Origin of the sequence: Bacterioplanoides sp., assembly GCF_965219715.1 — a bacterium.
GTDB lineage: Bacteria > Pseudomonadota > Gammaproteobacteria > Pseudomonadales > Oceanobacteraceae > Bacterioplanoides.
The window spans coordinates 519,045-1,441,790 of the sequence record NZ_OZ244785.1 but is presented as its reverse complement, the minus strand read 5'-3'; the positions used below and the strand labels follow the sequence as shown (position 1 = coordinate 1,441,790).

The window sequence follows — 922,746 nt, the reverse complement described above, 5'->3', positions numbered from 1 at the left end:
ATGTTGCATAACCGTCGTGCTATTGCGATTCTGACTCTGATTATGTCAGCAGAACTTGCACTGTTATTGTTTGCTGTGGTGCCACTGGAATGGAAACCACTGGCAATGTTTTTAAACGGTTTACCGCTGGGAATGATCTGGGGGCTGGTTTTCAGTTATCTCGAAGGACGGCGTACCAGTGAATTATTGGGAGCCGGTTTAAGTGCATCCTTTATTGTTGCCTCGGGTATGGTTCGGTCAGTAGGAAAATCTCTGATTGTTTATTTTGATGTGCCGGAATTCTGGATGCCGGTATTAACCGGTCTGGTATTTACACCGCTGCTGTTTATCTCAGTGTATGCGTTATCGCTATTACCTGAGCCAAATGCTGATGATGAAGCGGCCCGACAGAAACGCCAGCCGATGACAGCCGCCGATCGCTGGAATTTGTTTTCGAAATACTGGTTTGGTTTATTAGCGTTAATTACCGCCTTTCTGTTATTTACTGCACTGCGCGATTTCCGTGACAACTTTTCTTCAGAGATCTGGATGGCGCTGGGTTATGGCAATGAGCCGGAAATCTTTACCTATGCCGGTGTTCGTATAGCTGCCATGGTGCTGGTGGCATTAGCACTGCTGATGTTTATTCGCGACAACTTTAAAGCGTTTACAGCGAATCATGTCGCTATCATTCTTGGTTGTGTGATTCTCGGTGGATCGACCTGGGCGTATCAGTTCGCCGGGCTTGATAGCAAGGCCTGGATGGTGTTGCTGGGCACCGGGCTATATTTATCTTACATTCCGTTTAACTGTTTTTTATTCGATCGGTTTGTTGCCATTGCCGGTGGTGTTGCTAACGCTGGTTTCCTGATTTATCTGGCAGACAGCGCAGGTTATCTTGGCAGTGTCAGCTTAATGCTGGTGAAGAACTTCCATTCTCCCGATCTCAGCTGGCTGACCTTCTTTATCAAAGCCATTTATGTCACTGCAATCGTGGGTGGCTCGCTGACACTGACTTCCTGGTTGTACTTCCGCTGGCGCTTCTTTGTTGAACAGCGCCCGGAAAAAACTGAATCCGAAGATAATCGCAATAATCAGCTCAGCAAGGATGAAAAAGACGCTTCTTTCGTTCCCGCCGGACAGGTAGAATTTGCCCGTGATTAACAGAGCACCGGCATCGGGAAAACCGACTATGCAATCCGCCAGTTTAGAAATACGCGATTATCTTGCCCACCAGATCAGTTCCGGCAAGCTGTGTGTCAATGCACGCTTACCGTCTGAGCGAGAGCTGGTGGAGCAATTTAACAGCACCCGGATTACCGTGCGTGATGCGTTGTCCAAGCTGGAATCGGAAGGTCTGATTTATCGTTCCAACCGCCGTGGCTGGTTTGTGACGCCATCCCGACTGGAATATGATCCGTCCTCACGGGTGAACTTCTATATGCTGGCAGCGCAACAGAATAAAGAGCCAGCAACTGAGCTGATCAGCCAGCGTTGTATTAAAGGCCCGGCCCAGGCACGCAAGGTGTTGCAGGTAACCGGCTCAGACAAGCTGATCGAGTTGAAGCGCTTACGTTCACTCGACGGTCGCCCGGTGTTGTATGAGGTGATTTATCTGCCTGAGGCGCGTTTTTCTGGCATTGCCAAAAAACACATGGAAGGCTCGTTAACCACGCTGATGCAGCGTGACTACGATGTCGAAATTACCCACGAAGATAACCGTATCAAAGTCTCTGCGGTATATGACGATGTTGCCGAAGCCTTATCGCATATTAACGGTGCGCCCTGTTTAGGCGTTGAGCGAATTCGCTTTGAAGGGGATCGGGTACCGGTAGAATATGATCAGGAATTCTGGGTACACAGCGCCATTGAGTTGCGCGCCTTTTGTTCGAATTAATTGTCCTGCTGTGATGATTGCCGCAATCAATGCAGTTTGCGGAACTCCTGTGGCGTCATCGACGTTTTTTTCTTAAATATCCGGCTGAAATACTGCGGATATTCAAACCCCAGCTGATAAGCAATGGTGGCGACACTGTCATCCGAGTTCAGCAAACGGTATTTCGCTTTTTCGATCAGTTGCTGATGAATCAACTCCTGAGCACTTTTTCCGGTCTGTTTGCGCAATAAATCACTCATATAGTTGGCCGACATATTCATTTCTGCAGCGAGCTGATTAACCGAGGGTAAACCGGATTCAGTTTCAGCGGCTTTATCCAGATGTTCATCGACCAAACGACTAAAGCGTTCAATGCTGTCCTGGTAGAAGGGCTTACGGGTTAAAAATTGCCGGTTAAAATAACGGTCGGTGTATTTCAGTAATAGCTCAACACTGGTTAATAAAATATCCAGGCTGAATTCATCCTGATTTTGTTGAGTTTCCCGGCGAATTTCTTCTGCCAGTTGATTGAGCATCTGTTGCTCTCGTTCCGATGCATGTAACGCCTCACACACGTCGTAAGAGAAATAACCGTATTGTTTGATGGTTTGTTGCAGCGGGTGATGCAGCAATAAATCCGGATGGAACATCAACGACCAGCCCTTCAGGTCGCCGGGTTTATAGGTCTCGTCAACCTGAATAATCTGACCCGGCGCGTAGGCCGTGATGACACCACTGCTGAAATCGTATTGATTGCGGCCATACTGAACCTGGGCGTTGGCATTTACCTTTAATACCAGGCTGTACAGATTGCTGCAGATACGAATGTTATTCAGGCCTGCCGGGATCTCGGTGTCGTTAAGATCCACCACATGAATCAACGGATGATCCGGTGTTTTACCGGTATACAGGTTTACCGCCTCGCTGATGGTGTTAATTACAAGTAGGTCAGACATGATCGATTCACTGATGTTGTGGTGGATATATAAGATTTGCAGGTTACCAGCCTAAATCAAGCGGGTGACAAAAACGACAGCCCGAGAATATCTTCGGTGGTTTGCCACAGACGCTGGCGTTGCTGCGCATCTTCAGCCGCTTTCGGCAGGGTATTTTTACCTGGATAACCGCGCCAGTTCTTCATTTGTGCCGGGCCGATATATTCACCCCCGGTTAGCCTGTCATCAGTCGCTGCCATTAAGGTGGGTAACGTACCCATCGGGATTTTCTGAGCAAACAGCGCATTCATAATCATGCCCGATACACCCATATGCTGTTGCAGATTGGTTGCTGTATAACCCGGGTGAGCTGCCAGTGCAATTACCTTACTTCCGGATTGTTTCAGGCGTTGATTCAGCTCAGCAGCCACCATAATGTTTGCCAGTTTGCTCTGGGCGTAAGCGGCCATTTTGTCGTACTTTTTCTCAAAGTTCAGATCCTGATAATAAATATCTGCGGCTTTGAACTTAGCCACCATACTACTCAGATAAACGATACGTGGTTGTTCAGCCTGCTCCAGCAATGGCATAACTCCAGCGGTAAACGCAAAGTGTCCCAAATGGTTGGTAGCCCACATCAGCTCGTAACCCTGAGCAGATTCTTCGCGGCGATCAAACTGCATAACACCGGCGTTGTTAATTAACACATCGATGGTTTTACCTTGTTGGAGGAGCTGCTCAACGCATTGATTAACGGATTCCAGATTGGACAAATCCAGCTGAACCAGGCTTGTTTTTGTTCCGGGTGCAAAGCGTGCTATTTCGTCCTGTGCCTGTTTACCTTTCTGCAGATTACGAACCGCCAGAATTACTTCTGCACCTTTGGACGCCAGCACTTTGGCGGCCTCCAGGCCAATACCACTGTTGGCTCCGGTAATTAAGAAACGCTTACCGCTCTGACTTTTAATACTGTTGTTGTCCCAGTGTTTCATTGCTGAGTCCCCTGTATGGTGTTGTGAAATAGAGAGTATTGATTAAACAGGGTCAGTATGGGGTGGGGAGGGGATTTAACGGTTATACAAATCCCGGAGGTTTGTATACGGATTACTGGTGTGGACGATACTCTCGTTTTAACAACGCAAAAACCGAAGTATTCCACCACCGGTTTTTAAAATATCGATGTTCAATAAATTCAGCTTCCTGGCGAAAGCCGAGCTTTTGGCACAAGATTACTGCGGCGCTGTTCTCCGAAATGGTGTCAGCGTAAATACGATGCACATCCAGTGTGTTAAAGCCGAAGTCGATAATAGCCTGCATCGCTTCGGCGGCAATACCTTGCTGCTGACATTCCGGGCTCAGGCTACAGCCGACAGAGGCCTGGCGATTACTTCGATCGTTTGATTCTTCCAGACGAATACCGACGGCGCCAATAAACTGCGAATCACCTTTCAGCTGAATCGCCAGATTAAACTTCTGACGTGGCAACTGTTTCGCCTCATCAATAAACATATTAACCAGCATCGCCCAGTGTTCCGGTGTGCAATCCTGTTCGCTGTAAAAGCGCTGAAACTCCGGGTCTGAACTCATAGCACTGAATCCCTGTAAGTCTGAGTGACAGTAGTCGCGCAGTATCAAACGTTCGGTTTCAATCTGAAAGCTCATGGGCAGGTCTCTTTGCTGTTTAGCAGATTGTACGGTAACTGGTCGCTGGCTTCGATAATCTTGCCTTATACAGGACAGGCGGCAATACAGCTTGTTCAGGCAGCCTGGAAGCGCAAAGCGAGATATTACATTCTATCCCTGTGCTGGCTATAACTGTGCCTCGGCTTCGTGCTTTCTGTTGCTTTATTCTCTTCTTGCTCGGGTGGCTCAAGATATCTTTTGACTGTAAATCCACCATATAAAGAGCATGTGACGACGTAGCGAATGCCTACCTCAAGGTTGATTAGGCGATTTTCGACTCTGACTTCTTCTCTGTCTTCTCCCCTCTGTTCGCAAGAAAACTCGAAATTATGCACGCCAGGAGACAGTGCCAGCTCGTCATCCGTAAATAATGTTTCGGGAATCCAATCGCCATCGACTTTTCTGATATAAGTTTGTTGTGGCTCTATCAGAAATAACGTGAGAATGCGGAATATTAATCCAGCGTTGTCGGTTTGAATAATAACTTTCTCACCATTTCTGACTTCCTGCATTGAGCTGTCAGTCAGTCTATGAGCGCTGCAGGATGTGAGCAGAAATGCCAGAAGGAAACAGCTGATTATTGGTCTAAGGTTCATTAACTTTTGATCACTACACTTGAGGCTAAAATTACTCTGGTGTTATGTCATACTGAATTAATGATTTAAATATCATTATTGGTTTTTTGCAGCCCAGGTCACAAAATTTATAAAGCTGCCTTTGGCACGAGCGCTATCAGAGTGATGGGCGCTTAAAGAATATGCCGCAACGTCATCAGCAGTAGTACGACCAGCCACAGGATTAAACCAGCTTTGCTCCAACTGAGCAGTTTGCCGGATAACAGCTGCAGCTCGGATACATCTGCCCCACGATCAACAGCTTTATTCAGATGGTGATAAACGCCACCAATACCAAAGGCACCAACAAATGCCATAGCAATAGCAAAGGCAAAACCTGCATGAATTGGCCAGGGCAGGTTGCCGAAGCCATACAGATACCCCAGAAGACCACCACTGATCAGGGTGCCCATGCCGCTTAGGGTACCTATAGCTCCGGCGATTTTCTCCCGCTTGACGATCTGCTTTCTATCTTTGTTCTGGTCTCCGGTAAATACCAGTGTGTTCGTGAGCTCTTTGATATATGAAGATAACCAGAATGCCATGCATAGGATGTGAATAGCTCTGACAATAATAAATGCCATTATTTATGCTCCGCGTTGAGAAAACACGTAGAACTGTATCGCCAAGAAAATAATTTAACTATCTTGTACGGAAACTTTATCTATGTACAAAATCAGTCTTTGATATCTGTAACTAGCTGTTTTTATTTGATTTTTAATATCCTTGAGCAAACTCTGTAAGTAAATAAAGTTTAAAATCAAGACGTAAATTTCAGAATATTCAGGCGTTATAAATGGGTCAAAATAAGTTCTGAGAAGCGGGATGCTGAGCAATCAGAAAGGCAGATAATACGCCTGTAATAAAGGCCGGAATGCCATCTTTCCAGGTATCAAACTTCAGATGAAAAGCGATAGCGCCAATCGACGTAAAGAATATTGCCAATGCGCCTGACAGACCCAGCAGATTCTGCTGGAACCAAAGTGTGGACGCGCCAAATAACTCGATCAGGCCAATAACAAACATAAGCTGTCGATTCAGACCGTACGATTGGAAAAACTGCAGCTGGATAGCAAAGATTTGCTTCTGCCAACCGGTCAGCTTGATGGAGCTGGCAAACAGGAAGAAGGCAATCAGTAATACGCTGATGATGGTAATCGCTGACGACATAATAGTGACCTCGCAGTATGGGACTGCATTCAGCTTACGTCTGTACTAGTATGATCTGAAATGATTGCTCTTAATTACTGGTATGAATGAAATTGATATATCACGGTTGGACCTGAACCTGCTGAAAGCACTGCGTTACTTGCTGGAAGAACGTAACGTCAGTCGAGCGGCTGAGCGTATGTATGTGTCGCAGTCGGCCATGAGCCACACCCTGAAGCGCCTGCGGGAGAATTTTAATGACCCCTTACTGGTACGGGTCAGCCGTCATCTGGAGCCCACAGATAAAGCGCTGTCGTTATATCAGCCGCTGTGTGACATTCTCGATTCCATCGGTACTTTGTTGCAGCAACCTGAATTTGATCCGGGAGACTGGCAACGGGAAATCACTCTTCATACTCACGAGTTTGTAATAGAACATTACCTGGCAGCCCGGCTACGTGCTCTGCATAAACTGGCTCCGGGGCTGAGTTTTCGTATCAACCGCTTGAGCGAAAACAGTTATCAACGGCTGGAAAACGGCGAGCTGGATTTTATTCTGGCGGCCGGTGTCGGCGCGACGTCTCACAGTCGTCAGCGTGTGTGTTACCTGGATCCGATTGTCTGTCTGATGGATCGTTCACATCCGCTGGCTGAGAAAATAACAGCGCAGTCGTTATTTGATTATTCCCATGTAGCGCTGAGTTTGTTGGCAACGGGGCAAGACCCGATATCTCATTACGCCAGACAAAAACGCATAAATCGGCATATCGCTATTTATAGTGATGATTTGGGTAGCATACCCGCATTAGTAAATGGCACCGATTTTATTGCCTGTGTTCCCCAAAGTCTGGCGGAAAAAGCAGCGACTATTTACGGTTTGGTGTGGCGGCCGGTACCCATGTCGTTGGCGGATATTGAGGTGAAATTACTGTGGCACGAGCGCCATCAGAATGATGAGCGCTTTAGCTGGCTAAGAGGGGAGTTTTAATAACGGTTATTCCGGTGTTACTTTAATCAGCCTGCCTGCATCCGTTAATAAATACAGTTTACCATCAGGGCCGTAATTGACATCCCGGATGCGATCATCCAGTTCAGTAAATAATTTTTTACGGCCGGATTCTTTAGTGCCGGTTAAATCCAGGTGCCACAGAACCCGATCTCTCAGGGCTGCAACAAATAAGTCTCCGCGCCACTCAGGAAATTCAGTACCGGAATAAAACGCGATACCTGCCGGAGCGGTGGACACAGGCACCCAGGTGCTGATCGGCTCAATATAATCGGGCGCATGAACTCCACCACCGATACGGCAATTGTCACTCACGGGTGAGGAGTATTCACAACCGTAACTTTTTATCGGCCAGCCATAATTTTGCCCGGCAATAACACGGTTAATCTCATCGCCGCCTTGTGGCCCGTGTTCTGATAACCATAACTCTCCGGTGGTTGGGTGAAGCGCGGCCCCTTGTGGGTTTCGGTGGCCATAGCTCCAGATCTCTGGCAGAGCATTCTCCTGGCTGAATGTCGGGCTATCCGCCGGAATCGAACCATCGCGGTTTATCCGCACAACTTTGCCAATTGAAGTGGAGAGATCCTGTGCCAAATCGCGCTGGCCACGGTCACCCAGAGTGATAAACAGAGTTTTATCCCGGGAAAATACCAGCCTTGAACCATAATGAACCTGGCTGGAGGCACTGATTTTTGGCGTCTGACGATAGATTACCTGGACGTCCGTGAGATGGTTGTTACTCAGCTTGCCACGCGCAACGGCCGTGCCGGTTCTGGAAGACGTACTGTCGGATTCACTGTAACTCCAGTAGATCCAGCGATTCATGCTGAAGTCCGGGTCTACCGCAACGTCCAGCAAGCCACCCTGACGGTCGAACTTCACTGCGGGAAGGCCGGTTAACCGGGCGGTTAACTCCGTACCTGTGTTGTTCATCAAAACCATGCTTCCCTGGCGTTGGCTGATCAGCATGCGACCGTCAGGTAGAAAATCCATACCCCATGGCCTTTCCAGATATGGATACAGGGTTACCAGCCTTGGTGTTGGGTTAGTTTTGGAATCTGGAGTGGTTACCGGATCTTGTTTTGGAGTGTTGCTGTTGGTTTGCTCTGGGTTCTTATCTTGCGCGGAACCCGTGCCGCAGCTTGCAGTGAGAAAAGCAAAGAGCAGTATCGAAACGGTTGTATGCAGATGGTTCATAAATTACTAATTCCTAAGCTTGATGTTTGTCCAATAGCTCTATGCAGCTTCCCAGCATACAAGCATTGATAAACATGGCGACAGTTATCTTTGTCTTTTGAGATGCTTTGTAGACGTCACCAAAACGAAACTTCCTCAAGTGGTATATGAAACCTTTGTGGCAAGGTTCATTGCGAAAGTGCTTCTCAAACTGGAATTGGCTCAGGTCCAATTTAAAATCCTGATGAGCTTGTTCGAATAGCTCCCAAGCATCATCGCCATCAATACCAAGATCAGCCAGCAGTGTAGAGTTCAGGTTGATCTGTGAAGCTGGTTTACCACTGTGTTTTGACAGAAGTCTGATGACGGCGCTGTTTTCAAAAATGATCTGGTTCATTTAAGCCTGCTGAGATTACAGAGAGCGAGCCTGACTGATATTTATTGATTGAGCCCGGATGCGAATTTTCAATCGTTAGGTTACTTGCTTAATAGCAGGCTTTGAAGCTATTTCAGCAAACCTTCTTTTACTGCACCTTCCAGTTTTCCCTTCAGCACATCCCATAGCTGTGTGGTGCCCTTTGCTATGCGACTATTCAACTGCAATACTTTTTCCTTCGGGACATTATTCTCCTTCCAGCTATGACCATTGCCATGTAGATTGTGCAACAAAGGCGGAACCCGATCGATGGACTTGGCATACGCTGCATCTGCAGTTTCTCCAGCCTCAAATTCGTACCACAACTCCATATATTCTTTAGTTTTATTACCTGGTAATAACTCCAGGAGACGACTCACTCCAGCCGCTTCTGCATCCTTTTGTTCTTTAGTTTCGCTGGCATAAATAATGGTATCACCAGCGTCAATTTCGCCAAGGTCGTGAATCAAAAGCATCTTGATAACGCGATCGATGTTGATTGGCTCGTTGGCAAAGTCTTTCAGCATTAACGCTGAAAGACACACATGCCAGCTATGCTCTGCGGAGTTTTCATAACGATCCAGGCCGACCGGGCGGGTCTTACGGTGAACGTCTTTGAGCTTCTCAATCTCAACAATAAAACTCAGTGTGCTTTCAATAGGGCTCAATGGACACTCCTAAAAACAGAAAAGCAGGACAGCTGCCCTGATAGTTATCGTCTGGAAAATTATAAATGCAGCTTAAAGCCCACTCAACGATGGAAAAAGCCGTCCAAAGCATTCAAACATTCACCTTATAATTTAGCTTTGCTTCATCACCGGTTATGCCTCTGAAACCCCAGCAATGTGGTGGCTGTTCTTTGATCGTAATTTCCAGATCGATAGGGGAGATATTCAGCTGCTCTTCAAATTGAGTGAATAACACTTTGATAAGCGCTTTCTTGGTTTCAACCTCCCGGCCTTCCATCATATTGATTTCCAAAACCGTGTAGCGCTCGGTTCGATCGTCTGGATAGTAATAGTCGTCTTTGTTGAGTGGCACAAAACGGTGAGCGCGTTTGCCTTCTGGCATGCCCAGCACATCCATCATGCATTGATGGATGACGTCTGACATGGTTGCTTTGATCGGATTCAGCTGTTCTTTAATTCCATATATAACAATCATTGTTGTTCCTTAGATTTATAAGATTCTTATTTAGAGGAAAGGTGCACTTTAACAATTGCTTTTTGAACTTCTTCACCATTGGAATCCCGGACTACTACATCAATATTCAGCTTATCTTGATAGAAATCTAACCTTGAACAATCACAAACAGCGGAAACCGATGATTTAGCCAGCTTCAAATACTCAAGCTCTGCTCCAACTGGAATCCAGCGTCGATCCTTTGGTATTACAGTCTCTAAGGCCAGCCCCATTACCAGTTGTGAGAGCGTGAATAGCGCATTGCTATCCACCGTACCCAGATGGTTGTGTACCGCTCTGCGATTGGCTACGTCTACCTGAGCGTAACCTTCTCTTAGCGCAGATACTTTAGGTTTGAGTTGAGAGACGTAGGGGCTTTTCCTTGCTAGCGCGATATTAAAAATTGACGCTCCACCTGGGAATTTAGAAAGCCTTTTGTACAGTTCTACATAATTGCTCATTACTGTTCCTTGTATAGCGCATGCACAACATACGTGAGAGTTTTATGTCCCGCCGATGCATCGTTATCCGTGTATACATAGCTCAGCTATCTTCTGAGCCTTTGTAATTGAAATGCCGTTAATGAAGTCATGATATAACTCATGATCTTTTTCTTGTAGCTCAAGGATAGGTCTTTTCCCATTTGCTTGCGGATAAACATTGGTAGCTAGTGCATATGTGTTGGAGTAATAAGGTAGATAATTTGAAAACCACCCAAAATATCCTTGATCGATTTCTTCTTTAGTGAAGTTATTAACATAATGTTCGTAGCTTGCTTTACTTAGAGATACCCATACGCCCCACAAGAAACCATCTTCTATCCCATGTATGGGTATTTCAACTGTTACTCTCGCAAAATAATGAATGCCATCTTCATCTTCGTAGTAGCAAAGATCATCACTAAGCTTGCCTTTGCTTTGTATTTCTTCAGATTGCTCTAGATATGGATCAGGAGCATTGAAACCGAAGCTTGGTGATCCTTCATGAATTTCATCACAAGATGAACATTTGAAACTGAATATTCCTGCCATGTTTATCCCATATATGCAGCTAACGCCTGCCAGCACAGGCGAGTGAAACGAGTACGCCAGATTTTTGGAAAATGTGGCTGGCACTTGTTATGTGCTTTTTAATCTCTCAAACTTTGAAAGCATCATATTATTCGCTTCCGCCCAAACACGAACTCTCTCTATTCTCATTAAAGATTTTTTATCATCTTGATTATTGAAATGAGCTAATATTTTAAGCTGACTTTCTTCCCACTCTAGAAATCCTTGCCCCATTTCAATAATTGATTTATCCATTTCGAACATCTGATCTTCGATTTCTTCTTCTGTCATGTCAGGAAGACTTTTAATATGCTCAAAAAGATCTTGAGTAAAGCTATCATTTTCTGAGATCTTCTCAATTTCAATGAGTTCATCTCTAGAAAGCAGGTTTTTTACTCTACTTACTTCACAGATATCAAGCACCGGATATGGGTTGTCGATCCCAGTTTTTCTACCCCATTCATACTCTATCATGGTAATCGGATACTTTAAGATATGAAGTTTTATTAGCAGCTTTACAACTTTTTCATAAGTCTCTGAACATTTGATAAATATATCACTTTCGAAAGTTTGCCAATTTGACTTTATTTTCCCTAAATGATTTGAAAACTTATAACCTTTGGTATGAACATAGTTATGGAGGTAGCTTAAACTTTCAAAGTCATCCTGAAGACCAAACTTCGCATCGAATTCTTTAATATTCTTGTTTGTGCTTAGAATCTGCCAGATTTTTTTTGCACGTGGAGTATTTGCTTCCCATGTATCTCTGGACTTTAGCCAGTCTTGAACAACATCATGGCCTTCATCATTTATATTGTAATAGACGGATAACATACCAACTTCTAAAGAACACCTTAATGAACTAAAGGCTTGTTTATAAAAACCAAACATTGCTAGATTTATAGAAATTTGTAACTCTTCTGTGGATTCCATGTAAGGAAAGAAATGTCCTGACCAAAAGTTTTCCGATGTTTGAGGAATAGCCTTCGAAATACTATTGTAACACCATCCTAGTTCAGAGATTTTTGATCTTATTTCTTCATTAGACTCGAGGGATTTTATAGTTGATTCTTGAACATCAATGCTTTTACTGGGTTCATAAATCAAGGGGCCAAGATCTACCATAATTTCAATATCTACGTAATCTGAACAATTCTAGGCACATAACGCCTGCCAGCAATGGCGAGTGAAACGAGTCCAGCCAGCTTGCTGGCGAATTGGCTGGCTTTGTTATGTCAAAAATTCTTAATCAATATGATTGATGGAATCATCACCAATCCACTTTTCCAAACGAGTGAGAATCCATACTCAATATCCTCATAGTGCTTGAAAAGCCCATAAATAACTGCAGCAGGTAAAAACATAAACCCTAAAAAACCAAATCGTGACAGTACAGGAAGAATGGTAAAGAGAATGCCTACTCCTAGTGGGATCGCGCTTATCAAAACACCTATGTAGCCAATCGACTCTAAGGTTGTCACTTCCACAAATACTCCTTAATGACATAACGCCGGCCACAGCGGCCTGCAGACCTGGCACGTAATTGCGCCAGAAATTCAAGTGACAGGTTTGCAGGTCCGTTGCTGGCCCTTGTTAAATTCATTTTTGGGCGCTGCTTTTTACATTGAAATTCTGAGTCAATTTACGCTCACTTGGGATATTTAAGTTTTCTGCGTAATAATTTTGGTCAATTGTTAGAAGCCAAACTGAACCACCTAAATTTACCGTAGCCTCCAGTGGGAACGTAGCCGAAAACCTCGTAAGAATTGCCTTAGACTTATCTCCATCCTGTGGAAGTGCTCCGGTCAATAGTTCGGGCTTACCAGTACACTTTAATTCTAGTAGTTGAGACCCTGGTTGTTGATTGTAAAGTTCGGTCTCCACATGCTTTACCAAAAAGCTTTGGTAATCTTTTCCAAGACCAAGCCATTCAATCATGTGAATACTTTCGTCAGCACAGTTGAAGCCAGAAACTTCAATTTGCCTACCTTCATTTATAGAATCAACTGTGTCTGCCATAACTGAGCTACTCAATAGTGCAAATGTCAGATTTCTTATCGTTTTTAGCACGATCTCTCCAAGAATTTAACATTTTAATTGTGCGCATGCGCGTTTGCATGGAACGTCTGAGGTGCGAACACTCTCATAACTCATTGAACTTTCTATGGAAGCTTCCATCTGGCTAATCTTTTCATCCATGTAAACGCGCCGCCTGTACTAATCCTACAAACTAGCAGTTAACGATATCTCGTTATGCGCATTGATATAACTAACAAGATGTTGATTTTGCTACAGATTCAGGTCACTGGCCAGTGCAAATAGGCAACGGTGACCATTTCTCGTGCCAGATAAGCTGCTGAGTCGCTGATCCAGCTGATTGTACGGTATATACCTTCACATCAGCGCCAGCCTCCACCCTTGTACTTAATTGTCACAAAAACTTCATCGAATCAGCATTGCCGAAGCCACATCACCTCCTTATAGTTGCGCTCATTCATCTGGTCTAGACCAAAAGGTTTTCGGAGTACTAAAACCAAGTACGGCAGGCCAGCATCACAAGTTAAGAGAATGAGCCATGAGCAACCCATATCTGCTGTTAACCCCTGGGCCACTGAGCACCAGCGACACCGTAAAACAAACCATGATGCGCGACTGGTGCACCTGGGATGATGATTACAATCTGGGTGTGGTGCAGCCGATCCGTCAGCAGCTGGTCGAACTTGCGCACTGCGACGCCAGCCAATACACCAGTGTGTTAATGCAAGGCAGTGGCAGCTTCGCGGTGGAAAGTGCCATCGGTACGCTGATGCCGAAGGAAAACGGCGAACAAAAAGCCGGCAAATTACTGGTGCTGGTTAACGGTGCTTATGGCCAGCGTATCGCTCAGATTGCGCAGTACATGAACATCGGGACGGTAACGTTACACGCAGCGGAAAGTGAGTGGGTCAGTACCGAAGCGTTGCGCCAGTTATTGAACGAAGACGCGGCGATCTCCCATGTGGCTATGGTTCATTGCGAAACCACTTCCGGCATTCTAAATCCAATCGAACACTATGCCCCGGTGGTAAAAGACGCCGGTAAAACGCTGATTGTGGATGCTATGAGTTCATTTGGTGGTATCGATATCGACGTTGCCGGATTAAACATCGATTGCATCATCAGCAGCGCCAATAAGTGTATTCAGGGCGTACCCGGTATGGGTTTCGTGATCGTGAGAACCTCACTGCTGGAGCAGTGTGAAGGCAATGCACGGTCGCTCAGCCTGGATTTATACGACCAGTGGAAAACCATGGAAAGTGGCCAGGGTAAATGGCGTTTTACTTCACCAACCCATGTCGTGCGCGCCTTCCAACAAGCAATGAAAGAATTGCACGAAGAGGGTGGCGTTAACAGCCGCGCCAAACGTTACGCCGACAATCACCAAACGCTGGTGCAGGGCATGAAGAAGCTGGGCTTCGAATGTGTGGTGGAAGACGAAAAACAATCGCCGTTTATTACCACGTTTAAATACCCGCAATCCGATCAGTTTGATTTTAAAACGCTGTACGACCGTCTGAAGCAAGCCGGGTTTGTTATTTATCCGGGCAAGGTGACCGATACCCCGTGTTTCCGCATCGGTCATATCGGTGAGGTTTATCCGCAGGATATGGAGAACCTGTTAAGGGCGCTGGAAGCCAATCTTTTCTGGAAATAATTAATTTTTCAGGCCGTTGTTGCCAAAACAGGAGTCGGTATGAGGTTACGTACGCTGGCACGTAAAAAAGTCGATGAGGCATTAGCGCCGTTCAGAGAGTTCGGCCATATGAATCTGGGCGAAGACATCACTCAGATGCAGCACGCGTTGCAATGTGCCTGGTTTGCTGAACAAGACGATGCGCCAGAATACATTATTCTGGCGGCGTTGCTGCACGATGTTGGCCACTTAATTACCTGGCAGGAACGCGAAGTTCATCCGGAAGAACATCTGGAAAATGGTTACCACGAAAAAGTGGGTGCGCAGTTTTTAGCAAAATATTTCGACGATGACATTGTTAAACCGGTGCGTTTACACGTTGCCGCTAAGCGTTATTTATTTTCCGCCGATTTATCTTATCGCGAGAAATTATCAACCGCGTCTGAAGAGAGCCTGATGTTACAGGGGGGATTTATGGACGAGAGCACCTGTCGTGCCTTTGAGTCGTCTCCCTGGTTTCAGGATGCTTTATTAATCCGTAAATACGATGAATTAGGTAAACAAGCAAATTTAGTGGTGCCTGATTTATCCCATTATCACGAACGTTTAATTCAACACACCCGTGTTGTGAAGGAGAGACAGCAATATGCTTAAGTCACAGCGTTATTTTTCTGGTCCGGTTGAGGCCGTTATTTTAGACTGGGCCGGAACCACCATCGATTTTGGTTCTCTGGCGCCTGTGTATGCCTTTATGGAATTGTTTAAAGCCGAAGGCATTGAAGTGACTCAGGCAGAAGCGCGGGAGCCGATGGGCACAGAAAAGCGTGTTCATATTTGTCGTATGCTGGCCAATCCCCGTATTGCCCAGGCCTGGCTGGACGTAAAAGGCAGCGAACCAACGGAAGCTGAAATCGACCGTTTGTATCACGACTTTGCGCCTATTCAGACGCGTATTGTTGGCGAGCGCAGCCAGTTAATTCCGGGCTGGAAGGAAGCTTATGATGAGCTGGTCGAGCAGGGTATTAAAATCGGCGGCAATACCGGTTATGGCCCGGGTATGATGGAACCGGCATTGGCGGCGGCGAAAGAGCAGGGTTACGAGCCGGCTTCCTGTGTGTTTGCTACCGAAGTGGTGCGTGGTCGTCCGTTCCCGGATATGGCTTTAACGGTAGCGATGGAGTTACAGGCTGGCCATATGCATGGCTGCGTTAAAGTTGACGATACCATTCCGGGTATTGAAGAAGGTTTACGTGCCGGGATGTGGACAGTAGGTGTCAGCGTATCGGGTAATGAAGTGGGTCTGGATCGTAACGATTGGCAGTGTTTATCTGAAGCAGAACAACAACAGCGTCGTCTGGAGGCGGAGCAGCGTTTGTACGATGCCGGTGCTCATTATGTAATTGATAGCGTGGCCGAATTACCGGGAATTATTTACGAAATTTCTGCACGTCTGGCGGCGGGTGATAAGCCGTAATTGGTCATTCCGCTAGGTGACATAAGAAGATTTAAAAACGGCCTGCATCCTTTAAATGCAGGCCGTTTTTTTATGCCGTAAAGATCAGCGTTTATCGTTTAATAAAATCGCGGATAAACCTGAGCCGTTCCCCACAGCAATCGCCGTACTTAAGCTGCCTACAGCAACTGTAACGGCATCCGTTCCCGGAACAGCCGCAGCGGTGGTTCCGTCGGCGGCAATATCAACCGTATAAGTGTCTGCTGGCAGAGAGGTGTAGTCCGTATTTTGTCCCAGTTCGACATCGGCAAAATTTGGTGTTGCCGGTTGGGTGCCATTTTGTGCGTACACAAAAATGTCTACCGGGTCCGCCGCAGACGCCGATGATGCATGCACCAGTCTGACGCTACCGTTTGTGGTAGAGCTGTTTTTACGGGTGTCGGTGAGGGTAATTAATCGTGCGGCGTTCAGGTTGCCAGTGTCGCCGGCAGCAATGACTGTATAAGACATGCCCCGCTCCAGCATTAATGTTGCAGAGAGGTTCGACAGTGCATTGCTAATGCCCTGGTTGGCTGCCGCGATCGCCACTGGCAGAGAGCCCGCTGCGACTTTAACGTAACCACTGGCGTTACTCTGGCTGACGGTGGTGTCTTTAAAATTAAAATCACCCAGCAGTTCATTGCCCCCGGCGAAGACATCAACACTGACGGAATCGACCGCATGCACAATCCTGACTTCAGCGCTGTTATCAAGTACCGCGGTTACAGGCGTAGCACTGTCGGCCCAAACCAATAACGAAACCGGTGAGGCCCCTTGGGTGCTGTTAACCGCCACGGCGGTGACGTCTGAAGCGATGGCCAGCGCACCGGAATCGTACACAACTGTAGTGTTATCGGCGGCGGTTGCACGTACCTGATAATCGCCGGCGGCGATATTTGGCAGGGTGGCATTAACGTCAAATCCGACATTGTCGAGTGTCGGGCTGTTTGGCAAGGCAGCGCCATTAGCCGTTACGTATAAATCCACACTGCCAGCCGCAGGGGAGGCGTGTACAACTGTGACGTCGTTACTGTTGTTGGCACGACGGGCGGTATCGTTGAGTACTTCAAGCTCCAGCGATGCAACATTGTTCTGTGCAATGACTGAGTAATAGCCGTTGGCATCTAACGTCAGAGTTTGTTCCAGAGCGATGGTGGATGTGCCATTCACCCGCAGAGCAACGGTATTTTTGCCTTCGTTTAATTTCAGATAACCCGAGCCTTGCTGGAAAGTAACACCGGTCAGAGCGGCGTTGCCATTCACCAGTATGTCGACGGCCGGTGCATCCGGGGATGCATGCAATACCCGCACATAAGATGAAGCCTGAGTTTTGTTGTTATTGTCGTTATCGTTGTCATCACTGCCACAACCGATCAAAGTCAGTGCTAATGCAGGGATCAGAACTAAGGGTTGAGCGAACTGCTGAATATTCATATTAACCTCCTCTGGTTATAAAACCTGAACAGGTGTACATATTAAGTTGTACATCTTGTACAGGGTGTGTATAGGAATGGAGGCGTTCGATAAAGTTCACGAAAAGTTCACAAAATTTCGTAAGTTGTCACAAAAGACATGAAGGTTGGCACATTTGGATGGATTTTTGCGGCGTTCAGATCGCGAGTACACCGGGTTTCGCCGGTATGACAGCTGTTTTTTTGTTATTGAGTTGTTGGCAATTTGCGCCAAACAGAATAAAGTGGCCTGACCAATTTTGACTCCTACTTTGGTTGTACGGGAGTTGCCAGAAATACAATAAAAACAACATGTTATTTGAGGTCAGTTCATGAAAAAGCTACTTGCTACGGCCGTAATCGGCCTGTTCTCACTGTCAGCCAATGCAGATATCGCTGAAGGTCGTTGGGTAACCATCGATGACGAAGACGGTTCTAAAGCATCGGTGGTGGAAATCTCCATCGCTGAAGATGGCAAACTGCAGGGCACGATCGTTGAGTTATTGCGCGAAGACGATAAGGGCAAAAACTGTGAGGAATGCCCGGACGAATTCCACAACAAACCTATCGAAGGCCTGACATTTATGTGGGGTCTTGAACGCGAGGAAGAAGGCGTTTGGGAAAGTGGTCGTATTCTGGACCCGAAATCCGGTTCCATTTATAAGTCGCAGCTGGAAGTTGCTGAAGACGGTAAGAGCATCGAAGTACGTGGTTACATCGGCGTATCCTGGATTGGTCGTAGCCAGGAATGGTTACGTTATGAAGAACCGGCTAAGCCTGTTGCCGAACCTGCACCAGCAGCAGCCGAAGCTTCCGAAGCAGCGGCTGAAACGACTGAAGCGGTAGCAGCTGAATAACCATCTTTTAAAATCTGTCATACCAATAGATAACGGCGACTTTGAATTTCAGGCTTGTAACCTGAAATCGGTCGCCGTATTATTTTGAGCGAATTCTGTCGGGGTGCTCTTGCTGCAATGCAGAGCTGAGATCGCATAAGCGGATCCCGTTGAACCTGATCTGGTTAAGGCCAGCGTAGGAAACAGAAAAGCCGTTATTAATACTGCCCGAAATGTATTTCGGCCTGACATTAATAGCTCTCCTGGGTTAGTCACGTATTTTGTTGTGTGGTAATCCGTCTTTTTCTTCCTTACCGCTGTCTGCCTGATCGTTTTTCTGTGATTACTTGATTAACGAGATTCAGCATGACAAATGATAATAACTCTCAAAACGATAACTCAGTTGCTTCAGGTGCCTTAAAAGACGCCATTAAAGTTGATGAATTATCGACCCAGCCATTTCCGGCTTCCAGCAAATTGTACGTAGAAGGCAGTCGCAACGATATTCGCGTGGGTCTGCGTGAAATTGAATTAACGCCAACCCAGTTAGCGGAAGGTAAAACCGAATATAACCCTCCGGTGCGTGTTTACGATACCTCTGGTCCCTATACCGATCCTGAAGTGAACATCGACGTACGCAAAGGCTTAAATCCACTGCGTGAAAACTGGATCGAAGAGCGTAACGACGTTGAAGAATTAACCGGTTTCAGCTCGGATTACGCCAAAATCCGTGAGATGAATATTGCCCTGGAAGATTTACGTTTTGAGTTAAAACGTAAGCCGAAAAAAGCCAAGCCTGGTCAAAACGTAACCCAGCTGCATTACGCTAAAAAAGGCATGATTACGCCGGAGATGGAATACATCGCCATTCGCGAAAATCTGGCTCTGGCCGAAGCGGAATTAGAAAAAGCACTGGAAACCCAGCACCCGGGTGAAAGCTTTGGTGCCAGCATTCCGAAAATGATTACTCCGGAATTTGTTCGCGACGAAGTGGCCCGTGGCCGTGCGGTTATCCCGAATAATATCAATCACCCGGAAACTGAGCCGATGATTATTGGCCGTAATTTCCGCACCAAGGTCAATGCCAATATCGGTAACTCGGCGGTAACTTCTTCCATCGAAGAAGAAGTGGAAAAAATGGTATGGGCTACCCGTTGGGGTGCCGATACCGTAATGGATTTATCTACCGGTAAAAATATTCACGAAACCCGTGAGTGGATTATCCGTAACTCGCCAGTACCAATCGGCACTGTACCTCTGTATCAGGCGTTGGAAAAATGTGGTGGCATCGCCGAAGACCTGACCTGGGAATTATATCGCGATACGTTAATTGAACAGGCCGAGCAGGGGGTGGATTATTTCACCATTCACGCCGGTGTTCGTTTACAGCATATTCCACTAACGGCAGAGCGTGTGACTGGTATTGTTTCCCGTGGTGGTTCGATCATGGCGAAATGGTGTTTAGCGCACCATAAAGAAAATTTCCTCTACACCCATTTCGAGGAAATTTGTGAAATCATGAAAGCTTATGATGTGTGTTTCTCGCTGGGTGATGGTTTACGCCCGGGCTCGGTGGCCGATGCCAATGATGAAGCTCAGTTTGCGGAATTACGTACTCTGGGTGAATTAACCAAGGTTGCCTGGAAACACGAAGTTCAGACCTTTATTGAAGGCCCGGGTCATGTGCCAATGCATATGATTAAAGCCAATATGGATGAGCAGTTAAAACACTGTCACGAAGCGCCGTTCTACACCTTAGGCCCACTGACGACCGATATTGCACCGGGTTACGACCACTTTACCTCGGGTATTGGTGCGGCATTAATTGGTTGGTATGGCTGTGCCATGTTGTGTTACGTCACACCCAAAGAGCACTTAGGTTTACCGAATAAAGACGACGTTAAACAAGGCTTAATTGCTTACAAAATTGCTGCCCACGCAGCGGATCTGGCAAAAGGCCATCCGGCGGCACAATTACACGACGATGCGATGTCAAAAGCGCGTTTCGAATTCCGCTGGATCGACCAGTTTAACTTGGCGTTGGATCCGGATACAGCGCGTGCTTATCACGATGAAACACTGCCAAAAGATGGCCATAAAGTGGCGCACTTCTGTTCCATGTGTGGCCCTAAATTCTGTTCGATGAAGATTTCCCAGGAAGTACGTGACGTGTCTTCCGAAAATCCAAACTGGGCAGAAGAAGCACAAGCGAAATTGGCGGAAGCTGAAAAAGGTATGGCAGATATGTCGGAGCAATTCCGCGAGCAAGGTAGTGAAATCTATCATGTTGCCGAAAGCTGATTCTCAGACGATCGTTATTGCCGGTGCGGGGTTGCTGGGCAGTTTAACTGCCTGGCGTCTCGCCCGGGAAAACCCGCAAGTCGCTGGTCATATTCGTGTGCTGGAAAAATCACCGCGTGATCAGTTACAAAGTGCGGCGAATACCGCTGCGGCGATGGTGGCACCTTTCGCTGAGCGTAATGTGTGTGATGCCGATCTGTTTGAGCTGGGTAAAACCAGCTTAATGCTGTGGCCACAATTATTGCTTCAGTTAAAAGAAGGCAGCGGCGAAACCATTGCTTACGGTAATAACGGTTCTTTGGTTGTGGCGCATCAGGCCGATCAAGCGGAATTACGTCAGTTCCAGCAGGAAATGTCGGCGTTTGGTTTATTAGCGGATGATACAGCACAAGCGGTTAACCGCTCACACATTCAGCAGCTCGAACCCGGGATTAATAACGAATTCCAGCAAGGTTTCTTTTTGCCGCAGGAAATGCATTTAGACAATCGCGCGTTACTGCCGTTATTGCATTCTGAAGCTGAAAAGCTAGGTGTTAGCTTTCAGTTTGATTGTGAGGTTTCGGATGAATTCCTGTTGCAGCAAGCTGAGCAAGCGTTAGTGCTGGATTGTCGTGGTGTTGGTGCTAAAAACGCTTTGAGCAGCGATGACCATCAACTCCGGGGTGTTCGTGGAGAGGTGTGCTGGATCGAAACTCCGGAAGTGAAAATCACGCGCCCGGTGCGATTATTACATCCGCGCTATCACTTATATCTGGTACCAAAAGGTCAGACTGAGCAAGGTGCTTATCGTTATATTCTGGGTGCAACGGAAATTGAATCGGAAGATAAATCGCCGGTCAGTGTTCGTTCGCAGCTGGAGATGTTAAGTGCTTTATATTGCTTAAGTCCGGCATTGGCGGAAGCCCGGATTATCGAAACAGATGTGAATTTACGCCCGGCATTTCCGGATCATAAACCTCAGGTGGTTCGCAGTGCGAATAACCTGTATCGGTTAAATGGGTTGTTTCGTCATGGCTACTTGTTGGCTCCGGCATTTTTACAGCAGTTTGAGTCGCAGTTATTAGCCAGCCATAACCTGGCGCTTGGGCTAACCGCGTTAGAAGGAGCATAAAGTGAATCTTGCAATAAACGGTGAACAAAAAAGCTTCGACAATATTGAGACATTGCAGCAGCTGTTGGTGGTTCTGGAGTATGTCGCTGAAACTGATGTGATTAACGGTACTACTTTTGTTTCAAATATCGTGGTCGCGCTGAATCAGGCGATTGTTCCGGCATCGCGATACGCCGATACCATGCTCAATGAAAATGATCAGTTAGATATTCTGGGTGCAATAACCGGCGGTTAACTATGACAACTGAAAATACGATACATATCGCAGGTGAAGAAATTAACGGGCGCCTTTGGCTGGGCACCTCTATGTATCCTTCGCCGGAAATTATGCGTGATAGCCTTGTTGCCGGAAAACCCGGGTTTGTCACCTTGTCGCTGCGTCGCCAAACCGCACAACAGGTTGCTGATAATGGCCATTGGCAATATGTACAGGAATTTGTTGAGCAAAGTGGCTGTAAGATTTTGCCAAATACTGCGGGTTGTCATACCGCTGAAGAGGCGGTGCTGTTATCGAATATGGCGCGTGAATTGTTTAAAACCGACTGGATTAAGCTCGAAGTAATCGGTGACGATTACACCCTGCAGCCACATACGACTCAGTTGGTAAAAGCGGCTGAAACATTGGTTCAGCAGGGTTTTAAAGTGCTGCCGTATTGCACTGATGACCTGGTGCTATGCAAAGAATTATTAGCGGTTGGTTGCCCGGCGGTGATGCCTTGGGGCGCTCCGATTGGTACTGGCAAAGGTTTATTAAACCGGCATCAGCTCACTACGTTACGTGAACGCCTGGCTGATGACGTATTAATTATTGATGCTGGCCTGGGCAAACCTTCCCAGGCAATGGATGCGATGGAACTGGGCTTTGATGCGGTGTTATTAAATACTGCAGTGGCTAAAGCTCATGACCCTGTGCTGATGGCAAACGCTTTTTATGACGCGGTTAATGCCGGTCGTATGGCGTATAAGGCAGGCATGATGCAGGAGCGCCAGGCGGCCAGTGCATCTACACCGACATTAGGTATGCCATTCTGGCATCAGAGTTAATAGCTTCTTAAATAGCGCAGCAGAAAATAAACACAGTGTTATTTTTTTGCCGCCGCGCCGAAGGGCCATCCCTGGCCCTGCCGCGCGGACGCGACATCCTGTCGCTGCTCTCAAAAACAACACTGTATTTATTTAACGTTCCCGAATGATTGATTCGACTATGAATGAAACCAACCGCAAAAAAATCTGGGCGATCAGTGCATCGGACACTTGTGCCGGAGCCGGACTTCAGGCCGATTTGAAAATGGCACACGCACTCGATATCGAGTGTGGCACCCTCGTCAGCGCACTCACCGCACAAAGCAGCTTTGGTGTTGATGCTGTTGAAACGGTGTCCGTCGAATTTCTGCAGCAACAATGGCAGTCACTAAAAAAAGACGGTTTACCACAGGCCATTAAAATTGGCTGGTTTCCCAAAGATGAAGCTTTTATTAATTGGTTGGCCGACAAGCTGAGTGAATATAAAAATGAGTTACCGGACGGATGGATAGTCTGGGACCCAGTATTATCTGCGTCACAGGGTGGCCTGGTATCTGGCGAATTATCTCTGTTAAAACAACTACTGCCGCTGGTTGATGTTATTACTCCGAATCAACAGGAAGCTTTGCTGCTCACGGGTTGTACAACCCCTGTTGCAGCAGGAGAAGCTCTGCAGCAAGCGGGTGTTTCTTATGTGGTGATCAGTGGCGGTGATTCAGACGCTGATTCTGAGTTTGTACGGAGCCTATGTTTTGGCGGTTCTGATTTATCTGAGCCGGAACAGTCAGTACTTACCAACTTTATTATTCAGCAGCCGCGACTCGACAAAAAAGTTCATGGTACGGGTTGCCACTTTGCTTCCGCGATTGCGGCGTATCTGGCACAGGGCGAGCGTATTTACGATGCGTTATTGTTAGCGTCGGCCACTATGAGCCAGATTATTCAACAAGCATCAGAAACGCCGTCCGGCTATTTAAATGCCTGGGCTGTTGCGGTAGATAAAAACGGGTTGGGAAATTTACCAGCGGATCAGTGGCCACTCACCCTGCCGTTATCAGGGCCGCCAGATAACAGCTTTCCAAAGGTAACTCAGCCACTGGGTTTATACGGTCTGGTTGATAATCTCGATTGGCTGAATATTTTGCTGGAGCTGGGTGTTGATACTTTGCAGTGGCGGGTAAAGTCACTGGAATTGTATGAACAGCAATATGGCGATGGCAGTTATGCCCGCGATATGAAAACTGCCATTGAGTTATGCCAACAGCAAAATATTCCACTTTATATTAATGATGACTGGCCGATGGCCATTGAGCTGGGTGCTTACGGTGTGCACTTAGGTCAGGAAGATATGGTCGAGGCTAACCTGTTGGCCATTTCGCAAGCTGGACTGGCTTTGGGAGTGAGTACTCATACCGAGTGGGAAATTGCCCGGGCGCGGGCATTTAAGCCATCGTATATTGCTTTTGGACCGGTGCATCCGCCGTTATCGAAAAAACTGAAATATCCTCCGTTGGGTTATACCAATTTAAGTAACTGGTGTTCGCGAGTGGGGCAGGAATTTCCGTTAACCTGTATAGGTGGTATTACGACAGAGAATATTGCCAATATTAAACATTGCGGAATGCCATCGGCTGCCATTGTTACTGATTTAATGCCCGATGATGAATTGGTAAAAAGGCATAGGCACTTACGCGGATTCTACTGATATACAAAAGATAACTGGCTAAGCGGTCAGAAAGTCGTTAATCTCCGCTTTTTGATTATCAGGTCAGTATGAATCAGGACCATTCTTTAAATGATCAAAACCGCGGAGCATTATTCGCAGTTTTAGCCTTCGCCTGGTGGGGGCTTTCTCCTCTGTATTTCAAATGGGTTTCCCATGTTGCACCACTCGAAGTTCTTGCGAACCGGGTGGTGTGGTCTTTTGTGCTGGTGTCGGGACTATTGTGGTTTAGTTATAAATCCACCGGCATCATCGATATTCTGAAAAGCCGGAAACAGCTACTGGCAATGTTGGGCAGTTCACTATTAATTGCATTGAACTGGCTGACGTTTATTTGGGCCGTGAGTGAAAATAAAGTACTCGAGGCCAGTATGGGTTATTACATTAATCCGTTGGTGTCGATTTTTCTCGGCATGCTGTTCCTGAAAGAAAGATTGATAAAAGTTCAGTGGATTGCACTGGCACTGGCGGCGACGGGTGTCAGCGTTCAGGTGATTGCATTGGGATATTTACCCTGGGTTACGCTGATTCTTGCGTTTACCTTTGGTTTTTATGGTTTATTACGTAAGTTAGCACCCACTGATGCTTATACCGGCCTCTGGTTTGAAACGGCAATGGTCACCCCTATTGCGTTGGGTTATTTGCTATGGATTGAGGGGGGAGCACTAAGCACCAGCAATCTTGAGTTTGGTAAGTTGTTCTTATCCGGTGTGGTAACCACAGCACCGTTAATCTGGTTTGCGATTGCGGCAAAACACCTGCCGTTAACCACGTTGGGCTTTATTCAGTACCTGGCACCAACCATTGCATTAATTCTGGCGACTCAGGTATTTGGTGAAGAGCTTAACTGGATCAAAGCCGTTACCTTTATGTTTATCTGGGCGGCACTATTGTTGTTAATTATTCACGGCGTCATGCAGCGCGGCAAAAAAGCCAAAACCACGGCTTAGTCTTGTTGAACTGTCCTGGTGTAATCAGGACAGTTTCTCCCCGTAAACTTCAGCCAACAGTTGGCGAATCTTTTGTGCCGTGTGCAAGGTAACAAAGGGTGCTGACGTTCCGGCTAACATGCCTTTTTTAATAAAATTCCATTTGCGTACCAGCGCTTTGTAATCGCTGTTTTTATTGCGTGTCTGATCCAGCAACTGCGAATATTTGGCAACACTTTCCTCTATGGTTTCATCGCTGTGATAAACACCCATCGAAGTGGAGGTATAGCCAATATATTGAGCGATAACTTTTTCAAATTGCAGGCGGGTTTTCAGGTAGCCGCTGTTCAGGCCCTCGGGCTGGGTTTTCAGAGCTGCGCGAATGCGACGATACAGCTCATTCATATGAACAGCTAAGGCAGTATCCAGTCGGCGGTCGGTACCATCACCGGCGGCTTCTTCATTTTCCCGAATAAAGTCGGCGGCTACCTGCCACTGTTCCTTTACTTCCGGGAAGTTGGTAAGCGCGGTAACCCGTTTGTCTTGCTGATTGATAGCCTGTTGCAGTTGTTTGCGGAATTTCGGGTCGCCCTCAAAGAAGACGTAAGCGGAGAAGGCGGTTGAGACCTGATAACCACCAATCTCGCTGCTCAGCAGATCATTGCGGTCACTGGCATGGCCATAAGCGCTATAAACGAGAAGGGGGAGGAGGCATATCAGGCGTATAACAGATTGCATGGCTGGATCTCTCTGCGTTAAGACGTCTCCTGCCCTGGAATGTTTCAGTTATGTGACTTCATGGTACCCATTGACTGTTCGGTCAGGCAAACCCAAACGAGAAATTTGGCTTGATTAGATACTTTCTGGCTCCAATGTCACCCTGTTTTGACCATCTTTAGCAGAGAAAGTTTTATAACAGTGATTATTAGGATTCTGAGGTTATATAACCGTGTGACCGAAAGGTCAGGAAAACTGCCCGATATTAACAGCAGGCATTTGCTGGGGCTTAAAGGGTTTATTAAAAACCCGTTAAGCCCTTTGTGCTGAATTGCTGAAGGATCAGGTTGCAGGTTTAGGCGCGAACCTTCCCGCGGCTTAAGGTCAGCAATGGAATGGCCAGTAATAACAACCAGAACAGAGCACCACCGGAAGAGTCGCTATCATCTTTGCCCGGCTCCGGATCGGGTGTCGGCTCTGGCGTAGGTTCAGGGTTAGGTTCTGGATCCGGCGTCGCTGGAGTAGTGATAATCTGCGGCCAGTTATCGCTGCTGCCGTTGGCGTCTTTATCGCCAAACATGTGTCCCATTAACTGCAGTTGCGGCGCTTCGGTATTGCTGCCAAATTGCCACAGGGTTTTACCGGCACCATTGGTGGCTGCTTTAAAGCTGCCAAATTGCAGGCCATTACAGTTATTGTCCGGGGTGGCGCATTGAATATCGCTGGCCAGAACCGTACTGGTGCCGGCATTTGGATCATTACCGATACGTTGATTGCTGTTGGTCAGGTCGGTCGCCCAGTAAGCGCCACTGAACAGGGCGCTTTTATAACGGCTGTCCGAGCGAATTAATCCGGCGGCAGAAATTTCTTCCGGTACGTGCAGCAGGCTAATGGCATTGCTGATTTCGACAGTATCCAGCGTAGATTCGCTGTAATCGCTGCCAATAATTCCAGCGGCTGAGGAAGCGCTGGTCACTTTGCCGGTAACCAGCAAGTTCTTCAGTTTATCTTTATTCGCTACTCCGATAATGCCACCAACGCCGGCGGCAACATCGCTGTTAATGTCGGTATATATCGCCTGATAATTGCTGGTATCACTCCAGCCGACAATACCTGCTTTCCAGCGCCAGGCTGGTTTATCGTTACTATTCGAGAAATTAATGAAACTGGCTTTAACCGCAATGTCTGAAACGTTGACGCTCCCGGCCTGACCAATTAATGCGCCGGTGCGATAGTTGGTTTTCATCTCGGCTTCAATGATGACGTTTTTAACCGAAGAGCCTTCCTCCAGCACGCCAATTAAGCCACCAACCTGGTCTTCCGCACTGCTGACCTTGACCGAGGCTTTGATGTTCTCAACCCGGGTTTGCCAACCATGACCCAGCAAAGAACCGCTGTGCATACCGCCGATAATTTCGGCCTGTAACGTTAGATCGTGGATATACGACATTTCGTTATAGCTGAATAAACCAACAAACCGTTGGTCCGGATAATTCATATACAGGTGGCGAATGGTAAAGCCATTACCATGGAATTCAGCACCAAATTTAGGAGTAAACTGACCAAATGGCGCGAAGCCTTTGCCGTCGTTCCAGAAGCTGTCGCCTTCATCAAATTTGCCGTTGTTGTTGGTATCAAATGATAAGTCGCGTGTCAGCTCGTAGCCGTGACAGCCGGTTTTTGCTTCGGTCGCGGGGCAGCCATCGTTTTTGCCATACAGATGTGTGCCTTTGATCAGGCGTGTGGCGGTATCCACTTCATTACGGATCTGGTTGAGATCTTCCAGGCTGTTGATCTCGATCAGACCATCGTCATCAATGTCGTAATCGATACGTTGTTCCGCCTGGCTGTGGCCAGTGAACGTTATTGCTGCAAGTGCCAGTGCAATCCTTGCGCGTTTGAAAAGTTCCATATTAATCCCGCTGTTTATCAGTATTTACTAAAGAACGAATGTTAACGGGCTGCTGTTAAATAGATAAGTATTAAAAATGGGATAATTTTCCACGTAACTGCAACAATTGGATTCGCTAATAGGCAAGACGGTCGGGTTTGTCTTGGGGATGAGGTCTTGAATTCTGAATTGTGGCCCCCAGATACTTTGTCAGAACAAATGGCACTCAAGATTTAGCTAGTGAAAGGAGCAATACATGACCGCTGCCAGTAAAGAGACACTGGGCTTTAAGACCGAAGTAAAGCAGTTGTTACACCTGATGATTCACTCTTTGTATTCCAACAAAGAGATCTTCCTGCGTGAGCTGGTATCCAATGCATCGGATGCCTGTGACAAATTACGCTTTGAAGCGCTGCAGAACGATGGCCTGTACGAAGGCAGCAGCGAGCTGGCGGTACACATCGATTTTGACGCCGAAGCGAAAACTGTCACCATCGACGACAACGGCATTGGTATGAACCGTGATGACGTGGTGAACCACCTGGGTACCATCGCTAAGTCCGGTACTGCCGAGTTCCTGAGCCAGTTAAGTGGTGATCAGGCGAAAGACTCCCAGCTGATTGGTCAGTTTGGTGTGGGTTTCTACTCAGCATTTATTGTTGCTGACAAAGTTACGGTTGAAACCCGTCGTGCCGGTGAAGCTGCGGATTCCGGTACGCGCTGGGAATCGGCAGGTGAGGGTGACTTCACGCTGGAAAGCATCGATAAAGCAGAACGTGGTACCCGTATTACGCTGCATCTGAAAGACGGTGAAGAAGAGTTTGCCGATAACTTCCGTCTGCGTTCATTAATTAAGAAGTACTCCGACCACATAGCGGTACCGGTATTCCTGCCACAGGAAGTGTCTTCTGAAGATGAAGACGGTGATAACAAGCAGATTCCGGAAGCGGTAAACGAAGCCAAAGCGCTGTGGACGGTTCCTAAATCGGATCTGAGCGACGAAGACTACACAGAATTCTACAAGCACGTTTCCCATGACTGGAACGAGCCGCTGACCTGGATGCACAACCGTGTGGAAGGCAAACTGGATTACACCAGCCTGCTGTATATCCCGGCTAAAGCGCCATTCGATATGTGGAACCGCGAAGCCACTCGTGGTCTGAAACTGTATGTACAACGTGTCTTCATCATGGATGACGCCGAGCAGTTCCTGCCGATGTACCTGCGTTTCGTAAAAGGTGTTTTAGATTCCAACGATCTGTCGCTGAACGTTTCCCGTGAAATTTTGCAGCAGGACAAGCAGGTTGATTCCATGCGCAGTGCGCTGGTGAAACGTGTGCTGGATACCCTGACTAAAATGGCGAAAAACAAGCCGGAACAGTATCAGGAATTCTGGAGCCAGTTTGGTGAAGTACTGAAAGAAGGCCCGGCTGAAGATTTCGCTAACAAGGAAAAAATCGCCAAGCTGTTCCGCTTCGCGACAACGCAGAGCGAAGGCAGTGATCAGACTGTTGGTCTGGAAGATTACGTGGCGCGTATGCGTGAAGGCCAGAAGAAGGTTTACTTCATTACTGGTGATAATCACGCGGCGGCATCAACCAGCCCACACCTGGAATACTTCAAAAACAAAGGTGTTGAAGTATTGCTGTTAACCGACCGTGTTGATGAGTGGATGGTAAGCCATCTGAATGAATTCGACGGTAAAGTGTTCCAGGACGTCACCAAAGGTGAGCTGGACCTGGATGAGCTGGCGGATGAGTCTGAAAAGACTCAGCAGAAAGAGCTGGAAGAAAGCCACAAAGATCTGGTTGAACGTCTGCAAAAAGCATTAGAAGGCGAAGTGAAAGAAGTGCGTGTGACTTCCCGCCTGACCGATTCTCCTGCTTGTCTGGTCGTGGGTCAGTACGACATGGGTGGCCACATGCGTCGTATGATGGAAGCGGCTGGCCAGCAAATGCCAGAAGCGGAAGTCGCACTGGAAGTGAACCCGACTCACCCGTTAATTGAGCGTTTGGATGCCGAGCAGGATGAAGATCGCTTTAACGAGCTGACTCAGATTATTCACGCTCAGGCGCAACTGGCGGAAGGCAGCCAACTGAAGCAGCCGGGTGACTATGTTGCCAAGCTGAATAAACTGCTGCTGGATCTGATGAAGTAAGCAACGGAATAAATAACCGCGAACAAACCGGTTGTTGATTTCAGTAAATACCCTGTCTTTTCAGTGATGAAGAGGCGGGGTATTTTTTTGCTGAGAATTTATCGTGCAGTGATATTTGCCGAAATAAAAAATGTGATGGAAAAGTCAGTTTTACTTTTCTTTTAATTCCGGCACGGTGCTGTTGTTTCACCTGCAAGCCTGCGCTGTTATGATGCGCGGCAATAATAAAGTGTTGTCGATACGTATTTGTGTATCGTTTTTCGATTTGGGGAATGTGTATGTCTCAGTTCAAAAAAATGACGGCTGCAGCGTTATTGGTTGCTGCTACGGGTGCCAATGCTGGTGGCTCGCTGGATTTAAGTTTATCCGATGAAGTGGTTCGTGCTGCCTATGATGCAACTAAGGTGGGTTCTGGTTTACACGTAAGCCTGGATGTTTTGCATCACACCGACGATGGCGACATGGCGTCAGTTGGTGCGCATGTGGTGGATGTACGTAACTCCGACAGCAACCTGTATATCGGTGTTGGCGGTAAGGTGTACGGCTTTGCTACCCGTGGTGCTAAAGATTACAGCGGTGGTGGTATCGGCCTTGGTGGTTTCTTCCGTTACCGTCTGCCTCAGCTTCAGGAAGTGAGCATTGCCGGTTACGCTTATTATGCGCCGCCAGTGGTGTCTATTTCCGATGCTGAAAATCTGGTTGATACCGATATTCGTGTACAGTATTCACTGATCCCGACGGCTCGTGTTTATGTGGGTTACCGTTACACCGGTATTCGTCTGGAAGATGTGAAAGATCGTTTTGAACTGGGTGATGGTGCTCACCTGGGTCTGAAGATCGATTTCTGATCCTGTTACTGAACTGATATCGAGATTGAGATGGCCAGCTGGTTAAGCTTCACCAATCATAAGTTGTATCAATGCCGCTTGTTGTTACAGCAAGCGCAGCAGACGACTGAGCCTGTGGTATTAAAAGATGCTTTGCAGGACAGTGCGTTGTATCTGTTGCGTGATGCTTATGTGTCCTACCTGCACGAACTGGCAGAGCTGGCGACTTATCGCCAGCCGGTGGAATCATTAGCTCAGCTGTTGCAAGTGACGCCTTTGGTTACCGGTGAAATGCGGGAACTGGAGCATCTGGAAAATGATAGTTTTTCCTGGTTACGACAGTTTTTAAATGCGGTCGCGGCGGTGGCTCAGCCGGATAATATTTCAGTACCTGTCACTCCTGTACAGCCGGGCATGATTTCTCTGGTTGATAACAGTACTCCTGACATTGCGTTATGGCATGAACGCCTGACGCAACTGATTGATCTGCAACGGGAAAACCGTCAGGAGAGTTAATCCTGATGGTTCCTGCTGAATTTCCGGGGTGTTATCACGGCGCCGGGTCAACAGTCTTATTCTGATTTACACTGATTTTTGGGGCTAATTCCTGCCCCTAAAGCACCGGCGCTGTGTTACACTCCCGCGCCCTGATTTGAGAGGCGGATATGGCACGCTTTTTTGAGATTGTAGAACTGTCGAATGGTGATATTGCCCTGCGTCGTGCAGACGAGCAGGACGGCGATGCACTGGTGAGTATTCATTTTTCCGATGATGCTAAAGCAAGCCTGCAGGCGCATCATATGGACATTGCCCGGGTGATGATTGAAGCCGGTGTGCGTAAAGTCGGCGAGTTATCCGGTATGGAAGTCGAGCGCGAAGATTTTGAGCAGCCGGAATATCAGCAGCAACTGCATTAATTGTCAGATATTACCTGATTCATAAAAAAGCCTTGCGAGGATAATCCAAGCAAGGCTTTTTTGTTTCTGCATCAGGCAAGAGGCAGTTGGGTTATTTATCACAACGGGATGAATTTGCTGCAATAAATGTAGCGCGCTGAATTTCTCAGCGGCGCTGAATCAGTACAACGTGGCTACCGGACAGGTGCGCTTGTTGTTCTATTTTCTGGCGTTGTGGTTCCGTGAGGGAGCCTTGCCATTCGATAATCAGGTGGCTGTTGGCCGCCTGTAGTGCTTTTTCAATCAGAGCTTGTTGGCTGTGTTCGCAAACATCCAGATGAATCACGGGTGAATTCTGCAGGCCCAGGCTATCCAGGTAGTGTTTATTCATTGGCATTTCCGGGCTCAGCCACATCAGCCAGCGTTGCTGGGCAGAGCATTGCGCCAGTAATGGCAGCAGATGCATCGGTTGAATCGCGCTGCCTTCGCTCAGAATCATTTCTGTCAGGCTGCCAGTGCTTACCTGCGGTTGTTTCAGAGAGCGGCTGCTTAAGCTCAGGCCGCCCTGTTCCATACCAAGTGGTTCCATTCCTAGAGTTAACTGACGCATATCTTCACCCTGAATAAGAATTCTCAATCTGTTTAGCTGCGGCGCACCACACCAACGTACAAACCTTCAATCGCAAAGTCGGCTTCTTTCAGGTCGACTTCGATGGGGCTGTAGTCTTTGTTTTCCGGAAAGAGGGTTACCTTGTTGCGCTTTTTCTCGTAGCGCTTAACGGTTACTTCGTTGTCTACCCGGGCCACCACAACTTCGCCGTTGCGGGCTGTATCCATACGATGAACGGCAATATAGTCGCCATCAAGAATGCCCATTTCCATCATTGAATCACCGTGAACTTCCAGTAGATAGTTGGCCTCCGGCTTGAAGAAGCTTGGTGGAATTTCGCAATAATCGTCGATGTGTTCCTGGGCCAGAATCGGCTCGCCTGCGGCTACGCGGCCAACAATTGGCAGACCGTTAGGTGTGTCATCGATAACACGAATACCACGTGAGGCTCCGGCCATCATTTCGATGGCGCCTTTGCGGGCCAGTGCTTTCAGGTGCTCTTCTGCAGCGTTGGGAGAACGGAAGCCCAGCTCGTTAGCAATTTCTGCACGAGTTGGCGGAAAGCCGGTTTCTTCCACAGAGGCTTTAATGCAATCGAGAACCTGTTGTTGACGCGCGGTCAGCTTGATCATGATTATTTATCCAAACTGGTGATCCATACAGTGACTGTAAATGTATACAGTATTTTTACCTGTGTAAACCTTTTTGTTGAGTTGCCTGGTAAGCCCATACGACTGGCTACCTACGCAATAAAGCGATGGCGGAATCGTAGAGTTACGCTTGTGATCACAGGATGTAACGCAGGAAAATGGCTGCAGGGCGCTCAGGGCTTGCCATTCATATGTTTTAAACGTATGTTTGAAACACTTGTTTTTATAGGTTGTGCGCAATGGCGAACAAAGATACGGCCAAATCGATATTAAATGCTGCGGAAGAGCTCTTTTCTGAAAAAGGCTTTGCCGAAACCTCATTGCGCAATATCACAACCAAAGCCGGTGTAAATCTGGCGGCCGTGAATTATCACTTCGGTTCTAAGAAGGAACTGATTCAGGCAGTTTTTGCCCGCTTTCTCGATAACTTCTGCCAACAACTGGAAACCCGCCTGGATGAATATTCTGTGCAGCAAGGTGATCAGGCACCTGATTTAAATGCGGTGCTAATGTTGTTGCCGGCAACGGCGCTGCAATCAGACGGTGCTGTTCAGGGAGATCATGGACAGCGTCGTCTTGGTATTTTTATGCGCCTGTTGGGTTTGGCATATGCTCAGGGTCAGGGCCACGTGCGTAAATTTCTGAAGCAGGAATATGGCACGGTATTTACCCGTTATATGGCGCTGGTAACCGCAGCCTCACCAGAGCTGAATGATGTTGAGCGTTTCTGGCGTATTCACTTTATGCTTGGCGCTACCGTGTTTACCTTGTCGGGTGCGGATGCACTGATGGCGATGGCTGAGCATGAGTTCGGTGTGAATACCGATATAGGTCAGGTTTTTGATAAGTTAATCCCTTTCCTGGGCGCGGGTTTAAAAGCCTGATTTTGCTACCTTTTAATTACTCCAGAGTTATTCTTCCGGCTGTTCAGTTCTGCTAAGCTGGGCAGCTAATTTTAACGTTATTACTGGCAGCTCAATGACGGACAATCTGATCGAAATTTCCATCGCTGATCAGGCTCTGAGGATTTCCACGGCAGGTATTTGCCATCTCTATTCTGTTTCAACCGCGGCTAACGGTATCGGTGAACAATCCGGTTCCGGTAAAACGCCCCAGGGCTGGCATCGTATCGCCGCCAAAATTGGCGCCGCTCAGCCTGAAAATGCAGTCTTTGTCGGACGCAGGCCTACCGGTGAAATTTATTCCGACGAATTAGCTGAAAATCATCCTCAGCGAGACTGGATCCTGAGTCGTATTCTTTGGCTACAAGGGTTGGAAGTCGGGCGCAACCGCATGGGAAATGTCGATAGTATGCGGCGGTTTATATATATCCACGGTACACCGGATTCGGAACCGATGGGTGTCGCCAAGTCCCACGGATGTATCCGTATGCGCAACAAAGACCTGCTGGAGTTATTCGATCTGGTTGAAGCGAATACTCAGGTATGGATTCAGCCACACAGCTTTTCGAGAATTCCATGCAAGAACCTGTAACGTTTTCTAATCGACTGGGTGTTGGTGTAGGTGTAGTTGCTGATATCGCCGGTACAGAATTAACGCCTGCTGATCGAGACTTTTTATTGCAGCCGGAAATTGCCGGGCTAATTTTTTTCAGCCGCAATTACCAAAATACGGCGCAGCTCACGCAGCTGACTCAGTCAATTTATGACCTGCGGTCGGATCTGTTGATTTGCGTTGACCAGGAAGGTGGTCGGGTACAGCGTTTTCGTGATGGTTTTACCCGCTTGCCAGCCATGCTTTCGCTTGAGCCTATGTATAAGGAAGATGCTGCGCAAGCAATAGGCTTGGCCGAAGATCTTGGTTGGTTAATGGCATTGGAATTAATTGAGCAGGGCGTACACCTGAGCTTTGCGCCGGTGTTGGATATTGAGCGTGATTGTTCCAAAGTTATTGGCGATCGCGCCTTTGGGCACGACGCTGATGCGGTAACTGAGTTGGCTGGAGCTTTTATTTCAGGCATGCAATCACTGCAGATGGCTGCGGTGGGCAAACATTTTCCGGGGCATGGTGCGGTTGAAGCGGATTCCCATCTGGATTTACCGGTTGATGAGCGTGAACTGGAACAGATTCAGTACGATATTCAGCCGTTTGCACGGTTGATGGCACAACAGAAACTGGCGGGTGTAATGCCTGCGCATGTGTTGTATCCACGTGTGGATGACACCACAACCGCAGGTTTTTCTGAAATCTGGTTGCAGCAGGTTTTACGTCAGCAGCTGGCATTTGACGGTGTTATTTTCAGCGATGATTTATCCATGGCCGGAGCTGCAGCTGCAGGTAATTACAGTGAGCGTAGCCTTAAGGCGATCAGGGCTGGCTGTAACGCTTTGCTGGCTTGTAATAATCGGGAAGCCGCAATTGAGGTTGTTGCAGCAGTGCGCCAGGCCAGGCAACAAAACCCACAATTATCAGCACTTGATTTATCGCCACTGATTCCTCCGGCTGTTGACGTTGATGACGAAGTCCACCAACGGCGTCAGCAGATTCAGCAGCGCATTAAAGATTTATTTAATTAATATGAAAGCAAAGAAAATAGCCATTATTGGCGGTACCGGCCTGACCCAGTTGCCAGAACTCGACGTTATTTCAGAGCAGGTGGTGGAAACTCCACTGGGGCCAACTTCGGGGCTGTTAACTGAAGGAAAGTGGCAGGGAAAAGATATTGTTTTTCTGGCCCGTCACGGTCATCCGCATTCAGTGCCTCCGCATAAAATTAATTACCGGGCTAACTTACTGGCGTTACAACAGTGTGGTGTCGATACCATTATTGCTGTGAATGCCGTCGGGGGGATTCATCCATTAATGGGTTCCGGTGTTATTGCTGTGCCTCATCAGATTGTTGATTACACCTGGGGGCGGGAAAGCACGTTTTTTGATGGTGAATTCAAACCGCTTGATCACATCGATCTGACTCACCCATATGACAACCAGTTACGCCAGGTATTAATCGACAGTGCGGACTCCTGTGATTTTTCTCTGCAGGATTTTGGTGTTTATGGTGCGACCCAAGGGCCTCGACTGGAAACCATTGCGGAAATCGATCGCATGGAACGTGACGGCTGTGACCTGGTGGGAATGACAGGGATGCCGGAAGCGACCCTGGCGCGCGAACTGAATATCGCTTATGCCAGCTTATGTCTGGTGGTGAATCCAGCAGCGGGTAAAAGCGATGGTGAAATCACCATGGATGAAATTCGTGCCGTGCTTGCCGGTGGAATGGATCAGGTGAAACAACTGCTGGCTGTGGCGATTGAGCGACTGCAGTAATCATTTATTCTACGGGGGTGTTGAAGCCAGCACTCTTCTGTGGTGGTTATTTCAGCCGCTGAATAAACTGGGCGAGGTCAGGCAATAGCTGCAGATATACTCCCAGGCGGCTGGTATAGAGTAAGCCATCCTTTTTCAGGATTTGTTGTTCGGCGTTGTGAACCGTTTGCAGCAACAGCTTCCTCGCCCTGAGTCGGTTGATACCCCATTCTAATCCCGGGGCTATGACCGGCGATAACAACAGTGCACCCATCACTCCGGCACTGGCACCAGCAACCGTTACCCAGCCGGGCACGCCCATCCAGCTCAACCACAATCCGGTCAGCCAGCCTTGTTGGCTGATGTAGCCGGAAGTCGCCAGGGTACCGCCAATGCTGGCGGCGCTGGATAGAATGGCTTTATCCCCGAGAATCCGGCCACTGATCATCAGGGTAAAAGCTAATAGTCCTTCGCGCAGGCCTTCGTTTGTCAGCTGCAGGCGGTCAATCTGGTGATTCACATATTGCTTAAATTGCTGGCGCTGAGTGTCGCTGAGTTCGGAGTGTTGTTCGATCTGCTGTTGGTAGTCACTGACGGCTTGTTGCAGGTATTGCTCCAGCTTATTTTCCAGGCCGGGTAAGTCGAGCAGGTCGTGGTAAACCAGATCGTACACTTCCTGTTGCTTGCCGCTGCGGTCGGTATTCTCTGACGTTGTTGAGGCTGTTTGGCGAGTTAGTTTTTTGCCAAATGAAAACAGCGAACGTGGCAGCGCCATCAGGTCCGCTGGGATGTCTTTTTTATGGCGCCAGTGGCGTGAAAGAATGGCACGGCTGCTGGCAAAATGTTGCTGATACACGATATCCACGCGTTGTTCTGCGTCGCTGAAGTGGGTTTTAATTAATTCATTCAGCTGCGCGGGCAGTGTATCTGCTGGGCCTGATTTGTTCATTTCGTCCTGCTATATCCTCTTCTTGGCATGTATTAACCTTTTTAATTTACACGAATCGACCTATTTTGCCCCGGCATTGACCTGAATGCCGCAAAGATGGTGACAATTAAGTCAAGCAAGTGACCGAGACTCAGGGTACACTTTGCCGCAAAAGGTCATGGGAATGGGAATTCCCGACACAATAACAACAATACTCATCAAAAAATGTGGGGGCTCCATGTCAATTCTGACGCGCTTTGCGCTGCTGTCTGTTGCACTGATTTCTATGTCTGGCTGCAGCATGGTTTATAAAACAACCGGCTGGTTTGCATACGATTTTACCGAGGAATACGCCATTCCTTACAGTATGAAAGGCGATGATCCGCAGATGGCTTGTGCCATGACCGAAGGTTTAACCGGTGGTCTGCTGGCGTTCAGTGAAGTGGCATACACCCCGGACCGCCCGGCAATCACCATGTATATGATGGCTGGTGCCTGTGCTGAAGATCGTGCGCAGGAAGAAGGCTTAGCTTACCTGCGTGCTTTCCGTGTGCAAAATATCGGTGAAGCGAAAGATGCGCGTATCCGTGAGAAGCGTCAATTTGCTCTGGCTGCCAACCGTCAGTACACCGCCTATCGTCATCTGGTGAGCCAGTTTGGTGAGCCAGGAAAAGAGTGCCCGGATCTGAGTGAAGATGAAGAATTGTTCTGGGTGATGGGCCTGCTGGCGGGTGTTCAGGCGGTTATGAATGACGTGCGTGCTCAGGGCGCAGTTAATGTTCCTAAAGACATCGCAATGAAAGCAACCCGTGGTATTCAGTGTGTTGATAATGAGCGTTGGTGGGGCATCCCACAAGCCACCTCTGCCGCAGTTAACATAATGCTGCCAGATGCTGAGAGTGATAAAGACCCGTGGGCCGAAATGCATGCGGCCAGCCGCATTGCCTCGGCGGCGGGTGTTCGCCTGGCCCACGCGGTAGAAATTACCGTGGCTGATGGTTCCGGCAATCAGCAACAATTGCGTGATGCCATTCGTCGTCATGCCGCTTCTGTTAAGACAACCCCAAGCAACCGTCAGTACCGCATGATGGACATCATGGCGACTCGTCAGATTCAGGCGATCTCTGATCGACTGTGGACCGAGGCAACCGGTGCCCGCACACCAATTGGTGGTTTAGGTACCTTCTGGGATGACGCCCGTACTCAGGCGCCAGCTCTTGATATTGACGACCTGCTGGAGGACTGATTTATGCGTTTAGCAGTACTGGCTGCAATTGGCCTGGTAGCGCAATTAGGATTCACCAGTGCGCAGGCGGCTACGGCTCCTGCGGCGCTGGAAAAGCGCACGTTCTGTGTGTTCGACCCACTGGGTGCGAATGGTTCATTATTTGGCACCGCCAAGGATTACGCCACTAAGGCGCTGGAATGGGGTTACGACCTTAAGTTGCGTCCTTACACCGATGAAAAGATTGCTACTGACGACTTTAAAGCCGGTCAGTGTGATGCGGTGTTAGTAACCGGCGCCCGTGCTCGCCCGTTTAATAAATTTGCTTCGACGGTTGAAGCGATTGGCGCTATTCCATCGGAAACGGTTATGCGCAATCTGGTGAATATGCTGGCTACGCCAAAAGCGGCTAAGTATATGAGCGAAGGCCGTTACGAAGTGGTTGGCATTATGCCTGCGGGCCCGATTTATCTGTTCCTGCGTGACCGCACTGTTGACAGTGTTGAAGAGTTGTCGGGTAAGCGTATTGCGACCATCGATTATGACGAGCCGTCCAAGCGTCTGGTTCGCCATGTGGGCGCATCCATTGTGCCAGCCAACTCCGCGAATTTCTCAGGCAAATTCAATAACGGCAGCGTTGATGTTGCTTATGCACCAGCGGTGGCATACAAGCCGCTGGAGCTTTACAAGGGTATTGGCGACAAGGGTGGTATTGTGCGCTTTAACCTGGCTTATCTGGATTTCCAGATCCTGGTGCACAAAGACCGGTTTACACCTGAGTTTGGTATTCAGTCGCGTAAAACCGTTGCTGAGGCTTACGATAAGGTCGCCGAATTTGTCAATCGTGACACTCAGGCCATTCCTGAAAAGTACTGGGTCGACCTGAACCCGGCTGACGTGGATAAATACAACCTGATGTTACGCGATGTGCGTATCGCATTGCGTGATGAAGGTGTTTATCACCCAACCATGCTGAAAATTCTGCGCAAATTGCGTTGTCGTGAGACGCCGGCCAATGCCGAGTGCGTTGAAAAATTAGAATAATGAAATAAGGGCTGCGACAGCAGCCCGACCATCATAATAACTAAAGCTCACCAGAGCTGATGCTCTGACTCCGGTCCAGCTCCCGGAGGCAATCACGGCCGCTTGGCGGCTACTACAGGGGAAATCACTATGGAGCAAGCTATCCGCGTAGGCAATCGTACTGCCTATGAATGGCTCGCCGCGTTACCGGCCTTTCTGGTGCTGGTATTTGTTGTCATTTTAAACACCAGTCATGCCATGCACGCCCAGCTGTTACAGGTGGGTGAAGGCATTTGGGATGGCTATTTTATGCTGCGTAGCGACCCGGTAGAGCCAAGCTGCGATATCAATATGAACATCGATACTCAGCTGGCCACTCTGGTTGCTGAGGCGGCGGCAGAAGAAGACGAGTGGGACTTGTTTGATGCTGAGCCGGTTGATGAAGATGCGATGCGCCAGTCTCTGGTGGCGGCCAAGCAGCAATGTGAGGTTAAACATCAGCAATATCAGGATACGGTAGAACGTATCACTCCCGGAGTTCAGGTGTTCCGTGCCGTCGAGCTCGGGGTTGCTCAGTTTGGTGAAATGGGCCTGAGCGCACAGCGTATTATGCTGGCGGTACTGGTGTTGATTTGTGGTCTGACGGCACTGTTCCGTCGTCACCATATTGCTCTGCGTCCAATGGAAACGGCGATGGATTATCGCGTGGCTTCCGGCGCTCAGCTGATTGCCTCGGCAATTCTGTTTTATTCTGTGTACAGCTTCCGTGATGTGGCATTTTCCGCTGGTGTTGAGGTCAGTGGTCAGCACAATATCCTGCATCATTTGTGGATTGTTGGTTTTGCTGCGATCTTCCTGCTGAGTGTTTATCAGTTCCTGTTTATTCCAAAAGATGCCAAGCCGGGCGGTAGCTTCCTGAAGGCTCAGTTGGCCGTACCTTTGTACGCCACCATGAGTATGATTTCTGGTTTTTACTTTATTTCATCGGGTCACAGCGCCGGTATTGGTATTTATCTGAATCAGATGATGGAGCTGTCGCAACTGTTCCTGAATGTCGGTTTGTACGTCTGGATCGGTATGTTGCTGAAGCGTACTTTGCTTGCCAAAGTTGTGTTTGATCTGTTCCGTCCATTTAAGTTACCTCCGGAGATTCTGGCGGTTGCCGTGGTTGCATTGGCGGCAATTCCGACGGCTTATACCGGTGGTTCCGGTATCTTTGTTATTGCGGTCGGTGGTCTGATTTATTCTGAATTACGCCGTGCCGGTGCTCGTCGTCAGCTGGCGTTGGCGGCGACGGCAATGTCAGGTTCTTTGGGTGTGGTATTACGCCCATGTTTATTGGTGGTGATTGTTGCGGCGCTAAATAACGAAGTTACCACTGACCAGTTGTTTGGATGGGGGATCAAAGTATTCCTGCTGACGACACTTTTGTTTGGTGGTATGGCTCTGCTGACCAGTCAGGACTCTATTCGTATCCGTTTTCCAGATGATGTTTGGGTTGAGTTCCGCAAAGCACTGAAACCACTGATTCCGTACGTATTTATTATCGGTGGTACGCTGCTGGTGTACGGTTTTGCACTGAATGCTTATCTGGATGAATTCTCTGCTCCGTTTATTCTGCCAGTGCTGTTGTTGGTGATTCTGGTTTATGAGCGCGTTGCTCAGGAAAAAGGCATTCTTGCGCGTGAAAACATGAATGTTGATTACGTTGAAGAACGTGTCGAAAAAGGCATTAACGACCTGGTTCAGGGTCGTGATTCTCTCGAGAAGACGCTGCGTGAAGCAACCACAGAAACCACAGGTCACATCGGTGCGCTGTTAATGCTGATGGGAATGTCGGTCAGTATTGGTGGTGTTATTGAGCGTGCTGAATTAATGGCGCTGTTCCCGACCGATTTTGAATCCGTCTGGTTGGCAATGGCGTTGTTGGTTACCATCCTGGTGGTGATTGGCATGGTGATGGACCCGTACGGCGCGGTGATTCTGGTGAGTGCGACCATTGCTACCGTTGCGTATGACAGTGGTATTCATCCGGTGCACTTCTGGATGGTGACGCTGGTTGCGTTTGAGCTGGGCTACCTCAGTCCGCCCGTCGCTTTGAATCACTTATTGACCAGGCAGGTTGTGGGTGAGAAAGAGGTGGCGCTTGCCAGTCAGGAAGGTCACAACTTCTGGTATCGCTACGAGAAAATCCTGTTGCCGCTGGTGACGATGGCCATTGCTTTATTGCTGGTTGCTTTTGTACCACTGGCGGTTGGTTACAGCTGACGTCAGAGTTAGTTAGCGAGATAAAAAAAAACCGGAGCACGCTCCGGTTTTTTTATGTCTTAAGAATTGCCTGTCAGTACAGAGCTAATTGGCAGCAAGCTGATTGGCATAAGGGTTGGAATAAGTGACTTCCAGCGTTTGAGGCTCAAACTCTCCATAATTAAGCGAGATGCTGACCTTGCCTGAAGGCACATTCATTTCACGTTCAATATTAATCGCCTGACCTGCGCGCGCGCCTGCCGGTATTTCGATTTCACCAATCTGTTTGTTGCTGTCAAAGATGGTGACAATCAGGGTGTCGGTTGTGCGATTGTGCAGGCTTAAATGGTAGCGGTTCAGCACCGTATCGTTAGGAGTCAGCTCGTATAACGAAACGCGATCACGCTGAATACTGGCCGTCAGTGGTTCGTTATTCAAAGTGCTGAACAGCGTTAATACGGCAGTGACACAAACGGCCATGCCATAGCCCCACAAGCGCCAGCGTTGACCGGCTGAGCGCTGCATCTCCGGTTCGTAGGTAATCAGTCCGGTTGGCTTACCCAGCTTCAACATAACCTGATCACAGGCATCAATGCAGGCACCACAATCGACACAAGCGATCTGCAAACCGTCACGGATATCGATGTTGGTCGGACAAACATGAACACACAGATTACAGTCAACACAGTCGCCGGTTTTATTACTTGGGTTGCTTTTACCACGCGGCTCGCCACGTTGCTCATCGTAACGAACCGTTTGGGTGTATGAATCAAACATCACGGATTGGAAGCGTGAGTAAGGACAGGCGTGGGTGCAGAAGCTTTCGCGCAACCAGCCCGCATTAATAAAGGTCAGTCCGGCAATGATAATGACCCAGGCGCTGGCTGCTCCTGAGATATCACCCTGTGCCAGGTCGGCAGCCCAGATTTCCAGCGGGTAGAAGTAGGCCAGTGCGGTAACGGCGGTGGCCAGTGAAATGGCGCCCCACAGCAAAAACTTAATGCCACGGCGGAGTTTTTGCTCGAATGTGGCCTGGCCGCGATCGTGCTTGCGACGTGAATTGCGTGAGCCTTCAATCTTTTCTTCCAGCCAGACAAACATAAATGTCCAGGTGGTTTGTGGGCAGGCATAACCACACCATAGTCGGCCTGCGTACATAGAAACAAAAAACAGCGCAAAGGCACCACCAACCAGTAAACCAGTAATGATGGTTAAATCTTCCGGCCACAGAACCCAGTTCCAGAGGTGGAATTCTTTCTGTACCAGGTTGAAATAGACTGCCGGATTATCGTTCCAGGTCAGCCATGGCGTGATAAAAAACGCGGCCATTAATGGCCAGGTGCTGATGCGGCGCCAGTTGCGGAAGCGACCACTGGTCAGCTTTACCCGGTGAGGGTATTCATCGATGGGTTGGACATCAATACGTCTCGCTTGCCAGTCGATCTCGCTCGTGTTCGACATAGTGCTCTCTCATACTTTCTAGTTAATCTGAGAAAGCTATGGCAACCGCTGTACCAATATCAAAAGCCCATGTCCATGGGCTTCTTTCATGCTTCTAAGGATGTTTGTGTGAAATATCGACGCGATATATCGCGACAGGCGAAATGTCGCGTGTTTGGAGGGTTGGTTGTATTCAGCTCTTAGCGTTGAATGTTCAGCTTCTTCATGCGAGAGCGCAGGGTGGATGGTGGCAGATCGAGCAGTTCTGCAGCACCTCCTTTGCCAGCAATCAGGCCGTTGCAGTAGTTCAGTGCCTGGCTGATATGGTGACGCTCGGCCTCCGCCATCGCTACCGGTTTGGCTTGTTGCTCGCCGCTGATATCCGGGGTGTTGAGTGTTGGAATAATCAACTGATGATCACTGACAATCAGAGCGTGTTCCAGCACATTACCCAGCTCACGCACATTGCCCGGCCAGTGATGTTGCATCAGTTGCTGCAGGGTAGCGGGTGGCAGTTCTGGCTCCCGCTTCCCCAGTCGTTGGCTAAGGGTGCGTAAAAAGTGTCTGACCAATAACGGAATATCGGCCTTGCGTTCTCTCAGAGGAGGAATGGTGAGAGGGAATACTCGCAGGCGAAAATAGAGGTCCGCACGGAATTCACCTTGCTCCACCATCTGTTCAAGATTGCGGTGGGTGGCGGCAATTACCCGGACGTCCACACGGATGGTTTGGCTGCTGCCAAGGCGCTGAATTTCTCCTTCCTGTAATACCCTAAGCAGTTTCACCTGGGCGGCTGGCGACAGTTCTGCAACTTCATCAAGAAACAGCGTACTGCCATTGGCTTGCTCAAAGCGACCGATGCGACGTTGATGAGCACTGGTGAAGGCGCCACGTTCATGACCAAATAATTCGCTTTCTAATAAGTTGTCGGCAATCGCGCCACAGTTCACTTTTACCATCGAGTTTTGATGACGTTGGCTGTGGCGGTGTAAAGCCTCGGCAACCAGCTCTTTACCAGTACCGCTCTCACCCTGCACCAGAACGCAACTCGGAGTTGGAGCGACTTGTTCGATGGCGTGCTGCAGTTGCTGCATGGCATCGCTCTGGCCAATCAGATCCCTGTGGTTCTGGTGTTCGCGCAGCGCCTGCTGTAAGTAACGGTTTTCGTCCTGCAGCTTCTGCTTTAACTGCTCGACCTGAGCAAGGGCTGCTTGCAGAGATTTCTGGTGTTCCAGTCGCTCACTGATGTCTTTAAACACAATCACCGCACCGGTGATCTCACCTTTTTCGATGATGGCGGTGCTGGAGTACTCCACAGGAAAAAAACTGCCGTCTTTACGCCAGAAAACTTCGTGATCACTGTGTGCGCTTTTGCCGGTTTGTAAGGTGTGATAAATCGGGCACTCGCTTTGTGGGTAATGGCTACCATCAGCATGGCTGTGGTGATGGAACTGGTGAATACTTTTGCCGCGGATTTCATCCTGAGTCCAGCCGGTCAGGTGTTCGGCGGCCGAATTGACAAAAGTGGCATGGCCGTCGGCATTCAGGCCATAGACACCCTCGGACATAGCTTCGAGAATACGCTGATAACGGTGGGTGAGTTCACTGTGAGTCAGGTTCATGGTTTTCATCATGGGGAATTCAGAGCGATGAGTATATCAGTTCTTGTTCCTTGTGCTCTGGACGAGTACGCTTGGCACCCTCAACCACAAGCAAACAGAAGTTAAAGGAAACAGGATAATGGGTGGTCAGTTGCAAGATCGCATGCTGGATATCAAAGAAAGAGCGCAGGACTGGTGGGCTGATGGCGGATTTGCTCGCGGCGGCCTGATGGTTGTCATCATTCTTTATTTATTGGCTGCGCTGGTTCTGGGTTTTTTCTGGAGTGAAGAGCCGGAAACATTTGCTGTAAAAGATAACGCAGCGGTTCAGGCCGAAGCGATGGGTGTGGAAACCGTAACCGGTTTCACAACAACAGCTACGTTAATGAAGGTAACTGATACCTTGCTGAACAAGCGTGGCGGCTATCTGACCAATGATATTTTCCCTCCTGGTTTGTGGTTGGATAATATTCCGAACTGGGAATACGGCGTTCTGGTTCAGGTGCGTGATTTCTCGCGTGCGCTGCGTAAAGACTTCAGTCGTTCCCAGAGTCAGTCGACCGAAGATAAAGACTTGGCAATTGCCGAGCCGCAACTTCACTTTGACAACAATAGCTGGGCGGTGCCTTCCACTGAAGCCGAGTACGAGCGTGGCTTAAGAGCGCTGGGTAACTATCTGGTGCGTTTATCGGATCCGAATGAGCCGACAGCACAATTTTATGCCCGTGCTGATAACCTGCGTCAGTGGTTGTTTGATGTAGAAACTCGCCTGGGTAGCTTATCCCAGCGTTTAAGCGCGTCGGTTGGTAAGCGCCGCCTGAATACTGATCTGGCTGGTGATAGTGCTGCGACTCAGTCGACTCCGGCAGATTACGATCAGGAAGTGAAAACGCCATTGGCTGAGATTGATGATGTGTTCTATGAAGCGCGCGGCACTGCCTGGGCGTTGGTGCATATCCTCAGGGCTATCGAAGTGGACTTCCGCGATGTGCTGCAGAAGAAGAACGCACTGGTCAGCCTGCGTCAGATTATCCGCGAACTGGAATCCACTCAGGAGGAAATCTGGGCGCCGGTAATTCTGAATGGTAATGGTTTTGGCCTGTTTGCTAACCACTCTCTGGTTATGGCTTCTTATATCTCCCGTGCGAATGCCGCTATTCTCGATTTACGCGAGCTGCTGTCTCAGGGGTAAAATACCTGACTTTCAGTCGTATTTGATGCTTAAAAAGAGCGCTCTCAACAGAGCGCTTTTTTTGTATCTGATTGTTGGCCGGTTTTTACAATCGAAAGTTAAAATTTACATTACGTTTAGTAAGGATTTAGTTCTTTGATTTATAAAGGAAAAAGTCAGTAAAGATCCGGTCAAATCGGAACATTAGTACAGCTTTTCTATAGTACTCACTGGCCATATCTGGTAACTTGCACGACCGTATCACCAATAATCCGTTCGCATAACAATTATAAGAACAGGGGAGTAGGAAGATGGCTGCAAAATGCTATCTCGCACTGGCTGGGATTCTCACTCAGTTCAGTTCGCTGTATGCACTGGAAGCTCTTGACGAAGCCACGATGTCTGCCGTTACAGGTCAGGCGCAGGGTATTCGGTTGACGTCTGAGTTCGATAACTCGATAAAATCAGTCAGTTACTACGATGACGATGGCTATGCCTATGGTGGTAATGGTCAGGTCGGTGTTGTCAGCTTATCCCCTGTTCGCGTTTCTACTCCTACTAACCGCCCTCTGGTTGTTGAATTGCGTATTGATGAGAAAAATGGTCGCAATGGACTGTTTTTTGAAAACAGAGACTTGCCTATCGATATTGAAGTTGGCTCGATTGCAGTTAACGGTAAGTCTTTAGGTGGATTTGGCCAGAATAACTTTCAGATTAAAAATAACCTCAATGCTAATCCGGCAGATGATCAGGTCTTCAGTGTTGATCTTTATGCTGGTGGGCGTGAGGGTAACGGCATGACATTTGACATGGATATTCCTAACTCTATGTCTTTTGATACTTACTACGATGATGACGGAACACGATTAAAAAGTACTGTCGATTTTGGTAATCCCTTTGATTCATCTTCTGGCGGTTTAAAAATGACAGGGTTAACTCTGGATCTTGATAAAGATGGTCTGGATATTGGTCTGCCCACAATTACTAATGGCAGCATTAATGTTTATAACGCGACTATTGGTGATGAAGTTCTTAATAGTGTTGCCTATCGAAATATCAACTTAAAAGGCGGAAGGGTATTACTTAAAAACGCCGAAGAAGATGGCAATATTGGTCTGGAGGTAGACCTTACTCTAAGTGCGCAAAGCATTGACTCCAGTGATACCGGTCGGACTTCCTTGGACTATGTCTACATTGCTGGCGCTGTCGACGATAACTATCTATCGGGGAGTCCAAGTAGCGAAATTTATGAAGGCTCTGCGAAGTTTACGCTATTGGATGATGTATCTATAACGGGTATGCGTTTGAACGTTGATCAGCAGCGTGGATTGGTTCTCGATTTCGATTCAGCCACAAGTTCTGATGGCATTCGGGCGCATTTGGAGGTGAGCGATATTAAGTTTCAGCGGGCTGATAGAGCAGCCGCTGGTGTTGCTGCGCCAAGTATAGGGACAATCGATGCGAAGGTTCACCTAACGAATAATACCTATTTGCAGGTTGAGGGCCACTAATATGAAAATAAGCCTATTAGCGGTTTCGGGTGTATTGCTATTTGCTCCTGCCTCACTGGCTCTTCAGGCGATCGATGATCAATATTTGGCTAATGTCTCGGGACAGGCTGGAATTACGATTGAAACAAATACCTCTGCAGCAGACGGGACGGTACTAACTGCGGGATCGGTTGTGTTTACTGAGCTTGATGAGGATGGGCTTGGAGACGAAACAGTTAGTTTGCATGGTCTTAAACTTCAGGTTGTTGAACTCGATAATGCTGGAAATATCATTGGTCCGGCTGGGTTTAAAACAACCATTGATGTTTTAGATACCGGTGAATTAAGCCTAAAGACTACGGATTTACCTGCTATCAGCCTCAATGTTGATGATATTAGATTTGGTTCTCGTTCGATTGGAACTGTAGGCCTGAATAAGTGGCGCTTTGCTCCTGGTAGTTTTGTCGAAACAGCTGTTGTTCCTAGTTCTAAGGACGTTAAAATTCGATTGCGAACCTTCATGACAGATGGGAGTGATATCGAGTTTAGCTACATAGAAGACGGATTGGCTTTGGCCAGCGATATTGAGTTTAAACCTGGGTTGGATTCGAATGGAATTTCTTCACCATTTGATACCGAGTTTTTCGTGTCTGCCGTTGATGGTGAATTACGTTTAGAGTTTGGAAAAACAGTCGGAACTCTAGAGCTAAACAATCTCAGATTTTTAAACCCTGATGATGGTTCGGTATTATTCGGAGGTGCAACCTTTGGTGATGTGGGGTTTGGTAATATTTCTGTTAATACAGGTTACTTTACTCTTGGCGCAAATCCTGACGCAGAGGGATTAAAAGGAAAATTCGCTTCAGATATATCTATTGGTACTGCTTTCTATCGAACTAACGGTAAGCGTGTAAACCTCGAAAATGTTTCTCTTTCGACCGGTAGGGATTCGTCAAATGCGGTCCGTGAAGTCGATTATTCATTTGAAATTGTTGGTGGCGCTGGATTGTACGGTAATGGTATTGCTGCCTCGTTATCAAATATCGACGATTTATCATTAGTCGTTGATGCGATTACATTTAGTGATGCGGATGGAAGTAATGCCGGAAAAAGTCTGGGTTCTTTTGGTATTCGAAATTTATCTTTGCAAGGCTCGCTTACTGCTTCTGTATGGGCACTCCCAGGTGCCGGATCGCAAGGTGTGCGTACTGATGTCCAGCTCTCCGATGGTGCTCAATTTAATATCAGCGTCAAAGATGATCCGTTACCCCAGAGTGAAGGTCCCGGCCCTGATCCCGAATTAACGGCAAGCGTTGTTGTTAATGACTTTTCTTCGGAGTCACATATCGATATTACTGAAAAGGGGCTGCATATTAGCGTCGTTGATCTGGAAATGAGTGCTAATTTGAATTCAATTAAATTTGGTAATAATCAGAACTATAAGGGCCAATCAGGCCGAGTGGTAATTGATAGCTTTACTGTACAGCCAGGAAGTTATTTGCGCGTAGAGCCAATACAATAGAATAAAACTATGAATAAAAATAAAATTATAAGTTGCACGCTTCTACTTTTTTTATCATTAAGCACCTATGCTGCTCAAAACTCAGATGGTCAAAGAGTTTGGTATGACCTGAATAATTATGATGCTTTTTGGGCCTCTGGTGAGCCAAATAATGATGGTTGGGGTTTGTATGATGCCAACTGTGCTGTCTTGGTAGTGGCGTCAAAAAAGTTTGACGATGTGACTTGCTCAGACCTACCGGTAACCGGCAATGGAAGTCCCAGGCACGTTGCTTGTTTTAACGGTGTTGATTGGTTTGTAACACCTGGAACGCACAGAACGGGGGGGTCCGATCCCGGTGAAGAAATAGGAGATAGTGATCGTGCATGCCCTGCTGGATATCAATTTGCGGTGCCAAGAAACCAATTGGAAATTGACCGTGTAGCATCTTTAGCGCAGGCTAGAGGGGCTTCTGATGTTTGGATTAATTTGTCTGACCGCATAAGTGAAGGTAATTTCGTAACCAATGGCACGATTAGGGTTGCTGGTGGAAATGAGTTTAACAATGTAGAAACTTACTCAGCTTGGAATTCAGGAGAGCCTAACAACTCAGGTGATTGTGTTCAGCTCTATTCATCCAACGGGCGTTGGGATGATACTGGGTGTAGTCAATCAAAAAGAGTTGCCTGTACCAATGGAGATGACTGGGTACTCAGTTCTGGCTCAGTTAACTTTGGCAGCGATAATGATCGTAACTCCTTTGCATCTGCAGTTGCCTCATGCCCCTCTGGATATAATTTCTCAGCTCCAAATGATTTCGAATCTTCAGCCCAGATAAGAACTCTTGCAAGTAATGCGGGAGTCGCAAGTGTATGGATTAACGTTCAGGACAAGCAAAATGAAAATATTTGGGAGTATGATTACGGTCAAATAAATTCTAACCGCTTGTTATGGGTGTCAGGGCAACCCAACAACTCTGGTGATCAAGATTGTGCAGTTATGCGATCAGATGGTGGAGTGAATAATAGTCTTCATGATTACAGTTGTACTAATAGATATCAGGTTGCTTGCAAGGATAGCGTTTCTGAAGAGTGGTACATTACTTCTCAAGCGATTGAAAATGGTTCAGTGTCTCAGCTGAGAACCTTTTGTCAGCGAGATTTCTACGAAAATGGATCTGGTGCTCAATATGGAGCTAACCCATCGTTTGAATTTTTTGCACCTGTCACGAATTCAGATCGTGATAAATTAACTCAGCTAAGGTTGAACACAACAAAAGCAAGTGGTGTCAGCAATGCTGAGCCTGACACTTGGGTCTGGATAAACGCAGAAGATCGAAAATACGAAGGTATCTGGCAAGTTAATTCCGGTACTGCTAACTGGGACTCAGGGCAGCCTCAGTTTGACGCTGATAAGCAGTGTATTGAAGCTTTAAAGAGTAATGGCAAATGGCGTACGGCAAACTGTGATGAAACCAAGCGTCTGATTTGCTTTGATGGCAAAACGTGGGGGCTCAGTTCAGCAACTTCTCATCAATACAATAACTCTGCGCAATACGCTTGCGCTCGCGTACCAGGTTTAACTGCAGAGCACGTACTCTCAGCTCCAGACAGTGAGGGTAGCCGTGAGCGTGTGAGAGCTTTATTGGCTGCTGCTGGTGGCGTAGATGCTTCTTGGGTCAACGGACGTGTGCTGACTGATATAAAGGGTTGGACTATCAATTCTGATGGCCGAAGGAATTCAACCGGAGGCGATTTAGGGCAACCAGTATGGTATGACTTATTTGACAATCGTAATCCTAAGAACCCAACAAGTCTCGTTGACTATGAAACTGGTAGTAACTTCTCTACTAATTCAGAATATCCTGATAACAATGCTTTAATTGAAAAAATATCTTTCCTTAATTCTCGCTCTGCTGTGTATTGGGCGCCTAATCAGCCCGATAATAGTGGACGTTGTACGCAATTGTTGGTCAGCTCTGGGGTTGGTGAAGGAATGTGGGATGATTACCCTTGCACCAATAAACTCCCTGTAGCTTGCTATGATGGTTTTGAATGGCGTATTTCTGATACAACCGTTGAAGTGAATTCCAGTGATGGGGATAGCAATGAAAATTTATCTTCTGCTAACAACGTTTGTGCAGCTCTAGAAAAGAACGGTGTTGCCGGCAATTTTCGTTTTGCTGCCCCTATGTCATATGTTGAGAATTTACGCCTTCATGCGATTGCAAAGAAAAATTCACATGCTGCTGTTTGGATTAATGTACAGAGTTTGAAGTATGAGAACGCCTGGAAATTCAACAAGGGTGTTGATGTTATAGGACCTTTCTGGAACACAGGCGAGCCAAATAACTCTGGTGGGAGTCAAGACTGTGCTCAGCTTTTATCCAGTGGAGCCTGGGATGATGTGAGCTGTAGTGCTTCAAACAGGCGGTTTGCTTGCTTTAACCCTTATGCGGGAGTTAGTGGCAAATGGGAGTTAACAAGTTCCGCAAATGATTCCGGCATTGCTGGGGACCAAATTGAGGAAGCTAATAAAGCTTGTGAGAAAATAGGAAGCCAATTTAAGTATTATTCACCGGTTTCACGTTCAGAAAATGATGCTTTGCGAGTGAAGGTGTCGTCGGCTGGAATATCTTCAGTATGGATTAATGCAAATGACCAGGTACAGGAAGGTGCTTGGGTGATTAATTCTGGCCTGAATAACTGGAATGAAGGTGAGCCTGCGTCAGACCCTGCAGATTTATGTGTCAAAGTAGCTGCTTCTTCTACTTTCTGGTCTTCACAGGGCTGTGCTACTTCTTTGCCTGTTGCCTGCTCTACAGGAGGACGGTGGTACTTTACTCAAGCCCCTATCACTCTTGATGATTTTGGTGATGGCCAAAGGGAGTGCGATAAATTAGGTGACGGATATTTGTTTGCCGCACCGAAGACCCGTTCACAAATTGATTCCTTGTTATTCTCCGCGCAACAAGAAGGCCGGGGTGGCGATTTTTGGATTAATGGTTATCGTCAAAGTACGACAACTAATTGGCTTTGGAATGTAAGGCAGTTGACCGTTCCTGCATGGAGTTCCGGGGAGCCTAACGGTAATGGGAGCGAAACTTGTGCCACTATGTCTGCTGATAACTGGGCTGATGCAGCTTGTGAAAGCGGCTCCTTCGAATATTTATGTAAAAATAGCTCAGGGCAGTGGCAGGTTACTAGTGGCCGTGCCAGTAACCTAAGTGATTTTGCTACGGGAGTATCTGCCTGTGCTGCCCTTGCTCCAGCAGATACTTGGAAATTCGCAGCGCCATCTAACTACAACGAAAACCTGGCAGCAAGAAATGTCATAGCCTTATCTGGTCAATCAAGAGTGTGGTTGAACGCAACAGACGTGATAAAAGAAGGGCGTTGGGTATTAAATGCTGCAAGTATTGGTCAAACCAGCGGCAATGATGAAGATTATGCCAATTGGGACTCAGGTCAGCCCTCTGCTGATAATTGTGCTTTTCAGAAAGCCGATGGTACCTGGGCCTCAGCTGATTGCGCTACGACTGATACAAGGTCTTGGGCTTGTACTGATGGTCGTGGCTGGAGAGTTACTGCTTTAAAGGGTGGTACATCACAGTTTTCTGAAGGTCACAAGGCTTGTTTTAATGAATTTGGCGGAAACTTTATTTTTGCCGCTCCCCTTTCTCGTAACGATGCAATCCAGTTAGATTTTGCTCGCCTTCTGGCCCAGAAAGAATCGAAGCAATCCATATCGCAAGTTTGGCTGAATCTTGCGCGTGTAGAATACACCGATGTTAAAAGTGCGTTTAGATACAATTTGCCGTTTGTTAACTGGCCGGGTTCGACTTATGCGCCAGGTGTTGAGCCTGTTAACGATTGTATTCTGAAGGGATCTACTCCCGTTGGTACGAACAACCCCTGGCAGGTAGTAAGCTGTGTAGACAGTGCCGCTCACTATGCCTGCTTTAATGGCTCATCCTGGTCGATTGCTACAGGTAAAGGAGTTCTACAGAATGGATCACTCCAGCTCGTCCCTAAGCTTGGAGAAGACTTTTGGTCATACGAGCGTGGTACCCAGCTTTGTAAGCAACAACATGGTTCTGAGTTTTATTTCTCTGCGCCAGTAACGGCAGCAGAGGAATTAGCGCTGGATGCTGCTATCCGACTAGCCGAAGTTCAGAGTCGTAATACCTGGATAAATTATTATTATGTTCGATCTGTTGCATCTAAAAATAATCGTTGGTTTGCAAATCGTTTGCCTTTGGGGAACTGGCAAAAAACCGACTTCGACAATTTAAGTGGTTCAGATTGCGCTGCTGTTTTAAAAACTTCTGACACAAAAGCGACATGGATAGATGTCAGATGTTCAGAGGAAAATATCTCTTATGGTTGTTTGAATTTGACCGATGCGAGCTGGAGTGTCATCAGCTCTCCTGGCGAGTGGAAGGATGGTTTCGAGGTTTGTGCAAATAATAACTCTCTTTTTGCTGCCCCTCGTACACCTGATGAGTTAACTGCTTTGTTAGATGAGCAAGTAGATGGAAGTAGAATATGGGTGAATGCTTCTGACACAGCCGTGGAGTCGCAATGGATCGTGAATCGCCTGCGTTCAGCATGGTGGGGAGCAAATGAGCCATCTAATATTGGTAATAAAGATTGTGCAGTAATACTTCCAAATGATGAATGGCAGGCTCGAAAATGCTCTACAGAAGAACACGCTTATGCATGTCGGTTTGTAGATCGTGCTAATTCGAATAATATTGAATGGCATATCTCAACGACCAAAGGTGTGTGGTCCAGAGGGTTTGCCGTTTGCGCAAAAGAGTTCCCAGGTAGCGAGTTTATGGCGCCGGTTGGTTATGGGAATACTCTGGCCGTGTCTGAGCAAACTCTTTTGGCGAATAAGTCTCGTGGCGCTGATCCGATATGGATTAACTACAGCGACCAGGAGATTGAAAACGCATGGCGCACAGAAATTTCATACAGCCATTGGGGAGTAGATTCATTACTGGACGAAGAAAGGGATTGTGGCTACTACGATAGAGTAGTTGCGGGTAAGGGGACTTGGTACGCAGATCGATGCAAATATACATCGCCTGCGAAGTCGCGCGGTTTTTCATGTACGAATGGTTATGAATGGAAAATTGCTTCAGTCGCTCCAACGACGAACCAGCGTTGGTCTGCTGGCTTTGAGGCATGCCAGGTTGAGTTCGGCGCGGAATGGTCATTTGCCGCGCCAAGTAATGGTGTTGATGATGCTAAGTTAAAGCTTGCGCTGGAGTTGGCAGGTCTGGAACAGTCTTGGATTAATACCCAGGACCGAACCGGAGAAGGCGACTGGCAAATCAATGGACCACAAACAAACTTCCCGATAGAAATTAAAGTTGTAGCTGATCGTACTGTTAGCGAGCTCCAGAGTGGTATTGTGCTCCGTGCTGAGCTTACAGATGATGAGGAAAAGCTAATTGAAGCATCAAAAGTAGGCTGGGAGCTTCTTGTTGCAGAAAGTGATTTTGCAAATAAATCTGCTGCAGACTTTCCATTATCTGCAGCAACATTGACCGGAAATGTAAGTGCTGGTGAGGGGGTGTTGGAAGCAACGTACAGCACTCCGCGCTTGTTTAAGCAAGACGCTACCTTAGTATTCCGGATCTTCACTACAGATACTGAGCCTGGCGATAGTGCAGTCGCTAAAAGTAGTGAGGCGCGGGTCACTGTTACTGTTAAAGCACCATTGTTAGCTTCTTACGATTTCAATGATCAATCCCAAAGAAATAAAGACACTTCTGGCAATGGCTATGACGCCTTTAATTCACAGGCTTACCCGTTACCGCCAGTAGAAAATGATGCTCTCAGGTTGTCTGCCAACAGCGCCATGCGTATAGCAGGTAAAGACACCGATGGTATTAATGGATTGGATATACCTGCTGATGAATACACGATAGCTATGCGAATCAGTGTGGAAGAGGCTCATGATGCTGATGGCAACTCAGCCTGGCGTGGTATTTTCCAAAAGGGTAATGCAGGTAATGAACGTCAGCCCGGCCTTTTCTTGCTGAACAATTCGGAATTGCTCCATGCGAGAAATAGTACCAGTGTTAGCCTTAATAGTGGTTCTGATTCTGTTAGTCAAATTCCGCTGCAGCAATGGATCAATATTGTTTACATGAAGCGTAGCAATGGTTTTGATGTCTATCTTGATGATTTAACGACTCCTTTTGTTACCTATAACTACCAGACTTCTCAGAATGAGACTGTAGTTGATAATAACGGTGACTTCTGGGTGGGTAAGGTGCCTGGCGCGGCTGAAAGCTTTGTCGGTTTTGCAGATGATATTCAGATCTATGATCGGGTATTGAATGCTTCTGAACTAAGTGCTTTGTTGCCTGCTCCTCCGGCTGGTGAGGTAGCATTTCAAAGCAGTGGTAGTGTGTTTGATGAATTTGTAGGTGTGCCGGGAAATAGACATACGATTACCGTGGAGCGTCGGCGCGGTTACGCCGGAGCTTTCACCGCTGATATACAGCTTTCTGCGTTATCCCAGACTCTTGTGGTTGGTACTGCTGACGCAGGAAATGTGTCCATTTCGCCTCAAGAAGCAGATGTCGCACTTCCTAATGGTAGTAATGGCACTGTGACTTTGAATTGGGCTGACAAAGATAAAGCCGCTAAGACTCTTGAAGTAATAGTTGATGCTGCAGATGACAACCTATCCGAAGGTAGTGAAAAGGTAAACGTTGTTATTTCATCGGCAACTAATAGTGCTATCGGTTCTCCGTCGAAGCATTTGCTTTCATTGCGGGATCTTACGCCTAACCCTAATGGTAACTTCTCTCTTACGAGTTTAGCGAATCCAGTTGTGCTGGAAAATGACCAGGCAGTGCGGAATATATGTATTGTTCGTGAGAGCGGTGCCGTTGGAGAAGTTACTGTGAGCTTTTCTATCAGTGGTAGCGCTACCCGCGGTGTGAATCCGAGTGATGATTATGGGTTATCAAGCGGTGCAAATTTATTGAATCCACCTTTAGGAAGTGTAACCGGAGATGTTGTTTTTGCTGACGGCGATCAGGCTAATAAATGCTTTGCAATTACGGTGAATAATCACCCTGATATGATTGCTGAAGCCGACCGGGTAATTGATATTGAAATTACGAATGTTGCACCTACGAACCCTAGTCATAGCCCTTTACGTACCGGGGATTTTGCGTCGAGCCTGACTATTAAAGACTATTCTCCGGGTGTGTTTGCATTTGCCAGTGAAAGTGCACTTTGTTATGAGCCGAATCAAGCACCGAGCTGTGCAGCACCAAGTGCAGGGTTGAATTGTCTACCGTCAAGCATTTTTTCTGATATCGGCTCATTGGAGTGCCGGATTAAGGTGATACGTACTAAAACTGGTAATACAGCACCTGAAGGACAGTTACTGATTACAGGCGGTGGCTCAGATATCTCAAATATTGCAGTGCCGGCTTTTCCTGCTATTGATTCTTCAACGCCAGCTCCTTCACCTGATGAACAATTAGCGATAGTTACAGTTGTTAGTGATAATGTTCAGGAAGCTCTGAATAAAGTCCACGAGCTTACGCTCGCAGGAGTCGGAATTGAGAGGATAGACGATTCGCAGTTTAATCCAGATGACCAAAGCCCAACGGCACAACGTAAGAATAAGTTTAATCTGACTGTTCGTGATTTAACGACTCCAGCAGTTGTTACTATTGACTCTAAAAATCTCATTACGAATAAAACTTATCATATAGAGGAAGGTTCTACGTTACCCATTACAGTTTCTCGCTTGGGTAATCCGAAAACTGAATTCAAGGTTGACCGTTCAGTTAGCTCCACTAAAGAGAATCTTAGTACCTGTGATATTAATGATTTCTTTGACTTTGGTGGGGCAGGAAGTGATTTTTCTGGTAAAGAGACGAACTACTCTTTTTCTATGGATGGAAGCTCCTCAATAACCTGGAACCTTAAAACTAAGAAAGTGTATGACTTAAGCTCTACTTATGATGTGAAGCTTGAAATTGCAGAGCCTTGTTCTTTGACAGGGAGTTGTCCAGAAAATGAAAGCGATAGCCTTTCTCGTATTGCAGGTCTTGGAGGTATTCTGAATGCTAATGGTCCGCATACATCAAATCGCACTGATAGAATTTTTCAGGTTGGTGGAGATGATAGTGCTGCAGTATCTGGTGTTAATTCTCCTGGTTTTGTGCAGGTTCAAACTGGAGACGAGGATATCAGTGTGTCGGGAGCAGCGAACACATATTATGCTATCTCTAAAAAACTGGCGAAACGCTCAGAGCTAAGTTTTAGTTTGAATCTTCCTGCCGTGGCTGACGTAAATCCAGATTGTGCATTCGGGAATATCTATTTTAGCTGGGTATTTGTTAATCCCAATGGTTACTCGGATGACGGTAATCCGAACAACGACTCTGAAATTGCGGCAAATGGTTACGAAGGTGCTCTGTTGCAGGCGAATGGAGGCGGTGCTCCTGTTCGAGAGGGGGTGTTTGCTATGAATACAATGACTAGTGCTAAATCAGGTAGCATTAATATGTTGCTGCCATTCACTCGTGATAGTGATAAAACAACTATTTTGCGTCTGAAGGTATATTACGGGAGCACATCTAGCTTTACGGCTGCTACAGCGAGTAGATATTTCGATACAAGAATTGTTACTAAGCCTCGTTGGCGTTGGTTGATTTCTCAGGGCGCAAGCCAGCAATGGGACTGTGTGCAATGGCAGGGGAACAGATATTGGTCTGACACCTGTAGCAATGTAGATGGGCAAAAGTGGACCTACGACCCAATAAATAATCTTCTTATCAATAAGGCCGATAATGCTTGTGCTAGCGGTTTAGGTCGTGTTGAGCGCACGGTATTTGGGAGTGGTGATCCTGAAGATGCATGTAAAGATTCGGATGATAAATGGACTTTGGAAACCCAAGGGTCCGATTTCCGGATTGAAGAAATTGATAAGACTGGCACACCAGAATTCTGGTGCCAAATTAATAACCTAGCAAATTGGCGAATTGATGTTCGCACCGGGCCCTGTAACGGCTCTGACAGGAATTTTACCTGGGGTAATGACTGATGATAAAAATAATAACTTTATTAGCTCTTGCTCCGGCCCTGGTATATGGGCTCGAGGCACTTGATGAAAGTCAGCTCTCTAGCGTTACTGGTGAGGGGTTAGGAGCAACATTCGATGATGTAGTTCTTTACTCCGGAGATTTGGGGCAACCAGATGATTTTGTGGTTAATTTGTTTCTTGATGAAGATAAATATAATGGAGATTACCTTCGAATCAGCGAGTTGCGTTTAAACAAATCAGGAGAGACTCCGGGTGATGCTGGCTCGGGCGGACAATTCGGTACTTACCTTGATCCTTTTTTTATTGGTCTTATTCGAGATGTAAGGGAGAGTTATTCTTCCTTGCATGATTTTGATGGTGATGGAAGTGTGGATTCTACACCACAACGTAGATTTCATACTGCACTGTATACTGGTTTTCCAGCAGCAAATTTACGTCAAAAAGAACGTAGCTTTTATCGATATGCCAATGATCAATTGGGTAATACTGATGATCCTGAGTACGAATATAAAGGGATGCCACAGAATTTTTTCAGTACTTTGCCGCAGCATGAATCTTTATCATCTATTGGAAACTTTTTTAGTTTGGCGAGTAATCATGAAAGTTATCTCAGTCAGCATGAAAGTGAGCTGGACAAGGCATCCGATAAATTCGATTTACATTTAAGGTTAGATTCTATTAATGATGATAATCGTGACCTTAGTAGTGATGCTCAATTTCTTGCCGGAATTGATCTTGAGGGATTTCGATTATACGGAACTGAAACTTATATATGGTCGCATAGTGCAAAAAGCGAAGTAGGCCGGCCTGATTACGGTCTTGCCATTGCCATGACTACAGGGCTCAATGCAGATAAATTAACAATTAATGCTGACCCTTCCGGATCAGCATCTAGTTCACTGTCCCTCGAAGGTGTTGATGCCTATCTTCCTCTAGGTACCATTGACCAACCACTCACCATTAGTACCGTGCAGTATCAACAGCAGAGTCGTGGAGACTGGCGAACTGATGGTGATGGTAAGCGTGTTACCAGTAGCCTGTTAGAGGCTTCTACTCAGTTGCGTATAGAAATTCAACAACTGCCTCGTGAAGCTGTTCAATCAAAATCCGGTAACATTTTTGTTCGTCAGCTTTCTTTTGGTGACCCAAATGATGAAGAGATAATCACTGGTTATGAGGACATTTTTTTGCGCGATAGTTCAGGTTCTGTCGTCGAAGGTGGCAGGCTCAAAAACATAAAGCATAGAGCTTTTGTGCCAAAAACGGTGATCTATAACGAGCAGGTTAAGATTTATAACGACGCCCAGACTGACTCGTCGAAGCATATTCCTTATATCCCTAATGAAAATGTAATTGAGCTGAGGGGCTTGGAAATACAGCGTTTAGTTATTACTACTCAGGACTTAAATCGATGAGAAATATAATAATGATTATGTCGATGTTTTCAGTATTGCAGTCAATGGCAGAGCTTCAGCCTTTGAATGAGGATGAATTGGTAAAGCACACCGGGCAGACTGGAATTACCTTGAGTTCTAAAGTCGAGTTTGGTGGTGATACTCGTATTAGCTACAGCAATACAGATGCTGATCTCAAGGATAAAGATACCTGGCTTGTAATAAACCAGCTGACAGGTTCTATTGAGCTAAAAGGCCTTGATATAGACCTTGAGAGTGGTCTTGGGCCTCAGCGTAATAAAAGCGCAGTGGTTGTGACTTTGCCTGAGGAGATTATTTTCGACGAATTGAAAACAGAAGGCATATATGTTGGCCCGGGAAGAGATAAGTCTCCGAACCATCGATTCCTAATGGCTGTAGAGGTTGACGGTGTGCTTCAGATGCCGGGTGCCACTAAAATTAATGTTTTTCCAGCTGAAAAGTCAACTTTCGTAGATTTGAATTAAGGAGGCGATAATGTATCAGAATTTATTAGCAGTACTTACTTTGTTTTTAACTTCAGTTTCGGTCAGCGCACTCCAGGCTTTAAATGATAGTTTTCTAGCAGAAACATATGGTCAGGCAATATTCGAAATTACAGAGCCAGTTGTAAAGCAACCGAATGGTTCTGATTTAAATATGGTTAAACTAACCATTGGAGCAAGGGTTGAAATTAACGCTAATATAGAAGAGGTAGCGTTAGGTCGTTACTGGCGGCCATCAGGAACAAACTGCTCAGGTGGTGATGGGAATGATAAAGTCTGCTACAACGATATAGTACCAGAGTCATATAACGATAATATTAACTGGGCCTGTACTGCTAACCCATGTGGTTCTGTAGGGCTGGCATCATCTAACTATTTATCGTCCTTGCTTACACATGATGTTGGTGAAAAAGAATTTTCAGACAAGGGAATCTTTCCATCTGGGTTTGAGCCTGATGGAGGTGTCGATGTAAAAATCAGACATCTGACGATGGGGCAGGTTAACTGCGATGGTAGCGGTAATAATTGTAAAATGACGCCGTTTGTTCAGGAGAACCCATACCTGGAATTTGCATTTGATGAAACTGGCGATACTCGGAAGCTTGTTGGTTTTAGACTTGGTTCCGAAGATAGCTTTGGATATCAGGGAAATGCTATTGACGTTATCTCTGGTTTTATCCGGCCAAACATTACTGCAGTTGCAAAAATTAATGGCAGTGGCAATTTAGGATCAATTAAGCTTGAAACTCAGTTAGGTGGTGTACGGACTATCGGATGGATCGATGCGAATACTACCTTTTTGAAAAGCACGAGTGGTTTAACCGGGCTCTTGATCGGCAGTGAAACAGACCTTCAAGGGCAGTCGCCACATGCTCAATTGTTTCCCGTTCAATCTAACTATTTGGCACATACTTCAGCGTTTTTCTTCTCGCTGGGAACTCGTGCGATTAACTGGAGTGAAATTGGAGGCGTTTCTCCAGGTACAACTATGCCAGGTTTCTGGATTAACATGGGGGGGGACGCCAGATTATTGGCTGAAACGCAGAAAGGCAGTCACCCAATCAATTATTATCCGGGGCACTCTTACGGTAATGATTACTATACCGCTCCCGCAGGGGCAAAAATCCAGAACTATGATGCTCCTCAAGCCAGCTGGTCGGAAACCTACACTCCTTAGTCGGTTCTTAAACGGCTAATCATAAAGCCATCTGGTGTTGTCATCAGGTGGCTTTTTTGTATGAGCACTGCCTCAAACCTTGGTCGAACGCATTATCCGCAAGGGTTATAAGTCTATTCACTTGAGAAATAGTAGGTATACATACTATTGATTTCAATTATGAGGTCGAACTCACTAGTATTCTCGGCAGTTACTATCACACCAAGTTTTTTTAGGTGTGGTGTCTTCGCTAACTCACTTTGAAGGATTGACCTTATGTCAGCTTATCAAGACGACATCAAAGCGGTTGCAGCTCTGAAAGAAGCAGCTGGTAACCCTTGGGACGCTATCAACCCAGAATCTGCTGCACGTATGCGTGCTCAGAACCAATTCAAAACTGGTCTGGATATCGCTCGTTACACTGCCAAAATCATGCGTGAAGACATGGCAGCGTTCGACAAAGACAAGTCTCTGTACACTCAGTCTCTGGGCTGCTGGCACGGTTTCGTAGGTCAGCAAAAGCTGATCTCTATCAAAAAGCACTTCGGTACTACTAAGCGTCGTTACCTGTACCTGTCTGGTTGGATGGTTGCTGCTCTGCGCTCTGAGTTCGGTCCTCTGCCTGACCAATCTATGCACGAGAAGACTGCTGTTGCTGGTCTGGTAAACGAACTGTACACCTTCCTGCGTCAAGCTGACGCTCGTGAACTGGGTGGTCTGTTCCGTGCCGTTGATGCTGCTCGTGAAGCTGGCGATGCGGCTAAAGAAGCTGAACTGCAAGCTCAGATCGATAACTACGAGACTCACATCGTACCTATCGTTGCTGACATCGATGCTGGTTTCGGTAACGCTGAAGCGACTTACCTGATGGCTAAGCAAATGATCGAAGCGGGCGCTTGCTGTCTGCAGATCGAAAACCAGGTTGCTGACGAGAAGCAATGTGGTCACCAGGACGGTAAAGTTACTGTTCCTCACGCTGACTTCCACAACAAGCTGCGCGCTCTGCGTTACGCTTTCCTGGAGCTGGGCGTTGATGACGGTCTGATCGTTGCACGTACTGACTCTGAAGGCGCTGGCCTGACTAAAGAAATCGCTGTGGTTAAAGAGCCAGGCGACCAAGGTGACGTTTACAACTCTTTCCTGGATGTTGAAGAAGTTGACGTTGCTGATATGGCTGAAGGCGATGTTGTATTCAACCGTGGCGGTAAGCTGGTTCGTCCTAAGCGTCTGCCTTCTGGTCTGTACCAATTCCGTCAAGGTACTGGCCACGAGCGTTGTGTATTCGACTGTATCGAAGCTATCAATGCTGGTGCTGACCTGCTGTGGATCGAAACTGCTGTACCTACAGTACACGAGATCAAAGGCATGATGGACGAAGTACGTAAAGTACACCCAGATGCGAAGCTGGTTTACAACAACTCTCCATCTTTCAACTGGACTCTGAACTTCCGTCAGCAAACTTACGATGCGTGGGCTGCTGAAGGTAAAGACGTTTCTGCATACGATCGTAACAACCTGATGTCTGCTGAATACGACAACTCTGAGCTGTCTGCTGCAGCTGACGAGCGTGTTAAGACCTTCCAGGCTGATACCTCTCGCGAAGCGAACGTATTCCACCACCTGATCACTCTGCCTACTTATCACACAACTGCACTGTCTGTTGATAACCTGGCTAAAGAGTACTTCGGTGAGCAAGGTATGCTGGGTTATGTTGCTGGCGTTCAGCGTAAAGAGATCCGTCAAGGCATCGCTTGCGTTAAGCACCAAAACATGGCTGGTTCCGACATGGGCGACGACCACAAAGAATACTTTGCTGGTGAAAACGCTCTGAAAGCGGGCGGCGCTAAGAACACTTCTAACCAGTTCTCTTAATTTGAACTCGTTATAAGTTTCTGAAAAAGGCGATCTTCGGATCGCCTTTTTTTATGCCTGTCGCAAAGAGGCTTGTGGATCCTTAACGCGGTTTACTGACGCATAAATGGATTGTTGTGTTTTTCATAAGTATTTCATCGGGCTTGTTGTTCTGAGTGTGCTTGTTCAGTCGGTAATTCTGCGGCAGACTGGCTGAAATTCCTTTTTCTGATTGTTGATGCCGGATACCTCTCAAATAGCTTGTCATGAATGTGATTTGCTCGTGACATTACCCAATGATGTCAGCGGCAAATTACTGTGTCCGCGCTGTGGCTGTGTATTGGCCAGCTTTGGTCGTGATAGTCAGACTCTGTTGGCGATCTCTTTTACCGCATTAATCCTGTTGCTCGTCGCTAATGCCTTTCCTTTTATGGCTTTTAGTGCCCAGGGGCAATATCAGGAAATTACGTTATTACAGAGTGTTTTCGAGTTGTGGCAACAGAGCTATGAGAGTCTCGCTGTCATGGTCCTGGTCTTTATTCTGTTGGCGCCATTGTTATTTCTTGGCGGCTTGATTTCGGTATTGTTACCGCTGCATCTCCGGCGGCGTAACCGCTTTAATATTTTCATTTTACGTTGGTTGTTTCGTATCACTCACTGGTCGATGGTTGAGGTATTTCTGATTGGCGTACTGGTAAGTCTGATTAAAATAGCCGCCATGGCGGATGTTATTCCGGGTATTTCTTTCTGGGCCTATATTTTGTTCAACCTGGCTGTGACGTATGTGCTTTCGAAAGTAGACCGCGTTCAATTGTGGCGCTGGGTTAATCAGGGGCACTGTCATGATTGAGCAGCCGTGCAGTCCATATTCTCCCGGGAGTGCCGCCGGGCAGGGGCTGGCAAGTTGCCACTGTTGTGGATTGCTCAGTACTGCGGATGTGCACAGTTGCCCGCGGTGTGGTGAGTCTTTGCATCTGAGAAAGCGGCACTCTGTGCAATACACAGCGGCACTGGTGATCACTGCTTTTTTGCTCTATATCCCTGCCAATATTTTACCGATTATGACAACGACATTATTAGGAAGCAGCAGCAGTAACACTATTATGGGGGGCGTTGCTGTGTTCTGGAGTCACGGTGACTACCCAATAGCGCTGATTATCTTTATTGCCAGTGTGATTGTGCCGCTGGCGAAGTTGTTGGCGTTGAGTTGGCTGTGTATCACGGTGGCTCGTGGTCACCGGTATCGCCTTCAGCGGCGTACGGTATTATTTCGCATGACCGAATTAGTCGGTCGCTGGTCTATGGTTGATGTTTTTGTCGTCGCTATTTTGGTTGCACTGGTGCAACTTGGCGGGATTATGACAATTACCCCAGGGCCTGCGGCGCTGGCCTTTGCCGGTGTTGTGGTCGTTACGATGTTTGCGGCGATGAGTTTTGATCCCAGGTTGATCTGGGATGTGCTGGAGAGCAAAAATGAATACGAGTAATGTTGCTCAGCAACAACCAGAAAATGGCTGGTCGCCAATCTGGCTGGTGCCGTTAGTCGCTTTGTTTTTAGGAATCTGGATGTGGTACGACCATGTTTCCAGTCAGGGGCCGCTGATCACGATTTCTTTTGCTACGGCAGAAGGTTTGGAGGCCGGTAAAACACGAATCAAAACCCGCAGTGTGGATGTTGGTCTGGTTGAGTCGGTGACCTTGGATCTCGATAGTAAAGGTATTACGGTTCGCGCCAGAATCGACAAATCGGCAGCGTCATTACTGACCAGTGATGCCCGCTTTTGGGTTGTACGTCCGAGGATTGGTAATGGCGGTATATCGGGGTTGGGGACTTTGTTGTCCGGTGCCTATATTGAGCTTGATCCCGGCAATGCTTCTGTTCGAGGTGACGAGTTTATCGGTTTGGAGGATGTGCCTTTAACCTCACCAGGAACGCCGGGGCTGGCACTAACGTTATACAGCAGTGGTAAGCACTCTTTGTCGGTTGCGGATCCGGTGCTTTATCTTGGTTTTAAAGTGGGTCAGGTTGAAAGTGTTAATTTTGATCCGAATAAAAAACAAGCGGAATACCGGATTTTTGTTCATTCTCCATACGATGTTCTGTTGAGTGAAAATACCCAGTTCTGGAATGTGGGTGGTTTTGAACTGGATGCAACTGCTGAAGGTATTAATGTTTCTGCCGGTTCACTGGAAACGTTATTGGGTGGTGGAGTTACTTTTGCGGTGCCGCCGGACTTACCGGTTGGTAAAGCCGTCAGTGAAGGCCATTCATTCCGTTTATACGATAATCGTAAAGCAGCATTTAATCGTCAATATCGGTTTGTAGCTGAATATCTGGTGCTGCTGGAAGATTCTGTGCGTGGTTTACGCCACGGCGCTCCGGTTGAATATCGTGGGATACGTATTGGTACGGTCGCAAAAGTTAATGTCGAAGGTATTGAACGTAGTGGTAAATCCTGGCTGGATAAAATGATTCCGGTTTTGATTCACCTTGAGCCGGGTCGTGTCGGTTACGGTGATACTCAGCAGGCTCTGGATAAATTCCGCAAAGATTTTTCCTCCTGGGTGAAGGAAGGCATGAGTGCTCGATTGGAGACTGGCAATCTGATCAGTGGAAGTCAGTTTGTCAGTCTGAATTTTCACAATGACAAGCTGCTGGATTTCCCGGATTTTTATTCTGGCTATCGGGTTGTGCCAACGTCTCAGGATGGCTTTGGTCAGATCACTGATCAGCTTAAGAATTTGCTGGATAAATTTAATCAGTTGCCAATTGAAGACACTGTTTTGCAGGCTAATAAAGCGCTGGCGCAAATCGATCGCACGTTACAGCAGTTGGACCGCTTGGGTGGTAAAGCCAATGAGCTTCTCGACAGTGAAAGCAGTCAGGAAATGCCGGAGCAATTGCTGAGTGCTGTTAAGCAGTTGAATGAAACATTGAGCGGTATCAGTCCGGGTTCTGACAACTATCGCCAGGCCCGTCAGGTGATGAGCGAACTGAACAGTGTGCTGAATGAAGTGCAACCGTTATTGCGTGAGCTAAATAGTCGTCCAAGTGCTTTATTGTTCAGTCAGCCCAAGGCTGAAGATGAGCAACCTGGTGCATCGCGTTAAGGAGCCGTTATGAAATTAATACTTGTTACTTTGGCGCTGCTATTGGCGGCTTGTAGCAGCCCAGCGCCTACAACCCATTATTATTTGCTCAGTCCGGATATGGGTCCGTATAAACCCGCAATTGAGCAACGCCTGGGTTACTTTATCGAAGCTGTGGTTTTGCCTGATCACCTTAATCAGCAAGCATTGACGATGTTCTCCGGAGATCATCAATTACAGGTCGCCAGTTACCACTATTGGGCTCAGCCATTGTCGCAGGGAATTGCACAGGTTGTTGGTTACGAACTTAATCAGCAGTGTGCCTGTGAGATTCGCAGTTTTCATCAGAGCGACCGGAAAAAGGATGGCGCGGTTAATGTACGGTTATTTGTTGATCAGATGTCGGTGAGTAATGCTGGCAAAGTGGTGTTGTCAGGCATGTTTGAACTGGACTCTGACAAGCGTCGGCGGTTTTATTTATCCGAGCAATTACAACAACCCGGCTATGAGCAGGCGATTGTTGTTCAGCGAAAATTACTCGCAAAAATGGTTCAGCAGATTCTGAACGCTGATTCAGGAAACTAATTTTAACCAGACTTATGCGACCTTCGGCTTATTAACGGGGATCAGAGGTCAGGTCGCATGGGATTCTTCGCTCGGTGATATGATAATATGCGCCATCAGTAGAAACTCTTAGGACTTCCGAGTTTCACGGCGCCGGGGATTTTTTGTGTGAGCAGGACGTTATTCTTTTTTCTGATTTGTCTGTTTGTTTTACCGTTTTCCGCATTGGCAACCGATGTCGATCGCGACGGTTTATGTGCCGATAATATCAATCGCAGTTATTGTCAGGCAGGTCCGGATCAGGACGACTCCAACCCGGATGTTGATGGCGACGGTATCTGTGACGGAATTCGTTCGGTATCGATTGGTTCCGTGCGCTGTATGCAAAAACCGAATCCCGGTTCCGATTCTGATGGTGATGGCACCTTTGATGAGTTGGAAAGTGGCGACTCCGATGCGGACGGCATCCCCGACTACCTTGATCTTGATACTCCCGCTAACGGTTTTGGTGATTCCGACAACGACGGTATTGATGATCGCCTTGAGTGTGGCGGTCGTCTGCCTTGCCTGAATTCTGATGGCGACAGTATTTTCGATTACCGAGACCCCGATTCTGACAATGATGGTGTGCTGGACAGTGAAGAAGCGGACCATATTGTGGGTAGTCAGCCCGTAGAGAAACCATTTGATATCGATGGTGATGGTCAGCCAGATTTTCGTGATATTGATTCCGATGCTGACGGTCGTAGTGATCAGGTAGAGGGCAGCGCTGCCAATGATCAGGATATGGATGGAATTCCTGATCGTTATGATGCGGATGACCGCAATGATGACTCAGGCCTGGGCGGCGATAGTGACAATGACGGCATCAGTGATAAAGCCGAATGTCCGCAGTTCCCGACGGATTGCCCGGACAGTGATTCTCCAGAAGATGGTAAACCGGATTATCTCGATAATAATCTCGACTCTGATGATGATGGCATTCCCGATGCCAGTGAAGATCTGAACCTCGATAAAGACAATAATCCAGCGACCATGGCGACAGATACCGATCGTGATGGCGATGCAGATTACCTCGATGGTGATTCTGACAATGATGGTTTATTGGACCGTGATGAGCGCAATAACCCGTTTAATGCGGCAGCGCGTTTAGACACGGATAACGATGGCATTCCCGACGTGGTGGATTTTGATGGACGTTTGAATGCTAACAGTCAGGGTGGCGATAGTGATTCGGATGGCGTTGCTGACAAGATTGAATGTCCGCAGTGGCCAGCTTGTCCGGATACCGATAAAGATGGCGCTTTTGATTATCTCGATAGCGATTCATCACCACCCAAACCTGACCCGGGTGAAGTGAGTACTGGCGTTGATGGCGTTGGTGCGATCTGGTGGTTATTGGTTTTATTCCCATTAATTGCTGTTACTGGCAGAGCTCAGGCGGAAGAGCCGGTGACTGATGTGGCAGATGTATCGGGTTTTGTTAGTGAATCAGCGATGCCTGATTTATACATCAACTTTGCGTTGGGTCGCTCACAGCTGGAGCCGGATACATCGGCAAGTTTGTATTCTCTCGATCGCAAGGGCGACTGGGCTTATCGCTTGTCTGGCGGTTGGGATCTGAATCAGTACTGGTCTGTTGAAGGGTATTACGCCGACCTTGGTAAGGCCTTGCTCAAGCCAGAGGGCGAAGTAAGCTACCAGGTTTTTGGTGGTTCGATTATTGGTAACTATTGGCTATTAGGTGGTGAGCGCTTGCCCGGTGCTTTGGCGTTAACCGGCCGTGCCGGTTTGGCCTCACTGTCGACAAATGCCAGTGGTGTGAGGCTAAAGCAGAACAACTCGCTGCAGCTGACGTTTGCTGCGGGTCTTGAACTTTATTTTGATCATAACTACAGCGTCCGTCTGGAAGTGGAAAGCTTCGACTCGGATGCAACCCTGATGTCGTTAGGCTTGTCTAAACGCTTTGGTCTTCAGCAGCAATTGGTTTATGCGATTCCGCAGGGTGATTCGTTGGCGATGTTAAATGATCTTCCGCCGACATCTGCAGGAATACGGCGCGCAATTATTAAACCGCTGGTGATTGATGCGGACGAAGACGGCTTACTGGACGATGTGGATTTATGCCTCAATACACCGCCATACAGTCCGCAGTTTCAGGTTAATGAGCAGGGCTGTGCGCCGTTTCAGGGTGTGATTGATGGCGTTGATTTTATCTCTGGCCGCGAGCAGCTGACCGGAAGTGGCAAAGCGCGTTTGCAGCAATTGTTGCCGATATTGGCTGAACAGTTGAAAAAGATTGAAAAATTACGGCTGCAAATTCGTGCTCACACCGACAGCCAGGGGGCTGCCGGTTATAATCGACAATTATCTCAACGACGAGCCAATGAAGTAGCCCGTTACCTGCTGGATAGTGGTATTGAGCCGTCCAGGCTGGATGCGCGTGGTATGGGGGAGACAACCCCCCGGGCTGACAATGCCACAGCGCAAGGACGAGCATTAAATCGTCGGGTAGAATTTATTCTGATTTCTGAACGCAACTAGGGGTGAACAGTGTTAATAGCCTATCTGGAAGATGACATGGACCAGGCACGTACAGTGACTGGATGGTTTGATGAGTTCGGTTTTGAATACGAACACTTCAGCCATGCCCAGGCTTTATTAAAGCGTCTTAAAGACAGAAACTTTGATGCTGCGGTTCTCGACTGGGAATTACCCGATATGCCGGGAACAGAAGCGCTGCGCCAGATTCGCGAAAAGTTTCATCAGGAATTACCCGTACTATTCTGCTCGATGCGTGACAGCGAAGAAGATGTTGTTACAGCACTCGAACTGGGTGCTGATGACTACATGCGTAAGCCGCTGTTGAAAATTGAATTAAAAGCGCGACTGGGTGCGTTGTTGCGCCGAATCCAGGGGCCACAACAAGGCGATGGTCGCGTAATTGAGCATGGCCCTTACCGCTTTGATCTCAAGTCTCGGGAAGCATATTGCGATGGCGCCATGGTGGATATGACCGATAAAGACTTTGAACTCGCCACATGTTTGTTCGATAACATCGGTCGGATTATGTCGCGTGGCTTTTTGCTGGATGCGGTTTGGGGTGTATCGACCGATTTAAATACCCGAACGGTGGATGTTCATATCAGTCGTATTCGTAAAGCATTAGGTATTACGCCAGCCAGTGGTTATCGTATCAAAACGATTTATCAGCATGGCTATCGTTTAGAGCGTATCGATCAGGGATAAATTATGTTGTTCAGGCTGGTTTGGATTTGTTGCATTGCCTTTGCTTCTGCTGTAATGGCAGAAACCGACGGTGGCGATTGGCAGTACGAAGTAAAACGTGACGACACGATTTGGGACATCTGTAAAAACTATGTTGCAGACAGTCAGTGTTGGCGCAAGCTGGTTAAATACAACAACATCAAAACGCCTAAATATCTGCCGCCGGGTTCCGTAATTAATATCCCCAAAGAGTGGTTGAAGCCATCGGTTGCTCAGGCGCTGGTGATTTCTGTGCGCGGTGAGGTGATTGTCAGTCGCGATGGTGAAGGCGGGCAAAAGCCTCTGGCAAAGGGTGACAAGTTGAATCAGATGGATACTGTTACGGCGAAAAACGGCAGTGCGATGATCGAATTCGCTGATCAATCACGACTGTTATTGAAGCCCAACAGCGCGGTTCGTATGCAGGGGCTGCGCTATTACCAGCGCGGTGGTATTGCTGAAACTCAGATTCGCCTGTTAAAAGGCCGGGTTCGGGCGAATGTTGAAAAACTGAAAGGGCTTGGCAGTCGATTTGATATCGCGACACCCGCAGCGGTTGCGGCCGTACGAGGAACGGAATTCCGGGTTGGTTTTACTCCGGCCGAGGGTGATAACAAAGCAACAATGACCACCGAACTGCTGGAAGGCAGTCTTCAGGTTGCTAATGATCAGGGCGAGCAAATGCTGGTTGCCGGTGAAGCTGTTCGTGCCGTAGAAGGCGAAGCGGTTGCTGCACCAGTATCCTTGTTACCCCGTCCACGCCTGGATCTGACCAAAGAACAGGAAGTGACTCTGCCACACCGGGTGGTCTGGTATGACGTAAAAGGCGCTGATTTTTATCGTGTCACTCTGAGCCGTGCCGGAATTCTGCTGTGGGAGATGACCACACAAGAGCCGGAGTTCGAGGTAGACGTTGCCGATGATGGCGAGTACGAGCTGATGATCAGTGCGGTTGATGCTCAGGGCTTTGAAGGGAAAGGGCGGCGCTTGCATATCTCCAGTGGTGAATAACCCGATTAACTGAGCCTCTGAGCGATGTATAAAAATAATAAATTATTGTCGGATGGACCGCTGGTTATTCTGGTTATCATTCTCGCGCTGTTGGTTAACAGTAACCAGATCCAGAGCTGGTCGTCCGCGACCGATCGGTTTCTATACGATCAGCTGATTTCTTTTATTCAGACCGATGCTGAAGATGACGTTATGATCATCGAAATCGACGATCAGAGTTTGTCTCTGATTGGAGATTGGCCCTGGGATCGTGCTTATCATGCTGAGTTGATCGATATTTTGACCCTGGCTGATGCTCAATTTGTTGCCTACAACCTGACGTTTTCCTCCAGCCACCTCCCGCTGACGGCCAGTGACTATCTGCTGGCTGACTCCATTTTGCGCAGCGGGCGGGTCATTTTGCCGATTTACTTCGATCAGATTCTTAACAATGGCCCGTTAGAAGAGATCCTGCCTCATTCAATCTTTACCGAAGGGGCTCAGCTCGGGCACGTTAACGTATACCTGGATGATGACGGGGTTTATCGCAGTGTTCGTCTGATTGATCACTACCAGCAGCATGACTGGCCACATTTCTCGCTGGCGGCTTATGAAGTCGCCCATAACGCTATGGCGCCATTAACCGAGGAACTGGCGTATATCCGCTTTGTGAATCGTGGCACGGATTTTAAGCGATACTCCTTCGTGGATGTGATTACCGGCGAGGTTGATCTGGCCGAGTTCTATCAAAAGAAAGTTTTTGTTGGTGTGACGGCGACTTCAATTGGTGATCCGCTGATTACGTCAGTCAGTCAGAATGGCATGCAGATGGCGGCGGTGGATATTAACGCTAATATTTATCAAATGCTGAATCAGCAGCAATCCATCACAGTTTTGCCTCTGTGGCTGAGTATGTTAATCAACACGCTTGCCGTTGCTCTGATGGTATTTCTGGTGCCGCGACTATCGATGGTTCGCCAGGTCTTAATTTCCTTGTTTGCGGTTGCACTGGTGACGATAGTTTTTTGGCTTGCTGTTCAGTTTAACTATTGGTATCCGGTTGCCGGGTTGGTATTCGCGTTAATTATTATTCCTTTTGCGTGGAACACGTTGCGCCTGAGCCTGCTGTTTAATTATTTCCGCACCGAAGCAAGGCGGCTTGAACAGCAACAAAAAAATGAACAATTCCATTTTCCCGAACAGCTGTTGGTTCATTCTGCTCAGCAGTTGGAGAAGCTTCTGCGGTTGCTGGGAATAGAATCCTACCGCCTGGAGCAAAATACAGAGCTGGTCAGCAGTTTGAGTGAGCGGGCTTCCGGGATTGAAAAAACATTCCCGATATTAATTGATGGCGAAAACTACAATCTTGCTCTGAGTTTCAGCGAGTATACAGAGCGTGAACAACGTCAGGTTGGGTTGTTGCGACGCCTGTTGGATGCGGTATCTGATTCCGCCGATGACGTAACTGAAAGCAGCGATATTTTTTCTCGTCAGCTAAATCTGATTCAGAACTTTCAGGATTATATTGATTCCAGTCAGCACTTGTTTGAGTCCAGTATTCAGGGGTTGAGCTCCGCAGTGCTGGTGGCAGATCTGAATGGCGATGTGTTGTTTCGTAACGAGCAGGTTAGTCGTTTTGTGCAGCTTAAAAGCCGCAATATGTTTGAACTGCTGCAATCCTGTCGGCTCACTGGTAATGATTCGTGGGAGCAGGTGATTCAGGCGACAGTGCTTACTTCGCAAGCAATTACGGTGGAAGCTAAATCCGGTGACTATGATTTGTCCGTCAGTGTGCGTTGTCTGGAAGATCAGAGTACACGTTCTCCGCTACTGGTGTTGAATATGTCGGATATCTCCCAGGTAAAGCAGGCCCAGCGGGCCAGAAATGAGATGATCGACTTTATTTCTCATGACATGCGTTCGCCGATGGCGTCGTTACAGGCTCTGGTAAGGCAATTACAACAATCGCCTGAATCTCTCAGTACCGAAGAATTGCTGAAAAAAGTCGAGTTTCACAGTCAGCGGGGGCTGAATTTTGCTGAAGAGTTTCTCAGTCTGGCTAAGGTGGAGAGTGAGGAAAGCATTCAGCAGTACGAAGTTGATATGTACTCTGTATCACAAAATGCGATTGATACTTTGTATGAGCAGGCAGAGGCGAAGCATATTGAGATTGAATTGCAGGCCGATGACGACTGTTGGGTGATGGGTAATGGCGACATGCTTGAACGGGTGATTCTTAACCTGGTGAGTAACGCGATTAAATACAGCCCGTCAGAAACCCGTGTGGAGGTCGTGGTTAAAGTGTCTGATGACTGGATTGATTTATCGGTATCCGATCAGGGAGAGGGGATCGATGATCAGTTATTACCCAATCTGTTTAAATCGTTCCAGCGGGGAACCGGTGAGCGCGAAGTGAAGAGTAAAGGACTCGGGCTTGGGCTGCGCTTTGTTGATGTTGCACTCAAACGTCATGACAGCCAGATAGAGGTCCGTTCGGGGGCTCAGGGTACCTGTTTCTATTTTCGCTTAGCCCGACTGCAGTTTTAGCAGGTATAATAGCCGCCCTGTTTTTCTGGCTGGAGAAGGTTGTGGCCGCAGCACCTTTTGTTCTTATTATTTTTAACCCTGCTTCAGGTGTCGGTAACCGCGCGAAAGTTGATGCGGTACAGCAAGCGCTGGAAGAGGGCGGTGCCAGGGTTGAGCTCTATCTGACTCAGTGCGCTGGTGATGCCAGCCGCTTTCTTGCTGAATACCAGGGAGAGCTGGATATTGTTGCTGCAGCCGGTGGTGATGGAACCGTTAATGAAGTAGTTAATGGTTTAAAGGATCGTCCAGCAGGCAGTTATCGTCTCGCCATTATTCCAACCGGCACAACCAATGTGCTGGCAGCAGAACTTAAGTTCCCACAAAAACCAAAAGCGCTGGCGGATATCATTCTGCGTAATCAACAAAAGGAAATCTTCCTTGGCCAGATCAATCAGCGACGTTTTGTGTTGATGGTTGGGGTGGGTTTTGATGCCTGGGTTGTCGATAAAGTCGATCTGGCATTGAAGAAAAAAGTGGGCAAGCTGGCTTACGTGCTTTCCATGCTCAAGGAAATTCGCAATTTTGGCTCGAAGACTTATCGCCTTACAGTCGATGGTGAAGAGCATCTGGCCAATTCGGTTGTGATTACTAATGGGCGCTATTATGGCGGCTCATTTACTCTGTCTCGTCAGGCGGATTTATCTCGTGACACCACTCAGGTGATGATGATCTCCGGTAACAACCCATGGAAATTTGTTGGTATTTTATTGGGCTTGCCATTGGGGATTATGGAGAAGATGCCTGGAATGCGTTCGATACCGGCGAAGCAGGTATTAATTGAGCAGGTTGAACACAATACGCAGCGGGAACCGGTGCAGGCAGACGGCGATTCTGTGTCGCAATTGCCTTTGAACCTTCAAATGGAACCGGAATCTGTGCCGCTATTGGTACCTTGATGGCGTTGTGAAACACCGATATCGCATGTGTAACGCAATATCGGTTTTCTATTTTTCTAGAAAGTGGTGAATTGATTGCCGCTGCCGCGATCTTCGATTGCATCGCTTTGACTGGTGCGTGTTTTTACAGAATTGTCATTGCCGGTAACATCAATTTCTTTTGGGGCATGATAAATCTCGGCGTTATTGTTATTGCCGGCGATTTTAATTTCATTTGGACTGCCGCTAAGTAGTAGTGTGTTGTTGTCGCCGGAAAAACGATAGTTCTTGTTCTGATCGAGAAAGCGAATGATGGTGGTGTTGCTTTCGGAAATAACGACCCTTTCTACAGCACCGTTCTGGCCTGCGCTGATCACATCTCCATTACCACCACAGCTGCTGAGTGAGCCTGCAACAATCAGCGGCAAAAGACTGCGTAGCAACATTTAATCCTCCTTGATAAAAATCCTTTAATTTTTGCGGATCATACCAGCTGAATTCCTTTTTGGTACTGTGATGTAACTTTTTCTTGTCGTGATCGGGCTATATTCCAGTGGTTTATGGTGGTTATTCGCCAGCTCAATTGTCGTGAGGGGCAAAAAACGGCATACTACGCACCCCAAAATTTGCCACTCATTTTATATATTGGAAGGTGACACCGTGAGCCAAGACATGCGCGAAGCCTGTTTGCAGGACTGGATGGATCGTGAAGCCATTGCTGAAGCAATGATTCCCCTGATTGGTACTCTCTACCGTAAAAACAACGTTGTAACTGCTTTATACGGTCGCCCGATCATTAATCGTTCTGTAATCGAACTGCTGAAAGCCCACCGCTTTGTTCGTCATATGGAATCTCAGGAACTGTCAGTACATGACACCTTCCCAATCCTTAAGGCTCTGAGCGAGCTGAATGTTGCACGTGCTCACGTTGATCTGGGCAAGATGGCGGTTAAATTCCGCACTGAAGGTAACGGCCGTGACGTAAACGAGTTTGTTGCTGAAGAATTAAAAGACGTTGCTGGTCAGTCTCCGGCAGAAGGCGAGAATCGTGATGTTGTTCTGTACGGCTTCGGTCGTATTGGTCGTCTGCTGGCACGTATCCTGATTGAAAAATCCGGTGGTGGTAATGGCCTGCGTCTGCGTGCAATCGTTGTACGTCGCGGTAAAGGTGATGACCTGGTTAAGCGTGCTTCTCTGCTGCGTCGTGACTCTATCCATGGTACTTTCCGCGGTACTCTGACCGTTGATCACGAAAACGAAGCGCTGATCGCTAACGGTAACTACATCAAGATCATTTACGCCAACAACCCGGCTGAAATCGATTACACCGAGTACGGCATTAACAATGCGTTAGTGATCGATAACACTGGTGTATGGCGCGACGAAGCAGGCCTGGGTCAGCACCTGGAAGCGAAAGGTACTGCTCGCGTATTGTTGACTGCTCCGGGCAAAGGCGATCTGAAAAACGTTGTATACGGCATTAACAACAATGTTATTGAAGCTGAAGACAAGATTCTGTCCGCAGCTTCCTGTACGACTAATGCCATTACTCCGGTTCTGAAAGTAATGAACGATGCTTATGGCATTGATAACGGTCACGTTGAGACTGTTCACTCTTACACTAACGACCAGAACCTGATCGATAACTACCACAAAGGTGATCGTCGTGGTCGTTCTGCACCACTGAACATGGTTATCACTGAAACCGGTGCTGCGTCTGCTGTTGCAAAAGCTTTGCCTGAACTGAAAGGCAAGCTGACGGGTAACGCGATTCGTGTTCCTACGCCAAACGTTTCCATGGCGATTCTGTCTCTGAATCTGAACAAAGACGTGACCGCGGAAGAAGTAAATGACTTCCTGCGCGAGCAGTCTCTGCACTCTGAAGTTCAGAAGCAGATCGACTGGGTGAATTCTCCGGAAGTGGTTTCTACTGACTTCGTTGGTAACAGCCATGCGGGTATCGTTGATGCTAAAGCGACTATCGCTAACGGCAATCGTGTAAACCTGTACGTTTGGTACGATAACGAATACGGCTACAGCCGTCAGGTTGTTCGTATTGCTCAGCAGGTATGTGGTGTTGATTACCCGGTATTCCCTGCTCGCGGCTAATTCGCTGAAATAACTGCGAATTCAGAAATAAAAAAGCCATTGCATGTGCAATGGCTTTTTTTTGTCTAAAATTTATACATCCGTGTGGCCGCACCAGGCGAGATATGACTAATTCATGACAGATAACTGAGGCTAAGCCAAAAGGGGCAGTGAATTGGCCTTAAGATCGGTGGATTAATCATGGTGTGGTCTTTATACTTAGCGCGATTTTTTACTGGGAAATGGGTCCAAGTACTTGTTTCCAAATACAAAATTAAATCGAACAGAGTGATTTTGTTCGTTTTGCGTACAGCAACCTTGGTGAGAGGGGATTTGTTGTGCGTGTTTTTGCGCATTTGGAAATCAGTATCTTTGGGTCAACTGTGATTAGGCGAGGCGTATGATCAACATCAAGAAGGGTCTCGACTTACCAATCACCGGAACACCTGAGCAAGTCATTTCAGATTCAGCCAAAGTAACGGAAGTTGCTTTGGTTGGTCCGGATTACGTGGGTATGAAACCTACGATGGCGGTTCAGGTCGGTGATCGAGTCAAGAAAGGCCAGGTGATTTTCACCGACAAAAAAACCGAAGGGGTGCAATACACAGCACCGGCTGCGGGTACAGTGAAAGCTGTTAACCGTGGTGAGCGTCGTGTATTCCAATCGATTGTGATCGAAGTCGATGGCAACGATGAAGAAACCTTCATTTCCTACTCAGCGGATCAGCTGAGTTCACTGTCTGCAGCAGATGTTCAGAGTAATCTGGTTAACTCCGGTTTATGGACGGCTCTGCGCACTCGCCCGTATTCACGTGTTCCGGCACTGGATAGCAAGCCAGAAGCGATTTTCGTGACTGCGATGGATACGAATCCATTGGCGGCAAATCCTGAGCTGGTTATTAACGAGCAGGCTGATAATTTTAAAGCCGGTTTACAGGTACTGAAGCGTCTGACTGAAGGCACTCTGTACGTTTGTAAAGCGCATGGCAGTAACATCCCGAGTGCGGGTATTGAGCAGGCTGAAGAGTTTGGCGGTAAGCACCCAGCGGGTCTGGCTGGTACGCACATTCACTTCCTGCATCCGGTAAGCGAAAACCGCACCGTGTGGAGTATTGGTTACCAGGACGTTATCGCCTTTGGTGCATTGTTCCTGACCGGCAAAATCTACAGTGATCGTGTTGTTGCTCTGGCGGGTCCACAGGTTAACAAACCACGTCTGGTTCGTGTTCCTCAGGGCGCTAACCTGAATCAGGTAACTGCTGGTGAAACCAAAGACGGTGAAAACCGTGTGGTTTCTGGTTCTGTATTTGGTGGCCGTACGGCTGCTGATGGTCATCAGTACCTGGGTCGTTTCCACAATCAGGTAACGGTTCTGATCGAAGGTCGTGACCGTCCGATGCTGCACTATTTGACAGCGGGCACCGAGCGCTTCTCTGTGATGCCAATTTACCTGTCGAAGTTGATGAATAAGGCTTTCCCTTTTACTACCAGCACTAACGGTAGTGAGCGTGCCATGGTTCCGGTTGGTGCTTACGAAAAAGTAATGCCTCTGGACATTCTGCCAACTCAGCTGCTGCGTGCGCTGATTGTGGAAGACATGGAAACCGCCATCAATTTAGGCGCGCTGGAACTGGATGAAGACGATATTGCTCTGTGCAGCTTTGTTTGCCCGGGTAAATACGAATACGGTCCGATTCTGCGTAAAAACTTAACTCGAATCGAAGCGGAGGGTTAATCATGCTGCGTTCTATGCTCGATAAACTTGAACCCCACTTCGTGAAGGGTGGCAAGTACGAAAAAATGTATCCGCTGTACGAAGCCATTGACACTGGCTTGTACTCTCCACCGAATGTGACCAATAACACGGCTCACGTTCGTGATGGTATCGACCTGAAGCGTATTATGATCACTGTGTGGATCTGTACCTTCCCGGCATTATTCTTCGGTATGTACAACATTGGTCTGCAGGCGAATGAAGCCATTGCTGCTGGTGCGGGTACTGCGATTGAAGGCTGGCGCGAGGCTCTGATTGCTCTGTTAGGCGGTGGTGCTCATAACGCAGCCAGCGTTTGGGACAATATGGTGTTTGGCGCTGCTTACTTCCTGCCAGTTTATGCCACGGTATTCATCGTGGGTGGTTTCTGGGAAGTGTTATTCGCAACCATTCGTAAGCACGAAGTGAACGAAGGTTTCTTTGTTACTTCGGTACTGTTTGCCCTGATTCTGCCGCCAAGCATTCCGCTGTGGCAAGTTGCTCTGGGTATTACTTTCGGTGTGGTGATTGGTAAGGAAATCTTCGGTGGTACCGGTAAGAACTTCCTGAACCCGGCACTGACTGGTCGTGCATTCCTGTTCTTTGCTTATCCTGCAGATATGTCTGGTAACTCGGTTTGGACCGCAGTTGATGGCTTCTCTGGTGCGACTGCACTGGGTACTGCCGCTGAACAAGGCGTTGTAAACGGTCAGATTGGTGATATCACCTGGTTTGATGCTTTCTTTGGTCTGATTCAGGGCTCTATGGGCGAAACTTCAACACTGGCGATTCTGATCGGTGGTGTTGTGCTGATGACCATGGGTATCGCTTCCTGGCGTATCGTTCTGGGTGTGTTCCTGGGTATGGTGGCAACCACTCTGCTGTTTAACGGCATTGGTTCCGACACCAACCCAATGATGGCTCTGCCTTGGTACTGGCACCTGGTTGTTGGTGGCTTTGCCTTCGGCATGATCTTTATGGCAACCGACCCGGTTTCTGCCTCTATGACCAACAAAGGTAAGTTCATCTTTGGTGCGCTGATTGGCTTCATGGTGGTAATGATCCGTGTTGTTAACCCGGCATTCCCGGAAGGCATGATGCTGGCAATTCTGTTTGCCAACCTGTTTTCCCCACTGATTGACCACTTCGTGGTTCAGGCCAACATCAAGCGGAGGACTGCTCGTGTCAGCTAATAACGACAGTATTCAAAAGACCTTACTGGTCGCCATCCTGCTGTGTCTGGTGTGTTCTGTAATCGTGGCCGGTGCTGCGGTTTCACTGAAGCCTATTCAGTTAGCGAACAAACAGCTGGATAAAAACTACAACATTCTGCTGGCTGCAGGTTTGGCCGGTCAGGAAAAAATGGGTCGTGAGCAGATTGAAGAAGCCTTCAAGCAAATCACTACCCGTATCGTAAATCTGGAAGCCGGTCGTTATGCGACTGATGCTGAGCTGGAAGAAATCAAAGCAGCGGGCTACAACCCGGAAGCTTATGACCAGCGCAAAGCCTCTAAAGATCCTGCTCTGTCAGCTAAGCTGCCAGGCGATAAAGATCTGGCCAGCATCAAGCGTCTGGAAAAGTTTGCTGCGGTTTACACGGTTGAAAGCAACGGTGTAGTAGAGAAGATGGTTCTGCCGGTACACGGCTACGGTCTGTGGTCAACTCTGTACGGCTTCCTGGCCTTAGAAGGCGACCTGCAAACTGTGGTTGGCTTAGGCTTCTACTCTCACGCGGAAACTCCGGGACTGGGTGGCGAAGTTGATAACCCTTCCTGGAAAGCTCTGTGGAAAGGTAAAAACCTGTATGACGCTCAGGGCGATCTGGCGATTCAGGTAGTTAAAGGTAAAGCTGCTGCTGGTGATATGAACAGCGTTGATGGCCTGTCGGGCGCAACTCTGACCAGTAAAGGTGTTTCCAACCTGGTGCAATTCTGGGTCGGCGAGAACGGCTTCGGTAAGTTCCTGGCGACTGCTAAAGGAGGTGCTTAATGTCTGTTAAGTCCGTATTAACCGAACCTTTATTCTCCCAGAACCCAATTGCGGTTCAGATTCTGGGTGTATGTTCTGCGCTGGCGGTAACGACCAGCCTGCAGGTAACTCTGGTTATGTGTATCGCACTGACCTCGGTAACTGCGTTCTCTAACCTGGGTATCGCTTTAATCCGTAACCACATTCCAAACAATATTCGTATCATCGTGCAGATGATCATTATTGCCTCGCTGGTAATCGTGGTGGATCAGATTCTGAAAGCTTATGCCTATGAAATCAGTAAACAGTTATCGGTATTCGTTGGTCTGATTATCACCAACTGTATCGTAATGGGTCGTGCTGAAGCATTTGCGATGAAGAACGGTCCGGTACTGAGTTTCTTCGACGGTATTGGTAATGGCTTGGGCTATTCAGTAGTACTGATTGTGGTTGCTGTAGTACGTGAACTGTTTGGTGCTGGTTCCCTGATGGGTATCGAAATCCTGCCACTGGTCACCAATGGCGGCTGGTATCAGTCCAATGGTCTGTTGCTGTTACCACCAAGTGCATTCTTCATTATCGGTCTGTTCATCTGGGCTCTGCGCAGCTGGAAAACCGAGCAAGTGGAAGAGGCTGAGTTCAAGATTCTGCCGAACACTGAGAACGGAGGTCATCACTAATGGAACACTACATCAGTTTATTCGTGAAGGCTGTGTTTGTTGAAAACATGGCACTGGCCTTCTTCTTAGGAATGTGTACCTTCCTGGCTATCTCGAAGAAAATTCAGACGGCTTTGGGCTTAGGTGTTGCCGTTGTTGTGGTACTGGCTATTACCGTACCGGTTAACAACCTGATCTACACCTATGTTCTGAAAGAAGGCGCTTGGGCCTGGATGGGAGCAGAATACGCTTCTGTTGACCTGAGCTTCTTAGGACTGCTGACATACATCGGTGTAATCGCAGCGATGGTTCAGATTCTGGAAATGGTTCTGGATAAGTACGTACCAGCGTTGTACAACGCTCTGGGTGTATTCCTGCCGCTGATTACCGTGAACTGCGCCATCATGGGTGCTTCTCTGTTCATGGTTGAGCGTGACTACAACTTCGCTGAATCGACCGTTTACGGTATTGGCGCAGGTGTTGGTTGGGCGCTGGCGATCACCGCGCTGGCAGGTATTCGTGAAAAACTGAAGTACAGCGATGTACCAGCAGGTCTGCAAGGTTTAGGTATTACCTTTATGACGGTTGGTCTGATGTCTCTGGGCTTTATGTCTTTCTCCGGCGTATCACTGTAAGGAGTCTGTACTATGGATTTAGAAATCATCCTCGGCGTAGTGATGTTTACGGTCATCGTACTGTCTTTAGTAGCAGTGATCTTAAGCGCACGTGCCAAACTGGTAAGTACCGGTAAAGTTAAAATTCTGATCAATGGTGAAACCACCGTTGAAACAGAAGCTGGCGGTAAGCTGCTGCAAACCCTGGCGGCTAACAACATCTTCCTGTCATCCGCTTGTGGTGGTGGCGGTACTTGCGCACAGTGTAAGTGTCAGGTAACCGAAGGTGGTGGCTCTATGCTGCCAACGGAAGAATCTCACTTCACCAAAGGTGAAGCTCGTGAAGGCTGGCGTCTGTCTTGTCAGGTGCCGGTTAAGCAAGACATGGTTGTTGGCGTTGACGAAGAAGTATTCGGTGTTAAGAAGTGGGAGACCACGGTTGAATCTAACCCGAATATGGCAACTTTCATTAAAGAGCTGACTCTGCGTCTGCCTGAAGGTGAAAACGTTGATTTTCGCGCTGGTGGTTATGTTCAGCTGGAGTGTCCTCCGTTTGAAATTAACTTCTCTGACTTCGATATCGAAGAACAGTACCGTGGCGACTGGGAACACTTTGGCTTCTTCGATCTGAAGACGGTTAACAAAGAAAATGTGATCCGTGCGTATTCCATGGCTAACTACCCGGAAGAGAAGGGTGTGGTTAAGTTCAATATCCGTATTGCAACACCACCTCCTGGCACAACCGGTATCAACCCGGGCATCATGTCTTCTTACGTGTTTAACCTGAAGCCAGGTGATAAGGTAACCGTATACGGTCCGTTTGGTGAGTTCTTCGCTAAAGACACCGATGCCGAAATGGTATTCATCGGTGGTGGTGCAGGTATGGCGCCAATGCGTTCTCATATCTTCGACCAGCTGAAGCGTTTACGCTCTGATCGTAAGATCAGCTTCTGGTACGGTGCACGTTCCCTGAAAGAGCTGTTCTATCAGGATGAGTACGATGCATTAGCGGCTGAATTCCCGAATTTCGAATGGCACGTGGCGATGTCTGATCCACAGCCAGAAGATAACTGGGAAGGTCTGACAGGCTTTATTCACAACGTACTGTTGGAGAATTACCTGAAAGATCACCCGGCACCGGAAGATTGTGAGTTCTACATGTGTGGACCTCCGATCATGAACCAATCGGTGATTAAGATGTTGGAAAACCTGGGCGTAGAACCAGAAAACATCTTACTGGATGACTTCGGTGGTTAATTGATCCGCTGAAGTTGCTCCAACAAAAAAACCCGGCTTTTGCCGGGTTTTTTATTTCTGACATCCATGTCGGTTACTCTTCGGATCTGGCTCAGGCAATCTTTGCGGAGCTCTTATTTGTCAGGCAATACTGCGCTGATATTCGCCAGGCGTAATGCCCGTCCAGCGTTTAAACGCTTTATGGAAGGCGCTGCTGTCATTAAAACCAAGCTGAAATGCCACCTGGCTGATAGGTGAGTTATTAACGTCCAGCAGGCTCTTCGCCAGCATGGCTTTATACTGCTTGATCTCATCCTGAAAGCTGGTGCCTTCATGCTTAAGGTGGCGCTGCAGGGTTCTGGCGGTGAGATTAAAATGGTTGGCGGTTCGTTCGATGTCCGGCTGATTGTCGGCCGGTTGTGTCTGAAAGTAACGCCACATACGCATTGCCAGACTGTCGTGTGCCTCAATGCGATCCAGCAGGCTTTTCAGTTCAGCCTGCAAAAGTCCGGCGATACGGGGGCTTGGGTTGTAAGTACGGGTCTGCAGAATCGACTGTGGAAAGGTCACCTGATTATATTCTTGGTTGAACTTTACCGGGCAGCGCAGCGCGCGCTCGTATTCACTGACAGGCCCTTGTGGTGCATGGCGGAAGTGAACCTCAAGCGGACGGTTCTCCTGCGTATAATCGCGATTCATGATAAACACGCCAATATTGATCAAAGCCGATATGTCTTGTTCGGCAACGTGACGCATTTGCTCCGGACCGTATTGGTGGCAGAAAATCCGGTTAATGGCTTTGTCGTCCTCCAGAATAACCTGGGAGGCGAACGCATTGTTCAGGACAAATTCGACCGAAAGGATTCGTTGCAGTGCTTCTTCGATGTTACTGCAATTCATCATCAGCTGGCCCAGCAGGCCATAGTCCATTGGATGGATACGTTCTCCAACATGGAGGGCGATCATAGGATCCTGGCTGCCTTGCTCGGCTTGTTGCCAGATATCAAATAACACCTCAACCGGCACCCGGTTAAAGTAATAATCGTCTTCACTTAAACCTTCTGTACGGGACTCGATGTCGTGATTCGGGTAACCCATACGGCTGAGTGTATTTGCGATGATGTTCAGGTAATGAACACTGACGGACGGAATTCTCAGAGACTGCTTCATATACGTGGCGCTTGTGTTTTTAGGCCGAGTATACAAACTGTGGGCTCAAAAGGAATGAAATGACCTATCTTGGCTCGCTTGGTGACATTTAGGTCTATACCAGGTGGTGTGTCGCCAGATGGCAGTCTTTTGTCTCAGCCGGATACCCCTGTCGCGAAGCCTTTTCTTTAAAGTAACAACCAGCAGCCAGCCCCCGTGGATTTGTGCTGATAAATTTAGTTGCCTGTTGCCCGGTTGAACATAAGTTTGCCGGGCTTTTTTAATTCTCAGAAACCAAGCCGCACTCCAACGCTGTTAATCCACTGGTTGTAATTGAAGTCATCATCTTCGTCGGCAATATTCGAGATATTGTTGGTGTATTCCGAACTGATGTATAAGTCTGCCTGGTCATGAATATGAAAGTTATGACTGTAGTTCAGAGAGTACTGCTGATCGTTGCGAATCTCATCGTACAGCGGGTCTTCGTTGTATTGGGTGTTTTTATAGCGTGCCGCCAGACGCCAGTCATGACCGGAGTAGCGCTGGCTGAAGCTGGCCTGAAAATAGTACCCCTGGGTTGAAATAAATTCGTCGCTGTAATCATTATTAAACAGGTCGGCGTCAAGCTGGATGCTGTGATCAATGCGGCGCAGCTGCAGGTATAACTTTACCCCGGTGGAGGTGCCTTTGTATCCCTCGTAGCGTTCGTCTTTCGGGGTTTTATTGGTCAGGGAAAAACGGGCGCCGATGCGATTGTCACCCAGGCGTTTGGTTAAATCGAAGCGACCTGTGTTGTATAGCAGTACTTCCTCTGAAGATAACTCATAGCTGGTTCGGGCATAGGTGCTACGGAAACGATAATCGCCGACGTAGTAGCTGTAGGGCAGTGAAAAACTGAAGATGCGTGTTTCCAGGTCATTTTCTTCAAAACTTTCCTGAAAATAATCCAGCATAATGCTGGCATCGCTATTTTCCTGATCGAGAAATTCGTGCGCTGCCATCACACCAAACTGAGTCTGAATATCATCACTTTGTTGTTCTGAACTGTCTCCGGCGTTGCGTAAAATATCGTCCGATTCAAGAAATACGTTGTTATTTAATCCACGGTTAATATCAACTTCTACATTCAGCGCCTGGGTGGTCTGAATTAATCCCGTTGTAGTTACTGCAAGCAAGGTTAATAAATAGTTATTCATGATCGGCCTCTCTCTATACGTTGCCGGTAGGTGCTTATTTTTTACCGGTGTTTCTGTATTTTTTTAATAAGTGGCGTGTTTGGATTGGGTTGCTGTTGATTTGGAAAGAAAAATAAAAGCGCTGTTATTCAGCGCTTTTATTTCGTATGCGTCGGATTAGCTACCAAAACGCTCTTTCAGCAGGTTACGACGTTCTTCGCGGCTCAGGTCTTTTAACTCATCACGTAACGCACTGCGTTCGTCTTCACTCAGCTCTGCAATTTGGGTGCGTACTGCCTGACGCTCAGCGCGACGTTCCTCTCGCAGCTCCTGGCGGGCTTCTTTAAAAGCGGCCAGACCTTCTTCTGTGGTGATGTCAAAACCCATTTCCGCGGCTTTGGCGATGCGACGTTCCTCACGCATTTCTTTGCGTGCTTCACGGAAGGCGGCTTTGCCTTCTTCAGTGCTCAGATCAATTCCCAATTCCGCAGCTTTCGCTTCACGCTGCTCCTGACGATATTCTTTAAAACCTGTGCGGCCTTCTTCGGTTTGCAGGTCATAACCCAGTTCCGCGGCTTTTGCTTCAATGCGGTGTTTACGGGCTTCTGACATATTCCAGCGATCCGCGGCATCTCCGGCGATGGCGACAGAAGCACCCATAGTCATAACCAGTGCCAGGGCTGAAATGAATTTAGTTTGAGTTTTCATAATGTATCTCCAGAATTTTTAGTTTTGTGCGATGTGCGTCGCTGAGCACATAGGATTACAACGAAGGGCAGCGAAAAAGGTTGACGAGATATTTGAAAAAAAACTCAAAAAAATTGTAAGTTGCTGTTTTATATCGATAAAAAGTTCGAATTTATTGAGGGCTGAGCTCTGATGAATGATTTGATATGCTGCTGACAATTGCTTAACGCGACTGCACAGATAAAACGACGCAGCTAAACAAACACAGAGAAACCCATACAGATAAAACAACACAGGTGAAATAAAATTGATGAAATACGCCGCCGCATCCTTGCTGTTTTTTTGTAGCTGTTGCCAGATCGCCAGCGCGGAGGACGTCAGTGAGCAATTCAGCGGTCATTCGCTGATGGTGGGTGTTAATCGTGTGCAACAGCAACTCACGTTTGAGCAAAACGATATTGATGTCGCCGTAGCCGGGCGAACGCTGCAATATCAGTATTTTAACGGTAACTGGAGTGGCGGTGTCAGCCTGGCAGACTCTCATGGTGATAAATCCGGCTCCGGTGCAACTGCGTATCAGCTGGATCTTGACGGTAAATCAGTGGCGGTGTTTATCGAACACACTCTGCGCCAGATTGGTAACGGTACCGCTTGGTTGGGCGCAGGAGTTGGCTCAGCTACTGATGAGCAATCGTTTGTGGCCCAGCGTTTTGTACAGCAACGTCCTGCTGGCAGCGGCGATGTAACGGTTGAATCACGTTTTCGCAGCCTCAGCCTCGATGGCGGTTACAGCTTCCTGCTGGATTCATCCAGCATCAGTGTCAGCGCTGGGCTCACGCAGCAATGGTTGCATGAAGAGAAACGTGCGGTGGTGCGTCCGGTTGACCGCCCGGAGGTGATTCAGCAACAAAATACCAATGAGCAAACCTTAATCGGCGGATTATCCGCTGGTTATGAAAAATACTGGCTGATGAATCCGGAACTGGAATTCGCGGTCTTTGCCGGAGCGCGGTATCAATATACGCTCGGCGGCGACGGTCAGATTCATCAATCGCAGCTACGGCGTGGGGCACGAGGTGTACAGCAGGGGCAACGCAGTGAATCTTTTCAGCAGGAAAACGATTCAGCCAGCGCGCTGACGCTGCGTCTGTCGCTGTTTTTTCAGCAGCTGAACCTGGCTGTTGAAGTGGATAAGTTCAGTGATCAATCCATTGCTGATGCCTATTATGGCGCAACAGCCGGGTTGAGTTTTTAATCCGGGAGTGTCAACAGCAAACAACGGAGCAGTGTTAACAGGCGCCGGCATATCCTGTGGCTATCGGCGTACCGGACGCTGCTGGCGCTGTTGACGATATTGCTGTTTTAACGCTTTTTGTTGTTTCTGATTCAGCTTTTTAAACTTCTTGTATTTTTTCTGCAGCTTTTGCTGTTTTTGTGGCGTCATTTTCTGATAACGCTGAATTTTTCTTTTTGCTTGCTGCCTTTGTTCCGGCGTTAGTTTTTTGAATTTCTGAAAACGACGTTTGGCGTTCTGCTGCTGCTCGGGAGTAAAGCTGTTCCAGCGTTTAGCGCCATTAATCAGCTTTTGCTGTTTATTGCTGTCAAAACCCGACCACTGATCCTTAAAGGGTTCCAGCGTGGTGCGGACATCCGCAGGCAATGACGCAAAGTCCTGAGCCTGAAGTGGCGCCGCCATTAATACAGTGAAAAGCCACAGGGTAATGGTGAGCAGGGTATGGCGATTACTCATGGCTGTCCTCCTGTTTGGTGTTTATGGGTGTTGGTTTTGATGATGGAGTTAGCTCCGGTGTTACGGATTTAAGGACCATTTTCTCCGCATCAGCAGCGTTAACAGACGCTGCCTGCTGATCTTCCACCATTGTTAATGCATCCAGCAATTGTCCGTCCTGCTCCACACTGTCTGCCAGAAATAACAAAAACTCGGCATCGGCAATCGCACTCGGTTCGCTGTGGCTGAGGTTATACATCGTCATGCCACTAACCGTTAACAGCGTTGTTGTGAGGGAGGTTGCCAGTTTGGGTATTTGTACCCAGCGGGGCAGCTTCCTGCTCGACCAGCCATAGGGCAAAATCGAGGTCATCGACCATATCCAGTTCATCGTCGTCCAGCTCAGCATACGTTGCGATTAAGTCTAACGTATTCAGCTGAGATTCTTCACTGTATGCCAACGGAACTGTGTCTGGCAGCACACTTCCGGCCGGTTGCGGCAGGTTGTTGGCGCTGAAATACCACAAAGGTGCGGCGAGTAATAAACTCGCTGCAAGGCTGAGCGATGTTTTTGGCCAGTGACGAATACGGCTGAGCAATACCACGTTATCCGTGCGGCTGTTCTGTTGGCCTGCTGTCTGGGCAGCCTGTAACGCTTTTAACCGCGCAGCTTTCAGCTTATCGAGGGTGGCCGGGTCGATATTGTCCAGGCTGTTATCGAGTTGCTGTGAAACCTTTTTTTCTAAATCATCAGGCCTGTTCATAAATCACCTGTTGGAGTTTCTGTAAGGCGCGGAAGTGATGGGTTTTCACGCTGCCTGTACTGATTTTCATCATGTCGGCGGTTTCCTGTAACGAAAAGCCTTCCCAGCTGCGCAACATAAAACACTGTTGCTGCTGCAGCGGCAGGGCTTCAATTGCTGCCAAAGCTTGTTGCCCCAGCTGTTCCGTGTGCAGGTATTGCTCCGGGCTGAATTCCTGCTGGTTGGCATATTGTGCCATTTCTAACTCGCCTTCTTCGTCTTTATCAGAACGATTACCAGGCAGGAATCGTTCCGCTACAAACCACTTTCGCCAACGGCTCTGACTGCGATGGAAATCCATGATGCAGTTTTGCAGGATGGTGTAGAACAGCGGCCGCCATTGGCTGGCTTCCTCCGTCCCCTGATAATGGCCATAACTGCGTGCCAGCTTAATCATGCTGTCCTGGACAATATCCAGCGCATCGGCATCGCTCTTAACCGCCATCATCGCCATGCGATACGCTTTGCGTTCAACCGATGCCAGAAACTGATCCAGTGCCTCCGGCAGATCCGGCTGTGGTGCTGTGTCAGCGGTCATCCGTTTGCCGGTCTCTGCGGTTGTTTTGTGTCTTGCTGCATATCGTTCCCTTATTTGAGTCAAACGATGTTGGTTGCGTTCATAGCGTTATAACGAGTGTCACGCACAAAGGTTGACAGCATAGTGAAAAAAAATGCCTTTGTAGAAGGATGAACCTGACTTTTGTCCGGGGATCAAAAACAGAACAAATGTTTTCTATACTCAGGTAAAACTACAAAAACAGGACAGGCCATGCACTCTTACGGTGATCACGACATCCTGGTGCAGGGACAGGTTGTCACCCTGACAACCGCGTCGGCTTTTAACGGTGAAGGTATGAAGCTGGCGTATCGCAATCTGCTGACGAATACGCTGGATCTGGGTGACTGGGTGTTGTTGATTAAAGGCAATGGCGAATCCGGTGCCACCCCCGATGCGCTCGAGCAAGGCGCCGAGCTGTCGACCCTGTTGCCGGATATTGGCTGTATTGGTGTGGTGACGTTAAATCGCACTTTATTAATGCAGGATCTGGCCCATCACGTGTTTGGTCCCAGTGGCTTGCCATTATGCGTCACCAGTGATGCTGTCGAAGCCCAGGCGTTTATTCAGGAGCTACTGGCGCCACACGACTGATCAGTTGTAATCGGGCAGGCCCGAATTTGTCGTTATCGGGACATGAACTGACGCGACGCAGCACTGCCGGATCGCTTCTCGCGCTTTAGACTGAGGCGGTAAAATAATAAGAGACGCCTCCATGCAATTCCTTAATGTTAAATCCGTTCTGATTTGTCTGTTGCTGGCTGCCTGCAATCCGGCACTGGCAGAAAGCTACATTTATCTGACAAATAACACTAACCAGACGCTGACGCTGGATATCGAGCAAAGCGGTTCTCCGCTGGTAAAAGGTGAGCACTGGTGGCAGCTGGCCACAACCGTTGCACCTTACGCCACGGTACGTTTTCTGGAAACCAATCGCGATACCGGTATCAAGTGGGGCAAAACCTACTATTACAATACGACGGTGACGGCAGAAGACGGCAGTACAGCGTTACTGCAGCAACGACTGAAAGGTACCTGGAATTTCAGCAACATCTGGCACGGTACCGGTCAATCTCCGTGGTATGACGATCGTGGCCTGTACTCCGTGCGCCAGGACTTCGCTGGCAAGTCATCAACCATTGCTTTTAAAGCGGAAAGTGCGCGTGTTAATGGTGACGACATTTATTACGTGATTCATCCGGATCGCCAGGCACCGCAGATAGGGTTATCAAATCAACTCAATGTTCTGGCCTATAACGTCTGGGCTCTGTTACCCGGGCTGGTGGCAAAAGATACCAGCGACCGTCTGACGGAAATGAGCAAGCAATTGGATGGCTATGACGTGATTGTTTTCTCTGAATTATTTGAGAATAACCGTCGTGAAACTTTCCTGAATCGCATTCGCAGCGAATACCCATACCAGACCCGTGTTGTGGATCGCAGTGGCGCAATTGAAGATGGTGGCGTACTGATTGTCAGCCGCTGGCCAATTGAGCATGAAGATCAGATCACGTTTTCCAGTTGTGATGCTGACGACTGTCTGGCGGCGAAAGGTGTGATGTACGCGCGCATTAATAAAGGTGGCCAGAAGTACCACGTGTTCGGTTCGCACACCCAGGCCTGGACGGCTGCCGAGAATCAGGCAACCCGGGCGCAGCAATTCTCGGAAATGAAATCCTTTATTGATCAGCAAAATATTCCGGCCAGTGAGGCTGTGGTTATTGCTGGTGATTTAAACGTCGATAAAACCAACTTCCCGGCAGAGCATCTTGAAATGCTGAATACGCTGAATGCCACGGAAGTGCAGCAGGTAGCGGGCAGTTACGCTTATACCGCTGACGGTAATGTGAATGCCTGGACCGATGGTCGACCTGAGTTCCTCGATTATGTACTGACCTCAAATGCACATTTACAACCACAGCAGGCCAGCACTGACGTGCTGGTTCCGCGCAGTATTGCTGCCAGTGTATTCACCAAGTACGACCTGTCTGACCACTTCGCGATCGAAGCAGAGCTGACGTTTGATACTCCGGCAGTTGATCCTCTGAGTGTGTTATTCCGTCAGTTAAAAGACGGCCGCAGCGGAAAGTGTCTTGATTTTCCGGGTACGGTTCCCGCTAACGGTGCCGCAGCGGTGATTTATGACTGTGCGGATGTTGACTGGCAAAAATGGCAGTACAACGCCGACAGCGGTTTATTACGTAACAAAGTGAACCCGGATTATTGCCTGGATAACAAAGGTGAGCGTTACGCCGGTGGTGGTGTGCATGTATGGCAATGCGTACCAGGTAGCGTCAATCAGCAATGGGACTTTGTGAATGGTTCGTTACGCCCGCGCGCCAATCAGGCAGTTGCTCTGGATGCGTATGGAACCGACAACAACAGCCAGGTCGGCCAGTGGACGGTTCATGGTGGTGCTAATCAACAGTGGTCATGGGGACGCTAACGTCCTTAATGACACGCTGGCTAAATAGTGAATAACAATAAAAAATAACAGGAAGATCATGATGAATAAAAAAATACTTTCTCTGCTCTCCGGGTTAATGCTGTCTGCTCATGGGCATGCCATGAGTGGTGCTCCGGCGACGGCTGAAATCGATAATACGGCCATCGGTAATCACCAGCAGAGCTGGGAATACAAAGCATTGATGCACCAGAACCTGCTGGATAACGCGACACCCTTGTCTCAGGGTTTTCAGGTAATGGGCCACAACGCATACAACAGCAGTGCTTACAGTGCGATTGTACATATCGATCCGAATCATTCGTTATCGATTACCGAAATGCTGGATCTTGGCGTGCGCACTATCGAAATGGACTACCACTGGGTGTGGCAGACCAAAGATCTGCCGGGCGGCAACGCGTTGCTGATGTGTCACGCCGGTGATAACGATATTGGCTGTAGTGGCCTGGAGCGTTACCTGCACGAAGGTGTGGAAGAGGTAAATCGCTGGTTGCGTAAAAACCCGAAAGAAGTTGTTGTGCTGTATTTTCAGGATGATGCTGAAGGTAACGATGACGAGCTGGTTAAAGCCGTCGCTTCGATTGATGATCTGATTTACAAACAGCCAGCAGGGCAGTGCGATAACTTTACCAATATGGTGAAGAACACATCGGAAGAGGATGTGTTAAATGCAGGTAAGCAGGTCATTATCATGGGCAGCAGTTGTGCTAATCGTGGTCCGTGGACTGGTTACTCCTGGAACAGTATTCACAACTGGGTGTCCGGTGGTGGTCAGGCGATTCTTGACCGGAGTGAGGCGGATTGTCTGGCCGATAAAGGCAAGCAGGACGGCGCTCACCGGATCTGGGAAGATGCGACCAATCTGAGTGCCGCCTTTGGTGATCCGGGCCCGCGTATCGATGCCGCGCTGGCAGCAAAAGCGGCGCGTTGTGGCATTGGCGCTTTATCTCTGGATGAAATCACCATCGGTGACTCTCGTCTACGCGCTTCCGTCTGGAGCTGGGACAACAACCAGCCGGATAATTCAAACGAAGAAGACTGTGCAGAATCCTGGGGCAATGGTCGTTTTAATGACCGTTCTTGTGGAGACAGCCTGCGTTTTGCCTGTAAAACCAGCGATGGTAAAAACTGGGCAGTTTCAAACGTAGCGGGTGTAAATACTACGGCAAATGGCCAATCGGCATGTCAGGCCCTGGGCGCGCAATGGTCGTTTGCTGTACCCACCAACAGCCAGCAGAACGAATGGTTGAAGCAGGCGAAAACTGCCTCCGGTGTTGAACGCATCTGGCTGAATTATCGTGATACTGAACTGGAAGGTGTTTGGACAACACCAAACCACTCGGTGAATTACAGCAATGGCATCATTTCTCTGAAAGCCATCGAGCCCGGATTCAGTTATGACTTCTACATGAAAGCGGTCGCTAACGGTTGTGAGTTCCAGTGGCAGGGTGGTAATGCAGGCAGTGGAGAGCGTAATGCTAAGTTCGATTGTGTTTCTAAGGGCGACAAAATGGTGTTTATCCCGGATTCACTACCAACGACTGCTGCTGACGGTAGCGTCAGTGTCCATGGCGTGATTAAAACCCATGCTGATGGTCATCAGTGTGGTCTGGAGTGGGATGGTTCTGAATCCGGCGGTGAGCGTAATGCGAAATTCGATTGCAGCGATCGTGCTGATCCTCTGACCATTACCAGTCGTTCAGATGGCACCAGTGAGCGCGTTATTATTCGCACTGACAACAATTGTGGTCTGGAATGGGACGGTTCGATGGACGGCGATAACGAGCGCAATGCCAAGTTTGATTGCAACCCGCGCTTTGACGAGTTCACCTTATATGGCACCAGCTTGCCTGGAGAATTCCGCGAAATCCGTGACAGCCGTACCGGGAAATGCCTCGATTTTGAAGGTTCTCAGCCGGTAAACGGTGCTCTGGCACTGGTTTGGGATTGTGCTGACGTTGCCTGGCAAAAATGGAAGTTTGAGCCAGCAACCGGTCTGCTGCGTAATCAGGCGAACCCGGATTTTTGCCTCGATCATGGCAGCAATCTGAATGACGGCGGCCGTGTTCACATGTGGCAATGTGCCAGCTGGAGTGATAACCAGAAATGGGACTTCGTTGGTAATTCGCTGCGTCCTCGTAACGGTCACGGCGTATCGCTGGATGCTTATGGCACGGATAATGGCGCCCAGGCTGGATTATGGTCACATCATGGCGGTGCTAATCAGCAGTGGCTCTGGAGTAACTGATAGTCTTGGCTGTTAATCGCGCTGTAATTAAAAAACGGTGTAGTTAACAAAATGGTGCGGCAAAAAACGGGCAGAACTCTCTGCCCGTTTTTTGTTGGTGGTTAAACACTGTAGGGCTAGGCCGGGTTGATTTGTAACCAATGATTTCATCATGGGCTGAACGATTTGTTACCAGTAGGTTTTTTGATCAGTTAGCGAAATATGCAAGGATAGGAATAATCTTCGCAAACTGGTGTCTCAATGGTGCAAGCATATTGTCACGGTGAATACCGTCTGGAAGAGCAGCAAGGCATTATTCGCGCTTATGTTGAGGGAGCATTTAATCTCGAAGGTATGCAGTTGTTCCATCGTGATGTCAGTCAGATCAGTGTGTCAATGGGGCAGTGGGCGCTGATGATTGTTGGTTCAAAGGATGCAATGGCAACGCCTGAAGCACTCGAAGCGGCTGAGCGTTTTGCCGAAAGCCTGGAGCAGGCAGGATGTGTGGCGATTGCCGTATACAATCTTAATCAGGCGATGAACGCCTTCAGTCGTAAGGTAAACCGCAAAAGCGGTTTACCGTTTCTTATTTCTGCAGACCTGAGCGAAAGCGAATGTTTCGTTCGTTCACATCTGGAACATTAATCTTTGATCAGCTCCGGGTGGATCATAGGAGCAACAAACGGTTTGTGCTGTTTGATCTCTTCCTGAGTTAAGCCATTCAGCTCGTACGGGAACACCAACCAGTCGTTGGTTTGATGCAGGCAGAAGTCGGGTTGGATTTCTGTGCGGTTAAATTCAGGACGCTGCCACAGGGTTGCGACTTTCACCTGAGACGGCATATTTCGCTTGAGTTTGCCTTGTAAGCGATTGATCACCGCCTCGATGTTGTGGCCGGTGCTGAATACGTCATCAACGATTAATAAACCGTCATCGACATTCAGATTTTCCACCAGATACTGAGTGCCATGTACACGAATTTCTTCCGGAGATTCCATGATGTCCTGATAAGCCGTCTGGCCACGATAGGAGGTGCGCAAGGCGATGTGATCGGTTTTGACGCCCAGTGTCTGCAGGCATTCCTGAACATAAATGCCCACTGAGCTGCCACCACGCCATAAGCCAACAATGAAGGTCGGGCGGAAGCCGCTTTCAAAGATGGATACACCTAAACGAAAAGCATCCTGAATCAGCTCTTCTTCATCGAGAAAACGTTTAGGCAAGGAAGCCGGGGCATTTTGAGCAGACGACATATGGGGGTTAATCCGTGATTCTTAATAGCAGTTTTATAACCAGAAAGGTATGATACACGACTGACCATACGGTCAGCTAATAGTTTTTGATATTGGTTGTCGCAGCGTCTGCGGCCGTAACAGAGAGCAATACAACATGAGTGAGAAACTCTACCTGACAGGACAAAGCTTGCTGGAAGATTCCTACCGGCTGGCGGAAAAAGTACTGTTAAGTGGCTTTCGTCCAACCTTTATGATCGCCGTATGGCGTGGTGGCGCTCCGATGGGCATTGCGGTTCAGGAATACCTGGCATACCACGGTATTGAAACGGACAATATCTCGATTCGTACCGCCTCTTATGCTGCGGGTATCGATCAGCAGGCAAAAACAGTTCAGGTATTTGGCCTTAACTATCTGGTCAAGAATATTCGCCACGAGGACAGTCTGCTGATTGTCGATGACGTGTTTGATACCGGTAAGTCAATTGATGCCATCATCAATGAATTAAGCCGTCGTGCACGTTTAAACACGCCACACGATATTCGAGTTGCGGTGCCTTATTACAAACCAGAGCGTAATAAGACCGACCGCGTGCCGGACTATTACATTCACGAAACCAGCTCCTGGTTAAAGTACCCGCATTCACTGGAAGGCCTGTCTGCTGCAGAGATTGAGAAGGGGCGCCCTGAGTTGTTCGACATCATCAAAGATCACCTGCCTGCAGAATAAACCGGTTATTCCCGCCTGAGCCAATCGCGGATATTACTCCAGCGATTGGCCAGCAAAGACGCAAAAATTAACCCACAGCCCATCATCTGTATTTCAGTCATTCTCTCACCAAACCAGGCAGCAGCAATCAAGGCTGTCCAGATCGGTTCCAGCACCATAATCACGGCAGCATGCGACGGCGAGGTCAGCCCCTGAGCATAGGTTTGCAGTAAAAAACGCGCCGCGGTACCAACCACCACACTGAGACTCAGCCACCAGAGCATATTGCCACTGATGTCATCCGGCCATTGCTCGGTTGCGATTGAAATTGGCAGCGCCACCAGGCCGACGATGCATAATTGAATCGCGCTTAAAGCCAGTGCGGGTATTCGGGTTGCGGCACGGCCATTGAGAATAAAGGTCAGAGAAAACAACACCGCGGCACAGAGAAAAAACAACTGGCTGGCTTCCGGCTGAAAGCCGTCTTGCAGCGCGAGTAATGCCATGCCGGCAATCGCCAGTGGCAGTGCCACCCAGGTGGAAGCGGCAACCGTTTCGCGAAAGAATAACAAGCTCAGCGGTGGCACCAGGACAACGGCCATGCTGGTGATAAAGGCGCCTTCTCCGAGATTATCTGCATAAAATAATCCCATGATCCAAAAACTCATGGCGCAGCCAAATACTGTCCCAACCCCGGCGGCGGCACGCCACTGTTCAGCAGATAATGCACGCAGTAATTTATGGCCAAATGCAGCAAGAATAATTCCGGCGAGCAAGAAACGACTGCCAACAAACAGTAAAGGTGGGAAGCCTGCCAACGCTTCTTTGGAGAACATCCAGCTGATGGCAGCCAGGAGTGTGACGACTATCAAGAAAACGTCGGCTTTTGTCGAATATTGCGGCACTCTGAAATCTACTCGGTTAATATGCGTGTGTTGGCTGAGATACAGCAGCTGATAATAAATACAGAGGTCATTATGTTCCAAAATCGTTTTATACGCTTGCCATTTGCTTGCCTGATTTTTTCTCCATTGATTGTTCTTCAGGGTTGCGGCGATTCAAAAGGTACCGAATCATCCGGTGATTTCGCCACCAGTGCTATTTCTGCTTTTTACGAAGTTGAAGCAAAAGCTAATTCTGCTCAGGGTGGTCATGATTACCGCCTGCAGGCTCGTTTCCGTCGTGGCAATGACATCCTTGAACTGGACGGCGGTGATCAGGTTGTTGTGTCAGGGCCGAATGAATACAGCCTGACCGAAACAAAGGTGTTTGGTGATGTGATTTACAACCGCACAGTGACCATTGAAAACCCACTGCGTACCAATTTTACGTTTAAGCTGGAGCGTAACAGCCAGCAGGATGCCGATCAGTCAAATATCACGGTACCGCAAGCGTTTGAAATTAATGAGCCACTTGCAGGAAGTACGGTGCAGCTGAACAGCTCGAAGCTGATGACGGTTCGTTGGTCGAATAACGACGATGATTCTGAAGGAATGAAGGTTACTCAGGATTATCGTTGTTTTACCACGGCACAGGGTGAGGTGTTGAGTCGCGAGGTAAGCAATACCTTCAGTGAAGCTGGTGGCGTAACCTCCGGTGTTATCAATGTGGGTGAGGCAACGCGAAACGGCAACTACTCACATTGCACAGTTGATCTGACTTTCAGCCGCACACGCCAGGGTTCTCTGGATCCGAAGCTGAAATCGGGCTCAACTAATGGCTACTTCGTAGATTCAGCAAGCAATATTCGTATTAACTTCTGATATTTTCTCGCGATATTGGCGTACTTTGACTGATATCGCGATTTTTCTTTTCCTTATGTAACAATATGTCCTGATTCTTCCTCATTTTGGCGCGATTGTACGAGAATGGCGCATTTATTGGTGCTAGACTCCATCCCACACCACGTTGACTGAACATTTGATCTTTCGAATTACAAACAACAAACGAAAGATGCGGTTCCAATGATCAGTCCAGAATCAAACAGCAGCGAAGACTGTTGTAACTAGCCGAAGATAATAAAAACGCGAGGCTGAGGGATGAAACTGGTTAAAACAATTGCCCTGTTTACCGGGCTGTTATGGATGTCTTCTGCGTCAGCGGAAATCTATCGTTGTCAGGACACTCAGGGGCACGTCATTTTTACTGACCGAGCTGATTTGTGTCCTGCCCAGCGCACCAGTGTTCATACCCAGAAAAAGCGCCGTCGCGTTAATCGTCAGTTTATTTCTCAGATTCCGGATTTATTGCAAACGCACCCGTTGGCGGACTTCCTCAAAGGCGGGCAAAACTACTGTGCGCCGGTTGCTGTTGCTAACTCTCTGTCCTGGTTGGCGGGCAAAAAAAGCGTCGATAATCAGATTCATCTTGCCGGTCGCCTGGCGAATTCCCGGTATATGAACTCCGCTGAAAAAGGCACAACTCCGGCGGCGTTGCTTAACGGTGTTGATACCTATTTTAAAGACCATGGACAACGTCCTAAAAAACTTGCTTTTCAGGGCTGGCGCTCGGTACCTGCAAAGTACCGCAGGGCGGCTGGCAGTCAGATCGATCTGAACTGGCTGGCGGACGGCATCAGTGAATCCAGTACGGTTTGGCTGAATGTTGGCTGGTACAAAAAGACGGACAAAAGCGGCAACTTTAAGCGTGTGGGAGGTCATTGGGTAACCTTAGTTGGCTACGAACTGAACAACGCCTATGGTCCGGAAAATCGTCTGATCGTTCACGACCCGGCGCCACGCTCCGGTGCTCAATTTGCCAATGAATACGTTAATCTGGAGCGGCAACATGGCGGCTTTCTGGTTGATAAAGATCACCAGCGAAAACAACGTCTCGCCGGTTTATACCGCATGAGTGGTGGCATGCACGTCAGCGAGCGAGCAGACTTTGCTCTGCTGGACGGTGCCGTTCGTCTGGATATGTAATCGCCAACACATTCCGCTGCTAACAGAGTTATACTGGCGCTGAATTACCCAGGCGCCGGATAATTATGTCTGAATCAACTCCGTTATCTGTCTATTATTATCACGATAATTTTCTCCATGTAATCTGCCAGACAAATCGTTTATATCGCGATTTATTATCGGCTTCCGAAAAAGACTTTATCGACGAATTTCTGCAGTTACCCGATGCCGTACAACAGCTTTATATCCGTTTATTGTGTCGCAAGGGGGATGTATTTCGTTTTGATAAACTCAAATACCCGGAAATTGCCAACCTTAAACTTGCTGCAAACAGTCTCGAGCAAAGCCAGTTTGTCTGCTGGTTGACCCCTGAACATATTGATGAGTTCTCCGCTGAAGCTCTGCTTAAGCTTTTTACAAAACCTGATCTGGTGCAGCTGTGGCTCAACTCTGATTTTTCATCGGACCACGCGGATTCAGATATACCGGTAATGGGAAAGGCGGCACTGAACAAATTGGCCCGACCAGCACTGGAGCAGTTGTGTCTGGAGCACTGGTCAAAAATCAGCGTGGATTTATTCAATTACCCCATGTTGGGAGTGTATGGTGAGCTGGAATTAACCACCTTCAAATTGCTGTACTTTGGTAATTTACATCAGGACTTTACCGATTTTGTATTGCGTGATCTGGGTATTTATCAATATGAGACATATCAGATCGGGCAGCAGTCTCGTGGCTTTTCTGATCGTGGCCAGATCGATGCTTATCTGGATTATTATCAACTTTTTGAATCTCAGAAAGATTTAAAAGACTGTGATCCATCGCAGTTGCTGTTGTTGGATCAGCAATGGCAGCAACAATTGGCCAGTGACGCTGTGCAGTCAGAGAAACGGTTATTGCAACGTATCAGCCGTCGGCGGTTGGAAATTGCCCGGCAGCTGGAGCGTTTGGGAGAAGCCGACCCGGCGTTAAACATTTATTCCGGGTGCATGTTACACCCGTCACGGGAGCGTCAATGCCGGATTCTGTTTAATCGCGGGGAATTTAATCGTTGTGCCATGTTGTGTTTGCAGATTTGGCAGTCTCCCTGGATCGAGCAGGAGCGCCAGTTTGTTCTGACTTTTATGGCTCGGGTGATCAAAAAACTGAAAACTCAAACGGACGAGACTGCCGATGCCCAGCTATTGCAGGCTTGTGATTCGGTTAGGCAGCAACAGCAGTCACCCAAGGAATATTTACTCACCGCTGAGCGTGATCCGTGTTGGCAGAATGATGGTGTTGAGCAAGCGGCTTTGCAGGCTTTGTCTCTGTTTAAGAAACAACAAAAAGAACCCGAAGGTCAGGGGTTTTATGTTGAAAACAGTTTAATAAATTCGGTATTTGGTTTGTTTTTCTGGCCAGTAATTTTTGCTGAGGTTCCCGGTGCTTTTTATCATGCGTTCCAGTACAGACCGGATGATTTGTACGACCCGGACTTTCTTCAAAGTCGCCAGGCTGAATTTAATCCGCTTAATAAGTTATTGGTGGATGAAGCGAATAAACCTGAATTTAAACAGCGGATTAATCAGGCTATCAGCGAAAAGTTTGCTATTACGAACGCGTTTGTTTTTTGGGGTGTTATGAATCCGGAATATGTTTCGATGCTAAACAAAGCACTTGATGTTATTCCGTTGCAGCACTGGAAACTGTTGTTTGACTATATCTGGCGTGACATTAAAAACCATCGAAGTGGTTTGCCGGACCTGATCTGGCTATCAGAGGAAGATTATGAGCTGGTGGAAGTAAAAGGGCCGGGGGATACACTGCAGAAAAACCAGTTGGGCTGGCTGGAATACTTTTGTCAAAATCATATTCCAGCCGCAGTGTTATACCTTAAAGAATCTGGATAAGTGGTTATTGCCTGCTAATTAACTGGCCTTATCAAGGTTTCCTGCATGCCAGACATCAACCGCAACCTTGGTGCCAGGTTGGATGGCTGCCAGCTCGGCGACGTCGTCGAGAGCATCGCCCCAGATATTACAATTGCAGGCCAGTCGTGCTTCACCGTAACGGGATATCGGGGTTGCGCCATAGGCAATGGTGATGCAACTGCCATCAGGCCAGAAACCAATATCGCCGGGTTTGACGATGTTGGTCGCATCCCGCTCAAACGGCACTCGTATCGGGCAATCAAAAATGACCTCTCGGCCCCAGGTCTGGATGGTGGCTTCAAACGGAATGGCGTTAATGATGGCCTGTGCTGTAGCGGTTCGGCGCAGGGCTATGCGGATATTGGTGTTGTTAAAGCTCAGATTTAATATCGTCATAACCTTTCCTTCCAAGAACCCTTCAGTTAGGAAAAAGTTAGCAAATTCAGAGCGTGTTAGGCGCGTTTTTTTGTGTAAGATTTTGCGTAACAAATTTGCTACAGAATTGTTGTGTCAGGCAGGTGCGACAGGCGTGAATTAAAAACAATCCGCCAGTCTGAGCACTGGCGGATTTAGTTGATGCGATACTTTAACTTCGGTTACAAATCAGGCAGCGACCTGCTGGTTTTTAACCGCTTTATTCAAACAGGACAAAACGGCACTGAGGCTGGCGGCGACTATATCGGAATCCTGAGAGACGGCGGTGTAACGCTGCCCGCGGATATTCACTTGCATCAACGCCATCGCGCTGGCATCGGCACCTTCTCCCAATGAATGTTCATCAAATTGCACCACCTGAATTTCAGTACCGGTGGCTTTGTGAATGCCATCAATAAAAGCACTTATGGCGCCGCTGCCCTGACCGTGGATCAGGGTCATATCACTTTCATCACTGATGGCAGCCTGAATATGATGCTGTTTGCCCTGACGATCAATCTGATAGCTGGATAACTGGTATTGACCATCGAGATTCATAAAGTGATTACGGAAGCAGTCCAATACCTGGTTGGGTTCAACTTCACCTTGTTGTTGCTCCGCCAATGCCTGCACCGGCTCGGCGAATTCAACCTGCAACCAGCGCGGTAATACCACCCCCAGCTGTTGTTCTAACAAGTAGGCAGCACCGCCTTTGCCGGATTGGCTGTTAACCCGGATAACCGATTGATAACTGCGGCCCAGATCGGCCGGGTTAATGGGTAAGTAGGCAACATCCCACGGTTCGTTATCGTTCTGCTGGGTCAGGCACTTACGAATGGCATCCTGGTGGCTGCCGGAAAACGCGGTATATACCAATTCACCTAACCATGGGTGACGCGGGTGGGTTTTGATACTGGTGCAGGCTTCAACCGTGGCGATGATGTCGTCCGCCATGCTGATATCCAGTTGTGGATCAATGCCCTGGCTGTAAAGGTTCATCGCCATGGTGACGATGTCCATATTGCCAGTACGCTCGCCGTTGCCTAATAATGTGCCTTCAATACGGTCGGCACCAGCGAGAATCGCCAATTCGGCCGCGGCAACCGCGCACCCACGGTCATTATGAGTATGGATGCTGACGGTAATGGCATCACGCTTGTGTACATGATCGCAGAAGTATTCCACCTGATCGGCAAAGACATTTGGCATGGCCGATTCAACGGTCGCTGGCAGGTTGATAATGGCTTTTTTCTCGGGGGTAGGTTGCCATTGATCGATCACGGCATTACACACCTCAACCGCAAAATCGACTTCGGTACCGGAAAAGCTTTCCGGGGAATATTGGAATATCCACTCGGTACGTGGGTATTTTTTCGCTTCACTTTGCACTTTGGCCGCGCCGTGACGGGCAATATCGATAATGCCTTGCTTATCCAGACCAAACACTTTTTCCCGTTGTACCGGAGAGGTGGAGTTGTAGACATGAACAATGGCTTTGCGGGCGCCTGCTAATGCTTCATAGGTACGCTCGATTAATTCGTCACGGGCCTGAACCAGTACCTGAATGGTGACATCTTCCGGAATCTGATTGGCTTCAATTAACCAGCGTACAAAATCGAAATCCGGTTGTGATGCAGCCGGAAAGCCCACCTCAATTTCTTTGAAGCCCATATCCAGCAACAAACGCCACATGCGTTGCTTCTGCTCAACGGTCATTGGTTCAATCAGAGCCTGGTTGCCATCACGTAAATCAACGGAACACCAGTCTGGCGCCTGGCTGATGGTTTGCGATGGCCAGCGGCGATCAGCTTTCTGAATCGCTGGGAAAGGGCGATATTTCTGGTGATTAAATGTTCCGTTTGGCTGATTCATGGTGAAACCTTGCGTGATATTCTGAATTGTCGAAAAGTATAAGCAGTGTTTGGCGCTATTACTTTGCTAATTGACCTTTGTTGATGGTAATTTGTAGTGAAAGGTTGCTTGTTTTTATGGCATTTGAAGAATTTATTGCTCAGTAGTGGCGTTGGGAGGGAAAACTATGGCGTTAAAGCAGAAAGGACCAGCGGTTGAACTGGACCGTACGGACCGACGGATTCTTGAGTTGCTGCAGCGCGATGGCAGCCTCAGCAACCTTGAGCTGGCGGATAAAATTGGCTTATCACCGTCGCCCTGTTCGCGCCGGGTTAAAGCACTTGAAGATAGCGGGGTGATCGAAGGGTATCGGGCTCACCTGGATGCAAAAAAGCTGGGTTTGAATCTGATGGCGCTGATCAGCGTCAGTATGGATCGCCACACGCCAGAGCGTTTTGAGAATTTTGAACATCTTCTGCAGCAATGTCCTCAGGTGCTGGAGTGTTACCTGATCACCGGGCAGTCAGCCGATTACGTCATTAAGGTGGTGGTGGAAGACATGGATGACTTCCAGCAGTTCCTACTGGGAACCTTAACCCGCATTGAAGGGGTAACCGGCGTGCACTCCAGCTTTGTAATGCGTAAAGTACTGGATCGCAGTGCGATTGCGCTCAACTGATTTTTTGCCACGGAAGTAAGGACAACTATGGCTCAGCTGTTATCTCAGGTGGTTTTACCCATTGCTCTGGCAATTATGATGTTGGTGATGGGGTTATCGCTGCGCCCGGAGCACTTCAAACGCCTATTTGAGCAGCCCGGATTGGTGTTAATTGGATTGCTATTGCAATGGTTCCTGTTACCGGCGGTGGCCTTGTTGCTGGTTGTGTTGCTGCCGTTGCCAACCGCGGTGGTAGTAGGGCTGATTATTCTGGCTGCCTGCCCGGGGGGCGCAACGTCAAATATCATCAGTCACCTCAGTGGTGGTGATGCGGCGTTATCGGTCACCCTGACGGCGGTGATTAGTTTGCTGGCGCCTGTTACCGTTCCTCTCTGGGTAAATACACAGTTGCAGTGGCTGCAGCTTGACTCGCTCGATATCTATCTTCCCTGGACAAAAACGCTGTTACCTCTGCTGTTGGTGACTGTGGTGCCACTACTGCTTGGTATGGTATTGGCACACCTTTGCCCTCGCTGGACACAGCGCCATGGTTTATTGTTAAACCGATTAACGTTTGCGTTGTTCGCCGGTCTTGTGGCGACTCTGGCCTGGGCGAATGCTGAGCGCTTACCACAACTGTGGTCGGTAGTGACTCTGGCTTGTCTGGGGTTGTGCCTGATCGCTATGACATTGGCCGGGTTGATTGGCAAATTGGTCAGTCGCAATGATGCTATATCACGCACTTTTATGGTTGAGGTAGGTATTCAGAATGCCGGAACCGCTATGCTGGTTGCAGTGACCTTGCTCGATCGCCCGGATCTGGCGTTGGTTGCTCTGTTCTACGGTATCCTGATGAACCTGCCAGCCCTGATGTTGATTGCCGGGTATCAGTGGCGTCAGGGTGTCTATACTAAAGCGTAATGATTTATCGCCGCTGCTGATACGCTCTAAGGAAAGTCGGACTTTGAAGATACGGTTTAAGTCAATCGAAAGCAGACTCACACTCTACGTGCTGATCTTCAGCGTGCTGTTGGGGGTGTTTTTCAGTGCCATTCAGATTGGTTTTGACTACGTCGGTGATGAGCAGCGAGTTCAGCTACAAACCCGCGAAATGCTGCGTCGCCAGCAACCCAGCACAGCCTTAGCTTTATTTAATTACGACGAAAGTTCGCTGCAAACTGCGCTTGATAGTATGCGTATGAACCTCGGTATTGTTGCGGTTGAAGTGGTTGAATTCGGCAGCGACTTCCGGGTTCATTCGGGCTGGGATGCGGAGCAACGTAATACGCCGGATAACCGTGACCAGCTTCTGGTTTACCGGGTCGACCTGATGAAGCCTGTGACTTCGGTTGCCGGCGAAGACGAACTGGGAGTGTTGTCGGTATGGGTTGACCGGCGTCTGCTGCACAAAGGCTTTGAACAACGTGCCGGGCTGACTCTGGTTCTCGATGTATTACGCAACATCGTGTTAGCAGTGGTGCTGATTATGGTGTTTCGCGCGCGCCTCACCGGTCCGGTAAAGCGGCTGACGGAAAAAGTATTGCAGATAGATCCACAAGCGCCGATGCGCATCCCCCTCAAAGTTGAGTCGCAGTTGGAACAAAGCGAGCTTGATGACCTGGTTGCTAAGACCAATGCTTTGCTGGCATCGATGGATGAAGAAATGAGCCATCGCTATGTTGCCGAAAAGCAGGTGCGGTTTCTTAACGAGAAACTAGAAGAAAAAGTTCGCGACAGAACCCGGGAACTGCACGACACCAACCAACAGTTGCAAGCCAGTATTACCGAGTTAACAGAAACCCAGAGCTTGTTGGTTAAGGCGCAACACATGGCAGCGCTGGGGCAGTTGGCGTCCGGCATGGCACACGAAATTAATAATCCGATTGCGGTTGTATCCAGCAACCTCAGTACATTGAATGACTACCTGACGGATCTGATAGACCTTGCCAGTCAGGCCAGCCGGATTGAGCAACAGATTCCGGATGAAGCGATTAAAGCTCAGCTGAAAAAAATCCGGGACAGTGTTGATCTCGATTTTGTTGAGGAAGATGCGCCGGATTTATTACGCGCCTGTAGTGATGGTATCGAACGGGTTAAGCTAATTGTCAAAGAGCTGCAGACGTTTGTTGGTGGTGAAGACCAGGACATCAAAGAATTAAATGATCTCAGCGCATTGTTCTGGAAAGCGGCGCGTGAAAGCCAGGTTGATAGCAGTGCGGATATTCATATCAGTCACAACTTTGATTTGGTGGTCGACCCGATTCTGTGCAATAGCCAGCAGGTGGTGATGGTCCTGAGTAAGATTTTGCATAACGCGCAGGAGGCAATGCCTTGTGGAGGCACGATTGAAGCCGCGTTGTTGGAAGACAGTCATAACCTGGTATTGGCGATTAAAGATAACGGCGTAGGGATGACGGAAGAAGACTTACAGTTTGCCACCAACCCATTCTTTACCCGTAAGGAAGTTGGGCAGGGTATGGGTATGGGCCTGACGGTGGCGTACAACGTAATGGCCAATCACAACGGGTCGCTGGAAATTGATAGCGCTCCGGATGTTGGCACCTGTGTGACCTTGCGCTTTCCTCGTCAGTAAATCTGGCTGATCAGAATCAGTGACTCTCAATTTTTTCCCCAAGTAATTCCAGCCTGGCGCTTCGCTCACAGGTGTTGACTGGTGATGCTCACCAGTTTCGATAAGGTTGTTCTCAGCCATTCATGTGCCTGATCTTGTTCGCGGCTCTGATGCCAGATCAGTTTCAGCGGTGCCTGCGGATATTCAAACGGTAGTGGTGCGGACTGAAGTAATGGCCTGATATGCGCCTGATTCATCAAGCGCACCGGCACCACTGCAATTAAATCTGTCTGGGCGACAATTTCTGGAATCGAAATAAAGCTGGTGACGTGCAGGCGAACATCGCGCTGCAGATTCTTATGTCCCATCAGTTGTTCAATTGGCGTGCCTTGTTGATTGCGCGGCGAGACCGTGACATGACTGAGTTGCGCAAACTGCTCTAGTGTCAGCTCCGGGCTGAAGTCTGGATGATCTTTTGCGGCAATGACGACCAGATCTTCCTGATGTAATTCTTCACTGACCAGACCGGTGTGGTGATAGTCGATAAAATCGATTGCGACGTCGACGCGGCCGTCCTGCAGTCGTTGAGGAATATCACTGAGATGGTCCGGCTCGAATCGTAGCCGAACGTTGGGGGCCTGTTGTCGCAACAGTTTCATCAACCAGGGTGTGGCCAGGTATTCCACTGCCGGATTGGTACTGATGACAAACGTTTGCTGGCTGGTGGCTGGCTCGAAACTCTTTTGCTGTTGCCAGCCCTGTTCGATCAGCTGCAAGCCGTCGCGTACCTTGTTATACAGCGAGGTGGCTCTGGGAGTAGGTTTTAAGCCGCGACTGGTTCTGACGAATAACTCATCGTCCATGCGCTCGCGCAGGCGTTTCAGAGCATTGCTGACCGCAGGCTGACTCATATGCAGGCGTTCGGCTGCCCGCGATAAGTGCTGTTCTTCCATCAGTGCGGTAAACACCGGTAACAGGTTGAGATCAAGATTACGCAGACTCATTTGTTTTATTTGTCGTGGTGATAATGCTCTTTTGTATTATAAATTGGAGTTGATTGCCATCCCTGAGTAGAGTGAAATAAAGATTCAATAACAAAAACAAGAACACTTCGTGAGGTGAACCGGATGGCGTTTGATTATCAGAAGTTCCGTGAGCGTTATCGCGCAGAGATCAGCCCTTCCTACAACGGATGGCTGCATATGTTGGTAGTGGCAGTCACCGGTATTGTCGTTATTACTTACAGTCTGTCGCAAGTGGTGGCGCCAACGGCAGCTGAGTTACTGGTTGTGCCAATAACCATTATTGCGGTTAATTTTGCGGAGTATGCCGCACATCGCTGGATGGGCCACAAAAAAGGTAAAAACCCGCTGGCGCGTTTATTTTATTCCCGCCATACCGGAGATCATCACAGTTTTTTTGTTGAAACGGCGATGCCGGCGGAATCGGTGCGTGATTGGCGGGTGGTGTTGTTTCCGGCCTATCTCATTTTCGCGTTTTTGTTTGGCTTAATTCTGCCGTTTGGTGGATTGCTGATTTATTTCGGCCAGGAAAATATCGCTTATTTGTACGCCGCATCGGGTATTTTTGGCTACTTGTTTTATGAGGTGATGCATTTCAGTTACCACCTTCCTGACGGATCTTTTGTGGAAAAAACACCTTGCTGGAAACAGTTACGCCGATTGCATTTATTGCACCATGAGCGCGATCAGATGGCCGAAAAAAACTTTAATATCACCTTGCCTGTGTTCGATATATTGCTGAATACGCTGTACTGGAAACCTGAAAGTAGCGAAATTCGCACAGAAAAAAATCGGGCATAGCAGGCAGATCACGGATGTTATTAACTGAGCAATGGAAAAAGCCACTGTTTATTGTCGCGGTGCTGTTAGGTTACAGCTATATACTGTTATGGCCATTCCATCCCTACGCTGGCAGTTATCTGCTTAAAGCATCACCATTAATGATTATGGTTGTGTTGATGTTTAATCAGCGCTCTTTATCGCTTGGAATTCTGCAGAAATTTTTGTTTGTCGTGGCGATGTTGATGTCCGCAGTGGGGGATGTTTTTCTCGATTTCGATCGCGGTATTTATTTAAAACAGGCTCTGGCCAGTTTTCTGTTCGCACAAATTGCTTATATTGCCTTGTTCTGGCCGCAGCGCCAGATTAATAAGCGCAATTTTTTATTTGCACCGCTGTTAATTCTGGCTTCGGCTTTTATGCTCAGCCGGTTTTATCCGAATGCCGGTCCGTTGTGGTGGCCCGTGGTTATTTATGTCGTTTTTCTGGCCTGGATGGCGCTTGCGGCTTTGTGGAGCCGGGCCTGGCCAATTATGATCGGCGGCGTACTGTTTTTATGTGCAGATGGTCTTATCGGTGTTAACCGTTTCTGGATTCCGTTTGAATATTCAACCCCCGTGATTGTCACTCTTTATATCAGTGGTCAGTTATTGCTGAGTTACGGTGTGCTGTTTGGCTATCTGCGTGATGCGGCGCGTAAGGAGTTGCCGAACGCCGCCTGAATCGGTTAACGTCGCCGCTGAATGCATCAACAGATTCTGCAGTTATGGCAAAAGACAATAAACCGGTCGATTTATCGGCATTGTTAGCAGGCGGCCTGGGTTCCGCCAATACCGATTCCGACAACAGCGGTTCAGTATATTCAACCGAAGTAGGGCGCACTTGCCCGGGCTGTGGCAATGCTAAAAATGCTTGTTCCTGCTCTGATGAAACGTTACCACAGGGTGATGGTATTGTGCGGGTCAGCCGAGAATCGAAGGGCCGTGGCGGTAAGGTCGTGACGCTGGTGACGGGGATTCCGCTGGCGGGTGCCGAGCTGAAAACTCTGGCTAAAGAACTGAAGAAAAAGTGTGGCGTTGGCGGCGCGTTAAAAGACGGCGTTGTTGAGATTCAGGGCGAGCACCGCGATTTGCTGATAGCTGAATTGACCCGACGTGGCTTCAAGGCAAAAAAGTCCGGCGGTTGACGATATGATTGGCGAACCATTGTCGGCCAATCACAGTGTTTATACCAAAGCCTCAGATAATAGGCTTGGTGAATGCTGATAATCCTGCGACAATAGCGCTTTCTGCTGTATTGAGGGTTTCCTGTGAACCTGGATCGAATTGATCTTAACTTGTTGGTGTATCTGGATGTACTGCTGCGCGAAGGCAGCGTTACCAAGGCAGCCCAGCAGCTGGGTATTACTCAGCCTGCGATGAGTAACGGCTTACGTCGTTTGCGTGAACTGTTCTCTGATCCGATTCTGGTTCGTACCTCCGATGGCATGACACCCACTGAGCGTGCTCAGGAATTACAGCCGATGATACGCAAGGCTTTGGGGGAGCTGGAAGCCGCGTTGCAGCCGCTGGAAGACTTTGATGCAAAAATCAGTCATCGGGTATTCCGCATTATGGTGAGTGACTACGCAGAATCGACTCTGGTTCCGGAGCTGGTTAAGCGTTTACGCAACGATGCGCCGGATGTGATTCTCGATGTGCTCACGCCATCCGACGTAACCTTCAAAGACGTTGAAGCGGGCAAGGTCGATATGGCCATCAACCGTTTCGACGATATGCCGCAATCTTTCCATCAGATGACCTTATGGCAGGACGACTTCGTTTGTCTGGTTAACCCGAATCACCCTTTGGTTAATGAGTTTGACCTCGATGCTTATCTCACCAGTAAACACATCTGGGTGAGCAAAACCGGCATGGGTGCCGGTGTTGGTATCGATCCGGAAAAAGTTGTGCGTCTGGGCTGGGTTGATAATGCGCTGTCGAAGCTCGGTCATAAGCGCAAGATTTCGGTATTTACCCGTCATTATCAGATGCCGGCATTGTTGGCTCACAACAATGATCTGGTTGCCACTTTGCCACGCCGTGTGGCAGAAATGCAGGCAGAGTCGAGTACGCTGCAGGTAAAAGAGCCTCCTTTCTCAATCCCGCCGTTTGAGCTGAAAATGGCCTGGTCACCGCTGTTGCAGCACCACCAGGCACACCGCTGGTTGCGTCGCACCATTGTTGATGTTGCGCAGCAATGTCAGTGACAGCCAGGCAATTCTTCAACGACTGACAAACAAGCTGACTTTCACGACCTGATCATGCTTATTGATAAGGGTCAACGAATCCGTTTCTGGTATGTTTATGCTTGTTTTGCGGTCGAGGTTTGAACCGTTATTCAATTGTTTCCGTTGTCTGATGTGGTGCTTTCATCACCTCTTCACAACATAGGAGGTCAGTATGGAGTTTCGTGATTACCCGCAGGTTGCTCAGGAGTTTATGAATCAGGAGCACGAGGAGTTTGTCCGGCTGCTGAACAAGGCCGAGCAGAAGTTGTTGATGGGCGGTAAATTCGGTAAGCACCTGAAGAAGCTCTACAAGCATTGTGTCGAACACTTTGCTCATGAAGAAGCAGAGATGCTGGCGAATAACTTTCCTCCTTATCCGATGCACAAGCAGGAGCACGAGCGGGTATTACAGCTGTTTCGTGACCAGATGGAGCACTACGAAAAAAACCAGGACGATGAAGCGGCACTGGAGTTTATTGAAGAAACCGTGCCGCAGTGGTTTATCATGCATCTGAATACTATGGACAAGGTAACGGCTCAGTTTTTATATCAACGAAAAGGACGTGCTGCCTGATTGTTGCCAGGGCTGTCATCTGTCAGAAAAAAAACGCTGCAACCGCAGTGTTTTTTATGGTCGGCGAATAGTGAGCGAAAGTATGTGTTGCTCGCCCGGTGCCAGTGAGATGCTGTCATCCATCACATTGGCTGTTTCGATACAAAGCATGCGTTGGTAAGCCTGATGATCAAACTGGCTGAGTCGCTTCGACTTATTGATCCACGGGTTCCACACAACACAGGAGTGGCTGCCTTGTGAAAGCAGCAAGGTGTGGTGCTTCGGTGTCTGAAGCTGCAATCGCTGCATTAAGGGAAAGTACACCCGGTCGGTTTCTTCGGAAAAGCCCACGGCATCGGACTGTCGTGACTCGCGCCACTGGCCGTTGTCCGTGATCAGCGCGTTGGCAAATCGGGCGGAATGTAAGCCATAAATCCGGCTTTGGGTGATGTCCGCCGTTGGCAAGTAGGTGTGTAAAGCCTGGCTGAAATTCAGCGCTGTGCTATCCAGATTGGTTGTACATAGAGACAGCTCGCACTGGTTCGCTTTAAAAACAAACTCTGCGGTGAGTCTGGCTTTTCCCTGCCAATCTGCACGATTTTCTGCCGTAAAAGACAAAGTCACCGCAACCTGATGGCAGGTTTCCATAACACTCTCCAGTTGCCAGATTTCATTTCGGGCAAAGCCGTGAGCGGCTGCTTTCTCTGTATGAGGAATATGTTGGCGAACCGTTGCCGGGTTTTTATCCGCATCACCAAACCATGGCCAGCAAACAGGAATACCGCCACGCAAAGATTTGGTGGCTACGTATTCGGCCTTATCGCTCAGCCATACCCAGCTTTCCGCTGAATGATGTGGTTTAAAATGAATTAATTGCCCGCCTTGCAGTAACAGCTCGGCATCAAAGAATGGGTGGTGAATTTCCAGGCATTCCAGCTGGTCGCGTTGTACCAGTCGGGTAAAGGTGTAAGCAGGCATTTCTTTCCCTGATATTTTCGCTAGCGATATTGATTGTAACGGCGTCGATTATAACGGCGATGTGGTGTGTCTGTGGTGAAAAGTTTCGGCTAAATAGCGGCTAACGGAATGATCAGTCCTGATACAATATCGGCTGACCATTAACCGCTCGATGCTACGGCGACAGTATGCTCGATAAGAATCAATTAAAAACCATTTTATTAGCCAGTCTCGATCACGAGATAGAGGCGGCTTTTGCTGCTGCTCAGCAAGCACAAGAAACGGCTTCTCATGAAGATAATCAGCCGGAAAACCAATACGACACACTCAGCCTTGAAGCGGCGTATCTGGCTCATGGCCAGTCTGAACGCATTTTGCAGCTGCAGGAAGAGCGTATTGTGCTGGCCAAGTGGCCAATTCCGGAATTCTCAGAAGACGATGTGATCGCACTGGGTGCTTTGGTTGTTGTCGAAAATGGTAGTGATGACAGCGGCGAAGCTGAAAAAATTATCTGGATTACTCCGAAGGGAGGGCGCTCAATTGAGTGTCGGGGGAAAACCATTCTGGTGGTCAGCCCGGATGCTCCTTTGGCTAAACAATTAGTTGGGTTATCAGAAGGGGATGAAATCATCCTGGGCCAAGACAGGCCCGGAGCTCAGGCATATTGGGAGATCGTCAGTCTTGTCTGAAAATATGCATGGCATTGCTGGGCTTGGGAATACCAATGGAAGCTTGCGGGTCTACATTGCCAACCGGCCACCGTTGAATGAATTTCAGCAGTTGCGTTCCTGCGAATATTTGTTGGCCGGTGAGGTTAAGCGTATTGCCGATGAAACGGGTAATCACTGGCGGAAAATCTTTAACGTTTTTGCCAAGCTGTTATTTAAGCTGAACAGTCAGGGGTTGTCTGACTGGCGCGACTTGCGAGATCAACAGTTGTTGCAGTCGGGTTGTGACCACTGTTTACTTTTTTCGATGCCGAGTCGTTTATCAGAGGTGGAGCAATGTCCGGATAAGGGTATTGGTTTGGTTATGGGGAAGGGCTATGCCAATGAGCTGATGCAACAAGGCAGGCTACCATCGGATATTGAATGGCTGGATGATCATTTTGCGGTGTATCGTCAGCATCGCATGATTGTGTGTCCGTATTTTGATTATCGGCAATTGTCGGATGTGAGGATTGATCGATTGGTTTCACTGCTTCAGCAGTTTACCGATTAGATATTGTCTCAGGCAGCTTGTAGTTGGATGGGGAATTGGTAACACGAGCGGTCAGTCCGCTCGCGCAGTTGGTGTTTTAATTGGTTTTTGTATTTAGCACGCTTGGTTTTGTTGCTGATTTGATGAACGCCGCCTTTACGCATAATGCTGGCCTGAGCCATCGGGTTGCGTTTATGTGCTTTGTTTTTGCCCTCTGGCGGGCTGATCTTTTGTTGTTTGCCCATAATGTTCTCTAATATTTCCATTCTGTTGAAGAGCCGTAATTCGTTGACGGCCGCGTGCTATTTTCATCAAAGCCAGACTAACGTCAATGGGTGTTTGGTTAATTGACCCGGTGTTTGCGGTTTTTGCGTATTTGCCACCGGAGCTTCTGGCTATACTCTGGTTATCTCTTTGGTTGTTGTGACGTTTTTCGGGAAAATACATGGTAGATGATATTGGTGTTGTGAACCTGATAAGCCTGGTCTGGTTTCTGTTTTGTTGGGTTGCTTATTCTTTGTTTGCAAAGAGGATGGCCAAGAAGGTGGCGTCATTGTCATCGGTCTTGCACGTACATCGGATTAACTGGATGAGGCGACTGTTGCAGCGCGAAGTCCGGGTAGGTGATGCGGCACTGCTGGCAAACCTGGAGCGTAATGTTACTTTCTTCGCCTCTTCCTGTGTTCTGATTCTTGCAGGTTTGCTGGCGGCACTGACGGCTCTGGATAAGTTGCAACATATTCTGGCTGAAATTACTTTTGCCACACCTGATTCCATTCTGTCCATCGAGTTGAAAATGGTGACGCTGATTTTTGTGTTTATTTATGCATTCTTCACCTTCACCTGGTCGATGCGTCAGTTTGGTTTTGCTTCGGTGTTGGTTGGAGCTGCACCACTGCCGGATGATGATACGGTGACGGCTAATGAAAAACGCAGCTTTGCGATTTATGGTGCCAAGATCATTGACCAGGCCAGCCACAGTTATAACTATGGTTTGCGCTCTTTTTACTTTTCACTGGCATTATTAACCTGGTTTATCAGCCCATGGATTTTTATGGTTGCTGCCGCGGCGGTTGTTGGTGTTTTGTACGAGCGTGAATTTTTGTCGAACTCTCTGCAGGCGATGAAGAAAGTAGAAGGCGTTGGCGATAAGTTGTTTGAAGACGATAAGGAACTGTATCGCCGCTCTTTGGTAAAACCTGTGGCTAACAAAGAGCGGGAAAAATAATCAATACGCCGGACGATTTCCAGTGAAGTGTCCGGCGATGTGTTTATTGGTCGTCGTTAATAAATTCGGCGAGGATTTCACCACTCTTTTGGTTGATAACCAGGGCTGACAGAACCTCTGCGCGCACAGCGTGTGTTGGATGCTGGCGGTAAGTTGAGTCCAGATAGCAGCGGTCCTTCATCAAGCACAGGCGAAAACCCAGTTGGATTTTCAGGTCGCGGTTGGCGGTGTGTGGGTAGCTGACTTCCGGAGCAACTTTCCAGGAAATATCGTCGAATAATCCTTTCTCCCAGAACCATTGCGGATTTTCACTGACCAGTTGCTGGTTGTTTTTAAAATTCAGACTGGCTGCAACCCAGCGCTGGCCCTTATTTTTCAGTACGTATTTGCCCAGGCGGTTACGTTCCGTTTCTTCTTTCAGTGCAAACTCCAGCACAGACTTGGCTTTTTGGCCTGGTTGGTAAAGGGCTGATTCATCCGGGAATAACGGGCTGTATACCGCGCTGTTCGGCAGGTTGCGCATGCCGACCAGGGTGAAGCTTTGTTTAGAGCTGTTGTAATTGTATTTTGCAGGTTGCAGGTCGTAGGTCAGGTAATAGATTTTATCCGATGATAATGACTGCTCAGGTGTCGCTGAGAAGACTTGCTCGACCTGCTGGTCCGATAATTGTGTGTTGTTTTTGCTGGCATTGCGGGCGCTGGCCTGGCGATTTTCATAGCGTTGTTGGCGGCGTTCTGCCTCCAGTTGGGCCTGGCGTGCTGCTTCTTCTGCGCGTTGCGCTTCAAGTAATTGCATGCGGCGTAATTCTTCGCTGGAAGGGCCGCTACAGGCGCTGAGTAAGGCGATGACAGACATCATAAGCGCAATGCGAGACATGATTTTACCTCTGATTATGATTTTAGATTTGGATGAGTAGTGGTGTTAGCGCGCTATTATAGCGGCGTTTGCCCATCAATATGTGAACTATGCACGGTTTTCATGCGGTTGCCTCTTTATATGGACAAAACAGAGGCGCTATGCGACTCTAAGCGCGATAACGTATTACAGGTGATCGAGTGAAATATCTGCTGTGTTTTTCGCTGTTATTCCTGACAGCATGCGGCAATACCGGCATGAGCCATTTGTCCGACAAAGAACTGCGACAGCGTCACGCTAAGTGCCGTATGAGTACCGGCTTGTCTGCGCCGGAAATTCAGGTTTGTAAAAACCTGAAGCGCGAATGTGAAAACCGTGCGAAGGATGGAAATTACGCCTGTTAAAGGCTGATTCTGTTTCGGTTTGAGATGTTTTTCCATCACCAATCATTCTGGTGTATCGCCTTATTCTGTTTTTGGCGCTGAGGCTTTTAACTTGGCGTTCTTTTACCCTTCTTTCATAGGAATTATTTGGGGCTTGTAGTAGGGTACAGGCCTTATAAAAAAAATCATGTGAAGGAAACCCCCATGAAATTAATGAAGTTTGCTCCCGCGGTAATGATGGGTGCGCTGTTATTGACCGGTTGTGGTCAGGAGGAAAAAGTGAAGTTAGAGAACCATATTGATCAGGCTAGTTATGGTGTGGGTCTGAACATTGGTCGTCAGCTGTCTCGTGAAGAAGTTGAAATGAACCCGGAAGCAATTGCAGCCGGTATTAAAGATGCATTAAGCCAGGCAGAGCAGCGTATCGACGACTCTGTAATTGAAGCTGCATTCACTAAAATCCGTGAAGAACAGCAGCGTATTCAGGACGCTCTGAATGATGCAGCTGCAAAGGCGGGTGAAGAGTTCCTGGCAGAAAACGCTAAGCGTGACGGTGTTCAGGTGACTGAATCCGGTTTGCAGTACGAAGTGCTGGCATCTGGCGAAGGCGATCAGGCTAAGCCTGCGGCAACCGACACTGTACGTGTTCATTACCACGGTACTCTGGCTGATGGCACTGTGTTCGATAGCTCGGTAGAGCGTGGTGAGCCTGCTCAATTCCCGGTTAATGGTGTTATCAAAGGCTGGATCGAAGCGCTGCAAATGATGGAAGTGGGTGACAAGTGGAAGCTGGCTATCCCTGCTGACCTGGCCTACGGTGCACGCAGCCCTAGCCCGAAAATCCCGGCTAATTCGCCGCTTGTATTTGAAGTAGAACTGCTGGAAATCGTTGATAACGGTTAATTTCAGGCAGTCTGCAGAAAAGCCGCTACGTGATTACGCAGCGGCTTTTTTTGTGTCTGTTGTCAGGCCTCTACAGGCTTTTCTGTCGTTTTTGCCTCGCGCATGGCGCAATCCATATCGGTAAGAGTGCGTCGCAGGCTGTTCAGCTGGTTTTCTCCTAGTTTCATCGTCTTGCCGCAGTGGCGGCACAGCAGTTGTTTCTTGTCGAGTAATTCGGCAGCAACGGTCGATGTATTGCGATCGCAATCGGAGCAGAGTAGTGGGTATTGAATGGTTTTTGCGACGGAATGCACGGCCGGATTCTCATTGGCAAATAAAAACCATTTTTAAGGGAAAAGTATGAAGATTAAAAGACGAAAATGTTAAGACTGTCGCTTTAACGACTCAGATCAAAAAATTTGTGGATTAAGAAAAGAAGTGGCTCCCCGAGCTGGACTTGAACCAGCGACCAATAGATTAACAGTCTACTGCTCTACCGACTGAGCTATCGGGGAACATAGGTGAACACAAGGTGTTCGAAACAAATTGTTGGTCGGGGTAGAGAGATTCGAACTCCCGACATCCTGCTCCCAAAGCAGGCGCGCTACCAGACTGCGCTATACCCCGATTGTCGTTAAGATTCACAACTTCTTGTTAAGGAAGTTGGCTCCCCGAGCTGGACTTGAACCAGCGACCAATAGATTAACAGTCTACTGCTCTACCGACTGAGCTATCGGGGAATGTCTCTCAACAACGGGGCGCATTCTATGTAGTCCGCGTCGTGTCGTCAACACTTTTCTTTGAGAATATTTAAAAAAAGCTAACAAAAACAAAAAACTAGCGAAATTGATCGTGGATTGATCAGGTCTGCTGAAGAACCCTGATCAATCCATTCGCCCGGTTACGGGTTTTCTTTCTTATATACGTTTTCGAACACGTGGTTGGTTGCGTCAACAAAGCCTTCGATAGAACCGCAGTCGAAACGCTGACCACGGAACTTATAAGCCATTACACAACCTTCCTGAGCTTGTTTCATCAAGGCATCGGTAATTTGTACTTCGCCGTTCTTGCCAGGCTCGGTTTGCTCGATCTTATCGAAGATGTCAGGCGTCAGAATATAACGACCAATGATTGCCAGGTTGGATGGTGCGTCTTCTTTGGCGGGTTTTTCAACCATGTCGGTTACCCGGAACAAGCCGTTGCCCATGTCTTCTCCGGCAATAACACCGTACTTGTGAACCTGATCTTCCGGCACTTCCTGAATTGCTACCACTGAACAGCGGAACTGATTGTAGATTTTAACCATCTGAGACAGTACGCCTTCGCCATCTTCGCCTGCGACACACAGGTCATCGGCCAGCACCACGCCAAATGGCTCGTCACCCATCAGGTTACGGCCAGACAGAATTGCGTGGCCCAGGCCCATCATGTGGTTCTGGCGGGTAAACGCGAAATCGTTTTTCTCGATCAGGTCACGAATCGATGACAACAGAGGCTCCTTACTGGTGCCCTGAATCTGATGTTCCAGCTCGTAGCTGATGTCGAAGTGGTCGGCGATGGCGCGTTTACCACGGCCGGTTACGAAACCAATGGTCGTCAGACCAGCCTGGTCGGCTTCTTCAACGCCGTATTGCACCAGTGGCTTGTTTACCACGGGCAGCATTTCTTTGGGCATGGATTTGGTGGCTGGCAGGAAACGGGTACCGTAACCGGCAACAGGGAATAAACACTTGCGAATCATGTGATCCAATCCTTTGTCTTGAATGTAAATCGAGCTGATCAGACGAGAATGTATGCCTCTGATCGAAAGGTGGCAGATTATGTCAGATTTGTTGCAGTAATACGTCAGCAAGAGCAATTTTTTATGACGAATTCCAGCAAACTGATCAGCGTTGGTTGAGATTTAGCAAGTTCAGTGCCCGCTGCCGGTTAAAGTTGATGATAACGGGCCAGTGACGGTACAAATGATGCTTAAATCAGTTTTTAGGCATACAGTTAAATCATGGATGCCGCTGTAAATTGCAGAGAACGCACTGAAAGTGCACACGAGGAAAGGTGATATGCACATCGAAGCACCATTCGAACTAGTTATCTTTGGTGGGCTTGGAGATTTATCACAGCGTAAATTGCTGCCTGCTATGTATATGCTGCACAGTGATGGCCGTTTGCCGCAAGATGGCCGGATTGTTTTGATCACTCGCAGTACACTGACTCCTGAGCGCTTTCTGAATGGCATTAAGCAGGCTTTAAAGCAGCATTTAAAAGCCAGATATTTCAGCGAAGACTTATGGGCCTCATTTTCAGCTTATCTTGTTTGTCACACCATCGATCTGGCAGATGCCAGTACGTTTCAGTCATTGGCGCAGGAAACGTTGACGCCTGATTGTGACAACCGGGTATTTTACCTGGCGACTGGCTCTGATCTTTATACACCTATTTGTTCCGGTCTGGATGGCGCCGGTTTGATTCATCCGGCCGCCAAGGTGGTGATGGAAAAACCCATTGGTCACGACTACGACTCCGCTCGGGCGATTAATGAAGCCGTGGCGCGTTTCTTTAATGAAGAGCAGATTTACCGTATTGATCATTATCTCGGAAAAGAAACCGTTCAGAATTTGCTGGTGTTACGTTTTGCCAATTCTTTGTTCGAACACCAGTGGAATCATAAATACATTGATCACATTCAGATCACCATCTCCGAATCATTAGGGGTCGAGCAGCGCGCCGGATTTTATGACCATGTTGGTGCCATGCGCGATATGTTTCAGAATCACCTGCTGCAGTTGCTGTGTATTACCGCAATGGAGCCGCCGGCAAGTCTGGAGCCTGACGCCATTCGCGATGAAAAGGTCAAAGTACTGCGTTCGTTAAAAGCCATTGTGGGTGAAGGTATCAACGATAAAGTTGTACGTGGCCAATATGATGCCGGTGTATCTGAGGGGCAACCGGTACCCAGGTATCGAGATGAACCTGGTGTTGGCCGTAAAAGTGCGACGGAAACATTTGTTGCGATTAAGGTCGAAATCGATAACTGGCGTTGGGCTGGAGTGCCATTTTATTTACGCACCGGAAAACGCCTGGCGGAACGTGCCTGTGAAATTGTGGTGCACTTTAAGGAAATTCCGCACTCTATATTCCCGTTGCAGCATAAAAACACCATGGCCAATAAGTTGGTGTTTCGTTTACAACCCGACGAAGGTGTAAGGTTAATGTTGTGTGAAAAGCGGGTAGGGCCGGGAATGAACGTCCGGCCGATGAATTTAAGCCTGAATCCGGCCGATCATAAACAAACTCGTGTACCTGAAGCTTATGAAAGGTTATTGTTTGACGTTTTGGTCAGCAACGCCACATTATTTTTACGGGACGATGAGTTAATGGAAGCCTGGCGTTGGGTGGACCCGATTTTAACTTTTTGGCACGACCTGGATCAAAGGCCGGAGCCATATACTTCTGGCAGTTGGGGGCCGGCAGCCGCTACCCTGTTACTAGCCAAAGATGGTCGATTATGGGACGAAACAAATGATTAACGACAATCGTTTTTCTGATACAGAAACACTTGCTCAACAACTCGCAGATTCAGTCGCAGGCAAAATGCGGGCAGTAATCGAAGAGCGTGGCAAAGTTTCGCTGGCAGTTAGTGGTGGTAAAACGCCGGCATTGTTCTTCCAGAAATTGTCACAACAGGAACTCGACTGGGCCAAAGTTCTGGTGACTCTGGTCGATGACCGCTGGGTTGAAGACAGCGACGAAGCCAGTAATGCCAAACTGGTCAAAGATAACCTGCTGATCAATAACGCGACGCTGGCGTATTTTGTGCCTCTGAAAAACACAGAAGCCACAGCCGCAGAAGGATTAATGACCAGCGAAAACCGACTGCATGAGCAGATCGATGAGCTGGACATTGTGGTGCTGGGAATGGGGCTGGACGGCCATACTGCCTCCTGGTTCCCTGAATCGGAAGCGTTAACGGCCTGTCTTGATGAGCAGGCAGCGGCTTGCTGTTGTGCTGTGATGGACGCACCGGACTTTCCGCAGCGTATGACCATGTCTTTGTCTCTGGTGTTACGTTCGAAGAACATCTACCTGCATTTTGAAGGCGAAGACAAAAATCAGGTGTTTGAGCAGGTTTGTCACGAACACGAAAAACATAATTTAGAACAGATGCCGGTGCGCTCTGTGTTATTCCAGAGCCAGGTACCGGTGAATATCTATCGGAGTGCTTAATGTCAGAAAACCGTACTGTTGATTCCTTACCGGCTGAGATTCATCCGGTTGTTAAACAGGTTACTGAACGACTTATCAAGCGCAGTCGCGATAGCCGTCAACAGTACCTGCAACAGATTCAGCAGGCGGTTGCCCAGGGGCCGGTGCGTAACAGTTTAAGTTGTACCAATCTGGCTCATGACTTCGCTGCCGAAACCGACGCAACCAAACTGATTCTGAAGGCCGATCATCGGGCCGCCAATATCGCCATCGTTAATTCTTACAACGATGTGTTATCCGCCCACGCTCCCTATCGCGATTACCCGCAACAGATTAAAACCACCTTAGCTATTGCAGGTCATGCTGCTCAGGTCGCTGCTGGTGTCCCTGCGATGTGTGATGGTGTTACCCAGGGGCAGGATGGCATGGAGTTATCTCTGTTCAGCCGTGATGTTATTGCCATGAGTGCTGCGATTGGTTTGTCGCACCAGGTTTTTGATGGCGTTTTGATGCTGGGGATCTGCGATAAAATTGTGCCGGGCTTATTAATGGCGGCATTACGTTTTGGCCATATTCCTGCCGTGTTTGTCCCTGCCGGGCCAATGCCTTCCGGTATCAGTAACTCCGACAAAGCCAGAACCCGTCAGGCATTTGCTGCCGGAAACGTTGGTAAAGAGGAATTACTCGACAGTGAAATGGCTTCGTACCATTCACAAGGGACCTGCACGTTTTATGGGACAGCGAACTCCAATCAGATGCTGATGGAGATGATGGGGCTGCAATTGCCGGGCTCTTCGTTCGTAAACCCAAATGATCCGCTGCGCGCAAAACTGACAGCCGAAGCGTCATTGAAGGTTGCGCAGCAAACGGCACTTGAAGCCGACTTTTTACCGGTCGGTCAATTGGTGGATGAGCGGACCCTGATCAATGCCGTTGTTGGCTTACTCGCTACTGGTGGCTCGACCAACCACAGCATTCATTTGATTGCGATCGCCAGGATGGCCGGTATTCAATTGACCTGGCAGGACATGGCAGACCTATCGAATGTTGTGCCATTGCTGGCGCGGGTGTATCCCAATGGCGCGGCCGATATTAATGCTTTCCAACGCAGTGGTGGCATGGGTTTTCTGATGCGTGAACTGGCTTATGCCGGGTTATTACATACCGATGTGAACACCATCATGGGTAAAGGCTTAGCGCATTACTTTCAGGAGCCTTATGTGGATGAACATGATCAGTTGCAGTGGCGTCCTGTTGTTAGCGAAAGCCTTGATCTGACAGTGCTGGCGCCCGCCCATGCGCCTTTTATGCGCGAAGGCGGGATGAAGCTGGTAAGTGGCAACCTTGGCAACGCCATCATGAAAGTGTCCGCAGTGCCGGACGATCGCTGGGTGATTGAAGCGCCTGCGCGGGTATTTACCGATCAGAACGCGGTACTTCAGGCATATAAGAATGATGAGCTAAATGGCGATGTTGTGGTGGTATTAAAGCAGCAAGGGCCAAAAGCCAATGGCATGCCGGAGCTGCATAAATTAACGCCTGCTCTGACAAATTTACAGGAAGCCGGTTTTCAGGTGGCGCTGGTAACGGATGGTCGTTTATCGGGCGCGTCCGGTAAAGTTCCGGCAGCGATTCATTTGTCGCCGGAGGCTTGTGCGGGTGGTTATATTGCAGCGATCCGGGATGGGGATCTGATCCGCCTTGATGGTCATTCGGGCGAACTCAGTGTCCTGGATCCGGGGTTTTCCGAGCGGGTATTGGACATTCCTCCGGCAGAAAAAGCGGTGGGTCTTGGGCGCGAACTATTTCAGATGTTTCGTACAAATGTTGGCTCGGCGGAGCACGGTGCCATCAGTATCGATTTTTAATCAACACTTACGGGAACGTGGAGGACAAACGATGAAATGGGATTTATGGTTGGAACGTGCCAAACCTCTGGTGCCTGTGATTGTTATTAATGACCTTGATGATGCTGTACCGATGGCGCAGGCCCTGGTGGATGGCGGTGTACGTTTGCTGGAAGTCACTTTGCGCACCGAGCATGGTCTGGAAGCCATTCGCCTGATAAAACGAGAGGTTGCCGATGCCATTGTGGGTGTTGGTACGGTAACTAATGCCCGTCAGCTCGAAGATGCACTGAATATGGGCGCCGAGTTCGCCGTAAGCCCCGGAATATCGCAGGAGTTACTCGATTGTGCCCGCAACTGGGGCGGAGCGTATTTGCCCGGCGTGGCAACCCCAAGTGAGGTCATGCAGGCGCGCAATGCCGGATTTAAATATCAGAAGTTTTTTCCGGCAGGTGCAGCGGGTGGCATTGATATGCTGAATGCATTATCCGGCCCTTTTTATGATGTTCAGTTTTGTCCGACCGGCGGCGTAGGCAGCGATAATTACCGCCGCTACATGTCACAGAGTAATGTCTTTGCGGTGGGAGGCAGTTGGTTGACGCCTAAAGAAGCGGTTTCGGCACAAAACTGGCAAGCATTAACAGCATTAGCGATTGCCAGCTGATTCGACATTTCATACCAAGCGGCTGGCGTACAAGGAGAACTTATGTCGCAAGCTGCTTTTCAACATTTCCAGCACCGATTGACCCGCATCTATTCGTCAACGGACCAATCTCCTCAACAAATTCAGCACATTAGTGAGCGATTATTGGCTCGTTGCCAGCAATTCGTTGAGAATCAAGGAAAGGATATCGCCTTCCAGCCTGCTGCAACTGATCGTCAGCGCTGGAGTCAGGATGACGTTATTCTTATCACCTATGGCGACAGCATTCGTAAAGCAGATGCGTCCGAGCCTCCGCTGGCAACCCTGAATACGTTTTTAACCCGGCAACTACAGGGCACCGTTAACAGCGTTCATATTCTGCCATTTTTCCCATTCAGCTCCGATGATGGTTTTTCGGTTATTGATTATCGTCAGGTAAATCCGGATCTGGGAGACTGGCAGGACATTCGGGATATTGCCGAACAATTTGATCTGATGGCTGACTTGGTTATTAATCATTGCTCCCGGGAAAACCTATGGTTTATCGATTTTATTGGTAATCGTGCTCCCTATAACCAGTATTTTATTGAGGCCGATCCGGCGCTGGATTTATCTGCCGTTACCCGACCAAGAAATACACCGTTATTATCACCGGTGCATACCCATGACGGTATTAAGCACGTATGGGCGACCTTCAGCGAAGATCAGATTGATCTGAATTTTGCGAATCCGGAAGTGCTGCTGGAATTTATTGATATTTTCTTAATGTATCTTGAGCAGGGTGCCCGTTTTATTCGCCTCGATGCCATCGCTTTTTTATGGAAACAGATTGGCTCTGCTTGTTTGCATTTGCCGCAAACTCACGAGGTGGTCAAGCTGCTGCGGGATATTCTCGACTTTGTTGCACCCGATGTTGTGTTGATTACGGAAACCAACGTACCGGTGAAAGAAAATCTGAGTTATTTCGGCAACTCTGACGAAGCGCATATGGTGTATCAGTTTGGCTTACCGCCATTGGTGTTGCACGCACTTAACCGGGGAAATTCCAGCTTCCTGACCGACTGGGCGCTGAGCATTCCGAAGTTGCCGTCCGGCTGTACTTACCTGAACTTTACCGCTTCCCATGATGGTATTGGTGTGCGTCCGGTTGAGGGAATTCTGCCGGAGCGCGAAGTTCAGGATCTGATTGATTGTATGCACCGTTTTGGCGGTTTCGTGAGCATGAAAGCCAATTTCGATGGCTCTGAAAGTCCGTATGAAATTAACATTACGTTGTTCGACGCCTGTATGGGAACGCGGCGTGGAGTGGACCATTTTCAGGTACCAAGATTTATCTGCTCACAGGCGATTATGCTGGCGATGCAAGGAATTCCGGCCGTGTATATTCACAGCCTGACGGCGACACCCAATGATCTGGCTCATGTCGAACAAACCGGGCGCACGCGTTCGATTAATCGCAAAATCTGGGACGAAGAAGAGCTGCTGTGTTTGCTCAATAACCCGGTCACTCCCCAAGCTGAAGTATTTACAGAATTACGGCGAATGATCTCGATACGGCGGCAGCAGGCAGCATTTCATCCCCAGGCACGTCAGCAAGTGATTAAGATTAATTCCGACCTGTTTATTATTAAACGTACAGCCTGTGATAAATCGCAGATCATCTATGCCATCTCTAATGTGACAGAGCGTATTCTGAAATTGCCACTGGCCAGTTTAGGTTTCCTGCCGCACGGCCTGAGGGATCTATTGCAGCCGCAGGGAGATGTGATTGATCATGAATTGTTGCTGGCGCCTTATCAGAGTGTCTGGTTAGCTGAAAAAGATTAATTTGTTACCTGCGGGAACTTATATTGACGGGCAACGTCTACAATCTGTTTAGAGTTGTAAAACAAACATGAGAATCCGCATGATGAAAACAATGACAAGAACGCTGCTCGCCGCATTCAGCGCCAGTATTTTATTGCTAACCGGTTGCAGCTTTCTGGATATCAGCGCAACAGACGACGATAAACTTAAGCAAACGTCGTACTCAGATCTGGCAGAAAGCCCGGTGAAGGTGGGGAAGCCTGCGCCAACATTTACGCTACCGGATTCCGACGGCACTGCGGTTAGCCTGGCAGATGTTAATAGCGAACAACCGGTACTTTTGCTGTTTTATCGCGGTGACTGGTGCCCGTTCTGCATGAGTCAGCTGGATTCGATCAAGGGTGTGCTGCCGCAACTGAAGAAACAAGGGGTTCAGGTGATTGCCATTAGCCCGGATCAACAGGCTGCTGCCAAAAATACCCGTCGACAGTTCGGTCAGGGATTTATTTTCCTGAGTGATGTTGATTCTAAAGTAATCAGCGAGTTTGGAATTGCCCGCGACGATCAGCTGCCACATCCGGCTGTGTACCTGATTAAGCAGGGTGGGGAAGTTGCCTGGTTCTATGCCAGTGAAGATTACAAAAAACGTCCAACCGGCGAGCAGTTGATCGATATTGTGAAGAGCCGTTTATGATAATGGTCTTAAGACCATTTTATTCATAAGTTGCTACACTGGCGCTTTGTTTATTCAGAGCTGATTTTATGTCTGCCGAACGCAAGGCGCTGGTATTTGCTTTAATTGCTGTATTTCTTTGGTCCACGGTTGCCACCGCTTTTAAGTTGGCACTGGTGGAGCTTTCTCCGCGCTGGTTATTAGCCATTGCCAGCCTGGTCTCATTAATTTTCCTGTCCGGCTATTTGTTTCTGACCTCTCAGTTCTCTTCCGCGTTATCTGCCTTAAAACAATCTAAGTGGTTTTATTTGCGTCAGGGGCTGAGTAATCCACTGATTTATTATCTGATATTGTTTCAGGCGTATGATTTATTGCCCGCGCAGCAAGCACAAGCGATTAATTACACCTGGGCGTTAACCATGAGTTTGCTGGCAGTCCCTTTGTTGGGACACTCTTTGTATCGCCGGGACATAGCGGCTCTGTTGCTGGCTTATCTCGGTGTTGTGGTGATTGCCACTCAGGGTCATGTTTTTTCGCTGGAGTTCAGCAGTTTCAGTGGTGTTATGTTGGCGTTACTGAGTACCGTGGTTTGGGCTTTGTACTGGATCTGGAATACCGGAAGGAAAGAACGTCCTGAGGTGAGTTTATGGTGCGGTTTCCTTGTGGCGACGCCAATGGCTGTTCTGGTTGCTGTTGTTTGGGATGGCTGGCAAATCCAGATCGGCCAGTCGCTTTGGGCGGCCGTGTATGTTGGTTTGTTTGAAATGGGAGTAACTTTCCTGTTCTGGCAAAAAGCACTGACCTTGACCAACCGGGCGGCCTCCATCAGTTCGCTGATCTTTTTATCGCCATTTTTATCGTTGATATTTATTAATCAGATTCTGGGTGAACAGATTCACCCCGCAACCTTTGTTGGTTTGTTGTTTATTATTTCTGGTCTTGTGGTGCAGAAAATAACAGCGTCGGGCACTAAAAAGCCCGCGAAGGGTTAACCTGGCGGGCTTTCTGCGGTGGTGAAGCTGTGCAATCAGGCTTGCAGCAATTTAACCGCTTTTTTCGAAATTGGCTTGGCGCTGTAAGCCAGGCCCAGCTTGTTGAGGTAATCCATGCGATCCGCTTTTAATGGATTGATCTCTTCCAGTTTCTTACCGCAGGCCTTGTACACTTCCTGCAGGTGTTTGATGTAAGCATTGCCTGGCTCCATCAGCAGCGCGGCACCGCCAGCATCGGTTTTGACGGAAGCGTTTTCTTCTTCGTTCAGAGTTACTTCAAACACAATCGGTGTTTCGCCATTGCTGAAATACAGGTTACGGCTTTTGGTTTTCTGATCTGCCCAATAGTAAGCCAGCTCTTTGCTCTGGGTCAGAAATACCGGGTCTTCCGCAGTAAAAGCCGGTGCCTGAATGGTCTGCAGCGTGCTTTGCATGCGTTTCATCAGAGCGGTGTCACCACCACCAACCAGGCCCTGATTGGTTACAGACTGAGTCAGACCGGATGAGGTGCCGTGGTACCAAACATTGTTGCTGGCAAAGCCATCGTCGGACAGCAGCTCTTTTGCGTCTTGTAAGGCTTCAGGGATGGTCAGTTCAGTCATAACAAAATCCGGATGATTAACAGGTTTAATTCAGCGGCGCGAATAATAACAGGGAATGGACTATAGGTCATAAGCATGGCTTAAATGTTGGCCATAATCCGTGTTTATGTGTCTGACTTATGTAGCCGCGCCCTCAGCTGGCCGTACAACAACAGGTAAGCAACGGAACACAAGAGCGAAGCCAGTGTACCCCAATGCAGGCCGAGCAACGGATACAGGCTGCTGACTGCCAGGCAATAGACAACCAGTGCACCGATACCATCAGGGTAATGCTTAATACTGGTGGAAAGGACGCTGGCGCCATAACTGATATGCAGAATCAGCATCAGAGGGAAAAACGACACCGGGAAAGCCGCCAGTAAACCGGCTCGTTCCGGCCCCAGCAGTTCCGCCAGGCCTGTGATCAGCAGGATGGAGGCACTGGCAATACTGGCGCGAAACAGCAGCGTCAGCCATTTATTTGACCAGATCCCCTGGGGCGTCTGTTGTATCTGGGTCTCTTCGATGGACTTAAACAGGGTTCGGAACAGCAGGATCGCCGCTAACACCACAAGAAAATTCAGCCCTCTGTGTTGGGGGAGTAGTTGCAGTATGCCAGCCGCGAGCAGAAAACAACCAAGACCGCAGATAATCGCAAACGGCAGGAAGCGCAGCGTTGGCTTGCGCTGGATGACTTGCTGGTAACCCCAGGCCAGGCAAATGGCAGCTGCCAGGCCGGGCAGAGTGTACACCGCACTTTGTGCGGCAAACTGTTCGCCTTGCTGCCATCCGAAAAAATACAGCGCGATGGCAGTACCTAACGGGAAGCCCGCTAATAATCCTGCATGGCGGGGGCTCAGCCGCTCCGCTACTTTCGCTAATAGAATAACGGTTAAAAAAGTGACCAGAATTTTGGCAAGAATCAGCACTGGAGTAACTCGATACAATGAATCGGTTATTGTGTCATAGATTTGTGCTGGTCCGCAGTTGGATTAAAGCAGCAACCGTTTTTCTATCCATGTAAACTTGCCGGTAAACGGCGGCTGAAAAGCTCACTGTATTTCTTACTTGGTTAAGTACTTCAGGTATCAAAACTTTCGATGAAAACACTCCTTGTGATTGGCTATGTCTGGCCAGAACCCAAATCCTCTGCGGCGGGTAGCCGTATGCTGCAACTTCTGAAAGCCTTCCAGCAGCAGGGTTATCGAATTGTTTATGCCTCGCCCGCGGAAGAAAGTGATCATGCAGAAGATTTGGCTGGGTTGGATGTTCGGGCAGAAAAAATTGAACTGAACAGCTCCAGCTTTGATGAGTTTATTGCGAGGTTAAACCCACAGGTTGTGATGTTTGACCGTTTTATGATGGAAGAGCAGTTTGGCTGGCGGGTTGAAAAACACTGCCCGGATGCCCTGCGTATTCTTGATAGTGAAGACTTACATTTTCTTCGCCATGCGCGGCATGCGGCAATTAAAGCCGGTGAGCAGAATGTGACTGTGCCAGCGAACCACATTCTTTTTTCCGACATGGCCAAGCGTGAAATCGCAGCCATTTTACGCTGTGATATTACCCTGACCATTTCAGAATTTGAGATGGCATTATTACAACAGCAATTTAATGTACCGGCAGAAATTCTGCATTATTGTCCCTTTATGCTGAATCAGGACAAAGCACCTTTCGAATTGCAGTCGTATGAGCAACGTCAGCATTTTGTGTCGATTGGAAATTTTCGTCATGAACCAAACTGGGACGCGGTCCGTTATCTGAAAGAATCCATCTGGCCGTTAATTCGCGCGCAATTACCCCAGGCGGAATTGCATGTTTATGGCGCATACCCACCTAAAAAAGCCACACAATTGCATAACGAAAAACAAGGGTTTCTGGTAAAAGGCTGGGCAGATGATGCATTGGCGGTTGTTGCCGATGCCCGGGTTATGTTGGCACCTATTCGTTTTGGTGCAGGCCTGAAAGGGAAATTAATTGATGCCGCATTGTGCCAGACGCCAGCGGTCACCACCGGCATTGGGGCAGAAGGAATTTATGGCGATGATCATCAGCTTGAAAAAGCCGCAATCGTTACCGGGTCACCACAGGAGTTTGCTGAAGCGGCCGTTGAGCTACATCGCAATCAACCAAAATGGCAGCAGGCTGCGGACGCCGCTGCCAATGTGATCGGTCAGCGCTTTGCCTACGCTGAACATCAGCAAACCCTGTCGCAGAAAGTAGAGCAGGTACTTGCTCAGCTGCAGCAGCACCGGCTGAATAACTTTTACGGCAGTATGATGCGTCATCACAGCCTGAAAAGCAGCCAATATATGTCGCAGTGGATCGAGGCTAAAAACCAGTTACAAAACGGCTCAGGCCCGAGTCAATAAACACACGGAAAATAATAACAATATGAAACCGCAACGTATTCTTACATCTCTGCTGTTGCTCAGCAGCATTTTGTCGTTCACTTCGATGGCGAAACCCACTGACTCCGATGTATTAAAGCAGCGGGCCATGAATCCTAAGCTGAGCCAGGAGCAACGTATTGAAGCCATGCGGCAACTGCATGCGGATTTACTGGTTGATGGAAAGATACCGGCCCGGAAAATTTGCGTGTGGGATATTCTCGGGCGTAATGGTCCGATTTATAACTCTGCGGTTGATCAGCGGGCACGTATGCTGGAGCTTGGGGTCGAACTGGAAATCGAAGCTTATACCAGTGAAAGTGTGCTGTCGGAAGATTTGAAAGCAGGCCAGTGTGATGCCGCACTGTTCACCGGTATCCGTGCACGAACTTTTAATAAGTTCACCGGGACAATTGATGCGATTGGTGCCATCCCCTCGTCTAAGCATATGAACCTGCTGATGAAAGTACTGGTAAATGCTAAAAATGCCGAACGTATGGAACAGGGAAACTTTGTTGTTATGGGCTTTGCGCCGATGGGCGCAGCATATATTTTTGTCAATGACAAAACCATTTCCAGCTTGCCCAAAGCCGCCGGTAAAAAAGTCGCTGTGATGGACTATGAGCCGATTCAGGCGGAAATGATATTGCAGCTGGGTGCTAACCCGGTGCCCACCAGTGTAGTTAGCGCTGGGAGCAAATTTAATAACGGGGCAGTGGATGTTTTACCCGCACCTCTGGTCGCTTATCGGGTAATGGAGTTGTACCGCGGAATGGGAGAGACGGGTGGTATTGTTAATTATCCGTTTTCCCAGCTGACACTGCAGCTGATTGGCCGTAAAGATAAGTTTCCAACAGAGATTGCTCAGTTAGTAAGGGAAGATTTTTACGCACGATTTGCCGAAATTGAACGTGTGGTTGAACAACAAACCGGAGCCATTGACGACGAATTATGGATTCCGATTTCAGCGGAAGAAAAATCAGAGTACGAAGTGATGATGCAGGAAGCCCGGGTTCAGTTACGTGACCGTGGTTATTATGATGGTGATATGTTGCGACTGCAGCGCAAAGTGCGCTGCAAATTCGAGCCGTCTCACTTCGAGTGTGCACAGCCCAAGGAGTAGGTGTTATTGCTAATAGCTGTTATTTAAAATTATTGCAGCCGGGTCAGAATTCCCGGCTGACACCCAAAGCGAGCAGATAGTATTCTTTATCGTAAAAATCGACATTCGAATTATTCTCTCCACAACTGACTAATGCATCGAGCATCCATTTATTTCCGATGAGCTGATGGAAGCGAATGCCAGCAGTAAAATTAATATCTTCGTCATTGCGCTTTTTATTAAATACCACGTGGTTGTTCTGATAACGGTTGTTGCGGTATCCCAATTTCGCATAATATTCCCGCTCATAATTAAAGTGATACAGGCTTAAGTTAACGCCTGGCAGGCTGGCATCCATGCTGTCTTGTTTCCCCTGTTGCTGAGTGTAATGAATATCGCTGATCAGATAGGTTTGCGGCGACATCATATAAGTCAGTTCAGCCGCAAGGTAGTGGCTGGTGTTATCTCGTTCCAATTGTCTCTGTTGCGCTTTTGTCAGGTTATTGAGACTTTGCCCCGCGCGCTCCTTTTTAACCTGAGTATTGTTGTAGCGATAACTCAGCGATAAACTGCCGTCGAGTAAGTAATCAATATCAATACCGAAACCGTTGGTTTCGGCCTGTGTTGCTTTGCGCTTATTACCCGTGGCGAATGGATCTTGCCAAACTGTGGTGCCATTCCCCAATGCTGCCGGACTAATGATCAGGCTGGCGTTTATGCCGGAATAAAACTGGTGAGAAAAGCCAATTTCGCTGTGGGTTATGAACTCTGAGGTCGGCTCGGAATTACTGCGCCAGAAGACCTCGTTCTGCCCCTGGTTAAATAAATATCCAAGCTCGATGTTGGGCAGGATAAAGCCGCTGTCAAAACTTTCGCCGCGCTGGCTCAGATCCTGAGCACTGGCAGAGGTCAGGCGCTCATTACCGGGGGCCACAATGTCTTTCCCGCGCGCTTCCAGGCCTCCCAGCAATAACTGAATTTCACCATGAAGCCCATCTTCCTGGTTATATTCCGCGGGCAGGCTGAGACTGGTAATGGGTGTTGCGATGGCAATCATCAGACTGAACAGGTGAGGTTTTCGCATTATTGGTGCCCTTGGTGAAATTTGCTGAATATGTGATAGCCACCTTAAGCGCAGTTAACTGAAACTGAGCTGAACAAGGAATTTCTTTAAAAATTACTGACACAACCGTGAAAGGTGATTGTTGGAAAACAATGTTCCGGGCTTGACCGAAAATCCCCGCTGTCGCAACCTGTGAATCCGATGAAATAACAATAATCACGCTAGGACGATCCTGATGAAACTGTATGATGCTGATTATGCGCCGAGCCCGCGTCGTGTACGACTATTTATGGCGGAGAAAGGCCTGAGCGATGTCGAAACCATTAAGTTTGACCTGCCCAAAGGCGACAATCTGAACGAAGAATTTGCCACTAAGAACCCTCTGAAAAAAGTACCGGTGCTGGAACTGGATGATGGCACTTGTATCAGTGAGGCCGCCGCTATTTATCGATACCTGGAAGAAACCTGCTATGGTAAGCCGTTGCTGGGTGAAACAGCGGTTGAAAAAGCGATGATTGAAATGTGGGATCGTCGAATTGAGTTTGCTTTCCTGGTGCCTGTATTCCAGAGCTTTCAGCATGGTTCCGGAATTTTTAAAGATCGTATGACACCTGTGCCGGAGTGGGCGGGCGAAGCGCGCAATAATGCCGCCGCATTTTTTACCATTCTTGAACAACGCCTGGCGGAATCTACTTATGTAGCTGGTGAGGAGTTTTCTGCAGCGGATATCACTGCAGTGGTGACGCTTGATTTCGCTAAGGTGATTAAATTACGCCCGGGTGAAGAGCACCCCAATATTCTGCGTTGGTACGAACTGATGAAACAGCGCCCATCTTATTCAGCCTGACCGGAGGCATTTATGATTCAGCTTTATACCGCAGCAACTCCGAATGGCTGGAAAGCCAGTGTGTTACTGGAAGAGTTAGCCATTCCCTATGAGCTTAAGCCCGTGAATCTCGGCGCGGCCGAGCAAAAAGAAGCGTGGTTTCTGGCGTTAAATCCCAATGGCCGGATTCCAGCCATTGTGGATACTGCAAACGATGATTTTGCAGTGTTTGAATCCGGTGCCATTATGCTGTACCTGGCTGAACGCAGCGGTCAGTTGTACGGCAACAATGCTAAGGAACGCTCGCAGATTCAGCAGTGGTTGATGTTCCAGATGGGGGGCGTTGGGCCAATGATGGGGCAGGCGAACGTGTTTTTCCGCTATTTCCCGGAGAAAATTCAGCCAGCGATTGAGCGTTACCAGAACGAAGGCCGTCGTTTATTGACCGTGCTCGACAACGCTCTGGAAGGGCGTGATTATCTGGTGGGTAAAGACCGTGGCGACTACAGCATTGCTGATATCGCCAATTGGTGCTGGGCTCATACTCATGAATGGTCCGGTATTGATATTGATGGCCTTAACAACCTGAAGGGGTGGATTGAGCGGATTAAGGCCCGTCCTGCTGTGCAAAAGGGCATCGATACACCACCCCGTGCAAAGCCTGAAGATGTAGTGAAGGGTGGCCAGAGCATGATTCAGAAGTAACGGAGATGAGTGTTCTGTCAGAGTGTTAATCGCCTCGTATTTCGTCGCTGATTACAATTCTAATTGATATAACAATCTGTTATTAAATTTCCTGATAATGCTGCCGATACGCAATGCATATCCTGTATTGCGCGGCGGCATTATGTCGATTGACTCCACAAATCTGAGCACAGTGCTATACCAGCTGGCCGAGCGACCGGCATTGCGGCCTGCTGCTCCATCAGATCGCCCGCAACAAGATAACGCCGATTCGGAATTGCCTTCCCTTAATAAACAGAGCGCCGTTGGCAGTGGGCTGCGACTCAGCCTGAGTCTCAGCTCCGGTCAGGAGATCGATCTGGAGGTGCGTATCAATCAAACCGGTGGCTTGTCGGATATGTCGCTGGTTACGGACTCTCCGTTATCAGAAGCTGATGAAGATAAACTGCAGCAGTTTTTATCTGAGCTGGGTAAATCGGTTAATCAATTGTTTCGTTCCGATGAGAAAATAGCCGGGCAGAGCGGTCTATTCGACTTCTCCAATCTCGATGGTATCGGCGATATCGATCTGGACCTGTATCAGGATGATGGCCGTCAAAAGCAGATTCTGGAGTTCGATAAAATCGGTGATGATGCGGATAAACGCATTGAGGCTGAGTTGTACCGTTACGACAGAAATAAAGGCACGGAAGATCAGCACAACTTTAAGTTAAGCAAACAATCCAGAGATGACGTCAGATCATATGGTGGTCTGAGCTATGGCTGGTTGTTTGACCAGGTTGATCAGGCCTTATCTGTGATTGCTGATCAGCGTGAACAAAAACTGGCTGGATCGTTTTTTAAATCCGGTTTGCGTGCTTTATTTGAAACGGCCAATCAGGGCCATCAGCTGTTGCAGGATTTGGGTGCCAGTGCGCGGGATTCGCGTGATTTTCTGGGTAAAGCGATTCGCGCCAATGTCAGTGAAAAGGCGATTAACGGATTACCCGATTTTAACGGTGAATTCTCATCGCAGCGTCATATCAGAGGGCAGGCCAGCAGTGATGAAAATTACGAACTGGCGATGCAGATTCGCCAGATCAGTCACAGTGCTTATGATGAAGAAAGTGAATCCAATTTATCGTCTCAGAATCGCAGTCTGAAAATGCAATACGAAAGTGCTCAGCGGCAGGCGGTTTACAATTACCTCTGGACCCGTGATGAAAGCGTTCGTGAGGTGCATCAGAACGGCCAGCTACAAAGCAGTCATTATCGATTGGATGAAGTCATCAGTGCGCAGCTGACGCCGACTGTGGCAAATGGTACGGCGCATAGTACCGAACAGTCAGAGCATAATCAGTTACGCCAGGATCAGAATTTTAAACCGTAAATTTTCAGAGACTTCATTGGATTAACTGCCGGAATAATCCAGAATTTTCTCTTCGTTATAACCTTTAATCACTTTGCCATTAATCAGTAGTAGCGGAACCGGCCCCTGGCCACCTAGCGCTTTGTATTGACGAACTCCTTCCTGAGATTTTTCTAAATCGTATTCGTGAAAAGCGATGCCATTACGGCGCATTAACTCTCGGGCTTTCTGGCAGTAACCACACCAGCTGGTGGCGTAAAGAATGGCCTTGCCATCGTGCAACGCAGCGAAGTCCGGCGGTGGATTCAGATAGGAATCGATAACGTCCCATTTTTGATAGATGGCCAGCACCAGAGCGAGAATGATTAACTTTTTCATAAATTTTTCCCCTGCAATAAGTTCCTTCAATCTAGGTAGATGTCATATTCGTCAGCATATCTAATCATTTTTTCTGCTAGATCTGATTGGTCGGCAGCTAGAGCCAGCTTTGGCCAAATCAATTTATATCTTTCTTCTCTACTGAGCCGGGTTAATAAGCCAGAGAGATCCTTATCGGTCACTGCTTCGGGGACGTACAAATAGGCGTAGATAGCTGACTTCTGTCCTTCTTCAGTCTCTAGGGCATAATCACTTCCCGATCTGACCTGAACGTCTACATCAGCTTCTTCAAGCCTTTCGATGGTTTTGTTCATACCTTCTTCAGGAATAAAGCCATCTATAACGACAGTACGGTAATTTGGAGCCCTAATTGAGGATATGACCTCATAGAGGTAGGTAGAGTATCCTTCACAGTCCACGTCATCACCGTCGTCATCCTTTTCAGACAATTGGTTTAATGGAGCAGGGTTGAATACAAATTCTGAGTTAACTAGGCATGGGTCATCAAACGACGACACTTCCAGTATTCTTGCTGTAACAGGGCCTGTTCGGCGAGCATGTACAATATATGTATGCTCGTCTGATGTTACTTTAAGGCGAATAATTTCCCAAAACTCTCTGATTTCGTTCTCACCCAAATCAACGGACATTCCCATGTTATTGGCTTCGTTTCGTACTTCTTTCCAACGGCCAAGTGCTGAGTGAATGACCAGTGAATCCCAGCGGTACCCATTATTCTCTTCTGTAATTGCTTTTAGACGTTGATTATAAGTTAAAGCGCGAGCGAAGTTCTCTGATCGGATCGCTAAGTTCTGAGCGCGTACGAGATCTCTCTCTGATTTCGGAAAATGCTTCAGAATCTCATCGAATGCCTGCATAGCAAGCTCTGGTTCATTATTGTGTCTGTGTATGTCTGCGACTTCGGAGAGGATGATTGCGAGAATCTGGGGATCTTTTGTAGTACTGGCTATTTGGTGGAGGAACTCTGTATTTCCTACTAAATTACTGAATTCACAAATAACATCCGGGCTTTCAGGAAACTCTATCAGAAACTCTTCAAGTTTTTGCCGAGCTTCGTCGTGCCGGTCAAGAGCTTTGTATACTTTCACCAGTTCCAACAGTAAAAAAGCAGATTGAGAGTGTTTTGCATACCCTTCTTTAAGTTGCTCAAGTCTTTCTAAGGGAAAATCGCTCAGGTTATTAAGTTGGTCGCCTTCAGCGCCAAAGGATATTGTTTCCGGCTCGGGGAGGCTACTGACTTTCACCGTTAAGTCTTCGATTTCTTGTGCTGCACCACAATCTCTAAATAAAAAGTCGGTTTGATTGTTCAGAAATAGCAGGCTTTGAGTTGCCGTGTTTTTTTGATTTCTGTTAATTGCCAGAAGCGCTCGCTTCTGGGCTATATAGAAAGCATCGCGGTAGTTGCCTGCATCGTTCAGCTTTTGTGCAGCTTGCAGTAATTTCTGATCCACAAGCCAGTTATTGTCCAGACTATTGTTGTTAACCAGTTCGATGACTGTGCTCACCCATATAGGTAATAGAGAAGCTGTTTTAATTACCGTTGACCAATCTGGCAAGTGGCTGAAAGATTGCTCTTCGTTTTTAAGGAGAGCATAGATAAACGCCAGATAGTTTTCCTTCATATTCCGGAAGTGTTCCCCTCCGCCTGAATTGTCGGCTTTGCTGATTAGTTGAAGAGCCTGTTCGATTTTTCCTGTTTCTATAAGAGCTCTTGCTTCTGAAAAACACAATTCATGGCCGTTTAAACCTGTTCCAGCGAGGCTGGCCTGTTGCTTCATTTCTTCGATTTTTTCAAGTGCCTGCTCATGCTTGTTGGAGTCTAGCAATGCGTTCACGTATTCTGAGCCGATACATATGTAACATGGCCACGCGGGAGAAATGCGCTTGAGCGTTTCAAGTGATACATTGATTCTCTCTTCTGCGTAACCTAGACCATCTTGTTGAGCGTAACAATTGGCCAGATCCTGAACGGCGCATATAGATTGTGGGCACTCCTCGGTATCTTTCTGATGGCACAAGTCTATGAGTTTTAGTGCATCAGGAAGTGCATCAGCGACTTCTCTTCTGCGAAGTACGCGGCTTTGCAGATCCCAGTGGCGAATAAAAACTTCAATCCAGCGATTATTCTGCTTTTTCGCCAGAGCTAGTGCCTCCGGAACCATTGCATCAACTTTTGCATGATTATCATCACAGGCAGCAGATGGTAATTCATCCATCAGGTCAGCCAGGCGTTCATGCCCGGTTTCGCGTAGCTCTCTTTCTGCCTGATAAGTCCATTGCCAAATATCCATATTTACAATCCTGCCAAGTTATAGATGCCTGAGAAAAAAGATTTCAACTCTGAGCTGATATCATCTGCTTCGGGCGAAGAATTCATTGTAAAAGTATGCGATCTTAGAAGATTGGATACCACGGCTCTCTTACTTGAGTCTAAATTACCAAACTCTGAAATGATGGGATTGTTTTTGTTCAGGTACAAGCGCCGATGAACGGATGAATCAATGTTTTTGGTTGAAATTCTGGCAAGCCCTAATAAAGCAGATCCGATTCTTTTATCGGCCTCATCACTTTCTAGTCGAGACTTTAGTTTGTGATCTTCGTCTTCAACAATGATAAGAGGTATAAAATCCGGTTCGAATTTCGTGATGATCAATTCTTCATTTTCCTTAGAAAAATAATCAGATAATAGTTGTTGATGTGTTGAATCGACATCTATCTTGGGGAATATGGATAATTCATCCTTAGCCTTTCCAAGGGTCAAAACTTTTATCTGAGGAAATACATCTTTGTATTTGGTGCAAAAAGCCGTTGCTGCAAAGAAGAAACCCTGAACAATAGGTATCATTTGCGCTTTGTATAGTAATTTTTGAAAGCCGCCGCTTTCCTCTGGCTGAATATGTATTTGGTTATTGCTTGACTTTAGCAGTGCTGGGATTGTCACATCACCCAATGTAGTTGGCACTGTCAGTTCGTCTTTAAGCATAAAGAAAAGGTCGTCATCGGCAATGGCTGCCCCGGTCAGTCCTTGGTTGTGACGTTTTAGAATACGACGCCAGTTTTCTGGCTGCTGATCTGCGATAACCTTAAGCCCAGAAATAAGACTGTGTTGCAGGATATCCTGAGCAAGAGAGTAGTTTTTGTCTTTTTGAATATCTTCTCTACTAGCAGTTGGGGTCAGTGAAGCGGTATTGATTACACAACCTGCGAATCCGGCCCATTTGGGAAGCAGGTCAATTGCATTGTTCGTAATATACATATTTCGTACAAATACATTCATATTACGCTGATCACTACTGGAGTAAGTAGTACCATTTTGTATCCAAATACATCCTGTGATATCGAGTTCATTTTCCATTATGGGGAAACAACATATTGGATCAAAACTGGGTTCAAAGTTCTTTGAAAACTCCAACATCTTTTTATTTTGAGCCAGTGCTGAACCCTGATAGCGCCATGGTGGGACAAGATCGTTTAAAGGTTTTTCGTCCTCATTGAAAAAAATCTGTATTGGCAATAGTGGGCAATACTTCTTTATCAGTTCTTTCAGGAAGTTTTCTGAAGCCAGATGAGAAAATTCTGCTTTTAAATATAGTTTTAATTCTGTTCCCCGACTTTTGTTTTCAGTTTCGGAGATCGAAAAGCTTTGTCCACCTTTGCTTAAGAAAGTCCAGGTTTGATCAGGAGTTTGATAGGAGGCTGTTATCACTTCAACCTTGTCCGCGACAACATAAGCGGATAGAAAACCAAGGCCGAAGTATCCAATCATATCTTCAGTATTGGTTTGATCCCGTAGAAGGCGGGTGTAACCGGATCCAATAGTGGCAAGAAAATCATTAATTTCTTGATAGGTTAAGCCGGAACCATTGTCCTGAATTGTGATCAGTTTTCCTGGAATGCAATTGATCCTAATCCGATAGTCGTTGTCCCCGGCGTCCTCTATTGAGTGGCGGATGCAGGCGTCGTGGGCATTTTGAATAAGCTCCCGGATAGCGACTGTTGGAGTTGAATAGAGGTTTTGGCCAAGGACTTCAATTAAGCCACTCATATCAACTTTTGTTTGGCTTAACGTCGCCATACTTCTGCGCTCCAAGACTGCTTTGAAAGACAGAAGTGTACGGAGTTATTGTTGCTCAGTTCCTTCTGATTATTTTGAGAGATTGTATAAAAAATGGCGGTATGTTCATAGAACATACCGCCATTTTATAAGGCGAGTTATCAATTGACGACGAAGCTGGTTATTGTCGTCGTTTATTCAACACCCTGAGAACGCAGATACTCATCATAAGTACCGTGGAAGTCGACAATCTGATTATCTTTAATCTCGATAATACGGGTCGCCAGCGAGGATACAAACTCACGGTCGTGAGATACGAATACCAGAGTCCCTTCAAACATTTCCAATGCCATGTTTAAGGATTCAATCGATTCCATATCCATGTGGTTGGTTGGTTCGTCCATCAGCAGGATGTTGTGATCGTGCATCATCAGCTTACCAAACAGCAGACGACCTTTTTCACCACCGGAACACACCTTGACGGACTTTTTAATGTCGTCCTGGTTAAACAGCAGGCGACCTAAAGTGCCACGAACGGCCTGGTCATCGTGCTTTTCGGTTTTCCACTGCTCCATCCAGTCAAACAGGTTGGTCGCTTGTGGGAATTCGTACTCGTGGTCCTGAGCGTAATAACCGATGTTGGCATTTTCAGACCATTTAATGGTGCCGGAATTGGCTTCAACACCATCCTGATCAAAACCGTTCACCAGACACTTCAGGAAAGTGGTTTTACCAGCACCGTTGGCACCAATCACCGCAATTTTTTCACCGGCTTCGATCATCAGATCGGTATTGGCGAACAGGGTTTCACCTTCATAACCGTGAGACAGGCCTTCAATTTCCACCGCCTGACGGTGCAGCTTCTTCTCCTGATTAAAGCGGATATAAGGATTCTGACGAGTAGATGGCTTGATATCGTCCAGCTTGATCTTATCGATCTGCTTGGCACGGGAGGTCGCTTGTTTCGCTTTCGACGCATTGGCCGAGAAACGGCTAACAAACTGCTGCAGTTCAGCAATCTGTGCTTTTTTCTTAGCGTTTTCAGATTGCTGACGTTCGCGGGCAGCGGTCGAAGCAATCATAAAGTCATCGTAGTTACCCGGGTAGATTTTGATATCACCGTAGTCGATATCAGCCATGTGGGTACATACAGAGTTCAGGAAGTGACGGTCGTGCGAGATGATAATCATCGTACACTTCATGTCATTGATGATGCCTTCCAGCCAACGAATGGTGTTGATGTCCAGGTTGTTGGTTGGTTCGTCGAGCAGCAGGATATCCGGGTTGGAGAACAGTGCCTGAGCCAGTAATACCCGCAGCTTCCAGCCTGGAGCCACTTCGGTCATCGGGCCCTGGTGTAATTCGGTTTCTATACCGGCACCTAACAGCAGTTCGCCAGCGCGGGATTCGGCGGTGTAGCCGTCCATTTCCGCGAACTCACCTTCCAGTTCCGCGGCGCGCATGTAATCTTCTTCTGTAGCTTCCAGGTTAGCGTAAATCGCATCACGCTCTTCTTTGATGGCCCACAGCTCTTTGTTACCCATCATCACGGTGTCGAGTACGGTGAACTCTTCAAACGCGAACTGATCCTGATGCAGTTTGCCCAGACGTTCGTTTGGCGTGACCGATACGTTACCTGCGCTTGGCTCCAGCGAGCCGTCGAGGATTTTCATAAAGGTCGACTTACCACAGCCGTTGGCGCCAATCAGGCCATAACGGTTGCCGTCGCCGAATTTAACGGAAATGTTCTCAAACAGTGGCTTAGCGCCAAACTGCATGGTGATATTCGCGGTTGAGATCACAGCTTTATCCCGGATGAATCAGTGTTTTGAAAGGGCGCGACTATACCTGAAAAGACGGTTAGAAACACGTGAAAATTGGTGAGTAATTGTGCAGCTTGTTGGGCTGGCGGTATAACGAAATCAGGCCCGAAAGACGGGCCTGATCAGGGAGATAAGAAATTGTTAAGGAGGCTTATTTCTCGCCGCGACCCATAAATTTCTTCTCTTCAACGTTGATCTTCACCACGTCGCCAGTCGAGATATGCTCAGGTACCTGAATCACCAGGCCGGTGGTCATGGTCGCTGGTTTAGTACGAGCTGTTGCAGAGCCACCTTTGATGGATGGATCCGTCTCAGTGATTTCCAGCTCAACGTGAGCCGGCAGTTCCAGCGCAACCGGGGCGTCATCCAGTAATACCACCTGCAGACCCTGGGTGCTTTCGTTGAAGAACAGCACTTCGTCTTCGATTTTGTCTTTGTTCAGGCTGAACTGGGAGTAGTCTTCATTATCCATGAACACGTACTCATCGCCGTCGCTGTATGAGAACATCACCTGGCGGCGCATCACGTCGGCCAGGTTCAGCATGTCGGAATCTTTAAAGGTTTCATCAACCTTCTGACCGGTTGCCACGTTGTACATGCGCATACGGTAGAGGCTGCCACCGGCACGGCCTTGTGGTACAGAACGTTCGATGTCTTTTACAAAGTAGGCGCTGCCGTTAAATTCAATGGCGGCGTTCTTTTTAATATCACTTGCCTTAGGCATTTCGGTTTCCTTCGCTATTTTCTAATCGGCTATCGTTTTACAGACAACGTTTTACCGGATTTTTTGTTACTGACAAAGCGCTTGCGCGATTTTTCTGCCTTCGGCTTTTCCGTGTTCACTGGTTTGTCGGATGCCTTGCTGGCTGTTTTTGGTTGGTGATGCTTCTTAGCCGGACGCGGTTTTTTTGCATCACTGTCATTGGTCAGACGAATATGGTCGCTTTCAATAACAATTTTGCGTTCTTTGAATAATTGGCCGATGGCCATTTTAAAGACGCGCTTGGATACACCGAAGTGCAGTTCAATCAGATCCGCCGGGCTTTTATCGCTTAAGCCCAGAGTGCCATCGCCTTCCTGTAGTTTCTTCAGAATACGCGTGGCCAGTGGTGCAATTTTAGCGTGGCCAATCGGTTCCAGTGAGATATCCAGGCGATGATCGTCGCGCACGCGTTTTACGTAACCTTCGAGTTTATTGCCCGGACGAATAGCTTTACGAATATCGTCGTGGTGAATCACGCCCCAGAACTCATCATCGACCACGGCTTTGTAACCCAGCTCGGTACGGTGGCTGACGATCATCCTAACCTTATCGCCAACGCTATAAGGGGCCGGTGCACCAGGCCAGTTGGATTTGGCTTCGTCGCTGATGTAACGATTCAGTCGGGTACTGCCGATTAAGCGGCCTGTGTTGTCCTGTAAGACGTACACCAGGTAGCTGTTGCCTTGTTCCATACGCTGTTTTTGCTCAGCAAATGGCACAAACAGATCTTTGGCTAAGCCCCAGTCGAGGAAGGCACCCGTGCGGTTAACGTCGATGACTTCCAGGCTGGCAACCTGATGCAGTTGCACACGCGGGCGCTGACAGGTGGCGATCCAGCGATCTTCGGAGTCGAGATAAACAAATACCTTAATTTCATCGCCGATCTCGGTACCTTCTGGTACCTGGCGGGTAGGCAGCAGGATCTGACCACCTTCTTCATCATCCAGATAGGCGCCATGGGGAGCCAGCTCCTGAACTTTTAATGTGTTGTAACGACCAAGTTCTGCCATGGTTTGAGTCTCTGGGTAAAGTCGGTAAAAAGGTGAATCTAAAAGGGCGCGCGATTCTATCAGGATCGGGGGGAAGAATCAGGTACGGTAAATAGTTTCAATTAAATGATAGCCGAACTTGGTTTTTACCGGCCCCTGAACTTTCAATAGCGGGCCTTTGAATACCACGTCATCAAACGCTTTCACCATATCGCCTTTGTTAAATTCACCCAGACTGCCGCCGTTCTTTTTCGACGGGCAGGTGGAATGTTTCTGGGCTAGTTTGGCAAAGTCAGCGCCTTTGGCCAGTTGTTGCTTGAGTTTGTCGGCTTCTTCTTTGGTTTTTACCAGAATATGGCGGGCGCAGGCGCGAGGCATAATGGTTTCCTGAATTGAATAGGGTAGTTACTGCAGCAGATCCAGCGCTTCTTCATTAATCTGTTGTTCGAATTGGCGCAGCTGCTCCGGTGTGCCAAAGCGTTCTGCCAGCAGTTCCCGGGTGGTGCTGTCACCATTATTCATCAGATTACTGATTTTCTGAACCAGGCCTGAGCGTTGATTATATGTCAGATCGGCGGAATAGAGCATGGATGACAAGGCATCCGATGCCAGATTACGGACATAACGATTGTCATCATTTTCAATCAGGTCGAGGAAGCGCTCACGGTGGCGGGCATCGGTTGCACCAAGAAAGCTCAGGTGTTCAAGGGCTTTGATTCGGGTTGATTCCTGGCTGGCATTATCGACCAGCTGGGTGATCGCCTGATTCAGCCGGGCATTGTCCTGCACCTGGTTAAAGGCGCCAACGGAGCCGGAGACCATCATTAATTGCTGTATCGCTCGCAAACGTTCGTCTTCGTGCAGTGAGCTGTCAGCGACTTTATCGAGTAAATCCCGTTGCATCTGATCGGCGTACTCCGGGTCGGTTTTCAGTCGTTGTTCAAAATCCGGCGGCAGGTCACGCATCAATTCAGCGTATTCGCGCTCGGCGTCGGTTGCCGGAGGTGTGATTTGTTTGAGCGTTTCCAGCTCGGAGCGTAAAGCTTCCAGTTCACGTGCCTGCAGTTGAAGTTGTTGTTCGACTTTCAGCAGCACATCGGTCAATTCAGCAGATAAGGGCTCAGATTCATTCAGAAGTGGGCTATCACCTTCCGGCAACAGTTGGATCGGAGCTGATATCTCAGTCTGAGGCGCTGCGATGGTAACGGTTTGGCCCTGCTGGCTTTTCAGAAATGCGGTTAATGACAACATCAATGCCAGACCCGCGATCACGGGGGTAATGTATTTCATCGTAGATACCGGTAAGTAGTTATACGCAAATTGTTAATAGCTGCGAGTGAACAGAGCGTGAATGAGCGGCAAAATATATCAAATTGACCGGTTGGTTACATTTTTGCTTAGCGCTCACGATGCAGTTGTGAGAAAATCGCGCGCCAACTGTACCCCATAGCCTGATGCCACCTTTTTCGTTAAATGGTTGGCTTTTGCGGTTATGGCGGCGCCCTGTATTCTGATCTGACAGCTTATTTATTACGAGGTCTCTCATGAGCGTTCATGAAATTCGCCACCCTCTGGTTCGACACAAACTTGGCCTGATGCGCCAGCAAAATATCAGCACCCGCAGCTTCCGTCAGTTGGCCGGAGAAGTGGGCAACCTGCTGACGTATGAAGCAACCAAAGACCTTGAGTTGGAAGATTACACCGTTGATGGCTGGTGTGGCGATATTCAGGCTGAGCGTATCAAGGGTAAAAAAATCACCGTAGTTCCGATTTTACGTGCTGGTCTGGGAATGTTGGATGGCGTTCTTGAATTGGTTCCAAGCGCTAAAATAAGTGTGGTGGGTTTATACCGCGACGAAGAAACACTGGAGCCGGTAAGTTACTTCGACAAATTAGCCGGTGATATCGATCAGCGTATGTCGCTGGTGGTTGACCCTATGCTGGCCACCGGTGGCTCAATGAATGCCACCATCGATTTGCTGAAAAAAGCCGGTTGTACTTCTATCCGTGCGTTGGTTCTGGTGGCTGCTCCGGAAGGCATTAAGGCGGTACAACAAGCTCACCCGGATGTCGATATTTATACCGCGTCGGTTGACGATCACCTGAACGAAAACGGTTACATCATTCCGGGCCTGGGTGATGCCGGAGATAAGATTTTCGGTACTGAATAATTTGAGCTAACTGCGTTGGCAGAGCGGCGTTAAATTTTTACAGCAATAATTTAAAGAAATAAAAGTAGGGGAGGTAGCATGTCTCAAGAGAATGCATATGCTGGCTGGCGTACGGTGGTTGCCGGCTTACAAATGTTATTTGTCGCATTTGGCGCTCTGGTATTAATGCCATTAATTACCGGTTTAAATCCAAGTGTGGCGTTATTTACGGCAGGTATTGGTACGCTGGTTTTCCAGTTTGTGACTAAGCGTTCTGTGCCGGTATTCCTGGCATCGTCGTTCGTATTTATTGCACCAATCATCGGTATTATTCAGCAGTATGGTGATGACGGTATTGCTGTGGCAATGGGTGCTCTATTTTGCGCTGGTTTTACTTACATGATTCTGGCAATTCTGGTTGCCGTGCGTGGTGCGGGTTTCTTACACCGTATTATGCCTCCTGTGGTGACTGGCCCGATTATTATGATTATTGGTTTAGGTTTGGCACCTATTGCAGTGAACATGGCTATGGGGAAAACCGGTGATGCGTCAGCTCAGTTGTTCTCATACACGGATGCGATTTGGGTATCTATGCCAGCCTTGTTTGTGACTTTGCTGGTGGCCACCATGGCGAAAGGTATTTTCCGACTGGTTCCGATTCTGGCGGGTATTATTGTTGGTTACACCATTGCTGCGTTTATGGGCATGGTTGACTTCAGTGCCGTTAATAACAGTTCATGGATTGCCGTACCGGACTTTGTTACTCCGAAATTCGAAATGGCTGCCATTATGCTGATGATGCCGGTTGCACTGGTTGCAGCCATTGAACACGTGGGTGATGTACTGGCTATTTCCAGCGTTACCGGCGAAAACTACGTTGAAAAACCAGGCCTGCATCGCACCTTATTAGGTGATGGTCTGGCGACCTCGACGGCTGCCTTATTTGGTGGCCCACCAAACACCACATATTCCGAAGTAACGGGCGCGGTTATGCTGACCAAAGCCTTTAACCCGGTGATTATGACGTTTGCTGCAGGCTTCGCGATTGTTCTGGCATTTATTGCGAAATTTGGTGCTTTCCTGCAAACCATTCCAGCGCCGGTTATGGGCGGTATTCTGATTCTGTTATTTGGCTCGATTGCCGCTGTGGGTCTGAATATTCTGGTTAAAGCCCGGGTCGATATGGGTCAACAGCGTAACCTGGTCATTGTTTCCACCACGCTGGTGTTCGGTATTGGTGGTATGACGCTGGGCAGTCTGGAAGGTCTGAGCCTTTGTGGTTTAGTGGCTATTGTGCTGAATCTGGTTTTACCTCGGGGTGACGAAAGCGAAGATTTGCACGCTGAAGAAGAGATTGTTGAAGATATGGTGAAGTAATTATCACCGCTGCAACGTTCTGATTTTGACCCCGGCTTAGCGCCGGGGTTTTTGTAGTTGCTCCGCCAGGAAGCTTTCGATTTCCTGCAATGTTTTTAATCGGTGCTGCTCGGCACTGAGATGATGATCGCCACCTTCCAGTTCAAGGTAACGCACGTGCTTGTCTTCATCTTCCAGTTCGTCTGCCATATTGCGACTGTGTTTCACTGGTACAATCCGATCTTTATCGCCGTGAATAAGCAATATCGGTATATCGATATCTTCGGCAAAGTTAACCGGTGACGCTTGTTGCAGTTGTTTCTGATCGTGGCCGAACTGTTTTCTTTCTATTTCTTTATTGGTGTATTTGCGTGCATCCCAATAAACCATCTCTAAATCAGAGACCCCGGCGATACTGATTGCACAACGATAGGTTTCCGGGTGTTTTACTGCTCCCATAAGAGCTGCATACCCGCCGTAGCTGCCCCCGAGAATACAAATTCGTTTGTTATCGGCATTGGCGTGCTTTACGAGCCAGCGAGCAGCATCCTGTAAATCGTCCTGCATCGCCTGGCCCCATCCCTGTATCGCCTGGCGTTCGAAATCAAAGCCATAACCAGAAGAACCACGAAAATTTGGCTGAATAACGATATACCCGCGGCTGGCAAGCATTTCAGACCAATAATCGTAGCCTGAATAGTCTCGGGACATGGGGCCGCCATGGGGTAGCACCACTGCAGGCAAACGCTGGTCAGGCTGGGTGTTAATAGGGCGGGTAACATAGGCCTCAATATTCAGGCCATCGCGCGCCTTAAAACGGACATGATGTTTGCCCGCATAATTCGTTTTATTAATTTGTGGATGGCGCGAGGCGAAATCCTGAATTTTTTTCTTTTGACGATCACCAATAAAGTAGCGACCCGGATTGGTATCGGAATCCGATCGCATAATATAGAAACGCTGATCTCTGGACGTAGCGATGACTTTATTTGAGGCATCGGGAATAACTTTATCCAGGCCATTTTGGAGTCCTTTGTATTGCTTGTGCCAATAAATGACGGAATTTTCAGCGGAGCTTTGGCGAATTCCCACGACTTGCTGGTTCTCTCCTGCATAAATCAATGAGCCATCAAAGTCATATTCAGGATCAGAAAAGACCAGCTCTGGCTGCTTCTCAGCTGTGTTCATATTAACTTTAAACAGTGCGTATTTACCTTGATGATCTGCTCTTATATAGCCGATATCAGGGTTGGAATCGAAGCCGACAAAGTCGATATCAGGATCTTCCAGTGGATTAAATGGCCAGATTATTTGCCATTCTTCCTTTTCTTCCTGGCGATAAATATAAAAGGCTTCTGTTCCTTTTATTGCGAACCCTAAACGAACATTTCCCTGGCGGTCGCTATACCAGTGCTTCACATAAGGTTTGTGGCTCTGAATTAAACGCTTCTTCTGAGTTTCAATATTGACTTTATACACCGCTGGTTTATTTGCACTTCGGAAATCCGCCTGAATCAATACATGTGCCGGATCATCCGCCAGCACACTGATAATACGGTTACTGAATTGTGGCAGGTGTTCGAAACTACGTGGTTTTAATAACTGAACAGCTCCCTGATCTTTACCAATAATATGCCTGAATAATCGCTTCTCAACCGTTGCTACACCATTGCGATTTGAGGGGTAAGAGATGCTTAATAGCAGGGTGTTGTTATTTGCCCAGAGATACCAGTCGAGTCTGCTGGCGATATTATCTGTTTTAACCACTCCGACTGAATGATCGTTTTCCATATGTTGTACCGCAAGAACCTGTTGGCCTTGTTGTCCGGCGATAAAAGAAACAAAAGCGCCGTCGGGTGATAGCCGGGGGGAGCTGACCTGAGGATATTGGGCATACACTGAGAGTGGTAATGGCTGTTTCGAATCAGCATAAACCAGTGAACTAAGCAAAAAGCCCAGCAGTACGACATATCTGAACATGACAACAATCCCTGGTTGAAGTAAGTCTTTACTGATAAAAGTGTCTTTTGATATGGGAAGAATACTATTTTCTTGAGTGATTGATAAGAGTTATTCTCAATAACGAAGTGCTTGCTAATCAGGGGTTGTGAAATGATGGGTTTGCTACCATGTATAGAAACTAATCAACACAACAGGAGCGGGCATGCTCGGCTGGATTTTCTTTTTTTGTATCGTTGCTGTGATGTATTTGTTCTGGAATAAACAGCAGCAGGCACGTGTATTAGCATCAAAAGTAGTGCGTAAACATTGCGAATTGCAGGGCTTGCAGTTGTTAGACGATACCCTGACCCTGGACGGCTATCAGCTAAAGAAACGAGACGCCGGTTGGGCGCTGATGCGTTGTTATCATTTTGAGTTTTCCTCCACGGGTGAGGAGCGTTACGCTGGCTCTATTTTGTTGGCTGGCCGCAGAGTCGAGCAACTTGAGCTTGATACACACCGAATGCACTAACCGGATATCCAACAATGGAATATGAAATTCAGCATCAACCGGATGCAAAACGATTTGTTCTTATAAAAGATGGCAACGAGTGTGTACTTGATTACACACTCAACGGTGACCAGATTGATTTTACCCACACCTATGTACCATTCCGCTTAAGAGGGCAGGGCTTGGCAGAAATCCTGGTTGAGCAGGGAATAACCTGGGCGAAAGAGCAGGGTTATGAACGACAGGCCAGCTGTTGGTATGTCAGGAAGTTTTTGTAGCAATGTACTAGTGCCTATTACTGTTTATAGCTGGAAAAATTCCAGTATCCAACGACCAATTCGCTCCGCATCCGTTGGTTGCTCCAGCGTATTCATTCCCTGTTGATACGTCGGTTCACCAATCTTATCTTGTCGACGTGGTAATAAGCGCGACAGGTATTCTGCGTCGAACTCTGGATGCCCCTGAAACGCAAGCACGCGCTGATCAATATAGAAGGCAGCATTTTCACAGAACTCACTTGATGCCAGCAGCTTTGCCTGCGCCGGCAATGTTTCAACCTGATCCTGATGGCTGTAGATCAGTCGAACATGAGATAAATCATCATTCAGCCAACCCGGGTGATTGATTACCTTGGTGGTGTGTACGCCAATTCCCCAACCTTTATGACTCTTTCCGGCAAAACCTCCGAGGCTGTGGGCCAGAATCTGATGGCCAAAACAAATTCCGGCGATTTTCTCTTGCCTTTGGTGCGCCGCTGAAATCCATTCGGAAAGTGGCTGAATCCAATCAAGCTGGTCGTAAACACCGGCTTTGGATCCGGTAATCAAATAAGCGTCGCATTCACCTGGGGCTGGTAATTCGCCGTTTTGCACGTCATAAAAACGATACTGCAGATGGCTGCCGAGAGAGCCAAAGAAGCGCTGAAACATTTTGCCGTATGACTGATAATCCTCCAGCAGATCGTCGTACAGGGTGTCGGTCTCTAATATCCCAAGGCGTTTCATCTTTTTTCTCCGTTGGTTATTCGCTAACAAATGGTATTAATGTCGGGTGCTTGATGACGGCGTTTGTGATGCTTTTACCAATTTCTGCACCGCCGGGTCCTGACGCAGTGGTGTGAGAATTCCTTCAAGGCCATTGATACGAATTTCCAGTGCCAGGCTTAATAAAAACCCCAGCCTTCCGTCAGGCATACCTTGTTTGGTCATCCACAATAAATATTCTTCCGGTATATCGATAATGACACGCCCCTGATATTTCCCATACGGCATGGTGGTAGTAATCAGGGCAACCAGATCTTTTTTATCAAACATGAAGAAAAGCCAAATTTATTCAATTTGATGATATTCCCCAGAACTCAATGACTTGGCAAGTTTTCGGGCGAGTAAATGATTAATCGCCCGATTTGTCAGTTTTTTAAGGCTATTACTTTAATTATCAAGATCTTGGTGGATTCTGGTCTACACTTACTGAATGTTAAGTTTTAATCCGATTCATAAGTATTTGCGATATGGATGGCAAGCCTCAACGTTTTGAAGATCTGAAACTGGTGCCGGGACAGGCGCTGCAACTTGAGTTCGAAGGTTATTCTAATGAACGCGATCGCGCATTGCTGGTTGGATATATGCCGGGTCGCTCAATTATCGTTTCCACGCCGGTTAAAAACGGTTCGCCGCTGTCATTAAAAAATGGCATGCCGCTGGCCGTTCGTTTCTTTGCTACTCAGATTAACAGTGCCTGTGCATTTAAAACCGAAATTGTGCATGTCTCGCGGGCGCCTTTTGCCCATTTGCATCTGGCAATGCCAAAAGAGCTGGTATTGGGCGAAGTACGCAGCTCGGTGCGGGCAAAGGTGAAGCTGATTTGCTCAGTGTTGTACGGTGCAGACTCAGCGAAAAAGACATCCGCAAAAATTACTGACCTCAGTTTAGGAGGGGCGCGTTTAGAGTGTCCGTCGCTACCGGTTGAGGAGGGGCAGGAGCTTAAGATAACCGCACAGCTGACTGTCAGTGGCATTGACCGCATTATCACTCTGGTTGCGATGACGCGATCGGTGAATGTTGAAGAAAAAACTGTCTCTGTTGGGGTTCAGTTTACCGATATGAGCGATTCAGACCGAATTACACTGCACGCTTATGTTTTATCGCACCTGAATAATTGAGCCTTTTTTGATGAAGTCGAATCAGCCCAGTATTGAACTCTGGCAGAACACCTGGAATAAACTGGTGGCGACAGAAGCCTGTGATGATCGTCAGCAGGTGACGCCGATTGCTGAAGATCAGAACTTATTGCCTTTGGATCAGTTGCTGGAACGTTGCATTAAAGTGTTTCTGACGACGCGTTCTGAAGTGTTGGAAAGTGACCTGAGTATTGCAGTCTCCCAACTCAGTATGCAGTTGGGTGCCGATTATGGCCTGTTACTTATTTGTCCTGAACAGAAACAAGGCCAACCGCTGGCAATCCCTGGCGGCACGTATTTACCAACGGATTTACAACGTAATATTCGCTCCTTGGTTGGGAATGCTGATCAGTGGTGTCAGTTAGTCAGCGAGCGCCTGGTTAAAGTGATTGATCGACAATCCGATATTGACCATCGGGAGCAGTTTCTCCTTAATGCCATGGCGGCAGATACGGTGATTATGGTTCCGATCATGGGGCGAACTGATGCCGGTGGCTGCCTGTTCTTTTCGGTATCGGAGCGACGCGCAATATCCGATAGCGAAGCCTCTCTGCTTTCCACATTTGCCCAATTATTCTTTCTGGTGCTGGATCGTAGCCGCATGGTTGATCGCCTGGAGCGGCGAGAACAGTTGTTGGAACGAACCGAGCGATTGGCAAATATTGGCAGTTGGAGTGATGATGTTCTGAATAACTGCATTACTTTTACCAAACACGCTGCCGAGATTTTTGAAATTGATCCGGATATCCAGAAAATAACGCTGGATGATTATTTTCAGTTTGTGCATCCCGAGGATAAAGATCGTGTTGCCAGGGTATTGCAACACAGCGTTGAAAGCGGTGAACCTTCTGACATGATTTACCGCATTATCACGGCTCAAGGGAATGAAAAATACATTCACGGCCTGGGTGAAGTGCTGCAGGATGATCAGGGTAAAACCATTGCTCGCAGTGGTTCGGTGCAGGACATCAGTGAGCAGCAGGCGAAAGAACGGCGCTTGAATCAGTCGGTGGTTGTATTCGAATCAACCATGGAGGGGATTGTTATTACCGATGCCCGCTCCTGTATTGAAGCGGTTAACCCGGCCTTTTGTCAGATTACCGGCTACAAAGAAGAAGAGATTATTGGTCGACCGATTTCAATTCTGAAATCAGGTCAATATGGCAGTGATTTCTACCGCAGTATGTATCAGGCCATTGAAGATCAGGGCTATTGGCGAGGTGAAATATGGAACCGCAAAAAGACCGGTGAAATATTCCCGGAATGGCTGACGATTACTGCGGTTCGCGATGGCAATAACCGTGTCAGTCATTATGTCGGCGTGTTCTCTGATATGTCGAAAATTAAAGAGTCGGAACAGCAATTAGAGCATTTGTCTTATTATGACTCGATCACAAATTTACCCAACCGCGCGTTATTACTCAGCCGTCTTGAGAACGCCTTGGAGAAAGCGCGCACCAGCCAGCGCAAAGTTGGTCTGATCGCCATCGATCTTGATCATTTCAAGCACATTAACGACAGTCTCGGGCATCCCGCCGGTGATCGTTTGCTGCAGGAGTTTGCCCATCGTTTACGGCGCCGCTTGCGCGACAGCGATACCGTTGCCCGGCTGGGTGGTGACGACTTTATGGTGGTATTGGAAGATGTCGTTTCATCAGAGCAGGTGCAATCGGTTTCCGCCATCATTAAGGGGCTACTTGAGCAACCATTCGATGCTGGGGTGGGTCAAGAGTTGTACATCAGCGTTTCCATGGGAATTACGCTGTTTCCGGATCATGGCTCATCGGTTACCCAGTTATTGAGTAATGCTGACGTTGCTGTATTTAAAGCCAAGCAGGAGGGCCGGAATCGTCACCAGTTTTACACCAACGATATGACACAGGCGGCATCAGACCGACTTGAGTTGGGTAATCAGTTACGTAAAGCGTTGCAGCGCGAAGACGAATTACAGCTCTATTATCAGCCTCAGGTTTGTTTGCAGACCGGCCAATTGATTGGTGCAGAAGCATTGATGCGCTGGCATCATCCAACGGAAGGCATTATCCCCCCCGGGCGCTTTCTTCCGGTTGCAGAAGACAACGGCTTAATGCCGGAGCTGGATGCCTGGGCTTTACGCTCGGCTTGTAGCACGCTGGCGCGCTGGCAGTCGGCTGGCAATCAGCCAATTTCGGTGGCCGTGAATATTACCCAGCCAACCTTTGTTGCGGGTGGTCTTGTTGAACTGTTGCAGCGTCTGCTGAATGAGTTCTCAATTGATGCCAGTTGGCTGGAGCTGGAAATTACCGAAGGCGCATTGCTTGAGCCAACGCCACAGGTTCTGGACACCATTGCCGGGCTTAAATCGTTGGGTATCAGTCTGGCGATCGACGATTTTGGTACAGGATACTCATCGCTGGCGTATTTGCATCGTTATCAGGTGGATAAACTTAAAATTGATCGCAGTTTTGTTAATTCGATCGAAGAAGATGATGAGGGGCGGGTGATCACCACAACCATTATTAGCCTGGCGAAAGGCCTTGGCTTGAAAGTGCTGGCTGAGGGTGTTGAGACTGAAAGTCAGTTGGTGTTTTTACGTGATAATCAATGTGAGAGTTATCAGGGGTTTTACTTCAGTCGGCCAGTACCGGTCGTGCAGATGGAAGAATTAATGGGCCAGTAATTCTTCCATCTGCACGACCGGCACCGGCCCAGTAACCTTACTCGTAGGTGCAGAAGTATGCGGTATCTGTCGCTACTTTAACCTGGAAGGAAACGTTTTCATCAACATTAAAAGACTCGCCCTGCTTGAACGTCTGGAAGCTGTCAGCGCCAGGCAGTTTTACGTCCATGCTGCCGGATACCACGGTCATAACTTCTTTCTGGCTGGTGCCAAACTCATAATCACCAGCAACCATAACGCCTACTGTTGCAGGTAAGGTCTCAGTTTGCAGGCCAATAGATTTTACGTTGCCATCAAAATATTCGTTAACTTTCAGCATGGGTATTGCTCCGGATAAATAAAAAGGGAGCGTATTATAGGGAGCTTGCAGGGTTATGTCTCGTACTATGCGGATGGCAATTGCAGAGGAATCTGAATTCTGAATTCGGAGCCATTGCCTGGCGAGCTGCAGACTATAAGCTGGCCACCGAGACGTTCACTGACCAGATCGTAAATAATGTGTGCGCCCAGGCCACTGCCGCCATCGCCACGGCGGGTGGTGAAGAAGGGCTCAAACATATGTTGCAGCACTTCACTGGTCATACCTTTGCCATCATCGCGGTAGCGAATGACGGCCTGATCGCCGACCTTGCCAATTTCGATCATTATTTCGCCGTTCTGTTTATCATCATATGCGTGTATCAGCGAGTTCATAATCAGATTAGTGAGCACCTGAGACAGAGCGCCGGGGAAACTGGCGATATGGACCCGCTCTGGGCAATCGACCGTAATTGTTACCGGGCGCGCTTTGAAATTGGGGCGCAATGACGTCACAACGCTGTTGATGTAATCGCCCAGCTCAAAGTCGCGATATTGCTCGCTGGCCTGATCGACTGCAACTTGTTTAAAGCGGCTGATTAAATCAGCTGCACGTCGCAGATTATCAATGGTGATCTGGCTGCCTTCGTTAGCGAAATCAACAAAGTCTGTAAATTCCTGTTTATCCAGAGTGCTGTTGCGAAAAGACCGATTGATCTGATGGAGCTGATCTTCGAGCGCGGTAACGGCAGTGACAGCGATGCCGAGAGGTGTGTTTACTTCGTGTGCCAGGCCTGCAATTAACTCCCCGAGCGCTGCGTATTTTTCCATGTTGACCAGCTGTTTCTGAGTGAGTTTAAGTTGTTGTAATGAATTGATGGCTTCTTCTTTTTTGGCGTTCAGCTCTTCTGTTCTGAGTTGCACTTTCTCTTCGAGGGACGCATTAAGCAGAGCAATTTCAGATTGGCTGGCCAGTAGCTCGTCGTTGGTTTCTGAAAGTTGTTCGGTATAACGCTCAATTTGTTTTACCAGCGTATTAAAAGCATCAACGATGGGTTTGAATTCGTTTTGAGTCTGATAATTCAGCGTATTCATCTGAACTTTGTGCGTGTCCGGGTGAACGCTGATCGAAGATTTCAGTAAAAACAATATCTGATCGAAGGGGCGGAATAATAGTTCGAGCAATAAGGCAACGATGGCAACAAACAGCACTGCGATCCCGATCCCGGTCGTCAGGGTGTGTTGCGTTTGCTCGTCAACGATCTTTGCCAGATCGCTATCCGGAACAATGACGCCAAATACCAGACCCGTATTGGTCAGGCCGGCGACGACCTGTTCCTTGCTGTCATCCAGAGAAGAGAAATGACTGATCTCCGAGCGTTTCAGAGACGACAGTTTGTCTTGCCACTGCTTCAGTTTTTGGTTAACGAGAGTCGATTCCCGATGTGTGTCGGCGAGCAGGGAGTCCGGACTACCCGGGTAAATTAAAAACGTCTGGCTGTCAGGTGTAGGTTTTAATTCGCTCAGATAGTGACGGATATCTTCCATTGACCAGTCTACGGTTGCCATGCCGATAGCTTGCTGTTGATCGAACATTAAGGCATCAACAGTGGTCATCAGCGCTTCCGTGGCCGCTTCATCGAAGTACGGTGGCGTCCAGAAAATATCCTGCCGAGCGTTATGATTTTGCGAGGCTAGGTCTGGCAATGCTAACTGGTACCAGTCCTGTTTCGGGTAGTTGTACTCCTCGGTGTTCAGCTCCCAGCTGAACATGACCTGATGTTGGCTACGATAGGCATAAGGCCCCAGTAGTCGGGTGTTTTTATCGAATTGATAGGGCTCGTACCAGATGCCACCGCCAATTGCCTGAGGGAAGGGAGTAAAGGTATTGATCAGCAAATCGCTGAATTTTTTATTTCTTTGCTCTTCATCAAGGCGGTGACGTTGTTGGTAAATCAGCTCGCCCGCGCGGGCAAGTCCGCGGGCACTACGCGACATTTCTGCAGCAAGGGCATTGAAGTGATGTAGGGTGGAGGTAACGGAGCTGATGATCTGCTGTTGGTTGTTTACGAACACAGACTGGCCAGCCTGGTGGCTGAATTGATAAACCAGGGCAATAAAACCTATCAGCTGAAGTGCGATAACGCTCAGCAGAATACGGGATTTAATACTCATCTATCAGCGGAATCTGCCTGTAATGACCTGAACCAAGACTAGCAGCTCCATGGGTGAATTGCTTGTTGAGCTTTGAATTTGTTCCTTAAAGTACAAAATGCCGGGACAATTAGGTGCTTATCTTAATGGTCTTCCCATTGTTGTAGATAATGCTGCAGATTTCGTTGCGGATGGCGGGGGTAATGCTCGCCCAGAAGGTGAATGCTGTCGACACGGTCCAGCCGAAAGCTGCGGTAGGCGTCCCGTGTTTCACACCAGGCCAGAAACGTCCAGCGCTGTCCCCAGAACAACATTCCCAGTGGCCAGACCGTTCGCTGGCTTTTATTGCCCTGGGCGTCCTGATAATCCATCGATACTTTCAGCAATCTTTCACAGGCATGCCGGATATTTAAATGGACGGTTTGTACCGGATTTTCCTTAAGAACAGGTGGTACGCAATATGGACTGTTATCTGCCCGCATCAGTTGTTGTTCGGGTAATACCGCACGGATTTTGGCTTCAGCCCGCCTGGCTGCCTGCGCCAGCTCCGGGTCGGTCCAGGCGGCAACCATATGAGTGCCAAGCAGGATGGATTGTACCTCATCGAAGTCGAACATCAGTGGCGGCAGCTGGAATCCAGGCTTAAGGCGATAACCAATCCCGGCTTCTCCCTCGACCGGAATTCCCGACACAACCAATGCCTGAATGTCGCGATAAATCGTCCGTACAGAGACTTCCATAAATTCGGCGAGCGTTTCGGCGGTAACGGCTGTTCGCCGGCTGCGCAGCAAGGTGACAAGCTGGAACAAGCGCTCTGATTTATTGGACATGATTGTGGCTCCGGAAATTCTCGCCCGAGTATAAGGGATACACTATGTCAGGGGGTGTCAGTAGAGGGAATGGGCCATCAAACATAAAGTTACATAAATGGCGAGCTTTAGCAGGTGCTTTCAGGTATACTCGCCGCCCTTTTTGATTAACCCCAAGTCGGGCGTCGCCGTCATACAGGCAAGTCGGAATCCCAAATACTGTTTATCCAGGGTGAGCGTATCCACGCTTTCACCCTCTGTTCAGTTGCAGATCCCTTGTGTGAGAGTGGAAACGGTTTAGCCCAGCTTCTTGAACACAGGTACAATATGACCGATTCAACCCCAACAGGCTTTGCGAGCCTGGGTTTACCTTTTCAAATTTTACGCACTCTGGAAGAGTTGGGCTACGAAGAGCCATCGCCAATCCAGGCCAGCAGTATCCCAACACTGCTGGAAGGTCGTGATGTATTAGGTATGGCCCAAACGGGGACCGGTAAAACGGCAGCTTTCTCGTTGCCGATTCTGGCCCGGACTCAACCGGATCTGAACGCTCCACAGGTGCTGGTATTGGCACCCACTCGTGAACTGGCTCAGCAGGTTGCTGAAGCGGTTAAAAGCTATTCGAAATATCTGCCGGGTATCAATGTTTCTGCCATTTACGGCGGTACTGATTACGGCAGCCAGCTGCGCGAACTGAAGCGTGGTCCACAGTGGGTGGTGGGTACTCCAGGCCGTGTGATGGATCACTTACGTCGTGGCACTTTGAACCTGTCTGATATCAAGGCAGTGGTGCTGGATGAAGCCGATGAAATGTTACGTATGGGCTTTATCGATGACGTTAACTGGATTCTTGATCAGGCGCCTAAACAGCGTCAGGTTGCGCTCTTCTCTGCAACCATGCCGAAAGAAATTCAGGCGGTTGCAGAAAAGCACCTGAACGATCCGGTTCAGGTGAAAATCAAAGCCAAAACCACCACTAACGACAAAATCCGTCAGCGTTACTGGTTTGTTGGTGGCGTGCATAAAAATGATGCGTTATTGCGTATCAGTGAAGTTGAAGACTTTGATGCCATGATGGTGTTTGTACGCACCAAGCAGGCCACCGAAGAAGTTGCCGACTTTATGCAGGCTAACGGCTTTAAATGTGCGCCGCTGAATGGCGACATCCCTCAGCAATTACGTGAGAAAGCGGTTGAAAAGCTGAAAGCCGGCAAGCTGGATATTCTGGTTGCGACCGATGTTGCTGCTCGTGGTCTGGACGTTGAGCGTATCAGTCACGTTGTTAACTACGATATTCCTCAGGACACTGAATCCTACGTTCACCGTATTGGTCGTACCGGTCGTGCCGGTCGTGAAGGTGAGGCGATTGTTTTTGTTCGTGGTCGCGAAAAGCGCATGCTGCGTGATATCGAAAAAGCCACGCGTCAGACCATCGAAGAGATGCCGCTGCCAACCGCAAAAGACGTTAATGCCAAACGCAAAGAGCGGTTCCAGGCACGTATTGTTGATGCGATTCACTCCGACAAGAACCAGGTATTCCGTGACATTATTGAGTCAGTTTTAACCGAAAACCCGGTTGATACTCTGGATGTTGCTGCTGCGATTGCCAGCCTGTTACAAGGCAACAAGCCTTTGTTCCTGGACGAAAAAGCCGACAGCCGCATGATGGAGCGCCGTGAGCGCGAACCTCGTGAGAAACGTGAGCGCGGTGATCGTAATGACCGTGACCGCGGCCCTCGTGGCAAGACGTTACCAGAAGAGCAGGCGAAAGCACTGAAAGGACAGCCAGACGTTGAAATGCAGCGTTATATGGTTAACGTTGGTTACGACGATGGTCTGCGTCCGGGTAACCTGGTAGGTGCTGTTGCCAACGAAGCTGACCTGGAAAGCCGCTATATCGGCCATATCGAAATCCTGGAAAACTTCTCGGTCATTGATTTACCTGCCGGTATGCCTGAAGCGACCATGGCTGTGCTGAAAAAAGCACGTGTCTGTGGCCAGGCTCTGAGCATGAAAGAATATAAAGCGGCTGATGCACCAAAAGGTGATGGTAAACGTAAGGATCGCGGTCCTAAGAAACCTCATCGTGGCGGCAAGCCAGGCGAGCGTGGTCGTTCTTCTGAGCGTCAGGGCGAGCGTCGTGGCGGAGATCGTCGAGACAGCAAGCCAGGCGGTTTTAAGAAGCGTAAGCCGCGGGATTAATAACGTTCCGCTAAAATAAAAAAGGAGCCAAACGGCTCCTTTTTTATTGCTCGCTGTTTGTGATCGCAGATCAGTACTGACGATTAATCAGTTCATTGGCTTTTTGAGCGGCGCGTTTAGCGACAGATGTGCCCGGGAATTCAGCTGAAATCTTACGGAAGTAGGCCAGTGCTTTGCGGTTGTCGCCATGGCGGTTGTAAGGGCTCATGTAAATAAGGCCCAGCTGGTACAACGCCTTAGCACGCATTTCGTCTGACGAGGCGCGGTTATCGTACAGAATCAGGTATACACCTTCTGCATCTTCCACACGTTCATCGGTAATGGCGCGTTCGCTCATCGGTGTCAATTCGGCATCAAACGGCGTTTCGTCTCGTGCCAGCAATTTCGCGCGGTTAACCTGAGTCAGCAGCTGTTTGGCTGTCAACTGGACCGTTTCATCATGACGCTGTTGCAAAACCTCAAGACGTTTTTCTACACGCTGTTTCAGACGTGAATCCGGAAACTCAATACGGTGCTGATTAAAATAAGCACGTGCTTTGGCGTCATCACGGTAATCGTTATAGCGGTTCATATAAATCAGGCCGATCTGGTAGATAGCCAGAGATTTGATGTTATTGCTGTAATCCGGATCGGCATAACCTTTCAGGTAGGTGGATACCGCTCCTTCGGTTTTGCCTCGTGAAATCGCCTGTACGGAAAATGTCAGCAGATCCGGCTCTTCTGCCAGTGCTGCAGCGGCACGTACTTTGATGTCTTCATCGCGACGGGCAAGCTCATGGCCAACACCTTCGGCTACCAGAAGTGGTGTTGCGGCAGCGCAGCCACCCAAAGCAGCGATAACACTAAGAAGTGCAATTAGTCGGATCATTATAGGTTCCCTGATCGATTTATTAATCTTTTGTGAAAATGCAGGGCTAGTGTAATTATCTGTAACCGGAATGAAAAGGTACGCTTGGGCCATACCGGGAAACTGTTTGACTTGAATCTATCGTGAGGCGGGGAGGTCAGACCAAAATCGCTGTTTTGGCCTGAAGAGTCATATTTCTGGTAATCAGATGAGTTTGCTGACAACCGCAGCAAGCAGGCCAACACAGCCACCAATGATTGCGCCGGTAAGCATGGCCTTCTGACTGGCTTCTTTAATTTGTTTCTGCAGGCTTTGATTCTGGCTGGCAATCAGAGCTTCGCTTTCCGCTTTGTTGGTTCGTACTACTGTAACCAGATCGTCGGCTGCTTTTTTATTGACCTTGTCGGCAACCGCCGCAGCCAGCCGCTGGTTCAGTGGCAATGTCGCTTTGTAGATCGATTGTGGATCAAGTGACTTTTTCAGTTCGGTTTGTAAGGTCTCATATTGCTGGCGAATCTGAGACTGAATCTGTTCCAGCTGATGGGACTGAGCGCTTTGTAATTGTTGGGTTGAGCTGTCGAGCCCGGCTGCAATTTCCGCTTTGGCTTCAGTAATGGCCAGTTTCAGATGTTTCTGAACCAGTTTGTCGACTTCTACCAGTGCAATTCCGTCTGGTTGACTGGTTTCGCGTTCGTCATTGGCAGCCGGTTCGTCGAGTGACTCGATAACCGCCATCACGGCTTCCTGATTGGCTGGTTTTGCCAGAACCCCTTCGGCACCGTGGGAGCGGGCGATATCGAAATATTCTTCGCCTTCTTTGGAGGTGTACATGATGGTTGGAATGGTTGACGTTTTGGGGTTGGACTTGATCAGCTGTGTCGCCTCCAGACCATCCATACCTGGCATCATATGATCCATAAAGATCACATCCGGTTGTGATTTATCCAGGAATAACAGAGCGGCTTCGGCACTTTCAACGGCTTCGGCTTTTACATTCATGCGCCCGAGCAGGCGTTGCAGCATCATGCGAGCTGATTTTGAGTCGTCGACCACCAGTGCGTTTTTAATAGCCATTTTTATTCCTGAAAATGTACTGATAACAATCGGGTATAAGAACAATTCGAGTCAGGCAGGTCAAGGGCCGATTCGGGTCATCCTTAGTGGTTGTGACGCTGTACACAACCATCGGCCTCGCTGCTTTAAAGCGTTCTGCCGGGTGAAGCTACTCGCCGCCAGCAGATTATTATATAGTCGGGTTCTGAGTTTCCGATCAAGAGAGTCTGATGCCGACTGCCCGGTCACACGATCACCTTATTAAGGCCGCTGCTTATGCGTCGATGGCCGTTGCCACTTTGCTGTTATTGGTGAAGCTGGCTATCTGGTGGCTGAGTGGTTCCGCCAGTGTGCTGTCATCAATGCTCGACTCTATGATGGACATTGTTGCGTCGGTTATAAACTTCTTCGCCATACGATATGCACTGATGCCTGCTGATGATGATCATCCGTTTGGGCATTCCAAGGCAGAAGGTATCGCAGCCTTGATGCAGGCAGCGTTTATTACCGGGTCGGTGACCGTTCTGCTGTTGCATGTCTCCGAGCGCTTACTCAATCCCCAGCCTTTACAAGCCTTGCCTGAAAGCCTTGCGGTTATGTTGTTTTCGACGTTACTGACGGTAGCGTTGGTGGGCTACCAGCGTTGGGTGGTGAAACAAACCTGCTCGTTGGCGGTTAAAGCTGACTCAGAGCATTATGCCAGTGATATTCTGATGAACTTAGCGGTTGTTGTTGCCTTAATCGGTGCCTACATTGGAGTGGATTGGCTGGATCCATTGATTGCTTTGCTGATTGCCTTAATTTTACTGCGCAGTGTTTATAGCATTGCCAGGCTGGCGTTAGGTGTGCTGATGGACCAGGCGCTGGCAGAAGATGAGGAGCAAACAATTAAAGACGTGATTTTGGCGCAGCCAGGTGTGAAGGGTTTTCATGACTTAAAAACGCGGCAGTCAGGCAGTGTGCAGTTTATCCAGTTTCATCTTGAGTTAGACGGACAGCAACCTTTGTTGCAGGCACATGAAACGGGTGAGCAAGTAAATATCTCCATTCAAAAGTGCTTTCCCCGTGCCGAAATATTAATTCATCAGGACCCGGTGTAGTTTTAAGTATGACGTTAGTACGGCAAGGAATCGCTGCTGTTATAGGTTTGCTGCTGAGTTGTCATGTTGCAGCCTTAACCGAGCCTGTTTATCTCGCAGAAGATGTCGAATTTGATATTCCCGTCGACCCGGATGATGAGCAACCGTATGTTGAAGAAACGCCGGTTTCTGAAGATGTAATGGATCGCTCACGGGATTGGTTGGTGCGCTATCTGGACGGTATCTCAGGAGATATTGATACTTTTTTTGTCGACACATTTTTTAGTGAAGATATTACCGCGGACGATGTAAAAGGCAGTCGTGCTAAGTTGTCATTTTATACCCGGCGTGAGCTTGGGGAGCCGGTCGATTATAAATTTGGTATCAGCGTTAAAATGGTATTTCCGAATACAAATGAGCGACTGAAACTGCTGCTGGAATCGGATGAAGAAGCGGATGCCCGTGAAGCGGACCCGATTGAAAGTGTCGAGAATGTGGATTACACCGCGGCATTGCGTTTTATCATTAATGAATCGGATAAATGGAAAACCAATATTGATACCGGGATTCGATGGGGTCTGCCGCCGGATCCGTTTGTGCGTTTCCGGGCGCGTCGCTACAGCTACTTTTCCGAATGGGAAATGAAGATCACCCAGGTGGTATCTTATTTTACTAAAGAAGGCTGGAGAGAAACGACCCGGGTGCAGGGGAATTACCCGATTAACATCGAAAAACAGTTTCGTTTAAGTGCACGGGCTGACTATTTATTGAATAACGAATATTTCACCCTGAATTACGGCGCAGGTTTGTATCATCGCCTGAGTAAAAAGGCGGCACTGGGTTTTGTTGCCAGTGCTTCGGGGGATACTGAAAAAACGGCCACGTTTAATGCGTATGCTGCTGGCGTTCGTTATCGTCGCCAGATCTGGAAAGACTACGTATTTGCCGAGGTATCTCCGGAATTTATCTGGACCTCGGAAAATGAATATGAAAGTACACCGGTATTAATGTTCCGTATTGAAACCGTATTTTCTGAATAACAATCGACAGGGTTCCGGCGGTAGTCAGAGAATTATTTTTCTGAATGTCAGATTGATCCTGCCTGAACTCTGCTTCTTTCGTTGTGGCAACGCATGTTGCCAGCGCTGCTGCATTCCCGCCTTCATGAATAACAGGCTGCCACTGTTCAATGGAATTTTAGTGTGTTGGCGTGTTTCTCCGACCCTTCTCAGGGCAAAGTCGCGGCAATCACCAAAACTTAATGACGCGATCACGGCTTCCGGGCCCAGCTCCGGTTCATCATCGCTGTGCCAGCCCATATGATCCATGCCGGAGCGATACCAGTTAGCCAGTACGCTGTTGAATTGAACATCTGAAACATCATTGAGCCTGTTCAATAACTGTTTACAGGTTGATGGCCAAGGAAAAGGAAAGAAGGTTTTGCCGGAGTAGCGATAGTTGTACTGTGGATCTCCAATCCAACACTGCAGTCGCGGAATCAGGTGTGTTTTACCATAAATATGGATTTCTTCCTGTTGCCACTGAATTTCCTGCCGCAGTTGTTGGTAAACTCGGTTGGCCTCGGCAGCCGAGAAGGCGGAAGGGTAATAGGCCAGGTCGCCATCCAGCAGGACTTGCGCCTGAGATAAATTGATCTCAGGCGCATCGGCATGATCAGGAATCAAAGCGACCAGCAAATAGTGGCGAGGTCAGGTAGCGCTCACCAGAGTCTGGCAGGATAACGACGATGGTTTTGTCTTTAAACTCATCTTCCTCTGCCAGGCGCAGCGCTCCCAGTAATGCGGCACCACATGAAATGCCGGCAAGGATGCCTTCTTCGGCCATTAAACGGTGTGCCATCTCCATGGCTTCATCGTTGCCAACAGTCTCAACCCGATCAAGGATGTCGATATCCAGGTTCTTCGGAATAAAGTTCGCACCAATGCCCTGAATTTTATGAGGCGCTGGCTTGATTGCCTGGCCTTCACGAGTCTGGCTGATGATTGGTGAATCAGCAGGCTCAACAGCAACCGAGGTAATGGCTTTGTGTTGTTTGATGTAACGGGAAATACCAGAGATGGTGCCACCGGTACCCACACCAGCAACCACGACATCAACCTCACCGTCGGTGTCTTGCCAGATTTCCGGGCCGGTTGTTTTTTCATGAATTGCCGGGTTAGCCGGGTTTTCAAACTGTTGCAGCATGATGCGTTGTTCCGGTGCTTCGGCCAGCAGTTCTTCTGCTTTCTCTACTGCACCACGCATACCTTTGGCACCTTCGGTCAGTACCAGGTTAGCGCCCAGTGCCTGCATCACTTTACGGCGTTCCAGGCTCATGGTTTCTGGCATGGTCAGAGTTACTTTGTAGCCTCGTGCTGCGCCCACAAATGCCAGCGCAATCCCTGTGTTACCGCTCGTAGGCTCAATGATTTCCATGCCTGCTTTCAGCTTTCCGTCTTGCTCCGCTTGCCAGATCATATTGGCACCAATGCGGCACTTCACTGACTGTGCCGGATTACGGTTTTCCAGTTTTGCGTAAACTTTTGGGTGGCTGGTCAGTTTGCTGATGCGCACTAATGGCGTGTTGCCGATGGATTGGCTGATATCCTCGTAAACCTTCATAAATTCCTCAGTACTTTGTCGCAGATGTCATCTAGACTTAATCTATGTCATCCTTTGTTGTCAGCCTGCGTATATGATCTGACAACGCATTTGGTAAGGGAGAACCTGTGCTGAAAACCAGTCACCGGTCAGAAAAAAATAAGAGTGCTACCTTACGGGCTGTTGAAGAACAGATCAACCTGCTGAATCAGGTTCTCAAGGCCAGCGCTCGCTCATTACGCTTCTCGTCGGATATTGAAAAACAATATCTGCGCCATCGTAATCGCCGTTTTCTTGATGTTGATATCAAAATTATTGCCGCAGGTCTGCTGGTTTATCTGGCATTTGCCTGGTCGGACTTTTACATCGGTGGTGAGCGTGCACACGAGCTGCTGATGATTCGTTGTTCCATCACTGCAATTCTGTTTCTGGGCGTTATCTGGATTCCACGATCTCCGCTGGGAGGCTATATCGTTCCGTTGACCGCTGTGGGGATTGCAGTGGTCGGCACTTCGGTGATTTATTTTATTTATCTGCTCGAGGGCTTGCCCCGTTACGCCTATCACCTGGGGTTGGTGCCAATCCAGGTGTTTGCCATGGTTTCCATGCGTTTGAGTTACCGCAGCTTTTTGGTCACTTCAGTATTTATGATGCTGGTATATACCGTGATCGCCAGTCAGATCGATTTATCAACGGACACCTCCGAAGTTGGGCGCATCATTATGTCACTGCAGCCTTATTTTCTGGCTTTCTGGTTGGTTCTGGTGGCGATGGGAGGGTATCTGGCGTACGTCATGGAGGCAGCCTTCCGCAGTGATTATATGAAAAATCGGATTCTGGCCCTAGAAGCCGACCGCCTGCAGATCTTAACCCGTAAGTTACAGCTGTTATCGACTACCGACAGCCTGACGCAAATCGCAAACCGGCGGCACTTCGAGCAGGTGTTTGATTCCGAGTGGCGTCGCTGCCAGAGGAATAATGAATCGTTGGCATTGGTGATGGTCGATGTTGATGCCTTTAAAGAGTACAACGACACCTACGGACATCAGATGGGCGATGAATGTTTGCGCCGGATTGCCGCCAGCATTTCCGATGGCTGTAGGCGCTCAACCGATTTGTGTGCCCGTTATGGTGGTGAAGAGTTTGTCATTCTGTTGCCGCAGATGGCCGAGCAGGGTGCGTTAGAGCTGGCGAATAATGTGCGTCAGGCGATTGAAGATCTGGCGATAGAGCACCGCACAAGTGAAATTGGTGTTGTAACTATCAGTGCGGGTATCGCCTGTCAGACACCGCAACATGGTGATCAGTCAGAAGATTTGATTCGCCTTGCCGATCAGCGCCTGTATCAGGCGAAGAGCGCCGGTCGGAATATCGTGCTGCATAACGAATAAAAGCGGCTCGATAGCCGCTTTTATTCGTTAATTAACCGTCTCTTAACTGGCTAACTCAGCCAGGCTTTGGTCTTTGTCTTCCCAAAGTTGCTGCACCCATTGCTGAAAATTCTGACGGAAAGCATCGTCGTTTTCATAGTCGCCCTGACGCAGTTCTTCAGGAATAGGTTTTTCTTCCACAATGACCGTACAGCGCTTCATTTTACCCTGCAGAAAATCCCAGAATGTCGGAATACCATCCGGATAATGGATGGTAACGTCGATAATGGATTTAAACTGATCGCCCATCGCACTCATGGCAAATGCCATTCCACCGCTTTTCGGTTTCAGTAAATGCTTAAAAGGAGATTGTTGCTTCTCATGCTTGTTTGGAGTGAAGCGGGTGCCTTCAAGGTAGTTCACTACGGATGTAGGAATTTCCTTAAATTTCTCACAAGCCTGGCGTGTGGTTTCCAGATCTTTACCGCGCATTTCCGGATGTTTTTCCAGATAAGCCTTGCTGTAGCGTTTCATAAATGGGAAATCCAGTGCCCACCAGGCAGCTCCCATAATCGGTACTTTAATAAGCTCTTGTTTCAGGAAAAACTTGAGGAACGGCGCACGCCCTTTCAGCGTGTGTTGCAATAGCAGGATATCCACCCATGATTGGTGATTGCTGACCACAAAATACCAGCCGTGCTTGTCCAGTCCTTCCGGGAGCCTGATATCCCAATCCATTTTTTGTGTCAGGCGCATCCAGCCGCTGTTGCAATAAACCCAGCAAATAGCCACACCCGTCATCATACGACTGATGACTTTGCGGATGGCGGGAACCGGAATGATTTTGCTCAATAACAATAACGTCATGAGCAAAGTCACCCAAAATAAAATATTGATTAGCAATAACGTACTGGCAATGATGCCGGTTACAAGCGGTGGCATAACGCTGATCGTCCTTCGTTTATTGTTCTGTTTGTGTTTTTCTCTGTTGTGCCTGAATTGCAGTAAGAGCGATGGTATAGACAATATCTTCCACCAATGCCCCACGTGATAAATCATTTACCGGCTTTGCCAACCCCTGCAACATAGGCCCAATGCTAATAACATTGGCACTACGCTGTACGGCCTTGTAGGTTGTGTTGCCAGTATTCAGGTCGGGGAAGATTAACACAGTGGCCTGACCGGCTACAGCACTGTCCGGCGCTTTCGATCTTGCTACTGACATGGTTGTCGCCGCGTCGTATTGCAACGGGCCATCAACGGTCAGCTGAGGTTGTGCCTGGTGCACCAGCTCAGTTGCCTGGCGAACTTTTTCAACATCGGCGCCGCTGCCGGACTTGCCGGTGGAGTAACTCACCATGGCAACCTTGGGTGAAATTCCCATCGCGGTGGCTGATGCTGCACTCTGAATAGCAATGTCGGCCAGTTCGTCAGCATTCGGATCCGGGTTTACCGCACAATCTCCATAAACCAGTACCTGATCGGGTAAGCCCATAAAGAATACCGAGGACACCAGCTTGGCACCGGGCGCTGTTTTAATCAGCTGCAGTGCCGGGCGAATGGTGTTGGCTGTGGTGTGAACGGCACCACTGACCAGGCCGTCGACATCGTCCTGGGCCAGCATCATGGTGCCCAACACAACTGTATCCTCGAGTTGGGCCAGTGCCATTGGTTCTGTCAGTTGCTTGTGCTTTCTCAGTTCCACCATGTGAGGGACGTAGTGCTCGCGAACATCGGATGGATCGATGATTTGCAGATCTTCCGGTAACTCAATTTCGTGTGCCTGAGCAACCTGCTCAACTTTTTCGCGTTCGGCCAGTAACACACAATCGGCAATGCCACGTTGCTGGCAGATGGCTGCCGCCTGCACTGTTCTCGGCTCATCGCCTTCCGGTAACACAATGCGTTGTTTATCCGAGCAAGCTTTGGCAACGATCTGGTAACGGAATGCCGCGGGTGACAAACGACTCGGGTGGGGGGCGCCCAAACGCTCGAGTAATAAGTCGCTGTTGAGATGGCTGGTGACTGATTCCATGATGCGCTGAACCCGGTCGACGTCGTCGATAGGGACGTGAGTGTCCATGCGCGATAACTGCTCAGCCGTGCTGAAGGTATCCAGCTCTGACTGTAAAACCGGCACGCCGGTTTTTAACGCGTTCTGACATAAGTCGATGATGCCCTGGCTTGGGACTAAGCCACTGGTCAACAGTAAGCCTGCCAATGGCGTGCCATTGGTAGCGGCCATGGCCGCTGCCACGACAACGTCATCGCGGTCACCCGGCGTTACTACCAGGGTTCCCGGACGTAAGGTTTCAACCATATTCGGCAGGGTGCGAGCGCACAATGCTGTACGCAATACGCGGCGTTTATCGAGGTCGCCTTCGTTCAGAACTTTTGCTTTTAATGTGCGGGCGATATCCAGCATGCGCGGGCTGAGTAGTTCAGCCTGCCATGGAATAACCCCCACTACAGGGCACTGATCCGTACCCAGGTGCCAGCATTCTTCTTCACTACATAATGGGTTGATATTTGCCTGAACGGCTGTTTCCACCGACGGAATGCCGGATTGCACAGGGGCGCTGCCCACTTTATTAATAATGGAACCAAGCAGGTTGGCTTTGTTACCACCGTAAATACCGTACTGCAGCTTCAGATCGGAGCGGATCTTTGCGGCGCTGCGATCCTGGCCATTGGCGACCAGCAATACGTCGGCATTTAACGCTTTGGCAATTTCTGCGTTTAATTTGGCGGTATAAGGCTCTGAGCGATCCGGAGCCAGGCCTTCGATCAGGACAACATCACAATCCTGTGCAACCTGGTCGTGCAGGGCAACGACGTCTTCGAGAACGCGGTCCATCAAGCCGTCACTGATGCGTTGCTGTACCAGATTCAGCTGCATCGGATCCGGAGTTTGCAGGTGCAAAACGGTACGAACCAGATGGGTCGAGCGCTCGCTGGAGGCATAAGACGGTGCTACGGGTTTAACAAATCCCACTTTCAGGCCACGTGCATCCAGAGCACGGATCAAGCCCAGGCTGATGGTGGTGAGGCCGCTTTCCAGGCCGGTTGGAGCTATTACAACATTAATCATGGTTCACCAGTTGGTAAGTATCCTGAGCAATCATTCGTTCTTCATCGGTGGCAACCACCATCGCTAATGGCGAACCGGCTGCGGTAATTCTGCCGGCAGCATCACCATTGGCATTGTTTAAATCGTTATCGAGCTTGAATGCGGCTGAGCGCCAGGCAGACAGAATTCGTTGGCGCACCAGGTTAGAGTGCTCACCGATTCCGCCGGTGAAAACCACCGCATCAAGGCTGGGCAGAGAAGCTGACAATGCCGCCAGCTGGCGAGCCGCCCGGAAGCAAAATACATCGACTGCGCGCTTGGCGTTGCTATCACCATCCGCCTCGGCTTGCAGCAAGGTGCGCATATCGTTACTCAGGCCGGATAAGCCTTTCAGACCACTGTTGCGGTTGAGATCACTGCTCACCTGCTCCAATGTTTTTCCCTGATGATGGACCATGTAATCAATCATACCGGGGTCGATGTCGCCACTGCGCGAACCCATTACCATACCTTCCAGCGGTGTCAGTCCCATGGTGGTATCGACTGAGCGTCCGTTAGCAACGGCGCAAGCACTGCAGCCGTTACCCATGTGAGCGATGATCATGTTCAGCTCATTGGGGGCGCGATTTAACAAACGGGCCGCTTCCGCGCTAACGTAGCGATAGCTGGTGCCATGAAAACCATAACGGCGAACGCCAGCATTTTCGTACCAGTCATAGGGCACTGCGTACAGGTAAGCACTTTCGTCCATTGTCTGGTGAAAGGCAGTATCAAAAACCGCAACGTTGGGTAATTCCGGACGTAATTGCTGACACAGTTCGATGCCTAGCAGGTTTACCGGGTTATGCAGTGGCGCCAGATCCGACACCTGATGCAGCTGAGAAATGGTGTCGGCATTTAATAAAGTGCTTTCGCTGAAGGTTTCACCGCCGTGAACCACGCGATGACCAATACCCGCGAGGTGTTCAAGGTGGCTTTCGCAGGTTTGTAAAAAGCCGGACAGGGCTTCTTTATGAGCACTGCCTGCGGGCAGGGATATGTGTTCGGTGATGTCACCTTTGATGGAAATGACCGGTGAAGGCTCACCAAGCCTTTCTGCGAGTGCCTTGATGCTAGGTTCGCTGGCGTTGGCATTAGGATAAAGAGCGAATTTAATTGACGAACTACCGCAATTAATAACGAGTACGGACTGATCCACTTAAGGTCCCCAGATAAAACGTTGGCTGGAATTTTCTGATGGCAGAGACTACTGACTCCGGCTGTTGCAGTTATCGCGATACAGGCCGAGGCAGGGCTTAATGTAACAGCCTAAAGTCTAGTGGTAAATCAATGTGAGAATGTTAATGCAGGTCAGTGTTTGGCTGAAGAAAAAAGGAGGGCAATGGAATGTCGGCGTAAATGATTACGCCGGGTTGCTGGCTTCGCGTAAATTAATTTCCAGCCGTTGTAATACGGTATAAGCACCGCGAGTGGCTGCTTCAGGGATTTTCCCCATGGAGAACTTTACCGCGTAAATAAAATCGCCATCTTGTTGTTCCGCACGAATCACGGTAGCAGGTACCGACTGCAAACTGTGGTCATCACTGGTCAGCGAAATCAGCAGGTTTTTTCCCGGCTTCATTTTTATCGGAGAAATAATTGAAACGCCGCCGAGAGAAAAGTCCCGCGCAATTGCCTGATGCCTTTTCCCGGCGCGACCGAATAAATTCAGTTTGCGTATTTCCAGCTTCAGAGGTGCAGCATCGTAGCGTTTGCGAAAGCGGCGTTCATTAGCAGACATAAAAAATTATCCCTGAGGTTGCTCTTTTACCTGTGGTTCATCGTATTCAGCCAACTTGTTGTGGCGAATCATTGCGCGGATTTCTTTTACATATTCTTCACCACGCTCTGAGTATTTTAGTAAACCTGCGGCCAGAGTCATGCCCGTGCTGTAATTTTTTTCGCTCAGCTCCTGATTTCGTAACTGGCGAAGTTCCGCGTAGCTTGGGTGGCTGTTGAGGTTGCGAATGTAGCTGGCCACAGAACGGTATGGGCTATCAAATTTTGCCACTTCATGCGATGCGCCACTGTTGCGTGATGACGGAACCAGGCCACAGCCTTTGCTGAAGCACCATTGGCCGAACAGATTATTACCCTGCTTAGCAAAGCGGGACGTGCCCCAGGCCGACTCGTTAGCCGCTTGTGCCAGTACCAGAGATGGTGGAATAACATTCACTTTTTGTTTCAGCTCGGCAAACTGCTGCGCCTTGTCAGTTGCTTTAACCCGGTACTTTTTCAGCAGCCCGTTGAGAGTCTCTTGCTCCGTCGCATCCAGTTCTGCTTTTTTGCTTAATGTTTCGATGGTGTTTCGTTCGATCAGCACTTTTTCATTTGCCTGAGCGATTAACGGTTTCAGAAAACCAAAGAACGCACGCTTTTTCTCTTTAACATCCTGAAGCGCGGCAAAATCCGGTAATTGCGGATTAAAGTCTTTTTGGGTTTTAGTTTCAGTCTGCGGCGCTTTATCACATCCGGATAAAGCCAGAAGTAACGACAAGAAAGTAATTTTAATCAGAGACGGTTTCAGCATTTTTAAGATCTGAAGTAGTGAGTTTGGCGGCAGTATACCGGATTCGCTGATTAACCATAGGGATTCGCGCCTGATGGCTGATAAATACTGGATTGGTGTGACATTTCCTTGGCGTGAAAAACATAGCTGAACGTACGTTTGTCGACGAATTGTGATTGTCTATGTGCTTTGTGTGTATTTTTATTAACAGTGCGCAAGTTTCGTGTATGCTGGCCGATAGTTGCAGAGGAACTGACAACAAGAAGCTCAACTATGTCTCAGCCAATTATAATTATCGCCGATCAGACCCTGGCCGTTCAGGCTCAGCTGGGTGATCTGCTGGCCGCAGAAGCCGACACTGTCAGTGTCATTCGCCAGGAGCAACTGGATTACTGGCTGAATGAACCGTCTCATACCCCCGATTTACTGATTCTTCAGCGCGACTTCGTTGACGATACCGCTGCGCTGCTGAATCGTTGGCGCAGTCACCCCCAAACCCGCCATTGCGATGTGTTATTGATGGGTGAAGCAAACGAGAGTTTTGAAGTTGAAGCTCTGCTTGCCGGGGCTGTCGATTATGTACGTAAACCGATCAATCCGGTGTTAGTGCTGGCCAGAGTGAAAGCTCAACTGGGGCGTCGGCGTGAAGTGGCACGGCTGGAGGCTTTGTCGACCACCGATGGGTTAACGAATATCGCCAATCGCCGTTATCTGGATCGCTTTCTTGCAGCTGAGTGGGGGCGTGCCCAGCGTGAGGAAGGAAATCTGGGGCTGATCATGATCGATATCGATCATTTCAAACAATACAACGACTACTACGGACATCCGGCTGGTGATGATGTGTTAGTGCGTGTTGCTGCGGCGTTGAAAAGCTGTGCGCAACGTCCACGTGACCTGGTTGCCCGCTACGGTGGCGAGGAGTTCGCCGTAGTGTTGCCGTCGATTCAGCTCGAAGGACTGGAGGTGGTTGCGCAGCGCCTGCAGCAAGCAATTGCCGAGCTGAAAATTGAGCATCATGGCTCGCTGACTGCTCCCCATCTGACGTTGAGTCAGGGGCTTGCCTGGAGTGAACCTAAAGCGGGTGAAGACTGGCATTTGTTGGTGGAAGCGGCGGATGAAGCCTTATATACGGCAAAATCGGCGGGTCGCAATCAGTTCAGTGAAACCGTTGATCTGGCTGCCGTTCGTATGTTGATTCCAGGCTGAGCACTGTTTCCAGAGCACTTTATTGGCCTTGGTACGGGATCTCGCATCCGACGAAATCCCGGTTCTCTGTTAAAAATTCTATATCGTTCTTGCAGGCTGGTTCAGCCGTGACTTCCTGCCAGATTTGATGCCATACGGTTAAGTAACTTACGTAATCTCACGGCTGTTGTATGCCGATGTGTGATGTTGCTGGAGATCTGCTGAAATTCGATCAGCGTTTGTTGCAACATTTCCTGGCTGGTGGTGATCACTTCGTACTCGTAGTGATGATCCTGAATGCTGACCTTTGCCAGCTCCATGTATTCTGCGTTCAGAATCTGAATCAGATTAAATACCTGGTCTTTTTCCTTGCAGCTGCTGGCTTCCCAATAACAATCTTCCAGCGTTTTCAACAGATCCCAGATCAGTTCGCTGGCCTGGCTGATGGTGATGTGACTCATACCTTCTCCGCGTTAGATAACCCTCTGTTTAAGGATAGCAGAGGGTTAGCAATACGGCTGAGTAATCAGGCCTTGCGGCGTATGTATAATTTCTTACGTACTTTGGCGACCAGTTGGTCTTTTTCATCAACGATGTTGACGTCGTAAACCGGCAGAAATTTATCGCCCGAAGCCGTTTTTTGCTTAATCTCCTGCAACATCTCGTCTGTTAACAGGAAGTGAGCGAATACGCGTCCACGACCCGGGCTGACGAAGTCAATTTCGGCGCTGGCGTCCCAGACGATGTAGTCACGGCCGAGGTTGTTCATCAGCAATAACATGTAAAAAGGGTCAACCATAGAAAACAGGCTGCCGCCAAAATGGGTGCCGACATAATTACGGTTGTACCAGGTCAGGCGCATGCTCACCCGGGCTTCGCGGAAATCTTTATCGAGGTAGTCGACTTTGACGCCGGCACCCAGGTAAGGGCCGTATATATTGATAATGCGGCGAATGCCCGAAGCGGACGTCAGCCAGTCTTTAAATTTGTTAAACATACGAAATTCTGCGGTTACTGAATCGATTAAATAAAAAAAGCGCATCCCGAATCCGGGGTGCGCTTTTTATCAGATTTGTAATTAGCTGTTAACTGTTTGGCTGAATGTCAGCCTTCAGTTTTAACAAAGTGGCGCAGGTAGCGCTGGTTCATATCGTCTTTGCCCAGCAGGATCAATGCGTCACAGACGTTGAAGTCCTTATCCAGGAATGGCTCGCCACAGACTTTGACACCAATGCGCAGGTAGGCTTTCAGCAGTGGTGGTACCAGGCTTTTACCATCCAGGTCTACGCTGGTGCTTGGCATCTGAATTTTCGGCTCAGCGCGCATGTCTTCACTGGTGAAGTGTTTTTCCCGCAGATAGTCGATCACAGCAATGGCTTTAGAGTAGCCATCCGCCAGTGAGATGCTGGCGCATCCCATCAGGTAATCCATTTTATTTGCCGACATATACTGAGCAATGCCACCCCACAATAAGCCGATTACGGCACCACTGCGGTAGTCCGGATCGACACAGGTGCGACCAATTTCCATATAGCGCTTTCCGGGCTTGATGATATTGCTCAGATCGAATTCTGTTGCGGAATAAAAGCCACCGGTTTGTTCGGCCAGTTCGTTGGTCAGTATGCGACTGTAACCAACAACACAGTCGTTATGGACGTCTTTAACGATCAGGTGGTGGCATACATCGTCGAACGAATCTTTATCGATTCCTTCTCCGGCAGTTGGCAGATTAGCGCCCATTCCTTCTGCAAAAACGCGGTAACGCAGTTGCAGAGCCTGATGGATTTCAGCCGGATCTGTGGTGATTCGGGCAACCAGTGGAGACTCACTGTGTTGCGCCTGTTGACTGGCGGTGGCTTGTTGCATAATCAGTCTCATTTATTCATTTTGCGTGACAGTAAATCAGACGTGTGACAGTAGAGTTACAGGGGAGCGGCTGCACGGCTCGGTAAAAATTCTGACCCGGAAACCCGACATTCGTCTTAAGCGAGCTATCCTAAGTGAGAGGGGGAAGAGATGAAACCACTGATTATTACAATTTTGTTGCTGAACAGCCTGTATTGCTCAGCACAGCCATTTATTGGTACCAATCACGCCAGCCAGCTAATTAATCAGGCGCTGAAAAGCAAAGATCTGAAGTGGTTGCCGTTTCCAATGCCGTATGCCATTGCCCGTGCAGATAAGGGAAAAGATGCACGCTTTTTATCTGCGTTGGCTGACCACAAATTACTGGTGCGTAAAAAAGAAACGCGCATGGCAACGGTTGAAGAAAACGGTAAACGTAAACGCAAGGTACTGGTGAGTTGGATCTATGACTATCCGATGTCCAATGGTGAGCGGACAACGGATGAAGGGTTTTATTACGGATATGGTCGGCTGAAGAATATTCTGGAATTATCCAGCCCTTATCTGATTGGCGAATACTATTACGTCGAAGCCTATATCCAGTGGTATGTCGATGATATGCAGGAGTGGATCAAAGATTCGGCGTTTGATGGTGCCCGTACGTTGCGTCGTTCCCGCGAATCGTTTCGCCGACCTTTCGAGAAAAGGGTGTTTCTGCAATACGATGGTAACAGTTGGGCGTTTTGGGAAGGTAAGCCAGGCGAGCTGTAGCCAGCCCGTTTTTACTGTTGTCGTTGCGGCTGAGATCGCTCAAAGCTGAGTTCTTAACCATAAGCCCGGCGGTGTCGAAACGCCCTGATCCTGATGAATCACTTGCCCGTTTTTATCCAGCACGTAATAACTTGGATAACCTTTTACCCGGAAATACGCTCGTGTGTCCGGGCTGCCAAGTAATACTTCTCCATTGAAGCCAACATCGGCGATAAATTTTTCAATTTCCGGGCGGTCCTCCCAATCCTGAGCAATGGCGACCACCCGCAGATTGTCATTCGGTAATAAATTCAGGCCCGGCATGCTGATGCGGCATACGCTGCACCAGGGAGCAAAGAAATAGACCAGTGTTTTGTCTTCGCTTGATGGCCAGTTCAGTTCGCCGTTTGCGTTGCTACTGAGCTGAGGTAAGGAAAGTTCCGGAATCTGACTGCCATCATCGAGTAAATGACTGCTTAGCCAGCTGCTGAGTGCAACAAAACCGATAATCAGCAGGCTGAATTCAACCAGCCTGCCGAGCCATTTGCTGGTGTTGTCAGATGGCTTTGGAGAAGCGTCGTCTTTCTTGGTTGGGTTGCTCATGTTGTTTCAGATAATGATCGAATGCCATACAGGCATTACGAACCACTAAGCGTCCTCTGTCACTGATGCGGATTTCGACATCATCCACCATCACAAGTTCATCGGCCAGCATCGGTTTTAATTCATCAATGCTGGCGCTGAGATAGTCGCGGCTGTTAATGGCGTATTTCTGATCCAGCTCGGCAAACTGAATGTTGAGGTGGCATAACAGTTCGGCAATCACTTCACGGCGAATTTTATCGTCCTGGTCAATATGACGGTATTTCAGTGTTGGCAGCTGGCCCGCGGCAATCGCATGCTCATAAGCATCAACAGTCACCTGATTCTGCAGGTAGTAATCACCAATCTGGCTGATCGATGAGACACCAAAGCCAATCAGGTCACAGTCGCCGTGGGTGGTATAACCCTGGAAGTTGCGGTGCAGTTTGCCGTTGGCTTGGGCAATAGCCAGTTCATCATCCGGCTTAGCGAAGTGATCCATACCGACGTAGTGGTAATCAGCGCCGGATAATTTCTCGATGCAATGACCCAGAATGGCGAGTTTTTCCTGAGCGGATGGCAGGTCATCACCGTTAATGCGGCGTTGTGGTTTAAAACGCTCTGGTAAATGGGCGTAGTTAAAGACTGATAAACGATCCGGGCTCAGTTCGATGATTGTGTCCAGGGTGCGATCAAAACTCTCCAGCGTTTGATGGGGGAGGCCATAGATCAGATCCATGTTGATCGAACGGTAACCGAGTTCTCTCGCTTCTTTCATCACTGCGCGGATCATACTTTCCGGTTGTACCCGGTTTACGGCGACCTGAACTTTTTCTTCCAGATCCTGTACGCCAAAACTGATGCGGTTAAATCCAAGTTGGCGCAACATGGATAAGGTGTTCGGGCGCAGTTCCCGTGGGTCAATTTCAATCGAGTAGTCTGCGCTGCTGTCCTGGCTGAAATCGAAATGTTGCTGCAGGAAGCGGATCAGCTCCTGTAATTGTTCGTCGGATAAGAAGGTTGGCGTACCGCCACCAAAATGCAGCTGTTCAACCCGACGGTTGCTACCCAGCAGTGATTTTTTAGCAAGAATTTCCTGCTTCAGAATTTCAAGGTATGGAGCAGCTTGCTCACGACGCTTTGTTACAATTTTATTACAGCCGCAGTAATAACAAACGTGGGCGCAGAACGGGATATGAATATACAGCGACAACGGTTTGTTGTTATCTCGCTGAGCAAACGCTTGTCGTTCATGGTGGTCATCTGTGACTGGTAAAAACTCAACCGCGGTTGGGTAGGAAGTGTATCTTGGGCCAGGGCGGTTATAACGCTGAATTAACAGCGGATCCCATGCTAAATGTTCAGTCATAGTCGATTCTTTTATTGGGCTGAGTGGACGGCTCTGACGGCCTTTTGATCAATGGCTGAAGAGTTTAAATGTTTGTTTTTTGTCGACCTTGTTCTACGTCAAGAGCGGCGAGGTTCCAGGCGCGATTTCAGGTGGCGTGTCATTTTTCAAAATTTTACTTTCTTTTAACATTTCCAGGCGCGCCAGCTCTGGTGCGGTTTTTATTCCATGCCTTTCCTGTCGTTCACTAAACTTTGAGTCAATTTGGCCGATATGAAACTTGCTTTTGGTAAAAATCGGTCGTTTTATGGCCGCATGTAAAGATAATTAAAATATCGTTCTGTTTTAGTGAGTTTTACTGACAGAGCTGTAACAGGGGAAAGGTGAGATGCCAAAGAAACCGTTCACTGCGGAAGAAATTGTCGCTCAACGTCAACGAATCATGGATAGCGCTTCCAGTGTGATGGCGGAAGTTGGTTTTCATCATTTATCCATGCGTAAGTTGGCGTCACAGCTGGGTATGACGGCAAGTAACATTTACAACTATTTTCCGAATAAAGAGTCGCTGTTTATTCATACCCGTTGCCGCGGTTTTGAATTGGCGTTTCTTGATATTAATGAGCAATTGCGTGTGGGTTACAGCCCGCAACAGGGACTGCTGAGTTTTGCCAGCAACCTGGTGGCCTTTGCCCAGCGTTTTCCGGGTTACTATCAGCTGATGTTTCAGCCGCCGTTATTAAGCCTGGAAGAATCCGATCTCGCCGATCAGGAAGTGCAGCATCAGCTGGGCAGGCTGGTTGATGAATGGCAACAGCACGCGCAGACCTTGCTGGTGGATGCCATTCCTGAACTGGTGGATCAGCCAGAGTCGCGTCAGAAGCAAATGACACTGTTTGTGGTCGCGTCGTTACACGGCTTGATTGATACCTATCGTTATCAGGCATTGCCAGGTTTGGTTGCTGAAACCGAGCTGATTTCTCAGGACATGGTAACGTCTCATGTCAGCAGTTTGCTGATATCGCTGCGCTCGACGCTCGAGACACGAGTACAACAGGCTGCCGCCAGTTAACCACTGTCTGTTAGCCTTCGCCTGTTAGTCTCTTAGTCAGGCGGATGTCTTATCTGGCCGGATCATTCAGTATCCGGCTTTTTTCCTTCCAGCTGGTAAACAAACGCCAGAATTTCCGCAATCACCTGATACATGCTTTCGGGGATTTCATCGCCCAGATCCAGTTGGCTAAGCCAGCGCAGCAGCGATGCATTTTCGTAAACAGGAACTTCATGTTGCAGTGCCAGACCGATAATTGCCTGAGCCAGCTCGTCTTCGCCTTTGGCGCTGACTGTTGGCGCTGAACGGCCGTCATAGCTGAGAGCAATGGCTTCGCTGGCGCTAAACAGGGAGTCGGGAATGCCGTAGGTTTTATTGTTGGAATCATGCTGCATGGTTAAGGCTCAGGTATGTAAATCTACTAGGCTGGTCTGAATATGGTTGCGTTGGGTTTCTGCCAGGAGGCCATGTCGGGCATTTAACGTTTCAACGTCAACGCCCAGCTGTGCGAGTTTGCTGCGCAATGGCTGAAGCTGTTTTTGCAATTCTGCCAATGTTGACGCCTGCGTCGACCAGAATGTCGCTGCCATTTTCGGTAAGGTCATATCAACTTCAACATCCAATGGACCCAGCTGCTTCAGATCGAAATGCAGGTGAATGCGCCAGCGCTGCTTTTGCTTCTTCTGCTCAGTCTTATCGTCCTCTGGTTGCTCTTTAAATATCTGCATCCGCACCTCACTGAGTTGTTGGTCCTGGCGCACCAGAAGCGGGATATTCAGTTGCCATTGGTCTTGTGATTGCTGCAAACGCTGGCTTTGCTCCAGTTCAATCTGAGCCAGTGCCCCCTGCAATAGTCGAAAACCTTCCGGCAGTCGTTCTTGCAGGTTCGCACTGAGTTGTTGCAGATTCTGTGCTGGTTCGTTGTTGGCCGCCCGGGTTGCGTTGATCTGATTCAGCCACAATTGCAGGCTTTTGCTGAGAACGGCTTTCTGATCGCTGTTTTGCAGTTGCTGCAGCTGATCGGACATCAGGCTGAGGCTGGTGGAGAAAACGGTGCTGTCACTGTTGCCCGTTATCTTGCTGGTGGCCGTTGCCAGGGCTGATTCCAGCTTTTGTTTGGTGGCGGCCAGCAGGTCGCTGACGCTCTGGTTACCTGATGTATCGATACCTGCGCGAGATGCCTGTGTACCTGCTTCTGCCGTTTTAGCCTGTGACTCTGATAGGGAAGCTGCCGGTGTTGATGAGGTAGGTGTTGCGGCGGTGGTGAAGGGAGCCGCGGTGGAAGGTGCAGATGTTGCGCTACCTTGCTGCCAAAGTTGCCGGAACAAGCTGGACGCTGTCTGAGGAGCAGCGGAGTTTGTCGCAGAGTTGGTTGTTTGAGTTGCTGAACCTGAATCAGTAAGCGTTTTTGTTGGCTGATTAACACCTTGTGCCACCTGCAGCAATAACTTGGTTAATTTGGCTTCGTAGTTCAAACCGCTGTTATTAATTTGTTGTTGGCTGCCTGTCGCCTCTGTAGCGCTGGTCAGTTGTGCCAGGTATTGGTTAATTTGTTGTTTTACCGCAGACGGGACATCGGGTTTATTTAATAGTTGTTGGATGGTTGGCAATAAGCGAAGCAGGGAAGTGTTACGCCCATTTGTGGCCATTAACGGGTCTTGCAGACTTGTGCTGGCAGCTGATTGCAGTGCAGTATGGTTGCCTTTTTCATACAGCGCGGTGGTTGTGTTGGTTCTGTCAGGTTGAATCAGAATCAGTGGCAGTTTCTGCGCCAGCCATTGTTTCAGGTCCTGGGTGCTGATGTCTTTCGCCAGGTTGAGAGGTTGACCTTTTTGCTCGGATTGCTGCAGCAGGGCGGCGAGGCGCTTCAGGTTGGCAGCGATATCGGCTTCCGAGTGATTGCTTTCGATTTTGGCCGATTGATTGGCGTGTAATGCCGGTGTGATTTTGCCGGATTGTTCTGTTTTGCTGCTGTCGATGGCAATCACCCGAATCTGCTTTACCGTTTCTTTTATAAGTTCTCTGGCTGCTGAGTCGCTGACAGCAGTTTGTTTTGCATCGATTTCTTTCGGTAGCGTTTCTTTGGTCAGTGTGTCTTTGGATGCTTGCTGGGCCTGACTTCGTACAGCATCGCGCGGGGAGCTGCTATCGGGTTGTGCCTTCTCTGGTGATTTCTGGCTGGCAATTAACAGCTGCAGTTTCAGCTCCGCATCCTTGGGCAACGGTTGATCGCTGACTACCTTGAATTGTCGTCCGTCCGCTTCCAGTGTGACCTCATACTGGCCATCACTCGGGCGCTCTCCACTATCAACTACCCGTGCGGTGATCTCCTGCGTACGTAACTGCGAGGATTCCGAAAGGCTACTCAGACGTGCAGCATTCAGGGTGTTCAGTGAAATTAACGGCAGTGCATCGGACATAATTTTGACATCGGCCAAGGTTTACTCATCTTTACCCATGTTAGTTTGCGCGCCTTCGTCCTTAAAGAGCGAATTTGTATATAATGCGCCCGCTTTGATTTTTTTGCGTTTTAGCGGCGTTAAATGAGTCAATTTATCCATAAACAATAAGGGGTCTGTATGACCGCCCCAGGCAGCCACAACATCGATTTACAGGCACGTCAGCTCTATTGCGAGCGCGACGATCGTGTGCTGTTTGAAGGCCTGGATCTGCAATTAGGCAATGGTGAATTACTTCAGCTGGTCGGCCCGAACGGTGCCGGTAAAACCACCTTGCTGCGGTTGTTGGCCGGGCTCAATCGCGATTATGACGGTGAGTTGATCTGGCAGGGTAATAACCTGATTGATGTTTACAGCGAGTATGCCCAGCAACGTTTATACATGGGCCACTTATCTGCAGTTAAAAAAGCCCTGACCCCAATTGAGAATCTGCGTTGGTTAACGGCTGCCTGGCAGGTATCGGAAGATGACTTGTGGCAGGCGCTGGATGAAGTGCAGCTTTACGGTTACGAGCAGACTCCGTGTCAGCAATTATCGGCTGGTCAGCAGCGACGTGTTGGTCTGGCCAGGCTGGCATTGGCCGAGAGTGGTGTTGGACCGATGCCGCTGTGGATTCTTGATGAACCTTTTACCGCTCTGGACAAAGCTGGCGTTGCCTGGCTTGAAGGCCGGCTTCAGCAGCATGTGGAGAGCCAGGGAAGTGTTGTTATTACATCGCACCACGCATTGGAAAACATTGCGTCCCTGCGTCAGCTGGAATTGGGGAGAATTTAGCTCATGACAAGCAGGTGGCCGCAATGAGCCTGGTTCTGGCGACGGTAAAACGTGATTTTCTGCTTGCTGCCCGTAATCCGGGTGAGTGGCTCAATCCGTTGATGTTTTTTCTGATGGTTGCGGCGCTGTTTCCGTTGGCTGTCGACCCTGATCCGAAATTTTTGGGCAAGATTGCCGGTGGTGTTATCTGGGTTGCTGCGTTGTTAGCTACCTTGTTATCGCTGGACGCCTTGTTTAAGGCCGATGTCGAAGACGGCTCATTGGAGCAGTGGCTGGCATCGGGCGAATCGTTATACGCCATGGCGCTGGGCAAAGCACTGGTGCATTGGTGCATCAGTGGCTTGCCGCTAACAATCATGGCGCCGGTATTGGGGCTGATGCTGAATCTGCCTGAAGAAGCGTACCTTGCTTTGCTGGTCAGCCTGGCGATCGGAACCCCGGTATTAAGTTTATTAGGCGCTGTAGGCGCTGCGCTCACTGCTGGCGTTCGCAGTGGTGGTTTGTTACTGAGTCTGTTGATCCTGCCGCTTTATATCCCGGTGCTGATATTTGCCGCCAGTGCGGTTTACCACGCCGGGATAGGGATGGATTACAATGGACAGATTGGTTTTCTGGGGGCAATTCTGGCACTGGCCATGTGTCTGACTCCTTTTGCCGTGGCGGCGGCATTAAAGCTGAATTTATCGCGTTAATGATTTACCGGATTGGATGAGATATGTGGCAGTGGCTGGTTCGTCTTTATCATCGCCTGGGTTCGCCCAAGTGGTTTTATGAAATTACCGAGAAGTGGATTCCTTGGCTGTTAGCCGTTTCTGTTATTGGTGCTGCTGTTGGCCTGGTTTGGGGGCTGGCTTATGCTCCGGCAGACTATCAGCAGGGCAATAGTTTCCGGATTATCTATATCCATGTTCCGGCAGCAATTCTGGCCCAGAGCGCTTATATGATGATGGCGGTTGCCGGCGCTGTGTTTCTGGTGTGGCGTATGAAAATGGCGGCCTGGGTTGCCAAAACCATTGCCCCCATTGGTGCCAGCTTCTGCCTGATTGCATTGCTGACCGGTGCGATCTGGGGCAAGCCAACCTGGGGCACCTGGTGGGTTTGGGATGCACGTTTAACCTCGATGTTGCTGTTGCTGTTTTTGTATTTTGGCGCGATGGCAATCCAGCAGGCGATGGAATCAGAAGAAAGTGGCCATAAGGCCGCAGCGATTTTATCTCTGGTGGGGCTGGTCAATATTCCGATCATCAAATACTCGGTGGAGTGGTGGAACACGCTGCATCAACCGGCCACGATAACACTGACTGAAAAGCCCAGTATGGCAACGGAAATGTTAATCCCTCTGCTGATTATGATTGTTGCTGTGTATGCGTTTTTTGTGCTGCTAGTGGTGTTACGTACCCGTAATGAAATTTTGCTGCACGAACGCAAGCGCAGCTGGGTTAAGAAGATTCTGGAGTCCTGATGCAGTTCGACAGTTTTGCTGAATTTATCGCCATGGGTGGCCATGGTTTTTATGTCTGGTTGGCTTACGGTTTAACCGCAGCCATCATTCTGTTTAACGTTATGGCGCCCGTGATCGCCCGACGTAAATTAATAAAAGAACAGAGCCAGCGTTTACGCCGTGAGCGCGCCCGTTCTGCTAAAAAAAGCCAGGTGGAGAGTAACGATGCACCCACAGCGTAAAAAACGCTTAACCCTGATTATCTTTATGGTATTGGGAATTGGCAGTGCCGTTGGCCTGCTGATGTATTCACTCAGTCAGAATATCAATTTGTTTTTGACGCCTACTCAGATCGCCAATGGTGAAGCGCCTGTAGGCCGTACCATGCGTGCTGGTGGCCTGGTTGTTGAAGGCTCGGTAGAACGGGAAGAAGACGGTCTGGGAGTTTTATTCAAAGTGACGGATGGTGCCGCCGAAGTACCGATTTTTTACGAAGGCATTCTGCCGGACTTGTTCCGTGAGGGGCAGGGCATTGTGGCGCTGGGCAAGCTCGATGAGCAAGGCGTATTCCAGGCTTCCGAAGTGCTGGCTAAGCACGATGAAAACTACATGCCACCTGAGGTCAAGGAAGCCCTGGAAAAAGCACACGTTGATGGTGTGCAGGCAATTAATTCGGCTCGTGAATAAGGCATTCCCATGACAGAGTTTCAGGCTATTGCTCCTGAGTTTGGCCAACTTGCGTTAATTCTGGCCTTAGTAGTTGCTGTATTTCAGGTAATCGTACCGTTGGTTGGTGTGACTGCCCGGCGCGAGTGGCTGATGGCCTATGCCCGACCGTTAGCCACCGGACAGGCGTTGTTTCTGGTGGTGAGCCTGGTGGCTCTGACCTACAGCTTTGTGATCGATGACTTCTCTGTGGCCTACGTCGCTGCAAACTCCAATACTGCATTACCAACGGCCTACAAGGTCAGTGCCGTGTGGGGCGCCCACGAAGGTTCGTTGTTGTTATGGGTTGCGATGTTAGGTTGTTGGGGCCTGGCGGTTGCCTGGTTCAGTAAATCTCTGCCGTTAGATATGGTCGCCCGGGTATTGTCGATCATGGGCATGATTTCAGTTGGTTTTATCCTGTTTACGCTGGAAACCTCCAATCCGTTCGAACGTATTCTGCCGTCACCGCCGCGTGAAGGTGGCGATCTGAATCCGCTGTTACAGGATTTTGGTCTGATCGTACATCCGCCAACTCTGTATATGGGTTATGTCGGTCTGTCGGTCGCTTTTGCTTTTGCTCTGGCGGCGCTAATGGGCGGTCGTCTGGATGCTGCCTGGGCGCGTTGGTCTCGTCCGTGGACGGTGGCTGCCTGGATCTTCCTGACTCTGGGGATCGCGCTCGGTAGCTGGTGGGCGTATTACGAGCTTGGCTGGGGCGGCTGGTGGTTCTGGGACCCGGTTGAAAATGCGTCGCTTATGCCGTGGCTAGTGGCGACAGCATTAATTCACTCGCTGGCAGTAACTGAAAAGCGCGGTCTGTTCAAAAGCTGGACCGTGTTATTAGCCATTTTTGCTTTCTCGCTGAGTTTATTAGGGACGTTCCTGGTGCGTTCCGGAGTATTAACTTCGGTGCACGCATTTGCGTCCGATCCGGAACGGGGTGTGTTTATTCTCGCACTGCTGGGAATCTGTGTTGGCGGTTCATTGTTGTTATACGCGCTAAAAGCACCAACCGTTGCTTCTGTGGGTCGTTATCAATGGATTTCACGTGAGAGTGCTTTGTTGGCGAATAACCTGGTGCTGTTGGTAGCGGCTTTTGCAATTTTATTAGGCACGCTTTATCCGCTGATTATCGACTTTATGGGTATGGGGAAAATTTCAGTAGGCGCTGCTTGGTTCAACACCATGTTTGTGCCGTTATCGGTGCTGCTGAGTTTCCTGATTGGCCTTGGCGCTATGTCGCGCTGGAAGGCTGACAGTCTGCAACGTTTACGCAAAGAATTAACGGCCGCCTTTGTTATTGCTGTGTTACTGGCATTTGCCACGCCATTACTGATGGCCAGCGACATGAACTGGCAGGTAGTGATGGGAATGGCGGTTGCGCTCTGGGTCATTGCTGCCACCAAATGGGATGTCTGGAAAAAATCCCGCGGTCAGATTTCCCGTATTCCAAAATTAGGTCTGAGCTACCTGGGGATGGTAGTTGCGCATATCGGTGTTGGTATCAGTGTGATTGGTGTCACTCTGGTTGCCAATTACAGTGTCGAAAAATCGGTGCGCTTGTCTCCGGGTGAGTCCGCGGAATTTGCCGGCTATCGTTTTGAGTTCGTCGAAAGTGGCCAGATTCAGGGGCCAAACTACACCTCTCAGGCAACCCGTTTTAAGGTTTACGATGGCGACAAGTTGGTCGATACGATGACTCCGGAAAAACGTCGTTACACCGCTCGTGGCACCGTCATGACAGAAGCTGAAATCGATGTGAATCTTTGGCGCGATGTGTATGTCTCCATGGGGGAGCCGTTGCAAAATGGTGCCTGGGGCATGCGGTTACAGGTAAAACCTTTTATGCGCTGGGTTTGGCTGGGAGCCATCTTTATGTCGCTGGGTGGACTGATGGCCATTATGGATAAACGTTATCGTCTGAAAAAAGGCCGTCGTCAGCAGAAGCAAGTGAGTGCCGCTGATGATAAATCCGCCGAGTTACAGGAGCAGAACGCATGAATCGCGCCTTGTTATTTATTCCCCTGGGGATTTTTATCGCCATGGGCGTTCTGTTCTGGATCGGCCTGGGTAAAGAAGATAAAGACGTTTTGCCTTCGCCGTTAATTGGTAAGCCGTTTCCGGAATTTGCTACCAAGGCTCTGGAAAGTGGTGCCGAAATTTCGGCTACCAGTCTTAACGGTCAGCCGATGCTGGTGAATGTCTGGGCAACCTGGTGCCCGACCTGTAAAGCCGAACATGAGTTTCTGAACACGCTGGCAAGTCAGGGGATTCGCATTATTGGTGTGAATTACAAAGACGACGACTTTAAAGCCAAGCAATGGCTCGCAGCTTATGGCAACCCTTATGAATTTAATGTGTCTGACCCGGACGGCAAGCTTGGTCTGGATTTAGGGGTCTATGGCGCGCCGGAGACCTTCCTGGTGGACAGTGAAGGGATTATCCGGGCGAAACACATTGGCGATTTAAATCCGCGGGTGTGGCAAAAACTGAAACCCAAGTTTGATGCGATGCAATAGGAGAGCGATATGAAAGTGTTGTTTTTGTGTTGTTCGTTATTTCTGAGCGCGTTGAGTTTTGCGGTCGTCGAAGGCCATAAATACCCGTTTGATAACCAGCAGGATACTGAACGTTTTAATCAGTTAGCTGAAGACCTGCGCTGCCCGAAATGTCAGAACCAGAATCTGGCGGATTCCAATGCGCCGGTTGCCCGGGATATGCGTGACAAGGTTTACGAGTTGTTGCAGCAGGGTAAAAGCGATGATGAAGTGGTTGGCTATATGGTAGATCGCTACGGTGATTTTGTTCGTTATAACCCGCCGGTTCGCGCCAATACCTTATTGCTGTGGTACGGGCCTGCGATTATTTTCGGTTTTGGTTTATTGATTATTGTACTGATTCGTCGTGGTCATAAATCGGGTGGCAGCAAACCTTTAAGTGATGAAGAAAAAGCGCGGCTGGAAAAATTAAAAGCTGCTGCAGTCAGTGAAGAAAAAGGTCAGAAATTATGATTTGGGCAATTATTCTGCTGTTATTGCCATTGTTGGCCCTGCTGATTAAACCGGTTTTTTATAAACAGGATGTTCAGGTAGTGAGCCAGAGCGAAGAAAACCTGCGTTTATATCAGGAACGTTGTACTGAGTTAGCAAGTACTGACTTAGACGATGAGACCCGTACTGCTTTGCAGCTTGAGCTCGATCGCGAATTTCTGGCCAGTGAGGCCGCGGAGCAACAACTGGAAGGTGATGCCAGCAGCAAAAGCCGTTGGGTTCTGTCGCTATCGTTATTTGTTGCAGCGATTGCTGCCACGCTCCTTTTGTACCAGACCTGGGGGGCGTCGAATGAGTTACGTGCCACCGAATTGTTACGTAAGAGTTCGACTGCTGAACTGAGTGTGCTGGAAAATCAGGAGTTGGTGCAGCGCTTAGAAATGGCAGCTGACAATCACCCACAGGAAGTTGAATGGAAATATTTACGCGGGCGACTGCTGAATGCTTCCGGTGACTTTGCTCAGGCGGCTGATGTATTTGCCGATATTCTGGTGGCATTGCCTGAAGAAGCAAAAGTCGATCGTGCAACGACCATGACGATGTTGGCGCAGGCGCGTTTTTTTGCGGCAGACCAAAAGGCCGATGAACAGAATTATCAGCTGGTTCAGCAGGCGCTGGAAATCATGCCGGATAACCGCCAGGCAATGGGACTGGCCGGTATTTTTGCCTTCGAATTGCAGTACTATCAGCAAGCAATTGCCCATTGGCGCAGTTTATGGATGGGCCTGCCTGCTGGTCAGGAAGCGGCCTATCTGGAGCAGGGGATTCGCCGGGCTGCAGCTAAGCTCGAAGAACAGGGGGAGCAGGCGGATCTGAGCTTCCTGCAGCGTGCGGAAATTAAAGTGCTGGTTGATATCTCGGAGGCAGCCAAACAAGCTGCTAATTCAACGGATGCGGTGTTTGTACTGGCACGTGCTGCTTCAGGTCCTAAGGTGCCGTTAGCCGCGCAGAAAATGACCGTGGCAGATTTACCTCAGGTAGTGACGTTATCGGATGCTCAGGCCATGATGGCCGGTATGAGCATCAGCAACTATGAACAGCTAACGCTGGTCGCACGGTTGTCGAAATCTGGTAACCCGATTGCCCAGCCCGGAGATTGGCAGATTGAAAAATCGCCGGTGAGTAACGCGGAGTCCGAGCTGGTTAAGTTAGTGATCAGCGAGCAGGTGAATTAAATTCTCTTGTTGCATACGAAGCCCTCTTTGGAGGGCTTTTTTATGCCTGTCATAAATGGATGGGGAGCATCTTCTCCGTTGTCATAGCGCCGATATACGACTGTATGGGAAGTTTTGTATTGATGTTTGCCGCCAGCGAGTTCCGTTTTCTTGAAACGAATACACGTTACGGAAAGTTGTGATAAGCGGTCTGATTCAGCCAATTTCCCTGTCATATATGACCTTTTTGTAGCCATTGACCGAGCAAATGCTTTGTCAAGGGTGACACCCGGTTCGAAATCTGTACACTGCGCGCCAATTCTCAACCAACAGTGTTATTAACTGCGAAGATTGACCCATGATCAGTGAAATTATTCGTTCGATTTATCTGAATAAGAAGAATAAGAAACGCGCGGACTTCCGCCCGAAAAACTTCTTTGAAAGCACCAAACGCACCTTCCGTGTTGGCTTGCGTGACATCGACTTTAATATGCACATTAATAACGCCCGCTATATGGTGTTTATGGAACGTGCTCGTTGGGATCACCCGGTACAGACCGCAAGCTGGGATAAAATGTTGGGCAGTAAGCTTAACTTTATCGTTGCTGGTATCGAGATGGGTTACATTCGCGAAATTCGACTGTTTAAGACGTTCGAAGTCGAAACCCGCTATGTTGGCTGGGACGACAAGTATTTCTACATCGAGCAGCGCTTTATTGCCGATGGCAAGATCCACGCTTATGGGCTGGTGAAAGCTGTATTTATGCAACGCGGTAAACTGGCTTCACCGTCTGCTGTTGCAACTCAGCTGAATATCGGAAGCCCGGAAGAGCCACTGCCTGAGCATATGGAGCAATGGCAAAAAATGTCGATCGCTAAGCGCGCGTACTCTGATAACCCGAACCTGGCCAACGTAAAGCAAGAGAAGGATCTGCTTAAGAAAAGCGCCTGATTTATCCTCAAGCTATTTAATAAAAAACGCGGCGATCTGTTACCAGGCGCCGCGTTTTTTTATGGGGTGTGTCATTAGTTAAAGTAATAACTCAGTCCCAGCTTGATACTGTTTGCCGGAACTTTTACCCCTTGTTTGGTTTCCAGTTCTGTCAGGTTCAGAGCGGCCTCTGCATGCCAGTTTCTGTTGATGTGGTATTCCGTACTGAAATTCAGTCCCACTGTATTTTTGTAATGAATAAAGTTTGGTCCGTTATAGTCGGATTTAAAATATCGTTGCTTGCGCTTAATGTCGAAATTCAGCGACGAAATCAGGTGCCAGTTTTTATCCAGACGGTAACCTAAACCGGTATTCAGTATAAAACCTTTGTGACTTTGGTTATTCAGCAGTGTTACACGCGCACCGGCTTTAAATTTGACGAACCAGTGTTCGTTAACAGGGGCATCCACACCTAAGAAGGTGTTAACACTGGATGGAACCTCGGGCTGTCGGTCGTTTCTGCTTCCACTCAGGTGCCTGCCAGGTGATTCTATTTCTGTGTGCCAGAATATTCGGTTCCTGGTGAACCATGGCTTGCTGAGGCTGATATCCAGAGCACTCTGATCGGTGCCTGTGAGTTTAATGGATTTGTAGGTTGGTACAGGGAGGACAATGACTCTTCTGTCGATAACCCAGCTGGTGCAGATGCTGCCTTTAGAATCAGCATAGACGTAGCCGGAAGGGGCAATAATCATATAACGGGCTCTGACAGATAGCTCCATGTGATGTTCGATACGCTTATCACATACCGATAAATTATCACCGATCCCGCTGAAATCGATCGGAATAAAATCCTCATCAAGAATCGTTACCGTCGCAGCAAAAATCTCGTCGTCTATTGCGATGCTGTTAAGAGTAAAGTCCATACCATCTTCGATATCAGGTAATTTTATGGCGTAAACTTTTATTTTCCTTCGCATTTCCGAAGGTAATGTCTGATACGAGTCGGCTGGCAGTTTTCCTTCGGTATAAGGAACAAAATTAAGCGTGGAGTAATCCGGAAAGGTTCCCGGCAGGAAATTACCAGCATGTGAGGGCAGTATCAGTGCGCAGCAGATAAGTAGCAATGAGCGGGAGATGTTGAGTAACATTTTTTAGTCCTTGTAAATGTTCATTCTCATAATAGTGCGACTCACTGAGGACACAAAGTCGATTTGATTGGATTTTTGACCGGATTATTATTTTTGCGAACTGCTGGGGTTTTAATTAATTTTGATTTGACCTGTTCAGCCAGCGTTAATAAACCCGAAGTATACGATTGGCTTATTAATGATGCAGGAAAGGGTATTCAACGGCAGAACCGAAAGCGTCCAAAAACCGGGAAATCAGAAGAGATAAAATGATAACAGCAGCGAACAGCGATGTAATGCTATTCACTGCTGTATTTCTTAATGCCTTATTCGAAATTTTCTTTATGGTCTGGCAACACGCATAGAGGCCATCACCGTTAACACAATTAACAAACAAAACACGATCTGAATGGCGGTTATCGACTGCTGCAGCATCAGGCTGATAAATGCCAGGGTAAAGAATGGCTGCAGTAGTTGTAGCTGACTGATACGGCCAACACCGGCTTGTGCTAATGCCTGATACCAGAATTTAAACCCCCATAGCTGACTGAACAGTGCCAGGTAAATTAGTGCGGCCAAAGGCTGCCAATCCATCGGGCGACGTAATTGCTCAGCTTCTAAGGCCCAGCTATAGCCCCAGGCTAATGCCGACAGCGGTAGGTAAATCACCAGAGTCCAGCAAATGGTTTGCCAGCCACCAATGACTTTTGCAGCTTTCGCTCCGGCACTGTAGCCGATGCCACCCAGCGCTAATGTCAGCAACAACAAACCAAGATGTTGCGCTTCAAACTGAGGAAGCTGGCCCAGATTGGTAACTACATACAGTGCCAATAAACCACATCCCAAAGCCGATAACGTCCAGAATTGAATACCGTGACGTTCGCTATGAATCACACTGGCTAATAGCGATGTCATCAGTGGCAGACCGGCTAACACGACGCCCATATCGGCTGCCGGAATGTGTGTCAGGCTGATGCTGAGAGCGTAAGGAAAGCCCGCAATTACGCCAATACCGGCCAGAAGCAGCCAGGGAATCACACGCTTTTCCGGGAAATTCCAGCCATTAATGTGTACAACAAACCAGGCTAATACACCTGCGATCATAGCTCGACTGGCGGCTATAAACTCCGGGCTGAATGCCGCTAATGCCATCTGGGTTGCTGGAACTGTCAGTGAGAATACGACAACCGCAAATACTGCCTGACTGGCGGCGCTGGCTTTTTTATCACAGCCGCGGGTTGGCAGATGTGGTAAGCGAATACTGTTCAATAAGCTTGTATTGTTCATAAGAGCCTCCTCTGGTCTGTAACAATGGTCAGAACAACGAGGCACAGTGTGCGGCAGTCCGGGATCTTGCGGCAGCAGCACAGTCGTGGAGAAACAGCAGTACAGTTCTGTCATTTTATGCAACTGTACTGGTTAAGATGGATTAAACTGTACTGATCGCCAGTACAGTTTTCTGGCTAAGATATCCGACCTGAATATTGTTAGCTCAGACAGGAAAGAGCCATGTTACAGCGTCAGGCTGATCAGCCTTTATATATACAACTTGCCGACCAGGTCGCCGATGATATCCGGGTGGGCGTTTATGCCGCCGGGAGTAAGGTGCCCAGTGTGCGTAAGCTGGCCGGTCAGCGTGGTGTCAGTATTTCTACCGTGACTCAGGCCTATGCCTGGCTGGAAGATCAGGGCTGGATTACCGCTAAGCCACAATCCGGGTACTTCGTTCGCTCGGATACTGCTCCGGATTTCTCGAATGTGCCGCCACTTTCCCAGGGGGACGAGCCAAGAGATGTAACCAAGGCAGAGTTTATTAACCAGATGCTGGCTCAGATAAATCGCCCGGCCACGGTTAATCTCGGCGCGGCGATTCCCCATATCAGCTGGCTGCCACAACGTGCGTTGCAAACCCATATTCAGAAGGTCAGCCGTTTCCAGGCGGCCGATGTGCTGGATTATATGTTTTCCCCCGGGCTGGAAGACCTGCGGTCACAAATCGCAGTGCGTATGCGTGATGTGGGTGTGCGCAGTACGGCTGACGATATTGTTGTAACGCACGGCTGCGCCGAAGCACTGACACTCTGCCTCCGGGCAGTAACAGAACCGGGAGATCTGGTTGCGGTGGAGTCTCCGTGTTATTACGGCTTCCTGCAGATTGCCAACATGCTCGGGTTAAAAATCATTGAAATTCCCACGGACCCACAACAAGGCATCAGTATTGACGCATTAAAGCTGGCGTTGCAGCAATGGCCGATTAAAGCGATTGAAGTAAGCAGTCGTTATTCCAATCCTACGGGTTCAAGTATTCCCACGGCCAATCAGAAACAGTTAGTGGCATTAGCCAGTGAGTATCAGGTACCAGTGATTGAGGATGATATTTATGGCGATATCGGTTTTCCTACCCCACGAAGCCATTTTCAACCGTTAAATTCGGTACTGAAAACGCACGACAAAGAAGGATGGGTGTTGTATTGCTCGTCTTTTTCTAAAACCGTCGCGGCAGGTTTACGCGTTGGCTGGTGTGTGCCCGGAAGATGGCGGAAAAAAGTGATGGAACGCCAGACTTTTACCACGTTTTCAGCCGCCAGTTTGTCACAGTATGCGATGTTATCGTATTTGCAAAATGGTCATTATGACCGTCATTTACGTCAGTTCCGGGCAAAAGCAGCGGCTAATATGCAACGCTTTGTGCAGGCGATTCGTCAGTATTTTCCCGAGGGCACAAAAATTAATGAGCCTGCCGGTGGTTTTATTTTGTGGTTAAGTTTGCCACCTGGGGTCAGTGCAATGGATCTGCATTATCAGGCGCTGGAGCACTCGATTATTGTTGTGCCGGGGGATTTATTCTCCAATACCGAACATTTTTCCAATTATCTGCGCCTTAGCACTGCCGTTCCGTGGACGGAAGAAATCGATCAGGCCATCAAAAAACTGGGGAAGTTGGTTGCCGATCAGATTAAAAAACTCCCGGCATCGCTTTAAATTGTCCGCAAGGTTGGTTTATTACTGAGTAACTGGCTTAATGTCTGATATCTCATTGATGAGTCACTTATACTGCGTCAGTGAATGGATTAGGCATGGACTGGCGAGTTACTCTTTTTGAATTTTGTTAAACCTCTTTTTTTAATCGGCTTTGTGCTTGCGACATTAAACTCCCAGGCACGTCCTTTGTATTACGGTTCACCGGCCAACGCAGCACCGTTTTCAGTGCATCATCAGGGCAGGGTGGAAGGTTTATGCCATAAGTTGATTACCCAGTTTGCCCAACTGCAAGAGCTCAGCGCTGAAGCCCTGGTAATGCCCTGGAAGCGTGCTCTGGTCGCGGCAGAAAATGGCAAGCTGGATGTTTTATGTGGAGTGTATAAAACACAAGAACGGCAACAATTTCTCAGCTATAGCGAAGCGTTTGCCCAGGAGTACGTTGGTTTGTTTCAGTCGAATGTTCGGCCTTTTCCCTATAACAACTGGCAGAGTCTGGTTCAGGGAGCGGGAGCCACTACCATTGGCGACAGTTGGGGAGGGGAGCTTGACCGTTATATCGAAGAAAACCTCAACGTTACCCGGCTACCGGATCTGAAACAGGCATTTCGTATGTTGTCCGCCGGGCGGGTGGATTATGTTATCGCCACTCTGTATCAGGGAGTCGATGTTGCACGCAAAATGGGACAGCCTGCCGAGCAGGTCGTTGTTGCCAGTCGCAATCTCAATAGTGCGGGCCTGTATCTGGCCTTTAGTCACAAAAGCCAATATGCCGCGCTGTTACCACAGCTCAATGCGTGGTTAGCCAGCACCGAAGTACAGCGGCTGATTCGCCAACATATTCAGCAATTTGAATCTTCGCAGTTGATTGCAGAGCACTGATTGTGCTTCAGGCAAGTTGCAAACGATCGATTCAGCGATCGTCAGATCAATATTTTGCCGGATGCCACTTGGATATCTGAGGCGCCACTCTATACTGTCTGCGCAATATTCCCGCTTCGGGCCACTTATTTCACGGATGTATATTATGCGACCGATTATTCTCTTGTTATTGCTGCTGCCGCTGATCGCCCAGGCAAAGCAATATGATTTCCATGAATGTGGCGCCAGCCGCGACGAGGCAATGACCAACCTGGCAGTTGCTTTGGTGAGTGATGTCATTTCTGAAGCCAGTCAGGGAGCTACCAGCCTGACATTGTTTGGTATTGAAATGGCCAGTCGCAATGATCAGCTGAAGCAACAGGTGAGTACCAATCTCAAATTGACCGACGTAAAAGTAAAGCAGGAAAATGGCCAGTTCTGTGCGTACGTTAATAAAGCGGAACTGCTGGTATCAGCGAAGAATTATTATCAGCAGTCGCGCAATTACAAAATTTCTAATTTGCCAGAAAATGTTCGCCCCAGAATTAAAACGCTGGATAAGTGGTTAGAAGATCTTAAACAAATCCGCTTATTTGGTATTTTATTCTCTTCTGAATTTCCGCGTGGTTGGCAAAAGACGCTTCAGCGTCAGGTTAAAACGCTTACGGACGAACGTTCCGGTTTATATCCGCAGGCAGTTGTGATCCGGGTGAATAACAAACGCAGCAAAATTTATCTGGCAGGCAAAACAATTCAGTCGGGTGAAGAGCGTTATCTGCCGGTTGGCGAATATCAATATCGTGTAATAACACCGGGTTTCTGTGAGGTGTCCGGAGAAGTAACTCTGGATAGCCATAGCGACGAAAAGGTTCAAGTCGACCTGGATGATTATCGCTTACCGGTGATGCAGCTCGGCACAAATAAGCCTAAGCAGGTTCAACTGATGGTCGACGGTAAACGTCGTAAAGCTGGTGAGAGCTTTACCATTGAACGTTGTGATGGAGGTATTAGCGTGGTAGCAACGTTCCGCGATGGCCGCACACAAAGTGAAGACCGCAGTTACAGTCTCAAGCCTGGAGCTGATATCGATGACTATTTCCGCTTTTACAGCACTCAGGATCTGCGCGATTTGCAACAGCTGGCAGACCAGTTCAGCAGTGGTAGTCGCCTGGAAATTAAATACGGTTATTCCTACGTGCCTGATGAGGTTGAGACGCTGGCGGGCAGTGAGTTTGATGGCCTGCATCAGGCACGAATCAATTATTTATTTATGAATAAATGGCTGCGCCATGGTCCGGGTATTATGGTTGCTCAGGCGAAAGGCAAATACAGTGGCGACATTTTGTATAACCTCGGCTTACAGTTGACGAATGTTGGGAAAGGCCAGCCTCTGCATATTTACGGAAAAGTGGCGTTTGTACCTTTTGTTAATATGCAACTGGGTGTTGGTTATCACGAATATGCCAGCGAAGATGGCGAGCGCTTTATCCATAACTTCCCGGAAAAAGCCGGAGATGAAGACGAGGATTTTGCCCGTGATTTTCTGGTGGCACGTTTAGGTGGTGGCCTGGATATCAGCTTGTCGAAGTGGGTGGGTATTCAGTTGTTTGCCGATAAATCTTTTACTCAGGAAAAAACAGCTCAGGCGGGAATTGGTTTAACGCTGAAAATGCCGTAATCCCTCTTTAGTAAAAAGATATAAAAAAAGCGCCGTAAGCAGAAACTTACGGCGCTTTTTTATTGCTGTACGATAAACAAACTTAGTTGTTAGCGTGCAGCTCGTTGTTCAGCTCAATCGCGGTTTTGTTGGTTACACACTGCAGGGCACCTGTGATGGAATCACGACGGAACAGCAGGTCAGATTTACCCGCCAGGTCACGCGCCTTCACAGTTTCAACCACGGCTTTGTTGTCGTCCAGAACCTGAATCTTGCTACCCGCAGTGATGTACAGGCCAGCTTCGACAGTACAACGGTCGCCCAGAGGAATACCGATACCGGCGTTAGCGCCCAGCAGGCACTTCTCGCCGACAGAGATGATGATGTTGCCGCCGCCAGACAGAGTACCCATAGTGGAACAACCGCCACCCAGGTCAGAACCATCGCCTACCACAACACCGGCAGAGATACGGCCTTCGATCATGGAAACGCCCATGGTGCCGGCATTAAAGTTCACGAAACCTTCGTGCATGATGGTGGTGCCTTCACCGATGTAAGCGCCCAGACGTACACGAGCGGTGTGTGCGATACGAACGCCACTTGGTACCACGTAGTCGGTCATACGTGGGAATTTATCAACGCTGTTTACGCTTAACAGTTCGCCGTTCAGACGTGCCTGTAGCTGTGCTTCTGGCAGTTCAGCCAGGTCGATTGCACCCAGGTTGGTCCAGGCAACGTTTGGCAGCAGGCCGAACATACCAGACAGATCAACACCGTGTGGCTTAACCAGGCGATGAGATAACAGGTGAAGCTTCAGATACACTTCTGGCGTGGTGGAAGACTGCTCGTCTTTCTCCAGAATAGTCACAACTACTGGCTTCTGGCTTTCGGTGCAGGCGCGGGCCAGTGCTGCTTGTGCGGCGTCAGCTGCTTCAATCGCGTCTGCGAATGCGCTCAGTTCACCGCCGTCAGCTTCGATTGCCTGGTTGCCACCTTCGTAGCCCAGAGTTTCCTTGGCTGCTGCTACCAGCTCAGCTGCCGGGTTTAACAGAGGCTGCTGGTAGAAAACTTCTAACCACTCGCCTTTACTGTTTTTAGTACCAACGCCGATGGCTAGGGCAAATGTGCTCATTGGATATCCTCAAATAAAAATAGATGTGTCTTGTTAATTCGTTTCTTCGCAGGCTAGTTGTTTAACTGAACAGCTGCTGATATTCGTCGGCCTTAAAGCCCAGTACTTTCTGGGAGCCGGTATCCAGTAGCGGACGTTTGATGATGGACTGGTTCTCCAGCATCACTGTTCTCGCGCTATCACGGTCAATATTGTCTTTTACGTCGTCTGGCAGCTTGCGCCAGGTGGTACCGCGTTTATTGATCAGAGCTTCGAAGCCTAATTCATCCAGCCAGCTATCCAGCTGGGCTTCGCTTAAACCGTCTTTTTTGTAGTCATGGAACTGATAATCAACCCCGTTTTCTTCCAGCCACTTGCGGGCTTTCTTGATGGTGTCGCATTTGCTGGGAGATAAACCATATAATGTAACTTTGCTCATAACTGCTCATCAACCTCGGAAAATTTGGCGTGATTAAAGCATATTCCTATATCAGATTCAGCTCTGTCAGACAGAAACGTGGGGACTCTGTTCGACGCCAGATGCAAATGGCTGAAGATTACGCCAGAGAGCACAATCTGGATCTACAAAGTGACAGTTTCAGGGACATGGGAGTATCCGCCTTTCGTGGAGGTAACTACGCTACTGGTGCATTGGCGTCCTTTCTTGATCTGGTGAATCAAGGTGTCATTGAGGCTGGCAGTTACCTACTTGTTGAGAACTTTGATCGCTTAAGTCGGGAGCATGTTGAAACGGCATTGCAGAATTTTCTGGCTATTATTCAATCCGGTGTTGTTGTCGTTACCTTGAGTGATGGGAATATTTTTAAGGCTGGAGAGATGGACCCGATGCGATTGATGGTAAGCATCATGTTCATGGCACGGGCTAATGATGAGTCACAACAAAAGAGTCGCCGCACCAAAGCCGTTTGGGATAAAAGAAAAGAAGAAGCAAGGGAAACTGGCAAGACGATCTCCAATAGTAACTATCCGCGCTGGCTGGAATTAGATGGAGATAAACTGGTTGTGCGTAAGGACGCCTGTGACGTCTTGAATTGGATGTTCACGCTAGCTAAGGATGGTATGGGCTATGAACAAATTGCTAAGACTTTGAGAGAAAACGGTCACAAGAGCTTCCAAAAACAGTCTGATTGGACTGCTGCTATGGTTGGCTCAGTTCTGAAAAACAAAAGTGTTATGGGAGAGTACCAGCCTCACGTAATGCTAGATGGAGAGCGAGTACCGGACGGTGAGCCCATTCCAAACTACTACCCCCAGGCTATCGAACCCCAATTATTTTTGGCGGTTCAGAACGCGATTAAGAGCCGGAATAAGCGGGGAGCAGGTTACAGAAAAGGTGCTTTTTCAAACCTGTTTATGGGGGTCATTGAATGTGAATGTGGCCGGGCAATGACGCTGGGCGGGCAGTCTAAAACAAATAGCGCGTCTTATCTGCGGTGCCAAACCATCACCTGCAAAGGCAATCTCAGATACCAATATGCGGAGCCGCAGATGTTGGTTGCATTAAGCTCCATCACAAAAGTGATTCAGGGATTTAAGCCAATTGACCACGGTAACGAACTGGCGGAGTTAGAGCTGAGTTTGGAGGCCAAGCAAAAGCGGTTAGCTGAAATGACCGAAATGATGGCTGAATCTCCCTCAGTGACGCTTGCCAAACTTATTACCACGCAAGAGTCGGAGGCTGCAAAAATACAAGCTGAGCGTGATGAGTTGGTACAGCAGCAAGCGGCAGAGCAGGAGAGGGCGGTCACATTACTGACGTTTGAGGAATTAGATACCCCTCAACAAAGAGCCACATTTAACAGTAAACTACGGCTGTATATCGATAGGATTGTGGCGAATAGCGTTTCTAATCCGAATGAGCCAAGAGTGCTGGAGTATTGGGCAACGGTCGATGGCAAATCTCAGGTTATTCTGACCCAAGAATTTGCGTCTCATTGGCGAAAGTCCACCAGCACGGTATACGACCATGATATGCATGTTGTGTCGAAAACTCAGAGTTGTGAACCTTATGTTCTTACGGACTGGATTGAGGAATTTGCAGACTTGGATGAAAACGTGGAGGATGCCTACGGAGACTTAACAGATATTTAAAAACCAGGAGGAAAAAGCCATGGGCTGGGATGAGCATATGATACGATGTTCTGGATGTGGGCAATATGACTGTGAGTGTGGAAGCCAGCAAGATAACGATGATGATGATGATGATGATGATGATGATGAGTAGAGCAAAGCTAGCCCTTGGGAACTAGGGTGTATGTGTGTAGTAGTTCAGACCTGATCTGAATTACTACACTCTAGTCATCTATTGAGTAGAAATAAAATTACTCTCATCTATAGGAACGAAAATCATATCGAAGTTATCGCATGAATCGAAAACAGATTTTAATGCGCGTTTTTCGGTTTCGTCTATAGAGAGCTTGTATTTACTTTTTACTTGCATAACTCTTTTTACAAACCAACACCTGTTTTGGGGGGGCATCCACTCTCCCGCATCTTTTCCACATTTTCCACCTGTATTACATCTATTAATATCTGATGCAGCTAGCGTTAAGTTTAAAGGGTCTACTGAAAACTGGCGTTTTATTTCGTTCGATGCAGAGCATAGTCCACTGTCATGGCCCTCGGATGTGGCTACTATATGCTCTATATCAGTTAGTTTGTCTGTTTCAAAATAGCGCCCTGTATATGGGCCATAAACTTTGCCGTTCATACTTGCAACTATTGAGTCTTCAATACTTTGAGTATATGGGTAGTGCTTTTTTTATCATAAACTGAACACCTATTCTCCGCTCGTACTTCGAGCCCTTGCCATGTTCCTTTAGGTGTTTCTTTCTTTTTGATTATATGGTCAGAAAGAGCCTCAGCACTTGCTATAGATTCACCACATTTGCTTAATGTCGGTGGAGCTGAATCTGGGCCAATACCAAGCTTAGCTAAATTATCACAAGCTGTTTTATCATTAAAATTTTTACAGTTTATTTGATCAATTTCTATGTTGTTTGGATTTATGCAGTTCTTTCCTGATGAAAAAATGATATAGATTATTGAGCACGTAACAAAAAATAGCGTGAAAATCTTATAACCCCAGTGAAGCCCTACAAGAGTTTCGATTAGACTTTCGAAATTTACTTTCATGGGTCATCCTTATTGTTAATGCTTCGGCTGAGAAAATACCAGCTATAAGTCTATCGGGAGTGTTGACTTATAGTTAATAGCGACTGTAAACCTTGCTGGTTAATAAATAAACAATATCTCATAACCAATTTTCAAAATTTATATCATTGTCAATACTGTTAATGGTAATATCTACCGGTGGCTAGGTAAGAAACGCAGGGATTGTAAATGGATGAGCGCGAGCAGCTGATAATATCGGTAGCAAATACGATTAAGGGTTATAGGAAAGGTCAGATTGAAGAGCCAACAACTAATCATGTCGATGAGTGGTTAAAGCAGTTTACCTCTAAAAATCAACTCCCTTTTATAAGAGAGTTCGACCATGTACTACGCAAGAGCTATATCACTCAAGAGAAAGTTAAGCTCTATTTCAGCCATTTGATTAAGAATTACCCATCGCCTCATTGGGATAGTGCTTATGAGTTTTGGTCATCAGCTTGTTTCATGAATATCCAGCTGAGGGGACAAAGCCAGTGTGAGTTACGGGAAGTTATGGCCAGATGCCTTAATCAAGAGCTTGACGTGGACATTAGGCAAGCTGCCTTAGATACAAACACCTTTATATATGTTGATGATGTTATTTTTACTGGGTTGAGACTGAGACTAGATTTAGAGGAATGGATTAAATTTGCACCAGAATTTTGCACAGTCTATGTGGTTACATTGGCACGCCATAGTAGCTCTTACTATGTTCCAAAGCGTATCAGAAATGCAGCGCGTGAATTAGGTAAGAATATCACTGTCTGTTATATCGACAATTTTGTTATCGAGAATCGTCGTTCTAAGCGGAGTGAAAGTGGTGTTTTATGGCCGAGTTTTATTCCCGCAGAGGAGGAACTTCATGATAGATATGACCCTAAGAATATTAGTTTTCCGTTAAGGCGGGTTGCTCGAAAAAGTGTTGAGCCGTTTTCAAGGCAAGATAAGAGGTCAATTTTAGAAGAGGAATTTTTAATCGCAGGAGCTAAGATAGCTGCAAAATGTTCAGACCAATACTGGAAACCTCTTGGTTTTAGTAGGTATGAACCTGGCTTTGGCTCGGTCATAGCTTCTTATAGAAACTGCCCAAATAATTGCCCTCTTGCACTTTGGTGGGGCGATGGCGGTAATAGTGGAAATGCCGCGCTTAACTGGTATCCTCTGTTACCTCGTAATGGATACTAATCGTAAGGAAAGAATCCCGTGCGATCTGATTTAAATCATTCTGACAAGGTTCGGGAGTATGATACTAATTCTGTAGTCATATTTCATAAAACGAGGGAACAATTTGGTGGCCTTTCGAACATGGCCTCTGGTTTTCCACTTAAGGTGAATGGTGTTGAAATTTTAACTTCAGAAGCTCTCTACCAAGCATGTCGTTACCCTCATTTGCCCGAGGTTCAGAAAGAGATTGTCGGGCAATTTAGTCCTATGGTTGCTAAACAAAAAAGTAAACTCTATTTGATGGAATCCAGAACTGACTGGAATGACGTACGCCATATGGTCATGAGGTGGTGCTTGCGAGTGAAACTTGCACAGAACTATCAAGCATTCGGGGAGCTGCTATTACTGACAGAGAAGCTGCCAATTGTAGAGTTTTCGAACAAAGATAGTTTCTGGGGGGCCGTCCCTACAAAGAATGAAGAGCATACTCTCCGGGGAGAGAATGTATTAGGCCGTTTACTTATGGAGCTTAGGGAAAAGCTTAGAGTCGACAACGAAAATAGTTTAATGGAAGTCCCCCCGTTACAGATAAAGGATTTTTTACTGTTCGGGAGGCCTGTTGAAAGGGTATTTGCAGAAGATACTAGATCAGACCAGAAGAGTTTATTTTAGTTAGAATTCGATACACACTCGACTCACTGATCCCTAGCTTTGATGCTGCTTGGCGCTTACTTATACCTTTGGCGATCAGTTCTAACAGCTCAGTTTTCTTGGCCTGAGCTGTTGGCTTTCTACCCTTATAACGCCCGTCCTGCTTGGCTTTGGCGATTCCTTCCGCCTGTCGTTCAAGCATAATTTCACGCTCAAATGTGGCGATAGCACCGATCATTGTCAGCATCAGGCGACCCGTTGGGGTGCCAGTATCGATGCCAATGTTTTTGATTTGAAGCGTCACGCCTTTGGCCTCAAACACCTCTACCAGCTCCAGCAGGTGTGCGGTGTTGCGTGCCAGTCGGTCGAGCTTGGTCACTATCAGAACGTCTCCGTCCCTGACGTAATCTAACGCAGCATCCAGAGCCGGGCGTTCACGTTTACTGCCGCTGATCTTCTCCTGAAATATTTTGTCACAGCCGTTCAGTGCTTCGATTTGTGCGTCCAGTGATTGTCCGAACGTCGATACACGGGCATAGCCGATAGTTGCCATATCAGTCTCCTATTAGGGGTAGACCCTGTGGGAATTGTCTTTCAAAAAGTGGGATATGACCCTATTGGGAGAGATTCGGGGTGGGGTGAATGTCGCTCAATAGGGCATGGTTATTTGGGAGAGTCCCATATGGCTTATAACAAGGTCAGCTGCGATTTATTCCTTGCTGATGAGTTTTGAATAGTATTTTTGTTTCTGTTCCGCGTCACTTCGCTCTTTGATGAGCGTTTTTAATTTTTTCTCTTCACGATCCCAGTCTTTATAGTGGCGATCATATTTAGGAGCGTAATTCTCCACCCAGTTCTGATAAGGCTTTGTACCTTCATCTGCCAGGTCATAAACAGCTACCTCTATAGGAAAACCGTTTTTAGATAGGGACATAGTACCAGAGCGGGTTAGGTAACTATAAAATTCACCGGCACGTGGATTTGTAATTAATCGACTTCCGTCACGCAATACGAAAGTTTCTCCTGTCGTTCCTAAGCGGCTAACATAGAGCCCATCACCAAGACTTTTGTACATCTGATAAAAGTATTTAAAGGGCTTCTTTCCTGCCTTTTCCACTTCGTGTATTTTGTCTTTTAGCTGACGGATTTTTTGTTCAGTCTTTTGTATTTCTGAACGCTTGGTTGCTGCCAGTGCTTTAAGTTCTTCAACTTTTTTAGGAGCTATTGCCCGATCATTGTCTAACTTTACTTTTTCAGCCTTTTTTTGTCTCTCGGCTTCTTCCTTTTTGCTTTGGGTTTCTTTTAGCTGATTTATAAACTTTGAGTATTGTTCCTGAGCATCAGGAATGCTTCGAGTATAATCGAAGTAATGGATGCCAAATGTCCTGGCATACTCATTACAAAAATCACGAGTTTTAGCTCTATCCTGAAATTTTGTGTAGTAATCAGGGTTTCTCTCCAGTAGCTCCCTAATTATTTTCCTTTGCCTTGGTATTACAGATATCCCCTGTGCCGAGAGTGCCCTTTTATGAAACCCTTGTTGATAACAGAAGCTTCCAGCAGACGGTTTCTCATCATACTTTAGCGCCAGAGCACTAAATGGAAATATTAATGATGATAAAAGCAATATGAGTCTCATGTTGGTTCCTTTTCGATTGCAGTTAGAAGCCCAGATTAATAGGGCTGAATGGTGTAAGAAGGGTATGACTACCCATTGACTACATTGCTGTTAACACTTGCTTTCAGGTTCAGCTTTTTGAATCTGTTTGGTGATGTACCGGGACATCAACCAGCCACCGATTGAGTAAATCGTTACGACGATGCTTAAATTCAGGTAGGTTCTGACGTCTTGTTCCAAGCCAATACCAACGTAAGCGAACAGCATCAAAAGGTATGGTGGCAACGATTTCCACTGACGGTCAGGTAGCATCCAAGGTGATAGTGCAGTTGCTAAGACTACAGGGTAGAGGAGTTCAGGTATCTGAAGTGCTACAGCGACAAGTGTGAGCAGCACGGCTCCACCACCAGCAGTTACCCATAACTGCTTCTGCTTTTTTGCCGCTTCAATGATCAGTAGTACAGACCCAAGCAGGCTACTTATGACCATGATCGAGATTAAGAATGTCTCTGTCCCTGATTTACCCAGAAAATTCCATGAAGCCGTCATTTGAGTCATAAAAGCTGGGAACAAGGTCGCTACAGCCCAGGTTCTACCTGTTAACGCTGACGATTTAAGCATTTTTGACAGCACTAGCATGCTTAACGGCAGTATTGCTGTTGCAGCGCTAATAACTATCCAAGCGGGGAGAGCTTCCTTTGCTGCTACTTTAAATCCGGTAGCAACTGCGACATAAGCGACCATTATGAGCGGTACGGCAGTATTCATTTATAATTCCTTATTAGAATATAAGCTATTAAATTTAGATTATATTCTATGGTTGAGAGTATAGAAAGCCGGGAGCATTACGGGATCTAAATTTCCAGAGATCCCGATGACTGAAGAAGAGGTATTACGCCAGATTGGACTTAACGTCAGGCGGTATAGGCTCCAGTGTGATATGTCGCAAGAAGCTCTTGCTGAGCGGGCGGGGATACATCCGACCTATATCTCTGGGATTGAGAAAGGCCGGAGGAATGCTTCAGTTCTGAAGTTGAACAGTATCGCTACTGTGCTTGGCGTTGAGCTAGCCGGATTGTTCAGTTTTCAATAGCTCGCTGATTTTAGCATCTCGATACATCTTTTGAGCGTTATCGCCCTCCAGTTTCAGCACTTCGGTGAGCAGGTTTGCTATCTGCTCTTTCTTGATTTTCTTTAATCCTTGCTTCCTAAAGTGCCTTCCTTCGTCTTCGAAGAAAGAGAGGTTGTCCTGAATGAGTTTGATCCGCTGTGCTGTACTAAACACTAGGCGAATATTGTGAGCATCCAGCCTGTCGTAGATGATCAGTCCTGGCGTTATCGGTTGTTCATTATTATTGAAACCCTTCAGAACAGCGATCACCATCATCCTGATGGATACAAGCAGGTCATCAATCTCTGGTTTTTTACCTGCGAGGAAGAGCTTTCTTGAAAGAAGTGCAGGTAATGAGGCCTTTCTTTCATTGTCTAACTCATCCAAATACTCGTTTAACTGGAGCACTAAAAAGTTAGCTGTGGCGGTATTAACTCCCTGATCCGCAATAATATCTTTTTTGGCCTGTCGTATTAGACTCCTCATGCACCTTGAGGACTCTGTGTAATCGGTCTCTGCGGTTTGTTTGATCAGAGCAATCGTGTCTTCATTCCACCTGTTGTCCATAGCAATTTCTCAAAATGGTACGAATCTGCGGCAGAAGTGTACCTTTTTCGAACCTTTGGTTCCTCCAATATGCAGTTCTGCCGAGTTGGCAGGTAATCAAAAATGAAAAGGTAATGTATATGAGTAATAAGAATATGGCGGTAGAAGCCCAATCTGATGATGTATCTGTAGTCGATGTTGTGAATGTTAGTGGTGGTTCTTCACAGGTTGAAGCTGTCGATAAAAACGCTGCTAACGATTCCGTTACTACCCCTGAAACCACTGTAACCGAACAGAACTACACTGAGGTTACGCCTGAAATTCCAGTAAACCCAGATAACACGGGGGCTGTAGAGGATCGTAACCGCGTAACTGCCGTAACCACAAAAAATAATGATTTTCAGGCTGATAGCCAGCATGTAGCAGAGCAGTCGTTGATTTCAGAGATGATTGAGAAAGGCTGTTTGTCACCAGAGCACGACTTTGATTTCAGCTCTTTGAGTGATGGTGAGTTCAGTCGCTTTCCCGATGCTGATAGTAGTGTGGGGAATCCGGGTTGGTGCCTGCCATTTTATGACGGTGGAAAGCTCATTGCTGCAAGCTACGGTACTTGGAGAGACACTGGAGAAAACCATTTGTGGAAGTTCTCTGGTTACGGAGCGATCACTGAAGATCAAAAGCAAGAGTTTGAGCGAAAGTTTGAAGCGAAAAAGAGCGAGTTAAAGAAACTGACAGAGGCCAAAAATCTTGCCGCAGCAGAACAATCACTAAAGCTGTATGGAACCGCTAAGGAATTACCAAAGCATCCATACTCTGTTAGGAAAGGGATTGCTCTCACACCATTTGTGCGGTCGTTGAAAGGTATGTTGATGATCCCTCTGGTCAGAACGGCAGATGTAATTTCAACAGAAGCTAATATCCGGAGGAACATTGCAACTGCGCAGTTCATTAAAGGAAGTGGCGATAAACAATTATTGCCAGGTGGTAAAAAGCAAGGTGCCTTCCACATTATTGATGGTGATGACACCGTTGTATTAGTTGCAGAGGGCTATGCAACTGCGGTGACGTTACATGAAGCGACAGGTTATACGGCTGTAATGGCTGTTGATTGCGGCAACTTAAAGCCGGTTGGACATGCACTCAGGAACTCTGCCCGTTTTAAAAAGAGTGCTCTTCTTTTCTGTGCTGACAACGATAAGTACAAAGATGAAGATAAAAACCCAGGTGTAGATGCAGCAACAGCAGCTGTTGAATCATTATCAAGGCCCAATGTTTTAAAGCCAAGGTCTGCGGAAATAGTAGTGCCAACCTTCCGGGATGAAACATCAAAGCCGACGGACTTCAATGATCTTGCGGCACTTGAAGGGCTGGAAGAGGTCAAAAACCAAGTTATGCCCGTTGCCCAAGATCTCGAATTGGGAATACCGCCTTGTTACAGTGTTGGAGACGACATCTATAGAATCTTTGAGAATAAGGAGGGGCAAACAGAGCGAGAATATGTCTCTACTTACCTTAAGGTGATTGCCCAATCCCGAAATATCTCTAATCAGAATTGGGGCCGATATATCGAGCTAAAGGATGATGATGGAAACTTTCATAGGTTTGCACTTCCAGCAGAGTCCATTTACGAGGCTAAAGAATGCTACGGCTTTTTATCCTACTACGGATTGACTGGAAGACCGCAACAGATTTGTGACTACATTAACAGCGTTAAGCCTTTCAGAAGAGCCAGGGCTGCAACTCAGATTGGCTGGAAAGATGACTACTTTGTTTTGCCAGATCGTGTGATTGGTGATGATGCTGAGTTAGTGGTGTTTCAGTCCAAAGAGCGGATTAGAGATGTATATCGCCCTGTAGGTACATTAGAAAAGTGGCAGGAAAATGTGTCCAAGTTATGTGTCGGTAATAACTTATTGACCTTTGCAGTTTCAGTTGCTTTCGCTGCCCCATTGATTCGCAAAATCGTCTCTAACGCTACCTATGGTTTCCACTTCCGTGGTGCAAGTAGTCGGGGCAAAACCACCTCGTTACAGTTAGCCCAGTCTGTATGGGGCTCGCCATCCGGTAAATCTACCTGGAGATCGACAGGGAACGGTATGGAAGCCATTGCAGCTGATCATAATGACGCATTGTTGTGTTTGGACGAGTTGGGAGAGCTGCCACCAAAAGAAGCGGGTAAGGTGATCTACATGCTGGGCAACGGTGAAGGCAAAGCGCGTGCTACTAAAACAGGTAGAGCACAAGAGCGTCAAACCTGGACATTGTTCTATTTGTCGACTGGAGAAATAAGCCTAAAAGATACGATGGCCCAAGCCGGTGAAAAAGTGACAGGAGGCCAAGCAGTTCGGTTTATTGATATTCCTGCTGAAGTGCCAGGTGGCCATGGTGTATTTGATACCGTCCAAGACTTTGCTGATGGCAATGAATTTGCGATGGAGATTAAAGACAAAACGGGTCGCTATTACGGTAGTGCTATTCAGGCATTCCTGGAGCAGTTTACTGAGAATATGGATGGTTTCCGAACAGATGCGGCCAGGTACAAAAAGGAATTTATCGAGCAACTACATATCAGTGCGGCTGATGCTCAGGTTAAAAGGGTCGCTGAGCAATTTGCACTGGTTTATGTTGGTGGCATGTTAGCCACTGATATGGGAATTACTGGCTGGCCTGAAGGAGAGGTGATCAGATCCGTAAATAACTGCTTTCAGCGTTGGATTGAAGAGCGTGGAGGCGATCATTCGCAAGAAGATTTTGAGTTGATGGAAGAGGTTAAAAACCTATTACACAATGGCCTTGCAACCCGATTTTTCAATGGAACAGATGAAAGTGCAGCTCGTCATGAAAACCCGAACTTAAGAAACCCGGTGGGCTATGTTGAAAATGATGTTGCATACATCTTCGCCAATAAATTTGATGAACTGTTCACAAACCCCAAAAAAGTAAAAGAGCTATTGGAAGAGAGAAACTATCTCGAACTGAACTCTAATGGCACAGTGAAAAGAAGCGCAAAATTCAAGCGAGCTCAAAGTACTAAGAAAACGACAGTCAAGCTTTATGGCATTAAGCTGTCAATTCTCCAAGATGGTGTAATTGAAGAACCGGCTGCTGAGGGTGGTATAGAAAGCGATGATAATTTGCCGGATGCGTTAGCTGATGATGGCGATGGCTTCACCTGTTAACCCAGTTACGCTGGTAACAGAGTTACGCTGAAAATATTTTTAATAATACGTTAGAAATAATTCCAGCAGCCCTGTAACCGACCATCAGGTCGAACGGGTTACAGGGTTACTCTCAAGAATTCCAATACAAATGGTTATAAGTAACCTGGAGTAACATTGGGAGAACATCATGGAATACTTCACTACTGAACCGATGACAGAGTATCAGGTGCTGGAAGCAGCATCCTGTATTCTGGCTAACCGCTTTGCCAATGGTGGAGCATTCACTTCACCACGTGCAACTGGTGACTTCGTACGAACCAAACTTGCCCATCTCGAATATGAGGTGTTTGCCGTCCTGTTCTTGGATAACCAACACCGCCTGATTCGCTATGAGGAGATGTTCAGAGGCACTATTGATGGTGCTGCGGTATATCCCCGTGAGGTGGTGAAAGAAGCCCTGAGAGCCAATGCTGCTGCCGTCATACTGGCACACAACCATCCATCCGGTGATGTCACCCCATCGCAGTCTGATCGAGCTATTACGGAAAGGCTGGTGGATGCACTGAGCTTGGTGGATATCCGTGTGCTGGATCATTTGATCGTTGGCAGGGAGGTCAGCTCCCTTGCTGAACTTGGATACTTGTAGGAGGGGCTTATGAATAGCCAATTAGTTGTGAAAATCATCATCGGAGTGCTGGTGGCCGTTGTTGGGGCTGTAGCCGAGCACGAACGACGGAGGGATGAGGGGTAGAATAGGTTAAGAACTATTGGGGACTATTTGTCCCCAATAGAGATTTCAGTTAATTGTTTGGAGGATAACTTTGATATTCTGTACAGAGATTAAGCCAGTTTTGCTTATTTGTTGCGACAACTGGGGGGGTGTTGAAATGAGCTGGGGCGACTTCAAACCAGTACTCTCCAGTGTCGTAACGAATGTGCGGACTTGCTTGTTGATGAGGAAAAGCATTTTTCCCTGTACAAGGTATTAGATTGTATGTTCCCTTCGCAACACCAAAATAGTCTGTCGTTTCCTGGTTAAGAGAGACAGTAGTGTAAGCTTCAGTAGTGGTACGCAGCCACGTTTTAACCCCTCGAACAGGATTTCCTGTTGAATCCATTATTTTAGTTTGCCACTTAAATTTTTCTTTGTTCTGAACCCGAGCATAGTCAGACCCTGATGTGACTCTAGCAGCTCGATCACCATCCGGAGTTTCATCTTTTATTTGCATAACCCGGCTCCCAGCTTCCAGTACGTAAATTCCGGTAGTAAGTGGCTGATTCGGATTTGCTGCTCTAACTCTTATTATCAGTTCACCAAATTGAGGGATATTCGTAAAGTTATTGTGTCCTCCTATTGATAGGTTAGTCCATTTGTTGTTTAACAGAGCCTCAGCAATAAATTGTGGCGCATGGCCTGGCTGCGGAGTTACCCTAACGAAAAGATCTTGCCCCCAAAATGATTGCAACTTATAAAGGTCTATATCCTGAGGAGAGTGAAGAGTCGGATAGTAATCTTTTAATGTGCCATTAGGGAGAGTGTATGGAGTCGAGTTATTTCCATCGTAGCTTGGAGTGCTGCCGATATTCTCTAGGTCATCGACTCCCTTTGTTTTCACGGCAACTCCTACTCTAACGTTTCCGCCATCCCCAGAAACGCCAGAAACTAGCATGTAGTAATGTCCTTTTTCTGTATAAATTCTGATATTGTCATCAGAGTCGGTTTCTTGACTTTTCTTTATACCAACAAGGCTATGATTGCCATTAGGGTCGTCGATAGCTGTAATGGTAACTTGTCGATTAGGATTTTGGTCGATGGCAAAAAATTCAGTAATTGCATCATCGTTTATATCGATATATAGGCAAGCGCTATTTCCAGAGGCTGGCTTATAATTGTAGGCGGTATTGTGTTGGATTCGTACGCAGCCAGATATTTGTACGTATGATGGGTTGTATGCCAATGCCGATATTGTTTCTTCTTGTTTTTCTTCTGGAATCGTTATCGAGCTTTCTCTGAGAGGTGCAGCTGTGGATGATAAGTCAGCATCTAAATTTTGAAAAACTGTAGGTGTTGCCTGTTGAAACTCAAACTCAGGGAGTTCATTAATGCTCAAATTACCGAGGTCAATGTTCTGAGTTGTGCTTTGATAGCTCTCCTTTGAAATTTTTGACTTCTCCTGTCGAGTGGAGCTATCTGACATACACCCCTGCATCGCTAGAGTTGTCATCAGTGTGAGTAGTACAAACTTCTTATCCATCTATTTAGTCCTTGAAAGTCGTTATTGACTAGAATGACAAGATAGTACTGATAGATAGCTTTTCACGATAATTGTTGAGTTATTTGTTAAATTACTACTTTTAGATAACTCAACTATATCGAGATTCGGTCGATATCTTCTCTTGAGACCGTTTATCTGGAGAAAGTGCATGGAAATAGCAAATCTACCCTCGGGTGGGAACCTGGCAACATCAGCCAAGGTCGATGCGAAAGTGGCAAAAGCTGCGGACAATATCGTTGAGCCCAAGGCTGGAGAGCTAAAATCAATCGTATCTGATTCGGTGAAGTTACTGGTTGATAGTGCTCCTCAGATGTCCTTTGTGGAGCGAGAAGAAACTGCCCGAATATCTAGTGAAGGAGGGTATCAGGCCAAAAATGCTGCCCGAGGCATCGTTGATGAGTATAAAGATGCCCTGAAAGAGATAAAGAAGACCGAACCTGATTTATTGAATAAAGATTGGGATATAGCCGTAAATTCAGAGGACGAGCTTATTATCAAAACCGGAGGAGCTGGAATCTCTGCTAGTGAGGCAAAACTTCTCACAGATCTTTTTGATAAGGCTTCCATAAAAGAGGGGCTGAAAGGGATACAAGATGGCGTTGTTAAGATGAGTGAAGCTGACTATCGATATCGACGGAATACAGGCTCGGCTGAGCATTACGATTTAGATCGAGACAGTGCCGCTGTAGTGATTAGTGCTAGAGATATTCTGGATGGTTTGGCAAATAACGGCCCAGGCCGCGAGTTCAACTTTCACGACACGATACGGAAAAACTTGTCAGAGAATGGTGATGCGTATTTGAAACCAGAGACAAAAAACCTTCGTTTTATAGAAGTAGAAGTTTGAGAGTTTCACTGTGGAATAGTTTATTGATGGGGCCAAGGCCCCATTTTTATTGTCATCAGAACCGATTTATAGCCTCAGAAAGCTTATATGGTTTAACTCACAAAAATAGCTCGCAGTTCTTTATGCCATACACGGTGATCAAGGCGTATTTCCTCTAAAACAATGCGGATTTCTGTGTGCAAAACGGGCGCTATGGTAGCAGAAGTGGGGGAGGGTGTTTAGGGGGATTGATGATCAGATATATGCATTCGAGTAGCTCTGACGGCTCTCGGTTTAAGGGTGCGATTGGCCAGATCATATCGCTCAGCATTATTCGGAAAGCTGTTTCTCGCCCCCGAATGAATATATAATGACTTTTTTGTCATTATGGATGATGGGCTTCATGGTTCGTTTCTCAATTATTACTTTTCTTTCACTGTGTCTGTTGGCTTGTGGGTCGGATTCCAACTCAGACAAACAAGTGAATGTTGATAGCCAAATCGTTCTTCAGGGGTTGGTTCCTATTGAACACACAAATCGGACAGAGGGATTGTTGTTCCGGGAGATTGTGACCAAAACGGAGTTTAATCACTTATGGCTTTCGCTGATAAGTAAACAGGCCCCTGAATTTGATACCAATGCTTCTTATGTGCTTTTCCAGCGAGGAGAGGTCGATGCCAGTCCTTGTACGGATAAGATCAATTTGAAACGAATTGAGACTTATATTTCTGAAGATGGGTCTTTGGTCGTTAGGCCAATTTTGCAGCAAGAATGCCCTGATACAGATCCAAATACTGTCTGTGACGCTATTTATGTTGGTGAGTATCCGTATTATCTGCTGAAGTTGGATGTAAAAGCTGACACCATCATTTTCCAGCAGCAGAAGTTACCCGGCTGTAGCTAGTTATATCGCTATCGTTGAAGGTGATTATTGCTGCTAAGCGGTTTAATGTTGCCACTAACATTGGCCTTCTGCAGGGTTAACCCTTACCGACAGAAGCTTTAAGCGCTCTGAAATATAGCTTCAGCGGGCCATTAATCATCGTGCTGTTCAGTTCAGTGTCTGTCTTGTTATTCGCCATTGCCAGAGAAAAGCCGTGCAGGTAATCAACCAGTAACTCCAGTGCGTTTACTTGTTCTTCCTGATCCAGTGATAAAGGTTCGATCACATTAAAAAAACGCTCACTGAAGATATCTGCCGGGGTGGTTGAGGTCATGCAGAGGAATATTTCCAATAGCCCGGGATAGGTTGATAACAAGTCCAGATAGCTGATGCTCAGTTGCAATAACGCTTGTTGCCAGTCCTGTTCATTTCCAGGCTCATAAATATCGTTCAGTAACGAAGCGCTGAGTGATTCAAGTAGTGCGTTTTTGTTGGCGAAATAATGATAAATCGCCATTGGGTCTGCGTTCAGGCTATTGGCCAATTGGCGAACGCTCGGAATTTTCCCTTGTTCACGCATCAGAACTTTCGCTGAGTGCAGAATATAGTCAGAACTCAGCTGACTTTCAGAGCTTTTGGGGCGGCCGGCCTTCCTCTTGTTGACAGTCATTAATTCCTCTCGCTAAGCTATTATTTCTACGGTGTAGAATATAATTCAAATCAGGGCTTAGGTGAAGCCTGATTTGCATGTATCACTAACGTCAGGAGCAAACGATGAAGTGTTCTGTATACATTGCCACCAGTGTGGATGGTTATATTGCGAAAAAAGATAACAGCCTGGATTGGCTGCACAGTGCGGGAAAGCAAGGCGTTGATGTTGATACTGGCTGGGATGATTTTATCCGTTCGGTTGATTGTCTGATTATGGGCCGTACCACGATGGAGGTGATTGCAGCAATGAATCTGACGCCTGAGCAGTGGCCGTACGGCAATCTCAGAATTATGGTGTTGAGCAACAGTCTGAAGCAACCACCTGAATCACTGAAAGATAAGGTTGAGATATGCTCCGGCGAGATCCCTGCCTTGATGTCTCGGTTGGAACAGGAAGGTTATTGCCACGCCTATATTGACGGTGGTGCCACTATCCGATCGTTCATTAATCTGGGTCTGATAAACCGGTTAATATTGACCAAAGCGCCGGTATTGCTTGGGGAAGGTGTCCCTTTATTCGGCAAACTCGAGCGCGATATTCGTCTTGAGAACGCGACAGTGACAGCATTTGCCAATGGCTTTATTCAGGAGACGTATGAGGTACGTTACGACTGACTGTCTTTTTTATCAGTATATGGTGTTACCTGAAGTTCGATTCTTTGGCGGTCGCGGGAAATTGGTCTAGCGTTAAATCAGTATTCAAGGATCGCCATTATGGAATATTTACGCAACGCCAATGTTAAACAAAAGTTACTACTACTGTTGATTGCTCCGCTTAGCGCCTTAATTCTTTTCGAGGGATTGAATATTCAGCGTCATTATCAGGATCTGAATTCTATGGCGCATGTGGTCGACCTGGCTGAATTATCGGGAATCAACAGTGAGCTGGCGCATGAGCTGCAAAAAGAGCGCGGTATGTCTGCTGGCTATCTCGGAAGTGGTGGCCGTAAGTTTGGGAGTGAATTGACCGAGCAACGTCAGCTTACTGATCAGTTGCTGAATCAATGGCGAGGCTGGGTTGAGGGTCATCAATACAGTGAAGACCCTAAGGTTCTGAACGAAATTCAGGCAGTCCAGAGTGAAATTAAAGAACTCACTTCTATCCGTAATCAGGTTACACAACAATCCATTCCCCTGGCACAGGTTTTAAAATTCTATACCTCAAATATCCGCCATCTGCTGAACGTTCCCGCATGGGCTACCCGCTACACTATTGATGGCGAAATGTCGCGGCGATTGCAGGCGTATTTTAACTTCCTGCAAGGCAAAGAACGCTCAGGTATTGAGCGAGCTGTTTTAAGTAATGCGTTTGCTCAGGATGCATTTGCCGGTGATTTATATACTCGTTATTTACGTTTGGTTATTTCGCAGGATGCCTTTTTTGGCAGTTATTTATTATTCGCCGGAGATGAAGGTGCACAACATTTTCGTACCTTCCTGAAAGGCCCGGAACAGCAGGATGTTGAACGTTTTCGTGCGATTGCTAACGATAATTTTCGCGACGGTGGTTTCAATACAAACCCCTCGGAGTGGTTCGCGGCATCAACCCGAAGAATTAATAAACTGAAGCAATTGGAAGATGAATTTAAAGGCAATATGGTGGGCTATGGCAGGGATGCAATGCAGAGCCTGAATGCCAGGCTGTGGACTTCCATTGTTATGTCGTCCGCTATTCTTATTTTCTCTTTCGCATTGGCTTTCTGGTTGGCACGACTTATGTACCGCCAGGTTCATGAGTTATCTCACGTTATGTCCTTGGCGGGAAACCAGTTAAAACTGGATAGTCGTTGCCAGGTTTATATGAAAGATGAACTGGGTCAGACCGCGGATGCGTTAAACAGCATGTTATCGAATATATCGACGCTGGTTCGCAGTTTGGACATGACGTCGCAACAGCTTGAGCTTATTTCGATTCAGAATCATTGCACCGTGTCATTAAGCAGTAAAGGCATGCAGGTTCAGAAAGAACAAACGGAAAAAGTGGTTGTTGGTGTTGGTCAGCTTGAGCAGGCTACGCGGGAAATTGCATCCAATATTCAGACGGTTGCAGACCACACCTGTCAGGCAAATGATGTCACTCAGCGCAGCGGTGAAGTAGTCACTCAGAGCGTGACACGTATTTCCAATCTTAACGAGCATATGGGCCAGGTGTCCTCAACCATTCGTGAGTTACACGAAAGCAGCAGTGCAATTGGCGGCGTCTTGAACGTGATTAAGAGTATTGCTGAGCAAACGAACTTACTGGCTTTAAACGCAGCGATTGAAGCGGCACGGGCCGGAGAGCAAGGGCGCGGTTTTGCTGTGGTTGCCGATGAGGTTCGAACGCTGGCGCAGCGCACTCAGGAGTCAACCGCAGAGATCGAAAGTATTGTTGGTAAATTCCAGAGTGAGTCAGAAGCGGCGTTTCGTGCAGTTGAGCAATCGCAACATGCGGTGAGTGAAACCGTATCCATGTCAGGCGAGCTGGAGCAGGCGCTGGCGTCGATTCAGTCGGCCATTCGCGATATCCAGAACCTTTCCGATCAGGTTGCCGCGGCCGCAGAAGAGCAGGTGGCCACTAATCAGGAGCTTGCTGGTTCGATGCGAGAAATTGATAGTATTGCAGAACATACGGTTGCGACATCTGACTTTATGCGTAAAACAGCACAGGAGCAAAGAGCTCTGGCGAAAGACTTAAACGATCAGGCTGACCGCTTTGATTTAGGCACAGCCTGATAAAGCGTAATTATCAGGTTAAAACCCGGCGAATAAATGTCGCCACATCTTCCAGCTCTTGTTGGCTGACCTCATGCTGAATCGGGTACTCTCGCCATACCGGGGTGAGCTCCCGGCCTTCCAGCAAAGATACGGCTTCCAATCCAAGCATTTGTGGTACCACCATATCCATCTGGCCATGGCCAATAAATACCGGTAGGCGTTTATTCTCTTCGCTGATGAGTGGTTCTTGTGCCAGATAAGTTGACAGACAAATCAGTCCGCCTAATTGCTGTCCGAATCCAAGTGCGGCCTGATACGCAACGGCGCCGCCCTGGGAAAATCCGGCCAATATAATGCGCTGGCTGCTAATGCCTTCTGCGATCAGGTTGGAAATCAGTTGCTGTACATCCGCAACGGATTGTTGAAACTGATGTGGGTTGATCACGCGGCGTGGTGAGGCGGCAAGGATGTCATACCAGGCGGGCATTTTCATACCACCATTAATGGTTACAGCGAGTTCTGGTGCATGAGGATAAATGGCTGTCAGGCCCGGAGCTGATGCCACCTGACGCAGTAACGGCGTAACCGGTGCAAAATCGTGACCGCTGGCTCCGAGGCCATGAAGCCAGATGATGCAGCTATCGGGTGTTACATCAGGGTTGTGACGAATTAAATCGAGAGTATTGGAGTCAGACATACGGGGCCGCCAGTAAATGATGGCCCAGTATATAGCTTTTATTCTCAGAATTAACACATTCGTGAAGCGGCGACGGTTCTTCAAGCAGGTTAATGGGTTAACGCGCCGTAGGGGTTAGTAGCTTTCTGGTGTTGCCTTTAATAACAGCCAGCCGGTTACTTTTTTAGGTAATACCAGCGCCAGGCGAATTAGCCATTTGGTGGTTGCCGGAAACAGATAATCCGACTTGCCACTTTCCATTCCTCGAATCATATGGTCGGCTGCTTGTTGTTCGGAAATCTCCATCGGTGCCGGAATGCCATCATCGGCGACACGCTCTGTGGCAACAAATCCGGGGTATAGAGAAACAAAGTGGATATTGTCTTTTTTTAACTCAAGGCGACAGGTGTCCATCAGTATTCTTCCTGCAGCTTTGGCAGCCGAATAGGGTCCTTGCATTGGCAATCCTAAAAAACCGGCCAACGAGTTCGTGTGAGCGATCAGGCCTTGCTGGCGCTCTTTCATGTGAGCAATCAGCGGCGTCAGAAAATTCACCAGAGTGCTGTAGTTCAGATCCATATTTCGACGAATTTCGTCGGAGCTGACTTTTGCCATATTAAATGACGGACCATCACCAACGTTCAGTAGAGCCACATCAATGGCGCCAAATTCTGAAACGGCTTTGCTGACCACGTCGTTCGAAGCATTGGCATCCAATGCGTCACTGGCGATTACTAAGGCCTGGCTACCGGCAGCTTCCACTTCCTTTGCCAGTTCGGTTAATTCCGACTCACGTCGGGCTGATAAAATTAACCGGTTGTTGCGTTGTGCCAGTTTAAGTGCGACGGCACGACCGATGCCTGATGACGCGCCAACGATGAGAATGCGTTTGTCACTGAGTTTCATATTTTTTAGTTCTTATTAATAGTTAGGCGCCAACCAGATGGCGGGTCGCATAGGCCACCATCACACCCAGATAATTGCCAATCACATAGCCAATAATTGCGGCGGCAAAGCCGGGTAAAATAATTTCCCGATTCTTTAATGCACCCGCAATGACTGGAATAAAAGGCACCGACATAATGGCCGCAGACGAGGTGATTAAAAAAGTATCGGTATCAATTTTCAGCAGCTTGCAAATGAGTGCCTGAATAATCAGAGAGCCAATCAGAATAAACCCGATATAGGCGAATAAATCTAAATTCAGGTTAGTCAGGATGCTGGTGTCAGTCATGGTGCCCATGGTGAAACAGAAAACCAGAATTAAATACATGCCCAGTTGAAAGCTGTTAGCCAGTTGGCGTACTTGTGGAATAAATGATGCTGCCAGACCGAATGTCGTCAGACTGATAATGGTGGCTGCAGATGACATAGATTTGGGTAATAAGGATGCCAGTCCAACGGACAAGCCGACAACAACACCCGAGCAAAGCAGTGCCAGGAAGGTTTGAGGCATGGTTTTGGTATTCACCAGAACTTTATAGCTATTGGCGGTTTCATCTGCCATATGAGCAAACTTATCCTGACTCTCGCCGTCATCATGGTTGCCATTTGACTCAAACGGACGCAGAAATAAGCCAAACAATGGCTTAGCCAGAGTCATTACAAACATCAGGTATAACGCCGACAGTAAAATATCGTAGGTCGTCATAGTAACGAAAATGTCCTGATCTGCGTCGATTGCTGTTTTAATCGCCGCCATATTCGGACCACCACCGGTATAAGCGCCGACTGACATGCCAGCAATTTGCCAGATATTCTGTAGCTGGCCATTAAATAGAACTGCGCCTGCTGCACTCACGATCATCACGGCCAGTAGAGCAACCCCCATGCTCTTCATGGTATCCCCGGCCATACTGAGGGAGTGTTTCACATCAATAGAAAAAACCAGCAACGGCAACGCCAGGGCAATCGAAATTTCAGACAAATTAGTCTGTACAGCCGTCAGGCCATCCTTGCCAATCAGTCCCGGTAAATCTAGGCCAGCACTGAGAGCAATGCCTAAACCAAACGATAATACGACGACGCCGATTTTATCGAGTAACTGAAATTTCTGACATAAAATGATCAGCAATGCCGGTACTAACAAATAAGCAATGGCGGCAAATAGGGCAGACACGTTAGATATCCTCGGTTAATCGTTGTTGTTAATTATTATTGTTGTTTTATAGAAACTGTTGATGTCGTTGGTTTGGCGTCGTTCGAAATCTTTTCCGGATAGTTAACTTGTGGGTAGTTAAATACCGGCCAGTACTCACTGATTTCTCCCTGATCCATCACTGCGATATCGCCAAATTGCAAAAATACGGCTTCGCTTTGTGTTGGTCGGAAAAACATAAAATCTTCGCGTCGAATCGAGTGCTCAGCAGCTACTTCGTAAAGTTCCTGATTGCTCGAATGACCGAGAATATTGGAGCGTACGCTGCCTTTTGGATAACACGGTGATGCCAGCCAATTACCACCATAAATAAATAAACCGCGCTTTGGCAGCTTACCAATACGGCGCAACAACGACGACAGACCTGTTGCCATCGGAATTTCTGGATTACTGATATCTTTTAATACCGGAGCTGCGATGTAGCAAGCAGGCTGGTGGTGATCGAGAGTAAATACATCGAAGTCAGTGGGTTTTACCAATGCCGATGCGGTGGCAATTTCGTTCACTAGGCCCGGTTGTTGATACAGAGGGTAAGTGCTGCTGCCGCCCGCGTTTAAGCACAATCGTTTTAGTGCATCGTCGCCGAGTGTGTTACGGATCAGATCGGTAAATTCCTGATAGCGTTTCATCGCCAGGCGGAAGGCTTTTTTGTGCCCTCCTGCGATTGCAGGAATTTTAGTTACGTGGGCTTCATAACCCATCATACCGGAGAGTGTCAGGTTGGGGCTGGCATGAATTAATTTTAGACTTTGTGCAAATTCGTCATGGTCGCTGAAGCCGCCACGATTGAGCCCGACGTTGATTTCCAGGTTGATGCGCAGTTGTAACCCCTGTTGTTCAGCAAAATCGCGATACTCCAGAAGCCGCTCTTTGCTATCAACCAGCCATTGCAATTGGTTCGCTGCTTTAAAGGTGGATTGATTTTGCCCAAGCCACTGGTAGAAGTGACGTACAGCAGCCATCGGCATAGGTTTGCCCATCAGAATATCGGCCTGCGGAATATGCTCAACCACGTGGATCAGAAACGGAACGTGGAAGCTCATCAAGCGATTACTGCCAGTACGACGCATGATGTATTGCAACAGCGGGATAGATGGCAGAGATTTGGCAACGATACGGTAGCTGAAACCGCGGTTAATCGCTTCCAGTACATGGTCAATATTGCGATCCAGGCGCTGCTTATCAATGACCAGTGTTGGGTGGCTGATGCCCGCTTGTTGCAGCGTATTGGTCATGTCCTGGAAGTAGAGATCGCTCATTAAAGTTTCCGCAGTGTGCATGAAGTGGAGTCGTCTTATTATTTTAGTTGTACGTTTGTACCATAATGCTGGGTTGAGTGCCATTCTGCGATAACTTTCAGCAGCATTTTTTGTCTAAAACCAGTAAGCTAGCGGCTGTTTTTGATATTGCCTCCTTGTTTTGCTGAAACCACGCTTTTATGTCTGAATCTGTGACCACTAACGATCAACCGGAAAACGGCCAGGAAACTGCGCCTGATCTGGCCGTGGGACAGAATCCTCAGCAGGAAATGCCATTTGCTCTGGTTCAGGGCGAACCCATGACCCAGCTGCCGCTGGATCTGTATATTCCACCAGACGCTTTGGAAGTAATCCTGGAGCAGTTCGAAGGCCCGCTTGACCTGTTACTGTACCTGATTCGTAAGCAAAACCTCGATATTCTCGAGATTAATGTGTCGGAGATTGTTGAGCAGTATTTGGAATACATCGACATGATGAAAGCGCTGCAACTGGAAGTTGCCGGCGAATACCTGGTGATGGCAGCTATGCTGGCAGAAATCAAAAGCCGTATGCTGTTGCCGCGCAATAAGGAAGCGGACGGCGAAGAGGAGGAAGATCCTCGTGCCGAGCTGATTCGTCGTTTGCAGGAATACGAACGGTTTAAAACCGCAGCCGAAAACCTAGATGAATTGCCACGGCTTGAACGTGATGTTTTTCTGCCGGATGTTGATGCGCCAGAGCGTATTCAGGAGCGTATTCATCCTGACGTTGATATGCAGGAAATCATGCTGGCATTTGCTGCGGTACTGCGTCGTGCAGAGCGCTTTGAACATCACGAAATTCAGCGTGAGCAATTATCCACCCGGGAGCGTATGTCCCAGGTGCTGGATAAGTTAAGAGCAGGGCATTTCACCACATTTAAGTCCCTGTTTGAGCCGGAAGAAGGTAAACTTGGCGTGGTGGTGACGTTCCTCGCTATTCTGGAACTGGTGAAGGAATCGCTGATCGATATCGTTCAGCAGGATACCTTTGGTCCTATCCATGTAAAAACCCGTGAGGCGATCAGCCCACACCGTCAGGCCCGGGATGATGCAGACGACGCCGTCAGCTGATCGTTGATCTGAATCCCGTTAAATAAGACCGTCGTGAGACACTCTTTATGGACGCTTTTTTATGAGCAGGCCCGCATTAAAAAACATTCTTGAAGCTGTATTGATGGCGGCTGGCGGCCCTGTGTCGCTGGAGCGCATGCAGTCACTGTTCGATGATCATGAACAACCCAAAAGCACCGAGCTGAAACAAGCACTCACTGAAATCAAACAGGACCTGTTGGGTCGTGGTATTGAACTGATTGAAGTGGCCACCGGCTATCGTTTACAGGTGCGTACTGAAGTGGCGCCCTGGGTCGGACGTCTTTGGGATGAGCGCCCTCAGCGTTATTCCCGGGCGTTGTTAGAGACTCTGGCTCTGATTGCGTATCGCCAGCCAATCACCCGTGGTGACATTGAAGATGTTCGTGGTGTCGTGGTCAGCTCGCAGATGATGAAAACCCTGATCGAACGCGATTGGGTTCGTATTGTGGGTTACCGGGATGTGCCGGGTCGTCCCGCCATGTACGCCACAACTAAAGAATTTCTCGATTATTTTGGCTTAAAAACTCTGGAAGATTTGCCGAGCCTGATGGAAATCCGCGAGCTTGAAGATACCAATCGCAAGCTTGAGTTGGGTGAAGATGCTGAAGCACGTAAAGAAACACCTAAAGAATACGACTTCACCTCAGAAGAAGATGTTGAAGAGCGGGGTGCCAGTGTACTGGATGCCACAGAAGAGGATCTGGCTAAGGCCGCTGCTCTGGTTGATCGGGTTGAGGCTAACGTGTTTGCCCGACCGGATGATGAAGACGACGAGGAAGGCGGCCAGAACAAACCTCGTGATCTGGGTGACTTGCTCAAGCGTCTGGAAACTGTCGAGAAGGATCGCGACCTCAGTGACCTGGTCGATGAGCAGCAAGCATTGAGTGAAGGGCAGGCGCCTGAGGTTTTGGCTGAGGTTGATGCTGGTACTGAGATGGATGTCGCCGACAGAGAAGGTGGATCGGTAACACTAGTCGATGAAGAACAACCTCCCGAGTTGCAGGTCGCGGATTTTACAGACCAGGCCGTGGATCATAACGGCGCTTCCCAGGAAACGGCCGACGTTCCGAAAACACTGGAAGATGCCCAGCGTGCGCGTTTACTGGCAGAGCAGCAGGCGATTAAAGACAGGTTAATGGCTGAAATCGCTGCTGAACAGGCGGCGCAAGCTCAAGAAGAATTATCCGCCGACCAGGCGTTTGCCCCAGAAATGTTTGACCCTGAAATGGTTGAGACGCAGGTGTTTGAACCGGAAGAGCCTGTCATCGTTGAATCTCATTCAGACGTTGTCGCCGAAGAAGACGAGATACTGGCTGCGGAAGCTCGTGCTGAAAAAGAACTGCTTGAAGCTGAAGAGCAGGAACGCCTGTTGCAGCAAAAGCTTGAACAGGAACGGTTGGAAGCGGAGCAACAAGCTGAACAAGAGTTACTGGAAGCAGAACAGCTAGAGCGGCAAGAACAGCAAATGGCTGAGCAATTGAATCGCGAGCAGGAACAATTGGAAGCGGAAGCCAGGGCAGAGGCCGAGTTGCTGCGAGAAATGTCAGAGCCTTCTCAGGAAGAACCGAGCCCGGCAGAACAGAATGAAGACGACGAAGGCGATCAATCGCCTTCTGGGCCTAGCTTGTTTGGCTGATGCTGGCAAAACAATCGCTGCGGCAAAACGAATTTTAAAGAAGAGATATTATGAGAGAACGTATTCAGAAATTACTGGCCCAGGCGGGTGTTGCATCACGCCGTGAGGCTGAGCGTTGGATTGCCGAAGGCAAGGTGACCGTTAATGGTGAAAAAGCGACGTTAGGTGATCGTGCGCATCGTCTTGATGACGTTCGGGTAAGCGGTCGCCCGATTAAACTGGAAGAAGTGGGTCGCACGCGTCGGGTGCTGGCGTACAACAAGCCTGTTGGTGAAGTATGTTCACGCAATGATCCGGAAGGTCGCCCAACCGTTTTTGATCATCTGCCAAAAACCAAAAATGAGCGCTGGATTAACGTTGGCCGACTGGACATTAATACCAGTGGTTTATTGTTATTCACTACCGACGGTGATCTGGCGAATAAGCTGATGCACCCGTCTTCGGAAATCGATCGTGAATACGCCGTTCGGGTTCGTGGTGATGTTGATGAAGCCATGATTGAGCGTCTGAAAGAGGGTGTGATGCTGGAAGATGGTCCGGCCCGTTTTACCGATGTACAGTTTTTTGATGGCGAAGGTCAGAACAAGTGGTATCACGTGGTTGTGATGGAAGGCCGGAATCGTGAAGTACGTCGCTTATGGGAAAGCCAGGGCGTTGAAGTCAGCCGTCTGAAGCGTGTGCGTTATGGCTGTATTTTTATGCCGGCGAATATTCCGGTTGGTACCTGGGTGGAGCTGAAGCAGCGTGAAGTGAATGACCTTGCCGATTTGGTTGGCCAGGCGCGTAAGCGTACCAAGCGTCTTATTGGTAAAGAAAAAGAGCAGTTTGTGCGTCAGCAAAAACGTCAGAAAATTCGCCAATCTGCAGAGAAACGCAAGAAAGGCTGATTTTTCAATTATAAAAAATAAAAAAAGCCCGATCAGAAATGCTTCTGATCGGGCTTTTTCCTTTTGTCTGATTTAAATCGTTAAACGACTAATCAGAAGCTTTGACGCAGGCTAACAAGGAAAGCCTGTGTTTTACCGTCTTTACCGTAATCTGCTTCTTCAAACTCAAAGCCTGCCAAGCGATTGCCACTCAGCTTGTAGTATGCGCTGCCGAACACGTTGCCATCCAGCTGACGCTGAGTTTTATCGTCATCTTCACCCACTGCATAGCCCAGGTTCAGAGTCAGCTTTTCGCTGGTTTTGAAGGTTGCTGCCAGGGTGGTCGAAGTACGGCCGTCATCTTTACCGGTATCGCGATCGGCAACACGGTGTGCAAAGCCAAAGTCCAGTGCATCGTTAACGACGTATTTAGCGCCCAGGCTGTAGATCATTGGTGCTGCAACATCGATGTTTGCATCTTTAGCTGCACGGCTTTCTTTAACAATAGACTTAATACCAACTGCGTTCAGGGTCAGGCCGCCGAAGGTCGCTGCACCACCCAAAGTTACAGCTGTAACGCCACTGTCGTTCAGTAATTTTTTGCTGCCGCCCTGAGTTAATGGCTCGCCATCAACAAGAACCGGGTTGCCGCCAGCTGTTACTGGTTTGGCGTCTACTGTAGTCTCACGGCCATCTTCTGCAATGTGCAGTGCAACGGTTGCAGTGAATGGGCTGGTAGAGAAACCGCCACCACCAAAGGTGTAGTTAACGGTACTGTCGTTACGGTATCCGTAGCCAACAGATCCTGGCATCAGAGAAGTGATGTAGAAGTAAGAGCCAACACCCTGAACTTCATTGCGGTGAGTGTTCCATGCGCTGTATTCAAAGAATGGAGACCATTGAGCGCCAACTTTAATGTGGTGATCGCCCTTAGACATGCCGAACCAACCCAGGCGAGTACGTGCAAAGCTGCCGCCATCGTCCAATACGTTAATACGAGCTTCAACGCGGTATTTAGCTACCCAGCCATCATCCAGCTCTTCTTCGCCTTTTACGCCCAGACGTGATTGAACGCCGTTTGCCAATGCAAATTCGCGATCGTCTGTGTTGCGGTTAGCTTTGTTGTTTGGATCATCTGAACCACCGTTTGCGAATACGTCAGTGCCATTTTTTGCACTGCTGGAGTAAGACTCCAGACCGATATCTACAAAGCCATAGAAGTTAACGCTTGGGGCTGCAACTGCTTGAGAGGATAAGGCGGCAGCTGCCACGGCAATTGCCAGTGGAGTTTTATAAGACATATGTTCATACCTTGTTGTAATTCTTGTCGCAGGAACAGGGTGTTATTCCTGTGAAATCCGGCGTTACATTACAGTTTTTTGACTAAATGGCCAGTCCGTTTTTTTTGGGGTGTTTACTATTGGTGCTTTCTGCAGGCGTGTAAATAATGAATGCTTGTTAAGAGATAGGTATTAATACTTACGTATAGGGTCTATTTTTTGTGGCTGGTTGATAAGTCTATGAATATAAAGGGAAAATATAAGTCAAATTGTCCCCGTTGTCTTCTCATTGAATGGATATTCAAATCTATTGTTGTTCAAAATGGAATAGAAGGAACGAAGTCAAAATATCTTGGAAAGACATGTAAAAAAATGTATCTGATGATTGTGTGGTCAGGAAATTATTAATTTATTTCTGGTGCAAAATCCCGTGTCTGGAGTTTACGGAATGAGTGAAGTGGCCCAGAGAGCGGGTTCACTGATCCTGATGCCGCAATCAGTAGACAGAGACGGAGGTTCCAGATACCCTGTTGCGCTCTTTGTCTTAGCCTGAATTCGCCATGTTTACCGCCACGTATGCGGAAGCAGGAATTCGGGATCTAAATTTTGTGTTTCACATGTGGCCTTTGGTAGGGGCCACCACTGCGAAAGGATAGGTTCATGCCTGTAATTACTCTCCCTGATGGTTCGAAACGTGAGTTCGACCAACCCGTTACTTTAATGCAAGTGGCCGAAGATATCGGTCCTGGCCTGGCGAAAGCGACTGTATGTGGTCGTATTAATGGCAAGCTGGTTGATGCTTGTGAGCTGATCTCTGAGGATTCTGATATCACCCTGATTACCGGGCGTGATGAGGAAGGTCTGGAAGTGATTCGTCACTCCTTTGCTCACCTGGTTGGTCATGCGGTTAAACAATTACACCCGCACGCCAAAATGGCGATTGGTCCTGTGATTGATGATGGCTTTTATTACGACATCGATTTTGAGCGTCCATTTACGCCGGAAGATGTGGCCGATATTGAAAAGCGCATTAAAGAGCTGATCAAAAAAGACTACGACGTTGTTAAAAAAATGACGCCTATTAAAGAGGCGCGTCGAATCTTTGTTGATCGCCAGGAAGACTATAAAGTCGAACTGATCGATAACCTGATTGAAAGTGGCGAAACCGAGGTGGGTCTGTACCACCACGAAGAATACATCGACATGTGTCGTGGCCCACACGTTCCTAACACCCGTGTATTACGCGTATTTAAACTGATGCGTGTATCCGGTGCTTACTGGCGTGGTGATGCCAATAACCAGCAGCTGCAACGTATTTACGGCACTGCCTGGAACGACAAAAAAGAGCAGAAAGCCTATCTGACTCGTCTGGAAGAAGCTGAGAAGCGTGACCACCGTAAACTGGCGAAGCAGCTGGATCTGTTCCACCTGCAGGAAGAAGCGCCGGGTATGGTGTTCTGGCATCCGAATGGCTGGACCATGTATCAGGTGCTTGAACAATACATGCGTAAAGTTCAGAACGATGCCGGTTATAAAGAAATTAAAACCCCGCAGGTTGTGGATCGTGCATTGTGGGAGAAGTCTGGTCACTGGGAACACTATTCCGATGCGATGTTCACCACTGAGTCAGAAAAGCGCACTTATGCGGTAAAACCGATGAACTGCCCGGGTCATATCCAGGTATTTAATCAGGGTCTGAAGAGTTACCGTGATCTGCCGTTGCGTTTAGCGGAATTTGGTTGTTGTCACCGTAATGAGCCGTCTGGTGCACTGCACGGCATTATGCGTGTACGTGGCTTTACTCAGGATGATGCTCATATTTTCGTTTCTGAAAATCAGATCCGTCAGGAAGCCTCTGACTTTATTAAGCTGACTCTTGATGTATATAAAGATTTCGGTTTCGACGCCGTTGAAATGAAGCTGTCGACTCGTCCGGAAGGCCGTATCGGTGAAGATGAACAATGGGATCTGGCTGAAGCTGCGTTGGAAGATGCCTTAAACGATGCTGGTCTTGACTGGGAGTTACAGCCTGGTGAAGGTGCCTTCTATGGTCCTAAAATCGAATTCTCCCTGCGCGACTGTCTGAATCGTGTTTGGCAGTGCGGCACTTTGCAGCTCGACTTTATGTTGCCGGGCCGTTTGGGTGCACAGTTTGTTGACGAAGATGGCGAGCGCAAAACGCCGGTGATGTTGCACCGTGCTATTCTGGGTTCTTTCGAGCGTTTCGTGGGTATTCTGATCGAACATTACGCTGGTGCTATGCCACCTTGGTTGGCTCCACAGCAGGTTTCGGTACTGAATATCACCGATAATCAGAGCGAATATTGCGAAAAATTGGCAGAAAGCCTGAAATCACGCGGATTCCGTGCCCAAGCGGACTTGAGAAACGAGAAGATCGGCTTTAAAATCCGCGAGCACACTTTGCACAAGGTACCTTACCTGTTAGTGGTGGGGGATAAAGAAGTAGAAGCAAACACCGTAGCTGTCCGTACGCGTAAAGGTGAAGACCTGGGCGTAATGAGTATCGATGCCTTTATCGAGCTGTTGGAAGGCGCTATTGCACAGCGCGGTCGGTTTGGAATGGAGAGCTGAGTTATCAGACGCGATAATAGAAGAGGCCGTCAAGAACCACGCGCGGCTATTAACGATAATATCCGTGCCACCGAGGTACGTTTAATCGGTGCTGACGGCGATCAGGTCGGCGTTGTAAGTATTAAAGAAGCTTTGGAAGCTGCTGCTGAAGCAGAGCTGGATCTGGTACAGATCTCCGACGGCGATCCGATTGTCTGTAAAATTATGGACTTCGGCAAAAAGCTGTACGAAGAGAAAAAGCAGAAAGCCGAAGCGAAAAAACGCCAGCATCAGGTGCAGATTAAGGAAATTAAATTCCGTCCTGGCACTGAAGAAGGCGATTATCAGATTAAGCTGCGTAACTTAACGCGCTTTCTGGAGAGCGGTAATAAAGCCAAAGTATCACTGCGTTTCCGTGGTCGCGAGATGGCCCACCAGAACATCGGTATGGAACTGATGAAGCGTGTGGAAGCTGATCTGGCCGAATTGGGTACTGTTGAACAGCACCCTAAGATGGAAGGTCGTCAGATGGTGATGGTGATCGCTCCCATTAAAAAGAAGTAGTCTGGTTTTCAAAGAAATATAGGCCCCGGTGGAACATGTTGTTGAACCGGGGTTTATACGTTCTGCCAGACGCTGCAGTAAGCTCATTTTTGTGAAGCTTGCTGTTACTACGGCAGGTGTCGACGCAGGGTCTTAGTTTCTGCGCGCACCATAACTTTGGAGTTCAAAAATGCCTAAGATCAAAACTAAGAGCGGCGCTGCGAAGCGCTTCAAAAAGACTGCGAACGGTTTCAAGCACCGTCAGGCTCACCGTAGCCACATCCTGACCAAGAAGAGCACTAAGCGTAAGCGTCACTTACGTCCAATGCTGCAATTACACGCTGCCGACAAAAAGTTGGTTGTGCGTATGTTACCTAACCTTTAATCGGTACTGTTCAGGAGATAAATTATGGCTCGTGTAAAACGTGGTGTTGTCGCTCGTCGTCGTCACAAAAAAATTCTGAAGCAGGCTAAAGGTTACTACGGTGCTCGTAGCCGTGTATTCCGCGTAGCTAAGCAAGCGGTTATCAAAGCTGGTCAATACGCTTACCGTGACCGTCGTCAGCGTAAGCGTCAGTTCCGTCAGCTGTGGATCGCGCGTATCAACGCTGGTGCACGTCAGAACGGTCTGTCTTACAGCAAGTTCATCAATGGCCTGAAAAAGGCAACTGTTGAAATTGACCGTAAGGTACTGGCTGATTTAGCAGTTAACGAAAAAGCAGCGTTTGCGGCTCTGGTAGAAAAAGCCAAGTCCAGCCTGTAATTTCGCCGGTTTAGTCCGGAACAGGCTCCGCGCAAGTGGAGCTTAGGAAATAGGGGAGTGGATTCGTTCATTCCCCTATTTTTTTGTCGTTTTATCCGTCATCAGGAAGCGACATATTCAGTCTTTAAAGACTCAACAATTATTGAATCATTATTCATTGTTGATGCTTAGTCATTGTTGAAAACAAGCAACGTGGAAACCAACATGGAAAACCTCGAAGCCCTGACAAAACAAGCCCTGGGCGCCGTCGAACAAGCGCAGGACATCGCTGCGCTGGATCAGGTCCGGGTTCAGTTTCTGGGTAAAAAAGGGGAAATCACTTCCCTGATGAAGAACCTGGGTAATGTCGCACCGGAAGATCGTCCAAAAATTGGTGCGGTGATTAACGAAGCCAAAACCCAGGTACAGAATGCGATTAATGCACGCAAAGAAGCGCTGGAAACAGCCGCGCTGAATGCCAAGCTGGCGAGTGAAACCATTGATATCACTCTGCCGGGCCGTGCAGCACAAACCGGTGGTTTACACCCGGTGACCCGCACTCTGGAACGAATTGAAAGCTTTTTTGCCGGTGCTGGTTACCAGGTGGCAGAAGGGCCGGAAGTGGAAGATGACTTCCACAACTTCGAGGCATTAAATATTCCATCGCATCACCCGGCTCGTGCCATGCACGATACCTTCTATTTTGATGCGCACACGCTGCTGCGTACCCACACCTCACCGGTTCAGGTACGTACCATGGAAGCTCAGCAACCACCGATCCGTATTATTTGCCCGGGTCGTGTATACCGTTGCGATTACGATCAGACGCATTCACCTATGTTCCACCAGGTGGAAGGTCTGCTGGTCGACAAAGACATCAGTTTTGCTGATTTAAAAGGCACGCTGGAGCAATTTATGGCGGCCTTCTTCGAGCGCGACGTAAAAGTGCGTTTGCGTCCGTCATATTTCCCGTTCACTGAGCCATCGGCTGAAATCGACATCGAGTGGATTGTGGAAACGCCGGAAGGTACCAAGCACGGCTGGCTGGAAATTGGCGGCTGCGGCATGGTGCATCCAAAAGTATTTGAGGCCGTTGGCATCGACCCAGAACAATACAGTGGTTTTGCTTTCGGTATGGGTGTTGAGCGTATGGCGATGTTGCGTTACGGCGTAAACGACCTGCGTTTATTCTTCGAAAATGATCTGCGTTTCCTGCAGCAATTTAACTAAGGGGCACCCGTATGAAATTTAGCGAACAGTGGTTACGCGAATGGGTGCAGCCTGCCGATTCTGACGGCGCGTGGGGCACTCAACAATTATGTGATCAGGTCACGTTAGCTGGCCTGGAAGTCGACGGTGTTGAAGACGTTGCTGGAGAGTTTTCCGGCGTTGTGGTTGGCCTGGTGGTTAAGCGCGAACAACATCCGGATGCTGACAAATTAAGCCTGTGTCAGGTGAGTGACGGCAACGAAACGTTCCAGATCGTATGTGGCGCACCGAATGTGCGTGAAGGTCTGAAAATTCCTTTCGCCAAAATCGGAGCTGTGCTGCCAACAGAAGACGGCAAAGGTTTTAAAATCAAAAAAGCCAAGCTGCGTGGTGTCGAGTCTTTCGGCATGTTGTGTGCCGAACAAGAGCTAGGTTTATCCGAAGCCTCTGATGGTCTGATGGAGTTACCGGAATCGGCACCAGTGGGTGATGACTTCCGTGAATATTTAGCTCTGGATGACAAAATCATCGAAGTGGATCTGACGCCAAACCGCGCTGACTGTTTAAGCATTGCCGGTTTAGCACGTGAAGTGGGTGTATTAAGCAAGTCTGACGTTCAGGGCCCGGCGATTGAAGCCGTTGCTCCGGCGGTTGACGATAAAGCCTCGATCGAAGTGTCTGCCACCGAAGGTTGCCCGCGTTATTTAGGTCGTATCGTTAAAGGTGTTAACGTGAAAGCGGAAACGCCACTGTGGATGGTTGAAAAGCTGCGTCGTAGCGGCATCCGTTCCATCGATCCTGTGGTTGATATCACCAACTACATCCTGCTGGAACAAGGCCAGCCGATGCACGCATTTGATCTGGCTAAGATCGATGGCGGCATTCGTGTGCGTATGGCCGAGCAGGGTGAAAAACTGACTCTGTTAGATGGTCAGGAAGTTGAACTGAAAGACAACACGCTGGTAATTGCTGACCATAACAAGGCGCTGGCGATTGCCGGCATCATGGGTGGCGAACACTCTGGTGTGAACGGTGAAACTCAGGATCTGTTGTTAGAAGCCGCTTTCTTTAACCCGATTACTATTGCTGGCCGTGCACGTTCTTACGGTTTGCATACCGACTCTTCCCACCGCTTTGAACGTGGTGTGGATTATGAGCTGGCGCGTAACGCAATGGAGCGTGCTACCGCTCTGGTTATTGAAATCTGTGGTGGTCAACCAGGTCCAATTGTTGAAGCCTTAAGTGAAAAAGATCTGCCAGTAGCAGCTGATATCACCTTACGTAACCGTCGAGTTAAGCAGGTTCTGGGTCTGGAAATGGCACAGGACGAAGTGACTGAAATCCTGACGCGTTTAGGTATGGATGTCACCGTTAACGGCTCTGGCGACGATGTAAGCTGGACAGCAAAAGCACCAAGCTATCGTTTCGATATGGCGATTGAAGCCGATCTGATCGAAGAACTGGCGCGTATTTATGGCTACAACCGTTTGCCGGTTCGTACACCAAAAGCGCATACGCCACTGGCCACTGCGCCAGAAGCGAAAATGGGTATCAAAGACCTGCGTCGCCAGCTGGTCGCTCGTGGTTATCAGGAAGCGATTACTTACAGCTTTGTTGATCCTAAGATGCAAAAAGCCATGGACCCGGAAGTTGAAGGTCTGGCGCTGCTGAATCCGATTTCCACCGAGATGTCGGTGATGCGCACTAACTTATGGGCGGGCCTGGTAGGCGCGGTTTCCCATAACCTCAAGCGCCAGCAACCACGTGTTCGTTTATTCGAAACCGGCCTGCGTTTTGTGCCAACGGTTGTTGATGGCAATAGCGAATTAATTCAAACACCAACCCTGGCGCTGGCTGTATGTGGTACCCGTATGCCACAGTCCTGGAGTGCTCAGGATGAAGCGGTTGATTTCTTCGACGTAAAAGGTGATGTCGAAACTCTGCTGGCACGTACCGGTGAAGCGGACGCTTATAAGTTTGTGGTTGCTCAACATCCGACATTACATCCGGGACAAAGCGCTCGTATCGAGAAAAACGGCAAGCCGGTTGGCTGGATTGGTGCCATTCACCCAAGTCTGCAGAAGCAGGTGGGTGTGAAACAAACCGTATATCTGGTTGAGCTGGATCAGGAAGCGATTCAGCAAATGGCGGTTCCAGCCTTTGGTGAACTGTCGAAATTCCCTGAAATGCGTCGTGACCTGGCCCTGGTTGTTAAGCAGGAACAGCAGGTTGAAGACGTGTTTGCGGCGATTCGCGCCAAAGCCGGAGAATACCTGACAAACCTCAACCTGTTTGACGTATATGTTGGCAAAGGTATTGATCCAGATAGAAAAAGTCTGGCTTTAGGCTTGACCTGGCAGCATCCTTCACGCACTCTAACTGATGAAGAAGTGAACGATTCGGTGAATGCCGTACTCGCTCACCTTGAACAAAGTTTGGGAGCAACGCTAAGGGGTTAGCATGACCGCTCTGACCAAAGCAGAATTAGCAGAAAAGCTGTTTGACGATCTTGGTCTGAATAAGCGTGAAGCGAAGGATATGGTGGATCTCTTCTTTGATGAGATCCGCGGTAGCCTGAGCCGAAACGAACAAGTGAAGTTGTCAGGATTTGGCAACTTCGACTTGCGTGATAAAAGCCAACGACCAGGCCGTAATCCAAAAACCGGTGAAGAGATTCCGATTTCTGCGCGCCGTGTGGTGACGTTTAAGCCAGGGCAAAAACTCAAAATCCGGGTAGAAGCCTATGCTGGAAGCGAGCCACAATAACGAATTACCGCCTATTCCTGCCAAGCGTTACTTTACCATTGGTGAAGTCAGCGATTTGTGTGATGTAAAACCCCATGTTTTACGTTATTGGGAACAGGAGTTTCCTCAGTTAAGCCCGGTTAAACGCCGTGGCAACCGTCGTTATTATCAACGCCAGGACGTTATTCTCGTCCGCGAAATCCGCGCATTGCTTTATGAAAATGGTTACACCATTGGTGGTGCACGCCAGCGCCTTTCTGAAGAAGGCGACTCTGGTGCGGTGGCGATGGATAAGGCGTTGATCAAAAATATGATCTCCGAGCTCAAGGAGTTGGAAGAGTTACTGAGGCCTGAGTAATCAGCAGTGATGGCTGGTTATAAAATCCTTCACATTTCAGACACTTAAGTTATACTGCTCCGCACCTGAGACTTGCTCTCAGAAAGGTATCGGGATGTAGCGCAGCCTGGTAGCGCACCTGTATGGGGTGCAGGTGGTCGGAGGTTCAAATCCTCTCATCCCGACCAATTTCCGCCCGTAGCTCAGCTGGATAGAGCGTCGCCCTCCGGAGGCGAAGGCCAGAGGTTCGAATCCTCTCGGGCGGGCCATTAATTTCCCCTCTTAAGTCAGTAATATCTTAGCGACCAGTCCCTCAGCTTCATCCATTGAATCTGCCAGCTCCATTCCGTGATATTGCGATTTATTCTTCTCGATAATGCCTTTGTTCAGGCTTCTTGATCCAACCAATACCAACAGCATGCAGTTGTTTGCCAGGCTCCAGTTTTGGATATTAATCAGAGTTTCCATAACCTCCAATGGGCCGCCTTCAAAATTTTCAGCATTAACGATTCGGCACCACTTATCCTCTTTGAGTTGCTCAGCCTGCTGTTTGATCGCTTCAAAATACTGCAATGTGCCTTCTACATTCCAGGTGCCCGACATCGTGCAATACATGATGTTCTGCTTCACTTCGATCTGATATTCGCAGTGTGGTGTTAACATACTGGCGTCTCCGGTTTGTATTCAGTCTCAGCGATTTTCCAGGCGGTTAAAATCCAGCAGTCCTGCATTTAACGGATCTTGCTTGAAAAACTCATTATGCACCTGGTCGCTGTGGTGCCAGAAGCTGTTATTGGTTCTTCGTACACCGTAATGGTCAGCAAAACGACGATAATCTTCTTCATCTTCCATGTTGTTCAGGTCGGCTACAAGATCAGGAAGACGGAATGCTGAAACCCGATACATTGCTCCCGGGTAGGAGCCGAGAACGCCTGGAACCAGAGTCAGGTAATCCTCCTCGAATAGGCGATTATCATCTTCGGTGAGCAGACCATTTATATTACTGTGGCCGCTGTTTCGAATAATGCTGAAGAGTTGCTGTTGGCCGAGGTAGCCATCCACCATAAGCAGTGACATTTCCGGCATCAGGTTTGCGGCAACACCACGAATATTATTCACTGGGGATACGATACCCAATTGCTCAGGCTTGAGGTGTTGCTGCAGCGAGTATTTCTCATCCAGGGCTGCGCCCAGGTGCTGCTTTAATTGTTCAAATAATTCTGCTTTTGGATTATCCGTGGTGTAGTTAATATCCGGGTCACGGATCATCTGTTTTCCGTGTGCAACCAGAAACTCTTTCACTTCATCGCTGGTGTCGCGGTACCAATAGTCAGCCAGTTCAATGCGATGTTGCTGCGGTAAAAATGCCAGGAAATTAAACTCGCCTTCCATCCGCAGGAAATCCATATAGAGCCGGGTCAATAATTGATGGCCGATATTTCCATACACATCAAACTCAGCTACTAACAGGTAATGAATACGTTCCAATAATGGATAGGTAATCACCCATGCTGTTTTAGGATGTTGTCCGGCCAAACCTTTCACGACGGTTGAGCTGTCAAAATGGCGGAAAACAGTCAGTGCTGCATTCGGGTTTTGTTTTTCTCCATCCCAAATAAGGCGGGTATCAAACTTATTGGTTGGGTCGGAGTATTTTTTCAGAATATCCCGTTTGGCTTTCAGATACTGGCCTTGCAGATAGCTGTATTTCAGCCAGTTGGTGACGATGCCGGAGTTACTTTCAGCCTCGCCAGGCAGACGCAGGTTACTGCTCTGCTGATCGAGAAATTCAGCAACGTATTCGTCGTCTTCGTTTGATGGGTCACTGAAAAATACCCAGAAGTGATCGTCAATAACATTCAGTGCTACCTGGCCGCGACACACTGGTCCTTTAATGAAACCCATAATGGTGTATTGGGCTTCCTGAAGCATAAAGCGGTATCGGGATCCAACAGGTAAGTCACGGAAAGCAACGAACGGATTGGCGGCAATTTCAGTGTCGTAACCCGGGAGTTTTTCGACCTTGTAATCCGGGTCAATAAACAGTGCTGTTAACCAATCCATACGCTCCTTGTTTAAACGATAGGGCATGTGATTTTTGGCAACGATGCTGGCCGGATTTAATTGCAGACGATAGTAAACCCGCTTTACCGCCGGATCATCATAAGGACGGCGCGTAGCAATGGGGCTAATCGGCAAGCCGGGAGGGGTTGCTGAGCGCACCAGTTTAAAGAAGTACTCTGGTCGTTGCGCGGGTTCGGCTTTAGTAAATAATGGCAGGTCAGAAAAATATAAATTCCCCAGGTACCAGTGCTCATAAATATATCGGCTGGCAAGCTGCTGCTTCAGCGAATCCTGATTGAGAAATTGTTCCCACTGATCCCGTTGTTTAGCGATTGCAGCGGGTAATTCTGCTGGCAGTGACATGGGTGCGCCACTTTTGATCCACTCAGATAAGGTATTGTGTTCTTCTTCGCTGAGTGCGGGAAGTGCGTAGGGCATTCCCCATAATGGATGTTGTTGGGCGAACTCATTAAAGCCCTGACGAGTGGTGCACTGTTGTTCACGATCGAGACCAAGGGTGATGTCATCGCTAAGCAGGTGGCCACCGTCATCGCTGGCATCGGGATGTGCTTGTTTAAGGGCCAGCATCTGATACATCACAGAGTTCTGGCTGTTAATCGCCGCTGTCTGGCTACGCTCATTAAGAATGGTGTGGAAGCCACGCTCGCGCCACTGCTCAGTGGAGGTTGCATCGATGCCCAGGCGGTTGGGCGTTGAGGCGAGAATGCGCGTTCCGTTATAGACCAGTTCAGGGTTTGCTCCGCGCATGATGCCTTCTGGCGAATTCAGTTTCAGCTGACAAGGTGCATCGTAGCAGCCATGGCAGACAACACAGCGGTTTTCAATAATGGGTTTAACCTGCTGGTTAAAATGCTGAGCATTAACATTGTCTGCAGGAAGGCGGCGGTCGGCGATAAATGTTTTGCCATAGAGTGCGTCAAGATCTTCCGACAAGATAGCAACGCTGCTGCAACCCGCCAGGAAGATTATGATCAGTATCAGACGCATGCTGCGCAGTGATGTTGAAACCCGTGACCATAGTGATAAAAACATAAAAAATACTCCGCCATACAGGCGATGATTTTAACAGTTTATCAACCTTGATCAGAGCTCAAAAAAGTAAAATTAAGTCCCATGAGTGCAACACTGTGATAAATAAATAATTTCAGGCCAGTGTATGGCTTGTTTCTGTGTATTGGCCTGAAATGAGGTTGTCGTCTGAGACTATAAAGCAGTATTAGTCGCTGGATTTATCGATACGTTGAAGCAGCCGGATTAAACGCTGGTCGGGAATTTCTTTAATGTAATCATGCATATAAAGCAGAGTTTGTTGTCGTACCTTACTGAAATGAAACTTCAGGTATGCCTACAGCGGCAAAGGCAAAAACCAGGGCGCAACACGTATCAGAAGCCGGTATAACATCGGGCGTAACGCTGCGGTAACCAAAATGCTGGCGATTGTCTGCTGCCATCCTTGTGGTAAGCGTGTCGGCAAGAAGAAACGTTGTGCACTGGTCAGCTCTCTGAGCAGTGTTTTATTTTGGCACAACTGTTTCAGGTTCCAATCGGCCGCTTCCAGTGCGCATAAAAACGTCATTAAAAATGCAGACGGCACTTTGGAATCCGCAATAGCAGAACGGCTGACTCTGGCTTTGATATTACTGTCGTTGAACAGCGTTGTTAGTTGCCGAGCCAGTTGTTGATTATCACTCGAAACCGGCATCGCCATCGGCGGTAAATAGTAGGCGATTCCACGTTTATCCGGTTGCTGACTGAGTTGCTGATTGCGATTGTCGATAAGTGGTGTCTGATATGCAATCAGGCTGATTAGTCCTTCCGCCAGAGGCACTCCGGGAAGATTATCCGCAAGAATTGCAAAGTCTTCGGCGCTGGGTTGTAACATTAATATTGGAGTTTTCTGACTGCAGCAGCGCCCAACGTTGGCAAAAGGTAAGTGCCGTAAGGCAGTCGATGGAATGCTGAGGAGAATAACATCAAAGTTATGGCTGCTATGATCAGGCCAATCTGTTATTAACTGGTATTCGTCAAAACTGATCGGGTTTTCCAGGCTTTTGTCCTTGTTCAAATGATATAAGGTCATGCCTTGTGACAGTTCAGCCTGATACTTCTCTTTAATTAGAAAGGTAACCTGGTGACCTTGTTGTTGAAAATGGTGTCCATATACCTGGCCTACTGCGCCAGCGCCAACAATCAGAATGTTCATGCAAAAATCTATATTGTTTATTCAGGCTATACGGTAACAAATCTGGAAATCAGCGGAAGGGAATAGGCAGACAGTTGAGTGGGCAATTGCGCATGCAAAGCGGCTTAAATTGCCCGGCGTAATGATTACTCGGAATCAATAATCACTCAGAGCTAATAATCATGCGTAATCGTATGGGCCACCTTTTTGTAATGCTGTTTTATAGCTGGCTAATGCGTGTACCTGGTCAACGTAGCGAGCGATATGTGGGAATGCATCTCGTGTTGCACCCCGTGTGAGCGCAGCTTCCAATGGGAAAATCATCTGAAAATCGGCAGCTGTTTTTTCTTCGCCACAAAACCACTGCTTATCAGCGAGGTGACTATTGATATAACCCAGGTGCTTTTGCATATTCGGGCCGGCATAAGCCGCCATGGCTTTATCTGCGATAGCGCGAGCGATTGGTTTGATAAAAAACGGCATCGGAGCGGTTCGTACTTTTTCAAACATTAATGCAATTAACAGCAGTGGCATTAACGAACCTTCGGCATAGTGTAACCAATACTGGCTTTGCCATTTGTTATCGTTTCCGGTGTTTTCCGGGAATTGAGAGGCACCGTAGGTTTGCATCAGGTAATCAATTATCAGGCCGGACTCTGCGATGGTTTGTTCTCCATCAGTGATCACCGGTGATTTGCCAAGCGGGTGAATGGCTTCCAGTTCCTTCGGTGCCAGGGAGGTTTTTTCATTACGCTTATAATGTTTGATCTGATAATCGACGCCAAGCTCTTCCAGCAGCCAGATAATACGTTGCGAACGAGAGTTGTTCAGATGGTGCAAGGTGATCATAAAAAAATCCCTGAAATGGTGGTGAGGGCTTTATGTTACCGGTAAGGAAGAGAAGTTCCGAGAGGGAGAATGGGTCAAGATGGATGTTGTCAGTGTCAGCTCCAGGGTAATTGCTGATGTACACCCAAACAGAGTTATCGCAGATGTAAACCCAACCAGTGTTGCTGTATTGGGCTGACATCTGCTGTCGATGATTGGCTATTTCGCTGGTGACTGAATGCGGTGAATCATGGCATAAAGCACCGGAACAATACCCAACGTCAGGATGGTGGCGAAGCCCAGGCCAAAGCAAATCACAACCGCCATTGCGCTGAAGAACGGATCAACCAATAACGGTAACAGGCCGAGAATTGTGGTCAGCGCCGCCATCGTTACCGGACGTAAACGACTGATCGAGGCATCAAAAACCGCGTCATACGGTGCTTTACCTTCGTCGATTTCGAGGCGAATCTGATCAACCAGGACAATGCCGTTCTTAACAATCATACCCGACAAACTCAGGAACCCGAGTAACGCCATAAAGCCAAATTCTGCGCCTAATATCAGCATGCCCGCCGTTACCCCAATGATTGCTAGGGGAACACAAGCCCAGATGACCAGCGCACTGCGTAACTCATTAAACAGCAGTACGGTAATAATAAACATAATCAGATAACCCAGCGGCAGCGAGGCAAACACGCTGCTTTCAGCGTCTTTTGACGCTTCGTATTCTCCGCCCCAGCTGAGCTCATAACCTGGCGGTAACGGAATCGCTTCTATCTGAGGTGCAACGCGTTTAAACAAGGCATTTGCGGTTAGTCCGGAGCCAAGTTGTGGGTCTGCATAGACCTGTATCGTACGTTTACGATCGCGGCGAGCAATAATCGGATCTTCGAATACCAGATCAAAACGTTCAACCACCTGCTGAATCGGGATATATCGATTAAACACCGGGCTCCAGATTTGTAAATCCATCAGGCTATCGATGTTGAGTCGTTCGACGGCTGGCGGGCGCAGTATAATTGGTTTTAATTTGGTGCCTTCACGGTAAAGGCCAACATTTTTACCAGCAACACTCATCTGTAATAAATCATCGAGATCCTGACGGGAAATTCCGGCGCGACGGGCGTTATCTTCAATAAACACCGGGCGAATTACTTTTTCACGTTCCCGCCAGTCGTGGCGAACGTTGTCGCTGTCCGGGTCATTTAACAAAATTACTTTTGCCTGTTCCGCCAGCTGACGCAGTTGTGCCTGGTCAGGACCGGAAAAGCGTGCTTCAATTTTTGCATTGGTTCCCGGGCCAATCTGCAGGCGCTTAAATTTAACAAAAGCATTCGGCATCTGACGTTCAGTCCAGATTCGGGCATCATCAATTAATGAGGGAATTTGTTCTCGGTTCTGAGTTCGAATCATGACCTGAGCATAGGCGTAGTATTGTCGCTCCGGCGCGTAGGTCAGCATAAAGCGCAATTCTCCCTGGCCAACCGTCGATGCGGTAAATTCAACTTCATCTTTATCGCGGAAATATTTTTCCAGTGACAATGCTTGTTGTTGGGTTGCATGAATGTCGCTGCCTTCCGGCAACCAGATATCCACCAGGAACATTGGAGTATTTGATGGCGGGAAGAAACTCTGCTTAACAAAACCAAAGCCATAAATTGCAATAAATAGTGCAACCAACATAGTAACCATGGTGGTTACGCGGTTGTGCAGGAATAAACTCAGTGCACTGCGATAAACGTCGTACAGCCAACCCTGGTAAGGCTGAGTGTTAGTTTGTTGATCGGCACCTTGTGCTTCTTGTTTAGCAAACATCAGGTTACACAGGAATGGCGTAATGGAGAGTGCCGTGAACCAGCTCAGTAGCAGAGAAATCAGCAGAACATAAAATAATGAACCGACAAATTCACCGGTAGAATCTGGTGATAAACCAATGGGTGCGAATGCTGTGACTGCAATAATGGTTGCGCCTAATAATGGCCATTGCGTCTGTTTAACAATCGCAATTGCTGACTGCAAGCGGCTCTGACCTTTTTGCAGACCCACCATAATTCCTTCGGTGATGACCAGAGCATTGTCGACCAGCATGCCCAGAGCAATAATTAATGCGCCTAATGAAATCCGGTGTAATTCAATATCAACGAATTTCATGGCGATAAAGGTTCCGAGAATGGTCAGTAACAATACTGAGCCAATAATAATGCCGGCTTTAGCGCCCATAAAAACAAACAGGACGGCAATTACAATAATGACGGAAATCAGCAGGTTGAGAACAAACCCCGTTGATGACGCTTCCACTTCTGCTGGCTGATCGTAGAGGGTATGTAACTGAATGCCCAGCGGACGATTCTGATCCAGAAAATTCAGTTTCTGACGCAGAGTTTTACCGACTTCAACAACGTTTACACCTCGGTTAAACGCAATTCCCATATGCAGTGACCGAGCACCTTTAAAATTCACCAGATGATCCGGAACATCGGCAACACCTTCTGAAATGGTGGCAATATCTTTCAGGTAAATCAGTTTTTCGGAGCCCGGTGTGCTGACCAGCAGCTCACCCATCTCCTGGGTGGAAGCAAACTCTCCGGTTGGATGAATACGGATGTATTCACCGGCATAACGAATATGGCCGGCATCCTGAACAACGTTCTGGGTATTTAATAAGCTGTACAGGCGTGACACCGGGATACCGAGGTTGGCCATACGCTCGCGTGAAATATCGATAAAAATCTGTTCCGCCTGAGTGCCGGCAATATTAACTTTGGCAATGCCGTCTACAGTGACCAGCTCGCGCTTCAGATAATCGGCGTAGTCACTCATTTCCTGATAGCTGTAATCATCCCCGGTAATGGCGAGTAAAACTCCAAATACGTCGCCAAAATCGTCAAATACGATGGGAGGGTTCACACCGGGTGGTAACTGAGCTTGCTTGTCACGCACTTTACGACGTAACTCATCCCATATTTGCGGCAACTCATCGGAGTTATAGGTTGGTTTAATAACCAGATGAATTTGAGATACACCGGCTTTAGAAATGGAGTCGACATAGTCGATATAGGGTAACGACTGAATTGCATTTTCCAGTGGTGCGGTAACTTCTTCTTCTACCTGCAGTGCATTCGCACCGGGGTAATAACTGAATACCATGGCTTCTTTAATGGTAAATTGCGGGTCTTCCAGACGCCCGAGACCAAGGTAAGAAACCAGACCGCCGGCAAGCAAAATCAGAATCAACATCCAGCTTGTGGTGCCGTGCTGAATAAAGTATCCGGCCGTATTATTGCTTTGACTCATGTTACAGGCCTCGCTCCTGCACCCACGGGCGCACGTGCATACCTTCACGCGCCTGATGAACGCCAGCGGCGAGAATCTGCTCACCCGGTTGCAGGCCGCTGCGAATTTCCACTCCGCGTTGGGTCAACTCACCCACTTCCACCTGGCGTTGGCTAAGTGTCATATCAGCGTTAACAATCCATACGCTGGCAAGACTGCTGCCTTCTGTCTGTTGCTCACTCTGGTACACGGAAGAAGCCGGGATCAGCATTTGAGTATGGCGGTTGCTGAGTACCTGGTTGAGATCGACGTGTATGCTGGCCGACATACCTGGCAGTAAATTCAGTGATGGTGGGCGAGGTAGGGTGAGTGTGACGGTATAACTGCCTGTCGCCCGGTCCGCTTGTGCGTTGTGTTCTTTATAGCTGGCGAGGAAGCGTTTTCCCGGTAAGGCTTCAAATTCCACTTCCGGTTGATAATTAACCGTATTGTTTTCTTCACGGGCATCAACAATTTTTGCCATCAGATTCTCGGGCATCTGTAGCTGAACTTCGAGTTGATCCTGCACCTGTAACATAATAACTGCCTGACCGGCACGAACAGGCTGGTGGTTGTCTAAATACACTTCACCAATAACGCCTGAAAAAGGTGCTTTCAGGCGTGTATCGGTTAAATCCAGGCGTGCCGCTTCCAGTGCGGCCTTGGCAATTTCCTGCTCGGCTTTTGCCTGATCAAATTGGGCTTGTGACACCTGTTGCTGATTAAACAAGTCTTTCATTCGTTGAAACTGAGAGGTGGCTAACTCGAAACGGGCTTTTCGGTCATCCACCAGGATTTGATAGTTGACCGGGTCAAGGCGGGCAAGAATCTGACCACGGCGGACTAGCTCGCCTGCACGCACGGGGAGTTTGAGCAATTCACCGGAGACCCGGAACGCCAGTGCGGATTGTTCTGCCGCCTGAACCTGTGCCGGAAACTTGCGCAGTAACACTTCATTCTCTTGCGGTACCTGATAAATCTTAACCGGGCGGATATTGGTCTCGGGTGTTGTCTTTTCCTGTTCGGAACAAGCTATTAAACCGAGTAATACGGGAATGAGCAGAAGGCGCATGGATGGGATCCTGTTGGCTAGAATAACGCTAATACATATTTATTGTAGGCGAAGTTACCGGAGTAGGATCAGCCCCAAAACGGATAACCTAATGTTCTGAAAACTGAATCAATAGAAGCAGAATGTTTTTATTCTGGCCGTATTTAAAACAAAGTGGCCAGCAAAAACATCTTTAACTGTGTGATCGGATGCCTGGCCTGGCGCCAGGGTTTTGCGGTGCAGAGGTGCAGAAACTTAGAAGTGCAAAAACTTAGGAGTGCAAAAACGCGGAAGTTTCGAAAGCCGTACACTCAATCTTTCGTCAGCAAGTCTGCAAAGTACTCAGGAACGCTGGTTCCGGCTTTGCCCTGAATATGCTGATGGAACAGGTTATTGACCTGTGAGCGCTCAGGATTGATTTCAACGGTTTGTGCACCGCTGTTACGTGCCACTTCGACAAAGCCGGCTGCTGGGTAGACATGGCCGGAGGTACCAATACTGATGAATAAATCACAGTTTTCCAGCGCCTGATAAATCTCATCCATATACAGTGGCATCTCGCCGAACCAGACGATGTGTGGTCGCAAATTTGGTTGCTGGCAGCAGGCACACAGGCTGTCGGCTTTAATGTCACTCTGTTGAGGGAATATCTGCTGCCTTTTACTGCAGCGCGATAGCATCAATTCCCCATGCATGTGCAACAGGTTTTTACTACCAGCACGGTCATGCAGGTTATCGACGTTCTGGGTAATCAGCAAAAACCTGTTGTTGGGATTAGCTTCGAGAAAATTCTGTTCAAACCTGGCCAGAGCGAGGTGAGCCTCATTTGGCTCAACATCCTGTAATTGCGCCCGGCGCGCGTTATAAAATCGTTGAACCAGTTGCGGATCGCGCTGAAAAGCTTCTGGTGTGGCAACATCTTCCAGGCGGTGGTTTTCCCATAAGCCATCATTGTCGCGAAACGTTTTCACGCCAGACTCCGCCGAGATGCCCGCTCCGGTTAATACAACAATATGTTTGCTCATTTTATTCCTCAGCGGAGAGTACGGTTATTCCGTTCCTGTTTTCTGGGTTTGCTGGCAACCGTCGAAATGATCGGAGAAAAATTCACGAATTTCTTCGGCTCGATTCATCCCATCGTTATAACCCAATTCAATCAGATTTTGACAGAACCCCTGGGAAAACAGCAGATAACTGAGAATCCCCGAACCATTACGGCTGGTGTTACCACTACCACCCAGCGCCAGTTTCAGGGCGCGCGGAATTTCAGAAGCATGTTCACCGGCAATGTCATCAATGGACTGGCTCGGATTAATTTCGAGCAAGTCGATTTTTTTCAGTTCCATGCCTTCCTGCTTACGGATTTTTTCCGGAATTTTATCGACGGTGCGATTAATCCGGCGCAAGCGTTCAACATCAGATTCAATACTGTCGAGAAACGCAGCGTTCAGCATATGCCCCATAATTTTTGCCGGGGTTGGGTAAACGCTTTGCTGGCGATGTTCTTTTCGCTTGTGAGCAACACCACTGACGCCAATCACCATTATTTTTTCAGCCCCGAGGTGCAGGGCAGGGCTTAATGGTGCCAGTTGGCGGACGGCACCATCGGCAAAATATTCACGATTAATTTTAATCGACGGAAAAATCATCGGGATTGCTGAAGAGGCCATCAAATGATCGATGTTCAGGCGGGCGCGTGAGCCAATACGACGTTCCCGTTGCCAGTTGGTGATGCTGTAGTGACCCTGGAAGAAACTGACGGATTCACCTGACTCCAGACCGGAGCAATTAATCGCAATTGCATGCAGCGCACCGTTATCAATGGCGCTTTGAATATTATCGAAGCGGATCACTTCCAGCAGCAGTTCGCGCAGTGGGGCATTATCCAGCAGAGAGACTGGATCATGCTTAAAACGACGGCCAATCACCAGGCTGCGAATTAAACGGCCTAAGGTGCCGGTGACACCGCCAAAGTCGGTACGGTATATCTGATTACACTCAAAATTGGCCCAGATACGCTCCAGGTGGCGAATACCAATGCGGTAGTTTTCGGCATAACTGGCCAAGGCAATACCGTTAATTGCACCCGCAGAGGTGCCAGAGATCACGTCGAACGGATTGTAGTGTCCGCGAGGCAGAATCTTGTGAATTGCTTTTAAAACTCCCACCTGATAGGCCGCACGTGCACCGCCGCCAGAAAGAATGAGCCCTGTTTTCTGATATTGCAAAAGTTTGCCCTTTTATCGACTGCTCTCTGAATAGCATAAATAATAGTGCATAATGCCGCCATTCGTGTTGGCTGGAGAGACTGATGTTCACCGGAATCGTGCAAACAAAGCTGCCTGTGGCAGAAGTACTTAAGGCGGAAGGCCTTACGACCTTTGTGTTTGAATTTGATAACAAACTGCTGACGGGCCTGGAAACCGGGGCGTCAGTGGCGATTAATGGCACTTGCCTGACGGTTCGATCGATCGATGGTAACCGTGTTTACTTTGATGCCATTGCTCAGACTCTGAAAGTTACCAACCTCGGACAAATAGAGCCAGGTAGCGTTGTTAACCTCGAGCGTGCGGCAAAATACGGCGATGAGATTGGTGGCCATGTCGTATCAGGCCATGTGATGGATCAGGTTCGTGTTGTTGATGTGGTTGATAGTGCGAATAATCGTGTGGTCTGGATGCAGCGGCCGAAAGCACTAGCGCCATATTTACTGGATAAAGGTTTTGTTGCCCTGAATGGTTGTAGCCTGACCATTGCTGAAGTTAAAGACGATCGGTTTGCCGTTCATCTGATTCCGGAGACGCTGGATATTACGGTATTTGGTGGGATTGTTGCGGGGGATTCGGTGAATCTGGAAATCGACGCTCAGACCCAGGCTGTGGTGGATACTGTGCGCCGATTAATCGGCAATACTGCCAATCTGAAAGAGCTGATTACAGCGATAACAGATACTGAATAATATCTCTGGATTCAAACATCCAGTTTTCCTCGCCTGCTTCATCTTTGATCAGCAGGCAGGGAACCGTGGTGCGGCCAGTGGCTTGTTGCTGCTGCTGGCGGAACTTCGGGTTTTGTAAAATATTACGTTTTTCTACGTTTACCTTGGCTTTTGGTAATGCCATCAGTACCCGTTGGCAAAATGGGCAGGCGTCGTAGTAATACAAAGCGTAGGTCATGGTTACTCCTGATATTGAGTTTGTATGGATTATACCGAACAAATCCTGTTATTTCTGATTGCTGTTGTTGCGAACTGGTTTTCTGCATTAGCGGGTGGTGGTGCAGGCCTGATTCAGCTTCCCATCCTGATTTTTATGGGCTTACCTTTTCCTCTGGCACTGGCGACACATAAGATTGCCACGGTTGCGTTGGGGGTCGGGGCAACGCTCAGACATCTGAAAGAGGGTCACCTCAGTCGTCATATTTTATTACTGATCCTGTGTGCCGGTGTCCCCGGTGTGATTGCCGGTGTGTTCTTCATTCTGGATATTCCGGCCAGGCAATCTGAAGTCGCACTCGGCATTATCACTCTTGGCCTGGCGCTGTATTCGCTGTTTAAACCGGAACTCGGTCTGCACTCTGACCCTAAACATAGAGATTGGTTCGGATATTTTATCGGCGGCATGGTGTTGATGCTGATTGGTTTCGCCAATGGTGCTTTGTCAGCGCAGTGGCTTGTTTGTAACCTTGTGGCTGGTGTACTGGTTTGGACTGGAATATAAGGTTGCGGTTGCGCAGACTCTGGTCGCCGTGGGGTTGGGCTGGAATGGAACCGGGGCATTAACGATGGGGGCAGTGGCTGCCGTTCAGTGGAGTTGGATTCCGGCGTTAATTCTTGGTTCTCTGGCTGGTGGATACCTCGGTGCTCACACCTCGATTCAGGCAGGGAATCTGGCTATTAAACGGGTTTATGAAGTGGTTACGTTTATTGTTGGCCTGAAGCTGCTGCTTGGTTAAAAGCCGGCAACCATTTGAAAACGATGTGGCGTACCTGCTCAATATTGATGGGTTTACTCAGATAGTCGTTCATCCCCGCATCCAGGCACTGCTGCTCGTCACCTGACATGGCATTTGCGGTTACTGCAATGATCGGGATTGTCGCCTCAACACTGGCACTGCTGCGGATGCGTTTGGTTGCTTCAAAGCCATCCATGACGGGCATCTGGCAATCCATAAAGATCAGGTCGTAGTGGTAATCTTTAGTTTGTTGCAGTTTCTCCAGTGCATTTTCTCCGTTGTCGGCAATATCCACCTTCAGCTGCATACGACCCAGCATGCTGCGCAGCACTTTTTGATTGATTGTATTGTCTTCGACAATCAGCACGTGACCACGTAATTCCTGATCGGAAAGGGAGTCATCCTGATGCAGAGCTAATGGATGAACACTCTGATTAAGATCCAGAGGTTCTTTGGCTGGAATACGCAATTGCGCATTAGTACCTTTGTCTTTTTCTGATGAAATATGTATGTCACCGTGCAGACATAAGCAGGCTGCACGAACTAACGACAATCCAATTCCCAGACCCTGATAGCGACGCTGATGGGAAGAGTCGGCCTGTGCCATAAATCCCTGAACCTGCTGTACTTCATCTGCGGACATACCGATGCCGGTATCCTGAATTTCAAACTGAATACAGCTTTCTTCATGCAGATTCAGCCAGGAAACGGCTAGGCGAATATGACCTTCGTTGGTGAACTTAATTGCATTATCGATCAAGGCTTTTAACGCATGTTGCAGGCATTTAAAGTCGATCAGCAGATTGTCTGGCATATCATCGCTGATCATCAGCTCAAACCCGAGCCCCTTGGCGTTGCACAATGGCTGTATTTTATCTGCGAAGTTTTTTAGTGTTGATGACAACTCCGTATTACATGGTGTTGCAATACGACTGCCTGCCTGCAGCTCAGTATAGGTAAGTACATTATCCACCAGTTCAAGCATCTCATTAGCACTGACCCGTGCATTCGCGATGGAGGAAAGCAGTTCTGCTTTGTCGCCATCTTTGGCCAACTCCAGTGAGCCGAGAATGCCATTTAATGGTGTGCGAAATTCATGACTGATGGTGGCCAGGAAATCATTCTTAAGGCGGTTCGATTCCAGCAGGCTTTCGGTCTTACGCTGCAGCTCTTTTTTAACCTGATTTTCAGCAGCTTTTTTCTCAGCTTGTAATAGGTTAATCCGGTCTGCGAGAGCAAAGGATAACAATACGATTTCAAAAACACTGCCGATCTTGCTGGCATGAATGGTCAACATATTATTAGGCAAAATTCCGAAAATGGTCGAAATGGTGACCAGGCCACCAATAATAAAGGCGACCCAGGCTGCCAGGAAAAAACGTGCTTCACGTTTTCCTTGTAATAGAGTGACTGTGGATGCGTAAAGGATGACTAATAAAAACGCCAGCACAACCGGACCGGCTATGGCCATCACAGTCGAGGTGTCGACCACGAACGCAAGTATCCCGGTAAATGCGCTGAGTACCAGGCAGGATAACAATGCCCGATCGGCACTGCGGTTATAGCGTTGGGTGTGTAAAAAGCTGCGACTGAAAGCGGTGCCAAATACCCCGACCAAAGCAATCGTCAGTGGCACGGCTAATTGTTGGAAATAGGTGGAGTCCTGCCAGACAAACTGATAACCAATGCCACTGGTTGCCAGTTGTAAAGCTGCAAATGATGCGATGTAAGCAATGTAGAGCAGGTAGCTTTGGTCACGAAAACTTAACCATAAAAACAGGTTATAAAGGAACATAACCAGCATCATGCCGTAGTACATTCCAAGGCCGTACTGCTCGGTGGAGTGTGCTTCAATAAAGTGATCACGTTGCCAGAACTGAACCGGCAATTGCATCGAGCTGCTGGTCTGGACGTTGATGTAAAGCGTTTGAATTTTATGTTGGGAAAAATCCAGAGGAATAACGAAGTTGCGGTGCTGCACAGGGCGGTGGGTGAAAGACTGTAAATCGCCTAATAAATATTGTTTAAGCCTGGCTCCGTCTTCGTTCTCAATATAAACCTCGAGGTGATCGAGCAGAGGATAACCAATTTCCATCAACCAGCGATTGTGTTCCAGTGTGTCGCTGCGCAAATGCATTTTCAGCCAATATCCGGAGCTGGTAAAACCTTCGTTAAAAACTTTCTTTGGATATTGTTCGAATAAAATGCCGTTGTTTTTCAGATAGGAAAGGGAAAGCTGAGATAATGGGTCCTGGTGGAAATAAATAGCGTTGTTGCTGTCGGCAATGGTGATGTTGTCGTTAAATTCCACCCAACGTTCATTGTCGAGGTCTTTCACCAGATGCGCGCAAGCCTGCCAGGAAAGCAGGCTGGTCAGTATTATCAATACAGTGGTAGCGAATTTAGCGCTATGCCATCTCATCAGGTTGATTCCCTGCGCTCAGTCCATCGTCTTATCTATAAACGAATTTGTATATAGATTATGGAGTATAGAGGCTGCACTATCTGTGTGTGAATGGCTTTCGTCTATAAAATGCGAAACTACTAACAAAAAGCAATAACCACAGCAGGCTTTCCGCACCAGAACCGGATGCCGCTCCCCCTAAAATGATAGGGTCTTGTTGCTGTGGAAGTGGAATCGCAATCAATAAAGCACTGACAAATGCCGACGGGGTGGAGGAGATAACGGTGCTGTTAATATCGTTTGCTCTGCTATGGCTGATGTTTACCCGTTCAGGTGTTTGCTTGCTGAGGTCTCCCTGCCATTCAAACGTCGCACGGTTGCCACTGCTATTGACCTGTGTGGTTAAAACTTCCTGAGTGCCGTTACTGAAGAACAGCGTCACTTTAGGTGCTTCGGAGATAAAATCGACGCCCTGAGATATGACACTACCTGTCAGTGTGAACGGTGATTCAGGTTTATTCAGTGTGATTTCAAGAGAGCTTTTTCCGGATTCAAGCTGAATATTTCTTTCAGCGTATCCGGATGCCGTTACGGTCAGTGTTTGTGTGCCAGATGCAAGCGTTAAGCTGGCGGTACCATTGGTATTGGTTGTTGTGATGGAAGGCAGTTGCCATTCTGCCAGCCGCTGGTCGGTTGCTTTAATAACAGCACCTTCAATGATGTTGCCGTCTGTGTCTTTAACTGTGAATTCGACACTTTGTGAAATCACAATCGTTCCATCTTTTGTCCCCTTTGGCAGGTTCGTTGATTCAGCTGAGATTCGGTAATCTTTATTTTCCGGGCTGCGACTGAGCGTTAAAGCCGATACCGCGCGATTAAATTGCTGAGCGTTATCGCTGGCTGTGATGCGGTTATTTTCTGCAGCGAAGGTGATTGCAGGGTTATTCACGCTCAGTTCAATCTCACTGCCAGCAGGAGCACCTTCAACGTAAACCTGTTGACTGTTAGCAGCATCCAACAGGCTGGATACATTGGTGACCACTCGTAACGGACGCTCAATAAAATATCGGGCCGAGTTGCCGGACTTATCCGTGACATCAAATCGGTAGGTTCCGGCAAAGGCACCATTCTCCGGCATTAACAACTGATAGCCTTGGTCGGTGCGGGATAGCAAGCCACTTTGATCGCTGCCGTTATAGAACACACTAACCGTTAACTGATTGTCTCCGCCGCTGATGCCCAGGTTGATGGCGTTCAGGCCCGCAGTTAGAGTCCCGCCATCGCTGATGTTTGTGTCGCCGTTCTGCAGATTGAAATCAGGCAAAATTTTGATATTTACAATCTGACGATCCGTAAGACTGCCATCAGAAACCTCGATTTCTGCGGTGTAATCTCCTTCGGTAATGCCGTTGCCGGCATCAATGGTCAGTTGGTTCGCCGTAACAGAGGCGGATAATCCCCCGGACTTTGTACGAATGCTGAAGCTTAATTGGTCGCTGCTGGTGTCCAGATCTGTGGCGCTGAGCAGCACCTGTTTACGGGTGCCTTTCAGCACAGACTGTGGCGGAATACTCGCCAGCACCGGAGGTTGAGGAGAGGCCGCAATTTTGAGCTCCACAGACAGGTTCAGATCAACCTGACTGGTTCCGTCGCTGACTCTGAGCAGTATTTGTGTATTGTTATTGGCCGCTGATTTGGCAGACAGAGTCAGTTGCTTGTTTTGCAGTGACGCATTTATCAGCGCGTTATCAAAACTGACGATACTGAATGTCAGTTGATCAGCGACTGAATCAATATCTGTAGCACTCAGGCTAACACTCTGTGCTGTGGTACCAATCAGGGTTACGGTATTGATGGGGGTAAATACCGGGGCATCATCAACGGCAGTTACCGTGATCTGCACCTGCTGGCTGTCATTCAACTGACCATCGGAAGCTGTTACGGTAACAACACCATTACCATTAAAGTTTGCATCCGGATTAATAGACAGCTTGTTGTTTTCGATCGTGATACCAAGTTGCGCAGTGGCATTGCTGATGCTGAAGGTGATTGCATCACTATTGGCATCCGTGGCGGTCAGAGTAACTTCTTTCGAGGAATCTTCCGCCAGTGTGACTGGCGCAATGTTGGCCAATACTGGCGCCAGGTTTTGTTCTGACACAACAACACCGAAGCTGCGGTCGGCAGTCAGGGAGCCGTCGCTTACCCGCAGAGTGACAGTAGAAGAGCCTTCATAACTGTCAGTGGGATCAAGGGTAAGCTGGTCGTTTGTAATGCTGGCATTTAATTCGTTAATCGCCGAAACGATGCTGAAGGAGAGCGGATCATTATCAGCATCGCTGGCATTCAAACTAACAACAGTGCTTCCTGCTTTGGCAATGGCAACATCAGCAATCTGAGCGAATACCGGGGTATCGTTAACCGCGTTAACCGTTACGCTGAATGTCGTTGAAGCGACCAGAGCGCCATCCGAAACCTGAACTTCGACATTACCCTGCCCAAAGTAATTATCTATCGGATCCAGCGTCAGCTGATTGCCACTCAGCGAGGCGCCTAATTGTGATGGCGCGGTACCTAAGGAGAAAACCAGGTTACTGCTGTCGACATCGGTGGCCGACACACTAAAGGATAACTGGCTGTCTTCATTCAGTGTTTTATCCGGAATTGCAGTGATTACAGGTCTGTCGTTAACAGGGGTGACCGTTACGTTAAAGCTGGTGCTGTCTTCCAGACTGCCATCCGAAACTTTCACTGTCACTGAGCCCGAGCCGCTGAAATTAGCAATGGGGTTGAGGCTCAGAGTACTTCCTGATACCGAAGCACCAAGATTGCTGCTTGACGACACCAGGCTGTATGTGGTCAAAGGGCCATCAACATCACTGGAAGACAAGCTGATATTCAGACTGCCGTCTTCGCTGAGGGTTTTATTGCTGATGGCAGAAATAATTGGCGCGTCATTAACGGCGGTTACTGTGACATTGAAGCTGGTTGAATCAGTCAGGTTGCCGTCGCTGACCTGAACGGTGACGGAGCCGCTGCCATTAAAATTAGCGGCCGGGTCCAGTGTCAGTGTCGTCCCTGAGATACTTGCATTCAGTGAGGCAGTGGCGGATACAATTGAATAAACCAGGCTGTCGTTTTCTGGATCGCTTCCCGACAAGGTAATATTTTTGTCGGTGTCTTCATTCAGGGTTTGATTGCTGATGGCATTGATTGTTGGCGCGGTATTCGCACTGTTCACCGTCCAGCCAATATCTTCCAGCAGCTGAGTTGCAAGCCCCGGGCTATCGAGAAACTCGGTGTAGCTGGGTTCCATTATTTCGTTGGGGGAAAGCAGCGAATCAAAATGACCCACTGAAGAACCTGAGGTGTAAGCAGATGGCGCATACATACGTACGCTACCGCCGTTGGTTCCTGCTGAATAATTACCGGATTTTGCATTAACTTTAGCGCCACTCCAGACCAGATCACCGTTACTGACGATCGCGGATGCACGATCTCCCTGACTCATATCTTTCAGGAATATCCCGTTACTCTGGCGTTTCAGCATCTTGGTATAGATATCAAAAACCTGATTGCCACCGACCGTGGCGCCGGATGCTCCTGAGCTGTTTAATAAACTCAGAAAACCCATACCATGCATAATTTCGTGTAAAGCCACAGGTAACAAAGCGGAGTTTGAACCGCCGTTGTCGCTGTAACCGTAATACCAGGTTCTTCCACCGAGGCAGGCTCCGCTATCCAGATTGGAGTTAAATGTCGCGTTTATTTCCAGTTTACTGCTGTCTACATCTGAGTTTTGCAGCTGGTTGTAGAGCGCATCCGGATAAACAGTGTAATTACCGGCATTATTCTGGAATTGATAATTGGCAGGACCTGCCTGTCCCAGAACTGCGGAGGTTGGAGTGCAGGTCAGAGGGTTAAACTGGGCGTTAACTTTTACCGGCTGGTTAATTTGGAAGACGGTGTTAAGAATTTCAGCGGCTTTGTTGAATACATTCAGTCGTTGTTGGCCGAGTGTTGTGCCGGGGTTGCCACCAACAGCGACTACAGAAGTCGGGTCATTAAAGCCTTCTCCGGCGCCATCGTTATTGACGATTGAGACGGAACCATAACTTGCCGGTGCCAGCAGGAGGAGAAAGATAAATCGGGTTAACATGGGGAGCTACCTGCCTACGGTTTTTGTGGCTCAGCCAGAGGCTGAATTTGTCGCTCCGTGATACGAACTTCACCGTCTTCTCCTAAGACGGCGATTGAAACAGTTTCAAACTGACCTTTTGGGTCCAGTGACAGGTTACCCTGCTGATTTCGCTGCGGCTGAAGCTCGCTTTGCGGAATCCGTTGCTTATCGATATAGGCCTGGATTTCTACCGGGATCTGCAATGAGTGATCATGCGTATGATCGTGGTCATGATCATGTTGCTGAGGCTGCGTGTTGTAACGGCCGGACGGTGCTGAAGTGGATAATGACGGTCTTGCAATTGGTTTAGTGTCGTCGGTTTTAATCGACTGAGTCATTGCTGCCTGAGGCTGCACTTGCAGTTGTGGCTGTATTTCAACCAAAGGGGCGGGACCCGATTGCTGGGCCGCAAAATAGATACCCGCCACCAGACTTGCGGTAAAAAACAGAGACACAATAACCAATATACTTTGCCGGTCGCGTTTCACTTCCAAGCCTCAATAAAATCGTTTAAGTCAGGCTAGCCCCATATCTGAGCGAATTCAGCTGTCAGACGTAAACAAATGTATCGATTGGTTAAATTGAGAACTATTACCACTTTATGCTGAGTTATTGGCGCTTTTTGGTGAAGCGGGTGGCTTCTGCTGCGAGCGGATCTTCCGGCCATGGGTGTTTCGGATAACGGCCGCGCATGTCTTTGCGGACGTCTGGGTAAGCGTTGTGCCAGAAGCTAGTTAAGTCCTGAGTGACTGCCAATGGCCGCCGTGCTGGCGATAACAGGTGAATCATCAGTGACAACTGGCCGTTTAGTACGCTGGGTTGGCCATCAAAACCGAACATTTCCTGCAGCTTTACCGCCAGTACCGGAGGATTTTCTTCGTAATTGATGCGTATTTTTGAACCGCTGGCTACCTGAATGTGAGTTGGCAGGAGCTGGTCCAGTTGTTGCTGTTGCGGCCAATCGAGAAGGGACAGCAGTGCGCTGTATAAGTCGACTTTCTTCAGATCTTTCTGGTGTCTGGCCTGTTGTAAAAAAGGCAGCAGCCATTGCTCAAGATTTGCAGTCAAAGTGACATCACTAACGTCCGGCCACGAGCTGTTAGTATCCGAGTGAAACGCAAGATGCATTCGTTGTCGTAACGCCAGGCAATTTTCGTCCCAGGGAAGTGAATCGAGGCCGTTATTAAGGAAATAACCACTCCAGGCCTCGTCCCATTGAGATGGCTCAAGGGCGGGTAATGCCTGTTTTTGCCAGGTGAGTTTTCCCAGCATTTTTCGTCGTTCGGCAATCAGTTGGCCATTACTTTGCCAATCAACAACGATTTGCTCATCGGCAAGATACGTATGTTGCTCCAGAAGATGGGCGATATCCTGTTGATCAAGCTTGCAGGCCAGACGCACAGACTGCTGTTGGCCACCGATATCAGCTATCGCTAACCACTCTTGATTATGCAGCGCTGAGTTGGACTGGAGCACCACTCCAGCCCCGGAGCTGAGCTGATAGCTGGCTTGTTGGTTGCCCGACGATGAACGTAAACGTGCGATCCGGTCAGGAAACGCCAGTGCGATCACTCTGCCAAGGTTGATGGGGGACTGATCTTCTGACAGCTGTAGTTTCGCGATCCAGCTTTTCGCCAGCTTTGTCGCCTGATGTTTCAGCTGAGTGGGTACCTGGTGCAGCAGCGTCTCAAGATCATCACTGCGCTTAGATTTATGCGGAATCAACTGCAATAACGCAGTTAACTCCGCGGTGGCCCGGCCGTACCCTTGTTCATCGGCGCAAATAAGGCTGTGTGCCCAGCGTGGCTCAAGACCTGTTTCCGCAATTCGCTGGCCATGCTCCGTAAGGTGAGAGTCAGTATTCAGAATATTGAGCTGTTGCAGTAACTGGTGTGCGCGACTTAATGCCGCGGGATTAGGAGGGGACAGCCAGGTCAGCTCATCGACTTCTGCCCCCCATTGCTGTAACGCCAGCAGCAGACCGGACAGCTCGCTGTGAGCGATGTCGGCAGCAATGTGTTTTGGCCTTGTCTGGTGTTGGCTTTCGGCCCACAGGCGGTAACAAACTCCGGCAGCCTGGCGACCAGCGCGCCCCTGGCGCTGTGTAGCCGATGCCTGCGAAATATTCTGGGTAACCAGCCGTTCAATGCCTGAGCGCACATCGAATTGCTGTTGGCGCTCTAAGCCGCTGTCGATCACCACGCGAACCCCATCGATAGTGACCGAACTCTCGGCGATATTGGTCGCCAGTATGATCTTCTTTTGCGATTTGCCAGATGACGCTTGGGGCTGCAATGCCAGCTTCTGTTGTTGATCATTTAACTGGCCATGTAATGGCACAACCAATGCGTCGAGATCGCGCAACTCCTGTTGCAATGCATCAATTTCTGCAACACCCGGAAGAAATACCAGTATGTCTCCGGGTTGATTAATCGCTTCTCGAACGACCTTATTACAGTGCTGAGTTAATACACTGCGATGAGCGTTAAGTGGTTCACTTGCCGGGCGGTAATGGCTGGTGATATCGAAGCTGCGACCTTCACTGCGAACCACAGGGGCCTGGAGTTGTTGCGATAAGGTATCTTCATCCAGTGTTGCGGACATAACCAGAATTTTAAGGTCTTCCCGGAATAGCTGTTGGCAGTTATGGGCAAGCGCCAGGCCGAGGTCGGAATGTTGATTACGCTCGTGGAATTCATCGAAAATAATCAAGCCAACGCCAGTCAGTTCCGGGTCTTCCAGTAGCATGCGGGTTAGCAGGCCTTCGGTGATGACTTCGATACGGGTTGTGGCCGACGTGCGGTTTTCCATTCGCATGCGATAGCCGACGGTATTGCCGGCATCTTCCGATAGCTGCTGTGCCATAAAGCGGGCGGCGTTGCGTGTGGCAATGCGTCGCGGCTCCAGCATCAGAATTTTTTGCTGCTGCAGCCAGGGTTCGTTTAACAACGCCAGTGGCACTCGTGTGGTTTTACCTGCTCCGGGCGCCGCGACCAGAACAACATTGGCGTGATCGTTCAGTGCTTGTTTTAACTCAGGGAGTGCCTGATCAATCGGTAAAGAAGTGTGGCTCATGGACTCAGGTGGCAGACGATACAAAACGCGCATGGTAGCCTATTACCATGATGAGGTGAAAATGATGTCAGAAAATAACAACGTCTCTGTGGTTGACTTTGCGTCGGCCAGTCGCAAATTTAAGCAGGACCGTGAACACGACCGTAAAGAAGCTAAGGTCGATGAAATGAAGGCGCGTTTCAGTAACGCGTTGCCGGATAAAAAGACGCCGGTTAAAGACTTTTTGCGTAAGAAAAAAGCCAAGAAAAAGCGCTGATATTAAGCGTTACTGGCTTAATAAATAGGTTTCAATCGCACTGGCGTTCAGAGGCTTGCTGAGATAGTAGCCCTGAATACAATCACACCGTTTAGCGACCAGTTCGTCCTGCTGTTCCTGTTCTTCCACGCCCTCAGCAATTACCTGCATTCCCAGACTATGTCCGAGCGTAATAATGGTATCGACTAAAGCCTGCTTACGATTGTCACCACACATTTTGTCGATAAAGGCACGGTCGATTTTTAATTTATCAACCGGGAAAGCGGCGAGATAAGACAGGGATGAAAACCCAGTGCCAAAGTCATCGAGTGCGACTTTAATATTCTTGTGTTGCAGTTCCTGCAGGAATTTCTGTGTATCAGCCTGGTTTTGAATAAATAAGCTTTCAGTAATTTCGATCACCAGCAATTCCGGAGCGACGCCAGAAACATCAATCTGATCGATAATATGAGTTGCCAGTTCATTGTCGTAGAACTCAGCGGTCGACAGATTAACGGCAATGGGTAATTCCATTCCTAAAGCCTGCAAGTGTTTTATTTGCTTCAGGGCAGCATCTCTTACCCAGCTACCGATATCACGGATAATGCCGGTTTTTTCGGCTAGCGGGATAAAGACATCCGGGCGAATCATGCCGCGATCCGGATGGTTCCAGCGTACTAATGCTTCGAGTTGTGAGATTCTGTTGCTTGCTAGGCATTTGATTGGTTGGAAGTGTAATTCCAGTTGATCTCGCTCGATGGCGTGACGTAATTCCTGATGCAATAACGCCTGTTGTTTGGCTTCCTGATTCATGGCTTCTGTGAAGAAGGCATGGCCGCTGCGGCCGCTGGCCTTTGCTGCATATACTGCCTGGTCGGCCGCTTTCATCAGCTGTTCAATGGTTTTTCCGTCTTCCGGGAAGCGTGCAATCCCCAGACTGGTGGAAATTCGACAGTCTTTCACCTGACGCAAGGTGAAGGGCTTGGCGATTTGCTCCAGTGCCTTTTCTGCCAGGTTATTCAACTCTGTCTCAGACATATCCTGAGACACAATCACAGCAAATTCATCACCGCCCAGCCGCGCTGTTGTATCGCTGTTACTGAAACATTGTTGCAAGCGGTTGGCGGTTTTGACCAATAACTCATCACCCACATCGTGGCCGTGGTTATCATTAATTTCTTTGAAATAGTCGAGGTCAAAGATAAACACGGCGAAGCTTTGTTCTTTGCGGCGGCAGTGTTCTATGGCCCAGCCCATACGCTCGTAAAACAGGTTACGATTCGGCAAATTGGTCAGTACATCATAATTCGCCAGGTACTGAATGGTCTCTTCAGAACGCTTGCGCTCAGAGATATCACTGATCAGTGCAACGCTTTTCAGAATCCGGTTGTCACTGCCACGTACAGCAGAGAAACAGATTTCAGCGGTAAAGGTTTCTCCATTGCGTCGGGTTGCCTGAACCTCGCCAGTCCAGCTGCGGTTGGCGGGCAGATTCTGCAGAATTTCACGATACTGCTGCAATTGGCTTTGGGAGGCGGTCAGCATTTTGGGGGACTGGCCGATCACATCCTCGGTGCTGTAGCCGGTCATCTGGCAGAACGCCGGATTAACGTCCGATACGATAAAGTTTTCATCGGTAATGACCATGCCCATTGGCAGGTGCTGAGCAATGGCGCTGGACAGTTTGCCCTGGGTCCAGGCCTGGGTGTACTCAATACCAAATCGCGCCAGTCGCGACGCTTCAACAATCAGTAGTAAATCGTCTTGGTGAGGAGCTTTAGGGTGATCGTAATACATGGCGAAGGTGCCGAGCACTTTATCACCCTGACCCATGATGGGTTGCGACCAGCAGGCTCTGAGGTTGGCTGATTCGGCTAATTCTTTGTAGGGCTCCCAGAAGGGATGGCTTTGAATGTCGTCAACCACCACCAGTTGTTTGGAAAACGCAGAGGTGCCACAACTGCCGACACCATGACCAATTTCGACGCCATCGATGGCTTCAATGTAATGTTTGGCAATCGAAGGCGCAGCGCCATGGGTCAGGCGTTTGCCATCATCACTTAACAGCAGCACCGAGGCCTGGCAGCCTGGCTGTTTGTCTTCGATCAGATAGCACAGTTCTTCCAGCAGGTCATAAAGTGAACGTCCGGAGACCAGAATCTCGAGAATCTGACTGTAGCGGCTGAGACTGACCACAGCTTTGGGGCTGTCTGCGCGTGCGGTTTTGATGGTCATAAAACGGCTTAAACTGAATACATCACAGACAGTTTAGCTGGAATTGCGAAAATGTGTTGATAAGAACAACGTCTAAGGGGGAATGCAGAGCAAAAGAGAGGAGGGACAAACAGGACAGAGAATCAGCCCTGTTTGTAATGCGGCTCTGAAGCCTGGAGAGTGTTTATGCACCAACCAGAGACTGACCACATACACGTACGATGTTGCCGGTAACACCGGAAGACGCCGGGTTAGCGAAGAACGCGATGGTTTCTGCAACGTCTACTGGCTTACCGCCCTGAGACAGAGAGTTCAGACGACGGCCCACTTCACGGGTCATGAATGGGATAGCATCCGTCATCGCGGTTTCAATGAAACCTGGAGCAACGGCGTTGATGGTGATGTTCTTAGCCGCCAGCTCGTCAGCCATGTACTGAACGTAACCGATAACACCTGCTTTAGAAGCCGAGTAGTTAGTCTGACCAACCTGGCCAGCAATACCGTTCATAGAAGATACACATACGATACGGCCACCGGCATTCAGAGTACCTTGCTCGAACAGTGCGTGGTTGATGCGCTCTTCAGCAGACAGGTTGATGTCGATGGTCATGTGCCACCAATGCTCAGGCATGTTCGCCAGCGTTTTATCGCGGGTAACACCAGCGTTGTGAACGATGATGTCGCCACCGCCCATTTCTTTCAGCTTGTCAGAAATCTGTTGTGGTGCTTCGGCGGAAGAGATATCGCCCAGCAGTACTTCACCACCAATTTCAGCCATAACACGGTTCAGATCCGCTTCTGCTGGTGGAATGTCCAGACCCAGTACACGAGCGCCGTCGCGAGCCAGAGTACGAGCGATGGATTCACCAATACCACGGGAAGCACCGGTTACCAGAGCAACTTTACCCGCCAGCGGCTTGTGCCAGTCCGGGTATGCAACTTCTTCGGCTTTACGTACGGTGATTACCTGGCCGTCAACGTAAGCAGACTTAGCCGAGATCACGAAACGGAACGCAGGGTCCATGTTCGCTTCTGCGCCTTCTTCCACGTATACCGCCTGAGAAGTCGCGCTCTTTTTGCCGATTTCTTTAGCAACAGAACGGGAGAAACCTTCCAGTGCACGCATCGCAGCTGCTTGTTCACCGGTTTTTGCTTTCAGGTGTGGACGACCCAGTGTGATCACACGGCCATTGCTGCCCAGTTTACGCATTACCGGGTTGAAGAAGGTGTACAGCTGATCCAGATCAGATGCTTCCTGGAAGCCAGACGCATCAAAAACGAAAGCGTCAAACTTGTCAGTCATGTTTTTAGAACATTCAACGCCAACTGCTTTTACACCAGCGTTGTTAGCTGCTGCTACGATGGCCGCAGCAGTGTGAGCGTTAGCCGGGAAGCATACGGTGGCTTTAGCTGCCGCCAGGTTACGCATCAGGTCGTTTAACAGAGCGGCGTTTTCAGAAGCACCTACCAGTACTTTGCCTTCGAAGTAAGTTTCCTGATCTGCGCGGTAGCGCTTCAGATCGATAGGAGTCGGCAGACCAACGGTTTTCAGCAGGCTACGGCCGGTTTTGTTGTTCAGCATGGTTTCGTAAAAGTTACTCATGATACGTTTCCGTTAAAGAGTTGCTATCTGGTTAATAAGACGTTCACGGTTGGCTGAAAAAATTGCCGGTTGTGTGTTGCTATGTCGTCTCTGCATCCTGGCGCGATGTCCGGCGCCTGTTCATATCCGGACGGCTAAATCTGAGGCCGGTGTCCGGGAGCGCAGATTACAGCAACATCTATAAGTAGTTAAATTGACCTGAGCCGCCAAGCTGACTGTCAGTTCAGCCAATGCCTGCACTATATAGAAAGCTAGACTGCGGGCTTCTTCAGGCAGAGAGTGATCGTTCTGCCAGGTTATTGGTTTTTATTTAGGATTAACACATGACCCAGACTGTACGCCGCGTTGCCATTATTGGCGGTAACCGTATTCCATTTGCTCGTTCTAACACCGTTTATTCTTACGCTTCTAACCAGGACATGCTGACTGCAGCACTGAACGGTCTGGTTAATCGCTACAACCTGCAAGGCGAAAAAATCGGCGAATTCGTTGCTGGTTCTGTAATTAAGCACAGCCGTGATTTCAACCTGGCGCGTGAAACTCTGCTGAGCACGTCTCTGGACCCAATGTCTCCAGCGACAGACATCCAGCAAGCGTGTGCAACGGGTCTGCAAGCTTGTATGCAGGTTGCTAACAAAATCGCACTGGGCCATATCGACGTAGGTATCGCGGGTGGTTCTGACACCACTTCTGATGCGCCAATTGGTGTTTCTGAAGGTCTGCGTAAAATCCTGCTGGACGTTAACCGTGCGAAAACCACGGGTGAGCGTCTGAAACTGCTGTCTAAGATTCGTCCTAAGCACCTGGCGCCACTGGTTCCACGTAACGGCGAACCACGTACCAACATGTCTATGGGTGAGCACACTGAAATCACCGTTAAAGAGTGGGGCATTGGTCAGGAAGAGCAGGATCAGATTGCATTCAACTCTCACACTAACCTGCTGAAAGCTTACGAAGATGGTTTCTTCGATGACCTGGTAACTCCGTTCCAGGGTCTGGAAAAAGACAACTCTGCGCGTGAACCTAACCTGGAAAAAATGGCGACTCTGAAGCCTGCTTTCGATAAGAAATCCGGTAAAGGTACTCTGACTGCTGCTAACTCTTCTGCTCTGACTGATGGTGCTTCTGTAGTACTGCTGGCTTCTGAAGAGTGGGCGAAAGAGCGTAACCTGCCAGTTCGTGCTTACCTGAGCTTCTACGAAACTTCTGCGGTTAACTTCGTTGGTAAAGATGCCGAAGGCCTGCTGATGGCACCTGCATACGCTGTGTCTAACATGCTGGATCGTGCTGGTCTGACGCTGCAGGACTTCGATTTCTACGAAATCCACGAAGCATTTGCTGGTGTTGTCGCTTCTACCCTGAAAGCGTGGGAAGACGAGAAATTCTGTAAAGAGCGTCTGGGTCGTGACTCTGCTCTGGGTTCAATCGATCGCAGCAAGCTGAACGTACGTGGCTCTTCTATCGCTACAGGTCACCCATTTGCTGCAACCGGTGGTCGTATCGTTTCTTCTCTGGCGAAAATGCTGGAAGAGAAAGGTTCTGGCCGTGGCCTGATCTCTATCTGTGCTGCAGGTGGTCAGGGCGCTGTTGCAATCCTGGAACGTGACTAATCACGTTTGAGGAATCAGGCGCCTTGTTATCAGGTGCCTGAAAGTAGGTTTACCTACACTCTTTAGCTACACCCTCACCGCAAGATACCTGCGTCGGTTTTAATACCGGGAAAAGGTACGCTGAAAACCCGCTGACACAGCGGGTTTTTTTATGGCTGGAATTTATTATGATGCCTGTCTCGTGCTTAGCCTGTAACGTCGGATACTTTCAATGAAAAAATGGATCGCACTGATATTTCTCTACCTGGTTCAGGGTTTACCCCATGGTTTTTTTGGCCAGGCAATGCCGGTATTGATGCGTGAACAAGGATTAGATCTGACCGTTATTGGCTTATTGTCGTTACTGGCGTTGCCCTGGGCGCTGAAATTTATCTGGGCGCCGCTATTGGATAACGTCAGTTTATTCCGCGATGAATATCGTCGCAGCTGGATTATTTTGATGAACTATTGCGCCGCCGCTTTGCTGGTCATTCTGGCGCTGACACCGGTGGAATACTGGGTGCAACAGGGGATGGTGACTTTTGCATTATTAATCTTCTGTCTCAATTTATTTATCTCCACGCAGGATATCGCCACGGATGCGCTGGCGGTTGAAAACCTCAGTAACTCGGAGCGTGGTATCGGTAATGGCGTTCAGGTTGCCGGTTATCGTATTGGTATGGTGCTGGCGGGTGGTGTGCTGGTGTCATTTTTTGGCGTGTTTGGCTGGCAGGGCGCTTTGTTATTACTGGCGGCCATGATGGTGCTGGGTACCTTGCCGTTGTGGAACTTTAAGCCAAAAGCGCACGTGGTGGATGACCAGCCGGTTTGGCCATTATGGCTGGCGTTCTTTAAAGAACCTGGTGCCTGGTTATGGCTGCTGATGATTTTTCTGTTCAAGTTCGGTGATGCCTTTGGCACCCAGATGATTCGCCCTATGTTGTTTGATCAGGGTATTACACTGGAACAAATGGGGCTGATTCTGGGCTCCGTTGGTTTTGCCGCCGGATTGTTTGGTGCTTTAGCTGGTGGTTGGCTGGTCAGTAAGCTGGGACGGCAAGCGGCGTTATTGGGTTTTCTGCTGCTAGAAACCTTTGCCCTGTTAAGTTATCTCGGCATCAACGGTCAGGATATGTTCCATATTTACCTGGCGGTTGTACTGGAACACATCGCTGGTGGCATGGCGACAGCGGCTTTATTTACGGTAATGATGGATCGCTGTCGTGAACACAGTGCTGCGGCAGACTATGCCTTGCAGAGTTGTGTGGTGGTGATTGCAGGCCTGATTGCAGGCTCCTTGTCTGGCTTCAGTGCGAAAATGTTGGGGTATGACGGCCACTTTATGTTGGCTGCTGTTCTCTGTATCGTTGCTTTATTTGTTGTCTGGCGAGCCGTTCAGCAACATCTGATTGTTTCTGTTTCTAAAAAATCTGAGAGTTCTGTCTAAGCCATGAACGATGTAAAAATTACCCACCACCTGGATGCAAAAGGTTTGTTTTGCCCGGAGCCGGTGATGATGTTGCACAATATGATTCGTGATATGCAAATCGGAGACGTGGTGGAAATTCAGGCAACCGATCCTTCCACCAAGCGTGATTTTCTGAAGTTCTGTAATTTCCTTGATCAGGAAATGTTAGCCAGCGAAGAAATTGACGGTGTTTATCGTTTCCTGATTTGTAAGCAGTCAGAGGAAGAGTGACTGCCACCTTCGATGAGATTAACCTGCTGGTAATCCAGCCAGCAGGTTAATTAATTCCAGCTGATTTTTACTGTTGTGTTTTTGGTGGGGGTTGATTTTTTATTAAAAAGTAGAAAAACGCACCAATATACATCTCGTCGGATTGGTCGTCTTTTTCTAGTATCTGCTCAACGGCAATAATAATGCTTATAGTTGCTTTTTATTCTATTGGATTTCAAAAATTCGACTCGCTGTTTTAATGCTTTTGCAATAAAAGGATTCAGTGTATTTATGCGCTCGATTTCATCAGGTTTATATAGGCACTGGGGCTTGATCCGGTTACGGGAGAATCCAGATATCCCGCGTTCATCTCTGAATAATTGGCTGGCACGGTCCTGTCAGATTCCCTGCTAGTAAGTCCATTCCTTATAAGTCGCTGTATTCTAATATGAATCGGGATCCAGTAATGAGTTAGTAGCATAAACTTAGCTGTATCATTCTCAATAATAAAACGTTGTGCCGCGCCCAGGCTAATGTACTTTCTCAGATATTGTTTAAAACCGCCGGTATCGGTGGTGTTCCTGTCAACTCCTGAAATCGAGGTGCTAAACGTTGTTGGTCAGATATATAAATGGCAGTAATGAAGAGAGAAATGTTTCAGAAAAATATTCAAAAATTCTGCTAGCCATTTTCACATAGATTGGCTGCGGATAATAGTTGTGTGAGGTGTTGGCTACTCATGATTATAAAATATGATTTGGAGTGTTCGACTAACTCTAAAGTGTAGGGGGTAGATGCTTTTGGGGTAAAGGCTGTCGTAGTAGTAAAGTGCTAGTTGTCTGTGTTTGAAATACTGTTTTTTGCAAATACCCTAAATGTGTGGGGTATGTGCAATGTAGATAAAGATCTAATATCAACCATCTTTCGGATTCTACCGAACGTTCTCTTCTTTTGGCTGTTAAAGGGATTGGTGTGTCTGAATTTTATCTGGTATGAAGAGCCTAATTTGCTCGTTGATTATGGAGAGTCAATATGAAAAAAACTATTGTTGGAATTATCCTTTTTATAGTCTTTGTTTCATCGGAATCTTATTCGGATGAAACAGTAACATTTGTTCCGGGAATTAATGCTTTGGCTCTTAGGGATGGGGGCGATATAACTCCCCTAAAGGGAGCGTTTGCTGGTCTGAGTTTTAAAGGGTGGGCAAGTCAAGATTATGATAGTGGTTTATATAACATTACTTTTATGCCAGCATTCATGTTAAATCAAATCAGTCAGGATAAAGATGATAAAGATGAATCTAATGAAAATGAAAGTAGTGATTTAGTCTTTTCTGTTGGATTATTACTTGGATATCAAGTCTCAGAAGATTTTGCCGTTAACTTTGGTTACGCTTGGGACTTAGCTGCTACTAATAGCGAACCTAAAGATACAAAAGGTGCATTTATCATGAATTTTGGAGTTGATATTAGCTCAATTGTCGAGTGATATGCTCATCAACCTGCTGGTAATCCTGCCAGCAGGTTAATCAGTTCCAGCTGATTTTTACTGTTTGTTTTTCGATAGCAGTTCTGCAGTTGTTCACGTGCGGTATTAATGCTTTTGTTTTCCTGCTCGGCAATTTCTTTGAGCGATACCCCCGATGCAAATAAATGGCAGCAACGCGCTTCCGCAGGTGTCAGGTTAAATAGATGAATTAACTGACGTTCGCTCGGAGCAATCAGCATTTCCGGGGACACGGCATAAACCAGTGCGCCAACAAAAACACTGTCACCATCGCCAGAGTCTTCAACAATCTGATCAATGCCAAGACGATACTCTGGAATGTGACCTTCTGCCGGAATCAGCAAGGTTTCGGCCTGGTAGCTCAGAGATCGGCCTTTAGCGCTGGCAATTCGCTCGGCAATGGCCATTTTAAATTGTTTATCTTTATCCTGCTGGCTTAGTTGCAACTCTTTATCATGGCTGATTCGAAGGTTGTGATGGCTTTGCAGTAGCTGGCGCATCAGATCGTTTTGGGCAATCACTTCGCCAAACTCATTTAAGCTGGCAACGGGCAGGCGGAATTTATTCAGGATTGATTTTATTCTCAGACGATCGTGGTTGCCCTCGGCCAGCTTTATCCGCAATTGAACGGCTTTCATCAGATAGGAAGTCAGTGCAGAAAAACGTCTGATTTCTTCATGGCTGTATTCCTGATGCTCAGGACCGCGGTTGTGAACAAATACACACACGGAGTTTTCATTTCGGAACAGGCAGCAGCCAGCAACACAGATAATACCGTTTGGTACGCACCATTCGTTATAAACCGGCGCAGCTTCGACTTCCGCTCTGTTCGGCAGCAGGTTGCTGGCATACCAGTTTCCGGGAGTGCCTCTTAAAATTGCCAGGTGGGTATAGTCGGTATGGAAATACTTCTCCATGTACTCTTTTAACTGCCAGTCTGACGGCTGGGGGCCGCTGAAGTCCTGAAAGCGCGGTGCCATATCGTTAACGGAGGAGATATAGATATGACAAGAATGGAGTTGAAAGTGATCTCTGAAAGCATCAAGAAATTTTTGCCAGCCATTACTGATGCGGCTGGCGTCAAGTAGGGCATCGATTAAAAACAGGTCTCTTTCATCAACCGGTTGTCGTTGTTCCGAATGTGTCAAGGTAGGTGTTAAATGCATAAGAGTTCAGACATTCCTCAGATGCGGGCAAGAGTACTGGCTGGCAGGGCGTTGTCACTTGTTATAATTGTTAATAGGTGAAAAGTACTAGTTATAAGTAGGGCAAACTATTGAATCACGGGTGGTATTGGCCATCTGCCGGACATAAAAAAGCCGCACTTAAATATGTTAAGTACGGCTTCAGTGTCATGGCTTTTAAACTGGCCGCTACAGACTGGCTTTTAATGCCTGGATAAAGCGGCTCTGGAACTGGTCATTAACTCCGGCGTAAAGCCACTGTTCGATCAGCTGCTGGCGCTCGACATCCTTGCTCTGGTTATTACCAATACCCTGAGCCAGTTTCTGAACCTGCAATTCCATTCGTCGTGATTTATCGCTTTCTGGAGATTCAACATCTGCCAGCACTTCCATAGCAATCACAATAGCCTGAGCATCACTGCTATCTGCTGCCAGTTCGCCGTTAATTGCCTGGGCAAACAATTCAGAATTGTAGCCCGCAGGTAAATCTCCAGCGGCTTCGAATGCGGCTTTGTCTTGTTCGGCAATGGCTTGTAATTGATCAATCAGACCGTTCCAGCGAGCTTTTTCTGCGGCTTGCTTCAATTCCTGGCGTTGTTCGCTCAGGGATTTGTCGCAAGCTTGCAGTTTTTTCACCAGGCGCTGATGAGCGCTCTTCGGTAATTCAATGTCACTGAACTGCTGTTTGATATCGGCTAACGCCGTTTGTGCTGCGGAGATTGCTGCATTGTCACTGACGGACTCTGCAACTAACACTTCCGCTTGTTGTACCAGCGCTTCTGCAGCAACGACGGCGTCGTTAATTTCGGCTTTTCGCTGGGCTTTTTCGCTATCCAGTCGGGCAAAAATTGCATCGCAATGGCTGCGGAATTGCTTCCACAGTTTCTGATCCGGATTGCGTGGAGTTACGCCAATGGCTTTCCAATCTTGTTGCAGCTGTTTGACCGATTCAATCGCTGTGCTCAGGTCTTCCTGTTCAATCAGCGTTTGAGCCTGTTCCGTCAGCGCTTTCTTAGCATTCAGGTTGCGGTCGTACTCTGCTTTCAGATGGTCATAGATGGCGTCGCACGCGGCATGGAAATCATTTTGAGTTTCCTTGTGTGCCGCGCGATCAACCGGCGAGTAGCTGCGGAATGTTTCCCGTGCTGCTTCCAGTGTTTTCTGAACCACTTTCCAATCAGCGCCTGACCAATCCATTTGTTGTTCGTAGCTGCGTAACTCTGCGGTCAGAGTGCGGCGCGCTTCAATAAATTGCTGACGCTTTTCTGCCTGTTGAGCAAAATAATCACGGCATGGATCAAAGGCTTTATCACCGGCGGCCTGGAAGCGTTGCCATAATTCTTTATCCGGCTGGCTACTGCCCAGCGCTTTCCACTGGTCCTGCAGGTCGTGAATTTTTTCGGCCAGTTGTGCCGGGTCGATATCTGCATCAACCAGAGCTTCCATTTCCAGGCACAGCGCTTCTTTTTTCGGAGTGGTGGCAAAACCTTGCCAATCACGCATTTCATTAAGACGTGCTGCCAGAGCTTTGGCCTGACGTTGCTGACTGGCTGCAGCTTTGTTGTCGACCTGACGCAGGTTCTGGTTGAGCTGCTGATTTAATTTGCTGGCGTCTTTGGCATGACCTTCATCAAGCGCTTTTTCCAGCTTCACCAGTTGCTCGTCGATGGCCAGCAGACGACTCTTTTGTTGTTTAGCCAATTCATCCAGTTGATTGTTGGCCTGGTCTAATTTGGCGGCAATCTGTCCGACCCACTGAGGTGCGTTGTCGGTGGTAGGCCAGTGCAATTGCTTTTGCCATTGTTGCGCCTGTTTGCGGATGCTGGTTAAACCGCGCAGATCGGATGGCAGTTTTTGTTCCAGCCATTCTTTTAATTCGTTTTCCTTCTCAGCGAAGTGGCTCAGAGCAGTTTGTATCGCTAACAGCTGCTGCAGCTGGTTTTCAAATTGGCGGCTTTGTTCGGCATTGGCTTTATGCTGAGTCGCTGCTTTGCTCCAGTTTTGTTCCAGTGCGGTAATTTGCTCGTGTAAATCAGACGGTGCTGAAACAATGGTTTCATCCAACAAACTTTGCAATTGGTTTAGCAGCAATTGCTGTTGCTGTTGTGCTTGCTCGGACTCTGCTTTGGCTGCAGCCTGACGCGCTTCCTCTTCGGCATGTTGCTGCAGGGTTGCCGCTGCCGTTGCCAGCTCAGTGTCTATCTGAGTCACTTGCTCTGCATTGGCTGCCTCTTTCAGGCTGCTCCAGTCTTTGCTTAATACCTGAAAGCGACCGTTAAATTCCGGGTTGTAACCGAGTCGGTTGAGTTGCTGAGCATTCGCCAGCAGCGCATTAATTTTTTCGATCAGAGCCTGCTGGGCTTCACGCTCCGCTTTGCCAGCATTCAGACGGTCTTTACATAAACGATAAATCGCTTTGTCTTTCCCCTGGGCGTGATTCATCAGCTGTTGCAGTTTATCGGCATCATCAATGCCTTCTGCGGCAGCCAGACGAACTTTGGCAACCGGATTTTCCATTGCCAGTGTCAGGCGTTGTTGCTGATCGGTAATGCGCTCGATTGCCTGCAGTCGTTGTTGCTGATCATCGGTCAGAGAGGCGATGCGAATCAGCGTGTTGTTGTCAGTGATTTGTGACAGTTCTGACTGGCCGGAAAGCAGACTTTTCAGCCAGTGCTGACGAGTCATCTCTCGGACATCTTTATTGCTGTGTGACAGCAGTTTTTCCAGTTCCTGATCGTTGGTGATCCGAGCAATGGCAATCTGACGAAGTTCGGCAACGGTTTCGGTGTCGATGTAATTTAACAATTGTTCGCCGGGTTTCAGGTCTGCGATGGCTTTACGCCGAACTTCCGGGTTGTCATGTTGCCACTTAGGTTTAAATAACTCGGGTTTGAAGAACTTACTTAATAAAGCCATCGATGGATTCCATTGCAGATGTCACATAAAAAAAGCCGGCTCATTTTACAGGGCGGGCGCCAAAGGGGAAGAGCAGGAACGGATACATTAGTGCTCAGGATGTGGTAAAGTCGCGCCTTCTTACCCAGAAACAAACCACTGCTTAGACCAAAGACAATAATAAGATAGCTCGGGGAAACGCATGAAAATTAGCAAGATTCTCGTAATATTCAGCCTGCTGATCATGACAGGTTGTGCATCCATGGGCATTGGCTCACGTCCACTGTCAGAGCTGACCCGCAATTACACCGACGACACGTCGAAGTTTCTCGCCGTTGATGATCTGGTCATTCATTATCGTGATGAAGGTCAGGGGCCAGCGCTGGTATTACTGCACGGTGTGGCGTCTTCATTACACACCTGGGATGGCTGGGTAGAAGAATTAAAAGATCGCTATCGCATCATTCGTATCGATATGCCAGCTCACGGCCTGACCGGTCCTGATCCTAAGCTGGAGCGTTACGAAATTGGCTATATGGTCGATAAGCTCGATAAGTTTCTGAAAAAAATTGGTGTGCGTAAGGCCTTTATGGCAGGTAATTCGCTCGGTGGTTATATTGCCTGGAACTATACGTTGCACCGCCCGGATCTGGTGGAAAAGCTGATTCTGATTGATGCTGCAGGTTACCCGCAGGATATGCCATTTATTATGAATTTTGCTGCGCTGCCGGTGATTGGTGAAATGAGCACCTTAATGATGCCGCGTTTTATCGTCTCGGCGAATGTGCATGAAGCGTACGGCGATGAAACCAAAGTCAGTGAAAGGCTGGTTAAGCGTTATCACGATCTGACGTTGCGCCCGGGCAACCGCAAGGGACTGGTAAATGTGTTCCGCACCATGAAAGAACAGAGTCAGAACCCTGGGTTGGGTGATCGGGTTAAAGAAATTCGTACGCCAACTCTGCTGATGTGGGGTGAGGAAGATCAATGGGTACCTCTTACTACCATGGAGCGATTCCGCGAAGACCTGCCGAACGCCCGTGTTATTACTTATGAAGGTGTTGGCCATATGCCAATGGAAGAACTGCCGCTGCAAACCGCGCGTGATGCTGCCGACTTCCTGCAAAACGGCCGGGCCGCCACTTTGCCGTACAAATCAGCCAACGGCGGTTAATTACAATCTGCCACATCAGCAATTATGTTGATGTGGCTTTGAGGAACAATGTGTGAGCAGTATCGTCTGGTACGACTACGAAACCTTTGGCGCCAGCCCTGCATGGGATCGTCCGGCGCAATTTGCAGCCATCCGCACGGATGAAGACCTGAACGAAATAGAGCAGCCGGTTGAGTTGTTCTGTAAGCCCGCGGACGATTACCTGCCGCACCCTCAGGCGGTTCTGATTACCGGCATTACTCCCCAGGATTGTCAGCAAAAAGGTTTGCCGGAGACCGATTTTATTCGCCAGGTTAACGAGGTGTTCAGTGTTCCGGGCACCTGCAGTGCAGGCTATAACAGCATTCGGTTCGACGATGAAGTAACCCGTTACGGCTTATACCGCAATTTTTATGACCCATATGCCCGTGAGTGGCAGGGCGGCAATAGTCGCTGGGATATTCTTGATGTTGCACGTTGTGCTTATGCATTACGTCCGGATGGCATCAATTGGCCGAAGAATGACGACGGCAAAGTCAGTTTTAAGCTAGAGCATTTAACGGCAGCAAACGGCCTGGATCATGGAAAGGCTCATGATGCGGTATCTGATGTACGCGCCACCATTGCTCTGGCACGGCTGATTAAAGACAAGCAACCTAAGCTCTATCAATATCTCTACCAGTTACGCACCAAGCAAAAAGTCGCAGAGTTGATTGATGTTCAGGGCAATAAGCCACTGATGCATATTTCCGGTATGTTTCCGGTCGAGCAGGGCTGCATGGCCGTGGTGGTGCCTTTATGCTGGCACCCGAGCAATAAAAACAGTGTCATTGTTTACGATTTACACCAGGACCCTGCGCCGTTGTTTGATCTGAGCGCCGAGGAAATTCAGCAGCGGGTATTCACTAAAACCGCAGATATGCCGGATGGCATGACACGTTTACCGCTGAAAGAAGTTCATATCAATAAGTCACCCGTGGTTGCACCGGCGAAAACACTGACGCCGGATCAGGCAGAACGCTGGAATTTATCCGGTGAAACGCTGCGCCAACACCTGGCGATGATTAAGAATGGAGCGGACTTAACCGCCAAACTGCATCAGGTATTCAGCAGTCGCGAATTCAGCGACAGCCCGGATGTTGATGCACGTTTATACAGCGGTTTCTTCTCGGCTCAGGATAAAAGTGCGATGAACGATTTACATCGGTTGTCGGACTGGGATCTGGCAGACTGGCCAGCCCCATTTGCAGACCCGCGTGGTGAAGAGATGTTATTTCGCTACCGCGCACGTAATTACCCGGATACCTTAAATGAAGACGAACGCGAGCGTTGGGAGCAACATCGCCAGGCGCGTTTGATTCAGGGAGTAGCTGATTCGCCGCTGTTAAATTACGAAAAATTCGCGCATGAATTACAGTTAGCGGCGCAGCAAGTTATGGATGATCCGGTAAAGCTGCAATGGATTCAGGATCTGCAGTTATACGCCGAATCGATTTTTCCTTACACTGACTACTGATCGCGGTTTTCAGAGCGTCAGTTCTGGTTGACCTTAAAGTCTGGGGGAATTAAGTATGCTCTATCGTGGAAGCTGTCATTGCGGATCGGTTCGGTTTCAGTTTGATGCCGACACCATCACATCGGGATTGCGCTGCAATTGCTCGTTGTGTGTGCGTAAAGGCGCCACTATGTCGTCTTTTGTATTGGCTCCGGATGAGCTGAGTATAGACATTTCTGGTGACTGTTTGTCGACCTATGAGTTTGGTAGCGACGTTGCGCAGCACCACTTTTGTAATCGCTGTGGTATCTACCCATTTCATCAGACACTGAGAAAGCCTGGCCATTACCGGATCAATCTGGGATGTATCCATGGCCTGGATGCTGCAGATCTGCCATTTGAAGTTTTTGACGGCGCCAGTCTGTAAGTTTTATCTCTGCTATAACGTACTTTATGGGTCTGCACTATAGTGGTGCGTGATTTAGTTTTCAGGCACGATATCAGTGCCTGATACTTTAAGCTCTTGCACCGTTATCCATCCGTTTTCTGAATTATTCTCCTGATTGGAAATTTCTTCGCACAAAAGCAGTGCCAGGAAATCCGCTTTCTTACTGGCGTCATAGCCTGATTTCGAGAAATTGCCTCTTTGTAGGGCGACAATTGTGACAAAGTTGGTACGCATTCTGCTAAAACGCTGCCAACAAGTTGCCAATGATATCAATGTCGCCTTTGTTAACTTTGCACTGCGCTGAAGCGGGGCACTTTCAAGTCGGCTTTGACAGAGCACCAGAATGGGTCGTCAGAACTCAGTGGTGTCCGGCTCAGAACAACACGAAAACTAAAGAGGAACTCAAGTGGAAAATCTTGACGTAACCAGTATCAACAGCGCAGTAGAAACTCTGATGCAGAGCGCTAACACCATGTTCATCCTGCTGGGTGCCATTATGGTTCTGGCGATGCACGCCGGTTTTGCTTTCTTGGAAGTGGGTACCGTTCGCCATAAGAACCAGGTAAACGCTCTGGTAAAAATCATCACCGATTTTGGTGTATCAACCCTGGCGTACTTCTTCATCGGTTATCAGATTGCTTACGGTATGGATTTCTTCGCCAGTGCCGCAGAGCTGACTGAAAACAATGGTTATGAGCTGGTTAAGTTTTTCTTCCTGTTAACTTTTGCGGCTGCGATTCCGGCGATTGTTTCTGGTGGTATTGCTGAGCGTGCTAAGTTCTACCCAATCCTGATTGCTTCTGCTTTAACAGTGGCGTTTGTATATCCGTTCTTTGAAGGCATGATCTGGAATGGCAACTACGGCTTCCAGGCCTGGTTAGAAGAGACCTTTGGCGCTCAATTCCATGATTTCGCTGGTTCTGTGGTTGTTCATGGCGTGGGTGGCTGGATTGCATTCGCTGCGGTTGCTCTGCTGGGTTCCCGTAAAGGCCGTTACCGCGATGGTCGTGTGGTTGCGTTTGCGCCGTCTAATATTCCTTTCCTGGCGCTGGGTGCCTGGGTACTGACCGTTGGCTGGTTCGGCTTTAACGTCATGTCGGCTCAGACTCTGGACGGTATCTCTGGTCTGGTTGCAGTAAACAGCCTGATGGCGATGGTTGGCGGTATTGTGGTTGCGATGGTTGTTGGTAAAAACGACCCTGGCTTTATCCATAACGGTCCGCTGGCGGGTCTGGTTGCTGTGTGTGCCGGTTCTGACTTGCTGCACCCAATTGGTGCTCTGTTTATCGGTGGTGTTGCCGGTGGTTTGTTCGTCTTTATCTTTACCCTGGCGCAGAACAAGTTCCCTAAATTCGACGACGTGTTAGGTGTATGGCCACTGCACGGTCTGTGTGGTGCCTGGGGTGGTATTGCTGCGGGTATCTTCGGTACCGAAGCGTTCGGTGGCCTAGGTGGTGTAACCTTTATGTCTCAGCTGGTTGGTACTCTGGCTGGTATCGCGGTTGCCCTGATTGGTGGTTTCCTGGTGTACGGTATGGTGAAAGCGGTATCTGGTATTCGTCTGGATGAAGAAGAAGAATACAACGGCGCCGATCTGTCGATTCACAAAATTGGTGCAACCAGCGACGCGGAATAAGCTCGTAAGCTGACAGCTCTGAAATAAAAAAACACCCTGAAGAGCAATCTCCAGGGTGTTTTTCGTTGAGTGTTTTGTAAATAGCTTGGATAATCAGCCCTGAACTGTGCGTAAGGGGAAGATCGTGATTTTTCGTTTCTTCTTTTGCGCTCGCTATAGCTAAAAAGGACTGACTGCATGACCTTCATTCAAAAGACTTTACTGGTCTTCTCATTTTTTACCCTCTTTTCTGCTGCTTCCTGGGCTGCGATTCCAGCGAATGAAGCCAATCAACTGATGACCCGGTCGGGTTATGTTGAACAAATGAAACAAATTCCTGACATGTTTGAAGGCATGATGGGTGCCCAATTGCAGCAGCTTGGCGACGATATTGATGCCGATGACCTGCAAACCATTCTGGGTATGGTGCGTGAATCCTATCAGGCGGAAATTGTTGTTACTTCAGCCGAAGAGGTGTTGGCTAAAAAACTTAATGAGGATGAAGCTCAGGCGCTGAAAACCTGGTTTAACACGCCACTGGGCAAGAAAATTTCGCGCCTCGAAGTGGAGGCATCGACTGCTGAAGCGCAGCAGGATATGCAAATGAACGCAGCTACGTTGATGGCTAACCAGAAACGTTTAGCGTTTGCCAAGCGCGTGGAAAAGCTGATCAATGCTACTGATGGGGCGTTGGCAACCCTGCGTTATGCATCCCTTGCCGGAATGAGTGCAACCTCGGCCATGCAGCCGGAAGATAAGCGTCCGGGGATGGAGTTTCTGGAGGCTCAGATTGACAGTCAGCTGCCAGTCATTCGTGTTCAGATTGAACAGGCGATGTGGCTGAATCTGGTGTATCCATATCGTTCACTGACTGATGCTGAGCTTGAGGCGTATGAGAACTTTCTGAAAACACCGGCGGCATTAAAGTACAACACGTTGTTGGTTAACGATCTTTATGATCACCTGGGCGAGCAAACCAAAGCGTTTTTCCAACGTCTGGTTACTTTCTTCCAGGCGAAGGGCTAGCTGCTCATTCAACAATCGTCTTAATTTAATTCACCGTCTTATGGTATCGCTGTCTGTAGAGTCCGGTTTTTCCTGAAGCTTGTAGTTTCTGAGACGTTTCAGAAACTGCGAGTTCTGCAGACAGAGTATTCTGCAGGCAGATGACTGCCACTTCTTTACCGAAAACTGTTTCCTTCTCATGCTGATGCGGCTTAGGCTGAAATAATCTTCTTATTGAGGGCTGGGAAATGGAATTTATCAAACGTTTTGTCTTCGTCATTGTGTGCCTTTTTGCTGCAATTGCCTGCTACACCTTCGGCATACCTCAGGGCGGGGTATTGTTCCTTATCGCTGGACTGGTATTCGAAGGTTTATTCTGGTTTGGTTTAGTCGGCAAGAAAAAACAGCCTAAGCACTGAGTTACTAAATACGAATGAAACGCTGACTGCTGTGACAACAGCGGCTCCGCGTTTTTTGACGAACCAATCAAGCCAGGGAAGTGTTGCTATGAAAATACTCTCACTGCTGATGCTGGCGATTGCGCTGGTCGCCTGCTCAACAACATCAGTTTTACAGTATCGACAGGCTCCGGATAGCCATGCCGCCGATTATCAGACGTTCTCAATACAAGCTATCCAAAAGGCCCGTGGTCTGAATATGTCGGCAATGGTCAAAGTCGGAAAAGCAATCAAATACGCACTTGAGCAAAAAGGGCTGCGGTACGTCGAACAGGGTGGTGAATTGCTGATTGAATACGGTGTTGGTATTCGTAATGTTAACTCAGTAAATATGCACTTTTATCCGCAAGGTCTGGGTACCCGTACTCAGCACGACGTTGAGTCCGCAACCATCGCCAAAATGGTGATTAATATCAATGATGTGGAACAACAGCGGTCAATCTGGTTGACCAGCGGTTCGGCCAGGATCGACGGCGAAGATAAATCTCAGCAGGAAATTAATGCAGAATTTATTGGTATTTTTTCTAATTTTGAATAAAAAAAGGGGCATTTAATGCCCCTTTTTTTATCAAGCAATCACCGAGTTAAAAACGAAACTCGCTGATTTTATTGTTGATGTCGACGGCCACCTGATCCAGTTCACTGCTGGCATTCTGAATTTCGGATGCTGCTTCGAGGATACCATCCGATAAATCTTTTACGTGGATAACATTTCTGTCGATCTCAGAGGTCACAGCGCTTTGTTGTTCTGCTGCGGTCGCAATCTGAGTACTCATCTCTTCCACCTGATCAATCAGATGTGAGACTTCATCCATTTGGTTGGCAGTGTTTTCTACCTTCTCCATGCTGTTTTCGGTTTCTGACTGAGATGCTTGTACTGATTGCTGAACAGCAGCGACCTGAGATTGCAATGATTGAATTTTATCGCGAATTTCATCGGTACTCTGCGCCGTGCGGCTGGCCAGTGTGCGCACTTCGTCGGCAACTACCGCGAATCCACGGCCTTGTTCGCCAGCGCGGGCGGCTTCAATGGCTGCATTCAGAGCAAGTAAGTTTGTTTGTTCGGCAATGGTTTGAATCACATCCAGTACGGCACCGATACTCTGGCTTTCCTGTTCCAGCTTTTCCAAATCATGAATTGCGCCATTCATGTTTTCGCTGAGCTGATAAATTGTTTGTCGAGCCTGGCGTGACATATCCTGGCTGTCTTTTACCCGGCTACGGGTATTCTTCATACTATCGGAAGCCAGCTCGGCATGACTTGCCACTTCAGCCACGGAGGCACTGACTTCTGTTGTGGCCGTTGCGGCGGAATTTACTTCTTCGTTCTGCTTGTGAACCTGGTCGGCAGTGCGGCCGGTCGTTTCTTTCATCAGATTGGAGTTACGGCTCAATGTATCTGCGGTATCTTTCATATTGCGGAAGAAACCGGCCAGTTGGGTGAATAGCTGGTTTAGCGCTTTACCAAGCTGGGCGAATTCATCATTACCACTGTCGCGGAAGTTAGCGTCAAGCTGGCGCTGGTCGGCGATGGTTTTGATTTTTCCAATAAAAACATCGATGGGTGCGGTAACCCGGACGCCAACCCAGAAACCAATCGCGATAACTGCTGCAGTAATGATGAGTGCAACCAGAATGGAGCTGCTAACCAGCTTATCGATCATAGCGGTGACACCAGCATATGCTTCCGTTTCATCAACTTCACTGATCAGCGCCCAGCGGGTGCCGAGAAAGTCTATGAACGTGAAGGCTGATAAGACGTTCACCTGGCGGTAGTCTTTAATGTGTTCGACACCTGATTGACCGGACAGTGCGGCGCTGGCAGTACTTGTGTTCACCGGTTGTAAGCCGATAGCGGAACCGCGTACATCAATCTCGCCAACTAACTGAGAAGGCATGCCTGCGTTATTCAGCGCTTGAATATAACCTGCCTTATCTTCAATCAGAAAACGGCTTTGACTTCGTAATGTACTATCCTGACCGATCAGATAGCTTTCGCCCGATTCTCCAAAACCAACGTCTTTCCATTGATTGTTGTTGGTCATGATGGCGTTAATTTCATCAACCGGCATTTGGAATATCAATACCCCGGTCAATTTCCCTTCTGTGTAGACTGGTGTAGAAATAAAAGAGGCTGGTGCTCCATAAGATGGCAGGTAAGGCTTAAAATCGATAAATGCTGCATTGCCGTTGCCGACCGACAACCCTTTTTGATAAGCCTCTGCAATACCCGAGTTAGAAAATGGTCCGCTTTTCAGCGACGTCGCGAAATCGACTTCTTTAAATACCGAATAAATAACATGGCCGTTTTCAGGCTCAATCAGAAAGATATCGTAATAGCCAAAGCGCTGTAAGAACTCATTCAGATACGGGTGCAGGGTTGCATGTAATTCATCGTACTCTGTACCGTTGGCAGCCGAGTTTAACTGATTTTTTTCACCCAGCGGATAACGGTTTTCTGCAATATATTCAGTCTGTAATGAGCGACTGATGCCACTTAGGCCATTGAAAATCTGTTGCGGATTTGCGCTTTTACCCTGATTGACTTGCTTGAAGTTGGAATCAAATTGCTGATCGTAAAAGGCTCTTAGCGGAGTGTTGTTCTGTGATGAAATTTGTTTATCAAAGTTGAAAAATGCACTGGTCATCAGCTGAGCAGATTGCTGGATCAGCGGGCTTTTACTGAGAGTGATAATTTGCGATTCAATTGTATTGAGGTATCGCTCAATACTTTTCTTGTTAAGATCCCGGCGGCTGATAAGACTTTGTTCAACTTGCTGTTGAGCACTGTGTTGAGAGGTTTCCATCGCGATGTTGCTACTGATCAGAATGCTCAGTATGACCGCCAATACCGCTGTGATTGTGACGGTTGCAATAACCTGATGTTTAACTTTCATATATGTCCTATTCGCTATCGGTTTTCTGGTGTTCATCCTTTGTCATTAAGATTAGAATAGTATTAGCAATTTGCATGCTGAATCTAAGCAAGTTTTGTAACCCTAAAACCAGTTACATTGTGGAGAAGGTGACTATGTCCCGCGAAGAACGCGATTTTTATGCTCGTACCGAAGAAGATCAAAACGACTTTTTGAGCCAGACCTGGTGCAACAACTGTATGGCGGCCGATCTTGGTATGAAAGAGCCTCAGGAATATGAACTGGATGGTGTGGTTTATATCGAAGGAAAATGTACTAAATGTGGTGAGCCAGTGGTAACCGAGATCGCCGACGAGTCTACTGACGGCGATTGGGACGACGAATAATTTGTTTAATCTGACTTCAGCAGTCGGATATTGTATCGACTGCTGAGATCATCATTTTTTATCCGTTTTTATTAATATACTTCAGAATTTCCACCACCTGTTGTGGTGTTTCGCATACAGCCAGCGCTGCGGCATCCACTTCTTTTAACGGATGGGTCAGAGAAGGATCGTGTTGTACGATCAATGATTTACCCAATGCTGCTGCGTAACCAGCATCAAAAGCTGCATTCCACTGCTTGTACTTGTCGCCAAAACGAACAACCACAATATCCGCATCTGCAATTAATTTGCGGGTACGCAACGCATTAATTTTTGCAGCTTTATGGTCTTTCCAGAAATTATTTTCTTCTTTGCCAAGAATTTCATCACCACAGTCATCTGATGCGGCATGATTGGTGTTTGGGCCAGTTAATTTTACTTTGAGTCCGGCTTCTTTGATACCTTTGGCAATATCATCTCGCCAGTCAGTATGAATTTCGCCCGATAAATAAACAGATAATTTCACGGTTTTTTCCTTAATTATTGGGGTTTTAAGCGTTGTTCTCGTCTGCTTTTTTCCAGCGGGTAAAAAGCATACTGCTGATAAATAAAATCATGCTAGCCAGTACCAAACCCCAGCCCCAACCAGAAGCACCCGGAGTAAAAGCCAGTAATACCGCAAGAATAAAATACAACATGCTCATGTAGCTTAACCACGCTGCCGATTTGTGAGCGCGTTTGATTAATCCGGGAATAAACAGCATGAGCGGTAAAATTTTAAACAGCCAAATGCCTGTGCCGGTTAAAACAAACATCAGTGTTGATTCGATGTTTTGCGGTGGGTTGCTGAAGGTTGATAGCAACAGAATCGTGATGATCGCCAGATAGCTGCTGAGCATCACCGAGTAGGCATAACTGGTGTTACGGCTCTCTGCAGTTTTCATGTGTTGTCCTCGGTGTTGAGACGGCTGGCCAGTCTGGCAATCCGATGACCTTGCGCCTGGCACAGCTCGGTTTCTGCTTTGCTCAGCGCTTTGTCGTTATCGGAACCTGACCAGTGACTGCTGCCATAAGGTGTGCCGCCGGATTCGGTACTGAGTAGGCCTGCTTCACTGTAGGGAATGCCAGCGAACACCATGCCGTGGTGTAACAGTGGCATCAACATAGTGAGTAAGGTTGCTTCCTGGCCGCCATGCAGAGATGACGATGAGGTAAACACACCAGCTGGCTTATCGATCAGGGCACCGGTCAGCCATAGGTTGGAAGTTGTGTCGAGGAAGTACTTTAACGGGGCTGCCATATTACCGAAGCGGGTAGGGCTGCCGAGTACCAGCCCGGAGCAATGTTTCAGGTCGTCGATCGAGCAGTAGACGGCGCCGGAGTCCGGAATTGATGGTGCTGTTGCTTCGGTGTCCGGTGAGATTTCAGGCACGGTGCGCAACCGGGCACTCATGCCACTGTGCTGCTCGATACCACGTGCAACCTGGCGAGCCATTGCTTCGGTTTTGCCACGGCGGCTGTAATACAGCACTAAAACGTAAGGCGCTTCAGCCATCAGATAATCTCCAGCACCTGCTCCGGTGGACGACCGATACGCGCGGCATCGCCATTAATCACAATCGGACGCTCAATCAGTTTTGGCGAAGCGATCATCGCAGCGATGATGGCGTCGTCCGATAGGCTGTCGTCAGCCAGGTTGTGTTCTTTGTAGGCGTCTTCTTTAGTGCGTAACAGTTCACGCGCGCTTATTCCCAGCTTGGTTAACACAGCTTTCAATTCGCCAGCGGCTGGTACCTGCTTAAGATATTCGATAACCTCCGGCTCGATGCCTTTTTCTTGTAATAGCGCCAGGGTCTGGCGGGATTTCGAGCAGCGTGGATTGTGGTAAATCTGAATGTCGCTCATGCTGAGGCGTCCTGTAACTGGTTGAAATGGCGTGCATTGTATCACCTCGCAGGTGCAACCACCCAGTTTTGTCAGGCCAGAGAAATGCCTTTCTGGCCATGGTTTCTGAGGGATTTATGGCGAATAACAGCTTGATTCAACTCCTGTGGCGCAGTCTCAAACGTTTTGAGCGCGAAGAGCGGCGCCGGGATGCCGCGGCACTGACATATACCACGCTGTTTGCTTTGGTGCCGGTAATCACCGTCAGTTATTCGATCCTCAGTGCAATTCCGGCATTACAGAGCTGGGGAGAACAGGCAAATCAACAATTGCTGGCGTATGTGATGCCCGAAGGCAGCAGTGTGATTTCTGATTATCTGACTCAGTTCAGTCAGCAGGCGCGGCAATTAACCTGGTTTGGTGTGCCTTTCTTATTTGTGACAGCGTTTATGCTGCTGCGTACCATTGAAATGCAATTTAACCGCATCTGGAATGTCAGTAACCCGCGTTCTGGTATGCAGACGTTTCTGCGCTACTGGGCGGTGTTAAGTCTTGGCCCGTTATTATTTGGTGCCGCCTTTGCTGCCAGTTCACTGCTGGCTTCGGTCAGGTTATTTGGTGATGCCGCGGCCATGGTACCGGGAGCGGCGCGGCTGATTCCGTGGGCATTAAGTGCGCTTGCGCTGACCTCGCTTTATATGCTGGTACCAAACTGCAAAGTACCCTGGAAACATGCATTGTTGGCGGCCATTTTGGTGGCAACCGTATTCGAAGCGGCCAAATTTCTGTTTGGCCGTATTATGGGAATGTTTCCTTCTTATCAGTTAATTTACGGTGCCTTTGCTGCCGTACCGCTGTTTTTATTGTGGATGTATCTTGGTTGGATGTTGCTGATTCTTGGCGCTGAGGTGAGTTTTGCGTTTAGCCACCGTCAGCAACACAGTCGTCACAGTGAGCCGTTACTGTTGCGACTGAATATCATCAGCCAGCTGCTGGCAGCGCAAAACAACAGTGAGCCGTTGGATCAGCAAAAACTTGAGTTGCTTCTGTGTGAAGATGATCTTGAACAAATTGAAGTGTTTGTGCGTTATGCCGAGCAGCAGCTGTGGCTGAAAGTCTCCCATGAAAACGAGCTGTTATGGATTCGTGACCCACAGCAACTGATGATTCGCGACCTGGTGAGTGATCTGAATATCAGTCAGCTGGACCAGCAACATGAAGTTAATCAAAGTCTGAAAGATTGGCGTCAGGGATTGATTCAGAGCATGAAAAACAGCCTCGACCAGCCTGTTGCCGGCTTGTTAACTGGCCTAACAAAAGGGAATGTGGCTAAAATGCCGCAAAATTTATAAGGATAGCGCTGAATGAATAACAGTATTCAGGAGCCGGAAATCGAATCTACGGCGGATAATCAGGCGCCGGATTTGGGGGCTGCTTCATTAACGTTAAAAGTTCATCCATGGCGATCTTCGCTCTACGAAGAACTGCATAACCGACCGTCTCCCATTATTCATGGCAACTGCCAGGTTGCTCATTTTACAGTGTTGCTGAATGACAACCGTCAGGCGTTACACGACCACGTCGTTGATTTGTGCAAGCGCTTCAGTGTGCCGGCACCGGGACCAGATTCCTCTTGTTTGTACCAGGATTTCGGCGGTTTTGAGCTGCGTTGGGAGCGTCATCTGGAGTTTGCCAACTTCACCTTTATTTGCCCGGATGTTGAGCCATTTTCATCCGAAGCGCTGAACTTTATTCCTAAAGACTGGCTGGCGGGTATTCCCGGAGAGCTGGTGGTAGCGGTTCAGATGGCGGTGGTTGATGCCGCGCCGGAAGGCAAAGATTTACATCGCTGGTTTGAAGGTCAGCGGGCGTCAGGTTCCAGGGTGGCTGAAGAAAAAGCTCAGGTTTGGACCGCATTCAAACTGCACAACGACGGATTTGGTCGCATCGTTACCTGTAATCAGGGCCTGACGCCGTATCAGACCGGTCGTCTGGTACAGCGTCTGTTTGAACTGGAAACCTACCGCATGATGTCGTTGATGGCGCTGCCTATTGCCCGTCAGATGGGTGGTGAGCTCAGCCGGATTGAAGAAGGTCTTGCGACGCTGAACCAGAGTATTTCTGATATTGATGCGGATAAAGACGAACGGGTTCTGTTGCAGGAATTGTCTATGCTCGCAGCAGAGGTCGAGCGCCTGCGTTCTGATACCAACTTTCGTTTTGCTGCGGCGGTGGCGTATCACGATCTGGTGCGTGACCGCCTAGATCAATTAAAAGAAACCCCGATTAACGGTGTGCAAAGCCTGCGGGAATTTCTTGAACGACGGTTAACACCAGGCATTAAGACCTGTAACTCTGTTCGTGACCGGTTGGAGGATTTGTCACGACGTATTCACCGTACCACCAGTATGTTGCGTACCCGTGTTGAGTTATCGATCCAGGAGCAAAACCAAACGCTGCTGTCATCAATGAACCGCCGCAGCCAGCTGCAACTGCGTTTGCAGCAAACCGTTGAAGGTTTATCGGTGGTGGCGATTGGTTACTATATTCTGGCGTTACTGGGGATTGGTTTTGATGGCATCAAGGCCGCCGGAATCGACACCATGAACTCTGACCTGTTTAAAGGTATTGCGCTGCCAATCGTATTGGCGGTTGTTTATCTTGGGGTGCACAGCCTGCGTCAGCATATTACCAAAAATAATCGTGGCAGCTCGTCTTTGGAGCCTGAAAGTAACGATTAGTCTCGCACTCATAAAAAGCGGCAAATTATCGTCACGAGTAGGCGGTAAATGGCCGCTTTTTTATTTAACCCTATGAAAAATAGCTAAAAATCCGCCTTGGCTTGGGAATTGCTGTAGCTCTCTGATAGTTCGTTTTCAGGTCAGTTTTATGGATATCAATCCAAATTCTTCAGGCAAAAGCCCGCTAACCAGCACCAGTAGTCAGGTTCCTGAACCTGCGGCGCGTCGTTTAATCGACCGGCTTAATTCCCAGGGAAATAATGAGCAGGTTTCTATTTCTTATAAAGCACAGAAGCTGGATTTAATTCGGGCTGAATTTTTCTCATCAACCATCCGCTCAGATCAGATTCCTGCGCTGACCCAGCGTTTATTCGAGGATGGTCTGATTAACAGTGAGCAACTTCAATCACTCGGTGGCTTCAGTAGTACGCCGGTTTCTGCGGTTTCGGAATCCGTTCATTTTCTCAATAATTTTATTCTCAACGAGTCGGTTGATGGTGATACCGAAGGTGCAAAATCATTACTGTCTGCCCTTGAGGTGATCGAGCAAATGAATGCCCCAGCCACAGCTGGTCGGCGAGAACAGGAAAAACAGGCGCTGGAATTTGTCGGCAACTACACTGAAATGCTCAAAGAAACCGAAGCTCCGGCCGATATCATTAAAGGCTTCGAAAAAGTCACAGAGGTGTTGGTGACATTAAATAAAGTTCGCAGCAATGAAGCAAAAACCGGAGCACTGGCAAGTTATGCCAGTGTTGAAGAAGCGCACAAGGCGCTTTACGAAGACAAGCCAAAACAAGGTAATAACTCTGCTTAACCAGCCTGGTTGCAGCATATTGGCAGAGGGGCATGACATAGGTGAAATATTTTATGCGGTTTAAGCAATTATTAATGGCGGCTGCCTTGGTAGCTTCTGCTGGGCAGGTGTCAGCCAATGGTTTGTTGCTGACTTCGGAAGGGCCGGGTAGCCCGGATGCCGGTGTCGGCAGTAAATTTTCCAGCAGTCAGGTGAGTGTAACCCTGCCATTAGAGGTAAAGCGCAACCGGCGAGAATCGGTATCCAGCTATCTGCATCTTGATCAGACCAGTTTTAAACTGGCAGGGGCGAATATTGCCCGTAATGACTATTACTGGTTTTCCGTTCCTATTCATTATCAGCAGCGCCGTGATCGCAACAATGAATTTCTTATTCAGGTTGAACCGGGATTGATGACAGATCTGAAAAGTCTGGAATCAGATTCTCTGGCCGCCAATCTGGAAGTCTATGGCAGACGTTATCGTCGCGGTGGTGGCTTCTGGCAATTTGGCGTGGTGATTGATCGCGCCTTTGGTGATCTGAACCCGAGACCGGCGGTTGCAACGTCGTTCCAGAGCAGTAAGCAAACCCGGGTACTGTTGGGTTTTCCACGCACGAAGGTAACAACGCAGTGGAGCAGTTCTTTAACGTCATTTCTGCATATCCGTCCGGCCGGAGGTGTCTGGCGGGAGGAAATTACCGGTCAGCAGGGCGCGTTTAAGGTGTCTTACCGTAATTGGCGAATTGGTGCGGGTGGCGAGTTTCACTGGCGCAAGCACTTATGGCTAACGGCAGAAATTGGTCAGACACGACTGCGCACGATTAAGGCGTCGGACAACACCGGAGCACAGCAAACGTCTCGTCCCGGAGATGATGCCTATACCCAGTTCGGACTGAGCGTTAAGTTCTGATTATTATCGTTTAAAGAAAAACGGCCACCTTGTTAGGGTGGCCGTTTTTATTTGGCTAACGTATTGTTTGGTTAGCTTATTGTTTGTTCAGCGCAGCCTGTTGTGCCGCCTGCTGAATCAGCTCGTCTGCCCAACTATTCATTTGTTGCTCCAGCGCATCCAGTGGTAAAGCACCCAGTTGCAGCATGTGGCTGTGGTAACTGGCTTCATCGAATACAGTGACTGGCGCCAGCTTTTTCTGAATATTACTGCGCAACTGCAATAATGCTTTAAAACTCAGATACATCTCGCTGCTTTGCGCCGGGTTTAATAACACCTGATCGACCATTGCCTGTGCTTCAGGTAACTCAATCTGCAGGCTGTTCTGCACAAACTCCAGAGCCTGAAGTCGTTGCCAGCCTTTGGCATGAATGCCGCTGTCGATGACCATTAACACCAACTGCCTCATTTGATTTTTCCAGAACATCAGTTGTAAGGCGTTATCGGCATTATTCGCCAGGGCTAACTCCTGGCTGTAAAGCTGCCAGCCAGCATTAAACCGGCTCATATAAGGATTTCGGCGGAAGTCAGGCAGCTGCTGATTTTCAGCGGCCAGTGCCAGTTGCATGTGTAATCCGGGTACGGCATAGCTGGCAATATTCAAACCCAGCTGAGCGCGGGAGAACGACTCAAGGGCGTCGGGATTCCAGCGAAACTCCGCAGCGCTGACGCCTGATGCCGGAATGTAAGCGAAATTCTGATCTGCACTGGTATAGCGGCCCGGTAAAGATTTTCCCTGATTCACTGCCAGCGGTGTTTGTGGAATATCGGTAAACTCATAAGGCAGTTGTTGCGCCAGTTGGGTTAACGTTTGCTGTTGAAAGCCCAATAACTGCGGCTTAATCAGTTGTGTTTCGGTTTGTTGTGAAAATGGCTGTTGCTGCTGGTTTAACCAACCCTTCAGTTCACTGAATTGCGGTTGTTCCTGACTGCTTTTCCAGCCGTTACGTTGTGCGAAAGCCAGAATTTCCTGCTGGATGCCGCCAAGTTCAGATAAGCCGTATTGAAATATCTGGTTGGCGTCCATCTCTGTTTGCGAATAGTGCTGCAGCTGCAGCTGGTAGTAACGCATCCCCTGAGTTTGCTGTTGCAGTGAAATCAGGTTAGGAGCCTGTTGCTGTTGTTGCTGGAGAGTGACCAGCAGCTGGTTAAGCGCTGGCAACGCTGAACGGGTCAGTGCTCGTTTCATCTTTTTCAGCAGTAACTGGCGGCTGGATGGGTAAAGCGCCAGTCCAGATAATTTGCTTTGGAAGTCTTGCCAGAAAAGGTTGTTTTCATTGAAACGGCTGTTAGCGGTTCTGTTGGCACCGTTGCCAAGCCACATATTCAGACGGTTAATATTTTGCTGGTAAGCAAAAGCGGGAGATAAATAGCCGTTTTGTACCCGATCGGTTAATTCCTCCTGCCAGCGTGTTAATAGCGAAGATAGCGTATTGATACGGGCGATATAGTCGTGGGCATCTTCAATGCTGGTAATCGGATGATGTTGTAACAGCGTGGCTTCTATTCGCAGTAACCAGTTGTTGTTTTTAGCGAATGGGTCTTTCAGTTGCTGTAGCGGCGCCAGTAGCAGTTGATATTCCAGCTCGTCCATTAATGCGTGATAGCTGCCCAGATTGGTTATGTCTAAGGCAGCTTCGTTAATGGCTTTGAGGCGACTGCGGAACTCCTGAATGTTTTCCAGTTGTTGTTCCTGGGCTTCGGCAGAAATATTGTCCCAGTCAAACTGACCACGAGTGCCGCTATAGCTTGCCAGCACCGGGCTGGATTCCAGTTGCCACTCCGTGTATTCGGAGAATATTTTCCCGGCTTGTTGGTTGGCTTGTTGTTTCTGTTCTGAGGTGATCACCACTGCCGGGGCCAATGGTTGTGGTTTTTCTGCCGCCATCTGACAGCCGTTCAGCACCACAGGTAAAGCCAGAACAGGCAATAACCGGAAAACAGAAAACATAACACTCGCTCAACTGGGAAAATTTTCGAAGCAGGCGAGTGTAGCAAAGTTAACGGCGTAAATCCGGCATCACGAATTTGGATTGATTGGCGCTGAATGTGTGCTTGTTGATCACCTCATAAACGTGACCACACTGGTTGCAATAGACCACATAAAACCAGGGCGTGCCGTTTTTTGCGGTCTCGTTACTGGCTTTTGAAGCAAAGTGTTCGATTCCTTCTGTGCTGCAACTCGGGCACTTGGGTTCCGCCATAATTAGTCTCCATAATCTTTTCTATAATTTGTTATGCTCAGTTCGATTGTAGAGCAGGGTTTTGGTTCCCCCAAAGCCAGTATTAAGGAATTCTTTATGCGCTTGTGCAGTTTGACTCTGATTTGTCTGATGTTTGTTAGTGGCCTGGTAAGCGCTGAAATTCAGCCGTTTGCCTCGGCGCGCCTGCTTGAGCAAGAGAAAATGCCGGTGGACCATTATCGCCTGGTGATCTCTGAGTTAAAGCGCAGTCAGGCGACCACGTTTGGTGAACAGGAACGTCGCCTGGATGGTGACTTGTGGCGCCGCGTCTGGGCCGTTCAGCCAGGGTTTGCACTGGATGAAGTCAGTGAGTTTTTTCAGCGGCAAATGAGCGAGCTGGAACTGATTTATCAGTGCCAGGGGCTTGATTGCGGCAGCAGTCACTTCTGGGCCAATAGTGTATTCAAAAACGGCCGTTTGGTTGGGCGTGAGCAGAATCAGCACTATTGGGTTGCCAAGCGTCCTCTGGCGAATGGTCGCAGTGAAGTATGGGTGCTGTATCTGGTGCAGCGCGGTTCGCGCCAGGTGTTTATTGCCATGGATCGGGTTGTAACTGCCGACGAGGTCAGTCTGCAGCAGCTCAGTAAAGAGCAGATTCAGGCAGCGCTGCGACAGAATTCGGGATGGTTACCCGGTCTGGTTGCGGATAACGGTTTGTTAAACGAAGAGCGCAGTGCCAATCTGATCGAGGTGCTTAAAGCGTTACCTGGGCGTGATAAGCGTCGCTTGTATCTGATGATGCATTGTTACGACGCCAGCCTGATGGCTGACAATCTGTTGTGTTCCGAACGTCTGGCAAAGCAATTGCGGGTAGCCACCTTTAACGAAACATCTGAATTAAACATCATTGGTCAGGGGGCTTTGGTTGCTGCTCCGGATGACGGTTTGTCGCCGAAATTGCGTTACATTTTCTGGCCTCAGCGTTAGGAGGCAGAGATTATGACGAAAAGTATGACAGCCGGTAAAACCGTGGCACTGGCACTCGGCAGTGGTGGCGCCCGGGGTTACACCCATTTGGGCGTGATTGATGAGTTGCAGTCACGTGGTTATAACATCGTGTCGGTTTCAGGTTGCTCGATGGGCGCAATTGTTGGCGGCTTCTTCTGCGCTGGTAAATTAGCGGAGTTCCGTCAGTGGGCAACCAGTCTTAATTATCTGGAAGTGCTGAAGCTGGTGGATTTCAGTTTGTTATCGAACGGTGCCATTCGTGGCGATCGGGTATTTAACATTCTCGAAGGGATGCTCAATGGTCAGACGATCGAGGAGCTACCCTTGCCTTTTACGGCCGTGGCTACGGACCTGACGCATAAAAAGGAAATCTGGTTCCAGAGTGGCGCATTAAATGAAGCTATCCGTGCATCCGCTGCGATCCCCAGTTTGCTGACGCCTGTTTCTTCGAATGGCCGTCTGCTGGTGGATGGCGGTGTGCTAAATCCACTGCCAATTGCGCCTTGTGTCTCTGCCCACGCGGATTACATTTTTGCCGTTGATCTCAACGCCGATGTGCCGATGCCCGCAGATTTTGCCTGTGAACCGCAACCATCGGCAGAAGAAAAGGACGATTGGTTCAATTCTGCGGTTAACTCGGCCATTGATAAGGCCGGTGCCTTGCTGGAGAAGTTCGACAGTTCGGATAAAAACGCGACGGATAAACCCAATCAGATTGCCCAGGATAACCTTGGCAAACTGGAAATCCTGAACGAAATGTTTGAAGTGATGCAGGCATCGTTGTCTCAGTTTAAAACCGCGGGTTATCCGCCGGATTTACTGATGCGTATGCCAAATCAGTGTTGTCAGATGTATGAGTTCTATCGTGCAGACGAGATGATTCGTCTCGGTCGTCATATCGCTGCTCAGGCACTGGATGCGTTTGAGCAAGGGCAGAGCAGTTTGTACGGGCAGGGAATTGCCAGTCATTAACTGTGACAAATCTGGCCGGCGGCTCAGCAGTGCGTTAATGCGCGAAAACGGTTAAACTAGCCGCCTTTCTGATTGCTGCTCCGCCAGCGAAAACCAGTTACAGGAATCCGAGTGTCCGAACTACCGTCTTTATCTCTGCAACAGCACAAACTTCAGGCCGTTGATGAATTGTTATCGCTCCAGGATATGGTGCGTTGGGCCGTTAGCCGTATGGCTGAGGCTGGCATCTATTTTGGCCACGGCACCGATAATCCGGTGGATGAAGCGGTATTGCTGGTGACACATGCGCTGGGTTTACCCTGGAATCAGGTTGATCAATGGCGTGACTGTCGTCTTACCCGACAGGAACGTGAACGTATTGTTGAGCTGATTTGTTGCCGTATTGAGCAGCGTGTCCCAGCGCCTTATCTGGTGGGGGAAGCCTGGTTCTGCGGTTTGCCTTACGTGGTTGATGAGCGTGTGCTGATTCCTCGCTCACCAATTGCCGAGCTGATTGAAAACGGTTTTCAGCCGTGGCTGCAGCATGAACCCAAGCGCATTATGGATTTATGTACCGGCAGTGGCTGCATTGGTATTGCCTGTGCGATGCAGTTTGAGCAGGCTGAAGTTGAGCTGCTGGATATCTCATTTGATGCTCTGGCAGTGGCTGAAGAAAATATTCAGCGGTTACAGGTGGAAGATCGCGTGATTGCCCTGCAGTCGGATTTATTTGCTGCCGCCAGCGGTAAGTACGATCTGATTGTTTCCAACCCTCCGTACGTTGATGCTGACGATATGGCTTGCTTGCCGGATGAATTCCATCATGAGCCGGAACTGGCATTGGCGGCGGGTGATGATGGCCTGGATCTGGTGCGTATTATGTTATCCCAGGCGCGTGAGCTATTAACCGATAATGGTGTGGTGGTGGTGGAAGTCGGAAACAGTTGGCCCGCATTGGCCGAAGCCTATCCGCAGTTGCCATTTCAGTGGCAGGAATTTGAACGGGGTGGCCATGGCGTGTTTGTCCTGAATGCCGCGGATTTGGACAACCTGTAAGCAGCGTAATTAAAATTTTAAGAAATACGAGTATATAAAGTATGTCTGGCAATACCTTTGGCAAAAGTTTTACCGTCACCACCTTTGGTGAAAGCCACGGTCTGGCGTTAGGCGCCATTGTTGACGGCTGTCCTCCGGGTATCGAGCTGTCGGAAGCCGACCTGCAGGGAGACCTGGATCTGCGTAAACCGGGTACGTCAAAATTCACCACTCAGCGTCGTGAGCCGGATCAGGTGAAAATCCTGTCGGGTGTTTTTGAAGGCAAAACCACCGGAACTCCGATTGGTTTGCTGATTGAAAACACCGATCAGCGTTCGAAAGATTACTCCAATATCGCAAAAACCTTCCGCCCGGCGCATGCCGATTATGCCTACACGCAAAAGTATGGCTTCCGTGATTACCGCGGTGGTGGTCGCTCATCGGCGCGCGAAACGGCGATGCGTGTAGCAGCGGGTGCGATTGCCAAGAAAGTACTGGCAGCTAAAGGTATCGAAGTACGTGGCTATCTGTCGCAGTTAGGTCCGATTAAAATTGATCAGGCGAATTTCGATTGGCAGCAGGTACGTCAGAATCCATTCTTTTCTCCAGATGCGGCAGTTGTGCCGGAAATGGAAGCGTATATGGATGCTTTACGTCGCGAATGTAACTCGGTTGGCGCCAAGATCAGCGTTGTGGCAACCGGTATGCTGCCAGGTCTGGGCGAGCCGATTTTCGACCGCTTAGATGCAGAATTAGCTCACGCCCTGATGAGCATCAACGCCGTTAAGGGCGTCGAGATTGGTGATGGTTTTGATTCGGTTGAACAAAAAGGTACCGAACACCGTGATGAGATGACTCCGGAAGGTTTCCTCAGCAATCATGCCGGCGGTATCGTTGGTGGTATTTCCACTGGGCAGGATATTGTTGCTCATATGGCACTGAAGCCAACTTCCAGTATTACTATCCCTGGTCAGTCGATAGACTCTGATGGTAATCCGATTGAAGTAGTGACCAAGGGTCGCCATGACCCTTGTGTTGGTATTCGTGCGACACCGATTGCCGAAGCCATGATGGCGATTGTGTTAACGGATCATCTGCTGCGTCATCGCGGGCAGAATGGTGATGTGCAGTGCGACACTCCGGTAGTGGCTGCCCAGGCACCGGTTTCAGAATAATTCAGGAGCGGCGATATGGATTCCCCTGTGCCTCGTTCTGAGGTGCCATATCGTCGTTTATCGTTTTTCTACTTTCTTTATTTCGCACTTCTGGGTTGTATTGCACCCTTTTGGGGGCTGTTTCTTCAGACACGTGAATTCAGTGCTGAAGATATTGGTTTTCTGATGGCTGCTTTTGCAGCCATTCGTATCCTTGCGCCAAATTTATGGGCTCATGCAGCGGGTTATTTTTCATCTCCACTGGTCATGGTGCGCTGGGCTGGTGTGTTAACCGCATTGTGTTTTGCCGGTGTGTGGTGGGCGAATTCATTGTCATCCATGTTGTTGGTGATGTTGGCCTATGGCTTTTTCTGGGCGGCGATGTTGCCCCAGTACGAAACCATCACCATGCAGGCTCTTAATAATAGGATTGACGATTACTCGAAAATCCGGCTGTGGGGATCTGTTGGTTTTATCGTTGCCGTTGTTGCATTGGGTTGGCTGTTTGATGTGCTTTCGGTTAATTACCTGCCGGCTGTTATGTTAGTAATTATGTTGTTAATTACGGCCAATGGCTTTTTTCTTTCTGCCAGTGCGACGTTGCGTGAAGAAAAGAAAGGGCAAGACTTTATATCCCAGGCATTACAGAAACCGGTTATTGTTTTTATTTCGATAACGGTGTTATTGCAAATAAGTCACGGTGCGTATTACACATTTTTCAGTATTTATCTGGAACAGCTGGGGTACAGCAAATCGGCGATTGGCCTACTGTGGTCGTTGGGTGTCTTTTCAGAAGTAATTTTATTCTGGCAATTCCATCGGTTGCTTCATTTGCTCAGTTGGCGCGGCTGGGTAATGACAAGTTTGATTTTAACGGCGGTGCGTTGGTTGCTGATATCTCAGCAGGCTGATCAATTAATTCTGTTATTGGTTGCTCAGGTATTACATGCATTCAGCTTCGGAGCCATGCATGCTGTATCGATGCGGTATATTCAGCATTATTTCAGCCGCGCAAATCAGGCTCAGGGGCAGGCGTTATATTCCAGCATTGGCTTTGGCCTGGGTGGCGCAATTGGTGCCTGGGGATGTGGTATTTTCTGGAACAAACTTGGTGGTGATCAAGTGTTTGTTTTATCAGCAGTGATTGCTGTAGTGGCTTTTCTGATCGCATGGACAGGGTTGCGCCGCGACGAATAGGGTATATATTCATTTCTGAACTTTATATTTAAGTAGTAAAAAAGGATTGGCTATGAAAATAAACGTCACATTTGATATGACGCCCGATGAGTTTCGTCGCGTTATGGGACTGCCGGATGTGCAGCAGTTCCAGCAGGAATTATTTTCACAAATGATGAGTAAAATGCAGGCGGGTGAGGAAGGTTATGACCCTATGTCTTTGTATCAGCCAATGATGAAAGAAGGAATGAATGCCATGGCTCAGTTTCAGAATATGATGATTAATATAATGTCGGGAAATACAAACGATAGTTCTAAATAATCTCGATAAAAATTTAGGACAATAAAAGCCAGGGATTTAATTTTGTTACCTTTGTTCTCATGTCTCTCATGACAAGGACTGATTTTAATCAAGATACTGTTACTTTATGTGGCAGATGTCATGCAACTGTAAGATAAATTCAACTAGTATGTGATTACCACTACGGCTATTAGACCTTTGAAGGAGCAAAACCATGCAAGACAACATTCTGAACGCATTCGCTGAGCAAGCAAAAACCATGTATGCGCCGATGTCCAAATTCAACTCGCTGTTTGTTGATAACATGGAAAAGATGACGGAATTTCAACTGAACGCCATCAAGTCGTACGCAGATATGGGTGTGGAGCAAATGAAGCAGGCATCTGAAATTAAAGATGCTGAATCCATGCAGGCTTTCACTACCGCTCAGGCTGAAGCTGCCAGCTCACTGAACAAAAAGATCATGGACGACGCTAAAGCACTGTCTGACATGGCGATGGATTTTAAAGCACAAGTAGAAGGCATCATGGAAGAAGCGCGTTCTTCTGCTGCTGCGACAACTACCACTGCAACTACTGCTAAGTCTAAGTCTAAAGCGGCTTAATTCAGACTGAAGTAGCTAAGGCCACCCGGATTTGATCTTGGTGGCCTTTTTATTTTCTTTCTCTCGGATATGGATAGGTGATGTATGAAAGGGCTGCCAACGGAAAACATGGAAACTGCCGTAAAAGATTTTTATGACATGGCAGGGCGTGCTGCGGAGCAATATGGCCGCTTCTGGCAAAAGATGGCAACGCAACCAAGTACTGCAGAGGACCCGGCAGGTTCTGTTATGACTGACTTCACTCAGGCATTTCGTGAACTGGGCGAAGCGATGATAAGCAATCCGAACAAAGTGATTGCTGATCAGATGGAAATGATGAAACAACAGCAAGAGCTGTTTCAGCAAACGGCTTTGCGTTTTATGGGTCAGGATGTTGATCCTGTTGTTGCACCGGAGAAAGGTGATAAACGATTTAAAGACGAACAATGGTCCGAAAACCCAATGTTCGATTATATGAAGCAACTGTATTTATTACAGGGGCAGACTCTGATGAAAATGATCAAGGACACTGATGGCTTAAGTGATCATTCTCGTCAAAAAGTTGAATATTTAGTTCGTCAATATGTGAACGCATTGTCGCCAACCAACTTTGCCAACCTGAATCCGGAAGTTATCCGTAAAACCATGGAAACGGGCGGCTCAAATCTGGTGTCTGGCATGGAGCAGTTGCTGGAAGATTTGGAAACCAGCGTTAGTGGTGCACTGAATGTTGCCATGACTGACACCAGTGCGTTTCAGGTTGGCCGTAACCTGGCGACCACCGAAGGCAGCGTGGTGTATCAGAATGACCTGATGCAGCTGATTCAGTACACGCCAACAACGGCACAAACTTATAAACGTCCTCTGTTGGTGGTTCCGCCGTTTATTAATAAATTTTATATTCTCGATTTGCGTGAGAAAAATTCCTTTATTAAATGGTTGGTCGATCAGGGTCATACAGTCTTTGTTATTTCCTGGATTAATCCTGGTCCGTCGCTGCGCAATAAAGGTTTTGAAAACTACATGCTTGAAGGCCCAATTGCGGCAGCTGAAGCGATTGAGCAAGCGACCGGTGAAAAAGGTGTGAACGCCATCGGTTACTGCCTGGGTGGCACCTTGTTATCGGCCACGCTGGCCTATCAGAAGAAAAAGAAAAAAGAGACCATTAAGTCAGCCACCTTTATGGCAACACTGATGGACTTCTCCAAGCCGGGTGAAATAGGTGTGTTTATTAACGAAACCGCCATTGCAGGTCTGGAAAAACAAATGGACGCGTTGGGTTATTACGATGGTCGTCAAATGGCATTCAGTTTTAACACATTGCGCGAGAATGATTTGTTCTGGTCGTTCTTTATTAATAATTATCTGAAAGGTGAGCGTCCTGCGGCATTTGATTTGCTGTACTGGAATACCGACAGTACTAATTTGCCAGCGGCAATGCACTCGTTTTATCTGCGCAATATGTATCTCAACAATCAGCTGATTGAAAAGGATGCGTTGGAGCTGGATGGTGTGAAAATCGATTTGAGTGCGATTAAAGCGCCAAGCTACTTTATCTCTGCCGCTCAGGATCATATTGCTTTGTGGCAGGCAACGTACACCGGTGCCAAAGTGCTCGGCGGTAAGAACCGCTTTGTACTGGGTGGTTCGGGTCACATTGCTGGTATTGTTAATCCTCCGGAAGCCAATAAATACGGTTACTGGACCAACGAGAAACTGCCTGAGTCTGCCGATGACTGGTATCAGGGCAGTGAAAACCACGAAGGTTCCTGGTGGCTGGATTGGCAGCAGTGGGTGCTGAAGCAGGGGGATATGGATATGGTTGACGTGCGTCAGCCTGGCGATGGCAAACTGGAAACATTAGAAGAAGCGCCAGGTCGTTATGTTAAGCAACGCATCATCGATGTGGTGGCCAGTTAATCGGTAGCATAAGCTGTCATTTCTGCTAGTAAAAACGGCGCTTCGGCGCCGTTTTTCGTTTATGAATCAAACGCTTGGAATATTTGCAGCTTTGCCTGAACGGAATTAAAACAAGGGTTTTTCCTGCTGGCGCTTTCAGCTATTATGCCAGAAGCTATTAGTGGTAAGGACATCTCGTGTCTCAATTTGATCAGGAATCTGTTGTCTATGGCGTTATTCGCCATGTTCCCGCTGTAGATGAGTTCAGTGCTCGTTTACAGCGTCGCGCTAACTGGAGTTCAATCCAGAATCTGCCGCTGGGAGTTGATGACGAATGGTCTTTGTTATGCCGCGAAATGTTCTCTATGCCCGGTGAAGATGTCTTCAGCGGCACCTATCAAACTCAGCTGATCCATTTTGCGGCTTCGTACAAAGCCGTCGAATACGAATGGGAACATTGGCTGAAACAATTTGAAACTCTGTTGAAAGGGATGTATTGGGTTAATGCCACGGTTCATCTTGAAACGGAGTTGTCCGGTAAACACACCTTTCACTGGCAGGCAGAAAACGGTTCCCACGCGCCGTCAGACGCAGAGTTACGTATGAGCTGTGAATGGGAAAGGGAAGCCAGTTTTGCCGGCTGATTACACCTCAAACCCTAATACGGATGAATTGCCCTCACACATGGAAGATGCGCCTGAACAAGGTGTGATCGCTGTGCCTTATCAGCGCCTTAGCGCTGACGCGCTTGATGCTATTCTGGAAGACTATGTCGGCCGTGAAGGCACTGATTATGGCGACTACAATTTTTCATTGAGCGATAAAAAAGCTCAGGTTCTGGCACAACTCAAATCGGGCCAGGCGACACTTTTATTTGACCCGGTGCAGCAGACCTGCCACATTGAAATGACCGAATTTCTCCGGCAGCAGGGTTGGCAGGGGTAACTCTGAGATTGCTTCAGGGGTTCCAGCTGTGAATGCGCCGGTGATGTGTTGAGTTCCGGAGGCCGTGTGAAGCGAATTACCGATATCCAGCAAGTTAAACTCCGCCGCCGCATCCATGATGCGATGCAGGATGTGGATCTGCTTAAAAATCAGTTGGCGGAGATCCGCGAGTGTTGTGCTGAGCTGGAGCAAACCATGCGCGATATTCGGTTAAACGGCGAGCAGGCGAAAAGCCGTGCCATCGCGGATGCCAAGCGTAAACAAATCAAACGGGTGGTCTGAATCTCGTTGTTACATCCGCAGAGCCGATGACCTATCGCAATGCGGTATCGCGCAGTCTGTCGTTACCCGCCAATTTTTCTTCTTTGCATATCCCGCAGTAAAAATCGTCCAGGCCACAGAGCCTCCTGAATGGCAGCGCTGAGTGGCAGTGCGCCACCGGTTATATGGGCTGCCAGAAGTTGAGCGCACAAGGGTGCTGATGCTAAACCACGGGAGCCGTGGCCAATATTCAGCCACAAGTCGGGCAGCTGAGGCGCCTCAACTGCGGGTATGTGTTTGGCATTTTTAACCATTGGCCGGAACGCCTCAATAAAGGCATCGGTCATCGGAAGTCGACCCACCATCGGCAGGTAGTCCGGCGTGGTACAGCGGAAGCCCACGCGACCCTGCACCACCGCGTCATGATCAATATCTTCCCAGGCCGGACCAAAATCGCTGAGATGGCCGAGATTGGTCTGATGATCACTGGCGCGAACGTTTTCGTCGTCATCATTCAGATTGTACGTTGCACCAAGGCAAGTTAGTCCGAGCTTAGACGGCGCCATATAAGAACGGGCACACAGAACCGTATTGATATTCGGCACCAGGCTGGTGTCGAGGATGCTTAGCTGGCCACGAATACGTTTAACCGGTAAATAGGCTTCGGGAAGTAGTTGCTTGGCTTCGAACGCACTGGCAATAACCAGTTGCTGGCAGAAAAGTGTGTCGCCTGCGTTGTTTGTTAAGGTCCAGTCATCGGTGTTTTTTGCCAGCGCCTGGATGTCTCTTTTCTCGAAAGAAATAGCAGGGTGATCAATCAACTGCTGGCAAAATTCCGCCGGAGAAACCCAGCCGGCTTGTGGGAAGAACAATCCGCCGCTGGATTGCGGGCAGCCCGCCAGGGCACTGGCTTGATCTGCTGTTACTTCGTGCACCAGCTCTGGCGGATAAGATTGCGCCTGAAGAAATTTTTGCTGGCGACGCGCTTCTTTTTCGTCATACGCCAGTTGCAGGACGCCACAGTTTTTCCAGTTGCCTTCATCTTTACCCTGGCCAAGTACGTTCACGACGTGCCGCAAGCTGCTCTGGTAAGCCGCCAGATAAAAATCGGTATGAACGGCGTTGTCGCCAGCGGCCAGTTTCACATATAAGCCACCCTGGGGATTGCCTGATGCGGCCTGTGCGATGCCTTTGCGATCAATAATCTGTACTTCAATACCGCGTTCCGCTAAAGCCCGTGCAGTGGTACAACCTGCCAGGCCAGCGCCAATAATCGTAACTTTTTTGGGAGGCTGATTGCCGTGAGAGTTGGTATTTACTAACCAGGGTTTATGCCATTTTAATGGAGGCAATTCTGGCCCATTAAATTGCTGATAAATACCCGCCAGCATCTCTCGTTTGCGGCCAAACCCCGGTACTTTTTTAATATTAAATCCAGCACCTTTAATACCACGGCGAACAATACCAGCAGCCGTAAAAGTTGCTATGGTTGATTCCTGATGTGGCTGTAATGCATTAATTCGCCGCATTTGCCGGAATAAATTATCGGTCCACATTTCAGGATTTTTTGAGGGAGCAAAACCATCCAGATACCATGCGTGAACCGGACCATTTATTTGTGGCAATGCGTCGTGAACGTCATTAAAGATCAGTGTCAGCTGGATTTTATGTTCCGGCCAGATTAAATGATGAAAGCCGTTAACTGCCAGCGGATATTGCTGCAATAATAATTCGGTAAATTCGTTGAGCTCGGGCCAGAGTGCCATCGCTTGCCGGAGTTCTTGTTTATTCAGCGGGAATTTTTCGATACTGGTGTAGTGTAACCAGATGTCCTCGTTGCCTGACTCCTGTCGGGACTGGGCAAAACTCTGCCAGGTCATGAGGAAATTCAAACCGGTGCCAAAACCGGTCTCGATAATATCAAACTCTCCCTGCCAGTTTTGCCAGCGCTGCGGTAAGCCGTTGTGTTGTAAAAATACATAGCGACTTTCATTGAGGCCATCTTCAACAGAAAAGTATGGATCATCAAACTGTTGTGAAACAGGCAGTCCCTGATCATTCCAGCTCAGTTCTGGGCTGGTTAATGGTTGAGAAGGCAGGTGATTTGAAAGGCTGTTTGATTTAGACACTGTGGATGGCTTATAACGTTCGACAAGCCGATATTTTATCCGCAGTTGTTGTTCTGGCCTAATGAATTTAATGCCTCTTGGATATCTGGCAAGTGTAGTTTTGATATCTGTCAGAGTAGTGCGAATACCGGTTTCGTGGATAGAAACCGGTATGACCGAACAAGTTCGATGACTTTTAACGTCAGCGGTGACTCAAAGAATTAAACCACGAACTTCTGGAACGGCTCGTCCACTGGTGTATCTGCCAGGTGATTCGCGAAGTTACTGATGGTTTTCTGTGCCAATCCCAGCACGATCTCCAACAGTTGTTGTTCGCCGTAACCTGCAGCCTTAAATGCAGCGACTTGCTCTTCTGTCAGGTTTCCGCGCTGATCCACTAATGCTCGGGTGGTCTCCTGTAATGAACGCAGTTTGTCATCCTGCAACTCTTTGCCGTGTTGCAGGTCAGAGATAATTGTTTCATCAACCTTCATCATATGAGCAATGCCAGTGTGTGCTGGTAAGCAATAATGACATTGGTGGTAATAGTTGATGGTCTGCCAGACCACCGTCAGCTCGGTGCTGTTAAAACTGGTGTTCTGAAATGCCGTATGCAGTTGTTTATAGGCCGTCAGAACCTCTGGTGCTGCTGCCAGTACTTTGTGCAGTCCCGGAATAAAGCCAAACGCTTTTTGTGAAGCTTCCAGCTCTTTTGCAACTGCTTCTGGAGCCGTCTCAATATCGTATAGGGTAAACGCCATCGTTGATCTCCTGGTGCCACCGTAAATTGGGTGGCCGTTGTGATAAGTGAGATATCACTATAGAGGTTATGAGTGGGTTGATTAATGCTTTATAGTACGAAATATATGCTTTAACGTACCGGTTTGATTGCTGCAGGAGACGTTACGATTGGCCGTCATTCATGATTTATTGAACTTAGTCCGTCTGGATGTGGATGTTTACCATAATGCCCGGGTGTGCGGTAACTGGTTGATTCGAGAGCATACGCTGGACGCAACCTGTTTCCATATGCCTACCCAGGGAGGCTGTTTATTGCGGGTGCCTGATGAAGGTGAGTGGCGTCTGGACGAAGGCGACGTGGTAATTTTCCCACGTGAATTGCCGCACACCATGGAGCCAATTGAGCCGTTAACCGGGCCACAGCAACATCTGGGCATTGCAGCATCCCAGCACCAGGCTGGTACCAGTATGTTGTGTGGTTCGATTCATTTTCAGCATCAGGGTGGCGAGCAGCTAGTTAGGTTGTTGCCCAGAGTACTGGTGGTTAAGGCAGAAAGAGCCCGGCAATGGCTGGAGCCGCTGAAGCAATTAATCGTCGCTGAAAGCATTGCCGGAGTCGAGATGAACAGCCCGGTGCTGAATCGCTTGTGCGAATTACTGGTGGCTTATGCATTGCGCTGTTATGCCGAAAATTACCCACACGAAAGCGGTATTCTGGCGTTGTACGCACAACCGCGATTATATAAAGCGGTTGAAGCCATTCATCGACAGCCCGCAAATCCGTGGCAACTGCAAACGCTGGCGAAAGAGGCGGGCATGTCCCGGACCCGTTTTGCCGAATTATTCAGTAAAACCAGTGGTATGACGGCAACGCAATATTTAACCTGGTGGCGAATTCAGCTGGCCTGGGCTGAATTACAGCGTGGCGCCAGTGTTGAAGCCGTAGCCGACGCTGTTGGTTATCGCTCTGAGGCGGCATTTTCTCGTGCCTTTAAAAAACAATTCAGCCGCACGGTAGGGGATGTCCGTGCAGCGCGGTAAAGGATTTTTACCTACGACGTTAAGCGCCTGTTGAGCGAGGCGGGCTTGGTGTAGCATTCGCCTATGTTATATGAAATCTTTTCTGTGATGGCGCCAGTACTTGCCTGTGCCGCCATCGGTTTTTATTGGGCAAAGTCTGGTTATGACTTTGATCCGGAATTTATCTCCCGACTGGTGTTGCACGTTGGTGCGCCTTGTCTGATGTTGTCTGTACTCAGTAGTGTTGAGCTGGATATTCAGGCTTTTCAGCGCACGGCGTTAGCCTGCATTCTGGTTGCTGCTGTGATGGGAGCTTTGGGTGCTATTATTCCGCGACTCCGTGGCGATGATGTTCGGGCTTTTTTACCGTCATTTATGTTCCCGAATGTTGGCAATATGGGTCTGCCCATTTGTATGCTGGCATTTGGTGAAGAAGGTCTGGCATTAGCTCTGGCATTTTTTATGGTGCTGTCGGTGGCACATTTTCCCGCCGGTATTTTATTAGCCGGAGGGCGCGACGCCGGTGGTTTAAAAGGCATGATAAAGATGCCTATTCTGTACGCCATCGTCCTGGGAGTCAGCTTGCTCGCATTTGATCTGTCTCTTCCAGCTCCGGTGAAAAATTCGGTTGAATTAATTGGTGGTATGACCATCCCGTTGATGTTGATCACGTTGGGTGTTTCGCTACAGCGGTTGCATGTTGGACAGTGGCAGCAAGCCTTGTTTTACAGTGTGATGCGCATTGGTGGAGGCTTATTAGTCGGGCTGTTGGTTGCCGGGCTTCTGGGTTTAGAGGGAACAGAGAAAGGGGTTGTTATTATTCAGGCGGCAATGCCGGTGGCCGTATTTAATTATCTGTTTGCGGAGCGCTATCAGCGTGAACCGGAAGCGGTAGCGGGTATGGTGGTTATGTCGACATTGATCTCTTTTGCTTCTGTGCCTGCGCTGCTGTGGTGGTTGCTTTGAATTTGCAGTCATTGCTGTAAATTTGTAGCGGCTGCTTTGAAAAGTGCCGGAGCAGGATTGTTGCGGATATTATCTGGTCAGAATTAAAAAGCGCGACGGAATCGGTCGCGCTTTTTAGTTTCAGAGTCATTATTTTTTAACAATAACATCCTTAATCACAATTGGCTCAACCGGAACGTCTCGTGCACCGGTCGCTGTGCTATCAATTTTATCGACGACGTCCATTCCCTGAGTCACTTTACCAAATACGGCATAACCATAATCGCGGAAACCATGGTTCAGGAAGTCGTTATTTTTGGTGTTAATAAAAAACTGGCTGGTAGCGCTATCAACCTGACCGGTACGAGCCATCGCGATGGTGCCACGATCATTTTTTAAACCGTTCTTGGCTTCGTTTTTAATCGCCGGCAGCGTTGCTTTGCGGATCATGTTTTCATCGAAACCGCCGCCCTGAATCATGAAGTTGCGGATAACACGGTGGAAGATAGTGCTGTCATAATGGTCTGATTCGATATAGGTCAGGAAGTTTTCAACACTGATTGGCGCTTTGGCGCGGTCTAATTCCAGCTCAATATCACCCTGGCTGGTTTTGATCACAACAGTCACCGTGTCCTCAGCCTGATTGGTTGCCTCTTTTGCTGCTGCTTTGTTATCGGCAGCGTAAGCTGAAAAAGACATCAGAGTTGCCAGTAAACTGGTGATCAGAATAAAAATTTTGGCCATAGGGCGCATAGTTCTCTCCATGGAGTTTTTATAAGTGTCGTTACGCTAATGTAAGCGAATGCATTTGTGAAGGTGCTTCATGGTATCATCACATCCAGCAACAGTGGGGCAGGTGAATGTTAAAGATTGGTAAGCTGACAGATTACGGTGTGGTGGTGCTTGATCACCTGGCCCGTGCCGGGTCGGTGAAGCAATCCACCGAAGACATTGTTGACGCCACCGTCCTTCCACTGCCAACCGTGCGCAAAGTAATGAAAGCATTGGCGGATGCCGGACTTGTGATTGCCCAGCGTGGTGCCAAGGGTGGTTACCGGCTTGCCCGCGCACCGGAGCAGATCCGCATTCTCGACGTGGTACAGGCATTTGAAGGGCCAGTGGCTCTGACGGAATGCTCGGTTGATGATCATCAGTGCGACATTATAGAGAACTGTTCACTGTCGAGTAGCTGGGGCGGTATCAATAAACTGTTGATGCAGGTGCTTGCCCGGGTAACGCTTGAAGATGTGCGTAAGCCCGAAATGCAGGACCGCTTGTATCGCGACCTGGTTGATCAATCGGGCCGTATCAACCTGATTAACCTCTGACTTTCCTTCCTCTCTATCTTTCGAAAAGCCGTTTCTGCTGATCGTTGTCATATTTATGACCCATGTCTCAATTATGGTCTTTCAGGTGCCAGCTCCGTTTTTGGTCAAAAATTAAAATTGTTTTAAATCAATGGTTTATGTGGGTTATTGGCTTTTGTGACGGTTGTTTGACGAGTTTGGGCGAACATGGCGTATTTGGTCGTTGCTGGGATATTTCATAAAAACGCATGATGGTCGTGTCGGTCGAAATGTAAAACGAGGTAAAAAATGACCGTGAGAAAAGCGCTGTTTTTGCTGCTCACTATGACGTTCGCCAGTGTTACTTCCGCGGCGGATCTGAAAGGGGTTGGTTTGTTTGAAACCCTCGATAAGCCCTGGTTTGCTACGGCGTTATACACTCAGGATCGTTACGAGCGTCTTGATCTGAGTGGCGAACAGGCTGACAGTGAAGACACCGCTGAAACTCCGGCACTACCGATGCGTCTTGAGTTCAAAGTGGTTGAAGCCAGTATCAGCCAGCGTCGCTTCCGCCAGCTTTGGATTGATGCGTTATCTGCAGTTGATCATGATTCATTGCAGGGCCATCAGGATTTCACCCGATTCCTCGGTGCGGTAAAGGGGTCTTTGCAGCAGCATGATTATCTGGTGCTGAAGCAGGAAAAAGATCATGTGTCTCTGAGTATCAACTATCACGAGCACGCGCGTTTATCGGCTGACTTTCTGAACACTCTGGTGACTGTACTGACGGCTAAAATTTCTCCGGTTCCGGCGTTAAAACACGGACTGCTGGGTAAGCTGCCAAAAGACACACTACGGGGCATTCAGCGTACATTTGATCACGGTGAGCCGACGTTGCACCGCATCTCTCAAACAGCTCGCTGGTTGCGCTTGCCGCAACAACAAAGCACAACGCTGGCAAGTAACGCTTCCTAACATTAGTGGTATACTCCAGCCTCCAAGTTTTCTGTCCGACAGTGTGATGAGCGCCGATTTTTCTTCTCTGACTCCCGATTATATTGATCGTTTTGGCGGCATTGGCCGCCTGTATGGTAACGATGGTCTGCTGCGCTTAGCCAGTGCTCACGTTTGTGTGGTTGGCATTGGTGGTGTGGGTTCCTGGGCTGCTGAGGCGCTGGTGCGTTCAGGTGTGGGTGAAATAACACTGATTGATATGGACGACATTTGTGTGACCAATACCAATCGTCAGATTCACGCAATGAAATCCACTGTTGGGCAATTAAAGATTGAGGCAGTTGAGCAGCGTCTCAAAGCCATCAACCCTGAAGTAACCGTACACAGCAAGATGGAGTTTGTAACGGCAGCGAATCAGCGCGAGTTAATTCCCCCGGGTTTTGATTACGTCATCGATTGCATTGATAGCGTAAAAAATAAAGCGGCGCTGATTGCTCACTGTAAGCGTAATAAAATCCGCATAGTGACCACCGGTGCTGCGGGCGGGCAGATTGACCCGACACAGATTCAGATTGGTGATTTAAATAAAACGTTTAATGATCCACTGGCCCGTAAGGTCCGCTCGTTATTACGTCGCGAATACAATTTTTCCCGCAATGCTTCGCGTAATTATTCTGTTCCCTGTGTGTTTTCTACCGAACAACTTTCTTACCCCCAGGCGGATGGCAGTGTTTGCCAGACTAAGTCCTTTGCTGGTGACAGTACCCGGCTGGATTGTTCGTCCGGGTTTGGTTCAGCCACAATGGTGACGGGAACGTTCGGATTTGTCGCCGCATCCCGCGTGATTGAGCGAATTGCCAGGGATGCTGGCAAGAAAAGCTGAGCATGAGCTGAAATGTTTGCTGGTTGGCTGATTTGCTCAACGCTAATGATTGATTATCTCGCTCTGGCACCTTAGCATGAAGGTTCATAATAATAACTGAGCTGGTGCCATGGATCGCTTCTTCAACCACATCGCAATTACTCTGGTCGCTTTGAGTTTGATGCTAACGGCTCATTGTCAGGCAGAATCAGCTAAACAAAGTCATTCTCTGCTGCTTTTCGAAGCAAATATATATCGTACCCTCGGCGATATGAGTGACTATATTCACAAAGAAAAGGATCGCCGCTCTCTGGCTGATCTGGAAAAAACCCTGCAAAACGGCGATGAACTGGTTGCCGATTTTAATTCCCGTTGGCCACAGGTCGCCAAACACTGGCAAGTACTGACGCGTTTTGTGTACTCCGATCTGATTGAAGATGATCAGGCTGATATGGTGAAATTTCCCCGCCGTTACGAAGTGTTGCAGCAGCAATTAGTTGAAGCACTGCAGAAGGCTAGGGCAGAGATTTCTGAAGGTGATATCGCCGCAGACAAAAGACCACTACTGATGTCTTTAATTCATCTTGAGCAGGTTGTCGGTGGTTATACTTTTTATAACATCAATGTATTTGGTGGGTTCTCGGTGCCGGAAACTGGTATCGAAGACTACAACCGTATGTTTAAAACGGAGCTGGAAAACCTGAAGGTCAGCGATGCGGCCTTGGCGAAAACACTGACGCGCAAATGGAAATTTATCGAAAAAACCGTGTTGGATTACAATAAAAATTCGGCCGTTTTTATTGTTCGCCGTACTGCCAGTTCATTGCGGACATTAATTCAGACCGGTATCTCTGATGAACTGGTCGCAGGCGAATCGTCTTAGTCGTCTTCTTTTTGTGCTTTAAGTTGCTTGATCAGAGATTCAGGCAACTTATTAATCTGCAAACGGTTATTAACGCCGTCAAATACCACGTCACCTTCCAGCATGGCAGCGGAAAAACTCAGGCTGATATCTTTGTTTTTACCGCTGTAACGAATAAAACTCTTGAGTTTTCTCCGGTCCGGAATTAATTCGGTTTTAATGGCTTCTGCTACCTGAGCAGTTGGAGCGCCTTGTTCGGCCATTTGTTCCGGCGTTAAAGCGGGTTTGCTGGCCTGACGTTCCTTTTGTTTTTCGACAATATAATGAGAAAAGTCTTCGCCGGATTTACTTTCCGGTTTCGATTCCATTTGCGATTCAACGTAATCTGCCAAGTCGGTAAAATCGACGGCCTCACCGCGTTTATCCTGCTCCATGCAGTAATCGACAACTTTGCTTTTGTATTCGAAGCTTTGTTCTGCAGGCAGGTTCTGGCTGAACTCATCAACAATCTGCAGGAAGGCTTCGGTTTCAGCAGCAGTGTCTAACGTATCGGTAAACCCCATAAAATCACCGAACTGATTTTGCAGCGGTTTATCGGCACGGCCAAAACTGAAGGTGATGTATTTTTCTTCTTCCTGTACCAGCCAATCGGTCAGGTTGATCATGACACCAAAGCCAGTATTGGAAAAATCAATATAATGCGTTTCTGTTAACGTCATATCGGCATTAATCGATACGCTGGTTTTGCGACGCAAATGGAATACGTATAACCGATCGCTGTCGGCCAGTTCTTCATAGATAAAAGCCAGATAACCGTCGATGGCAAACTCGGTGTTATCGAGGCTGTTGGCGAAGTACTTGCTGAGGCGGCGGGTGAGCGACATAAAGTTCTGTCGATCACCTTTCCAGTCCTGTATCTGCGCCCGCATCAGGGTCACTTCCGGGTGGAAAGCACCGTAACGTTTGCCGGCACGCTGGGTCAGAATGCCCTTGAGCTGACTGGTCGCCTGGGAATAAAAACGCTCACTGTGTTCGTCGTCAAAGTCGGCTTCCTGTTCGCTGCAATGCAGTGTAGCGGCAGGTTCTTTCGGATCTTTGCTGATCTGATGAGTAACAAAGTGGCGTATGGTCATAAAACTCTGGCTCCGTATCAGAGGCCTTCAAATTCACAAATGGCGTAAACGTCAAAACCAGCCTGACGCAACTTTTCACCACCTTTGAGATCTGGCAGGTCGATGATGGCCGCGGTTTCGACCACTTCAGCACCCAGTTTTTTCACCAGCTCACAGGCGGCCAGCATAGTACCACCTGTGGCAATTAAGTCATCCATTACCAGTACCCGATCACCGGCTTTAAACGCATCAGTATGCAACTCAATGGTGGCGCTGCCGTATTCCAGATCGTAATCCTGAGTAACGGTTTTAAATGGCAGTTTTCCTTTTTTACGCACCGGCACCAGGCTTAAACCCAGTTCGTAAGCGAGTGGGGCACCCAGAATAAAGCCGCGAGCATCAATGGCGGCAATCGCGTCGAGTTGCATGTTCTGATAGCGGTGAACAAAGCTGTCAATCAACAGGCGAAATGCCTTGGCATCCTGAAGCAGCGGCATAATGTCACGAAACATCACACCTTCTTCAGGCCAGTTCGGAACGGTGCGGATGGCGTCTTTAATTTCCTGGCTATAGCGGCTCATAGGGGCTCCGGTAGCAGATCTGTGCCATAGCAACAGATCAAGAGTTGTCTGGTTGGTCAAATAAAGCCGCGCATTCTAACCAACTGCGAAGCGCTTATACAGAGCTGCGCAGTAATGGGAGGTCTCACTGCTTATATGGCGGGTTTTATTTTACCCGGATGTCATTAAGCAGTGCTTCGATACTGGATATCAATACGGAACGAAGAGAAAAGGTTTTCTTCAGCAGTATCCATTGCATCAGGATGCCCTGGGAAAGAGCAATAAATGAGATGCTGGCTTTGGTCAGGTCTGCATCTGCCCTGATGTCGCCGGTTTGTACATTGTGTTGTAAATCGCTGACCAGTTGAGAGATATCACTTTGCAGAATGTTGCTTTCAATTTCGTGCAAAGCAGACATATCACCGGTGTGTTCCATCTTAAAGAAAGAAATTTCCAGCAGTTTCTGGATGTCTTCGCGCTCCTCAATGATATCAATCCAGCTGTCGACTGCCTTCAGCAGCATTTCCACGCCCTGAAGGCCGCTGTGCTGTTCGCGAACCTGCTGATCGATGCCATCAAAGTAATGGCTCATCATTTGATGCACCAGATCCGTTTTGTTGTCGAAATGCCAGTAAATCGCACCACGTGTAACGCCTGCTTCGGTGGCAATATCTGCCAGCGTTGAACGCGACACGCCCTTGTCGTTAAACACTTCGATGGCCGCCTGCATAATGCTCAGGCGGGTTTGTTCAGCTTCATCTTTGGTTTTACGTGGCATATAGGGTTTTACCTGTTCTTTAAAGCTCAGAGCCAGTTGTTGGTACAGCAGGCTGACCGGGTGAACCGGCCAGCGACTATTGTAGTCTTTTGTATGTTCCAGGGTGGCTGGTGGCAGAGTAATGCCGTCCATTATACCTGCTCCTTCTGCGCTGGCGCTAACAGATGGTAAATGCAGGGAATGATCACCAGTGTAATAACGGTAGAGCTGGTTAATCCAAAGACAATGGCCATACACAATGGGTACCACTGAGGGTCGCTCATGGCCAGAGGAATCAGGCCCAGAGTGGTGGTTAAACTGGTGCTGATAATTGGCCGGAAACGATCCCGGGTACCTGCGGCCGCTGCCATAACTGCCGACATGCCCAGCTTGGTTTGTTGATTAATGTATTCCACCATCACGATGGCGTTGTTCACCACAATGCCAACCAGGGACACAATGCCAATCATTGCCGGGAAGGACATGTTCATTCCAAACAAAAAGAAGCCGCCGAAGACCCCGATCATGGCGAAAGGAATGGTGACCAGAATAATTAATGGTTGGCGGAATGAATTAAATAACAGCGTCAGTACCGCAAACACCAGGAACATAGCGAGAATAAATACGCTGCCGATATTGCCGTAGGCTTCTTCACTGCTTTCTGCCTCGCCACGGAAGCGATATTGGTACTGGTCGCCATAACCACCAACCAGGGTGTCCAGCTGTGGCTGAATGTCTGCGAGAATTTCTGCGACGGTTCGATCCTGGGTTTTTGCGCTGATGGTAACCGCGCGCATCCCCTGGGAGTGAATCAGAGTGACCGGTTTTTGTTCAACACGATAGCGGGTCAACAGACTCAGGCTGATATCCTGACCTTCGCTGTTCAGGACTTTCATCAGCATAAATTCTTCGTCGGTTGTTGGCCCGCCGACGTGTTTATTGCGGCTTGGCCACTCGGTGCCCAAATGAATCGGGTAATCTTCCAGAATACCGTCGCGTTTAAATTTACCGATTTCATCATTTTCCAGTGCTAACCGAACCTGGTCGGAGACATCGTCTTCACTTAAACCAAAATAATTCAAGGCGTCGTGATCATAGGAAATTTCCACTTCATTTCTTAACGCACCAATATTGTCGCGAGCGTCGGTTGTTCCCGGAATTTGCTCCAATTTCTGTTTAATTTGCTGTGCCAGGGTTTGTAATTGCTTAACGTCCGGGCCGGTAATTTCGATCTGAACCGGGTCTTGTGCATTAGAACCACCAACCTGAGGTGTCAGAATCAGATTCCAGCCAGGCTCATTTTTCAGACTCTGGTGAATACCATTGCTGATTTCCGGCAGATATTGATAGGCCAGCTTTTCGCGTTTGTCTTTGGGAGTGAAACGTACGCTGAAACCAATCAGGTGTTCGGACTCTTCCGGTAAAAGATTGTCCGACAGGCTGGTACGGGCGAATGGAGATTGTGCACCTACCAGCATGGTAATGTCAGAAAAATAGGGTTGCTGGCGTAAGTAATCACCTACTTTTTCAGCAATGCGACGCGATTCCTGTAACTCGGTATTCGGATGCAATTCCAGCGTAATGCCGAGATTGCGGCCATCCGCTTTCGGATACATTTCAGATTGTAAAAATCCGGCCAGTATCATAGAGCCAATAAAAGCAACAACGGTAATACCGACATACACTCCCGAGCGGCGTTTGCTTGCCAGCGGTCCTGCCAGAATCCAGCTGTGAACCTTCTGGCTGCTGGCTTGCATCAAACGGTCAAAAAATCCTGAATCGGCTTTGCTGTTATCGGTTTTTTCTTTTAACAGATATCGGGATAACGGCACTGAAATAATAAAGGCAATAATAAAACTGAATATCAGGCAGTAGACAACGGCCATGGGGATCTGGCGAATAAACTTACCATCAAGTCCACCAATGGCCATTAACGGTGCCATCGCCAGAATGGTCGTTAGTTGACCTGCAAAAGCGGGAAGGGCGTAGCTTTTCACCGTATTTCGAATGGCGTCGGACATCGACATTTTTTTGTTATTCAGGCTGTCGTTCATGCCATCCATCACCAGAATAAAAACATCCACTAACATACCCAGCGCCATCACCATGCCAATCAATACAATGGAATTCAGGGTGTAACCGGTGGCTGCCAGTAAAATTAAACTGGCCAGGAAGGTCAGTGGAATTGCCATGCCGGCAATCAGCGCTTCGCGCCAGGTCATGATGACAAATAAAACGATAAATACCAGAACCATGGCTTGCCACATGTTGGAAAACATATCGCCGAATGCCTGATCAATTTGTTCGGACTCGTCACTGATGACGGAATAATTCAATGCCTGTGGCCAGACTGATGACTGGGAAATTTTTTCCATTTCCTGCTTAGCGGTTTCAATCCAGAGCAAGGCATCCGCACCAGGGCGTTTAAAGACAGAAACATTGACGCCGTTTTCGAATGGCTGGCCATCAACACTGTATGCTGACAATGATTTTAAGCGCTGAGTGCCCAGGTAAACGTCGGCAATTTCTTTTAATAATACGGTGCGATTTTCGGATAATTTAATAATTGGCAATTTTTTCAGGCGTTCAATATCTGCGAAGCGTTCATTCAGATTAATCTGATATTCCTGATGATCGCCTTCAAATTTTCCCCATGGAGCATCGATATTAGCAGCCTGTAAACGATCTCTGACGGTAATCGGACTGATGGCCAGAGCACGTAAGCGATCACTGATCATACGTATGTGAACCACTTTTTTGGTTTCACCGGCTAATTCAATTTTCTTAACACCTTTGAGGTTTTCAAGCTTGCGTTTAACGTGCTCAGACACGGTGGCCATGGTTTCATTATCCAGCGCACCGTGCAGCATAAAGGAGACAATCGGAATATCACTAACCGAAACTTCTTCTATTTGGGGCGCTTTGGCGGCATCCGGGAATTCGCTGCGAGCTTCGTCAAGGCGTGCTTTTAAACGCTGGCGAGCGACGGGAATATCCATGTCGGCATTAAACTCGACGGTAATAATGCCAAAGGAGTTAAACGAGCCGCTGGCGTATTTCTTCAGGCCTTTGATTCCCTTAATTTTCTTTTCCGCTTTATTGATGATCTCTTTTTCTATCTGACTCGATGAGGCGCCGGGCCACTCAATGGTGACCACCATTTGTGGAATTTCGAGATCGGGGTTGTTCTCGATAATCATCGTCATGGCAGCGCCAGTACCCGCAAGCAGGATAAACACCAGCATTAAACGAGCGAAAACGGTTTGCAGAAATAGCTTATCGAATAACCCGGCCATTATTGCGCTCCTTCGATACGGGCACTGACAACTTCAACCTGGCTGCCATCAAATACCAGGTGAGCACCACCGGTTACCACGTTCTCGCCTTTTTCCAGTCCTTCAATAACCTGGTATTTGTTCAACCCTTCCAGTCCAAGAACAAGTTGGCGCTTTTCGATAATGCCTGCGCCGTTTACAACATAAGCAAATGACCCGGTGCCACGGTATTGCACGGCATTTTCGTTAACACTGAGGGTGTTATTTGCCTGCTGACTGGCGATCCATACCGATACCGGCAAACCGTCACGTAATTGTTCGACTTTATTGTTGGTGCGTACTTTTACCTGAACGGTGCGTCCGGCGAGGCTGATTGACGGGCTGACGGAATACACTTCACCACTGGCAATGCCGCTGTCGTTAAAATTGCCTGACGCAGCCGCTGTGAGGGAGATGGCACTGGGTGCGATAAAGGCAGGCTGTCCTTCGCTCAGGTGATTGGCCTGATAGAAGGGCACTTCCAGAGTAATCTCGTAAGCGCTGTTATCGACAACAACAATGGCAGCATTGGATTGCCGTTGAGCATCGGCACCGGCCATCGGCTGGCCATTGCTGTAATCACCTTTGCGGATGTTTAGATAGCTGATTACACCATCGAAGGGGGCAAAAATACTGGTTTTCTCAAGACCAATTTTGGCCGCATTCAGTTGTGAAACGGCAGTTTTCACCTGGCTGCGGCTGCTGGCCAGTGCTGCCTGTGCGCGTTTCACTTCGGCCTGAGCATTAATGTGTTGAGTTTTGATCTGATCAAACTGGCCCTGGCTGTATGCGCCTTTGGCAAAAATCTCTTCTGCGCGCTGAAAATCTTTTTCTGCCTGTTGGGCATTGGCGCGGGATTGTTCCAATGCCGAAGTCATGCTGTCGACCTGGCGCTGTGCTGCAACCAATGCCGCTTCCTGACCACGAACGCGCTCAAGATCTTCGCGGCTGTCGAGTTGTGCCAGTAGCTGGCCGAACTTCTCGCCCTCAATCGGGCCGCGCACTTTGTCCCCGGCTCGCAACTGCCGGCCGTCTTCTCCTTTGGCGATGTAGCGTACTTTGCCAGGGCGTTCGAAGTTCAGGTACTCGTGACGGATGGCACTCGCACGACCCTGAGTCATCACCCACTGAGTAATATCTGCAGTTTGCACCTGTTCTACAGAAACTTTTGGTCGGCTGACGCTGTTCTGCACAGGCATCTCAGAATCCTCTGCATTGGCAGCGTAAGTAGTCAGCATCAGCAGTGAAGCAATTAGCAGCGTTCTGTGAATCATTGGGCGCACCGGTTTCATCTTTGTACCTGTTGTTGATTTTTAAATACATGCATGAATGTATGTAATGAGTTTGGCAATTATACATACAAGAACGTATGTATTGGAAAGGGTCGATGAATGAATTTTTTATGACTATTTGAGCCATGTGCCGATTAAGATGAAAATTTGTCAGGTTAGTCAGCTATTTGCCCGGTAAATCTTGGCGAACGCCATCTGACCGGTATAATCGCCCACTCACTAAATTCTGACCTCTCGGCGGCTGGCTCAGCCTCCAACACTAAGGTGCTGCAAAATGCTAGAAAAACTGTTCCAGCTAAACCGGTTTGGTACATCGGTAAAAACTGAAATGTTGGCCGGCGTAACCACATACCTGACCATGGCCTACATCATCTTTGTTAACCCGGCGATGCTGGCGGATGCAGGTATGGATCACGGTGCGGTGTTTGTTGCCAGCTGTGTTGCCGCTGCAATTGGCTGTTTTATCATGGGCTTCTGGGCAAACCTGCCGGTAGCACTGGCGCCGGGAATGGGCTTAAACGCCTTCTTTACCTATGGTGTTGTATTGGGAATGGGGCACAGCTGGGAAACGGCATTAGGAGCTGTGTTTCTCTCCGGCGTTATCTTTATTCTGCTGAGCTTGTTCAAAGTACGTGAGTGGATCATCAATGCCATTCCTGCGACGTTAAAGAAAGCCATTGCCGCAGGTATTGGTGCTTTTCTGGCGCTGATTGCGCTGAAGAACGCCGGCATTATTGTTGATCACCCGGCCACATTAGTAAGCCTGGGCGATTTAACCGATTTTGGTCCGGCCATGGCTCTGACCGGTTTCTTCCTGATCGTGGCATTTGTTCAGCGCAATATTCCTGGTGCCGTAATGCTGGCGATCCTGCTGGTTACCGTCGTTGCTCTGGTAACTGGCAATGTTGAATACACAGGTGTCGTGTCTGCTCCGCCATCACTGGCACCAACCTTTATGGCGATGGATGTAAAAGCTGCGTTAGACGTTGCGATGTTAAGCGTTATCTTTGCCTTCTTATTTGTCGATCTGTTTGACACCTCCGGTACCCTGATTGCGGTGAGCGAGCGTGCCGGCCTGAACACCTCAAAAGGCGAAGTGCCACGTTTAGGTCGTGCTCTATTAGCGGATAGCTCTGCAACCGTTGCCGGTGCGGCACTGGGTACATCGACGACGACCAGTTACATCGAAAGTGTTGCCGGTGTTGCTGCGGGTGGTCGCACGGGTTTAACCGCCGTGACTGTTGGTCTGTTATTTCTGTTGAGCATCTTTATCGCTCCTCTGGCTGGCATGATTCCGGCTTACGCAACAGCTGGCGCGATCTTCTATGTATCGATTCTGATGATGTTCACGCTTAAGGAAGTGGAGTGGGAAGACCTGACAGAAGCGGCCCCGGTTGCCGTAGTATTGCTGTTAACACCTCTGACGTTTTCGATTGCACATGGTGTAACCCTTGGTTTTATCACCTATGCGGCCGCTAAACTGCTGGGCGGAAAAGCACATGAACTGAATACCAGTGTGATTGTGATTGCCGCACTGCTGCTGGCGAAAGTGATTTTCGTCGGCTGATTCAATGTTTCTGGTCTCAATGAGAAAGCCGCTGCTTTGGTAACAAGGCAGCGGCTTTTTTATGTGTGGTCAAACCCAGAGGAATTGATTGATCTGTCAAAATTGCACCTCTGACGCTATAATTCCGAATCTTTAAACTCTCTTTTGCCCGCAGGAAAAGGACTTTCAATGGCAGTGCTACGCTCCCTTGCTATCACCCTGACACTATTGTTTCTATCTGGTTGTGAGATTGATTTCGGCAACGATAAGGAATCTGATCCAGCGCCTAAACGCATCTCTGGTGATCTTGTTGTTACCTTTCCACCTGAGGGCAGTAATCTGGGTGGTAAGGCGACGGTAACTTCAGTCAGTGGTTATGTTGATTCCATCGTTAAGGGCGACAACCTGCAGTCGGATGTTGAATCGATTATGGTTAATGGTGTTAAAGCCAAATGGAACCCTAAGCGTAAAGGGTACTGGACGGCGGATATGCCGGTTATCTATGGAGAAAACTCCATCGAAGTCGTAGCCAGTCATGAGCCGGATGCTTCGTTAACTTCTGAATTTAAAAACTTTATATTCGATCTCAGGGTTTCGAATATGTTTTATCTGTCTGGCAATCGCTGGATTGTCAGCACACTGCAGGGTTGGTTGCTTGATGTGGACCTCTCTACAAAAAACTATTCTATTCTGCATCGCCCCAATGCTTCAGAAGAACGTTTTGAACGTTATACCAGTTTTAAATTGTCCAAAGACAGGGCTGACCTGTACCTATGGGAACAAACACAAAAAAAACTATTGCGTTATTCGTTTTCAGATAAACGTATGGTAACGCTTTGGCAGGATAAAACAGACGATGGCTTGATGGGTGGCGGCTTCGATGTTGGATTGACGCTGGATGAAAATATTAATCGTGTCTTTTTATTAAGCAGCGAAAAGTTGTATGAGTTTGATATTTCATCTGCAGAAATTGAAGAGAAAACCTCTTTTAGCAGGCCAGACCCCAGTGGCTATGGGATTTTAGGTTGTGCAAAAAATATTCATTACTCTGCTAGAACTCAGAAAATATACAGCTTTCATCCCTGCAATGGCTGGGTTAGCGAATATAACCCGACTACGGGTGAAACAGTTATTAAAGATAATCTGAGTGAAAAGTTAAAAGGCAAATATATCGCCAGTGATATCAGGTCTGATGGTGAAAAATGGATGTTTCAGACCCGGCAGGAAATCAGTCAGACGGAAAATAAAAAACTCTACCGATATGAGAGCTCCGTTTATGATATAGCTTCCGGGGAGTATTCAAATATTTATGCCACTACCAATGACGTACATGTTATTGGTGATCTTCATCACTCTCAGGGAGAGCTCTACTACTTAAATGAATACGCGGTGTTCAGGGTGTCTTCGCCATCTCCGGTTTTTGAAGATCCTGATGCCAATAAATCCGTCGAGTTTTACAATTTATATAAAGATTCGGCTGGTGAGCTGAAAGCAGTTGCTAAGGTTGCAGATGATTCCTGGGCTACATACCGCTTCGGGGCAGGGGAGGAGTTGGTTAAGACAGCCGAATTGAATAGTGACATTCAATCGCTTATATCAAGATTCTCTACCCGGCCAGAAAGTGGTCGTTTAGCTACCATTGCTACCTGGATACCCGGCAGGGATGAAACGGCAGCTGAGTGTATAGTTCGACAAGTTGATTTTGCAGAGCAGGTTATTGAAAAAACGATACATGTTCAGGGCAAAAATGAGTGTCGAGATCCTGTATTTGCAATATTGGGTATACTCACACCATTTGTCAGAGTGTCATCCTGGCAGGGACAGTTCATTGTTGATAGCTTCTTATCAGATACAAACCATGTTTATGACGAAGACGGTACTTCCAGGAGTGTTACATCGCTGATAAAAAAGCAATTCCCGGATCACGGCTCTATTGGGCTTTCGTTACCTTTACCTACAGGTGAACTGCTGATTATTGGCCGAGATTCAGCGTATATCATTGATGGGGATGATAATTCGAATATTAAAAAACTGAAGGTTGATGAGAATCTACCTTCCGTTTTCGTGGAAGGGAATTATCTGTATGACTCTGTATATCAGCGTTTTGTATCCTATCCGGTTTATCGTCAGGGGTGGTTATTTGGCGATATTCGCCAGCCCCTTCGCTTAGTTTCCGTAACGGATGATCGAGTTAATTCTGAGATTTTTGCTGGTCGTTCGGGAGTGAGCAGGCAACTTGATGTGATAGCTGTTGATGAAATAAATAACCGCCTAATCGGTTTCGATAGAGGGTTAAAAACACTGGTGATAACTAACCTCGATAGCGGCGACCAGGCTCTGCTACCGGTGGTATTTAACCAATAACGCTACTGTTACAAATCCGCATCGCCCTGTATGTCGAATACGAGTATCATGCAGGGCGTTTTTATATCTGTGAAAGTACCCCTTTATGAGCTATTCCCTGAGCCAGAAAGACCATCAGGCTACCCTGAAATTATCCAATAACAAACGTTATGAGCTGTTTCTGAAAAAAGCCGCTCAATACGGTGAAATCTGGAGTCTGGCCAATGATGAGGGTTGGGTGACCATCAGCTCGGAAGAGGGGGAGAACTGTCTGCCGGTATGGCCGCACCCGGATTACGCTAAAGAGTGGTGTAATGGTGAATGGAGTGATTGTCAGCCCAAAGCGGTTGAGCTGGATGTCTGGCTGGAGCGCTGGACGCCGGGCTTAGAGCAGGATGAAACCTTGCTGGTGGTATTCCCGAACCTGAAAGAAGAAGCCTTATTGGTGGATCCTTATGAGCTGGATGAAGGCTTACGCCAGGCATTGGCATCAATCTGACACATATGGCCAGTGACAAGCATCACCGAACTTTGTATAACATTTGTATAAATCAGATTTTGATGCAGGGTGGATACAAACTATGAAGTCGATGTTCAGAAAGCTGGCGCTGGGTCTTTCGGTCGCGCTATTACCGTTGGCTACGGCCGCCGGTCAGTCAGAGCCCGAAGCCGCTTCCGCGCCTCAGGCAAGCGACAGCAGCAAAGATTGTCCGGCCATTTTTAACCACAAAATGAAAAAGCTGCACAGTTCCAAAATTCTGGACGTGTGTGAAGTGACGGCAGGAAAGCCGGTTTTGCTGGTGAATACCGCCAGCCATTGTGGTTTTACTGACCAGTTTGGTGATCTGGAAGCGCTGCACAAAAAATACAAAGACCAGGGGTTAGTGGTACTGGGTGTATCGTCCGATTCGTTTGATCAGGAAGACGAAGACGAAGGCAAAGCGGCAGAAATCTGCTTTAAGAACTTTGGTGTGAGTTTCACCATGCTGTCGACAGTGCCGGTGAAGGGCGAAAACGCCCACCCGATGTTCCTGGAAGTGGCTCGCCAGGATGTGGCACCACGCTGGAATTTTTATAAGTATCTGGTGGGCTCGGATGGAAAGATTATCAGTTCAAATTCCAGCTTCTTTATGCCGGACGAAGATGATATTGAGGCGCTGTTAAACTAAACGCCTATCTGATCACAGGGCGTCAGAGTCCTGATTTTGTTTGCATTGGTACATTAAACGATCACCTTCGGCCATCAGATCGCTGAGGTGTTCGTGTTTACCGGTTGTGAACTCAACCACACCGGAAGAGAAGTGAATCGCCACATCTTCCGGGTTGTATTGGTTGTATTCTGCGACCACTTCCCGAATCCGCTTAACCTTGTTTTTCGCCTGGGTCTTATCCGTGTTGAGTAACAGGGCAACAAATTCATCGCCACCAATCCGGGCAAAAATATCCGAACCACGCATATTATTATTCAGCAGGGTGCAGAAGTTTGTCAGTACTTCATCGCCCACGGCGTGACCAAACTGATCATTAATGTTTTTAAATTTATTCAGGTCAAAGTACACCAGTGAACAAGCCCACTGGTAACGCTGGGCGTTGGCCAGTGCTTTGTCTCCTAATAAAGAAAAGCCACGGCGATTAAAAATCTGTGTCAGGTCATCAATGATTGCTGCCTGCTGGGAGGCAATTTCAGTCTGAACGATGTGCGCCAGATCCTGCAGTGAGGCAATGTCGTCCGCGGAAAAGCTCCGTGCCTGTTGGTCGAGAATACACAATGTACCAATCCGATGGCCGCCCGGCAGAGTAATCGGAAAACCCGCATAAAACCGCACAAAAGGTGGGCCAGCTACCAGCGGGTTGTCTGCAAAGCGTGGGTCGGCGGCAGCATCGTTTACGATAAAGGCTTCCTGGCTGAGGATGGTGTGGCCACAAAAGGAGATATCCCGGGTGGTTTCCTGAATATCGATTCCCTGAATCGATTTAAACCATTGTCGATCCTGATCAATCAGCGTAACGGCCGCAAACGGCGTGTTAAACAGACGTTTTGCCAGGCGGGTGATTCTCTCAAAGCGTTCTTCGGGTTGGGTATCCAACATATGTAACGCCTGTAATGACTGCAGGCGTTCACTTTCGTTGTCAGGAATGGCAGGTGCCAGCATCTTTGAAACCCGGATTAAAACTAATCCTTATAGTGTAGGAGATAAATCCCGGGTTATCAGCTGTTGGCGACAGGAAAGGCTTGTTGAAACTCCGGTGGCATACGTGCAGGCCGACCGGTACTGAGGTTAATACAAACCCATTTGGTTTTGCCTTTGATGAGAGTAACACCATCACTGGCGCGCTTTAATTCATACGCTCGGGTCATGCTGAGTTTCTGATCATTTTCTTCGATCCAGGTGGCGGCAATGATTTCATCGTCTTTCATCGCGGATACCAGATAATCGATTTCCGTGCGACGTGCGACCCAGGCATACCCCAACTGCTGCCATTTTTCGAACGGCAATCCAACTTGGTGGCAGTGTGACCAGGCAACATCCTCCATCCACTTGGGGTATTCGCAATTGTTCGCGTGGCCAAGTACATCAATATGTTTCTCTTCAACGCGGATAGAAAGGGTGTGTGCCGGTGTTTGGCTCCAGTTGAATTCCATTATGTGTTCTCTCACTTGTAACGGTGTCAGCATGACCAGCCAGTGCGTGAGGTGCAAGCAAAACACTGATGAGGAACAGTGCATAGTGTAAATGTGCTACCCTCGCGCCTTTAGCCAGAGGCTGGCTTTTCTCGGTTTATTGTTAAGCGATTAGCGGATTTATTATGAGTTTCACCTTTTCTCAATTGCACCCGGATTTACAACAGGCACTGGCGCAATTGGGATATCAGCAGCCGACCCCCATTCAACAGCAAGCCATTCCTGAGGTGATCACCGGGGCGGACGTTATGGCTGGTGCGCAAACCGGTACTGGGAAAACCGCTGCCTTTGCTTTGCCATTGCTCAATCGCGTGTTAACACGCCAGTCCGAAGATAGCGAAGCTCAGTCTGAAGAAAGTGAAATTCAGACCGGAGATAGCAAAGCTCAGTCTGAAAATAACGCTTTACAGGTTCTGGTTTTAACACCCACCCGCGAACTGGCGCAGCAAGTTCATAAAAGTTTTTGCCAGTACGCTCAATTTACATCTGTAAGAATCGAACTGGCATACGGTGGAGTGAGCCTGAATCCACAGTTAGAAGCATTGGCAAACGGCTGTGAGGTATTGGTCGCCACACCCGGAAGATTGCTGGATCTGGTGTTTAAGCGCGCAGTGGACTTATCGCTGTTACAGACTCTGGTGTTTGATGAAGCCGACCGGATGCTCGACATGGGCTTTATCGACGAAATCCAGCAGATTCTGAAACGGCTACCAAGCAAGCGGCAAACGCTGCTGTTTTCTGCCACCTTTGGCGATGAAATCTTCAAACTCAGTAAACAATTACTGACTGAGCCGGTTTTGATTGAGGTGGATGCACGCAACACTGCCGCGGTTACCGTCGAGCAAAAAGTGTATGTTGTTGATGCGGAACGTAAGCGTGAGCTGGTATCGCATCTGATCGGCAGTAAGAACTGGCATCAGGTTTTGATTTTTGTCAAAACCAAACAGGGTGCTGATCAGCTGGCCGCAGAAATGTGCAAAGACGGTCTGGTCACCAAAGCGATTCATGGCGATAAATCCCAGGGCGCGCGTGAACGGGTGCTTGAGGAATTTAAGGCGGGGACAACCCGGGTGTTGGTGGCTACCGATGTTGCCGCCCGTGGCATCGATATTCCCCAGCTGAATACCGTTATCAACTTTGATTTACCCTATATCGCTGAAGACTATATTCACCGCATTGGCAGAACCGGGCGGGCAGGGCAGGATGGCCTTGCGATTACACTGATGAGTCTGGGCGAAGAGTATCTGCTGGAAGAAATTGAGGTGATTCTCGATGAACGCCTGCCACAGCAATGGCTGGAAGGTTATGAGCCGGATCTGACCCGCGAAATTCCGCAGAATAATAAAAACAGCCGCAGCGCCCAGAAGCGTCGTGCCAAGCAGCGTGCACACGGCAAAAGCAGCGGGAATCGTCGTCGCCGTAAATAATCGCTATGAATTACTAGCCGCGTTTATGAGTATCACATGCCGTTATCGGCGGGTATAATCGCCCGCCATTTTGGTTGCAGCCAGCCTGTGCAGCCATCTTTTTTGTTTTTCCGGAGTAATTATGTCCCTGGCTTATCGTTTCCAAACCGTGATTGATCAATTAGCGGCAGGCAACAAAAAGCAATTTGCTGAGATGACGGGTAAATCGGCGTCTCATATTTATAAGATTTGTCGTGGCTCCGGGCGGCCATCAATGGCCTACTTGCAGGAACTGTACGAAGAATTCCGGGTTGATATCACCTGGCTGTTAACCGGTGAACAGAACGAATCAGCCAATCCTGCTGGCGTGTTAAATCCGGGCGATCAGGTCGTGGCTCCAATGTTTGACGTAAAAGCCAGTGCCGGAGCGGGCGCATTAACCGACAGCGAAGCGGTGGAAGATTACTTCACCTTTAATAAATCGTTTTTATCACGCCAGCTGGGTGTCAGCGGCGAGCAATTGGTGTTTGTTACCGTTGACGGCGACAGCATGGAGCCGACGTTATCTGATGGCGATCAGGTGCTGGTGGATATGACTCAACGTTCAGTACGAAATAACGCGGTTTATCTGCTGAATAGTGAACAGGGGCTGGTGACCAAACGTTTGCAGCAAAAAGGCAAACAGCTGCAGGTAAACAGCGATAACCACGAGTATGACAGCTGGCAGCTGGATTTAACCAGGCTGGAAGAGAATCCGGTTCTTGGTCGAATCGTCTGGTCTGCCCGTACTATTTAATTCGCTGCGGTGAACAGGCTTGGTTTCTAAATATATAAAACATTACCCATCACACCTGACCGATCAGGTGCAACAGTTGCTGGATAATGGCCAGCTGGGTGAGGTATTGAAAAAACGCTACCCGTATCATCACAATATCCGCAGTAATAAAGCGTTGTACGATTATGCGATCGAGCTAAAAAACCGCTATTTACGTAAGTCCGCACCGCTGAGCAAAGTCGAATACAGCGATAAGGCACCAGCCTACAATGCACTTGGATTACATAAGCGGATTTCCCGTGCTCACGGCGGAAAACTGGTGGCGAAAAAAGAAATTCATATCGATAATCGCTTTCGTGATGTCCCCGAAGCCTTCTTACGTATGATTGTGGTACATGAGCTGGCCCACCTGAAAGAGATGGATCATAACAAAGCGTTTTATAACCTGTGTTGCCACATGGAGCCTGATTATCATCAGCTCGAGTTTGATTTACGGGTATGGCTGACCTGGTTGGACTCCGGTCAAAATAAACCTGAAAAATAAAAAAGCTGAAGCCAGATTTTTTAAAATCTGGCTTCAGCTTTTTATGAGCCTCTTTAAGAGGCTTAACGATCGATAACCGATATAGCGGTTATTTCAGCGTTAACCCTTCGCGAATATCCTTCCAGGAAACCAGTTTAAAATTCTGGAACTCTTCCGGCATCAGGTTGCGGCCATCCTGAACCACTAATAAACCTTGCGGATATTGAGGCCCCAGATACGCAGAACTGACGGTTAAGCCATCTGTTTCGGACGCACCATCTATGGCTGGGGTGACGCTGGTATTCATTCCGATACGGAAGTGACCTTTATAAGCAAAAGGCGGAAGGGTATCGAACAATACATAGCTGTCGTTGCCCTGGCTGGAAACCACCAGGTAACTCTGCCCTTTACCGTGGTAAATATCCATGCCTTCAATATCCGCATGCAGCTGATTATTGGTTATTGCATCATTGAGTGTCTGGATCAGTTGCGGTTCTGAGCTGTTATCGGATAAGTCCAGTGCCCAGATGCCGTAGTTTTCCTCTCCCAGGAATAAACGTTGGTGTTTGTCGTCGCTGGCGCAGCCTTCCGGTTGAGTTTTAACCGCGAACTCGCGCACCAGTTTGCCACTCCAGCCAGTATACGAATCAATCACCTGATGTTGCTCAAAACGGCCATCTTCGTCGTTAATAAATACATACACTTCGTTATTGGCACCACGTCCCATGCATAAGCCGTATACCTCATCCAGAGTGGTGGCAATTTCTCCCGCCGCTGTTGTAACGCCAGTGTTTGGGTCAATGTGATACAAGGCAATGCTGTTATTATCGCGCTGGCTGGCACTGGCGATATCGGCGGCTGATTGTTTAAAGGTAAAGCCCTGACGTACGTCGACATTATTTACCCGGCCGGATGTCAGAGTTTGTAAGGTGTTGCCTTGCATATCGTAAACATGCAAACCGAATTTTTTATTGGTGCCTAAAATCCGGCTTTTTTCAGGTGTATTCGGGTGAACCCAGATTGCCGGGTCATCGGCGGCATCACCATCGGTGGTAACGGGTTGGGTTTCTGCGGTTGGCGCAATATTAATAATGCGATTGATTGTCAGGTTCTCCTTTGACGAATCATCAACTGTATCTTTCAGGCTTGCTTGTAGCAATTCGCCCGAATGATCGTTTAGCAAAAACAGTTGCTGTTGTTGTTCATAATGACTGACGGATAAAGTATCAATCGCGATGCTATTATCCAGTTGATAACTTTGCATATCAGAGAAGTCATTCAGACTCAGGCTGTGCAGTTGTGCCTGGCCACCTTCACCAATCCACAGACGGTTGTTATTAATTGCCAAGGGTCCTGAGTTTTTATTAAGGCGACCAAATGGAGCAACCAATGCAACTGGCGAGCGAACAATTTCACTTTCTGCGCGGGCATTGTAAGACCAGACACCGATATTTTCTTCGGAAACAAACAGTCGTTGAGACTGGTCATCAGCAACGCAGTACTCGGTCGCTGGTGGCATCGGGAATTCACGGATTTTGCTGAGATTAACTGTATTGTTGTCCAGCGTGATTAACATCTGATGCGCCATGTGGCGTTCATCCAGCAAAAATACCTGTAATCCCTGGTCCTGATATAAGCATAAGGTTTCCAGCGGATAAGGAATCGTATCTGAAACGGCTATTTTTTTGCTCTGTTGGTTAGCGATTACCAACTGATTGCGGCTGTTTAATGTAGCAATAACATCACCGCGCTGGTCGAGAAATTCGCTCTCGATATCGAATGTTTGTCCGGCAAGCGATAATTGTTCGCCAATTGTTACCAGCTGATTATTCAGGTACATCGCAGCCACAGCGGTTTCTGAAAATAATTGGGTCTCCAGTGCTGATGCGGAAACTTTCTTGCTGGCTTGTACGTCGTTGGCGGGTTCGCTGGCTTTAGGGCTGCAGCCAGACAGCAAACTTATTGCTAAAGGTATCGCCAGCAGGCTTGCAGTAATCGGTCTTTTAAACGTTGTCATAGCAGTATTCGTACAAAAATTATGAGCGCACCAAAGCTGATCATGGTCTTAATGCGCGTTATGGTAATGCCAGCGATTAACTCCGCTGGCATTACCCTGGTTACCAAAATTCCGGTTGTTGCGATTTCGGTTGTTATGATTTCTATTGTCCGACTTCGCTGATCAGAAACTGTGGAAGCTCACACCCAGACGGTACGTCGGACCGTAGTCTTCATACTGTGCGTTGTACTTTTCTTTGTTCTGATAGCTGTAGTACGGCTCATCGGTCAGGTTGGAAATATCAAACGTCACTTTCCACTGCTCGTTGATCGTATAGGCCGAACTGAAATCCAACTGTGTTTGTGCTGCCTGATAAATATCTTCGGTTTTTTCCGTTGGGTCCTGAACTTCCAGCAGGTATTCCGATTTATAGTTGGCAGCCAGGCGTAACATCAACGCGCCTTTTTCATAACCAACAACAAAATTACCCGTCAGGTCAGATTGATTGGGCATTTGAATATCGCGTTTAACGGTTTCGAATTTTCCGTCATCTTCTTTGCTACTTTCGATGCTTGCATCAGATTCGCTGAGTGTTGCATTCGCGGATACCAGCAAGCCATCAAACGGTTCTGGCAGCATGTCGAGTTTTTGTGAGAACGCCAGTTCCAGTCCGGTAATGGTTGCCTGCTCACCGTTACGGAAAGATTTTACTTCTTTATAATCGGTGCCTGCGTATTTTCCGGTGCCAGCCAGATCGGTTTCGAAAATAAAGTGATCAACGTCTTTACGGAACAAGAACGCGGAAATCACACCAGCAGTACCGGTAAAGTGCTCAATGCCTAAATCGAAGTTGGCCGATTCCATCGCTTTAAGATCGGTGTTGCCGGTTTCCGCTTCATCGCCATCGGCATTGGACGTGAATCCAGGGCGCATTTGTTCAAAGGACGGGCGGGCGATTGAGTTGGTCCAGGCGGCACGTACCTGAGTCGCGTCATCCAGTTGATAGCGAAGGTGTAACGCCGGCAGGGTGTGGCTGTAGTCGTTATCGACTTTGATTTTTTCTGCCGTGGCCGGCGCATCGTCACCTTCGGTGATGGAGTAACCCTGCAGATCGGTAGAGGTGCTTTCATGACGAACGCCAGCGAGAATGCGCCATTGGTCAATATCAATCCGACCCATTAGATAAGCGGCTTTAATGTCTTCTTTGATCTCGTCATCGGAAGCCAGCATTTTACCTTTTTCATCGACTTCAGCCGTGACACCGGTAATGGCATTACGAACCTTGGACGGTGAGATTTTTGCTCCAAAGCGGCCGAGTTCGTAATCCACCTGACCACTGGCATAGGCGCTTAATGATTCGTCTTTTACGTCTTTGAAAATACGAACGTCTTCATCCTGAGTTTTTTTACGGGCGCTGGATTTTACGCCGAATTTAATCAGGGCAGGGTTGTCGTCAATAAACAGGTCGCGGGTAATATCAAATTTAAACGACGTTTGTTTGTCTTCTACCAGCGCTTTTTCCTGTTCAATTTCATCAATTTTGTAGCTGTTGGCGGCATAGAAATCATCACCGGCAATCAAGCGTGGCTTGCGGCTGTTGCTGAAGCCGATGTTGCTCAGGTATTCGTTGCCAACAACGTCGTCATCCAGTTCAAACACAGCTTCCACGCCGCCTGGCTCATCTTCTTCTGCTTTGGAATACCCCAGCGCATATTCGACGGTCCAGTCGTCAATAAAGTGTTCACCACCAAACGTCGTTGAAACAATTTTCTGAGTTTCTTCACGGTCTTTTAATTCACGTTTGGCCTCTGCTAACCCAGTGGCTCCCGGCATGCGCTCACCACCCTCGAATACCATTTCGCCATCGTCGTCCTCGAGTGCACCAAAGGCAATTTCACTGAGCTGGCGCTGTTCATCGTCTTTGTATTTGCTGTACAGGGTGCGTAAATACAAGCTGTTGGATGCATCCAGCTCCAGGTCAAAGTTCAGTGCTGCGCCGATACGCTCACGTTCCAGCGTGTATTCGCGCGTCTGCATTTCTTCCAGGCCTTCAACGTTGCCGTCGTCGAATTTCCATTTGCCGCCAGTCTCAACATTATCGGAACCGAATTTACGATTGTCATAACTGAACGCACCAGCCACACCTAAACGGCGGCCTTCGGATAACTCAAACGTATTACCTGCGGTGAACGAGTAGGCCGGGCTGGTTTCTTCTTCGTGTTCGTCGTAGGACGCTTCAACACGGGCGCTGTAAAATAAACCATCACGCTCCAGCGCTGACAGGCTCTCAACTTCAATCGAGCCACCAATGGCGTTGGCGTCCATATCCGGAGTCAGAGTTTTGGTGACAACCAGAGAGCTGATTAAATCGGATGGCATCACGTCGAGTGCCACGGCACGGCGACCGCCTTCTGGTGCTGGTAGTTGGGTACCGTTAACGGTAACGGCGTTCAGGTCCGGACTGATGCCACGAACACGGACAAAGCGGCCTTCGCCCTGGTCTCGCTCAATCGACAGACCCGGTACCCGCTGTAAGGCTTCAGCGGCGTTGCTGTCCGGTAACTGACCGATGGCATCGGCATTAATAGCACTGACAACGTTGTCGGCGAAGCGCTGGCGATCCAGTGCGCGTTGCATTTGTGCGGCCTGGCCAATGACCAGAATTTCTTCCATTGAGTCGCTGCTGTCGTTTAACAGAATTTTTGCCTCGGCAGTTTCACCGTCGGCGACTACGATGGTGTGCTGTTTCACCTGCTCACCACCAACAATAACTGACAGGGTGTACTCACCGGCTGGTAATACCGGTAAGCGGAAGCGACCGCTGGCTCCGGTTAATACTTCACGGTTTAACTCTTCGACGCGCACAACCGCATCGGTATAGGTGGTTTTGCCCATTGCATCAATCAGGCGGCCTTCAACACTGCCATCGGCATGCGCTATTCCGGCGGCAACTAAGGCGATGGTCGCGGCCAGCGGTTTCATGATCAGTCGATTCTTTAAAGACGACATGTATTCCTCTCCATTGGGGTTCTTTTTTGTGATGGCAGCGACCATAAAAATGTCGTATTTCAGTTCTGTGACAGTAGCACGGGGCGTGCAATGGTTTCCCCGGTTTTATTGTGTGCTTTGTGAACAACTGAGCTGATATGACCCCTGATATCGGCCGTTTAATCCGTTTTGCGCTACTTTGAAGTCTTCAGATCGACTCGCCAGTGCACATAAACTGTGGTGTGAGCTGAAAAGACCTGGAGTTTATCTGTATTTCTGCTGAGCTGAATCGACCCCTCGCAATATCATGGGATGTCACATAACTGTCATTTGCGGCTGGATAATCCGAATAGTGTATTAACCGACAGAAGTTTTTTTATGTGGCGCACTCTGAATTTACACCGACATAAATTGTTATTGATTGGTGGCTTGTTGATGGCTTCCCTAACGGCGACATTATGGATTGGCGAAGCAAAGGCGCTGAGCGATATCGACTGGCTCGACGTTGTTGGTGAAGGTGGCAGTGCTGTTGCGCTGGCGGTGTGGATGATACTGATTTTGGGTAGCCGTCCTGCGGGCAGAGTTACGGATCTGTTAACGCTTGGTCTGGGATTTATGTTTCTGGCGTTGTGGCAGGATGGCATTGATGAATTTATTCACCTGCCCAATCCGCAGTGGTGGGACCAATGGCTGGAAAATGTTGCCATGCCGATTGGTATTGCTTTGCTGACTTACGGTTTATTTCACTGGCACAGTGAACAACTGGCGATTAATGAGCAATTAAAAAAACGTGAACGCGTTTTTCGTGAACACCGCATGCTCGATCGTTTAACTCAGATCGGTAAAGTCGATTATCTGAAAAAACAAATCCAGAGTTTTATTCAGCGCAATGAGGAGCTACCGCTGTCATTGTTGATGATTGATATTGATGATTTTGCCGCAATCAATCGTCAGTTTGGCCATCGGGAAGGTGACCGCTTGCTGCATGAAATCAGCGAAGTTCTGTTACTGAATTTACGCGATGGCGATTTAATCTGTCGTTATGGTGGTGATCGTTTTGCCGTATTGCTGCCACATACCCCACCGGCAAAAGCCCGTTTAATTGCCAATGAATTGCAGCTGGCCGTTCAGTATTTTGCGTTTAAATTACGCCAGAGTGGCAGTACGCATTATCAACGTATCAGCGTTGGTATATCATCGGTCATGCATCTGGACGGACTGGGGGATGATGTGTGTGATGGCGAAGCTCTGATTCATCAGGCTAATCAGAGTCTGGTTGCCAGGCGTTACTCTGAAACTCCGGAGATGGCGTCATGAGCAGTATCAGCTTTATCAAAAACCGTTCAATCACTGAGTGGACGGAGTCCAGTGAAAAACTGATTGCCGCTCATTGGCAGCCAGCACTATTAATTGATCTGCTGGTGGCTCGTGATATCAGCAGTCATAAAATCCTGCGTGGTACCGGCATTTTTTATGATGACCTGGGGGAAGGGGAGCAGTGGTTGTCTGCTGATCAGCTGTTACAGCTGATTAAAAATGCACAGCAACTGGAAAAAGATAATGATCTCAGTTTTCGCTGGGGCGCAAGTGCTTTGCCTGGTCATTGTGGCCGCTATAGCCAATTGCTGTCCAGTGCCGAAAATTTGCAACAATTTATCGAAATTTTGGGTCAGTATCGCCGGGTATTTTCACCGCTGTTAACTCCGCGTATTTATCATGATCATAACAACCTGTATCTCCATTGGGTTCCGGCGACCGGTTTAGCAGAGCACCAGGCATTTCTGGCTGAGATGGCAATGACGGCCATTGTTGCCGCTAGCCGTTGGTTACATGATGAACGTTTGCCATGGCGTTTTGCCTTCAGTCATGAGCAGCCAAAATATATTGAGCAATACCAGTTAAATCTTGGTGAGCAGTTGCAGTTTGGTACGGGGATCGACGTGATGATGATTGATAAGGACTGGTTGAATAAACCTTTCTCGCGCCGGGCCAGTCAGGCAACCATGACGTTAACTGCGCGGCGGGTATTGCAGCGTGAATGTGAGCAACACTGGAGTGACCAGCTGGCTGCGCCATTGATGGCAGAAGCAGTTTACCAATGGTTAATGGCCCGGATTCAGCGTTCACCCGGACTTGATGTTGCCGCTGAGGCATTTTGTATGAGTCCGGCGACGTTTAAACGTAAGTTGAAAAAACACAATACCAGTTTCCAGCAACTGCAGGACCAGGCGCGTTTACACACCAGTTTGTATTTATTTCATGTGAATGGCTGGAGTAATGAGCAGGTCGCCCATTATCTGAATTTTAACGACACGACGAATTTTCGCCGTGCCTTTAAGCGCTGGAGTGGTATTACCCCCAGCGACAGCAAATTGCGTTTCAGTTTTTAATTAAACGAAAGAAACGGCTTCTTCCAGAGGGGCGCGATCGGTGCGGGCTTTGTTAGCATCGGCATTATCGTCGGCATAACCAAACGACATCCCAAACAGTACCCCGGCATCTTCCGGTAGCTGTAAAAATTCACGCACTTCTTCAGGGAACTGACCCAGCGCACCCTGCATACAGCTGTCGATACCACGCTCTTTTAATAACAGAGTGAGCGTTTGGGCGTAAATACCAATATCAACGGCTCCCATAATGCCCAGATATTTATCCATGGTGAAAAAAGCGACATGTGGGGCATCAAAAAAAGCCCAGTTACGCAGCATGGCCATATTACGCTTCATTTTATCTTCACGCTCAATGCCCATGGCGCTGTACAGTGCATTTGCTGAACCAAACTGACGCTCGCGATGAATGCCCTGGTAAGCAATTTTCCAGTCAAAATCCGGAGATGGTGGCTGTTGCTTCATCACAGCGCCAATCAGTTTGTTTTTTAACTGATCCTTTTTCTCGCCGGATAACACATAGGTTTTCCATGGCTGAACATTGCAGTTAGAAGGGGACTTCTGCGCCAGAGTAAAAATTTCTTCCAGAGTTGCCTGATCAACGGCTTCTTTTTTAAATGCGCGCACGGAATAACGGCTGTTAAGAATCTCGCTAAGTGCCATCGGACGTTCCTGTTTTTGTTGCTGTTATTAATATCGTTACACTGATGGTAACAGTCAGAAACGACAAGGAAAGTGTGCAGATGTGACAGAAAGGGTGTGAAATACGTTCAGGATAAATAACGTCCACGGCAATCAATTGATTGCCGTGGACGTTTGTTTGCGACCCAGTAATCCATTGCTGGTTTGAAGGGGTGCAGAAGGAGGGCGTAAGGAGTTACTTATTCAGTAAGTAATTCACCAGCAAGGCAACCGGACGGCCGCTGGCACCCTTGGTTTTACCGGCGCCGCCCCAGGCTGTACCAGCAATATCCAAATGAGCCCATGGAGTACCTTCAGTGAAACGAGCCAGGAAGCAGGCCGCAGTGGTTGCGCCAGCCAGTGGACCACCAATGTTCGCCATATCGGCAAAGTTGGTATCCAGCAATTCCTGATAATCGTCTTCCAGTGGTAAACGCCAGACTTTATCCCGTGAATAACGAGCCGCCAGTTGCAGCTCATCAGCCAGGGCTTCGTCCTTGGTAAACAGACCCGAGTTTACGGCACCTAAGGCTGCCATACAGGCACCGGTAAGCGTGGCGATATCAACGACGGATGCCGGTTTAAAGTTATCGATGCCATAGGTCAGTGCATCACATAACACCAGGCGACCTTCGGCATCGGTATTGAGGATTTCGATGGTTTTGCCCGATAGACTGGTTACTACATCACCCGGTTTAGAGGCGTGGCCAGATGGCATATTTTCAGCACTGGTGATCATACCAATGATGTTAACTTTCGGTTTCAGTGCAACCAGTGCCTGCATGGTGCCGAGAACCGAGGCGGCACCACACATGTCGTATTTCATTTCGTCCATTTTGGCGCCAGGCTTGAGGCTGATGCCACCGGTATCAAAGGTGATGCCTTTACCAAGAATAATATGCGGCGCATCGTCTGCATTATCGGCACCGGAATATTTCATAATGATCAGTTTGCCCGGTTCGATCGACCCCTTGGCAACGGAGACAAAGGCGCCTGCGCCCATGGCTTCCATCTGATCTTCATCAATAATGGTGGTTTCAACGGCTGGGTTGTCCGCCAGCTTTTCCGCTTCTTCTGCCAGATAGCTTGGCGTACAGATGTTGCCCGGCAGGTTACCCAGATCGCGGGCGTAATTAACACCCTGGGCGATGGCTTCGCCTTTTTCCAGCTGGCTGCTTACATCGGTACCCAGCCAGATAATCTGTTCTGCTTTTTTAGCAGCCTGATCATTATCGGCTTGAGGTTTGGTTGCGGTGAAGCTGTATTGGCTGCGGCCATAGGCCATAGCTGTTTGTTCTGCTAACCAGGACTCACTCACTTCTTCGTTGGCCAGATTGTGGATGCTCAGCGCCACAGAGCCGGATAACTTTGCACTGGCGGCAGCGATTGCGTTCAGTACTTTTAACGCCGTTTCAGTGGTTTGTGGTTTATCACCTGTACCAACAAGCAGTACACGTTCCGCGCTGATACCACTGACACCTGGCAGCAACAGAGTTTCTGCCAGCTTACCGCTGATATCACCAGCGTCGACACGAGCCTGTAAAAAACCGTTTGCGGCATTATTTATTGCCTCTGCAGCTTCAGATAGCTTGCCTGTCTGGTCGAGAGTGACGACAATACAACTCGCCTGGACGTCGGTGGCAGAATTCTGGGAAACCTGATATTGCATACTTGCTCCTGCAGCATGATGTTATATAAGTGTAAACAGTATAGATGCTGCCTGTTTTTAAGATTACAAGGTCTGGCAGATTTTTAAGGGTTTTTAGTTTGATTTTATTTCGATATCTGGCCAGGGAGCTGGCTGGTTCTATGGTTGCAGTAACCACGGTGTTGCTGATGATTCTGATGAGTGGGCGACTGATTCGCCAGCTGGCTTCTGCTGCCGCCGGTGAAGTGTCATTGGAAATTGTATTTTTTACCTTATTACTGCGTTTGCCTTCGTTTCTGGAAATGATTCTGCCGTTGGCGTTATTTATTTCAATTTTGCTGACTTATGGCCGCTTGTACGCTGAAAGTGAAATGACGGTGTTAACCGCAACGGGTTTTTCTAATCGCCGCTTGTTGGGTTACACCATGATCCCTGCAACAGCACTGACGCTGCTGGTTGCTTCTTTTACGCTATACCTGAGCCCATGGGGCGCTCAGAAGATGGAAGAGCTGTATAAAAAACAATCACAGCTGACGGAGTTTGAATTATTGGCCCCCGGACGTTTTCAGAGTACTGAAAAAGGATCACGGGTCACCTACGCCGAAAGTTTATCGGATGATAAATCGGAAATGCGTAACGTATTTATTGCCGATGGTACATCGTTGCTGGTGGCCAAGCGGGGTACTCAATACGTCAGTGATGAAACCGGATCGCGTTTTCTTGAACTGCACGAGGGGCGGCGCTACGACGTGACGCCCGGGCAGCTGGCCATGCAGAGTCTGGATTTTGATTTATACGGGGTCAAAATTGCCGATGAGCCGGAAGCGCGACGTAAATTGCGTAAGGAAGCCGTACCGACCATGGATCTGATTGGTTCTGATAATCCAAAACATCAGGGCCAATTACGCTGGCGTATATCGTTAATTCTGATGGTGCCGATTGTGACCCTGATTGCTTTCCCACTGTCGAAAGTGAATCCGCGACAGGGAAAATTCGCCAAATTATTTCCTGCCATCATTCTGTTTATGATGTATATCTCGTTGATAATTGGTCTGGTTGGCATGATTGAAAAAGGCAAAATTGCCGCTGACGGTGCGATCTGGGGATTACATTTGGTTTATCTGATGATTGGTCTGGGGCTGATGCTGGTGCCGGAATGGCTGCGTCGTCATAAGGTGAAACAACTGTGAATCGTTTAGATCAATACGTCGCTCGTAATGTGTTATTTGCCAGCCTGATGGTGGTGCTGGTGATTGTTGGCCTGGACGGTATCTTTGGCCTGGTGGATGAGTTGGGCCGTCTGAAAGGCGACTATCAATTCGTCGAAGCGCTGCAGTTTATTGGTATGCGTTTACCCCGTCGTGCCTACGAATATATGCCAATGGCTTGTTTGATTGGCTGTCTGGCTGGCCTGGGAACTATGGCGGCTAACAGTGAACTGACGGTGATGCGGGCAGCGGGTGTTTCCGTTGGGCGTATTTCTCTGGCGGTTATGAAGCCGGTGGCGTTGTTAATGGTAATCAGCATGTTGATTGCTGAATACGCCATCCCATCTCTTGAACGTATTGCTCAATCTCAACGTGCCGTGGCTCAAGGAAAAGCCGAAACCCACAGTAATAAAGGCAGGGGTTACTGGCATCGTGAGGGCAATGAGTTTATGCGCTTTACCGCCATCGAGCCCAATGGTGTATTGCACGGTTTGACGCTTTATCAATTTGATGACGAAGCGCAATTACAGCGTATCCGCAGTGCCAGACGAGCGATTTACCAGCGTGAGCAGTGGTTAATGGAACAGGTAACCGATGTTTCTGTCACCGACGAGCGCACGTCTAAACAAAGCTTCAACAGCCTCAGTTGGGAAACCGGTCTAACGCCGGAAAGCCTCAATGTGGTGATGGTACAGCCGCGGGATATGTCGATCTCCAACCTCTATCGTTATACCCGCTATCTGGAAAGTCAGGGGCTGAATGCGGACAACTATTTGTTGTCGTTCTGGCGGAAGGTGACCCAGCCACTGGGAACATTTGCGCTGGTGGTGTTGGGGATTTCGTTTATTTTTGGTCCGCTGCGGGCGGTAACACCGGGTTATCGTATCTTCTCAGGAATTCTGGTGGGGTTGGTGTATAAATATGCCGAAGAGTTGTTGGCGCCTGCCAGTATCGTGTTTGGCTTCGAGCCGGTATGGGCCAGTGTGATACCGATTGTTGGCTGTTTCAGTATCGGCTTCTGGATGTTGCGTAAAGCGGGTTAGCCGCTTTACGCAATGATGAGAGTCGTTACTTCTTCTGGCGCATTTCTTTGGGAATAAAAACCTGATGGCTGACAGAAGCAATGTCGTGCCAGCTGCGTTGTTTTTTGTCGATTAACGCCCAGAAAAAACCGAGTCCAAAGGTTGCCAGGGAAAAGAAGCCAATACCAACACGGAGCATGCATTGACTGAGTTGTAACATGCCGCCGTTGTCATTCACTAGTTTCAGTCCCCAGGCTTTCATACCGACTGTCTGACCATTACGGCGACGCCATGAGTCACTGTAGTAAAAGAATGCAATGATAAACATCAGCGACAAATTAACGGCCGCGGGCAGTTCCCCCGGGAATTGATTATTATTGGTGGCTTTAATCACGGCGACCACAGCAAAGCCTGCCATGATATAAAGTGCAATCAAAATCAGACCATCATAGATCATAGCGGCCAGGCGCCGGATTAATGGTGCCGTTGCATAGTTGGTATCAGACATAGACTTCCAGTTATTGGTTGGGCTTGCTACTGAGCGTAAAAAACGCCGACATCATAACAAAACACTGCAGAACGCTGAATATTGATGCATAACAATCAACCTCTGAACGATCAAATGCCAGCCTGGCGTGGCTGGATTGCCGCTATCCGGCTGAAAACATTGCCGGCCGTGCTTGCGCCGGTGATTCTCGGTCAGTTCCTGGCGTGGCAGGCTGCCAGCCAATTCTCCTGGTTTCTGGCAGCTGTCATTTCAGGCTGTGCTTTGTTATTACAAATTGGCGTTAACCTGGCGAATGATGTTTTTGATTTTGAGGCCGGTGTTGATGGCCTTGATCGGTTAGGGCCTGCCAGAGCTGCGCAGTCCGGATGGCTGACTGTGCAACAGTTGCGTCGAGGCCTGATCCTTGTTCTGAGCCTCGCCAGTTTATTGGGGCTGGTGTTAGTTGCTTATGGCGGCTGGCTGTTTTTATTGCTGGGTAGTCTCAGTATTCTCGCTGCATTGGCTTACAGTGCCGGGCCGTTTCCGTTGGCGTCTCATGCGCTGGGTGAAGTGACGGTCTTTTTGTTTTTTGGTTTGCTAGCCGTTGTTGGTGGCTTCTATTTACAGCACCCGGAAATCAGTGATTCTGTTTGGGGATACGGTGCGGCGATGGGGGCACTGACCGCTGCCATTATGCTGGTCAATAATATCCGTGACGTCAGCAGTGACCGGGCAGCGGGCAAGCACACATTGATTGTTATCATCGGCACGGATTGGGGTCGAGTTTTCTATGGATTGCTGCTGTTTTCTGCATCGCTGTGGCACTTGCAGTTCAGCTTGTCTGCCATCTTCTTATGTCTAATCAGCGCTGCTTTATGGCGAAAATTGTATCGCCGTGAAGGTGTGGCTTTGAATCAGCAGTTAGCGCAGACTGCCGTGTTTTGTTTGATTTACAGCCTGGTTGTTGTTGCAGATCATTGGATTTAATCGCCTGTTTTTTCACAATAGGTGCAGATAGAAATAAACGAGGTTGTTATGGTAGATATCGCTGATATACGTAAAGAATATACCCAAGGGCGGCTGGACGAGGAGACCTGTGCTCCGGATCCGATCACTCAGTTTCATGCCTGGTTTGAGCAGTACCGTGAAACCAATCCTCCTGAGCCAACCATTATGACGATGGCCAGCTGTGATGAGAATGGTCAGCCGTGGCAGCGTATTTTGTTGTTAAAGGGGTATGACGAACAGGGCTTTGTGTTCTTTACCAACTATGAGAGCAACAAGGGTCAGCAACTGGCCGAAAATGGTAAAGCGGCTCTGCATTTCTTCTGGATCAATATGGAACGCCAGGTTCAGATTCAGGGCGAAGTCGAGAAAATTTCCCGTGAAGATGCCGAGCGTTACTTCCATTCCCGACCGCGGGAAAGTCAGCTGGGTGCCTGGGCGTCCGCCCAAAGCCGACCTTTGCAAAACCGTCAGCAATTAGAAGACAAATTTGCCGCTGTATCAGAACAGTTTGAAGGGCAGGATGTACCGCTGCCGGGCTACTGGGGTGGTTATCGAATCAAACCGCAGCGTATGGAATTCTGGCAGGGTGGTGCACATCGTTTACACGATCGGGTTGAGTACAATGCCGACGGTAATGGTGGCTGGCAAAAACAACGCCTGAATCCTTAATGCTCGTGACTCCTACTGAGGGAGAAGCTGAACTCAACCTGCAGTTCATTTGCCTGCACATGGCGGGTTAATTCTCCCTGCAGTTGGCTGCCGACAATGTAGTCACAGAGCAGCCATGCTTCTGGTAATGGGCTGTCATCAATATTCGTGTTGTTTGTGGTGGCAAACGTCATCGCCAGACAAGCAAGGTCTCCTCTCAGAGTCAGACGCAGTGTTAATGCGTCGGTAACCTTCAGCAGTGGCTCCTGCAAAATCAGACAATTCAGTAGAAAGGCAATCAGCTTGTCGTTCTCTTCCAATATCAGTGACAGTGGAAAATCTTCATGAATGGTGACCGCGCTTAACTGGTGATGTTGTTGCAGCCAGACTCGCAGCATGGAACTCAGATCGAGACTGCGCGGAGGGTGATTGATCTCTAGGTCCAGATACTGGCCCAACAGATCGAGCATTGTGTGGTTTTCTGTTTTCAGATATTCCAACAGTAAAATATTAAAGCGGGTATTCAACTGGTTCATCTGACTTTGCTGGAAGCGCTCGAGTTGACCGGTCAATTTCTGGATATTGGCTTTCGCACGTTGCTGTTCTTCGTACAGCTCTTCAGTGCGTTTCGCGACTTTATTTTCCAGATTAATCGCCAGTTCCTGAGCTTTGCGGGTAGCAATCTGCTCTTTGGTTTTATCCACCAGGCACAACAAAATATCCAATGGCCGGCTTTCGTGGTACGAGATAACCTGGATGGTGGTATCAAGAAACTTCTCTTCCTGATTCAGATTAATCACCTGAATACAGGTTTGCAGCCGATTGACCCGGCCGAATAACAATTGATTAAAACGTTCTCTCAACTCAACACTTTGCTCACCATGAAACAGCTCGCGGAATTTTTCCATCGGATGTTCGCTGGCTTCCAGCTCTTTCTGGTTACTGCCAAGAAGTTGGGCGAAATGATGGTTGCAGCTGATCTTGTCTTCCTGGCTGTTGTACTGACAAAGCCCGAGAGCAGCGTTATCAACCGCAATCGAGAGCTGCTCTTTGGTCTCTTCTAACTGTGCCTTACTTTTTTCGCGCTCGACCATGTCGGCTTTTAACGTGTTGCGCATTTTATTAATGGCAGCAGCTACCAGATCCAGTTCGTCCTGTTTCTCTGAGCGACTATTCAGGGTTAATGCCGACTCCAGGTTATCGAGAGAAAAGCGGCTGGCCCAGTTCGACATAATCCGTAACCGTTGGGTGATTAACGCCCGGACAATGGCCAACAGGAAAATCGATACCGAGAAAGTTTTAATAAACTGGGTTAAAAGAATCTGTACAGCCTTTTCCTGTAATTCGTCATACAGGTCAGCGTAATTGATATCGATATGCAGATTGCCGAGATTATATTCTTTTCCCGAGTTCTGATAATTCAACGGAAAGGAATGGCGCTGATCGGTGCGGCTTAATACATCCCCGGCGCTGTGGATCAGATTATTCTGTGTCTCAATGTAGACATAGACAACGCCGGGAAAGTTAAGAATACCTTCCAGCTGAGACTCAATCTGGCGGGTATCGAAATTCCATAAGCTGTAACTGATACTTTGCTGATAGCTGTTCTGAATTTGCTGGCCGTTGGTCTCATATTCACTGACACCACGCTTATAGTCGCTCAGCAGAATAAAGCCGGACGTCGCCAGGGTAATAACAAAGCTGAACGCCAACAGATAAGACAGCAGTGTGATACCGACGTGGCGGCGATTATTTTTTTCAGACTCAGTCAGGCTATTCAAAGCGGTTATCCCAAACAGCGATGCTTTAACTATAGCTACTCTGGCAGGGGCAGGGTATCTCCGTTGGGAGATTCTTCATCCGTTGCTTTGTAATACCAAAGTAATATTCGTGCCAGTTTATCAGCAGGTGATGTAAATATCTGTATTTGTTGATCTGGTGCAATATCCTCACGGCATGTCGGGAACTGGGCTCTTTATTATTGATTTGTATCAAAATGGTGCAGTCACAGTTCTTTAATCTGCACTCATCTTATGAAGACGCACAAAATTAAGGAGTGCTTAATGAAACTGTTAAAAACCCTGTTAGCAAGCGCTGTTGCTGTATCTGCGATGCCTGCTCTGGCGTATGACGCTGGTGATATCATTGTTAAAGCTGGTATTGCTCACGTAGCTCCTAAAGATGACAATCTTAAACTGGCTGGTGCAGGTACCGTAGAAGTTGAAAGTGACACTCAGCTGGGTATTACTGCTACTTACATGGTAACCCCACAAATTGGTGTGGAAGTTTTGGCGGCAACCCCGTTTAAACACGATATTAAGCTGAATGGTAAAAAAGTGGCGACTACCAAACACCTGCCACCAACCATTTCTGCTCAATACTACCCGATGGATCCGGCGTCTAAGATTCAGCCGTACGTCGGTTTAGGTATTAACCACACGTTCTTCTTTGATGAAGATGGTATCGTTAACCACCTGGGCAAAAGCACTGGTTTAGCTCTGTCTGCCGGTATGAACTATGACATCGATGACAAGTTCATGGCGAATGTTGCAGTTTGGAAAATTGATATTGATTCCGAACTGAATGAAGGTGGTAAAGATGTAGAAATCGACCCGCTGGTATTTATGGTCGGTGCAGGTATGAAGTTCTGATTTGAACTTTTAAGCACTAATAAGAAAGATATAAAAAAACCACGCATATGCGTGGTTTTTTTATATCTTTCTTATTAACGTAAATAGTTATCAATAATGTCTTGATGTATTTTACTTTTCCTATAGATATAAAATCTTGATATTTCAATTCTGTTACAGACATAATTGCGGCATCTGATAATAGCAATTCATATCAGGACGCTATATGTTGAATATCAAATTAATTGTCTCATTCTTTGTTATTAATATTGTTTGTTTTACAACGCAGGCATATGGAAATGACCATCAAAACGAGTATCAGAAGTTCAAAGCGCTTCAGGCTGCCAGCCAACCAGTGAGTATTGAAGTGGTGGAAGTCAGTGAACGATTCATCAATGCCTGTTCTGTTGTCGCCGATCTGGATGTCGTAACAGCAGAGGGAGCTGCAGATCCAACCAGTGCTGTTTATCGTATGCCGCAGGAATGTATGGATGATCAGAGCGACTGCAGTTGCTCTGCGTCCACCCGGGATCAGATTTGTGTGTTCGAGTGCACCGCCGGTTTATAAGCTCCAGACCCGAAAATCGTATTTGATCAGACATAAAAAACGCCACTTAATAGTGGCGTTTTTTATGTTCGATTGCAGGACCTGATCAGGCAGGCTCTGCATTAACAGGTTTGACCACATAGAGCAGGTCGCCCTGGTTCACTTGTTGGCCATCCGAGTTCATAATCCGGGTGACTTTAAACTGCTGCTTAGCAGGGTAAAGCTCAGCGCCGGCGCGGTTGAACTGTTTCAGGTTGAGCGGGGTAAACATCTTCATCGCTTCCATCAGGCACAGAGTCTGGTCAATGCTGATGATGTCACCTTCTTTCACAAACGGAGGTTCCGTTGGTGATGCGGAGCCGTAGAAGATACTGGTGCTTGGCGACAGTACTTTCAACTCGTCAGAGCCTTCGATGGCCAGCGCGGAAGCATCAACGGCATCTGCGGATAAATCAGCGGCCTCTTCGATATCACTGATCAACGCATCTACGTCCATACGGTCGAGGAATTGCGGCAGATAGGTTGTATCGTAGATACCTTTCTGGAATACCTCATCATCCAGAACGCGTTTCAGCAATGGAATATTGGTGCATACACCCGTGATACGAACCCGTTCCAGATACTCACGCAGCTTGGCAATGGTATCGTCACGATCCTTACCGTAACAGATAATCTGAGTCACCATGCTGTCGTAGAATGGCGATACCTGCTTGCCAGGTGCTGCCATTGAGATCAGCTCAATATAGTCTTCTTCCGGCAATATACATTCGCGAATTCGACCCGGTGTTGGTACAAACTCAACATCATCGCCTTTGCGGACTGCTTTCTCAGCGTTAACACGAACTTCGATAGCATAACCGTTGGCCACTGGCTTCAGATCGTCAATGGCTTCGCCCTGGGCGATCTTGAACTGAGTGCTGACGATATCAATACCAGATACCAGCTCAGTTACTGGGTGCTCAACCTGCAGACGTGTGTTCATCTCCATAAAGTAGATGGTGTCGTTGTCGAGATCGAAGATAAATTCAACGGTACCGGCGCCAACGTAGTTAACGGCATCTGCCAGTTTGGCGGCAAAATCGTATGCACCTTGTTCCAGCTCACGTGGCAGCATCGTAGAGCCGGACTCTTCGAAAATCTTCTGGTTATTACGCTGCACCGAACAGTCGCGCAGACCCAGAATCTTGGTGTTTCCATGGCTGTCGCGTAACACCTGCACTTCAATATGGCGCAATGATGTAACGTATTTTTCCAGGTAGACGTCACCGTTACCGAAGGCCGCTTTTGCTTCGGTCGAAATCTGATGGAACAAGCTATGAATCTTATCCGGAGATTCCACCACCTGAATGCCTTTACCACCACCACCGTGTACCGCTTTTAACAGTACCGGGTAACCAATCTCATCAGCCACGCTGGCGGCATTGGCAGAGCTGGTCAGAATGCCATGTGAACCCGGTACAACCGGAACTTCTACACGCATTGCGGTGTTAATGGCGTTGGACTTATTACCCATGGTTTCCATTGATGAAACCGGCGGGCCAACAAAATTGATATCGTGGTTACCACACAGGGCGGCAAACTGGCTGCTTTCTGACAGGAAGCCAATACCCGGGTGTAACGCATCAATGCCTTCATGATGAGCAACACGCAGCACCGATTTGGCGTTCAGGTAGGATTCGTCTGGCGTATTACCACCGATACACACCACGCGATCTTCAGGCCCCAACATGTCGACCGGCACTGAGTCCATATCCGGGTCGGACTGAACCAGTACAACTTTGATGTCGTTTTCCTGAGCCTTACGGATCAGCTTAACGGCAGTACAGCCACGGGCATGCACCAATACTTTATCGATATTGCCGTATTTCTTGCTTTCGTTGGCCGCGTCACCCGTGTCTGGGGCAAAACGTTCGGCGGTGACATAACCCTGAAGTACGCGATCCAGAACGTCATCGACGGTATGACGCGCGGTTGGCATATCCGGGTCAATCGCACGCAGGCGACTGTCGAGGTCATCAAAGAACGGATGTTGTACCAGACCGTCCATCGATTCCGGAGAAACCGATAAGTAGTTCGACAGGGTACACGTACTTGGCAGGTAGCTTGGTACGACAATCTGACCGGCAAACGGCATGTTGGTGCCGGAGAAGTAATAGGTTTGCGCCAGTGGGTGAGTCACAAACGACGCCTGTGCGCCACCGGTACAATCACCAAAACCAAAGATCACTAATGGCAGGTCGTTGTCTCGAACAAAGCGGGTGATGCGGTCATTAACGATCGCCATGGAGAATAAGGCTGCTGCACCTTCTTTAGTTTGCATACCACCAGAAGATACAAAGCAAACGATCGGCAGTTGCTGGCGAGCACACTCGACCATCAACTTGCAGAACTTCTCGGCACTGGCCATATCGAAGGCGCCCGCCTGGAAATTCAGGTTGGAAACCAGCGCACCAACGCGTTGTTGGCGATCACCAATTTTAATGGTGCCGATACCGGTTAATACGCCGCATGGTTTTTCGTCTTTATTTAACGCACCTTCGATGGAGCTACGGAAGCCCGGGAATGAAACCGGATCAGCAGACATCAGCGAACCGTTAATTTCATCGAAATCGGCGAAGAAGCGTTCGATTAATGCAGCCGGAGTGGTTTTCTTCTGACGTTTAGTGTCATCCAGAACCTGTTGAATAAGCAGGTCGTGGTAGCCCATGGTCAGACGGTTCCAGAAGTCTTTACGACGACCAATGGAAACCGGATTAATACGGCCGTTATAGTTTTTACCTTCCTGCTCGGCTTCGTGGTATTCCGCCAGCAGTTTTTCAAAGATAAAGGTAATAACAACAAACAGGGTGTCTGACAGGCGAGGGAAGGCCAGTTTCTTCCATTCTTCAACCGACTTCAGGAATTCGACACGGGCAGAGCTCTTAATGAAGTAGCTCAACCAGTGGTTAAAGGATTCGCGTTCCTGCGGGGTATAGCTGTCACCGGAAGTGGCTTCTGCCAGTGACTTATCCAGTAATTCTTTCACCGCATCGCTGGAAAGCGCGCGGGTTTCGTTCGCTTCTTTGGCAACGTTTACCAGGTTGTAGATAAAGTTATCGTACAGCTGACCAAACACCAGCATGTTCTGGCAAACCTGGCTGAATTCGTATCGCAGTTCGTCGTGCAGAATCGCATCCAGGATGGTGATATCAGGGTGTGCCGGGTTCTGGATGTTTTCCTGGCGGAACTGAATATAAGGGGCCAGTGCTTCTTCCAGAATGCGACGATTCGCTTCAACTTTAGCCACTGCCACGCTGTTGGCGATGGCTTCCGTGCGGGTTGATAACTTCAGTTCGTCACGGACATTTTCCGGGATAAGTTCGTGTTGCAGTACGGTATTCAGCGCACTGGCAATTGATTGCTTTAACGCACCTTTGGCCTGTTCACCGGCCATTTCAGTGGTCAGGTCCTGGCGGGTTTCGTGTGGCAGTACTTCACGAATATACACAGCCAGTGGGTGCGGGTTATTTTCGATAAAATCTGCAACGGCTTCGGTATCGAGAATATCGTTCGCACGCAGCATAAAGCGGCTTTGCTTGTAGTCTTCCAGATAATTAAGCAGGCCCTGGAAATTAACCGGAGCGTCGGCTTTCCAGCGGTTAAACAGATACAGACCCAGGTTAAAGCACAGGTCCTGTTTGGCCTTGAGGTAATTATCTTTTGGTTCACCGAAGAACAAACGAGCAATAGTTGAACGGCTTTCATCGCGCTCTTCGTACTTGCTCCAGAAGGTTTTCCAGCTTTTGTGCAGAGCGTCGTCGTAAACGATTTTTTCCGGCGCCTGGATCCAGTTCTGGAATTTGCGTTGCGCTTCACGCTCGTTGCGTTGTTGCAGCTGGCCTTCCGGAATTTCTTTTTCCGCCAGGCGGCCATAATTTTCAACGCTGGTGGCGTGAATACGGCGGCGCAGAGTCAGGTAGCGGGTATAACGATACGTCAGGCCAAAGATGTTCAGGTGTTCGGTTGGCGTTTCCGCCAGGAAAAAGTTGGCATCACGCTGCACTTTTTCCAGTTTATCGGATGGTTCCAGGAAGCGATCAATACTGCGCTTGTAGTGATCCATCAGATACGGATTATTGCGGGCAAATTCTGCCGAACTTGCTTCGATGGACTCAATGCCCGTCACCACAGCCTGGTGCAGGTTGTAACGTTTTTCGTCAGCATCGCTTGGGGCGTAATCGATAATGCCATCGATGATGCCGGCTTCTTTTAATTCGAATCCGGAAACGCCCACATATTTTGCACATTCTTGCCAGGACAAGTTGTACTTGCGCGCAATACTGGCCAGACCCTGAGGCTGAATGGTGTTAAAGATACCATCACGGACGGATAACAAAATGTTGGTTGTTGCCAGTGGGATAGCACCACCGGAATAACCCGCACCCCAGATAATACCCAGAGTTGGTACATCGTTGTTGGCCATTTCAGTAATCAGGTGCGAAATCGAATGCGCCTGGTTACCAGCATTGGCGGCTTCGCCCGCGTCTGCTCCGGGGGTGTCGATAAACGTAACAATTGGCATCGCACGCTGAGCAAAAGCACGAACCTGCTCGGCGGCTTTGTTGTGGTGCTGAGGACCCCAAACGCCATTGTTGTGTTCACGGTTCTGGCAGATAAAGCCAACACGACGAACCTTACCATTGAAGTCCATATCGGCTTCACAGGTATATAACGGGCCGTCTTCCAGTTCGGTAATCGTGCGCAGAATCAGGTGCTGAACAATCGCTTTTGCACCAATACGCTGGTTGTTTTCACTGGGAGAAACAACCTGCTCGATATAATCATCGATATTTAAGCCGGATAAACGCTCGCGTTCGCTGTCACACCGTTCCGGAGCAATTAAGCCTTTTACTGTGTGATCAATCGGGTTGTCTTCGAATTCCGGGAAAAGAGAAAAGTCAGCAGAAAGCTGTTCAGCTTTCAAAAACAGCTGATCAATATGGGCCTGTTCGTTGTCGATGGAACTGGGTGCCTGTTGGTCTGTCATTGTAACTAAATCCATACTGTGCCAAAGCGAGATCAACCAAAGTCAGATGAAACGGGGTTGACCGGAAAAAACTAAAAAATATTGAGTTGGCATTCATTTTTCGGGGACGGTATTGGCTCCGCTGAAAGCTGGCTGCCGACGGATGTCAGCAGCGCTTTTTCCTGAAAACAGCTAATGCCTTGTACAGCGACTGAGTATGTCATTTTTTGCGGTAAGTGAACAACGTCATCACAGCAATATTGACATTCCTTTAATAATCAAACGGCCTTAAATATCAGGGTGGCGTTGGTGCCACCAAATCCAAAGCTGTTCGACATTACGGTAGTTAATTGGGCTTCACGGTTTTTGGTGACGATATCAAATCCTTCTGTGCCTTCATCGATGGCTTCGATGTTGGCGCTACCGGTAATAAAGCCGTGTTGTTGCATTAATAAGCTGTAAATAGCTTCCTGAACGCCTGCAGCGCCCAGAGAGTGGCCGGTCAGTGATTTGGTGGAGCTGATTGGAGGGCGTTGTTCGCCAAATGCTTCACCAACGGCTTTTAATTCAGTAATGTCGCCAGCCGGCGTACTGGTGCCGTGGGTGTTCAGGTAATCAATCTCCGGGTTGTCAGCCATTTCCAGCGCCATTTGCATGCAGCGCACAGCACCTTCGCCGGAAGGGGCGACCATATCAGCGCCATCGGAGGTTGCGCCATAGCCAACCAGTTCGGCGTAAATGGTCGCACCACGGGCTACCGCGTGTTCATATTCTTCTAATACCAACATGCCGCCACCGCCAGCGATCACAAAACCATCACGGGTGGAGCAATACGCGCGGGAAGCGCTTTCTGGTGTGTCGTTATATTTGCTGGATAATGCGCCCATGGCATCAAACTGGGCGCTGAGGCTCCAGTGCTCTTCTTCGCCGCCACCGGCAAATACCACGTCTTGCTTACCCCATTGAATCAGTTCCATTGCATGGCCAATACAATGTGCACTGGTGGCACACGCGGAGGTCATGGAGTAGTTCACGCCTTTAATCGAGAACGGGGTTGCCAGGTTGGCAGAAGTCGTCGAGCCCATGGTACGGGTCACACGATAAGGGCCAACCTTACGAATGCCTTTTTCACGCAGGATATCAACGGATTCAACGATGTCTGAAGAAGAAGCACCACCAGAGCCGGTAACCAGACCGGTACGTGGGTTGCTAACGATTTCTTCAGGCAGGCCAGCGTCTGCGATGGCTTCTTTCATCGACAGATACGAATACGCGGCCGAGTCACCCATAAAGCGCTTTAATTTACGATCAATATGTTCCGCCAGGTCAATATTCGGTTTGCCGGCGACATGGCTGCGAAAGCCCATTTCCTGATATTCAGGCTGGAAGGAAATACCGGAGCGCTGAGCCTGCAATGAAGCCAAAACTTCTTCTTTATTGTTGCCCAGACAACCCACGATGCCCATACCTGTAACAACTACTCGACGCATATCTAATCTCAACTTGTGTTTTTTAAATTCTTGCCAGCATATTACCGAAAGATTGAGGTAATATTTCAGCTTCAACTAATATTTCTGCGCTCCACTATATAGCAGTGGTGGAAAAGGCATAAAGAAAAATATTATTGACATCAGGTTGTTAATCAAAGGTTAAAGGTTGTATTCGAAATGGCTGAAAAAGGTGTGCGCTGGCAGCGTGTTCAGGAGCTTATGCTGGAAAATGCACTGGACGTTGAAACCATGGCGGCTTGCTTGGGAGTGGATGAGGTTAAGCTTGAAGCCATGATTGGTGAAAGTGCTAAACGTAAAATCCCTGACTCACTGGCGCAACAAATGGAGCAGACATTTTCCAAGCCACAAGGCTGGCTCGACCAGGGAGATGACGGCGGAATTACCTTCGACTTATTTGGATCCTGAGTATCGATGCTCAGCAATTTAAAGCCCTGAACAAGCAGGGCTTTAAGCGGTTATACCGAAGGTCGTAATAAACGAATAAATGGCAACCAGAATTGACGTACGGCGATCACCAAAGCGGTGACGCTGGTGATTACTCCCAGTGCCTGAGTGTCAGGGTATCGGTCTTCATGAAATGCTAGCGCGACGGTCGCTAATGTCAGCAAGATAACACTCGCAAACTTCCAACCATGTGCCTGAAATGCCTTAAAGTGGCTTTCCAGGTACACGCAAAAAATGGCAGTCGCGATACCGGCACCACCGCCAGTTAAAATATCGACCGGCCAATGTGCGCCAACCATCACCCGGCTGAGTGCAGCCAAAACACCCATGATCATGACAAAAACGATCAATGCCGGGCGCAAAGTATTCAGCGCAATTAATGTGGCGCAACTCAGCGCAGTAAAAGCATGTCCTGAAGGAAAACTCTCGTTTTTCAGAGCCGGACCAATCAGGTTAAAGCTGCCAGCTTCCAATGCGGCAGGAGGTCGTGGCAGATTAAGGCTTTGTTTGAAAATATGAACGGCAATACCGCCAATGATCAGCAATAACAATGATTGTGTCAGCATTCTCGGACGATAAACCGCAACAGCAAGCAGTAGGGCAATGGCCCATAGGGTATCCGCCATTAACGTCAGATTGGCCCAGATAGCCGGTGGCAGGGCAGAGCCAGCTTCATTCCAGCTGAGGAAGATGGCCTGATTGGTACCTGTTGCTGCGATGACGGCCGCTGCTACTAACATAAGCACCGCACCGGTAAACAGTACCGGGCGCAACAGGACGTTGTTATTGTGCATTGATGATACCTGACGCATTTTCTTCCGCCGTTCTACGTCGAATAATCATGATCGGCCCCGACTGGAATAACACATCAATGTCGCCGGTATCCTTCAGGCGGTCTTCGCGGGCGTAACCAATCTCACCAGGTTGCAGTGGGCGGCGCTCAGTCCATTTATCGAGGTAGACGTTAAAACTCGGCATATCAATCGATTGAGTCACAACCGGCTGATTCAGCTCTTTGGCAAACTGAGCGGCTTCCCAAACCGGACGCTGTTGCGCCTCACTAATCGCCGGTACAAAAACAAACCAGACAAAAGCCGACTGCAAGGCACCTGTCAGTACCAGTGAAAACCACGGGCTGATGCGCGGCCATAAAATCAGAGCGGCGGATATGATCCAGGTCAGCGCCGCCAGAATGGCAAAATCCTGATTGATAAATTCTGCTGCACGATTGGCTGCTGCAATCTCAATAGGGTTTGTCAGGCCATCGATAATGCCCGGAATCAACAGCGGGAACGCGGTAAATACAGCAAACAGCAGTGACGGAAAAATCAGCGTCAGAATGCGGCTTTTCAGCCAGTGACGATAACGCGCCATCAGAATAACCAGAGGAGTAACACCGTATAAAATGTAGTGCGGTAATTTAGTGCTGGCGACGCTGAACAGCACCAGAACTACTAAAAACCAAATCCACAAATAACGGTTCAGTAAATCCGCCGGTTCGCCATCACGCTGACGAATGGTTTTAAGGCTCGGTACAATTCGCACCAGCAGGGCGCCAAACGGAGCCAGGATAAATGGCAGGAACAACAAGTAGAAGAAAGGTCCACCATCATGGCCTTCCATCGCATTGTTAAAGCGATTGACGTTGTGTTTCAGAATAAAGCCGTCGATAAACGCTTGACCCTGTGCCATGTATTCGAGAATGTACCAGGGCGCTGCAATCAATAAGAACAGAATCCAGCCCGGGAAAAAGAAGATGGCTTTAATAAATGCGTCACGCATGCCTGACCAGATAAAAAAGATTGCAGATACCATCAACGGAATCGCAACAGCAACCGGCCCTTTGGTTAACACGCCTAGCCCCATCAGGGCATAGATGATAAACAGCAGCTTATTCGAAGGCTCAACCGTGTAGCGATACATGCACAACATGGTGGTGGCCAGAATAACATTTAATACCGCGTCGGCTGTGGCCACGTGGGCAATCATATTAATGCCCAGCGCAGCTGCTGCAACCAGTGCTGCGGTAACAGCAATGTCCTGATTCAGGAAGCGGCGACAAAAATAGAAAATTGCCAGTGACCAGCCAATGCCCGCTAATGCAGAAGGCAGACGGAACGCCCAGACCTCATTGCCAAATACGGCAATGGAGGCGGCCTGCAGCCAATAAATCAAAATAGGTTTGTCGAAACGCACCCGATCGTTGAGGTAGGTGGTGATAAAGTCACCACGTTCGAACATGCCACGGGTTGCTTCACTGAAAGCCCCTTCATCGTGATCGAACAGCAGGTAGCCGCCCAGATTCATAAAGAAAAATGCAATCAGGGCGGCTATCAGCCAGTAAGGGACAGAGAGGTTTCGCATGGATCAGCTGTTTTCCGTGTTGCTGTCTGCCGCTGGTGCGGTTGGCTGTTTCATTTCTGACGAGTTTGCCCAACAGGTTTCTTCGTCATCACATTCAGCATCACGGTTGTAGATCACGTATTGCTGACGCTGCGATGATTCGAAGTAGGTTCGTGAAATCAGCTCAGACAATACCCCGGTGGTCAGGAATTGCAGTGCCGCAATGACACACACAACCGAGATCAGGAACAGCGGACGGGTGCCTATGTCTTCGCCGAGGAAGATTTTCAGGAAGCCCAGATAAGCCAGTAATAAACCACCAACGGAACCCAGTGCCAGACCAATTGAACCGAAGAAATGGCCCGGACGTGCGCGGTAACGCATAAAGAAGTAAACCGACAGCAGGTCCAGAATAACGCGGAAAGTACGCGAAATACCGTATTTGGATTCGCCTGCCACACGCGCATTGTGTTTAACCACAATCTCACCAATACGGCTTGGCGGCACAACCGCAGCGACCCAGGCCGGGATAAAGCGGTGCATTTCACCGTACAAACGAACCTGTTTGATGACCGATGATTTATAGATTTTCAGTGAGCAACCGTAGTCATTGATGCGCACACCGGTGATTTTACCGATTAAGCGGTTAGCGATGCGGGATGGGATTTTACGCAGCACCAGGTCATCTTTACGGTTTTTGCGCCAGCCGGTTAACAGGTCCAGATCATTTTCAATCAGGTGGTCAACCATGCGGGGAATGTCGGCTGGGTCGTTCTGCAGATCGCCATCTAATGTGGCAATCAGTTCACCACGGGCTTCATCAATACCAGCTTGCATGGCAGCAGTCTGGCCGAAGTTACGACGCAGCTCGATCACGCGCACGTGAGTGCCGTATTTTTCAGTCTCTTTATGCAGAGCTTGCGGGGTGCCATCGGTACTGCCGTCATCAACGACCAGCAGTTCCCATGCTCCCTGATAATCAGCCAGTCCCTCGTGTACACGAGCAACCATAGGGGAAACGTTGTCAATTTCGTTGAACATTGGAATGACAACGGATAAGGATGGTGTTGTTGCCTCAGTCAAGGTAGATACCACTCTGTACCGATAATTATAAAAAAGTTGGGGGATAATACCCAAAAGCCTGAGCAGTGAAAACTAAAGTCGTGTCAACGTCAGGCTGGGAAGGGCTGTGATGGTGCAACAGAGTGTTTTAATGATGCGCTGGGCGATTCTTCGCTGTACGAATAGTGAGCAAAGCAATCAAGCCCGTCAGAATAAAGGTACTGCCAAGCACAAATAAATGCAGATTCACTGCGGCCGCGAGAGCCTGCGATTTATCCAGTCCCCATGGGATTAATCCGGCAACGATGCCGGCTTCATACGTGCCTGCGCCCGCCAGTCCATTAATGGGGAGAACGCTGGATAACTCTCCGGCAGTGGCGCCAATCCAGCTCTGGTTAAATGGCATGGGTAAAAACTGCTGCAACAACCAGGCGTAAACCGCCAGCTTTAATGCCCAGTTAATCAGAGTCCAGAACAGAGCCCGGACAAACGGCCATGGAGACTTAGGCAGTGCGTGCATCAGCTCGGCTACTTTATCTGACCAGCCAGCAGGGTGTTGATTCAGAAACGTTTCCACCCGGTTTTGCAGTGGCAAGACAATTAATGGTGCAGCAAGTAACGCTCCGCTGATTAGCCAGCGAGTTTGCTCGCTGAGAGGCAACAGGCTTTGCAGTGATACAACGGCCAGTACTAATAAAGCATATAAATCGAGCAATCTGAGCCACAACAGTGCCGGAGCGCTATGGCGATACGGCAAGTCGAAATGTTGTTTCATTAATAGTGGGAAGGCGGTTTCGCCACTGCGCATCGGCAGCAGGTTGTTAAAGAAGTTATGTAAAACCGTAATGCGTGTCAGCAGGGTAAAATGACCGCGGCAGTACTGATGAAAAAAATCATAAAAACGCAGGGCGCGTAATAAATAACTTACCAGCATCAACAGCACTGCAATCAACAGCGATTGCGCTGGAATCAGCTGCCAGCTGACTAATACCGAATGCCAGCCGAAACTGCTTTCTACCAGAATGATCAGGCCAACTAACAGGGCCACGCCGGCCCAGAATTTCCACGACTTTAACAATTGTTCCCCGACTCGCTCACAGCCCTGACAAAGAGGGCGGATGGTTGCGGTTGGTGTCGTTAAAGTCAAGTTTGAATAACTGACGAAATCACGTAAAGTTCGCCTCTACCGTGATTGGCGGCCGTAACTGCGGCCTGCTGTGATTCTGATGAGACGTGTGCCTTGAAAGTATTAGTAGTCAAAACTTCCTCCCTGGGAGATGTGTTTCACACCTTGCCGGCGATAGAAGATGCCTGGCAAACACTGCCGGACATCGAGTTTCACTGGCTGGTCGAAGAAGGATTTGCTGATATACCCACCTGGCACCCGGCGGTTAAAAGGGTGATCCCGGTTGCCTGGCGCCGTTGGCGCAAGAACCTGTTTAATAAACACAATCGCCAGGAAATGAAGGCGTTTCGCCAGCAGTTAAAGAGTGAACAATACGACATCGTGCTTGATGCTCAGGGCCTTATCAAAAGTGCAGTATTTACGCGTTTGGCCAATGGCCCGCGCTATGGTCTGGATAAAAACTCCTGTCGTGAACCTCTGGCGGCTAAGGCGTATCAATTCCCGCAAGCAATCGCGAAGGGGCAACATGCCATTCCCCGGGTACGTCAGTTATTCGCTCAGGTGTTGGGGTATCAGGTTCCTGATTCTTTATCTTACGGCGTTGATCGTGGTCGTTGGCAGCGTCCTGATGTACAGGGTGATTATTGGGTATTCCTGCATGGAACCACCTGGATCACCAAGTTGTGGCCGGAAGGCTACTGGAAGCAATTAGCACAGCTGGTTACCAATTCCGGTAAGCAGGTAATGCTTCCCTGGGGTAACGACGAAGAGAAACAACGAGCCGAACGCATTGCTGATGGTATTGACGGTGTGTCTGTATTGCCAAAAATGGGCTTAAACGATCTCAATGCGTACCTCGCTTATGCTCAGGCCGTTGTTGGCGTTGATACCGGTTTGTCTCATGTTGTTGCCGCACTTGAAGTGCCTTCTGTCGCGATTTACGGAGCGACTTCCGCCACCCTGACTGGTGTGCTTGGCCCGCAGGTTGAAGTTATGAAAAGCGAAATGAATTGCGCGCCGTGTTTGTCGAAAAAATGCTTGTTAAACGAGCCGGGCGATATTCAGCCGCCGTGTTATCGCGAGATTTCACCTCAGCGGGTGTTTGATTATTTAACCGGTGTTATCGCTGAATATTAGATTCAGCGACGCATAATGCCTTAGAAGAAAACCGGCTTAATTAGCCGGTTTTCTTTTTTGAGGTTTGCGCATCGGTTTATTAGTGTTTTTGTTAGCCGCACCTTCAACCTTGCGTTTGGTGGCGCCAGACTTTTCCCAGGGAGAATTTTTATTCTCCGAATTTCCTGACGTTTTATTACCGGTGGTACCGCGTTTTTGATTGCCGTTTGAATTTGTTGATTTGCCTTGTGAGTGGTGCTTTTTCTCACCGCTGCGCTGGCCATCTCTGTGATCTGAGTGAGCCTTAGGCTTTTTGGGTTTCTTAGGCTTTTTCGGTTTAGCGCGTAATGTCGATTGTGGAATCTCGTGAATCGGCTCAAACCCCGGAATGTAATCTCGTTCCAGCAACTTGCCAATCAGATTTTCAACCTGAGATAACTCTTTAAATTCGTCTGCTGAAACCAGCGATACAGCGTTACCTGCGGCACCGGCACGACCGGTACGGCCAATGCGGTGGACGTAATCTTCCGCGACGTTCGGCAGGTCGAAGTTAACCACCTGGGGCAGTTGATCAATATCGATACCACGAGCGGCAATGTCGGTGGCGATTAATGCGCGAATGTCGCCGGATTTGAATTCCGCCAGTGCCCGGGTGCGTGCCCCCTGGCTTTTGTTGCCGTGGATGGCGGCGGCTTTAATTTTCTTTTCTTCCAGGTATTTGGTCAGGCGGTTTGCACCGTGTTTGGTGCGGCAAAATACCAGAACCTGCTGCCAGTTGTTTTCTTTGATTAAGTGTGCAAGCAGAGCAGACTTCTGTTTCTTATCAACCGGATGAATACACTGATCGACGCGTTTCGCTGTACTGTTGGGTGGAGTAACAGAAATCTCAACTGGATTGTTGGTCAGGCGTTTCGCCAGATCTTTGATTTCATCGGAGAAAGTAGCGGAGAACAGCAGGTTCTGGCGTTCTTTCGGCAGGATATTCAGGATTTTTTTAATATCGTGGATAAAACCCATGTCTAACATACGGTCGGCTTCATCCAGTACCAACACTTCCAGCTGTTTAAAACGCACGGCATTTTGCTGATACAAATCCAGCAGGCGCCCCGGAGTTGCCACCAGTACATCGGCACCACGGCGCATACGCATCATTTGTGGGTTGATCTTTACGCCGCCAAATACCACGGCTGAGGTCAGTGGCAGGTGCTCAGAATAAGCACGGACGTTGTCGCCCACCTGGGCCGCCAGCTCGCGGGTTGGGGTAACTATCAGCGCACGGACCTGGTTCGCCCGCGCACGTTCTCCAGCGCTGAGTTTTTCCAGGATTGGCAGGGTGAAGCCGGCTGTTTTTCCGGTACCGGTTTGTGCCGCCGCCATCACATCCTGACCGGTTAAGACCGCAGGGATGGCTTTTTCCTGAATCGGTGAAGGCTTGTCGTAACCCTGTTCGGCAACAGCTTCAAGAATGGCAGGTGATAATCCCAGTTCGGCAAATGACATAGTGGCTCTCGGGTGGCGTGATGGTCGCTCGGCGGGCTCAGAGACTGTAGTACAGGCAGTCTGGGCGAATATCGCAACATCAGGGGTGTAAAAAATGACGGCGGAGTATAGCGTTTTTTGTTGTTGAAGACGATGGTGCTGACACTTTTCGCTAGCTATCTTTGGCTGAATGGCCATTGTGTTACCTGACTCAGACGACATACTGGATCGTTGTGTGATTTATCGAGAGTTTTCCATGCCGGTTCGTAAGTTTTATCAATATGATCGTGGAGATGACAGCGTCTATGGCTTCCGTGTCGGCCGTTTTAATCTGGGCATAAACACCACCTTTATTCTCTATCGGATTGGCAATACGTTGATTGATACCGGGCCGACGAACCAATGGAAGGATATTCGCCTCCAGCTTAAAGACACCGATATTCAGCAGTTGCTGATAACCCATCATCATGAAGACCATGCCGGTAATACCCAGCGTATTGCTGAAATGAAAGGTATCGTGCCATTGGCTCCGGCATTGGGGCAGGCGAAAATTGCTTCTGGTTTTAAAACGCCGGTGATGCAGAAACTAATCTGGGGGAGCCCAGTTCCGGCAAAAACGGATACGATGCCAGAAGAATTTACCTTAACTGATGGCAGTCCTGTTATCGCAGTGCATACACCCGGGCATGCAAAAGATTTAACCTGCTTGTTTTTGCCCAAACAAAAATATTTATTCAGCGGCGATATGTATATTTCCCGTTCATTGAAATATATGCGTGCCGATGAAAATTTAGAGCAATTAATGGACGGCTTGCGCAAGCTGTTAAAACTGGATTTCGAAATTGTGTTCTGTCCGCATAATGGCATTGTTGAAGATGGCAAAGCGGCGTTACAAGATAAATTAAACAACCTGGAAGCAATGTGCCAAAAGGCAGCTGCGTATTCTGCTGAAGGTTTAACGGAAGAGCAGGTGATCGAGAAGCTGGTAGGGCCAGAGGATATGTTATCGAAACTGTCACGCTACAATATTTCTAAAGGGAATTTAGTGCGTCAGGCGATTGAAATAGGCCGTAAGTAATCGCTTCCAATATTAAAAACTGTAGTGAGTGTTTTTTCAAAAGCACGCGACACAAAAATGCAGGATCGCATTTTTGCACAGCGGAGCTGCCCGAAGGGTGAAGCACATGGATGTGCTGAATGAGCTTGTTGCTACTTTTGAAAAATACTCTTCAGCATTTCCCAGGCATCTAGATAAAATTTATTTACCATGCTGCAAACGATATTCACCCGGCGTAATACCAGTCCAGGTCTTAAAACGCCGATGGAAAGAGCGTGCTTCACTAAAACCTAATTTCAACGCGATATCATTAATTGGCATTTCTGTGCTGGTTAACCATTCGGTTGCTGTTTCCTGCCTCAGATCATCCAATAGTTGCTGATAACCAGTGCCAGCATCCTGTAAGCGGCGTTGTAATGTGCGCTCGGTAATTCCCAACTGTTCTGCCACTTTTTCCCGGCGTGGAATACCTTCATCCATCAGGGTGCGTAACAGGGTGCGGGTTTGCATCACGATCGGATGGCGCTCCTGGATCTCTGACATGACGGAACTGGCTTGTTGCTCCAGATTGCTCAATAGCAGAGGGTCTGGTTGGCGCAGCGGGGTATCTAATACATGTTCAGGGAAAATCAGCGCACTTTTGCCAGCGTTGAACTCCAGTGGGCAGCCAAAGATTTCTTCATAGGCAGGCAGCAGGTCGGCATCCGGAGCCGGGCGCTCGAATAAAACCGCCTCGGGTTTGCCATCTTCCATATCCGCTAACCAACGGGCGAATAGCAGCCATGAGCCTAATACGTTATCAATCATATGGGGGCGGACAATCGGATCGTCGTACTGACAAACCCAGCGCATGGCCAGATGAGGGCCGTGCTTTTCGATTTTGGTAATGCCCATATCGCCAACAATGGCTTCGTATTCCGGCGTCAGATGTAAGGCTTCGCGTGCGGTGCGGGAATTCATCGCCATGTAGCCCACCAGGCTGTAGGAGCCTGGCTGAACGTAGCGCGCACTTTTCAGGCCGAATAAAGGGTCATTGGTCTGTTCTATTAACCAGCGGATCAGGGTTTGAAAGGCACGCCCTTTCACCCGGGCAACCGAGTTATCAATAATGCCCAGCGGCAGGTCGGCAGCGTTCAGGGCATCTTCTGCCTGGATATCGTAATCCTGGGCAGCACGCAGGTATTGCCGAATTGCATTCGCCGAAGCGGTACCAAGAGAATCCGTATCAATCATGGGTGGCTGAATTTACTACTTTTTCTGTCCCATTGGGTCAGTGATTGTCCTGCCGAACGCTTTATAGTGAGTGCCATAGAAGAGAATCGGCCCTGAGCGTCTGGTGTTTAAGCCCACAGTGTAACCTTGTCTGTGGTTGGGGTCTAACGGGTTGATCGCATTTATGTTGTGAATCTGCTCAACAAAAGTTAACTATCTGGTCTGGCCGCATGTTGGTCGGGCTGTCGCAAAATAATAAAGGTGGAAGCATGGGTCGTCGTTGGAATGGCTGGGGTGATGAAAATTACACAAAAGAAGTATCGGATCACGGTCGTGAGCTGATTCATTCGATCATTGGTAAGCCAGAAGCCCTGCCGTCAGCAACCTTAGAAGAGGTAATGGCTAAGGTACCTGCTTCCCGTTTACCGCAACATCCACTGATTATGACGGCGGCTGAAGACCGTGTCCGTCATGCTCGTGGTCAAAGCTTTCCGGATTGGCTGGCAATGCACAGTGGTGATTTTGGGCATTTCCCTGACGGTGTCGCCTATCCGGAAACCAGTGCTCAGGTACGCGAATTATTAGATTTCGCAGTACAGAACGATTTCGAAGTGATTCCTTACGGCGGTGGTACTTCCGTTGCTGGTCATATCACTCCGGGAGAAAGCACTCGTGCGATCCTGACCATTGATATGGGTCGCATGAATCAGCTGATGGATCTGAACGAAGAAAGCCAGATCGCTACGTTTGGCGCTGGTACTCCGGGTCCGCTGGTTGAATCTCAGCTGCGTGCTCGTGGTTATACGCTGGGTCATTACCCGCAATCCTGGGAGCTGGCAACCGTTGGGGGTTGGATTGCTTCCCGTTCTTCCGGTCAGCAGTCTCTGCGTTATGGCCGTATCGAGCAGATGTTTGCCGGTGGCCGCATGGAAACGCTGCATGGCTCGTTAGAAATTCCAACGATTCCGGCATCTTCTGCAGGTCCGGATCTGCGTGAAGTGACCATGGGCACCGAAGGCCGCATGGGTATCTTTACCGAAGTTAAGGTTCGCGTTAGCCGCCTGGCCGAAGAAGAAAAATTCTTCGTGTATTTTATGCCGAACTGGAAAGCGGCCAAAGACGCGGTACGTGAACTGGTTCAGCAACGTGTACCTATGTCGATGATGCGTGTTTCCAACGCCAAAGAATCCAAAGCACACGCTCACCTGGGCACCAAAGAGTCGCAGTTTAAGGCGCTGGATAAATTCCTGCGTTTCCGCGGCATGGGCGATGAGCGTTGCATGCTGACTTTCGGTGTAACCGGCAGCAAGTTCCAGAACAAGGCCTCGTTAAAGCAAATCCGCAAAGTGCTGAAGTCGAACGGCGGTGTTGGTGGTGTTATCGCTAACATGATGGGCACCATCTGGGCGGAAGGTCGTTTCAAATTCCCTTATCTGCGTGAAACCACCTGGGAGGAAGGTATCGCCATCGATACGCTGGAAACCTCTACCGATTGGGACAACGTCGATAAGCTGTTAAACGATATTGAATCGTCACTGGAAAATGCACTGAAAGACGAAAACGAAGATGTGATGGTATTTACTCACCTGTCTCACTTATACGGTCAGGGTTGCAGTATCTACACCACGTATTTCTTCCGCTGTGCAGACAGCTACGAGCAGACTTACAAGCGTTGGCAGAAGCTGAAGGGCAGTGCTTCTGAGGTGATTGCCAGCCATCGCGCAACCATTTCGCACCAACACGGTGTGGGTAAAGATCACGCTCCATATCTGGAAGCGGAAAAAGGCAAGCTGGGTATGCGTATCCTGCAAACCTTAACGGAAGATTTTGATCCGGATCAGCGTCTGAATCCGGGGACTTTGCTGGAAAAAGGCAAGTCTTACAAATAACTGAATGGCTGGGTTCTCACCTCGTCGTACGCTGGCGGTGGCATCGCTTTAAAATCTGCTCAGACAGATGATGTGGCTTAACGCGTTATCACAGCCCGGCCTGGAATTTCCAGTGCCGGGCTACTTTGTGAAACAGGAATAAAAACGAATATGTGGCAAGAAGCATGGCAGGCAGGTAACCGAGACCGTCTGTTAAACCGTCTGAAAAATGAATCTGAGCAATGGGATGTGATTATCGCTGGTGGCGGTATTACCGGCGCGGGGATCGCCCGTGAAGCGGCCCGTCGCGGTTTAAAAACCCTGCTGCTGGAGCGCCAGGATTTTGCCTGGGGAACCTCTAGCCGCTCTTCGAAAATGGTTCACGGTGGTTTGCGTTACATCGCCGCGGGTGATGTAAAAACTACTATGCACTCGGTACAGGAACGTGAACGTCTGATGGTTGAGGCGCCTGGTCTGGTAGACCAGATGGCTTACATGATGGCGCACTATAAAGGTGGCTTCCCGGGACCGTTTGTTTTTAACACCTTGCTGCGTGTTTATGATTTTTTTGCTGGTCGTCGTTATCGCAAGTTCTTCGAAAACGACAAAGTGGGCTTCTTAAGCCCGAACATTAATGAAGACAACCTGATCGGTGGTACTCAGTTCGCCGATGCAGTAACCGATGACTCCCGCCTGGTGGTTCGTGTATTACGCGAAGCACAAAAAGACGGTGCTGAAGTGGTTAACTATGTCGGTGTTAAAAGCCTGTTAAAAGACGGTGACCGCGTTGTTGGTGCTGTGCTGGAAAATGCTTTAACCGGCGAAACCTACGAAGTTAAATCCGATGCAGTGATTAACGCTACCGGCGCCTGGGCGGATGAATTACGCGCAGAAATGACCGACGAAAAAAATATTCGTCCGGCGCGTGGATCACACATTGTTGTGCCTTACTGGCGTCTGCCGGTTTCGCAGTCTTACACTGCGATGCATCCTGATGATAAACGTCCGATTTTTATCTTCCCGTGGGAAGGCCGTACCGTCGTTGGTACCACCGACCTCGACAATAATGGCATCGATAACACCGAAGCCAGCATGACTCGTGAAGAACTGGAATATTTGCTCAAAGTGGCACGTCATCAATTCCCGAAAGCGGAATTAAATGAAGGCGACATTATTTCCAGCTGGGCGGGTGTTCGTCCGTTAGTTTCTTCCGGTGCACTGAACCCATCCAAAGAAAAACGTGACCACAGCGTTTGGGATGATAACGGTCTGGTATCGGTTTCTGGCGGTAAGTTAACGACGTTCCGTCTGATTGCACTGGATACGTTAAATGCCGCGAAAAAATATATCAAAAACTATAACGATGGCGAATTTGGCGCTCAGATTTTTACTAAGTATGAGCCAACGTTCAAACAGTTTGCTGCATTGCCGTCTTATATTCAGAAGCGTCTGAAAGGCCACTATGGTATGGACATTGATGCATTGCTGGCGTGTGCCCGTGATGGAGAAATGGAAGTGATTCCGGGTGCGCGTGCTGTATGGGCAGAATTGCGCTGGGCGGCTGCGAATGAAGCGGTCGTTCATCTGGATGATTTATTATTACGTCGTACCCGTATTGGTTTATTGATCGAGCAGGGCGGCTTAATTTATGAAGATAAAATCCGTGCGATCTGCGCTGAAGAATTAGGCTGGACTGAGCAACAGTGGGCTGAAGAAAAAGCGCGTTACCAGTCAATCTGGGAAAAGCACTACGGCATTCCTGCCTGAGTTAACGCAGTACTCTCGTGGCCTGAATAATCTGTTCAGGCTGCGATAACAAAAAATACAATAATATCTGAAGGAAAACCTTGTGAGCGATCAGCCTTATTTATTGTCTATTGATAACGGAACCCAAAGTGTCCGGGTGTTGGCATTCGATCTGAATGGTAATGAAGTCGCAAAGAGCAAGGTTAACCTGGAAGCGTATGTTTCTGAGCACCCAGGGTGGGCGGAGCAGGACGCAGAATATTATTGGCAGTCGCTGGCGAAAGCATTCGAAAACTTCTGGGCTCAGGGGGTTGTGAAGCCTGAGCAGGTGCGTGGCGTATCGCTGACGACCCAGCGTTACACCATGATTAATCTGGGTGAAGATAAAAAGCCATTACGTCCGGCGATCGTCTGGATGGACCAGCGTAAAGCCGAGCCGGAAAAGCCATTATCCGGTCCACTGGGTTTTGCGATTAAAATGCTGGGCCTGAGTAACCTGATCAATGAACTGAGATCAAAAGCCCGTTGTAACTGGTTAGCTCAGAATGAGCCTGAAGTTTGGGAAAAAACCAAACATTATGTGAATCTGTCCGGTTATTTAACGCTGCAGTTAACCGGTGAATTAAAAGACTCGGTTGGTTCGATTGTTGGTTATTTGCCTTACGATTATAAGCGCCAGGACTGGGCGAAAAAATCAGACCTGAAATGGAAATTGCTGGCTGCTCGTCGTGAGATGATGCCTGAGCTGGTTAAGCCCGGCGAAACATTGGGCCATATTTCTCCAGCCGCTGCCGAAGCAACCGGCTTACCAGTGGGTCTGCCAATGATCGCCGCAGCTTCGGATAAAGCCTGTGAAGTATTAGGTGCCGGTGGTTCTGATCCACACATTGGTTGTTTAAGTTACGGTACTACCGCAACCATCAACACCACAACGCCGAAGTACATCGAAACCATTCCGTTTATTCCGCCTTATACTGCGGCTATTCCGGGTCACTACAATACCGAGATGATGGTGTATCGTGGCTTCTGGATGGTGAGCTGGTTTAAGGAAGAGTTCGCCCATTACGAACAGCGCAAAGCCAAAGAAATGGGGTTGGAAGCTGAGCAGTTATTTGATGAATTATTAAATCAGGTGCCTGCAGGTTCTATGGGCCTGATGATGCAACCTTACTGGTCGCCGGGTGTTCGCCAGCCAGGGCCGGAAGGTAAAGGCTCCTTGATTGGTTTTGGTGACGTCCACAAACGTGCACATATTTATCGCGCGATTCTCGAAGGTCTGGCGTACGAGTTGCGTCAGGGTAAAGAGCAGATCGAAAAACGCAGCCGTATACCTATTACACGTTTACGTGTATCGGGTGGTGGTTCTCAGTCGGATGCAGCGATGCAGTTAACGGCTGATATTTTCGGTATGCCAGCGGAGCGTCCGCACACGTTTGAGGCATCGGGGCTGGGGGCGGCAATCAATTGTGCTGTAGGCTTAGGTATTTATCCGGACTATCGCACTGCGATTGATAATATGACCCATAAAGGGGATGTGTTTGAGCCTCATTTCCCAACGGTTCAGTTGTATGATCGTCTCTACAAAGAGGTTTATCAGAAGATGTACAAGCGCATGAAGCCCTTGTATCAATCGATTCGCGAAATTACCGGTTACCCTAAATAACCAGATCAAAAAAGCCAGGCATTAAGCCTGGCTTTTTGTTGATAGCAGTAAATCTCTGCTGGCATGCAATGCATTTTGATAGCTGCTGGTAATATCAGTAATTTCCAGTTGCAATTCTTCCAGCTGACTGAAGCTGGCACTTTCCCAGTTTGCTCGCTCCATCTCCTCAACCAGGCCGAGAACCTGTCCATATTTCCCTTTGTGGTGGGTAAGGGCGCCAGACAGTTCTTGAGGTAAATTCAGGCGTTCGCACACTTCTTCCATGGATAAATCCAGAAAAGCATCCAATAGCGAAAATAAACCAAGAGTAAACGCGGTGTTGCTATCCAGAGTGGTTTGCTTGGTTGCCAGTTCCTGTGTCAGAAAACCACGTAGAACCGCTTGCTCGCGTAATACTTCTGGTTTGTCAGATAATTGTCCCAGCGATAAAACTTTGGCCCAGGTTTTAATTTTATCCAGCCCAACCAACATCAGTGCCTGTTGAATCGAGGTTACTTCCACAGCGCAAGCTACCGCAGCGGAATTAACCAGTTGCAGCAATCGAAAGCTGAGCTGTGGCTCGGTTTGCAGGGTTTTACTGATGTCAGCAATTTCAGCATCCGGGTTATTTAATTGCTCAAGCAGCTGGAGTACCGATATTTTATTGTCGGGTAATCGTTTGCCGTACATCGTGGTTGGTTTAGCGAAAAAATAGCCTTGGAATAACGTACAGCCGGCCTTGCGACACTCTTCATACTCTTCAGGTGTTTCCACTTTCTCTGCCAGCCAGGTTAACCCCGGGCGTTGGTAGGCCTGAATCATCGGGAACAATTGCTGGATATCAGGCAAACGCAAAATATCGACTTTAACAATGTCTACATAAGGTAATAGGCGAATCTGATTGGGTTCGGCAATAAAGTCATCTAGCGCAATCTGGTAGTTCATCCGCCGTAACTGCTCAATCGCCAGAATCGTATCTTCGTCCGCTGACACGTATTCGAGTACTTCTGCAACCAACATGTTGCTGGAGACCACTGGCGGATTGAATAACCAGTTGCGGGTGAAGTTTACAAAAGCCGGTAAGCCTCCTGTTACTTTCTCAAATCCCAGCTCCTGATAGGCGCCAATCATCACTTCGCTGGTGGCATGGTCACCCTGACTTTCCTGCCAGGCAGCATCATCCTGAGGATGAGGGCGGCACAAAAGCTCATAGCCAATTACCTGTAAGTTGTGATCCAGAATGGGTTGTCGTGCCAGTAGCGGCAGCCCGATATCAGTCATCTTATTATTCTCTGCGAACCTGATTACAGTGTAGCTGCTATTTCCATGCGTTTTTGATGAGCTTGGCTACACTTTGTTAGAGAAAGGTTATTGGAGTGTAATATGAGCGGTGTTCTCAGTGCGGTTGACGCCCGTACCAAGTTGGTGGGGCAAAACCGGCTTGAATTGTTGTTGTTTCACCTGGGCGGATCGCAGCAGTTCGCGATCAACGTATTCAAGGTGCAGGAAGTAATGCGATTACCGCCGCTGACTGAAATCCCTGATCGCCATCCGGTGGTTCGTGGAGTAACGCATTTGCGTGGTCAGACAGTGCCTGTGGTTGACCTGCGTAACGCGATTCAGATGGGGCCGTTACGCACTCCGGATGAAGACGCCACTATCATTGTTACCGAATACAATATGACGGTGCAGGCGTTTCTTGTGGGTGGCGTTGATCGAATCGTTAATATGAACTGGAATGAAATTCTGCCACCTCCCGGAGGGGCGGGGCGACAACATTACCTGACGGCAATTACCCGGATTGATGATCGTATCGTTGAAATTATCGACGTTGAGAAAGTGCTGGCCGAAATTGCTCCATACAATATGCAGCTGTCGGCAGACGTATACGATCAGGAATTGTTGGCGCGTATTAAGGATAAGAAAATCCTTATTGTTGATGACTCTTCCGTAGCGTTACAACAGATGCGATCAGTGCTCGATCCAATGGGGTTGAATGTAATCCAGGCCAATAATGGCCTTGAGGCTTACCAGCTGCTGACACACTGGAAAGAAGAAGGTCGGGATATCAATGACGAGCTGGTGATGATCATTACCGACGCAGAAATGCCGGAAATGGACGGCTACATGCTGACCACCGAAATTCGTCGTGATCCTGAATTAAAAGACACCTTCATCATTCTGCACACATCGTTGTCTGGTAACTTCAACAAAGCAATGGTTGAGAAGGTGGGTTGTAACGGCTTCCTGTCGAAGTTTGCCCCTGAAACCATGGCAAAAGAGGTTCAGCGTCTGATGCGCGAAAAGATGAAAATGCCTCCTTTAGAGTAGCGGCCTTTCCTTGTAGCATAACGGCCTAATCTACTGGTGAGGCTGTTATGCATATTTCCCGTCTGTTTATCTATCCCGTCAAATCCTGCGCCCCAGTTGAAGTAGACCGGTTGCACTTTGATCAATATGGCCCGGCCGGAGATCGCCGTTTTATGGTGGTGAATCCGGAAGGTAAATTCTTAACTCAGCGCCAGTTGCCAAAAATGGCTTTTATACAGCCATCGGTCGAAATCAATAACTCTCACCAGATTGAAACACTGACGTTATCCGCAAAGGATGTCAGCCCGCTGCATGTGTCGGTGAATACGCTAAAAACGGACAAGCTGTCTGTGACAGTATGGAAAGATTCGCTGGAGGCTACCGATTGTGGTGATGAGGCGGCTGAATGGCTCTCTGAATTGCTGGGTAAGCCTTGCCGCCTGGTGATGCTGCCAGACGACAGTCAGCGTCAGGTGAGCCTGAAACGAGCAGAGCACGGTCGCTATGTCGGGTTTGCTGACGGCTATCCGTTGTTGGTTACTACTGAGGCCAGTATTGATTTTATTTCGGCTGAGGTTGGACGTGAGATCGCCATTGAGCGTTTTCGCCCGAATGTTTTGGTTGCGGGCGATATCGCGGCGTTTGCTGAGCTGAAATGGCAGGCGCTTGAATTTGCCCAGGGCGGAGTGAAGTTGGTCAAGCCTTGTGAACGCTGTGTCATTCCAACCCGAAATCTTGAGACACAAGAGCGAGAAGCGGACGTACTTGAGGTGCTGAAACAATACTGTCGTATCGATGGTAAAATTATCTTCGGACAGAATGGGATTGAATATGACCTGGCGGAAATTCGGGTTGGGGAAACACTAAGAGCTGTTTAAAACAGCTCTATCTCATCGTCGGTTCCAAACGACTCTTCTTCACCCTGTTCAAAGTGGTGATGGTAAATCTCTAATGCTTCTGCAACAGAGTGGCCAGCCATGATATGTTCAAACATGATGCGCTCGGCTTCCATGGTGTAGTTGCCTTTGATGTGATCCTGCAGCGAACGCCAGGACTCAATCTGATAGCGCTGTTTGGCGTCATTCATCAGGTGGCCCATGCGTTCCAGGCTGTCACCAACGTGTTCAAGTCGTTGGGTCAGGCGATCATAAAACTGAAAGGCAATTACTGCCTGCTGGATCTCGCCATTTATTTCGCCGGCAATCCCCGAAATCTGACTGTGGTTATCGCCGTCGCTGTCCTGGCTGAGCTCCAGGATCTTATGGGTGTTATTGGCCATTGCCGTAAAGTTCTCTGTCAGCTGGTTAACCGACTGATTGCCTTCTTGCAGTGACGTGTCGATCTGAGCGATGGCCAATGCCAGCATTGCAAGCGTTTCACTGATCTGGCTCCAGTCTGGCTCACCCTGAGCTGCCCCGGAGGTTCCCCCCAGCGTATGGCGTTGTGCAGAACTCATATGTATCTCTTCCCAATATGCTGCATTCAGCATAGATGATAATACGATAAGTGCGAGCTTCATTATGAGGAGCACGAATATTCATTTTGGCGTGTCCAGAATTGCTCAGTTAGAAACTGAATGACGAACTTGTGATACGTGTCAGATAACCGCGTAAACCCACTGTTGGCGGGATTTGTCAGTGCTAGAGTTACTGAGTTAGTTTGATTAATTCCGGGTATGCAGTAATGCCAAATACAGAGCAAGAAGCCGCGCGTTTTCTGATGCAGGCAACGCTTGGGAGCAACTACGATACGATTCAGCAGGTTAAAAACCAGGGGATCAGTAATTGGCTCGAGCAACAGTTAAATAATAATTATGATGCCAGCGATAGTTTTCATACCAAAGTAAAACAATTGTGGCGTGGTGAAAGTGGTAATAAAGGTTTTCGTGAGTTGCTGAAATCTCAGCATGGCGAAACCGCAATCAACGGTGAAGGAAATAACCCGGCACTGCCGTACAAATATTATTTTCGCATGGCCTGGTGGCACCGGACCTTAGCAAAGGGGACTAATAGTCCGGATCTGGCTAATGATCCAATTACTGAAACGGCAAGAGTCTCGGCCAAAGAAGCTGACGATAAAGATTTGTTGCGTCATCGGATTGCTCAGGCATTAAGTGAAATTCTGGTGGTATCTGATAATTCTATATTGGAGCTTGATTCAGAAGGCTTAGGAAGCTTTTACGATATCTTGTATCGCAATGCGTTAGGCAGCTATAAAACATTATTAAAAGAAGTGACGATGCATCCATGTATGGGTGTGTATCTCAGTCATATGAATAATGTGAAAGGCGATAAAAGTAAAAATATTCATCCGGACGAAAACTACGCCCGTGAAATTATGCAGCTTTTCTCCATCGGTTTATTCGAACTGGAGAAAAATGGAGAGCGTAAAAAGAACCTGGCTAATCAGGATATTCCAACCTACGATAATAATGATATTAAACAGCTCGCACGGGTATTTACCGGGCTGAAGTCGAATAAATACAGCTATGAATGGCCAAGCGCTAAAGTAGGGGATGACGGCGCTAAAATCACGTTCGGAGATATTGAGGGTAAATCAATTTCTCTGGGAGATGGCGTTAGTAAGACCTTTAAAATGGTGCCTTATGTTGACATGGTCAGCACCATGACGTTGGATGATGCCTTTCATGATAAAGACAGCAAAAGCCTGCTGAAAGGGCGCATCAGTCTGGCGGCTGGAAATACCGCTCAGCAGGATATTGATCAGGCCGTCGAGGGCCTGGTTGGACACCCCAGTACGGCTCCGTTTATTTGCCGAAAATTGATCCAGCAGTTGGTGACGTCAAACCCTACACCAGAATATATTCATGCCGTTGCTGAAAAGTTTGGCGCAGCTGGTGATTTGAAAGCTGCCGTACGTGAAACTCTGTTGTATCCGCAAAGCAATCCGGTGACAAAAAAGACGGATTCATCCGCAACCGATGGAACCGAAAAACTTAAATCTCCGTTATTGCGCGTGACGCAGATTCTGCGTGCATTCGGTGTCAACAATGACAGTCATCGGATGTGGGTGATTGGCGAATCTGTAAAACAAGCATTGAGTCAGCATCCGTTGTCGTCACCAACCGTGTTTAACTTTTATAAGCCAGATTTTGTTCCTCATGGAAAACTAGAACAGGCTGATAAAGTTGCGCCAGAGTTTGAGTTACATAATTCCTCTACGTCGATCGCTTATGTGAACATGATTTATGATTGGCTGCTGGGGGGCGCATTGCCATTGGTGAGCACCACCACTAACAGCAAATCTGATATTAAAAATGTACCGGAACTGGATCCCGATAAGTTACTGGCCAGATCTGCGGACAAGCTGAAGCTTAACCTGACGAAAGAGCTGGAGTTGGCAGCCGACGTGGCTAAGCATGACGAATTGATCGACCGTGTCAGTCTGATTTTATGCGGTAAGACGAATCTGACGATTAAACCTAATATTAAAGATGCGTTTAAAAACTACGATGTAACCAGTCCTGAGCAACGCCTGTGGATTGTGCAGACGGTTATTTTTATGGTGGCGATTTCACCGGACTTTGTCGTATTGGAGGCCTAAGTGAAAAATAAAAAAATTACACGACGAGATTTCGTAAAAACCACCGGTACGGTTGTACTGGGTTCGGGGGTAATGGTTGGTTGTGGTGGTGGCAGTGTTAAAAATAAGCCAATTACTGCGCCCGAGCCGGATAAGCCAACCGATCCCGTCACTCCACCACAAGAGCCGGATAACAATAACCCGGCAACGCCAGGCGATCAGATCAGTATTAATGCTGCCGATAAAGCGCTGGTGTTTATTATGTTGGATGGTGGTAATGACAGTTTCAATATGCTGGTACCTACATCGACAGCTGCGTACAACGAATATAAGGCCAGTCGTGGCGGTTTGTCGCTGACTAAGGAGTCCTTGCTTGCATTAAATGGATTTACCGACACAAACCAGAAAACCTTTGGTCTGCATCAGAACCTGCCGAAAGTTCAGGCGCTGTTTAATCAGAATAAACTGGCGTTTGTCGCCAATGTTGCCCCGATGATTGAGCGTGTCACTAAGGCAGAATTCAAAGCCAGTTCTAAGCCTCTGCCAGTAGGGTTGATGTCACACTCTGATCAGTTTAAGCATTGGCAGACTTCGAATCCCGGAGAGCGGATTAATCGTGGCTGGTTTGGCGATTTTGCCGATGTGTTGCAGAAAAATAAGGCGAGCAGCGATATATCAATGAATATATCTCTGGCTGGCAGCAACATTATGCAAAATGGTAAGGAAGTCACGGAATACGCCATCACAGATAAAGGCAGTATTGGTCTGGCCGTAAAAGATCCGAGTATTACCGGACCTCAGGCGGATCTGAATCGCGAACTCCTGAATGGTTTTAATAAAATCCTTGAGTCGCAACCATCAAGCGCTTTTCAGGAATCCTACATTGGCGCGACACGTAATTCTCAGGCGCAACATGAGAAATTTCTGGCAGCGACCAAAGATATAACCATTAATACTGGATTTGCGGATACGGACTTATCTCGTCAGTTAAAAATGGTGGCTAAGTCAATTAAAGCTGCACCGCAGTTGGGAATGCGCCAGCAAACGTTCTTTATTCGCTATATCGGCTGGGATCATCATGATGAGCTGCTGAAAAAACATGGTTCTATGCTGAAGATTCTTGATGATGCGCTTGGTTCTTTTCAGCAGGCTTTGGATGAGTTAGGTGTTGCAGATAAAGTGGTTACTTTTACCGGTTCAGACTTCGGACGAACATTAACCTCCAATGGTAACGGCACGGATCACGCATGGGGAGGGAATACTCTGGTGATGGGCAATGATGTTGATGGTGGCAAAGTATTTGGTGAATATCCGGCGCTGTCATTAGGCGACGCTAATCCATTGGATGCCGGTGATGGGGTGTTGATTCCAACGACAGCGACTGATGAACTCTATGCTGAGCTGGCATTATGGTTTGGTGTGCAGAAAGGAGATTTGGGGAAATTATTCCCGAACCTTAAAAACTTCTATGCGTTTGATACGGAAGCAGATAATCCGCTGGGGTTGATCAAAACCTGATTCAGCCAGAAATGGGAGACATAAAAAAACCGCCAATTGGCGGTTTTTTTATTCAGAAAAGAAAGACTTTTCTTATTTCGCTGGGTAATCACGCTTCTGGTGACCAGTGTACAGCTGACGCGGACGACCGATACGGTAGTCGCTGCTGATCATCTCGTTCCAGTGAGCGATCCAGCCTGGAGTACGGCCGGTAGCGAAGATAACAGTGAACATCTCTGTAGGGATGCCAATCGCTTTCAGGATGATGCCGGAGTAGAAGTCTACGTTCGGGTACAGACCACGCTTAACGAAGTACTCGTCTTCAGTAGCGATTTTCTCAAGCTTCATAGCGATCTTCAGCAGAGGATCGTTCTCCATGCCCAGCTCAGCCAGAACTTCGTCACAGGTTTGTTTCATAACCTTGGCGCGTGGGTCGAAGTTTTTGTATACACGGTGACCAAAGCCCATCAGACGGAACGGATCGTTCTTGTCTTTGGCTTTTTCAATGAACTTGTCGATGTTGGACTCATCACCAATTTCATTCAACATGTTCAGTACAGCTTCGTTAGCGCCACCGTGAGCAGGGCCCCACAGAGCAGCAATACCAGAAGCAATACACGCGAATGGGTTAGCACCGGTAGAGCCAGCCAGACGTACAGTGGAGGTAGAAGCGTTTTGCTCGTGGTCGGCGTGCAGCAGGAAGATACGATCCATTGCTTTGGCCAGAACCGGGCTTACTTCTTTTTCTTCACATGGCGTGTTGAACATCATGTGCAGGAAGTTTTCGGAGTAGCTCAGGTCGTTACGTGGGAACATGAACGGCTGGCCAATGCTGTACTTATAAACCATCGCTGCCAGAGTTGGCATTTTAGCAATCAGACGGTGAGCCGAGATCATGCGGTGTGATTCATTCGAGATATCGGTTGAATCGTGGTAGAAGGCAGACAGAGCGCCCACAACACCACACATGATAGCCATCGGGTGAGCATCGCGACGGAAGCCATTAAAGAAGTGGCTCAGTTGCTCGTGAACCATGGTGTGGTTCTTAATGGTGCTTACGAACGCTTCTTTTTGTTCAGCGTTTGGCAGCTCACCGTGCAGCAGCAGGTAGCAGGTTTCCAGATAATCGGACTTTTCTGCCAATTGGTCAATTGGATAGCCGCGGTGCAGCAACACACCTTTACCACCATCAATAAAGGTGATTTTAGATTCGGTAGCGGCGGTAGATACGAAGCCTGGGTCATAGGTGAACAGGCCTTTGCCAGTCAGACTACGAACGTCAACTACATCAGGTCCCAGTGTGCCTTCATATACCGGCAGTTCTAAGGTTTCCTCAACGCCATCAACTTTCAATGTTGCTTTTTTGTCAGCCATACAGGCCTCCTGCTTGTTCAAATTTTAGCCTTTTTCCGCTGGAAATAAGGCGTGACCTCAAAATAAAGGGCACAACTATAGGTTCTGAACTTTGTTTGTCAATTACCCAGCGGTCGAGCTGCTACTCTGAGAGAGCTCTAGTATAGTTGCTGCGCCCCGGTTAGGTATTACTACTAAGGTGATGTGGATTCCTCCATACATCGTCTGGGTTTGTAAATCGGGTGGGGCGCGACTATAATTTGTCGCAACCTGAAACCTATACAGAACTTGTACAGCGTTCGGGTGTTATTTCTTAAGCCTGTGTTTATGCCGGGATGCCGTCCTGAGCTTAAGCCAAAATGAGAGTGTAGAAGAGCCGTGAATAGCAATAGACCTACAAATTTAGATCTGACTACTATTGAGCTCCCACTTCCTGCCAAAGCCTCTATCCTGCATCGTATTTCGGGAATCATCCTGTTTGTTGCCGTAGCATTTATGCTGTGCGCACTGGGTGCTTCGCTGGAATCTGCTGAAAGCTTCGCTGAACTGAAAGCTGGCTTCGATAATGGCCTGGTTAAATTCATCACCTGGGGCATTGTTTCCGCACTGGGTTACCACTTGGTAGCAGGTATCAAACACCTGTTGATGGATATGGGAATTGGTGAAACCAAAGAAGGCGGTCGTACTGGTGCCATGATTACTCTGGTAGCTGGTGTCATCGTAATCGTTCTTGCGGGAGTTTGGGTATGGTAGCAAGTGTCACTAACTTAGGCCGTAGTGGCCTGTACGATTGGGTGGTGCAGCGTTTAACTGCAGTCGTCCTGGCCCTTTACACTCTGTTTTTACTGGGCTTTTTAATTGCTTCGCCTGACTTGCAGTTTGCACAGTGGCAAGGCCTGTTCGCGCAAACCTGGATGAAGGTTTTCTCGCTGGCAGCACTGATTTCTCTGTGTGCCCATGCCTGGATAGGTATGTGGACTGTTTCAACTGATTACCTGAAAGCAGCCGGCGTTCGCTTTGCTTTCCAACTGGTGTGTGCAGGCGCTCTGTTTGTATACCTGGTTTGGGGTATCGACATTCTTTGGGGTGTGTAAGTCATGTCAAAAATTAAGACTATGTCCTTCGATGCCATCGTAATTGGTGGTGGTGGTGCAGGTATGCGTGCTGCACTGCAATTAACTGAAGCTGGCATTAAAACCGCGTGTGTGACCAAGGTTTTCCCAACCCGTTCTCACACCGTATCAGCGCAGGGTGGTATCACCTGTGCAATCGCTTCTGCTGATCCGAATGATGATTGGCGCTGGCACATGTACGACACCGTTAAGGGCTCCGACTACATCGGTGACCAGGACGCCATTGAGTACATGTGTTCTGTAGGTCCTCAGGCTGTATTCGAACTGGAACACATGGGTCTGCCTTTCTCTCGTTTTGAGAATGGCCGTATCTATCAGCGTCCTTTCGGTGGTCAGTCTAAAGGCCCTGATAATCCAACTCAGGCTGCTCGTACCTGTGCTGCTGCTGACCGTACTGGTCACGCTCTGCTGCACGCTTTGTACCAGGGTAACCTGAAAGGCGGTACCACCTTCCTGAATGAATGGTACGCCGTAGATCTGGTTAAAAACGCTAAAGGTCAGGTTGCTGGTGTTATTGCAATTGATCTTGAGTCGGGCGAAACCGTATACATCAAAGCCAAGGCAACTGTACTGGCAACTGGTGGTGCTGGTCGTATTTATCAGTCTACTACTAATGCTCTGATCAATACCGGTGATGGTGTTGGTATGGCGCTGCGTGCCGGTGTTCCTATGCAGGACATGGAAATGTGGCAGTTCCACCCAACCGGTATTGCGGGTGCGGGTGTGCTGGTAACAGAAGGCTGTCGTGGTGAAGGTGGTTACCTGATCAATAAAGACGGTGAGCGCTTCATGGAGCGTTATGCTCCGAACGCCAAAGACCTGGCGGGTCGTGACGTTGTTGCCCGTTCGATGGTTCTGGAAATTTTGGAAGGTCGTGGCTGTGGTGAAGATGGCGATCACGTATTCCTGAAGCTGGATCACCTGGGTGAAGAAACCCTGAACGCCAAGCTGCCGGGTATTCTTGAGCTGTCTCGTACCTTTGCTCAGGCTGACCCTGTAAAAGTGCCTATTCCGGTAGTTCCGACGTGTCACTACATGATGGGTGGTGTACCAACGAACATCGGTGGTCAGGCTCTGACTCAGGACGAAAATGGCAACGACGTTGTTATTGAAGGTCTGTATGCGGCGGGTGAAATCGCTTGTGTATCGGTTCACGGTGCTAACCGCCTGGGTGGTAACTCACTGCTTGACCTGGTGGTATTTGGTCGTGCGGTAGGTCTGCAGGTTGAGAAGAGCTTTGCTGAAGGCTTCGACTTTGTTGACCCGACTGACGAAGACATCGAGCGTGCAATGGCTCGTCTGGATCGTTTGAACAATGCTTCCACTGGTGAAAAAGTGGCTGAGGTTCGTGCTGATCTGCAAAAAACCATGCAGCTGTACTTCGGTGTATTCCGTGAAGGCCCAAGCATGGAAAAAGGTCTCGAGATGCTGAAAGAAATCGGCGCTCGCGTTAAGAACACGGTTCTTGATGATAAGAGTGGTCCGTTCAATACGGCTCGTATCGAAGCACTGGAACTGGATAACCTGTTCGAGACTGCTTATGCAACGGCTGTTGCAGCGATTGAGCGTAAAGAATCTCGTGGTGCTCACGCCCGTAATGACTTTACTGAGCGTGATGATGAGAACTGGCTGTGCCACTCTCTGTATTTCCCTGAAACCAAGACAATCGGCAAGCGTGCTGTCAACTTCGCTCCTAAGACAGTTGAAGCATTCCCGCCGAAAGTCCGTACTTATTAATAGGGAGTCGAACCGTGTTAGTTAGTATTTATCGCTACAATCCAGAAAAAGATGAAGCGCCATACATGCAGGATTACGACATTACCATTCCAGGTAATAAAGACGTAATGATTCTGGATGTGCTGGCTCTGGTTAAAGAGCAGGACCCAACTGTTGCCTACCGTCGTTCTTGTCGTGAAGGTGTATGTGGTTCTGACGGTATGAGCATCAATGGCAAAAACGGCCTGGCATGTATCACTCCGATCTCTGAAGCTACTAAAGGCAAAATGGACAAGCTGGTTCTGCGTCCTCTGCCTGGTCTGCCGGTTATTCGTGACCTGGTAATTGACATGAGCATGTTCTATCAGCAGTTCGAGAAGGTTCAGCCATTCTTGCAGAATGACAAGCCAGCTCCTGCGATTGAACGTCTGCAGTCTCCGGAAGAGCGTGAGAAGCTGGACGGCTTGTACGAGTGTATTCTGTGTGCATGCTGTTCTACCGCTTGTCCTTCTTTCTGGTGGAATCCGGATAAGTTCATTGGTCCTTCTGGTCTGTTGCAGGCTTACCGCTTCCTGGCGGACAGTCGTGACACTAAAACAGAAGAGCGATTGGCAGGATTGAGTGATCCATTCAGCGTTTTCCGTTGCCGTGGGATCATGAATTGTGTCAATGTATGCCCGAAAGGTCTGAACCCGACCCGGGCTATTGGTCACATCCGTAACATGCTGCTGAGCCAGCAGCTGTAAGGAATTACCACAGACCGACCATGTGGTATTAGACGTAAGTTGGGCTGGACACACAGCTCACTTACGTTAACATTTTTTCAAAAATGGCGCCCACAAAGCGCTATTTTTAACTAAGCTATATTGTTAGTTGAGGGAACGGGGAATCCCCGGTTCAACTCAGAGGCTTCTCAACCATATCCGGTTGGCCCTCCATTTGCCCCTAAAGCGTAATGTCGGTGCGTGCACTCTGTAGATGAATCCCTCGTATTAAATAAAAACAGGGTGGTCGTACAACATGCACGAGCAGACAATGGAGCAACTATGGAACACCTCGCAGTTGGCGGGTGGCAATGTTGCTTACGTGGAAGAGCTCTTTGAAACGTATCTTCGTGATCCGAACGAAGTGCCGGAAGAGTGGCGCAGCTACTTTGATCAGCTTCCACGAGTCGACGAAAATACTTCCGTCGATACTCCTCACAAGCCCATTCGGGAACAGTTTCTTCTTTTATCCAAAAACCAGAATCGTTCACGCCCCACTTCTCAGGCGGCGGTTAGTTCAGATTTTGAACGTAAACAGGTTCAGGTTCTCCAATTAATTAATGCTTACCGCGGTCGTGGTCACCAGCAAGCAAAATTAGATCCTTTGGGTCTGATGCAGCGAGAAGTGGTGCCGGATCTGGATCTGTCTTTTCATGGGTTGTCCCAGGCAGATATGGATACAACATTCCAGACCGGTTCATTATTTATTGGTCAGGAAGAAGCCAGCTTAAAAGAAATTGTTGATGCATTGGATGCAACCTACTGCGGTACGGTTGGCTCTGAATACATGCACATCGTTAATACCGCTGAACAACGCTGGTTCCAGCAACGCCTGGAAAGTGTGCGTGCCCATCCTAAATTCGGCGAAGAAGTTAAGTTGCATCTGCTCGAGCGCTTAACCGCTGGTGAAGGTTTGGAAAAATACCTGGGTTCACGTTACCCGGGTGTTAAGCGTTTTGGCCTGGAAGGTGGTGAAAGTTTAATTCCGCTAATGGATGAGCTGATCCAGCGTTCCGGAACCTACGGTGCCAAAGAAATTGTTATTGGTATGGCGCACCGTGGACGTTTGAATACCCTGATTAATACCTTGGGTAAAAAGACGTCGGATCTGTTTGATGAATTCGATGGTAAGGTTCAGTTCGAATCGCACGGTGACGTGAAATATCACCAGGGCTTTTCTTCCAATATCATGACATCTGGCGGCGAAGTGCATCTGGCACTGGCATTTAACCCGTCTCACCTGGAGATTGTTTCTCCGGTAGTTGAAGGCTCTGTACGTGCTCGTCAGGACCGTCGTGAAGATGAGACCGGTGAAAAGGTGGTTCCGGTTCTTATTCACGGAGACTCAGCTTTTGCTGGCCAGGGCGTGGTGATGGAAACTTTCCAGTTATCACAGACCCGTGCTTACAAAACCGGCGGTACGATTCATATCGTTATTAATAACCAGGTTGGTTTTACCACTTCTCGTCGCGATGATAACCGTTCTACCGAATACTGTACTGATGTCGCCAAAATCGTTGAGGCGCCAATTCTTCATGTGAATGGTGATGATCCGGAAGCTGTATTGTTTGTGACTCAGTTAGCGGTTGATTATCGCAATGAGTTCAAAAAAGACATCGTGATTGACATGGTGTGTTATCGCCGTCGTGGTCACAACGAAGCGGACGAGCCATCTGGTACTCAGCCTCTGATGTACTCGAAAATTAAATCACAAAAAACCACCCGTGATTTATACGCGACGAAGCTGATTGGCGAAGGTGTTCTGGATCAGGCTCAGTCAAAGGACCTGGAAGAAGAATATCGTAATGCACTGGATAATGGCTTGCATGTTGCCAAAAGTCTGGTGAAAGAACCTAATGAAGAGTTGTTTGTTGACTGGACTCCATACCTGGGTCATGAGTGGACTGCAAAAGCAGATACTTCATTCGACTTGAAGCGTATGCAGGAACTGGCGAATAAACAGCTGGAAGTGCCGGATGGTTTTGCTGTTCAGCGTCAGGTCAGCAAGATTCTTGAAGATCGCCGTAAGATGGCTGCCGGCGCGATGCCTATTAACTGGGGCTTCGCTGAGACCATGGCTTACGCCACCTTGCTGGATGAAGGTCATCAGGTGCGTATGACAGGGCAGGATGTTGGTCGTGGTACTTTCTCTCACCGTCACGCTGTGTTGCACAATCAAAAAGACGGCGAAGCCTATATTCCATTACGTAACCTGAAAGACGAACAGCCTGCTTTCGATCTTTACGACTCCACCCTGTCGGAAGAAGCGGTACTGGCATTCGAATACGGTTACGCAACAACCACCCCAGGTGCGCTGGTTATCTGGGAAGCTCAGTTTGGTGATTTCGCCAACGGTGCTCAGGTGGTGTTCGATCAGTTTATTTCTTCCGGTGAGCATAAGTGGAGCCGCCTGTGTGGTTTGACGATGTTGCTGCCTCACGGTTATGAAGGTCAGGGCCCTGAGCATTCGTCTGCTCGCTTAGAGCGCTACCTGCAGCTGTGTGCGGAGCACAATGTTCAGATTTGTGTACCGTCGACCCCGGCACAGGTTTATCACATGTTACGTCGTCAGGTGATTCGTCCGCTGCGTAAGCCATTGGTGGTAATGTCGCCTAAGAGCTTATTACGCCACAAGCTGGCAACCAGTACGCTTGAAGAGTTGGCCGAAGGTCACTTCCAGACAGTTCTGGACGAAATTGATGAACTGGATCCAGCGAAAGTACGTCGCGTTGTGATGTGTTCCGGTAAGGTTTATTACGATCTGCTGGAGCGTCGTCGTGCGGAAAGCATCGACGATGTTGCTATTGTTCGTATTGAACAGCTGTATCCGTTCCCGGCGGATGACCTGGGTGAGGTTCTGAAGAAGTTCACCAATATGGAAGAAGTTTACTGGGTACAGGAAGAGCCAATGAATATGGGCGCCTGGTACAGCAGTCAGCATCATATGCGTCGCGCAGTTGCGGCAATCGATAACAAATTACACCTTGAATATGCAGGTCGTGACGCTTCGGCTTCACCAGCTGCTGGTTATATGGCGCTCCACCTGGAGCAACAAGAACAATTGATCCGTGACGCTTTAGGGCTTCAGGGTTAAACGCAGGAACACTAAGGAAAATATCAATGAGCATCGAAATTAAGGCACCCACTTTTCCTGAATCTGTAGCCGATGGCACAGTAGCGACCTGGCATAAGAAGCCGGGCGAGGCGATCCAGCGTGATGAGTTAATTGTGGACATTGAGACCGATAAGGTCGTTTTGGAAGTACTGGCACCAGCCGCTGGCTCTCTGAAGAACATTCTGAAAGAAGAGGGTGATGTTGTACTGAGTGATGAAGTACTGGCTGTATTTGTTGAAGGCGAAGTTGCTGATGCAGCACCTGCTGCTGAGCCAGCGGCTGAAGCAAGCACTGGCGACAGCACTGAAGACGCAATCGCTGGTCCGGCGGCACGCAAGCTGGCGGACGAAAAAGGCATCAATCTGGCTGACGTCAAAGGTACAGGTAAAGGCGGTCGCGTTACTAAAGAAGACGTACAAAACCACCTGAAAGCAGCGCCAGCACCGGCGGCTGCTCCAGCACCTGCTCCTGCCGCGGCAAAATCTGCTCCGGCGAATGCTGGTGCGGTCAGCTTTGACGCGGGTGAGCGAGTTGAAAAGCGTGTTCCAATGACTCGCCTGCGCGCAACCATTGCCCGTCGCCTGGTTGAGGCACAGCAAAACGCTGCCATGTTAACGACTTATAACGAAGTTAACATGAAGCCAATCATGGATCTGCGTAACAAATACAAAGATCAGTTTGCTAAGAAGCATGACGTGAAGCTGGGCTTTATGTCGTTCTTTGTGAAGGCAGCGACTGAAGCGCTGAAGCGATTCCCTGCGGTTAACGCTTCAATCGATGGTAACGACATGGTTTATCACGGTTATCAGGATATCGGTGTTGCGGTTTCTACTGATCGTGGTCTGGTAGTACCTATTTTGCGCGATACTGACGGTATGGGTTTAGCAGAAGTTGAGAGTACTATTGCTGATTTCGGAGCACGTGCACGAGACGGTAAACTTGGCATCGATGAAATGCAGGGTGGTACCTTCACTATTTCAAACGGCGGCACCTTCGGTTCCCTGATGTCGACTCCAATTCTGAATCCACCGCAAACCGCGATTATGGGTATGCATAAGATCCAGGAACGTCCGATGGCTGTTAATGGTGAGGTTGTTATCTTACCAATGATGTATCTGGCGCTGTCCTACGATCACCGCATGATTGACGGTAAGGAAGCAGTGCAGTTCCTGGTAACTATCAAGGAATTGCTGGAAGATCCGGCTCGCCTGTTATTAGACATTTAATCGGATAGTTTAAGGAAATTTTCGAATGAGCAAGAAATTTGATGTTGTCGTTATCGGTGGTGGCCCTGCCGGTTATGTGGCTGCTATCCGCTGCGCCCAGCTGGGTCTGGAAACCGCATGTATCGACAAGTGGATTAATAAAGAAGGCAAGGCTGTCTTTGGCGGTACTTGTCTGAACGTTGGTTGTATTCCGTCAAAAGCGTTGCTGGATACTTCCCACAAATACGAAGAAGCAAAAGAGAAGTTTTCTCTGCATGGCATCAGCACGGGTGATGTTGGTATTAACATCGCCGATATGCTGAAGCGTAAAGATCAGATCGTAAAAAATCTGACCATGGGCGTCGCCACGTTATTCAAGGCGAATGGCGTCACACCATTAGAAGGTACTGGTAAAGTTCTGGCTGGCAAGAAGGTTGAGTTCACTAACCACGCTGGCGTGACCGAAACCATTGATGCAGAAAACGTCATCATTGCTACTGGTTCTGTACCGGTAGATATTCCACCGGCACCTAAGACTGACGACATTATCGTTGATTCTACTGGTGCGCTGGAGTTCACCGAAGTTCCTAAGCGCCTGGGCGTAATTGGTGCTGGTGTAATTGGTCTGGAGCTGGGCAGCGTTTGGGGTCGTTTAGGTTCTGAAGTTGTTGTTCTGGAAGCTCAGGATAACTTCCTGCACCTGGTTGACCAGACGGTTGCTAAAGAAGCTAAGAAACTGTTCACCAAGCAGGGCATGGATATCCGTGTTGGTGCCCGTGTAACAGGTTCTGAAGTGAAGGACGAAGAAGTCACGGTCACTTATCAGGACAGTGAAGGTGAGAAATCTGAAACCTTCGACAAACTGATTGTTGCGGTTGGTCGTCGTCCTTACACCGAAGGTCTGTTGGCCGGTGATAGTGGTGTGAACATGGATGAGCGTGGCTTTATCTTTGTAAATGAACATTGCGCAACCGACGCACCAGGCGTTTACGCGATTGGTGATGTGGTTCGTGGTCCGATGCTGGCTCACAAAGCATCTGAAGAAGGTGTAATGGTTGCTGAGCGTATTGCCGGTCACAAAGCACAACTGAACTACGATGTTATTCCTTCTGTGATCTATACCCACCCTGAAATTGCCTGGGTAGGTAAGACTGAAGACGAATTGAAAGCTGATGGCGAATCCTACAATGTAGGTATGTTCCCATTCGCTGCAAATGGTCGTGCAATGGCTGCTGCAGATACCGACGGTTTCGTAAAAATCGTTGCGGATGCAGAAACAGATCGTATTTTAGGTGCCAGCGTGATCGGCCCTAATGCTGGCGATCTGGTACAGCAAATTGTTGTAGCGATGGAATTTGGGTCTACTGCTGAAGATGTTGGCATGATGGTGTTTGCACACCCAAGCATTTCTGAAGCGGTGCATGAAGCTGCTCTGGCAGTGAACAACGCAGCGATTCACAAAGCGAATCGCAGACCTAAGAAGAAATAATGCAACGGCCCGGAATTCCGGGCCTTGCTTTATGGCTGAATGGTGCTGAGCTTAAGCAGGCATTACCGACACAATCGGGTATTCAGTTAACAGTAGCTGCCGGGAAACCCCCGGCATATATAAAAACAGGACGAAAGCGATGAACCTTCACGAATATCAGGGTAAACAGCTTTTTGCGCAGTACGGTTTGCCAGTGTCAAAAGGCGTGGCAGCTAAGACTGCGGAAGAAGCTGTAGCAGCAGCTGACGAGATCGGCGGTGAAAAATGGGTTGTTAAAGCTCAGGTGCACGCCGGCGGCCGCGGTAAAGCGGGCGGTGTTAAGCTGGTTTCTTCACGCGAAGAAATTAAAGAGTTTGCAGAAAACTGGTTAGGTAAAAACCTGGTAACTTACCAGACTGACGAAAACGGCCAGCCTGTTAGCCGTATTCTGGTAGAAAGCCTGACTGATATCGCTGACGAGCTGTATCTGGGTGCGGTTGTCGATCGTGCAACACGCCGCGTAGTTTTCATGGCATCGACTGAAGGTGGTGTGGAAATTGAAAAAGTTGCGGAAGAAACGCCAGAGAAGATCCTCAAGGCTGAAATCGATCCGCTAACTGGTGCACAGCCTTATCAAGGTCGTGAGCTGGCTTTCAAGCTGGGTTTAACCGGTGATCAGGTTAAGCAGTTCACCAAGATCTTCATGGGTCTGGCTCAACTATTCCAGGACAAAGACCTGGCTCTGATCGAAATCAACCCTCTGGTAATCAAAGAGGACGGTGATCTGCACTGTCTGGACGCCAAACTGGGTGTTGATGGCAACTCTCTGTACCGTCAGAAAGAAGTAGCTGCGATGAACGATCCTTCTCAGGAAGATGCTCGTGAAGCTGAAGCTGCTGAGTGGGACCTGAACTACGTAGCATTAGATGGCAACATCGGCTGTATGGTTAACGGTGCTGGTCTGGCGATGGGTACTATGGATATCGTTGCTCTGCACGGTGGTTTTCCGGCTAACTTCCTGGACGTTGGTGGCGGTGCAACTAAAGAGCGTGTTGCTCATGCATTCAAACTGATTCTGTCTGACGAAAAAGTGAAGTGTGTTCTGGTGAACATCTTCGGCGGTATCGTACGTTGTGACATGATCGCAGAAGGTATTATCGGTGCGGTTAAAGAAGTAGGTGTGAACGTTCCTGTGGTAGTTCGCCTGGAAGGTACTAACGCTGATCTGGGTAAGCAGGTTCTGTCTGAATCTGGTCTGGATATCATCGCAGCAACAAGTTTGACTGACGCTGCTGAGCAAGCAGTTAAGGCAGCGGGGAACTAATCATGTCCGTTTTAATTAATAAAGACACCAAAGTTATCTGTCAGGGTTTCACTGGCGGTCAGGGTACTTTCCACTCTGAGCAAGCAATTGCCTACGGTACGCAAATGGTTGGCGGTGTAACGCCAGGCAAAGGCGGTACTGAGCATCTGGGTTTACCGGTATTCAATACCGTTGCTGAAGCCGTTGAAGCCACTGGCGCAGACGCTTCTGTAATCTACGTACCGGCACCTTTCTGTAAGGATTCTATCCTGGAAGCTGCGAATGCTGGTATCAAGCTGATCGTATGTATCACTGAGCACATCCCGGTTCTGGATATGCTGGAATGTAAAGTGAAATGTGATGAGCTGGGTGTTCGTCTGATCGGTCCTAACTGCCCGGGCGTAATTACTCCTGGAGAATGTAAGATCGGCATCATGCCTGGTCATATTCACCTGCCTGGTAAAGTCGGTATTGTTTCTCGTTCCGGTACTCTGACGTACGAAGCGGTTAAGCAAACTACCGATTACGGTTTTGGTCAGTCTACTTGTGTCGGTATTGGTGGTGACCCTATTCCGGGTTCTAACTTCATCGATATTCTGGAGCTGTTCCAGAACGATCCGCAAACTGAAGCAATCGTTATGATTGGTGAGATTGGTGGTACTGCTGAAGAAGAAGCTGCTGCTTACATCAAAGCGAATGTAACTAAGCCTGTTGTGTCCTACATTGCTGGTGTTACTGCACCTAAAGGCAAGCGTATGGGTCACGCTGGTGCAATCATCTCCGGCGGTAAAGGTACTGCTGATGAGAAGTTCGCTGCTCTGGAAGACGCCGGTGTTAAAACCGTACGTTCTCTGGCGCAAATCGGTGATGCACTGAAAGAAGTTACTGGCTGGTAAGTTCTTCGTTGCTCGAGAAAAACCACGCCTCGGCGTGGTTTTTTTATGTCTGAAATAAATTGGTTACCAGGAGAGTCAGTGAGAGATGGTAAAAATACCTAGTTATACCTTGGGATGATCATCATCCTTAGTCGTATAGTCACTTAGCTTTACCTCACATATTGTGAAGTTATTCGAGAGTAAAGGAGGCTGTATGAGCTACCAACAACAATATAAAGCGTCTATTGAGCAGCCAGAGCAATTCTGGCAGGAACAGGCCAATAAGATTCACTGGTTCAAGCAACCTCAAACGATTCTCAGCAAAGATGAAAACGGCATCGATCGCTGGTTTGCGGATGGCGAACTTAACACTGCTTATCTGGCTTTAGATCATCATGTACTGAACGGCCGTGGTGACCAGACAGCGCTTATTTACGACTCTCCGGTTACCGGTGTTAAGAAACAATATACCTTCAGCGAACTCACCGAGGCGGTTGCTCGCTTTGCGGGTGTGCTGGCAGCACAGGGCGTGGAAAAAGGCGACCGAGTCATTGTTTACATGCCGATGGTGCCGGAAGCCGCTATTGCTATGCTGGCCTGCGCCCGCTTAGGGGCGATTCATTCGGTTGTTTTTGGTGGTTTTGCACCTCATGAACTGGCGGTAAGAATTGATGATGCTGAACCTAAAGTGATTGTGTCAGCGTCATGCGGTATCGAAATTGATCGTGTTATCGAATACAAGCCGATTCTTGATGAAGCCATTGCAATGGCTGAGGCTAAGCCTTCTTCGTGTATCATTCTGCAACGCCCAACAAAAGAATGTGAGCTTACCGCTGGCCGCGATATTGATTGGCAAAAAGCAGTTTCTGAAGCAGAACCTGCCGACTGTGTTGCTGTGAGCGCGACAGACCCGCTGTATGTGCTGTATACCTCGGGCACAACCGGCAAACCGAAAGGTGTGGTACGTGACAATGGTGGTCATGCTGTTGCTATGAATTATTCCATGGAGCTGGTCTACGACATGAATCCCGGAGACGTATTCTGGGCGGCTTCTGACGTTGGCTGGGTTGTTGGCCATTCCTACATTGTCTATGGGCCGCTGATTCGCGGCTGTACCACGGTATTTTATGAAGGCAAACCGGTACGTACACCAGACGCTGGTGCCTTCTGGCGTATGTGTGAAGAATATAAGGTTAAGGGTATCTTTGCTGCGCCTACCGCATTCCGTGCCATTCGCAAAGAAGATCCGGATTGCCTGCAAGCGAAAAAATACGACCTGTCAGCATTAAAAACCGTGTTTATGGCGGGTGAGCGGCTTGATCCACCAACCTATGATTGGGTCGATCAACATATTCAGCGTCCGATTGTCGATCACTGGTGGCAAACTGAAACCGGTTGGGCGATTGCCGGTAATCATATGGGGCTTGAACCTGGTCAGCCAAAAGCAGGCTCTGTAACCCGACCATCACCGGGTTATAACGTTCAGATTCTCGATTCAAAAGGCAATCCGGTGGAAGCCGGAGAGCAGGGAAGTATCGCGGTGAAGTTGCCATTACCTCCGGGCTGCTTGCCAACCATCTGGCGTAACCATGCACGTTTTGAAGCCGGTTATCTGAATACCTATAACGGCTATTACGTTTCCGGTGATGGCGGTATGTTGGATGACGATGGCTATCTGTTCGTACTCGGCCGCACCGATGACATCATTAATGTTGCTGGACATCGTTTGTCTACTGGTGAAATGGAAGAAGTGGTTGCCGGACACGACGCCGTTGCGGAATGTGCGGTGATTGGTCAAAGCAGTGATCTGAAAGGCGAAGAGCCGCTGGGTCTGGTGCTGCTGAAAGACGGTATTGATATTGACGAAGAGCAGCTTAAAAAAGAACTGGTTCAGCGAGTTCGTGACAATATTGGTGCGGTTGCCAGCTTTAAAAATGCGGTGGTGGTGCAACGTTTACCGAAAACCCGTTCGGGTAAAATTCTGCGCAAAGTGTTGCGTAATATCGCCAATAACGAAGAATATGCGACGCCTTCTACTATTGATGATCCAGCATGCCTGCAGGAAATTGAAGGTACTCTTTCAGAGAAGGGCTTGCGTTAAGAAAGTGTTCTAATTCGAGTATTAAAGTGTAAATACAACGTCAGGGTTGGAACTAAGTTTAAGTTCGTCCCTCAAATGAGACGTTACAAAATAGTGGATTGAAAAATCCGTGGCGGTTTTGTGACTTCTCTCTCCATCTTACCGGATTAAACATTGTGCAGTTTAATCCGGTTTTTTTATGCCTCGCTATTTCACAATCGAATCGTCAGATAATTCCCTGATCCAGTGCCATGGTCATCGCGCAGCTTAGTTCTTCCGCTTGTTCGAGGAAATTCTCCTGCCATTCTCCACGAAGTATTAACGGCTCCTGCACCCAGCGCCAGCGTAATCCTGTAGTGATAGTCTGCAAAGCTCGAACACTGCCGGTTCCATCATGGCCGGCCCGCACGATTGCCGCGCAGGGTTTGCCCTGTGTTTCTTCCAGGCAAGGGTAATAACAGCGATCGAAGAAGTCTTTTAAAGCGCCAGAGATATAACCGAGGTTTTCTGGGGTTACTAGTAAAATCGCAGCAGCAGATTTTACGTCGTCAGGCTGGGTGTCGAAGGGAGACTGGATTGTGATCGAAACCTGCTCGGATTCCGCAGATTCAAAACCTGCTTTAATCGCTGAGGTAATTTTTCGCAGGTTGTCAGAAGGTGTATGGGCAATTACCAGCAGATTTTTCATTTCGATAACTTATTTGGGTTTTATTGGATCATAACGATTGAAAGCCGGAAGATAAAATCATTCAAAAATATAACCTTAAAAATAAAAAAGACCGCAAAAGCGGTCTTCCTTTATCGAGCCTCGGGTTAATTAATCCGCATCCGGCCGAACACCATCTAACGGTTTAATAACCAAGACATCACACGGTACTTTATCAACCAAGGATTCTGCAGTATTGCCAATTAATACCCCGGATAAACCTTCGCGACCAACGGTTCCGACAACAACCAGATCCGCTTCAATATCATTGGCAAAGCCTGCAATAACATCATCAGTATCACCTTCACCAATATGCAGGTGATCGTTATTTACGTTAAATTTCTGTGCCCATTGCTGGCAGGCATCTTCATGCTGTTCAGTAACGTAATGCTGAATGTCATCCGGTGCGGTTACTTCCGGTACCATGGCAAACGCCACACTGACCAGTGGGTAGGCGTTACCCAAGTGCAGATCGGTATCAAAGTGATCCGCCAGATGTTCAGCAAAAGATAAAATATTATCGTTAATTAAGTCGTGGCTTTGATCCGGTGCTGTGGCATCAATTGCCGCAAGAATACGATTGTGCTGCCACGGTTTCGCTTCCTTGACCAGCAGGACCGGCGCAGGGCAGTGACGCAGCATATTCCAATCAGTGTGAGTAAAAATACGATCAACCAGAGAGTGTGGTTGAGTACCTTTGATCACCAGATCAAAACATTTATTGCGCATGGATTCGATTACGGCATCGTGCAGGTGTTTTTGCCAGTGCACTTCGGTATCAACCTCAACGCCGTCGGCTTCCGCTTCACTGATAAAACTGTCGATCCAGTTTTCTGCTTTGTTCAGTAACGCCTGTTTGATGCGTTGCTGGGTATCACTGTCGATAGCGGTCAGTGGTGAACCTTCTTCGCAATAAGCCTCGTAAGTGTTGGTCATTAATGTCAGATCGGCATCCAATGAGCGGGCGAGCCACAGTGCCCGATCCAGAGCAACCTGTTCCGGATGATCGCTATCCAGTACGACCAGAATATGATTAACGTCCAACATGGCAATTTCCTTCTCTTGGTTTAACCGGCAAGCACATCAGGCTTGTTGTCTATAAGATTCAGACTAGCGCCTGTTATCAGCATGCTCCTTGTTTTGAATCAATTTCAATGACTACAGCGTAATTTTCATGCCTTTTTGATTAGCCCTTATTCAATAGATCGATTAACGCCTGGGCAGCATTGCTCAGGGTCCGTTCTTTTAACCGAATTAAGCCCAGTGAACGTTTGATTTCCGGCCCTGGCCAGGGGATGACACAAAGGTGGCTATCACTGCTGCTGACCATGGATTGCGGCAACATGCTCCAGCCCAGGCCAACCGATACCATCATTTTGATGGTCTCCAGATAGTTAGTAGGCATGGGCGCCTGGAGTTTCAGGCCTTTTTTAAGAAACGCCGATTCAATCAGCTGATAAGTGATGGTATGTCGTTCCGGCAGAATGGCGGGGGTTTGCGCCAGTAGCTTCAGGCTGGGTTTGGCATGGCTTGCTAAAACGTGTTCTGTCGAACAAACGCACACCATATCGTCCTGCCACAACAGATCGGAATGAATATGTGGTGGTGATTCATTTTCCAACGTGGTTAACGCCAGCTCGACCTGGCGTGAGCTAATCGCCTGATAGGCGCGCTCCGATCCCATAAATTCCAGATTCAGTTGAGCTGCCGGATAGCAGCGGACGAATTCTTTTAACACCGGCGGCAGCCGGTGAAGGCCGATGTGGTGGCTGGTGGCCAGAGATAACGTGCCGCTGACTTCGCCGCTGAGGTTGTGCAGCTTGAGTTCGGTGTCTGCGACTAGGTCGAGAATCTGTTGTGCTTTGGGGAGCAGTGCGCGTCCGGCCTCGGTCAGGCTGATGGTGCGGTTATGGCGTTCGAATAAAGGGGTATCCAGTTGGCTTTCCAGATGTTGGATGCGTTTACTGACAGCGGATTGCGTCAGATAAAGCTGCTCGGCCGCGAGAGAAAAAGATCCCTGGTCGGCAACGGATAAGAATGCTTTTAGTGATTGAGTATCCATAGGCTTGGCGGATTTCTACTGTAATTTTCAAGTATTCCTTTATGGAATGCTTTGATGGAAAAATATGAATTTATGTTGTTTAGCAGATGGCGTATATTATTGCAATAACGAACAAGCTGCTGAAAAACTACTTGCGTTGCCATAACTACGTTAAAAATCTGATCAAAATGCTCATTTATGATTTATAAACTGCGCTTTTTTACAGATTTTTGCCTTGTTCTGGCTGCCTCAGAAACGTTTTTCAACCGCTTATTAAGGCGATGATCAGTCGCTGATGATGAGAGAAAATATCTGAGAAGGAGTCCCTGATGGCTGGACAAACCCTTTACGACAAGCTGTGGCAACAGCATCTGGTGAAAGAGCGTGATGACGGCACGGCGTTAATTTACATCGATCGTCAGTTACTGCACGAAGTAACCTCACCGCAGGCATTTGAAGGCCTGCGTATTGCTGGTCGTAAACCATGGCGTCTGGACGCTAACCTGGCGACTCCGGATCACAACGTACCGACCACCTCTGCAGAGCGTGAGTCGGGTATTGACGGTATTCAGGATCCGGTTTCCAAAATTCAGGTTAAAACTTTGGATGAAAACTGTGACGATTTCGGCATCGTTGAGTTTAAGATGCAGGACAAGCGCCAGGGCATTGTGCACGTGGTTGGCCCGGAGCAGGGCGCCACTCTGCCGGGTATGACGGTTGTTTGTGGTGATTCCCACACTGCGACTCACGGTGCTTTCGCTGCGTTAGCGCATGGTATCGGTACGTCAGAAGTTGAACACGTACTGGCGACTCAGTGCCTGATTCAGCGCAAAATGAAAAACCTGCTGATTCGCGTTGATGGCGAGCTGGCAACCGGTATTACCGGTAAAGACGTGGTTTTACACGTGATTGGTGTGATCGGTACAGCCGGTGGTAATGGTTGTGCGATGGAATTTGGCGGTAGCGCCATTCGTAGCATGAGCATGGAAGGCCGTATGACCATGTGTAACATGGCCATCGAAGCGGGTGCTCGTGTGGGTATGGTGGCATTCGACGATATCACTGCGGAATACGTGAAAGGTCGCCCTTATGCACCAAAAGGTGACCATTGGGATCTGGCGGTTGATACCTGGAAAAACCTGGTTTCCGATGACGATGCAGAGTTCGATCAAATCGTTGAAATCAAAGCCGAAGACATTAAGCCGCAGGTAACCTGGGGTACTTCTCCGGAAATGGTAACCACGGTTGACGGTACTGTGCCACGCGTTGAAGACGGTAAAGACGACGTTCAGCAATCGGCTATTAAGCGCGCTCATGAATACATGGGTCTGACTGGCGGCCAGAAGATTACTGATATCAAGCTGGATCGTGTTTTTATTGGTTCTTGTACTAATAGTCGTATCGAAGATTTACGTCAGGCGGCGGAGATCGCCAAAGGCCGTAAGGTTGCTGATAGCGTGATTCAGGCGTTAGTTGTTCCGGGTTCTGGTTTGGTAAAAGAGCAGGCGGAAGCAGAAGGTCTGGATAAGATTTTTGTTGAAGCCGGATTTGAATGGCGTGAGCCGGGTTGCTCTATGTGTTTGGCGATGAATGCCGACAAGCTGGGCAACGGCGAGCATTGTGCGTCGACGTCCAACCGTAACTTCGAAGGTCGTCAGGGTTACGGCGGTCGTACTCACTTAGTGAGCCCGGCGATGGCAGCAGCAGCAGCAGTTGCTGGTCATTTTATTGATATGCGTGATCTTTAAGGAGCTAATGCGATGAAACCTTTTGTTGTACACAGTGGTGTAGTGGCTCCGATGGATCGCCCGAATATCGATACCGATATGATTATCCCGAAGCAGTTTTTGAAATCTATTAAACGCAGTGGTTTTGGTCCAAACCTGTTTGACGAATTACGTTACCTGGATGAAGGTCAGCCGGATGCTGATAATTCTGGCCGTCCGTTAAATCCGGACTTTGTTTTAAACCAGTCTCGTTATCAGGGCGCTTCGGTTTTATTGGCTCGTGAAAACTTTGGTTGTGGCTCCAGCCGTGAACACGCGCCTTGGGCATTAGAAGATTTTGGTTTTCGTGCGATTATTGCGCCGAGCTATGCTGATATCTTCTTTAATAACAGCTTTAAAAACGGCCTGCTGCCAATCATTCTCGACGAAAAAACTGTTGATGATTTATTTAAAGCGGTTGAAGCGAATGAAGGTTATGAATTAACCGTTGATTTAGAGCAGCAAAAAATTATCACGCCAGATGGTGGTGAGATTGCTTTTGATGTTGATCCGTTCCGTAAGCACTGCTTATTAAATGGTTTGGATGATATTGGTCTGACACTTCAGGATGCGGATGATATTAAGGCGTATGAAGAAAAACGCCGTGCCGCTAATCCGTGGCTGTTTGATCAGGTTAAGTAAGTTTTTAAGAATTTTAAAAGTTAAGCGAAAAGAAAATGACTCAGAATGTTTTAGTTTTGCCAGGTGATGGCATTGGTCCGGAAATCGTAACCGAAGCGGTTAAAGTTCTGGAAACCGCAAAAGAAAAATTCAACCTGGATATTGAGCTGGATAACGCTCTGGTTGGTGGTTCTGCATACGACGAGTTTGGCACGCCGCTGCCAGAAGTGACTATGCAGAAAGCAGAAAAAGCGGATGCGATTCTGCTGGGTGCTGTCGGTGGCCCTAAATGGGATGAGCTGGAAGATCGCGAGCTGCGTCCGGAAAAAGGCCTGTTAGGTCTGCGTTCTGGCCTGGAATTATTCGGTAACCTACGTCCGGCAATTCTGTACCCACAGCTGGCGGATGCTTCTTCACTGAAGCCTGAGGTGGTTTCTGGTCTGGATATTCTGATTGTTCGTGAATTAACCGGTGGTATTTATTTCGGTAAGCCACGTGGTATCCGTGAGCTGGAAAACGGTGAGCGTGAAGGTTACAACACCTACGTATACTCCGAATCTGAGATCCGTCGTATCGCTAAAGTGGCATTTGAATCGGCTCAGAAACGCGGTAAAAAACTGTGCTCAGTGGATAAGGCTAACGTTCTGGAAGTAACCGTGCTGTGGCGCGAAATCATGAACGACGTAGCAAAAGACTACCCGGATGTTGAGCTGTCTCATATGTACGTTGATAACGCAGCAATGCAATTAGTACGTGCACCGAAACAGTTTGATGTCATGGTTACCGGAAACATGTTCGGTGATATCTTGTCTGATGCTGCAGCGATGCTGACAGGCTCTATTGGTATGCTGCCATCGGCGTCTCTGGATAAGAACAACAAGGGTATGTATGAACCTTGTCATGGTTCTGCTCCGGATATCGCAGGTCAGGGTATCGCTAACCCATTAGCGACAATTTTGTCTGCCGCTATGATGTTACGTTATTCTCTGAATGAAAGTGCTGCTGCGGATGCTATCGAAAAAGCCGTAAGTGATGTTCTGGATCAGGGTCTGCGTACCGCGGATATCTATTCTGACGGTATGAACAAAGTAAGTACTGAAGAGATGGGTGAAGCAGTTGTTGCAGCCCTGGAAAACCTATCTGCATAGCTACTGCGTTGTTAAAAACAGGCTCTAAATGCTCATTTATGATTTATAAACTGCGCTTTATCGCCTGTTTTTGCCTTGCATTAGCGTCTTCGATGACGGTTTTCAAAATTAGATTTAAAGGTTAAAGAAATGTCTGAACAAAAAGTAGGTCTGGTTGGCTGGCGCGGAATGGTCGGTTCCGTACTGATGCAACGTATGCAGGAAGAAAAAGATTTCGACCTGATTAAGCCGACCTTCTTCACGACCTCACAAAAAGGCCTGCCGGCTCCGGACTATGCCGGTAAAGATTGTGGTGTGCTGGAAGATGCATTCGATGTTGATGCGCTGAAGCAACAAGACGTAATTATCACCTGTCAGGGTGGAGACTACACCAAAGAGGTGTATCCGAAGCTGCGTGAAGCGGGTTGGGATGGCTACTGGATTGATGCGGCATCTGCGCTGCGTATGGATGATGATGCCATCATCGTACTGGATCCAGTCAACCGTGATGTAATTGATGCAGGTGTTAAAAGCGGCGTTAAAACCTATGTGGGTGGTAACTGTACCGTTTCTCTGATGTTGCTGGCGCTGGGTGGTCTGTTTGAAAAAGGTCTGGTGGAGTGGGCAACTCCAATGACCTATCAGGCAGCTTCTGGTTCTGGTGCTAAGCACATGCGTGAACTGATCAGCCAAATGGGGGCGATCCACGCCAATGTAAAAGATAAAGTTGAAGATCCGGCGACTGCGATTCTGGATATCGATCGTCAGGTGGCCGACTTTATTCGTGGTGAAGATTACCCGAAAGATCAGTTTGGTGTGCCGCTGGCAGGCAGCTTAATTCCATACATTGATTCACAACTGCCGTCTGGTCAGAGTCGTGAAGAATGGAAAGCGGAAGCTGAAGCGAACAAAATCCTCGGTACAACTGAGGCTGCAACGCCAATTGATGGCTTGTGTGTTCGTGTGGGGGCGATGCGTTGTCACAGTCAGGCAATTACGCTGAAGCTGAAGCAGGATCTGTCGGTTGAAGAAATCGAAAAGATTCTGGCAGAGCACAATGACTGGGTGAAGGTAATTTCAAACGATCGTGAAGTGACCATGGAAGAGCTTACTCCTGCAAAAACCACCGGCACTCTGACCATTCCGGTTGGTCGTATCCGTAAGTTGACCATGGGGCCTGAATATATTTCTGCGTTCACCGTGGGTGACCAATTGCTGTGGGGGGCTGCAGAGCCTCTGCGCCGGATGTTGCGCATTTTGTTGAATGCTGGCTGATTCGGTCTAGACTGAAAGCGGGGCAAGGCCCCGCTTTTTTATTTACGCTTCCTCTTTTCTCACCTCATTTCTTCTGAAAGTGCGCTAACTCATTCTTTAATATCGGTTTTATGCCGCTGAAAGCCGCCAAAATATTGCGCATTGCATTTTTATCACTGATACTTACGCTGCTTATGAATGGAATCGACAACTAAGCTGGGTTAGGAATATCTCAAAATAAAATGGTTTCGGCTTTAGATTCGATACACAAGAAGAGGCGAGACGTCGCCTTAACAACAAGGAAGCACTAATGAAGCGCCTAATTGCGAAATCTCTGATGCTGGTGGGTGGATTATCGTTATCCTCTCAGTTACTGGCATTGGGGCTTGGAGAGATGACACTTAAGTCTGCACTGAATCAACCCCTCAATGCTAAAGTTGAGTTGGTCGATGTCGCGGATTTGTCTAAGTGGGAAATCAAACCTTCATTAGCTTCGACAGAAGACTTTGATCGTGCGGGTGTTGATCGCCTGTTTTTTCTCACAAAAATCAAATTCAAAGTAGATGGCGACAAGCTGGTACTTTCAACGCGTGAGCCAGTCACCGAACCTTTCCTGAATTTTTTAGTTGAGCTGAACTGGCCGTCGGGCCGTGTGTTGCGTGAATACACCGTTCTGCTTGACCCTCCTGTTTTTGAAGAAGAAACCATTAACCCATTAGTGGTCGCTCCGCGTGCTGCCGAAGCTGGAGATGTTGCTGCAGTTGAAGAACAGCCAGCTGCTGTGGCTAGTCAAAGCCATGACTGGCTGGATAAGCCCGCTCAGCCTGGAACTTATAAAGTCCAGCCTAATGACACTCTTTGGGAAATCGCGCTGGAGAATCGTCCGGATACTTCTGTGAGTGCGCAGCAAATGATGCTTGCCATCCAGCGACAGAATCCAGAAGCCTTTATTGGCGGTAACATTAACCGCCTGAAGACCCATCAGGTGTTGCGAATCCCTGATGCAGAACAAATTGACAATATCCGTTTCGGCCAGGCCGTAGCAGAGGTTGAACGACAGAACCAGGCCTTGAATGCCGGAGCTGCTCAGCTGGATGCGACGGGTCGACGCGATACCCCAGTAGCTGCCCAGGCTTCTGAAAACGGTGGTGAAGTACGTCTACTGTCTGCGGATAGTGATAATGCAGAGTCAGCGGGTGCCAGTGGTGATGTTGACGGACAAGGCTCAGGCCGCCAGCAAGCGCTGGAAAATGACCTGGCCATCGCGCTTGAAACATTGGATAAAAGCCGCTTGGAAAATCAGGAGCTTCGTCAGCGACTTGAAGCTCTGGAAGAACAGATTAATACGTTGCAGCGCCTGATTACCCTGAAAGATGACCAGCTCGCTGGTATTCAGGTTGAGCAAGCGCAACAGACAGTAGATGTTGTTGAGGCAGAGACCGCTGAAGCTCAGGTAACTGACGTTGAAGAGCCAACTACACAGGTGCTTGAAGACGGTGTGGTTGCTGAAACTGACCAGAATCAAACTGCCGCAGAAACTGGCGAAAGTTCAGTGGAAGCAACTGTTGAGAGTGCAGTAGAAACGGTTGCTGAGGTTGCTTCGGTAGATGGACAGGCTGCATCTGAAGAACTGGTTTCGGCAACCAGTGAAGCTACCCCAGCGGAAGAAGTAGACTTTAACTACCAGGAAGAACAGCAGGTCGCGGTTGATCCGGCTCAGGTAGCCGCTGAAGAAAAAGCGCGCGAAGAACGAAAAGCGCGTATCGCGGCTATGCTCGCCAAGCAAGAAGCTGAGCGACGAGCTCAGACTGGTTTTGTTGACTCCATGTTGCAGCGCCCTGAGCTATTAGGTGGCGGCTTGGCAGCCATACTGCTATTGATCCTTGGTGCTGTGAAGCTGGTGCAGAAACGCAAGGCCGCTAAGGAAGAAGAGGAAGCATTCGAAGAATCCGAGGTTGCTTTCAGTGGTGCCGATGTTGACGGCGCAGAGCTTGACGATATTGATTTTGATGATGATGGTCTGTCCGGTGGTGATATCGATGTTGATCATGATGAGCTGAACATCGACGGTGATGACGACCTGAATCTTGGCGATCTGGAAGAAGATGAATCCGATTTTGGAGCAGTTGCTCAAACAGAGGATGTCATCAGCGAATCTGATATCTACATTGCCTACGGTAAGTTTGAACAAGCTGTTGATCTGTTATCCGGTGCTATTGAGCAAGAACCGAGTCGTTCTGATTTGCGCCTGAAGCTGCTTGAAGTGTTTGTTGAAATGGACGACGCAGACGGCTTTGCTAAGCAAGAAATGTCGTTGATTAGTCTCGGTGATCGTGATGCTAATGATCAAGCTGAGCAGTTGCGTTCCCGTTTATCAACGCCGATTACTCCTACTGCGGATGCCGCCGATGACGCGCTGACTCTGGATGAAAATATTCCGTCGCTGGACGACACTCTGGGCGATGAATTCAGCGATGGTCTGGATTTTGGTGACGCTCTGGATCTGGCAGATGGCGATGATGGTCAGGAATTTGATCTACCTGAAAGCTTGGGCGGTGATGATTCGGCAGCACTGGATTTCGATCTGGGAGATTCAGTACAAGATGCGCCGGAACTGAATATCGAAGCGGGCAGCACAGATGATATTCCGTCTCTGGATGAAGAGGCATCGTTGGAAGATGTTCCAACACTGGATCTTGACGATAATGACAGTCTTGCATTTGATCTGGATGCTGAGTCCGAGCAAGGTCTGAATTTGGATGGTGAGTCTGTTGAGCTGGATCTGACAGAGGGTCTTGCTGATTCTTCCGAAGACGACAACTCATTGGAGTTCGACCTGGGTGAGCTGACAGCGGGTGATGATGCTTCGACTGAGCAGGAAGAAGCTGTTGACCTGTCTGATGGCAACGAACTGGAATTCGATTTAGGTTCTCTTGGTGATGATTCTGAAGACGGCGAAGCTGATGATCTGGTAGCTGCTTTGGACCTGGATGAAGGTGATGATAATTCGCTGGATATCGATTTTGACTCGTTAGAATCCGCTGGTGATGATGTTGCAGAATTGCCGGTAGCGGATGCTACTGAAGAAGCATCTAATGATGATGAGCTGCTGGATTTATCCGCTGAATTAGCCGAATTTGAAACAAACGAAGATGCTCCAGAAGCTGAGCTGACCGATCTGGAAAGCCTCATGGATGCAGAGGGCAGTGTTGGTGACTCTGAATTGCCGGATCTGTCGTTTGATCTGGAAGAGGGTACCGGTTTTGCTGAGTCCGAAGACGATGATCTTAAGTCGTTAGAAGCTGAGCTGGATTCTGTCGTTGAACAGGACGCTGAGTCCGAAGAGTTGCTTGACCTGAGCGACGATCTGGAAGTTTCTGGTCAGGCTGATGGCCTTGAATCAGAGTTGGAAGACCTGGCTGCTGCGGATGCGGAAATCGACCTGAATGATGAGTTCGATCTTGGCTCAGATGAAGATCAGGATGTTGCTCTTGATTTAGATTCTGGCATCGAAACTGATGTTGCCGAGGCAGTTGAAGAATCCAGTTTGCTGGATGACAACGATGAGGAAATGGACTTTGCCTCAGATCTGGCTGATCTCGATGCTGAGCTTGAAGACTTTGAAGTGCCGCTGGCAGATGACGTTGCGGTAAGTGATGACGTCCATACTATCGAAGAGCCATCTGTTGCTGCTGAAACACCTGTTCTGGATTCTGAGGTTGTAGATGAGGCAGAAGTGCCGGTTATTGAGGATGAAGTTCAGGCGTCCTCCGGAGATGCTGAACAAGATATCGATTTAGATAAGCTGGCAGCAGCGGAAGATGAATTTGATTTCCTGGCAGGCACCGATGAGTGTGCGACCAAGCTGGACCTGGCGCGCGCTTACATTGATATGGAAGATATGGACGGCGCTCGTGAGCTGCTGCAGGAAGTTCTGCAAGAAGGTAGTGATCAGCAGAAGCAGGATGCTCGTGGTTTGATGGATAATCTGTCCTAATCGAGTAGTAGATGACTGAAGTACGTCGTTATGCCGCGGTGGTTGAGTACAATGGTACTCACTTCCACGGTTGGCAAAAGCAAGCCCACCACAATCAACCTACCGTTCAGGCCGCTCTCGAAGCGGCCATATCGAAAGTAGCCAATCATAAAGTCGATATTTTCTGTGCTGGCCGCACAGACACTGGCGTGCACGCTACGCGTCAGGTTATTCATTTTGATTCAGCCGCGAAGCGCAGTAACTACAGCTGGTTAATGGGTGTTAATACGAATTTGCCAAATGGCGTTGCGATTCAGTGGGTTGATGAGGTCAGCCCCGAATTTCATGCGCGCTATAAAGCGCGGGCCCGCCGTTACCGCTATCTGATCAATAATTCCCCAGCAAAATCGGCGTTGCAATACGACCAGTTGACCTGGTGGCGCTATCCGCTGAATGCGCAAAAGATGAATGAAGCTGCTCAATACTTATTGGGTGAGCATGATTTCAGTGCGTTTCGTGCAAAAGATTGTCAGGCAAAGTCGCCGGTTAAGATCATGCATCGTATCGAGGTTAAGCGATGGGGTGATCTGATTATGCTGGAGCTCGAAGCCAGTGCCTTTCTTTACCATATGGTGCGTAACATTGTTGGTGTGTTGTTACCAATTGGCGAGGAGCATCAACCGGTTCAATGGATGAAAGAGGTGCTGGATACCCGGGATCGCACCCAGGCTGGTATCACTGCTCCTGGCGAAGGATTGTATTTTGTCGGCGTAGACTTTCCTCCGCAGTTTAATGTTCCTTGTGATCCTTATGGTCCGACATTGCTCCAGCCGTTGCTGGACGCGACCGGTTTTCAGCAGCCGTTTGCGAATCAATTAAAAGAAGCGGCGGGGCTGGACCCGATTTAGTTGAGTGTCTGATATGATGGTTTCAGATTTTTCCTGAAACCTCATTCTCTTATGTCTTTCCGAACTCGAAGTAAAATATGTGGCCTGACCCGGGCTCAAGATGCTAATGCCGCTGTTGGGGCTGGCGTTGATGCCATTGGTTTGGTGTTTTATCCGCCCAGCCCACGATCTCTTTCCATTGAGCAGGCGGCTGACGTGGTGGCAGATGTTCCGGCATTTGTTTCAGTTACCGGACTATTCGTGAATCCGACGGTGGAACAGGTGCAATCTGTTCTGGATGCCGTTAGAATTGATCTACTTCAATTTCATGGTGATGAAGACGAGGCCTTCTGTGCTCAATTCAACCGTCCCTACATTAAAGCCATCCGGGTCCGGCAAGCGTCGGATGTGGTGGCGTCTTGCGTGCGCTTCCCAAGCGCCCTGGCAGTACTGCTAGATAGCTATAAGCCTGGAGTCCCAGGCGGAACCGGCGAAACCTTTGACTGGTCGTTGGTTCCACAATCTGATGATTTAAAACCTATTATTCTTGCCGGTGGTCTGAACCCCGAAAATATTGCTTTCGCAATTGAGCAGGTCAAACCGTTTGCTGTTGATGTCAGTGGCGGTGTTGAAGCGGTGCTTGATGGCATCGAGCAGAAAGGCATTAAAGACCACGGCAAAATGAACCAATTTTTAGATGAGGTGTATCGTGTCGACTCACACACCAGAAAACAGCAAGATTGATTTAACTTTGCCAGACGAGCGTGGCCACTTTGGTATTCATGGTGGACGCTTTGTTTCTGAAACACTGACCAGTGCGCTGGACGAATTAAACAGCACATATGAAAAGCTGCGTAATGATCCTGAGTTTCAGGCTGCGTTTGACTCTGACTTAGCGCACTATGTTGGCCGTCCTTCGCCATTGTATTTCGCCGAGCGACTGACCGCCGAATGTGGTGGTGCAAAAATTTACCTGAAGCGTGAAGATCTGAACCACACCGGTGCGCACAAGGTAAACAACACTATTGGCCAGGCACTGCTGGCTAAATTTATGGGCAAGAAAAAGATCATCGCCGAGACTGGTGCGGGCCAACACGGTGTTGCTTCTGCGACCGTTGCTGCGCGTTTTGGTCTGGAATGTAAGGTCTTTATGGGCTCTACCGACGTTGAGCGTCAGAAGCTGAATGTATATCGCATGAAGCTTCTTGGAGCTGAAGTTGAAGCGGTTCAATCCGGAACCAAAACCCTGAAAGACGCTATGAACGAAGCCATGCGTCACTGGGTAACCAACGTTGATGATACCTTCTACGTGATTGGTACCGCAGCAGGTCCGCACCCATATCCAATGCTGGTGCGTGATTTCCAGAGCGTGATTGGCCGTGAATGTATCCGTCAGTGTGACGAGCAACTGGGTCGTCAGCCGGATGCGCTGGTAGCCTGTGTTGGTGGCGGCTCCAATGCCATTGGTTTATTCCATCCTTACCTGGGTTATGAAGACGTCGCCATGTACGGCGTAGAAGCTGGCGGTCTGGGTCTGGAAGGTGACGATCACGCTGCGCCTTTATGTAAAGGCCGCCCGGGTGTATTACACGGTAATCGTACTTATCTGATGGAAGATGATAATGGTCAGATCATGGGGACGCATTCTATCTCTGCCGGTCTGGATTACCCGGGCGTTGGTCCGGAACACTCCTGGTTGAAAGACGTTAAGCGTGCCAATTACGTTGCGGCTACCGACGAAGAAGCGCTGGACGGTTTCTACAAACTGACTCAGTTGGAAGGCATTATGCCGGCTCTGGAATCATCCCATGCGGTTGCATACGCGATGAAGCTGGCGGCGACGATGGATAAAGATCAGGTGATTGTTGTGAACCTGTCGGGTCGCGGTGATAAAGATATTCATACCATTGCGTCACTTGATGGCATCACCGCTTAAGAGCTAAGGATTAACAGAATGAGCCGTATTACGACTGTTTTAAATGCTCTGAAAGAGCAAAATCGCCAGGCACTGATTCCCTACATCACGGCCGGTGATCCGAATAAAGAAGCCACTGTGCCAATGATGCATGCACTGGTAGAAGCTGGTTGCGACATTATCGAGCTGGGCGTGCCTTTCTCTGATCCGATGGCCGATGGTCCAACGATTCAGCTGGCGTGCGAACGTGCCCTTGAGCACGGTACCTCGTTAACGGATGTGTTGGCGATGGTTGCTGAGTTTCGTGAAAAAGATGCCGATACTGCTGTGGTATTGATGGGGTATCTGAACCCGGTTGAAGCCATGGGTTATGAGACCTTTGTTGATCGTGCTGTGAAAGCCGGTGTAGACGGAGTTTTATTGGTGGACTTACCGCCTGAAGAAGCCACAGAAGTTGAAGGTATCTTCAAAGCGAAAGATCTGGATATGGTGTACCTGATTGCTCCAACCACCACTGATGCTCGTATTGAAAAAATTGGCCAGTCCGGTAGCGGCTATGTGTACTACGTATCACTGAAAGGTGTGACGGGTTCAAAAGCGCTGGATGTTGACGACGTTGCCCGCAATCTGGAGCGTATCCGCAAACACGTTTCTGTGCCTGTTGGTGTGGGTTTCGGTATCACCAATGGTGAGACTGCAGCCCAGGTCGCTAAAGTGGCCGACGGCGTTATTGTCGGCAGTGCGATTGTGAATCGTATTGCTGCCAATGCCGACAACCCACAACAGGCTCAGGCCGAAGTGACCGAGTTGATGCGCGAAATGCGCTCAGCGATGGATCAGTAGCTATAGCCTCCTCAATGACGCTAATGAATATTTGAAGTAATGAAGCGAACTGTAAATGAATGGCTCGAATATCTTGAGTCACTGCACCCCAGCGAAATTGAACTGGGTCTTGAGCGCATTAAAGGGGTTGGTGAGCGACTGGATTGCCTTAAGCCTGCACCGTTAGTCATTCTGGTTGCTGGCACAAACGGCAAAGGAACGACTTCGGCCTTAGTAGCGAATCTGCTGATGGCTCAGGGGATGAAAGTGGGGGTTTACAGTTCGCCGCATATTCAGCGTTACAACGAGCGGGTCCAGATCAATGGCGAGTTAATCTCAGATGATGATCTGGTTCGTTCATTCGAAACCGTTGAATCCGTTCGCGCTGACATCGGCTTAACCTATTTTGAGTTTGGCACATTAGCGGCGCTGTCGTATTTCCAGCAGTCGGGTCTTGATGCCTGTGTGTTGGAGATTGGTCTGGGCGGACGTCTGGACGCGGTGAATATCGTTGATGCAGATATATCTCTGGTGACCAGTGTTGGTTTGGATCACCAGGCCTGGCTGGGCGATACCGTCGAGCGGATTGCGTTCGAAAAATGCGGCGTTGCCCGATCTGGCAAATATCTGGTTTGTGGTCAGCCGAATCCGCCGCATACCGCTAAAGAGCAAACGGAATCGTTAGGTGGGCAGTGGTGTGCTCGCGGTCAGCACTTCGATATCGTTGAAGAGGGCGATGAGTTATTGCTGAGCTTTATGACTCACGAAGGCCAGGCAGAATGGAATTTGCCCAAGGCTAATATTCCTTACCACAACGTTGGAACAGCAATTCAGGCGCTATCGCTCATTGGGCGCTTGCCGAACCGTGCCGTGGTTGCGGATGTGGTGAAAAACACATCAGTGGCTGGTCGTTTGCAAACTCTTACTGTACCGGTAGATGGCGGTGAATTAACGCTGACGCTGGATGTTGCTCATAACCAGCAGGCAGCGGCTTATATCGCAGAGCGCCTTGGCTCGGTTGATGGCGCAATCATTGGTATGCTGGAAGATAAGCCCGTCGAAGCGCTGATAAATACGCTACCCAAAATGCCGGATTGCTGGCTGGCCGGGTTGGATTGCTGGCGTGGTTTATCGGCTGATCAGTTGGCTGAACGTGTTGCCACAGCAAATGACTGTTTGGTCACTGAGAAATTTGCTACTGTGGCCGACGCGATAGCGCAGTTATTGCGAAAAGAGTCTGTGGCTGGTCAGCATTGGTTGATCGCCGGTTCCTTTCATACGGTAGAAGCTGCGCTGAATTATTTGCAGCAGCGAGACTGAGGGCTTCCCTGGCATGGAACAACACCTGAAAAAACGCATTCTTGGTGCTTTTGTCACTGTGCTGGCGCTGGGTATTGCGATGCCTATCGTGCTGGATGGCTCACGCTCACATATTCAGCTGCAATCGGATGTTCCGGCAATGCCTGTTATGGAGCCGTGGCAGCCAATCGAAAACGAACGCCATGTACGTATCGATCTCGAGACCCTGGCCAGTGGTGATGCAGATGAAGAGATCGAGCTGACAGAAGTGCGCGTGGTTGAGCAGGATGACCCAGCAGCTTTAGGTTCAAAAGGCGATCGTGCTGCGCTGGATGATCAGCAGCTGGCGTATGCCTGGACACTGCAATTAGGTGCGTTTGAAAAACGCAGCAATGCCCATGCTCTGCGCGATAAGTTAAGAAATAAGGGCTATAAGGCCTATGTTCAGGAATTTGCCAGCGATAAGCTGACCCGGGTTTATGTTGGCCCTGAGTTGCAACGCAGTAAAATCGAAGCGCTGCAACAAACATTGCGCACAGAGCTGAAGCAGCGCGATATTCATATAAAACGCTTTAAATCCAAAATCTGACCGTCTGGTCGGATGCAGCCGATAAAAATGCAACCCTGATCGACGACTTTTTCTCAGGCTCAGAGGCATTTTTCAGGTTCCTTCGACAGCAGCGCCTTTGCTATACTTCGCGCTTTAGCACAGTGTCTGAGGCACAGCTCGCATGGCGGTAATTGATTGGGTCATCGTGGCGGTATTAGCCATCTCCAGTTTAATCAGTCTGAAACGTGGTTTCGTAAAAGAAGCCCTGTCATTGGCCAGCTGGATTCTCGCCTTTCTGGTAGCCCGCCTGTTAAGTGGCAACCTTGCCACGCTGCTTGAAGGCAGTATCGACACTAACTCACTGCGCTGGATCGTTTCTTTTGCAATTCTCTTCGCTGGCACATTAGTGATCTGTGCCATGATTAATCACCTGCTGGTCGAAGTGGTTCGTATGACGGGCTTAGGTGGTACTGATCGTGTTTTCGGAATGGTATTCGGTTTTGTTCGTGGTCTGATTATTCTCGTGGCTGCGGTATATGGTCTGCAATTCACTCTGGTGCCTCAGGACACCTGGTGGCAGGACTCGATGCTGATCCCTCATCTTGAATCGGTTGCTGACTGGGCGCGTAAAACGCTGCCAGGCGCAAAAGATCAGGTGATGTCTTTTTCTTTTCTGAATCAATAATTATTAAGCTTGTTTGAGGTTATACGCGCATGTGCGGAATAGTGGGTATCGTTGCTAAAACCCATGTCAACCAGATCATTTATGATGCTCTGACAGTTTTGCAGCACCGTGGGCAAGATGCCGCTGGTATCGTTACCAGTAACGAAGGCAAATTGTATCTGCGTAAAGACAATGGTCTGGCTAGTGATGTGTTTCGTACCCGTCATATGCAGCGTTTAGTTGGCAATATTGGAATCGGTCACGTTCGTTATCCTACGGCAGGCTCCTCCAGCTCAGCAGAAGCTCAGCCGTTTTATGTGAACTCGCCTTACGGTATTACTCTGGCGCACAACGGTAACCTGACCAACACCGCCGAACTGGCCGAAGATATTTATCGCGCCGACCTGCGTCATGTGAACACGACGTCAGATTCCGAAGTATTACTGAACGTTTTCGCTCACGAACTGCAGCGTCAGAATCAGTTAAAGCCAACTCCGGAAATGATTTTTGAAGCGGTCAAACGAGTACACAAACGTGTACGTGGCGGTTATGCCGTTGTTGCTATGATTTGTGGTTACGGCATTATCGCTTTCCGTGATCCTAACGGTATCCGTCCGGCCATTTATGGCAGTCGAGAGACCGAAAACGGTAAAGAATATATGGTGGCGTCTGAGTCGGTTGCTCTGGATGCTGCGGGCTTCAAGATTGAGCGCGACATCGCTCCGGGTGAAGCCGTTGTGATTACCGAGCAGGGCGAATTATTTACCCAGCAGTGTGCAGAAAATACGCAGCTGGTGCCGTGTATTTTTGAACACGTTTATTTCGCCCGTCCGGATTCCATTATTGATGGTATGTCGGTTTATAAAGCCCGTTTGCATATGGGTGAAAAACTGGCGGAGCGCATTATGCGTGAGCGCCCGGATCATGATATCGACGTGGTTATCCCGATTCCGGATACCAGTCGTTCTTCCGCGCTGGAATTGGCTAACCGTCTGGGTGTGAAGTTCCGCGAAGGCTTTATGAAGAACCGCTACATTGGCCGTACTTTTATTATGCCGGGCCAGCAGCAGCGTAAAAAATCGGTTAAGCAAAAACTGAATGCGCTGGATCTGGAATTCCGCGGCAAGAATGTATTGCTGGTTGATGACTCTATTGTTCGTGGTACAACCTGCGAACAAATCATTGAGATGGCACGCGAAGCCGGTGCGAAAAAAGTGTACTTTGCGTCTGCTGCACCAGCGGTGCGTTATCCGAATGTTTACGGCATTGATATGCCGGCAAAAGAAGAATTTATTGCCCACGATCGCTCAACTGAAGAGATTGCAGCGGAAATCGGAGCAGACTGGCTGATTTATCAGGAACTTCCTGACCTGATTGATGCCTGTATTGAAGGCAGTAACACGGAAGCGAAGCAGTTTGATTGCTCGGTTTTCAACGGTGAATACATTACTGGTGATATCGACGATACGTATTTTGCACGCCTGCACGCTTTACGTAATGATGCCTCCAAGGGCAAACGCAATGCGGTAGAAAATGTCGCTATCGACTTGCACAACGAATCACAATCCTGAAGTGGATAAAGTAAAAAGTGACCGACTTTTCAGAATTTAATGATCGCTATCAATCGGATCTGACTAACGCTGAGTTTGAAACGTTAGCGGTGCGCGCCGGCCAGGTGCGCACGCCAGAGTGTGAACACAGTGAAGCTATTTTCCCGACCAGTAGCTATGTATTTAATTCTGCTGCGGAAGCAGCAGCGCGTTTCTCCGGCGATGCGCAAGGGAATGTATATTCGCGTTATACCAATCCAACGGTACGCACCTTTGAGGAGCGTCTGGCAGCACTTGAAGGTGGAGCAGCCTGTGCTGCAACGGCTTCTGGTATGGCGGCAATTTATGCTGTGTGTATGGCGCACTTAAAAGCCGGTGATCATTTAATTTCTTCCCGCAGTGTTTTTGGCAGCACCAATGTACTGTTCGAGAAATTTCTGAAGAAGTTTGATATTCAGGTGAGTTATGTCGACTTACTGGATATCAACGACTGGAAAAATAATCTGCAAGAAAACACCAAACTGTTTTTCCTGGAGTCGCCATCCAACCCAATTACCGAAGTTGCGGATATTCCGGTATTAGCAGAACTGGCCCATCAGAATGATATTTTGCTGGTGGTTGATAACTGCTTCTGTACTCCAGCCATTCAACGGCCTTTGAGTCTGGGTGCTGATCTGGTGGTGCACTCCGCGACGAAATACATCGATGGCCAGGGACGTTGTGTTGGTGGTGCGGTTGTTGGTTCCGATGAATTAATTGAACCGGTTATTGGTGTATTGCGTTCAGCCGGACCCACCATGAGCCCGTTTAATGCCTGGGTGTTTACCAAGGGCCTTGAGACATTATCGCTGCGTATGAAAGCGCATACTGAAAATGCACTTGCGTTGGCGCAATGGCTTGAGCAGCAACCGGCTGTGACCAAAGTGAATTATTGCGGACTGCCATCTCATCCACAATTTGCGCTGGCACAGAAGCAGCAATCAATGTCGGGCGGTGTATTGTCGTTTGAAGTGGCAGGCGGACGTGAAGCAGCCTGGAAGGTGGTGGATGCGACTCGTATGATTTCCATCACCGCCAATCTGGGTGATGCTAAAACCACCATTACTCATCCAGCGACAACAACCCATGGCCGCCTGAGTGATGAAGAGCGTGACCGTGCTGGCATTTCTCAGGGATTGTTACGTATTGCAGTTGGTTTGGAAAATATCGCCGATATTCAGAAAGATCTGGAGTTGGGATTACAGAGCTTGTAATCGCTCCTTTCCGTTGCATCAAACGAACCCCATAAGCTGAACGTTTATGGGGTTTTTTATTATCTTGCTAAAAGTAACAACAGAGCGAACTCGGCTATCACGAAATTGGCGTGACAAGCCTTTCCAAGTGAACCTGAGTCACATATTCTTGTCGGAGTTTTTGCCCGATAAACTCCGTTTGTTTTCCGGGTATCGCAATAATAACTAAGGTACGCGCATGTCCCAGGTAATTGATCAGGCATTAAGCCAACTGAATCAGGTGGTATTGGGTAAAGAAACTCAGTTAAAAATGGCGTTAGCCTGTTTACTGGCGAAAGGACATTTACTGATTGAAGATTTGCCGGGTATGGGGAAAACGACATTATCCCATGCTCTGGCAAGTGCCTTAAGCCTGCAATACAATCGCATTCAGTTCACCAGTGATTTATTACCCGCCGATATCCTTGGTGTCAGCATCTTTGAGAAAGAGCCTGGTACTGAACTCGGTCGTTTTCGTTTTCACCCCGGTCCTGTTTTTTCTCAGCTTCTATTGGCTGATGAAATTAACCGGGCAACGCCTAAAGCGCAAAGTGCATTGCTGGAAGCAATGGAAGAAGGCCAGGTAACTGTAGAAGGGGAAACCCGCGCATTACCGGATCCGTTTTTTGTTATTGCCACACAAAACCCGGTTTCTCAGTCCGGGACGTTTCCATTACCTGAGTCTCAGCTGGACCGCTTCCTGATGCGTATTCAGCTGGGGTATCCGCACGAAAAAGCCGAACGCGAACTGCTGGAAGGTAAAGACCGCCGTGCCATGGCAAATAATCTGGCCGGGGTGATTTCTCACGAGCAACTGTCGCAGTTACAGCAACAGGTAAATCAGGTTCAGACCTCTTCTTCTGTGCTCGATTATATTCAACGCATTATCGCCTTTACCCGTTATGAGGGAGGTTACCAGTATGGTTTATCACCTCGTGGGTCGTTGGCGTTATTGCGCAGTGCCAAAGCCTGGGCATTAATTCATGGCCGTAGTCATATGGTGCCGGAAGATATTCAGGCTGTATTGCCTGCGGTGGTTGATCACCGCCTGGCAGATGCGGCTGATGGTGGAGCACACAGTGTTTCGCAACAAATATTAAATACGGTACCGGTACTGGTTTAGGTTCGGAACATGATGAAGTTGCCTATTCCTGCTGCCTGGCGTCAACGCTGGCTGAGCTGGCTGGATCGTCGTATTCCGCCTGCCCGCCAGGTCGAGCTGAATCACAGGTCCATCTTTATCGTACCAAATCGGGTTGGTCTGTTATTTTCCGGTATTCTGCTGGTGATGTTGGTCAGTGCGATCAACTACCAGAACAGCCTGATTTATGCGCTTACATTCTGGCTGTTTTGTGTTGCCATGGCGGCGATGAATTTTACCTACGGTAATTTATCCGGACTGACCATTGCGGCAGGCCACGCCTATCCGGTGTTTAGTGGAGATGTGATTGAGTTACCGGTTCGCCTTATCGCCGCCGAGAAGAAATCCCATGAAGCGTTGACGGTTGGATTTCCTGATAACCCGGAACTTGAAGCGGATGTTGTGGCTGGGGAGACCAATGTTGTTGGCCTCAGCCTTCGTACTCACCAGCGTGGTTGGTTAAACCCCGGACGACTGCGTATGGAAACCCGTTTTCCGGTCGGCATGTATACGGCCTGGACCTGGGTGCGTCTCGATTTTAAGGTTCTGGTTTATCCTAAGCCGGAGCTTGTGCCGTTTATCTTTGCTCCAGGTGAAGGCGGTGAAGAATTGCAGGGTGCTGCGTCTCAACAAAGTGGTAATCAGGATTTTAACGGTTTAAGGCCTTATCAACCGGGTGACTCGTTGAAACAAATCGCCTGGAAACAACTGGCGCGTGGCAAAGGCCTGGTGACTAAAGAGTTCGACAGCGACGAAGGCGCTACCTGTTGGCTTGACTGGGAAATGCTGGCCCCTGCTAACATGGAAAGTCGTATTTCGCGATTAACCGGCTGGGTATTGCAGGCACACCAGAATGGCTGGAAGTACGGGCTGCGTTTGCCTGGTAGTGAGATAAAACCGGATAACAGCGAAGTCCACCGTGACTACTGTCTGCAACAGCTGGCCGTTTATGGTTTGTCTACTGATGGTTTGCCTGGCGCGGAGAATAAATCATGAAACACATTCCCCGCATCGCGCTGGTCTGGATTTTACTGGCGGTTGCCGCCAGTCTCGGTTTGCATTCATTACATCTGCCGTTATGGATGTGGGCTGTGGTGGTGTTTGTTGCTGGCTGGCGCTGGATGGTTCACCTCGGGCGTTTCCCTTATCCGAATAAAACGGTCAAAACCCTTGCCGTTATTGCTGCGACTGCTGCGGTGGTATTGTCGTTTGGAAAATCATTTTCTCTTGAAAGTGCGTCGGCCTTTCTGGTTGCGGCTGCAATTCTGAAAGTACTGGAAATGCGCAACCGGCGTGATGGTCAGATCGTTATATTTCTCTGCTATTTTTTGCTCGCCGTTGGTTTCCTGTTTGATCAGGGAATTATGGCAGCCGCCACTGGCATTGTGGTCGTTTGGTTGATTACCACGGCGCTGATTGCGCTACAGCAAAATCACAGCGGTGGCATCAAACAGCGCAAAACAGCGTCAACTCTGTCGTTGCGGATTCTGTTGGTGTCGCTGCCCTTTATGCTGGTGATCTATCTGGTGTTCCCTCGTCTCGGGCCGCTGTGGAGTGTTGGTCTGCAATCAGAACAGGCGCGCACCGGGTTATCCGATTCTATGTCTCCCGGAGACATTGCTAATCTCAGCCAGTCGGACGAGCTGGCATTTCGCGTGTCGTTTAAAGACGATCAGGTGCCAGCCAGGGAAGAGCGTTATTTCCGTGGTGTCATTCTGGATGGCTACGATGGCCGCAGCTGGAATCCTTCTGCCCGGGTTACAACCGAATGGGCACCACAAAGCTGGAAGCCGCCCGCTGACGCACAGGGTGTTCTGGAATATGAAATTATTCAGGAGCCCACCGATCAGAAATGGTTATTTGCTCTGCGCGGTGTGGCTGCGGTTGAAAAAGGAACCGGCATGACCTCGGACGACCGGTTGGTAAATCGCCGCCCGGTTTATCAGCGAAAGCGTTACAGTGTTGTTTCCTGGCCCAGTGTTCGGGTCGATCATCGTGGACTGAGCCAGCGTAGCTTGAGAAATTACACTCGTTTGCCTGCCGATAAAAATCCAAGAACCCTGGCCTGGGCGAAGCAATTCCGTCAGCAATTTGCCAGTGATGCGGAATACATGAATGGCTTATGGAATCATTTCCGCCAGCAGCCATTTTTCTACACCCTCAAGCCGCCGGTGTTGGGTGAACACGATATCGATGAATTTTTGTTCGACAGTCGCCGCGGATTTTGTGCGCATTACTCCGGTGCCATGACGTTTGCTGCCCGTGCGGTTGGAATTCCTGCTCGTGTGGTTGCCGGTTATCAGGGGGGCGAGTGGAATGAAGAAGAAAAATACCTGTCGGTGCGTCAGTATGACGCCCATGCCTGGATCGAAGTCTGGATTAAAGATCGTGGCTGGGTACGTATTGATCCAACCGCAGCGGTCTCTCCGGAACGAATTGAGTTAGGTCTTGAAGCGGCTATGCAGGAAGAGGGGAGCTTCCTGGATGAGCAGTTATTTTCCGCACACAAGCTCAAAGGGGTTAACTGGATTAATCAGCTGCGATTACAGATCGATAGTCTGAATTATTATTGGCAACGCTGGGTTTTGTCCTATGACAATGAACGTCAGAGTCAGTTGTTGAGCAGTGTGCTGGGGATTAAATCCTACGAAAAACTGTTATATGGCATAGCGACTCTGTTCGCTGTGGTTTTTCTCGGCGGTGCGCTGATTATCTGGTGGGGACAACGGCCAAAATCCAGCTCTGGCTTTATGAAGGCGTGGAATAAACTGCAGAAGCGCGCCCAGCGCTTGGGGCTGGAAGCTCGTGTTGGTGAAACGCCAGGGCAGTATTTACAGCGTGTTGAGCAGACTTTTCCGGCAACGATTTTGTTAGCCAGAGAGCTGAATAACAAACTGGTTCACTATTTCTATATCGCTGAGAAAGGCGATAAAACAGCCGAACGAGAGCTGATTAAAATGACAGGACGACTGCGACGAACTCTGAAGAAAGCCTGAAAAACCAGAACGTCCCGCTATTTTTCAGCGGGATTCCAGGCACAGAAACAGCCATCGCCAGCAACATTCATAAAGGGGCCGTAAGGGCCCTTTTTCAGATTACGAATAATGTTCGGGAAAAAATCATCGTTGGCTACGGTGCATAACGCACCAAAGCCATACGCGCCAAAGTAACCCATGCGATATTCGCCATCGATGCGATTAAACAACGCCAGTCCCGGGCTGGCTGATAATGGCAGTTCCTGCGGACTGAGTTGAATTAAATCAATTCGCTCGCCATTTAAGCGTTTGAAATCTTCGATTTGCTCTGTACTGGTGGTGGTCGAGGTTATAGCCACCACTCTCAGTTGTTGCTGATCAAATTCTCGCAGGATGCCATTGAAGTGCCGCTGGCTGACCTGGTTGCACAGGCAGTCCGGGTTCCAGAAGTGAAACAGTACAACATCCGCTGCCATATCCGCAGGTAACCTGGCAACAGCCGATTGGAACAGCGACTCAACTTCAGCGGCTTGCCACAATCGTGCATCGTCGTTGGCGGAAATAAACGGGCGAATGGTTTGTTGCTGAAACCACCACAGACCTAACAGAGTTGCTGCCAGCCAGACGGTGATCAGGCTGCCAATCAGAAAGTTTTTACGTGAAGCGTTGGATGTCGTATTCATGGTCGCAGTATACTCCCATCCCTCGCTTCGGAGCTAATCTAAACCCGCGGACTCATTGCTTTGAATCATCTTCCCGAGCTTAACGCCGACAGCCTGACTGGCGTATTGCAGCAGCATCCACTGGTGCTGCTGGACTTCTGGGCACCTTCTTGTGCTCCCTGCCTGGCGATGCTGCCGCTATTGCAGTCATTACAGCAACGTTTGCGACAGGTACACATCGTCAAAGTGAATGCGGATGATCAAACCGGTCTGGCAGAAAATTATCAGGTCCGCAGTTTACCGACACTGATCTTGTTGCAAGACGGGGTGGTGGTTGGTCGATTGCAGGGCGTGTGTGGTGAGTCTCAGGTTATGGCGTTGCTGCAACCCTGGCTGGAAGATGATATCGGTAGCCGCGTGCAGTTGTTGGAGCAAAAACGTTTCGCTGGCAGGCATTTGTTAACCGATGATCTTTCTTTTCTAAAACGCACGCTGGATGTTAAGCCAGAGAATTCACGTGTCCGTGCTCTGCTTATTCATGCGTTGCTGGACCAACTGAAATCTGAGTTTCCGCAACCTAAGGAAGCGCTGTCTCCGATTGCGGTGTTATTACAGGTGGATCATTTTGAATGGTTACGCGGTCCAGAAATCCAACAGGCGCAACAGCGTTTTGGTTTTATTGCCGGAAGTTATGGCGACGAATTTGATTCAGAAATTTATGCTCTGCTGCTACAGGAAAATTATCAGTTAGCCGCAGAAAAATTATTACAGCAATTAGAGCAGCAACAGGCATCGGCGCCTGACACGGTAAAACGTCAGTTTTTACAATTAATTGATACCTTGTCTGATCGCGCGGTTGCCCAACAACTCCGTCGTCGTTTTTTTAGTTGGCTGAATGGTCAGAACTAGCAGTCAGGTTCTCTTATAAAAAACCTGACTGATTCGTTATAAAAAATCCCACCGATGTTTTTCGGCCTTCTCATTAGCGCTGATAGAAATTCTTTCTATCAATGAATTAATTCCATTGTTTTCTGGCGACAATTGAAAATAAGTCTACAGTTATATTTATCACTACGATCTGGGTGATAAATAATTATAAGGCTTATCGCCAGTTAAATGGTCAGAGCCAGGCAGGATGTCTTATCGGCTCCTGTAGGAATCCAGCAGTATCCTGGGAGGGTAGCATGTCACTGAATAATCTCAGTGTTTCTCAACGTCTTAGTTTTATTCTTGTTAGTGTCTTTATTTCTGGTGTGATTTTTCTGGTATTTCAGGTGTCTGAATACCGCCAGGATCTGTACCAGGAAAAACAACAACAATTAGCCAGCCTGATCGAAACTCTGAGCAGTCAGGTAAATGCGATACAACGCACTTCGTTGCCCGATGAACAGAAAGAAACGCTGATCCGTCGTGTAATTCGTGATGCCCGCTATCAGGATAATCAGTATTTTTTTTTGTTTGATCGCAATCTGACAATGCGTGTTCATCCCTATAAACCTCAGCTTGAAGGAAAATCCGTGGCTCAGGTTAAGGATGCACGGGGAGATGCATTATTTAAAAATATGCTGCATGCCGCCCAACAAAACCGTATTGGCTTTTTTGAATATCAGTGGCCGAAGCCTGGTGCTGATCAGGCCTCGGCTAAGTTATCCGCGGTGCATTTATTATCGTCTCGTCCCTGGGTGATCGGTACCGGAATTTATATCGACGACATTGATCAGCTGGTGCAACAGAAAAGCTGGATGTTGATTGGTCTTGGATTGGTCTGGGCTCTGTTAATGGCCGTATTAGGGCATTATTTTGTGCTGACCATTTCCCGCCCGTTGGAGCAAGCCGGAAAGTGTCTGGAAAGGATGGCTCAGGGAGATCTGACGCAGCCTTGTCGTCCATTTAAAACCCGCGATCTGAATCAGCTCAGTCTGAATATGAACCGTATGCAACAGCGTATGGTGGAGCTGTTAAGTCTGGTCAAAGGCGATAGCCAGAAGATTGTTATGGCCACCGATCAATTGCAGTTATCGGCAGAAACCGGTGAGCACAATTCCGATCAGCAACATAAAGAGCTGGATCAGCTCAGTGTAGCCATGAATGAGCTGGTGCAAACCATTCAGGTGATGTCTGGCTCTGCTAATACTGCGGCGCAATCCATGAATAAAGCCGCCGACGCGGCCGGGCAGGGGGAAGCCATGATGGATACCGCACGCCAGCAAATCCATCAGCTGACTTCAAAACTCGATCATTCCGCGCATTCAGTGGAAACACTGAACAGCGCGGCAAGTCAGATTGGCAACGTTGCAGAAGTGATTGCCAGTATTTCTGAACAAACCAATTTACTCGCGTTAAATGCGGCAATTGAGGCGGCTCGTGCCGGTGAGAGTGGACGTGGCTTTGCGGTGGTTGCTGATGAAGTCAGAACGCTGGCGCAACGCACAGGTGTTGCCACTGACGAAATTAAACAGGTCATCGACACCATTGTGAATGGCACTCGCGAAGCGGTTTCTGTAATGCAATCGAGCAGTACGGAAACGCAACAATGTGCGGTTAATATCGATCAGGCACAGCAACAGCTGGCGGCGATTAACGTCAGTGTTACCGATGTGAAAGATATGAATATTCAGTTGGCGGCCAGTATTGAACAACAGGGGCAGGTTACCGAAGAAGTGAACCATAACCTGTTGAGCCTGGCGCAGGCTGCAGATGGCCACAAGCAGACTGCAAGAGAGTTATTAAGCAGTAGTGATACGCTGAATGGGCTGGCTGATGAATTGGACGCTCAGCTGAATTCGTTTCATTTAAGTCGCTGTTAACGCTGTTGCACTGAAGCAACACAAAGATCCCTGCACTTGTCTTAACAGCGTGGGTGCTGGTATGAATAATACCCGCAACCATTCTGTTATTACTGGTGAATTATTATGCAAACCCGTCTATTGGGAAACACTCAGCTGCAGGTCAGCAAAATTTGTCTCGGAACCATGACCTGGGGGGAGCAGAATACCGAAGCCCAGGCGCATGAACAGATGGATTACGCTCTGGCCCAGGGTATCAATTTTTTTGACGTTGCTGAGATGTATCCGGTACCACCTAAGCCGGACACCCAGGGTTCGACAGAGCGCTACATCGGCAGCTGGTTTAAAAAGACCGGTAACCGCAGCAACGTTATTCTGGCAACCAAAGTCGCCGGGCCAGCCGATTGGCTGCTTCACGTTCGTGGTGGCCCACAGTTGACGCGCGAACATATTTTTCAGGCCGTTGAGTCCAGTCTTGAGCGTTTGCAAACCGACTACATCGATCTGTATCAGCTGCACTGGCCTGCACGTAAGACCAACTTTTTTGGTCAGCTGGGGTATGACCATCAGGACGAAGACGACGCGACCCCGCTGGAAGAAACGCTGGCAGCGCTGAACGAGTTAATTCAGCAAGGCAAAATTCGCCATTACGGTTTGTCTAATGAAACGGCCTGGGGAGCCATGAAGGTGGCGCAAATCGCTGATGCGAACGGTTGGCCGCGTCCTGTTTCGATTCAAAATCCGTACAATCTGCTGAACCGCAGTTATGAGGTTGGGCTGGCGGAAGTTTCTCATCGCGAACAGATGGGGTTGCTGGCATATTCGCCGCTGGCATTCGGCGTGTTAAGCGGTAAATACCTGAATGATCAGCAGCCGGAAAATGCCCGGTTAACCTTGTTTGATCGTTTCACCCGCTACACTGGTGACGTTGCCCAGCAGGCTACCCGGGAATACGTTGAGTTAGCACAGGAGTTAGGTATGTCTGCAGCGGTGATGGCTCAGGCGTTTGTTACTGAACGCAGCTTTGTGACCTCGAATATTATTGGTGCGACCAATATGGATCAGTTAAAGGAAAATATTGATAGCGCTCAGATTATTCTTGATGCCGAGGCCGTGGCTAAAATCGATGCCATCCATGCACGTATTTCTAATCCTTGTCCGTAAAGCTCAGTTGAACTGATCACGGGCAGACAATAAAAAAGCAGCTTCGGCTGCTTTTTTCGTTTTAAACCGATGTTTTTAAAGACAGGATTAGCCGCTGCTTTTTTCGCTGGCTTCACGGATGGCTAAATTACTTTTTTCCGGTAAACCGGCATAGCGCCATTTGCGGTAGGACTGATACTGCTCAGCACTGATAAACTCTTTAAAGCGCATATCACGTAAAATACGTTGCATCTTTTTACGCAGTGCCGGAGACCAGTTACCATTGCTGACCAGAGAGTAGTGGTAACGGCGTGGCGATGGTAATAATAATGCCAGAAACGCACCTTGCGCGGCATTTAACTGATCGGGTGTGGTTTCAAAATAGTACTGTGCAGCGGCTTTAACACCGTATAAGTCCGGGCCAAATTCCGCAATATTTAAATAAATTTCAAGAATCTGATTTTTATTTAATGCCTGCTCCAGGCGGAGGGTGGCAATTAATTCCTGAAATTTCCGGGTCAGTGATTTGTTGCTGTCGAGAAACAGGTTTTTTGCGGTTTGCTGGCTGATGGTGCTGGCACCAAATGCCCATTCCCGGCGCTTGATGTTTTCGGCCAGTGCAGCTTGCAGTGCATCATAATCAATGCCCTGGTGAGCAAAAAAATCACCGTCTTCGCTTAATACAATGCTGTATAACAAATCGCGGCTGACCTGGTCGAGAGCGACCCAGGGGTAAATAGTGGCGTCACGGCTTTGTGCTGAGGTTTTATTTAACTCGGCACGCATGTGCAGGCGCTGATTGGCGATCTGCTGCAGATTATCCATCGACATTTGTTCACTGGTCGGCAGATCTTTCAGTAACAGTGCGGTAAACACACTGACGGCAGCTATCCCGAGCCAGACCAGCGCACCGGTAATAAGCAGCAGGGTCCGGCTCCAGTGCCACAAACGCTGAAATGGCAGCTGAATCCAGAACAGTAATTTATCCCGCCATGATTCCATCCAATGATCCTTTTTACGTCGTTGAAAACAAACCGTAGATCAACCAGTGTAAGGGCCAGGCCAGGGATATTCAGTTACAAAATGATGAAAGCGTGTTGTTGATTGATTACACCGCGTGCACCAGTTTCGGATTCTGGCTGACCCGATACAAACGATAGCCCAAAGCAATCGCAGCCGCCGTTAACCCGATCACTAAACCACTCCAGAAACCTTCCGCCCCAAGTGGCTGATTCTGGTTAAACCAGAGGTCGTTAAAGGCCAGGTAATAACCCAGTGTCAGGCCGATGGCCCAGTATGAAATAAAGGTGATGACCATCACTGGCAAAGTGTCCTGATAGCCACGCAGGGCACCGGCTGCGCCGACCTGGATCGCATCCGACAACTGGAATACCGCAGCAAATAACAACAGGCCGGAAGCCACTTTTACCACTTCGGCATCGGGCGAATAAAGCCCGGCAATAAAGCTCGATAATGTCACCATTAAGGTGGCATTAAAGGCAGCAATTGCCAGATTCAATTTTACGCCAAGCCAGGCCGTCTGGCGTGCCAGATCCGCATTGTTAGCGCCGAGGTGGTGGCCAACACGAACGGTGAGTGCCATGCCCAGGCTCAGGGGAATCATAAACGTCAGTGACGAGACATTCAGCGCAACCTGATGCCCGGCAACCGTGATATGGCCGAGTTCGGTCAGGAATAAGGCAATGACAGAAAACAGGCTGACCTCAAAAAAGATCGAGGTTCCGATTGGTAATCCCAGAGCAACCAGAGCTTTGACCTGAGTCCAGTCAGGGCGGAAAACTTCCTGCCATAATGGCGTTTGTGGCTGCAGCCGGTGCTTACGGGTATTCAGCGCCATAGCAATTGCCATTCCGGTAAATACCAGTGCTGAACCAATACCGCAGCCCACGCCACCCAGCTCCGGCAGACCAAACCAGCCATACAGGAATAACCCGTTTGCCGGTACGTTCAATGCTAAGCCAATTAACATCACCCGGGTTACGTGGGCCGGATGGTGCAGTGCTTCTGCGTAAAAACGGTAGGCGAGAAAGATTCCGGCGGATGGCATGCCGAAGGCAATGGCTAATAAATAGTCACCGGCAATATTAGCGGTCAGTGGGTCATCGACGATCAGGGGCAGTAGCTGCGATAATCCCGCCAGCGAAACCGAAGCAATCAGGCCAAATGCCAGACCGGTGAATAAGGCGGCAGACAGCAGTTTGGGTAAACGGCTTGTCTGGCCAGCGCCATTAAACTGGGCAGTAAGGGGTGATAATGCCACCAGAATGCCAGCCAGCAGCAACCAGATAGGCAACCAGATGGAAGTGCCAATGGCCACAGCGGCCAGGTCTCGGGTGCTGACATAGCCGGACATCAATGTGTCGACGGTGCCCATGCCGATTTGAGCCAGTTGAGTTGCCAGGATAGGAAGGGTCAGTTGGCGCAGAGCTCGTAATTCTTGAGCTTTGAAAGTCATGCCGCTAGTTTCCGCGAATGAATACAGAGAGAAAATTTCAGGGCTGCATTCTGCCCTGATGTGCAGTAAGAGTGAATAGATATTTGTTAAACGTTGACGACTTGATCAGACTGTTCAACCAGTTGTTCCAATCCAGTGAAAATACCGTGTTGGTTGCCGGTGATGATGAACCGATATATTTGCCCGCCGATCAGCAATCACCACATCACCGGGTGGTTTTTGCTCATGGCTTTTATGAATCTGCGCTGCATGAAATCAGTCACTGGTGTATCGCCGGAAAGGAACGGCGCCAGCTGGTGGATTTTGGTTATTGGTATGAACCGGATGGCCGTAGTGCTGATCGTCAGCGTGAGTTTGAGCAGGTCGAGGTGAAACCTCAGGCGCTGGAGTGGATTCTGTCGGAAGCCTGTGGTCGCAAGTTCCACGTCAGCACTGACAATCTGGACGGTGATCCGGATGAAGTTGCTGCCGGTCTGGCGCGTTTTCGCCATAACGTCGTGCAACAGGCGCAGCACTATCTCAGCGAAGGCCTGCCAGACCGGGCCGAAGTGTTAAAACAGTCCTTATTAGATTATTATCAACGCCACCGTCAATTCAGCGCCGAGTTATTTGTGCTGGACCGTCTATAACCGGAGTTCGTTTTGTTAAAAAAATTGTTCGGTTCGGCTAAGAGCAAAGATGCTCCCAAAGCCGCACAGAAAGCCAAAACAAAGGGCCAGCCGCAAGGTAAAGCTCATAAAAAAAGTAATCAGCCAGCACGCGACACGCATAAAGCGGAGCACCAGGCTCACAAAGGCGGCCAGAAGAAAAAGCAGGGCGGTAACAACAAGCGCAACCAGAACCGCAAACCTAAGCCACAGGATACACCGTGGAATCCGGCAGACTTTAAAGTCGAGCCGATGGAAGGCAAGGTGCGTTTTCATGATTTGGATTTGCCCGAGAGCGTAATGCGCGGCATCCACGCCCTGGGCTTTGAATATTGCTCGCCGATCCAGGCACAGAGCTTACCTGCTGCGTTACGTGGCCGTGACACCATTGGTCAGGCCCAGACCGGTACCGGTAAAACGGCAGCCTTCCTGCTGACCATTCTTAACCAGCTACTGACCGACAAAATCGAAGAACGTTTTGCCAGTGAGCCACGTGCATTAATTGTGGCGCCAACCCGAGAGCTGGCCATGCAGATTGGTAAAGACGCTGAAGGTCTGGCGAAATTCACCGGACTGAATGTTTGTACTGTTGTGGGCGGTATGAACTATGAAGAACAGCGTCATCAATTACGTAATGAAGTGGTCGATATTCTGGTGGCCACGCCGGGCCGTCTGATCGACTTTATGCGCAGCCAGGATGTCTACCTCGACCAGATCGAAGTGCTGGTGCTGGATGAAGCGGACCGCATGCTGGACATGGGCTTTATCCCGGATGTGCGCCGCATTGTGCGTTCAACGCCGCCGAAAGAAGAGCGTCAGACACTGCTGTATTCGGCCACCTTTAACTACGATGTTCGTATTCTGATCGACCAGTGGATGTTTGATCCGTTAACCGTCGTCATTGAGCCGGAGCAGGTGACCACCGACCGTGTGACACAGACCTTGTACCTGGTGGCGGAATCCGACAAATACGACCTGCTGGCTAAAATCCTTGAGCGCGATAAACCAGAGCGTTGCATTATCTTTGCAAACCGCCGTGATCTGACGCGAAATCTGTGTGATAAATTAAACAAAAATGGTTACGTATCCGTGCTGTTATCGGGTGAAGTGAATCAGCAGAAGCGTATTCGCACGCTGGAGCGTTTCCGCGATGGTCATGTGAACATTATGGTGGCAACTGACGTTGCTGGTCGTGGTATTCACGTTGATAACGTCAGCCACGTTATCAACTTTACTTTGCCGGAAGATCCCGAAGATTACGTACACCGGATTGGCCGTACCGGTCGTGCCGGTGCCAAAGGTACCTCGGTAAGTTTTGTGTCGGAAGACGATGCGTTTAACTTACCACCGTTGGAAAAATACCTCGGCACAAAACTCGAACTGACGCAGCCTGATTAATCAGGCTGAACGTTGTGGAGGCGGCCTTGCACCGCCACCACGAATCGGCAGCCGGGTTGAAAAGGATGACAGCCATAAAAAGGTGAGGATAAAAACAATGACGTCATTGAAACATTTTCTTCTTTGTTGTTTTTGCCTGATGCTCAGTTCTCAGGCGTTGGCTGAAGTTTATTCGGTGCTGCAGGAAACGCCGGACGGGGTTAAAAACCAACCGAAATGGGTGACGCCGGAATGGACCGAACGTCACCTGTATGCCATTCGATCACCGCTGATGAAGGGTAGTCATACCGACCATGTTGTGTCGTTGTATTACTTCGGAGACAGCGGCACACGCACCTTAATCGGCCTTGAGCGTATTAAGGGCGACGATTATCTGCAGTATTTCAGCTTGTTGTTATTCGATAAAAAAACTCTGATTGGTTATTACCCAGAGGTTGCCAGTTTTCCTTCGGGTGTTGACTCCACTGGTATTGTCACTTTCCCTAAATTGTATAAACCCCGCCTTGAAGACCAAAAAAAAGCTTTTTCGATTTTAGCCGAAGAGTTTGCTCCTTTGTGTTTAGGAAAGACCGCTCCATGTGTGAATTGGGTTCCGGCGTCCTGATTCATGTCCGAAATGATATTGGTTGTTGAGGATGAACAGGCAATAGCAGATAACATCTGTTTTGCTCTGCGTTATGAAGGATTTTCCACCACTCACTTTACGGAGGGCCAGTCAGCTCTGGATTGGTTTGGCGTACACAAAGCTGGATGTGTTGTGCTTGATGTTGGTTTGCCTGATATCAATGGTTTTGAGGTGTGCAAAGCTATTCGGCAATATTCTCAGGTACCGATTTTGTTTTTAACAGCCCGTTCCGAAGAGGTCGACCGTATCGTTGGCTTTGAAATTGGCGCTGACGACTACGTTTGTAAACCGTTTAGTCCACGAGAATTGGTCGCGCGAATCAAAGCTATTCTGAAACGGATTAATACTCAGACAGAACCTTCTGGCCTGTTTGAGATTAATGATAAAGCTTGCGAAATAAAATATCGTGATGTACAGCTTGATCTAACCCGGTACGAGTACGGAGTTCTCAGCTATTTACTGAATCATCCGAATCAGGTTTTCACCCGTGAGCAGTTGTTGCTGGCAGTGTGGCGTGAGCCGCTCAGTAGTTCGGACAGAGTAGTGGATACCCATATAAAAACTCTGCGGGCGAAATTAAGGGTGATAAGCGCCAATGATGATCCATTGATAACCCATCGTGGCCTCGGATACAGTCTGAAGTTATGAAACGTTTCAGCGTCCGCATCTTCCTCAGCTTTTTAATATTAATTTCTATCAGCAGTTATTGGTCATTTTCTTCATTTGAGCAGGAGTTACGCCCGGCTTTAAAAAATGCGACTGAAGAAACACTGGTTGATACAGCGAACCTGATTGCTGAGTTTATAACCAGCGATCTGGCAAATAGCAGTTTTAATATTGATCGGTTGCAGGATATATCTGAGCATTTCAAACAGCGTCAGATCAATGCCGATATCTGGAGTGTGCATAAGTTACGCAGTAATCTGGAGTTTTACCTAACGGATAATAACGGCATTGTACTGTTTGACTCCCGCGGGGAGGCACAGGGTGAAGACTACTCACGTTGGAATGATGTTTTTCTGACGTTGCAGGGTGAATATGGTGCGCGAACGACACGAGCTGAAAAACATGATGCTTCTACTTCAACTATGTATGTTGCTGCTCCGGTTTATTTTCAGCAGGAACTGTTTGGCGTTGTTACGCTGATCAAACCAAATGACGCCATCCAGCCTTTTGTATTATCGAGTTGGCAGAAAATCCGTAATGAAAGTTTGTGGTTATTGGCTCTCTCCTTTTTCTTAGCCGGTTTATTGTCCTGGTATCTGACATTGGCAGTCGCAAAGTTGCAAAACTATGTCAGTGCTTTAAGAACCGGAAAAATAGGAGTTGAAAAACCAGATCTCGGAAGTCATGAGCTGCAGAATCTGGTAGAAGCGGTGAGCGATTTAGAAACCGAGCTGGCTGGCAAAGATTATATTGAAAAATACGTTCAGGTTTTAACTCATGAACTGAAAAGCCCGGTGGCTGCTGTTGTAGGTGCTGCGGAGCTATTGCAACTTCCGATGGAAGAGCAACAAAAGCAGCTCTTTTCAAAAAATATCTTTGAACAGGGGAAGCGCCTTGAAGATATAATCAGTCGTATGCTGGCACTGACGACTCTGGAGAACCGCACCCGACCAGAAACTCCGGAATTGATTGATATACCGGACTTATTGCAAGCGATGTGTATTAGTTATCAAGACAGGGCTGATGCTAAGGCAGTCAGATTGAAAGTGGTTAATAAAGATCCTCTATGCATTACCGCGGAACGGTTTTTAGTTGTTCAGGCATTGGATAACCTTTTAGCCAATGCACTGGATTTTTCTTCTTCCGATACAGTTATAGAAATCGGTTGTTATCAAGATACTGATGTTCATCCAGCAGTAGCGGTTGTTTATGTGTTGGACCAGGGGGCTGGCATTCCAGACTATGCCCGTGACCGGATATTCGAACGTTTTTATTCGTTGCCCAGGGCCGATAAGGGGAAAAGCAGCGGATTAGGGCTGAGTTTCGTTTCTCAGATAATGGAGCTTCATGGCGGAGAGGTTGATATCAGTGCTAACCCCGATGGTGACGGCACCCTGGCGAGACTGATTTTTCCGGCTTTACACTAACCACACCAAAACCACATACAGAGAACATATTACCTCTTTAGTCTTCATTCTCTACTAATAAAGGAGAGATGCTATGACTAATCGATCGCTATTGATAAAACTTATCACGATTACTGTGTTGTCATTATTACTGATGATTCCGTTATCTATGGTTTCAGAGCAAATTAATGATCGCCGTTATTACCATCAGCAGGCAGAAGACCGTATATCGACCAGTTGGAGCGGTCCACAGGTTTTGTCTGGACCAAGACTGGTTGTTCCCTATAAGGTCAGAAGAACTTACGAAAAAAAGGAAGATGATGGCTCGGTTGTCAAAAAAACTTCCATTGTTAAAAGAGAGTTAATTGTGCAGCCAGGGCACCTGGCGTATGAGACGCAGGTAGATCTTGAATCCTTATTTTCGGGTATATATGAGCTTCCTGTATATACATCAAACTCTGATGTGTCGGGGTATTTCAGCCTTATAGAATTAGAAACTCTGAACCAGAAGAAAAACCTTGTAAGTATTGGAAAGCCCAGAGTGGTCGTTCATATACAAGATGTCAGAGGTATTGTTGAGAAGCCTGTGATACTTTTTGAGGATGAGCAAAAGTATTCGTTTTCTGCTGGCAGTGGTTACTCGTATAGCGGCAATGCCATTCATGCTTTATTAGAAGGTCGCTCATTGGGGTTGAAAGGTAATAAGGTCAATGTTAAAGGGGCTGATGCTCAGCTGAGGTTTCGGTTAAACCTCAGGGTTCGCGGTTCTCAGTATTTACGATTTTTACCCGTTGCAGAAGAAACCAAAGTCAGCCTGTCTTCAAATTGGCCACACCCAAAGTTTACCGGACGCTATTTGCCGGTTAGTCGCAACGTTTCAGAGAATGGTTTTAGTGCCAGTTGGTCTATATCTGCAATAGCTATTGATCGCCGTGCTCAACGTATATCAAAAAAATGTGGTTCTGAAAGTTGCCAGAAGAATACTTTTGGGGTGGATTTGATCGAACCTGTAAATATCTATAGCCAGTCTGAGCGCTCAACCAAATACGCAATTTTATTTATAGGATTGATGTTTATTGCATTTTTCTTGTTTGAAGTAATTAAAAAACTACCAGTTCATCCGATTCAGTATTCTTTGGTTGGTATGGCATTGGTGGTATTTTACCTGTTGTTATTTGCACTTTCTGAGCAGTTTTCCTTTTTGCTTGCTTATTTGATCGCGGCGATTGCCAGTAGTTTGTTGATTAGCTGGTACCTTCGTTATGTCTTTTTCAGTCGAAAGCTGGCAGCTGTGTTTTTTGCCAGTATTTCCACCTTGTATGCGCTGCTCTACGGGATTATACAATCCGAAGACCATGCGATGTTGATGGGGTCGATGCTTATCTTCCTGATGTTAGCGCTGACAATGATCAGCACCCGTAATATCAACTGGTACCAGCTGACCGCGGTGAAAACGTCTCCAACTGGTAACGTTAAAACAGAATAGGTTATTGAATAATATTTATAATTTTCTGCCTGAAAAGTGAGGTGGGCACTACGTCGCCGGTGCCCGGCCTCTTGGTAGAATAAAATGTATTATTTTTTACTATTAGTGGATTCAAATATTTTATCGGCGCTGGTGCTGACAAACCCCTGGTACAATTCACCGTCGACGTCAAAGCGCTGGGCAAACTCGTAATAACAGCTGGGTATTTCATGCCTGCTGCCACAGCTGAACAGAACCGGCTGATAATCTGCCAGGGTACTGGCCTGTATTAATCCGATGTCCTCTTCGCCTTTAATAATTCCCCCTGCGTTATTTAATTCAAACCCCTGCTGTTGCAGGACATCCACCAGTTGCTGCAAATGCGTGAAATGCTTCAGTGAGTTAATAAACACCGTGAAGTGATTTGCCCGTAATCCCCAGACACTTAACCAGGCAGCGTATTCACTGTGCTGTTGCAATTGGCAATAATCGTCATAGCTGGGTGTTCGCCACAAACAACCGTTATTAAAGCCATTTGGATAACTGTCAGGAATCTGCGCAATCATCGCCGAAATTAAGGGCTGGCAATCCGCTGGCAGTGCCCGCCAGTTCAGTTCGCTGAGAAAGATTTTGGTGTTGGTTTCGCTGTGGTTGTAGCTACGGGCGTAGACGTTTTTTTGTGTCAGGTGGTACTCATCAAAAACAAAAAATCCCAGGTCAAATAATTGCTGTTCAAGGTGAGATATCTGTACCGGTGAATCGGCCCAGGTGCGCACCGCTACATGATCGTTGTCTACCGATTCATTATGGTGCTGTAGCAATGCGTGAATTTTCCCGGCTTGCGGGGTGATGGCCTGATAGGGCAGCCAAAGATTTTCAAAGAACTCTGTCAGCCTGCGATGAATATCCATAGGTGTCTCCGGTTCTTAAACAGGGCATTAACGTGAGCTTTCTGCCTTTCTTTAAAAAATAGAGCCACCGGGAATAAGTCAATAAAAAAGCGTTTTTAAACTCTAAACGCTATGTCAGCCTGTCTTTGATATGCCCTTATCAGCTAACCCATGGATATTTGATTGGATGTTATGAATTAGCCACTGCGGGTCATCCATTGATAAATCATGACCTGCAGATTGGTGAATTAACAAAGGCTTTTGCCACTGATGGGCAATCTGCCGGGTGCAGTGACTATTAACCAGCTGGTCGTGACGACTGCAGTAAAAGAAGGCGTTTTCCAGAGGCGCCTTCAGTGGTCCCCGGTAACTGCTGGCAGACAATAGCTGGGTAATGGCATTACGATGACTGAGTGGGTGGGTGACAGCAAAATGTTGCCAACGCTTCTCCAGTTCGACTCCCTGATCGGTGTTGATGGTCCAGCGAATAATTTCACGCTCAAGTTTTTGTCGGTCGAATAACCGGCTCACCAGAGAAAAAAATGCCGGTGCCTGCATGCGTTGCCAGGGCAGCGATAAATTGCTGAAGCTGGTATTAATCAGATGTAACTGGTCGATTTCCTGCGGATAGCGACGTGCCCATTCCGAAGCGATCATGGCCCCCATCGATATTGCAATAACAATTACCGGTTGCTGGTTGCGACGGGTATCGGTGATTTGCTGGCGGATATCTTCCACCATGGCGGCGACAGAAAACGGCGTTTTTTCGCGATAACGTTCGCCGTTGCCGGCCAGTTCAGGGGTCAGGATGGGGTGATCAGGGAAGGCCGATTGCAGTTGCTGGGGAAACTGTTCCCAATGAAAACGACTGCGAATCAGACCGCGCAACAACACCAGATGAGGCAGGTTGTTATGTTGTTGGCTGTTTTCCGGCGGAACAACATCGACATCCATATCCCCATCTCCTGCGAATCAAAAACTGATCAGAAATTAATCAAAAATCAAAGTAGCGGTGTATACCGAAGGTAATGTTGGTACCACCATCAAAACGGCTGCCCAGGTTCGTGCGTTCGATCCGCAGACGATAATCCCAGTTGTCGTAGGTACGACCCAGGCCAAAGCGGAAGTGCCAGTAATTGTCGCGATTTCCACCGAAGTTGGTGGTGTCGTCAGTGGTCAGATAACGATTCTGAGCCAGGTAAAACTCAATTGAAAATGACCCGCTTTGCATGGTGTAGGCACTTTCGATGGCTTGCTTGTCATGGCCTGAGCCGAGGTAATCATTGGCGTGACGCAGGCCAAGGGTCCAGGCGTCGTTTATTAGCAGGCGGGCAAAACCTTCGTTGTATTCCTGATCATTAAATTTGGCATCACCCAGGTAGTCGTAGCGGGTTACTCCAAGATCCAGTGCCAGGCTTTCCGTCACCGGGAAATAGAAACCACCAAAACCGCTCCACTCGGCGTAACGGCTATCGCCTTTCTGATCCAGGTTAGACGCCCACAGACCGCCATAAGCGCCCCAATCATTCAGATAGGTCAAACCAACCTGCGGCGTAACACGTCCCCGTGATAACGAAATACCATCTTTAACGTACTCGCTGGCCAGGCCGATATTGGCGCTGAAATCCGCAGATGATGGCAGGCTGAAGCCCAGAGTCAGTGAAGCAGCAAGCAAAGACAGACGTAACATGGAACCAAACTTAACTATAAAAAACAGGTGGCTATCATACGCAATTTTTCGCCGTTTGTGACCGCGATAACGTGCCCGGGCCACGTCCTTACGCTTATTTACCCGATTCGGTCTGAATCGGTGGTTGTCATCACAACAATTACGGCTGATGTAATGATTCCGGATACCAGCGTTCGATGGCGCGTCTGTGGAGTCCGGCTTTCTCTTCGACACTGGCGGGAGCCCAGCTGGGCATGCTGCGCACGGCCGACATCAGGAAGTCCATCAGGGTAAAGTGGCGCCGCAGAATACGCTGATGCCGATGCGGCAGAATGGGGTTAAACAGACTGTGATAGCGGAATAAATGACGCGGATTTTTTCTCACCCAAAGCCAGGATCCCATTTCCAGTGTCAGTGGCAGGTACAGGCCGTCCGGTTGGTGTTGGCAATAACGGTCATACACATAGTCCCAGACGTCACCATTGGTGGTGTAGGAGTGTGCCTGGGGTTCGAATAAATACACATCATGGCTGGGGTAGGTGTGTTCAAACATCTCCGTTAACGCATAGGCTTCAGCGAGATTTGGCCAGGGCAGCAGGCTTTTAGCGTAGGGGAACCAGATGCGGTCTTTACTGCCAAAACCGGAATGACAATCGAGGCTGATGCAGTGTTTCTGATTGGCAAAAACCTGCTCCATCGTTTGCGTTAATGCAATGTTTTCGTCTTCCATCGCGGCATCTTTTTTTCCGCGAAACCAGGGCAGGTGTTTGCTGATGCGCTGGCCGCCAACCAGAAACGGCGTTTTATGTAACGCGTCAACTGGAGCATTCCGCATCAGGTCCACACCGTTTGGATTAGCACGGGTGTTGTGCCACATGCCACCGGGATTCACGATCGGAATCATTACCAGACGAATCTGTGCCAGTTGCTCATGGGCAACAGGGTCCCAGTCCAGCCGCCTTAGCAAGGTACGCAGAAATGACAGAATTACCTGAGTGCCAATGCGCTCAATGCCATGTACGCCGCCAATTAATGCCAACGTGGGTGCCAGTGGGGCATCCGATCCCATCTCCAGCACATAAAACGGTAGCTGAACATCCTGTTGGGGAATGTGTGTCGGCACACTGACGCGGATATGCTGTCGACCGTCTTCGAGCAGTTTTTCCAGCTCAAACAATTCCGGTAATGCACGTTTTATGTGGTAAATCCGTTGAATCACAGTCCTCTGATCCTTACTCTTGCACTGAATCGACCCGCCATTACATCAGTGTAGAGTAACAATTTGATGAAAACCTATTCCCAGCTTCCCACCTATGAGCCGGATCAGTTGCGCATGGGCTACTGGCTGAAAACCCTCTGGCCTTACCTGATGGAATACCGTTATCGGGTTTTGCTGGCGCTGTTATGTCTGGTGGCGGCAAAGCTGGCGAGTGTCGGAATGCCGTTTTTACTCAAATATCAGGTTGATCATCTTTCTCAGGTTAATAATGCGGTGGCCGAGGATTGGTGGTTGTGGTTCCCGTTAGGTTTATTACTGGCGTATGGTGCGGTTCGCTTCCTCAACGTTTTAATGGGGGAAATTCGTGATGTGCTGTTTGGCCGGGTCACCGAGCGTGCGATGCGGCGGATGTCGCTAAAATTATTTCGCCATTTACACAGCCTGAGCCTGAGTTTTCATCTCGATCGCCAGACCGGTGCGTTACAACGTGATATCGAACGCGGTACTAACGGCATCAGCTTTCTGATGCGATTTTTTGTATTTAATATCGGCCCGACGTTATTAGAGCTGGTGCTGGTGATTGGATTATTACTGGCCAATTACCCGCCGGTTTTTGCCCTGATTACACTTATCGCCGTCGTGGCCTATGTTGGTTATTCAATAAAAATGACCGAGTGGCGCACCCGTTATGTGCGCCAGGCCGCGCAGGCGGATTCCACGACCCATGCACGGGCGCTCGACAGCTTACTGAATTATGAAACCGTTAAATATTTTACCGCTGAAACCCGGGAGGCAAATGCTTATGACAGTGCGCTGGCCGACTGGGAACAGGCGCGACGCAAAAATCGCTTAACTCTGTTTGGTTTAAATGCCGGACAAGCACTGATCATTACCCTGGCGATGACCAGTATGCTGCTGTTTGCCGCCTATTACGTGGTGATTGGCCGTATGACCCTTGGCGATTTTACGCTGGTTAATGCGTTTATGTTCCAGCTGTTTTTACCACTGAATTTTCTCGGCTTTGTTTATCGTGAAATTAAAGCATCGATGGCCAATATTGAGCGTATGTTTGAGCTGTTGGATGAAACACCAACGGTCGCCGATACCGGTCAGCAGCCATTGGTAGTTAACCAGGGCAAGGTGGAATTTAATGCGGTTGATTTCGCCTATAACGCCGAACGTCCCATTCTTAAACAACTGAACCTGACGCTGGAAGCCGGAAAAACGCTGGCGGTGGTGGGCAGCAGTGGCGCAGGTAAGTCGACGCTGACGAAATTATTATTCCGTTTTTACGATGTGAATCAGGGCAGTGTGCTGATTGACGGCATCGCCATTGATCAGGTGCCGCAGCAGCAACTGCGACAACAGTTAGGTATTGTGCCGCAGGAATCGGTGCTGTTTAACGATACTTTAAAAAATAACCTGTTATATGCTAAACCGGATGCCAGTGATGAGGAGCTGCAACGGGTGATTAGTATGGCGCAGCTGGATCACTTGTTGTCACACGCCAAAGACGGCTGGCATACCCGTGTCGGGGAACGTGGTCTGAAATTATCCGGTGGTGAAAAACAACGAGTGGCTATTGCCCGGATGTTGCTGAAAAAACCGGCCATTATGGTGTTTGATGAGGCGACATCGTCCCTCGACTCTCATACCGAACGTGGCATTATGGACGCCATTCGTCAGGTTTCAGCCGGTCATACCGCGCTGATCATCGCCCATCGGCTATCAACGGTAGTGGAAGCAGATAACATAGCTGTGCTGGAAGATGGCCAGATTGTTGAACAGGGCAGTCATGCCACACTGATGAACAAAAGAGGACGCTATTTCCAGTTGTGGCAAATGCAGCAGGAAGCAGAAAAATAACGCCAGATAATAAATGAAAATGAACATGTCATCTCACTATCGCTTACCGGATATTCAGGGTTTATCACGAGCTGAAAAAAAGCAGCTCTGGACGGTTCTCGGCTCGGAATTATCACCTTTTACCTTAAAGGTGATTAATTGCCTGCAATATATGGGCGTACCGTTCCGCTTTTTGTATGAACAGGGCAACACCCTCGATAATATTCTGGTGCAAGCGAATAAAATGGCGCTGGTGGGTGGTTTTAAATCACTGACCTGGCCACAGATGGATGATAAAGACGAATACCCTCTGGTGCCGTTTGTTTTTGGCCCGGCGGGTGAAGCGTTATACGATTCCACTGCGATTGCTGATTGGTTTGAACATCGGCAAACGGAGTTGGATATTAAACGGTCGGTATTTCCGGCGAAACACGATGCAGCATTAAACTGGTTACAAAACCTGATCGAAGAATTTTTTGATGACTGGGGTTTGTACATGGTGCATCACAACCGCTGGAAAGTTGCAGCGGTCGAAAATGATGCCGGTGATCGCCTTGGTCGTGAATTACGGTCGGTGATGGGGCCATTACAAATTCTTGCTGCACGGTTTTTCAGTGCCCGACAGACCCGGCGTTTACCATATTTGTTCAGTGTTGCACCTCAGGAATTTCAAATTGAGGGAGTCGCCAGTAATCGTCAGCCACCGGCTCACAAAGATTTCCCAGCAACACATGCGCTGCTGGAAGCTTCTTTTTTACGGGTATTGCAGGCGCTAGAAGCCATCTTCAGTCATCGCCCGTATTTATTTGGTGACTGTTATTCACTGGCCGATGCCAGTATTTATGGTCAACTGGGAATGAACTTACCGGACCCGGAAGCCGCGAGGTGGATCGAATCCCAGGCGCCCAACACCTATGTCTGGTTGTTGCGAATGGCTGAACTGGATTTCTCTCAGGCCAATGCCGATACGCCGGCGCGATGGTTTGATGATCTGCAGCCATTACTGGCGGAGATCAGTCGCGTCTACCTGCCATTAATGCAACAAAATGAAGCGGCGTACCTGAATTACAAATTACAGGGGCAGACGTTATTTAATGAGGCGGCTTTCTGGAAAGGCCAGGTGATCTATGCCGGAGAAATTGATGGCACGCCATTTAAATCGGTTGCTAAAAGTTTTCAGGTGCAAACATGGCAACAACTGAAACGCCAGTTTAATGACCTGACCAACAGTGAACGGCGTTGGTTGTCGGAAAAACTCAATACCACCGGATTAATGCCCGCCCATGCGATTCAGGCCAGCGGCGAACTGGCGTAGAATAGCCGGTATTGTTACCGGCTATGAAAGCCATGGCTGGTATCCCCCCGTATTTTTGAGGTCTGACATTTGCGCTTGTTGATTGTTGATGCGATGAACCTGATTCGTCGCATCTATGCTGCTGCTCCCCAGGGCGATTTACAGATAGAGGCAACTCAAAGTCGTTGTCTGAGTGCTATTGCACGTAATGCTGAGCAGTTTCAGGCCAGTCATGTGGCGATGGTGTTCGAACAAAAATGCCAGACCTGGCGTCACCAGTTGTATCCCGACTACAAACTCAATCGTCCTCCGATGCCGGAAGCGCTGCAGCAAAAGCTGGAGCAGGTGACTCAGTATTTTCATCAGAATGGCTTGCCGTGCATCGATATGGCGGGTTGGGAAGCGGATGATGTTATCGCGACGCTGGCCAATAAAGCGGCCTTTGCCGGACTGGATGTGATGATACTGTCGACCGATAAAGGTTTTTGTCAGCTGGTTAATGGTCGCATTCAGGTTCGTAACCACTTTGACCGCTTCAGTTATAACGAACTGATGGTGGAGCAGAAATTTGCCTTGCAGCCACAGCAGCTGGTGGATTATTGGGCATTAACCGGAGACAGCACCAATCATCTGCCTGGTGTGGCGGGTATAGGCCCGAAAACTGCCGGTCATCTGCTCGACCAGTTTGGTTCACTTGATCAGTTGCTGGTGTGTCTCGATCAGCTGGATACTAAGCAACAACAACGGCTCGAGCAGCATTGGCGGGATGCCATTCTCACTCGTATTCTTGCCAGTCTGAGGCTGGATGTCCCCCTGGGTATCAATCTCAGTGATTTGCGTTGGCAAAACCATCAAACGACTGAGCGCTGATGCAGGCCTTGAGCCTCGTCATTGTTATCGGCCGGTCTTTTCCTTAAAATCCGCAGCGTTTTTTCTCCATCACCGAGTCTGATTATGAGCATTGAAGCAGTTCTTGCCGAAATTAATGATTTTCTTGCCTGCGAAACCCCGAACAGCTGGGTTGAGCGCGCCTTGCAGGAGCAGGAAATTCTGCTGATTGATCATGCTAACTGTGAAAAGAAAGCCGCTACCACCGCAATGAATCTGCTGTATAAGCATATTGAACGCGAAGATCTGTTGAAAAAGATGAGCCAGCTGGCACGTGAAGAATTACTGCATTTTGAGCAGGTCGTTAACATCATGAAAGAGCGCGATATCCAGTATCGCCACGTTTCTTCATCACGTTACGCCTCTGGCTTGCGCGATGCCGTACGTAAAGGCGGCACAGAAGAACTGATTGATGTATTGATTGTTGGCGCCTTTATTGAAGCTCGCTCGTGTGAGCGCTTTGCCAAACTGGCGCCGTTTCTGGATGCCAAGCTGGAGAAATTCTATCGTTCACTGTTACGCTCGGAAGGTCGCCATTATCAGGATTACCTTGGTCTGGCTGCACAATACTCCAGTGAACCGATCGATGATCGGGTCCAGATGTTCCGTGAACTGGAGCGTGAGTTAATTGAAGCGCCTGATGATGAATTCCGTTTCCACAGTGGTGTTCCCAGCGCCGCCTGATCGCTGATGTCGTTCGGGCTTAATGTTTGCCGCTGGAACGAATAATTTTCAGGCAATCTTCGGCGATCTGGTGATATTCCTGATCGTCGATGACTCTGGCTTCCAGATCTCTGCGTGCCTGATCGAGGCGGGCTTTCGCGTCTTTAAAGTCGGTATAACGGCGATTTGATTCTAATGCGGATAATACTGCGGCAGACGTCATTGTCATTTCTCTCCCTTGTCATTGTCATCTCCAGAATAGAGCAAAACATTCTGGCTGCAATCCTTTAGTTGTACATTTTTTGAGCCATTTGGTTGAGCTGCCTGGGCATTGCCGACAAACTTCGCCGTTCGGGTGGTTATTGCCTTTTTTAACGAATGATTGACCTTTGCTGTGGTCTGCGCATTTTTAACTATTATTAATCTTATCGGCTAATGTAACATCTCGCGCCATTTTCGGACTCTGTGTCCGCAAACGTAATTGTTTCGAACCTGTAAGAGAGCAGTAATGACTTTTATTCGTGACTCCCTGACCCCGTGGTCTTTTCCGGTAAAAAGCGGTCATCATATTCAGCAGTTAACAGGATATGAACGGCCGGGTCAGCACGATGATGCGCCGCAACTTCACTTTCTTCATGGCAATGGTTTTTGCGCCACAACTCTGGCCGCGATTGCCGAGCAGATGCCAGCGGCCGCTCAGTTGTGGCTGACTGACGTTCCCGGACACGGCGGTTCTGAACAACCAAAACACCGTATGCCAGACTGGCAGGCAATGGCCAGAGCGGTGGCAGATGCGCTACGCCAGAATAACCCTACCGGAAAGCCGGTAGTGGGTGTGGGTCACTCCATGGGCGGAGTGCTGACCTTGCTGGCAGCTGCGCGTGATCCGAAATTATTCAGTCGTATCATTCTGCTGGATCCAGTGCTGTTTTCGCCGGAAATTGTATTGGCACAGCAGGTATCACGGACCACCGGTATCTGGAAACGCAGTGCGTTGGTGCGTTCGGTGACCAATCGACGTCAAACCTGGCCCGATCAGGAAACCATGTTTAACGAATTAAAAGAAAAAGGCCTGTATCGCCATTGGCGCCCGGATGTCTTACAGGCGTTTGTTGAGGATGGCAGTCAGCTGCGCGACGGCGAGTACACGCTCAGCTGTAACCCGCGCTGGGAAGGTGCCATTTTTGGTTCTTATCCACGCGGTCTGTGGCACGGGGTTAGGCAGGTTAAGGTACCGGTTGATATTCTGGTGGCAAATGACAGCTATGGGTTTATTCAGCGATCTGCGCGGCGTGCAGCCCGGGTCAATTCCAATATTCGTTGGCAGATGTTTGGCAACAGTCATTGTTTCCCGATGGAGCAACCGCAGCAGACTGCCGAAAAAATACTGGAACTACTGGAACTGGACTAAAACCGCCAGTTATTTTCTCTGGTATAGGGTAAATACGCCAATTGGGCCTATCTTATGGAAAGCTTGTAAAACCTTTGTCAAACAAGGGGGTGTAAGCTATGGTGGATTTACCCTTTGTATTTAAGAGAGAAACGAGTAGGACCTTATGAACATGGAGATTCAGGCGGCGCTGGATGTCGCCGATGAAACCGATTCATTTCTTCAGATCACTGATGTGATCTTCGACAAAGAAGCGGATCAGGGATACGAATCGCTCAGCCTTGCTGAAAAAGTGGTGTTTTGTATCGACCATTTGCTTCGCGAAATGGAAAATGGTGGCTTTGTGCAGTTCATCCACCATGATGCTGGTGCCAAAGCCGAAGATACGTTACTGGCGTTGGAAACCATTAAGGCCAAAGAGTCCTACGGCTTGCTGAATAGGCTGGTCGACTTTTTTGAAAATCGTCATGTCCCCACGGATGAAGATGAGCGCATCGAGATGTTTGATCATATCGAAAGCGAGCGTGCTGACGATATTGCCGAGCTTGATGATCGTTTTTACGATGCTGGTGAAAACCTGGTTGAGCTGACGCTTAAATTTGTCGCCAAAAATCTGAAAGAATTCCGCTGATTTTTGTTGCTAACGTTTTCCGGCCCTGCTGCTTAGTGCATCAGGGCCTTTTGTGTTTGTGTTGATTTTATGTCCTGGATAAAAACCCGTCTGAAAAGTTTTGGTTATGCCTTTAACGGTCTGTGGACCTTATTCCGTACCGAAACCCATGCTCAGATTCATTTGCTGGCGTTGGTTGTTGTCACCGTTGCTGGCTTAATAACCGGACTGGAACGCTGGGAATGGCTGGCAATTATTCTGACCATTGCGCTGGTTGTGGCAGCCGAAGGAATGAATACTGCACTGGAGGCGTTATCCGATGCTTTGCACCCGGGACATCACCCCCTGGTAGGTAAAGCCAAGGATGTGGCTGCCGGTGCCGTGTTATTCTGCGCAATTGCAGCCCTGGCCGTTGCTCTGATTGTGTTTTTACCACATTGGTTATAACCGCTTTCCGGGCCGGAATGACCTGTACTTTGATTGTACGAGTGTGCAAGATAGTGCTTGCATTTGCATCGGGTGGTAACTATAAAGGCCGCTGCGAACGTTCTACTGATAAAAACAAACATAAAGGAATCTCACATGATGCGTTTTCTCATGAGTCTGGCTCTTGTCCTGAGCTTATCCCCGCTGGTTTCCGCGAAAGAGGTTGCTGGTGTTGACGTGGCTGACAAATTTGCTGCCGATCAGCAGGAGTTAGTACTGAACGGTGTTGGTATCCGTACCAAGTTCTTTATGGATATTTACGTTGCGGCGTTATATCTGCCAAAAACGAATCAGAATGCTGAAGAAATTATTGCCGCTGATGAGCCAATGGCCATTCGCTTACACATCGTTTCCAGCATGATTAACCCTAAGCGTATGTCTGATTCAACCCGTGACGGTTTCGTTCGCTCTACCGGTGGTAACGTTGCACCTATTGAAGCAGAAGTTGAAGAGCTGATTACCGCGTTCCAGGACGCTGTAGAAGAGGGTGATACCTTTGATCTGGTGTATGAGCCAGCATCCGGTGTGACGGTTTACCGTAATGGTGAGTCCAAATCCAACGTAAAAGGTCTGAAGTTTAAACAGGCTCTGTTTGGTATCTGGTTATCAGAAGATCCGATTCAGGATCGTTTAAAAGACAAAATGCTGGACAGCTGATCGATTCGGCGTCGCATAAAAAAAGCCCTCGGATGAGGGCTTTTTTGTGTCTGACGTATACTGCTAAGACTCCGGAATCTGGGCCTGTTGCTGTGATTCCATACTCATACCTGAAACTTGCCACTGAGGCTGGTCAGCTGCTGACTTTGATCGGCAACACTGGCAGACGCTTGTGCAACCTGTTGCGACTGATCCTGAAGCTGGCTGGCTGACTCATCCACGGCAAAGATATTCTGGCTGATATCGTTCGCCACGCTGGTTTGTTCTCTGCCGGCACTGGTCAACTGCTGAATCACTGTATTGATGCTCGCCATGGACGACAGGATGGTTTCCATCGCCTCACCGGTGGCCAGCGATTCCTGCTCTCCCTGATTGGCCTTTTCACATGCCTCGTTCATCACTTTTACCGCCTCTTCAGCCACGGTTTGCAGGCTGCCGATGGTGGACTCAATTTCTTCGGTACTTTCCTGAGTTCGGGTCGCCAGGGTCCGGACTTCGTCAGCAACCACGGCAAATCCACGGCCTTGCTCACCGGCGCGTGCAGCTTCAATAGCCGCATTCAGTGCCAGCAGGTTGGTTTGTTCTGCGATGGTTTTAATCACGTCGGTCACGCCGGATATTTCCGCGGTCTGAGCTGCCAGAGCGGAGATGCGGTCGGCGGCGGTACGAATTGTTTCTGCCAGGTTACGAATTACCTGAGCGGATTCTTTACTGCGCTCAGCGCTGCTTTGGGCGGTCTGTTGGGTCGAGTGGCTTTCTTCTTCGGCGCTGCGGCATAACTGGTCAACCTGCTGAGCGCTTTCTGCCAGGTTGTCGGCTGCCTGGGTAATGCGCTCAACTTTCAGTTTTTGCTGGCTGCCTAATGTGCTCAGTTCCTGGGCTGAACTGTTCATGCTGTTGGACGTTGACGACAAGCTGGCGGTGTTATCGCTGATTGCACAGACCGTTTGCTGCAGACTCAGAATCGAATTGGCCAGAGAGTTCACAACCTGGCCGAGCTCATCTTCGCCGGTTTTCGGATATCCACCACGCAGATTGCCGCTCTCAATGTCGCGCGCCATTTTCGCCACCAGGCTGATGTTGCTGCTCAGGGCCAGGTTAACCGCAGCAATCAGGTACATGGCAACCGCCACCATTAATAGGAAAATCAAGGCAGACCACATCAGTTGATTACGGGAAGCTTGCTGATAAGTCTGATTTAGTTGCTCGTAGCTTTGATACAGCTGTTGCGAAAATGACTCGAGATTGTCCAGCAGTTGATTACCCTGGTTGCTGATGGTGGACGTTGTAATCGCGATGGCATCAGCCTGAATGTATTCGCGATTAATCAGATCAAGGAAGCTCTGGACGGATTTATGGGTATTCTGCCACTGACTGCGGCTGTTGCTGTCATCCAGCAGCATCATTTTATTGTTCACCGACTCCAGCATGTTACTGGCCTGGCTGAACAGCTGGCTGAGTTGAATATAACTGTCAGGCGTGAATTGCCCGGCCCGGGCCATCATCACGCCGTGGAGTTGCAGCGATGCCAGCACAGACTCCAATCTTGGAATGTCGATACTGTCGAGTTGGGCGATCAGCAGAGTGGTTGGGTGATCATCCAATAACAGCCCGGACGTCAGGGCTTGTTCTTCCAGCGCCTGTTCCAGTTGATGGGTCCAGAGCCGGAATGGTCGGGGGGCAGAGCCTGCGGCAATTTCATTCAGTTTACTTTGGTGTTTGCTGTTTAAACCGTTGAGCGAAATCTGACGCCAGTTGGTTTGCTGACCTTGTAAGGCATCACTCAGGCGTTGTTCCAGTGATGTTTTGTGGATGGCTCTGAGTTGCTGGCTGTTGGCCATTTCCATCAGACGTTGGCTGGCCATCTGGATGACCTTATTTTCCGATTGATAGATAAACCAGCCACTGTACAGCAAAGGCAAAATAAAAATGACGATGATCAGTCTGAATTTTAACCGGAATGGTATATTACTGAGCCAGTGAGTTGCGGGTAACGATACAGCCATAAAGTTGCCTTATCCGAAAAGAGCTATCGATGAGTTTTTGATACACTATTAACTATAGACACCGGATAATTAACTTGCCGTTTTATTAATTTGCCCAAAGCGAACCGCGGAAGTTCGACTATCATCAATTGATAGTCCTATTGATTGCCTGCACAAGAGTAAAGGAAGCCATGAACGCAGCAGAATCATTGCCAGATCTATTAGCAGATCGATTGCCTCTGCTGGTGGTTGACGATGACGAGTCGGTCATACAAGTGACTCGCCTCGTGTTATCGCGATTCCGGTTCGAAGGAAAGGGGCTGGAAATCCTCGAAGCCAGAAGCGCCAGTGAAGCCCGAGCTTTGCTTAATCAGCGCCCGGATATCGCTGTCATCCTGCTGGATGTGGTGATGGAAACCGACGATGCTGGTTTGCGTCTGGTTGAAACAATCCGCAATGATCTGAAAAATCACACCACCCGCATTCTGTTACGCACCGGTCAGGCAGGCTACGCACCGGAACATGAAGTAATTCAGAATTACGATATTAACGATTATCTGTCGAAGGCAGACGTTACCCAGAATCGCCTGTTTTTCTCCCTGACCACGGCCTTGCGTGGCTATCGCGATATTCTCACGGCGGAGTATCTGGGCAGTCGTGTGGCTCAGGCGGATAAGGCGTCATTGGCCAAAACCCAGTTTTTGGCGCATATGAGTCATGAAATCCGCACACCGCTGAACGGTTTATTGGGGACGGTGCAACTGTTGTCCGACACTAAAATGAGCGACGAACAGCAGCAGTTAATTAAAGACCTCGATTACACCACGGAAGCGTTATTAGGCATTGTTAACGATGTGCTGGATGTATCGAAAATCGAAGCAGGCAAGCTGGAACTTAATATTGCTTCTTTTGCCGTAAATGAACTGATCGAAAAAGTCAGCGCTATCTTCTCGGCCAATATGCAGCAAAAAAATATCCGCTTTTATTCCGATGTTGCGCCAGCAGCGGATGTTTGTGTCGCAGGTGATAGCCTGCGGATTCAGCAAATTCTGATGAACTTCCTCAGTAATGCTTACAAGTTCACATCGGAAGGAGGGGAAGTCTCCATTCGGGTGTCGCGCTCGGAAGATGATCATTCGCTGTATTTCCAGGTGCAGGACAACGGTATCGGCATCAGTGCTGACCGCGTTGCACAGGTGTTCGATGCTTACGAACAGGAAAGTGCGGCAACTGCCGGTCAGTTTGGCGGCACCGGATTAGGGCTGAGTTTATGTCGCAGCTTGTCCCATCTGATGGGTGGTGACGTTGGCGTCAGCAGTGATGAAGGGCAGGGCAGTTGTTTTTGGCTGAGTCTGCCATTAACAGCCGCGTCGGAAGTGCAGGCCTGCTCTGACCAGAAGCGCACATTAATGAGCGCTAAGATTGCGTTGTGTGAAGACGACGTCACCAGCCGCAAAGTATTAACCCGCTTACTTGAAAAGCGCGGAGTACAGGTGGCCGCCTACGAAAACGGCCAACAGCTGCTGGATGATAATCAGTACCCGGCGTGTGACGCGTTAATTCTGGATTGTCATATGCCGGTTAAAGATGGTTTCACTACTTCCCGTGAGGTACGTGATCAGGGTTATCAGAAACCGGTGATTGCTTTGACCGCTGGGGTTACCGAAGGCGAACGGCAGATTTGTTTTGATTCGGGAATGGATCTGGTTCTGGCCAAGCCCGTTGATGCCAACAAGCTGTTTGATACCTTGTCACAGCTGTTGGCAGGTCAGAAAGAAACGGCCGAATAATTCTCCCGGCCTGGCGAATATTGGCTAAAACTGCAGTAGCCACTCTCCCTGTGCGATAAAAAATACCAGAAAATAAAACATCAGACCGGCCGGGGCCAGCATCAGAGTAAATGCCAGAATCGGAATTAAAATCCAGACACTGATGCCGTGCTGCAAAGCATGCTGACTGATTAAAATGCCGGTTAATAAGTCAAACGCCAGATAATGAATCCAACCTGCCAGTGCCGCCCTGGGCGCTTTAAATAACGACATCACTCCCTTTAGAGACTTGAAATGCCCCTTCGGTTTTTCACCTTCACCATCGTGGCGTTTGCCTAAAAACATCAGATAGGAATACAGCGCCGACAAGCCAAAGATAATTACCGCAAATAATATTTGGTGAATCTGCTCGCGATAATCATCGAGAAACAGACTGACCAGCAAAGCGATCCAGGCAACCAGAGTGATACGGTTGGCAACGGCGAATATCCGGGAATAAACAGGCATAACAACAGAGATCTTTTTTATTATCGATGCTGCCATTATTACGGTTGTTTGTGTCGGTGAAAAGAGGCATTCAGGCCAGTTAACCGGCCTGAATAAGACAGAAGAATCAGCGCTGAAACGCTGATCAGAGTTTGTCGCAGCGGATGTCGTATATCGGACCAACACCGGTCATATGCAGATTATAAAATTTCTGGCCGTCGTGGTCCTGGCGGAAGCTGGTGTACTGGAAGCGGCAGCGACCATCCGGGTGGGTCATGGTGACAATGCCACGAATACTTTTACCGGTGACAATGCCGGTGAGTGGATGACGCAGCGTTGACCAGTCGTTGCTGGTAAAATAGGCGTCTTTCAGCGTTTCCTTCCAGCCCCAGTTATTGGCCCATTGTTTGGCCGCTTTTAATGCCTGCTGTTTCTGACTGCGATCAGCATAGCCTTCGGCGGGTAAATCACGTTGCTCTGTTGCCGCTTTTTGCTCCTCTTCAGCCTGGCGAATAAATTCGTCTTTAATGGCTTTAAAATAGCCGGCCATGGCGTTATCGATATTTTGTTGTTTTTCCTGGCTGGCCAGTAGTTGGCGAACATACGCCTGATTATTGGAGTACAGATTAAACTTGCTGTGTTTACTCCAATCGTCACGACCAAGGCCAGCGGCGTTGGCAAAGGTGTAAATTAATACGCCATCTTTGATATCGAACAGATAATAGCTGGTGGCATGGCGGTAAACATCCACACCAATAATCGAACTCTCATTGGGTAAAAATTCATAACGATCGATTCCACATTTGTCACACGGTTTGATATCGATTGATTTTTTACCCTCTGAGTTAAAGGTAATTTCATAGGTTCGCTGTGGGCGACCTAAATGGGTCATGGGAGCGGCCAGATGGTAGGTGCCTGCGGAATGGCTGAGTTCGCCTACTTCCTGATTCATAATTTTGTCCGACAGCGCCAGAGAAAATTGAGTGATTTGCTCGCGGGTAGTATTACGCGCTGTTTCCGGGTTTTTTGAATAGATATTGGCGTGACCAATTTGTGTCCAGACTGCTCTTCCCAGTTCTTTGTCGGGCTGAACGACCACAAAGCTGTCGTTGTCATAGCGAATCAGATACAGCCCCATCACCATAAAAATATCAGTTTTAAGGGTTTTCGACGGCTCTTCCTGATAGGTATACACCGCAGGAGGACAGCCCTGGCAGGCTGCAGCTGCCAGTACCTTACGACCGTTTAATTCACCGTACTGGATCATCAGCTTCTGCTGGCCACGTTCCGGAGCGCCCAGCTGGTAGACGCCATCGATGGCTTCCTTGCTCGGCTCTGCATAACTGCTGATGCTGATCAGAATCAGCGACAGAAAACACGTCAGTGAACAAGCGCAGGAGTATATCAGAGGGGAAATACGGGTCGAAAAAGTGGTCATAACCAGTCCTTTGAGTTATAGCGTTTCGATGTAAGAGTGGACATTTTTTGTACTAAACTCAAGACATTGCTGAATAAAAACATTCCTCTCAGTAACCCGTCGAGGTGCGTATGCGGATCGGTGTACCTAAAGAAGTCAAAAACCACGAATACCGTGTTGGACTGACGCCAAACAGTGTGCGTGAGCTGGTTCATCATGGCCATGAAGTGGCTATCGAACACGATGCCGGTAAAGCGATTGGATTTCGTGATGAGGACTATCTCGCCAGTGGCGCCATGGTGCTGAACAGTGCCGCTGAAGTGTTCGAATTTGCTCATTTAATCGTCAAAGTAAAAGAGCCACAGCCTCAGGAAGTTAAACTGCTGAACGAGCAGCATACCATCTTCACTTATTTGCACCTGGCTCCGGACCCGCAGCTGACCCAGGGGCTGATAAAATCCGGAGCGATCTGTATCGCTTATGAAACCGTCACCGATACCTTAGGGCGGTTGCCCTTATTAGCACCAATGTCGGAAATCGCTGGGCGCATTGCGGTCCAGGCTGGAGCGCGCAGCCTGGAAATGGAAGCCGGTGGTCGTGGCGTTTTATTGTCCGGTGCGCCAGGCGTTCCGGCCGGTAATGTGTTGGTGATTGGTGGTGGTGTGGTTGGCCGTAATGCGGTGGCCATTGCCGTGGGTATGGGAGCACGAGTAACAGTGCTGGATACTTCGATGCAAACCCTGCGTGAGCTCGATCAGCAATACGGCAACCGTATACAGACGCTGAATTCCACCCGTACCGCACTGGACGAATGTTTACCCCAGGCGGATCTGGTGATTGGTGCGGTATTAATTCCGGGTTCGGCGGCGCCTAAACTGGTTCGTCGTATACATCTGGAATCGATGAAACAGGGTTCGGTGATTGTTGATGTCGCCATCGATCAGGGGGGCTGTGTTGAAACTGCTCGTCCTACCACCCACAGTGATCCAACCTTCGTGGAAGAGGGCGTCGTTCATTATTGCGTTGCCAATATGCCCGGCGCGGTGGCGCGTACCTCAACCCAGGCATTAAACAATGCCACACTGCCATTTGTGTTGGCGCTGGCCAATAAAGGTGCCAAAGCGGCGCTGTTGGACGACCCGCATTTATTGCAGGGACTGAATGTCTGGCAGGGCCAGTTAACCGTGGCGGAAGTGGCTGCAGCCCAGAATATTGAAGCGGTTGATCGGCTGGCCGCCATTTCCTGATTTTTTACCGCTTTTAATAGTCGGCTAAGCGCCTGATTTGTTACCCTTGCAGCAGAAAAATCTGCTGTCAGGGAACGCATGTTTCACCTCTATCATTCTAACGATCTCGACGTCTTACGCGGCATTCTGGTTAAGCTGATGGCTGACCAGCTACCGGCACCGTTTGAGCAGGAAGCCATTCTGGTTCAGAGTCAGGGTATGGCCCACTGGCTGAAACTGCAACTGGCCGATGGCCTGGGCATCGCGGCGCAAATCGACTTCCCGTTACCCTCGAGTTTTGTCTGGAAAATCTTTAACCAGTTAAAGCCGGAGTTACCCGAGCGTTCCCACTTCGAAAAGCAGGCGATGTCGTGGAAGCTGATGCGATTGTTGCCGCAGTTGATCGATGATCCGAGTTATCAGGCGATTCGCCATTATCTCGAAGGTGATGACTCCGGTCTTAAGTGTTATCAGCTGGCGCATAAAATTGCCGACGTATTTGACCAATATCTGGTGTATCGCCCGGACTGGTTATTAAGCTGGGAAATGGGTCAGGATCAGGTGCCCGACACCGATGTCAATCGCCATCCCTGGCAGCCACATTTATGGCGTGCACTGATTAAAGACAGCGACCGTTTAGGTCATTCACTGGAGCACCGGGCGTCGTTGTTACAGCAGTTAGAATCTCTGGTGCGGGAACATCCTGAACGGTTAAATAATCTGCCGAAACGCCTATTTGTGTTTGGTATCGCTGCTTTGCCGGGCAGTTATTGGGATGTATTGCAGGCGATTTCGTCTGTGATTGATGTGCATTTTTTCCTGCTGAACCCGTGTAAAAATTTCTGGGGCGATATTGTCGACGATAAGCGCCGGTTACAGATTCTGAAAAAACAACCGGCAGCAGAAAGTTATTTTGAACGTGGCAATCCGTTATTGGCCTCCTGGGGCAAACTCGGAAAAGAGTTTTTAACCCTGGTACACGACAGTGAAATCAGTGATATCGAAGCCTACGTTGAAGTGGAAACCGGGTCCGGTTCTGGATCGGAATTTACACTGCTAAAACAGCTGCAAAACGATATTTTAACCCTGCAGGATAAACAAAAAGCCGCCTTTACCGTTGAGGCGTTAGAGCACAGTTATTTTAAACAACCAATTGCCGCGGACGATAACAGCGTTCAGTTTGTCTCTGCCCACAGCCCATTGCGGGAAGTGCAGCAATTACACGATCAGTTATTAAGCTGGTTCGAGAGCGATAAAAATTTAAAACCGCGCGATATCGTAGTGATGGTGCCGGATATTGACCAGTATGCACCCTATATCGATGCAGTATTTTCCAGTGTGGCTGATCACACCCGGATTCCCTGGGCGATTGCTGACCAATCCATGGTGCAGGAAAACCCGGTTATTGATTCCTGGTTAAAGCTGGTGGGGCTGGCCGAATCGCGCTTATTAATTACCGAAGTGCAGGACTGGCTCGACGTTGCCGCCATTCGCCAGCGTTTTGATTTATCCGAAGACGATGTTGAACAATTAAAAGACTGGTTGCAGCGTGCGGAAATTCGCTGGGGACTGAACAGCGATCATCGCCAGTCTTTGGGTTTGCCGGGGTTTGAGCAAAACAGTTGGCGCAAAGGGTTAAAACAATTAATGCTGGGGCTGATGTTGCCGGATGACGCCGGTCAGTGGCAGCAGGATTTCCCGGTCAGTGCGGTGGAAGGCAACGACGGTGAATTATTAGGTAAATTATTAGCCTTTATTGATCAGCTGGAACACTGGCAACAGCGACTGAATCAGTCACACAGCATTCAGCAATGGCAGCAGTTGTTATTGCAACTGACCGATGATTTTTATTTGCCCGAACTTAGCGATAGCGCTTCACTGCAAAAAGTGCGGGATGCTATTGAACGCTGGCAGGAAGGTTTATTGGATGCGGCGTTTGATCAAGCGTTATCACCCCAGGTGGTGCGCAGCTGGTTTGTTGAACAGTTAGGGCAGCAGGGCGGCTGGCAGCGTTTCTTAGCCGGGCCTGTTAACTTCTGTACCCTGATGCCGATGCGTTCCATCCCGTTTAAAGCGGTGTGTATGTTGGGTATGAACGATGAGGATTATCCGCGTCGTGTTACGCCAATTGGTTTTGATTTAATGGTATCGGGCAATAGTCGCCGTGGTGACCGTTCGCGCCGGGATGATGACCGTTATTTATTCCTCGAAGCCGTGTGCTCTGCCCAGCAAAAACTCTATATCAGTTATCGTGGCCGTGACGCCAGGGAAAACAGCGAATTACAGCCATCGGTGCTGGTGAGTGAATTACAGGATTATATTTGTGACGGTTATTGTTTAACCGATTTCGCTGATCAACCCCATAACCTCAGCCGTGAACACCTCTTTAATCATCTGGTGCAACAACTGCCGTTACAGCCGTTTAATCCGGAAAAATATAACGGTTACCAAACCATCTGGGCCGATGTCGCGAATGCGGTTGATAACCCAAATGACAGCGATAGTCAGAGTGTGTTTGTTGATGGTGGCTTGCCGATTCCGGAAGAAATTAATCAGCAGGAAGTACACTGGCAAGACGTCAAACAGGCGTTATTAAATCCTTGTAAGTTTTTTGTACAACGTCGCTTGCGCGCCAATCTCGATATCTATTGGCAACATCACCAAACCGAAGAACCCTTTGTTCCCGATGGTCTGGAGCTCTTTCAGCTGCGTCAACAATGGTTGCAGCAACAGCTGTCGCCGGCAGGTGATTATCCGGCTGATCAGTCGTTTTTCCTCGAGCAACAACATGCATTAGGAAAACTCCCGGTGAACCGTTTAGGCGCGGTATGGGCGGATGATATTCAGCAGGAAATGACACCGTTAGCACAAACGTTAAAAGCTGAGTGCCTTTATCCGTTAGATGCTTGTGCGCTGCAATTATCGATTGGCGAGACTAATGCCAGCCCTTCAGGTGCAAGTACGCGTGTTATTGGTGAATTACAGCAGGCCTACCTGGCAGAAGAGAATAGTGCGGCTTTGCCGGTGAGTGAATTAAACAATGCTGAAATCATTCGTCATCGGGTTGGTGGTATTCGTGGCCAGCATTTATTAGATGCCTGGCTCGATCTGGTGTTAGCGGTAGCAGCACAACCCGGGTTGGTCAGTCATGCCAGTGTTTATGGTGTTGTTAAAGGGAAAGACAAAAAATCATCGGCGATCCGCAAACTGGTATTAAAAGCGCCGACTCAATTACAGGCACTGGATATTGTTGACCAGTGTTTAACCCTGTATTGGCAATGCTGGCAAGGCCCAGTGGATTTTATCCCGGATTTATTATGGGAAAGTCTGTTATTGAGCCTGTCGGACAAGCTGGACGGTGATGCTGAGCTGATCGAACAGGAACAGCAGAAACTGCTACAACGCCAGATTAACAGCGATTTTTCGCCGTTGCATAACGTTTATATCCAACGCTGTCTGCCGGAATTGGTGCAGCAGCTAAGCCAGGCTGATGGATTCAGCCGCTGGTATCAGCAACACCATAAATTACTTGCGGACCTACACCAGCACCTCAGTGACGACGAACTGCTAGCGGAGAGCAACTGATGCAAAAGTTAGATATTAATCAGTTTCCGTTAACCGGCCAGTCACTGATTGAAGCCAGTGCCGGTACCGGTAAAACCTTTACCATTACCGCGTTATATAACCGCTTATTGCTGGCCCACAATACCGAATTGCCGCGTTTGGGTTGCGATCAGATTCTGGTGGTAACCTTTACCCGAGCAGCAACGGAAGAATTACGTGGCCGTATCCGTGATCGTATCCGTGACAGTTTTGAAGAATGTTTACGCCTGCAAAATAATTCCGCCGTTAATGATGCTGGTTTTGCTCAGCAATTAACCGATATTGGCGTACAGTCAGAAAGTGGTAACGATCATTCGCAGTTAATGGAACTGACCACCTGGTTGCAGGCCAACCTGGCACAAATGGATGAAGCGTCGATTTTTACCATTCACGGCTTTTGCCAACGGATGTTAAAACAATTCGCGTTTGATTCCGGAGTGATGTTTGATGCCGAGCTGGTGTTAGACAGTGAAACCTACCTGCAGCAGGCCTGTGAAGATATCTGGCGTTTACAGTGTTATCACCTCGACAGTGATCAGGGACGTTTTTTATTAAACCGTTACGCCGGGCCGGATGCGTTATTGCATAAGTTCCGCAGCTGGTTATCTCGGCCACACCTGAAGTTTATTCCACAACCTCAAGAGTCCGAGTTTGCAGAGCAATGGCAGTCGCTGAAATCGCAATATCAGGCGATTCAGCAAAGCTGGCAACAGTTAGGCAGTGACAATCTGCAACAACTGATTGCCGACTCTGGCGTTGATAAACGCAGTTACAGTAGTCGGAATTTACCACGCTGGCTGGAAAAGGCTGGCCATTATTTAACCGGTGAATTTTATTTGCCGGTTTCTGCCGAGCTGGAAAAATTCAGCCGTCGCCAGTTGGAAGAAAAAACCAAAAAAGGCGAACCACCTCAACACCCGTTATTTGATCTGATTGAAGACTACTGTCAGCAAAGCCAGCAGTTAGGCTTACAACTGGATATTGCCTGGTACCAACAGGTTCGCGATCGCTATTTTTACCTGTTAGAGCAGGCGGCTGCGTTAACCCCGGATGATTTATTGCGGTTATTGGCCACAGCATTACAAGGTGAGCAGGGCGATCAGCTGGCAGCGCAAATCCGCGCCAGTTATCCAGTGGCGATGATTGACGAATTTCAGGATACCGACCCGCAACAATACGAAATTTTTAATCGTATTTATCCGGCGGTTGTGAACGAAGATCAGGCGGATTCTGGCGTAACGGGCAGTAAAGTAAACGCCTACGGCCTGTATATGATTGGTGACCCAAAGCAGGCAATTTATGGCTTCCGTGGTGCGGATATTTTCACCTATATGCAGGCACGGCGCTCGTTATCCGACCAGCAACGTTACACACTGGATACCAACTGGCGCAGCCACTCCCAGTTAATTAATGCGGTGAATTCGTTATGGCAGCAACATAACAGCCCGTTTGTGTTCGATAAAGACATCGATTTTGTTGCGGTGAATGCCGCTGGCAAACACGATCATAACGCCTTAACTCTGGCCGGTGAGTCACCACAACCGATGCAGTTATGGTTATCGGACGACAGTGTGTCACGGGCGGAAGGCCATAGCCTGGCCGCCGAACAATGCGCACAACAAATTGCCGCGTTAATCCGCAGTGACCAGGCCAAACTGGGCGAACAGCCGGTTCAGGCAAGAGATATTGCGGTATTGGTACGCAGCCGTCGTCAGGCGGGCTGGATTCGTGATGCTTTATCGGAACAACAGATTGGCAGTGTGTTTTTAACCCGTGACAGTGTATTCGACAGTCAGGAAGCCATCGATTTATTGGCCTGGTTAAATGCGCTGTTAAATCCTGCGGACGAACGCTTAATCCGTACCGCGCTGGCAACCAAAACCCAGGGGCTTAACGCGGCAACCTTAGATGACATGTTAAATAACGAGAGTCGTTGGGAGCAGGAACTGGAGAAAATCCAGAGCTTCCAGTGGCACTGGAAAAAGCGCGGCATTATGGCCGCCATTATGTTATGGCTGGAAAGTCCGCTGGGATTAACGGACCAAAACGATATGTCGCTGGCGGTACGGTTAAAACAATCACCCCAGGGTGAGCGTTGTTTAACCAATATTATGCATCTGGGCGAATTATTGCAGTCGGCCAGTCGTCGTTTGCGTGGCCAGCAAGGACTGGTGCGCTGGTTTGGTGAACGTATTTTTGATCCGGAACGTAACGGTGACGAAGCCCAGTTGCGACTGGAAACCGATGCCAATCTGGTGACCATTGTTACCATCCATAAATCCAAAGGTCTGGAATACCCGTTAGTCTTTTTGCCATTTTTATGGGACGACAGTTTTATCCCTCACCAGCTGACCGAAGCACAATATTATCTCGGTTATAACGACGCGCCGGATTCAGAGAATTCTGAAGAAAATGCCGGTGTGGTCTTAAATCTGGCGCCGGATAGCGATGAAAAAGAACTCGCCATTCGTGATATTAAAGCCGAATACCTGCGCCTGTTGTACGTTGCGTTAACCCGGGCCAAATACGGCTGTTATATCTGGCTGATGGATGTGGTTGATGGTCGTTCGAAAAAATCGGCGTTACATAAAAGTGCGATTGGTTATTTATTACAGCTGGACAGCGCCTCCAGCAGTGAGCCCATCGACTGGCAACAGATGAAAGATACCTTTTCTGATAGCAGTCGTTATGTTGGTTCGATGCCAGTCTGGCAGCAGCAGTTAAACGTCTCTGCACCAACGGATAGTGACAAAACGGCAGTGCAGGCAAAAAGTTTCAGCAGCCATTTATACGATAGCTGGCGGGTCAGCAGTTACAGCCAGTTAGCGGGTGATCACTCCGCACCACATGTTCAGACAGATGTTGCCGATTCGCCGGATTGGCAGGACGAAGATTTACAGTTATTAGACTGGGAAGCGCAGCAGGATATTGCCGGGGATCGGGCAGCAGAAATGCTCGGATCAGAAAATGAAAGTGAGCAAGCGCAGAATTACGCCTTAACTTTTCCTAAGGGCGCGAATCCGGGTACCTGTTTGCACGGCATTCTCGAGCATTGGGATTTTAACGATAGCGAAGCACTAATCGAGATTTGCAGCAATCAGCTGCAATATTACAGTTTATCCGATTGTGACGAACAGCAATTAGGTCAATGGTTAACTCAGGTGGTGAATACGCCGTTATTGGCGCACGAGCAGGAATTTAACCTGTCGCAGCTGACGCAATCCCAGCGTCTGGATGAAATGGAATTTTATCTGCCGCTAGGCAATGGCAATCAGATGCTGACGCCGGCCAAAATTAACGCATTAATTGATGGAAAAAAACTAAGCTTTGATGCATTAAACGGTTATCTGAAAGGGTTTATCGATTTAATCTTTATTCATAACGGTCGTTATTACGTTGCTGACTATAAATCCAATCACCTGGGTTATGAGGCGGCGGACTATTCCCATGAGCAGTTAGCCTTGTCGATGGCGGATCACGATTACGATTTACAGGCGTGGATTTATACCCTGGCGCTGGATCGGTTATTACAGCAACGGTTAGCGGATTATGATCCACAACAACATCTGGGTGGTGTGTTCTATTTCTATCTGCGTGGCATGATCGACGAGTTCCATGACGCAGAGCCATCGGTTATGCAATCTCCATTAAGTCATCAGTCATTGGATTTATTTGCGGATGATGCAGACGATTTTTCTGACCAACAAACTGCATTCGATACAACACAGAAATCCGGTGTGTTTTATCAGGCGGTGGATTTACAACAGTTGCAACGATGGCGTGATTGTTTTTTTGCCTTTGAGCAATCCAACAACAATGATGGAGGACGCCGCTAATGAGTTATCAGGATGAGGTGTCATTGTTGAACGGAACCGAGGAAAACACGCTGGAAAAACTGCAGCAACAATGCCGCGAACTCATTGCCCAGCGCAAATTACGTGAGATTGATCTGCAGCTGGCACAACAAGTGGTGAGCTATGAGCTGGCGACTGAACCAAAAGACCAGACTGATAGCCAGCCAGAAAAAATCATTCAGTTGTATTTTGCCTGTGTGGCGCTCAGTGCGTCGCTGGCCAAAGGTCAGGTGTGTTTACCGCTGGATCGCTGTTTTATTCGGGATTTATCCGCCTGGTGGTTGAATATGCCTCAGCTGGTTGAGCTGCTGAGCGGTTGTGACAATGTGTTTGTTGTTGCAGATGATTCTGAGCAGAATTGGCAAAATCAGCCGCTGGTGCTTGATCCCGGTAATGGTATTACCACGCCACGATTGTATCTGGCGCGTTATTATTTTTATGAGCAGGGTGTGTACCAACATATCCGCCAACGGTTAACGCCTGCCATGAGTCAGGAAGAATTAATTGCCAGCCTGAAACAACCGTTGCAACAGTTATTTCCCGGCGCCGCAACTGGCGATGTAATCGACTGGCAGAATATCGCTGCTGCCAGTGCCTGTAGCATGCCGTTTGCGGTAATTACCGGTGGCCCGGGTACCGGTAAAACCACCACAGTAACCAAGCTGCTGAGTGCATTATTAAGCCTGAATCCGTCGATGCATATTGCGCTGGCGGCACCCACCGGTAAAGCCGCGGCACGAATGACCGAATCGATTCGTGGAGCCAAAATTCGCGAAAGCCAGAACAGCGAAAATGGCGAATCCGGTTTGGTCCATGCTGATTTAATTCCCGACGACAGTTTTACCCTGCATCGTTTATTAGGCTGGACGCCGCGTGGATATCGTTACAATCGCGATCATCCGTTACCGTACGATTGTGTGGTGGTGGATGAAGCGTCGATGATTGATTTGCCCATGATGCATCACCTGATGTCGGCATTGTCGGCGGATACCCGGTTAATTTTATTAGGCGATCGTGATCAGCTGGCGTCGGTGGAAGCGGGCAGTGTGTTGGCGGATTTATGTGATTCCGGTAACGAACACGGGCCATCGCAGGAATTTGCGCAATTAATGCAACAACTGACCGGCCAGGATATTTCCGGTTATGTGGAACATATTGATGGTGGCCAGGGTATCCAGAATGCCGTGGCACAACTGCGGGTGTCGCATCGCTTCCATGCCAACAGCGGTATTGGTCGGTTGGCGGCGGCGGTGAATCAGGGCAATTATCACGATGCCTTGGCGGCGTTTGAAAAATTCGAGGATATTGATCTGCACTGGCACGATACTTCTGCCGATAATAAAACGTCCAAAACCACGGACTTTTGGAAAATTGCCACCGCCAAGGGTTATCAGAATTATTGTAAAACCGTGGCCAAGGGGGATCCGAAGCAGATTATTCAGGCCTTCTCGGAATTCCAGGTATTGGTGGCGACCCGTCAGGGACCGTTTGGTATCGAAGAAGTGAATCGCCAGATTGAATTATTGTTACGCCCGCAGCTGGATAAAAAACATCAATATTCTGGTGCCATGTATCCCGGGCGGGCGGTGATGATCAGTCGTAACGATTACGACCTGGGTTTGTTTAATGGTGATATTGGTATTTTAGTGGAAGTGCCGAAAGACAGCGAAGCAAAGTCCGAACGCGAATTAAAAGCCGCCTTTATGGACAGTGATGGCGAGGTACGTTTGTTATTGCCTAGTCGTCTGCCGGAACACGAAACCGCATTTGCGATGACGGTACACAAAAGCCAGGGGTCGGAGTTTGATCAGGTCTTTATGATATTGCCGACTACCTGGCAAAGTGTGATCACCCGTGAGCTGATTTATACCGGTATTACCCGGGCAAAAAGCCATTTCCGGTTGTTAACCAGCATGCACAGCTGGCAGGCGGGTTTATCGGCCAGAGTCGAGCGGGCCAGTGGTTTGCGCGATAAATTATGGTGCTGACTTTAACTGCTAAGCACTAAACTCTGAGCTCTAAGCCTTAAACCGGAGCCTAGAGCCCTTTAGCGTTATAAAAAGATTTTAATTTTCTGAAGTTTTAAATGATGTTTGCAAAATCGAATTGGATAACAAAACTGTTTTTTAAGTTGGCATTGTACCTTTCACTGCTGCTGGTACTGATTTATGTGATTCTCACCAGTGTCGCACCTTTTGTTGCGGTGCGTTATGCCGAGCACTGGTTTGCCGAGCAACACCCGGGGCAGGCATTTACCCTGCACTCGGTTGAGATCTCGCCGTTACGTGGTCGGGTGATTTTAAAAGATTTAAAACTGCATCAGTCTGAACAGGGCACCATTGAACAGCTGAAGTCTGTGTCGCTGGGTGAATTGCAGCTGCATTGGCAACCAATGGCCTTGTTCGATCAACAGGTTCTGGCTGAACTGCAAGTGAGTGATCTGGCTTTAAAAGCCTATAACGCCCCGGCGATTGGTTTTGAGCAGTTTTCTCTGACGGGTATCGACGCCACTGAACAGACTCAAGCCGTTAAACAATTAACGCTGAAGGGTTTGGTTGTTCGTGGTGTTGAAGAGGAAAGCACGAAGACCAACGCGGAACCGTTGCTGCAATTAAATCAGTATCAGATTGATGATATTCGTTTTGATGCGCAACAATTACAGCTGATGACTGGCGTGCAAAATTATAACGGCTTAGTTGTCCAGTTAACCAAACTGGCGGATGGTGTTATTCAGGGTGTACCGGTGGCGCCTGCTGCCGAAACAACACCTGTTGAAGAAACAGCTCCTGGTGCCGAAACAGCTGCCGCTGAAGGGCAAGAGACTGACGAAGCACCGGTGACTGACGAAGCTCAGGCTACTGATGAAACACAAACTGCCGATTCTGAAATAACGTCTGGCGATAAAGCGGATGTTATTGCCAATGCCATACCTGAAGATGCGTCTGTTTCTGAAGCAGAGTCAGAAGCCGAAAAAGCCGTAGAAAAAACCTTCTCCGTTCAGATTGCCGGTCTGCAACAAAGCGACGGCCCGGAATCGTATGTGCACTTTATTGATCAATCGGTAACACCTGCGGCGGATGTCCGTCTGGCGATTCGCAGCATTAATATCGGTGCGGTTGATAGCGCTCAGCTGCAGCAGAAAATTCCGCTGCAAATTGAACTCGGTCTGGATGAATACAACCGTATTGTCGCCAGTGGTGAGATGGGGCTGTTAAATAATCAGCCGGAAGGGGATATCGAATTACATATCGAGCAGCTGAACCTGGTGCCGTTTAATGGTTATGTTGCCCAGGCGATGGGCTATCACGTTCAGAAAGGCGCGTTAAAGCTGGATGTGGATTTAGCTATTCGTAACGCTGAAATGGACGGTGAAGCGGATATTCTGCTGCGTAACAGCGAGTTTTTACCGGTCGATGAAGAGACGATTGATCGTCTGGGGAAACAGATTTCCATGCCGGTGGATACCGTGTTGTCTATTCTGCGCGACGATAACAACAATATTAAACTGACCATGCCACTGTCGGGCAATATTAACGACCCGGATGTGGGTCTGGATGATCTGATGAATCAGCTCAGTATGCTGGCATTAAAAGAAGCTGCGACTTATTACCTGAAGCAGGCGTTACAACCGTACGGCACGCTGATTTCATTATCGACTTATGCTGGTGACTATTTATTTGCGATCCGTCTGGATGATCTGACGTACCAGCCTTTGGAATCAAAGGTGAACGACGACCAGGCTCAGTATCTGGAGAAGGTTGCTGAGATGATGGTCGAGAAAGAAACGCTGGAATTGCAGGTGTGTGGTTTCGCCAGTGAAGCGGAAGTGAAAACACTGGCTGAGAAAGCGGCTGAAGCATCTTCCGGTAAAGCGCCAACCTGGCAGCAACTGGCGCAGCAGCGTTCGGGTAATATCAAAGCCTGGTTTAAGGTGCAGCATCAGGAGTTACTGCCTCGCGTGACGACGTGCCAGCCGCAGAAGGGCGAGGAAGCTGTGGTTGTGATGGGTTTCTAAATTAGTATTTACTAATAAGCTCAATTGGCGATGGAAATAGCTGATCTGGGTCATTATAGGGGGCAAGCTTTGTGATGAAGCTTGCCCGTTTTTGTATGAGGTGATAATTTAAATATCAATAGTGTTGGTGGTTTACAGCTCTTTTATCGAGTTAAGCCAGCAACAAGTAAGTGCTCTTGTTGGCAGTAAAGGGAATGTTTTGCTAGAGAAGGTTTCAGTTAGAAATCTGTATGTAGCCCAAATTAAGGAAGATTTAAGAATGAAAATTGAAAAGCTAATTCTCTCCAATTTCAGATCATATAAGGACGAGATTTTCATTGATTTTGATGATCTGAATGTTTTTGTTGGAAAAAATGATATTGGTAAATCCACCATTCTTGAGGCGCTAGATATCTTCTTTAATGAAGGCAAGGGGATTATCAAGTTGGATAAGGATGATATTAATAAGCAGGCGAAAGAAGAAGGAAACTCTGAGATCAAAATAGGTGTCGTCTTCGGAGATTTGCCAACCGAATTGACCATCGATGCAACTAACCCTACTCGCTTAGAAGATGAGTATCTGCTAAATCAAGAAGGGAAACTTGCCGTTATTAAGAAATACCCAAATGCGGGAAGGGAAAAGGTTTACGTAAAGGCCTACCACCCAACTAACGCCTTATGCTCAGAGCTTCTTCTAAAAAAACAACCAGATCTCAAGAAATTACTCACAGAAGAGATGGTTTGTGAGGATAAGACTAAAAATTCTGAAATCCGTAAGGCAATATGGGGATTTTATTCTGAAAGTCTTGAGTTAAAAGAGATTGAGATAGAACTTGCTAAAATTGACGCTAAGAATACTTGGGAGCAACTAAAAACCTACCTTCCATTGTATTCGCTTTTTCAGTCAGATCGCAAAAATAGTGATGGGGATAATGAAATCCAAAATCCAATGAAATTGGCAGTTCAGGAAATCTTGAAAGATAAGGGGCTAATGAACAGCTTGAATCAAGTTGCTGTTGAGGTAGAGAAGAAGCTAAAAGAGGTTGCAGATCAAACTCTGGAAAAGTTGAACGAAATGAACCCGGAGATAGCAAATAGCTTAAACCCTGTTATACCTAGCCCAGAAAGCTTGAAATGGGCCGATGTTTTCAAGAGCGTATCAATCACTGGCGACGAAGATATTCCGATTAATAAAAGAGGCAGCGGTGTTAAGCGGCTTGTGCTACTAAACTTCTTCCGTGCAGAAGCTGAAAGAAGAAAGTCTGAAAGTAATGTTCCTAACATAATCTATGCAATCGAAGAACCGGAAACATCACAGCACCCTAGCCACCAGAGAAAGTTGATTGAAGCTTTTATCGAATTGTCAGAATCAGATAATACTCAGGTTTTATTGACGACTCATAGTCCGTCAATTGTCAAAATGCTACAGTTTGATCACCTAAAGCTCATCAAGAGCGAGCAATCTAAAAAAGTTGTTTCTGTAGAGAGAAATGAGCTCCCATATCCATCTTTGAACGAAGTTAATTTTTTAGCTTTCGGAGAGGCAAATGATGAATATCATAATGAGTTGTATGGATTTATTGAGAGTGAAGAGCTACTGGCCGACTATAAAGATGGAAAAGACACAATTGAATATATAAGAATTAAGAGAAATGGAGATTTAATGTCGGAACAAAAAATAGTCAGTGAGTACATTCGACATCAGATTCATCACCCAGAAAACAACCATAATGCAAGATATACGGATGAGCAGTTACAGACGTCTATTAATGATATGAGGGTTTTTATTGAGGCTCAGGCGTTGTGAACAACAATTACCTAATAGATCTGCAATCTAAGCTTCGGACACAGTCACCTTTTGTGTGAAAAAACGCACAAAGGTTAAAGTAGCCTACTGCGGCTGAAGCGGGAGTTATGTAATCATAGTTAGAGGAGTAGAATATTATGAGTTTATTCAAAGTTGTGGTGCTGGCCTCAATCACAGCAGCTTATGGATGTAGCAACGAAGATTTAGTAAATACAAAGCTTCACCAGACTATAGCTCTTCAGAAACATACTTCTGGTTTCGCGGCGGCATGCAAGGGAAAACTTTCAATGAAGTCAGAGTATACTGGCGATGTTGAAATTCCAGCCATAACTAGTATCTCTTGTGATGATATGGATAAGAAAAGCGAATTTTTCTCTCCGCTTAGTGAGGCTGATATCGAGGCTCTAGAGGAGCAAATAAAGAAAATTAACAATGTAGAATGAACTTGCGTAACAAAGCAGCCAATCGGCTGCTTTTTATTGTTCAAATCTAAGCCAGGCGCTCAGCTTCAAAGCGAATCCAGCCCAAACTTTTTACTCAACAACTTATCCATCCATTCAACCGGAATCCAGTGGCAAATGTACTGCAGGGGATGTTTGTTGTCACTAATACGAATTACCTCACTTTATTGGCTCGGTAGGCAATTATCGGCTCGATAGTGAGCTCCTTTTCTTACGCCAGATTAATCACGATGATGTTGTAACATTCTAATTTTCTTTATATTTATAGATTAGAGGAATATTTAAATTAGTTTTTTCTAATAAGGTTGTTTTATTATTTTCAAAATTATTTTTTATTAAGTAGTGTATTTTTTTTGATTTTGTATAAAGTATGTTGTCATGAATGTAACCGCTGTAGTCGTGTGAGTTTTTCTATGGAGCTCTAAGAAGTTATGTTATTTTTTTCTCTTAAGCTAAGGGTTGTTTAGTTTATTAGTATTTTTTATTGATTTTAAAATATTTTTGAATTTATCTTTAGTTTTTAAGGGTTTATATCTATTTCATTAAACCAAAGGATGATTGATGTGAAAGCAGAAGAAACAAAAATGACCACGGATGAGTTGGTCGCTCAATATATATCTACTCATATTGCTGAGTCTGATAAAGAAAACCGTATGATTTCAAAGTTGGGAGCATGGACTGCACTAATTGGCTCATTAGCAACTTTGATCGGTGCATTCTCAGCTTGGAGTTCTGCGGGAAAAGCAGAAGAAACTGCTAGAAATGTTGAAGTTCTGCTGTCAGGATTTCAAAAATCTGAAGCTATCAGGAATCAGCGACAGTCATTTATAGATGAGAATCAGAAATTACTTAACTTGTATAACGAAAAGGAGCTGTCGATCATGTGTAGCCCGATTACTCTGACTGACTCTTCTTTGTGGAATACATACGAGTACTGCCTTTTAGAAAACTATTCAAAAGGGCAAGTTTATCTAGGGAGTTCAGATATTCCCTCAAAGCTACGTGCCTCATGCGGTTTGGAGGTTGGTGTGTGCAAGAAAAAAAAGCTGCAAAATTAATATCTTAATATGGCCAAATAATTTGGCCTATTCTGAATATTTTAGGGGGTAAAAAAAGCAGCAAATTTGCTGCTTTTTGCGCCTTGGAGGAACTCTAGCATTCCGATTAAAAGTGATATCTACTGCAAGTTAGTTCGAAAGAGCCCTGACATTATTCTTAATGCGCTCATCCCAATTAACATTGCCAACCTTCATTACCCAGAAATACAAATCATCTTCTTTCTGACCAAAGATATTGGATTCACGCACATGCTCAGCGAAACAATCGGCAATCGTTCGAAGAGCTGAATCGCTATTGTCGTCAGGGTTTAAGCCTTTCTCTTTCGCCAACTCAGATACTGAATGGATGATTTGATCCCAGTTCTTGTCCGTTTTGCGTTTGATCAGTTCGATCAGTTCTTTTACCAGGAAGTTAGCCAGAATGTTCATATGCATTACCTTATGTAGTTATTTGCGGGAATGTTCAGTATTCCGCCGAAAGAGTTACAAAAAAATTAAAATAATCAAAAATGATAAAATAATATTAGGAGTATTACTTGGAGGATTGGAAATGCTGTTGCTTGGTTGTCCGCTACCGCGACAGCCACTCCAGCACCGGATGGCTGACAAACGCCGCTGCTATAAACAACACTGCACCCATCAAAAAACTCCCAGAAAGCGCCAGCAGCAACCGCCGCCAATGCGCTTTATCAAACTCCTGATACAAGCGCATCTCATGCTTAAACGCCGCCAGGCGTTGCTCAGACGTAACCTGATGCTGCTTACCGTGCTCAGCACAATACTGCTCAACGGTATTAAGAAGTTCGCCAAGCTCTTCGGCAGACGTCTGAGTAAATTCCACCGCCATCAGGTCGCAGGTATTCTCAGTATCCTGCAATAAATCCTGTCGAATCTGCTGCGCTTTGGCCCGGGGCCAGGGAAAGGTGAACCAGTGCACCAGAAACTTTCGCAGATTATCCCGACGGCTGACATGGGCGTGCTCATGGGCCAGCATGGTTTGCAGTTGTTGTTTCGATACCTGATTAATCAAACCCTGAGATAAATAAATCTGCGGTCTTAACAGGCCGACACACCAGGCAGCCGGTTGCTCTGTCTGAATCAGGCGGAAATCCTGATTCGGCCGCGCCTCGGATAACATCGCTAGCGTTGCCGAATAACGTTTGCCTTTCGATAATTGGCGCAGCGCCAGATAACCCATTAAAAACAACGCCAGCACACTTAATATCACCAGACCGGCACTGGTTTGCGTCGAAATGGGCATGTGCAGGGAATGGGCGCCACACACATCGCCATGGCAATGTTCGTGAATAAATAAGTGGCTAAGTTCCGGGCTGGCATACAACACCAGTACAATGGAAGCAATCAGACTGGGCGCCGCAGCAATTAATACAATCAGTGTGGTTCGTAACGGCGCCGGATACGCCAACATCAGCCGCCGTAGCAGCGGATATAAAAACGCCAGGCAGCCGCTGAGCATTAATGTGATGACGCTCCAGGTAAATACACCGGGAATAATGCCGGGCAGGGAATGCGCCAACATCTCAGTCACTGCTTTGTTTGAGGTCGGAGTTGTCAGTCGCCTGACTGATGCTGTTATCAGCAGGCATCATCGCTTTTAACCCGGAGGTGTCGGCATCCGGAACTTCCTCACTGATAAAGTCCATAAAGCCGGAAATCATCGGCGCCATATCACCATCGCTGATTTCAATGGCCAGATCCTGCAGCAGGCGGCTGATCACCGTGCTTTGGTTAATCGCAGCGGTATAAACGTAAGAGCGGCCGCTTTTCTCACGTTCGATCAGCTGTTTGCGATACAAACGCTCCAGCGTGCTTTGTACGGTACTGAGGGAAATGTCTTGTGACTGGCTGCGCTGGTGAATGCACTGGGCGGTTAAAGGTTGTTCGCGCCACAGCAACTTCAGTACTTCCAGTTCCCGTGGGCCCAGTGGCGGCATGGGGTTTTTCGATCGGCGGATCCCCAGTAGCCGTTCCAGCATGTTGTCTATTTTGGTCATCGCCGATCCCTTATCGGTTTTCGTCAGCCAGTTGATAATTATTCTCGATGCGATTCTTCACACTGCCGTCGCTATGTCAACTTTTCAGCGACAGATCGCCGGGCCTGTTGGCCTGAAAGAGCGGCCCTGAATACCACCACGAGTAGTTATCTGTTTATGAACGTTTCCTTTTCTCCGTTTGCTTCCCTGATCAGGGTATTGACCCTGAGCGCAATAACGCTCGCCAGCATAACGGCGTGTGACCAATCTGCCAGCTGGCAAGACGCCGATGCAGCGGACAAAGATGCCATTTCCCGTGAGGATACGTTAATTGTTGCCCGCGCCAGTGAGCCGGAGTGGTTAAACCCGGTAGCCGGGCATCAGCATGCGGATGCCGATAAATCGATATTCCGCGGTTTGTTTAAGCTCGATCTGGATAATCGTCTGGTGCCGGATATGGCGCAGTCGTGGTCGGTATCGGACGACGGCAAGGTGTACACCATCAAATTACGCGATGGCATTAAGTGGCACGACGGCGTTGCGTTTACCGCCGAGGATGTGAAGTTCACCATCGAGAGTATTCAGAATCCGGACAATCACAGTGGCTTGCGCAAGGAAGTGGAAGAGATTAATAACGTCCGTGTGATTGATCCGTTAACGGTTCAGATCAGCCTCAGTCAGCCGTTGTCGCCACTGCCGGGGCGGTTAAAAATCGGCATGATTCCCAAACATGCATTAGCCGGTAAAGATTTTAATACCGATCCGTTTAATTTCGATCAGCCGATTGGTACCGGGCCGTATCAATTTAAATCACGTCGTCCGGGTGAATATCTGGAACTGGTGGCCAATCCGGATTTTTACGACGGTGCCCCGGCATTTAAGCGCGTTATTTATAAATTCCTGCCGGATCCGAACGTACGCCTGGTACAGCTGAAAAAAGGCGAAATTGATGTGGCCGCACTGACGCCAAAGCAAATAGCGGCGGTGAAAGACGATGATGTTTTTCGCATCGAAACAACCCCGTCTGCGGATTATCGGGTGATGATGTTTAATCATCGCGATCCGTTATTTGCCGATGTGCGGGTACGTCAGGCAATTCAGTTTGCCACCGATCGTGAGGCGTTAGTAAAAGGTGCTTTGCTGGGCCGAGGCAGCGCGGCTTATGCGCCGTTGCAATTTAATCGTATGACGGCAGCGCCAGCGCAATTACTGAAGCACGATAATGATATTCAGCGTGCCGAGCAGTTACTAAATCAGGCCGGTTGGCAGCGTAACCGCGATGGTCTGATGGAAAAAGACGGCAAGCCATTTTCGTTTGTATTAACGGCGCCGGTCAGTTCTCCGGTTCGGGTGGATCTGGCGACGTTATTAGCCAGTCAGTTGCAGCGGCTGGGCATCGAAGCCAAAGTTGATGTAAAAGACTGGGCGGTGATTGATATTCCGCAAACCCAGGCATTAATTCTGGGTGGTGGTTTACCGGGCGATCCGGACGATGATCTGTATCGCTTCTTCTCGTCTTATATGTTGGATGCCGGCAGTAATTACAGCGGCTTCAGTAATCCGGACATTGATGCACTGCTGATTGCTGGTCGCCGTACTACCAATGATCTGCAACGGGTTCAGATTTATCGCCGTCTGCAGCGTGAGCTAACGGAAAATCCGGCGTACAACTATCTGGTGTATCTGGAGCACGTGTATGGCGTGCGCAAAGGGCTGCAGGGATTTCAGAAAAAGATTTTTGGCCATGGCACTTCGCCGCTGTGGAATATCGAGCAGTGGCGTAACGCCAACCCAGCTTCAAATCCCAACCCAAGCCTAAACCTAAACCCAGCTCCAGCCGCTGAACAGCATAGCCAGGCGGCCAGCCACTGATGTTGCGTTATGTGTTGCTGCGACTGGTTGCCGCGTTACCGCAATTATTGCTGATCAGTCTGCTGGCGTTTGTGATTATGAAAGCCGCACCGGGTTCGCCGGTGGCCAGCTTAGTTGGTGGCCGGGAATTTATGTCGGCGACGGATTACGACCGGGTGGCGGATAATCTCGGTTTAAATGATCCGTTAATCAGCCAATACGGTAATTGGTTAGGCAAGCTGCTGCAGGGCGACTGGGGATTTTCCATTAAAGACGGTCGCCCGGTCAGTCAGGTGATCTGGAATGCCACGCTTAATACCGCGTTATTAATGGCGGTCGCAGGCAGCGGGATTGTGTTGTTGTCTTTGTTGTTGGGTTATATCGCCGGACGCTGGGCACAATCGCCCGCCGATTATCTGACCAGTGGTCTGGCGCTGGTGAGTTTTGCCACTCCGGCATTCTGGCTGGGATTACTGCTGATCTTATTCTTCTCGGTGGTGCTCGACTGGTTACCGTCCTCCGGCATGATGACGCTGGGCAAAGCAGATACGCTTTCTAGTCGGATACAACATCTTATTTTGCCGGTGGTCACCATTATTCTTGCCCATGCCGGCCCTTATATTCGTTTGGTACGTGGCAGTGTGCGGGACGTGCTGGCATCGGATTATTACCGCGCTGCGGTGGCCCGGGGATTACCGCCATCAACATTAATGTGGCGTTACGAGCTGCCCAATGCTTTAACGCCTTTTATTACCTGGTGTGGTGTGTCGTTACCCTTGCTGATGGGCGGCGCTTTTATTGTTGAATGGATTTTCTCCTGGCCCGGTCTTGGTCAGTTATTTCTTAAATCCGCCATTGGTAAAAATTACACGGTATTAATGGCCGCGGTTCTGGTAACCGGCGTGCTGGTGATTCTTGGTAATTTAATTGCGGATTTATTGGTCGCCTGGCTGAACCCGAAAATGAGGCGCCAGTATGCCGATGTTTAATATGGCTTCTTTCCTGCGCCATCGTCTGGCAAAAGCCGGATTAATCGGCTTGGCAATTATTATTGCTGTGGCGTTACTCGGCCCGCTATTGGCACCTTATGCTGCGGATACGCCAGATTTATCGGCCATTTATGCGGCACCGTCGTTGTCGCATTGGCTGGGTACCGATCAGCTCGGCCGGGATTTATTCGCACGTTTACTGGCCGGTGCTCAGGTGTCTTTGCTAGTGGCATTTATCGCCACGTTAATTGCCACCTTGCTGGGCTGTTGTTACGGCCTGTTAGCCGGTATGGCCCCGATGTGGCTCGACCGGATATTAATGCAGTTACTTGATGCGGTGTTAGCCATCCCGGTGTTATTGCTGGTGATTGTGTCTCAGGCATTTGGTGAATCCAGTTTATTAAAAGTTATTGCTGTCATTGGTTTAGCGAGCTGGATGGGCACCGCGCGATTAATGCGTACCGAAACCCGACGATTAATGCAGAGTGAATTTGTCGCCGCCGCCATTGTTGGTGGTGCATCACGTTTGCGCCTGGCACTGGTACATGTACTACCCAATGCCGCCGCGCCGTTATTGGTGGTGGTCACCGTGGGTGTTGGTCAGGCGGTACTGATTGAATCCACCCTGAGTTTTTTAAATCTGGGTGTGCCCAGCACCTTACCCAGCTGGGGCAATTTATTGGGCAATGGCATGAGCAGCATGCTCAGTGGTGCCTGGTGGATGGTGGTGTTTCCGGGTGTGATGATTGTGATCACGGTATTAAGCATTAATCTGGTAGGGGATGGTTTGCGCGATATTGTTGACCCGAAACGAAGACATATCGGCGGAGGGCCAGGTGTTGAATAAGTTAAATGTAAATACTTTAAATACGCTGTTATCCGTTGATCATTTATCGGTTAGTTATGGCGCCGGAGCTCAAGCAGTTCAGGCGGTTCGTGATGTGTCTTTTACGATAGCGCCGGGGGAAATTGTTGGTTTAGTCGGCGAAAGTGGCAGTGGTAAAAGCACCGTTGCCCAGGCCATTCTGGGTTTATTAAATCAGGATGTTTCCGGCCAGAGCAGCGCCTCTGTTCGTGGTGATATACAGTTTGAAGGCCGCAGCCTATTGACCGATAGCCATCATTTACAGCGTGTGCGTGGCCGTCATATCGGCATGATGTTTCAGTCGTCGCATTCCGCTTTTAATCCGCAAATGACCATTGGCCAGCAAATGACAGAAGCCATTCGCTGGCATTTAAAACTGAATAAATCCCAGGCACGGCAACTGGCGTTGATCGCATTGCAGGATGTGGGCATGCCTCGGCCTGAAGAAATCCTGCATAACTACGCGTTTGAGCTCAGTGGTGGTATGTGCCAGCGCGCTGCCTTGGCGATGGTTATGGCATTGCAGCCATCATTAATTCTGGCGGACGAACCAACGGCATCGCTTGATGTGGTGGCCCAGGCGGAACTGGTGCGCTGGCTGGCGGATATCCAGAAAAAGCGTGGTTTTGCCATGTTAATGATCAGCCACGATCTGAATTTAATTGCCCGGCTGGCGGATCGCTTATTGGTGATGTATCAGGGCGAGGTGCTGGAGCAGGGGGATACGCATTTGGTATTAACTCAGCCGCAACACCCGTACACCGCAGAATTGATTAATGCCATTCCGCGATTAACCGAGCCTCTGCAACAAGATAGGCAAAAGGTGCTGGTGAATGACTAATACACTGCTGGAAATTAAAAACGTCAGCCGCACCTACCGCAATGTTGGTGGTATGTTCAGCGCCAACTGGTTTACCAAAAAGCGTTATAACGTGGCTGCGGTCAACGGTGTCTCGCTGACAGTTAACCGCGGCGAGGTTGTAGGCCTGGTTGGGGAAAGTGGCTCGGGCAAAAGTACTCTGGCGCGCATGATCATGGGATTAGAAAACCCCGACTCCGGCAGTGTGTTGATAAATGGTCTCGATATTCATCCGTGCTCTGGCCAGCAGCTGCGACAGATACGGCGTTCGGTGCAAATGGTGTTTCAGAATCCTTATGCTGCGTTAAATCCTCTGCAACGCATTGATGCCGCCATTGTTGAACCACTGACCAACTTTGAAACGCTGAATCAAGGTCAGCGCCAATCGATTGCCTCGGCAGCGTTAAAGGATGTCGGGCTGCCGCAACGTTTATTACATGCCTACCCACATCAACTCAGTGGTGGTGAGCGCCAGCGTGTGTGTATTGCCCGGGCGTTAACGCTAAAGCCGCAATTACTGGTGTGTGATGAAGCGGTATCGGCGCTGGATAAAACCGTTCAGGCGCAGGTGCTGACGTTATTGCGCCAGCTGCAACAACGCCATGGTTTAGCCATTTTATTTATTTCCCACGATTTAGCGGCGGTTAATCAGTTGTGTGACCAGCTGCTGGTGATGCGTCAAGGCGACATCGTTGAGCGCGGAAATTGTGATCAGTTGCTGAGTCACGCTGTGGATTCTGAGACGCAAAAACAGCTGCATCCGTATACGCAAAAGCTGCTGCAGGCGAATCGTTTTCTTGAAGGTGTTCGCTGATCGAACGACGCCTTCTGATCATTTTTTATTTTTCTGTTACCGATACGATTTTTAACGAATTAAGGATTTATGAATATGCGGACAAAAGCCCCGTTAACATTGCTTGCGGTAAAACCTTTGGCAGTGGCCATCAGTATGGCGCTTGCGACATCTGTTAACGCCGAAGAAACAACCGCCGAAGAAACAACCACAGAGCTGAGCAATATCACGGTAACCGGTGAAGGCATGGCAGAAGCCAATCAATCCTTTACGGTGAATCTGATTGATCGCGAAATGCTGGAGCAACGTAATACCAGCGATGTGTTACGTGCCATTGAAGACGTACCCGGCATGACCATGAGTACCGGTGCTTATGCCCAGGGTGGTGTTGCCAGCGCCTTCCAGATTCGTGGTTTTGCTGCGGCCGGACATGGCAGTGACGCTGCGGTATATATCGATGGCATTTCGCTCAACGAGGGTGGTTCCCACGGTGACGGTTATGCTGATACCAATATTATGATGCCCATCGAATTAGAAACGATCCGTGTTTATAAAGGCCCGGTTTCACCCTTGTACGGTAATTTTGCCCGGGGAGGCACACTGGCGTTTGAAACCCGTAAGGGCGGAAAATATTCCGAAGCGGATGTCTTTATTGGTGCCTACGATACGGTAAATGCCCAGCTGGCGGTGGGTAATTCCGTTGGTCCGATTTCAACCAATTTTGCGTTGCAGGGTTACGATACAACGGGTTATCGCGATCATCAGGAATACACCAAAACCAATGCCGCAGCGCGGATTGCCTACGACATCGACAGTGATTCTGAACTGGCATTTTCCCTGCGCCGTCACAGCGGTCACTTTAATGCGCCGGGTTATATCACCGAAGAACAATTTAATCGGGGTGAAAAGGCCCGCCGTGATCGCGCCCGTGATGCCAATGGCAAGCTGACGGCAGAAGACGATGGCGGTAACCGTAATTTCACCTCCTACCGGCTGGATTACAACACCATGGTAACCGCTGATATTCGTTTGCTGACCTATGCCTACGGCGTGGATCAGGATTCGGTGCGGTTTGCCAAATTCAGTTATGGCGAAGACGGTCAGTCGGAACGGATTTACAGTCGTGAAGGTCTGGCATTAGGTGCTAGTTTAAATGGCCAAAGCGAACTTATGGGCGCAACGGCTGCCTGGGTGGCGGGTGTTGAATATCTGGATGAAACCACCGATGCAGCACGTTATAACAGCAAAAACCGGGTGCGTGGTGACGTTACCGAAAACCGCGAATTAACCACGCAAACCAGCTCGGCATTTGCTCAGGTGGATATGATGCTGACCCAGGATCTTATCTCAACGCTGGGCCTGCGCTACGACCGTTTTGATGGCGATGCGCACAATAAAACCGACGGTAAAAAATCATCGATGGAAGACTATGCGCACTTAAGCCCGAAGGTGGGTGTACGCTATCACTTGACGGATAACTGGCAGCTGCGAGGCAGCGCTGCCAACGGTTATGCTTTGCCATCCGGGCAGGCTAAATACGATGCCAGCATTGATGTTGATCCGGTTGATTATTGGCAATATGAAGTGGGCTTTGGTGGTGTGCCCGTTGAGATGTGGTACCTGGATATTGCTGCATTTGTGCTCGACTCCTCCGGTGAATATCAGGAGCAGGGCGGTGTGGTTAAAAACTTAGGTGAAACCCGTCGCCGCGGTTTAGAAGCGGAATTACGTTTTAATCCGATTGCTTATTTTGAGCTGGTGGGATTATTAGGCTTATTTGACAGCGATGTGAAAAAGAACGAGAACAAGGAGCTGGAAGGTAAGTCGGTAACGGGCGTGCCGGAACATACGGCAACCTTAAAAGCCAGCTATACGCCACCAACGGCATTGGGTGGCAGCATCGCCTGGCGTTCGACTGGAAAATATTACATCAGCGACGATAACGATCAGTCTTACAAAGGTTTTGAGGTGGTCGATCTGACGGCGTTTTATAACGTTGCTGCGGCTGGCAGTGACAGTGATCTGAAATTGTATGTTCAGGTTAATAACCTGCTGGATAAAACCTATGCCGAGTCTGTTTGGTATGGCAGTGGTACCGCGAATTATGCTCCGGCGGCGGGTCGTAATATCGGTGCTGGTCTGACGGTGAAGTGGTAATAAAAAAGCAGCTAAGTGGTTTATGCCGCTTAGCTGCTTTTTACGTTTTACGGTTCAGATTTGATTTACTGCCCGGAAACAAGGCACAAAAACTCAGAGTGAATCCAAACCAAACTTTTTGCTCAATAATTTATCCACCCACTCAACCGGAATCCAGCGACGAATAAACGGCAGGGCACGACTGCCATTACCAATACGGATAACCGCATCCGGCTGGCTCAGTAGCTGAGCCATTAATTCGGTGGCAAATTCCTTCGCCGGCGTTGGATTGTCCTGGGATGCGGTTGCACGATCCTGAATCGATTTTTTCAGTGGCGCATAAATCGATTGTTCATCAATCAGGTTGCCCAGATTGGCCAGCGAGTTGTCGCCAAATTTTGATTCAATCGCACCTGGTTGTACCGTCACCACTTTAACATTAAACGGCGCCAGTTCCATGCGCAGCGCATCGGATAAGGCATGGAGTGCGGCTTTGGTTGCGCAATAGGCTCCGGAAAATGGCGTGGTTAAAATACCGGATACCGATCCAATATTTACCACCTGGGCATTACCACTGGCGCGCAGCAGCGGTAACAGGGCTTTGGTCAGAGCGATAGGGGCAAATACATTGGTTTCGAACTGGCGCTTTAAATTATCGGCGGACAATTCAACCACCGGTCCCATGGCAGCATAACCGGCATTATTAATCAGATAATCCAGCTTGCCACTGTCTTTGTTAATGACTTCGACCGTGGCAGCAATATCGTCCGGGTTATTAACGTCCATTGATACCGGCACCAGCTGATCACTGGTTAAATCGGCCAGTGTCTGAGTATTACGTGCCGCGGCATACACACGAAAACCATGGCGCAAAAACTCTTCGGTTAATGCCCGGCCAATACCGCTGGAGCAACCTGTAATCAGAACCGTTCTTGCGCTCATAAATGTTTCCTTTTGAATGTCGAATCTTTTTATCGACGAGTTGGTTGTGTGTTTATCTGGTTTTTAACGCCAGTGTTTCAGTCAATTGTTGCGGTTCGGTTAAACCAGGGTTGTGCCTGTTCCAGTTGTTTTGCCAGCTGCAGCAGGGTGGTTTCGTCTCCCATTGGCGCCATAAACTGAACCCCTAAAGGCAGATTATTTTTGCTCCAGTACAGTGGCACTGACATAGCCGGTGCACCGGTTAAATTCGCTAGCTGAGTGAATGGCAGTTTTTCCAGACTTTCCATCGCCATTTGTTTCACCATGCCACTTTTCAGCAGTAATTTGTGCAGGCCAAAGGCGTTAATTACTTTCATGCCGACTTTTTCAAACGCGGGTGGTTCAAAGGTGCCGATTTCAACCGGCTCTGCTGCCAGGGTTGGGGTTAATAATACATCGTAGCGCTGGTGGTACATCGCCATGGTTTGCGCCAGCTGATTCCAGCGACGTTTGGCGGTCACAAATTCACCTGCGGAAATGGCTTTGCCGATATAGCCAAGAGTTTTGGTGGTGTCTTCTACGTCGAGATTACCAAAGCCGGTTCCCAATAACTGAGCGGCGTATTCCATATCGGCAGCGACATGGCCAAAGTACATGGTCAGATACGAATCGGCTAACGCTTCACCATCGATTTGCAGGGTGACTTCTTCGACTTCGTGGCCAAGCTCCTGTAACAGAGAAACGGCCTGGTCAATCGCCGCTTCTGCTTCGGCATCAACCGGGCGACCAACAAAAGATTTGCGGCTGAAACCGATTTTTATTGGCCTGACCGGGGTGTCTAATGCGGTTAAATAAGATTCAGGTTTAACCAGCGGGTACGGTGTTGAACCGTCAGGGCCGGCGATGGCGTCTAACATAGCAGCGCTGTCACGCACACTGCGGGTTAACACGTGCTCCACGGCGGCGCCGTCCCATAATTCGGAATAATACGGGCCGGTGGGGGTACGGCCACGACTTGGTTTTAAACCAAACAGGCCACAACAGGCTGCCGGAATACGAATGGAACCACCACCATCACCACCGGACGCCATCGGCACAATACCGGCGGCAATGGCAGCGCCGGAACCACCACTTGAGCCGCCTGGTGTATGGTCGGTATTCCATGGGTTGCGGGAAGCACCAAATGCTTTGGGTTCGGTAATGCCCATTAAACCGAATTCCGGCGTGTTGGTTTTACCAAAAATCACCACGCCACTGTTTTTATAGCGACGGGTTAATTCACTGTCGCTGGGAGAAATCTGACCTTTATAAGCGCTGCTGCCGTTGCTTAACGGAGTGCCTTCTAATGCGGTTAATAAATCTTTCAGCAGAAAGGGAACACCGGTAAACGGGCCGTCGGGCAGGCCATTGCGAATCTGCTCGCGGGCGAAATCGTATAACGGTGTGACGATGGCGTTAACCTTGGGATTAACCACTTCAGCACGCTGAATGGCCGCCTGTAATAATTCTTCGGCGCTGACTTCGCCTTTTTTTACCAGCTCCGCCAGGCCCATGGCGTCGTAACCCTGGTAATCGTCCTGGGTTAATAATTTGTGTGGACGGGTAGCTGAATTACCGGCAGCGGAAGTCGTCATGGTGGTCCCTTTTTAATTTTTCTGTTGCCCCGATTCTAGCCAGCTTATTTCCCGAAAGGAATGGCTTATTTCGCCGTATAAAGCGGGCAGATGGTCAGTCTGAGTAAGGGACAGGAAGATGAGCTGGTGGATGCCGGTTATGAGGCGCCTGAGGCCGCGCCAGCAGAGGCAACATGACTGCCATCCGGGCGGATGGCGAGATAGTGTAATCCCTGTTCGTCGAGCCAGGGCAGGGCATCCTGTTGCTTTAACATGGCGATGGAAGAAAAGGTTCCGGCCAATAAACAGTTGGGTGCGAGTACAGTAATGGAAGCCCAATAATTTACCGGGAAGCCATTTTTTGGATTCAGCAGATGGCAATAGCGCTGGCCGTCGAGTTCAAAAAAGCGCTCATAGTCGCCACTGGTGGCCATGCCTCCTTCATAAACCGGTAACTGGGCAAATGCATTTTCCGGATCGCGTGGGTGGCGAACTCCCAGCAGCCAGGGGGAGTTATCCGGCTTTGGCCCGAGCACTAACAAATCACCGCCCAAATCGACAATACCAGAGTGAATACCGTGCTCCCGGCAAATATTCGCGGCACGATCGGCGGCGTATTCTTTACCAATGCCACCTAAATCAATTTCCATCGTAGCTGGCATGGTGAGCTGATTGGCAGTTAATTTAGCCTGATCAAACCCGATACGTTGCAACAGCGGTTGAAGGGATTCTTTTGCCGGTAAAGCCGCTTCACGAAAATTCCATGCCTGCCGCAAGATTCCGGAACTGATATCAAACAAGCCCTCACTTTGCTGCCAGCAGATGACGGCATAATTTAATAAGTAGTGGCTTTCGGCATCGATATCAGTGGTTGTACCGGCGTTGCGGTTAATGTCCGACAACACGGAATCATCGCGGTATCGGCTGTATTTCTGTTCGATACGTTTTACTTCCCGCTCCACCGCTTGGGCGGCGGCCTGGCAGCGCTCCGGCTCCCCGAGTAAATGTAATTCACACGGTGAAGTCATGGCAGTAAAAGAAAAACGCTGAATGTTCATAGCGGCAGGGTGCTTGTATTAAATGCGATCAGAAACGATACGCTACACCAAAACTGAGTACGGTGTAACTCAGCAGTGAGGGGGTTTCATCTCTGGTGCGGCCAATAACGGATAACGTTTCATCGGCAAAATAATATTGGAAATCAAAACTGAAGGTCCATTGTCTCCAGTTCGCCTGATTTTCCAGCCCCAGAGTGATGGCGCCATAGTTGGACAAACGCGCATCGGAACTGAAGTATTCTCCCTGGGGTACCCGTTCCAGCGTATAAAAATCCGCTTCACTCTGGCGGTAATAACGCAACGAGGGAATAAATCGGAACTGCGCCCAGTTGGTGTTGTAGCGTTGTGCCCAGCGAGCGGTCAGGGTATGTGACAACACGCCCCAATCATCGGCATAAAAACGGTAGTCACCATGGAATGCTGCGCCATCACCAACGGAAAAATAGTGGCGATAGTTGGCAGAGAGGGTGAACTGGTCACGTTCGTCGGGACGTTTATCGTAGGTTTTATACGGGTCGGATAAAAATCCGGAAAAATGGGTGACGCCCAGGCCAATCTGAATAACGCGGTTTTTATCGATGATCTGACTGACACCTTCATACAGCGATAAGCTGCGTTTGTTGCGACCATCGGCGGCTTCGCGATTGCGACTGCCTTTGGCATCGGTGGGCGACAAGGTATCAATGGAGGCACTGATGGCGGCAATTAATGTGGTGTGTTTATTAAACAGTTCCAGCGAGCCGTCGGTCCCTAACGATATCGATTGGTAATCATTTTCCGTGGAAAAAGCAAAAGTGCCACCCAGGGAACCTTCAGAGAAATAGCGCTTGGGTGATACTTTGACGTCGTAGCGGGTTTCGTCAATGGTCGCGCCTGAGGTAATTAATACGCTTTTGCCATTTTCCCGGTAGGTTTGTGTCGGCGAGGCTCCGGATAAGGTTTCGTACTGAAATTCACTGTTAATGTACCAGTCTTCGCCCAGGGGTTTAGCGTAGCGGAACTGATGAACATCGATTTCGTAACGCTTTAATTCCGGAGTAAACGTACGTTCACGCGGGTTATCGCTTTCGCTGTACTGGCTGTAACGATAAGCAAATATTTCATCTTCCGGAGCCACTTCAGCCTGGCTGGCAATCGGCAGTGCCGCAGCGGCTGCCAGGGCAGCAAAGGCAGTTTTTTTCTGGGCCATTAATTCGTCCTGAGCTTGTTAATTTAAATCACACGTTAATTACAGCCACATCCGCCACCGGCCGCCTGGCCGCCACCGGAAGATCCTTCCTTACTGAAAAAAATGTGATTATCCAGCGAGCCTTTTAACGGGTCGCTTTGCCAGGCCATAACGTCTTTCGACAGGTTGCCACGTTCCCAGGGTTTTACCTGAGCGCAACCACTGACGGCGACAACAGCCAGCACCAGGACGGTCAGCTTCTGCATTATTTTTTACCCAAAAGTTGATTCACTTCTTGTTGGATTTTTTTCATATCGGATGGTTTGAATCCGGTATGCACTGCGCGAACCACGCCTTTTTTATCGATCAGATAAGAGGTTGGCATACCCTGTAACGCGTATTTTTCCGGAGACTGGCCCGTCACATCGTGCAGTGTCGGGTAACTGACCGGGAATTGTTTCAGGAAGCCGCGAGCGTCTTTAATTTCTTCGTCGAGATTAATGGCAATAACTTCGAAAGGCTGACCCTTTAATGAATTACGCATTTTATTCAGCAGTGGCAGTGACTTGCGACACGGCCCGCACCAGGAAGCCCAGAAATCCAGGTAGACCACTTTGCCACGGTATTCCGACAGTGACAGTGAGCCTTTTTGCGTGAGCAATGGCAGTTTAAAGTTGGGGGCTTTATCTCCGGCCTTTAATGCAAAGCTGGTGGAAGATAAAGCCAGTAACAACAGAGTGGTTAAAATACGCACGTCTTTTCCTTAAGAAAAAATATTAAACGGTGTGAAGTTTAGCGGATATTTACCGACAACCGGGTTGGAATCAATCCCCATTAACTGCCGTAAGGCGATATTCACGTGTTTGGGTTCAAGAATGGTACCGCTGCTGTCGGGTAAACCGGTCTGGCGGTTAACGGTCTGGGAACGGAAAGCGGTGGTGGAGGCACCAAATACTTTACCACCGGTTGAGACATCGCTCGGATGCAGCACCATAACGCTGGTTACCGGCCAGTGATCCTTACCATTACCTGAGTTGTAATACGGTGTTCGGCCAAAGTCAGAGCCAATCACGATGGTGGTTTTATCGGCGATACCGGCAAATTTCAGCACTTCGCACAGGTAATTCACCCCTTCCAGTAAATCACCCAGGCGTGGATAGGCGCGGCTGTCGTGGTCACCATGGGTATCAAAGCCACCAAAATTCAGGTTAGCACTGGCGGCCAGGTTTGATTTAAAGGCGGCTGCAACCACTTGTGCCTGACTTTTCAGGGACGTTGCACGCGTAGGATTCCAATGCCAGGCCGGATGAGGATCGTCGCCCTCCGGGGTAACGTACTGCTGAATATTACTCAGCTGAACGGTTAGCTCTCCGAGGTTACTTTCTTCGTTACGGATGCCAAACAGCTGGCTCAGTTGAGCGCGGCGCTGGGGCAGGGGTTCGTTATTCTGCTGGCGCTGAATGCGCGCTTGCTGGGCTTGTTGAATGCGTTTGTAGATATCAACTTTGCCGTCACGGTCACGATAGTTCAGGCCCAGTTTGAATTGGTCGTTACTGTCGGTGTACCACAGGTTCGGGTCGGAAATTTCATTAATAAAACCGGCGCTGCTGGCACGTGCGCGGGCAACCAGTGAATCGGTAAAGTCATAGCCACCGTTACTGATAAACGCCATTGGCAGGGTGGGTGATACCGCTGCGGCGTAGAGGGCGGTGATCGATGGATAGCCCAGTTCCTCATGACCAGACCAGGTAACGCGGTTGCCTGTGTCGTGGTTATTGGTGCCGTTATCGATGCCGTTAATCACGGTCATACGATCACCATAGCCCTGGAAGAACTGATCAAACTGGTTTTCGATGCGGTTGCGCACTGCAACATCATTCGAGACAAACTCAGGGATGGCGCTCCACTGAATATCGCCAATACGTTTGTTGCTGTCGAGATCCACTGAGTTGGTGGAACCTTCGTGGCGGGTACTGTTCGCGGTGTAAGATCGGTTCAGCCCTTTGGGATCACAGATAGAGGTTGGATCCCAGCCACCGCCAGCATTCACCAATATCAGATACTTCTCGGGCGCGGTTGCCGCGTGTGCTTTGGAGCTGATCAACGGCATTTGTGCTGTCATGCCAGTGGCTGCCAGCAGCTGTAAAAAATTACGACGTTTCATGGCAGCCTCCTATTGGTAAATAAAGCGGTAGTCAGATAATAAATAGGTAACAACCGCGATCCAGGAGCGGATAACGTAGTTGTCATCTTCGCGAATACGGGTGCGCTGTTGTTCCGGTGGAATTTTCACTTCGTCGATTTCGTCACCATGAGCGAAGCGGTCACCAAAGCGGCCGTCGTCGCGGAAGTCGCGCTCAGCCCTACAGACCAGATATTGTGGACGAGGGTTATAATCCTGATTATTTTCGAGCAGCTGCTGACCCTGATTAAACACATCCATAAACAGCTGGAAGCTGGCTTCAATTTCAGCGTGGTTCAGCGGCAGGCTTTCACCGGTCAGGCGCCAGTGCAGGTGCTGGATGTTATGTTTGATGGCGTTGATACCCGCCTGGTCAGGATTGCCGCTGGTATCGACGGGCTGAGTCGAGGTTTCAACGTGGGGGAACAGGCGACGCTTGCTGTTATGCCAGGTGAAATCGTACGGCACGCCACGGCAGGCCATTTCAACAGCCATACGGTTCTGAATCGCGATCATTAAGCCACTCGGCTCACGAATGCGTTCGGTGATGGAATCGGAATCCATACCACCTAACATCAGGCGGTTGTTTTCCCAGCGCAGGTCGTCCCAGACAAAGCCAAAGGTGGCTTTGAGTTTTCTCTGCAGTTGTTCCGGGCTTAAAAACTGGCTGGAACCAATATGGCTGTTGCTGCTCAGGGTGTTGCTATCTACACCCGAAGCCCGGTAATAAGGGCTCATAATCACGCCCTTAACCGCGGTTTTTAAATTCCAGCCATCGGCAACCATGGCCTGGCCAATGGCATTGAGAATTGCGCGCTGGGAGTTAAATGCCTGCTTGTCAGCATCGCTGGCACTTTCACCCGGTGCAATTAATGGGTCCTGACCAACGATGCCTTTATACAGGGTGCGCACTGTGGCACGAATAAAGCGAGGGTCGTTAGCAATCTCTTTACCCAGCCATTGCAACATATTACGGAAGTAACCAGTGCTGCCTGACAGAGGTACCTTTTTACCACCCAGGCCTGCTGGTTCAATATCAGCATTATCCCAGCGGTTACGTGAGGTGCTGCCGGTAACAATATACTGGCCCCGCTCGGTCCAGTGTTGAAAGGCTGAAGCAACCGGGTCCATAACCTGATGGCAGGCATAACATGCCGGGTCTAACAGCGTTGGATTAGGCTTGCCGTTGCCAATACCATCACCCGGGCGGTCGCCCTGAATCTGCAGGATGTCGGTATCAAGGAAGTAATCGAACACAATTTTTGAGCGGTGACGATTACGGTTGGTAAAGGTGGTTGGGTAGCGGTTAAGGAACATGGCTGAGGTCAGAATACCGGAGTGAGGAATCCCACCATTTTCAAACTCCAGCTCTTTTTTAATGCGGGCAGGTTTAAAGTCATTCGGATCGTGACTCACTGACTTGCTTGTGCGATCCGGATCGGCACAGACCGGTGTGTCCAGTTCACGGAATTTAGCATCAGGATCCAGCAGTTCGGCTTCATACACCTTTTGGCTGTACCAGTTCACCATGATGTAGTCGGCGGTCATAAACTCGGTGTGTGGTTTGCCATTTTTTGACAGGTAGCGAATCAGCTCCAGTGGTTCCCGGGCAACGGCGTCGTTGGTGATGGTGCGGACACAGCTGCGCATACGGCTTTCGTTGTCTTCTGAGTATTCATCGTTGTACCACTTACGTTTCGGGAAATCTTCGTTATCCAGCAGGTTAATGCCACCTTCAAACAAGTTGCTGCTGAGGTACTTGTCGGTCAGCAGCTGTTCGTTAAACACTTCCATCAGCGACTGATAAAACGCTTCTTCTTCCATCATCGACGATAAGGCCTGACTGAGGCCGACATCGCCTTTTTCATTGACCAGTGCCAGTTCAGCGTCGGTTGGCATTCTGCCGGTCATTTGCAGTGTGGCGCGGCGCAGAGTGGTTGCCTGAGGCGAATTGGTGACACCTTCGAGGCTGGTGGTTCCGCCGCTGAGAATACGATCGTTGAAGACCTGCAGGATATATTCGGCGGTATCGCTGGCGCAGTCGCCGCTGCAGTTATTGACGTTGGCGATTGGCATGGTGCGGCTGATCTCATCTGCTAATACGCTCTGGCTGGTACAGGTCGCGCAACCCACCAGTGATGATCCTGCTGGTGTGCCGTTACCATCCGTGCCATGACAGGAAGCACATTGGGCAATGTACTCACGTCGGCCATTTTCATTGACCGGGCCAATGACCTTGCCATCGCCGCCGGCGGAAGCACCACCAACATCACCTGAATAGTCGTTGATACAGGCGCTCAGCGCCATGCTCATCAGTATCACGAAGATACCGGTTATTCCTCTGTTCATCCCGCACCTCGCCTGCGTCAGGCTGTGTTTTGCTCTTAGTTGGCAAGACATTATTTTTATTCCGGCCATTCTTCGGGCCGGTTGCAGAAACCATAGCAAAATCCTGTGGCAAAAAGTGTGAAGCGCTTTTAAAAATGGCCGCTTTAGGCGTAACCGTTACAAATAGACTACACTTTCTGCACGTATTAATAAGGTTGTTTTTAATCCAAATGTTCAGGATTTTGCTTGTATCCTTGGTACTCATCCTCAGTCAGCTGTCGCTGGCTCAAACCAGTCCGGAAATCGATCTGGCCCGGATAAATACTTCTCTCGTCCTGGACCCTCTTGTGGCATATGCCGAAGACCCTGAAGGACACGGTACAATTAACCAGTTACAAGCGCGAACCTGGAAGACAGGCGGTGTTGAAAACCTGTCATTCGGTTATACCAACTCGGTTTATTGGTTTCGTTTTGTACTGAGTGATAGTCGGGCAAGGCAGTTGCCGTACTTTCTCGAAATTGGTTATCCGGTGCTGGATAATATTCGCCTGTATCTACGCAGTATAAAAAATGGCCAGAAAAGTGACTGGCAATTACAGCAATATGGCGACAAGCAACCACACTCCGAACGACCCATTCCTCATCGTTTTTTTGTACTGCCGTTTTCTTTAGAGTCCGGCGAGCAGCAGGAGTGGGTGTTTCGTGTAGAAACCTCCAGTTCGATGCAGTTTCCGTTAACCGTCTGGCATGAGCGACCATTTTTTGTAGAAGAGATGGGGCAGTTATTCGGAATGGGGATTTATTACGGCATCATGTTAATTATGGTGTTGTATAACCTGTTTGTTTTTTTATCAGTCCGGGAAATTAACTACCTTTATTACGTATTGTACGTTGCCAGTATGACGGCATTTATTGGCAGTCTGCATGGATTTAATTTTCAGTATTTATGGCCACAGGCTACACACTGGAATGACCAGAGTATTGTGATTGCGCTGGCCGGTGTGGTGATTTTTGGTGGTTTATTCACCATTAATTTTTTATCGCTGAAAAATGATATGGCATTGTTGGGGCGACTTTTCAGTGCTGTTGTGATCGCAGCTCTGGGAATTATTGTGATCAGCAATTTTGCACCGTATCACCTGATGATTCGCAGTCTGATTGCCGTGGCTATTATTGGTATTTTTTGCGCTGTTTATGGTGGTGTGGTGCGCTGGAGTCAGGGGTATTCGTCTGCGCGTTTTTACACCATTGCCTGGTCGTCCATGTTGCTGGGTGGTGTGGTACTGGCGCTGAATAAATTCGATATTATTCCGCGCAATTTCTTTACCGAATACGCGATTCAGATTGGCTCGGCGCTGGAAGTAATTCTGCTGTCCTTTGCGCTCGCTGATCGATTAAATCAGGAAAAGCGTGAACGTTTTGAAGCCCAATTGGCTGCCTTTGAGCATGAAAAAATCGCCCGTGTTGCTCAGGAGGATGCACTGTCCCAGGAGCGCAATGCGCGACACGCTCAGGAGAAGGCGCTGGAACATGAGCGTGAGGCTCGTGAAGCTCAGGATCGTGCACTGGAAGTTCAGCGTCGTGCTAATGAAACGCTGGAATCCAGAGTGCGGCAACGGACCGGCGAGCTGGAAAGATTAAATCAGCGATTGGAATATTTGAGTACTACAGATCCGTTAACGGCCTTACGAAATCGTCGTTTCTTCGAAGATGTGATTGATCGGGAGTTGGCGCGTGCCATTCGTGAACGTGAGCCCTTGAGTGTGCTGATGCTGGACATCGACAAATTCAAAAAAATTAATGATAGTCATGGTCATCAGGCCGGTGACGATATCCTGCGCGCTGTTGCCCAGGCGATTAAACATGGTGTTCATCGTAATACCGATTTTATCGCCCGTTATGGCGGGGAAGAATTTGTACTGGTGCTGCCTAATACTGATACTCAGGGGGCCTGCCACGTTGCCGAGTGTTTGCGTGGCGCAGTCCAGCAGTTGAATTTTGATCGTATTGAAACAGGGCTGGCGGTGACCATGAGTATTGGCATTTATGGCGGCGTTCCGGCGCCACACAGCCGCGCAGATGATTGGGTTAAATTCGCTGATGATGCCTTATATCAGTCGAAAGAAAATGGCCGCAATCAGGTCACTCTGTATCAGGCTGATCACTGCGATAACCAATCCGAAAGCCTCCCCAGTGCTGGCCATTAACCCAGATGGGTACCGATAAGTCGTGCATGACTTCGCCGGTATCGCGTTTATAGGTTTGCAGCAGCATAGTGCGGGTGTTTGAGCCGCAGCGTGAGCCGGTGCGATCACTGAAAATGCGTTTGGTGCGATTGTTTACCAGATCGGTGTCGTAGTTGCCGGTCAGGGGCTGGCTGAAACGTTTATTGTGGGTCGGGAAGTAGCCGAGGTTATCAACTGCGCCAGCATAGGCAAATGTCGAGTGGCGGTGCAGAATGGGTTCCTGAATGTCGGGTAATACCCGATCGGTAAACTGATCAAAGCGGGTGGAGTGTTTCACCGGGTTGGTGTTGGCAATTTCCTGATAGTTGCGATCGAATAAATCCGCCTGGCTGATTTCGCCATTGCTGATGGCTGCTTCAAAACGTGCGCCGATGGCTGCACTGGCCTGAAGTGCTTCCTCTAACGCATCACCGTGAATACCGGCTAATGCTTCGCTACCGATGCTTTCATAGATCTTCTCCGCCGTATCAGACAGGGCCAGTGAGCGTTGTGATATGGCACGGATATCAGCTTCGTTATCGCTTGAGCGGGTGCTGGTTTGCTGCAGAATGTCGGATATCTGATGAATGCCGTCGCTATTGTCGGATACGCTGCCAGTAATGTCTTTGATTGCACCTTGTATCTGGTCGGCGAAATCGAAGGTTTCTCCCAGGTGAATGTCGATCTTCTCAATCATTTCAGTGGTGGCGGCGATGGTATCGCTGAGTGCGTTGCTGTTATCAACTGTTCGTTTGATCTGGCGATTAATCTCCTCAGCCGTCTGGCCAATCTGCTCTGTTGCATCGCTGGTTTTGGCTGCCAGTGCTCTTACTTCATCGGCGACAACGGCGAAGCCTCGTCCCTGCTCTCCGGCACGGGCGGCCTCGATGGCAGCATTGAGCGCCAGCAGGTTGGTTTGTTCGGCAATATCGCTGATGACCCGGGTAACACTTTGAATCTGGCTGGATTTGGCTTCCAGTTGTGACACCAGTTCGCGGTTCTCATGGGTCTGTTGCTGGGTTCCCTGCATTTGCGGTAATACCTGTTCCAGGGCATTGCGGCCTTTCTGATTCACGTTTTTGGCGGCGTCGGAAGTTTCACTGGCGTTATGGGTGAGTTCAACAATACGACTGATGCTGTTACGTATGCTGTTGGCTGATTCGATGAGTTGTTCGGTGTCGTGCAGCTCATCATGAATCTTACGTTGCAGTTGGTCTGCCGCAAAGGAAACCTCAGCGGCTGCAATTGCAATGTCGCCGCCGTAAGCGGAAACGGCCTGAACAGGGTCCTGACTTTGCTGTGCGGTGTTGTCAGCCGTTTTGCCGTCGCTGGTGACACCGGAGTTGCAAATAAAGGCGATTAGAATGCCGGTTGTTAGAGAAGGCAGGGCAATGCCCAATAACGGCACAGCAAAAAACTGATGGCTGATCAGAGCCGTTATCGCCGATATGACAATGGCGAGGGCGATTGAGTGTGTGCGTTTGCGGATAATCGCCATAGCGCTTCCTCTGTTCCTGAAACAGAACAAAGTTTAGCTAAAAGCAATACAGGTAATAGGGGTATTTAGTCTAACTGACAGATACAAACAGATATGCATTATCAGAAGATAAAATGTTTCGAGTGAGTTTTCGGGGAAATCATCACAATCAGGAAATATTGTGGTGCCCAGGGGGAGACTTGAACTCCCACGGCCATACGGCCACTAGCACCTGAAGCTAGCGTGTCTACCAATTCCACCACCTGGGCAAGGCGTTTAGCGATCTTCCGGAGAAGTGCTAAATAACGTGTGTCTTCGAAAAATGCGACACCAACTAATTACATAAAGTAAGTAGTGGTGCCCAGGGGGAGACTTGAACTCCCACGGCCATACGGCCACTAGCACCTGAAGCTAGCGTGTCTACCAATTCCACCACCTGGGCATTTTTCATTCAGTAAAAAGTAGAGATCTACTGAATCATTGTCACTGACTGCTGAGAACCGAAGCGTACCTGCATAACTGGTACCAGAGGCCGGACTCGAACCGGCACACCCGTTAAGGCGGGGGATTTTGAATCCCCTGCGTCTACCAATTTCGCCACTCTGGCAAATCGGCGTCTGCTGTGTCAGTGGCGGCGCATTCTACAGGGGATTTATGGGGTGTCAACACTTTTTTTCTAATGATTTCCTTAACTTAGTGAAATTTATCCGGTAATCTTGCCGCACTTTCAATGAGCAAGGCGCTCCAGTACTGAGTTGCGCTCCTCTCACACGACGTCAAAAAAAGATGAAAACCAGCGATTTTAATTTTGAACTGCCGGATGAGCTGATTGCCCGCTATCCGATGGCAGAACGCAGCGCATCGCGTTTATTGTGCCTGAATGGCCAGGGCGGTGCTGTTGAGCACAAAATTTTCCGGGATATCGAAGCTCTGATCGAGCCGGGTGACTTATTAGTATTTAACAATACCAAGGTGATTCCGGCGCGCTTATATGGAGAGAAGGAAAGTGGCGGCAAGCTGGAAGCGTTAATTGAGCGTGTGCTGAATGAGCGGGAAGCACTGGCACACCTGAAGTCGTCTCGTTCGCCTAAGCCGGGTCAGACGATTTATCTCGGTGGCGGCAAAGACGATGGTGTTGCCGTTGAAGTGGTTGGTCGTGAAGGCGCCTTGTTTCATCTGAAGTTTGCCGGCGAAAAACCGCTGCTTGATTTGCTCGATGACGTTGGTCATATGCCGCTGCCGCCGTATATGGAACGTGATGATGCGGAAGAAGATAAAGAGCGTTACCAAACCGTGTATGCAGAAAAGCCGGGTGCTGTGGCGGCACCAACGGCTGGCTTGCACTTTGATGACGGTTTGCTGGAACGTTTAAAAGGCAAGGGCGTTAACTTTGCTTATGTGACGTTACATGTGGGCGCCGGAACCTTCCAGCCCGTAAAAGTTGATGATGTGCATGAGCATAAAATGCATTCGGAATACATCGAAGTGTCTCAGCAAGTGGTGGAAGCGGTAAAACAGACCCGTGCTAACGGCAAACGTGTGATTGCGGTGGGGACAACCTCGGTGCGCAGCCTTGAAAGTGCCAGTCAGCAGGGGGAAATTGCCACGTTTTATGATGACAGCGAAATCTTTATCTTCCCGGGTTATCAGTTCCGCAGTGTGGATGCCATGATCACCAATTTCCATTTGCCGGAATCGACGTTAATTATGCTGGTGTCGGCGTTTGCCGGAAAAGAACAGGTAATGTCTGCTTACGAACAGGCCATTGCTGAACAATACCGTTTTTACAGTTATGGGGATGCTATGTTTGTCACCCCGAATAAGGCCTGAGCGGGTTATCCAGCCGCAACAGCTTTGCAGAACAGTCAGGTTTACAGAATATGACGCGCGAATGTTTTATGAATTTTGAGCTGCACTCGGAAATTACCGATGGCAGCAGTCACGCCCGCCGCGGAACGTTAAAGTTCCCTCGGGGTGAAGTGCAGACTCCGGCGTTTATGCCGGTAGGCACCTACGGCACGGTGAAAGGTCTGAATCCGGATCAGATTAACGATCTGGGTGCGGATATTATCCTCGGCAACACGTTCCATCTGATGTTGCGCCCGGGGACTGAGATCATTAAACAACACGGTGATCTGCACGATTTTATCGGCTGGGATAAGCCTATTCTGACCGACTCCGGCGGCTTCCAGGTATTCAGCCTGGGTGATATGCGTAAGATCACCGAAGAAGGTGTGACCTTTAAATCGCCGGTCAATGGCGAAAAGGTATTGATGACTCCGGAAAGCTCGATGCAGGTTCAACGTGACCTGGGCTCCGATATCGTGATGATCTTTGATGAATGTACGCCTTATCCGGCGACCACCAAAGAAGCGGCGGACTCCATGCGTATGTCGCTGCGTTGGGCCAAGCGCTCCAAAGATGCTCACGGTGATAATCCATCGGCGCTGTTTGGCATTATTCAGGGCGGGATGTATGAAGATCTGCGTGATGAATCGCTCGAGGGCCTGACCGACATTGGCTTTGATGGTTATGCCATTGGTGGTTTAAGTGTGGGTGAGCCTAAGCCTGACATGATGCGCATTCTGAAGCACACCGCTCCGAAAATGCCGAAAGATAAGCCGCGTTATCTGATGGGGGTTGGTAAACCGGAAGACCTGGTGGAAGGTGTGCGCCGTGGTGTCGATATGTTCGATTGCGTCATGCCAACCCGTAATGCGCGTAACTCGCACCTGTTTACCTCGACCGGGGTGTTAAAAATCCGTAATGCCGCTAACCGCACCAGCACTGAGCCGGTGGATGCTGAGTGTGATTGCTATACCTGTAAAAACTTCAGTCGTGCTTACCTGCATCACTTAGATAAGTGTAAAGAAATATTAGGCGCCACTTTAAATAGCATTCATAACCTCCATTACTACCAGACACTGATGGCTGGTTTGCGCCGCTCTCTGGAAGAGGGTACATTTGCCGACTTTGTTGACGAATTCTATGCCAAGCGCGGTCTGGAAACGCCGCCGCTGGAGACGCCGGTTAATCCTGGCGATGATGCATAACGCGAAACTATTCAAATCTTGTAATAACCGTGCAGTACGCTGCACACAAAAATGACATTGGGGACACTTTCAATGAAAGCACTGTTAGCCGTACTGGCTTTAGCTACTTCACCACTGGCCTTCGCAGAAGGCGCAGCCGCTCAGCCAATGGGCGTGACTGGCCAGCTGATTTTCCTGGGTGGCTTCCTGCTGATTTTCTACTTCCTGCTGTGGCGTCCACAGAGCAAGCGTCAGAAGGAACACAAAGAGCTGGTTGGCGGTCTGTCTGTTGGTGATGAAGTGGTAACGGCTGGCGGCATGCTGGGTAAAGTAACCAAGGTAACCGAAGACTTTATCGTAATCGAAGTGTCTAAAGGCGTGGAACTGCCGGTTCAGAAAATTGCGGTAACAGCGGCACTGCCAAAAGGCACCATTAAAGAAGTTAAAGCTTAATCGGCTGCGGCAGGCCTGTGGGTCTGCACCCATAAGACGGCGTCCGTTACGGGCGGCCGTCTTTGTTGCTGTTTAAGGAACACAATAAGGAATAAGGGCAGTTGTATGCTCAATAAAACACCCATCTGGAAACACATTCTGATCCTGCTGGTGCTGGTACTCTCGGCCATTTACGCCGCTCCAAACCTGTACCCACCCGATCCTGCGATTCAGGTTACACCGGCCCGTTCCGGTGCTGAGATGAGCGAAGCGACGCTGACTCAGGTACGCGATGCGCTCAACAAAAACGACATTGAATTCTTTGGTGAAGAAGTAAAAGGCAGCACGGCTTTGTTCCGTCTGACCGAAACCAAAAATCAGTTACCGGCGAAAGCCGCAGTACAGCGTTTGTTGGGTGATGAATATATTGTTGCCCTGAACCTGGCGCCAACCACGCCGGAATGGTTGGTTAACCTGGGCGCCGGACCTATGACTCTGGGCCTGGACCTGAGTGGTGGTGTGCACTTCCTGATGGAAGTTGATATGGCCGATTATCTGGCCAGCAAAATCAAAAACTACCGTCAGGAAATGCGTAACAAACTGCGTGAAGAAAAGCTGAAATATCGCCGTATCCAGGTGGAAGGTCAGAGCCTGCGCATCAGCTTTGTTGACCCGGCAATCCGGGATGAAGCGTCCAACTTTGTTGCTCGGAACTACAATGAATTCCTGCGTTCTTCAGAAGATAATGGTGAGTTTTATGATCTGGTGCTGAAGGTGACTGAGCAGCAGATTAAGTCGTTCGAAAACTATGCCATCAAACAAAACTTAACCACCATTCGTAACCGTGTGAATGAGCTGGGTGTTGCCGAACCTCTGGTTCAGCGTCAGGGCCGTAATCGTATTGTGGTCGAGCTGCCAGGTGTACAGGACACCGCTGAAGCGAAGAAGATTCTGGGTAAAGCCGCGAACCTGGAGTTCCGTCTTGAAGCCGAGCCAGGCGCGAGTCGTTTCCAGACAGAAGAATACAGCTTCCGTAACGAAGATTTTCGCACTGCACGACTGCAGAAAACGATCATCACCACCGGTGACAGCGTGACCAACGCCCAGCCTTCATTTGATGAAAATGGCTTCCCACAGGTGAATATCGATCTGGATTCCAAGGGCGGTGCGCGCATGACTCAGGTAACGCGCAAAAACATCAAACGTCGTATGGCGGTGCTGTTTGTTGAGCGTAAACCGAAAACCACTTATGAAATAGTTGATGGTGTTGAAAAGCAAAAAACCATTCAGGTAGTCGAGAAGTCGATTATTTCTCTGGCTACGATTCAGAGCACGTTAGGTTCCAGCTTCCGTATCACTGGTCTGGAGTCGGCTGAAGCGTCGGAGCTGGCGCTGTTATTACGCGCCGGTGCTCTGGCTGCACCTATGTTCTTCGTAGAAGAACGTACCGTTGGCCCAAGCCTGGGTAAAGAAAACATCGAAATGGGTGTGAACTCAGTCATGGCTGGTCTGGCGCTGGTGCTGGTCGCTATGGTGGTGTTCTATCGCTTATTCGGTATGGTGGCTAACATCGCACTTGTCGCTAACCTGGTGATTCTGATCGCTTTGATGTCGATTATTGGTGCCACTCTGACCTTGCCGGGTATTGCCGGTATTGTATTAACCGTTGGTATGGCAGTGGATGCGAACGTACTTATTTTCTCGCGTATTCGTGAAGAGCTGCTGGCAGGACGATCGCCGCAACAGGCGATTCATGAAGGTTATGACCGCGCGTTTGTGACCATTCTTGATGCCAACTTAACCACCTTGTTGGTTGCGGTGATTCTGTTCGCTGCGGGTACCGGTCCGGTGAAAGGATTCGCAGTCACTCTGTCGTTCGGTATCATCACTTCGATGTTCACTGCGATTGTTCTGACTCGTGCCATCATCAACACCATTTACGGCGGCCGTCGTATTGATTCTTTATCTATCGGAGGCCAGTCATGAGTAAGGTGCCAAATTACGATTTTATGAAGTTACGCATGGCAGCCATGGTGCTGTCTGCGATTCTGATTGTTGTATCCATTGGTTCCCTGGCGACTCAGGGACTGAATCTGGGCCTTGATTTCACCGGTGGTACGCTGCTGGAAGTGGAATACGAGCAGCCGGAGAACCTGGATGCCATCACTAAAATCCTCGACGGTGCGGGCTATAAAGACGTTGTGGTTCAGAACTTTGGTTCGGAAACCGACGTGTTGGTCCGTATGTCTGAAGCATTCCGCGATGACCTGGGTAATGAAGTATTGCTGGTGCTGCAGAACGAAGCACAGGGCAATCACATTATTCTGAAGCGTTCCGAATTCGTTGGCGCGAACGTTGGTGAAGAGTTACGTGACCAGGGCGGCCTGGCTTTATTGCTCGCTCTGTTTGTGGTGATGATCTATGTTGCAGCGCGCTTCCAGATTAAATTCTCGGTGGGTGCGGTTGCTGCTTTGTTCCACGACGTGGTCATTATTCTTGGCTTCTTCTCGCTGTTCCAGTGGGACTTTGACTTAACGGTACTGGCGGCATTGCTGGCGGTTATTGGTTACTCCCTGAACGATACCATCGTTGTTGCTGACCGTATTCGTGAGAACTTCCGTATCGTTCGTCGCGGTGGCCCGGTTGAAGTGATTAACGAATCTCTGAACCAGACTCTGGGCCGTACCATTATGACCTCCTTAACAACCGCTCTGGTGTTAGGTGCATTAATGGTTGTTGGCGGTGAGCTGATCCATAACTTTGCACTGGCGTTAATGATTGGTGTGGTTGTTGGTACTTATTCGTCGATTTATGTTGCTGCGAATATTCTGCTGATGATGAACATCAGCCGTGAAGATCTGATGCCACCTGAACTGGAAGAAGAAGAGGACGACCGTCCTTGAGGTTTCAGACCTGAGGTTTCTGATTTATCAGTAAACATAAAAAAAACCGCTTCAATCGAAGCGGTTTTTTTATGGCTGACGTATTCGCTATTGTTTAGCTGGTATATCGGTTACAGCCAAACAACTTTATCGCTCAGTTCCTGTTGAATGGCTTCCTGATAACGACCTTCCAATAAATGACGGCGTATTTTTAACGTAGGTGTTAATAAGCCGTTATCCGGCGTCCAGGCCTCCTGCACAATCAATAAACCATCTAATACCGCATGGCTTTCGAGCTTGCTGTTGGTTTTTTTCAGCGTTTTGATCAGGCTGGTGCGAATGTGTTGTTGATCATGCTGTTGCGCTTCTGGCGTTAACACCACCAGAGCAACCGGTTGTTTTAAATTAGAGCCGGTTACGCAGATCTGTTCAATTAACGGGTTTTCCATCAGGCGTGATTCAATCGGAACCGGAGCAACGTATTTGCCTTTTGCAGTTTTAAAGATCTCTTTCAGGCGTCCGGTAATCTTTACATAACCATCGCCATCAACTTCACCTTTATCACCGGTGCGCAGAAAGCCATCGTCGGTAAAAACTTCCGCGGTTTTTTCAGGTTCCAGATAATATTCCTTCATTAGGAAATCGCCTCGTACCTGAATTTCGCCATCTTCTGCGATACGCAATTCGACGCCAGGGTAGGGGCGGCCAATACTGCCGATTTTATCGCTGCGGAAAGGGTGGCAGTTGGTGCCCAGTGCATTGGTTTCTGACATGCCCCAGGCTTCGGTAATATTTACGCCGATGCGTTCATACCAACGAATGGTTGCCGGTGATAACGGAGCCGAGCCACTGCCAAATACCCGAGCACTATCCAGTCCCAGTTGCTGGCGAATTTTCTTCGCGACAACTTTATTGAGAATCGGAATGCTCAATAACAGGTTGAGTTTTTTCGGTGGCATTTTCGCCAGAACACCCATCTGGAAGCGCGTCCACAGACGTGGCACGGATAAAAACAGCGTTGGTGATACCGCTTTTAAATTATCGACAAAGGTGTCGAGACTTTCGACAAACGAGATCTCGCAGCCGCAATAAAAGCTGGAACCTTCAACCACTGTACGCTCCGTGATATGCGCCAGAGGTAAATAGCTCAGTGCACGTTCTTTATGAGTGAACGCCATGGTGTCGACAAATTGCTGACTGGCAAAGGCATAAGATTCATAGGTGTTAACCACACCTTTAGGATTTCCGGTGCTGCCAGAGGTATAAATAATGGTCATGGTGTCTTGCAGATCCGGCACCGGGTTGCCCGGATGAGGCGGTTGCGCCTGCAATTCTGACCACTGGAAATCCAGTTTCAGTTCGGCACGTTCAACGTTGGGATACGGGAAGCCAAGACGTTTTACCTGCTCCGGAATGGCATCACACTGGTTTTGGGTATCGTCGAGTTTGCCGATAAATACGGCCCGACAGTTACTGTGGTTCAACACATATTGAATGGTTTCCTGCCCCGCAGTGGCATAAATGGGAACCGATACATGGCCTGCCATCATGATTGCCAGGTCGGCGATAAACCATTCGGCGCAGTTTTTCGACAGGATGGCAATGTGACTGCCCTGATCAAAATTCTGCGCAATTAAGGCGCTGGCAAGACGGCGTACCTTCTGGCCAACGTCGTACCAACTGTATTCGTAAAAAACGCCATCAATCGGTTGGCGTAAATAAATGGCCTCAGGCCGTGTTTGCTCCCAGTGGTATAACATTTCCAGTGGGGTTTTCAGGGTGTTAATCGACATTATTCGGTCCTTGTTATTTTTATGCTTACCACATTAATGACACTTTTCTTATTCGTCTGTTAAAAATCGTAATTGGCTGAACGGGGGTTCTCCTGTGTGGCATATTTGGCCCCTTGTTATGGCACGGGAGTCAATGCACGATAGGCCTGTTGGGCGTTTAATAAAGCCAGATTTCATGATTTGTGGGTGAAATCTGCTTAAAAAAATAATAAGGATTTCTCACAATGAAACGGATAATGACCTTCGCAGGTCTGGCTCTGGCGTTAATGGTCTTACCCAGATTGGCTCTCGCGGTACCTGAACTGTCAGAAAAGAAGCTGGCAAAGCTGAATTCCACCGTGATGAATATGAATCTGCCGCTGCAGAAGCGTGTTCGTGCCCTGAAAAAGCTTCATGCCGACCAATTGGTTAATGGCAAAATCGAACGCAGCTTTTGTGTCTGGGATCCACTGGGGCGCAACGGTCCTATTTATGCGACGGTGGACGATCAGAAATTACGCTCGCTGCATTACGGGTTGGCGCTGGATGTTCGTGCCTTTACCGATGAAAAAGAGCTGATCTCCAAGTTGAAAAGTGGTGAATGTGATGCGGCTCTGGTGCGCGGTAATCAGGTTTACGAATTTAATAAGTTCACCGCAACGTTAGAAGCGCCGGGTGCCGTACCATCGACACAGCATCTGCAAATTCTCAGTCAGGTTATTGCCAGCCCAAAAACTGCTAAGCGTATGGAAGAGGGCGACTATGTTGTTGCCGGTGTGGCTTATCTGGGAGATAGCTACGTGATTCGCAATGGTACTTCTAAAGGCACCTTTGCGGGTTTGTCGCGCCAGAAGCTTGGAGTACTGGACGACGATCTGACGTTAGTGGCGATGGCAAAACAGCTGAATGATAAGGCGATGGCACAGCCACCGGTACGAGCAGCGGAATCCTTTGTGAATCGTCAGGTTGATGCCATTCTTGCTCCGGCAGTGATCTATCATGCGTTAATTTCCGGTCAGCTCAATGGTCCGGTGCGGATTATGAATATGCCGCAGTCTTTATCGACCATGCAGCTGGTTGGACGCAAGGATAAGTTCCCGACCGGATTAGCGCAGTTATTGCGTGAAGATTTCCTGTTTAAGTTTGACAACTATGTGAATCGCGTTGAAGCCGAAGTGCGAAATGTTCCGGCGGAGAACTGGCAATCGGTGAACGTCACCGAGCAACAGAAGCGTAATGAACAGTTACAACAGCTACGCCTGGCAATGCGCGACAAGGGCACCTACGACGCCCGAATGCTGAAGTTGATGCGCAAAGTTCGTTGTAAGATTGATGCCAATGCCGACGAATGTCGCCTGAAGTTAGAGTAAAGAAAGATAAACCGCATAATTTGCAGGTTTTAGTTACCCCAAAGCTTGGCTACAATCGGGTAATTAACGATTTAAACTTCCTCACAGGAGCAGGAAATGAATAACCGTCCGGATTATCTCAACATGAAGCAGACAGCAGCACAGGAAGCTGCTGTTGAGCCGGTAGACTTTCAGCAACAGGCTCAGGCCATTACCCACGATAGCAGCAAGGTATTGAGAAATACTTACGCGCTGCTGGCCATGACACTGATGTTCAGTGCCGTGACTGCAGGTATCTCTATGGCTGCTGGCATTGGTCACGGCTTAGGTATGATTTTCAGCATCAGTGCTTTGCTGTTGATTTGGTTTGCTTTACCGCGTACTGCTAACTCTTCTGCCGGTGTTGTGGTTGTGTTTGCCTTCACGGGTTTACTTGGTGCTGCATTAGGACCAATGTTAAATCACTACCTGGGTATGAGTAACGGTGGATCGATAGTGATGCAGGCTCTGGGCGGCACAGCAGTCGTATTCCTGTCACTGTCTGCTTATGTACTGACTACCCGTAAAGATTTCAGCTTCCTGGGCGGTTTCCTGTTCGTAGGTCTGATTGTTGCCATTTTGTCTGGACTGGCTCTGGCGGTTGCTGGCGCTTTCTTTGGCGTGAACATTTCCGGTATGCATCTGGCACTGAGTGCAGGCATCGTATTGCTGATGTCGGGCTTTATTTTGTTCGATACCAGCCGCATCGTGAATGGTGGTGAGACCAACTACCTGATGGCAACAACGTCGCTGTATCTGAACATCTACAACCTGTTCACTGCGCTGCTGCATCTGACTGGTGCTCTCAGCTCTGACGATTAATTCGTGGAGTGAATACAAAAAGCCCTGACGGCGTGAGCTGTCAGGGCTTTTTTTGTTTCAGGCTCAAGGAATGGAGAAGCAGGGCGATAACTTAGCTATGAAATATCTACTGTTGCTGATGTTATTGCTTCTGTCTTACACGGGTTACGCCATGTGTCGCGATCGTGATGCCTGGGCGGCAAGTGATGAGCTGGCTCAAAAGTTCTTTAAAGAGGCGGAAGTATTCCGGCCAGCCAGGGTTCTGAAGGTCCATCACCCAAGCAGACGAAAGGAAGTGGCAAGCTATATCAAAACCGGTGAGCGGCGTTATTCGATATTTACTCTGGTTGATGAAGAGTGCCAGGCCGTTTTTCGCAAACGTACCCGGCAAGGTGACTAGCTTGAATGATTCACTCAGGATGCAAGCTTATCCTGCAGTGCCTGAAGGTCTTTTTCAAAATCCGCCAGTCGGTTTTTCTCTTTTTCGATGGTGGCAGCGGGTGCTTTTGATACAAAGCCGCTGTTATTCAGCTTGTTGCTTATACGATGAATTTCATCTTCCAGATGGGCGATTTGTTCGTTCAATGTGGGCTGTTCCTGACTCGTTACATCGGTCATTAATACCTACCTCCATGGTGAATATCTGCTTCATTAAATAAAGCCTTGCTTTAAGCATAGTCGATATTGCCGGGTTTGCAGTGCTTGACCGTGATTTGTTGATACCGGAACGAAAAGACCGTTAGCGAGAGGCCGCTAACGGTCTTTGAGTACCCTGCGAGGATCAGGTCAGGGCAAATATCAATTAGTCGACTTTGTTAGTCGGCAGAGCTGAGACTGAAACCTTCTTTTACCGGAATATAGGGTTTCTTACCGTGAAGCGTTGTTGCTTCTTCGGCTGGTAAGCGATAATTGCTGTTGAACAAGTCACACTGCTCGCAGTAGATATCGCCGCTGACACGGGTATTGGTCATGCCCAGTACGGTATCGAAAATAAAGTCGTTCGGGAAAAACGCATTCTGATTTTCTGCCAGTGTTGACGCTTTTTCTGCATATTGTTGTTTATAGCCCTGTGAAAGCCACATGATTGCCGGTGACTCAACCATGTCGTATGAGAAGTTAGCGGTTGAATGGCCGACGCCGCGTTTAATATCTTCTGAGTGATCGGCAAAATATAAGACAGCGCCGACCCCTTGTTCACCCAATGATTGCTTCAGTTGAGTAATAATCTCAGACACCACAAAGTCATTGTAGAGAACACTGTTGTCATAACATTCCCGGCTGTGTCCCAATCCTCCCTTGAAGATATGTAACCAGGCGGCATCCAGAGCGGAGACTTCGTAGCGTTTATATTCTTCCGGGTAACGTTCACAGTAGTTTGTGTGGTTGCCCATCAGGTGAACAAAAATCACATGGCTTTGCTGATCATCGAGTTGCTTAAGCTTGTCGGTGTACAGCGGTAATAACACACCATCCGGTTTATGGTTCTTGTGCGACATGCTGTGGAACTTGATATCAAAGGTCAGCTGCACATCCTGAGCTTCTTTGGCGATCAGGCCGAGAATCATGTCATAGCTGTTAGACAGCGGCTGATTTCCCAGCCAGTGGGTGTTGAAGCCTGCGTCATTTAACACTTCAACTACGCCGACTGATTCCAGATAGGTCTTCTGGTTTTTCTGATTGGCTTCGGTTAGCGCATAAGACAAGGCAGCCATCGTGCCCGGGTAATTAGAGTAAGAATTGGCCGAGATAAACAGATTGTCTTGCTGCTGGATTTTTCCCAGCTCTGGGGTTGTATCAAGCGGGTAGCCGTAGACGCCCATATGATGTTTGTTCAGCGATTCGCCGACAATAACCACATACACTTCGCCTTTTTCATCTTTGGCTGCGGTGTACGACTTTTTAATATCGCGGGCATCGAAGGATGCGAGTCGTTCTTTGCTGGACTGAATTTCTTCGATGTAACTGGCATAAACCTTAACCGGATAGGTAAACAGACCTTTTTCAATTGGGGCGAGAGCAATAAAAAAGACACACATTGCTACCAGCTTAAGAGCGACCTTGGTTGGTAAGGTACGACTTGTTTTGCCTTCCTGCTTGCCAATCCATGCCAACAGTACCAGCAAGGCCAGAATCGGCAGAATTGATATCACTGACGTAAACGTAGACAGGTATTCGAATGCTTCGTTACCGGTTGTCTGATACACCGCGATAAAGCTGTCTTTGTTCATGGCTCCGCCGACAACAATGTAGTGCAGCAGATAGGCCAGCGGTCCCATTACAGGAATAGCCAGTACCAGCGTCGCCAGCAAACGCAATGGGAAATTCGATTTCGGCAACGTCATAAAGATTGTGGTTGCTGCTGCAAAAATCAGCAGATCCACGGCAACGCCATAAGGATAAATTTTGCCAACGGATATTACCGACAATATGACACTCAGAATGCCCGCCGCTAACATCATTTTGGCGGCCTTTGTTTGTTGTTTTTCTGCTCCATGCTTAAACAACTGCTTCCAGATATAGATGGTTGCGGCCAGGAAAATCAGTTTGATAGGAATGAGTGGAAAAATAGATTTCATACGTATTACTTGTTGATCCTTTACTTAGTTGAGTATGAGGACGCGCATTCTAGTGCTTCTGGCCTGAACGCACAATGAACGACATTTCGGATCTGTGATTGCCAAATTGCGCCACTACTTCAGTTGCTGGCATTGAGTGCTTGATAAAACGGGGCTTTGGTACCAAAAATATGTCTGAATCACGCCATATTGATTAACAGCGGCTGATTATTCGTCTTTATTTATCAGCTCATAAGTTCAACGCACGAAAAAAATAACAATGTGAGGTGTGATATGAGGGCGGCTAAAACACTGCTGTCATCTGTGGTGGCGGGATTCTTGACCTTGTCTCTGAGTGGTTGTTATCAGGATAAGGTGATGGATCTTAAACTTGAGGGAGGCCAGTTCTTTGAGCGCGGAGGCTATCCATCGGATTTATTGCTGCAAAAGGGTAAATTATCGATGGCTGGATTCCCCAAGGTTGGTATGGAAATCAATCCAACCCTGCTGCAATACCGGGCTATCGCGGAGCGGGACTTCTCCGGCTTTGCTCCGGACCAGACCCTGTATATGAAGTTCCAGGGAGATATTCAGCCAGAAGATATTCATCTTCCGTCGGATATTGATGCCTATGTTTCCTCGTCAGCGGCAGTACAGCTGATCGATATTGACCCGGACTCCGCCAGTTTTGGTAAGCGTTATCCGCTGATCACCGAATACCGTTTTGATAAAGATGAATATCGCCCGGATGATTTACTTCAGGTGCGCCCGGCAGTGGACTATCTGCAACAAGATACCACCTATGCTCTGGTGGTCACCCGTGCCGTTGCAGCTAAAAATGGTGACAAATTAGAGGTGAATTCAACGCTGGCGGATTTACTCAGCGGCAAGCGGCCAAAGGGAGTATCCCGGCAGCGGGCTGATGAAGCTCTGAAGGTATATCAGCCGTTGCGGGAATTCCTGCAGCAGGACTCACTGTCACGTCAGCAAATCATAGGCGCCAGCGTCTGGACTACCGGAAAGGTCACCGCTAAAGCGCAGCAGATTGCCACTGCGGTGCAAGATTTAGCGCAACCGGTTTTGAATGGTGAGTTGCAACGTGTCGAGGAAAATGACAATTACTGCATCTTATCCGGCAGCTGGCAGGTGCCACAATGGCAGCGCGGGTTGTTCCCGTTTGCAACGCCATTGGATAACGGCAGGCTGGAACTGAATAATGGTGCGCTGAAGCAATACAGCGAACGTACCAGTCCGATCACTATCACTATTCCAAAACAGGCGACGGCTGATCAACTTCCACTGATGTTTTATCATCATGGCACTGATGGTCGGTCGACACAGTCCTTTACCCGTGGTGTTACCCTGGCTTCCGGGGAAAAAACACGTGAGGGAGCTCCGGCGGAAGTGGCTGCCAGCCAGGGCTGGGCGACTGCATCGATGGGCGGTTACATGGGAGCTGATCATCAGGACTCTTTGCCGTTACTCGATTTTATTGGCGACCAGATCCCCGGGCTGTCATTAAACATCGCGTCCTATAACTTCATTAATATCCAGGCGATGCGGGATAACCTGCTGCAAATGATGGGGGAGAGGATTCTTTTTCGGCGCCTGGTTAACAATCTGACGATCGAAGCTGGCAGTTGTGATAATGCAAACCCGATTCGTTTTGATCAGGCGACTCAGGTGGCGATGGGGCAGTCGTTGGGCTCATTTACCGCAGGGGCACAGGTCGCGTTTGATCCTCAGCCACTGCAAGGTTACATCGGTACTGGTGCCGGTGCTTATGATTTACGTTTGGTTATGAACCTGGCTGCCATCAGTGCGACCAATACACCATTGGGAGAAACACTGGAGCCACTGTTTTTCTGGACGTCCAAACAAAGCGTTATCAACGACCCGTTTCATCCTGTCTGGGCGATTACCGATCAGATTCTGGCACCGGCAGATTTTTCCTACGGCTTAAATTCCCGGCAACGTCTGGGTAATCCTACTCATCAGCTATTGGTGTTGGGTCATTTTGATGATTGGGTTGGCCTGCCGTCTCAGCGCAAATTGTTGCGTGCTATTCAGCCGGATATGGTGGGTGACGATATCGATGTTGAACAAAAGGATAAGCTGATTACAGATGTTCGTGCTTATGGTGGAGAGCAGTATTCTGCTGTAGCGGCTAATAGCCGTTCGGGCGTTACAAACGCTGTGGTGCGTTATGCCGAAGATGGGGTTATTTCCGGGCACAACGTGTACTTTCAGCAAACCAATGCGCACGACCAGTTAGCCTGCTTCTTGTCGGATATTGCCAACCAGCGAGCACCGTTGGTTGAGCAAACTCCGCGCGAAGGTTGTTCGTATTAAACTCGTTCTCTTAAAACAACTCTTTTAAACCTTCAGATTTAAACGCCCACCCAACTTGCGTGTGGGCTTTTTCTTACATGACTTTCCCCGACCATCCTCTTTAAAAAAGCAGCAACAGGTCTATGCTGGTGGAAGAGCGTTATATGCAGTGCTTTTACACAAGGAAACCGAGCTTAACGCTCTGCAACGTAACACTCCTATCGTATCCGGATGGAGGTCACTATAGTCATGCTATATATCAATAAAAAAGAGATCTCACCTTTGGTTCGATATCTGGGACTGATTGCCTTGGCTATGGGATGCAGCGCCTGCGTAAAGCCAAACGACTTTGACCTGCAAGGGGATGTGGATACTCTGGGGGATGCGATGTCGCATTGCCGGGCTTACACCACCCATGAAATGCCACAAGGCACCCGTATTTCCCTTGATGAATATTCCAGCCGTGAAACCCGCGAATACTACGATATCTATTTTGATCTGTCTGATTCGTCGCAGTCAGGTTATGCAAAATGTCGTGTCGATAAAAGTGGACTGATCACGTATCTTGGAACGCGCGATTTCCGCCGCAAATCCAGATCGTTTGCCGGTTTCTGAATATCCTGATGAATTTTATAACACGCTGCTCAGAGTAAATTACTCTTAGCAGCTTTTCTTTGTGCGTCTGAGTTCTTAACGCAAGAAATTACACTACTTTTCCAAACTAACTTCATGTTATTGATTTCCCGAGTGTTTTACTTGGTTTCTGGGAAATAGTCAGAGCTGTTCAATAATTTCGAATTATAAAAAGCATTTTTATTTATGACGATGTGCTCTTAACCGCTGAAAAGCTCTGATTCAGCCGGGTTGAGCTGAGATGGGCTTCTGTCTTAACTGTATACAAGCAGATCATTTAGGAGTCTGTATGGCAGTGAGCAGCGAATCTACATGGAACCTTCCCGTTGGCGTCACGGAAATCAGTCGTGAAGTCTTTTCCCTGCATATGATCATCTTCTGGATTTGTGTCGCCATTGCGGTGGTGGTATTCGGCGTTATGTTCTGGTCGCTGATTCGCTACCGTCGATCAAAAGGGTCGAAGGCATCCCATTTCCACGAAAATACCTGGGTCGAATTACTTTGGACCGCAATTCCCTTGCTTATTCTGGTCGCGATGGCGATCCCGGCAACCGCCACGCTGAAAAAAATGTATGACCCCAGTGCTGCAGACCTTGATGTACTGATTACCGGTTATCAATGGCGCTGGCGTTACGAATATATGCAGCAGGATGTCAGTTACTTCTCCAATCTATCAACGCCACCCGAGCAAATCGAAAACCTGCAGAAAAAAGGTGAGCATTATTTACTTGAGGTGGACGAACCTCTGGTTGTTCCCGTCGGCAAAAAAATCCGGTTTTTATTAACTTCTGCCGACGTTATTCATGCCTGGTGGGTTCCGGAGCTGGCGGTGAAAAAAGATGCGGTGCCTGGATTTATTAACGAGAGCTGGGCCTTGATTGAAGAGCCCGGAGTTTACCGTGGCCAGTGTGCGGAGCTGTGTGGGCGTAACCATGGTTTTATGCCAATCGAAGTAAAGGCCGTGGAGCAAGAAGAATACAACCGTTGGCTGGCAGAGAAAAAGGCGCAATTGCAGGCGCAAGCCAGTGGCGCCAATAAAGAGTGGGCGATGGAAGAGCTGATGGCGCAGGGAGAAACGGTTTACAACACGTATTGCTCATCCTGCCATCAGTCAAATGGTGCAGGGATTCCTCCGGTATTTCCCGCTTTGGCGGGCAGTGATCTGATGAAGCTGGAATCCGGGCGGCAAGAACATATTGATAGTGTGTTGTTCGGTCGGGCCGGAACGGCCATGTCCGCTTTTGGCCAGGTATTGTCGGTCACGGATCTGGCAGCCGTTATTACCTATGAACGCAACGCCTGGGGTAATAGCAGCGGCGATACCGTTCAGCCCGGAGAAATTACGCAACGGTTAACGCGGGGGCAGCCGGACTCGGCAGAAACCATCACTGCTCAATCTGAGGAGGTTGCAGATGCGAACGGATCTTCACTCTGATGCTCATACCACAAGCTCCGGTCTGATGCGCTGGCTGGTGACCACCAATCACAAAGAGGTCGGCACTCTGTATCTGATTTTCTCCTGCTCCATGCTGTTTGTTGGTGGTCTGATGGCGCTGGTAATCCGTGCTGAATTATTTCAACCGGGGCTGCAATTTGTGCAACCGGAATTCTTCAATCAGATGACCACAATGCACGGTCTGATTATGGTGTTTGGTGCGGTGATGCCAGCATTTGTGGGGCTGGCCAACTGGATGGTGCCGCTACAGATTGGCGCCCCTGATATGGCATTGCCACGACTGAATAACTTCAGTTTCTGGTTATTGCCTGTTGCATTTGGCATGTTGCTCAGCACCTTATTAATGGAAGGTGGCGGGCCGAATTTTGGCTGGACATTTTATGCACCACTTTCAACAACCTATGCGCCACCATCAACCAATTTCTTTATTCTTTCCATTCACCTGGCGGGCATAAGTTCGATTTTGGGAGCGATTAATATTATTGCAACCATCTTGAATATGCGTACACCGGGTATGCGTCTGATGGATATGTCATTGTTTGTCTGGACCTGGTTGATCACTGCATTTTTGCTGATTGCAGTGATGCCGGTGCTCGCTGGTGTTGTCACCATGATGCTGCTGGATATTAACTTTGGAACCAGTTTTTTTAATGCCGCCGGTGGTGGTGACCCGGTTTTATTCCAACATTTATTCTGGTTTTTTGGTCATCCGGAAGTTTACATCATGATCTTGCCAGCTTTTGGTATTGTGTCGCTGATTATTCCGGCATTTTCCCGTAAACGGTTATTTGGTTACCGTTCGATGGTTTATGCAACGGCCTCCATTGCCATCATGTCGTTTGTGGTGTGGGCGCATCATATGTTTACCGTTGGTTTGCCATTGCCGGCACAATTATTTTTTATGTACACCACGATGCTGATTGCGGTACCAACCGGTGTAAAAGTATTTAACTGGGTTGCGACGTTATTTCAGGGTTCAATCAGTTTTGAAGTCCCGATGTTATTTGCTCTCGCATTTATTGTGCAGTTCACCATTGGTGGTTTGTCCGGTGTGATGCTGGCGATTGTTCCGGCAGACTTTCAGTATCACGACACATATTTTGTGGTAGCGCACTTTCATTACGTGCTTGTTCCCGGTGCTATTTTTGCAATTATTGCCGGAATTTATTACTGGCTGCCCAAGTGGACCGGTTTTTACCCGGATGAAACCCTTGGACGGTGGCATTTCTGGTTGTCTGTTATTGGCGTCAATCTGACGTTCTTCCCTATGCATTTTTCCGGACTGGCCGGCATGCCACGACGTATTCCGGATTACGCCCTGCAGTTTGCTGACTTTAATATGATTTCATCTGTAGGTGGTTTTTTATTCGGCTTATCCCAACTGTTGTTAATTGTTGTTGTGGTGCGTTGTGTTCGTGGCGGTCGGCCAGCTCCGGAAAAACCGTGGGATGGGGCGGAAGGACTGGAGTGGGTTGTACCCAGTCCCGCTCCATCCCACACCTTCAGTACGCCTCCGGAGTTTATTCCGGAACGTGACTCTCCGAGCCGGAGTTAGGTTATGTCGCAACCGATGTTAACCGATAGTGAGCGGCAGTCTGCAATTCGGGCGACGGTGCGTCAGTCCTTGTGGGCTGTTGTTGCGATGGTGTTGTTTACTCTGGCTTTGATTCCGTTGTATCAGGTTTTTTGTGATGTAACCGGGCTGAATGGACGATCTTCCGGGCTTAGTCAGGCAGCTGATAGCGAATTGCTCAATTCCCAACCCGGCAGTGGTGCTGAGTACGACATTCAGTTTGTTACCCAGACGGGTACGGGGTTGGCGCTGGAGTTTAAGGCACTTGAGGGTAGTCAGGTTATTCAGCCAGGCGGCAGAAAACAGGTGATGTTTCGCTTTCGTAACCTCAGTAATCGGGTGCTGACCGCTAAAGCGGTGCCCAGTGTCAGCCCGGCTGCCGCCAGTCGCCATTTACTGAAGATAGAGTGTTTCTGTTTTCAGGAACTTGAATTTGCTCCGTTTGAACAAAAAGACATTCCACTGATTTATTTTTTGTCTGCAGCGGTGCCGGATGATTTCCGCCGCCTGACCCTGGCCTATAACCTGTATCAGGTTGATGGGAGTGAAGGAGGTTAGTATGAGTGGTACATATTATGTTCCTGCCAGCAGCCGCTGGCCTGTGATCGCGGTGTTGGTGTTGGCCGTGCTGGCCATTGGTGCCGGTTCCAGTCTTTCATTCGGCTGGGGTGGTGGTATTGCCATTGTCGGTTTTATCGGCGTACTGCTGGTGATGTACTTCTGGTTTGGCGATGTGGTGAAGGAATCCCGCAGCGGATTATACGATGAACAAATGGACCGCTCATTCAGGCAAGGTATGGGCTGGTTTATTTTTTCAGAAGTCATGTTTTTCGGCGCATTTTTCGGAGCGTTATTTTATATCCGCACTTTCGCGTTACCCTGGCTCGATGGTGAAGGCGCTAAAGGAATCAGTGCCTTGTTGTGGCCGGATTTTGTTTCCAGCTGGCCACTGCTGAACCCTCCCGGAGCAGACATTAAAGGCCCGGATGCTGTGATTGATCCATGGCATTTACCTTTTATTAATACGCTGTTGTTACTGTCTTCCAGTGTCACTCTGACAGCGGCTCATCACGCTTTAAGAGCGGATAACCGGAAACTGGTAAAAGTCTGGCTGGCTGTCACATTGCTGCTCGGGGCTGTGTTTCTGGTAGTGCAGGGAATTGAATACATAGAGGCTTATCGTCATCTGGGACTGACTTTACAAGCGGGCGTTTATGGCGGCACATTCTTTTTACTGACTGGGTTTCATGGCTTGCACGTCACCATTGGTGCCATCATTTTATTTGTGATTTGGCTTCGAGTTATTCGTGGCCATTTTACGGCGGAACATCATTTTGCTTTTGAGGCGGCTGCCTGGTATTGGCACTTTGTCGACGTTGTTTGGGTGGGGTTATTTATTTTTGTTTATGTTGTTTGAGGAAGGTAGAACCACGCAGTTAATTGCAATGCCAGCAACAACGCCAGCGATATTCTTACGCTAAGCGATTGCAGTAGTTGCAGAGGACGGTTTTTTATTAAAAAACCAGCGCCCGCAACCAGGCTGGCCAGCATCAGGATAAATGTAATAACGATGGATAGTTTCAGCACCGGAGTTTCCTTATGGCAACGGGGATCAGTAAAAATAAAGCAGAGCACGCGCTGAACTGCCAGTTAAAATTACGACGCGGGTATTCGTTGCGGGCATTTTTCTGGTGGCTTTTCTGGTTCAGCCTGATTGTCGCCGGTTTGTTGCTGAGTCACTGGCAATGGCAGCGTGCACAGTTAAAAACTGCCATTTTACAGCAACAGAATCAGGCCGAAATTCTCTACAACCCTCAAATGTTGCCGGAGCCGCTCAGTCAGATAACACTCACTGGATATTTTCTCGATGAGCAAAGTCGCTGGTTGGATAACCGGATTTATCAGGGCCAGGTAGGCGTCGCATTGATGACGCCTTTTATGGATATTCACGGACGCCTGTGGCTGGTTGATCGTGGTTTTCTGAATACCCAGGGGCGTCGTGGCCCCCTTGAAGCTTATAACCCGGTTGCCAGTGAACCTCTCATTGTGGTTGCCGGTACCTGGCAACGCCTGGATCAACGAAACCGTGATTTATTGCTCGGCAATAATCAGGAAGGAATGCGCATTCAGACACTCGATTTAAGTCTGTGGCCGGATCATTCGGAGTATTTTCCCGGAGTACTTCATCTGACCAGCAGCAGTGTGCAACAGCGCAGCATTTCTGGACAACGCTTTATACCCTGGTGGCGTTCTCATCAGGTTTCGCCGGAACGACACCTTGGCTACAGCCTGCAGTGGTTTTTGCTGGCAGCGGTTGCCGGTATGTTTGCGATTCTTGGCCGCCGACATTTTCTGAACTGAAGACGTATTGATGTAACTGCGGAGAAATGTAATGAGACCAGCCGCTGATAAACTGAAATTAACGTTACTACTGGTGATACTGATGTGTCCGATGCCACTTGCCTGGAGCATGTGGTACTGGCAATGGGGTATTCCTCAGCAGCAGGTTGCCAATGGTCAGATTCTTCCCGAGATCGACAATATTCAGGATTGGCCAACCGTATCTCCTATATTCCAGCAGACAACACGCAGCTGGTACCTGATCTTCCGTTGTCAGCCGTTAATTCCGGACTGTCAGTTGCGTGATGAAATGTGGCGTTTACATCGCGCTCTGGGACGAGATGCTGCACGTGTCCAACGCTGGTATTTATTGTCAGAAAATACTGAAGATCCGATTGCTGGCCGATTCCTCGGCGAGCAGGTTGCGCTGTTGTATTCCGCGGTTACCGCTGAGGATATGGGGGGGTATATGATCTGGCTGGCGGATCCTAATGGTGAAGTTGTGGTCAGTTATGGCGGAAAAATTCTGATCGATGATGTGTTTGATGATTTGCGTTATCTGCTGCGACGAAACCCAGCGCCGCCACAATGGCAAGCGAACGGTATTAACACTGGTAGCGAAACGCAAATAACCCGTCGTAATCAAACAAAAACATTTAAACAATAACCGGAGTAACGCTATGGCAGAAAAAAAACTCTGGTTTCATCGCATGGCGGTCAGTGCCGCCATTATGGCCATTGTTGTCATTATTCTCGGGGTGGCGACGCGGTTAATGGATGCCGGGCTGGGGTGCCCGGATTGGCCTGGCTGTTATGGCCAGTTAATTGTGCCGGATGCTAAGGTTGCAGCGTTATTTTCGCCACAGCCGTTAGAGCCGGTAAAAGCCTGGATGGAAATGATACACAGATACGTCGCTGGTTTTCTTGGTGTTATCGCAACCGTTCTGGTTGTGATGGCATGGCGGAATAAAAAAGCGTATCCGGCGTTATTTATTCCGTCGTTACTAACATTTATTGCCGTTGGTATTCAGGGGATCTTCGGAATGTTAACCGTCACTCTGAAGCTATGGCCGGTGGTGGTGACGTTGCATTTATTGGGCGGGATTCTGTGTTTGACGTTGTTCTCCTGGCTGGCGTTAATCAGCAGTAAACGGCCATCAGAAGCCCGCATAGTTGATAAAAAAACGCCGCTAAATCCGCTGTATATGTTTGCTTGCGTTGCCTTGATTGCTCAGATCGCTTTAGGAGGGTGGACTTCCAGTAATTACGCAGGTGTTGGCTGTATCGGTTTTCCGCAATGCAATGGCGAATGGTGGCCTGATGCAGATTTTTCCCAGGGGTTTCATTTAAGCCAGGAAATAGGGCCAGACTACCTTCATGGCCAGCTTAATGCGTCTGCCCGTACCGGCATTCATTTAGTACATCGGTCTGGTGCTGTGGTTCTGGGTATCAGTTTATTGTTGTTGTGGCGGCAACAGCGCAGTAATCCTGCACCCGCACGGAACTTCGTCAATATCGCTGTGGCTCTGTATGTCACTCAGGTACTGGTTGCCGCGGCTTTAGTTGTTTTTTCTCTGCCTTTGTCGCTGGCGTTATTGCATACCAGTGTCGCCGTTGCACTTTGGCTTTGCCTGTTTGTTGCGGGTTATCAGGGCATCGTAAGACAGGCGGTAAAGCACGGTGAACACCTGGATGGCCCTGTAAACCAGAAGATTCAGCCAAAAGGAGTGGGGTATGGACTCTAAAACACAGAGTTTGACGATATCTGAACCGGTTAGTTTTGCCGATTACTGGACGCTGGGCAAACCGCGAGTGGTGTTGGTGATGCTGGTCTGTGCTCTGGTTGGTATGTTGATGGCGACGCCTGCTATGCCTTCGCTACTGAGCATGTTTTACGGGTTGCTGGGGATTGGCCTGATGTCGATGGGAGCGGCCGCATTTAATCATGTTCTCGACCGGCGATTTGATCGATTAATGGCTCGCACCCGGCGTCGTCCTTTGGTGCGTGATAAGTTGCAAACTTGGCAGGCATTATTATATGCCTGGCTTCTGACGTTACTGGGTTTTGCCGTGCTGGTCTCGGAAGCGAATGTGTTGACGGCATTGCTGACGGCAGCAGCGCTGGTTGGCTACGCCGTTATATACACCGCGTTTTTAAAACATGCCACACCGCAGAATATTACCATTGGCGGGCTGGCCGGAGCCGCGCCGCCATTGTTGGGCTGGACCGCCGTCACAGGTTCGGTATCCGCCGATGCTATTTTATTGGTGTTGATTATTTTCGCCTGGACCCCGGCACATTTCTGGGCATTGGCCATTTATCGTTGTGAAGAATATCGTCAGGCGGGTGTCCCTATGTTACCGGTGACTCACGGGCTCAGTTTTACTCAACTGCAGGTGTGGCTTTATAGCTGGTTAACGGTTGCCGCGAGTCTGATGCCATACGTGACCGGCATGGTTGGGGAGATCTATTTGTGCGGAATCGTGGTGATTAATATTCGCTGGTTATGGCTGAATTATCGTGTGTTTAAATTGCAGAAAACCCAGTTAATGACGGCGTCAAAAATATCTTTCTGGTTTTCTATTCGCTACATCTTGTATTGTTTTTTACTGTTGTTGCTGGATCATTTCTTAAAGATTTACGCCATATCAGGGTGATACAGATTGTAGGTGTTTTTTCCATGCTCCTTGGAGTAATACATCGCTTTGTCGGCCGCATGCATGATGTCGGCAACACAAGCGCCATGATCCGGGAAAAAGGCCACTCCTAAACTGCCGGACAATGGGTACTCGTCGTATTTATCGGATAATGGCCGGCTCAGCAGTTGCAGTACTTTATCGCAGATATTGGTTACCAGCTGTTGTGCGTCTTCAGCGTCAAGATCGGATAACAGAATAACGAATTCATCGCCCCCCAATCTGGCCAGCGTTATCTCGGCCGACTGCATTTTTTTGCAACTGTAACTGAGCTTGCCGCAATAATCCGATAAACGTGTCGCCAGGCGGCGTAGTACTTTGTCACCCTCGCTATGCCCCAGGTGATCGTTGATCGCCTTAAAACCATCCAGATCAATAAAAATCAGGGCGCCAAAATAATCATTATTGCGGCGGATGCTGCGTTGCAGTTGATCAAGAAAATAACGGCGATTATTCAGTCCCGTCAGCTGGTCCTTTTCACTCAGGTATTTATGGCGTTTGAGATGCTGATGAAGCTGATAACGGTTCACCAGAAAGGCTAAAACCAGAATGATCAGTGCGCCGGAATAAAATACCAGGAAGTATTTCAGCCTTTCAGCGGCGATGATATTACGATCGTGGTCGCGGGTTAACTGGTTATTCAAGCGGGCAAAAAAACGGCTGATAGGGTTGGCGAGAATTTCCTGAAGAATAGCGTTTTCCTGCTGCTTGAATTGCAATAACTGTTCACTATGCAGGGTGAAGCTATCTAATAGCGGCAGTTTTATTGTCTGACGCAAGCGTTCGATATCGATCAGCAAAGATCTGAGTTTCTGATACTCGTCCGGGTCGGCGTAGCTGTGGTTGTTTATCAGCATTAACGACAGCTGGCTGATCTGCTGCTTTTGCTGAATGCTCAGCTCGGGCTGCAATAATAGCTGGTACTGCACCCGTGGCAGGTAACGCAACGAGTTCGATAGCTTGGCATGCAGTGACTTAAAGCGCTCAACGGCAACCAGACGTTGTTCATGATGTTGCTGCAGTTGTTCTAACAGAGCTTTTGCTCTCGCCTGATTGTCATTCAGGCTGGCGTATAAGTCGTTAAAACCTCTGCTGGCTTGTTGCTGGCTGTTGGCTAATGCATCAAAATTTTGCTCAAAACCACTACGCACGCTTAACACCCGCTCTGACAGAATGGCATGATGCTGTCGCAGAGTGGTCAGCGCCATGGACTTTTCTTTGTCGAGCATAATCGCGCTGCTGCCGCTGTGCTGGTACAGCCACAGCAGAGGAAACGACAGAAATACCGCAGCAATGGCAATGAGTGGAAAATTACTCCGGTTCATAGGGTATCCCGTTCAGGCTTTTCAGGAAGGCTGCAATATCACTAATATCCTCAGGTCGGGCCTCAATTGCCAACTGATGACGAAACATCACTTTAATCGCTTGTTCCAGGGTTTTCGCCGAGGCGTCGTGGAAATACGGAGCTGTGAGTGCCACGTTGCGCAGGGTGGGTACGCGGAAATAGTATTTGTCCTGGGGGTGATTGCTGAAATTAAAGTAACCCAGATCCCGTTTCAGTGTGTTGTCATCGACGGGTAAATAATCGCGCATTACACCGAACTTTTGCCGCAGATTACCCCCCAGTGCTATCCCCTGATGGCAGCTGACACAGCCAAAGTTTTTAAACTTTCGAAAACCTTCCTGCTCCTGTGCGCTCAGCTGATTGCTGTCGCCACGCAGAAACGCGTCAAAGCGTGAAGGCACGGCGAGTGATTTTTCATACGTTACAATCGCGTCAGTAATCGTGCTTTTATCGATGCCAGAGTAGCCTGCTTGTTTGAACCGAGCCGGGTAATCCGGATGTTGCTTTAAGCGTCTGATCAGTTGTGGCCATGGCAGATTCATCACCTTTGGATTTTCCACCACCACCTCCAGCTGGACTTCCAGTGAGGGCAGCTGGCCAGCCCAGTTCTGATAAAGCAGCAAGGTGCTGTAGGCCAGGCCTGGGGTATTGACCGGAATAACACCACCTTGCGTGCTGGGCGAAAAATCACGGCGGTCAGCAAAACCATGGTCCGGACTGTGGCAGTCGCTGCAGCTCAGTTGCTGATTTTCAGACAGCAATTTGTCGTAAAACAAGGTCTTGCCCAGCTCAACGATAAGCTCGGGATAATCCGTTTTGATCAGGGGAGGGATGACTTGTTGTTGGTCGACCAGCTGGGTTTGCAGTGGCATTGGGAAGTTCTGCAGTGCCGGTTCAGAAGCCGGAGACGCGAATATCAGAGGCACACAGAGCAGGGAGCACAACATAGCAACCAACAGACTGGCTATCTGAAACAACTTTAACATTGGCAACTTTACTCCCGGCACAGCTTTCAGAGTAACAAGGCGACAGTAAGGTTCAAGTTGGTTAAGAGTTTTTTACCAGATGTAACATTTTATGGTGAGTTTTGTCGCTGTCTTGTTAATCCCGGGAGTCGATGTTGCTGAGATTGGTAAATCGTTGATGCTGTGATACTGTCCGCGGCCTTTTTCTTTACGCTGCAGTTTCGGTGAATGAATGATCTCTGGATTTGATTACGGTACCTCCAATTGTGCTTTGGGTGTTATGGCGGATGATCAGCAAACCGTCTCTCTGTTACCTCTGGAACAGGGAAAGGCGTTTGTACCGTCGGCTTTGTATGCTTTATCCCGGGAGTTAATCTGCGAGTTTGTTGGTTTAAATATTCACGACAAAACTGCACAGCAGGATTTTATCGCCCTGCGCCAGGCTAATCTGGCTCAGGCTCGTCGGGTACGTGCTGAAGAGGGAATTGAGGCCGATGAACAAAGCCTGTTTTTTGGTCGCTCAGCCTTCCATCAGTATTTCGAATGGCCGGAAGACGGCTACTTCGTTAAGTCGCCTAAATCGTTTCTTGGTGCCAGTGGTTTACAACCACAGCAGTTAGGTTTCTTTGAAGACATCGTCACTGCCATGATGCAAAACGTAAAACGTCATGCGGAAATCGCGGCGGGCAAAGAAATTACTCATACCGTTATCGGTCGCCCGGTGAACTTCCAGGGGTTAAATGCCGAGCAGAGCAACCAGCAGGCGCTAGCTATTCTGTCGGTGGCGGCACGTCGCGCCGGATTTCATCAGGTTGAGTTTTTATACGAGCCAATTGCTGCAGGCCTGCATTATGAACAGGGCTTACAGCAGAATCAGACAGTACTGGTGGTGGACGTCGGTGGTGGTACTACCGACTGTGCTCTGGTGCGTATGGGGCCGGATTATCGTGGCAACAGTGACCGCGGTGCCGATTTTCTCGGTCACAGTGGTGAGCGTGTTGGTGGTAATGATCTGGATATCCAGCTGGCATCGAAGCAGTTGTTGCCGTTGTTTGGTTCAGAGTCACTGATGAAAACCGGCAAACCAGTGCCGAAGCAAACCTTCTTTAACGCCGTCACCACTAACGACGTCAGTGCTCAGGCAGACTTTAACAGCCTGGAAACCGGTTTATATCTCGATCAGCTGGTGCGTGATAATGCTGAACCAGATCTGATTCGCCGTTTCGTGCGTTTGCGTCAGGAACGTCAGAATCACCATCTGGTACGCAGTGCGGAACAGGGGAAAATCGAATTGTCCGCTGCGGGGCATATTCAACTCGACCTGGCTTATGCCGAAGCTGGTTTAACCTGTGCCATTGATCGAGCAGCTTATGCTGAGGCCGTCGAACGTCCGGTTGAGAAAATGGTGGCGTTAATGGATGAAGCGCTGGCTCAGGGTGGTTGTCTGCCGGACTGTATTTATGTCACTGGCGGCACCGCGCAATCGCCGGTGGTGCGCCAGGCGATTGAACGCAAGCTGGGCAATATTCCGGTGGTGGATGGCGATCACTTTGGTAGTGTTGCTGCCGGTTTAACCGTCTGGGCCCAGCGTATTTTCGCCTGAAAATCCTTCACTCTGTGTTGCTCATCATTCATTTAACGCGTTAAACATCATGCTTCGCGCCTTGATTGAAGGGTTTTCAGCACACTGGATTATGAAAGATGCTCTTCAAAGTAGTCGAGCAATAACGCCACCTTGGGCGAGGTCCAGCGGCTGTCCGGGTATAAACCCCAGATGCCTTCGGCCTGGGGGCGGTAACTCTGCAACACTTCTACCAGTGAACCTTCTGACAGTCCCTGGCTGACGTATTCCGCCGGGAGTTGCACAATGCCACCGTGCTTCTGTGCGGCGTCGAGCAGGGAAACGCCACTGTTACAACGCAGACTGCCGGCGACTTTCACTTGTTTTTCACTGCCCTGATCGTTAAAGCGCCAGTGATCCACCGATCCTAATAGACAATTGTGGTGTTTCAGCTCAGACAAGCTGTGGGGCTGACCAAACTGCTCAACGTACTTCTTAGAAGCGCAGGTATACACCTGGCGACTGGCAAGTTTACGTGCTCTTAAACGGCTGTCCTGCAGGCGCCCCAGACGAATGGCCAGGTCAAAACCCGCATCAACGATATCGAGCCGGGCATTTGTTAGTTCCACTTCAAAGCTCAGCTGCGGATATTGCTGCTGAAAGTCATTAATCAGTGGCATCAATAAGCGTTCACCAAAGGTAATCGGGGCAGTCAGGCGGATTTTACCTTTGGGCACGGTTTGCAGTTCCTGCAGACTGTTCTCGGCACTTTCAAAACCATCCAGCAGCTGTCGGCAACTCTGATAATAACGTTTGCCTTGTTCGGTGACCGTTACCTTGCGGGTAGTGCGGTGCAATAGCTGGGTACCCAGGCGTTGCTCCAGACTGTTCACCTGACGGCTGACTTGCGCAGTAGAAATCGCCAGCCGTTTTGATGCTGCGGTAAAGCTACCTGCTTCAACCACACAGACGAATTCAGCGATACCTTCCCAGCGAGGGATAAAAGACATGGTGGGACCCTGGTGTGGTTACTATTGATTATTACTCAGGTGTAATAGTGATTTTAGATTATAGCTATTATCACGGTGTAATAGCTAATGTAGGATAAATTCATCGGCTGGAGAGACTCCGGCTTCATTAAAATCAGATCCTGAAAGGACAACGTTATGAGCGCCAAACCAATTACCTGTCGTGCAGCGGTAGCCTGGGCTGCCGGTGAACCGTTAAAAATCGAACAAGTTGAAGTAGCTCCACCTAAGCCGGGTGAAGTGCGGGTGAAAATCATCGCCTCTGGCGTCTGTCACACTGATGCATTCACTCTGTCTGGTGATGACCCAGAAGGTATTTTCCCGGCGATTCTGGGCCATGAAGGTGGCGGTATCGTTGAATCCATCGGCGAAGGTGTGACCAGTGTTGCTGTTGGTGATCACGTCATTCCGCTGTACACGCCGGAATGTGGCGAGTGTAAGTTCTGTAAATCCGGTAAAACCAACCTGTGTCAGAAAATCCGTGAAACCCAGGGCAAAGGCCTGATGCCGGATGGCACCAGCCGTTTCTCCATTAACGGCGAGCCGATTTATCACTACATGGGTTGCTCAACCTTCTCTGAATACACGGTACTGCCGGAAATTTCCCTGGCGAAAGTGAATAAATCGGCGCCGCTGGAAGAAGTGTGCTTATTAGGTTGTGGCGTTACCACAGGTATGGGCGCGGTGATGAATACTGCCAAAGTACAGGAAGGTGACACCGTTGCCATCTTTGGTATGGGTGGTATTGGTTTAAGTGCGGTAATTGGTGCAGCCATGGCCAAAGCCAGCCGCATTATTGCTATCGATATTAATGAAAGTAAGTTTGAACTGGCAAAACAGCTGGGTGCAACTGACTGCATTAATCCAAAGAACTACGACAAGCCTATTCAGGAAGTGATTGTTGAACTGACTGATGGCGGTGTTGATTATTCGTTCGAATGTATCGGTAACGTTGATGTGATGCGCAGCGCATTAGAGTGTTGTCACAAAGGTTGGGGTGAGTCGGTCATTATTGGTGTTGCCGGTGCTGGTCAGGAAATTTCTACCCGTCCATTCCAGCTGGTTACCGGTCGTGTATGGCGTGGTACTGCGTTTGGTGGTGTGAAAGGCCGCAGTGAATTACCGGATTATGTTGAGCGCTACCTGGCGGGTGAATTTAAGTTAAGCGACTTTATTACTCATACCATGGCGCTGGAAGGTATTAACGATGCCTTCGAGCTGATGCATGAAGGTAAGAGTATTCGTACGGTTATCCATTTTTAATTATCAAACCCTTTAAGAAAAACCCGAATCAGATTCTGTTTCGGGCTTTCTTCTGACTGGTGGATAAATTTAAAAAAGAGAAAAATACCATGAGTATTGAACTGATTTCTCAGAATAAAAGTTTCGGTGGCTGGCATAAGCAATATAGCCATGCTGCAACCAGCACTCAGTGCAAAATGCGTTTTGCGATTTTTCTACCGCCTAAAGCGAATGAAGAAAAAGTACCGGTTTTGTATTGGTTATCCGGTTTAACCTGTACCGACGAAAACTTTATGCAAAAAGCCGGTGCACAAAAGTTGGCGGCTGAGCTGGGTATTGCTATTGTTGCGCCGGATACCAGTCCTCGCGGTGATGATGGTAAAGATCTGAATGGTGGCCAAATTGCCGATGCAGACGGTTATGATCTGGGGCAGGGAGCTGGCTTCTATCTGAATGCAACTGAACAGCCGTGGCAGAAACACTTCAATATGTATCAATATATTGTTGAAGAATTACCGCAGCTGATTGAAGCGAATTTTCCGGTGACCGACAAAAAAGCAATTTCCGGGCATTCCATGGGCGGCCATGGTGCCATTACAATTGCGCTGAAAAACCCGGGCAACTACACCTCAGTATCGGCTTTCAGCCCGATTACTAATCCAATCAATTGCCCTTGGGGTGAAAAAGCCTTTACGGCCTATCTAGGTGACAATCGTGAAGACTGGAAGCAATACGATAGCTGTGAACTGATGTCGGCCGTTACTGATGTCAGTGATTATCCATCGTTGCTGGTGGATCAGGGCCTGGCGGATAACTTCCTGCAAGAGCAGTTAAAACCCGAAGTGCTGCAACAGGTTGCGGATAAAGTGTCGTACCCGCTGACGCTACGCCAGCACGAAGGTTATGACCACAGTTACTACTTTATTGCTTCATTTATTGATGAGCATCTGCGCTTCCATGCTGAAGCGTTGAATGCCTGATTAAGCGCGTTCGAGTGTGCCTGTTAAACCAATTAGCGTTAAAACTGATCCGCTAAGGTAACAACAAGCCCGGGGCTGGATAAAAAACTATTCAGCTCTGGGTGGTTGTCGGTTTTATCGCTGGTGTTGTTTAACTCAACGTTGCTGGTGATCAAAGCTACGTTAATTACGACTCGCTCATATAGCCAATAAATGACTTCCTTGCCGTTCTGCAAATCCTCAACCCGGTAGCGGTGCTGATACTCCAGCTGCGCCCAGCCGTCTTTCAGATTCCATTGTTTGAATTCACCATCCAGTCGGAAACAAATCCAGTCAGGTTTATCGCGATAGATTAACAGCCGATCGAGCTGAGTTCCCATTGCCGGAACTGCTTTCAAATCGAAGCGACTCTTCGGGTAGACAGAAGTCGGTCTGTGCTCACCGCGTTGCTCCAATATTATATTTATACCGTTATCTAATTTCAGTGGTTCAAGATTCTCCGGGTTAACCAGAGCCGTGGTGGGGACCTGATTCCGTGCTGTTTCGAAAGACTCGCCACGCTGGTCTTTTTCCCATTGTTGGCACAGGGTCTGAATCAGGATCTTTGGCATAATCGGAGCTCTGGAGAAAAAGGTGCAGTATACCCAAAGGGCCACGGCAAATTCTTTAGCTTTACACCGTGGATTTGTTAAACTGCGCGCCTCAGAAACAAGGTAGGGAGCCTGAGGTGTTAAGGGTATTCGATTTTATATTTTCTTTACTGGGCCTGGTATTCGGCTTTCCGGTATTGGTTGTTATTTATGTTGTGGGCTTGTTTGATACGGGCTCCCCGGTATTTACCCAGGAGCGTGTTGGTCGCAATAAAAAACCGTTTACGCTGGTTAAATTCCGCACAATGAAGGTTGATACCGCCTCGGTTGCCAGCCACCTGGCGAGTAGTTCTGCCATCACTCCTATGGGGGCTTTTCTGCGCAAAACCAAACTGGATGAGTTACCACAGTTGTGGAACGTATTGAAAGGTGAGATGAGTTTGGTAGGCCCACGTCCTGGGCTCTTTAATCAGGAAGAGCTGACCGCTGCTCGAGAAGCGGCGGGTGTGTTCGACGTACGTCCGGGCATTACCGGGCTGGCCCAGGTGAATGAAATTGATATGTCGACACCTGAGTTGCTGGCCAAAACCGATGCTCAAATGATCAAAGAACTGAATGTAGCAAGCTATTTTAAGTTTATTTTCCAAACGGTTCTGGGCAAAGGTTCGGGGGATCGTGTTAAGTCCTGATGTCTCTCCTCCTCTCGGGCGCTGAGCGTAGCGCCCGTCAGAAGTATCTCTTATGTAACCCTCGCGGCCTCGTTGATGCTCCCATCAGCTCCCGGTTTTACTTGTCTCACTAAGCTATCTTTCACTTCCGGATGAATTACCCTTTATAGCAATATTGTCCAAGTCGCGTCAGGCGATTCGGGTTAAGCTGTGGTGGTCGCATAAACATTGGTCATGGCCATGAAAACGGATAATCAGTTTCGGTATCAACGCAGCAAACATCTGAACGATGTGACCATGCTGCGCGCTGAAATTAACGATTTCAGCTATGACAAACACGCCCACGAAGAGCTGTCGATTGGCCTGACCCGACAGGGGTTACAGCATTTTAACAGCAGCGGCTCTTTTCATCGCAGCGAGCCGGGCAATATCGTGTTGTTTAACCCGGAGCAGGTACACGATGGTCACGGTGAAGCAGGTAACACACTGCTTTACGATATGTTGTATATCCATCCGCAACAGTTACGCCCGATGCTGGAAGCCGCAGGGGTCAAACAGGTCGATAATTTCCGGGTAAGCAATAGCGTGATCGGCGATGCTTTACTGGGCGATTCGGTGTTAATGCTCAGCGAGCTGATTTCACAGCAAAGTAACGATGCCCTGATACTGGATTATTGGCTGTATCAGTTATGCGCCCGGATGGCAGCTTATCAGCAGGAATTTGTGCCCAATCAGGTGGTGCGTAAAGCGGATCAGTTGCTGGTTAAATCCAAAGAGTTTATTCAGGACCATGTCCGCGCCGATATCACACTGGATGATGTTGGTAATGCCATTGGCATGTCGAAATATCACTTTTTACGGCTGTTTCGCAGTCAGTTTGGCATCACGCCACATCAATATATTGTTAGTTGTAAAATTAATGCGGCCAGGTCGGAGCTGGAGAAGGGCACTGGTATTGATGATGTGGTGTTTGATTTTGGTTTTTCCGATTTAAGTCATTTTAATCGACGCTTTAAACCAATTTATGGCATGACACCGAAACAATATCAAAAGTCTGTTCTGGGTTGATTTTTGTTTAATTAATATCGAACTAAAAAATAAATAATTATCCAATAAGAATTAAAGCAATTTTATACAAGCGCTGAATAATGTGCATTCGATACTCTGGAACCACTAACCCGGAGGTCGAAATGAAAGCACTTGTATTTTTTATTCTGATGGCATTTTTATCGGTTTTACTATCCGCTAATCAGACAGGATTTTCATCGCCAGAAGCAATTCATTCTGAAGATGAACAGGCACTGAAAAAAGCAAAAATCCGTAGCTGGAAAGATAACTGGATGGGGCCTTAACCCAGAGACGTCTCGCAAGGCGTTCGTTTGCTTGTTACCGCAGACAGGTAAGAGGCTTTGGTAAAGCCTGTTGAACCCCGTCACCAAATCCCTATAATGCGAACCATTCGTATTTATTAAGCCGTTAGCATGATAAGAGGGGATTATGTCGTCAGCTGATTTATCCGGCTCTGATTCTGCCGTATCGGCCGTTAATCAGCAGCTACAGCAATTGTACAGTGATCATCAGCCGTGGTTATTGTCTTGGCTGGGCAACAGGTTGGGGTGTCGGCAGCAGGCCGCAGACCTGAGTCAGGACACCTTTGTTCGTCTGCTGAAGAAACAACAATACTTGTCCCTGCAAGAACCGAGGGCTTTTCTGACCGCGGTTGCCAAACGTGTATTGGCTAATCATTGGCGGCGTGAACAGCTGGAGCAGGCTTATCTGCAGGCTCTGGCCCAGACACCGGAAAGCTTTGCGCCGTCCGAAGAAGAGCGGGCAATTCTGTTTGAAACTCTGTATCACATTGACCGTTTACTGGATGGATTGCCGGTAGTGGTTAAGCAGGCATTCCTCTATGCACAACTTGATGGTTTAAAGCAGGCAGAGATTGCCAGAAAGCTGAATATTTCAGTTACCAGCGTAAAACGTCATCTGGTACGTGCTACTGCCCAATGTTATTTCGCCATTGGTAACGATGAATCATGAATCGTGATATATCCTGCCCGCCGGATATCGCTGAAGCTGTAGCGATGCAGGCGGTGGAATATCTGGTCGAACTGCAAACCGGTGACAATCCGGATACGGTTCGCCAGCAGGTGGCAGACTGGTGTCAGCAGCACCCGGATAATGCAAAAGCCTGGCGTCATATCCAACAGATGAATAATCAGTTTTCTGACCTCAGCCAGCTCAGTGGTCATCCCATGATGCGCGATGCCATATTACAGGATAAAGCGATATCGCGGCGTGATTCCGTTAAGGCGCTGACGTGGTTGCTGTTTTGTGGCTCCGGAGGTTGGTTGGCAACGGAGCAACTTCCCTGGCAGGCCTGGAGTGCCGATCACCGCACCTCGGTTGGTCAACAAAAAACACTAACGTTTGCTGGTCATACTTTGACCCTTAATACTGACTCTGCCGTTAACCTGAAACAGGAGGCAGGGCAGCCCCCAGGCGTACACCTGATCGACGGTGAAATATTACTGTCTGCTGGGCAGGCGTCATCAGCCGAGCTGAGCGTCACTGCTCAGTCACTGGATTGCTTAATTCGCAGTCATAAGGCTGAATTTTCACTTTATCAGCACAATAAGCAATGTCGTCTCAGTGTTATGGCTGGCAGAGTAGAAGTATTTTCTATCCCTCATTCAGGTGCCACTTCGAAGAAAGAGCTCATGGCTACTGCTGAGGCGGGAGATCAGCTGGTTTTACAGAGTGATCAGCTATTGCGGCGATCTGAGTTTGAGCCAAGCAGCCTGGCCTGGCGCCGAGGCATGTTGGTGGCCAGCAGTATGCGATTGGAGGATTTCCTCGCTGAAGTCAGTCGCTATCGCCGCGGAACACTCAGATGTGCGCCACAAATAGCCGACCTGAAAGTATCCGGCAGTTATCCGCTCGAAGATACTGACCGTATTCTTGCTGCTCTGGAAAATGTGTTGCCGGTAAAAATGCAGTATCTGACGCGATATTTTGTTACCGCACAGCCAGCCTGAACAAAAAAATATTTTTTCAAAAAAAGTGGTCTGTTTTGAATTCTCACGGGACATAGAGAATAAAGGAAGTCGTATTCTTCACTATTTTCCATGGAAGTAACCCTTGAGGATTTGATATTCATGGCTCAAAAATTTACTACCGCAGCATCTCGTTCACCATCTGCGGTGAAATCAAAACTCGCCCTCGCTGTTGCTAAAAGTATGTTGCTGACGGCACTGGGAGGTGTTGTTATCTCGCCTAATGTTCTGGCTGATACTGTATCTGAAAAAGCCGTGGCGAATAACACGCTGGAATTCAATATTGCGGCCGGTTCGCTTGAGAATGCATTAAACCAGCTGGGTCAGCAGGCAGGTATTTTATTGTCCTATTCGCCACAGTTGACCTCAGATAAAACCAGCACCGCATTAACCGGGAAATTTACCCTGGCAGGCGCCTTTAAAAAGTTGCTGGACGGTACAGGTCTGATGGCCGTACAACAAGCTGACGGCAGTTATACCCTGCAACCCCTTAAGCAAGTGGAATACCAGTTGGATGACGTTAAAGTCCGCGGCACACTATTAAGCCGTTACGAATTTGACCGTGCGAATTCCGCAACGGGTTTTGAAACTGACGTTGATGGTTTGCCTCGTTCCGTGCAGGTTTTACCTGAACAACTTATCCTCGATCAGAACTCTGAACGGCTGACGGATGTATTGATTAATGCCGTCAGCGTCAGCCGCTCAGATGGTTTTGGCGGTGCTCAGGATGAAGTATTTATCCGTGGTATGGACAACAGTCATATATTTATCGATGGCAGTCCGGTCAGTCCGGAGAGCCGTATTGATGTGGAATTAATTGATCGGGTAGAAGTGATCAGTGGTCCGGCGTCGGTATTACACGGTCAGGTAAGTCCGGGTGGCTTAATTAATATTGTTCGCAAGCAGCCTGAACCACAAAGTGCCCAAACACTGCAGGTGATGGTGGACAATCAGGGACGCCAGAAACTGATGGCTGACAGTACCGGGGGCATCAGCGATGAGGTGCAATACCGCTTTATCGTCGCACATGAGGATTCTGACTCGTTTCGTGAAGTGAAAACTCAGGATGGTACAACCAAAGCAAGCACAGAAAATCTTACCATTGCTCCTTCCATAAGCTACACACCGGACAGTTTTAATACGCTGACCTTCAGCCTGGATTACAGTGATAAGACCGTGCCGATTGATCGTGGAACTGTCGCTATTGATGATGGTGCTGGCAAGATTAAAATTGCTGATATTCCTGTTGAGCGTCGTTTAGGCAGTGAATACAGCACACGTGAAAGCATTGAAAAGCGAGCGTCGCTGGGATTTGATCACGAGTTTCGTAATGGCTGGATCAATCGTTTAAAACTGAGTTACTCCGACAAAGAATACGATGATTATCAGGCACGTCCGGCTTTTGGTTTAAACGGTGTACCGTCCAATTTACTGGAAGTGATTGGTTTACGTAATACCAGCTCGATCCAGGCTAATGGTTTATTAGCGCGCAGTGCCGATACCAATATCGACGTCAGCGAAAGTGATATTTATCTGGCCAACAGCCTCAGTGGTGACTTCCGGGTGGCCGGTATCGACAACCGCTTGTTTGTTGGGGTTAACTACACCCAACGTGAACTGGATAAGAGTAATGGTTTTGCCTTACAGGATATTAGCCGGGCATTAGGAGCACCAATTCCGATTTATGCACCGGTACTGGATATTCTTAATATCTATGATCCAGTCCGACCGTCTTATACTAAGCGTCCGCAGCAGGTACTCAATGACGAACTTGAAACACATACTGAATACGGTATTTCCGTCCAGAATCTGACGTATCTCACGGATGAAATGACCCTGTTGTTGGGCTTGCGTTACGACAAATTTGAACTCGATAGTGAAGCCGATATCTATTTCTCCGCAGGCCCTCAGGCCGGCACTTACGTTGAGTTGGCTAAAACCGAAAAGCGTAAGATCAAAAGTTCGAATGACAATATCTCAGGGCAAATCGGTGTTCTGCATCAGCTGACGGGTAATATTTCTCTGTATGCCTCCTATGCCGAGTCTTTTATTCCTAACTATCCCGATGTCACTACCTCAGGATTAGCGAAAGAAAATCTTGATCCTGAGGAAGCCGCACAGTATGAACTGGGCTTTAAGTCGTCGTTTATGGACGATAAATTACGTATTGTTGGTTCTGTTTATCAGCTGGAACGTGAAAATGTATTAACTGTTGATAATAACTTCCAGAGCCGTTTGAACGGTAAAGAAAAAAGTGAAGGTATTGAATTAACTGCCACCATGCAGTTTATTCCGGGGTTAAATGTATTAGCGAGCATGACTCACCTAAATGCCGAGATTGTCGAAGATGATCAGAGCGATAATGAAGGCAATACGCCGAAAAGTGTGCCACAGAATAAAGCACGTGCTTGGGGTTCCTACGAATTTCAGTCTGGCAATTATGCGGGCCTGGGGATTGGCCTTGGAGCTGAATACGTTGATGAGCGTGAGGGAGATGATGAAAATCGCTTTACCTTGCCATCGTATACCTTGTGGGATGCCGCTGCCTGGTATTACGTTTCCGTCAGTGATAATACCCGTATCCGTTTGCAGGCGGGTATTAAAAACCTCACCGATAAGGAATATTACCCGGCTTCAATTAACGCTTTCCGCGTTAATGTTGGTGAGCCACGAACCAGCTATATTTCTGCCCGGTTAGAATTTTAATATGCGCCAGGTTCTGATTTGAGTTGAATAGTTAGCCCTGAAAAAAACAGCATCTTCGGATGCTGTTTTTTATTATTACTCAGCTATTAAACGCTGCAAAATACTCTTCAGTTCTGCCGGAATTGGCATGCTTTTTACTGTCTTTGGATCTGCGCAGACCTGAGTTAAATCAGCACTGAATATCTGCACGTTTTTCGCCTTCGTTAAGCGGCTTTGTTCCAACCAGCCTTCAATATGGAAAGTAAAAGATCGGTCGCTGACATTAGCAACGCTGACGCGAATATCCAGCACTTCGTCCCAGGTTACCGGGTGTAAAAACTCGAGATTAAATGCCCGTGCTGGCGGCAAAATATCGTAGCCCATCAACCGCCGTAGGCCGCCACCGTGTTTGTGGTATTTACCACTGCCATCATCCAGCCAGATTGCCAGTGCATCGTGAATGGCTTCTACCGCAAAGAAGGCAAAGCGCGGTGTGTAGACAATACCTTCCGGGTCACAATCACCGAATAATACCGGGCGCTTCAGGTGAATAACGTTACTGCTGGGTGAGTTCGCTGAATCCATGGTCTTTGTTATTTTTCAGGCGTTGGGGCCGGGAGGTTAGCATATTCGCCAATGTTGCCGTAAGCCGATATGATCAGAGTAATCGTTGTCGGGATAATAACTGTGAAAATAATAACAAGAGTTACCAACACAGCCGCCATTGCATTAACACTGGCGTTTAGCAGCATCAGTCATGGCCAGATCTTTCAATGTAAGCTGGCGTCTGGGAAGGTGGTATTTCAGGACTCCGAATGCCGTGCCGGACAGCAGGAAAAAGCCGTCACCGTACGCGAATTGAATACCTTTAATTTACCGAAACCCGAAGTATCGAAATCCGATGCCAGCGGCAAAGTGTTATACAGCTCTGCCGGTGCGCCACGACGACCCCAGACCATTAAGGTTAATGAAATTCGTGTGGTATCAGAGTCTGAAGATTCTCTGTTGATGGACGTCAGTTACACCTACGATCATCCGGACATCCCGGCATCCGATATTAAAGTCTTTATGATGCCCAACCATCGTTACTGGTCCGTCGCTTCAGTCAGAGCTGAAGAGGGGTTTAGCCTGGCGCGTATCCGTATTGGACTAAGCCGCAGCAATCTGGAACAGGATAATAAAAGTCGTTCTTATACCAGCTCACTGGAAGTCCGGTTTGAGCATTATCCGAAGAAAGGCCCCTATGGCGGTGTTATCTGGCGCCGCAGTGTGCCGTTTGAGAAACATTGGCACTTTCCTGGTGAGAAATAAATTTAAGCCATTGAATAATGGGCAACGCCACGGTGATATCCGCGGCGTTGCGTTAATTTATAGTGCCGATTGAGCGTCTTGATATCAGAAAGCGAGATAACTCAACGACAAACTAAAGGTACGTGGGCTGCCGGCTTTAATGCGTTCTTTACGTGCTCCACTGGCAATAAAATAACGCTCATCCGCCAGGTTCTGTACTCCGAATTGCATTTTTAACTGACCATCACCCGCGGGTATGTAGTACCAGGCGGATACATCGGAGGTGGTGTAGCCATCCAGCTTCCAGGTATTGCGGTTGGTGCCATAACGATCGCCGACATAGAAGGTACCTGCACCAACCCCCCAATTGCCCCAGCTGGAATTTTTCGGTTCGTAGCTGAGCCACAAGCTGGCACTGGTATCTGCAACATTACTCGGCTTATTACCCTGGGCGACTCCGGTTGCCCGACCCGGGTCATCAATTTTTATATCGAGATCCGAGAAGCTGGCGAGTAAATTGACGCCTTCTGATAGTTGCGCCGTGGTGTCTACTTCGAAGCCTTTTGAGGTTTGTTTTCCGAGCAATACTGCCTCCAGTCCAGCGCCTTCTGTGGTGACGTATGCAAGGATGTTTTTCTTTTCGATATCGAAGTAGGAGACGGTCATGGTCAACTTATCGTTAAACCAGCTGAACTTGCTTCCGACTTCGTATTGTTTGCCTTCTTCCGGTGTTAACAGGTCGGTTTTGGTTTCCCCTTTACTAGCGTTTAATACGTTAAATAACGATTGTGGGGTAAACGACTCGCTGTAGCTGGCGTATAACGAGGCCTGGTTGAACAGCTTGCATAATGCGCCTGCCTGGTAGGTCCATTGCTGGTCACTGAATTTACCTTTTGTGCTTTGTTGTTCATCAAAGCGAACATTATTCATGCGCGTGTCGAAATCGTCGTAACGTGCTCCCAACAGTAACTTCAGCCTATCGCCAATACTCAGCTGATCCTGAAAATAAACCGCCAGATGCTCAGATTCGGTGGTGTAGTCAAAGTCTTTATTCGCAGTGGCAGAGGAGAGTTTACCGCGAACTGGCTGGTACAGGGTGTAGCCGTAATAGTTGGTCGGAATGGCTGCGGTTAATTGTGATGCTTTGGCCAGGTCACCTTGTTCCACTGCCTGCAGAATGGCCAGCACATCTCGCTGTAACTGGGCACCCTGATGATCACCGGTACTCAGGGTTGAGAAGGATTTCTGATCATGGAAGTCAATTCCTACCAAGGCATGGTGGCGAATAAAACCGGTGTCAAAATGTTTATCCAGCGACAAATTCAGGTGGTCATTATCCTGGTCTCCGCGACTGCCCATCACCCGTCGTAATACTGTGCCATCGGGTGCTTCCGGTAAACCGAGTGCTTTTAATCGGGAAAAATCACCGGCGAGTTTGTCGTCGAAATAGGTTTTATAACCATGGATGGTGCCCAGCACATTGGTTTCGAGACTTTTGTTGTCGCTGTCCTGAGTCATCAGCTTCGCCGTGAGGTGCCAGTCGTTAGCGAAGGTCAGGTCGTAATCCAGCGTCAGCGTGGAAATTTCGCTCCGGTTGAATTCAAACGCCTCACCATAATCGCGACTGATCGGTACATTCGGAACGATTACCGGGTTGTCCGGATTATTGTCCCTAAAGGTTCCCACCAGGCCGTGATCAACCGAGCCTTTGTCTTTTTGATATTCGTAATTGATGTTCAGATACGATTGATTGTTGATGTGCCAGCGCAGCGAAGGTGACAGTAAGGTTCGCTTAATGTCGCTTTCATCCCGGAAAGTTTCAGAATCTTCGTAACTGGCGACCATCCGATACAGCAGCGACTGATCGTCATTGATACTGTTGGTTGAGTCGGCCAACAGATAGCGTTTGCCCTTATTATCCAGCGTGGTGTTGAGCAAATGATAAGGACTCGCCTGGGGCTTTTTCGTCACAATATTCACGATGCCGCCGGGTTGCACCGCACCATAAAGAACCGATGCCGGACCTTTTATCACTTCCAGTGCTTCGATGTTAGCGGTTGAGGTTTTACTGGTAATCACCCGAACACCGTCGCGGTAGGTGGTGGCAGACTTAAAACCACGTAAGCCAAAATCATCCTTAACGTTGCCATTACCGTCGCCTTCGGAGGTGCTGCTGACATTACGCAGTATGTCCGCCAGCTCGGTAGCTTGCTGGTCGATGATGACCTGCTCCGGAATCAGCGTCACCGAGCGCGGAATATTCATAATATCTGTGGTGGTTCGGGTCGCTCCCTGGGATTCACGCACGTAATAGCGGCTCAGTGGTGTTCCCACCACTTCAATGGTATCCAGGGTGGTGCTGTCGGAAGATTCTGCCTGCGCCAATGCGGGTGTTAAGGCGGGCAAAAAGAGTGGAAACAAGGCCAGGCTTAAAGTGGCAGAAATCAGATGATTTGATAAAACTCGATGGCGTGTCATTGGAGTCCCTGTGAAAACAAGCGGCTGTTTACCTTCCGCCAGCTGGCTCAACAGCCAACTGTCGGAAGTGATTCAAAGTGCCGTTGATGGAGCGTGCGACAGCACAAAAAGATAATCATCTGGTGCTGCGATAACGGCGGCCGCCAGCCTAGCCCAAGAGGCGCAATAATGAGTCAATCTGCTTCAGAATGACCAGGTCACTCTGGCTGTAAGCTGCATGGCGACAGGGAATTACGCTGTTGTTGGCGAAACTGATTCGGGGTTAAACCGGATTGCTGTTTAAACACCCGGTAAAAGGTATTTTTGTTGTTGAAGCCGGCCAGATAGGCGATATCAATAATTGATTGCTGGCAATCCTGATCAAGTAATAATCGCTGTGCTTCGTCATAGCGCAACTGGTTAAGCCAGTTGTAGAAGCTCACTCCCATATGCTGATTCAGCAGTTCAGATAATTGACTGGCAGTAATCTCGAGCTGGGTAGCCAGCTCTGTCAGTGACAAATCATTTTTCAGGTGTGGACGTTGCTGCTCCACCAGTGTGATAAGTTGTTGCTTTAATGCACTGGCCAGCGTGTCGCTCAGTTCTCTGTGATCGGTTAGTTCGTGCTCAGTATTGTTTTTGAACTCGATAGCTTTGGCGGACTTGGTGTTGCCTGCGGCATTGCTGTCTGCCATCGGTTGTTGAGTCGAGGTTGTTGAGCCGAATGATGAATCACCGGCTGATACCGATACGGGTAATTGCGCATCAACATCTTTTGGTTCCGGAAACCACATCGGCCGATACGCGTAGAAACCAGCGATGGCAACCAGATACAGGGAAATCAGGGCAACGGCAGCGCGCCACTGATCGTTAATCAGCGGTTGATACCACAGCTGAATCATCAGCAGCACGATATCGAGCAGGGCATAACAAGTAGCCGCCAGCATGATATGCAGCAGCCAATAAAAGCCGGAGTTACGATAATGAAGTACCACTGTGGTAAGTAATGAACGGTGTTTAAACGCCGTGACTAAGTTAAACAGCAAATAACCAACAATCTGCAGTGCGGCGAGTATAACCAGCAGTTTTTGCGGGTAATCGACATCCGCTAGTACCAGGCTCAGGGTAATCACAAACGGAATAAAGTGTACGAGCATCGAACGCATGGCCATTGGCCGCTTGCTCACCAGCTTCAACATAAAATAAATAAACGGGCCGTAGAGCAGAATAAAACAGTGCGTCGAAAGAGTAATCGGCCAGGGCACGGCAAAGGTCGCCGCCTGCACATAGGAGTGCAGTGGAAATACCAATACGGCGGCCAACAAAGCAGCCAGAATTTTTGACCCCGGGAACTGGCGACGTGCCGGAGCCAGTAGCGAGACGATGATAAACCCGCCCAGGGTAATCGAAACCAGATACAGTGCTTTAAAGGCCTCTAACGGCATAGACGGAGACTCGGAGGTTGCCTGCTCAAACGGCGGCTAAAGTACTATAAATTGTTGATAATGGGAATTGATATCAAATGAGTCGTCGGCTGGCGAGAGACCACTGCGTATCTTAAAATTACCCTATACGTATTCAGCAACGGCAATCCGGCATTCGGTCGGTATCTGCTCCGTTGCCTGACTGAGGTAATTCTGAACGTGCGGAACCCATTCCGGCTATTACTCTTCTTCTGGTTATGTCTGCTGGCGGTATCTGGCCACAGCCATGATCAGTTCGTAACGGATCCTGATTTAAACCCCGGCAACCTGGTGCCGGAGACGATTGAGTACCTGCGCAGTGATCGTCAGCTGACACTGGCTGAGGTTGAGGGGCTTGATGAAGGTGATGGGGTTGATAGAGAGGATCGCCAATCTGACTCTGCACAACAGCAAGCTCATTCGATGTCTGAACACCGCTGGCGGAGTATTGCGGCGCAGGATGCCAACTTTGGTTTCGATCTGGGTTATTACTGGTTTCGTTATCCGATACGCACACCAGACGGCGCAGATGAAAACTGGCTGCTGGAAGTTGGCTATCCGTTACTTGATCATCTGACCGTTTACCTGGTGCAGAATCAGCGGGTTATTCAGCAGTACAACAGTGGTGATCGCCAACCGTTTGATCTGCGACCCGAGGCCTATCCCAACTTCCTGTTTCCGTTTCAGCTAAAACCCCGACAGCAATATTGGCTGTACGTTGAGCTGCAAACCAGCAGTTCGGTGCAGGCACCGATGTCGCTGCGTAGTAAAGCCGATTTCTGGAAAACCCATCTGACGGAAAAAATCTTCCTGATTATTTTTTTATGCCGTCCTGATTTCGATGTTTATTTACAACGGCATCCTCTATCTGATGGTGCGGGATCAGAGTTATCTGTATTACATCCTGTACCTTGGGTCGTTTATCTTTTTGATGGCCAGTATGGATGGTCTGGCTTATCAGTACCTGTGGCCCGGCAGCACAGAATTTCATCAGGTCAGTGTGCTGCTATTTATGAATGCGGTGTTGCTGACTGCGCCATTGTTCGGCTGCAGTTTCTTACGTTTGATCGATAACAATCCCATCCTTTACCGCATCATGGCGACACTCTCATGGCTGGGGGTAATGGGTATGATTGGCGCCTTTATGCTGCCGTACGGGTTTGTGGTTAAAACGACCAGCATCGTGGCCGTCGCCACGGTATTTATTATGTTGTATGTCTCGGTGGCGGTGCTTATCCAGCGCAACAGCCGGGAGGTGGTAATCTTTCTGACCGCCTGGGCAACGCTGATGATGGGCTATGTGGTCTACGTGTCACAGAAACTGGGTTGGATGCCGATCAACAGCTTTACCGAACACGCCATCGAAGTGGGTGCCATTTTTGAAGTGTTGTTACTGGCGCTCAGTCTTGCCGACCGTATTAACTCCGAGCGTAAAGCGCATTTGGTAACCCAGAACCGCATGCTGGAATTACAGGTTCAGGCCAATATCGAACTGGATCAGAAAGTAAAAGAACGCACCGAAGCATTGGAGCAACTGAATGTGCGCTTAAAAGAGGTGTCGGTAACCGATTCTCTAACCGGGGTTAAAAACCGGCGTTTCTTCGATACTCAGCTGGCAAGTGAATTCCAGAAAGCCTGCATTGGTAACAAGTGGTTGTCATTGCTTATGATCGATGTCGACCATTTTAAAGCCTTTAATGATCAGCATGGCCATCAGGCCGGAGACCTGGTGTTGCGCAAAGTTGCTGAAACCATCACTGCAGAAGTGCGTGGCGAAGGCGATCTGGTGTGCCGTTACGGCGGTGAAGAATTTTGCGTGTTACTGGTGAATACCGATGCCGGGCAGGCGGCAGAAATTGCCGAGCGTATTCGTACCGCTGTGGCCTCGCGTCAGGCAAGCTGGCAGCGTCAGGTATTAACGGTTACTGCCAGCCTGGGTTGCTGCAGTATCGTTCCGGATACTGTGCACGGCGCGGAAGCTCTGCTGAAGGCCGCCGATGAAAATTTATACCGGGCCAAAGAAGCCGGGCGTAATCGGGTTGTTTCCTCGGTGATTGATTAAAGACAAGGCGGGTTGTGTGAGTGCTTGTCCGCAATCCGGACAATTCGTTACACTGCATAACCAGTCTGGAATGGTAGTTGGTGACGGTGATGCAGGTAATAAAACGGATGATATTGCTTCTGGCGATTGCCATGCAGTTACCGCTATACGCTCAGGAACCCGCTGCGGCAGCCTCTCTGGCGCATTACACCTTGTATTTCCCTCCGTATTGGGAAGGAGCCGATAAACAGGTTTCCGGATTACACGCACGTTTGTCACGGCGTTTGTATCAGCAGGCTGGCCTGCAGGTGGAAATGGAAAGTGTGCCTTATGCGCGAATTCATCGTCTGCTGTTACCCGATAACGTCGCCATTGTGGCGTACGGCGCTAATGCCGAAACCGATGATCGGTTTCTGTTTCCGATTCCCCAAACGTCTATTGAATTACGGATTTATGGCCTGAATGCTGAGCCGGTTGATACTCTGGAACCGCTGGAAGGCAAACGTATTGCCATCAAACGTGGTTTTCCTTTGGGTGGTTACGCCGATGCTTTGCAGCAGGAAAAATACCGCACCATCACCACCAACAGTGTAGAGCAGGCCATTCGGCTATTGCTGCTGGGGCGGGTGGATTACATCATCACCCTCGATGATCCATTCCAGAAAGACGTGCGCAAAGTTAATCTCGAAGGTCATAAAATCTGGAGTCGTACCCTGGAGAAGCTGGATGGTTGGCCAATTGCCGTCGTAAAAGCCCACCCGCAGGCTAAAGAGTTGTACCAAAAAATTAAGCAGGCGTATCAGCAGCTGCGTGATAACGGTGTGGTGACCTATAAAAATCAACGCTTGTTGTTAACCGAAGATTTTTAACCGCAATTCCCAAATAATTTTAAGGGTATTTTGCTTATCTTTTAGCCCCGATGCGCTGCTATACGTAAGGCAGTGTCAGCTGGCGGGCATCTGTGTGTCTTTCAAAAGCCGGGCCGGGTAAACTGATTATTCGTATTTATTTTCAGGCCTGTTTTCCATGTCGTCTTCCTCCCATGCTTCCGATGAAAAACTGATCACCAGTTTTGCTGAGTTCAGTAAAACAGCGGACTATTCGCTGCTGGAAAATCTGAATATCGATCCGCAAGCACGTCAGGATGGGGTTGAGCATCAACCACGACAGGTTTTTTCCGGGCATTATGTGCCGGTGATTCCTACGCCGATTGCTGCGCCGCAATATATCGCTCATAGCTCTACATTATTCGCTGAGTTGGGCCTGGATGATTCTCTGGTTCAAGACAAAGCATTTGCCAAAGTATTTTCCGCTGATATTTCTCCTGTATTGGAGAGCGTGATGGAGAAGGGCACGTCACCGATGCGCCCGTATGGTTGGGCCACCGGTTATGCCTTGTCGATTTATGGCACCGAATACACCCAGCAGTGTCCTTTCCGTAACGGCAATGGTTATGGCGATGGCCGGGCGATGTCGATTTTTGAAGGGGTATTTAACGGCAAGCGCTGGGAGATGCAATTAAAAGGTGGTGGTCGTACACCGTATTGTCGTGGTGCCGATGGTCGTGCGGTATTACGTTCCAGTGTGCGCGAATTTTTGGCCCAGGAGCATATGCACGCGTTAGGCATTCCAACCTCGCGTTCACTGACTTTGTTTACTTCGACCGCAGAAACGGTGACTCGTCCGTGGTATTCCGAACAATCCCAAACCTATGAACCGGATATTCTGGTGGAGAATCCGGTTGCGATTTCGACCCGTGTGGCACCGTCGTTTTTACGGGTTGGTCAGGTGGAGTTATTTGCTCGCCGGACCCGTAATAAAGAATATGATCATGCGACGGACGAGCTGAAATTAATTGTTCAGCATCTGATTGAGCGTGAATATAAAGATGATATTGATGCGGCGTTATCCTTCCCGGATCAGGTGATTAAGCTGGCGGAATGTTTCCGTGGTCGCTTAACGGCGTTGGTAGCCAACTGGATTCGGGTCGGTTTTTGTCAGGGCAACTTTAATAGCGATAACTGCCCGGCGGGTGGTTACACTCTGGATTACGGCCCGTTTGGTTTTTGCGAGCAGTTTGATCCGCAATTCCAGCCCTGGACCGGCGGTGGTGAACATTTCTCCTTCTTTAATCAGCCTGCAGCGGCGGAAGCTAACTTCCATATGTTCTGGAAGTCGGTACGAACTCTGCTGGAAAGTGAGGGAGAAGATGGCTACATACAGCGACTGGATGACGTTCGCCGGGGTTTTGAAAAAGAACAGCGTATTGCCATTCAAAATATGTGGGCGGCCAAGCTTGGGCTTGATAGCTACGACGAAGCACTGACGACTCAGTTATTGTCGCTGATGCATCAGTCGGAAGCTGACTACACACGTTTCTTCCGCGAATTATCATCGGTGCCAACCAGCATTGAATCGCTAAAAGAAACTTTTTATTTAAATATCTCTGAGTCCCGTGATTCGCAGCTGGAGCAAAAATGGCAAAGCTGGCTGGAGCAATGGCGCAATGCGGTGCTGGATAATCAGAAAGAAGCGTTTGTTGCTGCGAAAATGAAACAAACCAATCCGAAATACACCTGGCGTGAATGGCTGGTGGTTCCGGCTTATCAGCAGGCGATGCAGTCTTGTTCTGATGGACGTGGTAATTACGATCTGGTGAAAGAGCTGCAGCAGGTGTTAACTCATCCTTATGATGAGCAAACGCCGGAAATAGAAGCGAAATTTTATCGCCAGAAACCGGCTGAATATTTCCATGCTGGTGGGGTGTCGCACTACAGTTGTTCGTCTTAAGCCTGTCAATTTGGACCGTCGGTTTAGGCCCGTCACCTTAAGGGCTTAATCTTAGGGCCGTATTCTCCGGCCCGTTGCTATAGTCTGCTCCCCATGTTCTTTGGTGAGCAGTATTCCGCAACTTTGTTCTATTTTTCCAAGTCCGGCTTTCCTACCATTTTGCCTTGCTAAGTCGCAGGTTTGTTGAGTCGTCATCCTTATGCTGGAAATCATTTTGTATGCCGTTGGTGTGATGTACACACCCGGTCCCGTCAATTTTATTGCTCTTAACAGCGGTATTCAGAAGCAGAGCGGCATGCTTGGCTTCTTTGTTGGTGTGTCGACCGGCATGACCATTTTGTTCCTGGCGGTTTCTTTTGTTGGTGCGCAGCTGATCAGCGATACCTTGCTGCAATGTACGGCGGCATTAGGTACGGCGTATATCGTTTGGCTGAGTTATAAGATCTTTCGTTCGGATGTATCAGGGCAGGGGGATGAGAAGGTACGCCCACTGGCGTTTGCCGATGGTGTGCTGATGCAGATTCTCAACCCCAAAGGGTTTTCGGTCGCCTTACCGCTGGCGACGGTGCAGTTCCCAGCGGCGGGCATCACTGGTGGTTCTTTGGTTGTCTGGAGCGTTGGCTTGGCGTTTCTTGGGTTGGGAGCGCCGTCACTGTATTACGGTTTTGGGCGCCTGTTGGGGCGCAGGATTTATCAGGCCAGTTATCTGAAGTGGATTAATCGGCTGATGGCGGTGTTTTTGTTGTTTGTGGCGGTCAATATGGGGATGGTGGCTTTCAGCTTGTGAGGGTGGTGAGCCGCAAATTTGGTATTTGCGGCTCATTGTCTGTTTTAACTAGCGTAGAATGGATCTTCATTAAAACGCTCAGTGACGCCAATTAGTCTGCTGATGTGATTGGAAAACAGAAGGGAAGGTCTTTGGTTAGCGTCGTTGGTTTTATCATTCTGATTTTTGCCGTTTTCCTATCTATGCCCTGGTGGATGGCCAAGCTTACACATTGGGATGCAAAGCATGCCCGCTGGAGCGTGTTTAACGGCTATTCGAAAGTGCCAAGGATTTGGGGTGCAGGAGCGCGCGGAAACGTGATTGTGATGCCGCTGTTTCTATGTGCCGCTCTCCTTAACTATGACGGCTCCAACAACGATTTAGTGTTTATTCTCATCGGTGTGGGTGGGGTTCTGTTTTCACTGGCTCTGTTTCCCCTTGGAACGGCTCTGAAGCAAAACCTTGGTTCATGCCGGAGATATCTTGGTATTGCGCTGGTGATTGAAGCTCTTCTTATTCTTGCTTGTCATTATTTGCCAGGTGGTAATGCTTTGGCTGGTTTCTTGAGTCTTGTGGTTGCTGTCGCCATTGGGGTGATGTGGCTGTATTACAGTGATGAGGGAGAGCCATATGCGAAGGTTATTCGGAAAGGAGAGTAAGTCTTTCTTTTAGTATGGAGGATTTAGCGAATCAACTATCGAAAGTGGATCAAGTGACTAATAGCAGTGTTTTGTTACTTGTGACGCTCAGTATAGGCTAACAGTTAAGCTGCAAAGAAAGGCTTATCAGCCAATATCTCAATATTATTGTGATACTCAATGGTATCTGATTTTTCGAAGTTAGGCCCTAAATGCTGCAGAACTCTTTATTTGAAACTTCGTATGTAACTTTAAGATAATTATTGTCGAGCAGTAGATACTTTGATTAAAAAAATCAAAGAACCTATGATTCCTTTGTCGTCATAGGCTCTTCGACAATTGGGTTTATTGTGATTTTGGAGGTTTTGGCTTTGGAGCATTTTCATTTTTAATTGTAGGAGAGTATCCGGACAGAGGGCTGTTTTCTTGTGGAGATGGAGAGTATCCATCTTGACCCGAACCTGAAGGCCTATAACCTTTTTTGAATGGAACATTTGTTTTTTGGTTTGCCATTACATTGTCCTTGTATTTATTGAGATTTAGGCGGTTTAGCTGTTGAAGAGCTTGATGTGGTTTTTGATGGGGTATAACCATAAGTTTCAGAGGAGCTTGAACTTTTAGGTTTATACCCGTTGGTTGCTGAGATCGAGGGTGAATACCCTTTTGCTACTTTTTTACTCATGTCTTCTCCTGTTTACATTTCAATTAATTCAACTGTTGATATTTCACTGCTTAGAATAATTGCTCCGGATGAGCGTTCAACAGGTCTTTCAAAGCCCCGTTTATTATTTAAAAGCCATACTTCTTCAATATATATTTGTTCTTCGGCTGGTGAGCTAGAGACAAAAGAGTTACCAGAATACTTCCCACCGATCTCTTTACCATTTTTCAAAGTTATGATCATCCAGTATTCTTTTCTTTGAGAGAAAACGAAATCCCAAGGCTTAGATGTCGGATGTGGGGCATTCTCCTGAAACCAATTCGAATATCTAAGTTTTTTCCAGATTGCTACCCAGATCACTGGGCATACAAATAATATGAGGGTGTAAAAGAATAGCCTTAAATCAGGGTGTGCTGTTTGGAACTCTGCTGTGTCAATTGCAATGATCGGCCACAATAAAATTGCATAGTTAATGCAGCTGTAAGTTATGGCATCTACTATTTTGGAGCTGGCACTAACTGCCGAAGGTGGGAATGTTAGTTCGTAAGCCTTAATTGATATGAAGCCGGGAATAACAAAGGCTATGAAGATCAGAAGTTTATCAATTTCCCAAATGTCACTCATGTTTTGTTCTCATCGTTTTAACAAAGAGTAGAGCCGTTAGTGTTATGTCCTAAGATGGTAGGACCTTTCTTGATAACATTATCCATTCTTCCATTATTCTTATGATGAGTAAATTATTATCTTTCGTAGTGTTGAGAATGGAGGTTCGGGAGGTGTGTTAGAAACAAAAAAACCGGCTCCTCTTTCGAGTGCCGGTTTTTTTATTCGATCAGGTTTTGTTTTCAGTAGAAGCCGATCAGTTCAGTGAGCTACATAGGCTGAGGCCTAAATCCACTCTGTCGTCATTGATCTTTTGTGCGTCTGAACACGTTCTTTTCAGAACCTCAAAACCCAACCGTTATATCTGAGCTTAGCCCACTTTCTGCGCGTTTGTAGTAAACAGCAGGGCAGTGGGCTAATAACCTCTAAAACTTAAACAGCTTTCAGAGGGATAGCTGGACGAGCCAGGTCTTCAGACGGTGGAGCGAAAGAAGTCAGGTTGATACCTTCAACTGCTGCTTTGTACTCTTCCAGAGTCGGGAAACGACCCAGGATAGTAGACAGGACAACCATTGGAGTAGAGCCTAACAGAGACTCACCTTTCTTCTCAGCGCTGTCTTCTACAACACGGCCTTGGAACAGACGAGTAGAAGTAGCCAGAACAGTGTCACCAGCTTCAGCTTTTTCCTGGTTACCCATACACAGGTTACATCCAGGACGCTCTAAGTACAGGATGTTCTCGTAGGAAGTACGTGCAGCTTCTTTCGGGTTGTCATCGTCGAAAGTGAAGCCAGCGTATTTAGACAGGATGTCCCAATCGCCTTCTGCTTTCAGTTCGTCAACGATGTTGTACGTTGGTGGTGCAACAACCAGTGGTGCGTTGAACGTGATAGGACCGTTCTTCTCCAGGTTACGCAGCATCGCAGCGATGATTTGCATGTCACCTTTGTGAACCATACAAGAACCAACGAAGCCCAGGTCAACTTTACGGCCATCGTAGTAAGAAGTCGGACGGATCACGTCGTGAGTGTAACGCTTAGATACGTCTTCGTTGTTTACGTCTGGGTCAGCAATCATTGGCTCGTCGATTGCGTCCAGGTCAACTTCAACTTCTGCGTAGTACTTAGCGTTGTCGTCTGGAGCCAGAGCAGGTGCTTCGCCAGATTTAACTTCAGCGATACGCTTGTCAGCCAGGTCGATCAGACCTTGCAGCATGCCAGCTTCGTTTTCCATACCTTTGTTGATCATGATCTGGATACGGGACTTAGCCAGTTCCAGAGACTTGATCAGAGTTTCATCGGTAGAAATACAGATAGAAGCTTTCGCTTTCATTTCTGCAGTCCAGTCGGTGAAGGTGAAGGCTTGGTCAGCCAGCAGAGTACCGATTTGTACTTCGATCACACGACCCTGGAAGACGTTTTCGCCAGAGAACTTCTTCAGCATTTGCGCTTGAGTCGCGTGTACGATGTCACGGAAGTCCATGTGTGGCTTCATGTTGCCTTTGAAGGTTACCTTCACAGACTCTGGGATTGGCATTGCTGCTTCACCAGTTGCCAGTGCGATTGCAACAGTACCGGAGTCAGCACCGAACGCTACACCTTTAGACATACGGGTGTGAGAGTCACCACCGATGATGATCGCGCGATCGTCAACAGTAATGTCGTTCAGTACTTTGTGGATTACGTCAGTCATGGAGTGGTAAACGCCTTTCGGGTCACGTGCAGTGATTACACCGAATGCGTTCATGAACGCCATCAGCTTAGGCGTGTTAGCCTTAGCTTTGTTGTCCCATACAGAAGCTGTGTGACAACCAGACTGGAATGCACCATCAACATCAGGAGAGATAGTAGAAGCAGCCATAGCTTCCAGTTCCTGACAAGTCATAGGACCAGTAGTGTCCTGAGAACCAACGATGTTCACTTTAACGCGAACGTCAGAACCTGTGTGCAGAGGAGTCTTAGAAGTAACACCAACAGCGTTGCGGTTGAAGATCTTCTCAACTGCAGTCAGGCCCTGGCCTTCGTTGGAGATTTCTTTAGAAGCAGCGTAAACAACTGGTGCTTCAACGCCCAGAGTTTCAGCAGCGAAAGTCTGGATCTTCTTACCGAAAGTTACTGCGTAAGAACCGCCAGCTTTCATGAATTCCACTTTTTGTGGAGTGAAAGCGTCGCTCACGTCAGACAGTACATTGCCTTCGCTGTCTAACAGTTTCTTAGCTTTAGTGTCGATGGTCAGAACGGTACCGGTAGCAACAGAGTATGCTTCTTCCAGTACTGGATCGCCGTTTGCGTCACGTACGATTTCGCCGTTAGCGTCGGTTTTCTTAACCCAGTTTTTCAGGTCCAGACCGATACCGCCAGTTACACCAACAGTGGTCAGGAAGATAGGTGCGATACCGTTAGTACCAGCAACGACCGGACGGTTGTTGATGAAAGGAATGTATGGAGAAGTCTTCTCACCAGCCCACAGTGCAACGTTGTTAACACCAGACATACGGGAAGAACCAACACCCATGGTGCCTTTCTCAGCGATCAGCATTACTTTAGCGTCTGGGTTGTCTTCACCCATCTTCTTAATTTCTTGCTGTGCTTCTGGAGTGATCATGCACTGGCCGTGCAGTTCACGGTCAGCACGGGAGTGAGACTGGTTACCTGGAGACAGTAAGTCAGTAGAGATATCACCTTCAGCAGCGATGTAGGTGATAACTTTAATTTGCTCTGGGATATCGTCCAGCTTGGTGAAGAACTCAGCTTTTGAGTAGCTTTCCAGAATGTCTTTAGCAATGGCGTTGCCTGCTTTGAAAGCATCAGCTAAGCGCTTGGTGTCTGCGTCGTACAGGAATACCTGAGACTTCAGAACTTCACCAGCAGCAGCGTTGTTAGCGTCGTCAGACAGAGCGATGTCCAGCAGTGCTTCAACAGAAGGACCACCTTTCATGTGAGACAGTTGCTCTAAAGCGAACTCTGGAGAGATTTCAGCAACCGTTTCTGCACCGGTAACGATGTCTTTCAGGAACTTAGCTTTAACACCAGCAGCAGGAGTTGTACCTGGCAGAGTGTTGTAGATGAAGAAGTTCAGAGAAGCTTCGCGCTCTGCATTGCCAGTGTCTTTGATCTGGGCAATGATTTCAGACAGCAGTTCTGCACTGTCGATTGGTTTTGGGTTCAGACCCAGGTCCTTTTTACGAACCTCAATTTCTTCTAAATATTCTGAATACAAGCTCATCGCTTCATCCCTCATCTAATGACATCCGCCGACACACTGCAGTTCATGACGCTGCACAGCCTTTGGACAGTTAAAACATTCACACGGAATTTAAGGCGCTAAGTATAGGCCATCGCGTCTGTAGGGTTAAGGAAGCCGATGGTCGAATAGTTCATAAATTGTCCTTATTCGGCTTATGTTCGATATAAATAATATGAATGCCGCCTTTAGTCGCAGGGTAAATGAAAGTCACTCTTATTTCCGGGCTGTGATGGGGTCTTAGTCATCCTGAAATCGCTCAGAAATTGGCACGATTGGCTGCTGCGTAGTGTTATGTGACTGGGTAAGGTGGAGAAAAACCGATAATAACAATCTGATAAAAAACCGTAGAAGGATCATGCTGATGAGTGAATCCGGAGCAGCGCCAGCCATTCATAAACGTACCTGTTGTTTATGTGAAGCCACCTGTGGCCTTGAAATTACCACCCAGGGACAGGGCGCTGAAAAGCAGATTCTGTCGATAAAAGGCGACAAGGATGATCCCTTCAGTCGCGGTTATATCTGCCCGAAAGCAACGGCATTGCAGGATCTGCACGACGATCCGGATCGTTTAACCAAACCGGTGAAAAAGATGGCCGACGGCAGCTGGAAAGAAATCAGCTGGAAACAGGCCATTCGCGAAGCGGTTGCCGGGTTAAAAGGCGTTCAAAAACGTCACGGCAGAGACTCTATTGGCAGTTATCTGGGTAATCCCAACGTTCATAATTACGGCAATCTGCTGGTTGGCCCGATGTTGTTAAAAGCGCTGGGGTCAAAGAATAAATTCTCTGCCACCTCAGTCGATCAGTTACCACACCATATGGCCAGCTATTTTATGTTTGGCCATCAGCTGTTAATGCCAATTCCGGATATTGATCACACCGATTTTATGCTGATTATTGGTGGCAACCCGGTGGCGTCGAACGGCTCCATTATGACGGTGCCGGATATCAAAAACCGTTTAAAAGCCATTAATGAGCGTGGCGGTCGGGTGGTGCTGGTTGATCCGCGCCGCAGTGAAACAGCGAAATTTGCCCAGCAGCATCTGTTTATTAAACCCGGCCAGGATATTTTATTGCTGTTGTCGTTATTGTTTGTATTTACCCATGAACAGCAATTACCGGCTCTACCTGAGTATGTCGATAGCGCCGATTTAAAATCGTTATGTGCTGAATTTTCTCCGGAAAATACCGCCGCCATTACCGGCATCGACGCAAAAGCGTTACGCGAACTGGCGGCACAATGGTTAGCGGCAAAATCCGCCGTATGTTATGGCCGCATGGGCGTCTCGGTGCAGGAATTTGGTGGCTTATGTCAGTGGCTGATTAATGTACTGAACGTTATCACGGGTAATTTCGACCGCCAGGGTGGTGCTATGTTCACCCAGCCAGCAGTCGATTTACCGGCGGTGTTGGCCGCTCGTGGTAGTCGCGGCCATTACGACTTATATCGCTCGCGTGTACGTGATTTACCGGAATTCGGCGGCGAATTTCCGGTTGCGGCGCTGGCCGAAGAAATTCTGACCGAAGCAGATAAAAGCAAAGGTGAGACTCAGATTAAAGCCATGGTGACGGTTGCCGGTAACCCGATTGTGGCCACGCCAAACAGCCAACAATTAAATAAAGCGTTCGAATCGCTCGACTTTATGGTGTCGGTGGATGGCTTTATTAATGAAACCACCCGCCATGCGAATATTATTTTGCCACCGGTAAGCCAGCTGGAACGTGATCATTATGATTTAATTTTTAATAATTTTGCCGTGCGCAATGTCGCGAAATATTCTCAGCCGTTGTTTACCCCGGCAAAAGGCAGCAGACACGATTGGCAGATTCTGCTGGATCTGGCTTCGGGCTTTAACTCCGGTGCTAATGCCGGGCCGGTTAAAAAACGACTCACCAACTGGCTGACCTATCAGTCGATCCGTTGGTTAAAACCTAAAGGTGTTTTGAATAAATTAATGGCCAGCGGAAAATCCGGCCTGGATCTTAAAACACTGGAGCAGTCGCCACAGGGGGTTGATCTGGGCGAATTAACACCACAAATGCCAAAGCGTTTATTCCATAAAAATAAACGTCTGGCGTTAACGCCGGATATTTATTTACAGGAACTGGATCGCGTAAAGGAAACGTTATTACAGCGTACAACGCCAGAGTTTGTACTAATTGGCCGCCGTCATATCCGCTCCAATAATTCCTGGATGCACAATAGCCAGCGTCTGATCAAAGGCGCTGATCGCTGTACTCTGATGTTAAACCCACAGGACGCTGAAAAACTGAATGTCGCCGAAGGTGGGCGATTATCGGTGAAATCACGGGTTGCCAGTCTGGAAGTACCGGTAGAAATTACCGACGAGTTAATGCCCGGCGTGGTCAGTTTGCCGCACGGTTATGGTCACGGTCAGAAAGGTGTGCAGCTGAATCAGGCGCAGAGTAATCCGGGTGTGAACACCAACGAATTAACCGATGAATTATTTATCGATGAATTAACCGGTAATACCGCGTTAAACGGTGTACCAGTGGAGTTGTGTGTTGTGAATCAGGAGAACCCTCAGGCCCTGGCTTCTGAAGTCGCCTGACAATCTTTAGTAATACCTGAGTACTTCAAAAAAGCGGCAGCGTAATTCAGCTGCCGGATTTATCCGGTTTAATCTGAACCGGATTAAGAATTCCCGGGCTGGAAATTTGGTTGCGGCCATTGGATTTGGCGTTATACATCCTCAGGTCGGCTTGCTCTATCAGCTGATCGGCAGAGGTCAGTGTTTCCGCATCGAAACTGGCAACGCCCATACTCAAGGTAATAAAGGGGGCGACACTTGAAGCTTTGTGCTCCAGTTGTACGCTGCGGATTTTTTGCTGAATCTGCAGTGCTACGCTGTTGGCTCCCTGCAGATCCGACCCTGGCAATAACACCACAAATTCTTCACCACCAAACCGCGCAGTCAGATCAGCCGGGCGTTTGGCACACAGACGAATCACTGCGGCGACTTTCTGCAAACAGTGATCGCCCTCCAGGTGGCCATAAGCATCGTTATATTGTTTAAAGAAATCGACATCCAGCATTATCAGCGATAATGGCGTGCGTTCACGACGGCAGCGTAATATTTCCCGCTCGATTGCTTCATCAAAATGGCGGCGATTAGACAGCCCGGTTAGGGAATCGGTACGGGATAAATGTTCGACGCGTTTTTTATCACTGATGTCGGTGGCAACCAGTGCCACACCGTCTTCGACGTCATCAACGCGAAAATCCGGTTGAATGGTGATGCTGAGCCAGGAGTTGGTACCCTGTTTATCGTGGATCTGCAGCTCGCCTGACCATAAACGGTTATCGTTGATGGCGGCTTTCATTTGCTGAAACTGGTTGCAATCCGGATTCGTTAATAAGTTTCTGAACGGCGTGTTGATCAGTTCTTCCGCTGTGTATTGAGTCAGATTTGCCCAGGCTTTTGACGCCATAATAAAGTTCAGATCGGGAGATAAAATACAGGCGTGCACCCACTGGTTAATCACTCGAAGATAATCCTGCATGGCATCGTTAGTGCGGCTTAATTCCTGTGTTTTTTCTTTTACCCGAGCCCTCAGGCGAAGATTGTTGTAATACTGAAAACCAACAAAAATGCTTAGTACTAATAAGGCAACAGCACCGGCTTTAAGCCATTCGTCACTGACCACCGGCTGATTAATATGATCGAGATAATGAATCCCCTCCAGGCTGGCGGAGTCGGGTGCTTTTCCGGTATTTTTATAAATGTCAGCGATGCGTAACAGGCGGTTTGGACTGAAGTAACCTAACTCAATGGCGCTGGCATGAATAATCCGGGCGGTCATTTCCGCTTCAAACAGCAGGTGTTCTATCGACATATCTGGTGTCAGGTTATTGTGAATCCAGACCGCCATTTTCTCCGGATTTTTCAGCGCATAACGCCAGCCTTTTAACGCCGCGCGACGAAACGCCAGTACCTGCTGGCTATTGGCCTTAAAATAACTCTCTTCGACAAAAATCATATCGCCATAAAAATCGATGCCGTAGCTGCTGGGGGCAATCAGATCGATCTCGATACCAGCGTTTTTAAAATCGAAAGGCTGGCTGGTGCTGTAAACAGAAATGGCGTCGACACGGCCGTCAATCAGATCCTGATTGTTAAACGAGTGGGGCACGTGAGTGATGTCTTTGGAGGTCATCGAAAATTCAGAAAACATCGCCTGCAGCACGGCGTCGTCTGCGTCTTTAATGTACATCACCCGTTTGTTTTTCAAGTCCAGCGGGCTGACCAGTTGACTGCTTTTCAACGTCGCCAGTACCAGAGGTGACGTTTGAAATATGGCAGCCAGCACGACCGGCTTTTTGCCTTGCAGGCGTGCCAGCACCAGGCTGGAATCAGAGATACCGAATTGAGCTTCACCGTCCACCACACTCTCCAGCGGCGACTTATTCGGGTTAAGTTCACGGATTTCGACATTCAGCCCTTCGTCAGCGAAATAGCCCTGGGTTTGCGCGGCGTAAAATCCGGCAAACTGAAACTGGTGCTTCCATTTAAGCTGTAACACCACATCTTGTTGTGCATTTCCAACAGTAGGCAGGAGGAAAAGCAGCAATACAAACGGCATCCATGCGACTCGTGGCGAATGACGTCGATAGGTCACAGGCGAATGTCTTTATAACAACAGGTAGTTAAAGTATGGAAGTGTGAGCGATGAATGCAACGACAGCTTGTTTGCAGTGCGTAAGCGTTGAATGTAACAAAAGGTTTTCGGGCGCAGAGAGTACTGCGCCGGAGTTGTTCAAGCGGCCGGGAAGGTCACTTGAAGGTCACAACAGGGTCGTAGGAAGGTAACAGGTCAGCTGATTTTTCCGGTTACCCGGGCGCGTTTACTGCCCACTTCCACTGGTGCTTTTTTCGCTTCGGCGGCCTGTTTGATCTGATCATCAATGATGTTTTTCACGGCGATCAATAACCCCATGGCAACAAAAGCGCCGGGTGGCAGGATGGCAAACAGGAAATCCGGGTAGTCTTTCACCAGCTCGATTTTCCAGTCAGACGCCATTGGCCCAAACAACAGCTGCATATCGGAGAAGATCACGCCCTGGCCAAGAATTTCGCGCATGGCGCCCAGTACCACAAGCACCACGGTGAAACCCAGTGCCATCATAAAGCCATCTACCACAGATGGCAGAATCGGGTTTTTACAGGCGAAAGCATCGGCACGACCTAAAATCGCACAGTTGGTTACGATCAGTGGAATAAAGATCCCCAGCACCTGGTACAGCTCATAGGTAAAAGCCTGCATTACCAGTTCGGCGACGGTTACGAACGAGGCAATAATCATCACAAACGCCGGTAATCGCACCGCTTCAGATACATGGTTACGAATCAGGGAGACCGACAGGTTGGAACCGACTAATACCATCATGGTCGCCAGACCCAGGCCTAAGGCATTGACCACCGAACCGGTGACCGCCAGCAGCGGACATAAGCCCAGCAGCTGAACCAGAGCCGGGTTGTTGTTCCATAAACCGTCGAGGCTGATATCGCGTAAAGATTTAGTGGCCATTAGCGTGTCTCCACGGAAGCTGCTTGAGGCGTATTGTCGGACTGAGACTGGCCAGTGTTCTGTGGCTCAACCAGGCGGCTGTTAAGGATCTGTGCCTTGTGTTGATCAAAGAAGTTCAGCGCCCGTTTTACCGCCCGAACCACCGCGCGAGGGGTGATCGTAGCGCCGGTAAACTGATCAAAGTCGCCACCGTCTTTTTTCACGTTCCAGCGGCTTTCTTCCGGGTTAAACAACGACTTGCCGGTGAACGACAGTACCCAGTCGGATTTTTTAATGTCGACTTTATCGCCCAGTCCTGGTGTTTCTTTGTGTTCGATTACCCGTACACCCGCCAGTGTGCCATCGGCTTTCACTCCAACAATCATAGAGATATGGGTGGTGTAACCGTCCGGAGCAACCACCGGGATAATGGCGGTATGCACCACACCCTGATGACGCGCCAGATGAATCTTAGCGTCGTCGGCAATGGGTCCTAACAGCTGTTGGTTAAAGTCGCCATTGATGGTCAGGGTATCGTTCAGCAGATCATTGTCATAATCGCTGGCCGGCACAATTTCATTTAACGCCCGGGCTTCGGCCTGGCGAATGTTGTTTTCAATACGTTCCTTAGTGCCCACCTGAGCTACGGCAATAGCGCCAGCGGTAACCAGGGCAAATAGTCCCAGGCCAATGGCGTTATTGCGGATGGAAAGCAGAAGTTCGTTCATGGGGTGCTCTCCTTAATTCTTTTTCGCAGCTAAACCACGTTTGGCTTTTTTATGGCCATAGGTGCGTGGTTGGGTGTAGGCATCAATAAACGGCGCGGCAAAGTTCATCAGAATGACAGCAAAAGCCACGGCGTCCGGATAGGCGCCCCAGGTACGGATGATATACAGCAGAATGCCAATGCCAGCGCCATAAATCAGTTTGCCGCGTGATGTCGTTGAGGCGGAAACCGGATCGGTGGCAATAAAGAATGCACCCAGCATGGTGGCGCCGCTTAACAGGTGTAGTGACATTGGCGTATACATGTCTTCGTCCCAGCCCAGCAGCAGTGAGCAGGTCGCCAGTGCCGCTAACATGGCCACCGGAATATGCCAGCTGATGATTTTACGCCAGATCAGGAATACACCACCGAGCAGGTACGCCAGATTGACCCATTCCCAGCCGCCGTTTAACCAGCCGTTAAAGGTGCTTTGTTGCAGCACCACATCGGAAGTTTCTTTGGCGATTAAGTGTTTGTAGGCATCCAGCGGAGTTGCGCCGGTAAAGCCGTCAACCACAGAGACACCATCAACCGCCTCGGTACCAAAAATAGCGCTTAACGTGCTGCCAATATCGGCAAAACCGCTGCCGGTCATTTGCGAAGATAAGGCCCAGTTGGTGGTCATTTGTACCGGGAAAGACACCAGTACCAGGGCGTAACCCACCATCGCCGGATTAAACGGATTGTTGCCCAAACCACCATACAACTGCTTGGCGAAAACGATGGCAAAGCTGGTTGCCAGAACCGTAATCCACCACGGCGCAAACGGCGGTAACGCCAGGCCGAGCAACACGCCGGTCAGCAGGGCGGTGTTATCTTTCAGGAAGAAAGCCAGCGGACGTTTGCGAATCTTCAGCACCAGTGCTTCGGATATCAGTGCAGTAGCGCTGGCCAGCAATACATTCACCAGAGTGCCAAAGCCGAATAAACCGGTGGCCACAGCCAGACCCGGCAGGGTGGCCAGAATCACGGTTAGCATCACATTGCTGGTGCTGTTTGGGCCGTGAGTGTGTGGCGATGACAGGGTAATCAGTGCCATCAGGCATCTCCCTCTGCAGTAGCACCCGCTTGCAGCTGAGACAGCTCGGTTTGCAGTGCGTTAAGTTTGTCTTGTTGTTTGTTAACCGCTTTGCTCAGAGCATCAACAGTTTCCAGACCTTGCTCCTGAGCCATGGTCAGGCGTTCCTGGGCTTTGGCGACACGATCCTGCTGCGCCCGGATTTTCTTTTCCAGGGCTTCCAGCTGTTCGTTACTGGCAGTGCTGGTGCTGTCGGTGTTAGCGGATGCAGGACTGTCTGTTTCTGAGCCACTGGCAGCACTCTCGTTGGTGCTCTTTGTAGCAACCCCATTCTGAGCCGCAGCCAGTTGCGCTTTCACTTCGTCCACCTTGCCTTGCTGGCGTTCGATACCGGCTTTTAAGGCATCAACCGTGTCCAGACCGTCTGCTTCGGCTTGCTGCAGGCGAGTCATGGCAGTATCCAGACGGGCCTGTAATGTCTCCAGCTTGCGCTGTAAACGTTCCGGCGTGTTTGGATCACCTTTGTCAGATGCGACATGTTCCGGAGCTGACTCTGCGGCTTTCTGGGCTGCTTTTTCGGCTTTTTTCGCGGCCGCAATTTGCTTCGCCAGGTCTTTGATCTTGTCCTGAGTTTTCGCCAGCGCGGATTCAAAAGCAGGGACTTTGTCAGCTTTTTCCGGATCTTCTTTGGCAGCAGCAATCTTTTCTTCTGTTTTACTTTTGGCTGTTTGCGCAGCGGCTAATTGCTTCTGCAGTTTTTCCAGCTCAGCCGGATCAAAGGCCGGAACCGCAGCTGCTGCAGCCGAAGTGCCATTAGCAGAACCAGCAGACAGGCTGGCATCGTAAGCCGCTTTGGCTTCGTCGACACGGGTCTGTTGCTTGGCAATACCTTCTTCCAGCGCAGCAACGGTATCGAGACCTTGCTCTTTCGCGTCGGCTAAACGTTTTTGTGCTGTTTCCAGGCGAGCCTGGGCGGTTTCCCATTTTTTCTTCAGACGTTCTGGAGAGTTCGGATCACCTTTATCGCTGTCGGTTGCCGAAGCAGGAGCCGCTTTGGCGGCTTTTTTCGCTTCAGCGATTTGTTTCGCCAGCGTTTTAATTTTTTCCTGGGTTTTTTCCAGGGCCGCTTCAAACGCCGGGATCTTCTCAGACTGAGCCGCGTCTTCACGGGCGTTGTCGAGTTTTTCCTGGGTCTTCTTCAGAGCGGATTGAGCGCCATCCAGTTGCTTCTGCAGCTTTTCCAGTTCGGCATTGTTCGCCGGAGCGGCAGTTGCTGCAGCCGGAGTCGCTGCTTTTTTCGCACTCTGAGCCTTGGTGGCTGCTTCAGCACGGGCTTTGCGTTTGGCTTCTTTTTCGGCTTTTTCGCGTTCCTGACGGGCAACACGATTTTCGAAACGTTCTTTGGCTTTTTCCGCTTTAGATTGGGCTGCGCGTTCTTCACGCACCGCACCTTTGGCGTAACGGTAATATTGCACCAATGGAATATGGCTTGGGCAAACGTAAGAGCAGGCACCACATTCAATACAGTCGAACAGGTTGTGCTGCTCGGCTTTGTCGAATTCCTGCGCTTTGCTGAACCAGTACAGCTGCTGTGGCAGTAACTCAGCCGGGCAGGCGTCAGCACACATGCCACAACGGATACAAGCCATGGCGATATCGTTTGGCGGCAGCTCTTTATCGGTTGGTGCCAATAAGCAGTTGGTGGTTTTAACCACGGGTAAATCCAGTGATGGCAGAGCAAACCCCATCATCGGGCCACCCATAATCACACGCTCACGTTTCTGCTGTTGGTAACCGGCCTGTTGCAACAGGAAATTGGCTGGGGTACCTAATAACACTTCCCAGTTACCCGGTTGCTGGTTGGCGTCACCGGTTAAGGTGGTGATACGGCTGATCAGAGGTGTGCCGTGATACACCGCGTCGGAAATGGCCGCGACGGTACCGACGTTCTGACAGACAATGCCCAGGTCAGCAGGAATGCCACCGGCGGGTACTTCTTCGCCGGTCAGAATCTGAATCAGCTGCTTTTCGCCACCGGAAGGGTATTTGGTCGGAATGGCGACCACATCGATATGATGTTCTTCGTGCAGTTCAACCAGAGCGGCGTTTAATGCCTCTACGGCTTCAGGTTTGTTGTCTTCAACACCAATCAAGCAACGTTTGGCGCCAAGTATGTGCAACAGAATCTGAGCACCGGAAATCACCTGTTGAGCGCGCTCACGCATCAACATGTCGTCGGCGGTGATATAAGGCTCACACTCTGCGCCGTTCAGAATCAGGGTGCTAATATCACGTTTGCCGGTATGCAGTTTGACTGCTGTCGGGAAGCCTGCGCCACCCATGCCAGCGATGCCACAATCACTGATGTGACTAACCAGTTCTGTCGCTTCTAAGTCGCGAATATCGTCGACGCCACGTTTGGCCAGCAAACCCTGGCGTTCAATCCATTCATCTTTGCCATCACTGTCGATCACAATGCACAGTTCTTCCAAGCCGGAGGCATGCGGAACCTGGCGTGGTTCGATGGCGCTGATTGTGCCGGATGTCGGCGCGTGTAGTGGTACGCTGACAAAGCCGTTGGCTTCCGCCAGCATCTGGCCTTTAAGAACCGCGTCGCCGACTTTAACCAGTGGCTCAGCAGGGGCACCAATATGCTGGTGCAACGGCAAAATCAGTTGTGGTGCAATCGGCGCCTGTTGAATTGGCTGGCCGGTTGACTGGGTTTTGTTTTCTGCCGGATGAATACCGCCGTCAAAATCGTACAGACGAATCAGGTTGGTCATGCGGCACCTCGCTCATCATCGTCATTGGCGGGTGTAGCCTGTTCCTTCATATCGCTAGCGATAGCAGGTTTTTTATCTGTAGCAATCAATTCCACTCCGGAGGTTGGCGCTTGCCAATACCAGCTGCTTTTATCGGTGCTGACAGGCACCATATCAATACAATCGACCGGGCACGGCTCAACACACAAATCACAGCCGGTACATTCATCGGCAATCACGGTGTGCATTTGTTTAGCGGCACCAAGAATGGCGTCAACCGGGCAGGCCTGGATACATTTAGTACAACCAATACATTCGTCTTCGCGAATGACGGCGACATTCGGAACGTCATTTTCTGCACCGTGTTCGGCGTCTAGCGGTTCGGGTTCAACACCGAGTAAATCAGCCAGCGCCTGGATGGTGCTTTCGCCGCCGGGAGGACATTTGTTGATTTTGTCGCCATTAGCGATGGCTTCGGCGTAAGGCTTACAGCCGGGATAGGAGCACTGGCCACACTGGGTTTGTGGCAGCAGATTATTGATCTGATCAACGATTGGGTTGCCTTCCACCTTGAAACGCACTGCGGCAAAGCCGAGCACGCCACCAAAGACGGCAGCAAGAATCACCAGGACAACAATGGCTATCAGAATAGCGATAACAGCAGTAGACATACTATTCACACACCCTTAAATGCTGACCAGGCCGGTAAAGCCCATAAAGGCCAGTGACATCAGGCCTGCGGTAATCATAGCGATGGCCGAACCCTGGAACGGCTTAGGTACATCGGCCACGGCAATACGTTCACGCATTGCAGCAAACAGCACCATAACTAAAGAAAAACCAACCGCAGCGCCAAAGCCATAAAGAATGGATTCAACAAAGCCGTTGTCGCGTTTGATGTTCAGCAGGGCAACACCAAGCACGGCACAGTTGGTGGTAATCAGGGGCAGGAATATACCTAAAACACGGTAAAGCAGTGGACTGGTTTTCCGGATAGCCATTTCGGTAAAACCGACAACCACAGCAATTACCATAATGAAGCTGATGGTTTTGAGGTAGGCCAGATCGAACGGCAGCAGGATGTAGGTGTACACCAGATAGCTACATACCGACGCCAGGGTCAGTACGAAGGTGGTGGCTGCGCCCATACCAATGGCGGTTTCCAGTTTGTTCGACACACCCATAAAAGGGCACAGACCCAGGAATTGCACTAATACAAAGTTGTTCACCAGTATGGTGCTCACCAGAATCAGCAGATAATCAGTCATCGGTGTACTCTTGCTTATCCGCACTTAACGGCGGGTTATCAATGGCGGCGAGTAAAGCGGAGCCGTCACGGTTTAAATTTGGGCGCGCATTATCCCAAATTTGCGATATTTCCTACAAGCTGGTCTTGACTGGTTTTAATCACAAAATGGAATAAGCTTAGCGGCAGACATAGCTATTCGTCTGATTTTGCAGTCTGTTAGCCGTATTTAACAAGGCAGATTGGCTCAGGCTCAACGAGACAGTCGCGGCCCAAGTCGTCTCAATGTTGATGTTTATTGCTGGCCGGGATCGTGCTGGTGCATGCAAATCAGACCATGGGCCTGGGCAGAAGTGTAAACAGGCTGGCCGTTATCAGCCATGATGCGCATCAATAATATGCCTGTTGAGGAATGTTTGTTTGTGTGGATGCTGGTTTATTTGGCAGCGCTGGAAGTCCGGGTGTAGCGTTCAACAATCGCATCGATCTCGCCAGAAGCTTTCATCGTTGCAATAACCTGATTGAACTGCTCGATAAAGCGTTTGACGTCATTTCCTGCTTCTTTATTAAACGCCAGATAGCCTTTTTCGCGTGACAGAATATGAGTTTCCTCAATATCTGACAGCGAGAGTGGGCGTGCTTTATTCATGAGTGCCAGTTGGTACTGAATGGACAGACGATCGTTGATGTAACAATCGATGCGGCGATTAAACAGTTTTTTCAGGTTTGCGGCGGTGCTGTTGACTTCAGTCAGACGAATAATTCCCTGGCGGGTTGCTGCTTCTACCGCCGGACCGGAACTGAATCCGGAGTTCTGCCCAAACGTCAGACCGTTGTAATCCTGCGGGAATTGTTTGTCCGTTAACTTAAGATCGCGATGGCAATAAATCACCAGCGTCTCTTCCAGAATCGCGGTCGAATAAGCCATATAAGGTCGTTGTTTTGGTCGATAGTAGGGTGGGTACAACATCGACAGCTTGCCGTTTTTCAGGTCGCTCAGCCCTCGTTTCCAGGGCAAAAATGTGATGGTGGCGGGTTGCTCCATGCGGGTCACTGCACTGGCAATAATATCGGTGTAAATACCAGTGATTTTTCCATTCGCTTTGAATGAATAAGGCGGGTAAGACTGGTCACCAGCGATCTCAAGCCCGTAGGCCGGGATACTGGTGATCAGGCTAAGCAGCAGCGCCGATATCAGGATGTTCCAGCGATGTTTCCAGCTATGCACAATGACTTCCCTGATTAGTTAGGTTGATTTTGACCAGCGGGTGTTACAACAAATTTCCGGAGAAATCATAGCGTAGCCCGGCACTGATCTGGGTGGTTGAATCTCCGGATTCCGGATCCTGATACAGGTATTCAAGATGGACCCGAACATTATCCGCCAGCTGTTTTTCCAGCGTCAGATTTATACCGGAAAAAGATCGGCTGGAGCCGGTTTTGTCACCATCATCGTAATCGAAGTAGCCGGTTTTTACTTTGAACCGACGTGGTAACGGATAGGCCAGTGATACGTCGGTGCTGTTGCGATCGACACTTTTCCCGGCGGCAGGATCGAAGGTGATGTCCTGATAAGCGGCAGCGATGTATAAACCCGCAAGGGTCGTATGTATCGCGAATGCATTGCTTTCCAACTTGTCGCCGACCAGCTCGCTGTTCACTTTGTCGGCGCCGGTTGAATCGGCATACGCGTAGGCCAGATAGACAACGCCTGCATCAAACGAAACACCTGCATTCACGATGTCGGCCGAATTTTCTCCGCTGCTGCCATCGGTACGAACTGCCGCGAGAAAACGGAAGCCGTTGCGCTGGTAGTCGTACATCGTGGAGTTATCGATAAAGAAATTATTGAAGCCTGCGGTGGTATCTCCGTGAGCAAAAGCAGTGCCGTCGTAGGCGTAGGGACTGGCTCTGTGGTTAAAAATATCGACGTGTTCGCCAATCAATAAATATTGTGGTGGACGTTGTTTACCCAGCGTCAGTTTACCGTATTCGCCGGAGATGCCGGCAAATGCCAGGCGGGCGCCGTCGATCTGGCCACCGTCTGCAATTTTTACGTTCCATTCGCCCTGAAAAAACACCTGAGTTGATTCCATAACATTTGTCGATCCTTTCAGACCAAAGCGTGATAAACCATCCTGAATATCTGTGGTGGTTTTTTTATCGTCGTCGCTGTAAGTGAGTACTGGACGGAAACTACCGTACAAGGATAAATCGGAATCATGCTGCCTGTGCGCTTTGCTTTTGCGCATTTGTTCTATTTCTTTTTCCAGTTGCGCCAGTCGTTGTTCAAGGTCGGCAAAGGCAGGTTGAGAAAGGGACAGTGACGCAGAAATAACCGCGGACGTTAAAATCAGAGTACGCATAGTGCCTCCGGCTTTTTATGAGGTTATTTCAGTGTAGGAATATAAATTGGCTTGATTAGAGAAAGTGTCTCTTTAATCCAATCTCGTCTCAAAACAGTCTTTTCTAATAGCCATAATTTCTGTCAGTGGTAATTGTTGTTTATCTACGTAAAATTCCTGCGATTACATTGTTATTTTTATAGGAACAGATGGTGGCTCAACTTACCCACTCCCAGGTGGAACAAGCATTATCCGGTTACACCGACCCTTATCTGAATCAGGATCTGGTTTCAGCAGGTGCCATTAAGAATATTGAAATTAATGGCGATCAGGTCACCGTCGATATTTTTCTCGGATATCCATCGGAGTATCTGAAAGACGGTATTGCGCAAATGCTGGTGGTGGCGCTGGAGAATATCGATGAATGTGCCAATGCAACTGTGAATGTTGACTGGCGCGTCGCCGATAATCCGGCGACTGAGGCAATCGAAGCCATCGCTCAGGTGAAAAATATTGTTGCCGTTGCTTCCGGCAAAGGTGGCGTGGGTAAATCCACCACGTCGGTGAACCTGGCGTTAGCGTTAGCCAAAGACGGCGCCAAAGTAGGTTTGCTGGATGCCGATATCTATGGCCCGAGTCAGGGCATTATGCTGGGTGTGGCCGACGGTACTCGTCCGGAAACGGTTGATGGCAAATGGTTTGTTCCGGTGGAAGCTCACGGTATTAAAACCATGTCGATGGCGTACCTGGTGACGGAAGATACTCCGATGGTCTGGCGTGGACCTATGGTTGCCGGGGCATTGCAGCAGATTATGACCCAGACCCAATGGGGCGAACTGGATTATCTGATCATTGATATGCCTCCGGGCACCGGTGACATTCAGCTAACACTGAGTCAAAAGTTCCCGGTAACCGGTTCCGTGATTGTTACCACACCGCAGGATATTGCTCTGGCAGACGCCAAAAAAGGTGTTGAGATGTTCCGCAAAGTGAATATCCCGGTGCTGGGGATGATCGAAAACATGAGTATGCATATTTGCTCAAATTGCGGTCATGCTGAACACATCTTTGGTGAAGACGGTGCTGAACGTCTGGCTGAAACTTATCAGACCGAGGTACTGGGCTCTCTGCCATTGTCGAAGTACATCCGTGAGCAAAGCGATGCCGGTACCCCTGTGGTTGCTGCCGATGACTGTTCCGAGGTCAGTATGATGTATCGTCATGCCGCCCGTAAGATGGCTGTGGTGTTGGCCCGCAGTGCAGAGGCCAGCACAGCGATGCCGGATATTCAGATCTCCGACGATTAATTCCCTCTATAGCTGTTTCATGGCCCGGTGTTGCACCGGGTCTTTTCCCTCGGCGCAACGCTGCAATTCTCCGTGAATTGGTAATTACCCGGTCCAAATTCGCCTCTTGTTATAAATAATCATTGTTCTGCTATAAAAGATCATTTACCCCTCAGGTAATAGCGTTAAACTGGGCGCATAACAAATAACTAGCTGAATCAGGCTAATCCCTCTCTGGAGACCGTATAGAGATGAGTCATTACCCTCACGTTTTTGAGCCATTAGATCTGGGCTTTACGAAGTTAAAAAACCGTATCGTTATGGGTTCCATGCACGTAGGTCTGGAAGATCGTCCGTGGCATTTTGATGAAATGGCGGAGTACTTCGCTGAGCGTGCTCGTGGTGGTACTGGCCTGATGGTGACCGGTGGTTTTTCTCCAAACCGTCGTGGTGATTTATTACCATTTGGTTCCAAGCTGATTTCCGGCTGGCAGGTGCCGTTCCATAAGAAGGTGACCACAGCGGTTCATGAAGCCGCTGCTGACAGCAAGATCCTGCTGCAGATCCTGCACGCGGGTCGTTATGGTTACACCCCGTTTAACGTTGCTCCATCGGCTGTTAAGTCACCAATTACGCCGTTTAAGCCAAAAGAGTTAAGCGCTAAGCAGATCGAAAAAACCATCGATGATTACGTTCGTTGCGCCAAGCTGGCCCAGAAAGCGAACTACGATGGCGTTGAAATCATGGGCTCTGAGGGTTACTTCATTTGTCAGATGATCAACAAGCGCGTTAACAAGCGTACCGATGAGTGGGGTGGTTCTTACGAAAACCGTATTCGTTTCCCTCTGGAAGTGGTACGTCGTATCCGTGAAGCGGTGGGTGAAGACTTTATCCTTATGTTCCGTCTGTCGATGCTGGATCTGGTAGAAGACGGTTCCGAAATGGACGAAGTTCTGCAGCTGGCGAAAGAGCTGGAAAAAGTCGGTGTGACCATCATTAACACCGGTATTGGCTGGCACGAAGCACGTGTTCCAACCATCGTAACCTCTGTACCTCGTGCTGCGTTTGTCGATGTAACGGCAAAAGTAAAAGAAGTGGTGAACGTGCCGGTTGTTGCCTCGAACCGTATCAATATGCCGGATACTGCTGAAGATATTATCTCCAGCGGTAAGGCCGATATGATCTCCATGGCGCGTCCACTACTGGCTGACTCGGAATGGGCAAATAAAGCGGAAGCGGGTAAGGCAGACGAGATTAACACCTGTATCGCCTGTAACCAGGCTTGTCTGGATCATACTTTCCAGATGAAGCGCGCCAGCTGTCTGGTGAACCCACGTGCGGGCCACGAAACCAAGCTGATTTATAAAACCGTTGGTCAGGCGAAAAAAGTTGCTGTTGTTGGTGCCGGTCCTGCCGGTCTGGCATGTGCCAATGTTGCTGCGCAACGTGGCCATAATGTGACCCTGTTCGAAGCGCGTGAGCACATTGGTGGTCAGTTCAACTACGCGGCACGTATTCCGGGTAAAGAAGAATTCCACGAAACCATCCGTTACTTCCACAAGATGATCGAAGTGCATAACATCGACTTGCGCCTGAACACCTGGGTGGATGCGGAACAGCTGAAAGCGGAAGGTTTTGATGAAGTGGTTATCGCTTCTGGTGTTGAACCACGCGTACCAAACATGCCAGGTGCTGATCACCCGAAAGTCGTGACCTACCAGCAGGTTCTGGACCAGGGCATGGAACTGGGTAAAAAAGTGGCGGTAATGGGTGCTGGTGGCATCGGCTTCGATATGTGCGAATACCTGACTCACGAAGGTCCGTCTCTGACTCTGGACAAAGATGCCTGGATGAAGGAGTGGGGTGTTGATGGCCAGAACGAAATTCGCGGTGGCCTGAAGCCTCAGGAAATCGAAGAATCGCCACGTAAGGTGTATATGTTGCAGCGTAAGGCGTCTTCTTTTGGTAAAGGCCTGAACAAGACTTCGGGTTGGGTACACCGTGCCGTGGTTGCCATGAAAGGCGTTGAAACCATTGGTGGTGTGAGCTACGACAAGGTTGATGATGAAGGCCTGCACGTAACCATTACCAGCGGTAAGAAGGGCGAAGAAGTGACGGAAACCCGCGTACTGGACGTCGATCATGTTGTTCTTTGTGCCGGTCAGGTATCCGTGAACAAACTGCATCAGCAGCTGGAACAGGACGAAAGCAAAACATTTAACCTGCACCTGGTTGGTGGCGCTGAGTTTGCCGGCGAGTTGGATGCTAAGCGTGCTATCCGTCTGGCAAGTGAGCTGGCCGCAGAGCTGTAATGTTTAGGTTGGGGCAGAGAATGCTGCCCTAGCTGATATAAAAAACGGGCCATAGGCCCGTTTTTTATTGGTTGTTATTCAGGTTCGAATGCATCACGGTGTGCATTCGGGATGGTAGATTCAGTTGTCGATTTTCTTTGGAATTAATAAGCGGAAACCTGCTCCCGACTGATAGTCCGGGTCGAGAAAAATCTCGCCTTTAAGGCGTTGGTGAACGATGTTGTACACCAGGTGCATCCCCAGACCGGTACCGCCCTGGCCACGTTTTGTGGTGTAGAACGGCTCGAAAATCTTCTGGCGAGCCTCTTCACTTAAGCCTTTGCCGTCGTCGGTGTAGCGGATAACGGCATTGCCACGTTCTTCCGCCACAACAATGCGAATCACACCGTCGTTCTTGTCTTCATAACCATGAATTAATGAGTTCATCACCAGATTGGTGATTACCTGAGAAATCGCGCCCGGGTAGGTACTCATGCGCAGCTGTTCGGAGCAATCGATCTCAACGGTGTGCTTGGTTTGTTTAAATTTGGGTGACAGAGTTTCGAGTATTTCGGTCAGGTACTCTTTTAATGAGAAATCGCGGATGTGTTCGCCAGTCTGATCTTCCGATACCTGTTTAAAGCTCTTAATCAGATGTGCGGCTCGTTGCAGATTTTTGTCGAGGATCCCCAGGCTTTCTTCCATCATGCGGATAAAGTCTTCGAAGTCCTGCTTGGTCATTTCACCTTTATCAAACAATGTGCGCATTTGCTGGTAATGATCATTGATGTAGGAGTGAATGGTGATGCATAACCCCAGCGGCGTGTTAATTTCGTGAGAAATACCCGCCACCATACCACCCAGCGATGACAGTTTTTCCGCTTCGATTAATTTGCCTTGGGTTGAGTGCAGCTCTTGAAGGGTTTGATTCAATTCGTCGACGGTGCGCTGTAGGCTTTGGGTTCGTTCACCCACACGGTCTTCCAGCTCGGCATTCATAATACGCAATTGTTGCTGCGCCTGGGTCTTTTGCTGCAGTTCATCGTTCATGGCAGCACTTAACGCGTTAAACGCATGCACCAGAATATCGATTTCGTCGTGGGCATCGGATTCCCGCAGCGACAGCGGTACGAAGCTGTCGTTATTGATGCGGTAATTCACTTCCAGCGCCATATGGCGAATACGGGCGTTAATCAGTCGGTGAACCACCAGCGCCAGTAACGACGCCAGCAACAGCATACTGATCAGCTGTGCCACCATGTTGGACAGTGCGGTTTTTGTGGCGGATGCGAATACTGCGTCGTGGTCAAAAGCGACTTCCAGTTTGCCCAGCAGTTTGTCATTGAAATAGATATCGATGGTGTCGATGTTGCCGTGATGGGGGCGGGAGCCGTCTTCGATATTCAGATTGAGATTATCGGTTACCCGGACGTAGCTGATAGCGTCCAGATTCATAATGCCTTTCACCTGAGTGCGGATCTGTACTTCGTCATAGAACCACAGGCTGGAACCCAGCGATTCACTGTAGCCAACGGCAATGGACTCGAGCCGCTCGGCAAATGCATCGGTTTGCTGCTGATAATTCCAGGCAACAATAATGGCACTGATGGCCAGCGACAGCGTTACCGAGGCGATTGCAAAATAAAGAATGATGCGCCACACCAGAGAGTGGTGCCACTGTTGCCCGGTGTTATCTTTGCCCAACGGGTTTGATGATGTTGATGTATCCATTCGCTCGGGGCGGCCTGTTATCAGCTGGAATCAGAAATTAACTTCATTCTAGCTGAATTTCACCTGTCGCGCTGGCGGATATGGACTTTTGTTGAATAGCAGAAAGGCCCGCAAAAATACTCCGTTTGTGCGGGCCTTTCTTTTTGAAATCAGCTGCTTAGCCGTTTACGGAAGGCGGCAAAATACAGCAGCGGAATGATCACCAGCGTTAACAGCGTTGAAATCAGGATGCCAAAGATCAGCGCGATGGCAAGGCCGTTAAAGATCGGATCATCGATGATAAAGAACGCACCAATCATTGCCGCCACTGCCGTCAGTACAATAGGGCGGGCACGCACCGCTGCTGACGTCACCACCGCATCCTCAAAGCGCATACCTTCTGATAACTGCTGATTGATAAAGTCGACCAGCAGAATTGAGTTGCGAACGATGATGCCAGCCAGAGCAATCATGCCGATCATCGACGTTGCGGTGAACTGAGCGCCAAATAATGCATGCCCAGGCATCACTCCAATCACAGTTAACGGAATTGGCGCCATAATAATCAGCGGCACCAGGTAAGAGCGGAACTGGGCAACTACCAGTAAATAAATCAGGATCATGCCAACACCGTAAGCAATGCCCATATCCCGGAAGGTCTCGTAGGTGATTTGCCACTCACCGTCCCATTTCACCTCGGCAGAGTCGGGCAGCGTTGGTGGCGAAATATAACTTTGTGGCCAGTTCAGCCCTTGATCCGGCATCGCAAAGGCGACCGAAAACAAGCCGTACAGTGGGCTGTCCAGATCGCCCGCCATATCCGCGGTGACAAACACCACCGGCTGCAGGTTTTTGCGATAGATATTTTTATCGATGGTTGTTTTCCGTACAGCGATCAGATCCCCGAGGCTTATCAGCTGACCATTTCCTACTTTTACCTGCATCACCATCAACTGGTTAAGATTTACCTTATTGCCTTCACTCAGTTCCAGGCGAATCGCCAGTGGGTATTTGTTCTGTTCGGTGTGCAGATAGCTGACGTCTTCACCGCCCAGTGCGGTATTGATTGCCTGAACAATGGTGCTCTGGGCAATGCCCAAATGAGCGGCACGCTGGCGATCGATATCCACCAGCCACTTTTCCTGATCGGCTTCAATCCAGTCATCAACATCCACAATGTCTGGTGTTTGCTCAAACAGCTGACGTAACTGTTTTGCGGCTGCTATTTGTTGCGTGTAATTGGCGCCATATACTTCGGCAACAATCGGCGCCATAACCGGCGGACCCGGAGGAACTTCGACAATTTTGACGTTGGCGTTGTACTGCTTGCCAATCATCTGCAGAGGTTCACGCACCGATAGCGCAATGGCATGGCTTTGGCGGTCGCGCTGGCTTTTATCGACCAGGTTGACCTGGATGTCGCCCTGATTCGGCAGGCGGCGCTGATAATACTGGCGCACCAGACCATTAAAATTAATCGGTGCAGCGGTTCCGGCGTAGAGCTGTAAGTCTTTAACTTCCGGTACTTTAACCAGTTCTTCCGACAGTGCTTCCAGCACCAGCAGGGTTTGTTCAACCGGAGTGCCTTCCGGCATATCCACGACAATCTGGAATTCAGATTTGTTGTCGAACGGCAGCATTTTTAACACCACCGCTTTAAATACCGGCAGCGATACGGCAATCGCGATCAGACCCATCACTGCGATGAACAACAGCGCACGTTTTTTTCCTGCCTGCGCGCCTTCGATAAACGGACGCATAAGGCCATTAAATAAACGGTACAGTTTATCGGCTTCAGGGTTGTGTTCTGCAGTTTGGTGTTCATGTTTGTGTTGCTGATTTTTCAGCAGCTTGTAAGACAGCCACGGGGTAACAACAAAAGCCACAATCAGGGAGATCAGCATGCCTGTGGAGGCGTTGATTGGGATTGGGCTCATGTAAGGCCCCATCAGGCCAGAAACAAAGGCCATCGGCATCAGCGCGGCAATCACGGTAAAGGTCGCGAGAATGGTCGGGCCGCCCACTTCATCAACCGCTGCCGGGATAATCTCCAGCAGTTTTTTGCCGCCCAGGTGCATATGGCGATGGATGTTCTCAACCACCACAATGGCATCATCAACCAGGATTCCAATCGAGAAAATCAACGCAAACAGAGATACACGATTGAGGGTGAAGCCCCAGACCCAGGAAGCGAACAGGGTGATGGCCAGAGTGATAAAAATCGCACCGCCGACGATAACGGCCTCGCGCCAGCTCATGGTGGCGAGCACCAGAACAACGACTGCAGCGGTAGCAAACAACAGTTTGGCAATTAACTTGTCAGACTTGTCTTTTGCGGTGGTGCCATAGTCGCGGGTAACGTCGGCCTGAATGGTATCGGGGATCAGACGGTTTTTCAGCGCGTTAAGGCGCTGCTCAATCTGTTGCGTAATATCAATGGCGTTCATTCCCGGTTGTTTGGCAATCGCCAGTGTCACCGCGGTTTTGCTGGCACTGCTGCTGCCGTTGATCACCTCGATGTGGCGGGTTTGATGTTCAGCAACGTCAGCCTGCAAGCGAATATCGGCGACATCCGCCAGGTAAACCAGGCCATTGTTATGTTTACCAACAATCAGCTGGCCCAGCGCATGGGTTGAATCGAGAAAACTGCCGGCCTGGACCTGAATCACCCGATTGTTCTGTACCAGTGCTTGCTGATGGCCTCCTGCATTGGCACTTTTCAGAGCGTTGCGAACATCGTTGAAAGCCAGTCCATGACCGTTCATGCGCGCCGGATCTAATTCCACCTCGACCACGGTTGCCTGTTTACCAATGGTGTAAATATCGCGGGTACCGGGCACACGTTTCAGATCACTCTCGAGCGCGTGGGCGACCTGGGTCAGCTGTTCGCCACTGACATCAACATCGTCTGACCATAGTGTGATCGCCATAATCGGAACATCGTCGATGCCCATCGGCTTAATCACTGGCTGCATTACCCCGAGGTTCTGTGGAAACCAGTCGTTGTGGCTGTATACCTGATTGTAAAGATTCAGGATGGCTTCCTGACGCGGGATACCCACTTCAAATTCGACGGTCAGAACCGCTTGGCCGGGTTGTGAGATCGAAAAAATATCGTCGACACCTTTAATTTCCGACAGCACCTGTTCTGCCGGGATTGCTACCAGCTGTTCCACTTCTTTCGGGCTGGCGCCGGGGAAACCAATAAAAACATTGGCAAAGGTCACATCAATTTGTGGCTCTTCTTCTTTTGGGGTTACCATAATGGCGAAAAAGCCGAGTAATAAACCAACCAGTGCCAGCAAGGGGGTGATCGCCGAGTTCTGGAAAGCCCGGGCGGTTTTACCTGAAATCCCTAATGGTTGATTGTCCGGTAATGAACTCATCAGTGGGCCTCTTATTGTTGTTGCTTGGCAAGTTGTTCGGAAGATTGTTTGGCAGACTTGAGTCTGGCGAGGGTGTCGTAACCATCAACAAAAATGGTATCGCCTGCATTCAGTCCGGATAACACCTCAACCCGGTCCTGATAACGGTTGCCGGTTCTTACCTGACGCAGTTTGCTGGTGCCATTGTCGTTGATATAAACCGCCGACAGTTCTGAGCGTTGAATGATGGCTGTTTTCGGTACGGTAATGGCCTGACGTTCGCCGGTTGTGATGAGCATCTTGGCCCAGCTGCCGGGAATCAGTTGTTGCGTATTGGCTGGCAGCTCGGCGCGAATACGCACGCTATGCAGCTGGTTGTCGGCATACGGATAGCGGGTAACTTTGGTTGGTTCTATCAATGTGCCGTTCACCCGAATCTGGATTTGTTGCGGTGAGTGATATTTTTGAGCCAGGCGCTGCGGAGCATCTGCAACTGCTCGCAGGCGATCCAGTGATAAGCCGGTCATCAGAGGTGTACCTGGTGCCACCAGCTCACCCGCTTCGATATGTCGGGCTCTTACAATGCCGGAATAGGGCGCACGAACCTGGGTGTAAGCCAGTTGTTCCCGGGCCTGACGGACACCAGCGCGGGCTGCTTCAACCGCTGCTGCCGAGCTTTTAGCGCGTGCGCTTGTGCTGTCGAGTTCTCCCTGAGAGAGCGTGCCCTGGCGAAATAAGCGTTGGTTTCGTTTCAGCAATACCTGTGCATCTTCATTTTGTGCCAGTGCTTGTGCCAGATTCGCTTTGGCTTGTGCCAGTGCGGCTTGTTGCTGAGTATTATCGATCTCAAGCAGTAGAGCGCCTTTTTCGACACGGTCATTTACGTCGAACAAAACAGATTGAACTGCACCGCTGGTTTGGGCAGAGACCGTGCTTTGATTGACGGCTTCCAGTGTTGCATCCAGTTCAAACTGCTGTGGAATGTTCTGCAGCACCAGTGTTTCTGTTGTGGTTTCAGCCATTGCTTTGCTGGCAGTACCCAGCAAGGTGGCAGCGGTGAGACTGACTAACAGCTTGGGTGCTAATGCATTTGCGTTCATAACAGAGTCCTTAACAAAAATCGTATTGCGGCACGTATAACTAAGTATGCATATATTAGAATATACTAATAATAAGAATGCAACCGTGCTGTTGAATTATGATTTTCTATCGTTGGGATAGAATTAATAAAATATCTACAGCCCTGTAGTTGGGTGATACTGAATCCACAGAATCAATAGTCATAACAGGAGAATGATATGGCGACGTATACAATCTTTGGCCGTGAAGGCTGTGGCTACTGCAGCCGTGCGAAACAATTATGTGAGATCAAACAGCTGGAGTATCGCTACGTCGATATTCAGAAAGAAGGCATCAGTCAGGCCGACCTGGAGAAAACCATCGGTAAGCCGGTTGCGACTGTGCCGCAGATTTTTCACGGTCGTGAATACATTGGCGGATATACGGAACTGGCAGCGTCTTTATCGGCTAAATAGTCAGAAGCACTGTTCTGGGCTGGACCAGGCCTGTGGCAGGTCTGGCCAGTTACCCGAGCACGGCTGAAGGCTCAGCTGCACCGGTTTCCCATCATCTTCAAAGGATATGGCGTAGGCGTGCAGGTAAGTACGATCAGCTGGTTTGCCGGCATAACGTTGGTCTCCGAGAATCGCTGCGCCGATACTCTTTAGTGCGACTCTCAACTGATGGGTTTTGCCGGTTGTCGGCTTCAGCAGATACAGGCGTAAGCCGCTGTGTTCGTCATGCTGGCTGATAAAGCGTGTGATGGCCGGGTTGTCCTGACTTCGTAACAGCTTCCAGCTGCCGTTGCGCGATTTAGTCATATCGCCCTTGATCCAGCCTTGTTTCTTTTTCGGCTTATCTGCTGACGCCGCCAGATAATATTTCTGTACCTTGCGCTCGCTGAATAACTGCGACAGGCGGGCTGCCGCCGGTTTGTTTTTAGCCAGCAACAAGATTCCGGAAGTAACTCTGTCGAGCCGATGAACAGGCCATAGTTCGGTGCCCAGTTGCTCGGAGGCTAACACCACCAGACCTTTCTGGTCGTCTTCGGTATGCATACCAATGCCTTCTGGCTTGGCGATGGCTAACCAGTCATCGGTTTGGTGGATAATAGAAAAGGCGGGGGACATGGAGCAGGCTTAATTTTCCTGTTCCATGATTTCCAGCAGGCGACGCACCAGCGCTTCGAAGAGTTGTGCCTGGTCGTTATCTGCATCGGCACTGAGGCTGTACATCAGTCGTTCGATTTCGGCGCGCGACATATAACGCACGGTTACCGGATTGGTCATAAATTACTGCTCGCTCAGAATCGGTAGCTGATTAACAGGCTGGTGGTGTAGACCGATGGTGTCTTTTTACCCAGTCCGGCGCGACGATTCTCAGTACGGTAATCGTGAGGATCACGAACGGTGCCAGCAAGATCAACAGTCACTGCTTTGTATTGGTAGCCCAGCCCCAGCTGCCAGCCCCAGCCATTAAATACCTGATGATTTTTGCCTGGACGGCCGATGCGGGTTTTTTCATGGTGCCAGCTTGGCCCTGTGTATGCCCGGAAGCCGGGTTGTGACAGACCGACGCCCCACATCAGCTGGGTTTGAAACCCTGTGGTGAACTTATCGTCCTGATCAATGCGATACAGCATAAAACGGGTAGCGGTGTTGTCTGATTGAGGCATTTCTGCAAACACGCTGAAGCCCGTGTCGGAATTGTCTGGCAGGTATGCTGGTGCCGGATCGCTATCCAGCTGAAAAGAACCAACACCGACACGAAAGTTGGTCGGTTCTGCCATAGTGGCAGCGCTGGCGCCGAGCAGTGCGGCGGCCATCCATAAACGAGAGCCAGACATTCTTGCTTCCTTAATAACAAAATAATGCTGGCGCCAAGGCTATCTCAGCGAGAGCACGGATACAACAGCCAGCATCCAGCCAGCTCTGGCGGATAACACTGATTCACCGTCTATACTGAGAGATTTAATATTGTTGGGGAAGAATCGTGAAGGCATTGCTGATTTTTTGCGGTCTGATGTTGTCGTTGCCTGTTGTGGCCATTGAAGATGAACTGGGGAATCCGACTGAAGATGCAAAAGCGGCCTATAAGGCGGGAAATACAGATTATGTTGCTATAGAACTCGAAGATGATCTGGAAATTCCCGGGTTGAAGCCGAAGCAGCTGGAAGTGGTCAAGCGTGAACATAAAACCCGCTCATTGAATCGCCGCTGGAAAACATTCGACAACATTGAACAGCAACCAAAGCGTTATCGTCGTATGAAGCGTTATGCAATCCGGTATAATCTGATGATGTGGAAGCTGACGCAAAGCGCCCAGAGTCCACGTTTCAAATATCGCTATTAACCGATCCGGAGAATTTCATTGGAATGTCGTTTAGGCTGCGGAGCCTGTTGTATCGCGCCGTCGATTTCTACCCCCATTCCCGGGATGCCAAACGGTAAACCAGCGGGACAACGTTGCATTCAGTTGGATGACCAGAATCTCTGTAAAATATTCGGTGACCCGTCACGGCCGGACGTGTGTGATGACTTTAAAGCAGAAGAGGCGATATGTGGCTCAGCCAATCAGATCGCCTTGCGCAACTTGACCGAACTGGAGCAGATGACGATCAGATAGTTATTTGATCGCCGTTCGCATTCCTTAATTTGTAGTAGTTTAGCCCCGATCTGACAGTCGCTCGTTTCGCTGCATGGGCAAAATCACTTACCACACGGTCAATATCGGCTTGAGTCATCGCTCGTGGCTCTACACAATCGACCATGTTGCCATTGCCTTGTTCGTCGGCAATCCACACTTGGGTTTCTACGGGTTTTAGTGCTGATGGGGCAATAGGCTGTTCGCCTTTTTGGAATGTTGGGTGTGATGCACAGCCAACATGCCATAACTGACAAAATATCGCTGCGCCTTGCTCTTTTGCTGCTTGAGTGACGGTTTTCCAGCCTGCCACTTGTTCATCAGTGTAGACGCCTGGTGTGAATGAGTAACCCTGCGAATCGTCTGAAATCTGGGTGGCTTCAGAGATGATTAACCCTGCGGTAGCGCGCTGCTTGTAGTAAGTCGCCATCATTTGGTTTGGAATGTTTCCCGGTTGGCTAGTGCGCGCTCGGGTCATTGGAGCCATGGCTACGCGGTTTTGTAGACCCAGTTGTTTTAGCTGTGCTGGTTCAAATAGCATGCTCATGATCGATTCCTTACTTAAGTAGTGGTACTTGGGTTTTGTTGCTTACAGATTCCATCCAATCTTTCACGGCGTTGACCCATTGGATTTCTGTGGCACTGAAGAACCCGCGCAAAATAGAAAATAGGATCGCTTCGTCTACCAAAGTCACATGCTGATAAGAGTCGAGGTTCAACACACTTTTCGCACGTTCGATGAGCGCTTCTACCTCTTTGGCAATGTTTGGTGTGTCTTGCAGAAGTGCGTCAAAATTGAGTGCTTCAGTTTCCTTTTTCGCGCGCCAAGCGAGCTGTGCAGACTGAGTGGCAAACTCTGGTAAATCCATGTTTGACCAACGTGGGTAACCCACCTTCTGCAGTGGAAGAAACGCGATTTTTTGCCAATCTAGCGCTTGTTGAGATGGTTGGCTTGTTTCACTTGATGTAGCCAGTTCAAGGAAGTAAGCGATGATATCTAGGCTTTCTGCCATCGCTTCACCGTTGTCTTTGATAAGAAGTGGTACTTGCTTGGTTCCAATCAGGTCTGTTGTGGTTTTGTCATCGTCATAAGCAATATTGATGACGTCGAGTTGGATATTCAACATGCCAGCAACGTAGCGGACGCGAGCACTGAATGGGCAATGTTCGTAAATGTAGAGTTTCATAGTGTTTTCCTAGTGATTTAATTGGGTAGCCCCGCCTTTTCGGGAGGCGTTAAGTCAGGGCTACCAGTAGGGATGAAATTAGTTGTTGAAGCTTGGTGTTAGCTCAGTTTGTTTGCTTTCTTTGCGGTTCGCCTTGGCGATGAATAGCAGACCAATCAGTGGAACAATGATGGCTGCGTAAGGGATCATGCCAGCGCCCATTTGGCTATCGAGCACCATGCCGCCTAAGAAGCCGCCAAAGGCATTGGCTAAGTTGAACGCAGAGATGTTTGCCGTCGCCGCTAGCTCTTGACCTTCACCACCGTGGTTCATTACTCGAAGTTGCATTGCTGGCACGTTAGCGAATGACGCAATACCAAATACAAAGGCGGTGGCAATAAACAGAGCTTTGCTGTCGACAGTTAGGCCGACCAGTACCAGTGATACAATCATCGCGATAGCCCAGAACATGGACGCTTTTTGTAGGTTTTTATCTGATGAACGACCACCCATGGTGTTGCCAACAATCAGACCGACGCCAACGATAACCAAAATCCAAGTCACGGCACTTTCACCAAAGCCAGTGATGTGCATGGCGATAGGGGCGATGTAACCATACAAAGTCATAAACCCCGACCAAGCGAATACGGTGATCGCAAGGCTGATAAGTAGCATTGGGTTTTTGAACGCAGCCAATTGCGCTTTGACATCTTTTGCTTCGCCATGACCAGTCGATTTGATCACTGAAGTGATGAAGAACAGAGCCACTAAACCAAAAGCGGCAACGGTCAAGAAAGTGGTGTGCCAGCCGAATTGCAAGCCAATCCAGGTACCGCCAGGCACACCTAAAACGTTAGCCAGTGTTAGGCCCGCGAACATCTGTCCGACTGCACGGCCTGCCATTTTTTCTGAAACCAAATTGGTCGCGACCACGGCTCCGATACCGTAGAAAGGGCCTTGAACCAAGCCCGTGATCACTCGGCTGACCATCAACACAAAGTAGTTAGGTGCGAAAGCGGACAATACGTTGCCGAGAATAAACAGCACCATCAGCCCTGTTAGTACGGCTTTCTTGTTAAAGCGTGCTAAGTAAATCGTAAGTAGCGGGCCGCCAAACACAATGGCAAGCGCATAGGCACTGATTAGGTAACCCGCTTGCCCTTCGGTGATGGACAAAGAGTTGGCGACTTGAAGAAGGATTCCTGCAATAACAAATTCCGCAGTACCGATAGCAAAAGCTGCAAGCGTTAGGATCCATACCTGCAGCGGCATTTTTTCTTTATTCATGGGGGGAGTCTCTTTTTTTATTTCGCTTGAACCAATTGGTGCCATGCTTTTTTATTGCTCTGGCACCTTGTTTTTATTTGCGTTTAGCTAAACGTGTGTTGTTAGCCAAGCAGTGCGCCACCATCAACATCAATCACGGCGCCAGTCATGTAGCTGTTTTCAATCAGAAGTAAGTAAGCTTTTGCAACGTCACTGGCTTCGCCTACTTTGCCAACAGGTAAGCTATTTTGCGTACGTTTGAACATGGCATTTCTGTCGTCTTCGTTCATGCCTTGATATGCCTCGGTTTTGGTTAAACCTGGACTGACCGCATTCACTCTGATCGGAGCCAATTCTTTCGCGAGTACCTTTGTGGTCGCTTCAATGGCCGCATTGATGGCAGTTTTGACGTAGGTGTTAGCAACAACTTTGCGCGATAACATGCCGGAAGTTAGCGTGATTGAGCCGCCTTTCTTGATGTAGCGTGCCCCATGTTTCGCTGCGTTGATGGCGCCCCAAAACTTGGTATCAAAAGCGTATTTTGCTTGGGAAAATTCCACGTCCATCACTTTGCCCGCCGGAGCATAAGAGCCTGCTGTGACGATCAGGTGGTCAAAAGCACCAATGGTTTCGAAGTAGTGGTAAACCGACTGTTCATCGCTGATGTCTAGCCCTGTTTTGCGGCTTGCTACGTGGACAACCGCATTGTCGCTTGCAAGTTGTTGGCTAAGTTCAGCACCAATACCTGATGTGCCACCTAGTACGACGTAGACAGTTTTTTCTGTTTTCATGATTTGTTTCTCCAATCTCGTTTCGTTGGAGCCAGTATATTGATTGGAAGAAATTTGATAATTGGGTAATATTTGAATTGATTATTCAGTTCAGTCGAATAATAAGGTTTTAGGAGGTAATGTGGACAAGTTTTCGGATATGACGCTGTTTGTCAGCATAGTGAAGAACCAAGGGCTGGCGGCGGCTGGTCGAGAGCTCGGTTTATCGCCAGCAACAGTAACGGCAAGATTGCAGTCGCTGGAAGACCGTTATGGGGTGAAATTACTTAATCGCAGTACAAGGCATATTTCACTGACGGACTCTGGTGCGATGTACCATCAGGCATGCTTAGAAATCATCGACAGCGTTAAAGAGACGGAAAACTTACTTCAAACTGGCACCAAAGAAGTGCGCGGCGCACTTAAAATCTCGGCTCCTCGTGATATTGGTAAGCAATACATTTCGCCAATAGTGTCTGAATTTAGTCAGCTCTATCCTGATGTGATCCCTTACTTGTATTTGAACGATAATTTATCCAACTTAGCTGAGTCCGGTTTGGACATCGTTATCCGATATGGGGAGCTAGCCGACAGCAGCCTTATTTCTCGCAAACTGGCGCCCAGTCGCCGAGTGCTTTGCGCTTCCCCTCAATATTTGGCAAAAAAAGGCACGCCGATCACGCCACAAGATCTAGCACATCACGATTGTTTAGTCATGGTTCGTAGCAATGAAGAATTGAAAACGTGGCACTTTCAGGATGAAGAGCAGCACAACGCTGTTACTGTCGTACCGACGCGTTTTTCTGATGATGGCGAAGTGATTCGTCAATGGGCGTTAGATGGGGCGGGTATTGCGTTGAAATCGATTCTAGATGTACAAGAAGACATCAAACAGCAGCGCCTCGTGACGGTGCTTAATGGTTACATGAAGAACTTCAATGCATCGACCTCAGCAGTCGGGGTGGACTTGAATGTCATATATCTAAGTAGAAAGTATCAACCGAGACGAGTTCGACTGTTTCTTGAGTTCTTGATTGAGCGTTTTTGTACCGTATTCGAAGATAAAACGCTTTAGTTTAAATATACGATTCAATCTTGGGGCAATGGAGTGTTTGTACTTCTAGCACCGGCAATTGTGGCAACAAGTGGATGAGCTGAGTTCCGGAAAGCCTATCGAGGTATTTAAGGTCAAAGCACACTCTGGCATTGAAGGGAATGGGAGAGCTGATCTTTATGGAGAAGCTCAAAAGAGGAGAGTTAGTATTGCTGACGGACACTCCATCTAGGCCTGTGATGCTCCGCGATGGGATAAGTAAATCGTGGAGCTTGTCTCCTAAAGGACAGGAGGCATTATCTGTAGCAGTTCTTCCCGGATTGCTGGTAGCGATAAAACGTATCTCTGGATACACCCATGACCTTACTGGCTTTGGATACATTACCGAGTTCCTGAGCAAGATTCAGCAAACCGGCTTTGTGTTTAATGATTGGATTGGTAGGCTCAAGCATAGAGAGTTTCCTTTGTTTAGATCTTGATTCGACACCAACATCAAAATGGGAAACTCTCTTCTTTTCAAATTGAAGTGTAAGATCAGGTCTGAACTAATACACTTAATTACCCATTTTAGAGTTTAAAGCGCTTAACCAGAGTCGTCAGGCTATTTGCCAAAGACACCAGATTGGTTGATACGCGCGTGGTTTCCTCGGCATTTTCCACGGTTTTCTGTGAATGACCCGAGATCGTATGAATGCCACGGCTGACATCCTCACCGTATTGCACCTGCTCCTGTAACTGCGCAACGGTTTCAGTATTCATCTGATCCATTTGTTCGACATGCTGTGACATGCTGTGCAGAGCTGCTGCCGCTTCATTTACCCGGGTTAACCCTTCATCCGCTGTTGCCTGAGCATTTTGCATCGAGTTTACCGCTTTGCCAGCCTCCTGCTGCAGTTGCTCAATCATGGCTTCAATTTCCTGCGCCGATTCCTGAGTCCGTTGTGATAACGTGCGAACCTCATCTGCTACCACGGCAAAGCCGCGTCCGCTCTCACCAGCGCGAGCCGCTTCAATCGCGGCATTTAATGCCAGCAGGTTGGTTTGTTCAGCGATACCTTTAATCACTTCCAGCACGCCGCCTACGGTTGTGGTGCGATCATTCAGATCGGTGATCACATCGGCGGTGGATTTAATCGCGATGTTCATGCTCTCAATTGTGGCTGCGGCCTGGTCGGTTTTGCTGACACCGTCTTTGGCAACCAGCTTGGCTTCCTGAGAAGCGTGAGTGCTTTGTTCCGCGTTGTTCCGTACGCTGTTGATGCTGGCGTGAAGCTGTTCAATGGCGTCCTGAATCTGGCTGGTTTCGTTATTCTGTTGCTCTGCGGCATCACGAGACAGCAGGGCACTGCGTTCAATATGCTGTGATGCGTCTTCCAGTTGGTCGGCAGTCTGAACCACTTCTTTTAACGAATCAGAGAAACGTGTGGTCATGGTATTAAGCGCTTCTGCGGCACGACCTACTTCATCGCGGGTGAATACTTTGACGCGTTGAGTGAGATCTGAATCACGCTCAATATTGGCGATGGTGCGGTTTACTGCGCGAATAGGTTTCAGAACCACGCGGCGTAACATAAAGGTCAGCAAAGCCAGCGCGGCGATAAACATAGCGGCCTGGGTGCTGGCCATGGTCAGCATGTTGCTGTGAATTTCTTCGTCAAGCTTGCTGAGGTCATAGGTGATTCTAATAGCACCGAGAATGTCGCCTTGTTTTGCCTGGTGACATAACAGGCAATTGGTACCACGATAGTTTTCTTCAGCAATTACCGGCCGTACGAAAGAAATGGTGTGCCCGTTTTCGTCGTCACGTTCCACAAACGCTTCTTCACCATTCATGGCGCGACGATCCAGTTCATCCTGCGGGTATTCGTGGTCCAGCCCACGGCCATAGATTCTGTCGACTTTATCACTGCGCATCATACGCGCTTCGATAATGCTATGATCCGCCAGGATTTTTTCCCGTAGCAGTTCCCTGTTACCAATCGCGCCGGAAATCATCAGCATATTCATAGTGTCGAGGTAGCCCGATGCTTTGTCTTTCAACTGGGTATGTACCATTTGGTGGCTTAGCTGCCGCTCCGACGAAACCGCGATGCTGATTACCACGACCATGACGACCAGAAATATAGTACCCAGTGCCAGGTAGACCTTGCGTTGAATCGACATTCGATTGTCGCTCATGAACTATTCCTAAAACTGCTAAAATGAACTCTGTATATAGGCTAGTCGATAATTTAGCTTTCGCTAAACTACCGCTGGCTCGAAATGCCTAATAATAAAGAGCTGATTAAATACTGTGTACAAACTGGCCTTTTTTGTGCCGCCGGATCAGGCGGAGTCTGTTAAGCAGGCGGTTTTTGCTGCCGGAGCCGGACGTATTGGCGACTATCAGGAATGTTGCTGGCAAACGGAGGGAGTGGGGCAGTTCAGGCCAGATGCAGCTGCTAATCCATTTATCGGTGAGGCTGACAAACTGGAGACGGTTGTTGAACTGAGGATTGAGATGGTCTGCGACGATCCGTTTATTCACGCCGCATTGGCTGCGTTAAAGCAGGCGCATCCTTATGAAGAGCCTGCTTATGATGTCTGGCGATTGGCCGACTTGTAGCGTTGCTTTTCTTCTTCCTCGAGTTTTTTCAGAGCCTGATCCAATTCGATCACTGAGCTGGCACAGCGCTGGAGCTCCTGTGGGTCATGCTGATTGGCAAAGTAGTGCTTGAGAGTTCTGGCGACCGTTGGGAAAGCGATTTCCTTCCAGGGGATGTCCTTCTCGTCGAAAAGCGCGACCTCCAGACTTTCACTGCCTGAAGAAAACTCTGGTTCAGGCAAGTCCGCCAGATAAAACAGGTGCACCTGATTAATGTGTGGCACGCTGATCATGGTAAAAGCCGATTGGCTGATCACCCGGGCATTGGCTTCTTCGAGGGTTTCCCGTTCCGCTGCCTGAACCGTACTTTCACCGTTTTCCATAAATCCTGCAGGTAGCGTCCAATAGCCTTTGCGCGGTTCGATGGCACGTTTGCAGAGCAATATCTGATGAAGATCGCCGTTGCGATACACCGGCAGTGTGCCTGCGACGATGCGCGGGTTTTGGTAAAAGATGGTATCGCAGCCAGGGCAGACGAAGCGTGGACGGTTATCACCCTCTGGCGTTTTCACTTCTACCGGGGTGGCGCAGTGGCTGCAAAACTTCATGGACGGGCTCTTGGTGGTGAACTCAATGCTCCGAGTATACGGTAATGCAGGAATCCGTTTGAAGAGTTGGTGTATGTAGAGCCGCGATCAATTAGCTAACGCACCGCCACGGAAAGGCAGTATCGCGGCCTCGCTGTCTGATGCTTCCACAACCTGCTGCATCATACCCTGCATATCATCTGGCTGAAGAAACGAACGCAAATCTGCCAGGCTGTCATGCATCATCTTCGAGATTTTTAAGCACGCAGCCATCGGGTTCGGGGCGATCTGGCGTTGCGCATCAATCTGAAACTGCAAGCCACGTAAGCGGCGGTGATAATCTTCCGGTGCCTGCTCAATGATCTGATCAATCAGTTGTTGGCGCAGAACTTCCAGCTTTTCAGGATTGTTTTTGGCCAACTCGGCCATTTCATCAAAAGACGGGAATTCCATAACCAATCTCCTTCATTTTCAGAGTCGTAAAACATTCGACGAGCAAAAGATAACTTTTTTGCCGTCGGAATTTGCAAAAGTATGGATATAGTCTACCGCGATCAAAAAGCCGTCATAATCTTGCAAAACTGGTTAATTTCCGATCTAAGTTGTTGAAAAATCGACGGTTAAAATTTTGACGTTCTGCTCGGGAAGAGGAAAAACGTTTAAAAACAGAGTGTTAAGTAAACGTTTGAAACCGGCCTCGGAACTCTTGATATAAGCATGTGGAATTGAAACGGTTGTACTAATGAAAATAATGTATAGAAGCCCGGCTTCGTTCTTTGGCTGGTGAGCCGGATGACTATCGTCGTACAATGCAGGTATGAGAGATTCTGAACTGTTTCTGCAATTGCAGCAGCGCCTTGAGCAAAGGCGCCCACGAAAGATTAATCAACCCGACCTGGCGGAGGCGGGTGTGCTGGTCGCCATTACCAATGAGGCTGAGCCTCAGTTGATTCTTACCCGACGTGCTGATCACCTGTCGTCTCACAAAGGCGAAGTGGCGTTTCCCGGTGGCAAGCGTGACCCCGAGGATAATGACATCGTTGCCACCGCCATCCGTGAAGCGGAAGAAGAAGTTGAGCTTGATGCCGCGCTGGTTCATGTGATCGGTGAAATGGATCAGGTGGTATCGCGCTTTGGTTATCTGGTAACGCCGGTGCTGGCGTTGGTGCCGGCCAGCGTTGAGCTGAAGGCCAATCCCGATGAGCTGGACGCAGTATTTAAAGTCCCTCTGTCGTTTTTCCAGCAGCCTCCGAGCAGCTACTTTGAACGCGGTCAGGTGAAAATTCCAAGTTATGACTACGACGGTTTTCATATCTGGGGGCTGACGGCGATGATGATCGCTGAAATGATGAATAACCTGTGGGATGCGGATATTTCTTTCCGTTTCTGAGTTCAGGCGCGATAACAATAATAGAGAGAGAAGCATGTTTTATCAGTTAGGGGATAAGGCGCCGGTAAAAGCTGACGATGTATTTGTCGCGGACAACGCGTCTGTTATCGGTAATGTCGAGTTAAAGCAGCAATCCAGTGTCTGGTTTAATGTTGTGATTCGCGGTGACAACGAGCTGATCAGCATTGGAGAAATGACCAACGTTCAGGATGGTTCCGTACTCCACACCGATTCTGGCTATCCAATGACATTGGGTAAGGGCGTGACCGTCGGTCATAAAGCCATGTTGCACGGTTGTCAGGTGGGAGATTACTCCCTGATTGGTATCAATGCGGTGGTCCTTAACGGAGCCAAAATCGGCAAGCATTGCATTATCGGTGCAAATGCACTGATACCTGAGGGTATGGAAATTCCAGACGGTTCTCTGGTCGTCGGCTCTCCGGCCAAGATAAAGCGAGAGCTGAACGCTATGCAGCAAAAAATGCTGGAAGCCAGTGCAGCGCATTACGTTCATAATGCGGCGCGCTTCAGCAAAGAATTAAAAGTGATCGAGTTGTAATCATGAAACAGGTTGATGGTAACGATCAGCAAGCGGAACAACCGGTTGCTTCCCCATGTGTTTATATTTGCGCTCTGGATGACAATAACATCTGTATGGGGTGCTATCGCAGCGGCGAAGAGATCACTCATTGGGGACGTTACAGCAATGCCGAAAAACGCGCGGTATTGGAAAAAGTGGGTGAGCGTGAGCGTGCCTCAATGAATTTTTATACGCCATCGTCCTGATGGCCTGACTGTCTTATCTGAGAGAAAAATAATGACCAGCAAGGAAATGACTACCATTGGCACGCCGTTTTCAGATACCGCAACGCGTGTGTTGTTGTGTGGCTCCGGCGAACTGGGTAAAGAAGTGGTTATTGAGCTTCAGCGCCTGGGGTGTGAGGTAATTGCCGTCGATCGTTATGCTAATGCGCCGGCGATGCAGGTGGCTGATCGCAGCCATGTGGTGGATATGCTCGATGGTGCCGCGTTACGCGCTGTGATTGAGCGTGAAAAGCCCATGCTGGTTGTTCCGGAAATTGAAGCCATCGCCACTGATACATTGGCTGAACTGGAGCAGGAAGGGGTGAATATCGTTCCAACTGCCCGGGCGACCCAGCTCACCATGAATCGTGAAGGTATTCGCCGGTTGGCGGCAGAAACTCTGCAACTTCCCACCTCAACATACGAATTTGCAGCGGACGAAGCTGAATTTATGGCAGCCGCCGACAAAATCGGCTTGCCATGTCTGGTTAAGCCGATCATGAGCTCCTCGGGTAAGGGTCAAAGCTTTGTTCGCAGTCACAATGAGTTAAAAGCCGCGTGGGACTATGCGCAGGAGGGGGGGCGAGCCGGTAAAGGTAAAGTCATTATCGAAGGCTTTGTTGATTTTGATTTTGAAATTACCCTGCTGACCATTCGTCATACAGACGAGCAAGGCAATGTAGTGACCAGTTTCTGTGATCCTATTGGTCATCGACAGCAGGATGGTGATTATCAGGAGTCCTGGCAGCCACAGGCAATGGCGGAAGCGGCGTTAGCCGAAGCGCAGCGTATCGGTGCGGCGGTCACCGCTGAATTAGGTGGCCTGGGATTATTTGGTGTTGAGCTGTTTGTGAAAGGCGATCAGGTGATCTTCTCTGAAGTTTCTCCCCGGCCACATGACACTGGTCTGGTAACTCTGATTTCTCAGGATCTGTCAGAGTTTGCTTTGCATGTGCGCGCGATCCTCGGCTTACCGATTCCAAACATCCATTGTCATGGGCCATCTGCATCAGCGGTGCTGTTGGTTCCGGGGGAATCTTCTCGTATGGCCTACAGTGGTCTGAATCAGGCTCTGGCGGGTATTGATACCCAGCTGCGCTTGTTTGGTAAGCCAGAGGTGAAGGGCAAGCGACGCTTAGGTGTGGCACTGGCCCGTGGCGAAGATGTCGAACAAGCCAAAGCTAAAGCGTTGGCGGTGATTGATCCAATACAGGTGTCCCTGTAAAGGCAATTTCTTCGCTGATGATCTGCAGCATGCTGCAGTTGCGGCCGGCAGCTTTTGCTTCATAAAGCGCAGCGTCGGCGGCCTTCAGCCACTCTTTTTGTTCCATGTTATTCAGCCAGTTGCCCGACTGTATGATCCAGGCAATGCCTGATGAGGCAGTCAGGTGGTTGGCAATTTTTGAGGTGTCGTGTCTGATCTTCAGATCGTCCAGAGCGCCTTTCAGCTTTTCCCGTACGTGATTTAACTCGTTGGCATCCCTGGCGTAGCAGATAACCACAAACTCTTCGCCGCCGTAGCGGAATACACATTCATCCTGACGCTTAATGCAGTCCTTTAGCGCCTTGGCGACCTGTTGCAAAGCAATATCTCCCTGCTGGTGGCCATAGTGATCGTTGTAGAGTTTGAAGTAGTCGATATCAATCAGAATCAGCGCAATGTTGTCTTTGCGGCGAATGGCACGGCGCCAGGTTTGGCTAAGCATCTCTTCAAAAGCACGACGGTTGCCAATGCCGGTTAACTTGTCGGTCTTCGACAGCTTGGTGAGCTGATACTGCTGCTCGCGAACCCGCTCAATCAGCTGGTTATAGCTGTCTTTCAGGTTTTCCAATTCCTGAATTTTCAGCCCCGGAGTGGTGTGCAGATCCGGTAATGGCGAAATAATATTACTGTCCTGCATATGGCGGGCGGCGATGCGCACCGGCTCAACCACAACATGCAGGAACAACGCGTAGAGCATCATCGGAATGGCGGCAAGAACCAGGAAAGTGAAATAGATTTCCGCTGGCATCATGCGAGGAATCAGCTGCTCAGCAGTAACAAACTGCAGCTTCACGACGTTCTCGGCAAAATTGTTACGCAGGCAGCGTTCGGTCAGTGCTTTCACATGCACCAGTGGTTCACTGATGTTGCGACAAGGACCATCCGGAAAAGCGACATCAAAGTCGACCCGGGTGATTTTGCGCACCTTTTGCCAGAAGTCATAGTGCACTTCCCGGGCGAACATCAGATAGCCGTTACCGGGCTGATTGCCACTGGAATTACTGATTTCGGCAACACTGATCAGGTAAAGGCGTTCGTCGAGGCGATAGAAAACTGCAAAATCTAACATCTGGCCAACGCGACCGTTGGTAATTTCCGCCCTGAACCAGCGACTGAGATGGTTGTCGGCGGTCTCAAGCTGGTCGTTTTTCATCAGCTGAGCCACCTTAATATTGCCCCGATTATCCGATATTGCTAAACCATCCAACTCCAGAGTGCGGTAGGTATCGGCAATCAGATTGGCAGAGATATACGATGGGTTGCTGTCTTTAACAAACTGGTAGGTATCATCCCACTGAGCATAGTCTTGGGTGACGGTTTGCTGCTGGTGGAATTTCTGCTCCAGAAACCCCTGAACACTGATGATTTCTTTCTGCTGCAACAGCCGCACACTTTCGACTTCTTTCGGGTAAAACCACCAATAGCGCGACGCCAATACGCCTGCAAACAGCAGTATCAGATAAATGGAAGACAACACTAAGGCGGTTTTTCGGATGGTCAGCATCTGTGACTCTTTTTGATCTCTCTGGGCCAAGTATAGACAGCCTCAGCTGCTGGCAATGTCCTATTTAAGTGGAACTTGACCTGTGAGCTACTCAAAGGTTTATCGTGCAGGTATCCTGAAACGATTCCTGTAATGGATGGAGTGTTATGCGAGTACAACAGCTGGCCAAACAAGAGAAGGTGAATGCCAATACCATTCGTCATTACGTGCGTATTGGTCTTTTAGCCCCGGTTAAGGATCACAGTGGTTACCACAACTTCAACCTGAACGACCAACAACGGTTGCGGTTTATTCTGCAGGCGCGCGATCTCGGTTTTACGCTGGAAGATATTGAACAGATTCTGGCCGATGCCGGTAAGGGGCAATCGCCTTGTCCCCGGGTACGCGAATTAATTGCGCCGCGGCTGATCGAGGCGCGGGCGAAGCTGCTGGCTATGCAACAGCTGGTGGAGAGGATGGAAACGGCAGTCAAAAGCTGGGAAGAGCAACCGGATTGTTTGCCTTGTGGTGATCATATCTGCCACTTAATTGAAGGTGCTCACCTGCATGAGGATACGGTATGAGTTCATGTTGCGGTTCGGATAAAGGCGCTGACCACAGCGTTGTTAAAGTGACAGAGCACGAAAAAAAAGTGCCGGCAAAAACCTCGGCCTCAGGCTGTTGCAGTTCGGCACAAGCTGAACAGGGCGAAACCGCCAGCTGCTGCGCATCAAAGACTGAAGTGGAGCCACAGGTTGCTGGCAGCTGTTGTAGTTCGTCCAACGCGGCTGCTGCAGCATCATCGGGCGATGCTGGCGGTTGTTGTGGGTCTGACGACAGCAATAAAATCGACTGGATCTTGTGGATTTGTACGCCACTGGTGCTGATAGGTTACCTGAGCTTCCTTATCTGGGGCGATGCTGACCACATGGAGGCAATGGCCAAAACCGAAGCCACCATGGTTATGCCCTGGTGGGAAACTATGATGCACACTGCCTACGAGATGGTGAATGCCATGTGGTGGGGGATTATTTCCGCATCTTTGTTTGTTGGTTTATTAGGGCGAATCCCACGGGAGCTGATTATGTCAGTGCTGGGGCAGGGAGGCTCTAAACGCGGTATCTTCCGGGCCACACTGGCCGGGCTGATGCTCGATTTGTGTAACCATGGCATTCTGATGGTTGGCATGAAATTGTATGAACGCGGCGCCAGTGCTGGGCAGGTGATGGCATTCCTGGTCGCCAGTCCGTGGAACTCGCTGACGTTAACCTTGATTCTGGTGGGGTTGATTGGCCTGAAGTGGACGTTATTGTTTATAGTAGCTTCGATGGTTATCGCCTGGATTACCGGCTGGATTTTTGACCGGCTGGTGGAGCGTGGCACTTTACCCGCTAACCCACATCAAACTGAGTTTCGTCAGATTCCGTTCTGGCCAACGTTAAAGCAGAGTATGGGTCAGTATGACTGGTCATTTTCTGCCTGGTTAGGCCTGTTCTGGCAGGGATTGAAGGAATCGAAAATGGTGCTGCGCTGGGTCGTATTTGGTGTGGTGCTGGTTGCTCTGATCCGGGCGTTTGTACCGGCCGACAGTTTTGGTTTGTGGTTTGGCGCCAGCTTATCGGGCCTGTTTCTGACGCTGGCTGCAACCACTGTCATTGAAGTGTGTTCAGAAGGTTCATCGCCCATTGCTGCCGATCTGTTTAACCGCGCCGGTGCGCCGGGTAATGCCTTTACTTTCCTGATGGCAGGGGCTGCGACGGATTACACCGAAATTATGGCACTGAAAGAAACCACAAAAAGCTGGAAGATAGCGTTATTTTTGCCGCTGATTACCGTGCCCCAGGTGTTATTGATTGGCTGGTTGATGAACGGTGTGGCGCTATAACGGTGCTCCCAGGTCTTTTCTAAACTTTACTTCCTATCGAACCGCAATCCTGTACATTGAATGTATAACTAATGTATAGTGTTGAGTTTGTATGTTATACCGTTATCTATTTCTTGCGGCTATCAGTATGGTAGTGGGCTGCAGCTCGAATCAGGTTGAAGACAATCAGGCATTTGCTGATGTACTCAACCCGAGGGAGTTCTTTGATGGGAAGGTTTGCGCCGATGGTGTAGTACGCGACCGTAGCGGTACACAGATTCGACACTTCAACGCCGAAATTATCGCCAGTTGGGACGAGCAGGGAATTGGCTTGCTCGATGAAACCTTCCATTTCAATGATGGTATTGAATACCGCAAATGGTGGCTGACCCCGATTACAAATGCCGCCGGAGATGTAGATGGCTATCAGGCTCGAGCCACCGACGTACCTGATCCGACGGTGATGACGTTCTCAGGCAATGCCATCTACATGGATTATCAGCTGCAATACCAAACCGGTGTGGACGAGCAGGGGGAAGCCGAAACCCTGGCGTTGTCGATGATTGACCGTATGTATCAGGTAGCGCCGGGTGTGGTCATTAATGAAACCAGAATGGAAAAGTTTGGTCTTGGCGTTGGCCAGGTTTTGTTGGTAATGCGTAAAGTCAGCAGCGACGTAAACTGCGTGCCATAACCTTTTGTAGCATTTTACTACAAATGGAGCCTGTCACTATGTGGCGGAGCGACTAACGTTAATTGCAGGCAATGAGAAAAAGGATCTCACAATGGCTGCTGTTGTTCCGTTTTTGTTCGCCCTGTTTTTACGTCTTATAGCGGGAATTATACCGTTATCTATTTTGGCTTTGTTGTCTTTGGCGACAGGGTGTTCGAGTTATCAGTCCCGATCGGCTGACGCCTCTTATTCGGTACCGCCACTTAACCGTTCCGCTCAGCTGGATTATCGCGAGTTTGGCATTCCGGGGCAGTGGGATGACACAGGCATTCTGATATCTCACAATCGGGTCAAGTCAAGGCTGTTAGCCGACATGCGTTTGTTGATGCAGTTCGGCTACAGTACCAGGGTGTTTAAGGTGACTAATCAGGTTAATGAAACGGAATTCTGGCTGGTTGCCGAAGGTTTTGCCGGGCGCGAGGATGCCCGTCAGGCAATACGCAAAATGGCAGACAGTGGTTTGTGGCTGGGCGAGCTATCCCTGGTGTCGCTGCCCGGTGAAGCGAGTGATACTCAGGTGGCAACGCGGCAGTAGAGTTTAAAGACGAACGATTGCTGTATTACACAGACAAAAAAGGCCGCAACAAATCTCTTTGTTGCGGCCTTTTGTTTTTCCGATGACAAGATCAGACGGGCGTTCCCCACAGATCGTATTCGTCGGAGTGTTCAATCATCACTTCGACCATGTCACCTGGCTGACAATCCTGATAGCCGTTCAGGTAAACCATACCATCGATATTCGGCGCATCCGCATAGGTCCGGCCGATGGCTCCTTCATCGTCCACTTCATCAATCAGAACCGTCATTTGCTGGCCAACGCGGCGCGCCAGTTTACGGGTACTGATTTCCTGAGCTTTAGCCATAAAGCGTTCCCAACGATCTTGCTGGACATCTTCCGGAATATGATCTGGCAGATCGTTGGCTTTTGCACCTTCAACCGGGCTGTATTTAAAGCAGCCAACGCGGTCCAGCTCGGCTTCGTCGAGCCAATCCAGCAGAATCTGGAAATCTTCTTCAGTTTCACCGGGGAAACCAACAACAAAGGTCGAGCGCAGCACCAGATTCGGTACCTGTTCACGCCACTTTTTAATGCGCTCCAGCGTGTTTTCAGAATGAGCAGGGCGCTTCATCAGTTTCAGTACCCGTGGGCTGGCGTGCTGGAATGGGATATCCAGGTAAGGCAGTACTTTGCCTTCCGCCATCAGAGGCATGATGTCGTCGACACTTGGATACGGATAGACGTAGTGCAGGCGTACCCAGGCACCCAGCTTACTCATCTGATTACACAGATCGTAGAGCTTGGTTTTTACCGGCATACCATCCCAGAAACCGGTGCGGTATTTCAGATCAACACCGTAAGCGGACGTATCCTGAGAAATCACCAGTAGCTCTTTTGTACCAGCGGCTACCAGACGCTTTGCTTCATCAAGCACATCACCAACCGGACGACTAACCAGCTTACCGCGCATGTCCGGAATGATGCAGAAGGTACAGCTGTGGTTACAGCCTTCTGATATTTTCAGGTACGAGTAATGACGCGGAGTCAGCTTTACGCCTTCTTCCGGCACCAGGTCGATAAATGGATTGTGCTCCTGAGTCGGAGGAACCCACTCATGTACGGCGTCCATTACTTCTTCATACGCGTGGGCGCCGGTAATTGCCAGAACCCCCGGATTTTCTTCTTTAATCAGCTCTGCATCGGCGCCTTTGCCCATACAACCGGTAACGATAACTTTGCCGTTTTCGGTCATGGCTTCGCGGATGGCGTCGAGAGATTCCTGTTTTGCGGCATCAATAAAACCGCAGGTATTAACCACTACAACATCAGCATCGCTGTAGTTGTTGCTGATTTCATAACCGTTTAACTGCAGCTGAGTGAGGATTTTTTCACTGTCGACTGAGTTCTTCGGGCAGCCAAGGCTTACCATGCCAACCCGGCCGTTGCTGATGGATTCAATAGGGGTGTCTTCTGAAATCGGATGTTCAGACATCTGCGGGACCTCGTTATGTGCACTCTGATATGGCGCTGTTGACCGGGTGCACTTATGTATCTTGCTAATCTGGGCGCGATTGTACTTGTTTTAGCGAATGCCGTCATTGAAAGAACCGTTGTGAAATGAACGCTGCAATAATTGATAATCCTGATAAAATCCTGCGGTTCTGATTATCTGGAATCCGCGCCGTCTGGCGTATGAAAGAGGGAAATTCGTGAAGTCTATTTTTTCCATTCTGAGCTTGTGGCTGATCAGCCTGGCGGCGATTGCCGGGCGACTTGCGCCAGAATTAACCGAGCAACAAAAACTGGCAGCCAAATCGGACACTGGTGCCGAAGTTTTGTACTCATTATCCGAGAGTCGCCTGAAAGATGGTCTGTGGCAGAAGCGGATCTATCAGTCTATTCGTATCCTCGATGCAGAAGCAGTGCATGATTATGGCCGTATCGCCATTGAATACCGGCCGTTCTACAGCGATCTGGATATCGAATTTGCCCGGGTTATTACCGCCGATGGCGAAATCCTCGATGTTGCTCAGGATGCCATTCAGGAGCGGGTTGTTGGTGGCGGTCAGGATTTTTACTCCGACGAAAATGTTCTGGTATTTTCGCTGCCAAGAGTGGCCGAGAACAGCATTCTGGAATTTCAGTATCTGCGCACCCAGAAGCGGGTTTCAGTCACCGACCTGGCGAGTGATCGCAGCGTCGCTCACTGGTTTCAGGAGATGAATTCCGGCCAAGGCTATCGTGCCGATCCGGTGCAGCACTTCTCCCATCGTATTGAGGTACTGGACGATACCGAGTTGAAACACTTCTCCATTGGTGATCTGGGCAAGGCCAGTGTTGAGCAAAACAATGGGGTTCGCAGTTACTTCTGGCAGCAGCAAAATATTCCTGAATTCGTTATGGAGCCTATGATGTCACCATCACAGGCGTTTCCACCTATGATTCGTACCAGTAATCATGATGACTGGTCAGTGATGGATCGCTGGGCAGCGCCCTTATATCAACCAACGGCGGATGATCTGGTAGCCGCTGATGAAATCATCGCCACGCTTGATCTTAAGGCTGATATGTCTGCCAGAGACAAGGTGTTTGCGGTCTATCGTTATCTGCAAAACAACCTGCGCTACGTCTATGCGCATCTGGGACGTGGCGGTTTTAACCCACACCGTATTCGCGACATCGTGCGTAATGGTTATGGAGACTGTAAGGATCAGACGTTCCTGGCGCTGACGTTATTCAGACAGCTGGGTATTCAGGCAATGCCAGCGTTGGCGCAATTAAATTCGTCGGTAGATATCAATCGTAAGCTGGTATATCAGGCTTTTGATCATGTACTGGTGTATTTGCCCGATGCCGATGGCGGACAACCAATGTGGTTTGATACCACCGGTGACCGACTGCAATTTCCGGGCTCCACCAGCTACATCAATGGTCTGAGCGCTTTTGTTTTAACCGGTCAGGGTGGCGAGTTTAAGCGTGTCGATAATCATCGTCGCAACCATTCCGACGTTACTTTGGATATGACGCTGGACGACAATAACCAGCTGATTGTAAAAGCGACGTTATCTCCTCAGGGCAACAGTGAAGAAATTTATCGTAACTGGTGGAAAAATGATCCCCAGGGCGCGACAACATTGCGCAAAAAATTCGCGTCTTTATTCAGTGATAATGGCAGCTATGAATTCGAAGCTGATGTGATTAATGCTACGTCATTGACCGAAGCATTGCAGATGTCTGCAACCTTTACCTTTAAACCCATGGATCAGGACCCGCTGACTCTGGTGTTAGGTATGCGCCAGATTATGATGCTGCTTGAATTGTATAACGCTTTACCGCAACCCGATGGTCGCACCCGGGACGTTTATATTAAACGGCCATTTACCGCCGACGTGAATGTGTCGATCAATGTTCCGGAAACCCGCAAAGTCATTTCCGTAACCTCCGGTGAAACGATCGACAACGATTGGTTCAGTCTCACTCAATCAAAACAAGACAACGGCAATGGCCTGGATATAAAAATCCATTATCAGCAAAAGCCAATGGAAATTACGCCAGAGCAGTATGAGGAATTCTTTAAATTAATTACTAACCTGTCGCAGAGCGATCACTGGTATCTGAGTATTGCCACCGATCAGCAAAAAGCACTCGACCACGAGTTGTCTGCTATTTCCGATGAGAAGGGCGAAGATAGCTACGATTTCCAGATTAATCTGGCCCGACGTCAGTTAGATAAAGGTTTGTTTGATGATGCGTTGCTGACCGCAGAAAAAGCATCGGTGCTGGCTCCGGAAAAAGGCGAGAGCTGGTATGTGCTGGGTACCGCTCAAGGACTTTTGGGGCAGTTAGAAAAAGCCGACGAGTCGTTCGCAAAAGCCATGGAGTTAGGTTATGCACCTTAGATTTTTATTATTGTTGATAGCTGCTATGGGGCTGATGGGGTGCGAAACGATGTCAGCCAGAAAAGCTGCTGTTTCACAATTGCCCAGCAGTTATTATCAGCAACAAACCGAAGAGCACCTGCAACGCTTTTACCGCACCAATAGTATCGCCGATATGAAAGGTGCGGTTACTGCAGCACGGCAGTTGTATCGGGTGAAGCCCGACGATATCCGCAGCCAGGATAAATTCTACAAAGTTCTGTTTCAGCACGATTTTATCTTGTTGGAATATGCCAGCCCTGAACTGAAGACTTTATTTGGCGGTCTCGATAAAAATTTACAACCTTTGTTATCACCACCGGAAATGATTGCCTGGTACCTGAATCAATACCAATCCGGTGTTATTAAAGATTTACGCAACTTGCTGCAGCGTTACCCGGGCAACCGTCACGTGTTAACCGCATTGGCGGCCGCATATAACGAAACTGAGCAATATTGGATGGCATCGGCCGTTAGCAGTCAGGCAATGCGCTTGTATTCCAATAACGCTGATTTGCAGGAAGAACTGGGTTATGCCCTGAAGCAGGTTGCCAGTGCCGACGGTTGTCGCTACAACCACAAAAGCCTGATGCGATCTGCCGCTACCCATATGGCCAAAGCGGCGGTAAATGATCCAACAGAATATCGTTACAGCGAATCGTCTTATCTTTTTCTCAGTCTGGGCATTGTGCCACTGGCAAAGCGTGAAGCCGAGCTGGCGCTAAAAACCGAAGACGGTCGTTATGCTCGTGCAGCGCTGGCTGATGTGGCTGCGGTTGCCGGAGATTTTGCTACTGCATTTGAGCAAACCAACATCAATAACAAAGGCTTATCGGAAACAACGATACAGGAATATCGTGCCATGTATTATTTCCAGCAGGCTGAAGCCGATAACATGCTGGCAGAATTTAATCAGCAAAAAGACATTGCCGGTAAAAAAACCATCCTGGATGAATTGCGCGCCCGCTGGATGACTTCTCTGGCTGGTGTTGCATATACACCAACTCCTATTGAAGAAACGACCGCAGAGTTACCGTGGCTGAAAACGATAAAAGAGTATTTTCTTAGTTACGAACAGGGGCAGGGCGACGCTGATTATTTGATTGCTCAGGCCAGCGATGTGTGTGAGAAATCAGAGGCACATTTCTATACGGCTTATCGCTTCTGGCTCGATGGTGAAGCGGAAAAAGCGTTAGAGCAGCTCAAGCTCAGTCGTAAACAACCTGCGTATTTTTATTACGAGTACATCTGGCAGCCATTAATTGAGAAGAAAATAAAAACTGGCATATAGCCGGTTTTTATTTTGCTTGATTGATTACGCCGGACCTGTGTCACTGGCAATCAGCGCTGTTGTTTTCAGTTAATTAAATGACGCTGGAATGCTGACATAATTTTCGAAACAAACATCGTTAATGCACGACGTGGCGGTAATAAACCCCGCTTGTGGTGATGTGTTTTCAAAATTCTCACCGTTCTCACTTTTGAAACTTGCAGGAAGAATCGACGCGAGCTTGTTATTGAGAAAATACACCGGGTTTGAGCAGGTAAAAGACAGGTTATCCCGAAGCTGGCATAACATGGCAATAATACTGTTGCCCTCTGGCAGATTGGTGAAGCGAATACTGTCGGAAGCGGCTCCGGATTGATCCGCGCCCGATTGGTTACCGAATTCTATACGAATATCACTGCTCTGATCTTTGTCTACGCTGGCTTCGACATAAACACCAAAACTGCCCATGCTGCCTACCGGGTGGACCTGTACTTTGTTGTCCGATATCTCGGCGTTACCTTGTACACTGAAGCGTGTTAATACTGAATTGGCATTATCGCCAGCCGTTGCGTCAGTTGCCAGCGTAGACAGTTTCGCTTTAGACACGGCAGCGTTCATATTCTTTTGCTCATCCGGCGATAAGCATTGGTCAGCGTTATCATCATAAGTTAACTGGCTCACCAGAATGCCATCAATGAGCGCAACGTTGTCTTTGGGGCACACAGAGCCGGGTGGTAAGTTACTGCTGGTACCAGAGCTGTTGCCGCTGCAACCGTGCAGCAACAAGCTGCTGGTGAGGATCAGAATCGATGATTTAGTGAACATAGTGGTCTACGGATTGTTATGATTATTAATTGCCATGGTATACAGCACTGCGCTGGCCGGACAAGTCTTTTATATAAAAGTTAATAGTGAATGAAAAAGAAAGTTTTGTTGTTATCTGCCTATCGCTCCGACAGCCATGCCAGCTGGTGTGACTGGCTACAACAGGAAGTGGATGTTGACTGGCGTGTACTGGAGTTACCCGGGCGTTATTTTCGCTGGCGAATTCGCGGCAATCCGTTGTCATGGCTGCAACCGCTGTCGGACTTGTTGGCGCAGTGGCAGCCAGATCAGATACTCGCAACATCCATGGTTGATATTTCAACCATTCGCGGTTTATTCCCGGCATTGGCAGGCGTGCCTCTGGACTACTATTTTCACGAGAATCAGTTTGCTTACCCTGCCGGAGAAGGCCAGCACTCATCGCTTGATCCGCAAATGGTTCAGCTCTATGGCGCGTTAGCGGCCGATCGTATTTTCTTTAATTCAGACTATAACCAACAGTCCTTTCTTTCGGGCGTTGCTACTCTGATGAAAAAAATGCCTGACCATAAACCCGATGATCTGGCGCAGCGTTTAGGACAGAAGAGTGATTGGTTGCCGGTGCCGGTTAATGCCATTGCTCCGACGCCTGAAGCTGAAAAAGAAGAAGGCCTGATTCTCTGGAATCATCGCTGGGAATACGACAAACGCCCTGAGGGTTTTCACGCGATACTGCGGCGACTCCAACAAAAGGGAGTCAACTTCACGCTGGCCTTATTAGGGCCTCGGGCACAGAAAACCCCGACTGCATTAAATGCCATTCGTGATGAGTTTTCAGACCAGATTGTGGTCGATGGACGGGTGTCACGATCGGAGTATGAGCATTGGTTACAACGCTCTCAGGTGGTTGTCAGTTGTGCAATTCACGAATTTCAGGGGTTATCGATGCTGGAAGCGGCAAGCGCTGGCGCCATTCCCGTTGTGCCCGATGATTTGTGTTACCGCGAACAATATTCTTCCGACTGCCGTTATACCACTGGCGATATCGAACAGGCGACAAATAAGGTTGCAGTGGCATTGGCAGGCGAGCTGAAGGTCAGTGATATTTCGGCGTGGTTGGCCCAATCATCGGCCCAACAATGGCATACACTGTATAAATCCGGATAGCAGAACACGAAATATAGGAACTTTTGATGTCAGATAAGGTCAATCAGGCATCACTTAAGGGAGAAACATATGCGCCGTACAACTCTCGCAGCCCTGGCTGCAATCTCATTTTCAGGCTCCGTCGTTGCGGAAGAATCACTCTGGCAAACCGTGAGCGATCCGGTTCACGGTTTATGGTCTGCTGGTATTACGGTGAAAGACAGTGTATTTAAAGACGTCGATCCTGTGGTCAGCCCAGCCTTATTGGTGTTTGGCGGATATGGCGATGTGTTTATCGAAGCAAACCGCTTCGGCTATGGTTTTTATCGCGACGGCACTAATTTCGCGTCGGTTATTGGCAATCTGCGCAGCCATACTCGTTTAACTGAGGATCAGATTGATGACAGTAAGGACCTGTCGCAATACGATCTGGATGAGCGAAAGGCGGCATTAGAAGTGGGTATTCAGGCCGGGCGACGTCTGGGTGCCGGTTGGGTTGGTCGCGCGGCGCTACTGCAGGATATTTCCGGCGCTCATAAATCCCAGGAAGCAGAACTGCTGTTTTATCGTCGTGACGATATTGCCGGGTTACGCATTCTGACTACCATTGGTGCTCAATATCAGGCTGAGAAATTTAACGACTATTATTTTGGTATTGATGCCGACGAAATTAAAAACAGCGCTACCCAAAAAGTGTATAAGCCGGGAGCCGGTTTTTCCGCCGAATTAGAAGTAATTGCGACCTATAATTTTGAATGGGGTGCTGGTGAAGAGTGGGGTGCTTATGCAGGTTTACGCCATTTCCAGTACGACAGCGAAGCCCAAGACAGCCCACTGGTTGATGATGGTTTAGTACAGCAATACTTCGTGGGTTTGGGTAAGTATTTCTGATTAAACAGAAACAAGTATCTCACCGTAATAAATAAAAACCTTCTTTCAGTTGGCTTGTACAAGCTGAAAGAAGGTTTTTTTATTTACAGAATTACGCTGTTATTCCAGCCTTTAATCCGGATTTCTTCCGCGCTGATGGTCAGATCTTCCGGTTCCAGTACTTGCTCACCAAATTGATAAATCGGTTTTATTTTCCCGGCATTCATATCCTGATTGTATTGCTCAACATTAATACGGGTCTGTTCGTTTTTATCCAGGTACTGATGCCAGCTTTGTTGCTCAATGGTGGAAGAAATCAGTTCCCGGGTTTTATCCGGAGAAATAATAAATGCCGACGCATTGTTACCGCCAAATCCTTTCGAATTAATAAACGCCAGCGGTAATTCTTTGCTGTCGACGGAAGTATGTTGCAGTAAAAAATTCAGACCGAACTGATGGACATCCTCGGCGATTCTGTCGGTGGTGGTTATTCCCGGAATCATATTGTGCGCCCAGCCACCCAAAGTCATGGTCAGTTGATCTGCAGAAGCCGCTGCCAGCGGATGACCAAGGTGGGCCTTAACTGCGGTGATTTTCCAATCATTAATATCAAAAGCACGCGCCAGTTCGGCGTAAATATGTGACTCCGTCACCCGGTTTTGTGGCGTGCTGCTGCCGTGGGATTGAATATAGCTGCCATGGCGCACGGCATCTCGACCGAGCCAGCGCTGCGCTTCTGCCACGGCTTTTCCCATCGTCAGATAATTACCGACGCCCGGGTTTGAGATGGATTTTTTGAAGCCATCGGCATTGACGTAGACATCACCAACCGAACCATAAATATTCAGACCCAGCTTCAGTGCCAGATCCTGATCGGTCAGGACAAAAAACTGGGCGGATTCCGCGATTGTGAAACCACCGTTGTGGCCAAAAGGTCGGCTGGAACGACGATAATCAGGGGCTTCGTCTTTGCTTTTACCGTCCAGATCCCGCAACTTCTGTTCGCTGATCAGTGCGGTCATGGCCGCGTAGCCTTCAACAATTTCGGGTGTTAGCGGCGCTTCGGCGTTACCAACCACCACAATGCGACGGCGTCCCGAGCACAAGTCGTCCAGAGCTGCTTTGAGGTTATATAAGAATGTCGCACAGGCACCAACACTGCTGCCGGTTGCGCCCACATTACCGAGCACATAAGCGTTAACGAAATCGGCTGGCATTTCGCTCAGGCCAAGCGCACATTGTTTAGAGCTGGTGCGTTTTCCTTTCAGGTTCGCCTGAATCATACCGCCGTGGCCAGCCTGATCGAGCTGACCCATGGCGGACCCAGCGTATACACCAATCTGATCTGGACGCACCGCTTGTTTCAGTGTTTCCCAGTCCACGCCCAGCGAAGCAATGGCATCCGAAGCCGCGTAGATGGTCATCTGCAGGCCACGGGGGTGATGGCGGGAAGGATAGAGTGCTGCCGGATCGAATCCTTTGGGGGTCTGGCCAGCACTTTGAACTGACAGGCGTTTGTGACTCAGGCGCCAGCACTGTTCGCCATTTTCGTCGTTAAACGGCTGGTGAAAGGGAATCTTATCGGCATCCCAGTCCACATTGTCCCAGTTACGCACCAGTGTGCCATTCAGGATCGCTTCTTCGTTGGCCAATGGTTCACCATCGAGGCCCATAATCTGATTTAACGAGCTCAGGGTTTCGAGCTTTTGCTGTTCACTAAGTGCTTCATACACCACTCGCTGAAAGGCCAAATGCCCGGAACTGCGCCCGGCAGCGTTAATTCCACCAAAGCCGGTAATCAAAGCAAGTGCAGGCTGAGAGCTCATATAAACAGTTTCCAATTGACGTTGTTGTGTAAGAAAAGGTGTGAGGGATAACGAATAACCGGGGTTATTGTAGGAAGCGACTTTGTTTTCTTATTAGTAGATAATGGACAAATAACAGGATAAAAAAGACGTCATTATGTCGCTACGGGAAACGTAACTATGATCAACCATGTTACCTTGTTGGCAGTTGAGCAAATGCTGATGTCCAGTGCTGCGATACCCCTGGAAATGCTGGAGGCGGCCAGAGCTCGGTTGGCTTTAATGCGCAAACCAGAGCGGCGCTTCAATGTCGAAATTATTGGTCAGCAGGAGCGAGCGGTGAAGGTGTTGGGTGGCTTCCCACTGACGCCGCAAAAAACCATTGATGAGTGTAACCAGTCATCGATGAACAGCGACCTGATTATTGTTCCGGCACTGTGGCGAAACCCTAAGCCGTTACTGGGAAAATATCAGCCAACCATCGCCTGGTTACGTCAGCAGTATCTCGCCGGAGCCAGTGTATTCGCGGTCGGCACCGGAGTTTGCTTACTGGCCGAAGCGGGAATATTAGACGGTAAGCCAGCCACCACCCACTGGCATTATCTTGAAAACTTTGCCCGGGATTACCCCAAAGTGAATCTGCAGACCAACCACTTACTGACGCAGTCCGACCGGATTTTTTGTGCCGCCAGTGTGAACTCTGGTGCTGATATGATGGTGCATTTGATTGGTCTGTTGTTTGGCCGTGATCTGGCGCTGCAGGTTGAGCAGCAGTTTTCTCCGGAAGTCCGCAACCCGTTTGAAAAGAAGGTGTTCTACGCCGACGGTCGTCATCAACATGGTGATGAAGACATTGCCATGGTCCAGACCTGGCTGCAGCATAATCTTAAGGAAGAATTGGGGTTAACCCGACTGGCGCAGATGATTGGTTTAAGTGAACGCCAGTTTGATCGGCGCTTTAAAAAGGTGGTTGGCTGCTCGCCTGGTCAATATCTGCAGCAATTGCGTTGTGATCAGGCTCGACAATTATTGCAGGATACTAACCTGAATATCGCTGATGTAGCCGCCGTGGTGGGGTATCAGGACGGCGGCTATTTTACCCGCATTTTTAAGAAACAAGCAGGGCAAACACCGGGACAGTTTCGCCAAAAAGTGCGTACTAAATTGTTCTCTCCAACCTGAAATGGTTACCGCTATGGCTGTTTAGTCGGCAATGTAGGACTGGGTGATTTTCTCGAGTAGCTTCAGGCTTTCAGGCTGTTGCAGCACGCGATCAAATAGTTGAATCAGCGCTTTGCTGGCCGGCAGATCTGGCGAGATGGCCAGATAAAACGGATTGCTGTTCAGGCAGCCAGCAGGTTTCAGCTGCGTTGGTTGGTAGAGTTTTTTTGTGGCTTGTTTCTGCGCCCAGGCAGCTACCAGTTGTTCTTCAATCAGGGCATCCGCTCGTCCGGCCTGTACCAGTCGGACCATGCGACGGCTCGGATCTGCACCGGAAACCTCAAACAATCGGGCAGCATTCCCGGGATCATGGATATGGCTGTGCAGCGGCTCGTTGTAACCATAGTCCTGAACATAGGCAATTTTTACCTGCTTCAGAGAGGCGCTATCACGATAGCGCCAGTTCTCATCCGGGCGCACAAAAAAACAATCGGTGTAATTCGCTGTGGCTGTTTTTGGCATCAGCAGATGGCCGGTTTCCTCAGGTACAACCGTCAACAGACCATCAACCGTGCCGTTGTTGGCTTCTACTAACGCCCGTGACCAGGGCAGAAATTTAATATTCAGAGTGATGTTATGTTGCTTCAGTATCTGGCTCAGGTATTCGCTGATGATGCCAGGCCGTTGCGGAGAACCCGAAGGCGAACAGGAAAACGGACACCAGTCGGTTGCGGCCAGAGTCAGCTGGGATGGCAGGTTGTCGGTTGGTTGTGTTCGGCCATGGAAGCTTGAGGCGAACAGCAGCAACAAAATCAGTAAACGAGTCATGAGAAACAACGATCATGTCTTTTTCGCCAGCTTAGACCGGATAGTCATGAACTACAATCATTCATCTGAATGTCGACTATTTTGTATTCCCTCAGTAACTCGGTTGAGATTGGCTTTTATATATCATAAAGTTCTGCCCTTATAACCTTAGAAAAATAATGGGAACAAGGACTTATGAAGCAGACCAAAATCCTGCTGCCTGAAACAGAAATGCCAAAGCAGTGGTACAACGTGGCCGCCGATCTGAAAAACCCACCAGCGCCACCATTAGGTCCGGATGGCAAGCCAATGGATCCATCGGCGATGTCCGCCATTTTTGCTGACAACATCATTGAGCAGGAAGTGTCTGACCAGCGCTGGATCGATATCCCGGATCCGGTGCGCGAAATTTACCAGCAGTGGCGTCCAACACCGATGTTCCGTGCGCATCGTCTGGAAGAGGCGTTAGGTACTCCGGCTAAAATTTATTACAAATACGAGGGCATCAGCCCGGCCGGTTCGCACAAGCTGAATTCTGCGATTCCACAAGCGTATTACAACAAGGTTGCTGGCATTAACCGTTTAACGACGGAAACCGGTGCGGGGCAGTGGGGCTCATCTTTGTCTCTGGCAGGCCAGATGTTTGGCATTGATGTGCGCGTTTATATGGTGAAAGTGAGCTTTCAGCAGAAGCCATTCCGTCGTTCTATGATGCAGACCTGGGGTGGCGAAGTGTTAGCCAGCCCAACGGATATGACGGAAACCGGGCGTAACATTCTGGCTCAGGATCCAAACAACCAGGGCTCCCTGGGTATTGCCATTTCCGAAGCGGTGGAAGAAGCCGTTAGCCGTGAAGATACCAAATACAGCCTGGGCTCGGTGTTAAATCACGTGTTGTTGCACCAGACCATTATTGGCCTGGAAGCTCAGAAGCAATTTGCCATGGTTGGTGATTCACCGGATATGATTTTTGCTCCGTGTGGCGGTGGATCTAACTTTGGCGGCGTTGCATTTCCGTTCTTCGCAGAGGAAGCCGCGGGTGGTAAACAAACGCGCTTGGTTGCGGTTGAGCCAACGTCCTGTCCAAGTCTGACCAAAGGCCATTATGCGTATGACTTTGGCGATACGGTTGGTCATACGCCGATGACGCTGCAATATACGCTGGGTCACGACTTTATGCCTCCGGGTATTCATGCCGGTGGTCTGCGTTATCACGGTGCCTCTTCACTGGTTTCTCAGATGTATCACGAAAAACTGATTGAAGCGGTTGCGGTTCCTCAGGTAGCGACGTTTGATGCCGGTGTTCAGTTTGCCCGTGCCGAAGGTATTATTCCTGCGCCGGAATCAAATCACGCCATTCGTGCCTGTATCGATGAAGCGCTGCGTTGTAAGGAATCCGGTGAAGAAAAAACACTGTTCTTTAACCTGTCCGGGCATGGCCATTTTGATATGGTGTCATACGATAAATACCTCAATAAAGAGCTGGAGGATTATGAGTATCCTCAATCTGAAATTGATGCCGCGTTAGAGCGCCTGCCTAAAACCGCGCTGTAAGACGGCTTTGCTCAATATCAAGCCGCTGTTGGTGTTACACTGACAGCGGTTTTTTTTATGGCCGGTTAGTTTTAATTAATTTAATACAGGGAAGAAAATGCTCAGATTCTGGCAAGCCGTTCAACGTTGGCTGTTTGATAAAAACGATTCGGACTTTTTCTGGCAGGATGCATGGAGTCAGATACTGGAAGAAAAAGTGGAATTTTATCGCCAACTCAGTCATCCACAAAAACAGCAGTTTGAACAGAATTGTTTCGCCTTTTTGCAAACCACGCGGATTGAAGTCAGTGGCGAGGTTGAGGTAACTGACGAAGACCGACTGCTGGTTGCAGCCAGTGCGGTTATACCTGTTTGGGGCTTTGCTGACTGGCCGTATTTAAGTGTTAAAGCGGTTGTGCTGTTTCCGGGATGTTTTAATCGCGACTTTGTTTGCGGTCAGAGTGACTCAACCATTTCTGGTATGGTGGGCAGTGGTGCGATGGCTGGAAAAATGGCGCTGAGTAAGCCGGATCTGATTTATGGCTTCAGTAACGACAAAGATAAACACAATGTTGGTGTTCACGAATTTGTCCATATTCTCGATATGGCGGATGGCAAATGTGATGGTTTTCCTGAAGCTGTTAACTCAGGGCAGTGTTCGCACCAGTGGTTTGAATTAGTGCGTTGTAAAATATCGGAAATTGAAAAGCGCAAAAGTAATATTAATGATTATGGCGCTACGAATAATCAGGAATTTTTTGCGGTAGCTTCGGAATACTTCTTCGAGCGCCCCTTGATGCTGAAAAACAAACATCCAAAATTATACGATTACCTGAGTGAATTTTATCAGCAGAATCTGGCTGAAATTGAACGCGATCAATTGCGCAATAAAGCTAAGAATAAAATAAAGCGGAAAAAATAAAGCACGGACGAGATAGAGCTCGTCCGTGCTTATGCTCAAACTGGTGGTTGGCTGAGAACGCCTAGCCCAGAGAAGAGCTTAGCTAAAAGGAGAGCTTAACCGAGAGAAATGGCAGGCAACTCCGGAGCTTCGACGGTAATTTTTTCTGTCGGAGCCATAACAGTTGCCTCACCAACGGCTACGGCTTTTCCGGTCTGATTGCTGACGGTGCATTCCAGTGTCACAATCGGTTTAGACTCGTGCTTGGCCGTTACTTTTAATTCAACGGTTAATTCATCACCAATCATAACTGGCTTGCGGAAAGACAGGTTCTGACCCAGATAAACTGTGCCGGGCCCTGGTAAATCCATCGCTAACGCCGCTGAAATAAGTGCGCCGGTAAACATGCCGTGGGCAATCTGACCTTTAAACGGAGTGGTGGCCGCGTATTCAGCATCCAGATGAACCGGGTTGTGGTCTCCGGATACTGCGGCAAATAAAATCAGATCTTTTTCTTCAACCGTGTGCTTGCGCTGGCAGCTGTCTCCCAGCTGAATTTCTTCAAAAGTACGATTGGTAATGCGTTCCATGTGATTTCCTTGTTTCTTTAAATGGTCTGAATCCAGTTCAGTATGTCCTGATAAACTTCGTCGGCGTTGATCTCGTTCAACATTTCATGACGGCCATTAACGTACAGCTTGCAACTGACAGTTTTATGACCGGTTTGTAAAAGCACTTGCTCCAGTGCTTTTACGCCTTTGCCTTTCTGGCCAACCGGGTCCTGGTCGCCAGCAAACAAATAGATTGGCAGGCTTTGCGGTATCTTGGACAGATTATTTTTGTTGCTGATTTCGATCAGACCATCAAACAGGTCAATCCATAACTGCAAAGAACAGGTATGACCACAGGCAGCATCGTTGACGTATTTATCGACCTGTTGTTCGTTACGGGACAGCCAATCAAAATCGGTCCGGGCAGGCTTGAACTGGTTATTAAACGAAGCGAAGGATACTTTATCCATCACGTTCGATTGAGTACGTCCGCCCTGAAATACTTTTAAGCCTTTGGCAACAATCTGACCGGCGTGATACAGAGCCGGATTCTGATAGTTTGAGCCGGATAAAATCAGACCACTGAGTTTTTCACCATAACGAATGGCAAATCCCTGGGAAATAAAAGAGCCCATGGAATGGCCAAACAAAATAACCGGTTCGTTACCACACAAGGTATTTTGTGCTTGTAACATATCGTCGATAACCAATTCCCAGCCATCGTTATCGGCGTAATGACCCTGAGGCGCACGCTCACCGTGGCCCCGATGATTATGGGTGAATACCTGAAACCCCTGCGCGTGGAGAAACTCCGCCAGGGGTGCATAGCGCTGACAGTGTTCTGCCATGCCATGGACAATATGAATCGTGGCTTTGGGTTGTTGCTGGCGCCAGATGTGAGCGGTGAAGATCTGGTTGTCTTTGGTTGAAATATCGACAGTTTGTTTAATGGGTTGTTGTGCTTCTGCGACTTGATTCATGGTGAAAATGCTTTTTTGGAATTCTTTAAAGGCTATAGGCTGGTCTTTATGTAGCAATTTGTAAATACATTCGGCGGTTTTTTGCTGGATTAGAGCAAAAGCGCTAAACTCGCGGCCACCTAATTATCCGGCACTAAAGTCTAACAGGCCATTGATTTTATATTTTATTGATGGTTAGCCGGAAATAACAAAACGATAAACGCAACTGCTGGTTAATTAATGTCCAGCAGAGATAACAATATTGTGTCAGGAGGTCGTATGAACGAGCAATTCTTCCAGGAAAAATATCCGGAAGACTATCCGAAGTCAGTGGATGCGGATAAGCACGAGTCGGTTGTAGAAATTTTTAATGGTTTTGTTGCCAAATTTGCCGATCGCCCGGCGTTCAGCTGTCTGGGTCAGACTCTGACTTACGCAGAGCTGAACGAGAAAAGTGCGGCCTTTGCCTCTTACCTGCAAAACCACACCTCGCTGGAAGCGGGTGACCGTATTGCTGTTCAACTGCCTAACGTTCTGCAATACCCGATTGTGGTATTTGGTGCTATGCGTGCCGGTATGGTTGTGGTTAACACCAACCCGCTGTACACCGAGCGCGAAATGGAGCACCAGTTTAATGACTCCGGTGCAAAAGCGCTGGTTGTACTGGCGAATATGGCGTCTAAAGCAGAAACCGTATTACCAAATACTGGCATTAAGCACGTGATTGTTACCCAGGTGGGTGATATGCACGGTCTGGTAAAACGTACTCTGATCAACACCGTACTGAAGCACGTTAAAAAAGAAGTGCCGGCATTTAACATTGCTGGTGCTGTGTCACTGCGCAGTGCACTGGCAAAAGGTGAAGGTCAGCGCTTCACTCCGGTTAAAGTGGATCGCAACGACGTCGCGGTTCTGCAATACACGGGTGGTACTACCGGTGTGGCTAAAGGTGCGATGCTGACTCACCGCAACCTGATGGCCAACATGATGCAATGCCACGGCCTGTTTAATATGGTACTGGACGAAGGTAAAGAAACCGCCATCGCTCCACTGCCGCTGTACCACATTTACGCCTTTACCGTTCACTGCATGGTAATGCTGGAAACCGGTAACCACTCGGTATTAATTCCGAATCCGCGTGATATCCCTGGCTTTATCAAAACCCTGCAAGGCACCAAGTTCAGCGCGTTTGTTGGCCTGAATACCTTGTTTGTTGCCTTGTGTGGCCAGAAAGATTTCTGTGACCTGGATTTCTCCGGTCTGAAACTTACCATTTCCGGTGGTATGGCACTGACCAAAGACGCTGCTGACCAGTGGAAGAAAGTAACTAGTTGCGATATCGCAGAAGGTTTCGGCATGACTGAAACTTCACCGGTTGTATCCTTTAACCCGCCGGGCCATATCCAGCTGGGTACGATTGGTATGCCTGTATCTGGCACGGTTTGTAAGGTTATCGACGAAGACGGTAACGATCAGGGTATTGGTAACCCGGGTGAGCTGTGTGTGAAAGGCCCACAGGTGATGAAAGGTTACTGGCAACGTCCGGAAGCTACGGCGGAAACCATCGACGAAGATGGCTGGCTGAAAACCGGTGACGTTGCAGTGATTCAGGAAGACGGTTACATGAAGATCGTTGACCGTAAGAAAGATATGATCATCGTATCTGGCTTTAACGTGTACCCGAATGAGGTGGAAGACGTGGTTGTGGCTCACCCGGATGTGGTTGAAGCGGCAGCGATTGGTATCCCTGATCCGAAGAGCTCTGAAGCTGTAAAAGTGTTCCTGGTATCCAGCAACGAGAACCTGACCGCGTCGGATGTGATCAACTGGTGTCGTGAGCGTTTAACCGCTTATAAAGTGCCGCGTCATATTGAATTCCGTGACGAGCTGCCTAAAACCAACGTTGGTAAGATATTGCGTCGCGAGCTGCGTGACGAAGAATTGGCTAAGCACTAAACCTACCTACGTTGCCAGGGCGGTGTTAAAAATCCGATCAAAATGCTCATGTATGTTGAATACACTGCGCTTTCTCCGGATTTTTGTCTAGCCCTGGCTGCCTCGCTAACGGTTTAAACATTGGCTCATAAAGTTGTTAGAATACGCCCGCCCGGGAAACCGGCCGGGCGTTTTTTATTGGATTTTTTAAGTCTGGAATAACGGGTAGTTTGCAAAGCAGCGACAGGATGTCGCGTTAGGATCGCCAGCACAGGGGCGTGCTGTACGATCCGGCGGCTGCAAATTATCTGTTGTTTCAGACTGTACAGCGTAATCAGAAAGCGAGTCAGCATTGTCCAGCAATCAGCCTGATCAGGCATCCAGTCCCAGCACCGATATTAAAGCCTTATATCAGGCGATTGATCACTGTCTGATTAAAGACAGGTTCCCGCTGCGGCGCAGTGTGCGCCAGATTAAAACGCTGGTCGAAGAGAGTAAGCCGTTCGACAAGGTGCTGGAGAAGCTGCTAACCCGGATTCAGAAAAGTCAGGAGCTGGTGAAGCTACGTTCCCAGCAGCTGGCGATCAATTATCCCGATTTGCCGGTTTCTGAGCGCAAAGACGAAATCCTCAAAGCGGTTAAAGAAAATCAGGTCGTTGTGGTCGCCGGTGAAACCGGCTCCGGTAAAACCACTCAGTTGCCAAAGGTATGTCTGGAAGCTGGGTTTGGAATATTCGGCCGCATTGCCCATACCCAGCCACGTCGGCTGGCGGCTCGTGCCGTGGCCGGTCGTATTGCCGAAGAGCTGCAATGCCAGCTCGGAAATCAGGTCGGTTTCCAGGTACGTTTTACCGATCAGAGTAACGATCAGACCCGCATCAAGCTGATGACCGACGGTATCCTGTTGGCGCAAACTCAGCACGATAAGTTTCTGAATGAATACGATGTCATCATCATCGACGAAGCCCACGAGCGCAGTCTGAATATCGACTTTCTGATGGGGTATCTGAAGCAGCTATTGCCAAAACGTCCAGACCTGAAAGTTATTATCACCTCGGCCACCATCGACGTTGATCGCTTTGCCAAACATTTTGCCGACGAAAACGGCAAGCCTGCCCCGGTTATTGAAGTCTCCGGTCGTACTTTCCCGGTTGAAACCCGCTATCGCCCCCTGGTAAGAGAAGACGAGGAGGGTGAAGACCGCTCACTGTTTGAAGGTATTGCCGATGCGTTAGCTGAGCTGCGTGCCGAAGACAAAGCCAAAGGCCAGCCTGGTGATGTGCTGGTGTTTTTACCGGGTGAGCGGGAAATCCGTGAATGTGCCGAATTTTTACGTCGTGCGCAGTTACCTGCGACGGATATTTTGCCGTTATATGCGCGCTTAAGTGCTGGCGATCAGCAGAAGATTTTTAAACCTCACGGCGGACGCCGGGTGGTGCTGGCGACTAACGTGGCGGAAACCTCGTTAACGGTGCCGGGTATCCGTTATGTGGTGGATTCGGGTGTTGCCCGTATCAGCCGTTACAGCTACCGCAGTAAGGTTCAGCGACTGCCGACTGAGGCGATATCCCAGGCCAGCGCTAATCAGCGTGCCGGTCGTTGTGGTCGGGTTGCGCCGGGTGTATGTATTCGTTTGTACGAAGAATCTGACTTCCAGGGGCGTCCGGAATTTACCGACCCGGAAATTCGCCGTACGAACTTGGCGGCGGTTGTATTGCAGATGTTGCATCTGAAACTGGGGCGTTTGCAGGACTTCCCGTTTGTTGATGCACCGGATGAGCGCTTTGTAAAAGATGGTTTTAATCTGCTTCTGGAACTGGAAGCCGTTAACGACAAACAGCATCTGACCGAACTGGGTCGCCAGATGGCTCGTCTGCCGGTAGATCCGCGTATCGGCCGTATGATGCTGGAAGCACAAAAACAGCATGCCTTAAAAGAAGTGCTGATTATTGCTGCAGCACTGACTGTTCAGGACCCTAGAGAGCGTCCACCGGAGAAACAACAGCAGGCGGATGAGAAACACCGTACCTGGAAGGATGAAGACTCGGATTTCACCAGTTTGTTAAACCTCTGGAATGGTTTTGAAGAGCAACGCCAAGAGTTGTCTCAGAATCAGCTGCGCAAGTGGTGCGCGAAATATTTCCTGAATTTTATGCGTATGCGTGAGTGGCGTGATACTCACCGCCAGCTTCATATTCTTTGTAAAGAGCTGGGTCTGGAGGAGAAAGATAAAGCGGCCGATTACGAAGCCGTTCATAAGTCGTTGCTGTCCGGTATGTTAAGCCAGATCGGTTTCAAATCCGAAAACATGGAATATCTCGGTGCCCGTAACCGTAAGTTATGGATCTTCCCGGCCTCCAGTCAATACAAGAAAAAGCCGAAATGGATGATGGCAGCGGAGCTGGTCGAAACCTCCAAGCTGTTCGCCAGAACCGTAGCGAAAATCGAACCCCAGTGGATTGAAGAAATTGGCAAGCCGTTACTGAAATACCAGTACTTCGAGCCTCACTGGCAGGGCCAGCGAGGCCAGGTGGTCGCGTTTGAGCAAAGCACCTTGTATGGCCTGATTATTAATCCGAAAAAACGGGTGAACTATGCCAATACGCATCCGAAAGAAGCGCGTGAAATTCTGATTCAGGAAGGTTTGGTTGAGCAGAAGATTCGTACCAAAGCGGATTTCTACAAGAAGAACCTCAAACTGCTGGAAGAGGTGACTGAATACGAAGAAAAATCCCGCCGTCGGGACCTGGTCATTGATGACGCCTATCTGGCGGAGTTCTATAACAAAGCGCTGCCGGAACATATCGTTACTACCAAACACCTGGAGCGCTGGTTCGAAAAAGCCAAGGCTGCAGAAAAGCAGGCCATGTATTTCAGTCGTGACTTCCTGTTAAGCCCGGAAGCCGCGGGCGTTGGCGCACAAGATTACCCAACGGAGCTGGACTGGCAGGGCATGGCGTTTCCGTTGAGCTACAGCTTTGCCCCCGGCACCAAAGACGATGGCGTGTCGTTAAGTGTGCCGGTAGCCATGTTGCAGCAGGTGCCAGCTGAACAAACCGAATGGCTGGTTCCGGGCTTTATCGAAGACAAGGTGGTTTCTCTGATCAAAGGCTTGCCGAAAGCCATTCGTAAGCAGTTTGTACCGGTGCCGAACACCGCCCAGGCATTTCTGAATAAATGCAGCCCGGCGAATGGTGGCTTGTATAGCCAGTTACTGAACTACCTCAATTACGATCTGCGCCCGGAACAGATTGAGATGCAACAGCTACGGGAGATCGAGCTGCCGGATCATCTGCGGATGAATATTCGGGTAATGGCGGATCGTAAACTGTTGGCGCAAAGCCGGGATTTAACGGCATTAAAAGAGCAGTACGCTGATGCTTCCCAGGCTCAGATTCAGGACCTCAGTCATTCGGGTTTCCAGCGAGATCAGGTCAATGGCTGGGACTTCGGCGATTTACCTCAGAGCACACAAACCGAAGTCAACGGTCTGCCGGTGCGTGCTTTCCCGTGCCTGAAACCAACCAAGGAAAACTCTGAAAAGTCGGATATTCAGCTGACGGTGGAAGCCGACGAGTTTGAGGCCGGTCGCCAGCATCGAATGGGGGTTTGCCAGTTGATGCGTCGCCAGCTACCGGATCAGGAGCGGGCGCTGAAATCCCATATTCAGAAGCAGATGAAGGGTAAATGGCTGTACTGCAAAGGCCTGGGCTCTGAAGCTGAGATCACTCAGGATCTGATTCAGGCCGCTTTTATTCAGATATTTGTGCCTCTGGACGGCGATTTGCCGTATCTGGAGCAAGAGTTTAAGCAAAGAACCGAACGCCGTTCTGAACTGTTCGATCATGGCAATAAGTTGTTAGAGCAGTTTATTGACTGGATTACTTTGCGACATAAGATTCTCAAAGCCATGGGTGGCGTGGTCAGTCTGGATCGGGCGATGGCCTATTCCGACGTGAAAGCCCATCTGGAGCGCTTGCTGGCCAAAGGCTTTATGCAGCGAACCACATGGTCACACCTGCAAAGTTTCAGTCGCTACCTGAAAGCGATGGATTATCGAATCGAGAAGCTACAAGGGAACCTGCCGCGAGATCGCCAATCTATGATTGAGTTTGAAAGCTTATATAAGCCTTATCGTGAGGTGGCGGATAAGACTCAGGTTACGGAAGGCTCTGAGCTGGATGAATTTGGCTGGCTGTTAGAAGAATGGCGTGTATCGCTTTTTGCTCAACCATTGGGTACCAAAGAGCCAGTGTCGCTGAAGCGGCTGCAGAAACGTTGGCAGGAGATCGCAAAAATCTGATTGTCTGGATGGGATTTCAGGCGTTCCTCTGGTTGTTGTTCGATAAAAGTCCAACAGGCAGAAAAAAATATTGAACTGTCAGACGTTTCCGGTAACTAATAAGCATGCAAGGTAACCGAGCTTATCAACTTCGGGATACTGCATCCGATAAGCGGACTATTATTAAAACCTCGACTAAAAGAGTAGGAAACGATTATGGCTAAGACAATCAAACCTGTAGCAGCTGTTCTGGGTACTGCATTCGTAACTGCAATGTCTCAGGCACCTCTGGCAAATGCCGCTGAAAACCCGTTCGCATCTGCTGAGCTGCAGGGCGGCTACAAGCTGGCTGGCAACCACAGCGAAGGTAAGTGTGGTGAAGGCAAATGTGGCGGTGGTCATGGTAAGTCTTCTTCTGAAGGTAAGTGCGGTGAAGGCAAGTGTGGCGGTAGCAGCAAGTCTTCGTCCGAAGGCAAGTGTGGCGGTAGCAGCAAGTCTTCTTCTGAAGGTAAGTGCGGTGAAGGCAAGTGTGGCGGTAGCAGCAAGTCTTCTTCAGAAGGTAAGTGTGGTGAAGGTAAGTGCGGCGGCAGCAGCAAGTCTTCTTCTGAAGGCAAATGCGGCGAAGGCAAATGTGGCGGTAGCCACTAAGCGCTTATGAAATATCCCGTCCAAGGTGCCGGGTTAGGTCTGCGACGAGCTCTGATGAGCTCGTTGGCAGATGTGCCTGAGCACAAAATCGATTTTATGGAAATTGCGCCAGAAAACTGGATTGGCGTGGGTGGTCGTCTCGGTAAATCATTTCGTTCTTTTACCGAAAAATACGACTTTATTTGCCACGGGCTTTCCCTGTCTATTGGCAGTCCGGCTCCACTTGATGAAGATTTTGTTCGCCAGGTAAAACAATTCATGGATGAACACGGTATTAAAGCGTACAGCGAACATCTGAGCTATTGCAGCGATCAGGGTCACATGTACGATCTGATGCCGATCCCATTTACCGATCAGGCGGTCAAATACGTTGCTGAGCGTATCCAGCGAGTGCAGGACATCATCGGGCAGCGCCTGATTATTGAAAATGTCTCGGCATACGCAGAGCCCGGTAAAGAAATGGAAGAAGCTGAATTTGTCAGAGCGGTTATAGAAACTGCGGATTGTGACATGTTGCTCGATGTGAACAACGTTTACGTTAACAGCATCAATCATGACAGTGATGCCATGGCATTTATTAAAGCGATGCCCACCGAACGTATTAAATATCTTCACGTTGCTGGTCATTTTGACGAAGCCGATGATTTGCTGGTTGATACTCACGGTATGGAAGTGAAAGATATCGTTTGGGATATGCTGGCTGAAACTTACAAAATTCACGGCGTTATACCAACGTTGCTGGAGCGCGATTTTAATTTCCCTCCAATAGAGGAATTGGTTGCTGAGGTTGATCAGATTCGTTCGCTGCAACACCAGTACAATCCAAATTCAATTCAGGTTGGTTAATATGGCTCAGGCCGAACCACTATCCCAAAAACATATTCAGACTCAGCACGAATTTGCCGCGCATATTCGTGCACCTCATAAACATCCCATTCCGGATGATGTCGATCCCCGGCGAATGAAAGTCTACAACGATCTGTTTTTTAACAATGTCAGTGGCTTTCTCGACGGAACATTTCCGGTGTGTGCAGAAATCATTGGTGCCAAGCGCTGGACTGAAATTGCCCGCGACTTTTTCGAAAGTCATCATTGCCAAACCCCTTATTTTCTTGAGATTCCGCAGGAATTCTTAAATTATCTGGAGCAGGAGTTTCAGGCTCAGCCGGGTGACCCGGATTACTTTTATGAGTTAGCTCATTATGAGTGGCTTGAATTGGCAATCGACGTCAGCGATGACGAAATTAGCGCTGAGATCGATGCAAACGCCGATCTGGCTTCTGCGATTCCACTGTTTGCCGCTGCAGCGCAGGGCTTCGTGTATCAATATCCGGTGCATCGTATCAGTGGTGTCAATACCAACCCCGAGCCACAGCAGACGGCATTAATTGTATTTCGTGATCGCCAAGATCATGTGCGTTTTATCGAAACTAACTTAATGACCATTCATTTGCTGATTAAGCTGAAATCTGAGGAACTCACTGGCCTTCAGGCAGTCGAACAGTTATTGCAAGAAAGCGGCATGGAGCTGTCGGAGGTGGCAGTTCAGGGGGGATTGTCTATTCTCGAAGAATGGCGTCAGCAAGGGTTAATCCTTGGCGGTCGTGCCGCTTAGTTGCTTGATATTAAAAACTGTTTCTGGAGCGCAATTCATGAGTATTCAATCGCTGGCCCATTGGGTTCACGACCAGCTTGATGTGGCTAAGTCTATTGATTTCGTCGGCCCGCTGGCTTTACGTATTTACCTGTTCTTTCCTTTCTGGATGGCTGGCACCAATAAATTAGCGGGCTTTGACAGCACGGTAGCCTGGTTTGGTAACCCGGATTGGGGACTTGGATTGCCAGCCCCTGAACTGCTGGCTTTTCTCGCGACCTGGACGGAAATTCTCGGCGCAGTATTTCTGTTGATTGGTTTTGCCACGCGTTACATCACCATTCCCCTGATGGTTACCATGATTGTTGCAATCTTTGCAGTGCATTGGGATCACGGCTGGTATGCAATTGCCCAGAGTACAGACCCTGAAGTCGCCGACCGCTTAAATCGTGCGAAAGACATTCTGCGGGAAAACAGCAATTACGACTGGATTACGGCTAAAGGCGGCTTCGTGATTCTGAACAACGGTATTGAATTTGCGGTAACTTATCTGGTGATGCTGTTGGTACTGTTCTTTAACGGCGCAGGCAAATATCTCAGTGTTGATCACTGGATCAAAGCAAAATTCCGTCCGGAAGACTGATCGAACGTTTGCTGGAATGAAATTTTAAAAAGGCGCTAAGGCGCCTTTTTTTATGCGGATTATGCTGCTTTAATACTGCAAAATTAAGGAAAAGGCAGGTCGCCCAATGCGCTTAGCAATCGTGCGTTTAACAATGATGTTGATGGCAACCATGTTGTCGGCAACTTCTTTTTCAGAAGAGCAGAATCCAGATCCATGGGAAGGCTTTAACCGAAAGGTTTTTGCGTTTAATGAGACCCTTGATAAATACATTGCCAAGCCAGTTGCCGAGGGCTATCAGTACATCACTCCAGAGCCTGTAGATCAGTCTGTCAGCGCCTTTTTCTCCAATCTCGGTGACGTACTGGTTATCGTAAACGATCTGGGTCAGTTGAAATTTGCTCAGGCGGCTTCGGATACGGCACGTTTTCTGATTAATACTACGGTTGGTTTTTTCGGCTTCTTCGATGTCGCATCGCACATCGGACTTGAGAAACATGACGAAGACTTTGGACAGACCCTGGGATATTGGGGAGTGGGTACTGGTCCATACTTGATGTTGCCTGTGCTTGGTCCAAGTACCGTACGCGATGCCAGTGGCCGTGGGCTCGATTATGTTTCCGGCTTGTCCTACACCAATGCGGGGCAGAATTTTGCTCAGCAATCTGGTTTGTTTGTGCTGAATAATATTGATGGGCGAGCTGATCTTATCGCTTCAGAAGGGTTGATCAGTGGTGATCGTTATACATTTATTCGCAGTTTCTATTTGCAGCGTCGTGAATATCTGTTGAAAGATGGCGTAGTGGAAGATGAATTTGAAGACTTCGATGATTTTGATGACGAAGAAGACGACTGGGGTGATGATTGGGATGAAGAACCTGCTGAATAGTGGGTTCCTGATTATTCGCCGAAAATAAAAAATCCCATCCGTGATTACACGGATGGGATTTTTTATTGCTGCAGATTAAGCATTACGTTTTGGTAAAACGTCTTTCAGCTTATCGTGCATTTTCATGATGGCTTCTTCCGTTTCGTCCCAGCTGATGCAGCCGTCGGTAACCGATAAGCCATATTCCAGATCATCCAGGTTTGCTGGGATGTTCTGGCGGCCATGTTTGATATTGGATTCGATCATCAAGCCAACGATGGAATTGTTGCCTTCAAGAATCTGGTTAGTCACGTTATCCATAACCAGTGGCTGAAGCTCCGGCTTTTTGCTGGAGTTCTCATGGCTGCAGTCGACCATGATGTTCTTCGGCAGATCCGCTTTTTCCAGCGCTTGTTCAGCAATGGATACACTAACGGAATCGTAGTTTGGCTTACCGCCACCGCCACGCAATACTACATGGCCGTATTGGTTACCGTTGGTTTCTACGATAGATACCGCGCCGCTTTGGTTAATACCCAGGAAGCGGTGAGGGTTAGCTACCGACATCAGTGCATTGGTCGCAACCGTCAGGCTACCATCGGTACCATTTTTGAAGCCAACTGCAGAGGACAGACCAGAAGCCATTTCACGGTGCGTTTGTGACTCAGTTGTACGTGCGCCGATAGCAGACCAGGTAATCAGGTCCTGCAGGTACTGAGGTGAAATTGGATCCAGTGCTTCGGTTGACAGTGGCAAGCCCATTTCGGCCAGGTCAATTAACAGCTGGCGGGAGATATGAAGGCCTTCCTGGATTTTGAAGGTGTCATTCATAAATGGGTCGTTAATCAGACCTTTCCAGCCGACGGTGGTACGCGGCTTTTCGAAATAAACACGCATCACCAGATACAGGGTGTCAGATACTTTTTCTGCCAGGTCACGCAGACGCTCGGCATAATCTTTGGCTGCATCTACGTCGTGAATGGAGCAAGGGCCAACCACCAGGAAAATACGGTGGTCTTTGCGATCAAGAATATCGCGGACGGTCTGGCGTCCTTTCTGTACGCTGGCTACAGCTTGTTCTGTGATTGGCATTTCAGTTTTCAGCTGATCCGGAGTTACCAGCTGAGTGATCGAGCCAATATTGAGGTCTTCAACACGGTTGTCAGTCATTATTCGTCCTAAATCGACGTGGTAGAGTTGAGCATTAGAGCTTTTGTTACAATGGCTACGGATTATGACAAAACATGCGCTAAAAGCACACTCAAAAGCCTATGGAATATTGCCTGAAAACAGCGTTAAACAGCGGAAATCTTAAATTAGGGTTACCAATGTGGTTTATGGATGACTGGCGAGGAAATATGCTCAGTGATTGGCAAACCAGTACAACCGCGTTGGAGGAGTATTCCAGAGTATTTGCCTCGGTTGAGGGGAATACTACATTTTATGGTTTGCCTTCCGCCCAGAGAGTGGATCAATGGCTGAAAATGGTGCCGGATAATTTTCGCTTTTGCTTTAAATTGCCAAAAGACGTTAGCCATTCAGATAACCTGGTTGCGGCTTATTGCAACCACCGGCAGCAGATTCTCGCCTTTTTTAATCAATTGGGTGATCGTTTAGGGTCTGTATTGCTGCAACTACCTGCTACGTTTTCTCCACTTCGTCAGCAGGAGTTAAGGGAGTTTCTTGGGCAGTTAAAGCAAGACGTTGCGATGGATATTTCCGTCGAGTTACGGAATCTGCAGTTCTTCGATAAGTCGGAGCACGAATCAATATTGCTGAGATCCTTATCGGATGTTGGTGCAGGGCGAACTATTTTTGATTCCAGAGGTTTGTTTGCCGACAGTGCGATGACGGATGCGGTGTTGGATGCCAGAGCTAAAAAGCCACGTATGCCAGTTCATCCGATAGCAACTCACAGCTCGCCTGTGGTTCGGTTTATCGGTCACAGTGACTGGAAGCAGAATGAACGTTACTTATTACAGTGGAAACAGAAGTTAGGGCTGTGGCTGGAAGAGGGCAGGACGCCGTACTTCTTTATTCATACTGCTGGCAATACCGATGTTCAGTATTTTGTTCGTTATCTGGAAGAGCTTTGGGGGCTGGGTGAGCAAACCTGGCCCGGAGAAAGCGGACCAGGTAAAACGGATGATCTGTTTGGTTAGCGCAGCTTGGCCTGAATGTCTTTAAAGCGTTGTACTTTTTCTGGTTGAAAAAGCAGTTCGCCTTTTTCTTCTTCCGAGTCCAGCAATCCTTCGCGGGCGTAACGTTTGATGGTAATCGGCTTCAGGCTGAGGATGTCGGCAACCTGGTCGAGCGTCAGTAATTCCGCTTGTTGCATTGTCTTTTTCTCCCTTTGTTAAGTGTGAACTCACTTAGCTTAGACGCAAATTAACACTCCATTTGAGTCTGTTCGGGAGAATTGAATGACTTTCCTGCCGTCGCTATTTAAAAGAACGCGTATTTTGCCCCAATCGTAAATAAGATACTCGCGAGAATAGGTTTCAATAATTTCTCCGGCACTTTACGACTAAGATGGCTGCCGACATGAATCGCTGGGAGCGAGCCGATTAACAGGGCACAAAGCAGATAAAAGTCGACGTTACCCAGGTACATATGAATAAGGCCTGCAGCCAGCGTCAGCGGCACGGCATGAGCAATGTCGGTGCCGACGATGTTTGTTGAGCGTAGCGCCGGGTAAAGCATCATCAGTATTGCTGTACCAATAGCGCCAGCTCCAACCGATGACAGCGTAACAAATACGCCGAGTAGCACACCCATCACCAGGGTTGCATGCCGGCGGTAATGGCTGAAGTTGCCCTTAAAGGTTGCTGCTGCCCAATTTTGTATTTTGCTGCGAATAAGGATAACGGTTGCTGTCAGCAACAGCATGATACCCAGAGCGCTACTCAGCAGAGAAGCGTACTGCTCGGAGTCTTCAAACAGTGTTTTCAGGGCAAAGCCTGTAATCAGAGCAGCAGGAATGCTGCCTAAAGCCAATGTGCGAACCAGTGACCACTGGACGTGATTCTGCTTGTGGTGGCTGTAGGCTCCTCCCGCCTTTGTCAGTGCTGCATACATCAGATCGGTACCAACAGCGATATGAGGAGGAAAGCCAAACATCAGGAGTAGCGGAGTCATCAGAGCACCGCCGCCAATGCCGGTAACGCCAACAATCAGACCAACGATCGCGCCTGAAGCTATATATAACAAAATATCCATGAAATATGGTCTAAAGTAGTACCAGTAGCTCTAAAAAATAAAGATTCAACGCTAATGTAGTGTGTTGCATCTATTCTGGAAAAGAATATTTGTTTATATTTTTATAACGAAACACAAGGTCTGGCACGGAGGACGTATGAAGTTACAGCAACTGCGTTACATATGGGAGGTAGCGCATCACGACCTGAATGTCTCTGCGACTGCTCAGGTACTGTACACCTCTCAGCCGGGTATCAGTAAGCAAATCCGCCTGCTGGAAGATGAGTTAGGTGTTGAGGTGTTTGCCCGCAGTGGTAAGCATTTAACGCGCATTACGCCGGCAGGTGAGGCCATTTTGCAGGTGGCTGGTGAGATTCTGCGTAAAGTAGAAAGCATTAAACAGGTTGCTCAGGAGTTCAGTGACGAAACCAAAGGCAGCTTGTCGATTGCTACGACCCACACCCAGGCACGCTACGCTTTGCCGGGTGTTATAGAAGGGTTTATGCAAAAGTATCCGGATGTCTCTCTGCATATGCATCAGGGGACGCCGATGCAGATTTCTGAGATGGCAGCTAACGGAACAACCGACTTTGCCATTGCTACCGAAGCGATGGAGCTGTTCTCTGATCTGATTATGATGCCGTGCTATCGCTGGAATCGCAGTATATTGGTGCCACGAAATCATCCGTTGGCTCAGAACCCGAGGCCGTCGCTTGAGCAGGTCGCTGCATATCCGCTGGTAACTTACGTTTTTGGGTTTACCGGGCGTTCGAAATTGGATGAAGCATTCAAAACCCGTGGCCTGACGCCACGTGTTGCGTTTACGGCAGCTGATTCCGATGTGATAAAAACCTATGTTCGATTAGGGGTAGGTGTTGGAATCGTTGCCAGCATGGCATTGGATAAAGAGCAGGATTCAGATCTGGTAGCGATTGATGCGAGTCATCTGTTTGCACCAAGCGTAACTCAGATTGGTTTCCGCAAAGGCACGTTCTTGCGTGGCTATATGTACGACTTTATCTCCGCTTTTGCACCACACCTGAGTCGAGATCTGGTCGAGAAGGCTACCCATTGTCACAGTCGACAAGAAATTGATGAGCTGTTTTCGGATGTTGTGTTGCCAGAGCATTGATGAGCAGTCTGAGTTTCAGAGCAATAAAAAAGGGCGATTAGATCGCCCTTTTTTATTGCTCTGAAACTATCGACATCAGATCTTGGTATGTAAACCACACTCGCGGTTTGAGATCGCTTTAGTCGGGTCAAAATACTTGATCACATTCGGAAGATTATTTTCTTCAAGGTACTTCTGCATATCACTTTCCAGCCAGTTTAATACCGGAGCAACTTTCAGAACACCATTCGGGCCTTCGGAAACGATATCCATCTCCTGGCGGAAGGCTGTTTGCTCTTTACGCACTGCTGTCAGCCAAACATCTGGTTTTGCTTCGGCCATAGCGCGTTCGAATGGTTCAAGCTTGAACTGGCGGGTGAACTCTTCGTGCGCAGGGTCATCGACACCTGGAATACCACCCAGTGCCGCATCGCGACGTGCTGCAGATACTTTAGGTGTATATACATCAATATTAAGATTCAGAGAGCTGATTAACTCTTCTGCGACTTTGTAGGTTTCGCGGGTGTTGTAACCAGAGTCGATCCAGATTACACGAATGTCGGACTTAACCTGAGTCGCCATGTGTAAAATCACAGCTTCATACGGACCGAAGTTGGTGGTAACCAGAGGGTTGCTACCATTTTCAATGGCCCAGCGTACGATTGTTTGTGGATCTGCATCAGCGAGTTGCAGATTGGCGTTAGCAATATCGGTCATGGCTGATTTCCGGCGTAATTATTAAAGCGTGAAAGGCTAGCATGGCCTTTGTATTCGATAAAAGAATAAAAAAGAATATTTATATGTGGTTTTCAACTTGTCTTTGAAATCTGCATTGGTAGAGTACGCGCGAACAAAACTCATCATATTTAGTCACGAAAACAGCGGGAGCTCACATGGAAATCGCATGTCTGGATCTGGAAGGTGTATTGGTACCGGAAATTTGGATCGAATTTGCTAATAAGACCGGTATTGAAGAATTAAAGGCTACAACACGTGATATTCCGGATTACGATGTTCTTATGAAGCAGCGTCTGCGTATTCTCGATGAGAATAATCTGAAGATTCAGGATATTCAGGAAGTGATCGCTACGCTTGCGCCTTTAGAGGGTGCTCGTGAGTTTGTGGATTGGTTGCGTGAGCGTTTTCAGGTGATCATCCTGTCGGATACCTTTTATGAGTTCTCTCAGCCATTGATGCGTCAGCTGGGCTTCCCAACGCTGTTCTGTCATCGTCTGATTACTGATGACGAAGGTCGCGTTGTTGATTATAAGCTGCGTCAGGCAGACCCTAAGCGCCAATCCATTCGTGCATTGCAAACGATTTACTACCGCACTATTGCAGCAGGTGACTCATACAATGACACCACCATGCTTGCAGAAGCGGATGCCGGTATTCTGTTCCATGCACCACAAAATGTGATCGAAGAGTTTCCGCAATTCCCTGCGGTGCATACTTACGAAGATCTGAAGAAAGAGTTTATTAAAGCCAGTAATCGTGAGCTGACGCTTTAATAGCCAGTCTGAAAGTCGGGAGAGCATCTGTTCTCCCGACTGAATGTTAGCTAATGGCCTACATTGGCGTAGATAATATCTTACCGACCTTGTTCATGATCTCCTGGTACTCGTCATCTGCGGTTGAATCAACTGTAATTCCTCCACCTCCCCAGCACTCGGCACCTTCTTTGGTTGCAACGATACTCCGTATCAGAATATTGAAGTCGCTATGGCCTGCATCATCAAAATAGCCTAATGAGCCGCAATAGAGGCCGCGTGGCTTAATCTCCAGCTCCTCAATAACTTCCATCGCTCGCTTTTTGGGTGCGCCGGTAATCGATCCCCCAGGAAAGGCATCGAGAATAACGTCCAGATGTGACTTATCAGCCCGCTTTTTCGCTGAAATAGTACTTACCAAGTGATGCACGTTTGCATGGGATTCAAGTTCGAACAGTTTCTCGACTTTTACGCTGTGTGGTTCAGCGCTGCGGCTGAGATCGTTGCGAAGCAGGTCAACAATCATCAGATTCTCTGCTTTGTTCTTGTTGCTGTCAGCAAGTTGCTGCTTCAATTGTTGGTCTTGCTCCGATGTTGCTCCCCGAGGGAGGGTTCCTTTAATTGGTTTGGTCTCGATGCGATCGCCGTCGATTCGGATAAAGCGTTCAGGACTTACACTGAAAAGCGTCAGTCCTTTGGTTTTCATATAGCCGCCAAAGGCTGGGCGAAACTGCTTAATCAGCGGGTAAGGGCTCTTTTCAGTTAAATCACCCGAACAGCGAAACGGCATGGTTAGATTGATCTGGTAGCAATCACCAGCACGTAAGTAGTCCTGCACCTTATTAAAGGCATTGGTGTACTCAGGCTGACTCCATAAGGCCGACCATTTATGTTGGTGTGGTTCGGCTTCTACTGAATGCCCACTGTAGAGAGGCTCAAGCCAGGATAGGATTGTTTTGTCACTTAACTGCTTAGGGTTCTGTAACCAGACTTCGTCGGTATCGATATCCAAAAGAAGAGAGCAGTTGTAGTAAGCCATAACCCCTTTGGGCTGATTGTGATGCTCGGGCTTTGTATTCAGGCTAGAGATACTTGGATAGTGAAAGAAGCCGGCCCAGCCGCTCGCGAAGGGTTTGTTTGCTGATGATTTCTCAGTGCTTTCGCAGTTCGATGTGTCATCTAGCCATGCAGGTTTGATTTGTTTCTGCCACTCTGTCGCACAGGATGTTGCTGATGGGACCAGTTGTTCTGGTGCGTAAGCCAATATGTAACGACCGCTGTAATCTCCTGCGGAGAGTAGTATTGGATTATCCAAAGCATGTGCTCGGTTTAAGGCTGTTCTGGCGCTAAGGTCTAGCTTCTTGTGGGACATAATAAGCCAGTTTTAATGCTCGTTTCGTTTTTCTAAGTTACTGATAATTAAGGGTTAAGTTGGTTCTTCTTGTCTTGTGTGTCAATTTTCTAAGTAACAATCACAAGCGTCTCTGTGAAAATATGTAAAAAAGAGCTAGACAAGTTTTTAACCCCATAATAGATTGTGTGCATTCTCCCACAGAGCTGGGAAAACAAGAACAAGAAAAACTAAATCGTCAGATATAAAAATCTGCCAAAACGTAAGCCAACTACGTTAAGTAAAAAAATTCATCTGCTTAGATTGTCAAACACATAAACTGGTTGAGAAGCTGGGTGGTGATAGAGCATGGAAATGCTCGAATACTTAAGTAAAAAAAATAATATTGGAGTGTGCACTCAATGAAATTCTTACAAAAAGCTACTCTCGCCGCAGCAATTGCTGCAGCCTCATTTGCTGCTCAAGCGCTGCAGCCAATCGGTGATTCTGAGTTGGGCGGTGTGACTGGTCAGGCTGGTGTTACCATTGAAATTGATATGGATGCGGCTGGTATCACTATCGGCGAAGTTGCTTACACTGATGAAGGTACGGTTGTTCTGGAAAATATCCGTGTGAGCGAGACTGATATCACTCAGACCATCGACACTCTGGCTGATGGTTCCCTGAAGATTGGTATGACTACTACCAATAATCTGACTATCGATATCGGTAATGGCGTTCAGGCAGGTACCAGTGCGGTTGCTTTGCGTAGCACTAAAGGTTCTTGGTCTCAGCAACAGTATCATGTTGATTCTGATGGCGATTTTTTGAATGCTGCTGGTGAAAAAACTACCAATGAGTCTGAATACGTTCTGACAAGCGCTACGGCTCCAACTGGTGCAGTTGGTGCTTCTACTGCACAGGTTGATACAAACTCGACTTGGGTAGCTGATTCAAACGGTACAGCTTACCAAACGGAAGTGGTTAATGATGTTCATGCTGTAATTGCTCTTGAGCGCAACGATACTACGGTTGTTAATATGGCTAACCCGGGTGCCGCGGCTGCCTACGGCATTACTCAGTCTTTCGATAATGGTGCAGGTGTAACTTCTAATGCTGCTGACGGTTCTGCTGTGATCCTGGCTGATATGGATGTTCGTATTGTAGATCTGGATGTTGGTGCATTCGGTTATACTCAGGCTCAAGCAAATACTCGTGGTACTGATTCTGCGACTGCTTATGCTGCTGGCTATGCTGCTGCGACAGATAAGGCTGCGTTTGCGGGTGCTAACACCTTCGATGCGGATAATGATGGTGACATTGAGGGTGCTGAGCTGACAGCGTTGCAAGGTGCAATTGCAGGCGGTTCTGCAGTCAAGCTGAAAGATGTTACCTTTGATGATGGTGCAGGTGGTGCTGTGAACGTTAAGCAAACTATTTGGGCTCAAGGTGGGACTGCTGCATCAGGTGGTGGTGTTTACATTGCAATGGGTAACATCAATGGCACTCTGGAAGTTGGTGGTATTGAGTTGGGCGGTGCTTCCATCGGTTCTGTGTCGGTGAGTAATATCCAGCTAAATGGTCTGACTCAGCGTATTTACGGTCACTAAGTTTTACTTGGTGAACTGTTAAAAAAAGACCCGCTTCGGCGGGTTTTTTTGTGCCTGATGTAAATGTAAAGTTGGCAAAAATATGGCCGAAAATGTTTAAAAGTGAGCAATTTTGGCTTGGTTGGTTGTGTGATTTTATGTAACATTGCTAAGACTAATAATTAAGATAAAAATAAAATGTTTGTCATTCTCCTAGGTTCTATTATTGCGTTTGCAATGGTTAACGAATTTGCGATTGTTCCTGATAGAAATCAGGGTGATACCGTTGTGCGAGTTGCTGTTGGTCAAGATGGTCAATACGATCAAGTCGTCAATGTTGAGCCTTTGGCAGTTCAGAAATTTAATAACGTCGTACGTCAGGCATATGATTACTCTTGTGGTTCCGCTGCATTAACGACTCTTCTCGATTTCTATCTGGGACGTAATTTCCAGGAACGCCAGGTGATGGAGGGGTTGCTACGTTTCGGTGAAACTGAGCGCATCGTCCAGCGACGCGGCTTTTCTCTGTTAGATATGAAACGCCTGGTAACTGCCTTGGGTCACCCATCGGGCGGGTTTAAAGCCGAGGCCTCTGACCTGATTGAGCTTGATCACCCGGCAATCGCTCCGATTGAATACGCTGGATTTAAACATTTTGTTGTTATTCGTACAGTTTATGAGGGTAGGGTCTATGTTGCTGATCCTGCGCTTGGTAATTTAAGCTTTACATTAAATCGTTTTCTTGAAATCTGGGATAATAATGTCCTCTTTATTGTTTTTCCTAATGGTCACCGTCCAGCAAGTGGGCTGGAATTAAGAGAAGAAGATATGCGTTATGTCTCCGACTATATTATTGCCCAAAATACATATCGAGAATTTCCTCATTTTATGATGCGTCACGAGGATCTTGTTGGTAATAAAATCGCTTCTTTGCACAATAATCTACGTTCAACACTCCAAAGTCAGCGCGATGAAAACGGCAATATTAAAAAGAATGAAGACGGCGAAACTTTATTTGAATTTAAAATTGAGACTGCAGCAGACGGTGTAGCGCAGGACGACTTTAATGTTTGGAATAGTAGTGATCCTACCGAGCGTATCGAGAAAACGTTGCGCTTTCGAAGAAAATAATAAGATACAGGGCATAGGTACATGTTAATTCGATCCACGCTGGTAATGGTTTCTTTGGTTTTGATGGCGGGCTTAGCATCAGCAGAGAGTGCCCGTGATTTGTCAAAGGCACGGGAGGCGTTGTCTAAACAGGATAATGACGCGGATACAGAAAGGGCGCTTGAAGAAGTATTTGAAGCAGCAGAGAAAAACTACTCATTACTTAAGCAAGGTGGAATGAGTCTGAATTATAACTTCGACTATTCCTATTTTGGTGATCAGCGCATTGAGCTGGTTATCGAGCCAAATCTTGTTGATGGTAGACCACAGGGATCGGGTGTAGTGAAAAATGCCAATGTCTCTCCAGTTGCTTCTCATACTTTCACCAATTCGATTACTTTCGATTATGGCTTGTTAAATAATCTGACATTGAGCGGTCGTTTACCTCTTATTGCAAAATTTGATACAGGTGAAGACCTGACCGCGTACTCAATTGGTGATTTAACTGGTACTACGCGCTGGCAGCCTTTTGAGTATGTTCCGGGAAAAATGTCTTCAACTTTCTTTGGTAGTGCCCGTTTAAAGACTGGTGATAGTCCATACGAAATTGATTTAAACAAAAATCTATCCACCGGTTCCGGAACTTACGGTTTAAGTGGTGGGGTAAGTGTATCTAAAGTACTCGACCCGGTTGTTTTATTTGGCTCTGGTACATTTGGTTATAATTTCCCTCTAACAGACCTAAATCAGGTTAGGGGTAGTGCTATTCTCCGCGAGGTGCATCCGGGAAGTAACTTATCTTTCTCGATGGGCTTTGCTTACTCTCTTTCTTATGATGTTTCATTGAGTGCGTCATTCCAGGGTTCATTTAACGATAAAACTCGTTTTGTTTTGCAGGACGGTGCAAATACTCGTACATCAACCGCAGGGAGCCAGATGACGGGTATTATGAACTTCGCTTTAGGCGTCAGGGTTTCGCCAAAAACGATTGCCAATATCAATGTTGGCTATGGGGTAACGGAATTAGCGCCAGATTTTATTCTGGGTTTATCGTTGCCGATCGATATCGAAGGTGTGAAGCCTAACTGATCAGTCACAGAAGAATGATAACAATGACTATCACCAAACGTCGTATTAAGCGACTGATTGCTACTGCGCTCGGGGCATTAATTGGAAGTGTTGCTGGTACTGCAAATGGTCAGCTTGCTACCAATTTGTTCCTCGATACGCGAGCTATGTCTATGGGAAATGCTATTACCGGCGATCCACAGGGGATTATGAGTATTCACTTTAATCCTGCAGGCCTGGCCAAATTGGACGGCCGTCAGTTAGAGGTTCAGCTCCAGAATATTTATCTGGCTGCTGAAGCTACTTTCAGTCTGCCTGAAGACTATGATTTAGAGGCGGCAAATGGAAATCTTTTAAAGCCGCACGATGACCCCATATTAAAAGAAGGTAAAAGTAAAAGTACCGCTGCGGCTTATATTCCAGGTATTGGTCTTTTGCCAATGAAGGCGCCGATTCTGACATTGCCTACCGGTGGAATATCCATTCAGCCACCAGGCTCTAAATTTACATTTGCAAACGCAGTATATGCACCGATGGCGGCTGGCTTTGCCAAAGAAGATGATGACCCAGGTCGTTATCAGGCTAAGCAGGTTGCGCTGCAGCGCTTTACCTATCTCTCTCCGTCGTTTGGTTATCGCGTTACTGATGAGTTTTCCGTCGGGGCCAGCTTTCTGTTTTCTCATCAGGCTGTTGCCGTTGTACAGGATATTCGTGCACCCAGTGTATTGATTGGTGTGGTTGGGGAGCTTCAGGATGCATTTGGATGCTTTAATAAGGATGGTACGCCAGCCCCGAATAATGACCCGCTTGCGCCGCTTGTAACCTTGTGTGGTGGTAAGGTTGGTCCATATGAAGATGTTGGTGAGCTGAGTGTAATTTCTGAGGAGACATTGTCTCCGTCTTTTAATGTTGGTTTCCTATGGGAGCCTACTGATTGGTTCGGCATTGGTGTTGGTTATCAAAGTGAGGCAGTAACCAATCTTAAAGGGACATTTGATCTTCAATATGATGATCAGTTCTCCGGCTTCTTTCGTAAATTCCGTGCATCGATTATTGGTGCCATTGGTGGTGCTATTTTCGGTTTGCCAACCGGTCAAACGTCTGAGAAAGGTCACGTTGCAATTGAATTGACGTATCCTCAACATTTGCAAATTGGTACTAAGTTTCGTTTTCTCGATAAGTTCCAGATTAATGTGGATGCCGGTTGGACCGATTTTGATAAATGGGACGCTTTGGAAATTCAATTCGACAGACCGGTTAGCTTCCTGAGTTCCGCAAAAACATTAGCGCCAGACTTGGTGACGAATACCAGTCTAAGGCAGCCAATGGGGTTCCGCAGTGTTTGGAGTTTCGGTTTTGGTTTTCAATATGATCTGAATTCTCGTATCAAACTGCGTGCAGGTTATGAGCCTCGTGAAACCTCTATTCCCGATGATGCACGTAGTATTCAGGCGCCACTTGGTTTTGCTGAGCTTTACAGTGTTGGTATGGGGTATCGTTGGGATCTCGATACGACCATCGATTTGTCATTGAGTTTTATGCAGTCGAAAGAAGAAATTCGTGCTGATCCTCAGGCTAACACTGACACGGGTAACTATCCGAACTCAAGTAACGCAATTAACCGTAACTGTCTGACCTGTACTGTAACTAACCCGTACCCTGGTCTTGATGTGAACACCAAGCTTACAATTGGTGCTGCTGGCTTCAGTTTCCGGACCAAGTTCTGATGCGTCGTATGGTATTTCTGCTGCTGTTGCCATTGTTTGTAATGGCAGAGCAGGAATATTTTACCTGGGTTGATGCTCAGGGGAGAATTCATAACTCGCTGGTAAATCGAGAATCAGACGAAAAAGGGCAAGAGGCTGGCAAGCAAACCGAAAGTGAAAGCGAGCAACCTCTGGGCACTAAGAATAAGGTTCCTTCACTCTCTGCTGAAAAGGATGAGTATCTTACTGAAGAGCAGTTCGAGAAAAAACTTGAGAAAGAGAAAGCGGATAACCCACCCTTTTTCACCTATGTCGATGAAACTGGCCAGGTTCGTAATCAGACGATTATTGATTCCCAAATTGAAGTTGAAGAAGTTGATGTACCGGTAAGTTATGACCATATCTATGCTCCTCCATTTCGTGTGTCAGAGAAAATGTCGAGTGGTTGTTGTCAGCGATATCGCTCGTATTTTAAAGAACAGATTTCAGCAGAAAAATCTGTTTTGTTTTCCGGCTTCCTGAATACTGTTCCGATTTCTACTCGCTTTGGTCCTAAAAAAGCCTGGTACTTTAAATTAGACGATCCGTCTGATTTTCGGGTCTTGCAGCTTAAGTTGCGGCAAGAGGATTCTGCTGCAAACCTACCTGTGTCCATTATTTTGGCTGATCACCAGTTCTCCGCTTTGTACTTCACGCCGCAGCTCTCTTTTGTTTCAAAGGAAGGCAGTTGGCTGGGACAGCCATCTAAGAACACGATGGTAAAAATAGACGATCAGGACGTCGTTTCGGTCATCATTTATTTTCCTGCTGATGCTCCCGCTAATGCCTCTCTGGAGGTAAACTGGTGGCATGGAAAAGCATCAGATTAATTTCAATACGGCCACTGTTCATCAGCATGGCTGGATTTTTCAATATCCCGAGACATCATCGAACTCCGGCAATCGCTTAGTGTTATTGCATGGAGCTGGTGTGGCTGGGGAGGTCACCTGGACTTACGTTTGTAACTACCTTGATCACTGGCAAGAGATTTTAGTTGTTGATCTGGCTGGTATGGGTGGTGCTGAATTTCTGACAAAGAATGATGTCGAGGCTTCTAACTTCTCTCTGCAATTAGTCGAGTTGCTTGAAGCATTGGATTGGCAGCAGTTTGATATCGGCGGTTACTCTTTTGGTGGGCTGATTGCTCTGGATTATCTGAGTAATTTTCACAGTTCTTACTCAGGAGAAGGCTTTGAAGGATTGCTGTTTCTTATTGAACCGGCAATGTTGTTCTCATCAAAAATTGCAGATCTTAATAATAAGGCCGCTGAATACGCTTCAATCGCTCGTGAAATTGAGAAGGGCGAAGCAGATGTTTCGGTATATCGGCGCTTCTTGAATTCAGTATCCCCGAACAGAAAACCCAACGCGACGGCGGATGAGTTAACCATGCAGCGGTTGCGCGAAAATGCTTCGGGTTTTGCGGTTGCCTTGAGGGTTGTTGAGAAGAACCTGACTGCTCGCGGGAAAGACTTTGTCGCCTGGCAATCACCGTATTCCGGAGTCAGTTTTGTAGGAGGATTGAGTCGGGAGCCAATGAAGCAGCGCCACCGGCTGTTGTCAGAGCAAAGCCCGGACTGGCAATTTATCGAAGTCCCTAATTCAGATCATAGTCTGGTTTTCACCAAGCCACGAACCATCGCTAAGGCAATGAATGCGAAGAAGGCAGAGCAGCGCTAGCTTTGCAGGCGCCGCTGTAACCCTGTCTCAGCCATAATGCGGGTTGAAATCTCTTCGATTGATTTATCGGTGGTGCTTATAAATGGGATTTTTTCCCGTTCATATAAAAACTCCACCTCGTCGACTTCGTGATAGCACTGTTTCAGCGAAGAATATCGGCTGTTTGCACGGCGCTCTGTGCGTATTGCTGCCAGGCGATCCGGATCAATGGTCAGCCCAAACAGTTTGTGTTTATGCTGCGACAAGCTCTGGGGTAATTTCAGGTCCAGCATATCTTCCTCGGTGAGAGGGTAATTCGCCGCTTTTATACCAAATTGCATGGCCATATACAGGCTGGTTGGTGTTTTGCCGCAGCGAGAGACGCCAACCAAAATCACATCAGCATCCGCATAGTGGCGAGTGCGTGCGCCGTCATCGTTATCCAGTGCGAAGTTTACTGCATCCATGCGGCTTAAATAATCGTCGCTATCCGTCGGTGAATGGGATTTGCCAACGGTATAAGACGATTTGACCGCGAGTTCACTTTCCAAAGGCGCCAGGAAGGCGGAGAAAATATCGACTTTAAACACATCAGCAGAATCGATGATCTTTCGTATGTTTTTATCAACGATGGTGTCAAACACAATGGCAGAGTGGCCGCTTTCCTGTGCCTGTTGATTGATTTGCTGAACGGCTTCCCGTGCTTTCTCCTCAGAATCGATATAGGGCAAGGTGATTCGTTCGAATTCTATCTCTTCGAACTGGGATAACAGGCTGTTGCCAAGGGTCTCCGCCGTGATGCCGGTACCGTCTGAAATAAAGTAGGCGTAACGCTTCATGTGGAAATTTGTTCTTGCTGCACTTAGTATTAGCGGGCCGCCACTATAGGCTAATTGAAAAGCCGTGACAAAGTGTCGGATTCAAAGCCAAATCCAGGCCTTAGCTGTTCATTGATTGGCCAAAAGCCGATCTACCCGTATAGGAGATAAGAAGTTGACTGATTACGTACTCTGGTTCGATCAGGTGTCTATGGGCGATGTAGAACGGGTAGGGGGCAAAAATGCCTCTCTCGGTGAGATGATCAGTAACTTAACTAATGCAGGAGTGTCGGTGCCTAATGGCTTTGCGACAACCGCCGATGCTTATCGCGAATTCCTCAATTACGAAGGCCTTGATCAAAAAATTCAGGCTGAGCTAGATTCACTGGATGTCGATAATATTCCGGCTTTAACCGAAACCGGGGCAAAAATCCGCAACTGGATTCTTGATGCGCCGTTGCCTCCTCAGCTTGAAGCCGATGTTCGTAAAGCCTTTGTCGATTTGCAAAGTGGTAATGAGTCGATTGCTGTTGCAGTTCGTTCCTCTGCCACGGCAGAGGATTTACCAGACGCGTCTTTCGCCGGTCAGCAAGAAACTCACCTGAATATCGTGGGTATCGAAAACGTATTGCATGCCATCCGTGATGTCTTCGCTTCTCTCTTTAACGATCGCGCTATTGCTTATCGTGATCACCAGGGTTTTGATCATCATAAGGTCGCTTTATCAGCAGGCATCCAGCGCATGGTGCGCAGTGAGACAGCATCCAGTGGTGTGATGTTTACCCTGGATACGGAGTCTGGCTTTGACCAGGTGGTATTTGTTACTTCCTCTTATGGTTTGGGTGAAACAGTCGTGCAAGGCGCGGTTAACCCGGATGAATTCTACGTTCATAAGAACAACCTGAAAGAAGATCGCCCGGCGATTTTACGCCGCAATCTGGGCGCTAAAGCGATTAAGATGGTCTACAACCCGGATGCCGCCGTTGGAAAATCGGTTGAAACACAGCGGGTTGATCGCGAATTGCGTCGTATGTTTTCGGTTACCGATGCTGAAGTTGAAGCGCTGGCCCGTCAGGCCTTGATTATCGAACAGCACTATCAGCGTCCGATGGACATTGAGTGGGCTAAAGACGGTGATGATGGGCAGTTGTATATCGTCCAGGCTCGTCCGGAAACGGTTAAAAGCCGCGACAACAAAAACATTATGGAACGTTACCTGCTGAAGGAAACCGGCAAAGTGCTGGTTGAAGGGCGTTCGATTGGTCACCGTATCGGTAAAGGTAAGGTGCGTGTGATCGATAGTGTGGATCAGATGGATCAGGTTCAGGAAGGTGATGTACTGGTTGCCGATATGACCGACCCGGACTGGGAGCCGGTGATGAAGCGTTCATCTGCGATTGTTACAAATCGTGGTGGTCGTACCTGTCACGCTGCAATTATTGCTCGTGAGCTGGGTATTCCTGCCGTAGTTGGTTGTGAGGATGCGACTGATATATTAACCGACGGCCAAGAAGTCACAGTGTCGTGTGCTGAAGGTGATACCGGCTTTGTATACGACGGTGCGCTTGATTTCGATGTAAAAACCAACAGCGTTGACTCAATGCCAGATTTACCGTTCAAAATCATGATGAACGTTGGTAACCCGGATCGTGCATTCGATTTCCAGGGGTTCCCAAACGAAGGTGTTGGCCTGGCGCGACTCGAATTTATTATTAACCGTATGATTGGCGTGCACCCTAAGGCGCTGCTGAATTTTGATACGTTACCGGAAGAGGTTAAGCCCACGGTTGAGCGTCGAATTTCTGGTTATGCAGGCCCGGTTGATTTTTATGTCGATAAACTGGTTGAAGGTATCTCTACGCTGGCGGCAGCTTTCTGGCCTAAGCGTGTGATTGTGCGTTTGTCTGACTTTAAATCGAACGAATATGCCAACCTGATTGGTGGTCGTTTGTATGAGCCGGAAGAAGAGAATCCAATGTTAGGTTTCCGCGGCGCTTCTCGTTATATCTCGAAAAACTTCCGCGATTGCTTCGAACTGGAATGTCGTGCAATGCGTAAAGTCCGTAATGAAATGGGCTTTACTAACGTTGAAATTATGGTGCCGTTCGTCCGTACCCCGGGTGAAGCAGAGCAGGTAGTTAATCTGCTGGCGGAAAATGGTCTGAAGCGTGGTGAAAACGATCTGCGCTTAATTATGATGTGTGAGCTGCCCGCGAATGCTGTTTTAGCCGAGCAGTTCCTGGAGCATTTTGATGGTTTCTCTGTGGGGTCTAACGATTTAACTCAGCTGACGCTCGGTCTGGATCGCGACTCCGGAATTATTGCTCACCTGTTTGATGAGCGAAATCCAGCCATTCTGGCGCTGCTGGAAAATGCCATCAACGCCTGTAAAAAAGCCGGTAAATATATTGGTATTTGTGGTCAAGGCCCGTCAGATCACCCGGATTTTGCTAAATGGTTGATGGAGCATGGTATTGATAGCGTATCGCTGAACCCGGATTCTGTGATGGATACCTGGTTCTTCCTGGCTGATAAACCGCAACAATAATGGTCTCACCCGTCTTTACGGATTGAAATAAGAATTTAATGAAAAGTAGTAGTGCTTTATTCCCGGTGTCTTTGTTGCGTGCAGAGACCTGGGGAGACCTCAATGAAGATGTTTATCTTCTCAAACACAATCGCTGTGCTGACCACAGCGTTGAAGTGGCGCTCAGTCGTATCAGCTCAACCTGTGGCACTTCACGAACTAAGCCGCCGGTTGTTCTGGTGCATGGCAGTTTCAGCAATCGTGGTTTCTGGTTGTCTGAAAAAGGCATTGGCCTGGCCAAACATTTATTGGATGAAGGTTTCGATGTTTGGTTATACGACCAGCGTGGCCATGGTTTATCTCCACGCAATCAGGCTTATCGGAAAAATACGTTAGAGCAATACGTTTTATCTGATGTAACGGCCATCAACGAATTTGTTCAGGAGCAAACCGGTCAGAAGGCCAGTTGGCTTGGCCACTCTCTGGGAGGCGTTATTATTGCCAGTGCTGTTGCTGCGGATATTCTTAATGATAAAAACAGCCAGTCTATGGTGTTGTTAGGTGCACAGGCTGTGCGTCGTCCCTGGTATTTGTGGCTACCTTTCTGCGGCCTGTTATTGCGCGGAATTGTTGCTGTAAAAGGTGAGCTGGACGGTCGCCAACTGAAAATCGGCCCGGAAAATGAACCTGCGGGTCTGGTGAATGAATATCTGCGTCGTCATGACTGGTTTGGCCGTTGGCAATTAAAATCAACCAAGCAGAAGCTTTTGCCGGCGTGGAAAAATGCGTCCTTGCCCATGTTGTCGATTGCTGCCCATGCTGATACGTCGGACCCGGCAAAATACTGCAAACGTTTTTTTGATATGTATGGCGCTGATGCCACTTCGGGCGCAGAGACCAAAACCACTGACAAAGAATATATGTTACTCGGCAAGGCGCAGGGCTTTAATAAAGATTATGGCCATGTCGATATGGTCGTCAGCAAAGAAGCTGCAGATGACGTCTGGCCAAAAATCAGTGGTTGGTTAAAAAAACGTTATGTCTGAAGTCCGCGGAAACGTCGCTTTAGTCGTTGGAGCAACGGGCTTAATTGGCGGGGAATTGTTACAGCTGCTCATAGCCGGTGACGAATATAAAAAAGTGATTGTTTTAGCCCGCCGTCCTGATGCGATTGCAGTTCAATCTGACAAGTTAAGCGTATTAACCTTTGAGTCTGCTTTTGATAATGGGCTTGAGAATGCTATCGAAATCGATGACTTTTATTGCGCCTTAGGAACAACGCAGAAAAAGTCCGGCAAAGATGGCTTGCGTTACGTCGATAAAGAGCTGGTTATTGATAGTGCAAGAATCGCAAAAGATAAGGGCGCAAAGACCGCTTCTATTGTCAGTGCTATTGGTGTGTCTCCCGATTCGCCATTCTTTTATAACCGTATTAAAGGTGAAATGGAGCAGGGCATACAAGCCTTGAGTTTTGACAATACCATCTTCTGGCAACCTTCGGTTTTGATAGGTGCTCGTGACGAGTTCCGAATCGGTGAAGAAATTGCTGCTCGACTGTTAGCGTTTCCGATATTCGGCAATTATCAGGCGTTACCGGGAAAACAGATCGCTCGTGCCATGATTGCTGCTACTCCAAATGCAGAGTCCGGTGTGGTTCGACATCGGGTTCAATCAATTAAACAACTTACCAATTAACATCGATAAATAAGGATCAGAAAATGACTGAATACGTAACTCCGGACCTGTGTGATGAATACCCGGACCTGATTCAGGTTGTTGAGCCAATGTTCAATAATTATGGTGGTCGTGAATCATTTGGCGGTCAGATTGTTACCGTTAAATGCTTTGAAGATAACTCTAAAGTAAAAGAGTTGGTTGATACCGATGGCAAAGGCAAAGTGATGGTTGTCGATGGTGGTGCTTCCCTGCGTCATGCGTTGCTGGGTGACATGCTGGCGGAGAAAGCTTCTAAAAACGGTTGGGAAGGCATCATTATTTATGGCTGCATCCGTGACGTTGATGTGATCATGCAAACGGATCTGGGTGTTCAGGCGTTAGCGACCAATCCGCTGAAAACCGATAAGCGTGGCTTGGGTGATGTTGATGTCACCGTTAAATTTGGCGGTGTTGAATTTGTGCCTGGTCAGTTCGTTTACGCCGACAACAACGGTGTGATCGTTTCTCCAGAAGCGCTGAGCATGCCGGAGTAATCCCCTCTGTTGGTAGTTCTACCAGTACGAGTGACCAAAGAATCATTCTTTGGTCACCTCCCTTGATCGTATTGCAGCGAATAAAAATAAATGATTAATGCTGTGATGAGCCATTGGAATTAATGCCTGTAATGAATGCATTTGACTGAAAATTGATCTGTTTTTTCTTTTTTGGCGATATTTGCCAGTCAAATTCTCCGATTTGGCCATTTAAGGAAATAATAAGACCGGTATAGTGTTCTGTTTAATCAAACGCCCCCATTCGCATTCGACATTATGACTATTCACAAGATGGATAGACGCCATTATTATCAATCCGCAATTTCCTGGTGAGCTTCCTTCATGCAATTGGTAAAAGCCGCATGGTGTGATTTTTACCCGCAGAAAGTTAGTCGTAGTAAACCCATTCAACGGAACGACACCTAAATGACAAAAGCAACAGCAAACCAAACCAAAAAGCCGCAGGCTTCTCTGGCCAACCCGTTTGACCAGAAAGAAGAAGTTGAATTCGCTATTCCCGGTCAGGCGTCCTATAACCCCGGTTTATATGAAGAAAACCTGAAAAAGGGTTATGAGCTGATTCAGCGCCCCCGCAAAGCAGCTGGTGTAAACGCCATTACTCGTCAGCACAGCAAAAAACGTATGACCATCTGGGAACGTATTGCTGTATTAACCGACGAAGATCCAACCGTTCTGTTCCAGAACTGGGGCAAAAATCTGGATGGCGCGTCGCTGGTGACTGCGGTTGTGAAGATCAATGGGCGTGACGTTGCTTTATATGGTCATGACTTTACCGTTCGTGCAGGTTCCATGGATGCCACCAATGGTAAAAAGCTGGCACGTTTATTTGAGCTGGCCGGCAAACGCCGTATTCCACTAGTCGGTCTGAATGACAGCGCTGGTGCTTATGTTCCAGCCGGTGTAGGTGGCCTGGACGGTTATGCTGAAGCATTCACTGCGCTGCGTAAAATCTCCGGTGTTGTGCCTTCCATTATGTGTATGTTTGGTTTTAACGCCGGTGGTGGTTCTTATCTGCCACGTCAGGGCAGCTTCCTGATTCAGCCAAACGATACTTTCTTTGGTCTGACTGGCCCGGGTGTTGTGAAGTCGGTTCTGGGTGAAGACGTAACCCCAGATGAGCTGGGTGGCCCGGGTGTTCATAGCCAGAGTGGTGTAACCGACTTTGTTGTGAAAGACGAAGTGTCGGCACTGAAAAAAGTGAAACAGCTGTTGAACTATCTGCCAGGTAATAACAGCGAGCTGGCGCCACATCAGCCAACATCCGATCCGGTTGATCGCAAAACCTGGGACGTTGATATTCTGCTGAAGAAAGCTTTTAACGCACCAACCGGTTTTAACACACCGATTGATGTCACCATTATGATTCAGCAATTGTGTGATCACGGTGACTTCCTCGAGATCCAACCAGACCGCGCTCGCAACACCATTACGGCATTAGGCCGAATGGGCGGCAATGTGGTGGGCTTTGTTGCCAATAACTCGGCGGTTTCTTCTGGTCAGATTGATATCGCAGCGGCTTATAAAAACGCGCGGTTTATCCGCTTCTGTAACCTGTACAACATCCCGGTGATCTTTATGGAAGACACCACCGGCTTCCTGCCAGGTAAAGAACAGGAGAGCATGGGTATCGTTCAGGCGGGTCGCGCTATGCTGGATGCGATTATCGATCTGCGTACTCCGCGCTTCCTGGTGATTATCCGTAACGCCTTTGGTGGTGCTTACGCGTCTTATAACAACTACCCAACCGGCGCCGACTTTGTTGTGGCCCTGCCGTCGACTCGTGCTGCAGTAATGGGGCCAGCGGGTGTTGAGTTTGTTTATAAAAATGAACTGAAAGAAATTCGTGGTGCGGTGAAAAATGGGTCTCAATCTGCTGATTGGGCAAAAGAGCAGGAAGCCCTGTTAGCCAAGCGCTACGAAGAAGAATTAATGAACCCGAATGAAGCCCTGAGCTTAGGTTCGATCTCGCAAATCGTGATGCCAAGCGATCTGCGCAAAGTCCTGTGTGAAAACATGGATTTCCATCTGCGCCATTACACGCCGGAACCGTTTAACGGCGTGCAGCGCGAATTCCATTAATAGAGCCACACAGAATTAAGAGATAGAGACGGGTTTAATTATGAGCAACGATTATTATCTGAACAATCCGCTGATTCATCAGGATCGTCAACTGGCTAACGCCAACAGCGAATGGGTTCAAAGCTTCAGCTGTACCGAAATGAAACCACTGATTATCTGTCGTGGTCCGATTCGTAAAGAAGCGATGGATGTGTTCGAAGAAATGGGTATCGAACATTACGGTATTCTGCTGTCGGAAAAAGACTCCATTGTTTATCAGAACGCTTTAGCGCCAGAACTGCGCAAGCTGACTGATCCAAATCGCGTTCACCGTGTGCCGGATTACACCGGTGTTGATAAAGAAGAACGTGATGTTCGTATCAAGCAGATCATCAACATCGCTAAAGAAAACGGCTACAACTCCATCTACACCGGTTACGGCTTTATGGCCGAAGATGAAAACATGGTGTCCGCGATGGAAAAGGCCGGTCTGAACTTTATTGGACCTTGTTCAAAAACAGTTCACGATGCAGGCCTGAAAGACGAAGCGAAACGTACCGCATTAAAAGTTGGCGTAAGCGTAACGCCGGGTATCGATAATGCGACTGCGATTACCTTGCTGAAAAAACACAGCGATGAAAAAGCGCTGTTAGCACTGGTTGAAAAAGAACAGCTGCCACTGAATCAGGAAGCATTTGACGCTGCCGAAGAGCTGGTCAGTAAAGCGGATGTGGTACTAGCCGCGTCTTATGATAAAGGCGTTGATTTATACACCATCGACGAACTGGCGGCGACCATCGCCGAACAGGTTATCGTGATGGGTCGTGATTATCCGCAAAACCGTATCCGTCTGAAGTGCATCGGTGGTGGCGGTGGTAAAGGCCAGCGCATCCTGCCAAACCCATCATCGTTTGAAGGTGATCTGGATAAACAGCTGGCGCAGGTAGCCGAGCTGGCGCCATCTCTGGTGCTGGAAATCCTGAACGAAGTAAAAGCCACTGGTCAGGGCGACAATAAAAACGTACTGATCGAGCTGAACATCGAAACCACCCGTCACCAGGAAATCCAGGTGATTGGTAATGGCGACTGGACCCTGGCAATGGGTGGTCGTGACTGTTCGCTGCAGATGCACGAGCAGAAGCTGTTAGAAGTATCTGTTACCGTTGAAGATTTAGAAGCGGCACTAACCGAAGCGGTTAAAGATGGCCGTGATAATGAAGCACAGATTCTGAAGCAGGACATTGAAACCCTGCTGGAAATGGAACGTCAGTCGGAAGTGTTTGGTCAGGCAGTGGGCCTGGATAGCGTGTCGACTTTTGAGTGTATTGTTGATCGCGACAAGCACTTCTTTATGGAGATGAACACCCGTATTCAGGTTGAGCACCGCGTAACTGAACTGTGTTATGCGCTTAAATTTGTTAACCCGGATAATGAAAACGACTTCTTTATCGTTAACTCGCTGGTTGAAGCCATGGTATTGCTGGCCGCTCACGGTCCGCGCTTGCCTAAGCCGCAACGTGTTGTGCGTAATATCGCTTCGGTTGAAGCGCGTCTGAATGCCACTAACCATGCATTGGCTCCACATGCCGGTGGTGTAATTGAACACTGGTCAGATGCTCGCGAAGGTGAAATTCGTGACGACCAGGGTATTTCTCTGCATAACCCGGATACCGACGTATTTATGAAGTACCACCTGGCGGGTGCGTACGATAGTAATATTGCTCTGCTGCTGACCGTAGGCAATAAGCGTCTCGACAGCTATGAGCGTATGGCCGAAATTCTGCGTACCACTGAACTTCAGGGTAAAGATCTGGCGACCAATCTGGAGTTTCATTACGGTCTGGTTAACTGGTTCCTGGGCAACAATATCAACGCGCGCCCAACCACGCGTTATATCGTTCCTTACCTGACCGCTGTGGGCTTACTGAAAGAAAAAGCCAATAACTTCGACCTGAAGCACGCCTACAAACAAGTGTGTGCCAAGGCAATGACTGGCCTGCGTGGCAAAGATGAAAAGGCGGCGATGCAGCAGGTTCTGGCTCAGAAAGAGCTGTTGCTGACTCGTCCGATCGAGCGTTTATTTGCCGATCCACATATTCTGTCGGGCTGGTTAAGCATCAATCAGAACAACTTTGCAAAAAGTGAAAAAGGTCAGATCAGCTGGCTGAAAAACCCGGTTCAGGTATTAAAGGATACCTATCACTTCCTGAATATGGATTTCAATCCGGAAAGCCCGGCGGCAAGCATGATCTGGGATCACGATCATGAAGTATTGTCCCAGGCGCTGGATTTCTATGCTGAGCTGGAAAACCGTTTAGGCATCACAGACTTTGCTGAACTGAATGCTGCGCTGGCGACTAAATCTGCGCCGGAAGGCATTGAAGCGGATCAGTGGGTTGCGGTTCAGTCTGCTCATATGGGATATCAGGCGGGTTGTGAAATTCTGTCGTTGTTACCGTTTATTGGTTTCAGCACGCAGTTCTTCGACCTGAAGGTTAATGACGACCTGAGCATTCATATCCCTGAGCGTCTGACGGACGAAGATCTACAGGCGAAAATGGCCAAGGTTCTGGTGCCACCACCGGTTGCTAAGAGTGATGAAATTCTGGCTCCAACTGGCGGTATGTTCTATTCCTGTGAAGCACCGGGTTTACCACCATTTGTTGAAGTCGGAACCCACTTCGAAGCGGGCCAGCCTTTGTACATCATCGAAGTGATGAAGATGTTCAACAAGGTGAATGCTCCGTTTGCAGGTACCATCGAGAAGATTCTGGTGGAAGAAGACGGCACCATTATCAGTAAAGGTCAGCCACTGTTTAAGATCACACCGGACGAAGTTGTGATTGAAGAAACGGTCGAAGAAATTCAGGCTCGTATCGAAAAACAAACCGGTGAGTTCCTGGCTGCGATTAAATAACAGCCATTTAAGCAAGCCTCTGAGCGATCAGAGGCTTTTGCTCATTTTGAAAACAGGTGAGCCAAAACGAAAACAGGTGAGAGAGTTATGATTGTTGCTTTAGACCATATCGCCATCGCGGTACCGGATCTCGAAAAAGCCATCAAACGTTTTATGGAAGATTTTGGTCTTCCGTATAAGGGCCAGGAAGATGTGCCTGCGGCTAAAACCAGCACGGCATTTTTCCCTCTGCCGGAAACCAGCATTGAGTTGGTACACCCATTAAACGGTGAAGGCCCGATTCAGGGGTACCTGGATAAGAAGGGTGGTGGTATTCATCACCTGTGTTTCCGCTCCGATGACCTCGAAGCCGATGTCGCGCGCCTGAAAGAAAAGGGCTATCAGTTTTTATCGGACGAGCCTTCTATCGGTGCTCACAACTGCAAGGTGATTTTTATTCATCCGAAAAGCTGTGACGGCGTTCTGATTGAACTGAATCAACCTCAAGATGATCATTAATTCAGGATTGTAGTTATGACTGATTCCAATAAACCAACCCTGGAAGAATGGGAAGCGTTAGCCACCAAACAAATGAAGGGCATGACTCCGGAAGAAATGGAGTGGCACACGCCGGAAGATATTCCGATCAAAATTCTTTACACCAAAGATGATGTTAAAGATCTGGAATACGCCGACACCATGCCGGGCATGGCGCCGTATGTACGTGGCCCGCAAGCGACCATGTACGCCGGTCGTCCCTGGACTATTCGTCAGTACGCGGGCTTCTCCACTGCGGAAGAATCTAACGCGTTTTATCGTAAGAACCTGAAGGCTGGTGCTCAGGGCGTTTCTGTTGCTTTTGACCTGGCGACGCACCGTGGCTACGACTCCGATCATCCTCGGGTAACCGGTGACGTGGGTAAGGCGGGGGTTGCGATTGATTCGGTCGAAGACTCCAAAATCCTGTTTGACGGCATTCCGCTGGATAAAGTCTCCGTCTCCATGACCATGAATGGTGCGGTACTGCCGATTCTGGCGAACTATATTGTTGCTGCAGAAGAGCAGGGTGTTTCTCAGGATAAGCTGAGTGGCACCATTCAGAACGATATCCTGAAAGAATTTATGGTGCGTAATACCTACATTTACCCACCGTCCCCATCGATGAAAATCATCGGCGATATCATTGCTTATACCTCTGAGCATATGCCGAAATTCAACTCGATTTCGATTTCCGGCTACCACATTCAGGAAGCCGGTGCCGATGCCGCACTTGAGCTGGCTTATACCCTGAGTGACGGCCGTGAATACGTACGTACCGCGATTAACGCCGGTCTGGATGTCGATGCCTTTGCGCCGCGCCTGTCGTTCTTCTGGGGCATTTCCATGAACTTTTATATGGAAATCGCCAAGCTACGTGCCGGTCGTTTGTTGTGGGATCGGATTATGAAGGAGTTTAACCCTCAGAATCCTAAGTCTTCGATGTTGCGTACTCACTCGCAAACGTCAGGCTGGTCTCTGACCGAGCAAGACCCATACAACAACGTGGTTCGTACCACGATTGAAGCCATGGCAGCAGTGTTCGGCGGCACTCAATCTCTGCATACCAACGCATTGGATGAAGCTGTTGCTCTACCAACTGAATTTTCTGCGCGTATTGCCCGTAATACCCAGATCATTATTCAGGAAGAAACCGGTATCCGTCAGGTAGTCGACCCGTGGGGCGGCTCTTATATGATGGAAAGCCTTACCCAACAAATCGCTGATAAAGCCTGGGAGTTAATCGAAGAGATTGAATCCAAAGGTGGCATGGCGAAAGCGATTGAGGAAGGCCTGCCGAAGCTGCGTATCGAAGAATCGGCGGCGAAGAAACAAGCCCGTATCGACCGCGGTGAAGACGTTATCGTTGGTGTAAACAAATACGAACTCGAGAAAGAAGACGATCTGGAAATTCTCGAAGTCGATAACATGGCGGTGCGTGATTCTCAGATTAAGCGTCTGGAAGAAATCCGTGCGACCCGTGACACTGATGCGGTAAATGCCGCGCTGGCTGCGATTACCGCTTGTGCGAAAAGTGGTGAAGGCAACTTGCTGGATCTGGCGGTAAAAGCTGCGCGTTTACGTGCCACGGTTGGTGAGATTTCCGACGCGATGGAAGAAGAATTTGGTCGCTTCCAGGCGGAAGCTCGCACTATCTCTGGTGTGTATGGCGCACCGTACGAAAACGATGCGGACTGGCAGTCCATCAAAGCAGATATTGAAAGCTTTGAAGGCAGTCATGGTCGTCGCCCTCGTATGCTGGTGTGTAAGATGGGTCAGGACGGTCACGACCGTGGCGCTAAAGTGATTGCAACCGCATTTGCCGATGTTGGTTTTGATATCGACTTATCACCGATGTTCTCCACGCCGGAAGAAGTTGCTAAGCAGGCGATTGAAAATGACGTTCACGTAGTGGGTGTATCTTCACAGGCGGCAGGTCATAAAACTCTGGTTCCGGCTTTGATTGAAGAGCTGAAAAAGCAGGGCGCGGATGACATTATCGTGGTTGCTGGCGGTGTGATTCCGAAGCAGGATTATGATTACCTGTGGGAATCGGGCGTTAAAGGCATCTTTGGTCCGGGAACCAAAATCCCGGTAAGTGCACGCCAGGTACTGGATGCAATTAACGAAGCGCAGGGCTAAACCAGCGTTTCGGATAATACAAACAGAAGAATCGATTGTTTTTCAAAGCAGCAACAGGATGTTGCGGTAGCCCGGCAGGCACAGGGATGTGCCTTCGGGGCGGCGGCTGAAAAATAATCGGTTTTTCTGTTTGAGGCTGTCGAACTTCCAACGCATAACTTTGGTTCGGAACGCCATAAATACATCCATGTAGGCTCGGCGATGGCATCCATGCCATCGCACGCCCTCACCTAAAGTCATCCGGTGGAAATTCTTTGGAAGCGACGAAATGATTGATTTAGAAAAACTAACATTGGGTAATCGCAGAGCACTGGCGAAAGCCATTACGCTGGTTGAAAGTAAGCTCGATACTCACCGCGAGCAAGCCCAGGGCATTCTGAATCAGTTGCTGCCGGACACTGGCAAATCCATTCGCATTGGAATTACCGGTATTCCCGGTGTAGGGAAATCCACTTTTATCGAAGCTTTTGGCCTGTATTTAATCGAGCAAGGTAAAAAGGTCGCGGTGCTGGCGGTTGACCCAAGCTCGCCGCTGCGTGGTGGCAGTATTCTCGGCGATAAAACCCGCATGGAATTATTGTCCCGCGAAGAAAATGCATTTATTCGTCCATCACCAAGCGAAGGTGCGTTAGGTGGTGTTGCTCAGAAAACCCGCGAAACCATGCTGCTGTGCGAAGCCGCAGGCTACGACGTGATTTTGGTCGAAACAGTGGGGGTTGGTCAGTCAGAATACGAAGTCGCCGCTATGGTCGATTTCTTTTTAGTGCTGATGCTGCCAAATGCTGGTGATGAATTGCAGGGTATTAAGCGCGGTATTATGGAGTTGGCGGATGCGTTGGTGATTAATAAAGCCGACGGTGAAAGCATTAATCTCGCTCAACAAACCCAAAGCCACTATCAAAGTGCATTCCACTTAATGAAAAACTCCAGCTTCTGGAGCCCGCAAGTAAAAACCTGTTCTGCGCTGAAAAAAGAGCGTATTCAGGATGTGTGGCAAATGATCGAAGAGTATCAGACTGCCGCAAATGAATGCATTAACGCAGGTATTTCCGCTTTTGATGAAAAGCGTGCTCGCCAAAATAGTGAGTGGCTGAAAAAGCTGATTCACGAAATGCTGGAGCTGCGGTTAAAGCAAAACCCTGATGTGCAGCAACAAATGCCGGAATTGGAAAATCAGGTGTTGAATAATCAGACAACACCTTACAATGCCGCGCAGAAAATTATCGATCTTTTATAAACGCCTAAAGAATCTACGGCGTTCTGAGTTAATTCGAATTCATCATGGTGGTTGCTGGTGAGACCGTGTAATTCAGGGATGAATTACCCGAGCGTACAGGGATGTATTTACAGCGTGTTGCACCAGTAACTTCCATGATGGATCTAAAAAAGTATCAAAGTTAGAACAGAGAATGAACACTGATATCAGCCAGAAGCTAAAAGACTTTTTTGTAGAACACTTACCCATCACTCAGTTTATGGGTTTAGAGGTGGAATCCTACGATGGAGAACAGCTTGTATTAACAGCGCCATTAGGTCCGAATATTAATGATAAACAAACCGCGTTTGGTGGGAGTTTGTACAATGCCGCGGTAATGGCTTGCTGGGGGTTTGCGTATCTGAAAACCCAGGAAAAAGGCCTGGTGTGTAATCAGGTAGTGACGGGCGGCGATGTAAAATACATCGCACCTGTGACGGGTAAGATTCGCGCAGTATGCAAAAATCCTGGTGACGATATTATTGCCAGTTTTCTCGACCACTTTGATCGGAAAGGGCGCGCCAAAATATCTCTTGAAGCAGAGATTACAACCGATGGTGAAGCCGATAGCAAAGTTGCGGTTTCCTTTTCAGGGCAATACGCCATTCTGGCTGATTAATCAGCCAGGACTTTCTGCGTAAAATTACACGCCAGCTAAACGGTGAACTTGTTCACCAATGTGCGCAGTTCATTGCCCAGGTTTTCAAGATTACGACTGGTATCATCTGCTGAACGGGCCTGATCGATGCATTGATGTGACAGTTCGTTGACTGCGGCTATGTTGCGATTGATTTCCTCTGAAGCCATGCCCTGCTCCTTAGAGGCAGTCGCCACCTGAGCATTCATTTCATTGATGTTCTGAATGCTGTTTGAGATGGCATCCAGAATGAGGCCTGATTCTTCAACTTTATTGATTCCCGACTGTGCTCGTTCCCTCGAGCTTAATACGGTTTTAACAACTTCTTCTGTGCCGCGTTTGAACTGAGCAATATTATCGCGGATGGATTCTGTTGATTCCTGAGTACGGCTGGCAAGGGTGCGAACTTCATCCGCAACAACAGCAAATCCCCGGCCTTGTTCGCCGGCGCGCGCTGCCTCAATGGCAGCATTTAACGCTAATAAATTGGTTTGTTCTGCGATTGCACTGATGGTTGATAATATCTCACCGATGCTTTCGCTGTTTTTTTGCAACTCTTCAATTGCCTGGCTGGCTTCAAACACTTCGTTATTTAACAAGCTGATTTCGTCTCTTGCTGCATCCGCAGTTTCTTTCCCTCTGCTGATCTCTCCAGAGACTTTATTAACGGCTTCGGATGCAAGGTTGGCGTTGTCAGCAATGCTGGAGATAGTTGCGGTCATCTGGTTGATTGCGGTCACCGCTTGCTCAATTTCCTGCTGTTGTTGTTCGCTGGCATTGCCAACATTGTGTGTCATGGACACAAGTTCAGAGGAGCAGGTAGATAAGTGATCAGATGTATCGTGAACCTGAGTGATCGTTCCTTTAAGACTGCCAATTAGCGAGTCGAAGGATTTTGCCAGGCTGCCAACTTCGTCCCTTGAAGAAAATTTCAGTGGGCTGCTGAGGTCGAGTGTCGAAGCAATTCGATGGATTTTTTCAGTGATTTTGCTGACGGGTAAATAGATGGCTCGCGAAACGAGCAAGATGGATAAACCAACCACTGCGATGATCGTAATAATTAACACCATAAGAGTTGAAGCAGCCTGATTAACTTCGGCACTGATGGTTGCATTAATCACTTCGTCAAATTGTTTTAGGGTGTCTTTTGAATTTTGAGACTGAGTGCTTAACCTTCCCAGAATGCCGTCGCTGTTCTTTAAGCCAATTTGCTGCTCTTTTGCAATCAGCGCTTTAAAGTCGCGTTGGTAGTTTTCAAGTTTTTGCCGGATTTCAGTTTCTGATGACAAAAACAGGCTGGAAAGTGTTTGATCGAACTTAGCAATGTTTTTGTCGAATTTTTCCAGGTATTTCATGTCCCGCCTGAGCATAAAATCCTTCTCGTTACGTCTCAGCATCAGCATATGAAACAGCAATTCATATTCCTGTTGAGCTTTCGCAAGTGTTTCAACCTCGTGTACAGCATTTCGCAATGAGCCATACAGCCCGGTTTTTGGTGTTAACCCGACTTCGGTCTGTGTTGTTGCTAGCTCGTTGAAAAGTGCACGGTACTGTTTCATCTCTACCGCGACGGGTTCCGTAAGCGTTGCGTCGAGATTGTTGTGAGTCAGTGTCGCTTGTAAAGATTTAAGACTGAGATCCAACTGTTGTTCGGATGCCCTGAAGTTGTCGATAGCAGCAGGCTGTTTGTATAGAAGGAAGTTTTTTTCGATTTGCTGCAGCTGGTTGAAATGGCTGTTCAGCGTCTGCAGACTCAGCGTTACCTGGTGGAGAGATTCCAGCTGGGATAGTCGATTCACAGAAAAGATGGCTGTAACAACAAGGCCGGTTACAACCAGAGCCAGTATCACTAAGTGTTTGCTGCGAATTGATAAATTACTGAAAAACACCATGGTTATTCCTGCCGTCGGGGTATTTAACGGCAGTATAGATAACCTGGTTCAAACTGCTGATTAGTCGCGCCGCAACTCATCCTTTATCGCTATCGGGTTGGGGTAATTAAACACCACGATATAGCTCGATATAGCAAAAGTGATAATCGCTGTTGCCTGAATTAATGACGAAGCTTGCTCGGTAAGCAGCTGACTCTGTAATGCGACAAAGCCGATCAATAATGAGAATTCACTGATTTGTCCAAGACGGAAACCCACGTCCCAGGCCAATGCTGGCCGCTCACTGAACCCGCCGAGGAGGTAGCGGAAAGTCACCGGCTTAATCGCCAGTATAATTACGGCCAATATGCCCGCCGGCAGAATAACACTTGATAGCAGTCCAAGGTTCAGACTGGCACCGAGTGCAAAGAAGAACATCACCAAAAAGAAGTCGCGCAGTGGTTTCAGACTGATTGCGATAAATTGTGCGATAGGGCTGGTAGCGAGAGTAACGCCAGCGATGAAAGCGCCAATTTCATGAGTTAGCCCAACGATTTTGGCACCTTCGGCGACGGCCAGACACCAACCAATAGCGAGAATAAACAGATATTCCTGATAACGGTCGAAGCGGGTGATCAAAGGCAGTAAAACGCCTTTAACCATCAGGTAGCAGCCAGCAACAAGGAGCGGCAGGGCAACGAACGGTTGCCATACCGGCATATTGCTTTCTCCGGCCATCACTCCGAGAAAAATAAGTACCAAAATAGCCAATAAATCCTGAATCAATAGCAAGCCAATCATCAGTTCACCAATGTGCTTGTGATGCAGAACCGTAGTGGGCAGCAGCTTCAAGCCGATGATGGTGGAGGAGAACATCATTGCCAGTCCAATAACAACGCTGTCCATCTGGCTGTACCCAAATGCCTGTGTAAGGCCATAACCTGAGGCAAAGAAAACCAACGAACTCACCAGAGCAACCAGAGTTGCTTTACGCAAAACCGACACCAATGCCGACGGCTGCATATCCAGGCCTAGCAGAAACAGCAGAAAGATAATGCCGATATGGGCCATGTCCGAGAGATTCTCCGGATGCTCAATCCAGCCCATACCAAACGGGCCAACAATGGCACCCAGGGCAATGTAAGCAATCAGGACCGGCTGCCGGGTAAACAGGGCCAGAGTGGCGAGAATGGTAGCTCCGGAGAACACCAGAAAAAACGAGAAAACGATATCTTGATCCATGGCTCTAAGCTTAAGTTAGGGTGTCTGTTGTCGCCAGTGATATCACGCACAGGAATGCAGTTTTTCTGCCAGGAAAAACAAAAAAACCGCCATAGTGGCGGTTTTTTAATCATGTGGCACTCGTGCCACCAATTTGTATCAATCAGCGACGACGATACAGAGGGCGCGTGTCATTAACATCGTTCTGATAGCAAACGCTGAATGTGCCAAAAGCCGCAATTGCGTCGTCCAGATCCTGATCACCACGCAGTTCGTAGCTGCTGAAGCCACAACGCTGCATAAAGAACAGCTGATCGATCAATACATCACCCACTGAGCGCAGCTCGCCTTCATAACCATAACGCTCACGCAATAAACGCGCTGCGGAGTAGCCACGACCGTCTGCAAATTTCGGGAAGTCGACAGTGATAAGAGCAAAGCTCTGGCTGTCTTCCGCCAGTTGGTCAGCCGTTTCACCAGCAGCCAGGTGAACAGCGAGTTTCCCTGCTGTTGCCTGGGCTTTTAACTCATCTTTATTTTCTAACCAACGGGTCAGGCTGATGATAGAAAAGTCATGCAGCGCTTCGTCATCTGCAACGATTTTCCATTGATCGTTTTCCACCAGTTGGCGGTCTTTGATCAGCTTTGCATTATTCTGGTTTTCCATATACCGCCTCCTTAAAGGTGTTGTGGCCAAGACGACGGTACACTTCCAGGAAGCTTTCACCGTCGGAACGTGTCTCTACGTAGTGATCCAGTACTTTGGTAATAACGTCTGGAATGGCTTCACGAGAGAATGATGGGCCCAGAATCTTACCTAACGATGAGTCGTCACCGGCGTTACCGCCCAGTGATACCTGATAAAACTCTTCGCCTTTTTTATCAACACCCAGAATGCCGATATTACCGATGTGGTGGTGACCACAGGCGTTCATGCAGCCGGAGATGTTCAGATCAATCTCGCCCAGGTCATGCAGGTAATCGAGGTTGTCGAAACGAATTTGTAAGTCTTCTGCGATCGGAATCGACTTCGCATTCGCCAGTGCACAGAAGTCACCGCCAGGGCAGCAGATCATGTCAGTCAGCAAGCCCAGTGTTGGAGTAGCCAGACCTTTAGCTTTTGCCGTTTGCCACAGATCGAACAGTTTGCTTTGTTCAACGTCTGCCAGTACCAGGTTCTGTTGGTGCGTCGAGCGGATTTCACCAAAGCTGTAGCTGTCTGCCAGATCAGCGATGTCTTCCATCTGTTCTGCAGTTACGTCACCCGGTGCGTTGCCTTTTTGCTTCAGCGCCAGGCTTACAATGGCGTAGCCCGACTTCTTGTGAGCACGCACATTACGTTGCACCCAGCGAGCAAACGCAGCGTTATCTGCCAGTGCTTGTTGGTATTCTGCTGGATTGTCTTCCAGAGTCTGATAAGCAGGCTCAGTGAAGTGAGACTTAACACGCTCAAGTTCAGCAGCAGGCAGTTTGCCGTCGCCGTCTTTGATACGATCCCATTCTTCGTTGACCAGCTCACGCATACGATCGATACCCAGTGCTTTCACCAGAATCTTGATACGGGCTTTGTACTTGTTATCACGACGGCCAAACTGGTTGTAAACGCGGATAATGGCGTCTAAGTAGGTCAGCAGGTCTTCTTCCGGCAGGAAGTCGCAGATTTCAGTACCAATGATTGGCGTACGACCCAGGCCACCACCAACCAGAATGCGGTAACCGATTTCACCGGCATCGTTCTTAACGATATTAACGCCGATGTCGTGAACCTTGATGGCAGCACGGTCTTCGCCCGGTACTGAGTTCACTGCAATCTTAAATTTACGCGGCAGGAAGGCGAATTCCGGGTGGAAGGTGGACCACTGACGAATGATTTCACAGTAGGGACGTGGGTCTACCAGCTCTTCTTTAATAACACCGGCGTACTCGTCCGTTGTGGTATTACGGATACAGTTACCGCTGGTCTGAACCGCATGCATCTGAACTTCGGCCAGTTTCGCCAGAATTTCAGGGCATTTTTCCAGTGCAGGCCAGTTAAATTGCAGGTTCTGGCGAGTACTGAAGTGGGCGTAACCTTTGTCGTAGTCACGGGCAACCATAGCCAGTGCACGCATCTGCTTGGAGTTAAACAGACCGTATGGAATAGCAACACGCAACATTGGTGCATAACGCTGTACATAAATGCCGTTTTGCAGTCGCAAAGGCAGGAATTCTTCTTCCGGGATTTTGCCGGCAAGATAGCGGTCCATCTGCCCCTGGAACTGGGCGACACGCTCATTCAGCAGCTGCTGATCGTACTCATCATAAACGTACATAGTGATCCGTTTCTAATCTAATCAAGCCGATTACTGGCCAAAGCCAATAATCCTGTTGTGGTTATAGCGCGCACCTTAACAGAGCTTTTATATTCTTAAAATGAATATTTATCTATATAGAAATAGCAAACAGGTATATCTAACGAGGTAGGTAGGGTGCGACAGTTTCAGTGATTATGCCATTGATTGGCTTTTCGGGCTGTCTGGATTAATCGATATGGATAATCGGAAAAAACGGATAAGACACCGGCACGCCACAGCTTTTCTGCTTGCTCCGGGCAATTAACAGTAAAGCAGGCCATCGGGACATTATGATCTGAGAGTTGCTTAACCAGTTTCTCGTCGAAGAAGTCTGCGCAAAAGTGCAGACCAACCGCGTCGTATTCTTCCAGGCGTTCCTGCCAGTTGTATGGAATGGCATCAACATTCAGCGCTCTTGGCACTTCCGGCAGGTGTTCATGGCAAGCTTTCAGTGCGTGGTGGTTAAAGCTGCTGAACAGTAGTTGGTGGTCGAAGGGCACCTGTTGCAACGCCGTTTTGATGGCCCAGACGGTTTCTGTTTCGCGACCAATTGTTGGTTTGACTTCGAGGTTCAGGTTCAGATTGAGTTGATTACATAAAGTCAGCAGCTCAGTTAGCGTCAGGATGCGTTCGTTTTTGAACTCAGGCGCAAACCAGCTACCACAATCCAGCTTCTTGAGTTCGCTCAGTTTTGACTGGGTAAGGTGTCCGCTGCCGTCAGAGCAACGTTGCAGCTCAGAGTCATGGAATATGACAGCAATGCCATCGGCGCTGATGGTTGCGTCAACCTCAATCCAGTGCGCCCCTTGTTGTGCTGCGAGGCCGATCGAGGCTGCTGTGTTTTCCGGAGCTTCACCACTGGCGCCACGATGGGCAATCACCGGTTCCATTGATTGATACGGGTTTGAGGTGGTCAGTGGACGAAAGGACGGCATGGCATGTTCCTGGCGATGCAAACAATATAGATAGAAACAAACGTTGGGTGGCAGCGTCAGATTCGGATGTCAGCCCATTGCTTACTGCGCCACATTACACCATAAATCAGGGATAACGAAATACGCTGAACGCCTTGTAAAATCCACACGCCGGTCAGGCCTGCACCGGCCAAAGGCCCAACAAAATAGGCGAGCGGTAATAATACTGCCCATTGCATGATCAGGTTGATACGCATGACTTGTTTGCTGGCGCCTGCGCCCAATAATGCCTGGGTGAGGACCATAGCGGTGACTTCCAGGGTGATGGCAATGCCTGAAATACGCAACGGCCAGGTACCAAGTTCGATTAGATGAATGTCCGGGGTGAATAGTCTTAAAATCTCTTGCGGGAATAACCACAGCGGCAAGCCTGCCAAAGCCATGATCAGTGCTGCGACACGAACCACCTCCCAGCCCCATTGATAGGCATCATCTTTGTCTTCGCGACCCAAGGCCTGGCCTACCAGGCTGGTTGAAGCGATTCCAAGACCCACGGCAGGCAAAATAAGCAGCAGCGCCAGGTTAATCAGAATATGCCCCACGGCTTGTTCCTGGGTGCCGATCTGACCGATGATCCAGAACATCACGCTGGTGCCGGCAGCGAATAAAACCTGTTGGGTAGAATTGGGAACTGCCAGTTGGGCGACCGACAATATAGTGGAGCGATTCGGCAGCTCTAATGACGGCAGGCGACCGATATGGCGTTTAAAGGTCAGCCAGAAATACACTAACGTGCCCAGCACCATGGATGCTGCGGTCCCCATGCCGGAACCCACCGCGCCATAGCCGTATAAGCCCAGCTCAGGAATGCCAAAAATCAGCAAATAGCTCAGCACCACATTGGCCAGGTGCATCAGCAGAAGCACCTTTAAATAGGTTTTAGATTCACCAATGCCACTCCAGAATCCGCGAAATACGAAATTCATACCAATAAATGCGGCGGCCAGGGTACGCCACTCGAAATAAGGAATGGCAATGGCGGCAACGTCACTGGAGTCGTTGAACAGCGGAATAAAGTAGGGGGCACCGAAGTAGAACAGCAAGGTCAGTGGAATTCCCAGCAGCAGTGCCAGCGACAGGCCTGCGAGTAAGGGTTCGGAGAGCAGTGAATGTTGGCCAGCACCATAGCGCCGTGCCACCAGCGCCTGAACACCGGAAGATAAACCCATAACACTGGATACAACAATAAAGCTGGCGTAGCTGCCAACACCAACGCCGGCCAGGGCAACGTCGCCCAGGCGACCAACCATGGCAGCGTCCACCAGGTTAATCAGGCTTTGAGATAACATGCCGCCAATAATCGGCACTCCAATAATCAGAATGCGCTGTAAGCGTTCGGGTGCAATGTGGAGAAATTTTGCGAAAAGCCGAAAGAAGCCGGGCATGAATTAAGCTCGAAAAAGGCGTTGTAGCAGCCTCAAAAACGAAAAAGACTGATAAATGCGCAACGTATTAAAATCGCCGGGCATTTTATCAGTCTTTTCGGGCTAGATGTTAATGAGTTTGGTTATTAACGATCGTAGCTCAGGTTTGGCGACAACCAGCGTTCCATGGTTTCCAGTTCAAACCCTTTGCGCTGGGCAATGTTTTCGACCTGATCTTTGCTGATTTTACCCAGGCCAAAATATTTGGCGTTCGGGTGGGAGAAGTACCAGCCACTGACAGACGCAGCAGGATACATAGCAAAGTTCTCCGTTAGCGTGACACCGGTTGCTGCGCTAGCGTCCAGTAACTTAAACAGTGCCGTTTTTTCCGTGTGATCCGGACATGCTGGGTAACCCGGTGCCGGGCGGATACCTTTATAGGCTTCCTTAATCAGGGCGTCGTTATCCAGGCTCTCATCGGCAGCATAGCCCCAGGTCTCTTTACGTACGATTTCATGCATGCGTTCAGCAAAGGCTTCTGCCAGTCGATCGGCCAGAGCTTTGATCATGATGCTGTTGTAGTCATCGTGTTTGCTGTCGTAGTCCTTGGCCAATTCTTCGGCTTCCAGACCTGTGGTAACCACAAATGCACCTAAATAGTCATCAACGGTACCTTCCGGTGCAACAAAATCGGCGAGCGAGAAGTTAGGCTGATCGTTCGGCTTATCCGTTTGCTGGCGCAGGTGGTGAAGCAGGGCGATTTCTTCATCACGCTGCTCAGAGTCACCTTCGACATTGAATACCACGATATCGTCGGCGCCACGACGTTGAGCCGGCCAGATGCCTACCACGCCTTTGGCGGTAAATAACTTCTCATCAACGATGCGCTTCAGCATTGCTTGTGCATCCTTGTAGAGGTTGGTAGCCGCTTCGCCGACCACTTCGTCTTCCAGAATGCGCGGGAATTTGCCGGCCAGTTCCCAGGAGATAAAGAACGGCGTCCAGTCGATGTAGTTCACCAGTTCCGCCAAATCGAAATCTTCGTAGGTGGTGATACCCAGTTTATTTGGCTTCGGCGGTACGTAACCGTCCTGGTTGTTGGCAGTGCTCCAGTTTTCCTGGAAGCCATTGGCGACGGCGTCGTCATAGGTCAATAGTGCTTTGGACTTACGATTGGCACTGCGCTCACGAACTTTCTCGTATTCCGCGCGGCGCTCGTCGATGAATTCGGCTTTGTCCTGAGGGTTAACCAGTTTCTGAGCAACACCCACCGCACGGGATGCATCGGCAACATATGTGGCGATATCATTCTGGTATTGCGGCTCAATTTTCACTGCTGTGTGAGCTTTGGAGGTCGTTGCACCACCAATCAGCAATGGCAGATGGAAGTCCAGGCGCTGCATTTCACGTGCAACGTGTACCATCTCATCCAGCGATGGGGTGATCAGACCAGACAAACCAATGATGTCGCAGTTTTCTTCTTTGGCAACTTTCAGAATTTTTTCTGCCGGTACCATCACGCCCAGATCGATCACTTCGAAGTTGTTACACTGCAGCACCACACCAACAATGTTTTTACCGATGTCATGAACGTCGCCTTTTACGGTAGCCATCAGGATCTTGCCCTGGGTCTGAACTTCGCCACCTTTCTCTTCTTCAATAAATGGCAGCAGGTAGGCCACGGCTTGTTTCATCACCCGTGCGCTTTTTACCACCTGAGGCAGGAACATTTTGCCGGAGCCAAACAGGTCACCAACCACGTTCATGCCGTCCATTAACGGACCTTCAATCACTTCAATCGGGCGATCGAACATCTGGCGTGCTTCTTCGGTGTCTTCTTCAACGTGAGCATTGATGCCTTTAACCAATGCATGAGTCAGGCGTTCACGAACCGGCAGCTCACGCCAGGCTTCGTTTTCTTTTTCCTGAACTGCGCCATCGCCACGGTATTTCTCGGCAATTTCCAGCAGTCGGTCGGTGCCGTCTTCGCGTTTGTTGAGAATTACATCTTCAACGCGATCTTTCAGCTCGGCAGGCAAGTCATCGTACACCGCCAGCTGACCGGCGTTGACGATACCCATGCTCATGCCGTTCTGAATGGCGTAATACAGGAAGACCGAGTGAATTGCTTCACGTACCGGCTCGTTGCCACGGAATGAGAAGGAAACGTTACTGACACCGCCAGAGATTTTGGCGTAAGGCAGGTTGTCGGTAATGAACTTACAGCTGTCGATAAAATCAACGGCGTAGTTGTTGTGCTCTTCGATGCCGGTGGCAATGGCGAAGATGTTCGGGTCGAAGATGATGTCTTCCGGCGGGAAGCCAACCTTATCAACCAGTACGCGGTAAGAGCGCTCACAAATTTCGTTTTTACGTGCAACTGTGTCTGCCTGACCAACTTCGTCAAATGCCATGACCACAACTGCAGCACCAAAGCGCATGCAGCGTTTGGCTTTTTCAATAAACTCTTCTTCACCTTCTTTCAGGGAAATGGAGTTCACCACGGCTTTACCCTGGATGCATTTCAGGCCAGCTTCGATGATCTCCCATTTTGAGGAGTCGACCATGATTGGCACGCGCGAAATATCAGGCTCAGAGGCAATCAGGTTGAGGTAGCGCACCATGGCGGCCTCGGAATCCAGCATGCCTTCATCCATGTTGATGTCGATGATCTGGGCGCCGTTTTCCACCTGTACACGGGCGACTTCTAATGCTTCGTCGTAAGCCTCTTCTTTAATCAGGCGCTTAAAGCGGGCAGATCCGGTGACGTTGGCACGTTCGCCGACGTTTACGAAAAGACTGTCTTCATCGAAATTAAACGGTTCCAGACCAGACAAGCGACAAGCGCGTTTTAATTCCGGGATCTTACGGGCAGGGTGCTTGGCGACGGCTTTGGCAACCGCTTCAATATGTTGTGGCGTGGTGCCACAACAACCACCAACAATGTTTAAGAAACCACTGGCGGCAAATTCTTCAACGATCACGGCCATTTCATCGGCGGATTGATCGTACTCACCAAATTCATTTGGTAGGCCAGCATTTGGGTGAGCAGAGATAAATGTGGAGACTTTGTTCGACAGCTCTTCCACGTGAGGGCGTAACTCTTCTGCACCCAACGCGCAGTTCAGGCCAACGGACAGAGGTTTGGCGTGGGCAACGGAGTTCCAGAAAGCTTCTGCGGTCTGGCCGGATAAAGTACGGCCGGAGGCGTCAGTGATGGTGCCGGAAATCATAATCGGCAGCTCTTCGCCTTTGCGCTCAAACGCTTCCTGTACCGCAAAAATAGCGGCTTTGGCGTTCAGCGTATCGAACACGGTTTCGATCAGGATGATGTCGGCGCCGCCATCCATCAGGCCTTCGGTGGCCTCAACGTATTCTTCCACCAGCTGGTCGAATGTAATGTTGCGGTAGCCAGGGTCATTAACGTCTGGGGAAATGGATGCCGTTTTACTGGTTGGGCCCAATACACCAGCAACATAACGTGGGATGCCGGTCTCAGCTTCCACCTCGTCAGCGACTTTACGTGCCAGTGCCGCCGCGGCTGTGTTCAGTTCAGGTACCAGTTCTTCCAGCTGATAATCGGCCTGGGAAACACGGGTTGAGTTAAAGGTGTTGGTTTCAACGATATCAGCACCGGCCATAAAGTACTGGCGGTGAATGCCGGCGATAATCTCAGGCTGAGTGATCACCAATAAATCGTTATTACCTTTAACTTCCTGAACTAAATCGGCAAAACGTTCACCACGGTAGTCTTGTTCTTCCAGTTGATGCGACTGAATCAGAGTTCCCATACCACCGTCCAGAATATGGATACGTTGTTCCATATTGGCTTTTAACTGTGCAATACGTTGCTGGCGCAACTCAGTTAAGTTGTGGCTGGTTTGGTTGTCAGTCATGGTAGAACCTGTGGCTGTGGATGAAAAAATGGCGCGAGATTGTACCAAAGCCTAACACCGCTTCACACTCAGGTTGGTTTTCAGTAAGAAGTGTTAGAAATATCAAAATAGCGGTTTTATCGCGTTGCTGAGGTTTTTATGAGGAAAGCGTGATTAAAAGTGAGAAAATTTCAGCACAAGATACGGTTTTCCTGAAGCATTGCGCACCTTCATTGCAACAATCTATCTTACCCAACTGCTTTGCTAGGGTATTTCGTCAGGCAGTACTATTAGGTAATATGGCGCCACTTGATTGAGGTAGAGATGATGACGACTTACGTAAATATTACTCCGGATGCGGAAACCTATCTGGCGGAATTGCTGGAAAAGCAAAATACCGAAGGTATGGCCGTACGCATCTTTATTACGCAGCCAGGTACCAAGTATGCAGAAACCTGTCTTGCGTACTGTCGTCCGGAAGAAGTCAGCGCCAATGACGAGTTACAGCAGATGGATAAGCTGCGCGTTTATGTTGAGGCGATGAGTATTCCGTATCTGGAAGAATCAAAAATTGATTTTGCGAAAGACCGTATGGGTGGCCAGCTGACAATCAAAGCGCCAAACGCCAAGATGCCCAAAGTTAATGCCGATAGCCCGGTGGAAGAACGCATAAACTATCTGCTGTATACCGAAATTAACCCGGGGCTTGCGGCTCATGGTGGTGAAGTCAGCCTGGTTGAGCTGACCGAAGAGGGGATTGCCGTTCTTAAATTTGGCGGTGGTTGTCAGGGTTGTAGCGCCGTTGATATGACTCTGAAAGATGGCGTAGAAGCCAGTTTGGTTGCAAAAATTCCGGAAGTAACCGGCGTACGCGACGAAACTGATCACTCTCAGGCAGATAACGCCTATTTCAAATAATGTTTAAACCCGGCTGTTGGCAGTCGGGTTTATTTTTGCCTTAATTGGAATGATCAGTACAGAATGCATTTGTTAATTGGAGGCTGAATTGAGACCGGCGGAGTTTGATCGACAACAGGTATTGGTAAAAGCCATGAATTGCTTCTGGAAGCAGGGGTATCAGGCCGCCAGTATGGCGGTACTGCTTGAGGCCATGGGAATCAGTCGCAGCAGCTTTTATAACAGTTTTGGTGATAAACGCAGTCTGTTTCAGGACTGCGTTGCACTGTATGCGCAAAGTGCGGTGCAACTGTTTACCGTGATTGCCCAGCAATATCACGGCATTGATGCGTTACGCCAGTTTCTGTTGCTGACGTTGACCAATGAGCAGGCGATTCCATTAAAGCAAGGATGTTTGCTGGTGAGCTCGGTATCTGAGTTGTCTGGAGTTGATGATGAGCTGCGGGCTCAGGTGATGCGCGAATTTGATGCTGTAAAAGCAGCGTGGCTGGTTGAGTTAAATAAAGACCAGCTGTCCCTGGACGCTCATCAGGCGGTCGAATGGGTGTTCAGTTTGCTACTGGGGTGGCGCTTACAAAGCCAGGCCGGTTCATCGCCAGAGGTATTAAATCAACAAATTAACTGGTCGCTCGATCAGCTGAAGAAATCACAATAACAATCTCACTGGAGTGCTGCTATGAATAGCATGTGGATTAAATCTTTCTTTATCTCGACGTATCTGACGCTTGCGTTTGGTACGTTATTCGGTGCTGCCGTTCAGGCATGGCAATCGTCTTCTGTCGCTTATGCCGCACTGAGTCTGACGGCTTTGCCAATCAGTATTTTTATGACCTGGTTGTTTCTGGGTGGTGTCTCTCGCACCAGCGCCAACCTCCCCAGCGTGATCGTGCCAACGGTATTGGCTGGAGCTATAACCGGGTATCTGGGTCTGACAGGGCAGCAAGCGCTGCCGATTGTTGTCTCGGCTGCTTTGGTGGTTGGTGCGCTGCTTTATGTATTCTGGTACAGCCGCTTCAGCGGTCGTCAGCAGTCTCCGCTACAACAGGGTAAGACATTGCCTGACTTCCAGTTGCAATACCCTGACGGGCGTGAATTTAAGTCGTCAGATAGTTTTGGTAAGCCGGGGTTGTTTATCTTCTATCGTGGCAACTGGTGTCCATTGTGTATGGCGCAGATTAAAGAAGTGGCGAGCCAATATCAGGAATTGGAAAAGCGCGGCGTGCAGACCTTTCTGGTCAGTTCGCAATCTCATAACAACAGCGAAGGACTGGCAAAGCGCTTTAAGGTAAATTTCAATTTTATGGTTGATGTTGATAACAATGCGGCAAAGGCACTTAAAATTGATGCAATTGGCGGTACGCCAGCCGGACTTCAGGGCCTGGGTTATGACAGTGATACTGCTATGCCGACGGTGGTAATGACGAATGCGGAAGGGAAGGTGATCTTTCTGGACCTGACCGATAATTATCGTGTGCGCCCGGAACCAGAAACCTTTCTGGCTATTCTGGACGGAGCCTGAGTCAAAAAAGCCGAAGCGATGCTTCGGCTTTTTTATTTAAAGGAAGGAATCGATGCTCAACCCGATTCGATAGTCGCCGCTGTCTAAGGACTGTACGCGACAAGTCGATACTCTTGCATGTAACGGCAAGGTTGAGCCGCCACCACTTTCTACTTTCAGTTCACCGGCGGAATTAACCGGTATGGGTTCCTGGCTTTTCAGCTGAACGCCACTGGAGCTCAGGTCGATACAGGTAACCTGGTAGCTCTGTCCATCACTTAGGGTCAGTGTGGCCGGGGTGTCCACCTGCATACGAATGTAGTCCCTTTTCTCCTGAAAATTCCGGGCCAGATTTGACATAAGATTCTCCTTGGATGACCTGCTGTCTCTGCTTGTTGTTATTGGATAATTCAGCATAGCTTGTGCCGATACAATGTTCGAGCTGCACAGAAATAATGATAGTCAGGAAAGTTCGGTAATTAAAATCGAATTACCGGCCCCACAAATTTACCAATCGGGATTGCAACCCCCGTAATATGGGGGTAACGTTCGCCACTTCTAAAAGAGATGGGAGACGTAAATGGCCACAGCCGTGCTGGTCATTGATGACGACTCATTAGTCCGCGATAGCATTGCGGCTTATCTTGATGATTGCGATTATTCGATGTTGACCGCTGATTCAGCTGCCACAGGTCTGGTCGTGCTGGATGAGCATCGTGTCGATGCTGTGATTTGCGATCTTAAGATGCCTGGTGTTGGCGGAATCGAATTGCTGCAGCTGATCAAAGCCCGCAGTCCGTTGCTTCCGGTTATTGTTGTTTCCGGTGCTGGTGTAATGGACGACGTAGTGCAGGCGTTACGTCTCGGCGCAGACGATTATCTGGTGAAGCCCATTATCGATCTGGAAGTGTTGCACCATTCTCTGACGAAAGCGCTGCAGAGTGCTCAGCTTGAAGAAGAGAATCGCGCCTATCGCGAGTATTTGGAAAAGACCAATACCGAGCTCCAGCGTGGTTTAGACGAGCTGCGCAACGATCAGTTGGCCGGGCGTCAGGCGCAGTTACGAATGTTGCCTGAGCCGCTGGACTTCAAGCAGATTTCTTGTCGACACTCGGTCACACCATCACTGATGCTCAGTGGTGACTTTCTTGATTATTTCGAACTCGATGATAATCGCCTGGTGTTTTACATCGCCGACGTTTCCGGCCATGGCGCATCCTCTGCATTTGTTACGGTATTGCTGAAAAACCTGACCTATCGCCTGAAGCGAAACTTCAGGCGTGGCTCCAGTGCGGACGTATTACATCCGGCTCGGGTATTGTCGCGAGTGAATTCTGAACTGCACGCTTCCGAGCTCGATAAACATCTGACCATGTTTTACGGCGTTGTATGCCTCGAGAAGAATCAGTTGCTGTACAGTGTTGGTGGTCATTTCCCGATGCCAATTATGCTCGCGGAGAACCGCGCCAGCTATCTCGAAGGGCGGGCCATGCCGGTGGGATTGTTCCCGGAAGCCAGTTACCAGGAATACACAATGGCGCTGCCTGAGAACTTTTCTTTACTAATGTTTTCCGATGGAATACTGGAAATCATGCCAGAATCGACCTTGAATAAAAAAGAAGACGCTCTGTTAGCTGCGGCGATAGAGAGTCAGGGTAATATTGAACGCCTTGCTGAAGCGCTTGGGGTTCGTGCCGGAGTTGAAGTTCCGGATGATATTGCCATGGTATCGATAGCCCGAGGTTCCGTATGACATCAGGTGAAGTGCTCGTCGCCTTTCATAACGGCACGCATATTATTCGCTTGCGAGGCGATGTCCGTCTGAATTTGTGTTCAGCGCTTGAGAAGTATCTCGACGATATTCTCGAACGCCCGGACTTTTCCAATGTGGTGATTGATCTGTCACAGGCTGAAGGTGTCGATAGCACAACACTTGGTCAGATCGCCAAAATTTCCATTCTATGCCGTGATCGCTTCGCGATTACGCCGACCATTTCCAGTCCAAACCCAAGCATTACCCGTATTTTGCTGAGTATGGGGTTTGATCAGGTTTTCCATATTATCGATGAACCGTTCGAAGATCCGGCTGATTTTTGCCAGTGGGTTGCGGATGCTGTGACCGAGGATGAAGCCCGGGAGCAGGTGATTGCCGCCCATAAAGTCCTGATGGGCTTGAATGACAAAAATAAGGACGTATTTAAAGAACTGGTGGACTGTTTAGAGTCCGATCGTCACAACTGCTGAAGCACCCAATAGGGGGATGTGTGAATTTTAACAAGGCCACGGTTATTGGTGGGGGCAGCTTTGGTACTGTTGTCGCCAATATCCTTGCAGATAATGATATTCAAACCGTGCAGTGGCTGCGTGATCCTGCCATTGCTGACGCCATTAATCAGCAGAATCTGAATCCGAAATACTTGCCGGGCACGGAGCTGAATCCAGAGCTGTCGGCCAGTACAGACCTGGATGCGGTGATTGAAGATGCGGACGTGATTTTCGTGTCTGTACCAAGCCGCTCAGTGCGTGATGTGGTTTCCACATTTGCCGCAAAGCTGAAACCGCATCAGGCGCTGGTCAGCACAACGAAGGGGATTGAGCAGGAGAATTTCCTGCTGATGAGTCAGGTGTTGTCTGATCTCTGTCCTGATAATCCGGTTGGTGTTCTGTCTGGCCCTAATCTGGCTAAGGAAATTGCCCGAAGAGAACTGGCTGCAACCGTTATTGCAAGCAAAAACAGTGATTTACGCCGCAATGTTCAGTCTGGCTTAAGCTGTTCCTACTTCCGGGTGTACGCCTCTGACGATCTGTATGGTGTTGAGCTGAGCGGTGCCCTGAAGAACATTTACGCCATTGTGTCGGGATTTGTTGCCGCACTTGGTATGGGTGAAAACTCCCGCAGTATGATTATTACCCGCTCACTGGCAGAGATGAGTCGCTTTGCTGTGGCGTTGGGAGCGAATCCGTTAACCTTTCTTGGCCTGGCCGGCGTTGGTGATCTGGTTGTGACCTGTAGCTCGCCATTGAGTCGTAACTACCGTGTTGGTTTTGCTATTGGTGAAGGCAAAACACTGGATGAAGCCATCGAATCTTTAGGTGAAGTGGCAGAAGGTGTTAATACCTTGCGTTATGTCAGGGCAAAAGCTGCTGAATTAGATATTTATATGCCTCTGGTTATGGGAGCGTATGAAGTTCTGTTTAACGGTGCAGACCCAAGGCTGATTGCTCAGGGGCTAATGTCGGGTGAGCACGCCTCTGACGTTGAATTTGCCTTACCGCGCAGTGAAATTTAGTTTGACGCTGTATTTTTAAATTTTCCCTAACTTGAGTGATTGAAATGAGTGACCTGAAAGACAACGTAACTTCGGATGCCTTCTGGCTGAAAACCATTTATCTGGTTGGATTTTTTGTGGTCTACCGAATCCTGGATCTGGTGATTCTGGTTTTGGGTGCCGCTCAATGGGGCTTCCGTTTATTGACCGGTGATGTAAATCCGGCGCTGGCGCAATTTGGTGACAGCCTGGGAACTTACATCGGTCAGATTGTTCAGTATCTGTCAGGTGCAACTGAAGAAAAGCCATATCCTTTCCAGGACTGGCCTGAATCCAAGGTTTAAACGATCGTGAAGATATGTATTGTTCGACATGGCAGCGCTGAAATTGGCGCTGATGAAGATAACCTGCGCCAGCTCACGGCCAAAGGTCAGGGACAGGCACAAGGCGCCGGTCGCTGGCTGGCTGAATTGCTGGCAAAAGGTGATTTGTCGGACAATGCCAGAATCTTCGCCAGTCCTTACCTGAGAGCCCGCCAGACGGCCGACGCAATTGCTGCTGCAACGTCGTTAGCTGTGGAAGAGCATGAAGAGATTGTGCCGCATGGAAAGGTCGAGAGGTTGGTCGAACAACTGACTTCCGAGCAAACGGATATTGTGTTGGTTTCTCATTTGCCGCTGGTTGGTCGATTGGCGGCTAAGCTGGTCGACGGGCAAATTTATGACCAGCCATGGTCGCCAGCGGAGTGCTGGTTGCTGGAAGGTGATATTGCGGCGTCCGGCTGTATGTCGGTAGCGTCTGTATGGTACCCGGCGCTCGAAGAAGGTTAAGCCTGCCTTCATAAGGCATTATTTCCCCTTGTCATCTGAATAACCAAAAGGTAGTTTCCAGCTTTTGGTTATAATGCTTACTTCTGATGACGTCTCAATCCGGTCTTCGTGACATCCTGCATTTCTCCCATGCTAATGGCTTTCCTGCCGGGAGTTATCAAATCCTGCTTGATCAATTGGCTGAACATTATGATGTTAAAACCATTGATCGTCTTGGTCATCAGCCTCAGTACCCGGTTACAGATAACTGGACTCAACTTGAAAAAGAGCTCACCCACTATTTTGAGCAGAATTACTCTCGTCCGGTAATCGCGGTGGGTCACTCATTAGGTGGCTTGCTCAGTTATATGGTGGCGCGTAACCGACCGGATCTGATCAAAGGGCTGATTATGCTTGATTCGCCTGTGCTGACGCCGATGCAGGCGTTCGGCTTTAAGATGTTGAAGCGTTTAAACCTCTCTGACCGCGTAACACCGGCAGGGCGTACGGATGGCAGGCGTCAACACTGGGCTGATCAGCAAGAAGCGATGGATTATTTTTCAGGTAAATCGCTGATGAAGCGTTTTCATCCGGAGTCATTACGTCACTATGTCAACGCCGGGACTGAATGGGTTGATGCTAATGATCCTGCTAAAGGGGTGCGATTGCGTTTTGATCCTGAAACTGAAATGAATATTTATCGTACTATTCCGCACAATGTACGCAGCGATAAGCCATTGGCAATGCCATCGGCGGTTATTGGTGGCCGCAACAGCGATGTGTTCTGGCCAATGAATGGCGCAAGAATGAAGAGCAAAGTGGGCATGAAGGTGCGCTGGTTACCCGGCGGCCATATGTTCCCGCTGGAAAAACCCCGCGAAACCGCAGAGCTGATTCATCAGTTACTGGGAGAGATGTTATGAGGCAAGACAAGGTATTCGATACCGCAGAAGGGAATATTGCCGCCATCGCCTGGGGAGATTGGCAGAACCCGGATGCTCCGATTGTTGTAGCGCTGCATGGTTGGCTCGATAGTGCGGCCAGTTTTGATCGATTTGCACCGGCCATCATCGCTCAGGGTTATCGCTTGCTGGCCCTGGATTTACCGGGTCATGGTCATTCGGATTGGCTGGCTGATGGTGGTGACTATTACATCTGGGAAGCAACCGCAGCGGTTGTTGAAGTACTGCAGCAGCTTGATGCTAAGGTGCATCTGGTGGGGCATTCGATGGGCGCCGCAACGGCACTTATTTGTGCCGCCAGCTTTCCTGAGCAAGTGTTGTCTGTTTCAGCACTAGATGCGATGGGGCCGTTGTCTACACCGCCTAATCAGGCGGCTGACCAGCTACGCAAAGGGATTGACGATGCCATTCGCAGAAAAAAACAGGGTAGTCGCACTAAATTTTATACCTCGGTCGAAAAAGCTCTGGAAGCCAGAACCGCTAAAGATCCGGTATTGTCGCCGCAATGTATTCTTCCGGTGGTCGAACGAAATTTAAGGTCTTCAGAGAACGGTCTGAGTTGGCGAACAGACCCGCGTTTACGTCACGCTTCCAAGGTGAGGATGACGGAGGACATGGTGAAGGGCTTTTTTAACCAGGTTGCTTGTGAGGTTCTTGTGATTCGCGCAAGTCAGAGCTTTATTCCGCAGTCGATGTTTGACCTGCGCCTGTCGTATCTGGCGCAAAGTCATTTTGAAAGTATCGAAGGGCATCACCACTTTCACCTGGAGGCGTCTACGGCTGAAGTGGTCGCAGGGCAGGTTTTGCAATTTTTGGCCGAGGTGCAGGTATGATCAGTCGATTGCGCGCAGCGTTATGGTTTATTGCCTTGTTGGCTGGGTTTGTCGCCGCATTATTTTTCAGCTGGAACCTGCTGGCCAGTCAGGACTATGGCTATGGCTGGTTTTACGACCTCTATGGCATCGAACAGCATATTGATAAGTTTGGTCCACAAAACCGCTACATTTCCGGATTAGAGCTCACCGGCCGTGAAGATCATGAGCGTATGTTTGCGGAAATCGTGCATGGTATTCACCATCAGGGCGAAGGGCTTGCACAAATTGCTTTTCAGCGTGATGGTCAATCGATTGTTCTAATGCGCGAACCCGAAGTGGTTCATTTGCAGGATGTCGCTAATCTGGTCGATGCGTTTCAGCTGCTGGGGTTTGGCGCTGTTGTCGTGGCATTGCTGCTGACTACCGTGCTGGTTCGTTCCGGTAATCAGCCAGCCTGGTTTCAGCAATTGGGTATTCTGCTCGGCGTTATTGCGGGCCTGACGGTTGTTGTGGTTGTTATTGGGCCAAAAACCGTGTTTTACCAGATGCATGTCTGGATGTTTCCGCCAGATCATGAATGGTTTTTCTACTATCAGGATTCCTTAATGACTACCTTGATGAAGGCTCCTTTCATTTTTGGCGGAATTGCTGTGGCGATGTTGGTGCTGGCGCTGGTGTTGTTTGCGTTGTATATCCTGGCGCTACGGCGATATTGCCGCAACGCCTGATAGGCCTTAAACGCTAAGGCCAAGTTTGCTGGCTTAGGTATGTCGCTCTGGTCAGAATGCCGGTGGGCAGACAAAGGTGAGTCGTTCGGCCGTTGCTGGGTGGTCAAAATCCAATTCCCTGGCATGCAGGCATAAGCGTTTGTCAGCAAGGTCGTGACCATTGGCGTAGAGAGTATCACCAACAATCGGGTGCCCCAGCTGTTGCATGTGAATACGCAGCTGGTGAGAACGCCCGGTTTTGGGTAACAGTGTCATCCGGCAATAGTCACCTTCAACCGCTTGTTTTTGCCAGCGGGTCAGAGCGTAGCGACCTTGAGTATGGCTGATCATTTGTAGAGGTCGATTTGGCCAGTCAACAATAATCGGCATATTGATACAGCCCCAATTGCCTTTGACCTTTCCATATACCAGAGCCTCGTACACTTTTCGGGTTGTCTGGCGCTCAAACTGGCGCTGGATGTTTGCCTGGGCTGTTTTATGGCGTGCGAACACCAGAATACCTGAGGTATCCATATCCAGACGGTGAATCACCAGAATCGTTCCGAATTGCTGTTCCAGTCGGCTGACTGCGCAATCGGGTTCGTAACGACCTGGAACACTTAATAAACCTGAGGGCTTGTTGATGACGACGATATCGTCATCGGAGAACAGTACTTCTAAATCTGTCATTGTGGGAACTGATGTTGCTCCAGCAGTTGTTGGTAGGTGCCGTCTTGTTTGAGTCGTTTGAGTCCGGTGTTGAAGGCATCAATCAGTGCCTGGCCATTTTTACTGGACTTGGGAATAGTGACGTGAAGAGGGCGGGAGGCCAGGGTGCCAGCTACCTGAGTCAGGTGTTCTGCGATGTGTTTCTTGTCCGCCAGTTCGGTGTCGGCGACCCAGTGATCCACCAGCGCAAGATCAAGGCTTTTATTAGCAACATCGCGAAACAACTGGGAGCAATATTCGCGGGTCTCAACACTGAACAGCGGTTTCACCTGATCGAACTCTTTGCCGTAGGCAAAATCATCGAAGATGCCCAGACGATAGCCTTTGTTGGCAATAAACTGCTGAATTTGTTCAGGGCTCTGAAACTCAAACGGGTCGTTGCTGCGTTTGACGAATACCAGTTTGTTGTCGATGTAGGAATCGGAGAAGTAGAGCGATTTTGCTCGCTCCGGGGTATACCAGGTCGCAATAGAGCCGTCGAGCTCGCCACTGCCAGCTTCGTCCATGACGCGTGACCATGGCATAAATTCGATTGTGACTTTGTAGCCGACACGCGTGAAGGCTGCAGTCACAATTTCTGCAGCCAGGCCGTAGTTGGGAAGATGTTTACCCAGATACGGTCCCCACGCGTGTCCCCCGAGCTTTACCTGGGGGGCTTCGCTCTTATATTCGTCGGCCAGCTTGGAAATGGCTTTGGCGAGGCCGTTTTGTTCGATGCTCATGCTGACCTGGTCGCGGAAGCTCTTGGTCAGGCTGACACCTTCAATGATGACATCAAAGACGCGCCACTTATCTTTCTTGAAGTAGAGCTTGTAGTCGACACGAATATTGGCCGCACCAATGCGTACGATCTGGCTTTTGACCAGTGCCTGGTTGCCTTTTTTATTCAGGCGGGATTCGTCGTAGCGAATCTCTTCACCATTAAAGGCTTTAAAAGCTCCGGCATAAGTGCGGATAACTTTTTGTTTAAAGGCACGAACGAAGGTTTTTTGTTGTTCCTTCGATGCGCGGCGCCAGTGCTTGCCCAGCACACGTTTGGACATATAAACGTGATCGACAACCGGCAGCAGTAATTCATCGACTAATTGCTCGATGTAATACTCTTGCGATTGCACCATCTGGCGATCGGCAATCAGACGTTCTGTCATTTGTTTAGATGCGTTTTCCACCAGTTGGCGGGGAACATCCTGTTCGGCATGACTGACCACGGCAAACAGGCTGGTGATGATCATCAACCCGCTGAGCAGTGCCTTTTTCATAAAGTCCTCGTTATTGTTTTTGGTTGTATCACGGCACTATAGATAAGCTGTCGTGTCTTGCCAAGCCACTTTACTGCGACTTACTTGGCAAATTCCTAATCAGCATAGCGCGGTGCATGTTATGACTTTTCGCTGCATCGGGAATGGCGATTTTGACGATAAAACCAGAGCCTGGTGCATCGTTTCTTGGTTGATCACCACTGTCGGTTAATTGATCAAGAGTGAAGGTGGTGTTGCCATCGGTCGTCATCAGTTCGAGTGAATCGCCAACCTCAAAGCGGTTTTTAACTTCGATGGTCAGGTATTCGTCATCCGAATGAGTGATTGCACCCACGAATTGCTGTGCCGTGCTGAGCGATGTGCCTCGTTCGTAGTTCTGATATTCGTCATGCACGTGGCGACGGAAGAAGCCTTCGGTGTAGCCGCGGTTGGACATGTGCTCAAGAGTGTCCATCAGGTTTTTATCGAAATGGCGACCTGCAACGGCATCATCAATTGCTTTGCGGTAGGCCTGGGCGGTCCGGGCGGCGTAGTAGTGAGATTTTGTACGGCCTTCGATTTTTAAAGAATGTACGCCTAGTTCAACCAGTTTCTCAATATGCTGAATGGCGCGTAAATCGCGGGAGTTCATGATGTAGGTGCCGTGCTCATCTTCAAACGCCGGCATGTATTCATTGTCGCGGTTGCCTTCCTGCAACAGGAATATTTTATCGGTTGTACCACCCTCGCCCAGAGTAGAGCTTTTATTGCTAACGATTTGGGTGCTTGGTTGACTCGGATCGAATTGTTCGACGTTGGCAGGAATGATGTCACCGCTGTCTGTTTCCTGAGCTTCATGGGCGTCGTATTTCCAGCGACAGGCGTTAGTGCAGGTGCCCTGGTTCGGATCGCGGTGGTTCATATAGCCAGATAGCAGGCAGCGACCGGAATAGGCGATACACAACGCACCATGAACAAACACTTCGATTTCCATTTCTGGGCAGCGTTGACGAATCTCAGCGATTTCATCCAGCGACAGTTCGCGCGACAGAATGATGCGACTGACGCCCTGGCGGCGCCAGAATTCGACAGAGGCGTAGTTAACGACGTTTGCCTGCACTGAAAGGTGTACCACCTGATCGGGCCACTTATCTTTTACCAGCATAATCAGACCAGGATCCGACATGATCAGAGCATCCGGATTCATGCCAATGACGGGCTCGATATCGCGCATGTAGGTATCGACTTTGCTATTGTGCGGCGCAATGTTGCTGGCGACATAGAATTGCTTGTCAAGACTGTGGGCGTAGTCGATGCCTTTTGCGAGGTTATCCAGAGTGAAATCGTTGTTTCTGACACGCAGGCTGTATCTCGGTTGGCCGGCGTAAACGGCATCGGCGCCGTAGGCAAATGCATATTCCATGTTCTGGAAAGTGCCAGCGGGAGAGAGAAGTTCAGGAGTAAAAACGGGCTTATTGGTCACTGCGGCCTCGGTATAACCATATAAAAAAGCCGGATTTTAAATTCCGGCGTCTCTGGCGTAAATGCGAAATCAGAAATTTATTGTGACAAGCCGTGAATTCGCCCTTGATTCGGTGCTCAATCCGCAGTTGGTGCTTTAACAATAGAAGTAGCAGGCGTTGGTTCGGTATGAGTTTTAGCCAATATGTGATTCAGCTCTTCAATGTTGTCCGTGGTATTTGAGCTGACTATGCGAAAACTATCCAGCTGAAAGATGGTTACTTTGCCTTCGGATTGAAGCCAGTCGCTGGTTTGTGTTCCGGATTCGTCCAGCCAGATGTCATACGGCTTTTCGCGCATTGCAGGGTAGGCAAACATACGTGCGATGATTCTTGGCATTCCGGAAACATTGGCGACATAAATGGCATCATGTTGTTTCAGGTAATCCTCAGGCTTACCTGCCAGCATTTCATCAATCACATCTTTGCTGTCCATATCATGGGCAAATAAAACAATGCGGATGTTGGATGATATTTTGACCGGCGTATCGTGCTGGGTTTTAAAACGAAGATGTTGCAGGGCAGTCTGGTCGGCGAATGCGGTTGGTAATGCCAGGGATATACATATTGCTATTACAAGTTGGGTAATCTTATTTGCCATAACCTTCTCCTTTTGAGGTAACGCCAGTCTATAGCGAAACAGTTTTCAAAAGGAGAGATAGGTCAATAAGGCGTTACATACCAAACAGGGAGGTATCGATCTGTTTGAGCAGATCAAAATAATCGCGGTTAACCGGCGTGGACTGTTGTTCCGCCAACACATCACTCAGGGCAGATTGAATATCGGACCAGTACTGTCGCATATCGTCGGTATGATCACTCAGCGACGCCATTTCCTGATACAAATCCTGGATGTTGCCATTCAGTAATGGGATGTCGTCACATTCCGGATCAAGGATGGCCTCAACACCAGAATACAGCGCTGAACAAACGAGCTCTGCAATGCGATAAGCGAGGTTGTCATCTTCCGGGAAATCGTTGCGCCACTCTGCAAACGCTGCGTGGAAGCGTTCGAGATTCGCCAGGGATTTCAGTTCACCTTTTAGATACGCATCAAGCTTATTGCTGAGCTTAACAAAAGGCTGGTCCTGATAATTCTGATGCTCACACCAGAACGTCAGGTGTGAGCGGTTTATGCGTGCAACAGCCGCGCACCAGGCGGCCCGTTGTATGGAGTTGGTAAGCGGTGCTGCAGCAGTCATTATTTACGAATAATCCCGTCTTTAGCGAAGTGTTGGGTACTGAAGAGTGCTGGTAGTGTCCAGGTGCTGCCTTTTGGCATCGAACCTTCCAGTCGCTCAATAAAGTCGTGTTGATTGGTCAGGCGAACAAAGCGTTGCTCCCCCGCCAGGTCGTTGGCGAAAAAGTCTTCCCAGTGACCCAGGATGAAATGCTGCGCCTGGGTGTTTTTAACAATTGATTCCGGGTAGTCATCCACCTGGGTGAATGCCGCAGGGCATAAAATTGCGATGTCGATTTCTTTGCCATCAGCCATTTGTGGTACCAGGCCACGAGGTTCGCTGCTGGCAGCGTCCTGGTAGAAGATGCGATGTGCGACGGTTTTATCGTCATCCAGAAAATCAATGATAAATGCCAGGGTCTGGCCTTCTTTCCAGCCAAATGCATGCCATGGCAGGTCACTCAGTGGTTCATCGTGTTCTCCGCCCATAAACTTAATGCCCATGATGTGGGGAGCATGACTGGCTTTGATCGGCATGATGCGCACTTTGCCACTTTGGCTGTAGATCCATTCACCTTCGCGATCAATGTCGCCCATTTTGTCGTTTAATGCATGGATGCGTTCTTTTTTCATCACCGGCGCCAATGTGTTCGCCATGGTGTTGGAACCATAAACGTGTGCTTTGCGAGCATGGCGGTCCATCACATAAGGTACATCCAGCAAGTGGTCGTAATGTGCGTGGCCAACCAGAATCATCTCAACATCGGAAACATCCGGGATAAACTCATCCACTTTTTCTTCATCAACTGACATAGGAAAGAACGGGCCGGCAAACATAAAGTGAGGGTTGCTGAACGAAGGGGCGGTCATAATGCGTGTACCTTTGTAGGACAGAATATGACCACCTACGCCAAGATACTGAATTGACAAAGAATCATCCGCCAGAGATTTAGACTGTGCTGTGTCTTCGTAAGCGGGGAGTTGCAGTTTGCTGGAGCACGCGGCGAGCGTCATCATGGCTGCCGCAGTAGCCATTTTCATTATTGAACGGAATGTCATGAGAACATACTTCTAATTGTAATTGGATGCCAGATTGTACTCTCTACTGTCGTTAAAGGACAATCTTGGATTGTTGTTATTGATATCTAACTTATTGTTTTTAAAGGTCAAATATTGAATCTTTGGAATGAAGTCAGGGTTATTTTGAATAATCATTAATGCAGTGGAATAGATTGTTATCCATACGACGCTAAGTCCCTGCGCAAACGGATATAAATCGAGTTTTACTTTTGAATATGAGTAGTGATCGAATAAAGGCGTTAAAACATATCGAAACAATACGCTACGAACTCTAACCCGAGGGTATTATTAGTTGGTTGGAATTTGAACATATATACGCTAAGGTCAGGATAGTTTTGAGTTCTGATGGATATATCCATGATTCAGATAACGCTGAAACATATCGACGACATTTTATTTGAAGGTGAAGCGCTGGAGCTGAGCCCCCTTGGTATATCCGTTAATATGCCCATTGATCAGGCGGAATGTTTTCGTGATGGTTCTGGTCGTTTTATTCGTTTTGATCTTGAACTTAATCTTCAGCCATATAAAAGCAAAGATCATATCTCCGGGCAGGGGATTATTAATTCCGTCCGGCGTGTATCTCAGAATCATTGCAGTGTTTCTATACGATTTGCCGATCTGGCTCAGGGTGGCTATCACCAGATTGCCCATCATCTCGCTTCAGAGCAGCCAGAGGCGCAGGCCGAACAATTGGTTGGCTAGATATATTCGTGTTTGATTAATCGGAATAACCAAAAGCCCGAATACTGGGTAATATCGCTTCTTCAGTAATTTTATTGTCCCTTCTTGATATTCGAGTCCTGCCGACCGGCGGCGTTAAATCAATCTGATTAAATTCTGGCAATATCTGATCGTTGTCATATGACGCGGGAATAAACAGTGGCAGCGGGCAATTCATCGCTTTTCGAACAATATTCTCGCCGCTTTTAAATACCAGGTTAGCGCGCATGGTCGGCGCTAGTGTCTGTACTTGTGCAAGTTGAGTGTTGGCGGATAAATTAGCCAGTGTTTGCAGTTGTGCCTGAATATGTGTTTTTTCCTCGCCTAAATCCAGTAGCAGCTCTTGTGCCTGCTGGTGCGATATCTTCTTTATTGAGCGACCATTGTTATACCAGCTGAAACCAATCTTGCTCGGTTTTTGTGAGAGTAGGGGAATATGACGATAGCTTTGTTTCAGATGCACTCTTTGCATGCCTGCAAAGATCAGGCTTGAGCGCAGCGATTGTGCCTGCGTGCCCAGTTCTTGCTGGCGTGAGTGCCATTGCTCAGCATCCAGGTTTTGCTTTTCCTGATTAACGGCAAGGCGAAAGCGATCCTTTTGTTGGTTTGTTTGCTCGATTAACCTTGTGGTGTGCTCGTCAGCCAGAATCAAGCCGTGGCGAGTCCGGGTTTCGCGGCCATCCTGATTGCCCTTGTACCACAGGTCCGTTAACAAATCGCAGGCATGTTGCAGCGAATCATCGCAGACTAACCGTTCGTTATCTGATAGTGGGAAGTAATGTCCGGGGCGGTTGTTGAGCAGATGATTCCTGAGTTGTTGTAGCAAATCGGTAAGTTGTCTGAACTCTTCAATCAGGTCGCTGATCAACGTTGATCTCCGGCGGTTGCGTCGCGTACGGCAAGTTTGGCGCGGATAAATTCGCTGTGTGGAATGTAGAGCAATTCTGATATGCGACGAATCATATGCTCTTCATACTTATCGAGTCCGTCACTGGCGTAGGCAACACGCCAGAGATTACAAAGCAAGGTGAACTTTTCATTAACGTCGCACTGAGCATGAATGACTTTGGTGAACTGCTGCAGGTCGTTCGATGCATCAGTTAACACAATCGCTTCTTTCATCAGGTTGGTCGCTTCCTGCGAAGACAATCCAAGAGAGCTTTGCAGAGCACCAACAAGAGCCTGTTTTTCGTGCTCATCAATCTCATGATCGGCACGCATGATCTCGACCAGTAACGCAGCGGATGCCAATGCCAGGCTGTGTTCGCTGCGTTGTGGTTGAGGCTGTTTGAACAGCTCGAAAAGAGAGTTAAGCATTCTTGGCGATCTGATTCAGTTTGTCTTCCAGAGTTTGCTGATCTGCTGCAAAACGGCGAATACCGTCGGACAGCTTCTCGCAAGCCATGGTGTCCTGATTCATTGCCCAGCGGAACTCGGCTTCGTTAATGCTGACCTTCTCGATACTGGTTGTGGCATTGTCAGCAGACAGTACCCGCGGCAGCGGATTCGGGTCTTTGCTGAGTTGTTCCAGTAAATCCGGACTGATGGTTAACTTATCGCAGCCAGCCAGTTGTTCGATTTCTCCGGTATTGCGGAAGCTGGCGCCCATAACCACCGTTTTATAACCATGCTGTTTGTAATAGTTATAAATCTGAGATACAGACTGAACGCCCGGGTCACGGCTACCTGAGTAGTCTTGTTCTGGTTGGTTAGCCTTATACCAGTCGAGAATGCGACCAACGAATGGAGAGATTAAAGTCACGCCGGCTTCGGCACAGGCAACAGCCTGGCTAAAGTTGAACAGCAATGTCAGGTTGCAGTGAATGCCCTCAGACTCAAGAATTCTGGCGGCCTGAATGCCTTCCCAGGTTGAGGCGATTTTAATCAGAATACGGTCTTTGCTGACGCCGGCATCATGATACATCTGAATCAGTTTGCGGGCTTTGGCGACGGTGGCATCACGGTCGAATGATAAGCGCGCATCAACTTCGGTAGAGATTAATCCGGGAATGATCTCCAGGATCTCACATCCTATGCTGACGGCGAGTTTATCACTGGCGTTAGCAACCAGGGATTCAGAGTTTTTGCATTGGCTTGCCCATTCAATCGCTTCTTTCAGAAGGGGTTGATAGGCATCCAGTTGCGCGGCCTTAAGAATAAGAGAAGGGTTGGTGGTTGCATCGACTGGCTGGTGTTGGCGAATGGCTTCAATATCGCCGGTGTCAGCCACGACTACCGTCATATCTCTCAGGGCGTCCAGTTTGCTCATGCTATTTCCTGAATCCTGTGTTAATAAATAAAAAGACAAAGCTTAGATTCTCTTAAGCAGCGACTCAGGTCAATGCGTTTGCAAGTCTCTTTGGTTAAAAAAAGTCAACTCAGACAATTACTTGGAGAAATATGATGAAAATGTTCAGTGCACTTTTTATTGTGCTTTTTAGTATGGCTGTATGGGCAGGTGATCCGGTATGGATCGATGTGCGCAGTGCCGGAGAATTCTCTGGTGGTCATATTGAAGGCGCGCACAATATCCCTCACAACGAGATCGTTGCGGGTGTTAAAGCACTTAAGCTTGATAAGGACGCAGAGGTTTTGCTCTATTGTCGCTCAGGTCGTCGTGCAACGTTTGCTTTGGAGCAGCTGCAACAGCAGGGTTACACCAATGTTAAAAACATTGGTGGTTTTGAAGATGCTCAGCGTTATGGTGGGCCGCTCTGATACGAAAAAGCAGCGCTGAGCCTATTCAACAAAGCTCAGTGCTGTTTCCATCACATCGATGCCAGATTCTTTTTTGAAAGCGTTTTCACTGAGGTGGCGACGGAACTGACGCGCACCTTTAATGCCGTTAAACAGTCCCAGCATATGTCGGCTGATGTAGTGCAGTGTGGCGCCACAGCTGAGTTGATCTTCAATATAGGGATAGAAGTCACGTACCGCCTGAATACGCCTTTCCAGAGAGTCAGCGTTCTCAATCGCTTCTTTACCGAAATAGCGTTCATCGGCCTGCATCAGAATGCCGGGGTTGTGGTACGCCTCGCGGCCCAGCATAACACCATCAACCTGCTTAAGATGTTGGTCACATTCTTCGTGGGTTTTAATGCCACCGTTAATAATGATTTCCAGCTCGGGAAATTCCTGTTTCAGCTGGTAAACCAGCGGGTATTGCAGCGGTGGAATATCGCGGTTTTCTTTTGGTGAAAGCCCCTGAAGAATCGCTTTGCGAGCATGCACGGTGAACGATTTGCAGCCGGTTTCAGCGACGGTAGCAACGAAGTCTCGCATATGTTCGTAACTGTCAATATCGTCGATGCCGATACGGTGCTTGATCGTTACTTCTATGTTGCAGGCATCCTGCATCGCCTTAATGCAGTCGGCCACCAGCTGCGGATGGGCCATCAGGCATGCGCCAATCATGTTGTTCTGAACCCGGTCGCTGGGGCAGCCAACGTTCAGATTGACTTCGTCATAACCCCATTCTTCTGCAAATTTTGCACATTGAGCCAACTCATCCGGGTTGGAGCCTCCTAGCTGAAGGGCGACCGGATGTTCGATATCGTTATATTGCAGGAAGCGTTCTCGATTGCCATGAATCAACGCTCCTGTGGTTACCATTTCGGTATACAACAGGGCTTCTTTGCTGAGTTGGCGCCAGAAAGCGCGGCAGTGTCTGTCGCTCCAGTCCATCATGGGAGCGGTACTGAAGCGGCGATTGATCTTTTTCATCGGTTAACGTCACCGCTGAGTAATTCATTACAGGCTTTCAGGTAACGACCGCGATTAACCAATAAGTGCCAGCGTTTGCCGCCGACCTGGCGCCATAGCATAGCCGCTCGAATACCCGCCAGTAGCAGGGTGCGAACGCGGTTGGCAGTGTGGTTGGTTTGCAGGTAGCTAGGGTTCCCGGTTACCCGGATGCGAAAGCTGAGGTTGCTCAGTGTTTGCTTGTACAGACCCGCCAGGGAGGCAATGGTGTTTTCGTGGGTGATACCAAAGTGATGCGCCTGGCGCTCAGCATCGTGAATGCCCTGGCCTAGAGTGTTCAGCATTTCCGGCGCTTTACTGAGCTTTTTCTCCAGGTGCAATAAGCTCAGAGCATAACGGGTGACATCCGGGCTAATGCCCTGGGGATCTTTGCCTGCAATGGCGCGGAGTTGCTTCAGGCCAATCGTCAGGCGAGTGCTGGCATCACCATAAATATCGTGAAAATGATCCGGGTTCTGGCAGAACAAACTTTCCAGCAATGGCTGGGAAGTCTCTTCCGGAATATCTCCGCTGCGAGCCAGCTGTTCCACCAGAGAAGCAGCCTGGAACACGGCAGCAAGTGCCGTGGCTTGCTCGTAGTTGCGGGTCATTGGAGTGTAGTTATTTTCTTTCATTGTCCCTGTCTGCTTAGCTGGCATTGCCGGTTTGTTCGATGACGCCGCCGCCAAGGCAAATTTCACCGAGATATAACACCAGAGATTGACCTGGAGTAACCGCTCGTTGCGGTTGGTCGAACTCAACCCGATAGCCACTTTCCGATTTATGGATGACGCAATCCTGATCGGCCTGGCGGTAACGTACCTTGGCTTTACAACGCAGTGGCAATTCCGGCTCGTCGTTGACCCAGTAGATTTCGGATGTCTTCAGCCAGTCTTTAAAAAGGCGAGGGTGGTTCTTGCCTTGTACGGCGATCAGAACGTTTCGCTCCAGGTCTTTATCGGCAACAAACCAAGGCTCTTCCGAGAATCCGTTTAAACCACCAATGCCTAAGCCCTGGCGTTGACCAAGGGTGTGGTACATCAGCCCCTGGTGTTCGCCAATATCGATTCCGTCTTCGGTTTCGATGCGCCCCGGTTGTGCTGGCAAATACTGTTGCAGGAAGTCCTTAAAGCGGCGTTCGCCAATAAAACAGATTCCGGTGGAGTCTTTTTTATTGTGAGTGATCAGGTTATTTTCTTCGGCAATGCGGCGGACTTCCGGCTTTTCCAGTTCGCCGACCGGAAACAGGGTCTTGGCAATTTCATCGCCACCGACCGCATGCAGGAAATAACTTTGGTCTTTATTGTTATCCAAACCTTTCAGCAGCTGAGTAATTTCACCGTTATCGCCGCGACGGACGTAGTGGCCGGTCGCAATCAGATCGGCCCCTAGTACCTGAGCGTATTCAAGGAATGCTTTAAATTTGATTTCGCGGTTGCACAGAATGTCAGGGTTTGGGGTGCGTCCGGCTTTATATTCCTCAAGGAAATGCTCAAACACGTTGTCCCAGTACTCGGCAGCAAAGTTGGCTTGGTGCAGTTTGATGCCCAGTGTGTCACACACTTGCTGTGCGTCGTTAAGGTCTTCTTTGGCGGTACAGTATTCGGTACCGTCATCTTCGTCCCAGTTTTTCATAAACAGACCTTCCACCTGATAGCCTTGCTGCAGCAGCAGGTAGGCTGAAACGGAAGAGTCGACACCGCCGGACATGCCAACGATGACTTTTGTTTCGGCTGGGTTAAGGTCAGCTAACTTGGTCATTTCGCTTGGATGCTTTTGTTAAGTTGTTAATGTAAGTTTTTGATATTAAACAAAAACTGTTTTGTGAGCAGGGCGGGCCGATCAAGGATGCTCGACGATAATTTCCAGAGGAAATTGCCGCCCTGCGAGATAATCTTCTACGCAGGTTAATACCATGTCAGATCTGAGGTTGGGGCTGTTGCGCAATTCTTCAATGGTCATCCAACGCGGTCCGATGATGCCATCATCTAACACCGCGTTCTCAATCGCTTCACCGGCTTGCGCGGCGAAGCAGTAACGGTGATAAGTAACTCCGTTGCTTGGCGCGGTGTAGGTGTAGAGACCAATCAAATTCTGGGGCTCAGCCGTCCAGCCGGTTTCTTCTAAAGTTTCTCGACGAGCGGCATCAAGAATGGACTCGCCTTTTTCAACGTGGCCAGCTGGTTGGTTGATCACGGTTTTGCCTGAACTGACTTCCTCTACCATCAGGAAGCGGCCATCTTGCTCGATGACGGTGGCAACCGTGGCGTGTGGGGTCCAGCGTTCAGACATACGAATAACCTATCAGATTCAAAGGGTATAAAAAGGCGGAGAGTCTACATAAGACGCAGATGTTGCTCAAATTGAATCAGCGTTTTGGTTTCCTGTCGTGCTTGTGATTGTGACGTTGTTGGCGTTTGCCGGGCATTGAGCGTTTGGCCGTTGGTTTGGTTTCTGGCATGTGAACCGAGAGAGAACGGCTTTCTCCTGGTTGTAGTTTATCCAGTGACCAGTTGCCGATAGCAGCTCGAATAAGTCGCAGAGTCGGGAAGCCAATGTGTGCCGTCATTCGACGGACCTGGCGATTTCTGCCTTCGCTGATTTTTATTTCCAGCCACTGTGTGATGTCGTTCTGGCGTTGCCGTATCGGCGGATTACGCTGCCAAATGTCCGGTTCGTCTATCTTTCTGACTTTCGCTGGGCGGGTTGGTCCGTCTTTTAACGTAACCCCCTGGCGCAATGCATCGAGCGCTGCTTCGTCAGGATTGCCCTCAACCTGTACCCAGTAGGTTTTTTCCATTTTGAATTTCGGGCTTGAGATTTGCGCTTGCAGCTGGCCGTTATCGGTAAGCAATAGTAACCCTTCTGAGTCATAGTCCAGTCGGCCTGCCGGATATACATTTGTTTGAGAAATATGCGCTTTCAGCGTGCAGCGTCCTTCAGAGTCACTAAACTGAGACAGAACATTAAAAGGTTTGTTAAGCAGGATCAGGTTTGCCATAGATGTGTAAGAAAACTACTAATTCTTTCGTCTAGCTTGCAATTTTTGTAGAAAAACTACAAATTAGCGCCCGGAATATCAGTGAATGAACCAAATGAGACGTTTATTTGTCTGATTATGACTCGTCAGACACACGATTGGCGAGTTCTTAAGGGCGATTCAACCGAAACCTGGCTGCCACAAGCAACCTATTTGTTGAGCCCTCGCGATACAGCACAAGCAAAATGCTATAGGAGTAAAGATGTCGACAAACACACCGAAAATAATCTACACCGAGACCGACGAGGCGCCAGCGCTGGCGACGTATTCTTTATTACCTATCGTTAAAGCGTTCACCCAGTCTGCCGGAATCGAAGTAGAAACTCGCGACATCTCATTATCAGGTCGACTGATTGCGACCATGGGTGAATACCTGAATGAAGATCAGCGCATTGCTGATGCACTGGCTGAGCTGGGTGATCTGGCTAAGACTCCAGAAGCTAACATTATTAAATTACCTAATATCAGTGCTTCTATTCCTCAGATGAAAGATGCACTGAAAGAGCTTCGTGCCAAAGGCTATGCTTTCCCGAAGTACCCGGATGAGCCTCAGAACGAAGAAGAAGTTAAAATCAAAGCCTTGTATGACAAGGTAAAAGGCAGTGCGGTGAATCCGGTTCTGCGTGAAGGTAACTCAGACCGTCGTGCGCCGGGTGCTGTTAAGGCATACGCACGTAAGAACCCACACTCAATGGGTGAATGGTCAGCAGATTCAAAGACTCATGTTGCTCATATGGAATCTGGCGATTTTTATGGCAGTGAAAAGTCTGTAACCGTTGCTGGTGATACCACAGTACGCATCGAATTTGCCGATGCCGAAGGCAATACCCAGGTGCTGAAGGAAAAAACAGCGTTGCTGGCTGGTGAAGTTATTGATGCTTCAGTAATGAGCCGTCAGGCGCTGCGTGATTTTCTTGCCGCTCAGATTGAAGACTGCAAAGAACAGGGCCTGTTGCTGTCTCTGCATTTAAAAGCAACCATGATGAAGGTGTCCGATCCGATCATCTTTGGTCACGCTGTTGATGTGTTCTTCCGTGAGCTGTACGCCGAATTTGCCGAAGATTTTGCTTCGGTAAGCATTAATCCAAATAATGGTTTTGGTGATGTAGTTAATAAAATGGACCGTCTGCCTGAAGATAAGCAGAAAGCGATCCAGGCTAAAATCGACGAAATCTTTGCTGCACGCACTAAAGTTGCAATGGTTGATTCTGATAAGGGCATTACCAACCTGCACGTTCCAAACGACGTGATTGTTGATGCTTCTATGCCTGCCTTAATTCGTAACTCGGGTAAGGCCTGGGATGAGAATGGCGGTTTGGCAGATACCAAGGCGATTATCCCTGATCGTTGTTATGCAGGTGTTTATCAGGAAACCATCGATTTCTGTAAAAAGAACGGTGCATTTGATCCGACGACTATGGGTACCGTACCAAATGTCGGCTTAATGGCTCAGAAAGCCGAAGAGTACGGTTCTCACGATAAAACGTTCGAAGTGCCGGCAAACGGAACTATGTCCGTGATCGATTCTGACGGAAATGTACTGCTGCAGCATTCTGTGGAGCAGGGTGATATCTGGCGTATGTGCCAGGCGAAGGACGCTCCGATTCAGGATTGGATTAAGCTGGCTGTTAAGCGCGCGCGAATCACTAAGACTCCGGCTATTTTCTGGCTGGATAAGAATCGTGCACACGATGCACAGTTAATTGCAAAAGTAGAGAAATACCTGCCAGGGCATGATACTGACGGCCTTGATATCCGTATTATGGCGCCGGAAGAAGCGACGCGTTTCTCCCTTGAGCGTATTAAGAATGGCGAAGACACCATTTCTGTCACCGGTAACGTTTTGCGTGATTACCTGACAGACCTGTTCCCTATTATGGAACTGGGTACCAGTGCCAAAATGCTTTCGATTGTGCCTCTGATGAACGGCGGCGGCTTGTTTGAGACTGGCGCTGGCGGTTCTGCGCCTAAGCACGTTCAGCAGCTGTTGGAAGAAGATTTCCTGCGTTGGGATTCTCTGGGTGAGTTTATGGCTCTGGCAGCATCGCTGGAGCATCTTGCTGATCAAACTGGTAATGAGCGTGCTCAGGTTCTGGCCAAGGCCCTGGACGACGCGACAGGCAAGCTGCTTGACGAAAACAAATCACCTGAGCGTAAAGTGGGTGGTCTGGACAATCGCGGTAGTCATTTCTTCATCGCTAAGTTCTGGGCTGAGGCTTTGGCTGAGCAAAATGAAGACGAGGCACTGAAAACTTGTTTCGGTCCTGTTGCTCAATCCTTTGCTGACAAAGAAGACAAAGTGATTGCTGAGCTGACTGAAGTTCAAGGTAAGGCTGTGGAGATCGGTGGTTACTATCGCCCAGACCCACAGCTGGCAGAAAAAGCGATGCGTCCGAGTGCAACGTTAAATGAGTTGGTGGCAAATATTCACTGCTAAGCAGCGAATGTCAGCCATAAAAAAACCGCCAAATGGCGGTTTTTTTATGGCTGTCTGTTGAGGGTTAAGCCTCTTCCAGTTGTGGGCTTTCTTCTATTACGGTATTGGATTCAGACTCCAGAGCGCGAATGTTGATCGCGTGGGTGCCTTTGTCGCTGGGTTTTGTGTCGAACTGGACGGCCTGGCCAGCCTTGAGAGTGCGGTAGCCATCCATCTGGATGGTCGAGTAATGAGCAAAGAGATCTTCATTACTGTCATCCGCCAGAATAAAGCCATAGCCCTTTGCATTGTTGAACCATTTTACTGTCCCTGTTTTCATCCTGAACCTCCTTTGCAAGCCTTTAAAACCGGGCATTTATTACCAAGAGGTTATTTGGAGTGTCACCGTCCTGGCGTTTTTTGTAACCCTACGCGCCACTCCAGATTTCGTCAAGTATTCGGCACAGATTGTTTCTGCGGGATCAGCTTGTTTCAGTGGTTGGAGCGTTGTGTGTGGCAGAGTATCATAAGCCTTTATCCACCATTTACAGACCTCCATGCTTCATAACCCTAAATCTCAACTAGAATTACATAATGATGAACCGGATTACGGCGACGAAGGTAACGTAGCTTTTGAGACGGCAAAGCCGGAACTTAAGCGTCCTTCGATGTACAGCGTCATTATGATGAATGACGATTACACGCCGATGGAATTTGTGGTCGAAGTTTTGCAGAGCTTTTTTAACAAGGGTTCTGAGGAAGCGACCCAGATCATGCTCACCGTCCATAACAAGGGCAGTGCTGTATGTGCAATCTACACGCGTGATATTGCTGAAACTAAAGCCGCTTTAGTGAATCAATATGCAAGAGACTGCCAGCATCCGCTGATGTGTGAAATTGCACCGGTAGAAGATTAACGCTTAGGAGGCGCTATGCTGAATCGTGAGTTAGAGCAAACACTGAATGAAGCGTTCAAGGAAGCTCGCACCAAACGTCATGAGTTTATGACGGTAGAGCACTTGTTGCTGGCTCTGCTCGACAATGACGCTGCAGGACGGGTTCTTGAAGCCTGTGGTGCGGATGTTATCAAACTGCGAAAAGACCTGCAGGAGTTTGTCGACTCTACAACCCCATTGATTCCGGAGTCTGATCTGGAGCGAGAAACTCAGCCAACACTTGGATTTCAGAGAGTGCTGCAGCGTGCAGTATTCCATGTTCAGTCTTCCGGGAAGTCTGAGGTTACTGGCGCTAATGTGCTGGTCGCTATATTCAGTGAGCAGGAAAGTCAGGCTGTGTATTTCCTGAAGCAGCAGAATATCGCTCGTATCGATGTTGTGAATTATATCTCCCACGGTATTTCTAAAGTATCGGGGCCGGAAGAAAGCTCCGACCAGATGGCTGAGTCGCCAGAAGAAGAGGGCGAAAGCAGCGGCAAAAACGCGCTGGAAGGTTACGCTACGAATCTCAATAAGGTAGCGAAAGAAGGCAAAATCGATCCGCTGATTGGGCGGGACTTCGAGGTTGGACGCCTGGTGCAGATTCTTGCACGCCGTCGTAAAAATAACCCGCTGTTGGTTGGTGATTCCGGTGTTGGCAAAACGGCCATTGTGGAAGGTCTTGCTAAGCGTATTGTTGATCAGGATGTGCCGGAAGTTATCAAGGATGCTGTAGTTTATAGCCTGGATATGGGTGCGTTGCTGGCCGGAACCAAATACCGCGGCGATTTTGAAAAACGCTTTAAAGCCCTGCTGGCTGAGCTTAAGAAACAGCCTCACGGCATACTGTTTATCGATGAAATCCACACGATTATTGGTGCAGGTGCGGCATCGGGTGGTGTTATGGATGCCAGTAATCTGCTTAAACCACTGCTCAGTTCCGGTGAGATCCGTTGCGTAGGGTCGACAACTTTTACCGAGTTTCGTGGCATTTTTGAGAAAGATAGTGCTCTGACGCGGCGCTTTCAGAAAATCGATGTCGCTCAGCCTTCTGTAGATGACACTTATAAGATCCTTAAAGGGCTGAAGTCGCGTTTTGAGGAGCATCATGCAATTCGCTACACAGATAAAGCGCTGAAGGCGGCGGCAGAATTAGCAGATCGCTACATTAATGATCGCAATCAGCCTGATAAGGCGATTGATGTTATTGATGAGGTGGGTGCTCAGCAGCATTTGTTACCGCAGAGCAAGCGCAAAAAGGTTATTGGTGTTGGAGAGATTGAACAGGTTGTTGCTTCGATTGCCCGTATTCCACCAAAATCTGTGTCGGCATCGGATAAAGAATTGTTGTTTAAGCTCGAAGATAAGTTATCCATGGTGGTGTTTGGCCAGGATGAAGCGATTCAAAGCTTGTCTACCGCCGTTAAAATGTCGCGCGCTGGTCTGAATTCTCCGGAAAAGCCTATTGGCTCCTTCCTGTTTTCAGGTCCGACCGGTGTTGGTAAGACCGAAGTCTCAAAACAGCTTGCGTCTGTTATGGGGATGGAATTGGTTCGTTTCGATATGTCGGAATATATGGAGCGCCATACGGTATCGCGCCTGATTGGTGCGCCTCCTGGTTACGTCGGTTATGACCAGGGTGGTTTGTTAACGGAAGCGGTGAACAAAAACCCTCATTGTGTGCTGCTGCTTGATGAAATCGAGAAGGCTCACCCAGAGGTGTTTAACATCTTGCTGCAGGTGATGGATCATGGCACGTTGACCGATAACAATGGTCGCAAGACTGATTTCCGCAATGTAATTCTGATTATGACGACCAATGCAGGAGCTCAGATGATGAGCCGTAACAGCATTGGCTTTACTCATCAGGACCATTCGACGGATGGTGCTGAAGAGTTGAAGAAAGTCTTCACGCCGGAGTTTCGCAATCGCCTGGACTCTGTGATTCAGTTTGCTCCTTTGTCAAAAGATACGATTCTGCATGTCGTTGATAAGTTTATAACGGAGCTGCAGGGTCAATTGGATGAGAAGCGTGTCATGTTAAATGTATCTGAAGAAGCTAAGCAGTGGCTTGGTGAGCACGGATACGATGAAAAAATGGGCGCTCGTCCAATGAATCGTCTGGTTCAGGATAAAATCAAGAAACCGCTTGCAGAGAAGATTCTGTTTGGTGATCTGGCTGATCACGGTGGAGAGGTTGATATCCTGGTAGAGGACGGGGATATTGCGATTGAGTTGGTGGAGGAGGTTCCTGCTTAACGGAACTTTACTTCGTTTGCCTCTGGAGTTCAGAGGCAAACGTCGAGCCTGAATTAACGGGCTCGGTAGGTGATGCGGCCTTTGCTCAGGTCGTATGGCGTTAATTCCACTTTCACCTTGTCGCCGGTCAGGATGCGGATGTAGTTTTTACGCATCTTGCCTGAAATATGAGCAGTAACTACGTGTCCGTTTTCCAGTTTTACACGGAACATAGTGTTTGGAAGGGTATCGATTACTTCGCCTTCCATTTCAATGTGATCATCTTTTGCCATTCGTCACCTGTTTAGACGCTGAGCTTATGCCCGCTTGGTTAGTACAACACCTACTTGGTTAGTGCAGTGCGCGCGCATTCTGCCTCAATTCTCTGTAAAAGCAAAGGGCTATCTCTGAATCGCCTGCCACTCGTCATCAATTAGCGCTTCCAGTGGCGAAAATTGGCTTTTGTAAGCCATCTTTTGGCAGCCATCTACCTGATATCCCAGATAATTGTACGGCAGCCCAAGTTGATTACTTATCGTGGAAAGCGATAGTATCAGAAACATTGCCGGGGAGCGTTTTGATTGATCGGGATCGAAAAAACAGTAGACCGACGAAAGTCCGTCATCAAGCTGATCGAAAACCAGCGCACCCAGTAGGTGGTTGTCTTTGTAGGCACATAAAAAACGGGTTGTGCCAAAGTCTTCAAGCAGGAATCCCTGATACTGATCAAAGGACGGCGGGAACATGTCACCGTCAGAATGGCGCTGAATAATGTAGTTTTCGTAGATCGGGTAGTGAAGGGCACCGTCGACCGGGCTTTCGACTCTCAGTTCCAGATCTCGATTGCGTTTCATGATGCGTTTTTGGGAGCGACTGAAATTCAGATCGTCGGTAAGTATTCGCAGCGGGGTGCAGGCGTTGCAGTTTGGGCACTCTGGGCGGTAAACAACTTTGCCGCTCCGGCGAAAACCATTTTGATTAAGAAGTGACAGTTCTTCTTGGCTCAGATCTATTCTTGGATCGACATATAAGCTACGTGAGCGAAACTGAGGCAGATACGAACACGTATGGCTCTCGTGTGGCAGAAAGACGCGTATCTGTTTCATTGCTTGTACTTCGCTATATCGATAACGGTTGGTAGCTTCAAGCTGGTTGCAAGTTGAGTGTGCTGCTGAAGAAGTGTTTCAAAATGGTGTCGATCAATTTCCTGAGCGCCAAATTGGGCCAGATGATCGGTGTGCATCTGGCAGTCGATTAGTTGGATGCCTGCGTTAAACAAAGCAGGTGCAGCAACTGCGAAGGCTATTTTTGAGGCATTGGGTTCTCTGGAGAACATCGATTCGCCAAAAAATACCGCACCTTTTACAACACCATAACAGCCGCCTATCAATTCGCCGTCGCAACTCCAATGTTCAATACTCAGGGCGCGGCCGTTCAGCCTGAGTTGCTTGTAGTGATGCAGGATGTCTTCGTCGATCCAGGTTCCTTGCTGATAATCTCTGGGCTCTGCGCAACTATCGATAACCTGATCGAATGCCTGGTTAAGGGTGATTGTTTGTTTATTAAGGCGTTTAATCAGTTTGCGTACCGTTCTTGAGATGCGGAATGAGTCTCGGGTAATCACCGCCCGGGGTGCTGGAGACCACCATAACCGAACTTCGTCAGGGTCATTCCAGGGGAACACGCCATTGCGGTATGCCTCATCAAGCCATAGCGGTGACAAGCAGCCGCCGGCGGCCAACAGACCGTTGGGATCATTCAGTGCCTGGCTGGTCTTTGGGAATTTCGGCGGTTGTGTGTCATCCAACCAATCAATCATGTAAAACCCGTGGTAAACTCTGCGATTTACTAGTTAGTGTAACAGGAACGCGATTTGTCCGAGGATAAGTCTTCTCAAGATCTTGATGTTACTCCGCCAGATGGCAATGAGAATTCGGACATCAGGCCACCCAAATGGAAAAAACGCCAGGATGCGGTATTTCTTTTACTGCTGGTAGGCTCGTTGTTGCTGTTGCTCGCGCTGGGCTCTTATTCCCCTGAGCAAAGTGGCTGGGCGGCTATTGGCCAATCATCCGGGTCTAACGCCGCCGGTCAGGTTGGTGCGTACATCGCCGATTTCCTTTTTCATGCCTTTGGTTTTCTTGCATTTGCATTACCCCTGTTGATCATTGCCAGACTGGGACTGCTTTTTCGACGACGTAAGAGCGATGTCGGGCATTGGTATGTTCGCCTCGTCGGTATATTGATAACAGTTGCCAGCTTGTGTGCGCTGGCAGACGTCAGTGTCTGGCAATCTGCCTGGCTACCGGCAGGCCCTGGTGGAGCACTTGGGCAGACGTTGATGGCGATGCTCTGGCCGTTGTTTGGTTTTGCTGGCTCTGTTGTTATAACAACCGCGACATTGGCGTTGGGTTTGGTGCTGTTTCTGGAATTTTCCTGGTTGGCGCTGTTTGAAAGCATCGGCGGCTTTTTGATGGGATTGCCGCAGCGATTTGTTCGTGAGAAGGCTTCCCGAGAAAGTGCTGAACCAAATCAGTTACCCGTTGAGGTGCCGGAAGCATCACAAGAGGTTACTGCTCCTGAGGGCGGCGAAGCAGAGAGCGCTGATAGTAGCCCTGAGAAACAGCGAGAAGGAGTGTTCGCACGCCTGAAACAAAAGATCAGGAGAAAAAAGGCGGCTGATGTAGCGCAGGACAATACTCTGTCCGAACACTCAGAGCGTGCTGAACCCCAGCTTTTGGATACAGAGAACTTCAGCTTTTCGCCTCAGGATGCAGGTGTGCCAGGTGATCCTGTTGCCGACTTGTCGCTCGACGGTAATTTTCACGATGTTCCACCTGTTGTCGATGACATTGTTGAAGAACCGATTGCGGACGTATCGAATGCTGCGGGAAAAGAAGCCGTTGAGGTCACTCGCAGAGAGAAGCAATCAAATCAACAGGAAGCTTCTGACACGCTTGCGAGTGGTTTGATTCCTAAGGTTGCAACCGCTAAGTCTCAGCAGGCCAGTAAGCCGGAGCTACAGCTGCTGAACGGTGGCGCTGCTCAGCAAGAGGTTGCAGACAAAGAAATTCCGATTCAGCCGTTGGAAAAGAAAGATACTGGTTTGTCTGAGCGCGCGACCCGTGAACTGCAGGGTAACTTATTTAAGTCTGATCAGCCGCTACCTTCGATCGCACTGCTGGATCCACCAAGAACGGATCAGGGGGCTGGTTTTGCTCCTGAGCGCTTGCAGGAAATGTCTCAGATGCTGGTGCAGAAGCTGGCAGATTTTGGCGTTAAGGTTGAAGTTACTGCCGTTGCGCCAGGCCCGGTCATTACTCGTTTCGAGATTCAGCCTGCACCAGGTGTGAAGGCCAGTAAGATCTCCGGCTTGGCACGCGATCTGGCGCGTTCCATGGCAATGGTTGCGGTACGTGTCGTAGAGGTTATTCCCGGTAAATCCGTTATGGGTATCGAGGTGCCGAATGAAAATCGCGCCATGGTTTGTATCTCTGAGGTATTGGCTTCAAAAGAATACGATAAGAGCAAGTCGCCCCTGACCATCGCGTTGGGCCACGATATTGGCGGTAATCCAATCGTAACGGATTTAGCTAAAGCACCACATATGTTGGTCGCGGGCACCACAGGCTCGGGTAAGTCGGTGGGTGTGAACGCGATGTTATTGTCGCTGCTATTCAAAGCGACGCCAGAAGAATTGCGACTGATTCTGGTCGATCCAAAGATGCTCGAATTATCAGTTTACGAGGGCATTCCACACCTTCTGACGCCTGTGATTACCGATATGAAAGAGGCTCACAACGGCCTGCGTTGGTCGGTTGAAGAAATGGAGCGTCGTTATCAGTTGATGGCTGCGATGGGCGTACGAAACATCGCGGGCTTTAACAAAAAAGTGAAAGATGCAATGGAGGCCGGAGAGTCGATTGTTGACCCTACCTGGCAAATTGATAAGTCATTTGATACCACGCCGCCAACGCTGGAGCCTTTGCCTTACATTGTGATCGTGATCGACGAGTTTGCCGACATGATGATGATGGTTGGCAAAAAGGTTGAGGAGCTGATCGCGCGGATTGCACAAAAGGCCCGTGCAGCCGGTATTCATATGGTTCTGGCGACACAAAGACCGTCTGTGGATGTCATTACGGGTTTGATTAAGGCGAATGTGCCGACCCGGATTGCATTCCAGGTTTCGTCAAAAATTGATTCCCGAACCATTCTTGATCAGGGTGGCGCGGAGCAGTTACTCGGTCACGGTGATATGTTGTTTATGCCACCGGGCAGTGCATTGCCTGAGCGTGTTCATGGTGCCTTTGTTGATGATGACGAAGTGCATCGGTTGGTTGCGGAATGGAAGCAGCGTGGTGAGCCTGAGTACATCGAAGAGATTACTCAAGGGAGCGAAGGTGACGGTGTTCCGGGAATGGAAGGTGGGGATGAAAAAGATGACCTTTATGATCAGGCGGTTGCCTTTGTCACTGAGTCGGGCAAATGCTCGATTTCCTCGGTTCAGCGGAAGTTGAGAATTGGTTACAACCGGGCAGCACGTCTGGTTGAAACGATGGAAGCGTCAGGGGTGGTTTCACCTCCGGCTCACAATGGTGCGCGGGAAGTCATTGCCCGTGCTGCACCGCAATAAATACACTTAAAAAGTATTAAATAAACTCAAAAACATTCAGCAACAGGAATGCCCAAAAATATGTTCACTCGTGTTATGTTGGTTTTCTCTTTTTTTATGTCTTCACTCGCATTGGCGGCTGATACGCAGAGCTCTGGTCTGAAAGAGTTTCTGGCAAAATTGCAGGGGATGGAGAATTTTCAAGCGGCTTTCGTTCAGACCTCCAGAGCTCAGGGTGGTGAGATCCTGCAGCAGATGCAGGGCACCCTCAGCGTCGCAAAGCCGGGAAAAATGCGTTGGGAAACTGAAGATCCTTACGCTCAGTTGGTGGTATCGGATGGCCAGCTTATCTGGGTGTACGATATGGATCTGGAACAGGTGACCATTCGCAATATGGATCAGCGGGTTCAGGAAACGCCGGCGTTATTGTTGAGTGGTGATACCGATCAGATTGATGCCAGCTTTGTGGTGAGTTATGAAGCCAGCGGCAAAAACTCGTTGTTTCAGCTGGTGCCTAAAGATCCAAGCCAATTGTTCCAGTCATTGGAATTCCACTATGAAGGAAAAATTCTGCAGCGCATGATGATTTTTGATGCCGCGGGCCAGGTTACAGAAATCGCTTTTAGCGAGCAAAAAGCCAACGAAGCGATCGATGAGCAGGCTTTTATCTTTGATGTGCCTGAGGGTGTGGATGTTATTGATGGCAGAAAGTCATTTTGATGACTGGCTATTTGATTAAGGTGAAATGCTGCTTTGACTGATGATTTGTTTGGCTCGGCAGAGCCAGCTTATGAGCCTCTGGCTTCTCGCCTGCGGCCAGTAACTCTCGATGAATACGTCGGTCAGGAGCATGTCGTTGGCCCTGGCACGCCGCTGCGCCGCAGCCTTGATAATGGTGAGCTGCATTCCATTATATTCTGGGGGCCGCCTGGAGTTGGTAAAACCACGCTGGCGAGGTTGATAGCGCATTACGTTGATGCAACCTTCCTGACAATCAGTGCTGTGATGTCCGGTGTTAAAGACATTCGCGAAGCCGTTGTGCGTGCTCAGCAAAGTCGTGCTGCAGGTCGTAAGACGGTTCTGTTTATCGACGAAGTCCATCGCTTCAATAAATCGCAGCAGGACGCTTTTCTGCCGTATGTTGAAGACGGGACTTTCCTGTTCGTTGGCGCAACGACTGAAAATCCATCGTTTGAACTGAATAATGCACTGCTGTCACGAGCGCAGGTGTATATTCTCAAAAGTTTATCACCCGAGCAGATCGAGCAGGTGTTAAACCAGGCTTTGCTGAAGCTGGATAAAGCTCCGGAAGTCGAATCGGAAGCTGTACGTCGTATCGCCCAGGTGGCGGATGGTGATGCCCGTAAATCTCTCAATTTGCTTGAATTTGCTCTGCAACTGGCCAAGGCAGAAAACCGACTTGATCTGGATGTGGTTGATCAGCTGCTGGCTAATAATCTGCGCCGTTTTGATAAAGGTGGCGAGGCCTTTTACGACCAGATTTCAGCACTGCATAAATCGGTCAGGGGGTCAGACCCAGATGCCGCTATGTATTGGTTTGTTCGCATGCTGGATGGGGGGTGTGATCCTTTGTACATCGCAAGGCGGGTTGTACGTATGGCGTCAGAAGATATTGGCAATGCCGACCCTCGTGCGCTCGATTTGTGTGTAAATGCCTGGGATGTGCAAACCCGCCTTGGAAGCCCGGAAGGTGAGCTCGCGATCGCGCAGGCGGTTACCTACCTTGCGTGTGCTCCGAAAAGCAATGCAGTGTATATGGCCTATAACAAAGCACGGGCGTTAGTGTCGGAGCAGCCCAGCTATGATGTACCGCTTCATTTACGTAATGCTCCTACCAAATTGATGAAAGAGTCCGGTTATGGCGCTGAGTATCGTTACGCTCATAATGAGCCGGAGGCGTTTGCTGCGGGCGAAAATTATTTTCCTGAAGAGATTCGACATACCCGACTATATGAGCCGACACCTCGTGGCCTTGAAGGTAAAATCGGACAAAAGCTGGAACACCTGCGTCAGCTCAATCAGCATTCTTCGCAACAACGATATGCTGATGATATGAGTCAGCCAACAGGATCACCGGAATCAGATTAAATGCCGTTACTTTGGATTGGATTGGGCGGTGCTCTGGGAGCGATGTCTCGTTACCTGGTTGCCACTGCGATCTTTAAATGGATGGATAAGCCTTTTCCCTATGGCACCCTGTCAGTGAACCTGATAGGCTCCTTCGCCATTGGCATAGCCTACATCTGGCTAGTGGAGCATCAGTGGGGCGGTGATCACCATAAGCAGTTAGCGATGGTGGGATTCCTCGGCGCATTTACCACATTTTCCACCTTTTCCCTGGAAAGTATTTCCATGTTGCAGCAAGAGCGCTGGCTGGCTGCATTCAGTTATATGGGAATCAGCCTGGCGGGATGTTTGTTCGCAACGCTGGCGGGCATGTGGCTATCAAAATCGATCAGTTAATTTTTTAAAAGATTCTTTAATTTTTCTGGAATAGTAGAAGCAGACGAATGCTGGACATCAAATTTATTCGCGACAATCTGGATCAGGTAAAAGCAGGCCTGGCGAAAAAAGGATTTACCTTTGACGATATCGAATTCAAGCGCCTGGACGAAGAGCGTAAGGCTTCGTTAACCAAGGCGCAGGCATTGCAAGCCGAGAAGAAAAAGGCGTCGAAACAGATTGGTGCGTTGATTGGCCAGGGCATGTCGCCAGAAGATGCCAAAGCTCAGGTGATGGGCAGCATTGATGCCGATATCACCGAAGCGGAAGCGGCGGCTAAACAGGCAGAGCAAACACTCCGTGAGCTGCTGATGAGCATTCCGAACGTTCCTCGTGACGAAGTGCCACACGGCAACGACGAAGAAGACAACGTTGAAGTATCCGTTTGGGGTGAGCCAACCCAGTACGCATTTGAAGCAAAAGACCACGTTGATCTGGGTGAGCCTCTGGGGCTGAGCTTCGATGCAGGTGCCACGGTAGCTGGGTCTCGTTTTGTTGCTATGTCTGGCAAGATGGCGCGCCTGCATCGTGCACTGGCTCAGTTTATGCTGGACACGCATAGTGAAGAGCACGGTTACGAAGAAACCTACACGCCTTATCTGGTCAATAAAGACGCTCTCGAAGGGACAGGTCAGCTGCCTAAATTCGAAGAAGATCTGTTTAAAATCCCGAATGCTCAGGGTGATAAAGATCTCTACCTGATTCCAACTGCGGAAGTACCGGTAACAAACCTGTTGCGCGAAACGATCTCAGTTGCAGACCTGCCGATTAAAAAAGTAGCGCATACGCCATGTTTCCGTTCAGAGGCGGGCAGCTATGGTCGTGATACTCGTGGCATGATCCGTCAGCATCAGTTCGACAAAGTTGAGCTGGTTCAGTTTGTTCAGGCTGGCCAGTCTGATGCCGCTCTGGAAGAGTTAACCGGGCACGCTGAAACCATTCTGCAAAAACTGAATCTGCCATACCGTAAAGTTATTCTGTGTGGCGGTGACCTGGGCTTCTCCGCCGCGAAAACCTACGATCTGGAAGTTTGGCTGCCAGGTCAGCAGAAGTACCGTGAGATCTCTTCCTGCTCAAACTTTGAAGATTATCAGGCGCGTCGTATGGGTGCCCGCTGGCGTAATCCTGAAACCAATAAGCCGGAACTGTTACACACCTTGAATGGTTCTGGTCTGGCGGTTGGCCGTACTATGGTTGCCGTTCTGGAGAACTATCAACAAGAAGACGGGTCGATTATTGTCCCTGAAGCACTGCGCCCATACATGGGTGGTCTGGAAGTTATCAGCGCTGCTTAATCGGCGCTTTTGCTCTACAGACGATTGATGAGAGATCAGATCTGATGATGAATTTACCCCTCGTACTCCGGGGGGATAATACCTCCTTTGTTGTGGTGGGTGGTGGCAATATCGCCCAGCGCAAAATCCGCACATTGATTGCTGCTGGTTCTACGGTATCAATCATTGCTCCCGAACTTCCTGCTGAATTACAGCAGCAGGTATCTGAGGCTGCTCAGGCTACCTGGCATCAAGCCATGGCCGATCAGCAGCTTGATTTCGGCAATGCTGAATACGTCGTGTTAGCGACTGATAACAGCGAGTTAAATCAGGCGCTGGCAGATAAGGCCCGGGCAGAAAATCGCAAAGTGTGTCGTGTCGATCAGACCAGCAGTAATGACTTTATTTTTCCGGCGGTGATTGACCGCTCACCGGTCCTAGTGTCTGTTTCTACCAGTGGCGCATCGCCAGCGTTAACGCGCTATCTGAAAGAGCGACTGGAAGCATTTCTGCCATTGGAATACGCGGATCTTGGCAAGCTGATGCAATCATTAAGGGATCGCATCAAACAAAAGTTGCCGGCAAGAGAACGTGCAGCATTCTGGCGTCGCTGGATTCACAGTAATGTGCCAGAACTGATTTTGTCGCGTCAGCATGAGCGTGCTGAAAGTCTGAGTGAAGCTTTGGTTGATGGTGCCGACTCTGCTGCGGGTGAAGCCTATCTTGTTGGAGCCGGGCCTGGTGATCCGGACTTGCTGACGTTTCGTGCACTGCGTCTGATTCAAAGTGCTGACGTGGTTTATTACGATCGCCTGGTGAATCCGAGAATTCTCGAGTTTATCTCGCCGGATGCTGAAAAATTTTATGTAGGTAAAGCCAAAAGTGATCACGCCGTGCCACAGGATGGTATTAATCAATTATTGGTTCAGTCCGCTCAAGAAGGTAAACGGGTATTGCGTTTAAAGGGCGGTGATCCCTTTATCTTTGGTCGTGGTGGAGAAGAGATCGAGGAGTTGGCAGCAGCAGGCATTCCGTTTCAGGTTGTTCCCGGAATTACCGCAGCCAGTGGTTGTGCGGCGTACTCGGGCATTCCATTGACTCATCGTGATCATGCCCAGAGTGTTCGGTTTGTCACGGGTCACCTTAAGGATGGCAGCTGCAACCTCCCTTGGAATGAATTGATTCATCCGCACCAGACTTTGGTCATTTATATGGGATTGACGGGTATTCCTCTGATTTGTCAGCAATTGATGGACCATGGCATGGCGGCAGACACGCCAATTGCGTTGGTCGAAAAAGGCACACTACCGGATCAGAAGGTTCATGTGTCGACCATCCGTGACATGCCGGAATACGTCGCAAACAACAGCCTTCAGGCGCCGACATTAACCATTATTGGTAGCGTTGTTTCACTTCACGATCGCTTGAATTGGCGTCAATAACTTAAACCGCTATCAATAGCGTCAAAAAATCGGTACTTCTACTGATATCTACTATGCTTATTCCCAGAGAGTAATAAAATCTATGGGAATGAGCATGAATCTCCTGAGTTCATTAAGCATCAAGGCAAAAATTCTGTCGTTAGCTGGCGTAGCCGTTATCGGGTTTATTATCAGCCTTGTGGTTAACGGCAACATCAACAGCGCTAACTCTGAGCGTCTGCAAAAAATTCAACAAACGTTTTTCCCGGTAGTTCAGGACTCCAAGTCAAACCTGGTGAGGCTTGAACAGATTAAAGAGCTGTTCTCTACTGCCGTCAGCACGGGGGAAATGGACTTTGTAAATAACGCTGAAAAGATTAAAGGCCAGGTCAATAACAGTCTCGATATGCTGGAGCGCATCTGGGCTGAACGCTCTGGTGATGTGACCGCCACACGCAATGCGTTTGAGGCTTACTTTTCTGCAGCAAAAGGGCTTTCAGCAGGGATGTTGCAGGGCACGCTTGACCCTTCTCAGATGCCTTCAGCCGTTCAGCAGATGAATACCAATCTGGAAAAAGTGAAAGCGCTGATGGAGACCTATTCAGAGGCAGGCTTGGCGGCGTTTAACAGCACAGTAGATGAATCTAACCAGGCTGCTCAAAACGCCACGTCTGTTGGAGTAACCATCACTGTCGTCACGGTTGCGGTTTTAGCATTTTTTGCCTGGACCACCAGCTCGGTGATTGATACTGCGCTTAAACGTCTTGTTCGTTCATTAAAAGGTATTGCAACCGGTGATGGGGATCTGACCCAGCGTATTGAGAAAACCTCAAATGATGAGTTGGGAGATGTTGTTGATTGGTTCAATCAATTTGTCGACAAGCTGCATCAGAACATCGGAGAGGTTGTGAGTTCGACCCGGCCATTGGCTGGGGTTTCAGACGATCTTGGAAGCCTGACCAGTAAGACATCTCAAATTGCGGCGAGTCAGAATCAGGCCACCGAAGAAGTGTCCCGTGTTGTGGAAGATATGGTGGACAGTGTTAAAGAAGTTTCCGGTAACGCTAACTCGGCGGCAAAAGCTGCAACCGAGGCCGACGTTGCAGCCAAAGAAGGGCGTGCCATTGTGAGCGAAACCGTGGCCAGCATTAATGGCCTGGCCGGAGAAGTGGAGCGTGCCAGTGACGTGATTCGTCAGTTGGAAGCGGATACTGCCAACGTCGGTAGCATTCTAGACGTGATTAAAGGCATTGCGGAGCAGACAAACTTACTTGCACTGAATGCTGCTATTGAAGCTGCTCGTGCTGGTGAACAGGGGCGTGGCTTTGCGGTGGTGGCTGATGAGGTTCGTACTCTGGCGTCCCGTACCCAGGACTCGACTCAGGAAATTCAGGCGGTTATTGAGCAGCTTCAGGGTGCGGCTCAATCAGCAGTCTCTGTGATGAGCGAAAGCCAGGATCGGGCGCAGAATAGTGTGTCACAAGCGGCGCGCACCGACGAAAGCCTGCAGGCAATCACTGAGAAGGTAGGATCGATCAGTCAGATGAATTCACAGATTGCCAGCGCAACTGAGCATCAGGAGCAAGCGGCTTACAGCATCAAAGACAATGTGATTGGTATTAAAGACAGGTCTGAACAGGCGATGAGCAGTATGACCCAGGTAGAGGCAGCGAGTCGCTCGCTTACCGATATATCCAGACGGCTGCAGAAAGTAACCGATCAGTTTAAGGTGTAATGCGAGCCCAGATTGTTCGCCGATAAGCATCAAATAAAAAGCCCGGCAGAGTAGCCGGGCTTTTTATTGTCTGAATTTCTACCAGGAATATTACAGGCGCTTGGTATCGCGCTGTTGCCATGCTTGTTCGCAGCGTTTTAACGCGGAATCAAAGTCGCTGTTTTTTTCGATGGCACACAAGGCGAGAGCGGCAGTCTTTAACACGGCCTGGCTGGCATAACGGCTTGTCAGTTCTCCACGCCAGAAATCCAGCAGGTGTTGAGGGGAGGGATCGCCGGGTTTGTCTTCAAACAGGCTTTGATCATTGGCAATGGAAATCTCACCCTGTTCGCCGTTAAAGCAGTACTGAGCAATACACTTGCGCTCCGGGTTGACCTCAAATTCACCGCCTTCACCTTTAATGACGAGAGCATCATGGCCCAGTTGCTGAGCCGCATCGCAATGTAAAGCGCGGTAATTTGGATGGAAAATTCCCTGAACGCTGGGGATATGGTCTGGCGAAACGGTTTTTAAAACGGTGTTGATCGGCGAGCGAACGCCTAGGACTGATTTCAGCAGCAGCCAATCCTGTAGATTTGGGTTAATGGCGGAGCAGGGCAGGTATGCCAGGTTATGCTGCGCAAATTCTTCTGCAGACTTCAGTTGTGGCAGCCCAAATTGATCAAATACCTCGTGCAGGTAAACACGACCTTCAGTATGAGACAGGCTGCCATGGAACAGAATTTTATAGCCCATTTCACTCAGCAGCAGAGCGGATAGCAGCGACCAGAATGGTTGGCGGCGTTTACCAGCGTAGCTGGCCCAGATCAGATCGGCTTCCAGCGTATCGGGTAAATATTCATTGATGGCTTTAGCGAAACCGGCAATTTCCTGAGAATCTTCTTCCAGAACGCGCATCAGCATAAAAATGGCACCGAGCTGTTCCGGGTGGTAGTTGCCTTTCAGCATATTGCTCATGGTGTAATGCGCTTCTTCGAGGGTCATGTGCCGGCTAGCATTTTTACCCCGGGCCAGAATACGAACGTATTCGGCTAAATCGTGCTTTTCCATCAAAACTTCTCGGTTATAAACAATTTTCAGGACGTGGCAGTCCTGCTATTTTTGCCGCTATTTTTGCCGGGCTACCAGGGAATAGCCGGAGCAGGTAAATGCTGCTGGCTTTATCTGCACCCAGATGCAGTTTGAGATATTTGCTCAACGGGCGCATCGCTGGAGAAACATCAAACTCCTGATAAAACGAACGTAATGCGTTCAGGATTTCCCAGTGGGCTTCGGTTAATGAAATACCTTCGGATGCAGCGAGTTCATCAGCAACTGCGCTATTCCAGTCGTCCAGGTTGGCTAAAAAGCCGTCTTTGTCGGTTTCAGGGATCATATCAAAAAGTCAGTTGATGTTTGCTTTGGGCGATCAGGGCATAGCTCTGTTGTAATGGGATTTGCTCGACATTGTTTACTAATTCGGCATCCGGTTGTTCATTATCTTTTGCGGTAAAAAAATAAACCTGATCACAATCGTACATCGCCAATGCCTTAATCAGCTTATCAGCTGCTTTGCCGCCGGGGCGCTGTGGCGCTTGATTCTTAATTAACCAGCTGAGTCCTTCACCAGAAAAAACCAAAGCAACCTGTTGTTCGAATGCTGCGCAGGCCATCGCCAGCTCCAGTGGCTCCAGGTCCAGTGTTGGCTTACTGGTAATGTGTATCAGCAGATCAATATCCTGCGCTTCGGACTGTGGAGCCTCAATCGGTTTAATGTGCGGGAACTGAACAATACGGTCGCTGCTGATCACCGCTTCTGCCATTTCACCCAGTCCGGTAAGTTCGAATTGATCCGCCAGATTGGCCTGGCGATCGTAACGTTGTGCTTCTTCTTCATTAAAGATACCGCGACGCAAGCTATTGGCGATGCAGCTTTGTAGTGCGAAGCCACGTTCACTGGCGAGCTCCTGCCAGAGCTCCATAATACTGGCCTGGCCTTGTATCGGTTGTTGGTTTTTCAAACCGGCCAGAGTGGCATCCTGATAAAAGAAGACTCGTTCGAGTAGCTCTGTGGTGGGCAGGTTACGAATGTAATCCATGGCCTGCAGGTGGCTATTAAAGGTAAAAGGGCTTTGATTCAGGAAAATCGAGGTGCGAGCCATGATAAAAACTCTGTTTGGACAGCCTGTATGATAATTGCCCGTAATCCTGAAAGAAAGAAACGATCCAGCAGAAAAGCGTATCGCATTGATTTAATGAACTTTTTTTAAAATAAGTGTTGACGTAAAAAATTCTCAGGGTATTATACGTCTCGCGTTCGGAGGGATGGCTGAGCGGTTGAAAGCACCGGTCTTGAAAACCGGCATAGGTTAATAGCCTATCTAGGGTTCAAATCCCTATCCCTCCGCCATATTCTAAAAGGCCTGCTCATTGAGCAGGCCTTTTTCATTTCTGCTTCTTAAGTTTCTTCTTAGCCTCAGTTATCCAAAACTTTTATCTTTCGCGTACGGCTTTTGTCATGCTTGTTTGTTGTGGCGAGCAATAGAGCTTGTTAGAGCGGCTAGCTGAGATGCCTGAAAAGCACCACTTCGTAAGAAGTCGAAGTGGCAATATCAATTGAGTGCAGAGAGAAGAAGAAAACTCGACCAGGTAAATAACAGGCTGATAACCAGCCATTCGGCCTTAATCAGGCGGGTCAGGTGATTCGAGCGCAGATCAGGTATCGGAAACGACTGCTTGCTTGTTTTGATCCAGCCGCTCCAGCGTTGCCAGCGACGGCGAATACTGGAAAGCATCTGGTGTTGCTGAGTGCCCAGTTCGGAATGTGGTGCCTGGGTGCCTGCCATACTGTCTTCGCTTCATCTGCTGACTTTCTTACAGCATGCCGACAAAGCGAAAGCAGAAATAGCGTGTTTGTGTGTGCGAATGTTTCGCAACGTAATCGGGGCTGATGCTTTTTTACTGCATTGCCCGAATGTAGCTGACTACCGATCTTGCCAGAGCGTTCAAATCGTAACCGCCTTCTAATAAAGACAGTACCGGAGTATTGCGATTGGCGGCAATTTCACCAATCCAGTTGCCCAGCCAGGTGTAATCGTTATCTTGCAGGTTCAGCTCTGCCATGGGATCAGCCTCATGGGCATCAAAACCTGCCGATACTAATATCAGCTCTGGTGCAAACTTGCGGATGGCGTCATCCCAAGCATCGGTCACTTTGTCTCGAAATTCCTGACTGCCGGTGCCTGCGTCCATTGGTACGTTCAGAACGTTATTGTGCAGGCCGACCTGATAGTGAGAGTTTGGATAGAACGGGTGCTGAAAGCTGGAGCAGATCAGAAAGCGCTGGTCGTTTGCCAGGATGTCAATCGTACCGTTGCATTGATGGGCATCAAAGTCGATGATCAGCACGCGCTGAAGGTGGTGTATATCAGCGGCGCGTAAGCCGCAAATGGCGATATTGTTAAAGAAGCAAAAGCCTTTGCTTTTTTTGTGTTCGGCATGATGGCCGGGCGGGCGGACGCCAACGAAAGCATTGCAATGCTGGCTGTCGCGATGCAATACATCGTCCAGTGCCTGGGTGCATGTACCTACTGAATACAGTGCCGCTTCCAGAGAGCCGGGGGCCATTGGTGTGTCTTCATCAACATAAATATGACCTTGCTCAGGTTGTATCAGTTGCAATTGGTCATAATAGCCGTGGCTGTGAGCTCGCAAAATATCCGGTGTATGAGCCATACTTCCCTGAATAATGTCCAACTCTTGCCATAACCCGGATTGTTTCAGGCCCTGCTCAATGGCAAGTAGGCGCATGGCATGCTCGGGGTGGTCGTCACCGGTATTGTGAGCAAAATGCTGTTCGAATGTATAATAGGCAGTCGTCATAATGCGCTTGCTTTAGTAATTTTCGTCAGTGTAACCGCGTTACTACTGTACGCAACTAAACTTATGGATCACTTGATATGGGTACACGTTCGTTAGAACTCTTCTTTCAACCTACCAGCATTGCCGTCATTGGTGCTTCGGAACGACAGGGGAGTCTCGGCGGAGCCATCGTACAGAATCTGCAGAGTGGTCAATACAGCGGACAAATAATCCCGGTCAACAGTCGTGGGTATAAATCCATTTATGGCTTGCCTGCGTTGTCCCGCATTGGTGAGCTGGATTCAGTTCCTGATCTGGCAATTATTTGTACTCCAGCGGATACCGTCCCCAAAATTATTAAGCAGTTGCATAAGAAAGGTGTCGGTGCCGCGATGCTGTTAACTGGCGGTATCGCCCGGGCGCGCTCCTGGCAGTTTCGTCCGTCTTCTGATCGCCTCGATCAGGTGATTGAGCAAACCCGCATGAGAATCCTGGGGCCAGATTGTCTCGGGATGGTTGTGCCGTGGCGTAATCTGAATGCCAGCTTCCTGCATGTTCCGGTTAAAAAAGGCAATATTGCCTACATCGGGCAGTCGGGAACCTTGGCGTCTGGCGTCATGGATTGGGCCTACAGCCGTAATATTGGTTTTTCCCACGTATTAACTCTGGGTAAAAGCCAGGACGTTATTCTGCCGGATCTGATCGATTACATCGTACAAGAACCTCATGTGCGTACGATTCTGATTCAACTTGATGAAATCGGTTCGGGTAAGGCGCTGGTGCGTTCATTGCGCGCAGCTTCTCGTCATAAGCTGGTGCTGGCAGTTAAAAGCAATCGCTTTCAGGAAAGTCCGCTCAATCGTATTGAGACTCCAAAGGGCCTGCGTAGCCGCGATACGCTGATCGATGAAACGCTGGCGCGCGCTGGTGTTCTGCGTGTGTCTGCCACCGATGAATTATTTGATTGTGTTGATGCCCTGAGTCCACGGCGTGAAAACTTTGGACCGCGACTAGCGATTGTTGCCAATGGTCGTGGGCCTGCCATCCTGGCCATGGATCGCCTGATTCACGATAACGGCCAGCTGGCTGAGTTATCTTCTGATACCCGCACTCATTTGCGTGGGTTATTACCGGAATACGTTAAGACCGACAATCCGGTTCTGCTGAACCCGGAATTAAAAGCACAACAATTATCCGCAGTGGTCAGCACCATCGTTCGTGATCGCGGTGTCGATGCCGTATTGGTTGTTCATATTCCAAGTCTTGGTTCTGATCCAATGGAAAATGCTAAGGCGCTGGTTGAGGTGTCAAAGAAAACGCCAAAAACCATTCTTACCAGCTGGATGGGTGAATACACCGCCGAGCCGGTGCGTGAGTATTTTGATAAGCACGGTGTACCAACATTCGACACTCCTGATAACGCCATCAAGTCGTACATGTATATGGTGCAGCATCAGAGAACCCAGGACTTGCTGCGAGAGACCCCGGAAAGTCTGGAAATTCCGATTTCATCCGCTCATGAAGAGGTCGATGCGGTCATTCGCAAAGAGCATCGTCCGGGAGATTACCTGTTACCTAATTACGCCTGGGATTTGCTCGAAGCGTATGGCTTTGCCATTTCGGAAAACCATTACAGCCCGGATATGGCGACGATGCTGGAGACGGCGGACGACATCGAAAAACCATGGGTGTTGCGTGTTCATCACCGCGACTACCTGTATCCGTTTGCTTACGGCAATAACCCTCGCGAACGTCTACGTGCGGTAACCCGTGAACTCTATAGTAAGCAGGAATTGCTGCCGGCAGCTGAGAAACTCGAATCAGCCATTGCAGCTGCTTTTCCAGACAGCCCGGTGCTGGGTTATACCGTGCAGAAACAATACCGCGCGTTGGACAATCTGCAGTTTTCCTTCGGTATTGGTCGTGATCGTGAACTTGGTCCTTATATCTTTTTTGGTGGCGGAGGCTCGACCGCAGATATTCTGGTGGATCGCCAGGTTGCCTTGCCACCGTTAAATGCCAATCTGGCGGAGAAGCTGATTAAGCGCAGTCACTTCTATCGTGTCCTCAACGAGCGCTCCGATAATATCGAGCGTGAGTTGGTAACCCTGGAGCGTTGGTTGGTGGCACTGTCACACATGGCATTGAATCATCCCTGGCTGGCAGGTTTTGAAGCCAATGCCATTCGTCGTCAGGTTGGACGCTATCGGGTGATTGGTGTGGCGGGTGAGGTTGGCCACCCATTAAAGAGCGCCATATTGCCGTACCCGGTCGAGTTGGAAACCTTGTATGAAAGCAAACAGGGTAATGGTTATCGTATACGCCCGATTCGGGGTGAAGACGAACCGCTGCTGCAGGCTTTCTACCAGCGACTGAGCCCGGAATCATTGCGATTGAGATTCTTTACGGCACGCCGACAGTTCGATCATAAAGAGCTGGCGCGCTTTACCCAGATTGATTACGACCGGGAAATGGCATTTGTTGCCATGCGCGATGGTAAGTTGTACGGCGTCGTGCGGGTCTGGATTGATCCGGATGATGTGACCGCTGAGTACGCAGTGATCATCGATGACGATTGTCGTGGTGAAGGACTGGGGCATCGATTGATGAGCGAAATTATTGAATACCTGAAAAATCGAGGGGTATTGCAGATAATTGGTACAGTATTACCGCATAACTCTGGTATGCTCAAACTCTGTGAACGTCTTGGTTTCAGCTTGCATACCAATATGGAAGAAGGCGTTGTTGAAGTTGGTAAAAATTTGAACCCGTTAAAATACGGGTGGCAACGCAAAAAAATGTTGCCTTTGTCATGATGCAATAACACGCGTTGATTAAACTTATAATAATTACAAACAAACCGTTTTAGTGTGGTAGCGGACAGACAGTAAAAGTGAGGTAGTTACCTTTGATTAAGGTTTTGGTCGTTGATGATCACGAATTGGTTCGCTCAGGAATATCGCGAATCCTTGCTGATCAGAATGGCATTGAGGTGATCGGAGAGGCCGCAAGTGGGGAAGATGCGGTCCAGTTCGCCAAGGAAACTCCGCCAGATATTATCCTGATGGATATTCGCATGCCAGGCATCGGTGGCCTGGAAGCAACCCGGAAAATTTTACGTCAGAACCCTGATGTGCATGTGATTGCCGTGACCGCGTGTGACGACAATCCGTTCGCCTCGCGGTTGTTACAGGCTGGTGCCAGCGGCTACATCACCAAAGGTGCTGATGCCGCAGAAATGTATAACGCGATTCTCAAGGTGAAGACCGGACAAAAATACATCAGTCCTGAAATTGCCCAGCGTATGGCGTTAAAGCCGTTTCAGCAGGATCAGACATCGCCGTTTGATGAATTGTCTGAACGGGAAATGCAGATTGCATTGATGATTGTTGGCTGTCAGAAAGTTCAGGCTATCAGCGAAAAGCTCTTCCTCAGTCCGAAAACAGTGAACAGTTACCGCTATCGCATCTTTGATAAACTCGATATTGAAAGTGACGTTGAATTAACGCTACTGGCAATGCGCCATGGCCTGGTTGATCCGGGTACAGTTGATTCCGGTGCCTCCGCCTGATGGCGGAGTTTGATATTGCGGCATTCCTCCAAACCCTGAGCCAACGTGCCGGGGTTTATCGTATGTTCGCAGAAGATGGCGAGCTGCTTTACGTCGGTAAGGCTAAAAATCTCAAAAATCGTGTTTCCAGCTATTTTCGCGCCCGGGGTCTGAACACCAAGACCGTGGCTCTGGTCAGTCATATTCATCATATCGAAGTGACGGTGACGGCTAATGAAGCGGAAGCACTCCTGCTTGAGCAAACATTAATCAAGCAGCATAAACCCCAGTACAACATCCTGCTGAAAGACGGTAAGTCGTATCCGTTCTTGCATTTATCCGATCACGATTATCCATTGCTTGCTTATCGTCGCGGTAAGCGTAAAAAAGACGGTCGTTATTTTGGCCCGTATCCCAACAGCGGTGCGGTGCGTGAAGCACTGAATCATTTGCAGCGACTGTTTATGCTGCGTTCTTGTGAAGACTCCTACTTTAATCATCGCAGCCGGCCATGCTTGCAGTATGAAATTAAACGCTGTTCCGGACCTTGTGTTGGCAAGATTTCAAAAGATGATTATCAGCGTGATATCGAGCACGCGCGCCTGTTCTTACAAGGTAAAAGTCGCGAGTTAATTCAATTGCTGCAGGATGAAATGCAGCAAGAAGCGGAAAAACTGAATTTTGAACGCGCCGGAGAATTACGCGATCAGATTGAAATGATGCGCCGCATTCAGGAAAAACAATTCGTCGATGGTGGTTCGGGTAATGCTGACGCCTGGGGGATTGTCGACTGGCAGGAAATCATTTGTATTCATCGTCTGACATTCCGCAATGGTCGCCTGACATCAAGCCAGAATTTTTACCCTGAGAATAAAGCGGGCGAAGAATTGAACGAATTGCTGACCGAATTTATCAGTCAGTTTTACCTTGCCGACCATGCCGTTGATGGTTTGCCTAAAGACCTGATTCTGGATGTTGAGAAAGAACAGGTAGAGCCACTGCTTGAAGCTATTCAAATACATTTCCAGAAAAAAGTTCAACACTCTTTGGGATTACGGGGATCAAATCGTCAGTGGCTGCATATGGCTCAGGAAAATGCCCGCACCGGTGCCCAAACCAAAATTTCCGGGCGTCAGGCGGCATTAAATAAACTTGAGAAAGTTGCTGATCTGCTGACCTTGCCAAGCGTGCCTAGGCGCATCGAATGTTTTGATATCAGCCATTCCAAAGGCGAAGCAACCTATGCCTCCTGCGTTGTTTATGGTGAGGAAGAAGGCTTAACAAAATCACGCTATCGTCGTTTCGCCATTAAAGGCGTGGCAGCCGGAGATGATTACGCAGCACTTGATCAGGCGGTAACCAGGCACCTGACACGGTTAAAAGAACAACAGGATTTGCCCGATTTATTATTAATTGATGGTGGTAAAGGGCAGATTAACCGAATTGCTGATGTACTCATTGGTCTGGAGCTGGAAGATAAGGTGGCTGCATTTGGTATTTCCAAGGGTGAGACGCGAAAATCAGGCTGGGAATTTCTATGGGAAGCGGATGCAACTCGCCCTATAATGCCCGACGCTCACGATGAAGGTTTTCGCCTACTGCAGATGGTTCGCGATGAAGCGCACCGTTTTGCTATCACCGGCCATCGTAAGGAGCGAGCAAAAAGCCGTGGTGAGTCCGGCTTGGAAAAATTACAAGGCGTCGGCCCGAAGCGTCGGCGAGAGTTGTTGCTGCACTTTGGCAGCTTAAAAAATATGCGCAGTGCGCGTCGCGAGGAACTGGAGAAGGTTCCCGGAATCAGTAAAAAGCTTGCCGGACAAATATTTGCCCAATTACATGGTGAATAATTTTCGCGCGGTAAGCATCAGGAGTAGAAAGACATGAATTTGCCAAACATCCTTACCCTGGGCCGTATCATCATGATTCCAATGATGGTGATCTGCTTCTACTGGTTGGGTGAAGAAGGGAAGTTGTGGGCAGCACTGTTGTTCTGGTTGGCCGCGGTGACCGATTGGTTTGACGGTTACCTCGCCCGCAAGCTGAATCAGAGCACGCCTCTGGGAGCATTTCTTGACCCTGTGGCTGATAAGCTGATTGTGGCGGTGGCGTTTATTCTGTTGGTCGAGGAGTTCTCCACCATCTGGCTGACCATTCCTGCAATGATTATTGTTGGTCGTGAGATTGTGATCTCTGCTCTGCGCGAATGGATGGCTGAGCTGGGTAAGCGCGCCAGTGTTGCGGTTAGTTATGTTGGTAAGGTGAAGACGTTCCTGCAGATGTCAGCGATTTTCTTCCTGATGGCCGGTGGCGTACATCCCTACGTCGAAATTGTTGGTTGGATCTCTCTGTTTGGTGCATCCATCCTTACTATCTGGTCGATGTTTGTGTACCTCAAAGCGGCCTGGCCAGATTTGCGTGCCAGTAACTGACGATTACGTTACTCGCTGGTGCTAGTTGGTTGATTCTCAAACAAATTCATAAAAAATTCGCTAAGTGCTTAAAAAGTAAGAAAAAACAGTTGACTTCAGGAACGTAATCTCTAAAATGCGCTCCATCGTTTAGCGGGAATAGCTCAGTTGGTAGAGCACGACCTTGCCAAGGTCGGGGTCGCGAGTTCGAATCTCGTTTCCCGCTCCAACTTCTCTCTGGGAAGTTCAATCGATAATGGCGCGATAGCAAAGAGGCCATGCCGCGGATTGCAAATCCGCTGACGCCGGTTCGAATCCGGCTCGCGCCTCCACTTATTAAGTGATCGATTAAAACGATAGATTCCTGGCAGTGACATACTGCATCGACTTTTCAGTCGACCCCGATGCCCGGGTGGTGGAATTGGTAGACACAGGAGACTTAAAATCTCCCGTACTTAGTACGTGCCGGTTCAAGTCCGGCCCCGGGCACCATTTTATAACCCTCCTTTTCTTATATCTTTTGTACTCCAAACAACCAGTTTTGTTCTCTGTTTAGCTCTATGCTGCTTGAATTTTTGCGGTCGATTTTCTGCCGCCCAGCTTTATTGTGATAGTTTCCATGGTTATTCCACGATGTACGAATATTGTCAGATGCACTCTCGGAATAATTCGAACGTATCGGTATTAGGTATGGATTTAATGGCAATTGGTAGCAATTAAAGGGTTGTTGGTTGATGATCTGTTCACTAAAAGAGGCGACGGATTTCGCCGATAGGACTGATTATGAGTATTGCATTGGAACGGATTCTATCCAACCTTGAAAAACTTCAGATTTCTCAGAGCTCTTTGGATGTTGTCAAAGCAAGTTGTGATCAGGCTGCAGAGCTTCACAGTACAAAAACTAACGGGCGGTTAATTCCGAGACCGAGTGGTAGTGAAAAGCTTGATGAAGCCATTGTTTCTGTTATAGCTTCTGGGTTGGGCAGCTTTATCATAAGAAAAAGAATTAAAAATTTGATTCGTGAAATATACCTCACTGGGGATTTCGATTTATTCCTTGAGAGTTGTGAGGCGCAACCAGTTCATAATACTGAGTAGTGTTAGTAATATATAAGACTTATGATTACTGATATTCTTTGCTTCAATTAAGTTTTAACTGGAAGTGTCGATGTTTAAACGGATTTTCTTCTTCCCTTTTTTGCTTGCCCGTTTCACTGCAAACGCTGAGCAACTTAACAGCGACTACTGGCTGGAATTAAAAGGCTTTCCTGGATATCAGTCTTTCTTCTCTATTTACAGCAATAAAGAAAGCCGCGGCTGGCAAGCCACATACCGCAAATATGAAATAAACCCCCTTGGTTCGCAGGCGTTTACCGAAGACCGGGAAGGTAACGAATTTGATCCGGCAATGACTGGATTTTCAGCGTCTTACCATCTCCAGTATTCTGGAAGGTATGGCTGGTTTCGGCCGTATTTGGGGGTAGGCTATTTTTCTGGAACCTGGCGCTTTGATTGTAAGAATATAAAAGTTCAAGGCTCACGTACTAATACCGATCGTTGTGATCGAAAGGATCTGGATGATCCTGGCATCGTAGTCGGAATTGATGTGATATTGGGTAGCCATCGCCGCGCTGGAATTGGTCTGTATTTAGATTCTTTCTATACCGCTGGTGAGTTTCAAAGCCACGTGGGAATAGCCTTTCCCTTCAATGCGACAGGTGTTCTTGGGGCTATCGCGAGGTAGGCTTTCGATATGGCAGTTTGATTCTGCCTGGTTAAGCTACAAGGTGCTTCAGCTTATCGTTTGCTGGCGGTAAAATTACGGAAACTACTACAAAAGCATCCGTGATGAGCCTTTTCGATTATATTGAACCCGTTTTCCGTCCTCCGTCCGAAGGGCGGTCTCTGATATTGCAGGTTACCAATGGTTGTTCCTGGAATAACTGTACCTTTTGCGATATGTACACTCAGCCGCAGAAAAAATTCCGAGCGAAGAAAGAAGAAGAGATCATCGAGGAATTAAAAGAAGCTGCGGCTGTCGGTCCGCGCTTTGAAAAGATCTTTCTCGCCGATGGTGATGCGATGGTTCTGTCGTCACGGAAACTAATCACTATTCTGGAGGCGATCAAACAATATACGCCCTGGGTTAAACGGGTTGGTGCGTATTGTCTGCCGCGTAATATCCGCAAGAAATCCGTTGAAGAACTGCAGCAAATGCGGGAGCTTGGCTTGGGTATTTTGTATGTCGGCGCTGAAAGTGGCGATGATGAGGTGCTGGAGTTTATTAATAAAGGCGAAACGTATCAGTCGACGCTGGATGCACTGGTTAAGATCAAGCAGGCTGGAATTAAATCCTCGGTGATGATCTTAAATGGCATGGGTGGTGTTAAGTACAGTGAGCAGCATGCACGTAATTCCGCACTGCTAATGAACGAAGCTCAGCCGGATTTTCTGTCGACCCTGGTTGTGAGTTATCCATTGGGTGATGAGCGTGTAAAGCAGGGTTTTAATGGTGAATATCAGTCGCCGGATCAGATGCAGCTGTTCAAAGAGCTGCGTTTATTGATTGATACCCTGGAGCTCGAAAAGACGGTATTCCGTAGCGACCATGCGTCGAACTATCTGCCGCTAAAAGGCAATCTTGGTGACGATAAAGCAACTATGCTGGCGCAGCTGGATGAGGCGATGGCGGGGCGTATTGCTCTTCGCCAGGAATGGCAGCGTGGTTTGTAACACTTCTATAATGCCGCTTGGTGGTGTGGATTTGTTTTAAAGCAGCAGCAGGATGTTGCGGTAGCATCTAGCCGCAGGGATGTGGCACAGATGCTGCGGCTAAAATAAATCTATATCAGCAAGTAAGGCTTCAGTTGAATGTTAGGGTGCACATGAATTTATCCAATCTCGAACAACAAATTGGCCTGGAAGGCAGTAATCAGCTACCGCCAGTGGAAAAATGGCATCCTGAGCTTAGCGGCGATATGGACATGGTGATCCGCAAAGATGGGTCCTGGTGGCATGAAGGCACAAAGATTGAGCGAGAAAAGCTGACGCGTTTGTTTGCCAGTATTTTGCGCAAAGAAAACGATGATTTCTTTATTCTGACGCCGGTAGAAAAATGGCGAATTCAGGTTGAGGATCTACCGTTTGTGATTACTATGATTGAACAAAAAGCCGATCATATTGAAGCGATTACCAATACCGGTGATTTATTAATAATCAGCAGTGAGCATCCACTCGAATTATCTGAGCTGGATGGCGAATTAATTCCAGAAATTGAGGTGCGTAATGGATTAAAGGCACGCTTTTCCCGTAATGCTTTTTATGATCTGGCGGGGCTGGCTATGGAAAAGCCGCAAGGAAGCGGCGGGTCTGATTTTGTGATCAATTCAGCAGGGGCTGAATTTAAGATAGGCTGAGCTGCAATCAAATAATGATGCTTTTTTAGCCACCGCATCTGTGCCACATCCCTGTGGCTAGATACTAGCGCGACATCCTGTCGCTGTTTTAAAAAGCATCATCATTCGCTTGCGAAAAATTAAACGGCCGGAATATTCCAACCTTTAATAACCGCAGGGCGAGCGGCAAAACGCTCAATATAAGCTAAAACATTTTTAAAGCTCGCCAGTTCAACTTCTTTCTCCGCTTTATAAAACTTCGAAATCGTTTGTAACCATGGCGCGATGGCAATATCAGCGATGGAAAAATCACCGGCAATCCAGTCTTGATCCGCAACCTGTTGGTCAACCACATTTAATAAGCGTTTTACTTCATTGTAATAACGTTCACGTGGACGTGGATCTTCAATATCTTTGCCGCCATAGGCGTGGAAGAAGCCCAGCTGTCCAGTCATAGGGCCAATGCCACCCATTTGAAACATCAGCCATTGGATGATTTTGGCTTTTTCTGCAGCGTTGCTGCCAAGCAGTTTGCCGGATTTCTCTGCCAAATAGAGCAAGATCGCTCCGGACTCAAACAGTCCAAGCGGTTTGCCATTGGGTCCGTTTGGGTCAACGATAGCCGGAATTTTATTGTTTGGGTTGAGGGATAAGAACTCTGGGCTTTTTACATCTGCATCTGATAGCTGAACAAGATGGGGTTCGTATTCGATGCCCATTTCTTCAAGGGCGATCGAAATTTTTACGCCATTGGGGGTTGGGTAAGAATACAGTTGCAGGAAATCGGGGTTGCTGGCCGGCCAGCGCTGGTTGATTGGGTAATCAGATACGGAAAGATAGTCTTGCTGTGCGCTCATGAAAAATTCCAATAAAACGATAATGATTTGGTTGGAATTATAGTGGGTGTTGTTGGTTTTATTCTCAATCGCTGAAAATGGAACAATTCATTTTGACGAATTTGGCGATTTAATGGAACTTTTCACCATTCCATAGATAGAGTCTGGATATTGGACAGGCATAAAAAACGGCGCTTCTTTTCAAGAGCGCCGTTTTTTTTAGCCAATAAAAGCTAGCTTACATGTTCGGGTAGTTAGGACCGCCGCCACCTTCTGGAGTAACCCAGGTAATGTTCTGTGATGGGTCTTTAATATCACAGGTCTTACAGTGTACGCAGTTCTGAGAGTTGATCTGGAAGCGTTTGCCGTTTTCGTCTTCAACAATCTCGTAAACACCAGCAGGGCAGTAGCGTTGAGCTGGCTCGTCCCATTTCTCCAGGTTGACACCCAGTGGAATGCTGTTGTCTTTTAAGCGCAGGTGACACAGCTGGTCTTCAGCGTGGTTCACGTTACCGATAAATACCGAGTCCAGCTTAGCGAAGCTGATTACACCATCCGGCTTCGGATAGTCGATCTTCTTGCACTCAGACGCAGGCTTCAGGGTTGCGTGGTCTGGCGTGGTATCGTGCAGGGTAACCGGGATCGGGAAGATGTTCTGGTCGATGAAGTTAAATGCGCCACCCAGGAAGGTGCCGAATTTGTGCATCGCCGGGCCGAAGTTACGGCTGCGGTGCAGTTCCTGCCATGCCCAGCTGTCTTCGAAGGCTTTGGTGAACTCAACGATTTCATCGTTAGCACGGTCAGCTTTCATTGCTGCAACCACTTGCTCAGCCGCAACGATGCCGCTCTTCATTGCAGTGTGGGTGCCCTTGATCTTGGAGAAGTTCAGGGTGCCGGCGTCGCAACCTACTACCAGGCCGCCAGGGAAGGTCATCTTAGGCAGGCAGTTCAGGCCGCCTTTGGTGATTGCACGAGCGCCGTAAGATACACGCTTGCCGCCTTCCAGGTATTTTTTGATCACCGGGTGGTGCTTCATGCGCTGGAATTCGTCGAACGGGCTCAGGTGTGGGTTGTCGTAAGACAGGTCGGTAATCAGACCAACAACTACCTGGTTGTTTTCTGCGTGGTACAGGAAGAAACCACCAGAAGAGCCAGATTCGCTCAGAGGCCAGCCAGCGCCGTGCAGTACCAGGCCTTCTTCGTGCAGCTCTGGGTTGATGTCCCACAGCTCTTTAATACCGATACCGTAGTGCTGAGGGTCTTTGCCTTCGTCCAGCTTGAACTCAGAGATCAGTTGTTTGCCCAGGTGGCCACGACAGCCTTCTGCGAAGATGGTGTACTTAGCGCGCAGTTCCATGCCTGGCATGTAAGTGTCTTTCTGCTCACCTTCTTCAGAGATACCCATATCGCCAGTGATGATGCCTTTAACAGCGCCATCTTCAACGATGTATTCTGCAGCCGGGAAGCCAGGGTAGATTTCAACGCCCAGGTTTTCAGCTTGTTCGCCTAACCAGCGAGCGAAGTTACCCAGCGAAACGATGTAGTTGCCATCGTTGTGCATTGGCTTAGGAATTGCCCAGTGCGGAGCTTTGGTTGCTTTCTCTTCGCTGGTCAGGAAGTAAACTTCGTCACCTTTAACCGGCGTGTTCAGAGGTGCGCCCAGCTCTTTCCAGTTAGGGAACAGCTCGGCTAAAGCACGATCTTCGATTACCGCACCCGACAGGATGTGTGCGCCAACCTCAGAGCCTTTTTCTACCAGACATACTGCAATTTCTTCACCGGCTTCTTCGGCCAGTTGCTTGATGCGGATTGCAGTAGACAGGCCCGCAGGACCGCCGCCGACGATAACTACGTCGTATTCCATAACTTCACGTTGCATGGTGTTCTCCTCAAACTCAAACGGAACAGCTCACGGTGCTGTTCATGTGTTCGGTGTTAACACTTTTATATTGGCCCGTTAGTAAACAAAACTGTAAACATCAAACGGGCGTTTGAATTTCGGCATTATACGTCGGTGTTTTTACCAAGCAACTGATTTCACGGGAAAATCGCGCAAAAGTTGCCTGATGCAGGCAAGAAAGGGGCGGATATTGGACATGCTATTGACGCTTACGTCAAACATCCCAATAATGTGGCGCGCTGGAAAGGGGCTATTCCGGTTTCATCTTATGGTGTGGCATCGGCCTCTTTATTCATCCACCAAGATAATTACGAGGAATCTATGAAGGTTCTTGTCGCTGTTAAACGCGTAATCGATTACAACGTAAAAGTACGCGTAAAGCCTGATAATTCTGACGTTGACCTGACCAACGTTAAAATGGCTATGAACCCATTCTGTGAAATCGCAGTGGAAGAAGCTGTTCGCCTGAAAGAAAAAGGTGTTGCTTCTGAAGTTGTGGTTGTTTCTATCGGTCCTAAAGTAGCTCAGGAGCAAATCCGTACTGCTCTGGCTCTGGGCGCTGATCGCGGTATTCTGGTTGAAACTGAAGAGAAGCTTGAGTCTCTGTCTGTTGCCAAGCTGCTGAAAGCCGTAGTTGAAAAAGAACAGCCTCAAATCGTTCTGATGGGTAAGCAAACCATCGATAGCGATAACAACCAGACTGGCCAGATGCTGGGCGCTCTGACTGGCATGCCTCAGGGTACTTTCGCTTCTGAAGTTGCTGTAGATGGCGACAAAGTAAACGTTACTCGTGAAATCGATGGCGGTCTGCGTACTGTAGCTCTGAACCTGCCAGCAATCGTAACGACTGACCTGCGTCTGAACGAGCCTCGTTACGCTTCTCTGCCGAACATCATGAAAGCTAAGCGTAAGCCGCTGGACATGACTTCTCCGGCTGACCTGGGTGTTGAAGTTGCTTCCACTCTGTCTCTGGTTAAAGTTGCGCCGCCTGCTGAGCGTTCTGCTGGCATCAAGGTTGCTGACGTTGCCGAGCTGGTCGACAAACTGAAAAACGACGCGAAAGTGCTTTAAGGAGACTATGTAATGACTATCTTAGTAATCGCTGAGCACAATAACGCTGCTTTAGGTGCTGCAACTCTGAACACTATCACTGCTGCTAAAGCAATTGGTGGCGACGTTGAAGTGCTGGTTGCTGGTTCTAACTGTGGTGCTGTTGCTGAAGCAGCTGCCAAAGTTGATGGCGTAGCTAAAGTACTGGTTGCTGACAATGCAGCATACGAGTATCAGCTGGCTGAAAATATGGGTGAGCTGGTTGCTGAGCTGGGTAAAGGCTATAGCCACATCCTGGCTGCTGCGACAACCACTGGTAAAGACTTCCTGCCTCGCGCTGCAGCTCTGTTAGACGTTAACATGCTGTCTGAAGTTATTGGTGTTGAGTCTGCAGATACTTTCTCTCGTCCAATCTACGCTGGTAACGCTATCGCAACTGTTAAGTCTTCTGACAGCATCAAGGTGATGACTGTTCGTGGTACTGCATTCGATGCAGCTGCTACTGAAGGCGGTTCTGCTGCTGTTGAAGCGGTAGATGTTGCAAAAGACGCTGGTATCTCTGCTTTTGCTGGCGAAGAGCTGGCTAAGTCTGACCGCCCTGATCTGACTGCTGCTGACATCGTAATCTCCGGTGGTCGTGGTATGCAGAATGGCGACAACTTCGAAATGCTGTACAAAGTAGCTGACAAGCTGGGTGCAGCGGTTGGTGCATCTCGTGCAGCAGTTGACGCAGGTTTCGTTCCTAACGATATGCAGGTTGGTCAAACCGGTAAAATTGTTGCTCCAGGACTGTATGTTGCGGTTGGTATTTCCGGCGCAATCCAGCACTTGGCTGGTATGAAGGACTCTAAAGTTATTGTTGCTATCAACAAAGACGAAGAAGCGCCTATCTTCCAGGTTGCTGATTTCGGTCTGGTTGCTGATCTGTTCGAAGCAGTTCCAGAACTGGAAAATGCTCTGTAATATCAGTAGCTTAGAAAAAACCCGGCTATTGCCGGGTTTTTTTATGTCATCGAGTTGTCATTTTTTGGTAATAAGGTAACGTACTCGTTCAAATTGCTCTGCCCGAAGGAAATCTCTCTTGAATATCACAGTCGTAGGAACCGGCTATGTTGGTTTGGTCACAGGTGCTTGTTTTGCGGAAATGGGAAACGCCGTAACCTGTGTTGGTACCGACAATCAAGTAATCACCCGCCTGAATGATGGACAATCTCCGGTATTTGAGCCGGGGCTGGATGCCATGATTCAGAATAACAGCAAAGCAGGGCGCTTATCTTTCTCGACCTCTCTGACTCAAAACTCAGATGTGTACATTATCGCTCTCGATGCTCTGGCTGGTGAAAATCAACAAGAGACCGTGCTTCACTGGGCTGCGTCCATTGCGGCTGTGCTGGGCAATTACGCACTTATTGTTAATAAATCCGCTGCGGCTGTTGGCACAACTGACCAGATACAGCAGGTCGTTGAAGAAACGTTAGCTGGTCGTGGTGTCAGTGTTGAATTTGATGTGGTATCCAATCCGGAATTCCTTAAAGAAGGCGTCGCTATCGATGACTTTATGCGTCCGGACCGGATTGTTGTTGGTGTCGAAAACCAACGAGCGCGGAACGCAATGTCTGAACTGTATCAGAGCTTTTCGCGCAATCATGACAAGCTGATGTTTATGGGTGTGCGTGATGCGGAGATGACCAAATACGCAGCCAGCGCCATGCTTGCCACCAAAATTTCCTTTATGAATGAAATTGCTAATCTGGCTGAGAGCGTCGGTGTTGATATTGAGCAGGTCCGTAAAGGTATCGGCTCTGATAGCCGAATCGGTTATTCCTATATTTACCCCGGGTGTGGTTACGGCGGCTCATTTGTACCGCAAGACGTACAAACCCTGATTCGTATGGGTCAGGAGAATGGTTGTGAAACCGGCATTCTGAACAGCATCGAAACCCGCAATAACCGTCAGAAGCAGCGTTTGTTTGAAAAACTAAAGCAGCGTTTCGGTGATGATATGACTGGCCGCACGATTGGTTTATGGGGGCTTGCGTTTAAGCCGGGTACAGACGATATGCGCGAAGCCAGTTCTATTGAGTTGATAAACAGTCTGCTGGAGGCCGGCGCCAAGATACGCGCTTACGATCCGGTGGCAATGGATGTCGCAAAACTGCACTTTCCTGACACAGTTTTCAGTGAAGAGCGCATTGTTTTATGCGAGCATCAATACGACGCATTAGCCGATGCTGACGCAATGGTGTTGGTGACTGAGTGGAAACCGTTCCGCCAGCCGGATTTTAATGCGATCAAAAAACTTCTGAAGCAGCCTGTGATCATTGATGGACGTAATCAATACGATCCATACAGCCTGAAAGCACAGGGCTTCGACTACAGCGGCATTGGCCGCGACCAGTTAGGGTAAAACATGACAGGCGCAGTAACCAGTGAGCTGGACCAACAAGAATTAGCAGCTCCAGATCCTGTTGAGGCGGAAGCTTCAGCGAGTGAATTAACGTCTCCTCAGAGCACTCATATCAGTACACGTATCCCGTTTGGATTTGCCAAGCGCTTCGGTGTGCTGGTTGAAGGTTCGACAGACCAGCTTATGGTGCTTCACAAAGAAGGCATTCGTGCCGACGTTATTATGGAAGTTCAGCGCTTTCTTGCGGCGCCGTTTCGCCTTGAAGCCATCAGTGACGATGAATTCGATCGACGTTTAGGTCTCGCTTATCAAAGCGACAGTTCTGAAGCGATGGAAATGGTTGAAGGTTTGGGGGATGAAATGGATCTGGCCAGCCTGGCCGATTCTGTTCCTGAAACGGAAGACCTTCTAGAGCAGGAAGGTGATGCACCGATTATTCGCCTGATCAACGCACTGTTAACGGAAGCGGTTAAAGAAAGTGCGTCTGATATCCATGTTGAGACTTACGAAAAGCGTCTGGTTGTGCGCTTCCGCGTTGATGGTGTACTGCGTGAAGTGGTGCAGCCGAAGCGTGCCCTGGCGGCATTACTGGTGTCACGTATTAAGGTAATGGCGAAGCTTGATATCGCTGAGAAACGTGTTCCTCAGGACGGCCGAATCGCTTTGCGTATCGGTGGTCGCGAGGTGGATGTGCGGGTGTCGACCATGCCATCACAACATGGTGAGCGTATTGTAATGCGTTTGCTGGATAAGCAAGCCGGTCGATTAGGTTTGGCTCAGTTGGGCCTGGCAGATCGCGATCTGCGCACCCTGCGTAATATTATCTCTAAACCGCACGGTATTATTCTGGTTACCGGCCCAACCGGCTCCGGTAAAACTACCACGCTTTATGGCGCGTTATCCGATCTTAACGAAACCAGTCGCAATATTCTGACCGTAGAAGACCCGGTGGAGTACAGCCTTCCGGGTATCGGTCAGACTCAGGTGAATACCAAGGTTGATATGACCTTCGCCAAAGGTCTGCGGGCGATTCTGCGTCAGGATCCGGATGTGGTGATGATTGGTGAGATTCGTGACCTGGAAACGGTAGAAATTGCGATTCAGGCATCGTTAACCGGTCACTTAGTGTTATCAACGCTGCACACCAATACCGCGGTGGGTGCAATCACCCGACTGCAGGATATGGGTGTTGAGCCGTTCCTGCTGTCTTCATCCATGGTGGGTGTGATCGCTCAGCGTCTGGTGCGTGTGTTATGTGACGATTGTAAAACGGCTGCACCGGCGGATGCTTCTGAATGCGAAGTATTAGGTGCTGATCCGGCAAATCCGCCGCTGATTTATCACGCGAAAGGCTGTGATAAGTGTAACCAGTTGGGTTATCGCGGACGTCAGGGTATTTATGAAATCATCGAAGTTGATGAGCAAATGAAAACCTTGATTCACGATAAAGCTGGTGAACAAGAGCTGGAAGAGCACGCACGTGCTTCTGGCCCGAGTATTCGTCAGGACGGTATTCGAAAAGTACTGACCGGCAGTACAACCATCGAAGAATTATTGAGAGTGGCCAAGGGCTGATACAAGGATTAGAACATGGCTGCTTTTGAATATCAGGCGCTGGATGCTAAAGGCAAACAGCAAAAAGGTGTACTCGAAGCCGACAGTGCCCGCCAGATTCGTCAGCAATTGCGCGATAAAGGCTGGATGCCGCTGTCTGTAGAAGCGACCACCAACAAACAAAAAGGTGACGGTGGGGGTGGTTTCTTTAATCGCGGCCCATCTCTGTCTGTACCTGAACTGGCTCTGATCACCCGTCAGCTCGCGACTCTGATTGCTGCGGGGCTGCCAATCGACGAATCGCTGCGTGCGTTATCTGAGCAAACCGGAAAGCAAAAAATCAAAGCCATGATTCTGGCGATTCGCTCCAAAGTGCTGGAAGGTTACACCCTGGCGAAAGCGCTTGAAGAGTACCCACGGGCATTTCCTCATTTATATCGCTCAACCGTTGCTGCCGGCGAACACGCAGGTCACCTTGATGGCGTGTTAAATCGCCTGGCGGATTACACGGAATCTCGTCAGGAGTCTGATCAGAAGATTAAGCTGGCAGCTATGTATCCGATCATTCTGACAATTGTTGCGATCGGTATCGTTGTTGGTCTGTTGACCTATGTTGTGCCGGATATCGTTGAAGTATTTATTAAAAATGGTCAGGAGCTGCCTGGTTTAACCCAGTTCATGCTGAATATCAGCCACCTGATCAGCAACTTTGGCCTTTATATTCTTGGCGGTACGATTGGTGGGTTGATCCTGTTTAACCGGGCGTTGAAGAAAGAAGCTTTCCGGCGGAAATTCCATCGTTTTGTGCTGACAATCCCTGGTTTGGGTGGTTTCGTGCGTGATGCCAACACCGCGCGTTTTGGCAGCACATTGGCGATTCTTACATCAAGTGGCGTGCCTTTGGTTGAGGCAATGCGTATTGCCAGCCAGGTTGTTACCAATTTACCAATACAGGCGGCGTTAACTGACGCAACCGTTGCTGTGAGTGAAGGGGGCAGCTTGCACCAGGCCCTGGGTGATACCGGTCATTTTTCCCCGATTATGCTGCACATGATTGCCAGTGGTGAGAACAGTGGTGAACTGGACTCAATGCTGGCGCGTACTGCACAGCAGCAGGAAACCACGCTGGAAAATACCGTATCCGCGTTAGTTAAAATTTTTGAGCCCATGATGCTGTTATCCATGGGCGCGATTGTGGCCTTAATCGTTGCCGCAATCATGTTACCCATTCTCGAATTGCAACAAATGGTTCAGTAGGAGCAAACAACAATGCAAGTTAATGCACAAAAAGTTAAAGGTTTTACCCTGTTAGAAGTGATGGTCGTACTGGCGATTATTGGTGGCATCATGGCCCTGGTTGGTGCGAATATTCTTGGCTCAGCCAGTGAAGCTAACATCAAAACCACCAAGAGCCAGATGAAGCTGATTGAAAGCGCACTGGATCTGTACAAACTGGATAACTACCAGTACCCAACCACTGAGCAAGGCCTGGAGGCGCTGATTACTAAGCCAAGCAGCTCGCCTGAACCTAAGAACTACAAGTCCGGCGGTTATATGAAGGGCAGCAGCGTGCCAACGGATGCCTGGGGTAATGAGTTCATCTACTACCGTGAAAAAGCCAATAAATACGAAATCGTATCTATGGGTGCGGATGGCGTAGAGGGTGGTGAAGAAGATGGTGCAGATATCAGCAGCAACGATTAATCGTTGATATTTTCATGATGACGGTTTATCGCAAGCAGCAGGGTTTTACCCTGCTGGAAGTATTGGTGGTGTTGGCGATCATTGGCGGATTAATGTCGATGGCCACGCTCACGGCCAGCAGCAATCCGGCTGAGGATGAAACCCGTCAATATGCCCGTCAACTTACTGTATTGCTGGAAGCGTATCGCGAAGACGCGGTTTTTCAGAATGTAGACTTAGGATTAGCAATGACATCCCAGGAGTTGTTATTGCTGTCCTACAACGATATTCACAGTGAAAGAGTCAGGAGTCTCGACGCTAAAGAGCGTGCAAAAATCGAAAAAAACCCCTGGCAATCGCATAGTGAAGGTACGCTAAAAACCAGCCTCGAAGCACCGGAAGAAGTTGAGATGGTGCTGTACGTTGAAGATGAAAAGATTGATTTCGACGAGCTGGTCGATGATAAAATCGGGCCAAAGCCCGCGCTCCTGTTCCTCTCCTCAGACGAATACACGCCTTTCCGCCTTGAGCTCAGCCACAATAGTGACAATAACTTTGTCGTGCGCTTAAAAGGCGACGGTTTCAGTGCATTATTTACTGAAGTGGAGCGTTATGAAGGTTAATCAGCGATCGAAAGGTTTTACGCTACTGGAAGTGATGATCGCAGTTACGGTATTTGCCGTTATTGCTACCACCATCAGTCAAACCACCAGCCAAAGTGTTAACAATCTGTTGTATCTGCAGGAGAAAACGCTGGCTGCCTTCGTTGCAGAAAACAAGCTGGCTGAAATCCGCCTCGGTCCATTCCCTAATGTTGCAAATTCCAACGATGTTGTTGATATGGCCAGTCGCGAATGGCGAGTAAATACCAAGATTGAGAATATGGACCAGGCTAGCCTGAGAAAAATCACCATTTCAGTAGCCAATGCTCAGGATAAGGATGCCAATTTGATTACTCTTGAAGCCTATCGGGGGAAGTATTGATGCATCTTTCCCGCGGTTTTACGCTACTGGAGGTGTTAGTTGCTGTGGCAATTACTGCAATGCTGGGTGTTGGTGCCAGTCAATTACTCCGCAGCGTCATCGACACGAAAAGCTCCACAGAAATAACGTCTGAACAGCTCACAAGTCTGCAGCGGTTTAATCAAGTGCTTAGTCGTGATATCGAGCAGTTCATTAATCGCTCCATTAGAGATCAGTACGGCGATTCCCAATCCGCCCTGATACTGGAAAATGGCGACTATCCAATAGAATTTACCCGTGCCGGTTGGCGTAATTCTCCGATCGCAAAAGATCCACGCTCTACGCTGCAACGCGTCGCATATCGTATGGAGTCGATGGATGATGATGTATGTAAGCCTGCTCGTGAACGACTGCTGAAGTGGGGAGTTGCAGAACCGGAAGGTGATTGTCTGGTGCGCTATTTCTGGCGGGTACTGGACCGTTCTACTGATTCCGAGCCTGTATCACAGGTTGTGTTAGAGCAAGTTGAGTCTTTAGAAATCGATCTTCTGGTTGAAAAATTAAGCCAGCAACAAGATCAGTCAGTGAAAGTTGATGGCAGAGACTGGTACTCAGCCTGGCCTGCATTGCAAACCGCAGGTCAAGGGCAGGAAGTACCGAGGGCAGTACGCTGGCGCTTTGAATTGCCTCGCCTGGGGGATATTGAACGCACCTGGCTAATCGCCTATGGCGGAGGGAGCTAATGCCTGGTTATCGTAAGCAACAAGGGCTGGCGTTAATCACGGTGTTATTGGTATTTGCCATCGTAACCCTGCTGGCAACCAATATCATTGATCGTCAGGCGACCGACGTTCAGCGAAGCGCTAATATGTTTACCTTCCAGCAGTCACGTGCACTGACGTACGCCGCTGAAGAAGCAATTCGTGCGGTTTTATACGAAGACTGGAAAGATGACAAAACCAAGGACACTCTGAATGATCACTGGAATGGCTTAGGGCAGAATAAAACCGGTATCCATGGCCCATATCAAATAGGTGACGGTAAGATAACCGGATACATTATCGACGCCCAGGGGCGATTTAACCTGAACAGCTTGTCAGCTAAATCTGCGAATAAGGCTGTGCAGCAGCAACGTTTCAGTAACCTGCTTAAGTTGCTGGGGCTGGATACTCAATTAGCCAGCAGTGTCAGTCGCTGGATGGACAAAGAATCGCAGGTTGATAATGTTTATGAGGCACTCGAACCGGCGTATCGTGCTGCATATCAGGGCTGCAGCCATACATCAGAACTGTTGTTGGTTGAAGAGTTTTCAGCAGAGGCTTACCAGAAACTACTCCCATACATCACCTGTTTGCCGATCGAGGTGCAACTTAATGTTAATACAGCCAGTGCAGCAGTACTTGCTTCCCTCGGTAATGAGCTGACACTTCAGGACGGCGAATCGCTGGTTAACAGCCGCGGCAAAGACGGTTTTGCCAGTCTCGATGATTTCTGGAATCAGGATATTCTCAAGCGATATACTGAGCCACAAAATACCGGCAATGATAACAACCAGGCTGAGTCCAAGTGGCAGAAGGGTGACTTTGCCATTCTTACTGAATATTTTGAATTATTTGCAAGGGCAGATCTGGCTGAGCGTTACGCAACCAGCGAAATTTTAATTAAGCGCGATAAAGGTGATGGTCGTACGAGTATCGTTTACCGGGACTATTCACGACGTGAACAAAAGCCCAAGGCACAAGTGCCTGGGCAACAAAATAGCAATACTAGCCAGTATCAGACTGGCTCAAGCTAACCAGAGACAACATCATGGAAACAAAAAAAGTTCACTGGCAGTCCCATACCGGACAATGGCTGATCGGTGACATAAACGACAATCTCACTGAGCAGGGAGTCGCTCTCGACAAATGGGCCGATGAGCTGCCGGATCTTACCCAGGTGCGCCTGGTGTTGAGTGCTGAGAATTATTCGACACACTGGTTATCCATGCCCGGCGTTAACAATCGTAATCTGGCGAAAGCACTGCCGTTTGCGCTGGAAGAGTCGTTAATTGACGATGTCGAAAACTATCTGATCGTCCCGGCGGGCAAGCACAACAAAAAAGTGCGTGCCTATGCTGTGGCGAGAGACTTAATTGAGCGTCTGATTCAGGAGTGTGAGCTGCACCACGTCCAGGTGCGCGAGTTAATTCCTGAGACTCAGTTATTGCCGGTTCAGAACCTGATGCGCCGCAGTGGTGATGGCTGGCAAATTATGCTGCCAGGTCAGTTTGAAGGCTGGGTGCACGATGTTGCTCTGACGCCGGTGCTGGAGAATACACTGGATGAATTTCAGGCTGAGCACACTTCAGTCTGGGCGCCAGCGCTTGACCAGGCGCAGTTGTTAAAGACCTCGCTGGAGACCGGATACGGTGACAGCTTTGAAACCATTGAGGTGACTGCAACGGACGGCAATAGTCAGGTCCTTGCGGCGCTTGAAAACAAGCTGGTCAATCTGTTGGTTGGCGAGTTTGTCGTACGCGAAGTGAAGGAAGACAAACCGGCGGTATGGTGGCGTCCGCTGGCGGCCGTTGCAGCAGTATGGCTGGTCGTTTCGACAATCTACCTGTATATCGACAACAATATGCTGGCCGAGAAAGAAAAGCAGGTTCGCCAGGCAAGTGTTGCGTTATATAAGCAATTATTCCCGGGTGAGCGCATTCGTAACCTGGATCGTCAGTTTCGCGAACACTTGTCTGGTGGCAGCAGCGACTCCGGTGATGGTTTTATATCTCTGATTAATACCACCTCGCGGGTGTATGCAGCCAAAGGCCTGCAAAAATCCGTTCATTTGCAGTCTATCCGCTTTAACGATCGTCTTAATGAATTGGTGGTGGAAGTTAAAGCCTCAAGCCTTAATGAACTTCAGATGCTGAAGCAGGCGCTGGAGCAGGAGGGGCTGGTTGCTGAGGTGGCATCGGCGACTAACGACAAAGATGGTGTGAAAGGCCGTCTGAAGATTGGAGGTGCCGCATGAGTAAGGTTCAGGAAATCACCCAGCAAATCACTGCTCAGCCACAGGTTCAGGCTGGCATTCAGTGGTATCAGGCGTTGTCTGCGCGGGATCAGCTGATCGTTCGTGGCGTTGGGTTATTTGTTGCTCTGGCGTTGGTGTTTTTAATTGTTTATGCACCATTGATTAAAGATCAGCGTTCGCTGGAAGGGCGACTGGATCGAGCGGTCGCCAGTTACAACAAAATTGCGCAGAACGCGCATAAATTCGGCGGCGCAGGAACTTCTTCGGGTCCGATATTGTCTGTGGTTACACAACAAGCCCGACGCAGTGGTATTACGCTGAGTCGCTATGAGCAGGACGGTAAAGGCCTGCGCATCTGGGTAGACAAGGTAGCGTTTGATGAAGCTATCGCCTGGCTGGAAGAACTTCAGGCTAAAAACGGCATTGCTGTTAGTCAGATTAATATTGAAAGAAAAGACAATCCGGGCTGGGTAGATCTTCGAGCTACACTTAGCCCATAGCACTCAGAGTCGATCCCTCGCGATGCTGTTCTGGGTGTGCTAAATACTCTGTGAGGAAATTGGATAATGAGTCACGATTTTGAATTGTTGGTGATTGGCGCGGGTTCTGGTGGAGTGCGCGCCTCTCGTATGGCTGCTGCTAAAGGGGTTAAGGTGGCAGTAGTCGAAAACCGCTACCTGGGTGGCACCTGCGTTAATGTCGGCTGCGTGCCGAAAAAGCTGTTTGTTTACGCCTCTGAGTACTCTGAAAAATTCCAGGAAGCCAAAGGCTTCGGCGTCGAAGGTGAATTGAAGTCGTTTGACTGGCCGACACTTCGGGATAATAAGTCTAAAGAAATCAGTCGCTTAAACGGTATTTATAACAACCTGCTGGATAACTCCGGCGTTACTCTGATCAATGGTACTGCCAGTCTGAAAGATGGCCACACGGTGGACGTTAATGGCAAAGAGTACACCGCCGATAAAATTCTTATTGCGACTGGTGGCTGGCCATTTAAGCCGGATGTTCCTGGTGCCGAACATGCGATCACCTCGAATGAAGCGTTTTATCTGGAAGAATTCCCTAAGCGTGTTGTGGTTGTGGGTGGTGGCTATATTGCGGTTGAGTTCGCTGGCATCTTTAACGGGCTGGGTTCAGAAACCACACTGATGTACCGCGGCGATCAGGTTCTGCGCGGCTTCGATGAAGGCATTCGTAATTTTGCCGCAGAACAGATTGCAGCAAAAGGCATCAATGTTCTCACCAAAACAGACATAGAACGTATTGAGAAACTGGATGATGGCGAACTGCTGGTTCACCTGAAATCGGGTGGCAATATCGTCACTGACGCTGTGATGTATGCGACAGGGCGTCGTCCGATGACTGATGGCCTGAATCTGGAGCAGGTGGGTGTGGATACGCGTGAGAACGGTACCATTATCGCCGATGATTTCTTCCAGACCTCTGTACCAAGCATCTATGCGCTGGGTGATGTTATTGGTACACCTGCGTTAACTCCGGTTGCTCTGGCGCAGGGTATGAAGCTGGTTGCCAACTTCTATGCTGGTGACAATACACCGATGGATTACAGCAATATTCCAACGGCTGTTTTCTGTCAGCCGAACATCGCAACGGTTGGCTTAACCGAGGAAGAGGCGGTTGCTGAATTTGGTGATGATCTGACCGTGTTCGAGTCCAGCTTCAAGCCAATGAAACATACCATCAGTGGTCTACCTGAGCGCAGCATGATGAAGCTATTGGTGCAAACCAGTACTGATAAGGTCATCGGAGCTCATATGGTTGGGCCGGATGCCGGTGAAATCGTGCAGGGTTTGGCGGTTGCAATTAAGGCAGGAGCGACCAAGGCGGTATTTGATTCAACGATTGGGATTCACCCAACGGCAGCGGAAGAATTTGTCACCATGCGCTCACCACGCAGCTGATTTTTATCCCTGCTGGCGACCAATAAAAAAACCGGTATTCAAGATATGAATACCGGTTTTTTTTATGCTTCGGATAACGGTTTTTTAAAGTAACCGATCAGCCGCAGAACACCAGGCGTACGCTATCGAGAATCAGCTGTGAATCACGAATCGCAGTCAGTACCTGATCACGTTCCTGCTTAACGGCATTAACCAGCTGGGCAGGGATGTTTGGATTCTGCTGTGAAAGTGCCTGCAGTCGTTCCAGGCGAGCATCGAAGGCTTCTTCCGCTTTAGCTTCGGCGCGTGCCACCATCTTGCTCAGTTGGCCAGCACCAAGCTTTTCCAGCTTATGGATCAGTGGCTGTGTTTCGGCTGTTTTCTGTTCTACCAGTCCGCGCGCAGTACCTTTCTTTAATGGCAGGGCAAAACCTGGAAGAGTCTCTGGCTCATTCACCACCAGATCACCTTTGGGTGTCATCATCAGATGCATTGCATTCGGTGGCAGGTAACGTTCGACCTGCAGGGCTTTAGGTGCCGCACACTGTGCAACAAACTGCAGCTGAATAAAGCAATCACCGGTGTTGTGGCCGTGATCTTCAATGTAGCCAACCGCCGCGTTACCGGATGGACTGCTGACAATTAACTCCAGAGCCTGGTCGATAAACGGGTGTTCCCAACTAAGGAATTGCACATCATCGCGAGACAGGGCGATGTCGCGGTTGGTAGTCGCCATAAAGCCATCTTCTGGCAGGTGAGGCATATCCGGAACCAGCATGTGATCCCCCGGTGCGATGGTGATGCATTCGCCACCTAAATCGACCAGGTCGAGTCCGAATGCGTCGGCAAACAGCTCAATAAAGTCGTTCAGTTCGGCTTCGTCTTCGATGTGAGTGATGGTCATTTCCTGACCCAGTTCACGTGCCTTAGTCGGATGGCAGGAATGTAATTCCAGCAGACGGTCACGACCGGCTTCCAGTGCTTGCAGTAACTCGTCACGCTCGGCGGCAAGGGTGCTGATTAACGCGCCCAGATTGGCGTTACTTTGCAGGGCCTGCTCAATATCGTTACGGTGTTTTTCCAGTAGCGGCTGAGCAGCCGGGTTAGGGCGGGTAAACACATCCAGGCCTTCATTCAGGATATGTGCCCATTGGCCATTGAGGTGGCCTTCGAATACCGGGATATGAATCTGGATGTCATGCTTCTGGCCAATACGATCCAGACGGCCAATACGCTGCTCCAGCAGATCGCAGTTGAACGGCAGGTCAAACAGCACCAGATGATGAGCAAACTGGAAGTTACGACCTTCACTACCAATCTCAGAACACAATAAGATGCGCGCGCCTTGCTCATGATCGGCAAAGTAAGCAGCAGCGCGGTCGCGTTCTACCAGATCCATGTTCTCATGGAATACCGCCGCAGGAGTGGCGTGTTTTTCCCACAGGAATTTTTCCAGATCTAACACGGTCTGAGCCGAGTGGCAGATCAGTACAACTTTGTCTTTCTTATTTGCTGCCAAGACGTCTAACAGCCAATTGCAACGCGGATCGCTGTCGCTCCAGTTATTAACCCCCAGCTCCGGGAATAAAGCACTATCAAGGTCAGCGCTGGCCGCTTCGGTATAGTCCGGTACCGGCAAATAACTGATGTTTGGAATACGCTGCGGGAAGCCGCTGACGCCGTGGCGGGTATTCCGGTACAGAGCACGTCCTGGCCCGCGACGGTCAATCAGTGTTTCCAGTTGCTTGCTACGATCATCACTGTCGGCCAGGTCTGGCAGCAATTCAGCAAGGGCTTTTTGCTGATCATTGCTCAGAGAGTCATCGCCAGCCAGTGCAGAAGCAAGTTCTGCCACTGGGTGATACTGTTGTTGTTCATCCAGGAACTGCTGCAGGCTTGGATAACGCTCCGGATCAAGTAAACGCAGACGCGCGTAATGACCGTTAATACCCAGTTGCTCTGGTGTTGCCGTCAACAGCAGTAAACCCGCGGTTTGGGCAGAAATCTGATCAACCAGGCCGTAGGCATCGTCGTGACCGTCTTCGTCCCACTCCAGGTGGTGCGCTTCATCAACAACCAGCATGTCCCACTCGGAGGAAGTCATTTGTGCTGCCACTTCGGTCTGGGTAGCAATAGACAGTGGGCACAGGAACAGTTGGCTGTCAGCAAACATGTTGCTGACATCACCTTCCATGGCTGCCAGGCGGTTTTCAGCCACCATGGCGCGATCGACAATGGTAAAGCGCAGATTGAAGCGACGGATCATTTCAACCAGCCATTGGTGCAGCAGGTGATCCGGTACCATGATCATGACGCGTGAAATACGCTGCTGCAGCAACAGGCGGTGCAGTATTAAGCCGGCTTCGATGGTTTTACCCAAGCCAACCTCGTCGGCCAACAAAACACGAGGAATTGAATCCTGAGTCACCTGTTCAGCAATGTATAACTGGTGAGGCAGTAACGATGTGCGGCCACCCAGCAGTCCATAGAACGGACGTTTGCGTAATTTACTCAGCTGTTGCAGGGCGATCTGACGCAGTTCGTACAGATTGTTGTTATCAATCTGACCTGAGAACAGGCGATCTGTTGGTTGGTTGAGTTGTATCTGGCCACTCAGGTGAGTCTCTGGAACAAAGCGCTCATCATCACCATAGAAAATGATGTCATTCTGTTCCTGAACTTCAGTAATGGTGATGCTTTCACCATCCTGCAGCGGTACAACATCACCCACTTTGAAGCGAACACGCGTAAGAGGGGCGTTTTGTTTGGAGTAGGTGCGGACGTCGTCGATAACCGGGAAATAGACGGTTACCATTCTGAAATCAACGTCCTGAATTAAACCCAAGCCTAAGTCCGTTTCGGCTTCACTAATCCAACGCTGACCTACTGAATACATAGTGTCTCGATACCTGCTTTACTGCTGTTTAAAAAGGGCGCGCAGTCTACCGTAATCCCTCAGAAAAACCCAGTTCCAGTTGTTTTACAAACAGCGGGGCGCTGTTTACTATGGCAGCGCAGTCATGGAATGAATGTCTTATTAAAGGAATATCAATGAAACCCTCCCTATTAGGTGGCGTTCTCGTCGCCGGTTGTCTTTTATCCGCTGGATCGGCTTATTACAGTGGCAATGTCTTTACTCAGGCACTGAAAACCTACGTTGATCAACAGCCGCAGCTCAAAATGGCCACCAATCAACAAGGCTGGTTCAGCAGTAAGATTGAGTTGATTGTCGAGCAAGACGGCAAGAAGCTGGTGTTTATTGCTGACAACCAGTTCTGGCCAGGTTTTGTTACCGGTGATATCGCGCTAACTACGCGGGGCAGCCTGGCAGGAAGCAAGATGGCACTGAACCAGTTTGGTGTTGATTTTGATGAATTGCAGGGCGGTCGCTTCTTTGCTGCGTTCTGGAAGGATGCGTTCGAATTGGAGTACCAGGTTAAAGCATTTGAGGCTGGAGGTGCTGCAAAGTTTGAAGGTGCCAAAGTATTATCGGAAATAACAAATGATGGAGGCTACCGCACCTGGTTTGATATTGAGGGGATCAGTGTATCTGCTCCGGATGGTCAGCAATTTCTGTTAGACGGATTGAAGGTCGAACAATCGCGCTGGATACGGGCGGATGGGCAGCAAGACGATTATTCGTCGGTCGAGTTGCGTTCATTGTTGGTGGTTGATGCGCGAACTAAATCTCAGTTGGAAGGCTTCAGTGTTATTTCAGCTGCGGTGACTGAGAACAACCATATGACATTCCACAGCCGGATCGGGGTGGATAATGCGCATATCAAAACAGCAACCATGGCTGCTGACGTCAGGCCGTCCAATGTGGCTTTCTATATCGACGGTATTAAGGTCGATGAAGTTGAAGGGCTGGCAGAGGTTGATGTTGATAGTCTTGATGCTCTGATTCCCGCGGTTGTTCAATTAGCATCAAACCCATATTCACTGAACCTTGAGGCTTTGTCGCTGGATGTCTCGGTAGAAAATCCAGCCCTTGGTGATCAGCCAGTGATAACCCGGTTGGTGGCTGAGGGTGATCTGAACGCTTCGCAGTTACAGGAAATCGCTTCTTTGGGAGAGGTGTTGACGCCGACCAGGCTGAGTGGTGGGCTCAGCGTCAGTCTTAATGACAGCGTGCTTGAATCATCGCTGGGTGATGCTGTATTACAGCTGGTTGACCAGGGATATCTGAGCCACCAGGGGACAAAGCTTAAAACTCAGATTAACTTCGATAAAGGCGAACTCACGCTGAATGACCTGGCATGGGTTGAGTAGTCTGGCCATAGCTTCAAATGATCGAGATAAACGAACGCGTATCGAATTTGAAGTAGTGAAGTTTTGAAAAAGGTACGCGTTGGTAAGGTGCTGTATAAATAGGCGCTGTATAAATCAGAGGCTGCTGATTGGCTTATGTTGGTTGGCGGCTTAAATGCGATATCGATTGGACGGCCATTGATGCTGGTACGAGGGAGTCAGTCATATCATAATATTTCCGATAATTGGTATTATCGGAATATATTGAGTGAGCCGTTTAAGCAGAGAGTTGCTCTGTGTTTTTCCTAAGCTGTTCATTGCTATCTACTTTTAATTGATAATAAAAACAATCGCTTACAAGTCTTTTGTGAGTCTGTTTGTAAGCTGTGGAACACCTTTCACTCGGAACATATTTGATCTGGATACTGGCCGCATCAGCATTTATGTCTTGAGCCAGCCATGCCATTACTTCAGACTGGCGCGATAAATATTAACGGTTCAGATAAGGCGAACGAATTGCCTAAGTACGATTTGTCCTGGTGTTTATTGTCCCGCTGTTCAGGGTTTGCTCGACGGATGTTATGGCTGCTGTTTTTGATGCTGACGTCTGTGTCTTTTAAAACGCCTGTGTATGCCGATACGGTTTATGTCGGAGTCGCATCAAATTTCATTGCGCCAATGAAACATCTGTCTCGCGAGTTCAAGCGGCTATCTGGTCATGACCTGAAAGTCTCTTACGCATCCTCCGGCAAGCTGTTTGCTCAAATTCGTTATGGCGCACCTTTTCATCTGTTTTTGTCTGCTGACCAACAGAAGCCCGCGGCATTGATTGAAGCTGACCTTGCCGATCAGGCCTCATTAACAACGTATGCCCTGGGGTCTTTAGTTTTATGGAGTTCTGAGATGGATCTTCTGTTGAATCGCCACTATCTTATTTCCGATAATTACAGTCGTCTGTCTCTCGCCAATCCAAAGCTGGCCCCTTACGGCTTCGCCGCTATGGAAACTCTTAAAGCTCTGGATTTGGATCAGCAGCTGAAATCCAGATTGATTACCGGCGAGAATATTGCCCAGGCCTATCAGTTTGTTGCCACCGGAAATGCCCAGATCGGATTTGTTGCCCGGTCGCAGATTTACGCTGAAGAGCAGCTTAAGTCGGGCTCGTCCTGGATTATCCCTGAGTCCTATTATCAACCTATTCGCCAGGATATGGTGCTGACTAAGAAAGGTTCGGCCTTTGGCCCTGCGATTGAGTTGCATCGCTTTATTCAATCTAAGCCGGGTCGTGCCATAATCCGTTCTTATGGATATCACCTGGCTGAAAAATAATGTTATCTGATGCAGATTTAGGCGCTATCTGGCTGAGCTTAAAGCTTGCCAGTGTGGTTACCCTGCTTTTACTGATTATCGGCACCCCAATCGCATGGTGGCTGGTCAATACCCGCTCTCGATGGAAAGCGGTTGTTTCTGCTGTTGTTGCTTTGCCTTTAATACTTCCGCCAACCGTGCTGGGTTTCTATTTACTGATCGCCATGGGTCCCCAGGGGCCGGTTGGTCAGTTGACACAAAGTCTGGGTCTCGGACTTCTGCCCTTTACCTTTCCTGGTCTGGTGGTGGCATCGCTGCTTTATTCATTGCCGTTTGTTGTTCAGCCAATTCAGAATTCGATGCAGGCGATTGGTGCTCGACCGCTGGAAGTGGCGGCGACTCTGAGAGCGGCGCCGCTGGATCGCTTTTTCAGTGTTGTTGTGCCATTGGCGAAACCAGGCTTTATCACCGCGGCGATTCTTGGCTTTGCCCACACTGTTGGTGAGTTTGGCATTGTTCTGATGATTGGCGGCAATATTCCTGATGAGACCCGTATGGTTTCGGTTCAGATTTATGATCACGTTGAGGCGCTGCAATACGATCAGGCTCATGCATTATCAGGTCTGATGGTGGTGTTTGCTTTTGTTGTGCTGCTTGGCTTGTATCTCAGCCAAAAGCAACAGACTGCGATTGTTCGATGAGGTTATTGAATATGGCTGCGCTGGCAGGTTTGACTAAAAATCAGCAGGTAGGAATTTGATGTCTGGCAAAATCCATATGTGCTTTCAGTTGCAGCGAGAATCTAAGCCGGCCGGTAAGCGATTTGTTCTGGACATTGATCTGGATATTCCGGCCAGTGGCGTCACGGCAATCTTTGGCCACTCTGGGTGCGGAAAGACGACTCTGTTGCGCTGGCTGGCCGGACTGGAGTCCGGGTGTCCTGGCTTTCTTGAGGTTGATGGCTCGGTTTGGCAGAACGATAACGGCGACAACGATATTCTATTGCCAGCCTGGAAAAGACCAATTGGTTACGTATTCCAGGAGCCAAGCTTGTTCCCCCATCTCACCGTTTCTGGCAACTTCAATTTCGCTCTCAAGCGCTCTGCTAGTGCTCTGAATCAGTCGGGTTGTGATGAAATTATCGAGCTGCTGGGCTTGTCTGCGTTGCTCGATAATAAACCGGATGAGTTGTCCGGTGGCGAGCAGCAGCGCGTGGCGATTGCCCGGGCGTTAATGGTTGGTCCACAGTTATTGTTGATGGATGAGCCCCTCTCAGCACTCGACCGACAGCGAAAGCAGGAGATTTTGCCCTATCTCGAACGCATTAAGCAGACTTTGGATATCCCCATGATTTACGTCAGTCATTCCATGGACGAGGTGGCCAGACTGGCTGACTACGCTGTGTTACTCGATAATGGCATGGTTTCGGCTCGGGGATTTGTTAATGACGTGTTCTCGCGGGTTGGCTTGAGTGGTTTTGACGCCGATGATGCAGGATCGGTGCTCGAGGCGCGGGTTGAAAGTATTGATCCTGAGTGGCATCTCGCTGAGCTGCGCTTTTCTGGTGGGCGTTTGTGGCTCAATGACGCCTGCGTCGTCCGGCCTGAGGTAGAGAGAGATGAACTCGTCAGGATTCGCGTACCAGCTAAAGATGTCAGTATCGCCTTGAGTGACTATTCGGAAAGCAGCATTGCCAATCGAATTCCGGCAACGATTCAAAATATCAGTGATATTGATGTGGCTACTGCGTTGCTGCAGCTGAAGCTGGAAAACGAAGATGGGTCATCCATGTTGCTGGCCCGTTTAACGCGCCGTTCTGTGCATCAGCTGAAGTTGGAAACTGGCATGCAGGTTTGGGCGCAGATCAAGTCGGCGTCCATTATTCGTTAGTTGCTGATCTTAGATTATCTTCCCTGTTTTTTTACGATTGTCGTTGCGGTTGTCCTGGGGTGGTAAATTTCGTATCGTTGCAATAATTCCGATAATTATTGAAATGATGAAAAACACCGAACTTCCACCGGCGCCGCTGTTTGACCAGGCGGCTCATATTGGCAACCCTCTGACCTATGCCCGATCCATCCTGCAGCGTCAGCCCGAGCTGCGGGCTATTGAACAAATCTATGATGACCTGGTGAACAGTCTCAACTTCCTGGGCAGTTATAACGGTTCTTCCGCGACGTTTAACAGCTACCGACGCGAAGTCGAAAGGTTGCTGCAGTGGAGCTGGCTGGTTCGGCAGGCCGGTTTGGCGGAATTGAATCGTCAGGATATGGAAGACTATCTGGCGTTTTGCCAATCTCCTCCTGCCAGCTGGGTAGGTAACAAGCAGGTTGCACGCTTTCGGAATTACCAGGGAGAGCGAGTGATCAACCCGGACTGGCGTCCGTTTGTCGCCCAGCAAAATAAGCGCTCCCAAACCGACGATTTTAATCTGTCCCAGAAAAGTCTGCAGGCGGTTTTCTCTATCTTATCGACCTATTTTAACTACCTGCAGCAGGAAGATTATCTCGCGATTAACCCGATAAAGCTGATTCGTCAGCGCAGTCGCTACCTGCAACGCCATGCTTATCAGGAACCTATCCGCCGCATATCGAATTTGCAGTGGGATTACATTCTGGAAACGGTTGAGCGGGCGGCGCAGGATAATCCTAAAGAACATGAGCGTTCGCTGTTTGTGATGCGTTGCTTGTTTGGTATGTATTTGCGGATTTCTGAGCTGGTTGCAGATGAGCGCGGAACGCCTGTAATGGGCGACTTTCAGCAGGATCGTGACCAGCATTGGTGGTTGCGGGTAGTTGGTAAAGGTAACAAGGTGAGAATGGTGACGGTGTCAGATGATATGCTGGATGCATTAAAACGTTATCGGAATCATCTCGGGCTGACTCCCCTGCCCCGTGTTGGCGAGCAGACTCCGATTGTGGCCAAGATTAAAGGTCGTGGTGCGGTCACCAGCACCCGCCAGATCCGTTATCTTGTTCAGGGCTGTTTTGATGCCGCATATCAGCGCATGCGCGAAGAAGGCTTAAAAGATGAAGCCGAGGAGTTGCAGGTGGCAACCGTACACTGGCTCCGTCATACCGGTATTTCTGAGGATGTTAAATTCCGGCCGAAAGAACATGTAAAAGAAGATGCGGGACATGCCAGTATGGCAACCACCGATCGCTACATTGACACCGAGATGCGCGAGCGCCATGCCAGTGCTCGCCATAAAAAGCTCAAGCCAGAGTATTAGCGCGGCTAAAAGCCAACAAAGAGAACAATTTATTCTGAATTCGGGAACTGTTTTTGCTCAGGCCAGAGTGAAACTCATGTTACGGAGGCAGTTCGATGCGTATTCTTTGGCTTTCCCTTATTCCGGCGATCCTGCTGGTGCTCTCCCCTCGATTGTTGGCCGAAGCGGCTGATTCCCCGACGTTAACGGACGGCGCAGCGCTGAATCAGGCCGGGCGCCAGCGTATGTTGAGTGAGCGTATGGTTAAAGCGTACATTCAGCTGGCGGCGGATATTGATACGCTTAAGGCCGAAAAGCAGCTGCAGCTGGCCCGCGATCTGTTCGCTACGCAGCTTGGTAATCTTCGCAATTATGCCCCGACATTGCGCATACAGAATAACCTGCGCACAGTTGAGGAGCGCTGGCTTAAGCTACAAGCCGCGCTGTCTGCGGCAAGCTCACCGCAGCTGCAGCAATTAATTGGGCTTGGTGAAGATCTGGTGGCCGCCTGTCATCAGGTCGTTTTGGATATCGAGGCCTATGCCGGAACGGATAGCGCAGTACTGGTGAATGTTTCAGGTCGCCAGCGCATGCTCAGTCAGCGGATGGCCAAGTATTATTTCGCTCATCTGAGTGGTGAAAACCTCGAAGATATCACCGCCGGTTTTTACAGTACTTTGGGGGAATTTGAGCAAGGGCTGGCGATGCTGATGAGCTCGCCGCAAAACAGCTCCGAGATTCAATCAGCTCTTTCCGGTGTGAAGGCGCAGCTGGCTTTTTCAAAGTCAGGGTTTAAGCGCCTGGAGAGCCGCCAGTATACACCGCACGTCATTTCCCGTACGACGGAGAGTATGCTCAAACGAATGGATGAAATCACAGGTATGTATCAGCGTCTGCATGATGGTCCCGTCTAACAGGCATAAAAAAACCGGCAGCTGCCGGTTTTTTTATGCTGAGGGATTAGTGCATGTACTGTCCGCCGTTGGCTGAGATATTAGCACCGGTGATAAAGCCGTTTTCTTCGCCTGCCAGGAAGCTAACGACGCGGGCTATCTCTTCCGGCTTGCCGAATCGTCCTACCGGGATACCTTTGCGAATCTGTTCGCGAATTTCTTCCGGTACATCCATGATCATGGAGGTGGCTATGTACCCCGGGGAGACGGTATTGACGGTGATTCCTTTGCTGGCCACTTCCTGTGCCACAGCTTTGGTAAATCCGTACATGCCGGCTTTAGCCGCAGAGTAGTTAGCCTGACCAAATTGCCCTTTCTCGCCGTTAACCGAGGAGATGTTAACGATGCGGCCCCACTTCTGCTCAAGCATGTCGTTGATAACCAGGCGCGTCATGTAGAAAACCGAGGTCAGGTTGGTCGCGATAACATCATCCCAATGCTCCGGTGACATTTTCTTCAGCGTGGTGTCGCGGGTAATGCCGCCGTTGTTGACAAGAATGTCGATGGTGCCGAAATCCTTACGTATGCCATCGATACAGGTCTGGCAGGAATCGAAATCACGGATGTTGCCGTAGGCAACCGCAATGTCATAACCGTCAGCTTTCATCTGATCTTGCCATGCCTGCGCTTTTTCGTGGTTGCCGCCAGAATAATATCCGGCGATAACCTGATATCCGTCATCATGCAGTTGCTTACAGATTGAAGTACCGATACCACCGGTGCCGCCGGTTACTAACGCGATACGTTTAGTCATGCTCTACTCCTTCAGTGCGTATTTGCTAGATTGCTAAGGCAGAATCGCTGCCTTACATGACACTAATATGAAGCCGGAAACGTATGCATCTAAAATTGCAGATGACTAATAATTAACCATTAGTCGATTGTTCAGCAAAGCTGCCACTAAAGCACTGGCTGAGCTATAATTCGCGCCTTTTTCGCTTGTCGGGCTGATACACCGCTTATGTCTATGAATTTTGTAATCAAGTTGTTTCCGGAAATAACCATTAAGTCGCGTCCGGTGCGTAAACAGATCACTAAGATTTTGCGCCAGAATCTGCAGACTCTTTTTCGTAAGCATGAACTGTCGGCGGATGTGCAAAATCGCTGGGATAGCCTGGTTGTTGTGCTTAATCACGATGATGATGCAGCGCGTCGCCAGGCGGTTCAGATTCTGACCCATACACCGGGCATAGGATCGGTTCTTGAGATTGTCGAATACGAATTTACTACCCTTGATGACGCTTATCAGCACGTGAAAGCAGCCTATGCCGATGAGATTGCGGGCAAGACTTTTTGTGTGCGGATTAAGCGTGCTGGCCAGCACGATTTCACCTCCCATCAGGCTGAAATTTACATGGGTGGTGGCCTGTTAAAAGAAACCGACGCCAGTGCCGTTTCTCTGAAGAATCCTGATGTTGTTGTAAAGGCCGAGATTCGTAACGATAAGGTTCAGGTTGTTCGTCAGCAGATGGATGGCATTGGTGGCTACCCTCTGGGCTCCCAGGGTGAAGCGTTGTCATTAATCTCCGGTGGCTTTGATTCGACCGTCGCCAGCTACCTGATGATTCGCCGCGGCATTAAGACTCATTACTGCTTTTTTAACCTGGGTGGTAGTGCCCATGAAATTGGGGTTAAGCAGGTATCGAACTACATTTGGTCGAATTACAGTGAGAGTCACCGTGTTAAGTTCGTTACGGTGCCGTTCGAAGGTGTGGTTGAAGAAATTCTCAAGAATATCGACACTGGTCAAATGGGTGTGGTGCTCAAGCGTATGATGCTGAGAGCTGCTTCTCGTGTGGCTGATCGTTTAAATATTCCTGCGGTTGTTACTGGTGAATCGGTTGCCCAGGTTGCCAGTCAGACAATCACTAATCTTGCTGTCATTGATAAAGTATCTGACCATATGGTGCTACGCCCGTTGGCGGCTATGGATAAGCCGGAGATTATCGATATCTCTCGTCGAATTGGCACAGAAAGTTTCGCAGCAACTATGCCGGAGTATTGTGGCGTTATTTCAGTGCGACCAACTACCGTTGGCGATCTCGCTAAGGTGGAAAAAACTGAGCAGGATTTTGATTTTTCCGTATTGGAAGCCGCGCTGGATAATGCCAAGGTTGAGCGCATTGATGATGTACTTGATGGCGAAGAAAGTGGCCTGGAAAACGTTCAGCTGGTTTCCACGCCTGCCATAGATGATGTGGTTGTTGATATTCGTCATCCAAATGAAGTGGAAGATGCACCTTTGCATCTGACCAATAACGATGTGCTGACAATCCCCTTCTATGAACTGGATAATAAAGTATCGGAGCTTGAGTCTGGCAAACGCCACTTGTTGTATTGTCAGAAAGGCACCATGAGTAAGATTCATGCGCATCATTTAAATGCGCAGGAAAAAGGCAACTTTGCCGTGTTGATTGGCTGAGGTTCTGTCGAGTCAGGTTACATAAAAAAAACCCGCATCGAGCGGGCTTTTTTATGGTCGGACTTCGCGGAATTTACCAGTCACCACCGAGTGCTTTTTCAGCAACCTCGTTGACGGGGCGAGCAATGAGTCCTTTGGGGCTGAGGTGTATGGCGAATACCGCGCCGTTAGCCAATGGCATATAAACAGCGCTACCAAACTGCGCATCCAGCCAAAGCGCGGCACCTTGTACGGATTTCCATAAATCAAACCAGCGAGACTCAGACAGGCTATACACGCTGCGCTCTGCAGTGCGCTCCTGCTCCAAAGACAAATAGCGGCCGGATAGTCGATCCAGGCGATAAAGTGGCTGGGCGCCAGCGGCAGCGAAAGGGCCGGTCCATGTCAGTAGTCGAGCGTCGAGCTGCCATTGGTCGCCGGAGATTTTGAAGCGCTCTTCGGTGCCATCTGGCTGTGCCAGGGTGACATCAAATGCCTGATCACCCAGCTGGTAAACGCTCAGAGTGGCCAGTGGTTCTTCTTCGAGAAGTTGGCGGTAGCTCCATAGGTCAGCAAGTGCGAAGGCAGCCGATATGCACCCAGCAAGCAGGAAAAACCCCACACTGCCTTTCAGCCAGTGCATGAACCACTCTCTTCCTTTCCATGCAAACGCGATAGCAATCAGAGCAATCAGTATAAAAATGACGGTGATTACAGTCAGGCTTGGTTGCAGCATTATTAGTCCTTTAGCGCGGCAAGGCTTTCACGAGCCATTTTCAGAGCGTCTTCAGCGCCCGTTGTCTGGCCAATCATTGAGTCCAGGTAATATTCAATCGCTGTAATGGCATCAGCAAAAGACTCAAGCTGAGACTCGGCCGGTGTGCTTGGGTTTTCAATTAAGCGTTTGGCTATAAAGTGCTCAAGCTGATGCAGCATCTCAGCAATATTTTCCTTCTCCAGGAAAATCAGAGAGCCAGCCACATCGTGCAGGCTCTTGCCAATGTTCTTAACGTGCAGCTTGTCGCCGTTCGAATCAATGTATGAACCAATGGCACGCTTGATCATGGTCAGCGCCGTCATGGATTCAGACAGAACTGCAATCTTGGCTTCACTGAGGCTAACAGGATCAACCAGGGCGGTTTGTTCCAGGCCGCTCTGTGTAATGCCGCGCATTTCCTGTTCGATGCGAATGATGCTGTCGGCAACGGCCGGCATCTGGCTTTGCATCTTCTCCGGGCCATTGGCTTTGAGTGCGGTACACAGACGACGGGTTTGTTCTGCGGCTTCATTGAGGTTGGCGATTTGCAACGTATCAGCAATGCGGGTCAGGCTGGTAAACAACTCTTCGAAGTTGGATTCGCTGGTATCAGTACGCTCCAGCATATCAATCAGGTCTTTAACCGACTGCAGCTCTTCCTGCAGCGCTTCCGACAGTGAGTCCAGGGCTGATTGATCAGGGCCTGAGAGACGATTGCGGGCATCAGCAAGCTGAGTTTCTTTTACGCCAACACCGACGTGGAAGTCGTTCTGTACGCGTTCAATATCTTTGGTATCTGCTTCGCCGAGCGCCACCAGATACAGCAGTTCTTTCAGTAGCCAATCAGGCATTTTTTCATTAAAAGCTTTGCCTTCGGTGTCCTGAATCTTACGCACCTGGCGATCAAGAGCCCCCAGTAGTGCCAGGCGCTGAGGTGTCATCTCGTAGGCGTCCTGAGATAAGGCTTCGAGGGCTGCGAGGGTAACGTACCAGAAAGGCCACGCCGCACCACCACGGCTTGCGGCTTCAAAACGTTTAACGGCGCGCAACATAACTTGTAACGGACCACGACGTCCCTGATTACGCATAAGCCCGATGAGGCCCAGTTGGTAAAGCTGTCTTGCACGACGGTAAGGAAAACTACCGGCACCAGGAACGGCTTCTGGCATGCTTAGTTTGGGGCGCAGGTTAACCAGAAAGAAATAGGCTTCCGGTAAAGGCTTTTCCTGACGCTGCTTCCGAATGAGATTGATGGTTGGAACCAGAAGGCTTGGAGCGACTTGTTCGCCGTTGGCAACAAAATCGACATAACGCTTAAGAAACACAACAGCCTGGGTGAAGGCCTCCAGTGTTGCTTCGTTGACCTTTTGAGCTTTTACTGCCCTGCCGGTTTCAGCCAACTCTTCACAAATACGTTCCCCTGCACGGAAGTCGAGTATCTTAAAGGTACCGCGAATTTGCTGAACTTCTTCCAGAAATAAACGCAGACTATCGGCGCTGCCTGATTCTGAGTAGGCATCGAGCTGAACTGCAGCCTGATCCAATGCATTTGCGATCTCTGTCTTTACCAGATTCAGAGAGGCGGCAAATTGTGAAACTTCACTTCCTGTTGTTAATTCGGCCATACCAGGGACGTTCTTTGTTGTATTTTCTGCCATTCTACCTACTTAGTCTGCAAAGCGCGAAGCTTTTGCGAAAAACAGTCAAACTTCAATATACACGGGCGCTGCAGCGACGTTAGCGATAGCCGATAAGCGGCTTGCTAACAGGCCTTGTCGGCGTATTCAAGACAGTTTCAAGAAACTACATATTGCAAATTATTGCAAACGTATTACATTGCGCGCATTTCTTACCCTGCACCAAGATCATTGGGAAATATAATGTCGTCCTCTCTCGCCTCCGCCTTCCTAAATAACTTCCTGGGAAATGCTCCGCATTGGTATAAAAAGACCATTGTTGGCTTCCTGCTTGCGAATATTGTTGTACTGAATATTGCTGGCCCCTATGTAACGGGATGGCTACTGATTATTGAGTTTATTTTTACTCTGGCGATGGCGCTGAAGTGCTATCCACTGCAGCCGGGCGGTCTACTGGCGCTTGAGGCAGTATTGCTTGGAATGGTTTCGCCGCAAGTCGTCTATGACGAGGCCATTACTAACTTTCCAGTGATTCTGTTACTGATGTTTATGGTGGCAGGTATCTACTTTATGAAAGACCTGCTGCTTTTTACCTTCACCAAGATCTTATTAAATGTTCGCTCTAAGGTAGCGCTGTCATTTTTGTTCTGCATCGTTTCAGCATTCTTGTCCGCGTTCCTCGATGCACTGACAGTTACTGCAGTTCTGATTAGTGTTGGCGTTGGTTTCTATAGTGTTTATCACAAGGTGGCTTCTGGTAAGACCTTCAGCACCAGCCATGATCATGGCAATGACGATGAATTACGCGCCGCTCATCGTGAGAATCTGGAACAGTTTCGTGCCTTTCTGCGCAGTTTGTTGATGCATGGTGCGGTGGGTACTGCTCTTGGTGGTGTTTGTACCTTGGTGGGTGAGCCGCAAAACCTGTTGATTGCTCAGGTTGCTAAGTGGGACTTTATTACTTTCTTTCTGACGATGGCGCCAGTGACCATGCCAGTTCTGGTTGCAGGGTTGTTAACCTGCATTGTGCTGGAGAAGACCGGCTGGTTTGGCTACGGCTCATTAATCCCTGAAGAAGTTCGCAACATCCTGCAGCAGTATGATGATGAGCAAAAGCAGCAGATGACCCACAAACACACTGCAAAGCTGTGGGTGCAAGGTGCCGTTGCCCTCTTTCTGATTGCTGGCCTTGCATTCCATCTGGCAGAAGTTGGCCTGATTGGTTTAACGGTGATCGTTCTGGTGACGTCGTTTAACGGCATTATCGAAGAGCATCAAATTGGCAAAGCGTTCCAGGAAGCCCTGCCTTTTACCGCATTATTGGTGGTGTTCTTTACCATCGTGGGTGTGATTCACAGCCAGCATCTGTTTACACCGATTATTACCTGGATCCTGAGTACGGATAACGTTTCTCTGGCCGCTCAGCCAGGCGTGTTTTTCCTCGCTAACGGTGTGCTGTCGATGATCAGCGATAATGTGTTTGTCGCAACCGTCTACATTTCTGAAGTGAAGGCGTCATTCGATGCAGGTGATATCAGTCGTCAGCAATTTGATTTGTTGGCTGCAGCGATAAATACCGGAACCAATCTGCCAAGTGTGGCAACACCTAACGGTCAGGCCGCCTTCTTATTCTTGCTGACATCGGCATTGGCACCCTTGATTCGCTTGTCTTATGGGCGAATGGTGATTATGGCGCTGCCATATACGGTTGTGATGACGTTGGTCGGCTTTGCTGCTGTTACCTATCTATTGTAATCCCGCGGGCGATAAGAAAGATCTGACAGACAAAAAAGCGACTGCTGGCTGGCAGTCGCTCTCAAAGATTGGGGGCGTGAGATGTCAGGAGCGACGCCACAAAGCGCCTTCACTTTTCTTATCAACCAGATCCAGCATTTGTTCGTGGGCCTGTATTTCGTCATCGCTGGCTCTGACAACAACCAGCTCCGCGGCGTTTAATAACGATTCATCAATATTAATGTCAGCAGCACCGCCTTGTTGGTTGTCTTCAACTGCCAGCGCCAGATCGGTCTGGCCGCCGGTCATTGCCAGGTAGACTTCAGCCAGGATCTCGGAGTCGAGCAATGCTCCGTGGAGTTCACGATGGCTGTTGTCGATGTCATAGCGTTTACATAATGCATCGAGGCTTACCCGGGATCCGGGAAACATATCCCGTGCCAGCTTCAGCGTATCAAGCACACCGCAAAATTGAGCGGTTTTGGTGAGGTTGAGTCGATCAAACTCGGCATCCATCATGCCCACGTCAAACGCGGCGTTATGAATAACCAGCTCCGCGCCAGCAATAAATTCGCGAAATTCGTCAGCAACCTGAGCAAATACCGGTGCCCCGGTTTCTTCGAGCCATTCAATCGAGATGCCGTGAACTTCCTGTGCTTCAGCATCAATATCACGCTGCGGGTGAATGTAACGGTGGTAATGACGGCCAGTGAGTTTTCTTTCGATCACTTCCACGCAACCGATTTCGATAATCCGGTGACCTTCACCAATACCGGTTGTTTCGGTATCAAGTACGATTTGTCTCATTTACTTGCTCTGTAGAAACAGCGGATGTGCTGTTAAACGTTAATGTTGTTTCTGGTTGCGGGGGCTGTAACGGCGAACCCTCGGCCGGAGCTTAGCCAGCGGCGCTCTCGTATCGGAGTGATGCCCGCAACGGTTTTTCTTGCAACCAGTAAGTAGCCATTACCTGGAAACTGATTGCGATTTGCCAGCACACGATCAAAGCGACGACTGAGTCGTTCGGAACCGAGTTTCAGCGGCCACAGATGTTCAATATGTTGAATATATTCAACCCTGAGATCCAGCAATGTCAGCCAGTCTTGCAATCGACCTGGAGCAACCGGATTTGATATCCAGGGAAGCTCACCAGAAAACGTTCGCAAAAAGCGGTTTGCGCCCCACAGGCTGTATGGGTTGAAGCCAACGACAACCAGGTAGCCATTGGGAACCAGAACCCGACACGCTTCCCGAATACTCTGATGTGGACGTCGTCCCATGTCGAGCATATGTTGCAACACCACGACATCCAGGGTTTCATCGGCCAGTGGCCAGCTGTAATCTCTGCTTTTTACGTCAGCCTCAACAAGGTTGTTTTGCCACGGCAATCCGATTCTGAAGCGATGATGGCAGCGGCAGCCGTTGAGAAACCTTGGCTCAGGATCTATTCCCGCATAAGCGAGGTGTAACCCGCGGAATGGCTGTACTGCATCTTTCAACCAGCGCGCTTCCAATGACATCAGACGCCGTGCGGAATCTTTTTTTAGCCAGCGCTGATAAACCTCTGGCTTGATCCGATTACCGATTCTGTTCATGCCTAAGCTCTTAATTCCTTGATAGCCAGACCCGGTGAATTTAGACTGAGCCCTTTTCGTCACTCCATTGTAATCAGATGCAACGCTTCACACCATTAATTCCTCTGCTGCTGGCGCTGTTTGCCAGCAGCTGTGCAAACCACCAAGCCATCGTACAGCCTGCTGAGCCGACCAAAAAATCGGAACAGTCGCTGGTGCTGGTGGATGACTACTCCGCTACCACTCCCGCTGAAGAAGATGCGCAGGAATTCGACAATATCTGGCCTCGTATTATCAGCGACTATCGTCTGAATCTTAATGTCGACAACCCGAGAATTACGGCACAGTTAAATTGGTATAAATCCCATCAGGGCTATCTCAACCGAGTTGCTGATCGTGGTGTTCGTTATCTGCACTTTATTGCCGAACAAATCGAAGCTCGTCAATTGCCGGGTGAGCTGGCAATGCTGCCAATCGTAGAGAGCGCATTTGACCCGTTTGCTTATTCTCATGGTCGGGCATCCGGAGTCTGGCAGTTTATCCCGGCGACCGGGCGTGACTTCGGTTTGCAACAAGACTGGTGGCACGATGGACGACGCGATATTCGCGCAGCGACAGAAGGTGCATTGCGCTATCTGAACGCTCTGCAACGAGAATTCGATGGCGACTGGTTGCTCGCATTGGCCGCTTATAACTCAGGTGCAGGCACGGTACGTAAGGCAATTCGAAAGAATCGACGCAAAGGCAAGCCTACTGATTTTTGGTCCCTAAGTCTGCCGAAGGAAACCCGAGCTTATGTGCCAAAGCTGATTGCACTCGCCAAGCTGGTGAAAGATCCGGCCAAATACGGTGTTGAGTTAAAACCGATTGATAACAAACCTTACTTCGCCATTGTAAATACTGGTGGACAGATCGATCTGTCACAAGCTGCCGAACTTGCCGACACCAGCCTGGAAGAAATTTACCGACTGAATCCTGAATACAACCGCTGGGCAACTCACCCGTCCGGCCCTCATGAGCTGTTAATTCCGGTTGATAAAAAAGAGATATTTGAGCAGCAGTTGGCTTCTATGCCGGCAACCTCTCGTGTTAAATGGCAACGCTACAAAGTTAAAGGTGGCGACAGCCTGTTAACCATTGCACGTCGCTTCCGCACCACACCAGATGCGTTAAAACAGGCGAACAGCATTCGTGGCAATATCATTCGTGCTGGTCAGCAGCTGTTAATTCCCGGCGCATTTAAAGGTCAGGATGCCTACTCTCACAGTGTTTCTCAGCGTATGGCCCGCCTGAAAACGGCGCGTCGTCCGGGAAATAGTCAGCGCCTGGAATACGCTGTACGTTCCGGTGACAGCTTTTGGCAAATAGCCCGCAATCATGACGTCAAGGTCAGCCAATTGGCCCGCTGGAATGGCATGGCTCCGGGCGATCCGTTAAAAGCGGGTCAAAAACTGGTTATCTGGAGCAAAAAGTCTCAGCCGAATAAGCGCGAAGTTATCCGAAAGGTTAATTATCGGGTGCGCTCAGGGGATTCACTGGCTCGTATATCTCAGAAATTTAATGTGCGCGTTTCCGATATTCGTCGCTGGAATTCGCGTCAAACCAAAAATAAATATCTGCAGCCAGGTCAGAAGTTAACCTTGTATGTCGATGTAACACGCTAAGGCTGGGTTTGTATGAAAGGGATCATTCTGTTTTTATTGTTGGCATTTCAGACATTCGCTGAAGCAGCGGTCCCGGTTGAATATTCTTATGGCGGCTTACCTGCAATTAATTGGCAAGCAAACGAAGGAAAGCCGTTAACACGGGTTGATGATGTGGTAACGGGAGGAATTTATCGCCAGGGTATTGCCTCCCTGCCAACCAATCTTCGCCGCATAGGTCCGGACACAAATAATGAAGTGGCAGCAATTTTAAACCGGATGCAATTGCCTTTGCTGGCGCGCCATCCGGACGATAGTGAACTCATTTCGATGCTTTGTTCAGCCTGGAGTGTGGAGGTCAAGCAGCAAAAAATCTACTGCCAGATAGACAACGACGCCCGCTGGTCGGACGGAGTTGCCGTCACTACTTCCGATGTCGCGTTCAGCTTTGAATTTATTCAATCGACAGAAGCACAAGCCACTATTCAGAACGAAACGCTAAACAGCTATATACATTCGGTTGAAATATTTTCAGAAAAAGTTTTTGCGGTAAAAACCCGAATGCCACTTACTCTCCAGGTTCTGAATCGGGTAATAGCGTTTCGTCCGCTGGCAAAGCACTTTTACACCTCCCGCAGTGGTTGGCCAGATTCCTTTGATCTGCTTTCCGAACCCAGTACTTCTGCCTACTACATTGATAAAATCTCCCGTTCCGGTCGTGTAACAATCAGAAAGACACTTGATTGGTGGGCAGCAGACAAGCCTTTTTTTGCCGGGCGATTTAATGTTGATCGTGTGGTATATCAGCGTTATCAGAATGCAGAGCTAATGCTGGATGATTTTGAATCTGGCGAAATTGATAGCATTCCGCTGCAGAAAGACAGTAATTGGCACAGTGCAAAGATTAAGCGACTTAACGAACGCAAACGCATTGCGCTGATTGAGTTTTATCATCAGGGAATTACACGCTTCTCCGGACTTATTCTGAATCAGAAACATCCTCAGCTGGAAAGCCTGAAGACCCGGAAAAAAATTGTCGATGCGGTATCCGGAAAATCCGTTAATGCCAAAAGCATCCCCGCCATAGAGCTGTTATACAGCACACAAAACAGCGGTGAACTGAATTATCTTCTCGATAATGCACTCGCAGCTGGCTTGAAGCTGAAAGCTCGCCAGGTTGATCATTCTGCCTTGATGGAAAAGCTCAGAAATGACGATTATCCGTTAGCCTGGATTGCGATCAAAGGCACGCCGGACAATCCGTTTTCCGGAATTTTAAACACCACCCCTTCTGCTGAAGAAATGCAAACCGGGATCAGTAATTATTTATTTGCTCCGGGAGCCAGTCAGCCTTTTAGTCGTTATGCGTATTGGCAGTGGCTTGAGCTGCCAGACAATCTTGGTACACGTGTTTCAGCAGACGTATTCGACCCTTTTGATCCGGTAAGTGGTGGACTGTTCTGGATTAACCCGGAATTACGCGCTGATGTACTTGGCCGACCTGATCGACGTTCAGGTGAAGAGGCTGTCAGAGTCTCCGATGAACGCTTTAAATTTAAAGAACAATAGACACATCCGAAGTAGAACCTGTATGGCAAAAATTATCAGTTTTAACATTAATGGAATCCGTGCTCGTCAACATCAGCTGGAAGCAATTCGCGACCAACTGGACCCTGATGTGATGGGTTTACAGGAAACCAAAGTTCATGACGAACAATTCCCTCTGGCTGATGTCGAAGGCCTTGGGTATCACGTTGAGTTTTTCGGCCAGAAAAGCCATTACGGTGTGGCGTTACTGAGCAAGACTTCGCCTGTTTTGGTACAAAAAGGCTGGCCCTGGGATGACGAGGACGCCCAGAAACGTCTGATCCACGCTCGATATGAAATCGACGGAAAAACCTACGACGTGTTAAATGGCTACTTCCCGCAGGGTGAAAGTCGCGACCACGAAACCAAGTTTCCCGCTAAAGAAAAGTTTTACGCTGATCTGATGCGTTATCTGAGTGAAAACTTTACGCCGGAAGATAATGTGGTTGTCATTGGTGATATGAATATTTCACCGGAAGATACCGATATCGGTATTGGTGAGCCTAATCGTAAGCGCTGGCTGAAATCCGGAAAATGCAGTTTCTTACCGGAAGAACGTGAATGGTATCAGGATTTGTTGGCCTGGGGTTTACAGGACACCTATCGCAAGCATTACCCAGATTCGTCCGATACCTTCAGCTGGTTTGATTATCGTTCTAAGGGCTTTAATGATGACCCTAAACGCGGCCTGCGCATCGATCACATCCTAGCAACGCCAGCACTGTACGAAGCCTGTCATAGCGCCGGAGTGAGTTATGATATTCGCGGCATGGAAAAACCGTCCGATCACGCCCCTATCTGGTCTGAGTTCAGCTGATACTGGATTTATCTGCAGAACTTTTATTTTGTGGAGCTGAGCGGCAAACACACGGTAAAAACTGAGCCTTCGCCGAGGGTGCTATCGACCTGGATATCACCCTCGTACTTTTCAATAATGCCGTAAGAAATGCTCAGCCCCAGGCCACTGCCGACACCAACCGGCTTGTCGGTATAGAAAGGCTCAAAGATTTTCTGCAGAGTTTGTTCTGACATTCCTTTGCCGTTGTCCTTGATGGATATAACGGCGTTTTCACCTTCTGTAGACAGCTTGATACCAATCTCTCCGCCCTCTTCAATAGCGTGGGACGCGTTTATTAATAAATTGGTGAAAACCTGAGACAGCTGCCCTTCATTTGCCCGGACGTAAATATTACTGTTTAAATCAGTCGACACCTTGGCCCTGTATTTAAGCTCATTCCAGATCAGCTTAATTGTGAACTCCAGGCAACGTTTGAGATCGACAACTTCTGTTTTATCGCCATCTGAGTGAGTAAACTGCTTAAGACTGGTAACGATATCTTTAACTCGCTGCAGTCCGGTTTTATTTTCGCTGATCACATCCCGGCAATCCTCTAATACCTCGCTCAGGCCTTCGGAGTTGATAAAGTCGATGGCCGCCTGCACTTCACCACTTTTTATCAAGGTAATCAGATGACTGGTGTTGCTGACCATTTCTTCCAGGAAGTTATTGTTGCTCATTACAAAAGCAATGGGATTATTAATTTCATGAGCCACACCGGCAGCCATGGTGCCAATACTGGCCATTTTTTCCGAATGAAGTAACTGGGCCTGATTGGCAATCAGTTGTTGGTTTGTTTCAGTTAGCTGCTTTTCACGCTTTCTGACGGAGCGTGCCATCGAATTAAATTGACGGGTTAACGCAAGCATCTCAACCGACGCATGATCAGGGATGTTGATTTCTTTTATGTTGCCTTCTGCCAGATCAATAATATGGGTATCCAGCTCTTTGATGGGGGTTACGAAGTAGCGCTTACCCCAGGCAATGGCGATATAAGTTACCAGCACCGCAATCACACTGAGTACCACTAATATTGTGGTCAGGTGCTGATACGTGTAACTGTTAATTTTATCCAGATTTACTTTGTAATAGATCGGATAATTCAGGAATTCCTGCCTGGCTTTGTGCCATTGGGAATTGTTGCTTTTGCCGATAATGATTGAGCTGCTATCTTCGGGCTTGCCAATACTTAATGGAAACTCCGTGAGCCTGGAGTCGAGCGACAGGATATTTTTCATCCGCTGCCATCTTAAATGTGCCAGGAAAAAACCCTCGGTGTTGTCGTTGTATACAACGGGCAGTGCAATTTCGACATAAGGGCTTGCACCCGAGACCAGTCGCATTGAACGGCTGCCCGGATTATCCGATAGCTCCATGAACCAGGGGGAATCCGAAAAGCTGTCTTCTCTGGGGGGGAATCTGGCGTAAATTACATCGCCTGCAAAATCGAGTAATAGCTGTTGGGTCTTTATGTTTTGGATGGACAAGTCTCGAAATAAGTCTTTAACGCTGGGCAGCAGTATTTCTGGTTGCAGAACTGCCTGTGTAATCAGAGGAAGCTGGCGTTGCCCCATCAGCTCGTTGGCGCGTACTTCAACGTATTGATCGAGCTGATCGACAATGTTGTTAATGCTATTCAGCTGTGCTGTTATTTGTTGGTTGATAAGAATGCTTCGAAGACTGAACCAGGTTACCAAAATCACAATGATGCTGATAAGCAGGATCCCGCCAGCAGTAAAAAGGCTAAAGCTGGTCTCGGTTTTTAAATGGCGGCTGAATTGTTTCTGCACTACTTCTTCTCTTGTTGCACCAGGCGAATGACGCCTTTTGAATCGAAGTAACCCATGGTGTAGTCGTTGCTGCTAAGTGCTTCATGGCTATCAAACCCTTCGGCAGAAAAAGGCTTGCTATACACTTTGATTAAGCCATCAACGTTATTCGATAAATCTTCAAGTGCGAGTTTTACAGCCTTACGGTCTTGAACGATATTGCCGGAGAGACCTGCTTGGTTGATGGCTGCAATCAGGATTTTCATCAGGTCATGGCTATGAACAAAGCCGGTTGCAGCTTTGATATCTTCGGGCTTCTGAATATCGCTGAATTCCTGTTTTGCGGCATCGAAGATACTTGTTGCAAGTGAGCTCATCGGATTTAGAAATGAAAACCGCGTTTGGATAAACTTAAGGTCCAGATCCTGAAGGTCCTCTCCCAGCGCTTCGGCAAAATCACCGCCAGTTATTCCCCAGTGGCTTCGAATCGGTAGTCTTTCGTTTTTCTCCAAAGACAGCATTGCCCGGGCAAATGTTTTACCTTCCGGAGCATTGGCCACCAGATAAAGGCTATCGGCACCGGATTGCTTAATTTTGCGCAGCATTATGCGCGCTGAGTTTTCGCTCAACCCCCAGTTAAACCACTTAACTCCTACTACTTCTTTATTTTGTTGTTTCAGAGCGGCCGACATATTTTTATGATTAGACCGCCCCCAGCCGGTATCTTCCAATAGCAGATATGGCTTATTCAGCCCCTCTTTTAATGCCGAGGTCGCAATCACCTTGCCAGCTTTTGTATCGTCAACAGAGAGTCTGAATATCCAGTTTTTTCCTTCTGTTCGGGTGATTGGTCCGGCGGCAGCCCAGGGATCCATCACAAGGATTTCCTGATCATTAATGAATTGCCTGTGCGTTAGCAAAGGTGGTGAGTGCAAGCCACTGAAGACAGCAAGGGTGTTGTCGGCTTTCAGAAATTGCGTCAGGTGCTTCAGGCTTCTTCGTGAGTTTCCTCTGTGGTCTTTGATAACTATTCGTAATGGAATGTTACTGACCTGACCTCCAGCCTGATTAATTGCAACGGTCATGCCTTGATGGATAGAACGACCAGAATTAACGGCGCCGGTTTGATCGGCATCCAGATAGATTATCAGCTCATCGTAGGGTTTTGTGTTAGCTGTCAGAAGTGGGCTGGTGAACACCAGAAGTAACAGTAACAGACGAGAATTCAGCCGTTCCATGCCTAGTACCTTTTGATAAAGATACATGTAACTTAAGACCAGAGCGGATTTAAGGTCAACTTCAGCGGGTTATGAGGCAGCACCTGCTCTGAGAGAGTTCAAGCAGGTGTATCAGTTACAGCCGTATCAAAGGTACTCTTCAACGCTAGCTATGTAATCAAGCCAAGTCTTCGCTGAAGAAGCGCTATCGGGCTCCTTTAATGCTCTTTGAAAGTAACGCTTAGCCGTTGGGTAATCCTGCAGTTCAAACGCGCTGTTTCCTGCGAGAATTAATGCATTGCCCTTCTGCTTATCTGATAGTCCCTTCTTAATCGCGGCTTCTATATCAACAATGACGGTTTTGTAGTCATTGTTTTGGATCGACATTTGGGCAGCGCGCACCAGAAGTTTGCCATCATCGGTAAATCTGGAAGCTTCACGAAGAGCTGTAATGGCATCAGAACGCTCCCTTCCCTGTTGCCAGGCTGATGCAAGCAGGCGCCAGTTACGTTCATTGAGCTCTATCTTACCGTCATTAAGTTGCTTACTTAAGATGCGTCCGCCACGCTCCGGCAAGCCGTTTGAAATCAGCAGCTGCACCAACAACATCAGGTTGTTGTCTTTCGTCAGGTAGCCACCGGCAAAAGCAGTTTCCATAGTTTTCATACTGTCTTTCGGACGTTCAAGCAGTTGGTACATTGAAGCTTGCTGAACCCAATAATCCTCTTTGCCCGGATTAACATTCAATAAGCGCTGAAAACCCTGGGCAGCTTTCAAGTACTTTTTTTGCTCGTAATACGCAACCGTCATGACCTGCAACCAGTTTTCCTTCGGTTTTTTGCTGCGCTCTAGTGCTTTGTTAATCCAGGGAATAACCTGAGGGTATTGCTGATGAATGTGATACGCCATCGCCAGAGTGGCATAGGCCATAGGCTGGATAAAAACCTTGGGCTTTTCCGGAGATTTTTTATTGGCTTCAGCTTCTGCCTTTTCGATTTTTAATAATCGAGACTCCAGGCTCGCAACTGCCTCTGATGTTTTTTCTTCCGCAAGATACAACTGAGCGACATTGGTAGCCAATGCTGCTTCCTGTGCTGGTGCCAGCTTTTCAAGCTTTAAGGCTTTTTCAAATTGCTCGAGCGCCTGAGTGTTTTTTTCCTGGGCAAGATAAAACTGCCCGTACAATTGATAAGTTAATGCCAAACCAAAGCTGGGTTTTAGTTTTTCGCTTAAGCGCGACAGCTCTTCTTCAGCCTCTGGCCACTTTTCTTCCTGCAGAAAAACCTGAATTTCATTCAGTGCTTCATAAGTTGATTGCGAGATAGACTGATCTGCAGCCTGAACTGGTTGGCTCACAACAAAGGCAGCCAAAACCATCAATAATAATGCTTTCATTATCAGCGCTTCCCAAGTGTGAATTCGATGGTCTGTGTTGCAACCTGACCAACCGGCTTACCATCCTGCATCTTCGGCTTAAATTTGTAGCGGAACAGCGCCCTGCGAGCTTCCCGCTCGAATACGCCGCGCGGTTTGGAGTCGATAATCTCGACATCTTCCACTGAGCCTTCAGGATTAATGTCCAACCGGGCCGTTACGTAGCCTTCAATCTTACGCCGTTTGGCTTTTTCCGGATAAACCGGATTCTGACGCACCAGCGGAATAACGTCGCTATCCCCAAAGCCCATACCTACAACCGCATCACCGAGAAATGACTGATTCGACAGCGCCAGGTCTGCTTCGACCTGGGGCATGTTAAATGGCATTTTCTGAGTCTGAACATTTTGTTGGGAAACAGACGTTTTTGGTAATTGTGGTTTTTTCGGTTTTGGCGGCTCTTTTTTACGACGCTCTTTTAATTGCGTCTGGCTGTCCTGCTTTACCCGGACGAAATCGATATAGGTGGATTCGCTCTTGTTTTTTGCCAGATCAGCGGGGCCTGAGACCATGCTGTGCATCGCAAAGAACAGTCCCAGCGAAACTCCGCCAGCAGCCAGCAGTGCTAATAAAATGCGAATCGGCGCTGCCATCAGTTAGCTGCCTCAGCCGATATCGAGATATCCTGAATCCCCGCTAGGCGAATCTGATCCATCACTTTAACCAAAAGGCCGGTAGGCGAGAACTCATCCGCTTGAATAATAACTGCACCTTCCGGGTTTTCTGCTTTCATTCGTTCAATGTTTGGTCGAACAGCGCGCACATCAATGGCACGGCGATCGATCCAGATCTCACCATTGGCGCGAATAGCGACCAGAATGTTACTACCCTTTTTCTCTTCCGCGGTTTGTGCGCTTGGGCGATTGACTGTGACCCCACTTTCTTTCACAAATGAGGTGGTCACAATAAAGAAGATCAGCATGATAAAAACGATATCCAGCATTGGTGTGATGTCGATATCGTTTCCATCTGCGTCGTTATCTGTATGACGTCTTGCCATAATAAATATCCGTTAATTAATCCGTTGGCAGCATTTCTGCGAGTTGATGAACACCGCGTTCGCTGAGGCGCTTAAAGCGCGTGCGGAAATATAAACCTGTTAACGCAACAACCAGCCCAGCCATGGTTGGAATGGTCGCCTGAGAAATACCGTTTGCCATGGCCCGGGCGTTACCGGTACCGGTAACCGCCAGAACATCAAATACACTGATCATGCCGGTTACTGTGCCCAGCAGTCCCATTAATGGACAAATGGCAATCAGGATGCCGACGGTTGATAAAAAAGCATTCGCAGCTTGTTGCTGCTGACTGATCAGTGTGATGCGGATTTTACGTGCCGCCCAGCTATCGTGTTCTTTGCGTTGCTTCCAGGATTCTGCCACCCGGCGGTTGGAACGAGGCAATTCGATGTAGAAAAACCATAAACGTTCCAGAATCAGCGCCCACAATAAAATGCTAAGCAGCAAAATGCCGTAAAGCACTGGCCCGCCCTGGGCCATAAAATCAAATAACCACTGCAATGGCGAATTCATTGCTCAGCTCATCCTTTAACGTTTTTAGCGTTCGCTTCAAGGCTTTGAGCCATCAGGCCAGCAGACTGTTCGTCCAGCAACTGAATCAGGCGTTTACTTTGTGATGCCACCCAGTTGTGAGCCAGTAACAGCGGGATTGCTGCCAGCAGGCCCAGTACCGTGGTAATCAACGCCTGGGAAATACCTGCGGCCATCAGCTTTGGATCACCGGTGCCGAAGTTGGTAATTGCCTGGAAGGTCGCGATCATACCCGTCACTGTGCCCAGCAGGCCCAATAATGGTGCAATGCCGGCAAACAGTTTGATAATTGATTGGCCGCGCTCTAGAGCTGGCAATTCGCGTAATACCGCTTCATCCATCTTGGCTTCCAGAACTTCCGATTCAATCTGGTCCGGCAGTTCCTGATAGCTCTTCAGTACACGTCCTAATGGATTGTTGTCATTAGGCTGATCAATATTCTTTTGTTGTTGTTTCACTTTCGAAGAAATGCCAGCCAGCGTGATCAGGCGCCATGCGGCTAATAACAAACCAAGAATGCCCAACGCGATAATGATGTAACCCACTTCAGCACCTTGCTGAACACGCTCCAGTAAATCCGGGTTTTCCAGTGTCAGGTTAATCAAGGCACCACGACTTGGATCCAGAGCAAAAGGAGCAACGTCAGCGGAAGATGCTAAGTAGCCAGGAATTAAATCAGCCACAGCAGGCTGGCGACCCAATTCGCCAAGTTGTTGCAATTCAGGGTCGTAAGATAAATACCCCTGATCATCTACCGCATTAAATACACCAATACGAGTGACCGTTTGGGTTTGCGGTTTGCCTTGCTGGTCGGTTACCTGAGTTTCAAAGCTGGCAATCTGGCCGTTTAAGGTCATTTCCTGCTGCAGGGTGAACCACAGGTCTTCCAGTTCGGAAATATTCGGTAATTCTTTGGCTTCGGATAATTTCTCAAGATCTGCTTTGCGCTCCGGAAGCTGAGCCAGTGTCAGGCTGTCCGACAGCACGGTTTGCAGATCAGTAGCGACCTGGCGCACAACACCAAACATTTCGCCCAGGTTACCAACCCGCAGGCGCAGTTCTTCTTCTTTGTCGATTAGCTTTTTTTCATTCGAGTCAAAACGATTTTTCAAATCGTCTGCACTTTTTTGCTCGCGCTTGAGCTGCTCTTTCGCTTCCGCTAATAATCGTTTTTGCGCTGCCAGATCTTTGCGGAACGCTGCCTGACGTGCTTTATCGATTTCAGCTTCGTTGGATTTATAAGCACTGGCTTTTTGCAGCAATTGTTGTAATTCGCTTTCGGCAGATTCGGCCTGGGCCGTTGCAGGTACAACCAATGCCAGAGACAGTAATAAAGAAGACAACATTTTCATGACAATATTCCTTATGACTTAGCTGCGGTTGGCAGAGGCAGGTTTAATAATTCCGGAGCGGCTGTTTGTTGTGCCACTTTGAGTGCTTTGCGTAAATCGCGCATATAAGCCTGATCGAGACTTAACCAGTCTTTTTTCTTCTGTGACCAAACCCAGGCCTGCTGGCCGTCATTGGTTAAACGGTACAGAGCTACCCGGCCAATACGCAGGAAATCGTACGAGGTGTTGTCTAATTGGCCGCGGTACGCTTCGATATTACGACCGTAATCAACCTCTACCTGATAGGCTTCAAGAACCCGGCGAAATTTCTCAGAAATAGTAACGTCAGCACGAGTCATCAGGTCACGCAATAACGCAACTCGCGTGGCACGCTCTTTAGGCAGGAATGGTGTGTCTAATTCGACGAATTGCTGCAGGTTATCCAGCATGCGGCTCATCAGAGGTAATATGCCGCGTTCGGTGCGCTCGATTTCATTAATCTGGCGATCGAGTGACGCCAGTTCTTCTTCCTGATTGCCAACGATGCGGGTCATCTGGCGATTGTATAAATTCAGCTGATCGGCTTCGGCTTTAATCTGGCGATATTCGTTTAACAGTTTTTGCGCCTGATCGTCGAGCGAGTTAATGCGCTGCTGGCTGTTTTGACCAGCCTTCTCGCTGCTGGCGATTTCTTTTTTAGCGTCAGCTACGTCTTGAGCAACGGACAGCGATGGAGAAAGCACAGAACCGATCAGCCCTAACAGAGCGAGTCCTTTGCTGACATGTGAAATTGCAGGTTTCATAGTCTGGAAATTCCAATGATGATCAAGCGCCATTTGGCGTATCGGGCAAATTAAGCTGGCAGTGTGCACTGCTTTAGCTTAACCGCCGCTGAAAAGTTGAGGCGCATTATGCCGCCTCATAAAAAGAAACTCAATTGATAGCAATTCTCAATTGAGTTTCTTTTTGCGTTGGCAGGGAATTTACTGAATGTCGTGTTTAATATTCGACCACATTCAGGCCTAGCTTAACGGCGATATCTTCACTACCACGTGGTGCAACCACGGCTTTATGGCCAGCCTGATTGCGCAGGTACTGGTCCGCAACGCGCAACACATCATCCCATTTTACCGCCAGCAGGCGTTCACGGAATGTCTGACGAATTGCCCTGCTGCGACCAGTCTTATCCATATGGAAAGATTGTTTCGCCTCACCTGCTGGTGAGCCAGGACGATCCATACTGCCAATAATTCCCAGCACAGCCTGCTCAACCAGATTCTCGCCAGCGGTTTTATTCAGTACCCAGTCAATCGACGATTGATAATCGTCAAATGTGCCTTCTACCCGAGGGTCGCGATAAGAGTAGAATTTAAAACAGGCGATCGATGAATCCTGAGTTGCTCCCGCACCGTACGCACCGCCTTGCTCACGAATTGCAGTGTGTAAATAGCCATTGCGCAATACACCACCCAATACCGCCAGCGGCGCCGCATCGGCGTGATCGAGAGTTACGGTTGGTATTGCCCAGGCGCAGAAATTCACCTGTGAATCGACCATCCAATACTGACCACCCTCGGTGTTTTGCCAATTAAACACGGAAGAAGTATCGCCACCGGCTTGCCAGAGTTGATTAACGCTGGCGACATGGGCCGCTGCCAGTGCTTCATCCTGAACCAGTAACGCCTGATTAGGGCTTTTAATGTGTTGGTAAAGATCGTTTAGTGCACTGGCTAATAATGCAGGATCTTTCTGTGCAGCTTCCAATCGATGCTTCAGGCGTTTGGCCTGGGGTAAACCACCCAGCTCATTAGCGATATTCGCGGCTTTATTCAGTGGTGCAGCCGCCAGGCTCATCGCCAGCGAATGACCCGCACCGGTAATGCCCTGTTCTTTTCGGGCACGCGCCTGAGTTAATAAATCCAGCAAACGCTGAGATTCGCTAAAATCCGGTTGCGTCCAGGTTTCTTTCACCAGTGCACTGAATTCATTTGTATTGTCTGCCAGTGCTTTGCCAGTCATTACTAAATAAGCTTGCAGTGCATCACTGTTATCGACGTGGCCTTTAATTGAGCTGTAAGCGGTTAAGCTGCCAACAATTGACGTCTGTTTTTGCTGTTGGGCCAGATAATCGTTTCCGCCAGCACCAACCTCGGTCCAGGCGTGAGAGAAAAACGGTAACCAGGTGAGCTGCTCATGACTGAGTGACGGAAGATCGACCATCTGCTGCTGATACACAATGCCATTGGTGCCAGCGTTGTATTCAGCGATATTTAATCCACCTGAATGATTGTTGCTGGCAGCGGTATGGGAAATTTCCGGGCGAACATCGTCCAGTGTTACTTGCGGCAAGATACCCGGATCATCTTCCTGTGCCTGACGTTCTTTTAATGCCTGAGTTTCTGCAACAACAGCGTCCTTATCGGCATCACTCATGGCATCAGCGATATTCACCAGCTGTTGAGTTTCCAGGCGTTTCGCTTCTTCGTTTAGTAAAGCATCGGGCTTAAGGGTAAAACGAACACGATGACGATTTTCCAGTAACAAACGTTTAACCGCAGACTGGATAAAGTCAGGCTGCTGAACTTTTTCTTTCAGGCGATTAATCGCCGGGTCCAGATTAAGCAGACTAACCGGGTCGCCATAATGGGTGGCTGCCGGGATAGCATTAAAGATCAACTGGAGGCCATAAGGATAATGGTCGCCGCCAATTTCGCGCTGGTGTAATTCCAATTGATGCAAGGCAGCATCAACCATGCTTTGCTCGACGCCGGTTTCGCTGATTTGTGTCAGCGTGTCGAGAATGAGCTTTTCAATGGCGGCCGCATGTTCCGGTTCACTGCCTTCAACACCGCACATAAAACTCATTTCACGATTGGAATCTTCCAGGCCACACAGTGGTGATGGAGAACCACCCAGATCGGTTTGCTCCAGTACTTTACGCAGAGGTGATGCACTGTTATCCAGCAGAACCTGACTTAATAAATTGGCTTCCAGCTGGGCATCCAGATCAGTTGAATCACCCAGTAGCCAGCCCATGACGTGGTGAGTTTTATTGGTTAAATCGTCACCGTCGACGCCATAGCCCTGCTCGATGGAAATCGGAGATGGGTAACGCTTTTCCGGTTGGACTCGCCACTGCTTGCTTTGCTTTTCGAAACGGCTTAATGCTTGCTCGTCGAGCTTTTGTTGCAGCTCCACAACATCCATATCGCCAAAGGTCATAAATATGGCATTGGATGGATGGTAGTGGGTTTTATAAAAATCGATTAATTCGTCATAACTTAAATCAACGATATCGGCTGGTTCGCCACCACTGTTGTAGTGATAGGTTGTGGTCGGAAATAAATAGCTGGAGATACCTTGCCACAGCTGACTGACAGGTGACGACATCGCCCCTTTCATTTCATTAAAAACCACACCTTTAAATTCCAGTGGCGAGTTTTTATTACCCTCTTCACTGAATTCGACGCGATGACCTTCCTGGGTAAAATCCAACGGATCCAGACGTGAGAAAAATACAGCGTCTAAATACACGTCCAGCAGATTGTTAAAGTCTTTATCGTTTTGTGACGCAAATGGATATGCGGTCCAGTCAGAGCTGGTCATGGCATTCATAAAGGTATTTAAAGAGCGACGCGTCATCATAAAAAACGGGTCGCGCACCGGATACTTTTCACTACCACACAAAGCGGTATGTTCCAGAATATGCGCCACACCGGTTGAGTCGTGAGGCATGGTGCGTAACGCTACCAGAAAAGCTTTTTCGTCATGATCGCTGGCCAGATGGTAATGAACGGCACCGGTTTTGATGTGTTCATAATGGTGTACGGTGAGATTCAGCGATTCGACCTGAGTAGCATCGATATGACGAAATGCCGCATGGGCCAGATTGTGATCAGACATAACTTCTCTATTCATTATGGATATTAATCCGTTAATCTTAGCAGCGTTATGTCCATCTCCGAAGGATTAAAGGCTAAGCATGACTGAACAATATGATCCACAAGCCGGTTTTGACTGGCGCAGTGAATTTCCGGTGAATGATGAATGCAGTTATCTCAATCATGCCGCGGTTGCACCCTGGCCGGAATCGGCGAGAAAAGCGATCAATGATTTTGCTACGGAAAATGTCGCGCTGGGTGCCACGCACTATCCTCAATGGGAAAAAGCCGAAGATAAACTCCGCCGCAACCTTGAAACTCTGATCGACGCTCCTCGTGGCAGTGTCGCTTTGGTTAAAAATACCTCAGAGGCGTTGTCGTTCGTTGCTTATGGTTTAAATTGGCAGCCTGGCGACGTGGTGGTGATTTCCGATCAGGAATTTCCCTCTAACCGTATCGTCTGGGAATCGCTGGCGGACAAAGGCGTTAAAGTTGTAGAAGTTGCCTTGCCGTACGACGACCCTGAATCAGAGCTTCTGATGGCCATCGAGCAAAAGCCAAGATTGGTGTCCATCAGTGCTGTGCAGTACGCCTCTGGATTGCGCCTTGATATTGATCGGATTGGTGCTGCTTGTCGTGCAGCTGGTGTTTTATTTTGTATTGATGCGATTCAAGCGGTTGGCGCCCAGCCTTTTTCTGTACAACAGAACCAATGTGATTTCGCCATGGCCGATGGCCACAAGTGGATGTTGGGGCCGGAAGGTTTAGGTTTCTTTTATGTGCGCCCGGAGGTGATGGATCTGCTGAGAATCCAGGAATATGGCTGGCACATGGTTGCCGATGCAGGGAATTACAATACCAGAGAATGGCAATTGGCGCCGGATGCCAAACGGTTTGAATGTGGTAGCCCGAATATGCTGGCTGGTTATGCATTAAACGCCAGCCTTGAGCTGATTTTGAAGGTCGGCTTGCCACAGATTGAATACGCCATTGCTGAGCGGATTCAATACCTGAAAGACGGCCTGATGGAAATGGAGGCCGTTTTTCTCAATCCACTGATTGATGAGCGTCCTTCTGGCATTCTCACTTTCCACTTCTGGAATATCGATAGCGCCAGACTGCACAAAACACTGATGCAGACGGGCGTTATCTGCGCCAATCGTGGTGGCGGCATTCGTTTTTCTCCGCACTTTCACACCACGCAGGAAGCATTGGATGATGCGCTTGAAGCGTTAGAAAGCCTGCTGCCGATGCTGCAACCCCGATAGCTCTCCGGCACTGGTCAGGTCGATCTGGCCAGTGTTTCCAGCGGATTATCACAAAGCCAATACAAGTCTCCCTGCTAACAAGCCGCCAATGTGTTTTGCCTGTGCTATAGCTAAGATATTTGGCATTCGCAGGAGGTGGTTATGGCGCTCTTTGTGACTTTGCTGGTGGTTTTGTCGTTGGCGATTTGTGTGTTTGCCATTCGAAATCATTCAGCTAAATTGCGTTGCCGCAGGAAATCCCGAAAAGGTCATCTCAATCCTTTTCATGCCGTTGAGGCGCACCTGCATCCGGGCTGCTGTCGCGCAGCAAAGCGACTCAGAGGAAAGCGTTTTCTCGCTGCTGAAGCACCGCTGTTTCCGTTATCCGGCTGCACGTGTTCAAACTGCCGTTGTGATTACACCCATTTTGACGACAGGCGTCAGGATTCAAGGCGTCTTGATATTGGCTTGATGCACGATTTGTATGGGAAAAATGGAGAGCCGGAAAGGCGACTGCGCAGAGGCAGGCGCCAAACGGATTAACTGTGATGTGATTCAGACTACATGGTGTGTGTCAGGCGATCTGACTTAAGAGCACCGGCCAGGAATGTTTCGATTTTATTCCGTGCGATATTGTCATCACCCGTGAACTGAACACCGATGCCAGCAACTTTGTTGCCTTGAGCGCCTTTCGGTGTAACCCAGACTACCTTGCCCGCTACCGGAATTTTCTCCGGCTCGTCCATCAGTTTTAACAGCATAAATACTTCATCGCCCAGCTGGTATTGTTTGTTTGTTGGAATAAACAAACCGCCATCGGTAATGAATGGCATATAGGCAGCATATAACACCGACTTATCTTTGATTGTCAGTGACAGAATACCGCTGCGACCGCCCATAGGGTTCATGTTATCTCCTGATCTCTGGTGTACTAACTTACCGGATGGCGACGAATTGTTGCCTGCCAATCCAGCAGCAAAGATTCCAGCAAAAGCTGCTTATTATAATGTGAAACACCGGACATCAAATTGCCCTGCACTTCCTGTACTTTGCGCTGCAAGGTTATCAGCTTTGAAGAATCCAGCATAGCGCCGCTTAAGAGTTCCGGCAGCAGCTGCTGATAAACGAGCTGTTCTGACGTTACGCCAAGCTGTGTTTTTAACGCGTCAGCCAGGGCGGTGTTAAACCAGTGAATGACGTCTTCTATTTCCAGCTTATTCCAGGCTGACACCAACTGTTCCAACGGCGCTGCGTCAAGAGTCCATTGTCTGAACTGATTCACCCAGGCTTGCTGCTGACTTCCGGCATCCTGTTCGAGCCAGCGCTTTGCTGCCAGTGGTGCGCCGGGGTTATAGCGCAAAGCAGAGTGTGCGTCAGTGTCATTAACTCCCTGCTGTTGCAGCCAGGCGAGCGCTTCTGCCTCGGTTGGCGCTTGTAGCTGAAGACGCTGGCAGCGACTGCGAATCGTTGGCAGTACCGAGCCAAAACGTTCTGCCTCAAGAAGCAGGAAACTTTCCCCTGCAGGTTCTTCCAGAGTTTTCAGCAGTGCATTGGCAGCATTGGTGTTCATCACCTCGACCGGTTTGAGAATAACCACCTGGCAGTGACTGATCTGCGGCGTCTGGGCGAGAAACTCATTCACCTTACGAATGCTGTCGATACGAATCTGTCGGCTGTTGTCTTCCGGTTGGCATATCATGAAATCCGGGTGACTTCCGGCTTTCCAAAGCTGGCAAGAGTGGCAAGAGCCGCAAGGCTGACTTAGTGACTCGGTCTTTGCGCGTTGGCACAGTAGCCATTCGGCGGTGTACAAAGACAGCTGATGTTTACCAATACCACTGATGCCGGTAAACATCAGTGCGTGAGGTAAACCAGCCGTTTGCTGGCGCTTAACCAGATCCTCCCAGACCTGAGTCTGCCAGGGCAAAATCATACCAGGCCACCGGTTGTCAGCAGTTGTTCCATTTGTGTCGCAATGGCTTTCTGAACCTGAGTTAATGGCTGGCTCGCATCTATCCGTCGGAAGCGCGGCTGTTGCTCTGCCAGCTCAGTGAAGCCTTGTTGTACGCGTTGAAAAAATTCCAGCTTTTCGGTTTCAAATCGATCAACCTGTTCTCCGGCATCGGCTGCCCGACCTCTGGCTCTGCTCATGCCAAGCTCCAGAGGCGCTTCAAGCAAGAATGTGCAATCCGGCTCCATGCCTTGTTGCACCAATTTTTTCAGGCTTGCAATAACCTCTTTCGACAAGCCCCGGCCGTATCCCTGGTAAGCGATGGTTGAGTCAGTAAAACGATCGCAAAGCACCCAGGTGCCAGATGCAAGTGCCGGACGTATTACTTTTTCCAGATGTTGCGCTCGTGCAGCGAAAACCAGAAGAAGCTCTGCCAGATCCGACATATCTTCGTTGTGATGAGCCTTTAATAAATCATTGCGGATTTTTTCTGCAATTTCAGTCCCACCAGGCTCGCGGGTGATCAGTGTACGAATCCCCTGCTGTTGCAGCCACTCGGAAACAAACTGAATATTGGTGGATTTACCAACACCTTCACCACCTTCAAAAGTGATAAAGCGACCTGTGTTATTGCTCATATTTTGTCCGGATTAATTCGTTTGTGGAGCCGAGCGATATTCTTTTTTACGGCGGAATATCTGATATTTTCTGACGGCCTTATTGTGCTCTGCCAGGGTGGCGGAAAAATAATGACTGCCATCACCTTTGGCAACAAAATAAAGCGTTTTTCCATCTTGCGGGTGCAAGGCAGCATGAATCGCAGAGCGACCGGCAAACGCAATCGGGCTGGGTGGCAACCCTTTATGACGGTAGCTATTGTATTTGTTAGAGCGATCACGCAAATGTTTTTTCTTCAGGTTGCCGTCAAAACTATCACCCAGACCATAAATAATGGTCGGGTCGGTTTCCAGTCGCATGTTTTTTTGCAGTCGTCTGACAAAAACACCGGCAATTTGCGGGCGCTCATGCGCGGCACCGGTTTCTTTTTCGACAATAGATGCCATAACCAGTGCATCGTATGGAGTACTGTAAGGCAGATTGGAAGCTTTATTCTGCCACTCCTGCTGCAGAACTTTTTTCATGCGCTGGTACGACTGGAGAATAATGGAACTAACGGCTTCACCGCTGTGATAAACGTAAGTGTCCGGGTATAACCACCCTTCCGGATTGCCCTGTAGCCCAATCAACTGCGCAATGGTTGTGTGCGTCAGTGGTTGTACATCCTGCTTCAGGCTTTTTGCTTTCTTCAGTGATTCAATCGCCTGAGTTAACGTCGTACCTTCAATAAACTGAACTTTATAGCTAACCGGTTTGGCGCTGGCGAGAAATGCCAATAGTTTTGGTCCCGTCAGTGAGGCTGGTATATCAAACTCCCCAGCACGTAACACGTGCTCTTTTTTCAGGAGTTTCGCTTGTAACTTCAGTAAGTCTGCGGATACCAGCCAACCGTCGCTTTGCCATTGGCGGGCTACTGCGGAAAGACTACTGCCAGGTTTGATATCAACACGTACAGTGTCCTGATTCCTGGTTGGTATATTCCAGGTGTAAATTCCCGCGGCAATGCAGCTTAAGAAAATCACCAGTAATGTGATTTTAATTTTCATGATCAGATATCCCTGAATTAAAAGCGGAGATAAACATGGTTTGAATTTTTTGTTGTACGTTGTGGGTTAGCTGTTGTTTATCAGCAGAATAAACAAAGTCATCAATCTGATTGACCCAGCTGAAGCCATTTAATGTATTACTGAATAACAAGCCATCAGCAGCTCGGATACGATTCAAATCCAAAATGCCTTGTTGGCAAGTGATACCCAGATTACTGGCGTTATTCAGCAGCCACTGCCTGGCAACGCCTTCAATACCTGAATTTTCCAATATTGGAGTAATCAGACGATCGCCCTCTAACAGGTAAACATTACTCATGCAGCCTTCAATAACATCGCCGGCGCGGTTAAGCATGAGCGATTCTTTCCAACCTGGTTGAAAAGCATGACGCGCCATGACTTGTTCAAGCCGATTCAGGTGTTTAATCCTTGCTAATAATGGTTGTTCTGCGATGGTGACCGGATTGACGCCAACTTCCCAACCAGCGATCCATTGATTCCATGCAGGAGCCAGCCTTAGCTGGAGCTGAAGGTTGACCGGGTGACTCGCGCCTATTTGATAGCCTCTTGGCCATTGATCCGGATCGTTTGAAACTGAATGATTTAACTGCCGGCTAACGATCAGTTTCAACTGAATGTCGCGATTCGCTTGTTTGGCGTCGCGACTAAGCTCTGCTGTGCCTTTAATTGAGGCGATGTGTTTAAGTGCAGTATCAATGCGCTGGAGCGTGTCGATGGGAAAATCCAGACGAACAAGCCCGCGAAGGAGCCGCTGCCGGTGCAGCGCCAGTAATGGTGGAATGAAATCATGAGTCAGGCGTATGGTTTCAAACAGACCATCGCCAAATTCTTGGCCCCGGTCGGCAAGCAGAGGACCGCTAATCCAGCCCTCTTCGCTGTAACTGGCAGTAATGATCAAGAATTAACCTTCGTAGCGAGTGAGTAACAGGCTGCCGTTGGTTCCGCCGAATCCAAATGAGTTGGAAATGGCTGCCTTAATATCCATTTTGCGGCTTTGATTCGGCACATAGTCGAGATCACAACCGTCATCCGGGTTATCCAGGTTAATGGTGGGTGGTGCAACACCATCTCGCACAGCCAGCGTGGTAATCAATGCTTCCAGTGCACCTGCCGCACCGAGTAAGTGCCCTGTCATCGACTTGGTGGAAGATACGGCCAGCTTTTCAGCATGATCGGCAAATACCGCTTTAACGGCATTGGTTTCGGCAATGTCGCCAACCAGTGTTGATGTGCCGTGGGCATTAATATAATCAATGTCTTCAGGCTGAAGGCCCGCATCATTAATTGCGTTGCGCATTGCAGTCTGGGCACCGGCACCGTCTTCCGGTGGCGATGTAATGTGGTGAGCATCATCACTCATGCCGAGGCCTGATACTTCGGCATAAATCGTTGCTCCGCGTTGCTGAGCATGCTCCAGTGATTCCAGTACCAGAATGGCTGCACCATCACCAAGAACAAATCCATCACGGTCTTTGTCCCACGGACGGGATGCTTTTTCCGGCTCATCATTGCGTGTGCTCATCGCACGCGCGGACGCAAAACCTGCAACCCCAAGAGGTGATGAACCAAACTCAGCACCGCCAGCAACCATGACATCTGCATCACCGTAAGCGATCGTCCGTGCTGCATAACCAATATTGTGAGTACCCGTTGTACAGGCCGTGGTAATGGCGAAATTTGGGCCCTTTAAGCCATGACGAATGGCAATATTGCCAGCTGCCATGTTAATTACCGAACCAGGCACTAAAAATGGTGAGACGCGTCGTGGTCCGCTTTTCTGCAGTTGCGCATGATTGTTTTCAATCATGTTTAAACCACCAATGCCGGAGCCTACGGCTACACCAACACGATCTTTGTTTACCTGATCGTTAATATTGGCGTCGAGAATTGCTTCTTCGGCAGCAACCATCGCGTACTGCAGAAATAAGTCGATCTTTCTCGCATCTTTTGGGGTCATTACACTGGATACATCAAAATCCTTAACAGCACCGCCAATTTGGGTGGCATAGCCATCGCAGTCGAAGTGTTCAATTTTACCTATGCCACTTTTGCCCTGCTGGACCGCTTCCCAGGTACCGGCTGCAGTATTCGCCAGTGGGTTAACGGTTCCCATGCCTGTGATTACAACGCGTCGCTTACTCATAATCCTGTTCACTTTGATGATTGCATCAGATGCCGCGCATTCTGCTGAATAACGGGCACAAAAAAAGCCGCGTCCGAAGAGGCGGCTTTCAGACATTGCGAATCTTACAGATTGGCAATGATGTAGTCGATGGCTTCCTGAACGCTAGTCAGCTTCTCTGCATCTTCGTCTGGAATCTCAGTTTCGAATTCTTCTTCCAGAGCCATTACCAGCTCAACAGTGTCCAGAGAATCGGCACCCAGGTCGTCTACGAAAGAAGAGGAAGGCTTCACGTCTTCTTCTTTAACGCCCAGTTGTTCACATACGATTTTCTTTACGCGTTCTTCAATGTTACTCATGGTTTTTTCCTACCGTTTATTAACTCTAAATGGCCAGTAATTTGGCCTTATCCCATATTCATGCCGCCATTCACATGAATGGTCTGACCTGTAATATATTGAGAATCTTTACCAGCCAAGAAGGCAACCGCTCCAGCGATATCTTCTACTTGTCCTAAGCGTTTGCCAGGAATGGACGCTAGGATGGCCTCTTTTTGCGCTTCAGGCAAGATATCCGTCATATCTGTTTGAATAAATCCTGGAGCGACACAATTCACCCGAATATTGCGGCTGGCGATTTCCTGAGCAAGGGAGCGAGTGAAGCCCTCAAGCCCGGCTTTTGCCGCTGCATAATTCGCCTGACCAGCATTACCCGTCGTACCAATAATGGAACTGATATTAATAATGCTGCCCGCTTTTTGTTTAATCATGGGTTTAGCCAGTGCTTTGCATACGCGGAAAACACCACTCAAATTGGTGTTCAGCACGGCATTCCATTCATCGTCAGACATTCTCAGGAACAGGTTGTCGCGAGTAATGCCTGCATTGTTCACAACAACGGCTGGAGTACCAAATTCAGCCAGTAGCGCCTTTAGCGCTTCTGCCGTTTGCTCGGCGTCGGCGATATTAAGAACGATGGCGTTGTTATCTGCCGAAATTGCCTGCAAGGCACTGCGAATGCTGTCTGCACCCGCGTCGCTGGTTGCTGTACCAACGACTTTAAAACCATCATTGGCGAGACGCTCAGCAATTGCCCGGCCAATGCCGCGACTTGCTCCGGTTACCAGAGCCAGTTGCTTGTCTGACATAATTATTTTCCTTGGATAATTTCCACTGCTGCTTGCAGTGATTTCAGATCACCGGTGCCATAAGTGGCCAGTGACTTATCGATTCGTTTATTCAGGCCGGCGAGTACTTTACCCGGGCCTATTTCAATTGCGGCATTCGCCTTTGGTCTAGAGGCTGTTACAGCTCCGGTCCAGTTTACCGGGCTATACAGCTGTGCCAGCAGCTTGTTGGCAATCTCGTGCTGTTCTGCCGGAGCGTTATCGACGTTGTGGTAAACCGGAAACTTAGGCTGACGCCAGCTGATTGCATTTAATGCCTGACCCAGCTCTTCGGCTGCGGCCTTCATTAGGCTGGAGTGAAACGGACCACTCACAACCAATTTCATAGCGCGCTTTGCTCCGGCTTCTTTAGCCAGTGGAATGGCTGCTTCAACAGCAGGCATTGCACCAGCGATAACGATCTGACCAGGAGCATTAAAGTTTGCAGGCTCTACTACACCATGGCCTGACGCCTGTTCGCACACTTCGCGAATCTGCGCTTCGTCCAGGTTCAGAATGGCAGCCATGCCGCCATCGCCAGCAGGGACTGCCTGATCCATTAATTCGCCACGTTTTTTAACCAGCTTAACAGCATCGGCAAAATCAATAGCGTCGGCGGCAACCAGGGCTGAATACTCGCCGAGTGAATGACCAGCGGCTGCGACAATATTCATGTCGTCGGATTGAGAGTGCAGAACTCTTAATACGGCCGTGCTGGCGGTCAGAAGTGCTGGCTGCGTGTTGTATGTGAGATTGAGAGACTCTGCCGGACCTTCGCTTGCAAGAGCCCATAAGTCCTGGCCGATTGCGTCAGAGGCTTCCTGGAAGGTTTCGCGAATTTCGCTGTACTGTTCTGCGAGATCGGTCAGCATGCCAACCTGTTGAGCACCTTGTCCCGGGAAATAAGCAATTACATCTGTCATGTTTAACCTTACGTGTTCAAGCTAACTGGTTCAGTTTTGAATCAGGTGCCTCGCTGAATGAGGGGCACATATTATTGGATAGGGATTGTTACAATAAATGGTCAGGAATGCACAAGATTATTGAATTAGATTCCTTAGTTTTTCAATTCCTGACAAAAAGGCGCTACAGGGCTGTAGCCGAGTCTTTTGGAGCCAGTCTTATGAGCTCCGCTTTTACCTGGCTGAGATCCACTTGGCGTGTTTGCTCAAGTAAATAATTCATGGCGGCATAAAATGCTATTTCGTCGGACTTGCCATGTGTTTTAACCACGATGCCGTCAACCCCAAGCAATAATGCTCCGGCGTAACGGGTTGACGTGAAGCGCTTCAGAACCCTTTTTAACAGCTGGCGCCAGATTGGCCTTAATAACCAGGCTGCGGGAGATTGATCAAATACCCGGCTGAGTTCTTTACTTACCCAGCCTGCCAGGCCTTCGCTGGTCTTCAGAGCTACATTGCCTGAAAAACCATCACAAGCGAGGACATCGAGGTCTCCCGAATAGATACTATCCCCTTCTCGAAAGCCGACGTAGTACTGTCCCATGGTATCGCTAAGCAGCTGTCCAGCCTGCTGAACCTCCTCTGTGCCTTTGCTTTCTTCCTGGCCGATATTTAGCAAGCCTACCTTTGGACTGCGCTCTCCGCGTGTTTTGCACCAAGCAGCACCCAGTCGGGCAAATTCACACAACTGGTCCGCACTGGATGAAAGGTTGGCGCCAAGATCAAGCATGAGCAGTGGTTTGCCGCCAGTAGGAAGCTGGGTTGCCAGTGCCGGTCGCGACACGCCCTGCATTGTGCCTAATATGGATCGCGACAGCACCATAAGTGCCCCCGTATTGCCAACCGAAATAATTCCCTGGGCGTTCTGTTCTTTAACCTGTTTGAGCGCTGTGGCCATGGTCGATGATTTGCCATGACGCAAGACACGTGCAGGCTGATCACTCATAGCAATAAAGGAATCGCAAATGATGAGTTCGACCCGGGATTGATGTCGAGAGAAATATTGTTCGGCTTCCGTTAAGACGTCTGCCGTAAGAGTGATGATGAGGTGAAGATCTGAATGCGAGCGCAGGATCTTCTTACAGGCTTTAAACGCAACGCGGGGACCTAAGTCCCCGCCCATTACATCTACCGCGATGGTAAACATATTAGTCGTTGCCAGTCTCCACGACTTTTTTGCCACGGTAGAAACCGTCAGCAGTCACGTGGTGACGACGGTGAGTTTCACCAGTGGTTGGATCTGTAGCCAGTGCAGCACCATTATCCAGAGCATCGTGAGAACGACGCATGCCACGCTTGGAACGAGTTACTTTGCTTTTTTGAACCGCCATGTTTGGCTCCTAACTAACGCTATTTCTGTTTAAGCTGAGCTAAAACGTCAAACGGGTTTGGCCGTTTGTCGTCTGAATCTTCAATTGCCGTTGTCTCCGGCGTTGGCTGTTTTATCTGACATTCACTTTCAGGATGGGTCGGAAAGCTGGGCAACATCAGAAGAACTTCATCTTCAATTGCTTCCCAAAGATCCAGACGAGCATCCTCATCCAGCTCAACCGGCTCCAGTCGCCTTGGCAACTGTTTTGCCTGTTCGTCGTTAAACACAAGCCCCAACTTAAAGTCGCTTTCTATGGAAACCGTTACCGGCCCAAGACAACGCTGACATGTCATTACTACTTGTGTTTTGCAGCTACCGAATAATACCCGATTACGTTCCTCATCCCGATCAAATTCTACTTCACAGGAAACAGGAGTATCACAGCTTAACACTGCGGATTGTAATCTGAGTAATTTTTTGCTGTCGATATCTGCGCTAAATCGTTGATTTGATTCAACTAATTTCGCTGCATCAACACGCTGGGGTAGCCTAGCCTCTGCCATAGTGCGCGACATAATAGGTATGCAAAGCTCCTGTGTCAAAATTATTTAGTGCGAACGACGGCTGTCGTTCGCAAGTTAAGGTAAATATTATCAGTTGTCAGCGTAACTGGGGGGCGTCGGAGTTAATGTGCAGCTGCTGCATAACCTGCAGAGCGATGCCTTCACCAATGCTCGCGCCTAAGCGACTTACCAGCTCATCCCACGGTGTAGGCTGATAGGTGAAGTTTACCAGCTCTTCCGTGCCAAGCTTATCCCGAGCAATGCCACTGCTTGACGATAAGCCATCAATTAATCCAAGCTCCAGTGCTTGCTCGCCAGACCAAACTAGACCGCTAAACAGTTCAGGATCTTGCTTAAGGCGATCTCCGCGTCCCTTCTTAACCTGATCGATAAACTGCTGATGAGTCACCTTCAGCACGCCCTGCCAGAATGCTTTTTCTTCCGGTTTTTCAGGGGTAAATGGATCCAGGAAGCCCTTGTGGGCGCCGGCGGTATACTGACGTCGCTCGACGCCGAGCTTCTCCATTGCATCTACAAAGCCGAAGCCAGAACCAACAACGCCGATTGAGCCAACCAGACTGGCTTTATCGGCATAAATCTCGTCAGCGGCGGCGGCGATATAGTAAGCGCCAGATGCACCCAGATCCATGATGACAGCATAAACCGGGAAGTCTTCACGCGTTTCTTTTAAGCGTTTGATTTCATCATAAACATAGCCGGACTGAACCGGGCTTCCGCCTGGGCTGTTAATTCTGAGGATGACCCCCAGTGCCTTTTCATCTTTAAATGCATCGCGAAGCGCAGAGATAATGGCATCGGCACTGGCATCCTGATCAGCAGCGATAACGCCATTTACTTCAATGACTGCGGCATAGCTTTCAGCAGCGCCCGCCTTGTCCAGATTTTCGGTTGGCAGGCGAACCATAAAAAGAATGGTTAACAGATACACAAGGAAAGCCAGCTTAAAGAAGATGCCCCAGCGCCTTGTCCGGCGCTGCTCACCCTGCATCTCCATGACGACTTTTTCGATCAATTTCCATTCTTTGCTGCTGTCGTCGGGCCGATTACTGGTTGCACCATTATTGGTAGGTTGATTCAGATTTTCATTATCCATTCTGTTGTATCCACTTATTAAGTTCTGTAATGGAATGACACAGTGCCTTTGGCTGGCAGCTGAGCAGTACATCATTGTCGTGCGCGCCGTGACTTATTGCGATGCTGTCCATGCCCAAGTTCTTCGCCATATCAAGATCAAAGCTTGTATCACCGACCATGAGTGCGGCTTCACCAGGCACTCCCAACTCGTCCAGTAATTCCTGCAGCATTAACGGGTCCGGCTTTGATCGTGTTTCGTCAGCACAGCGACTCGCAGTAAATTGATCTCCAACTGGGCGACCATCAATCTGGAGGTCATTGAACATACGGTTAAGGCCTTTGCGGCTTTTGCCCGTAGCGACAGCCAGTTGGCGGCCGGAAGCTCTCAGGTCGCGAAATAATTCTGCTACGCCAGAAAAGAAAGCCATAGCAACTTTACTGTCATATACAAAATTCCGCGCGTATACCTGAGTCATCTCAGATAGCTGCTCAGGATTGATTTGCGGCCAAACGGTTCTCAACGCTTCAGGCAGGCCCAGCCCAATAATATTCTGCACCGCAGAGTCAGGCACGGTAGGTAAGCCAACCTCAATAGAGGCTTGCTGCATACTGTCGACAATTCGTCCGGTTGAGTCGACCAGAGTTCCATCCCAATCAAAGATGACCAGTTTATACTTCAAGAGGACAGCCTCCCTTCTCTAACGCTTTTTGAAAATCATTATCGGGCAGTGCTTCCAGCTTCAGGAAGTCACCACTTAGCGGGTGGCGAAATTCAAGCTGCCAGGCATGCAGGAACAATCGATGAACACCCTGTTTCTTATCGATTTCTACCAACACTTTGTCGCGGTACTTCTGATCCCCGGCGATAACATGCCCTTCATACTGGCAATGCACTCGAATTTGGTGAGTACGTCCGGTAACGGGTTCAGCCTCAATTAAAGAGTAATGGGCGCCAGCACTAATTAATCGCGTACGGGTGTGTGCTTTTTTCCCTTCGTCATCGACGACAACCATTCGCTCTCCTGATTGACGCTCGATTCGTAATAATGGCACTTTGATGTCGCGAGTTTTTCGATTCCAGCCGCCATGCACCATGGCGAGGTAGCGCTTTGAAATGCCAGACTTGTTGGCCAGCATTCTTTGAAGTGCCGTCAAAACGGAGCGCTTCTTCGCTACCAGTATCAGGCCAGATGTATCCCTGTCGAGACGATGCACCAATTCAAGAAAGGTATGGGCTGGTCGCATTTGCCTAAGCGCTTCGATTAAACCCAGATTAACCCCCGAGCCGCCATGGACCGCCAGCCCGCTTGGTTTGTTGACCACCAATAAACCATCATCTTCGTGAATGATGGCATTATCCAGAATTCCCTGAAGCACGCTGGAAACCGGCGGTGCTTCGTCCCGCTGAGCAATACGCATTGGTGGAATTCGTACGATATCCCCTTCAGCGACACGCGTGTCAGCCTTGGCGCGTTTTTTATTGATGCGGACTTCGCCTTTGCGAATGACGCGATAAATCAGCGCTTTAGGCACACCCTTTAATATAGAAAGAAGAAAGTTATCCAGGCGCTGACCGTCATTGCCGTCGTTGATCGTGACGAATGAAACCTTGCTGGTGTCGAGTTGAGTCTGAGACATGAAATCCAAATCAGAAAGTTATTAGCCCATCAGGCGCTAATCTTGCCTGTTGGTTTGCTGCACCCTGTCTTTGCTGCTATATTCGCTCGGTCGACGGTAAGTCTCCACCCGAAACGTAACACGGAGCAGTCAGACGGTGCCGGAAAGCGGCACAGTATAGGGAAGAAGATAAATGGTTAAAACTCTTCCCGAGAATTAATGGAGCAGACACACGAAGTGTACTGCGCAGTGAGATAAACCAGGCAACCTTGCCGGCATCTCGCAATATCAAATTATGGACAGTGTCGGTGCCCAGTATTGTAAGAGGCACCAATGCGGAACTAGATCAGTGACCCAACTGGCGCTGATAACAATGCAAAGCACCCATAAATATTTTGGTAGCGGCCAGAAGTGTTAGCGCTTCGGCAATGCCAGCAGGTACGTTGCCCTTAAAGAGCACAACGTACAGCATGAAAAGAATGCTAATTAACGCGACTCAATCTGAAGAGTTACGCGTAGCCCTTGTTGACGGCCAAAAACTATACGATCTGGACATCGAACCAGGCACTCGTGAGCAGAAAAAAGCCAACATCTACAAAGGCAAAATCACCCGCATCGAACCAAGCCTGGAAGCCGCATTCGTCGATTTTGGCGCAGAGCGCCATGGCTTCTTGCCTCTGAAAGAAATTTCCCGCGAATACTTCGTTAAGGACCCGGGCCCGGGCCGCATTAACATCAAAGATGTTATGCGCGAAGGTCAGGAAGTTATCGTTCAGGTAGACAAAGAAGAGCGAGGTAACAAAGGCGCGGCTCTGACCACTCAGGTGAGCCTGGCGGGTCGCTATCTGGTGCTGATGCCAAACAATGCCCGCGCCGGCGGCATTTCTCGTCGTATCGAAGGCGAAGAGCGCCAGGAATTACGTGAAGCCATGAAGGGCGTCAGTGTACCGGATAAAATGGGCGTTATTGTGCGCACCGCTGGTATTGGCCGCAGCTCCGAAGACCTGCAGTGGGACCTGGATTACCTGGTAAAACTGTGGGATGCGATTCAGAACGAGTCAGAGAATCGTGAGGCACCTTGCCTGCTACTGCAGGAAAGCAACGTCATCATCCGTGCCATTCGTGACTACTTGCGCCAGGACATTGGTGAAGTTCTGATCGATACAGAAAAGGCCTTTGCCGAAGCACTGGGTTTTGTTCAGCAGGTAATGCCTGAATACGAAAACAAGTTTAAGCGTTATGAAGACAGCGTTCCGCTGTTCAACCGCTACCAGATCGAAACTCAGATCGAAAGTGCCTTCCAGCGCGAAGTTAAACTGCCTTCCGGTGGTTCGATTGTTATCGATCCGACGGAAGCACTGGTATCTATCGATATCAACTCTGCTCGCGCCACCAAGGGTTCAGACATTGAAGAAACTGCTCTGAACACCAACCTGGAAGCGGCAGACGAAATTGCTCGCCAACTGCGCCTGCGTGACATGGGTGGCCTGGTAGTTATCGACTTCATCGATATGATGGCCAATAAAAATCAGCGTGAAGTTGAAAATCGTCTGAAACGCGCCCTGGAAATGGATCGTGCTCGTGTGCAGGTTGGCCGCATTTCTCGTTTTGGACTGGTGGAAATGTCTCGCCAGCGCCTGCGCCCTTCCCTGGGTGAAACCAGCGGACACGTATGCCCTCGTTGTAGTGGCACTGGCGTTATTCGCGACATTCAGTCTTCCGGCCTGTCCATCCTGCGCCTGATTGAAGAAGAAGCTGCAAAAGAAAATACTGGCCAGATCCGCGCGATTGTTCCTGTATCCGTTGCCAGTTTCCTGCTGAACGAAAAACGCAACCTGATTGCAGCGATTGAGCAACGCCACAACAGCAAAGTGTTGATTCTTCCAAATCCTCACATGGAAACGCCGCATTACGAAGTATTGCGCCTGCGCCCGGATGACAGCCTGATCGGCGAAGTGAGTTACGAGCACAAAATCGAAGCCGGTGAAGTTGAATACGGTGTTGATCTTGCAACGGTAGAAAACAGCCGCCCTCAGCAGAAGGCTGCCGTAAAAGCTGTTGCTCCGGCTACCCCTGCTCCACAACCTAGCTTCTGGGGCAAAATTGGCGCCGCTCTGGCAACTCTGTTCGACAGCGCTAACGACGAAAAAGATAAAGAGAAAAAGCCAGCCAAAGGCAATAACAGAAACCGTAAAAACGACAACAATCGCTCACGAAACAACAAAAATGAGCGTGGTAATGATCGCAACAACGGTCGCAATAATCGCAATGGCAACCGTAACGATCGCAATGAAGGCCGCGACAACAACGATAACCGCCGCAAAGAGCGCAACCAGAATAAGCGTAACGATTCTGAGCGCAGCGAAAACAACCGCGGTGATTCACGTCGTAAAAACGACTCACGCGATGGTCAGCGCGACAATAATCGAGATAACGGCCAGCGTGACAATGCACGCGATAATAATCAGCGCAATAAAAAGCGCGATAACGATCGCCGAGACGATAAGCGCAAATCTGAAGACACTTCTTCGGAAAACCGCAACGAAGGTCAGAAGGCACCTCGTCGCGACCGTAGCCAGGGCGAAAACCCTCGTCGTCGTCGCGAGCCGCGTGAAAAGTCAAATGAGCCATCCGAGGTTGTAGTAACAGCCGCTGGCGAAACCAAAACAGAGACAGAAGCCAAGGTAGCGAGCCAGGCAACCATTCTTGAATCTGCCGCTCCGGAAGCAAGTGAAGAGCGCAAGCCTCGTCGCGAACGCCGTAGCCGTCGTCGCAATAACCGCAGCGACAAAGACGCAACGACTGAAACAACGGCAACTGAAGCTTCAGAAGTAGCGGCTGAAAAGCCAGCTGAAGCATCATCTCCGGCCAAAGCTGAAAAAGCAGAGGAAAAGGAAGTAAAAGCAGCCGATAAGTCTGCCGAAACTAAATCTTCCTCCGACGAAGCTCAGGAAGAAAAGCCACGCCGCCGCAACACACGTCGTCGTAGTCGTCGTCGCAATGATGCTGAAGGTAATTCAGAGCCAAGCGCCGAAGTAAAAGCGGAAAGCAAAGTCGAAGAAAAAACTGCGCCTGCTGTGAAAGAAACAACAGTTGCAGAAGCTCCTCAGACACCCAAAAAAGAAGCTGAAGAAACTAAGCCGGCTCCTGTAGAGCAACCAGCTAAAGCAGAAGAAAAAACTCCTGAGGCGAAACCTGCCGAAGCAGTGAAATCTGAAAAAGCCGAAAGCGCAACCGATGAGAAAGCCAGTACCCGACGCCGTTCTCGCCGTCGCAATACTGGTCGTGCTGCCAATGACCCTCGCAATCAGGGGCAGGAGGCTGAAGGCTCTGAAGTAAAGGCATCTGCTGAAGTAGAAGCCGAAAGCAAAGAATAACAGCCGTTATTCTTTAAGATAAAAAAGCAGCCTTAGGGCTGCTTTTTTATTGTCGGTGGTTTTACCTGCGGCATTCAGGCGCAAAAAAGCCGGCAGTCTTTCGGCAGCCGGCTTCTTCTGGCGGATGAATTAATCCGCCTGGAGATTCAGGCGATAACGCCCTACTCCCTGGCCATTCAATACTTTAGCCAAGGTATCGGCTAACTTTGAGCGGCCGAGCTCGGTTGTCATCGACTCGAGCTGATCCAGCTGCCATTCAGCAGCGGCTTTATTTAGCACGGCTTGCTTCTCTGCCAGTGGAATCTCAACTGAATCAACACCCAGCAAGCTTACACCCCGCAGAATAAATGGAAAAACAGATGCCTCTACTTTAATGCCTGCGATCATGCCGCAAGTTGTTACTGCACCCTCTGGTTTGATTTGTGGAATTAAACCAGACACCAGATCCCCGCCAACAGTATCGATAGCGGCCTGGTAAACAGGCTTGGCCATGGCTTTACCTTTGGTTGCTAAAATATCATCCCGGGTTAAAAAGCCGTTCGCCCCAAGCGACTTGAGAAACTCTTGCTGTTCAGGCTTACCGGTAACAGCCAGCACCTCGTAACCAAGCTTGGCAAGTATGGCAACCGCAACAGAACCTACACCACCAGTCGCACCGGTTACCACAATCGGCCCTGAGTCTGGGTTGATGCCATTGCGTTCCAGTTTTTGTACGCTCAATGCTGCTGTAAAACCTGCTGTGCCCCACGACATAGCTTGTGCGGCGCTTAAATCAGTCGGGCGTTTAAGTACCCAGGCAGCCGGGACACGAACTTTTTGTGCAAAACCACCGGCGGTATTCATTCCCAGGTCATAACCAAAAACAACGACCGGATCTCCTGCTGAAAAACCTTCTGCCGAACTTTCGACCACGGTTCCCGCAACATCGATACCTGGAGTATGAGGAAACTCTCGGGTCACTCCCTTATTGCCACTGGCGGATAAAGCGTCCTTGTAATTAATCGACGAATACTCAACATCGATCAACACTTCACCTTCAGGTAAATCGGTAACATCCTGCTCTTGCCAGGACGCAACCATCCCCTGCTCTGCTTCTTCTACGCGATACGCCAGAAATGTCATAAAAGCCCCTTCGTGTTGTTCTGATCAGCTTTTGCTTTGCATGCGATTGTTTGCAGCAGTAAGCAGTTTTGTCATCGCAGATTCGACTCCCGCCTGAACTGCAATGCCCAGTTTTTCCTGCAGAGATTTTTTATACTCATAACGCACGGTGTAAACATCGGCGTTGTCACAGGCTGATACCAGATAGTCATCACTGGTGCCGATTTCATCAATTAGACCATTTTCTAATGCCTGCTGGCCGTACCAGATGTCACCTGTGGCCACAGACTCAACATTCAGATCTTTACGGTACTGACCTACATGCTGCTTAAACAGTTCGTGGGTATCTTCCAGGTCGGACTGGAATTTATCCTTGGCCTTTGCAGAGTTGTGACCAAACATGGTGACGGTGCGCTTATATTCTCCCGCTGTGAACATTTCGAAGTCCACGTCGTGCTTTTTCAGCAGACGGTTAAAATTAGGTAACTGAGCGACTACACCAATAGAGCCAATAATAGCGAACGGAGCTGCAACGATTTTGTCCGCCAGGCAGGCCATCATATAGCCACCACTGGCAGCGACTTTATCAACGCAAACAGTCAAAGGAATACCTTTGGCGCGAATGCGCTCCAGCTGAGATGATGCCAGACCATAGCTGTGGACCATGCCGCCACCACTTTCCAGTGTCACCACAATTTCATCATCCTTGGTCGCCATAGTTAAGACGGCTGTAATTTCTTGACGCATTAAGTCAACGTCACTGGCTTTGATATCACCATCAAAATCCAGTACAAAAACACGCTTGCGCTGCTCTTCGTTGTCGTTTTCTTTCTTCTCTTTTGCAGACTTTTTAGCTGCTTTGGCCTTTTCTTTCTCTTCCTTCTTTTTGTCTTTTTCCTGCTGCTTTAATGCTTCTTTATCAAGCAACACTTCTTCCAGCTGTTCTTTATGATCGTCCAGCTCTTCATTCAGCTTCTTCACCACAAGATCACCATCATTGGTGCCTTTTTGTTTGGCGCTCAGAGATATGATGCCGCCAACAACGATTAAAATGGCGACAACAATAGTGATTGCTTTAAGCAGAAAAGCCCCGTATTCAATCAGGAATTCCACAAACACGTCCTTAAAATAAATTGCACAAGCGCGCAAGCATAACCCAAAGCATCAGGCGAACAAACCAATGCGTGAATGGCAGGAAAGATCATACTTTCTGGCGTGAAAAGACAAATTCAAACAATCGTATGAAATTCGATTGACAGCCAGCTCAGCGCACCATAGAGTGACCAGCGTCTGATAACGACAATTTCAAGAACAGGATGCTGAATACGTAACATCTCAGCTGTGCACCTGTTTTACTCAAGCAATAAAAAGGAAACCGTTATGGCATCTGTTGCAGAAATCATTGAAACCATGAACAGCAAGTTCAACGCCGACGCTGCTGCTGGCCTGGACCTGATCTTCCAATTCAACATTGAAGACGGTGACACTCATCACCTGATCGTTAAAGACGGCGCTTGCTCTGTAGCTGCTGGCGAAAACGACGATGCAAACGTTACCCTGATCATGAACACTGATACTTTCGCAGGTATCGCTTCTGGTGAAACTGACGGCATGCAAGCTTTCATGTCTGGTCAGCTGCGCGTTGAAGGTGACATGATGCTGGCTACTAAACTGGGCGAACTGTTCCCGGCTTAATAGTTTAAGCACATAAAAAAAACCGCACTCCTTGTTAAAGCCGTGCGGTTTTTTTATGTCTGAAAATCAGGACTAAACCAACCTTATAGTCGGTTCAATCCATTCAGTGCAGCGACGCGGTACGCTTCGGCCATGGTTGGGTAGTTGAAGGTCGTATTCACAAAATACTTCAGCGTATTACCTTCGCCTTTCTGTTCCATAATCGCCTGACCAATATGTACGATCTCGGCTGCCTGGTCACCGAAGCAATGAATGCCCAGGATTTCCAGTGTTTCGCGATGGAACAGAATCTTCAGCATGCCCACGCCTTCGGCGGTAATCTGCGCCCGTGCAATGTTTTTAAAGAACGCTTGCCCTACTTCATAAGGCACTTTTTCTTCGGTGAGCTGAGCTTCAGTTTTTCCTACTGAGCTGATTTCCGGAATGGTATAAATACCGGTTGGCACCGAGCCAACAAAGCGGAAGTCCGGCTGGGAGGAAATTTTCGCCGCGGCTGCACGACCCTGATCATAGGCTGCAGATGCCAATGCCGGCCAGCCGATCACATCACCAACGGCGTAAATGTTTTCTACGGCTGTGCGGTATTCGCTGTCAATTTCCAGCTGACCGCGGGAATTGGTTTCCAGGCCAATATTCTCAAGCCCCAGATTCTGAGTATTTCCTGAGCGACCTGCCGCCCATAAGAAAGCATCGGCTTTAACCTTTTTGCCAGATGCCATGCGCATGGTGACGTAGCGCTCATTGATCTCAAGGGAATCGAATTGCTCGTTGTGGCGAATCAAGGCACCCTTATCACGCAGGTGATAACTCAGTGCGTCTGAGATCTCATCATCGAGGAAATTTAAAAGCCGGTCACCCGGGTGGATCAAGTCCACCTTGACGCCCAGGCCTGAGAAGATAGATGCGTACTCACAACCAATCACACCAGCGCCATAGATGATAATGGTACGCGGCGTATGCTCCAGCTGCAGAACAGTATCTGAGTCGTAAACGCGCGGATGGGAGAAGTCGATGTTGTTTGGCCGCCACGGACTTGAGCCGGTCGCGATAACCACTTCCTTGGTGTGCAGGCGCGTGTTTGACGCTGCGCCGTTATAAACATCGATGGTATTGGCATCAGCAAAGCGTGCGGTGCCATTGTAGACACTGATGCGGTTGCGGCCATAAAACTCGGTCCGCAGTTTAACCTGCTTAGCGATAACCTTTTCCGCACTTTTCAGAACACGCGGAAATGAGAACCAGCGAGGCTCGCCAATCTCGCGGAACATCGGATTGGTATTAAAGGAAATAATCTGTTTGACCGCGTGACGCAGTGCTTTGGACGGTATTGTACCCAAGTGCGTACAGTTACCACCGACCATATTCTTATCTTCTACGACTGCGACCTTTTTACCATTTTTTGCCGCATTCATCGCTGCGCCTTCCCCTGCAGGGCCGGCACCGATGATGACCACGTCGTATTGATAATCTGTCATGTTGGCAACTCCATCCACTTATTGTTTGTTAGACACCTGTCATTGTAGGCTATTATGTCAAATCCGCAGGATTAGCGTTTAGTCGCATCATAAAAATCCGCATTGTCCGATGCATCTGCAGCCTTCTTGCTTTCTTTTTCGCACTTGTTTTTGTCACCGCCGCATACATCGCAGGCGCTTTCCATTCCAATGGCTGCCATGCCGCCACAAGAACCGGAAATAGGCTTGCGACCCATAAGCACGCCAACGGCCATTAAAATTACAAACGCCAGCATGGCGCCAAACACGATTACTAATGTCGACATTATCGTTACCTGTCTTGTTCTTCAGATTGTGATACCACTTGCGGGAACCACTCTCTGAACTGATTAGAGAAATATTCTTCGAATCCATTCTCTTCGCGGACAATCATATAGGCCGCGAGGCCATTTTGCTCGGCCAACTCCATGCCTGCTTCCGGTCCTGCCACATTCAGAGCAGTTGCCCAGGCATCAGCATAGGCACTGCTTTTATGCACAACTGTAACGGAGGCCAGTTTGTGGGTAATTGGCTTGCCGTTTTTTACATCAATGGTATGAGAATAGCGCACACCATCTTGTTCAAAATAATTGCGATAATCCCCGGATGTCGCCACCGCTCTACTTCCTGGCGAGAAAATAAGCTGAGGAGATCTTTGCTGCATATCACCTGCAGGTCTTTCTATTGCGATGCGCCAGGGAGTGTTTGATGGTTTGTTACCGGACAGGCGCATTTCCCCGCCAATTTCGACCAGATAACTATCAACTCCTTGCGATTCATACAATTCAGCAATCTCATCAACCCCCCAACCCTTAGCAACGGCTGACAGATCGATATATCGATACTCTGAGCGGTGCAAATCCAGCCCTTGTAACGTTAAAGCATCACCACCAATTCGCTTAAGCTGGCGCTCTATCTGCGCCTCAGAAGGTTGACGATCTATACTGGCATCAGGACCAAAGCCCCAGAGGTTCACCAAAGGCCCGACGGTGACATCAAACAGACCGTCAGATGATTGATGGATCGACAAAGAAATCGACAGCACCTCAGCAAGATCCGGAGAAATCGTGAAGCTGGAGTTCTCCGATTGATTAATCAGGGATAGCTCTGAATTGCTGATGTAAGTAGACATCGCAGCATTGATCTCTCGCAAGCGATGATCAACACGATTCTTCAACTCAAAAGATCGATCGCTACTATCGACCCAGCTGATATTGTAAGTCGTGCCCATTGTATTGCCGGAAATTTTGTAAACCTGACGCTTCTCTTTTTCAGGCATGCACCCAGCAACAAATAAAGAAACGGCAATTAACAGCAATACTCGATAAATCATACACCCTCCGAAACCGGGCGATTATAAACTAAGGTGATAACAATGGGCATGTGGTTTTATGCGGCTAACACAACAATGCGTTCTATCTGCTTAATATGAACTATCTCAAACGTGGTATCGGCTTTTTCTTAAGTGCACTTTTTGTACTGGTGCTGGCATTTGTTATCTGGGTGTATGCGTCAACCTATCACCCGAAGGCGGTAGAAAATGCCAGGATAACCTGCACCGGGGCACCGCCTCTTAACGACAATAGAAGTTTCAGAGTATTGACTCTGAATGCTCAATTTTTTGCCGGCAAAAACTACGTCTTTTATTTTGACCTGCCCAACAATAAAGGGCCGCACCTCAGGCCATCAGCCACTGATCTTGCCGCCACAATCAAAGCCAGTGCAACAATGCTGGAGGAGCAAGACGCTGATTTTGTCTTGCTACAGGAAATACATGACGGAGCAGCCGCTACCGATTTTTCCGACCAGGCGGAGCAGTTGCTGGCAGAATTGGAAAAGGATAAATACCCTTGTCGCAGCGAAACGTTCTATTGGCTGGCCGATTTTGTACCCCACCCGAAAATAATGGGTGCTGTTGGCATGAAGCTGGTCACCTTGTCGAAATACAAAATTGTAAATGCTGAACGATTGCGCCTCCCGCAACCCCCAATGGATTGGCTAACATCACAATTCTATTTAAAGCGGGCCATACTCGACACCGAAGTTCAGACATCCAACGGTACGATTTCGATCATTAACACCCATTTTGACGCGTTCGCCCAAGGCAGTAACACAATGGCTCGACAGGTAGGTGCGCTTCAAAAGTTGCTTGTAGAGAAGGATAACCAACGCCTTTCCTGGGTTGTCGGTGGGGATTTAAACTTGCTTTTGCCGCAGCAGCGCGCAACGCTGGATCACTCGCAGCAATACCTTTATGCCGAGGAAACAGATCTAAAGCCACTGTTGAACTGGTCTATCTTTCCATCGCCTAAGCAGGTCAGCGGTAACGTACGAAAATGGGCTACCCATTGGCCGAACAACCCAGCAATTAGAGAGCCTGATCGAAGCATCGATTTTCTGCTGAATAGCGCCCAAATCAAGCCTTCTGCACAACGTGTTCTGAACTACGGTAAATATCTATATTTATCGGACCACTACCCTGTTATTTCTGACTATAAAATCAATAGAGAATGATTCACATATAACCAATTAAGCATCTGCTAAATTAATATTGGGTTGCAAACGATTATCACGTAGAATCTTTTTGATAGACGTGGAGAATATATATGCAAGAAGTTATGTCTGATGAAATGCTGGAATTGATCGCACAGCGTTTCCGCCTGCTGGCAGATCCAATGCGCTTAAAAATATTGCATCAGCTGCAGGAAAGTGAAAAATCAGTCACTGAGTTAGTACAAGCCACCGGCGCATCTCAGCCGAATGTGTCAAAGCACTTATCGACCTTGCGCAGTCATGGCATGGTGAAGCGCCGCCAGGACGGCAATATGGCATTCTTCAGTATCAGCGCGCCGTTTATTTTCGATGTATGCAATACCGTATGCGACAGCATGAAGACCGAATGGGAACAGAAACAGAACTTGCTCGGTAGCCTGAATAGCTAGATCTCTTTATGCGCCAGCCGCTTCAGCAACTGTCCAAACTGAGCGGCCTGGCTCTCCCCGCCCGTTTACCAGCCCTAAACTTTGCCAACTCTTCAATATCTGTTGAAATTGTCCGCGACTGATGCGCACATCATCTACTGCGTGGGCTTGTGGGTGACGTTTAAGAAGTTGATTGGAAACCTTCTTCGAAATAACTGACTCCAGCTGCGACCGGAGGCGGTCCTCACTGGCGCCATTGCGCAACAAGTGCAGCACACCTTGAAGTAATTGATCTAAACGAACAGGAAGAAAGACCTCCTCTCGCGTCAGATTTCCAGCCTCGTATACCTTCGCCGCAATTTGTAAGCTGACAACCTGTTTTGCCCTGGCCAGACGCTGCTTTGCTGACAGGTTGCTGGCGGGGGCGACCGACGTCTGTGATGACGGCTTTGGGTTTGATTCTGCCTTGGGAGCAACTGAAGAAGGTTGTGGTAGCCACCCTCCCTCAAGCTTTTGATTGGCCAGTGTATTCTTAATGTGGGACAACAGTTCATCCCGCAAGTGCCACAAACGGTAGCTGGATTGCTGCGTTACAACTCTGTGAAAGCCGCTTAGACGCCTTTGCTCTTCGGATAGATTCTTTTCTGGCAGGGTGTTTTTTATGAAGGAAACTATTGGCTTACCCAGCGTCTGAGCATGGACAAACTCGCGGTGTAAAAAGCTGATGCCCGTGGGTGCCATGGGGCCATATGAGTCACCCAGCAACAAAACAAAAAGATCAGCTTTCTCTATTTGAGCTCTAACCAGGTTCCAATCGTAGGCGCTGGCTTCCGGGCGGTAAGCAAAGCCAATATTGACCATGTTGTGGCGGGCCAGCATTCGTTCAACTTCGTAACGCTCCAGCTCCATTCCTTCTGCTGTTGAGGCGAGATAAACCAGGTAGTGTTTTTGTTCTGGCATTGTTGTACGAAATCCTTCATCGCAGCGTACCTGCTGCTTTAACTTGTTGCTGTTCGGTTAACTATAACAGCGCTGGCACACTCAGAACAAACCGAAACAGGGCTCAGAATGTAAAACAATTACATTTCAGCGCTGATGAGATAAAATCGGGCTTTAATGTTGGCAAACAGACATCATGACCCGCAAAAAAAAGACGCGCTCTCTGAGCCGCATCCACAAAGTAAAGACAGGCAGCATCTCGAAACTGAAACGAGAAGCCGGTAACGACCGCCAGTCGTCTAAGCGTATCAAAGGCAGAAAGCAGACCTCTGCTTATGAGAAATTCCTGGCCGAGAACCCGGAAGCCAAGAAGCAGGCGGTCAATGAGCAGCAAAAAGCTCAGAAAATCGCTGAAACACCTAAACCAGAAAAAGCGACACCTAAAGAAAAGACGGTCAAAGACCGTGGCTTGCTCGATCAGCTGGAATCGAAAGACTTTAAAGATATTTATTGATGATGCTGTGGAAAGACGCTGGCCTGCAGCTCTCATGCTTCCCTGAAGTTCCTGAGCATGTCGCCAAACCATGGGATTCTGGTGATGAATTTATCTTTCGTACAGCCCCTCTGAGCAAAGCAACACTGGTAATAAACGATCGTCATGGTGCGCTTTCCTGCCTGTTTGAAGATCACTACAACCTGGTAGACAGTGCCTGTGCTATCCGGGCAATTGAGAGAAATCGCTCATTCAACACATCGAATGGACGCTGCCAGATTGTTACTCATGAGGATGCTATTCCAGCCGACATCCAGCAGGCCGTGATTAAAATCCCTAAGAATCTCGAACAGCTTAAATTCTGGCTGTCCATCTGCTCACAACGGTTGATTGAAGGTGGCGAGATCTGGCTGGCTGGGATGGCAAAACATATACCAGTTGCATGGCTGCAGTGGCTAGAAGCCAATAGTGACAGCTATGAGCAATATCGAATAGAAAAGAAAGCCAGGCTGCTGAAATTAACAAATCCGGTGAACTGCAAAACCAAGCCTCAGGGTTACCAATTTCAGGGACTCAGTCTCAGTGCCCTTCCCGGTGTTTTCTCTCGCAATAAGCTCGATATCGGCAGCCAGTCATTACTGCCACACCTAGAAATAATAACAGGTGGTACTGTTGCAGATATTGGCTGTGGTAATGGTTTGTTAAGCCTGGTGATAAAGCGGCAGTGCCCTGACGCTCAGTTGATTGCTTGCGATGACTCAATGGTTGCTGTTCGATCTGCCGCCGATAACGCAGAAGCTAACAATCTCGATATCAGGACGGTGCACAGCAACGCTTTGGATGAAGTCGGAGATGTTTTGGATTGGGTGGTCTGCAACCCTCCTTATCATGACGGCCACAAAGAACTTACCAATATCGCCGCGACGATGTTTAAGCACTCTGCCAGTAAATTAAAAAGTGGCGGTCGCTTACTGGTCGTTGCCAATCGCCACCTTCCTTATGAAAAAATGCTGCGTCGTCTATTTCCCAAAGTAGAAATACGCGGCCGCGATTCGAAATTTAATGTCTATCTATGTCAGAAAGCAGCCAGTTAATTCAACCATCTGAAACTACCGAAATTCTTTTTGAAGAGAAGCGCAGTCGATTTATAACTGAACTGCTTCCGGTTGATAATGAGCAGGCAATAAAGGATCGCATCAGCTCCCTGAAAAAAAGCCACCCAAAAGCAAGCCACGTATGTTCCGCGTTCAGAATTCGCAAAGACTCTGTAATATCAGAGGGTTTTTCCGATGATGGCGAGCCTTCTGGGACAGCCGGCATGCCAATTCTGAAAACCATGCGCCACCACAATCTGGTTAATTGTGCGGTGTTAATTACTCGTTATTTCGGCGGAACTAAGCTTGGTACGGGCGGGTTGCAGCGCGCATATAGCCATGCTGCATCTGAGGCCATATCTTCACTGAATGAGGATTGCTATACCGCCGTCGTCGATATGCAACAACTGGAATTAATTGCCGATTTCAGTGAGGAAGGAATTCTGCGCAGATTGCTTGATGAGCACAACGCAATCAATCTGACGGTTGAATACAAAACAGCAGGCATCACTATTTCCACGGGGGTGCCAAAGGACGAGGCAAAAGAGGTTTCCAGGATTTTTTTGGCGAAGGGATTTAACTGCAAGCTGAAATAAAAACGGCCACTTAGTCGTGGCCGTTTTTATTTTTTAGCTTCCGGAACGTTTTATTTCAACATTCTCTTTAGCCCATACTTGATAACTCACCATATCAGCACGGCTTTGCTGGGTGCGACCCTGCTCTATCAAGGTTTCGCTGGTTTGCATACTCTGCCAATCTTTTTTGTCGACTCCTTCGACCATAACAACAGAATAACCACCTGGCGTGCTTACAACGGCTGATTGACCCTCGGCAATTTCAAACGCTTTTTGCTGCACTGAACGCGGCGCATCTGAAGACTGATTAAAGTTAGTCTCAATCTGAATCCACTGCACATCCGCCGCATCACCATCTTTGATGGCTTCAGCTTTATCTTTGGCAACTTCTTTTGCCTTGGTCGAAGTAAGTTCAGCAACAATACCCGACTTAACAAGATCCAGTGTTTTGAGTTTTGAAGGCTTGTGCTCATTAATTGCAAATACCAACGCGCCGGCGGCTGTTTCAATTACGCCACTGATCTCACGATCCAGAAGGATATTATCCTGGAAAGCTGCGGTGCGAATCTCATTATTTGAAGCAATGCCATCGCCATAATTTCTTGAGAATAACCCGGTAGACTGCTTATCCAGGCTTAGAGCATCTGCAACTTCCTCAACGGAACCCGCTGAGAAAGCAATATTTGACAGCTCTTGCTGTAGCTCAGCAAACTCAACTTCTGCTTTTTCATTGCGAACGTCCGTTGCCAGTTGTTCTTTCATTTCATCCAGAGGTTTAACGTCAGCCGCAGCAACGTCATTCAGTTTGATAATGTGGTAACCGAATTCTGTTTTTACCGGACCTGAAATCTCACCGGTATTGAGGCTGTACAGAGCATTCTCAAACTCTTCCACGAATGCGCCGCGGGTATTCAGGCCAAGTTTGCCGCCCTGTGCTTTCGTGCCGATATCATCAGAGAGCTGTGATGCAAGCTCGGCAAAATCTTCGCCGTTATCCAGACGTTGCTTGATGTCGTTTGCTAATTTCTCAGCGTCTTCTTCGCTAACCTCATCGGAAATTTCGATTAGGATGTGACTGGAGTCGCGCTGCTCAAGTTCTTTCTCTTTGGCAACGTAGTCCTGATATAGCAACTCAATATCTTCATCGCTGACTTCTTGCTTGGCAGCCAGTGCAGAGCGCTCGAGCAGAACATAATCGATGCTTACATTCTCATCGGTCATGAAGCGGCTCTTGTTCTCGCCATAGAAGTTCTGAATTTCTTCGTCAGAAACTTCGATATCCTTTTCCAGAGATGCGCTGTTTAACTCAACAAATTTGAAACTACGCTTTTCATTATCCAAAGCTTCTTCGAGCTGAACAGAAAAAGGAGTTTCGACAGAACTTAAAACAAAAGCTGCACGAGCTTGGTTAACTTTGATGTCACCCGCCAACTCATTTCGGAAGCTAAGTGGCGACCATCCGTTCATGCGTAAAATATTCTGGAACTGTTCTTTGCTGAATTTTCCATCCAGCTGAAACGCAGGCATCGATACGATTTGGGCATCGATGGCCGACGTTGAAGCGTGCAGGCCAAGCTTATCCGCCTGAACAAGCGCTACTTTTTGATTAATTAGTTGCTCCAGTGCAGATTTACGTAAGAAGCCTTCATTGAACAGGTCTTCGTTATACTGATCACCAAATTGATTACGCAGATTATTTTTTTGCTGCTCAACTAATCGAACAATTTCAACTTCATTAATATCGTTACCACCAACGGAAGCTTTCGCCTCTTCTCCGCCACCCAGGGTAACGATGCTTTCAACGCCCCAAAGTGCAAATACAGCGATAATAAAAAATACGATTATCTTAGCGACTATACCCTGAGCATTATCGCGCATCGTTTGTAACATGCTTACTCCCAATTATTTTTTTAGGCTCTTTGTCACAAAAAAAGCGCATCAGTCGATGCGCTTTTAATTTGGCGGACCGGACGGGACTCGAACCCGCGACCCCCGGCGTGACAGGCCGGTATTCTAACCAACTGAACTACCGGTCCGAATTTCTTTAGTTAACCGCGTCTTTCAATGCCTTGCCAGGCTTGAAGCTTGGAACCTTAGCGGCTTTGATTTCAATTGGCTCGCCAGTTTGAGGGTTACGGCCAGTACGGGCTGCACGCTCTTTAACCTGGAAAGTACCAAAACCAACGAGAGCCACCTGATCACCTTCCTTTAGAGCACCACCGATACTATCGATCATGGCGTCTAATGCACGGCCAGCGGCGGCCTTTGGAATGTCGGCGGATGCTGCAATAGCGTCGATCAATTCAGACTTGTTCACACTTAATCCCCTTACTCTGTGCGCAATTGTCAATTCTTGTTATGCGACTGGGTGATCGCTAATCAAAAAATTATTAAGAGCCGTGATTTATACCAACAAGCCCTTATACCGTCAAGCAACCTTAGTGGGTACTTGGCCTTGTTTTTTCTTCTGAAGACTGTGCGGCATCATCTGACGCAGAAATGTCCGCTAATGCGCCATCCGGTTTCTCTTCAAGAGCGAGATCCAGCACTTCATCAATCCAGTCGACTGCAACAACATTCAGGTCTGCTTTAATATTTTCCGGAATGTCGCGCAGGTCTTTTTCATTTTCTTTAGGTATCACCACGGTTTTTATACCACCACGGTGCGCCGCCAGCAGCTTCTCTTTTAAGCCACCAATTGCCAAGACCTTACCGCGAAGCGTGATTTCACCAGTCATAGCGACATCAGCACGCACAGGGATGCCAGTCATTACAGATACCAGTGCAGTAGCCATACCAATGCCCGCACTCGGACCATCCTTTGGAGTTGCACCTTCAGGTACATGAACATGGAGATCATGTTTTTCAAAGTAGTCCTGAGCAATCCCCATACCCGCAGAACGACTACGCACGACGGTCAGGGCCGCTTGAATGGATTCCTGCATTACATCGCCCAGAGAGCCTGTTTTTACGATGCGCCCTTTGCCAGGTGTTGCAGCAGATTCAAGTGTTAGCAGCTCACCGCCAACGGAAGTCCAGGCCAGGCCCGTAACCTGGCCAACTTCGTTTTGAGCGCCTGCCAGGCCGTATCGGAACTTGTGAACACCTAGATATTCCTGCAACAGCTCTTCACTGATGTCACGTGTTTTCTGGTTGGACTCAAGAATATTTGCCTTAACTACACGACGACACAGCTTGGCGATTTCACGCTCAAGCCCCCGCACACCCGCCTCTCGCGTGTAGTGACGGATAATGTCTTTAAGTCGCTCATCACTCAGTGACAATTCATTTTCTTTCAAGCCGTTCTGCTTGATCTGCTTAGGCAGCAAATAACGCTTAGCGATATTTACTTTTTCGTCTTCGGTGTACCCTGGAATACGGATAACTTCCATGCGATCAAGCAATGGTCCAGGCATGTCCATACTATTGGAAGTACAAACAAACATCACATCAGAAAGGTCGTAATCAACTTCCAGGTAATGGTCGGCGAAAGCACTGTTTTGCTCTGGATCTAACACTTCCAGTAGCGCAGAAGCCGGATCACCGCGATGATCCATGCCCATTTTATCGATCTCATCAAACAGGAATAGCGGGTTCTTTACGCCTACCTTCGACATTTTCTGAACAAGCTTGCCCGGCATAGAACCGATATATGTTCTTCTGTGGCCGCGAATTTCCGCTTCGTCACGAACGCCACCTAAGGCCATCCGGATAAATTTACGATTCGTCGCCCTGGCAATGGACTTACCCAGCGAGGTTTTACCAACCCCCGGAGGCCCAACCAGACACAAGACTGCTCCGCGTACTTTTTTAACGCGATTCTGAACTGCGAGATATTCGAGGATGCGCTCCTTCACTTCCTCAAGACCGTAGTGGTCGGCATTGAGGATCTCTTCAGCTTTAGCCAGATCATGGCTGACGCGACTGCGTTTTTTCCACGGCAGATTAACCAACCAGTCGAGGTAGCCCCTTACCACGGAAGCCTCTGCAGACATTGGAGACATCATGCGCAGCTTCTTCATTTCTGAATCGGCTTTTTCACGTGCCTCCTTGGTCATTCCAGATTGCTCGATCTTTTGGTTCAGTTCGTCGAACTCATTGGAGCCATCTTCACTTTCGCCAAGCTCTTTTTGAATGGCTTTCATTTGCTCATTCAAGTAGTACTCGCGCTGACTCTTCTCCATTTGCTTTTTAACACGGCCGCGAATGCGTTTTTCGACCTTAAGCAAATCAATTTCAGATTCCATTAACTCCATCAGATGCTCAACGCGAAGCTTGACGTCGGTCATTTCCAGGACGTTTTGTTTTTCATCTAACTTAAGGGAGATATGGGCAGCAATGGTATCCGCCAGGCGGCTGGCATCTTCAATACCCGAAATGGTAGAAAGGACCTCCCCAGGTACTTTCTTTGAAAGTTGGACATACTGCTCAAAGTTGCCCGTCAGAGAACGAACTAATACTTCATTTTCTCGTTCAGGAAGGTCGACCCCCTGTTCTTCTGTAATTTCTCCGCGGAAGAGCTCTTCCTCATCAATCAAAGATTTCATGATTGCGCGAGACTCCCCTTCAACAAGCACTTTAACCGTGCCGTCAGGAAGCTTTAGTAACTGCAAGATGGTTGCGATAGTGCCAACTGAGTGCATATCTTCAATGCCAGGCTCGTCATCTGATGCGTCGGTCTGGGCAACCAGCATGATGCGCTTGTCTGACGCCATCGCCTCTTCGAGCGCATTGATTGACTTTTCACGACCCACAAACAAAGGAATAACCATTGCCGGGAAAACAACAACATCGCGCAATGGTAGTAATGGCAATATTTCAGTGGACATAGATATCTGACTCTACTTTTATCGATACTTAATTTGATAGTGGGGATTGGCAGCTATAAATACAAGGCTAAAAACAACAAAAGGAGCCGAAGCTCCTTTTGTTGTTTAGCAATTGATCAGTGATTAGTCGTCATCAGGAGAGACTTTGCCCACATCATTGCTTTCATAGATCACCAGTGGCTCAGAATCAGATGTAATCACTGACTCTTCAACGACTACTTTAGCCACATGCTCTTCGGACGGAATGCGATACATGGTTTCAAGCAGTGCACCCTCCATAATAGAACGAAGACCACGAGCGCCGGTTTTACGCTCCATAGCCAACTCTGCAACAGCTTCGAGAGCGGTGTCGCGGAATTCAAGTTCAACCGACTCCATTTCGAACAGCTTTTCGTACTGACGAATAAGAGAGTTCTTAGGCTCGGTCAGAATGCGAACAAGAGCGTCGCGATCAAGCTCATCCAGTGTCGCAACCATTGGCAAACGCCCGATAAATTCAGGAATCAAACCATACTTAACCAGATCGCCCGATTCGATATCACGCAGCACATCGCCGACGGCTTTCTCGTCTTCTTTGCCTTTTACGGTTGCAGAGAAACCAATACTGCTCTTTTCCGAGCGGTCACGGATAATCTGATCAAGACCAGCGAATGCGCCACCACAAATAAACAGGATGTTAGAGGTATCAACCTGCAAGAACTCCTGCTGAGGATGTTTTCTGCCACCCTGCGGAGGAACAGAAGCCACGGTGCCCTCAATCAGTTTTAACAGCGCCTGCTGAACACCTTCACCGGAAACGTCACGGGTTATGGATGGGTTATCTGATTTGCGAGAAATCTTATCAATTTCGTCAATGTAGACTATGCCGCGCTGGGCCTTATCAACATCATAATCACACTTCTGCAGCAGCTTCTGAATGATATTCTCAACGTCTTCACCTACATAGCCAGCTTCAGTCAATGTGGTAGCGTCTGCAATGGTAAATGGAACATTCAATAAGCGAGCAAGTGTTTCTGCCAGTAAAGTCTTACCACTACCGGTTGGTCCGATAAGCAGGATGTTGCTTTTAGAAAGCTCAACTTCACCCTTGCTACCACCAAACTGAAGGCGTTTGTAGTGATTGTATACCGCTACTGCGAGAACAACTTTCGCTTTGTCCTGGCCAATTACATATTCATCGAGAGTCGTTTTGATTTCCTGCGGAGTTGGCAGGCTATCGCTACTGCTCTTACTTTCGGCTTCCTGTACTTCTTCACGAATAATGTCGTTACACAGGTCGACACACTCATCACAGATGAATACCGATGGCCCGGCGATCAGCTTTCTGACTTCATGCTGACTTTTGCCGCAAAAAGAGCAATACAGCAACTTGCCATTATCATCGCCCTTGCCTTTTGTATCGTCGGTCATTCGACTGCCTCGTTCTCTAAATCTACTTTCAAAAAGATGTATCTTTTTGCTTTATATTTCAAGCCAACAAAGTATTCCTTTGTTAGCCGCGCTTCTCAAGCACCTTGTCAATCAGGCCATATTCCATTGCAGTCTGAGCATCCATAAAGTTGTCACGCTCTGTATCCGCTGCAATTGTCTCGTAACTCTGACCAGTATGAGACGCTAAAATTCGATTGAGTTGCTCTTTGGTATTCTGAATATTCTGCGCCTGAATCTGAATGTCAGTCGCCTGGCCCTGAGCACCACCACTAGGCTGGTGAATCATAACGCGAGAATTAGGAACGCTAAAGCGCTTGCCAGGTGCGCCAGCAGCCAACAGGAATGCCCCCATACTGCAAGCTTGGCCAATAACCATAGTGCTCACATCTGGCTTGATGAACTGCATAGTGTCATAGATAGACATGCCAGCAGTTACTGAACCGCCCGGGGAATTAATGTACAGATGAATATCTTTGTCGGGATTCTCAGATTCCAGGAACAGTAATTGAGCGACAACCAGATTGGCCATGTGATCTTCTACTGGTCCGACAAGAAAAATTACCCGCTCCTTCAGGAGTCGAGAATAGATGTCATAAGAACGCTCTCCGCGAGCGGACTGCTCTACCACCATAGGAACCAGGCCGCTGGCCTGGATAATTTCTGACTGCTGCTTAATGGAGTCAATCATTCGACTCTGCACTCCCTGATCTGTGAGTATTCTTTTTTAACAAAAACAGCCGCATCCAATGGATAACGGCTGTCTAGAAGTTTAGCCATTGATTGGCTAAATGTCAGTTATTACAGACAACTTATTGAGCTGGCTGGTTCGCTGCACGAATAATTTCTTCGTAAGTTGTCTCAGTTTGGCTAACTTTTGCACTCGCCAGAACTTTTTCAACTACCTGCTCTTCCAGAGCCATTGCCTCAACCTGAGAGCGCTGCTCTGGGTTGCTGCTGTAGTATTCGCGCACCTGATCCGGATCCTGATAAGTTGCTGCCACTTCTTCAATCAGCTCTTCAACCTTCTCATCAGAAGGAGTCAGCTCATTGGCCTCAATGGCAGCGTTCATCAGCAGGCCGATTACTACGCGCTTTTCAGCCTGTTCTTTGAACAGTTCTGCCGGAAGCATGCTTGCATCCATACCCTGGCCACCACCAAACTGCTGAACAGCTTGCTGGCGCAGGCGATCGATCTCCTGATCAACCAGTGAAGAAGGTACTTCAACTTCATTGGCTTCTACCAGACCGGTCACAACCTGCTGCTTGGTTAAGGTGCGAATGGCGCGGGCCAGTTCGCGATCCATATTCTTGCGGATCTCTGCGCGAAACTCAGTCTCATCAGAGGTCTCAACGCCAAACGCTTTATAGAACTCTTCATTCAGCTCAGGCAGCTCAGGCTTTTTAACTTCATTAACCTTAACTTTGAACTGAGCAGGCTTACCTTTCAGCTCTTCTTTGTGGTAGTCCTCTGGGAAAGCAACTTCCAGTGTTTTTTCATCGCCGGCTTTTGAGCCCTCAAGACCAGACTCGAAACCAGGAATCATAGAGTTGGAACCCAGTGTCAGGCCATAACCTTCGGCAGAGCCGCCTTCAAATGCTTCGCCATCGATGAAGCCTTCGAAATCAATATTGACCTGATCGCCATCAGCAGCAGCTTCTTCAGAAGCATTCCACTGTGCTTGCTGCTTACGCAGGGTCTCAACCATAGTTTCCAGATCTGCATCTTTTACTTCAGCAGACTGTTGCTCCACTTCAATAGAAGCGAAGTCAGCCAGATTAACTTCTGGGTACACTTCGAAGGTCGCTTTGAATTCCAGGTCTTTGCCTTCTTCATCAACAACCAGTTCAAACTTAGGCATGCCAGCCAGCTTGATCTCTTTTTCCTGAACAGCCTTAAAGAAAGACTGCTGCATTTGCTGGTAAACCGCCTCTGCGCGAGCTTGCTTACCGAATTTCTGCTTAGCAACTTTAGGAGGCAGAGGCTTGCCTTTACGGAAACCCGGACCCGGGTTGTTTTTTTGGCTTTGTGAAATGCGCTTCAATTCATTTACTACTTGCGCTTCAACCTCAGCAGCCGGAACACCAGCGGTCATTACTTGTTCCAGACCTGTGGTGGTCTCAATGGACACTTGCATAGATGCCTCTCAATCAACAATTTACAAACGATGCCACAAAACAATTGAGCATCAACAAATTCAGAAGGTCGCGGATTATAGCGCAACGCCTACAAGGAAGAAAACAGAAGATTAGTCACGAATGACAGGATGTTAAAACAAGGAGTAAATAAAAATAAGGAGGGAGGAAGAAGTGGGGTGGCCGACGGGGATCGAACCCGCGACAACAGGAATCACAATCCTGGACTCTACCAACTGAGCTACGGCCACCACATTGTACTGACGAGGCACCAATTAAATTGGCACGCCCGGCAGGGCTTGAACCTGCAACCCTCGGCTTAGAAGGCCGATGCTCTATCCAGTTGAGCTACGGGCGCATGGCCACTTAATAAGTCCTACTATCAAGTGGTCGGGGTAGAGAGATTCGAACTCCCGACATCCTGCTCCCAAAGCAGGCGCGCTACCAGACTGCGCTATACCCCGATCTACCTCTCAAAAGGCGTTCACCCCTTGAGTGGCTGCGCATAGTATAGATCGCCCCCCTGCCCGTCAACACCTTTTTCAAAAAAAATTAATAAAAACAATCGCTTCCCCGTATTTGCGGTGTTTCCTGCAATATAAGTGCGAGTGCATCTTTGTTTTGTAAGGCGCACGTGAGAAAATCCCGCGCTCTTAAAATTTGTCACAGGATATCTCCATCTATGTCCGCTCAGTTAATCGACGGCAAGGCAGCAGCTGCTGCTATTCGTGAGTCTGTAAAAGCCCGTGTGGATCAGCGTATTAAAGAAGGCCTCAGAGCCCCGGGGCTCGCGGTAGTACTCGTCGGCAACGACCCAGCATCAGAGGTTTACGTCTCTCATAAGCGCAAAGACTGCCAACAAGTCGGCATTCTATCTAAGGCTTATGATTTGCCGGAAACCACCACTCAGGAAGAGTTGCTCACCCTGATTGATCAACTGAACGATGACAATGAAGTAGATGGCATTCTGGTGCAGCTTCCGCTGCCGGAAGGACTGGAAGCATCTGAAGTTCTAGAACGCATCGCACCAACCAAAGATGTTGATGGTTTCCACCCATTTAATGTTGGTCGACTGGCCCAAAGAATCCCCCTGCTTCGCCCATGCACGCCCGCTGGCATCGTAGATTTGCTCGACAGCACCGGCGAGCCTGTTCGCGGCCAACACGCTGTCATCGTTGGCGCATCCAATATCGTAGGCCGCCCAATGGGGCTGGAGCTGTTAATCAAAGGCTGTACGGTCACTACCTGCCACCGCTTCACCCGCGACCTCGAACACCATGTTAGCCAGGCTGACATTGTGGTGGTTGCTGTAGGCAAGCCTGGAATCGTTAAAGGCGAATGGATTAAACCTGGCGCGGTGGTAATCGACGTGGGCATCAATCGCCTAGATAGCGGCAAACTGATAGGCGACGTGGACTTCGATACTGCCGCGGAAAGAGCAAGCTTTATCACACCTGTACCTGGAGGCGTAGGCCCAATGACCCGCGCCAAGTTGCTGGAGAACACCTTATTAAGCTGCGAAACCTTACGAGACTAGCATCGCTACGCCTGACTACGACGCATCGTGATAACCCCGGCGGCATTCATGGTGCGTCGCAAACCTTCTGCAAGCTCCGTACTCACAACACCACCTTCAAGAGCCTCCAATCTCTGATTATTGCCAACAGCGCAGCTCAGATCTCCCGGGCGAAATGGGTGATTTACGACATCAAACGCAGTAGCTGTTAACAAGCCCACCAACCTCACCAACTCATTCAGAGTTGTGCCAACCCCGGTAGAGATATTTACAGCACTAAAACCAGGCTTCACCGAAGATGTCATCGCAATAATTGCAGCAACAGCGTCTTCTATATAAATAAAATCCCTCATTTGACTACCATCACCATAAACATCCAGCTTTTGGTTCGTCAGAGCAGCCTGACAAAAGCGACTGATCACATCACCGCGCCAGCCTTCCAGCCAATAGCCATAGACATTAAAGAAGCGCATTGCCGTAATGCTGGCACCGTAACGCAATGCGTAAAAACGACCGTATTGCTCAGTAAAGAAGTTAAACAAGCCTTTCATGCTAATAGGCTGGAGCTGTGCATTTTCCAGCACACTGGTTGAACTGTTAGGCCCGTATACGGAATCAGAGGAAGCAAACAAAACCGGGATATTGCCAAACCGGATAGCGGTTTCAAAAATATTTAACTGATCGGCCAGACAAGTGTGCAATACCCGCACACTGAGGTCACGCCCCTGTATTTCACGATGGCGCTCCTCAGGAGTATATGATTCGAGCATTTCTGCCGCGGGCTTTGCCAGGTGAATACAAATATCCGGCCGCGCAGTACTGAATACCCTTTCCAGAAGCGTTCGATCGCTTAAAAACCCCTGATGCCATTCAACACCAACCAGATTTATTAAGTGATCCGGACACTTAAGGCAATCATAACCAATAACATGATGCCCCATTCTGAGTAGCTGAGGAATCAGCCAGCCTGCAACATACCCAGCCGAACCTGTAACCAGTATTTTAGCCATAACATCGAAGCCTTCGTTTTATGCTAAGTCTCTGTTTCAGCAATTAACCGGCCAATCTTTATGGTGTAAAACGTCGTTAAATCCTGCACTGGCCACCACGATTGTTTGCATATTAAAAATCGTGATGCACTTTTTCTTAATTTATTTGCACATTGCAAAGCTGCAACACTCATAAACCGCATTATCCGTAGCACCTCCAAGCAACTTACTAACGGCACAGTTTTCGCAATGAGATTGAGCATAGGCAAGAGGAAAGGTCAAACCATGAAAATAGCAATATTTTTGGACAGCCGAAATGCAGGTGGCATAGAAACTCATGTAGCGCAATTGAGCAGAGGACTCCTTGCCTGCAATATTCCTTTTGACCTCGTATTTTACAATCGCTACGAGGATCAGCATCCCTTGCTTCAACAACTCAAAGGCTCGGTCAATGTGGTTGACCTTAAAGGGTCAGTAACCAGACTCAGTCATTACCTCAAAAATGAACGACCACTACTCCATACTCATGGATACAAAGCGGGCATCATTGGAAGACTCTTGTGTTATGTCCATCGGCTGCCGGTCGTCTCTACTCACCATAATGGCGACCCAGGAAAAGGTCGGATTTTTATTTATAACCTCATCGATCGCCTAACGTCCTTCGCCAGCCAAAATATCTGTGTGAGCGAAAAAATTCTGAATAAAGTTCCGGGAGAAAAGACATTAATCCCCAACTTTGTTGATTTCCCAAAAGTAGAAGAAAATCACAACGGTCGGTACCAGGTTGCATTTGTTGGGCGCTTCTCCAGCGAGAAAGGTCCAGATATTTTTACGGAAATCGCGAAGAGTCTTCCTTACTCCTTTGCCATGTATGGCGATGGGGATATGCGAATGCAGCTAAAGCAGGACAACCCGAATATAAGAATGTACGGCACTGTTGACATGAAAAACCACTGGCAAAAAATACGCTTATTGGTAATTCCTTCGCGCCACGAAGGCTTACCACTGGCAGCAATCGAAGCATTGAGTCATGGCATTCCGGTAGTTTCGAGCAAAGCTGGAGACTTACCAAAACTTATAAAAGCTGCCGGCGTAGGCAATACGATTGAGCTGAGTAAAACTGATGATTTCAGAAGAAAAATCGACTTTTGGATGCATAAAAACAATGAGGAATATTTAGCCGACGCCAACAAAGCCAGAGACTTTATTTATAATAACTATAGCCTGAGGGCATGCCTGCCATCAGTAATTGAAATCTATCGCAACGCAGCGAGCTATTACGCTGAAGAAATAAGCTGAGTTTGTTTTTCAGGTCAGAAAAATAATCGATTAATTGCAGCTCTCAGCATCACAGCATCATGCCGCTGACCATCGACCGTCAGATCGGCTTCAATAATTTTCATCGAAGCAATATCTTCGCAGGTGCCCTCTTTCATGCGGCTCTTTGGCCACAGTACGACATCGGGCATTCTGATGTCCGCCTCACGCAACAATTCCACCTGACGATCTAAGGTCAGTTGATATGTACGATCACGGGCTCCGAGTTTTTCAGGGGCTAAATTACCTACGAGAATTAATTTACTTTTTGATTCATTGACAAGATCAGACACCCCATCAACCAGCAATGGTGGCATAACACTGGTCATAAAACTTCCAGGTGATAATAAAATGCCATCGGCTGAATTTATTGCATCTGCAACCTCTGGGGTTAACCCTGCTTTATGACTTAGCCCAAGGCGAGCAAAAGGCTCATGGTGATCATCAATTTCGACTTCACCAACAACCTCAATTTCACCATCAAACCCGGTTAATGCGACAGGTGTATCTGACATTGGTAGTAATCGCGGTTTGATATGCAGCAATTCACGCATAACGTCAATGGCATCGGTCGGCGATACGGACATTTGTTCAAGCGCGAACAACATCAGATTGCCCAGGTTATGGCCATCCAGTTCGCCTTCCGTAGAGAAACGATACTCAAACAATAACTGACCAATGCTAGGCTGGCGGCACAACTGATTAAGACAATTTCTAAGGTCGCCCCAGGCAATTGTATCGGCTTCCTGGCGAAGCCTGCCGGTAGATCCACCGTTATCGGTTGTCGTCACAACACCGGTAAGATTTTCACCAAGTGACTCCAGAGAAGTCAGTAGCCGGCCTAATCCATGCCCACCACCAAAGCAGACTAATTTCAGGTCAGAATTAATTATTTCCATTTGCCCAACGCTCGCGCTTGCGATAAATGGTCGAGGCACTCACCTCTAACAACGCTGCCGCCTTGGGAATATTATCACCGCACTGTTTGATTGCACTTTCAATGGCGTCTTTTTCAACCTGCCATAAGGGCCTGATCTGTCCCTGCGCTGAATCAATTGCCACCACCGGCTGTTGTGTTGGCGCCGCTATATTCAGTACCGGGTTCGGTACCATTTCCGGAGGAGCAATTTCATTAAGGGGCGGTGGCAACATTTCTTGAGTAATTGCGCCCCCCTGATTCAATACCACAATGTTACGTATTACATTTTGTAGCTGTCGGACGTTACCGGGCCACTCATACGTTTGCATGGCGATATTGGCACCAGCTTCGAAACCTGCAAAACGTTTATTTTCTTCAGATGCATACTGATTGAGCAAATGATTCATTATCAGCCCAACATCGGCACCACGCTCACGCAGTGGCGGCAAATGAATCGGAATAACGTGGAGGCGATAATAAAGGTCTTCGCGAAAATTCCCTTTTTTAACTTCTTCCAGTGGATCTTTATTTGTGGCACAGACAAAGCGCACGTCGACCGTTTCCAGCTTATTGCTGCCAACCTTCTGGAATGTACCTGTTTGTATAAAACGCAGTAATTTGGTCTGTAGATCGAGATCCATTTCACACAATTCATCGAGAAACAGTGTGCCACCACTGGCCCGACTGGCCGCTCCGTCTCTGGCAGATACCGCTCCGGTAAAAGCTCCCTTGGTATGGCCAAAGATTTCACTTTCCATTAAATCACGAGGAATCGCGCCACAGTTAAGCGCTATAAATGGTTTATCTGATCGGGAGCTGCGCTTGTGAATCGAAGTAGCACAAACCTCTTTTCCGGTTCCGCTTTCACCGGTAATAAAGACAGTGGCATTACTGCTGGCGGAACTGTCAATGATGCGGTAGACACTCTGCATCGGTAACGAAGAGCCAATAAAATCTTCATAGCCCTCACGGTTAAACTGATCTTTAAAATTATCCAGCGCTTCGCTCATACTCTGATGATCAAGCGCATTAGAGAGCGTCGTTAAAAGTCTTTTTGACGAAAACGGCTTTTCAATAAAGTCGTAAGCTCCGAATCCCATAGCTTCAACCGCCATATCCACTGAACCGTGACCGGTGATGACTAAACTGACTAATGGGTATTGCTTCTCATGAATATGACGCAGTACGTTCATACCACTCATATCCGGAAGGTTAATATCAAGCACAACAGCTTCCGGCAAATCACCGTCGAGATAGCTTAAAGAGCTTTGACCGTCTCCAACAATATCGACCTCATAACCCGCACCGAGTAGATATTCCTTATAGAGTTCAGCCATTGATTCACTATCTTCAACGATCAGAATCCGTTTTCTTGACACGTCAGTTCTCCCAATCCTTCTGCGTTAACACAAAGTAAAACTTCTATCCTGGCAGTAATACCAATAACGTTATGTCATCAGCCACAGATACACCGGACCTATCATCATAATAGTCTAATACCCGGTTAAGGTCGGGCTCTGGCTGCATTAGTTGTTGTTTAATTTGTGACTTAACGGTCACGAGCTCTTCATCTGAGAGATCTTCTATTAATCCATCAGTAAATAGTACCAGCGGCCCATCAAGTCGTATTTTTTCGGATTGATAGCTGCCACCAACAAAACCAAGCAATGGGCCGCCAATCAGCTCAATCGTTTGAAAGTCGTCGCCATCAAACAACCAAGGGTAAGGATGCCCTGCTGAAGCAACCTCAATATCTCGTGAACCATCGGTTTTTATTGCCACTGCGGTTAGCAGTGAACTCCCTAACAAACTGACCTCCTCAAGCGAACTGGCAAACGCATTCAGAAATCCATCCGGGGTAATGGCACAACCAGCAGCAGACAAACCCGCAGCCATACCTTGCAGGAACCCCTGGTATGCATGCACAAAGAATTTCGCTTGTTGATCATGTCCCATTACGTCCGCCAACATCAACAACTGACCATCGGCGCAGTCATGCTGATAGACAAAATCGCCACCGCCGCCCTCTGCCGTGCGATACGCACAATAGACTTTAAACCCGGGCGTCGTACGCTTAACTTCCGGATGTAGCTGATTGGAAATGGCAGGCGCCAGCTGACTGGAAATTTCACGCTGCAGCTGTTGATGACGAACAAACACCCGATCAAGCTTGTCGAGCAACAACTTTTTTGAAACCGGTTTTTTCAGTACATCATCGATTGCCAGTCGACTCAGATTATCGCTCTCTTCCCCGGTAAGGAAAATAAAAGGCAGGGAGTTATTAAGCTCCTGCGCCTTTATACGAAATTCGACGCCTGTCATACCGGGCATATTGATATCTGAAAGAATCAGATCCGGCGAATGCTGCTTCAGCCACTGCAAGGCCGCGTCCGCCTCAGAGAAAGTTTCCACCTGATATTCATCTTCCAGATAAGCTTCGATAAGAACCAGCAAGCTCAGATCGTCATCAACAACCATGATTGTTTTCTTCGCCAGTGATTCTGGTTTATTAATTCTCATGGTCAGGCAATTAATGCCGTCAGATGTTGAATATTCAATCTGATCGGACAAGCTCTTTATCAGCCCCAACCCCATACCGCCGGTTTTTAATTCCTCAAATTCCGTGTCTGCCGACGACATAAGCTGTTCAAACGTTTTCAGACAAGTACCATCATCCTCAATATCCAGCATCCAGGTTTTGCCGTCATCCTTCAGCTCCAAACCAACAGTTGTAGGGATTACCTCAGGGTGCCTGACCAGATTCGTCAGCCATTCGCTGGTCAGTAAAACCAACTGATCGAGCCGTGAGTTACCAACAGGAGCGCACCAATCACTGACTTTTTGCCTCAGTGGCGCGATCATTTCTGGCGAAAATTCCTTACATTCGTATCTGTTTTGATAGCTGATCATAATCTCGGCTCTAGCAGACCTGCTCGAGGTGCTGCTTCAACTGTTCCAAACTGGTCTCAATCAACCGGTCAAAGTGCTCTACCTTTTCCATCGACAAAGCCTCCCCGCCTTTCGTGCTTAGTTCTATGGCCTTCGCCTCCTGGGCCAATGCCATTGCGCCATAACTGGCTGAACTGCTTTTAATGGTATGAGCTTCTCGGGATACTCCCGTCCAGTTACCTTCTCTGGCCAGAGCACCAAAAAATTTCCTGCGTTGCTCTGTCTCTTCAATAAATACTGCAGACATGCGCCTTACCGCTGCAGATGACGTATCAGAAATCAATGAGTTCAATACATCCATTTCGATTAATTCCTCGTCTGACGACTTATTAGCCTCTTCATTTTTAAGGGCTCCATTTTTTTCCACGCTCAGGTCAGGTATCGGCGCTTGCGCTTGCAAATGGCGCTCACGACCATCTGATTCAGTACTGGCGGATACTGCAGGCATTGCAACACCACGAGCCTCACATTTCTTTCGATACCAACTGGTCAGCTGTGAAAACATTTCCTGCTTGTTAATGGGCTTGGAAATAAAACCCTGCATTCCAACCTGACGGCATTCTGCTTTTACATCGGCAATAACATTAGCGGTCATCGCCAATATCGGAATTTCTCCCAGCTTTCCTGGCAAGGCACGTATTTGCCGTGTTGCCTCCAGGCCATCCATTTCCGGCATCTGTAGATCCATTAAGACCAGGTCATACGGTAAACTCTGCACGGCACGCAAAGCCTCCAACCCATTCGCCACCGCATCCACCGAGTAACCAGCAGTGCGAAGTACATTTAGCGCAACCAACTGATTGGCCTGACTGTCTTCCGCCAGCAATATTCGGAAAGGAATTTCCGGTGATAACTGAGTCGTCACTGCATGGTCGGCCTGATCAATTACGTCATCTTCGTTACCAATCAATGTCTGAATTGTATTTGCCAGCAGCTCCGGCCGGCTTAATAGCGATAAACATGCGTCGAATCCCAGGTCGCAATAGTGCTCGAACAGTGCCTGGTTATTACCCTCGATCAATAACAAAATCGGCGTACTTGGGAAATAACACTTAAACTCATCGATAAAGCGATCGGCTTCGTAAGGCAAATAACGAAAATCAACAACCAGAATCTGGATCGGCTCTTCAGGATCCAGAGAGAAAATCGATTCGATTCGATCAACAACCGAAATATAAGATTTCATCGACAGCAGCTGTTCTTTCAGCAGCAAAGAATCCTTGCCACTGCCAACCGTCAAGCCAATATGAACCTCCTCCAGCCTGGAAGATAAAACCGATCTGCTCTCTTCTGCGCAGTTGAGGCTAATCGCAAAAGAGAAACAACTGCCCTGGCCGAGCTCACTTTTTAAGTCAATTTTGCCAGACATCATTTCAACCAGCTTTCGACTGATCGAAAGCCCAAGTCCGGTGCCACCGAAGCGACGCGTATCCGCTCCGTCAGCCTGCACAAAATCATCAAACAGACGGCGTTGGTTCTCTTCACTGATACCAATACCACTGTCTTCAATGGAGAAATTCAGCGTCACATTTGTTTCGTCACAACCAATCAAATCAACCCTGACCAATACATATCCGCTTTCGGTAAATTTCAGGGCATTGCCAATTAAATTCATCAAAATCTGACGAATGCGGCTTTGATCGCCAACAAGGCGGGAAGGTATTTCAGGATCGATAAAACAGGCTAATGCCACGCCTGACTCAGTCGCCCGGGCAGATAATAAATCGACAACGCCGTATAACATTTGTGCCGGGTAGAATTCCGCTGGTTCAAGACTGAGTTTGCCTGCTTCGATTTTGGAAAAATCCAATACATCATTAATAATCGACAACAGCGCCTGGCCTGAATTTAATGCGGTATCCACGAAGTGTCGCTGACTCTCATCCAGCTCCGACTCCTGCAGCAAGCCCAACAGACCCAATACCGCATTCATGGGTGTACGAATCTCGTGAGAAATGGATGCAACAAACTGAGACTTGTAGAGGTTTGCCCGCTCGGCTTGTTCCTTGGCGTGTAATAAGCGCTGCTCGTTTTCCTTGCGCTCACTGATATCCTGGAGTGCCGCTGCAAAAATTGTTTTCCCGCCCGCATGTAAAGGGAAAATCGTCAGTTCAACCGAGAAACGTTCCCGGGATTTACGCTGAGCCACCACCTCAACGCGTTTATTAATAAAATCCCCGCCGCCATTTTCCAGATAACGCTGCATTCCGGCTTTATGGAAGGCTCTGGCCTCTTCCGGAATAATCAATTCTCCGAGGTCACGACCCAGCGCTTCATCTTTGAGATAACCAAATGTCTGGCAAGCTGCGATATTAAAGTCCTGCACCACACTGTGTTCATCAATCAGAATGATCGCATTGGTGCTGTGATCAATTACCGCAGAGTGGATTGCCTGTTGCGCCTGCAGATTTTCCTCAACTCTCTGGCGTTCGCTAACATCCTTAACGATCGCAATAATTAAAGGCACCTGCTGCTGGTAGCAGTAACTGAGTGATAACTCGACGGGAAACAGGCTGTTATCACTGCGCCGTGCCCAACTGCGTAATCCATGCTCTGGGAAGTCCGGCGACTGACCACGACGTAAGCTGACTGACGCGCTTTGCAGGCAATGTTGAATATCAAACCCGTGAAAATAACTGGTGATGGCTTTCAGCCGATGCTCATCAATAGAAAACATGGTTGCGGCTGATCGATTGAGGCTAACGATACGACCATCCAGGTCAAACGCGAGTACAGCGTCAGCCAGATGATCCATCAGCAGAACCAGATGTTCCGCGTACAAATTCTGATCATCACCAACGGTATTGCGCAGCTCAGCGCAGTATGGCTGAGATTGTGGCTTAAACTTAAACTGAGAGCGCGGTGGTAAGTGTTTACGCGACTGTTGTTGCTGACGTTTTTGTGACTGCTGATTTACCCGTCTCAGCTTGCGACCAATCTGCCTGGTAAAATGGCTGGTTACGATCATAGGCAATCCTTTAATCCATTACCCTCAGCCTAGCAGGAAATCAGATCGACATATTTAACAGTGGAGAACTTCGTACTTTTTTTCGAATCCAGCCCATTGGCCCAGGGAGCCATCGCTGTAACCGATAGGTTTCGCGTATCAGCTCGTCCGCCAGGCTTGGGTTTTGGGCATCGTTATAAACACAGCCGGAAAGCTGAATTCCCAAGGTATTAAGTCGATTAACAGCACTGTTCAGATGGCTTTGGCGGGTTACGCCGGCTTTAACCATCAGCAACACGCCTTCGCATTCAGCTGCAATGCGTTCTGCGGGCAGGTTATGACGATTAATCGCATTCAGAGGCGAAGTGTCGATAATGACAACTTCATACTCCTGCAACCAGGCCTCCAGGCAGCGAGACAGATAATGTTTTTCTCGCAACATGAGGTTTCCAGTTGGCGTCACCGGTGCCGGAAGAACCGCCAGACACCCCGCAGACTCTGCGGCTACGTGTGTGGTCTCAATCTGGCTGGTCAGATGTTGATCGAGATTCTGCCAGCTACTGTTTTCTAACCCCATTTCGGCAGCAATCGCCGGGCGACAGAAATTCATATCAACCAATAATGTCTTATGGCCGCCCGCTTCAGCCCGACGAGCCAGGGCGCAAGCCAGTGTGGTTGTACCTTCACCGCCATTACACGACGTCACAGCCAGACTACGCAGGCCGCGATCGATGGTTTGGGAATAAATGCTCTCCAGTTCCGCATAATGGATCGGCAATTCAAATCGTTCTGATATTTTTGCGTTGCTGTTCATCCGTTTCATTGTGTTCATAGTGCCGCTGCCCCCAATGCATAGACTGAAATAATACTCAGCGCGTCTGTTACCCCTTCCATAAAGATTCGCCAGTTACTGCGGGAAACGTTAGGGACATACACAGTATCTCCCTCGCGCAGCGCCGGTAGGTTGGCAAAATCGGGATTTTTAACAAATTCGACCAGATCAAAAGAGGTTGATTGTTCGCGGCAGCAAGAGGCATTCACCACAACAATGCGTTCAACATACGCTGCTTCGGTTGGCCCGCCCGCCTGTGCAAGCAAGTCTAGTAAGGTCATATTGTCGTTAAAGCGATAACGACCGGGTTTAGCCACCGAACCAAGCACACGGATCGTCGACTCTTTCTCTTCATCCAGCCAGTTGCGATCTTTCTCAGGAATAAAGATGCTGTCTCCTGGCAAAACCCGTGGCAACAGAGTTTCATCACCGGTCTCAAAATACAGCGCCAGATTCAGTTTGCTGACCCGTGGTTGATCGCCGTTGCGGTGCATCACCCGAATGTTGTGAATATCGGCATTATTCGACGGACCGTCTGCAGCTGACAGGATATCCAGGAACCCCATGCTGGCATCAAAAGCATAACGACCAGCCGCATTAACCTGACCAAATACATAAATTGAGCGATCCGGAGCCTGGCGCAACCATTTGGCTTTATTGTCGGTTGGGTCTTGTGGCAACTCCGGTACCATTACTGTGTAGCCAGCTTTTAGTAAAGGCAGATCTTTAATGTGGCCGCCACTTTCATTAAATGCCGCCAGATCAAAAACTTTACTTTCAACCCGGCCATCAGAATGACGCACAATAATTTGCGTGCCCGCGATATCCGCCCGTTCTTCCGGGCCGCCTGCGTGGGCCAGCAAGTCAAAGATATTCATTTCGTCCGACCACTCATATCGGCCAGGGCGACGTACCGCACCCATAATATAAATCGCTCTGGATGGCGGAACTTTTAGCCAGGAGTTCTCGTCGGTGGCAGTTTTTTCCGGAACAAAAATGGCGTCACCTGGCTTAATTTCCGGCAAGCCAACGCTGCTGCCGTATTCGGTATATTCCTGCAAATCAAAAGGCACAACTTCTCCGTTGGCCCTTAATAATCGAATCTGGCGGGTTTCTGCGAACCGGGTTGGACCACCGGCATTTGCCAGAATATCGAGAAAGGTTGCTCCCTCCTGGTTTTCAAATGCGCCTGGTTTAGGCACTTCACCCATGACGTACACCATGCGCGCACCAACCTTCACTTCTTTTGCTGCGATTGGCACAAACACCGTGGAGCCTTTTTCCAGCTTAATCAGTTTCTGGCTGTTGCCATCATCAAGATAGGCTTTCAGATTAAACAACGTTGGTTTGTTGTTATTAATAATGCGAATTTGTTCAACGCCGGCGTAACGGGTTACACCACCTGCACGCATGATCACATCAATGACTGTGCTGTTATTTTTAAAGGAGAAAAGGCCAGGGTTCTGCACCTCACCGAATACCTTAATGGCGGTTTGATCCTCTGCCGCATCACCGCCAGAAATCAAGGTTGCTGCATCAAATTCGGCCTGAACATTACCAATCAAAGGCGATGCTGGTACAAAAATCACATCCATACTTTGCAGTGCCGGGATCAGGCTTTCATCACCACTATCCAAATATGCCTTATAGTCGAATATCTGCTCTTTTTTGCCGTTTGCGGTGGAGCGTTTAATCTGCATTTTGTCCAACTGGGCACCGGTTTTCAGACCACCGGCCAGGGATAATGCCATTTGGATATTCGCATCCGCTGGCAAATCAACCTGCCCGGGGTTTTCAACATAGCCTAATACGGTGATTAACAGTCGACGTTGTTTGATTGCAATATCCAGTCGCGAAATATCCCGATATACAGTCGACAGAGCTTGTCGAATCGACAAATCGGTCTGCTGCAGGGTTAGTCCGGCGAGTGGAAACTCTCCAACTTCCGGAAGAATAATGACGCCACGTTTATCAACCGAGAAGTCTTTGTTTAATTCGTCCTCGCCTGCCAAAGAAATATGCAAACGATCTCCGATATTAATGATTGGATCTCGCTCAGTGGTGCGATCAGGTTGCTGATTTTGTTGGGTGGAGTTTTTTGCGTTTGCAGGTTCTGCAAGATCACGACTTGTATTCGCTTGCTGATCCTCGGTCTGGGATTCGCGTTCGTTGACCGCCAGCATGTCACGCAGCTGCTGTGCAAGAACTTCCAGCTCCGGGTCCACAACCTTTGTGGTGGTATCTAAAATGGCTTCTGCTGTAATTGCCGAAGGCAGCAGACACATAAGTAAAACGATGATTGCCCGTTGAAACGCATGGATTTTATTATTCAGTGCGGTAGGCAATTCCATAACTACTCTCCTTCAAGCACAGACTGACGACGTTTAAACTCATCGAAGTGCGAGTGACTGAAATCCTGATTTAAACTTTCGGACTCTTCCCCGGATGCGTAAGGCTTGTATGCTTCACTGATCACTGGCTGCCAGTCCCTAACACGTTTTGCCGCGCCGTCTGGATGGGTATTAATCAATCCGAACTGCTGATCCATTTGCAGATAAAAATAATCCAGCGGTGGTTGCGGTTCGATAATCTCAACATGAACCCGGCGGTTGTTCATCCGCCCTTCCCAGGTCAGGTTAGTATCCCGAGGCAAATGCTCACCAAAGGCGCGGACTTCGATTTTTTCCTCAGCTATTCCTCGCGCCACCAATTCTTTTTTTACCGCATTGGCACGACGAAGCGATAAATCCTGGTTGTAATCGTAATCTGCCGCAGCATCGGTGTGACCATTTACCCGAAGCGTTAATTGCGGATACTGCTTCAGATAACGGGCAGCCACTAACACCCGTTCGCGGTAACTGATTGATAATTTGTCTGAGTCGTTTTCGAAGGCGTAATCGCTGTTCAGCAGCTGCTGAAGCTGGTATCGAACGTAACGCGCCTTCATCGAGGCATCTGGTTTGGCTTGATCGCGAACCAGACTTTCAGGGCAATTTGTGTGTCGCTTGATGTAAATAAGGCGACGTTCCAGCTCATCAATTTCACGGTGCATAATCACTAATGAGTTACGCGCATCTTCCAGCAGGTGGCTATCAAGTTCGCGACGGGTGCGATTCGACATCATCACCACTTCTCGCACTCTGGCCGGAATACATTCACGCGCACCACGCAAAATCAGCGTATCCAGTTTTACGTTGTGCAAGCTCCACTGAGTTTCCAGTGCACCTTTGCTTTCCGCCGGAATTCCAATCCAATCATCGATTTGATCAAGATAATACTGTCGGGTTGTATCCACCTGAACATCACCACCATGACCGTGATCTGGCCAACTACTACAAGCGGATATCAGTGAAGTCAGTATTACAATCGCTGACATCGGCAATAGGCGGCTTGTGCAGTTGGCGTCTGATCTGTTTTTCGATCGTTTGAATTGCGTGGTCATGTTCCGGTCTCCTGGCGGTGAATGATGAGCGCTGTTAATGAACCGTGCTCTCGTCATCCGCCTTCTGAGACAGGTAACTGTTGAGTGTATCGAACACCGGAATCGTATTGGTGATCTTGAGAATATCCAGCAGCTCTTTTGGCTGACCGGTTACGCCCAGCAGTACCATGTTGTGCTTTTGTGCGACCAGGCGCTTGTAGAGGAATACCAGGGCGCCTATGCCGGAAGAGTCGATAAAACGTACGCCGCTTAAATCGACAACGACATCGCTGCCATTCACCGCGAGATCTTCAAAAAGTGGCTTTGCACTGCCCACACTGGTGACATCGAAATCGCCGTTCAGGCTAACCACCTGATCCTGATTGCACTGATAGTTGATAATACTCATTGCCATTACTCCGTTACTTACTCTGGGAACTGCTGTGTTGTTCGTTATGTAATGAATAGGAGCAAACGCAATGCCAGTTGCAAATAGCTCTTTATATTCAACAACTTAACCCGTTTTAAGAAAGTATTATCTACGGTAAATCAATGGCTGCCCTCAGGCATTCTGATAATGCATTGCAAATTGCAAAGCAGTTCCGGCTATTTTGAAAAGCGTCCTGCGAGGCTTGAGATCAGCGATTGAGGGAAGACACCAAACCAGAATAAGACTGCCAGCAAGACGAGACTTGTTAAGAGTCCGCTGACTAATTGACCTGCCACACTCAGTAGCGGCGCTAAAAGCCATAACGAACCTGCGGAAAACGCAGAAGCAATCAGGGTGATAATCCAGGACTTGTGCTGATAAGGTAAATACAGCCGACGCTGGCTGTACCAATAAAACAACAACAGTCTAACTGCATAAACGACAGCCAATACCATCACGGCGCCCCAGACACCCTGCTGCGGAATAAGCCACAGGTAGCCAGCGACCGCCAGAATGGCTGCACACCACTGAATCCACATTTGCGATTGACTGGAATCCCCGCTGAAACAGCCAAGATTAAGCAGATCTCCGGCGTTTTTTATAGCTCCAACAACCGCCAGCCCAATCACCAATGTGGCAGCGCCATGATAATCGACCGGCAGCGCCAGAATCAGAAACGCGGGTAACGTCATCATCATCGCCGCACCAAGGAAGATTCCCATATTGGCACCAAGCAAAGCATAGTCAGCACACTGCTTGTCTCCACCGGGTTGTTGCGACAGTCGAATTCGCTGAGGGAACCACCACAAACCAAAGGGCTGCATCAGCAAGCCTAAAACCAAGGCAAATTTTGCAGCGATGGCATAAATAGCCAACTGCTCCACCCCAACCTTATCCGCCAATAACCAACGATCCAGCCCGGTAATTGCAAACAAACCGATACGGCTGAGCACAATCGGCGCGCCGTAACGACCAATTCGTCTCAGGTCGCAGTGTTTCAGGCAGTCGAAAAAACCAGCTTGATCAAAGAAAGAGAACTGAAAGCGCAACAAGGCGATGATCATCAAGGTGCTGGCTATCGCCCCGGCAATCAGAATGGCATCAATGCCCCCCCCCAATTCCAGCAGCACAATCACTAACCCAGCCTGGATAATTGCTTTAGCCACATTCACCAGACAAAACTGCTTGGCCAGTGACTGCATTCTCATCAGGGTGAGCGGAATGGCGATAAATCCTTCGAGAAAGGTGGGAATGGCAATCAGCCAGATCTGATAAACCTCGATGCCTGCGGGTAACAACCTGAGCAACCCATCGTCGAACAGTGCCAATAACGCGATAGCCATCAACGTAATGGCAAATGCCAGACTGAGGCAGCCAGCAACAACACTGGCATCGTTTGGACGCTCACCGTTCACGTACCGATACAGAGCCTCCACCAGGCCAAAACCAATCACAATGGTGCCGATATCGGCCAGAATCAGCAGGGTTTCGAGCAGTCCGTATGCGGCCGGATCCAACTGTCGAGTGACGTAAGGCATCATCAGCAGAGATATGCCCTTCATCATCAGAATACCGATGCCGTAATACACAGCCTGGCTTAAACCACTGGGGTTTTGTTTATTAGCCGCCTGCTGTTTTCCGCAGGCCTGTGCATCGTCAGTCTCCGGCTGAGCACTTGCCGTAATCTCAGACGCCATAATGATGTTCCTTACGCTCGCTGGCAGGCGCCTCAGCATCAAACCATTGCCCCAGTCGTCGGGCCAGCAGTAACGCATCAAAATCATTGGTGACTTTCCGATACGCCAGATCAATACGACGCTGTAGTGAAGGATGGACAGAATCTGACTGAATCACTGACGATTCCGAGTTGGATTGCATCAATTGATCAATCAACTGCGACAGCGTGGCTGCCAGGTCCTCAGCGTCGTTATGGCGGCAGACCCAGGCGCTGGCGCCATCAAGAATTTCACCATCGGCCATTATATCGGTGGTGACAATCGGTACCTGACATGCCATCGCTTCTTTTAATGTCAGCGGGCCGGTATCCATAATGCCTTCCGCCGTTTTACAAAATGGCAGCACAACCGCGTGGTAGTGTTTCAGCTCCTCGGTTACCCAGCGCCGCTCTACCCGGCCAATAAAATTCAGCCAGCGCCCGAGCTGATGCTGATCGGTCAACGCCCGCAGTTCTTGCGACATAGGACCGTCTCCGGCTATGTCGATCACAACTCGCTTTTCTTCCGGAAGCTGCGCCAGCGACTGGATCAGGTAATCCACACCTTTGGTTTCAGACAGCCGCCCCAGAAATAAAAACCGAAGGTCCGCTGCGCTGTTTGCCTGTGCCTCGCTCGACTGCCCGGACCTTTCTTCACCAGCACTGAATAACTGCGTATCAACGCCACATGGCAGATGCACAATGGCGGTATTCGGCGCCAGCTGGCGAAATTGTTCGTACATTCGTTTGCAAACTGCAACAACAAAATCCGCATTCTGCAATTTAATCTGCAAGTCCTGGGGCGTTTTATAAACATCCGAACCGTGACAAGTGAATGAAATACGCAACCCCGACAACCGCGCGGCAACTATGCCATTGCCAGCCGGCGCCCAACCAAAATGAGCATGAATATGCTGGCAGCCGGTTTGTTGAACCAGGTGAATTATCTTCAGCGCTTGCAGGAAGAGTGATCTAGGCCTCACTCCTTGCTGGGCAAATAAAAAACGCAGGCCAGATATAAAGGATGCACGTTTTTTTGCTATTAACAGCGTTGAGAAAAATGTCTTAAAAATCAGCCACAAAGTTGTCGAAAACAGCTGATTTAGCGGTACTTCTTCAACTGATAACGATTGCTCCAGAATGGCCTCATCACCCTGTAAACAAGGCTGAGAAGAACGCTCCAGGCAGATCAGTTGTACGTCATAACCCTGCTGCTGTAAGGCTTTAATTTCGGTGGTTATAAAGGTTTCACTTGCGACCGGAAACACCGGAACCAGATAGGCGATTTTTTTCATAACTGTCCCTTGTGGCCATTGGGCAAATTTTCCGGCGTTAATTTCTGACGTCTGAAAATCTGGCACCCACTTTGCTCTGAACTAAAAGAATCTGAATTAGGTTGAGCAAAGCAAATGCCAACCAAAAAATCCGAGCAACGGAGAAAGACGATGAGCAGCAATTCCGATAAAAAGTTTAAGCGCAGTGTCAGTGTTGTTATTCCAACTCATAATTGCCTGGAGTATCTCCCTAAGGCGATTGAGAGCATCCTTAACCAGGAAGTTGAGAACATCGAAATATTAGTAATAGACGACAATTCCGATGACGGCACGTTTGAATGGCTGAAGCAGCAGCAAGAAACTACACCCGAGTTGCGCGCTTATCGCCTGCGTGGTGTTGGCTCAGCCCGGGCACGTAACTTTGCGTTAAAACGTGTCCATGGCGAATTTATCGCCTTCCTCGATGCTGACGATTACTGGCACCCGGGTAAGCTGCAGAAACAGCTGGATTTCCACCGTAAGAACCCACGCGTGGTGATGAGCTTCACTAACTACCATCACACCACACCGGAAAATACCGATCTGGGTGATTGTTTTGGCTTCTGGCCACACTTCAATCGGGTAGCCATTAAAGACGACCAGTTCCATACCTTGCCGTCGGCTGCGGAGCGTATTTTCAGCGAGAATGTGATCGGGACTTCGTGTGTGATGGTTAAAACCAAAGTGCAACGAGCGGTTGGCGGCTTTGATCACAAACTGAAGTCGGCGGAAGACTGGGATTTATGGATGCGCTTCTGTAAGTTCGGCAAGGTTGGCTATTGTAACGATGAACTGATGGAGTATCTGGTACGCCCGGGTTCAAAAACCAGCAATCGCCTGCGCCGACTCGATCATATGAAGATCATCATGAACCGCTATGAGCGTTATGTGAAACGCCTCAATGTCTGGTCGGTAATGCAGGCTCGTGGTCGTCTGGAAACCGGATACGCCGAGTACTATGCCGAAGAACACCGCTATCTGCGTGCCTTCTGGCATCAGTCCAAAGCATTCTTACTGAATCCGTCCAAGCGCAATCTGAAAGCCGCCGCAGCCCAGCTGTATTGGGCCTGGAAGTCCAAAAAAGAGAAACAAACGGCGTGATAGCGCCAGCTTGATCACAGCACCCTACAACGGCGGGCAGCTCATCCCCGCCGTTCTCCCCTTTCTTCATGAGGCCATTTGCGCTATAAGGCCTGAATGAAAACTCCAAAACGACTCCAGCCCCTGATTGCCGACGGCATCATCGACGAAGTACTCAGCCAACTGATGAGTGGCAAAGAAGCCACGGTTTACAGTGTTCGCGTAGGCGACGAAATCCGCTGCGCCAAGGTGTATAAAGATGCCGCCAAACGCAGCTTCAAAAAAGCCGCTCAATACCAGGAAGGCCGTAAAGTAAGGAATTCCCGACGTGCCCGGGCGATGGAGAAAGGTTCCAAATACGGACGCTCGCAACAGGAAGATATCTGGCAAAACGCCGAAGTGGATGCCTTGTACAAACTGGCTGCAGCCGGTGTGCGGGTGCCGGAACCTTATGGCTGTTTCGATGGCGTGTTAGTGATGGAGCTGATTCGCGATGACGAAGGTGATGTTGCGCCACGGTTAAACGATGTGATGATGGATGCCGAACAAGCCCGGGAAGATCACTTTATTGTCATGCACTATATCGCCCGCATGTTATGCAGCGGCATTGTGCACGGCGATTTATCCGAATTTAACGTGCTGGTGGACGACTACGGCCCGGTGATTATCGACCTGCCTCAGGCGGTCGATGCGGCGGCGAATAATAACGCCAAGGCCATGTTAGATCGAGACGTGCGTAATATGAGTTTGTATTACGGCCAGTTTGCCCCCGAGTTAAAAAACAGCCGTTACGCCGATGAGATGTGGGATTTATTCGAAGACGGCAAGTTAACTCTGGATACCGAGTTAACCGGCCTGTTTGAAGATCCAACCGAAGAGGCGGATGTTGATTCGGTATTGGAAGAAATTAAAGCCGCCTTTGCTGAAGAGCAGGAACGACTGCAACGAATTAAAGAAGCGGAAACCGACGAGGTCGAATAAATTCCGCTTTTTTAAATTCCGCTCTGTTTTTTAATCTACTTACACTTCAGCCTGCTTTTTCGCAGGCTCTTCGCCCGCTGCTGCAAAAGCCTTTATTTCAAATTCCGGCTCATTGTTATTTTGGGAAGTCTCATTATTACGATCTAGGAACATCAATAACGGCGGCAGGAATAAGAAATCAACCAACAGCGCGACCAGGATTGTGATCGCCAGCAACATGCCCATATGATTGCTTGGATTAAAGTGCGAGAACTGCATAACCATAAAGCCACCAATCAACACAGTCGAGGTGACAATTAATGCGGTCCCCACGGCACTGAAGGCATAACGAATGGCTTCTTCGGCGGAGTAACCTTTTTCCCGGCGGGCACGCAGATATTTGCTTAAAAAGTGAACCGTATCATCGACAACGATACCCAGGCTAAGGCATACCACCACAGAAATGGCGGTATCAATCTGGCCATTAATCATGCCCCAAATTCCGTACGCCAATACCGCCGGAACAATATTCGGCACCAGGCTGATCATGCCGATTTTAAATGAGCGCAAAGCGAAAATAAGCAGGAAAGAAATTAGCACCAGCGCCATCGAAGTGCCGCTCATCATGCTGCCGATATTACGGAAGGTCAGATTGGCAAATACGATATCTAAGCCAGTGCCTTCGTTTACATGAATGGCCGGTGCATTAGCATCCAGCCACTCTAATGCCTTTTGTTCCAGCTCAAGAATATAAATGGAATCGGCTTTGGAGAACGCCACCGACATACGGATAGCCGAACGGGCGTTGTTAATGGTGTCGTCCAGTCCCAGGCCCAATGGCAGCGACAGTTCGTACAATAATAAATACTGTGCTGACAGTTCGCGGCTTTCCGGAATCTGATACCAGTCCTGATCATTTTCGTGCAGGTTTTTATTTAGGCGCTTGATAATGTCCGTCAGGCTATCAACACTGGTAACCTTATTCTGGGTGGCTAACCATTTAGAAAAATCGTCCGCCTGTTGCAGGAAAGCCGGGCTGTTAATACCGCCCTCTTCTTTGCTGTCCAGTACAAAAAATATCCGGTGCAAACCACCCAGCGAATCATTGGTCGCTTCCAGGGTATTACGTACTTCAAAAGTTTCGTCAAAAAATTCGTGCCAGCGCTCGGTAATAATATTGCGGTTTACCTGAACACCTACCGCCAAAATTAATACGAGCATGGCGACAAACAGCGGCTTGTAGTGTTTGATAACAAAATCGGCAAAGGCAATCATGCCGGTTGGTTCATTATTAACCGCTTTGCCTTTGGGTGCGGGCATAATCGCCAGCATGGCCGGTAAAAAGGTAATGCTGTAAATCCAGGCGAAAAATACCCCGGCGGCAATCATATTGCCCATATCCTGATACGGCGGAGAATCGCTGGTGTTCAGACATAACACCCCAATAATGGTGGTGATACTGGTGATAAACACCGGCGAAAAGTTAATTCGCAACGCTTCCTGGATGGCTTCCAGTTTTGAGCGACCATGGGTCAGCTCATAATAATAGGTAATCAGAATATGGATGGTGTCGGCCACGGCGATGGTCAGAATCGCCGTGGGTACAAAGCCGGTGGGCGGCGTCATAGTAAAGCCAAGCCAGCCGAATAAACCGATGGTCGACAATACCGAAAAACTGATGATCATCAGGGTGAGAATCATGCCGGAGAAGGTGCGCAATAAAATCACCATGGCGATGATCATAATCAGGTAAGACAACCCCAGCAGGTTTTCAATATCCTGCTTGATGGCTTCTCCCATGGTGACGTTGGAGGCCAACGAGCCACCAATCATAATATCGAAATCCGGATATTCAGGGCGTAATGTATTGGCCAGATCGCGGGCAGCGTTTACGACTTCGCCGGAGGCCTCCCGGGTCATTTCTTCCGGTAATACCGTACGTACCGTGACGCCAGTGGATGCACCATCTTCTGAGATCAGCCGATGTATCATGGTGGGTTCATCAAAAGTGATGTTTTTAATCCGTTGTAGCTGGCTGCTATCGAGATCCATTGCCTCTTCGTAGAGGTAATCAATCATCAGCTCGTCTTCTTCCACATCGGTATGCTGATAATTCTGCAGCGAGGTTACCCGTTGGGAATGGGGCAACTCCCAACCTTTATTGGTCAGGGTTTCGATCAGTGCCAGGCCACGATTGGTGAAGATATCGCCCTCTTTTGCTCTTACGTAGAAGAACACATTCTCCTGCTTGGAGAAGGTGCGCTCCATATTTTCAAAGGCGAGCAACTGCGGGTTATCCGGGCCGAAGTAGGTTCGGAAGTCGCTGGTGAAAGTCAGCTTGGAGGCACCAAAGGTGATGATGGCAACAGCAAGGAAAGTGATGACGGTGAGCCATTTGCGCTGGGCAATTACCCAGCGAATGTAACGTTCTAGCATGATGGAGTCGTTTTTATGGTGAGAATGGCAGGCATTCTAAGTGGTGCCTGCCAGCAGGCAAGGTTTAATTAGGACTATGAAAAGTCCACAGAATTCCATTCGTGGTAGCTCTTTCTCTAGAAGTACAGTGTTCGTAACTCTGCCTTCTGGATACAGCCATGGTCCGGCGAATAGTAAGCCTGATAAAAAGTAAAATCTCTCCTACCTTCAGCCTGGCATTTTTCCCGGATCACTCTTAATACCTCCAATTTATCTTCTCGCGACGTTTTAATACCAAAGATTATTCCTTTCAAAGAAGAGAAGTCATAAGTTAGCGTACGGCTTTCCTTGTCAGATAAATTTAATATAGAACTGCTGAGTATTAATCTATATTCATTCTCGTACGCCCAGTCATTTGACTTGACACTAACTCCTTCAATAAACGATTCCCAATAAGCCTCGCGCCATTGCTCCTCACTTCCACTCATCCCTTCTGCACATTCACTAACACCCCCATCGTCATCCATGTACCACATTTCATACAATGTTGGTATCGGGAGATTCCCCAGGGACCTAAAAAAATCAACAGGAACAAGTTTGCTTTCATAATTAATACGGTTAAATTTCATTCGCTTTTTGCCGAGTAAAGGGCCACTTCCGCTCCAGCCAACAACACCATTTAGCTCTAGAAAGCTATCATTACCATCCAAATCTGATTCAAAGATCAGGCACACTCCTCTGTGGTGATCTCCGTAGTGCCCCCAAACGGATGAATTTTTATATTCAGTCATAAAGCATGACGTATACCATTTGGGGTATAAAAGATCACACAAACACTCGACATATATCATTGGGTAATCATTCAGCAAAACGTCCTTTAACTCTGGATTCGATATCTTATCATTGAGATACCTAGCCTGTAGAATTGTCTGCTCTCGCCAAAGGCTCTTGTGATGGAAAAGCTCGTAAGTTTTTGACTCTTGAACTCCACCGAGACGAATCAAATCTTCAATTACTTGAAAGAAATTTTTTGAATTTAGATCAGAAACCATAGATGAGAAATCTCCATGAATTCTATTAGCCTCTGGCATAGCACCTTCATCTATATAAGAATCCAATATTATCTTTAGCGCTGAAAAGTGTATGCAGCCAAGATAAAACTTCAGTTCATCCTTCCTTACAGGCGTCGACCTTTTAGATATCGAGGTAATAAAGGAGTAAATATCATCATCGCCTAAAAAAGCATCGCAGGCTTTAGAAAATATATTACGCCGAGAGCCCGTAAGCGATTCAGATATCCTACCAGCAACAGGAATACAAGCTCTTGAAAAATCTTCAGGTTCATCCTGTGAAAACAGCGTTACCACAAAATCATCTAGGCAAAACAAATAATGAATAAACAGCTTTTTCCACGCTATTACATCCCCCTCCCAGAACACGTCTCGACTGCCTTCCATCGGGTCATTTAACTGTTCAGGTGGTGCAAAGTATATCGTTTGACTCTCCAGTTCTTTGTAATTACCCATCAAATTATCAATTGATCTAAACCGGTAATACTCTTTCTTCATCAATTTCCCTATTCAACTGCTTTCTTAAAAGTCATCGCACTAAACCTATCATGAGAAACTAATACTACTCTACCTCAAACTAACGGGATAATATCCAAGGCTAGCAAGAGATTAACTACTTTGAAGTAAACCTCCAGCAGAGAAACTATCAAGCCTCACAGCCATCCGAGTTACAACTCATTCAATGTAAGTCTTCCCATTGCCAAACAACTTAACCAAACGAGCAAGCAAACACTCCGTTTTCCACCCCTTCCGCGCTAGCTCTTTTTTCCAATTTTTGAGACGCTTCACCGCATACACCTCTATCTCAACCTCTCCACATCTCGAAATCCGAACAAGTGCTTCTTTCGCATCATCCGTTCCGATATCAGCTAGAGCCCAAGTACACTTTCTGGCCAGTGCCAAAGAGTTATCATATTCAAGGTAGGGATATTTCGTTACAGCTACACTGCTGAGTACAGAAACTGCCGCTGCAGGCTTCAGAGCCTGAAGATGGCTCACAATATTTTCATGGCTTTTATGCCATTCTAATGGAAGAAGATCTATTAAAAGCTTTATATACTCAGGATCATTGAGCGGTGCTGGACTTAGAGCAGCTTCGACTCCGTCACAATCTCTGGCACTTAGTGCCAACGCTAACGCCATTCTTGTCATTTTTATCTGTGTATCTCACGCCAAAAAAAGGAAATAGAGGTTACTCTTCAAATAGATAATACTGGCAGCATCTTGCCACTTACTCAGGCGCTCAATTATTTCAGTGTACCTTCGAGAAGTGGGCTATTTCCATGCTTCAATTATCGTCCAAGTAATTTAAATGATCGAACAACCTTATCAAGTTCGCTGATACATGAATCCGGGCCTGCTTCAGCCCCCATTACCGTTAAAGACAACTCAGCCTGTTCCGTATAGACACTAAACATTCTCGCCCACAGCCTTTGCGTTTCGCTACCTAGCCGCAAATCAAAGTTCGCCTTATATGAACCATAGACATGACGTCCAATAGTACCTGAGCGCATATCTTCTACGATTCGATAGTTATCGTAATATTCTCCTAACTGATATTTCCCACGATCAATATCATCAAGAAAGTCATCAGCACTATCTGAAGTAACTGGATCCGCATAAACCTGCACATTAGGCGAAAATCGATCAACGCCATTATCTCCAGAATACTTTCCAACGGTTAAAACCGGAGTGCCAGTTAACTCTAAAAGATCCTGCTGCAATTCAGGATCTGTCGGTAGATATTCAATGCCCTCTGAGCTCTTTATGAAATCTCTAACAGATAAGTAATGCCAACCTCGTGGTTTTTCTAAGCAAAAACCTAACCGTTGATTCAAATAAAGATTGTCTTCTAGAGTGATTGCACTGACGGGAGACAAAGCAATCGATGCACCCGATGCTCCAAAAGCCTTTAGCAACCCTCTCCTGCTTATGCCCACAACATCTCCATCAATTCAACCAACAGGAGGTGAATATTGCTACAAATCTGACTTTCAAACCAGCTTCAACCAATCGACATGGTTATCCGATAACCCTATACCCCTCCGGATTACGACTCTGCCAGCGCCAGCTGTCTTTCACCATATCAGCTAACCCCAGCTCCGCTTTCCAACCAAGCTCGGTCTGAGCCCGACTGACATCAGCATAACAAGCCGCCACATCGCCCGGTCGGCGATCACTGATCTGATACGGCACATCGACATGGTTACAGTCTTTAAAGGCGTTCACCATTTCCAGCACACTGATGCCATGACCTGTGCCGAGGTTAAACGCCTGCACACCATCCAATCCCTGCTCAGATAATAACCGCTGCACCGCTTTTACATGGCCTTTGGCCAGATCGACCACATGGATATAGTCACGCACACCGGTGCCATCACAAGTATTGTAATCACCACCAAACACCGACAAACAATCACGTTTACCAATTGCCGTCTGACTGATAAATGGCATCAGGTTATTGGGAATACCGTTCGGGTCTTCGCCAATCTGACCACTTTTATGAGCACCCACCGGATTAAAATAACGCAACAGCGCGACCGACCAGGGGTTATCAGAATGCGTTAGCTCGTCTGCGCGAGGTAAGTCGCGCAGCATTTCTTCAATAATCAGCTTAGAACGACCATAAGGATTGGTTGCTGATAACGGCATATCCTCTGTCAGAGGTAGTTTTTGAGGATCACCGTAAACAGTCGCCGAAGAACTGAACACCAGATTTTTAACATTGTGGTCCTGCATCGCCTGAACCAGCTTCAGTGTGCATTCAATATTATTTTCATAATAGAAAATCGGACATTCACAAGATTCACCCACCGCTTTCAGGCCAGCAAAATGAATAACGGCATCGATATCATGCGTATCGAACAGTACATTCAGTATATCTCCGTTACGAACATCGCCTTCCACAAAACTAACCTTATGGCCGGTTAGTCGCTCGACCCGGTGCAGAGATTCGCGACTGGAATTACTCAGATTATCCAGCACCAACACGTCATAACCCGATTCAATCAGTTCAACACACGTATGCGAGCCTATATACCCTGCTCCACCAGTGACTAAAATCATATCCAACTCCTGAAAAATTACTTCCCACAAGTTCGTCCTGAATTTACTGCTCCGGTTTAAATCATCGACTTTTAATTCGCCGCTTCTTTAATAAACGGTTTAAAAGTAAAAGTTTTAAGTCTGCGCTTTATTGTCGTCGGGTTTTGACTGCGCAGCACCCTCAAGTATTCGATTACCTGCCTGTGTGACAGCAACACTCACGGCAAGCAAAATATAAAGAGGCCAGGTAAAGCCCTGGGTTAAAAACGTTCCCGACACCATAAAGCCAGCCAAACCCGCCAGCGCCGATTGCGCCGTGCCGAAAATCACCGGGGAACATTTCCCCTGCTCATACAATGGCACCAGGTTGTCGACCAGTCGGCGCATTCCTAACACCAACTTGACGGCCAATATTAAAAATACGGTTAAGCCGACATAACCGGTCTCGGCCAACACGCCAAACCATGTACTGTGTACAGCATGGTTCATGCCATCCCAGTGAGGTGAGTAGAAGAAATAGTTTGATGTGAAGTTGTTTAATCCGACACCCGTCAGGGGATGTGTATTAGCCATATTAAATGCCGCCTGCCAGGCGTATAACCGCCCTTTTGCTGATTCATCAATACCGTCTTCAGAAGCACCGCCAGAGCTTCGATCGGATATTCCCGCCATCGCTAAAAGTGCGACCAAGGCAACGGCACCAATGCCCATCAACAATAGTTTTGATTTAATTTTGTACAAGCCAAAAACGCCCGACACCGCCAGAATGGCTAACAATCCACCGCGGCTTTGGGTTGCAATAATGGCGCTGGCAATAACGAAATAACCAATAACACCCAGCAGGCGCACCGGTCGCGCCCGTCCTTTTGTGAGAGCCAGGCCAGCCGCAAAACTGATTGGAAATGACAGCACCAACGCCAAGTCATTTGGGTCGCCCAACACTGAGCGCATATCCCTGGCAATGGTTACCCGTGTACCTTCAACCAGTCCAATACCATTGGCTTTATTATTTAACGCCACCATACCAATCGCGATACCCGCGATCACAATCATATTGGCCAATAACGCAAACTGCTTTTCTTCCCGAACCATCCAGGCAATCGCAAACACCATTATGGCAATTTTGGAATAACTGCCGGTAAACATACCAATGGCGATACCGCGATTACTGGCGAACATCAGCCCCAGAGTCACCAGTCCAAAGAACACCAGAAACCACTTCAACTCCGTTGTGATAAAGGGTTTGATTTCACGTGTAATCACCAGGTGCCAACCCAGGGCTGCCAGCGATGCCAACGCCAGTAACAAGGGAATTTTAAAGGGCATTAAAAACGGAAAGGCTTCGTGAATACGGAAGAAAGAAAAGATAATAAAGCCAAGACACACCATAAATGGCATATACAACACGCCGATAATAGCGATAGGTGCCAAACCGGCAACCAGGATAATGATTGGGTGCGGAATAAAGTTCCAAACCACACCCAGTACAACACATAAAAAGGATACAGCGATAATACGGGCTAGCTGCGGCTCTCCGCCGCTTTGGGCTAATGGGTAGTGTTGATTTTCCATCACATCAACTCCAGCTTCAGCCAACCAATCTTTAGCCGCTGTTACTGACCTCGTCCAAGAATCATGACTTTAATCGTGCCGAATACAATTGAGATGTCGGCTTTCAGCCAGTTCCAGACGCTGTTCAGCGACAAGGTATAAGACAGGTCGTAACCGAGTTTATTTTTTACATCTTCCAGGCTTTCGTCATACCCCTGATAAATTTGGGACAGGCCGGTAATACCAGGTTTCAGGCCATAAGTACGATCAGTAAAATACGGGATCTGTTTTTCCAGACGATTACAAAAACTCGGACGCTCAGGTCGCGGACCAATTAATGACATCTCGCCGCGCAATACGTTAAGAAACTGCGGCAGTTCGTCCAAACGGGTTTTTCTCAGGAATTTACCAACCCGGGTTACGCGACAATCGTTTTTACTCGCCAGTACCGGGCCACTTCTTTTTTCGGCATCGGCCGCCATGGTACGGAATTTAATCATCATAAAAACGTCGGTGCGCGACGGCAGTGCCTGACCGATACGAAGCTGTTTGAAGAACACAGGACCGCGACTTTCCAACTTAATTGCCAGCGCAATCAGAGGGAACAGCGGTAAAAACAGCAACAGGCCTGCGCCAGCAGCGGCTACATCGAACCAGCGTTTGAACATGGCTACCTTTGCCGGTACAAACTGATGAGGCAAGCGCTGGGTTCTCATATGCCGCAGTTCTTGTTCTGCACTGTAATCCGGCGATGATTGATCAAGTTTCTTATTTTTCTTCAGCTGTATCGTTGCAATCGTCATATTCTGGACCTCACTATGCTAACGAATTTTCTGCCAACCACGCTTTTCTTCAGTTTTAAGTCCGAATAAGCGTCTGACTGAGTGATAACTACTCTTCAGCAAATAGCTGGCCGAACCGATCAATCCCATAAAGTGACCCACGCACAAGTAACTGACTAACCTGACAAGCCTGTTATTCACCAGCTTTGAACGTACGATCCAATGTTCGGTATCCAGGTAATGCAGGCAGGCCAGCATATACACCGCCAGCTGCCCCATATAAATCAACCCCCAGAACCAGTGGTACGGCGTTAACCAGGCGGAAATCACCAACAAAGCCAGCATGCAATAAGGCATCAGCACACGCAGCAGCTTGCCCGATGCGAACATCCAGCTGACCCAACCCTGATCTGGCAGAAACAGCCTTTTGAGTCGCAATACCTGTTGCAGATTGCCTTGCGAAATGCGAATGCGGCGTTTCGCATCCAACTCTTCATCCGATCCTTCGGTTTCCAGAATACGCAGATCAGGGTCAAACAGGCTTTGGTAACCCTTGGCGATAACACGCATCGGCAGAATAAAATCATCATTGATGGTATCGACTTCCAGCGGATCACACAGCTGGGTACGCACGGCATAAAAGGCACCCGGCGCTCCCATTACTGCACCGAGATCACTCTCCATCTCACGAATGCGATTCTGGTATTGCCAATAAGCACCCTCACCTTCGGTGCCTTGCTGCAGTAGCGAATAATCACCGGTCACAACACCAATATGAGGATTACAAATAAAATGTTGCGCCATTCGCCAGATTGCATCGGCAGCCAGGATGGCTGATGCATCTGAGAACGCCAGAATATCGGCTTCACACTGGGCAATGGCTTCATTCACCATGGCAACTTTGCCACGGTTCTCATCGAAATCAGCAATACGGATATTCAAATCTTTGTTCGAAAAACGGGCTACGGCTTTGCGCGCGATAGCCACCGTATCGTCGCTACAACCGTCACACAGGATAGTGATGGTTAATTTATTGGCCGGATAATCGATCCAGCTCAGACTGTCGATTTTCTGTTCAATTACCGCAGCCTCGTTGTAAGCGGGAATATACAAATGTACGGTTGGCACTCTGGAATCACCAACACAGTCGCGAAAATCCCGTGGTCGTAAAAACGACAGGTCTGCGCGATAACGACGTTTAAACGAAGAAATTAACTTGAGCAAAACCGGATAGCCAAAATGATGGTAAACAATAAAGACCATCAACATGACTGCGGCGATTTCTACAACCATTACAGCACTTTCATAATTCATAACCATCTCCCCTAGAAGTCCCTTCTTACGTATAATTTCCGGACACTTTTTCAGTTAACACTGCGAGCCTTAACAAGCTGCGATAAATCATTTAAGGAGTTTTATTCACTCTCCAGAAGTTGCTGATAGGCCAGGATCATCTGTCGAATATCGCGATGTTCTTCGACAAATTTTCTTGGACTAGCTGTTTCATTGTCTGGGACTAACTGGCGCAACTGACGGCGAATCGCCCAACTCAGAGCCTGACTATCGTTTGCTGGAACCAGCAACCCACTCTCTTCGCAACAGGCTTCTTTACAAGCACCCACATCCGTTAACACCACCGGTTTATTGCACGCCTGAGCTTCCAATGGCGATAGCGGCAACCCTTCTTTATTGGATGCCAGAACAAACAGATCAATGGCCTGATAAAACGGCAACATATCACTGAGATTGCCCAGCAAAAACACCCTCCGCTCAAGGTTATGAGTTTGAATTTGCTGAGTTAATTCGTCTTTTAATGGCCCTTCACCAGCAATCAAGAGTACGACCGATTCGGGCAATTCCTTCATACTATCGATTAATACGCGATACCCCTTTTCGGCAACCAGACGACCAGCCGCCCCTATGATCTGCAGGCTGCCACCACTTTGTTTTGCGGACTCACGGGTTCGGCCAAGAAGTTTATTGAGTCCAAGAGCGTCGAGTGCCTCAGCCTGATCGCCAGGCGAAAAATGTTGGCTATCGATACCGTTTTCGATCACGGTTACCGGATAACGCAGCCCGGCGTTCTGAACATTTTCTGCAACCAAATTAGCGTCAGCGACAAGGTGTGGCCGGGCCCACTGCAAGGCTAAAAACTCCAGCAGCCGACGCTTTAAACCGGTTAAATGCCAGGCATCGTGCTCTGTATGAATCCTGTGCTTTACCCGAGCGAGACGAGCGGCAGTGCCTGCATAAATTAATGGACCGATATGATGGGTATGAATCACTTCAGCCTTTAGAGCGCTGAATATTTCTTTCAGCTGTTTTACAACCGATGGTCGCCATCCCGAGTATTTATTGAGGAAATACAGCCGTGAAGAATATTCTTTCAGTCGTGGCCAATGCGCTAAGGACTCGGCAGCATTGCCTTCGAGGCTGACGATATGAATTTCATCATGACTGTGCTTCAGCATTTCCAACGCCAGACATTCGATACCGCCCGGCCGTAAATGCTGCACCACGTGCACCACCACTTTGGGCTCTGGAGTAGCTACGGGGTTCTGTACCGGTAGATTGGAGTTATTCATAATGGCGCCCTTAGTGGCACTGCTTGTCGCGCGTTCTTTTACACTGTTTAAATCGCTATTAATCATGGCATCACCCCTGATTAGTCATCGAATACGGTATCGCTGATGGCCAGCGGTTTTAATTTCGGGATACGACTCAGCACCGGAGCATTGGTCATTTGCTGCAGCTGATCACTGCGGCGCAATGTGGTGTCCAATAATTCCAGTAATAACGCCAGGCCAGCACCAAGTGCCAGGCCTCCAATAATCCCGGCGACCACAAAGATCAGCGCTGGAATATTCGATGGCGCACTGGGTGTATACGGCTGATCGATAATTTTGATGCGGTTCTTTTCTTCGAATTTTCCCAGCGAGCCGGTAACTTTGGCCATTTCGTATCGCTTCAGAAATTCGTTATACAGTTTTTGGCGGGTATCCAGGTCACGTTCCAGTTCAGTTAGTTCACGTTCTACTGTGGCAAAGGAACGAACCTGCATATCCATGTTACTGATCTGAGCCTCGATGCTGGAGATCTCCTGCTTTAAACGCTGCTCTTTAGTTTTGGATTTCTGAATATCCTGCAATTGCGACACTAATAAGGTTGATACACGGGATTGATCACCTATCGATGCATTGCCGTTGACTTCACCGTTATTGGTTGAGCTCATCGCCAGGTTCCATAAACGCTCAACCTGCTCAGGTGTCAGCTTTGATGTTTTTTCAATCAGGTAATTTCGTTTTTCCCGCAGATGCACCAGCTGCCTTTGGGCATGAACTACCTTTGAATGCTGGTCGGTATAACGCGAACGCAGCAGCTCAAGTTCGCCAGTAAGGCCAACGATTCTTTTTTCCAGAGCGCCAACAACCGGATTGGTTGAGGTTAATTGTTTATCCATGCTGGATAACTCAGCCGTCGCCCCCGAAAGCTCGACATTCTTCTCCGCCAGCAGCTGTCGAAGCTCCCGCAAGCGCTTAACATTACCACCATGAAAGGCTGGCAAGCGGGCGGCATTTTTATGTTTAAAATCAGATAGCGACTGTTCAGCACGCAGTAATTCTTCTTTCTGCTGTTCAATTTGCGCCTTAATAAACTCTTCGGACTTCGCAATAGAAGAACGTTCCGGCGCCAGTAACTGGTCAACAAAATATTTGCTCACGACTTCCAGTGTTCTCTTCATATCATCGGGGGATCCGGCACGATAAGAAATCTGCACCAGATCTTTACCACGTTGATTAAGGCCAATACCCGAAGATAAGCGACGAATAATGCGGTCTTTTTCTGCTTCGCTGACTCCCTCTTCAAATAACTCGAGTTCATCTGCAACAGAAGACAAAACATGACGACTGTGCAGCAAGGTATCGAGAGCCGCCATGCGTTCTTTGAGGTTGGTTGATACCGACAAGTCCTCAAGGAATGGATTTAACTTCGATGTTTCCTGTACCAGGATGGTGGTATGGGTGTCGTAAATTTTTCCCTGTGTTGTTGCAATGGCACCGCCTAATATAGGGAGTACCAACACAGGAATTAAAATGACATAACGCTGACGCCATGCGGCCATTAAAATCAGATAGAAATTACCCCAGGCCGAGTTATTGCTCATTTCGGCCTCCCTGACGAATCAATGCCATAATTTGTTCGCGGGTCATGGCGCCGTTACGCGTAACCTCAGCGTTTTCCGTCTCGCTTTTCAGCGCTTTTTGTTTTTCCTTAAGAATGGCGTTTGATGCGGGTGCCTGAACGTTCACCATTTTTAGCGAGACGCGATGTGGCTGCATATCCGGATGGTATTCCTGGCGCACGGTGAGTGCACGTGGAATAAGGTTGCGAATGGATTTTCCGCGATTATGACTGCTGAGCCAGTCTGGCCCCTGACGCAGCAGTAAAACGTAGCCTTTGTAATCGGACGCTTTTTCACGACTTTCTATCGCCAACCAATTAAATAGCTCAGTTACCTGAGCGTCGCTCAGTGTTGTTTCCCCGGCAGGAAAAGACCAGTTAACCTCGCTCTGATGTGTTTGTTGTGAAAAACCTGAACGTTGCGAAGAATCGCTGGAAGAATCAGCTTGCTGGCCCGGCCCAGCCTGAGTGGGCGCTACTTGCTGCAGCACCAGAGCTTGTTCGAATATCGACTGATTATGGTTTTCAGGCTTCAGAGCACACCCCTGCAGCCCTAACACCAACATGCCCGCCAACAATCTCACCGGCAAATTCATTGACTGCCTGAAGTTGCTGGCGATTGATATGATTAAGGTCGCAGAGTCAGAACACCAGCCTTTCAGGCAGACCGCTATCCGGCCAGGAATCTGGCCTTGAATAGATTGCTGCTGTTGTTGACTTGTTTGAAGCCGGTTGGCCTGCTGCTGACTCATCATCCCCACCCAGATTATTTGCATTTTGCATCACATCTTGCGTATGCCTATCTGAGTGTTTCAACCTTCGTGCCATGATTGTGATTTCTTTGATCATGCTGTCTATATCATCATCGCTCAGGCGGCTGGCGCGCTGCCAATCATCCCCCAGGGATTGGCGGATTTTCCGAATCAGCTGTCGTGCGTCACTACTCTCCTGCTGTTGTAACCAGGTTAGCCAGGCCAGGTCGGTGTAGCCCGTCATCAAATCAAACAAGCGTAAATCAACATCCGGAACAGAGTGACAAACCTCAGGCTGTGGTGGGAAAAACTGGTAGTCGGCTTCACGGCCGTCGGTGGGATCGTACGGGTTGGCGGTCGGCATCCGGCCATGCCACTGAACATAGGCGTCGGCCCCCGAATGCCAAAGGAAGGCCCCGGCCGCAAGACGAAATCTCGGCATGTTATATAACCAGAGCTTATTAGACTGGCCATCACCATCGTTTTTGAATCTGGCGATTTCCTGTTTTCGAACGCCAAAGCCGTGGTTAATCAGCGCCAGATCGAGCGATTTCATCAACGATTTCTGATTGGGGTTGTTTAAATGGCCAGCCGTTTTTGCAAAGCGGTTTGCAGAATGCAACAAGCTGGCATTGTTGTTGATCTCATTAAATTGCTTTTGATGGGCTTCATCGGCAATTGACCAATAGAGATCATAATCCGGTTGAACGGCATTCAGCCGGGATTGCAACGCATCCTCTTTGAGCCACTGACGTAACCGCTTGAACGGTGTATAGGCGAGAATTTCCTGATCTGGATAGAACTTGCGATACAACGCCAGTTGTCGCTGCCAGGCCTGCTGTTGATTCGATACAGGCGTTACCATAGGCGGCGCCAGTGCCTTAAGGCCGGTTTTTTGTAAAAACGTCAGATCACAATACGATTGTGCCAGCTGGTAATGTTTTAAAGGTTCAAACCAGTTTAATGCCGGGTTCTGGTCGAGATACACGCCAACGGATTGCGCCGGTAGCGGCAGATGAATTGGCAGAACGTCCAGGGTGTGCTTGACCAGAGTTTCCTCGGCTTGATTTCCGGATACCAAAACTACCTCAAACGGATAAACATCCGCATCGCCTGCCGAGAGTTTATTCTCAGGGTAAATTAACAAGTGCAGGACATAGTTACCCGGCAGTAATGATTGTTTTTTCTGATCTGCTTGTCTGTCATCACCCTGTTTATTACCAGCATGTTTATTACCAGCCTGAACAAGTTCACTGGCGTAGCGATATTGTTTCTCCAACCGAAAATTACTGCCAGCCCTGACCCACTGTGGCACCGCGATGCGGGTTTCTATTTTAAACGGCAGTTTTTTTGGCGTATCAATTCGAATGAAAGATTCATCCTTATCAGCATTAGCCGGAATCGTTATCGGGAACTGCAAGCTGTAAGGTTGGTTTAATGCCAGCTGGCTGATTTCTGTTTTTGTTCTCCCTGCAATGCTTTCCCGAATTTTTTCAGTAGCATCCGCATGATGCCAATGCTGATTAAAGTAATTTTCTCTGCGACGATTTACTTCAGAAACCAAGCTCGGGCCTGCTACGTCAATGGGCTCAAAAACCAAGCCAGATACATACCGCTGCTGAGGGCTGTCGCCTTGCAGGTTGATTTCGAGTGATCCTTTTTTGAGCAACTCTTCGGAAATTTCCACCGGATATTGCTGCACCAAACCGCGGTGGCGAACAATATCATTCCACGGATCGTCGGTTGCAGCTTTGCGATAAAAACTCAGATAGGCATTGTGATACCAATCCCGTGGATCCTTAAAGTCATGCTGACCACTGTACAATTTCCCATTCATTTTTATGTCGAGATTCATCTGCCGTGGCAGGTTTTCCCACTCACCGATGTCTTCACGAAATAATGTCAGGCGCCAGAAACGACTGAGTTTTGATGTTTCATGATCAACAGGAATTCTAATCTGATCAACACCAGCAATTCCGTCCCGCAACCACGGATCGGGACCAGGGCGATCAACACCTCTCAGACTGCCTTTTAATGTTATTTGTTGAAATGAATGTCGCTTATCTGTGACCTGTTGTGTGCCTTTTAATACCGAACTGAACTCGGTACCAAAATCAATAACCAGTGCACCTGACGTTTTAACACCCTTACGCGCATCACTTCGTTCAGACAACACTACACTGCCGGGAACTGGCTTAACTTTTGAGATAAAAACTGTTTTTAGCTGTATATCTTTAAAGTTTTTGTCCAGCTCCCGACCATAAAATACGGTCATTTTTTTTAATGACGTGAGATCCGATAATTCACCATCGCTACGGCGAATGCCCTTCAAGCTAAAATCGAGGGAGAACGGCCCCGGAGCAATCTGGCGCTCGATATTAACGCGAGAGAAATAATCAGAACTGTTGGCGTCATCCAATCTCAGAACAATCAACACCTCCGCTGTGTTCGGATTGATGCCACTAATGGTCAGATTCATTGATGCGTCGATCTTTTTGTTGCTACGGAAGCGTTGCGACCAGGGCAAACTCTGCTCATGGTCCAATAACGGGTACTCAAATTCCTGCACTTCTGATGCTCCCGAAACAGCCGGGACATCAGTATGGGTATTCAGCAGTGCGTTTTTACCGGCTTTCGTAATCAGACTCTGAGATTCACCAGTCGTATCGACCATCTGCTCTGCTCTCGCTTGACTGCCTACGAGCACAAACATAAGCCAAATCAGCGTAAATGGATAACGGTATAACTCAATACGCAAAGGCCGCGGGGCTAAATAACTTCGCACTCGTCACCCCCTGATTCAGCTCCTTGCAGGCGTCGCATAATCTCACGCTCCACCAGCAGCGCACGTGCACGCCAGCTTTGATCGGTTACCTGTTCTTTGCGGCGACTACTGTGACTTTGCATCCGCTGAATATCGCTCCAGTCGGTTACCACATCGAACAAGTTAAGACCGGCTTTATCCATCACCAGCTGATCCACCAGCGGAATATCAGCCGCTGCTTTCTGAATCAGCTCGGAGAAACCGGCGTGATCCGATGGCAGGCTCACCTTGATCCAATTGCGATACGGCAGTAACGCCGGAAAGTCCGTGGCTACAATCGGTTTACCTACCGCCATATATTCGCGCAGTTTTAGTGGATTACAGGCCTGGATCTGAGCATTGTCTTTAAATGGCAACAGCGACACCTGCCAATGGTGGACATAATCCGGCAGTTGTTGATGTGTTTTTTCGCCGAGGAAGTGAATATTAGGCAGCGCCTGCAGCACACTGACGTCACACCGAACCTGCCCGATCAGAACAAAATTCCAGTGCGGCAGGTTCTTAGCCGTACGCGCCAACATTTCCTGATCAAGCCAACTGCTGATACTGCCGTAGAAACCGGCTACCGGACCATCCGGCAGATCATCAGGTCGCTTCCCCGGCGCTTCAAAAAAGTAGTCAGCCACACCGTGGGGGATAAATAAGGTCTTTTCTCGTGGGAATTTATTCAGCAGCGTTTCACTTGCTGCCAGAATGAGGTCCGCTTTTTCCACCAGCTCATCCTCGAGCTTTTCGATCACGTCGTGATCGACCCCTTCAAGAGCGGTGAAGTCATCGCCGCAGTAATAAATTGTGAAACATTCATTCACCTGGCCAAGCAGAGGAACAGCGCTCGGCAGAGACAGCCATAAGATGGGTTTTTGCTGCGCCAGTGAGGCCTGGGCACTGTAGAGTCGTTGCTTGATCAGCTTTTCGTTAAGCCAGCGAACCCCTTTATTGCCGTGAAAGGGTATCGCTACCGGATCAACCACAGTTGGCTGCCAGTCGGTTGGTGCCTTCTTATTTAGCGGGTTTTGATGATTAGCTTCTTCTGGTGTTAGCTGCGGACTGGGATTAATCATACGCCAGCCCTTATTCACAACCCGGGACAAATCATCAACCGATAACTTTGGCGAACGCATACCAATGGAATTTACCCAGGTGATTTCGTGAAATTTGGACAACTCGCGGGCCAGATGCTGAGTGCTGCTTGGGTGCCCTCCCCAATCTTCGCCAAAAATAACCATCGGAGTATCTGTTAACATCGTTGTGTTCTCATGGTGTTCTGAATGGGTCATAACTTGCTCCGGTTCCTCTGATCAGTTCAGCGCTTTAATCACTTTGGCGGGTACACCTCCGGCCAGGACACCGGGCGGCAAATCGGTCGTAACAACACTACCTGCTGCGACAACCGTGCCTCGTCCTATGGTGACGCCGGCCATTACGGTCACACCGGTTGCCAGCCAGACATCCGGCTCCAGTACGATGTCGCCAACCTGGTCATCGGTTTCTGGCAGACCTTGTGCCCGGGCAACCGGATCCAATGGATGGCCAGGAAATCCGGCAAGAAATACCTTGCCCGCCAATCGCACGTTATCGCCAAGTTCTACCCGGGTACCCACCGCAATGGTGTTCTGCCAACCAACGTCCACGTTGCTGCCAATTTTCAGTTGCGGCGTTTTGGTCGCACAGCTTCGACCGCATAAGGTTGAAATACCCGACATACGGGTGTTGTTACCGATCTCGATATTGAGATTGCCCAACACTTGTGGCATGCCGCTGTATAAGTAAAAACGGCTGCCACATTGATTCAGGCGGCTTTTAAACAGAGGAGTCCAGTAAAGGATGCGGGTCAGGTTTGCCCAGCCATTCACCAGTTGATTGTGCAACCAGTAAAGTGGTTTATGGATCAGCGAGATACTCGGTACCTGGAAGAATCGAAGGCTGTTAATCAGGTCGAAACAGATCTTTGCCAGGGGCGAATCCGAGGTTTTTAACCAGTGTTTTACAGCTTGCATCTGTCTGTCCTCCTTAAACTCTGTTTTGTTACTCAACCGTCACTGACTTGGCCAGATTACGCGGCTGATCGACATCGGTTTCCCGTAATACGGCGGTATGGTAAGCCAGTAACTGAACCGGAATTGAGTAGAGGATCGGATGTAATGCGGCAGATGCAGTTGGCATCTCGATGGCAGCATCGGCTTTATCACCACAGGCTGCGATACCGCGTTGATCACTGATCAGTATGACTTTTGCACCTCTGGCCCTGACTTCCTGCAGATTGGAGATGGTTTTCTCAAATAGCCCATCAAATGGCGCCAATACCACCACCGGCATTTCTTTATCGATTAGGGCAATTGGGCCGTGCTTCAGTTCGCCAGCGGCGTAGCCCTCTGCGTGTATGTAGGAAATCTCTTTTAACTTAAGAGCGCCCTCCAGTGCGATTGGATAACACTGGCCTCGGCCGAGAAAGATTGCGCTGGTTGCTTTATCGAGAATTCGGGCAACCTGTTGAATTGCCGACTCGTGTTGCAGCGCAGTCGCGATACAGTGAGGCACTTCCCCCAGAATCGACATAAGGTTGTTCAGCTCGGTCTCCTCCTGAGCAAAACGCTGCCTGGCGGCATCAACGGCCAATCGAATCAGCACGGTTAATTGCGAGGTAAACGCCTTGGTCGAAGCCACACCAATTTCCGGCCCACACAATGTGTGATAGACAAAATCGGATTCCCGGGCGATCGAGCTGTCCGGCACATTCACAATCGACAGACAAAACTGACTCTGCTCTTTGGCGTAACGCAGTGCAGCCAGGGTATCGGCGGTTTCACCACTTTGGGACACGAACAGGCAACCGCCCTTTTCGATTAACGGAGGCTCTCGATAACGGAATTCGGACGCCAGATCTACTTCAACCGGTAATCGGGCGAGCTTCTCAAACCAGTATTTAGCTACCATGGCAGCGTAGTAACTGGTGCCACAGGCGATGATATGAAGCCGGTCAATCTCTGCAAAATCCATTTCTGGTGCTGCTGACAAACTCAGCTGATTCAAACCATCCAGCGTGCGCTGCACAGCAATAGTCTGCTCATGGATTTCTTTATGCATAAAGTGCTCGTGACCTTCCTTCGACACCCCCTCAGCAGAATGCTCAATGCGTTTGCGCGGACGATTCACGACGTCCATGTGCTTGTCGAAGATATAAATATCACCGGCTTCAACCAGAGCCAGATCACCCTCTTCAAGGTAAATCACTTCATCTGCCATCAAGCTCGCAGCCACCGCGTCCGACGCAATAAACGCCGACTGCTTGTTAAAACCAACCACCAATGGACTACCTCGACGGGCGGCGATGATCTGGCCATCCTTACCGTTAAACAACGCGCCAATGGCGTATGTTCCCCGAACACGACTTAGTGCTCGTTTGGTGGCGATTAACGGCTTATACCCTTTGGCGAGAAAGTCACTGATCAGCATAGGCAGCACTTCGCTGTCGGTATCGCTGGTAAAAACATGGCCATTGGCTTCCAGCTCGGTGCGTAATTCCTGGTAGTTTTCAATAATGCCGTTGTGCACCAGCGCAACATCGTCAGTCATATGGGGATGGGCATTAATAACCGTCGGTTCGCCATGGGTAGCCCAGCGAGTGTGAGCAATACCGGTACGGCCAGAGAGAGGATGATTTTGCAGCGCGCTTTCAAGATTATTCAGCTTACCGTTAGCGCGGCAAACATCGATTACCTTGTCATCAATAGTGGCGATGCCTGCAGAATCGTAACCCCGATATTCCAGTGCTCTTAGTCCACTGATCAGTGTTTGCGCTGCCTGTTGGTCATTTACGACTCCAAAAATTCCACACATAACATCACCCTCGGTTTCGATACTTTTTCGATTGTCTGAAATCTTTAGCGATAACCGGGCCAGCTTTAACAAAGCCTTCTATGACATTGTTTTTATTGACTTTTGCTTCTTAAATCTGGTGTTGAAGCGAATTTTGTATAACCGGGGATATTTATCCATTTGCGTTTTGCGAAGCGATTTGAACAGTGGAACTGTGTTTTGCAGCGTCACCGCCAACGGATTTATGTCATGCTGATTTTTTCAGTGTCTGACTCTATTTATCGCCAAAGCACAGGGTTATCGATGAAACGACTTATCTTCGCGCTATCACTGCTGATGGCGTCTTGTATGCTTCCAGCAGCCCAGGCTGAACCCAAACCAATTGCCTGGCACTGGAAAGATAGTTTCAGCCCACAACAGCAGCGCAACTACCAAGGCTGGTTGACCGATGTATATGACGCCCTGGGCAGAGTGACAGGCCCATTGCCATTTACCGTGCATATTGAATTATTCAGTGCCAGAAATTTCAGTTCTGAAGACATGGGCGAACCTGTGCCCTGGGCACGAACCTGGCGTAACCCAGAACGCCAGGCGGTTCAGTTGTACCTGGATACCCGCTATTCCCTATCAGAATTCAAACGCGACTGGACAGCTCCGCACGAACTGTCTCATTTGCTATTGCCGTACCTCGGCGAAAAAGATTCCTGGCTGGCAGAAGGCTTCGCCAGTTATATGCAATTTATCGTTATGGAAGAAATGGGCGTTATTGATGGTTATATCCGCCAGCAACGACTGGTTAGCCGCATTCAGAAAGCAGAAGCAGCCTACAACAAACAATTATTGGGGAGTATTTCTGCGAGTCATGCCAGTTTATCGCTTGCTGAAAGACTGAGGTTAAGCGGCCAGCTTGGGGATAGCCCAACCATGTACTGGGGCGGCGCGGTATTTTTTCTGCAACTTGATGCCAAGCTAAACCAACGCGGAGGATTAACGGCTGTATTAAAGCGCTATCTGAAGTGTTGCCGACTGCCGCAACAAGATACGGGCGCCCTGCTGAAAACGTTAGATAAGTTGTCGTTCAGTGATTTGTTTACAACAACTTATCAAGCATTCCACACCCAAAGTCAGTTTCCTGATTATCGTCGCTATATTGAAAGCGCAACGACCTGGTCAAGATAACGAGCCGTAATAGTGAGCAGCCTGCGGGTTTATAAAACAACCCGCTCACTCACTTCAACCTCCCAGGTAAGCGGTTCTTTTGAAGCATCGTAGAACCACACCTGTACCAACAGCTTTTTGTGATGCTGTGGCACTACAAGTTCGCGTTCCACATTTTTGCTGGTTAACGAACTGCCGAGAATGCGACTGTCATAATCAATAACCCAACTGTTTTCTGCTGCATCACCGCCCGCTGAATAGTTACTGTAAACCGACAGATAGGCCAGGTTATCTGACTGCTCGGACAAATCCAGAACCAGAGTCATCTCTCGGTGTGAAACAAACTTAAGTTTCTCGTCGGCTTTGATGTCAGCGGTTTTAACCTCCACGGCGACATCCTGGTTCTTATCGTCAGCCGGCTGGTTATCTGTCTTAGCAGAATCACCACCGGCGCCTCCCTGACATCCGGTCAATAAGGCAATCAATACAGGTACAGCAATCAGTGTTTTATTTAATTTCGTATTCATAATCTTTCTCTTCTGTTTGTATCTGACTTTCGCTGTTCTTTTTCGCTGTTTTTTTATGAACAGCGGCCACTACGGGAACACCTTGCCTTCGACGCGATGCTCCTGCTGATACCAATCAAGGTCTTCGGCTTTACCGGATTCAATGTGATTGCGGAACTTTGGATAAGCTTTCAGCAGATCAACGCCGGTGCGAGGGTGCTTCCAGCTGGTTGCCACTTCCATCGCCCAAGGCAGGTTGTTGCTGTTTTTGAAGAAGCGCTGGTTTTGTGAATCGGACGTATCGTCACCGGTATTAAAGATACTGGTATCGGCTTGCTCACTCGGGCCAACATCAGCCAGGTGCATCTCCCACTGGCGACCAGGGTGAGTCGAAAAGTAAGAGCCGTGGTAACGGTTTGGCGTAGCAAAGATAAACGGATCATACAGAGTGCTCATCGCGGACGCCGGTTGCAGCTCAGTAAATGGCAGGCTCAGTTCAAATTCAAACTGAATGTCATCCATACAATTGGCGCTGGTGCGATAGTAATCGCAGCTGGTATCCACCAGACTCCATACGTCGTTGGTAACAATAGCGATCAGCTCATCACTTTCCGCTTCAATAGGATTGCCTTGTTCGCTTTGTGCTCCACCATTGAAGGCATAACGGAAGCGCATTTTCTGGGTATCAACTGCCGAGGCCTGAACACCCGGTACGCGGATAGCGAAACCGTTGTGATAACTGGCACCAATGGCGGCTAATTGACCGTAGAAATCGACGCGTTGCAGCTTATCGTCACGTTCAACAGTAACCGTACGGTAATGGAAGACCACATCATTCATGTCGTAATCACCTTCATACGGCCACAGATCTTCGTATGCCAATGTGGTCCAGCCGGATGCTGATGGGTAATAGCTGTAGGTAACACCGGCATCGCTGATCTCGATCGCATGGTCTTCCACCTCACCGTCGGTTGCACCGCCGAAGTAGTCGATACCGGTTTGTGAACCCAGGCGTAAACGAGCCCAGCTTGAACCCGGAGCAGCGTCTAATGGCACGCGCACGACCAGAGTGTTCGCTCCCGCCGCAAGTTGTTTATCCTGAAATACATGTTCTCCGGCGTCAGCAAAATCGCCATCTCCATTCCAGTCAAACCATGCCTGCAGATAGGCTTGTTGAGATGCTGTAATGACTACCAGATTATCGAGACCACGAACTAAACCGGTTACCAGGCCCAGACCGTCTTCATCATCAGACGAAGCGGCATCATCACTTGAGCTTGATGGATCAGAAGTGTTTTGCGCATCGGCCTCACCATCCGGCGCAGTAGTGCCAAGGTAAATACCACTGCCAATCTCGTGACGGGCACCGTTACCAGCAATGGAAGTCGAATAAGTATCTGGCGCGTCACCAAAGTCGATGGTGCTTGCACCTTCACTTTCATCAATCAGCGGCGCATTGGCACAGCGAGCGCCGTCGTTTTGATTAGAAAGTGGGCCGTCGGCGAACTTCACAGCTTCATAATCAGGTGAAGCACTCGCCAGGTTTTCGTTTGACAGGTTAACCCGATAGATCTGGCCATCCTGGTTGCGAGACACATAGAAATAACCATTTACATCAAAGTAGGCAGCACCAAACGTACCGGTTTCTCCGGTACTGCCAAGCTCGGTTGCCGCGCCAGTTTCGATGTTAAATTCGAACAATTTACCGTTGTTATTGTCGATGCCATATAGGTTGTTGTTATCCGGGTGGAACGCGAAATCAGTCAGCCTGACGTCGGCTGTATTGGTAATGGTTTGTACATCAAGGTAGTTTTCTGCGCTTGGGTCGAGGTTGATTTTGTAAAAACCTTTTCCTTTGCGATACATGTAGTAGTGGTTCTGATACACATCGCCAACATAAAAAGAGCCATCGGGCTGGTTAGTTATAGGTAGCACCGTTGCCTGAAAGTCTTTATCAAGCCTGACGAATTGCAACGTCGTAGTGCTGAAACCGTACATGTAGCGGCGGTTTGTACCGTCATCATCGGTATGATCGTTGAAACCAACGCCATTCACGTTTACCGGCATACCAACATCATCCTCCAGAATCTCGTAACTACCTGACACGAGATTCACCGCATAAGCGGTTACCGGAGTCCCCTGGAACAGAAATGCTTTACTCGGGCAAGTTTCAAACGGCGAAGCCAGACTCACCACCGGTAACGCAGTTAACACCATCAATGTGAAAAGAGATCGCAGCATAACAATTGCTCCAGGCAAATTTCAGAACGTTATTGTTCAATAAACCTTGTAGAGCAACACAAATGCCAAAATCTAATCCATTGTTTTTAAAGGAATATTTTTCAAAGACTGGTTGCAAAATGCAATCTCAGGGTAACGAGTAGCAATTTGCAAATGGTAACAACTACTACAAATCGGAGTCGTTTGTAATTCGATTGCAACAAACAGAAGGTTTAAGGCATAATCGAATGCTATTAATTCTCAATTACAAGAAGTTACTATGAAGAAGTCTCTGGCTACCTTTGCAGCACTGACCGCATTAACCGTTGCTGCTCAGGCTGATAACGCTCTGCAAACATACCAGCAGCAAGCGAAAACTTTATTAACGACCTTGGAAAACAAGGGCAAAAATATCGAAGCTGCATCAGCCGAGCTGGTAAACACCAGCCTGCCGATTGTTGACCAGTTTATTGTGAAATACCCGGAGTGCAGCGAATATCTGGGTGCGTTAAAGAAAGCAGCCTCGGTGATTCCAACATTACCTCTGGAAGAAATTGAGTCCGGATACCACGCTGACGGTAAGCTTCCACCACTGAAAAACGCTCAGTGCTACCACGCCAAAGATCTGCTGGTACACCCTGCAACGGTTCAGGCAATGGCGAAGATCGGTATTAAAACCGATGAGCAATGGGAATCGGCTGAGCATGAAATTGAAGAAGTTATTGAACACTTCAGCCAGGTAGAACTGGCGATGAAACCGGTTGCCAGCGCAGAATAATCTAGCGTAGGTTAACTATTTAAAAAGCCCGGCTTGAAAAATCAAACCGGGCTTTTTTATTACTATCTTGGTTTGCGCCTTCCCACGGCACAAAGCAGCAACATAAAGACAAACATAATTGGCATAGTACCGCCGCCGCTTGAGCCAGAGTCTGAATCCGGGCTGGCAGGTGTCTGAGGACCAGGAGTTGTTGTTGGAGCATTCCCCTTCGCGAGTAAGGTTACAATCTGGCTCGCAGAGCGCCCATCGGCTGCTTTTACCGTTACCTGCAGTTCAATGCTACCGGCGATATTTGCATTAAATATCACCGTTTGGTTCTGTGCATTCTGAAGCGTCGCACCACCCTGCTTAACCTGCCACTGATAGGTCACAGATTGGTTTTCGGTGTCAGCAACCGTTGCTTTAATCCCGACAGCTTTGCCAACTTCCACGGTATCCGGTGCTGATACCTTAAGGGATAAATCCGGAGTTTCCGGTGAAAAGCCAACGGACACAACAACTTCGTCTTCAGAAAATGCACCATTTTCTGCAAGCGCTTTGACTTTGAAGCGATAACGTCCATTTTCTGTAAAGGTCAGATTCAGCTTTGCCTGATCCGCACGACCCATTGCCACATCAGGTCCTGAAAGCTTGGTCCATTTAATGGACTTTAATTTCATTTCGCCACGAGCACTGACAAGTGCGGTTAAACTGGTCGCCCTGCCTAATTGGGCCTGAAAATCATTTCCGGCATTTACACTAAAGAAAGAAGCACCACCAACTGTCAGAGCAAAGCGTTCAGCAACAACGAGGCCACTACGGAACTCAACGTTCAGTGATGCGGAATAAGTTCCGGGAACTTCGGGAGCAAACATCTCTATAGTTGGTTGTTGAGTCGTTTTTTCTATAACTTCGCCACTTCTGCTGAATGTCCAGCGTGTTCGGATCAAGTCATGTCCCGAGTAATTCGCTGTCGCATTCAAAGTGATTTTTTGCTGTGGCGCTGCTGTTGCATCTGCCATTGTAATGGTCGGTAAGCTATCGATCATTTGCTGAGGTCGAATAAGACCACGACCGGTTACATCATCCGGGCCTTCTGCCGCACGCTGCCCCTTAATGTCCTGGGCTGTGCGAAGCATAATATCTGTCAGGGCATTCGTTGGTTGTTTCGCCCCCAGCTTTTGCAGAGCCAGAGCCGCTGAAGCCGCCGCAATAGGGGCTGAAGCTGACGTTCCGAAGAAATTAGGATAATTATCCGGTTCACCAAATCGCCCACCTAACTTAAGCGGATTACCAAAGAAGGTCGTGTTAACGCCATTTACCGCAGCCATCGTTGGAACGGTAACCTGAGCTTTCCTAAAACTACCATCATTGGCGTAGTATTTCTGAATAACACCACCTCGCGCGGTGAATGCCTCTGGATCTATTTCGTTAGTGAATTCGAGTGTTTTATCGTAAGCATCGGTGTCATACCAAGGCACTGCGGCCACTGAATTCACTCCATTGGCATTGGTATGCCCTAGCATAGTTGAGCCAGAGAAGGGATATTCGAACTGAACATCGCCTTTCTTGTATATCAACAGAGTAAATACCGTCGGAATATTTTCAGCATCACTCTGCGGAATAAATCCTCTTACACCGTCCCAAAAGTTCACATTGATATAGAACGCCTGCGCCCGATCAGTTTCATTTTCGTACGAAACACCTTCAACCGGGTCGGCGCTGTTAACACCTTTTATTTGCTCTTCGTTACTGACAGCAATCACGTTTGACTGAGTAAGCTCTCCAGGCTCTTTTAACAGATATAAATCGAGGTCAACCTGAGGGAAGTTCTTTTTGTCTTTCTGCGCGCTTAATGTTGGCTGATTCCAATGCAGATGAGCCTGGAACGAGTCTCCTGGCTGAACAACGACCTGCATAAAGGCATCACCATTTCCCCAGTCATGAGAATCTTTAATGGTTTCAGCTTCTTTCGTTACATCACGCTTCGCAGGATTTACGTCTTTAAAAGTAAACTGGAATGCCTGATCTCCATCATTACCTGCTGCGGAGAAATAATGGACACCTCGCTTGACGCAGTTTTCTGCTGCCTGAGCAACAATATCATTCTGATAAATCGACTGATCGGTAAAGAAAATATCGTCTACAACAATATCGGAGCCAGCACCACCTTCAGACAATGGCTTACACAAGTCATCAATCGCCATTGCCATTGCAAGCTGTGATGAACCCGCCGTATGGAATGCAAGTGAGGCTGATGGAGCCAGATCATGAATCAGCTCTGCCATGCCAGCGCCCTCGTCCGACGGCAAATCATCGTTATTTTCACAACCGCCACTGTCATCGCGACGAATTTCTACGCTTGCAGGCAGATCCCCACTTTTTTGTGGCACCGTATTTTCAAGTATTCCTTTAGCACAGGAAGCGAGACTGGCAGAATCCCCGCGGACCGCTGCCGTTCTAGCAAAACTGTCAGAGATAATGCCGATTTTTACGCCCTCGCCCGACAAATTATACGGTGCACTGTAAAGGCGGGAGGTTTCCATACTCTGGATTAACTGAGTGCCAACCAGCCCTGCACGACTTGTACCCTTCTCTGGGATCGTAACGTGGACAACAGACTCCAGGTTATTCAGCGTCTCAAGCTCGCCACTGTTTTTTACCAGAACAATCGCACGACGGTATTCATCGGAAGCAAGTTCTACTCTCAGACCTGCGGCTTCAAGAGTTTCACGGATTTTTGTTGCATTGCCGTCGAAACGAACATCAACGGATACAGGCTGCTCCTGTGGGGCGTACCTGGATACACCGCCACCACTGGTTGATTTAGCTGGCAGGATATTGGCAAGCCTGCCACTGACCTTATTAAGTGCAGACGAGTTCCATAACTTATCTGGTTGGCTATCACTAAACGATGGCGCTGATAGAGTGCACCCCAAAGTCATCATTGCTGCGGACAGCAATGTTTTGCGTAATGTGCTTATCATGATGAAATCCTGTTTCAATAAGCTATCGGCGACTGGCAGGCTGTGCCATTTGTATACGAACGACAAACGGTTGGTTAGCAAGCCAATTGAGCTGATCAATAGATGAAATGAGAACGGTAAATTGCTGATATTCAGTTGAGATGTTCTGAATATTTAATTCCTGCTGTTCGAGCAACGCGCGATGACCCGAAGTCATTCCCTGAGTGGTCACTCGTAGCAGGCTTATATTGTTAGAGGTGGTACTTTGACTGGTAACGATCTGCTGCAAAGATTCAGAGAGTTTTTCCAGACCTTGTGAATCAGAGACCTGCGGATTAACACCCTGAGAAATTGGGTTCTGAGAATGTGTACAAGCGAGCAATACGCTTAAAAACGAAAATACAGCGAGAAACTTCATGGCATATCCTTATGTACCGAGCGGCTGCATATTAACATTTGATAAAAAAAATCCCCAGACTTTTTGCTGAGGATTTTATAGATATCAAACTAACTGTTCAGAAATTAGCCCTTCGACCAGCTAGTCCCTTCCGGGCCATCTTTTAAAACAATGCCTTTAGCTGCTAATTCATCACGAACCTGATCAGCAGTGCCCCAGTCTTTATTAGCTTTGGCTTCAGCACGTTTCTCAATCATTTGCTGAATCCAGCTTTCTTCGCTGTCATCAACATCACCTTTAAAGAAGGCTTCCGGATCGCTTTGCAACGTACCTAATACATCACCCAGTTTTTTCAGTAAGGCAGCAAGTTGGTTCTTTTCATCACCTTCAGCTTTGTTGATGGCTGTAACCAGTTCAAACAATACGGAAATTGCTTGCGGGGTATTGAAGTCGTCATCCATGGCTGCTTCAAAGCGCTGAGCATAGTCAGTGCCTGTCGGTGCTTCGACAGATGTATCAGCCGATTGCAGCGCTGTGTAAAAACGCTCCAGCTTTTGCTGTGCTTCTTTTAAGCCTTCTTGCGAGTAGTTGATCTCACTGCGGTACTGGCTCGACAGCAGGAAGAAACGTAATACTTCGGCGTCGTATTCTTTTAATACATCACGAATGGTGAAGAAGTTGTTTAACGACTTAGACATCTTCTCGCCATCGATACGCAGTGCACCGGCGTGCATCCAGGTATTAGCGTAGTTTTCACCGGTTGCTGCTTCACTCTGGGCAATTTCATTTTCATGGTGTGGGAATTTCAGATCCGGACCGCCACCGTGAATATCGAAATTGTTACCTAAGCAGCAGGTCGACATAGCAGAACATTCGATATGCCAGCCGGGACGACCTTCACCCCACGGAGAAGTCCATGATGGTTCACCTGGCTTAGCAGATTTCCATAACACGAAATCAAGCGGATCTTCTTTTTCAGCGGCGACATCAACACGGGCACCACTTTCAAGCTCTTCTAAGATTTTGCCGGACAGCTTGCCGTAACCTTCAAACTTACGAACGCGGTAATACACATCACCATTCGACGCGGCATACGCAAATCCTTTATCGATCAGGGTTTGCACCATCGAAAGAATGCCATCGATATGTTCGGTGGCTTTTGGTTCAGAGTTCGGCGCAATCACACCTAACTTGGTGAAATCTTCGTTCATGGCGTCAACCATACGATCAACCAGCACATTAAATGGCTCGCCGTTTTCATTAGCACGGTTAATAATTTTATCGTCGATGTCGGTGATATTACGGATGTAATTCACCTCATAACCTTTGTGGCGCAGGTAACGTACGATCACATCGAACGCTACCATCACCCGACCATGACCCATATGACAGTAGTCATAGACGGTCATGCCACACACGTACATGCCTACCTTGCCATCAACCAGAGGTTTAAATTCTTCTTTCTGACGCGTCAGCGTGTTGTAGATGGTTAAAGCCATAGTCTTTTATTTGCTCGTTTAACTTTTTGTGTGTGATTCAGCAATCTTCTTCAGCTGTTTTTATGAGCAGCATGGATGCTGCGCTCGTGCGACAGGGCCAGGGGTGGCCCTTCGGCACGACGGTTAAAAACAGGGGCAGAAGGTTGTTTTAACGTTAAATAATAATCTTATGTTACTGCGTTAAAGATTTATCTTCACGCAAACCAATGGTCAGGTTAAATACCGGCTTCTCAGCAGAGTGATCGTAACGATCCGCCACGTAATAACCTTCACGTTCAAACTGGAAGTTCGATTCCGGTGCCACATCGGCCAGCGCAGGTTCAACAAATGCCGTGGTAATTTGCAGAGAGTCTTTATTAACGTGATCCATAAAGTCACCCTCTTCTTTCTCCGGCGTCGCGCTGGTAAACAGACGTGAATACACGCGTAATTCTGCTTCTTTGCTATGAGTCGCCGATACCCAGTGAACCACGCCTTTTGGTTTATCACCGTCTTCCGGGTCCAGACCCAGGGTGTTTTCAATCAGCTTAGCGCGCACCAGAACCACATTATCCTGCTCATCTTTTTCATAGCCGGTTGCTTCCAGCACATAAGAGTGACGCAGACGAATACGTTTACCCGGAGTGAACTTCTTCTTGAACTTCTTGCTGTATTCTTCTTTAAAGTCATCCTGGTCGATATACAGCTCACGGGTGAACGGCATTTCACGTGTGCCTAAATCCAATTCGTGATGGTATTCCGCCGATAACATTTCCAGATGATCTTCCGGCAGATTTTCGATCACAACTTTTAACGGCTTGATCACCGCCATACCACGCGGTGCATTGTTGTTCAGATCGGTACGCAGTGCGTGTTCCAGCATCGCCACATCAACCATACCGTCAGAGCGGCTAACACCAATCATATCGCAGAAGTTGCGGATGGAAGCCGGAGTAAAACCGCGGCGACGCATACCAGAAATGGTGGTCATACGCGGGTCATCCCAACCAGCAACCACTTCTTCATCCACCAGACGCTTCAGCTTACGCTTCGACGTTACCGTGTAGTTCAGGTTCAGACGGCCAAACTCGTACTGAGTTGGCTGTGCCGGAACCGGCAGATTGTTGATATACCATTCGTACAGCGGCTTGTGATCTTCAAACTCCAGCGTACATACCGAGTGAGTGATGTGCTCAATGGCGTCCGACTGACCGTGAGTGAAATCGTACATCGGGTAGATGCACCACTTATCACCGGTCTGATGGTGCTCAATATGGCGCACGCGATACATAATCGGATCACGCATATTCATGTTTGGTGACTGCATATCGATCTTGGCGCGCAGAACCGCTTTGCCGTCTTCGTATTCGCCAGCACGCATTTTTTCAAATTCAGCCAGGTTTTCTTCAACGCTGCGTTCACGGTACGGGCTGTTTTTGCCCGGACGGTTAAAGTCGCCTTTGTATTCGTCTGCCTCTTCCGGCGTCAGGTTACATACGTAGGCGTTACCAGCTTTGATCGCTTCAACGGCGTAATCGAACAGCGTGTCAAAGTAATCCGAGGAGTAACGGATATCGCCAGCCCACTCAAAGCCCAGCCAGCTGACGTCTTCTTTAATCGCGTCGATAAATTCCTGGCTTTCTTTTTCCGGGTTAGTGTCATCAAAACGCAGGTTACACTCACCCTGAAACTGCTCCGCCAGACCAAAGTTCAGACAAATAGATTTGGCGTGGCCAACGTGCAGATAACCGTTTGGCTCAGGCGGAAAACGAGTAATCACTTTGTCGATTTTGCCGCTGTTCAGATCTTCCTGAACAATTTTGGCAACAAAGTTGTTACTTACCGGATTCGCTTCCGCTTCATTGGCTGTAGTGGTGTTGCTGTTAGCAGCATTGGTGGCGTTGGTGTCAGTCATAACCGTCCGTTTTTTGTACAAACTTATCGGTGAGGCTTGAAAAGCATCACCCGAAACTCAATATCGGCCTTTCATCTTGGCTGTAAGGCCGGAAAAAAGGCGCTATTATACGCCTTCACTTCCCGTTTGGGATACACGAATTCACTATCTGAGGCTCAATATGATCCTGCTGAAAACCAACTTTGGCGACATTAAAATCGAACTGAACCACGAGAAGGCGCCAAAAACCGCTGAAAACTTCGAAAACTACGTGAAAGAAGGCCACTACGATGGCGTTATCTTCCACCGTGTTATCGATAACTTCATGATCCAGGGTGGCGGTTTTGAGCCTGGCATGACTCAGAAGAGCACCAACTCTCCAATCGAAAACGAAGCTGACAACGGTCTTGAAAACAAAACCGGCACCTTAGCGATGGCCCGCACCATGGACCCACACTCTGCTTCTGCTCAGTTCTTCATCAACGTAGCTGACAACGCGTTCCTGAACCACACCGGCAAAAACCCGGAAGGCTGGGGCTACTGTGTATTCGGTGAAGTGGTTGAAGGTATGGACGTGGTTAATCGTATCAAAGCGGTTCGCACCACTATGGCCATGGGCCACCAGGACGTACCGGTTGAAGATGTAATCATCGAGAAAGCAGAGATCGTTTAAGGTCTGGTCGCTTTCACCTATGGTGTGTTTTTCAATCGCCGGATCAAGGCGACATCCCTGCAAAGAGATCCGGCGGTAACGTCTTGTTACCGGCCTCTGAAAAACACACCATAGGCAAAAACTCCTGTAAGCCCAAACACCTCATCGATACGGAACAACAGTCAAAATGGCCATCTACTTTATCTCTGATATTCACCTGGAGCCCGGTCGTCCTGCTCTTGCTCAAGGGTTTGCCAAGTACCTGCAAAATCTCGCCGTAAAAGGTGACGCTAGCCAGCTTTATATTCTCGGTGACTTCTTTGAAGTCTGGATGGGTGATGACTTTATTAATCCGTTTGTTGATCAGGTAAAAGCCGCACTAAAAGCACTCAGTGATACAGGCACTGATATTTTTCTGATGCACGGCAACCGTGATTTTCTATTGGGTAATGATTTTTGTCGCGACGCTGGCTGCACCCTGCTTCAGGACCCATCTGTCATTCAACTCGGCGACGAAAAAGTATTATTAATGCACGGCGATAGCCTGTGCACGGAAGACATCGAATATATGAAAATCCGCCAGGTGTTTCGCAGCGAAGCTTGGCAGAAAGACTTCTTATCAAAGTCCATTGAAGAACGCATCGCATTTGCTCGTCAGGTTCGATCCGAAAGCCAGAGCGATCAACAAATGAAGTCGGCGGAAATTATGGACGTTACACCGTCTGAAGTTGAGCGCGAACTATCCGAGCATGGCGTCAATATCATGATTCACGGCCATACACATCGCCCAGCAGTTCATAATTTAGACAGTGGCAAAACGCGCTATGTCTTAGGGGATTGGTCAGATGAAAATGGCTGGGAAATTCGTTGGGATGAAGATAGCGGCATCAAGCTAAAAGAGTTTGTTCTTTAGTTAACTCCGCAGCGTCCTAAAAATAAAAAAGCGACCCAAGTGGTCGCTTTTTTATTTTTCTACAGGCATCGACTGATGAAAGATCAAAAGACCTGCGGCTCAGGCTCCAGCTCAACTCTAAATTTTTCTTTTACGTCACTCGCAACGGCATCCCTGATTGCAAACACATCGGATAATTCCGCAGAGCCATTGGTCGTTAACACCAAGGCCTGCAACGAATGCATTGATGCATTACCAAGCGATTTGCCTTTCCAGCCCGCCTGCTCAATCAACCAGCCTGCAGCCAACTTAACGCTGCCATCGGCTTGCGGATAACCCGGTAGATCCGGATATTGAGAATTTAATTTTTCGGCATCTGCAGCAGAAACCACTGGGTTTTTAAAGAAAGAACCGGCATTAGGAATTTCAGCCGGGTCTGGTAATTTTAAAGAGCGAATGACACACACCTGATCGATCAGATCCTGGGAAGAAAATCCTGAATTCTGAAAAGCCCAGCTAGCCAAAGGACCATAGCTAACATTCGGGTTAAATGATTTCGTTAAGCGAAAGGTTACTGATGTAACAATAAAATCGTTTTTCAGCTCGCGCTTAAAGATTGAATCGCGATAGCCGAAGCGGCAGTCAGAATTCGATAAGGTCATCAGCTGCATTGAACTCAGACAAATCCCCTGCACACTCTCCAGCACATCGGCAACTTCGACACCATAAGCACCGATATTTTGTATCGGTGACGCACCAACCGTACCGGGAATTAACGCCAGATTTTCAATGCCATGACCGTACCGTTGAGACTCAACCACCCAGGAATGCCAGTGTTTACCGGCATCAACCTTGAGTGAAACTGAGTTTTCATCCTCACGCAAAATCTCTATCGATTGCATCGATGATTGCACCACCAAACCGTCAACTTGCTCGGGCATTAAGACGTTACTGCCGCCACCAAGCACTTTGACAGTCAGCTCTCTTTGGCGAGCATAGGAAAGTAAAGACAGGAGTTCTGAAACAGAAGAAAACTGGGCAAATTCAGCAGCATTCCCAGGCAAACTCAAGGTATTGAATGCCTTTAAGCTTTTATTAAATTCAACGAGTGCTGCGGCAGAGGACGAGGTACTGGTCATACAAATTACAGCTGCTTTTTAATATCAGCCAATAAGCCTTCACAGGCATCTTCTACCAGGTCGAGCACATGCTCAAAACCGGCTTCGCCACCATAATACGGATCCGGCACCTCAAGCTCGTTAAATTTCTGGCTGAATTCATACAGAAACAACTGAGGCGCAGACTTCGCACCGTTAGGGCAAATATCCTGAAGATTTGAAAGGTTTTCTTTATCCATGGCCAAAACATAGTCGAACTGATCAAAATCAGCCGAGACTGCCTGACGGGCGCGAAGTGGAGATAAGTCATATCCGCGCAATTTGGCGTGTGCTGTGGAACGAGAGTCAGGTGATTTACCGATATGCCAGGCTGCCGTACCGGCGGAGTCGACAAATATTTTGTCACTCAAGCCAGCATTATCAACCATTTGCTGAAACACACCGTGAGCAGTTGGCGAACGACAAATATTTCCCAGACATACAAACAACACACGCTTCATAATTATTCAGCGCCTTCGCTACCAGCCTGGGCTTTCTCCAGCTTTTCTTCTTCGCTCATTTTACGCGCTTCGTTATCCAGCATTACTGGTACGCCATCCTGAATCGGAAAAGCCAATCCATCAAAGGTACATAGCAATTCTTGTGCTTCGCTATCCAGCTTTAACTTACCCTGACATACCGGGCATACCAGCATCGCTAATAATTGCTTATCCATTTTTGTTTCTCTCAAGTCTTAATTTTGAAATATCTAACGACCGGCATGAACTTCGATCGTATAAACTTAGTTGCCTGCTTTTAAAAGCGATAACAATAACTGATCAATCTTTTTTGCAGCACCGTCTTCCAACTGAGCATCAACGGCCAGATACCACATATTGAGATCAGTAAAACCGCTGCATTTCACCCAATCTTTTTCCGTCATTATCACAGGATAATCATCGCCAAACTGCAGATCCTGAGGCTTAAACTGGTAATGATCAGCATACTCATGCCTGATCACTTCAGCGCCCAGCTGCTGTAGCGTATCAAAAAAGCGTGATGGATTACCGATTCCTGCAACGGCGTGAACCTTCTGGCCACTCAGCAACTCCAGGCTCCTGCATTCTCCGTTGTGGGCATTAATCAAATTACTGGCGACAACGGTAAAATCTGAACCATTATCCAACCGCACATCAACCTGCTCTGCTCTGGACAAAGGCTCTCGCAAAGGGCCAACAGGCAGTAGCCAGCCATTGCCAAACTGACGCTGACCATCCACTACCAGGATTTCAGCGTCTCGCCCCAGGGCATAATGCTGCAAGCCATCGTCACTGAAAATAATATCGACTTGATTGTCGAGCAACTCAGCTGCACGCTTGCGTACCGGATCAACCACTACAGGGCAATTAAGTCGTTGCTGTAATAACTTTGGTTCATCTCCACACTGCTGAGCGGGCACCGCCTGGGTAACCATCAAAGGAAACGTCTTACTATTACCGCCATAGCCCCGGCTGATAATTCCTGGCTCATAACCAAGTTTTCGCACCCGATCGACCAAGTAAGTAATCAGTGGTGTTTTACCTGTTCCACCCACCGTAATGTTACCGATAACAGCAACCGGAGTGTTCAACGTTGCTGCTGGCTGTTGCTGTGCCTGCTTTCTTTTGCGAATAATCAGTGGCGCAGCGATCAGCCACAATGGTAACAACAGCCAGTTTAACCCGGGAGACGGTCGATACCAGTTAGCTTCTATCGCTGCTGTCAGGCGTTGTAACATCTGTTACTCCGCCCCTTCGGCAAATTGCAGTTGATGCAATTGGGCATAAATTCCTTGCTGAGCCAATAGCTGCTCATGACTTCCGTCTTCTTTAATCTCACCTTTGTCGATTACAACGATCCGGTCGACACTTTCGATCGTGCTCAACCTGTGGGCAATTACAAAGGTTGTCCGGCCTTTCATCACCTCTTCCATCGCCGCCTGGATATGGCGTTCGGATTGGGTGTCGAGTGCGGACGTCGCTTCATCAAGTATCAGAATCGGTGCATCTTTTAACAATGCGCGAGCAATTGCGATACGCTGGCGCTGACCGCCAGATAACAACACGCCGCTTTCACCCACTTCAGTATCGTAGCCGTTGTCCAGTTTCTGAATAAATTCATCCGCGTGTGCTGCTTTAGCTGCGGCAAAAATTTCTTCGTCAGTTTTATCACGCAACGCGCCATAAGCGATATTTTCTTTAATGGTGCCGTTAAATAAGGTGACATTCTGACTAACGATAGCAATGTGACTGCGCAGATTATCCAGCGTGAACTGTTCGATATTATCGTTATCAATCAACACTTCGCCGTCGGTCACGTCATAAAAACGTGGAATCAGGTTTATCAGCGTTGACTTACCACTACCGGATTTACCAACAAAAGCGACTGATGTTCCGGCAGTTACATCCAGATTAATGTTTTGCAACGCGGGTTTATCAGCGCCCTGGTAACGAAAGCCTACCCGTCGGAAGTGAACATCACCGTTTACTTTTTCACGATGTATTTCACCACCATCCAACTCTTCTGGCGCATCGATCACTGTGAAAATCGACTCGGCAGCGGCGACGCCTTTCTGAACAATAGAGTTGATATCGGTTAATGCCCGGATTGGTTTGGCAATTAACGATGCAGCGGTAATAAACTGCAGAAACTCGGCACTGTTCATGCTGCCTGCTGCGACACGACCAAACATCATATAAATCATAAAGCCCAAACCAACCGCGACAATAATCTGGTTAATTGGAATATTAATGGCGTTGGTTAATTCAAATTTAAGCGCTTGCTTGCGGTTGTATTCACTGGCAGTTAAAAAGCGTCCCTCTTCATATTCGCGACCACCAAAGGTGCGTACTTCCCGAAATCCATTAATGGTTTCATTGGTGATCTGCGTCACTTCACCAACTGATTTCTGAATACGGCGACTGTACTTACGGAAGAAACGACTGGCCAAAGCAACCATCAAGCCGATCGCAGGAATAATACCGAAGAAAATAAAAGTTAAGGTGTAATCGAGATAAATCAGGTATGCCATCAGGAAAATAACCGTGAGGCCTTCCTGTACAACAACGGTTAACGCCTTGGTTGAAGCGCCCGTAACCTGCTCAACATCAAAGGTTACCCGAGAAATTAACCGCCCCCGGGATTCTGTGTCGTAATAACTGGTTGGTAATCGGGTCATTTTATTAAATAACTCGGTGCGTAACGCATGAACAACACCACGACCAACAACAGCGGTAAAATATTTACCCATAAAGGTAGCAATGCCACGATAGAAAAATGCACCGACCAGCATAGCCACCAGCATGATGATTTTTTCTTCCTGAGGGTCCTGCAGCGTTTCTTCCACCACACCCATCAGATAAGCCATCACTGGCGCAGCCGTTGCAAATATAGCAAAGCCTAAAATACTGATGGCAAAAGCCAGTTTATGCGGCCATACATACGAAATAAGGCGCCTGTAAAGGCGCCCGGTGCTGTAAGGGTTTTGAGCTTGGGGGTTTAAATTGTTTTCTGACATTCGGCTTATTCAGACTTGGCTGGCTGGCGTGTGGTAATACTGAGATTGACTAACCCTAGCTGGCCTGCGGCATCCATTGCTTTAACGACAGCTTCGTGTGGCGTTTTAGCATCAGCGGTAATGACGACCGGAGCGGTTTCACGTCCACCCAGCATTTTTTGTAAAGCACGCTTGAGTGTTTGTAGCTGCGCATTAACGAGGGACTGATCGTTAACGCTGTACTCTCCGGAAGCAGAAATTAAAATTTCCAGCGCCTGAATGGGGGCATTGGCGGCTTCTGCCGTGGCTTCAGGCAAATCAATGCTGAGGTGATTTTCCTTGGTGAAGGTGGTCGAGACCATAAAGAAAATCAGCAGCAGAAACACAATATCAATCAGCGGCGTCAGGTTAACCGCCACTTCTTCGCGATTCTGACGTTTAAAATTCACTTAAGCAGCCTCGTCGTTATCGGCAACTTCACGTTCACCGTGCAACACATCAACCAACTTGATGGCTTCCTGCTCCATAAAGACAACCACTTCATCGACTCGGCGTTGCAGCATACGGTGAGCAATTAAAGCCGGAATCGCAACAACCATACCGGCCGCTGTGGTGATCAGTGCTTCAGAAATACCACCAGCCAATAAATTAGCCTGACCGGTTCCGGCGATAACAATTTCAGAGAATACTTTGATCATACCGATGACGGTACCCAGCAGACCCATCAGAGGAGCAACCGCAGCGATTGTACCCAACGCACTGAGGTAACGTTCCATTTCATGAATTTCGTGAGAAGCAACTTCTTCGATGCTCTCCTTCATGATGGTACGGCCATGGCGGGAGTTCATCAGACCGGCCGCAAGAACACGACCCAAAGGAGAAGAAGCGCGCAATTCTTTGATGCGGGAGCCGTCCAGCTGGTTGTTTTTCATCCAACCCCAGACTTTCGCCAGCAAGTCTTTCGGCGCAATCTGTTCGGCGCGTAATGTCCAGAACCGCTCTACGGTAATTGCTAAGGCTAAAATGGAAGAAATGATGATAGGCACCATCATCCAACCACCACTCTGGATGATTTCCAGCATATTGGGCTACTCCTGCCAAACGGTTTGAGCGCTACTCTAACACAGCGATCAATGAATCTTAACGACGAGCAAGAATCCGCAAAAACTCCAACAAAATCAAGGGCAACGACAAATAAGATGATCTCAAAACAAGAATTACAGCAGTATTAGCGACCTTTTTGGCTTATGGATATAACCATGGGCGCTGCCAACCCTGGCGAGTAAAGCTAACAACGCCATTTTCATCCAGCACAACCGAACCATGATCGGCCGTATTAACAACCGGGATTCCAGCTTTGTGATAGCGCTCAACAACATCGGAATGCGGATGTCTGAAGCGGTTGTTAAAGCCCGAAGAGATCCAAACCTGATCGGGAGCGACCGCATCCAGCAAGACCGCAGAAGAACTGGTACGACTACCATGGTGAGGAGCAACCAATATATCCGCCCGCAGCTCACTGCCATACAAGTCGACCAGCGCTTTTTCTGCTGCCACCTCGATATCACCAGGAATCAGTATCCTGATGCCGGCAAAGCTAACCATTACCACACACGACTGATTGTTATCATTCGCCTCGGGAAGTTCATATTTAAAGAAGCGGTAGCGCACTTTAGGAGACATCACTCGCCAGAAGTTATCCCCCCGACAGGTCAGAGACTGATGTTTATCAACCAGGGCACTCTCCTGCCCGGCCTGCCCTTCATAAATCGCATCAATATCAAACTGACTCACTAAAGCGGGGATTCCTCCCGCATGATCATTATCAGAATGGGTGACAACAAGCTGCAATCGTTTAGCCCCACTCCCTCTCAGGTATGGAGCAACCACCTTCTCACCCAAGTCAAAGCCACCCCGGTAACGAGCCCCTGCATCCACAACCAGCGCTTTATCGCCGTCATTAATAACCACACTCAAACCCTGGCCAACGTCGAGCATACGTAATTGAGCCGGAGCCGAAGATCCGATCACCAGAGCAATAACCAGAAAAACAGGCAGTAAAAGATTGATAGGGAAAGTTAACGCCTTCATCCACAGCATGAGCAGGACAGCAACCACCAGCAACTGAAAACCCGACTCCGCCGCAAGACCGACATTCAATAAGCTCCAGCCATGATACTGCTCAAGCAAGAACCAGTAGCCGTTACCCGCAATAATCAGCACCTGCTGAAACAAGCCGACGTCGAACACGGCGTTAAATAACGACAGTGGCAATAAAACCAATCCAACGTAAGGAATCGCGACCACATTCATAACAACCTGCCCAAAGCTAACCGGCATAGCCCAGCTCAACATAAGTGGCATTAAGGCGAGAAATACGAGTAATTGTGGCATGAACAGAGAGCCTAAACGTGAACCTCTCTGGCCATTAAAGAAGGTTAATAAAGCAGCAACAGCGATAAACGAAAGCTGAAAGCCTAGCTGAGTGAATATCAGCGGATTCACTAATAATGCTGCCATCATCACCAGAGATAAAACGGCCATCCAGTCAAAGCGCCGTAACGACATCCACAAAAACCAAAAAAGCACTAACATCAACCAGGATCGGAACAAGGAAATGCCAAAACCAGCCAACCAGGCATACATTCCGGTAAGCGACACGATGACTAACAAGGTTACCCATCGGCCGGCCAGTGCATTGACTGAAGCCAGCATTACCAACAGCCTTATCACCAAAGCAGCGACTCCCAGTGCAAAAACACTAATAATCCCGAGATGCAGTCCACTCACAACTAACAAATGCAAGGTTCCTGTTGCTTGTGCCAACTGCCACTTCTCGGAGGAGAATGCGTTTTTCTCCGCAAACACCAATCCAGCTACCCAGGGGGATGCATCCGCAGCCAAGCGACTCAATCGCTCATTAATCAACCTTGTCCGAGTTTCAGCACTGGAATAACCCTCGCACTGACGGGCTAATGGCTCCGCAGGATGGATCACCTCACGAATGTAACCAATCGCATCAATATCACTCAGCAGGTTATAAGCTTCGTAATCAAACAACAGCGGATTAGCGAAACGTCTTGGAGCCCGCAGCACCACTTCCACTCTTACCGGACATCCAACAAGGAAAGCAGGCTCAATCTCCTCACGTTTATTTGAATACCAACTCAGCTTCACTCGCTGGATATTTGAAACATGTGCAGGCGCTTTAATCAGTCGAGCCGTTATTCGAAGGCCTGTGATTTGCCGTTCCAGCTGCTCAGGAATTAAATCAAGTTCAACCTGCGACCTGTCCTGTTGCAACGCAAGCCGGCTCGACAACGACTCGGTCAACCAGTAATGACCATAACCAACCGAAAGGAGAATAAGCAGCAGAAGCGAAATCCAAAATGACCATGGAGATTGAGTTTTTGAGGACAAGAACACGGATCTCTTGCGTGTCAGATAAGCTATGGTTACCACCAGCACGGCATAAATCACCAGCTGAAGTGGCGTCAGCAAAGTTGATACAACAACAGAAAGACTGACCAGCCAGGCCAGCATAGTTATAGACAGCTTCATCCGTGATCTGCTCTCTGGTATTTCGGTTACGAAGTCGGCATAATCCGCGCGCCCTGTGACCATTCACAGTGACGTTTAATCTCTGGTTTGCGAGTCATCTTTCTGTATGCCCAAAAAGTTACTGAAAAAGGTATTTCCTACTCCGGAACAAGTACAGGCGAATCCATCCCTGGCCTTCCTGAGTCCGCTATTCAGTAAGCCTAACCTGTGGCACCTGAATCGTCGATCAGTCGCTCGTGCCTTTTTAGTCGGCTTATTTGCCGCTTTTCTCCCTCTGCCATTTCAGATGGTGATATCGGCTTTCATCGCTTTTTACGTCAATGCAAACGTGCCGATTTCCGTTGGTCTGGTATGGATCAGCAACCCAATCACCATGCCACCGCTGTTTTATGCAACTTATGTATTTGGCACCTGGATGCTCGACACTCCCGCCACAGAATTCAATATTGAGCTATCCGTCGACTGGGTGATGACGGAACTGAACGCCATCTGGAAGCCGCTGTTTGCCGGCTCAATCACTGCAGGCCTGATTTTTGGCTTACTCGGATATTTCGGGATTCATATTGCATGGCGCATGCACGTTATGAGCAACTGGAAGAAACGCAAAATTAATCGCCAGAAACTTAACTGACGGACGATGACGTGCTGATCAGTAAATTCAGCAAACAAAAAAAAGGGCCAGTTAAGGCCCTTTTTTTGTGTCTGTCGTTTGTTGGCAACGCCTACTCGTCTAACAAGCTCAGCGTCTGATCCAACAATCGATATTGTCGATTCATACGGCGTGCAAGGCTGGCATCGTGGGTGACCATGATAAATGCAGTATCAGACGAATCGGTTAGCTGCACCATCGCATTCTCCACCTGCTCTGCTGTTTGCTGATCGAGATTGCCAGTCGGCTCATCCATCAGCACTAACCGTGGTTTATTCACCAACGCTCGCGCAATCGCGGTACGCTGTCGCTCACCGCCCGACAATTCAGCAGGCTTATGATCCATGCGGTGCTCCAGGCCCATTTGCGCGAGGCACTCTGCCGCTCGTTTTTTAGCTTCACCACGAGCAACACCGCCTAATAACTGCGGCATCATCACATTCTCAAGCGCGGAGAATTCAGGCAACAAATGATGAAATTGATAAACGAAACCAATCTGTTGGTTGCGTAATTCAGTTTTAGCCTTCTCAGACATCTGATTCAGAGACTGGCCGCTAATCTTAACCTCACCGTCATCCAGAGAATCCAGCCCACCCAGAGCATTCAGCAACGTGGTTTTACCTGAACCAGAAGCACCAACAATGGCAACACTCTCTCCGGCTGAAACCTGGAGTGCAACATCTTGCCAAACGGTTACCGCCTGAGGTCCAGAGGTATAGGTTTTTTTGAGATTGCTGGCATCCAGCACCAGAGATTGATCATTCATAGCGCAAAGCCTCTGCTGGTTGAACACGGGAAGCACGGTAAGATGGGTACAAAGTGGCCAGGAAACTTAGCATCAGCGAAGCCGACGTTACAACCGCAACATCCGACCATAAGAGTTGAGATGGCAGATAGGAGATAAAATACACATCGGCGCTGAGGATTTGGAAGCCAAATACCTGCTCTATCCAGGCGATGATTTCAGAAATAGACAAGGCGCCAGCAACTCCCAATACAGTCCCAAGTACGACACCTACCAATCCAATCGATATACCCTGCACCATAAAGATAGCCATAATGGTTCGGGGCTTAGCACCCATCGTACGCAGAATAGCAATATCGGATTGTTTATCGGTGACCACCATTACCAGTGTTGAAATGATGTTAAATGCTGCCACAGCAACGATAATCAGCAGCAACAAGCCAATCATGGTTTTTTCCAGCTTAATTGCCTGGAACAGATTGCCATGGGTGCGGGTCCAGTCACTGCCGGAATAATAGCCATTTAACTTACTGGCCAAACTCCAAATTCCTCTTGGTGCATCGAACAGGTTGTCGAACTTCACCCGCAAGGCCTGAGCATCTGCCTTCAGTCGCGCCAATTTGCCCGCATCACGCAAATGAATCACCGCCAGATTGGCATCCAGTTCAGCACCAACCGAAAATATACCAACCACATTAAGACGCTTAATTCGTGGCAGCACACCGGCCGGAGACAAGGTTGCTTCTGGCAGCATCAGTGTGATTTTGTCGCCAACCACAACATTCAGCCTTTTGGCCAGCAAGTCGCCTAACAACACGCCGTAACTTTTTGGCTTTAACGCTTCCAGCTCACCATCGGTAATATGGTTGGGCAAAATAGATACCCGGCTTTCGGCTTCTGGATCAATCCCTGTAATCATCACCCCCTGAACACGACCGCCATATCCAAGCATGCCTTGCAGGCGTGTGAGTGGTGCCGTCGCCGTCACTCCCGGATGCGCTTCAACTTCTTCCGCAAGTGCTTTCCAGTCTTTAACACCACCGCGTTCGTATAACACCCCATGTGGCACCATACCGAGAATCCGCTCACGCAATTCCCGGTCAAATCCGTTCATTACTGACAACACGAGAATCAGCACCGCAACCCCCAGGGTCATTCCAACCATGGAGGATGCAGAGATAAAAGAGATAAAGTGATTACGTCGTTTAGCGGCGAGGTATCGCAGCCCTATCCATAAGGGCAATGACTTCAGGACCTTCATTATAAGAATTCTGTAACTGACAAAGGCCGCAAGTTTGCACGACATCGGATGCAGATGCGATAGTAGAACCGGGTTTCAGACAAAAATTTGCATAAAGCGCTACTCGCAAAAGCAAAAGCGGCCTAGAATCTTGGCGTTAATCCTCCGAGACGAGCTCCGATATTGAATAAGCGCATGCCTGCAGAATGGGAACACCAATCTGCCGTTCAACTGACCTGGCCACAAAAACAAAGCGACTGGGGCAGTAACCTGCACAGAGTGGAGCCGGTGTTTCATGCCATCGCCACCACCATCGCAACACATCAGCCAGTCATAATTGCCTGTGGTACCGATGCTGATTACCACCGCCTGCAGCACCTGTATCAGAACCATAGCAATATCAGACCATACCGTATTGATACAAACGACACCTGGGCCCGAGACCACGGTCCGATCAGTTGTTTCAATGATGACAAACCTGAGCTGGTTGATTTCCGCTTTAATGGCTGGGGCAACAAGTACGACCATCAACGTGATGATCGCATTACTCAGACACTGCACCTGAAAAAGGCGTTTGGAGATATTCCACTTCGAGGAGCAAGCTGGGTTCTTGAGGGCGGTAGCCTGGAGTCTGATGGCCAGGGAACCTTATTAACAACGACACAATGTCTGTTGAATCCGAATCGCAACCCTCACATGAGCAAGCTGCAAGTTGAGCGGCAACTTAAAACGGATCTTGGATTTGAGCGAATTCTATGGCTTGAACAAGGTCATCTTGAAGGGGACGATACAGACGCACACATCGACACCCTCGCCCGCTTTTGTTCTGCCGACACCATTGCTTACTGCCAGGCAAAACAGAGTGACGAGCACTACGAGTCGCTTCATGCGATGGAACTGGAACTCCAGGGTTTTCGTCAGAAAAACGGGCAACCTTACAAGCTGATACCGCTTCCTCTGCCAACTGCTCAGTATGATGAAGAAGGTAATCGTCTGCCAGCAACCTATGCAAACTTCCTGATTATCAACGGCGCAGTGCTGTTGCCTGTTTATGGTGTGGACGAAGACCTGTCAGCCGTGGAGCGGTTGATGCAGGCTTTTCCGACCCACAAAATTTATCCGATCAATTGCCGCCCGGTTATTGAACAATTTGGCTCGCTGCATTGTCTGACAATGCAGATACATGGGAACAGTCAATAACGCAGTGCTTAACGGCCACTGGCGACACCACAGGCCTGCGCAAACATGGCGTAAAGTGCCTTGTGGTTTGACAATCGTTCACTAGCATTGAGCTATGACGTCACTCAGGAAGCACTATGAAAAATTTTACAATGAGCCTGATTGCTTTCAGCCTTTTCGCCAGTACATTTACAGTGGCTGAAATCAGAGAAATCCCTCCCGAAGAAATGACCGAAGCCTACATCCGCGATACAACGGTTATCGTTCGCAAGCAAAAGCCGACTGACGAGCAAAGCAACGAAGCTAATGCTGTCATTCGGGTTTCCCCTCTTGAGCAGGACTTTTCCGAAGGTGAAGCGACCGCATCCACTACGCAGAACAATGAGTATTCACCGCTGCCGGAGCAACAATATCTTGGTGAGCATCACACCATGGAGCTACTCAATCAGGTGGCTTACAGCTTCCGCGCACCACAAGCGGATGAAAACAAGGAAGTCCGTGACAACGCCCTGCGCGCCGCGCTGAATTTGCAGCCTGGTGAGGCGATCGATTACGACAATCTTCGCTTCCCCAGTCAGATTCCTGATGGTGTGATTCCGCCACTGGGTACCGATGTCAGCACATCACCAAGCCAGTTTGTGCTTTCAATCCCCAATACCGGCAACTATACGCCGAAGAACTACGTGACTCCGGGTGGCGAATACCAGATCGACATTACTCCTGATCGCATTAATTTCACGATCAACGCCCCCCAGTAACAAACCACTCCTCTCCCACATCAATTCAGGCCATTAATTTGGCCTGTTTTATCCACTCTTTCATTAAGACCGATGAAAAACACTGGTTTTTCAAGGCTCTAAGACCGTGACAAGAGACCGTAAAGAAAACATACAACTGTGGCTATTTGTCTATAAATGCAGTAAGGTGAGTTTCACAATAACAATAAACCACCACTACACAGAGAGCCTACGTGTTATGCAGTTCTCAAGCTTTTCCGCCTCAGAGTTACGCGCATCTCCGAAGATTCAGATGCTGGATAGCTATAAGGTCGAGTATCAGGCATTCAGTCTTCCTGAAAACAGCCACAAGACACCTGTAGTATTTTTAGGTGGCGCCTTCCAGAGCTTCAGCTCCTTCCGCAGCGAAGTTGAGCTGGTTTACACCACACACCCGGTAATCCTCGCAGACTTCCCGTCTCAGGGCAGCAATGATCAACTCGCACCCGAGTTAGACTTGGAAGACTACGGAAATCTGATTGCAGACTTTCTCGACCTCAATAACATCGATAAAGTTATTTTACTCGGCATCAGTTATGGTTCGGCCATGGCAACCTTGTTTGCAGCCAGCCACCCGGAGCGAATTGATCGACTGTTATTATCGGGCATTACCTGTTTCCGCCGGGAAAGCCTGATCACCCTGCTGGAAGACAGCTTGGAAATGATGGCACAAGGCGAAATGCAGGCATTTGCAACCACAGCGGTCTGTAATCTAATCAATCACAACCGCCTGGAAGAAACCGAAGTCAGTCCGACTTACCGCAAAGTGATGTACCGCCAGATCGCTCGCCTGAACGAGAATGAACAAGCGCGCTATGCGCAAAACACTGAACGCCTGCTGCGCTTCCCGGGTTTCGAAAAATTTCCTAAATGCCCGACTTTGATCGCCACCGGAGAATTCGACAATTTCACTTTGCCATCAGAAAACGCTGCCGTTGCGCGCCAGTGCGCCGCTGCAACGTTCGCCATCATTCATAACGCCGATCATCTGGCCCAGTTTGAACGAAAAGAAGCGGCCAGCACCCTGTTCCACAATTACATGTGCGGCAAACCTATTGGCGACGTCGATGGCGTAACTGTCTACAACCCTCTGGCATACGATCCTGCCGACCAACGCTTGCAAAGTCGCCAGCGTCCGCTTGAGCAACCTTATACATTACGTGACGGCCAAACAGGCAAAGAACACACAGTACGCATCCAGAATATCAATTTTGCTGGTTGCGAACTGGAGCTGGTTAATGCTGATTTATCCCTGAATGAATCAAGTCGCGACTTGTTCTTATCACTACCAGAGACGGGCAATGACTATCATGTTCGTATTATGGAGCGAGACAAGCGCGTACTCCGCTGCTTGGTTATTCAGCGTGAACTCAAAGCAGCAGATGCCCTGTTAACCTATCTGAAAGATCATTTGCTTATGGTTCGCGACAACGAACCACAACGGGAGGAAGGCCAGCTGGCCTGAGCCCTGTAAACAAAAAAAAGCCCTGCCTCTTTCAGACGCAGGGCTTTTTTTGTTTCAGCACCAACTCAGATTCGCTTAAGCGGCGGCAGAGCATCCAACAACAACTGACCATAACGATGTGATATCAGCCTTTTGTCGAGCATACTCACACGGCCGTGATCGTCTTCTTTTCGAATCAACCGCCCGCAGGCCTGCACAAGCCTTACAGAAGCTGCCGGCAAGGTGAGGTCCATAAACGGATTACGCCCCCTGCTTTCAAGCCACTCACTGGTTGCTGCGAGAATTGGGTCATCAGGAACTCCGAAGGGTATTTTCACAATAACCACATGAGTAACATAATCGCCTGGCAAGTCGATACCTTCGGCGAAACTGGCAAGACCAAAAATCACATTGCCATCACCATTATCAATTCGTTCTTTATGCCTTCTGACGATCTCAGCCTTAGGAAGAAAGCCCTGACACAATAGATTGTCGTACCAGTCAGATATAAAGTAGTCACGAGTCGCTTCCAACTGCGCACGGGAGCTGAATAGAATTAACGAACCCTTGCTCAGGTCAATATTATCCTTTAGCCACTGCTCAACATCCGACTGGAACTGATCACTCTTTGGATCAGACGCCAAATTCACCGTTTCAAGCTGCCCCAATTCCGGATAATTGAAAGGCGAAACAACACGCTGATAATTCGCCCAATCCGGCAACCCGGTTTCAAACGTCAGGTTATTAAAGCTATTTAATGCAGTCAGTGTTGCCGACGTCAACACAGCTCCATAACAGCGCCACCAAAGATTTTTCCTTAACTGGCCTGCCACAGAAATCGGAGATGCAGAGATACGAATATCCCAATCATCACCATAAGGCGTGCGCGATAGCCAGCGAGCCACCGGCAGCTCTCCCTCTTTATCTTCTGCTGCTAACCAGGAAACTGCTTCAGATAACTGCTCAGCTCGGGCGTACATTATGCCCATTGGTGCCTGCCAGCTTTCCGCAACATCCCGGGCAAAATCGCCATCACCCTTAGGATCAAGCGACTTCTGCAACGCATCCGTTAGTTTTTCAAGGCATAGCAGCAACGGCTGCAAAGGCTCTTTAATATTTGCCATCAGTTGCCGCAAATTTTCCGGCATCTGGCCAAATTCAAACCTTAAGCGTTCCTGCTCACCCAACAACTCCATGACCAACGGCCACACCAGGCTCATGGTCTGAATGATTTCGCGAATCTGAGAAGGCGCTTCTCCAAGGGAATGCAACATTGAATGAGGAATACCACCCGCGGCTACGAACTGCTCTAAGCCTTTTTCAAGTTGCGTAAGCCACTTCCTCTGAGCCCGAACACCTATTTCCAAACGAAAGTGATTAAGCGCTTTATCCGCCAGGTGATGACCTTCATCGAGCACATAAATCGTTTTTTCCGGCGCGGGTAAAACTGCCCCCCCACCGAGGGATAAATCAGATAGAACAAGGTCATGATTAGCTACGATGATATCTGCATCTTCCATGGCCTTACGTGCTTTAAAGAAAGAACAGTTATCAAAATGCTGACAGCGACGATTGGAACATTCACGGTGTGTTGCCGTCAGGTGATTCCATTGACTGTTTTCAATTTCATCCGGCCAGCGATCACGATCACCATCCCAGTCACCTTTGCCATACGCCAGCAGCATTGCTTCGTACAACTCTTTATCTTGCTCTTCGGGAGACTGCTCAAACAAATCTACCGTTGTCGACAGCAAACCGGATAGCTGCTGCAGCGACTTATCCAACTTGAGGAGACAGAGGTAACGACCTCGCCCTTTCGCCAAGGCGAAATTAAAAGGCAACGAAATGTTCTTCTTTAGATTGGGAAGATCCTTATCGAGAATTTGCTCCTGCAGAGCAACCGTTGCGGTTGATACCAGCAGTTTTTTTTCTTTTTCGATTGCTATTGGCAGGGCTGCCAACAAATAAGCGAGTGTCTTACCGGTACCGGTTCCCGCTTCAACAACGCAGATCCCCTGGTCATTATCACGCTGGCCTTTGTCATCCTCGTGAACTGCACCGAGCGTCTTAGCGACCTCAGCAATCATAACACGCTGACCATATCGCGGTTTTAAGTCCAGAGCTTTTATCAATTCACGATACAAGCCCTGAATACGTTCTTTGGTTTCTTTCTGCAACATATTAGTCGATCGCCTGCCAACCGCGATTTCGTTTCACCGGGAGGCTCCAGCCTTCTATTTCAACGACAATTCCGCTTGGCGTTATCTCGCTCAGCGTCAGGCCAGGGGCAATAAAATCCCCTTCTTGCCAGTCATGACCATTCATACTTACGCTACGCTTATCTGCCACTGAGCTGTATATGTGACCGGTTATAATCAAGTCGGGAACTTTCTTAAGTACATTTAACGGCGGTAATTGTCTTTTGCTTCGCTGAACTCGCTGCTCAACTATTTCCGAAAACTGGCTTTCCGCAACCTTGTTTTCAAGAGTGATTCCCTCACTCTGCTCACTTGAGCCCAACTGCGCTTGCATTTCACGCTGACTTTTTAATGCGGATTGCGATTCACTAACAGAAGCACCAGAGCCATTACTGGCTTCCACGGGTGGCTTATCAGAATGAAGTCGACCCGTATCCAGTGTTTGAGCAACCGGCGCAACATCAATACTTTTGGTTTGGATCACTGGCACCTGACGTTCATCTTTTATATCAACGACTTCATGGGCCTTTTCAAAAGACTCGTCAAACTCATTACTTTGCGGAAAGTACCAGTAGGCGATGATTGCAGTAACGACCACACTCATAACAACGCCAATCAGCAGACCGGGAATTAATGAGGATGTTTGTTTTTCCGAACCATCATTAAGCCAACTGGTGGCTGCTGGACTGTGATTATTATTTTGCTGGCGCTGCTGTTCCGATTTTTTTAATGCGTCGAGAATATACGACATTACTGCACACTCTCCGTTGTATTTTCGGCTACCGGTGTATGCACTTTTTGCAGCGCTATCAATGTTTTAGGGCCAATTATCTGATCCGGTTTCAGACTATGATTACTTTGAAATTCAGCGACAAGACGCGCCAACAGCGGATCATAAAAGTTTGCGATATTAGCCGGAGAGTCTTTCCCCGCAGGCGAAATAACCTTCCAACCTGCTTGCTCATCGCCCATCAGCCTTTCACGAACCCAGGCTACAACTTCGGAGCTTTGACCTGGCTTAACAACGTTTTTATATCCCTCTGGCGGAGCCCAGAGAATCAAACCACGGCCGAGATAATCATAATTATCCTGACGTGATGCATTTACATTGATCCAGCGCTCCTCTCCTGACAGAGCATCACGAACATAAATCATTGCAGGCAGACCAATGGACTGAATATCCCTGAGTGGCCAATCAGCCCACAAACAGCTCAGGGACGATGTTTCCAGCTGAGCACAGCCCTCTGCTTCAATACCATGGATCTTCGCAAGCAATGCAACCGGAGTCGGCTTCGCCTGCACTGATTCCTCAACCACTAATGGCTTTGTTTGAAGGTACTGAAAAATAAACAAACTCAGCAACAGAGCCACACCCACTGACATCAAGCCGAGCCATTTCAACAACGGAGCGACAGACCGCTTCACTGCAACCGGTCTTAGCTCAGCAATAGCGTTAACAACTATTTTTTTATCAGGTGACGACTTACCCTGCGCGTATGTCCCAAGCAACACTCGGTCGGCAACCGTGTTAATCAACCTGGGAACCCCTTTCGTTGCCTGCCATATCAGCCGTGACAAGGACGCCCCAAACAACGCATTGTTTTCAGCACCGCTGTGCGCAAGCCGATGCGACAGATATTGAAAGCATTCATCTTTGTTTAAGTGCTTGAGGTGGAACCGGGCAGTAATTCGCTGACTCAACTGCCGCAATTCATAACGGGCTAACAGCTCATTCAATTCAGGTTGCCCAACCAGAATCAAGGTAAGCAGCTTCTCTTTACTGGTTTCCAGATTCGTCAACAACCGAACCTGCTCCAGCAGAGGTGCTGGCATTGTCTGAGCTTCATCAATCAGACAGATGACCTTTTCACCACGAGCATACATATCCAGCAAAGCTTCGTTCAGCGTGCGATACAAAACCTTCAGACTTGCATCAGATGGGTAGTCCACTTCCAATTCTTCGCAGATCGATTGCAGCAGCTCAATGGGCGACAATTGCGGGTTAAAGATATAAGCGAGCCGGGTATTCTCCGGTAGCTGGCCCATAAAGGCGCGACACACCGTCGTTTTTCCGGTACCCACCTCACCAGTCAGGCACACCAGGCCACCAGACCCGGTAAATGCGTAATGCAGATGAGCAAGGGCTTCCTGGTGAGCCTGGGTGGGATATAAAAAATCTGGATCAGGCGCAATACTGAATGGAAAGCGTGTCAGGCCGAAGTGTTCAAGATACATGGAGTGCTTGCTGTGCCGGGTTAACGGGCATGATACCGGAATTTAATACCGGAAGCAGGCCAGATGAACAAACATGCCCCAAAAACGAATCACCAGCGCCAGTAGAAGGATAAATTAACATCGACATCGCGGGTTTTTGAAGCTTTCGAGTGATCCGAGGCAAGCGTCAGTCGATGCCAGTCTGACTGCCAACGAAACCCAAGCTGTCGTGTCGAGTATGCCTGAACATAAAGCTGCCCTATGGCAGTATCCCAGCCCTTCGCCAACCCCAAACGGCGATATTTCTCATGAGAATAGACTGCTGCCTCAACACTCAAAGGCGAATAAAACAGACGCGCCTGCACAGTCATCGGTATCGAAGTTGAATATTCATCCAGCCCGGAGCGCCCACTGGCACTACCCTGCGCATTACAGATTGGATTAGCAGGTGAATTAAATTCAATACACCCCCTGGTAAACGTGGCGGCATCAAATTCTAAGCGATTCCAGATATCCGATAGTTGATAATCAAGCCGGAACGACGGGTTAAGAATTGCTTGCCCTGATAATGATAAGCTCAGTCCCTGGCCGTTTTTATAATCATCCTCATACTCAAGAATTTTATCTTCATCAAAGTAATAATCCAGAAGAGCGGAAGCCTTAAGGTCCGACTCCCCACTACCACCTTCAGCAAAACCTTTTAAGCTGCCAAATTGATAGCGATTAATGTCATAAACTGAAATCCTGGGCTCAACAATCCAGCCCTCACTAATTTCAACTGACTTACTGAAAGAGAAGCCATTCGCCTGAAAAGATTTCGCATCCAGGTCGACATCGCCTGCCGCAACACCGCCACCTTTTTCCAAAGAATTGAAAAAACGTGACGTTTGTTTTGAAAACGACAAGTAATAATACCAACGCTGATCTCGACTGAAACGCCAACCATCAACGGAGAAACCGTAAGCAATATTCAGATTTGCGTAAGCGTGCTCCCCTGGCTGAAATGAACCATCCCAGCCAGACACCATATCTTCAACCGAAACCGGCCCTGAGCTGGCAACAAGATCCGTTTCAACAAATACAGAACCTGCGGCCATTACAGATTGAACGCCAAACGCTAAGGCTGTCGCAGCTGCGAACAAGGCTACTGTTTTTCCAGGCTTACTCATCATTTGCCGAGAATTACAAAGTCACCATTGATGAAACGCGCAACATAAACACCTTTGCGCTCTTCACGAACGACACCTAGCAGAGTTCCTTTAACACCGATGTAAGCAACTGCATCGCAATCAACAACGTTCATTTTTCGATTCACAACGCCACAGGCCTTAACACCAGAATCTGCTTCTGTTAGATCGTAATTGGCTTCACTGGTCGCGAATAAACCAATACCTTCTGCGGAATCCTTGCCTGCGAGAGTAACCCCGCCACGAAAAATAGCCAGGCTGCCTAATTCTTCAGGCCGCACTTCGTTACCTGTATTGAACCCTGCCTGATAGGCAACATAGAAACTTTGTGCATTAACACCAGTTGGCAAAATACCAACAATACCGTCATATTTATATCCAAAGGTAATTGCAATATCAAAAACATCTTCAGCCAACAGCTTAAGCTTCACATCAGCAATTAATGAACCTATCGGTTCTTGCTGATCATCTGATTTCCTACTGTAAAGCTCAGCAGCTAACCTAAGGGTCATAATGTCGATACCAAGACTGACCGGCGCCACTAGTGATGCGCCAACTTTCACAGCCCCATTTTGATCAGACAACAACGGCACCATACGCTCAGAATAAGCACCTGTTTTTTCATCTTTTTCAACAGTAGGATTCTCAACAAGCATTAGCCTATAAATTCCCCTGGAGGGAATAGTAAAGCTAAGCGTTTGTATTGCACTTGCAAGCGAAGAAAGCTCTGGTGAACCTACAACCTCCGTCTTATCGTCACACTGCTCCCTATTATCTTTATCTAATGGCACTCTACGAATATCATTAGAAGAAACAACCAGAGAACATCGCTGTAAATTAAAGCGATCCGAACGGCCATCTATTGATATTTGCCTATATCGGCGAGCTACCGGTGTAGTGCCATCATCCGCCTTAAGCATTACATCAACGAAGTTTGCTGCTTTTTGGTTACCATTGTCGATAACATCTTCACTACCAACAGCGTATTCAAATTGATTTTCAGCAACCCTAACAACGAGCCCAGGTAAATCAACCCATTGACCTTTTTCCAGCAGAGCTACCGCACCAGATGTCAACAGTTTAAATTTAGGGCTATAGTAACCTCGCCCTGAAATATTATAAATTCCTGAAATAAGTTTTTTAGCAACCTGCTCTGCACTAACACCACTCACGCCATTCAATAGCTTTTCGTAACGTCTAACTCTTTCGCCACATCCACTGACGACCGGTGCATTTCGGTTAGTGACGTCGAGCTCGCAAGTTTGCAGATAAAACAAACCAACACTCTCATCATCTGGAAACAGTCGATAGCGTTTTCCTGAAGTCAGAGCTCCATCACTGTTATAGAATGCCAAGTCAAGATACTGAACCACCCCGTCTCCACTGATATCCTCGGAACCAACGAAGTAACTAAATACCCTCTGCTCTACCGTTGTTACATCAAATCCAGGGCGAAAAGTTAAGAAATCCGAAAAGTCCGGCCACTTATTCTCAGGATAATAAGCACTCCAAGCAGATGTACTTAAGGTCAGCACACCCTCTGAACGATCCTTCTTACTTTTATCATTATCACCAACCTTGGACTCCTCAGACAACAATTTGTAACCGGCTCTTTTTAGGTTGTAGCGCATTTCACTACTCTTAAGAACCGGATCTGTATTGCCTACAAGTTCAACTTCAAAATACTGTGTCGTGTCATAATTTCTGTCCACCCCATTTACATACACCCACACCTTCGGCCAAAGGAGCTTATATGTTAATGGTTCTTCATCGGCAAAAGGCAGAGGCGTTTTCGCCTCACTTTCGTACTCCATCTCAATATGTGATTTAACGTTGACTCCGGCTGGATTGCTTCCAACATCGAATCTGAAGGTTGTATCACCAACCTGCAACTTACCTTCGAGATTTATTTTAAATAAGAAAAAATGAGATTCTTTTGGCTTTCGAGGTGTATCTTTGCTACCAGCAAAACTTAAAGTAAGAGTTGAAGGGGTATTCTCTCCACCGGATTGCAGGCGCATCTTCTTTGATACAACACCATCTATATTGGTGTCATCTTCGACGCCCTCATTATCTGGTAACACAACATTCTCAAAAAGCACACGTCCGGATGCATGCAAAGGGTTATTTACATCTGGATCCTCAGCTAGCACGGATGCGTAATAGTCAACGGTATTCCTTATTACTTTAAATGCCTCAAGCAAATCAGGCCCTGCTTTTTCTAGTCCTGCAAGCATATCTTTCGAATAGGTCTCGATATGACTTCGATACTCAAGGTCGACAAAACTTGGCATACAATCAGCTGAATCAGACTCACCTCCGCTGCAAGTATTAGGATCAGAGCCATCAAAATTAATGAAGCGTTTATTTAGATCAGTAATAAAAGTTTTGGCATCACCCACTGCATTCAACTCTGCTTGAGCCGTCGTTCCCAGGACTGGCACCGGATAATTTGTATATGTACCAGCATCAATATTCTGCAGTGTCGTTCGAGCCGTTGATATATCATCTAAAACAGCATTAGCCACTGACGGGACGACTAAATCCCGGGCCCGAAAATGCTGAATATTCTCCTGCAGCGCTTGTTGTGCTCCACGCCATAAATCATCAACAGAAATTTCAGAGGTTCCATCATCACCACGAACAAGCAATTGCCCTTTGTTATTATTAAAGGCGAGGATGATCTGATTGAGAAAAGCATTAACACTAACACCGTCGGGTTTAATAGCCTGAATCCCCGCTAGCAATGCACCGTAAGTGATACCTTGTTGTTGCTGCAACAGAGAGAGTTCAGTCAGCTTAGTTATTTCAGAGGGCGGGATAGGACGTGTCGAAACGATATCATCAATTCCAAAGATCTGAGTCATTCGCTTATTAGCAACATCAATTGTGTAGCGTGTGTAGATACCTGGCTGAGCTTTTTCCGGATTATTCTCATTGTCATCCGTTACATCAATGTAAGAGGTGTAGGCAAAGGCATTCGCGATATGAGTCAACCAGTTAACATTGATCGTCATATCTGCACGAATATCCGTAACCAATGCCCGATATTCGAACTCTTGCCCCAAATCAATCAACCCCAAATACGGTACATCACCGCAGCCACTCACAAGCTCACAGCGAGACCTTGCTTTACCCTCAGGAGATGAAGCGATTACAACTGTCGGTCTACCAAGCTTCTCCCCATCAATCACAACTTGGTAAAAACCATTAGGAGAGGAAGTCGTCCGCCCGCCTACATAAACTTCTTTGTTTAGTCTATTAATCGCTGTCTCTGGTTGACCTTGATTAGAAATTGAGATCGCCTGAATCGAAGTAGAAGCCATATTGGCAGCACCAGCGAAACCAGTGACTTTTTCTTCTTTAGACTCCTGGAAGCTTGTTGACGAGTTACCACTGCAGCCCACAAGAGCGATGACAGCAGCCGCTGATAATGAGATCAGGCGAGCGTAATGCATAGTTATTCTTCTTTAGATTTCCCTAAACCGATTGTACGGACTGCGAGGCATTTGCCTACGCCTGCGGTCCCGTTTTACCGCCACTTTACACGTCTTATTGATAGATTTGCATAAAATCCAAAATATTCATGCATAAAAAAACCCGGCCATTTCTGCAATGACCGGGTTATTTACTCTCCTTAACGGAGTGGCGTAACCAATTGAATTACTTCAGATTAGTTAGCAGCCTTAAACTTCAGGCGGTAAGCGTGCAGCAGTGGTTCAGTATAGCCACTTGGCTGCTCTTTGCCTTTGAAGATCAGGTCAGATGCTGCCTGGAACGCAATACCATCGAAGTTAGGCGCCATTGCAATGTAAGCAGGATCGTTAGCGTTCTGGCCATCTACAACAGCAGCCATACGCTTCAGGCTGTCTTCAACCTGTTCTTTAGTGCAGATACCGTGTTCCAGCCAGTTAGCAACGTGCTGAGAAGAAATACGCAGAGTCGCGCGGTCTTCCATCAGGCCAACGTTGTTGATATCCGGTACTTTGGAACAACCAACACCCGCGTCAACCCAACGTACAACATAACCCAGGATACCCTGACAGTTGTTGTCGATTTCGTTCTGGATGAATTCCGGAGTCAGCGCATCGATTTGCTCCTGAGTCATCAGGGGTACAGTCAGGATGTCGTCTACGTTGGCGTGCTCACGCTTCTTCAGCTCTTCCTGTACCGCGAATACGTCTACTTTGTGGTAGTGCATAGCGTGCAGAGTAGCAGCAGTCGGAGATGGAACCCATGCGGTGTTTGCACCGGCTTTAGGGTGACCAATCTTCTGCTCCATCATCATGCCCATCTCATCCGGGATAGGCCACATGCCTTTACCGATCTGAGCACGGCCAGACAGAGACGTTTCCAGACCCGTGTCTACGTTCCAGTCTTCGTAAGCGTTAATCCAGGTTTGTTGCTTCATTACAGTTTTAGCAACAAAAGGACCAGCCAGCATAGAAGTGTGCAGCTCATCACCGGTACGGTCTAAGAAACCAGTGTTGATGAATACAACACGGTCTTTCGCAGCGCGGATACACTCTTTCAGGTTAACCGTGGTACGACGTTCTTCGTCCATGATACCCATCTTCATGGTGAAGCGTGGCAGACCCAGTGCGTCTTCGATACGACCAAACAGTTCGTTAGCAAAAGCCACTTCTTCAGGACCGTGCATCTTAGGCTTAACGATGTTTACAGAACCGGTCGTAGAGTTCTGGAACGGTGCGTTACCCTTCAGATCGTGCATAGCGATCATAGTAGTCATCATGCCATCCATGATGCCTTCCGGTACTTCAGAACCGTCAGCCAGCAGGATTGCCGGGTTAGTCATCAGGTGACCCACGTTACGTACGAACAGCATCGAACGGCCTTTCACAGTGAAAGTTTCGCCATCTAAACCAGTGTACTCACGGTCAGCGTTCATAGTACGGGTGAAAGTTTTGCCGCCTTTAGAAACTTCTTCAGCCAGGTCGCCTTTCATCAGGCCTAACCAGTTGCCGTAAGTAACTACTTTGTCAGCGCCATCAACACAAGCAACAGAGTCTTCACAATCCATAATGGTGGTCAGTGCAGATTCCATCAGTACGTCTTTCACGCCAGCCGCGTCAGTAGAACCGATTGGGCTTGAAGCATCGATCTGAATTTCGAAACGCAGACCGTTGTTTTTCAGCAGGATGCCAGTAGGAGCCGCTGCATCGCCGGTGTAGCCTTGCAGTTGTGCTTCATCTTTCAGGCCAGTCACAGAACCGTCTTTCAGAGTTACAACCAGCTTGCCACCTTCGATAGCGTACTTAGTGCTGTCTGCCTGATTACCAGCGGCCAGAGGTGCAGCTTCGTTCAGGAAATCACGAGCGTATGCGATAACTTTGTCGCCACGCACCTGGTTGTAACCATGACCTTTCTCAGCGCCACCTTCTTCAGAGATGGCTTTGGTGCCGTACAGCGCATCGTACAGAGAACCCCAACGAGCGTTGGAAGCGTTCAGTGCAAAACGTGCATTCATGATTGGCACAACCAGCTGAGGACCAGCCATTTCAGCGATTTCCGGCTCAACATTCGCAGTTGTCGCAGCGAAGTCTTCACCTTCTGGTAACAGGTAGCCGATTTCCTGAAGGAATGCTTTGTACTCAGGGAAGTTCAGAGGCTGACCTTTACGCTCAGTGTGGTAAGCGTCGATCTTGGCTTGCAGATCATCACGCTTAGCCAGCAGCGCTTTGTTCGTAGGTGCCAGTTCGTTAGCGATCTTGTCGAACTCAGCCCAGAATTTCTCAGCATCAACGCCGGTACCTGGAATCGCTTTGTCGGTGATGAAATCGTACAGTTCCTGAGCGACCTGGATGCCACCCTTCTGAACGTATGCAGTCATGATTAAGCCTCAAATTTTTAATGAATTCTGAAAACAGAATCCGGGTCCATAAAGCCACTTACGAAAAAACACTCAGAGACTGCGTGTTTGAACAGTTCGGCCAAATAATAAGTTGCCGCAGTATACCTATCAGCGCCTTCATCTCCTATAAGCAGCATTAATGTCCAAGATAAGGCGCATAAATACGAACAATATACAACCAAAGGCTTTGACACTTCCCTACGCTTTTCCCTTTTGCCGATATTAAATTTATTCATATACAATACTTATACATAGCTTATGCATTAAATATACAAACACCGGAGGTGTGGTATGGCCAAAAAGCAACAAGCTGATCCTAGCGAGCGCCAGAAGCTGCTTGAGGAAGACATTCAACGATTTCTTAAGTCAGGCGGCAAAATACAGAAAATTAAGGAGGGCATTACCGGTGAAAAACACCCGTGGTTAAAAGGCAGGAAAATCGACCGTCCGTGTACGGTGGTCAAACTCCCGAATCACATCGCCCCAGGCCAGATGATTTGATTAACCGCTAATTGCAATTCGACGCAGCAACGGGGTACCTTCCATGCTTTGGTTACAGGTTCCCCTGATTAATGCAAGAAATCACAACACTCGTTCTCTCATCCGGCCGATCAGCGGTCGAGCTGGCCTTATTTATCTTACTGCCAATTATGATTGTAATGCTCAGCATTATGCGCTGGCTGGAAGCGAAAGGATTGCTGCAAAAGATCGTAACCGCCCTCACTCCCGCACTCAGGCCGTTTGGTCTCAATGGCATGGGGATCTTTGCCATGATTCAGGTGCTTATGGTGAGTTTCGCTGCCCCCATCGCAACTCTGGCAATGATGGCCAGGGGTGGCGCATCCGACAGGCACATCGCAGCAACATTCGCGATGGTTCTGGCATTAGCTCAAGCCAACGTTGTTTTCCCCATGGCTTCTATCGGCCTGAACATCCCAGCTACGATGGCCATCGCACTGATGGGAGGGCTTATCGCCTCAAGCGTCACTTATTACGTGTTTGGCAAAAATCTGAATAACACTGAAACGCTGACGGATGATTTACAACAACAGGATGGCCAGGGAGACAACTTACTGGCTGTGATCCGAAAAGCAGGCCAGGATGCTTGGGATATAGCCATGGGGGCACTACCACTTCTCGTGGTTGCTCTGGTTGCGGTCAAGCTATTTACCCTCACGGGCACTATCCAATGGATCGAGCAATTCATCAGCCCGTTACTTTCAACATTTGGCTATCCCGGTGAAACACTGATCCTTGCCATCACCAAGTACGTCGCGGGTGGCACAGCGATGATGGGACTGGCTGTAGAGAGTTTTAATCAGGGAATCATTGATAGCAGTGATGTAAATCTTCTGGCGGGATTATTGTTGTGCCCACTCGATGTTGCCGGTGTCGCCATATTAATAGCGGCAGGCAAACGGGTATCTGCGGTTGCCAAACCAGCGATTTATGGCGCCCTGATCGGCATTGGCTTCCGAATCGTTTGTCACGCCCTGCTCTTCGCCTGAACACCTCCCCTGCACCAACAAAAAAGCCGCACAAGTGTGCGGCTTTAATTCAGTAAGAAGGCACCTTACATTAAGGTCTGGAACTCACCATTTACAAAACGAACGACCCAGACATTATTCTCTTTACGAATACGGCCATACACGACACCGCGATAATTGATCGGGATAATCGCATCGTCCAGCGTACTAGTATTTGGAAACTCGGCCTGATTCGCCGTTACACAGCGATCGTATTGACCATCGTTCCCGGTAATAAATTTGTATGGCAGCACATTTGAGTTGTTCGCCTTCTGTACGGCGGCAACAATTTCTGCTGGTTGAGGGTCGGCAGTATCGCCGTCCACTTTAAGACTCACACCATCCTGAAAAATAGCGATGCTGCCAGAGTCCGCTAATTCGTTGGTGGTGTTATAAACAACTGAGATACGATCCAGACCAGAGCCAATGGCCGTAGATACATTACCCGCTGCGTCACGTTCGTAGTCATGAGACAGCACGGCCGTCACCTGATAACGCTCTTTCGTCGTTAGTGTGAGTGACACGTCTAACAAGGTATTCGGATCTTTGGTCGCCGCGGTATTGTCGTCGAGCAACACTTCAGCAGCAAAACGCATGGTATTGAGACCCAGCACCGCTTGCTCATAAAGAGTACCGCTTAATTCAGCGCCTGAATTATTAAGAGTATCCAGCTTCAGGCATTGATTGCTGTCCTGAGATGCAGGCCAGGAGACAAAATAGGTTCCGCGATTGGCCACCGCAATGCGTGAAAACACACCAACTTCCCAAAGGTCATTCAGCGATTTTTGTATATCACGCGCTCCGAGAATGCGTTGCTTAGGATCACAGCTTTTAACGGTGCGGGTATTACCGCTCACGGTTAATGTGCAACGCTCAAAATCGTGAATTGTCACCGTATCCTTGGTATCACGATCGCTGTCCAGGTCGCGACTATCGGTAATTGTACGATCCTGATAGAAACGATAGCGATACGAATCCGCCAGAGGCACAACAAAATCGAAATACTCTGCAGGCTGGCCTGACACCGTTTCAGAACCAAAGCTGTAACTTACAAGACCAGCCTGACTGTCGCCTTTTTTATAGAGAGGATTGGTTCGCTCTTCGAGGAAGCCACTGAAAGGAACAAATTTTTTCTCAGGATAAAATTCGTCGGCGTTGTTCGACCGAGCTGTCACAACCAGCTTGGTCACCTCGTCGTCGGCATTATCATCGCCATCGATTTTGTCGGAAATACGACCATTCAACGCAACGCTCTGAATATTGTAGCGACGCTCATCATTGGTGTTATCCGGGTTTTTCACACCAAAATAGAACTGTGTGTAGCTTCCCTCGACTTCCACTTCATCGGCATCACCCTTATTGGCGTAGAAATTAAAATCAGCCCAGCGAATTTCATATGCCAGCTCATCGGCACCCGGCTGAATGGCCGATACCGCATTTGCGTAATACACACGAATTCCGGATGGCGACGCAATATCCGTTTTAGCCGTGCTGTCTTTATAGGTGTGATCAAGTACAAATGTAACACCACCAATCTCGTATTTACCCTTAATTAACAGATCAATAGCCTGAGAGGAAGTCGGATCGGTGACACTGTCCGTTGTATTGATATCAGCAACCGTCTGACTGACCGTCACAGCGCCGGAGTTTATGGTTAAAACATTGTTGCTGAAGGACGCTTCAGTTAACCATTCCCAGCCAGCTTCGCCATCATGGGTAGTGCAATTGCCCTGTAAGCATTCAGTGTAAAGCTGCTTGGTTTTTACAAACGCATCAATGATTTTATTAAAACTGCCCTGATGTTCTTCACCAACGGCTTTTAATTTATCCCGGTAAGCGACCAGACGTTTTTTAAAATCCTCACCGCCATTAAAGAAGTCGGCCTGGTTATCACGCAGATTCTGTAAAAACTTTTTACTGCGCTCGATACCCAGCTGCATATCTTTGGCAACACTCTCTCCAAGCAAAGAAGAAAGAGACGCCGGCTTGATTTCAGTTGGCTTGCCAACGTTTTCACGTAAACTCTTGATATTGCCATCAAGAGCCAGCACAGTCTGATTAACTGCGGCTTTTACATCGGCGTTATTAACGGATGCTTTTTCAAGGTTATTCTTGGCCGTCTCGTACAAATTATCGAGAGCAACACTATAGCCAGCCAGAGTTCCCGACTGCAACATTTGGCCATTGTTTGTCGCCAGCTCTTTGGCAACTTTAACGGCGAGTGGTTCTTCCGAAGGGTTGGCTTGCTTGAAGTCCAGATTCAGTTTTTGCCACGCGGCCAATAGAGCACCATGCCTCACCGCGAGTGCCAGGCTACAGTTTGAAGGCACACTCAGCGCATCTAAACGGGTCAGATCTGCCGGAGCACAGCCCTGAATGTCATCAACCCCCATCAACTGATTGACCTGAGATACCGACTGAACAACAGAATACGGTGAATAAAAGCCGGTTGTATCCCAAACGCCAGCGCGACTGCCGCCGGTTTCCTGATAGGTTTCAACAAACACACGTTGCATCGCCAACTCAGCCGCCAGCTCAGTAAACGGTGTAACATATATGTTTTCGTTATTACCCAGATCATAAGCAACTGCTCGCCACAACATATCTTCAGGAGCGTAGCTATTGCCAAAAGCGGTATCGTTGCAACCATCCACCAGCTGGCACTTGCGCAACGTGGCTTTGATATCACGAGACGAATCAGCAACACGGCTGACTAACTGGAACTGATGCACTTCATCGTTTGGGATAGCGATGCTGGCCTCGCCATTTTCAGCGGCGGCCACAGCAACAACGTTTGGCTGCTGCTCGAAATCAGTACTTGGTAAACCTGATTCACCAATAACCTGAGAACGAATCAGGCCGTAGGCGATGTCACCCTGGTTAGAATGCACCGTCACCGTTGCACTGCTGCTTGAACCAGAGTTGTTTTTATTATCACTACACCCGGCAACACCCGCCAAAACCACTGACACCACAATAGGCGCCAAAGTAAATCTGTTCATAAACCCCTGAACCATCTGGTAACCGGCCAGAGCCACAAGCTCCAGACCACAAAATTTTGATCGGCTATCATAACAGGGTTTAAAGCTGGGTGTTTGGTAAGGATTAGTAAATCCCCATTTTCAACACACACGGCAATTCGTGCAGCCTGAGTGCTTTTTCGCTAGAATGCCCGCCGCTTTCCGGAGGCCTTATGCAATTATTCGTTGATCAATTAACCAATGTCGATTTCAGCTACCTGGATGCCAATCGTGGCATGGTGGGTGAAACCTGGTGGGCGTCAGCCCTGCTTGATGGCGTACTCGATGATCAGGGAATGATTTGTGATTTTGGCATCGTAAAAAAAGTGCTGCGCAACTGGCTGGATGACGATGTCGACCACCGCTTGCTACTTCCGATTAAGAGTCAAAATCTGAAGTACTCGCTGGATGGCGATCGGATTGATATGAGCTGGAGTTACGCGGACGGTAAAGTGTTGCGCATGAAAGCACCTCGCCAGGCCGTCGCACTGGTCGATGCCGAAGAAATTAATGCCGAGTCGTTAGCCGAGTGGTGTCGTGACCAACTGCGCCCTTTCTTCCCGATCAATGTTGAGCAGCTGAACCTGAGCTTTGAACCAGAATCGATTGACGGTGCTTTCTATCACTACAGCCACGGTCTGAAAAAGCATGACGGCAACTGCCAGCGCATTGCTCACGGCCATCGTTCTCGCATTAAGCTATTCCTGAATGGTCAACGCTCGCAGCAACTGGAGCAGGACTGGTCAGAAAAATGGGCAGATATCTACTTGGGCAGCACCGAAGATATCGTCAGTCTCGAGGGAGGCTCGATTCACTATCGCTATCAGGCGCAACAAGGTGAGTTTGAGCTTTGGATGCCTGAATCCCATTGCTACCTGATGGATACAGACACAACGGTCGAGTTTATTGCCAGCCACCTTGCTCAGGCGATCAAGCTGGAGCATCCATCTTCGGAAGTTAAAGCTCAGGCATTCGAAGGCGTAAATAAAGGCGCAATTGCGACGGCTTAATCCCGCATTAGCAGCAACCTATTTACCATCCGCAGCAATCGCTGCATCTTCCTCTTCCATATTCTGGCGCAGCTTACGCTGCCCCAGAATAAAGATAATCACCGCAACCGGCAGCAACCACCACAGCCAGTCGGCCATCGAATCGGCGTATTGCTTACCGAACACATAAGCCACACCAAATATTGCGGCAGCCCACACCCAGATGGAAACCACGTTGGCGATTGTGAAAGTCCAGCCCGGCACTTTTGCTAAACCACAAGCGATGTATCCAAAGGTCCGTAACCCCGGCATACAACGTATCAGTGCCAGCTGATGCCATGGCGCTTGCTGCAAGGGCTTAACCTGACGCTGAATCATGTCGTGCTGAAAACGCTTCGCTAACCAGGGAGATACGTGAGCGGCACGTCCAAACAAGTACAACGCACTATCACCAATAAACATACCCACACAAGTCGCAGCAAAGGCTACCTCCGGCGCCATCTTCCCGCTCGCCGCCAACAGGGCTGCACCAATAATCGCCAGATCCTCAAGCATAAAGGTAGAGACAATCACAATCAGGATCAGCCAGGCCGGGTGATCAGAATAGGTTAACAGTGACTCAAGCATGTATTTGTTGTCGCTTTTACAGGTCGCATCCAAAGTAGCGCAGCAGTCTAGCATTTTTGTATGACAAATTGACGGCCAAGATTTTTGCCGCAATTGCTGAGTTTGAGACAAAAATCCGTTAGAATCTTGCGCCTTTTCATTCACAGCCTCGTCGAGAGTACGTATGTCCACCTCACTGGAACTGTCTGCGTTAACTGCAATTTCTCCTATTGATGGCCGTTACGGCAGCAAAACTGCCGCCCTGCGTCCGATTTTTTCTGAGTACGGTCTGATTCGCGCCCGTGTTGAAGTTGAAATTCGCTGGTTGCAGCGCCTGGCTGCGCACGAAGCCATTTCTGAAGTGCCGGCTTTCAGCGCTGAAACACAAGCTCAACTGGACGCTATCGTCAGCGACTTCAGTGAAGCCGACGCTCAGCGCATTAAAGATATCGAAGCCACGACCAACCACGATGTAAAAGCGGTTGAATACTTCATCAAGGAAAAATTCGCTGGCAACGACGAGCTGAACAAAGTGAACGAATTTGTTCACTTCGCCTGTACCTCTGAAGACATTAACAACCTGTCGCATGCCATTATGCTGCGCGCGGGTCGTGACGACGTTCTGTTACCAGCCATGCGCGAAATCGCCAACGCCATCCGCGCTCTGGCACACGAACACGCCGAGTTGCCAATGCTGTCTCGCACCCACGGCCAAACTGCCTCTCCTTCTACTCTGGGTAAAGAGATGGCCAACGTGGTTGCTCGTCTGGAGCGTCAGATCAAACAGATCGAAGATGTTCAGATGCTGGGTAAAATCAACGGTGCTGTCGGTAACTACAACGCTCACATCTCTGCTTACCCAGACGTTGACTGGCAAGCGAATGCTGAGGAATTTGTGACGTCTTTAGGCATCAACTGGAACCCATACACCACTCAGATCGAGCCACACGATTACATTGCTGAGCTGTTTGACGCGATTGCTCGTTTCAACACCATCGTGATCGATTTCGACCGTGATATCTGGGCATACATCTCCAACGGTTACTTCAAGCAGAAGACCATTGCCGGTGAAGTCGGTTCTTCCACCATGCCGCACAAGGTTAACCCAATCGACTTCGAAAACTCTGAAGGCAACCTGGGCCTGGCCAATGCCGTTCTGGCTCACATGGCTCAGAAACTGCCAATCTCTCGCTGGCAGCGTGACCTGACTGACTCCACTGTTCTGCGTAACATGGGTGTTGGTGCCGGCTACAGTCTGATTGCTTATGCCGCTACCATGAAAGGCATCAGCAAGCTGGAAGTGAACGAACAGCGTCTGGCTGAAGATCTGAACAACGCCTGGGAAGTTCTGGCCGAGCCGATCCAGACCGTGATGCGTCGTTACGGCATCGAACAACCGTACGAGAAGCTGAAAGCCTTCACTCGCGGTAAAGCCATCACTCAGGACGCAATGGGAGACTTTATTGCCAGCTTGGAACTGCCACAAGCAGTAAAAGATGAGCTGAATGCTATGACTCCGGCGGCTTACTTAGGTAATGCTGCAGCGCAGGCAAAAGCTATTTAAGCAGCTGCTGCTGATTTACAGAAAGCCCTGATTCGTCAGGGCTTTTTTGTTGAAATACACCCTGACTAACAACCGGCAATTTGTTCTGCCGCAGGATCTGTAGGCCATCCATGGCCTTAGATCCTACCGCAACATCCATGTTGCTGCTTTCGAACAAACAACCAGCCGTTAGTCTAGAATTCCGCGGATATGGGTTTCTTTAATAGCAGCGACAGGATGTCGCGTTCGCCCGGCAGGAACAGGGATGTCCCTTCTGGGCGACGGCTAAAGAAACCCATATCTGTGGGATTCAGCATCCTGAAAGGTTCACCATATGCACGTCCTCGGTCACTTATCCGTTGAAGAGTTTCTGCGCGATTACTGGCAGAAAAAACCAGTATTAATCCGTAATGCCTGGCCGGGTTTCGAGCCATTATTGCCTGCCGACGAACTGGCAGGCCTTAGCCTGGAGCAGGAAATTGAATCGCGGCTAATCATCGAAGATGGTATTCCGGGCGATAACGACAGTGGTCCTTGGCAGTTAAAGCGCGGCCCGTTCAGCGAAGAAGATTTCCGATCTCTACCGGAAAACAAGTGGACCTTGCTGATTCAAGGTGTTGATCAATGGATTCCTGAAGCCGCCGACCTGCTGGAGCACTTTCGCTTTATTCCATCCTGGCGTATCGACGATCTGATGATCAGTTATGCCGTCGATGGTGGCAATGTTGGCCCCCATTACGACCAGTACGATGTATTCCTCCTCCAGGCCGAAGGTCAACGAGAGTGGTCGATTGGCCAGATGTGCTCGGAGCATAGTCCGTTCGTTAAAGGCCCACAAATCCGGGTTTTAGAAGAGTTTAATGAAAGCGATTCCTGGGTATTAAACCCTAGTGACATGCTGTATCTGCCACCACAACTCGCCCATCATGGGGTGGCCAAAGGCGAATGCATGACCTATTCCATCGGTTTTCGCGCTCCTTCTCAGGTCGAACTGGCGCAGGCAACACTTGATGAGATCCTGGTAAGTGCCAGTGAAGACATTCGTTATCAAGACCCCGATCTGAGCCTGCAAAAACACAGCGGCGAAATCGACAGCAGCGCAGCCGAGAGACTGCGCAATACCTTAAAAGCAGCACTGACAGATGACACCGCCTGCCAGCGTATTCTTGGCAAATTAATGACAGAAGCGAAATACCCGGAACACCACCCGGAAACCATCGACGAACTAAGCTGGACTGATGCTGAGCAGGAATTAAACAGCTGTAGCCAGCTGAGAAAATCCGAATTCAGCCGCTTTGCTTTCAGCCACAATGGCAATGTCATTGAGTTCTTCTATCAGGGTCAATATCTGACACTGGGCACACAAGAACTTCCACTGATCGAGCAGCTGTGCGGCGGCAATGCATTAGATGTTGGTGCCATCCTCGAGCTTTCTTCCAGCAGCGACGCAAGAAACCTGCTAACCACCCTCTTCCGTCAACAATTGATATACACTGAAGAGTAAGCAACACACGTTTTATGACTACAGGTATCACTGCGTGGAAGTAAAAATCGCTAACTGGGCCGATCGGGCACAGAGAGAATCCCTGAGAAACATTCGCCAGCGGGTGTTTGTCGAAGAACAAGGCGTGCCGGCCGAGGAAGAGTGGGACGATAAAGACAGCAAAGCCGTTCACTTTATGGCGATGGATGGTAAACGCCCGGTAGGTTGTGCCCGCTTGTTTGAGGATGGATATTTCGGTCGCATGGCAGTCCTTGCAGAACATCGCGATCAGCACTGGGGATCTCGTTTGATCAGAGCAATGGGCGATTATTACCAAAGGGAAATGCGCGGTCGCATTCTTAAAGCATCGGTTCAGGCCCAGGCGTATAATTTCTACTTACGGAATGGCTTTGTTCCGGAAGTCGAGTTTTTCTGGGATGCAGGGATTCCACACCTGACCATGACCAAAGTACTGGGCCGCGAAGCCAGCGTCAGCCACAATTTTGAACCCGGCGAAGACTCTCAGGTTTATAAGTTAAATAATGAAGCCGCTATTGAAGGGCTGTTTCAGATTGGCTGCCAGAATCGTCCCCGAGCCATTATTCTCGGCATTAACGAGCTACAGCACCCGATGTGGTCATCAAGCAGCTCCCTCGACTCGATCAAGCGCTTTATCCGCAGCTCTCCCAAAAGACGGATTCAAATACTGATCAATGCAGAATACCCCGGAATTAATGACCACCCACTGATTCAGCTGGCGCACAAAATGAGCAGCCGAATTGAGCTCAAAGTGCACAGTGGCTTAAAAACGAATGGTGCCCTGTTCGAACCCTACGGCTATTTATTGGCCAGTGGCAGCGACGTAAAAGCATGCTTCAACGATCGCTCAATCACCAGCCGCTATAAAGAACAATTCACAGAGCTTTGGGCGAGCGCATTGCCAACCCGTGAGGCGCGGCGAATACATTTGTAATCGCCGCAAGTAAATGCATTACGCACTGTAATTGGTGGAAAGAAATACAAAGACATGCATCGCCAGGACAACGGATGTCAGAATCAGCCTCAACTTTTTATAAGACTCTTCGTACGCACTTTTGAACAATGGATTCGCCTCAATCCATAACAGCAGAACAAATCCAACCAGCAGCATTAATACGGCAACGTTAATTGGCAGAAAATAAGCAATACAGCCCCACAAGAAAGCGCCGATGGATAATGCTAACAATGTATTGTCGATTTTTTCGGGGTTTGCCTGCTCTACGCCCCAGCATCCACCTGCCATAAAAGCGAGAATCAAAACAGAGTACAATTTGAACAGCTCGGCTGAACCTTCTACCCCAATTCCAACCGCAAGACCAATTAATACAAACGGGATCAGACCCGCATACCCCAAACGTTCAGATAAACTCAGTGACTTCATCATCGGCAGTTCCTTTTTAGTATTCCTTTTAAATATAAAACAAAAAAGCCATAACGGTATTCCGTTATGGCTTTTTATTTTGTCAGCAGTTGTTAACGTTAATTACTTCCCAGCCAACAATGCCTCTACACGCTCAACATCTTCAGGCGTATCAATACCATGACCCGGAGGCTCATCAATGATGGACATATGGATTTTTACGCCATACCAAAGCGCCCGCAATTGCTCGAGGGCCTCGGTAGTTTCCAGTGCACACACTTCCATTTTCTGGTACTGACGCAAAAATGAAACGCGATAACCGTACATACCAATGTGACGAAACACCGGCATCTTGGCGGTTATCTCATCTGTGCCATCTTTATAGCCATCACGATCCCAGGGGATAGAAGCACGACTGAAATACATCGCGAACTGGTCTTTATCCAATACCACCTTAACCACGTTTGGATCAAAGGCATCGTGATTTCCGGACAACGGAGTACACACAGAACTCATACCCGCCTGCGGATAATTAATCAGGCTTTCAGCGGTTTTTTCTATCAACGCCTGAGGGATCAATGGCTCATCCCCCTGAAGGTTTACGATAACAACGTCATCGTCCCAACCCTTAATTTCTGCAACTTCCGCAATTCGCTCAGTGCCATTTTCATGATCTGGCGAAGTCATAACCACTTCGGCACCAAACGAAACAGCTTCCCGCTGAATACGTTCGTTATCCGTAGCAATGACAATATCTTGAACACCCGTCTCTAGCGCTCTCTCGTAGACGTGCTGGATCATAGTTTTACCAGCCAGCTCAATCAGCGGTTTGCCAGGTAAACGCGATGATGCATAACGCGCAGGTATCACAATTTTGTAGTCAGACATTTTTTTTCCTTTTGACATCGGCGGCCTCGGCGAGTTGCTGCCTAATCATGGATAGTTACTTGGCGCCGTAATAGTCGCGATACCAAACAGCAAATTTTTCAATGCCATCTTTTAATGGCGTATTGGGTGCAAAGTCGACATCTTCAATCAAATCATCAACATTAGCATAGGTGCGCACAACATCACCCGCCTGCATTTCCATATAATTTTTGTCGGCCTCAACACCCAGAACATCTTCAATGGTCTGAATAAAATCACCCAATTGCACGGTATTGTGATTACCAATGTTGTAGATTTTATAAGGAGCCGAACTGCGACTGGTATCGCCCGACTCTGGCGTCCAATCGGCACCAGCCCCGGCAGGAATTTTCTGGGTAATACGGGTAACACCCTCAACAATATCATCGATGTAGGTGAAATCGCGCTGCATTTTTCCGTGGTTATAAACATCAATGGTTTCGCCACCAAGGATCTTTTTGGTGAAACCAAAATACGCCATATCCGGACGACCCCACGGGCCATAGACGGTGAAGAAACGCAATCCCGTGGTTGGCAAACCGTAAAGGTGGGAATAAGTATGCGCCATTAACTCATTCGACTTTTTCGTTGCTGCATACAGCGATACAGGGTGATCGACGCGATCGGAAGTTGAATAAGGAATATCTGTATTCAAGCCATAAACAGAACTGGAAGAGGCATAAACCAAATGCTCAACCTTATGATTACGGCAGCCCTCAAGGATGTTTACGAAGCCGACCAGATTACTATCGACATAAGCATGAGGGTTCTCAATCGAATAGCGCACCCCAGCCTGAGCGGCTAAATGCACAACCCGATCAAACTTGTGCTCAGCAAAAACCACTTCGACTTCATCGCGATTAGCCAATTCAACTTTTTTAAACTGAAACCCTTCCAGTTCCGCCAACCACTCAAGACGGGACTCTTTTAATGACACGTCGTAATAGTCATTGAGGTTATCAATGCCTATTACCTCATGCCCCTGCTCAACAAATTGCTTACTGGTAAATGAACCAATAAATCCTGCAGCACCTGTAACCAATATTTTCATGAGTTAATCCGAATTAAATTTCTGATTTTTGATTTTCAAACTCTGGCAGCATGGCCTTTATATAGGCTTCATCAAGCGGCATTCTACTACCAAGAATAATATCTGCGACTTCACGGGCGACACCCTTACCACCTTTGGCTTCGGTAATCAGGTCGGCGTGATCTTTCACCAACCAAAAAGCATCTTTTGGCGCAACGCTCAGACCAACCCGCTTCATAACTTTGAGATCGATGACATCATCACCGACATAGCACACTTCTTCCGGCGTAAACCAAAGCTCATCCAACAAGGTAGAGAGTTGTGCCCATTTATCTTTACAGCCCGGATAAAAATGGCCAACTCCCAAATCGGCTGCACGTTTTTTTAACGGGGCAGAATCTTTAGCGGAAATAATCGCCGTAACGACATCATATTCGCCCAATAATTTGATCCCAACACCGTCTTTAACATTAAAGTGTTTCACTTCTTCGCCATTAGCTGAATAACTCAGAGTGCCGTCGGTTAAAACACCATCAACATCAAAAACCACCAGCTTAACTGCGCGAGCTTTTTCTTTTATTGCATTTGGAAGATGAACCATAATTTCACCTGAACAGTAGTTACTCAGGCAATTGTAACCTGATTTCTCAGGATTTATCATTTGGCTTAAAGTATTCCGAGAACCGGAAAAGAAATGGCATCCCCAAGGGGATTCGAACCCCTGTTACCGCCGTGAAAGGGCGGTGTCCTAGGCCTCTAGACGATGGGGACACTAAGACAAACGTAAGAGATTTGGTGGAGCCTAGCGGGATCGAACCGCTGACCTCAACACTGCCAGTGTTGCGCTCTCCCAGCTGAGCTAAGGCCCCGTCTCAAAACGTGGGCGTATCTTACGGTTGCCCCCCTGCACTGTCAACACTATTTTTTCATTTTCCTTAAAAATATTTCTCTAAAACAACAACTTACAGCACAACGACGTATTTTGTTCAGAAAACAGTCAGCCAAGCAAACAGAACCAGAAACAAAAAGCCCGCTGCAAAAGCGGGCTTTCTGGTCAAACACAGAAGAACTTAGGATTCTGCGATCTCAGCCTCAATCGCAGCCGAAATTGAACGGTACTCCTTTTCCATCTTTTTCATCTTCTTCTTACCAACACCGCCCAGGGTATCCAGTGCGTGACGGACACGAGCACGACTCATATCTGGCCCAAGCAACGCCATGGTATCAAGCACAGAAATAGTGGCCGATGTCCCGGCAATGGCCATAAAGAACGGATACAGGAAGTCGCGCACTTTCAAATCCAACTGTTTTGCCAGAGCAAACAGGCGCTTTTCGATTTCTTCTTTTTCCCAATGACGAATCGCTTCCAGCTGCCACAAACCGTATTGCACGGTCGCCAGCATTTTATCTTCGTCATACGCTTTATGTTCAAACTGCTCCTTTGTCAGAACCTGCAAACCTGCCAGGAAATGACCTGCCAGCGGCGCAACATCAGAGAACACTTCAACGCGCGGCTGTATATGAGGAATGATCGGATTCACTTTCTCAGGCTGCAGACCCCACGCAGCAAATCGCTGAGCAAAGGTGTCAACATCAAGATCACGCAACCATAAACTGTTCAGCCAGCGCAGTTTTTCAACATCAAATACCGGCCCGCCCAGGGACACTCGCTGAATATCAAAATTACCGAACATTTCGTCACGAGAGAATTTCTCACGCTCATCCGGCATCGACCACCCCATACGGCCCAGGTAATTCAATACCGCTTCTGGCATAAAGCCCATGCGCTCATAAAACATAATGGACGTTGGGTTTTTACGTTTACTCAGCTTCGACTTATCCGGGTTACGCAGCAGTGGCATATGGCATAACTTCGGCATATCCCAACCAAAGTACTGATACAGCAGCTTATGTTTAGGCGCAGAACTGATCCACTCTTCGCCACGGATTACATGAGTAATCTGCATAAGATGGTCATCCACGACGTTTGCCAGGTGATACGTCGGCATGCCGTCGGATTTCAACAGAATCTGGGCGTCAACCTGAGACCAATCAAGCTCGATTACGCCACGTAACATATCCGTTACTTCGCATACACCCTCTTCCGGCACCATCATGCGAACCACATAAGGAGCACCGGCTGCTTCACGTGCGGCCACCTCCTCATCAGATAATTTAAGATCAGATGGCTTTAATGCCATGCTGTTTCCGGATTCCTGACGTTCTGCACGCAACGCATCCAGTTCTTCCGAGGTGCGATAACACTTAAACGCATGACCACTTTCAAGCAGCTTATTGACGTGTTCGAGATAGATATCTTTTCGTTCACTCTGGCGGTACGGGCCAAAGTCACCACCACGATCAGGACCTTCATCCCAATCCATGCCCAACCAATTAAGGCTATCCATAATCGCTTGCTCAGACTCCGGCGTGCTGCGCGCCTGGTCAGTATCTTCTATTCGTAACACAAACTGACCACCGTGCTGGCGGGCAAAAGCCAGGTTAAACAACGCGATGTAAGCCGTGCCTACGTGAGGATCACCGGTTGGAGAAGGTGCAACGCGGGTGCGAACCGTCATAATGGATATCTCTGATTTGGATTAAAAACGCCGCGATTATAAAGAAAGAAGTGCAATAAAAAAACGCAGCGTTTTGCTGCGTTTCTGTTTAGCAGCCGAAACCACCAAGATCAGGCAGACTGGCGAATCTCAGCTTCCATGCCACTAATAATATCAATCACCCGTGAACTGGCGCTTTCCATGCGCTGTAAATGCTGAATAGCATTACTTTCATCGTGATTTTTAAAACACTCCAGAGCTTTAAAGCCGCTGTCATGAACTTCCCGGTGCGGATCCTCCAGGCGAGAATAAGAACTGAGGTGTCGATATTTTTCATAGCCAATTCCCTGAGAATACCACTTACCCAGGCGACAACTGGTATGGTCCGCCATGCCCTCAACCGAGCCGACGTCATTACTCCAGATGCGGTTATATACCTGCGATTTCCAGACAACATGATCCAGCTTAACCGTTTCCAGGAAACTCTCAGCGGCGGTATAAGAAAAACTCTCTGACACGCGGCGGGATACATCTCCCACGGCCTGAATATGGTCAGATACTTTCTGCACCTCTGCTGCCAGATAAGCCCCCTGATCACCAACCGATGTAATACCGGAGGACACGCGATCAACTTCACCACTGATGGTCGAGATTAAGGCACCGATTTCTGCTGTTGCTTCGGCGGTTCGTTGTGCCAGTGTCCGCACCTCATCGGCAACCACCGCAAATCCACGACCTTGCTCACCGGCGCGTGCGGCTTCGATAGCCGCATTCAATGCCAGTAAATTAGTCTGTTCAGAAATTCCCTGAATCAGACCAACAAAATTTTCGATGCCACTGGCAACACTTTTTAATCCACCAACAGCTTCGGAAGCGTCCGAAGATTTTTCACGAATGCCGGATAACTGCTCAGTCAGACCACCTAAAGTCGAACTGATATCTCCGACTTCATGAATCGAATCCTCAATCTGAGCATTTTCCTCGGTAAGATTGGTGGCTGACTCAGCCAAAGTATTACGAATCTGATCAATGGTTTCGTTCGAGGAAAACCATAAATTGCGCATATCTTCCATATAGGTGAATTGATTCAGACTGTACTGACTGCGCATATCTGCCACATCCTTCACCTTGCGCAGCAATTCATTTTCCCCCTCCAGCTGCTCAATCCTGCGCTCCAGCGCAATCAGCTGAGCAGAAGGTTCATTCGTCTTTTTATTAGAGAAAAACACACCGCCTCCAGAGATTCTTTATGCACGAACAGGAATAAATATAGAAAAGAATCCGGGCTTTGCGTGGTAAGAAAAAAGGATTAGCGAGTGTTTTAAAAGTTCAGAGCGACAAAATGCGCCATACACAGAACAGATATTTAGCGAAGAGCTTCGGAGACATTACCCGCCAAAAGCCAGGCATAAAAAAACCGCGTTTCGTTTGAAACGCGGTTTTCAGAATTAGTGGCGGTGAGGGAGTCTAACCTGTTAATTTCCACCAACGTCCACAGAAGTCTACAACCCCTTGAATTAACTGACTTTAGAGTCCATATTAATCCACTGGAATTTCACTCAATCCAATCCATTTTGGGGATGCATTGGGGGATAGAAAAGTATGGCGGAGAACCTTATCTCAAATGGCAATTCATAAACTATCAGCTCGGAAAGTTGAAACGGCTCAAGCCGGTAAGTATGAAGACGGTGGCGGCTTACGCCTGGTCGTATCTGCCAACGGCAGTAAGCGCTGGGTACTTCGATTTACCATTGATGGGAAACGCCGCGAGAAGGGATTAGGCCCCTACCCTGTTGTAACACTTGAAGCTGCGCGAGAACATGCTCTGGAGTGCAGAAGGCAAGTTTATGCAGGACAGGACCCCATTGAGAACCGTAAGGAAAAGGACAGCAGAACCCCCACATTCAGAGAATGCGCGATTGCCTACATCGAATCTAACAAACACGCCTGGACTAACAAGAAGCATGCAGACCAATGGTCCAATTCCCTGACTACCTATGCATTTCCAGTAATCGGCAACAAAAGTGTTACCAACATTAATGTTGATCATATCCTTAAAGTACTGGAACCCATCTGGTACGAAAAGAATGAAACAGCTAAACGCGTTCAAACACGAGTTGCCAAAATTCTTGATTATGCAATCGCCAGAAAGTATCGCTCATCGTCCAATCCAGCTAAATGGCAGGGTCACCTCGATACCATATTGCCCAAACCCACCAGTATTCAGAAACGTAAGCATCACCCTGCTATGCCACTGGGGGAAGTAAGTAACTTTTGGAAGATCCTATCATCGAAGCAAGCAACGTCAGCAAATGCTCTTCAGCTTCTTATCCTAACAGCAACCCGAACTTCTGAAGTTTTAAAGGCCACCTGGGATGAAATCGACCTGGACGAGGGAATATGGGTCATCCCAAAAGAAAGAATGAAGACCAAAAAAGAACATAGAGTCCCGCTCTCCAAGCAGGCTATACGCCTGCTTGGAGAGTTACCTAAAATTGAGGGATCTAACTATCTTTTCCCAGGAAACAGAAAAGGAAGCGCCTTATCGAACATGGCCATGCTGACTTTAATGCGAAAAATGGGTTACGAAAGTGGCAGCGAGAAAGGTGATTATGTTCCCCACGGTTTCCGTTCAACATTCCGAGACTGGGCTGGTGAAGTTTCCAACTATCCACGGGATGTCGTAGAAATGGCCCTCGCCCACACCATCGACAACAAGGTCGAAGCAGCCTATCGGCGTGGTGATATGTTTAAGAAAAGAGCGGAGATGATGCAGGATTGGGCCGACTTCTTTACGCCCACAAACAAATCGAACCAACTCTAGGCCAGTGACTCCTCACGAATACTGACACCAAAGGCATTAAGCTGATAACCGTCTTCAACATCCTTTTCCGCCTGCTGCCGTACGCACTCTTCTTTATAGCCGGAGTGCAGCTGATATAGCTGAGTCAGGAGCACCGCATAGCTCAGATCATATACCCAGCTGCGATCTTTAAAGCAGCAACTCATGCAATAACTGCAGTCGGGCTCTGCTATCCCCACTTCTTTTAACGCCAAAACGACACACGAATACCAATATTCGATATCCCCTGTCGGGAAGGCTGAAATCAATGGTTTAAACACCGATTCATATAACTCGCTGCGATACGCAGCATGACTGTGTTTGCCAGAAGCGTTAATCAATTCCTGATGTTCGCTTTGTTTTAATGAGTTGAGGATTTGCTCAGAAGTAAAGATACCACTTTCATCAGCCAGTCGCTCACAAGCCAGAACAACAGCAATTGGATCATCCGAAGCCGATCGTAGCTTTTCCAGCTCCTGATGAAACTTCCCCCAGTCACTCATTCAACCAAATCCCGGGTAAATGCGGGAATGCGAAACACCTGGCTTCCGTGATTAATCGTAAAGTCAAAAAAGTAATTCATTGGAGGCTGCCCAGCGGTACGGCTCTCATGACTTCGGTACTGCATCTTCGCTTCAGCACTAATTGCACTGCAATGAGACTGCCCCTCCTCACTTCCGACATAAAATGCTTTGAGTTCCAGAGTGTCTTCTTTTCTTGAAGGTACAAACTGCCAGTCAATGGTGCAATCAGGGATAACATCGGTTTTATTCTCAGCCATATTCGGTGATGGCGAATCATCTTGCTGAAAACTCAGCTCAATCGCGGGCTCATTGCCGTGCACGTCGTACTGTTCACACATACATTCGGTATCGATATGCACCGAAATACTGACAAAATGACGTTTCACTTCCTGCTGAATATCATCATCTGAAAACCTTGCCAGAGCGCCAAGCCCCTCTGTCAGCTCTTCCATCGACAGCTCTTCCCCTCTGGCAGAGTGTATAGCTTTGGCCCAGGTCGGCAGATCTGCTGCATTGATCTGGGATTGCAGATCAGAGGGTAACTTGCCAGCGGCTTCGGACAACTGCTTAACGGCATCTGCCAGAGGTAAGGCTGAAAAAGTATGAAATAAGTTCAGTAAGGTGTTGTAGGCTGCCAAAATCCATTTCCTGCCAGTAACAAAATAGTCACTACAAAGTATATGCAGGGTTCTGTGATCTTCAATATTTAAAGCAATTAACTCGCGACTTCACCGATATTTACTACACTGGTTCGACAGGACGTAAACAGGTACATGGTATGGATACCCTTGCCCTGCGCAGTGAAGCGATAAAAAAGCTGAGCGCATATTTTTCGCAGTCATTTCTGACAACAACCCGATTCAGCCTTCTCAATATATTGTTGCTGGCCGGTTTTGTTATTCCATTAATTTATATATCAGTTCGTGCTGCAGATGATGACAACCTATTTGATAGCTTGTTTATCTGTAATCCTTACATAGAACAAATTGTACCAAGCCACCTGCCATCCAATACCAGCTGTCAGCCAGTAACAACGCTACACCCTAGTGATATTCAGAAAGGTATCGACGTATCTCACTACCAGGGCGAAGTCCTCTGGCATCGGGTTGCAGCCAGCGGTAAAAGCTTTGCGATTGCCAAAGCAACCGGTGGAGAAAACTACACCGATCCGAGTTTTACTAATAACTGGTATGGAATTCGCCGCCATGAACTGATTCGTGGAGCCTATCACTTTTTTTACGCAGGCGATGACCCGGAAAAACAGGCCGAACACTATCTTGATACCGTCGGTCAGATTCGGAAGAACGACCTTCCGCCAATTCTGGACGTTGAAATAACCGATGAGATGAGCCCTGAGTTATTAATTGAACACACGCTTATCTGGTTAGAGACGGTCGAAAAAGCGACTAAAAGAAAGCCCATTGTTTACACCGATTCCGCATTTGGTCAGGAGTTTTTAACGGATCCGAGGTTCGGCCACTACTATCTGTGGCTGGCTGACTATAGCAACGAAAATCCACCTGCTCCTCAAGCCTGGAAAAAGAAACGCTGGTTTTTGTTACAACATGCACAAAACGGCAAAGTAGATGGTATCAAGGGGAATGTCGACCTGAGCCATTATCGCGGGTCACTGGCCAACCTGAAAGCCTTTATTCAACAGTCGAATCTGTGAATCAGTATGGGTGAGACAGCTTCCAACAATACAAACGTTCGCCAACTGCATCTGTATGTGGGGCCTAAGCCTGTCGACAAGCAGGCGGTACATTCAGGTAAGCAAAATGTATCTGAGAAAAACTCTGCTCTGGGCGCAGCACCAAAGACTGCAAAACCTCTAAAGCAAGCGAAGGATACCGTTGCTCCGTCAGTAACAACAGTTAATACAGACGATAAAAATCAAACTGCTAATGATGTGCCACAGAAACACACCACACCCGAACTAAAATCATCCTCAGCAAGCCCGGCAATAAAAACAGCCAAAAGCATTGCCCATCGCTCCGGCACAAAAATCAAAGGGTTGGCAGAGCATGGCGTGCTTTATCACTTACAATCACGAGAAGGCAAAGATGTAATAAAGCTGATGCTGATTCTGGCTTTGTTCCATCTCAGCCTCAGCGGCCATATCAGTCAGCTTTTTGCTTATCTGTTGCACGATAATATTTATGCGTTTAACAGCCTTTATCTGACAACAGCTTCCCAGGATTCCGTGAAGACCCTTGAAATTGTTGCGGCGATAAAGTCAGTCATGGCGCTGCTGCAGAGCTTATCTGGTGGTGTTTCTTTTATTGTTGATGTTGAAGTTCAGCTGGGCGATTCATTATCGGTGCTAAGCAATATCACAGATAAAGCCTGGGCGATTTCTCTCAGTTCCGTCGGCGCCGCCGAAACTTTGTCGTTATTGCATCACTCGGTTTATTTCACGATGAAACCACTGCTGGTCGCTCTGTTCCTCGTACTCGGACTGAGCATTGGGCTAAAAAAGTTCAGCCCGACGTTATCTCTCAGACTGGAGCGACTGGTGTCACTGGGAATATTCCTGGCCGTATTCACCCATATCATTGTACCTCTGGGTATTTATGGTACAGCCAAGGTCAGCCAATATTATCTCCAGCCTCAGAAACAAGCACTACACAAGCAATTTTCTGATTTCAGCAATAGCTTGCCTCATCACAGCAACCAGGGAGATCTTAAAGATCAGGTTTCTGAACTTAGGAAACATTTTAAGAAAGGTTTAAAGGAACACACCAACAAAACCGGTGACTATTCACTGATGGCGGTAAAACATGTGTTATACACAGTGACGGAGTTTATATTACTGCCGTTGTTTATTGTGGTGTTTCTGTCAAAACTACTGATCATCATGATCCGGAAGGAGATTCCAGATCTTCACTTCTTCACGTCTGGTAACAAAGAGAAAGACGCTGAATCTAGTTAACTTTCCGATTCTCAATCACAGAATAACTTGAGCTGAATTAGTTCGTTTTAACACAGTTAGCCGGCGTATCCTGCCCGCTGACGACAAAATTCTCACAGGTCATAATTAAGTGATTATTTCTACCCAACGCAAAACCTAACGAGCCACTGACAACAACAATCGTCATCAGCCCTACTAATAGCCGACCACGTAATCGTAAAACTTCCGGACAGGTAAAATGGAAAAACAAATACACCAGGTAAGGGAGTGATATGCCGATGGCCAGCACTCCAACACTGTGCATCACCATATCCGTTGTTTTACCTGCGATAGAAGCATCGTCAATAATACGCAGTATCAGCCACAGGCTTGGCAAGGTTAATAAGAAATAACCAATCACTTTATTTCCGGGTACAAGTGCCCCCGGGGCTGTGATTGATACGAACAAAACACTGAGGGAGAACAGCCAGATAGCGATATAATGGCCGAGAAAAACGCTATTAAAGGCACCAAGATTGAAGCTTAGGTCCCAGATATAACCTGAGAGACCGATTGCAATCAGCAGGACGACGTGGCTGCCGGTTGAGTTTGATTCGTCTAATACAACTGTATTTTCATTCATAATAAATTCCTTTTTATTACATCACTTTTCGTTGACTTCCTATTAATAATAGTCGAAGAAACTCGTTTCTCTTAAAAAATACTACCTCCAATAGATACCTATTCCACTTAAATAAACACAACAAATGACTTGAGTACTAACATACTAAAACCCTCTCCCTAGATAGGGATAAGATTGGTAATAAGAAGCCGCCGCGGCAGTATCAGTCGACATTTTTCAACCCGGTTATGTACAGGGTTATAAATTTTTTCCCTGCAGGACTTCAAACGATTTCTCTTTTAGTACATCGCATTCACAGAGGCAACCCAAGAGATTACCATTCATGATAAAAACCAAATTTTTTAATATATTTTTATCACTCACAAAAACTTACCAACATCCGCCTATATTAATTAATGTATATTTTTCAAATACTAATAATTTATTAAACAAACCTCCTAGAACTGACAATAATAGTGATAAAGGGCATTTTTAATAAACCTTAGGTTTTATTATGTGCCTTTCTCACATTAAAAAATCGGCATACAATCAATAGCACAGGTCAAAAAAAACACAAGGATACTTATACGAAGCTGAGCACAATTTTAAAAATATCTGACACAGTATTTATTCCACCTCTTTTCTTCTCAGAATTTTTTCACCCACTGAAATTTTATATCTGTTAATGGAATAACTCCCCCAACTTTTAGGTTTAGATAATATTCAAGTGACAAATCTACCGAATAAGCCACTGTATTTTTCCTTCAGTGACAATATCTCAAGTTTCAGCAGTTTGTAATCCGCCTTCCAAGACAAATTATTTTCTATCACTTAGTCGGATCACAGATCTTTATATAAGAGTTCGAGATCGCAAACCACGAACATTGTTATAAACATCTCGAACATAGGTTTTTTTTACCATTACAGCTTCGCTAAAACTTCAAGTTATTGGAGTATTTTTTATTAGAGGCCTTCGGCTTCAGGAATAGAATTCCAACCTTGTTTTAACCATATTTTCATCGATTCACTAATCATATCTAATTTTCCAATTTTTCCCAGGTAGCTATAGAGCAGTATTGGAGAATCTATAGCTCCAGCATCACCAGGCCCTAACAAATTTTTTAAGCTTGTTGCTGTTTCTGGTTTACCCCCATTAACACTCACCTTAACTTCTCTCGCAATTGTAGAATTTAGTCCATAGGGGGGCAAACTACTATTTTTTAGTTTGCATCCAGTCAACCCAGCCAGTACTTTTGGACATACAATTGCTGGAGAAGTTTCTACACTTAATTTTACTCGAGATTTTCCAGATAAGTCCATTAGTTTAGTCTCAATTTTTTTGTATGTAAGGTTATTTAATGATGCCTCCATTGGTACTAGATTAAAATATCCATCTACTTCTTCCGATGATTTGTCATCGGATTGATTATCTAAAAAAGCATGAGAAATTAGATGCCCCCCTTGATAGTAGGCCTCCTCTCCTATTGTAAGGAGAGATTCTTGCCTGCCACAACGTCCAACGACTTTACTTTTATATTCTTTTCTATCTAAACTTTTGAGTTCTTTTTTTTCAATTTCAGCTTCAACAAAACTGACTTTTGGTATTGATTTGGGTGTCTTGGGTAAAGCATCAGTAAGAGCCTCATGCAATCCTTGTTTATCTTCATTTTCTTCATAATCCGTGTTTTGTGCTAGATTCTTTATTTGCTCTAAAGGACTATAAATCATTGTTCCGGTTGACTTAAAGTTATATACAGATCTCTGTAAAGGTTTCAGGTCGCGACAATCCGTTTTCGGTCGATTATCAACAAAACCAAAACCTTGCTTCCCAATACTCTTCTTCTGCCCAACAGAATTAACAACTACCCTACTTTTAATATCTTTCGGCTTCTCTACTTGCTCATACATATTTCAGACCTTTTTATAATTGGATTTAGACGTTTCTACAGGCTGTCTTCAGCTGACTAAAACAATGCCATCCATCGGCGAACTTATTAATTAACTAATTCATCACAATGAATTTGTATAACGCATAAGAGCTGATAAATAAAATCTTGGAGACGTTATTCATTAACTCCGCAACGCCTTCTCACCCATCACTGTCGCTTCGGTCTCTAGCGATGGATTATCATTAACCGCCATGCCATTCACACTGGTATTTGCAGTAACCCGCCCTTGCATTTGTTGAACCACATGTCCTAATTCATGAGGCAGGTGTTTTTCCTGGCCACTGGCCAGATGAATATCGGAGCCTTGAGCAAATGCATGCGCCTGAACAGCCGCAGGTTTAGATGAGTTGTAATGTACTTTTACGTGATCAAGACTCATACCGGACAGATTCTCCATACCGCTTTTTAAGTTGTCCGGCAGGCCGGTATGGTTCGGGCGAGATTGTTTTTGAGCTACCTGCTGTGAGACAGAATCGCTGTGATTTTCATGATCACGATTATCTTCAAGATAGGCGTGTCGCTGCGAGACTAAGCGCCGTTGTGAAACGGCTCGACTATGCGCGGCACTCCGCCCACTTTTCGATAAAGCTTTGCCTTCTTTTTCTGCATGAGCCATACAAACCTGCCTTCACACCTGAAGTGTGCGATTATCCTTACGATATTCCCGTCGAATACCGTTCAGAATGTCAGATTGAGTTACCCTTTTTTCGTTGCGCTGAACAGCAGCCAGAGCGCAGTAGCGCAGTACGTTAATAATGGCGCCGCCGGCCAACGGATATTTTTCGGCGATAAGATTTAAATCAACGTCATCCGCCAATTCGCAACTGCCCTGAAAGGCGTTTTTCCACAGTGTCAGCCGCTCTTCTTTTTCTGGTAGTTTAAAGCCCACCATACTCTGAAACCGCCGACTAAAAGCTTCATCCATATTGCCTTTTAAGTTAGTAGCTAAAATCACAACTCCGGGAAAGTCCTCAATACGTTGTAATAAATACCCGATTTGCTGATTTGCGTGGCGGTCATTAGATGAACTGGTTTCAGTACGCTGACCAAACAAGGCATCGGCTTCATCAAAAAACAGAATCCAGTTCTTATGTGCCGCTGCATCAAATACTTTTGACAGGTTTTTTTCTGTTTCACCGATGTATTTAGAAACAACCATCGACAAATCGACCCGGTATATTTCGCGACCAGTGTGTTTCGCGAGCAAGGAAGCCGTCAGAGTTTTCCCGGTTCCCGGAGGTCCGTAAAACAAGGCCCGGTAGCCGGGTTTTACTTTTTTATTTAATCCCCAATCCTGCATCAGTGTTGAACCGTACTGCAGCCATGCCTGAATCTCAGCGATCTGTTGCATCACCGGATATTCCAACACCAGGTCTGACCAGTTAAGTGGCGTAGTGATCGCTTGTGCAGGAAAGGCCGAACTCAGCTCGGGTGTAATATGCTCACCGCTGATCCAATAATGCAGGCGTGATTCAGACAGATTCAGCGTACCGGTCCAGGCTGGCAAATCAGCGTCAGCCGCTTGCAGTGTAAGCACTTGTTCAACCTGTAGCCGATGACGATTATTCAGAATCTCCATGGTTGCGGTTCGCCACAGCGGGTCGTTTCCGCTAATCAGGAAATTAAGTGTTTGTCCGGTTGGTACAAAGCCACTGAAAGTTTTATCACTCACCCCACCAAACTCGGTAAAGCCACGCTGATACAGTTCATTCATGCCAAAAAAGACATCAAGAATTTCTGGCCTTAAATGAGGTGCCATTACCAGGGCCAATGTTAGGCGCTCAAACGCGTTGAGTTGCCAGTGACGAACATCTTCGGCATATAAACTGGTATCCTGGCTGATATCCGGAACCGGGATTTCACTCCAGTGCTGCTCGTAACCTTCCTGTTTCAGATAGGAACGAATCGCCTGGTGTATTACCTGCTCCAGCCAGGCCAGCTCCTGATACAGGGTGCTGAGGTTATGAGCGTGTTGGTCTTCTGTACCAGTAACTGCTGAGGTGTGATCAGCCGTGTATTGAAAAGTATCCAGTTGCTGGATTTCAATTGCCTGTGACGCCATCACACACCTCCTTTTGTCCTGGTTGATTTGTTCAGATTAATGCAGCCGCAGCATCTGCTGCGGACAGCCCGGCCTGAAGAGATTCCAGATTAACGGAGGTCCGGGCCAACTTGGTTTTGGCCTCTTCCAGCTCACGGCTGGCACGTCCGCTTGCAGCCTGAGCCAGATCGTATTGCCTGTTTGCATGGCGGCTTGCCTGGCTGACCAGCCCTAATAAAGACTGGTTATCCGGTTCTGCCTGACCAAAAGACCGGATACTGGTTTCTACTTTATTCATCAGCCCCCTAATCGCTTTTTCCTGATCGGCAATACCATCACTGCTGGAATGCTCATTGTGCTCCTTGGCGGAAATTTGTTGCTGCAGCTTTTTGCTTTCTTCGAGAATATTCTTGTCACCGCTGATCATGGTGTACAACTCGATACTCTGGTGCAGCTCCTGATGGGTCAGCCGTGTACTGTCTTCTGTTTCAGCAACTGCGTTGTAGCAACTGGTCAGGGCCTTTAATGTGCTGGAGACGGCACCGTCAGCATCTTTCGCAGCACCATCCAATACCCGGATTAGTTCTGAAGAAATAAGCGCACCGGCACTTTTTTTCTTCTGCACCATCACCACCAGGCGACCAACCAGATCCGCGGAAAATATGACTTGTTGAACCAGAGTTTTCATCTGCACCAGGGTTTTACTGGCACCAGCGCCTGATTTCCCGGTTTGCTTCTGAACCATACTGGCTTTATGCATGATTGACCTGACATTAGATGCAGCCTCTATCACCATGTCGGAGCGCCTGGCGGCCTGATCCCGTTTTTTTTCTGCATCGGCCAGCTGCGCAGAAAACTCCGTAGCTTTTTCAGATAACTCATCAACCACCGCTTGTTGCTGACGAAGCTGGTATTCAAGTACTTCGACATCATCGGTTAATGCTGAGATATCTGCTTTTTTGCGCTCATTAATGCCGTATTTTTTAGCTGTCATGTCCAATTCCCTTTAGTTCAGTTTTTCTCTGAAAAGTCTCTGATTACTTTTTAGCTTTGCCCCGGGTATTTTTACCCGATTTAGCTGACTCTTGTTTACCATCAACGCCTTTAGCATTACCGGCCTCATTTACATCTACCGCTGGGAAATCGACGGCACTTGCAAACTCCGCCATATTTTCTGCTGAAGAAGACGTCAGCAATATCGCCAGGCGATATTCAACTCCAGCGATTACCGGTTTACTGAAGTTATCCGTCAGATCTTCAGGTAATAAAAACTCAAACTGATTCCCTGAAATATTATCAGCAGTGAGATACCCGGACATGGCAATCGTCTCTGCAATGGCTGCCGTAATGACTGTTGGATCGTAAACCTGATGCTGTGCACCATTGGCATATTGTTGATCACCGTCTATCAACACCGCCCCGGACTCGTCAGCATTGGAGCGAACGAAAATTAAGCGGAGTTCAGCGTCATCAGGTAACCGATTGTTCAGGTCAACGGTAACCTTACTTGCTCGTCCATTAGCCTTTTCGACAATGACGGGATTCGTAACATCCGGAAGTGGCTGTTGGAGGACAAAAGAAACGGACGAAGAAGAAAGCTGATCATTCTGATCGTCCACAAACTTTTTATATCCATTACTGTATTCAGTATATAAATAGGCAACATAACGAGCACCGGTTTTTACCGTTTCACCGTCGGCATCAACTTCAACGGTTACCGTTTCACCCTTATGTGTTGTCAACGGATAAAAACGTTCCTTAAAGCTCTCAAACAACACACGAGCGGTTACCGGATTAAAGGTATCTCGTTTATTCGCTTTAACAAGAACAACAAAGTGCCCCTCGACCTTTTCCGGAATTTCACCTCCGGAAAACCCAGTATCCTTATTCTCAAAAGAAACGGAAATACGATCACTACCAACGGGCTCGACCGTAAAGCCCTGATTCATTTCAGTATTGCAGGCTCGAAAACTGGTTTGAGCAGACTCTGTAAAACTCTCCGCACTTTTTAATGTTCCACCAGCCAGCTTCTCCGATTTCAGCCTGACAGCCAGTGTCGCCGTTTCCGATTCTTTTTGGGAGTTCAGCAGCTGAATATTATTCAGGGTATCCTTCGCAAAACTTTTGATGACCTTACTGGTTTGACTGGTGCTGCTTTTTATCTGTCCTGGCGTGACTTCAGCGACGGCGGTTGCCGCCTCCAGTGCTAGCTGTGCTGTTTGCTCAGCGCTATAAGCTGTTTCTCTGACATACTTATTAACGTCTTTAGTCATTTCAGCTATATCAGTTCCGTAATCTGCAGCGAATACGATATTTAAAGCACTACCGATATCGGCAGAAAGATGGGAAATGGCATTAGAAGCCAACTGAATATCTTCTGCCGACTTCTGGGTTAACACCGCTGATTTTTTTGTGCTTTTATCGGTCAGGGCTGCAGTATTAATCAGGCAATCCGACTGGCTGTTACAGGCGACAACCTGATCATTCATTATTTGAACTGCCTGGAATTCTGATACGGTTTCATCCAGTTTATCGGCCGCAGACCTTAGCGCCCCCTGAGCGAAATAAAGAGATAAAGAATCGCAGTTTTCCTGAGAAATTCTCTTAGCCTGCTCTGCTTTTAATCCTTTTAACAGGCTATTTGTTGTTTCAAATAACTTTTCCTGATAAGTATTCATCACAAAACCTTCCTTGATTTTTAATAATTTAAAAATTATTTCAATGTAGAAAATGCAGTATAGACAGCATTCTCAATTACACATGCCAATTGACATAAATTGGTTTGTTCATCCATGGATACCGGATAACAGAACTGGAAAATGGAGAGCTTTTAAGAAGAATGTCGTACCCTCTTTTTGTAATGGTCAACTCCCAATTATCTTCAAGCTCTTTCAGAACGCCATCCCGGACCAACCAGCTACCACGAAATCCATCAGCTGAGTTGCAGCCAGACTCAGGCCAGTACTCCATCATCGCTCCAAGCAACCCGTCTGCCAGAGATTTTTCATCTTCTGATAAGTCAACGGCTCTGGGGATAGCTTCCTGAAATGGCATGCCACAGAGTACTTTATTTAATAACAGGTGATGTTCTTCAGTATCTGTCGCGCCCGTCACTAAATATTGTAAACAATGAATGGCCTTCGCCTGGCTACTCCAGTCGATAAATACAGCACTGTCATCACCGGACACCAATCCCAATCGTTTCAGATACATAACCAGATAACTCTGTAACAGCACTATTCCGGCATTGGACACTTCTATGACTTCGTTTTCACTGATTTGCATGGAAGATGGCGACACCGTCGGGGGATCGGTGTGAGTTAATTCAATATCTAAAAGATCGATTTCAACAGAGCGTCGAAGTTGGTTATTCCCCATATCAGATATAAGTTCACGAATAACACTATGGTTTGAGCTTATTCCTGAGAGTGACTCTTTCAGACAAGATTTGATATCTGACAAAATTCTTTCTTCCGAAACCTGCACTCCGTTGAACTCATGCAACCAGTTTTCAACCAGAACAACAGTAAGACTCTGCTGTAGTACCCGAGCATCAGATTGATTTATTTCTGTATTGATCGTATTCAGGATCTGTTCTGTCAGAAATTGCAATACAGAGGACCAATGACTTTTCCGTCTTCGTAGCACTTTAATCAATTGCTTGAGATCAATATGCGCACAAATACGCCAGATTGATGTTTGCGGCTTATTCGTATCAGATATCAGTTTAACGAATGTATCCGGATTATTTGTCAGTATGCTTTGAAGTTTACTCTTTATATCAGCAACATCCGGGCGACCGGAAACAATCCATTCCGTAATAAGATCAGTCTGGACTTTTGACTCTGGATATACATATGACTGCGGTTCTTCTAAATATTTTTCATCTTGAGAGATAGTATCCGGATAAATACTTTTCGAGCCAGGCGGGGTTATTCCTAAACCCAGCATGCATTTATTTAATACTTGCTCTTTAATCCTTTGAGCTGAAAATGAAGTTTGTGAAGAGAGGCGTAACCGGATTAATTTTCCAACAAGTATATCGTCGACCTGACGGTAATCGACTGACGAAATATTACTCTTCACAGCCCTTAGTTCATCGTATATTTCCCTGCGAAGAGGCAGATATTCAGCAGAAATTCCGCCACTAAATACCGTTAACCGATTCTGGATAGAGGTGCAATTTTTCAACCGGATAAGTTGAGGTATATACTGATCCAGATTAGCAATCAGTATGCTCTTCAAAATACGATCCCATTCCTGTTGTGATACACTGCGAAAAATCCGATTTAATACATCACAATCTTTTGACACACCATGAGCACTGCTTCCAAACGAATCCGTACCATCAATAACTCCCCGTACAACCTCTGACTTTTCCGATAGAGAAAATTCGCCAACCTTACTAAGATCTATCGTATCAATTCTGGATTCATTTCTTTTGAAATGACTTCTTTTAATTCCAGTTCTTCGATTAATGACCCTTGGGAAATATTGATTATCAACCTGAGCCTCTGATTCTCTCATCAAGTCCTTCAGAATGGCTTTTACGGGCCTGGATAAAGATGACAGGCGGAGCAATGACTCTGAATTTATATCCCGAATAACTGCCTGATATGACAGGCCACTGGATATTGCGACCCCTTCAAGCCAGGTTTTTATGATTTCCTGGCGTGATCGCCCCCTTGATTGGCAAATAATGGAAAAGGCCATCTGATAGGCGATCATTGTAAAATCAGTGCGATTAAAACCACTTAATCCTGATTTTTTCTGCCAATCAGGGAACAAGTGAATCAATTCATTCAGCTCAGAGCATTGATTCTTAATCTGCTTTTTCAGACAAATCTGAGACTCTTTTACCCCTAACATTTCTACGAAGTTGACGAACAATGCCTCTTGCCTCTTTTCAGACAACGAGGCTATCTTTTGTTGTATCAGCCTGATTACGATTTCAGGCTTCTTCTTTACAAAGGCGAGTACAGGGTATTCCTTATCAGCATCCCCCTCTTTTGCAGAGATTGGCCAGCTGCCGTGATCAAGAAAGTGTTCTATAAGTGAGTCATATCCCAGAGCTAGTGATCTGGAGGAATCAGCCTGCTTCGGTTTCTCTTCTTTCTGTAACCTCAACAAAATTCGAATTAGTTCACTTTTTTTATGAAGAGTAGAATCCTTGCGTATGAATTCCAGCAACATTGAAAGCAAATACGAATATGAAATTCCCTGTTCATGACTGATATCGGACAACGTATGCTTTATAAACTGAAGTCGGTTAAACTGGGTACCGCTATCATTAAGAAGGTAGGCGAAAACAATATCCCAAACAATATCAGCTTCTTTCTTTTTCTCACTCACACTTTTCTCAGTGTTCAATGTGTGAGCAGATATAAAGTCACCATCATCAGGTGCCAACAGGTAGATTACTTTAATGCGTTCGGGCCGGTCGAACTGGCGTATTAAATGGCGTCGGACAGATTTCTCGCGCGCGTAGCGCCTTAATACTCGAACTAAAGTCTTTGAATCCTCTTCGGCCAAATCGAAGATAGCTTCATTCAAGCTCAACTCTCTCTTCAGCGAAGATCTCCCATTCCCATAGTGGACATGAGCACGTGCTTTTTTATCAGCCAGCATTCTGATGAGAACGTCAGCCGCTGTTGTGACAGCTGTTGAGCCTTCCGGAGTCACAGCCTTAAACCAGGAATTCAACGAAATATTATTCAGCATTCCATTCGAAACAATATCCCGTTGCTCAGAGCCTTCACAGCACTCTAAAAATTTCTCGATCATATTGTCATGATACATAGCGAACTTTTGCGACAGACTGATTAACAGATATTGATTAAGGAAGTGAAGACTCAATGTTGTCGCCCTGTTAATCAACAGGAATTCTGCAGCACGTTGCCACAAATATTCATTGAGCCTGGCTATATCTGTTGAAAGGATCCTGTACTTTTTGTTCAGTGAACTTAACAGATTAATCTGACTTTCTATTGCCTCATAGTAATGTGAACCAAGATGGCGGACGATATGCTGGCTGCCGTTTTCTCCACATTGCCATAAAACCCGCCTGCGTAACGTTCCCCGCCCCTGTATTTTTCCCACAATAGTCCGGATAAAAGCAGGATCACTATCCAACTGCTTGTTTAATGCATCGCGAATACTGTCACTGCTTCGGTACCACCAGGGGGCCGTACCTCGCTCAATAAACCAATTCACTGCGTTCTTTTCGTCAGAGCGCGAATCATCTGACGTAAGTTCAGACTGCTCGAAGCGATCTTGAGAGATTAAGCGTTCCTGCTGAGCAATTTCAGGGGTAGCAGCAAAACCAGTATGTAGTCTTACATGCTCTTTCAAAGCGGACCGCAGCGCTTCTTCTACTTTTTCTGGCAATTGTGTATTCAGATCGTCAAACCGGATCATTCCCAGGTCCAGTTGCAGAGAGTCTATTCGCCAGCACTGGTTGTCCGGAAGAATATCTTCAGCACACCGGGTAACCATTTTCTGAAATTCTGGTTGTGTCCAGCGACTGAGAAATTGCTGCAAGGCAAAGCTATAGTCTTCGTCGTCGATAGACGTATCCCAACGGCAACGTGCAATCAGCCCTTGGTTGGTCATGTGGCAGACCCTGATTCTAAAGCTGAGATATTGGACAGCCTTTCAAGTAGCTTACGCGCGTAAATGACTGTGTCTTGTTTTTTAACACCAGTGGCTTGCGCTGTTTTTATCTCAACTAAACTGTTTCGCCAATTGCAAAAATCAGGCAAAAATTCAATCAGGTACTCATGAGATACAAAATGAATCTGATTGTTGATGTTCGCAGGCAAATAAAGGTTTGTAATGCTTTTCAGTGAATGGCGAAAGTCAGGACTATTAACCTGCTCGAGGTATTCCGGAAACAACAGTCGGGTATTGAGGAAACAATCTGAAGCCTTAATACCACTTTCTTTTACCTCATCAGCGGTCATTGACGAAGACTTCAAAAGTAGAATCATTTCAATAAATACAGACCCCTTGCACTGCGTACCAAACCAGTGAAGCTGGTCAATGTGCGACTGGTACAGGTGTTTATCCGGACTGCCTGAACCTACTGGGCATAAGGTGACCAGCTTACGTTCGGACAAATAGACAATATGATGGCTGTCACTGGCTTCTACACGGATATTCAGGCCACTATTTCCGGCGAGATCATCGGCTTGACTGCTATCAAATACTTCTCCAGAGGTGGCGACTTTAATCCAGCTTAAGAACTCTTCGCTTGCTATCAGCTCGAGCAATACCCCAGCCACAAGCTGATATTGGATGCACAGTCCGGTAAGAATGTTTAGACGACATTCAAAAGCTGAAAAATTATCAATATCTGCGGGTGCAAGCTTCTCCCGGCACTCCAGCCTCGCGGCATCCAGCTGCCCATTAACGAATGGGTAGAAGCCAATCAATTCTTCATTATTGTCATCAATATCAATTTTTTGGGCTATATCCGAATTTTCAGATACTACTGCAATCGCTTTTTTCAGATTTTCTCTTGAAGGATAAGCATCGTGTAAAATGGGTAGCAGGCTATATAAATCTGAAGCGGAAGCACCGTCAGACAATAAATGTTCAGCATACTGCCTGGCAACCCGATAACGCCCTGGCTTAATTAAAGGTTTCGCTGTTAAATAATTAAAACCACGGTTTCGGTGGTATCCCAACAAGGCGGAATTCTGCAACCAGATTGACTTAATAAAAACGGATGTTCGCTCTTCACTTTGCAACCCTGCGATCGCGGGTACTATCCTGGCGAAATCCGCCCCATTTTCACCATGGCGGGCAAGCAAATGATCCAGGTTCCTGTTACGGAAAAAATCATCATTATCTGCATACAGATCTGCTGAAAGAACCTCACGATCTTGTATTAAATCGTCGATGCCACTGATACTGTCCAGTGACCCGGTTGCATACGCAGGTATGTTTTCACCGTTATCACTCATTCGAAAAGAGAGCAGTTTGGGAATATGCGCAAGCTGGGCGAATTGATCAGCAATCAGGCGATCACACAGAGTCAAATATCCTTTCAGCTGGCGCATTTGTGCAACCCGATATGGAGACGCACTGGCAGGTAATCCATTAGGACCGGTAGCATATTGTTGAGGAAAAGTATTCTGAACAGAATAATACTCGCCAGGATTTCGATACTTTCCTGCTGGAACTTCTTCGGTTACAGCGACGGAAGAAACGGCTTGAACATCGTGCAAAGTTCTCTGAACGTATCCTTCAACCGAAGGATGTTCAGGCACCTGGACTACAGAGCCGTTTTTCAACAGTTGAAATGCTTCGGGGTCGAGCTTTATACGCGCTATTTCAGCACGTCCAACATCCAACACTGTAATAGCTTGTTCATCCTTCTGTTCCTGGTGAGAAACAAACGCCAGATTATTTACAGCTAAAACACCTTTAATGCTCATGATACATACCGCCAGATCTGAGCACCGTATTTGTTTGTGTTGGGTAGTGTGAGGAGCTATATCACCTGACCAGTTATTTTCTAACAGAGGACCATCATAAAATGCTTGCGATTGCTCTTCTTCAGCTAAGTTTTCAGCTTGTGAAGATTCAGATATAGCAGGAAGTACAAAGTTATTGATTGCTTGTTGAAGCGCTTCGCGAACCTGATAAGGGTCAGAAGCTGCATCCAACAGAACCTCTCCATGCAGGGTTACACTCTTGGGCTGGAGAATATTGAATTGCGAAAATAACGTTGCGATATTTCGTTGCCCTGCCAATAGTACACTCACGTCTCCCAATAGCAGCAGCCGCTGAGACAACGGCAGATCCTGATAGGTGGCCAGAGAAATTGAGTAGCTTCCGGTGTATTGATAGTTGGAAGGTTCTGTATCGGCTTCAGCTTTCCGTTCCATTTTATGGTCCGGCGGAATATCCTCATTTGTAGTCAGGCAGTCAACATAAACTCCCCCAATCATAGGAAAAGCATCCAATATCACTTTTGCTACATCGTGATCGGTGACAGGGTTAGTTAATAATGCTTGTTCAGGAGTAAGAAATTGATCTTCAAACTCAATTTCATTGTTTCTATTCGAGAGAATGTCTTCTACAGAGAAGTCATTGCAATAACCCAGCTCAGTCAGGCCATAAACCAGCTGCTCTAGAACAGTGATTCCCGGGTCGCTTTCATTAAAATTACTCCAGCTGCCATCGAAGTAGCGCTTGATCTCCTCCATTGCTTTGGCTTTTTGGTAGGAGAAATCTGAAGTGATAGGCAGATCGCCTATTTGGATAAAATCAGCAATGGTGTTTTCAGAGGTCATCTCAATACCTCTTTATGTTGCACATTGTAGGCGACGTTCCTGATTGTAATATCCGAGTCAACAACCAGCACGGCATCCTCACGATCCGGGTATAAAACCTCCTCCGGCCTTTCTTTATGATCGATTTTTATACTGAGGGAAATGACTTCAGAGACGCCAGGATGCTTACCAATCAGTCCCAGGATATCTGCTCGCCGTAAACCATTTTTCAAGTCCATAACCGGCTCATTCTGTTGGCACCATGGAGATAAATACGCATTAATAACCTGAGCTAGCTGTTCACAGTCTTGCCTGGAGCCATACATTTTCAGAAAGCGGACATCGGCTTCAATTCTCACGGGCTGTTGTTGCATATTCAAAACCCGAATTTTACTGCAGGAAGCAGCCTGTTGCTTCAACTGCTCTTCAGCATAACTCAGGCTATCGGAGCCAACCCTTGGAGGCATACCAACAATGCCATCGTCATGACTGCCAACAACAGCAACGGCAATATCTGACGCACCATCTGAAGGTTTAAAACAGTGAGCCATATATAGCTGTGGTAGCAGATTCATACATATGACTTCAAAATCATGACGACTGACAGCCCGGCCACGATGACGAATTCGCTGACTCATTTGTTGACGAAAACCGAGTTGATCTTCACTCGCCCGTCCGGCAAATGATGGAAACGGCTGTTTTACCGACTTAATTTCAGGGCACTTCTCATTGGTTTGATTAATTTTTTGCACTGATAGCTGAGGCGCTTCACCTTCCTGAAGCCCGCTTGGAAAACTGCGCCGCAGCCGTACCACATTAGTATCAATTAAAACAGGATTCCCTCGTACGCTGCTCATTGATGGATCTACGATTGCAATCTGATACCCCGCGGAAGCAAAAAGCTCTGATTGTGAAACTGCATCAGACGGCAAGATAAATGACATTATTCCGGTATTGATCAAACCATGCGTTTCATCATTGTCTGGAAGAAAGCGCTTCCAGCCAGCCTTGGTCATATAGTAAAAGTCCAGCGAGTCCGCCCCGTAAGACTTTTCTGTCTCCCAGGCGGACATTTGAAAAAACAAACTGAAAGGGCTTCCAGGATTCAGCTTCTCTAATCGCACATAACATACCGCCCTGTCTGATACCCGGGGAAAAAGTTCAGGAAGCGTTGATGCTGACGTTTGATCAGATGGCAAATAGTTCAGCTTATCAACCGGCCTGCGGTTATCGAATACAACATATTCTGCAAAGGTATTCTGATGGAACAGCTGCAATGGAACGTTATTGGTGCCGCCTTCAGAAACATCGTTGAAATCTATCGTACATTGACTGCTATAAGAAACCTGTATGCTGTTGGTCTGAGGCGTCCAGGGTTGAGGAGGTGGTCGATGTGGAGCAGGAGTATTGTTATCAGATGATTCTGCCCCTCCCTGTTTATGAGCCATAGCGAAGGACCACTCTGCTACAACCGAAGCATACATAGAATGCCCAAAGCCCTGGTTAGGTGAATCCAACCTCATCCGAAAAAGATATTTTTTGCAGCTATTATTCAGCTGGTCTTCATTCACAATGTGGGGTTTACAATAAACGGCACCTTCGTCTGCAATCAGGAACTCCGAGTACTTCTCGTTGACGCTATCTTCATTAACCTGAAGATTGCTGCCAGCAAGGTTATTAACGTCCTGCTGTTGAAATAAACTCACTTCTTCTGTTGCAGCACTACCCTTCTCTTTATGGATAAGTGGTAATGGGTTCCAGCTATCGTTCTTTAAGCATTGCGCACTGACCGTAAAACACTGATTAGAAAAAAGAGTGTCTTTAGAGTCCGATTTCAGTATCCGGTTATAATCAAAATAATATTCTGAAAAGCTCTCTGGGATATTATTCCAACGAAAACTAACAGTTAGTGATGTCAGCGGTTTGATATACATTTCAGGAAGGTGAATATTGAAGGTATCACCAACCTCGGGAACCGGACCAAAAGGCATCGCCAGATGATCAGATTTTATTGGCCCATGATCATTACTGACCTTCGCCAGAGCATTATTCACTGTCACATCAATCGAAATTTTAGCGATCGATATACTTTTTCGTAAATCAACAGAATCACTCGATATAACCCTAAGCACAGGCCAGTCCGAATTGACCGATTCAGGGCCTTGTTTTCCTCGGCATATGGCAGGGAACTCCGGCATAAGATTAATTGTTAGTATTAGTTTATTATCAGCCTCCAGATTCCATTCAACATCGGATACAGCCTGCCATCCGGTACTAGTGGAAAGCTCAACAAAAAAATCGTTATCTTGTTTCTTTTCACCCGAGATCTGTGTACTTAAATCTGTGAGTTGCGTTTTCGCATTAACGATATCGTCTGATAACTCAAAGGAGACAACGATTTCACGCTGCCCGCTGTACAAACAGAATAAGGGGGAAGCAATTAATATCGCCGGCTTAGATATATCCCCCTGATCACCATTAAAAAGGTTAATTCCTATATCCTGAGTAACAGAGCTCAGTCGCTTATGACCTTTGGCACCGGCGTAGCCGGATGCATCCTGAACATACAACCGGTAGCGTGACTCAGAATCAGGACGATAACTGACGGTGGAGATGCGGGAAATATATGCCTGGCTTATCACCTCAGGCTTAATTGTCTCAAATAAAACGGGTTTCTTATTTTTGTATGTACCGGCTTTGAATGTAAATTCTGGCTTCAACTCAAGCTGCTGATATTGAGGTTTCAATGCAAGACATACATAGACTTCATCCGGAATTTCTGCTGATGGTCGGCCATGCAAAATTTTCTGATAGTAAAAATCCAGGTGTCTGTCGCTGAAATGATTAATCTGATCAGTATAATCATCCAAGCGCTGAACCAGTGCTATCAATAATGATGTATCCGGGTATCCCTGGAACCCTTGCTGTAATCGTTTAAAATTCGCTTCAGCTTCGAGCGTTGTATTCACGTAGCAGCGATAAACACGGTTATGTATTTGTTTCAATAATTCCAGGCAAACCATTGAGTCTGAGAAGTTATAAGCTGCCTCGGTTTCGAAAGACGTCGAAAACACCGAGCTAACCTCTCCTGCATCAGACCAACATTCATACACCATCCGGAGATCAACATCTGTAAACTCCCTGGCTGAATCACACTGATCGTTCAGAAAGTTCTGTAGCGACAGAAACGATGATAATTGTGGAATCAGTTCGCGATAAAGCATTGCCAAAAAGCTATGTGCCAACGGTTGCTGCATATGATGTATATGCAACACCGAGAACCATTCATGCATATCAGCGAATAACCGGGCAACCAGTTGGCTAAGCCGGTTTAGTTGGCTGGCTATGCCTGGAGCCAGCGTTTTCACTTCTGCTTGCAAAGCTTCGCTACTCAAAGCATTTTTATGAGCCTTAAACTGTTGCTCGAGACGCTGGCTAACGCCAAGGAATTCGTAACAGGCAATACGATGCTGATTATTACTAAGCCAGGCTGAAAGAATCAGAGGATCTTTCAGTAAAAAAGGCGCCCAATTTCCATTCTTCTTATTATCGCTGTCATAAAAGTTTACTTTACGACTAAAGCCGACCAGAAATTGCAAACGCTTAAGCAATGTGCGGGCGTCCAGCCGGGCATGACTGGGCTCCAAAGCTGCTGGCACCATCGAATGACGCAATAGCATTACATCACCTGATTACCGGAGCAACCAGATTAGTCCCTTCGATGTCAGAGAAAGGATAAACATGATTGTGTCGTGTATTGGTTTTCCGAATCAGGTATTCGATTGAGATATCAAGTCGGGTACCTTCATTCTCATTCTGCTGAATTAATACCTCTAATACGCGTATACGTGGTTCATAATTCAGCAAGGCCTGCTTAACAGCACTAATGATTTCTCCCTTAAGGTGACCAGATAAAGGCTTAAACAAGAAGTCATTAAGGTCAATTCCCCACTGAGGTAAAAAACTTCTTTCTCCCCTTTGTGTTCGCAAAATAATATCGATAGATTGCTGGATATTTTCTTCTCCGGCAGTCATCTGCAACTGATTATTCGCAATATTAAACGTAGGTGGAAAAGACCAGCCACTTCCCCAAAATCCCTTTTCCCTGGTCACAGCTATCCTCCAATCATTACCGTAAATGCGCCAAGCATAATAGTCCCGCCATGGGCGGTCTGATCTCCCATTCGCGCGGCTGGAACACCACCAATCATCACGGTCGAAGAACCTTTAACAATACTGTCCGGTGGTCCAACGCAAACCAACATATCTCCCACTCGTGCAGCAGGCATTTTTTCGATAAGGACGGTAGGCTCACCAGGCCCGCTGATTGGACCTCCAACATGTGGAATCGGTGGTACAGCAGGGGTCACCATCGGGCATGAATGAAAATCGGTTAATCGGGCAGCGGGTGGCATAAACACATCCTTGTTTATCAAATAAGTCGAAAAATCAGTTAATCATTACCATCGCCCCTTTAAGGGACAACTCCGTTCCACCTTGAATTTTAGCGGTAGCACTGCCTTCAAGAGACAGCTCAGCATCAGCACTCTGTTTAACATTCATGCCTTTAATCGCAACGTCACCACCAGATGCTTCCTGAGACACACCCTGATCACCTTTTAGTGAAACTTTTTGTTCTGCCTGAAGTGTGATGTTTTTACTGCTTTTAATCGTAATGCCGGAATCCCCCATCACCAGCGAATTCCCATTCTGATCTTCAATAGCTACCTTTTTATTTTTATCATCAAGAACAACACTGTTATTACCCGGTGTCTTGACAGTAACGACTTTATCTTCATCGTTAAACAGGAGCGTCAGGCCCGCTTTAGTTACAACTGCTTTTTTGCTGTTTTTTTCATCAGGAGTAAGATCCGACTGGGGTTTGTGTTTGCCACTATAGACCCCACCTAACACTACCGGGAAACACGGGTCGTTATTAAGGAATCCAACCACAACCTCATCACCCACTTCCGGGTAAAAAAAGAAGCCAGCCCCATCGGATGCATAATCCTGGATTAGCCTTGCCCAAATGCCATCATCATCGGTATTAAACATAGGAAGATTAATCATGATGCGAAAACCGTTATCCGGGTCATCATGAATCTGCTTTACCACAGCACTGCACAACCCACCTATGCCGGGCAGCAAACCAGACGCCGCTGGAGCAGAAATATCGCGACGGGTTTCAGTGAACCATTCAGCGGATAAACCTAACTCAACCTTACTTGTCCATGTACCATCTTCAATAGAGTGGGTCACCGCAGAGATTAAATGATCGCCATCAAAACGAGCTCCGGTCCCACCAAGTGTAAGGTAACAGCCAACTTTTAATTTCGGGTTTCCATGTGTAACGGCAGTGGCGTTCACCTTACTGTAAGTACATTTCACCATTCGTGCTGCTGACCATGATTTAAGATCATCCGAGCTAACCTGACTCATGGTTAACAACCCAGGATCTTTGCTGCCCACTGCGTCAGCAATGTCCTTACTGGACAAATTCCCCGGGCCTGTGCCAGCAGGTTCACTCTCTGATTCTATAACTTTCTGGCTTTCCGGATCCCAGGCACTGGCCTTCATCGACGCAACCTGACCAATGGAGTTAAGATCCGCAGACAATTCCAGCAGATCACCTTCAGCATCGACAGTAGCTACCGAAGTAGTATCTGCATCCGGCTTAATGGCGGAAACTTTGCCATTTTCATTTACTACGATCAGACCGTTTGCCTCAGCTCTAGTGACTATAAAATCCCAATCACTACAGTAATATTGCTGCAGTAATGGTACTTCTACGGATGTTTCTGAAACACTGGCAGTCAACCCTGAGTAGTTACCGATTATTTTTGAGATAGCAGCACTGTCTTTTATTTTTTGAAAGGTCCCGTTTTTTCGTGCGGCCGCCATAAGGACAGCAGGATCCTTACACTGTACCGTCAACATGGTTCCTTCTTCTGAATCAAGGCTGATACTCTGTGAGACGACAATCCCACTAAATATAGATTCTGTTTGGTTACTGTATCCGGCTTCAATTGAAAGCTTTTTACCCGGAATAAACAGATCAGAAGCACTAGCCGGATATTTTTTATTTACGCTGTACTCTTCTTTCAAAGTGATTACGGCAGAACTGATACTATTAACTTGTTGATTGATCTCCAGCGAACTTATCTCGTATTCATCTGGTATCTGCTTGCCTTCAACCTTAACCAAATAAGTAACAATCCCTTCGTCAGCCATGTTGCCTCCCTGACGATTGGTCTAATGGAGGAAATACCAAATTGTTATTGGGCTTCAGCCTGCGGAAACGATCAAGGTCATTAAAACGTGCAAGTGGGATACATAAAGAAGCATCCTGGTAAGTCTGATAAGCCAATGCAGGTAGATCATCTCCCTCGACAACTGAGATCATATGGGTCATATCAGGAGAGTTTTTTCCCTTCTTTTTCTCCGCTTCCTCTGGATCGACATAGGAAGAAAATGAAAGCGATAGCCTGGCACGGAGGGGCTTTCCACTCGGTGAAAAAAGCGTATAGCTAACCTTCATATCGTTTAATACACCAGAGAAATCTAAACCCTCCCCCCAGCGTATAACCACAAAGTTTGGCCGGTGAATACTGCCATTGTACTCGTATGCAACCTGTTTAAAATCTTTAAGTTCTTTTTGCAAGTCAGTTCTTTTCTGATCAACAATTCCAGTACAGTCCAATAACAACTCAAAACTCAGGTCATCACCAGGAGTACTGGTATATTCAGGGGTCCCGCCAACAGAACCAGGAGCTGATTTATCGTTGTAACTCACGGATGAATTCAGATTAAACTTTTCGGGATTGAGCATCACCGTATAGGTATCACCGGTTTTCTCACTGAACTGGCCATTCTTATAGCCCGTTAGCACCATTTTTTCTAATGCCCCATTTTGTACCGCCATACCTTCACCTTATTACCGACTACGAAAGCCTGTGGTCGCCTTTTTACTTATCCGGCTCATACATTCCCGAACAATATTATGTTTAAGCCTGCGAAGTTCTTGCTGCGAAATCGAACCAACCTCTTCACGGGTCTTGATTTCTGTTTTGATCACAACTTCCCGAATCTCAACAGTCATTATATTTTCTCCACCAAGAGATTATAAACAGGATCATGCCTGTCATTTTTTAATATCAAAGTACAGATACGCTAACTCTATAGTTTCAACAAGTAAGCTTCCTTCCTGAGAATTAAGGTCACTGGAAGAATATTTGATTGGGTAGGCTGATTTAAAGGTCCAGCAAAGCGCAGGTTTTCCGTCAGAATTCTTCAGCTGAACCTGTATATCTTTGGTACAGATAGCTTTCGTCAGGCCACCATCAATTACGCTACTACACCAATCTAAAAGGCCTGATGATTTTGAGACAACCGCTCTCTTAAGAATTAAATTATTATAAGAAGATCCAGAGGGCAGCTTGTATTTGAAACGATTTTCACCGCCACAGACAACTTCTTCAGTCTTCATTTCTTTCTCAAGACCGGAAATTTCCTTGAAGTCGGCTTCAAAGAAGTTTACCGGATCCAGAGCCTGAACAGTGAAATAAAATCCAGACAGAAAATCAGGCATTCTTCACCGTCATATACTCATGAGCAATTTCTAGTGTATCGACAGCGACAGAACTATCATCCGACTTAAGATCAGTTCCGGAAATTTTAGTCGGCCAAGCATTGTGCAGCGTCCATTGAACAGTGACTTTTCCATTCTCATCCAATAGTTTTATCATCACAGTACGCCGCTTAATGGTGTTCATTTTTATTTCGTTCATCCATTTCCAGAATCGATTGTCTTTTACGAAAACACCACGTTTCATCGTCACATTACCGTATTTTGCAATTCCCGGCATTTTCTCAACAGAAAATAACTTACTATTGCTCTTTCGGTATTCAATAACCTGCACTTCTTTCTCCATTCCGGAAACTTCCTGAAATGCAATACCCTTTAACTCTTTACCCAAGTCCACTTCGAACCGGAATTTCGGCATGGGCCAGGTTGCGCCTTCTTTGCTACCATCATCAGCCATAACAATGTTCCTTTTGTTGAATCAAATAATAAAACGAAATCAGAATGATTTTAATCAGCCAGATTTTGCCATTTCTTGTTGGAAAGTAATTTCAATAAATTCAGCCGGCCGTACAACAGCAACCTTTACTGTAATATTCATATAGCCGTTTAACAGGTCTTCCGCTGTCATGGTCGAGCCCAAACCGATTTCAACCTGAAATGCTTCGGCCGCCGATGCTCCCTGCAACCCACCTTCCTTCCAAATCGATGTTAAAAACCCACTAATCATAGATTCTACAGCCGACCATGTATTTGCATCATTGGGTTCAAACACATACGCCCTGGCTGCCAGTTTTACCGACTGTTCCAGAAAAGTCATCGTGCGCCTGACGGAGACATAGCGCCAATCCTCGCTGTTACCATCCAGCGTTCTCGCCCCCCAGACCAGAATGCCCTGGCCGTTAAAAAAACGAATCGCATTGATGGATTTCCCTGAAATCGCATCAACATTCAGATCTTCCTGCTGATGATCGTTAAGGAGCAGTGGTAAACCTGAAACGCCAACCATGCTGACATTAGCTGGTGCATGCCAAACGCCCTTTTCCTGATCATTCACGGCATAAATTCCTGCCATACCACCACATGGTGGTAGGACGTTAGCGTCATTTGTTGCGTGCTTTATAATCAAGGCGTAATGTTTATTAGCATTCATTAAAGCCGTATGCAGCTGCTTATTCGTCATATCATGAGATTTAGGGCTCTCAATCATTTCCAGTAACTGGGTTGACACTGGGTCGCTGCTTCCGGAAGGGTTAATAATATCCGCTAACTTACTGACATCACCACCAAACAGAGACGTAAAGTCTATTTCTCCTGCTCCCATGATGGTGGTATTAACGAAAGGATAATAAGCGGTTCCATACTTAAGTCCCTGGGACCCAGTACTATTACGGAAGTTCTGAATATCATTCGGGAACATCACCGGATCAGGTGCACGTCCTCCAATAACATCAAACAGACAAACCACCGTTTGCATTTTTTCCGCCTGTAACAACATCAACTGCATAACAGTTCCGTTTTTATCGGCAGGCATAAGAGTCGCATCCGGGCAGTAGTACATCGTCGGCTCTTGCTCGAACATCAATGGTTCCAGACCTTTCTTTAAATCTGCTAACTGGACATTTGGGTTTACTATATGGGTATCTTTACTATCCATTGGTTTGCCTGCGATATCACCATAACCGCCGACTGAAACAATGTAAGCATCACCACCACCGTTTTCGAAAAACAAGCGTATTGCGTTATACATATAGTAAATTGTGGTCGGATCTGGCAGCACTGAATAATACTTGCCTCCGATAGCGACATAATCGCCACTTTCTGGCTTCACTTTCTGAGGAACCAGGTAATACTCCGGTTGGTATTGCTTAACCGGGTCGGCTGGCAGCGCAGGATCTTCCAGCATGTATATGGCTTTAAATTCGGAGAAAGAAGAAATTTTCTGCGCTTTATTTCGATACGATTTCCCTTCGTATTCAGCTTTCGGTGTATATCCAATAAAAGCCGGTACCGCTGTCGCTATCGGTACTACGGAATTAGGAAATCCGTTTGCTTCGTTTATATAAACACCTGGAGTTTTAGCTGTGCCTGGCATCCTGTTGCCCTCTGTTAATATGACTTAAATGGTTAGACATACACAAACATGTCGCAGCATGCATGTGCCTTCCCATTATTTTTTCTTACAGAAAAATTTCCCAATATCGGGTCCGGTAAATTTTTAATCAGCGTATCTCTTCTTACATGCCCTGTAACTGGGTCTTCAGGATCTTCGGCTACTAACGATAGTGTTTCACCCTCGGAAGTAACCAACGGCATAGCAACATACCCGGAATGTAATACGCGATACTCTTTTCCGTTTATTAGCTCACTGCATTCTTCACTATGAAATTTAAAACCTTCCGACGAGAGAATACTGATAGACTGCTGACGAATACGCCCCTGATTTTCAACGTAATAGAATCTCGGTAACTTTCGCTCAGAGATTTGCACAGAGTATGTATTAAACCCACGCATAACATCTTCTTTCAGAATGTGTGGAAATATCTCTACCCGCAGCAGGAAATCGCTTTTGAAACCAGGTAAAACTTCACTACTTAGTGTCCTTGAGCTCTCAGAATCATTAGCATCAACAGGCTTATCTGATTTAATTTTATTGCTAAAAACAAGGCTCTTTGGCTTGTCATCACCTAGGTCCGTTGCTGCATAATAGATGGATGAATCCCCGCAGATATTAAATACAAGAGCTTCCTTCCCTAACAGCTCATCCAACCTTGAAATGAGTAAGCCTTGAGGAAAGTCACCTAAAGAATAAATCCCGATACAAGTGCAATCTCCGGACTCCTTGTACGTCCGAACCACCAACCCATACTGATTAAAAAGAGACAAAGTTGATGCATCACACAGGCATTCAAAATGTTTGAGGAATGATGCTCCAAAGTAACGGTGGCAGAAACGAAGGCTCATTAAAGGAGTTCGGTTATCCATGAGCAGATACCTCAGCTCTTCGCACCCCGTGACTACGGTGATTAATTACATCGCCATCGATAGTGATATGACTGGCACGAACAACGACAGATGGCTGATATTTAGCGCCAATAGAGCTCCAAAGATTATGCATGTTGAAACAAGACTCTGACTCAATATCAAGGCGTAACTGATTTTTGTCGTTAAAAGAATCCGAGCTGCTATTTAATGATAAAGAGGGATTTTTTTGAAAGAAACTCAGGATAGCACCGAGACAACGAAGGGCTTCATCGTACTCATCAAAGTCAGCGACACACAGTAATTCCATATTGAAGTACATAGCTGGCTGAGTTGATACCATACTACCGTCAACTGCTGCGGCAGGCCGATTATAATATTGACTGTTAGTTTCTTGCGAAAGATTGATCAGGCAAAGAATAACCTTATTGCTGTTACCCGCCGGACGCTTTCCGTCCTGATCGATGATGCGATTAATGACGACAACTCCCTCCTCCAATGAGAAGAAATTGGACAGGAACCGATCAAGAGAATCCTTTATTAGCTGTAAAGCCAGATCTAACATACTCGCCATCCGTGCTGAGTTACATGTGCTTACAATCCTTTCGTTAATCCAGCGTAGAACACCCCTGTAAAAACGCAAGGTATCAATTAATAATCTTTATTATTAAGGGAAAATACCCGAGACACATACGACAATATCACTATTCTGAATATTTTTCGGATAGACACCAGCCGAGTCAAATAACATGTCTTCGGTAAATTCTCAGCATCACATATCTAAACCTCTATGCAGAAACCACTGTGGTTTTAACCTCTATCGCCCACATAAAGATTATAAGTAATTCTTCTGGGCACTCGCTTAGCCTATTCGAGAAAAATCGGGACATTATTACTATTCCGTGTTCTAAGAAATTTCAGTTCCATATTACTAACCCGAATAGAGGAATTAGCCTCTACCCTCAGTAAATATGGAGAAAACACACATGACACTATGCCCAAAATGCAAGTCAGATTCAGTTCATACAAAAAACACCGCTCGTAAACTTGCAGGAAAAATCGGTACCGCTGCCGGTGCTATAGGGGGTGCCAAAGCTTCTTACACCGGAGCCCAAATAGGAATGAAAGTGGGCGTGATCGCAGGCCCAGGCGGGCCAGTAATTGGAGGTATTGGCGGTGCCATTATCGGAGGTCTACTTGGTGCTGCTACCGGTGGGACCACCGGAGCTGCCGTCGGTAAAACTATCGACGAAAAAGTACTCGATAATTATCTCTGCAATTCTTGCTGGCATGAATTCAGCACCTGCGCATAAAACCATACATTAGAGGAAACTAATATGTCTCATTTAGTAGAAAGCATGGCATACGTCGGTGAAATGCCTTGGCATGAACTGGGTACCCGCTTAGAAAAAGGTATGCCGTTAGAATTCTGGGCAGATAAGGCCGGGTTAAACTGGGAAATTAATCGTAGCCCTGTGCTGTTCAATACAGGTATTGAAACTGATTCTCTCGGTTCATTCGAAGACAAAACCGTGCTCTATCGTTCTGATACTGGTGATGCACTATCTGTAGTTGGACAACGGTATAACGTCGTTCAACCACGGGAGATCCTCGAATTCTATCGAGACCTGACCGAGGTATCCGGTTTTGAGCTGGAAACAGCCGGAGTACTCAAGGGAGGTAAGAAAATCTGGGCATTAGCTCGTACAGGCCAATCCACCAGCTTGAAGGGCAATGATGTAACCAACGGCTATGTGCTATTAGCTACCGCGTGTGACGGCACGATGGCCACTACAGCTCAATTCACCAGCGTTCGAGTTGTATGTAACAACACTCTGGCAATTTCTCTATCTCAAGATAAAGAAAGCGCAGTCAAAATCCCACACAGTACTAAATTCGATCCAGAAGCTGTGAAGAAGCAACTCGGTATTTCTGTCTCTGGCTGGGATAACTTTATATATGAAATGAAAACACTGAGTGAGCGAAAGGTTTCTTTAAAAGAGGCCAGAGATTTCTACCATAAGGTTCTTATTCCACCTCAGTATGCAGGAGTAGAATCAGCTGGAAAGCACTCTATCGCAAAAGCCATCAATTTGTTTGAAGGCAATGGCAGAGGCTCACAGCTGGAGTCAGCACACCGTACCGCTTACGGGTTACTGAATTCCATTACGGAGTTCGTTGATCACGAGAAGCGAGCTATCAGTACGGAACACCGTATTGACTCAGCCTGGTTCGGCCATGGTGCGAACACCAAGAAGAAAGCTCTTGATGCTGCACTTGCGCTGGTGGCGTGACGAACCAAAATCGTTTAACGCGTACTTAAAGTATTCAACGCCTGTAATTGCTTGAGTGCAACACTGAGCAATTCTTCATCCATCTGCTTTAAAGCGATATGAGCTTCAGATAACAGAGTAACTTGCTTGCCGGAAAGCCCTCGGCTCTGGGTCACCCCCACCAACTCATCTAACGAACTGTCTAGCTTCTCTGCTAACAAAATCAGCATATCAACGCCAGGGTAAATAAGCCCACGTTCAAGCTTGCTAATTGTTTCAGATGACTTGCCAACCTGCTCCGCAAGTTGATCTTGGGTGAATCCAGAGGCCTGGCGTAACACCTTAAGACGCTTCCCAAAAGCCTGGTTTCGAAGTCGTTTGTCGTCGGTACTGTCATTGAGAGTTTCCATACTCGCAATATAAGTCCGGAACTCACCATCAAAAACGAACAGATCTGTTGAATCAAACAATCAAAACCAACATAATGATGCGAATATCTATAGAGAGTCGACCTAAAAAGACGACTGGCCAGGTATTACATCTCATCCAACTTAAGGACAGACATCAAATGAACAAGCCATCAACGGTACTAAAAGTAATCTCCGCCCTATTTTTATCTGCACTCATGGCAGCCTGTGGTAGCAGTATTCCAAACGAAGTTTTAGAAGCTCATATGCTCAGCAAATCCAAGAAAATGGATCAAGGGTATGTTGTAGACAAATGGGAAGTAACCAATGAATACAGCCAGGATATCGAAAACGAGGAGTACACCGTCATCGAATACGCTATCACCTATTATCTAAGCGATGAAGATGTAGCAAAGTTTGAGGCAAAGGGTTTCAAAGAGTACTTTGGCCGTGACATATATGCTCCACAGTTAGCAGAGGGCAGACTGTTCTTTATCCAGCGTGGCTCTAAGTGGTATTCAAGCCATCAAAACCTATAAAGAAAACCCCTCACTACAGAAGTAGTGAGGGGTTATTAAGCTCATCTTATTTTTTCTTCCTTCGACACTCAAAGAGGCTTTTACACCCCACTTCAGCACGAACTTCCTTTCATCCAACAAAGCAAGTAGCACCCACAAATTAAATCTTTAGACTAACCAAATTGGAAACTTTTGCCCCAACCGTATCTGAAAGCAAGAAAACTTTAAAACTTCAGATACGGAGCCTGCTCAACCGATTGCATACCCTCTGGTTTGTGTATTTTAAAAAGGAAAAGATAAATGAGTACCTTACCAACCTCTTCAGCTACTAATTTCTGCAAAGCTTTTATTGAACGCCAACTGGAGGAATTCAAGACAGAGCAGATTTGGATGTCCTCCTGGGACACAATGAGCCGCTTGATTGAACGCAGTGAAGAAATGACTGATGCCTATGAAGAGTTAATAGCCCGGTTCGGTTTTAGTGACGTTCGAGACCCTTTTGCCAATCAGGAGTCTAAAGAGGCCATTTGGTTGATTCTTGAGCATATTTGGAGCGGCCATGATTACAGCCTAGAAAGCGTCAATCAGGCGAAGGCCGAGCTAAAGGCACTAAGGCAAATTGATCATAAGGTTTCAGAGCTATCACAAGAATTATCAGCCGCGCTTCAAGAGCAGGAGATACTGTATGAGCAAAGTGGGTTTTCTCGTGCTAATTACCAAAGTATACCTGCACTGCTGGAGCTTGCGGGTTCTAACAACCCACGCTACTCAGGCTACGTGTCTAAAGCTATTAAGCCGCTCTCAGGACAATTTGACCTACGATACTGGCCAGACAGATCCGAAATGGTCTCAGCAATTGCAGAATTTGAACAGTCTCTAGATTCACCGACACACTACATTTTTACTGACGAAGTTTTAAATGGACGTGAATCAGTCGCAAAAGACTTTGTGATTAGTTTTGACAAGAGCTTCGAGATGGGAAATCAGCTCCCAGACGATTTCAGGTTTTCCAATAAGGCAATGGCGGCGATATTGAATGTTGTGCTGAATATTGATGCCGAGCACTTGTGTGACGACACGAATGTTCGAATTATTCGCCATCGATATAACTTATAAACCTTACCGGCTTAAGTGAGCTGCCTAGCAGCTCACCATCGGTGTAGGCGCCTCATCCCTCTCCGCAATTCTGGCAAGAATCCATTCATCCACCTCACTCTCCAGCCACCCCACTGAACGAGAGCCCAGAGGGATAGGCTTAGGGAAAGTATCTTCAGCAATGTACTTGTAGATAGTTGAACGACCCAATGCGGTGCGGTCCATTACTTCTTTAAGTTTTAAGATCTTCATGGTTTTTAGTCTTAGTAGGCTTAACACATGCGATCTGGTCAGTTAGTAATAAACGTCGATTTTTCATCAGCCTTCGCAAAGTACCCTACTGAAAACCTCATCTCGAACTGCATCCAAAATGCCTTACGCCCGCCCCGTACTGCTTAGTCTTCTGCTTTGCAAAATAACTGGTTCGATAATACAACGCGTCAAAACTATCACCGAAGTCAGAAGAGTTGATATTAAGGTGATAGATTGGGTTATCAGGGATATGAACTGCTCCACCAAGCCTACATAGCGGAACACCAATGGCACTCGCCCAGGCGGAGCGGATTCGATGGGTCAGATTTCCTCCAGCAGCATCGTATCTCCCCAAGTCGCGATAGGTATCGAGATTCAGTAGCAATAGAACGTGATAGTGCTGGCGGGCTCCAGAATCCTGCTCTCTAGTCCATATGTAACGCAGATGGCAGGGATGTACCCGCTTACCAGCCCGATCCTTAGCTTTAAGGTCAGCTTTGATTTGCGCTTTCAGCGAATCCACAAAACGCGAAATCACTGACTTGTCCGTTCTGGCTGCACAAGCTGGAAACCTAAGATCCACTCTTACCGCCATTGTGCGGGGATGGCACTGAATAGCTTTCTCAATGGTCCGCTCAATCTGGTCGAGATAGCGTTCATTCAAAGGACCATGATTCTGTATAACCGGCGGTCTGCTGTCTGAAGAAAAGGGAATTGATGAATCGTATTGATTGGTCATTGGTAGTTACCTTGTTGTGTTAGTACAAGGCATCAACCCAATGTGTATTTTTCCTCTCTCCAGCTCCTCAACTGCTTATGTATAAGTCAGCTGGTAATACTAGTTATAACCGACACCAAGAACGCTTAGATCAACCTACTTCAAGACCCGATACGGCTGCCCTATCGAGCTTTAGAAGCTCAAAATTCTGCTCTGGAGTTAGATAAATCTGTGGAAATCCTTTATTACAGAGGAATTCATCCATTTATATTTCACATTAAATTACCTTTATACTATCTTTTTATTATCTATTTATTACTGTGTAATTTTATGAAAGAAGATAGAATAAGTCGGATAAAGACCACTGTACCCATCATCTTCAAAGATGAGAATCCAGGCATATACAGCACTAACTTGAAAGAAGAAGGTTCAGCAAATGCCCAGTTAAAGCGCTTTGTGGAATCCGAAATAGAAGATGCAAAATCGCCTTCAGACTTTCCATGGCTAATCGAAAACGACGTAGAACGAACCTATGTGATCTGCCTACTCAATACCTTTCATAGAGGTTCACTGAAGCAAATAGAGGATGCCTTTGATAAGGCCATAAACGACGGACCAGCTAATAGGTGGAGACGAATCAAACGAGGACCCGCAGGACGAATTGAAGATAATGTCTTTCCTCCTGTTTCCAGTGAACTATTAAGCTCAATCGACTTGGGTGCCCACCCCATTAAAGATGCTGACATTTCAATATCGAGTAGCGCTGAGGATTTGTTCGAGGCTTTGGATACATTTCCAACACGATGGATCAACAAAACCTACCTCCTAAGGTATCTTCATTCTGAGTTCCGAAGAAAACAAAAACTCATTGAGTCACGGTCTACAAGCGCTCCTAATAGCCAGCCATCTCGGCCTAAAAGATCCCTGGACACTTTCAACCGTCTTAAGCCTAAAGACGCATCAGAAGAGTGGGCGGCAAGTCATTTGATTGACCACATTGACCGGTACTCTGATCACGTTCCAGCTTCAATTCTCCAAGCCCAGAATCATCTACAAAACACCGAGTATTCAACAAAGATGAGAGTATTGAACGCCATGCTGCGCTTATGGGATGCCAGTTACATTGAACGAGAACTATACGATAAAAATTTCAGCAACAATCTAGGGGTCAGACGCAATCGGGCTAAAAACTCCGGGCGGGTCGCACTAAGTACAAAAATTTCTCCCGAAAGTAAGACTCAGCTAAAAAAGCTCGCTACTAGAACGGGAAAAAAGCAGTACGAGGTTATTGAAGATCTTATTTATGCAGCTTTTCATAACAAGACCTAAATAATGACTACAAGGGGATAACCTGGGGGATAGCTTTCTAGCAGACATAAAAAAGCCCTGATAAATCAGGGCTTTAATAGAATTAGTGGCGGTGAGGGAGGGATTCGAACCCTCGATACCTTTCGGTATACACACTTTCCAGGCGTGCTCCTTCGGCCACTCGGACACCTCACCAAGCTGACTCAACGTCAGAGGCCGCGAACTATACGCAGTGATTCTTCCAAGGTCAACACCTTATCTCTAATTCTTTGTTTTTATTCGCTTTTTCCATCCCAGCTGGTTAAGAAATCAGCACTGCTAAGTTCGGGCGGTTGTTTCAGCTTGCAGTTCACGTGGCCCACATAGATAAAACCAACAATTTCTTCATCATCCGCCAACCCTAATTCCTGCTTCACTCCAGAGTTATACGCCAAATCACCGGTACGCCAGATGGCACCCAGCCCCATCGCCCAGGCCGCACTCAGAATATTCTGAATTCCCGCACCGGTGGAGAGCAATAATTCCTCCCTCGGCACCTTCGGGTGGTCAACGATTTTGGTCACCGCAACCAATACCAGCGGTGCACGCATCGCCATGTTACGGATCTTTTGCTGCTTCTCCGGCGATAACTGCTCCCGATCGGGTGTTGCCTGATAAAACACCTCACCTAAAGCAACACGACCTTCACCCTGAACCGAGATGTAATGACTTGGTCGTAGCCACGCATGATCAGGTGCTCTCAATGCAGCCTGAATCAGGGTATCCAGCTGTTCAGCAGTAACATCCGGGCCGGTCAGTTGCGGCGCAGAAACCCGTTGTAAGATATTTTGCAAGGCGTCCATAAAGTTCCAGATCAATAATTTTGAAATGTCACTATTGTATCCTGACATCAACGACATAGCAGCCTGACTTAAGAGTCAATGACTTGCTGCTGACGCCAATTCTGGGTATATAGATGTACAGATTCGCCGCCTTTGCTCTGCCAGCGCCGACTAATAACAACAACGATTCAGGTTCTGACGATGTTTGACCCGCAAGAAACGGCTCAATTTTCAGAGACAACTCTGCCTAAACAAGACTATCTCGCCCGGATCATGGGCTATAGTGTTGCCGTGGTTACCACCCTGGTTGGCATTATTCAGAACCATTACAGCGCCAGTGCATACGGCGTTGTTATCATCGCCTTGCTATACCCTCATCTGGTCCACGTCATCAGCCGCCCTTTTCGCAAGCGTCACGCTTATTCCACGCGTCAGTTTCTGATTCATGGCGACGCCGTATTGTGTGGAATCTTCCTGGCCTATCTGCATTTACCAATAGAATTGGTGGTGCTGTTTCTGATCATGATCAACACCAGCTTTATTATTGTCGGCAGCGTGACTGCGTGGGCGTTTTGTGTCATTTCACTGGTCTCCGGTGGAGCAGCCGGCCTGTTGATGTTTGGCTACCACAAAGCAGCCCCCATTCCGGACCCGGTATTTATCACCGCGGCCCTGGGCGTTGGTATGCATCTGGCCATTTCGGCATTTAACAGCAATCGCCAAGCTCGTGATCTGATGCGACTGAAACTCAAGTTTCAGGGCCAGGTTGAACGCTTTCAGGCGCTGTCTCAACAAGTATCCCGCTATGTCGCCCCCCAGGTCTGGCAGTCCATTTTTTCCGGCAGGCGTCAGGCAAAACTTGAAACTCAGCGAAAAAAGCTGGTGATCTTCTTCTCAGACATCGTTGGCTTTTCAGCCTTATCAGAGCAAATGGAAGCAGAAGCGTTCACCGACCTGCTTAATCAGTACCTGACCGACATGTCGCGCATCGCCCTGAAATATGGCGGCACCATTGATAAGTTCATCGGTGACGGCATGATGATCTTCTTCGGCGATCCATCCAGCAAAGGCACAAAAGGTGATGCCATCGCCTGTGTTTCAATGGCAATCGAAATGCGCCGTCACATGTTACGCCTGAGAAAACAATGGGCAGAAATAGGTATGACGGCTCCCCTGCAAATTCGCATGGGCATCAACACCGGTTATTGTACGGTTGGGAATTTCGGTACCGAAAGCCGTATGGATTACACCATCATTGGCAAAGAAGTGAACCTCGCCAGCCGCCTGGAATCCAAAGCAGAGCCCGGCGAAATTCTGATTTCACACGAAACCTATGCCCTGGTGAAAGATAAGATCATCTGCCGCAAACGCGGCACGGCGGAAGTAAAAGGTTTCCGCGACCCTCTCCCGTTATATCAAATCATTGACTACCGTCGTGATCTGGGTGCCAACCCAAGCTTTATGAATCATGAAACCGACGGGTTCTCGCTTCATCTGGAGTCGGACAAAATCCGCGAAGAAGATCGTGATGCTGTCGCAGCGGCACTAGAAAAAGCCGCCAGTAAAATCCGTAACAATATTGTGGCCTGACAGCAGGCCACACATTCAATAATCCAGAGACGCTTACTGTCGGGACAAACGGAAGTTGATCGCTTCAGCCTCTGCATCGGTACTGCGGAACGGATTAATATCCAAACCACCTCGACGCACATAACGGGCGTAAACCGTTAACGCTTCCGGCTGACAAGCCAGCATAATGTCGCGGAACGTGCGCTCAACACACTGCTCATGAAAGTCCTGATGCTGGCGCAGCGAAACCACATAAGACAATAATCCAGCCTTATCGATTTGCTTACCCTTGTATCGGATAAACAGGCTGCCCCAATCGGGTTGCCCGGTAACCGGACAGTTGGATTTCAACAGATGGCTGCACAACCAACCATCAAACTCCCCTTCCGATACCTTAAGCAATGAGGCATCCAACTCGTAACTCTCAACACTGATGTCTTCATCATCGATGCATAATGCAGCTGGCGCCGACGCAAACGTTGCATCAATTGGATGAAAAATCACCTCAACCGGCGCACCCGCTGCTGCCGACAAATCACGGGCCATACGTGCACGCACTTCTTCCGCAGAAGCAACCTTAGTCTGGTTATAGGAGTTGAGATACAACTTGAAGGACTTCGATTCTATCAGAAACTCCGACGTCGCAGGAATACGAAACTCCGCCAGGCACACATGTGGTTTGCCTTTAGGGTTCAGCCAGGAAATCTCATAACTATTCCAGATATCCAGACCAAAAAACGGCACCTGATAACGATCAAGCCCCTGATTTTTCCAACTTTCATCCCGAGCAATTGGATAGAGCAAGGTCGGATCATACACATCCTTGTATTCGGATACCTGACCGAGGGGATTGTGTTCACTATTTACGGAAGTCATACATTTTCCTGCGAATAATTTTCTGATTATTGTCTCATACCAACACCACGACGCATCAACCAGATGCAATAGAGCGATGCAACAATAATAAAGACAAACAACATGATAAATGAGGTTAACAAATCAACGTCCGACACGCCTAAAATGCCGTAACGGAAGGTATTAACCATGTATAAGATAGGATTAAACATCGAAACACTTTGCCAGAATTCAGGCAATAAACCGATGGAATAAAACACACCACCCAGATACGTCAGAGGCGTTATAACAAAGGTTGGAATAATTGAAATATCATCGAATTTATTGGCAAAAATCGCATTAATAAATCCACCCAATGAAAACAACACCGCCGACAATAATATTACCGCCACAACAACGAAAATATTATGAATCTGTAACTGAGTAAAATAGAGTGACAACAGGGTGACGATCAAACCAACGAGCACACCACGAGCCACACCACCCGCGACAAATCCCAGCAAAATAGTTCCGGGATGCACTGGGGCAACCATCATTTCTTCAACGCTACGCTGAAATTTATTGCTGAAAAATGATGAGGCAACATTACCGTAAGCATTGGTAATCACGCTCATCATAATTAATCCCGGGACGATAAACGCCATATAATCGACCCCACCCATTTCACCAATGCGTGAGCCAATCAGATTACCAAAAATAATAAAATACAGCGTCATTGTAATTGCGGGTGGCACCAGCGTTTGCTGCCAGATGCGCATAAAGCGACGAATTTCTTTGGTAACAATTGTTTTCAGAGCAATCCACTGCACCTGCATCACAGACATTACTTTGACTCCTGAACAAGATTAACAAACAACTCTTCCAGACGATTGGATTTTGTCCGCATACTACGTACTTCTAATCCCACTTCCGTTAATTGCTGAAAAATAGCATTAATGCTCTGGCCTTTTTCGACCGTTATTTCGATGCAGTCCTGGGAAGCAACGGAAACGTCATAGCCTGGCAACTGCAAACCCTCAGGCACGGCTGAATCCAGATCAAAAACAAACGTTTCGGTGTGCAATTGCGACAGCAGCTCTCGGGTACTGGTTGCCTTAACAATCTCTCCCTGATTGATAATGGCGATATTACGACACAATTGCTCAGCTTCTTCGAGGTAATGCGTCGTTAAAATAATGGTGGTTCCCTGTTGATTTAATTGCTGCATAAATTCCCACATGGAACGACGCAGCTCAATATCAACACCAGCGGTCGGTTCATCCAGAATCAACACTTTCGGCTTGTGAACCAAGGCCCGGGCAATCATTAACCGGCGCTTCATGCCACCAGATAGCATACGCGCCTGGGTGTCACGCTTATCCCAAAGATCCAGTGCTTTTAATAAGTAATCCGCATTATCACCCGCCTGACTGGCGGTCAAACCAAAAAAACCCGCCTGAGTCACAACAATATCGCGCACTTTCTCAAACTGGTTAAAATTAAACTCCTGCGGCACCACCCCGAGATCACGTTTGGCATCAAACGCCTGGGTATTCACATCATGCCCCATAATGGCTGCGCTTCCGGCCGTTTTCTGCACCAGTCCCGATACGATACCAAGCGTGGTAGACTTACCAGCTCCGTTCGGGCCGAGCAGTGCAAAAAAATCACCCTGCTCTACCGTCAGATCAATGCCTTTCAACGCCTGAAAGCCGTTGTCATAGACTTTAGATAAGCCCGACACCTGTAACGCTGGAACCATCTTGATAAGTACCTTTATGAATCAACCTGTAAATGAACGCCTGAACCATCACATCCAATTGCTGAATCAGGTACAGCAACGAATGCAACGCGCCAACGAGTCGAATCCTGGCGCTATAGCAGATGAGATTTTACACCAGTTACAGCAGCTGATTGAGCAACTGGAGGAACGCACTGATTCAGCTTATGCCGCCGGACAAGACTGGCTTATGGGCATCCTGGTTCATCAGCCACAACTGACGCCGGTTATTGACCGTGATCTGCTGTGGTTTTTCGGCGGCGAATGCTTGCACTTTATGTCGGACGAAGAAATCGATCTGTTCCAGAAACTGGATGAGCAGGAAGCCGAGCATGATCAGACATCCGGTAGCTTTGACCGCGATGCCGTTAAAGCCCTGCTGCAGCAAAGCTCGGATCAGTTCGACGCCTGATTTCGAATGTACGCGCCCGTGGCATTTTCGGGCGCAACATAACGCTTCTCTGAACGACAGGCATAAAAAAAGCCGCATCAAGTGCAGCTTTTATTTATCTCTATTCAAACGCTTGGTTTGAATTGGAGCGGGAAACGAGATTCGAACTCGCGACCCCGACCTTGGCAAGGTCGTGCTCTACCAACTGAGCTATTCCCGCTTATGCTAACTTTCAAATCACATTGAAAAGAAAGTGGCATCCCCAAGGGGATTCGAACCCCTGTTACCGCCGTGAAAGGGCGGTGTCCTAGGCCTCTAGACGATGGGGACGCATCGTTTAGCTGCTGCGTATAATACAGCTAATTTATTGATTTGCAAGACTTTTTTCTTAAAAATCAATTTTCGGTGCTTGCGGCTTCCAACTCATTTTTGAATTGGAGCGGGAAACGAGATTCGAACTCGCGACCCCGACCTTGGCAAGGTCGTGCTCTACCAACTGAGCTATTCCCGCACATGCAGCAACTTCTATTTACCAAAGCAAATAAGAAGTTGGCATCCCCAAGGGGATTCGAACCCCTGTTACCGCCGTGAAAGGGCGGTGTCCTAGGCCTCTAGACGATGGGGACGCACCGTATTGCAGCGCCTAGTGCTGCTTTCCTGATTTTAACGTCGACTCCAACTTCAACAAAGAAATTGGAGCGGGAAACGAGATTCGAACTCGCGACCCCGACCTTGGCAAGGTCGTGCTCTACCAACTGAGCTATTCCCGCACTTAATGCATCTTCTTCTGAATCAGAAGGAAGATGGCATCCCCAAGGGGATTCGAACCCCTGTTACCGCCGTGAAAGGGCGGTGTCCTAGGCCTCTAGACGATGGGGACGTCTCAATCAAGGAGCGCGAATATTAGAGAGAGTTAGATCTTACGTCAACCCCTACAAATAAAAAAAATCCAACTACACTAAGGACATAGCTAACAATAGAGCTCCCGGGATGGGAAAATAATGTCGACCACGGCCCTGATCATTCTCGCAGTTTTTACCGCTATCGCGGCCACCACCGCCCTCTGGTTTGTGCGCTGGCGCGAACAGCAAAGACTGGAGCGCGCAAGAGCGTCAGTTGAACTCATGGACTTTATTAATCTGCAATACCAATTGGCAGATACGCTTAATCCATGGCTGGGCGGAGATTCTTTCAGCTGGTTGTGTGGCATGATTTCACAAGCGGGTGTGAGCCTGGCACAAATAGGCTTACCGATTAACAGCAAAGTAAAACACGCCATTCAACAAACCTCAGACTGGCTGCAATCCCCACCTTCTCATAAAGCACGCCTGCCTCAGGATGAACTCAAAGCAAAGCAGCTGCGCAAATCCATTCAACAACAGATTGAACTGATTAAGGCCTGTTATAAAAAAAGAATGATCGACCAGCAGAAGGCGAGCCTGTTATTGAATGAACTGCGAGTGTTAAACGTCAACCTGGTCACCACAGTGTTCTTTTCGCAAGCAAAGGCTGCCATTAGCTTAAACAACCCAGCCAAAGCCGAACTTCAACTCAATAAGCTGCTGAAAACATTAAAAGCGATTCGAAAACCCAGTGAAGATCAACGAAAACTGGAAGCCGAAGCGAAACAAATGTTACAGAATCTAGCCCCCCGCCCTGCGGTTGCAACCAATAAACTGGCCGACGCAGCTGAGCAATTGGCGGAAGAACAGGAATCCTGGAAGAAGAAACATTTCTGATCAGAAATGCCTTAGGCAGATAAAAATCAACGCCAGGCTTTTAACCAGGAGCGAATTCTGTCGCGTAAGCTGATGGCTTCATTCACATCAAAACCATGCCCACACGCCAGTTTGATCGGCACACTCGCCGCCTGATCTCTCAAAGCAATACCCTCTTCGCTCAACATCACCAACACGACCCGCTCATCCTGCTCAGAACGCTGTCGCGTTAACAAGCCATTTGATTCCATCCGCTTCAGCAGCGGAGTGATGGTCCCAGTGTCCAGCATCAACTGCTGGCAAAGATGTTTAACCGATACAGGTAAACGCTGTTCTTCGTAGTCCTGCCACAGAACCAACATCACCAGATATTGCGGGTAAGTCAGCCCTAAAGGCTTAAGCAACGGCTGATAGGCCTGAGTAATCTGACGCGACAGGCTGTAGACCGAAAAGCAGAGTTGGTTATCCAGATGTAACTGAGGGAGCTTCTTAATGGTCACGCAACGGATCTTTTATTACGAACGTTGAAATATTCAGAGATTCAAAAGCAGGATAAATCAACCTGAACACAGCCAAGTTGATTCAGGTCGCAGACAATCAGGCCAGAGCAGCCTCAATATCAGCTTTGATATCCTCTGGCTTAGTCGTTGGCGCATAACGCTTCAGCACCTTGCCTTCTTTATTAACCAGAAATTTAGTGAAGTTCCACTTAATGCCTTTTGTACCCATTACACCCGGCGCTGCTTTTTTCAGGTCATTATAGAGAGGTGCAGCATTATCACCATTCACTTCAATTTTGGAGAACATCGGAAAAGACACTCCGTAGTTCTTCTGACAAAAGGCACCAATTTCACTGGCATCGCCCTGCTCTTGCTTGCCAAACTGATTACAAGGGAAACCCAGAATCACCAGACCTTTGTCTTTGTAGTCCTGGTAGATCGCCTCAAGACCTTCGTATTGCGGCGTAAAACCACATTTACTGGCGGTATTAACGATCAGTACAACACTTCCCTGATATTCAGCCAAGTTTTGCATCTCACCATTCAATAATGGCATTTCGTAGTTCAGTACACTCATTGGTATGTCTCACATTAGATATATCGCTTACTTTTATATTGTGCACAATACATATCATTATAAGAACACGCAAGATGGGTTTTGGGTCAGCGGCCGTGGCATAAATGCCAAGCGGTCGCCTTCTATAACTAACTATCTTCTGGGTTTAGTTGAATAGACGCGGAGTTAATGCAGTAACGTAATCCGGTCGGAGCTGGCCCATCGGTAAAAACATGGCCAAGATGCGCATCACAATGCTGACACACCACTTCGGTTCGCACCATAAAATGAGAGGTATCCTGACGCTCCTCTATCACCTGATCATCAGCCGGTTGGAAAAAGCTCGGCCAACCACATCCTGAGTCATACTTTGCATCCGAGAAAAACAGCACCTCGCCGCAACACACACAGGCGTAACTGCCCTTCTCTTTACAATCGTAATACTTACCCGTGAATGCACGCTCAGTTCCGGCTTCACGAGTAATGCGATAAGTCTCCGGATCCAGCTCTTTGCGCCATTCTTCCGGGCTTTTATTTAGTTTTTTCATGATATGCCCTATTTCGTACCTGCCTCGGTAGGAGTATCATGCTTCCTTTCGATTTTTTGAAGCTATTTCAATCTTTTAGAGCTTAACGAGGCAATGCGGTTCCATGCAGGAAATTAAGAAGTCCAACAAACTGGCCAATGTGTTTTACGACATTCGTGGACCCGTTCTGCATGCCGCCAAAAAACTCGAAGAAGATGGCCACCGAATCCTGAAACTGAATATCGGCAACCCAAAACCGTTTGGCCTCGATGCGCCGGAAGAAATCATCCAGGACGTGATTTATAACCTGCCGGATTCAGAAGGCTACAGCGATTCCAAAGGCTTATTTTCTGCCCGTAAAGCGATTATGCAATACGCTCAGCAGAAGAATATTGCCAACGTTGCCATTGAAGACATCATCGTTGGTAATGGCGTCAGCGAGCTGATTGTGATGTGCATGCAAGGCTTGCTGAACAATGGCGATGAGGTATTAGTACCTTCGCCGGACTATCCATTGTGGACAGGCGCAGTCAGCCTGGCTGGCGGCAAAGCCGTTCACTACACCTGCGATGAAGGCTCCGACTGGTTCCCGGACCTTGATGATATGCGCGCAAAAATCACAGATAAAACCCGCGCGATGGTGCTGATTAATCCAAACAATCCAACCGGTGCGGTGTATTCCGATGAGATGCTGAAGCAGATGCTGGAAATTGCCCGTCAGCATAATCTGATCGTGTTCTCGGATGAGATTTACGACAAGATCCTGTTTGATGGCGAAACCCATACATCAACCGCATCACTTGCAGATGACCTACTGATCATCACCTTTAATGGTTTATCTAAAAATTACCGCCTGGCCGGCTTCCGCGCAGGCTGGATGATCATCAGTGGTGCCAAACACCTGGCTAGAGATTACATCGAAGGCCTGGAAATGCTGGCTTCGATGCGACTGTGCTCCAACGTACCCGCCATGCATGCGATTCAAACCGCTTTAGGTGGCTATCAGAGCATCGACGACCTGGTTGCTCCGGGCGGTCGTATTTGCCAGCAACGCGATATTGCCTGGGAAGCACTGAACAATATTGATGGCATCAGCTGTGTGAAACCTAAAGGGGCGCTGTATTGCTTCCCGAAAATGGACACCAAAAAATTCAACATCCGTAATGATGAACGCATGGTGCTCGACTTATTAGAGCAACAAAAAATTCTGATCGTTCACGGCACTGCCTTTAACTGGGCCTACCCGGATCATTTCCGTGTTGTGTTCCTGCCACGTCCGGAAGACCTGACTGCGGCCATGGAACGTATGGAAATTTTCTTCAACGGCTACCGCCAGCTGTAAACTGAAACGGATAAGGGAACTATCGTGCTCGACGTCCATATCGACGATTTTTATAAAGATTGTGCCGTGGTATTGCTGCAAGGCTTTCGTCAGTTTCCACGTGCACAAACCCTGTTTGTCGAAGATATTTCCGGACCCGATGATGTTGATGAATTTGGCCTGCACTCACCGCGCCACCAGTCGGCTTTTGGTGCGGTCATCTGGCTGAAAGATGAAGGCTTTATTCGTTTCAGTGAAATGGATGGCCAAAAATCAGTGGACGAATTCGTCCTGACCAGCAAATCCTTCTCGCGTTTATTAAAGCCGGATCCACGCAACGAAGGCGCTACGATTCTCGACGCTATTGAGTACGCCCGCCTGCAGGGCGACTCTATTTTACTAGGCCATGTATTGCGCGACCACTTCCTGTTTTTGTAATTACAGAACCCTCAACCGATTGGATAAACACCGTTTCTTTTACACTTAATTACCCACAAAAAAGCTGCAGCTTTGTCACTTTTGTGTAAAATAAGAATCCTTCTCATTCAGGACTTTTTGGAGCCTCCAATGCGTTTCGCTTCTTTTGTAGCCGCGGGTCTCACAGCCACACTTTCTCTACCTGCTGCGGCTGCTGATCAGGTAAATATCTATTCTTTTCGCCAGCCTTTCCTGATCGAACCTATCCTGAAAGAGTTCACTGCTGAAACCGGCATCAAAACCAAAGTCATCTTTGCTAAAAAAGGGCTGATTCAACGCCTGAAGCGTGAAGGTGAATTATCTCCGGCAGACATTGTTTTAACGTCTAATTTTTCCAAATTGTTACAGCTGAAAGACGAAAATCTGACTCAGCCTTACGAGCTGAGCACTGAACTGGAAAAAAATGTCCCGGCCAAATTCCGCGATACTGGCAATCAATGGCTGGCACTCACACAACGCGTTCGTAACGTTTACTCGTCAAAAGAACGCGCCGGCGACCAGAGCAAAATCCAGTATGAAGATCTCGCGAAAGCCGATTTTAAAGGCAAGATCTGCACCCGCAGTGGTAAGCACCCATACAACCTGGGTTTGATTGCATCGATGATTGCTCACCACGGCGAAGCAGAAACCGAAACCTGGTTACGTGGTGTTAAAGCCAATCTGGCACGCAAGCCACAAGGTAATGACCGCGCGCAAGTTAAAGCCATTAAAGAAGGTCTGTGCGATGTTTCACTGGGCAACAGCTACTACCTGGGCAAAATGCTGCAGGACAAGAACCAGATTGCCTGGGCCAATGCCGTCAATCTGAACTTCCCGAATCAGACCAACCGCGGTTCTCACATCAATGTGTCAGGCGCTGTTATTGCTGCACACGCACCTCATAAAGCAGAAGCACAGCAGCTGCTGAACTTTTTATCGGGTGACAAGGCACAAAAACTGTACGCCGAACTGAACATGGAATACCCGGTAAAACCAGGCGTGCCTGCATCCGAACTGGTACAAAGCTGGGGCGAATTCAAAGCTGACGAGCTGCCACTGGTTAAGATTGCAGAAAATCGCAAAGCCGCACTTAAGCTGGTTGATAAAGTTGGTTTTGACCTGTAATTCATTTCGGTCTGGTATCGTTTCGACATATAATCGCGTTTTCCTCTGACATCGCAAATGTATGAAATCGGCATCGATACCAGCCAGCGAATCTGAACAGAGCCCGCAAATTGCGGGCTCTGGCGTTTATGTTTTCAGCGCTCTGTTGGCAAAATTGCAACGTCCATCCAGCTTACTCATCAGCTTGCTGTTATTTATGCCAGTCGTTGCCCTGGTGCTGGAATCTTTGATCGACCTAGGGCGCTCCGAAGCCGACAGCACTTTTGCTGAACTCGCAGATACGGTATTAATCAGCTACACACTTAACAGCATACTCGTGGTCGCTGGTGCCGTTATTTTTGCCGCGATGCTGGCGATACTCCCGGCCTGGTGGTGCTCTCATTACGAATTTAAAGGTCGACGCCTGCTCCAGTGGGCACTGGTGTTCCCATTAGCAATACCGGCTTATATATCAGCCTATATTTACACCGAATTATTTGATTACGCGGGCCCAATCCAGAATGCCTTACGGGCAACGTTTTCCTGGCAATCACCCCAGGACTATTGGTTTCCGGATATACGCAGCCGCTGGGGCGCCAGCATGATGCTGGCCCTGGCGCTCTACCCGTATATTTATTTATTGCTGCGCAACGCATTCAGTCGTCGCTCAGAAAATCTGGCAAACGCGGCTAAGTTAATGGGAGCCAGCCGCCATCGTGTATTTTTCTCAATTGAGTTACCTCTGGTTCGTCCGGCACTCGCGATTGGCTGCACCCTTGTGGCGATGGAATCGTTGGCGGATTATGGCACCGTTCATTTATTCGCCATCAGCACACTCACCACCGCAATTTATGACAGCTGGCTGGTGTATGGCAGCCTGACAACGGCCGCTAAAATTTCCTGTCTGATGTTGTTGTTTGTTGTAGTACTTGTCAGCGCAGAAAAATATAATCGACGCCGTCAGCAATTTTTCGAAGGTCGTAACCAGAAACTGGAAGCAACCAAACAAGCTGCCGGAGTTAAAAGAACCGCGTTAATCTGGAGCGTTTGTGGCTTGATTGTGATTGCCGGATTTATTTATCCGGTGATAACTCTTATCGGCTATACCACAACGTATTTTTCGGAAAACCTCAGCGGTAATCTTTGGCAGCACAGTCAGAGCACTTTTGTTCTCGCAGCCAGTGCAGCATTCATCGCCACCCTGATTGCTTTACTGTTCAACAGCCAGGTTCGTTTTCAACCAGTTCCGATTAACCGAAACATGCTGGCGATGTCGTCTCTCGGATACGCCCTGCCCGGAACTGTATTAGCCATTGGCTTATTAATTCCACTCACCCAGGCCGACCTATGGCTCAACCGGTTATTAATCAGCTGGGAAATGGATCGTGTTGGTTTGATTTTTTCAGGCACCAGCTTTGCGTTAATTCTGGCTTTTGTAATTCGTTTTGCTGCAATCTCCAATGGCAGCGTCCAGGCGGCTTACCAACATATGCCGGTAAACCTCGATTCCGCCTCACAAATACTTGGCGCCAGCCGGGGTCGAACGTTTCAGAAAATTCACTGGCCTCTGTTAAAACCAGCAGTTGTTTCCGCATTGTTGCTGGTATTTATTGAATGCGTCAAAGAACTCCCGGCATCCCTGCTGTTAAGACCGTTTGATTTCGAAACGCTGGCTACCTTTGTTTTTCAATATGCCTCGGATGAACATCTGGAACATGCAGCTCTGGGCGCTCTGTTAATTGTCGCCGTCAGCCTGCTGCCTATCGCTTTATTATCCCGAACCCAGAAAATGGATTAATTATGAAAGCTCTGAGCGCACACAACCTGAACCTGTCGTTTGCTCAAACTCAGGTGCTGAAAGATTTCAATCTGGAGCTGGAACAAGGTGACATTCTTTGTTTACTTGGTCCCAGTGGCTGCGGCAAGACCACGGCATTAAAAACCATCGCCGGTTTGCATCAATCCGACAGCGGCAAAATCGAGTTATTCGGCAATACGGTTGTCGACGGCCGCTTTAATCTGCCACCACAACAACGCCAGATTGGTTTTATTTTTCAGGATTATGCGTTATTCCCACACATGACCGTGGCAAAAAACATTGCTTACGGTCTGACGTCGCTATCCAATAGCGAACAACAGCAGCGAATCCGCGACGTGCTGTCACTGGTGGAACTATCAACTCTGGAAAATCGTTATCCCCACGAATTATCCGGCGGCCAACAACAACGAATTGCACTGGCCCGAGCACTGGCCAATAAACCCAAATTGCTGCTAATGGACGAGCCATTTTCAAACGTTGATACCCAGGTTAAACGACGAATGATGGCTGAGCTGCGTGCACTGCTGAAGCAAGCAGGCATCAGTGTAATATTTGTTACTCATGCCAAAGACGAAGCGTTTGCTTTTGCCGATAAAACCGCTGTGATGATTAATGGAGCACTGCAACAGAGTGACACTCCGGCCAACGTATTTAACGAGCCAGAAAATCTCGAGGTTGCACGCTTTATGGAAGCCGGCAATTTATGCCCCGAGCAACACCTTAATCATATTTTGCCAACTTCCCAGCGAAATACTGAACGCGAATCTGGCACCGCGTTATTCAAACGCCATCGTCTGTCAGTTCATCCGGCCGAAAACGGTTGTGGTGTGATCAATGATATTCAATTTACCGGGCGCGGCCATTTAATCTCAATTGAATTTCCAGAGCTGGACATCGACAACTGGCAAGCAGAGTGTGATGAACTGCCCGCGGTGAAAATTGGTGATAAGGTATCCCTCAATTATCAGGATAAACCGGTAGTGCTTAACTGACCTGAACAAAAAAAACGGGGACTTTTCAGTCCCCGTTTTTTTATTTGGTTCTGACATCGAAGCCAGCGGCTTTTAACGTGTCCTGCAATTTATGACACTTAGCCGGAACATTCACTTTAAGCCTTGGTATATCACGACGCAGCGGATAGTTCTTGCGCAGACGATCGAACGTCTCACGCAATCCCTCTCCGGCTTTATCTGCACGAATCATGGCGGAACGCATCACACCATCATCTACCCGAATTTCATAAGCAGCGCGAATGGCGGTCCGCAACGCCTGAAACTTCGGCACCTGATCGGTGAAGGCTACCATTTTGATACCCGGCTCAGGTAGAAACTGAGCCAGTTTACGGCGCACTGGCAGACCAAAAAATTCACTCAGCCCCTGATACACAAATTCAGTGCCACGCATTTTGCCATCCAACGAATACCCGGCAATGTGTGGTGTTGCAAGCATCACGCGATGCATCAGCTCAATATCGAGCTCCGGCTCATTTTCCCAGACATCCATAATGGCTTCGAATTCGTTATTGCCATCCAGGTGAGCTAACAACGCCTTATTGTCGACAACCGCACCACGGCAACTATTGATCAGGCATGCATCCGGTTTCATTTGCTGCAGGCGCTGTTCATTAATCAGATGATATGTGGCGTGTTCGCCTTCGGTAGTCAACGGTGTATGCAGAGAAATAACGTCAGCCGTTAACGCCTCATCCAGCGAAACCAGATCGCCAACAGTTTCCGGATCCTTAAACGGGTCAACCGCCAGAACCGACACGCCCATTTCTTCCAGTCGCTGGCGCAATAACAAGCCAACGTTACCGATACCAATAATGGCAACCGACAAATCGGTGAAACCAATGCCGCGATCATCAATAACAACGCTAACAGCACTCAGAACATAATCGACGACAGCCTGAGCGTTACAACCTGGCGCACTCTTAAAACCAATACCCTGCTGCTGAAGGTATTCTTCATCAATATGATCGGTGCCAATGGTTGCCGTACCAACAAATTTGACCTTGGATCCTGCCAACAAAGACTCATTAACCTGAGTGACAGAGCGAACCAATAACGCATCCGCGTCTTTTATATCGTCGTTGGTTAAAGTGCGTCCCGGAACCCGGGTAATCTGGCCGATATCGGCGAAGAATTCGTCGATAAGAGGAATATTTTCGTCAGCAACGATGTGCACGGGCGTGAGCCTTTCATAATTCAAAGGCGTATTGTTGCAGGACGCATAGCGCTTGGCAAACCTGCTCACGCCTTTCATAGCTACAACCAGCACAACAACTTTTAGCCGTTACCGCTTTAAAAAGATATTAAACTGATTGAGCTTTGGGCAATGAAGCTGCCCGCTGGGAGAAGTATATGGAAGTACGGAATGATCGAACGCGCTAGAATCGGAGGCACAATGGCGTACCTCCGATCCAGTGGCATAAACAGTCCTGACAGCCTGTTTATGCAGAACTACAAAATAAAGCCAGGCGGTATCAAGCCAGCTTATCCGTTGCTACACGATAGTTAGGATCTTCAATCACGTTAACATCACAAAGGTTGCCAGCTTTCTTCAGCAACAGTCGACACTCTTCAGATAAGTGACGCAGATGCACTTCTTTACCCGCGGCAATGTAACGCTCAGCAATGGTGTCAATCGCTTCAATCGCTGAAGAATCCGCAACGCGTGAGTTCTTAAACTCGATGATCACCACATCCGGATCTGTTTCCGGCTCAAAGATGTCTTTAAACGCAGACACAGAACCAAAGAACAGCGGGCCAAACAGATCATAAACCTTAGCGCCATCTTCCTGAATGATGGTGCGGGCACTGATGTGCTTGGCATGCTCCCAGGCAAACACCAGAGCCGCCACAATTACACCAACAATCACAGCAATCGCCAAGTCAGTCACAACCGTTACGCCGGATACCAGCACAATAATAAAAGCATCCTGCTTCGGAATTTTGCGCAACATACGGAAGCTGGACCACTCAAAGGTGCCAATCACCACCATAAACATCACGCCGGTTAATGCAGCAATCGGAATCTGTTCAATCAATGGCGAGGCAAACAGAATAAAGCTCAGCAGGAACAATGCTGCTGCGATGCCAGACCAGCGACCACGACCACCAGAGCTGACGTTAATCATGCTCTGACCAATCATGGCACAACCACCCATACCACCGAAGAAACCGGTTAACAGGTTGGCACTGCCCTGGGCGACACATTCTTTGTTACCACGACCACGAGTGTTGGTCATTTCATCAATCACTGTGACCGTCAGCAGAGATTCAATCAAACCAATGGCGGCAAAAATCACTGAATAAGGCAGGATGAACCAGAAGGTTTCCATGGTTAGCGGAACATTAGGTACACCAAACTCTGGCAAGCCACCGGCAATCGAAGCCAGATCTCCAACAGTTTTGGTATCCA

General features: G+C 48.4%; 816 protein-coding genes, 25 tRNA genes, 4 pseudogenes and 1 riboswitch (2 of these 846 running past the window's edge). Of the genes and pseudogenes, 440 read left to right on the top strand and 405 right to left on the bottom strand.

Going from position 1 to position 922,746, the window contains the following annotated elements; translation table 11 throughout:
• Nucleotides 1–1,143: the 3' portion of a DUF5690 family protein gene (locus tag ACOQOZ_RS07115; protein WP_420591580.1), read on the top strand. It extends 249 nt beyond the left edge of the window; 1,143 of the gene's 1,392 nt are visible here — the last part of the coding sequence; its start codon lies beyond the left edge, outside the window; its stop codon occupies nt 1,141–1,143.
• A gap of 28 nt (nt 1,144–1,171) precedes the next feature.
• A complete protein-coding gene (locus ACOQOZ_RS07110; protein ID WP_420591579.1) occupies nt 1,172–1,876 on the top strand; it encodes a UTRA domain-containing protein in 705 nt (234 codons plus the stop codon).
• 26 nt (nt 1,877–1,902) lie between these two features.
• On the opposite strand, the gene ACOQOZ_RS07105 is transcribed toward ACOQOZ_RS07110, so the two are convergent.
• The 6 genes from ACOQOZ_RS07105 to ACOQOZ_RS07080 form a co-directional block, all read right to left on the bottom strand.
• Nucleotides 1,903–2,811 (bottom strand): helix-turn-helix domain-containing protein, encoded by a 909-nt coding sequence (locus tag ACOQOZ_RS07105; RefSeq protein ID WP_420591578.1) that lies wholly within the window; start codon nt 2,809–2,811, stop codon nt 1,903–1,905.
• A gap of 56 nt (nt 2,812–2,867) precedes the next feature.
• Complete coding sequence (locus ACOQOZ_RS07100; RefSeq protein ID WP_420591577.1) at nt 2,868–3,782, bottom strand: oxidoreductase; 915 nt, start codon at nt 3,780–3,782, stop codon at nt 2,868–2,870.
• Nucleotides 3,783–3,894: 112 nt separating this feature from the next.
• Nucleotides 3,895–4,452 (bottom strand): GNAT family N-acetyltransferase, encoded by a 558-nt coding sequence (locus tag ACOQOZ_RS07095; protein WP_420591576.1) that lies wholly within the window; start codon nt 4,450–4,452, stop codon nt 3,895–3,897.
• Nucleotides 4,453–4,577: 125 nt separating this feature from the next.
• The gene (locus ACOQOZ_RS07090) at nt 4,578–4,985 is read right to left on the bottom strand and encodes a hypothetical protein (protein WP_420591575.1); all 408 of its coding nucleotides are present in this window, start codon (nt 4,983–4,985) and stop codon (nt 4,578–4,580) included.
• 236 nt (nt 4,986–5,221) lie between these two features.
• Nucleotides 5,222–5,671 (bottom strand): hypothetical protein, encoded by a 450-nt coding sequence (locus tag ACOQOZ_RS07085; protein WP_420591574.1) that lies wholly within the window; start codon nt 5,669–5,671, stop codon nt 5,222–5,224.
• Nucleotides 5,672–5,888: 217 nt separating this feature from the next.
• Nucleotides 5,889–6,257, bottom strand: a complete 369-nt coding sequence (locus tag ACOQOZ_RS07080; protein WP_420591573.1) for a DoxX family protein — start codon at nt 6,255–6,257, stop codon at nt 5,889–5,891.
• A gap of 82 nt (nt 6,258–6,339) precedes the next feature.
• On the opposite strand from ACOQOZ_RS07080, the gene ACOQOZ_RS07075 reads away from it, so the two are divergent.
• Entirely contained in the window at nt 6,340–7,224 is an 885-nt protein-coding gene (locus ACOQOZ_RS07075) for a LysR family transcriptional regulator (RefSeq protein ID WP_420591572.1), read from the top strand.
• Between the two features lie 6 nt (nt 7,225–7,230).
• Here ACOQOZ_RS07075 and ACOQOZ_RS07070 read toward each other — a convergent pair whose 3' ends face one another.
• The 9 genes from ACOQOZ_RS07070 to ACOQOZ_RS07030 all read right to left on the bottom strand — a co-directional run bounded on the left by ACOQOZ_RS07070 (nt 7,231) and on the right by ACOQOZ_RS07030 (nt 13,083).
• Nucleotides 7,231–8,439, bottom strand: coding sequence for a PQQ-dependent sugar dehydrogenase (locus ACOQOZ_RS07070; RefSeq protein WP_420591571.1), 1,209 nt, complete (start codon nt 8,437–8,439; stop codon nt 7,231–7,233).
• A 13-nt stretch (nt 8,440–8,452) separates the two neighbouring features.
• Nucleotides 8,453–8,815, bottom strand: a complete 363-nt coding sequence (locus ACOQOZ_RS07065; protein WP_420591570.1) for a DUF1493 family protein — start codon at nt 8,813–8,815, stop codon at nt 8,453–8,455.
• Nucleotides 8,816–8,922: 107 nt separating this feature from the next.
• Nucleotides 8,923–9,501, bottom strand: a complete 579-nt coding sequence (locus ACOQOZ_RS07060) for an HD domain-containing protein (RefSeq protein ID WP_420591569.1) — start codon at nt 9,499–9,501, stop codon at nt 8,923–8,925.
• 112 nt (nt 9,502–9,613) lie between these two features.
• Entirely contained in the window at nt 9,614–9,997 is a 384-nt protein-coding gene (locus ACOQOZ_RS07055) for a tautomerase family protein (RefSeq protein ID WP_420591568.1), read from the bottom strand.
• Between the two features lie 26 nt (nt 9,998–10,023).
• Complete coding sequence (locus tag ACOQOZ_RS07050) at nt 10,024–10,476, bottom strand: DUF4442 domain-containing protein (RefSeq protein WP_420591567.1); 453 nt, start codon at nt 10,474–10,476, stop codon at nt 10,024–10,026.
• A gap of 63 nt (nt 10,477–10,539) precedes the next feature.
• Nucleotides 10,540–11,046 carry a DUF2199 domain-containing protein gene (locus ACOQOZ_RS07045; protein ID WP_420591566.1) on the bottom strand — a complete coding sequence of 169 codons (507 nt, stop codon included), beginning with the start codon at nt 11,044–11,046 and terminating at the stop codon, nt 10,540–10,542.
• Nucleotides 11,047–11,133: 87 nt separating this feature from the next.
• Nucleotides 11,134–12,189: a hypothetical protein gene (locus ACOQOZ_RS07040; RefSeq protein ID WP_420591565.1), complete on the bottom strand. Its 1,056-nt coding sequence runs from the start codon at nt 12,187–12,189 to the stop codon at nt 11,134–11,136.
• A gap of 110 nt (nt 12,190–12,299) precedes the next feature.
• A complete protein-coding gene (locus ACOQOZ_RS07035; protein ID WP_420591564.1) occupies nt 12,300–12,551 on the bottom strand; it encodes a hypothetical protein in 252 nt (83 codons plus the stop codon).
• 112 nt (nt 12,552–12,663) lie between these two features.
• Nucleotides 12,664–13,083 (bottom strand): hypothetical protein, encoded by a 420-nt coding sequence (locus ACOQOZ_RS07030; RefSeq protein ID WP_420591563.1) that lies wholly within the window; start codon nt 13,081–13,083, stop codon nt 12,664–12,666.
• A gap of 556 nt (nt 13,084–13,639) precedes the next feature.
• Here ACOQOZ_RS07030 and phnW point away from each other — a divergent pair.
• The 3 genes from phnW to phnX are packed head-to-tail and all read left to right on the top strand — an operon-like array spanning nt 13,640 to nt 16,211.
• Nucleotides 13,640–14,758, top strand: coding sequence for a 2-aminoethylphosphonate--pyruvate transaminase (gene phnW / locus ACOQOZ_RS07025; protein ID WP_420591562.1), 1,119 nt, complete (start codon nt 13,640–13,642; stop codon nt 14,756–14,758).
• A gap of 39 nt (nt 14,759–14,797) precedes the next feature.
• The gene (locus tag ACOQOZ_RS07020) at nt 14,798–15,391 is read left to right on the top strand and encodes an HD domain-containing protein (RefSeq protein ID WP_420591561.1); all 594 of its coding nucleotides are present in this window, start codon (nt 14,798–14,800) and stop codon (nt 15,389–15,391) included.
• Nucleotides 15,384–16,211: a phosphonoacetaldehyde hydrolase gene (gene phnX / locus ACOQOZ_RS07015; RefSeq protein ID WP_420591560.1), complete on the top strand. Its 828-nt coding sequence runs from the start codon at nt 15,384–15,386 to the stop codon at nt 16,209–16,211. The genes ACOQOZ_RS07020 and phnX overlap by 8 nt, the downstream gene beginning before the upstream one ends.
• 84 nt (nt 16,212–16,295) lie before the next feature.
• Here the strand turns inward: phnX and ACOQOZ_RS07010 are convergent, their stop codons facing one another.
• On the bottom strand, nt 16,296–17,663 hold the full coding sequence (locus tag ACOQOZ_RS07010; protein ID WP_420591559.1) for a DUF4397 domain-containing protein: 1,368 nt from the start codon (nt 17,661–17,663) through the stop codon (nt 16,296–16,298).
• Between the two features lie 349 nt (nt 17,664–18,012).
• Here ACOQOZ_RS07010 and ACOQOZ_RS07005 point away from each other — a divergent pair, with 349 nt between their 5' ends.
• The 7 genes from ACOQOZ_RS07005 to rarD all read left to right on the top strand — a co-directional run bounded on the left by ACOQOZ_RS07005 (nt 18,013) and on the right by rarD (nt 25,624).
• On the top strand, nt 18,013–18,537 hold the full coding sequence (locus tag ACOQOZ_RS07005; protein WP_420591558.1) for a DUF2147 domain-containing protein: 525 nt from the start codon (nt 18,013–18,015) through the stop codon (nt 18,535–18,537).
• 89 nt (nt 18,538–18,626) lie between these two features.
• Nucleotides 18,627–18,736, top strand: a riboswitch (TPP riboswitch).
• A 146-nt stretch (nt 18,737–18,882) separates the two neighbouring features.
• Entirely contained in the window at nt 18,883–20,817 is a 1,935-nt protein-coding gene (gene thiC / locus ACOQOZ_RS07000; RefSeq protein WP_420591557.1) for a phosphomethylpyrimidine synthase ThiC, read from the top strand.
• Nucleotides 20,801–21,928 carry an FAD-dependent oxidoreductase gene (locus ACOQOZ_RS06995; RefSeq protein WP_420591556.1) on the top strand — a complete coding sequence of 376 codons (1,128 nt, stop codon included), beginning with the start codon at nt 20,801–20,803 and terminating at the stop codon, nt 21,926–21,928. Before thiC ends, ACOQOZ_RS06995 begins: the two co-directional genes overlap by 17 nt.
• A 1-nt stretch (nt 21,929) precedes the next feature.
• A complete protein-coding gene (thiS, locus tag ACOQOZ_RS06990; protein ID WP_420591555.1) occupies nt 21,930–22,163 on the top strand; it encodes a sulfur carrier protein ThiS in 234 nt (77 codons plus the stop codon).
• A gap of 2 nt (nt 22,164–22,165) precedes the next feature.
• Nucleotides 22,166–22,972 (top strand): thiazole synthase, encoded by an 807-nt coding sequence (locus ACOQOZ_RS06985; RefSeq protein ID WP_420591554.1) that lies wholly within the window; start codon nt 22,166–22,168, stop codon nt 22,970–22,972.
• 145 nt (nt 22,973–23,117) lie between these two features.
• Nucleotides 23,118–24,656: a PfkB family carbohydrate kinase gene (locus ACOQOZ_RS06980; protein WP_420591553.1), complete on the top strand. Its 1,539-nt coding sequence runs from the start codon at nt 23,118–23,120 to the stop codon at nt 24,654–24,656.
• A gap of 68 nt (nt 24,657–24,724) precedes the next feature.
• Nucleotides 24,725–25,624 (top strand): EamA family transporter RarD, encoded by a 900-nt coding sequence (gene rarD, locus ACOQOZ_RS06975; protein WP_420591552.1) that lies wholly within the window; start codon nt 24,725–24,727, stop codon nt 25,622–25,624.
• A gap of 24 nt (nt 25,625–25,648) precedes the next feature.
• On the opposite strand, the gene ACOQOZ_RS06970 is transcribed toward rarD, so the two are convergent.
• Together ACOQOZ_RS06970 and ACOQOZ_RS06965 are read right to left on the bottom strand one after the other, a co-directional pair.
• Nucleotides 25,649–26,341: a hypothetical protein gene (locus ACOQOZ_RS06970; RefSeq protein ID WP_420591551.1), complete on the bottom strand. Its 693-nt coding sequence runs from the start codon at nt 26,339–26,341 to the stop codon at nt 25,649–25,651.
• A gap of 334 nt (nt 26,342–26,675) precedes the next feature.
• Nucleotides 26,676–28,232 (bottom strand): hypothetical protein, encoded by a 1,557-nt coding sequence (locus ACOQOZ_RS06965; protein ID WP_420591550.1) that lies wholly within the window; start codon nt 28,230–28,232, stop codon nt 26,676–26,678.
• 235 nt (nt 28,233–28,467) lie between these two features.
• Between ACOQOZ_RS06965 and htpG the strand changes: the two genes are divergently transcribed.
• The 4 genes from htpG (at nt 28,468) to ACOQOZ_RS06945 (ending at nt 32,113) form a co-directional block, all read left to right on the top strand.
• Nucleotides 28,468–30,369: a molecular chaperone HtpG gene (gene htpG / locus ACOQOZ_RS06960; RefSeq protein WP_420591549.1), complete on the top strand. Its 1,902-nt coding sequence runs from the start codon at nt 28,468–28,470 to the stop codon at nt 30,367–30,369.
• A 278-nt stretch (nt 30,370–30,647) separates the two neighbouring features.
• Nucleotides 30,648–31,217 (top strand): YfaZ family outer membrane protein, encoded by a 570-nt coding sequence (locus tag ACOQOZ_RS06955; protein WP_420591548.1) that lies wholly within the window; start codon nt 30,648–30,650, stop codon nt 31,215–31,217.
• Between the two features lie 30 nt (nt 31,218–31,247).
• Nucleotides 31,248–31,712 (top strand): DUF6586 family protein, encoded by a 465-nt coding sequence (locus ACOQOZ_RS06950; protein WP_420591547.1) that lies wholly within the window; start codon nt 31,248–31,250, stop codon nt 31,710–31,712.
• A 149-nt stretch (nt 31,713–31,861) separates the two neighbouring features.
• Complete coding sequence (locus ACOQOZ_RS06945) at nt 31,862–32,113, top strand: hypothetical protein (protein ID WP_068658788.1); 252 nt, start codon at nt 31,862–31,864, stop codon at nt 32,111–32,113.
• Between the two features lie 145 nt (nt 32,114–32,258).
• Here ACOQOZ_RS06945 and ACOQOZ_RS06940 read toward each other — a convergent pair whose 3' ends face one another.
• The gene (locus ACOQOZ_RS06940) at nt 32,259–32,702 is read right to left on the bottom strand and encodes a cell division inhibitor SulA (protein WP_420591546.1); all 444 of its coding nucleotides are present in this window, start codon (nt 32,700–32,702) and stop codon (nt 32,259–32,261) included.
• Between the two features lie 32 nt (nt 32,703–32,734).
• Complete coding sequence (gene lexA / locus ACOQOZ_RS06935) at nt 32,735–33,334, bottom strand: transcriptional repressor LexA (protein ID WP_420591545.1); 600 nt, start codon at nt 33,332–33,334, stop codon at nt 32,735–32,737.
• A 257-nt stretch (nt 33,335–33,591) separates the two neighbouring features.
• Here lexA and ACOQOZ_RS06930 point away from each other — a divergent pair, with 257 nt between their 5' ends.
• From ACOQOZ_RS06930 to ACOQOZ_RS06915, 4 genes are all read left to right on the top strand, one after another.
• Nucleotides 33,592–34,236 (top strand): TetR/AcrR family transcriptional regulator, encoded by a 645-nt coding sequence (locus tag ACOQOZ_RS06930; RefSeq protein ID WP_420591544.1) that lies wholly within the window; start codon nt 33,592–33,594, stop codon nt 34,234–34,236.
• 94 nt (nt 34,237–34,330) lie between these two features.
• Nucleotides 34,331–34,846: a L,D-transpeptidase family protein gene (locus tag ACOQOZ_RS06925; protein ID WP_420591543.1), complete on the top strand. Its 516-nt coding sequence runs from the start codon at nt 34,331–34,333 to the stop codon at nt 34,844–34,846.
• Nucleotides 34,831–35,889, top strand: a complete 1,059-nt coding sequence (gene nagZ / locus ACOQOZ_RS06920) for a beta-N-acetylhexosaminidase (RefSeq protein WP_420591542.1) — start codon at nt 34,831–34,833, stop codon at nt 35,887–35,889. The genes ACOQOZ_RS06925 and nagZ overlap by 16 nt, the downstream gene beginning before the upstream one ends.
• Nucleotides 35,828–36,640 carry an S-methyl-5'-thioinosine phosphorylase gene (locus ACOQOZ_RS06915; protein ID WP_420591541.1) on the top strand — a complete coding sequence of 271 codons (813 nt, stop codon included), beginning with the start codon at nt 35,828–35,830 and terminating at the stop codon, nt 36,638–36,640. The genes nagZ and ACOQOZ_RS06915 overlap by 62 nt, the downstream gene beginning before the upstream one ends.
• Before the next feature lie 46 nt (nt 36,641–36,686).
• Here the strand turns inward: ACOQOZ_RS06915 and ACOQOZ_RS06910 are convergent, their stop codons facing one another.
• Nucleotides 36,687–37,568, bottom strand: coding sequence for a hypothetical protein (locus ACOQOZ_RS06910; RefSeq protein ID WP_420591540.1), 882 nt, complete (start codon nt 37,566–37,568; stop codon nt 36,687–36,689).
• Nucleotides 37,569–37,785: 217 nt separating this feature from the next.
• Between ACOQOZ_RS06910 and ACOQOZ_RS06905 the strand changes: the two genes are divergently transcribed.
• The 3 genes from ACOQOZ_RS06905 to ACOQOZ_RS06895 all read left to right on the top strand — a co-directional run bounded on the left by ACOQOZ_RS06905 (nt 37,786) and on the right by ACOQOZ_RS06895 (nt 42,063).
• Nucleotides 37,786–38,793: a hypothetical protein gene (locus ACOQOZ_RS06905; protein WP_420591539.1), complete on the top strand. Its 1,008-nt coding sequence runs from the start codon at nt 37,786–37,788 to the stop codon at nt 38,791–38,793.
• A 3-nt stretch (nt 38,794–38,796) separates the two neighbouring features.
• Entirely contained in the window at nt 38,797–39,816 is a 1,020-nt protein-coding gene (locus tag ACOQOZ_RS06900; RefSeq protein WP_420591538.1) for a putative solute-binding protein, read from the top strand.
• 129 nt (nt 39,817–39,945) lie between these two features.
• The gene (locus tag ACOQOZ_RS06895) at nt 39,946–42,063 is read left to right on the top strand and encodes a TRAP transporter large permease subunit (protein ID WP_420591537.1); all 2,118 of its coding nucleotides are present in this window, start codon (nt 39,946–39,948) and stop codon (nt 42,061–42,063) included.
• Between the two features lie 84 nt (nt 42,064–42,147).
• Here the strand turns inward: ACOQOZ_RS06895 and ccoG are convergent, their stop codons facing one another.
• The gene (gene ccoG, locus ACOQOZ_RS06890) at nt 42,148–43,503 is read right to left on the bottom strand and encodes a cytochrome c oxidase accessory protein CcoG (RefSeq protein ID WP_420591536.1); all 1,356 of its coding nucleotides are present in this window, start codon (nt 43,501–43,503) and stop codon (nt 42,148–42,150) included.
• Nucleotides 43,504–43,682: 179 nt separating this feature from the next.
• Nucleotides 43,683–45,116 carry a sigma-54 interaction domain-containing protein gene (locus tag ACOQOZ_RS06885; RefSeq protein WP_420591535.1) on the bottom strand — a complete coding sequence of 478 codons (1,434 nt, stop codon included), beginning with the start codon at nt 45,114–45,116 and terminating at the stop codon, nt 43,683–43,685.
• 106 nt (nt 45,117–45,222) lie between these two features.
• On the opposite strand from ACOQOZ_RS06885, the gene ACOQOZ_RS06880 reads away from it, so the two are divergent.
• The 17 genes from ACOQOZ_RS06880 to ACOQOZ_RS06800 all read left to right on the top strand — a co-directional run bounded on the left by ACOQOZ_RS06880 (nt 45,223) and on the right by ACOQOZ_RS06800 (nt 74,653).
• The gene (locus ACOQOZ_RS06880) at nt 45,223–46,275 is read left to right on the top strand and encodes a DUF2333 family protein (protein ID WP_420591534.1); all 1,053 of its coding nucleotides are present in this window, start codon (nt 45,223–45,225) and stop codon (nt 46,273–46,275) included.
• A 290-nt stretch (nt 46,276–46,565) separates the two neighbouring features.
• Entirely contained in the window at nt 46,566–47,765 is a 1,200-nt protein-coding gene (locus ACOQOZ_RS06875; RefSeq protein ID WP_420591533.1) for a DUF6160 family protein, read from the top strand.
• 1 nt (nt 47,766) lies between these two features.
• Complete coding sequence (locus tag ACOQOZ_RS06870; protein WP_420591532.1) at nt 47,767–49,266, top strand: DUF6160 family protein; 1,500 nt, start codon at nt 47,767–47,769, stop codon at nt 49,264–49,266.
• 9 nt (nt 49,267–49,275) lie between these two features.
• Nucleotides 49,276–58,335, top strand: a complete 9,060-nt coding sequence (locus ACOQOZ_RS06865; protein ID WP_420591531.1) for a lectin-like protein — start codon at nt 49,276–49,278, stop codon at nt 58,333–58,335.
• Nucleotides 58,335–59,750, top strand: coding sequence for a hypothetical protein (locus ACOQOZ_RS06860; RefSeq protein WP_420591530.1), 1,416 nt, complete (start codon nt 58,335–58,337; stop codon nt 59,748–59,750). Before ACOQOZ_RS06865 ends, ACOQOZ_RS06860 begins: the two co-directional genes overlap by 1 nt.
• Before the next feature lie 11 nt (nt 59,751–59,761).
• Nucleotides 59,762–60,235 (top strand): hypothetical protein, encoded by a 474-nt coding sequence (locus ACOQOZ_RS06855; RefSeq protein WP_420591529.1) that lies wholly within the window; start codon nt 59,762–59,764, stop codon nt 60,233–60,235.
• Between the two features lie 10 nt (nt 60,236–60,245).
• Complete coding sequence (locus tag ACOQOZ_RS06850; protein ID WP_420591528.1) at nt 60,246–61,430, top strand: hypothetical protein; 1,185 nt, start codon at nt 60,246–60,248, stop codon at nt 61,428–61,430.
• A 255-nt stretch (nt 61,431–61,685) separates the two neighbouring features.
• The gene (locus tag ACOQOZ_RS06845) at nt 61,686–63,281 is read left to right on the top strand and encodes an isocitrate lyase (protein WP_255857048.1); all 1,596 of its coding nucleotides are present in this window, start codon (nt 61,686–61,688) and stop codon (nt 63,279–63,281) included.
• A 262-nt stretch (nt 63,282–63,543) separates the two neighbouring features.
• Nucleotides 63,544–64,110 carry a paraquat-inducible protein A gene (locus tag ACOQOZ_RS06840; RefSeq protein WP_420591527.1) on the top strand — a complete coding sequence of 189 codons (567 nt, stop codon included), beginning with the start codon at nt 63,544–63,546 and terminating at the stop codon, nt 64,108–64,110.
• A gap of 142 nt (nt 64,111–64,252) precedes the next feature.
• The gene (locus ACOQOZ_RS06835; protein ID WP_420591526.1) at nt 64,253–64,747 is read left to right on the top strand and encodes a paraquat-inducible protein A; all 495 of its coding nucleotides are present in this window, start codon (nt 64,253–64,255) and stop codon (nt 64,745–64,747) included.
• Nucleotides 64,734–66,371, top strand: coding sequence for an intermembrane transport protein PqiB (gene pqiB, locus ACOQOZ_RS06830; RefSeq protein WP_420591525.1), 1,638 nt, complete (start codon nt 64,734–64,736; stop codon nt 66,369–66,371). The genes ACOQOZ_RS06835 and pqiB overlap by 14 nt, the downstream gene beginning before the upstream one ends.
• A gap of 9 nt (nt 66,372–66,380) precedes the next feature.
• A complete protein-coding gene (locus ACOQOZ_RS06825) occupies nt 66,381–66,935 on the top strand; it encodes a PqiC family protein (protein WP_420591524.1) in 555 nt (184 codons plus the stop codon).
• Between the two features lie 147 nt (nt 66,936–67,082).
• Nucleotides 67,083–69,458 (top strand): OmpA family protein, encoded by a 2,376-nt coding sequence (locus tag ACOQOZ_RS06820; protein WP_420591523.1) that lies wholly within the window; start codon nt 67,083–67,085, stop codon nt 69,456–69,458.
• 9 nt (nt 69,459–69,467) lie between these two features.
• A complete protein-coding gene (locus tag ACOQOZ_RS06815; protein ID WP_420591522.1) occupies nt 69,468–70,163 on the top strand; it encodes a response regulator transcription factor in 696 nt (231 codons plus the stop codon).
• 3 nt (nt 70,164–70,166) lie between these two features.
• The gene (locus ACOQOZ_RS06810) at nt 70,167–71,192 is read left to right on the top strand and encodes a FecR domain-containing protein (protein ID WP_420591521.1); all 1,026 of its coding nucleotides are present in this window, start codon (nt 70,167–70,169) and stop codon (nt 71,190–71,192) included.
• A 24-nt stretch (nt 71,193–71,216) separates the two neighbouring features.
• On the top strand, nt 71,217–73,718 hold the full coding sequence (locus ACOQOZ_RS06805; RefSeq protein ID WP_420591520.1) for a CHASE2 domain-containing protein: 2,502 nt from the start codon (nt 71,217–71,219) through the stop codon (nt 73,716–73,718).
• A gap of 41 nt (nt 73,719–73,759) precedes the next feature.
• Nucleotides 73,760–74,653, top strand: a complete 894-nt coding sequence (locus tag ACOQOZ_RS06800; protein ID WP_420591519.1) for a diacylglycerol/lipid kinase family protein — start codon at nt 73,760–73,762, stop codon at nt 74,651–74,653.
• A 56-nt stretch (nt 74,654–74,709) separates the two neighbouring features.
• Here the strand turns inward: ACOQOZ_RS06800 and ACOQOZ_RS06795 are convergent, their stop codons facing one another.
• Complete coding sequence (locus ACOQOZ_RS06795) at nt 74,710–75,078, bottom strand: DUF3060 domain-containing protein (protein WP_420591518.1); 369 nt, start codon at nt 75,076–75,078, stop codon at nt 74,710–74,712.
• A gap of 214 nt (nt 75,079–75,292) precedes the next feature.
• On the opposite strand from ACOQOZ_RS06795, the gene ACOQOZ_RS06790 reads away from it, so the two are divergent.
• From ACOQOZ_RS06790 to nqrF, 7 genes are all read left to right on the top strand, one after another.
• A complete protein-coding gene (locus tag ACOQOZ_RS06790) occupies nt 75,293–76,741 on the top strand; it encodes a glyceraldehyde-3-phosphate dehydrogenase (RefSeq protein ID WP_420591517.1) in 1,449 nt (482 codons plus the stop codon).
• A gap of 379 nt (nt 76,742–77,120) precedes the next feature.
• Nucleotides 77,121–78,455: a Na(+)-translocating NADH-quinone reductase subunit A gene (locus ACOQOZ_RS06785; RefSeq protein ID WP_420591516.1), complete on the top strand. Its 1,335-nt coding sequence runs from the start codon at nt 77,121–77,123 to the stop codon at nt 78,453–78,455.
• A 2-nt stretch (nt 78,456–78,457) separates the two neighbouring features.
• Nucleotides 78,458–79,666, top strand: a complete 1,209-nt coding sequence (locus ACOQOZ_RS06780; protein WP_420591515.1) for an NADH:ubiquinone reductase (Na(+)-transporting) subunit B — start codon at nt 78,458–78,460, stop codon at nt 79,664–79,666.
• Nucleotides 79,656–80,462, top strand: a complete 807-nt coding sequence (locus ACOQOZ_RS06775) for a Na(+)-translocating NADH-quinone reductase subunit C (RefSeq protein ID WP_420591514.1) — start codon at nt 79,656–79,658, stop codon at nt 80,460–80,462. Before ACOQOZ_RS06780 ends, ACOQOZ_RS06775 begins: the two co-directional genes overlap by 11 nt.
• Nucleotides 80,462–81,121 carry an NADH:ubiquinone reductase (Na(+)-transporting) subunit D gene (locus ACOQOZ_RS06770; protein WP_420591513.1) on the top strand — a complete coding sequence of 220 codons (660 nt, stop codon included), beginning with the start codon at nt 80,462–80,464 and terminating at the stop codon, nt 81,119–81,121. Before ACOQOZ_RS06775 ends, ACOQOZ_RS06770 begins: the two co-directional genes overlap by 1 nt.
• Nucleotides 81,121–81,735 carry an NADH:ubiquinone reductase (Na(+)-transporting) subunit E gene (gene nqrE, locus ACOQOZ_RS06765; protein WP_420591512.1) on the top strand — a complete coding sequence of 205 codons (615 nt, stop codon included), beginning with the start codon at nt 81,121–81,123 and terminating at the stop codon, nt 81,733–81,735. The genes ACOQOZ_RS06770 and nqrE overlap by 1 nt, the downstream gene beginning before the upstream one ends.
• Nucleotides 81,736–81,747: 12 nt before the next feature.
• The gene (gene nqrF / locus ACOQOZ_RS06760) at nt 81,748–82,971 is read left to right on the top strand and encodes an NADH:ubiquinone reductase (Na(+)-transporting) subunit F (protein WP_420591511.1); all 1,224 of its coding nucleotides are present in this window, start codon (nt 81,748–81,750) and stop codon (nt 82,969–82,971) included.
• Between the two features lie 120 nt (nt 82,972–83,091).
• Here the strand turns inward: nqrF and ACOQOZ_RS06755 are convergent, their stop codons facing one another.
• From ACOQOZ_RS06755 to ACOQOZ_RS06745, 3 genes are all read right to left on the bottom strand, one after another.
• The gene (locus tag ACOQOZ_RS06755; RefSeq protein ID WP_420591510.1) at nt 83,092–84,120 is read right to left on the bottom strand and encodes an AraC family transcriptional regulator; all 1,029 of its coding nucleotides are present in this window, start codon (nt 84,118–84,120) and stop codon (nt 83,092–83,094) included.
• 266 nt (nt 84,121–84,386) lie between these two features.
• The gene (locus ACOQOZ_RS06750; protein WP_420591509.1) at nt 84,387–85,295 is read right to left on the bottom strand and encodes a hypothetical protein; all 909 of its coding nucleotides are present in this window, start codon (nt 85,293–85,295) and stop codon (nt 84,387–84,389) included.
• A 156-nt stretch (nt 85,296–85,451) separates the two neighbouring features.
• Entirely contained in the window at nt 85,452–85,982 is a 531-nt protein-coding gene (locus tag ACOQOZ_RS06745) for a hypothetical protein (RefSeq protein WP_420591508.1), read from the bottom strand.
• A gap of 289 nt (nt 85,983–86,271) precedes the next feature.
• On the opposite strand from ACOQOZ_RS06745, the gene ACOQOZ_RS06740 reads away from it, so the two are divergent.
• Nucleotides 86,272–87,216: a hypothetical protein gene (locus ACOQOZ_RS06740; protein WP_420591507.1), complete on the top strand. Its 945-nt coding sequence runs from the start codon at nt 86,272–86,274 to the stop codon at nt 87,214–87,216.
• Between the two features lie 60 nt (nt 87,217–87,276).
• Here the strand turns inward: ACOQOZ_RS06740 and ACOQOZ_RS06735 are convergent, their stop codons facing one another.
• The 4 genes from ACOQOZ_RS06735 to ACOQOZ_RS06720 are packed head-to-tail and all read right to left on the bottom strand — an operon-like array spanning nt 87,277 to nt 89,031.
• The gene (locus ACOQOZ_RS06735) at nt 87,277–87,711 is read right to left on the bottom strand and encodes a DUF3106 domain-containing protein (RefSeq protein WP_420591506.1); all 435 of its coding nucleotides are present in this window, start codon (nt 87,709–87,711) and stop codon (nt 87,277–87,279) included.
• Complete coding sequence (locus tag ACOQOZ_RS06730) at nt 87,704–87,955, bottom strand: hypothetical protein (protein WP_420591505.1); 252 nt, start codon at nt 87,953–87,955, stop codon at nt 87,704–87,706. The genes ACOQOZ_RS06735 and ACOQOZ_RS06730 overlap by 8 nt, the downstream gene beginning before the upstream one ends.
• Nucleotides 87,956–87,959: 4 nt before the next feature.
• On the bottom strand, nt 87,960–88,454 hold the full coding sequence (locus ACOQOZ_RS06725; protein WP_420591504.1) for a DUF3619 family protein: 495 nt from the start codon (nt 88,452–88,454) through the stop codon (nt 87,960–87,962).
• A complete protein-coding gene (locus tag ACOQOZ_RS06720) occupies nt 88,441–89,031 on the bottom strand; it encodes an RNA polymerase sigma factor (protein WP_420591503.1) in 591 nt (196 codons plus the stop codon). The genes ACOQOZ_RS06725 and ACOQOZ_RS06720 overlap by 14 nt, the downstream gene beginning before the upstream one ends.
• Nucleotides 89,032–89,262: 231 nt before the next feature.
• On the opposite strand from ACOQOZ_RS06720, the gene ACOQOZ_RS06715 reads away from it, so the two are divergent.
• The 4 genes from ACOQOZ_RS06715 (at nt 89,263) to ACOQOZ_RS06700 (ending at nt 94,385) form a co-directional block, all read left to right on the top strand.
• The gene (locus ACOQOZ_RS06715) at nt 89,263–89,643 is read left to right on the top strand and encodes a hypothetical protein (protein WP_420591502.1); all 381 of its coding nucleotides are present in this window, start codon (nt 89,263–89,265) and stop codon (nt 89,641–89,643) included.
• A gap of 121 nt (nt 89,644–89,764) precedes the next feature.
• Nucleotides 89,765–91,495, top strand: coding sequence for a ricin-type beta-trefoil lectin domain protein (locus ACOQOZ_RS06710; protein ID WP_420591501.1), 1,731 nt, complete (start codon nt 89,765–89,767; stop codon nt 91,493–91,495).
• A gap of 58 nt (nt 91,496–91,553) precedes the next feature.
• Nucleotides 91,554–93,761, top strand: a complete 2,208-nt coding sequence (locus ACOQOZ_RS06705) for a ricin-type beta-trefoil lectin domain protein (RefSeq protein WP_420591500.1) — start codon at nt 91,554–91,556, stop codon at nt 93,759–93,761.
• A 240-nt stretch (nt 93,762–94,001) separates the two neighbouring features.
• Nucleotides 94,002–94,385: a hypothetical protein gene (locus ACOQOZ_RS06700; RefSeq protein ID WP_420591499.1), complete on the top strand. Its 384-nt coding sequence runs from the start codon at nt 94,002–94,004 to the stop codon at nt 94,383–94,385.
• Here the strand turns inward: ACOQOZ_RS06700 and ACOQOZ_RS06695 are convergent.
• On the bottom strand, nt 94,382–94,993 hold the full coding sequence (locus tag ACOQOZ_RS06695) for a phosphoribosyltransferase (RefSeq protein WP_420591498.1): 612 nt from the start codon (nt 94,991–94,993) through the stop codon (nt 94,382–94,384). The two genes, ACOQOZ_RS06700 and ACOQOZ_RS06695, sit on opposite strands and share 4 nt — an antisense overlap.
• Before the next feature lie 136 nt (nt 94,994–95,129).
• On the opposite strand from ACOQOZ_RS06695, the gene ACOQOZ_RS06690 reads away from it, so the two are divergent.
• Entirely contained in the window at nt 95,130–95,702 is a 573-nt protein-coding gene (locus ACOQOZ_RS06690) for a phosphoribosyltransferase (protein ID WP_420591497.1), read from the top strand.
• Between the two features lie 5 nt (nt 95,703–95,707).
• Here ACOQOZ_RS06690 and ACOQOZ_RS06685 read toward each other — a convergent pair whose 3' ends face one another.
• The gene (locus ACOQOZ_RS06685; RefSeq protein WP_420591496.1) at nt 95,708–96,586 is read right to left on the bottom strand and encodes a DMT family transporter; all 879 of its coding nucleotides are present in this window, start codon (nt 96,584–96,586) and stop codon (nt 95,708–95,710) included.
• Nucleotides 96,587–96,658: 72 nt separating this feature from the next.
• Between ACOQOZ_RS06685 and ACOQOZ_RS06680 the strand changes: the two genes are divergently transcribed.
• From ACOQOZ_RS06680 to ACOQOZ_RS06670, 3 genes are all read left to right on the top strand, one after another.
• Nucleotides 96,659–97,444 carry a hypothetical protein gene (locus ACOQOZ_RS06680; protein WP_420591495.1) on the top strand — a complete coding sequence of 262 codons (786 nt, stop codon included), beginning with the start codon at nt 96,659–96,661 and terminating at the stop codon, nt 97,442–97,444.
• 276 nt (nt 97,445–97,720) lie between these two features.
• Nucleotides 97,721–98,605 (top strand): DUF4124 domain-containing protein, encoded by an 885-nt coding sequence (locus ACOQOZ_RS06675; RefSeq protein ID WP_420591494.1) that lies wholly within the window; start codon nt 97,721–97,723, stop codon nt 98,603–98,605.
• Between the two features lie 65 nt (nt 98,606–98,670).
• On the top strand, nt 98,671–100,473 hold the full coding sequence (locus ACOQOZ_RS06670) for a VRR-NUC domain-containing protein (RefSeq protein ID WP_420591493.1): 1,803 nt from the start codon (nt 98,671–98,673) through the stop codon (nt 100,471–100,473).
• A gap of 18 nt (nt 100,474–100,491) precedes the next feature.
• On the opposite strand, the gene ACOQOZ_RS06665 is transcribed toward ACOQOZ_RS06670, so the two are convergent.
• Together ACOQOZ_RS06665 and ACOQOZ_RS06660 are read right to left on the bottom strand one after the other, a co-directional pair.
• Complete coding sequence (locus tag ACOQOZ_RS06665; protein ID WP_420591492.1) at nt 100,492–100,890, bottom strand: cyclophilin-like fold protein; 399 nt, start codon at nt 100,888–100,890, stop codon at nt 100,492–100,494.
• A 207-nt stretch (nt 100,891–101,097) separates the two neighbouring features.
• Entirely contained in the window at nt 101,098–102,780 is a 1,683-nt protein-coding gene (locus ACOQOZ_RS06660) for a 2-isopropylmalate synthase (RefSeq protein ID WP_420591491.1), read from the bottom strand.
• A gap of 166 nt (nt 102,781–102,946) precedes the next feature.
• Here ACOQOZ_RS06660 and ACOQOZ_RS06655 point away from each other — a divergent pair, with 166 nt between their 5' ends.
• The 3 genes from ACOQOZ_RS06655 to ACOQOZ_RS06645 all read left to right on the top strand — a co-directional run bounded on the left by ACOQOZ_RS06655 (nt 102,947) and on the right by ACOQOZ_RS06645 (nt 106,010).
• Nucleotides 102,947–103,438: an Lrp/AsnC family transcriptional regulator gene (locus ACOQOZ_RS06655; RefSeq protein ID WP_420591490.1), complete on the top strand. Its 492-nt coding sequence runs from the start codon at nt 102,947–102,949 to the stop codon at nt 103,436–103,438.
• A 27-nt stretch (nt 103,439–103,465) separates the two neighbouring features.
• Complete coding sequence (locus tag ACOQOZ_RS06650; protein ID WP_420591489.1) at nt 103,466–104,338, top strand: bile acid:sodium symporter family protein; 873 nt, start codon at nt 103,466–103,468, stop codon at nt 104,336–104,338.
• A gap of 88 nt (nt 104,339–104,426) precedes the next feature.
• On the top strand, nt 104,427–106,010 hold the full coding sequence (locus ACOQOZ_RS06645) for a sensor histidine kinase (protein ID WP_420591488.1): 1,584 nt from the start codon (nt 104,427–104,429) through the stop codon (nt 106,008–106,010).
• 65 nt (nt 106,011–106,075) lie between these two features.
• On the opposite strand, the gene ACOQOZ_RS06640 is transcribed toward ACOQOZ_RS06645, so the two are convergent.
• Nucleotides 106,076–106,993, bottom strand: a complete 918-nt coding sequence (locus tag ACOQOZ_RS06640) for a LysR substrate-binding domain-containing protein (protein ID WP_420591487.1) — start codon at nt 106,991–106,993, stop codon at nt 106,076–106,078.
• Nucleotides 106,994–107,116: 123 nt separating this feature from the next.
• Between ACOQOZ_RS06640 and ACOQOZ_RS06635 the strand changes: the two genes are divergently transcribed.
• From ACOQOZ_RS06635 to ACOQOZ_RS06615, 5 genes are all read left to right on the top strand, one after another.
• Entirely contained in the window at nt 107,117–107,812 is a 696-nt protein-coding gene (locus tag ACOQOZ_RS06635; RefSeq protein WP_420591486.1) for a sterol desaturase family protein, read from the top strand.
• Between the two features lie 14 nt (nt 107,813–107,826).
• A complete protein-coding gene (locus ACOQOZ_RS06630; protein ID WP_420591485.1) occupies nt 107,827–108,513 on the top strand; it encodes a lysoplasmalogenase in 687 nt (228 codons plus the stop codon).
• A 44-nt stretch (nt 108,514–108,557) separates the two neighbouring features.
• Nucleotides 108,558–108,977, top strand: a complete 420-nt coding sequence (locus tag ACOQOZ_RS06625; RefSeq protein ID WP_420591484.1) for a translation initiation factor Sui1 — start codon at nt 108,558–108,560, stop codon at nt 108,975–108,977.
• Nucleotides 108,978–109,100: 123 nt separating this feature from the next.
• Entirely contained in the window at nt 109,101–110,039 is a 939-nt protein-coding gene (locus ACOQOZ_RS06620; RefSeq protein ID WP_420591483.1) for a LysR family transcriptional regulator, read from the top strand.
• Nucleotides 110,040–110,232: 193 nt separating this feature from the next.
• Nucleotides 110,233–110,634, top strand: a complete 402-nt coding sequence (locus ACOQOZ_RS06615) for a bacteriohemerythrin (RefSeq protein WP_420591482.1) — start codon at nt 110,233–110,235, stop codon at nt 110,632–110,634.
• Between the two features lie 54 nt (nt 110,635–110,688).
• On the opposite strand, the gene ACOQOZ_RS06610 is transcribed toward ACOQOZ_RS06615, so the two are convergent.
• Nucleotides 110,689–111,591 carry a D-hexose-6-phosphate mutarotase gene (locus tag ACOQOZ_RS06610; protein ID WP_420591481.1) on the bottom strand — a complete coding sequence of 301 codons (903 nt, stop codon included), beginning with the start codon at nt 111,589–111,591 and terminating at the stop codon, nt 110,689–110,691.
• A 167-nt stretch (nt 111,592–111,758) separates the two neighbouring features.
• Between ACOQOZ_RS06610 and ACOQOZ_RS06605 the strand changes: the two genes are divergently transcribed.
• The gene (locus ACOQOZ_RS06605; RefSeq protein ID WP_420591480.1) at nt 111,759–112,259 is read left to right on the top strand and encodes a hypothetical protein; all 501 of its coding nucleotides are present in this window, start codon (nt 111,759–111,761) and stop codon (nt 112,257–112,259) included.
• Nucleotides 112,252–112,791, top strand: a complete 540-nt coding sequence (locus ACOQOZ_RS06600; RefSeq protein WP_420591479.1) for a DUF6942 family protein — start codon at nt 112,252–112,254, stop codon at nt 112,789–112,791. The genes ACOQOZ_RS06605 and ACOQOZ_RS06600 overlap by 8 nt, the downstream gene beginning before the upstream one ends.
• Nucleotides 112,792–112,799: 8 nt before the next feature.
• Here ACOQOZ_RS06600 and ACOQOZ_RS06595 read toward each other — a convergent pair whose 3' ends face one another.
• Nucleotides 112,800–113,036, bottom strand: coding sequence for a hypothetical protein (locus ACOQOZ_RS06595; protein WP_420591478.1), 237 nt, complete (start codon nt 113,034–113,036; stop codon nt 112,800–112,802).
• Between the two features lie 179 nt (nt 113,037–113,215).
• On the opposite strand from ACOQOZ_RS06595, the gene ACOQOZ_RS06590 reads away from it, so the two are divergent.
• On the top strand, nt 113,216–113,998 hold the full coding sequence (locus ACOQOZ_RS06590; protein WP_420591477.1) for a DUF599 domain-containing protein: 783 nt from the start codon (nt 113,216–113,218) through the stop codon (nt 113,996–113,998).
• Between the two features lie 43 nt (nt 113,999–114,041).
• Here the strand turns inward: ACOQOZ_RS06590 and ACOQOZ_RS06585 are convergent, their stop codons facing one another.
• Complete coding sequence (locus tag ACOQOZ_RS06585) at nt 114,042–114,875, bottom strand: hypothetical protein (RefSeq protein ID WP_420591476.1); 834 nt, start codon at nt 114,873–114,875, stop codon at nt 114,042–114,044.
• Between the two features lie 179 nt (nt 114,876–115,054).
• On the opposite strand from ACOQOZ_RS06585, the gene ACOQOZ_RS06580 reads away from it, so the two are divergent.
• Together ACOQOZ_RS06580 and ACOQOZ_RS06575 are read left to right on the top strand one after the other, a co-directional pair.
• Nucleotides 115,055–115,258: a hypothetical protein gene (locus tag ACOQOZ_RS06580; protein ID WP_420591475.1), complete on the top strand. Its 204-nt coding sequence runs from the start codon at nt 115,055–115,057 to the stop codon at nt 115,256–115,258.
• A 216-nt stretch (nt 115,259–115,474) separates the two neighbouring features.
• On the top strand, nt 115,475–116,140 hold the full coding sequence (locus tag ACOQOZ_RS06575) for an FKBP-type peptidyl-prolyl cis-trans isomerase (protein WP_420592401.1): 666 nt from the start codon (nt 115,475–115,477) through the stop codon (nt 116,138–116,140).
• 62 nt (nt 116,141–116,202) lie between these two features.
• Here the strand turns inward: ACOQOZ_RS06575 and ACOQOZ_RS06570 are convergent, their stop codons facing one another.
• The 5 genes from ACOQOZ_RS06570 to galU all read right to left on the bottom strand — a co-directional run bounded on the left by ACOQOZ_RS06570 (nt 116,203) and on the right by galU (nt 117,860).
• Nucleotides 116,203–116,433, bottom strand: coding sequence for a hypothetical protein (locus ACOQOZ_RS06570; protein ID WP_420591474.1), 231 nt, complete (start codon nt 116,431–116,433; stop codon nt 116,203–116,205).
• A gap of 125 nt (nt 116,434–116,558) precedes the next feature.
• A tRNA-Asn gene (locus ACOQOZ_RS06565) sits at nt 116,559–116,634 on the bottom strand.
• A 35-nt stretch (nt 116,635–116,669) separates the two neighbouring features.
• Nucleotides 116,670–116,746 (bottom strand) — tRNA-Pro (locus ACOQOZ_RS06560).
• Between the two features lie 37 nt (nt 116,747–116,783).
• A tRNA-Asn gene (locus tag ACOQOZ_RS06555) sits at nt 116,784–116,859 on the bottom strand.
• 161 nt (nt 116,860–117,020) lie between these two features.
• Nucleotides 117,021–117,860: a UTP--glucose-1-phosphate uridylyltransferase GalU gene (galU, locus tag ACOQOZ_RS06550; RefSeq protein WP_420591473.1), complete on the bottom strand. Its 840-nt coding sequence runs from the start codon at nt 117,858–117,860 to the stop codon at nt 117,021–117,023.
• A 319-nt stretch (nt 117,861–118,179) separates the two neighbouring features.
• Here galU and zwf point away from each other — a divergent pair, with 319 nt between their 5' ends.
• The 7 genes from zwf to ACOQOZ_RS06515 all read left to right on the top strand — a co-directional run bounded on the left by zwf (nt 118,180) and on the right by ACOQOZ_RS06515 (nt 126,283).
• Nucleotides 118,180–119,646: a glucose-6-phosphate dehydrogenase gene (gene zwf / locus ACOQOZ_RS06545; protein ID WP_420591472.1), complete on the top strand. Its 1,467-nt coding sequence runs from the start codon at nt 118,180–118,182 to the stop codon at nt 119,644–119,646.
• The gene (gene pgl / locus ACOQOZ_RS06540) at nt 119,639–120,343 is read left to right on the top strand and encodes a 6-phosphogluconolactonase (protein WP_420591471.1); all 705 of its coding nucleotides are present in this window, start codon (nt 119,639–119,641) and stop codon (nt 120,341–120,343) included. The genes zwf and pgl overlap by 8 nt, the downstream gene beginning before the upstream one ends.
• Before the next feature lie 38 nt (nt 120,344–120,381).
• A complete protein-coding gene (edd, locus tag ACOQOZ_RS06535; protein ID WP_420592400.1) occupies nt 120,382–122,190 on the top strand; it encodes a phosphogluconate dehydratase in 1,809 nt (602 codons plus the stop codon).
• Nucleotides 122,191–122,221: 31 nt separating this feature from the next.
• Nucleotides 122,222–122,833, top strand: coding sequence for a bifunctional 4-hydroxy-2-oxoglutarate aldolase/2-dehydro-3-deoxy-phosphogluconate aldolase (gene eda / locus ACOQOZ_RS06530; RefSeq protein ID WP_420591470.1), 612 nt, complete (start codon nt 122,222–122,224; stop codon nt 122,831–122,833).
• Between the two features lie 42 nt (nt 122,834–122,875).
• On the top strand, nt 122,876–124,639 hold the full coding sequence (locus ACOQOZ_RS06525) for a sugar phosphorylase (RefSeq protein ID WP_420591469.1): 1,764 nt from the start codon (nt 122,876–122,878) through the stop codon (nt 124,637–124,639).
• A 91-nt stretch (nt 124,640–124,730) separates the two neighbouring features.
• The gene (locus tag ACOQOZ_RS06520; RefSeq protein WP_420591468.1) at nt 124,731–125,312 is read left to right on the top strand and encodes a peroxiredoxin family protein; all 582 of its coding nucleotides are present in this window, start codon (nt 124,731–124,733) and stop codon (nt 125,310–125,312) included.
• Between the two features lie 68 nt (nt 125,313–125,380).
• Entirely contained in the window at nt 125,381–126,283 is a 903-nt protein-coding gene (locus tag ACOQOZ_RS06515) for a DMT family transporter (RefSeq protein WP_420591467.1), read from the top strand.
• 35 nt (nt 126,284–126,318) lie between these two features.
• Here ACOQOZ_RS06515 and ACOQOZ_RS06510 read toward each other — a convergent pair whose 3' ends face one another.
• Complete coding sequence (locus ACOQOZ_RS06510; RefSeq protein ID WP_420591466.1) at nt 126,319–126,885, bottom strand: hypothetical protein; 567 nt, start codon at nt 126,883–126,885, stop codon at nt 126,319–126,321.
• A gap of 104 nt (nt 126,886–126,989) precedes the next feature.
• Entirely contained in the window at nt 126,990–127,793 is an 804-nt protein-coding gene (locus ACOQOZ_RS06505; protein ID WP_420591465.1) for a hypothetical protein, read from the bottom strand.
• A gap of 171 nt (nt 127,794–127,964) precedes the next feature.
• Between ACOQOZ_RS06505 and ACOQOZ_RS06500 the strand changes: the two genes are divergently transcribed.
• Both ACOQOZ_RS06500 and ACOQOZ_RS06495 read left to right on the top strand, forming a co-directional pair.
• Nucleotides 127,965–129,236, top strand: a complete 1,272-nt coding sequence (locus tag ACOQOZ_RS06500; RefSeq protein WP_420591464.1) for a glycosyltransferase — start codon at nt 127,965–127,967, stop codon at nt 129,234–129,236.
• A gap of 22 nt (nt 129,237–129,258) precedes the next feature.
• Complete coding sequence (locus ACOQOZ_RS06495) at nt 129,259–130,377, top strand: putative solute-binding protein (protein WP_420591463.1); 1,119 nt, start codon at nt 129,259–129,261, stop codon at nt 130,375–130,377.
• Nucleotides 130,378–130,420: 43 nt separating this feature from the next.
• On the opposite strand, the gene ACOQOZ_RS06490 is transcribed toward ACOQOZ_RS06495, so the two are convergent.
• Nucleotides 130,421–131,440: a DUF2860 family protein gene (locus tag ACOQOZ_RS06490; RefSeq protein WP_420591462.1), complete on the bottom strand. Its 1,020-nt coding sequence runs from the start codon at nt 131,438–131,440 to the stop codon at nt 130,421–130,423.
• A 214-nt stretch (nt 131,441–131,654) separates the two neighbouring features.
• Between ACOQOZ_RS06490 and ACOQOZ_RS06485 the strand changes: the two genes are divergently transcribed.
• From ACOQOZ_RS06485 to ACOQOZ_RS06475, 3 genes are all read left to right on the top strand, one after another.
• Nucleotides 131,655–132,266, top strand: coding sequence for a glutathione S-transferase family protein (locus ACOQOZ_RS06485; RefSeq protein ID WP_420591461.1), 612 nt, complete (start codon nt 131,655–131,657; stop codon nt 132,264–132,266).
• Nucleotides 132,267–132,278: 12 nt separating this feature from the next.
• Complete coding sequence (locus ACOQOZ_RS06480; RefSeq protein WP_420591460.1) at nt 132,279–132,950, top strand: glutathione S-transferase family protein; 672 nt, start codon at nt 132,279–132,281, stop codon at nt 132,948–132,950.
• Between the two features lie 142 nt (nt 132,951–133,092).
• Nucleotides 133,093–134,298 (top strand): hypothetical protein, encoded by a 1,206-nt coding sequence (locus ACOQOZ_RS06475; protein WP_420591459.1) that lies wholly within the window; start codon nt 133,093–133,095, stop codon nt 134,296–134,298.
• 21 nt (nt 134,299–134,319) lie between these two features.
• On the opposite strand, the gene ACOQOZ_RS06470 is transcribed toward ACOQOZ_RS06475, so the two are convergent.
• The 8 genes from ACOQOZ_RS06470 to ACOQOZ_RS06435 form a co-directional block, all read right to left on the bottom strand.
• Nucleotides 134,320–134,655, bottom strand: coding sequence for a glutaredoxin domain-containing protein (locus ACOQOZ_RS06470; RefSeq protein ID WP_420591458.1), 336 nt, complete (start codon nt 134,653–134,655; stop codon nt 134,320–134,322).
• 26 nt (nt 134,656–134,681) lie between these two features.
• Nucleotides 134,682–136,967, bottom strand: coding sequence for a tetratricopeptide repeat protein (locus ACOQOZ_RS06465; RefSeq protein ID WP_420591457.1), 2,286 nt, complete (start codon nt 136,965–136,967; stop codon nt 134,682–134,684).
• 2 nt (nt 136,968–136,969) lie between these two features.
• Entirely contained in the window at nt 136,970–138,751 is a 1,782-nt protein-coding gene (locus tag ACOQOZ_RS06460; RefSeq protein ID WP_420591456.1) for an ATP-binding protein, read from the bottom strand.
• A gap of 173 nt (nt 138,752–138,924) precedes the next feature.
• Nucleotides 138,925–140,532: an ABC-F family ATPase gene (locus ACOQOZ_RS06455; RefSeq protein ID WP_420591455.1), complete on the bottom strand. Its 1,608-nt coding sequence runs from the start codon at nt 140,530–140,532 to the stop codon at nt 138,925–138,927.
• Nucleotides 140,533–140,704: 172 nt separating this feature from the next.
• Nucleotides 140,705–141,277, bottom strand: a complete 573-nt coding sequence (gene yeiP / locus ACOQOZ_RS06450) for an elongation factor P-like protein YeiP (protein ID WP_420591454.1) — start codon at nt 141,275–141,277, stop codon at nt 140,705–140,707.
• A 29-nt stretch (nt 141,278–141,306) separates the two neighbouring features.
• Nucleotides 141,307–142,326: a S1 RNA-binding domain-containing protein gene (locus tag ACOQOZ_RS06445; protein ID WP_420591453.1), complete on the bottom strand. Its 1,020-nt coding sequence runs from the start codon at nt 142,324–142,326 to the stop codon at nt 141,307–141,309.
• A 78-nt stretch (nt 142,327–142,404) separates the two neighbouring features.
• Nucleotides 142,405–142,683 (bottom strand): peptidylprolyl isomerase, encoded by a 279-nt coding sequence (locus ACOQOZ_RS06440; protein WP_068658534.1) that lies wholly within the window; start codon nt 142,681–142,683, stop codon nt 142,405–142,407.
• A 27-nt stretch (nt 142,684–142,710) separates the two neighbouring features.
• Complete coding sequence (locus tag ACOQOZ_RS06435; RefSeq protein WP_420591452.1) at nt 142,711–143,595, bottom strand: hypothetical protein; 885 nt, start codon at nt 143,593–143,595, stop codon at nt 142,711–142,713.
• Between the two features lie 254 nt (nt 143,596–143,849).
• On the opposite strand from ACOQOZ_RS06435, the gene upp reads away from it, so the two are divergent.
• Together upp and ACOQOZ_RS06425 are read left to right on the top strand one after the other, a co-directional pair.
• Nucleotides 143,850–144,476: a uracil phosphoribosyltransferase gene (gene upp / locus ACOQOZ_RS06430; protein ID WP_420591451.1), complete on the top strand. Its 627-nt coding sequence runs from the start codon at nt 143,850–143,852 to the stop codon at nt 144,474–144,476.
• Nucleotides 144,477–144,554: 78 nt separating this feature from the next.
• Nucleotides 144,555–145,832, top strand: coding sequence for a uracil-xanthine permease family protein (locus tag ACOQOZ_RS06425; RefSeq protein WP_420591450.1), 1,278 nt, complete (start codon nt 144,555–144,557; stop codon nt 145,830–145,832).
• Between the two features lie 36 nt (nt 145,833–145,868).
• Here the strand turns inward: ACOQOZ_RS06425 and ACOQOZ_RS06420 are convergent, their stop codons facing one another.
• The gene (locus tag ACOQOZ_RS06420) at nt 145,869–147,791 is read right to left on the bottom strand and encodes an alpha/beta hydrolase family protein (protein WP_420591449.1); all 1,923 of its coding nucleotides are present in this window, start codon (nt 147,789–147,791) and stop codon (nt 145,869–145,871) included.
• Nucleotides 147,792–147,975: 184 nt separating this feature from the next.
• On the opposite strand from ACOQOZ_RS06420, the gene ACOQOZ_RS06415 reads away from it, so the two are divergent.
• The gene (locus ACOQOZ_RS06415) at nt 147,976–148,284 is read left to right on the top strand and encodes a DUF3301 domain-containing protein (RefSeq protein ID WP_420591448.1); all 309 of its coding nucleotides are present in this window, start codon (nt 147,976–147,978) and stop codon (nt 148,282–148,284) included.
• A gap of 14 nt (nt 148,285–148,298) precedes the next feature.
• The gene (locus tag ACOQOZ_RS06410) at nt 148,299–148,541 is read left to right on the top strand and encodes a GNAT family N-acetyltransferase (RefSeq protein WP_420591447.1); all 243 of its coding nucleotides are present in this window, start codon (nt 148,299–148,301) and stop codon (nt 148,539–148,541) included.
• A 24-nt stretch (nt 148,542–148,565) separates the two neighbouring features.
• Here ACOQOZ_RS06410 and ACOQOZ_RS06405 read toward each other — a convergent pair whose 3' ends face one another.
• Both ACOQOZ_RS06405 and ACOQOZ_RS06400 read right to left on the bottom strand, forming a co-directional pair.
• Nucleotides 148,566–149,267: a glutamine amidotransferase-related protein gene (locus ACOQOZ_RS06405; protein ID WP_420591446.1), complete on the bottom strand. Its 702-nt coding sequence runs from the start codon at nt 149,265–149,267 to the stop codon at nt 148,566–148,568.
• Between the two features lie 36 nt (nt 149,268–149,303).
• Entirely contained in the window at nt 149,304–149,576 is a 273-nt protein-coding gene (locus ACOQOZ_RS06400) for a DUF3820 family protein (RefSeq protein ID WP_420591445.1), read from the bottom strand.
• Nucleotides 149,577–149,773: 197 nt separating this feature from the next.
• Here ACOQOZ_RS06400 and ACOQOZ_RS06395 point away from each other — a divergent pair, with 197 nt between their 5' ends.
• Together ACOQOZ_RS06395 and ACOQOZ_RS06390 are read left to right on the top strand one after the other, a co-directional pair.
• On the top strand, nt 149,774–150,424 hold the full coding sequence (locus tag ACOQOZ_RS06395; protein WP_420591444.1) for a flagellar brake protein: 651 nt from the start codon (nt 149,774–149,776) through the stop codon (nt 150,422–150,424).
• 10 nt (nt 150,425–150,434) lie between these two features.
• Nucleotides 150,435–153,101, top strand: coding sequence for an EAL domain-containing protein (locus tag ACOQOZ_RS06390; protein WP_420591443.1), 2,667 nt, complete (start codon nt 150,435–150,437; stop codon nt 153,099–153,101).
• Nucleotides 153,102–153,138: 37 nt separating this feature from the next.
• Here the strand turns inward: ACOQOZ_RS06390 and ACOQOZ_RS06385 are convergent, their stop codons facing one another.
• The 3 genes from ACOQOZ_RS06385 to ACOQOZ_RS06375 form a co-directional block, all read right to left on the bottom strand.
• Nucleotides 153,139–153,420, bottom strand: coding sequence for a pyrimidine/purine nucleoside phosphorylase (locus ACOQOZ_RS06385; protein WP_420591442.1), 282 nt, complete (start codon nt 153,418–153,420; stop codon nt 153,139–153,141).
• A gap of 65 nt (nt 153,421–153,485) precedes the next feature.
• Nucleotides 153,486–155,573 carry an ATP-binding protein gene (locus ACOQOZ_RS06380; protein ID WP_420591441.1) on the bottom strand — a complete coding sequence of 696 codons (2,088 nt, stop codon included), beginning with the start codon at nt 155,571–155,573 and terminating at the stop codon, nt 153,486–153,488.
• Between the two features lie 122 nt (nt 155,574–155,695).
• Nucleotides 155,696–156,382: a helix-turn-helix transcriptional regulator gene (locus ACOQOZ_RS06375; RefSeq protein WP_420591440.1), complete on the bottom strand. Its 687-nt coding sequence runs from the start codon at nt 156,380–156,382 to the stop codon at nt 155,696–155,698.
• Between the two features lie 306 nt (nt 156,383–156,688).
• Here ACOQOZ_RS06375 and ACOQOZ_RS06370 point away from each other — a divergent pair, with 306 nt between their 5' ends.
• Entirely contained in the window at nt 156,689–158,563 is a 1,875-nt protein-coding gene (locus ACOQOZ_RS06370) for a DEAD/DEAH box helicase (protein ID WP_420591439.1), read from the top strand.
• A gap of 70 nt (nt 158,564–158,633) precedes the next feature.
• On the opposite strand, the gene ACOQOZ_RS06365 is transcribed toward ACOQOZ_RS06370, so the two are convergent.
• On the bottom strand, nt 158,634–159,431 hold the full coding sequence (locus ACOQOZ_RS06365; RefSeq protein ID WP_420591438.1) for a tetratricopeptide repeat protein: 798 nt from the start codon (nt 159,429–159,431) through the stop codon (nt 158,634–158,636).
• A gap of 183 nt (nt 159,432–159,614) precedes the next feature.
• Nucleotides 159,615–160,484: a response regulator gene (locus ACOQOZ_RS06360; RefSeq protein ID WP_420591437.1), complete on the bottom strand. Its 870-nt coding sequence runs from the start codon at nt 160,482–160,484 to the stop codon at nt 159,615–159,617.
• Between the two features lie 209 nt (nt 160,485–160,693).
• Here ACOQOZ_RS06360 and ACOQOZ_RS06355 point away from each other — a divergent pair, with 209 nt between their 5' ends.
• Both ACOQOZ_RS06355 and ACOQOZ_RS06350 read left to right on the top strand, forming a co-directional pair.
• A complete protein-coding gene (locus ACOQOZ_RS06355) occupies nt 160,694–161,563 on the top strand; it encodes a cation diffusion facilitator family transporter (RefSeq protein ID WP_420591436.1) in 870 nt (289 codons plus the stop codon).
• 8 nt (nt 161,564–161,571) lie between these two features.
• Nucleotides 161,572–162,582 (top strand): hypothetical protein, encoded by a 1,011-nt coding sequence (locus tag ACOQOZ_RS06350; RefSeq protein WP_420591435.1) that lies wholly within the window; start codon nt 161,572–161,574, stop codon nt 162,580–162,582.
• A 24-nt stretch (nt 162,583–162,606) separates the two neighbouring features.
• Here ACOQOZ_RS06350 and ACOQOZ_RS06345 read toward each other — a convergent pair whose 3' ends face one another.
• Both ACOQOZ_RS06345 and cysK read right to left on the bottom strand, forming a co-directional pair.
• The gene (locus tag ACOQOZ_RS06345) at nt 162,607–163,227 is read right to left on the bottom strand and encodes an alpha-ketoglutarate-dependent dioxygenase AlkB family protein (protein WP_420591434.1); all 621 of its coding nucleotides are present in this window, start codon (nt 163,225–163,227) and stop codon (nt 162,607–162,609) included.
• The gene (gene cysK, locus ACOQOZ_RS06340; protein WP_420591433.1) at nt 163,217–164,164 is read right to left on the bottom strand and encodes a cysteine synthase A; all 948 of its coding nucleotides are present in this window, start codon (nt 164,162–164,164) and stop codon (nt 163,217–163,219) included. The genes ACOQOZ_RS06345 and cysK overlap by 11 nt, the downstream gene beginning before the upstream one ends.
• Before the next feature lie 107 nt (nt 164,165–164,271).
• Between cysK and ACOQOZ_RS06335 the strand changes: the two genes are divergently transcribed.
• A complete protein-coding gene (locus ACOQOZ_RS06335; RefSeq protein WP_420591432.1) occupies nt 164,272–165,534 on the top strand; it encodes a diguanylate cyclase in 1,263 nt (420 codons plus the stop codon).
• A 42-nt stretch (nt 165,535–165,576) separates the two neighbouring features.
• On the opposite strand, the gene ACOQOZ_RS06330 is transcribed toward ACOQOZ_RS06335, so the two are convergent.
• The 5 genes from ACOQOZ_RS06330 to ACOQOZ_RS06310 all read right to left on the bottom strand — a co-directional run bounded on the left by ACOQOZ_RS06330 (nt 165,577) and on the right by ACOQOZ_RS06310 (nt 171,152).
• Nucleotides 165,577–166,455: an acyltransferase gene (locus ACOQOZ_RS06330; RefSeq protein WP_420591431.1), complete on the bottom strand. Its 879-nt coding sequence runs from the start codon at nt 166,453–166,455 to the stop codon at nt 165,577–165,579.
• Between the two features lie 19 nt (nt 166,456–166,474).
• Entirely contained in the window at nt 166,475–168,604 is a 2,130-nt protein-coding gene (pta, locus tag ACOQOZ_RS06325) for a phosphate acetyltransferase (RefSeq protein WP_420591430.1), read from the bottom strand.
• The gene (locus tag ACOQOZ_RS06320) at nt 168,597–169,781 is read right to left on the bottom strand and encodes an acetate/propionate family kinase (protein ID WP_420591429.1); all 1,185 of its coding nucleotides are present in this window, start codon (nt 169,779–169,781) and stop codon (nt 168,597–168,599) included. Before ACOQOZ_RS06320 ends, pta begins: the two co-directional genes overlap by 8 nt.
• A 204-nt stretch (nt 169,782–169,985) precedes the next feature.
• Entirely contained in the window at nt 169,986–170,363 is a 378-nt protein-coding gene (locus ACOQOZ_RS06315) for a PilZ domain-containing protein (RefSeq protein ID WP_420591428.1), read from the bottom strand.
• A gap of 6 nt (nt 170,364–170,369) precedes the next feature.
• Entirely contained in the window at nt 170,370–171,152 is a 783-nt protein-coding gene (locus tag ACOQOZ_RS06310; RefSeq protein ID WP_420591427.1) for a glucosaminidase domain-containing protein, read from the bottom strand.
• Nucleotides 171,153–171,404: 252 nt separating this feature from the next.
• Here ACOQOZ_RS06310 and ACOQOZ_RS06305 point away from each other — a divergent pair, with 252 nt between their 5' ends.
• The gene (locus tag ACOQOZ_RS06305; RefSeq protein ID WP_420591426.1) at nt 171,405–172,337 is read left to right on the top strand and encodes a diguanylate cyclase domain-containing protein; all 933 of its coding nucleotides are present in this window, start codon (nt 171,405–171,407) and stop codon (nt 172,335–172,337) included.
• A 101-nt stretch (nt 172,338–172,438) separates the two neighbouring features.
• Here ACOQOZ_RS06305 and ACOQOZ_RS06300 read toward each other — a convergent pair whose 3' ends face one another.
• From ACOQOZ_RS06300 to ACOQOZ_RS06290, 3 genes are all read right to left on the bottom strand, one after another.
• Complete coding sequence (locus tag ACOQOZ_RS06300; RefSeq protein WP_420591425.1) at nt 172,439–172,777, bottom strand: hypothetical protein; 339 nt, start codon at nt 172,775–172,777, stop codon at nt 172,439–172,441.
• A gap of 65 nt (nt 172,778–172,842) precedes the next feature.
• Nucleotides 172,843–173,313 carry a DUF4442 domain-containing protein gene (locus ACOQOZ_RS06295; RefSeq protein ID WP_420591424.1) on the bottom strand — a complete coding sequence of 157 codons (471 nt, stop codon included), beginning with the start codon at nt 173,311–173,313 and terminating at the stop codon, nt 172,843–172,845.
• A 107-nt stretch (nt 173,314–173,420) separates the two neighbouring features.
• Nucleotides 173,421–174,194, bottom strand: coding sequence for a GNAT family N-acetyltransferase (locus ACOQOZ_RS06290; protein ID WP_420591423.1), 774 nt, complete (start codon nt 174,192–174,194; stop codon nt 173,421–173,423).
• Between the two features lie 138 nt (nt 174,195–174,332).
• Between ACOQOZ_RS06290 and ACOQOZ_RS06285 the strand changes: the two genes are divergently transcribed.
• Nucleotides 174,333–174,932, top strand: a complete 600-nt coding sequence (locus ACOQOZ_RS06285; RefSeq protein WP_420591422.1) for a hypothetical protein — start codon at nt 174,333–174,335, stop codon at nt 174,930–174,932.
• 39 nt (nt 174,933–174,971) lie between these two features.
• Here the strand turns inward: ACOQOZ_RS06285 and ACOQOZ_RS06280 are convergent, their stop codons facing one another.
• Together ACOQOZ_RS06280 and hemN are read right to left on the bottom strand one after the other, a co-directional pair.
• Nucleotides 174,972–175,514: a TlpA family protein disulfide reductase gene (locus ACOQOZ_RS06280; RefSeq protein WP_420591421.1), complete on the bottom strand. Its 543-nt coding sequence runs from the start codon at nt 175,512–175,514 to the stop codon at nt 174,972–174,974.
• Nucleotides 175,468–176,862, bottom strand: coding sequence for an oxygen-independent coproporphyrinogen III oxidase (hemN, locus tag ACOQOZ_RS06275; RefSeq protein ID WP_420591420.1), 1,395 nt, complete (start codon nt 176,860–176,862; stop codon nt 175,468–175,470). Before hemN ends, ACOQOZ_RS06280 begins: the two co-directional genes overlap by 47 nt.
• A 367-nt stretch (nt 176,863–177,229) precedes the next feature.
• Here hemN and ACOQOZ_RS06270 point away from each other — a divergent pair, with 367 nt between their 5' ends.
• A complete protein-coding gene (locus ACOQOZ_RS06270) occupies nt 177,230–177,910 on the top strand; it encodes a TetR/AcrR family transcriptional regulator (protein WP_420591419.1) in 681 nt (226 codons plus the stop codon).
• A 62-nt stretch (nt 177,911–177,972) separates the two neighbouring features.
• Here the strand turns inward: ACOQOZ_RS06270 and ACOQOZ_RS06265 are convergent, their stop codons facing one another.
• Both ACOQOZ_RS06265 and ACOQOZ_RS06260 read right to left on the bottom strand, forming a co-directional pair.
• Nucleotides 177,973–178,284 carry an EscU/YscU/HrcU family type III secretion system export apparatus switch protein gene (locus ACOQOZ_RS06265; protein ID WP_420591418.1) on the bottom strand — a complete coding sequence of 104 codons (312 nt, stop codon included), beginning with the start codon at nt 178,282–178,284 and terminating at the stop codon, nt 177,973–177,975.
• A 9-nt stretch (nt 178,285–178,293) separates the two neighbouring features.
• The gene (locus ACOQOZ_RS06260; protein WP_420591417.1) at nt 178,294–180,309 is read right to left on the bottom strand and encodes a flagellar hook-length control protein FliK; all 2,016 of its coding nucleotides are present in this window, start codon (nt 180,307–180,309) and stop codon (nt 178,294–178,296) included.
• Nucleotides 180,310–180,468: 159 nt separating this feature from the next.
• On the opposite strand from ACOQOZ_RS06260, the gene ccmA reads away from it, so the two are divergent.
• The 10 genes from ccmA (at nt 180,469) to ACOQOZ_RS06210 (ending at nt 188,427) form a co-directional block, all read left to right on the top strand.
• Entirely contained in the window at nt 180,469–181,122 is a 654-nt protein-coding gene (gene ccmA / locus ACOQOZ_RS06255; protein WP_420591416.1) for a cytochrome c biogenesis heme-transporting ATPase CcmA, read from the top strand.
• A gap of 23 nt (nt 181,123–181,145) precedes the next feature.
• Nucleotides 181,146–181,814: a heme exporter protein CcmB gene (gene ccmB / locus ACOQOZ_RS06250; protein ID WP_420591415.1), complete on the top strand. Its 669-nt coding sequence runs from the start codon at nt 181,146–181,148 to the stop codon at nt 181,812–181,814.
• Between the two features lie 23 nt (nt 181,815–181,837).
• Entirely contained in the window at nt 181,838–182,584 is a 747-nt protein-coding gene (locus ACOQOZ_RS06245; RefSeq protein ID WP_420591414.1) for a heme ABC transporter permease, read from the top strand.
• Complete coding sequence (ccmD, locus tag ACOQOZ_RS06240; RefSeq protein WP_420591413.1) at nt 182,584–182,805, top strand: heme exporter protein CcmD; 222 nt, start codon at nt 182,584–182,586, stop codon at nt 182,803–182,805. Before ACOQOZ_RS06245 ends, ccmD begins: the two co-directional genes overlap by 1 nt.
• A complete protein-coding gene (gene ccmE, locus ACOQOZ_RS06235) occupies nt 182,789–183,250 on the top strand; it encodes a cytochrome c maturation protein CcmE (protein WP_420591412.1) in 462 nt (153 codons plus the stop codon). The genes ccmD and ccmE overlap by 17 nt, the downstream gene beginning before the upstream one ends.
• Before the next feature lie 9 nt (nt 183,251–183,259).
• Nucleotides 183,260–185,272, top strand: a complete 2,013-nt coding sequence (locus ACOQOZ_RS06230; RefSeq protein WP_420591411.1) for a heme lyase CcmF/NrfE family subunit — start codon at nt 183,260–183,262, stop codon at nt 185,270–185,272.
• Nucleotides 185,269–185,790 carry a DsbE family thiol:disulfide interchange protein gene (locus ACOQOZ_RS06225; protein WP_420591410.1) on the top strand — a complete coding sequence of 174 codons (522 nt, stop codon included), beginning with the start codon at nt 185,269–185,271 and terminating at the stop codon, nt 185,788–185,790. The genes ACOQOZ_RS06230 and ACOQOZ_RS06225 overlap by 4 nt, the downstream gene beginning before the upstream one ends.
• A gap of 9 nt (nt 185,791–185,799) precedes the next feature.
• The gene (locus tag ACOQOZ_RS06220; RefSeq protein WP_420591409.1) at nt 185,800–186,282 is read left to right on the top strand and encodes a cytochrome c-type biogenesis protein; all 483 of its coding nucleotides are present in this window, start codon (nt 185,800–185,802) and stop codon (nt 186,280–186,282) included.
• A complete protein-coding gene (gene ccmI, locus ACOQOZ_RS06215) occupies nt 186,279–187,496 on the top strand; it encodes a c-type cytochrome biogenesis protein CcmI (RefSeq protein ID WP_420591408.1) in 1,218 nt (405 codons plus the stop codon). Before ACOQOZ_RS06220 ends, ccmI begins: the two co-directional genes overlap by 4 nt.
• Nucleotides 187,497–187,833: 337 nt before the next feature.
• Entirely contained in the window at nt 187,834–188,427 is a 594-nt protein-coding gene (locus ACOQOZ_RS06210) for an acyl-CoA thioesterase (RefSeq protein ID WP_420591407.1), read from the top strand.
• A 74-nt stretch (nt 188,428–188,501) separates the two neighbouring features.
• Here the strand turns inward: ACOQOZ_RS06210 and ACOQOZ_RS06205 are convergent, their stop codons facing one another.
• Both ACOQOZ_RS06205 and ACOQOZ_RS06200 read right to left on the bottom strand, forming a co-directional pair.
• On the bottom strand, nt 188,502–189,557 hold the full coding sequence (locus tag ACOQOZ_RS06205) for a hypothetical protein (RefSeq protein WP_420591406.1): 1,056 nt from the start codon (nt 189,555–189,557) through the stop codon (nt 188,502–188,504).
• A gap of 321 nt (nt 189,558–189,878) precedes the next feature.
• Nucleotides 189,879–190,823, bottom strand: coding sequence for a DMT family transporter (locus ACOQOZ_RS06200; RefSeq protein ID WP_420591405.1), 945 nt, complete (start codon nt 190,821–190,823; stop codon nt 189,879–189,881).
• Between the two features lie 222 nt (nt 190,824–191,045).
• Here ACOQOZ_RS06200 and ACOQOZ_RS06195 point away from each other — a divergent pair, with 222 nt between their 5' ends.
• The 3 genes from ACOQOZ_RS06195 (at nt 191,046) to ACOQOZ_RS06185 (ending at nt 195,054) form a co-directional block, all read left to right on the top strand.
• On the top strand, nt 191,046–192,518 hold the full coding sequence (locus ACOQOZ_RS06195; RefSeq protein ID WP_420591404.1) for a PLP-dependent aminotransferase family protein: 1,473 nt from the start codon (nt 191,046–191,048) through the stop codon (nt 192,516–192,518).
• Between the two features lie 117 nt (nt 192,519–192,635).
• On the top strand, nt 192,636–193,397 hold the full coding sequence (locus tag ACOQOZ_RS06190; protein ID WP_420591403.1) for a substrate-binding periplasmic protein: 762 nt from the start codon (nt 192,636–192,638) through the stop codon (nt 193,395–193,397).
• Nucleotides 193,398–193,542: 145 nt separating this feature from the next.
• Complete coding sequence (locus ACOQOZ_RS06185) at nt 193,543–195,054, top strand: hypothetical protein (protein WP_420591402.1); 1,512 nt, start codon at nt 193,543–193,545, stop codon at nt 195,052–195,054.
• Nucleotides 195,055–195,136: 82 nt separating this feature from the next.
• Here the strand turns inward: ACOQOZ_RS06185 and dapD are convergent, their stop codons facing one another.
• Entirely contained in the window at nt 195,137–196,165 is a 1,029-nt protein-coding gene (gene dapD, locus ACOQOZ_RS06180; protein ID WP_420591401.1) for a 2,3,4,5-tetrahydropyridine-2,6-dicarboxylate N-succinyltransferase, read from the bottom strand.
• Between the two features lie 61 nt (nt 196,166–196,226).
• Nucleotides 196,227–196,583, bottom strand: coding sequence for an ArsC family reductase (locus ACOQOZ_RS06175; protein ID WP_420591400.1), 357 nt, complete (start codon nt 196,581–196,583; stop codon nt 196,227–196,229).
• A gap of 29 nt (nt 196,584–196,612) precedes the next feature.
• Between ACOQOZ_RS06175 and ACOQOZ_RS06170 the strand changes: the two genes are divergently transcribed.
• Nucleotides 196,613–198,256 carry a recombinase family protein gene (locus ACOQOZ_RS06170; protein ID WP_420591399.1) on the top strand — a complete coding sequence of 548 codons (1,644 nt, stop codon included), beginning with the start codon at nt 196,613–196,615 and terminating at the stop codon, nt 198,254–198,256.
• A gap of 211 nt (nt 198,257–198,467) precedes the next feature.
• On the opposite strand, the gene ACOQOZ_RS06165 is transcribed toward ACOQOZ_RS06170, so the two are convergent.
• Entirely contained in the window at nt 198,468–198,875 is a 408-nt protein-coding gene (locus tag ACOQOZ_RS06165) for a GmrSD restriction endonuclease domain-containing protein (RefSeq protein ID WP_420591398.1), read from the bottom strand.
• 8 nt (nt 198,876–198,883) lie between these two features.
• Entirely contained in the window at nt 198,884–199,300 is a 417-nt protein-coding gene (locus tag ACOQOZ_RS06160; RefSeq protein WP_420591397.1) for a hypothetical protein, read from the bottom strand.
• Nucleotides 199,301–199,507: 207 nt separating this feature from the next.
• Here ACOQOZ_RS06160 and ACOQOZ_RS06155 point away from each other — a divergent pair, with 207 nt between their 5' ends.
• On the top strand, nt 199,508–200,503 hold the full coding sequence (locus ACOQOZ_RS06155; RefSeq protein ID WP_420591396.1) for a phosphoribosyltransferase-like protein: 996 nt from the start codon (nt 199,508–199,510) through the stop codon (nt 200,501–200,503).
• Nucleotides 200,504–200,521: 18 nt separating this feature from the next.
• Nucleotides 200,522–201,154, top strand: coding sequence for an NADAR family protein (locus tag ACOQOZ_RS06150; protein ID WP_420591395.1), 633 nt, complete (start codon nt 200,522–200,524; stop codon nt 201,152–201,154).
• On the opposite strand, the gene ACOQOZ_RS06145 is transcribed toward ACOQOZ_RS06150, so the two are convergent.
• The 3 genes from ACOQOZ_RS06145 to ACOQOZ_RS06135 all read right to left on the bottom strand — a co-directional run bounded on the left by ACOQOZ_RS06145 (nt 201,126) and on the right by ACOQOZ_RS06135 (nt 203,519).
• Nucleotides 201,126–201,686: a recombinase family protein gene (locus ACOQOZ_RS06145; protein WP_420591394.1), complete on the bottom strand. Its 561-nt coding sequence runs from the start codon at nt 201,684–201,686 to the stop codon at nt 201,126–201,128. The genes ACOQOZ_RS06150 and ACOQOZ_RS06145 overlap by 29 nt on opposite strands.
• A gap of 156 nt (nt 201,687–201,842) precedes the next feature.
• Entirely contained in the window at nt 201,843–202,772 is a 930-nt protein-coding gene (locus ACOQOZ_RS06140) for a hypothetical protein (RefSeq protein ID WP_420591393.1), read from the bottom strand.
• A gap of 90 nt (nt 202,773–202,862) precedes the next feature.
• Nucleotides 202,863–203,519 (bottom strand): hypothetical protein, encoded by a 657-nt coding sequence (locus tag ACOQOZ_RS06135; protein ID WP_420591392.1) that lies wholly within the window; start codon nt 203,517–203,519, stop codon nt 202,863–202,865.
• A 106-nt stretch (nt 203,520–203,625) separates the two neighbouring features.
• Between ACOQOZ_RS06135 and ACOQOZ_RS06130 the strand changes: the two genes are divergently transcribed.
• Nucleotides 203,626–203,844 carry a helix-turn-helix domain-containing protein gene (locus tag ACOQOZ_RS06130; protein WP_420591391.1) on the top strand — a complete coding sequence of 73 codons (219 nt, stop codon included), beginning with the start codon at nt 203,626–203,628 and terminating at the stop codon, nt 203,842–203,844.
• On the opposite strand, the gene ACOQOZ_RS06125 is transcribed toward ACOQOZ_RS06130, so the two are convergent.
• On the bottom strand, nt 203,818–204,429 hold the full coding sequence (locus ACOQOZ_RS06125) for a hypothetical protein (RefSeq protein ID WP_420591390.1): 612 nt from the start codon (nt 204,427–204,429) through the stop codon (nt 203,818–203,820). The genes ACOQOZ_RS06130 and ACOQOZ_RS06125 overlap by 27 nt on opposite strands.
• 119 nt (nt 204,430–204,548) lie before the next feature.
• On the opposite strand from ACOQOZ_RS06125, the gene ACOQOZ_RS06120 reads away from it, so the two are divergent.
• Complete coding sequence (locus ACOQOZ_RS06120) at nt 204,549–207,587, top strand: DUF927 domain-containing protein (protein WP_420591389.1); 3,039 nt, start codon at nt 204,549–204,551, stop codon at nt 207,585–207,587.
• A gap of 169 nt (nt 207,588–207,756) precedes the next feature.
• Nucleotides 207,757–208,215 carry a RadC family protein gene (gene radC, locus ACOQOZ_RS06115; RefSeq protein ID WP_420591388.1) on the top strand — a complete coding sequence of 153 codons (459 nt, stop codon included), beginning with the start codon at nt 207,757–207,759 and terminating at the stop codon, nt 208,213–208,215.
• A 154-nt stretch (nt 208,216–208,369) separates the two neighbouring features.
• On the opposite strand, the gene ACOQOZ_RS06110 is transcribed toward radC, so the two are convergent.
• A complete protein-coding gene (locus ACOQOZ_RS06110) occupies nt 208,370–209,824 on the bottom strand; it encodes a hypothetical protein (RefSeq protein WP_420591387.1) in 1,455 nt (484 codons plus the stop codon).
• 169 nt (nt 209,825–209,993) lie between these two features.
• Here ACOQOZ_RS06110 and ACOQOZ_RS06105 point away from each other — a divergent pair, with 169 nt between their 5' ends.
• Together ACOQOZ_RS06105 and ACOQOZ_RS06100 are read left to right on the top strand one after the other, a co-directional pair.
• Nucleotides 209,994–210,692, top strand: coding sequence for a hypothetical protein (locus ACOQOZ_RS06105; RefSeq protein WP_420591386.1), 699 nt, complete (start codon nt 209,994–209,996; stop codon nt 210,690–210,692).
• 349 nt (nt 210,693–211,041) lie between these two features.
• Nucleotides 211,042–211,575, top strand: coding sequence for a hypothetical protein (locus ACOQOZ_RS06100; RefSeq protein ID WP_420591385.1), 534 nt, complete (start codon nt 211,042–211,044; stop codon nt 211,573–211,575).
• Nucleotides 211,576–211,651: 76 nt separating this feature from the next.
• Here the strand turns inward: ACOQOZ_RS06100 and ACOQOZ_RS06095 are convergent, their stop codons facing one another.
• Nucleotides 211,652–212,224 (bottom strand): TetR/AcrR family transcriptional regulator, encoded by a 573-nt coding sequence (locus ACOQOZ_RS06095; protein ID WP_420591384.1) that lies wholly within the window; start codon nt 212,222–212,224, stop codon nt 211,652–211,654.
• A gap of 104 nt (nt 212,225–212,328) precedes the next feature.
• Here ACOQOZ_RS06095 and ACOQOZ_RS06090 point away from each other — a divergent pair, with 104 nt between their 5' ends.
• Nucleotides 212,329–212,880, top strand: coding sequence for a dihydrofolate reductase family protein (locus ACOQOZ_RS06090; protein ID WP_420591383.1), 552 nt, complete (start codon nt 212,329–212,331; stop codon nt 212,878–212,880).
• Between the two features lie 99 nt (nt 212,881–212,979).
• Nucleotides 212,980–214,980, top strand: coding sequence for a methyl-accepting chemotaxis protein (locus ACOQOZ_RS06085; RefSeq protein WP_420591382.1), 2,001 nt, complete (start codon nt 212,980–212,982; stop codon nt 214,978–214,980).
• 13 nt (nt 214,981–214,993) lie between these two features.
• On the opposite strand, the gene ACOQOZ_RS06080 is transcribed toward ACOQOZ_RS06085, so the two are convergent.
• The 4 genes from ACOQOZ_RS06080 to ACOQOZ_RS06065 all read right to left on the bottom strand — a co-directional run bounded on the left by ACOQOZ_RS06080 (nt 214,994) and on the right by ACOQOZ_RS06065 (nt 219,055).
• Nucleotides 214,994–215,659, bottom strand: a complete 666-nt coding sequence (locus ACOQOZ_RS06080) for an alpha/beta hydrolase (protein WP_420591381.1) — start codon at nt 215,657–215,659, stop codon at nt 214,994–214,996.
• Nucleotides 215,660–215,773: 114 nt separating this feature from the next.
• On the bottom strand, nt 215,774–216,544 hold the full coding sequence (locus tag ACOQOZ_RS06075; protein ID WP_420591380.1) for an SDR family NAD(P)-dependent oxidoreductase: 771 nt from the start codon (nt 216,542–216,544) through the stop codon (nt 215,774–215,776).
• A gap of 22 nt (nt 216,545–216,566) precedes the next feature.
• On the bottom strand, nt 216,567–217,757 hold the full coding sequence (locus ACOQOZ_RS06070) for a DUF819 family protein (protein WP_420591379.1): 1,191 nt from the start codon (nt 217,755–217,757) through the stop codon (nt 216,567–216,569).
• Between the two features lie 35 nt (nt 217,758–217,792).
• A complete protein-coding gene (locus tag ACOQOZ_RS06065) occupies nt 217,793–219,055 on the bottom strand; it encodes a DSD1 family PLP-dependent enzyme (protein WP_420591378.1) in 1,263 nt (420 codons plus the stop codon).
• Nucleotides 219,056–219,234: 179 nt separating this feature from the next.
• On the opposite strand from ACOQOZ_RS06065, the gene ACOQOZ_RS06060 reads away from it, so the two are divergent.
• From ACOQOZ_RS06060 to rluB, 3 genes are all read left to right on the top strand, one after another.
• Nucleotides 219,235–220,146, top strand: coding sequence for a segregation and condensation protein A (locus tag ACOQOZ_RS06060; RefSeq protein ID WP_420591377.1), 912 nt, complete (start codon nt 219,235–219,237; stop codon nt 220,144–220,146).
• Between the two features lie 61 nt (nt 220,147–220,207).
• Nucleotides 220,208–221,803, top strand: a complete 1,596-nt coding sequence (gene scpB / locus ACOQOZ_RS06055) for an SMC-Scp complex subunit ScpB (RefSeq protein WP_420591376.1) — start codon at nt 220,208–220,210, stop codon at nt 221,801–221,803.
• A gap of 50 nt (nt 221,804–221,853) precedes the next feature.
• Entirely contained in the window at nt 221,854–222,690 is an 837-nt protein-coding gene (gene rluB, locus ACOQOZ_RS06050; protein WP_420591375.1) for a 23S rRNA pseudouridine(2605) synthase RluB, read from the top strand.
• Nucleotides 222,691–222,782: 92 nt separating this feature from the next.
• On the opposite strand, the gene ACOQOZ_RS06045 is transcribed toward rluB, so the two are convergent.
• On the bottom strand, nt 222,783–223,970 hold the full coding sequence (locus ACOQOZ_RS06045) for a porin (protein WP_420591374.1): 1,188 nt from the start codon (nt 223,968–223,970) through the stop codon (nt 222,783–222,785).
• 639 nt (nt 223,971–224,609) lie between these two features.
• Between ACOQOZ_RS06045 and thrS the strand changes: the two genes are divergently transcribed.
• The 10 genes from thrS to ACOQOZ_RS05995 all read left to right on the top strand — a co-directional run bounded on the left by thrS (nt 224,610) and on the right by ACOQOZ_RS05995 (nt 232,365).
• Nucleotides 224,610–226,541 (top strand): threonine--tRNA ligase, encoded by a 1,932-nt coding sequence (gene thrS, locus ACOQOZ_RS06040; protein ID WP_420591373.1) that lies wholly within the window; start codon nt 224,610–224,612, stop codon nt 226,539–226,541.
• A gap of 3 nt (nt 226,542–226,544) precedes the next feature.
• Nucleotides 226,545–227,084 carry a translation initiation factor IF-3 gene (gene infC / locus ACOQOZ_RS06035; RefSeq protein WP_420592399.1) on the top strand — a complete coding sequence of 180 codons (540 nt, stop codon included), beginning with the start codon at nt 226,545–226,547 and terminating at the stop codon, nt 227,082–227,084.
• A gap of 169 nt (nt 227,085–227,253) precedes the next feature.
• Nucleotides 227,254–227,448, top strand: a complete 195-nt coding sequence (rpmI, locus tag ACOQOZ_RS06030; RefSeq protein ID WP_068658711.1) for a 50S ribosomal protein L35 — start codon at nt 227,254–227,256, stop codon at nt 227,446–227,448.
• A gap of 24 nt (nt 227,449–227,472) precedes the next feature.
• Complete coding sequence (gene rplT / locus ACOQOZ_RS06025; protein ID WP_068435564.1) at nt 227,473–227,826, top strand: 50S ribosomal protein L20; 354 nt, start codon at nt 227,473–227,475, stop codon at nt 227,824–227,826.
• Nucleotides 227,827–228,030: 204 nt separating this feature from the next.
• On the top strand, nt 228,031–229,035 hold the full coding sequence (gene pheS / locus ACOQOZ_RS06020) for a phenylalanine--tRNA ligase subunit alpha (RefSeq protein WP_420591372.1): 1,005 nt from the start codon (nt 228,031–228,033) through the stop codon (nt 229,033–229,035).
• An 11-nt stretch (nt 229,036–229,046) separates the two neighbouring features.
• The gene (gene pheT, locus ACOQOZ_RS06015; RefSeq protein WP_420591371.1) at nt 229,047–231,473 is read left to right on the top strand and encodes a phenylalanine--tRNA ligase subunit beta; all 2,427 of its coding nucleotides are present in this window, start codon (nt 229,047–229,049) and stop codon (nt 231,471–231,473) included.
• Between the two features lies 1 nt (nt 231,474).
• Nucleotides 231,475–231,780: an integration host factor subunit alpha gene (gene ihfA / locus ACOQOZ_RS06010; protein ID WP_068656304.1), complete on the top strand. Its 306-nt coding sequence runs from the start codon at nt 231,475–231,477 to the stop codon at nt 231,778–231,780.
• Nucleotides 231,758–232,117, top strand: a complete 360-nt coding sequence (locus ACOQOZ_RS06005) for a MerR family transcriptional regulator (RefSeq protein WP_068656299.1) — start codon at nt 231,758–231,760, stop codon at nt 232,115–232,117. Before ihfA ends, ACOQOZ_RS06005 begins: the two co-directional genes overlap by 23 nt.
• 90 nt (nt 232,118–232,207) lie before the next feature.
• A tRNA-Pro gene (locus ACOQOZ_RS06000) sits at nt 232,208–232,284 on the top strand.
• A gap of 4 nt (nt 232,285–232,288) precedes the next feature.
• A tRNA-Arg gene (locus tag ACOQOZ_RS05995) sits at nt 232,289–232,365 on the top strand.
• A gap of 13 nt (nt 232,366–232,378) precedes the next feature.
• Here the strand turns inward: ACOQOZ_RS05995 and ACOQOZ_RS05990 are convergent.
• The 8 genes from ACOQOZ_RS05990 to ACOQOZ_RS05955 form a co-directional block, all read right to left on the bottom strand.
• Nucleotides 232,379–232,759, bottom strand: coding sequence for a hypothetical protein (locus tag ACOQOZ_RS05990; RefSeq protein ID WP_420591370.1), 381 nt, complete (start codon nt 232,757–232,759; stop codon nt 232,379–232,381).
• Nucleotides 232,760–232,786: 27 nt separating this feature from the next.
• Complete coding sequence (locus ACOQOZ_RS05985) at nt 232,787–235,213, bottom strand: fatty acid cis/trans isomerase (RefSeq protein WP_420591369.1); 2,427 nt, start codon at nt 235,211–235,213, stop codon at nt 232,787–232,789.
• A gap of 313 nt (nt 235,214–235,526) precedes the next feature.
• Complete coding sequence (locus tag ACOQOZ_RS05980; RefSeq protein ID WP_420591368.1) at nt 235,527–236,384, bottom strand: ketopantoate reductase family protein; 858 nt, start codon at nt 236,382–236,384, stop codon at nt 235,527–235,529.
• Nucleotides 236,385–236,543: 159 nt separating this feature from the next.
• Complete coding sequence (locus tag ACOQOZ_RS05975) at nt 236,544–237,212, bottom strand: glutathione S-transferase family protein (RefSeq protein ID WP_420591367.1); 669 nt, start codon at nt 237,210–237,212, stop codon at nt 236,544–236,546.
• A gap of 198 nt (nt 237,213–237,410) precedes the next feature.
• Nucleotides 237,411–240,488, bottom strand: a complete 3,078-nt coding sequence (locus ACOQOZ_RS05970; RefSeq protein ID WP_420591366.1) for an efflux RND transporter permease subunit — start codon at nt 240,486–240,488, stop codon at nt 237,411–237,413.
• 1 nt (nt 240,489) lies between these two features.
• A complete protein-coding gene (locus tag ACOQOZ_RS05965) occupies nt 240,490–241,578 on the bottom strand; it encodes an efflux RND transporter periplasmic adaptor subunit (protein WP_420591365.1) in 1,089 nt (362 codons plus the stop codon).
• A gap of 290 nt (nt 241,579–241,868) precedes the next feature.
• Nucleotides 241,869–242,582 carry a Sir2 family NAD+-dependent deacetylase gene (gene cobB / locus ACOQOZ_RS05960; protein WP_420591364.1) on the bottom strand — a complete coding sequence of 238 codons (714 nt, stop codon included), beginning with the start codon at nt 242,580–242,582 and terminating at the stop codon, nt 241,869–241,871.
• A 24-nt stretch (nt 242,583–242,606) separates the two neighbouring features.
• Nucleotides 242,607–243,785 (bottom strand): patatin-like phospholipase family protein, encoded by a 1,179-nt coding sequence (locus ACOQOZ_RS05955; protein ID WP_420591363.1) that lies wholly within the window; start codon nt 243,783–243,785, stop codon nt 242,607–242,609.
• A gap of 83 nt (nt 243,786–243,868) precedes the next feature.
• Here ACOQOZ_RS05955 and ACOQOZ_RS05950 point away from each other — a divergent pair, with 83 nt between their 5' ends.
• On the top strand, nt 243,869–244,516 hold the full coding sequence (locus ACOQOZ_RS05950; protein WP_420591362.1) for a riboflavin synthase subunit alpha: 648 nt from the start codon (nt 243,869–243,871) through the stop codon (nt 244,514–244,516).
• On the opposite strand, the gene ACOQOZ_RS05945 is transcribed toward ACOQOZ_RS05950, so the two are convergent.
• On the bottom strand, nt 244,491–244,733 hold the full coding sequence (locus ACOQOZ_RS05945; protein ID WP_420591361.1) for a glutaredoxin family protein: 243 nt from the start codon (nt 244,731–244,733) through the stop codon (nt 244,491–244,493). The genes ACOQOZ_RS05950 and ACOQOZ_RS05945 overlap by 26 nt on opposite strands.
• 24 nt (nt 244,734–244,757) lie before the next feature.
• Between ACOQOZ_RS05945 and ACOQOZ_RS05940 the strand changes: the two are divergent.
• Nucleotides 244,758–245,511: pseudogene (locus tag ACOQOZ_RS05940) on the top strand (sulfite exporter TauE/SafE family protein).
• Here ACOQOZ_RS05940 and ACOQOZ_RS05935 read toward each other — a convergent pair.
• The 4 genes from ACOQOZ_RS05935 to hrpB form a co-directional block, all read right to left on the bottom strand.
• The gene (locus tag ACOQOZ_RS05935; protein ID WP_420591360.1) at nt 245,480–247,933 is read right to left on the bottom strand and encodes a 7TM diverse intracellular signaling domain-containing protein; all 2,454 of its coding nucleotides are present in this window, start codon (nt 247,931–247,933) and stop codon (nt 245,480–245,482) included. The pseudogene ACOQOZ_RS05940 and the gene ACOQOZ_RS05935 overlap by 32 nt on opposite strands.
• Nucleotides 247,934–248,012: 79 nt before the next feature.
• Complete coding sequence (locus ACOQOZ_RS05930; protein ID WP_420591359.1) at nt 248,013–252,074, bottom strand: tandem-95 repeat protein; 4,062 nt, start codon at nt 252,072–252,074, stop codon at nt 248,013–248,015.
• Between the two features lie 14 nt (nt 252,075–252,088).
• Entirely contained in the window at nt 252,089–252,550 is a 462-nt protein-coding gene (locus ACOQOZ_RS05925) for a hypothetical protein (RefSeq protein ID WP_420591358.1), read from the bottom strand.
• A gap of 154 nt (nt 252,551–252,704) precedes the next feature.
• On the bottom strand, nt 252,705–255,203 hold the full coding sequence (gene hrpB / locus ACOQOZ_RS05920; protein ID WP_420591357.1) for an ATP-dependent helicase HrpB: 2,499 nt from the start codon (nt 255,201–255,203) through the stop codon (nt 252,705–252,707).
• Between the two features lie 28 nt (nt 255,204–255,231).
• On the opposite strand from hrpB, the gene ACOQOZ_RS05915 reads away from it, so the two are divergent.
• A complete protein-coding gene (locus ACOQOZ_RS05915; RefSeq protein ID WP_420591356.1) occupies nt 255,232–255,426 on the top strand; it encodes a tRNA (uracil-5-)-methyltransferase in 195 nt (64 codons plus the stop codon).
• A 9-nt stretch (nt 255,427–255,435) separates the two neighbouring features.
• Here the strand turns inward: ACOQOZ_RS05915 and ACOQOZ_RS05910 are convergent, their stop codons facing one another.
• Both ACOQOZ_RS05910 and ACOQOZ_RS05905 read right to left on the bottom strand, forming a co-directional pair.
• On the bottom strand, nt 255,436–257,640 hold the full coding sequence (locus ACOQOZ_RS05910; protein ID WP_420591355.1) for an EAL domain-containing protein: 2,205 nt from the start codon (nt 257,638–257,640) through the stop codon (nt 255,436–255,438).
• A 163-nt stretch (nt 257,641–257,803) separates the two neighbouring features.
• On the bottom strand, nt 257,804–259,222 hold the full coding sequence (locus ACOQOZ_RS05905) for a 3-oxoacyl-ACP reductase (RefSeq protein ID WP_420591354.1): 1,419 nt from the start codon (nt 259,220–259,222) through the stop codon (nt 257,804–257,806).
• Nucleotides 259,223–259,545: 323 nt separating this feature from the next.
• Between ACOQOZ_RS05905 and ACOQOZ_RS05900 the strand changes: the two genes are divergently transcribed.
• The 4 genes from ACOQOZ_RS05900 (at nt 259,546) to ACOQOZ_RS05885 (ending at nt 263,977) form a co-directional block, all read left to right on the top strand.
• Nucleotides 259,546–260,832 carry an acetyl-CoA C-acetyltransferase gene (locus tag ACOQOZ_RS05900; RefSeq protein WP_420591353.1) on the top strand — a complete coding sequence of 429 codons (1,287 nt, stop codon included), beginning with the start codon at nt 259,546–259,548 and terminating at the stop codon, nt 260,830–260,832.
• Between the two features lie 211 nt (nt 260,833–261,043).
• The gene (locus tag ACOQOZ_RS05895) at nt 261,044–262,258 is read left to right on the top strand and encodes an MFS transporter (protein ID WP_420591352.1); all 1,215 of its coding nucleotides are present in this window, start codon (nt 261,044–261,046) and stop codon (nt 262,256–262,258) included.
• Nucleotides 262,259–262,261: 3 nt separating this feature from the next.
• Entirely contained in the window at nt 262,262–262,510 is a 249-nt protein-coding gene (gene tusA, locus ACOQOZ_RS05890) for a sulfurtransferase TusA (protein ID WP_420591351.1), read from the top strand.
• A gap of 1,011 nt (nt 262,511–263,521) precedes the next feature.
• Nucleotides 263,522–263,977: a hypothetical protein gene (locus tag ACOQOZ_RS05885; RefSeq protein WP_420591350.1), complete on the top strand. Its 456-nt coding sequence runs from the start codon at nt 263,522–263,524 to the stop codon at nt 263,975–263,977.
• An 8-nt stretch (nt 263,978–263,985) separates the two neighbouring features.
• Here ACOQOZ_RS05885 and ACOQOZ_RS05880 read toward each other — a convergent pair whose 3' ends face one another.
• Together ACOQOZ_RS05880 and ACOQOZ_RS05875 are read right to left on the bottom strand one after the other, a co-directional pair.
• Nucleotides 263,986–265,161 carry a helix-turn-helix transcriptional regulator gene (locus tag ACOQOZ_RS05880; protein ID WP_420591349.1) on the bottom strand — a complete coding sequence of 392 codons (1,176 nt, stop codon included), beginning with the start codon at nt 265,159–265,161 and terminating at the stop codon, nt 263,986–263,988.
• A gap of 207 nt (nt 265,162–265,368) precedes the next feature.
• Entirely contained in the window at nt 265,369–268,095 is a 2,727-nt protein-coding gene (locus ACOQOZ_RS05875; protein ID WP_420591348.1) for a DUF349 domain-containing protein, read from the bottom strand.
• Nucleotides 268,096–268,276: 181 nt separating this feature from the next.
• Between ACOQOZ_RS05875 and ACOQOZ_RS05870 the strand changes: the two genes are divergently transcribed.
• Genes ACOQOZ_RS05870 through ACOQOZ_RS05860 form a run of 3 tightly spaced genes read left to right on the top strand, consistent with a single transcriptional unit; the run spans nt 268,277 to nt 271,149 of the window.
• Entirely contained in the window at nt 268,277–269,248 is a 972-nt protein-coding gene (locus ACOQOZ_RS05870; protein WP_420591347.1) for an alpha/beta fold hydrolase, read from the top strand.
• A 52-nt stretch (nt 269,249–269,300) separates the two neighbouring features.
• Nucleotides 269,301–270,743 carry an exodeoxyribonuclease I gene (gene sbcB / locus ACOQOZ_RS05865; protein WP_420591346.1) on the top strand — a complete coding sequence of 481 codons (1,443 nt, stop codon included), beginning with the start codon at nt 269,301–269,303 and terminating at the stop codon, nt 270,741–270,743.
• A 55-nt stretch (nt 270,744–270,798) separates the two neighbouring features.
• Complete coding sequence (locus tag ACOQOZ_RS05860; protein ID WP_420591345.1) at nt 270,799–271,149, top strand: GFA family protein; 351 nt, start codon at nt 270,799–270,801, stop codon at nt 271,147–271,149.
• A gap of 54 nt (nt 271,150–271,203) precedes the next feature.
• Here the strand turns inward: ACOQOZ_RS05860 and ACOQOZ_RS05855 are convergent, their stop codons facing one another.
• Nucleotides 271,204–271,404, bottom strand: coding sequence for a hypothetical protein (locus tag ACOQOZ_RS05855; protein WP_420591344.1), 201 nt, complete (start codon nt 271,402–271,404; stop codon nt 271,204–271,206).
• Between the two features lie 220 nt (nt 271,405–271,624).
• Between ACOQOZ_RS05855 and ACOQOZ_RS05850 the strand changes: the two genes are divergently transcribed.
• The 4 genes from ACOQOZ_RS05850 to ACOQOZ_RS05835 all read left to right on the top strand — a co-directional run bounded on the left by ACOQOZ_RS05850 (nt 271,625) and on the right by ACOQOZ_RS05835 (nt 274,786).
• Nucleotides 271,625–272,806: an ammonium transporter gene (locus tag ACOQOZ_RS05850; RefSeq protein ID WP_420592398.1), complete on the top strand. Its 1,182-nt coding sequence runs from the start codon at nt 271,625–271,627 to the stop codon at nt 272,804–272,806.
• Nucleotides 272,807–272,983: 177 nt separating this feature from the next.
• Entirely contained in the window at nt 272,984–273,811 is an 828-nt protein-coding gene (locus ACOQOZ_RS05845) for a DUF2059 domain-containing protein (protein WP_420591343.1), read from the top strand.
• A gap of 227 nt (nt 273,812–274,038) precedes the next feature.
• Nucleotides 274,039–274,209, top strand: coding sequence for a hypothetical protein (locus ACOQOZ_RS05840; RefSeq protein WP_420591342.1), 171 nt, complete (start codon nt 274,039–274,041; stop codon nt 274,207–274,209).
• Between the two features lie 88 nt (nt 274,210–274,297).
• Nucleotides 274,298–274,786, top strand: coding sequence for a DUF4136 domain-containing protein (locus ACOQOZ_RS05835; RefSeq protein WP_420591341.1), 489 nt, complete (start codon nt 274,298–274,300; stop codon nt 274,784–274,786).
• 46 nt (nt 274,787–274,832) lie between these two features.
• Here the strand turns inward: ACOQOZ_RS05835 and ACOQOZ_RS05830 are convergent, their stop codons facing one another.
• Nucleotides 274,833–277,145 (bottom strand): methyl-accepting chemotaxis protein, encoded by a 2,313-nt coding sequence (locus tag ACOQOZ_RS05830; RefSeq protein WP_420591340.1) that lies wholly within the window; start codon nt 277,143–277,145, stop codon nt 274,833–274,835.
• A 134-nt stretch (nt 277,146–277,279) separates the two neighbouring features.
• Between ACOQOZ_RS05830 and ACOQOZ_RS05825 the strand changes: the two genes are divergently transcribed.
• Nucleotides 277,280–277,510 (top strand): hypothetical protein, encoded by a 231-nt coding sequence (locus ACOQOZ_RS05825; RefSeq protein WP_420591339.1) that lies wholly within the window; start codon nt 277,280–277,282, stop codon nt 277,508–277,510.
• A 58-nt stretch (nt 277,511–277,568) separates the two neighbouring features.
• Here ACOQOZ_RS05825 and ACOQOZ_RS05820 read toward each other — a convergent pair whose 3' ends face one another.
• The 4 genes from ACOQOZ_RS05820 to arsC are packed head-to-tail and all read right to left on the bottom strand — an operon-like array spanning nt 277,569 to nt 279,394.
• Nucleotides 277,569–278,015, bottom strand: coding sequence for a YtoQ family protein (locus ACOQOZ_RS05820; RefSeq protein WP_420591338.1), 447 nt, complete (start codon nt 278,013–278,015; stop codon nt 277,569–277,571).
• Between the two features lie 25 nt (nt 278,016–278,040).
• Nucleotides 278,041–278,433, bottom strand: coding sequence for a DUF2069 domain-containing protein (locus ACOQOZ_RS05815; protein WP_420591337.1), 393 nt, complete (start codon nt 278,431–278,433; stop codon nt 278,041–278,043).
• Nucleotides 278,430–279,044 carry an NAD(P)H:quinone oxidoreductase gene (gene wrbA, locus ACOQOZ_RS05810; RefSeq protein WP_420591336.1) on the bottom strand — a complete coding sequence of 205 codons (615 nt, stop codon included), beginning with the start codon at nt 279,042–279,044 and terminating at the stop codon, nt 278,430–278,432. The genes ACOQOZ_RS05815 and wrbA overlap by 4 nt, the downstream gene beginning before the upstream one ends.
• Nucleotides 279,044–279,394 carry an arsenate reductase (glutaredoxin) gene (gene arsC, locus ACOQOZ_RS05805; protein ID WP_420591335.1) on the bottom strand — a complete coding sequence of 117 codons (351 nt, stop codon included), beginning with the start codon at nt 279,392–279,394 and terminating at the stop codon, nt 279,044–279,046. Before arsC ends, wrbA begins: the two co-directional genes overlap by 1 nt.
• A 116-nt stretch (nt 279,395–279,510) precedes the next feature.
• Between arsC and ACOQOZ_RS05800 the strand changes: the two genes are divergently transcribed.
• The 4 genes from ACOQOZ_RS05800 to ACOQOZ_RS05785 all read left to right on the top strand — a co-directional run bounded on the left by ACOQOZ_RS05800 (nt 279,511) and on the right by ACOQOZ_RS05785 (nt 283,821).
• Entirely contained in the window at nt 279,511–280,725 is a 1,215-nt protein-coding gene (locus tag ACOQOZ_RS05800; RefSeq protein WP_420591334.1) for a YihY family inner membrane protein, read from the top strand.
• Nucleotides 280,726–280,737: 12 nt separating this feature from the next.
• On the top strand, nt 280,738–282,114 hold the full coding sequence (locus ACOQOZ_RS05795; protein WP_420591333.1) for a DUF3422 family protein: 1,377 nt from the start codon (nt 280,738–280,740) through the stop codon (nt 282,112–282,114).
• Between the two features lie 148 nt (nt 282,115–282,262).
• A complete protein-coding gene (locus ACOQOZ_RS05790; protein WP_420591332.1) occupies nt 282,263–282,931 on the top strand; it encodes a hypothetical protein in 669 nt (222 codons plus the stop codon).
• Between the two features lie 53 nt (nt 282,932–282,984).
• A complete protein-coding gene (locus tag ACOQOZ_RS05785; protein ID WP_420591331.1) occupies nt 282,985–283,821 on the top strand; it encodes a DUF6268 family outer membrane beta-barrel protein in 837 nt (278 codons plus the stop codon).
• Between the two features lie 76 nt (nt 283,822–283,897).
• Here ACOQOZ_RS05785 and ACOQOZ_RS05780 read toward each other — a convergent pair whose 3' ends face one another.
• A complete protein-coding gene (locus ACOQOZ_RS05780; RefSeq protein ID WP_420591330.1) occupies nt 283,898–285,811 on the bottom strand; it encodes a DUF885 family protein in 1,914 nt (637 codons plus the stop codon).
• A 49-nt stretch (nt 285,812–285,860) separates the two neighbouring features.
• A complete protein-coding gene (locus ACOQOZ_RS05775; protein WP_420591329.1) occupies nt 285,861–286,064 on the bottom strand; it encodes a transcriptional regulator in 204 nt (67 codons plus the stop codon).
• Between the two features lie 33 nt (nt 286,065–286,097).
• Between ACOQOZ_RS05775 and ACOQOZ_RS05770 the strand changes: the two genes are divergently transcribed.
• The 11 genes from ACOQOZ_RS05770 (at nt 286,098) to ACOQOZ_RS05720 (ending at nt 295,377) form a co-directional block, all read left to right on the top strand.
• Entirely contained in the window at nt 286,098–287,030 is a 933-nt protein-coding gene (locus tag ACOQOZ_RS05770) for a DUF4892 domain-containing protein (protein WP_420591328.1), read from the top strand.
• A gap of 12 nt (nt 287,031–287,042) precedes the next feature.
• A complete protein-coding gene (locus ACOQOZ_RS05765; protein WP_420591327.1) occupies nt 287,043–288,023 on the top strand; it encodes a patatin-like phospholipase family protein in 981 nt (326 codons plus the stop codon).
• Between the two features lie 105 nt (nt 288,024–288,128).
• Nucleotides 288,129–289,058 carry a 50S ribosomal protein L3 N(5)-glutamine methyltransferase gene (prmB, locus tag ACOQOZ_RS05760; RefSeq protein ID WP_420592397.1) on the top strand — a complete coding sequence of 310 codons (930 nt, stop codon included), beginning with the start codon at nt 288,129–288,131 and terminating at the stop codon, nt 289,056–289,058.
• A gap of 41 nt (nt 289,059–289,099) precedes the next feature.
• A complete protein-coding gene (gene aroC, locus ACOQOZ_RS05755; protein WP_420591326.1) occupies nt 289,100–290,212 on the top strand; it encodes a chorismate synthase in 1,113 nt (370 codons plus the stop codon).
• Nucleotides 290,213–290,227: 15 nt separating this feature from the next.
• A complete protein-coding gene (locus tag ACOQOZ_RS05750; protein WP_420591325.1) occupies nt 290,228–291,388 on the top strand; it encodes an MFS transporter in 1,161 nt (386 codons plus the stop codon).
• Between the two features lie 52 nt (nt 291,389–291,440).
• Entirely contained in the window at nt 291,441–291,689 is a 249-nt protein-coding gene (locus ACOQOZ_RS05745; protein ID WP_420591324.1) for a DUF6489 family protein, read from the top strand.
• Nucleotides 291,690–291,882: 193 nt separating this feature from the next.
• Nucleotides 291,883–292,272, top strand: coding sequence for a phasin family protein (locus tag ACOQOZ_RS05740; protein ID WP_420591323.1), 390 nt, complete (start codon nt 291,883–291,885; stop codon nt 292,270–292,272).
• Between the two features lie 108 nt (nt 292,273–292,380).
• Nucleotides 292,381–294,171 (top strand): class I poly(R)-hydroxyalkanoic acid synthase, encoded by a 1,791-nt coding sequence (gene phaC / locus ACOQOZ_RS05735; RefSeq protein WP_420591322.1) that lies wholly within the window; start codon nt 292,381–292,383, stop codon nt 294,169–294,171.
• Between the two features lie 176 nt (nt 294,172–294,347).
• The gene (locus ACOQOZ_RS05730) at nt 294,348–294,794 is read left to right on the top strand and encodes a hypothetical protein (protein ID WP_420591321.1); all 447 of its coding nucleotides are present in this window, start codon (nt 294,348–294,350) and stop codon (nt 294,792–294,794) included.
• Entirely contained in the window at nt 294,784–295,095 is a 312-nt protein-coding gene (locus ACOQOZ_RS05725) for a YheU family protein (protein ID WP_420591320.1), read from the top strand. The genes ACOQOZ_RS05730 and ACOQOZ_RS05725 overlap by 11 nt, the downstream gene beginning before the upstream one ends.
• 66 nt (nt 295,096–295,161) lie before the next feature.
• Entirely contained in the window at nt 295,162–295,377 is a 216-nt protein-coding gene (locus ACOQOZ_RS05720) for a hypothetical protein (protein WP_420591319.1), read from the top strand.
• A 62-nt stretch (nt 295,378–295,439) separates the two neighbouring features.
• Here ACOQOZ_RS05720 and mnmC read toward each other — a convergent pair whose 3' ends face one another.
• On the bottom strand, nt 295,440–297,485 hold the full coding sequence (gene mnmC / locus ACOQOZ_RS05715) for a bifunctional tRNA (5-methylaminomethyl-2-thiouridine)(34)-methyltransferase MnmD/FAD-dependent 5-carboxymethylaminomethyl-2-thiouridine(34) oxidoreductase MnmC (RefSeq protein WP_420591318.1): 2,046 nt from the start codon (nt 297,483–297,485) through the stop codon (nt 295,440–295,442).
• A 200-nt stretch (nt 297,486–297,685) separates the two neighbouring features.
• The gene (locus ACOQOZ_RS05710; protein ID WP_420591317.1) at nt 297,686–298,225 is read right to left on the bottom strand and encodes a carboxymuconolactone decarboxylase family protein; all 540 of its coding nucleotides are present in this window, start codon (nt 298,223–298,225) and stop codon (nt 297,686–297,688) included.
• A 148-nt stretch (nt 298,226–298,373) separates the two neighbouring features.
• On the opposite strand from ACOQOZ_RS05710, the gene ACOQOZ_RS05705 reads away from it, so the two are divergent.
• Nucleotides 298,374–299,246 (top strand): AraC family transcriptional regulator, encoded by an 873-nt coding sequence (locus tag ACOQOZ_RS05705; RefSeq protein ID WP_420591316.1) that lies wholly within the window; start codon nt 298,374–298,376, stop codon nt 299,244–299,246.
• Between the two features lie 63 nt (nt 299,247–299,309).
• Nucleotides 299,310–300,191, top strand: a complete 882-nt coding sequence (locus tag ACOQOZ_RS05700) for an AEC family transporter (RefSeq protein WP_420591315.1) — start codon at nt 299,310–299,312, stop codon at nt 300,189–300,191.
• A gap of 129 nt (nt 300,192–300,320) precedes the next feature.
• On the opposite strand, the gene ACOQOZ_RS05695 is transcribed toward ACOQOZ_RS05700, so the two are convergent.
• A complete protein-coding gene (locus ACOQOZ_RS05695; RefSeq protein ID WP_420591314.1) occupies nt 300,321–300,923 on the bottom strand; it encodes a peptidylprolyl isomerase in 603 nt (200 codons plus the stop codon).
• Between the two features lie 107 nt (nt 300,924–301,030).
• Between ACOQOZ_RS05695 and ACOQOZ_RS05690 the strand changes: the two genes are divergently transcribed.
• From ACOQOZ_RS05690 to ACOQOZ_RS05675, 4 genes are all read left to right on the top strand, one after another.
• Nucleotides 301,031–301,498, top strand: a complete 468-nt coding sequence (locus tag ACOQOZ_RS05690) for an SUF system Fe-S cluster assembly regulator (protein WP_420591313.1) — start codon at nt 301,031–301,033, stop codon at nt 301,496–301,498.
• Between the two features lie 267 nt (nt 301,499–301,765).
• Nucleotides 301,766–302,431, top strand: a complete 666-nt coding sequence (locus tag ACOQOZ_RS05685) for a hypothetical protein (protein ID WP_420591312.1) — start codon at nt 301,766–301,768, stop codon at nt 302,429–302,431.
• 46 nt (nt 302,432–302,477) lie between these two features.
• Nucleotides 302,478–303,293, top strand: a complete 816-nt coding sequence (tcdA, locus tag ACOQOZ_RS05680; protein ID WP_420591311.1) for a tRNA cyclic N6-threonylcarbamoyladenosine(37) synthase TcdA — start codon at nt 302,478–302,480, stop codon at nt 303,291–303,293.
• Nucleotides 303,294–303,402: 109 nt separating this feature from the next.
• Nucleotides 303,403–304,155, top strand: a complete 753-nt coding sequence (locus ACOQOZ_RS05675; protein WP_420591310.1) for a hypothetical protein — start codon at nt 303,403–303,405, stop codon at nt 304,153–304,155.
• Here the strand turns inward: ACOQOZ_RS05675 and ACOQOZ_RS05670 are convergent.
• From ACOQOZ_RS05670 to ACOQOZ_RS05650, 5 genes are all read right to left on the bottom strand, one after another.
• Nucleotides 304,152–305,267, bottom strand: a complete 1,116-nt coding sequence (locus tag ACOQOZ_RS05670) for a nucleoid-associated protein (protein ID WP_420591309.1) — start codon at nt 305,265–305,267, stop codon at nt 304,152–304,154. The two genes, ACOQOZ_RS05675 and ACOQOZ_RS05670, sit on opposite strands and share 4 nt — an antisense overlap.
• 17 nt (nt 305,268–305,284) lie before the next feature.
• On the bottom strand, nt 305,285–305,827 hold the full coding sequence (locus ACOQOZ_RS05665) for an adenine phosphoribosyltransferase (protein WP_420591308.1): 543 nt from the start codon (nt 305,825–305,827) through the stop codon (nt 305,285–305,287).
• Between the two features lie 145 nt (nt 305,828–305,972).
• Complete coding sequence (locus tag ACOQOZ_RS05660) at nt 305,973–306,716, bottom strand: TetR family transcriptional regulator (RefSeq protein ID WP_420591307.1); 744 nt, start codon at nt 306,714–306,716, stop codon at nt 305,973–305,975.
• Nucleotides 306,716–309,859 (bottom strand): efflux RND transporter permease subunit, encoded by a 3,144-nt coding sequence (locus ACOQOZ_RS05655; protein WP_420591306.1) that lies wholly within the window; start codon nt 309,857–309,859, stop codon nt 306,716–306,718. Before ACOQOZ_RS05655 ends, ACOQOZ_RS05660 begins: the two co-directional genes overlap by 1 nt.
• On the bottom strand, nt 309,859–311,169 hold the full coding sequence (locus ACOQOZ_RS05650) for an efflux RND transporter periplasmic adaptor subunit (protein ID WP_420591305.1): 1,311 nt from the start codon (nt 311,167–311,169) through the stop codon (nt 309,859–309,861). Before ACOQOZ_RS05650 ends, ACOQOZ_RS05655 begins: the two co-directional genes overlap by 1 nt.
• A 274-nt stretch (nt 311,170–311,443) precedes the next feature.
• On the opposite strand from ACOQOZ_RS05650, the gene ACOQOZ_RS05645 reads away from it, so the two are divergent.
• From ACOQOZ_RS05645 to ACOQOZ_RS05630, 4 genes are all read left to right on the top strand, one after another.
• Nucleotides 311,444–312,736, top strand: coding sequence for an NCS2 family permease (locus tag ACOQOZ_RS05645; protein WP_420591304.1), 1,293 nt, complete (start codon nt 311,444–311,446; stop codon nt 312,734–312,736).
• A gap of 168 nt (nt 312,737–312,904) precedes the next feature.
• On the top strand, nt 312,905–315,079 hold the full coding sequence (locus ACOQOZ_RS05640; protein ID WP_420591303.1) for a hypothetical protein: 2,175 nt from the start codon (nt 312,905–312,907) through the stop codon (nt 315,077–315,079).
• Nucleotides 315,080–315,164: 85 nt separating this feature from the next.
• On the top strand, nt 315,165–315,557 hold the full coding sequence (locus ACOQOZ_RS05635; protein WP_420591302.1) for a DUF2750 domain-containing protein: 393 nt from the start codon (nt 315,165–315,167) through the stop codon (nt 315,555–315,557).
• A gap of 82 nt (nt 315,558–315,639) precedes the next feature.
• Entirely contained in the window at nt 315,640–316,227 is a 588-nt protein-coding gene (locus ACOQOZ_RS05630; RefSeq protein ID WP_420591301.1) for a glutathione peroxidase, read from the top strand.
• Between the two features lie 12 nt (nt 316,228–316,239).
• Here ACOQOZ_RS05630 and ACOQOZ_RS05625 read toward each other — a convergent pair whose 3' ends face one another.
• Nucleotides 316,240–317,211 (bottom strand): diguanylate cyclase, encoded by a 972-nt coding sequence (locus tag ACOQOZ_RS05625; protein ID WP_420591300.1) that lies wholly within the window; start codon nt 317,209–317,211, stop codon nt 316,240–316,242.
• Nucleotides 317,212–317,267: 56 nt separating this feature from the next.
• Nucleotides 317,268–317,702 (bottom strand): acyl-CoA thioesterase, encoded by a 435-nt coding sequence (locus ACOQOZ_RS05620; protein ID WP_420591299.1) that lies wholly within the window; start codon nt 317,700–317,702, stop codon nt 317,268–317,270.
• Nucleotides 317,703–317,866: 164 nt separating this feature from the next.
• Between ACOQOZ_RS05620 and ACOQOZ_RS05615 the strand changes: the two genes are divergently transcribed.
• The 3 genes from ACOQOZ_RS05615 to ACOQOZ_RS05605 all read left to right on the top strand — a co-directional run bounded on the left by ACOQOZ_RS05615 (nt 317,867) and on the right by ACOQOZ_RS05605 (nt 320,466).
• Nucleotides 317,867–319,168 (top strand): DEAD/DEAH box helicase, encoded by a 1,302-nt coding sequence (locus ACOQOZ_RS05615; protein WP_420591298.1) that lies wholly within the window; start codon nt 317,867–317,869, stop codon nt 319,166–319,168.
• 121 nt (nt 319,169–319,289) lie between these two features.
• Nucleotides 319,290–319,943, top strand: coding sequence for an XRE family transcriptional regulator (locus ACOQOZ_RS05610; RefSeq protein WP_420591297.1), 654 nt, complete (start codon nt 319,290–319,292; stop codon nt 319,941–319,943).
• Nucleotides 319,944–319,962: 19 nt separating this feature from the next.
• Nucleotides 319,963–320,466: a M48 family metallopeptidase gene (locus ACOQOZ_RS05605; RefSeq protein WP_420591296.1), complete on the top strand. Its 504-nt coding sequence runs from the start codon at nt 319,963–319,965 to the stop codon at nt 320,464–320,466.
• An 88-nt stretch (nt 320,467–320,554) separates the two neighbouring features.
• On the opposite strand, the gene ACOQOZ_RS05600 is transcribed toward ACOQOZ_RS05605, so the two are convergent.
• Nucleotides 320,555–322,462, bottom strand: coding sequence for a phytase (locus ACOQOZ_RS05600; RefSeq protein WP_420591295.1), 1,908 nt, complete (start codon nt 322,460–322,462; stop codon nt 320,555–320,557).
• Between the two features lie 21 nt (nt 322,463–322,483).
• Here ACOQOZ_RS05600 and ACOQOZ_RS05595 point away from each other — a divergent pair, with 21 nt between their 5' ends.
• Nucleotides 322,484–322,624, top strand: a complete 141-nt coding sequence (locus ACOQOZ_RS05595; RefSeq protein ID WP_420591294.1) for a hypothetical protein — start codon at nt 322,484–322,486, stop codon at nt 322,622–322,624.
• Here the strand turns inward: ACOQOZ_RS05595 and ACOQOZ_RS05590 are convergent, their stop codons facing one another.
• Nucleotides 322,625–325,450, bottom strand: a complete 2,826-nt coding sequence (locus tag ACOQOZ_RS05590) for a TonB-dependent receptor (protein ID WP_420591293.1) — start codon at nt 325,448–325,450, stop codon at nt 322,625–322,627.
• A 357-nt stretch (nt 325,451–325,807) separates the two neighbouring features.
• On the opposite strand from ACOQOZ_RS05590, the gene ACOQOZ_RS05585 reads away from it, so the two are divergent.
• Together ACOQOZ_RS05585 and ACOQOZ_RS05580 are read left to right on the top strand one after the other, a co-directional pair.
• Nucleotides 325,808–326,746, top strand: a complete 939-nt coding sequence (locus ACOQOZ_RS05585) for a GGDEF domain-containing protein (RefSeq protein ID WP_420591292.1) — start codon at nt 325,808–325,810, stop codon at nt 326,744–326,746.
• A complete protein-coding gene (locus ACOQOZ_RS05580) occupies nt 326,743–327,819 on the top strand; it encodes an AraC family transcriptional regulator ligand-binding domain-containing protein (protein WP_420591291.1) in 1,077 nt (358 codons plus the stop codon). Before ACOQOZ_RS05585 ends, ACOQOZ_RS05580 begins: the two co-directional genes overlap by 4 nt.
• On the opposite strand, the gene ACOQOZ_RS05575 is transcribed toward ACOQOZ_RS05580, so the two are convergent.
• Both ACOQOZ_RS05575 and ACOQOZ_RS05570 read right to left on the bottom strand, forming a co-directional pair.
• Complete coding sequence (locus tag ACOQOZ_RS05575; RefSeq protein ID WP_420591290.1) at nt 327,820–328,479, bottom strand: nitroreductase; 660 nt, start codon at nt 328,477–328,479, stop codon at nt 327,820–327,822.
• 214 nt (nt 328,480–328,693) lie between these two features.
• Nucleotides 328,694–330,166, bottom strand: a complete 1,473-nt coding sequence (locus ACOQOZ_RS05570; RefSeq protein ID WP_420591289.1) for a leucyl aminopeptidase — start codon at nt 330,164–330,166, stop codon at nt 328,694–328,696.
• A gap of 98 nt (nt 330,167–330,264) precedes the next feature.
• Here ACOQOZ_RS05570 and lptF point away from each other — a divergent pair, with 98 nt between their 5' ends.
• On the top strand, nt 330,265–331,335 hold the full coding sequence (gene lptF / locus ACOQOZ_RS05565) for an LPS export ABC transporter permease LptF (RefSeq protein WP_420591288.1): 1,071 nt from the start codon (nt 330,265–330,267) through the stop codon (nt 331,333–331,335).
• Nucleotides 331,332–332,396 carry an LPS export ABC transporter permease LptG gene (lptG, locus tag ACOQOZ_RS05560; RefSeq protein ID WP_420591287.1) on the top strand — a complete coding sequence of 355 codons (1,065 nt, stop codon included), beginning with the start codon at nt 331,332–331,334 and terminating at the stop codon, nt 332,394–332,396. The genes lptF and lptG overlap by 4 nt, the downstream gene beginning before the upstream one ends.
• A 25-nt stretch (nt 332,397–332,421) precedes the next feature.
• Here lptG and ACOQOZ_RS05555 read toward each other — a convergent pair whose 3' ends face one another.
• Nucleotides 332,422–332,883: an RDD family protein gene (locus tag ACOQOZ_RS05555; RefSeq protein WP_420591286.1), complete on the bottom strand. Its 462-nt coding sequence runs from the start codon at nt 332,881–332,883 to the stop codon at nt 332,422–332,424.
• Nucleotides 332,884–332,967: 84 nt separating this feature from the next.
• Here ACOQOZ_RS05555 and menA point away from each other — a divergent pair, with 84 nt between their 5' ends.
• Both menA and pdxH read left to right on the top strand, forming a co-directional pair.
• On the top strand, nt 332,968–333,849 hold the full coding sequence (menA, locus tag ACOQOZ_RS05550) for a 1,4-dihydroxy-2-naphthoate octaprenyltransferase (protein WP_420591285.1): 882 nt from the start codon (nt 332,968–332,970) through the stop codon (nt 333,847–333,849).
• Nucleotides 333,850–333,897: 48 nt separating this feature from the next.
• Nucleotides 333,898–334,539, top strand: coding sequence for a pyridoxamine 5'-phosphate oxidase (gene pdxH / locus ACOQOZ_RS05545; protein ID WP_420591284.1), 642 nt, complete (start codon nt 333,898–333,900; stop codon nt 334,537–334,539).
• Here pdxH and ACOQOZ_RS05540 read toward each other — a convergent pair.
• Nucleotides 334,536–336,299 carry a hypothetical protein gene (locus tag ACOQOZ_RS05540; RefSeq protein ID WP_420591283.1) on the bottom strand — a complete coding sequence of 588 codons (1,764 nt, stop codon included), beginning with the start codon at nt 336,297–336,299 and terminating at the stop codon, nt 334,536–334,538. The genes pdxH and ACOQOZ_RS05540 overlap by 4 nt on opposite strands.
• Nucleotides 336,300–336,581: 282 nt before the next feature.
• Between ACOQOZ_RS05540 and ACOQOZ_RS05535 the strand changes: the two genes are divergently transcribed.
• Together ACOQOZ_RS05535 and ACOQOZ_RS05530 are read left to right on the top strand one after the other, a co-directional pair.
• A complete protein-coding gene (locus ACOQOZ_RS05535; protein ID WP_420591282.1) occupies nt 336,582–337,169 on the top strand; it encodes an OmpW/AlkL family protein in 588 nt (195 codons plus the stop codon).
• A 205-nt stretch (nt 337,170–337,374) separates the two neighbouring features.
• Nucleotides 337,375–337,716 (top strand): hypothetical protein, encoded by a 342-nt coding sequence (locus ACOQOZ_RS05530; RefSeq protein WP_420591281.1) that lies wholly within the window; start codon nt 337,375–337,377, stop codon nt 337,714–337,716.
• An 85-nt stretch (nt 337,717–337,801) separates the two neighbouring features.
• On the opposite strand, the gene ACOQOZ_RS05525 is transcribed toward ACOQOZ_RS05530, so the two are convergent.
• On the bottom strand, nt 337,802–342,721 hold the full coding sequence (locus ACOQOZ_RS05525) for a biotin carboxylase N-terminal domain-containing protein (protein WP_420591280.1): 4,920 nt from the start codon (nt 342,719–342,721) through the stop codon (nt 337,802–337,804).
• A 257-nt stretch (nt 342,722–342,978) separates the two neighbouring features.
• Nucleotides 342,979–344,190: a beta-ketoacyl-ACP synthase I gene (fabB, locus tag ACOQOZ_RS05520; protein ID WP_420591279.1), complete on the bottom strand. Its 1,212-nt coding sequence runs from the start codon at nt 344,188–344,190 to the stop codon at nt 342,979–342,981.
• A 177-nt stretch (nt 344,191–344,367) separates the two neighbouring features.
• On the opposite strand from fabB, the gene ACOQOZ_RS05515 reads away from it, so the two are divergent.
• On the top strand, nt 344,368–344,616 hold the full coding sequence (locus tag ACOQOZ_RS05515) for a hypothetical protein (protein ID WP_420591278.1): 249 nt from the start codon (nt 344,368–344,370) through the stop codon (nt 344,614–344,616).
• 50 nt (nt 344,617–344,666) lie between these two features.
• On the opposite strand, the gene ACOQOZ_RS05510 is transcribed toward ACOQOZ_RS05515, so the two are convergent.
• The 4 genes from ACOQOZ_RS05510 to ACOQOZ_RS05495 all read right to left on the bottom strand — a co-directional run bounded on the left by ACOQOZ_RS05510 (nt 344,667) and on the right by ACOQOZ_RS05495 (nt 349,207).
• The gene (locus tag ACOQOZ_RS05510) at nt 344,667–345,449 is read right to left on the bottom strand and encodes a phosphatase PAP2 family protein (RefSeq protein WP_420591277.1); all 783 of its coding nucleotides are present in this window, start codon (nt 345,447–345,449) and stop codon (nt 344,667–344,669) included.
• The gene (locus tag ACOQOZ_RS05505) at nt 345,439–347,019 is read right to left on the bottom strand and encodes an ArnT family glycosyltransferase (RefSeq protein WP_420591276.1); all 1,581 of its coding nucleotides are present in this window, start codon (nt 347,017–347,019) and stop codon (nt 345,439–345,441) included. The genes ACOQOZ_RS05510 and ACOQOZ_RS05505 overlap by 11 nt, the downstream gene beginning before the upstream one ends.
• 3 nt (nt 347,020–347,022) lie before the next feature.
• A complete protein-coding gene (locus tag ACOQOZ_RS05500; protein WP_420591275.1) occupies nt 347,023–348,081 on the bottom strand; it encodes a glycosyltransferase family 2 protein in 1,059 nt (352 codons plus the stop codon).
• Nucleotides 348,082–348,208: 127 nt separating this feature from the next.
• A complete protein-coding gene (locus ACOQOZ_RS05495) occupies nt 348,209–349,207 on the bottom strand; it encodes a lysylphosphatidylglycerol synthase transmembrane domain-containing protein (RefSeq protein ID WP_420591274.1) in 999 nt (332 codons plus the stop codon).
• 93 nt (nt 349,208–349,300) lie between these two features.
• On the opposite strand from ACOQOZ_RS05495, the gene waaC reads away from it, so the two are divergent.
• Nucleotides 349,301–350,323 carry a lipopolysaccharide heptosyltransferase I gene (waaC, locus tag ACOQOZ_RS05490; RefSeq protein ID WP_420591273.1) on the top strand — a complete coding sequence of 341 codons (1,023 nt, stop codon included), beginning with the start codon at nt 349,301–349,303 and terminating at the stop codon, nt 350,321–350,323.
• Nucleotides 350,324–350,359: 36 nt separating this feature from the next.
• Here the strand turns inward: waaC and ACOQOZ_RS05485 are convergent, their stop codons facing one another.
• Nucleotides 350,360–351,802: a DEAD/DEAH box helicase gene (locus ACOQOZ_RS05485; protein WP_420591272.1), complete on the bottom strand. Its 1,443-nt coding sequence runs from the start codon at nt 351,800–351,802 to the stop codon at nt 350,360–350,362.
• Nucleotides 351,803–351,980: 178 nt separating this feature from the next.
• On the opposite strand from ACOQOZ_RS05485, the gene ACOQOZ_RS05480 reads away from it, so the two are divergent.
• Nucleotides 351,981–352,859: an MBL fold metallo-hydrolase gene (locus tag ACOQOZ_RS05480; protein WP_420591271.1), complete on the top strand. Its 879-nt coding sequence runs from the start codon at nt 351,981–351,983 to the stop codon at nt 352,857–352,859.
• 180 nt (nt 352,860–353,039) lie between these two features.
• Here ACOQOZ_RS05480 and ACOQOZ_RS05475 read toward each other — a convergent pair whose 3' ends face one another.
• Nucleotides 353,040–354,071, bottom strand: coding sequence for an AraC family transcriptional regulator (locus ACOQOZ_RS05475; RefSeq protein ID WP_420591270.1), 1,032 nt, complete (start codon nt 354,069–354,071; stop codon nt 353,040–353,042).
• Between the two features lie 248 nt (nt 354,072–354,319).
• Between ACOQOZ_RS05475 and ACOQOZ_RS05470 the strand changes: the two genes are divergently transcribed.
• The 3 genes from ACOQOZ_RS05470 (at nt 354,320) to ACOQOZ_RS05460 (ending at nt 359,327) form a co-directional block, all read left to right on the top strand.
• Complete coding sequence (locus ACOQOZ_RS05470) at nt 354,320–355,939, top strand: FAD-binding oxidoreductase (protein WP_420591269.1); 1,620 nt, start codon at nt 354,320–354,322, stop codon at nt 355,937–355,939.
• A gap of 150 nt (nt 355,940–356,089) precedes the next feature.
• On the top strand, nt 356,090–357,685 hold the full coding sequence (locus ACOQOZ_RS05465) for a glycerol-3-phosphate dehydrogenase/oxidase (RefSeq protein ID WP_420591268.1): 1,596 nt from the start codon (nt 356,090–356,092) through the stop codon (nt 357,683–357,685).
• Between the two features lie 82 nt (nt 357,686–357,767).
• The gene (locus tag ACOQOZ_RS05460; RefSeq protein WP_420591267.1) at nt 357,768–359,327 is read left to right on the top strand and encodes an FGGY-family carbohydrate kinase; all 1,560 of its coding nucleotides are present in this window, start codon (nt 357,768–357,770) and stop codon (nt 359,325–359,327) included.
• A 21-nt stretch (nt 359,328–359,348) separates the two neighbouring features.
• Here the strand turns inward: ACOQOZ_RS05460 and ACOQOZ_RS05455 are convergent, their stop codons facing one another.
• The gene (locus tag ACOQOZ_RS05455; RefSeq protein WP_420591266.1) at nt 359,349–360,587 is read right to left on the bottom strand and encodes an EAL and HDOD domain-containing protein; all 1,239 of its coding nucleotides are present in this window, start codon (nt 360,585–360,587) and stop codon (nt 359,349–359,351) included.
• 102 nt (nt 360,588–360,689) lie between these two features.
• Here ACOQOZ_RS05455 and ACOQOZ_RS05450 point away from each other — a divergent pair, with 102 nt between their 5' ends.
• Nucleotides 360,690–361,637: a chemotaxis protein CheV gene (locus ACOQOZ_RS05450; RefSeq protein WP_420591265.1), complete on the top strand. Its 948-nt coding sequence runs from the start codon at nt 360,690–360,692 to the stop codon at nt 361,635–361,637.
• A gap of 47 nt (nt 361,638–361,684) precedes the next feature.
• Entirely contained in the window at nt 361,685–362,494 is an 810-nt protein-coding gene (locus ACOQOZ_RS05445) for an MOSC domain-containing protein (RefSeq protein ID WP_420591264.1), read from the top strand.
• Here ACOQOZ_RS05445 and ACOQOZ_RS05440 read toward each other — a convergent pair.
• The gene (locus ACOQOZ_RS05440; protein ID WP_420591263.1) at nt 362,491–363,072 is read right to left on the bottom strand and encodes a hypothetical protein; all 582 of its coding nucleotides are present in this window, start codon (nt 363,070–363,072) and stop codon (nt 362,491–362,493) included. The two genes, ACOQOZ_RS05445 and ACOQOZ_RS05440, sit on opposite strands and share 4 nt — an antisense overlap.
• Nucleotides 363,073–363,299: 227 nt before the next feature.
• On the opposite strand from ACOQOZ_RS05440, the gene ACOQOZ_RS05435 reads away from it, so the two are divergent.
• Both ACOQOZ_RS05435 and ACOQOZ_RS05430 read left to right on the top strand, forming a co-directional pair.
• Entirely contained in the window at nt 363,300–365,180 is a 1,881-nt protein-coding gene (locus ACOQOZ_RS05435) for a DUF1800 family protein (protein WP_420591262.1), read from the top strand.
• Complete coding sequence (locus tag ACOQOZ_RS05430) at nt 365,181–366,677, top strand: DUF1501 domain-containing protein (RefSeq protein ID WP_420591261.1); 1,497 nt, start codon at nt 365,181–365,183, stop codon at nt 366,675–366,677.
• A 72-nt stretch (nt 366,678–366,749) separates the two neighbouring features.
• On the opposite strand, the gene gltA is transcribed toward ACOQOZ_RS05430, so the two are convergent.
• Nucleotides 366,750–368,030: a citrate synthase gene (gltA, locus tag ACOQOZ_RS05425; protein WP_420591260.1), complete on the bottom strand. Its 1,281-nt coding sequence runs from the start codon at nt 368,028–368,030 to the stop codon at nt 366,750–366,752.
• Between the two features lie 357 nt (nt 368,031–368,387).
• On the opposite strand from gltA, the gene sdhC reads away from it, so the two are divergent.
• The 10 genes from sdhC (at nt 368,388) to ACOQOZ_RS05375 (ending at nt 381,689) form a co-directional block, all read left to right on the top strand.
• A complete protein-coding gene (gene sdhC, locus ACOQOZ_RS05420; protein WP_420591259.1) occupies nt 368,388–368,762 on the top strand; it encodes a succinate dehydrogenase, cytochrome b556 subunit in 375 nt (124 codons plus the stop codon).
• Nucleotides 368,756–369,103 (top strand): succinate dehydrogenase, hydrophobic membrane anchor protein, encoded by a 348-nt coding sequence (gene sdhD, locus ACOQOZ_RS05415; RefSeq protein ID WP_420591258.1) that lies wholly within the window; start codon nt 368,756–368,758, stop codon nt 369,101–369,103. The genes sdhC and sdhD overlap by 7 nt, the downstream gene beginning before the upstream one ends.
• A 3-nt stretch (nt 369,104–369,106) precedes the next feature.
• Entirely contained in the window at nt 369,107–370,879 is a 1,773-nt protein-coding gene (gene sdhA, locus ACOQOZ_RS05410) for a succinate dehydrogenase flavoprotein subunit (protein ID WP_420591257.1), read from the top strand.
• 14 nt (nt 370,880–370,893) lie between these two features.
• Nucleotides 370,894–371,604: a succinate dehydrogenase iron-sulfur subunit gene (locus ACOQOZ_RS05405; protein ID WP_420591256.1), complete on the top strand. Its 711-nt coding sequence runs from the start codon at nt 370,894–370,896 to the stop codon at nt 371,602–371,604.
• Between the two features lie 274 nt (nt 371,605–371,878).
• On the top strand, nt 371,879–374,716 hold the full coding sequence (locus ACOQOZ_RS05400) for a 2-oxoglutarate dehydrogenase E1 component (protein ID WP_420591255.1): 2,838 nt from the start codon (nt 371,879–371,881) through the stop codon (nt 374,714–374,716).
• Nucleotides 374,717–374,742: 26 nt separating this feature from the next.
• Nucleotides 374,743–375,963 (top strand): 2-oxoglutarate dehydrogenase complex dihydrolipoyllysine-residue succinyltransferase, encoded by a 1,221-nt coding sequence (gene odhB, locus ACOQOZ_RS05395; protein ID WP_420591254.1) that lies wholly within the window; start codon nt 374,743–374,745, stop codon nt 375,961–375,963.
• 25 nt (nt 375,964–375,988) lie between these two features.
• Nucleotides 375,989–377,431 (top strand): dihydrolipoyl dehydrogenase, encoded by a 1,443-nt coding sequence (gene lpdA, locus ACOQOZ_RS05390; RefSeq protein WP_420591253.1) that lies wholly within the window; start codon nt 375,989–375,991, stop codon nt 377,429–377,431.
• A gap of 139 nt (nt 377,432–377,570) precedes the next feature.
• Complete coding sequence (gene sucC / locus ACOQOZ_RS05385) at nt 377,571–378,734, top strand: ADP-forming succinate--CoA ligase subunit beta (RefSeq protein WP_420591252.1); 1,164 nt, start codon at nt 377,571–377,573, stop codon at nt 378,732–378,734.
• A 2-nt stretch (nt 378,735–378,736) separates the two neighbouring features.
• Nucleotides 378,737–379,609, top strand: a complete 873-nt coding sequence (gene sucD, locus ACOQOZ_RS05380) for a succinate--CoA ligase subunit alpha (protein WP_420591251.1) — start codon at nt 378,737–378,739, stop codon at nt 379,607–379,609.
• A 193-nt stretch (nt 379,610–379,802) separates the two neighbouring features.
• Nucleotides 379,803–381,689 (top strand): propionyl-CoA synthetase, encoded by a 1,887-nt coding sequence (locus ACOQOZ_RS05375; RefSeq protein ID WP_420591250.1) that lies wholly within the window; start codon nt 379,803–379,805, stop codon nt 381,687–381,689.
• Nucleotides 381,690–381,894: 205 nt separating this feature from the next.
• Here the strand turns inward: ACOQOZ_RS05375 and ACOQOZ_RS05370 are convergent, their stop codons facing one another.
• The 3 genes from ACOQOZ_RS05370 to ACOQOZ_RS05360 all read right to left on the bottom strand — a co-directional run bounded on the left by ACOQOZ_RS05370 (nt 381,895) and on the right by ACOQOZ_RS05360 (nt 384,436).
• Entirely contained in the window at nt 381,895–382,356 is a 462-nt protein-coding gene (locus tag ACOQOZ_RS05370; protein WP_420591249.1) for a flavodoxin family protein, read from the bottom strand.
• Between the two features lie 129 nt (nt 382,357–382,485).
• On the bottom strand, nt 382,486–383,421 hold the full coding sequence (gene uspE / locus ACOQOZ_RS05365; protein ID WP_420591248.1) for a universal stress protein UspE: 936 nt from the start codon (nt 383,419–383,421) through the stop codon (nt 382,486–382,488).
• A gap of 139 nt (nt 383,422–383,560) precedes the next feature.
• Nucleotides 383,561–384,436, bottom strand: a complete 876-nt coding sequence (locus ACOQOZ_RS05360) for a LysR family transcriptional regulator (RefSeq protein WP_420591247.1) — start codon at nt 384,434–384,436, stop codon at nt 383,561–383,563.
• Nucleotides 384,437–384,744: 308 nt separating this feature from the next.
• Here ACOQOZ_RS05360 and leuC point away from each other — a divergent pair, with 308 nt between their 5' ends.
• The 17 genes from leuC to ACOQOZ_RS05275 all read left to right on the top strand — a co-directional run bounded on the left by leuC (nt 384,745) and on the right by ACOQOZ_RS05275 (nt 406,254).
• Nucleotides 384,745–386,163, top strand: coding sequence for a 3-isopropylmalate dehydratase large subunit (leuC, locus tag ACOQOZ_RS05355; RefSeq protein WP_420591246.1), 1,419 nt, complete (start codon nt 384,745–384,747; stop codon nt 386,161–386,163).
• A gap of 12 nt (nt 386,164–386,175) precedes the next feature.
• Nucleotides 386,176–386,823 carry a 3-isopropylmalate dehydratase small subunit gene (gene leuD / locus ACOQOZ_RS05350; RefSeq protein WP_420591245.1) on the top strand — a complete coding sequence of 216 codons (648 nt, stop codon included), beginning with the start codon at nt 386,176–386,178 and terminating at the stop codon, nt 386,821–386,823.
• Nucleotides 386,824–386,858: 35 nt separating this feature from the next.
• Nucleotides 386,859–387,950: a 3-isopropylmalate dehydrogenase gene (gene leuB / locus ACOQOZ_RS05345; RefSeq protein ID WP_420591244.1), complete on the top strand. Its 1,092-nt coding sequence runs from the start codon at nt 386,859–386,861 to the stop codon at nt 387,948–387,950.
• Nucleotides 387,951–388,079: 129 nt separating this feature from the next.
• On the top strand, nt 388,080–389,204 hold the full coding sequence (gene asd / locus ACOQOZ_RS05340; protein ID WP_420591243.1) for an aspartate-semialdehyde dehydrogenase: 1,125 nt from the start codon (nt 388,080–388,082) through the stop codon (nt 389,202–389,204).
• Between the two features lie 289 nt (nt 389,205–389,493).
• On the top strand, nt 389,494–393,180 hold the full coding sequence (locus ACOQOZ_RS05335) for a FimV/HubP family polar landmark protein (protein WP_420591242.1): 3,687 nt from the start codon (nt 389,494–389,496) through the stop codon (nt 393,178–393,180).
• Nucleotides 393,181–393,191: 11 nt separating this feature from the next.
• Nucleotides 393,192–394,067, top strand: coding sequence for a tRNA pseudouridine(38-40) synthase TruA (gene truA, locus ACOQOZ_RS05330; RefSeq protein ID WP_420591241.1), 876 nt, complete (start codon nt 393,192–393,194; stop codon nt 394,065–394,067).
• A gap of 51 nt (nt 394,068–394,118) precedes the next feature.
• The gene (locus tag ACOQOZ_RS05325) at nt 394,119–394,790 is read left to right on the top strand and encodes a phosphoribosylanthranilate isomerase (protein WP_420591240.1); all 672 of its coding nucleotides are present in this window, start codon (nt 394,119–394,121) and stop codon (nt 394,788–394,790) included.
• Entirely contained in the window at nt 394,744–395,982 is a 1,239-nt protein-coding gene (trpB, locus tag ACOQOZ_RS05320; protein WP_420591239.1) for a tryptophan synthase subunit beta, read from the top strand. Before ACOQOZ_RS05325 ends, trpB begins: the two co-directional genes overlap by 47 nt.
• Nucleotides 395,983–396,000: 18 nt before the next feature.
• A complete protein-coding gene (trpA, locus tag ACOQOZ_RS05315; RefSeq protein WP_420591238.1) occupies nt 396,001–396,804 on the top strand; it encodes a tryptophan synthase subunit alpha in 804 nt (267 codons plus the stop codon).
• 39 nt (nt 396,805–396,843) lie between these two features.
• Nucleotides 396,844–398,103: a bifunctional folylpolyglutamate synthase/dihydrofolate synthase gene (locus ACOQOZ_RS05310; RefSeq protein ID WP_420591237.1), complete on the top strand. Its 1,260-nt coding sequence runs from the start codon at nt 396,844–396,846 to the stop codon at nt 398,101–398,103.
• 13 nt (nt 398,104–398,116) lie between these two features.
• Nucleotides 398,117–398,671: an SPOR domain-containing protein gene (locus ACOQOZ_RS05305; protein WP_420591236.1), complete on the top strand. Its 555-nt coding sequence runs from the start codon at nt 398,117–398,119 to the stop codon at nt 398,669–398,671.
• A 142-nt stretch (nt 398,672–398,813) separates the two neighbouring features.
• Entirely contained in the window at nt 398,814–399,317 is a 504-nt protein-coding gene (locus tag ACOQOZ_RS05300; protein ID WP_420591235.1) for a CvpA family protein, read from the top strand.
• A 29-nt stretch (nt 399,318–399,346) separates the two neighbouring features.
• Nucleotides 399,347–400,867, top strand: a complete 1,521-nt coding sequence (purF, locus tag ACOQOZ_RS05295) for an amidophosphoribosyltransferase (RefSeq protein WP_420591234.1) — start codon at nt 399,347–399,349, stop codon at nt 400,865–400,867.
• A gap of 17 nt (nt 400,868–400,884) precedes the next feature.
• Nucleotides 400,885–402,099 (top strand): O-succinylhomoserine sulfhydrylase, encoded by a 1,215-nt coding sequence (locus ACOQOZ_RS05290; RefSeq protein ID WP_420591233.1) that lies wholly within the window; start codon nt 400,885–400,887, stop codon nt 402,097–402,099.
• 217 nt (nt 402,100–402,316) lie between these two features.
• Nucleotides 402,317–403,240 carry an AAA family ATPase gene (locus ACOQOZ_RS05285; protein ID WP_420591232.1) on the top strand — a complete coding sequence of 308 codons (924 nt, stop codon included), beginning with the start codon at nt 402,317–402,319 and terminating at the stop codon, nt 403,238–403,240.
• A gap of 9 nt (nt 403,241–403,249) precedes the next feature.
• Nucleotides 403,250–404,254 (top strand): DUF58 domain-containing protein, encoded by a 1,005-nt coding sequence (locus tag ACOQOZ_RS05280; RefSeq protein ID WP_420591231.1) that lies wholly within the window; start codon nt 403,250–403,252, stop codon nt 404,252–404,254.
• Complete coding sequence (locus ACOQOZ_RS05275) at nt 404,251–406,254, top strand: transglutaminaseTgpA domain-containing protein (RefSeq protein WP_420591230.1); 2,004 nt, start codon at nt 404,251–404,253, stop codon at nt 406,252–406,254. The genes ACOQOZ_RS05280 and ACOQOZ_RS05275 overlap by 4 nt, the downstream gene beginning before the upstream one ends.
• A 17-nt stretch (nt 406,255–406,271) precedes the next feature.
• On the opposite strand, the gene ACOQOZ_RS05270 is transcribed toward ACOQOZ_RS05275, so the two are convergent.
• On the bottom strand, nt 406,272–406,916 hold the full coding sequence (locus ACOQOZ_RS05270) for a DUF6436 domain-containing protein (protein WP_420591229.1): 645 nt from the start codon (nt 406,914–406,916) through the stop codon (nt 406,272–406,274).
• Between the two features lie 60 nt (nt 406,917–406,976).
• Between ACOQOZ_RS05270 and ACOQOZ_RS05265 the strand changes: the two genes are divergently transcribed.
• The 3 genes from ACOQOZ_RS05265 (at nt 406,977) to ACOQOZ_RS05255 (ending at nt 410,845) form a co-directional block, all read left to right on the top strand.
• On the top strand, nt 406,977–407,804 hold the full coding sequence (locus ACOQOZ_RS05265; protein ID WP_420591228.1) for a thioredoxin family protein: 828 nt from the start codon (nt 406,977–406,979) through the stop codon (nt 407,802–407,804).
• A 275-nt stretch (nt 407,805–408,079) separates the two neighbouring features.
• Nucleotides 408,080–409,702: a methyl-accepting chemotaxis protein gene (locus ACOQOZ_RS05260; protein WP_420591227.1), complete on the top strand. Its 1,623-nt coding sequence runs from the start codon at nt 408,080–408,082 to the stop codon at nt 409,700–409,702.
• A 105-nt stretch (nt 409,703–409,807) separates the two neighbouring features.
• A complete protein-coding gene (locus ACOQOZ_RS05255; protein WP_420591226.1) occupies nt 409,808–410,845 on the top strand; it encodes an NADP(H)-dependent aldo-keto reductase in 1,038 nt (345 codons plus the stop codon).
• 87 nt (nt 410,846–410,932) lie between these two features.
• Here ACOQOZ_RS05255 and mtgA read toward each other — a convergent pair whose 3' ends face one another.
• Together mtgA and ACOQOZ_RS05245 are read right to left on the bottom strand one after the other, a co-directional pair.
• Nucleotides 410,933–411,826 carry a monofunctional biosynthetic peptidoglycan transglycosylase gene (mtgA, locus tag ACOQOZ_RS05250; protein WP_420591225.1) on the bottom strand — a complete coding sequence of 298 codons (894 nt, stop codon included), beginning with the start codon at nt 411,824–411,826 and terminating at the stop codon, nt 410,933–410,935.
• Between the two features lie 106 nt (nt 411,827–411,932).
• Nucleotides 411,933–413,300, bottom strand: a complete 1,368-nt coding sequence (locus tag ACOQOZ_RS05245; protein ID WP_420591224.1) for an MATE family efflux transporter — start codon at nt 413,298–413,300, stop codon at nt 411,933–411,935.
• Between the two features lie 101 nt (nt 413,301–413,401).
• Here ACOQOZ_RS05245 and ACOQOZ_RS05240 point away from each other — a divergent pair, with 101 nt between their 5' ends.
• The 6 genes from ACOQOZ_RS05240 (at nt 413,402) to creD (ending at nt 419,528) form a co-directional block, all read left to right on the top strand.
• Nucleotides 413,402–413,929: an elongation factor P hydroxylase gene (locus ACOQOZ_RS05240; RefSeq protein WP_420591223.1), complete on the top strand. Its 528-nt coding sequence runs from the start codon at nt 413,402–413,404 to the stop codon at nt 413,927–413,929.
• 12 nt (nt 413,930–413,941) lie between these two features.
• A complete protein-coding gene (gene rhlB / locus ACOQOZ_RS05235) occupies nt 413,942–415,345 on the top strand; it encodes an ATP-dependent RNA helicase RhlB (RefSeq protein WP_420591222.1) in 1,404 nt (467 codons plus the stop codon).
• 97 nt (nt 415,346–415,442) lie between these two features.
• Nucleotides 415,443–415,949, top strand: a complete 507-nt coding sequence (locus ACOQOZ_RS05230) for a hypothetical protein (protein WP_420591221.1) — start codon at nt 415,443–415,445, stop codon at nt 415,947–415,949.
• 3 nt (nt 415,950–415,952) lie between these two features.
• The gene (gene creB, locus ACOQOZ_RS05225) at nt 415,953–416,618 is read left to right on the top strand and encodes a two-component system response regulator CreB (protein WP_420591220.1); all 666 of its coding nucleotides are present in this window, start codon (nt 415,953–415,955) and stop codon (nt 416,616–416,618) included.
• Nucleotides 416,615–418,063, top strand: a complete 1,449-nt coding sequence (gene creC, locus ACOQOZ_RS05220) for a two-component system sensor histidine kinase CreC (protein WP_420591219.1) — start codon at nt 416,615–416,617, stop codon at nt 418,061–418,063. Before creB ends, creC begins: the two co-directional genes overlap by 4 nt.
• A gap of 73 nt (nt 418,064–418,136) precedes the next feature.
• Nucleotides 418,137–419,528, top strand: a complete 1,392-nt coding sequence (gene creD / locus ACOQOZ_RS05215; protein ID WP_420591218.1) for a cell envelope integrity protein CreD — start codon at nt 418,137–418,139, stop codon at nt 419,526–419,528.
• A gap of 89 nt (nt 419,529–419,617) precedes the next feature.
• On the opposite strand, the gene ACOQOZ_RS05210 is transcribed toward creD, so the two are convergent.
• The 4 genes from ACOQOZ_RS05210 to ACOQOZ_RS05195 form a co-directional block, all read right to left on the bottom strand.
• Nucleotides 419,618–420,418, bottom strand: a complete 801-nt coding sequence (locus tag ACOQOZ_RS05210; protein ID WP_420591217.1) for a DUF1338 domain-containing protein — start codon at nt 420,416–420,418, stop codon at nt 419,618–419,620.
• Between the two features lie 114 nt (nt 420,419–420,532).
• Complete coding sequence (locus ACOQOZ_RS05205; protein ID WP_420591216.1) at nt 420,533–421,351, bottom strand: alpha/beta fold hydrolase; 819 nt, start codon at nt 421,349–421,351, stop codon at nt 420,533–420,535.
• Between the two features lie 40 nt (nt 421,352–421,391).
• Nucleotides 421,392–422,087 carry a TorF family putative porin gene (locus tag ACOQOZ_RS05200; RefSeq protein ID WP_420591215.1) on the bottom strand — a complete coding sequence of 232 codons (696 nt, stop codon included), beginning with the start codon at nt 422,085–422,087 and terminating at the stop codon, nt 421,392–421,394.
• 139 nt (nt 422,088–422,226) lie between these two features.
• Nucleotides 422,227–423,285, bottom strand: a complete 1,059-nt coding sequence (locus ACOQOZ_RS05195; protein ID WP_420591214.1) for a M14 family metallopeptidase — start codon at nt 423,283–423,285, stop codon at nt 422,227–422,229.
• A 66-nt stretch (nt 423,286–423,351) separates the two neighbouring features.
• On the opposite strand from ACOQOZ_RS05195, the gene ACOQOZ_RS05190 reads away from it, so the two are divergent.
• From ACOQOZ_RS05190 to ACOQOZ_RS05175, 4 genes are all read left to right on the top strand, one after another.
• Entirely contained in the window at nt 423,352–425,151 is a 1,800-nt protein-coding gene (locus ACOQOZ_RS05190) for an ABCB family ABC transporter ATP-binding protein/permease (RefSeq protein ID WP_420591213.1), read from the top strand.
• Between the two features lie 13 nt (nt 425,152–425,164).
• Nucleotides 425,165–426,445, top strand: a complete 1,281-nt coding sequence (locus ACOQOZ_RS05185) for a glutathione S-transferase N-terminal domain-containing protein (protein WP_420591212.1) — start codon at nt 425,165–425,167, stop codon at nt 426,443–426,445.
• 69 nt (nt 426,446–426,514) lie between these two features.
• The gene (xni, locus tag ACOQOZ_RS05180) at nt 426,515–427,294 is read left to right on the top strand and encodes a flap endonuclease Xni (protein WP_420591211.1); all 780 of its coding nucleotides are present in this window, start codon (nt 426,515–426,517) and stop codon (nt 427,292–427,294) included.
• 84 nt (nt 427,295–427,378) lie between these two features.
• On the top strand, nt 427,379–427,996 hold the full coding sequence (locus tag ACOQOZ_RS05175) for a tRNA-(ms[2]io[6]A)-hydroxylase (protein WP_420591210.1): 618 nt from the start codon (nt 427,379–427,381) through the stop codon (nt 427,994–427,996).
• Between the two features lie 19 nt (nt 427,997–428,015).
• On the opposite strand, the gene ACOQOZ_RS05170 is transcribed toward ACOQOZ_RS05175, so the two are convergent.
• Nucleotides 428,016–428,204 (bottom strand): hypothetical protein, encoded by a 189-nt coding sequence (locus tag ACOQOZ_RS05170; RefSeq protein ID WP_420591209.1) that lies wholly within the window; start codon nt 428,202–428,204, stop codon nt 428,016–428,018.
• A gap of 279 nt (nt 428,205–428,483) precedes the next feature.
• Here ACOQOZ_RS05170 and ACOQOZ_RS05165 point away from each other — a divergent pair, with 279 nt between their 5' ends.
• The 4 genes from ACOQOZ_RS05165 (at nt 428,484) to ACOQOZ_RS05150 (ending at nt 431,118) form a co-directional block, all read left to right on the top strand.
• Entirely contained in the window at nt 428,484–429,386 is a 903-nt protein-coding gene (locus ACOQOZ_RS05165; protein ID WP_420591208.1) for an alpha/beta fold hydrolase, read from the top strand.
• A 145-nt stretch (nt 429,387–429,531) separates the two neighbouring features.
• The gene (locus ACOQOZ_RS05160) at nt 429,532–429,996 is read left to right on the top strand and encodes a DMP19 family protein (protein WP_420591207.1); all 465 of its coding nucleotides are present in this window, start codon (nt 429,532–429,534) and stop codon (nt 429,994–429,996) included.
• Nucleotides 429,997–430,065: 69 nt separating this feature from the next.
• Nucleotides 430,066–430,422 carry a diacylglycerol kinase family protein gene (locus tag ACOQOZ_RS05155; protein WP_420591206.1) on the top strand — a complete coding sequence of 119 codons (357 nt, stop codon included), beginning with the start codon at nt 430,066–430,068 and terminating at the stop codon, nt 430,420–430,422.
• Nucleotides 430,423–430,557: 135 nt separating this feature from the next.
• Nucleotides 430,558–431,118, top strand: coding sequence for a chalcone isomerase family protein (locus tag ACOQOZ_RS05150; protein WP_420591205.1), 561 nt, complete (start codon nt 430,558–430,560; stop codon nt 431,116–431,118).
• A 104-nt stretch (nt 431,119–431,222) separates the two neighbouring features.
• Here ACOQOZ_RS05150 and ACOQOZ_RS05145 read toward each other — a convergent pair whose 3' ends face one another.
• Entirely contained in the window at nt 431,223–433,124 is a 1,902-nt protein-coding gene (locus ACOQOZ_RS05145) for a methyl-accepting chemotaxis protein (protein ID WP_420591204.1), read from the bottom strand.
• Nucleotides 433,125–433,294: 170 nt separating this feature from the next.
• Here ACOQOZ_RS05145 and ACOQOZ_RS05140 point away from each other — a divergent pair, with 170 nt between their 5' ends.
• A complete protein-coding gene (locus ACOQOZ_RS05140) occupies nt 433,295–434,893 on the top strand; it encodes a response regulator (protein WP_420591203.1) in 1,599 nt (532 codons plus the stop codon).
• Between the two features lie 24 nt (nt 434,894–434,917).
• Here ACOQOZ_RS05140 and ACOQOZ_RS05135 read toward each other — a convergent pair whose 3' ends face one another.
• Together ACOQOZ_RS05135 and ACOQOZ_RS05130 are read right to left on the bottom strand one after the other, a co-directional pair.
• Entirely contained in the window at nt 434,918–435,379 is a 462-nt protein-coding gene (locus ACOQOZ_RS05135; protein WP_420591202.1) for an ABA4-like family protein, read from the bottom strand.
• Between the two features lie 124 nt (nt 435,380–435,503).
• The gene (locus tag ACOQOZ_RS05130) at nt 435,504–436,796 is read right to left on the bottom strand and encodes a hypothetical protein (protein WP_420591201.1); all 1,293 of its coding nucleotides are present in this window, start codon (nt 436,794–436,796) and stop codon (nt 435,504–435,506) included.
• A gap of 110 nt (nt 436,797–436,906) precedes the next feature.
• On the opposite strand from ACOQOZ_RS05130, the gene ald reads away from it, so the two are divergent.
• From ald to ACOQOZ_RS05090, 8 genes are all read left to right on the top strand, one after another.
• Nucleotides 436,907–438,022 carry an alanine dehydrogenase gene (gene ald / locus ACOQOZ_RS05125; protein WP_420591200.1) on the top strand — a complete coding sequence of 372 codons (1,116 nt, stop codon included), beginning with the start codon at nt 436,907–436,909 and terminating at the stop codon, nt 438,020–438,022.
• Between the two features lie 78 nt (nt 438,023–438,100).
• Entirely contained in the window at nt 438,101–441,586 is a 3,486-nt protein-coding gene (gene recC / locus ACOQOZ_RS05120) for an exodeoxyribonuclease V subunit gamma (RefSeq protein ID WP_420591199.1), read from the top strand.
• A complete protein-coding gene (gene recB, locus ACOQOZ_RS05115; protein WP_420591198.1) occupies nt 441,586–445,440 on the top strand; it encodes an exodeoxyribonuclease V subunit beta in 3,855 nt (1,284 codons plus the stop codon). The genes recC and recB overlap by 1 nt, the downstream gene beginning before the upstream one ends.
• A complete protein-coding gene (gene recD / locus ACOQOZ_RS05110; RefSeq protein ID WP_420591197.1) occupies nt 445,440–447,446 on the top strand; it encodes an exodeoxyribonuclease V subunit alpha in 2,007 nt (668 codons plus the stop codon). Before recB ends, recD begins: the two co-directional genes overlap by 1 nt.
• Nucleotides 447,447–447,544: 98 nt before the next feature.
• The gene (locus tag ACOQOZ_RS05105; RefSeq protein ID WP_420591196.1) at nt 447,545–449,473 is read left to right on the top strand and encodes a DUF748 domain-containing protein; all 1,929 of its coding nucleotides are present in this window, start codon (nt 447,545–447,547) and stop codon (nt 449,471–449,473) included.
• Between the two features lie 121 nt (nt 449,474–449,594).
• On the top strand, nt 449,595–451,259 hold the full coding sequence (locus ACOQOZ_RS05100; RefSeq protein WP_420591195.1) for an AAA family ATPase: 1,665 nt from the start codon (nt 449,595–449,597) through the stop codon (nt 451,257–451,259).
• A 137-nt stretch (nt 451,260–451,396) separates the two neighbouring features.
• Complete coding sequence (locus tag ACOQOZ_RS05095) at nt 451,397–451,702, top strand: hypothetical protein (protein ID WP_420591194.1); 306 nt, start codon at nt 451,397–451,399, stop codon at nt 451,700–451,702.
• Between the two features lie 581 nt (nt 451,703–452,283).
• Nucleotides 452,284–452,778 (top strand): hypothetical protein, encoded by a 495-nt coding sequence (locus ACOQOZ_RS05090; RefSeq protein WP_420591193.1) that lies wholly within the window; start codon nt 452,284–452,286, stop codon nt 452,776–452,778.
• A 129-nt stretch (nt 452,779–452,907) separates the two neighbouring features.
• On the opposite strand, the gene ACOQOZ_RS05085 is transcribed toward ACOQOZ_RS05090, so the two are convergent.
• The 3 genes from ACOQOZ_RS05085 to ACOQOZ_RS05075 all read right to left on the bottom strand — a co-directional run bounded on the left by ACOQOZ_RS05085 (nt 452,908) and on the right by ACOQOZ_RS05075 (nt 454,793).
• On the bottom strand, nt 452,908–453,207 hold the full coding sequence (locus ACOQOZ_RS05085) for a hypothetical protein (protein WP_420591192.1): 300 nt from the start codon (nt 453,205–453,207) through the stop codon (nt 452,908–452,910).
• A 142-nt stretch (nt 453,208–453,349) separates the two neighbouring features.
• Nucleotides 453,350–454,318, bottom strand: a complete 969-nt coding sequence (locus tag ACOQOZ_RS05080; protein WP_420591191.1) for a M56 family metallopeptidase — start codon at nt 454,316–454,318, stop codon at nt 453,350–453,352.
• Nucleotide 454,319: 1 nt separating this feature from the next.
• Entirely contained in the window at nt 454,320–454,793 is a 474-nt protein-coding gene (locus ACOQOZ_RS05075) for a BlaI/MecI/CopY family transcriptional regulator (RefSeq protein WP_420591190.1), read from the bottom strand.
• 156 nt (nt 454,794–454,949) lie between these two features.
• Here ACOQOZ_RS05075 and ACOQOZ_RS05070 point away from each other — a divergent pair, with 156 nt between their 5' ends.
• The 6 genes from ACOQOZ_RS05070 to ACOQOZ_RS05045 all read left to right on the top strand — a co-directional run bounded on the left by ACOQOZ_RS05070 (nt 454,950) and on the right by ACOQOZ_RS05045 (nt 462,286).
• Nucleotides 454,950–456,644, top strand: coding sequence for an ABC transporter substrate-binding protein (locus tag ACOQOZ_RS05070; RefSeq protein ID WP_420591189.1), 1,695 nt, complete (start codon nt 454,950–454,952; stop codon nt 456,642–456,644).
• Nucleotides 456,644–457,612 (top strand): ABC transporter permease, encoded by a 969-nt coding sequence (locus ACOQOZ_RS05065; RefSeq protein ID WP_420591188.1) that lies wholly within the window; start codon nt 456,644–456,646, stop codon nt 457,610–457,612. The genes ACOQOZ_RS05070 and ACOQOZ_RS05065 overlap by 1 nt, the downstream gene beginning before the upstream one ends.
• Nucleotides 457,599–458,459 (top strand): ABC transporter permease, encoded by an 861-nt coding sequence (locus ACOQOZ_RS05060; protein WP_420591187.1) that lies wholly within the window; start codon nt 457,599–457,601, stop codon nt 458,457–458,459. The genes ACOQOZ_RS05065 and ACOQOZ_RS05060 overlap by 14 nt, the downstream gene beginning before the upstream one ends.
• Nucleotides 458,449–459,318: an ABC transporter ATP-binding protein gene (locus ACOQOZ_RS05055; protein WP_420591186.1), complete on the top strand. Its 870-nt coding sequence runs from the start codon at nt 458,449–458,451 to the stop codon at nt 459,316–459,318. Before ACOQOZ_RS05060 ends, ACOQOZ_RS05055 begins: the two co-directional genes overlap by 11 nt.
• Nucleotides 459,311–460,150: an ABC transporter ATP-binding protein gene (locus ACOQOZ_RS05050; protein WP_420591185.1), complete on the top strand. Its 840-nt coding sequence runs from the start codon at nt 459,311–459,313 to the stop codon at nt 460,148–460,150. Before ACOQOZ_RS05055 ends, ACOQOZ_RS05050 begins: the two co-directional genes overlap by 8 nt.
• Nucleotides 460,151–460,225: 75 nt before the next feature.
• The gene (locus tag ACOQOZ_RS05045) at nt 460,226–462,286 is read left to right on the top strand and encodes a TonB-dependent receptor (protein WP_420591184.1); all 2,061 of its coding nucleotides are present in this window, start codon (nt 460,226–460,228) and stop codon (nt 462,284–462,286) included.
• 93 nt (nt 462,287–462,379) lie between these two features.
• On the opposite strand, the gene ACOQOZ_RS05040 is transcribed toward ACOQOZ_RS05045, so the two are convergent.
• The 8 genes from ACOQOZ_RS05040 to ACOQOZ_RS05005 form a co-directional block, all read right to left on the bottom strand.
• Entirely contained in the window at nt 462,380–463,207 is an 828-nt protein-coding gene (locus tag ACOQOZ_RS05040; protein ID WP_420591183.1) for an SDR family oxidoreductase, read from the bottom strand.
• 77 nt (nt 463,208–463,284) lie between these two features.
• A complete protein-coding gene (locus tag ACOQOZ_RS05035) occupies nt 463,285–464,820 on the bottom strand; it encodes an amidase (protein ID WP_420591182.1) in 1,536 nt (511 codons plus the stop codon).
• A 137-nt stretch (nt 464,821–464,957) separates the two neighbouring features.
• Nucleotides 464,958–465,857: an FAD:protein FMN transferase gene (locus ACOQOZ_RS05030; protein ID WP_420591181.1), complete on the bottom strand. Its 900-nt coding sequence runs from the start codon at nt 465,855–465,857 to the stop codon at nt 464,958–464,960.
• A 28-nt stretch (nt 465,858–465,885) separates the two neighbouring features.
• Nucleotides 465,886–467,046: a DUF3570 domain-containing protein gene (locus tag ACOQOZ_RS05025; RefSeq protein ID WP_420591180.1), complete on the bottom strand. Its 1,161-nt coding sequence runs from the start codon at nt 467,044–467,046 to the stop codon at nt 465,886–465,888.
• A 35-nt stretch (nt 467,047–467,081) separates the two neighbouring features.
• Complete coding sequence (locus ACOQOZ_RS05020; RefSeq protein ID WP_420591179.1) at nt 467,082–467,291, bottom strand: DUF4266 domain-containing protein; 210 nt, start codon at nt 467,289–467,291, stop codon at nt 467,082–467,084.
• Entirely contained in the window at nt 467,291–467,779 is a 489-nt protein-coding gene (locus tag ACOQOZ_RS05015; protein ID WP_420591178.1) for a TlpA family protein disulfide reductase, read from the bottom strand. Before ACOQOZ_RS05015 ends, ACOQOZ_RS05020 begins: the two co-directional genes overlap by 1 nt.
• Nucleotides 467,780–467,788: 9 nt before the next feature.
• Nucleotides 467,789–469,189, bottom strand: a complete 1,401-nt coding sequence (locus tag ACOQOZ_RS05010) for a DUF1501 domain-containing protein (RefSeq protein ID WP_420591177.1) — start codon at nt 469,187–469,189, stop codon at nt 467,789–467,791.
• Between the two features lie 9 nt (nt 469,190–469,198).
• Nucleotides 469,199–471,556, bottom strand: a complete 2,358-nt coding sequence (locus ACOQOZ_RS05005; protein WP_420591176.1) for a hypothetical protein — start codon at nt 471,554–471,556, stop codon at nt 469,199–469,201.
• Between the two features lie 326 nt (nt 471,557–471,882).
• Here ACOQOZ_RS05005 and ACOQOZ_RS05000 point away from each other — a divergent pair, with 326 nt between their 5' ends.
• On the top strand, nt 471,883–473,742 hold the full coding sequence (locus tag ACOQOZ_RS05000) for a sensor domain-containing diguanylate cyclase (RefSeq protein WP_420591175.1): 1,860 nt from the start codon (nt 471,883–471,885) through the stop codon (nt 473,740–473,742).
• Here the strand turns inward: ACOQOZ_RS05000 and ACOQOZ_RS04995 are convergent.
• The 4 genes from ACOQOZ_RS04995 to ACOQOZ_RS04980 form a co-directional block, all read right to left on the bottom strand.
• On the bottom strand, nt 473,678–475,258 hold the full coding sequence (locus ACOQOZ_RS04995) for a methyl-accepting chemotaxis protein (RefSeq protein ID WP_420591174.1): 1,581 nt from the start codon (nt 475,256–475,258) through the stop codon (nt 473,678–473,680). The two genes, ACOQOZ_RS05000 and ACOQOZ_RS04995, sit on opposite strands and share 65 nt — an antisense overlap.
• 161 nt (nt 475,259–475,419) lie before the next feature.
• Nucleotides 475,420–475,506: transfer RNA gene (locus ACOQOZ_RS04990), tRNA-Leu, on the bottom strand.
• 86 nt (nt 475,507–475,592) lie between these two features.
• Nucleotides 475,593–475,679 (bottom strand) — tRNA-Leu (locus tag ACOQOZ_RS04985).
• A 78-nt stretch (nt 475,680–475,757) separates the two neighbouring features.
• Nucleotides 475,758–475,844: transfer RNA gene (locus ACOQOZ_RS04980), tRNA-Leu, on the bottom strand.
• 179 nt (nt 475,845–476,023) lie between these two features.
• Between ACOQOZ_RS04980 and queA the strand changes: the two genes are divergently transcribed.
• The 5 genes from queA (at nt 476,024) to secF (ending at nt 481,604) form a co-directional block, all read left to right on the top strand.
• Nucleotides 476,024–477,067 (top strand): tRNA preQ1(34) S-adenosylmethionine ribosyltransferase-isomerase QueA, encoded by a 1,044-nt coding sequence (gene queA, locus ACOQOZ_RS04975; RefSeq protein WP_420591173.1) that lies wholly within the window; start codon nt 476,024–476,026, stop codon nt 477,065–477,067.
• A gap of 50 nt (nt 477,068–477,117) precedes the next feature.
• Entirely contained in the window at nt 477,118–478,290 is a 1,173-nt protein-coding gene (gene tgt, locus ACOQOZ_RS04970) for a tRNA guanosine(34) transglycosylase Tgt (RefSeq protein ID WP_420591172.1), read from the top strand.
• Nucleotides 478,291–478,362: 72 nt separating this feature from the next.
• Nucleotides 478,363–478,722, top strand: coding sequence for a preprotein translocase subunit YajC (gene yajC, locus ACOQOZ_RS04965; protein WP_420591171.1), 360 nt, complete (start codon nt 478,363–478,365; stop codon nt 478,720–478,722).
• 105 nt (nt 478,723–478,827) lie between these two features.
• Nucleotides 478,828–480,687, top strand: coding sequence for a protein translocase subunit SecD (gene secD, locus ACOQOZ_RS04960; RefSeq protein ID WP_420591170.1), 1,860 nt, complete (start codon nt 478,828–478,830; stop codon nt 480,685–480,687).
• On the top strand, nt 480,684–481,604 hold the full coding sequence (secF, locus tag ACOQOZ_RS04955; protein ID WP_420591169.1) for a protein translocase subunit SecF: 921 nt from the start codon (nt 480,684–480,686) through the stop codon (nt 481,602–481,604). The genes secD and secF overlap by 4 nt, the downstream gene beginning before the upstream one ends.
• Before the next feature lie 110 nt (nt 481,605–481,714).
• Here secF and ACOQOZ_RS04950 read toward each other — a convergent pair whose 3' ends face one another.
• Nucleotides 481,715–483,376, bottom strand: coding sequence for an AMP-binding protein (locus ACOQOZ_RS04950; RefSeq protein ID WP_420591168.1), 1,662 nt, complete (start codon nt 483,374–483,376; stop codon nt 481,715–481,717).
• Nucleotides 483,377–483,600: 224 nt separating this feature from the next.
• Between ACOQOZ_RS04950 and ACOQOZ_RS04945 the strand changes: the two genes are divergently transcribed.
• From ACOQOZ_RS04945 to ACOQOZ_RS04935, 3 genes are all read left to right on the top strand, one after another.
• Nucleotides 483,601–484,725 (top strand): putative solute-binding protein, encoded by a 1,125-nt coding sequence (locus ACOQOZ_RS04945; RefSeq protein WP_420591167.1) that lies wholly within the window; start codon nt 483,601–483,603, stop codon nt 484,723–484,725.
• Nucleotides 484,726–484,821: 96 nt separating this feature from the next.
• On the top strand, nt 484,822–485,565 hold the full coding sequence (locus ACOQOZ_RS04940) for a Bax inhibitor-1/YccA family protein (RefSeq protein WP_420591166.1): 744 nt from the start codon (nt 484,822–484,824) through the stop codon (nt 485,563–485,565).
• Nucleotides 485,566–485,662: 97 nt separating this feature from the next.
• A complete protein-coding gene (locus ACOQOZ_RS04935) occupies nt 485,663–485,944 on the top strand; it encodes a hypothetical protein (RefSeq protein WP_420591165.1) in 282 nt (93 codons plus the stop codon).
• A 14-nt stretch (nt 485,945–485,958) separates the two neighbouring features.
• Here the strand turns inward: ACOQOZ_RS04935 and ACOQOZ_RS04930 are convergent, their stop codons facing one another.
• Both ACOQOZ_RS04930 and ACOQOZ_RS04925 read right to left on the bottom strand, forming a co-directional pair.
• The gene (locus ACOQOZ_RS04930) at nt 485,959–486,162 is read right to left on the bottom strand and encodes a hypothetical protein (RefSeq protein ID WP_420591164.1); all 204 of its coding nucleotides are present in this window, start codon (nt 486,160–486,162) and stop codon (nt 485,959–485,961) included.
• Nucleotides 486,163–486,359: 197 nt separating this feature from the next.
• Nucleotides 486,360–488,120: a phosphoethanolamine transferase gene (locus ACOQOZ_RS04925; RefSeq protein ID WP_420591163.1), complete on the bottom strand. Its 1,761-nt coding sequence runs from the start codon at nt 488,118–488,120 to the stop codon at nt 486,360–486,362.
• Between the two features lie 357 nt (nt 488,121–488,477).
• On the opposite strand from ACOQOZ_RS04925, the gene ACOQOZ_RS04920 reads away from it, so the two are divergent.
• The 6 genes from ACOQOZ_RS04920 to ACOQOZ_RS04895 all read left to right on the top strand — a co-directional run bounded on the left by ACOQOZ_RS04920 (nt 488,478) and on the right by ACOQOZ_RS04895 (nt 495,509).
• On the top strand, nt 488,478–490,451 hold the full coding sequence (locus ACOQOZ_RS04920) for a hypothetical protein (protein ID WP_420591162.1): 1,974 nt from the start codon (nt 488,478–488,480) through the stop codon (nt 490,449–490,451).
• A 228-nt stretch (nt 490,452–490,679) separates the two neighbouring features.
• Nucleotides 490,680–491,045 (top strand): hypothetical protein, encoded by a 366-nt coding sequence (locus ACOQOZ_RS04915; RefSeq protein ID WP_420591161.1) that lies wholly within the window; start codon nt 490,680–490,682, stop codon nt 491,043–491,045.
• A 307-nt stretch (nt 491,046–491,352) separates the two neighbouring features.
• Nucleotides 491,353–492,498: a cytochrome c oxidase subunit II gene (gene coxB, locus ACOQOZ_RS04910; RefSeq protein ID WP_420591160.1), complete on the top strand. Its 1,146-nt coding sequence runs from the start codon at nt 491,353–491,355 to the stop codon at nt 492,496–492,498.
• Nucleotides 492,476–494,074, top strand: a complete 1,599-nt coding sequence (ctaD, locus tag ACOQOZ_RS04905; RefSeq protein ID WP_420591159.1) for a cytochrome c oxidase subunit I — start codon at nt 492,476–492,478, stop codon at nt 494,072–494,074. Before coxB ends, ctaD begins: the two co-directional genes overlap by 23 nt.
• A 3-nt stretch (nt 494,075–494,077) precedes the next feature.
• On the top strand, nt 494,078–494,650 hold the full coding sequence (locus tag ACOQOZ_RS04900) for a cytochrome c oxidase assembly protein (RefSeq protein ID WP_420591158.1): 573 nt from the start codon (nt 494,078–494,080) through the stop codon (nt 494,648–494,650).
• Between the two features lies 1 nt (nt 494,651).
• Nucleotides 494,652–495,509 carry a cytochrome c oxidase subunit 3 gene (locus ACOQOZ_RS04895; RefSeq protein WP_420591157.1) on the top strand — a complete coding sequence of 286 codons (858 nt, stop codon included), beginning with the start codon at nt 494,652–494,654 and terminating at the stop codon, nt 495,507–495,509.
• Here the strand turns inward: ACOQOZ_RS04895 and ACOQOZ_RS04890 are convergent.
• Nucleotides 495,497–495,679 (bottom strand): DUF2909 domain-containing protein, encoded by a 183-nt coding sequence (locus tag ACOQOZ_RS04890; RefSeq protein ID WP_420591156.1) that lies wholly within the window; start codon nt 495,677–495,679, stop codon nt 495,497–495,499. The two genes, ACOQOZ_RS04895 and ACOQOZ_RS04890, sit on opposite strands and share 13 nt — an antisense overlap.
• 12 nt (nt 495,680–495,691) lie before the next feature.
• Here ACOQOZ_RS04890 and ACOQOZ_RS04885 point away from each other — a divergent pair, with 12 nt between their 5' ends.
• The 4 genes from ACOQOZ_RS04885 to cyoE are packed head-to-tail and all read left to right on the top strand — an operon-like array spanning nt 495,692 to nt 499,090.
• A complete protein-coding gene (locus ACOQOZ_RS04885; RefSeq protein WP_420591155.1) occupies nt 495,692–496,453 on the top strand; it encodes an SURF1 family protein in 762 nt (253 codons plus the stop codon).
• A gap of 31 nt (nt 496,454–496,484) precedes the next feature.
• Entirely contained in the window at nt 496,485–497,099 is a 615-nt protein-coding gene (locus ACOQOZ_RS04880) for a hypothetical protein (RefSeq protein WP_420591154.1), read from the top strand.
• A 13-nt stretch (nt 497,100–497,112) separates the two neighbouring features.
• Nucleotides 497,113–498,177: a COX15/CtaA family protein gene (locus ACOQOZ_RS04875; protein WP_420591153.1), complete on the top strand. Its 1,065-nt coding sequence runs from the start codon at nt 497,113–497,115 to the stop codon at nt 498,175–498,177.
• On the top strand, nt 498,167–499,090 hold the full coding sequence (cyoE, locus tag ACOQOZ_RS04870; protein WP_420591152.1) for a heme o synthase: 924 nt from the start codon (nt 498,167–498,169) through the stop codon (nt 499,088–499,090). The genes ACOQOZ_RS04875 and cyoE overlap by 11 nt, the downstream gene beginning before the upstream one ends.
• On the opposite strand, the gene ACOQOZ_RS04865 is transcribed toward cyoE, so the two are convergent.
• The gene (locus ACOQOZ_RS04865; protein ID WP_420591151.1) at nt 499,072–500,454 is read right to left on the bottom strand and encodes a diguanylate cyclase domain-containing protein; all 1,383 of its coding nucleotides are present in this window, start codon (nt 500,452–500,454) and stop codon (nt 499,072–499,074) included. The two genes, cyoE and ACOQOZ_RS04865, sit on opposite strands and share 19 nt — an antisense overlap.
• Complete coding sequence (locus tag ACOQOZ_RS04860; RefSeq protein ID WP_420591150.1) at nt 500,441–501,460, bottom strand: cytochrome-c peroxidase; 1,020 nt, start codon at nt 501,458–501,460, stop codon at nt 500,441–500,443. Before ACOQOZ_RS04860 ends, ACOQOZ_RS04865 begins: the two co-directional genes overlap by 14 nt.
• 211 nt (nt 501,461–501,671) lie before the next feature.
• Here ACOQOZ_RS04860 and yegD point away from each other — a divergent pair, with 211 nt between their 5' ends.
• Complete coding sequence (yegD, locus tag ACOQOZ_RS04855) at nt 501,672–503,042, top strand: molecular chaperone (RefSeq protein ID WP_420591149.1); 1,371 nt, start codon at nt 501,672–501,674, stop codon at nt 503,040–503,042.
• 89 nt (nt 503,043–503,131) lie between these two features.
• Here yegD and ACOQOZ_RS04850 read toward each other — a convergent pair whose 3' ends face one another.
• Nucleotides 503,132–504,010: a LysR substrate-binding domain-containing protein gene (locus tag ACOQOZ_RS04850; protein ID WP_420591148.1), complete on the bottom strand. Its 879-nt coding sequence runs from the start codon at nt 504,008–504,010 to the stop codon at nt 503,132–503,134.
• A gap of 156 nt (nt 504,011–504,166) precedes the next feature.
• On the opposite strand from ACOQOZ_RS04850, the gene ACOQOZ_RS04845 reads away from it, so the two are divergent.
• On the top strand, nt 504,167–505,291 hold the full coding sequence (locus tag ACOQOZ_RS04845; RefSeq protein ID WP_420591147.1) for an S-(hydroxymethyl)glutathione dehydrogenase/class III alcohol dehydrogenase: 1,125 nt from the start codon (nt 504,167–504,169) through the stop codon (nt 505,289–505,291).
• An 89-nt stretch (nt 505,292–505,380) separates the two neighbouring features.
• Nucleotides 505,381–506,250, top strand: a complete 870-nt coding sequence (fghA, locus tag ACOQOZ_RS04840; RefSeq protein WP_420591146.1) for an S-formylglutathione hydrolase — start codon at nt 505,381–505,383, stop codon at nt 506,248–506,250.
• A 38-nt stretch (nt 506,251–506,288) separates the two neighbouring features.
• Here the strand turns inward: fghA and ACOQOZ_RS04835 are convergent, their stop codons facing one another.
• A complete protein-coding gene (locus ACOQOZ_RS04835; protein WP_420591145.1) occupies nt 506,289–506,840 on the bottom strand; it encodes a hypothetical protein in 552 nt (183 codons plus the stop codon).
• 116 nt (nt 506,841–506,956) lie between these two features.
• Here ACOQOZ_RS04835 and ACOQOZ_RS04830 point away from each other — a divergent pair, with 116 nt between their 5' ends.
• The 6 genes from ACOQOZ_RS04830 (at nt 506,957) to ACOQOZ_RS04805 (ending at nt 513,249) form a co-directional block, all read left to right on the top strand.
• Complete coding sequence (locus ACOQOZ_RS04830) at nt 506,957–507,508, top strand: sugar transferase (RefSeq protein ID WP_420591144.1); 552 nt, start codon at nt 506,957–506,959, stop codon at nt 507,506–507,508.
• A gap of 219 nt (nt 507,509–507,727) precedes the next feature.
• Nucleotides 507,728–508,555 (top strand): helix-turn-helix domain-containing protein, encoded by an 828-nt coding sequence (locus tag ACOQOZ_RS04825; protein WP_420591143.1) that lies wholly within the window; start codon nt 507,728–507,730, stop codon nt 508,553–508,555.
• Nucleotides 508,556–508,677: 122 nt separating this feature from the next.
• Entirely contained in the window at nt 508,678–508,839 is a 162-nt protein-coding gene (locus ACOQOZ_RS04820; protein ID WP_420591142.1) for a hypothetical protein, read from the top strand.
• A 145-nt stretch (nt 508,840–508,984) separates the two neighbouring features.
• The gene (locus tag ACOQOZ_RS04815) at nt 508,985–509,527 is read left to right on the top strand and encodes a sigma-70 family RNA polymerase sigma factor (protein WP_420591141.1); all 543 of its coding nucleotides are present in this window, start codon (nt 508,985–508,987) and stop codon (nt 509,525–509,527) included.
• Nucleotides 509,524–510,525, top strand: a complete 1,002-nt coding sequence (locus ACOQOZ_RS04810; RefSeq protein ID WP_420591140.1) for a DUF4880 domain-containing protein — start codon at nt 509,524–509,526, stop codon at nt 510,523–510,525. The genes ACOQOZ_RS04815 and ACOQOZ_RS04810 overlap by 4 nt, the downstream gene beginning before the upstream one ends.
• A gap of 120 nt (nt 510,526–510,645) precedes the next feature.
• Nucleotides 510,646–513,249, top strand: coding sequence for a TonB-dependent siderophore receptor (locus ACOQOZ_RS04805; protein ID WP_420591139.1), 2,604 nt, complete (start codon nt 510,646–510,648; stop codon nt 513,247–513,249).
• A gap of 75 nt (nt 513,250–513,324) precedes the next feature.
• On the opposite strand, the gene ACOQOZ_RS04800 is transcribed toward ACOQOZ_RS04805, so the two are convergent.
• Complete coding sequence (locus ACOQOZ_RS04800) at nt 513,325–513,813, bottom strand: acyl-CoA thioesterase (protein ID WP_420591138.1); 489 nt, start codon at nt 513,811–513,813, stop codon at nt 513,325–513,327.
• A 102-nt stretch (nt 513,814–513,915) separates the two neighbouring features.
• On the opposite strand from ACOQOZ_RS04800, the gene ACOQOZ_RS04795 reads away from it, so the two are divergent.
• Nucleotides 513,916–514,539 (top strand): DUF4124 domain-containing protein, encoded by a 624-nt coding sequence (locus tag ACOQOZ_RS04795; RefSeq protein WP_420591137.1) that lies wholly within the window; start codon nt 513,916–513,918, stop codon nt 514,537–514,539.
• Between the two features lie 84 nt (nt 514,540–514,623).
• On the opposite strand, the gene ACOQOZ_RS04790 is transcribed toward ACOQOZ_RS04795, so the two are convergent.
• Together ACOQOZ_RS04790 and ACOQOZ_RS04785 are read right to left on the bottom strand one after the other, a co-directional pair.
• Nucleotides 514,624–516,996, bottom strand: coding sequence for a TonB-dependent siderophore receptor (locus ACOQOZ_RS04790; protein ID WP_420591136.1), 2,373 nt, complete (start codon nt 516,994–516,996; stop codon nt 514,624–514,626).
• A gap of 197 nt (nt 516,997–517,193) precedes the next feature.
• A complete protein-coding gene (locus ACOQOZ_RS04785) occupies nt 517,194–518,420 on the bottom strand; it encodes a helix-turn-helix transcriptional regulator (RefSeq protein ID WP_420591135.1) in 1,227 nt (408 codons plus the stop codon).
• A 198-nt stretch (nt 518,421–518,618) separates the two neighbouring features.
• On the opposite strand from ACOQOZ_RS04785, the pseudogene ACOQOZ_RS04780 reads away from it, so the two are divergent.
• The 6 genes and pseudogenes from ACOQOZ_RS04780 to ACOQOZ_RS04755 form a co-directional block, all read left to right on the top strand.
• Nucleotides 518,619–519,191 (top strand): annotated as a pseudogene (locus tag ACOQOZ_RS04780) (7TM-DISM domain-containing protein); the annotation flags it as partial.
• Nucleotides 519,192–519,279: 88 nt separating this feature from the next.
• The gene (locus tag ACOQOZ_RS04775) at nt 519,280–520,500 is read left to right on the top strand and encodes a diguanylate cyclase (RefSeq protein WP_420591134.1); all 1,221 of its coding nucleotides are present in this window, start codon (nt 519,280–519,282) and stop codon (nt 520,498–520,500) included.
• A 107-nt stretch (nt 520,501–520,607) separates the two neighbouring features.
• Complete coding sequence (locus ACOQOZ_RS04770) at nt 520,608–521,348, top strand: substrate-binding periplasmic protein (protein WP_420591133.1); 741 nt, start codon at nt 520,608–520,610, stop codon at nt 521,346–521,348.
• Nucleotides 521,349–521,505: 157 nt separating this feature from the next.
• Entirely contained in the window at nt 521,506–523,269 is a 1,764-nt protein-coding gene (locus ACOQOZ_RS04765) for a protein adenylyltransferase SelO (protein ID WP_420591132.1), read from the top strand.
• 199 nt (nt 523,270–523,468) lie between these two features.
• Nucleotides 523,469–524,056 (top strand): LysE family translocator, encoded by a 588-nt coding sequence (locus ACOQOZ_RS04760; protein ID WP_420591131.1) that lies wholly within the window; start codon nt 523,469–523,471, stop codon nt 524,054–524,056.
• A gap of 131 nt (nt 524,057–524,187) precedes the next feature.
• Nucleotides 524,188–524,694: a hypothetical protein gene (locus ACOQOZ_RS04755; protein ID WP_420591130.1), complete on the top strand. Its 507-nt coding sequence runs from the start codon at nt 524,188–524,190 to the stop codon at nt 524,692–524,694.
• A 324-nt stretch (nt 524,695–525,018) separates the two neighbouring features.
• Here ACOQOZ_RS04755 and ACOQOZ_RS04750 read toward each other — a convergent pair whose 3' ends face one another.
• From ACOQOZ_RS04750 to ACOQOZ_RS04735, 4 genes are all read right to left on the bottom strand, one after another.
• The gene (locus tag ACOQOZ_RS04750; RefSeq protein ID WP_420591129.1) at nt 525,019–525,186 is read right to left on the bottom strand and encodes a hypothetical protein; all 168 of its coding nucleotides are present in this window, start codon (nt 525,184–525,186) and stop codon (nt 525,019–525,021) included.
• Between the two features lie 16 nt (nt 525,187–525,202).
• Nucleotides 525,203–525,355 (bottom strand): hypothetical protein, encoded by a 153-nt coding sequence (locus ACOQOZ_RS04745; RefSeq protein ID WP_420591128.1) that lies wholly within the window; start codon nt 525,353–525,355, stop codon nt 525,203–525,205.
• A gap of 12 nt (nt 525,356–525,367) precedes the next feature.
• The gene (locus ACOQOZ_RS04740; RefSeq protein WP_420591127.1) at nt 525,368–525,958 is read right to left on the bottom strand and encodes a DUF6338 family protein; all 591 of its coding nucleotides are present in this window, start codon (nt 525,956–525,958) and stop codon (nt 525,368–525,370) included.
• 411 nt (nt 525,959–526,369) lie between these two features.
• Nucleotides 526,370–529,162 carry a bifunctional aconitate hydratase 2/2-methylisocitrate dehydratase gene (locus ACOQOZ_RS04735; protein WP_420591126.1) on the bottom strand — a complete coding sequence of 931 codons (2,793 nt, stop codon included), beginning with the start codon at nt 529,160–529,162 and terminating at the stop codon, nt 526,370–526,372.
• 382 nt (nt 529,163–529,544) lie between these two features.
• Between ACOQOZ_RS04735 and ACOQOZ_RS04730 the strand changes: the two genes are divergently transcribed.
• Entirely contained in the window at nt 529,545–531,755 is a 2,211-nt protein-coding gene (locus tag ACOQOZ_RS04730) for a molybdopterin oxidoreductase family protein (RefSeq protein WP_420591125.1), read from the top strand.
• Between the two features lie 46 nt (nt 531,756–531,801).
• On the opposite strand, the gene ACOQOZ_RS04725 is transcribed toward ACOQOZ_RS04730, so the two are convergent.
• The 9 genes from ACOQOZ_RS04725 to ACOQOZ_RS04685 all read right to left on the bottom strand — a co-directional run bounded on the left by ACOQOZ_RS04725 (nt 531,802) and on the right by ACOQOZ_RS04685 (nt 542,869).
• On the bottom strand, nt 531,802–533,823 hold the full coding sequence (locus ACOQOZ_RS04725) for an ABC transporter substrate-binding protein (RefSeq protein ID WP_420591124.1): 2,022 nt from the start codon (nt 533,821–533,823) through the stop codon (nt 531,802–531,804).
• A 195-nt stretch (nt 533,824–534,018) separates the two neighbouring features.
• On the bottom strand, nt 534,019–534,732 hold the full coding sequence (locus ACOQOZ_RS04720; RefSeq protein WP_420591123.1) for an electron transport complex subunit E: 714 nt from the start codon (nt 534,730–534,732) through the stop codon (nt 534,019–534,021).
• Entirely contained in the window at nt 534,732–535,439 is a 708-nt protein-coding gene (rsxG, locus tag ACOQOZ_RS04715) for an electron transport complex subunit RsxG (protein ID WP_420591122.1), read from the bottom strand. Before rsxG ends, ACOQOZ_RS04720 begins: the two co-directional genes overlap by 1 nt.
• A gap of 12 nt (nt 535,440–535,451) precedes the next feature.
• Nucleotides 535,452–536,516, bottom strand: coding sequence for an electron transport complex subunit RsxD (rsxD, locus tag ACOQOZ_RS04710; protein ID WP_420591121.1), 1,065 nt, complete (start codon nt 536,514–536,516; stop codon nt 535,452–535,454).
• Nucleotides 536,516–539,278 carry an electron transport complex subunit RsxC gene (gene rsxC, locus ACOQOZ_RS04705; RefSeq protein WP_420591120.1) on the bottom strand — a complete coding sequence of 921 codons (2,763 nt, stop codon included), beginning with the start codon at nt 539,276–539,278 and terminating at the stop codon, nt 536,516–536,518. The genes rsxD and rsxC overlap by 1 nt, the downstream gene beginning before the upstream one ends.
• On the bottom strand, nt 539,275–539,928 hold the full coding sequence (gene rsxB, locus ACOQOZ_RS04700; protein WP_420591119.1) for an electron transport complex subunit RsxB: 654 nt from the start codon (nt 539,926–539,928) through the stop codon (nt 539,275–539,277). Before rsxB ends, rsxC begins: the two co-directional genes overlap by 4 nt.
• A 15-nt stretch (nt 539,929–539,943) precedes the next feature.
• Nucleotides 539,944–540,525 (bottom strand): electron transport complex subunit RsxA, encoded by a 582-nt coding sequence (rsxA, locus tag ACOQOZ_RS04695; protein ID WP_420591118.1) that lies wholly within the window; start codon nt 540,523–540,525, stop codon nt 539,944–539,946.
• 414 nt (nt 540,526–540,939) lie between these two features.
• Nucleotides 540,940–541,731 (bottom strand): substrate-binding periplasmic protein, encoded by a 792-nt coding sequence (locus tag ACOQOZ_RS04690; protein WP_420591117.1) that lies wholly within the window; start codon nt 541,729–541,731, stop codon nt 540,940–540,942.
• A 43-nt stretch (nt 541,732–541,774) separates the two neighbouring features.
• Complete coding sequence (locus ACOQOZ_RS04685; protein WP_420591116.1) at nt 541,775–542,869, bottom strand: porin; 1,095 nt, start codon at nt 542,867–542,869, stop codon at nt 541,775–541,777.
• Nucleotides 542,870–543,057: 188 nt separating this feature from the next.
• Between ACOQOZ_RS04685 and apbC the strand changes: the two genes are divergently transcribed.
• Nucleotides 543,058–544,155, top strand: coding sequence for an iron-sulfur cluster carrier protein ApbC (gene apbC / locus ACOQOZ_RS04680; protein WP_420591115.1), 1,098 nt, complete (start codon nt 543,058–543,060; stop codon nt 544,153–544,155).
• Nucleotides 544,156–544,385: 230 nt separating this feature from the next.
• The gene (locus ACOQOZ_RS04675; protein WP_420591114.1) at nt 544,386–546,446 is read left to right on the top strand and encodes an FAD-dependent oxidoreductase; all 2,061 of its coding nucleotides are present in this window, start codon (nt 544,386–544,388) and stop codon (nt 546,444–546,446) included.
• 120 nt (nt 546,447–546,566) lie between these two features.
• Here ACOQOZ_RS04675 and ACOQOZ_RS04670 read toward each other — a convergent pair whose 3' ends face one another.
• The 3 genes from ACOQOZ_RS04670 to ACOQOZ_RS04660 form a co-directional block, all read right to left on the bottom strand.
• Nucleotides 546,567–548,156, bottom strand: coding sequence for an ATP-binding protein (locus ACOQOZ_RS04670; RefSeq protein WP_420591113.1), 1,590 nt, complete (start codon nt 548,154–548,156; stop codon nt 546,567–546,569).
• A gap of 149 nt (nt 548,157–548,305) precedes the next feature.
• Complete coding sequence (locus tag ACOQOZ_RS04665; RefSeq protein WP_420591112.1) at nt 548,306–551,521, bottom strand: efflux RND transporter permease subunit; 3,216 nt, start codon at nt 551,519–551,521, stop codon at nt 548,306–548,308.
• Nucleotides 551,522–551,532: 11 nt separating this feature from the next.
• The gene (locus ACOQOZ_RS04660; protein ID WP_420591111.1) at nt 551,533–552,600 is read right to left on the bottom strand and encodes an efflux RND transporter periplasmic adaptor subunit; all 1,068 of its coding nucleotides are present in this window, start codon (nt 552,598–552,600) and stop codon (nt 551,533–551,535) included.
• A gap of 198 nt (nt 552,601–552,798) precedes the next feature.
• On the opposite strand from ACOQOZ_RS04660, the gene ACOQOZ_RS04655 reads away from it, so the two are divergent.
• Nucleotides 552,799–553,035 (top strand): GrxA family glutaredoxin, encoded by a 237-nt coding sequence (locus tag ACOQOZ_RS04655; protein WP_420591110.1) that lies wholly within the window; start codon nt 552,799–552,801, stop codon nt 553,033–553,035.
• On the opposite strand, the gene ACOQOZ_RS04650 is transcribed toward ACOQOZ_RS04655, so the two are convergent.
• The 3 genes from ACOQOZ_RS04650 to ACOQOZ_RS04640 are packed head-to-tail and all read right to left on the bottom strand — an operon-like array spanning nt 553,036 to nt 554,405.
• Entirely contained in the window at nt 553,036–553,689 is a 654-nt protein-coding gene (locus tag ACOQOZ_RS04650; RefSeq protein WP_420591109.1) for a TIGR01621 family pseudouridine synthase, read from the bottom strand.
• A gap of 9 nt (nt 553,690–553,698) precedes the next feature.
• Complete coding sequence (locus ACOQOZ_RS04645; protein ID WP_420591108.1) at nt 553,699–553,848, bottom strand: cell developmental protein SirA; 150 nt, start codon at nt 553,846–553,848, stop codon at nt 553,699–553,701.
• Between the two features lie 14 nt (nt 553,849–553,862).
• Complete coding sequence (locus ACOQOZ_RS04640) at nt 553,863–554,405, bottom strand: hypothetical protein (protein WP_420591107.1); 543 nt, start codon at nt 554,403–554,405, stop codon at nt 553,863–553,865.
• Between the two features lie 146 nt (nt 554,406–554,551).
• Between ACOQOZ_RS04640 and ACOQOZ_RS04635 the strand changes: the two genes are divergently transcribed.
• Both ACOQOZ_RS04635 and ACOQOZ_RS04630 read left to right on the top strand, forming a co-directional pair.
• Nucleotides 554,552–554,911, top strand: a complete 360-nt coding sequence (locus tag ACOQOZ_RS04635; protein ID WP_420591106.1) for a hypothetical protein — start codon at nt 554,552–554,554, stop codon at nt 554,909–554,911.
• 18 nt (nt 554,912–554,929) lie between these two features.
• On the top strand, nt 554,930–555,184 hold the full coding sequence (locus tag ACOQOZ_RS04630; RefSeq protein WP_420591105.1) for a YkgJ family cysteine cluster protein: 255 nt from the start codon (nt 554,930–554,932) through the stop codon (nt 555,182–555,184).
• Here ACOQOZ_RS04630 and ACOQOZ_RS04625 read toward each other — a convergent pair.
• From ACOQOZ_RS04625 to ACOQOZ_RS04610, 4 genes are all read right to left on the bottom strand, one after another.
• The gene (locus ACOQOZ_RS04625; protein WP_420591104.1) at nt 555,177–555,749 is read right to left on the bottom strand and encodes a hypothetical protein; all 573 of its coding nucleotides are present in this window, start codon (nt 555,747–555,749) and stop codon (nt 555,177–555,179) included. The genes ACOQOZ_RS04630 and ACOQOZ_RS04625 overlap by 8 nt on opposite strands.
• A 10-nt stretch (nt 555,750–555,759) precedes the next feature.
• On the bottom strand, nt 555,760–556,389 hold the full coding sequence (locus ACOQOZ_RS04620; RefSeq protein ID WP_420591103.1) for a GrxB family glutaredoxin: 630 nt from the start codon (nt 556,387–556,389) through the stop codon (nt 555,760–555,762).
• A gap of 78 nt (nt 556,390–556,467) precedes the next feature.
• Nucleotides 556,468–557,655 carry an MFS transporter gene (locus tag ACOQOZ_RS04615; protein ID WP_420591102.1) on the bottom strand — a complete coding sequence of 396 codons (1,188 nt, stop codon included), beginning with the start codon at nt 557,653–557,655 and terminating at the stop codon, nt 556,468–556,470.
• A 101-nt stretch (nt 557,656–557,756) separates the two neighbouring features.
• On the bottom strand, nt 557,757–558,425 hold the full coding sequence (locus ACOQOZ_RS04610) for an SDR family oxidoreductase (RefSeq protein ID WP_420591101.1): 669 nt from the start codon (nt 558,423–558,425) through the stop codon (nt 557,757–557,759).
• Nucleotides 558,426–558,546: 121 nt separating this feature from the next.
• Between ACOQOZ_RS04610 and ACOQOZ_RS04605 the strand changes: the two genes are divergently transcribed.
• Both ACOQOZ_RS04605 and ACOQOZ_RS04600 read left to right on the top strand, forming a co-directional pair.
• Nucleotides 558,547–559,479 (top strand): LysR family transcriptional regulator, encoded by a 933-nt coding sequence (locus tag ACOQOZ_RS04605; protein ID WP_420591100.1) that lies wholly within the window; start codon nt 558,547–558,549, stop codon nt 559,477–559,479.
• Nucleotides 559,480–559,537: 58 nt separating this feature from the next.
• A complete protein-coding gene (locus ACOQOZ_RS04600) occupies nt 559,538–559,690 on the top strand; it encodes a hypothetical protein (protein WP_420591099.1) in 153 nt (50 codons plus the stop codon).
• A gap of 88 nt (nt 559,691–559,778) precedes the next feature.
• Here the strand turns inward: ACOQOZ_RS04600 and ACOQOZ_RS04595 are convergent.
• Nucleotides 559,779–559,910 (bottom strand): annotated as a pseudogene (locus ACOQOZ_RS04595) (helix-turn-helix domain-containing protein); the annotation flags it as partial.
• A gap of 115 nt (nt 559,911–560,025) precedes the next feature.
• Nucleotides 560,026–560,751, bottom strand: coding sequence for a methyl-accepting chemotaxis protein (locus ACOQOZ_RS04590; protein WP_420592396.1), 726 nt, complete (start codon nt 560,749–560,751; stop codon nt 560,026–560,028).
• A 26-nt stretch (nt 560,752–560,777) separates the two neighbouring features.
• Between ACOQOZ_RS04590 and ACOQOZ_RS04585 the strand changes: the two genes are divergently transcribed.
• Nucleotides 560,778–560,897, top strand: coding sequence for a hypothetical protein (locus tag ACOQOZ_RS04585; protein ID WP_420592395.1), 120 nt, complete (start codon nt 560,778–560,780; stop codon nt 560,895–560,897).
• Here ACOQOZ_RS04585 and ACOQOZ_RS04580 read toward each other — a convergent pair.
• Nucleotides 560,890–561,030: pseudogene (locus ACOQOZ_RS04580) on the bottom strand (HAMP domain-containing protein); the annotation flags it as partial. The gene ACOQOZ_RS04585 and the pseudogene ACOQOZ_RS04580 overlap by 8 nt on opposite strands.
• Nucleotides 561,031–561,751: 721 nt before the next feature.
• Here ACOQOZ_RS04580 and ACOQOZ_RS04575 point away from each other — a divergent pair.
• A complete protein-coding gene (locus ACOQOZ_RS04575; protein ID WP_420591098.1) occupies nt 561,752–562,063 on the top strand; it encodes an NGG1p interacting factor NIF3 in 312 nt (103 codons plus the stop codon).
• Here ACOQOZ_RS04575 and ACOQOZ_RS04570 read toward each other — a convergent pair.
• Together ACOQOZ_RS04570 and ACOQOZ_RS04565 are read right to left on the bottom strand one after the other, a co-directional pair.
• Entirely contained in the window at nt 562,033–562,650 is a 618-nt protein-coding gene (locus ACOQOZ_RS04570) for an NUDIX hydrolase (RefSeq protein WP_420591097.1), read from the bottom strand. The two genes, ACOQOZ_RS04575 and ACOQOZ_RS04570, sit on opposite strands and share 31 nt — an antisense overlap.
• An 87-nt stretch (nt 562,651–562,737) precedes the next feature.
• The gene (locus ACOQOZ_RS04565; protein WP_420591096.1) at nt 562,738–563,082 is read right to left on the bottom strand and encodes a DUF3135 domain-containing protein; all 345 of its coding nucleotides are present in this window, start codon (nt 563,080–563,082) and stop codon (nt 562,738–562,740) included.
• A 364-nt stretch (nt 563,083–563,446) separates the two neighbouring features.
• Between ACOQOZ_RS04565 and ACOQOZ_RS04560 the strand changes: the two genes are divergently transcribed.
• Genes ACOQOZ_RS04560 through purT form a run of 4 tightly spaced genes read left to right on the top strand, consistent with a single transcriptional unit; the run spans nt 563,447 to nt 566,048 of the window.
• Nucleotides 563,447–564,019, top strand: a complete 573-nt coding sequence (locus ACOQOZ_RS04560; RefSeq protein ID WP_420591095.1) for a CoA pyrophosphatase — start codon at nt 563,447–563,449, stop codon at nt 564,017–564,019.
• A gap of 34 nt (nt 564,020–564,053) precedes the next feature.
• Nucleotides 564,054–564,578, top strand: coding sequence for a gamma carbonic anhydrase family protein (locus ACOQOZ_RS04555; protein ID WP_420591094.1), 525 nt, complete (start codon nt 564,054–564,056; stop codon nt 564,576–564,578).
• A gap of 2 nt (nt 564,579–564,580) precedes the next feature.
• Nucleotides 564,581–564,805, top strand: a complete 225-nt coding sequence (locus ACOQOZ_RS04550) for a DUF1289 domain-containing protein (RefSeq protein WP_420591093.1) — start codon at nt 564,581–564,583, stop codon at nt 564,803–564,805.
• A 46-nt stretch (nt 564,806–564,851) separates the two neighbouring features.
• Nucleotides 564,852–566,048 (top strand): formate-dependent phosphoribosylglycinamide formyltransferase, encoded by a 1,197-nt coding sequence (gene purT, locus ACOQOZ_RS04545; RefSeq protein ID WP_420592394.1) that lies wholly within the window; start codon nt 564,852–564,854, stop codon nt 566,046–566,048.
• Here purT and ACOQOZ_RS04540 read toward each other — a convergent pair.
• On the bottom strand, nt 566,005–567,591 hold the full coding sequence (locus ACOQOZ_RS04540) for a sensor domain-containing diguanylate cyclase (protein WP_420591092.1): 1,587 nt from the start codon (nt 567,589–567,591) through the stop codon (nt 566,005–566,007). The genes purT and ACOQOZ_RS04540 overlap by 44 nt on opposite strands.
• Before the next feature lie 146 nt (nt 567,592–567,737).
• Here ACOQOZ_RS04540 and ACOQOZ_RS04535 point away from each other — a divergent pair, with 146 nt between their 5' ends.
• The 4 genes from ACOQOZ_RS04535 (at nt 567,738) to ACOQOZ_RS04520 (ending at nt 570,702) form a co-directional block, all read left to right on the top strand.
• Entirely contained in the window at nt 567,738–568,154 is a 417-nt protein-coding gene (locus ACOQOZ_RS04535; protein WP_420591091.1) for a MerR family transcriptional regulator, read from the top strand.
• Nucleotides 568,151–569,455 (top strand): permease, encoded by a 1,305-nt coding sequence (locus ACOQOZ_RS04530; protein ID WP_420591090.1) that lies wholly within the window; start codon nt 568,151–568,153, stop codon nt 569,453–569,455. Before ACOQOZ_RS04535 ends, ACOQOZ_RS04530 begins: the two co-directional genes overlap by 4 nt.
• A 91-nt stretch (nt 569,456–569,546) precedes the next feature.
• Nucleotides 569,547–570,128 (top strand): DUF3833 family protein, encoded by a 582-nt coding sequence (locus ACOQOZ_RS04525; protein ID WP_420591089.1) that lies wholly within the window; start codon nt 569,547–569,549, stop codon nt 570,126–570,128.
• Between the two features lie 91 nt (nt 570,129–570,219).
• Complete coding sequence (locus tag ACOQOZ_RS04520; RefSeq protein WP_420591088.1) at nt 570,220–570,702, top strand: hypothetical protein; 483 nt, start codon at nt 570,220–570,222, stop codon at nt 570,700–570,702.
• A gap of 91 nt (nt 570,703–570,793) precedes the next feature.
• Here ACOQOZ_RS04520 and rimO read toward each other — a convergent pair whose 3' ends face one another.
• Nucleotides 570,794–572,158, bottom strand: coding sequence for a 30S ribosomal protein S12 methylthiotransferase RimO (rimO, locus tag ACOQOZ_RS04515; RefSeq protein WP_420591087.1), 1,365 nt, complete (start codon nt 572,156–572,158; stop codon nt 570,794–570,796).
• A 217-nt stretch (nt 572,159–572,375) separates the two neighbouring features.
• Between rimO and ACOQOZ_RS04510 the strand changes: the two genes are divergently transcribed.
• Complete coding sequence (locus tag ACOQOZ_RS04510; protein WP_420591086.1) at nt 572,376–574,565, top strand: DUF3857 domain-containing protein; 2,190 nt, start codon at nt 572,376–572,378, stop codon at nt 574,563–574,565.
• Between the two features lie 49 nt (nt 574,566–574,614).
• Nucleotides 574,615–575,874 carry a hypothetical protein gene (locus ACOQOZ_RS04505; protein WP_420591085.1) on the top strand — a complete coding sequence of 420 codons (1,260 nt, stop codon included), beginning with the start codon at nt 574,615–574,617 and terminating at the stop codon, nt 575,872–575,874.
• Nucleotides 575,875–575,943: 69 nt separating this feature from the next.
• Here ACOQOZ_RS04505 and ACOQOZ_RS04500 read toward each other — a convergent pair whose 3' ends face one another.
• On the bottom strand, nt 575,944–576,678 hold the full coding sequence (locus tag ACOQOZ_RS04500) for a hypothetical protein (RefSeq protein ID WP_420591084.1): 735 nt from the start codon (nt 576,676–576,678) through the stop codon (nt 575,944–575,946).
• A 90-nt stretch (nt 576,679–576,768) separates the two neighbouring features.
• Between ACOQOZ_RS04500 and ACOQOZ_RS04495 the strand changes: the two genes are divergently transcribed.
• Entirely contained in the window at nt 576,769–577,824 is a 1,056-nt protein-coding gene (locus ACOQOZ_RS04495; protein ID WP_420591083.1) for a tRNA-queuosine alpha-mannosyltransferase domain-containing protein, read from the top strand.
• 69 nt (nt 577,825–577,893) lie between these two features.
• A complete protein-coding gene (locus ACOQOZ_RS04490; RefSeq protein ID WP_420591082.1) occupies nt 577,894–578,694 on the top strand; it encodes a MipA/OmpV family protein in 801 nt (266 codons plus the stop codon).
• 83 nt (nt 578,695–578,777) lie between these two features.
• Here the strand turns inward: ACOQOZ_RS04490 and ACOQOZ_RS04485 are convergent, their stop codons facing one another.
• Entirely contained in the window at nt 578,778–580,499 is a 1,722-nt protein-coding gene (locus ACOQOZ_RS04485) for a beta-ketoacyl synthase (RefSeq protein ID WP_420591081.1), read from the bottom strand.
• 159 nt (nt 580,500–580,658) lie between these two features.
• Between ACOQOZ_RS04485 and ACOQOZ_RS04480 the strand changes: the two genes are divergently transcribed.
• Nucleotides 580,659–581,660 (top strand): GlxA family transcriptional regulator, encoded by a 1,002-nt coding sequence (locus ACOQOZ_RS04480; RefSeq protein WP_420591080.1) that lies wholly within the window; start codon nt 580,659–580,661, stop codon nt 581,658–581,660.
• A gap of 21 nt (nt 581,661–581,681) precedes the next feature.
• Here the strand turns inward: ACOQOZ_RS04480 and ACOQOZ_RS04475 are convergent, their stop codons facing one another.
• Nucleotides 581,682–582,467: a substrate-binding periplasmic protein gene (locus ACOQOZ_RS04475; protein WP_420591079.1), complete on the bottom strand. Its 786-nt coding sequence runs from the start codon at nt 582,465–582,467 to the stop codon at nt 581,682–581,684.
• A gap of 174 nt (nt 582,468–582,641) precedes the next feature.
• Here ACOQOZ_RS04475 and ACOQOZ_RS04470 point away from each other — a divergent pair, with 174 nt between their 5' ends.
• Both ACOQOZ_RS04470 and ACOQOZ_RS04465 read left to right on the top strand, forming a co-directional pair.
• Nucleotides 582,642–584,000, top strand: a complete 1,359-nt coding sequence (locus ACOQOZ_RS04470; protein WP_420591078.1) for a TrpB-like pyridoxal phosphate-dependent enzyme — start codon at nt 582,642–582,644, stop codon at nt 583,998–584,000.
• Between the two features lie 97 nt (nt 584,001–584,097).
• Nucleotides 584,098–584,901 (top strand): zinc-dependent peptidase, encoded by an 804-nt coding sequence (locus ACOQOZ_RS04465; RefSeq protein ID WP_420591077.1) that lies wholly within the window; start codon nt 584,098–584,100, stop codon nt 584,899–584,901.
• 95 nt (nt 584,902–584,996) lie between these two features.
• Here the strand turns inward: ACOQOZ_RS04465 and ACOQOZ_RS04460 are convergent, their stop codons facing one another.
• Both ACOQOZ_RS04460 and ACOQOZ_RS04455 read right to left on the bottom strand, forming a co-directional pair.
• Nucleotides 584,997–585,470: a MaoC/PaaZ C-terminal domain-containing protein gene (locus ACOQOZ_RS04460; protein WP_420591076.1), complete on the bottom strand. Its 474-nt coding sequence runs from the start codon at nt 585,468–585,470 to the stop codon at nt 584,997–584,999.
• 17 nt (nt 585,471–585,487) lie between these two features.
• Entirely contained in the window at nt 585,488–586,411 is a 924-nt protein-coding gene (locus tag ACOQOZ_RS04455; RefSeq protein WP_420591075.1) for a lysophospholipase, read from the bottom strand.
• 258 nt (nt 586,412–586,669) lie between these two features.
• Between ACOQOZ_RS04455 and ACOQOZ_RS04450 the strand changes: the two genes are divergently transcribed.
• The 7 genes from ACOQOZ_RS04450 to ACOQOZ_RS04420 all read left to right on the top strand — a co-directional run bounded on the left by ACOQOZ_RS04450 (nt 586,670) and on the right by ACOQOZ_RS04420 (nt 596,360).
• Nucleotides 586,670–588,346, top strand: coding sequence for an AMP-binding protein (locus ACOQOZ_RS04450; RefSeq protein ID WP_420591074.1), 1,677 nt, complete (start codon nt 586,670–586,672; stop codon nt 588,344–588,346).
• 331 nt (nt 588,347–588,677) lie between these two features.
• Nucleotides 588,678–592,628, top strand: coding sequence for an ATP-dependent RNA helicase HrpA (gene hrpA, locus ACOQOZ_RS04445; RefSeq protein WP_420591073.1), 3,951 nt, complete (start codon nt 588,678–588,680; stop codon nt 592,626–592,628).
• A 195-nt stretch (nt 592,629–592,823) separates the two neighbouring features.
• Nucleotides 592,824–593,255, top strand: coding sequence for a hypothetical protein (locus ACOQOZ_RS04440; protein WP_420591072.1), 432 nt, complete (start codon nt 592,824–592,826; stop codon nt 593,253–593,255).
• Between the two features lie 6 nt (nt 593,256–593,261).
• Nucleotides 593,262–594,101 (top strand): DUF692 domain-containing protein, encoded by an 840-nt coding sequence (locus tag ACOQOZ_RS04435; protein ID WP_420591071.1) that lies wholly within the window; start codon nt 593,262–593,264, stop codon nt 594,099–594,101.
• A gap of 1 nt (nt 594,102) precedes the next feature.
• Nucleotides 594,103–594,870, top strand: coding sequence for a DNA-binding domain-containing protein (locus ACOQOZ_RS04430; protein WP_420591070.1), 768 nt, complete (start codon nt 594,103–594,105; stop codon nt 594,868–594,870).
• A 37-nt stretch (nt 594,871–594,907) separates the two neighbouring features.
• Nucleotides 594,908–595,492, top strand: a complete 585-nt coding sequence (locus ACOQOZ_RS04425; RefSeq protein WP_420591069.1) for a DoxX family protein — start codon at nt 594,908–594,910, stop codon at nt 595,490–595,492.
• Between the two features lie 106 nt (nt 595,493–595,598).
• Nucleotides 595,599–596,360 carry a VacJ family lipoprotein gene (locus tag ACOQOZ_RS04420; protein ID WP_420591068.1) on the top strand — a complete coding sequence of 254 codons (762 nt, stop codon included), beginning with the start codon at nt 595,599–595,601 and terminating at the stop codon, nt 596,358–596,360.
• 75 nt (nt 596,361–596,435) lie between these two features.
• On the opposite strand, the gene ACOQOZ_RS04415 is transcribed toward ACOQOZ_RS04420, so the two are convergent.
• Nucleotides 596,436–597,509 carry a 3-deoxy-7-phosphoheptulonate synthase gene (locus ACOQOZ_RS04415; protein ID WP_420591067.1) on the bottom strand — a complete coding sequence of 358 codons (1,074 nt, stop codon included), beginning with the start codon at nt 597,507–597,509 and terminating at the stop codon, nt 596,436–596,438.
• A gap of 158 nt (nt 597,510–597,667) precedes the next feature.
• On the opposite strand from ACOQOZ_RS04415, the gene ACOQOZ_RS04410 reads away from it, so the two are divergent.
• Nucleotides 597,668–598,501 (top strand): DUF72 domain-containing protein, encoded by an 834-nt coding sequence (locus ACOQOZ_RS04410; RefSeq protein WP_420591066.1) that lies wholly within the window; start codon nt 597,668–597,670, stop codon nt 598,499–598,501.
• Here ACOQOZ_RS04410 and ACOQOZ_RS04405 read toward each other — a convergent pair.
• The gene (locus ACOQOZ_RS04405; protein WP_420591065.1) at nt 598,498–598,677 is read right to left on the bottom strand and encodes a MerR family transcriptional regulator; all 180 of its coding nucleotides are present in this window, start codon (nt 598,675–598,677) and stop codon (nt 598,498–598,500) included. The two genes, ACOQOZ_RS04410 and ACOQOZ_RS04405, sit on opposite strands and share 4 nt — an antisense overlap.
• Before the next feature lie 107 nt (nt 598,678–598,784).
• Nucleotides 598,785–599,558, bottom strand: coding sequence for a sulfite exporter TauE/SafE family protein (locus ACOQOZ_RS04400; protein ID WP_420591064.1), 774 nt, complete (start codon nt 599,556–599,558; stop codon nt 598,785–598,787).
• 136 nt (nt 599,559–599,694) lie between these two features.
• On the opposite strand from ACOQOZ_RS04400, the gene cysB reads away from it, so the two are divergent.
• On the top strand, nt 599,695–600,669 hold the full coding sequence (gene cysB, locus ACOQOZ_RS04395; RefSeq protein ID WP_420591063.1) for an HTH-type transcriptional regulator CysB: 975 nt from the start codon (nt 599,695–599,697) through the stop codon (nt 600,667–600,669).
• A 75-nt stretch (nt 600,670–600,744) separates the two neighbouring features.
• Here the strand turns inward: cysB and ACOQOZ_RS04390 are convergent, their stop codons facing one another.
• The gene (locus tag ACOQOZ_RS04390; protein WP_420591062.1) at nt 600,745–601,365 is read right to left on the bottom strand and encodes a phosphoadenosine phosphosulfate reductase family protein; all 621 of its coding nucleotides are present in this window, start codon (nt 601,363–601,365) and stop codon (nt 600,745–600,747) included.
• Nucleotides 601,366–601,541: 176 nt separating this feature from the next.
• On the opposite strand from ACOQOZ_RS04390, the gene thrH reads away from it, so the two are divergent.
• Nucleotides 601,542–602,159 (top strand): bifunctional phosphoserine phosphatase/homoserine phosphotransferase ThrH, encoded by a 618-nt coding sequence (thrH, locus tag ACOQOZ_RS04385; protein ID WP_420591061.1) that lies wholly within the window; start codon nt 601,542–601,544, stop codon nt 602,157–602,159.
• Between the two features lie 58 nt (nt 602,160–602,217).
• Here thrH and ACOQOZ_RS04380 read toward each other — a convergent pair whose 3' ends face one another.
• Nucleotides 602,218–603,510: an anthranilate synthase component I family protein gene (locus ACOQOZ_RS04380; protein ID WP_420591060.1), complete on the bottom strand. Its 1,293-nt coding sequence runs from the start codon at nt 603,508–603,510 to the stop codon at nt 602,218–602,220.
• Nucleotides 603,511–603,890: 380 nt separating this feature from the next.
• Between ACOQOZ_RS04380 and ACOQOZ_RS04375 the strand changes: the two genes are divergently transcribed.
• From ACOQOZ_RS04375 to ACOQOZ_RS04350, 6 genes are all read left to right on the top strand, one after another.
• The gene (locus ACOQOZ_RS04375; RefSeq protein ID WP_420591059.1) at nt 603,891–605,078 is read left to right on the top strand and encodes a DUF6160 family protein; all 1,188 of its coding nucleotides are present in this window, start codon (nt 603,891–603,893) and stop codon (nt 605,076–605,078) included.
• A gap of 177 nt (nt 605,079–605,255) precedes the next feature.
• The gene (locus ACOQOZ_RS04370) at nt 605,256–606,188 is read left to right on the top strand and encodes a C39 family peptidase (RefSeq protein WP_420591058.1); all 933 of its coding nucleotides are present in this window, start codon (nt 605,256–605,258) and stop codon (nt 606,186–606,188) included.
• A 21-nt stretch (nt 606,189–606,209) separates the two neighbouring features.
• The gene (locus ACOQOZ_RS04365; RefSeq protein WP_420591057.1) at nt 606,210–607,256 is read left to right on the top strand and encodes a transporter; all 1,047 of its coding nucleotides are present in this window, start codon (nt 606,210–606,212) and stop codon (nt 607,254–607,256) included.
• Nucleotides 607,257–607,279: 23 nt separating this feature from the next.
• On the top strand, nt 607,280–608,962 hold the full coding sequence (locus ACOQOZ_RS04360) for an OmpP1/FadL family transporter (RefSeq protein WP_420591056.1): 1,683 nt from the start codon (nt 607,280–607,282) through the stop codon (nt 608,960–608,962).
• On the top strand, nt 608,962–609,810 hold the full coding sequence (locus ACOQOZ_RS04355) for a hypothetical protein (RefSeq protein ID WP_420591055.1): 849 nt from the start codon (nt 608,962–608,964) through the stop codon (nt 609,808–609,810). Before ACOQOZ_RS04360 ends, ACOQOZ_RS04355 begins: the two co-directional genes overlap by 1 nt.
• Nucleotides 609,791–610,660, top strand: a complete 870-nt coding sequence (locus tag ACOQOZ_RS04350) for an alpha/beta fold hydrolase (RefSeq protein WP_420591054.1) — start codon at nt 609,791–609,793, stop codon at nt 610,658–610,660. The genes ACOQOZ_RS04355 and ACOQOZ_RS04350 overlap by 20 nt, the downstream gene beginning before the upstream one ends.
• On the opposite strand, the gene ppsR is transcribed toward ACOQOZ_RS04350, so the two are convergent.
• Nucleotides 610,657–611,478 carry a posphoenolpyruvate synthetase regulatory kinase/phosphorylase PpsR gene (ppsR, locus tag ACOQOZ_RS04345; RefSeq protein ID WP_420591053.1) on the bottom strand — a complete coding sequence of 274 codons (822 nt, stop codon included), beginning with the start codon at nt 611,476–611,478 and terminating at the stop codon, nt 610,657–610,659. The genes ACOQOZ_RS04350 and ppsR overlap by 4 nt on opposite strands.
• Before the next feature lie 154 nt (nt 611,479–611,632).
• Here ppsR and ppsA point away from each other — a divergent pair, with 154 nt between their 5' ends.
• From ppsA to scpA, 8 genes are all read left to right on the top strand, one after another.
• Complete coding sequence (gene ppsA, locus ACOQOZ_RS04340) at nt 611,633–614,005, top strand: phosphoenolpyruvate synthase (RefSeq protein WP_420591052.1); 2,373 nt, start codon at nt 611,633–611,635, stop codon at nt 614,003–614,005.
• A gap of 38 nt (nt 614,006–614,043) precedes the next feature.
• Complete coding sequence (locus ACOQOZ_RS04335; RefSeq protein ID WP_420591051.1) at nt 614,044–615,030, top strand: alpha/beta fold hydrolase; 987 nt, start codon at nt 614,044–614,046, stop codon at nt 615,028–615,030.
• Nucleotides 615,023–615,679, top strand: a complete 657-nt coding sequence (locus ACOQOZ_RS04330) for an NAD(P)H-binding protein (RefSeq protein WP_420591050.1) — start codon at nt 615,023–615,025, stop codon at nt 615,677–615,679. The genes ACOQOZ_RS04335 and ACOQOZ_RS04330 overlap by 8 nt, the downstream gene beginning before the upstream one ends.
• 23 nt (nt 615,680–615,702) lie before the next feature.
• Nucleotides 615,703–616,194: a ribonuclease E activity regulator RraA gene (gene rraA / locus ACOQOZ_RS04325; protein ID WP_420591049.1), complete on the top strand. Its 492-nt coding sequence runs from the start codon at nt 615,703–615,705 to the stop codon at nt 616,192–616,194.
• 426 nt (nt 616,195–616,620) lie between these two features.
• Complete coding sequence (locus ACOQOZ_RS04320; protein ID WP_420591048.1) at nt 616,621–618,294, top strand: acyl-CoA carboxylase subunit beta; 1,674 nt, start codon at nt 616,621–616,623, stop codon at nt 618,292–618,294.
• A 40-nt stretch (nt 618,295–618,334) separates the two neighbouring features.
• A complete protein-coding gene (locus tag ACOQOZ_RS04315; RefSeq protein ID WP_420591047.1) occupies nt 618,335–621,190 on the top strand; it encodes a biotin/lipoyl-containing protein in 2,856 nt (951 codons plus the stop codon).
• Nucleotides 621,191–621,277: 87 nt separating this feature from the next.
• Nucleotides 621,278–621,688: a methylmalonyl-CoA epimerase gene (gene mce / locus ACOQOZ_RS04310; protein WP_255856647.1), complete on the top strand. Its 411-nt coding sequence runs from the start codon at nt 621,278–621,280 to the stop codon at nt 621,686–621,688.
• 15 nt (nt 621,689–621,703) lie between these two features.
• Complete coding sequence (gene scpA / locus ACOQOZ_RS04305; RefSeq protein ID WP_420591046.1) at nt 621,704–623,848, top strand: methylmalonyl-CoA mutase; 2,145 nt, start codon at nt 621,704–621,706, stop codon at nt 623,846–623,848.
• A 42-nt stretch (nt 623,849–623,890) separates the two neighbouring features.
• Here the strand turns inward: scpA and ACOQOZ_RS04300 are convergent, their stop codons facing one another.
• A complete protein-coding gene (locus ACOQOZ_RS04300; protein ID WP_420591045.1) occupies nt 623,891–624,025 on the bottom strand; it encodes a hypothetical protein in 135 nt (44 codons plus the stop codon).
• A gap of 91 nt (nt 624,026–624,116) precedes the next feature.
• Here ACOQOZ_RS04300 and meaB point away from each other — a divergent pair, with 91 nt between their 5' ends.
• Nucleotides 624,117–625,085, top strand: coding sequence for a methylmalonyl Co-A mutase-associated GTPase MeaB (gene meaB, locus ACOQOZ_RS04295; protein WP_420591044.1), 969 nt, complete (start codon nt 624,117–624,119; stop codon nt 625,083–625,085).
• Between the two features lie 172 nt (nt 625,086–625,257).
• Complete coding sequence (locus ACOQOZ_RS04290; protein ID WP_420591043.1) at nt 625,258–625,722, top strand: YiiD C-terminal domain-containing protein; 465 nt, start codon at nt 625,258–625,260, stop codon at nt 625,720–625,722.
• A gap of 35 nt (nt 625,723–625,757) precedes the next feature.
• Here ACOQOZ_RS04290 and ACOQOZ_RS04285 read toward each other — a convergent pair whose 3' ends face one another.
• From ACOQOZ_RS04285 to metH, 7 genes are all read right to left on the bottom strand, one after another.
• Complete coding sequence (locus tag ACOQOZ_RS04285) at nt 625,758–627,632, bottom strand: methyl-accepting chemotaxis protein (protein ID WP_420591042.1); 1,875 nt, start codon at nt 627,630–627,632, stop codon at nt 625,758–625,760.
• A 60-nt stretch (nt 627,633–627,692) separates the two neighbouring features.
• Nucleotides 627,693–628,853 (bottom strand): cation:proton antiporter, encoded by a 1,161-nt coding sequence (locus tag ACOQOZ_RS04280; RefSeq protein ID WP_420591041.1) that lies wholly within the window; start codon nt 628,851–628,853, stop codon nt 627,693–627,695.
• 142 nt (nt 628,854–628,995) lie between these two features.
• Entirely contained in the window at nt 628,996–629,499 is a 504-nt protein-coding gene (locus ACOQOZ_RS04275; protein ID WP_420591040.1) for a DUF934 domain-containing protein, read from the bottom strand.
• On the bottom strand, nt 629,483–631,144 hold the full coding sequence (locus ACOQOZ_RS04270; protein WP_420591039.1) for a nitrite/sulfite reductase: 1,662 nt from the start codon (nt 631,142–631,144) through the stop codon (nt 629,483–629,485). The genes ACOQOZ_RS04275 and ACOQOZ_RS04270 overlap by 17 nt, the downstream gene beginning before the upstream one ends.
• A 167-nt stretch (nt 631,145–631,311) precedes the next feature.
• Complete coding sequence (locus ACOQOZ_RS04265; protein WP_420591038.1) at nt 631,312–632,100, bottom strand: glycerophosphodiester phosphodiesterase family protein; 789 nt, start codon at nt 632,098–632,100, stop codon at nt 631,312–631,314.
• Between the two features lie 56 nt (nt 632,101–632,156).
• Nucleotides 632,157–633,524 (bottom strand): MATE family efflux transporter, encoded by a 1,368-nt coding sequence (locus ACOQOZ_RS04260; protein ID WP_420591037.1) that lies wholly within the window; start codon nt 633,522–633,524, stop codon nt 632,157–632,159.
• Between the two features lie 125 nt (nt 633,525–633,649).
• Nucleotides 633,650–637,399 carry a methionine synthase gene (gene metH, locus ACOQOZ_RS04255; protein ID WP_420591036.1) on the bottom strand — a complete coding sequence of 1,250 codons (3,750 nt, stop codon included), beginning with the start codon at nt 637,397–637,399 and terminating at the stop codon, nt 633,650–633,652.
• Between the two features lie 306 nt (nt 637,400–637,705).
• Here metH and nfuA point away from each other — a divergent pair, with 306 nt between their 5' ends.
• From nfuA to ACOQOZ_RS04240, 3 genes are all read left to right on the top strand, one after another.
• Nucleotides 637,706–638,296: a Fe-S biogenesis protein NfuA gene (gene nfuA / locus ACOQOZ_RS04250; RefSeq protein ID WP_420592393.1), complete on the top strand. Its 591-nt coding sequence runs from the start codon at nt 637,706–637,708 to the stop codon at nt 638,294–638,296.
• Nucleotides 638,297–638,384: 88 nt separating this feature from the next.
• A complete protein-coding gene (locus ACOQOZ_RS04245; RefSeq protein WP_420591035.1) occupies nt 638,385–638,951 on the top strand; it encodes a TetR/AcrR family transcriptional regulator in 567 nt (188 codons plus the stop codon).
• A 21-nt stretch (nt 638,952–638,972) separates the two neighbouring features.
• Nucleotides 638,973–639,815, top strand: coding sequence for a redoxin domain-containing protein (locus ACOQOZ_RS04240; RefSeq protein WP_420591034.1), 843 nt, complete (start codon nt 638,973–638,975; stop codon nt 639,813–639,815).
• Nucleotides 639,816–639,851: 36 nt separating this feature from the next.
• Here ACOQOZ_RS04240 and ACOQOZ_RS04235 read toward each other — a convergent pair whose 3' ends face one another.
• Nucleotides 639,852–640,154 carry a PilZ domain-containing protein gene (locus ACOQOZ_RS04235; RefSeq protein ID WP_420591033.1) on the bottom strand — a complete coding sequence of 101 codons (303 nt, stop codon included), beginning with the start codon at nt 640,152–640,154 and terminating at the stop codon, nt 639,852–639,854.
• A 220-nt stretch (nt 640,155–640,374) separates the two neighbouring features.
• Between ACOQOZ_RS04235 and ACOQOZ_RS04230 the strand changes: the two genes are divergently transcribed.
• From ACOQOZ_RS04230 to ACOQOZ_RS04195, 8 genes are all read left to right on the top strand, one after another.
• Nucleotides 640,375–641,547, top strand: coding sequence for a SpoIIE family protein phosphatase (locus tag ACOQOZ_RS04230; RefSeq protein WP_420591032.1), 1,173 nt, complete (start codon nt 640,375–640,377; stop codon nt 641,545–641,547).
• Nucleotides 641,544–642,038, top strand: a complete 495-nt coding sequence (locus ACOQOZ_RS04225) for an STAS domain-containing protein (protein ID WP_420591031.1) — start codon at nt 641,544–641,546, stop codon at nt 642,036–642,038. The genes ACOQOZ_RS04230 and ACOQOZ_RS04225 overlap by 4 nt, the downstream gene beginning before the upstream one ends.
• 20 nt (nt 642,039–642,058) lie before the next feature.
• Nucleotides 642,059–643,084 (top strand): NAD(P)H-dependent glycerol-3-phosphate dehydrogenase, encoded by a 1,026-nt coding sequence (locus ACOQOZ_RS04220; RefSeq protein ID WP_420591030.1) that lies wholly within the window; start codon nt 642,059–642,061, stop codon nt 643,082–643,084.
• Between the two features lie 44 nt (nt 643,085–643,128).
• Nucleotides 643,129–643,407, top strand: coding sequence for a DUF4389 domain-containing protein (locus ACOQOZ_RS04215; RefSeq protein WP_420591029.1), 279 nt, complete (start codon nt 643,129–643,131; stop codon nt 643,405–643,407).
• 6 nt (nt 643,408–643,413) lie between these two features.
• Entirely contained in the window at nt 643,414–643,893 is a 480-nt protein-coding gene (sixA, locus tag ACOQOZ_RS04210; RefSeq protein WP_420591028.1) for a phosphohistidine phosphatase SixA, read from the top strand.
• A gap of 86 nt (nt 643,894–643,979) precedes the next feature.
• On the top strand, nt 643,980–644,795 hold the full coding sequence (locus tag ACOQOZ_RS04205) for an alpha/beta fold hydrolase (RefSeq protein ID WP_420591027.1): 816 nt from the start codon (nt 643,980–643,982) through the stop codon (nt 644,793–644,795).
• Nucleotides 644,792–645,667, top strand: a complete 876-nt coding sequence (locus ACOQOZ_RS04200) for an alpha/beta fold hydrolase (RefSeq protein WP_420591026.1) — start codon at nt 644,792–644,794, stop codon at nt 645,665–645,667. Before ACOQOZ_RS04205 ends, ACOQOZ_RS04200 begins: the two co-directional genes overlap by 4 nt.
• On the top strand, nt 645,664–646,377 hold the full coding sequence (locus ACOQOZ_RS04195; RefSeq protein WP_420591025.1) for a DUF1461 domain-containing protein: 714 nt from the start codon (nt 645,664–645,666) through the stop codon (nt 646,375–646,377). The genes ACOQOZ_RS04200 and ACOQOZ_RS04195 overlap by 4 nt, the downstream gene beginning before the upstream one ends.
• Before the next feature lie 51 nt (nt 646,378–646,428).
• Here the strand turns inward: ACOQOZ_RS04195 and ACOQOZ_RS04190 are convergent, their stop codons facing one another.
• From ACOQOZ_RS04190 to ACOQOZ_RS04165, 6 genes are all read right to left on the bottom strand, one after another.
• On the bottom strand, nt 646,429–647,046 hold the full coding sequence (locus ACOQOZ_RS04190; RefSeq protein WP_420591024.1) for an RluA family pseudouridine synthase: 618 nt from the start codon (nt 647,044–647,046) through the stop codon (nt 646,429–646,431).
• Nucleotides 647,043–648,344, bottom strand: coding sequence for an ABC transporter substrate-binding protein (locus ACOQOZ_RS04185; RefSeq protein WP_420591023.1), 1,302 nt, complete (start codon nt 648,342–648,344; stop codon nt 647,043–647,045). Before ACOQOZ_RS04185 ends, ACOQOZ_RS04190 begins: the two co-directional genes overlap by 4 nt.
• Nucleotides 648,345–648,414: 70 nt before the next feature.
• Entirely contained in the window at nt 648,415–649,806 is a 1,392-nt protein-coding gene (gene yegQ, locus ACOQOZ_RS04180) for a tRNA 5-hydroxyuridine modification protein YegQ (RefSeq protein WP_420591022.1), read from the bottom strand.
• Nucleotides 649,807–649,922: 116 nt separating this feature from the next.
• A complete protein-coding gene (locus tag ACOQOZ_RS04175) occupies nt 649,923–650,444 on the bottom strand; it encodes a hypothetical protein (RefSeq protein ID WP_420591021.1) in 522 nt (173 codons plus the stop codon).
• Between the two features lie 73 nt (nt 650,445–650,517).
• A complete protein-coding gene (locus tag ACOQOZ_RS04170) occupies nt 650,518–651,045 on the bottom strand; it encodes a hypothetical protein (protein ID WP_420591020.1) in 528 nt (175 codons plus the stop codon).
• A complete protein-coding gene (locus ACOQOZ_RS04165; RefSeq protein ID WP_420591019.1) occupies nt 651,045–652,082 on the bottom strand; it encodes an MBL fold metallo-hydrolase in 1,038 nt (345 codons plus the stop codon). Before ACOQOZ_RS04165 ends, ACOQOZ_RS04170 begins: the two co-directional genes overlap by 1 nt.
• Before the next feature lie 378 nt (nt 652,083–652,460).
• Between ACOQOZ_RS04165 and ACOQOZ_RS04160 the strand changes: the two genes are divergently transcribed.
• Nucleotides 652,461–652,808, top strand: a complete 348-nt coding sequence (locus ACOQOZ_RS04160) for a hypothetical protein (RefSeq protein WP_420591018.1) — start codon at nt 652,461–652,463, stop codon at nt 652,806–652,808.
• 16 nt (nt 652,809–652,824) lie between these two features.
• Here ACOQOZ_RS04160 and ACOQOZ_RS04155 read toward each other — a convergent pair whose 3' ends face one another.
• Genes ACOQOZ_RS04155 through tal form a run of 3 tightly spaced genes read right to left on the bottom strand, consistent with a single transcriptional unit; the run spans nt 652,825 to nt 655,095 of the window.
• Nucleotides 652,825–653,694 (bottom strand): DNA replication terminus site-binding protein, encoded by an 870-nt coding sequence (locus tag ACOQOZ_RS04155; RefSeq protein WP_420591017.1) that lies wholly within the window; start codon nt 653,692–653,694, stop codon nt 652,825–652,827.
• Nucleotides 653,691–654,143 carry a TerB family tellurite resistance protein gene (locus tag ACOQOZ_RS04150; protein WP_420591016.1) on the bottom strand — a complete coding sequence of 151 codons (453 nt, stop codon included), beginning with the start codon at nt 654,141–654,143 and terminating at the stop codon, nt 653,691–653,693. Before ACOQOZ_RS04150 ends, ACOQOZ_RS04155 begins: the two co-directional genes overlap by 4 nt.
• Entirely contained in the window at nt 654,136–655,095 is a 960-nt protein-coding gene (tal, locus tag ACOQOZ_RS04145; protein WP_420591015.1) for a transaldolase, read from the bottom strand. Before tal ends, ACOQOZ_RS04150 begins: the two co-directional genes overlap by 8 nt.
• A gap of 173 nt (nt 655,096–655,268) precedes the next feature.
• Between tal and ACOQOZ_RS04140 the strand changes: the two genes are divergently transcribed.
• Complete coding sequence (locus tag ACOQOZ_RS04140) at nt 655,269–655,544, top strand: rhodanese-like domain-containing protein (RefSeq protein ID WP_420591014.1); 276 nt, start codon at nt 655,269–655,271, stop codon at nt 655,542–655,544.
• 21 nt (nt 655,545–655,565) lie between these two features.
• Here ACOQOZ_RS04140 and dusA read toward each other — a convergent pair whose 3' ends face one another.
• The 5 genes from dusA to ACOQOZ_RS04115 form a co-directional block, all read right to left on the bottom strand.
• A complete protein-coding gene (dusA, locus tag ACOQOZ_RS04135) occupies nt 655,566–656,549 on the bottom strand; it encodes a tRNA dihydrouridine(20/20a) synthase DusA (protein WP_420591013.1) in 984 nt (327 codons plus the stop codon).
• Nucleotides 656,546–657,202 (bottom strand): high frequency lysogenization protein HflD, encoded by a 657-nt coding sequence (hflD, locus tag ACOQOZ_RS04130; protein ID WP_420591012.1) that lies wholly within the window; start codon nt 657,200–657,202, stop codon nt 656,546–656,548. Before hflD ends, dusA begins: the two co-directional genes overlap by 4 nt.
• A gap of 13 nt (nt 657,203–657,215) precedes the next feature.
• Nucleotides 657,216–658,328 carry a tRNA 2-thiouridine(34) synthase MnmA gene (gene mnmA, locus ACOQOZ_RS04125; protein WP_420591011.1) on the bottom strand — a complete coding sequence of 371 codons (1,113 nt, stop codon included), beginning with the start codon at nt 658,326–658,328 and terminating at the stop codon, nt 657,216–657,218.
• Between the two features lie 81 nt (nt 658,329–658,409).
• On the bottom strand, nt 658,410–658,859 hold the full coding sequence (locus ACOQOZ_RS04120) for an NUDIX hydrolase (protein WP_420591010.1): 450 nt from the start codon (nt 658,857–658,859) through the stop codon (nt 658,410–658,412).
• Between the two features lie 76 nt (nt 658,860–658,935).
• The gene (locus ACOQOZ_RS04115; RefSeq protein WP_420591009.1) at nt 658,936–659,568 is read right to left on the bottom strand and encodes a pseudouridine synthase; all 633 of its coding nucleotides are present in this window, start codon (nt 659,566–659,568) and stop codon (nt 658,936–658,938) included.
• Between the two features lie 241 nt (nt 659,569–659,809).
• Here ACOQOZ_RS04115 and ACOQOZ_RS04110 point away from each other — a divergent pair, with 241 nt between their 5' ends.
• Complete coding sequence (locus tag ACOQOZ_RS04110; RefSeq protein ID WP_420591008.1) at nt 659,810–662,044, top strand: NADP-dependent isocitrate dehydrogenase; 2,235 nt, start codon at nt 659,810–659,812, stop codon at nt 662,042–662,044.
• Between the two features lie 64 nt (nt 662,045–662,108).
• Here the strand turns inward: ACOQOZ_RS04110 and cspD are convergent, their stop codons facing one another.
• A complete protein-coding gene (cspD, locus tag ACOQOZ_RS04105; protein WP_420591007.1) occupies nt 662,109–662,363 on the bottom strand; it encodes a cold shock domain-containing protein CspD in 255 nt (84 codons plus the stop codon).
• Nucleotides 662,364–662,580: 217 nt separating this feature from the next.
• Here cspD and clpS point away from each other — a divergent pair, with 217 nt between their 5' ends.
• The gene (gene clpS, locus ACOQOZ_RS04100; protein ID WP_420591006.1) at nt 662,581–662,940 is read left to right on the top strand and encodes an ATP-dependent Clp protease adapter ClpS; all 360 of its coding nucleotides are present in this window, start codon (nt 662,581–662,583) and stop codon (nt 662,938–662,940) included.
• A gap of 15 nt (nt 662,941–662,955) precedes the next feature.
• Entirely contained in the window at nt 662,956–665,217 is a 2,262-nt protein-coding gene (gene clpA / locus ACOQOZ_RS04095) for an ATP-dependent Clp protease ATP-binding subunit ClpA (protein WP_420591005.1), read from the top strand.
• A gap of 53 nt (nt 665,218–665,270) precedes the next feature.
• Here the strand turns inward: clpA and infA are convergent, their stop codons facing one another.
• The 3 genes from infA to aat all read right to left on the bottom strand — a co-directional run bounded on the left by infA (nt 665,271) and on the right by aat (nt 667,015).
• On the bottom strand, nt 665,271–665,489 hold the full coding sequence (gene infA, locus ACOQOZ_RS04090) for a translation initiation factor IF-1 (protein WP_028292799.1): 219 nt from the start codon (nt 665,487–665,489) through the stop codon (nt 665,271–665,273).
• 108 nt (nt 665,490–665,597) lie between these two features.
• Entirely contained in the window at nt 665,598–666,302 is a 705-nt protein-coding gene (locus ACOQOZ_RS04085) for an arginyltransferase (protein ID WP_420591004.1), read from the bottom strand.
• Nucleotides 666,299–667,015: a leucyl/phenylalanyl-tRNA--protein transferase gene (gene aat / locus ACOQOZ_RS04080; RefSeq protein ID WP_420591003.1), complete on the bottom strand. Its 717-nt coding sequence runs from the start codon at nt 667,013–667,015 to the stop codon at nt 666,299–666,301. The genes ACOQOZ_RS04085 and aat overlap by 4 nt, the downstream gene beginning before the upstream one ends.
• A 54-nt stretch (nt 667,016–667,069) precedes the next feature.
• On the opposite strand from aat, the gene ACOQOZ_RS04075 reads away from it, so the two are divergent.
• From ACOQOZ_RS04075 to ACOQOZ_RS04045, 7 genes are all read left to right on the top strand, one after another.
• Nucleotides 667,070–669,832 (top strand): DNA translocase FtsK, encoded by a 2,763-nt coding sequence (locus ACOQOZ_RS04075; protein WP_420591002.1) that lies wholly within the window; start codon nt 667,070–667,072, stop codon nt 669,830–669,832.
• Nucleotides 669,833–669,892: 60 nt separating this feature from the next.
• Nucleotides 669,893–670,531 (top strand): outer membrane lipoprotein chaperone LolA, encoded by a 639-nt coding sequence (gene lolA / locus ACOQOZ_RS04070; RefSeq protein ID WP_420591001.1) that lies wholly within the window; start codon nt 669,893–669,895, stop codon nt 670,529–670,531.
• Nucleotides 670,532–670,564: 33 nt separating this feature from the next.
• On the top strand, nt 670,565–671,920 hold the full coding sequence (locus ACOQOZ_RS04065; RefSeq protein ID WP_420591000.1) for a replication-associated recombination protein A: 1,356 nt from the start codon (nt 670,565–670,567) through the stop codon (nt 671,918–671,920).
• On the top strand, nt 671,921–672,295 hold the full coding sequence (crcB, locus tag ACOQOZ_RS04060; RefSeq protein WP_420590999.1) for a fluoride efflux transporter CrcB: 375 nt from the start codon (nt 671,921–671,923) through the stop codon (nt 672,293–672,295).
• A gap of 47 nt (nt 672,296–672,342) precedes the next feature.
• Complete coding sequence (gene serS, locus ACOQOZ_RS04055) at nt 672,343–673,629, top strand: serine--tRNA ligase (protein WP_420590998.1); 1,287 nt, start codon at nt 672,343–672,345, stop codon at nt 673,627–673,629.
• 44 nt (nt 673,630–673,673) lie between these two features.
• Nucleotides 673,674–675,050 carry a siroheme synthase CysG gene (gene cysG / locus ACOQOZ_RS04050; RefSeq protein ID WP_420590997.1) on the top strand — a complete coding sequence of 459 codons (1,377 nt, stop codon included), beginning with the start codon at nt 673,674–673,676 and terminating at the stop codon, nt 675,048–675,050.
• A 94-nt stretch (nt 675,051–675,144) separates the two neighbouring features.
• Nucleotides 675,145–676,764 (top strand): methyl-accepting chemotaxis protein, encoded by a 1,620-nt coding sequence (locus tag ACOQOZ_RS04045; protein WP_420590996.1) that lies wholly within the window; start codon nt 675,145–675,147, stop codon nt 676,762–676,764.
• A 90-nt stretch (nt 676,765–676,854) separates the two neighbouring features.
• Here ACOQOZ_RS04045 and ACOQOZ_RS04040 read toward each other — a convergent pair whose 3' ends face one another.
• From ACOQOZ_RS04040 to tusD, 3 genes are read right to left on the bottom strand one after another with little or no spacing between them, the layout of a single operon-like run.
• Entirely contained in the window at nt 676,855–677,814 is a 960-nt protein-coding gene (locus ACOQOZ_RS04040) for a glycosyl transferase family protein (protein ID WP_420590995.1), read from the bottom strand.
• 13 nt (nt 677,815–677,827) lie between these two features.
• Nucleotides 677,828–678,139 (bottom strand): TusE/DsrC/DsvC family sulfur relay protein, encoded by a 312-nt coding sequence (locus ACOQOZ_RS04035; RefSeq protein WP_420590994.1) that lies wholly within the window; start codon nt 678,137–678,139, stop codon nt 677,828–677,830.
• Nucleotide 678,140: 1 nt separating this feature from the next.
• Nucleotides 678,141–678,905, bottom strand: coding sequence for a sulfurtransferase complex subunit TusD (tusD, locus tag ACOQOZ_RS04030; RefSeq protein ID WP_420590993.1), 765 nt, complete (start codon nt 678,903–678,905; stop codon nt 678,141–678,143).
• Between the two features lie 157 nt (nt 678,906–679,062).
• Between tusD and ACOQOZ_RS04025 the strand changes: the two genes are divergently transcribed.
• Nucleotides 679,063–679,153, top strand: a tRNA-Ser gene (locus ACOQOZ_RS04025).
• A gap of 202 nt (nt 679,154–679,355) precedes the next feature.
• Here ACOQOZ_RS04025 and ACOQOZ_RS04020 read toward each other — a convergent pair.
• Nucleotides 679,356–679,589: a hypothetical protein gene (locus ACOQOZ_RS04020; protein WP_420590992.1), complete on the bottom strand. Its 234-nt coding sequence runs from the start codon at nt 679,587–679,589 to the stop codon at nt 679,356–679,358.
• A gap of 112 nt (nt 679,590–679,701) precedes the next feature.
• Nucleotides 679,702–680,625 carry a histone deacetylase family protein gene (locus ACOQOZ_RS04015; RefSeq protein WP_420590991.1) on the bottom strand — a complete coding sequence of 308 codons (924 nt, stop codon included), beginning with the start codon at nt 680,623–680,625 and terminating at the stop codon, nt 679,702–679,704.
• Between the two features lie 77 nt (nt 680,626–680,702).
• Here ACOQOZ_RS04015 and ACOQOZ_RS04010 point away from each other — a divergent pair, with 77 nt between their 5' ends.
• The 11 genes from ACOQOZ_RS04010 to ACOQOZ_RS03960 all read left to right on the top strand — a co-directional run bounded on the left by ACOQOZ_RS04010 (nt 680,703) and on the right by ACOQOZ_RS03960 (nt 689,978).
• Nucleotides 680,703–683,420, top strand: coding sequence for a GNAT family N-acetyltransferase (locus ACOQOZ_RS04010; protein WP_420590990.1), 2,718 nt, complete (start codon nt 680,703–680,705; stop codon nt 683,418–683,420).
• A gap of 92 nt (nt 683,421–683,512) precedes the next feature.
• Complete coding sequence (uvrY, locus tag ACOQOZ_RS04005) at nt 683,513–684,175, top strand: UvrY/SirA/GacA family response regulator transcription factor (RefSeq protein ID WP_420590989.1); 663 nt, start codon at nt 683,513–683,515, stop codon at nt 684,173–684,175.
• Nucleotides 684,175–686,001: an excinuclease ABC subunit UvrC gene (uvrC, locus tag ACOQOZ_RS04000; RefSeq protein WP_420590988.1), complete on the top strand. Its 1,827-nt coding sequence runs from the start codon at nt 684,175–684,177 to the stop codon at nt 685,999–686,001. Before uvrY ends, uvrC begins: the two co-directional genes overlap by 1 nt.
• A gap of 33 nt (nt 686,002–686,034) precedes the next feature.
• On the top strand, nt 686,035–686,583 hold the full coding sequence (gene pgsA / locus ACOQOZ_RS03995; protein WP_420590987.1) for a CDP-diacylglycerol--glycerol-3-phosphate 3-phosphatidyltransferase: 549 nt from the start codon (nt 686,035–686,037) through the stop codon (nt 686,581–686,583).
• Between the two features lie 132 nt (nt 686,584–686,715).
• A tRNA-Gly gene (locus ACOQOZ_RS03990) sits at nt 686,716–686,791 on the top strand.
• Between the two features lie 29 nt (nt 686,792–686,820).
• A tRNA-Cys gene (locus ACOQOZ_RS03985) sits at nt 686,821–686,894 on the top strand.
• Between the two features lie 74 nt (nt 686,895–686,968).
• Nucleotides 686,969–687,054 (top strand) — tRNA-Leu (locus tag ACOQOZ_RS03980).
• Between the two features lie 291 nt (nt 687,055–687,345).
• Complete coding sequence (locus tag ACOQOZ_RS03975; protein WP_420590986.1) at nt 687,346–687,660, top strand: hypothetical protein; 315 nt, start codon at nt 687,346–687,348, stop codon at nt 687,658–687,660.
• Between the two features lie 70 nt (nt 687,661–687,730).
• Complete coding sequence (locus ACOQOZ_RS03970; RefSeq protein ID WP_420590985.1) at nt 687,731–688,306, top strand: hypothetical protein; 576 nt, start codon at nt 687,731–687,733, stop codon at nt 688,304–688,306.
• Between the two features lie 104 nt (nt 688,307–688,410).
• Nucleotides 688,411–689,295 carry a radical SAM protein gene (locus ACOQOZ_RS03965; protein ID WP_420590984.1) on the top strand — a complete coding sequence of 295 codons (885 nt, stop codon included), beginning with the start codon at nt 688,411–688,413 and terminating at the stop codon, nt 689,293–689,295.
• A 152-nt stretch (nt 689,296–689,447) separates the two neighbouring features.
• Nucleotides 689,448–689,978 (top strand): DUF1285 domain-containing protein, encoded by a 531-nt coding sequence (locus ACOQOZ_RS03960; RefSeq protein WP_420590983.1) that lies wholly within the window; start codon nt 689,448–689,450, stop codon nt 689,976–689,978.
• A 119-nt stretch (nt 689,979–690,097) separates the two neighbouring features.
• Here ACOQOZ_RS03960 and ACOQOZ_RS03955 read toward each other — a convergent pair whose 3' ends face one another.
• Together ACOQOZ_RS03955 and ACOQOZ_RS03950 are read right to left on the bottom strand one after the other, a co-directional pair.
• Complete coding sequence (locus ACOQOZ_RS03955) at nt 690,098–690,814, bottom strand: glutathione S-transferase N-terminal domain-containing protein (protein ID WP_420590982.1); 717 nt, start codon at nt 690,812–690,814, stop codon at nt 690,098–690,100.
• A 217-nt stretch (nt 690,815–691,031) separates the two neighbouring features.
• The gene (locus ACOQOZ_RS03950; RefSeq protein ID WP_420590981.1) at nt 691,032–692,672 is read right to left on the bottom strand and encodes an electron transfer flavoprotein-ubiquinone oxidoreductase; all 1,641 of its coding nucleotides are present in this window, start codon (nt 692,670–692,672) and stop codon (nt 691,032–691,034) included.
• A gap of 342 nt (nt 692,673–693,014) precedes the next feature.
• On the opposite strand from ACOQOZ_RS03950, the gene ACOQOZ_RS03945 reads away from it, so the two are divergent.
• The 13 genes from ACOQOZ_RS03945 (at nt 693,015) to gorA (ending at nt 705,287) form a co-directional block, all read left to right on the top strand.
• The gene (locus ACOQOZ_RS03945) at nt 693,015–693,764 is read left to right on the top strand and encodes an electron transfer flavoprotein subunit beta/FixA family protein (protein ID WP_420590980.1); all 750 of its coding nucleotides are present in this window, start codon (nt 693,015–693,017) and stop codon (nt 693,762–693,764) included.
• Between the two features lie 12 nt (nt 693,765–693,776).
• Nucleotides 693,777–694,706, top strand: a complete 930-nt coding sequence (locus ACOQOZ_RS03940; protein WP_420590979.1) for an electron transfer flavoprotein subunit alpha/FixB family protein — start codon at nt 693,777–693,779, stop codon at nt 694,704–694,706.
• Between the two features lie 118 nt (nt 694,707–694,824).
• Nucleotides 694,825–696,150 (top strand): UDP-glucose dehydrogenase family protein, encoded by a 1,326-nt coding sequence (locus tag ACOQOZ_RS03935; RefSeq protein ID WP_420590978.1) that lies wholly within the window; start codon nt 694,825–694,827, stop codon nt 696,148–696,150.
• 3 nt (nt 696,151–696,153) lie between these two features.
• Nucleotides 696,154–697,725 (top strand): type II secretion system ATPase GspE, encoded by a 1,572-nt coding sequence (gene gspE, locus ACOQOZ_RS03930; protein WP_420590977.1) that lies wholly within the window; start codon nt 696,154–696,156, stop codon nt 697,723–697,725.
• A 15-nt stretch (nt 697,726–697,740) separates the two neighbouring features.
• Nucleotides 697,741–698,961: a type II secretion system inner membrane protein GspF gene (gene gspF, locus ACOQOZ_RS03925; protein ID WP_420590976.1), complete on the top strand. Its 1,221-nt coding sequence runs from the start codon at nt 697,741–697,743 to the stop codon at nt 698,959–698,961.
• Nucleotides 698,962–698,973: 12 nt separating this feature from the next.
• Nucleotides 698,974–699,408 (top strand): type II secretion system major pseudopilin GspG, encoded by a 435-nt coding sequence (gene gspG, locus ACOQOZ_RS03920; RefSeq protein ID WP_420590975.1) that lies wholly within the window; start codon nt 698,974–698,976, stop codon nt 699,406–699,408.
• Nucleotides 699,409–699,422: 14 nt separating this feature from the next.
• The gene (gspH, locus tag ACOQOZ_RS03915; RefSeq protein ID WP_420590974.1) at nt 699,423–700,010 is read left to right on the top strand and encodes a type II secretion system minor pseudopilin GspH; all 588 of its coding nucleotides are present in this window, start codon (nt 699,423–699,425) and stop codon (nt 700,008–700,010) included.
• A complete protein-coding gene (gene gspI / locus ACOQOZ_RS03910; RefSeq protein ID WP_420590973.1) occupies nt 700,000–700,371 on the top strand; it encodes a type II secretion system minor pseudopilin GspI in 372 nt (123 codons plus the stop codon). Before gspH ends, gspI begins: the two co-directional genes overlap by 11 nt.
• Entirely contained in the window at nt 700,371–701,093 is a 723-nt protein-coding gene (gene gspJ, locus ACOQOZ_RS03905) for a type II secretion system minor pseudopilin GspJ (RefSeq protein WP_420590972.1), read from the top strand. Before gspI ends, gspJ begins: the two co-directional genes overlap by 1 nt.
• Entirely contained in the window at nt 701,093–702,145 is a 1,053-nt protein-coding gene (gene gspK / locus ACOQOZ_RS03900; RefSeq protein ID WP_420590971.1) for a type II secretion system minor pseudopilin GspK, read from the top strand. The genes gspJ and gspK overlap by 1 nt, the downstream gene beginning before the upstream one ends.
• 14 nt (nt 702,146–702,159) lie before the next feature.
• Nucleotides 702,160–703,365, top strand: coding sequence for a type II secretion system protein GspL (gene gspL / locus ACOQOZ_RS03895; protein ID WP_420590970.1), 1,206 nt, complete (start codon nt 702,160–702,162; stop codon nt 703,363–703,365).
• The gene (gspM, locus tag ACOQOZ_RS03890) at nt 703,362–703,865 is read left to right on the top strand and encodes a type II secretion system protein GspM (RefSeq protein ID WP_420590969.1); all 504 of its coding nucleotides are present in this window, start codon (nt 703,362–703,364) and stop codon (nt 703,863–703,865) included. The genes gspL and gspM overlap by 4 nt, the downstream gene beginning before the upstream one ends.
• Nucleotides 703,866–703,931: 66 nt before the next feature.
• Nucleotides 703,932–705,287 (top strand): glutathione-disulfide reductase, encoded by a 1,356-nt coding sequence (gene gorA, locus ACOQOZ_RS03885; RefSeq protein ID WP_420590968.1) that lies wholly within the window; start codon nt 703,932–703,934, stop codon nt 705,285–705,287.
• Between the two features lie 97 nt (nt 705,288–705,384).
• On the opposite strand, the gene rapA is transcribed toward gorA, so the two are convergent.
• Nucleotides 705,385–708,162, bottom strand: coding sequence for an RNA polymerase-associated protein RapA (gene rapA / locus ACOQOZ_RS03880; protein ID WP_420590967.1), 2,778 nt, complete (start codon nt 708,160–708,162; stop codon nt 705,385–705,387).
• A 155-nt stretch (nt 708,163–708,317) separates the two neighbouring features.
• On the opposite strand from rapA, the gene ACOQOZ_RS03875 reads away from it, so the two are divergent.
• The 6 genes from ACOQOZ_RS03875 (at nt 708,318) to ACOQOZ_RS03850 (ending at nt 714,950) form a co-directional block, all read left to right on the top strand.
• A complete protein-coding gene (locus tag ACOQOZ_RS03875) occupies nt 708,318–709,538 on the top strand; it encodes a hypothetical protein (protein ID WP_420590966.1) in 1,221 nt (406 codons plus the stop codon).
• 438 nt (nt 709,539–709,976) lie between these two features.
• The gene (gene modA / locus ACOQOZ_RS03870; RefSeq protein ID WP_420590965.1) at nt 709,977–710,846 is read left to right on the top strand and encodes a molybdate ABC transporter substrate-binding protein; all 870 of its coding nucleotides are present in this window, start codon (nt 709,977–709,979) and stop codon (nt 710,844–710,846) included.
• Nucleotides 710,846–711,526 (top strand): molybdate ABC transporter permease subunit, encoded by a 681-nt coding sequence (gene modB, locus ACOQOZ_RS03865; protein WP_420590964.1) that lies wholly within the window; start codon nt 710,846–710,848, stop codon nt 711,524–711,526. Before modA ends, modB begins: the two co-directional genes overlap by 1 nt.
• A gap of 58 nt (nt 711,527–711,584) precedes the next feature.
• A complete protein-coding gene (gene modC, locus ACOQOZ_RS03860; RefSeq protein ID WP_420590963.1) occupies nt 711,585–712,715 on the top strand; it encodes a molybdenum ABC transporter ATP-binding protein in 1,131 nt (376 codons plus the stop codon).
• Between the two features lie 103 nt (nt 712,716–712,818).
• Nucleotides 712,819–714,057 carry a tyrosine-type recombinase/integrase gene (locus ACOQOZ_RS03855; protein ID WP_420590962.1) on the top strand — a complete coding sequence of 413 codons (1,239 nt, stop codon included), beginning with the start codon at nt 712,819–712,821 and terminating at the stop codon, nt 714,055–714,057.
• A gap of 95 nt (nt 714,058–714,152) precedes the next feature.
• Entirely contained in the window at nt 714,153–714,950 is a 798-nt protein-coding gene (locus ACOQOZ_RS03850) for a type IV pili methyl-accepting chemotaxis transducer N-terminal domain-containing protein (RefSeq protein ID WP_420590961.1), read from the top strand.
• Nucleotides 714,951–714,996: 46 nt separating this feature from the next.
• Here the strand turns inward: ACOQOZ_RS03850 and phbB are convergent, their stop codons facing one another.
• Nucleotides 714,997–715,743, bottom strand: a complete 747-nt coding sequence (gene phbB, locus ACOQOZ_RS03845) for an acetoacetyl-CoA reductase (RefSeq protein WP_420590960.1) — start codon at nt 715,741–715,743, stop codon at nt 714,997–714,999.
• A 213-nt stretch (nt 715,744–715,956) separates the two neighbouring features.
• Between phbB and thiI the strand changes: the two genes are divergently transcribed.
• A complete protein-coding gene (thiI, locus tag ACOQOZ_RS03840; RefSeq protein ID WP_420590959.1) occupies nt 715,957–717,411 on the top strand; it encodes a tRNA uracil 4-sulfurtransferase ThiI in 1,455 nt (484 codons plus the stop codon).
• A gap of 73 nt (nt 717,412–717,484) precedes the next feature.
• On the opposite strand, the gene ACOQOZ_RS03835 is transcribed toward thiI, so the two are convergent.
• Nucleotides 717,485–718,126, bottom strand: coding sequence for a hypothetical protein (locus ACOQOZ_RS03835; RefSeq protein WP_420590958.1), 642 nt, complete (start codon nt 718,124–718,126; stop codon nt 717,485–717,487).
• A gap of 2 nt (nt 718,127–718,128) precedes the next feature.
• The gene (locus tag ACOQOZ_RS03830) at nt 718,129–719,772 is read right to left on the bottom strand and encodes a hypothetical protein (RefSeq protein WP_420590957.1); all 1,644 of its coding nucleotides are present in this window, start codon (nt 719,770–719,772) and stop codon (nt 718,129–718,131) included.
• 255 nt (nt 719,773–720,027) lie between these two features.
• Between ACOQOZ_RS03830 and nhaB the strand changes: the two genes are divergently transcribed.
• A complete protein-coding gene (gene nhaB / locus ACOQOZ_RS03825) occupies nt 720,028–721,539 on the top strand; it encodes a sodium/proton antiporter NhaB (RefSeq protein ID WP_420590956.1) in 1,512 nt (503 codons plus the stop codon).
• Nucleotides 721,540–721,623: 84 nt separating this feature from the next.
• On the opposite strand, the gene dnaQ is transcribed toward nhaB, so the two are convergent.
• Both dnaQ and ACOQOZ_RS03815 read right to left on the bottom strand, forming a co-directional pair.
• Nucleotides 721,624–722,325: a DNA polymerase III subunit epsilon gene (dnaQ, locus tag ACOQOZ_RS03820; protein ID WP_420590955.1), complete on the bottom strand. Its 702-nt coding sequence runs from the start codon at nt 722,323–722,325 to the stop codon at nt 721,624–721,626.
• A gap of 32 nt (nt 722,326–722,357) precedes the next feature.
• Nucleotides 722,358–723,113, bottom strand: a complete 756-nt coding sequence (locus ACOQOZ_RS03815) for a methyltransferase domain-containing protein (RefSeq protein WP_420590954.1) — start codon at nt 723,111–723,113, stop codon at nt 722,358–722,360.
• A 77-nt stretch (nt 723,114–723,190) separates the two neighbouring features.
• On the opposite strand from ACOQOZ_RS03815, the gene ACOQOZ_RS03810 reads away from it, so the two are divergent.
• Genes ACOQOZ_RS03810 through xthA form a run of 3 tightly spaced genes read left to right on the top strand, consistent with a single transcriptional unit; the run spans nt 723,191 to nt 727,139 of the window.
• Nucleotides 723,191–724,756 (top strand): LysM peptidoglycan-binding domain-containing protein, encoded by a 1,566-nt coding sequence (locus tag ACOQOZ_RS03810; protein ID WP_420590953.1) that lies wholly within the window; start codon nt 723,191–723,193, stop codon nt 724,754–724,756.
• A 12-nt stretch (nt 724,757–724,768) separates the two neighbouring features.
• Nucleotides 724,769–726,304, top strand: a complete 1,536-nt coding sequence (locus ACOQOZ_RS03805; RefSeq protein ID WP_420590952.1) for an ABC transporter substrate-binding protein — start codon at nt 724,769–724,771, stop codon at nt 726,302–726,304.
• Nucleotides 726,305–726,326: 22 nt separating this feature from the next.
• Nucleotides 726,327–727,139, top strand: coding sequence for an exodeoxyribonuclease III (gene xthA / locus ACOQOZ_RS03800; protein ID WP_420590951.1), 813 nt, complete (start codon nt 726,327–726,329; stop codon nt 727,137–727,139).
• 23 nt (nt 727,140–727,162) lie between these two features.
• Here xthA and ACOQOZ_RS03795 read toward each other — a convergent pair whose 3' ends face one another.
• The 9 genes from ACOQOZ_RS03795 to ACOQOZ_RS03755 all read right to left on the bottom strand — a co-directional run bounded on the left by ACOQOZ_RS03795 (nt 727,163) and on the right by ACOQOZ_RS03755 (nt 738,364).
• Nucleotides 727,163–728,950, bottom strand: a complete 1,788-nt coding sequence (locus tag ACOQOZ_RS03795; RefSeq protein ID WP_420590950.1) for an ATP-binding protein — start codon at nt 728,948–728,950, stop codon at nt 727,163–727,165.
• Nucleotides 728,950–730,194, bottom strand: coding sequence for an ABC transporter substrate-binding protein (locus tag ACOQOZ_RS03790; protein ID WP_420590949.1), 1,245 nt, complete (start codon nt 730,192–730,194; stop codon nt 728,950–728,952). Before ACOQOZ_RS03790 ends, ACOQOZ_RS03795 begins: the two co-directional genes overlap by 1 nt.
• A gap of 99 nt (nt 730,195–730,293) precedes the next feature.
• Nucleotides 730,294–731,541, bottom strand: a complete 1,248-nt coding sequence (locus ACOQOZ_RS03785; protein ID WP_420590948.1) for a tetratricopeptide repeat protein — start codon at nt 731,539–731,541, stop codon at nt 730,294–730,296.
• A 2-nt stretch (nt 731,542–731,543) separates the two neighbouring features.
• A complete protein-coding gene (locus tag ACOQOZ_RS03780) occupies nt 731,544–732,173 on the bottom strand; it encodes an energy transducer TonB (RefSeq protein WP_420590947.1) in 630 nt (209 codons plus the stop codon).
• A complete protein-coding gene (locus ACOQOZ_RS03775) occupies nt 732,173–732,580 on the bottom strand; it encodes an ExbD/TolR family protein (RefSeq protein ID WP_376865888.1) in 408 nt (135 codons plus the stop codon). Before ACOQOZ_RS03775 ends, ACOQOZ_RS03780 begins: the two co-directional genes overlap by 1 nt.
• Before the next feature lie 16 nt (nt 732,581–732,596).
• A complete protein-coding gene (locus tag ACOQOZ_RS03770) occupies nt 732,597–733,112 on the bottom strand; it encodes a MotA/TolQ/ExbB proton channel family protein (RefSeq protein ID WP_420590946.1) in 516 nt (171 codons plus the stop codon).
• Nucleotides 733,113–733,120: 8 nt separating this feature from the next.
• Nucleotides 733,121–734,482, bottom strand: coding sequence for a MotA/TolQ/ExbB proton channel family protein (locus tag ACOQOZ_RS03765; protein WP_420590945.1), 1,362 nt, complete (start codon nt 734,480–734,482; stop codon nt 733,121–733,123).
• Between the two features lie 11 nt (nt 734,483–734,493).
• Nucleotides 734,494–735,264, bottom strand: a complete 771-nt coding sequence (locus ACOQOZ_RS03760) for a DUF3450 domain-containing protein (protein WP_420590944.1) — start codon at nt 735,262–735,264, stop codon at nt 734,494–734,496.
• A gap of 196 nt (nt 735,265–735,460) precedes the next feature.
• A complete protein-coding gene (locus ACOQOZ_RS03755; RefSeq protein WP_420590943.1) occupies nt 735,461–738,364 on the bottom strand; it encodes an insulinase family protein in 2,904 nt (967 codons plus the stop codon).
• A gap of 79 nt (nt 738,365–738,443) precedes the next feature.
• Between ACOQOZ_RS03755 and ACOQOZ_RS03750 the strand changes: the two genes are divergently transcribed.
• Both ACOQOZ_RS03750 and ACOQOZ_RS03745 read left to right on the top strand, forming a co-directional pair.
• Nucleotides 738,444–739,610: an aminotransferase class V-fold PLP-dependent enzyme gene (locus ACOQOZ_RS03750; protein WP_420590942.1), complete on the top strand. Its 1,167-nt coding sequence runs from the start codon at nt 738,444–738,446 to the stop codon at nt 739,608–739,610.
• A 141-nt stretch (nt 739,611–739,751) separates the two neighbouring features.
• A complete protein-coding gene (locus tag ACOQOZ_RS03745; RefSeq protein WP_420590941.1) occupies nt 739,752–740,132 on the top strand; it encodes a hypothetical protein in 381 nt (126 codons plus the stop codon).
• A 17-nt stretch (nt 740,133–740,149) separates the two neighbouring features.
• Here ACOQOZ_RS03745 and ACOQOZ_RS03740 read toward each other — a convergent pair whose 3' ends face one another.
• The 15 genes from ACOQOZ_RS03740 to ACOQOZ_RS03670 all read right to left on the bottom strand — a co-directional run bounded on the left by ACOQOZ_RS03740 (nt 740,150) and on the right by ACOQOZ_RS03670 (nt 752,082).
• Nucleotides 740,150–740,497 (bottom strand): PilZ domain-containing protein, encoded by a 348-nt coding sequence (locus tag ACOQOZ_RS03740; protein WP_420590940.1) that lies wholly within the window; start codon nt 740,495–740,497, stop codon nt 740,150–740,152.
• 23 nt (nt 740,498–740,520) lie between these two features.
• The gene (holB, locus tag ACOQOZ_RS03735) at nt 740,521–741,522 is read right to left on the bottom strand and encodes a DNA polymerase III subunit delta' (RefSeq protein ID WP_420590939.1); all 1,002 of its coding nucleotides are present in this window, start codon (nt 741,520–741,522) and stop codon (nt 740,521–740,523) included.
• Nucleotides 741,519–742,178 (bottom strand): dTMP kinase, encoded by a 660-nt coding sequence (gene tmk, locus ACOQOZ_RS03730; protein WP_420590938.1) that lies wholly within the window; start codon nt 742,176–742,178, stop codon nt 741,519–741,521. Before tmk ends, holB begins: the two co-directional genes overlap by 4 nt.
• Before the next feature lie 12 nt (nt 742,179–742,190).
• Entirely contained in the window at nt 742,191–743,204 is a 1,014-nt protein-coding gene (mltG, locus tag ACOQOZ_RS03725) for an endolytic transglycosylase MltG (protein WP_420590937.1), read from the bottom strand.
• Entirely contained in the window at nt 743,194–744,123 is a 930-nt protein-coding gene (locus ACOQOZ_RS03720; RefSeq protein ID WP_420590936.1) for an aminotransferase class IV, read from the bottom strand. The genes mltG and ACOQOZ_RS03720 overlap by 11 nt, the downstream gene beginning before the upstream one ends.
• A 3-nt stretch (nt 744,124–744,126) precedes the next feature.
• On the bottom strand, nt 744,127–745,368 hold the full coding sequence (fabF, locus tag ACOQOZ_RS03715; RefSeq protein WP_420590935.1) for a beta-ketoacyl-ACP synthase II: 1,242 nt from the start codon (nt 745,366–745,368) through the stop codon (nt 744,127–744,129).
• 104 nt (nt 745,369–745,472) lie between these two features.
• Nucleotides 745,473–745,706, bottom strand: a complete 234-nt coding sequence (gene acpP, locus ACOQOZ_RS03710; RefSeq protein ID WP_068654756.1) for an acyl carrier protein — start codon at nt 745,704–745,706, stop codon at nt 745,473–745,475.
• 47 nt (nt 745,707–745,753) lie between these two features.
• On the bottom strand, nt 745,754–746,494 hold the full coding sequence (fabG, locus tag ACOQOZ_RS03705) for a 3-oxoacyl-ACP reductase FabG (protein WP_420590934.1): 741 nt from the start codon (nt 746,492–746,494) through the stop codon (nt 745,754–745,756).
• A gap of 2 nt (nt 746,495–746,496) precedes the next feature.
• On the bottom strand, nt 746,497–747,435 hold the full coding sequence (fabD, locus tag ACOQOZ_RS03700) for an ACP S-malonyltransferase (protein ID WP_420590933.1): 939 nt from the start codon (nt 747,433–747,435) through the stop codon (nt 746,497–746,499).
• A gap of 163 nt (nt 747,436–747,598) precedes the next feature.
• Nucleotides 747,599–748,621 (bottom strand): phosphate acyltransferase PlsX, encoded by a 1,023-nt coding sequence (gene plsX, locus ACOQOZ_RS03695; RefSeq protein WP_420590932.1) that lies wholly within the window; start codon nt 748,619–748,621, stop codon nt 747,599–747,601.
• A gap of 1 nt (nt 748,622) precedes the next feature.
• Nucleotides 748,623–748,805, bottom strand: coding sequence for a 50S ribosomal protein L32 (gene rpmF, locus ACOQOZ_RS03690; protein WP_068654748.1), 183 nt, complete (start codon nt 748,803–748,805; stop codon nt 748,623–748,625).
• A gap of 19 nt (nt 748,806–748,824) precedes the next feature.
• On the bottom strand, nt 748,825–749,388 hold the full coding sequence (locus ACOQOZ_RS03685; RefSeq protein ID WP_420590931.1) for a YceD family protein: 564 nt from the start codon (nt 749,386–749,388) through the stop codon (nt 748,825–748,827).
• Between the two features lie 58 nt (nt 749,389–749,446).
• A complete protein-coding gene (locus ACOQOZ_RS03680) occupies nt 749,447–750,463 on the bottom strand; it encodes a S49 family peptidase (RefSeq protein WP_420590930.1) in 1,017 nt (338 codons plus the stop codon).
• On the bottom strand, nt 750,456–751,124 hold the full coding sequence (locus ACOQOZ_RS03675) for an HAD family hydrolase (RefSeq protein WP_420590929.1): 669 nt from the start codon (nt 751,122–751,124) through the stop codon (nt 750,456–750,458). The genes ACOQOZ_RS03680 and ACOQOZ_RS03675 overlap by 8 nt, the downstream gene beginning before the upstream one ends.
• A complete protein-coding gene (locus ACOQOZ_RS03670) occupies nt 751,114–752,082 on the bottom strand; it encodes an RluA family pseudouridine synthase (RefSeq protein WP_420590928.1) in 969 nt (322 codons plus the stop codon). Before ACOQOZ_RS03670 ends, ACOQOZ_RS03675 begins: the two co-directional genes overlap by 11 nt.
• Nucleotides 752,083–752,531: 449 nt before the next feature.
• Here ACOQOZ_RS03670 and rne point away from each other — a divergent pair, with 449 nt between their 5' ends.
• On the top strand, nt 752,532–755,438 hold the full coding sequence (gene rne, locus ACOQOZ_RS03665; protein WP_420590927.1) for a ribonuclease E: 2,907 nt from the start codon (nt 752,532–752,534) through the stop codon (nt 755,436–755,438).
• 129 nt (nt 755,439–755,567) lie between these two features.
• Here rne and ACOQOZ_RS03660 read toward each other — a convergent pair whose 3' ends face one another.
• Together ACOQOZ_RS03660 and sohB are read right to left on the bottom strand one after the other, a co-directional pair.
• The gene (locus ACOQOZ_RS03660) at nt 755,568–756,560 is read right to left on the bottom strand and encodes a YhdH/YhfP family quinone oxidoreductase (RefSeq protein ID WP_420590926.1); all 993 of its coding nucleotides are present in this window, start codon (nt 756,558–756,560) and stop codon (nt 755,568–755,570) included.
• A 24-nt stretch (nt 756,561–756,584) separates the two neighbouring features.
• Complete coding sequence (sohB, locus tag ACOQOZ_RS03655; RefSeq protein ID WP_420590925.1) at nt 756,585–757,652, bottom strand: protease SohB; 1,068 nt, start codon at nt 757,650–757,652, stop codon at nt 756,585–756,587.
• Nucleotides 757,653–757,919: 267 nt separating this feature from the next.
• On the opposite strand from sohB, the gene ACOQOZ_RS03650 reads away from it, so the two are divergent.
• The gene (locus ACOQOZ_RS03650) at nt 757,920–758,234 is read left to right on the top strand and encodes an SCP2 sterol-binding domain-containing protein (RefSeq protein ID WP_420590924.1); all 315 of its coding nucleotides are present in this window, start codon (nt 757,920–757,922) and stop codon (nt 758,232–758,234) included.
• Nucleotides 758,235–758,317: 83 nt separating this feature from the next.
• Here the strand turns inward: ACOQOZ_RS03650 and sthA are convergent, their stop codons facing one another.
• The 3 genes from sthA to ACOQOZ_RS03635 all read right to left on the bottom strand — a co-directional run bounded on the left by sthA (nt 758,318) and on the right by ACOQOZ_RS03635 (nt 761,060).
• Nucleotides 758,318–759,709 carry a Si-specific NAD(P)(+) transhydrogenase gene (gene sthA, locus ACOQOZ_RS03645; protein ID WP_420590923.1) on the bottom strand — a complete coding sequence of 464 codons (1,392 nt, stop codon included), beginning with the start codon at nt 759,707–759,709 and terminating at the stop codon, nt 758,318–758,320.
• Between the two features lie 71 nt (nt 759,710–759,780).
• Nucleotides 759,781–760,014: a (Na+)-NQR maturation NqrM gene (gene nqrM, locus ACOQOZ_RS03640; protein WP_420590922.1), complete on the bottom strand. Its 234-nt coding sequence runs from the start codon at nt 760,012–760,014 to the stop codon at nt 759,781–759,783.
• Between the two features lie 5 nt (nt 760,015–760,019).
• Complete coding sequence (locus ACOQOZ_RS03635; protein WP_420590921.1) at nt 760,020–761,060, bottom strand: FAD:protein FMN transferase; 1,041 nt, start codon at nt 761,058–761,060, stop codon at nt 760,020–760,022.
• A 95-nt stretch (nt 761,061–761,155) separates the two neighbouring features.
• Here ACOQOZ_RS03635 and ACOQOZ_RS03630 point away from each other — a divergent pair, with 95 nt between their 5' ends.
• Nucleotides 761,156–762,241, top strand: coding sequence for an endonuclease/exonuclease/phosphatase family protein (locus ACOQOZ_RS03630; protein WP_420590920.1), 1,086 nt, complete (start codon nt 761,156–761,158; stop codon nt 762,239–762,241).
• Nucleotides 762,242–762,333: 92 nt separating this feature from the next.
• Complete coding sequence (locus ACOQOZ_RS03625; RefSeq protein ID WP_420590919.1) at nt 762,334–762,669, top strand: ArsR/SmtB family transcription factor; 336 nt, start codon at nt 762,334–762,336, stop codon at nt 762,667–762,669.
• A gap of 6 nt (nt 762,670–762,675) precedes the next feature.
• On the opposite strand, the gene ACOQOZ_RS03620 is transcribed toward ACOQOZ_RS03625, so the two are convergent.
• On the bottom strand, nt 762,676–763,608 hold the full coding sequence (locus ACOQOZ_RS03620) for a DUF4062 domain-containing protein (protein WP_420590918.1): 933 nt from the start codon (nt 763,606–763,608) through the stop codon (nt 762,676–762,678).
• Nucleotides 763,609–763,783: 175 nt separating this feature from the next.
• Here ACOQOZ_RS03620 and ACOQOZ_RS03615 point away from each other — a divergent pair, with 175 nt between their 5' ends.
• The 3 genes from ACOQOZ_RS03615 to ACOQOZ_RS03605 are packed head-to-tail and all read left to right on the top strand — an operon-like array spanning nt 763,784 to nt 765,770.
• Nucleotides 763,784–764,101, top strand: coding sequence for a hypothetical protein (locus ACOQOZ_RS03615; protein WP_420590917.1), 318 nt, complete (start codon nt 763,784–763,786; stop codon nt 764,099–764,101).
• Nucleotides 764,101–765,174, top strand: coding sequence for a class I SAM-dependent methyltransferase (locus tag ACOQOZ_RS03610; RefSeq protein ID WP_420590916.1), 1,074 nt, complete (start codon nt 764,101–764,103; stop codon nt 765,172–765,174). The genes ACOQOZ_RS03615 and ACOQOZ_RS03610 overlap by 1 nt, the downstream gene beginning before the upstream one ends.
• A complete protein-coding gene (locus ACOQOZ_RS03605; protein ID WP_420590915.1) occupies nt 765,153–765,770 on the top strand; it encodes an IMPACT family protein in 618 nt (205 codons plus the stop codon). The genes ACOQOZ_RS03610 and ACOQOZ_RS03605 overlap by 22 nt, the downstream gene beginning before the upstream one ends.
• A gap of 33 nt (nt 765,771–765,803) precedes the next feature.
• Here the strand turns inward: ACOQOZ_RS03605 and ACOQOZ_RS03600 are convergent, their stop codons facing one another.
• The 10 genes from ACOQOZ_RS03600 to ACOQOZ_RS03555 form a co-directional block, all read right to left on the bottom strand.
• Nucleotides 765,804–767,639 carry a SurA N-terminal domain-containing protein gene (locus tag ACOQOZ_RS03600; protein WP_420590914.1) on the bottom strand — a complete coding sequence of 612 codons (1,836 nt, stop codon included), beginning with the start codon at nt 767,637–767,639 and terminating at the stop codon, nt 765,804–765,806.
• A 69-nt stretch (nt 767,640–767,708) separates the two neighbouring features.
• Nucleotides 767,709–767,785 (bottom strand) — tRNA-Asp (locus tag ACOQOZ_RS03595).
• Between the two features lie 8 nt (nt 767,786–767,793).
• The gene (locus ACOQOZ_RS03590) at nt 767,794–768,093 is read right to left on the bottom strand and encodes an HU family DNA-binding protein (protein ID WP_420592392.1); all 300 of its coding nucleotides are present in this window, start codon (nt 768,091–768,093) and stop codon (nt 767,794–767,796) included.
• A gap of 94 nt (nt 768,094–768,187) precedes the next feature.
• A complete protein-coding gene (lon, locus tag ACOQOZ_RS03585) occupies nt 768,188–770,578 on the bottom strand; it encodes an endopeptidase La (protein WP_420590913.1) in 2,391 nt (796 codons plus the stop codon).
• Nucleotides 770,579–770,701: 123 nt separating this feature from the next.
• A complete protein-coding gene (clpX, locus tag ACOQOZ_RS03580) occupies nt 770,702–771,988 on the bottom strand; it encodes an ATP-dependent Clp protease ATP-binding subunit ClpX (protein ID WP_420590912.1) in 1,287 nt (428 codons plus the stop codon).
• Between the two features lie 82 nt (nt 771,989–772,070).
• Nucleotides 772,071–772,697: an ATP-dependent Clp endopeptidase proteolytic subunit ClpP gene (clpP, locus tag ACOQOZ_RS03575; RefSeq protein WP_420590911.1), complete on the bottom strand. Its 627-nt coding sequence runs from the start codon at nt 772,695–772,697 to the stop codon at nt 772,071–772,073.
• Nucleotides 772,698–772,818: 121 nt separating this feature from the next.
• The gene (gene tig / locus ACOQOZ_RS03570) at nt 772,819–774,144 is read right to left on the bottom strand and encodes a trigger factor (RefSeq protein WP_420590910.1); all 1,326 of its coding nucleotides are present in this window, start codon (nt 774,142–774,144) and stop codon (nt 772,819–772,821) included.
• A 173-nt stretch (nt 774,145–774,317) separates the two neighbouring features.
• A tRNA-His gene (locus ACOQOZ_RS03565) sits at nt 774,318–774,393 on the bottom strand.
• 30 nt (nt 774,394–774,423) lie between these two features.
• Nucleotides 774,424–774,500, bottom strand: a tRNA-Arg gene (locus ACOQOZ_RS03560).
• Nucleotides 774,501–774,529: 29 nt separating this feature from the next.
• Nucleotides 774,530–774,606 (bottom strand) — tRNA-Pro (locus tag ACOQOZ_RS03555).
• A gap of 218 nt (nt 774,607–774,824) precedes the next feature.
• Here ACOQOZ_RS03555 and folD point away from each other — a divergent pair.
• Complete coding sequence (folD, locus tag ACOQOZ_RS03550; RefSeq protein WP_420590909.1) at nt 774,825–775,679, top strand: bifunctional methylenetetrahydrofolate dehydrogenase/methenyltetrahydrofolate cyclohydrolase FolD; 855 nt, start codon at nt 774,825–774,827, stop codon at nt 775,677–775,679.
• A 5-nt stretch (nt 775,680–775,684) separates the two neighbouring features.
• Here folD and ACOQOZ_RS03545 read toward each other — a convergent pair whose 3' ends face one another.
• Entirely contained in the window at nt 775,685–776,668 is a 984-nt protein-coding gene (locus ACOQOZ_RS03545; protein ID WP_420590908.1) for an NAD-dependent epimerase/dehydratase family protein, read from the bottom strand.
• A 264-nt stretch (nt 776,669–776,932) separates the two neighbouring features.
• Between ACOQOZ_RS03545 and ACOQOZ_RS03540 the strand changes: the two genes are divergently transcribed.
• Nucleotides 776,933–777,946, top strand: a complete 1,014-nt coding sequence (locus ACOQOZ_RS03540) for a glycosyltransferase family 4 protein (RefSeq protein ID WP_420590907.1) — start codon at nt 776,933–776,935, stop codon at nt 777,944–777,946.
• A gap of 14 nt (nt 777,947–777,960) precedes the next feature.
• Here the strand turns inward: ACOQOZ_RS03540 and ACOQOZ_RS03535 are convergent, their stop codons facing one another.
• From ACOQOZ_RS03535 to ACOQOZ_RS03490, 10 genes are all read right to left on the bottom strand, one after another.
• Nucleotides 777,961–778,863 carry a gluconeogenesis factor YvcK family protein gene (locus ACOQOZ_RS03535; protein WP_420590906.1) on the bottom strand — a complete coding sequence of 301 codons (903 nt, stop codon included), beginning with the start codon at nt 778,861–778,863 and terminating at the stop codon, nt 777,961–777,963.
• Nucleotides 778,850–780,262 carry a sigma-54-dependent transcriptional regulator gene (locus ACOQOZ_RS03530; RefSeq protein WP_420590905.1) on the bottom strand — a complete coding sequence of 471 codons (1,413 nt, stop codon included), beginning with the start codon at nt 780,260–780,262 and terminating at the stop codon, nt 778,850–778,852. The genes ACOQOZ_RS03535 and ACOQOZ_RS03530 overlap by 14 nt, the downstream gene beginning before the upstream one ends.
• 43 nt (nt 780,263–780,305) lie before the next feature.
• Complete coding sequence (locus tag ACOQOZ_RS03525) at nt 780,306–781,745, bottom strand: response regulator (protein ID WP_420590904.1); 1,440 nt, start codon at nt 781,743–781,745, stop codon at nt 780,306–780,308.
• A gap of 58 nt (nt 781,746–781,803) precedes the next feature.
• Nucleotides 781,804–784,800, bottom strand: coding sequence for a PAS domain S-box protein (locus ACOQOZ_RS03520; protein ID WP_420590903.1), 2,997 nt, complete (start codon nt 784,798–784,800; stop codon nt 781,804–781,806).
• Between the two features lie 40 nt (nt 784,801–784,840).
• Nucleotides 784,841–785,611 (bottom strand): CpsD/CapB family tyrosine-protein kinase, encoded by a 771-nt coding sequence (locus tag ACOQOZ_RS03515; protein ID WP_420590902.1) that lies wholly within the window; start codon nt 785,609–785,611, stop codon nt 784,841–784,843.
• Nucleotides 785,608–787,962, bottom strand: coding sequence for an SLBB domain-containing protein (locus tag ACOQOZ_RS03510; protein WP_420590901.1), 2,355 nt, complete (start codon nt 787,960–787,962; stop codon nt 785,608–785,610). The genes ACOQOZ_RS03515 and ACOQOZ_RS03510 overlap by 4 nt, the downstream gene beginning before the upstream one ends.
• A gap of 2 nt (nt 787,963–787,964) precedes the next feature.
• Complete coding sequence (locus ACOQOZ_RS03505) at nt 787,965–789,053, bottom strand: OmpA family protein (RefSeq protein ID WP_420590900.1); 1,089 nt, start codon at nt 789,051–789,053, stop codon at nt 787,965–787,967.
• Nucleotides 789,054–789,087: 34 nt separating this feature from the next.
• The gene (locus tag ACOQOZ_RS03500; RefSeq protein WP_420590899.1) at nt 789,088–789,441 is read right to left on the bottom strand and encodes an STAS domain-containing protein; all 354 of its coding nucleotides are present in this window, start codon (nt 789,439–789,441) and stop codon (nt 789,088–789,090) included.
• A gap of 197 nt (nt 789,442–789,638) precedes the next feature.
• Nucleotides 789,639–791,159, bottom strand: a complete 1,521-nt coding sequence (locus tag ACOQOZ_RS03495; protein WP_420590898.1) for an oligosaccharide flippase family protein — start codon at nt 791,157–791,159, stop codon at nt 789,639–789,641.
• A complete protein-coding gene (locus ACOQOZ_RS03490) occupies nt 791,149–792,471 on the bottom strand; it encodes a glycosyltransferase family 4 protein (RefSeq protein ID WP_420590897.1) in 1,323 nt (440 codons plus the stop codon). Before ACOQOZ_RS03490 ends, ACOQOZ_RS03495 begins: the two co-directional genes overlap by 11 nt.
• Before the next feature lie 150 nt (nt 792,472–792,621).
• Between ACOQOZ_RS03490 and ACOQOZ_RS03485 the strand changes: the two genes are divergently transcribed.
• Together ACOQOZ_RS03485 and ACOQOZ_RS03480 are read left to right on the top strand one after the other, a co-directional pair.
• On the top strand, nt 792,622–793,590 hold the full coding sequence (locus tag ACOQOZ_RS03485) for a glycosyltransferase family 2 protein (protein ID WP_420590896.1): 969 nt from the start codon (nt 792,622–792,624) through the stop codon (nt 793,588–793,590).
• A gap of 96 nt (nt 793,591–793,686) precedes the next feature.
• A complete protein-coding gene (locus ACOQOZ_RS03480) occupies nt 793,687–794,550 on the top strand; it encodes a PA4780 family RIO1-like protein kinase (RefSeq protein WP_420590895.1) in 864 nt (287 codons plus the stop codon).
• 39 nt (nt 794,551–794,589) lie between these two features.
• Here ACOQOZ_RS03480 and ACOQOZ_RS03475 read toward each other — a convergent pair whose 3' ends face one another.
• The 15 genes from ACOQOZ_RS03475 to glmS all read right to left on the bottom strand — a co-directional run bounded on the left by ACOQOZ_RS03475 (nt 794,590) and on the right by glmS (nt 814,987).
• On the bottom strand, nt 794,590–796,965 hold the full coding sequence (locus tag ACOQOZ_RS03475) for an efflux RND transporter permease subunit (protein WP_420590894.1): 2,376 nt from the start codon (nt 796,963–796,965) through the stop codon (nt 794,590–794,592).
• A 116-nt stretch (nt 796,966–797,081) separates the two neighbouring features.
• Nucleotides 797,082–798,512 (bottom strand): DUF2971 domain-containing protein, encoded by a 1,431-nt coding sequence (locus tag ACOQOZ_RS03470; protein WP_420590893.1) that lies wholly within the window; start codon nt 798,510–798,512, stop codon nt 797,082–797,084.
• 177 nt (nt 798,513–798,689) lie between these two features.
• A complete protein-coding gene (locus ACOQOZ_RS03465) occupies nt 798,690–799,157 on the bottom strand; it encodes a hypothetical protein (protein ID WP_420590892.1) in 468 nt (155 codons plus the stop codon).
• Nucleotides 799,158–799,306: 149 nt separating this feature from the next.
• On the bottom strand, nt 799,307–799,933 hold the full coding sequence (locus ACOQOZ_RS03460; RefSeq protein ID WP_420590891.1) for a hypothetical protein: 627 nt from the start codon (nt 799,931–799,933) through the stop codon (nt 799,307–799,309).
• Nucleotides 799,934–800,036: 103 nt separating this feature from the next.
• A complete protein-coding gene (gene galE / locus ACOQOZ_RS03455) occupies nt 800,037–801,080 on the bottom strand; it encodes a UDP-glucose 4-epimerase GalE (RefSeq protein ID WP_420590890.1) in 1,044 nt (347 codons plus the stop codon).
• A 114-nt stretch (nt 801,081–801,194) separates the two neighbouring features.
• Nucleotides 801,195–802,631, bottom strand: a complete 1,437-nt coding sequence (locus ACOQOZ_RS03450; protein ID WP_420592391.1) for an O-antigen ligase family protein — start codon at nt 802,629–802,631, stop codon at nt 801,195–801,197.
• A 41-nt stretch (nt 802,632–802,672) separates the two neighbouring features.
• On the bottom strand, nt 802,673–803,413 hold the full coding sequence (locus tag ACOQOZ_RS03445; RefSeq protein ID WP_420590889.1) for a sugar transferase: 741 nt from the start codon (nt 803,411–803,413) through the stop codon (nt 802,673–802,675).
• Between the two features lie 18 nt (nt 803,414–803,431).
• Nucleotides 803,432–804,706 carry a glycosyltransferase gene (locus ACOQOZ_RS03440; RefSeq protein ID WP_420590888.1) on the bottom strand — a complete coding sequence of 425 codons (1,275 nt, stop codon included), beginning with the start codon at nt 804,704–804,706 and terminating at the stop codon, nt 803,432–803,434.
• A 101-nt stretch (nt 804,707–804,807) separates the two neighbouring features.
• Nucleotides 804,808–806,043, bottom strand: a complete 1,236-nt coding sequence (locus ACOQOZ_RS03435) for a glycosyltransferase (RefSeq protein WP_420590887.1) — start codon at nt 806,041–806,043, stop codon at nt 804,808–804,810.
• A 14-nt stretch (nt 806,044–806,057) separates the two neighbouring features.
• Nucleotides 806,058–807,557, bottom strand: a complete 1,500-nt coding sequence (locus tag ACOQOZ_RS03430) for a GNVR domain-containing protein (protein ID WP_420590886.1) — start codon at nt 807,555–807,557, stop codon at nt 806,058–806,060.
• Nucleotides 807,547–808,170, bottom strand: coding sequence for a hypothetical protein (locus ACOQOZ_RS03425; protein ID WP_420590885.1), 624 nt, complete (start codon nt 808,168–808,170; stop codon nt 807,547–807,549). The genes ACOQOZ_RS03430 and ACOQOZ_RS03425 overlap by 11 nt, the downstream gene beginning before the upstream one ends.
• A 46-nt stretch (nt 808,171–808,216) precedes the next feature.
• Nucleotides 808,217–811,000, bottom strand: a complete 2,784-nt coding sequence (locus ACOQOZ_RS03420; protein ID WP_420590884.1) for a hypothetical protein — start codon at nt 810,998–811,000, stop codon at nt 808,217–808,219.
• A gap of 95 nt (nt 811,001–811,095) precedes the next feature.
• The gene (locus ACOQOZ_RS03415) at nt 811,096–812,427 is read right to left on the bottom strand and encodes a glycosyltransferase (protein ID WP_420590883.1); all 1,332 of its coding nucleotides are present in this window, start codon (nt 812,425–812,427) and stop codon (nt 811,096–811,098) included.
• 21 nt (nt 812,428–812,448) lie between these two features.
• On the bottom strand, nt 812,449–813,147 hold the full coding sequence (locus ACOQOZ_RS03410; RefSeq protein ID WP_420590882.1) for an acyltransferase: 699 nt from the start codon (nt 813,145–813,147) through the stop codon (nt 812,449–812,451).
• Nucleotides 813,148–813,175: 28 nt separating this feature from the next.
• The gene (glmS, locus tag ACOQOZ_RS03405; RefSeq protein ID WP_420590881.1) at nt 813,176–814,987 is read right to left on the bottom strand and encodes a glutamine--fructose-6-phosphate transaminase (isomerizing); all 1,812 of its coding nucleotides are present in this window, start codon (nt 814,985–814,987) and stop codon (nt 813,176–813,178) included.
• Nucleotides 814,988–815,269: 282 nt separating this feature from the next.
• Between glmS and ACOQOZ_RS03400 the strand changes: the two genes are divergently transcribed.
• Nucleotides 815,270–816,145: a hypothetical protein gene (locus ACOQOZ_RS03400; protein WP_420590880.1), complete on the top strand. Its 876-nt coding sequence runs from the start codon at nt 815,270–815,272 to the stop codon at nt 816,143–816,145.
• Between the two features lie 29 nt (nt 816,146–816,174).
• Here the strand turns inward: ACOQOZ_RS03400 and ACOQOZ_RS03395 are convergent, their stop codons facing one another.
• A complete protein-coding gene (locus ACOQOZ_RS03395; RefSeq protein ID WP_420590879.1) occupies nt 816,175–816,651 on the bottom strand; it encodes a hypothetical protein in 477 nt (158 codons plus the stop codon).
• Nucleotides 816,652–816,720: 69 nt separating this feature from the next.
• Nucleotides 816,721–818,871 carry an LruC domain-containing protein gene (locus tag ACOQOZ_RS03390; RefSeq protein WP_420590878.1) on the bottom strand — a complete coding sequence of 717 codons (2,151 nt, stop codon included), beginning with the start codon at nt 818,869–818,871 and terminating at the stop codon, nt 816,721–816,723.
• 259 nt (nt 818,872–819,130) lie between these two features.
• Here ACOQOZ_RS03390 and ACOQOZ_RS03385 point away from each other — a divergent pair, with 259 nt between their 5' ends.
• On the top strand, nt 819,131–819,628 hold the full coding sequence (locus tag ACOQOZ_RS03385; RefSeq protein WP_420590877.1) for a hypothetical protein: 498 nt from the start codon (nt 819,131–819,133) through the stop codon (nt 819,626–819,628).
• Between the two features lie 62 nt (nt 819,629–819,690).
• On the opposite strand, the gene ACOQOZ_RS03380 is transcribed toward ACOQOZ_RS03385, so the two are convergent.
• The 4 genes from ACOQOZ_RS03380 to ACOQOZ_RS03365 form a co-directional block, all read right to left on the bottom strand.
• A complete protein-coding gene (locus tag ACOQOZ_RS03380) occupies nt 819,691–822,594 on the bottom strand; it encodes a PKD domain-containing protein (protein ID WP_420590876.1) in 2,904 nt (967 codons plus the stop codon).
• 22 nt (nt 822,595–822,616) lie between these two features.
• Nucleotides 822,617–822,991 (bottom strand): hypothetical protein, encoded by a 375-nt coding sequence (locus tag ACOQOZ_RS03375; protein WP_420590875.1) that lies wholly within the window; start codon nt 822,989–822,991, stop codon nt 822,617–822,619.
• 104 nt (nt 822,992–823,095) lie between these two features.
• The gene (gene cysS / locus ACOQOZ_RS03370) at nt 823,096–824,469 is read right to left on the bottom strand and encodes a cysteine--tRNA ligase (RefSeq protein ID WP_420590874.1); all 1,374 of its coding nucleotides are present in this window, start codon (nt 824,467–824,469) and stop codon (nt 823,096–823,098) included.
• A 172-nt stretch (nt 824,470–824,641) separates the two neighbouring features.
• Nucleotides 824,642–826,363 (bottom strand): glutamine--tRNA ligase/YqeY domain fusion protein, encoded by a 1,722-nt coding sequence (locus ACOQOZ_RS03365; protein ID WP_420590873.1) that lies wholly within the window; start codon nt 826,361–826,363, stop codon nt 824,642–824,644.
• A gap of 160 nt (nt 826,364–826,523) precedes the next feature.
• Here ACOQOZ_RS03365 and ACOQOZ_RS03360 point away from each other — a divergent pair, with 160 nt between their 5' ends.
• Nucleotides 826,524–827,015: a peptidylprolyl isomerase gene (locus ACOQOZ_RS03360; RefSeq protein WP_420590872.1), complete on the top strand. Its 492-nt coding sequence runs from the start codon at nt 826,524–826,526 to the stop codon at nt 827,013–827,015.
• A gap of 166 nt (nt 827,016–827,181) precedes the next feature.
• A complete protein-coding gene (locus ACOQOZ_RS03355) occupies nt 827,182–827,907 on the top strand; it encodes a UDP-2,3-diacylglucosamine diphosphatase (RefSeq protein ID WP_420590871.1) in 726 nt (241 codons plus the stop codon).
• A gap of 83 nt (nt 827,908–827,990) precedes the next feature.
• Here ACOQOZ_RS03355 and murB read toward each other — a convergent pair whose 3' ends face one another.
• From murB to ACOQOZ_RS03315, 8 genes are all read right to left on the bottom strand, one after another.
• Nucleotides 827,991–829,025 (bottom strand): UDP-N-acetylmuramate dehydrogenase, encoded by a 1,035-nt coding sequence (murB, locus tag ACOQOZ_RS03350; RefSeq protein WP_420590870.1) that lies wholly within the window; start codon nt 829,023–829,025, stop codon nt 827,991–827,993.
• Nucleotides 829,026–829,030: 5 nt separating this feature from the next.
• Nucleotides 829,031–829,504, bottom strand: coding sequence for a low molecular weight protein-tyrosine-phosphatase (locus ACOQOZ_RS03345; protein ID WP_420590869.1), 474 nt, complete (start codon nt 829,502–829,504; stop codon nt 829,031–829,033).
• A 2-nt stretch (nt 829,505–829,506) separates the two neighbouring features.
• Nucleotides 829,507–829,719: a Trm112 family protein gene (locus ACOQOZ_RS03340; RefSeq protein ID WP_420590868.1), complete on the bottom strand. Its 213-nt coding sequence runs from the start codon at nt 829,717–829,719 to the stop codon at nt 829,507–829,509.
• Nucleotides 829,720–829,785: 66 nt separating this feature from the next.
• Nucleotides 829,786–830,760 carry a tetraacyldisaccharide 4'-kinase gene (lpxK, locus tag ACOQOZ_RS03335; protein WP_420590867.1) on the bottom strand — a complete coding sequence of 325 codons (975 nt, stop codon included), beginning with the start codon at nt 830,758–830,760 and terminating at the stop codon, nt 829,786–829,788.
• Between the two features lie 3 nt (nt 830,761–830,763).
• Complete coding sequence (msbA, locus tag ACOQOZ_RS03330) at nt 830,764–832,539, bottom strand: lipid A export permease/ATP-binding protein MsbA (protein WP_420590866.1); 1,776 nt, start codon at nt 832,537–832,539, stop codon at nt 830,764–830,766.
• A gap of 5 nt (nt 832,540–832,544) precedes the next feature.
• Nucleotides 832,545–832,967, bottom strand: a complete 423-nt coding sequence (locus tag ACOQOZ_RS03325) for an ExbD/TolR family protein (protein WP_420590865.1) — start codon at nt 832,965–832,967, stop codon at nt 832,545–832,547.
• Nucleotides 832,968–833,600: a MotA/TolQ/ExbB proton channel family protein gene (locus ACOQOZ_RS03320; protein WP_420590864.1), complete on the bottom strand. Its 633-nt coding sequence runs from the start codon at nt 833,598–833,600 to the stop codon at nt 832,968–832,970.
• A gap of 163 nt (nt 833,601–833,763) precedes the next feature.
• Entirely contained in the window at nt 833,764–836,061 is a 2,298-nt protein-coding gene (locus ACOQOZ_RS03315; protein WP_420590863.1) for a DNA internalization-related competence protein ComEC/Rec2, read from the bottom strand.
• A gap of 124 nt (nt 836,062–836,185) precedes the next feature.
• Here ACOQOZ_RS03315 and ACOQOZ_RS03310 point away from each other — a divergent pair, with 124 nt between their 5' ends.
• Complete coding sequence (locus tag ACOQOZ_RS03310) at nt 836,186–836,710, top strand: DUF2062 domain-containing protein (RefSeq protein ID WP_420590862.1); 525 nt, start codon at nt 836,186–836,188, stop codon at nt 836,708–836,710.
• A gap of 91 nt (nt 836,711–836,801) precedes the next feature.
• On the opposite strand, the gene ACOQOZ_RS03305 is transcribed toward ACOQOZ_RS03310, so the two are convergent.
• Together ACOQOZ_RS03305 and ACOQOZ_RS03300 are read right to left on the bottom strand one after the other, a co-directional pair.
• Complete coding sequence (locus ACOQOZ_RS03305; RefSeq protein WP_420590861.1) at nt 836,802–837,494, bottom strand: ABC transporter ATP-binding protein; 693 nt, start codon at nt 837,492–837,494, stop codon at nt 836,802–836,804.
• Nucleotides 837,487–838,734 carry a lipoprotein-releasing ABC transporter permease subunit gene (locus ACOQOZ_RS03300; protein WP_420590860.1) on the bottom strand — a complete coding sequence of 416 codons (1,248 nt, stop codon included), beginning with the start codon at nt 838,732–838,734 and terminating at the stop codon, nt 837,487–837,489. The genes ACOQOZ_RS03305 and ACOQOZ_RS03300 overlap by 8 nt, the downstream gene beginning before the upstream one ends.
• Before the next feature lie 174 nt (nt 838,735–838,908).
• Here ACOQOZ_RS03300 and ACOQOZ_RS03295 point away from each other — a divergent pair, with 174 nt between their 5' ends.
• The 3 genes from ACOQOZ_RS03295 to ACOQOZ_RS03285 all read left to right on the top strand — a co-directional run bounded on the left by ACOQOZ_RS03295 (nt 838,909) and on the right by ACOQOZ_RS03285 (nt 842,133).
• Nucleotides 838,909–839,913 carry an agmatine deiminase family protein gene (locus tag ACOQOZ_RS03295; RefSeq protein WP_420590859.1) on the top strand — a complete coding sequence of 335 codons (1,005 nt, stop codon included), beginning with the start codon at nt 838,909–838,911 and terminating at the stop codon, nt 839,911–839,913.
• Between the two features lie 116 nt (nt 839,914–840,029).
• Nucleotides 840,030–840,650, top strand: coding sequence for a hypothetical protein (locus ACOQOZ_RS03290; RefSeq protein ID WP_420590858.1), 621 nt, complete (start codon nt 840,030–840,032; stop codon nt 840,648–840,650).
• 217 nt (nt 840,651–840,867) lie between these two features.
• Nucleotides 840,868–842,133, top strand: a complete 1,266-nt coding sequence (locus ACOQOZ_RS03285) for an alpha/beta fold hydrolase (RefSeq protein WP_420590857.1) — start codon at nt 840,868–840,870, stop codon at nt 842,131–842,133.
• A 65-nt stretch (nt 842,134–842,198) separates the two neighbouring features.
• Here the strand turns inward: ACOQOZ_RS03285 and dinG are convergent, their stop codons facing one another.
• The 6 genes from dinG to ACOQOZ_RS03255 all read right to left on the bottom strand — a co-directional run bounded on the left by dinG (nt 842,199) and on the right by ACOQOZ_RS03255 (nt 853,562).
• A complete protein-coding gene (dinG, locus tag ACOQOZ_RS03280; protein WP_420590856.1) occupies nt 842,199–844,292 on the bottom strand; it encodes an ATP-dependent DNA helicase DinG in 2,094 nt (697 codons plus the stop codon).
• Between the two features lies 1 nt (nt 844,293).
• Nucleotides 844,294–845,061 carry a general secretion pathway protein GspB gene (locus ACOQOZ_RS03275; protein WP_420590855.1) on the bottom strand — a complete coding sequence of 256 codons (768 nt, stop codon included), beginning with the start codon at nt 845,059–845,061 and terminating at the stop codon, nt 844,294–844,296.
• Nucleotides 845,061–846,545, bottom strand: a complete 1,485-nt coding sequence (locus tag ACOQOZ_RS03270; protein ID WP_420590854.1) for an AAA family ATPase — start codon at nt 846,543–846,545, stop codon at nt 845,061–845,063. Before ACOQOZ_RS03270 ends, ACOQOZ_RS03275 begins: the two co-directional genes overlap by 1 nt.
• A gap of 89 nt (nt 846,546–846,634) precedes the next feature.
• Nucleotides 846,635–847,429 (bottom strand): hypothetical protein, encoded by a 795-nt coding sequence (locus tag ACOQOZ_RS03265; protein WP_420590853.1) that lies wholly within the window; start codon nt 847,427–847,429, stop codon nt 846,635–846,637.
• Between the two features lie 263 nt (nt 847,430–847,692).
• Nucleotides 847,693–851,169 (bottom strand): hypothetical protein, encoded by a 3,477-nt coding sequence (locus ACOQOZ_RS03260; RefSeq protein WP_420590852.1) that lies wholly within the window; start codon nt 851,167–851,169, stop codon nt 847,693–847,695.
• 215 nt (nt 851,170–851,384) lie between these two features.
• Entirely contained in the window at nt 851,385–853,562 is a 2,178-nt protein-coding gene (locus ACOQOZ_RS03255) for a malate synthase G (RefSeq protein WP_420590851.1), read from the bottom strand.
• 312 nt (nt 853,563–853,874) lie between these two features.
• Between ACOQOZ_RS03255 and ACOQOZ_RS03250 the strand changes: the two genes are divergently transcribed.
• Nucleotides 853,875–854,084, top strand: a complete 210-nt coding sequence (locus tag ACOQOZ_RS03250) for a hypothetical protein (RefSeq protein ID WP_420590850.1) — start codon at nt 853,875–853,877, stop codon at nt 854,082–854,084.
• A 71-nt stretch (nt 854,085–854,155) separates the two neighbouring features.
• A complete protein-coding gene (locus tag ACOQOZ_RS03245) occupies nt 854,156–855,091 on the top strand; it encodes a nucleoside recognition family protein (protein ID WP_420590849.1) in 936 nt (311 codons plus the stop codon).
• 65 nt (nt 855,092–855,156) lie between these two features.
• On the opposite strand, the gene ACOQOZ_RS03240 is transcribed toward ACOQOZ_RS03245, so the two are convergent.
• Nucleotides 855,157–858,111 carry a hypothetical protein gene (locus tag ACOQOZ_RS03240; RefSeq protein ID WP_420590848.1) on the bottom strand — a complete coding sequence of 985 codons (2,955 nt, stop codon included), beginning with the start codon at nt 858,109–858,111 and terminating at the stop codon, nt 855,157–855,159.
• A 191-nt stretch (nt 858,112–858,302) separates the two neighbouring features.
• Between ACOQOZ_RS03240 and ACOQOZ_RS03235 the strand changes: the two genes are divergently transcribed.
• Nucleotides 858,303–859,139, top strand: coding sequence for a 6-carboxytetrahydropterin synthase (locus ACOQOZ_RS03235; protein ID WP_420590847.1), 837 nt, complete (start codon nt 858,303–858,305; stop codon nt 859,137–859,139).
• An 18-nt stretch (nt 859,140–859,157) separates the two neighbouring features.
• Here ACOQOZ_RS03235 and ACOQOZ_RS03230 read toward each other — a convergent pair whose 3' ends face one another.
• Nucleotides 859,158–859,745, bottom strand: a complete 588-nt coding sequence (locus tag ACOQOZ_RS03230) for a DedA family protein (protein WP_420590846.1) — start codon at nt 859,743–859,745, stop codon at nt 859,158–859,160.
• 175 nt (nt 859,746–859,920) lie between these two features.
• On the opposite strand from ACOQOZ_RS03230, the gene purB reads away from it, so the two are divergent.
• From purB to ACOQOZ_RS03215, 3 genes are all read left to right on the top strand, one after another.
• A complete protein-coding gene (purB, locus tag ACOQOZ_RS03225) occupies nt 859,921–861,288 on the top strand; it encodes an adenylosuccinate lyase (RefSeq protein WP_420592390.1) in 1,368 nt (455 codons plus the stop codon).
• A 313-nt stretch (nt 861,289–861,601) separates the two neighbouring features.
• Complete coding sequence (locus tag ACOQOZ_RS03220; RefSeq protein ID WP_420590845.1) at nt 861,602–862,771, top strand: cupin domain-containing protein; 1,170 nt, start codon at nt 861,602–861,604, stop codon at nt 862,769–862,771.
• Between the two features lie 34 nt (nt 862,772–862,805).
• A complete protein-coding gene (locus ACOQOZ_RS03215) occupies nt 862,806–863,723 on the top strand; it encodes a GNAT family N-acetyltransferase (RefSeq protein WP_420590844.1) in 918 nt (305 codons plus the stop codon).
• A gap of 18 nt (nt 863,724–863,741) precedes the next feature.
• On the opposite strand, the gene ACOQOZ_RS03210 is transcribed toward ACOQOZ_RS03215, so the two are convergent.
• The 8 genes from ACOQOZ_RS03210 to ACOQOZ_RS03175 all read right to left on the bottom strand — a co-directional run bounded on the left by ACOQOZ_RS03210 (nt 863,742) and on the right by ACOQOZ_RS03175 (nt 869,872).
• Nucleotides 863,742–864,173 carry a DUF3429 domain-containing protein gene (locus ACOQOZ_RS03210; protein WP_420590843.1) on the bottom strand — a complete coding sequence of 144 codons (432 nt, stop codon included), beginning with the start codon at nt 864,171–864,173 and terminating at the stop codon, nt 863,742–863,744.
• A 99-nt stretch (nt 864,174–864,272) separates the two neighbouring features.
• Nucleotides 864,273–865,037, bottom strand: coding sequence for a 3-deoxy-manno-octulosonate cytidylyltransferase (gene kdsB / locus ACOQOZ_RS03205; protein WP_420590842.1), 765 nt, complete (start codon nt 865,035–865,037; stop codon nt 864,273–864,275).
• Between the two features lie 55 nt (nt 865,038–865,092).
• A complete protein-coding gene (locus tag ACOQOZ_RS03200) occupies nt 865,093–866,106 on the bottom strand; it encodes an NAD-dependent epimerase (protein ID WP_420590841.1) in 1,014 nt (337 codons plus the stop codon).
• 13 nt (nt 866,107–866,119) lie between these two features.
• Nucleotides 866,120–866,746, bottom strand: coding sequence for a KdsC family phosphatase (locus ACOQOZ_RS03195; protein ID WP_420590840.1), 627 nt, complete (start codon nt 866,744–866,746; stop codon nt 866,120–866,122).
• Between the two features lie 34 nt (nt 866,747–866,780).
• Nucleotides 866,781–866,856, bottom strand: a tRNA-Glu gene (locus tag ACOQOZ_RS03190).
• 22 nt (nt 866,857–866,878) lie between these two features.
• A tRNA-Ala gene (locus ACOQOZ_RS03185) sits at nt 866,879–866,954 on the bottom strand.
• 201 nt (nt 866,955–867,155) lie between these two features.
• Nucleotides 867,156–868,664 (bottom strand): glutamate--tRNA ligase, encoded by a 1,509-nt coding sequence (gene gltX, locus ACOQOZ_RS03180; RefSeq protein ID WP_420590839.1) that lies wholly within the window; start codon nt 868,662–868,664, stop codon nt 867,156–867,158.
• Between the two features lie 110 nt (nt 868,665–868,774).
• Complete coding sequence (locus tag ACOQOZ_RS03175) at nt 868,775–869,872, bottom strand: methyl-accepting chemotaxis protein (RefSeq protein ID WP_420590838.1); 1,098 nt, start codon at nt 869,870–869,872, stop codon at nt 868,775–868,777.
• 395 nt (nt 869,873–870,267) lie between these two features.
• On the opposite strand from ACOQOZ_RS03175, the gene ACOQOZ_RS03170 reads away from it, so the two are divergent.
• The gene (locus ACOQOZ_RS03170; protein ID WP_420590837.1) at nt 870,268–871,467 is read left to right on the top strand and encodes a tyrosine-type recombinase/integrase; all 1,200 of its coding nucleotides are present in this window, start codon (nt 870,268–870,270) and stop codon (nt 871,465–871,467) included.
• On the opposite strand, the gene ACOQOZ_RS03165 is transcribed toward ACOQOZ_RS03170, so the two are convergent.
• Both ACOQOZ_RS03165 and ACOQOZ_RS03160 read right to left on the bottom strand, forming a co-directional pair.
• A complete protein-coding gene (locus tag ACOQOZ_RS03165; protein ID WP_420590836.1) occupies nt 871,464–871,988 on the bottom strand; it encodes a hypothetical protein in 525 nt (174 codons plus the stop codon). The genes ACOQOZ_RS03170 and ACOQOZ_RS03165 overlap by 4 nt on opposite strands.
• On the bottom strand, nt 871,985–872,647 hold the full coding sequence (locus tag ACOQOZ_RS03160; protein ID WP_420590835.1) for a hypothetical protein: 663 nt from the start codon (nt 872,645–872,647) through the stop codon (nt 871,985–871,987). The genes ACOQOZ_RS03165 and ACOQOZ_RS03160 overlap by 4 nt, the downstream gene beginning before the upstream one ends.
• A gap of 140 nt (nt 872,648–872,787) precedes the next feature.
• Here ACOQOZ_RS03160 and ACOQOZ_RS03155 point away from each other — a divergent pair, with 140 nt between their 5' ends.
• The gene (locus tag ACOQOZ_RS03155) at nt 872,788–873,681 is read left to right on the top strand and encodes a glycoside hydrolase family 25 protein (protein WP_420590834.1); all 894 of its coding nucleotides are present in this window, start codon (nt 872,788–872,790) and stop codon (nt 873,679–873,681) included.
• A 6-nt stretch (nt 873,682–873,687) separates the two neighbouring features.
• Complete coding sequence (locus ACOQOZ_RS03150) at nt 873,688–874,941, top strand: hypothetical protein (RefSeq protein WP_420590833.1); 1,254 nt, start codon at nt 873,688–873,690, stop codon at nt 874,939–874,941.
• Between the two features lie 37 nt (nt 874,942–874,978).
• Here the strand turns inward: ACOQOZ_RS03150 and ACOQOZ_RS03145 are convergent, their stop codons facing one another.
• The 19 genes from ACOQOZ_RS03145 to ACOQOZ_RS03055 form a co-directional block, all read right to left on the bottom strand.
• Nucleotides 874,979–875,542: a hypothetical protein gene (locus tag ACOQOZ_RS03145; protein ID WP_420590832.1), complete on the bottom strand. Its 564-nt coding sequence runs from the start codon at nt 875,540–875,542 to the stop codon at nt 874,979–874,981.
• A 942-nt stretch (nt 875,543–876,484) separates the two neighbouring features.
• Nucleotides 876,485–877,429 (bottom strand): hypothetical protein, encoded by a 945-nt coding sequence (locus ACOQOZ_RS03140; RefSeq protein ID WP_420590831.1) that lies wholly within the window; start codon nt 877,427–877,429, stop codon nt 876,485–876,487.
• A gap of 162 nt (nt 877,430–877,591) precedes the next feature.
• Nucleotides 877,592–878,086 (bottom strand): DUF4157 domain-containing protein, encoded by a 495-nt coding sequence (locus ACOQOZ_RS03135; RefSeq protein ID WP_420590830.1) that lies wholly within the window; start codon nt 878,084–878,086, stop codon nt 877,592–877,594.
• A 12-nt stretch (nt 878,087–878,098) separates the two neighbouring features.
• Nucleotides 878,099–879,532, bottom strand: a complete 1,434-nt coding sequence (locus tag ACOQOZ_RS03130; protein WP_420590829.1) for an ATP-binding protein — start codon at nt 879,530–879,532, stop codon at nt 878,099–878,101.
• Between the two features lie 31 nt (nt 879,533–879,563).
• Nucleotides 879,564–880,505 carry a hypothetical protein gene (locus ACOQOZ_RS03125; RefSeq protein WP_420590828.1) on the bottom strand — a complete coding sequence of 314 codons (942 nt, stop codon included), beginning with the start codon at nt 880,503–880,505 and terminating at the stop codon, nt 879,564–879,566.
• Nucleotides 880,506–880,548: 43 nt separating this feature from the next.
• A complete protein-coding gene (locus tag ACOQOZ_RS03120) occupies nt 880,549–882,192 on the bottom strand; it encodes a hypothetical protein (protein WP_420590827.1) in 1,644 nt (547 codons plus the stop codon).
• Nucleotides 882,193–882,265: 73 nt separating this feature from the next.
• Nucleotides 882,266–886,123, bottom strand: a complete 3,858-nt coding sequence (locus ACOQOZ_RS03115) for a contractile injection system tape measure protein (protein ID WP_420590826.1) — start codon at nt 886,121–886,123, stop codon at nt 882,266–882,268.
• Complete coding sequence (locus ACOQOZ_RS03110; RefSeq protein ID WP_420590825.1) at nt 886,120–888,813, bottom strand: hypothetical protein; 2,694 nt, start codon at nt 888,811–888,813, stop codon at nt 886,120–886,122. The genes ACOQOZ_RS03115 and ACOQOZ_RS03110 overlap by 4 nt, the downstream gene beginning before the upstream one ends.
• Nucleotides 888,810–892,472: a hypothetical protein gene (locus ACOQOZ_RS03105; RefSeq protein ID WP_420590824.1), complete on the bottom strand. Its 3,663-nt coding sequence runs from the start codon at nt 892,470–892,472 to the stop codon at nt 888,810–888,812. Before ACOQOZ_RS03105 ends, ACOQOZ_RS03110 begins: the two co-directional genes overlap by 4 nt.
• Before the next feature lie 4 nt (nt 892,473–892,476).
• Nucleotides 892,477–892,905 carry a GPW/gp25 family protein gene (locus ACOQOZ_RS03100; RefSeq protein ID WP_420590823.1) on the bottom strand — a complete coding sequence of 143 codons (429 nt, stop codon included), beginning with the start codon at nt 892,903–892,905 and terminating at the stop codon, nt 892,477–892,479.
• Nucleotides 892,906–892,907: 2 nt separating this feature from the next.
• Nucleotides 892,908–893,207, bottom strand: coding sequence for a PAAR domain-containing protein (locus tag ACOQOZ_RS03095; protein ID WP_420590822.1), 300 nt, complete (start codon nt 893,205–893,207; stop codon nt 892,908–892,910).
• Nucleotides 893,208–893,241: 34 nt separating this feature from the next.
• Nucleotides 893,242–895,023: a phage baseplate assembly protein V gene (locus tag ACOQOZ_RS03090; RefSeq protein ID WP_420590821.1), complete on the bottom strand. Its 1,782-nt coding sequence runs from the start codon at nt 895,021–895,023 to the stop codon at nt 893,242–893,244.
• A complete protein-coding gene (locus ACOQOZ_RS03085; protein WP_420590820.1) occupies nt 895,016–895,714 on the bottom strand; it encodes a hypothetical protein in 699 nt (232 codons plus the stop codon). Before ACOQOZ_RS03085 ends, ACOQOZ_RS03090 begins: the two co-directional genes overlap by 8 nt.
• 12 nt (nt 895,715–895,726) lie before the next feature.
• Complete coding sequence (locus tag ACOQOZ_RS03080; protein ID WP_420590819.1) at nt 895,727–895,891, bottom strand: DUF5908 family protein; 165 nt, start codon at nt 895,889–895,891, stop codon at nt 895,727–895,729.
• Between the two features lie 42 nt (nt 895,892–895,933).
• Nucleotides 895,934–896,380 (bottom strand): phage tail protein, encoded by a 447-nt coding sequence (locus ACOQOZ_RS03075; RefSeq protein WP_420590818.1) that lies wholly within the window; start codon nt 896,378–896,380, stop codon nt 895,934–895,936.
• A complete protein-coding gene (locus ACOQOZ_RS03070; RefSeq protein WP_420590817.1) occupies nt 896,373–896,834 on the bottom strand; it encodes a phage tail protein in 462 nt (153 codons plus the stop codon). Before ACOQOZ_RS03070 ends, ACOQOZ_RS03075 begins: the two co-directional genes overlap by 8 nt.
• 54 nt (nt 896,835–896,888) lie before the next feature.
• A complete protein-coding gene (locus tag ACOQOZ_RS03065) occupies nt 896,889–898,469 on the bottom strand; it encodes a phage tail sheath family protein (RefSeq protein ID WP_420590816.1) in 1,581 nt (526 codons plus the stop codon).
• Between the two features lie 32 nt (nt 898,470–898,501).
• The gene (locus tag ACOQOZ_RS03060; protein WP_420590815.1) at nt 898,502–899,359 is read right to left on the bottom strand and encodes a hypothetical protein; all 858 of its coding nucleotides are present in this window, start codon (nt 899,357–899,359) and stop codon (nt 898,502–898,504) included.
• Nucleotides 899,352–899,921 (bottom strand): Pvc16 family protein, encoded by a 570-nt coding sequence (locus ACOQOZ_RS03055; RefSeq protein WP_420590814.1) that lies wholly within the window; start codon nt 899,919–899,921, stop codon nt 899,352–899,354. The genes ACOQOZ_RS03060 and ACOQOZ_RS03055 overlap by 8 nt, the downstream gene beginning before the upstream one ends.
• 421 nt (nt 899,922–900,342) lie before the next feature.
• On the opposite strand from ACOQOZ_RS03055, the gene ACOQOZ_RS03050 reads away from it, so the two are divergent.
• Together ACOQOZ_RS03050 and ACOQOZ_RS03045 are read left to right on the top strand one after the other, a co-directional pair.
• Nucleotides 900,343–900,669 carry a hypothetical protein gene (locus ACOQOZ_RS03050; protein ID WP_420590813.1) on the top strand — a complete coding sequence of 109 codons (327 nt, stop codon included), beginning with the start codon at nt 900,343–900,345 and terminating at the stop codon, nt 900,667–900,669.
• Between the two features lie 24 nt (nt 900,670–900,693).
• Complete coding sequence (locus tag ACOQOZ_RS03045) at nt 900,694–901,650, top strand: DUF932 domain-containing protein (protein WP_420590812.1); 957 nt, start codon at nt 900,694–900,696, stop codon at nt 901,648–901,650.
• A 14-nt stretch (nt 901,651–901,664) separates the two neighbouring features.
• Here ACOQOZ_RS03045 and ACOQOZ_RS03040 read toward each other — a convergent pair whose 3' ends face one another.
• Entirely contained in the window at nt 901,665–902,039 is a 375-nt protein-coding gene (locus tag ACOQOZ_RS03040) for a helix-turn-helix domain-containing protein (protein ID WP_420590811.1), read from the bottom strand.
• Between the two features lie 158 nt (nt 902,040–902,197).
• Here ACOQOZ_RS03040 and ACOQOZ_RS03035 point away from each other — a divergent pair, with 158 nt between their 5' ends.
• A complete protein-coding gene (locus ACOQOZ_RS03035) occupies nt 902,198–902,575 on the top strand; it encodes a hypothetical protein (protein ID WP_420590810.1) in 378 nt (125 codons plus the stop codon).
• A 279-nt stretch (nt 902,576–902,854) separates the two neighbouring features.
• Nucleotides 902,855–903,670, top strand: coding sequence for a hypothetical protein (locus ACOQOZ_RS03030; RefSeq protein WP_420590809.1), 816 nt, complete (start codon nt 902,855–902,857; stop codon nt 903,668–903,670).
• Between the two features lie 24 nt (nt 903,671–903,694).
• Here the strand turns inward: ACOQOZ_RS03030 and ACOQOZ_RS03025 are convergent, their stop codons facing one another.
• Both ACOQOZ_RS03025 and ACOQOZ_RS03020 read right to left on the bottom strand, forming a co-directional pair.
• Entirely contained in the window at nt 903,695–903,901 is a 207-nt protein-coding gene (locus ACOQOZ_RS03025; RefSeq protein WP_420590808.1) for an AlpA family transcriptional regulator, read from the bottom strand.
• A 97-nt stretch (nt 903,902–903,998) separates the two neighbouring features.
• Nucleotides 903,999–904,640 (bottom strand): inovirus Gp2 family protein, encoded by a 642-nt coding sequence (locus tag ACOQOZ_RS03020; protein WP_420590807.1) that lies wholly within the window; start codon nt 904,638–904,640, stop codon nt 903,999–904,001.
• Nucleotides 904,641–904,949: 309 nt separating this feature from the next.
• On the opposite strand from ACOQOZ_RS03020, the gene ACOQOZ_RS03015 reads away from it, so the two are divergent.
• Nucleotides 904,950–905,948, top strand: a complete 999-nt coding sequence (locus ACOQOZ_RS03015) for a hypothetical protein (RefSeq protein WP_420590806.1) — start codon at nt 904,950–904,952, stop codon at nt 905,946–905,948.
• A gap of 86 nt (nt 905,949–906,034) precedes the next feature.
• Here ACOQOZ_RS03015 and ACOQOZ_RS03010 read toward each other — a convergent pair.
• A tRNA-Ser gene (locus ACOQOZ_RS03010) sits at nt 906,035–906,122 on the bottom strand.
• Between the two features lie 80 nt (nt 906,123–906,202).
• The gene (locus tag ACOQOZ_RS03005) at nt 906,203–906,769 is read right to left on the bottom strand and encodes a nitroreductase family protein (protein ID WP_420590805.1); all 567 of its coding nucleotides are present in this window, start codon (nt 906,767–906,769) and stop codon (nt 906,203–906,205) included.
• A 180-nt stretch (nt 906,770–906,949) separates the two neighbouring features.
• On the opposite strand from ACOQOZ_RS03005, the gene ACOQOZ_RS03000 reads away from it, so the two are divergent.
• On the top strand, nt 906,950–908,338 hold the full coding sequence (locus ACOQOZ_RS03000) for an adenylate/guanylate cyclase domain-containing protein (protein WP_420590804.1): 1,389 nt from the start codon (nt 906,950–906,952) through the stop codon (nt 908,336–908,338).
• A gap of 33 nt (nt 908,339–908,371) precedes the next feature.
• Here the strand turns inward: ACOQOZ_RS03000 and queF are convergent, their stop codons facing one another.
• From queF to ACOQOZ_RS02985, 3 genes are read right to left on the bottom strand one after another with little or no spacing between them, the layout of a single operon-like run.
• A complete protein-coding gene (queF, locus tag ACOQOZ_RS02995) occupies nt 908,372–909,193 on the bottom strand; it encodes an NADPH-dependent 7-cyano-7-deazaguanine reductase QueF (protein ID WP_420590803.1) in 822 nt (273 codons plus the stop codon).
• 26 nt (nt 909,194–909,219) lie between these two features.
• The gene (locus tag ACOQOZ_RS02990) at nt 909,220–909,996 is read right to left on the bottom strand and encodes an ABC transporter permease (protein ID WP_420590802.1); all 777 of its coding nucleotides are present in this window, start codon (nt 909,994–909,996) and stop codon (nt 909,220–909,222) included.
• The gene (locus tag ACOQOZ_RS02985) at nt 909,996–910,913 is read right to left on the bottom strand and encodes an ABC transporter ATP-binding protein (protein WP_420590801.1); all 918 of its coding nucleotides are present in this window, start codon (nt 910,911–910,913) and stop codon (nt 909,996–909,998) included. The genes ACOQOZ_RS02990 and ACOQOZ_RS02985 overlap by 1 nt, the downstream gene beginning before the upstream one ends.
• Before the next feature lie 16 nt (nt 910,914–910,929).
• Here ACOQOZ_RS02985 and ACOQOZ_RS02980 point away from each other — a divergent pair, with 16 nt between their 5' ends.
• Nucleotides 910,930–911,343, top strand: coding sequence for a PA2817 family protein (locus ACOQOZ_RS02980; protein WP_420590800.1), 414 nt, complete (start codon nt 910,930–910,932; stop codon nt 911,341–911,343).
• Nucleotides 911,344–911,466: 123 nt separating this feature from the next.
• Here the strand turns inward: ACOQOZ_RS02980 and ACOQOZ_RS02975 are convergent.
• From ACOQOZ_RS02975 to ACOQOZ_RS02950, 6 genes are all read right to left on the bottom strand, one after another.
• Nucleotides 911,467–911,542 (bottom strand) — tRNA-Gly (locus ACOQOZ_RS02975).
• A gap of 34 nt (nt 911,543–911,576) precedes the next feature.
• A tRNA-Glu gene (locus ACOQOZ_RS02970) sits at nt 911,577–911,652 on the bottom strand.
• Nucleotides 911,653–911,757: 105 nt separating this feature from the next.
• Nucleotides 911,758–911,833 (bottom strand) — tRNA-Gly (locus ACOQOZ_RS02965).
• 39 nt (nt 911,834–911,872) lie between these two features.
• A tRNA-Glu gene (locus tag ACOQOZ_RS02960) sits at nt 911,873–911,948 on the bottom strand.
• A gap of 68 nt (nt 911,949–912,016) precedes the next feature.
• Nucleotides 912,017–912,092: transfer RNA gene (locus ACOQOZ_RS02955), tRNA-Gly, on the bottom strand.
• Between the two features lie 34 nt (nt 912,093–912,126).
• Nucleotides 912,127–912,202: transfer RNA gene (locus ACOQOZ_RS02950), tRNA-Glu, on the bottom strand.
• A 121-nt stretch (nt 912,203–912,323) separates the two neighbouring features.
• Between ACOQOZ_RS02950 and ACOQOZ_RS02945 the strand changes: the two genes are divergently transcribed.
• Nucleotides 912,324–913,061, top strand: a complete 738-nt coding sequence (locus ACOQOZ_RS02945) for a hypothetical protein (protein WP_420590799.1) — start codon at nt 912,324–912,326, stop codon at nt 913,059–913,061.
• Nucleotides 913,062–913,087: 26 nt separating this feature from the next.
• Here ACOQOZ_RS02945 and ACOQOZ_RS02940 read toward each other — a convergent pair whose 3' ends face one another.
• From ACOQOZ_RS02940 to msrB, 3 genes are all read right to left on the bottom strand, one after another.
• Nucleotides 913,088–913,540: a MarR family winged helix-turn-helix transcriptional regulator gene (locus ACOQOZ_RS02940; protein ID WP_420590798.1), complete on the bottom strand. Its 453-nt coding sequence runs from the start codon at nt 913,538–913,540 to the stop codon at nt 913,088–913,090.
• Between the two features lie 97 nt (nt 913,541–913,637).
• Complete coding sequence (locus tag ACOQOZ_RS02935; RefSeq protein ID WP_420590797.1) at nt 913,638–914,117, bottom strand: glutathione peroxidase; 480 nt, start codon at nt 914,115–914,117, stop codon at nt 913,638–913,640.
• 128 nt (nt 914,118–914,245) lie between these two features.
• Nucleotides 914,246–914,644: a peptide-methionine (R)-S-oxide reductase MsrB gene (gene msrB, locus ACOQOZ_RS02930; RefSeq protein WP_420590796.1), complete on the bottom strand. Its 399-nt coding sequence runs from the start codon at nt 914,642–914,644 to the stop codon at nt 914,246–914,248.
• Nucleotides 914,645–914,747: 103 nt separating this feature from the next.
• Between msrB and ACOQOZ_RS02925 the strand changes: the two genes are divergently transcribed.
• From ACOQOZ_RS02925 to ACOQOZ_RS02905, 5 genes are all read left to right on the top strand, one after another.
• Nucleotides 914,748–915,965 (top strand): pyridoxal phosphate-dependent aminotransferase, encoded by a 1,218-nt coding sequence (locus tag ACOQOZ_RS02925; RefSeq protein WP_420590795.1) that lies wholly within the window; start codon nt 914,748–914,750, stop codon nt 915,963–915,965.
• Between the two features lie 24 nt (nt 915,966–915,989).
• The gene (locus ACOQOZ_RS02920; protein WP_420590794.1) at nt 915,990–916,382 is read left to right on the top strand and encodes a hypothetical protein; all 393 of its coding nucleotides are present in this window, start codon (nt 915,990–915,992) and stop codon (nt 916,380–916,382) included.
• A 129-nt stretch (nt 916,383–916,511) separates the two neighbouring features.
• Nucleotides 916,512–917,525 carry an extracellular solute-binding protein gene (locus ACOQOZ_RS02915; RefSeq protein ID WP_420590793.1) on the top strand — a complete coding sequence of 338 codons (1,014 nt, stop codon included), beginning with the start codon at nt 916,512–916,514 and terminating at the stop codon, nt 917,523–917,525.
• A gap of 61 nt (nt 917,526–917,586) precedes the next feature.
• A complete protein-coding gene (locus tag ACOQOZ_RS02910; protein ID WP_420590792.1) occupies nt 917,587–919,302 on the top strand; it encodes an ABC transporter permease in 1,716 nt (571 codons plus the stop codon).
• Nucleotides 919,303–919,304: 2 nt separating this feature from the next.
• The gene (locus ACOQOZ_RS02905; protein WP_420590791.1) at nt 919,305–920,315 is read left to right on the top strand and encodes an ABC transporter ATP-binding protein; all 1,011 of its coding nucleotides are present in this window, start codon (nt 919,305–919,307) and stop codon (nt 920,313–920,315) included.
• A 40-nt stretch (nt 920,316–920,355) separates the two neighbouring features.
• Here ACOQOZ_RS02905 and pdxB read toward each other — a convergent pair whose 3' ends face one another.
• Both pdxB and ACOQOZ_RS02895 read right to left on the bottom strand, forming a co-directional pair.
• Entirely contained in the window at nt 920,356–921,510 is a 1,155-nt protein-coding gene (pdxB, locus tag ACOQOZ_RS02900) for a 4-phosphoerythronate dehydrogenase PdxB (RefSeq protein ID WP_420590790.1), read from the bottom strand.
• A 298-nt stretch (nt 921,511–921,808) separates the two neighbouring features.
• Nucleotides 921,809–922,746 carry the 3' portion of a SulP family inorganic anion transporter gene (locus ACOQOZ_RS02895; protein ID WP_420590789.1) on the bottom strand. The gene runs 640 nt beyond the window's last position, so only the last 938 of its 1,578 coding nucleotides appear in the window; its start codon lies off the right edge, out of view; the stop codon is at nt 921,809–921,811.

Excerpts from the sequence above, each read along its gene's own strand:
- ACOQOZ_RS06105 (WP_420591386.1), top strand. The coding sequence starts at position 209,994 with ATGGAAATAGCAAATCTACCCTCGGGTGGGAACCTGGCAACATCAGCC.
- ACOQOZ_RS03500 (WP_420590899.1), bottom strand. The coding sequence starts at position 789,441 with ATGAGTATTATCAACTATCAGTGCAATCAGGATCAGGTGGTTAGCCTG.
- ACOQOZ_RS04390 (WP_420591062.1), bottom strand. The coding sequence starts at position 601,365 with ATGACCGATATTGCTAACGCCAATCTGCAACTCGCTGATGCAGATCCA.
- modC (WP_420590963.1), top strand. The coding sequence starts at position 711,585 with ATGTCTGGCAAAATCCATATGTGCTTTCAGTTGCAGCGAGAATCTAAG.
- nqrM (WP_420590922.1), bottom strand. The coding sequence starts at position 760,014 with ATGTCGACATTAGTAATCGTGTTTGGCGCCATGCTGGCGTTTGTAATT.
- ACOQOZ_RS03390 (WP_420590878.1), bottom strand. The coding sequence starts at position 818,871 with ATGCTGCGATCTCTTTTCACATTGATGGTGTTAACTGCGTTACCGGTG.
- ACOQOZ_RS03300 (WP_420590860.1), bottom strand. The coding sequence starts at position 838,734 with ATGAAGGTCCTGAAGTCATTGCCCTTATGGATAGGGCTGCGATACCTC.
- ACOQOZ_RS06870 (WP_420591532.1), top strand. The coding sequence starts at position 47,767 with ATGAAAATAAGCCTATTAGCGGTTTCGGGTGTATTGCTATTTGCTCCT.
- tcdA (WP_420591311.1), top strand. The coding sequence starts at position 302,478 with ATGAGCGCCGATTTTTCTTCTCTGACTCCCGATTATATTGATCGTTTT.
- ACOQOZ_RS05670 (WP_420591309.1), bottom strand. The coding sequence starts at position 305,267 with ATGACCATACGCCACTTTGTTACTCATCAGATCAGCAAAGATCCGAAA.
- ACOQOZ_RS04140 (WP_420591014.1), top strand. The coding sequence starts at position 655,269 with ATGGCTGTATGGGCAGGTGATCCGGTATGGATCGATGTGCGCAGTGCC.
- ACOQOZ_RS05375 (WP_420591250.1), top strand. The coding sequence starts at position 379,803 with ATGAGCTACCAACAACAATATAAAGCGTCTATTGAGCAGCCAGAGCAA.
- ACOQOZ_RS03485 (WP_420590896.1), top strand. The coding sequence starts at position 792,622 with ATGAGCAGCAATTCCGATAAAAAGTTTAAGCGCAGTGTCAGTGTTGTT.
- ACOQOZ_RS06410 (WP_420591447.1), top strand. The coding sequence starts at position 148,299 with ATGGAATATGAAATTCAGCATCAACCGGATGCAAAACGATTTGTTCTT.
- ccoG (WP_420591536.1), bottom strand. The coding sequence starts at position 43,503 with ATGTCGAACACGAGCGAGATCGACTGGCAAGCGAGACGTATTGATGTC.
- ACOQOZ_RS04380 (WP_420591060.1), bottom strand. The coding sequence starts at position 603,510 with ATGTCCCACAAGAAGCTAGACCTTAGCGCCAGAACAGCCTTAAACCGA.
- ACOQOZ_RS03445 (WP_420590889.1), bottom strand. The coding sequence starts at position 803,413 with ATGACGATTGCAACGATACAGCTGAAGAAAAATAAGAAACTTGATCAA.
- ACOQOZ_RS06670 (WP_420591493.1), top strand. The coding sequence starts at position 98,671 with ATGTCTGAATCAACTCCGTTATCTGTCTATTATTATCACGATAATTTT.
- ACOQOZ_RS03025 (WP_420590808.1), bottom strand. The coding sequence starts at position 903,901 with ATGAAGATCTTAAAACTTAAAGAAGTAATGGACCGCACCGCATTGGGT.
- ACOQOZ_RS04535 (WP_420591091.1), top strand. The coding sequence starts at position 567,738 with ATGCGAGTACAACAGCTGGCCAAACAAGAGAAGGTGAATGCCAATACC.
- modA (WP_420590965.1), top strand. The coding sequence starts at position 709,977 with ATGCCATTACTTCAGACTGGCGCGATAAATATTAACGGTTCAGATAAG.
- ACOQOZ_RS06625 (WP_420591484.1), top strand. The coding sequence starts at position 108,558 with ATGGCAAAAGACAATAAACCGGTCGATTTATCGGCATTGTTAGCAGGC.
- sucC (WP_420591252.1), top strand. The coding sequence starts at position 377,571 with ATGAACCTTCACGAATATCAGGGTAAACAGCTTTTTGCGCAGTACGGT.
- ACOQOZ_RS06650 (WP_420591489.1), top strand. The coding sequence starts at position 103,466 with ATGGCTCAGCTGTTATCTCAGGTGGTTTTACCCATTGCTCTGGCAATT.
- leuC (WP_420591246.1), top strand. The coding sequence starts at position 384,745 with ATGGCTGGACAAACCCTTTACGACAAGCTGTGGCAACAGCATCTGGTG.
- sdhA (WP_420591257.1), top strand. The coding sequence starts at position 369,107 with ATGTCAAAAATTAAGACTATGTCCTTCGATGCCATCGTAATTGGTGGT.
- ACOQOZ_RS04015 (WP_420590991.1), bottom strand. The coding sequence starts at position 680,625 with ATGACGACTGCCTATTATACATTCGAACAGCATTTTGCTCACAATACC.
- cysK (WP_420591433.1), bottom strand. The coding sequence starts at position 164,164 with ATGAAGGTTTACGAGGATATCAGCCAATCCATCGGCAACACGCCATTA.
- ACOQOZ_RS07040 (WP_420591565.1), bottom strand. The coding sequence starts at position 12,189 with ATGGTAGATCTTGGCCCCTTGATTTATGAACCCAGTAAAAGCATTGAT.
- ACOQOZ_RS03095 (WP_420590822.1), bottom strand. The coding sequence starts at position 893,207 with ATGCCACCCGCTGCCCGATTAACCGATTTTCATTCATGCCCGATGGTG.
- ACOQOZ_RS06660 (WP_420591491.1), bottom strand. The coding sequence starts at position 102,780 with ATGAATCAGCCAAACGGAACATTTAATCACCAGAAATATCGCCCTTTC.
- ACOQOZ_RS03815 (WP_420590954.1), bottom strand. The coding sequence starts at position 723,113 with ATGAACAGAATCGGTAATCGGATCAAGCCAGAGGTTTATCAGCGCTGG.
- ACOQOZ_RS03020 (WP_420590807.1), bottom strand. The coding sequence starts at position 904,640 with ATGACCAATCAATACGATTCATCAATTCCCTTTTCTTCAGACAGCAGA.
- uspE (WP_420591248.1), bottom strand. The coding sequence starts at position 383,421 with ATGTTGGACGTTAATCATATTCTGGTCGTACTGGATAGCGATCATCCG.
- ACOQOZ_RS04920 (WP_420591162.1), top strand. The coding sequence starts at position 488,478 with ATGGATCTTAAACTTGAGGGAGGCCAGTTCTTTGAGCGCGGAGGCTAT.
- ACOQOZ_RS04485 (WP_420591081.1), bottom strand. The coding sequence starts at position 580,499 with ATGAGCTCTCAGCCTGCACTTGCTTTGATTACCGGCTTTGGTGGAATT.
- ACOQOZ_RS05205 (WP_420591216.1), bottom strand. The coding sequence starts at position 421,351 with ATGGATGTCGATGTTGTTCCGCCGGAAAACAGCCAACAACATAACAAC.
- ACOQOZ_RS05645 (WP_420591304.1), top strand. The coding sequence starts at position 311,444 with ATGCTAGAAAAACTGTTCCAGCTAAACCGGTTTGGTACATCGGTAAAA.
- ACOQOZ_RS05165 (WP_420591208.1), top strand. The coding sequence starts at position 428,484 with ATGACTTTTATTCGTGACTCCCTGACCCCGTGGTCTTTTCCGGTAAAA.
- ACOQOZ_RS06375 (WP_420591440.1), bottom strand. The coding sequence starts at position 156,382 with ATGTCCAATAAATCAGAGCGCTTGTTCCAGCTTGTCACCTTGCTGCGC.
- ACOQOZ_RS04620 (WP_420591103.1), bottom strand. The coding sequence starts at position 556,389 with ATGAAACTCTACATTTACGAACATTGCCCATTCAGTGCTCGCGTCCGC.
- ACOQOZ_RS04150 (WP_420591016.1), bottom strand. The coding sequence starts at position 654,143 with ATGCTTAACTCTCTTTTCGAGCTGTTCAAACAGCCTCAACCACAACGC.
- ACOQOZ_RS04085 (WP_420591004.1), bottom strand. The coding sequence starts at position 666,302 with ATGAAACAGATACGCGTCTTTCTGCCACACGAGAGCCATACGTGTTCG.
- thrS (WP_420591373.1), top strand. The coding sequence starts at position 224,610 with ATGCCTGTAATTACTCTCCCTGATGGTTCGAAACGTGAGTTCGACCAA.
- ACOQOZ_RS03535 (WP_420590906.1), bottom strand. The coding sequence starts at position 778,863 with ATGGAAATAATTAATTCTGACCTGAAATTAGTCTGCTTTGGTGGTGGG.
- cobB (WP_420591364.1), bottom strand. The coding sequence starts at position 242,582 with ATGAGCAAACATATTGTTGTATTAACCGGAGCGGGCATCTCGGCGGAG.
- ACOQOZ_RS04750 (WP_420591129.1), bottom strand. The coding sequence starts at position 525,186 with ATGGCAAACCAAAAAACAAATGTTCCATTCAAAAAAGGTTATAGGCCT.
- ACOQOZ_RS03620 (WP_420590918.1), bottom strand. The coding sequence starts at position 763,608 with ATGCCAGAACAAAAACACTACCTGGTTTATCTCGCCTCAACAGCAGAA.
- ACOQOZ_RS03480 (WP_420590895.1), top strand. The coding sequence starts at position 793,687 with ATGAAAACTCCAAAACGACTCCAGCCCCTGATTGCCGACGGCATCATC.
- ACOQOZ_RS06305 (WP_420591426.1), top strand. The coding sequence starts at position 171,405 with ATGTCTCAGCCAATTATAATTATCGCCGATCAGACCCTGGCCGTTCAG.
- scpA (WP_420591046.1), top strand. The coding sequence starts at position 621,704 with ATGACTGATTCCAATAAACCAACCCTGGAAGAATGGGAAGCGTTAGCC.
- radC (WP_420591388.1), top strand. The coding sequence starts at position 207,757 with ATGGAATACTTCACTACTGAACCGATGACAGAGTATCAGGTGCTGGAA.
- ACOQOZ_RS03140 (WP_420590831.1), bottom strand. The coding sequence starts at position 877,429 with ATGTATGAGCAAGTAGAGAAGCCGAAAGATATTAAAAGTAGGGTAGTT.
- ACOQOZ_RS06445 (WP_420591453.1), bottom strand. The coding sequence starts at position 142,326 with ATGGCAGAACTTGGTCGTTACAACACATTAAAAGTTCAGGAGCTGGCT.
- ACOQOZ_RS04645 (WP_420591108.1), bottom strand. The coding sequence starts at position 553,848 with ATGACCAATCCGGTAACCGTGCGTTATATGTCGCGCGCCGAAATCGAA.
- ACOQOZ_RS05025 (WP_420591180.1), bottom strand. The coding sequence starts at position 467,046 with ATGGCCCAGAAAAAAACTGCCTTTGCTGCCCTGGCAGCCGCTGCGGCA.
- ACOQOZ_RS05450 (WP_420591265.1), top strand. The coding sequence starts at position 360,690 with ATGAGCGGTGTTCTCAGTGCGGTTGACGCCCGTACCAAGTTGGTGGGG.
- ACOQOZ_RS03785 (WP_420590948.1), bottom strand. The coding sequence starts at position 731,541 with ATGAAAGCATTATTATTGATGGTTTTGGCTGCCTTTGTTGTGAGCCAA.
- ACOQOZ_RS06465 (WP_420591457.1), bottom strand. The coding sequence starts at position 136,967 with ATGGATATTTGGCAATGGACTTATCAGGCAGAAAGAGAGCTACGCGAA.
- ACOQOZ_RS04865 (WP_420591151.1), bottom strand. The coding sequence starts at position 500,454 with ATGAACCGGAGTAATTTTCCACTCATTGCCATTGCTGCGGTATTTCTG.
- lpdA (WP_420591253.1), top strand. The coding sequence starts at position 375,989 with ATGAGCAAGAAATTTGATGTTGTCGTTATCGGTGGTGGCCCTGCCGGT.
- ACOQOZ_RS05625 (WP_420591300.1), bottom strand. The coding sequence starts at position 317,211 with ATGCTGGCACCTGCCATTCCTGACAACGAAAGTGAACGCCTGCAGTCA.
- trpB (WP_420591239.1), top strand. The coding sequence starts at position 394,744 with ATGAGGTGTATCGTGTCGACTCACACACCAGAAAACAGCAAGATTGAT.
- phaC (WP_420591322.1), top strand. The coding sequence starts at position 292,381 with ATGGAAACTGCCGTAAAAGATTTTTATGACATGGCAGGGCGTGCTGCG.
- ACOQOZ_RS06595 (WP_420591478.1), bottom strand. The coding sequence starts at position 113,036 with ATGGAAATATTAGAGAACATTATGGGCAAACAACAAAAGATCAGCCCG.
- ACOQOZ_RS04835 (WP_420591145.1), bottom strand. The coding sequence starts at position 506,840 with ATGCCAAAGATCCTGATTCAGACCCTGTGCCAACAATGGGAAAAAGAC.
- ACOQOZ_RS06880 (WP_420591534.1), top strand. The coding sequence starts at position 45,223 with ATGGGTGGTCAGTTGCAAGATCGCATGCTGGATATCAAAGAAAGAGCG.
- cysS (WP_420590874.1), bottom strand. The coding sequence starts at position 824,469 with ATGGCTTTAACCATCTACAACACGCTGACGCGTCAGAAAGAAGAATTT.
- ald (WP_420591200.1), top strand. The coding sequence starts at position 436,907 with ATGCGGATCGGTGTACCTAAAGAAGTCAAAAACCACGAATACCGTGTT.
- ACOQOZ_RS04040 (WP_420590995.1), bottom strand. The coding sequence starts at position 677,814 with ATGGAAAAGCACGATTTAGCCGAATACGTTCGTATTCTGGCCCGGGGT.
- ACOQOZ_RS06490 (WP_420591462.1), bottom strand. The coding sequence starts at position 131,440 with ATGCGAAAACCTCACCTGTTCAGTCTGATGATTGCCATCGCAACACCC.
- ACOQOZ_RS07070 (WP_420591571.1), bottom strand. The coding sequence starts at position 8,439 with ATGAACCATCTGCATACAACCGTTTCGATACTGCTCTTTGCTTTTCTC.
- leuB (WP_420591244.1), top strand. The coding sequence starts at position 386,859 with ATGACTCAGAATGTTTTAGTTTTGCCAGGTGATGGCATTGGTCCGGAA.
- ACOQOZ_RS05895 (WP_420591352.1), top strand. The coding sequence starts at position 261,044 with ATGAAAAAATGGATCGCACTGATATTTCTCTACCTGGTTCAGGGTTTA.
- ACOQOZ_RS05280 (WP_420591231.1), top strand. The coding sequence starts at position 403,250 with ATGATGAAGTTGCCTATTCCTGCTGCCTGGCGTCAACGCTGGCTGAGC.
- ACOQOZ_RS03295 (WP_420590859.1), top strand. The coding sequence starts at position 838,909 with ATGCCTGCAGAATGGGAACACCAATCTGCCGTTCAACTGACCTGGCCA.
- ACOQOZ_RS04555 (WP_420591094.1), top strand. The coding sequence starts at position 564,054 with ATGTTTTATCAGTTAGGGGATAAGGCGCCGGTAAAAGCTGACGATGTA.
- ACOQOZ_RS06415 (WP_420591448.1), top strand. The coding sequence starts at position 147,976 with ATGCTCGGCTGGATTTTCTTTTTTTGTATCGTTGCTGTGATGTATTTG.
- ACOQOZ_RS03755 (WP_420590943.1), bottom strand. The coding sequence starts at position 738,364 with ATGTCTGATCACAATCTGGCCCATGCGGCATTTCGTCATATCGATGCT.
- ACOQOZ_RS06915 (WP_420591541.1), top strand. The coding sequence starts at position 35,828 with ATGACGAAGTCCACCAACGGCGTCAGCAGATTCAGCAGCGCATTAAAG.
- ACOQOZ_RS06385 (WP_420591442.1), bottom strand. The coding sequence starts at position 153,420 with ATGCTGAAAGTTAACGAATATTTTGATGGCAACGTAAAATCTATTGGC.
- ACOQOZ_RS03195 (WP_420590840.1), bottom strand. The coding sequence starts at position 866,746 with ATGATAAATCCTGAGAAATCAGGTTACAATTGCCTGAGTAACTACTGT.
- ACOQOZ_RS03200 (WP_420590841.1), bottom strand. The coding sequence starts at position 866,106 with ATGAAAATATTGGTTACAGGTGCTGCAGGATTTATTGGTTCATTTACC.
- ACOQOZ_RS06845 (WP_255857048.1), top strand. The coding sequence starts at position 61,686 with ATGTCAGCTTATCAAGACGACATCAAAGCGGTTGCAGCTCTGAAAGAA.
- ACOQOZ_RS05970 (WP_420591366.1), bottom strand. The coding sequence starts at position 240,488 with ATGAGTCAAAGCAATAATACGGCCGGATACTTTATTCAGCACGGCACC.
- ACOQOZ_RS06355 (WP_420591436.1), top strand. The coding sequence starts at position 160,694 with ATGCCGACTGCCCGGTCACACGATCACCTTATTAAGGCCGCTGCTTAT.
- yajC (WP_420591171.1), top strand. The coding sequence starts at position 478,363 with ATGAAAGCACTGTTAGCCGTACTGGCTTTAGCTACTTCACCACTGGCC.
- ACOQOZ_RS03670 (WP_420590928.1), bottom strand. The coding sequence starts at position 752,082 with ATGTCTCAGACTCAACTCGACACCAGCAAGGTTTCATTCGTCACGATC.
- ACOQOZ_RS03125 (WP_420590828.1), bottom strand. The coding sequence starts at position 880,505 with ATGACAGCTAAAAAATACGGCATTAATGAGCGCAAAAAAGCAGATATC.
- ihfA (WP_068656304.1), top strand. The coding sequence starts at position 231,475 with ATGACCGCTCTGACCAAAGCAGAATTAGCAGAAAAGCTGTTTGACGAT.
- ACOQOZ_RS05335 (WP_420591242.1), top strand. The coding sequence starts at position 389,494 with ATGAAGCGCCTAATTGCGAAATCTCTGATGCTGGTGGGTGGATTATCG.
- ACOQOZ_RS05595 (WP_420591294.1), top strand. The coding sequence starts at position 322,484 with ATGAGCGCACCAAAGCTGATCATGGTCTTAATGCGCGTTATGGTAATG.
- ACOQOZ_RS04720 (WP_420591123.1), bottom strand. The coding sequence starts at position 534,732 with ATGGCCACTAAATCTTTACGCGATATCAGCCTCGACGGTTTATGGAAC.
- ACOQOZ_RS05690 (WP_420591313.1), top strand. The coding sequence starts at position 301,031 with ATGTTAAAGATTGGTAAGCTGACAGATTACGGTGTGGTGGTGCTTGAT.
- ACOQOZ_RS04860 (WP_420591150.1), bottom strand. The coding sequence starts at position 501,460 with ATGTTAAAGTTGTTTCAGATAGCCAGTCTGTTGGTTGCTATGTTGTGC.
- ACOQOZ_RS05740 (WP_420591323.1), top strand. The coding sequence starts at position 291,883 with ATGCAAGACAACATTCTGAACGCATTCGCTGAGCAAGCAAAAACCATG.
- ACOQOZ_RS04400 (WP_420591064.1), bottom strand. The coding sequence starts at position 599,558 with ATGGATATTTTGTTATATATAGCTTCAGGCGCGATCGTTGGTCTGATT.
- ACOQOZ_RS04670 (WP_420591113.1), bottom strand. The coding sequence starts at position 548,156 with ATGGATACATCAACATCATCAAACCCGTTGGGCAAAGATAACACCGGG.
- ccmI (WP_420591408.1), top strand. The coding sequence starts at position 186,279 with ATGATTTGGGCAATTATTCTGCTGTTATTGCCATTGTTGGCCCTGCTG.
- glmS (WP_420590881.1), bottom strand. The coding sequence starts at position 814,987 with ATGTGTGGAATTTTTGGAGTCGTAAATGACCAACAGGCAGCGCAAACA.
- ACOQOZ_RS03440 (WP_420590888.1), bottom strand. The coding sequence starts at position 804,706 with ATGAATTATGAAAGTGCTGTAATGGTTGTAGAAATCGCCGCAGTCATG.
- ACOQOZ_RS04740 (WP_420591127.1), bottom strand. The coding sequence starts at position 525,958 with ATGAGTGACATTTGGGAAATTGATAAACTTCTGATCTTCATAGCCTTT.
- ACOQOZ_RS06965 (WP_420591550.1), bottom strand. The coding sequence starts at position 28,232 with ATGGAACTTTTCAAACGCGCAAGGATTGCACTGGCACTTGCAGCAATA.
- ACOQOZ_RS07020 (WP_420591561.1), top strand. The coding sequence starts at position 14,798 with ATGAGGTTACGTACGCTGGCACGTAAAAAAGTCGATGAGGCATTAGCG.
- ACOQOZ_RS06475 (WP_420591459.1), top strand. The coding sequence starts at position 133,093 with ATGTCGATTGACTCCACAAATCTGAGCACAGTGCTATACCAGCTGGCC.
- queA (WP_420591173.1), top strand. The coding sequence starts at position 476,024 with ATGAAAACCAGCGATTTTAATTTTGAACTGCCGGATGAGCTGATTGCC.
- ACOQOZ_RS06425 (WP_420591450.1), top strand. The coding sequence starts at position 144,555 with ATGTCTCAAGAGAATGCATATGCTGGCTGGCGTACGGTGGTTGCCGGC.
- ACOQOZ_RS06350 (WP_420591435.1), top strand. The coding sequence starts at position 161,572 with ATGACGTTAGTACGGCAAGGAATCGCTGCTGTTATAGGTTTGCTGCTG.
- ACOQOZ_RS03955 (WP_420590982.1), bottom strand. The coding sequence starts at position 690,814 with ATGAGCGCACAGCAAGACTATCTTTCCGTATCTGATTACCCAATCAAC.
- ACOQOZ_RS06360 (WP_420591437.1), bottom strand. The coding sequence starts at position 160,484 with ATGGCTATTAAAAACGCACTGGTGGTCGACGACTCAAAATCAGCTCGC.
- ACOQOZ_RS06885 (WP_420591535.1), bottom strand. The coding sequence starts at position 45,116 with ATGATGAAAACCATGAACCTGACTCACAGTGAACTCACCCACCGTTAT.
- ACOQOZ_RS05610 (WP_420591297.1), top strand. The coding sequence starts at position 319,290 with ATGTCCCTGGCTTATCGTTTCCAAACCGTGATTGATCAATTAGCGGCA.
- purT (WP_420592394.1), top strand. The coding sequence starts at position 564,852 with ATGACTACCATTGGCACGCCGTTTTCAGATACCGCAACGCGTGTGTTG.
- ACOQOZ_RS05065 (WP_420591188.1), top strand. The coding sequence starts at position 456,644 with ATGTTGCGTTATGTGTTGCTGCGACTGGTTGCCGCGTTACCGCAATTA.
- ACOQOZ_RS03395 (WP_420590879.1), bottom strand. The coding sequence starts at position 816,651 with ATGAATACGAAATTAAATAAAACACTGATTGCTGTACCTGTATTGATT.
- ACOQOZ_RS04770 (WP_420591133.1), top strand. The coding sequence starts at position 520,608 with ATGATATTGCTTCTGGCGATTGCCATGCAGTTACCGCTATACGCTCAG.
- ACOQOZ_RS06955 (WP_420591548.1), top strand. The coding sequence starts at position 30,648 with ATGTCTCAGTTCAAAAAAATGACGGCTGCAGCGTTATTGGTTGCTGCT.
- tal (WP_420591015.1), bottom strand. The coding sequence starts at position 655,095 with ATGAGCAAACTGGACGCCCTGAGAGATATGACGGTAGTCGTGGCTGAC.
- ACOQOZ_RS03055 (WP_420590814.1), bottom strand. The coding sequence starts at position 899,921 with ATGTTAGATCTGGCTTTACAGCTAATAAAGGATTCTCTTGATCGGTTC.
- ACOQOZ_RS04405 (WP_420591065.1), bottom strand. The coding sequence starts at position 598,677 with ATGCAACAAGCGGAATTACTGACGCTCGACCAGGTTGCCGACATCCTC.
- ACOQOZ_RS03245 (WP_420590849.1), top strand. The coding sequence starts at position 854,156 with ATGCAAGAAATCACAACACTCGTTCTCTCATCCGGCCGATCAGCGGTC.
- ACOQOZ_RS03380 (WP_420590876.1), bottom strand. The coding sequence starts at position 822,594 with ATGATAAGCACATTACGCAAAACATTGCTGTCCGCAGCAATGATGACT.
- ACOQOZ_RS05465 (WP_420591268.1), top strand. The coding sequence starts at position 356,090 with ATGTGGCAAGAAGCATGGCAGGCAGGTAACCGAGACCGTCTGTTAAAC.
- ACOQOZ_RS04995 (WP_420591174.1), bottom strand. The coding sequence starts at position 475,258 with ATGGCGATTATCCGCAAACGCACACACTCAATCGCCCTCGCCATTGTC.
- ACOQOZ_RS03230 (WP_420590846.1), bottom strand. The coding sequence starts at position 859,745 with ATGCTTGAGTCACTGTTAACCTATTCTGATCACCCGGCCTGGCTGATC.
- ACOQOZ_RS05750 (WP_420591325.1), top strand. The coding sequence starts at position 290,228 with ATGGATTCCCCTGTGCCTCGTTCTGAGGTGCCATATCGTCGTTTATCG.
- ACOQOZ_RS07065 (WP_420591570.1), bottom strand. The coding sequence starts at position 8,815 with ATGAACCAGATCATTTTTGAAAACAGCGCCGTCATCAGACTTCTGTCA.
- ACOQOZ_RS05200 (WP_420591215.1), bottom strand. The coding sequence starts at position 422,087 with ATGTTACGTCTGTCTTTGCTTGCTGCTTCACTGACTCTGGGCTTCAGC.
- ACOQOZ_RS06735 (WP_420591506.1), bottom strand. The coding sequence starts at position 87,711 with ATGAGTAATCGCCATACCCTGCTCACCATTACCCTGTGGCTTTTCACT.
- apbC (WP_420591115.1), top strand. The coding sequence starts at position 543,058 with ATGGTGGCTCAACTTACCCACTCCCAGGTGGAACAAGCATTATCCGGT.
- ACOQOZ_RS05060 (WP_420591187.1), top strand. The coding sequence starts at position 457,599 with ATGCCGATGTTTAATATGGCTTCTTTCCTGCGCCATCGTCTGGCAAAA.
- ACOQOZ_RS04655 (WP_420591110.1), top strand. The coding sequence starts at position 552,799 with ATGGCGACGTATACAATCTTTGGCCGTGAAGGCTGTGGCTACTGCAGC.
- ACOQOZ_RS03240 (WP_420590848.1), bottom strand. The coding sequence starts at position 858,111 with ATGAACAGATTTACTTTGGCGCCTATTGTGGTGTCAGTGGTTTTGGCG.
- eda (WP_420591470.1), top strand. The coding sequence starts at position 122,222 with ATGAAATGGGATTTATGGTTGGAACGTGCCAAACCTCTGGTGCCTGTG.
- cyoE (WP_420591152.1), top strand. The coding sequence starts at position 498,167 with ATGGACTCTAAAACACAGAGTTTGACGATATCTGAACCGGTTAGTTTT.
- ACOQOZ_RS05005 (WP_420591176.1), bottom strand. The coding sequence starts at position 471,556 with ATGAACAGAGGAATAACCGGTATCTTCGTGATACTGATGAGCATGGCG.
- ACOQOZ_RS06290 (WP_420591423.1), bottom strand. The coding sequence starts at position 174,194 with ATGAGACTGATTATGCAACAAGCCACCGCCAGTCAACAGGCGCAACAC.
- ACOQOZ_RS03470 (WP_420590893.1), bottom strand. The coding sequence starts at position 798,512 with ATGAAGAAAGAGTATTACCGGTTTAGATCAATTGATAATTTGATGGGT.
- ACOQOZ_RS06860 (WP_420591530.1), top strand. The coding sequence starts at position 58,335 with ATGATAAAAATAATAACTTTATTAGCTCTTGCTCCGGCCCTGGTATAT.
- ACOQOZ_RS06390 (WP_420591443.1), top strand. The coding sequence starts at position 150,435 with ATGAAGTCGAATCAGCCCAGTATTGAACTCTGGCAGAACACCTGGAAT.
- ccmB (WP_420591415.1), top strand. The coding sequence starts at position 181,146 with ATGAGCCTGGTTCTGGCGACGGTAAAACGTGATTTTCTGCTTGCTGCC.
- ACOQOZ_RS03810 (WP_420590953.1), top strand. The coding sequence starts at position 723,191 with ATGCAACGCTTCACACCATTAATTCCTCTGCTGCTGGCGCTGTTTGCC.
- ACOQOZ_RS06705 (WP_420591500.1), top strand. The coding sequence starts at position 91,554 with ATGATGAATAAAAAAATACTTTCTCTGCTCTCCGGGTTAATGCTGTCT.
- rsxA (WP_420591118.1), bottom strand. The coding sequence starts at position 540,525 with ATGACTGATTATCTGCTGATTCTGGTGAGCACCATACTGGTGAACAAC.
- nqrF (WP_420591511.1), top strand. The coding sequence starts at position 81,748 with ATGGATTTAGAAATCATCCTCGGCGTAGTGATGTTTACGGTCATCGTA.
- ACOQOZ_RS03285 (WP_420590857.1), top strand. The coding sequence starts at position 840,868 with ATGCAGTTCTCAAGCTTTTCCGCCTCAGAGTTACGCGCATCTCCGAAG.
- ACOQOZ_RS05700 (WP_420591315.1), top strand. The coding sequence starts at position 299,310 with ATGTTATATGAAATCTTTTCTGTGATGGCGCCAGTACTTGCCTGTGCC.
- ACOQOZ_RS06785 (WP_420591516.1), top strand. The coding sequence starts at position 77,121 with ATGATCAACATCAAGAAGGGTCTCGACTTACCAATCACCGGAACACCT.
- ACOQOZ_RS06495 (WP_420591463.1), top strand. The coding sequence starts at position 129,259 with ATGAAACCGCAACGTATTCTTACATCTCTGCTGTTGCTCAGCAGCATT.
- ACOQOZ_RS03490 (WP_420590897.1), bottom strand. The coding sequence starts at position 792,471 with ATGAAAAAAATCGCCTATCTGGTTCCGGTGTTTCCGGTCGCAAGTGAA.
- fghA (WP_420591146.1), top strand. The coding sequence starts at position 505,381 with ATGAGTATTGAACTGATTTCTCAGAATAAAAGTTTCGGTGGCTGGCAT.
- ACOQOZ_RS05150 (WP_420591205.1), top strand. The coding sequence starts at position 430,558 with ATGATGCGTTTTCTCATGAGTCTGGCTCTTGTCCTGAGCTTATCCCCG.
- ACOQOZ_RS04935 (WP_420591165.1), top strand. The coding sequence starts at position 485,663 with ATGAAATATCTACTGTTGCTGATGTTATTGCTTCTGTCTTACACGGGT.
- ACOQOZ_RS04300 (WP_420591045.1), bottom strand. The coding sequence starts at position 624,025 with ATGGCGTTCCGAACCAAAGTTATGCGTTGGAAGTTCGACAGCCTCAAA.
- ACOQOZ_RS04525 (WP_420591089.1), top strand. The coding sequence starts at position 569,547 with ATGTTATACCGTTATCTATTTCTTGCGGCTATCAGTATGGTAGTGGGC.
- ACOQOZ_RS05635 (WP_420591302.1), top strand. The coding sequence starts at position 315,165 with ATGAGCTATTCCCTGAGCCAGAAAGACCATCAGGCTACCCTGAAATTA.
- gspG (WP_420590975.1), top strand. The coding sequence starts at position 698,974 with ATGCAAGTTAATGCACAAAAAGTTAAAGGTTTTACCCTGTTAGAAGTG.
- ACOQOZ_RS07105 (WP_420591578.1), bottom strand. The coding sequence starts at position 2,811 with ATGTCTGACCTACTTGTAATTAACACCATCAGCGAGGCGGTAAACCTG.
- nhaB (WP_420590956.1), top strand. The coding sequence starts at position 720,028 with ATGTCGTCCTCTCTCGCCTCCGCCTTCCTAAATAACTTCCTGGGAAAT.
- ACOQOZ_RS03410 (WP_420590882.1), bottom strand. The coding sequence starts at position 813,147 with ATGCAAGCTGTAAAACACTGGTTAAAAACCTCGGATTCGCCCCTGGCA.
- ACOQOZ_RS05045 (WP_420591184.1), top strand. The coding sequence starts at position 460,226 with ATGCGGACAAAAGCCCCGTTAACATTGCTTGCGGTAAAACCTTTGGCA.
- clpX (WP_420590912.1), bottom strand. The coding sequence starts at position 771,988 with ATGACCGACGATACAAAAGGCAAGGGCGATGATAATGGCAAGTTGCTG.
- sucD (WP_420591251.1), top strand. The coding sequence starts at position 378,737 with ATGTCCGTTTTAATTAATAAAGACACCAAAGTTATCTGTCAGGGTTTC.
- lon (WP_420590913.1), bottom strand. The coding sequence starts at position 770,578 with ATGTCCACTGAAATATTGCCATTACTACCATTGCGCGATGTTGTTGTT.
- upp (WP_420591451.1), top strand. The coding sequence starts at position 143,850 with ATGAGCGTTCATGAAATTCGCCACCCTCTGGTTCGACACAAACTTGGC.
- fabG (WP_420590934.1), bottom strand. The coding sequence starts at position 746,494 with ATGTCAGACAAGCAACTGGCTCTGGTAACCGGAGCAAGTCGCGGCATT.
- ACOQOZ_RS04915 (WP_420591161.1), top strand. The coding sequence starts at position 490,680 with ATGCTATATATCAATAAAAAAGAGATCTCACCTTTGGTTCGATATCTG.
- ACOQOZ_RS03540 (WP_420590907.1), top strand. The coding sequence starts at position 776,933 with ATGAAAATAGCAATATTTTTGGACAGCCGAAATGCAGGTGGCATAGAA.
- ACOQOZ_RS04420 (WP_420591068.1), top strand. The coding sequence starts at position 595,599 with ATGCGCTTAGCAATCGTGCGTTTAACAATGATGTTGATGGCAACCATG.
- rne (WP_420590927.1), top strand. The coding sequence starts at position 752,532 with ATGAAAAGAATGCTAATTAACGCGACTCAATCTGAAGAGTTACGCGTA.
- gorA (WP_420590968.1), top strand. The coding sequence starts at position 703,932 with ATGAGTCACGATTTTGAATTGTTGGTGATTGGCGCGGGTTCTGGTGGA.
- ACOQOZ_RS03365 (WP_420590873.1), bottom strand. The coding sequence starts at position 826,363 with ATGACTGACACCAACGCCACCAATGCTGCTAACAGCAACACCACTACA.
- gltX (WP_420590839.1), bottom strand. The coding sequence starts at position 868,664 with ATGACGGTTCGCACCCGCGTTGCACCTTCTCCAACCGGTGATCCTCAC.
- ACOQOZ_RS05435 (WP_420591262.1), top strand. The coding sequence starts at position 363,300 with ATGCCAAATACAGAGCAAGAAGCCGCGCGTTTTCTGATGCAGGCAACG.
- ACOQOZ_RS06480 (WP_420591460.1), top strand. The coding sequence starts at position 132,279 with ATGATTCAGCTTTATACCGCAGCAACTCCGAATGGCTGGAAAGCCAGT.
- ACOQOZ_RS05300 (WP_420591235.1), top strand. The coding sequence starts at position 398,814 with ATGGCGGTAATTGATTGGGTCATCGTGGCGGTATTAGCCATCTCCAGT.
- rimO (WP_420591087.1), bottom strand. The coding sequence starts at position 572,158 with ATGTCTGAACATCCGATTTCAGAAGACACCCCTATTGAATCCATCAGC.
- ACOQOZ_RS03415 (WP_420590883.1), bottom strand. The coding sequence starts at position 812,427 with ATGACCCATTCAGAACACCATGAGAACACAACGATGTTAACAGATACT.
- ACOQOZ_RS03950 (WP_420590981.1), bottom strand. The coding sequence starts at position 692,672 with ATGCAACGTGAAGTTATGGAATACGACGTAGTTATCGTCGGCGGCGGT.
- ACOQOZ_RS05600 (WP_420591295.1), bottom strand. The coding sequence starts at position 322,462 with ATGACAACGTTTAAAAGACCGATTACTGCAAGCCTGCTGGCGATACCT.
- ACOQOZ_RS04115 (WP_420591009.1), bottom strand. The coding sequence starts at position 659,568 with ATGGCAAACCTGATCCTGCTTAACAAACCTTTTAATGTTCTGTCTCAG.
- ACOQOZ_RS02980 (WP_420590800.1), top strand. The coding sequence starts at position 910,930 with ATGAATCAACCTGTAAATGAACGCCTGAACCATCACATCCAATTGCTG.
- ACOQOZ_RS05930 (WP_420591359.1), bottom strand. The coding sequence starts at position 252,074 with ATGTTAACCCGATTTATCTTTCTCCTCCTGCTGGCACCGGCAAGTTAT.
- ACOQOZ_RS03605 (WP_420590915.1), top strand. The coding sequence starts at position 765,153 with ATGTCAGAAAGCAGCCAGTTAATTCAACCATCTGAAACTACCGAAATT.
- ACOQOZ_RS04885 (WP_420591155.1), top strand. The coding sequence starts at position 495,692 with ATGGCAACGGGGATCAGTAAAAATAAAGCAGAGCACGCGCTGAACTGC.
- ACOQOZ_RS04480 (WP_420591080.1), top strand. The coding sequence starts at position 580,659 with ATGATCAACCATGTTACCTTGTTGGCAGTTGAGCAAATGCTGATGTCC.
- ACOQOZ_RS06720 (WP_420591503.1), bottom strand. The coding sequence starts at position 89,031 with ATGACCGCTGACACAGCACCACAGCCGGATCTGCCGGAGGCACTGGAT.
- aroC (WP_420591326.1), top strand. The coding sequence starts at position 289,100 with ATGTCTGGCAATACCTTTGGCAAAAGTTTTACCGTCACCACCTTTGGT.
- ACOQOZ_RS04685 (WP_420591116.1), bottom strand. The coding sequence starts at position 542,869 with ATGCGTACTCTGATTTTAACGTCCGCGGTTATTTCTGCGTCACTGTCC.
- gspH (WP_420590974.1), top strand. The coding sequence starts at position 699,423 with ATGATGACGGTTTATCGCAAGCAGCAGGGTTTTACCCTGCTGGAAGTA.
- ACOQOZ_RS03805 (WP_420590952.1), top strand. The coding sequence starts at position 724,769 with ATGAAAGGGATCATTCTGTTTTTATTGTTGGCATTTCAGACATTCGCT.
- ACOQOZ_RS04820 (WP_420591142.1), top strand. The coding sequence starts at position 508,678 with ATGAAAGCACTTGTATTTTTTATTCTGATGGCATTTTTATCGGTTTTA.
- aat (WP_420591003.1), bottom strand. The coding sequence starts at position 667,015 with ATGATTGATTGGTTGGATGACACACAACCGCCGAAATTCCCAAAGACC.
- gspI (WP_420590973.1), top strand. The coding sequence starts at position 700,000 with ATGAAGGTTAATCAGCGATCGAAAGGTTTTACGCTACTGGAAGTGATG.
- ACOQOZ_RS03425 (WP_420590885.1), bottom strand. The coding sequence starts at position 808,170 with ATGAATTTGCCGGTGAGATTGTTGGCGGGCATGTTGGTGTTAGGGCTG.
- ACOQOZ_RS05745 (WP_420591324.1), top strand. The coding sequence starts at position 291,441 with ATGAAAATAAACGTCACATTTGATATGACGCCCGATGAGTTTCGTCGC.
- pta (WP_420591430.1), bottom strand. The coding sequence starts at position 168,604 with ATGATTAATGTTGTAATAGCTCCAACCGGCCTGGAAAGCGGCCTCACC.
- ACOQOZ_RS05175 (WP_420591210.1), top strand. The coding sequence starts at position 427,379 with ATGAGCATTGAAGCAGTTCTTGCCGAAATTAATGATTTTCTTGCCTGC.
- ACOQOZ_RS04775 (WP_420591134.1), top strand. The coding sequence starts at position 519,280 with ATGTTTATTTACAACGGCATCCTCTATCTGATGGTGCGGGATCAGAGT.
- ACOQOZ_RS03610 (WP_420590916.1), top strand. The coding sequence starts at position 764,101 with ATGATGCTGTGGAAAGACGCTGGCCTGCAGCTCTCATGCTTCCCTGAA.
- pgsA (WP_420590987.1), top strand. The coding sequence starts at position 686,035 with ATGAATTTGCCAAACATCCTTACCCTGGGCCGTATCATCATGATTCCA.
- ACOQOZ_RS06680 (WP_420591495.1), top strand. The coding sequence starts at position 96,659 with ATGTTCCAAAATCGTTTTATACGCTTGCCATTTGCTTGCCTGATTTTT.
- ACOQOZ_RS05795 (WP_420591333.1), top strand. The coding sequence starts at position 280,738 with ATGAATAACAGTATTCAGGAGCCGGAAATCGAATCTACGGCGGATAAT.
- ACOQOZ_RS06265 (WP_420591418.1), bottom strand. The coding sequence starts at position 178,284 with ATGCAGCATGATTCCAACAATAAAACCTACGGCATTCCCGACTCCCTG.
- ACOQOZ_RS06585 (WP_420591476.1), bottom strand. The coding sequence starts at position 114,875 with ATGTCTCGCATTGCGCTTATGATGTCTGTCATCGCCTTACTCAGCGCC.
- hflD (WP_420591012.1), bottom strand. The coding sequence starts at position 657,202 with ATGAAAGAAAATAACTACACTCCAATGACCCGCAACTACGAGCAAGCC.
- ACOQOZ_RS04785 (WP_420591135.1), bottom strand. The coding sequence starts at position 518,420 with ATGCCGTTAGAGGCCTTTAAAGCACTGTATCTGGTTTCGATTACCCTG.
- rsxB (WP_420591119.1), bottom strand. The coding sequence starts at position 539,928 with ATGTCTACTGCTGTTATCGCTATTCTGATAGCCATTGTTGTCCTGGTG.
- ACOQOZ_RS03780 (WP_420590947.1), bottom strand. The coding sequence starts at position 732,173 with ATGGCAGCGCCGATTCGCATTTTATTAGCACTGCTGGCTGCTGGCGGA.
- ACOQOZ_RS04790 (WP_420591136.1), bottom strand. The coding sequence starts at position 516,996 with ATGACACGCCATCGAGTTTTATCAAATCATCTGATTTCTGCCACTTTA.
- mce (WP_255856647.1), top strand. The coding sequence starts at position 621,278 with ATGATTGTTGCTTTAGACCATATCGCCATCGCGGTACCGGATCTCGAA.
- ACOQOZ_RS05785 (WP_420591331.1), top strand. The coding sequence starts at position 282,985 with ATGCGGTTTAAGCAATTATTAATGGCGGCTGCCTTGGTAGCTTCTGCT.
- lexA (WP_420591545.1), bottom strand. The coding sequence starts at position 33,334 with ATGATCAAGCTGACCGCGCGTCAACAACAGGTTCTCGATTGCATTAAA.
- ACOQOZ_RS05910 (WP_420591355.1), bottom strand. The coding sequence starts at position 257,640 with ATGACCATCAAAACCGCACGCGCAGACAGCCCCAAAGCTGTGGTCAGT.
- ACOQOZ_RS03650 (WP_420590924.1), top strand. The coding sequence starts at position 757,920 with ATGGCATCTGTTGCAGAAATCATTGAAACCATGAACAGCAAGTTCAAC.
- ACOQOZ_RS06780 (WP_420591515.1), top strand. The coding sequence starts at position 78,458 with ATGCTGCGTTCTATGCTCGATAAACTTGAACCCCACTTCGTGAAGGGT.
- ACOQOZ_RS04925 (WP_420591163.1), bottom strand. The coding sequence starts at position 488,120 with ATGAAATCTATTTTTCCACTCATTCCTATCAAACTGATTTTCCTGGCC.
- ACOQOZ_RS03130 (WP_420590829.1), bottom strand. The coding sequence starts at position 879,532 with ATGGCGTCACAGGCAATTGAAATCCAGCAACTGGATACTTTTCAATAC.
- yeiP (WP_420591454.1), bottom strand. The coding sequence starts at position 141,277 with ATGCCTAAGGCAAGTGATATTAAAAAGAACGCCGCCATTGAATTTAAC.
- ACOQOZ_RS03310 (WP_420590862.1), top strand. The coding sequence starts at position 836,186 with ATGCCCAAAAAGTTACTGAAAAAGGTATTTCCTACTCCGGAACAAGTA.
- ACOQOZ_RS04320 (WP_420591048.1), top strand. The coding sequence starts at position 616,621 with ATGACAAAAGCAACAGCAAACCAAACCAAAAAGCCGCAGGCTTCTCTG.
- ACOQOZ_RS06930 (WP_420591544.1), top strand. The coding sequence starts at position 33,592 with ATGGCGAACAAAGATACGGCCAAATCGATATTAAATGCTGCGGAAGAG.
- ACOQOZ_RS04810 (WP_420591140.1), top strand. The coding sequence starts at position 509,524 with ATGAATCGTGATATATCCTGCCCGCCGGATATCGCTGAAGCTGTAGCG.
- ACOQOZ_RS06095 (WP_420591384.1), bottom strand. The coding sequence starts at position 212,224 with ATGACTGTCAACAAGAGGAAGGCCGGCCGCCCCAAAAGCTCTGAAAGT.
- mltG (WP_420590937.1), bottom strand. The coding sequence starts at position 743,204 with ATGAAAATTAAAATCACATTACTGGTGATTTTCTTAAGCTGCATTGCC.
- ACOQOZ_RS06715 (WP_420591502.1), top strand. The coding sequence starts at position 89,263 with ATGCACTCTTACGGTGATCACGACATCCTGGTGCAGGGACAGGTTGTC.
- ACOQOZ_RS06805 (WP_420591520.1), top strand. The coding sequence starts at position 71,217 with ATGTATAAAAATAATAAATTATTGTCGGATGGACCGCTGGTTATTCTG.
- ACOQOZ_RS06665 (WP_420591492.1), bottom strand. The coding sequence starts at position 100,890 with ATGACGATATTAAATCTGAGCTTTAACAACACCAATATCCGCATAGCC.
- ACOQOZ_RS06895 (WP_420591537.1), top strand. The coding sequence starts at position 39,946 with ATGGAGCAAGCTATCCGCGTAGGCAATCGTACTGCCTATGAATGGCTC.
- rapA (WP_420590967.1), bottom strand. The coding sequence starts at position 708,162 with ATGTATTCAGTAGGTCAGCGTTGGATTAGTGAAGCCGAAACGGACTTA.
- ACOQOZ_RS07080 (WP_420591573.1), bottom strand. The coding sequence starts at position 6,257 with ATGTCGTCAGCGATTACCATCATCAGCGTATTACTGATTGCCTTCTTC.
- ACOQOZ_RS05935 (WP_420591360.1), bottom strand. The coding sequence starts at position 247,933 with ATGAGATGGCATAGCGCTAAATTCGCTACCACTGTATTGATAATACTG.
- ACOQOZ_RS03965 (WP_420590984.1), top strand. The coding sequence starts at position 688,411 with ATGAGCCTTTTCGATTATATTGAACCCGTTTTCCGTCCTCCGTCCGAA.
- ACOQOZ_RS06605 (WP_420591480.1), top strand. The coding sequence starts at position 111,759 with ATGCTCGATAAGAATCAATTAAAAACCATTTTATTAGCCAGTCTCGAT.
- ACOQOZ_RS03145 (WP_420590832.1), bottom strand. The coding sequence starts at position 875,542 with ATGAATGAAAATACAGTTGTATTAGACGAATCAAACTCAACCGGCAGC.
- ACOQOZ_RS03855 (WP_420590962.1), top strand. The coding sequence starts at position 712,819 with ATGATGAAAAACACCGAACTTCCACCGGCGCCGCTGTTTGACCAGGCG.
- ACOQOZ_RS03515 (WP_420590902.1), bottom strand. The coding sequence starts at position 785,611 with ATGAACACAATGAAACGGATGAACAGCAACGCAAAAATATCAGAACGA.
- ACOQOZ_RS04460 (WP_420591076.1), bottom strand. The coding sequence starts at position 585,470 with ATGGAACGCATTACCAATCGTACTTTTGAAGAAATTCAGCTGGGAGAC.
- ACOQOZ_RS06875 (WP_420591533.1), top strand. The coding sequence starts at position 46,566 with ATGGCTGCAAAATGCTATCTCGCACTGGCTGGGATTCTCACTCAGTTC.
- ACOQOZ_RS04880 (WP_420591154.1), top strand. The coding sequence starts at position 496,485 with ATGAGACCAGCCGCTGATAAACTGAAATTAACGTTACTACTGGTGATA.
- galU (WP_420591473.1), bottom strand. The coding sequence starts at position 117,860 with ATGATTCGCAAGTGTTTATTCCCTGTTGCCGGTTACGGTACCCGTTTC.
- ACOQOZ_RS04165 (WP_420591019.1), bottom strand. The coding sequence starts at position 652,082 with ATGACATTCCGTTCAATAATGAAAATGGCTACTGCGGCAGCCATGATG.
- ACOQOZ_RS05285 (WP_420591232.1), top strand. The coding sequence starts at position 402,317 with ATGTCCCAGGTAATTGATCAGGCATTAAGCCAACTGAATCAGGTGGTA.
- dnaQ (WP_420590955.1), bottom strand. The coding sequence starts at position 722,325 with ATGAGACAAATCGTACTTGATACCGAAACAACCGGTATTGGTGAAGGT.
- kdsB (WP_420590842.1), bottom strand. The coding sequence starts at position 865,037 with ATGTCTGACTACAAAATTGTGATACCTGCGCGTTATGCATCATCGCGT.
- secF (WP_420591169.1), top strand. The coding sequence starts at position 480,684 with ATGAGTAAGGTGCCAAATTACGATTTTATGAAGTTACGCATGGCAGCC.
- ACOQOZ_RS06865 (WP_420591531.1), top strand. The coding sequence starts at position 49,276 with ATGAATAAAAATAAAATTATAAGTTGCACGCTTCTACTTTTTTTATCA.
- ACOQOZ_RS05845 (WP_420591343.1), top strand. The coding sequence starts at position 272,984 with ATGACCTTCATTCAAAAGACTTTACTGGTCTTCTCATTTTTTACCCTC.
- ACOQOZ_RS06120 (WP_420591389.1), top strand. The coding sequence starts at position 204,549 with ATGAGTAATAAGAATATGGCGGTAGAAGCCCAATCTGATGATGTATCT.
- ACOQOZ_RS05455 (WP_420591266.1), bottom strand. The coding sequence starts at position 360,587 with ATGACTGATATCGGGCTGCCGCTACTGGCACGACAACCCATTCTGGAT.
- ACOQOZ_RS02925 (WP_420590795.1), top strand. The coding sequence starts at position 914,748 with ATGCAGGAAATTAAGAAGTCCAACAAACTGGCCAATGTGTTTTACGAC.
- ACOQOZ_RS04035 (WP_420590994.1), bottom strand. The coding sequence starts at position 678,139 with ATGATCCCTGAAACCGACAAAGACGGCTTTTTAGCCAACCTGGACGAC.
- yegD (WP_420591149.1), top strand. The coding sequence starts at position 501,672 with ATGATCTCTGGATTTGATTACGGTACCTCCAATTGTGCTTTGGGTGTT.
- ACOQOZ_RS05485 (WP_420591272.1), bottom strand. The coding sequence starts at position 351,802 with ATGTCATTTGCCGAACTGGGATTATCACCTGCCATTCTTGAAGCTGTT.
- ACOQOZ_RS03525 (WP_420590904.1), bottom strand. The coding sequence starts at position 781,745 with ATGATCGCGCCACTGAGGCAAAAAGTCAGTGATTGGTGCGCTCCTGTT.
- ACOQOZ_RS05085 (WP_420591192.1), bottom strand. The coding sequence starts at position 453,207 with ATGAACATTCTGGCTAACTTCCTGGTAAAAGAACTGATCGAACTGATC.
- recC (WP_420591199.1), top strand. The coding sequence starts at position 438,101 with ATGTTTCACCTCTATCATTCTAACGATCTCGACGTCTTACGCGGCATT.
- ACOQOZ_RS05975 (WP_420591367.1), bottom strand. The coding sequence starts at position 237,212 with ATGATCACCTTGCACCATCTGAACAACTCTCGTTCGCAACGTATTATC.
- ACOQOZ_RS03625 (WP_420590919.1), top strand. The coding sequence starts at position 762,334 with ATGCAAGAAGTTATGTCTGATGAAATGCTGGAATTGATCGCACAGCGT.
- ACOQOZ_RS03150 (WP_420590833.1), top strand. The coding sequence starts at position 873,688 with ATGGGTGAGACAGCTTCCAACAATACAAACGTTCGCCAACTGCATCTG.
- ACOQOZ_RS04640 (WP_420591107.1), bottom strand. The coding sequence starts at position 554,405 with ATGTCTGGCTCTCGTTTATGGATGGCCGCCGCACTGCTCGGCGCCAGC.
- ACOQOZ_RS03450 (WP_420592391.1), bottom strand. The coding sequence starts at position 802,631 with ATGGAAAATCAACACTACCCATTAGCCCAAAGCGGCGGAGAGCCGCAG.
- ACOQOZ_RS04675 (WP_420591114.1), top strand. The coding sequence starts at position 544,386 with ATGAGTCATTACCCTCACGTTTTTGAGCCATTAGATCTGGGCTTTACG.
- ACOQOZ_RS04010 (WP_420590990.1), top strand. The coding sequence starts at position 680,703 with ATGGGTACACGTTCGTTAGAACTCTTCTTTCAACCTACCAGCATTGCC.
- ACOQOZ_RS04520 (WP_420591088.1), top strand. The coding sequence starts at position 570,220 with ATGGCTGCTGTTGTTCCGTTTTTGTTCGCCCTGTTTTTACGTCTTATA.
- nqrE (WP_420591512.1), top strand. The coding sequence starts at position 81,121 with ATGGAACACTACATCAGTTTATTCGTGAAGGCTGTGTTTGTTGAAAAC.
- ACOQOZ_RS05530 (WP_420591281.1), top strand. The coding sequence starts at position 337,375 with ATGTTGAATATCAAATTAATTGTCTCATTCTTTGTTATTAATATTGTT.
- ACOQOZ_RS06200 (WP_420591405.1), bottom strand. The coding sequence starts at position 190,823 with ATGAACAATACAAGCTTATTGAACAGTATTCGCTTACCACATCTGCCA.
- nfuA (WP_420592393.1), top strand. The coding sequence starts at position 637,706 with ATGACGACTTACGTAAATATTACTCCGGATGCGGAAACCTATCTGGCG.
- mtgA (WP_420591225.1), bottom strand. The coding sequence starts at position 411,826 with ATGGAATCATGGCGGGATAAATTACTGTTCTGGATTCAGCTGCCATTT.
- ACOQOZ_RS06065 (WP_420591378.1), bottom strand. The coding sequence starts at position 219,055 with ATGAGCGATCTCTACTTCCAGGACATGACCAATACGCTGCAACAAGCG.
- ACOQOZ_RS03835 (WP_420590958.1), bottom strand. The coding sequence starts at position 718,126 with ATGCTGCAACCAAGCCTGACTGTAATCACCGTCATTTTTATACTGATT.
- thiC (WP_420591557.1), top strand. The coding sequence starts at position 18,883 with ATGACAAATGATAATAACTCTCAAAACGATAACTCAGTTGCTTCAGGT.
- ACOQOZ_RS03940 (WP_420590979.1), top strand. The coding sequence starts at position 693,777 with ATGACTATCTTAGTAATCGCTGAGCACAATAACGCTGCTTTAGGTGCT.
- ACOQOZ_RS03770 (WP_420590946.1), bottom strand. The coding sequence starts at position 733,112 with ATGAATTCGCCATTGCAGTGGTTATTTGATTTTATGGCCCAGGGCGGG.
- ACOQOZ_RS03430 (WP_420590886.1), bottom strand. The coding sequence starts at position 807,557 with ATGAGCAATAACTCGGCCTGGGGTAATTTCTATCTGATTTTAATGGCC.
- queF (WP_420590803.1), bottom strand. The coding sequence starts at position 909,193 with ATGACTTCCGTAAATAGTGAACACAATCCCCTCGGTCAGGTATCCGAA.
- ACOQOZ_RS04020 (WP_420590992.1), bottom strand. The coding sequence starts at position 679,589 with ATGGCAGGCACCCAGGCACCACATTCCGAACTGGGCACTCAGCAACAC.
- ACOQOZ_RS03155 (WP_420590834.1), top strand. The coding sequence starts at position 872,788 with ATGGATACCCTTGCCCTGCGCAGTGAAGCGATAAAAAAGCTGAGCGCA.
- ACOQOZ_RS06140 (WP_420591393.1), bottom strand. The coding sequence starts at position 202,772 with ATGAGACTCATATTGCTTTTATCATCATTAATATTTCCATTTAGTGCT.
- murB (WP_420590870.1), bottom strand. The coding sequence starts at position 829,025 with ATGACCAGTACCTCGTCCTCTGCCGCAGCACTCGTTGAATTTAATAAA.
- ACOQOZ_RS04565 (WP_420591096.1), bottom strand. The coding sequence starts at position 563,082 with ATGGAATTCCCGTCTTTTGATGAAATGGCCGAGTTGGCCAAAAACAAT.
- ACOQOZ_RS05190 (WP_420591213.1), top strand. The coding sequence starts at position 423,352 with ATGAAAACCTATTCCCAGCTTCCCACCTATGAGCCGGATCAGTTGCGC.
- ACOQOZ_RS05575 (WP_420591290.1), bottom strand. The coding sequence starts at position 328,479 with ATGGCACTTAGCGAGATTCTTAACAGCCGTTATTCCGTGCGCGCATTT.
- ACOQOZ_RS06260 (WP_420591417.1), bottom strand. The coding sequence starts at position 180,309 with ATGTCCGATGCACTGCCGTTAATTTCACTGAACACCCTGAATGCTGCA.
- ACOQOZ_RS05245 (WP_420591224.1), bottom strand. The coding sequence starts at position 413,300 with ATGACTTTCAAAGCTCAAGAATTACGAGCTCTGCGCCAACTGACCCTT.
- ACOQOZ_RS05555 (WP_420591286.1), bottom strand. The coding sequence starts at position 332,883 with ATGTCTGATACCAACTATGCAACGGCACCATTAATCCGGCGCCTGGCC.
- ACOQOZ_RS03345 (WP_420590869.1), bottom strand. The coding sequence starts at position 829,504 with ATGAAGCGTGTGTTGTTTGTATGTCTGGGAAATATTTGTCGTTCGCCA.
- ACOQOZ_RS03385 (WP_420590877.1), top strand. The coding sequence starts at position 819,131 with ATGAAGAAGTCTCTGGCTACCTTTGCAGCACTGACCGCATTAACCGTT.
- ACOQOZ_RS05020 (WP_420591179.1), bottom strand. The coding sequence starts at position 467,291 with ATGCAGAAGCTGACCGTCCTGGTGCTGGCTGTTGTCGCCGTCAGTGGT.
- ACOQOZ_RS06675 (WP_420591494.1), top strand. The coding sequence starts at position 97,721 with ATGAAACTGGTTAAAACAATTGCCCTGTTTACCGGGCTGTTATGGATG.
- holB (WP_420590939.1), bottom strand. The coding sequence starts at position 741,522 with ATGATTTTGCCCTGGCAGACTCAGGTCTGGGAGGATCTGGTTAAGCGC.
- ACOQOZ_RS03740 (WP_420590940.1), bottom strand. The coding sequence starts at position 740,497 with ATGAACCCTATGGGCGGTCGCAGCGGTATTCTGTCACTGACAATCAAA.
- ACOQOZ_RS06145 (WP_420591394.1), bottom strand. The coding sequence starts at position 201,686 with ATGGCAACTATCGGCTATGCCCGTGTATCGACGTTCGGACAATCACTG.
- ACOQOZ_RS06690 (WP_420591497.1), top strand. The coding sequence starts at position 95,130 with ATGAGTGAGAAACTCTACCTGACAGGACAAAGCTTGCTGGAAGATTCC.
- ACOQOZ_RS05695 (WP_420591314.1), bottom strand. The coding sequence starts at position 300,923 with ATGCGCCCTATGGCCAAAATTTTTATTCTGATCACCAGTTTACTGGCA.
- ACOQOZ_RS07055 (WP_420591568.1), bottom strand. The coding sequence starts at position 9,997 with ATGATTGTTATATATGGAATTAAAGAACAGCTGAATCCGATCAAAGCA.
- ACOQOZ_RS07075 (WP_420591572.1), top strand. The coding sequence starts at position 6,340 with ATGAATGAAATTGATATATCACGGTTGGACCTGAACCTGCTGAAAGCA.
- ACOQOZ_RS05585 (WP_420591292.1), top strand. The coding sequence starts at position 325,808 with ATGTGGCGCACTCTGAATTTACACCGACATAAATTGTTATTGATTGGT.
- ACOQOZ_RS03065 (WP_420590816.1), bottom strand. The coding sequence starts at position 898,469 with ATGCCAGGCACAGCTAAAACTCCAGGTGTTTATATAAACGAAGCAAAC.
- ACOQOZ_RS04335 (WP_420591051.1), top strand. The coding sequence starts at position 614,044 with ATGAAAAGTAGTAGTGCTTTATTCCCGGTGTCTTTGTTGCGTGCAGAG.
- ACOQOZ_RS04505 (WP_420591085.1), top strand. The coding sequence starts at position 574,615 with ATGTCAGCCAGAAAAGCTGCTGTTTCACAATTGCCCAGCAGTTATTAT.
- ACOQOZ_RS03475 (WP_420590894.1), bottom strand. The coding sequence starts at position 796,965 with ATGCTAGAACGTTACATTCGCTGGGTAATTGCCCAGCGCAAATGGCTC.
- ACOQOZ_RS07005 (WP_420591558.1), top strand. The coding sequence starts at position 18,013 with ATGAAAAAGCTACTTGCTACGGCCGTAATCGGCCTGTTCTCACTGTCA.
- ACOQOZ_RS05980 (WP_420591368.1), bottom strand. The coding sequence starts at position 236,384 with ATGAACATTCTGATTGTTGGCGCTGGCGCAGTAGGCCAGGTATATGGA.
- ACOQOZ_RS06725 (WP_420591504.1), bottom strand. The coding sequence starts at position 88,454 with ATGAACAGGCCTGATGATTTAGAAAAAAAGGTTTCACAGCAACTCGAT.
- ACOQOZ_RS06075 (WP_420591380.1), bottom strand. The coding sequence starts at position 216,544 with ATGAAACTCAGTGACAAACGCATTCTCATCGTTGGCGCGTCATCAGGC.
- ACOQOZ_RS06440 (WP_068658534.1), bottom strand. The coding sequence starts at position 142,683 with ATGCCTCGCGCCTGCGCCCGCCATATTCTGGTAAAAACCAAAGAAGAA.
- ACOQOZ_RS03760 (WP_420590944.1), bottom strand. The coding sequence starts at position 735,264 with ATGAAACCTGCAATTTCACATGTCAGCAAAGGACTCGCTCTGTTAGGG.
- ACOQOZ_RS06635 (WP_420591486.1), top strand. The coding sequence starts at position 107,117 with ATGGCGTTTGATTATCAGAAGTTCCGTGAGCGTTATCGCGCAGAGATC.
- ACOQOZ_RS06855 (WP_420591529.1), top strand. The coding sequence starts at position 59,762 with ATGATTATGTCGATGTTTTCAGTATTGCAGTCAATGGCAGAGCTTCAG.
- ACOQOZ_RS03660 (WP_420590926.1), bottom strand. The coding sequence starts at position 756,560 with ATGACATTTCTGGCGTATCGCGTAGAAGAAGCAGAGCAGGGGATGGTT.
- ACOQOZ_RS06710 (WP_420591501.1), top strand. The coding sequence starts at position 89,765 with ATGCAATTCCTTAATGTTAAATCCGTTCTGATTTGTCTGTTGCTGGCT.
- ACOQOZ_RS06630 (WP_420591485.1), top strand. The coding sequence starts at position 107,827 with ATGTTATTAACTGAGCAATGGAAAAAGCCACTGTTTATTGTCGCGGTG.
- ACOQOZ_RS05825 (WP_420591339.1), top strand. The coding sequence starts at position 277,280 with ATGTCCCGCGAAGAACGCGATTTTTATGCTCGTACCGAAGAAGATCAA.
- ACOQOZ_RS04350 (WP_420591054.1), top strand. The coding sequence starts at position 609,791 with ATGGAAAAGCATCAGATTAATTTCAATACGGCCACTGTTCATCAGCAT.
- ACOQOZ_RS06130 (WP_420591391.1), top strand. The coding sequence starts at position 203,626 with ATGACTGAAGAAGAGGTATTACGCCAGATTGGACTTAACGTCAGGCGG.
- ACOQOZ_RS06185 (WP_420591402.1), top strand. The coding sequence starts at position 193,543 with ATGCGACCGATTATTCTCTTGTTATTGCTGCTGCCGCTGATCGCCCAG.
- mnmA (WP_420591011.1), bottom strand. The coding sequence starts at position 658,328 with ATGACCAAGTTAGCTGACCTTAACCCAGCCGAAACAAAAGTCATCGTT.
- ACOQOZ_RS07030 (WP_420591563.1), bottom strand. The coding sequence starts at position 13,083 with ATGGCAGACACAGTTGATTCTATAAATGAAGGTAGGCAAATTGAAGTT.
- ACOQOZ_RS05950 (WP_420591362.1), top strand. The coding sequence starts at position 243,869 with ATGTTCACCGGAATCGTGCAAACAAAGCTGCCTGTGGCAGAAGTACTT.
- ACOQOZ_RS03765 (WP_420590945.1), bottom strand. The coding sequence starts at position 734,482 with ATGAAAATGTTGTCTTCTTTATTACTGTCTCTGGCATTGGTTGTACCT.
- ACOQOZ_RS03750 (WP_420590942.1), top strand. The coding sequence starts at position 738,444 with ATGACTGAACAATATGATCCACAAGCCGGTTTTGACTGGCGCAGTGAA.
- ACOQOZ_RS03255 (WP_420590851.1), bottom strand. The coding sequence starts at position 853,562 with ATGACTGCATACGTTCAGAAGGGTGGCATCCAGGTCGCTCAGGAACTG.
- ACOQOZ_RS03435 (WP_420590887.1), bottom strand. The coding sequence starts at position 806,043 with ATGATTAATAGCGATTTAAACAGTGTAAAAGAACGCGCGACAAGCAGT.
- ACOQOZ_RS05170 (WP_420591209.1), bottom strand. The coding sequence starts at position 428,204 with ATGACAATGACGTCTGCCGCAGTATTATCCGCATTAGAATCAAATCGC.
- ACOQOZ_RS04500 (WP_420591084.1), bottom strand. The coding sequence starts at position 576,678 with ATGTTCACTAAATCATCGATTCTGATCCTCACCAGCAGCTTGTTGCTG.
- ACOQOZ_RS02935 (WP_420590797.1), bottom strand. The coding sequence starts at position 914,117 with ATGAGTGTACTGAACTACGAAATGCCATTATTGAATGGTGAGATGCAA.
- ACOQOZ_RS06695 (WP_420591498.1), bottom strand. The coding sequence starts at position 94,993 with ATGTCGTCTGCTCAAAATGCCCCGGCTTCCTTGCCTAAACGTTTTCTC.
- ACOQOZ_RS04765 (WP_420591132.1), top strand. The coding sequence starts at position 521,506 with ATGTCGTCTTCCTCCCATGCTTCCGATGAAAAACTGATCACCAGTTTT.
- ACOQOZ_RS04470 (WP_420591078.1), top strand. The coding sequence starts at position 582,642 with ATGAAGCAGACCAAAATCCTGCTGCCTGAAACAGAAATGCCAAAGCAG.
- ACOQOZ_RS03045 (WP_420590812.1), top strand. The coding sequence starts at position 900,694 with ATGTCTCATTTAGTAGAAAGCATGGCATACGTCGGTGAAATGCCTTGG.
- rplT (WP_068435564.1), top strand. The coding sequence starts at position 227,473 with ATGGCTCGTGTAAAACGTGGTGTTGTCGCTCGTCGTCGTCACAAAAAA.
- ACOQOZ_RS06380 (WP_420591441.1), bottom strand. The coding sequence starts at position 155,573 with ATGAGTATTAAATCCCGTATTCTGCTGAGCGTTATCGCACTTCAGCTG.
- ccmD (WP_420591413.1), top strand. The coding sequence starts at position 182,584 with ATGCAGTTCGACAGTTTTGCTGAATTTATCGCCATGGGTGGCCATGGT.
- ACOQOZ_RS06900 (WP_420591538.1), top strand. The coding sequence starts at position 38,797 with ATGCGTTTAGCAGTACTGGCTGCAATTGGCCTGGTAGCGCAATTAGGA.
- ACOQOZ_RS03970 (WP_420590985.1), top strand. The coding sequence starts at position 687,731 with ATGTTTAAACGGATTTTCTTCTTCCCTTTTTTGCTTGCCCGTTTCACT.
- ACOQOZ_RS05505 (WP_420591276.1), bottom strand. The coding sequence starts at position 347,019 with ATGCGAAACCTCTCTGTCCCTTACTGGCTGATAGCCGCCCTGATTGCA.
- ACOQOZ_RS07110 (WP_420591579.1), top strand. The coding sequence starts at position 1,172 with ATGCAATCCGCCAGTTTAGAAATACGCGATTATCTTGCCCACCAGATC.
- ACOQOZ_RS05130 (WP_420591201.1), bottom strand. The coding sequence starts at position 436,796 with ATGACCACTTTTTCGACCCGTATTTCCCCTCTGATATACTCCTGCGCT.
- ACOQOZ_RS03210 (WP_420590843.1), bottom strand. The coding sequence starts at position 864,173 with ATGATGAAGTCACTGAGTTTATCTGAACGTTTGGGGTATGCGGGTCTG.
- ACOQOZ_RS04270 (WP_420591039.1), bottom strand. The coding sequence starts at position 631,144 with ATGTACGTTTATGATGAGTACGATCAGCAGCTGCTGAATGAGCGTGTC.
- ACOQOZ_RS04205 (WP_420591027.1), top strand. The coding sequence starts at position 643,980 with ATGACGTCTCAATCCGGTCTTCGTGACATCCTGCATTTCTCCCATGCT.
- ACOQOZ_RS04045 (WP_420590996.1), top strand. The coding sequence starts at position 675,145 with ATGAATCTCCTGAGTTCATTAAGCATCAAGGCAAAAATTCTGTCGTTA.
- modB (WP_420590964.1), top strand. The coding sequence starts at position 710,846 with ATGTTATCTGATGCAGATTTAGGCGCTATCTGGCTGAGCTTAAAGCTT.
- ACOQOZ_RS04650 (WP_420591109.1), bottom strand. The coding sequence starts at position 553,689 with ATGTCCCCCGCCTTTTCTATTATCCACCAAACCGATGACTGGTTAGCC.
- htpG (WP_420591549.1), top strand. The coding sequence starts at position 28,468 with ATGACCGCTGCCAGTAAAGAGACACTGGGCTTTAAGACCGAAGTAAAG.
- ACOQOZ_RS03360 (WP_420590872.1), top strand. The coding sequence starts at position 826,524 with ATGATCCTGCTGAAAACCAACTTTGGCGACATTAAAATCGAACTGAAC.
- ACOQOZ_RS06205 (WP_420591406.1), bottom strand. The coding sequence starts at position 189,557 with ATGTTACTCAACATCTCCCGCTCATTGCTACTTATCTGCTGCGCACTG.
- ACOQOZ_RS05070 (WP_420591189.1), top strand. The coding sequence starts at position 454,950 with ATGAACGTTTCCTTTTCTCCGTTTGCTTCCCTGATCAGGGTATTGACC.
- pheT (WP_420591371.1), top strand. The coding sequence starts at position 229,047 with ATGAAATTTAGCGAACAGTGGTTACGCGAATGGGTGCAGCCTGCCGAT.
- ACOQOZ_RS03635 (WP_420590921.1), bottom strand. The coding sequence starts at position 761,060 with ATGATTTATCGAGTATTGCTGTTAATTGCCGTTTCTTTATTTGTTGCT.
- ACOQOZ_RS06420 (WP_420591449.1), bottom strand. The coding sequence starts at position 147,791 with ATGTTCAGATATGTCGTACTGCTGGGCTTTTTGCTTAGTTCACTGGTT.
- ACOQOZ_RS06610 (WP_420591481.1), bottom strand. The coding sequence starts at position 111,591 with ATGCCTGCTTACACCTTTACCCGACTGGTACAACGCGACCAGCTGGAA.
- ACOQOZ_RS06090 (WP_420591383.1), top strand. The coding sequence starts at position 212,329 with ATGAAGTGTTCTGTATACATTGCCACCAGTGTGGATGGTTATATTGCG.
- ACOQOZ_RS04550 (WP_420591093.1), top strand. The coding sequence starts at position 564,581 with ATGAAACAGGTTGATGGTAACGATCAGCAAGCGGAACAACCGGTTGCT.
- ACOQOZ_RS06060 (WP_420591377.1), top strand. The coding sequence starts at position 219,235 with ATGTCTGAATCTGTGACCACTAACGATCAACCGGAAAACGGCCAGGAA.
- meaB (WP_420591044.1), top strand. The coding sequence starts at position 624,117 with ATGATTGATTTAGAAAAACTAACATTGGGTAATCGCAGAGCACTGGCG.
- ACOQOZ_RS04230 (WP_420591032.1), top strand. The coding sequence starts at position 640,375 with ATGGCCACAGCCGTGCTGGTCATTGATGACGACTCATTAGTCCGCGAT.
- cysB (WP_420591063.1), top strand. The coding sequence starts at position 599,695 with ATGAAGTTACAGCAACTGCGTTACATATGGGAGGTAGCGCATCACGAC.
- ACOQOZ_RS05770 (WP_420591328.1), top strand. The coding sequence starts at position 286,098 with ATGCTCAGTTCGATTGTAGAGCAGGGTTTTGGTTCCCCCAAAGCCAGT.
- ACOQOZ_RS03465 (WP_420590892.1), bottom strand. The coding sequence starts at position 799,157 with ATGGCGTTAGCGTTGGCACTAAGTGCCAGAGATTGTGACGGAGTCGAA.
- ACOQOZ_RS06850 (WP_420591528.1), top strand. The coding sequence starts at position 60,246 with ATGTATCAGAATTTATTAGCAGTACTTACTTTGTTTTTAACTTCAGTT.
- ACOQOZ_RS03000 (WP_420590804.1), top strand. The coding sequence starts at position 906,950 with ATGTTTGACCCGCAAGAAACGGCTCAATTTTCAGAGACAACTCTGCCT.
- ACOQOZ_RS05570 (WP_420591289.1), bottom strand. The coding sequence starts at position 330,166 with ATGCAATATCAGGTTTCCCAGAATTCTGCCACCGACGTCCAGGCGAGT.
- ACOQOZ_RS03165 (WP_420590836.1), bottom strand. The coding sequence starts at position 871,988 with ATGAGTGACTGGGGGAAGTTTCATCAGGAGCTGGAAAAGCTACGATCG.
- ACOQOZ_RS05105 (WP_420591196.1), top strand. The coding sequence starts at position 447,545 with ATGATGTTTGCAAAATCGAATTGGATAACAAAACTGTTTTTTAAGTTG.
- ACOQOZ_RS06825 (WP_420591524.1), top strand. The coding sequence starts at position 66,381 with ATGAAATTAATACTTGTTACTTTGGCGCTGCTATTGGCGGCTTGTAGC.
- ACOQOZ_RS05875 (WP_420591348.1), bottom strand. The coding sequence starts at position 268,095 with ATGGCTTTATTAAGTAAGTTCTTCAAACCCGAGTTATTTAAACCTAAG.
- ACOQOZ_RS05945 (WP_420591361.1), bottom strand. The coding sequence starts at position 244,733 with ATGACCTACGCTTTGTATTACTACGACGCCTGCCCATTTTGCCAACGG.
- ACOQOZ_RS03015 (WP_420590806.1), top strand. The coding sequence starts at position 904,950 with ATGAAAGAAGATAGAATAAGTCGGATAAAGACCACTGTACCCATCATC.
- ACOQOZ_RS03600 (WP_420590914.1), bottom strand. The coding sequence starts at position 767,639 with ATGTTACAAACGATGCGCGATAATGCTCAGGGTATAGTCGCTAAGATA.
- nagZ (WP_420591542.1), top strand. The coding sequence starts at position 34,831 with ATGCAAGAACCTGTAACGTTTTCTAATCGACTGGGTGTTGGTGTAGGT.
- creB (WP_420591220.1), top strand. The coding sequence starts at position 415,953 with ATGTCCGAAATGATATTGGTTGTTGAGGATGAACAGGCAATAGCAGAT.
- rluB (WP_420591375.1), top strand. The coding sequence starts at position 221,854 with ATGAGAGAACGTATTCAGAAATTACTGGCCCAGGCGGGTGTTGCATCA.
- ACOQOZ_RS05535 (WP_420591282.1), top strand. The coding sequence starts at position 336,582 with ATGAAACTGTTAAAAACCCTGTTAGCAAGCGCTGTTGCTGTATCTGCG.
- ACOQOZ_RS04850 (WP_420591148.1), bottom strand. The coding sequence starts at position 504,010 with ATGTCTTTTATCCCTCGCTGGGAAGGTATCGCTGAATTCGTCTGTGTG.
- ACOQOZ_RS03135 (WP_420590830.1), bottom strand. The coding sequence starts at position 878,086 with ATGGCTCATGCAGAAAAAGAAGGCAAAGCTTTATCGAAAAGTGGGCGG.
- ACOQOZ_RS06460 (WP_420591456.1), bottom strand. The coding sequence starts at position 138,751 with ATGGCGACGTTAAGCCAAACAAAAGTTGATATGAGTGGCTTAATTGAA.
- ACOQOZ_RS04625 (WP_420591104.1), bottom strand. The coding sequence starts at position 555,749 with ATGAGCATGCTATTTGAACCAGCACAGCTAAAACAACTGGGTCTACAA.
- ACOQOZ_RS04170 (WP_420591020.1), bottom strand. The coding sequence starts at position 651,045 with ATGACTGCTGCAGCACCGCTTACCAACTCCATACAACGGGCCGCCTGG.
- ACOQOZ_RS06225 (WP_420591410.1), top strand. The coding sequence starts at position 185,269 with ATGAATCGCGCCTTGTTATTTATTCCCCTGGGGATTTTTATCGCCATG.
- ACOQOZ_RS04175 (WP_420591021.1), bottom strand. The coding sequence starts at position 650,444 with ATGGCAAATAAGATTACCCAACTTGTAATAGCAATATGTATATCCCTG.
- ACOQOZ_RS06165 (WP_420591398.1), bottom strand. The coding sequence starts at position 198,875 with ATGAACGGCAAAGTTTATGGCCCATATACAGGGCGCTATTTTGAAACA.
- ACOQOZ_RS05900 (WP_420591353.1), top strand. The coding sequence starts at position 259,546 with ATGACCCAGACTGTACGCCGCGTTGCCATTATTGGCGGTAACCGTATT.
- rpmI (WP_068658711.1), top strand. The coding sequence starts at position 227,254 with ATGCCTAAGATCAAAACTAAGAGCGGCGCTGCGAAGCGCTTCAAAAAG.
- ACOQOZ_RS07050 (WP_420591567.1), bottom strand. The coding sequence starts at position 10,476 with ATGAGCAATTATGTAGAACTGTACAAAAGGCTTTCTAAATTCCCAGGT.
- ACOQOZ_RS03115 (WP_420590826.1), bottom strand. The coding sequence starts at position 886,123 with ATGACCAACCAAGGGCTGATTGCACGTTGCCGTTGGGATACGTCTATC.
- ACOQOZ_RS06755 (WP_420591510.1), bottom strand. The coding sequence starts at position 84,120 with ATGAAGCAGTCTCTGAGAATTCCGTCCGTCAGTGTTCATTACCTGAAC.
- ACOQOZ_RS05665 (WP_420591308.1), bottom strand. The coding sequence starts at position 305,827 with ATGAGCCGCTATAGCCAGGAAATTAAAGACGCCATCCGCACCGTTCCG.
- ACOQOZ_RS06395 (WP_420591444.1), top strand. The coding sequence starts at position 149,774 with ATGGATGGCAAGCCTCAACGTTTTGAAGATCTGAAACTGGTGCCGGGA.
- ACOQOZ_RS04895 (WP_420591157.1), top strand. The coding sequence starts at position 494,652 with ATGAGTGGTACATATTATGTTCCTGCCAGCAGCCGCTGGCCTGTGATC.
- crcB (WP_420590999.1), top strand. The coding sequence starts at position 671,921 with ATGCCGTTACTTTGGATTGGATTGGGCGGTGCTCTGGGAGCGATGTCT.
- ACOQOZ_RS04735 (WP_420591126.1), bottom strand. The coding sequence starts at position 529,162 with ATGAGCTTGTATTCAGAATATTTAGAAGAAATTGAGGTTCGTAAAAAG.
- ACOQOZ_RS07045 (WP_420591566.1), bottom strand. The coding sequence starts at position 11,046 with ATGGCAGGAATATTCAGTTTCAAATGTTCATCTTGTGATGAAATTCAT.
- ACOQOZ_RS04120 (WP_420591010.1), bottom strand. The coding sequence starts at position 658,859 with ATGTCTGAACGCTGGACCCCACACGCCACGGTTGCCACCGTCATCGAG.
- ACOQOZ_RS03070 (WP_420590817.1), bottom strand. The coding sequence starts at position 896,834 with ATGGCTGATGATGGTAGCAAAGAAGGCGCAACCTGGCCCATGCCGAAA.
- tig (WP_420590910.1), bottom strand. The coding sequence starts at position 774,144 with ATGCAAGTGTCCATTGAGACCACCACAGGTCTGGAACAAGTAATGACC.
- ACOQOZ_RS02905 (WP_420590791.1), top strand. The coding sequence starts at position 919,305 with ATGAAAGCTCTGAGCGCACACAACCTGAACCTGTCGTTTGCTCAAACT.
- ACOQOZ_RS03400 (WP_420590880.1), top strand. The coding sequence starts at position 815,270 with ATGAAACGACTTATCTTCGCGCTATCACTGCTGATGGCGTCTTGTATG.
- ACOQOZ_RS03075 (WP_420590818.1), bottom strand. The coding sequence starts at position 896,380 with ATGCCTGATTTTCTGTCTGGATTTTATTTCACTGTTCAGGCTCTGGAT.
- cysG (WP_420590997.1), top strand. The coding sequence starts at position 673,674 with ATGATGAATTTACCCCTCGTACTCCGGGGGGATAATACCTCCTTTGTT.
- ACOQOZ_RS05850 (WP_420592398.1), top strand. The coding sequence starts at position 271,625 with ATGCAGAGCGCTAACACCATGTTCATCCTGCTGGGTGCCATTATGGTT.
- ACOQOZ_RS05475 (WP_420591270.1), bottom strand. The coding sequence starts at position 354,071 with ATGATTGATACGGATTCTCTTGGTACCGCTTCGGCGAATGCAATTCGG.
- ACOQOZ_RS05445 (WP_420591264.1), top strand. The coding sequence starts at position 361,685 with ATGCATATTTCCCGTCTGTTTATCTATCCCGTCAAATCCTGCGCCCCA.
- fabF (WP_420590935.1), bottom strand. The coding sequence starts at position 745,368 with ATGAGTAAGCGACGCGTTGTAATCACAGGCATGGGAACCGTTAACCCA.
- ACOQOZ_RS04825 (WP_420591143.1), top strand. The coding sequence starts at position 507,728 with ATGAAAACGGATAATCAGTTTCGGTATCAACGCAGCAAACATCTGAAC.
- ACOQOZ_RS03060 (WP_420590815.1), bottom strand. The coding sequence starts at position 899,359 with ATGGATAACCGAACTCCTTTAATGAGCCTTCGTTTCTGCCACCGTTAC.
- ACOQOZ_RS03030 (WP_420590809.1), top strand. The coding sequence starts at position 902,855 with ATGAGTACCTTACCAACCTCTTCAGCTACTAATTTCTGCAAAGCTTTT.
- phbB (WP_420590960.1), bottom strand. The coding sequence starts at position 715,743 with ATGACTAAACGTATCGCGTTAGTAACCGGCGGCACCGGTGGTATCGGT.
- gspK (WP_420590971.1), top strand. The coding sequence starts at position 701,093 with ATGCCTGGTTATCGTAAGCAACAAGGGCTGGCGTTAATCACGGTGTTA.
- metH (WP_420591036.1), bottom strand. The coding sequence starts at position 637,399 with ATGACTGACAACCAAACCAGCCACAACTTAACTGAGTTGCGCCAGCAA.
- msrB (WP_420590796.1), bottom strand. The coding sequence starts at position 914,644 with ATGAAAAAACTAAATAAAAGCCCGGAAGAATGGCGCAAAGAGCTGGAT.
- ACOQOZ_RS06700 (WP_420591499.1), top strand. The coding sequence starts at position 94,002 with ATGGTGCAAGCATATTGTCACGGTGAATACCGTCTGGAAGAGCAGCAA.
- ACOQOZ_RS06500 (WP_420591464.1), top strand. The coding sequence starts at position 127,965 with ATGAAAACACTCCTTGTGATTGGCTATGTCTGGCCAGAACCCAAATCC.
- ACOQOZ_RS04475 (WP_420591079.1), bottom strand. The coding sequence starts at position 582,467 with ATGACTCGTTTACTGATTTTGTTGCTGCTGTTCGCCTCAAGCTTCCAT.
- ACOQOZ_RS03320 (WP_420590864.1), bottom strand. The coding sequence starts at position 833,600 with ATGCTGGAAATCATCCAGAGTGGTGGTTGGATGATGGTGCCTATCATC.
- ACOQOZ_RS05580 (WP_420591291.1), top strand. The coding sequence starts at position 326,743 with ATGAGCAGTATCAGCTTTATCAAAAACCGTTCAATCACTGAGTGGACG.
- ACOQOZ_RS03790 (WP_420590949.1), bottom strand. The coding sequence starts at position 730,194 with ATGTATCTTTATCAAAAGGTACTAGGCATGGAACGGCTGAATTCTCGT.
- ACOQOZ_RS03745 (WP_420590941.1), top strand. The coding sequence starts at position 739,752 with ATGGCGCTCTTTGTGACTTTGCTGGTGGTTTTGTCGTTGGCGATTTGT.
- tgt (WP_420591172.1), top strand. The coding sequence starts at position 477,118 with ATGACGCGCGAATGTTTTATGAATTTTGAGCTGCACTCGGAAATTACC.
- ACOQOZ_RS05360 (WP_420591247.1), bottom strand. The coding sequence starts at position 384,436 with ATGGATACTCAATCACTAAAAGCATTCTTATCCGTTGCCGACCAGGGA.
- dusA (WP_420591013.1), bottom strand. The coding sequence starts at position 656,549 with ATGAAAAAGATCAATCGCCGCTTCAGTACCGCTCCCATGATGGACTGG.
- ACOQOZ_RS05870 (WP_420591347.1), top strand. The coding sequence starts at position 268,277 with ATGAAAATTAGCAAGATTCTCGTAATATTCAGCCTGCTGATCATGACA.
- ACOQOZ_RS04430 (WP_420591070.1), top strand. The coding sequence starts at position 594,103 with ATGGCTCAGGCCGAACCACTATCCCAAAAACATATTCAGACTCAGCAC.
- ACOQOZ_RS05660 (WP_420591307.1), bottom strand. The coding sequence starts at position 306,716 with ATGGACGGCATTACTCTGCCACCAGCCACCCTGGAACATACAAAAGAC.
- purF (WP_420591234.1), top strand. The coding sequence starts at position 399,347 with ATGTGCGGAATAGTGGGTATCGTTGCTAAAACCCATGTCAACCAGATC.
- ACOQOZ_RS06005 (WP_068656299.1), top strand. The coding sequence starts at position 231,758 with ATGCTGGAAGCGAGCCACAATAACGAATTACCGCCTATTCCTGCCAAG.
- tusD (WP_420590993.1), bottom strand. The coding sequence starts at position 678,905 with ATGGCTCGCACCTCGATTTTCCTGAATCAAAGCCCTTTTACCTTTAAT.
- ACOQOZ_RS04375 (WP_420591059.1), top strand. The coding sequence starts at position 603,891 with ATGAAATTCTTACAAAAAGCTACTCTCGCCGCAGCAATTGCTGCAGCC.
- ACOQOZ_RS06940 (WP_420591546.1), bottom strand. The coding sequence starts at position 32,702 with ATGCGTCAGTTAACTCTAGGAATGGAACCACTTGGTATGGAACAGGGC.
- ACOQOZ_RS03615 (WP_420590917.1), top strand. The coding sequence starts at position 763,784 with ATGACCCGCAAAAAAAAGACGCGCTCTCTGAGCCGCATCCACAAAGTA.
- ACOQOZ_RS05050 (WP_420591185.1), top strand. The coding sequence starts at position 459,311 with ATGACTAATACACTGCTGGAAATTAAAAACGTCAGCCGCACCTACCGC.
- ACOQOZ_RS03520 (WP_420590903.1), bottom strand. The coding sequence starts at position 784,800 with ATGATCGTAACCAGCCATTTTACCAGGCAGATTGGTCGCAAGCTGAGA.
- ACOQOZ_RS04200 (WP_420591026.1), top strand. The coding sequence starts at position 644,792 with ATGAGGCAAGACAAGGTATTCGATACCGCAGAAGGGAATATTGCCGCC.
- ACOQOZ_RS06520 (WP_420591468.1), top strand. The coding sequence starts at position 124,731 with ATGACAAGAACGCTGCTCGCCGCATTCAGCGCCAGTATTTTATTGCTA.
- ACOQOZ_RS03505 (WP_420590900.1), bottom strand. The coding sequence starts at position 789,053 with ATGACCACGCAATTCAAACGATCGAAAAACAGATCAGACGCCAACTGC.
- ACOQOZ_RS05835 (WP_420591341.1), top strand. The coding sequence starts at position 274,298 with ATGAAAATACTCTCACTGCTGATGCTGGCGATTGCGCTGGTCGCCTGC.
- gspM (WP_420590969.1), top strand. The coding sequence starts at position 703,362 with ATGAGTAAGGTTCAGGAAATCACCCAGCAAATCACTGCTCAGCCACAG.
- ACOQOZ_RS04185 (WP_420591023.1), bottom strand. The coding sequence starts at position 648,344 with ATGAAAAAGGCACTGCTCAGCGGGTTGATGATCATCACCAGCCTGTTT.
- ACOQOZ_RS06590 (WP_420591477.1), top strand. The coding sequence starts at position 113,216 with ATGGTAGATGATATTGGTGTTGTGAACCTGATAAGCCTGGTCTGGTTT.
- ACOQOZ_RS04290 (WP_420591043.1), top strand. The coding sequence starts at position 625,258 with ATGAACACTGATATCAGCCAGAAGCTAAAAGACTTTTTTGTAGAACAC.
- ACOQOZ_RS06210 (WP_420591407.1), top strand. The coding sequence starts at position 187,834 with ATGATCAGTGAAATTATTCGTTCGATTTATCTGAATAAGAAGAATAAG.
- ACOQOZ_RS05510 (WP_420591277.1), bottom strand. The coding sequence starts at position 345,449 with ATGCACAATAACAACGTCCTGTTGCGCCCGGTACTGTTTACCGGTGCG.
- ACOQOZ_RS04330 (WP_420591050.1), top strand. The coding sequence starts at position 615,023 with ATGTCTGAAGTCCGCGGAAACGTCGCTTTAGTCGTTGGAGCAACGGGC.
- ACOQOZ_RS03090 (WP_420590821.1), bottom strand. The coding sequence starts at position 895,023 with ATGGCTGACGAAGGGATTGTTACTTATTTGGTTAAGGTTGAAGGCAAG.
- ACOQOZ_RS03170 (WP_420590837.1), top strand. The coding sequence starts at position 870,268 with ATGGCAATTCATAAACTATCAGCTCGGAAAGTTGAAACGGCTCAAGCC.
- lolA (WP_420591001.1), top strand. The coding sequence starts at position 669,893 with ATGTTCACTCGTGTTATGTTGGTTTTCTCTTTTTTTATGTCTTCACTC.
- ACOQOZ_RS04160 (WP_420591018.1), top strand. The coding sequence starts at position 652,461 with ATGATTCAGATAACGCTGAAACATATCGACGACATTTTATTTGAAGGT.
- pqiB (WP_420591525.1), top strand. The coding sequence starts at position 64,734 with ATGAATACGAGTAATGTTGCTCAGCAACAACCAGAAAATGGCTGGTCG.
- ACOQOZ_RS03050 (WP_420590813.1), top strand. The coding sequence starts at position 900,343 with ATGACACTATGCCCAAAATGCAAGTCAGATTCAGTTCATACAAAAAAC.
- creD (WP_420591218.1), top strand. The coding sequence starts at position 418,137 with ATGACTAATCGATCGCTATTGATAAAACTTATCACGATTACTGTGTTG.
- arsC (WP_420591335.1), bottom strand. The coding sequence starts at position 279,394 with ATGAGCGACATTCAGATTTACCACAATCCACGCTGCTCGAAATCCCGC.
- ACOQOZ_RS05675 (WP_420591310.1), top strand. The coding sequence starts at position 303,403 with ATGGATCGCTTCTTCAACCACATCGCAATTACTCTGGTCGCTTTGAGT.
- ACOQOZ_RS06195 (WP_420591404.1), top strand. The coding sequence starts at position 191,046 with ATGTTACAGCGTCAGGCTGATCAGCCTTTATATATACAACTTGCCGAC.
- sthA (WP_420590923.1), bottom strand. The coding sequence starts at position 759,709 with ATGACAGATTATCAATACGACGTGGTCATCATCGGTGCCGGCCCTGCA.
- ACOQOZ_RS06435 (WP_420591452.1), bottom strand. The coding sequence starts at position 143,595 with ATGAAATACATTACCCCCGTGATCGCGGGTCTGGCATTGATGTTGTCA.
- ACOQOZ_RS02985 (WP_420590801.1), bottom strand. The coding sequence starts at position 910,913 with ATGGTTCCAGCGTTACAGGTGTCGGGCTTATCTAAAGTCTATGACAAC.
- ACOQOZ_RS05780 (WP_420591330.1), bottom strand. The coding sequence starts at position 285,811 with ATGTTTTCTGTTTTCCGGTTATTGCCTGTTCTGGCTTTACCTGTGGTG.
- serS (WP_420590998.1), top strand. The coding sequence starts at position 672,343 with ATGCTGGACATCAAATTTATTCGCGACAATCTGGATCAGGTAAAAGCA.
- ACOQOZ_RS05590 (WP_420591293.1), bottom strand. The coding sequence starts at position 325,450 with ATGTCGTCTTTAAAGAATCGACTGATCATGAAACCGCTGGCCGCGACC.
- ACOQOZ_RS03250 (WP_420590850.1), top strand. The coding sequence starts at position 853,875 with ATGGCCAAAAAGCAACAAGCTGATCCTAGCGAGCGCCAGAAGCTGCTT.
- ACOQOZ_RS05210 (WP_420591217.1), bottom strand. The coding sequence starts at position 420,418 with ATGGATATTCATCGCAGGCTGACAGAGTTCTTTGAAAATCTTTGGCTG.
- ACOQOZ_RS04280 (WP_420591041.1), bottom strand. The coding sequence starts at position 628,853 with ATGGATCAAGATATCGTTTTCTCGTTTTTTCTGGTGTTCTCCGGAGCT.
- ACOQOZ_RS06750 (WP_420591509.1), bottom strand. The coding sequence starts at position 85,295 with ATGAATAACTATTTATTAACCTTGCTTGCAGTAACTACAACGGGATTA.
- zwf (WP_420591472.1), top strand. The coding sequence starts at position 118,180 with ATGCACATCGAAGCACCATTCGAACTAGTTATCTTTGGTGGGCTTGGA.
- rsxG (WP_420591122.1), bottom strand. The coding sequence starts at position 535,439 with ATGAACGAACTTCTGCTTTCCATCCGCAATAACGCCATTGGCCTGGGA.
- ACOQOZ_RS03235 (WP_420590847.1), top strand. The coding sequence starts at position 858,303 with ATGCAATTATTCGTTGATCAATTAACCAATGTCGATTTCAGCTACCTG.
- ACOQOZ_RS05095 (WP_420591194.1), top strand. The coding sequence starts at position 451,397 with ATGAGTTTATTCAAAGTTGTGGTGCTGGCCTCAATCACAGCAGCTTAT.
- ACOQOZ_RS05260 (WP_420591227.1), top strand. The coding sequence starts at position 408,080 with ATGTCACTGAATAATCTCAGTGTTTCTCAACGTCTTAGTTTTATTCTT.
- ACOQOZ_RS06980 (WP_420591553.1), top strand. The coding sequence starts at position 23,118 with ATGATTGATTCGACTATGAATGAAACCAACCGCAAAAAAATCTGGGCG.
- ACOQOZ_RS07095 (WP_420591576.1), bottom strand. The coding sequence starts at position 4,452 with ATGAGCTTTCAGATTGAAACCGAACGTTTGATACTGCGCGACTACTGT.
- phnW (WP_420591562.1), top strand. The coding sequence starts at position 13,640 with ATGAGCAACCCATATCTGCTGTTAACCCCTGGGCCACTGAGCACCAGC.
- ACOQOZ_RS02945 (WP_420590799.1), top strand. The coding sequence starts at position 912,324 with ATGTCGACCACGGCCCTGATCATTCTCGCAGTTTTTACCGCTATCGCG.
- ACOQOZ_RS06575 (WP_420592401.1), top strand. The coding sequence starts at position 115,475 with ATGGGTGCGCTGTTATTGACCGGTTGTGGTCAGGAGGAAAAAGTGAAG.
- ACOQOZ_RS05965 (WP_420591365.1), bottom strand. The coding sequence starts at position 241,578 with ATGCGCCTTCTGCTCATTCCCGTATTACTCGGTTTAATAGCTTGTTCC.
- ACOQOZ_RS06295 (WP_420591424.1), bottom strand. The coding sequence starts at position 173,313 with ATGTTTAACAAATTTAAAGACTGGCTGACGTCCGCTTCGGGCATTCGC.
- ACOQOZ_RS05860 (WP_420591345.1), top strand. The coding sequence starts at position 270,799 with ATGCTCTATCGTGGAAGCTGTCATTGCGGATCGGTTCGGTTTCAGTTT.
- fabB (WP_420591279.1), bottom strand. The coding sequence starts at position 344,190 with ATGCGTCGAGTAGTTGTTACAGGTATGGGCATCGTGGGTTGTCTGGGC.
- ACOQOZ_RS05145 (WP_420591204.1), bottom strand. The coding sequence starts at position 433,124 with ATGGCTGTATCGTTACCCGCAACTCACTGGCTCAGTAATATACCATTC.
- ACOQOZ_RS04365 (WP_420591057.1), top strand. The coding sequence starts at position 606,210 with ATGTTAATTCGATCCACGCTGGTAATGGTTTCTTTGGTTTTGATGGCG.
- ACOQOZ_RS05765 (WP_420591327.1), top strand. The coding sequence starts at position 287,043 with ATGACGAAAAGTATGACAGCCGGTAAAACCGTGGCACTGGCACTCGGC.
- ACOQOZ_RS04360 (WP_420591056.1), top strand. The coding sequence starts at position 607,280 with ATGACTATCACCAAACGTCGTATTAAGCGACTGATTGCTACTGCGCTC.
- ACOQOZ_RS03775 (WP_376865888.1), bottom strand. The coding sequence starts at position 732,580 with ATGGCAAGACGTCATACAGATAACGACGCAGATGGAAACGATATCGAC.
- rsxC (WP_420591120.1), bottom strand. The coding sequence starts at position 539,278 with ATGACCAACCTGATTCGTCTGTACGATTTTGACGGCGGTATTCATCCG.
- ACOQOZ_RS03340 (WP_420590868.1), bottom strand. The coding sequence starts at position 829,719 with ATGGATAAGCAATTATTAGCGATGCTGGTATGCCCGGTATGTCAGGGT.
- ctaD (WP_420591159.1), top strand. The coding sequence starts at position 492,476 with ATGCGAACGGATCTTCACTCTGATGCTCATACCACAAGCTCCGGTCTG.
- ACOQOZ_RS06100 (WP_420591385.1), top strand. The coding sequence starts at position 211,042 with ATGACTTTTTTGTCATTATGGATGATGGGCTTCATGGTTCGTTTCTCA.
- asd (WP_420591243.1), top strand. The coding sequence starts at position 388,080 with ATGTCTGAACAAAAAGTAGGTCTGGTTGGCTGGCGCGGAATGGTCGGT.
- thrH (WP_420591061.1), top strand. The coding sequence starts at position 601,542 with ATGGAAATCGCATGTCTGGATCTGGAAGGTGTATTGGTACCGGAAATT.
- ACOQOZ_RS05160 (WP_420591207.1), top strand. The coding sequence starts at position 429,532 with ATGAACATGGAGATTCAGGCGGCGCTGGATGTCGCCGATGAAACCGAT.
- ACOQOZ_RS05275 (WP_420591230.1), top strand. The coding sequence starts at position 404,251 with ATGAAACACATTCCCCGCATCGCGCTGGTCTGGATTTTACTGGCGGTT.
- ACOQOZ_RS03105 (WP_420590824.1), bottom strand. The coding sequence starts at position 892,472 with ATGCTATTGCGTCATTCGATGGTGCCAGCAGCTTTGGAGCCCAGTCAT.
- ACOQOZ_RS06370 (WP_420591439.1), top strand. The coding sequence starts at position 156,689 with ATGACCGATTCAACCCCAACAGGCTTTGCGAGCCTGGGTTTACCTTTT.
- ACOQOZ_RS05230 (WP_420591221.1), top strand. The coding sequence starts at position 415,443 with ATGACGTCATTGAAACATTTTCTTCTTTGTTGTTTTTGCCTGATGCTC.
- ACOQOZ_RS04495 (WP_420591083.1), top strand. The coding sequence starts at position 576,769 with ATGAAAAAGAAAGTTTTGTTGTTATCTGCCTATCGCTCCGACAGCCAT.
- ACOQOZ_RS04805 (WP_420591139.1), top strand. The coding sequence starts at position 510,646 with ATGGCTCAAAAATTTACTACCGCAGCATCTCGTTCACCATCTGCGGTG.
- ACOQOZ_RS03080 (WP_420590819.1), bottom strand. The coding sequence starts at position 895,891 with ATGACTGTTGAGATTCGGGAAGTTGTGATCAAAACAGAAATCAAGACC.
- ACOQOZ_RS05990 (WP_420591370.1), bottom strand. The coding sequence starts at position 232,759 with ATGTTAACACCACACTGCGAATATCAGATCGAAGTGAAGCAGAACATC.
- ACOQOZ_RS06485 (WP_420591461.1), top strand. The coding sequence starts at position 131,655 with ATGAAACTGTATGATGCTGATTATGCGCCGAGCCCGCGTCGTGTACGA.
- wrbA (WP_420591336.1), bottom strand. The coding sequence starts at position 279,044 with ATGGCTGAAGCGCCTTACGTTTTAGTGCTGTATTACAGCCGCCGTGGC.
- folD (WP_420590909.1), top strand. The coding sequence starts at position 774,825 with ATGTCCGCTCAGTTAATCGACGGCAAGGCAGCAGCTGCTGCTATTCGT.
- trpA (WP_420591238.1), top strand. The coding sequence starts at position 396,001 with ATGAGCCGTATTACGACTGTTTTAAATGCTCTGAAAGAGCAAAATCGC.
- ACOQOZ_RS04610 (WP_420591101.1), bottom strand. The coding sequence starts at position 558,425 with ATGAAAACAGAAAAAACTGTCTACGTCGTACTAGGTGGCACATCAGGT.
- ACOQOZ_RS05525 (WP_420591280.1), bottom strand. The coding sequence starts at position 342,721 with ATGACAGACCAACAGGCACCCAGTTCCATCGACAACGAACAGGCCCAT.
- ACOQOZ_RS04875 (WP_420591153.1), top strand. The coding sequence starts at position 497,113 with ATGGCAGAAAAAAAACTCTGGTTTCATCGCATGGCGGTCAGTGCCGCC.
- ACOQOZ_RS03110 (WP_420590825.1), bottom strand. The coding sequence starts at position 888,813 with ATGACCTCTGAAAACACCATTGCTGATTTTATCCAAATAGGCGATCTG.
- ACOQOZ_RS06125 (WP_420591390.1), bottom strand. The coding sequence starts at position 204,429 with ATGGACAACAGGTGGAATGAAGACACGATTGCTCTGATCAAACAAACC.
- ACOQOZ_RS04490 (WP_420591082.1), top strand. The coding sequence starts at position 577,894 with ATGCGCCGTACAACTCTCGCAGCCCTGGCTGCAATCTCATTTTCAGGC.
- ACOQOZ_RS05305 (WP_420591236.1), top strand. The coding sequence starts at position 398,117 with ATGGAACAACACCTGAAAAAACGCATTCTTGGTGCTTTTGTCACTGTG.
- ACOQOZ_RS06405 (WP_420591446.1), bottom strand. The coding sequence starts at position 149,267 with ATGAAACGCCTTGGGATATTAGAGACCGACACCCTGTACGACGATCTG.
- clpA (WP_420591005.1), top strand. The coding sequence starts at position 662,956 with ATGCTGAATCGTGAGTTAGAGCAAACACTGAATGAAGCGTTCAAGGAA.
- ACOQOZ_RS03875 (WP_420590966.1), top strand. The coding sequence starts at position 708,318 with ATGAAACCCTCCCTATTAGGTGGCGTTCTCGTCGCCGGTTGTCTTTTA.
- ACOQOZ_RS05370 (WP_420591249.1), bottom strand. The coding sequence starts at position 382,356 with ATGAAAAATCTGCTGGTAATTGCCCATACACCTTCTGACAACCTGCGA.
- ACOQOZ_RS05710 (WP_420591317.1), bottom strand. The coding sequence starts at position 298,225 with ATGGCGTTTACCCTATACGATATTGAGACGGCTCCAGAAGCAGTTGCA.
- ACOQOZ_RS05915 (WP_420591356.1), top strand. The coding sequence starts at position 255,232 with ATGATGTCAGAAAATAACAACGTCTCTGTGGTTGACTTTGCGTCGGCC.
- sdhD (WP_420591258.1), top strand. The coding sequence starts at position 368,756 with ATGGTAGCAAGTGTCACTAACTTAGGCCGTAGTGGCCTGTACGATTGG.
- ACOQOZ_RS04660 (WP_420591111.1), bottom strand. The coding sequence starts at position 552,600 with ATGAACGCAAATGCATTAGCACCCAAGCTGTTAGTCAGTCTCACCGCT.
- ACOQOZ_RS05775 (WP_420591329.1), bottom strand. The coding sequence starts at position 286,064 with ATGGCGGAACCCAAGTGCCCGAGTTGCAGCACAGAAGGAATCGAACAC.
- ACOQOZ_RS06945 (WP_068658788.1), top strand. The coding sequence starts at position 31,862 with ATGGCACGCTTTTTTGAGATTGTAGAACTGTCGAATGGTGATATTGCC.
- ACOQOZ_RS04285 (WP_420591042.1), bottom strand. The coding sequence starts at position 627,632 with ATGGTGTTTTTCAGTAATTTATCAATTCGCAGCAAACACTTAGTGATA.
- ACOQOZ_RS05325 (WP_420591240.1), top strand. The coding sequence starts at position 394,119 with ATGTCTTTCCGAACTCGAAGTAAAATATGTGGCCTGACCCGGGCTCAA.
- creC (WP_420591219.1), top strand. The coding sequence starts at position 416,615 with ATGAAACGTTTCAGCGTCCGCATCTTCCTCAGCTTTTTAATATTAATT.
- coxB (WP_420591160.1), top strand. The coding sequence starts at position 491,353 with ATGGCAGTGAGCAGCGAATCTACATGGAACCTTCCCGTTGGCGTCACG.
- ACOQOZ_RS06950 (WP_420591547.1), top strand. The coding sequence starts at position 31,248 with ATGGCCAGCTGGTTAAGCTTCACCAATCATAAGTTGTATCAATGCCGC.
- ACOQOZ_RS06970 (WP_420591551.1), bottom strand. The coding sequence starts at position 26,341 with ATGCAATCTGTTATACGCCTGATATGCCTCCTCCCCCTTCTCGTTTAT.
- ACOQOZ_RS03275 (WP_420590855.1), bottom strand. The coding sequence starts at position 845,061 with ATGTCGTATATTCTCGACGCATTAAAAAAATCGGAACAGCAGCGCCAG.
- ACOQOZ_RS04465 (WP_420591077.1), top strand. The coding sequence starts at position 584,098 with ATGCTCAGATTCTGGCAAGCCGTTCAACGTTGGCTGTTTGATAAAAAC.
- ACOQOZ_RS06730 (WP_420591505.1), bottom strand. The coding sequence starts at position 87,955 with ATGACGATGTATAACCTCAGCCACAGCGAACCGAGTGCGATTGCCGAT.
- ACOQOZ_RS06175 (WP_420591400.1), bottom strand. The coding sequence starts at position 196,583 with ATGAGCAAAGTTACATTATATGGTTTATCTCCCAGCAAATGCGACACC.
- ACOQOZ_RS06110 (WP_420591387.1), bottom strand. The coding sequence starts at position 209,824 with ATGGATAAGAAGTTTGTACTACTCACACTGATGACAACTCTAGCGATG.
- ACOQOZ_RS03220 (WP_420590845.1), top strand. The coding sequence starts at position 861,602 with ATGCACGTCCTCGGTCACTTATCCGTTGAAGAGTTTCTGCGCGATTAC.
- ACOQOZ_RS04930 (WP_420591164.1), bottom strand. The coding sequence starts at position 486,162 with ATGACCGATGTAACGAGTCAGGAACAGCCCACATTGAACGAACAAATC.
- ACOQOZ_RS05655 (WP_420591306.1), bottom strand. The coding sequence starts at position 309,859 with ATGGCCGGGTTATTCGATAAGCTATTTCTGCAAACCGTTTTCGCTCGT.
- ACOQOZ_RS04190 (WP_420591024.1), bottom strand. The coding sequence starts at position 647,046 with ATGACAGATTTAGAAGTACTGTTCTCCGATGACGATATCGTCGTCATC.
- ccmE (WP_420591412.1), top strand. The coding sequence starts at position 182,789 with ATGCACCCACAGCGTAAAAAACGCTTAACCCTGATTATCTTTATGGTA.
- ACOQOZ_RS05650 (WP_420591305.1), bottom strand. The coding sequence starts at position 311,169 with ATGAAACCGGTGCGCCCAATGATTCACAGAACGCTGCTAATTGCTTCA.
- ACOQOZ_RS07100 (WP_420591577.1), bottom strand. The coding sequence starts at position 3,782 with ATGAAACACTGGGACAACAACAGTATTAAAAGTCAGAGCGGTAAGCGT.
- pdxH (WP_420591284.1), top strand. The coding sequence starts at position 333,898 with ATGGTAGATATCGCTGATATACGTAAAGAATATACCCAAGGGCGGCTG.
- tusA (WP_420591351.1), top strand. The coding sequence starts at position 262,262 with ATGAACGATGTAAAAATTACCCACCACCTGGATGCAAAAGGTTTGTTT.
- ACOQOZ_RS06655 (WP_420591490.1), top strand. The coding sequence starts at position 102,947 with ATGGCGTTAAAGCAGAAAGGACCAGCGGTTGAACTGGACCGTACGGAC.
- ACOQOZ_RS05270 (WP_420591229.1), bottom strand. The coding sequence starts at position 406,916 with ATGAATACGACATCCAACGCTTCACGTAAAAACTTTCTGATTGGCAGC.
- ACOQOZ_RS06160 (WP_420591397.1), bottom strand. The coding sequence starts at position 199,300 with ATGAAAGTAAATTTCGAAAGTCTAATCGAAACTCTTGTAGGGCTTCAC.
- ACOQOZ_RS04950 (WP_420591168.1), bottom strand. The coding sequence starts at position 483,376 with ATGTCGATTAACACCCTGAAAACCCCACTGGAAATGTTATACCACTGG.
- ACOQOZ_RS02990 (WP_420590802.1), bottom strand. The coding sequence starts at position 909,996 with ATGTCTGTGATGCAGGTGCAGTGGATTGCTCTGAAAACAATTGTTACC.
- ACOQOZ_RS04275 (WP_420591040.1), bottom strand. The coding sequence starts at position 629,499 with ATGGAAAACCAGAATAATGCAAAGCTGATCAAAGACCGCCAACTGGTG.
- ACOQOZ_RS05685 (WP_420591312.1), top strand. The coding sequence starts at position 301,766 with ATGACCGTGAGAAAAGCGCTGTTTTTGCTGCTCACTATGACGTTCGCC.
- ACOQOZ_RS06905 (WP_420591539.1), top strand. The coding sequence starts at position 37,786 with ATGTCAATTCTGACGCGCTTTGCGCTGCTGTCTGTTGCACTGATTTCT.
- ACOQOZ_RS05255 (WP_420591226.1), top strand. The coding sequence starts at position 409,808 with ATGCAAACCCGTCTATTGGGAAACACTCAGCTGCAGGTCAGCAAAATT.
- ACOQOZ_RS05615 (WP_420591298.1), top strand. The coding sequence starts at position 317,867 with ATGAGTTTCACCTTTTCTCAATTGCACCCGGATTTACAACAGGCACTG.
- ACOQOZ_RS03270 (WP_420590854.1), bottom strand. The coding sequence starts at position 846,545 with ATGTATCTTGAACACTTCGGCCTGACACGCTTTCCATTCAGTATTGCG.
- ACOQOZ_RS06745 (WP_420591508.1), bottom strand. The coding sequence starts at position 85,982 with ATGAAAACTCAAACTAAATTCATTTCAGCCCTGGCACTGGTTATGACT.
- ACOQOZ_RS05630 (WP_420591301.1), top strand. The coding sequence starts at position 315,640 with ATGAAGTCGATGTTCAGAAAGCTGGCGCTGGGTCTTTCGGTCGCGCTA.
- cspD (WP_420591007.1), bottom strand. The coding sequence starts at position 662,363 with ATGAAAACAGGGACAGTAAAATGGTTCAACAATGCAAAGGGCTATGGC.
- ACOQOZ_RS06230 (WP_420591411.1), top strand. The coding sequence starts at position 183,260 with ATGACAGAGTTTCAGGCTATTGCTCCTGAGTTTGGCCAACTTGCGTTA.
- pheS (WP_420591372.1), top strand. The coding sequence starts at position 228,031 with ATGGAAAACCTCGAAGCCCTGACAAAACAAGCCCTGGGCGCCGTCGAA.
- ACOQOZ_RS03630 (WP_420590920.1), top strand. The coding sequence starts at position 761,156 with ATGAACTATCTCAAACGTGGTATCGGCTTTTTCTTAAGTGCACTTTTT.
- ACOQOZ_RS03260 (WP_420590852.1), bottom strand. The coding sequence starts at position 851,169 with ATGCATTACGCTCGCCTGATCTCATTATCAGCGGCTGCTGTCATCGCT.
- plsX (WP_420590932.1), bottom strand. The coding sequence starts at position 748,621 with ATGTTTACCATCGCGGTAGATGTAATGGGCGGGGACTTAGGTCCCCGC.
- ACOQOZ_RS06365 (WP_420591438.1), bottom strand. The coding sequence starts at position 159,431 with ATGATCCGACTAATTGCACTTCTTAGTGTTATCGCTGCTTTGGGTGGC.
- ACOQOZ_RS04440 (WP_420591072.1), top strand. The coding sequence starts at position 592,824 with ATGGCTAAGACAATCAAACCTGTAGCAGCTGTTCTGGGTACTGCATTC.
- ACOQOZ_RS05880 (WP_420591349.1), bottom strand. The coding sequence starts at position 265,161 with ATGCATTTAACACCTACCTTGACACATTCGGAACAACGACAACCGGTT.
- ACOQOZ_RS06220 (WP_420591409.1), top strand. The coding sequence starts at position 185,800 with ATGAAAGTGTTGTTTTTGTGTTGTTCGTTATTTCTGAGCGCGTTGAGT.
- ACOQOZ_RS06085 (WP_420591382.1), top strand. The coding sequence starts at position 212,980 with ATGGAATATTTACGCAACGCCAATGTTAAACAAAAGTTACTACTACTG.
- tmk (WP_420590938.1), bottom strand. The coding sequence starts at position 742,178 with ATGAGCAATAACACAGGTCGCTTTATCACTTTTGAAGGTGGTGAAGGT.
- ACOQOZ_RS06985 (WP_420591554.1), top strand. The coding sequence starts at position 22,166 with ATGACAACTGAAAATACGATACATATCGCAGGTGAAGAAATTAACGGG.
- truA (WP_420591241.1), top strand. The coding sequence starts at position 393,192 with ATGACTGAAGTACGTCGTTATGCCGCGGTGGTTGAGTACAATGGTACT.
- ACOQOZ_RS05470 (WP_420591269.1), top strand. The coding sequence starts at position 354,320 with ATGGGTCGTCGTTGGAATGGCTGGGGTGATGAAAATTACACAAAAGAA.
- ACOQOZ_RS03005 (WP_420590805.1), bottom strand. The coding sequence starts at position 906,769 with ATGGACGCCTTGCAAAATATCTTACAACGGGTTTCTGCGCCGCAACTG.
- ACOQOZ_RS04745 (WP_420591128.1), bottom strand. The coding sequence starts at position 525,355 with ATGAGTAAAAAAGTAGCAAAAGGGTATTCACCCTCGATCTCAGCAACC.
- ACOQOZ_RS04315 (WP_420591047.1), top strand. The coding sequence starts at position 618,335 with ATGAGCAACGATTATTATCTGAACAATCCGCTGATTCATCAGGATCGT.
- ACOQOZ_RS06045 (WP_420591374.1), bottom strand. The coding sequence starts at position 223,970 with ATGTCTTATAAAACTCCACTGGCAATTGCCGTGGCAGCTGCCGCCTTA.
- ACOQOZ_RS06740 (WP_420591507.1), top strand. The coding sequence starts at position 86,272 with ATGAAATACGCCGCCGCATCCTTGCTGTTTTTTTGTAGCTGTTGCCAG.
- ACOQOZ_RS04215 (WP_420591029.1), top strand. The coding sequence starts at position 643,129 with ATGAGTGACCTGAAAGACAACGTAACTTCGGATGCCTTCTGGCTGAAA.
- rraA (WP_420591049.1), top strand. The coding sequence starts at position 615,703 with ATGACTGAATACGTAACTCCGGACCTGTGTGATGAATACCCGGACCTG.
- ACOQOZ_RS07090 (WP_420591575.1), bottom strand. The coding sequence starts at position 4,985 with ATGCAGGAAGTCAGAAATGGTGAGAAAGTTATTATTCAAACCGACAAC.
- leuD (WP_420591245.1), top strand. The coding sequence starts at position 386,176 with ATGAAACCTTTTGTTGTACACAGTGGTGTAGTGGCTCCGATGGATCGC.
- ACOQOZ_RS02915 (WP_420590793.1), top strand. The coding sequence starts at position 916,512 with ATGCGTTTCGCTTCTTTTGTAGCCGCGGGTCTCACAGCCACACTTTCT.
- ACOQOZ_RS05185 (WP_420591212.1), top strand. The coding sequence starts at position 425,165 with ATGAAAATGAACATGTCATCTCACTATCGCTTACCGGATATTCAGGGT.
- ACOQOZ_RS03975 (WP_420590986.1), top strand. The coding sequence starts at position 687,346 with ATGAGTATTGCATTGGAACGGATTCTATCCAACCTTGAAAAACTTCAG.
- ACOQOZ_RS03290 (WP_420590858.1), top strand. The coding sequence starts at position 840,030 with ATGAAAAATTTTACAATGAGCCTGATTGCTTTCAGCCTTTTCGCCAGT.
- ACOQOZ_RS05400 (WP_420591255.1), top strand. The coding sequence starts at position 371,879 with ATGCACGAGCAGACAATGGAGCAACTATGGAACACCTCGCAGTTGGCG.
- ACOQOZ_RS04110 (WP_420591008.1), top strand. The coding sequence starts at position 659,810 with ATGTCGACAAACACACCGAAAATAATCTACACCGAGACCGACGAGGCG.
- hrpB (WP_420591357.1), bottom strand. The coding sequence starts at position 255,203 with ATGCGCGTTTTGTATCGTCTGCCACCTGAGTCCATGAGCCACACTTCT.
- ACOQOZ_RS05640 (WP_420591303.1), top strand. The coding sequence starts at position 312,905 with ATGGCAGTGCTACGCTCCCTTGCTATCACCCTGACACTATTGTTTCTA.
- ACOQOZ_RS04800 (WP_420591138.1), bottom strand. The coding sequence starts at position 513,813 with ATGGATTCAGCGAACTCACCCAGCAGTAACGTTATTCACCTGAAGCGC.
- ACOQOZ_RS07010 (WP_420591559.1), bottom strand. The coding sequence starts at position 17,663 with ATGAATATTCAGCAGTTCGCTCAACCCTTAGTTCTGATCCCTGCATTA.
- ACOQOZ_RS04945 (WP_420591167.1), top strand. The coding sequence starts at position 483,601 with ATGAAACGGATAATGACCTTCGCAGGTCTGGCTCTGGCGTTAATGGTC.
- ACOQOZ_RS06615 (WP_420591482.1), top strand. The coding sequence starts at position 110,233 with ATGGAGTTTCGTGATTACCCGCAGGTTGCTCAGGAGTTTATGAATCAG.
- ACOQOZ_RS04195 (WP_420591025.1), top strand. The coding sequence starts at position 645,664 with ATGATCAGTCGATTGCGCGCAGCGTTATGGTTTATTGCCTTGTTGGCT.
- phnX (WP_420591560.1), top strand. The coding sequence starts at position 15,384 with ATGCTTAAGTCACAGCGTTATTTTTCTGGTCCGGTTGAGGCCGTTATT.
- ACOQOZ_RS04355 (WP_420591055.1), top strand. The coding sequence starts at position 608,962 with ATGCGTCGTATGGTATTTCTGCTGCTGTTGCCATTGTTTGTAATGGCA.
- ACOQOZ_RS05135 (WP_420591202.1), bottom strand. The coding sequence starts at position 435,379 with ATGCCTGTTTATTCCCGGATATTCGCCGTTGCCAACCGTATCACTCTG.
- ACOQOZ_RS04530 (WP_420591090.1), top strand. The coding sequence starts at position 568,151 with ATGAGTTCATGTTGCGGTTCGGATAAAGGCGCTGACCACAGCGTTGTT.
- clpP (WP_420590911.1), bottom strand. The coding sequence starts at position 772,697 with ATGATTGACTCCATTAAGCAGCAGTCAGAAATTATCCAGGCCAGCGGC.
- ACOQOZ_RS07085 (WP_420591574.1), bottom strand. The coding sequence starts at position 5,671 with ATGGCATTTATTATTGTCAGAGCTATTCACATCCTATGCATGGCATTC.
- ACOQOZ_RS05800 (WP_420591334.1), top strand. The coding sequence starts at position 279,511 with ATGGCGAATAACAGCTTGATTCAACTCCTGTGGCGCAGTCTCAAACGT.
- ACOQOZ_RS04450 (WP_420591074.1), top strand. The coding sequence starts at position 586,670 with ATGAACGAGCAATTCTTCCAGGAAAAATATCCGGAAGACTATCCGAAG.
- ACOQOZ_RS05440 (WP_420591263.1), bottom strand. The coding sequence starts at position 363,072 with ATGAGTTCTGCACAACGCCATACGCTGGGGGGAACCTCCGGGGCAGCT.
- ACOQOZ_RS04415 (WP_420591067.1), bottom strand. The coding sequence starts at position 597,509 with ATGACTGACAACCGTGTTGAAGACCTCAATATTGGCTCGATCACTCAG.
- uvrC (WP_420590988.1), top strand. The coding sequence starts at position 684,175 with ATGGCGGAGTTTGATATTGCGGCATTCCTCCAAACCCTGAGCCAACGT.
- menA (WP_420591285.1), top strand. The coding sequence starts at position 332,968 with ATGCATAACAATCAACCTCTGAACGATCAAATGCCAGCCTGGCGTGGC.
- ACOQOZ_RS06515 (WP_420591467.1), top strand. The coding sequence starts at position 125,381 with ATGTCTGCCGAACGCAAGGCGCTGGTATTTGCTTTAATTGCTGTATTT.
- ACOQOZ_RS05140 (WP_420591203.1), top strand. The coding sequence starts at position 433,295 with ATGAACGCAGCAGAATCATTGCCAGATCTATTAGCAGATCGATTGCCT.
- ACOQOZ_RS06400 (WP_420591445.1), bottom strand. The coding sequence starts at position 149,576 with ATGTTTGATAAAAAAGATCTGGTTGCCCTGATTACTACCACCATGCCG.
- ACOQOZ_RS06155 (WP_420591396.1), top strand. The coding sequence starts at position 199,508 with ATGGATGAGCGCGAGCAGCTGATAATATCGGTAGCAAATACGATTAAG.
- ACOQOZ_RS05155 (WP_420591206.1), top strand. The coding sequence starts at position 430,066 with ATGTCCTGGATAAAAACCCGTCTGAAAAGTTTTGGTTATGCCTTTAAC.
- ACOQOZ_RS05905 (WP_420591354.1), bottom strand. The coding sequence starts at position 259,222 with ATGAGTAACTTTTACGAAACCATGCTGAACAACAAAACCGGCCGTAGC.
- ACOQOZ_RS04615 (WP_420591102.1), bottom strand. The coding sequence starts at position 557,655 with ATGAATAAAGAAAAAATGCCGCTGCAGGTATGGATCCTAACGCTTGCA.
- ACOQOZ_RS06280 (WP_420591421.1), bottom strand. The coding sequence starts at position 175,514 with ATGAGCAACCCAACCAAGAAAGACGACGCTTCTCCAAAGCCATCTGAC.
- ACOQOZ_RS04730 (WP_420591125.1), top strand. The coding sequence starts at position 529,545 with ATGAGTGAATCCGGAGCAGCGCCAGCCATTCATAAACGTACCTGTTGT.
- galE (WP_420590890.1), bottom strand. The coding sequence starts at position 801,080 with ATGATTTTAGTCACTGGTGGAGCAGGGTATATAGGCTCGCATACGTGT.
- ACOQOZ_RS03035 (WP_420590810.1), top strand. The coding sequence starts at position 902,198 with ATGAACAAGCCATCAACGGTACTAAAAGTAATCTCCGCCCTATTTTTA.
- ACOQOZ_RS06995 (WP_420591556.1), top strand. The coding sequence starts at position 20,801 with ATGTTGCCGAAAGCTGATTCTCAGACGATCGTTATTGCCGGTGCGGGG.
- ACOQOZ_RS06810 (WP_420591521.1), top strand. The coding sequence starts at position 70,167 with ATGTTGTTCAGGCTGGTTTGGATTTGTTGCATTGCCTTTGCTTCTGCT.
- gspJ (WP_420590972.1), top strand. The coding sequence starts at position 700,371 with ATGCATCTTTCCCGCGGTTTTACGCTACTGGAGGTGTTAGTTGCTGTG.
- ACOQOZ_RS03305 (WP_420590861.1), bottom strand. The coding sequence starts at position 837,494 with ATGAATGATCAATCTCTGGTGCTGGATGCCAGCAATCTCAAAAAAACC.
- ACOQOZ_RS05030 (WP_420591181.1), bottom strand. The coding sequence starts at position 465,857 with ATGAACATTCAGCGTTTTTCTTTTACTGCCATGACTTCACCGTGTGAA.
- ACOQOZ_RS05885 (WP_420591350.1), top strand. The coding sequence starts at position 263,522 with ATGAAAAAAACTATTGTTGGAATTATCCTTTTTATAGTCTTTGTTTCA.
- ACOQOZ_RS04240 (WP_420591034.1), top strand. The coding sequence starts at position 638,973 with ATGAATAGCATGTGGATTAAATCTTTCTTTATCTCGACGTATCTGACG.
- ACOQOZ_RS06285 (WP_420591422.1), top strand. The coding sequence starts at position 174,333 with ATGAAACCACTGATTATTACAATTTTGTTGCTGAACAGCCTGTATTGC.
- ACOQOZ_RS04265 (WP_420591038.1), bottom strand. The coding sequence starts at position 632,100 with ATGCCGTCCTTTCGTCCACTGACCACCTCAAACCCGTATCAATCAATG.
- thiI (WP_420590959.1), top strand. The coding sequence starts at position 715,957 with ATGAATTTTGTAATCAAGTTGTTTCCGGAAATAACCATTAAGTCGCGT.
- ppsR (WP_420591053.1), bottom strand. The coding sequence starts at position 611,478 with ATGAAGCGTTACGCCTACTTTATTTCAGACGGTACCGGCATCACGGCG.
- ACOQOZ_RS05790 (WP_420591332.1), top strand. The coding sequence starts at position 282,263 with ATGGATATCAATCCAAATTCTTCAGGCAAAAGCCCGCTAACCAGCACC.
- ACOQOZ_RS04410 (WP_420591066.1), top strand. The coding sequence starts at position 597,668 with ATGTGGTTTATGGATGACTGGCGAGGAAATATGCTCAGTGATTGGCAA.
- infA (WP_028292799.1), bottom strand. The coding sequence starts at position 665,489 with ATGGCAAAAGATGATCACATTGAAATGGAAGGCGAAGTAATCGATACC.
- ACOQOZ_RS06245 (WP_420591414.1), top strand. The coding sequence starts at position 181,838 with ATGTGGCAGTGGCTGGTTCGTCTTTATCATCGCCTGGGTTCGCCCAAG.
- ACOQOZ_RS04560 (WP_420591095.1), top strand. The coding sequence starts at position 563,447 with ATGAGAGATTCTGAACTGTTTCTGCAATTGCAGCAGCGCCTTGAGCAA.
- ACOQOZ_RS05310 (WP_420591237.1), top strand. The coding sequence starts at position 396,844 with ATGAAGCGAACTGTAAATGAATGGCTCGAATATCTTGAGTCACTGCAC.
- ACOQOZ_RS06080 (WP_420591381.1), bottom strand. The coding sequence starts at position 215,659 with ATGTCTGACTCCAATACTCTCGATTTAATTCGTCACAACCCTGATGTA.
- ACOQOZ_RS05010 (WP_420591177.1), bottom strand. The coding sequence starts at position 469,189 with ATGAAACGTCGTAATTTTTTACAGCTGCTGGCAGCCACTGGCATGACA.
- ACOQOZ_RS02910 (WP_420590792.1), top strand. The coding sequence starts at position 917,587 with ATGAAATCGGCATCGATACCAGCCAGCGAATCTGAACAGAGCCCGCAA.
- rsxD (WP_420591121.1), bottom strand. The coding sequence starts at position 536,516 with ATGGCACTGATTACCCTGTCATCGCCACACACTCACGGCCCAAACAGC.
- rpmF (WP_068654748.1), bottom strand. The coding sequence starts at position 748,805 with ATGGCGGTTCAAAAAAGCAAAGTAACTCGTTCCAAGCGTGGCATGCGT.
- ACOQOZ_RS04225 (WP_420591031.1), top strand. The coding sequence starts at position 641,544 with ATGACATCAGGTGAAGTGCTCGTCGCCTTTCATAACGGCACGCATATT.
- ACOQOZ_RS06925 (WP_420591543.1), top strand. The coding sequence starts at position 34,331 with ATGACGGACAATCTGATCGAAATTTCCATCGCTGATCAGGCTCTGAGG.
- ACOQOZ_RS04370 (WP_420591058.1), top strand. The coding sequence starts at position 605,256 with ATGTTTGTCATTCTCCTAGGTTCTATTATTGCGTTTGCAATGGTTAAC.
- ACOQOZ_RS05815 (WP_420591337.1), bottom strand. The coding sequence starts at position 278,433 with ATGAAAACTGCAGAGAGCCGTAACACCAGTTATGCCTACTCGGTGATG.
- ACOQOZ_RS06330 (WP_420591431.1), bottom strand. The coding sequence starts at position 166,455 with ATGCCACCGCTTGTAACCGGCATCATTGCCAGTACGTTATTGCTAATC.
- ACOQOZ_RS06470 (WP_420591458.1), bottom strand. The coding sequence starts at position 134,655 with ATGAAAAAGTTAATCATTCTCGCTCTGGTGCTGGCCATCTATCAAAAA.
- lpxK (WP_420590867.1), bottom strand. The coding sequence starts at position 830,760 with ATGTTACAACGCCTGACAGCAGCGATAGAAGCTAACTGGTATCGACCG.
- ACOQOZ_RS06300 (WP_420591425.1), bottom strand. The coding sequence starts at position 172,777 with ATGAGTCACATCACCATCAGCCAGGCCAGCGAACTGATCTGGGATCTG.
- ACOQOZ_RS06795 (WP_420591518.1), bottom strand. The coding sequence starts at position 75,078 with ATGTTGCTACGCAGTCTTTTGCCGCTGATTGTTGCAGGCTCACTCAGC.
- gspE (WP_420590977.1), top strand. The coding sequence starts at position 696,154 with ATGACAGGCGCAGTAACCAGTGAGCTGGACCAACAAGAATTAGCAGCT.
- ACOQOZ_RS05830 (WP_420591340.1), bottom strand. The coding sequence starts at position 277,145 with ATGAAAGTTAAACATCAGGTTATTGCAACCGTCACAATCACAGCGGTA.
- ACOQOZ_RS05075 (WP_420591190.1), bottom strand. The coding sequence starts at position 454,793 with ATGACCAAAATAGACAACATGCTGGAACGGCTACTGGGGATCCGCCGA.
- ACOQOZ_RS06315 (WP_420591428.1), bottom strand. The coding sequence starts at position 170,363 with ATGTCTGCTAATGAACGCCGCTTTCGCAAACGCTACGATGCTGCACCT.
- ACOQOZ_RS06135 (WP_420591392.1), bottom strand. The coding sequence starts at position 203,519 with ATGAATACTGCCGTACCGCTCATAATGGTCGCTTATGTCGCAGTTGCT.
- gspF (WP_420590976.1), top strand. The coding sequence starts at position 697,741 with ATGGCTGCTTTTGAATATCAGGCGCTGGATGCTAAAGGCAAACAGCAA.
- ACOQOZ_RS03680 (WP_420590930.1), bottom strand. The coding sequence starts at position 750,463 with ATGGATAATGAAAATCTGAATCAACCTACCAATAATGGTGCAACCAGT.
- gspL (WP_420590970.1), top strand. The coding sequence starts at position 702,160 with ATGGAAACAAAAAAAGTTCACTGGCAGTCCCATACCGGACAATGGCTG.
- recD (WP_420591197.1), top strand. The coding sequence starts at position 445,440 with ATGAGTTATCAGGATGAGGTGTCATTGTTGAACGGAACCGAGGAAAAC.
- ACOQOZ_RS03085 (WP_420590820.1), bottom strand. The coding sequence starts at position 895,714 with ATGGCGGTACAAAATGGGGCATTAGAAAAAATGGTGCTAACGGGCTAT.
- hemN (WP_420591420.1), bottom strand. The coding sequence starts at position 176,862 with ATGACTGAACATTTAGCATGGGATCCGCTGTTAATTCAGCGTTATAAC.
- ACOQOZ_RS03315 (WP_420590863.1), bottom strand. The coding sequence starts at position 836,061 with ATGCTGGCCTGGCTGGTCAGTCTTTCTGTTGTTGTATCAACTTTGCTG.
- ACOQOZ_RS04900 (WP_420591158.1), top strand. The coding sequence starts at position 494,078 with ATGTCGCAACCGATGTTAACCGATAGTGAGCGGCAGTCTGCAATTCGG.
- ACOQOZ_RS06640 (WP_420591487.1), bottom strand. The coding sequence starts at position 106,993 with ATGAGTCTGCGTAATCTTGATCTCAACCTGTTACCGGTGTTTACCGCA.
- ACOQOZ_RS04455 (WP_420591075.1), bottom strand. The coding sequence starts at position 586,411 with ATGAATCAAGTCGCAGAAGCACAACAACCCATTAAACAAACTGTCGAT.
- ACOQOZ_RS03960 (WP_420590983.1), top strand. The coding sequence starts at position 689,448 with ATGAATTTATCCAATCTCGAACAACAAATTGGCCTGGAAGGCAGTAAT.
- fabD (WP_420590933.1), bottom strand. The coding sequence starts at position 747,435 with ATGACAGATGTAATTGCTTATTTCCCGGGACAAGGTGCTCAACAGGTT.
- ACOQOZ_RS06910 (WP_420591540.1), bottom strand. The coding sequence starts at position 37,568 with ATGAACAAATCAGGCCCAGCAGATACACTGCCCGCGCAGCTGAATGAA.
- xthA (WP_420590951.1), top strand. The coding sequence starts at position 726,327 with ATGGCAAAAATTATCAGTTTTAACATTAATGGAATCCGTGCTCGTCAA.
- ACOQOZ_RS03375 (WP_420590875.1), bottom strand. The coding sequence starts at position 822,991 with ATGAAGTTTCTCGCTGTATTTTCGTTTTTAAGCGTATTGCTCGCTTGT.
- ACOQOZ_RS03495 (WP_420590898.1), bottom strand. The coding sequence starts at position 791,159 with ATGGCGTCTGAGATTACGGCAAGTGCTCAGCCGGAGACTGACGATGCA.
- ACOQOZ_RS05840 (WP_420591342.1), top strand. The coding sequence starts at position 274,039 with ATGGAATTTATCAAACGTTTTGTCTTCGTCATTGTGTGCCTTTTTGCT.
- dinG (WP_420590856.1), bottom strand. The coding sequence starts at position 844,292 with ATGTTGCAGAAAGAAACCAAAGAACGTATTCAGGGCTTGTATCGTGAA.
- ACOQOZ_RS04570 (WP_420591097.1), bottom strand. The coding sequence starts at position 562,650 with ATGAAGTTTTGCAGCCACTGCGCCACCCCGGTAGAAGTGAAAACGCCA.
- ACOQOZ_RS06510 (WP_420591466.1), bottom strand. The coding sequence starts at position 126,885 with ATGACTGAACTGACCATCCCTGAAGCCTTACAAGACGCAAAAGAGCTG.
- ACOQOZ_RS04940 (WP_420591166.1), top strand. The coding sequence starts at position 484,822 with ATGAATAACCGTCCGGATTATCTCAACATGAAGCAGACAGCAGCACAG.
- clpS (WP_420591006.1), top strand. The coding sequence starts at position 662,581 with ATGCTTCATAACCCTAAATCTCAACTAGAATTACATAATGATGAACCG.
- secD (WP_420591170.1), top strand. The coding sequence starts at position 478,828 with ATGCTCAATAAAACACCCATCTGGAAACACATTCTGATCCTGCTGGTG.
- ACOQOZ_RS04665 (WP_420591112.1), bottom strand. The coding sequence starts at position 551,521 with ATGAGTTCATTACCGGACAATCAACCATTAGGGATTTCAGGTAAAACC.
- ACOQOZ_RS03945 (WP_420590980.1), top strand. The coding sequence starts at position 693,015 with ATGAAGGTTCTTGTCGCTGTTAAACGCGTAATCGATTACAACGTAAAA.
- ACOQOZ_RS03420 (WP_420590884.1), bottom strand. The coding sequence starts at position 811,000 with ATGGTCGATACGACTGGTGAATCTCAGAGTCTGATTACGAAAGCCGGT.
- ACOQOZ_RS05855 (WP_420591344.1), bottom strand. The coding sequence starts at position 271,404 with ATGCGTACCAACTTTGTCACAATTGTCGCCCTACAAAGAGGCAATTTC.
- scpB (WP_420591376.1), top strand. The coding sequence starts at position 220,208 with ATGAGCAGGCCCGCATTAAAAAACATTCTTGAAGCTGTATTGATGGCG.
- ACOQOZ_RS04760 (WP_420591131.1), top strand. The coding sequence starts at position 523,469 with ATGCTGGAAATCATTTTGTATGCCGTTGGTGTGATGTACACACCCGGT.
- ACOQOZ_RS03040 (WP_420590811.1), bottom strand. The coding sequence starts at position 902,039 with ATGGAAACTCTCAATGACAGTACCGACGACAAACGACTTCGAAACCAG.
- ACOQOZ_RS05515 (WP_420591278.1), top strand. The coding sequence starts at position 344,368 with ATGGCTGAAAAAGGTGTGCGCTGGCAGCGTGTTCAGGAGCTTATGCTG.
- dapD (WP_420591401.1), bottom strand. The coding sequence starts at position 196,165 with ATGAGCACATTTGCCCTAGCCATCGGCGTTGGTACTAAAAACAGTAAA.
- ACOQOZ_RS05620 (WP_420591299.1), bottom strand. The coding sequence starts at position 317,702 with ATGGAATTCAACTGGAGCCAAACACCGGCACACACCCTTTCTATCCGC.
- ACOQOZ_RS04435 (WP_420591071.1), top strand. The coding sequence starts at position 593,262 with ATGAAATATCCCGTCCAAGGTGCCGGGTTAGGTCTGCGACGAGCTCTG.
- ACOQOZ_RS03850 (WP_420590961.1), top strand. The coding sequence starts at position 714,153 with ATGCGTATTCTTTGGCTTTCCCTTATTCCGGCGATCCTGCTGGTGCTC.
- ACOQOZ_RS04260 (WP_420591037.1), bottom strand. The coding sequence starts at position 633,524 with ATGCCCGGCTTCTTTCGGCTTTTCGCAAAATTTCTCCACATTGCACCC.
- ACOQOZ_RS06310 (WP_420591427.1), bottom strand. The coding sequence starts at position 171,152 with ATGCTGAAACCGTCTCTGATTAAAATTACTTTCTTGTCGTTACTTCTG.
- ACOQOZ_RS05040 (WP_420591183.1), bottom strand. The coding sequence starts at position 463,207 with ATGAGCGCAAGAACGGTTCTGATTACAGGTTGCTCCAGCGGTATTGGC.
- recB (WP_420591198.1), top strand. The coding sequence starts at position 441,586 with ATGCAAAAGTTAGATATTAATCAGTTTCCGTTAACCGGCCAGTCACTG.
- pgl (WP_420591471.1), top strand. The coding sequence starts at position 119,639 with ATGATTAACGACAATCGTTTTTCTGATACAGAAACACTTGCTCAACAA.
- ACOQOZ_RS04540 (WP_420591092.1), bottom strand. The coding sequence starts at position 567,591 with ATGCTGACCATCCGAAAAACCGCCTTAGTGTTGTCTTCCATTTATCTG.
- ACOQOZ_RS06270 (WP_420591419.1), top strand. The coding sequence starts at position 177,230 with ATGCCAAAGAAACCGTTCACTGCGGAAGAAATTGTCGCTCAACGTCAA.
- ccmA (WP_420591416.1), top strand. The coding sequence starts at position 180,469 with ATGACCGCCCCAGGCAGCCACAACATCGATTTACAGGCACGTCAGCTC.
- ACOQOZ_RS06770 (WP_420591513.1), top strand. The coding sequence starts at position 80,462 with ATGTCTGTTAAGTCCGTATTAACCGAACCTTTATTCTCCCAGAACCCA.
- odhB (WP_420591254.1), top strand. The coding sequence starts at position 374,743 with ATGAGCATCGAAATTAAGGCACCCACTTTTCCTGAATCTGTAGCCGAT.
- gltA (WP_420591260.1), bottom strand. The coding sequence starts at position 368,030 with ATGGCTGACAAAAAAGCAACATTGAAAGTTGATGGCGTTGAGGAAACC.
- ACOQOZ_RS04235 (WP_420591033.1), bottom strand. The coding sequence starts at position 640,154 with ATGTCAAATCTGGCCCGGAATTTTCAGGAGAAAAGGGACTACATTCGT.
- ACOQOZ_RS04425 (WP_420591069.1), top strand. The coding sequence starts at position 594,908 with ATGAGTATTCAATCGCTGGCCCATTGGGTTCACGACCAGCTTGATGTG.
- ACOQOZ_RS05985 (WP_420591369.1), bottom strand. The coding sequence starts at position 235,213 with ATGTTTTTATCACTATGGTCACGGGTTTCAACATCACTGCGCAGCATG.
- msbA (WP_420590866.1), bottom strand. The coding sequence starts at position 832,539 with ATGTCAGAAAACAATTTAAACCCCCAAGCTCAAAACCCTTACAGCACC.
- ACOQOZ_RS03545 (WP_420590908.1), bottom strand. The coding sequence starts at position 776,668 with ATGGCTAAAATACTGGTTACAGGTTCGGCTGGGTATGTTGCAGGCTGG.
- ACOQOZ_RS03355 (WP_420590871.1), top strand. The coding sequence starts at position 827,182 with ATGGCCATCTACTTTATCTCTGATATTCACCTGGAGCCCGGTCGTCCT.
- rarD (WP_420591552.1), top strand. The coding sequence starts at position 24,725 with ATGAATCAGGACCATTCTTTAAATGATCAAAACCGCGGAGCATTATTC.
- ACOQOZ_RS05035 (WP_420591182.1), bottom strand. The coding sequence starts at position 464,820 with ATGACGACTTCCGCTGCCGGTAATTCAGCTACCCGTCCACACAAATTA.
- acpP (WP_068654756.1), bottom strand. The coding sequence starts at position 745,706 with ATGAGTAACATTGAAGAACGCGTAAAGAAAATCGTATGTGAACAACTG.
- ACOQOZ_RS06525 (WP_420591469.1), top strand. The coding sequence starts at position 122,876 with ATGTCGCAAGCTGCTTTTCAACATTTCCAGCACCGATTGACCCGCATC.
- ACOQOZ_RS04815 (WP_420591141.1), top strand. The coding sequence starts at position 508,985 with ATGTCGTCAGCTGATTTATCCGGCTCTGATTCTGCCGTATCGGCCGTT.
- ACOQOZ_RS05080 (WP_420591191.1), bottom strand. The coding sequence starts at position 454,318 with ATGTTGGCGCATTCCCTGCCCGGCATTATTCCCGGTGTATTTACCTGG.
- ACOQOZ_RS03510 (WP_420590901.1), bottom strand. The coding sequence starts at position 787,962 with ATGGAATTGCCTACCGCACTGAATAATAAAATCCATGCGTTTCAACGG.
- ACOQOZ_RS03830 (WP_420590957.1), bottom strand. The coding sequence starts at position 719,772 with ATGGCCGAATTAACAACAGGAAGTGAAGTTTCACAATTTGCCGCCTCT.
- ACOQOZ_RS04845 (WP_420591147.1), top strand. The coding sequence starts at position 504,167 with ATGAGCGCCAAACCAATTACCTGTCGTGCAGCGGTAGCCTGGGCTGCC.